This window comes from Flaviflexus massiliensis, assembly GCF_001375495.1.
Taxonomy (GTDB): Bacteria; Actinomycetota; Actinomycetes; order Actinomycetales; family Actinomycetaceae; genus Flaviflexus; species Flaviflexus massiliensis.
In genome coordinates, this window is the sequence record NZ_LN831058.1 from 1 (window position 1) to 922,746 (window position 922,746).

At 59.4% G+C, this 922,746-nt stretch carries 840 protein-coding genes, 17 tRNA genes, 3 rRNA genes, 1 other RNA gene, 20 pseudogenes, 1 riboswitch and 2 other annotated features (1 of these 884 only partly in view); of the genes and pseudogenes, 415 read left to right on the top strand and 466 right to left on the bottom strand.

The genetic code is table 11. From position 1 onward, the window contains the following. Positions 1-4 precede the first annotated feature (4 nt). From rrf to gatC, 6 genes are all read right to left on the bottom strand, one after another. A 5S ribosomal RNA gene (gene rrf, locus BN1241_RS03940) occupies positions 5-121 on the bottom strand. A 147-nt stretch (positions 122-268) separates the two neighbouring features. Continuing rightward, positions 269-3,359 (bottom strand): 23S ribosomal RNA (locus BN1241_RS03945). Positions 3,360-3,691: 332 nt separating this feature from the next. Next, positions 3,692-5,221: ribosomal RNA gene (locus tag BN1241_RS03950) — 16S ribosomal RNA — on the bottom strand. Together the 16S, 23S and 5S rRNA genes form the textbook arrangement of a ribosomal RNA operon. A 443-nt stretch (positions 5,222-5,664) precedes the next feature. After that, the gene (gatB, locus tag BN1241_RS03955) at positions 5,665-7,155 is read right to left on the bottom strand and encodes an Asp-tRNA(Asn)/Glu-tRNA(Gln) amidotransferase subunit GatB (RefSeq protein WP_054952422.1); all 1,491 of its coding nucleotides are present in this window, start codon (positions 7,153-7,155) and stop codon (positions 5,665-5,667) included. Continuing rightward, on the bottom strand, positions 7,155-8,648 hold the full coding sequence (gene gatA / locus BN1241_RS03960; RefSeq protein ID WP_054952423.1) for an Asp-tRNA(Asn)/Glu-tRNA(Gln) amidotransferase subunit GatA: 1,494 nt from the start codon (positions 8,646-8,648) through the stop codon (positions 7,155-7,157). Before gatA ends, gatB begins: the two co-directional genes overlap by 1 nt. After that, the gene (gene gatC, locus BN1241_RS03965; protein WP_054952424.1) at positions 8,645-8,944 is read right to left on the bottom strand and encodes an Asp-tRNA(Asn)/Glu-tRNA(Gln) amidotransferase subunit GatC; all 300 of its coding nucleotides are present in this window, start codon (positions 8,942-8,944) and stop codon (positions 8,645-8,647) included. Before gatC ends, gatA begins: the two co-directional genes overlap by 4 nt. A gap of 85 nt (positions 8,945-9,029) precedes the next feature. Here gatC and BN1241_RS03970 point away from each other — a divergent pair, with 85 nt between their 5' ends. Continuing rightward, a complete protein-coding gene (locus BN1241_RS03970; RefSeq protein WP_054953786.1) occupies positions 9,030-10,289 on the top strand; it encodes a phospholipase D-like domain-containing protein in 1,260 nt (419 codons plus the stop codon). Between the two features lie 93 nt (positions 10,290-10,382). On the opposite strand, the gene ligA is transcribed toward BN1241_RS03970, so the two are convergent. Continuing rightward, entirely contained in the window at positions 10,383-12,776 is a 2,394-nt protein-coding gene (ligA, locus tag BN1241_RS03975) for an NAD-dependent DNA ligase LigA (RefSeq protein ID WP_054952425.1), read from the bottom strand. 154 nt (positions 12,777-12,930) lie between these two features. Here ligA and BN1241_RS03980 point away from each other — a divergent pair, with 154 nt between their 5' ends. Then, on the top strand, positions 12,931-13,626 hold the full coding sequence (locus tag BN1241_RS03980; RefSeq protein ID WP_054952426.1) for an SOS response-associated peptidase: 696 nt from the start codon (positions 12,931-12,933) through the stop codon (positions 13,624-13,626). Between the two features lie 215 nt (positions 13,627-13,841). Here the strand turns inward: BN1241_RS03980 and BN1241_RS03985 are convergent, their stop codons facing one another. Further along, the gene (locus tag BN1241_RS03985) at positions 13,842-14,231 is read right to left on the bottom strand and encodes a hypothetical protein (RefSeq protein ID WP_054952427.1); all 390 of its coding nucleotides are present in this window, start codon (positions 14,229-14,231) and stop codon (positions 13,842-13,844) included. A 144-nt stretch (positions 14,232-14,375) separates the two neighbouring features. Here BN1241_RS03985 and BN1241_RS03990 point away from each other — a divergent pair, with 144 nt between their 5' ends. Beyond that, positions 14,376-14,624, top strand: a complete 249-nt coding sequence (locus BN1241_RS03990) for a WhiB family transcriptional regulator (protein WP_054952428.1) — start codon at positions 14,376-14,378, stop codon at positions 14,622-14,624. A 117-nt stretch (positions 14,625-14,741) separates the two neighbouring features. On the opposite strand, the gene BN1241_RS03995 is transcribed toward BN1241_RS03990, so the two are convergent. After that, positions 14,742-16,166, bottom strand: coding sequence for a sensor histidine kinase (locus tag BN1241_RS03995; protein ID WP_230198260.1), 1,425 nt, complete (start codon positions 16,164-16,166; stop codon positions 14,742-14,744). 52 nt (positions 16,167-16,218) lie between these two features. On the opposite strand from BN1241_RS03995, the gene BN1241_RS04000 reads away from it, so the two are divergent. The 10 genes from BN1241_RS04000 to BN1241_RS04050 all read left to right on the top strand — a co-directional run bounded on the left by BN1241_RS04000 (position 16,219) and on the right by BN1241_RS04050 (position 27,868). Beyond that, entirely contained in the window at positions 16,219-16,710 is a 492-nt protein-coding gene (locus BN1241_RS04000; protein ID WP_054952430.1) for a DUF2505 domain-containing protein, read from the top strand. Continuing rightward, positions 16,707-16,991 (top strand): hypothetical protein, encoded by a 285-nt coding sequence (locus BN1241_RS04005; protein WP_054952431.1) that lies wholly within the window; start codon positions 16,707-16,709, stop codon positions 16,989-16,991. The genes BN1241_RS04000 and BN1241_RS04005 overlap by 4 nt, the downstream gene beginning before the upstream one ends. 510 nt (positions 16,992-17,501) lie before the next feature. Continuing rightward, positions 17,502-17,924 carry an Hsp20/alpha crystallin family protein gene (locus BN1241_RS04010; protein ID WP_054952432.1) on the top strand — a complete coding sequence of 141 codons (423 nt, stop codon included), beginning with the start codon at positions 17,502-17,504 and terminating at the stop codon, positions 17,922-17,924. Positions 17,925-18,148: 224 nt separating this feature from the next. Beyond that, positions 18,149-18,943, top strand: a complete 795-nt coding sequence (locus BN1241_RS04015) for a thymidylate synthase (RefSeq protein ID WP_054952433.1) — start codon at positions 18,149-18,151, stop codon at positions 18,941-18,943. Further along, positions 18,940-19,470: a dihydrofolate reductase gene (locus BN1241_RS04020; RefSeq protein ID WP_054952434.1), complete on the top strand. Its 531-nt coding sequence runs from the start codon at positions 18,940-18,942 to the stop codon at positions 19,468-19,470. Before BN1241_RS04015 ends, BN1241_RS04020 begins: the two co-directional genes overlap by 4 nt. Before the next feature lie 93 nt (positions 19,471-19,563). Continuing rightward, positions 19,564-20,331, top strand: coding sequence for an ABC transporter ATP-binding protein (locus BN1241_RS04025; RefSeq protein ID WP_054952435.1), 768 nt, complete (start codon positions 19,564-19,566; stop codon positions 20,329-20,331). Positions 20,332-20,393: 62 nt separating this feature from the next. Next, on the top strand, positions 20,394-22,856 hold the full coding sequence (locus BN1241_RS04030; protein ID WP_187117594.1) for an ABC transporter permease: 2,463 nt from the start codon (positions 20,394-20,396) through the stop codon (positions 22,854-22,856). 448 nt (positions 22,857-23,304) lie between these two features. Then, on the top strand, positions 23,305-24,921 hold the full coding sequence (locus tag BN1241_RS04040; RefSeq protein ID WP_082418201.1) for a peptide MFS transporter: 1,617 nt from the start codon (positions 23,305-23,307) through the stop codon (positions 24,919-24,921). A gap of 80 nt (positions 24,922-25,001) precedes the next feature. After that, a complete protein-coding gene (locus tag BN1241_RS04045; protein ID WP_054952438.1) occupies positions 25,002-27,053 on the top strand; it encodes a CocE/NonD family hydrolase in 2,052 nt (683 codons plus the stop codon). A gap of 149 nt (positions 27,054-27,202) precedes the next feature. Then, entirely contained in the window at positions 27,203-27,868 is a 666-nt protein-coding gene (locus BN1241_RS04050; RefSeq protein ID WP_054952439.1) for an HD domain-containing protein, read from the top strand. A 224-nt stretch (positions 27,869-28,092) separates the two neighbouring features. Here the strand turns inward: BN1241_RS04050 and pflA are convergent, their stop codons facing one another. The 15 genes from pflA to BN1241_RS04125 form a co-directional block, all read right to left on the bottom strand. Then, positions 28,093-28,962: a pyruvate formate-lyase-activating protein gene (gene pflA, locus BN1241_RS04055; RefSeq protein WP_054952440.1), complete on the bottom strand. Its 870-nt coding sequence runs from the start codon at positions 28,960-28,962 to the stop codon at positions 28,093-28,095. Next, complete coding sequence (pflB, locus tag BN1241_RS04060) at positions 28,959-31,202, bottom strand: formate C-acetyltransferase (protein ID WP_054952441.1); 2,244 nt, start codon at positions 31,200-31,202, stop codon at positions 28,959-28,961. The genes pflA and pflB overlap by 4 nt, the downstream gene beginning before the upstream one ends. Positions 31,203-31,430: 228 nt before the next feature. After that, a complete protein-coding gene (locus tag BN1241_RS04065) occupies positions 31,431-32,189 on the bottom strand; it encodes a lytic transglycosylase domain-containing protein (protein WP_054952442.1) in 759 nt (252 codons plus the stop codon). Between the two features lie 190 nt (positions 32,190-32,379). Then, the gene (locus BN1241_RS04070; protein WP_054952443.1) at positions 32,380-32,628 is read right to left on the bottom strand and encodes a hypothetical protein; all 249 of its coding nucleotides are present in this window, start codon (positions 32,626-32,628) and stop codon (positions 32,380-32,382) included. 309 nt (positions 32,629-32,937) lie between these two features. Continuing rightward, positions 32,938-33,747, bottom strand: coding sequence for a siderophore-interacting protein (locus BN1241_RS04075; protein WP_054952444.1), 810 nt, complete (start codon positions 33,745-33,747; stop codon positions 32,938-32,940). Between the two features lie 150 nt (positions 33,748-33,897). Next, positions 33,898-34,653 (bottom strand): iron ABC transporter ATP-binding protein, encoded by a 756-nt coding sequence (locus BN1241_RS04080; protein ID WP_054952445.1) that lies wholly within the window; start codon positions 34,651-34,653, stop codon positions 33,898-33,900. Beyond that, positions 34,650-35,897, bottom strand: a complete 1,248-nt coding sequence (locus tag BN1241_RS04085; protein ID WP_082418203.1) for an iron chelate uptake ABC transporter family permease subunit — start codon at positions 35,895-35,897, stop codon at positions 34,650-34,652. The genes BN1241_RS04080 and BN1241_RS04085 overlap by 4 nt, the downstream gene beginning before the upstream one ends. Further along, on the bottom strand, positions 35,890-36,903 hold the full coding sequence (locus BN1241_RS04090) for an ABC transporter permease (RefSeq protein ID WP_315968840.1): 1,014 nt from the start codon (positions 36,901-36,903) through the stop codon (positions 35,890-35,892). Before BN1241_RS04090 ends, BN1241_RS04085 begins: the two co-directional genes overlap by 8 nt. 85 nt (positions 36,904-36,988) lie before the next feature. After that, positions 36,989-38,050, bottom strand: a complete 1,062-nt coding sequence (locus BN1241_RS04095; protein WP_054952446.1) for a siderophore ABC transporter substrate-binding protein — start codon at positions 38,048-38,050, stop codon at positions 36,989-36,991. Between the two features lie 495 nt (positions 38,051-38,545). Next, on the bottom strand, positions 38,546-39,214 hold the full coding sequence (locus BN1241_RS04100; RefSeq protein WP_054952447.1) for a hypothetical protein: 669 nt from the start codon (positions 39,212-39,214) through the stop codon (positions 38,546-38,548). 330 nt (positions 39,215-39,544) lie between these two features. Further along, complete coding sequence (locus BN1241_RS04105) at positions 39,545-40,321, bottom strand: sulfite exporter TauE/SafE family protein (protein WP_077138275.1); 777 nt, start codon at positions 40,319-40,321, stop codon at positions 39,545-39,547. A 147-nt stretch (positions 40,322-40,468) separates the two neighbouring features. Next, a complete protein-coding gene (locus BN1241_RS04110) occupies positions 40,469-40,942 on the bottom strand; it encodes a zinc-binding dehydrogenase (protein ID WP_054952449.1) in 474 nt (157 codons plus the stop codon). Next, on the bottom strand, positions 40,939-41,496 hold the full coding sequence (locus BN1241_RS04115) for an alcohol dehydrogenase catalytic domain-containing protein (protein WP_054952450.1): 558 nt from the start codon (positions 41,494-41,496) through the stop codon (positions 40,939-40,941). The genes BN1241_RS04110 and BN1241_RS04115 overlap by 4 nt, the downstream gene beginning before the upstream one ends. A gap of 306 nt (positions 41,497-41,802) precedes the next feature. Further along, positions 41,803-41,879, bottom strand: a tRNA-Met gene (locus tag BN1241_RS04120). Between the two features lie 314 nt (positions 41,880-42,193). After that, a complete protein-coding gene (locus tag BN1241_RS04125) occupies positions 42,194-45,259 on the bottom strand; it encodes a UPF0182 family membrane protein (RefSeq protein ID WP_230198261.1) in 3,066 nt (1,021 codons plus the stop codon). Between the two features lie 120 nt (positions 45,260-45,379). On the opposite strand from BN1241_RS04125, the gene BN1241_RS04130 reads away from it, so the two are divergent. Next, on the top strand, positions 45,380-45,922 hold the full coding sequence (locus BN1241_RS04130) for a PPA1309 family protein (protein WP_054952451.1): 543 nt from the start codon (positions 45,380-45,382) through the stop codon (positions 45,920-45,922). A 96-nt stretch (positions 45,923-46,018) separates the two neighbouring features. On the opposite strand, the gene BN1241_RS04135 is transcribed toward BN1241_RS04130, so the two are convergent. Further along, the gene (locus BN1241_RS04135) at positions 46,019-47,065 is read right to left on the bottom strand and encodes a YlbL family protein (protein WP_054952452.1); all 1,047 of its coding nucleotides are present in this window, start codon (positions 47,063-47,065) and stop codon (positions 46,019-46,021) included. 188 nt (positions 47,066-47,253) lie between these two features. Here BN1241_RS04135 and BN1241_RS04140 point away from each other — a divergent pair, with 188 nt between their 5' ends. Further along, positions 47,254-48,651, top strand: coding sequence for a zinc-dependent metalloprotease (locus BN1241_RS04140; protein WP_054952453.1), 1,398 nt, complete (start codon positions 47,254-47,256; stop codon positions 48,649-48,651). Positions 48,652-48,774: 123 nt separating this feature from the next. After that, entirely contained in the window at positions 48,775-49,719 is a 945-nt protein-coding gene (locus BN1241_RS04145; protein ID WP_054952454.1) for a hypothetical protein, read from the top strand. A 68-nt stretch (positions 49,720-49,787) separates the two neighbouring features. On the opposite strand, the gene BN1241_RS04150 is transcribed toward BN1241_RS04145, so the two are convergent. From BN1241_RS04150 to BN1241_RS04175, 6 genes are all read right to left on the bottom strand, one after another. Next, a complete protein-coding gene (locus BN1241_RS04150) occupies positions 49,788-51,782 on the bottom strand; it encodes an ATP-dependent DNA helicase UvrD2 (RefSeq protein WP_054952455.1) in 1,995 nt (664 codons plus the stop codon). Between the two features lie 282 nt (positions 51,783-52,064). After that, positions 52,065-52,997, bottom strand: a complete 933-nt coding sequence (gene nudC / locus BN1241_RS04155; protein ID WP_054952456.1) for an NAD(+) diphosphatase — start codon at positions 52,995-52,997, stop codon at positions 52,065-52,067. Positions 52,998-53,175: 178 nt separating this feature from the next. Next, entirely contained in the window at positions 53,176-54,267 is a 1,092-nt protein-coding gene (mnmA, locus tag BN1241_RS04160) for a tRNA 2-thiouridine(34) synthase MnmA (RefSeq protein ID WP_054952457.1), read from the bottom strand. Continuing rightward, positions 54,264-55,376, bottom strand: coding sequence for a cysteine desulfurase family protein (locus tag BN1241_RS04165; RefSeq protein ID WP_054952458.1), 1,113 nt, complete (start codon positions 55,374-55,376; stop codon positions 54,264-54,266). The genes mnmA and BN1241_RS04165 overlap by 4 nt, the downstream gene beginning before the upstream one ends. Beyond that, entirely contained in the window at positions 55,377-56,348 is a 972-nt protein-coding gene (locus BN1241_RS04170; protein ID WP_077138277.1) for an electron transfer flavoprotein subunit alpha/FixB family protein, read from the bottom strand. It abuts the gene before it with no gap. After that, positions 56,345-57,121, bottom strand: a complete 777-nt coding sequence (locus BN1241_RS04175) for an electron transfer flavoprotein subunit beta/FixA family protein (RefSeq protein WP_054952459.1) — start codon at positions 57,119-57,121, stop codon at positions 56,345-56,347. Before BN1241_RS04175 ends, BN1241_RS04170 begins: the two co-directional genes overlap by 4 nt. A 120-nt stretch (positions 57,122-57,241) precedes the next feature. Here BN1241_RS04175 and glgX point away from each other — a divergent pair, with 120 nt between their 5' ends. From glgX to glgB, 12 genes and pseudogenes are all read left to right on the top strand, one after another. Beyond that, positions 57,242-59,455 carry a glycogen debranching protein GlgX gene (gene glgX, locus BN1241_RS04180; RefSeq protein WP_230198262.1) on the top strand — a complete coding sequence of 738 codons (2,214 nt, stop codon included), beginning with the start codon at positions 57,242-57,244 and terminating at the stop codon, positions 59,453-59,455. A 68-nt stretch (positions 59,456-59,523) separates the two neighbouring features. Further along, positions 59,524-60,633 (top strand): tryptophan--tRNA ligase, encoded by a 1,110-nt coding sequence (trpS, locus tag BN1241_RS04185; protein ID WP_054952460.1) that lies wholly within the window; start codon positions 59,524-59,526, stop codon positions 60,631-60,633. 514 nt (positions 60,634-61,147) lie between these two features. Beyond that, positions 61,148-61,501, top strand: a complete 354-nt coding sequence (locus BN1241_RS04190) for a hypothetical protein (protein ID WP_054952461.1) — start codon at positions 61,148-61,150, stop codon at positions 61,499-61,501. A gap of 198 nt (positions 61,502-61,699) precedes the next feature. Then, positions 61,700-62,047, top strand: a complete 348-nt coding sequence (locus BN1241_RS04195) for a hypothetical protein (protein WP_054952462.1) — start codon at positions 61,700-61,702, stop codon at positions 62,045-62,047. Between the two features lie 150 nt (positions 62,048-62,197). Then, positions 62,198-62,542 carry a hypothetical protein gene (locus BN1241_RS04200; protein ID WP_054952463.1) on the top strand — a complete coding sequence of 115 codons (345 nt, stop codon included), beginning with the start codon at positions 62,198-62,200 and terminating at the stop codon, positions 62,540-62,542. A gap of 273 nt (positions 62,543-62,815) precedes the next feature. Continuing rightward, entirely contained in the window at positions 62,816-63,334 is a 519-nt protein-coding gene (locus tag BN1241_RS04205; protein ID WP_054952464.1) for a hypothetical protein, read from the top strand. A 199-nt stretch (positions 63,335-63,533) separates the two neighbouring features. Next, positions 63,534-64,277 carry a hypothetical protein gene (locus tag BN1241_RS04210; RefSeq protein WP_147599264.1) on the top strand — a complete coding sequence of 248 codons (744 nt, stop codon included), beginning with the start codon at positions 63,534-63,536 and terminating at the stop codon, positions 64,275-64,277. Between the two features lie 417 nt (positions 64,278-64,694). Beyond that, the gene (locus tag BN1241_RS04215) at positions 64,695-65,267 is read left to right on the top strand and encodes a hypothetical protein (RefSeq protein ID WP_054952466.1); all 573 of its coding nucleotides are present in this window, start codon (positions 64,695-64,697) and stop codon (positions 65,265-65,267) included. 422 nt (positions 65,268-65,689) lie between these two features. Continuing rightward, the gene (locus tag BN1241_RS04220; protein ID WP_230198324.1) at positions 65,690-67,705 is read left to right on the top strand and encodes an alpha-1,4-glucan--maltose-1-phosphate maltosyltransferase; all 2,016 of its coding nucleotides are present in this window, start codon (positions 65,690-65,692) and stop codon (positions 67,703-67,705) included. Further along, positions 67,702-69,525, top strand: a complete 1,824-nt coding sequence (gene treS, locus BN1241_RS04225; RefSeq protein WP_082418207.1) for a maltose alpha-D-glucosyltransferase — start codon at positions 67,702-67,704, stop codon at positions 69,523-69,525. The genes BN1241_RS04220 and treS overlap by 4 nt, the downstream gene beginning before the upstream one ends. 32 nt (positions 69,526-69,557) lie before the next feature. Continuing rightward, positions 69,558-69,758: pseudogene (locus BN1241_RS13220) on the top strand (maltokinase N-terminal cap-like domain-containing protein); the annotation flags it as partial. A 1,278-nt stretch (positions 69,759-71,036) separates the two neighbouring features. Further along, positions 71,037-73,232 (top strand): 1,4-alpha-glucan branching protein GlgB, encoded by a 2,196-nt coding sequence (gene glgB, locus BN1241_RS13225; protein WP_054953794.1) that lies wholly within the window; start codon positions 71,037-71,039, stop codon positions 73,230-73,232. Positions 73,233-73,236: 4 nt separating this feature from the next. Here glgB and BN1241_RS12525 read toward each other — a convergent pair whose 3' ends face one another. After that, the gene (locus BN1241_RS12525) at positions 73,237-74,970 is read right to left on the bottom strand and encodes a DUF3427 domain-containing protein (RefSeq protein WP_187117595.1); all 1,734 of its coding nucleotides are present in this window, start codon (positions 74,968-74,970) and stop codon (positions 73,237-73,239) included. Positions 74,971-74,980: 10 nt separating this feature from the next. After that, positions 74,981-76,540 carry a DEAD/DEAH box helicase gene (locus BN1241_RS12530; protein WP_082418209.1) on the bottom strand — a complete coding sequence of 520 codons (1,560 nt, stop codon included), beginning with the start codon at positions 76,538-76,540 and terminating at the stop codon, positions 74,981-74,983. Positions 76,541-76,883: 343 nt separating this feature from the next. Between BN1241_RS12530 and BN1241_RS04245 the strand changes: the two genes are divergently transcribed. Together BN1241_RS04245 and BN1241_RS04250 are read left to right on the top strand one after the other, a co-directional pair. Then, positions 76,884-77,897, top strand: a complete 1,014-nt coding sequence (locus BN1241_RS04245) for a LacI family DNA-binding transcriptional regulator (RefSeq protein ID WP_054952469.1) — start codon at positions 76,884-76,886, stop codon at positions 77,895-77,897. Then, positions 77,894-79,522 carry a glycoside hydrolase family 13 protein gene (locus BN1241_RS04250; RefSeq protein ID WP_054952470.1) on the top strand — a complete coding sequence of 543 codons (1,629 nt, stop codon included), beginning with the start codon at positions 77,894-77,896 and terminating at the stop codon, positions 79,520-79,522. Before BN1241_RS04245 ends, BN1241_RS04250 begins: the two co-directional genes overlap by 4 nt. A 224-nt stretch (positions 79,523-79,746) precedes the next feature. On the opposite strand, the gene BN1241_RS04255 is transcribed toward BN1241_RS04250, so the two are convergent. The 3 genes from BN1241_RS04255 to BN1241_RS04265 are packed head-to-tail and all read right to left on the bottom strand — an operon-like array spanning position 79,747 to position 83,101. After that, a complete protein-coding gene (locus BN1241_RS04255; RefSeq protein WP_054952471.1) occupies positions 79,747-80,676 on the bottom strand; it encodes a tetratricopeptide repeat protein in 930 nt (309 codons plus the stop codon). Between the two features lie 10 nt (positions 80,677-80,686). Then, positions 80,687-81,754, bottom strand: coding sequence for an LptM family lipoprotein (locus BN1241_RS04260; RefSeq protein ID WP_054952472.1), 1,068 nt, complete (start codon positions 81,752-81,754; stop codon positions 80,687-80,689). A 3-nt stretch (positions 81,755-81,757) separates the two neighbouring features. Beyond that, the gene (locus BN1241_RS04265) at positions 81,758-83,101 is read right to left on the bottom strand and encodes a hypothetical protein (protein ID WP_054952473.1); all 1,344 of its coding nucleotides are present in this window, start codon (positions 83,099-83,101) and stop codon (positions 81,758-81,760) included. A 148-nt stretch (positions 83,102-83,249) separates the two neighbouring features. On the opposite strand from BN1241_RS04265, the gene BN1241_RS04270 reads away from it, so the two are divergent. Further along, a complete protein-coding gene (locus BN1241_RS04270) occupies positions 83,250-84,632 on the top strand; it encodes a hypothetical protein (protein ID WP_054952474.1) in 1,383 nt (460 codons plus the stop codon). Between the two features lie 45 nt (positions 84,633-84,677). On the opposite strand, the gene BN1241_RS04275 is transcribed toward BN1241_RS04270, so the two are convergent. The 24 genes and pseudogenes from BN1241_RS04275 to argS form a co-directional block, all read right to left on the bottom strand. After that, on the bottom strand, positions 84,678-85,469 hold the full coding sequence (locus BN1241_RS04275) for an alpha/beta fold hydrolase (protein ID WP_054952475.1): 792 nt from the start codon (positions 85,467-85,469) through the stop codon (positions 84,678-84,680). 95 nt (positions 85,470-85,564) lie between these two features. After that, on the bottom strand, positions 85,565-85,816 hold the full coding sequence (locus tag BN1241_RS04280; protein ID WP_222704400.1) for a hypothetical protein: 252 nt from the start codon (positions 85,814-85,816) through the stop codon (positions 85,565-85,567). 53 nt (positions 85,817-85,869) lie between these two features. Then, complete coding sequence (gene nucS / locus BN1241_RS04285) at positions 85,870-86,565, bottom strand: endonuclease NucS (RefSeq protein WP_054952477.1); 696 nt, start codon at positions 86,563-86,565, stop codon at positions 85,870-85,872. 521 nt (positions 86,566-87,086) lie between these two features. After that, positions 87,087-87,503, bottom strand: coding sequence for a DUF2550 family protein (locus BN1241_RS04290; protein WP_054952478.1), 417 nt, complete (start codon positions 87,501-87,503; stop codon positions 87,087-87,089). Between the two features lie 12 nt (positions 87,504-87,515). Continuing rightward, positions 87,516-87,791, bottom strand: a complete 276-nt coding sequence (locus tag BN1241_RS04295; protein WP_054952479.1) for a F0F1 ATP synthase subunit delta/epsilon — start codon at positions 87,789-87,791, stop codon at positions 87,516-87,518. After that, on the bottom strand, positions 87,788-89,239 hold the full coding sequence (atpD, locus tag BN1241_RS04300) for a F0F1 ATP synthase subunit beta (RefSeq protein WP_054952480.1): 1,452 nt from the start codon (positions 89,237-89,239) through the stop codon (positions 87,788-87,790). The genes BN1241_RS04295 and atpD overlap by 4 nt, the downstream gene beginning before the upstream one ends. Positions 89,240-89,274: 35 nt before the next feature. Further along, complete coding sequence (locus tag BN1241_RS04305) at positions 89,275-90,174, bottom strand: F0F1 ATP synthase subunit gamma (RefSeq protein ID WP_054952481.1); 900 nt, start codon at positions 90,172-90,174, stop codon at positions 89,275-89,277. A 2-nt stretch (positions 90,175-90,176) separates the two neighbouring features. Continuing rightward, on the bottom strand, positions 90,177-91,805 hold the full coding sequence (atpA, locus tag BN1241_RS04310; protein ID WP_054952482.1) for a F0F1 ATP synthase subunit alpha: 1,629 nt from the start codon (positions 91,803-91,805) through the stop codon (positions 90,177-90,179). A gap of 38 nt (positions 91,806-91,843) precedes the next feature. Then, positions 91,844-92,650 carry a F0F1 ATP synthase subunit delta gene (locus tag BN1241_RS04315; RefSeq protein WP_054952483.1) on the bottom strand — a complete coding sequence of 269 codons (807 nt, stop codon included), beginning with the start codon at positions 92,648-92,650 and terminating at the stop codon, positions 91,844-91,846. Next, positions 92,650-93,198, bottom strand: coding sequence for a F0F1 ATP synthase subunit B (locus tag BN1241_RS04320; RefSeq protein WP_054952484.1), 549 nt, complete (start codon positions 93,196-93,198; stop codon positions 92,650-92,652). Before BN1241_RS04320 ends, BN1241_RS04315 begins: the two co-directional genes overlap by 1 nt. A 2-nt stretch (positions 93,199-93,200) precedes the next feature. After that, the gene (gene atpE / locus BN1241_RS04325) at positions 93,201-93,413 is read right to left on the bottom strand and encodes an ATP synthase F0 subunit C (protein ID WP_054952485.1); all 213 of its coding nucleotides are present in this window, start codon (positions 93,411-93,413) and stop codon (positions 93,201-93,203) included. 41 nt (positions 93,414-93,454) lie between these two features. Then, on the bottom strand, positions 93,455-94,201 hold the full coding sequence (atpB, locus tag BN1241_RS04330) for a F0F1 ATP synthase subunit A (protein ID WP_082418211.1): 747 nt from the start codon (positions 94,199-94,201) through the stop codon (positions 93,455-93,457). 228 nt (positions 94,202-94,429) lie between these two features. Continuing rightward, a complete protein-coding gene (locus tag BN1241_RS04335; protein ID WP_054952487.1) occupies positions 94,430-94,843 on the bottom strand; it encodes a Cg1360 family ATP-synthase-associated protein in 414 nt (137 codons plus the stop codon). 485 nt (positions 94,844-95,328) lie between these two features. Continuing rightward, a pseudogene (locus BN1241_RS04340) lies at positions 95,329-96,387 on the bottom strand (MraY family glycosyltransferase); the annotation flags it as partial. Continuing rightward, on the bottom strand, positions 96,384-97,022 hold the full coding sequence (locus tag BN1241_RS04345; RefSeq protein ID WP_054952488.1) for an L-threonylcarbamoyladenylate synthase: 639 nt from the start codon (positions 97,020-97,022) through the stop codon (positions 96,384-96,386). The pseudogene BN1241_RS04340 and the gene BN1241_RS04345, both read right to left, overlap by 4 nt. Positions 97,023-97,035: 13 nt before the next feature. Continuing rightward, positions 97,036-97,845 carry a peptide chain release factor N(5)-glutamine methyltransferase gene (gene prmC / locus BN1241_RS04350; protein ID WP_077138280.1) on the bottom strand — a complete coding sequence of 270 codons (810 nt, stop codon included), beginning with the start codon at positions 97,843-97,845 and terminating at the stop codon, positions 97,036-97,038. Continuing rightward, positions 97,842-98,942, bottom strand: a complete 1,101-nt coding sequence (gene prfA, locus BN1241_RS04355; RefSeq protein ID WP_054952489.1) for a peptide chain release factor 1 — start codon at positions 98,940-98,942, stop codon at positions 97,842-97,844. The genes prmC and prfA overlap by 4 nt, the downstream gene beginning before the upstream one ends. 88 nt (positions 98,943-99,030) lie before the next feature. Next, entirely contained in the window at positions 99,031-99,243 is a 213-nt protein-coding gene (gene rpmE / locus BN1241_RS04360; RefSeq protein WP_054952490.1) for a 50S ribosomal protein L31, read from the bottom strand. Between the two features lie 151 nt (positions 99,244-99,394). After that, a complete protein-coding gene (rho, locus tag BN1241_RS04365) occupies positions 99,395-101,182 on the bottom strand; it encodes a transcription termination factor Rho (protein WP_054952491.1) in 1,788 nt (595 codons plus the stop codon). 190 nt (positions 101,183-101,372) lie between these two features. Continuing rightward, the gene (gene thrB / locus BN1241_RS04370; RefSeq protein WP_054952492.1) at positions 101,373-102,263 is read right to left on the bottom strand and encodes a homoserine kinase; all 891 of its coding nucleotides are present in this window, start codon (positions 102,261-102,263) and stop codon (positions 101,373-101,375) included. Between the two features lies 1 nt (position 102,264). Then, complete coding sequence (gene thrC / locus BN1241_RS04375) at positions 102,265-103,365, bottom strand: threonine synthase (protein WP_054952493.1); 1,101 nt, start codon at positions 103,363-103,365, stop codon at positions 102,265-102,267. After that, complete coding sequence (locus tag BN1241_RS04380) at positions 103,365-104,639, bottom strand: homoserine dehydrogenase (protein ID WP_054952494.1); 1,275 nt, start codon at positions 104,637-104,639, stop codon at positions 103,365-103,367. Before BN1241_RS04380 ends, thrC begins: the two co-directional genes overlap by 1 nt. 34 nt (positions 104,640-104,673) lie before the next feature. Further along, a complete protein-coding gene (gene lysA / locus BN1241_RS04385; protein ID WP_054952495.1) occupies positions 104,674-106,017 on the bottom strand; it encodes a diaminopimelate decarboxylase in 1,344 nt (447 codons plus the stop codon). Then, complete coding sequence (gene argS, locus BN1241_RS04390; protein ID WP_054952496.1) at positions 106,018-107,694, bottom strand: arginine--tRNA ligase; 1,677 nt, start codon at positions 107,692-107,694, stop codon at positions 106,018-106,020. A 137-nt stretch (positions 107,695-107,831) separates the two neighbouring features. Between argS and BN1241_RS04395 the strand changes: the two genes are divergently transcribed. After that, a tRNA-Arg gene (locus BN1241_RS04395) sits at positions 107,832-107,904 on the top strand. Positions 107,905-108,227: 323 nt separating this feature from the next. On the opposite strand, the gene BN1241_RS04400 is transcribed toward BN1241_RS04395, so the two are convergent. From BN1241_RS04400 to BN1241_RS04420, 5 genes are all read right to left on the bottom strand, one after another. Next, positions 108,228-109,958, bottom strand: a complete 1,731-nt coding sequence (locus tag BN1241_RS04400; RefSeq protein ID WP_054952497.1) for an alpha/beta hydrolase — start codon at positions 109,956-109,958, stop codon at positions 108,228-108,230. A 200-nt stretch (positions 109,959-110,158) separates the two neighbouring features. After that, a complete protein-coding gene (locus BN1241_RS04405; protein ID WP_054952498.1) occupies positions 110,159-110,944 on the bottom strand; it encodes a glycerophosphodiester phosphodiesterase family protein in 786 nt (261 codons plus the stop codon). Positions 110,945-111,252: 308 nt separating this feature from the next. Beyond that, positions 111,253-112,179 (bottom strand): M23 family metallopeptidase, encoded by a 927-nt coding sequence (locus BN1241_RS04410; RefSeq protein ID WP_187117596.1) that lies wholly within the window; start codon positions 112,177-112,179, stop codon positions 111,253-111,255. A 124-nt stretch (positions 112,180-112,303) separates the two neighbouring features. Next, entirely contained in the window at positions 112,304-113,341 is a 1,038-nt protein-coding gene (locus tag BN1241_RS04415) for a hemolysin family protein (RefSeq protein WP_054952500.1), read from the bottom strand. After that, entirely contained in the window at positions 113,338-114,645 is a 1,308-nt protein-coding gene (locus BN1241_RS04420) for a hemolysin family protein (RefSeq protein ID WP_054952501.1), read from the bottom strand. Before BN1241_RS04420 ends, BN1241_RS04415 begins: the two co-directional genes overlap by 4 nt. 261 nt (positions 114,646-114,906) lie before the next feature. On the opposite strand from BN1241_RS04420, the gene BN1241_RS04425 reads away from it, so the two are divergent. Together BN1241_RS04425 and BN1241_RS04430 are read left to right on the top strand one after the other, a co-directional pair. Then, positions 114,907-118,692, top strand: a complete 3,786-nt coding sequence (locus BN1241_RS04425) for a multifunctional oxoglutarate decarboxylase/oxoglutarate dehydrogenase thiamine pyrophosphate-binding subunit/dihydrolipoyllysine-residue succinyltransferase subunit (protein WP_082418213.1) — start codon at positions 114,907-114,909, stop codon at positions 118,690-118,692. 126 nt (positions 118,693-118,818) lie between these two features. Further along, positions 118,819-119,385 carry a GDSL-type esterase/lipase family protein gene (locus BN1241_RS04430; protein ID WP_054952502.1) on the top strand — a complete coding sequence of 189 codons (567 nt, stop codon included), beginning with the start codon at positions 118,819-118,821 and terminating at the stop codon, positions 119,383-119,385. Between the two features lie 227 nt (positions 119,386-119,612). On the opposite strand, the gene BN1241_RS04435 is transcribed toward BN1241_RS04430, so the two are convergent. The 6 genes from BN1241_RS04435 to BN1241_RS04455 all read right to left on the bottom strand — a co-directional run bounded on the left by BN1241_RS04435 (position 119,613) and on the right by BN1241_RS04455 (position 123,352). Continuing rightward, positions 119,613-120,170 (bottom strand): hypothetical protein, encoded by a 558-nt coding sequence (locus BN1241_RS04435; RefSeq protein WP_054952503.1) that lies wholly within the window; start codon positions 120,168-120,170, stop codon positions 119,613-119,615. 96 nt (positions 120,171-120,266) lie between these two features. Next, complete coding sequence (locus BN1241_RS13575; RefSeq protein ID WP_390618018.1) at positions 120,267-120,341, bottom strand: 50S ribosomal protein bL37; 75 nt, start codon at positions 120,339-120,341, stop codon at positions 120,267-120,269. A 69-nt stretch (positions 120,342-120,410) separates the two neighbouring features. After that, positions 120,411-120,686, bottom strand: coding sequence for a mycothiol system anti-sigma-R factor (rsrA, locus tag BN1241_RS04440; protein WP_054952504.1), 276 nt, complete (start codon positions 120,684-120,686; stop codon positions 120,411-120,413). Then, the gene (locus BN1241_RS04445) at positions 120,683-121,291 is read right to left on the bottom strand and encodes a sigma-70 family RNA polymerase sigma factor (RefSeq protein WP_054953797.1); all 609 of its coding nucleotides are present in this window, start codon (positions 121,289-121,291) and stop codon (positions 120,683-120,685) included. The genes rsrA and BN1241_RS04445 overlap by 4 nt, the downstream gene beginning before the upstream one ends. 54 nt (positions 121,292-121,345) lie before the next feature. Further along, the gene (locus BN1241_RS04450) at positions 121,346-122,488 is read right to left on the bottom strand and encodes an N-acetylglucosamine-6-phosphate deacetylase (protein ID WP_054952505.1); all 1,143 of its coding nucleotides are present in this window, start codon (positions 122,486-122,488) and stop codon (positions 121,346-121,348) included. Between the two features lie 108 nt (positions 122,489-122,596). Continuing rightward, positions 122,597-123,352 carry a glucosamine-6-phosphate deaminase gene (locus BN1241_RS04455; RefSeq protein WP_054952506.1) on the bottom strand — a complete coding sequence of 252 codons (756 nt, stop codon included), beginning with the start codon at positions 123,350-123,352 and terminating at the stop codon, positions 122,597-122,599. A gap of 468 nt (positions 123,353-123,820) precedes the next feature. Here BN1241_RS04455 and BN1241_RS04460 point away from each other — a divergent pair, with 468 nt between their 5' ends. From BN1241_RS04460 to hisN, 4 genes and pseudogenes are all read left to right on the top strand, one after another. Further along, on the top strand, positions 123,821-124,369 hold the full coding sequence (locus tag BN1241_RS04460; protein ID WP_054952507.1) for a DoxX family protein: 549 nt from the start codon (positions 123,821-123,823) through the stop codon (positions 124,367-124,369). A gap of 56 nt (positions 124,370-124,425) precedes the next feature. Beyond that, a pseudogene (aroA, locus tag BN1241_RS04465) lies at positions 124,426-125,652 on the top strand (3-phosphoshikimate 1-carboxyvinyltransferase); the annotation flags it as partial. Then, positions 125,649-126,656, top strand: a complete 1,008-nt coding sequence (rsgA, locus tag BN1241_RS04470) for a ribosome small subunit-dependent GTPase A (protein WP_054952509.1) — start codon at positions 125,649-125,651, stop codon at positions 126,654-126,656. The pseudogene aroA and the gene rsgA, both read left to right, overlap by 4 nt. Before the next feature lie 122 nt (positions 126,657-126,778). Continuing rightward, positions 126,779-127,600, top strand: a complete 822-nt coding sequence (gene hisN, locus BN1241_RS04475) for a histidinol-phosphatase (protein WP_054952510.1) — start codon at positions 126,779-126,781, stop codon at positions 127,598-127,600. 62 nt (positions 127,601-127,662) lie between these two features. Here the strand turns inward: hisN and BN1241_RS04480 are convergent, their stop codons facing one another. Continuing rightward, positions 127,663-128,118 (bottom strand): DUF6912 family protein, encoded by a 456-nt coding sequence (locus tag BN1241_RS04480; RefSeq protein WP_054952511.1) that lies wholly within the window; start codon positions 128,116-128,118, stop codon positions 127,663-127,665. Positions 128,119-128,367: 249 nt separating this feature from the next. Between BN1241_RS04480 and BN1241_RS04485 the strand changes: the two genes are divergently transcribed. Together BN1241_RS04485 and BN1241_RS12760 are read left to right on the top strand one after the other, a co-directional pair. After that, on the top strand, positions 128,368-128,571 hold the full coding sequence (locus tag BN1241_RS04485) for a helix-turn-helix domain-containing protein (RefSeq protein WP_054952512.1): 204 nt from the start codon (positions 128,368-128,370) through the stop codon (positions 128,569-128,571). A 163-nt stretch (positions 128,572-128,734) separates the two neighbouring features. Beyond that, positions 128,735-129,148: an Rv3235 family protein gene (locus BN1241_RS12760; protein ID WP_261795464.1), complete on the top strand. Its 414-nt coding sequence runs from the start codon at positions 128,735-128,737 to the stop codon at positions 129,146-129,148. 127 nt (positions 129,149-129,275) lie between these two features. On the opposite strand, the gene secA is transcribed toward BN1241_RS12760, so the two are convergent. The 18 genes from secA to BN1241_RS04575 all read right to left on the bottom strand — a co-directional run bounded on the left by secA (position 129,276) and on the right by BN1241_RS04575 (position 151,250). Next, the gene (secA, locus tag BN1241_RS04490) at positions 129,276-131,987 is read right to left on the bottom strand and encodes a preprotein translocase subunit SecA (RefSeq protein ID WP_054952513.1); all 2,712 of its coding nucleotides are present in this window, start codon (positions 131,985-131,987) and stop codon (positions 129,276-129,278) included. 96 nt (positions 131,988-132,083) lie between these two features. Beyond that, positions 132,084-133,028, bottom strand: coding sequence for a polyprenyl synthetase family protein (locus BN1241_RS04495; protein ID WP_054953798.1), 945 nt, complete (start codon positions 133,026-133,028; stop codon positions 132,084-132,086). 53 nt (positions 133,029-133,081) lie between these two features. After that, positions 133,082-134,584: an NADH-quinone oxidoreductase subunit NuoN gene (gene nuoN, locus BN1241_RS04500; protein WP_230198325.1), complete on the bottom strand. Its 1,503-nt coding sequence runs from the start codon at positions 134,582-134,584 to the stop codon at positions 133,082-133,084. A 56-nt stretch (positions 134,585-134,640) separates the two neighbouring features. Continuing rightward, positions 134,641-136,200, bottom strand: coding sequence for an NADH-quinone oxidoreductase subunit M (locus tag BN1241_RS04505; RefSeq protein ID WP_054952515.1), 1,560 nt, complete (start codon positions 136,198-136,200; stop codon positions 134,641-134,643). A gap of 25 nt (positions 136,201-136,225) precedes the next feature. Then, positions 136,226-138,148 carry an NADH-quinone oxidoreductase subunit L gene (nuoL, locus tag BN1241_RS04510; RefSeq protein WP_390617999.1) on the bottom strand — a complete coding sequence of 641 codons (1,923 nt, stop codon included), beginning with the start codon at positions 138,146-138,148 and terminating at the stop codon, positions 136,226-136,228. 12 nt (positions 138,149-138,160) lie between these two features. Further along, positions 138,161-138,451 carry an NADH-quinone oxidoreductase subunit NuoK gene (gene nuoK / locus BN1241_RS04515; RefSeq protein WP_054953799.1) on the bottom strand — a complete coding sequence of 97 codons (291 nt, stop codon included), beginning with the start codon at positions 138,449-138,451 and terminating at the stop codon, positions 138,161-138,163. Between the two features lie 5 nt (positions 138,452-138,456). Further along, positions 138,457-139,494, bottom strand: coding sequence for an NADH-quinone oxidoreductase subunit J (locus BN1241_RS04520; protein WP_230198263.1), 1,038 nt, complete (start codon positions 139,492-139,494; stop codon positions 138,457-138,459). Next, a complete protein-coding gene (gene nuoI, locus BN1241_RS04525; RefSeq protein WP_082418214.1) occupies positions 139,491-140,159 on the bottom strand; it encodes an NADH-quinone oxidoreductase subunit NuoI in 669 nt (222 codons plus the stop codon). Before nuoI ends, BN1241_RS04520 begins: the two co-directional genes overlap by 4 nt. Continuing rightward, complete coding sequence (nuoH, locus tag BN1241_RS04530; protein ID WP_054952517.1) at positions 140,152-141,489, bottom strand: NADH-quinone oxidoreductase subunit NuoH; 1,338 nt, start codon at positions 141,487-141,489, stop codon at positions 140,152-140,154. Before nuoH ends, nuoI begins: the two co-directional genes overlap by 8 nt. Further along, entirely contained in the window at positions 141,486-144,065 is a 2,580-nt protein-coding gene (locus BN1241_RS04535) for an NADH-quinone oxidoreductase subunit G (protein WP_054952518.1), read from the bottom strand. Before BN1241_RS04535 ends, nuoH begins: the two co-directional genes overlap by 4 nt. Further along, a complete protein-coding gene (gene nuoF, locus BN1241_RS04540) occupies positions 144,062-145,390 on the bottom strand; it encodes an NADH-quinone oxidoreductase subunit NuoF (RefSeq protein ID WP_054952519.1) in 1,329 nt (442 codons plus the stop codon). Before nuoF ends, BN1241_RS04535 begins: the two co-directional genes overlap by 4 nt. Positions 145,391-145,392: 2 nt before the next feature. After that, entirely contained in the window at positions 145,393-146,067 is a 675-nt protein-coding gene (gene nuoE / locus BN1241_RS04545; RefSeq protein ID WP_054952520.1) for an NADH-quinone oxidoreductase subunit NuoE, read from the bottom strand. Further along, entirely contained in the window at positions 146,067-147,422 is a 1,356-nt protein-coding gene (locus BN1241_RS04550; protein WP_054952521.1) for an NADH-quinone oxidoreductase subunit D, read from the bottom strand. Before BN1241_RS04550 ends, nuoE begins: the two co-directional genes overlap by 1 nt. Next, positions 147,422-148,120 (bottom strand): NADH-quinone oxidoreductase subunit C, encoded by a 699-nt coding sequence (locus tag BN1241_RS04555; protein WP_054952522.1) that lies wholly within the window; start codon positions 148,118-148,120, stop codon positions 147,422-147,424. The genes BN1241_RS04550 and BN1241_RS04555 overlap by 1 nt, the downstream gene beginning before the upstream one ends. Then, entirely contained in the window at positions 148,117-148,674 is a 558-nt protein-coding gene (locus BN1241_RS04560; protein ID WP_054952523.1) for an NADH-quinone oxidoreductase subunit B, read from the bottom strand. The genes BN1241_RS04555 and BN1241_RS04560 overlap by 4 nt, the downstream gene beginning before the upstream one ends. A 10-nt stretch (positions 148,675-148,684) precedes the next feature. Beyond that, positions 148,685-149,044: an NADH-quinone oxidoreductase subunit A gene (locus tag BN1241_RS04565; protein WP_054952524.1), complete on the bottom strand. Its 360-nt coding sequence runs from the start codon at positions 149,042-149,044 to the stop codon at positions 148,685-148,687. Positions 149,045-149,150: 106 nt separating this feature from the next. Then, entirely contained in the window at positions 149,151-150,425 is a 1,275-nt protein-coding gene (locus BN1241_RS04570) for a geranylgeranyl reductase family protein (RefSeq protein ID WP_187117639.1), read from the bottom strand. A 129-nt stretch (positions 150,426-150,554) separates the two neighbouring features. Continuing rightward, the gene (locus tag BN1241_RS04575; protein WP_054952526.1) at positions 150,555-151,250 is read right to left on the bottom strand and encodes a demethylmenaquinone methyltransferase; all 696 of its coding nucleotides are present in this window, start codon (positions 151,248-151,250) and stop codon (positions 150,555-150,557) included. 39 nt (positions 151,251-151,289) lie between these two features. Here BN1241_RS04575 and BN1241_RS04580 point away from each other — a divergent pair, with 39 nt between their 5' ends. Next, entirely contained in the window at positions 151,290-152,519 is a 1,230-nt protein-coding gene (locus BN1241_RS04580) for an isochorismate synthase (protein ID WP_054952527.1), read from the top strand. Positions 152,520-152,727: 208 nt separating this feature from the next. On the opposite strand, the gene BN1241_RS04585 is transcribed toward BN1241_RS04580, so the two are convergent. From BN1241_RS04585 to BN1241_RS04595, 3 genes are all read right to left on the bottom strand, one after another. Further along, positions 152,728-154,350 (bottom strand): S1C family serine protease, encoded by a 1,623-nt coding sequence (locus BN1241_RS04585; protein ID WP_054952528.1) that lies wholly within the window; start codon positions 154,348-154,350, stop codon positions 152,728-152,730. A 96-nt stretch (positions 154,351-154,446) separates the two neighbouring features. Beyond that, positions 154,447-156,129, bottom strand: coding sequence for a 2-succinyl-5-enolpyruvyl-6-hydroxy-3-cyclohexene-1-carboxylic-acid synthase (gene menD, locus BN1241_RS04590; RefSeq protein WP_054952529.1), 1,683 nt, complete (start codon positions 156,127-156,129; stop codon positions 154,447-154,449). Next, entirely contained in the window at positions 156,126-157,115 is a 990-nt protein-coding gene (locus BN1241_RS04595) for an o-succinylbenzoate synthase (protein ID WP_054952530.1), read from the bottom strand. Before BN1241_RS04595 ends, menD begins: the two co-directional genes overlap by 4 nt. A gap of 33 nt (positions 157,116-157,148) precedes the next feature. On the opposite strand from BN1241_RS04595, the gene BN1241_RS04600 reads away from it, so the two are divergent. From BN1241_RS04600 to BN1241_RS04610, 3 genes are read left to right on the top strand one after another with little or no spacing between them, the layout of a single operon-like run. After that, entirely contained in the window at positions 157,149-158,129 is a 981-nt protein-coding gene (locus BN1241_RS04600; protein WP_054952531.1) for a 1,4-dihydroxy-2-naphthoyl-CoA synthase, read from the top strand. Next, positions 158,126-159,205 carry an AMP-binding protein gene (locus BN1241_RS04605; protein ID WP_054952532.1) on the top strand — a complete coding sequence of 360 codons (1,080 nt, stop codon included), beginning with the start codon at positions 158,126-158,128 and terminating at the stop codon, positions 159,203-159,205. Before BN1241_RS04600 ends, BN1241_RS04605 begins: the two co-directional genes overlap by 4 nt. Further along, a complete protein-coding gene (locus BN1241_RS04610; RefSeq protein ID WP_054952533.1) occupies positions 159,205-160,074 on the top strand; it encodes a 1,4-dihydroxy-2-naphthoate polyprenyltransferase in 870 nt (289 codons plus the stop codon). Before BN1241_RS04605 ends, BN1241_RS04610 begins: the two co-directional genes overlap by 1 nt. Before the next feature lie 96 nt (positions 160,075-160,170). Here BN1241_RS04610 and BN1241_RS04615 read toward each other — a convergent pair whose 3' ends face one another. Further along, positions 160,171-160,587, bottom strand: coding sequence for a DUF4229 domain-containing protein (locus BN1241_RS04615; protein ID WP_054952534.1), 417 nt, complete (start codon positions 160,585-160,587; stop codon positions 160,171-160,173). Positions 160,588-160,637: 50 nt separating this feature from the next. On the opposite strand from BN1241_RS04615, the gene BN1241_RS04620 reads away from it, so the two are divergent. Together BN1241_RS04620 and BN1241_RS04625 are read left to right on the top strand one after the other, a co-directional pair. After that, positions 160,638-161,015, top strand: a complete 378-nt coding sequence (locus BN1241_RS04620; RefSeq protein WP_147599272.1) for a hypothetical protein — start codon at positions 160,638-160,640, stop codon at positions 161,013-161,015. Next, entirely contained in the window at positions 160,990-162,138 is a 1,149-nt protein-coding gene (locus BN1241_RS04625) for a hypothetical protein (protein WP_147599274.1), read from the top strand. The genes BN1241_RS04620 and BN1241_RS04625 overlap by 26 nt, the downstream gene beginning before the upstream one ends. On the opposite strand, the gene BN1241_RS04630 is transcribed toward BN1241_RS04625, so the two are convergent. The 10 genes from BN1241_RS04630 to BN1241_RS04670 form a co-directional block, all read right to left on the bottom strand. Continuing rightward, positions 162,059-163,036, bottom strand: coding sequence for a hypothetical protein (locus tag BN1241_RS04630; protein ID WP_222704401.1), 978 nt, complete (start codon positions 163,034-163,036; stop codon positions 162,059-162,061). The two genes, BN1241_RS04625 and BN1241_RS04630, sit on opposite strands and share 80 nt — an antisense overlap. Before the next feature lie 34 nt (positions 163,037-163,070). Next, positions 163,071-164,042, bottom strand: coding sequence for a c-type cytochrome biogenesis protein CcsB (ccsB, locus tag BN1241_RS04635; RefSeq protein ID WP_054952538.1), 972 nt, complete (start codon positions 164,040-164,042; stop codon positions 163,071-163,073). After that, positions 164,039-165,571 carry a cytochrome c biogenesis protein ResB gene (resB, locus tag BN1241_RS04640; RefSeq protein ID WP_054952539.1) on the bottom strand — a complete coding sequence of 511 codons (1,533 nt, stop codon included), beginning with the start codon at positions 165,569-165,571 and terminating at the stop codon, positions 164,039-164,041. The genes ccsB and resB overlap by 4 nt, the downstream gene beginning before the upstream one ends. Then, the gene (locus BN1241_RS04645) at positions 165,571-166,323 is read right to left on the bottom strand and encodes a cytochrome c biogenesis CcdA family protein (RefSeq protein WP_077138385.1); all 753 of its coding nucleotides are present in this window, start codon (positions 166,321-166,323) and stop codon (positions 165,571-165,573) included. The genes resB and BN1241_RS04645 overlap by 1 nt, the downstream gene beginning before the upstream one ends. A gap of 2 nt (positions 166,324-166,325) precedes the next feature. Beyond that, positions 166,326-166,865 (bottom strand): TlpA family protein disulfide reductase, encoded by a 540-nt coding sequence (locus tag BN1241_RS04650; RefSeq protein WP_054952540.1) that lies wholly within the window; start codon positions 166,863-166,865, stop codon positions 166,326-166,328. Continuing rightward, positions 166,862-167,536, bottom strand: a complete 675-nt coding sequence (locus BN1241_RS04655) for a histidine phosphatase family protein (RefSeq protein WP_054952541.1) — start codon at positions 167,534-167,536, stop codon at positions 166,862-166,864. Before BN1241_RS04655 ends, BN1241_RS04650 begins: the two co-directional genes overlap by 4 nt. A 38-nt stretch (positions 167,537-167,574) precedes the next feature. Next, positions 167,575-168,042: a MarR family winged helix-turn-helix transcriptional regulator gene (locus BN1241_RS04660; RefSeq protein ID WP_054952542.1), complete on the bottom strand. Its 468-nt coding sequence runs from the start codon at positions 168,040-168,042 to the stop codon at positions 167,575-167,577. Between the two features lie 36 nt (positions 168,043-168,078). Next, positions 168,079-168,345 (bottom strand): glutaredoxin family protein, encoded by a 267-nt coding sequence (locus BN1241_RS04665; RefSeq protein WP_054952543.1) that lies wholly within the window; start codon positions 168,343-168,345, stop codon positions 168,079-168,081. A gap of 46 nt (positions 168,346-168,391) precedes the next feature. After that, complete coding sequence (locus BN1241_RS12220; RefSeq protein WP_019174583.1) at positions 168,392-168,490, bottom strand: 30S ribosomal protein bS22; 99 nt, start codon at positions 168,488-168,490, stop codon at positions 168,392-168,394. Between the two features lie 74 nt (positions 168,491-168,564). Continuing rightward, a complete protein-coding gene (locus BN1241_RS04670) occupies positions 168,565-168,774 on the bottom strand; it encodes a helix-turn-helix domain-containing protein (RefSeq protein ID WP_054952544.1) in 210 nt (69 codons plus the stop codon). A gap of 187 nt (positions 168,775-168,961) precedes the next feature. On the opposite strand from BN1241_RS04670, the gene BN1241_RS04675 reads away from it, so the two are divergent. The 3 genes from BN1241_RS04675 to radA are packed head-to-tail and all read left to right on the top strand — an operon-like array spanning position 168,962 to position 172,445. Then, a complete protein-coding gene (locus BN1241_RS04675; protein WP_230198264.1) occupies positions 168,962-170,341 on the top strand; it encodes a TrkH family potassium uptake protein in 1,380 nt (459 codons plus the stop codon). A 36-nt stretch (positions 170,342-170,377) separates the two neighbouring features. Beyond that, a complete protein-coding gene (locus BN1241_RS04680; RefSeq protein ID WP_054952545.1) occupies positions 170,378-171,046 on the top strand; it encodes a potassium channel family protein in 669 nt (222 codons plus the stop codon). Positions 171,047-171,089: 43 nt separating this feature from the next. Beyond that, positions 171,090-172,445 carry a DNA repair protein RadA gene (gene radA, locus BN1241_RS04685; RefSeq protein ID WP_054952546.1) on the top strand — a complete coding sequence of 452 codons (1,356 nt, stop codon included), beginning with the start codon at positions 171,090-171,092 and terminating at the stop codon, positions 172,443-172,445. Between the two features lie 100 nt (positions 172,446-172,545). On the opposite strand, the gene BN1241_RS04690 is transcribed toward radA, so the two are convergent. After that, on the bottom strand, positions 172,546-173,769 hold the full coding sequence (locus BN1241_RS04690; protein ID WP_054952547.1) for a hypothetical protein: 1,224 nt from the start codon (positions 173,767-173,769) through the stop codon (positions 172,546-172,548). Between the two features lie 67 nt (positions 173,770-173,836). On the opposite strand from BN1241_RS04690, the gene BN1241_RS04695 reads away from it, so the two are divergent. Continuing rightward, positions 173,837-174,700, top strand: a complete 864-nt coding sequence (locus BN1241_RS04695; RefSeq protein WP_054952548.1) for an HhH-GPD family protein — start codon at positions 173,837-173,839, stop codon at positions 174,698-174,700. Continuing rightward, a complete protein-coding gene (locus BN1241_RS04700) occupies positions 174,697-175,086 on the top strand; it encodes a hypothetical protein (protein ID WP_054952549.1) in 390 nt (129 codons plus the stop codon). Before BN1241_RS04695 ends, BN1241_RS04700 begins: the two co-directional genes overlap by 4 nt. Before the next feature lie 148 nt (positions 175,087-175,234). Here the strand turns inward: BN1241_RS04700 and BN1241_RS04705 are convergent, their stop codons facing one another. After that, a complete protein-coding gene (locus tag BN1241_RS04705) occupies positions 175,235-175,750 on the bottom strand; it encodes an amino-acid N-acetyltransferase (protein WP_054952550.1) in 516 nt (171 codons plus the stop codon). A gap of 28 nt (positions 175,751-175,778) precedes the next feature. Further along, on the bottom strand, positions 175,779-176,774 hold the full coding sequence (locus BN1241_RS04710; protein ID WP_054952551.1) for a sugar-binding transcriptional regulator: 996 nt from the start codon (positions 176,772-176,774) through the stop codon (positions 175,779-175,781). A gap of 384 nt (positions 176,775-177,158) precedes the next feature. Between BN1241_RS04710 and glpK (BN1241_RS04715) the strand changes: the two genes are divergently transcribed. Further along, positions 177,159-178,685, top strand: coding sequence for a glycerol kinase GlpK (glpK, locus tag BN1241_RS04715; protein WP_054952552.1), 1,527 nt, complete (start codon positions 177,159-177,161; stop codon positions 178,683-178,685). 238 nt (positions 178,686-178,923) lie between these two features. Here glpK (BN1241_RS04715) and BN1241_RS04720 read toward each other — a convergent pair whose 3' ends face one another. Next, a complete protein-coding gene (locus tag BN1241_RS04720) occupies positions 178,924-179,724 on the bottom strand; it encodes a MerR family transcriptional regulator (protein ID WP_054952553.1) in 801 nt (266 codons plus the stop codon). 153 nt (positions 179,725-179,877) lie between these two features. On the opposite strand from BN1241_RS04720, the gene BN1241_RS04725 reads away from it, so the two are divergent. Then, on the top strand, positions 179,878-180,675 hold the full coding sequence (locus tag BN1241_RS04725) for an HAD-IIB family hydrolase (protein WP_054952554.1): 798 nt from the start codon (positions 179,878-179,880) through the stop codon (positions 180,673-180,675). A 127-nt stretch (positions 180,676-180,802) separates the two neighbouring features. Here the strand turns inward: BN1241_RS04725 and BN1241_RS04730 are convergent, their stop codons facing one another. From BN1241_RS04730 to BN1241_RS04745, 4 genes are all read right to left on the bottom strand, one after another. Continuing rightward, positions 180,803-182,473: a ribulokinase gene (locus tag BN1241_RS04730; RefSeq protein WP_054952555.1), complete on the bottom strand. Its 1,671-nt coding sequence runs from the start codon at positions 182,471-182,473 to the stop codon at positions 180,803-180,805. A gap of 187 nt (positions 182,474-182,660) precedes the next feature. Continuing rightward, complete coding sequence (gene deoC / locus BN1241_RS04735) at positions 182,661-183,305, bottom strand: deoxyribose-phosphate aldolase (RefSeq protein WP_187117597.1); 645 nt, start codon at positions 183,303-183,305, stop codon at positions 182,661-182,663. A gap of 67 nt (positions 183,306-183,372) precedes the next feature. Next, complete coding sequence (locus BN1241_RS04740; RefSeq protein ID WP_054952556.1) at positions 183,373-184,332, bottom strand: sugar-binding transcriptional regulator; 960 nt, start codon at positions 184,330-184,332, stop codon at positions 183,373-183,375. After that, a complete protein-coding gene (locus tag BN1241_RS04745; protein WP_147599276.1) occupies positions 184,332-185,390 on the bottom strand; it encodes a galactitol-1-phosphate 5-dehydrogenase in 1,059 nt (352 codons plus the stop codon). The genes BN1241_RS04740 and BN1241_RS04745 overlap by 1 nt, the downstream gene beginning before the upstream one ends. Before the next feature lie 174 nt (positions 185,391-185,564). Here BN1241_RS04745 and BN1241_RS04750 point away from each other — a divergent pair, with 174 nt between their 5' ends. Then, positions 185,565-186,416 (top strand): Cof-type HAD-IIB family hydrolase, encoded by an 852-nt coding sequence (locus BN1241_RS04750; RefSeq protein ID WP_054952557.1) that lies wholly within the window; start codon positions 185,565-185,567, stop codon positions 186,414-186,416. 128 nt (positions 186,417-186,544) lie between these two features. Here the strand turns inward: BN1241_RS04750 and BN1241_RS04755 are convergent, their stop codons facing one another. From BN1241_RS04755 to BN1241_RS04765, 3 genes are all read right to left on the bottom strand, one after another. Beyond that, positions 186,545-187,279 (bottom strand): GntR family transcriptional regulator, encoded by a 735-nt coding sequence (locus BN1241_RS04755; RefSeq protein WP_054952558.1) that lies wholly within the window; start codon positions 187,277-187,279, stop codon positions 186,545-186,547. 107 nt (positions 187,280-187,386) lie between these two features. Further along, the gene (locus BN1241_RS04760; RefSeq protein ID WP_054952559.1) at positions 187,387-188,331 is read right to left on the bottom strand and encodes a transketolase family protein; all 945 of its coding nucleotides are present in this window, start codon (positions 188,329-188,331) and stop codon (positions 187,387-187,389) included. Between the two features lie 2 nt (positions 188,332-188,333). Then, entirely contained in the window at positions 188,334-189,197 is an 864-nt protein-coding gene (locus BN1241_RS04765; RefSeq protein WP_054952560.1) for a transketolase, read from the bottom strand. A gap of 382 nt (positions 189,198-189,579) precedes the next feature. On the opposite strand from BN1241_RS04765, the gene BN1241_RS04770 reads away from it, so the two are divergent. Further along, a complete protein-coding gene (locus BN1241_RS04770; protein ID WP_054952561.1) occupies positions 189,580-190,848 on the top strand; it encodes a RuBisCO large subunit C-terminal-like domain-containing protein in 1,269 nt (422 codons plus the stop codon). Between the two features lie 105 nt (positions 190,849-190,953). Here BN1241_RS04770 and BN1241_RS04775 read toward each other — a convergent pair whose 3' ends face one another. Both BN1241_RS04775 and glpK (BN1241_RS04780) read right to left on the bottom strand, forming a co-directional pair. After that, positions 190,954-191,640: a DUF981 family protein gene (locus BN1241_RS04775; protein ID WP_054952562.1), complete on the bottom strand. Its 687-nt coding sequence runs from the start codon at positions 191,638-191,640 to the stop codon at positions 190,954-190,956. Positions 191,641-191,948: 308 nt separating this feature from the next. Beyond that, positions 191,949-193,448, bottom strand: coding sequence for a glycerol kinase GlpK (glpK, locus tag BN1241_RS04780; protein WP_054952563.1), 1,500 nt, complete (start codon positions 193,446-193,448; stop codon positions 191,949-191,951). Between the two features lie 228 nt (positions 193,449-193,676). Here glpK (BN1241_RS04780) and BN1241_RS04785 point away from each other — a divergent pair, with 228 nt between their 5' ends. From BN1241_RS04785 to BN1241_RS04805, 5 genes are all read left to right on the top strand, one after another. Next, positions 193,677-195,086 (top strand): sn-glycerol-1-phosphate dehydrogenase, encoded by a 1,410-nt coding sequence (locus tag BN1241_RS04785; protein ID WP_054952564.1) that lies wholly within the window; start codon positions 193,677-193,679, stop codon positions 195,084-195,086. A 37-nt stretch (positions 195,087-195,123) separates the two neighbouring features. Beyond that, positions 195,124-196,836 carry a dihydroxyacetone kinase family protein gene (locus BN1241_RS04790; protein ID WP_054952565.1) on the top strand — a complete coding sequence of 571 codons (1,713 nt, stop codon included), beginning with the start codon at positions 195,124-195,126 and terminating at the stop codon, positions 196,834-196,836. Next, positions 196,837-197,601, top strand: coding sequence for a triose-phosphate isomerase family protein (locus BN1241_RS04795; RefSeq protein ID WP_054952566.1), 765 nt, complete (start codon positions 196,837-196,839; stop codon positions 197,599-197,601). It abuts the gene before it with no gap. An 84-nt stretch (positions 197,602-197,685) separates the two neighbouring features. Continuing rightward, positions 197,686-198,549 (top strand): class II fructose-bisphosphate aldolase, encoded by an 864-nt coding sequence (locus BN1241_RS04800; RefSeq protein ID WP_054952567.1) that lies wholly within the window; start codon positions 197,686-197,688, stop codon positions 198,547-198,549. Continuing rightward, a complete protein-coding gene (locus tag BN1241_RS04805; protein WP_054952568.1) occupies positions 198,546-199,319 on the top strand; it encodes an HAD-IA family hydrolase in 774 nt (257 codons plus the stop codon). Before BN1241_RS04800 ends, BN1241_RS04805 begins: the two co-directional genes overlap by 4 nt. Positions 199,320-199,588: 269 nt before the next feature. On the opposite strand, the gene BN1241_RS04810 is transcribed toward BN1241_RS04805, so the two are convergent. Then, a complete protein-coding gene (locus tag BN1241_RS04810; protein ID WP_082418217.1) occupies positions 199,589-200,377 on the bottom strand; it encodes a GntR family transcriptional regulator in 789 nt (262 codons plus the stop codon). Between the two features lie 200 nt (positions 200,378-200,577). Between BN1241_RS04810 and BN1241_RS04815 the strand changes: the two genes are divergently transcribed. The 5 genes and pseudogenes from BN1241_RS04815 to BN1241_RS13580 form a co-directional block, all read left to right on the top strand. Continuing rightward, positions 200,578-202,761 (top strand): alpha-ketoacid dehydrogenase subunit alpha/beta, encoded by a 2,184-nt coding sequence (locus BN1241_RS04815; protein ID WP_054952569.1) that lies wholly within the window; start codon positions 200,578-200,580, stop codon positions 202,759-202,761. Between the two features lie 21 nt (positions 202,762-202,782). Further along, positions 202,783-204,117 carry a dihydrolipoamide acetyltransferase family protein gene (locus BN1241_RS04820; protein WP_054952570.1) on the top strand — a complete coding sequence of 445 codons (1,335 nt, stop codon included), beginning with the start codon at positions 202,783-202,785 and terminating at the stop codon, positions 204,115-204,117. 436 nt (positions 204,118-204,553) lie between these two features. After that, positions 204,554-206,116, top strand: coding sequence for an FGGY-family carbohydrate kinase (locus BN1241_RS04825; RefSeq protein ID WP_054952571.1), 1,563 nt, complete (start codon positions 204,554-204,556; stop codon positions 206,114-206,116). After that, complete coding sequence (locus tag BN1241_RS04830; protein ID WP_077138282.1) at positions 206,113-207,189, top strand: zinc-dependent alcohol dehydrogenase; 1,077 nt, start codon at positions 206,113-206,115, stop codon at positions 207,187-207,189. Before BN1241_RS04825 ends, BN1241_RS04830 begins: the two co-directional genes overlap by 4 nt. A 556-nt stretch (positions 207,190-207,745) precedes the next feature. Further along, positions 207,746-207,988: pseudogene (locus BN1241_RS13580) on the top strand (dihydroxyacetone kinase subunit DhaK); the annotation flags it as partial. 243 nt (positions 207,989-208,231) lie between these two features. Here BN1241_RS13580 and BN1241_RS04840 read toward each other — a convergent pair. The 20 genes from BN1241_RS04840 to BN1241_RS04935 all read right to left on the bottom strand — a co-directional run bounded on the left by BN1241_RS04840 (position 208,232) and on the right by BN1241_RS04935 (position 233,136). Then, the gene (locus BN1241_RS04840) at positions 208,232-209,755 is read right to left on the bottom strand and encodes a xylulokinase (protein ID WP_054952574.1); all 1,524 of its coding nucleotides are present in this window, start codon (positions 209,753-209,755) and stop codon (positions 208,232-208,234) included. Position 209,756: 1 nt separating this feature from the next. Further along, positions 209,757-210,452: a deoxyribose-phosphate aldolase gene (deoC, locus tag BN1241_RS04845; protein ID WP_054952575.1), complete on the bottom strand. Its 696-nt coding sequence runs from the start codon at positions 210,450-210,452 to the stop codon at positions 209,757-209,759. Between the two features lie 350 nt (positions 210,453-210,802). Beyond that, on the bottom strand, positions 210,803-211,630 hold the full coding sequence (locus tag BN1241_RS04850; RefSeq protein WP_054952576.1) for a DeoR/GlpR family DNA-binding transcription regulator: 828 nt from the start codon (positions 211,628-211,630) through the stop codon (positions 210,803-210,805). A 79-nt stretch (positions 211,631-211,709) separates the two neighbouring features. Further along, positions 211,710-212,744, bottom strand: a complete 1,035-nt coding sequence (locus BN1241_RS04855) for a zinc-dependent alcohol dehydrogenase (RefSeq protein WP_054952577.1) — start codon at positions 212,742-212,744, stop codon at positions 211,710-211,712. Positions 212,745-212,757: 13 nt separating this feature from the next. After that, on the bottom strand, positions 212,758-213,804 hold the full coding sequence (locus tag BN1241_RS04860; RefSeq protein WP_054952578.1) for an NAD(P)H-dependent glycerol-3-phosphate dehydrogenase: 1,047 nt from the start codon (positions 213,802-213,804) through the stop codon (positions 212,758-212,760). Between the two features lie 15 nt (positions 213,805-213,819). Then, a complete protein-coding gene (locus tag BN1241_RS04865; protein WP_054952579.1) occupies positions 213,820-215,385 on the bottom strand; it encodes a xylulokinase in 1,566 nt (521 codons plus the stop codon). A 428-nt stretch (positions 215,386-215,813) separates the two neighbouring features. Beyond that, positions 215,814-216,470, bottom strand: a complete 657-nt coding sequence (locus BN1241_RS04870) for a class II aldolase/adducin family protein (protein ID WP_054952580.1) — start codon at positions 216,468-216,470, stop codon at positions 215,814-215,816. Between the two features lie 18 nt (positions 216,471-216,488). Next, on the bottom strand, positions 216,489-217,511 hold the full coding sequence (locus BN1241_RS04875) for a 2-hydroxyacid dehydrogenase (protein ID WP_054952581.1): 1,023 nt from the start codon (positions 217,509-217,511) through the stop codon (positions 216,489-216,491). A 30-nt stretch (positions 217,512-217,541) separates the two neighbouring features. Next, a complete protein-coding gene (locus tag BN1241_RS04880) occupies positions 217,542-219,050 on the bottom strand; it encodes an FGGY-family carbohydrate kinase (RefSeq protein ID WP_054952582.1) in 1,509 nt (502 codons plus the stop codon). A gap of 176 nt (positions 219,051-219,226) precedes the next feature. After that, a complete protein-coding gene (locus BN1241_RS04885) occupies positions 219,227-220,267 on the bottom strand; it encodes a zinc-binding dehydrogenase (protein WP_054952583.1) in 1,041 nt (346 codons plus the stop codon). 166 nt (positions 220,268-220,433) lie between these two features. Next, positions 220,434-221,921 carry an FGGY-family carbohydrate kinase gene (locus tag BN1241_RS04890; protein WP_054952584.1) on the bottom strand — a complete coding sequence of 496 codons (1,488 nt, stop codon included), beginning with the start codon at positions 221,919-221,921 and terminating at the stop codon, positions 220,434-220,436. A gap of 426 nt (positions 221,922-222,347) precedes the next feature. Beyond that, the gene (locus BN1241_RS04895; protein ID WP_054952585.1) at positions 222,348-223,412 is read right to left on the bottom strand and encodes an NAD(P)H-dependent glycerol-3-phosphate dehydrogenase; all 1,065 of its coding nucleotides are present in this window, start codon (positions 223,410-223,412) and stop codon (positions 222,348-222,350) included. Positions 223,413-223,417: 5 nt separating this feature from the next. Next, positions 223,418-224,929, bottom strand: a complete 1,512-nt coding sequence (locus tag BN1241_RS04900; protein ID WP_054952586.1) for a xylulokinase — start codon at positions 224,927-224,929, stop codon at positions 223,418-223,420. Between the two features lie 5 nt (positions 224,930-224,934). Beyond that, complete coding sequence (locus BN1241_RS04905; protein WP_054952587.1) at positions 224,935-225,639, bottom strand: L-ribulose-5-phosphate 4-epimerase; 705 nt, start codon at positions 225,637-225,639, stop codon at positions 224,935-224,937. Continuing rightward, complete coding sequence (locus BN1241_RS04910; protein WP_054952588.1) at positions 225,636-227,309, bottom strand: ribulokinase; 1,674 nt, start codon at positions 227,307-227,309, stop codon at positions 225,636-225,638. The genes BN1241_RS04905 and BN1241_RS04910 overlap by 4 nt, the downstream gene beginning before the upstream one ends. Positions 227,310-227,338: 29 nt before the next feature. Continuing rightward, positions 227,339-228,706, bottom strand: coding sequence for a sn-glycerol-1-phosphate dehydrogenase (locus BN1241_RS04915; protein ID WP_054952589.1), 1,368 nt, complete (start codon positions 228,704-228,706; stop codon positions 227,339-227,341). Between the two features lie 86 nt (positions 228,707-228,792). Next, positions 228,793-229,557 (bottom strand): DeoR/GlpR family DNA-binding transcription regulator, encoded by a 765-nt coding sequence (locus BN1241_RS04920; protein WP_054952590.1) that lies wholly within the window; start codon positions 229,555-229,557, stop codon positions 228,793-228,795. 37 nt (positions 229,558-229,594) lie between these two features. Further along, the gene (locus tag BN1241_RS04925) at positions 229,595-231,142 is read right to left on the bottom strand and encodes an FGGY-family carbohydrate kinase (RefSeq protein WP_054953807.1); all 1,548 of its coding nucleotides are present in this window, start codon (positions 231,140-231,142) and stop codon (positions 229,595-229,597) included. A gap of 72 nt (positions 231,143-231,214) precedes the next feature. Next, positions 231,215-232,066 (bottom strand): HAD-IIA family hydrolase, encoded by an 852-nt coding sequence (locus tag BN1241_RS04930; protein ID WP_054952591.1) that lies wholly within the window; start codon positions 232,064-232,066, stop codon positions 231,215-231,217. Between the two features lie 41 nt (positions 232,067-232,107). Further along, on the bottom strand, positions 232,108-233,136 hold the full coding sequence (locus BN1241_RS04935; protein WP_054952592.1) for a DUF7973 family transport facilitator: 1,029 nt from the start codon (positions 233,134-233,136) through the stop codon (positions 232,108-232,110). A 647-nt stretch (positions 233,137-233,783) separates the two neighbouring features. On the opposite strand from BN1241_RS04935, the gene BN1241_RS04940 reads away from it, so the two are divergent. Genes BN1241_RS04940 through BN1241_RS04950 form a run of 3 tightly spaced genes read left to right on the top strand, consistent with a single transcriptional unit; the run spans position 233,784 to position 236,154 of the window. Further along, positions 233,784-234,647 (top strand): HAD-IIB family hydrolase, encoded by an 864-nt coding sequence (locus BN1241_RS04940; RefSeq protein WP_054952593.1) that lies wholly within the window; start codon positions 233,784-233,786, stop codon positions 234,645-234,647. Continuing rightward, positions 234,644-235,483 (top strand): SMP-30/gluconolactonase/LRE family protein, encoded by an 840-nt coding sequence (locus tag BN1241_RS04945; protein WP_054952594.1) that lies wholly within the window; start codon positions 234,644-234,646, stop codon positions 235,481-235,483. The genes BN1241_RS04940 and BN1241_RS04945 overlap by 4 nt, the downstream gene beginning before the upstream one ends. 17 nt (positions 235,484-235,500) lie before the next feature. Continuing rightward, entirely contained in the window at positions 235,501-236,154 is a 654-nt protein-coding gene (locus tag BN1241_RS04950; RefSeq protein WP_054952595.1) for a uridine kinase family protein, read from the top strand. A gap of 228 nt (positions 236,155-236,382) precedes the next feature. On the opposite strand, the gene BN1241_RS04955 is transcribed toward BN1241_RS04950, so the two are convergent. After that, the gene (locus tag BN1241_RS04955) at positions 236,383-237,423 is read right to left on the bottom strand and encodes a zinc-binding dehydrogenase (RefSeq protein WP_054952596.1); all 1,041 of its coding nucleotides are present in this window, start codon (positions 237,421-237,423) and stop codon (positions 236,383-236,385) included. A gap of 292 nt (positions 237,424-237,715) precedes the next feature. Next, entirely contained in the window at positions 237,716-239,194 is a 1,479-nt protein-coding gene (gene lysS / locus BN1241_RS04960) for a lysine--tRNA ligase (RefSeq protein WP_082418355.1), read from the bottom strand. Between the two features lie 614 nt (positions 239,195-239,808). Here lysS and glpA point away from each other — a divergent pair. From glpA to BN1241_RS04975, 3 genes are read left to right on the top strand one after another with little or no spacing between them, the layout of a single operon-like run. Then, entirely contained in the window at positions 239,809-241,383 is a 1,575-nt protein-coding gene (glpA, locus tag BN1241_RS04965) for an anaerobic glycerol-3-phosphate dehydrogenase subunit GlpA (protein ID WP_054952598.1), read from the top strand. Further along, positions 241,380-242,630 carry a glycerol-3-phosphate dehydrogenase subunit GlpB gene (glpB, locus tag BN1241_RS04970; protein WP_054952599.1) on the top strand — a complete coding sequence of 417 codons (1,251 nt, stop codon included), beginning with the start codon at positions 241,380-241,382 and terminating at the stop codon, positions 242,628-242,630. Before glpA ends, glpB begins: the two co-directional genes overlap by 4 nt. Beyond that, the gene (locus tag BN1241_RS04975) at positions 242,627-243,919 is read left to right on the top strand and encodes an anaerobic glycerol-3-phosphate dehydrogenase subunit C (RefSeq protein ID WP_054952600.1); all 1,293 of its coding nucleotides are present in this window, start codon (positions 242,627-242,629) and stop codon (positions 243,917-243,919) included. Before glpB ends, BN1241_RS04975 begins: the two co-directional genes overlap by 4 nt. Before the next feature lie 186 nt (positions 243,920-244,105). Here the strand turns inward: BN1241_RS04975 and panD are convergent, their stop codons facing one another. The 14 genes from panD to dacB form a co-directional block, all read right to left on the bottom strand. Next, positions 244,106-244,528: an aspartate 1-decarboxylase gene (panD, locus tag BN1241_RS04980; RefSeq protein WP_054952601.1), complete on the bottom strand. Its 423-nt coding sequence runs from the start codon at positions 244,526-244,528 to the stop codon at positions 244,106-244,108. A gap of 13 nt (positions 244,529-244,541) precedes the next feature. Continuing rightward, on the bottom strand, positions 244,542-245,369 hold the full coding sequence (gene panC / locus BN1241_RS04985; RefSeq protein ID WP_077138283.1) for a pantoate--beta-alanine ligase: 828 nt from the start codon (positions 245,367-245,369) through the stop codon (positions 244,542-244,544). A 156-nt stretch (positions 245,370-245,525) separates the two neighbouring features. Then, a complete protein-coding gene (locus tag BN1241_RS04990) occupies positions 245,526-246,383 on the bottom strand; it encodes a Rossmann-like and DUF2520 domain-containing protein (RefSeq protein ID WP_054952603.1) in 858 nt (285 codons plus the stop codon). A 177-nt stretch (positions 246,384-246,560) separates the two neighbouring features. After that, positions 246,561-248,195 (bottom strand): PH domain-containing protein, encoded by a 1,635-nt coding sequence (locus tag BN1241_RS04995; protein WP_054952604.1) that lies wholly within the window; start codon positions 248,193-248,195, stop codon positions 246,561-246,563. Then, on the bottom strand, positions 248,192-248,683 hold the full coding sequence (locus BN1241_RS05000; RefSeq protein ID WP_054952605.1) for a PH domain-containing protein: 492 nt from the start codon (positions 248,681-248,683) through the stop codon (positions 248,192-248,194). Before BN1241_RS05000 ends, BN1241_RS04995 begins: the two co-directional genes overlap by 4 nt. A gap of 149 nt (positions 248,684-248,832) precedes the next feature. Then, complete coding sequence (locus BN1241_RS05005) at positions 248,833-249,294, bottom strand: DUF3180 family protein (protein WP_054952606.1); 462 nt, start codon at positions 249,292-249,294, stop codon at positions 248,833-248,835. After that, a complete protein-coding gene (gene folK / locus BN1241_RS05010; RefSeq protein WP_077138284.1) occupies positions 249,291-250,145 on the bottom strand; it encodes a 2-amino-4-hydroxy-6-hydroxymethyldihydropteridine diphosphokinase in 855 nt (284 codons plus the stop codon). The genes BN1241_RS05005 and folK overlap by 4 nt, the downstream gene beginning before the upstream one ends. Then, positions 250,138-250,908 (bottom strand): dihydropteroate synthase, encoded by a 771-nt coding sequence (folP, locus tag BN1241_RS05015; protein ID WP_054952607.1) that lies wholly within the window; start codon positions 250,906-250,908, stop codon positions 250,138-250,140. The genes folK and folP overlap by 8 nt, the downstream gene beginning before the upstream one ends. Before the next feature lie 3 nt (positions 250,909-250,911). Next, positions 250,912-251,475, bottom strand: coding sequence for a GTP cyclohydrolase I FolE (folE, locus tag BN1241_RS05020; RefSeq protein WP_054952608.1), 564 nt, complete (start codon positions 251,473-251,475; stop codon positions 250,912-250,914). Then, the gene (gene ftsH / locus BN1241_RS05025) at positions 251,472-253,379 is read right to left on the bottom strand and encodes an ATP-dependent zinc metalloprotease FtsH (protein ID WP_147599444.1); all 1,908 of its coding nucleotides are present in this window, start codon (positions 253,377-253,379) and stop codon (positions 251,472-251,474) included. Before ftsH ends, folE begins: the two co-directional genes overlap by 4 nt. Before the next feature lie 373 nt (positions 253,380-253,752). Continuing rightward, positions 253,753-254,307, bottom strand: coding sequence for a hypoxanthine phosphoribosyltransferase (gene hpt / locus BN1241_RS05030; protein ID WP_054952610.1), 555 nt, complete (start codon positions 254,305-254,307; stop codon positions 253,753-253,755). Positions 254,308-254,343: 36 nt separating this feature from the next. Further along, entirely contained in the window at positions 254,344-255,396 is a 1,053-nt protein-coding gene (tilS, locus tag BN1241_RS05035) for a tRNA lysidine(34) synthetase TilS (protein WP_077138285.1), read from the bottom strand. Further along, entirely contained in the window at positions 255,372-256,301 is a 930-nt protein-coding gene (locus BN1241_RS05040; protein WP_054952612.1) for a zinc-dependent metalloprotease, read from the bottom strand. Before BN1241_RS05040 ends, tilS begins: the two co-directional genes overlap by 25 nt. Continuing rightward, entirely contained in the window at positions 256,291-257,670 is a 1,380-nt protein-coding gene (dacB, locus tag BN1241_RS05045) for a D-alanyl-D-alanine carboxypeptidase/D-alanyl-D-alanine endopeptidase (RefSeq protein WP_054952613.1), read from the bottom strand. Before dacB ends, BN1241_RS05040 begins: the two co-directional genes overlap by 11 nt. 66 nt (positions 257,671-257,736) lie before the next feature. Between dacB and BN1241_RS05050 the strand changes: the two genes are divergently transcribed. Next, positions 257,737-258,237 (top strand): inorganic diphosphatase, encoded by a 501-nt coding sequence (locus BN1241_RS05050; protein WP_054953809.1) that lies wholly within the window; start codon positions 257,737-257,739, stop codon positions 258,235-258,237. A 143-nt stretch (positions 258,238-258,380) separates the two neighbouring features. On the opposite strand, the gene BN1241_RS05055 is transcribed toward BN1241_RS05050, so the two are convergent. From BN1241_RS05055 to BN1241_RS12765, 3 genes are all read right to left on the bottom strand, one after another. Further along, positions 258,381-258,899 carry a DUF1648 domain-containing protein gene (locus BN1241_RS05055; RefSeq protein ID WP_187117598.1) on the bottom strand — a complete coding sequence of 173 codons (519 nt, stop codon included), beginning with the start codon at positions 258,897-258,899 and terminating at the stop codon, positions 258,381-258,383. A gap of 1,225 nt (positions 258,900-260,124) precedes the next feature. Further along, entirely contained in the window at positions 260,125-260,445 is a 321-nt protein-coding gene (locus tag BN1241_RS05065; RefSeq protein ID WP_054952616.1) for a C40 family peptidase, read from the bottom strand. Positions 260,446-260,452: 7 nt separating this feature from the next. Then, the gene (locus tag BN1241_RS12765) at positions 260,453-261,571 is read right to left on the bottom strand and encodes a coiled-coil domain-containing protein (protein WP_154665174.1); all 1,119 of its coding nucleotides are present in this window, start codon (positions 261,569-261,571) and stop codon (positions 260,453-260,455) included. A gap of 464 nt (positions 261,572-262,035) precedes the next feature. Between BN1241_RS12765 and BN1241_RS05075 the strand changes: the two genes are divergently transcribed. The 3 genes from BN1241_RS05075 (at position 262,036) to BN1241_RS05085 (ending at position 265,726) form a co-directional block, all read left to right on the top strand. Further along, on the top strand, positions 262,036-263,319 hold the full coding sequence (locus BN1241_RS05075; RefSeq protein ID WP_054952618.1) for an O-acetylhomoserine aminocarboxypropyltransferase/cysteine synthase family protein: 1,284 nt from the start codon (positions 262,036-262,038) through the stop codon (positions 263,317-263,319). Between the two features lie 2 nt (positions 263,320-263,321). Beyond that, positions 263,322-264,554 carry a homoserine O-acetyltransferase MetX gene (metX, locus tag BN1241_RS05080; RefSeq protein ID WP_054952619.1) on the top strand — a complete coding sequence of 411 codons (1,233 nt, stop codon included), beginning with the start codon at positions 263,322-263,324 and terminating at the stop codon, positions 264,552-264,554. 140 nt (positions 264,555-264,694) lie between these two features. Then, the gene (locus tag BN1241_RS05085) at positions 264,695-265,726 is read left to right on the top strand and encodes an alpha/beta hydrolase (protein ID WP_054952620.1); all 1,032 of its coding nucleotides are present in this window, start codon (positions 264,695-264,697) and stop codon (positions 265,724-265,726) included. 47 nt (positions 265,727-265,773) lie between these two features. Here BN1241_RS05085 and BN1241_RS05090 read toward each other — a convergent pair whose 3' ends face one another. The 7 genes from BN1241_RS05090 to ppdK all read right to left on the bottom strand — a co-directional run bounded on the left by BN1241_RS05090 (position 265,774) and on the right by ppdK (position 277,176). Further along, complete coding sequence (locus BN1241_RS05090) at positions 265,774-266,253, bottom strand: hypothetical protein (RefSeq protein WP_147599282.1); 480 nt, start codon at positions 266,251-266,253, stop codon at positions 265,774-265,776. Between the two features lie 125 nt (positions 266,254-266,378). After that, entirely contained in the window at positions 266,379-267,746 is a 1,368-nt protein-coding gene (locus BN1241_RS05095; protein ID WP_054952622.1) for a DUF4357 domain-containing protein, read from the bottom strand. 130 nt (positions 267,747-267,876) lie between these two features. Further along, the gene (locus BN1241_RS05100) at positions 267,877-270,735 is read right to left on the bottom strand and encodes an FAD-binding and (Fe-S)-binding domain-containing protein (RefSeq protein ID WP_054952623.1); all 2,859 of its coding nucleotides are present in this window, start codon (positions 270,733-270,735) and stop codon (positions 267,877-267,879) included. A gap of 378 nt (positions 270,736-271,113) precedes the next feature. Beyond that, on the bottom strand, positions 271,114-273,120 hold the full coding sequence (gene feoB, locus BN1241_RS05105; RefSeq protein ID WP_054952624.1) for a ferrous iron transport protein B: 2,007 nt from the start codon (positions 273,118-273,120) through the stop codon (positions 271,114-271,116). Further along, positions 273,117-273,359 (bottom strand): FeoA family protein, encoded by a 243-nt coding sequence (locus tag BN1241_RS05110; RefSeq protein WP_077138287.1) that lies wholly within the window; start codon positions 273,357-273,359, stop codon positions 273,117-273,119. The genes feoB and BN1241_RS05110 overlap by 4 nt, the downstream gene beginning before the upstream one ends. Positions 273,360-273,709: 350 nt before the next feature. After that, positions 273,710-274,165: a ribose-5-phosphate isomerase gene (locus tag BN1241_RS05115; protein ID WP_054952626.1), complete on the bottom strand. Its 456-nt coding sequence runs from the start codon at positions 274,163-274,165 to the stop codon at positions 273,710-273,712. 293 nt (positions 274,166-274,458) lie between these two features. After that, positions 274,459-277,176: a pyruvate, phosphate dikinase gene (gene ppdK / locus BN1241_RS05120; protein WP_054952627.1), complete on the bottom strand. Its 2,718-nt coding sequence runs from the start codon at positions 277,174-277,176 to the stop codon at positions 274,459-274,461. 197 nt (positions 277,177-277,373) lie between these two features. Between ppdK and BN1241_RS05125 the strand changes: the two genes are divergently transcribed. Continuing rightward, positions 277,374-277,949, top strand: coding sequence for an HdeD family acid-resistance protein (locus BN1241_RS05125; protein ID WP_054952628.1), 576 nt, complete (start codon positions 277,374-277,376; stop codon positions 277,947-277,949). Between the two features lie 256 nt (positions 277,950-278,205). Here the strand turns inward: BN1241_RS05125 and BN1241_RS05130 are convergent, their stop codons facing one another. The 6 genes from BN1241_RS05130 to BN1241_RS05155 form a co-directional block, all read right to left on the bottom strand. After that, positions 278,206-280,740: an ATP-dependent Clp protease ATP-binding subunit gene (locus BN1241_RS05130; RefSeq protein ID WP_054952629.1), complete on the bottom strand. Its 2,535-nt coding sequence runs from the start codon at positions 280,738-280,740 to the stop codon at positions 278,206-278,208. A gap of 85 nt (positions 280,741-280,825) precedes the next feature. Next, on the bottom strand, positions 280,826-281,248 hold the full coding sequence (gene dtd, locus BN1241_RS05135) for a D-aminoacyl-tRNA deacylase (RefSeq protein ID WP_054952630.1): 423 nt from the start codon (positions 281,246-281,248) through the stop codon (positions 280,826-280,828). Then, a complete protein-coding gene (locus BN1241_RS05140) occupies positions 281,248-281,544 on the bottom strand; it encodes a DUF2516 family protein (protein WP_054952631.1) in 297 nt (98 codons plus the stop codon). Before BN1241_RS05140 ends, dtd begins: the two co-directional genes overlap by 1 nt. Then, the gene (ygfZ, locus tag BN1241_RS05145; protein WP_054952632.1) at positions 281,541-282,596 is read right to left on the bottom strand and encodes a CAF17-like 4Fe-4S cluster assembly/insertion protein YgfZ; all 1,056 of its coding nucleotides are present in this window, start codon (positions 282,594-282,596) and stop codon (positions 281,541-281,543) included. The genes BN1241_RS05140 and ygfZ overlap by 4 nt, the downstream gene beginning before the upstream one ends. Further along, the gene (locus BN1241_RS05150; protein ID WP_054952633.1) at positions 282,593-283,147 is read right to left on the bottom strand and encodes a heme-binding beta-barrel domain-containing protein; all 555 of its coding nucleotides are present in this window, start codon (positions 283,145-283,147) and stop codon (positions 282,593-282,595) included. The genes ygfZ and BN1241_RS05150 overlap by 4 nt, the downstream gene beginning before the upstream one ends. A 109-nt stretch (positions 283,148-283,256) precedes the next feature. Further along, positions 283,257-283,988, bottom strand: a complete 732-nt coding sequence (locus BN1241_RS05155; RefSeq protein ID WP_054952634.1) for a hypothetical protein — start codon at positions 283,986-283,988, stop codon at positions 283,257-283,259. Between the two features lie 443 nt (positions 283,989-284,431). Here BN1241_RS05155 and BN1241_RS05160 point away from each other — a divergent pair, with 443 nt between their 5' ends. Beyond that, positions 284,432-285,142 (top strand): FadR/GntR family transcriptional regulator, encoded by a 711-nt coding sequence (locus BN1241_RS05160; protein ID WP_054952635.1) that lies wholly within the window; start codon positions 284,432-284,434, stop codon positions 285,140-285,142. Between the two features lie 68 nt (positions 285,143-285,210). On the opposite strand, the gene BN1241_RS13235 is transcribed toward BN1241_RS05160, so the two are convergent. The 10 genes from BN1241_RS13235 to BN1241_RS05205 form a co-directional block, all read right to left on the bottom strand. Beyond that, positions 285,211-285,429 (bottom strand): hypothetical protein, encoded by a 219-nt coding sequence (locus BN1241_RS13235; protein WP_230198266.1) that lies wholly within the window; start codon positions 285,427-285,429, stop codon positions 285,211-285,213. 36 nt (positions 285,430-285,465) lie between these two features. Beyond that, entirely contained in the window at positions 285,466-285,897 is a 432-nt protein-coding gene (locus tag BN1241_RS13240; protein ID WP_230198267.1) for a cyclase family protein, read from the bottom strand. Positions 285,898-286,183: 286 nt separating this feature from the next. Further along, the gene (gene pstB / locus BN1241_RS05170) at positions 286,184-286,963 is read right to left on the bottom strand and encodes a phosphate ABC transporter ATP-binding protein PstB (protein WP_054952636.1); all 780 of its coding nucleotides are present in this window, start codon (positions 286,961-286,963) and stop codon (positions 286,184-286,186) included. A 42-nt stretch (positions 286,964-287,005) separates the two neighbouring features. Continuing rightward, the gene (gene pstA, locus BN1241_RS05175; protein WP_054952637.1) at positions 287,006-288,100 is read right to left on the bottom strand and encodes a phosphate ABC transporter permease PstA; all 1,095 of its coding nucleotides are present in this window, start codon (positions 288,098-288,100) and stop codon (positions 287,006-287,008) included. Then, a complete protein-coding gene (locus tag BN1241_RS05180) occupies positions 288,097-289,215 on the bottom strand; it encodes a PstC family ABC transporter permease (RefSeq protein ID WP_054952638.1) in 1,119 nt (372 codons plus the stop codon). Before BN1241_RS05180 ends, pstA begins: the two co-directional genes overlap by 4 nt. A gap of 85 nt (positions 289,216-289,300) precedes the next feature. Then, a complete protein-coding gene (locus BN1241_RS05185) occupies positions 289,301-290,527 on the bottom strand; it encodes a phosphate ABC transporter substrate-binding protein PstS (RefSeq protein WP_077138288.1) in 1,227 nt (408 codons plus the stop codon). Positions 290,528-290,690: 163 nt separating this feature from the next. Continuing rightward, the gene (locus tag BN1241_RS05190; RefSeq protein ID WP_054952640.1) at positions 290,691-291,668 is read right to left on the bottom strand and encodes an NUDIX hydrolase; all 978 of its coding nucleotides are present in this window, start codon (positions 291,666-291,668) and stop codon (positions 290,691-290,693) included. Continuing rightward, entirely contained in the window at positions 291,665-293,995 is a 2,331-nt protein-coding gene (locus BN1241_RS05195; protein WP_082418221.1) for an RNA degradosome polyphosphate kinase, read from the bottom strand. The genes BN1241_RS05190 and BN1241_RS05195 overlap by 4 nt, the downstream gene beginning before the upstream one ends. Positions 293,996-294,041: 46 nt before the next feature. Beyond that, positions 294,042-294,848, bottom strand: coding sequence for a mycothiol synthase (gene mshD, locus BN1241_RS05200; protein ID WP_054952641.1), 807 nt, complete (start codon positions 294,846-294,848; stop codon positions 294,042-294,044). Continuing rightward, complete coding sequence (locus BN1241_RS05205; protein WP_077138391.1) at positions 294,848-295,456, bottom strand: hypothetical protein; 609 nt, start codon at positions 295,454-295,456, stop codon at positions 294,848-294,850. The genes mshD and BN1241_RS05205 overlap by 1 nt, the downstream gene beginning before the upstream one ends. A 119-nt stretch (positions 295,457-295,575) precedes the next feature. Between BN1241_RS05205 and BN1241_RS05210 the strand changes: the two genes are divergently transcribed. The 4 genes from BN1241_RS05210 to BN1241_RS05225 all read left to right on the top strand — a co-directional run bounded on the left by BN1241_RS05210 (position 295,576) and on the right by BN1241_RS05225 (position 297,770). After that, positions 295,576-295,647: transfer RNA gene (locus BN1241_RS05210), tRNA-Lys, on the top strand. Positions 295,648-296,235: 588 nt separating this feature from the next. After that, positions 296,236-296,643, top strand: a complete 408-nt coding sequence (locus tag BN1241_RS05215) for a hypothetical protein (protein ID WP_054952643.1) — start codon at positions 296,236-296,238, stop codon at positions 296,641-296,643. 168 nt (positions 296,644-296,811) lie between these two features. Next, positions 296,812-297,174 carry a Cd(II)/Pb(II)-sensing metalloregulatory transcriptional regulator CmtR gene (gene cmtR / locus BN1241_RS05220; RefSeq protein ID WP_054953811.1) on the top strand — a complete coding sequence of 121 codons (363 nt, stop codon included), beginning with the start codon at positions 296,812-296,814 and terminating at the stop codon, positions 297,172-297,174. Continuing rightward, positions 297,171-297,770 (top strand): cadmium resistance transporter, encoded by a 600-nt coding sequence (locus tag BN1241_RS05225; RefSeq protein WP_054952644.1) that lies wholly within the window; start codon positions 297,171-297,173, stop codon positions 297,768-297,770. Before cmtR ends, BN1241_RS05225 begins: the two co-directional genes overlap by 4 nt. Positions 297,771-298,391: 621 nt before the next feature. Here the strand turns inward: BN1241_RS05225 and BN1241_RS05230 are convergent. The 9 genes from BN1241_RS05230 to BN1241_RS05275 form a co-directional block, all read right to left on the bottom strand. Beyond that, positions 298,392-298,787 carry a hypothetical protein gene (locus BN1241_RS05230; protein ID WP_054952645.1) on the bottom strand — a complete coding sequence of 132 codons (396 nt, stop codon included), beginning with the start codon at positions 298,785-298,787 and terminating at the stop codon, positions 298,392-298,394. Beyond that, entirely contained in the window at positions 298,778-299,671 is an 894-nt protein-coding gene (locus BN1241_RS05235; RefSeq protein WP_082418222.1) for a bifunctional DNA primase/polymerase, read from the bottom strand. The genes BN1241_RS05230 and BN1241_RS05235 overlap by 10 nt, the downstream gene beginning before the upstream one ends. Continuing rightward, on the bottom strand, positions 299,671-299,874 hold the full coding sequence (locus tag BN1241_RS05240) for a helix-turn-helix domain-containing protein (protein ID WP_054952647.1): 204 nt from the start codon (positions 299,872-299,874) through the stop codon (positions 299,671-299,673). The genes BN1241_RS05235 and BN1241_RS05240 overlap by 1 nt, the downstream gene beginning before the upstream one ends. Before the next feature lie 651 nt (positions 299,875-300,525). Beyond that, positions 300,526-301,764, bottom strand: coding sequence for a tyrosine-type recombinase/integrase (locus BN1241_RS05250; RefSeq protein ID WP_054952649.1), 1,239 nt, complete (start codon positions 301,762-301,764; stop codon positions 300,526-300,528). A 552-nt stretch (positions 301,765-302,316) separates the two neighbouring features. Then, positions 302,317-302,568, bottom strand: coding sequence for a GlsB/YeaQ/YmgE family stress response membrane protein (locus tag BN1241_RS05255; RefSeq protein ID WP_054952650.1), 252 nt, complete (start codon positions 302,566-302,568; stop codon positions 302,317-302,319). A 143-nt stretch (positions 302,569-302,711) separates the two neighbouring features. After that, complete coding sequence (locus BN1241_RS05260; RefSeq protein WP_054952651.1) at positions 302,712-303,545, bottom strand: EamA family transporter; 834 nt, start codon at positions 303,543-303,545, stop codon at positions 302,712-302,714. 67 nt (positions 303,546-303,612) lie between these two features. Beyond that, entirely contained in the window at positions 303,613-304,344 is a 732-nt protein-coding gene (locus BN1241_RS05265) for an endonuclease/exonuclease/phosphatase family protein (protein ID WP_054952652.1), read from the bottom strand. Beyond that, positions 304,331-304,756, bottom strand: coding sequence for a peptide-methionine (R)-S-oxide reductase MsrB (gene msrB, locus BN1241_RS05270; RefSeq protein ID WP_054952653.1), 426 nt, complete (start codon positions 304,754-304,756; stop codon positions 304,331-304,333). Before msrB ends, BN1241_RS05265 begins: the two co-directional genes overlap by 14 nt. Beyond that, entirely contained in the window at positions 304,753-306,465 is a 1,713-nt protein-coding gene (locus tag BN1241_RS05275) for a mechanosensitive ion channel family protein (RefSeq protein WP_054952654.1), read from the bottom strand. The genes msrB and BN1241_RS05275 overlap by 4 nt, the downstream gene beginning before the upstream one ends. A 169-nt stretch (positions 306,466-306,634) precedes the next feature. Between BN1241_RS05275 and BN1241_RS05280 the strand changes: the two genes are divergently transcribed. The 5 genes from BN1241_RS05280 to BN1241_RS13245 all read left to right on the top strand — a co-directional run bounded on the left by BN1241_RS05280 (position 306,635) and on the right by BN1241_RS13245 (position 308,002). After that, positions 306,635-306,707, top strand: a tRNA-Glu gene (locus BN1241_RS05280). A gap of 24 nt (positions 306,708-306,731) precedes the next feature. Beyond that, positions 306,732-306,805 (top strand) — tRNA-Asp (locus tag BN1241_RS05285). A 35-nt stretch (positions 306,806-306,840) separates the two neighbouring features. Then, positions 306,841-306,913: transfer RNA gene (locus BN1241_RS05290), tRNA-Phe, on the top strand. A gap of 145 nt (positions 306,914-307,058) precedes the next feature. Next, positions 307,059-307,472: a GNAT family N-acetyltransferase gene (locus tag BN1241_RS12235; RefSeq protein ID WP_077138289.1), complete on the top strand. Its 414-nt coding sequence runs from the start codon at positions 307,059-307,061 to the stop codon at positions 307,470-307,472. Between the two features lie 161 nt (positions 307,473-307,633). Then, complete coding sequence (locus tag BN1241_RS13245; protein ID WP_230198328.1) at positions 307,634-308,002, top strand: class I SAM-dependent methyltransferase; 369 nt, start codon at positions 307,634-307,636, stop codon at positions 308,000-308,002. A gap of 382 nt (positions 308,003-308,384) precedes the next feature. Here BN1241_RS13245 and BN1241_RS05305 read toward each other — a convergent pair whose 3' ends face one another. After that, on the bottom strand, positions 308,385-312,047 hold the full coding sequence (locus BN1241_RS05305) for an ExeM/NucH family extracellular endonuclease (protein WP_054952656.1): 3,663 nt from the start codon (positions 312,045-312,047) through the stop codon (positions 308,385-308,387). Between the two features lie 265 nt (positions 312,048-312,312). On the opposite strand from BN1241_RS05305, the gene BN1241_RS05310 reads away from it, so the two are divergent. Next, a complete protein-coding gene (locus tag BN1241_RS05310; RefSeq protein WP_230198268.1) occupies positions 312,313-312,783 on the top strand; it encodes a phage holin family protein in 471 nt (156 codons plus the stop codon). Continuing rightward, a complete protein-coding gene (locus BN1241_RS05315) occupies positions 312,780-313,064 on the top strand; it encodes a DUF3618 domain-containing protein (RefSeq protein ID WP_054952657.1) in 285 nt (94 codons plus the stop codon). Before BN1241_RS05310 ends, BN1241_RS05315 begins: the two co-directional genes overlap by 4 nt. 100 nt (positions 313,065-313,164) lie before the next feature. On the opposite strand, the gene BN1241_RS05320 is transcribed toward BN1241_RS05315, so the two are convergent. After that, positions 313,165-313,353 (bottom strand): BldC family transcriptional regulator, encoded by a 189-nt coding sequence (locus tag BN1241_RS05320; RefSeq protein WP_054952658.1) that lies wholly within the window; start codon positions 313,351-313,353, stop codon positions 313,165-313,167. A 158-nt stretch (positions 313,354-313,511) separates the two neighbouring features. Here BN1241_RS05320 and BN1241_RS05325 point away from each other — a divergent pair, with 158 nt between their 5' ends. Further along, a complete protein-coding gene (locus tag BN1241_RS05325; RefSeq protein WP_390618002.1) occupies positions 313,512-313,748 on the top strand; it encodes a DUF3073 domain-containing protein in 237 nt (78 codons plus the stop codon). A 147-nt stretch (positions 313,749-313,895) separates the two neighbouring features. Here the strand turns inward: BN1241_RS05325 and BN1241_RS05330 are convergent, their stop codons facing one another. The 7 genes from BN1241_RS05330 to BN1241_RS05360 form a co-directional block, all read right to left on the bottom strand. Further along, positions 313,896-314,204, bottom strand: a complete 309-nt coding sequence (locus BN1241_RS05330; RefSeq protein ID WP_054952660.1) for a DUF2283 domain-containing protein — start codon at positions 314,202-314,204, stop codon at positions 313,896-313,898. A gap of 127 nt (positions 314,205-314,331) precedes the next feature. After that, the gene (gene purM, locus BN1241_RS05335; protein WP_054952661.1) at positions 314,332-315,405 is read right to left on the bottom strand and encodes a phosphoribosylformylglycinamidine cyclo-ligase; all 1,074 of its coding nucleotides are present in this window, start codon (positions 315,403-315,405) and stop codon (positions 314,332-314,334) included. Continuing rightward, positions 315,402-316,871: an amidophosphoribosyltransferase gene (purF, locus tag BN1241_RS05340; RefSeq protein WP_054952662.1), complete on the bottom strand. Its 1,470-nt coding sequence runs from the start codon at positions 316,869-316,871 to the stop codon at positions 315,402-315,404. Before purF ends, purM begins: the two co-directional genes overlap by 4 nt. Beyond that, positions 316,861-318,348, bottom strand: coding sequence for an RNB domain-containing ribonuclease (locus BN1241_RS05345; RefSeq protein ID WP_077138291.1), 1,488 nt, complete (start codon positions 318,346-318,348; stop codon positions 316,861-316,863). Before BN1241_RS05345 ends, purF begins: the two co-directional genes overlap by 11 nt. Before the next feature lie 9 nt (positions 318,349-318,357). Then, on the bottom strand, positions 318,358-318,792 hold the full coding sequence (locus tag BN1241_RS12540) for a hypothetical protein (RefSeq protein ID WP_054952663.1): 435 nt from the start codon (positions 318,790-318,792) through the stop codon (positions 318,358-318,360). A 2-nt stretch (positions 318,793-318,794) separates the two neighbouring features. Next, positions 318,795-319,166 (bottom strand): sterol carrier family protein, encoded by a 372-nt coding sequence (locus BN1241_RS05355; RefSeq protein ID WP_054952664.1) that lies wholly within the window; start codon positions 319,164-319,166, stop codon positions 318,795-318,797. Positions 319,167-319,264: 98 nt separating this feature from the next. Next, positions 319,265-321,895 carry a bifunctional metallophosphatase/5'-nucleotidase gene (locus BN1241_RS05360; RefSeq protein ID WP_054952665.1) on the bottom strand — a complete coding sequence of 877 codons (2,631 nt, stop codon included), beginning with the start codon at positions 321,893-321,895 and terminating at the stop codon, positions 319,265-319,267. Between the two features lie 203 nt (positions 321,896-322,098). On the opposite strand from BN1241_RS05360, the gene ptsP reads away from it, so the two are divergent. Next, on the top strand, positions 322,099-323,772 hold the full coding sequence (ptsP, locus tag BN1241_RS05365; RefSeq protein WP_054952666.1) for a phosphoenolpyruvate--protein phosphotransferase: 1,674 nt from the start codon (positions 322,099-322,101) through the stop codon (positions 323,770-323,772). Positions 323,773-324,007: 235 nt separating this feature from the next. On the opposite strand, the gene gdhA is transcribed toward ptsP, so the two are convergent. The 7 genes from gdhA to BN1241_RS05400 all read right to left on the bottom strand — a co-directional run bounded on the left by gdhA (position 324,008) and on the right by BN1241_RS05400 (position 333,454). Then, complete coding sequence (gdhA, locus tag BN1241_RS05370) at positions 324,008-325,357, bottom strand: NADP-specific glutamate dehydrogenase (RefSeq protein WP_054952667.1); 1,350 nt, start codon at positions 325,355-325,357, stop codon at positions 324,008-324,010. Between the two features lie 218 nt (positions 325,358-325,575). After that, complete coding sequence (purL, locus tag BN1241_RS05375; RefSeq protein WP_054952668.1) at positions 325,576-327,834, bottom strand: phosphoribosylformylglycinamidine synthase subunit PurL; 2,259 nt, start codon at positions 327,832-327,834, stop codon at positions 325,576-325,578. Continuing rightward, the gene (purQ, locus tag BN1241_RS05380) at positions 327,831-328,520 is read right to left on the bottom strand and encodes a phosphoribosylformylglycinamidine synthase subunit PurQ (protein ID WP_054952669.1); all 690 of its coding nucleotides are present in this window, start codon (positions 328,518-328,520) and stop codon (positions 327,831-327,833) included. The genes purL and purQ overlap by 4 nt, the downstream gene beginning before the upstream one ends. Further along, positions 328,517-328,768 (bottom strand): phosphoribosylformylglycinamidine synthase subunit PurS, encoded by a 252-nt coding sequence (locus tag BN1241_RS05385; RefSeq protein WP_054952670.1) that lies wholly within the window; start codon positions 328,766-328,768, stop codon positions 328,517-328,519. Before BN1241_RS05385 ends, purQ begins: the two co-directional genes overlap by 4 nt. A 28-nt stretch (positions 328,769-328,796) precedes the next feature. Further along, positions 328,797-329,711 carry a phosphoribosylaminoimidazolesuccinocarboxamide synthase gene (locus tag BN1241_RS05390; protein ID WP_390618004.1) on the bottom strand — a complete coding sequence of 305 codons (915 nt, stop codon included), beginning with the start codon at positions 329,709-329,711 and terminating at the stop codon, positions 328,797-328,799. A 404-nt stretch (positions 329,712-330,115) separates the two neighbouring features. Then, complete coding sequence (gene purD, locus BN1241_RS05395) at positions 330,116-331,333, bottom strand: phosphoribosylamine--glycine ligase (protein ID WP_054952672.1); 1,218 nt, start codon at positions 331,331-331,333, stop codon at positions 330,116-330,118. Positions 331,334-331,585: 252 nt separating this feature from the next. After that, positions 331,586-333,454, bottom strand: coding sequence for a phosphoenolpyruvate carboxykinase (GTP) (locus BN1241_RS05400; RefSeq protein ID WP_054952673.1), 1,869 nt, complete (start codon positions 333,452-333,454; stop codon positions 331,586-331,588). 588 nt (positions 333,455-334,042) lie between these two features. Between BN1241_RS05400 and BN1241_RS05405 the strand changes: the two genes are divergently transcribed. Beyond that, positions 334,043-335,068 (top strand): hypothetical protein, encoded by a 1,026-nt coding sequence (locus BN1241_RS05405; protein ID WP_054952674.1) that lies wholly within the window; start codon positions 334,043-334,045, stop codon positions 335,066-335,068. A 278-nt stretch (positions 335,069-335,346) separates the two neighbouring features. Here the strand turns inward: BN1241_RS05405 and BN1241_RS05410 are convergent, their stop codons facing one another. Then, positions 335,347-336,630, bottom strand: a complete 1,284-nt coding sequence (locus BN1241_RS05410) for an adenylosuccinate synthase (RefSeq protein ID WP_054952675.1) — start codon at positions 336,628-336,630, stop codon at positions 335,347-335,349. 322 nt (positions 336,631-336,952) lie between these two features. Between BN1241_RS05410 and BN1241_RS05415 the strand changes: the two genes are divergently transcribed. Further along, a complete protein-coding gene (locus BN1241_RS05415; RefSeq protein WP_054952676.1) occupies positions 336,953-339,346 on the top strand; it encodes a glycogen/starch/alpha-glucan phosphorylase in 2,394 nt (797 codons plus the stop codon). Positions 339,347-339,465: 119 nt separating this feature from the next. Here the strand turns inward: BN1241_RS05415 and BN1241_RS05420 are convergent, their stop codons facing one another. Beyond that, the gene (locus BN1241_RS05420; protein WP_054952677.1) at positions 339,466-341,127 is read right to left on the bottom strand and encodes an ABC transporter ATP-binding protein; all 1,662 of its coding nucleotides are present in this window, start codon (positions 341,125-341,127) and stop codon (positions 339,466-339,468) included. 94 nt (positions 341,128-341,221) lie between these two features. Here BN1241_RS05420 and BN1241_RS05425 point away from each other — a divergent pair, with 94 nt between their 5' ends. Further along, positions 341,222-342,301, top strand: a complete 1,080-nt coding sequence (locus tag BN1241_RS05425) for a LacI family DNA-binding transcriptional regulator (RefSeq protein ID WP_054952678.1) — start codon at positions 341,222-341,224, stop codon at positions 342,299-342,301. Positions 342,302-342,312: 11 nt separating this feature from the next. Here BN1241_RS05425 and BN1241_RS05430 read toward each other — a convergent pair whose 3' ends face one another. From BN1241_RS05430 to BN1241_RS05460, 7 genes are read right to left on the bottom strand one after another with little or no spacing between them, the layout of a single operon-like run. Continuing rightward, the gene (locus tag BN1241_RS05430; RefSeq protein WP_054952679.1) at positions 342,313-343,257 is read right to left on the bottom strand and encodes an ABC transporter permease; all 945 of its coding nucleotides are present in this window, start codon (positions 343,255-343,257) and stop codon (positions 342,313-342,315) included. Then, positions 343,257-344,324 (bottom strand): ABC transporter permease, encoded by a 1,068-nt coding sequence (locus BN1241_RS05435; protein ID WP_082418224.1) that lies wholly within the window; start codon positions 344,322-344,324, stop codon positions 343,257-343,259. Before BN1241_RS05435 ends, BN1241_RS05430 begins: the two co-directional genes overlap by 1 nt. Continuing rightward, the gene (locus BN1241_RS05440) at positions 344,239-345,807 is read right to left on the bottom strand and encodes an ABC transporter substrate-binding protein (RefSeq protein WP_082418225.1); all 1,569 of its coding nucleotides are present in this window, start codon (positions 345,805-345,807) and stop codon (positions 344,239-344,241) included. Before BN1241_RS05440 ends, BN1241_RS05435 begins: the two co-directional genes overlap by 86 nt. 60 nt (positions 345,808-345,867) lie before the next feature. After that, positions 345,868-347,514: a hydantoinase B/oxoprolinase family protein gene (locus tag BN1241_RS05445; protein WP_054952682.1), complete on the bottom strand. Its 1,647-nt coding sequence runs from the start codon at positions 347,512-347,514 to the stop codon at positions 345,868-345,870. After that, the gene (locus BN1241_RS05450) at positions 347,511-349,571 is read right to left on the bottom strand and encodes a hydantoinase/oxoprolinase family protein (RefSeq protein ID WP_054952683.1); all 2,061 of its coding nucleotides are present in this window, start codon (positions 349,569-349,571) and stop codon (positions 347,511-347,513) included. Before BN1241_RS05450 ends, BN1241_RS05445 begins: the two co-directional genes overlap by 4 nt. Then, positions 349,568-350,440, bottom strand: coding sequence for a PfkB family carbohydrate kinase (locus tag BN1241_RS12250; RefSeq protein ID WP_077138292.1), 873 nt, complete (start codon positions 350,438-350,440; stop codon positions 349,568-349,570). The genes BN1241_RS05450 and BN1241_RS12250 overlap by 4 nt, the downstream gene beginning before the upstream one ends. Continuing rightward, positions 350,441-351,460, bottom strand: coding sequence for an SIS domain-containing protein (locus BN1241_RS05460; protein WP_054952685.1), 1,020 nt, complete (start codon positions 351,458-351,460; stop codon positions 350,441-350,443). A 601-nt stretch (positions 351,461-352,061) separates the two neighbouring features. On the opposite strand from BN1241_RS05460, the gene BN1241_RS05465 reads away from it, so the two are divergent. Continuing rightward, the gene (locus BN1241_RS05465; RefSeq protein WP_054952686.1) at positions 352,062-352,442 is read left to right on the top strand and encodes a hypothetical protein; all 381 of its coding nucleotides are present in this window, start codon (positions 352,062-352,064) and stop codon (positions 352,440-352,442) included. Between the two features lie 38 nt (positions 352,443-352,480). Next, positions 352,481-352,870, top strand: coding sequence for an SHOCT domain-containing protein (locus tag BN1241_RS05470; protein ID WP_054952687.1), 390 nt, complete (start codon positions 352,481-352,483; stop codon positions 352,868-352,870). 72 nt (positions 352,871-352,942) lie between these two features. On the opposite strand, the gene BN1241_RS05475 is transcribed toward BN1241_RS05470, so the two are convergent. Continuing rightward, positions 352,943-353,374: a hypothetical protein gene (locus BN1241_RS05475; RefSeq protein WP_054952688.1), complete on the bottom strand. Its 432-nt coding sequence runs from the start codon at positions 353,372-353,374 to the stop codon at positions 352,943-352,945. A 506-nt stretch (positions 353,375-353,880) separates the two neighbouring features. Here BN1241_RS05475 and BN1241_RS05480 point away from each other — a divergent pair. Next, the gene (locus BN1241_RS05480; RefSeq protein WP_054953813.1) at positions 353,881-355,125 is read left to right on the top strand and encodes an IS256 family transposase; all 1,245 of its coding nucleotides are present in this window, start codon (positions 353,881-353,883) and stop codon (positions 355,123-355,125) included. Positions 355,126-355,165: 40 nt separating this feature from the next. Here the strand turns inward: BN1241_RS05480 and BN1241_RS12770 are convergent, their stop codons facing one another. The 4 genes from BN1241_RS12770 to BN1241_RS05495 all read right to left on the bottom strand — a co-directional run bounded on the left by BN1241_RS12770 (position 355,166) and on the right by BN1241_RS05495 (position 356,996). After that, the gene (locus BN1241_RS12770; protein ID WP_154665175.1) at positions 355,166-355,327 is read right to left on the bottom strand and encodes a hypothetical protein; all 162 of its coding nucleotides are present in this window, start codon (positions 355,325-355,327) and stop codon (positions 355,166-355,168) included. A 153-nt stretch (positions 355,328-355,480) separates the two neighbouring features. Then, the gene (locus BN1241_RS05485) at positions 355,481-355,912 is read right to left on the bottom strand and encodes a hypothetical protein (RefSeq protein WP_147599286.1); all 432 of its coding nucleotides are present in this window, start codon (positions 355,910-355,912) and stop codon (positions 355,481-355,483) included. A gap of 137 nt (positions 355,913-356,049) precedes the next feature. Continuing rightward, on the bottom strand, positions 356,050-356,487 hold the full coding sequence (locus BN1241_RS05490; RefSeq protein ID WP_054952690.1) for a hypothetical protein: 438 nt from the start codon (positions 356,485-356,487) through the stop codon (positions 356,050-356,052). 104 nt (positions 356,488-356,591) lie between these two features. Beyond that, positions 356,592-356,996 carry an arsenate-mycothiol transferase ArsC gene (locus tag BN1241_RS05495; RefSeq protein ID WP_054952691.1) on the bottom strand — a complete coding sequence of 135 codons (405 nt, stop codon included), beginning with the start codon at positions 356,994-356,996 and terminating at the stop codon, positions 356,592-356,594. A gap of 261 nt (positions 356,997-357,257) precedes the next feature. Between BN1241_RS05495 and BN1241_RS05500 the strand changes: the two genes are divergently transcribed. Beyond that, positions 357,258-357,671, top strand: coding sequence for a hypothetical protein (locus tag BN1241_RS05500; RefSeq protein WP_054952692.1), 414 nt, complete (start codon positions 357,258-357,260; stop codon positions 357,669-357,671). Positions 357,672-357,739: 68 nt separating this feature from the next. Here the strand turns inward: BN1241_RS05500 and BN1241_RS05505 are convergent, their stop codons facing one another. Genes BN1241_RS05505 through BN1241_RS05515 form a run of 3 tightly spaced genes read right to left on the bottom strand, consistent with a single transcriptional unit; the run spans position 357,740 to position 360,662 of the window. Further along, positions 357,740-358,387 carry a class II aldolase/adducin family protein gene (locus tag BN1241_RS05505; protein WP_077138293.1) on the bottom strand — a complete coding sequence of 216 codons (648 nt, stop codon included), beginning with the start codon at positions 358,385-358,387 and terminating at the stop codon, positions 357,740-357,742. Continuing rightward, entirely contained in the window at positions 358,380-359,627 is a 1,248-nt protein-coding gene (gene otnK / locus BN1241_RS05510; RefSeq protein ID WP_054952694.1) for a 3-oxo-tetronate kinase, read from the bottom strand. The genes BN1241_RS05505 and otnK overlap by 8 nt, the downstream gene beginning before the upstream one ends. Before the next feature lie 39 nt (positions 359,628-359,666). After that, positions 359,667-360,662: a zinc-dependent alcohol dehydrogenase gene (locus BN1241_RS05515; protein WP_054952695.1), complete on the bottom strand. Its 996-nt coding sequence runs from the start codon at positions 360,660-360,662 to the stop codon at positions 359,667-359,669. Between the two features lie 174 nt (positions 360,663-360,836). On the opposite strand from BN1241_RS05515, the gene BN1241_RS12775 reads away from it, so the two are divergent. Beyond that, a complete protein-coding gene (locus BN1241_RS12775) occupies positions 360,837-361,619 on the top strand; it encodes a FadR/GntR family transcriptional regulator (protein WP_054952696.1) in 783 nt (260 codons plus the stop codon). A 66-nt stretch (positions 361,620-361,685) separates the two neighbouring features. Here the strand turns inward: BN1241_RS12775 and BN1241_RS05525 are convergent, their stop codons facing one another. The 5 genes from BN1241_RS05525 to BN1241_RS05545 all read right to left on the bottom strand — a co-directional run bounded on the left by BN1241_RS05525 (position 361,686) and on the right by BN1241_RS05545 (position 366,910). Beyond that, the gene (locus BN1241_RS05525; protein ID WP_082418226.1) at positions 361,686-362,585 is read right to left on the bottom strand and encodes a cyclase family protein; all 900 of its coding nucleotides are present in this window, start codon (positions 362,583-362,585) and stop codon (positions 361,686-361,688) included. Between the two features lie 146 nt (positions 362,586-362,731). Further along, complete coding sequence (gene fbaA, locus BN1241_RS05530) at positions 362,732-363,754, bottom strand: class II fructose-bisphosphate aldolase (RefSeq protein ID WP_054952698.1); 1,023 nt, start codon at positions 363,752-363,754, stop codon at positions 362,732-362,734. A gap of 132 nt (positions 363,755-363,886) precedes the next feature. After that, a complete protein-coding gene (hemQ, locus tag BN1241_RS05535; protein WP_054952699.1) occupies positions 363,887-364,582 on the bottom strand; it encodes a hydrogen peroxide-dependent heme synthase in 696 nt (231 codons plus the stop codon). A gap of 62 nt (positions 364,583-364,644) precedes the next feature. Next, the gene (locus tag BN1241_RS05540) at positions 364,645-365,628 is read right to left on the bottom strand and encodes a ferrochelatase (protein WP_054952700.1); all 984 of its coding nucleotides are present in this window, start codon (positions 365,626-365,628) and stop codon (positions 364,645-364,647) included. After that, a complete protein-coding gene (locus BN1241_RS05545) occupies positions 365,621-366,910 on the bottom strand; it encodes a glutamyl-tRNA reductase (protein ID WP_187117600.1) in 1,290 nt (429 codons plus the stop codon). The genes BN1241_RS05540 and BN1241_RS05545 overlap by 8 nt, the downstream gene beginning before the upstream one ends. A gap of 55 nt (positions 366,911-366,965) precedes the next feature. Between BN1241_RS05545 and hemE the strand changes: the two genes are divergently transcribed. Then, entirely contained in the window at positions 366,966-367,967 is a 1,002-nt protein-coding gene (gene hemE, locus BN1241_RS05550; protein ID WP_054952702.1) for a uroporphyrinogen decarboxylase, read from the top strand. Further along, entirely contained in the window at positions 367,964-369,244 is a 1,281-nt protein-coding gene (locus BN1241_RS05555) for a protoporphyrinogen/coproporphyrinogen oxidase (RefSeq protein ID WP_054952703.1), read from the top strand. The genes hemE and BN1241_RS05555 overlap by 4 nt, the downstream gene beginning before the upstream one ends. 53 nt (positions 369,245-369,297) lie before the next feature. Here the strand turns inward: BN1241_RS05555 and BN1241_RS05560 are convergent, their stop codons facing one another. Continuing rightward, positions 369,298-370,287 carry an asparaginase gene (locus tag BN1241_RS05560; protein WP_054952704.1) on the bottom strand — a complete coding sequence of 330 codons (990 nt, stop codon included), beginning with the start codon at positions 370,285-370,287 and terminating at the stop codon, positions 369,298-369,300. Between the two features lie 183 nt (positions 370,288-370,470). Here BN1241_RS05560 and hemC point away from each other — a divergent pair, with 183 nt between their 5' ends. From hemC to BN1241_RS05585, 5 genes are read left to right on the top strand one after another with little or no spacing between them, the layout of a single operon-like run. Then, a complete protein-coding gene (gene hemC / locus BN1241_RS05565; protein ID WP_187117601.1) occupies positions 370,471-371,337 on the top strand; it encodes a hydroxymethylbilane synthase in 867 nt (288 codons plus the stop codon). Then, positions 371,334-371,996 (top strand): uroporphyrinogen-III synthase, encoded by a 663-nt coding sequence (locus tag BN1241_RS05570; RefSeq protein ID WP_054952706.1) that lies wholly within the window; start codon positions 371,334-371,336, stop codon positions 371,994-371,996. The genes hemC and BN1241_RS05570 overlap by 4 nt, the downstream gene beginning before the upstream one ends. A 1-nt stretch (position 371,997) precedes the next feature. Then, positions 371,998-372,969 carry a porphobilinogen synthase gene (gene hemB / locus BN1241_RS05575; protein WP_054952707.1) on the top strand — a complete coding sequence of 324 codons (972 nt, stop codon included), beginning with the start codon at positions 371,998-372,000 and terminating at the stop codon, positions 372,967-372,969. Beyond that, complete coding sequence (gene hemL, locus BN1241_RS05580; RefSeq protein ID WP_054952708.1) at positions 372,962-374,245, top strand: glutamate-1-semialdehyde 2,1-aminomutase; 1,284 nt, start codon at positions 372,962-372,964, stop codon at positions 374,243-374,245. Before hemB ends, hemL begins: the two co-directional genes overlap by 8 nt. Beyond that, complete coding sequence (locus BN1241_RS05585; RefSeq protein ID WP_077138294.1) at positions 374,246-375,067, top strand: Sir2 family NAD-dependent protein deacetylase; 822 nt, start codon at positions 374,246-374,248, stop codon at positions 375,065-375,067. Positions 375,068-375,394: 327 nt separating this feature from the next. Here the strand turns inward: BN1241_RS05585 and BN1241_RS12780 are convergent, their stop codons facing one another. From BN1241_RS12780 to BN1241_RS05610, 5 genes are all read right to left on the bottom strand, one after another. After that, complete coding sequence (locus BN1241_RS12780) at positions 375,395-375,904, bottom strand: hypothetical protein (protein ID WP_054952709.1); 510 nt, start codon at positions 375,902-375,904, stop codon at positions 375,395-375,397. A 464-nt stretch (positions 375,905-376,368) separates the two neighbouring features. Next, on the bottom strand, positions 376,369-376,977 hold the full coding sequence (locus BN1241_RS05595; protein WP_054952710.1) for a TrmH family RNA methyltransferase: 609 nt from the start codon (positions 376,975-376,977) through the stop codon (positions 376,369-376,371). After that, positions 376,974-377,723 (bottom strand): LemA family protein, encoded by a 750-nt coding sequence (locus BN1241_RS05600; protein ID WP_054952711.1) that lies wholly within the window; start codon positions 377,721-377,723, stop codon positions 376,974-376,976. The genes BN1241_RS05595 and BN1241_RS05600 overlap by 4 nt, the downstream gene beginning before the upstream one ends. 89 nt (positions 377,724-377,812) lie before the next feature. Further along, on the bottom strand, positions 377,813-378,370 hold the full coding sequence (gene pyrE / locus BN1241_RS05605) for an orotate phosphoribosyltransferase (protein ID WP_187117602.1): 558 nt from the start codon (positions 378,368-378,370) through the stop codon (positions 377,813-377,815). Between the two features lie 23 nt (positions 378,371-378,393). Next, positions 378,394-379,161, bottom strand: coding sequence for an SDR family NAD(P)-dependent oxidoreductase (locus BN1241_RS05610; protein ID WP_054952713.1), 768 nt, complete (start codon positions 379,159-379,161; stop codon positions 378,394-378,396). A gap of 30 nt (positions 379,162-379,191) precedes the next feature. Between BN1241_RS05610 and BN1241_RS05615 the strand changes: the two genes are divergently transcribed. Together BN1241_RS05615 and BN1241_RS05620 are read left to right on the top strand one after the other, a co-directional pair. Continuing rightward, positions 379,192-379,983 carry an exodeoxyribonuclease III gene (locus tag BN1241_RS05615; RefSeq protein WP_054953814.1) on the top strand — a complete coding sequence of 264 codons (792 nt, stop codon included), beginning with the start codon at positions 379,192-379,194 and terminating at the stop codon, positions 379,981-379,983. Positions 379,984-379,987: 4 nt separating this feature from the next. Then, on the top strand, positions 379,988-380,293 hold the full coding sequence (locus BN1241_RS05620) for a hypothetical protein (protein ID WP_054952714.1): 306 nt from the start codon (positions 379,988-379,990) through the stop codon (positions 380,291-380,293). 164 nt (positions 380,294-380,457) lie between these two features. Here the strand turns inward: BN1241_RS05620 and BN1241_RS05625 are convergent, their stop codons facing one another. Next, positions 380,458-381,225 carry a serine hydrolase domain-containing protein gene (locus BN1241_RS05625; protein WP_054952715.1) on the bottom strand — a complete coding sequence of 256 codons (768 nt, stop codon included), beginning with the start codon at positions 381,223-381,225 and terminating at the stop codon, positions 380,458-380,460. A 16-nt stretch (positions 381,226-381,241) separates the two neighbouring features. Here BN1241_RS05625 and BN1241_RS05630 point away from each other — a divergent pair, with 16 nt between their 5' ends. The 5 genes and pseudogenes from BN1241_RS05630 to BN1241_RS05650 all read left to right on the top strand — a co-directional run bounded on the left by BN1241_RS05630 (position 381,242) and on the right by BN1241_RS05650 (position 384,196). Beyond that, positions 381,242-382,003, top strand: a complete 762-nt coding sequence (locus BN1241_RS05630; protein ID WP_054952716.1) for an HAD-IIA family hydrolase — start codon at positions 381,242-381,244, stop codon at positions 382,001-382,003. Between the two features lie 123 nt (positions 382,004-382,126). Beyond that, positions 382,127-382,573, top strand: a complete 447-nt coding sequence (locus BN1241_RS05635) for an ASCH domain-containing protein (RefSeq protein WP_054953815.1) — start codon at positions 382,127-382,129, stop codon at positions 382,571-382,573. A 152-nt stretch (positions 382,574-382,725) separates the two neighbouring features. Next, positions 382,726-383,448: an AzlC family ABC transporter permease gene (locus BN1241_RS05640; protein WP_054952717.1), complete on the top strand. Its 723-nt coding sequence runs from the start codon at positions 382,726-382,728 to the stop codon at positions 383,446-383,448. Continuing rightward, on the top strand, positions 383,438-383,767 hold the full coding sequence (locus BN1241_RS05645; RefSeq protein WP_054952718.1) for a branched-chain amino acid transporter permease: 330 nt from the start codon (positions 383,438-383,440) through the stop codon (positions 383,765-383,767). The genes BN1241_RS05640 and BN1241_RS05645 overlap by 11 nt, the downstream gene beginning before the upstream one ends. A gap of 87 nt (positions 383,768-383,854) precedes the next feature. Next, positions 383,855-384,196, top strand: a pseudogene (locus BN1241_RS05650) (YnfA family protein). A gap of 123 nt (positions 384,197-384,319) precedes the next feature. On the opposite strand, the gene BN1241_RS05655 reads toward BN1241_RS05650, so the two are convergent. The 3 genes from BN1241_RS05655 to BN1241_RS05665 form a co-directional block, all read right to left on the bottom strand. Beyond that, positions 384,320-384,808 (bottom strand): RES family NAD+ phosphorylase, encoded by a 489-nt coding sequence (locus BN1241_RS05655; protein WP_054952719.1) that lies wholly within the window; start codon positions 384,806-384,808, stop codon positions 384,320-384,322. A gap of 112 nt (positions 384,809-384,920) precedes the next feature. Beyond that, positions 384,921-385,145, bottom strand: coding sequence for a type II toxin-antitoxin system RelB family antitoxin (gene relB / locus BN1241_RS05660; protein ID WP_054952720.1), 225 nt, complete (start codon positions 385,143-385,145; stop codon positions 384,921-384,923). Positions 385,146-385,381: 236 nt separating this feature from the next. Then, entirely contained in the window at positions 385,382-386,158 is a 777-nt protein-coding gene (locus BN1241_RS05665; RefSeq protein ID WP_147599450.1) for an LLM class flavin-dependent oxidoreductase, read from the bottom strand. A 38-nt stretch (positions 386,159-386,196) separates the two neighbouring features. Between BN1241_RS05665 and BN1241_RS05670 the strand changes: the two genes are divergently transcribed. The 6 genes from BN1241_RS05670 (at position 386,197) to BN1241_RS12265 (ending at position 392,123) form a co-directional block, all read left to right on the top strand. Then, entirely contained in the window at positions 386,197-387,633 is a 1,437-nt protein-coding gene (locus BN1241_RS05670) for a recombinase family protein (RefSeq protein WP_054952721.1), read from the top strand. Positions 387,634-388,045: 412 nt separating this feature from the next. Further along, positions 388,046-388,294 (top strand): hypothetical protein, encoded by a 249-nt coding sequence (locus BN1241_RS05680; RefSeq protein WP_007321353.1) that lies wholly within the window; start codon positions 388,046-388,048, stop codon positions 388,292-388,294. A 351-nt stretch (positions 388,295-388,645) separates the two neighbouring features. Further along, positions 388,646-390,058: a Rep family protein gene (locus BN1241_RS05685; protein ID WP_230198269.1), complete on the top strand. Its 1,413-nt coding sequence runs from the start codon at positions 388,646-388,648 to the stop codon at positions 390,056-390,058. Next, complete coding sequence (locus tag BN1241_RS05690) at positions 390,055-390,375, top strand: hypothetical protein (protein ID WP_230198270.1); 321 nt, start codon at positions 390,055-390,057, stop codon at positions 390,373-390,375. Before BN1241_RS05685 ends, BN1241_RS05690 begins: the two co-directional genes overlap by 4 nt. Positions 390,376-390,442: 67 nt before the next feature. After that, complete coding sequence (locus BN1241_RS12260) at positions 390,443-391,633, top strand: relaxase/mobilization nuclease domain-containing protein (protein WP_077138296.1); 1,191 nt, start codon at positions 390,443-390,445, stop codon at positions 391,631-391,633. Then, positions 391,611-392,123: a hypothetical protein gene (locus tag BN1241_RS12265; protein ID WP_230198271.1), complete on the top strand. Its 513-nt coding sequence runs from the start codon at positions 391,611-391,613 to the stop codon at positions 392,121-392,123. Before BN1241_RS12260 ends, BN1241_RS12265 begins: the two co-directional genes overlap by 23 nt. Positions 392,124-392,492: 369 nt before the next feature. Here BN1241_RS12265 and BN1241_RS13660 read toward each other — a convergent pair whose 3' ends face one another. Beyond that, on the bottom strand, positions 392,493-392,918 hold the full coding sequence (locus BN1241_RS13660) for a hypothetical protein (protein WP_452124447.1): 426 nt from the start codon (positions 392,916-392,918) through the stop codon (positions 392,493-392,495). Between BN1241_RS13660 and BN1241_RS05705 the strand changes: the two genes are divergently transcribed. Then, a complete protein-coding gene (locus BN1241_RS05705) occupies positions 392,814-393,155 on the top strand; it encodes a heavy metal-responsive transcriptional regulator (RefSeq protein ID WP_452124448.1) in 342 nt (113 codons plus the stop codon). The genes BN1241_RS13660 and BN1241_RS05705 overlap by 105 nt on opposite strands. A 42-nt stretch (positions 393,156-393,197) precedes the next feature. Here BN1241_RS05705 and BN1241_RS12555 read toward each other — a convergent pair whose 3' ends face one another. After that, positions 393,198-393,479, bottom strand: a complete 282-nt coding sequence (locus BN1241_RS12555; protein WP_230198272.1) for an LLM class flavin-dependent oxidoreductase — start codon at positions 393,477-393,479, stop codon at positions 393,198-393,200. 479 nt (positions 393,480-393,958) lie between these two features. Between BN1241_RS12555 and BN1241_RS05715 the strand changes: the two genes are divergently transcribed. From BN1241_RS05715 to BN1241_RS05725, 3 genes are all read left to right on the top strand, one after another. After that, on the top strand, positions 393,959-394,978 hold the full coding sequence (locus BN1241_RS05715) for a methylenetetrahydrofolate reductase (protein ID WP_054952725.1): 1,020 nt from the start codon (positions 393,959-393,961) through the stop codon (positions 394,976-394,978). Between the two features lie 122 nt (positions 394,979-395,100). After that, entirely contained in the window at positions 395,101-397,428 is a 2,328-nt protein-coding gene (gene metE / locus BN1241_RS05720) for a 5-methyltetrahydropteroyltriglutamate--homocysteine S-methyltransferase (protein WP_054952726.1), read from the top strand. A 106-nt stretch (positions 397,429-397,534) separates the two neighbouring features. Further along, positions 397,535-398,113, top strand: coding sequence for a hypothetical protein (locus BN1241_RS05725; protein ID WP_077138299.1), 579 nt, complete (start codon positions 397,535-397,537; stop codon positions 398,111-398,113). Between the two features lie 158 nt (positions 398,114-398,271). Here BN1241_RS05725 and clpB read toward each other — a convergent pair whose 3' ends face one another. After that, a complete protein-coding gene (gene clpB, locus BN1241_RS05730; RefSeq protein ID WP_054952728.1) occupies positions 398,272-400,881 on the bottom strand; it encodes an ATP-dependent chaperone ClpB in 2,610 nt (869 codons plus the stop codon). 445 nt (positions 400,882-401,326) lie between these two features. Here clpB and BN1241_RS05735 point away from each other — a divergent pair, with 445 nt between their 5' ends. Beyond that, positions 401,327-402,688: a hypothetical protein gene (locus BN1241_RS05735; RefSeq protein ID WP_054952729.1), complete on the top strand. Its 1,362-nt coding sequence runs from the start codon at positions 401,327-401,329 to the stop codon at positions 402,686-402,688. 92 nt (positions 402,689-402,780) lie between these two features. Here the strand turns inward: BN1241_RS05735 and BN1241_RS05740 are convergent, their stop codons facing one another. Next, positions 402,781-404,211, bottom strand: coding sequence for an amidase (locus BN1241_RS05740; RefSeq protein WP_230198273.1), 1,431 nt, complete (start codon positions 404,209-404,211; stop codon positions 402,781-402,783). Between the two features lie 194 nt (positions 404,212-404,405). Here BN1241_RS05740 and moaA point away from each other — a divergent pair, with 194 nt between their 5' ends. From moaA to BN1241_RS05795, 11 genes and pseudogenes are all read left to right on the top strand, one after another. Further along, positions 404,406-405,494 carry a GTP 3',8-cyclase MoaA gene (moaA, locus tag BN1241_RS05745; RefSeq protein WP_054952731.1) on the top strand — a complete coding sequence of 363 codons (1,089 nt, stop codon included), beginning with the start codon at positions 404,406-404,408 and terminating at the stop codon, positions 405,492-405,494. Beyond that, positions 405,495-405,740 (top strand): MoaD/ThiS family protein, encoded by a 246-nt coding sequence (locus BN1241_RS05750; RefSeq protein ID WP_054952732.1) that lies wholly within the window; start codon positions 405,495-405,497, stop codon positions 405,738-405,740. 409 nt (positions 405,741-406,149) lie between these two features. Then, complete coding sequence (locus BN1241_RS05755; protein ID WP_054952733.1) at positions 406,150-408,609, top strand: DMSO/selenate family reductase complex A subunit; 2,460 nt, start codon at positions 406,150-406,152, stop codon at positions 408,607-408,609. After that, positions 408,606-409,259, top strand: a complete 654-nt coding sequence (locus tag BN1241_RS05760) for a DMSO/selenate family reductase complex B subunit (RefSeq protein WP_054952734.1) — start codon at positions 408,606-408,608, stop codon at positions 409,257-409,259. The genes BN1241_RS05755 and BN1241_RS05760 overlap by 4 nt, the downstream gene beginning before the upstream one ends. Before the next feature lie 448 nt (positions 409,260-409,707). Then, positions 409,708-412,059, top strand: a pseudogene (locus tag BN1241_RS05765) (DMSO/selenate family reductase complex A subunit); the annotation flags it as partial. 414 nt (positions 412,060-412,473) lie between these two features. Next, positions 412,474-414,912, top strand: coding sequence for a DMSO/selenate family reductase complex A subunit (locus BN1241_RS05770; protein ID WP_054952735.1), 2,439 nt, complete (start codon positions 412,474-412,476; stop codon positions 414,910-414,912). Positions 414,913-415,321: 409 nt separating this feature from the next. Then, entirely contained in the window at positions 415,322-417,898 is a 2,577-nt protein-coding gene (locus BN1241_RS05775; RefSeq protein WP_054952736.1) for a DMSO/selenate family reductase complex A subunit, read from the top strand. A 16-nt stretch (positions 417,899-417,914) separates the two neighbouring features. Continuing rightward, complete coding sequence (locus BN1241_RS05780) at positions 417,915-418,553, top strand: DMSO/selenate family reductase complex B subunit (protein WP_054952737.1); 639 nt, start codon at positions 417,915-417,917, stop codon at positions 418,551-418,553. Further along, positions 418,553-419,590 (top strand): dimethyl sulfoxide reductase anchor subunit family protein, encoded by a 1,038-nt coding sequence (locus BN1241_RS05785; RefSeq protein ID WP_054952738.1) that lies wholly within the window; start codon positions 418,553-418,555, stop codon positions 419,588-419,590. Before BN1241_RS05780 ends, BN1241_RS05785 begins: the two co-directional genes overlap by 1 nt. A 141-nt stretch (positions 419,591-419,731) precedes the next feature. Next, the gene (locus BN1241_RS05790; protein WP_054952739.1) at positions 419,732-420,367 is read left to right on the top strand and encodes a TorD/DmsD family molecular chaperone; all 636 of its coding nucleotides are present in this window, start codon (positions 419,732-419,734) and stop codon (positions 420,365-420,367) included. Further along, positions 420,364-421,236: a 4Fe-4S dicluster domain-containing protein gene (locus tag BN1241_RS05795; RefSeq protein ID WP_054952740.1), complete on the top strand. Its 873-nt coding sequence runs from the start codon at positions 420,364-420,366 to the stop codon at positions 421,234-421,236. The genes BN1241_RS05790 and BN1241_RS05795 overlap by 4 nt, the downstream gene beginning before the upstream one ends. Positions 421,237-421,383: 147 nt before the next feature. On the opposite strand, the gene BN1241_RS05800 is transcribed toward BN1241_RS05795, so the two are convergent. Next, positions 421,384-422,427, bottom strand: a complete 1,044-nt coding sequence (locus BN1241_RS05800) for a molybdenum cofactor biosynthesis protein MoaE (RefSeq protein WP_077138301.1) — start codon at positions 422,425-422,427, stop codon at positions 421,384-421,386. 84 nt (positions 422,428-422,511) lie between these two features. Here BN1241_RS05800 and BN1241_RS05805 point away from each other — a divergent pair, with 84 nt between their 5' ends. From BN1241_RS05805 to BN1241_RS12790, 8 genes and pseudogenes are all read left to right on the top strand, one after another. After that, positions 422,512-423,684, top strand: a complete 1,173-nt coding sequence (locus tag BN1241_RS05805) for a ThiF family adenylyltransferase (protein WP_054952741.1) — start codon at positions 422,512-422,514, stop codon at positions 423,682-423,684. After that, on the top strand, positions 423,681-424,898 hold the full coding sequence (locus BN1241_RS05810) for a molybdopterin molybdotransferase MoeA (protein ID WP_077138302.1): 1,218 nt from the start codon (positions 423,681-423,683) through the stop codon (positions 424,896-424,898). Before BN1241_RS05805 ends, BN1241_RS05810 begins: the two co-directional genes overlap by 4 nt. Next, on the top strand, positions 424,895-425,374 hold the full coding sequence (gene moaC / locus BN1241_RS05815) for a cyclic pyranopterin monophosphate synthase MoaC (RefSeq protein WP_054952743.1): 480 nt from the start codon (positions 424,895-424,897) through the stop codon (positions 425,372-425,374). Before BN1241_RS05810 ends, moaC begins: the two co-directional genes overlap by 4 nt. Positions 425,375-425,430: 56 nt before the next feature. Further along, positions 425,431-425,994: a molybdenum cofactor guanylyltransferase gene (gene mobA / locus BN1241_RS05820; RefSeq protein ID WP_054952744.1), complete on the top strand. Its 564-nt coding sequence runs from the start codon at positions 425,431-425,433 to the stop codon at positions 425,992-425,994. 695 nt (positions 425,995-426,689) lie between these two features. Beyond that, positions 426,690-428,717, top strand: coding sequence for a hypothetical protein (locus BN1241_RS12955; protein WP_187117603.1), 2,028 nt, complete (start codon positions 426,690-426,692; stop codon positions 428,715-428,717). Next, positions 428,714-429,037 (top strand): annotated as a pseudogene (locus BN1241_RS13585) (ATP-binding cassette domain-containing protein); the annotation flags it as partial. The gene BN1241_RS12955 and the pseudogene BN1241_RS13585, both read left to right, overlap by 4 nt. Before the next feature lie 104 nt (positions 429,038-429,141). Next, positions 429,142-429,207 (top strand): annotated as a pseudogene (locus tag BN1241_RS13590) (ABC transporter ATP-binding protein); the annotation flags it as partial. A gap of 42 nt (positions 429,208-429,249) precedes the next feature. Next, positions 429,250-429,435 carry a hypothetical protein gene (locus BN1241_RS12790; protein ID WP_230198346.1) on the top strand — a complete coding sequence of 62 codons (186 nt, stop codon included), beginning with the start codon at positions 429,250-429,252 and terminating at the stop codon, positions 429,433-429,435. A 66-nt stretch (positions 429,436-429,501) separates the two neighbouring features. On the opposite strand, the gene BN1241_RS05835 is transcribed toward BN1241_RS12790, so the two are convergent. The 4 genes from BN1241_RS05835 to BN1241_RS05850 are packed head-to-tail and all read right to left on the bottom strand — an operon-like array spanning position 429,502 to position 432,171. Continuing rightward, positions 429,502-430,194 carry an ABC transporter ATP-binding protein gene (locus BN1241_RS05835; RefSeq protein ID WP_054952746.1) on the bottom strand — a complete coding sequence of 231 codons (693 nt, stop codon included), beginning with the start codon at positions 430,192-430,194 and terminating at the stop codon, positions 429,502-429,504. Beyond that, positions 430,191-430,979, bottom strand: coding sequence for an ABC transporter permease (locus tag BN1241_RS05840; protein WP_054952747.1), 789 nt, complete (start codon positions 430,977-430,979; stop codon positions 430,191-430,193). The genes BN1241_RS05835 and BN1241_RS05840 overlap by 4 nt, the downstream gene beginning before the upstream one ends. Continuing rightward, a complete protein-coding gene (gene modA / locus BN1241_RS05845) occupies positions 430,979-431,779 on the bottom strand; it encodes a molybdate ABC transporter substrate-binding protein (protein WP_054952748.1) in 801 nt (266 codons plus the stop codon). The genes BN1241_RS05840 and modA overlap by 1 nt, the downstream gene beginning before the upstream one ends. Continuing rightward, positions 431,776-432,171 carry a TOBE domain-containing protein gene (locus BN1241_RS05850; RefSeq protein WP_054953817.1) on the bottom strand — a complete coding sequence of 132 codons (396 nt, stop codon included), beginning with the start codon at positions 432,169-432,171 and terminating at the stop codon, positions 431,776-431,778. The genes modA and BN1241_RS05850 overlap by 4 nt, the downstream gene beginning before the upstream one ends. A gap of 291 nt (positions 432,172-432,462) precedes the next feature. Between BN1241_RS05850 and BN1241_RS12285 the strand changes: the two genes are divergently transcribed. Together BN1241_RS12285 and BN1241_RS05855 are read left to right on the top strand one after the other, a co-directional pair. Beyond that, on the top strand, positions 432,463-432,636 hold the full coding sequence (locus BN1241_RS12285; RefSeq protein WP_077138305.1) for an Rv0909 family putative TA system antitoxin: 174 nt from the start codon (positions 432,463-432,465) through the stop codon (positions 432,634-432,636). 130 nt (positions 432,637-432,766) lie between these two features. Beyond that, entirely contained in the window at positions 432,767-434,791 is a 2,025-nt protein-coding gene (locus BN1241_RS05855; RefSeq protein WP_054952749.1) for a prolyl oligopeptidase family serine peptidase, read from the top strand. 21 nt (positions 434,792-434,812) lie between these two features. Here the strand turns inward: BN1241_RS05855 and BN1241_RS12795 are convergent, their stop codons facing one another. From BN1241_RS12795 to dnaK, 7 genes are all read right to left on the bottom strand, one after another. Next, the gene (locus BN1241_RS12795; RefSeq protein WP_154665176.1) at positions 434,813-434,980 is read right to left on the bottom strand and encodes a hypothetical protein; all 168 of its coding nucleotides are present in this window, start codon (positions 434,978-434,980) and stop codon (positions 434,813-434,815) included. 293 nt (positions 434,981-435,273) lie between these two features. Then, positions 435,274-436,197: a tRNA glutamyl-Q(34) synthetase GluQRS gene (gluQRS, locus tag BN1241_RS05860; protein WP_222704405.1), complete on the bottom strand. Its 924-nt coding sequence runs from the start codon at positions 436,195-436,197 to the stop codon at positions 435,274-435,276. Positions 436,198-436,443: 246 nt separating this feature from the next. After that, positions 436,444-440,991: a phosphodiester glycosidase family protein gene (locus tag BN1241_RS05870; RefSeq protein WP_187117604.1), complete on the bottom strand. Its 4,548-nt coding sequence runs from the start codon at positions 440,989-440,991 to the stop codon at positions 436,444-436,446. Positions 440,992-441,407: 416 nt separating this feature from the next. Continuing rightward, the gene (locus BN1241_RS05875; RefSeq protein ID WP_054952752.1) at positions 441,408-441,863 is read right to left on the bottom strand and encodes a heat shock protein transcriptional repressor HspR; all 456 of its coding nucleotides are present in this window, start codon (positions 441,861-441,863) and stop codon (positions 441,408-441,410) included. Continuing rightward, positions 441,860-442,858, bottom strand: a complete 999-nt coding sequence (locus tag BN1241_RS05880) for a DnaJ C-terminal domain-containing protein (protein ID WP_054952753.1) — start codon at positions 442,856-442,858, stop codon at positions 441,860-441,862. Before BN1241_RS05880 ends, BN1241_RS05875 begins: the two co-directional genes overlap by 4 nt. Positions 442,859-442,917: 59 nt before the next feature. Then, positions 442,918-443,541: a nucleotide exchange factor GrpE gene (grpE, locus tag BN1241_RS05885; RefSeq protein WP_054952754.1), complete on the bottom strand. Its 624-nt coding sequence runs from the start codon at positions 443,539-443,541 to the stop codon at positions 442,918-442,920. After that, complete coding sequence (gene dnaK / locus BN1241_RS05890; protein ID WP_054952755.1) at positions 443,538-445,388, bottom strand: molecular chaperone DnaK; 1,851 nt, start codon at positions 445,386-445,388, stop codon at positions 443,538-443,540. Before dnaK ends, grpE begins: the two co-directional genes overlap by 4 nt. Before the next feature lie 525 nt (positions 445,389-445,913). On the opposite strand from dnaK, the gene BN1241_RS05895 reads away from it, so the two are divergent. Then, complete coding sequence (locus BN1241_RS05895) at positions 445,914-446,696, top strand: MarR family winged helix-turn-helix transcriptional regulator (protein WP_054952756.1); 783 nt, start codon at positions 445,914-445,916, stop codon at positions 446,694-446,696. Between the two features lie 305 nt (positions 446,697-447,001). Here the strand turns inward: BN1241_RS05895 and BN1241_RS05900 are convergent, their stop codons facing one another. Next, on the bottom strand, positions 447,002-448,252 hold the full coding sequence (locus BN1241_RS05900) for a serine hydrolase domain-containing protein (RefSeq protein ID WP_222704406.1): 1,251 nt from the start codon (positions 448,250-448,252) through the stop codon (positions 447,002-447,004). Positions 448,253-448,553: 301 nt separating this feature from the next. Between BN1241_RS05900 and BN1241_RS05905 the strand changes: the two genes are divergently transcribed. Beyond that, entirely contained in the window at positions 448,554-449,171 is a 618-nt protein-coding gene (locus BN1241_RS05905; RefSeq protein ID WP_077138306.1) for an SRPBCC domain-containing protein, read from the top strand. Here BN1241_RS05905 and BN1241_RS05910 read toward each other — a convergent pair. Then, positions 449,168-450,067 carry a LysR family transcriptional regulator gene (locus tag BN1241_RS05910; protein WP_054952758.1) on the bottom strand — a complete coding sequence of 300 codons (900 nt, stop codon included), beginning with the start codon at positions 450,065-450,067 and terminating at the stop codon, positions 449,168-449,170. The genes BN1241_RS05905 and BN1241_RS05910 overlap by 4 nt on opposite strands. Before the next feature lie 254 nt (positions 450,068-450,321). Here BN1241_RS05910 and BN1241_RS05915 point away from each other — a divergent pair, with 254 nt between their 5' ends. Further along, positions 450,322-451,527 carry an MFS transporter gene (locus BN1241_RS05915; protein ID WP_054952759.1) on the top strand — a complete coding sequence of 402 codons (1,206 nt, stop codon included), beginning with the start codon at positions 450,322-450,324 and terminating at the stop codon, positions 451,525-451,527. Positions 451,528-451,655: 128 nt separating this feature from the next. Here BN1241_RS05915 and BN1241_RS05920 read toward each other — a convergent pair whose 3' ends face one another. Next, on the bottom strand, positions 451,656-452,261 hold the full coding sequence (locus BN1241_RS05920; protein WP_054952760.1) for an LppA family lipoprotein: 606 nt from the start codon (positions 452,259-452,261) through the stop codon (positions 451,656-451,658). A 520-nt stretch (positions 452,262-452,781) separates the two neighbouring features. Between BN1241_RS05920 and BN1241_RS05925 the strand changes: the two genes are divergently transcribed. From BN1241_RS05925 to BN1241_RS05940, 4 genes are read left to right on the top strand one after another with little or no spacing between them, the layout of a single operon-like run. After that, the gene (locus BN1241_RS05925; RefSeq protein WP_077138397.1) at positions 452,782-453,129 is read left to right on the top strand and encodes a hypothetical protein; all 348 of its coding nucleotides are present in this window, start codon (positions 452,782-452,784) and stop codon (positions 453,127-453,129) included. 3 nt (positions 453,130-453,132) lie between these two features. Beyond that, positions 453,133-454,983, top strand: a complete 1,851-nt coding sequence (locus BN1241_RS05930; RefSeq protein WP_054952762.1) for a hypothetical protein — start codon at positions 453,133-453,135, stop codon at positions 454,981-454,983. A 47-nt stretch (positions 454,984-455,030) separates the two neighbouring features. Continuing rightward, positions 455,031-455,444: a hypothetical protein gene (locus BN1241_RS05935; RefSeq protein ID WP_054952763.1), complete on the top strand. Its 414-nt coding sequence runs from the start codon at positions 455,031-455,033 to the stop codon at positions 455,442-455,444. A gap of 5 nt (positions 455,445-455,449) precedes the next feature. After that, positions 455,450-455,986 (top strand): hypothetical protein, encoded by a 537-nt coding sequence (locus BN1241_RS05940; RefSeq protein WP_054952764.1) that lies wholly within the window; start codon positions 455,450-455,452, stop codon positions 455,984-455,986. Between the two features lie 106 nt (positions 455,987-456,092). Here BN1241_RS05940 and BN1241_RS05945 read toward each other — a convergent pair whose 3' ends face one another. Together BN1241_RS05945 and BN1241_RS05950 are read right to left on the bottom strand one after the other, a co-directional pair. After that, positions 456,093-457,826, bottom strand: coding sequence for an alpha/beta hydrolase (locus BN1241_RS05945; RefSeq protein ID WP_222704407.1), 1,734 nt, complete (start codon positions 457,824-457,826; stop codon positions 456,093-456,095). Then, the gene (locus tag BN1241_RS05950; RefSeq protein WP_054952766.1) at positions 457,816-458,127 is read right to left on the bottom strand and encodes a hypothetical protein; all 312 of its coding nucleotides are present in this window, start codon (positions 458,125-458,127) and stop codon (positions 457,816-457,818) included. The genes BN1241_RS05945 and BN1241_RS05950 overlap by 11 nt, the downstream gene beginning before the upstream one ends. 421 nt (positions 458,128-458,548) lie before the next feature. Here BN1241_RS05950 and BN1241_RS05955 point away from each other — a divergent pair, with 421 nt between their 5' ends. Continuing rightward, positions 458,549-458,983: a hypothetical protein gene (locus BN1241_RS05955; RefSeq protein ID WP_054952767.1), complete on the top strand. Its 435-nt coding sequence runs from the start codon at positions 458,549-458,551 to the stop codon at positions 458,981-458,983. A 122-nt stretch (positions 458,984-459,105) separates the two neighbouring features. Continuing rightward, a protein-coding gene (locus BN1241_RS05965) for an IS3 family transposase (protein ID WP_390617980.1) occupies positions 459,106-460,295 on the top strand; the annotation gives its coding sequence in 2 pieces (ribosomal slippage) (positions 459,106-459,358 and positions 459,358-460,295; 1,191 coding nt in all). A gap of 13 nt (positions 460,296-460,308) precedes the next feature. Here BN1241_RS05965 and BN1241_RS12560 read toward each other — a convergent pair. The 4 genes from BN1241_RS12560 to BN1241_RS05980 all read right to left on the bottom strand — a co-directional run bounded on the left by BN1241_RS12560 (position 460,309) and on the right by BN1241_RS05980 (position 462,247). Then, the gene (locus tag BN1241_RS12560) at positions 460,309-460,845 is read right to left on the bottom strand and encodes an IS3 family transposase (protein WP_082418234.1); all 537 of its coding nucleotides are present in this window, start codon (positions 460,843-460,845) and stop codon (positions 460,309-460,311) included. A 9-nt stretch (positions 460,846-460,854) separates the two neighbouring features. Continuing rightward, positions 460,855-461,127 carry an IS3 family transposase gene (locus BN1241_RS12565; RefSeq protein WP_147599291.1) on the bottom strand — a complete coding sequence of 91 codons (273 nt, stop codon included), beginning with the start codon at positions 461,125-461,127 and terminating at the stop codon, positions 460,855-460,857. Positions 461,128-461,136: 9 nt separating this feature from the next. Further along, positions 461,137-461,253, bottom strand: a sequence feature (AL1L pseudoknot). Further along, a complete protein-coding gene (locus BN1241_RS05975) occupies positions 461,214-461,525 on the bottom strand; it encodes a transposase (RefSeq protein WP_054953820.1) in 312 nt (103 codons plus the stop codon). It overlaps the preceding feature by 40 nt. Positions 461,526-461,587: 62 nt before the next feature. Beyond that, entirely contained in the window at positions 461,588-462,247 is a 660-nt protein-coding gene (locus BN1241_RS05980; protein WP_222704408.1) for a CPBP family intramembrane glutamic endopeptidase, read from the bottom strand. 108 nt (positions 462,248-462,355) lie between these two features. On the opposite strand from BN1241_RS05980, the gene BN1241_RS05985 reads away from it, so the two are divergent. Next, positions 462,356-463,819, top strand: a complete 1,464-nt coding sequence (locus tag BN1241_RS05985; protein ID WP_054952769.1) for a tryptophan-rich sensory protein — start codon at positions 462,356-462,358, stop codon at positions 463,817-463,819. Between the two features lie 34 nt (positions 463,820-463,853). Here the strand turns inward: BN1241_RS05985 and BN1241_RS13425 are convergent, their stop codons facing one another. Then, positions 463,854-463,976: a hypothetical protein gene (locus BN1241_RS13425; RefSeq protein ID WP_257963473.1), complete on the bottom strand. Its 123-nt coding sequence runs from the start codon at positions 463,974-463,976 to the stop codon at positions 463,854-463,856. Here BN1241_RS13425 and BN1241_RS05990 point away from each other — a divergent pair. Continuing rightward, positions 463,969-464,223, top strand: a complete 255-nt coding sequence (locus BN1241_RS05990) for a DUF2637 domain-containing protein (RefSeq protein WP_230198276.1) — start codon at positions 463,969-463,971, stop codon at positions 464,221-464,223. The two genes, BN1241_RS13425 and BN1241_RS05990, sit on opposite strands and share 8 nt — an antisense overlap. Positions 464,224-464,263: 40 nt before the next feature. Further along, positions 464,264-465,433: pseudogene (locus tag BN1241_RS06000) on the top strand (IS3 family transposase). A gap of 39 nt (positions 465,434-465,472) precedes the next feature. Here BN1241_RS06000 and BN1241_RS13595 read toward each other — a convergent pair. From BN1241_RS13595 to BN1241_RS12290, 4 genes and pseudogenes are all read right to left on the bottom strand, one after another. Further along, positions 465,473-465,952, bottom strand: a pseudogene (locus tag BN1241_RS13595) (IS3 family transposase); the annotation flags it as partial. A gap of 9 nt (positions 465,953-465,961) precedes the next feature. Continuing rightward, positions 465,962-466,234: an IS3 family transposase gene (locus BN1241_RS12575; protein ID WP_147599291.1), complete on the bottom strand. Its 273-nt coding sequence runs from the start codon at positions 466,232-466,234 to the stop codon at positions 465,962-465,964. Between the two features lie 9 nt (positions 466,235-466,243). Then, positions 466,244-466,360: a sequence feature (AL1L pseudoknot), on the bottom strand. Beyond that, positions 466,259-466,398: pseudogene (locus BN1241_RS13665) on the bottom strand (IS3 family transposase); the annotation flags it as partial. Its footprint overlaps the feature before it by 102 nt. 61 nt (positions 466,399-466,459) lie before the next feature. Continuing rightward, positions 466,460-466,651, bottom strand: coding sequence for a transposase (locus tag BN1241_RS12290; RefSeq protein ID WP_077138307.1), 192 nt, complete (start codon positions 466,649-466,651; stop codon positions 466,460-466,462). Between BN1241_RS12290 and BN1241_RS12960 the strand changes: the two genes are divergently transcribed. Next, positions 466,635-466,964 (top strand): hypothetical protein, encoded by a 330-nt coding sequence (locus BN1241_RS12960; RefSeq protein WP_054952771.1) that lies wholly within the window; start codon positions 466,635-466,637, stop codon positions 466,962-466,964. The genes BN1241_RS12290 and BN1241_RS12960 overlap by 17 nt on opposite strands. A 155-nt stretch (positions 466,965-467,119) precedes the next feature. On the opposite strand, the gene BN1241_RS12810 is transcribed toward BN1241_RS12960, so the two are convergent. The 3 genes and pseudogenes from BN1241_RS12810 to BN1241_RS06020 all read right to left on the bottom strand — a co-directional run bounded on the left by BN1241_RS12810 (position 467,120) and on the right by BN1241_RS06020 (position 468,353). Then, positions 467,120-467,269, bottom strand: a complete 150-nt coding sequence (locus tag BN1241_RS12810; protein ID WP_154665178.1) for a hypothetical protein — start codon at positions 467,267-467,269, stop codon at positions 467,120-467,122. A gap of 135 nt (positions 467,270-467,404) precedes the next feature. After that, positions 467,405-467,707 (bottom strand): annotated as a pseudogene (locus BN1241_RS12295) (MFS transporter); the annotation flags it as partial. Between the two features lie 37 nt (positions 467,708-467,744). After that, a complete protein-coding gene (locus tag BN1241_RS06020; RefSeq protein WP_147599293.1) occupies positions 467,745-468,353 on the bottom strand; it encodes a hypothetical protein in 609 nt (202 codons plus the stop codon). Between the two features lie 189 nt (positions 468,354-468,542). Here BN1241_RS06020 and BN1241_RS06025 point away from each other — a divergent pair, with 189 nt between their 5' ends. From BN1241_RS06025 to acpS, 7 genes are all read left to right on the top strand, one after another. Then, a complete protein-coding gene (locus BN1241_RS06025; protein WP_147599295.1) occupies positions 468,543-469,127 on the top strand; it encodes a hypothetical protein in 585 nt (194 codons plus the stop codon). 481 nt (positions 469,128-469,608) lie between these two features. Then, positions 469,609-470,337, top strand: coding sequence for a biotin--[acetyl-CoA-carboxylase] ligase (locus BN1241_RS06030; RefSeq protein WP_054952775.1), 729 nt, complete (start codon positions 469,609-469,611; stop codon positions 470,335-470,337). A gap of 11 nt (positions 470,338-470,348) precedes the next feature. After that, positions 470,349-472,121 carry an ATP-binding protein gene (locus BN1241_RS06035; protein WP_054952776.1) on the top strand — a complete coding sequence of 591 codons (1,773 nt, stop codon included), beginning with the start codon at positions 470,349-470,351 and terminating at the stop codon, positions 472,119-472,121. A 35-nt stretch (positions 472,122-472,156) separates the two neighbouring features. Next, positions 472,157-473,722 (top strand): acyl-CoA carboxylase subunit beta, encoded by a 1,566-nt coding sequence (locus BN1241_RS06040; protein ID WP_054953821.1) that lies wholly within the window; start codon positions 472,157-472,159, stop codon positions 473,720-473,722. Between the two features lie 12 nt (positions 473,723-473,734). Then, positions 473,735-478,879, top strand: coding sequence for a fatty acid synthase subunit beta domain-containing protein (locus tag BN1241_RS13255; protein ID WP_230198277.1), 5,145 nt, complete (start codon positions 473,735-473,737; stop codon positions 478,877-478,879). 62 nt (positions 478,880-478,941) lie between these two features. Continuing rightward, positions 478,942-482,811 (top strand): beta-ketoacyl synthase N-terminal-like domain-containing protein, encoded by a 3,870-nt coding sequence (locus tag BN1241_RS13260; protein ID WP_230198278.1) that lies wholly within the window; start codon positions 478,942-478,944, stop codon positions 482,809-482,811. An 8-nt stretch (positions 482,812-482,819) separates the two neighbouring features. After that, positions 482,820-483,266 (top strand): holo-ACP synthase AcpS, encoded by a 447-nt coding sequence (acpS, locus tag BN1241_RS06050; protein WP_222704409.1) that lies wholly within the window; start codon positions 482,820-482,822, stop codon positions 483,264-483,266. Positions 483,267-483,934: 668 nt separating this feature from the next. On the opposite strand, the gene BN1241_RS13430 is transcribed toward acpS, so the two are convergent. Continuing rightward, positions 483,935-484,069: a hypothetical protein gene (locus tag BN1241_RS13430; protein WP_261795467.1), complete on the bottom strand. Its 135-nt coding sequence runs from the start codon at positions 484,067-484,069 to the stop codon at positions 483,935-483,937. 319 nt (positions 484,070-484,388) lie between these two features. Between BN1241_RS13430 and BN1241_RS06055 the strand changes: the two genes are divergently transcribed. The 4 genes from BN1241_RS06055 to BN1241_RS06070 all read left to right on the top strand — a co-directional run bounded on the left by BN1241_RS06055 (position 484,389) and on the right by BN1241_RS06070 (position 494,162). Further along, positions 484,389-485,054 carry an ABC transporter ATP-binding protein gene (locus BN1241_RS06055; RefSeq protein WP_054952778.1) on the top strand — a complete coding sequence of 222 codons (666 nt, stop codon included), beginning with the start codon at positions 484,389-484,391 and terminating at the stop codon, positions 485,052-485,054. Next, on the top strand, positions 485,051-486,337 hold the full coding sequence (locus BN1241_RS06060) for an ABC transporter permease (protein ID WP_054952779.1): 1,287 nt from the start codon (positions 485,051-485,053) through the stop codon (positions 486,335-486,337). The genes BN1241_RS06055 and BN1241_RS06060 overlap by 4 nt, the downstream gene beginning before the upstream one ends. 177 nt (positions 486,338-486,514) lie before the next feature. Then, complete coding sequence (locus BN1241_RS06065; protein WP_054952780.1) at positions 486,515-488,212, top strand: dihydroxyacetone kinase family protein; 1,698 nt, start codon at positions 486,515-486,517, stop codon at positions 488,210-488,212. Between the two features lie 415 nt (positions 488,213-488,627). Beyond that, positions 488,628-494,162 carry a lamin tail domain-containing metallophosphoesterase family protein gene (locus BN1241_RS06070; protein WP_147599297.1) on the top strand — a complete coding sequence of 1,845 codons (5,535 nt, stop codon included), beginning with the start codon at positions 488,628-488,630 and terminating at the stop codon, positions 494,160-494,162. 340 nt (positions 494,163-494,502) lie between these two features. Here BN1241_RS06070 and BN1241_RS06075 read toward each other — a convergent pair whose 3' ends face one another. Beyond that, entirely contained in the window at positions 494,503-495,123 is a 621-nt protein-coding gene (locus tag BN1241_RS06075) for an NUDIX hydrolase (RefSeq protein ID WP_082418239.1), read from the bottom strand. Between the two features lie 108 nt (positions 495,124-495,231). On the opposite strand from BN1241_RS06075, the gene BN1241_RS06080 reads away from it, so the two are divergent. The 3 genes from BN1241_RS06080 (at position 495,232) to BN1241_RS06090 (ending at position 497,697) form a co-directional block, all read left to right on the top strand. After that, positions 495,232-496,194, top strand: coding sequence for an L-lactate dehydrogenase (locus BN1241_RS06080; RefSeq protein WP_054952782.1), 963 nt, complete (start codon positions 495,232-495,234; stop codon positions 496,192-496,194). A gap of 125 nt (positions 496,195-496,319) precedes the next feature. Beyond that, positions 496,320-496,934, top strand: coding sequence for a hypothetical protein (locus tag BN1241_RS06085; protein ID WP_054952783.1), 615 nt, complete (start codon positions 496,320-496,322; stop codon positions 496,932-496,934). Then, positions 496,927-497,697: an ABC transporter permease gene (locus BN1241_RS06090; RefSeq protein WP_222704410.1), complete on the top strand. Its 771-nt coding sequence runs from the start codon at positions 496,927-496,929 to the stop codon at positions 497,695-497,697. Before BN1241_RS06085 ends, BN1241_RS06090 begins: the two co-directional genes overlap by 8 nt. 139 nt (positions 497,698-497,836) lie before the next feature. Here BN1241_RS06090 and BN1241_RS06095 read toward each other — a convergent pair whose 3' ends face one another. Genes BN1241_RS06095 through eccCa form a run of 3 tightly spaced genes read right to left on the bottom strand, consistent with a single transcriptional unit; the run spans position 497,837 to position 503,084 of the window. After that, positions 497,837-498,358: a hypothetical protein gene (locus BN1241_RS06095; RefSeq protein WP_054952784.1), complete on the bottom strand. Its 522-nt coding sequence runs from the start codon at positions 498,356-498,358 to the stop codon at positions 497,837-497,839. Between the two features lie 49 nt (positions 498,359-498,407). Next, complete coding sequence (locus BN1241_RS06100) at positions 498,408-499,079, bottom strand: hypothetical protein (RefSeq protein ID WP_054952785.1); 672 nt, start codon at positions 499,077-499,079, stop codon at positions 498,408-498,410. Between the two features lie 12 nt (positions 499,080-499,091). Next, positions 499,092-503,084, bottom strand: coding sequence for a type VII secretion protein EccCa (eccCa, locus tag BN1241_RS06105; protein ID WP_054952786.1), 3,993 nt, complete (start codon positions 503,082-503,084; stop codon positions 499,092-499,094). Positions 503,085-503,214: 130 nt separating this feature from the next. Between eccCa and BN1241_RS06110 the strand changes: the two genes are divergently transcribed. The 5 genes from BN1241_RS06110 to BN1241_RS06130 all read left to right on the top strand — a co-directional run bounded on the left by BN1241_RS06110 (position 503,215) and on the right by BN1241_RS06130 (position 510,634). Continuing rightward, positions 503,215-504,570, top strand: coding sequence for a hypothetical protein (locus tag BN1241_RS06110; RefSeq protein WP_054952787.1), 1,356 nt, complete (start codon positions 503,215-503,217; stop codon positions 504,568-504,570). 21 nt (positions 504,571-504,591) lie between these two features. Continuing rightward, on the top strand, positions 504,592-506,454 hold the full coding sequence (eccD, locus tag BN1241_RS06115) for a type VII secretion integral membrane protein EccD (RefSeq protein WP_054952788.1): 1,863 nt from the start codon (positions 504,592-504,594) through the stop codon (positions 506,452-506,454). 3 nt (positions 506,455-506,457) lie between these two features. After that, the gene (gene eccB, locus BN1241_RS06120; RefSeq protein WP_054952789.1) at positions 506,458-507,807 is read left to right on the top strand and encodes a type VII secretion protein EccB; all 1,350 of its coding nucleotides are present in this window, start codon (positions 506,458-506,460) and stop codon (positions 507,805-507,807) included. Next, on the top strand, positions 507,804-509,072 hold the full coding sequence (locus BN1241_RS06125) for a S8 family serine peptidase (RefSeq protein WP_054952790.1): 1,269 nt from the start codon (positions 507,804-507,806) through the stop codon (positions 509,070-509,072). Before eccB ends, BN1241_RS06125 begins: the two co-directional genes overlap by 4 nt. A gap of 176 nt (positions 509,073-509,248) precedes the next feature. Further along, positions 509,249-510,634 (top strand): FAD-dependent oxidoreductase, encoded by a 1,386-nt coding sequence (locus tag BN1241_RS06130; protein ID WP_054952791.1) that lies wholly within the window; start codon positions 509,249-509,251, stop codon positions 510,632-510,634. A gap of 182 nt (positions 510,635-510,816) precedes the next feature. Here the strand turns inward: BN1241_RS06130 and BN1241_RS06135 are convergent, their stop codons facing one another. The 6 genes from BN1241_RS06135 to BN1241_RS12970 all read right to left on the bottom strand — a co-directional run bounded on the left by BN1241_RS06135 (position 510,817) and on the right by BN1241_RS12970 (position 514,447). After that, on the bottom strand, positions 510,817-511,563 hold the full coding sequence (locus BN1241_RS06135; protein WP_054952792.1) for a hypothetical protein: 747 nt from the start codon (positions 511,561-511,563) through the stop codon (positions 510,817-510,819). A 91-nt stretch (positions 511,564-511,654) separates the two neighbouring features. Next, a complete protein-coding gene (locus BN1241_RS12965) occupies positions 511,655-511,801 on the bottom strand; it encodes a hypothetical protein (protein ID WP_187117606.1) in 147 nt (48 codons plus the stop codon). Between the two features lie 79 nt (positions 511,802-511,880). Next, positions 511,881-513,329 (bottom strand): hypothetical protein, encoded by a 1,449-nt coding sequence (locus BN1241_RS06140; protein ID WP_054952793.1) that lies wholly within the window; start codon positions 513,327-513,329, stop codon positions 511,881-511,883. Positions 513,330-513,338: 9 nt separating this feature from the next. Then, on the bottom strand, positions 513,339-513,743 hold the full coding sequence (locus tag BN1241_RS06145) for a hypothetical protein (protein WP_054952794.1): 405 nt from the start codon (positions 513,741-513,743) through the stop codon (positions 513,339-513,341). A 62-nt stretch (positions 513,744-513,805) separates the two neighbouring features. Next, positions 513,806-514,096: a WXG100 family type VII secretion target gene (locus BN1241_RS06150; RefSeq protein ID WP_054952795.1), complete on the bottom strand. Its 291-nt coding sequence runs from the start codon at positions 514,094-514,096 to the stop codon at positions 513,806-513,808. 33 nt (positions 514,097-514,129) lie between these two features. After that, positions 514,130-514,447: a WXG100 family type VII secretion target gene (locus BN1241_RS12970; protein ID WP_054952796.1), complete on the bottom strand. Its 318-nt coding sequence runs from the start codon at positions 514,445-514,447 to the stop codon at positions 514,130-514,132. Between the two features lie 272 nt (positions 514,448-514,719). Between BN1241_RS12970 and BN1241_RS12975 the strand changes: the two genes are divergently transcribed. Both BN1241_RS12975 and BN1241_RS06165 read left to right on the top strand, forming a co-directional pair. Next, positions 514,720-515,748 carry an LPXTG cell wall anchor domain-containing protein gene (locus BN1241_RS12975; protein ID WP_187117607.1) on the top strand — a complete coding sequence of 343 codons (1,029 nt, stop codon included), beginning with the start codon at positions 514,720-514,722 and terminating at the stop codon, positions 515,746-515,748. Between the two features lie 40 nt (positions 515,749-515,788). Next, positions 515,789-516,742 (top strand): ROK family glucokinase, encoded by a 954-nt coding sequence (locus tag BN1241_RS06165; protein WP_054952797.1) that lies wholly within the window; start codon positions 515,789-515,791, stop codon positions 516,740-516,742. Between the two features lie 132 nt (positions 516,743-516,874). Here BN1241_RS06165 and BN1241_RS06170 read toward each other — a convergent pair whose 3' ends face one another. Further along, entirely contained in the window at positions 516,875-518,083 is a 1,209-nt protein-coding gene (locus BN1241_RS06170; protein WP_187117608.1) for an MFS transporter, read from the bottom strand. A 376-nt stretch (positions 518,084-518,459) separates the two neighbouring features. Between BN1241_RS06170 and BN1241_RS06175 the strand changes: the two genes are divergently transcribed. The 5 genes from BN1241_RS06175 to BN1241_RS06195 all read left to right on the top strand — a co-directional run bounded on the left by BN1241_RS06175 (position 518,460) and on the right by BN1241_RS06195 (position 522,005). Next, entirely contained in the window at positions 518,460-519,197 is a 738-nt protein-coding gene (locus BN1241_RS06175; RefSeq protein WP_054952799.1) for a hypothetical protein, read from the top strand. A 148-nt stretch (positions 519,198-519,345) separates the two neighbouring features. Next, positions 519,346-519,888 (top strand): general stress protein, encoded by a 543-nt coding sequence (locus tag BN1241_RS06180; protein ID WP_230198279.1) that lies wholly within the window; start codon positions 519,346-519,348, stop codon positions 519,886-519,888. A gap of 81 nt (positions 519,889-519,969) precedes the next feature. Next, positions 519,970-521,301: a DUF4921 family protein gene (locus tag BN1241_RS06185; RefSeq protein WP_054952800.1), complete on the top strand. Its 1,332-nt coding sequence runs from the start codon at positions 519,970-519,972 to the stop codon at positions 521,299-521,301. A 36-nt stretch (positions 521,302-521,337) separates the two neighbouring features. Further along, positions 521,338-521,652, top strand: coding sequence for a DMT family transporter (locus tag BN1241_RS06190; protein WP_054952801.1), 315 nt, complete (start codon positions 521,338-521,340; stop codon positions 521,650-521,652). Beyond that, a complete protein-coding gene (locus BN1241_RS06195; protein ID WP_054952802.1) occupies positions 521,649-522,005 on the top strand; it encodes a DMT family transporter in 357 nt (118 codons plus the stop codon). Before BN1241_RS06190 ends, BN1241_RS06195 begins: the two co-directional genes overlap by 4 nt. A gap of 76 nt (positions 522,006-522,081) precedes the next feature. Here BN1241_RS06195 and BN1241_RS06200 read toward each other — a convergent pair whose 3' ends face one another. Next, positions 522,082-522,753, bottom strand: coding sequence for a hypothetical protein (locus tag BN1241_RS06200; RefSeq protein ID WP_147599303.1), 672 nt, complete (start codon positions 522,751-522,753; stop codon positions 522,082-522,084). Positions 522,754-522,887: 134 nt separating this feature from the next. Beyond that, entirely contained in the window at positions 522,888-523,580 is a 693-nt protein-coding gene (locus BN1241_RS06210) for a hypothetical protein (protein ID WP_054952805.1), read from the bottom strand. Between the two features lie 186 nt (positions 523,581-523,766). Between BN1241_RS06210 and BN1241_RS06215 the strand changes: the two genes are divergently transcribed. After that, positions 523,767-524,582 carry a glycerophosphodiester phosphodiesterase family protein gene (locus tag BN1241_RS06215; protein WP_187117609.1) on the top strand — a complete coding sequence of 272 codons (816 nt, stop codon included), beginning with the start codon at positions 523,767-523,769 and terminating at the stop codon, positions 524,580-524,582. A gap of 82 nt (positions 524,583-524,664) precedes the next feature. Here the strand turns inward: BN1241_RS06215 and BN1241_RS06220 are convergent, their stop codons facing one another. Genes BN1241_RS06220 through BN1241_RS06230 form a run of 3 tightly spaced genes read right to left on the bottom strand, consistent with a single transcriptional unit; the run spans position 524,665 to position 528,100 of the window. Then, complete coding sequence (locus tag BN1241_RS06220; protein ID WP_077138308.1) at positions 524,665-525,492, bottom strand: ABC transporter ATP-binding protein; 828 nt, start codon at positions 525,490-525,492, stop codon at positions 524,665-524,667. Further along, complete coding sequence (locus tag BN1241_RS06225; RefSeq protein WP_054952807.1) at positions 525,489-527,114, bottom strand: ABC transporter permease; 1,626 nt, start codon at positions 527,112-527,114, stop codon at positions 525,489-525,491. The genes BN1241_RS06220 and BN1241_RS06225 overlap by 4 nt, the downstream gene beginning before the upstream one ends. Then, positions 527,111-528,100: a thiamine ABC transporter substrate-binding protein gene (locus BN1241_RS06230; RefSeq protein WP_230198280.1), complete on the bottom strand. Its 990-nt coding sequence runs from the start codon at positions 528,098-528,100 to the stop codon at positions 527,111-527,113. Before BN1241_RS06230 ends, BN1241_RS06225 begins: the two co-directional genes overlap by 4 nt. A 46-nt stretch (positions 528,101-528,146) precedes the next feature. Then, positions 528,147-528,248, bottom strand: a riboswitch (TPP riboswitch). Between the two features lie 246 nt (positions 528,249-528,494). Between BN1241_RS06230 and BN1241_RS06235 the strand changes: the two genes are divergently transcribed. Continuing rightward, positions 528,495-528,866, top strand: a complete 372-nt coding sequence (locus BN1241_RS06235) for a PH domain-containing protein (protein WP_054953826.1) — start codon at positions 528,495-528,497, stop codon at positions 528,864-528,866. 102 nt (positions 528,867-528,968) lie between these two features. Here the strand turns inward: BN1241_RS06235 and BN1241_RS06240 are convergent, their stop codons facing one another. Genes BN1241_RS06240 through BN1241_RS06270 form a run of 7 tightly spaced genes read right to left on the bottom strand, consistent with a single transcriptional unit; the run spans position 528,969 to position 535,752 of the window. After that, positions 528,969-529,223, bottom strand: a complete 255-nt coding sequence (locus BN1241_RS06240) for a DUF4235 domain-containing protein (RefSeq protein ID WP_054952808.1) — start codon at positions 529,221-529,223, stop codon at positions 528,969-528,971. 23 nt (positions 529,224-529,246) lie between these two features. Next, positions 529,247-529,630: a monovalent cation/H(+) antiporter subunit G gene (gene mnhG / locus BN1241_RS06245; RefSeq protein WP_054952809.1), complete on the bottom strand. Its 384-nt coding sequence runs from the start codon at positions 529,628-529,630 to the stop codon at positions 529,247-529,249. Beyond that, a complete protein-coding gene (locus BN1241_RS06250; protein ID WP_054952810.1) occupies positions 529,623-530,021 on the bottom strand; it encodes an MrpF/PhaF family protein in 399 nt (132 codons plus the stop codon). Before BN1241_RS06250 ends, mnhG begins: the two co-directional genes overlap by 8 nt. Beyond that, positions 530,018-530,653, bottom strand: coding sequence for a Na+/H+ antiporter subunit E (locus tag BN1241_RS06255; protein WP_054952811.1), 636 nt, complete (start codon positions 530,651-530,653; stop codon positions 530,018-530,020). Before BN1241_RS06255 ends, BN1241_RS06250 begins: the two co-directional genes overlap by 4 nt. After that, positions 530,650-532,236, bottom strand: coding sequence for a Na+/H+ antiporter subunit D (locus BN1241_RS06260; RefSeq protein WP_054952812.1), 1,587 nt, complete (start codon positions 532,234-532,236; stop codon positions 530,650-530,652). Before BN1241_RS06260 ends, BN1241_RS06255 begins: the two co-directional genes overlap by 4 nt. A 1-nt stretch (position 532,237) precedes the next feature. After that, positions 532,238-532,711 (bottom strand): Na(+)/H(+) antiporter subunit C, encoded by a 474-nt coding sequence (locus BN1241_RS06265; RefSeq protein WP_054952813.1) that lies wholly within the window; start codon positions 532,709-532,711, stop codon positions 532,238-532,240. Then, positions 532,708-535,752: a Na+/H+ antiporter subunit A gene (locus tag BN1241_RS06270; RefSeq protein ID WP_054952814.1), complete on the bottom strand. Its 3,045-nt coding sequence runs from the start codon at positions 535,750-535,752 to the stop codon at positions 532,708-532,710. Before BN1241_RS06270 ends, BN1241_RS06265 begins: the two co-directional genes overlap by 4 nt. Before the next feature lie 336 nt (positions 535,753-536,088). Here BN1241_RS06270 and BN1241_RS06275 point away from each other — a divergent pair, with 336 nt between their 5' ends. After that, positions 536,089-538,080 (top strand): (Fe-S)-binding protein, encoded by a 1,992-nt coding sequence (locus tag BN1241_RS06275; RefSeq protein ID WP_315968841.1) that lies wholly within the window; start codon positions 536,089-536,091, stop codon positions 538,078-538,080. Positions 538,081-538,233: 153 nt separating this feature from the next. Here the strand turns inward: BN1241_RS06275 and BN1241_RS06280 are convergent, their stop codons facing one another. The 3 genes from BN1241_RS06280 to dcd form a co-directional block, all read right to left on the bottom strand. Continuing rightward, positions 538,234-539,451: a hypothetical protein gene (locus BN1241_RS06280; protein WP_147599305.1), complete on the bottom strand. Its 1,218-nt coding sequence runs from the start codon at positions 539,449-539,451 to the stop codon at positions 538,234-538,236. Positions 539,452-539,873: 422 nt separating this feature from the next. Next, positions 539,874-541,085 carry a flagellar basal body-associated FliL family protein gene (locus BN1241_RS06285; protein WP_054952817.1) on the bottom strand — a complete coding sequence of 404 codons (1,212 nt, stop codon included), beginning with the start codon at positions 541,083-541,085 and terminating at the stop codon, positions 539,874-539,876. Positions 541,086-541,334: 249 nt separating this feature from the next. Beyond that, positions 541,335-541,916: a dCTP deaminase gene (gene dcd, locus BN1241_RS06290; protein ID WP_054952818.1), complete on the bottom strand. Its 582-nt coding sequence runs from the start codon at positions 541,914-541,916 to the stop codon at positions 541,335-541,337. 120 nt (positions 541,917-542,036) lie between these two features. Here dcd and BN1241_RS06295 point away from each other — a divergent pair. From BN1241_RS06295 to BN1241_RS06310, 4 genes are all read left to right on the top strand, one after another. Then, a tRNA-Gly gene (locus BN1241_RS06295) sits at positions 542,037-542,110 on the top strand. A 430-nt stretch (positions 542,111-542,540) separates the two neighbouring features. After that, the gene (locus tag BN1241_RS06300) at positions 542,541-543,158 is read left to right on the top strand and encodes a GNAT family N-acetyltransferase (protein ID WP_054952819.1); all 618 of its coding nucleotides are present in this window, start codon (positions 542,541-542,543) and stop codon (positions 543,156-543,158) included. Positions 543,159-543,446: 288 nt separating this feature from the next. Continuing rightward, positions 543,447-544,139 (top strand): YqeB family protein, encoded by a 693-nt coding sequence (locus BN1241_RS06305; protein ID WP_054952820.1) that lies wholly within the window; start codon positions 543,447-543,449, stop codon positions 544,137-544,139. Positions 544,140-544,149: 10 nt separating this feature from the next. Next, on the top strand, positions 544,150-544,581 hold the full coding sequence (locus tag BN1241_RS06310) for a (deoxy)nucleoside triphosphate pyrophosphohydrolase (RefSeq protein ID WP_054952821.1): 432 nt from the start codon (positions 544,150-544,152) through the stop codon (positions 544,579-544,581). 94 nt (positions 544,582-544,675) lie between these two features. Here BN1241_RS06310 and BN1241_RS06315 read toward each other — a convergent pair whose 3' ends face one another. The 4 genes from BN1241_RS06315 to BN1241_RS13435 all read right to left on the bottom strand — a co-directional run bounded on the left by BN1241_RS06315 (position 544,676) and on the right by BN1241_RS13435 (position 547,668). Then, a complete protein-coding gene (locus tag BN1241_RS06315; protein WP_054952822.1) occupies positions 544,676-545,710 on the bottom strand; it encodes an ABC transporter substrate-binding protein in 1,035 nt (344 codons plus the stop codon). Between the two features lie 162 nt (positions 545,711-545,872). Then, the gene (locus tag BN1241_RS06320) at positions 545,873-546,658 is read right to left on the bottom strand and encodes an ABC transporter ATP-binding protein (protein WP_054952823.1); all 786 of its coding nucleotides are present in this window, start codon (positions 546,656-546,658) and stop codon (positions 545,873-545,875) included. Continuing rightward, complete coding sequence (locus tag BN1241_RS06325) at positions 546,655-547,518, bottom strand: FecCD family ABC transporter permease (protein ID WP_054952824.1); 864 nt, start codon at positions 547,516-547,518, stop codon at positions 546,655-546,657. The genes BN1241_RS06320 and BN1241_RS06325 overlap by 4 nt, the downstream gene beginning before the upstream one ends. A 21-nt stretch (positions 547,519-547,539) precedes the next feature. Next, complete coding sequence (locus BN1241_RS13435; RefSeq protein WP_261795470.1) at positions 547,540-547,668, bottom strand: hypothetical protein; 129 nt, start codon at positions 547,666-547,668, stop codon at positions 547,540-547,542. A 288-nt stretch (positions 547,669-547,956) separates the two neighbouring features. Here BN1241_RS13435 and BN1241_RS06330 point away from each other — a divergent pair, with 288 nt between their 5' ends. Then, a complete protein-coding gene (locus tag BN1241_RS06330; protein ID WP_054952825.1) occupies positions 547,957-548,592 on the top strand; it encodes a TetR/AcrR family transcriptional regulator in 636 nt (211 codons plus the stop codon). An 85-nt stretch (positions 548,593-548,677) separates the two neighbouring features. Here BN1241_RS06330 and BN1241_RS06335 read toward each other — a convergent pair whose 3' ends face one another. Genes BN1241_RS06335 through BN1241_RS06360 form a run of 6 tightly spaced genes read right to left on the bottom strand, consistent with a single transcriptional unit; the run spans position 548,678 to position 553,628 of the window. Continuing rightward, a complete protein-coding gene (locus BN1241_RS06335; protein ID WP_054952826.1) occupies positions 548,678-549,328 on the bottom strand; it encodes a tetratricopeptide repeat protein in 651 nt (216 codons plus the stop codon). Continuing rightward, the gene (locus tag BN1241_RS06340; RefSeq protein WP_054952827.1) at positions 549,325-550,326 is read right to left on the bottom strand and encodes a VWA domain-containing protein; all 1,002 of its coding nucleotides are present in this window, start codon (positions 550,324-550,326) and stop codon (positions 549,325-549,327) included. Before BN1241_RS06340 ends, BN1241_RS06335 begins: the two co-directional genes overlap by 4 nt. Further along, entirely contained in the window at positions 550,308-551,312 is a 1,005-nt protein-coding gene (locus BN1241_RS06345; RefSeq protein ID WP_054952828.1) for a vWA domain-containing protein, read from the bottom strand. Before BN1241_RS06345 ends, BN1241_RS06340 begins: the two co-directional genes overlap by 19 nt. Next, the gene (locus BN1241_RS06350; RefSeq protein ID WP_054952829.1) at positions 551,306-551,725 is read right to left on the bottom strand and encodes a hypothetical protein; all 420 of its coding nucleotides are present in this window, start codon (positions 551,723-551,725) and stop codon (positions 551,306-551,308) included. The genes BN1241_RS06345 and BN1241_RS06350 overlap by 7 nt, the downstream gene beginning before the upstream one ends. Continuing rightward, positions 551,722-552,612, bottom strand: a complete 891-nt coding sequence (locus BN1241_RS06355; RefSeq protein WP_077138311.1) for a DUF58 domain-containing protein — start codon at positions 552,610-552,612, stop codon at positions 551,722-551,724. Before BN1241_RS06355 ends, BN1241_RS06350 begins: the two co-directional genes overlap by 4 nt. Beyond that, a complete protein-coding gene (locus tag BN1241_RS06360; protein WP_147599307.1) occupies positions 552,609-553,628 on the bottom strand; it encodes an AAA family ATPase in 1,020 nt (339 codons plus the stop codon). The genes BN1241_RS06355 and BN1241_RS06360 overlap by 4 nt, the downstream gene beginning before the upstream one ends. 50 nt (positions 553,629-553,678) lie before the next feature. Here BN1241_RS06360 and BN1241_RS06365 point away from each other — a divergent pair, with 50 nt between their 5' ends. From BN1241_RS06365 to BN1241_RS06375, 3 genes are all read left to right on the top strand, one after another. Beyond that, on the top strand, positions 553,679-555,673 hold the full coding sequence (locus BN1241_RS06365) for a bifunctional copper resistance protein CopD/cytochrome c oxidase assembly protein (RefSeq protein ID WP_054952832.1): 1,995 nt from the start codon (positions 553,679-553,681) through the stop codon (positions 555,671-555,673). Positions 555,674-555,786: 113 nt separating this feature from the next. Beyond that, complete coding sequence (locus BN1241_RS06370) at positions 555,787-556,632, top strand: hypothetical protein (protein WP_054952833.1); 846 nt, start codon at positions 555,787-555,789, stop codon at positions 556,630-556,632. 50 nt (positions 556,633-556,682) lie between these two features. Continuing rightward, positions 556,683-557,462, top strand: coding sequence for a YwiC-like family protein (locus tag BN1241_RS06375; protein WP_077138312.1), 780 nt, complete (start codon positions 556,683-556,685; stop codon positions 557,460-557,462). A gap of 74 nt (positions 557,463-557,536) precedes the next feature. Here BN1241_RS06375 and hisC read toward each other — a convergent pair whose 3' ends face one another. Continuing rightward, positions 557,537-558,613, bottom strand: coding sequence for a histidinol-phosphate transaminase (gene hisC / locus BN1241_RS06380; protein ID WP_054953827.1), 1,077 nt, complete (start codon positions 558,611-558,613; stop codon positions 557,537-557,539). A gap of 35 nt (positions 558,614-558,648) precedes the next feature. On the opposite strand from hisC, the gene BN1241_RS06385 reads away from it, so the two are divergent. Together BN1241_RS06385 and BN1241_RS06390 are read left to right on the top strand one after the other, a co-directional pair. Then, positions 558,649-559,032 carry a phage holin family protein gene (locus BN1241_RS06385; RefSeq protein WP_054952835.1) on the top strand — a complete coding sequence of 128 codons (384 nt, stop codon included), beginning with the start codon at positions 558,649-558,651 and terminating at the stop codon, positions 559,030-559,032. Next, positions 559,032-559,793, top strand: coding sequence for a fructosamine kinase family protein (locus BN1241_RS06390; protein WP_054952836.1), 762 nt, complete (start codon positions 559,032-559,034; stop codon positions 559,791-559,793). Before BN1241_RS06385 ends, BN1241_RS06390 begins: the two co-directional genes overlap by 1 nt. Positions 559,794-559,920: 127 nt before the next feature. Here BN1241_RS06390 and BN1241_RS06395 read toward each other — a convergent pair whose 3' ends face one another. After that, positions 559,921-561,594, bottom strand: coding sequence for a long-chain-fatty-acid--CoA ligase (locus tag BN1241_RS06395; protein WP_230198281.1), 1,674 nt, complete (start codon positions 561,592-561,594; stop codon positions 559,921-559,923). A gap of 199 nt (positions 561,595-561,793) precedes the next feature. Between BN1241_RS06395 and purB the strand changes: the two genes are divergently transcribed. Both purB and BN1241_RS06405 read left to right on the top strand, forming a co-directional pair. Further along, the gene (purB, locus tag BN1241_RS06400; protein WP_390618006.1) at positions 561,794-563,131 is read left to right on the top strand and encodes an adenylosuccinate lyase; all 1,338 of its coding nucleotides are present in this window, start codon (positions 561,794-561,796) and stop codon (positions 563,129-563,131) included. Then, positions 563,131-563,862, top strand: a complete 732-nt coding sequence (locus BN1241_RS06405; protein ID WP_077138313.1) for a DedA family protein — start codon at positions 563,131-563,133, stop codon at positions 563,860-563,862. Before purB ends, BN1241_RS06405 begins: the two co-directional genes overlap by 1 nt. A gap of 184 nt (positions 563,863-564,046) precedes the next feature. On the opposite strand, the gene BN1241_RS06410 is transcribed toward BN1241_RS06405, so the two are convergent. Beyond that, positions 564,047-564,979: a Ppx/GppA family phosphatase gene (locus BN1241_RS06410; RefSeq protein WP_054952838.1), complete on the bottom strand. Its 933-nt coding sequence runs from the start codon at positions 564,977-564,979 to the stop codon at positions 564,047-564,049. Between the two features lie 54 nt (positions 564,980-565,033). Here BN1241_RS06410 and BN1241_RS06415 point away from each other — a divergent pair, with 54 nt between their 5' ends. The 5 genes from BN1241_RS06415 to pgm all read left to right on the top strand — a co-directional run bounded on the left by BN1241_RS06415 (position 565,034) and on the right by pgm (position 572,350). Continuing rightward, a complete protein-coding gene (locus tag BN1241_RS06415; RefSeq protein ID WP_054952839.1) occupies positions 565,034-566,431 on the top strand; it encodes a hypothetical protein in 1,398 nt (465 codons plus the stop codon). A gap of 2 nt (positions 566,432-566,433) precedes the next feature. Next, the gene (locus tag BN1241_RS06420) at positions 566,434-566,679 is read left to right on the top strand and encodes a hypothetical protein (protein ID WP_054952840.1); all 246 of its coding nucleotides are present in this window, start codon (positions 566,434-566,436) and stop codon (positions 566,677-566,679) included. A gap of 5 nt (positions 566,680-566,684) precedes the next feature. Beyond that, positions 566,685-569,273, top strand: coding sequence for a lysylphosphatidylglycerol synthase transmembrane domain-containing protein (locus BN1241_RS06425; RefSeq protein WP_054952841.1), 2,589 nt, complete (start codon positions 566,685-566,687; stop codon positions 569,271-569,273). After that, the gene (locus tag BN1241_RS06430) at positions 569,273-570,562 is read left to right on the top strand and encodes a DUF2079 domain-containing protein (RefSeq protein WP_054952842.1); all 1,290 of its coding nucleotides are present in this window, start codon (positions 569,273-569,275) and stop codon (positions 570,560-570,562) included. Before BN1241_RS06425 ends, BN1241_RS06430 begins: the two co-directional genes overlap by 1 nt. 135 nt (positions 570,563-570,697) lie before the next feature. Further along, positions 570,698-572,350 carry a phosphoglucomutase (alpha-D-glucose-1,6-bisphosphate-dependent) gene (gene pgm, locus BN1241_RS06435; RefSeq protein WP_054952843.1) on the top strand — a complete coding sequence of 551 codons (1,653 nt, stop codon included), beginning with the start codon at positions 570,698-570,700 and terminating at the stop codon, positions 572,348-572,350. A gap of 131 nt (positions 572,351-572,481) precedes the next feature. On the opposite strand, the gene BN1241_RS06440 is transcribed toward pgm, so the two are convergent. After that, a complete protein-coding gene (locus BN1241_RS06440) occupies positions 572,482-573,267 on the bottom strand; it encodes a CPBP family intramembrane glutamic endopeptidase (protein ID WP_082418247.1) in 786 nt (261 codons plus the stop codon). 225 nt (positions 573,268-573,492) lie between these two features. Between BN1241_RS06440 and BN1241_RS06445 the strand changes: the two genes are divergently transcribed. Further along, positions 573,493-574,086 carry a hypothetical protein gene (locus BN1241_RS06445; RefSeq protein WP_054952844.1) on the top strand — a complete coding sequence of 198 codons (594 nt, stop codon included), beginning with the start codon at positions 573,493-573,495 and terminating at the stop codon, positions 574,084-574,086. Between the two features lie 197 nt (positions 574,087-574,283). Further along, on the top strand, positions 574,284-575,438 hold the full coding sequence (locus BN1241_RS06450) for an App1 family protein (RefSeq protein ID WP_054952845.1): 1,155 nt from the start codon (positions 574,284-574,286) through the stop codon (positions 575,436-575,438). 91 nt (positions 575,439-575,529) lie between these two features. Here BN1241_RS06450 and BN1241_RS06455 read toward each other — a convergent pair whose 3' ends face one another. Then, positions 575,530-576,492 carry an ADP-ribosylglycohydrolase family protein gene (locus BN1241_RS06455; RefSeq protein ID WP_054952846.1) on the bottom strand — a complete coding sequence of 321 codons (963 nt, stop codon included), beginning with the start codon at positions 576,490-576,492 and terminating at the stop codon, positions 575,530-575,532. Positions 576,493-576,523: 31 nt separating this feature from the next. Then, positions 576,524-577,615 carry a VIT1/CCC1 transporter family protein gene (locus tag BN1241_RS06460; protein WP_315968842.1) on the bottom strand — a complete coding sequence of 364 codons (1,092 nt, stop codon included), beginning with the start codon at positions 577,613-577,615 and terminating at the stop codon, positions 576,524-576,526. Between the two features lie 177 nt (positions 577,616-577,792). On the opposite strand from BN1241_RS06460, the gene BN1241_RS06465 reads away from it, so the two are divergent. Then, on the top strand, positions 577,793-578,410 hold the full coding sequence (locus BN1241_RS06465) for a molybdopterin-binding protein (protein WP_054952848.1): 618 nt from the start codon (positions 577,793-577,795) through the stop codon (positions 578,408-578,410). Between the two features lie 55 nt (positions 578,411-578,465). On the opposite strand, the gene BN1241_RS06470 is transcribed toward BN1241_RS06465, so the two are convergent. Then, positions 578,466-579,476, bottom strand: a complete 1,011-nt coding sequence (locus BN1241_RS06470) for an endonuclease/exonuclease/phosphatase family protein (RefSeq protein WP_054952849.1) — start codon at positions 579,474-579,476, stop codon at positions 578,466-578,468. A 40-nt stretch (positions 579,477-579,516) separates the two neighbouring features. Between BN1241_RS06470 and hrpA the strand changes: the two genes are divergently transcribed. Further along, a complete protein-coding gene (gene hrpA / locus BN1241_RS06475) occupies positions 579,517-583,308 on the top strand; it encodes an ATP-dependent RNA helicase HrpA (RefSeq protein ID WP_054952850.1) in 3,792 nt (1,263 codons plus the stop codon). A 43-nt stretch (positions 583,309-583,351) separates the two neighbouring features. Here the strand turns inward: hrpA and BN1241_RS06480 are convergent, their stop codons facing one another. The 4 genes from BN1241_RS06480 to BN1241_RS06495 all read right to left on the bottom strand — a co-directional run bounded on the left by BN1241_RS06480 (position 583,352) and on the right by BN1241_RS06495 (position 586,637). Then, positions 583,352-583,633, bottom strand: a complete 282-nt coding sequence (locus BN1241_RS06480; RefSeq protein WP_054952851.1) for a hypothetical protein — start codon at positions 583,631-583,633, stop codon at positions 583,352-583,354. After that, a complete protein-coding gene (locus BN1241_RS06485; RefSeq protein WP_054952852.1) occupies positions 583,630-584,676 on the bottom strand; it encodes a hypothetical protein in 1,047 nt (348 codons plus the stop codon). The genes BN1241_RS06480 and BN1241_RS06485 overlap by 4 nt, the downstream gene beginning before the upstream one ends. A 73-nt stretch (positions 584,677-584,749) precedes the next feature. Then, positions 584,750-585,424 (bottom strand): hypothetical protein, encoded by a 675-nt coding sequence (locus BN1241_RS06490; RefSeq protein ID WP_054952853.1) that lies wholly within the window; start codon positions 585,422-585,424, stop codon positions 584,750-584,752. A 7-nt stretch (positions 585,425-585,431) separates the two neighbouring features. After that, positions 585,432-586,637 (bottom strand): NAD(P)-binding domain-containing protein, encoded by a 1,206-nt coding sequence (locus BN1241_RS06495; RefSeq protein ID WP_222704413.1) that lies wholly within the window; start codon positions 586,635-586,637, stop codon positions 585,432-585,434. 65 nt (positions 586,638-586,702) lie between these two features. Between BN1241_RS06495 and BN1241_RS06500 the strand changes: the two genes are divergently transcribed. After that, a complete protein-coding gene (locus BN1241_RS06500; RefSeq protein WP_054952854.1) occupies positions 586,703-587,149 on the top strand; it encodes a SprT-like domain-containing protein in 447 nt (148 codons plus the stop codon). Between the two features lie 221 nt (positions 587,150-587,370). Continuing rightward, a complete protein-coding gene (locus BN1241_RS06505; protein WP_054952855.1) occupies positions 587,371-588,669 on the top strand; it encodes an extracellular solute-binding protein in 1,299 nt (432 codons plus the stop codon). Between the two features lie 25 nt (positions 588,670-588,694). Here BN1241_RS06505 and BN1241_RS06510 read toward each other — a convergent pair whose 3' ends face one another. After that, positions 588,695-589,258 carry a low molecular weight protein-tyrosine-phosphatase gene (locus BN1241_RS06510; RefSeq protein ID WP_054952856.1) on the bottom strand — a complete coding sequence of 188 codons (564 nt, stop codon included), beginning with the start codon at positions 589,256-589,258 and terminating at the stop codon, positions 588,695-588,697. A gap of 213 nt (positions 589,259-589,471) precedes the next feature. Between BN1241_RS06510 and BN1241_RS06515 the strand changes: the two genes are divergently transcribed. Together BN1241_RS06515 and BN1241_RS06520 are read left to right on the top strand one after the other, a co-directional pair. After that, entirely contained in the window at positions 589,472-590,248 is a 777-nt protein-coding gene (locus BN1241_RS06515; RefSeq protein WP_054952857.1) for a hypothetical protein, read from the top strand. 188 nt (positions 590,249-590,436) lie between these two features. Beyond that, a complete protein-coding gene (locus BN1241_RS06520) occupies positions 590,437-591,150 on the top strand; it encodes a hypothetical protein (protein ID WP_054952858.1) in 714 nt (237 codons plus the stop codon). 21 nt (positions 591,151-591,171) lie between these two features. On the opposite strand, the gene BN1241_RS06525 is transcribed toward BN1241_RS06520, so the two are convergent. The 5 genes from BN1241_RS06525 to nrdF form a co-directional block, all read right to left on the bottom strand. After that, entirely contained in the window at positions 591,172-592,179 is a 1,008-nt protein-coding gene (locus tag BN1241_RS06525; RefSeq protein ID WP_054952859.1) for a winged helix DNA-binding domain-containing protein, read from the bottom strand. 164 nt (positions 592,180-592,343) lie between these two features. Further along, positions 592,344-592,796 carry a GyrI-like domain-containing protein gene (locus tag BN1241_RS06530; protein ID WP_054952860.1) on the bottom strand — a complete coding sequence of 151 codons (453 nt, stop codon included), beginning with the start codon at positions 592,794-592,796 and terminating at the stop codon, positions 592,344-592,346. Positions 592,797-592,938: 142 nt separating this feature from the next. Beyond that, positions 592,939-593,235, bottom strand: coding sequence for a DUF503 domain-containing protein (locus BN1241_RS06535; RefSeq protein ID WP_054952861.1), 297 nt, complete (start codon positions 593,233-593,235; stop codon positions 592,939-592,941). Positions 593,236-593,417: 182 nt separating this feature from the next. Next, positions 593,418-594,284: an Abi family protein gene (locus tag BN1241_RS06540; RefSeq protein ID WP_054952862.1), complete on the bottom strand. Its 867-nt coding sequence runs from the start codon at positions 594,282-594,284 to the stop codon at positions 593,418-593,420. Positions 594,285-594,730: 446 nt separating this feature from the next. Further along, positions 594,731-595,705 carry a class 1b ribonucleoside-diphosphate reductase subunit beta gene (gene nrdF, locus BN1241_RS06545; protein ID WP_054952863.1) on the bottom strand — a complete coding sequence of 325 codons (975 nt, stop codon included), beginning with the start codon at positions 595,703-595,705 and terminating at the stop codon, positions 594,731-594,733. Between the two features lie 277 nt (positions 595,706-595,982). On the opposite strand from nrdF, the gene BN1241_RS06550 reads away from it, so the two are divergent. Further along, on the top strand, positions 595,983-596,444 hold the full coding sequence (locus BN1241_RS06550) for an SRPBCC family protein (RefSeq protein WP_054952864.1): 462 nt from the start codon (positions 595,983-595,985) through the stop codon (positions 596,442-596,444). A 181-nt stretch (positions 596,445-596,625) separates the two neighbouring features. On the opposite strand, the gene BN1241_RS06555 is transcribed toward BN1241_RS06550, so the two are convergent. From BN1241_RS06555 to BN1241_RS06565, 3 genes are all read right to left on the bottom strand, one after another. Then, positions 596,626-596,991, bottom strand: coding sequence for a VOC family protein (locus tag BN1241_RS06555; RefSeq protein ID WP_222704414.1), 366 nt, complete (start codon positions 596,989-596,991; stop codon positions 596,626-596,628). 147 nt (positions 596,992-597,138) lie between these two features. Further along, positions 597,139-597,975 (bottom strand): ABC transporter permease, encoded by an 837-nt coding sequence (locus tag BN1241_RS06560; RefSeq protein WP_054952865.1) that lies wholly within the window; start codon positions 597,973-597,975, stop codon positions 597,139-597,141. Continuing rightward, the gene (locus BN1241_RS06565) at positions 597,972-598,886 is read right to left on the bottom strand and encodes an ABC transporter ATP-binding protein (protein WP_054952866.1); all 915 of its coding nucleotides are present in this window, start codon (positions 598,884-598,886) and stop codon (positions 597,972-597,974) included. The genes BN1241_RS06560 and BN1241_RS06565 overlap by 4 nt, the downstream gene beginning before the upstream one ends. 184 nt (positions 598,887-599,070) lie before the next feature. Between BN1241_RS06565 and BN1241_RS13440 the strand changes: the two genes are divergently transcribed. Further along, the gene (locus BN1241_RS13440) at positions 599,071-600,360 is read left to right on the top strand and encodes a heparan-alpha-glucosaminide N-acetyltransferase domain-containing protein (RefSeq protein WP_054952867.1); all 1,290 of its coding nucleotides are present in this window, start codon (positions 599,071-599,073) and stop codon (positions 600,358-600,360) included. 28 nt (positions 600,361-600,388) lie between these two features. Here the strand turns inward: BN1241_RS13440 and BN1241_RS13470 are convergent. Beyond that, positions 600,389-600,685: pseudogene (locus BN1241_RS13470) on the bottom strand (DapH/DapD/GlmU-related protein); the annotation flags it as partial. A gap of 242 nt (positions 600,686-600,927) precedes the next feature. Here BN1241_RS13470 and BN1241_RS06575 point away from each other — a divergent pair. After that, on the top strand, positions 600,928-601,407 hold the full coding sequence (locus tag BN1241_RS06575) for an aminoacyl-tRNA deacylase (RefSeq protein WP_054952868.1): 480 nt from the start codon (positions 600,928-600,930) through the stop codon (positions 601,405-601,407). Positions 601,408-601,547: 140 nt separating this feature from the next. Here BN1241_RS06575 and nrdE read toward each other — a convergent pair whose 3' ends face one another. The 4 genes from nrdE to BN1241_RS06595 form a co-directional block, all read right to left on the bottom strand. Continuing rightward, positions 601,548-603,695 (bottom strand): class 1b ribonucleoside-diphosphate reductase subunit alpha, encoded by a 2,148-nt coding sequence (gene nrdE, locus BN1241_RS06580; RefSeq protein ID WP_054952869.1) that lies wholly within the window; start codon positions 603,693-603,695, stop codon positions 601,548-601,550. Beyond that, the gene (gene nrdI / locus BN1241_RS06585) at positions 603,665-604,081 is read right to left on the bottom strand and encodes a class Ib ribonucleoside-diphosphate reductase assembly flavoprotein NrdI (protein ID WP_054952870.1); all 417 of its coding nucleotides are present in this window, start codon (positions 604,079-604,081) and stop codon (positions 603,665-603,667) included. Before nrdI ends, nrdE begins: the two co-directional genes overlap by 31 nt. 59 nt (positions 604,082-604,140) lie before the next feature. Continuing rightward, positions 604,141-604,392, bottom strand: coding sequence for a glutaredoxin-like protein NrdH (gene nrdH, locus BN1241_RS06590; RefSeq protein WP_054952871.1), 252 nt, complete (start codon positions 604,390-604,392; stop codon positions 604,141-604,143). A 453-nt stretch (positions 604,393-604,845) separates the two neighbouring features. Next, positions 604,846-605,211: an SdpI family protein gene (locus BN1241_RS06595; RefSeq protein ID WP_054952872.1), complete on the bottom strand. Its 366-nt coding sequence runs from the start codon at positions 605,209-605,211 to the stop codon at positions 604,846-604,848. 162 nt (positions 605,212-605,373) lie between these two features. On the opposite strand from BN1241_RS06595, the gene BN1241_RS06600 reads away from it, so the two are divergent. Continuing rightward, a complete protein-coding gene (locus BN1241_RS06600) occupies positions 605,374-606,663 on the top strand; it encodes a citrate synthase (RefSeq protein ID WP_054952873.1) in 1,290 nt (429 codons plus the stop codon). Between the two features lie 84 nt (positions 606,664-606,747). Here BN1241_RS06600 and BN1241_RS06605 read toward each other — a convergent pair whose 3' ends face one another. Genes BN1241_RS06605 through BN1241_RS06615 form a run of 3 tightly spaced genes read right to left on the bottom strand, consistent with a single transcriptional unit; the run spans position 606,748 to position 608,929 of the window. Next, positions 606,748-608,202: an L-serine ammonia-lyase gene (locus tag BN1241_RS06605; protein WP_054953831.1), complete on the bottom strand. Its 1,455-nt coding sequence runs from the start codon at positions 608,200-608,202 to the stop codon at positions 606,748-606,750. A gap of 5 nt (positions 608,203-608,207) precedes the next feature. Continuing rightward, complete coding sequence (locus tag BN1241_RS06610; RefSeq protein WP_054952874.1) at positions 608,208-608,633, bottom strand: NUDIX hydrolase; 426 nt, start codon at positions 608,631-608,633, stop codon at positions 608,208-608,210. After that, complete coding sequence (locus BN1241_RS06615; RefSeq protein ID WP_054952875.1) at positions 608,630-608,929, bottom strand: MTH1187 family thiamine-binding protein; 300 nt, start codon at positions 608,927-608,929, stop codon at positions 608,630-608,632. The genes BN1241_RS06610 and BN1241_RS06615 overlap by 4 nt, the downstream gene beginning before the upstream one ends. Positions 608,930-609,048: 119 nt before the next feature. On the opposite strand from BN1241_RS06615, the gene BN1241_RS06620 reads away from it, so the two are divergent. Both BN1241_RS06620 and mtnN read left to right on the top strand, forming a co-directional pair. Continuing rightward, positions 609,049-609,513, top strand: a complete 465-nt coding sequence (locus BN1241_RS06620; RefSeq protein ID WP_054952876.1) for an S-ribosylhomocysteine lyase — start codon at positions 609,049-609,051, stop codon at positions 609,511-609,513. Positions 609,514-609,515: 2 nt separating this feature from the next. Then, on the top strand, positions 609,516-610,838 hold the full coding sequence (mtnN, locus tag BN1241_RS13475) for a 5'-methylthioadenosine/S-adenosylhomocysteine nucleosidase (protein WP_054952877.1): 1,323 nt from the start codon (positions 609,516-609,518) through the stop codon (positions 610,836-610,838). 74 nt (positions 610,839-610,912) lie between these two features. On the opposite strand, the gene BN1241_RS06630 is transcribed toward mtnN, so the two are convergent. From BN1241_RS06630 to BN1241_RS06645, 4 genes are all read right to left on the bottom strand, one after another. Next, a complete protein-coding gene (locus tag BN1241_RS06630; RefSeq protein ID WP_054952878.1) occupies positions 610,913-612,115 on the bottom strand; it encodes a TIGR04053 family radical SAM/SPASM domain-containing protein in 1,203 nt (400 codons plus the stop codon). Positions 612,116-612,274: 159 nt separating this feature from the next. After that, positions 612,275-613,327, bottom strand: coding sequence for an LLM class flavin-dependent oxidoreductase (locus BN1241_RS06635; protein ID WP_054952879.1), 1,053 nt, complete (start codon positions 613,325-613,327; stop codon positions 612,275-612,277). 45 nt (positions 613,328-613,372) lie between these two features. Further along, a complete protein-coding gene (locus BN1241_RS06640; protein ID WP_054952880.1) occupies positions 613,373-615,442 on the bottom strand; it encodes a S9 family peptidase in 2,070 nt (689 codons plus the stop codon). An 82-nt stretch (positions 615,443-615,524) separates the two neighbouring features. Beyond that, on the bottom strand, positions 615,525-616,226 hold the full coding sequence (locus BN1241_RS06645) for a DUF3152 domain-containing protein (protein ID WP_082418250.1): 702 nt from the start codon (positions 616,224-616,226) through the stop codon (positions 615,525-615,527). 243 nt (positions 616,227-616,469) lie between these two features. Between BN1241_RS06645 and BN1241_RS06650 the strand changes: the two genes are divergently transcribed. Beyond that, complete coding sequence (locus BN1241_RS06650) at positions 616,470-617,120, top strand: DsbA family oxidoreductase (protein WP_077138314.1); 651 nt, start codon at positions 616,470-616,472, stop codon at positions 617,118-617,120. Here BN1241_RS06650 and BN1241_RS12585 read toward each other — a convergent pair. The 9 genes from BN1241_RS12585 to BN1241_RS06695 all read right to left on the bottom strand — a co-directional run bounded on the left by BN1241_RS12585 (position 617,117) and on the right by BN1241_RS06695 (position 626,369). Next, positions 617,117-618,004, bottom strand: coding sequence for a ribonuclease H family protein (locus tag BN1241_RS12585; protein WP_082418251.1), 888 nt, complete (start codon positions 618,002-618,004; stop codon positions 617,117-617,119). The two genes, BN1241_RS06650 and BN1241_RS12585, sit on opposite strands and share 4 nt — an antisense overlap. Before the next feature lie 101 nt (positions 618,005-618,105). Then, on the bottom strand, positions 618,106-618,555 hold the full coding sequence (gene rplI, locus BN1241_RS06660) for a 50S ribosomal protein L9 (RefSeq protein WP_054952883.1): 450 nt from the start codon (positions 618,553-618,555) through the stop codon (positions 618,106-618,108). An 11-nt stretch (positions 618,556-618,566) separates the two neighbouring features. Continuing rightward, positions 618,567-618,803 (bottom strand): 30S ribosomal protein S18, encoded by a 237-nt coding sequence (gene rpsR / locus BN1241_RS06665; protein WP_054952884.1) that lies wholly within the window; start codon positions 618,801-618,803, stop codon positions 618,567-618,569. Between the two features lie 39 nt (positions 618,804-618,842). Continuing rightward, positions 618,843-619,364: a single-stranded DNA-binding protein gene (locus BN1241_RS06670; RefSeq protein ID WP_054952885.1), complete on the bottom strand. Its 522-nt coding sequence runs from the start codon at positions 619,362-619,364 to the stop codon at positions 618,843-618,845. Positions 619,365-619,387: 23 nt separating this feature from the next. Next, the gene (gene rpsF, locus BN1241_RS06675) at positions 619,388-619,684 is read right to left on the bottom strand and encodes a 30S ribosomal protein S6 (protein ID WP_054952886.1); all 297 of its coding nucleotides are present in this window, start codon (positions 619,682-619,684) and stop codon (positions 619,388-619,390) included. Positions 619,685-619,767: 83 nt separating this feature from the next. Next, positions 619,768-622,119 (bottom strand): transglycosylase domain-containing protein, encoded by a 2,352-nt coding sequence (locus BN1241_RS06680; protein WP_054952887.1) that lies wholly within the window; start codon positions 622,117-622,119, stop codon positions 619,768-619,770. 8 nt (positions 622,120-622,127) lie between these two features. Continuing rightward, entirely contained in the window at positions 622,128-623,483 is a 1,356-nt protein-coding gene (locus tag BN1241_RS06685) for an AI-2E family transporter (RefSeq protein WP_147599310.1), read from the bottom strand. A 138-nt stretch (positions 623,484-623,621) separates the two neighbouring features. Next, positions 623,622-624,920: an MFS transporter gene (locus BN1241_RS06690; protein ID WP_054952889.1), complete on the bottom strand. Its 1,299-nt coding sequence runs from the start codon at positions 624,918-624,920 to the stop codon at positions 623,622-623,624. Further along, positions 624,921-626,369: a CCA tRNA nucleotidyltransferase gene (locus BN1241_RS06695; RefSeq protein ID WP_147599312.1), complete on the bottom strand. Its 1,449-nt coding sequence runs from the start codon at positions 626,367-626,369 to the stop codon at positions 624,921-624,923. Positions 626,370-626,460: 91 nt separating this feature from the next. Between BN1241_RS06695 and BN1241_RS06700 the strand changes: the two genes are divergently transcribed. Genes BN1241_RS06700 through BN1241_RS06730 form a run of 7 tightly spaced genes read left to right on the top strand, consistent with a single transcriptional unit; the run spans position 626,461 to position 635,926 of the window. Continuing rightward, entirely contained in the window at positions 626,461-626,991 is a 531-nt protein-coding gene (locus tag BN1241_RS06700; RefSeq protein ID WP_390618008.1) for an NUDIX domain-containing protein, read from the top strand. After that, positions 626,988-629,036 (top strand): DUF6049 family protein, encoded by a 2,049-nt coding sequence (locus BN1241_RS06705; protein WP_054952890.1) that lies wholly within the window; start codon positions 626,988-626,990, stop codon positions 629,034-629,036. Before BN1241_RS06700 ends, BN1241_RS06705 begins: the two co-directional genes overlap by 4 nt. Continuing rightward, positions 629,029-632,376 carry a murein biosynthesis integral membrane protein MurJ gene (murJ, locus tag BN1241_RS06710; RefSeq protein WP_054952891.1) on the top strand — a complete coding sequence of 1,116 codons (3,348 nt, stop codon included), beginning with the start codon at positions 629,029-629,031 and terminating at the stop codon, positions 632,374-632,376. Before BN1241_RS06705 ends, murJ begins: the two co-directional genes overlap by 8 nt. A 10-nt stretch (positions 632,377-632,386) precedes the next feature. Next, entirely contained in the window at positions 632,387-633,319 is a 933-nt protein-coding gene (gene trxB, locus BN1241_RS06715; protein WP_054952892.1) for a thioredoxin-disulfide reductase, read from the top strand. Continuing rightward, complete coding sequence (locus tag BN1241_RS06720; protein ID WP_054952893.1) at positions 633,309-633,587, top strand: thioredoxin family protein; 279 nt, start codon at positions 633,309-633,311, stop codon at positions 633,585-633,587. Before trxB ends, BN1241_RS06720 begins: the two co-directional genes overlap by 11 nt. A gap of 40 nt (positions 633,588-633,627) precedes the next feature. Beyond that, positions 633,628-634,953 (top strand): aminotransferase-like domain-containing protein, encoded by a 1,326-nt coding sequence (locus tag BN1241_RS06725; protein ID WP_054952894.1) that lies wholly within the window; start codon positions 633,628-633,630, stop codon positions 634,951-634,953. Positions 634,954-634,966: 13 nt separating this feature from the next. Next, positions 634,967-635,926, top strand: coding sequence for a D-alanine--D-alanine ligase family protein (locus BN1241_RS06730; RefSeq protein WP_054952895.1), 960 nt, complete (start codon positions 634,967-634,969; stop codon positions 635,924-635,926). A 9-nt stretch (positions 635,927-635,935) separates the two neighbouring features. On the opposite strand, the gene BN1241_RS06735 is transcribed toward BN1241_RS06730, so the two are convergent. From BN1241_RS06735 to rpmH, 8 genes are all read right to left on the bottom strand, one after another. After that, positions 635,936-636,979, bottom strand: coding sequence for a ParB/RepB/Spo0J family partition protein (locus tag BN1241_RS06735; protein WP_054952896.1), 1,044 nt, complete (start codon positions 636,977-636,979; stop codon positions 635,936-635,938). Beyond that, positions 636,979-637,938, bottom strand: coding sequence for a ParA family protein (locus BN1241_RS06740; RefSeq protein WP_082418253.1), 960 nt, complete (start codon positions 637,936-637,938; stop codon positions 636,979-636,981). The genes BN1241_RS06735 and BN1241_RS06740 overlap by 1 nt, the downstream gene beginning before the upstream one ends. 2,002 nt (positions 637,939-639,940) lie before the next feature. Next, complete coding sequence (gene rsmG, locus BN1241_RS06745; RefSeq protein WP_054952897.1) at positions 639,941-640,567, bottom strand: 16S rRNA (guanine(527)-N(7))-methyltransferase RsmG; 627 nt, start codon at positions 640,565-640,567, stop codon at positions 639,941-639,943. 4 nt (positions 640,568-640,571) lie between these two features. Then, the gene (locus tag BN1241_RS06750; RefSeq protein WP_054952898.1) at positions 640,572-641,132 is read right to left on the bottom strand and encodes a Jag family protein; all 561 of its coding nucleotides are present in this window, start codon (positions 641,130-641,132) and stop codon (positions 640,572-640,574) included. 43 nt (positions 641,133-641,175) lie between these two features. Then, on the bottom strand, positions 641,176-642,432 hold the full coding sequence (gene yidC, locus BN1241_RS06755) for a membrane protein insertase YidC (RefSeq protein WP_054952899.1): 1,257 nt from the start codon (positions 642,430-642,432) through the stop codon (positions 641,176-641,178). A 3-nt stretch (positions 642,433-642,435) separates the two neighbouring features. Next, positions 642,436-642,846, bottom strand: a complete 411-nt coding sequence (gene yidD, locus BN1241_RS12310) for a membrane protein insertion efficiency factor YidD (protein ID WP_077138315.1) — start codon at positions 642,844-642,846, stop codon at positions 642,436-642,438. After that, positions 642,843-643,202, bottom strand: coding sequence for a ribonuclease P protein component (rnpA, locus tag BN1241_RS06765; protein ID WP_077138316.1), 360 nt, complete (start codon positions 643,200-643,202; stop codon positions 642,843-642,845). The genes yidD and rnpA overlap by 4 nt, the downstream gene beginning before the upstream one ends. A 14-nt stretch (positions 643,203-643,216) precedes the next feature. Next, positions 643,217-643,354 (bottom strand): 50S ribosomal protein L34, encoded by a 138-nt coding sequence (gene rpmH, locus BN1241_RS06770; protein WP_054952901.1) that lies wholly within the window; start codon positions 643,352-643,354, stop codon positions 643,217-643,219. A 386-nt stretch (positions 643,355-643,740) separates the two neighbouring features. Here rpmH and dnaA point away from each other — a divergent pair, with 386 nt between their 5' ends. The 10 genes from dnaA (at position 643,741) to BN1241_RS06815 (ending at position 654,346) form a co-directional block, all read left to right on the top strand. Then, positions 643,741-645,264, top strand: a complete 1,524-nt coding sequence (dnaA, locus tag BN1241_RS06775) for a chromosomal replication initiator protein DnaA (RefSeq protein WP_054952902.1) — start codon at positions 643,741-643,743, stop codon at positions 645,262-645,264. 384 nt (positions 645,265-645,648) lie between these two features. Beyond that, a complete protein-coding gene (gene dnaN, locus BN1241_RS06780; RefSeq protein WP_054952903.1) occupies positions 645,649-646,788 on the top strand; it encodes a DNA polymerase III subunit beta in 1,140 nt (379 codons plus the stop codon). Between the two features lie 50 nt (positions 646,789-646,838). After that, positions 646,839-648,038 (top strand): DNA replication/repair protein RecF, encoded by a 1,200-nt coding sequence (gene recF / locus BN1241_RS06785; protein ID WP_054952904.1) that lies wholly within the window; start codon positions 646,839-646,841, stop codon positions 648,036-648,038. Beyond that, positions 648,028-648,621: a DciA family protein gene (locus tag BN1241_RS06790; RefSeq protein ID WP_054952905.1), complete on the top strand. Its 594-nt coding sequence runs from the start codon at positions 648,028-648,030 to the stop codon at positions 648,619-648,621. Before recF ends, BN1241_RS06790 begins: the two co-directional genes overlap by 11 nt. A 161-nt stretch (positions 648,622-648,782) precedes the next feature. Then, on the top strand, positions 648,783-650,843 hold the full coding sequence (gene gyrB, locus BN1241_RS06795) for a DNA topoisomerase (ATP-hydrolyzing) subunit B (RefSeq protein WP_054952906.1): 2,061 nt from the start codon (positions 648,783-648,785) through the stop codon (positions 650,841-650,843). Positions 650,844-650,923: 80 nt separating this feature from the next. Beyond that, on the top strand, positions 650,924-653,470 hold the full coding sequence (gene gyrA, locus BN1241_RS06800; RefSeq protein WP_147599458.1) for a DNA gyrase subunit A: 2,547 nt from the start codon (positions 650,924-650,926) through the stop codon (positions 653,468-653,470). Further along, positions 653,467-653,868 carry a DUF3566 domain-containing protein gene (locus tag BN1241_RS06805; RefSeq protein ID WP_230198282.1) on the top strand — a complete coding sequence of 134 codons (402 nt, stop codon included), beginning with the start codon at positions 653,467-653,469 and terminating at the stop codon, positions 653,866-653,868. The genes gyrA and BN1241_RS06805 overlap by 4 nt, the downstream gene beginning before the upstream one ends. Positions 653,869-654,053: 185 nt before the next feature. Then, a tRNA-Ile gene (locus BN1241_RS06810) sits at positions 654,054-654,127 on the top strand. Between the two features lie 20 nt (positions 654,128-654,147). After that, positions 654,148-654,273: a DLW-39 family protein gene (locus tag BN1241_RS13275; protein WP_222704416.1), complete on the top strand. Its 126-nt coding sequence runs from the start codon at positions 654,148-654,150 to the stop codon at positions 654,271-654,273. Beyond that, positions 654,274-654,346 (top strand) — tRNA-Ala (locus BN1241_RS06815). A gap of 480 nt (positions 654,347-654,826) precedes the next feature. Here the strand turns inward: BN1241_RS06815 and BN1241_RS06820 are convergent. After that, on the bottom strand, positions 654,827-656,161 hold the full coding sequence (locus BN1241_RS06820; protein WP_054952908.1) for a sodium/glutamate symporter: 1,335 nt from the start codon (positions 656,159-656,161) through the stop codon (positions 654,827-654,829). Between the two features lie 258 nt (positions 656,162-656,419). Between BN1241_RS06820 and BN1241_RS06825 the strand changes: the two genes are divergently transcribed. The 4 genes from BN1241_RS06825 to BN1241_RS06840 are packed head-to-tail and all read left to right on the top strand — an operon-like array spanning position 656,420 to position 659,466. Continuing rightward, positions 656,420-657,232 (top strand): ABC transporter ATP-binding protein, encoded by an 813-nt coding sequence (locus BN1241_RS06825; protein WP_054952909.1) that lies wholly within the window; start codon positions 656,420-656,422, stop codon positions 657,230-657,232. Next, positions 657,229-657,885 carry an ABC transporter permease gene (locus BN1241_RS06830; RefSeq protein WP_054952910.1) on the top strand — a complete coding sequence of 219 codons (657 nt, stop codon included), beginning with the start codon at positions 657,229-657,231 and terminating at the stop codon, positions 657,883-657,885. Before BN1241_RS06825 ends, BN1241_RS06830 begins: the two co-directional genes overlap by 4 nt. A gap of 5 nt (positions 657,886-657,890) precedes the next feature. Continuing rightward, on the top strand, positions 657,891-658,553 hold the full coding sequence (locus tag BN1241_RS06835; protein WP_222704458.1) for an ABC transporter permease: 663 nt from the start codon (positions 657,891-657,893) through the stop codon (positions 658,551-658,553). A gap of 10 nt (positions 658,554-658,563) precedes the next feature. Further along, complete coding sequence (locus tag BN1241_RS06840; RefSeq protein ID WP_054952912.1) at positions 658,564-659,466, top strand: ABC transporter substrate-binding protein; 903 nt, start codon at positions 658,564-658,566, stop codon at positions 659,464-659,466. A 158-nt stretch (positions 659,467-659,624) separates the two neighbouring features. Here BN1241_RS06840 and BN1241_RS06845 read toward each other — a convergent pair whose 3' ends face one another. Next, positions 659,625-660,365, bottom strand: coding sequence for a hypothetical protein (locus tag BN1241_RS06845; protein WP_054952913.1), 741 nt, complete (start codon positions 660,363-660,365; stop codon positions 659,625-659,627). A 149-nt stretch (positions 660,366-660,514) separates the two neighbouring features. On the opposite strand from BN1241_RS06845, the gene BN1241_RS06850 reads away from it, so the two are divergent. Both BN1241_RS06850 and BN1241_RS06855 read left to right on the top strand, forming a co-directional pair. Then, positions 660,515-661,036, top strand: coding sequence for a peptidylprolyl isomerase (locus BN1241_RS06850; protein ID WP_054952914.1), 522 nt, complete (start codon positions 660,515-660,517; stop codon positions 661,034-661,036). Further along, a complete protein-coding gene (locus BN1241_RS06855) occupies positions 661,033-661,716 on the top strand; it encodes a rhomboid family intramembrane serine protease (RefSeq protein WP_054952915.1) in 684 nt (227 codons plus the stop codon). The genes BN1241_RS06850 and BN1241_RS06855 overlap by 4 nt, the downstream gene beginning before the upstream one ends. Before the next feature lie 298 nt (positions 661,717-662,014). On the opposite strand, the gene BN1241_RS06860 is transcribed toward BN1241_RS06855, so the two are convergent. Next, positions 662,015-663,340, bottom strand: coding sequence for an MATE family efflux transporter (locus BN1241_RS06860; protein WP_230198283.1), 1,326 nt, complete (start codon positions 663,338-663,340; stop codon positions 662,015-662,017). Between the two features lie 335 nt (positions 663,341-663,675). Here BN1241_RS06860 and dnaB point away from each other — a divergent pair, with 335 nt between their 5' ends. Further along, positions 663,676-665,022: a replicative DNA helicase gene (dnaB, locus tag BN1241_RS06865; RefSeq protein WP_054952916.1), complete on the top strand. Its 1,347-nt coding sequence runs from the start codon at positions 663,676-663,678 to the stop codon at positions 665,020-665,022. A gap of 111 nt (positions 665,023-665,133) precedes the next feature. Then, on the top strand, positions 665,134-665,643 hold the full coding sequence (locus BN1241_RS06870) for a mycothiol transferase (protein ID WP_054952917.1): 510 nt from the start codon (positions 665,134-665,136) through the stop codon (positions 665,641-665,643). Here the strand turns inward: BN1241_RS06870 and BN1241_RS06875 are convergent. From BN1241_RS06875 to BN1241_RS06885, 3 genes are read right to left on the bottom strand one after another with little or no spacing between them, the layout of a single operon-like run. Further along, on the bottom strand, positions 665,627-666,211 hold the full coding sequence (locus BN1241_RS06875) for a YdcF family protein (RefSeq protein WP_077138317.1): 585 nt from the start codon (positions 666,209-666,211) through the stop codon (positions 665,627-665,629). The genes BN1241_RS06870 and BN1241_RS06875 overlap by 17 nt on opposite strands. Continuing rightward, on the bottom strand, positions 666,195-667,010 hold the full coding sequence (gene thiD, locus BN1241_RS06880) for a bifunctional hydroxymethylpyrimidine kinase/phosphomethylpyrimidine kinase (RefSeq protein WP_054952919.1): 816 nt from the start codon (positions 667,008-667,010) through the stop codon (positions 666,195-666,197). The genes BN1241_RS06875 and thiD overlap by 17 nt, the downstream gene beginning before the upstream one ends. After that, the gene (locus BN1241_RS06885; protein ID WP_054952920.1) at positions 667,007-667,840 is read right to left on the bottom strand and encodes an aldo/keto reductase; all 834 of its coding nucleotides are present in this window, start codon (positions 667,838-667,840) and stop codon (positions 667,007-667,009) included. Before BN1241_RS06885 ends, thiD begins: the two co-directional genes overlap by 4 nt. 127 nt (positions 667,841-667,967) lie before the next feature. Between BN1241_RS06885 and BN1241_RS06890 the strand changes: the two genes are divergently transcribed. Continuing rightward, a complete protein-coding gene (locus BN1241_RS06890) occupies positions 667,968-668,315 on the top strand; it encodes a VOC family protein (protein ID WP_054952921.1) in 348 nt (115 codons plus the stop codon). 89 nt (positions 668,316-668,404) lie between these two features. Here BN1241_RS06890 and BN1241_RS06895 read toward each other — a convergent pair whose 3' ends face one another. Beyond that, a complete protein-coding gene (locus tag BN1241_RS06895) occupies positions 668,405-669,244 on the bottom strand; it encodes an aldo/keto reductase (RefSeq protein ID WP_054952922.1) in 840 nt (279 codons plus the stop codon). A 205-nt stretch (positions 669,245-669,449) separates the two neighbouring features. Here BN1241_RS06895 and BN1241_RS06900 point away from each other — a divergent pair, with 205 nt between their 5' ends. The 4 genes from BN1241_RS06900 to BN1241_RS06915 all read left to right on the top strand — a co-directional run bounded on the left by BN1241_RS06900 (position 669,450) and on the right by BN1241_RS06915 (position 675,514). Further along, positions 669,450-670,814, top strand: a complete 1,365-nt coding sequence (locus BN1241_RS06900) for an alpha/beta fold hydrolase (protein ID WP_054952923.1) — start codon at positions 669,450-669,452, stop codon at positions 670,812-670,814. Positions 670,815-670,983: 169 nt separating this feature from the next. Beyond that, on the top strand, positions 670,984-671,850 hold the full coding sequence (locus tag BN1241_RS06905; protein ID WP_054952924.1) for a phosphotransferase: 867 nt from the start codon (positions 670,984-670,986) through the stop codon (positions 671,848-671,850). A 6-nt stretch (positions 671,851-671,856) separates the two neighbouring features. Next, the gene (locus tag BN1241_RS06910) at positions 671,857-672,483 is read left to right on the top strand and encodes an ArsR/SmtB family transcription factor (protein WP_054952925.1); all 627 of its coding nucleotides are present in this window, start codon (positions 671,857-671,859) and stop codon (positions 672,481-672,483) included. Positions 672,484-672,487: 4 nt separating this feature from the next. Next, positions 672,488-675,514: a DEAD/DEAH box helicase gene (locus tag BN1241_RS06915; RefSeq protein WP_054952926.1), complete on the top strand. Its 3,027-nt coding sequence runs from the start codon at positions 672,488-672,490 to the stop codon at positions 675,512-675,514. A gap of 97 nt (positions 675,515-675,611) precedes the next feature. Here the strand turns inward: BN1241_RS06915 and BN1241_RS13280 are convergent. The 6 genes and pseudogenes from BN1241_RS13280 to ilvA form a co-directional block, all read right to left on the bottom strand. Further along, positions 675,612-677,102 (bottom strand): annotated as a pseudogene (locus tag BN1241_RS13280) (aldehyde dehydrogenase family protein). Between the two features lie 258 nt (positions 677,103-677,360). Continuing rightward, a complete protein-coding gene (locus BN1241_RS06935) occupies positions 677,361-677,996 on the bottom strand; it encodes a 1-acyl-sn-glycerol-3-phosphate acyltransferase (RefSeq protein ID WP_230198284.1) in 636 nt (211 codons plus the stop codon). Continuing rightward, positions 677,986-678,294 (bottom strand): antibiotic biosynthesis monooxygenase family protein, encoded by a 309-nt coding sequence (locus tag BN1241_RS06940; protein ID WP_054952930.1) that lies wholly within the window; start codon positions 678,292-678,294, stop codon positions 677,986-677,988. Before BN1241_RS06940 ends, BN1241_RS06935 begins: the two co-directional genes overlap by 11 nt. Positions 678,295-678,340: 46 nt before the next feature. Continuing rightward, entirely contained in the window at positions 678,341-679,195 is an 855-nt protein-coding gene (locus BN1241_RS06945; RefSeq protein ID WP_054952931.1) for a DsbA family protein, read from the bottom strand. Beyond that, positions 679,192-680,211 (bottom strand): pyridoxal-phosphate dependent enzyme, encoded by a 1,020-nt coding sequence (locus BN1241_RS06950; protein ID WP_054952932.1) that lies wholly within the window; start codon positions 680,209-680,211, stop codon positions 679,192-679,194. The genes BN1241_RS06945 and BN1241_RS06950 overlap by 4 nt, the downstream gene beginning before the upstream one ends. Positions 680,212-680,224: 13 nt before the next feature. Then, complete coding sequence (gene ilvA / locus BN1241_RS06955; RefSeq protein ID WP_054952933.1) at positions 680,225-681,472, bottom strand: threonine ammonia-lyase IlvA; 1,248 nt, start codon at positions 681,470-681,472, stop codon at positions 680,225-680,227. 83 nt (positions 681,473-681,555) lie between these two features. Between ilvA and BN1241_RS06960 the strand changes: the two genes are divergently transcribed. Beyond that, positions 681,556-682,194, top strand: coding sequence for a CYTH domain-containing protein (locus tag BN1241_RS06960; RefSeq protein WP_054952934.1), 639 nt, complete (start codon positions 681,556-681,558; stop codon positions 682,192-682,194). Positions 682,195-682,675: 481 nt separating this feature from the next. On the opposite strand, the gene BN1241_RS06970 is transcribed toward BN1241_RS06960, so the two are convergent. Further along, positions 682,676-683,461 carry a hypothetical protein gene (locus BN1241_RS06970; RefSeq protein WP_054952936.1) on the bottom strand — a complete coding sequence of 262 codons (786 nt, stop codon included), beginning with the start codon at positions 683,459-683,461 and terminating at the stop codon, positions 682,676-682,678. A gap of 4 nt (positions 683,462-683,465) precedes the next feature. Beyond that, positions 683,466-683,735: a cell division protein CrgA gene (locus tag BN1241_RS06975; protein WP_054952937.1), complete on the bottom strand. Its 270-nt coding sequence runs from the start codon at positions 683,733-683,735 to the stop codon at positions 683,466-683,468. 65 nt (positions 683,736-683,800) lie between these two features. Here BN1241_RS06975 and BN1241_RS06980 point away from each other — a divergent pair, with 65 nt between their 5' ends. The 3 genes from BN1241_RS06980 to BN1241_RS06985 are packed head-to-tail and all read left to right on the top strand — an operon-like array spanning position 683,801 to position 685,322. Beyond that, on the top strand, positions 683,801-684,532 hold the full coding sequence (locus BN1241_RS06980; protein WP_054952938.1) for a class E sortase: 732 nt from the start codon (positions 683,801-683,803) through the stop codon (positions 684,530-684,532). Then, positions 684,532-684,687, top strand: a complete 156-nt coding sequence (locus BN1241_RS12985; RefSeq protein WP_187117610.1) for a hypothetical protein — start codon at positions 684,532-684,534, stop codon at positions 684,685-684,687. The genes BN1241_RS06980 and BN1241_RS12985 overlap by 1 nt, the downstream gene beginning before the upstream one ends. Next, on the top strand, positions 684,687-685,322 hold the full coding sequence (locus tag BN1241_RS06985; protein WP_054952939.1) for an anthranilate synthase component II: 636 nt from the start codon (positions 684,687-684,689) through the stop codon (positions 685,320-685,322). Before BN1241_RS12985 ends, BN1241_RS06985 begins: the two co-directional genes overlap by 1 nt. A gap of 124 nt (positions 685,323-685,446) precedes the next feature. On the opposite strand, the gene pknB is transcribed toward BN1241_RS06985, so the two are convergent. From pknB to BN1241_RS07015, 6 genes are read right to left on the bottom strand one after another with little or no spacing between them, the layout of a single operon-like run. Further along, on the bottom strand, positions 685,447-687,333 hold the full coding sequence (gene pknB / locus BN1241_RS06990; protein WP_054952940.1) for a Stk1 family PASTA domain-containing Ser/Thr kinase: 1,887 nt from the start codon (positions 687,331-687,333) through the stop codon (positions 685,447-685,449). Between the two features lie 19 nt (positions 687,334-687,352). Further along, on the bottom strand, positions 687,353-688,810 hold the full coding sequence (locus BN1241_RS06995; RefSeq protein WP_054952941.1) for a peptidoglycan D,D-transpeptidase FtsI family protein: 1,458 nt from the start codon (positions 688,808-688,810) through the stop codon (positions 687,353-687,355). Then, on the bottom strand, positions 688,807-690,276 hold the full coding sequence (locus tag BN1241_RS07000; protein WP_054952942.1) for an FtsW/RodA/SpoVE family cell cycle protein: 1,470 nt from the start codon (positions 690,274-690,276) through the stop codon (positions 688,807-688,809). The genes BN1241_RS06995 and BN1241_RS07000 overlap by 4 nt, the downstream gene beginning before the upstream one ends. Further along, entirely contained in the window at positions 690,276-691,616 is a 1,341-nt protein-coding gene (locus tag BN1241_RS07005; protein ID WP_077138319.1) for a Stp1/IreP family PP2C-type Ser/Thr phosphatase, read from the bottom strand. The genes BN1241_RS07000 and BN1241_RS07005 overlap by 1 nt, the downstream gene beginning before the upstream one ends. A 6-nt stretch (positions 691,617-691,622) precedes the next feature. Continuing rightward, positions 691,623-692,120, bottom strand: coding sequence for an FHA domain-containing protein FhaB/FipA (locus BN1241_RS07010; protein WP_054952943.1), 498 nt, complete (start codon positions 692,118-692,120; stop codon positions 691,623-691,625). Continuing rightward, positions 692,117-692,857: an FhaA domain-containing protein gene (locus tag BN1241_RS07015; RefSeq protein WP_315968843.1), complete on the bottom strand. Its 741-nt coding sequence runs from the start codon at positions 692,855-692,857 to the stop codon at positions 692,117-692,119. Before BN1241_RS07015 ends, BN1241_RS07010 begins: the two co-directional genes overlap by 4 nt. Positions 692,858-693,119: 262 nt before the next feature. On the opposite strand from BN1241_RS07015, the gene BN1241_RS07020 reads away from it, so the two are divergent. Together BN1241_RS07020 and BN1241_RS07025 are read left to right on the top strand one after the other, a co-directional pair. After that, positions 693,120-693,203: transfer RNA gene (locus tag BN1241_RS07020), tRNA-Leu, on the top strand. 239 nt (positions 693,204-693,442) lie between these two features. Continuing rightward, on the top strand, positions 693,443-694,060 hold the full coding sequence (locus tag BN1241_RS07025; protein ID WP_054952945.1) for a riboflavin synthase: 618 nt from the start codon (positions 693,443-693,445) through the stop codon (positions 694,058-694,060). Positions 694,061-694,153: 93 nt separating this feature from the next. On the opposite strand, the gene BN1241_RS07030 is transcribed toward BN1241_RS07025, so the two are convergent. From BN1241_RS07030 to BN1241_RS07045, 4 genes are all read right to left on the bottom strand, one after another. Further along, positions 694,154-694,984, bottom strand: a complete 831-nt coding sequence (locus BN1241_RS07030) for a phosphoenolpyruvate hydrolase family protein (protein WP_054952946.1) — start codon at positions 694,982-694,984, stop codon at positions 694,154-694,156. Positions 694,985-694,986: 2 nt separating this feature from the next. Continuing rightward, a complete protein-coding gene (locus tag BN1241_RS07035; protein ID WP_054952947.1) occupies positions 694,987-696,204 on the bottom strand; it encodes a Tm-1-like ATP-binding domain-containing protein in 1,218 nt (405 codons plus the stop codon). 115 nt (positions 696,205-696,319) lie between these two features. Continuing rightward, entirely contained in the window at positions 696,320-697,144 is an 825-nt protein-coding gene (gene nadE / locus BN1241_RS07040; protein ID WP_054952948.1) for an ammonia-dependent NAD(+) synthetase, read from the bottom strand. 246 nt (positions 697,145-697,390) lie between these two features. Further along, positions 697,391-697,777, bottom strand: coding sequence for an RNA-binding S4 domain-containing protein (locus BN1241_RS07045; protein WP_054952949.1), 387 nt, complete (start codon positions 697,775-697,777; stop codon positions 697,391-697,393). Positions 697,778-698,102: 325 nt separating this feature from the next. On the opposite strand from BN1241_RS07045, the gene BN1241_RS07050 reads away from it, so the two are divergent. Continuing rightward, entirely contained in the window at positions 698,103-699,416 is a 1,314-nt protein-coding gene (locus BN1241_RS07050) for a hypothetical protein (protein ID WP_054952950.1), read from the top strand. Between the two features lie 42 nt (positions 699,417-699,458). Here BN1241_RS07050 and BN1241_RS13285 read toward each other — a convergent pair whose 3' ends face one another. From BN1241_RS13285 to BN1241_RS07065, 4 genes are all read right to left on the bottom strand, one after another. Further along, the gene (locus BN1241_RS13285) at positions 699,459-699,602 is read right to left on the bottom strand and encodes a hypothetical protein (protein WP_154665179.1); all 144 of its coding nucleotides are present in this window, start codon (positions 699,600-699,602) and stop codon (positions 699,459-699,461) included. After that, entirely contained in the window at positions 699,559-700,452 is an 894-nt protein-coding gene (locus tag BN1241_RS07055) for a hypothetical protein (RefSeq protein ID WP_054952951.1), read from the bottom strand. The genes BN1241_RS13285 and BN1241_RS07055 overlap by 44 nt, the downstream gene beginning before the upstream one ends. Before the next feature lie 179 nt (positions 700,453-700,631). Next, positions 700,632-702,806: an acyl-CoA dehydrogenase family protein gene (locus tag BN1241_RS07060; protein WP_082418255.1), complete on the bottom strand. Its 2,175-nt coding sequence runs from the start codon at positions 702,804-702,806 to the stop codon at positions 700,632-700,634. After that, positions 702,772-703,380: a TetR/AcrR family transcriptional regulator gene (locus tag BN1241_RS07065; RefSeq protein WP_187117611.1), complete on the bottom strand. Its 609-nt coding sequence runs from the start codon at positions 703,378-703,380 to the stop codon at positions 702,772-702,774. Before BN1241_RS07065 ends, BN1241_RS07060 begins: the two co-directional genes overlap by 35 nt. A 67-nt stretch (positions 703,381-703,447) precedes the next feature. Here BN1241_RS07065 and BN1241_RS07070 point away from each other — a divergent pair, with 67 nt between their 5' ends. From BN1241_RS07070 to tgt, 7 genes are all read left to right on the top strand, one after another. Next, a complete protein-coding gene (locus BN1241_RS07070) occupies positions 703,448-704,725 on the top strand; it encodes an acetyl-CoA C-acetyltransferase (protein WP_222704417.1) in 1,278 nt (425 codons plus the stop codon). 11 nt (positions 704,726-704,736) lie between these two features. Further along, a complete protein-coding gene (locus BN1241_RS07075; protein WP_054952953.1) occupies positions 704,737-706,074 on the top strand; it encodes a 3-oxoacyl-ACP reductase in 1,338 nt (445 codons plus the stop codon). Then, positions 706,074-706,949: a MaoC/PaaZ C-terminal domain-containing protein gene (locus BN1241_RS07080; protein WP_054952954.1), complete on the top strand. Its 876-nt coding sequence runs from the start codon at positions 706,074-706,076 to the stop codon at positions 706,947-706,949. Before BN1241_RS07075 ends, BN1241_RS07080 begins: the two co-directional genes overlap by 1 nt. Positions 706,950-707,022: 73 nt before the next feature. Next, a complete protein-coding gene (locus BN1241_RS07085) occupies positions 707,023-707,562 on the top strand; it encodes a PepSY domain-containing protein (protein ID WP_054952955.1) in 540 nt (179 codons plus the stop codon). Between the two features lie 153 nt (positions 707,563-707,715). After that, positions 707,716-708,045 carry a winged helix-turn-helix transcriptional regulator gene (locus BN1241_RS07090; RefSeq protein WP_054952956.1) on the top strand — a complete coding sequence of 110 codons (330 nt, stop codon included), beginning with the start codon at positions 707,716-707,718 and terminating at the stop codon, positions 708,043-708,045. A 134-nt stretch (positions 708,046-708,179) separates the two neighbouring features. Next, positions 708,180-708,857: a queuosine precursor transporter gene (locus BN1241_RS07095; RefSeq protein ID WP_054952957.1), complete on the top strand. Its 678-nt coding sequence runs from the start codon at positions 708,180-708,182 to the stop codon at positions 708,855-708,857. After that, on the top strand, positions 708,854-710,083 hold the full coding sequence (tgt, locus tag BN1241_RS07100; RefSeq protein WP_054952958.1) for a tRNA guanosine(34) transglycosylase Tgt: 1,230 nt from the start codon (positions 708,854-708,856) through the stop codon (positions 710,081-710,083). Before BN1241_RS07095 ends, tgt begins: the two co-directional genes overlap by 4 nt. A gap of 168 nt (positions 710,084-710,251) precedes the next feature. Here the strand turns inward: tgt and BN1241_RS07105 are convergent, their stop codons facing one another. Further along, the gene (locus tag BN1241_RS07105) at positions 710,252-711,637 is read right to left on the bottom strand and encodes an ABC transporter permease family protein (protein ID WP_054952959.1); all 1,386 of its coding nucleotides are present in this window, start codon (positions 711,635-711,637) and stop codon (positions 710,252-710,254) included. Beyond that, a complete protein-coding gene (locus tag BN1241_RS07110) occupies positions 711,634-712,323 on the bottom strand; it encodes an ABC transporter ATP-binding protein (RefSeq protein WP_054952960.1) in 690 nt (229 codons plus the stop codon). The genes BN1241_RS07105 and BN1241_RS07110 overlap by 4 nt, the downstream gene beginning before the upstream one ends. Before the next feature lie 109 nt (positions 712,324-712,432). On the opposite strand from BN1241_RS07110, the gene BN1241_RS07115 reads away from it, so the two are divergent. Further along, positions 712,433-713,239 (top strand): sensor histidine kinase, encoded by an 807-nt coding sequence (locus BN1241_RS07115; protein WP_082418259.1) that lies wholly within the window; start codon positions 712,433-712,435, stop codon positions 713,237-713,239. A gap of 92 nt (positions 713,240-713,331) precedes the next feature. Beyond that, positions 713,332-713,988 (top strand): LuxR C-terminal-related transcriptional regulator, encoded by a 657-nt coding sequence (locus tag BN1241_RS07120; protein WP_054952961.1) that lies wholly within the window; start codon positions 713,332-713,334, stop codon positions 713,986-713,988. Between the two features lie 112 nt (positions 713,989-714,100). Here BN1241_RS07120 and BN1241_RS07125 read toward each other — a convergent pair whose 3' ends face one another. Continuing rightward, positions 714,101-715,285, bottom strand: coding sequence for an alpha-amylase family glycosyl hydrolase (locus BN1241_RS07125; RefSeq protein WP_054952962.1), 1,185 nt, complete (start codon positions 715,283-715,285; stop codon positions 714,101-714,103). A 102-nt stretch (positions 715,286-715,387) separates the two neighbouring features. On the opposite strand from BN1241_RS07125, the gene BN1241_RS07130 reads away from it, so the two are divergent. After that, entirely contained in the window at positions 715,388-716,053 is a 666-nt protein-coding gene (locus BN1241_RS07130) for a hypothetical protein (protein ID WP_222704418.1), read from the top strand. After that, positions 716,040-716,606, top strand: a complete 567-nt coding sequence (locus BN1241_RS07135; RefSeq protein WP_147599319.1) for a hypothetical protein — start codon at positions 716,040-716,042, stop codon at positions 716,604-716,606. The genes BN1241_RS07130 and BN1241_RS07135 overlap by 14 nt, the downstream gene beginning before the upstream one ends. 238 nt (positions 716,607-716,844) lie before the next feature. On the opposite strand, the gene BN1241_RS07140 is transcribed toward BN1241_RS07135, so the two are convergent. The 3 genes from BN1241_RS07140 to BN1241_RS07150 form a co-directional block, all read right to left on the bottom strand. Beyond that, complete coding sequence (locus BN1241_RS07140; RefSeq protein ID WP_187117612.1) at positions 716,845-717,918, bottom strand: acyltransferase family protein; 1,074 nt, start codon at positions 717,916-717,918, stop codon at positions 716,845-716,847. A 59-nt stretch (positions 717,919-717,977) separates the two neighbouring features. Next, positions 717,978-718,730: an enoyl-CoA hydratase/isomerase family protein gene (locus BN1241_RS07145; protein ID WP_054952966.1), complete on the bottom strand. Its 753-nt coding sequence runs from the start codon at positions 718,728-718,730 to the stop codon at positions 717,978-717,980. 210 nt (positions 718,731-718,940) lie between these two features. Continuing rightward, positions 718,941-719,873, bottom strand: a complete 933-nt coding sequence (locus BN1241_RS07150; protein ID WP_054952967.1) for a P1 family peptidase — start codon at positions 719,871-719,873, stop codon at positions 718,941-718,943. Between the two features lie 49 nt (positions 719,874-719,922). On the opposite strand from BN1241_RS07150, the gene hrpB reads away from it, so the two are divergent. Both hrpB and BN1241_RS07160 read left to right on the top strand, forming a co-directional pair. Next, positions 719,923-722,322: an ATP-dependent helicase HrpB gene (gene hrpB, locus BN1241_RS07155; RefSeq protein ID WP_054952968.1), complete on the top strand. Its 2,400-nt coding sequence runs from the start codon at positions 719,923-719,925 to the stop codon at positions 722,320-722,322. Next, positions 722,319-723,323, top strand: a complete 1,005-nt coding sequence (locus BN1241_RS07160; RefSeq protein WP_054952969.1) for a hypothetical protein — start codon at positions 722,319-722,321, stop codon at positions 723,321-723,323. The genes hrpB and BN1241_RS07160 overlap by 4 nt, the downstream gene beginning before the upstream one ends. Before the next feature lie 7 nt (positions 723,324-723,330). Here the strand turns inward: BN1241_RS07160 and BN1241_RS07165 are convergent, their stop codons facing one another. The 7 genes from BN1241_RS07165 to BN1241_RS07195 all read right to left on the bottom strand — a co-directional run bounded on the left by BN1241_RS07165 (position 723,331) and on the right by BN1241_RS07195 (position 731,932). Next, complete coding sequence (locus BN1241_RS07165) at positions 723,331-724,425, bottom strand: class I SAM-dependent methyltransferase (RefSeq protein WP_054953841.1); 1,095 nt, start codon at positions 724,423-724,425, stop codon at positions 723,331-723,333. A gap of 268 nt (positions 724,426-724,693) precedes the next feature. Next, positions 724,694-725,611 carry a glycine betaine ABC transporter substrate-binding protein gene (locus BN1241_RS07170; protein ID WP_054952970.1) on the bottom strand — a complete coding sequence of 306 codons (918 nt, stop codon included), beginning with the start codon at positions 725,609-725,611 and terminating at the stop codon, positions 724,694-724,696. A 59-nt stretch (positions 725,612-725,670) separates the two neighbouring features. After that, the gene (locus BN1241_RS07175) at positions 725,671-726,834 is read right to left on the bottom strand and encodes an ABC transporter permease (protein WP_222704419.1); all 1,164 of its coding nucleotides are present in this window, start codon (positions 726,832-726,834) and stop codon (positions 725,671-725,673) included. Next, positions 726,834-728,153, bottom strand: coding sequence for a quaternary amine ABC transporter ATP-binding protein (locus tag BN1241_RS07180; protein WP_082418262.1), 1,320 nt, complete (start codon positions 728,151-728,153; stop codon positions 726,834-726,836). The genes BN1241_RS07175 and BN1241_RS07180 overlap by 1 nt, the downstream gene beginning before the upstream one ends. 928 nt (positions 728,154-729,081) lie before the next feature. Beyond that, positions 729,082-729,154, bottom strand: a tRNA-Arg gene (locus BN1241_RS07185). Between the two features lie 127 nt (positions 729,155-729,281). Further along, positions 729,282-730,559 (bottom strand): peptidoglycan bridge formation glycyltransferase FemA/FemB family protein, encoded by a 1,278-nt coding sequence (locus BN1241_RS07190; protein WP_054952971.1) that lies wholly within the window; start codon positions 730,557-730,559, stop codon positions 729,282-729,284. 116 nt (positions 730,560-730,675) lie between these two features. Then, on the bottom strand, positions 730,676-731,932 hold the full coding sequence (locus tag BN1241_RS07195; RefSeq protein ID WP_187117613.1) for a carboxylate--amine ligase: 1,257 nt from the start codon (positions 731,930-731,932) through the stop codon (positions 730,676-730,678). A 145-nt stretch (positions 731,933-732,077) separates the two neighbouring features. Between BN1241_RS07195 and BN1241_RS07200 the strand changes: the two genes are divergently transcribed. Together BN1241_RS07200 and BN1241_RS12830 are read left to right on the top strand one after the other, a co-directional pair. Continuing rightward, positions 732,078-732,704 carry a DsbA family oxidoreductase gene (locus tag BN1241_RS07200; RefSeq protein ID WP_054952973.1) on the top strand — a complete coding sequence of 209 codons (627 nt, stop codon included), beginning with the start codon at positions 732,078-732,080 and terminating at the stop codon, positions 732,702-732,704. After that, a complete protein-coding gene (locus tag BN1241_RS12830; RefSeq protein ID WP_154665180.1) occupies positions 732,701-732,871 on the top strand; it encodes a hypothetical protein in 171 nt (56 codons plus the stop codon). The genes BN1241_RS07200 and BN1241_RS12830 overlap by 4 nt, the downstream gene beginning before the upstream one ends. A gap of 161 nt (positions 732,872-733,032) precedes the next feature. On the opposite strand, the gene BN1241_RS07205 is transcribed toward BN1241_RS12830, so the two are convergent. Beyond that, positions 733,033-735,111, bottom strand: a complete 2,079-nt coding sequence (locus BN1241_RS07205) for an ABC transporter ATP-binding protein (RefSeq protein WP_054952974.1) — start codon at positions 735,109-735,111, stop codon at positions 733,033-733,035. After that, complete coding sequence (locus BN1241_RS07210; protein WP_054952975.1) at positions 735,108-736,865, bottom strand: ABC transporter ATP-binding protein; 1,758 nt, start codon at positions 736,863-736,865, stop codon at positions 735,108-735,110. Before BN1241_RS07210 ends, BN1241_RS07205 begins: the two co-directional genes overlap by 4 nt. A gap of 262 nt (positions 736,866-737,127) precedes the next feature. Here BN1241_RS07210 and BN1241_RS07215 point away from each other — a divergent pair, with 262 nt between their 5' ends. Further along, entirely contained in the window at positions 737,128-737,769 is a 642-nt protein-coding gene (locus BN1241_RS07215) for a hypothetical protein (RefSeq protein ID WP_054952976.1), read from the top strand. Between the two features lie 249 nt (positions 737,770-738,018). Continuing rightward, positions 738,019-738,573, top strand: coding sequence for a hypothetical protein (locus BN1241_RS12835; protein ID WP_147599321.1), 555 nt, complete (start codon positions 738,019-738,021; stop codon positions 738,571-738,573). Positions 738,574-738,736: 163 nt separating this feature from the next. On the opposite strand, the gene BN1241_RS07225 is transcribed toward BN1241_RS12835, so the two are convergent. The 4 genes from BN1241_RS07225 to BN1241_RS07245 form a co-directional block, all read right to left on the bottom strand. Next, positions 738,737-739,204 carry a VOC family protein gene (locus BN1241_RS07225; protein WP_054952978.1) on the bottom strand — a complete coding sequence of 156 codons (468 nt, stop codon included), beginning with the start codon at positions 739,202-739,204 and terminating at the stop codon, positions 738,737-738,739. A 556-nt stretch (positions 739,205-739,760) separates the two neighbouring features. Beyond that, positions 739,761-739,850 (bottom strand) — tRNA-Ser (locus BN1241_RS07235). Positions 739,851-740,239: 389 nt separating this feature from the next. After that, the gene (locus BN1241_RS07240) at positions 740,240-740,725 is read right to left on the bottom strand and encodes an NYN domain-containing protein (RefSeq protein WP_054952980.1); all 486 of its coding nucleotides are present in this window, start codon (positions 740,723-740,725) and stop codon (positions 740,240-740,242) included. 266 nt (positions 740,726-740,991) lie between these two features. After that, positions 740,992-741,082, bottom strand: a tRNA-Ser gene (locus tag BN1241_RS07245). 59 nt (positions 741,083-741,141) lie between these two features. Between BN1241_RS07245 and BN1241_RS07250 the strand changes: the two genes are divergently transcribed. Next, positions 741,142-742,092, top strand: a complete 951-nt coding sequence (locus BN1241_RS07250; protein WP_054952981.1) for an NAD(P)H-quinone oxidoreductase — start codon at positions 741,142-741,144, stop codon at positions 742,090-742,092. A 68-nt stretch (positions 742,093-742,160) separates the two neighbouring features. On the opposite strand, the gene BN1241_RS07255 is transcribed toward BN1241_RS07250, so the two are convergent. Together BN1241_RS07255 and serS are read right to left on the bottom strand one after the other, a co-directional pair. Continuing rightward, complete coding sequence (locus BN1241_RS07255) at positions 742,161-743,036, bottom strand: HAD family hydrolase (RefSeq protein ID WP_230198285.1); 876 nt, start codon at positions 743,034-743,036, stop codon at positions 742,161-742,163. Further along, positions 743,033-744,292 carry a serine--tRNA ligase gene (serS, locus tag BN1241_RS07260; RefSeq protein ID WP_054952982.1) on the bottom strand — a complete coding sequence of 420 codons (1,260 nt, stop codon included), beginning with the start codon at positions 744,290-744,292 and terminating at the stop codon, positions 743,033-743,035. Before serS ends, BN1241_RS07255 begins: the two co-directional genes overlap by 4 nt. A gap of 34 nt (positions 744,293-744,326) precedes the next feature. On the opposite strand from serS, the gene BN1241_RS07265 reads away from it, so the two are divergent. Beyond that, positions 744,327-745,460, top strand: a complete 1,134-nt coding sequence (locus BN1241_RS07265) for a diacylglycerol/lipid kinase family protein (RefSeq protein ID WP_054952983.1) — start codon at positions 744,327-744,329, stop codon at positions 745,458-745,460. A 75-nt stretch (positions 745,461-745,535) separates the two neighbouring features. Here BN1241_RS07265 and pheA read toward each other — a convergent pair whose 3' ends face one another. Beyond that, positions 745,536-746,450: a prephenate dehydratase gene (gene pheA / locus BN1241_RS07270; protein ID WP_054952984.1), complete on the bottom strand. Its 915-nt coding sequence runs from the start codon at positions 746,448-746,450 to the stop codon at positions 745,536-745,538. 59 nt (positions 746,451-746,509) lie between these two features. Here pheA and BN1241_RS07275 point away from each other — a divergent pair, with 59 nt between their 5' ends. Then, positions 746,510-748,591: a hypothetical protein gene (locus BN1241_RS07275; RefSeq protein WP_054952985.1), complete on the top strand. Its 2,082-nt coding sequence runs from the start codon at positions 746,510-746,512 to the stop codon at positions 748,589-748,591. 42 nt (positions 748,592-748,633) lie between these two features. Here BN1241_RS07275 and BN1241_RS07280 read toward each other — a convergent pair whose 3' ends face one another. From BN1241_RS07280 to BN1241_RS07290, 3 genes are all read right to left on the bottom strand, one after another. Continuing rightward, complete coding sequence (locus tag BN1241_RS07280; protein WP_054952986.1) at positions 748,634-749,458, bottom strand: glycosyltransferase family 2 protein; 825 nt, start codon at positions 749,456-749,458, stop codon at positions 748,634-748,636. Positions 749,459-749,555: 97 nt separating this feature from the next. Further along, a complete protein-coding gene (locus BN1241_RS07285; RefSeq protein WP_054952987.1) occupies positions 749,556-750,410 on the bottom strand; it encodes a DUF5926 family protein in 855 nt (284 codons plus the stop codon). A gap of 9 nt (positions 750,411-750,419) precedes the next feature. Next, positions 750,420-750,770 carry a rhodanese-like domain-containing protein gene (locus BN1241_RS07290; RefSeq protein WP_054952988.1) on the bottom strand — a complete coding sequence of 117 codons (351 nt, stop codon included), beginning with the start codon at positions 750,768-750,770 and terminating at the stop codon, positions 750,420-750,422. A gap of 22 nt (positions 750,771-750,792) precedes the next feature. Between BN1241_RS07290 and BN1241_RS07295 the strand changes: the two genes are divergently transcribed. Both BN1241_RS07295 and BN1241_RS07300 read left to right on the top strand, forming a co-directional pair. Next, a complete protein-coding gene (locus BN1241_RS07295; protein ID WP_187117614.1) occupies positions 750,793-751,461 on the top strand; it encodes a copper resistance CopC family protein in 669 nt (222 codons plus the stop codon). Between the two features lie 125 nt (positions 751,462-751,586). After that, positions 751,587-753,398: an MDR family MFS transporter gene (locus BN1241_RS07300; protein WP_054952990.1), complete on the top strand. Its 1,812-nt coding sequence runs from the start codon at positions 751,587-751,589 to the stop codon at positions 753,396-753,398. 129 nt (positions 753,399-753,527) lie between these two features. Here BN1241_RS07300 and upp read toward each other — a convergent pair whose 3' ends face one another. Beyond that, a complete protein-coding gene (upp, locus tag BN1241_RS07305) occupies positions 753,528-754,166 on the bottom strand; it encodes a uracil phosphoribosyltransferase (RefSeq protein ID WP_054952991.1) in 639 nt (212 codons plus the stop codon). Positions 754,167-754,254: 88 nt separating this feature from the next. On the opposite strand from upp, the gene tadA reads away from it, so the two are divergent. Both tadA and BN1241_RS07315 read left to right on the top strand, forming a co-directional pair. Next, a complete protein-coding gene (gene tadA / locus BN1241_RS07310) occupies positions 754,255-754,686 on the top strand; it encodes a tRNA adenosine(34) deaminase TadA (protein WP_054952992.1) in 432 nt (143 codons plus the stop codon). A gap of 66 nt (positions 754,687-754,752) precedes the next feature. Further along, positions 754,753-754,840: transfer RNA gene (locus BN1241_RS07315), tRNA-Ser, on the top strand. 238 nt (positions 754,841-755,078) lie between these two features. Here the strand turns inward: BN1241_RS07315 and BN1241_RS07320 are convergent. Next, complete coding sequence (locus BN1241_RS07320) at positions 755,079-756,575, bottom strand: DUF1846 domain-containing protein (RefSeq protein WP_054952993.1); 1,497 nt, start codon at positions 756,573-756,575, stop codon at positions 755,079-755,081. Between the two features lie 370 nt (positions 756,576-756,945). On the opposite strand from BN1241_RS07320, the gene BN1241_RS07325 reads away from it, so the two are divergent. Together BN1241_RS07325 and BN1241_RS07330 are read left to right on the top strand one after the other, a co-directional pair. After that, positions 756,946-758,268, top strand: coding sequence for an ammonium transporter (locus tag BN1241_RS07325; RefSeq protein ID WP_054952994.1), 1,323 nt, complete (start codon positions 756,946-756,948; stop codon positions 758,266-758,268). Then, a complete protein-coding gene (locus tag BN1241_RS07330; RefSeq protein WP_054952995.1) occupies positions 758,268-758,606 on the top strand; it encodes a P-II family nitrogen regulator in 339 nt (112 codons plus the stop codon). The genes BN1241_RS07325 and BN1241_RS07330 overlap by 1 nt, the downstream gene beginning before the upstream one ends. A gap of 118 nt (positions 758,607-758,724) precedes the next feature. On the opposite strand, the gene BN1241_RS07335 is transcribed toward BN1241_RS07330, so the two are convergent. Further along, positions 758,725-759,387, bottom strand: coding sequence for a helix-turn-helix domain-containing protein (locus tag BN1241_RS07335; protein ID WP_054952996.1), 663 nt, complete (start codon positions 759,385-759,387; stop codon positions 758,725-758,727). Positions 759,388-759,519: 132 nt separating this feature from the next. Between BN1241_RS07335 and BN1241_RS07340 the strand changes: the two genes are divergently transcribed. Together BN1241_RS07340 and BN1241_RS07345 are read left to right on the top strand one after the other, a co-directional pair. Then, a complete protein-coding gene (locus BN1241_RS07340) occupies positions 759,520-760,251 on the top strand; it encodes a class I SAM-dependent methyltransferase (RefSeq protein ID WP_054952997.1) in 732 nt (243 codons plus the stop codon). A gap of 46 nt (positions 760,252-760,297) precedes the next feature. Beyond that, positions 760,298-760,687: a hypothetical protein gene (locus BN1241_RS07345; protein WP_147599325.1), complete on the top strand. Its 390-nt coding sequence runs from the start codon at positions 760,298-760,300 to the stop codon at positions 760,685-760,687. 148 nt (positions 760,688-760,835) lie between these two features. On the opposite strand, the gene BN1241_RS07350 is transcribed toward BN1241_RS07345, so the two are convergent. From BN1241_RS07350 to BN1241_RS07360, 3 genes are all read right to left on the bottom strand, one after another. Continuing rightward, positions 760,836-760,912, bottom strand: a tRNA-Pro gene (locus BN1241_RS07350). Between the two features lie 74 nt (positions 760,913-760,986). After that, on the bottom strand, positions 760,987-761,865 hold the full coding sequence (locus BN1241_RS07355; protein WP_054952999.1) for a metallophosphoesterase: 879 nt from the start codon (positions 761,863-761,865) through the stop codon (positions 760,987-760,989). Then, positions 761,862-764,171, bottom strand: coding sequence for a transglycosylase domain-containing protein (locus tag BN1241_RS07360; protein WP_054953000.1), 2,310 nt, complete (start codon positions 764,169-764,171; stop codon positions 761,862-761,864). Before BN1241_RS07360 ends, BN1241_RS07355 begins: the two co-directional genes overlap by 4 nt. A gap of 232 nt (positions 764,172-764,403) precedes the next feature. On the opposite strand from BN1241_RS07360, the gene BN1241_RS07365 reads away from it, so the two are divergent. Genes BN1241_RS07365 through BN1241_RS07370 form a run of 3 tightly spaced genes read left to right on the top strand, consistent with a single transcriptional unit; the run spans position 764,404 to position 765,403 of the window. After that, the gene (locus BN1241_RS07365; RefSeq protein ID WP_054953001.1) at positions 764,404-764,730 is read left to right on the top strand and encodes a WhiB family transcriptional regulator; all 327 of its coding nucleotides are present in this window, start codon (positions 764,404-764,406) and stop codon (positions 764,728-764,730) included. A 35-nt stretch (positions 764,731-764,765) separates the two neighbouring features. Continuing rightward, positions 764,766-764,927: a Sp36 family protein gene (locus BN1241_RS12840; RefSeq protein WP_077138321.1), complete on the top strand. Its 162-nt coding sequence runs from the start codon at positions 764,766-764,768 to the stop codon at positions 764,925-764,927. Further along, positions 764,927-765,403 carry a RidA family protein gene (locus BN1241_RS07370; protein WP_054953002.1) on the top strand — a complete coding sequence of 159 codons (477 nt, stop codon included), beginning with the start codon at positions 764,927-764,929 and terminating at the stop codon, positions 765,401-765,403. Before BN1241_RS12840 ends, BN1241_RS07370 begins: the two co-directional genes overlap by 1 nt. A gap of 81 nt (positions 765,404-765,484) precedes the next feature. Here the strand turns inward: BN1241_RS07370 and BN1241_RS07375 are convergent, their stop codons facing one another. Beyond that, entirely contained in the window at positions 765,485-766,162 is a 678-nt protein-coding gene (locus BN1241_RS07375; protein ID WP_054953003.1) for a Crp/Fnr family transcriptional regulator, read from the bottom strand. A gap of 106 nt (positions 766,163-766,268) precedes the next feature. Here BN1241_RS07375 and nth point away from each other — a divergent pair, with 106 nt between their 5' ends. Next, positions 766,269-766,949: an endonuclease III gene (gene nth / locus BN1241_RS07380; RefSeq protein ID WP_077138322.1), complete on the top strand. Its 681-nt coding sequence runs from the start codon at positions 766,269-766,271 to the stop codon at positions 766,947-766,949. Between the two features lie 66 nt (positions 766,950-767,015). On the opposite strand, the gene BN1241_RS07385 is transcribed toward nth, so the two are convergent. Continuing rightward, a complete protein-coding gene (locus BN1241_RS07385; protein WP_054953004.1) occupies positions 767,016-767,936 on the bottom strand; it encodes an alpha/beta fold hydrolase in 921 nt (306 codons plus the stop codon). A gap of 66 nt (positions 767,937-768,002) precedes the next feature. Beyond that, positions 768,003-769,259 (bottom strand): YIP1 family protein, encoded by a 1,257-nt coding sequence (locus tag BN1241_RS07390; RefSeq protein ID WP_054953005.1) that lies wholly within the window; start codon positions 769,257-769,259, stop codon positions 768,003-768,005. Between the two features lie 88 nt (positions 769,260-769,347). Between BN1241_RS07390 and BN1241_RS07395 the strand changes: the two genes are divergently transcribed. From BN1241_RS07395 to BN1241_RS07415, 5 genes are all read left to right on the top strand, one after another. Continuing rightward, on the top strand, positions 769,348-770,148 hold the full coding sequence (locus tag BN1241_RS07395) for a hypothetical protein (protein ID WP_054953006.1): 801 nt from the start codon (positions 769,348-769,350) through the stop codon (positions 770,146-770,148). A 62-nt stretch (positions 770,149-770,210) separates the two neighbouring features. Beyond that, entirely contained in the window at positions 770,211-771,227 is a 1,017-nt protein-coding gene (locus tag BN1241_RS07400) for a CpaE-like family protein (RefSeq protein WP_054953007.1), read from the top strand. Beyond that, positions 771,224-772,360, top strand: coding sequence for a TadA family conjugal transfer-associated ATPase (locus BN1241_RS07405; protein ID WP_054953008.1), 1,137 nt, complete (start codon positions 771,224-771,226; stop codon positions 772,358-772,360). The genes BN1241_RS07400 and BN1241_RS07405 overlap by 4 nt, the downstream gene beginning before the upstream one ends. Positions 772,361-772,512: 152 nt before the next feature. Continuing rightward, on the top strand, positions 772,513-773,088 hold the full coding sequence (locus BN1241_RS07410) for a type II secretion system F family protein (RefSeq protein ID WP_054953009.1): 576 nt from the start codon (positions 772,513-772,515) through the stop codon (positions 773,086-773,088). Then, on the top strand, positions 773,085-773,612 hold the full coding sequence (locus tag BN1241_RS07415; RefSeq protein ID WP_054953010.1) for a type II secretion system F family protein: 528 nt from the start codon (positions 773,085-773,087) through the stop codon (positions 773,610-773,612). Before BN1241_RS07410 ends, BN1241_RS07415 begins: the two co-directional genes overlap by 4 nt. Here BN1241_RS07415 and BN1241_RS07420 read toward each other — a convergent pair. Beyond that, positions 773,609-774,583 (bottom strand): aldo/keto reductase, encoded by a 975-nt coding sequence (locus tag BN1241_RS07420; RefSeq protein ID WP_054953011.1) that lies wholly within the window; start codon positions 774,581-774,583, stop codon positions 773,609-773,611. The genes BN1241_RS07415 and BN1241_RS07420 overlap by 4 nt on opposite strands. A 140-nt stretch (positions 774,584-774,723) precedes the next feature. Here BN1241_RS07420 and BN1241_RS07425 point away from each other — a divergent pair, with 140 nt between their 5' ends. From BN1241_RS07425 to BN1241_RS07435, 3 genes are all read left to right on the top strand, one after another. After that, complete coding sequence (locus BN1241_RS07425; protein WP_054953012.1) at positions 774,724-774,912, top strand: DUF4244 domain-containing protein; 189 nt, start codon at positions 774,724-774,726, stop codon at positions 774,910-774,912. Positions 774,913-775,050: 138 nt separating this feature from the next. After that, positions 775,051-775,374 (top strand): TadE family protein, encoded by a 324-nt coding sequence (locus BN1241_RS07430; RefSeq protein ID WP_054953013.1) that lies wholly within the window; start codon positions 775,051-775,053, stop codon positions 775,372-775,374. Further along, entirely contained in the window at positions 775,371-775,715 is a 345-nt protein-coding gene (locus BN1241_RS07435; protein WP_054953014.1) for an Rv3654c family TadE-like protein, read from the top strand. The genes BN1241_RS07430 and BN1241_RS07435 overlap by 4 nt, the downstream gene beginning before the upstream one ends. Here the strand turns inward: BN1241_RS07435 and BN1241_RS07440 are convergent. Continuing rightward, complete coding sequence (locus BN1241_RS07440; protein ID WP_077138323.1) at positions 775,712-778,060, bottom strand: DEAD/DEAH box helicase; 2,349 nt, start codon at positions 778,058-778,060, stop codon at positions 775,712-775,714. The two genes, BN1241_RS07435 and BN1241_RS07440, sit on opposite strands and share 4 nt — an antisense overlap. Positions 778,061-778,123: 63 nt before the next feature. Continuing rightward, positions 778,124-779,527: an MFS transporter gene (locus BN1241_RS07445; RefSeq protein WP_222704420.1), complete on the bottom strand. Its 1,404-nt coding sequence runs from the start codon at positions 779,525-779,527 to the stop codon at positions 778,124-778,126. 121 nt (positions 779,528-779,648) lie between these two features. Here BN1241_RS07445 and BN1241_RS07450 point away from each other — a divergent pair, with 121 nt between their 5' ends. The 6 genes from BN1241_RS07450 to BN1241_RS07475 all read left to right on the top strand — a co-directional run bounded on the left by BN1241_RS07450 (position 779,649) and on the right by BN1241_RS07475 (position 787,543). Then, positions 779,649-781,103: a DUF7059 domain-containing protein gene (locus tag BN1241_RS07450; RefSeq protein ID WP_054953016.1), complete on the top strand. Its 1,455-nt coding sequence runs from the start codon at positions 779,649-779,651 to the stop codon at positions 781,101-781,103. Positions 781,104-781,204: 101 nt separating this feature from the next. Next, the gene (gene topA, locus BN1241_RS07455) at positions 781,205-784,021 is read left to right on the top strand and encodes a type I DNA topoisomerase (RefSeq protein ID WP_054953017.1); all 2,817 of its coding nucleotides are present in this window, start codon (positions 781,205-781,207) and stop codon (positions 784,019-784,021) included. Further along, the gene (gene tmk / locus BN1241_RS07460) at positions 784,018-784,620 is read left to right on the top strand and encodes a dTMP kinase (RefSeq protein WP_054953018.1); all 603 of its coding nucleotides are present in this window, start codon (positions 784,018-784,020) and stop codon (positions 784,618-784,620) included. Before topA ends, tmk begins: the two co-directional genes overlap by 4 nt. Then, entirely contained in the window at positions 784,607-785,755 is a 1,149-nt protein-coding gene (locus tag BN1241_RS07465) for a DNA polymerase III subunit delta' (protein WP_054953019.1), read from the top strand. The genes tmk and BN1241_RS07465 overlap by 14 nt, the downstream gene beginning before the upstream one ends. Before the next feature lie 65 nt (positions 785,756-785,820). After that, positions 785,821-787,356 (top strand): alpha/beta hydrolase, encoded by a 1,536-nt coding sequence (locus tag BN1241_RS07470; RefSeq protein WP_054953020.1) that lies wholly within the window; start codon positions 785,821-785,823, stop codon positions 787,354-787,356. Between the two features lie 114 nt (positions 787,357-787,470). After that, a tRNA-Thr gene (locus tag BN1241_RS07475) sits at positions 787,471-787,543 on the top strand. Here BN1241_RS07475 and BN1241_RS13600 read toward each other — a convergent pair. Further along, a complete protein-coding gene (locus BN1241_RS13600) occupies positions 787,499-787,876 on the bottom strand; it encodes a helix-turn-helix domain-containing protein (RefSeq protein ID WP_082418368.1) in 378 nt (125 codons plus the stop codon). The genes BN1241_RS07475 and BN1241_RS13600 overlap by 45 nt on opposite strands. 58 nt (positions 787,877-787,934) lie before the next feature. Here BN1241_RS13600 and BN1241_RS07480 point away from each other — a divergent pair, with 58 nt between their 5' ends. Next, complete coding sequence (locus tag BN1241_RS07480; RefSeq protein ID WP_082418268.1) at positions 787,935-788,186, top strand: helix-turn-helix domain-containing protein; 252 nt, start codon at positions 787,935-787,937, stop codon at positions 788,184-788,186. 177 nt (positions 788,187-788,363) lie between these two features. Here the strand turns inward: BN1241_RS07480 and BN1241_RS07485 are convergent. Next, a protein-coding gene (locus BN1241_RS07485) for an IS3 family transposase (RefSeq protein WP_390618011.1) occupies positions 788,364-789,553 on the bottom strand; the annotation gives its coding sequence in 2 pieces (ribosomal slippage) (positions 788,364-789,301 and positions 789,301-789,553; 1,191 coding nt in all). A 58-nt stretch (positions 789,554-789,611) separates the two neighbouring features. Here BN1241_RS07485 and BN1241_RS07495 point away from each other — a divergent pair. From BN1241_RS07495 to BN1241_RS07505, 4 genes are all read left to right on the top strand, one after another. Then, positions 789,612-789,800, top strand: coding sequence for a helix-turn-helix transcriptional regulator (locus BN1241_RS07495; RefSeq protein WP_054953023.1), 189 nt, complete (start codon positions 789,612-789,614; stop codon positions 789,798-789,800). A 458-nt stretch (positions 789,801-790,258) separates the two neighbouring features. Continuing rightward, positions 790,259-790,426, top strand: coding sequence for a DUF4236 domain-containing protein (locus tag BN1241_RS13605; RefSeq protein WP_077138324.1), 168 nt, complete (start codon positions 790,259-790,261; stop codon positions 790,424-790,426). A 627-nt stretch (positions 790,427-791,053) separates the two neighbouring features. Continuing rightward, positions 791,054-793,495: a DMSO/selenate family reductase complex A subunit gene (locus BN1241_RS07500; protein WP_054953846.1), complete on the top strand. Its 2,442-nt coding sequence runs from the start codon at positions 791,054-791,056 to the stop codon at positions 793,493-793,495. 685 nt (positions 793,496-794,180) lie between these two features. Continuing rightward, on the top strand, positions 794,181-795,563 hold the full coding sequence (locus BN1241_RS07505; RefSeq protein WP_054953024.1) for an MFS transporter: 1,383 nt from the start codon (positions 794,181-794,183) through the stop codon (positions 795,561-795,563). Positions 795,564-795,704: 141 nt separating this feature from the next. Here the strand turns inward: BN1241_RS07505 and BN1241_RS07510 are convergent, their stop codons facing one another. The 3 genes from BN1241_RS07510 to BN1241_RS07520 are packed head-to-tail and all read right to left on the bottom strand — an operon-like array spanning position 795,705 to position 798,068. Next, positions 795,705-796,217 carry a MarR family winged helix-turn-helix transcriptional regulator gene (locus BN1241_RS07510; protein ID WP_054953025.1) on the bottom strand — a complete coding sequence of 171 codons (513 nt, stop codon included), beginning with the start codon at positions 796,215-796,217 and terminating at the stop codon, positions 795,705-795,707. Next, positions 796,195-796,884, bottom strand: coding sequence for a CE1759 family FMN reductase (locus tag BN1241_RS07515; RefSeq protein WP_054953026.1), 690 nt, complete (start codon positions 796,882-796,884; stop codon positions 796,195-796,197). Before BN1241_RS07515 ends, BN1241_RS07510 begins: the two co-directional genes overlap by 23 nt. Next, positions 796,884-798,068, bottom strand: a complete 1,185-nt coding sequence (locus BN1241_RS07520; RefSeq protein WP_054953027.1) for an LLM class flavin-dependent oxidoreductase — start codon at positions 798,066-798,068, stop codon at positions 796,884-796,886. The genes BN1241_RS07515 and BN1241_RS07520 overlap by 1 nt, the downstream gene beginning before the upstream one ends. Before the next feature lie 432 nt (positions 798,069-798,500). Between BN1241_RS07520 and BN1241_RS07525 the strand changes: the two genes are divergently transcribed. The 4 genes from BN1241_RS07525 (at position 798,501) to BN1241_RS07535 (ending at position 800,618) form a co-directional block, all read left to right on the top strand. Continuing rightward, positions 798,501-798,821 carry a putative quinol monooxygenase gene (locus tag BN1241_RS07525; RefSeq protein WP_054953028.1) on the top strand — a complete coding sequence of 107 codons (321 nt, stop codon included), beginning with the start codon at positions 798,501-798,503 and terminating at the stop codon, positions 798,819-798,821. Between the two features lie 121 nt (positions 798,822-798,942). Beyond that, positions 798,943-799,659: a type I 3-dehydroquinate dehydratase gene (aroD, locus tag BN1241_RS07530; protein ID WP_054953029.1), complete on the top strand. Its 717-nt coding sequence runs from the start codon at positions 798,943-798,945 to the stop codon at positions 799,657-799,659. 9 nt (positions 799,660-799,668) lie between these two features. Then, positions 799,669-799,833, top strand: a complete 165-nt coding sequence (locus BN1241_RS12990; RefSeq protein ID WP_187117615.1) for a hypothetical protein — start codon at positions 799,669-799,671, stop codon at positions 799,831-799,833. Positions 799,834-799,880: 47 nt separating this feature from the next. After that, a complete protein-coding gene (locus BN1241_RS07535) occupies positions 799,881-800,618 on the top strand; it encodes a phosphoglyceromutase (protein ID WP_054953030.1) in 738 nt (245 codons plus the stop codon). Between the two features lie 280 nt (positions 800,619-800,898). On the opposite strand, the gene phoU is transcribed toward BN1241_RS07535, so the two are convergent. Then, positions 800,899-801,591: a phosphate signaling complex protein PhoU gene (phoU, locus tag BN1241_RS07540; protein ID WP_054953031.1), complete on the bottom strand. Its 693-nt coding sequence runs from the start codon at positions 801,589-801,591 to the stop codon at positions 800,899-800,901. Between the two features lie 156 nt (positions 801,592-801,747). Between phoU and BN1241_RS07545 the strand changes: the two genes are divergently transcribed. After that, positions 801,748-802,914 carry a sensor histidine kinase gene (locus tag BN1241_RS07545; protein ID WP_054953032.1) on the top strand — a complete coding sequence of 389 codons (1,167 nt, stop codon included), beginning with the start codon at positions 801,748-801,750 and terminating at the stop codon, positions 802,912-802,914. Continuing rightward, positions 802,911-803,600, top strand: a complete 690-nt coding sequence (locus BN1241_RS07550) for a response regulator transcription factor (protein WP_054953033.1) — start codon at positions 802,911-802,913, stop codon at positions 803,598-803,600. The genes BN1241_RS07545 and BN1241_RS07550 overlap by 4 nt, the downstream gene beginning before the upstream one ends. A 130-nt stretch (positions 803,601-803,730) precedes the next feature. Here the strand turns inward: BN1241_RS07550 and BN1241_RS07555 are convergent, their stop codons facing one another. After that, positions 803,731-804,201, bottom strand: a complete 471-nt coding sequence (locus tag BN1241_RS07555) for a hypothetical protein (RefSeq protein WP_054953034.1) — start codon at positions 804,199-804,201, stop codon at positions 803,731-803,733. Positions 804,202-804,350: 149 nt separating this feature from the next. On the opposite strand from BN1241_RS07555, the gene BN1241_RS07560 reads away from it, so the two are divergent. Genes BN1241_RS07560 through ispF form a run of 3 tightly spaced genes read left to right on the top strand, consistent with a single transcriptional unit; the run spans position 804,351 to position 805,973 of the window. Then, the gene (locus BN1241_RS07560) at positions 804,351-804,830 is read left to right on the top strand and encodes a CarD family transcriptional regulator (RefSeq protein ID WP_054953035.1); all 480 of its coding nucleotides are present in this window, start codon (positions 804,351-804,353) and stop codon (positions 804,828-804,830) included. 1 nt (position 804,831) lies between these two features. Further along, entirely contained in the window at positions 804,832-805,509 is a 678-nt protein-coding gene (gene ispD / locus BN1241_RS07565) for a 2-C-methyl-D-erythritol 4-phosphate cytidylyltransferase (protein WP_054953036.1), read from the top strand. Further along, positions 805,506-805,973, top strand: a complete 468-nt coding sequence (gene ispF / locus BN1241_RS07570) for a 2-C-methyl-D-erythritol 2,4-cyclodiphosphate synthase (protein WP_054953037.1) — start codon at positions 805,506-805,508, stop codon at positions 805,971-805,973. The genes ispD and ispF overlap by 4 nt, the downstream gene beginning before the upstream one ends. A gap of 85 nt (positions 805,974-806,058) precedes the next feature. On the opposite strand, the gene BN1241_RS07575 is transcribed toward ispF, so the two are convergent. Further along, positions 806,059-807,375, bottom strand: a complete 1,317-nt coding sequence (locus tag BN1241_RS07575; protein WP_054953038.1) for an MFS transporter — start codon at positions 807,373-807,375, stop codon at positions 806,059-806,061. A gap of 103 nt (positions 807,376-807,478) precedes the next feature. On the opposite strand from BN1241_RS07575, the gene cysS reads away from it, so the two are divergent. The 5 genes from cysS to BN1241_RS07600 are packed head-to-tail and all read left to right on the top strand — an operon-like array spanning position 807,479 to position 812,617. Continuing rightward, positions 807,479-808,903 (top strand): cysteine--tRNA ligase, encoded by a 1,425-nt coding sequence (gene cysS, locus BN1241_RS07580; protein WP_054953039.1) that lies wholly within the window; start codon positions 807,479-807,481, stop codon positions 808,901-808,903. Continuing rightward, positions 808,903-809,877: a 23S rRNA (guanosine(2251)-2'-O)-methyltransferase RlmB gene (gene rlmB, locus BN1241_RS07585; protein ID WP_054953040.1), complete on the top strand. Its 975-nt coding sequence runs from the start codon at positions 808,903-808,905 to the stop codon at positions 809,875-809,877. Before cysS ends, rlmB begins: the two co-directional genes overlap by 1 nt. Beyond that, positions 809,874-811,259 carry a hypothetical protein gene (locus tag BN1241_RS07590; RefSeq protein ID WP_054953041.1) on the top strand — a complete coding sequence of 462 codons (1,386 nt, stop codon included), beginning with the start codon at positions 809,874-809,876 and terminating at the stop codon, positions 811,257-811,259. Before rlmB ends, BN1241_RS07590 begins: the two co-directional genes overlap by 4 nt. After that, positions 811,252-811,674 carry an ASCH domain-containing protein gene (locus BN1241_RS07595; RefSeq protein WP_054953042.1) on the top strand — a complete coding sequence of 141 codons (423 nt, stop codon included), beginning with the start codon at positions 811,252-811,254 and terminating at the stop codon, positions 811,672-811,674. Before BN1241_RS07590 ends, BN1241_RS07595 begins: the two co-directional genes overlap by 8 nt. Further along, positions 811,655-812,617, top strand: coding sequence for an LCP family protein (locus BN1241_RS07600; protein ID WP_054953043.1), 963 nt, complete (start codon positions 811,655-811,657; stop codon positions 812,615-812,617). Before BN1241_RS07595 ends, BN1241_RS07600 begins: the two co-directional genes overlap by 20 nt. A 198-nt stretch (positions 812,618-812,815) precedes the next feature. On the opposite strand, the gene BN1241_RS07605 is transcribed toward BN1241_RS07600, so the two are convergent. Continuing rightward, on the bottom strand, positions 812,816-813,394 hold the full coding sequence (locus tag BN1241_RS07605; protein WP_054953044.1) for a LytR C-terminal domain-containing protein: 579 nt from the start codon (positions 813,392-813,394) through the stop codon (positions 812,816-812,818). A gap of 168 nt (positions 813,395-813,562) precedes the next feature. Between BN1241_RS07605 and BN1241_RS07610 the strand changes: the two genes are divergently transcribed. After that, on the top strand, positions 813,563-814,489 hold the full coding sequence (locus BN1241_RS07610) for a hypothetical protein (RefSeq protein WP_054953045.1): 927 nt from the start codon (positions 813,563-813,565) through the stop codon (positions 814,487-814,489). Positions 814,490-814,537: 48 nt separating this feature from the next. Here the strand turns inward: BN1241_RS07610 and BN1241_RS07615 are convergent, their stop codons facing one another. Together BN1241_RS07615 and BN1241_RS07620 are read right to left on the bottom strand one after the other, a co-directional pair. Beyond that, positions 814,538-815,020 carry a heme-binding beta-barrel domain-containing protein gene (locus BN1241_RS07615; protein ID WP_054953046.1) on the bottom strand — a complete coding sequence of 161 codons (483 nt, stop codon included), beginning with the start codon at positions 815,018-815,020 and terminating at the stop codon, positions 814,538-814,540. 91 nt (positions 815,021-815,111) lie between these two features. After that, positions 815,112-816,563, bottom strand: a complete 1,452-nt coding sequence (locus BN1241_RS07620) for a DEAD/DEAH box helicase (protein ID WP_054953047.1) — start codon at positions 816,561-816,563, stop codon at positions 815,112-815,114. Between the two features lie 283 nt (positions 816,564-816,846). Here BN1241_RS07620 and BN1241_RS07625 point away from each other — a divergent pair, with 283 nt between their 5' ends. Beyond that, the gene (locus BN1241_RS07625) at positions 816,847-817,284 is read left to right on the top strand and encodes a DUF488 domain-containing protein (protein ID WP_054953048.1); all 438 of its coding nucleotides are present in this window, start codon (positions 816,847-816,849) and stop codon (positions 817,282-817,284) included. 703 nt (positions 817,285-817,987) lie between these two features. Here BN1241_RS07625 and BN1241_RS07630 read toward each other — a convergent pair. The 6 genes from BN1241_RS07630 to BN1241_RS07655 form a co-directional block, all read right to left on the bottom strand. Beyond that, positions 817,988-819,226 carry an IS256 family transposase gene (locus BN1241_RS07630; RefSeq protein ID WP_054951813.1) on the bottom strand — a complete coding sequence of 413 codons (1,239 nt, stop codon included), beginning with the start codon at positions 819,224-819,226 and terminating at the stop codon, positions 817,988-817,990. An 854-nt stretch (positions 819,227-820,080) separates the two neighbouring features. Further along, positions 820,081-820,452: an ImmA/IrrE family metallo-endopeptidase gene (locus BN1241_RS07635; RefSeq protein WP_054953049.1), complete on the bottom strand. Its 372-nt coding sequence runs from the start codon at positions 820,450-820,452 to the stop codon at positions 820,081-820,083. Between the two features lie 58 nt (positions 820,453-820,510). After that, positions 820,511-820,810, bottom strand: a complete 300-nt coding sequence (locus BN1241_RS07640) for a hypothetical protein (protein WP_187117616.1) — start codon at positions 820,808-820,810, stop codon at positions 820,511-820,513. Positions 820,811-820,995: 185 nt separating this feature from the next. Then, on the bottom strand, positions 820,996-821,358 hold the full coding sequence (locus BN1241_RS12995; RefSeq protein WP_187117617.1) for a RelA/SpoT domain-containing protein: 363 nt from the start codon (positions 821,356-821,358) through the stop codon (positions 820,996-820,998). Positions 821,359-821,615: 257 nt separating this feature from the next. After that, positions 821,616-822,605 (bottom strand): HIRAN domain-containing protein, encoded by a 990-nt coding sequence (locus BN1241_RS07650; protein WP_147599329.1) that lies wholly within the window; start codon positions 822,603-822,605, stop codon positions 821,616-821,618. Between the two features lie 18 nt (positions 822,606-822,623). Continuing rightward, positions 822,624-823,319, bottom strand: a complete 696-nt coding sequence (locus tag BN1241_RS07655; protein WP_054953052.1) for a helix-turn-helix domain-containing protein — start codon at positions 823,317-823,319, stop codon at positions 822,624-822,626. 166 nt (positions 823,320-823,485) lie between these two features. Here BN1241_RS07655 and BN1241_RS07660 point away from each other — a divergent pair, with 166 nt between their 5' ends. Beyond that, positions 823,486-823,791, top strand: coding sequence for a helix-turn-helix domain-containing protein (locus tag BN1241_RS07660; RefSeq protein WP_054953053.1), 306 nt, complete (start codon positions 823,486-823,488; stop codon positions 823,789-823,791). Between the two features lie 35 nt (positions 823,792-823,826). Beyond that, positions 823,827-824,594, top strand: a complete 768-nt coding sequence (locus BN1241_RS07665; RefSeq protein WP_054953054.1) for a phage antirepressor N-terminal domain-containing protein — start codon at positions 823,827-823,829, stop codon at positions 824,592-824,594. 132 nt (positions 824,595-824,726) lie between these two features. On the opposite strand, the gene BN1241_RS07670 is transcribed toward BN1241_RS07665, so the two are convergent. Both BN1241_RS07670 and BN1241_RS07675 read right to left on the bottom strand, forming a co-directional pair. Beyond that, positions 824,727-825,149, bottom strand: a complete 423-nt coding sequence (locus tag BN1241_RS07670; RefSeq protein ID WP_147599333.1) for a hypothetical protein — start codon at positions 825,147-825,149, stop codon at positions 824,727-824,729. A 93-nt stretch (positions 825,150-825,242) separates the two neighbouring features. After that, entirely contained in the window at positions 825,243-825,584 is a 342-nt protein-coding gene (locus BN1241_RS07675) for a hypothetical protein (RefSeq protein WP_054953056.1), read from the bottom strand. A gap of 89 nt (positions 825,585-825,673) precedes the next feature. Between BN1241_RS07675 and BN1241_RS07680 the strand changes: the two genes are divergently transcribed. The 6 genes from BN1241_RS07680 to BN1241_RS07710 all read left to right on the top strand — a co-directional run bounded on the left by BN1241_RS07680 (position 825,674) and on the right by BN1241_RS07710 (position 828,688). Then, complete coding sequence (locus tag BN1241_RS07680) at positions 825,674-825,874, top strand: helix-turn-helix transcriptional regulator (RefSeq protein WP_054953057.1); 201 nt, start codon at positions 825,674-825,676, stop codon at positions 825,872-825,874. 137 nt (positions 825,875-826,011) lie between these two features. Continuing rightward, on the top strand, positions 826,012-826,335 hold the full coding sequence (locus BN1241_RS07685) for a hypothetical protein (RefSeq protein WP_054953058.1): 324 nt from the start codon (positions 826,012-826,014) through the stop codon (positions 826,333-826,335). A gap of 92 nt (positions 826,336-826,427) precedes the next feature. Further along, positions 826,428-826,607, top strand: coding sequence for a hypothetical protein (locus BN1241_RS07690; protein ID WP_054953059.1), 180 nt, complete (start codon positions 826,428-826,430; stop codon positions 826,605-826,607). Between the two features lie 190 nt (positions 826,608-826,797). Further along, on the top strand, positions 826,798-827,112 hold the full coding sequence (locus BN1241_RS07700) for a hypothetical protein (RefSeq protein WP_054953061.1): 315 nt from the start codon (positions 826,798-826,800) through the stop codon (positions 827,110-827,112). After that, the gene (locus BN1241_RS07705; RefSeq protein WP_054953062.1) at positions 827,109-828,149 is read left to right on the top strand and encodes a PD-(D/E)XK nuclease family protein; all 1,041 of its coding nucleotides are present in this window, start codon (positions 827,109-827,111) and stop codon (positions 828,147-828,149) included. Before BN1241_RS07700 ends, BN1241_RS07705 begins: the two co-directional genes overlap by 4 nt. Beyond that, positions 828,146-828,688, top strand: coding sequence for a hypothetical protein (locus tag BN1241_RS07710; protein ID WP_054953063.1), 543 nt, complete (start codon positions 828,146-828,148; stop codon positions 828,686-828,688). Before BN1241_RS07705 ends, BN1241_RS07710 begins: the two co-directional genes overlap by 4 nt. A 112-nt stretch (positions 828,689-828,800) precedes the next feature. Here the strand turns inward: BN1241_RS07710 and BN1241_RS07715 are convergent, their stop codons facing one another. Further along, positions 828,801-829,496, bottom strand: a complete 696-nt coding sequence (locus tag BN1241_RS07715) for a hypothetical protein (RefSeq protein WP_147599335.1) — start codon at positions 829,494-829,496, stop codon at positions 828,801-828,803. A 311-nt stretch (positions 829,497-829,807) separates the two neighbouring features. Between BN1241_RS07715 and BN1241_RS07720 the strand changes: the two genes are divergently transcribed. From BN1241_RS07720 to BN1241_RS07920, 41 genes are all read left to right on the top strand, one after another. After that, complete coding sequence (locus BN1241_RS07720; protein WP_054953065.1) at positions 829,808-830,218, top strand: hypothetical protein; 411 nt, start codon at positions 829,808-829,810, stop codon at positions 830,216-830,218. After that, complete coding sequence (locus BN1241_RS07725) at positions 830,211-830,786, top strand: bifunctional DNA primase/polymerase (protein ID WP_054953066.1); 576 nt, start codon at positions 830,211-830,213, stop codon at positions 830,784-830,786. The genes BN1241_RS07720 and BN1241_RS07725 overlap by 8 nt, the downstream gene beginning before the upstream one ends. Continuing rightward, positions 830,786-832,204, top strand: coding sequence for an AAA family ATPase (locus tag BN1241_RS07730; RefSeq protein ID WP_054953067.1), 1,419 nt, complete (start codon positions 830,786-830,788; stop codon positions 832,202-832,204). Before BN1241_RS07725 ends, BN1241_RS07730 begins: the two co-directional genes overlap by 1 nt. A gap of 270 nt (positions 832,205-832,474) precedes the next feature. After that, a complete protein-coding gene (locus tag BN1241_RS07735; RefSeq protein WP_054953068.1) occupies positions 832,475-832,822 on the top strand; it encodes a hypothetical protein in 348 nt (115 codons plus the stop codon). Between the two features lie 16 nt (positions 832,823-832,838). Beyond that, positions 832,839-833,120 (top strand): hypothetical protein, encoded by a 282-nt coding sequence (locus tag BN1241_RS07740; RefSeq protein ID WP_054953069.1) that lies wholly within the window; start codon positions 832,839-832,841, stop codon positions 833,118-833,120. Next, a complete protein-coding gene (locus BN1241_RS07745; protein ID WP_054953070.1) occupies positions 833,113-833,496 on the top strand; it encodes a hypothetical protein in 384 nt (127 codons plus the stop codon). Before BN1241_RS07740 ends, BN1241_RS07745 begins: the two co-directional genes overlap by 8 nt. Then, positions 833,493-833,792, top strand: coding sequence for a hypothetical protein (locus BN1241_RS07750; protein WP_054953071.1), 300 nt, complete (start codon positions 833,493-833,495; stop codon positions 833,790-833,792). The genes BN1241_RS07745 and BN1241_RS07750 overlap by 4 nt, the downstream gene beginning before the upstream one ends. Then, the gene (locus BN1241_RS07755) at positions 833,789-834,148 is read left to right on the top strand and encodes a DUF4326 domain-containing protein (protein WP_054953072.1); all 360 of its coding nucleotides are present in this window, start codon (positions 833,789-833,791) and stop codon (positions 834,146-834,148) included. Before BN1241_RS07750 ends, BN1241_RS07755 begins: the two co-directional genes overlap by 4 nt. Beyond that, positions 834,145-834,411 (top strand): hypothetical protein, encoded by a 267-nt coding sequence (locus BN1241_RS07760; RefSeq protein ID WP_054953073.1) that lies wholly within the window; start codon positions 834,145-834,147, stop codon positions 834,409-834,411. Before BN1241_RS07755 ends, BN1241_RS07760 begins: the two co-directional genes overlap by 4 nt. Before the next feature lie 148 nt (positions 834,412-834,559). Further along, positions 834,560-835,204 carry a class I SAM-dependent methyltransferase gene (locus tag BN1241_RS07765; RefSeq protein WP_222704421.1) on the top strand — a complete coding sequence of 215 codons (645 nt, stop codon included), beginning with the start codon at positions 834,560-834,562 and terminating at the stop codon, positions 835,202-835,204. 130 nt (positions 835,205-835,334) lie between these two features. After that, the gene (locus BN1241_RS07770; protein ID WP_054953074.1) at positions 835,335-835,628 is read left to right on the top strand and encodes a hypothetical protein; all 294 of its coding nucleotides are present in this window, start codon (positions 835,335-835,337) and stop codon (positions 835,626-835,628) included. Positions 835,629-835,913: 285 nt separating this feature from the next. Then, positions 835,914-836,111 carry a hypothetical protein gene (locus tag BN1241_RS07780; RefSeq protein WP_054953076.1) on the top strand — a complete coding sequence of 66 codons (198 nt, stop codon included), beginning with the start codon at positions 835,914-835,916 and terminating at the stop codon, positions 836,109-836,111. Between the two features lie 159 nt (positions 836,112-836,270). After that, a complete protein-coding gene (locus BN1241_RS07785) occupies positions 836,271-836,981 on the top strand; it encodes a helix-turn-helix domain-containing protein (protein WP_054953077.1) in 711 nt (236 codons plus the stop codon). A gap of 603 nt (positions 836,982-837,584) precedes the next feature. Then, complete coding sequence (locus tag BN1241_RS07790) at positions 837,585-838,121, top strand: hypothetical protein (RefSeq protein WP_054953078.1); 537 nt, start codon at positions 837,585-837,587, stop codon at positions 838,119-838,121. A 268-nt stretch (positions 838,122-838,389) separates the two neighbouring features. Next, positions 838,390-838,695: an HNH endonuclease gene (locus tag BN1241_RS13610; RefSeq protein WP_077138325.1), complete on the top strand. Its 306-nt coding sequence runs from the start codon at positions 838,390-838,392 to the stop codon at positions 838,693-838,695. A gap of 352 nt (positions 838,696-839,047) precedes the next feature. After that, on the top strand, positions 839,048-839,593 hold the full coding sequence (locus tag BN1241_RS07800) for a DNA primase (RefSeq protein ID WP_147599341.1): 546 nt from the start codon (positions 839,048-839,050) through the stop codon (positions 839,591-839,593). A 113-nt stretch (positions 839,594-839,706) separates the two neighbouring features. Next, positions 839,707-840,075, top strand: a complete 369-nt coding sequence (locus tag BN1241_RS07805) for a phage terminase small subunit (protein ID WP_054953080.1) — start codon at positions 839,707-839,709, stop codon at positions 840,073-840,075. A 208-nt stretch (positions 840,076-840,283) separates the two neighbouring features. Next, positions 840,284-841,834: a hypothetical protein gene (locus BN1241_RS07810; protein ID WP_222704422.1), complete on the top strand. Its 1,551-nt coding sequence runs from the start codon at positions 840,284-840,286 to the stop codon at positions 841,832-841,834. A gap of 22 nt (positions 841,835-841,856) precedes the next feature. After that, on the top strand, positions 841,857-843,458 hold the full coding sequence (locus BN1241_RS07815; protein WP_054953082.1) for a phage portal protein: 1,602 nt from the start codon (positions 841,857-841,859) through the stop codon (positions 843,456-843,458). 11 nt (positions 843,459-843,469) lie between these two features. Beyond that, a complete protein-coding gene (locus BN1241_RS07820) occupies positions 843,470-844,207 on the top strand; it encodes a VG15 protein (protein ID WP_452124449.1) in 738 nt (245 codons plus the stop codon). A gap of 98 nt (positions 844,208-844,305) precedes the next feature. After that, complete coding sequence (locus BN1241_RS07825) at positions 844,306-844,824, top strand: hypothetical protein (protein ID WP_054953084.1); 519 nt, start codon at positions 844,306-844,308, stop codon at positions 844,822-844,824. A gap of 37 nt (positions 844,825-844,861) precedes the next feature. Beyond that, complete coding sequence (locus BN1241_RS07830; protein ID WP_054953085.1) at positions 844,862-845,203, top strand: hypothetical protein; 342 nt, start codon at positions 844,862-844,864, stop codon at positions 845,201-845,203. Between the two features lie 3 nt (positions 845,204-845,206). Then, the gene (locus BN1241_RS07835; RefSeq protein ID WP_054953086.1) at positions 845,207-846,175 is read left to right on the top strand and encodes a major capsid protein; all 969 of its coding nucleotides are present in this window, start codon (positions 845,207-845,209) and stop codon (positions 846,173-846,175) included. A 73-nt stretch (positions 846,176-846,248) separates the two neighbouring features. Continuing rightward, a complete protein-coding gene (locus BN1241_RS07840; RefSeq protein WP_054953087.1) occupies positions 846,249-846,437 on the top strand; it encodes a hypothetical protein in 189 nt (62 codons plus the stop codon). 12 nt (positions 846,438-846,449) lie between these two features. Next, positions 846,450-846,881: a hypothetical protein gene (locus BN1241_RS07845; protein ID WP_054953088.1), complete on the top strand. Its 432-nt coding sequence runs from the start codon at positions 846,450-846,452 to the stop codon at positions 846,879-846,881. Next, a complete protein-coding gene (locus tag BN1241_RS07850) occupies positions 846,860-847,240 on the top strand; it encodes a hypothetical protein (protein ID WP_054953089.1) in 381 nt (126 codons plus the stop codon). Before BN1241_RS07845 ends, BN1241_RS07850 begins: the two co-directional genes overlap by 22 nt. Further along, positions 847,227-847,526 (top strand): hypothetical protein, encoded by a 300-nt coding sequence (locus BN1241_RS07855; protein ID WP_054953090.1) that lies wholly within the window; start codon positions 847,227-847,229, stop codon positions 847,524-847,526. Before BN1241_RS07850 ends, BN1241_RS07855 begins: the two co-directional genes overlap by 14 nt. Next, positions 847,526-847,906, top strand: a complete 381-nt coding sequence (locus BN1241_RS07860; RefSeq protein ID WP_054953091.1) for a hypothetical protein — start codon at positions 847,526-847,528, stop codon at positions 847,904-847,906. The genes BN1241_RS07855 and BN1241_RS07860 overlap by 1 nt, the downstream gene beginning before the upstream one ends. Positions 847,907-847,915: 9 nt before the next feature. After that, the gene (locus BN1241_RS07865; RefSeq protein WP_054953092.1) at positions 847,916-848,578 is read left to right on the top strand and encodes a hypothetical protein; all 663 of its coding nucleotides are present in this window, start codon (positions 847,916-847,918) and stop codon (positions 848,576-848,578) included. A 95-nt stretch (positions 848,579-848,673) separates the two neighbouring features. After that, positions 848,674-848,829, top strand: a complete 156-nt coding sequence (locus BN1241_RS12850) for a hypothetical protein (RefSeq protein WP_154665181.1) — start codon at positions 848,674-848,676, stop codon at positions 848,827-848,829. 27 nt (positions 848,830-848,856) lie between these two features. Continuing rightward, positions 848,857-849,207 (top strand): hypothetical protein, encoded by a 351-nt coding sequence (locus tag BN1241_RS07870; RefSeq protein WP_054953093.1) that lies wholly within the window; start codon positions 848,857-848,859, stop codon positions 849,205-849,207. A gap of 56 nt (positions 849,208-849,263) precedes the next feature. Next, on the top strand, positions 849,264-849,638 hold the full coding sequence (locus BN1241_RS07875) for a hypothetical protein (protein WP_054953094.1): 375 nt from the start codon (positions 849,264-849,266) through the stop codon (positions 849,636-849,638). A gap of 37 nt (positions 849,639-849,675) precedes the next feature. After that, positions 849,676-852,918, top strand: a complete 3,243-nt coding sequence (locus BN1241_RS07880; RefSeq protein ID WP_054953095.1) for a peptidoglycan DD-metalloendopeptidase family protein — start codon at positions 849,676-849,678, stop codon at positions 852,916-852,918. Beyond that, positions 852,915-853,607, top strand: a complete 693-nt coding sequence (locus BN1241_RS07885) for a hypothetical protein (RefSeq protein WP_147599345.1) — start codon at positions 852,915-852,917, stop codon at positions 853,605-853,607. The genes BN1241_RS07880 and BN1241_RS07885 overlap by 4 nt, the downstream gene beginning before the upstream one ends. Positions 853,608-853,775: 168 nt before the next feature. Next, positions 853,776-854,666 carry a hypothetical protein gene (locus tag BN1241_RS07890; protein ID WP_147599347.1) on the top strand — a complete coding sequence of 297 codons (891 nt, stop codon included), beginning with the start codon at positions 853,776-853,778 and terminating at the stop codon, positions 854,664-854,666. Positions 854,667-854,668: 2 nt separating this feature from the next. Further along, positions 854,669-856,936, top strand: a complete 2,268-nt coding sequence (locus tag BN1241_RS07895) for a hypothetical protein (protein WP_054953098.1) — start codon at positions 854,669-854,671, stop codon at positions 856,934-856,936. An 8-nt stretch (positions 856,937-856,944) separates the two neighbouring features. Beyond that, positions 856,945-857,232, top strand: coding sequence for a hypothetical protein (locus BN1241_RS07900; RefSeq protein WP_147599349.1), 288 nt, complete (start codon positions 856,945-856,947; stop codon positions 857,230-857,232). A 3-nt stretch (positions 857,233-857,235) separates the two neighbouring features. Continuing rightward, the gene (locus BN1241_RS07905; RefSeq protein ID WP_054953100.1) at positions 857,236-857,937 is read left to right on the top strand and encodes a hypothetical protein; all 702 of its coding nucleotides are present in this window, start codon (positions 857,236-857,238) and stop codon (positions 857,935-857,937) included. Between the two features lie 6 nt (positions 857,938-857,943). After that, positions 857,944-858,321 (top strand): hypothetical protein, encoded by a 378-nt coding sequence (locus BN1241_RS07910; protein ID WP_054953101.1) that lies wholly within the window; start codon positions 857,944-857,946, stop codon positions 858,319-858,321. A gap of 48 nt (positions 858,322-858,369) precedes the next feature. Next, positions 858,370-859,302: a peptidoglycan recognition protein family protein gene (locus BN1241_RS07915; protein ID WP_054953102.1), complete on the top strand. Its 933-nt coding sequence runs from the start codon at positions 858,370-858,372 to the stop codon at positions 859,300-859,302. Between the two features lie 8 nt (positions 859,303-859,310). Then, the gene (locus tag BN1241_RS07920; protein ID WP_077138326.1) at positions 859,311-859,517 is read left to right on the top strand and encodes a phage holin; all 207 of its coding nucleotides are present in this window, start codon (positions 859,311-859,313) and stop codon (positions 859,515-859,517) included. A gap of 73 nt (positions 859,518-859,590) precedes the next feature. Here BN1241_RS07920 and BN1241_RS07925 read toward each other — a convergent pair whose 3' ends face one another. From BN1241_RS07925 to BN1241_RS07935, 3 genes are read right to left on the bottom strand one after another with little or no spacing between them, the layout of a single operon-like run. Then, positions 859,591-859,782, bottom strand: a complete 192-nt coding sequence (locus BN1241_RS07925; protein ID WP_054953104.1) for a helix-turn-helix domain-containing protein — start codon at positions 859,780-859,782, stop codon at positions 859,591-859,593. A gap of 3 nt (positions 859,783-859,785) precedes the next feature. Next, positions 859,786-860,301 carry a restriction endonuclease subunit S gene (locus BN1241_RS07930; protein WP_054953105.1) on the bottom strand — a complete coding sequence of 172 codons (516 nt, stop codon included), beginning with the start codon at positions 860,299-860,301 and terminating at the stop codon, positions 859,786-859,788. After that, complete coding sequence (locus tag BN1241_RS07935; protein ID WP_054953106.1) at positions 860,298-862,127, bottom strand: HsdM family class I SAM-dependent methyltransferase; 1,830 nt, start codon at positions 862,125-862,127, stop codon at positions 860,298-860,300. Before BN1241_RS07935 ends, BN1241_RS07930 begins: the two co-directional genes overlap by 4 nt. A 178-nt stretch (positions 862,128-862,305) precedes the next feature. On the opposite strand from BN1241_RS07935, the gene BN1241_RS07940 reads away from it, so the two are divergent. Further along, positions 862,306-862,506 carry a hypothetical protein gene (locus tag BN1241_RS07940; RefSeq protein WP_054953107.1) on the top strand — a complete coding sequence of 67 codons (201 nt, stop codon included), beginning with the start codon at positions 862,306-862,308 and terminating at the stop codon, positions 862,504-862,506. Here the strand turns inward: BN1241_RS07940 and BN1241_RS07945 are convergent. Both BN1241_RS07945 and BN1241_RS07950 read right to left on the bottom strand, forming a co-directional pair. Further along, the gene (locus BN1241_RS07945) at positions 862,503-863,624 is read right to left on the bottom strand and encodes a tyrosine-type recombinase/integrase (RefSeq protein WP_054953108.1); all 1,122 of its coding nucleotides are present in this window, start codon (positions 863,622-863,624) and stop codon (positions 862,503-862,505) included. The genes BN1241_RS07940 and BN1241_RS07945 overlap by 4 nt on opposite strands. A 188-nt stretch (positions 863,625-863,812) precedes the next feature. Further along, positions 863,813-863,897, bottom strand: a tRNA-Ser gene (locus BN1241_RS07950). Between the two features lie 261 nt (positions 863,898-864,158). Here BN1241_RS07950 and BN1241_RS07955 point away from each other — a divergent pair. From BN1241_RS07955 to BN1241_RS07990, 8 genes are all read left to right on the top strand, one after another. Then, positions 864,159-864,830, top strand: a complete 672-nt coding sequence (locus BN1241_RS07955) for a VOC family protein (RefSeq protein ID WP_054953109.1) — start codon at positions 864,159-864,161, stop codon at positions 864,828-864,830. Between the two features lie 108 nt (positions 864,831-864,938). After that, on the top strand, positions 864,939-865,985 hold the full coding sequence (locus tag BN1241_RS07960; protein WP_054953110.1) for a zinc-binding dehydrogenase: 1,047 nt from the start codon (positions 864,939-864,941) through the stop codon (positions 865,983-865,985). After that, positions 865,982-866,428: a PaaI family thioesterase gene (locus BN1241_RS07965; RefSeq protein ID WP_054953111.1), complete on the top strand. Its 447-nt coding sequence runs from the start codon at positions 865,982-865,984 to the stop codon at positions 866,426-866,428. The genes BN1241_RS07960 and BN1241_RS07965 overlap by 4 nt, the downstream gene beginning before the upstream one ends. After that, positions 866,415-868,016 (top strand): class I adenylate-forming enzyme family protein, encoded by a 1,602-nt coding sequence (locus BN1241_RS07970; RefSeq protein WP_054953112.1) that lies wholly within the window; start codon positions 866,415-866,417, stop codon positions 868,014-868,016. The genes BN1241_RS07965 and BN1241_RS07970 overlap by 14 nt, the downstream gene beginning before the upstream one ends. Next, entirely contained in the window at positions 868,013-868,804 is a 792-nt protein-coding gene (locus BN1241_RS07975) for an ABC transporter permease (RefSeq protein WP_054953113.1), read from the top strand. The genes BN1241_RS07970 and BN1241_RS07975 overlap by 4 nt, the downstream gene beginning before the upstream one ends. After that, a complete protein-coding gene (locus BN1241_RS07980) occupies positions 868,801-869,568 on the top strand; it encodes an ABC transporter permease (RefSeq protein ID WP_054953114.1) in 768 nt (255 codons plus the stop codon). Before BN1241_RS07975 ends, BN1241_RS07980 begins: the two co-directional genes overlap by 4 nt. After that, positions 869,565-870,386, top strand: a complete 822-nt coding sequence (locus BN1241_RS07985) for an ABC transporter ATP-binding protein (RefSeq protein WP_054953115.1) — start codon at positions 869,565-869,567, stop codon at positions 870,384-870,386. Before BN1241_RS07980 ends, BN1241_RS07985 begins: the two co-directional genes overlap by 4 nt. A gap of 21 nt (positions 870,387-870,407) precedes the next feature. Next, entirely contained in the window at positions 870,408-871,379 is a 972-nt protein-coding gene (locus tag BN1241_RS07990; RefSeq protein WP_077138327.1) for an ABC transporter substrate-binding protein, read from the top strand. Between the two features lie 246 nt (positions 871,380-871,625). On the opposite strand, the gene BN1241_RS07995 is transcribed toward BN1241_RS07990, so the two are convergent. Further along, a complete protein-coding gene (locus BN1241_RS07995; RefSeq protein ID WP_077138414.1) occupies positions 871,626-872,312 on the bottom strand; it encodes an SDR family NAD(P)-dependent oxidoreductase in 687 nt (228 codons plus the stop codon). Between the two features lie 148 nt (positions 872,313-872,460). On the opposite strand from BN1241_RS07995, the gene ffs reads away from it, so the two are divergent. The 7 genes from ffs to BN1241_RS08025 all read left to right on the top strand — a co-directional run bounded on the left by ffs (position 872,461) and on the right by BN1241_RS08025 (position 882,169). Continuing rightward, positions 872,461-872,556: signal recognition particle sRNA small type (gene ffs / locus BN1241_RS12340), an RNA gene on the top strand. Positions 872,557-872,718: 162 nt separating this feature from the next. Next, positions 872,719-873,816: a DUF2804 domain-containing protein gene (locus tag BN1241_RS08000; protein ID WP_054953118.1), complete on the top strand. Its 1,098-nt coding sequence runs from the start codon at positions 872,719-872,721 to the stop codon at positions 873,814-873,816. Positions 873,817-873,944: 128 nt separating this feature from the next. After that, positions 873,945-876,791 carry a DNA polymerase III subunit gamma and tau gene (locus BN1241_RS08005; RefSeq protein WP_077138328.1) on the top strand — a complete coding sequence of 949 codons (2,847 nt, stop codon included), beginning with the start codon at positions 873,945-873,947 and terminating at the stop codon, positions 876,789-876,791. Further along, positions 876,791-877,426 carry a recombination mediator RecR gene (recR, locus tag BN1241_RS08010; protein ID WP_222704423.1) on the top strand — a complete coding sequence of 212 codons (636 nt, stop codon included), beginning with the start codon at positions 876,791-876,793 and terminating at the stop codon, positions 877,424-877,426. Before BN1241_RS08005 ends, recR begins: the two co-directional genes overlap by 1 nt. A gap of 113 nt (positions 877,427-877,539) precedes the next feature. After that, on the top strand, positions 877,540-878,802 hold the full coding sequence (locus tag BN1241_RS08015) for an aspartate kinase (protein ID WP_054953120.1): 1,263 nt from the start codon (positions 877,540-877,542) through the stop codon (positions 878,800-878,802). Continuing rightward, a complete protein-coding gene (locus tag BN1241_RS08020) occupies positions 878,799-879,839 on the top strand; it encodes an aspartate-semialdehyde dehydrogenase (RefSeq protein ID WP_054953121.1) in 1,041 nt (346 codons plus the stop codon). The genes BN1241_RS08015 and BN1241_RS08020 overlap by 4 nt, the downstream gene beginning before the upstream one ends. A gap of 419 nt (positions 879,840-880,258) precedes the next feature. Then, complete coding sequence (locus BN1241_RS08025; protein WP_315968848.1) at positions 880,259-882,169, top strand: DUF6541 family protein; 1,911 nt, start codon at positions 880,259-880,261, stop codon at positions 882,167-882,169. A gap of 166 nt (positions 882,170-882,335) precedes the next feature. On the opposite strand, the gene BN1241_RS08030 is transcribed toward BN1241_RS08025, so the two are convergent. Together BN1241_RS08030 and BN1241_RS08035 are read right to left on the bottom strand one after the other, a co-directional pair. After that, positions 882,336-882,818 carry a DUF2304 domain-containing protein gene (locus BN1241_RS08030; RefSeq protein WP_082418276.1) on the bottom strand — a complete coding sequence of 161 codons (483 nt, stop codon included), beginning with the start codon at positions 882,816-882,818 and terminating at the stop codon, positions 882,336-882,338. Between the two features lie 7 nt (positions 882,819-882,825). Next, positions 882,826-883,518 carry a glycosyltransferase family 2 protein gene (locus BN1241_RS08035; RefSeq protein WP_054953123.1) on the bottom strand — a complete coding sequence of 231 codons (693 nt, stop codon included), beginning with the start codon at positions 883,516-883,518 and terminating at the stop codon, positions 882,826-882,828. A 120-nt stretch (positions 883,519-883,638) separates the two neighbouring features. Between BN1241_RS08035 and BN1241_RS08040 the strand changes: the two genes are divergently transcribed. Genes BN1241_RS08040 through BN1241_RS08055 form a run of 4 tightly spaced genes read left to right on the top strand, consistent with a single transcriptional unit; the run spans position 883,639 to position 887,520 of the window. Continuing rightward, a complete protein-coding gene (locus BN1241_RS08040) occupies positions 883,639-884,235 on the top strand; it encodes an acyltransferase (protein WP_054953850.1) in 597 nt (198 codons plus the stop codon). Continuing rightward, on the top strand, positions 884,235-885,347 hold the full coding sequence (locus BN1241_RS08045) for a DegT/DnrJ/EryC1/StrS family aminotransferase (protein ID WP_054953124.1): 1,113 nt from the start codon (positions 884,235-884,237) through the stop codon (positions 885,345-885,347). The genes BN1241_RS08040 and BN1241_RS08045 overlap by 1 nt, the downstream gene beginning before the upstream one ends. After that, entirely contained in the window at positions 885,347-886,339 is a 993-nt protein-coding gene (locus tag BN1241_RS08050) for a Gfo/Idh/MocA family protein (protein ID WP_054953125.1), read from the top strand. The genes BN1241_RS08045 and BN1241_RS08050 overlap by 1 nt, the downstream gene beginning before the upstream one ends. Further along, a complete protein-coding gene (locus BN1241_RS08055; protein WP_077138329.1) occupies positions 886,339-887,520 on the top strand; it encodes a glycosyltransferase family 4 protein in 1,182 nt (393 codons plus the stop codon). Before BN1241_RS08050 ends, BN1241_RS08055 begins: the two co-directional genes overlap by 1 nt. Before the next feature lie 261 nt (positions 887,521-887,781). Here the strand turns inward: BN1241_RS08055 and BN1241_RS08060 are convergent. Both BN1241_RS08060 and BN1241_RS08070 read right to left on the bottom strand, forming a co-directional pair. Then, a protein-coding gene (locus BN1241_RS08060) for an IS3 family transposase (protein ID WP_147599167.1) occupies positions 887,782-889,013 on the bottom strand; the annotation gives its coding sequence in 2 pieces (ribosomal slippage) (positions 887,782-888,725 and positions 888,725-889,013; 1,233 coding nt in all). A 51-nt stretch (positions 889,014-889,064) separates the two neighbouring features. Continuing rightward, a pseudogene (locus BN1241_RS08070) lies at positions 889,065-890,101 on the bottom strand (IS3 family transposase); the annotation flags it as partial. An 81-nt stretch (positions 890,102-890,182) separates the two neighbouring features. On the opposite strand from BN1241_RS08070, the gene BN1241_RS08080 reads away from it, so the two are divergent. From BN1241_RS08080 to BN1241_RS13000, 3 genes are read left to right on the top strand one after another with little or no spacing between them, the layout of a single operon-like run. Then, positions 890,183-890,761, top strand: a complete 579-nt coding sequence (locus BN1241_RS08080) for a major tail protein (RefSeq protein WP_054951908.1) — start codon at positions 890,183-890,185, stop codon at positions 890,759-890,761. A 12-nt stretch (positions 890,762-890,773) separates the two neighbouring features. Then, complete coding sequence (locus tag BN1241_RS08085) at positions 890,774-891,172, top strand: hypothetical protein (protein WP_054951909.1); 399 nt, start codon at positions 890,774-890,776, stop codon at positions 891,170-891,172. Positions 891,173-891,216: 44 nt separating this feature from the next. After that, entirely contained in the window at positions 891,217-891,366 is a 150-nt protein-coding gene (locus BN1241_RS13000) for a hypothetical protein (protein WP_187117579.1), read from the top strand. 211 nt (positions 891,367-891,577) lie between these two features. Here the strand turns inward: BN1241_RS13000 and BN1241_RS08090 are convergent, their stop codons facing one another. Both BN1241_RS08090 and BN1241_RS08095 read right to left on the bottom strand, forming a co-directional pair. Continuing rightward, a complete protein-coding gene (locus BN1241_RS08090) occupies positions 891,578-891,874 on the bottom strand; it encodes an integrase core domain-containing protein (protein WP_390618021.1) in 297 nt (98 codons plus the stop codon). A 2-nt stretch (positions 891,875-891,876) separates the two neighbouring features. Beyond that, a pseudogene (locus tag BN1241_RS08095) lies at positions 891,877-893,010 on the bottom strand (IS256 family transposase); the annotation flags it as partial. Positions 893,011-893,209: 199 nt separating this feature from the next. Here BN1241_RS08095 and BN1241_RS13615 point away from each other — a divergent pair. Continuing rightward, positions 893,210-893,959 (top strand): annotated as a pseudogene (locus BN1241_RS13615) (alcohol dehydrogenase catalytic domain-containing protein); the annotation flags it as partial. Positions 893,960-894,077: 118 nt separating this feature from the next. Beyond that, positions 894,078-894,389 (top strand): MDR/zinc-dependent alcohol dehydrogenase-like family protein, encoded by a 312-nt coding sequence (locus tag BN1241_RS13295; RefSeq protein WP_230198287.1) that lies wholly within the window; start codon positions 894,078-894,080, stop codon positions 894,387-894,389. A gap of 466 nt (positions 894,390-894,855) precedes the next feature. Here BN1241_RS13295 and BN1241_RS13005 read toward each other — a convergent pair. The 5 genes and pseudogenes from BN1241_RS13005 to BN1241_RS13480 form a co-directional block, all read right to left on the bottom strand. Continuing rightward, positions 894,856-895,146 (bottom strand): annotated as a pseudogene (locus tag BN1241_RS13005) (integrase core domain-containing protein); the annotation flags it as partial. A gap of 10 nt (positions 895,147-895,156) precedes the next feature. After that, the gene (locus BN1241_RS08110) at positions 895,157-896,560 is read right to left on the bottom strand and encodes an IS30 family transposase (RefSeq protein WP_147599188.1); all 1,404 of its coding nucleotides are present in this window, start codon (positions 896,558-896,560) and stop codon (positions 895,157-895,159) included. A 71-nt stretch (positions 896,561-896,631) separates the two neighbouring features. After that, positions 896,632-897,252, bottom strand: coding sequence for an IS3 family transposase (locus BN1241_RS08115; RefSeq protein ID WP_054953127.1), 621 nt, complete (start codon positions 897,250-897,252; stop codon positions 896,632-896,634). Then, positions 897,249-897,578 (bottom strand): transposase, encoded by a 330-nt coding sequence (locus BN1241_RS08120; RefSeq protein ID WP_054953128.1) that lies wholly within the window; start codon positions 897,576-897,578, stop codon positions 897,249-897,251. Before BN1241_RS08120 ends, BN1241_RS08115 begins: the two co-directional genes overlap by 4 nt. 80 nt (positions 897,579-897,658) lie before the next feature. After that, positions 897,659-898,078 (bottom strand): annotated as a pseudogene (locus BN1241_RS13480) (type IIL restriction-modification enzyme MmeI); the annotation flags it as partial. Between the two features lie 249 nt (positions 898,079-898,327). Between BN1241_RS13480 and BN1241_RS08125 the strand changes: the two are divergent. The 13 genes and pseudogenes from BN1241_RS08125 to BN1241_RS08175 all read left to right on the top strand — a co-directional run bounded on the left by BN1241_RS08125 (position 898,328) and on the right by BN1241_RS08175 (position 911,643). Further along, positions 898,328-898,576: an XRE family transcriptional regulator gene (locus tag BN1241_RS08125; RefSeq protein WP_230198288.1), complete on the top strand. Its 249-nt coding sequence runs from the start codon at positions 898,328-898,330 to the stop codon at positions 898,574-898,576. Between the two features lie 593 nt (positions 898,577-899,169). Beyond that, positions 899,170-900,378 (top strand): RtcB family protein, encoded by a 1,209-nt coding sequence (locus tag BN1241_RS08130; protein WP_054953130.1) that lies wholly within the window; start codon positions 899,170-899,172, stop codon positions 900,376-900,378. 345 nt (positions 900,379-900,723) lie between these two features. Then, the gene (locus BN1241_RS08135; protein WP_054953851.1) at positions 900,724-901,233 is read left to right on the top strand and encodes a 2'-5' RNA ligase family protein; all 510 of its coding nucleotides are present in this window, start codon (positions 900,724-900,726) and stop codon (positions 901,231-901,233) included. Between the two features lie 82 nt (positions 901,234-901,315). Then, on the top strand, positions 901,316-901,441 hold the full coding sequence (locus BN1241_RS13450) for a hypothetical protein (RefSeq protein ID WP_261795471.1): 126 nt from the start codon (positions 901,316-901,318) through the stop codon (positions 901,439-901,441). A gap of 10 nt (positions 901,442-901,451) precedes the next feature. Then, on the top strand, positions 901,452-902,819 hold the full coding sequence (locus BN1241_RS08140; RefSeq protein ID WP_077138330.1) for an ABC transporter permease: 1,368 nt from the start codon (positions 901,452-901,454) through the stop codon (positions 902,817-902,819). 59 nt (positions 902,820-902,878) lie between these two features. After that, a complete protein-coding gene (locus tag BN1241_RS08145; protein WP_054953852.1) occupies positions 902,879-904,075 on the top strand; it encodes an FtsX-like permease family protein in 1,197 nt (398 codons plus the stop codon). 9 nt (positions 904,076-904,084) lie between these two features. Beyond that, complete coding sequence (locus tag BN1241_RS08150) at positions 904,085-904,723, top strand: ABC transporter ATP-binding protein (protein WP_054953132.1); 639 nt, start codon at positions 904,085-904,087, stop codon at positions 904,721-904,723. A gap of 1,152 nt (positions 904,724-905,875) precedes the next feature. Further along, complete coding sequence (locus tag BN1241_RS08155) at positions 905,876-906,247, top strand: carboxymuconolactone decarboxylase family protein (RefSeq protein ID WP_054953133.1); 372 nt, start codon at positions 905,876-905,878, stop codon at positions 906,245-906,247. A gap of 866 nt (positions 906,248-907,113) precedes the next feature. Next, positions 907,114-907,968 (top strand): annotated as a pseudogene (focA, locus tag BN1241_RS08160) (formate transporter FocA). A 291-nt stretch (positions 907,969-908,259) separates the two neighbouring features. After that, a complete protein-coding gene (locus BN1241_RS13300) occupies positions 908,260-908,403 on the top strand; it encodes a GNAT family N-acetyltransferase (RefSeq protein WP_230198290.1) in 144 nt (47 codons plus the stop codon). 18 nt (positions 908,404-908,421) lie between these two features. Beyond that, positions 908,422-908,697 (top strand): GNAT family N-acetyltransferase, encoded by a 276-nt coding sequence (locus tag BN1241_RS13305; protein ID WP_326544428.1) that lies wholly within the window; start codon positions 908,422-908,424, stop codon positions 908,695-908,697. Between the two features lie 345 nt (positions 908,698-909,042). Continuing rightward, positions 909,043-909,552 (top strand): beta-class carbonic anhydrase, encoded by a 510-nt coding sequence (locus BN1241_RS08170; protein WP_054953134.1) that lies wholly within the window; start codon positions 909,043-909,045, stop codon positions 909,550-909,552. Positions 909,553-909,765: 213 nt separating this feature from the next. After that, on the top strand, positions 909,766-911,643 hold the full coding sequence (locus BN1241_RS08175) for an FUSC family protein (protein WP_147599358.1): 1,878 nt from the start codon (positions 909,766-909,768) through the stop codon (positions 911,641-911,643). 50 nt (positions 911,644-911,693) lie between these two features. Here BN1241_RS08175 and BN1241_RS08180 read toward each other — a convergent pair whose 3' ends face one another. After that, on the bottom strand, positions 911,694-912,143 hold the full coding sequence (locus BN1241_RS08180) for a hypothetical protein (protein ID WP_054953136.1): 450 nt from the start codon (positions 912,141-912,143) through the stop codon (positions 911,694-911,696). A 131-nt stretch (positions 912,144-912,274) separates the two neighbouring features. Further along, positions 912,275-912,922, bottom strand: coding sequence for a MerR family transcriptional regulator (locus tag BN1241_RS08185; RefSeq protein ID WP_077138416.1), 648 nt, complete (start codon positions 912,920-912,922; stop codon positions 912,275-912,277). 119 nt (positions 912,923-913,041) lie between these two features. Between BN1241_RS08185 and BN1241_RS08190 the strand changes: the two genes are divergently transcribed. Then, complete coding sequence (locus BN1241_RS08190; RefSeq protein ID WP_054953137.1) at positions 913,042-913,485, top strand: anthrone oxygenase family protein; 444 nt, start codon at positions 913,042-913,044, stop codon at positions 913,483-913,485. A 192-nt stretch (positions 913,486-913,677) separates the two neighbouring features. Here BN1241_RS08190 and BN1241_RS08195 read toward each other — a convergent pair whose 3' ends face one another. Further along, a complete protein-coding gene (locus BN1241_RS08195) occupies positions 913,678-914,094 on the bottom strand; it encodes a DoxX family membrane protein (RefSeq protein ID WP_054953138.1) in 417 nt (138 codons plus the stop codon). Positions 914,095-914,272: 178 nt separating this feature from the next. Then, positions 914,273-915,568: a GNAT family N-acetyltransferase gene (locus BN1241_RS08200; RefSeq protein ID WP_082418279.1), complete on the bottom strand. Its 1,296-nt coding sequence runs from the start codon at positions 915,566-915,568 to the stop codon at positions 914,273-914,275. A 191-nt stretch (positions 915,569-915,759) separates the two neighbouring features. Here BN1241_RS08200 and BN1241_RS08205 point away from each other — a divergent pair, with 191 nt between their 5' ends. After that, positions 915,760-916,857: a magnesium and cobalt transport protein CorA gene (locus tag BN1241_RS08205; protein WP_077138331.1), complete on the top strand. Its 1,098-nt coding sequence runs from the start codon at positions 915,760-915,762 to the stop codon at positions 916,855-916,857. 177 nt (positions 916,858-917,034) lie between these two features. On the opposite strand, the gene arfB is transcribed toward BN1241_RS08205, so the two are convergent. Next, entirely contained in the window at positions 917,035-917,478 is a 444-nt protein-coding gene (gene arfB / locus BN1241_RS08210) for an alternative ribosome rescue aminoacyl-tRNA hydrolase ArfB (protein ID WP_054953139.1), read from the bottom strand. Positions 917,479-917,613: 135 nt separating this feature from the next. Here arfB and BN1241_RS08215 point away from each other — a divergent pair, with 135 nt between their 5' ends. Beyond that, positions 917,614-917,931 (top strand): YchJ family protein, encoded by a 318-nt coding sequence (locus BN1241_RS08215; RefSeq protein ID WP_054953140.1) that lies wholly within the window; start codon positions 917,614-917,616, stop codon positions 917,929-917,931. Between the two features lie 53 nt (positions 917,932-917,984). On the opposite strand, the gene BN1241_RS08220 is transcribed toward BN1241_RS08215, so the two are convergent. Beyond that, positions 917,985-918,722 carry a PIG-L deacetylase family protein gene (locus BN1241_RS08220; protein ID WP_054953141.1) on the bottom strand — a complete coding sequence of 246 codons (738 nt, stop codon included), beginning with the start codon at positions 918,720-918,722 and terminating at the stop codon, positions 917,985-917,987. 178 nt (positions 918,723-918,900) lie between these two features. Here BN1241_RS08220 and BN1241_RS08225 point away from each other — a divergent pair, with 178 nt between their 5' ends. The 3 genes from BN1241_RS08225 (at position 918,901) to focA (BN1241_RS08235) (ending at position 921,769) form a co-directional block, all read left to right on the top strand. Beyond that, positions 918,901-920,193: an MFS transporter gene (locus BN1241_RS08225; protein WP_054953142.1), complete on the top strand. Its 1,293-nt coding sequence runs from the start codon at positions 918,901-918,903 to the stop codon at positions 920,191-920,193. Between the two features lie 222 nt (positions 920,194-920,415). Further along, positions 920,416-920,859: an RpiB/LacA/LacB family sugar-phosphate isomerase gene (locus BN1241_RS08230; RefSeq protein WP_054953143.1), complete on the top strand. Its 444-nt coding sequence runs from the start codon at positions 920,416-920,418 to the stop codon at positions 920,857-920,859. A gap of 16 nt (positions 920,860-920,875) precedes the next feature. Next, positions 920,876-921,769 (top strand): formate transporter FocA, encoded by an 894-nt coding sequence (gene focA / locus BN1241_RS08235; protein ID WP_054953144.1) that lies wholly within the window; start codon positions 920,876-920,878, stop codon positions 921,767-921,769. A 159-nt stretch (positions 921,770-921,928) separates the two neighbouring features. Here the strand turns inward: focA (BN1241_RS08235) and BN1241_RS08240 are convergent, their stop codons facing one another. Continuing rightward, positions 921,929-922,746 carry the end of a BCCT family transporter gene (locus BN1241_RS08240; protein WP_222704427.1) on the bottom strand. It continues 1,030 nt past the right edge of the window, so the window shows 818 of its 1,848 coding nt (coding positions 1,031-1,848); the start codon falls outside the window, past its right edge — the gene reads right to left on this strand; it ends in the stop codon at positions 921,929-921,931.

Here is a 922,746-nt window from a genome sequence, read left to right on the forward strand (position 1 = left end):
TAAATGGCGGCGGTGTCCTACTCTCCCACACCCTCCCGAGTGCAGTACCATCGGCGCTGGTGGGCTTAGCTTCCGGGTTCGGAATGAGACCGGGCGTTTCCCCACCGCTATAGCCACCGCCAAAAACACGGAGCAATACAGCAAACAACAATATTTAGTTACATGACGTGTTACCACGGGCCCGAGTGGGTTGGGTGGTAACCATACAGTGGACGCGAACAACAGGTTCGTTACAAACATCGAGCACAACATTTTGTTTTCTACAGTGTTGTGTAATCTATTTGGCCATTAGTACCAGTCAGCTCCACACCTTACAGTGCTTCCACATCTGGCCTATCAACCCCATAGTCTTTAGGGGGCCTACACCAACCCCGAAGGATTGGATGGAAACCTCATCTTGAAGCAGGCTTCCCGCTTAGATGCTTTCAGCGGTTATCCCTTCCGAACGTAGCCAACCAGCCATGCACCTGGCGGTACAACTGGCACACCAGAGGTTCGTCCGTCCCGGTCCTCTCGTACTAAGGACAGCCCTTCTCAAGTTTCCAACGCGCGCAGCGGATAGGGACCGAACTGTCTCACGACGTTCTGAACCCAGCTCGCGTACCGCTTTAATGGGCGAACAGCCCAACCCTTGGGACCTACTCCAGCCCCAGGATGCGACGAGCCGACATCGAGGTGCCAAACCATGCCGTCGATATGAACTCTTGGGCAGGATCAGCCTGTTATCCCCGGGGTACCTTTTATCCGTTGAGCGACGGCGCTTCCACAAGCCACCGCCGGATCACTAGTTCCTGCTTTCGCACCTGCTCGACTTGTCAGTCTCACAGTCAAGCTCCCTTGTACACTTGCACTCGCCACCTGATTACCAACCAGGCTGAGGGAACCTTTGAGCGCCTCCGTTACCATTTAGGAGGCAACCGCCCCAGTTAAACTACCCACCAGGCACTGTCCCTGAACCAGATCATGGTCCAAAGTTAGATGTGCAATACGACCAGAGTGGTATTTCAACAGCGACTCCACACCAACTAGCGTCAATGCTTCACAGTCTCCCACCTATCCTACACAAGCCGCACCGAACACCAATACCAAGCTATAGTAAAGGTCCCGGGGTCTTTCCGTCCTGCTGCGCGTAACGAGCATCTTTACTCGTCGTGCAATTTCGCCGAGTTCGTGGTCGAGACAGCGGAGAAGTCGTTACGCCATTCGTGCAGGTCGGAACTTACCCGACAAGGAATTTCGCTACCTTAGGATGGTTATAGTTACCACCGCCGTTTACTGGGGCTTAAATTCCCAGCTTCGCCCACACAAGGTGAGCTAACCAGTCCTCTTAACCTTCCAGCACCGGGCAGGCGTCAGTCCGTATACATCGTCTTACGACTTCGCACGGACCTGTGTTTTTGATAAACAGTCGCTTCTCCCTGGTCTCTGCGACCCTCGCCCCTAACACGCAAAGTGTTTCAAGGCTCAGGTCCCCCTTCTTCCAAAGTTACGGGGGCATTTTGCCGAGTTCCTTAACCACGATTCTCTCGATCGCCTTAGTATTCTCTACCTGACTACCTGTGTCGGTTTCGGGTACGGGCGGCTAGTCCCTCACGTCGAGGCTTTTCTCGGCAGTACAGGATCACCCTACTTCCCCAAAATAATGGGTCATCATCAGACCTCACCCACATGTTTCCCGGATTTGCCTAGGAAACGGGCTGCGTCCTTAAACGTGCCAAGCCATAAGACACGCGGTGGCTACCTCTCTGCGTCACCCCTGTTAACACGCTTGCCTACCGTAAGATCAGGTCCCACGCGCACCACCACCAACACCCGAAGGCATCAGCGGTAGCTTGGGTGGTTAGTATCCCTCACCTCAGCATTGAACGGTCCTTCGCCGGTCACCAGAATATCAACTGGTTGTCCATCGACTACGCCTGTCGGCCTCGCCTTAGGTCCCGACTAACCCAGGGCGGATTAACCTGGCCCTGGAACCCTTAGTCATTCGGCGGACGGGTTTCTCACCCGTCTTTCGCTACTCATGCCTGCATTCTCACTCGTCACCATTCCACCAACGCTCACGCCCTGGCTTCACCACAATGACGACGCTCCCCTACCCAACAACCACGAAGGCTGTTGCCATGGTTTCGGCGGTGTACTTTAGCCCCGCTACATTGTCGGCGCACAATCACTTGACCAGTGAGCTATTACGCACTCTTTCAAGGGTGGCTGCTTCTAAGCCAACCTCCTGGTTGTCACTGCAACTGCACATCCTTTCCCACTTAGCACACGCTTAGGGGCCTTAACCGATGGTCTGGGCTGTTTCCCTCTCGACTACGAAGCTTATCCCCCGCAGTCTCACTGCCACGCAAACGTAACCGGCATTCGGAGTTTGGCTGACGTCAGTAACCCGGTGGGGCCCATCAGCCATCCAGTAGCTCTACCTCCAGCACGCTACACGCAACGCTGCACCTAAATGCATTTCGGGGAGAACCAGCTATCACGGAGTTTGATTGGCCTTTCACCCCTACCCACAGGTCATCCCCTCCTTTTTCAACAGAAGTGGGTTCGGGCCTCCACACGCTCTTACACGTGCTTCACCCTGCCCATGGGTAGATCACCCCGCTTCGGGTCTAGAGCATGCGACTCAAACGCCCTATTCAGACTCGCTTTCGCTACGGCTACCCCACACGGGTTAACCTCGCCACACACCACTAACTCGCAGGCTCATTCTTCAAAAGGCACGCCATCACCCCAACAAAGGAGGCTCTGACGGATTGTAGGCGCCCGGTTTCAGGTACTATTTCACTCCCCTCCCGGGGTACTTTTCACCATTCCCTCACGGTACTATCCACTATCGGTCACTAGGGAGTATTCAGGCTTACAAAGTGGTCTTTGCAGATTCACACGAGATTCCACGAGCCCCGTGCTACTTGGGTGGCATATCCAGAGCGCATCATGCAGTTTCATCTACCGGGCTCTCACCGTCTACGGCCCTGTTTCCCACCAGGTTCAACTACCACACAACACACATCCCGACCCATTACGGCAGGCCGACAATACACTCCCACAACACCGCATGCGCAACGCCCGTAAGCTATCACACACACACGGTTTAGCCATCATCCGCTTTCGCTCACCACTACTCACGGAATATCTCTTCCTACGGGTACTGAGATGTTTCACTTCCCCGCGTTCCCCCCACACACCCTATACATTCAGGTGCGGGTAACCCACCATAACGTGGGCCAGGTTTCCCCATTCGGACACCCTCGGATCACAGCTTGTTTGCCAACTCCCCGAGGCTTATCGCAGGCTACAACGTCCTTCTTCGGCTCCCAGTGCCAAGGCATCCACCGAACGCCCCTACAAAATTACACAACAAAAAACAAATACTAGAACTCTTCAATTCACAACAAACCAAAGATGCTCGCGTCCACTATACAGTTACCAAACAACCCACCCACACAACACAAACAAGAACACAATCCCGCCCGCGTTGCAGAGCACCAGGGCTGCTAACCCCAAACCCCAACAGCATGCCGTTTCCCGTTTAAACCATTAACTTTTGCAAATTGCACTTGTTTCGGGTGCGAATCAAGAACGCACCACAACTATCCCATCGGCAGGAACATCGCCACCACCAGCCACCACCACACCACAAAGGCATAGTGAAATAAGTGTCCAGTGGATTTCGGGAAAAACTCCCTAGAAAGGAGGTGATCCAGCCGCACCTTCCGGTACGGCTACCTTGTTACGACTTCGTCCCAATCGCCAGCCCCACCTTCGACCGCTCCCCCCACAGAAGTGGTTAGGCCACGGGCTTCGGGTGTTGCCAACTTTCGTGACGTGACGGGCGGTGTGTACAAGGCCCGGGAACGTATTCACCGCAGCGTTGCTGATCTGCGATTACTAGCGACTCCGACTTCATGGGGTCGAGTTGCAGACCCCAATCCGAACTGAGACCAGCTTTAAGGGATTCGCTCCGCCTTACGACTTCGCAACCCTCTGTACCGGCCATTGTAGCATGCGTGAAGCCCAAGACATAAGGGGCATGATGATTTGACGTCATCCCCACCTTCCTCCGAGTTAACCCCGGCAGTCTCTCGTGAGTCCCCAACCAAATGCTGGCAACACGAGACAAGGGTTGCGCTCGTTGCGGGACTTAACCCAACATCTCACGACACGAGCTGACGACAACCATGCACCACCTGTACACCACCCCGAAGGCTGCCCCATCTCTGGAACATCGCAGTGTATGTCAAGCCTTGGTAAGGTTCTTCGCGTTGCATCGAATTAATCCGCATGCTCCGCCGCTTGTGCGGGCCCCCGTCAATTCCTTTGAGTTTTAGCCTTGCGGCCGTACTCCCCAGGCGGGGCACTTAATGCGTTAGCTACGGCGCAGAACAAAAGCCCCACACCTAGTGCCCAACGTTTACGGCATGGACTACCAGGGTATCTAATCCTGTTCGCTCCCCATGCTTTCGCTCCTCAGCGTCAGTTATAGCCCAGAGACCTGCCTTCGCCATCGGTGTTCCTCCTGATATCTGCGCATTCCACCGCTACACCAGGAATTCCAGTCTCCCCTACTACACTCAAGCCTGCCCGTACCCACTGCAAGCGCGGAGTTAAGCCCCGCGTTTTCACAGCAGACGCGACAAGCCGCCTACGAGCTCTTTACGCCCAATAATTCCGGACAACGCTCGCGCCCTACGTATTACCGCGGCTGCTGGCACGTAGTTAGCCGGCGCTTCTTATACAGGTACCCTCAACCACACAAAAATATGGCCTTGTTCCCTATCGAAAGAGGTTTACAACCCGAAAGCCGTCATCCCTCACGCGGCGTCGCTGCATCAAGCTTGCGCCCATTGTGCAATATTCCCCACTGCTGCCTCCCGTAGGAGTCTGGGCCGTATCTCAGTCCCAGTGTGGCCGGTCACCCTCTCAGGCCGGCTACCCGTCGAAGCCTTGGTAGGCCATCACCCCACCAACAAGCTGATAGGCCGCGAGCCCATCCCCCACCAAAAAATCTTTCCCACAACCACCATGCGGCAGAAGCAGAATATCCAGTATTAGACCCAGTTTCCCAGGCTTATCCCGAAGAAGGGGGCAGGTTACTCACGTGTTACTCACCCGTTCGCCACTAATCCACACCTAGCAAGCTAGGGCTTCATCGTTCGACTTGCATGTGTTAAGCACGCCGCCAGCGTTCGTCCTGAGCCAGGATCAAACTCTCCGCAAAAAACAGAAGAATCCGAAAACAGACTCAATAAAAAATACAAAACAAAGAAATCAACAAAAAAACAATAAAAACAAAAAACGACACACTATTGAGATTCAAAACAAGCAACCCACTGGAGTTCATCTTCCGTTAAGGAGAAGCTCTCCGGAGCAACCTCTCTATCGTATCATCCGCTTCCTGGCTGTCAAGTTCAGATCTTGTGATCTGCACCTCGTTGCCTTGCGAATCCTAGGATTCAGAGGTGTTGTTCCCGGGCTTGCCGGAAGCAACTTGATTAATTTAGGCCGGATCGAAGCGCGGGGTCAAATTATTTTCAGGTGACGCTAGTTACTGATCTGAGTCACACACTGTTAAACCACTGTTTACCTGCGGAAATACGAAAAACGGGGCCCCGCGGACCCCGTTTTTCTAATTATTTTTGATTTGTTTTTGATTTTTTCGGTCTAGTCGAACTGAGCCAGGATGATTTCTCGAACCTTGGCGGCGTCCGCCTGTCCCCTGGTTGCCTTCATGACTGCACCGACGAGAGCTCCGGCGGCTTGCACTTTTCCTCCCCTGATCTTTTCGACCACGTCGGGGTTCGCTGCCATCGCGTCGGCCACTGCCTTCTCCAGTGCGGAATCATCGGAGACGATTTCTAGTCCGCGCTTGACAGCAACTTCGGCGGGACTTCCTTCTCCTGCGAGAGTGCCTTCGAGTGCTTGACGGGCGAGCTTGTCGTTGAGCTTGCCGGACTGGACAAGACCATCGAGCTCAGCAATGTCTGCTGCCGTGACTGGAGCTTCATCAAGAGCGAGCCCATTTTCGTTGCAGTATCGTGCAATCTCTCCCGTCCACCATTTACGTGCAGCAGCCGGTGTTGCTCCTGCCTTAACGGTTTCTTCCACAATGTCGAGCGCCTGAGCGTTGACGAGGTCGCGCAGTTCGAGGTCGGAGATGCCCCACTCTTCTTGGAGTCTCTGACGCTTGGCGTGCGGCAGTTCGGGTAGCGAGCGACGGATCTCGTCAACCCACTCGGCCGAGGGGGCAACGGGAACGAGGTCCGGTTCGGGGAAGTAACGGTAGTCTTCAGCATCGGACTTCTCGCGGCCGGAGGAGGTGGAGCCGTCTTCTTCGTGGAAGTGTCGGGTCTCCTGTAGGACCTTCCCGCCATTGGCGAGGATCTGGCCCTGCCTCCTCATCTCATACGTCACCGCCTGTTCGATTGCGGTGAAGGAGTTGACGTTCTTTGTCTCGGTACGGATACCGAGGGGCGAATCGGGTGTTTCGCGCAGCGACAGGTTGATGTCTGCGCGAACGTTGCCGCGTTCCATGCGGGCTTCGGAAACTTCGAGTGCCCGGAAGATGTCGCGCAGGGTACGGACGTAGGCGGCTGCTACCTCGGGGGCGCGCCTGCCTGCACCGGGGATGGGCCGGGTGACGATCTCAACGAGGGGAACGCCGGCACGGTTGTAGTCAACGAGGGAGTATTCGGCTCCCTGGATGCGGCCACTGCCACCGACGTGGCTGTTCTTGCCCGCGTCTTCTTCCATGTGTGCGCGTTCGATCTCGACGCGGAACACTTCACCGTCATCCAGAACAACGTCGATCCAGCCGTCGTAGGCAATCGGTTCATCCGACTGCGAGGTCTGGTAGTTCTTCGTCAGGTCTGGGTAGAAGTAGTTCTTGCGAGCGAAGCGGCACGACTGCGCAATCGTGCAGTTGAGTGCGAGGCCGATCTTGATGGCGTACTCAACGGCCTTCTTGTTAACAACCGGGAGCGATCCGGGCATGCCCAGCGAGGTGGGGGTGACGAAGGTGTTCGGTTCTCCACCAAATGCGTTGCGCGCACCGTCAAACATTTTCGTTTCGGTTCCGAGTTCGACGTGGACTTCGATTCCGAGAACGGGATCGAAGGTGCTGGCCGCGACGTCGTAATCCATGAGCTCAGTCATCAGTTGTTCTCCCATTCAACAGCCGGGCAGGACCCGGGAACGTTTCCGGCACCGGCTTCCACAGCTGCGGCAACTTCGTACATGAGGTCATCCCGATAGGTGGGTGCAAGCACCTGGAAGCCAACCGGCAGACCCTGCGAGAGTCCGCACGGGACGGACATGCCGGGGATACCGGCGAGGTTTGCGGGGATAGTTGCAAGGTCGTTGAGGTACATCGCCATCGGGTCGTCAACCTTTTCCCCGAACTTGAATGCCACTGTCGGAGAAGTCGGCGTCACCAGAACATCAACCTTCGCGAAGGCTTCTTCAAGATCCCGCTGGACGAGGGTGCGGACCTTCTGGGCAGCACCGTAGTAGGCGTCGTAGTTGCCGGTGGACAGAACGTGGGTTCCGAGAATGATGCGGCGCTTCACTTCGTCACCGAATCCCTGGCCGCGGCTTTCCGCCATGACACGCTCAGCGGTCACCGGTCCTTCGGTGGGCTCGGCCCGAAGGCCGAATCGCATGCCATCGAAGCGCGCCATGTTCGAGGACACTTCTGCCGGCATGATCAGGTAGTAGGCGGACAGTGCGTAGTCGAAGGAGGGGCAGGACACGGTGACGACTTCGGCGCCGGCTTCTTCCAGCCGAGCAATGGTCGCATCGAACTGTTCACTCACGCCCTTGTCGAAGCCTTCACCCGACAGCTGTTCGACGATGCCGATCTTCAGTCCCTTGACGTCTCCGGCTGCATTGACGAGCTCTTCGAGCTTCTGGACGGGATTCGGGAGAGAGGTGGAGTCAAGCTCGTCGTGTCCCGCGATGACTTCCTGCAGCGCCGCAGCATCGGCAACGGTGCGGGTGACGGGACCGATCTGGTCGAGGGAGGACGCCATGGCGATGAGGCCGTAGCGGGAGACTGCGCCGTAGGTGGGCTTGACACCAACGGTTCCCGTGACGGAGCCGGGCTGGCGAATCGAACCACCCGTGTCGGAACCGAGCGCGAGGGGAACCATGTATGCGGCCACGGCCGCTGCGCTACCGCCGCCCGAGCCACCGGGGATCCGGTCGGTGTCCCACGGGTTCTTGGTCGGGCCGAAGGCCGAGAACTCGGTGGAGGATCCCATCGCGAACTCGTCCATGTTCGTCTTGCCGACGATGGGCATGCCCGCGTCGCGGATCCTCTGGATCACGGTCGCGTTGTAGGGCGGGAGCCAGCCGTCCAGCATTTTCGACCCGCAGGTGGTCGGCATTCCCTCAATAACGATGTTGTCCTTGATGGCGATGGGGATGCCGGCGAGACGCCCCAGCTTCTCCCCCGCCGCGCGGCGAGCATCAATCTCTGCCGCAGTCGCGAGCGCACCCTCCTCGTCAACGTGGAGGAATGCGTTGATCGTCGGATTGAATTTCTTAATTCGTTCGAGGCTCAGGGTCGTGAGTTCGACGGAGGTGAGCTCACCGGTGACGAGCAGATCCGCGAGCTCGGTGGCGGACTTCAGAAGAATGTCGTTCACGCCTCCTCCCCGAGGATCTGGGGAACGAGGAACTTCCCGTCTTCACTGGCCGGGGCCTGAGCTAGGAACGCGTCACGGTCCAGTCCGTCCACAACCTTGTCTTCCCGCATGACGTTCCTCAGCGGGATCGGGTGGGAGGTGGCGGGAATGTCGGAGGTTGCGACTTCGGAAACTTTCGCAACGGCATCGGTCACTACATCGAGTTCACCGGCGTACCGTTGGATCTGCTCCTCGGTCAGGGCAATACGTGCGAGCGCCGCCATGCGGGCGACCTCATCAGTAGAAAAAGCGGACATGTGGACAGTCTAATGCCACATCGACCTTGCCGATATTCAGCAGTCGGTCAGCATCTCGATATTTCTTCAACGTAGAATGCTCACCATGACGAGTTTCTCCCTCCCGACGGGTAAAAGATTGTGGAACCTGGCAAAGACTGCCGCCACCGTCACAGTTGCCCTTCAAGTTGCCGCCGTGACCGCAGTGATCGCCGTCGACGAGCGACGCAAACGCCGCGAACCACCCACCGGGGAGTTCCCGCACTTCAGTCCCAAGAAGACCGCGGTACAAAACACGGAGATCACGACCTTCATGTTCGGCCACGACCTTTACGAGTCAATGCTGGACGACATCGACAAGGCCACGAAGTCCGTCTATTTCGAGACCTACATTTGGAAAGCCGATGACATCGGGCAAAGATTTAGGGACGCGATCATTGCCGCCGCCGAACGTGGTGTCCAAACCTACGTCATTGTTGACGTGTTTGGGAATCTCAACCAGGATCCCCGATTCCGTTACTTCCCGAAGCACGAGAACCTGCACGTCCTCCGCTTCCCTTTCTTCAATCGCGGCCGCATCATTGGCATGGTTCGCCATTCCGGCCTCGATCACCGTAAGCTTCTCATCGTTGACTCCACCATCTCCTATATCGGCGGATACAACATCGGTCGGCTCTACGCCGATCACTGGCGCGATACTCACATCCGTCTCAGCGGCCCCCAAAGCTGGGAGCTGGAAAATGCTTTCATTGACATGTGGAACACCCACCGTCCTCGGGGCGAGGAGCGCCTGACCGACCGCGGCACCTCCGAATGGAGCTCTTCGCTGCGTGCCGTGCAGAATCTGCCCGCACGGCTCTCCTACCCGATTCGTTCCATCTACCTTGATTCGGTTGACCGGGCCTCATCGCGGGCCTGGATCACGATGGGCTATTTCATTCCCGACCGCGATGTTCAAGCAACACTCATTGCCGCCGCTAAACGCGGGGTCGATGTTCGCGTCCTGATCCCCGAGTATTCGAACCACATCGTGGCGGACTGGGCGGGACGCCCCTCCTACCAGGGTCTGCTCGAGGCCGGGGTCCGCATCTTCCTGTTCGAGGGCGCCATGGTCCACTCCAAAACATTGACGGTGGATGGCAAGTGGTCAACCGTTGGTACCGCGAACCTCGATGCTTTGTCCATGCGCGGCAACTACGAGATCAACGTCGAGATCTATTCTGATTCTCATGCGGAGCTCATGGAGAAGATCTTCGAACTCGACCTCACCAACGCTCGAGAGCTCACGAAAGAGACATGGGCGGGACGGCCCCTTGCGGCACGGATTCTCGAATCCATTCTCCGCCCCCTCGGAGTCATCCTCTAAACACAGAACAGAGTCAGGTCCCAACACCGAATAACGGCGTTGGGACCAAACATTTGGGCCTCTTTATCCTGAAACTTCTCCGGGACCGCGTACCTAGGAACCGACTATTCCCTCGGGTCCTTCATTGAGAAGCTTGGTGAAGTCTTCTTCGGAGAGGATGGGAACACCGAGTTCCTCGGCCTTTGTTGCCTTGGAGCCTGCATTCTCCCCCACGACCACGTAGTCGGTCTTTTTGGAGACGCTGCCGGAGGCCTTACCGCCGCGGGACACGATCGCTTCCTTGACGGAGTCCCGGGTGTAGTTTTCGAGGCTCCCTGTCGCTACGATCGTAAGTCCGGTGAGAGTTTGGGGCAGGTCTTCCGTCGCTTCTTCTTCCCACACCACCCCGGCATCCCGCCACCTGTTGACGATTGTGCGATGCCAGTCGATGTCGAACCATTCGCGAATCGATTCGGCGATGGTCATACCGACCCCCTCAACTTCCGAGAGTTCCTCAACGCTGGCTTCCGCGAGCGCATCGAGCGATCCGAAGCGGGCGGCGAGGGTGCGGGCGGCTGTCGGTCCGACATGCCTGATGGAGAGGGCAACGAGCTTGCGCCACAGTTCCTTGTGCTTTGCCGCATCGATTTCGCGCAGCAGGGTTTCGGTTGTCTTCGTGGGGACAGAGACCTCGCTGACATTGCCGTCCTCGTCCTTGACGTTCTTGGGCTTGGTCCAGGCGGCCCTCGCGTAGCGGTAGTCGCCTTCGAAGACTCCCTTGACTCGCTGCTCGCTCCACACGAAAACGTCTCGCAGATCGTCCGCTGTCAGGTCGAAGAGACCGGATTCGTTTTCGAGGACGGGTTGCTGTTCGTCTGGGATGCCGAGGCCGGTGAGGATGGCGGGGTGGATGTCGCCCGGTTGGGGTTCCCCGTACTCGCTGATGAGTGCCTGGGCTTTCTTGCTAGCGAGGTTCACCTTCTTGCCATCGATGGTGAGCGTGTGTCCGGCGATGAGGGAGGCGATGGCCGCTTCCCTACGAGCATCGGGGTTCGTCAGCATGAGTGCTGTTTCGGCGCCGAGGGCTTCGATGTCGAGGGCTCCCCTCGATCCAACGTGGGCGAGGCGTTCGGTGAGCTGAGCGGGGCAGGATTGTGCGTTGGGGCAACGCCAGTCCGCCTCCCCTTCGCGGCTGGGCGCGAGCACGGATCCGCAGTTGGGGCAGTGAGCCGGCATGACCCATTCTCGTTCCTGTCCGGTACGCAGTGAATAGACGGGGGCAACTACTTCTGGGATGATGTCGCCGGCCTTGCGAAGAACGACCGTGTCTCCGATGAGAACGCCCTTGCGTGCAACCTCGGAAGGATTGTGAAGGGTTGCTTGGGAAACGGTGGAACCATCGACGAGGACGGGTTCCATGATCGCGTACGGTGTGGCTCGCCCAGTTCGTCCGACCTGGACACCAATATCGAGAAGCTTCGTGTGGACCTCTTCGGGCGGGTACTTGTAGGCGAGTGCCCAGCGGGGCACCCTCGACGTATATCCAAGTTCCTGTTGCATAGCGCGGGAGGCGAGCTTCATGACCGCTCCGTCCATGCCGTGCAGCAGCGAGGAGCGCCGTTCCCCGAGCCGGTCAATGAAATCGAGTGCTTCGCTTAATCCGGTGACCTGCTCGTTGTAGGGAGAGATCGGGATCCCCCAGCTCTTCAACCTCTCGTAGATGTCCATCTGGTTTTCCACCGGGGCGACGGAACCCTCTACGTGCCCGATGCCGTGGGCAATAAAGGAGAGGGGGCGCGATGCGGTGATGGCCGGGTTCTTTTGACGCAGTGACCCCGCGGCCGCGTTCCTTGGGTTCGCGAACACTCTCTGCCCCTCGTCCTCCAACCTCTTGTTAAAGGTTGCAAAGTCTTCGAGGGGAATAAAGACTTCACCACGGATCTCGATGAGATCCGGCCAGTCCTCACCCGATAGCTTTTGGGGTACCGCAGAAATGGTTGCGACGTTGGCCGTTACATCCTCCCCGGTGGTGCCATCCCCTCGCGTGGCTGCCTGCACGAGAAGCCCCGCCTCGTACCGGATGTTGAGCGCAAGACCATCGATCTTTGCCTCGCACACCACCTCGAGATCATTGGGGTTAACGTTCTCTGCCTTACCAACCCTCTGAAACCAGGCGCGTACCTCATCCTTATTGAACGCGTCCTCAAGTGAATACATGCGTTCACGGTGCTGCACCGGGGAGAACGCGGCCGGTGAGCTCGCCCCTTCAGCTCCGCGAGCGCCCTCGTCAATAACCGCACCAACATTACGGGTGGGAGAGTCTTGGGTGTTGAGCTGAGGATAGGTTTCTTCCAACCCCCTCATTTCCCGAATCAACCTGTCGTATTCGGCGTCCGAGAGTGGGGATTCGCCCCTCTCATCGTTGTAGTAGGCGATCTGGGCAGGACGAATCACGTCCGCCAGTTCTTGCCAGCGGGCTAGGGCACTCGAAAAGTCTGCAGCACTCACTCCGCTAGTTTAGCCTGGCAGGCAGACCCTTCAGGGTGTCAATTCGTACCCCGTGGACACTCAGGCAAGCACGAGGGAGCAATCGAACATTTCCTTCGCCAACCCCAAACCTTTGCATCTGTGACTTCACGGATTAGTCCACTAGTGTGATCGTATGTGCGGACGCTATGCCACCTTCACCAGACTCGATGAACAGCCCGGCCTTTTTGACCTGGACTTCATAACCGAGGGCGTGAAAGAACGCCCCGTGAACTACAACGTGGCACCCACCACGAATGTCCCAATCATTGTGGAACGCTACGACGACACCCTTCATCGCGAAGCCCACCTCGCCCACTGGGGTCTGCTCCCACCCTGGGCTAAAGATCGTTCCTTTTCAGCAAAGATGATCAACGCACGAAGTGAAACTCTGGCCGAGAAACGCTCGTTTGCGCCCTCGCTGAAGAAGCGTCGTTGCATCGTTCCCGGCGATGGCTACTACGAGTGGAAGAAAGTCGGTAGCCAGAAGCAACCGTACTACATCACCCGAAAAGACGGGCAGCCGCTCGCCTTCGCCGGCCTCTACTCGTGGTGGAAGGACGGCGATGAATGGATTCTCAGCACAACGATCATCACCGAGGCCGCCGTCCAGCTTGCCGACATTCACGAACGAGTCCCCAGCATCCTCGACCAGGAAGACTTCTCCGACTGGCTCGACCCTCACCAAGAGAATCCCGATGCGGCACTCGAGATTCTCTCCCACCCCAATCCGGAACTTGTTGCGATCCCCGTGCGCCACGATATTGGCAAGGTCGGTGTCAACACTCCAGACAACATCGTTGAGATCCCTGCCTCCGACGTCATCGGATAACCAGATAGGAGATCGAGCCGTCCCGCTGGCTGGGGCTGCCAAACTCGATTCGATAAACGAAAGTGGCGACCACATGGCCGCCACTTTCGTTTATCGTTTCTTCTCTTGCTTCAGCAAACTCGTTTGAGATTGCGCTAATCCAGCTTCGTTCGAGCCGGTTCATAGAATTTCGACTGACTATCTGAGGCCGTAACTCTCAAGCCATCAAATTCGGGCTACAGATCGTTTGAGTATTGGCGCCTGCGCAGGTTGATGAGGGCAGTGCCGACCAGGACCGCGTAGATGATGATGGCGATGATGAAACCGGTATGGAGGAAGTCGGTTGAGATGACCGCACCACCGATGAGGAGCACCTGGAGGGTGATGGCGGGGCCCGTTGCGAACCGCACCTGCTTCCACACGGCAAGCGCGATCCCTGCGAGCAGGATGGCGATCACGAGCATGAAGATTCCCAAGGTGGTGTCACTGCCGTCCTCGGTCACCACAGTTTCTCCGGATAAGCCCGAGACCAGCACAGTTATCGACCAAATACCCAAAATGAGCGCCTCGAGACCAACTCCGATTGCGGCTAGGCCACCTGCCCCTAGCGACTTTTCATTCATCATGTGCCAATACTACCTATCACTGCCTGTGAGATAATCCACCGGTGTCGATCGGCTCAACACTCTTTACCGTTCGCGATCCTCGTGACAAGGTAATGAACTAGATGTTCAGCCGGCCCGGTGCCGGATACAAGGAGACGATTACATATGGATTGGCGCAATCGCGCGGCTTGCCTCACTGAAGACCCCGAGCTGTTCTTCCCGATCGGCAATTCCGGTCCTGCGCTCGCCCAGGTTGAGCAGGCGAAGGCCGTATGCCACCGTTGCGAGGTCAGCGAAACCTGCCTCAAGTGGGCGCTCGAAACGGGCCAGGACGCCGGTGTCTGGGGCGGCATGTCTGAAGAAGAGCGCCGCTCCCTCAAGCGCCGCAATGCCCGCGCTCGTCGCGCCTCCTAGATAGAGACTTTGAAGTGGTGGTGGCGCAATGTCACCACCACTTTTCTGTCCCAACACCAGTATTTCTCTCCAACCTGGAGTACTGCATGGAAGCAGTGGGTGGTGTGTGAACGTGCTTTAGTCGCGGTGCCTCATGTTGGCGTGAATGGTGACAACCGTGCCTTCTTCCGGTCCGGGGCTCCAGTTGATAGTGCCGAGCAGGTCGGACTTGATCATCGTTTCCACAATCTGAGTGCCAAGGCCCGAGCCGTGCTGGCCCTCCTTGATACCAATGCCGTTGTCAGTAATGACCACGTCGAGCTGCTCCCCGTGGCGATCCGCCCGCACGACAATCGCACCGTCACGGCCCTTGAGACCGTGCTCGACAGCGTTCGTAATAATTTCGTTCAAGACCACCGCGAGCGACGTTGCTTCTTCTGAGTGGACCCGACCGAAGGATCCCTCGAAGCTTGTGGTTATCTGTTGACCCGTCGCTGCGACTCCCGCCGCTAACCTCATGAGGCGAGCAAATGTCTCATCAAAATCGACCTTGTCCGCGCCGGTGCGGGCGAGCGCTTCGTGGACCATCGAGATGGTGTAGATGCGACGCTGAGCATCAACAAGATTCTGCTTCGCACCGGGGTCTTCCACTCTCCTGGACTGGAGGCGGAGCAGTGCAGAGACGGTTTGGAGGTTATTTTTCACTCGATGATTGATTTCCCTAATCATCGCGTCCTTCGTCATGAGCTCGCGCTCGGACCGTCGCAGTTCGGTGACATCGCGGCACATGAGCATGGCACCGGTCCGCGTACCCCTGTCGCGCAGAACAATCGCACGGAGGGAAACAACAACCCCGTAGGATTCGACTTCGGATACCCAGGAGCCCTTACCCAGGAGCACGACCGGCAGCATCTCATCCGCCGAGGAGCCGTACTCCATCCGGTCCGTCACTAGCTCGGCAAGCACTCGCCCGGGTAGGCGCCCCCGCACCCCGAGCCGGTGGAAAGCGGAGATCGCGTTGGGGGACGCGTACAGAACCACGCCGTCAGCATCGAGGTGAATAAGTCCGTCCGACACGCGGGGCGTGCCGTGACGAAGCCCGGACGGCATCCCATCCGCTGGGAACTCTCCCTGCGCAATCATCGTGAGGAGGGATTCGGTGATTTCCGAATAGTTCCGTTGCACGGCGTCGGGTTGGCGTTCTGTGCGATCATCCTGCGCCACGACGAGCGAGCCGATAATCTTCTCGCTCGGTGTGACGATGGGGACGATCCGGAAACGCACGTGATCAACTCCGGTCTGGAGAACGTTACCCGTTTCCAGGCATCGCCGCACGGGCTTGTATACCGTGTCGGGAACCTCGTTTCCGACCACGTCCTCCCCCTCAACAGTTCCCGCGGTCGCGGGACGGCAGTGAGCTGCAATGATCAGTCGTCCATCCGTTGTGGGGAGAACAATGAACAGGTCGGCAAAGGTGACATCGGCAAGCGGATGCCAGTCGGCTACGAGATGGTGGAGATGTTCCACGCCCTCAGCGTCGAGGGTCCCGGCCTGATTTATCATGTTGGAAAGCGTTGGCACACCGCTAGCCTAGCCCGTCCCGACAGGAGAATACATGCGAGTAGAACGCACAATCTCATATTCCGCAGATCTCGCCTCAGTTCAGCAGTCCTACATATCAACAGAGCTTGCGCAGGCCCGCGCCAAGACAGGCAACCTAGCGCAGCCCAAGCACGTCATCTCAAATGAAGACACGACCCCGCTGGCTGTCACTTCCCTCATGGTGCCCGCCGACAAGCTCCCAGAGAAGGCTCGCCGACTCATCAAGCGCGACATCAACGCCACCATCACCCAGCAGTGGGATGGGACTGGACCGGACAGCGCAACAGCGCAGTTCACGGTGGATGCTGGTTCGCTCCCCGTTTCGGTCACACTCACCCAAACACTTCGTCAGGACGGAGACACAACCTCGTGCACGTTCGCGGGGGACGTCAAGGTCAACGTGCCCTTCGTTGGTGCGAAGCTCGAGCAGATCGCGGTCTCTAAAGTTGATGAACTCATCAACGGTGACCAGAAGCTTGTCGAGCAAATTATGGCGAGCAAATGAGGGCCGTCCGCACCGGGGTACGCGAATGGATCGCAACCAACGATCGCGGCGCGATCGTCAAAGTAGGCGATGCCGAAGCACCCGATGTTTTCTCACCCGGGGAACTCCTCCAACTCGCCGCGGCAACGTGTACCGGTCTCTCCATGGACCACAGGCTCACCTACGCACTTGGTGAGGACATTCAGGTCTCCCTCGAAGTCGAACCGGTCCGTGTGGAAGAAGAGAACCGCTACTCCGCAATCAACACCACGTTCTCCCTTGATCTGTCCTCTCTCCCCTGAAGAACTCGCAAAGCTCAAGGACAGGGTGAATGCTGCGGTGGAACGGTCCTGCACCGTCGGACGCACCCTCGAAGCATCAGCCGAATCAACCTTCGAACTCGTCAGCCGCACGCCGCAGGTAGACGCACCCTAGGTAGTTCAGCCAACACTTTCAATCAATACAATCAGGTTTGGGACCGGCTTGAAGCCGGTCCCAATCTCTTTCTCTGCCTCTTCCACCACTCAGCCGATTCGCCACTCTGTCATTTCCCCTCTACCTCTACTTCCTTCACACTTTCCCTTTACTTCCTCCCTCAGTTTTCCGCACATCTTTCACCCCTGCCCCGCCACCGGAATCCTTCTCCGTTGCCGGAACCCCCACCATTTTCCAGCCCATCCAAAGTTGATTCGCTGCACATCGTTCATCTTGAGCGAACTACACTCAACTTTATTTGACTCGCATCGAAGCTATTTCCATACTGGTATCAGCAGGTCCGATAAGACGGACCACCGAGAGGAAGAGAGAGAAAAATGGCACGACGTAACGACCCCTTCCAGGACCTGGAACGCCTGTTTAACATGAACATCAGCCGCCCCACCGGGCCGGGAATGCCGATGGACCTGGTGCGCACCGGCGAGGAATACCTCGCTGAAATCGACCTGCCGGGAGTCGATCCAGAAACGATCGATATCGACATTGACGACCGCACCCTCACGATCCGAGCAGAGCGCAAGCCCCGCGAGGGTGACCTCGAGTGGCTGACCAAGGAACGCCCCACCGGCACCTTTGCTCGCCAGCTAACCCTGGGCCCCGGAGTTGCCGTGGACAAGATCAATGCAAACTACGAGAGCGGCGTCCTCACCCTGACGTTCCCCGTGGCAGATGAGGCCAAGCCTCGCAAGATCTCCGTCACGACGAACCCGTCAGATAGCAACACGATTGACGCCGCCTAACAGCTACATCGCTCCAATCACGCACGACTCTGATAGTGAGTAGTCGCTGATTCTGTGCCCCGTCCCCCAAAGTGTGGACGGGGCACAGTCATGTGAAGGCACCTCGCGAAACCTATTACAACCCTCTGGCGTGTTCCCTGCGTACTCACTCTGTGCTCACTCTGTACCCGGTACGGTCGGGCCTGGGACTCACGCGAGAGGTACAACTGGCTTAGACTGGGCGCGTGAACACTGCGTATGAAGATCTGCTCCGACACGTCCTCGAAAACGGGAACCGCAAGACGGACCGCACCGGCACCGGTACGCGCTCGGTGTTTGGGCACCAGATGAGGTTTGATTTGGCGGAGGGATTCCCTCGGATCACCACGAAGTTTGTGGCCATGAAAGCAGTCAAGGGTGAGCTTTTGTGGTTCCTTCGCGGGGACACCAATATCAGGTGGTTGCAGGAGCGCGGCATCACCATCTGGGACGAGTGGGCCGATGAAAACGGCGAGCTCGGTCCCGTGTACGGATACCAGTGGCGTTCGTGGCCGACCCCTGATGGTCAGCACATCGATCAGATCCAGCGGGTCATTGACCAGCTCATGAACACGCCGGATTCACGGCGGATCATCGTCTCGGCATGGAATGTGGCGGACCTGGACGAGATGGCTCTCCAGCCGTGCCACACGATGTTCCAGTTTTACGTGGCTGACGGAAAACTGTCCTGCCAGCTCTATCAGCGTAGCGCTGACCTCTTCCTCGGGGTTCCGTTCAACATCGCCTCCTACGCACTGCTCACCCATATGATTGCCCAGCAGGTCGGCCTGGAGGTTGGGGAGTTTATCTGGACGGGCGGTGACTGCCACATCTACGACAATCACGTCGAGCAGGTGAAGGAGCAGCTCTCGCGCGAGACACTGCCCTTCCCCACTCTGGATCTGAAGAAGGCTGCCTCCATCTTCGAATACGACATGGACGATATCTTCACGGTCGGATACGAGCACCACCCCGCGATCAAGGCCCCGGTGGCGGTATGAGCCTCGTGGCGATTTGGGCACAGGCCCACGGCCGTGCAATCGGCAGGGATGGAACAATGCCGTGGCATCTGCCTGAGGACCTGGCGCACTTTAAGCGCATGACTACGGGACACCCTGTCATCATGGGGTCCCGTACCTACGATTCGCTAGGCGAAAAGTACCGGCCGCTCCGGGGCCGCCGCAACATAGTCATAACCCGGTCGAACCGGGAGTTCCCCGGATGCGAAACCGTGTCATCGCTCAAGCAGGCGCGGGACATGTTTGCGGATGAGCTGGCGTGGATCATGGGCGGGGCCCAGATCTACGAGGCCGCCATGCCCTACCTCGATGGCATTGTGGTGACCGATATTGACATGGAGGTGGAAGGAGCAGATGCCTTTGCTCCCCCGCTTCCGGACTGGGACGTGGTCGGCGCGGAACCGGACCGCGGTTGGCTCACCTCAAAGAATGGCCTTCAGTATCGTTTTACCGCGCTCGCAAAGCGAGGATCCTCCCCCTGGGACAGTGACCCCTTCCTCACGTCCTAGGATCTCAGGGACGGATCAGGGAAATACCTGATTCATCGGATAGCGTGGCCTTGGTTAACTGGTTGAGCAGGCCGATACTCAAGGAGAATCCTCATGTCCACGCCCACGTCAGCGTTCACACGCGAACTCGCCCCCATTCCCGATCCCGTCGTTACCGTCCACCAACTCACCAAGACATTCGGCATGGGAACAACTCTCGTTCCCGCATTGCGCGGCATCAACCTTGATATTGGCAGGGGCGAACTCACCGCCATCATGGGGCCTTCAGGGTCTGGCAAATCCACCCTCATGCACTGCATTGTTGGCCTCGAAGCAGCAACCTCCGGCACCGTCACCATTGACGATAAAGAAGTGACGGCCATGAAAGAATCCCAGCTCACCAAACTACGCCGGGACAACATTGGTTTCATCTTTCAGTCCTTCAACCTCGTCCCCACCCTGACTGCCCGGGAGAATATCAATCTGCCGGCAACCATTGCGGGCAGAAAGATCGACGAGGACCGTTTCAATCAGGTGATCGAAACGGTGGGACTTGCCGATCGACTCGACCACCGGCCCTCGGAACTGTCCGGCGGACAGCAGCAGCGAGTGGCATGCGCCAGGGCCATGGTCGGTTCACCGGATGTGGTGTTCGCCGACGAACCCACCGGTAACCTCGACTCCACCGCAACCGAGCAGATCCTCAAGTTCCTCCGCACCTCCGTGGACGAACTCGGCCAGTCCGTTGTCATGGTGACGCACGAACCGGATGCTGCGGCCTGGGCAGACAGGGTCGTGATCCTGCGTGACGGCCAGATCCTCGGAGAACTGCGCAACCCCACTCGTGACTCTGTGCTTGATGCGCTGCGGGATGGTCGCTAATCATGTGGCAGGTGACGATGCGCGGTATTCGCGCGCACATTGGACGGTTTTTTCTCACGGCCATGTCGGTCATGCTTGGCATCGCCTTCCTCTCCGGCACCCTCGCCTTCCGCGAGGTTCTTGGACAAACCTTTGAAGAACTCACGGCCAGCACCTCCGGTGTCGACCTCACGGTGCGCGGTGAAGCCGTCGATTCCGATGATCCATTCACGGCCGGCAACGCTCCCATTTCCATTGACACAATCGCCGAGATAGAGAAGGTTGAGGGGCTTGCTGGGGCGTACCCGCAGTATTCGGGGAACGCCATGATCTTCGATCACGACTCTCAGCCCGCGAACCTCGCGCAAGCACCCGCCCTTGCCTTCAACTGGATCGATGAGCTTGACGACGACATGCTCATCGAGGGCCGCAACATTGAGGCCCCGAACGAAGTCATCATCGAGGAGTCGACCGCCGAGAATTCTGGGCTTAAGGTCGGTGACGAGACCGTGCTCCTCATCGGTGGGTCACCAATGGATGTTGAGGTCGTGGGTGTTGCTACCTTCGGCACGTCCATAGCCGGCGCCTCGGTGACGTTCCTCCAGGAGGATCTCGCCGCACAATACTTCAGTTCGAATGGCATGGTTTCCGAGATCACGGTCGTGGCAGACGATGATCCGGTTGCCGTTCAGGACCGTCTCCAAGAAGCTCTGTCTAACGAGTACGTGGTCATGACAGCGGAGGAAGTCCAGGCGGAGTGGGATGAGCAGATTTCATCCGTTCTCGACATGATCAACACCTTCCTCCTGATCTTTGTTGCCCTCGCGCTCGGCATTTCGATCTTCATCATCACGAACACGTTCCGGATCTCCGTCAAGCAGCGGCAGAAGGAATTTGCACTCCTGCGTGCCGTGGGAGCATCCCCACGGCAGGTCTTTAGCGTGGTCTTTATCCAGGCCATTGTTATCGGACTCATCGGCTCCGTGATTGGTGTTCTTGCTGGGCAGGGTCTTGTTCTTGCGATCCGGGCTCTCCTGGAGTCGTATGGCATGTCGCTCGATGCGGATCTCATCATGACCCCGGACATCATCATCACCTCAATTGTTATCGGCGTGATCGTCACGATCGTGGCGGCGCTTCTGCCGGCCCGTAGTGCCGCTCTCATTCCTCCGATTGAGGCCATGAGGGAGACGTCGGGAGCCACCGAGAAGTCACTGAAGTTCCGCACCATCGCGGGAGCTATCACGCTCACTATTGGCGTTGTTGGCTTCGTCATGGGTTCGTTCCGAATGACTGGCCAGTCTGGTTTGTTCCTCGGAATCGGTGCGGCCCTGATCATGATCGGGCTGATCGTTCTCATTCCCGCTCTCATCAAGCCCGCGGTGTGGGTTCTGGGGTGGCCGCTACGCAAGCTTTCCCCGGTGCTCGGCAAGGTTGCATCCGAGTCCACGGTTGCCAGCCCCCGTAAGACCGCGTCCACGGCCTCCGCCCTCATGATCGGTGTTGCCCTGGTCGCAACGGGTGCCACGCTCGCCACCTCGGTCAAGGCCTCCGTGGCCGACATCATCGAATCATCGGTCACGGCCGATCTCATCGTGACAACGAATGCTGGGGTCGCCGATCCCGGTGTCGGTGTGGAACGAATGATGGACGTGGAGGGGGTCGAATCGGTCGATTCTTCTCTCAAGACGGGCCGCGCCTTCATTCCCGGCGATCAGCCCACACCGCTGTACGCTGCCGCCCTGTCCAGCTATGTTTCCGGTGCTACGGGACTCGAGTACGTCGAGGGCAGCTACGAGAGTCTCGACGGGGATTCGATTGCGGTTGGTGACTGGTTTGCGGAAGACCAGGACCTCTCCCTCGGAGACGAGCTGCCGCTGACGATGAGCGACGGCACGACAAAGACGTTCACGGTGGACGCGATCATTTCGACGGAGATCGTGATGTCTTATATCTACGTCACGGAGGACGTATTCTCGGAGCTTCAAACGGACCAGGTCACAACCGCAATCATCCTCATCGATGTTGCGGACGGTGCCGATCTTGAGACCGTGAAGCAAGAAGTCATCGATTCGGTCGCCGATCTCTATCTCTTCCAGGTCTTTGACAAGGATGAGTTCGTTGGCCAGGTCGCAGCCAGCATCGATCTCGTACTCACCATGCTGTACGCGCTGCTTGGGCTCTCGATTGTCATTGCCGCCCTCGGCATCGTCAACACCCTCTCCCTGTCCGTTTCGGATAGGACACGAGAGATCGGGCTCCTCCGAGCCATCGGACTCTCGAAGGGTGGGGTGCGTGGATCGATCGTTATCGAATCAATGATCCTCGCTCTTCTCGGCGCCATCATCGGCATCCTGGTCGGTGTCCCCCTGGCCCTTGGCCTCAACACCTACCTCGCTGACGATTCAACCCTTGTCAACGTGATCCCCTGGGGAACCCTCGGCACCATCCTCGTCCTCGCGGTGATCGTCGGCGCACTGGCGTCGGTCTTGCCCGCGCGGCGGGCTGCACGCCTTGACGTGCTCGATGCCATCGCAACCGAATAGGACCGAATAGGAAAGATGCAGACTTGTGCCCGTCCGCGCTCGCGGGCGGGCACTTCTGCGCTGTGAGCTAATTTGTAGGATCGTTCACGAAATGACCCGGCTCGGATTATCAGCGTCACGTCTTGTCCGCAAGCAATTCCAGGCCTTCTTTGTCAACCAAAAATCCATCCCTGAAGAAAAGCTGACTTTCCACCGATAAATTCATGTGTTCACAGAGATCTAAGGCAAGACTGTTCCAGACATCACATGCACCCAAAGTCACATAGGTGTTTTTCGCGCTGGCAAGTTTTTGGGGCCTTTTCTTCGCCAAGGAATTGAGATATGTGAAAACACCGGGCGGGACGACATTTATCGGCATAGGGTGATGAAGTACCTCAAATTGGCAAGGAAACGGTTATTCGCCCGAGGGTGAGTAACGGCCACATGATGTCTAGCGAGAGGCCCGTCGATGTCCGATAACTCATCGAATCAGCCACCAGGTCGTTTTTTGGGTGGAGACTCCAACCGGAAGAATCCCGAGCCTGGGGGGCTCACGGGAGAGAGCCAGGAAACTGCGCCCCTGACCGAGACTGAAGTAAAGGCTGATCGGGCCGCGAAGAAGGCCGACCGCAAGGCTCGTTCAGATAAGTCATTCCTGGGTCATCCGCGCGGCCTCATGACTCTGTTCAGCGTGGAAATGTGGGAGAGGTTCTCGTACCTGGGCTTCCAGGCGATCCTCGTCCTGTACCTGTCCGATGCTGTGGCCAACGGTGGTCTTGGCTATTCGGAAGATGTCGCTTCCTCTGTCGTGGCCGCCTATGGCGCACTCCTCTACCTGCTCTCGATCGTGGGTGCCTGGATTTCTGACCGCATGACGGGAACGCATCACGCGGTCCTGTGGGGTGCGATCGTCATTGCGGGTGGTCACATCCTCATGGGTATCCCCACGGAGTGGGCAACCTGGGGTGGTCTCGGCCTCATCATCATCGGCACCGGCCTGCTGAAGCCCAACATCAACTCGATGGTGGGTGAGCTCTACGATAAGGGCGATGAGCGGCGCGATGCCGGGTTCTCGATCTATTACGCGGGCATCAACATCGGTGCTTTCGCCGGCCCGCTCGTTGCTGGCTGGCTCGGCCAGACCTACTTCTGGCATGCGGGCTTCATGGCTGCAGCTGTTGGCATGGTGCTGGGTGTTATTCAGTACCTTGTCGGCTCCCGCCACCTCGCCGGCCGTTCCCGCGGTCAAAAGATTCGCCGGAACTTCCAGATGGACGCAACGATGTGGCGTCTCATCGGCCTGGTTGTCGTCGTCATCGCTATAGCCGTTGCCTTCACCGTCGCCCAGGACGATGTCCTGACGTCCTTGGTCGATATCATCACGGCGCTCACGATTATCGTGCCAGTCATTTTCTTTGTCTGGATGTACCGCTCCCCAAAGGTCACCCCGACCGAGCGCGGTAACCTCCTCCCCTACCTTCTCCTCCTGTTCGCCCTCGTTCTGTACAACCTGCTGTACTTCCAGTCGGGCAACACCCTCAACCTCCTTGCCCTCAACGGGGTTGATAACTCGGTCTTCGGCTTCGACTACCCGTCGACCTGGTACATCTCACTAGCCGCAATCGTCGAGATCATCATGGGTCCCGTCCTTGCGTGGCTGTGGATCAAGATGGGTTCAAAGCAGCCTCATGTCGCCGCGAAGGTCGGTATCGGTGCCGTGTTTGGCGGCATCGGCTTCCTCTTCGTTGCCCTCGGTGCCAGCATCACCCCCGGTGGTGCGCTCATGTCGGGCGTCTGGCTCGTCATCTGCTACATCTTCCTTGGCATGGGTGACCTCACCCTGCAGACGTCCGGCATGTCGGCCACCACGAAGCTCGCTCCCCGCGCTTTTGCTTCCCAGACGATGGCTCTCTGGTTCGCTGCCATGGCTCTTGCCCAAGGCATCCAGGCACAGATCGTGCAACTCTACGAACTGGAGAACTCGGTGACCTACTTCGGTATCCAGGGACTCGTAGTGCTGGGCTACGGCCTTCTGCTCGTTGCCCTCACCCCGTACCTGAAGAAGCGCATGCACTCGGTGGCATAGCACCGAAAGGTGCGAGCCGCACGAATAACTGAATATGCCAGTCACAGCTCATTAGGCCAGTCACGAATTGAAAGGAAACCATGAAATACGTCAAGGATTTCCCCTACGAAACACGGATCGTTGAGGATTGGATCCCGCTCTCGGATGGTACGAGGCTGTGGATGAAGGGATGGTTCCCGGTCACGGACGAACCGGTCCCTGCACTGCTCGAATACCTGCCGTACCGGGCTGGGGACTGGACTGCCCCGCGCGACCACGAACGCCACCCGTACTATGCGGGGCACGGCTATGCCTCCATCCGCGTCGACATTCGCGGACACGGCAACTCCGAAGGCATCCCCGGTGATGAATACGATGCTCAGGAGCATGCTGATGGCGTCGAAGTTATCAACTGGATTGCGGAGCAGGACTGGTGCACGGGCAAGCTCGGCATGTTCGGCATCAGCTGGGGCGGATTCAACTCCCTCCAACTCGCCGCCCTCCGCCCCGACCCCCTCAAGGCCATCGTCACCACCTGTTCGACCGATGATCGGTACGACAACGACGTGCACTACTTTGGGGGCTCACTCCTTGCTGTCGACATGCATGCCTGGGCCTCGACGATGCTCGCCTTCGAATCCCGCCCGCCGGACCCGCGCGTGTGGGGAGATGATTGGCTGGACCAGTGGAAGGAACGCCTGAACGGCATGGAGCCGTACCTGGATGAGTGGCTTGCCCACCAAACCAGGGACGAGTTCTGGAAGCACGGCTCGGTCTGTGAAGACTACGATTCGATCGATGCGGCGGTCATGGCCGTGGGCGGCTGGTACGACCCCTACCGTGACACTGTTCTGCGCCTGATCGACAACCTCTCTCAGCGTGGCAAGAATGTGCGCGGCCTACTCGGCCCTTGGGCCCACCAGTACCCGGACCGCGACATCAAGCCCGGCCCCCACATCGACTTCCTCGGTGAAACACTGCGCTGGTGGGATCACTGGCTCAAGGACGAAGATACGGGTGTTATGGAGGATCCGCTGCTGCGCACCTGGATCACCAATCCCCTGCCGGCCGAGACCCATTACGACGAGATTCCGGGACGCTGGGTTGCCGAACAGTCCTGGCCCTCCCCTCAGATCACCCCCACCAAGCATGACCTGGGCGGATCGAACATCACTCCCCCGGTGCACGACGGGGCGGCGTTCATTCACTCCCCCCAAAACACCGGTACCGGTTCGGGACGCTACTTCCCGTACGGGAACACCGCCGACCTGCCAACCGATCAGCGTGAGGACGACGGGCGTAGCACTACGTTCGACATTCCCGTAACCGAAACATTCGAGATTCTCGGCAACGGCAGTGTTGATCTGCGAGTCAAGTCCCCCACCGAGAAGGGGCAAATTTATGCTCGCCTCGTTGACGTGGCACCCGACGGTTCCGCAACCCTTGTAACCCGAGGCAACCTCAACCTCACCGCCCGGGAGGGCCGCGACAAGGTGGTTCCCATGCTCGAGGACTGGGTGGACGTCTCCTTCCCACTCACGGGCATTGGCTACCGTTTTACGAAGGGCCACACACTGCGACTCTCGCTGTCCACCGCCTACTGGCCGTGGATCTGGCCTCAGGCCAAGGCCGAGGGACTGTACGTGGATCCTACCCACTCTTCTCTTACTCTTCCGCACCGCACCATCCCTGTCGCAGGTAGCGAGCAAGAGAAGCTGGACTCCTCGGTCTCCTTCGGCAGCCCCGTGCAACCCGTTCCCCTCGATGTGGAATACCCGGAGGCTGGTCGAGCAGGTAGCAGGAGGCCCGAGCGGCTCATCTCCCACGACGTGGCGGCAAAGGAGACGATGCTGCAGGCCGATCCGAACTACGGCGGCACCCGCATCTACCCCGACGGCCTCCACTTCACCGAGGACTCGGTGGAACGCTACTGGATCAACTGGGACGATCCCACCACCGCCCGCACCGAGGCCGAATGGATTGTTGCCCTGGAGCGCCCCGAAATCGGTTGGAAGGCTTCCCTGACTGCCGATACAAGGATCCGCTGCGACGAGGAGAACTTCTACACCCAGTCAGTTGTCACCTGCTACGCGGATGAAGACAAGATCTTCGAGAAGGAATGGACAAGAACCATCCCGCGCGAAGCTTCCTAATACGCAACGTTCTTGACGTCGCTTTGACCGGCTGACGCCTAACATTGTGTGAGTTACGTGGTGGTGCAGGCCTACGGCCCGCACCACCACGTAACTTCTGCCAAAGTGGGGCGTTCTTCCCAGCAAGTGCCGGGTTCTATACTGTGGGCGTGACTTCTTCCCTGTTTGAACCCGCCCGGCAAGCACTCCACGGCCACCTGTTCTCAAGAAGTATTGACGAGTCGTCGATTCGGTACCGGTACGAGCATTGCCTCCGGGTCGGTGCGATTGGGCGGACGGTTGCGCTCGCGGAGGGCCTGGATGCTGATCTGCTCGAGCTTGCCTGTCTCCTTCACGACATCGGGAAGTTCGATGCCACGGTGGCCGTTGATCACGGCAGGGCTGGTGCCAGGATCGCGAAATCGATTCTGGACGGTCTTGGGCTAGGGGAAGCAGAGCAGCGTGAAGTCCTTCAGGGGATCGCGATGCACACGGATGGGAAATGGAACTACGACCAGGACTCCCCCGATCATCCCGGCTTCGATCTGTTCACGGCCCAGCCCTCGGTGCTATCCCGAAGCGTTGGAGATTGCGACAACGTTGATCGATACTCACTCCTGCGGATCCATGGCACGATGAACTGGGTGAAGTTCTCAGAAAAGACCACCCCGGAGGCGCTCTCCTGGATCGATGAATACCTTGCGCACCTTGACCGCGAGCGCACCTATGTTTGCGCAACCGAGACAGCGCAGGAGCTGTGGATGTCGGCACTGGATGATCATGAGCAGTACTTCACGAGGCTCGCCCAGCAGCTGAAGTCCGGACTGACTGCGTAGGTTTGTACCTCCACCGCCGTCCTCTCAACCAATGAGGTAGGCGGGCTCAAACAAGTCGGTAGGTGGTGGTGTTCCGGCACTGTTGCCGGGCCACCACCCTCTCAATTTCATGTAAAGAATGCTGGCAGCCTGTAGGAGACTGCCAGCATTGCTTCACGCCAAATATTGGGTTTAAGGACGAGAGCGTTTCTTCCATGGCGCCGGGTGGCTCTTAAACCAATGGGTTAGTAGACGAGCGGAACACCGAGGTCGCGGAAGCGTTGGCGGATGGCGTCAACGCTCTCGTTACCGGGCGGTTCGACGCCATCGAGCTGGTAGTTGAGTCCAAGCGTTTCCCACTTGTCTCTGCCCATCTGGTGGAAGGGCAGGACTTCGAGTCGTTCGACGTTGGGCCACCTTGTGATGATCTTGGCGACCGCGTCGATGTTCTCGGGTGCGTCCGTCCATCCCGGCACCACAACGAACCTGATCCACACATTCTTGTTGGCCTTGGCGAGCCTGTCACCGAAGTCGATGGTGGGTTGGAGTTCGCGTCCCGTCAGTTCTCGATATGTTTCGGGGATTCCTGACTTGACGTCGAGGAGAACAAGGTCGAGATCGTCCAGGTCCTCGTCACGAAAGTAGTGCCCGAGGTTGCCAGAGGTGTCGATCGCGGTGTGAATATCGTGCTTCTTGGCTTCCCTCAGAATGGATTTGAGGAAGGCCGGTTGCATCATCGGTTCGCCACCGGAGATCGTGAGCCCGCCACCACTCGCCTGGAAGATCCGCCGGTATCGGAGCACCCTTTTCATGATGTCGTCCACCATGACAGGTTCCCCGTCCTTCATTTTCAACGTATCGGGATTGTGGCAGTAGAGGCACCTGAGGGGGCAGCCCGCTAGGAATAGTGTCATCCGGTTGCCCGGGCCGTCCACTGCTGTGACGAGTTCCCACGAGTGGACGGAGCCGAGGCGTCCTTCACGGACCGCCTGGAAGTGCTCGCTGCGGGACAGTTCGGGGGCGGGCGTGAGTCCGTCGATACCGGAGCCGGCGGTCCGAGGCACCTCGATGTCGAGGGCCTCGGGGGCCGCTAGGCCGGTCACACCGTCCGTCATACGCGATCGTGGAAGGTGCGGGAGATAACGTCGAGTTGCTGTTCCCTCGTCAACCGCACGAAGTTCACGGCGTATCCGGATACTCGGATGGTTAGCTGGGGGTACTTCTGCGGGTTCTCCATGGCGTCGTACAGCGTGTCCCGGTTGAGGACGTTGATGTTGACGTGGAAGCCCTGCTCCACCATGTACGAGTCCAACAGACCGACGAGGTTCTTCACCTGCTCCTTCAGGTCACGGCCGAGTCCCGAGGGCACCACCGTGTTGGTGAGGGAGATGCCGTCCTGGGCTTCGGAGTACGGGAGCTTAGCAACCGACAATGCGGAGGCGAGCATGCCGTGGGTGTCGCGGCCGTTCATGGGGTTCGCACCCGGTGCGAACGGCTCGCCGAGGCGGCGACCGTCGGGGGTGTTGCCCGTGTTCTTGCCGTACACGACGTTCGAGGTGATCGTGAGGACCGACTGGGTGTGGAGCGAATTGCGGTAGGTGGGGAGCTTGCGGATCTTGTCCATGAAGCTACGAACCAGTTCAACAGCGATCTCGTCCACGCGATCATCATCGTTACCGAAGGTCGGGAAGCCGCCCTCAACCTCGTAGTCGGTAACCAGTCCATCCTCGTTGCGAACGGGCTTGACAGTCGCGTACTTGATTGCGGAGAGCGAGTCGGCTGCGACCGAGAGGCCGGCGATGCCGCAGGCCATGGTGCGCAGAATGTTCGCATCGTGCAGCGCCATCTCAATCCGCTCGTACGCGTACTTGTCATGCATGTAGTGAATGCAGTTGAGCGCATCAACGTAGGTCTGGGCAAGCCAGTCCATCATGACATCTAGCTTGTTACGAACATCCTCGTAGTCGAGGACATCGCCTTCGACGGAGGGCATGATCGGGGCTACCTGGGTGCCGGAGATCTCGTCACGACCACCGTTGATCGCGTACAGGAGGGTCTTAGCAAGGTTGACGCGAGCTCCGAAGAACTGCATCTGCTTACCGATCGCCATGGCCGACACGCAGCAGGCGATGCCGGCGTCGTCGCCCCAGCTATCCTTGATCAGGTCATCGGATTCGTACTGAATCGCTGAGGTTTCGATCGAGGTGCGTGCACAGAAGTCCTTGAAGCCCTGCGGGAGCTTGTCCGTCCAGAGGACCGTCAGGTTCGGTTCCGGTGCGGGCCCCAGGTTGTGGAGGGTCTGGAGGAAACGGAACGAGTTCTTGGTGACAAGCGGGCGACCGTCGTGCCCGATGCCGCCGATCGATTCGGTAACCCAGGTCGGGTCGCCGGAGAACAGCTCATCGTATTCCGGGGTGCGGAGGAATCGAACAATGCGCAGTTTGATGACGAAGTCATCAATGATTTCCTGTGCTTCTGTCTCGGTGATGATGCCGGCCTGGAGGTCACGTTCAAAGTAGACGTCGAGGAAGGTCGAGGTGCGGCCGAGGGACATGGCAGCGCCGTTCTGCTCCTTCACGGCAGCCAGGTAGGCGAAGTACAGCCACTGAACTGCTTCCTTGGCGGAGCCTGCGGGGCGGGAAATATCATAACCGTACGACTGCGCCATTTCCTTCAATTCACCCAGTGCGCGGATCTGTTCGGCCAGTTCTTCACGGTCACGGATCACGTCCTCAACCGAACGCTCATCGTCCAGCGCTGCCTTCTCAGCCTTCTTGGCTTCGATCAGGTAGTCAACACCGTATAGGGCAACGCGGCGGTAGTCACCGATGATGCGGCCGCGACCATAAGCATCGGGGAGCCCGGTCACGATGTGGGAGGAGCGTGCCCTGCGAACGCTGGGCGGGTACACGTCGAAGACACCCTGGTTGTGGGTCTTCCGGTACTTGGTGAAAACGTCCTTGAGGAAAGGATCAACCTCATAACCGTAGGTCTTGAGAGCGCCTTCCACCATGCGCCAGCCACCATTCGGCATGATTGCGCGCTTCAGCGGGGCATCGGTTTGCAGTCCAACGATGACTTCGTTGCCTTCATCGATGTAGCCGGGTGCATGAGCTGTGATCGTCGAGGGAGTGGTGGCATCAACGTCGTAGACACCGCGTTCGCGCTCTTCGGGGAACATTCCGGAGAGGATCTCCCAGATCTTCAGAGTGCGTTCGGTAGGACCGGCCAGGAACGAATCGTCACCTTCGAAAGGGGTGTAGTTCTTTTGGATGAAGTCCCGAACATCAACGTGCTCATTCCAGGCTCCCGATTCAAAGCCCTGCCACGCCTTAGTTTCGTCAATAACGCTCATTACATTCCTTCCCGATCGGGCGGGTCACGCCCTTCTTCGTCGATATTTCAAGGCTATGGACGGGGAAGAAGAAAAACGTGGGCGGGAAGTCCTAGATCCGATTAAAACCGGGTAAACACGTGCGTGCGTTTTGTCACCAATCAGGACTTACGGCGCCACACGAGAAGGGCCAAGTGGCGTAATAGGACGCGTGCCACAGCAAGCATCTACGGGATGGGAAGAAGGCTCTCAGCCGATTCGCTGGGCGGCTTCGCGGTAGCGCTCGGCGGCACCCGCGACCTGATTGTTGTAGTCGAGGGACCGATTGTAGGACCAGACAGCATCCACCCACTCCGCATCATCGGCCAGCGTCCCACCGTGGCACAGGTGCCGAGCAGCGGTGAGAACGGCATCGTCGATCTGCTGGGGATCGGACTCACCATCCCGGTTACCATCGGCCCCGAGATAGGCCCAGGTTCCGGGTATGAACTGCATAGGCCCCATCGCGCGATCCCACTCATCATCACCATCGAGCACTCCCCCATCGGTGTCCGGCACGGCAGCCGACCTACTCCCGTCGAGGGGAATGCCGAACATGTGGGGAGTCTGGTAGCCATCACCATCGATGTGCCCGCCGTGAAGTGTGCCGTGTCGGGATTCCACGTATCCGAGACCGGCGAGAGTCGACCAGTCCACCTGGCAGCCGCCACCGCTCTGCGTGAACGCAATTTCCGCCCCCGCATATGCCCTCAAGACCCGGGGAGGAATTCCGGTCACGTCCGCAACCTGACCAATCCATTCGTCATCGACTAGTTCGGCGATTCCGTATTCGCCAAAGTGCCGATCATTCCCCACCGCTTCGACGCGCTCTTCCTGAGGGGAGACAAGCTTGGGTTCTTCCGGTCCCGAATCTGGTTCGACTCCCTGGAGCGCTACTGCGATTCCGAGGAGGCAGCTCACGGACAGGATGGCTCCGAGAACTGATCCGCGAGAACTCTTCTTTGTCACACTCACCTGCCCTGCCCCAGTGATCCGGTCTAGTCCCCTAATCAACCCCTCCAATTCAACAGTGCCTACCGCTCCCCGGCAATTGGGCACCGCGTGGGAAACGGAACAGCAAACAGGGTGGTGGCCCCGGTATATGCCGGGGCCACCACCTACCCTGACACTCCGCAGATAGGTGCGGGTGCCGAGTTATTTAGCTTGCGAATTCCCTGTCAGCTTCCTTCAGCGCACCGTAGAGAGCCTCGACGGTTTCGCAGGTATCGGCCGGAGGCACGTAGTTGTTGGTCAGTTCGCGTAACTCGGCAAACACCTGATGATCATTCTCCGTCTCGGCGCCTACCGCATCGGTCAGTTCCCTGACGCGTGCCATTTCCGGGTGATGGGGTCCGTGCACTCGTTCAACGATGGGCGCGAGCTCACGGGCTTTGGCTAGGGTTGTCACGATTAATCTCCTTCACTGTCGTTGCCCCCATTATTCGATTGACGCCCCAGATAGGTCCTTGACCCCGATCAATTTCCGATCGTGGCCCCACTCACGCCGTGGAAGTGCTCGCCTCCCCACCCTGACCGCCATCAAGCCATAACGCCGTCTCCCGTATCACTCAGGGACTGCTCCTGTGCTGGCTGGATGAAGCGCCGCATCTCTATCTTGTTTGTAAAAGAGGTGATCCCCGGGCTTTATCGCTCAGGGATCACCTGTCATTCATGAGGGCTTGATCAGCTCCAAATCAGTTCTTGAATGTCACCCAGTTCAGATCTTGCCCATTTCGGCGCGCTTTTCTGCCTGGAATACGTCCTCGACGCGGCCGTAGGCCCAATATCCGGAGATGGAGAGGCGCTCGCGCGGAATCTCGAGATCAGAGAAGACTCGTCGGAGCTGCTTCATAGCATCGCGCTCACCGTGAGCAAACACGGAGATGTTCCCCTTGTCCTTCAGGTCGAGGGAACGCACGCGCTTCGCGAGGGCTTCGGGGTCGTAGTCGTTTCCGCCTCGGACGATCCAGTCCAGCGTGATGCCGGCAGGATGCTGGACGTTGACAACGTGTTCGGACACCTCGACAACGACCACTCCGCGAGCATCCTCCGGCAGCCTTTCGAGACTTGCTGAGATAGCGGGGAGGGACGATTCGTCACCCACAAATAAGTGGAAATCGCTGGTCTCATCGGGCGACCATTTGCCGCCGGGACCCATGAATTGGATCATGTCACCGATACTGCAGTTAACTGCCCAGGGGGCTGCCACCCCCTCATCGCCGTGGATAACAAAGTCGAGGGCGAGGCGCTGACGATCGTGGTCCACCCAGCGCACGGTGTAGGTGCGGGTCTTGGGCCACTTCTCCCGAGGCTCCTCCTCCCTCATCTTCGTCACATCAACCGGGCTGGAATACGGATTGCCATCGGGATCAAAAACGATTTTGACGTACGCCTCAGGGAGCCCGTTGTCGCGGAATGCGGGGAAATTCGAACCACCAACGATAAGTCGAAGCATGTCGGGCGTCAACCACTCCTTGGACAGCACCTCGAGGTGAGTGGTGGGGCGGTTTGGGCGATTATTCGTCATACCTCTCCTATCAAGTTAGGGCTACCTAACTCTATGCGGGCGCGTCCCGGTTTACCATGAGCCATGTCACGAACATGGATTTGGTGAACTTGCTGCACCTGTTTCTTCGCCAGTTTGTCTGCGGGGTGGTTTTCTACGTCTCTTAGTTTCCTAGTAGTAGGAGGCGATGAGCCCCTGATCCGTCTCCAACACGTGGACGTCGGTCTTGAAGACCCGGGACAGGACCTCGGGGCGCATGATCTCTTCGGCCGTACCAAACTCGGTGACCAGCCCGTCGTTCATCGTACAAATGTAGTCCGCGTACTTGCCTGCAAAATTGATGTCGTGAATGACGATGACAATCGTCTTTCCTAGCTCGTCTGCGGCCTTGCGGAGCTGCTTCATCATCTGCACTGAATGCTGCATGTCCAGGTTGTTGAGCGGCTCGTCAAGGAGCACAAAGTCGGTATTTTGGGCGAGCACCATGGCGACGTAGGCGCGCTGGCGCTGACCGCCCGACAGCTGGTCAAGGAAACGGTTCTCCAGTCCGGTCAAGTTGAGGAAGTCGATGGCCTGGGAGATGTATTCCTCATCCTCTACCGTCAGTCTCCCCTGCGAGTAGGGGTAGCGCCCAAAACCAACGAGCTGACGTACGGTCAGCCTCGTAATGAAGTGGTTTTCCTGACGGAGAATCGAAAGCTTCTTGGCGATCTCCTTCGAAGAGCAAGTTGCGACATTCATGCCCGCCACCTCGATCGTCCCCTCATCAATATCGAGGAGACGGCCGATCATGGTGAGGATCGTGGACTTGCCTGCACCGTTGGGCCCAACGAGTGCGGTGATGCCACCGACGGGAAGATCGAGGGTGACGGGGCCGATTTGAACGTCCTCGCCGTACCTCTTCACTACGTCCTTGAGCCGAATCACAGGCGTCCCTTTCGCATGATGACAAAGAGGAAGACAACGCCACCAACGAGTTCGATGATGATGGTGACGGCACCTCCCGCGTAAAAAATATTTCGCAAAACGAAGTAGGCGGCTCCGAGCACGACGAAGGCGAGCAGGCTCGCAACTGGGAAGATCAACTTGTGATCGTAGGTATCGGTGAGCGAATAGGCGAGTGTCGCCACAAGGAAACCGAGGAAAGTCATGGGTCCAACGAGCGAGGTTGTCATGGCCATGAGGATCGACACGAGGAAAAGAACGATCATGACCTCGCGGCGATGATTAACACCGAGGTTGGTGCTTACATCCTTGCCGAGAGAAATGGTGTTGAGCTTGGGGGATTTCACCCACAGCAGTGCGGCCGTGACCAGGACGATGGGGATGACGATCGGGTACAGGTCCGAGTCAGCATTCGACAGGTTGCCGAAGAGCCGGGCTGTGAGGATATCGAATTCGTTCGGATCCATCATGCGTTGCATAAAGGTGGAAAGAGCTCCGAGGCCACCACCAACAACCACGCCGACGAGCAGCATGATATGCATGTTGCCGAACCGGCCCGATAGGAGCCAGCCGTAGAGCAGACAGGCAAGACCAACCATGAGAACAGCCTGCAGAAGGAACTGCCCGGCACCCATCACCATCGTCACGCCCGCGGCACCGAAGAAGAAAACTACACCGGTTTGGATGACCGTGTAGAGGGCTTCAAAGCCCATAATCGAGGGCGTGATGATGCGGTTGCCGGTCACGGTCTGGAATGCAACGGTCGCGAAAGCCTGGCAGATTGCCACGATCACCATGGCGATGAGAACATCGGCCCTCATGGAAGCAATCTTCCAGTAGCCGGCGCTACCGAATTCCATTCCATTATCCCACGAGAGAATAGCGAAGGCGATCGCGACGGCGAGGACAACGAGGGTGCCGACGATGACGCCGTAGCGAACCTTCTGCTTCCTACTCGTTAAAGGACCGGAGGAGGCACCTCGTTTGCAACACGCCTCGTCACGCTTCAGCGGCAGGCGGGGCCTACGACCGCCCTTCACCTTGCCTGTCAGCACCTGCCCACCGGAATTCTTCAGCTCGGGACTTTCCTTAGGTCCCTCGGATGGCGAGGAGTGAAGCAGATTCTGAGTATCTGGGTAGTCGTGGTGGACTGCGATCTCAACGAGGGGCTCCGAAAACGTTGCGCGGTCATTTTTAACAACGGGATGGTTGATAACACTAGCCATTTCGACGCTGCCTCACGAGTAGGAAAACAAAGACGACCGCCCCCAGCACGCCGAGGATGAGAGAGACGGGGACTTCCAAGGGCATGACAATCGTGCGACCGACGATGTCGCACAGGGTGACGATGCAGATGCCAACGATGCAAACCCAGGCCAGGTTGGATCGGAGATTGTCTCCCCGGAAGAGGGACACCATATTGGGAACGATGAGCCCAAGGAATGGTAGGGAACCGATGACGACCGTCACTACACCGGTGACTGCCGCGACGATGGTGATGCCGGTGAAGATCACGGCGTTGTAGTTGAGTCCCACATTCGTTGCCACGTCTTTTCCGAGACCCACCACCGTAAAACGGTCCGCGATAAAGAAGACGACGATGAGGAGGATGAAGACGATCCACAGGAGCTCGTAGCGGCCACGCACCACCGTGGTGAACGAGCCAGCGAACCAGATCCCAATGTTTTGTAGCATGTCCGTCTGCAGGGCGATGAACGTGGAGAACGCCCCCACAACCGCGCCGAGCATGATGCCGACTATGGGGACGATGAGGGAGGACTTGAGGGTAACGCGGCGCAGGAACATGAAGAATACGATCGTTCCCACGAACGCAAAGAGGATCGCGCCGATCATGCGAACAACGATCGGTGCGGAGGGGAAGGCAATCATCGTGAGCAGCAGGCCCAGGCCCGCCCACTCCGTTGTACCGACCGTGGTGGGTTCGACGAACCGGTTCTGAGTCATGAGCTGCATGACGAGGCCGGCGATGGACATGGCGGCCCCGGCCAGAACGAGAGCGATCGTGCGGGGAACCCGGGTGATGAAGAACATGTTCCAGCCATCGTCATGACCCGCAATGTCGTAGACACCAACGAAGAGGGAGAGCACAACGAGGCCGATCGTGACGACAATACCAACGACAAGTGGCCACTTGCGGTCAGCGCTAGTGGCCAGACCCCGCACCGCAGGCCGCTGCTCGTTGACGATATCCGTCTGGACGACTGTTGCCACGTATCTTCCTTTGATCTGGGTGTGGGGCGCTCCCCGGCATTGACCGGCGGAGCACCCCGACAGTGTTTACTGGTGCTGCACGTGACTATTCGGCTGAGAAGGCTTCTGCCAGCTGGTTGAACAGTTCCGTGTAGTGCTGAATATCTTCAGCGGTGTAGAAGTTCGGATCCAGGTAAATGATGTTCCCCTCCTTGACTGCGGTCACGTTGGCAAGAGCCTCGGACTCAGCAATCAGTTCCTCGGCGGACGAGAAGTTCTCCGTGCCAGCCCCAGCATCACGGTCCAGGACAATGATCCAGTCCGGGTTGGCCTCGGCAATTGCCTCAACGGAGATATCGTCACCCTGGTGGTTTGTTGAACCGTCGATTTCGAGCGCCGGAGTCAGGCCCAGAACATCGAAGACGGGGCCGATGGAGCGGCCGGTCGAGGGTGCCGAGTAGTTAATCGAGCCACCCGAGGTGATGAGACCGGCAACGGTCTGCTCTGGGTCGTAGGCTTCGGCAGCGGCCTCGATGGAGGCATCAAAGTCGGCGATCAGCTGTTCAGCTTCGGCCTGGTGTCCAAAAACCTCACCAAGCAGGGTCGTGAGGGCCTTGAGTTCCTCATCGATCGGCTTGTTCTCGATATCAATATTCGTGTCCACAAACGCAACATCATCGCCAACGAGATCGACAATATCTTCCCCGTACTGGGCAAAACGCTGGCCGTTGAGGATCAGGTCGGGCTCGGCCGTGATGAAGACTTCCATGTCCGGCTCACGGTGGTTACCCAGATTCTGAACATCGGAATTGTCGATGTACATCGACAGGTTATCTTCACCCGCGGGCATGAGATCAATCGGAGCTGCGGAGAGCTCGATACCCCAGTCGGCCAGGGTGCCAAAGATACGGTTGTCGGTTGCGATGATCGACTGCGGATCCTCAGGCAGGGAAACGGTGTTGCCGGCCATGTCCGTCACTTCAGAGGCGGGAGCGTCAGCGCCAGCTTCGTCGCCGTTCGAGCCCTCGGTCTCGGTGTCACCAGCGGTGGTCTCATCCGAATTATCGGTGGCGTCGTCGGTGTCGCTACCACATGCGGCCAGTGTGAGTGCGGCAACCGCCGCCATGGCGAATACTCCCGAACGACGGGTGCGGTGCAGAACTTTCATTCAAGATCCTTTAGTAAGCGCATGGGATTCCTCTCGAATCCCTATGAAGTTAGGCTAACCTAACTCATTTAGAGAATGCCACTGTTTCGTAATTCAAATTCCGCACCAACAAGCCAATAAAGACAAAGGTCCCAAGTGTCAATTTGTGCGAAATGGCCATTTGGTGCCGAAAAATCTGATATAGATTTCAAACGCTGGTGGCATTTGTCACGATATTTTGTCCCAATAATCAGATTGATTGGAGTTAATCCACAATCTGGATTTCTTAAATATTGAACGTTTTATCCCGATATTCCGGCCTTTTTCTCTTTTCCCACCTGATTGAATGGCATGGACGAAGGTCCCAGTTCCACAAACTGCTCGCTTCAAACTCCGACTCTTCTCAAAAATAGGTGGTGGCAGGCGAGAACATTTCATTCCAGCAACCACTATTCCAACCTTTAACTGTCACTGGCTGCGCAAATATGTCACCTGCGATGCAAACGTGAACTGCATTCAGTCGTGGAAGTTAATGACTAGGGTATATCCCTGATCGAAGAGGACCTCGGCGAGCTTGTCGGCTTCCTCATCGGGCACTGCCAGAATGATGGGCGTCTCAAGACTTGGCAGATCAGGGTGCCCTTCAAGATCATCTCCATCGCTCTCAATAACTGTGGTGTCGTTGAAGTGTCCGAGCTCCTCATCAGTGAACGGCTCCCCGGTGTTGATAACCGTTGCTCCGACATATCGTGCGAACTCTGCTTCCGCCCGATAGCCGCCTTTCGAATCCTCGCTTCCAAACGTGACGAGTCCGATGTCTTCAGCACCGAGCAGGACTGTGGCGGTGCGAGCTCCACACTGGAGCGGATACGATTCAGCACAAAAATCAGCTGGATCGACAATCTCAATAACGTCGCCAAACTGAATATCGACTTCTTCGTCGAACGCCCAAAAGACGGGATCTGGCGCGCTACTTCCCTCCAACTGACCTTCAGTCAGCCCAAGAACTTGGGTCGGGTTCAAACTGGGGTTGGCACTTACGATGAGGTACTGACCTTTCTGAAGCGATATTGGGGCCGGGTTGGTGATCACCGGCTCAGTTCTAGGATCGGCAGAATCGTCACCGGTTGTTGGATCGGCAGGATCACTAGGAGTTGTGAAATCACCCGTTCCAGTGCTGGTCATGGGATCATTTTTCGGCTCGGTGGCCGATCCTTCTGCTCCATCACTCGACGAGCAAGCAGCCAGGACCAATAGCAGTGCTACTCCCACGTACCTCATTGCCCCAATGTAGCGAGGCAACTTCGCTCCGTCTATGGTTCCGCGAGACCTCAGGTGGTGCAGCTGTCTCCTATCTACTACTCCCCTGCAATTTCCAGAGTTTTCGGGGCTCCTGCCCTACTTTCTCTCCTAGCTTTTCTTTACCTCGATGGTTAATCGTCTACTGTTCGTGCTGCACTTCAGCACATGACAGACTCTGCACTACCGAGTCATTGCCCGATGAGAAAGTTGGGTCTAGAACCAGCTTTGACTTACCGTGTAGATCCCAACGAGGGCAACAAGCACGGAGAAGATTCCAGACAGAGCCCGTGGTGGGAGTTTCCTGGAACAGACGGAACCAATCAGTCCACCAACAATGGATCCTCCAACAAACAGTCCCAGCATTCCAAAATCTACCCCGGGTTCGATCGGGAAGCGGCCGAGTATTCCCACGAGCGAGGCAATGACCATGATGAGGAGGGAAGTGCCAACGGCTTTTCTCATTCGGGTGTTCATAACCAGCACGAGCGCTGGCACCACCATGAATCCCCCGCCCACGCCAAAGAGGCCGGTCGCAAAACCGGTGATTGTCGCAACCACCACGAGAACAACCTTCTCCCCGGTGGTCATGGGTTCACCGTGCGCCTCGAGTGTTTCTTCTTCTCCGCGGAACGTTTGAAACGCAAAGAGCACGGCCACAAGCAGGAGGAAGATCGCGAAGATCCTGATAATGAGCAGTTCATCGATTAGGAGGGACAGTCGCGCACCGGCGAAGGAGCCAACTACGGACAGCCCCGCAAAAACCAATCCCTTCTTGACCTCAACGTTTCCCGCTCGGAGGTGGATGATGAGGGAGCCGGCCGACGTGAGGAGAACTCCTGCCAGTGACCCGAGCGCGGCCACGTGAGCCGACTGGTGGAGGAGGTACATGAGGGCGGGAACCGACAGGATCCCGCCACCAGCCCCGAGCAGGCCAACAACAATCCCGATCCCTAGACCAACAACGAGAGGAAGAATGACAGCGCCTTTCAGTCACGCAATTACCGCACGACAGTACCACTTGATACTAGACCCAACGGGGTTCGTGGTGAGGATCAGCAAAGACTAGGAACAGCTCACTTCCTCACAGCAACCGGCCTGATACAGCAACTCCCAAGTGCTCTCGAAAGGCTCTGGAATCTAGCTGGCGGTGCGAACGACCGTATTACCGTGCTCGCCACTTTCGACTTGCCTGTGTGCCTCCGCAATTTCCCCCATGTCAAATACATGCACTGGCAAACCAGATCCTTCACCGATGCTCAGGGCACCGTCCGCGAGTGTTTTCAAAACGACCCGCGCCTCGATCGACCTCAGTTCTTGTGAAAGATCGACAGTGCGAAGTCCCCGAATCTCAATGTTTCGGTACTGCAGTACTTTGAAGTTCATGAGGGCCTCGTCTCCGCCCTCCCGCCCATAGTGGGAGATGGTTGCCTGCGGTGCGGTCACCCGTAGATTCGATTCCATGTTGGCCCCGGGAGCAACATCGACGATCACATCCGCACCATCTGTCAGAGCATCGACAAGCTGCTGCTCATAATCAGATTGCCCTCGCGCCACCACGACATCAGCCCCCGCAGCTAGCAGTGCTTCTCTCTTGGATTCCTGTGCGGTCACAACCGTTCGAGCACCCGCCCATTTCGCCAGTTGACGGCAAAATGACCAACTGCACCGCCACCTCGAACAAGAGCTGTCTTCCCTTCATACGGCTTTTCTGCAAGGTCCACATCGCTACCAGAGAGACGGTTGAGTGCAAGGGCTGCCGTGATCGCGGGTATGCCGAGCGATGCGCCGAGCTCAAAATCAGCATTGTCGGGCAGGGAAGTAACTCGTTCTACTTGTACGTAGGCGATCTCGGCGGCAGTTCCCAGATCCGTGCCGACTCCCCACACCCACACCCGGTCACCGATTTTGAAGTTCTCGACTTTTGCTCCGATATCGATCACGGTGCCGGCCCCATCCGTATGCGGAACGATTCCGTCCGATGGGATCTCCCGGTTTTGCGCTCCCCCACGTAACACAATATCGAGAGGGTTAACGCCCGAGGCAGGGATTTGAACCACAACTTCCTGATCCGCCGGCTTCCTCACGGTCTTGGTGACGGTTCGGAGGACATCAACTCCACCAAAGGCCGTATAGGTAATAGCTTCAGACGTCTTAGCTGAACTCATCTTTGACTTCCTGTTTCACGTTTTCCAGGAATCGCCTATTCGGTGGCATCGTCACCACCCTGCATCGTTGTCCTGGAGGAACTTCATTCAGCCTAGCCCGCCTCATCGGCTCCGGCCGTTCTCTACGTTCGCCCTAAGCCCATTCAAACCAAACCGGTGAGGGAGACGGGTTCTGTATCAGAGTCCAGCATCTCCCGATGGAGCGTATTGCCGACCACCTGTCTCAACCACCCGCATCAGCCCGTCTCGGACCTCACCGAGGTAAAAGGAAAGGCCCCAGAACTTTGTTCTGGGGCCTTTGCCACTTGGTGGCGGGGGCAGGATTTGAACCTACGACCTCCGGGTTATGAGCCCGGCGAGCTACCGAACTGCTCCACCCCGCGGCGACTCATCTACTCTATGCCACATGCTCGAACAATCCAAAGCGGGAGCACCGTTAGACCCCTCACATGGCATGGATCACTGAAGCCGATAAAAGTTTTTCGGGTGAGTTGCTCTGGTCCCCTACCCCAGTTCGTGTCTCTAATTCTGATGATTCCATGGCTTGACCATGTGCTGTGAAAGCGTCCGATATTGAGTGAGCAGCCCGGTAGGAATGGGGGGGCATAGGGCGGTTCCGGTGGGAATGAGTGGGCTTGAGAATGGGGAGGGCATCTATTGATGCCCTCCCCATGACCTCAGGAATTAGTCCTGGGGTTTAGTTTTCTCCGTCGAGTTCCTGCTGTGCGTCGACTGCGCGTTGCAGGGCTTCGTTGAGCTTGTCCTGGGCTTCGCCGTAGGCCGCCCAGTCACCATCGGTCATCGCCTGCTGGGATTCTTCCATCGCGGACTGTGCGTCGGAGAGAGCGATGTCGAGGCGTTCCTGAGGCGAACCAACAACGGGTGCTCCGCCGGTCGGATCCTCGGAGGGTTCCTCGGTGGGTTCGTCGGTTGGCTGCTCGGTCGGCTCATCTGTTGCGCCTTCCTTCGCCTCCTCGGCTAGTGCCTCTCTCTCGTCTGAATCCACGTTCGAGTCGCCTGCTTCGGCTCCCGAGTCACCCTCGAAGACTTGGTCGAGTGCTTCATCGAGGGTGGGAGCGAATCCGACCTGGTCACCGAAGGCAACGAGGACGTACTGGAGCAGCGGGTAGGACGTACCTTGCGATGCTTGGACGTAGACGGGCTGGACGTAGAGCAGACCGTCACCCATGGGCAGGGTCAGGAGGTTACCGGAACGAACGGTGGAGCCACCTTGACGGAGCAGGTTAAGTTCCCTCGACACGTCGGCGTTGGCGTTGAAGTTGTTCTGGACCTGGCCGGGGCCCGGCACCGTGAGGTCACGGGGTAGCTCGAGGAGCCTCAGCTGACCGTAGTCATCGTCCTTCACTCCCATTTCAGATCCGGCGTCGGCATTGACCGCGAGGAAGCCCGTGAGGACGTTCCTGTCGGTGTTACCACCGGGGATAAAGGAGGTGGATAGGGAGAAGGTCGCTTCGTCCGTGCCCGGCATCTGCAGCGTCTGGTAGTACGGGGGCTGCGCCGTTGTGGTCGCGCCCTCACCCACGGTCGGGTCCGGGGGAATATTCCAGAAGTCACCACCGGAGTAGAACGAGGCAGCATCGGTCACGTGGTAGCGCGTGAGGAGCTGACGCTGCACCTTGAAGAGATCTTCGGGGTAGCGAACGTGGCTCATGAGGTCACCGGACATCTCGTCCATGCTCGTCAGCTGACCCGGGAAGATCTTGTCCCATGCCTTGAGGATCGGGTCCTCTTCATCCCACTGGTAGAGGGTGACGGATCCGTCGTATGCGTTGACGACTGCCTTGACCGAGTTGCGAATGTAGTTCACTTCCTCGGGAATGTAGCCAACAATCTGGCTGTTCGGGTCAGTCGTGGTCGTCGCATCCTCGAGGGATTCACGGGCCGAGTACGGGTACTGGTTCGTGGTCGTGTAGCCATCGATGATCCACACGAGATCCTTTGGGGTGTCCTCGTCCCCATCCATATCCACGACCGCAGGGTAGGCCTTCGAGTCGAGAGTGAGGTAGGGAGCGACCTTCTCCACGCGGGTGTGGGGATCACGGTCGTACAGGATCTGCGAGTTCTCGTTCACGCGGTCGGAGAAGAAGATCTCCTGGTCGCGGAACTTCGTGGCGAACATGATCTTGTTCCAGAGATTGCCGATGTTGGGGCCACCATCACCCTCAAAGGTGTTGTTGACCTGTCCGTTGGGGGCATCGTCGTTCGGGTAGTCAAGCTCCCACGGGTCGGAACCTTCCGGTGCACCAACGATCGAGTAGTCGGGGAGGTTCTGTCCGAAGTAGACACGGGGCTCGTAGTCTCCGAGCTCGCCGACGGAGGGAATACCTTGCTCGAAGAAGGCCGGACGACCATCATTCTGCGCAGTATTGCCGTAGGCAGCAACAACGCCGTAGCCGTGGGTGAAGACCGTGTGGTCGTTAACCCACGTACGCTGATCGTCACCCAGACCATCGAGGTTGAGTTCACGAACCGCGATCACGGTGTCACGCATCTCCCCCTCGATCGTGTACTTGTCGACAGCCAGTTGCTGGGCGAAGCCGTAGTATTGACGGTTCTGCTGCAGCTGGTTGAACGTGGGTGAGACGATGTTCGGGTCAACGAGACGGATCTGCGCAGTCGACTGCGAGTCCTTCCTCAGCTGACCCGCCGTTGCCTCGGTCTCAGCGTTGTAGGTTCGAATGTCGATATCTTCAAGGCCGTAGGCCTTGAGCGTGGCATCAATGTTGCGCTGAATGTAGGGCGATTCAAGTTCGACCGCGTTCGGTTGCACCTGGAACTGCTGCACGAGTGCCGGGTAGGCGGTGCCCACCACGATCTGCGCGACAATGGCGACGGCAATACCCGTGACCGCGATCCGCACCGCACCGCGGACGGCAACGTAAACGAAGATGCCGGCGATGATGACGCAGATGCCGGCCATGATCTCCCTGGCGGGAAGCGATGCCTGGACCTCGGTGAAGGACGCACCCGCGTAGCGCGCGTTTTCGCTGACGAGAAGCTCGTACCTGGAAAGCCAGAAGTAGGCGGCCGCCGTGAGCGACGAGATCGCACCAAGCACTGCCAGATGGATACGTGCCTTCTTCGAGAAGTACATGGGCTTCTGCGTCGGGTCAATCCCGCCATACAAGTAGTGCATGACGAGGGCCACGATCCAGGATGCGATGAGCAGCCTGACGATGAAGGACAGGATGAGGGACAGCATCGGGAGGGTAAAAACAAAGAACCCAATGTCGATGCCGAACTGGGGGTCGACTTCGTTAAAGGGCTCTCGGTTAATGAACAGGAGGATGGTGCGCCACTGGCTACCCGTCCCCGCAGCAAACATGAGGCCGAACAGGAGCGGCAGTCCGTAGAAGGCGGCCTTGCGATACTTGCTGATCCCGTCCCTGTAGGGGTCCAGGTTGCGGTTGCGAATCGCACCCGGCTCCGGAATCCCATCGGCCGGATAGGCCAGTTTCATGTTGAGCCAAATAACGACGGCGAGAATGAGAACGGCAACGGTTCCCACGCCAATCTGGGCACCCCATTGGGTCCAGAAGACGCGCACGGCCTCAAGCTGGTCGTACCAGAGGACATCCGTCCACACGTTCGACACGATGACGAACAGGAAGAGGAGGGCGGCAAGAATAACGACGGTAGGAATGAACGCCCCGCCGGCTCCGCCACCCGCCGTGGCTCCGGGCCGTTGCCCCGAGCCTCCGCCCGGACTCCACGGGCGCTCGTTTGAAGAAGAAGTGGTCACAGGTTTCTCCATGATTTGGAAAATGTACCCTCTAACCGTATCGCACCATTCTGGGAGCGTGACAGGTGCTTCTTCCGTTCTATGTCACGTTGACTTTCACCCGTATGACACCATTAACCCATGGAGTTGAACCCTAAGGTTGCCGCGCTGAAAGATGCCGTCACAGATATTGAAAAGTTCGTCGCCTCGGATGGTTGGGATGCACCAATCAGGATCTTTGCCATCATTAAGGCCGTTCCCGCACTTGAAAAGGCGCCGCAACTCGCGGAAGAACTTCCCGCCGATGTCGCACTGAACGCGATTACCGATCCGCACACTTTGTTCTCGGTCGAACAGGAAGGGCTCCCCGAGGCCTCCACCCTCGAAGAACTTCTCGCTCAATTGGCGTGGCCCGACGAGGTTGATGGGGCCGCAATTGTGGCAGAACGCATCATCGTTCCCCCGTCAGCTGAAAAAGATTTGCCTAAAGACCCGAAACTTGCCCTCATTGCCCTGTCCGAGCATCCCGAGAAGGAAGATGTTCGCATGGCCGTGGGCTACATGCGCGAGGGAGAAACCTGGTGTGCGATCCGCACGCGCACGCATGACAGCGACGATTCCGTGGTAGGCAGCCCTGACGCGGTGCCCGGCCTCATCTCGGCACTCAAGGCAACCTTCGACTAGGGAAAACTTGTGTCCAGGCTCCGCGAAGTTCCTTGCAACTTCGCGGAGCTACCAGGAAAGCGAAGCTATAAATAACTATGTGGAGATAAGGGGAACTTAGGGGGCTTCGCAGGTCGGCAGGTCTGCCGTATCCCCGCTCTTGATCGCTTCGAGTGCTTCGAGGGAGTCATCGAGGTTATCGACGGCAATGATTTGCATGCCGTCAATCTCGTGGGCGATCACCTCATCGCAGTTCTCGATCGGTGCCAGGAAGTATTCGGCCCCCGCGTCCTTCGCGCCAACGAGCTTGTAACGGATGCCCCCAATCGGGCCAATATCGCCCCGAGCATCCACCGTCCCTGTCCCAGCAATGACATTATCGCCGCCCACAGAACCCTCGGTTAGCTGATCGTAGATCTCGAGGGCAAACATTTGTCCTGCACTCGGCCCACCGATGTCGTGGAGGCGGATATCGGCGCTCGGCGATCCTTCTTCCACCTCCGTGGATACGAGAACTCCGAGGAGCGAACCCTCACTATCATCGTCAGGTTCGGAGGTCGTCACCTGCTCGGAATGCTCGGTCCCGTTGCGTTCAACGGTGACCGTCAGTTCCGTTCCCGGCTCGACGGTTGCCAAGTACTCCCTTAGCTCGGAGAAGTTCACGGGACTGAACGGGTCTTCACCGGGTGCCTGAAGAGAGAGCAGGATATCGCCCTCGCGGAGCTTCCCCTCGGCATCCGACCCCTCGGACATGCCCTCAATTATTGTCGTGGTCGGGATGTCAATGCCGGCCAGTGAATAACCTGCAAGGACCGCGTTGACCTGGGATTCGGCCATCATGGCCGCGCTCGCGGCACGCACGTCCTCGTTCGTGTCCTCGGCCGTGTAGAGCAGGCGGACGGGGATCAGATCCTTGTTGCTATCGAGAAGAGCCTCTACAGCAGCGGCTCCTCGCACGGACGCATCCGGGTTACCAAAGGTGGAGACGGTCGTGAGGTGAAGATCGGTATCGGATGGGAAGGTTTCCGCATCGGTGTTCGTCAGTTCAATAACCTGCTGGCCTTCGATCTCCACGACCGATAGCGCGGGCCCGGGGGCCTGATAAAGATAGGTGGTGGGCATGAAAGCCTGCCAGGTGAGGAGCGCACCAAAACCAATGGCCACGACCCCTCCGAGAAGAACTCGCGGCGGGGTGGGCTGGAAATTGTCGTCCCGATACCTCACCGTCCAATGATGCACCGGGGCGGGGTCACTATTGCAAACCGGGCAGGTGTTTCGCCCATAGCACGGATACTGGTATTCGGGACCTCCGCTCCACTAGCCTGGACATCAAAGTAACGGAGGAGCTAATCGTGAGCAATGACCCCCATCCCCACGGTGATGACTGGAAAGACATGTTGCGTGCAGTCCTGGGCGACCAGGCTGCCGATGAAGTCATCGCCTCCATGGAAGCCCAGGGACTCGATCCAGCTAACTTCGCTCGCATGAATGCTTCGGGGGCGGACATGTCCGTCCTCATGAGCCAGCTGCGGACCATGATGTCCGGTACCCCCGGCGGCCCCGTCAACTGGCAGATCGCCGAACAGGTCGCGAAAGACTCCATCACCCGTGAAGGCGTCGACACGCTGACGAAGGGTGAGGTGGAAAAGGTTAAGCAGGACCTGCAGCTCGCCAACATGTGGCTCAACCAGGCAACGGCTCTCGACCCGTCCTACGGACCGGAGCAGGCATGGACAAGGCTGGACTGGATCGCTCACGCACAGTCAACGTTCCGCCGCATGACAGAACCGGTTGCCGCGAACCTCACGGCCGCATTCACGCGCGCCCTCGAGGAGCAGATGGAGCACATGCCGGAGGAAATGAAAGCGATGATGGGTGGCCAGGCCTCCACCTTCATCAGCCACATGATGTCCTCCATGACCGGCATGCAGTTCGGTGCCGCGCTCGGCGAGCTCGCCAAGCAGTCCTTCGGTTCCACCGATACGGGCCTGCCCTTCGTCGAAGGTCACACAACCGCACTCGTTCCATCCAACGTTGCGGAGTTCGCGGAGGGACTGGAGATCTCCCCCGAAGAGGTTTCCCTCTACGTGGCGGTACGGGAGCACGCTCATGCTCGCCTGTTTGCCTCATCATCGTGGCTACGCGCATACCTCCTCGACACGATCGAGGCGTGGGCGCGCGACATCAACATCGACATGAGTGCTGTTGATGAGCAACTGCGAAGCATCGACATGTCCAATCCGCAGGCAGTTCCCGAAATCGATCTGACCGACGTGTTCAGCCCCGCCCCAACCGAGTCACAGCAGGCTGTTCTCACCCAGCTGGAGACAATCCTTGCTCTCATCGAGGGCTGGGTCAGCGAGGTCACCGACATTGCAACGGCCGGCACTCTCCCGGGAGCGGATGCGTTGCGTGAAATGTTTACGCGACGCCGCGCCACGGGCGGCCCCGCCGAGGTGACGTTCGGAAGCCTTGTAGGACTTGAACTCCGTCCCAAGAGGGTCCGTGAAGCGGCCCAGTTCTGGAAGGTTGCCCTCGAGAAGGGTGACCTTGAGTCCCGCGATCACCTGTGGTCCCATCCGGACCTGCTCCCCGACAGTGACGATCTGGATAATCCGGATGCGTTCTTCTCCGATCAGGAAACCGATCTGGAATCTGAGATCGACAATCTGCTCGCGGGTATCTTTGCCGATGAGGAAGCGGGCGAGGACCCCTCGGGTCCGGAAGAGCCGCTTCCTCCCACAAACTAAGCCGCGGATCACGAGGGAGGGAACACCTACCCCTTCAATCAATCTCGGTACACAAACCAAGCTGATCCCCCTGCCTGTGGAAACTCGGGCAGGGGGATCAGCTTATCCGGCTAGGCTGTCCGCATGTATCTTCCGGATGGTCTTGGTGTGTATTGGCGCGATCATGACAGTGTTCAGGTGGGTTTACATCCTGAGCGCAGTGCTATCTTTGATGGTCTCTATCCGCGCGAGATCTCCCTCTTTAACCTTTTGCGGAACCCGTGCACTCCCGAAGACGTCTCCCATTGGGCTTCTTCCCATCAGGTTGATCGGGAACGTGCCACCAAGATTTGGGACCAGGTCGAAGAATCCGGACTAGCGGTACAGAACACCCTGCCGGGGAACATGGCGAGAACGGAGTTCTTGGCGCTCGCGAGGGCCGGTTCCGTCTTTCCCGAACGTGCCTCCCGCACCGGCATTGAAATCCACGGCACTGGAGTCATCGGGATTCTCCTCGCCCTTGCCCTCAATAATTACGGGTTCGCCAGCATCCATTTTTCGGATTCAAAACCCGTGACCGAAGCCCAGTCGCGATGGCTGGGAACAGCTGCCTTTGGGCAACCGACCGAGCAGGTGGTGAGGCCACTCCTCCTCCCGCCACGCAAGAAACCCGAACGCACCTTCGTCGTTTCGGTGACGAGCAGGGTCTTTCCCCGGCACATTGCGCGCGTGGCGCTGGCTAATGATGTGGGGTATTTGCCTGTTGTGGTGGCAGAAGCTGATGTTCAGGTCGGGCCATTCGTCACGGACTCTCCCTGCATTGAATGCGTAGAACTATCCCGTAGGGATCGTGACGAGAAGTGGCCGCTACTTGTCAATCAGGGAGAGCGTCTCCCGGTCGTGGAAACGGATATTGCGAGCGCCTTCCAGGCGGCCTCCTGGGTGGTGGGGGAAATACTGCACACCCTGGCGTATCCGAGCATGTTGCCGCGCCTGCATTCGAGCGTGCTTCACATCCCTCCCCCGCCAGCATGGCCAACCATTGAAAACCTCAGCCCACATCAGGAGTGCGGCTGCAACGACCTGTAATCGTCCCGTAAGCGAATTCATCCAAATGCGATGCATGAAAGTGACGGGACTTCGCTCTTCTCTAGTTCCTACCTCGTGGCATCGATGACCTGAAGGATTGCGGCGCCGTAGTTGTCGAGCTTCGTCATCCCGATCCCCTTCACCTTGCCGAGTTCGTGGATGGTTGCGGGCTTGGCGGAGGCAATATTCATGAGCACCGTGTCAACAAGGATGAGATAGGCAGGCTTGCGTTCTTCGGCTGCCTGTACCTTCCGCCAAGCTTTCAAATTGTTCAGAAGCTCAACATCGTTCGGATGGTTGAGTTCAAACTCGAGGGCCGCTTCCTTTGTTCGTCTCCGCGTCTGGGTAGCTCGGGAAACCTTGGCGGTTTCGGGCCAGATGCCGTCAAGGAACCTGGTGCGCTTGCGGTTGCCGCGGCCGCTGTTGGAGCGTGACCTCGCGTAGCTCACGTACAGGTGTTCGCGGGCACGGGTGATGCCGACGTAAAGGAGGCGCCGCTCCTCGTCGATGGCCTGCGGTGTTTCTGCGAGCGAGATCGGCATGAGTCCCTCGCTCATACCGGCCAGGAAGACAGCATCCCATTCTAGGCCCTTCGCCGCGTGCATCGTCGAAATCGTCACACCCTCAACGGTCGGGGCATTCTGGTGGGAGGCTCGCTCTTCCAGCTCTGCCACAAATCCCGCCAGGTCGGCACCCCGGCTTTCGTGGATGTCATCGGCGAGGATGACAAGGGCGTTGAGCGCTTCCCAGCGCTCCCGCTGAGCACCTGCGACCTTTGGGGCGTTCGTTTCCCAGCCGAGCCGGCGCACAACTTCGCGGACGATCTCGGGCATGGACTGTTCGGCCCCGCTCCGTGCGAAAGACCGCATCATGACCATGGCCTCACGGATCTCTTTTCGCGAGAAGTAGCGTTCGCCTCCCCGGATCGTGAATCCAATCCCCGCATCAGCCAGTGCCGTCTCAAAAGCTTGGGACTGGGAGTTCGTGCGGAGCAGAATGGCGATCTCTGATAGGAGCACGCCGCGACGCTGAAGATCAATGATGCGCTTCGCAATATCCTTAGCCTCCGCATCATCATCCTCGTAGTCCCGGTAGTCAACTGCCGGACCCGAGGGCCGCTGGGCAACGAGCTTGACCGCGCCCTGGAGGCGTCCGGGTGCGATGACCCGGTTGGCAGCATCAACAATCTGGGGTGTGGATCGGTAGTCCCGCACCAGCTCAACTTCGCTTGCTTCCTTGAAGCGCTTCCGGAAGTCTCTCAGGTAGCTCGGGGTAGCCCCGGTGAAGGAGTAGATCGTCTGGGACACGTCGCCCACCACGCACAGGTCCCGCCTCTCCCCCAACCAGTGGTCGAGAAGTCGCTGCTGAAGGGGTGACACGTCCTGGTATTCGTCGACGACAAAGTGACGGTACTGGTGGCGGATCTGGCGAGCAATATCGTCCCGCTCAACCATGATCCCGATGAGGATGAGAAGAATATCCTCGAAGTCGATGACGCCCCTGGCCGACTTGGCTTCCTCATAGGCGGCAATGAGCCTGCCGACCGTTTCGAGAGTCTGCCCGGCCACGCCGTCGCGCCCGGTCTTCCTGGCCTTCTCGACGTAGCGCTCCTGGCCGGTGAGCGTCACCTTGGACCATTCGATCTCGGCTGCGAGGTCACGAACGCTCGCCCGGTCAACACCAATACCGAGCTGTCCGGCAGCTTGCGAGATGAGTCCAATCTTCGATTCTTGGATTTGGGGCATCGGACCACCGACGGCGTGCGGCCAAAAGTACGACAGCTGACGAAGGGCCGCAGCGTGAAAGGTTTGTGCTTGCACCCCGTGCGCACCGAGGTCTCGCAGGCGCGACCGCATCTCTCCCGCCGCGCGGGACGTGAAAGTGACGGCAAGGACATTGCTGGGATGGTAGGCGCCAACGAGCACGCCGTGCGCGATCCGATAGGTGATGGCTCGGGTCTTGCCCGTGCCTGCACCTGCCCTCACAACCAGGGGGCCCTTGAGTGTTTCAGCCACCTGGCGTTGATCCGGGTCCAGGGCCGACAGCAGTTCTTCCTTGTCCATTCATTCCTCCCAAACCAGTCTGTCATGGCACCCGGACACGACTGAACCCAGCCTGCGGCCGTGTGCCCCACACCTGCTGTGGATATCGGAACGCACACTTCACAGACTCGCGTTGTCCACAAGCACTGCAAGAGCGCAGCCATCGCACGCACACGAGACTGTCTAGCAACCAGAGGTGGCTCAGGGGCAGCGCGTGGTTCAGGGAAAGAACCGGAACCCAGAACGGGAAGTTCAGGCGCTTCCTTACGGCCCGTGAAGCAGTGTAGTTGCTGAATCGTTCGTTCAGGATTCGCTGAGCGGGAGTGGCCCGCCATACCAGTCCTCGATGAGGTAACGAGCAACCGACGAGGACATGGGGACGGTGAGATTGCCGGCTGCGATTTCGTCTTTAAACTCTTCGCGAGTGAAAAATCGTGCCCGGGTGATTTCTTCACCGTCGACATTGACGTCGCTCGTAGACGTCCATGCCCTAAACGAGGCCATGAGGCTCCGCGGGAACGGCCATGGCTGCGAACCGAAGTATTCAACGCGGTCGATAACAACGCCGGCCTCTTCCATCGATTCCCGCTCCACCGCGTGCTCGAGGGATTCCCCCGCCTCGACAAAGCCAGCCAGGCACGAGTATCTCGTGGGTTCCCAGTTGGATGCGTGGCCCAGAAGCAACCTGTCGTGCTGGTCGCGGATCGCCATGATCACGCTCGGGTCGGTGCGCGGGTAGCTAATGAGCTTGCAGTCGCTGCACACACCTTCCCAGCCGGCTGCCTGCGCGGCGATGATGCCGCCGCAGGCCTGGCAGTGCTTGCGATCATCACGCCAGGCTCCGAGGGCTGTCGCGGTTGTGGCGAGTCCCGATTCGAGTCCGCTTAATTGGTGTCCAATCTTTCGTAGCGACACGAACGGGTGGCGGTGAAGAGCGGTGAGCCTGCGGTCCCCGTAGGGTATTCCTTCCGGATCGAGCTCAAAACTGGTGGTGACAAGGTGGAGGGCGGCCCACAGAGTATCCTCGGTCTTCCCCAGGTAGGACAGGTGGTCCCAGGTCAAGAGTTCGTCGGGCACGTCATTCTTCATCACCGTGATGAGCCCCGTGTCGGTGGCTGCGATCTGCCCTTCTCGTACGAGAAGGATAGTGAATTCTTCATCGAGCAGGGACGGATCCGTACGTCGCACCGCATCGGTATCGTGCTCAATTCTGGACAGGGGGAGTGCCGTGCTCATGTCCTCATTCTGTCACGAACCGGCTCGAAGCAAAGCTGTCGCTTAAGAATATGGCAGGGCATTCTCCCCGTAATTCCCAGCGATGACTTAGCAAGGACGTTTCCCAGGTTGAGTTGGCAAAGAAGATAGAGAAATCACGGAGCGACAAAGCGTCACTCCGGGATCATTAAAGGTCTTACTATTCGGTTTCTTCGACGGTGGCCTGACCAAGCACGCGGCTGCCGGAGTAGATGACGGCGGACTGCCCCGCGGCCAGTCCCCTCAGGGGCTCATCCAGGTCGATGACGAGCTTCTCGTCAACGGACTGGACGGTGGCGGGGATTTCACGGCCGTGTGCACGGACCTGAACGCCTGCTCGGATGGGCTCGGAAGGGTCGATGTCCGGGGCAAGCCACACGGTGTCGCTTCCCGTGATTCGGTGAATATCGAGGTGTTCGACCGGTCCAACTCGGACCGTATTCGTTTCGATGTCGACCTTCGTGACGAAGCGGGGCTGACCATCCTTGGCGGGAATGCCGAGGCCGAGGCCGCGGCGCTGCCCCACCGTGTAGGCGAATGCACCGAGGTGTTCGCCAACGACCGCTCCGGTTTCGTCCACGATCGGTCCCGGGTTTTCGCCGAGCCTCCTGCGGAGGAAGCCACGAGTGTCACCATCGGCGATGAAGCAAATGTCGTAGGAGTCCGGTTTGAGCGAGACTCCCAGGCCGCGGGCGGCCGCTTCGACCCTCACCTGGTCCTTCGTTTCGACCGTGCCGAGGGGGAAGAGGACGTTACCGAGAACCTGCTTACCCATGACGGCAAGGACGTATGACTGGTCCTTCGGGTGGTTGGCGGCCCGGTGAAGCTCGTGACGGACGGAACCATCTGCTTCGATATCGCGCAGATCCGCGTAGTGTCCGGTGCACACGGCATCGAAGCCCATTGCCAGGCCCCGCTCGAGGAGGGCCGCGAACTTCACGTGCTCATTGCAGCGCACACACGGGTTCGGGGTGCGTCCAGCCGAGTATTCGGACAGGAAGTCTGCCACGACCGTGTCTTCAAAGTCATCGGACAGATCCCACACGTAGTAGGGGATGCCGAGTTTGTCGGCGGCACGTCGCGCATCGTAACCGTCCTCAACGGAACAGCATCCTCGGTTCCCGTTGCGGTGTTCGGCACGGGATTTGGACAGCGCCATGTGCACCCCGACAACGTCGTGGCCGGCATCGACCGCTCGCGCGGCCGCCACTGCCGAATCGACGCCTCCGGACATTGCTGCCAAAACTCTCATGTTCGAGCTGCCTTTCGCGCCATGTTGACAGCCCCGGGTAAGGCCGCCACCAGGGCGTCTATCTCGCTTTGGTTCGTACTGTCTCCCGTGGAGAACCGTAGAGCAGTATAGGTGTCTTCGGCTACCCCCATGGCCTCCAAGACCGTCGAGGGGCGGTAGACGCCAGCGGAGCAGGCGGATCCTGTCGAGCAGGAAATCCCCGCCATATCAAGCCCCAGGAGCAGTGCCTCGGGGTCGGTGCCGGGGAAGATCACGTGCGTAATGTGAGGAAGTCGTGGCACGTCGCCACCGCTCCGGTATCCGCCAAGGGCCTCGGAGGCGGCAACGATCTGGGCCGAGAAGTTGGCAAGCACCCGCGCCTTCTCCTCTTTCTTGGCAAGAGCGTCCTCGAGGGCTGCCGCGAGCGCCACGGCACCGGCCACGTTGATCGTCCCGGAGCGGACCTTGCGTTCCTGCCCGCCTCCGCCCTCGAGGGCGATGAGCGGGTAGTCGCGGGCGGCGATGAGTGCCCCGATTCCGACGGGGGCTCCGAGCTTGTGCCCCGAGATCGTGATCGCATAACCATCCGGGATGGTGATGGTGGAGATGGCCTGCACGGCATCCGTGTGGAGCCTTGCCTGCGGCGCCTTCTCGGCCACGAGGTCCTTGATTTCGGCCAGCGGCTGGATGATTCCGGACTCGTTATTTGCGGCCATGACCGAAACCAGTGCAACGGACTCGTCCAGCGGGTCAGCCAAGGCGTTCAGATCTACTACTCCGTCCGGGGTGACGGGAATGACCCGGGTGGTTCCTCCAGAGCGGGCTGCGATGTCGGCTGCTTCCTGGATGGCGGGGTGTTCGATCGCGGAATAGAGAACCGTCCCCTTCGTGGCCGGTCCCGCAATTGCCAGATTGTCGGCTTCCGTGCCCCCGGAAGTGAAGATCACTTCGGCAGCATCAACGCCGAGCAGGCTCGCGATCTTCTCGCGAGCATCCTCCAGGATCGACCGTGAGGCCCGACCTGCGCCGTGGATGGCGGAGGCGTTCCCCTGGACGGAGGTGGCCTCCAGCCACGCGGCTTTCGCCACGTCGGACAGGGGTGCTGTTGCCGCGTAGTCGAGGTAGATCACCTACAGGCCGGCCTTCTTGAGTTCGGCAATGGCCTGCGGGAGAACATTGTCGAGGTCGCCAACCACACCGAAGTCTGCGATCTCGAAGATGGGGGCTTCGGCATCGTCGCTGATGGCGACGATTGTTTCGGAGGCGAGCATCCCGCTCGTGTGGTGCACCGCGCCCGATACGCCGAGGCCGATGTAGAGCTTGGGGGCGATGGTTTCACCGGTCTGACCGATCTGGGCCGACCGATCAATCCACCCCTCATCGCACGCCACGCGGGTGGCGCCAACGGCTCCCCCGAGAAGCTCCGCGAGTTCACGTGCGGGACCAAAATCGCCGTCCAGTCCGCGCCCACCAACGACCACGACCTGGGACTCAGTGAGGTTCGGTCCCGTGTTTTCACGGACGGTTCGTGACACGAGACGGGTCCGCCCTGCTCGTTCGGGCACCTCAATCGTGAGCGGGGTGACCGTTGCCTCGGTACGGTCGGTCGCGACCGCTTCGACCGCGGTGGGCCGCAGTGCGACGACGGGGATGCCGCGGATGATTTCACCCGAGGTGGCCCAGCTTCCCGAGAACACCGCCTTGGTGATCGAGAGCTGGTTATTGTCGACCGTCACCGAATCGGCGTCCGTAATAACACCCGAGTCAAGGGTGACCGCTGTTTGCGCGGCGATTTCCTTACCCAAGTACGAGGAGGCGAGGAAGACAGCGCGCGGATTCACCTGCTTTGCTGCCGCGACCGCGAGCGCCGACCACACGGCCGGATGGTTGGGGTCAGCACCTGCGGCTTCCACCGTGGCGGGATCGACGGCAAGGATTTCGTCAGCTCCGTAGCGGGCGAGTTCAGCGACGGGAGGTTCCCCAAACGTTGCGGACACAACCCGGTCTGCTACGTTGCGTGCGGCGGTCAGCATCTCTCGCGAGGATTCGGAGAGCTCGTGGCCGTCGTGGCGGGAGAGGACGAGTACTGTTTCTACCTTCACTTCATGACTCCAAGAATGTAGTTCGCGAGCTGGGTTCCAGCATCTCCAGCATCCTGCACAATTTCCCCAGCTTCCCTGGGCGGCCGTTGCTCTGCTGCGTTGACCTTCGTGGCGGCACCTGCCGTACCCACCTGTTCACCGGCAAGGCCGAGGTCGTCGAGGTTGAGTTCCGTGATGGGCTTTTTCTTCGCGGCCATGATCGCACGGAAGTTCGGGTACATGATTTCGTTGGCCTGGTCAGTGACAGAAAGGATCGCGGGCAGGTCCGCTTCCAGCACCTCGTCGTAGGTACCCATGGTGCGGTGCACGCGAATGGTTCGTCCGTCGAGTTCCACCTTCTTCGCCATCGTCAGTGCGGGCAGGTCGAGGTGGGCTGCGAGTGCGGAGGGGATTGTGGCTGTCATACCGTCAAGAGCGGCCATGCCCGTCACGACGAGATCGATCGGACCGTCCTGTTGGAGGCGATCGATCGTGGCACTGAGAACCCGGGCGGTTCCGAGGACATCGGAGCCTGCTGCCCGTTCGTCGCAGACGTGGATGGCGCTGTCGGCACCGAGTGCGAGTGCGCGGCGCAGTCCATCAACCGCGTCTTCGGGGCCCATGGTAATGACGATGACTTCACCGTCACCGTCGGCCAGGTTCACGGCCTCTTGGACGGCGTTCTCGTCAAGTTCATTGAGCACATCGTCGTCCCCGCGGACGAGGTAACCCGATTCCAGGGTTCGTTCCGCTTGAACGTCGGGTACGTGTTTTACGCATACAACAATCCTCATACCTTCTAGATTGTCACCGAAATACCCGTATTCAAAGAGACATATGCCATGAGTGGACATGGTCGGTGCTGGTCGGTCGACTTCGAACAGATGCGAGGTGGAAGGTGAGACAATGTGCGGGTGACACAGACATCCCATCACCGTATCGAGCCCAAGCGCTATATTGCGCGGGCTCCTGAACCAACCGCCCCCTCCCGTACGCACGCCAGCCAACTCGGCGTTTTCGTGCATCCTGACGGGGTCGATGTTGCGATTACCGCCCCGCTCGCTTCGGGGGTTGAGTTCTGCGCGATCGACCGCGGGCCAGCAGGAACGATCCTGGAGCGCCGCTATGCTCTCAACGGTCCTGAGCTCGGGGTGTGGACCGGGTTTATTCCGGGTATTGAGGTTGGTCAACACTACGGTTTCCGGGTGCACGGTAGGTGGGATCCCGAGGCCGGTATGAGACACAATCCCGCGAAGTTGCTGCTCGACCCGTACGGAAGGGGTGTTGCTGGAGATTTCGATCTGGGCCCGGCCGTGTTTTCTCACGAGGTTGACGAGAATCTCCATCCCATCCCCGGTCCGCGCAAGATCAACGAGTTGGATTCCGCCCCTCACGTCCCCCACTCGGTGATCGTTGACGACAGCTATTACGGCACCGTGGAAGCGCTCCACACCCCGTGGGACAGGACAGTTATTTACGAGGCACACGTGCGCGGGCTGACGATGAACCTGCCCGGTGTGCCCACTCACCTTCGGGGAACCTATGCGGGGCTCGCTCACCCGGCAACGATTGCGCACCTGCAAAGGCTTGGCATCACCGCCATCGAACTCCTCCCGATCCAGGCGAAACTGTCGGAAACCTTCCTGATCGAGAAGGGGCTGTCCAACTACTGGGGGTACAACACTCTCGGATTCTTTGCTCCCGAACCTAGCTATGCGACCAAGGCCGCCCAAGCCGAAGGACCCTCGGCGGTCCTCCGGGAGGTCAAGGGCATGGTGTCGCTCCTGCACGAGGCCGGGATCGAGGTGATCTTGGACGTGGTCTATAACCACACGTGCGAGGGTGGCACCGATGGGCCGACCCTGTCGTGGCGGGGATTTGGCGAATCAAACTTCTACATGCAAAAGCCCGGCAATCCCGGCGAATTTGATGACGTGACCGGCTGCGGCAACTCTCTCGACTTCCGCCTGCGCCGGGTCATCCAAATGTCTCTCGATTCGCTCCGCTACTGGGCGGAAGAAGTTGGGATTGACGGCTTTAGGTTTGACCTGGCGGTCACGCTTGGTCGGCAGGGCCGCGACTTCCACTCCCACCACCCGTTCTTCGTGGCCATGACCACCGACCCGGTTCTCCGGTCTCGCAAGCTCATCACCGAACCCTGGGACCTCGGGCACAACGGGTGGCGCACGGGACAGTTCCCAAGCCCCATGGCGGACTGGAACGACCGCTACCGCAACACGGTCCGCTCCTTCTGGCTATCGGACCAGGCAGCGATGGCCGACGGCAAGAGGCCCGCGGACTCCCGCGAGCTCGTCACCCGCCTGTCCGGTTCAGCCGATCTATTCTCGCGCGGCCGGGTTCCCGGTGGGCGCGGCACGTTTGCCTCCATTAACTTCGTGACCGCTCACGATGGCTTCACCCTGGGCGATCTCGTGACCTACAACTACAAGCACAACGAAGCGAACCTGGAAGACAATCGTGATGGGACCGATGACAACAGGTCGTGGAATCACGGGAATGAAGGGCCGGATGCGGCCCTTCTGGCGGCACGTCAGAAGTCGATGAGGAACCTCATCGCCACCCTCCTCCTGTCCTCGGGCACCCCGATGATCACCGCCGGTGACGAGATCGGGCGCACCCAGTTCGGCAACAACAACCCCTACTGCCAGGACAACACCCTGTCGTGGGTGGATTGGCGCCTCCAACCCTGGCAGGAAGACTTCCAGGAAACCGTGTCCTACCTGATTCGGCTCCGCCGCGAGCACACGGTCTTCCGACCCACGGGCTTCTACACGGGAACGCCCCGGAACGGGGACCCGCTGCCCGACGTCACGTGGCTGGCGAGGGACGGGGAGGAAATGCCCGCATGGAAATGGTTCGAACCATCCTCGCGCTCCTTCCAGATGTTGCGGTCCGGAGGTGGCACGGATGTGGATGCCCTCATCATCATCAACGGCCTGAACGAACCCCGAGAGTTCACGTTCCCAATTGGTCGAGGCAGGCCCTTTGATCTTGCCTGGGACTCGACCGTGGCCCGCCCGAACGGGTTCCGTGAACGCAAGCTCCCCGGTTCAACGATTGAGATGGAAGAGCAGTCGATTCGCCTCTACCTGTCGAACCCCGCCTAAGCTGGAAACAGCACCCCAACCACCACTTCACATAGGATGTGACCGGAACGTTCCGGAAAGGATAATTCATGGCTCATGACGAGGAAGTAGACCTCGAAACCACAATCGGTGAGGACTCGCTTCGCCACTCGGAAAAGGTCAGCGAGGAGCTGCTCCAGAAGATTCAGGAAGACGCCTCCCCCTTCAGGATGCTGACCGGCGACCGCCCCACCGGCAAACTCCACCTCGGCCACTACTTCGGTTCCCTCAAGAACCGCGTAGAACTCCAGAAAGCCGGAGTGGAAACGTGGCTCGTTGTTGCCGACTACCAGGTCATCACCGACCGTGACGCGGTTGGCGAAATCCGTGACCGGGTTTACGGACTGGTAACCGACTACCTGTCGGTCGGGATCGACCCCGAGAAGGCCGTGATCTTCCCGCACTCGCAGATCCCGGAACTGAACGAACTCGTCATCCCCTTCCTCTCGATCGTCACCGATTCCGAGCTGCGCCGGAACCCCACGGTCAAGGCCGAACTCGATGCGTCTGGCAACCGGCCCATGTCCGGACTCCTCCTCACCTACCCGGTGCACCAGGCGGCCGACATCCTCTTCTGTAAGGCCAACGTCGTACCCGTCGGCAAGGACCAACTCCCCCACCTCGAACAGGCCCGTGTCATCGCCCAGCGTTTCAACAAACGCTATGGCCGCCCCAAGGGACAAAAACACCCGATCTTCCCCCGCCCCCAAGCACTCCTGTCCGAGGCTCCCTCGGTGCTGGGCCTCGATGGTCAGAAGATGTCCAAGTCCCGCCACAACACGATCGAGCTGGCAATGACCGCGGATGAGACGGCAGCTCGCCTGAAGAAGGCCGTCACCGACTCTGAGCGCACGATCACTTACGATCCGGTCAATCGCCCCGAGGTTGCCAACCTCGTTCAGCTCACCGCACTATCAACCGGCCGGGATCCGCACGAGATTGCGGGCGAGATCGGTGACGGCGGCGCAGGCACCCTGAAGAAGGTGGCCACCGAGGCTATTAACGAGATGCTGGCACCGATCCGCGAGCGCCGCGCTGAAATTGAAGCGAACCAGGACTTTGTTCGCGACGTTCTCCGCACCGGCATTGAGAAGGCCAATGAGCAGGCCCGCGAAACCGCACGCGAGGTGCACGAGGCACTGCAGATGCAGTACTTCTAAGAAAGCAGCAACACTAAGAACATTGCGAGGGAAGTAGTGACAGCAATACAGACTGAATAGTCTGTGCTTCCCTCAAGGCTGGTGCCCTGACAGGGCACCAGTCCTTCCATATTCGAGCCCTTTTCTTATCCAACCCTTTCCTCATTCACGTAAGGAACAGACGCTCAAAAACACTTTCTCAACAGTGTTTACATACCGTGCGGCACGCCGATCAGCATTTCGCAATGCCAATTGGGGCACACTCCCCATCTGTCCAACTCGGCCCACACTCCCACCATTTCGTTGAAATATCAACGATTGCTTCGGGTGGGGAAATCCACGCACTACCAGGCTTTTCACAGGAAAAGCGGTTGGACGGTCCCCGCTTTTGTGAGGTAAACAATGGGGAGTTCCGGGCCCTTCGTCCCTGGTTCCCGGAGAAAAAGGACTCAAAACGAGTTCAGGGAACCTGTTTCGGCATGTATTCTCAAACTCGTTAAGACATTTGGTCTAGCCCCAACTCAAGGAGAATGACATGCGCACACATTCAATGAAGCGATCATTGGTTGTGGCGGGCCTTGCCCTGGCACTCCCGTTTGGCCTCACTGCCTGTGGTGGTGGCAAGCCGTCGAAGGAAGACGTCAAGGAGGGCATGGTCAGCATGCTCAACGAGTCTGGTTTTGATGCTGAAAGCATGGAAGCCGCCGGCATCTCTCAGGATGCACTCGACGACTACTACAACTGCGTTGTCGAAGACCTGTACGACAACGTTTCGGACGACACCCTGAAGGCTCTGGCCGACGGTGACGCTTCGGCTCCGATGTCGGCCGAGGATAGCCCGAAGTTCAACGAGGCCGCCCAGGCCTGCATCAGCAACCTCGGCTTCTAACAAGGAATTCTGACAGCTGTTTCAGCCCGTCCGAATCCCCTGAATTTATAACTCAATCAAGCTTTGCGACCGAAACCGATTGTTGTTTCTTGCAGTGATGACAAGCATCCGGTTCCCCAGTCCCGATGGCTGACGGAATCGTCCGGTCCAATAAACTCTCACACAAGCAGTGCCGTGACGGCACAAAAGGAGACAGATATGCGCACCAATTCACTGAAGCGATCCATTGTTGTTGCTGGCCTCGCCCTAGCACTTCCCTTCGGACTCACCGCCTGCGGTGGCGGTAAGCCCTCCAAGGAAGACGTGAAGGACGGCATGGCCACCATCCTCGAAGACTACGGCGTCAGCGCTGAGACCATGGAAGCCGCCGGCATCTCCGGAGAGCAGCTCGACGGCTACTATGCCTGCATTGTCGACGACGTCTACGACGATGTTTCCGATGACACCCTCAACGCCATTGCCGACGGCGAAGACAAGATGCTCGCCGAAGACCAGTCCGCTTTCAACACCGCAGTCACCAACTGCCAGAGCGAACTCGGCCTCTAATTCGGTAAAACGGCGGTCTGCGCGGGCACTCACTGCCCGCGCAGACCCATATCTACCACCAAGCCCCAATCGACCATCGATTAAGAAGAAAAATGAAACTCGATGGAGATAAACGCACAATCTGAGGAGAAATACTTGTGTACCAACACGATGAAGCGAACCCTGACAGCTCTCGGACTTGCCGTGGCACTGCCCTTTACTCTCGCAGCCTGCGGGGAAGAAGCGGCAAAGCCCAGTAAGGATGAAGTCAGCGCGGCCATGGATGACCTCCTAGCGGCCTCGGGCATGAGTCCCGAAACACTGGAAGCAACGGGACTCAGCGAGGAGCAGTTCAACGGCTACCGCAACTGCATCGTTAACTCGATCTACGATGACGTCTCGGCCGAGTCCCTCCAGTACCTGGTTGACGGAGACTACGAGTCCCCCGTGTCGAAGGACGACAGCGACAAGATCGACAGCGCCATCCAGACCTGCGCTTCCGAACTCGGAGTCTAGGACCTAGGAGTATTCCGATGGGTGGGTGGCCGCTGGCATCATCGTTTGCGCCACTCACTAATTCTTATAGTCGATTCACACTGTGCCGCGCGGGTGAAGCGGTCGAGGACATTGCAGAACACCGATCCCTAACCACCATGCCAACCCCTCGAGACAAGACACTGACATTCCTAACAACCCAGTGAAGTCTACCTACCAATCGTTCACACCTGTCGAACATCGGGGCTATGGACGGTAAGCTTTCAATGGCGTCCAGAACCTGAGGAAGAGTAAATGAAGCGGCCTTTTCGAACAGCTTTCCTGCTGCTCACCATCCCCCTAGCTCTCGCGGCTTGCTCCTCTGACAATGAGGAGGCCTCATCCGAGACTTCCTCCGAACTCTCGGTGGACCCGACCGAGGACGATCTCAGCCCCGGAATCAACGACGTACCCCAACCCGGTCCCGACGACTCGTCAAACGCTGAAGAACCCGAGCTCCCAGAGCCAACAGAGGATGCCGAGGAACCGGTCGACCCTGCGGATGGTCCCAGCAAGCAAGAGGTGGCTGACGGCCTGCGGGTGATGATGATGGAGGAGCTGGCTGTCACCGAAGAAGATCTTGAAGAGTCAGGTGCAACAGAACTCATGGAAGAGTTCTACACGTGCGCGACCGACTCCGTATACGACTCCGTCTCCACCGAGGCACTGGTGGCGCTCGCGGAATCAAATATTGATGCGGAGCTGTCCGAAGAGGACTCCTCCATTCTCAATACGGCAACGATCGAGTGCGGAAACAGCATCTCAACCCGGTAGCTCTCCTCGCCCGTTTGACCGTCCCCAGCCTCGAACAATCAGCAAGGATCCAGCTCCCCTTCTTTTTGCACACGGATAGTCAGCAATCTGGCACCCCACTCCGTATGATCGAGAAAATGTGATCTGAGGAGCCTGATCGCCCATCCTGATGTTTATCAGGTGGAGCCTCCTTACAGGTCAGGGAACATTGGGGAAGCTCATGAAGACAAAACTAGGTTTGCGTTCCTTGTACGCAGTGGCTCTGACCGTTGTCCTGCCACTTGGGTTGACAGCATGCGGAGACAACTCTGCCAACACCAGTAGCGAGACGTCTAGCGAGATCATCGAGGGTGAAGAGGACGATCCCACCGAATCCGTAGACGCACCGAGCAGCGGGGACAACAGCACCTCAACCGATAAACCCACGAAGGACGAAGTTGTCGATGGAATAGCGCAGATGCTGGCAGAGCACGGGCTCACCGACGAGTATATGGAAGCCAGCGGCGGCTCCGCCGAGCAACTCCACAACTACTACGTGTGCACCGTTGATGGCTTCTACGACGATGTCTCTACAGAGACACTCGAGAACATCGCAAACGGGAAAGATGAGATGCCCGACGATGAACAGGCACTATTTGACGCGGCTGCCGACAATTGCGTGGGCGAACTCGGCCTCGAGGACGACACTCAGCAAAGCGATGCGGCAAAGCCTTCCAAGCAGGAGGTTGTCGATGGAATTGCAAGGATCCTTGAAGAGGACGGTGTGACCCCGGAGTATTTGGAAGCCAACGGTATTACCAGCGAACAGCTCAACAGCTACTACACCTGCATCGTCGACGAGATCTACGACGTCATCTCCATCGAGGCGCTCACCGCCTTCGCCAACGGGCAGGACCAGATGCACACCGAGGACCAGGCACCCTTTAACGAAGCTGTCACCACCTGCCAAGGTGAGCTCGGCTAAACAGAACTGAGCACAGCTCCTCATCAAACTCCTTGCGAGCCCAAAGCTCCAACATCACGAGGCGGGATGCAACATCACCTGTTGTGTTCCGAGCCAATTTCACGTCCTCAGACACCGCGATCTTGACAATCAATCTGGACCACTGACGGCCCCTCACTATCGCTTCCGGCCAATAATTCAGGCCCTAAATCAACGCATATTTCATGAATACGCATGAATAAAACTCAACTACTCAGCGCTTTGGGGAGTCGTAGCTTGATTGGATCTTTTCCTATCAGACTAGGAAAACACCGGTATCCAGGATTTGGGGATTGGGTTTTCATGGGAACCGCTTTCCTAGCCAAAGCGTGACAGGCCACCGGGAATGTCCATACTGTCGAACCCGTAAATAAATCTTCATCAACTGTTGGAGTAATCATGAAGACGAAACTTGGTAAGCGTTCCATTTACGCAGCTGGCCTTGCGCTTGCGCTTCCTTTCGGCCTGGCAGCATGCGGGGACGACTCAGAAGATACCAATGACAAGACCACCGTCGAGGAAACCGAAAACACGGATACCGAGATTGACACGGACACGGACACCGAAGACGGCACCGACGAGACCGATTCGGTCGATGCTGATGAGGATGCAGACAACGGTGCAGACGGCCTCGGCACGGACGACGGTACCGACACGGACACCGATACCACTGACGACGGCACCGATGGTGACCTCAGCGCCTCGGGTGACAAGCCGTCCCCCGACGAGGTCGTTGATGGCCTTGCTGTGATCCTGGAAGATTACGGCGTCAGCGTCGAGTCGATGGAAGCTGCCGGCATCTCCGCCGAGCAGCTCGACAGCTACTACACCTGCATCGTTGACGATGTCTACGATGACGTTTCCGCCGAAACCCTCAACTCGATCGCTAACCAGCAGGATCAGATGCTCCCTGATGACCAGGCCGCATTCAATGAGGCTGTCACCAGCTGCCAGGGTGAACTCGGCCTGTAAATAGCAAAGCCAACGGGCAGTCGCGTCGCGGAATCACCGCATTACGCACTGACTGAGAAGGAGCGGGAAGCAACTATCGTCGTTGCTTCCCGCTCCTTCCTTTGTCCGCCTCTATCCGTTTCACTTTCTAATTCACTGTTCAGTTCTCTCCACTCATGACTTGAGCGAGCTCTTCTTCGTTTTGGTCGGACCTGCTGGGGACTAAAACTCCTTGGGGTCCCCAGCTGATCTATCCTCTTTACCCAATCCGGTCCCTCACCGTCACAATGCGCACTGAAAGCTATTTCATGCATGGCGCAATCGACTCTTATTTAGCTACCTATGTCACAGTCTTTCGATAGGGTTGGGGCGTGAGTACTTCAAGCAATTCCCGGTCTGTCCGGAAGCCTGTAGCCCAGGATCGTCGTTCAGTAAGTCAGGGCGTGCCAGCAACACCGGTACGTCCCCAACCTGCGGCCTTTGCTCCTGTCGGTCGCATCCCCATTATCGATGTCTCCCCTGTCATTGAGGACGGCAGATGGGCCGCGAAGGGCACCGTTGGTGAGGCTTTCCCGGTCCGTGCCACCGTTTTCCGTGAAGGTCACGATGCGTGGAGTGCGGAGGCGGTCCTCAACCGTCCCGATGGTTCGGAAGCTCAGCGTGTGCGCATGGTTGATATTCGCCCGGGCCTGGACCGCTACGAGGGTTGGTTGGTGCCGGACGTGGCGGGTGACTGGTCGTTCCATATCGAATCTTGGTCCGATCCCTACCGCACATGGGAACACGATGCGACACTGAAGATCGAGGCCGATGTTGATGCTCAGCTGATGATCGATGAGGGTGTCATCGTCCTGGAGAAGGCCCTGGCCAACATGCCGAAGGGGTCCCCCGAGGCGGAGGTCATCTCCGATGCTATTGGTGCTATGAAGGCTGGTGGCTCCCCCACCGAACTGCTCGCACACGGGATTTCATCGTCCGTTCACGAGGCCCTCGAGACGTACCCGCTGCGTGAAATGCTCACTTACTCCGCGCAGTACCCGGTCCGGGTCGACCGCACGGAAGCGCTCTATGGCTCGTGGTACGAGTTTTTCCCCCGTTCCACCGGGGCGTTCCAGAACGCTGATGGTAGCTGGGTATCCGGAACACTCAAGACCGCGACCGCCGAGCTGGATCGCATCAAGTCGATGGGCTTCACAGTCGCATACCTGACTCCCATCCACCCGATCGGCACCACGAACCGTAAGGGCCGGAATAATACGTTGACTGCGGAACCCGGGGATCCCGGCTCTCCGTACGGTATTGGTGCCGCCGAGGGCGGTCACGACGCGATTCATCCCGAACTCGGCACCTTCGATGATTTCGATAACTTCGTCAAGCGCGCTCGGGAACTTGATTTGGAGGTGGCGCTCGACATTGCCCTCCAGGCATCCCCGGACCACCCGTGGGTGAAGGATCACCCAGAGTGGTTCACGACCCGTGCCGATGGATCGATTGCCTATGCCGAGAACCCGCCCAAGAAATACCAGGATATTTATCCTCTGAATTTCGATAACGATCCCGAAGGGATCTACGTGGCGATCCGGGACATGCTCTTCCTGTGGGCAGACCACGGAGTCACATTCTTCCGCATCGACAATCCGCACACGAAGCCGCTCGTCTTCTGGCAGCGGATTCTGGCAGAGTTCCGCGAGAAGTACCCGGATGTCATCTTCCTGTCGGAGGCCTTTACAAAGCCGCCCATGCTCCAGACGCTGGGCGCTATCGGATTCCACCAGTCCTACAACTACTTCGCGTGGCGGAACGAGAAGACCGAGATCGAAGAGTATTTGATGGAGCTCGCCTACGAGACCGACCATTTGGTGCGTCCCGCTTTCTGGCCGACAACGCACGATATTCTCACCCCCTACATGCAGCGCGGCGGAGTACCCGCCTTCGCGATCCGCGCGATCCTTGCCGCGACCGGCGCTCCCACGTGGGGCATCTACTCGGGCTACGAGTTGGCGGAAAACATTGCTCGCCCCGGGGCGGAAGAGCAGATCGACAACGAGAAGTATCAGTTCAAGTCACGCGACTATTCTCTTGGCGAGTCAACGGGAATCACCCCGCTCCTCACCAAGCTCAACGAGATCAGGGCTGCCCATCCCGCCCTCCAGCGGCTCCGCAACGTCACGATCCACAAGACCTCGTCGGACAAGATCCTGTGCTTCTCCAAGAAGACGAGAGACGTGGAGGGCGTAGACGACACCGTCATCGTTGTCCTCAACCTCGACCCGTTCATCACCCACGACGCTCTGATCGATCTTGACTTCGCGGCCCTGGGAGTGAGCGACTATGCTGGTCGGTCCATCATTGTTGACGATGAGCTCACCGGTCAGACATTCGAATGGGGACAGCGTCCCTTCGTGCGTCTTGATCCGCACGGCTCAGCGGCACACATCCTGTCAGTGAGGGTTTCGTGACCATTACTTCCAACTCTGCATCCAATAATTCACCCTTCGGCGACCTCGGCCGACCGGGCCTGAGTAATGACCCGAAATGGTATGAGACAGCAGTGTTCTATGAGGCGCTGTTGCGTGCCATGGAGGACTCGGATGGCTCCGGCATCGGCGATCTCCGCGGCTTCGTCAACCGCCTCGACTACCTGCAGTGGCTGGGAGTCGACTGTATTTGGATCCCACCCTTCTATCCGTCCCCCATGAAAGACGGCGGATACGACATTTCGAACTACACGGCGATCAAGTCCGAATACGGCACGATAGACGACTTCATCTATCTCGTGGACGAAGCGCACGCACGCGGGATCAGGATCATTATCGACCTGGTGATCAACCACACCTCCGACCAACACCCGTGGTTCCAGGCTTCCCGCTCCAACCCGGAAGGACCCTACGGCGACTTCTACGTGTGGTCAGATACCGATGAAAAGTACGAGGATGCTCGCATTATCTTCATCGACACCGAATCATCGAACTGGACGTTTGATCCGGTGCGCAGGCAATTCTTCTGGCACCGCTTCTTCTCCCACCAGCCCGACCTGAACTTCGAAAACCCCGCCGTCCAAGAAGCGGTTTTCGATGTGTTGCGCTACTGGTGCCGGATCGGCGTGGACGGGTTCCGTCTCGACGCGATCCCCTACCTCTTCGAGGAGGAGGGCACAAACTGCGAAAACCTTCCCCAAACGCATGATTTCATTGCACGGCTGCGGGCGATGATGGATGAGGAGTTCCCGGGCCACATCCTGATCGCGGAGGCGAATCAGTGGCCGGAGGACGTGGTGGAGTACTACGGTACCGAGGAAGCCCCCGAATGCCACATGTGCTTCCATTTCCCCGTCATGCCCCGCATCTACTATTCGCTACGCGAGCAGCGAGCCACCTCGATCAAGGAGATCCTGGCGGCCACGCCCGAGATCCCCAAGGGTGGGCAGTGGGGCACGTTCCTCCGCAATCACGATGAGCTGACCCTCGAGATGGTCTCCACCGAGGAGCGTGCCGCAATGTACGGCTGGTATGCGGAAGATCCAAGGATGAGAGCAAATGTCGGTATTCGGCGCCGGCTCGCTCCCCTGCTCCGCAACTCCCGGCCCGAGATCGAACTCGCGAACGCACTCCTGCTCTCGCTCCCGGGCTCACCTTGCCTCTACTACGGGGACGAGATCGGGATGGGAGACAACATCTGGTTGCCGGACCGCGACAGTGTGCGCACACCCATGCAGTGGACCCCGGATCGGAATGCGGGCTTCTCGTCCGCTGACCCGGGCAAGCTCTATCTGCCTCCCATTCAGTCGCTCGTTCACCACTACCAGTCGGTCAACGTCGAATCGCAGCTCGCCCAGCCCTCCTCACTCCTGCACTGGACGCGGGGCATGCTGGAGATCCGCAAACAGTACCCCGTGCTCGGCTCGGGTGCGTTCGAGATTCTCCCAACCAACAACGAGGCTGTTCTCGCGTTTCTTCGCTACGACGAATCCGATGCCATCCTCTGCATCATGAACATGGCGAACACGCCCCGTGCCACCACGATCACTCTCCCGGAGAAGTACGCGAACTGGCGGGTCACGGACGTGTTTGGTGGTGCTGGTTTCCCCGGCATTGAGGATGATGGCACCTACCTCTCCACGCTTGGCTCGAGGGACTTCTTCTGGCTCTCCATCTCCTCCCCCGAGCTCGTTGAGCCCGCACCGGTGGATGGGATGCCGGCGAAGGTGGAGCCGCAGCACGACCGCTACGAGGCAGCTGTCGTCCCCTCCCCCATCCAGCCCGAAACAGAAAAGGACTGACTATCGTGTTTGCTTCGGATCTGGCCAAGTGGATGCACACCCAACGCTGGTTTGTATCCTCGGATAAGTCTGACACTGTCACCGTCAGGGGCAGGTGGGTGATCGCCTCCGGCGACCCCCAGGTCGATATTTTCCTGATCGAATCTGGTTCCTCCACCTACGTCGTTCCCCTCGTTCTCAGCTCAACGGCATTCGAGCATCCGATGATCACCCGAGAGCGCGGCAAGCTCGTCTACGACGCGACCGAGCTCCGTTTCGGTCACCAGGCACTCCTTGAGGTGTGCCTGCCTCAGTGGGTTGAGGGTGAGGGTGACTGCAAGTCCCTGACCGGCAGATCCGAAGCTGACGCGATGCCGATCGCTACTTCCGCGAAGTACACCGGGGAGCAGTCCAATACGTCGATCCGCTACCAGTTGAAATCCGGCGAGACCGTCATTCTCAAGGTCTTCCGGGTTCTCAACGCCGGACTCAATCCGGATGTCATCCTCACGCAGGCTCTGGCGGAGGCGGGCTCCTGCCACGTCGCTCCCCCGAAGGGCGCAGCTCTTGCCACCTGGGAGGAGGACGGGACCGAGGTCTCCGGCCACATCCTCGTAGTTCAGGAGTTTATGAGCGGAGCGCACGATGCCTGGCAGTTCATGACCGAACAGGCAGCCCGCGGCGATCTCAACCGGGACTCCGTGTATGAACTCGGGGCCGCCACCCGGTCCATTCACGACACTCTCGCAACTGTGATGCCCACGGACGAGGTGACAGACGGGGCCCGCAAGAACCTGGTTGATGCGTGGCGCAGGCGCGCGGATGAGGCTCTTGCCAGCGCACCCGATCTTGAGCCCTACAGGGACCGCATCGAGGCAGTCTTTAGCTCCGCCGAGCAGTCGGAGAACTGGCCGGCCCTTCAGCGTATCCACGGCGACTACCACCTGGGTCAGGTCCTTGATGTTCCGGACCGCTCCTGGGTCATTCTGGACTTCGAGGGCGAACCGCTGCGCCCGCTTGCGGAGCGGACCGCACCGGACTTGGCGCTGCGTGATGTTGCGGGGATGCTTCGGTCCTTCGACTACGTCGGCGGCCATATCTCCCGAGAGGGATCCGATCCGAAGAGCGCACAAGTTTGGGTGGACAAGGCACAGGCGGCCTTCCTCGACGGGTACGGGGAACTCCCAAAAGGCACGGATGAGCTCCTGCGTGCCCTCGAGCTCGACAAGGCGCTATACGAGGTGTCCTACGAAGGTGCACACCGGCCCGACTGGATCTCCGTCCCCACCGCGGCCGTCCACACCATTCTGGGGAGCGCTCCAAATCAGGCACCAGAAACGGCCACAGCCACCACGGCAGCGGTAGCGGAAGGCACAGAACAGGTAGCGTCTGAGACGCAAGCGTCCACCGGCACCGGTGGTCAGGAGCGGGCGAGTGCACCCGATGCTACAAACCGCGCAGAGTTGCTGGATTCCGACTCCAAGACGGATGAGGACGGGCTAGCCTTAGAGGACAAGAGGAAAGAGGTCACCATGGAACTTGAGCCCGTAAACGTGTCGCAGGATAACTTGGCGGCAGTCGCCTATGGCGACTTCCATTCCCCTCACGACATTCTCGGCCCCCACATCGGCACCGGCTCTGTCACGATCCGGGTTGTCCGCCATCTTGCAACCGAGGTCACGATCGAAACCGATCGAGGCGACGTCGAAGCACGCCACGAATACAACGGCGTCTGGGTTGCGGTCATCCCCGGTGAGGACGTTCCCGACTACCGTGTACGGGCAACCTACTCGGAGGACCTCGAGACGGTCACGGACGACCCGTACCGGTTCCTGCCCTCCATGGGTGAAATGGACACGTACCTCATTGGCGAGGGCCGCCACGAAGAACTGTGGCACGTCCTCGGTGCCCACGTGAAGTCCTACGACTCCCCTCTCGGCACAACCGACGGCACGGCCTTCACGGTGTGGGCTCCCAACGCGCGGGCTGTGCGCGTCGTGGGTGACTTCAACCATTGGAATGGCAAGGCCCACGCCATGCGTTCCCTTGGCACCTCCGGCATTTGGGAACTGTTCGTCCCGGGTGCGGAAGAAGGACAGGCCTACAAGTTCGAAATCCAGTACCAGGATAGTTCCTGGCACCAAAAGGCAGACCCGATGGCGCGCCGCACCGAGAAGCCACCGCTGACCGCATCGATCATTGCCCGCTCCCATTTTGAGTGGAGCGATGACGCGTGGATGTCGAAGCGTGCCTCCACAAACCCGCTCGATGGCCCGATCTCGATCTACGAGGTGCACCTCGGATCATGGCGTATGGGACTGAGCTTCAAGGACATGGCCGAGCAGCTCATTGGGCACGTCAAGTACCTTGGCTTCACGCACGTGGAGTTCATGCCGGTGGCAGAGCACCCCTACGGTCCCTCGTGGGGCTACCAGGTGACCTCCTACTACGCTCCCTCGGCACGATTCGGCACACCCGATGAGCTCCGCTTCCTCATTAACGAACTGCACAAGGCCGGTATCGGCGTCATCATGGACTGGGTTCCCGCCCACTTCCCCAAGGACGCTTGGGCACTCGCCCGTTTCGATGGCACCCCGCTCTACGAGGATCCGGATCCTCGCCGTGGCGAGCACCCCGACTGGGGCACCTACATCTTCAACTACGGACGTCACGAGGTGCGTAACTTCCTCGTTGCGAACGCACTCTACTGGTTGGATGAGTTCCACATTGACGGCATCCGTGTCGATGCTGTTGCTTCCCTCCTCTACCTGGATTACTCTCGCGAGGAAGGTCAGTGGCAGCCCAACGTGTACGGCGGCCGTGAAAATCTGGAAGCAATCTCCTTCCTCCAGGAAGCCAACGCCACCGCCTACCGTCACCACCCTGGCATCATGATGATCGCCGAAGAATCGACCTCGTGGCCGGGCGTGACGGACATGACCGAGCGTGGCGGACTCGGTTTCGGACTCAAGTGGAACATGGGGTGGATGAACGACACCCTGGGCTATCTCGCTGAGGAACCGATCAACCGCCGCTACCACCACGGTGAAATCACCTTCTCCCTCGTCTATGCGTTCTCGGAACAGTTCCTGCTGCCGATCTCCCATGACGAAGTGGTGCACGGCAAGGGCTCCCTCTATTCAAAGATGCCGGGCGATGACTGGCAGAAGCGTGCCGGTGTCCGGTCCCTCCTCGCCTACCAGTGGGCTCACCCCGGCAAGCAACTCATCTTCATGGGCCAGGAGTTCGCTCAGATCGACGAATGGAACGAAGGCAAGGGCCTGGACTGGTGGTTGACAGAAAACCCCGGTCACAACCAGGTCACGTCCCTCGTGGCCGAGCTCAACCAACTCTACGTTGAGCACCCCGCCCTCTGGTCCGATGACTTCACGAACCACGGTTTCGAGTGGATCGAGGCTGCCGATGGTGACCACAACGTTCTGTCCTTCGTCCGCAAATCCAAGGATGAGAAGGACTGGCTCGTTGCCGTCATCAACTTCGCCGGCACCCCGCACGAAAACTACCGGGTCGGTTTGCCCTTCCCAGGTGAATGGGTCGAGATCCTCAACACGGACGACGAGAAGTACGGCGGCTCGGGAGTGGTCAACACCGAGGTGAAGACCGATCCGATCGGGTGGAATGGGCGAGCACAGTCCACTGCCCTTCGTGTTCCGCCGCTAGGCGCAGTCTGGCTCACGCCACGCTCCCTCTCTCGCGACAGTAAGTAACGGTCTAACCTCCACGGGGAGGAAATGACACCAGTGTTGGGCGGTACTCATTCGAGTACCGCCCAACCAGTTTCTTTACGCCATAACCGTAAGAATCATTGCGAACTACGCTGCGACCCTCGCGATATTGAAGACTTCCGCCGGCATAGGCTGATCCAGTTTCCACGTCACGTGCATGGGTTGCGACCCCTCGTGGCCTAGGTAGGTCACAGGACCGAGGAACATGTACGGTTCGGCTGCACCGGTCAGGGTTGTTGGCAGCTTCGACCTGCGTACGAAGAGGAGCGGCCTGGTGGTTGAGAGGCCCTGATAGATTTGTCCCCCTTTCGCTCTCGGGTGTCGTGTTCCCTTGAGAATCCCATCCGAATTCGGACGGCGTCATCGCATAGTCGCGGTACATGGTTTGTGGGGAGAAGTGCTTCTCGGTCTTTTCCAGGGTCACAAGGAGCGCTGCGGAGTCGGTGGACTGCGACAGGAGGACACCCTCAACCTTGCCCTTGGGTGCGGTTCTCGTCTTTCCCTCATGCATCCCCAGTCCCGCATATAGCTCATCCCTCGTGTAAACACCGTGAGTACGCAGAGGGGACCCGGCTATCGGAGGTTCGGCGAGGATGTTGTCGCGGGAACGATCCGACACGATCTCCCACATTTGGTCCAATTCGGTCGCGATCTGCGGGTAGCTGCGCAGGACCGCGAGCGCCTCATCCAGCTCAACGGTTCGATCATCAATCGTGCCGTCGTTCCAGAAGCTAAAGATCAGCATCCATGCGAGCCGGGATTCTTCTACACTCATGTCCTTCTCGGTCGCGGATCCGTGTAGGAGCTCGCGATAGCTTGCGTATCTGATGGGATCGTTGACGTGACGGAGCGTGAAGAGGCGGTTGTTGAGGTATCGGAATTGTTCTTCGTCGAACAAGCTCCTCAGGTTTTTCTGCACGCCCGAGTATGCAAGTAGTGAGATCCAGGTGCGTCGAATACTTTGCTTGCCGTCCTTGGTTACAAGTGAATCTGTGCTTGCTCGGTAGATGCTCTCGATGCTGCGACCTGTCTCGGTTAAGAAATTACCGAGCTGTTGGGTGGGTAGGCGCGAGTCTTCCCCGCCTCGATAATCTGCAAAGAAGTCGGCGATCACCGCATTGAGTTTCGTTGTTGGAAGCTGGAGAGAATCCTTGAGGTTATTGGTGACTTCCTTCTGAACAGACTCATCGAGCTCGATGAGGCATCCTGCCGGAGTATCGGGGAACTCCTCCTTCACGGTCTTTTCGGTCAGAATCCCACCGCGAGCAAAGATCGAGAACTTCCGATCAAACTGGAATTGCGAAGAGTGGTTACCGACGAAGTCCAAGACGGTCAGGACCGCCTTCTTTTCTGAGCGGCGCAGTCCCCTGCCAAGCTGCTGTTGGAAGAGCGTGGGTGACTGGGTGGGGCCGAGCATGAGGATCGTGTCGACTTCGGGAATATCAATGCCCTCGTTGAAGATATCGACGGTGAAGATGATTGCGAGGGGATCTTCCGGATTGGCGAGGCGCTTGATTTCCTGTCGGCGTCTTTCTTCAGAATCCTCCCCAACGAGAGCTGTTGCCGGGATACCCGCCCTGTTGAATACCTCCGCCATGTACTTCGCGTGCTTCTTCGATGCACAGAATCCAAGCGCAATCATGCGACGCGGGTCGGCAATCTTTTCTTCAAGTTCGTCGAAGATTGCACGTAGGCGAGCATCCGCCGACGCCCCTTCCACGTACACGGATTCAAGGCTGGCGGTGTCGTACTTCCCCTTGGCTGACTCTGGCCGCCAACAAGTCGGTATCATCCTTAATCCCGAAGTAGCGGAAGGGCACGAGTAGGTCAGCGTCGAGTGCATCCCACAGCCTCAGTTCGGTCGCGATCCTGCCATCAAAGAACTTGGTGGCAACATTGACGCCGTCGCCTCGCTCGGGAGTAGCGGTGAGACCCACGAGCTCGCGCGGCGTGAAGTGTTCAATCACCTTCCCGTAAGTCGGTGCGCTGGCGTGATGGAATTCGTCGATGATGACGACATCGAAGTGATCCGTTGGGAGCGAGGTTAGTTTCTCGCCACGCAGTGTTTGGATGGAGGCAAAGACGTGCTTCCAATTTCTTGGTCTCATCCCATCAGCAAATATCTCCCCAAAGTCGCGGTCCCGCAGCGTTGATTGGAAAGCTAAACGAGCTTGCTGAAGGATCTGGGTACGGTGCGCGATAAACAGGAGGGTGGGGTTGTCCAGACTTTGCCGCAAATACTTGAAGTCGAGGTCGGAGAGGATGGTCTTGCCCGTACCGGTGGCTGCAACGACGAGATTCTTATGGTGACCGCGGCTCCGTTCGGCTGCCAAATGATCAAGCATGATCGCCTGGTGGGGCCGAGCATAAACATCGAGGAAGGTCGTATCGATCGCCGCCATGCGCCGATCAACCGATTTCGATGCTCTGCGCAGAGCATCGTCTAACTGCTCGTATTGGTCGGACGAATAGGAGACAAACTCGGGGTCATTCCAATAACCGTCGAACGCTGCACGGAACTGCTGGAGCGCTCCAGGAGTTTGAACGCTGGAGAGGCGCACATTCCATTCCAAGCCATCGGTCATGGCAGCCGCAGACAGATTCGACGAACCAACATAGCCCGTACTGAAACCGGTATTTCGTTCAAACAGCCAAGCCTCTGCGTGAAGCCTGGTCGTATTGTTTTGGTAGCTAATCTTGATCTCTGCACCGAGATCGTGCAGGGCCTGGACCGCCTTGGCGTCGGTCGCACCCATGTAGGTCGTGGCAATGATGCGAACTGGGACACCCCGTTCCTGGGCTTTTCCCAGCGCGTCCCGGAGAACACTGATGCCAGAAAGTTTAAGGAAAGAGCAAAGGAGATCAACGCGGTCGGCTGATGCGAGCTCATGTTCCAGTTCCCTGCTGAGAGAGGGCTGCTTCGGCGCATTTGTCAGAAGCGTGACGTCCGAAAGCGGGGTGCTGGGGCGGATAACCGCTTCCTGGTTTGAGCGCTTGAGTGCGACCAGCTGGGCAATCGACTGTTTGTCGCCAACCGTGATCTCGTCATCCGGATCAAAACTACGCAGGGCGCGATTGATGATATAGATCTGCTCTTCGGTCTTCACAATTGTGAGCTGCTGTTCAAGACGTTGCGCAACATAGGTGGTGAGAACCCTGATGCGTTCAGCATCCTCCACTTTTTCAAAGTCCGGTATTGCCCCTTCTGGGAACCTCTCACGCGGCAATCGCCGCGAGTGAAGGAGCTCGTAAAGCCCGTAATGAAGCCTGCCCTCATCGCCAACATTCATAGATGCGGCTTATCGATTTTCACCGCAATTGCAGCATGTCCACGTAACTCGGATCAAACAAAAGATCCTGGGTTTACCTTGCCCACTTACGTATTCTCAAGCGTGTTTCATGACCTCTACAATCGCTGGCTTCTCTCGCTTCGGTTCCTGCGCTCACCGTCGTAACACATTTTCTCTAACGCTCTGGTGCAAGAGTTACTCTTAGTTATGTAATGATCAACAGATTGCTTCGACTTCCGTGCATAACTGCTGGTTGTAAAGCCGTCACCTTTGTGCATAATCTGCAATCCGTTACAGTTTGTGTAGAAGTAACCAATAGTTTCTGTCACCAAGGATGGTACGGATGGCGAAGAAGGTTCGCTTGTCGGATGTGGCCGAAAAGGCCGGTGTTTCGACAGCCACGGTGTCTCGTGTTCTCAACTCAAAGTCGACCGTGGCAAGCGGGACGAGGCAGTTGGTGCTCGAGGCTCTCACCGCCCTCGGCTACGAGAAGCCAAACGAGTTGCGGGAGGCGAGCGGATCCCGCATCGGCATCGTCGCGCCCGACCTCAACACGACAACGACTCCCCTCTTCATTCAGGAAGCCGTGTCGCTCGCTACCGCGAGCGGTTACGCTCCGATTCTTCTCACCAGAACTTCTGGGAACAGTGCCGAATCGTACCTGCAAATGCTCATCAAACAGCAGGTTTCCGGGGTTCTGTTCCTGACCGGTTTCGAGCAGGATGATGCCGAGACCGTGTACCGCTATCTCCAGCACGGTGACCGTGACATTCCGTTCGTGACTATCAACGGCCGCAACCCCAACATCGGGGTTCCCGACTTCTCCACGGATCACGTTGAGGCGGCACGCGAATCAGTCCAATACCTCTTCCACTCCGGCCACCGCTCCATTGGACTCATGACCGGCCCCGAGCGCTTCCGGCCGGCCCAGAACACGGCGATGGGATATCGGCAGGCGATGATGGAGCTGTGCCCAGCTAGCGATCAGCATGTTATTCACACCCTGTATTCCTCAGAGGATGGGGAACGGGCCGTGGACCAGCTGTTGGACCTGGGGATGACAGCGGTGATCTGCGGTTCGGACCTGCTGGCTCTCGGCGCACTGCGACGGGTACGGGAGAGGGACATGAGGGTGCCGGAAGATGTGTCCATTGTTGGCCACGACGATTCCAGTCTCATGTCGTTTACCTCCCCTCCCCTCACAAGCAACAGGGAACCCATTCGAGAGATTGTTGCTGTCGCAATCGGTACCCTGGTGGAAATGATGACGGGTGGGAATCCGCCACGCGTGCCGATGACTTTCCGTTCCGAACTGATTACGCGCGGATCAACCGGTTCCGCACCGAGGGAAACATGATTCTTTCTCAGCCCAGCAGTGACCAATGGTGGTCCTCTGCCGTTATTTACCAGATCTATCCCCGCTCCTTTAAGTCCACGACAGATGGCGTGGGTGACCTCCCTGGAATTACATCGAAGCTACCGTATTTGGCGGGTTTGGGAGTGGATGCGGTGTGGATTTCACCGTTCTACACCTCCCCGCAAAAGGACCACGGCTACGACGTATCCGACTACCGGGATGTCGATCCTTTATTTGGAACTCTCGAGGATGCCACCACCCTCCTAGCTCGCGCCAAGGAGCTCGGCATCAAGGTCATCGTCGACCTGGTTCCCAATCACACCTCGGATCAGCATCCCTGGTTCCAAAAGGCATTGAAAGCTGGCCCGGGATCGCCCGAGCGAAACCTCTATTGGTTTAGGGACGGCAGGGGTGAGAACGGTGAGCTCCCGCCCACGAACTGGCGCAGTGTCTTTGGTGGCCCTGCCTGGACTCAAGTTGAGGACGGACAGTGGTATCTGCATCTCTTTGACTCCTCCCAACCGGATCTGAACTGGGAGAACCCGCTCGTACGAGAAGAGTTTGAATCCATTCTACGTTTCTGGCTCGAACGTGGAGTCGCAGGATTCCGTGTCGATGTGGCCCACGGGCTTATGAAGGACCCGGCCCTGCCGGACTGGGATCACGACTGGGAAATGGTCTCCGGCCTCGATGACGACAGCGTGCCCGCCCCTCCGATGTGGGACCGGGACGAAGTCCACGATATTTACCGCGACTGGCGAAAGATCGTTGATTCGTACGGCGGGATGATGTGCGCTGAGGCGTGGGTGCACGACGATGAGAGGCGCTCCCTCTACGTTCGTCCCGATGAATTCCAGCAGTGCTTCAACTTCTCCTTCCTCGCCAGCCCCTGGGATAGGGCGTCCCTCCAAGAAGTCATTGCTCAGTCCTACGAGGTCAACAACCGGGTCGGTGCACCAACGACCTGGGTGTTCAACAATCACGATGTTGTTCGGCTCCCTTCTCGCATGGGACTGCCCGTCACAGGCAAGGGACCCAACGGTATTTTCCCCACCGATCCGCAGCCAGATCTTGAACTCGGTTCACGACGAGCACGTGCGGCACAGCTCCTCATGCTTGCACTGCCCGGTTCCGCATACCTTTACAACGGTGAGGAGCTGGGACTTCCCGAGCACACATCCCTCGCGGACGAGTACCGACAGGACCCGAACTTCCGGCGCACAGAAGGCACCGAGGCCGGGCGAGATGGTTGCCGCATTCCACTGCCCTGGGACAGCACTCTGCCCGGTGCTGGCTTCTCCCCCACGGGAGAAACCTGGCTGCCCCAGCCTGATGGCTGGGAGGAGTATGCACCCGACAGACAAATCGTAAATCCAGACTCCGTGCACACGATGATCACTACTGCCCTGAAACTCAGGAAAGAACACGGACTTGGGACTGCACAGATCAAAGACCACACCACCGAGGACGCACTCGAGTACCAGGTCGGCGACATCCGTGTCATCACCGCATTCGATCGCGAACTACCGGTGCCGGACGGCTGGCAGGTCCTCCTTTCTTCCCAACCCGTGACGGACACGATTGGACCGAATACGACCTGCTGGCTTCAAAAAACCGAAAGCTAAAGAGCTAGCTCTCCCGTTCCGACGTTCATCGCCATATCACTCGGACCTGGGGAAGAAGTAGAGAAGTGGTAGGACTCGAGTGCGGTAGCGATTGCTACAACACACGACCCCTACCACTTTCAGTCTCAAACTCTTAGCTCAACACTTGTTCTGAGGTTCGTTTCAGATCTGAGTCAGGTCCGAAGCTTTCCTATACTGCTACCGGCTTGTTGCGGGCGTTGGAATTACATGAGGGAGTTGGCGAGCTGCCTGCGAGCCTCGGAGACGAGGGGATCGTGGTGTCCGACGATCGTAAAGTATTCGACAAGGCGGGCACGGACCGTGTCGCGGTCGTCCCCCGAGGTTGCCTGGACGACTGCGAGGAGGCGTGCGAAGGCAGACTCGGGGCGGTTGGCTGCCATCTCAATATCGGACACCTTGATTTGGACTTCCCAGTCGCCTGCCTCAGCGTTTTGGGCTTCAGCCATGACTGCCTGCACGTCGTAGTCCTGGACACGCTGCATGAGTTCCACCCTCATGAGCTCCACCTTGGCGAAGTCATCGCCCGGGTTTTCTTTCAGCGCCTTCGTGTAGGCTTCGTGCGCCTTCTCGAAGTCACCGGCTTCGAGTGCGGCATTGGCTTCTTGGACGTAGGCGGGAAGCTCCGGTTCGGGCATTGCCCCGTTCTCGTCACCATCGAGCTTGCCGAAGACACCGAGCTGCTGGGCGGCCTGAAGGACGGAGTCCACTGCCTTGGTCACGTCCTCGGCTTCCATTGTCCCCTGGAAGAGGGGAACCGGGTTACCGCCAAGGACCGCGAGGGTCGTCGGAACAGCTTGGACCTGGAAGGCGGCAACAACTTCAGGAACCGTGTCAGCATCGACAACACCAAGGCCGACACGGCCTCCGCGGGCCAGAACATCGCTGCTGAGGGTGCCAACGAGCTTGATGGAGCCTTCGGAGCGGGGTGACTTGAAGGCGATGATGAGGGGGACGTGGAGGGAGAGTTCCAGAAACGACTGAATATTCTCCATGGTCACGTCACGGACGATCGGGCCGGGTATCACCTGTTCCCCGTTTTCGTTCGTGGTTTGCTCCCTCACGCGTGCCTGCTCCTTGGCAGGGGCAAGTGCCGAGAGATCAACTGCGCCTCGCATATTCAGTGGCTGGGTCATCTCATCATTCCTATTCTGTGGTCTCGTCAGGGTTCGTCGATGCGTCATCCGTCACGTTGGTGAGAACCGGGTCAGCGGTGGCAATGACGTGAACGTTTCCTTCACCCCGAGCTGGAATATAGAACGCGACCGTCACGTAGTAGGTGGACGTGAGCGTTCCTTGAACATCGTATGTGGAATCGGCTTCCCCGGTCATCCACCGTGCCAGTTCGTCTCCCACGGTGATCGTGGAGCCCGCGGTCGTCCGGTCAATGACAACGTCGTATTCGAGAGCACCCATCGTCACGGCCCCACCATCCTCGGTCGCCATGGAGAGCGGCCCGTGGTTGAGCGCACGAGCATCGATAGTCACGTTCCCGGTCTCACCAAGCGACTCAGCAATGGAGTCACGCTGCGCCTGAAGGGACGAGGACAGAGCATCGTCCTCGAAGGTCACGTTCGTGTCATCCCCGCGCAAGCGCTCCGCGTACTCGGTGATGGCTTGGAGGGGGCTCGTGGCCAGGCCCTCGGCCGAGTCTCCCGGGATCGCATCCGTGTCGGTCGCGAAGGTGATGTCAACTTCTGCTGGCACGAGGTCCGCATATCCCCACAGCTTGTAGTTCGACCTGCCGTTGGCCTGCGACAGCACAACGAGCTGGTCGTTGGAACCGGTGTCGGGGTTCTGCGTGAAGACCATGGCAACGCGCGGGAAGTCTGCCGATGTTGACCAAGTGGAGTCGGCATCGGTCAACGGAACGGGCGACAGGTCCTCGATCCCGAAGCGTTCAGCGTTCGCAAACTCTGCCTCGATGACCTGGCGGGCGGGGCCGTTGATGCGTTCCAGGATGTTCTCCGTGGTCCGCTCTTCGTAGGCCTGGTCGAGGGATGCTGCGATCGCCTCGAGCACCTGGTCGGCTCGTTGCGACTGGCCGTCTCCTTCGGTGATCGTCGCGTCTTCTTCCGGGCTCTCCGTGTCCGTGGCGGACGTTGAGGGGGTTTCAACGGACGGGGTTGGGATCTCGTCTCCGGTGTCGGAGCACGCGCTCAGCACGAGCGCCGTAGCCGCGGCGAAGGCCCAAAATTTACTCTTTTTCATCATGTCTTACTCCTTCGGCCCAAAGCCCCACAGCGAACGCCAGTCGTCCGAGGAACCTCGCTCATCGTTGTCGGATTGTGCGGCTGAATCTGCCTGCGTCCCGGAGTTCTGCTTCGTCAAAGAGTCTGAGGATTCCTCATCATCTGATTCTCCCACGTGAGGCTCGTCTGACGCATCGTCAACCCAGTCACCGTCCAGGTTTCCTTCAGTCCCTTCCAAGGACTCATTCACATCATCAACAAAGGACTCATTGCTATCCTCGGCACCCGATTCAGCCGTGGTCACGAACTCAGCATCCGTCTCGTCAGCACCGTCCACCGACTCATCGTCAGCCGTTGCATCGCCAGACACTGAGTCTTCATCAGCCGTCACGTCATCAGCTGTGCCGTCATCAATCATGTCTTCAGCTACCACCGCGTCAGCATCCCCAGCTTCAACGGAGTCAGTATCAACGGACTCAGAATCGGTTGAGTCAGAATCTGAGTTCTTCTCTGCTTCGACAGTGTCAGTCTCGGTTCCCTCGGCACGGAACTGCTCGGCGCGGGGGCTTGCGGGGAGGATGCTTGCACCGTAGCTGCCACCGGTTTCTTCGCGGACGGATCCGCGTACCTGGCTGGAGGTCGCTCCATCCGCATCCTCATCCGCCTTGGAGGTTGTGGTGATGGCGGGAATGACGGTGGTGTCGGTCGAATCGGCGCGCCCCATGCGTTCGGAGCGTTCCACGCTTTCACGACGACGCTTCTGCACGGTCTTCTGCTGGCTCTGGAACAGGAACAGGGCACTGCCTGCCGCCAGAAGAACAATGCCGACAATGACGAGGGGGATGGCCCAGGGCGTTGAGACGTCACGTTCCCACGTGATCGTCAGCTCGGGCGTGGTGCCGTCCTGGCCGAGGGCAATGAGGGTCCAGTCTCCCTCGGGAACCGTGAAGTACAGTTCAGCGGCATCTTCTCCGGAGATGAAGTTCTCCGGGTTGAACAGGTCGGAGCCCTGCAGGGACAGTTCACCCTCGGGGGCAACGTCCGGATCTGGGAGGGTCGTTGCGAGAGTTTGCCAGTCTTCGAGACCGTTGACGGTCACGTGCGGTTCCTCCCCCAACCACAGGGCTGCCGTGGCACTGGAAGCCACCACCATCTCCACCGTGGTTCCCGGGGCACGAGCGGAAACGCGCACGGTGTCGTTAACGAGCTCCAGCACCCCAGCATCGGTGGCGATGATGCCGGACTCGGAGTCCGATGCGGTGTTCGCAACAATGGTTGTGCTTGGCTTCCACCACGTGGCGGAGCCGATTCCCACCACCATGAGCGCCACACCAATAACGAGCAGCAGGGCTGCTGGCAGTCGTTTCACGTCGTTCCTCCTCGGTTTATCAGTGCCCAAGCATAGTTGTATAACGATTTCATAAAGTAGTCTTTTGCAAAGAGCGTACTCAGGTTCACACTTCCGCGCGGCCCAAACTGACCTCACCGCGTACCCTTGAACTAACGAAAGGACTGTCATGGAGGAATCTCAGTTTCCGATTGTCATGCGCGGATATGATCGCGCACAGGTCGATCAGAAGCTCCACTCTTTAAGCGCTACCCTCACCGAAACTCGGTCGCAGGTTGCCCGGCTCGACTCGGAGGTCCTCAAGCTGTCCGGTGAGCTCGCCGAGGCACGCAGGGAACTAACGGAGAACGATCGCCCCTCCTATTCGGGGCTGGGTGCACGCGTGGAGCGCCTACTGCGCTCCACCGAGGAGCAGGCTCTCGATATTGTGACCCGGGCTAATGCCGATGCGGAGAAGACTCTCAATCGCGCCAGCCAGCAAGCCACCTCCCTGACCGAGAACGCCGAACGCCAGGCCGCCGAGCTCCTTGCGAAGGCGCGGCGGGATGCGGATGATGAACGGAAGTCATCGACCGCGACCGCCACCACCGAGCTCGATAATGCTCGGGTGAAGGCCGAGGAGCTCGTGGCCTCTGCCGAGCGCGAGGCCCACCGCCTCCGCACAGAAGCGAACCACGATGTGGCGGAGCAGAGGAGCAAGACCGAATCTGAGCTGCGAAGCCTCCGTGCATCCACGAACGACGAACTTGCCTCTCTCCGTTCCACTCAGGAGCGTGAGCTTGCCGAAGAACTCGCCAACCACCAGAACCGGCTTCACTCCGAGTCCGCTAGCCACAACGAGCGCCTCTCGGGTGAGATCACGGAGCAGCGGGATCGTCTCGCCCAGGAGCTTGCCGCACACAAGCAGCTCATTGAGAAGGAGCAGACCGAGCATCGCCAGCGGATCTCGTCCGAGCGTGCGAATCACGAAGCGGAGATCGCGAAGGAACGCACAAGCCACAGGCAGCTCATTGAGAGGGAGCGTGCTGAGCATGCGGCGCTGATCTCGAACGAGCGGACCGCGCACGAGAACCGGATCTCAACCGAGACTGCCCAGCAACGGGAAGAACTTGCTCGGGCTGCCAAGGAATCCGCCGAGATGATTGCGGCCGAGGAAGCCTCCCAACGGGAGGCGCTCAACGCGATGGTGTCGGAGGCTGAGAAGAAGGCGAACGATGCTGAACGGCGCCTGTCGGAGGCCGTGCAGCGTGCCGAAGCTTTGCGGACCACGTCCCAGTCGGATGCCTCTCAGCGCATTGCTCAGGCGACTGCCGAGGCGGAGGAAATTCTGGCCGAGGCTCGCGCGCAGGCCGGCGCCATCCTCTCCGAGGCGAGGGAGGCGGCTCGCAATGAGCGGGAGTCGGCATCCGAGCACGTCGCTCAGCTCACCGCGCAACGCGATTCCCTGACCTCCTACCTGGAGGACATGAGGTCTCTTCTCTCCTCCGAGCAGAACAAGACACTCACCGATCTCACTTCCTCCGAATCCGATTCAGAAGGCTCTCACCAGTAGAGAGCTCCTACGTCGGGAAATAAACGCGGGTGATCTTGGGGCGGGCTACAGCTGCTGAGTTGTGAAGTCCGCCAGGATCTCTCCCAGTTCGCTCGGGGTTTCCAGCGGTGCGAAATGCCCGGCGGCTGCAATGGTCTTCGTGACCGCGGTCGCCGGGTATTCCTTTGCCAGGCGGTCAATCATTGTGGGTGACATGGTAGGGTCTTCATCTCCCCGCACCAGCAGGAGTGCACGGATGCCATCCTTGAGAACATCATGACGATCGGGGCGCGCGGCCATGGCCCTTTGCATCCATGCCAGGGACTGCGGGTTTACTTCACGCAAGCGGCGTTGAATATCGGCGTAGATCTCTGGCCTCCCCTGCTGGGTTGCCTTCGCGGTCATCCCATCCGCCATCCCCAGCACCGAGGACGCATCCCCCTCATCGGCCTTCCTTGCGGCCTCACGACGGTTCTTTGCCGCTTCCTCGGTGTCGGCACCGATGTTGGTGTCGATGAGGGCCACTCCCTCGTGTCCCACGCCGAGAGAAACCACGGCTGCAGTGACCGCTCCACCCATGGATACCCCACCGATATGGAATCTCCGGGCTCTGAGTTCTTCCAGGTCGTGAGCGATTGCCCGGGCGTAGGTGTCGAGGCTCGGCTCCTGTACACCCAGCATCCCATCGAGCTCGTGGCCGGGGAGGGACTCACCGAATCCGGGAGCATCGAAGGTGATGACGGAGGGGAGGTAGGTGCGCACCTTGTTGAACATAGTCGAGTCGAAGGGCATGGCGTGCAGGAGTACCCAGGGGGTGGTGGTGCGATCACCGGTCCAGCGATATGAGAGGTAGGTCATGGTCTCACCCTAACGGGATTGGTTTTTTCGCTCCAGAGAAAGAAACATCTTCGCGGTGTTACCGGGCTTCGATTTTCACACTTGTTAGGTGGGTTTTAGAACGTGTATCCGCGGGTGTTGCGTGCCCGCCAGCATGCGCTGTGCCAGTGCCTACGATCTTCCAGGCCGGCCTGGGCTCCCCACAGTGTTTCTTCCGTCCATGCCACGATATGCGGGGTGCCGATCGCTATGATCTGTTGGCATCCTGGGCACCGGTATTCTTTCTCGCCACGGGGGATGTTGCGCACGTTGAAGGTGAGCCCTCCCGGCCCGGTTTCCTTCCGCACCCCACCCGTAATCCGATCCATGTTCAGGGGAATATGTCCCTGATGGTACGGGCGGCGACGAGACTTCCTGCCCATTAGAACAACCGATCCTCCACGTTATCTGTGCCCTTCATTGCACCATAGTCGAGGACAAGGCAGCGGATGCCACGATCTTCAGCGAGCACTCGTGCCTGGGGCTTGATTTCCTGGGCGGCAAAGATCCCCGCCACCGGGGCGAGCAGCGGGTCCCGGTTAAGGAGTTCGAGGTAGCGGGTGAGTTGTTCAACACCGTCAATCTCTCCCCTGCGCTTAATTTCAATCGCAATATGCTTCTCTTCAGCATCCTTGACCAGGAGGTCAACGGGGCCGATTGCGGTCGGGAATTCCCTGCGCACAAGGCGTGTACCGGGACCGATGAGTTCGACCTGCTCAGCGAGCAGCTCCTGCAGGTGTGCTTCGACCCCGTCCTTGACGAGACCGGGGTCCTCGCCGAGCTGGTAGCTCATTTCTTCGATGATGGAGAAGATCTTGATGTTGAGGGCGTCATTGGTTTTTGCGTTGGCGACAAGCCAGACGGCTTCGATGCCGGCCTCGGCCTCTTCCTCAGACGGCTCCGCCTCCGTCAACTTACACGGGGCACTCATCCAGTTAAGCGGCTTATACGAGCCACCGTCGGAGTGGATGAGAACCGAACCATCGGCCTTGATCATGATGAGCCGGGGGGCTTTCGCCAGGTAGGCATCGAGGCGGCCGGAATATTCTACGGAGCATTCAGCAAAGACAACACGCACGCCCTCCAGTCTACATAGTGGGGTGCCGGCCCCAGGGTGGGGTTCTCCACGAAGCAGAGATAGGAAATCCAGGCAGAAACGGGTAACGGGGAAGATCGAGACTTCGGTGTCTCGCTCCCGCGTCCTGGATTCGATTGTCGGTTCTCGCTCCCCTATGGCCTTCCCCAACGTTCCTTATGAAACAGTGCACCCGCCAATCAAGTGGCGGGGGTTCGAGAGAGGGTATAGAGGCTGCAGAGGGTGTCTTATATGCCTGTGGGGTCTTTGGCGGGGCTTGCCCCCTCCCTCCAGCCTGTCTCTTTTACACCACTTGATGTGGATAAAAGACAGGAGGGAAATCTTGCCGGGGGTCGCGCGGGTACGGGGGAAGATCGAGCCTTCGTTGTCCCGCCCCCGCGTCCTGGATTCTTTTGTGGGTTCCCGCCCCCCTATGCCCTTCCCCAACGTTCCTTATGAAACAGTGCCCCCGCCAATCAAGTGGCGGGTGTTCGAGAGAGGTTATAGAGGCTGCAGAGGTTGTCTTATATGCCTGTGGGTTCTTCGACGGGGCTTGCCCCGTCCATCCAGCTCACCACACCGGCTGCCGAGTCGTTGGTCATGGCCCACAGCCAGTGCTGACCATTACATTCGAAATGGACAACGACCGTTCCGGTCGCTTCGTTACGCTGGTGATAGTCGATGACATTGAGTCGGTTCCGGGAGAAGGCGAGGACAGGCTTAGTGGAGATGGAGCCGGTCTTGTACCAGCGCAGATATTCCGCTCCGAAGATGGCGACACCGGATCGCCACTGGTTACTGTCTGGAACACTGATGGCCGCGGGGAAGGAACCGACCCTGCGGAAGAGTGCCCGGGTGCGGATCATGGCCCAGATGGCGAATGCCCCGGCAACCACGAGCAGCGCCACAATGACACTGAGTGCGATAGCCGGGGCATCCATACGTTTTCCAATCTAGTCGGACAGGTCCTCCAGGTTGACGAAGTGATCTCCACCATCGTCCACGACAATCGTGACGACGTCTGAGTCAACAACAACAAATCCCTGCGGAACTTCGAAGCTCTTCTCCTCTGCTCCCGATCCTACCCGCACCGTGCCGGGGCGGAGGACAGCAAGCAAAGGTTCACGTCCATCCAGAATACCGAGTTCACCCTCGAAAGCGGGAACGACCACCGAATCGGCTTCGCCACTCCACTGCTCCCCAGAGCGCACGACGATGTCGACTTTCATCGGTTCTCTTCCTCGAGTTCACGAGCGCGACGCTCGAGATCTTCGATGCCACCGATGTTGAAGAACGCCTGCTCCGGTACGTGGTCGTAGTCGCCTTCGCAGATCCTGCGGAAAGCTTCAACGGTCTCGTCAACGGGGACGGTGGAGCCTTCCACGCCCGTGAACTTCACGGCCGTGTAGGTGTTCTGCGACAGGTACTGCTCGATGCGGCGTGCGCGTGCAACGGTGACCTTGTCTTCTTCACCGAGCTCGTCAACACCGAGAATCGCGATGATGTCCTGAAGTTCCTTGTTCTTCTGCAAAATCGACTTGACGCGGGTGGCGACATCATAGTGTGCCTGACCAACGTACTGGGGGTCGAGGATGCGGGAGGAGGAAGCGAGCGGGTCCACGGCCGGGTAGAGACCGCGCGACGCAATGTCACGGGACAGCTCGGTCGTCGCATCGAGGTGCGCGAACGTCGTGGCCGGTGCCGGGTCGGTGTAGTCGTCGGCGGGCACGTAAATGGCCTGCAGGGAGGTAATCGAGTGACCGCGGACGGAGGTAATGCGCTCCTGAAGCTGGCCCATCTCATCAGCCAGGGTCGGCTGATAGCCCACTGCGGAAGGCATGCGGCCGAGAAGGGTCGACACCTCGGAACCTGCCTGGGTGAAGCGGAAGATGTTGTCGATGAAGAGCAGCACTTCCTGGTTCTGGACGTCACGGAAGTACTCCGCCATCGTCAGAGCCGACAGGGCAACACGCAGACGCGTGCCCGGCGGCTCATCCATCTGGCCGAAGACGAGAGCGGTCTTGTCGAACACGCCCGCTTCTTCCATTTCGACGATGAGGTCGTTACCTTCACGGGTACGCTCACCCACGCCGGCGAACACGGACACACCGCCGTGGTCCTGGGCGACGCGCTGAATCATTTCCTGAATCAGAACGGTCTTACCAACACCGGCACCACCGAACAGACCGATCTTGCCGCCCTGCACGTACGGGGTGAGGAGGTCGATGACCTTGATACCGGTTTCGAACATCTGGGTCTTCGACTCGAGCTCAGCGAACGTCGGAGGGTTGCGGTGGATCGGCCAGCGCTCCGTCACCTCAAGGGTTTCACCCTCGGGAAGGTTGAGGGGCTCACCGGTCACGTTGAACACGTGGCCGAGCGTCACGTCACCGACGGGGACCGTGATCGGCTCACCCGTGTCCTGAACCTGTGCGCCGCGCACGAGGCCGTCAGTCGGCTTCAGTGCGATGGTGCGGACGATGCCGTCACCCAGGTGCTGGGCAACTTCCAGGGTCATCTTGTGGGTTGCCATGTCACCGCCCATGGCGGTCAGGTCAATCTCGGTGGTGAGTGCGTTATTGAGCGCCGGAAGCTGGTCCGGAGCAAACTCGACGTCAACGATGGCGCCGATGACGCGGACAATCCGGCCAACGCCCGTCTCGGTAGTGGCAGTCATTCTTTCTTCCTTCACTTGGCCATCGGCCGGGTGGTCTAGCTGGCATTCTCCAGCGCGTCAGCGCCGGAAATAAGCTCGGTAATTTCTGTCGTGATCTCGGCCTGGCGAGCGTTGTTCGCGAGGCGCGTGTAGTCCTGGATCAGCTCGTTGGCGTTCTCGGTCGCCGCATGCATTGCCTGCTGGCGGGATGCGAGCTCGGAGGCAGCAGCCATGAGCAACTGTCCGTGGATGCGCTGCGACACGTACATGGGGAGCAGTGCGTCGAACAGTTCCTTCGGAGAGGGCTCGAACTCGTAGAGCGGAACCTCTTCCGTCTCCTCGTCCGGGTCCGCCTCAACAACCTCAAGGGGAAGCATACGGCGCACCTGCACCACCTGCTTGACCATCGATTCGAACCGGGTGAACACGACGTGCAGTTCGGAAACGCCGCCCTCCTCAACGGGTGCGAGGAAGCGTCCCAAAAGCTCGTCAGCAATCTCCTGTGCCGTGTCGGTGGACGGGTTATCCGAGGAGCCGGTCCACACGCGGGCCATGTCGGCCTTGCGGAACTTGAAGTAGGACTCGCCCCTGCGTCCGAAGACGAACAGGACGGGATCCTTGCCGTCTTCACGAAGCCGCTCGAGGAGCTTCTCCGCTTCACGCAGCACGGATGAGGAGTACGCCCCCGCCATGCCACGATCCGACGTCACAATCAGAACGGCAACACGGTTCGTGTCGGTCCTGGGGGTGATGAGCGGGTGGTCGAGGTCCGTTGCGTGGGCTGCGACGGTGCCAATCGAGCGGATGAGCGCAAGAGTGTACGGGTCCTGGCCCTGCGCGCGTTCGCGCGCCTTGCCAATCCTCGACGCCGCAATGAGCTCCATGGCACGGAAGACCTTTTCAAGGGTCTTCGTTGCCCGGATCTTTTGCTTATAGACTCTCTGCTGACCAGCCACTATTAGTCCTTCTTCGAGCGGGCGAGCTGCTCGACTTCGTGCTCAGCTTCCTGCTCGGGTACTTCGGGAGACATGTCAACGTCCTTGGCTGCAACGAATTCCTTCTGGAACTCTTCAACGCCGCGGCGCAGCTCGTCAATGGTCTCGTCCTCGAGCTTGCCGGTGTCACGAATCGCGTCGAGCGCCTTCGTGTTGCGGCGGAGGTAGTCGAGCATGCCGGCCTCAAAGTTGTGCACCTGCTCAACCGGGATGGGATCCAGGTAGCCGTTGGTGCCTGCCCACACGGACGCAACCTGATCCTCAACCGCGTACGGGGTGTACTGGGGCTGCTTGAGGATCTCCATGAGCCGCTCACCGCGAGTGAGCTGGCGGCGGGTCGTCGCATCGAGGTCGGAAGCGAACATAGCGAACGCTTCCTGTGCACGGTACTGGGCGAGCGTGATCTTGAGGGTACCGGAAACCTTCTTCATCGCCTTGATCTGCGCGTCACCACCGACACGGGACACGGAAATACCGACGTCCACGGCCGGGCGTTGGTTCGCGTTGAACAGGTCCGATTGGAGGAAGATCTGACCGTCCGTAATTGAAATAACGTTGGTCGGAATGTAGGCCGAGACGTCGTTCGCCTTCGTCTCGATGATCGGCAGGCCCGTCATCGAACCGCCACCGAGCTCATCGGAGAGCTTCGCGCACCTCTCGAGCAGGCGAGAGTGTAGGTAGAACACGTCACCGGGGTATGCTTCACGGCCCGGGGGACGGCGCAGCAGGAGGGAAACGGAACGGTAGGCCTCGGCCTGCTTCGACAGGTCGTCGAAGATGATGAGGACGTGCTTGCCGCCGTACATCCAGTGCTGGCCAATGGCCGAACCGGTATAGGGGGCGAGGTACTTGAAGCCTGCCGGGTCGGATGCCGGGGAGGCCACGATCGTCGTGTACTCGAGGGCACCTGCTTCCTCGAGGGCGCCGCGCACGGATGCGATCGTCGAGCCCTTCTGGCCAACGGCAACGTAGATGCAACGGACCTGCTTGTCGGGGTCACCCGAGTCCCAGTTGGCCTTCTGGTTGAGGATCGTGTCGATCGCGAGAGCGGTCTTACCTGTCTGGCGGTCACCAATGATCAGCTGGCGCTGGCCACGACCGATCGGGATCATCGCGTCGATTGCCTTGAGGCCGGTCTGGAGGGGTTCGTGCACGGACTTGCGGTCCATGACGCCCGGGGCCTGAAGTTCGAGGGCACGCGAGCCATCGATGCCCTGGATGTCGCCCTGCCCATCGAGGGGCTGTCCGAGCGGGTCCACGACCCTACCCAGGTAGCCGTCACCTACGGGGACGGACAGGACCTTACCGGTACGGCGGACCTCCTGGCCCTCTTCGATACCGGAGAAGTCACCGAGAACCACGCAACCGATTTCGCGGTCTTCGAGGTTCATGGCCAGACCCTCTGTTCCGTCTTCGAAACGGAGAAGTTCGTTAGCCATGGCGCCGGGGAGGCCTTCAACGCGGGCAATCCCGTCAGCGGTCATGGTGACGTGACCGACCTCTTCCGTGACTGCCTCTGCCGGTTCGTAACTATCGACGAAGCCGGCGAGCGCTGCCCGGATGTCCTCGGGCTGGATTGTCAGCTCAGCCATTGATATTCCTTTTCTTTGCGGGTTACCGCGGTAGTCTTCTAGTCCGCGAAAACGGACTTCACGTGGTTGATGCGGGAAGCGAGAGAGCCGTCAATGACGTCCGGTCCGATTGAAATACGCACTCCGCCGATCAGTGCCGGGTCAATACCGACATGGATTTCGACGGGCTTGCCGTATTTCTTGGTGAGGATCTCGGTCAGGCGCTGCTCCTGCTCGACGGCCAGGGGCGCGGCTGCGGTGACGATGGCGACGAGGTGTTGACTCCTGCGTCCAGCGTCCCCAATCCAGTGCCTCAGCTGGCGAATAATGTGCTCATCGTTCGCGACCCCGTATTCTAGGAGTGCGACCGTCTCGGGACTCCAGCTACCGAAGATGCGGTTGACGAGGCTGATGCGGCGGTCTGCAGCAATATCTCGATCATCCAGGTTCCGGCGGAGCTCGCCGGCTTCGCTCAGCGTGCGGCTAGCCCGGTACAGCTCTTCTTCGACACCCTGGAGGCGGCCGGAGATCTGGGCTGACATGAGAAGCGTTTCCACACCGGACCGGGCGATCGCTTCCACGATATCCTCGGGCCTGCGGAAGGGTTCCCGTGCCAGTCCGGAAAGGAAGTCCTTCACCTCACCGGACACCTTGCCCTCAAAGAGGCGGGATACGAGCTCGGCCCGTGCCTCCGGGGAGCGTGCCGGGTCGGTTATCACCCGTGCAACCGCCGTCTCGGAACCGAGAAGCTTCTCTGCCGCGAAGAGCTCCTTAGCCCAGCCAATCGCCGCATCGGGACGGTTGGCGACGACACCTTCCCACGTGGTGAGAAGCCTTTGGAGTGCTTGCTCGCTACCCAGTCTCATCACGCCTCCGTGTTCGCGGGGGTTGATGCTTCCAGTTCGTCAAGGAAGCGGTCGACGACCTGACGCGACACGTCGCTGTCGGCCACGTTGGCTTCCACGATGCGACCCGCAAGGGTCGTGGCAAGCGTGCCAACCTCGGTACGCAGGGAGTGCTCCGCAGCGAGACGGTCGGCTTCGATCTGGCGCTGAGCCGAATCGAGCATGCGCTGACCTTCCGCGGCTGCCTTCGAGCGCGCATCGGCAATGATTGCCTTCGCGTTCTCTTGAGCATCCTCGCGGATACGTGCGGCATCCTTGCGAGCAGCGGTTACCTCGTCGGCAAGCTGCTCACGCTCAGCCTTGATTTCTTCTCGTGCCCGTTCTGCTGCCAGAAGCCCATCTTCGATCTTCTCTCTACGCTCATCGAGCAGTGAGATGAAGGTCGGCCATGCCAACTTGTAGACAACAAACGCAACAATAACGAATGCGACCGTGCCCCAGAGGAGGTCATAGGAGGCCGGAACGAGCAACGAGGGGTCCCAGTTGAACCACTCGGCGCTGTTGTTCATGATCAGAAGACGAACCCAGCGGCGAAGCCAATAAGGCCGAGGGCCTCAACGAACGCCATACCGAGGAACATGTTGACGCGGAGGAACGACTTGATCTCGGGCTGACGAGCAGAAGCTTCCTGCGTCTTTGCTACGAGCATGCCAATACCGATAGCAGGGCCGGTTGCAGCGAGGCCGTAACCGATGGTCGCGATGTTACCGACGACTGTTTCCATAATTTCCTGTTTCCTTTGTTGTTGAGTGGTTGACCCAAGTTTCAGTGTTCTTCAATTGACAGTGAAACGTACACTGCCGCAAGAAGCGCAAAGATGTAAGCCTGCAAGCCCGCTACCAGGATCTCGAAGACCACAACGGCAATGCCACCCAGGAGAGTAACAGAACCGGAGAGGATGCCGACGGCACCGCCCATCGAGAAGTACAGGTAGTGAGTTGCGCCGAAGCACAAGACGAGCAGGAGGTGACCCGCCACCATGTTGGCGAGAAGACGAATGGCGAGAGTTGCCGGGCGAACAATGAAGTTCGACAGGAACTCGATCGGAGTCATAAGAATGAGAACCGGCTTCGGAACACCGGCGGGCATGAGCTGCGCCTTGAAGAAGCCGCCCGCACCGTGGACGCGGATACCGGCCACAATGAAGAGGACGTACGCGAACAGCGCGTAAATAATCGGCATGCCGATGAGGGATGTCGAGGCGATGTGTAGCCCGGGGATGACACCCGTAATGTTCATGAACAGAATGCCGAGGAAGAGGGTGGCCAGTGCCGGCAGGTAACGATCTGCCTTACCCTCACCAATGACTTCGTAACCGATCGACTTCCGAATAAAGTCAAGAACGTATTCGAAGGCTGCCTGCGCGCGGCCGGGAACGAGCTTCGCCCGCTTGGCGTACAGGATGCAGATGATGGCGAGGACCGCAACCGCAATGAGGCGAGCCATGATGATGCGGTTAATGGCGAACGGAGTACCTTCGAAAAGGTACGCTTCGGGATAAAACTCGTCCATCGACGGTGCGTGGAAACCGGAATCTTCCGCGGCGAGACGCAGACGCCCGGCCTGGGCTACGAGCTCAAACGAGGCGTTAGCGAACAGGATGGCCCCCAGAAAACTTAAGAGGTGGAAGAGCTCGGGTGACTGATCGACATAGATCTGCCAGCTCTTGCGGACGAAATCATCGTACCGGAAATAATCTCGAGATTGTGAGTCCGACCGAACAGTTTCAGGACGAATGTCCTAGGCACGGGTGGTGGCGATCGTGAATGTGTCGATCGCAAGAGACACGACGATCGCCGACACAAACCCTAGTAAAAGCGCCATATCCGCCAAAAAGGCGTAGCCCTGGAGGGAAACAAACACGACAAACAGGACAACAATTTTGAGTAAATATCCGCCCAACATGACGGCCATGTCATTAATTTTGGGATTCTTCTCTGTGAGGATCATCACCGCAAGAGTGAGTCCCATGGCGGTCCCGGCAATCCCAACTCCGATAAGAAAGCCCCACAGAGCAGGCTCTCCGCTCGCCAGGTAGGCCCACAGCCCACCACCAAGAGCCAGCACCAGGTAGGCGATCAGGGTGCGCACCGAGATCGTTCGGTACAGGTCAAGACCGGTTGGCACATATCCAGGTTCACGGTCCTTCTTCATGCTCGCTCACCTCTATCGTCATCATGCAACTTGCCCGGCCAGATCCCATCCGTCTGCTCGCAGCCAACCCCCGGCATATCCCCCAGTGTCTCACCTTCCGGAAGTTCAGTTTCCAGCCACTCCATGCTGTGCAATTCCGTCAGTTCCTCATCCTTCTCGGAAGCAGCATGAGTTCCCGATGAAATCGGCTCGCGCTCACCTGTATCTGACGAATCTAGCCCCTCGTCCTCGGCGCGCGAGAAGCTGGTGGAATCGTGCGCTCCCGCACCGGCGGGCTGCAGGGCCGCGACAGTCGATGACCGGGTCTCGGCAGTCGATGCCCGGTTCGCATTAACTACGGCAGTTGTAGCTGTGGAGTCCGGGTTTGCGTGGTCCCCTGCTCGGTCGTGACCTGCGGCGGCTGCTTCGGCACCGCCGGTGGCTGCAACCGCAAGGTTGGTGGTGTGCTCCGGAGCAGCCTCTGTCTTCCCTCTCATCTCCCATCTCGTGTACGCAACCACGAGTAGGAGGCCGACCGCGCCCGCGATGGAAACGGGAAGTGGGTCAAAGAAAGCGAGGGCAACGGCGATAAAGGAAAACAGTGCGGACCAGGCGTAAATGACCTGGACGGCACCGCGGTGAGAGTTGCCGGCACGGAGAAGACGGTGGTGGAGATGGCCGGAATCGGCAGTGAAGGGCGACTGCCCCTTGAGGAGGCGCCTCAACACGGCGTACGCAAAGTCGAGCAGTGGAATGAGGAGCACGCCGATCGGCAAAATGATCGGCATGAATGCGGGGATTGTTCGGGTCGTGGCGATGCTGGGATCGATCTGTCCCGTGACCACGATGCCCGCGGCGGCACATACCAGGCCGAGCATGAGGGCGCCCGAGTCGCCCATGAAGATCGTTGCTGGATTGAAATTGTGCGGTAGGAAACCGATGCAGATTCCCACGAGCGCAGCAACGACGACAACGGCGATCGAGGAGTAGTCACCCGGCGAGGATTCTCGGGTCAGCATGTACGTGTAGACAAAGAAGGCAAAGGAGCCTATGCCGACCACCCCGGCCGCAAGCCCATCCAGGCCATCAATAAAGTTGATTGCATTCGCGACGATTACGACGACGATGATCGTGAGGAACAGGGTGAGCCTCGTGGACCCAACGGTCAGTCCCCACACGGGAACGGACACGAACTGGATGCCCTGCCAGGCCATGATTCCCGCCGCAAGGATTTCCCCCGCCAGCTTCGCATACCAGTCGAGCTCCCAAATATCATCGATGATGCCGATCAGGCACATGAGCGCGGCACCCACCAAAATGCCCCAAGCCACCGAACCACCAGCAAATTCCTGGCTCAGGTACGGTATTTGGCTGGCCACCGCAAAGGACACGGCAAGGCCGATGAGCATCGCCAACCCACCGAGGCGCGGAATCGGCACGGTGTGGACGTCACGGTCACGGACCTGCGTGATCGCTCCGCTCGCCAATGCGATACGCCGCACAACAGGCACCATCAGATAGGTGACTGCCGCAGCGATCAGCATGACGAGCAGATAGACTCTCACGGCTCGACGTTCTCCTCGAGTTCAACAACGGCCGCGATGTCCTCGCGGGAGATGGCGCCCTGCCGGAGAATGCGCGCCGGCTGGGAGGTGACGTCAACGATTGTGGAGGCAACTCCCCCACCGGCCTTCCCACCATCCAGGTACAGGCCGACGGACTCACCAAGCATGCTGCTTGCCTCTTCGATGGTCGTAGCGGCCGGCTGGGAGTGGATATTGGCCGATGACACGGCAAGTGGGCCGGTGCGCTTCAGCAGGTTGAGTGCCACTTCGCTGTCCGGCATGCGCAGAGCCACGGTTCCCTCGGTCTCCCCAAGATCCCAGGCAAGCGATGGCTGCGCCAAAACAATGAGTGTGAGGGCGCCGGGCCAGAACTTCTCAATGAGGTCCCGTGCCGCCTGCGGCAGTCCGTCCGCCAGTGCCTCCGCCGTTTCCTTGGTGCCGACCAGAACCGGGGGCGGCATCTGCCTGCCCCTGCCCTTGGCTTCCAAGAGATTGTTGACCGCTGCCGGGTTAAAGGCATCAGCCCCAATCCCGTACACGGTGTCGGTTGGGAGCACGATGAGCTTCCCGTTGGATACGGCGACGGATGCAGCATCCAGGGCGCCACTATCGGTTATGCAGTCTCGAATATCCACAGTCTCTACTTTCTCACACCGCGTACAAAAACCGGGGTCTCCCCGCCAAGTCCAGCTCGGTCCGCCCGGACATTCCCACTTCCTGTGCGCAGACGACCAGGGCCTCACCCTGCGTATCGTCGTGCTCCATGATGAGCACCCCACGGGGCTTGAGGAGCTGCCTAGCTCGTACTACGAGGGCCCGAGGGATCTCCAACCCATCATCCCCGCCGCCCCACAGTGCCACGGCCGGATCTAGTCCCACTTCGGCAGGCAGTTGCCGCCTGGGTACGTAGGGTGGATTCGACACAACAACGTCAACCATGCCCTCGAGCTCGCTCAGTGCGGTGCGAGCATCACCCTGGTGCACCTCAACCCCGTAGGGCTGCGCATTACGCGTGGCGGCGGCAAAGGCGGTGTCATCCAGTTCAACGGCCACGACCCTGGCTCCCGGAACTTCATCGGCGATGGCAATGGCGATCGCTCCCGAACCGGTGCACAGGTCAACAACGAGGGGGCTTGGTCCTGCGCGGCGGGCCGCATCGACCGCAGCCCCCGCAACCAGTTCCGTTTCGGGCCGCACGATAAACACACCGGGGTCTGCCGGTAGCTCCAGATTCCGGAAGTGCATGACCCCCGTCAGGTGCTGGAGCGGGATCCGGCGGGCACGCCGCTCAACCAGCTCCCTGAAGGACTCGATCTGTTCCGGGGTGGGTTCAGGTGCGAGCAGGAGGCTCTGCCCCGCTACGTGCTCGGCAAGCCACCGTGCATCGGCGTGAGGCGACTCGATCCCGGCTTCCGCCAGGATCGATTCCGCCCACGAGCGCTGAGAACGCCAGGTCACTCCCCCGCGTGCTCCAGGCGCTCCAGCTCGTCCATCTCACGAGCCGAGTCGATGACGGGACCGAGCTCGCCGCCGAGGACGGTGTCCAGGTTGTATGCCTTGAATCCGGTCCGGTGATCGGAGATGCGGTTCTCGGGGAAGTTGTAGGTGCGGATGCGTTCCGAACGGTCCACGGTACGAACCTGGGAACGGCGCTGCTCTGCCTCTTCCGCGGCGGCGGCTTCCTGCTGGGCAGCAAGCAGGCGTGCTCGCAGCACGCGCATCGCAGCATCGCGGTTCTTGTGCTGGGACTTCTCGTCCTGCATGGACACCACGATTCCCGTGGGAACGTGGGTGATGCGGACAGCGGAGTCGGTGGTATTAACGGACTGCCCGCCCGGCCCTGAGGAGCGGTACACGTCGATGCGGAGATCGTTCGGATCGATCTCGACCTCGCCCGGGTCATCAACTTCCGGGAAGACCAGCACGCCGGCTGCGGACGTGTGGATGCGGCCCTGGGATTCGGTGACGGGAACGCGCTGCACGCGGTGCACGCCGGCCTCGTACTTCAGGTGTGCCCACACGCCATCAGCCGGATCCTCGGGTGGCTGGGGGCTCTTGACCGCGACCTGGATGACCTTGTAGCCACCGAGGTCGGATTCGGTTGCGGACAGGGTCTGTGTCTGCCATCCCTTGATCTCCGCATACCTCAGGTACATGCGGAGCAGGTCGCCAGCGAATAGGGCGGACTCTTCTCCGCCTTCACCCGCCTTGACTTCGAGAATCACGTCGCGTGAATCGTCCGGGTCGCGCGGGATCAGCACGTTGCGCAGCTCGTCATCAAGCTCCGAAAAACGCTTCTCCAGCCCCGGCAGTTCATCGGCAAACAGCTCGCCGTCTTCCCCTCCTGCGGACACGATCTCCTTCGCCTCCGACAGATCGTCGCGCGCTGTCTTCCACTCCCGGTAGACGCGTACTACGCGCCCCAGTTCTGCGTAGCGGCGACCGAGCGAACGAAGCTTGTCGGGGCTGGACAGCACCTCGGGGGACGCCATCTGTTCCTCAATCTGATGGAACTCGGCAAGCATCTGCTCGGGGACGGACGTGTTCTGACTCATGGTGATCCTTAAAAGCTATGCGGAAGAAACAGGTGGAAGTAAATACGGAAGGCGCCGGCGAGAAACTCGCCGGCGCCTCGTAGAAAAGCTACTTCTTGCGCTTGCCGTAACGTGCCTCGAAGCGAGCCACGCGACCACCGGTGTCGAGAATCTTCTGCTTGCCGGTGTAGAAGGGGTGGCAGGCCGAGCAAACATCGGCGCGGATTTCGCCAGACGCAACGGTCGAGCGGGTGGTGAACTTGTTACCGCAGGTGCAGGTGACCTCGGTGACGAAGTATTCAGGGTGGATTCCCTGCTTCATGAGCTATCTCCTTGGATCGTTAGTGCCCCGGGTCCTTCCCAACTCCTGATCATGCAGGAGGCCGTTTCAAGAAACGTGGTTGGTGAACCGGAAGCCGTCAGGTAATTATGGTGCCGAAGTGGTCCGCCCCGCAAGGGGCGGACCTGTGAGACTACTCTCCAGACTTCTGCATGGACTTGGCGATGGTCATGAGGAACTCGCCATTCGATTCGGTCTTGCGGAGGCGTCCGAGCAGGAAGTCGGACGATTCCTGAACCTCGAGGGTGCCGAGAGCGCGACGCAACTGCCACACGATCTTGAGCTCCTCGGGGCTGAAGAGAAGCTCTTCGCGGCGGGTGCCGGACGCATTGACGTCGACGGCGGGGAAGATGCGGCGGTCGGCGAGCTGACGGGACAGGCGCAGTTCCATGTTGCCCGTGCCCTTAAACTCTTCGAAGATCACCTCGTCCATCTTCGATCCCGTCTCCACGAGTGCGGAGGCGACGATCGTGAGGGACCCCCCGTTTTCGACGTTGCGGGCCGCACCGAAGAAGCGCTTGGGCGGGTAGAGAGCCGCAGCATCCACACCACCGGACAGAATCCTGCCCGAGGCGGGTGCAGCCAGGTTGTAGGCACGGCCGAGGCGCGTGATCGAGTCGAGGAGAACAACAACGTCCTGGCCGAGTTCAACGAGGCGCTTCGCGCGCTCAATTGCCAGCTCGGCAACGAGGGTGTGTTCGGCGGCAGGGCGGTCGAAGGTGGAGGCAATAACCTCGCCCTTGACCATGCGCTGCATGTCCGTCACTTCTTCCGGGCGCTCATCCACCAGCACAACCATGAGGTGCACGTCGGGGTTGTTGACCGCGATCGCGTTCGCGATCTGCTGCATGATCATGGTCTTGCCCGCCTTCGGGGGCGAGACAATGAGTCCGCGCTGGCCCTTACCGATGGGGGCAACGAGGTCGATGACGCGCGGGGTAATCGCCTTCGGCGAGGTTTCCATGCGCAGCATTTCATTCGGGTACAGCGGTGTGAGCTTACCGAACTCGGGGCGCTTCAGAAGGTCCTCGAGCGACAGTCCGTTGACGGAGTCGATCTGGACGAGCGGGTTGAACTTGTGGCGCAGGCGTCCCTGGCGGCCCTGGCCCGAGGATTCGCCCAGGTCGCGGACGGCACCAACAATGGCATCGCCGCGGCGCAACTTGTTCTTCTTAATGAGGGCCTGCGAGACGTAGGCGTCGTTCGAACCGGGAAGATAGCCCGCGGTCCTCAGGTAGGCGTTGTTGCCGTCGATGTCGAGGATGCCAGCAACCTTGAGGAGCACATCTCCGTCGCGCACCTGATCGTTAAAGTCCGAATCACCATCGCCCTGACGGTCCTGACGATCGTTGCGCTGGTTGGAACGACGATCATTACGATCATTGCGATCATTGCGTTCGTTACGGTCCTGGCGCTCATTGCGCTCATTGCGGTTCTGCGAATCGCGGCGGCCGGAGCGTTCGCGGCGGCGATCATTGCGTCGCCTCGTGCCCTCACCGCTGTCGTCCGAATCCTGGTCGCGTTCGGTGCGGTTCCGGTCGTCTCCGCGGGAGCGCCTGTGGCTGGCTTCAGCCTTGCGGGAGGCTGCCTCACCCAGTGCTTCGAGGGCTGCGAGCTTGTCTTCTGGCAGTTCGGAACCGCTGTCGTTCGATGCGGGCTCGGACGCTGCCGGTTCGGGAATTTCAATGGTGGGCAGAGCGGACTCTTCCCGAGCGGACTCGGTCTTGTCGTTGTCCTGCTTCGGGGCCTGCTCGGCGGCTACCTTACGGCCGGCGTCGCGGGCCTTGCGGATAGCGGTGATGTAGTCATTACGGCGGGCTTTCGCATCAAGTTGAAGCCCCATCGTGTTGGCCAGCTCTTGGAGCTCGCCAAGTCGCATAGCCGTGAGTGCTTTGCGAGGAGCGGAGGAATTTTCGCTCACTAGTTTCCTTCCTCGAATCCCGCGTCATGGCGGGCGAGATGTCATTGCTTTCCAGCGCTCATTGGGAGATAAATGTAACTCAATGCCCCAAAGAACAAGCGCTGAGGGATGGCACCGTGCGCGGGCTAAGCCACAGCGCGTCAAGCGGTGATGAGGTCAGCCTACCAGGTTGAGCAGAAAATACACCTATTTACGCAACAATGTGAGCACCCTGGCCAATTCCAGGGGTTGTCACAGCAAAACCGCGTGCCTCAAGGATTCGGCAGGTCTGGGGATCCAGCTCGTCAAGAACGAGGATCGCGGGACCCGCCCCGGAGACCACTGCCGGCCATCCCGCCGACCTCAGCGCATCCAGCACCTCGGCCGTGGCAGGCATGGAACTGGAGCGGTACTCCTGGTGCAGGCGATCCCGCGTGGCCTCGTGCAAGAGATCAAGGTTGTGCCCGAGAGCGTGCACCAGAAGGGCCGTACGGGAGGCGTTGAATGCCGCATCGACGTGCGGAACCGAGGTGGGAAGCGCAGCGCGTGCCGTTGCCGTGGCGAGAACTTCCTTCGGCACGAGCAGGGTGGTGCGTAGCTCGGGGTGAAGGTCGAGGCTAACAGCGTGGGAACGTCCCGCTTCCGACCAGGAGACAACCGCTCCCCCGTAGATCGCGGGCGCGGCATTATCCGGATGCCCCTCGAACTCGGTTGCGATCGTGAGGACGTCATCCTTCGTGAACAGGTCGGGTCGGCCGAGGAATCCCGCCGCCAGGGTCAAACCTGCCACGACGGCAGCCGCGGAGGAGCCGAGTCCCCGGGACTGTGAAATACCGTTCCGGCAGGTCATCTTCACCCCTGCGAGCGGCAGCCCAGCGAATTCAAAGCCGCGCATGAGTGCGCGCACAACGAGATGCGATTCATCGGTCGGTAGTTCGCCCTGGCCCTCGCCCAGAATCTCGACGGTGGTCTTGCCGGCAAGCAGGGTTGCTTCAACTTCGTCGTAAATACCGTGGGCCATGCCCATGGAGTCGAAGCCGGGGCCGAGGTTCCCGGAGGTCGCGGGAACCCTCACTGTCAGGGTTTCGGTCACCTGCCGCATCTTAAAGCCCCAGGACCTTCACAGCAGCATCAACCGAGGAGTCAATGACATCGGGGTCGACATTGCGGTCCGCCAGTGCGGTGGCGGTGTCCTTGAGTCCGTTGCCGGTCACGGTGCACACGATTGTCGCTCCTTCGGCAACCTTGCCTGCCTTCGCGGTCTTGATGAGTCCGGCAATGGAGCTGGCTGAGGCGGGTTCTACGAACACGCCAACTTCGGAGGCCAGCAGGGCCTGAGCTTCGAGGATCTCCTCGTCGGTCACGCGGTCAATGAAGCCACCCGAATTGTCACGTGCCTCTTCCGCGTACTTCCAGGAGGCGGGGTTACCGATGCGGATCGCGGTCGCGATCGTTTCCGGGTTCTCAACCGGGTGTCCAAGAACGAGCGGGGCTGAGTTCCAGGCCTGGAAGCCCCACATCTGCGGCACCGTATCCACGACCTTCTCCAGGTGCAGTGCGGACTCGTCAAAGGAAGCGAGAGTGGTGCGGCCAGCGTACTCGTTATAGCCCATCCAGTAGGCGGAAATATTGCCGGCGTTGCCCACCGGGAGCACGTGAATATCCGGTGCCTTCCCGAGGGCATCCACGATCTCGAAGGATGCGGTCTTCTGTCCCTGGAGACGGTAGGGGTTGACCGAGTTCACGAGGTCCACCGGGTACTGCTCGGTGAGCTCCCGGGTGATCCGGAGGCAGTCATCAAAGTTGCCATCCACAGCGACCAGCTGTGCGCCGTGGACGATGGCCTGGGCGAGCTTGCCAGCAGCAATCTTTCCCGCGGGCAAAATAACCGCGCACCCCAGTCCCGCGGCCACGGCGTAGGCGGCTGCGGATGCGGAGGTGTTTCCGGTCGATGCGCAGGCGATGATCTCGGTACCCGCGGCCTTGACCTTGGACACGGCGGTTGTCATGCCGCGGTCCTTGAACGAACCCGTCGGGTTCATGCCCTCAACCTTGACGTGCACGTCAGCGCCCACGAGGTCGGACAGGTGCGGTGCCGGGACGAGCGGCGTACCACCCTCAAACAGGGTGACAACAGGATCGTTGTCCTCGAAAGGTAGCCGTTCCCGGTATTCGTTAATAAGACCGCGCCACTGGTGTGCCATCAGTTACCTTCCACCCTCATGACCTGCAGAACGCCCTTCGCGTAGTCTGCCTTTTCAATTACTTCGATTGCCGACTTTACGCTCGAGGTACGTGCCGTGTGCGTTGTGACAATCAGCTTTGCGACACCATCCTCGATCTGGGTCTGGCGCACCGCCATAATCGACACCCCGTTATCGGCAAAGGCCCCGGTCAGCTGAGTGAGCACACCGGTCCGGTCGGTCACCGCCACCTCGATACGGAACGAGGACTCGCCCTCCTCGGGCTGGAGGATGGGCAGGTCAGCGTAGGCGAGCTCCCGGGGAGCCTGACCGCCATGCACCCGGTGCGAAGCGCCGGCCACCACATCTGAAAGGACCGCGGAGGCGGTTGGGGCACCGCCCGCACCGCGACCGTAGAACATGAGCCTGCCAGCACCGGTTGCTTCGATGACAATGGAGTTGAAGGAGCCGCGCACGCCGGCGAGCGGGTGGTCGAGCGGGACGAGGGTCGGTTCGACGCTCAGTTCAATACCGTTCTCGCGGCGCGATGCGATGCCGAGGAGCTTGATTGCGTAGCCATCGGCCTTGGCCGCGGCAATGTTTTCGGCCGTGATCTGCCGGATTCCCGTGGTCGGCACATCCTTGATCGACACTCGGGTGTGGAAGGCGAGGGAGGCGAGGATCGCGATCTTCGCGGCAGCATCGTGACCATCCACGTCCGCGGTCGGATCTGCTTCAGCAAATCCCAGGTCCTGTGCGAGCTTGAGGGCTTCGTCGAAGGAGAGGCCGTTGTTCTCCATCTCGTCGAGAATAAAGTTTGTGGTGCCGTTGAGGATGCCGGCAACGGTCTCGACGCGGTCGCCCGCAAGTGATTCCCGCAGGCCGTACACGACGGGCACAGCACCCGCGACCGCAGCCTCGTAGTAGACGTCAACGTCGGCCTTAGCCGCGGCTTCGTAGATCTCGGGACCGTATTCGGCAAGGAGTGCCTTGTTTCCGGTGACGACGGTGGCGCCGTTCTCGATCGCCTTGTGAACGAGTGAGCGTGCGGGCTCGATGCCACCAATCAGTTCGATGACGATGTCGGCTTTGGCTGTCAGTGCCTCGAGGTCGTCCGTCAGCAGTGAGCGATCAATGTCGGGATCGCGCGGTGCGTCAACGTTGCGCACACCGATTCCAACGAGTTCGAGCTCAGCTCCAACACGGGCCGTGAAGTCCTTGCTCTGGGCCTTCAGTGCTTTCGCGACCGCTTTACCAACGGTCCCACATCCGAGCAGGGCAATCTTGACTGACATTATTCCTCCGATAGGTGGCTGTGGACTGTGAAGATTACAGGTCCGGGAAGAGTCCGAGGACATCTTCCCAGGTTTCGGGTCGTACGAGCCAGGCCGTCCCCCTGTCGGACACGGCCAGCACACCCGGGCGGCGTACCGTGTTGTAGTTGGAAGCCATGGAGCGACCATAGGCACCGGTCGCGGCAACGAGAAGCAGGTCGCCGGCGGTCACGTCCCGTGGGAGCGCAACATCCTTGACGACGATGTCGCCCGATTCGCAGTGCATGCCCACCACACGAGTGGGAACGAGCTCAGCATCCGAGTCCCGGTTCAGGAGCGCGGTGTAGTCGGCCCCGTACAGGGCAGGGCGGGCGTTGTCGCTCATCCCGCCATCAACCGATACGTAGCGGCGCACCCCATCATCGGTCATGACATCCTTGGTCGCACCCACCCGGTAGAGGGTCATGCCGGCGGGGCCGGAGATGGAGCGGCCGGGTTCGATCGACATGCGAGGAACGGGAATACCTGCCTTCTCGCAGGCTTCTTCAAGAGCCTGGCGGATCCCCGCAATCATGTCGGCCTCGCTCACGGGGGCCGGGTCTTCACCCGTGTACTGGATGCCATAGCCGCCACCGAGGTCAACCTCGGGAACGGCAATTCCGTCCTCGTGGAGCTCACCGGCGAAAGCAATCACCGCATCGGCTGCCGCAGCGAAACCGCTCGGGTCAAGGATCTGGCTACCAATGTGGGAGTGCAGGCCCAGGAATGAAAGATGCTCGTTCTTTGCGATGGCTCGCACGACGTCGCGGGCAGCACCGGTGGCTAGGGACAGGCCAAACTTCTGGTCCTCGTGCGCGGTGGCAATGAACTCGTGCCCACCCGCGTGCACACCCGTTGTTACTCGCACAAAGCAGGGAGCAACGACATCGAGGTCGGCCGCGATCCGTGCAATCTGGTCAACCTCACCCGGCGAGTCGACAACAATGCGACCAATGTTATTGGTGAGCGCGAGGCGCAGGGTTTCATCCGACTTGGAGTTGCCGTGCAACCCAATCTTTTCCCCCCGCACTCCCCCGGCAAGCGCTGAACGCAGCTCTCCTTCGGAGGCGGTGTCGATACCGAGTCCCGCCTCCACCATCCACCGTGCAACAGCAGGCGTGAGGAAGGACTTTCCTGCGTAGTAAACATCCCCGCCCGCCATGGCTTCAGTCCAGGCACGGGCACGATCAATCATGTCGTCCTGATCAACCAGGTAGAGCGGAGTGCCCAGTTGCGCGAGCTCATCGAGATGGTGTCCGGCCAGTGTCACGGTTCCATCGGACTCGCGGCGAAGGTTGGTGGGCCAGGGACCGTTGCCCGGTTCCGGGGCGGGAACGTATGCGAGGGGCGCGAAAGCCATTTACATCTTCTCCGGAGCGCTCACACCAACAAGATCGAGTCCGTTGGCGAGAACCTGCGTCGTGGCATCGTTCAGCCACAGACGAGCAACGTGGCCCTCGTTCACCTCTTCGTCGGCACGCGGGGTGACGCGGGTCTGGCCGTACCAGGTGTGGTAGGCGGCTGCGAGCTCCTCGAGGTAGCGTGCAACGCGGTGCGGTTCACGCAGGGCAGCGCCCTGGGCAACAACTTCCGGGTATTGGGCGAGAACGCCGAGGAGGGACTTGTCGGCCGGGTGATCGAGGGCCGAAGGATTGAAGTCATCCCTATTCACGCCGTGCTCTGCGGCGTTGCGGGCAACGGAGCGTGTCCGTGCGTGGGCGTACTGAACGTAATAAACCGGGTTCTCGTTCGTGTGGGATGCAAGAACATCCAGATCGAGTTCCAGCGTGGTGTCGACCGAGGAGCGGACGAGGGAGTAGCGAGCGGCATCGACGCCCACCGCGTCGACCAGGTCCTCGAGCGTAATGATCGTGCCGGCACGCTTGGACATGCGGACGGGTTCCCCGTCCTTAACCAGGTTGACCATCTGGCCAATGAGGATCTCCAGGTTCTGGCGGTCACCCGCCGTGTCTCCAAAGGCCCTCGCCATCGCGTACATGCGCCCGATGTAGCCGTGGTGGTCTGCACCGAGCATGATGATGACGTGGTCGGCTCCACGTTCCCTCTTGTCGAGGTAGTAGGCGATGTCGCCGGCGAAGTAGGCCGCCTCACCGTCGGACTTGATGACGACACGGTCCTTGTCATCCCCGAACGAGGTCGTCTCAATCCAGGTGGCCCCGTCCTTATCGTAGACGTGTCCACGCTCGCGCAATACCGCAATAGACCTCTCAACGGCACCGGACTCGTGGAGGGAGTCCTCGTGGAAGTACACATCGAATTCGACCCCGAAGTCGGCGAGTGCCTCCTTGATTTCACCAAACATGAGCTCAACGCCGCGGGAGCGGAACACTTCCTGTGCCTCGGCCTCGGGCAGAGTCAGCGGGTCGGGTTCACCGGCTTCCTGGCAGGCGGCCATGACGCGGCTGGCAATGTCGGAAATGTAGGCGCCTCCGTAACCGTTCTCGGGGGCCTCTTCACCGCGAGCGCGAGCCAGCAACGATTCGGAGAAGCGGTCGATCTGCGCACCGTGGTCGTTGAAGTAGTATTCGCGGGTCACGGTCGCTCCGGCCGCTTCGAGCAGTCGGGCGAGCGAGTCGCCAACCGCCGCCCATCGCACGCCACCCAGGTGAATGGGGCCAGTGGGGTTGGCGGATACGAATTCGAGGTTGACGGTGCCCGGGGTGGAGTCGCTCCGCCCGTACTCGCGGCCAGCGCTCAGGATCGTGCGGGCAAGCTCGCCCGCCGCGCCCGCGGCGAGGCGAATGTTGACGAAGCCGGGCCCTGCCACGCTTGCTTCGTCAATGCCGTCCTCTTGCTCCAGTCGCTGCGCAATGGTGGTGCCGAGTTCGCGCGGGTTGGTTCCCGCCTTTTTGGCAAGCTGCATGGCAACGTTTGTTGCCCAGTCCCCGTGGTCGCGGTTGCGGGGGCGTTCAACTTTCACCGTGGGGAGGTCGGCTTCGGCAAGGTTGATCGTGCCGTCTGCGACTGCCCCGTTGAGTACGGATTCAATGAGCGCGCTGAGTTCATCTGGAGTCATGGGAACAGTCTAGCGAGGCGTCTCGTTTCGAAACACATTGGGGCCTCAAGTGTGGGCGAGGCCGCCCGCACTGAATGGTATGTCACAGGGTGCCGGTTGTTGCGGGGCATGCGTATCCTGATAAAGTCAGTAATCGCGCCCCGGTAGCTCAGGGGATAGAGCGTCTGCCTCCGGAGCAGAAGGTCGTAGGTTCGAATCCTATCCGGGGTACCGCAGGTCCGGCACGTAACCACCACGGTTTTTGCCAGCACGGTATCCACGTGCGCGTTACCAACCCACAGGGTTGTTGATAACCATCCGATTATTAGCGGAATATTTCCAGCTTTAGCTGGTTATTTCCTTTATTCGCCCAGCTTTTCCATGTTCAGATACCTTCCATTCGTGCTATCCGTGGCTGAGCGCGGCTCTAAAGCAACCGGGATCCTTTGGCTCCGTGATTTCCCCATGGGGAGGAAGTACCGCTTTGATTGGGAACTACCCATTGAATTGATGTGCCCTCCCCATTGGAAGGAAGTTCCTCCCCTTCCACGCTCCTACTCTTCAAAGGGCAGGATGCTGGCGTAGGTTTCAATTTCAGTTTGGATTGCTTGCAGGGACTCGCGGTCGAGTCCCGGATCGCCAATGACACTCACCCAGCCGGCAACGACAACATCTCCGAAGTTGTGGCCGTACTGAGCCGGTACGCGGTCGGCTCCCAGGAGATCGACGGCGACTTGGATGCCCGTCACAACCGGCATCCACCTCATCGAGGAGCTAATGTCGGCGCTACGCTGATCATCCTCGAGCCAATCGGGTTTACTGAAGAAGAGATCCGCGGAGAACCAGGTGACGGGATCGGTGGGGTGTTGGAGGAAGAGGACTCTGGGCTCCTCCCAAGGGCCGTCGAGGTTATTCGCATCGGCCATGGTTGACATCCACCGCACTTCGCGTCCCTCATCCAACACCGGGAGACTCTCGGGGCTGCCGGGGTCACGTGCTGCCTGAAGTTCCTGCCACATGTCCGAGCTGTTTGTCGGCCCCACAAAGAGTGCACCATCTGTACGGGAGCGCAGATCATCAAGGTCAATAAAGACTGACTGGCCGCCGTGGGCACCGAGGCTCAGCCCATATATAAAGAGCCTGGGGCGTTCTTCTTCTGGGATTTCCAGCCACCGTTCTTCCACCGCTTCGAAGAGTACGGTCGCACCATCCACCGGTGCATCCGGATCAAAAAGGAAGGACACCCAGCTGGGTGTGAAGGCGTATTGCATGGCGGCGATGGCAGTATCGCCACCATAAAGATATTCGAGAGAGTCCACGGTTTGAGGTTCCAACCATCCCGAGCCCGTCGTGATCCCTACCACGAGGATTTCCCGCTCGAATGCACCGGTTCTTTCAAGTTCTGACACAACGAGATCAGCTCGTTCCTCGAGAGTCTCAGCGGACTTTTTCCCGGCATAAACCCTGATCGGTTCAATTGCGGGCTCCCCCGTTAGTTCTTCGATATCAGCCTTGGTTGGTCCTTCACCAATGAACATCGAGCCGTGACGACCGAGGTCCTCCCATTCGATAACCGAGCCCGGACCCGCCGACCGGAAGTCGGAATCGGGTGGACTGAGCTCCGCGATTGGCTCACCGTTACTGCTCGTAAACCATCGTTCCATGCTGAAGAACAGGATCGAGCCCAGCATTGACATGACAAGAAGGACGATGCCCACGCATACGAGGGTCGCGTATAGGGTACGCATTCGCGTTTCGAGGCGGTGGTACATGCGCATGACCGATTTGCCAATGACGAGAAGAAGCACTGAAACGAGCAGGAAGGACACGGCGAATGGCCAGAACTGGATCGCATTCAACGGCTCGAGAGAAACAAGGCTGCGGACCTCGTTTTGCCAATCGAGAATGAGTGTTGCGAGGCCGGCCAGGGCAACCACCCAGGCGATCCCGTAAGCAATCCACCACGGCCTGGCCACGACCGGCGTATCGTCCCTGCCCCAGATCATTTTGCGAATGAGGACGAGGAGAAGAACTCCGATGAGGTAGCCGGCGGCAAAGGCAAAGCCAGCAACGACCCCTTGGAGGAGTGCGGGACGGGGCAGGAGCGAGGGTGTCATGGAGAGAATCGTGAAGACGAAACCGCCGACCGCTCCACCCGGGTCGAGATACCACCAGGACCGGTCCAGCGACGGGCTCCTCGGGGGTATTTCCCCGCGTTCGCTCTCTTCCTTAGACGCTTGCGAAGAATCGGTGCTCACGGTCATGGCTTCTTCCCCATCAGTCATCCTCCATCCTTCCGGGTAATCCGTTCAGAACGGTTGCATCTCGCACCAGGAAATCTCTCATCTCGCTGCAGGCGCACGACACTTCAGGATCATATCCGCCAACTACCGCAATATAGCCGCACAACGCCATAAATCAATGTGAACGACGGACGCCATTACCCCGGTAAAGCACCTAGGAATCCAGCCCCGTGGCAAAGCCGCTAGGAAGAAGACGTTCCGAACCGTGAATCGATGAGATTACGAGCAAGTGTTGGTCGGTCGGTCACGATCCCATCCACGCCAAGGTCAAGGAGCTCGATCATGTCCTTCACTTCGTTGACCGTCCACACGTGCACTGCCAGTCCCCGCTCGTGAGCGAGATCCACGAGGTCCTGGGTGACAATGCGTAGGCCGCGGAACTTCATGGGGATCTGAACGCAGACCGCGCCCCGCTCGGGCCCCGGCACCGCCTTCACGAGATACCGGCGCATCTTCTTGGGTGCCCATGAGGCAAGGACAAGCCTCGCGATCGCTGCCGTGCCCATGCTCGTCGAGATTCCCGGCACCAGTTTCCGCACTCGTCGCAGCCGCTTCTCCGAGAAGGAGGCAAGCAGAATCCGGTCGTGGTATTTTCCGGATTTGAGGAGTTTCACCATGGGAGCAAGCCCCGAATTGGCCTTGATATCAACATTGAAGTCAAGGTCGGGGAATTCGGTGAGCGCACGCTCGAGAGTCATGGGGGAATTGCCCGACTCATCCTTCAGCTCCCGAACTTCCGACCAGCCGTGTAGCGAGACGCGGCCGGAACCGTTCGTGGTGCGGTCCAGCAGCGGGTCGTGGAGCAGGACAAGGACACCGTCGGCGGTGGCATGAGCGTCGGTTTCGATATAGGTGAAGCCCTGGCTTCTCATTCCCTCAAATGCTGCGACCGAGTTTTCTGGATATTCATCGGCCCCACCACGGTGTGCGAGCACAATCGGCCTATCTGCACTTTCCCACGATCTCATGGACCCATTGTTCCACTTCAAATAAGGGAACTGGCCTTTCCAGATAAATATCCACTATTAGGTGATCATTTATGATCACGAGCGAAAAACGGTATACCAGCTAGGTTTGAGTGCACCAGCAGACCCAATTATGGGATGACCTGCACAAATCGTCACGTTACAAACTTTTCGAATAGAGAAGATGATCGGACTCTAGATAGCGTCAGATTTTACAGATAAAAAGTGAATAACGGCGGGGTCCAATCAAAAGCCAAGAAGAGTCAATCCAAGACCGAGCACACGGTAAATGACGGTCTTCAATCGGTGTGCTAGCTGCAGACTTCGGAAATGTCCCGCGCACCGTTTTCTGTCAGGAACGTCAGCGGATCAATCGTGGTGCCGTCTTCATCGGTGTGGATTTCCAGGTGGAGGTGGGCTCCGGTCGAGCGACCGTTATTACCCACGTCGGCGATGTGCTCTCCCGCGGTGACGATGTCGCCTTCCTTGACGTGGAGTCCATCGTCGTACATGTGCACGTACCAGGACCAGAACACCTGACCATCCATCTCGTGCTTGATGATGATGAGATTGGAGGAACGTCCGTCCTTACCCACACCAACATATTCCACGGTGCCAGCGGCAACAGCATAGATCGGAGTGCCCTGCGCTGCCGCAAAGTCGGTACCGAGGTGCTGCTGGTAGCCGCCACCGAAAGGACTCCAACGCGCGCCGTATCCGGAAGTGAGGCGGTAGTTGCCCTTGGCGACCGGCATGACCAGCCCCGCGTCATATTCGGGGGACATGGCGGCGAGCATTCCGTTTGCACCCTCAACAGGTTCGCACGTGGGCTCCTGCGCAGCAGCAGCCTCCTGGGTGGCGAGGAAACGGTCAAGCTCGACCGCATCGTCACTACCTGCAAGCGACCTCGGAACCGAGGCATCGGTCGTTGCCGTGAACGTGGAAAGAGACGAGGTGACGGGAGGAGCCTGGTTGACGGCGGCGGCCGGCTGACCGGTTCCCGACAGCACCGTGGAGGCACCGAATCCTGCAAAGAGTGACGTGGCGGAGGCGTACATGGCCTGCATGCGCAACTTGCGACGGGCGCGCTGCTTCGCGGCCTGTCGAGCCAGGCGCAGGTCACGACGGGAAACTGCGATCGGTAGTGCCGGCAGTTTCTCGGTCACCTGCTGATCGGGCATGGCCACGGCCTGCTCGATTGGCTTCGACGCACTTCTCGGCGCGCTGTGCTTTCCCACGAACTCACTCTCACATTGATAACAGGAGGTAACGAATAGATAACGCTGCCTTTTGATCATAGCGATTTCATGGGAGGTCAGCATCCCCCAAAAATGTCAGACTCATCAAGTTTGCGGGGCGACTTTAGTCCCGCTGCATCGAGTCCCTCACCTCGCCGACCAGCTCTTCCAGGATGTCCTCGAGGAATAGCACCCCGATTGACCTATCCTCCTCATCCCTCACCTCGACAAGGTGAATTCCGTCACGTTTCATGATGGCAAGGGCGGATTCCACTTCGTTCTCGGCGGGGATCGTGGACATGGTGCGGATCTTGAAGGAGGGCAGGGGCCGATTCCTGTTGGGGCCCGCCGCCCCAATGACGTCCTTGAGGTGCAGGTAGCCGGCGAAGCGTCCACTTGTTTCTGCGACAACGAAACGTGAATAGCCGGTCTGCGCGACGAGTTCCTCGATGTCGGCGGGCGTCACGTCAGTACTCACGGTCGTGACCTCGTCGCGAGGCACCATGACTTCCGCGACCGTCAGGTCCGAGAATTCAATGGCTCCGGACAGGAGCCCAATCTCATCATCGAGCACTCCTGCTCGCTGGGAGGTTTCGACGATTGAGGCAACCTCGTCAGCCGTGAACGCCGAGGCGACCTCGTCCTTCGGTTCGTATCCGAACAGCTTGACGATGTGGTTGGCGAGCCAGTTGAGGGCAACGACGATGGGCTTGAAAATGCGGGTGATGAGAACGAGCGGTGGGGCGAGGATGAGGGCGGAAGTTTCGGGAACCGTGACCGCCAGGTTCTTCGGCACCATCTCACCGATGACAACGTGGAGGTAGACCACGACAACGAGGGCGATGATGAAGGCAACGGTGTGCGATGCCGCGCTTGGGATACCCATCGCCGTGAAGGGACCCATGAGAGCGGACGCGATCGCAGGCTCAGCCACGGCACCGAGGGAGGTGGAGCAGAGGGTGACACCAAGCTGGCATGCGGCGAGCATGAGCGTAACGTTCTCGAGTGCCCACAAGACGATCTTCGCTCGCTTTGACCCTTCGTCAGCAAGCGGTTCGATCCGCGAGCGCCGCGCCGACATGATCGCAAACTCCGCACCAACAAAGAATGCGTTGAGGGCCAGGAGAATGAGTCCAATAATGAGTGCGGTTGTCGTGCTCATTCCTGCTCCTCCCCTGCCTTGGCACGGGCTCTGATCGAGGAGACTCTCCTGCCGTCAAGAGCTTCAACGGTGAGGACCACGTCCTCACCGATCACCTGGTCTCCGACCTCGGGTAGCCTGCCCAGTTCGGTCATAATGTATCCGGCCAACGTTTCGTAGGGCCCCTCATCCGGAACATTCAGTCCCGATTCGCGAGCGAGCTCATCCGGCCTCATGTCTCCCGGGATCACCCAGCCATTGGCGGAGAAGCGGGCCCGTAGCCTCCTCGGATCGTGCTCGTCAGCAACCTCACCAACGACTTCTTCAACGCAGTCTTCGAGAGTGACGATTCCGGAGGTGCCCCCGTACTCGTCGAGCACGAGCGCCATCTGCCCCGTGTCGCGCAGTTGAACGATGAGGGGTGCGAGCGCCACCGTTTCGGGCACGCGTTCGATCGGTTTGAGAAGAGACGAGGATGTCACCGGCACGTCTCCCCTGCGTTCATAGGGAATGGAGACGGCACTGCGGAGATTAACGAAGCCCCGCACATCATCCAGGTCATCTCCAACTACGGGGAAACGGGAGTATCCCGTGGTGCGAGCAAGCGCAACAACGTCGGCGGCCGTTGCGGTCTGTTCAATCCACTTGACCCTGCCCCTGTCGGTCATCACATCGACCGCAGTCAGGCGACCAATGCCGATGGAGCGGGTGAGGAGCCGAGCGGTCGAGATATCGAGCGTGCCCATCTTCGCGCTCCTGCGCACGAGAGCAACGAGTTCCGTGGCGGAGCGAGCACCCGAGAGCTCCTCGGCGGGTTCGATACCGAACTTTCGAATAATCCAGTTCGCTGAGGAGTTGAGTCCGACAATGAGGGGGCGCAACAGCCTCGTGAAGACACCCTGAATCGGGGCCACAACACCCGCGGTACTCAGGGGGTCCGACAGTGCGAAGTTCTTCGGCACCAGCTCGCCAAAGAGCATTGAAAACAGGTTGATGACGATGAGGGAGATGACGACGGCGATGCCGGTGGCGGCCGCTTCCGCGGCCCCTGCCGATGCGATCGGTCCGGTCAGGAGGTTGGCGAGCGCCTGCTGGGAGGTGTAGCCGAGCAGGATCGTCGTGATCGTGATGCCCACCTGGGCGGAGGAAAGCTCGAGGGAAAGTCTTTTCAGTGCTTTCTGAGCGGATATCGCCCGCTGGTCACCGTCGGCCGCCTTGCGTTCGATCGTGCCCGGATCCAGGGCAACGAGGGAGAACTCGGCTGCCACAAAAACTGCCGTGCCGGCCGTGAGGACAACGCCGAAAATCAGGAGGAGGTAGTCCATAGTGATTTGATGCTACCTTCTTCTTGACTGACCACTGCGTTAATGCGCCAAGACACCGCTAACCTCACGTCGTGCTCATCCCTGGAACGGTCTCAAAACGGTTTCGGAAGGAGGGCAGAAAAAGGGCGATACGAGGACCTGATAAGACGCAATCGTGACCGTTACTTGACGCATGTCCCAATTTTGATTTCAAAGACGAATTTTTGAGACGGAAATACGTGCCCGATGAGATCTCTGTCATGAGTGTCACCTAAACTGGGCATGTTCCGCATTTCATACACCTCGAAAGTAGGGCGACCAAAAGTGTCCGACAACAATGTACGACCGGACGAGGATTTCGGTGCGAATCAATGGTTCATCGACGAACTGTACTCCGAATATCTCCAGGATCGTGGAGCCGTGCAGCCGCAGTGGCGCGAGCTGTTCCGGCGCTGGGAAAGAGAAGGCCGCCAAGCGACCGTGGAAGCTCCCCAGAAATCTGCCGCACCTGCCAGCGATTCCGCTCGCAAGGCACAGCAGAAGCCTGATAGCAGACAGTCAGCGAGTGACCAGATTCAGGTGAGGTCAGACCTGCCTCCCGCCCCCACCGTGGTCGCGGTTCCCGCCACCACCCCCTATGCCGAACAGTACGATCTCGCACCAGCCCACGAAGAGGACAGTGCCGACCAGACCACGAAGCTGCGTGGCGCGGCTGGACGCACCGTAACCAACATGGAGTCCTCACTGACGATCCCGGTGGCCACCTCCGTGCGTGCCGTTCCCGCCAAGGTCCTCTTTGAGAACCGTGCGGTCATCAACTCTCATCTCAAGCGCAGCCGCGGCGGCAAGGTTTCCTTCACCCACCTCATCGGCTACGCCATGGTCGAGGCCCTCGTTGAGGTCCCGGACATGAACAGGTCCTATTCGCAGACGGACGATGGCAAGCCTGCCGTTTACGAGCCCGCGCACGTAAACTTTGGTCTCGCCATTGACCTGCCCAAGCCGGACGGCACCCGCAACCTCGTCGTGCCCTCGGTCAAGGCCGCAGAAAGCATGGACTTTGTGCAGTTCTGGAGCGCCTACGAGGAGCTCGTCAACAAGGCGCGCCAAAACAAGCTCTCCGTTGATGACTTCCAGGGCACAACCGCAACCCTTACCAACCCGGGTGGTATCGGCACAGTGCACTCCATCCCGAGGCTCATGAACGGCCAGGGCACAATCGTGGGCGTTGGCGCCATGAACTTCCCTGCCGAGTTCGCCGGTTCCTCGGACAAGGTTCTCGCACGCCTCGGCATATCCCGCGTTGTCACCCTGACCTCCACCTACGATCACCGGATCATCCAGGGCGCCGCCTCGGGTGAATTCTTGCGGGCCATGGAAGAGAAGCTGACCGGCCGTGACGGTTTCTACGATCGTGTCTTCACCGCCCTCCACGTCCCCTACGAGCCGGTGCGTTGGCAGAAGGACATCGAGTACGACGCGAAGCGTGAATTGGGCAAGCCCGCCCGCATCGCTGAACTCATCCACGCCTACCGGTCCCGCGGGCACCTGATCGCGGACACGGATCCGCTCGCGTTCCGCAACCGCCGCCACCCCGACCTTGACATCAACCGCTACGGGCTCACCCTGTGGGATCTGGACCGCTCCTTTCCCACGGGTGGTTTCGCCGGCACCTCGCACCTGCTGCTGCGCGAGATCATCGAACAGTTGCGCGAATCGTACTGCCGCAACATCGGCATCGAATACATGCACATTCAGGACCCGGCCCAACGCGAATGGTTCCAGGCCCGCCTCGAACGCCCCCACATTGAGCTCACCGCCGAGGATCGCCTCCAGATTCTGCGCAAGCTCAACGAGGCCGAAGCATTCGAAACCTTCCTCCAAACCAAGTACGTGGGTCAGAAGCGCTTCTCCCTCGAGGGCGGCGAATCCCTCATCCCGCTTCTCGATGCGATCCTCGACTCGGCAGCTGATTCTGGGCTGGAAGAGGTTGCGATCGCCATGGCCCACCGCGGCCGCCTCAACGTGCTGACCAACATTGCCGGCAAGTCCTACCGTCAGGTCTTCACCGAGTTTGACGGCACGCAGGATCCGCGCTCCGTTCAGGGCACGGGCGACGTCAAGTATCACCTCGGAACAGAAGGGACGTACACGGCACGTTCGGGTTCGACCACCGAGGTCTACCTCGCCGCTAACCCCTCCCACCTCGAAGCTGCCGACGGCGTCCTGGAAGGCGTTGTGCGCGCCAAGCAGGACCGCATCGACCTCGGGGAGGAAGGCTTCTCTGTCCTGCCCGTCCTCATCCACGGCGACGCTGCGTTCTCCGGCCAGGGTGTGGTGACCGAAACGTTGAACTTGAGCCAGTTGCGCGGCTACCGCACGGGCGGCACGGTCCACATCATCGTCAACAACCAGATTGGGTTCACCACCTCCCCCGCCTCGGGCCGGTCCTCCTACTACCCGACCGATATCGCGAAGGGTCTTCAGCTCCCGATCTTCCACGTCAACGGTGACGATCCCGAGTCCGTGACCGAGGTTGCTCGCCTCGCATTCGAGTACCGGGAGACCTTCCACAAGGACGTCATCATCGACATGGTCTGCTACCGCAAACGCGGACACAACGAGGGTGACGACCCGTCGATGACCCAGCCCGTCATGTACGGCCTCATCGAATCGAAGCAGACCCCACGTCAGCTCTACACCGAATCCCTGCTCGGCCGCGGTGCCCTGACCGATGCTCAGGTTGAGGAGCTCGAAACGGACTTCCACAACATCCTGTCCGCAGCCTTCGACGAGGTACGCGAATCGGAGAAGGAAACCGGTTACGGCTTCCCCCACGTCGCCACCCCGGACACCGTTGCCGGCCTGGAACTGCCCGCAGCCCAGCAGGAAGATGCTGGCACGATCGTGGGCTGGACCTCGTCCACCACACCCGACGTCATCGCCCGCATCGGCGAAGCACACGTCCGCGCCCCCGAGGGCTTTACTCTGCACCCGAAGATCGCTCAGCTCTTCGAACGCAGGAACAAGATGGCGGTCGAGGGGAACATCGACTGGGGCTTTGCCGAACTTATTGCGTTCGGCTCCCTCCTCATCGAACAGACTCCGGTCCGCATGTCCGGCCAGGACTCGCGCCGCGGCACCTTCGTCCAGCGCCACGCCACCGCTCACGACCTGGATACGGGTGCCGAGTGGGTGCCGCTGCGCCACCTGACGGAAGACCAGGCCAAGCTCTGGCTGTACGACTCGTCCCTGTCCGAATACGCCGTCCTCGGCTTCGAATACGGTTACTCGGTGGAGCGTCCCGATGCTCTCGTCCTGTGGGAAGCACAGTTCGGTGACTTCGCGAACGGTGCGCAGATCATCATCGACGAGTTCATTAGCTCCGCTGAACAGAAGTGGAACCAGAATTCCTCCCTCGTCATGCTCCTCCCCCACGGCTACGAAGGGCAGGGACCCGACCACTCGTCGGCCCGCATCGAGCGCTTCCTGCAGCTGTGCGCGGAAGAGAACATGATTGTCATCCAACCGTCAACGCCGGCCAACTACTTCCATGCGCTCCGCACCCAGGCGTACGCACGCCCCCGCAAGCCCCTCATCGTTGCCACCCCGAAGCAGCTTCTGCGTCGCAAGGCAGCACAGTCCGCAATCGAGGACTTCACCTCGGGTGGCTTCAAGCAGGTCATTGGCGAAACAAACCTCAACCTGGATCCCGCAGGTGTCGACCGCGTGCTCCTCTGCTCCGGTCGCGTCTACTACGACCTGGTGGATGCTCGCGAGAAGCGTGGCGACACGAAGACCGCAATCATTCGTCTAGAACAGCTCTACCCGGAGCCGACCGAGCAGGTGAAGGAAGCCCTTGCTGCCTACGGCAATGCTGAGCTCATCTGGGTTCAGGACGAGCCCGCGAACCAGGGCGCATGGCCGTTCCTGGCACTTAACGTGTTCCCCGAGATCGGGCAGGTGCGTCGCGTCTCCCGTTCGGCCGCAGCCTCCCCCGCAACCGGTCTCTCCACGCGCCACGTTGCAGAAGCGAAGGACCTCATGGATAGGGCCTTCGAACGCTAAACAACACCCGTCCCATCAGCACGCTGGTTCGACAACAATCGTGTTGACACACCGCCGGCGGCCCACGGGCCGTCGGCGGTTCCTTATGAGAGACTTGGAAAGGTGAGTACTGAGGAATTACGGATCATGGTCGTAGGCGACGAGCTTGTCGCCGGTCGCGGGGATGCTCGCGCGATGGGATGGACGGGGCGCGTGCTCGCACGCACAGATTCCCCCATTCCCCTCACCGCCATGGTCCTTCCCGTTCCCGGTGAAAACTCCAAGCAACTGTCGGAGCGGTGGGAGTCCGAAGTGATGGCCCGCTACTCCCCCGAGGCCGATAACCGGCTCGTTATTGGGACGGGGTCACACGATCTTGACCACGGCATCTCCCTCATCAGAGCCCGCCTCAACCTCGCCAACGTCCTTGACCAGGCGACCCGGCAGCACATGAAGTCATTCATTGTTGGCCCCCCGCCCCGGGCGGATGTGCCTGCCAAGGCATTGAGCGAACTATCAAATGCTTACCGTGATGTGGCGGAGCGTCGCGGTGTCCCCTACGTCGACACCTACCACCCACTCGCCTCACACGACCAGTGGCAGACTGACATGGCTCAGCCTGGCGCCTACACACCCCAGCAGGCAGGCTACGGTCTCCTCGCGTGGCTGGTGCTCCACAACGGATGGCACCACTGGCTGGGAATCAACGCTTAGCTAGCCCCGCACGATGAGCTTACGATGCTCCGTGCGGTCCAGTCATAGACATTTAACGGTGAGGTCCGCCCCTGAATTACGAGGGCGGACCTCACCGTTTTAGATCGTGGTGTTGTGCTCTCGGTTTCGTCGTGACCATTTCTTCATGATCCCGATTGATGTCTTATTTTCAGGACTCAATCTCGAAAAACCCGCGCTACTTACGAGGAAAGCATTTCCTCAGGAGGTTAGTTTGACAGCGATGACTGGTGTCCCGTCTCGGTTGCGAGGAAGACGAGGAAGATTCGGGACAGGGTGCGCCACACGTGGGACTTGGCCTGTTCGATGTTCTCGTTCAGGAGCTTGACCAGAGACATCTCCAGTCCGCCTTCGAGATGGAGGAACTCTTCCTTACGGATCTCGCGACCACCCTCAACATCACCCGCGGCCCAGGCTGCCGACTCCTTGCGGCACAGATCCCGCATCGTCACCAGGCTGTCGTAGTGCGGCTTGTCGCCCAGCAGAGTGTCATGGTCGGCGAGGAACGCGTCGCGATCATCTTCGAACGTGCGCCTGCGTGCGCCACGCGAATAGACATCGAGGCTCATGAGGGGTCCGTGGGCGAGTGATTCTTGCCCGATCTCCTGGAAGTGTTCCCTCATGAATTCACCAAATTCGCCCTCGCGGACGGACTTGATGAACGCTTCATCGCCGTCCCACAGTTCCATCATGAGCCCCCAGCAGAGGCCGCGTTGCTGGGCAATACGAGAAATTCGGCCAGCGAAATCAGGAACACTTGTCGACAATGTCTCTCCTTGAGAAGACCAAAGGGGTGGAAAACTGAGGGCCGGATAAGAGCATGGCCGCACCCAAAAGAGGGGACGGCCATGCCACATCCGATGCTATGCGTTGGGACGCTTACCGTGATTGGCTGCGTTCTTCCTACGCGACTTGCGCTTGCGACCACGACGGGACATGGTTCCTCCTCAGTTAAACAACACCTGACATGATACCATGCCGGGCCCAATGGGTTTATTTGCGAAAGCCTAATGACGCGTGAGATCGGTGACGACCTTGGCACGCAACGAGTCGGGTGCGGACTCGGCGCACGACCGGCGAATCACTTCCCTCATGTGCTTCTCTGCCTCGGCAGCTTCGGTGCAGGTGGGGCAGTTTTCTGCATGTGCGCGGAGACGACCCTCCTGCTCCTCGGTCATTTCCCGATCAAGCAGTTCAAATAGGTGGTCTCTTACTTCTTCGCAGGTGCATTCTTCTTGCACGCTGGTGCCGAGCTCACGCGCGACATCGTTGATGTTCTTCATACCTTCGCCTCCGTGGCATATCCTCGTTCGGCAGCGTACTGGGCAAGGAGTTCCCGAAGCTGGGACCTGCCCCTGTGGAGTCGTGACATCACCGTACCGAGGGGGATCTCGAGGATCGACGCGATTTCCTTGTACGCGAATCCTTCAACATCAGCCAGGTATACGGCGAGGCGACGATCTTCGGGGAGGGCCGCGAGCGCTTCCTTGATTTCTTCATCGGGGAGCGCACTCATTGCTTCGGCTTCTGCGGATCGCATTCCGCGTGCCTCGTGTGTTGAGGCTTCCAGCATCTGCCAGTCTTCCAGCTCACCGGCGTCGTATTTTTGCGGTTCTCGCTGCTTCTTACGGTAGGACGAGATAAAGGTGTTGTTGAGGATCCGGTACATCCAGGCGCGAAGGTTTGTTCCTTCCTTAAATTGGTGGAAGGAACTGTATGCTTTCGCGTACGTTTCCTGCACCAGGTCCTCGGCATCGGCCGGGTTCCTGGTGAGGCGCATGGCAGCACCGTAGAGCTGATCGAGGAACGGCATCGCGTCCTGTTCGAAACGGACGCGACGTTCCTCATCGGTTTCGTCTTCCGGTGCCCGGTGAATTTCCTCTGTCATCTTTCCCATACTACCGTTGTTGGTCTCATGGCTGGGAACGAGCGACCCAAGCCTTTAATTCCCGAGCTCATTACCGTCACGCCAGGCGCGAACAGTCTTTCCACTGATGAGTACCCCTGTTAGTGGTTTCCCGTGGGCGGGAGAAGCCGGTGGGTCGATGCCGAGGGCGCGGGCTGGAGCGAGCATCGTGGCTCGCGCAAGCACATCGGCAGCGACACCGTATTCGAGCAGGCGGATGACTTGGTCGGCCAGTGTTGATGCTCCCCCTGCAATGGTGGAGGTGCCGGTGAGGGTAGCGACACCATCGGTCATCGTCACGTCCAGTCCGCCCAACACATAGTCCCCATTGGGCATTCCCGCACACGCAAGTGCATCCGTGACGAGGGCGAGACCCGGCTCGGTTGGATGATCAAGGTAGGTGAGGCAGTCGGCTACGAGTTCGGTCGCCACGTGCACCCCGTCCCCAATAATTTCAACCACAGCCCTGTTGTTCTTGGCGGCGTGGAGGAATTCGCGCACGGGCCCAGGATTCCTGTGATCCAACCCCGGCATCGCATTAAACAGGTGGGTTGTGGTTTGTCCGGGGCTCCGACCAACAACGTTGTTTGCATGCTCGATCGCAACTCTGGTCTGTTCCGAGTTTGCGTTCGTGTGTCCCCACGACACGATTACACCGTATGCGTGGAGTAGCTCGACTGCCCGATCTGAATTGTCTAGCTCCGGCGCGATCGTCACGGTCTTGATCCATCCCCGTCCCGCTTCCAACCACTGCCGAAGATCGTCGAGGTCGATGGGGCGGATAACGTCGGGGTTCTGGGCACCGGCCTTCTTGCGACTGACGTAGGGGCCCTCAAGGTGAATGCCAATCAAGGTACCCCGGTCGCAGGCATCTGCCAGTACTCGAATGCTCGGCAGAGGATCCTCGGTAGATACGAGGGAGGCAATGAGGTGGGTGGTTCCAGCTCGTGCGTGGGTGGCAGCGCCCCGATCAATGTCTTCCCCGTCGAGGCTGTCGGGGAAGGACACTCCCCTGCCGCCGTGGCAATGCAGGTCGATGAAGCCGGGAAAGAAGTAGGCCTGGGTCCCCGGATCATCCCGTGCGGGAGACATCTCGATAACAATTCCGTCGTCGATGGTGAGGGTGGAGCCGAGAACATTTCCCGCGGCATCCATGACCGTGGCCGACAGTGTCTCCATGACTATCCGTTATCTCCCGCCACAGCACCGTGGCCGGTTCGAGGTAAGAACTGGATTGGTACGGGTCTTGGCCGGCACCTCGCGGCACCGATCAAAACCCACTCGTGATTAGAGGCTGATTTGGCGGTAGTAGGTGAGAAGCTCGAGCTGGCTGACAGCATCCTTGTCGGCGAAGATCGTGACGCTAGGATGATGCTGGAGGACCGTGGCTGGCCACCGCTGGCTGACCCCGCCCTCCATGAGCTGCTTCAATGCCCGTGCCTTTGTCTCACCGAATGCGACAACGATGATGTCTTTGGCGGACATGATTGTGCCAAGTCCCTGGGTAATGCAGTGGCTGGGAACCAGGTCGGGGTTCCCGTCAAAGAAACGAGCATTGTCTTGCCGCGTTGTCTTCGTCAACACGTCAACGTGGGTGCGGGACGAAAGTGAACTGGCCGGTTCGTTGAATCCGATGTGGCCGTTTTGGCCCAGTCCGAGAATCTGGATATCAACGCCGTCACCGATCTCCCGATCGTATTCGGCTGCCGCGAGGTGCGGATTCTCTGCGAGCCCATCGGGGGTGTGCAGGTCTTCCTCGAACAGACCGGTCCTGTCATCGCCCACCAGTTCGCGGCGCAGCACGTTACGGTAGCGCTCCTCGTGGTCGGCGGGAATACCCACGTATTCATCGAGTGCCCATGCCGTACTGCCTCGCAGGGAGAAGGTTCCCTCGGCCCGTGCTTCACGCAGGTATTTGTAGAGCGGGAGGGGGCTGGAGCCTGTCGCAACACCCAGCTTCATGCCCGGGGTGGCCTTGTCGACGATGTGTTGGGCAGCGATCTTCGATGCCTCGTCCGCGCTCTCGCGAATTACTATCTTCATGCCGTAAGTCTGCCTTTCAGCGCATCAACAAACCAAGACACACTCGATCAAAGGAAAGTAGATCCCGTGTCATATGCACCGAACCACGCTCAGTCATCGAATGTCACACGCGCCTGTTATGGCTCGTGCCCGTGCCCCTCGTAACTGGTGGGACTGTCAGATTCTCCCACCAAGACACTAAGAAGCTCAACATTTCTCCCGCCCGGTCGCCGAGATGCTCAGGTTTAGGATGCCCTATCTTCTCACGATCCTCCCGCTAATGGATGGAACCATGGGCTACAAAACAAAATCACCTTGATCGGCACTCAAACTTCCCGATCGAATAAGAGGCCGCCTAGCATCACCGCAACTGCCTGCAGCACACCAACAGGATCTGACCACCTTATTTAGGTCAATGACCTCGATTTCCTTAGAGCAGAATTAGGCTTTCCGGTTTATTTTTTCCCCCGTCTGGTAAACAATGGACTCATGACTATCATCACAGCACTCGCACGTCCCCTTCTCGCAGTACCGTTCATCGCCTCCGGTGTTGACGCCGTCCGTAACGCCCCCGATCATGTCGAAACGGTCGAGCGCGTCAATCCCACTTTTGAGCAGCTTGGAATCGGTGAGCTTTCTGCCGGGACCATCACGACCCTCACCCGTGCCGTGGGTGCCGTCCGTATCGTCGCCGGCATTGGCATGGCCCTTGGAAAGAAGCCCCGCATCGCAGCCCTCACCCTTGCTGGCACCGAGCTTGCCCTCGGTGCTGTCCGCAATCCGGTTTGGCTGTCGGAGGGTGAAGAACGCAAGCAGCACATCGCTGGGCTCGTGAGCTCAATCGGCCTCGCCGGTGGTGCACTCGTGGCAGCCGGTGACCGCCGCGGCAAGCCCTCGCTCGGATGGCGCCTTGAGAACCACCGTTCGCACAAGGATGACCTGAACGCGCTGGCAGAGGACTACGAAATCCGTCTTGACGAACAACGGGCTAAACTTGAAGACAAAATCGCCAAGGTCAAGGAGAAGGCAAAGTCTTAAGCAGAAGTTCAGCTCCGCTCGACCCGTGGCCGGCTCCCTATCGGGAACAACCGGTTCGCGGGCTCGTTACTGTTCCAGGGTCGAAGTCGCTGACGGCCCGGCAGCTTGTTATTTCCGCTCTCGCATCAAAGCCCTCCACGATTGAGGGGGCACTGCGTTCGCGAGACACCGATCTCATGATCGAAGCCTTGCAGAAAATGGGGATCACGATCGATGTGGAGCAGGAATCGCTCACCATCACCCCCGGCCCCCTGACGGGTGCCAGCATCGATGTCGGGCTGGCAGGAACCGTGTATCGGTTCCTCGTTGCCGCATCGGTTCTCGCCTCGGGTCCCGTCCATTTCGACGGCGATGAGGCTATGTACGCTCGCCCGATCGAGCCAGTGCTCGATGCCTTAGAGCAGTTGGGTGCAACGATTGATGCGGGGGTTGGTCCCAAGGGAAGAACCCTGCCTCTCACCGTCACCGGCCCCGTCAAGGGTTCTTCGGTCACGGTCGATTCATCCGGTTCCTCGCAGTTCCTGACCTCGCTCCTGCTGGTCGGCTCGCAGCTACCGGACGGTCTCACAATCAATCTCACAGGTGACCAGATCCCGTCCCTGCCCCACGTGGAGATGACGATCGATGCTCTGCGCCGGGCCGGCGCCACCATCGACGTCCGCCGCGATCCCATCTCGTTCACGGTTGCCCCCGGCGCCCTGAACCCGGGCCGGGTCACGATCGAACCGGACCTGTCGAACGCCTCCCCGTTCCTCGCCGCAGCGGCGGTCACGGGTGGTTCCGTCTCGGTCCCCCACTGGCCCACGTCCACCACCCAGGGTGGTGCCCAGATCATTCCGATCCTGGAGATGATGGGAGCAACATCATCCCTCAAGGATGGTGTCATGACCGTCACCGGCACCGGCACACTCAAGGGCATTGACCAGGACATGAGTGAGTGCGGGGAACTGACCCCCACGGTTGCGGCCGTGGCCGCTCTCGCGGGCACCCCCACACGTCTTTCGGGAATTGCTCACCTGCGCGGTCACGAAACCGACCGACTGGCAGCCATCTCCACCGAAATCACAAAGCTGGGTGGCACGTGCGTGGAGACCCGCGACGGGCTCTACATCGAGCCGGCACCGCTCACGGGCGGGATCGTGGATTCCTACGAGGACCACCGCATGGCAACGTTCGGTGCGATCCTTGGTTTGCGTGTGGAAGGACTGTCCGTCAAGGACATTGCCTGCACGTCCAAGACCCTCCCCGACTTCCCCAGCATGTGGGCGCAGCTCGTTCAATGAGGGATACGGGTACGGACGATCCCCGGGTTCGTGTGCGCCCCAATCGGCGCGGCTCACGACCCCGGACCAAAATCCGTCCTGACTTTGAGGATGCTCTAACCGCCCGGGTATACAGGGTTGACCGCGGCCGCTACCACCTCGTCATGGAGGATGGTACGGCCGTGGTCGCGGTCAAGGCACGCGAGCTCGGCCGGGGCTCGATCGTTGTGGGTGACCAGGTGTCCGTCGTCGGTGACACAAGCGGGAAGAAAGACACTCTCGCTCGCATTGTCCGTGTGCTCCCCCGCTCCGGCATGCTCCGCCGGACCGCCGAGGAGGGGGAAGCGGCAGGCACCGAGCGGGTCATTGTCGCCAATGCCGACAAGCTCCTCATCATCACCGCTCTGGCACAACCCGAGCCCCGCACCGGCATGATCGACCGGTGCCTTGTTGCCGCCTACGACGGCGGAATGGAACCCATTCTCGTCCTCACAAAATCGGACCTGGCAGACCCCGCTCCCCTGCTCGACCACTACCGCGGACTGGATTTAACGGTGGTCTCCACGTTTATCAACGAAGAAACCGGCCAAACCGATGGTGTCGACGATGTCGCCACCATCGTCCAAGGCCACATTTCAGTTCTCGTAGGCCACTCCGGGGTTGGCAAGTCGACCCTGATCAACGCCCTCGTGCCCGAAGCCGAACGAGCAACCGGCCAGGTCAATGCGGTGACCGGCCGCGGCAGACACACGTCTTCTTCCGCGATCGGTTTCGATCTGACGGGAGGCGGCATCATCATCGACACCCCCGGTGTTCGGTCATTTGGTCTCGCCCATGTCGAACCCAACATGCTCCTCGAGGCCTTCCCGGATCTGCTGGAGCTGTCAGAAGACTGCCCGCGCGGATGCTCCCATGCGGCGACCGAGCCGGAATGCATGCTCGATACCGCAACCGGGGTGACCGCGGTCCGTGTCGATTCCTACCGCAGGCTTCTCGAAGCACGGCACAACGCCGAACAGTTCTGAGCTACTACCGAGCTGCCAAATAGCCGCACCCGGTCCGCTCGTCCAGTGATTGCCGTTCGTGACGCGGTCCCGCTTGTTGGCGCTGGGCCACGAGTGCCCCGTTGTCACGTAATGTATGTGTCATGCCATCACTTAACCGTATAGGCGATGATTTGAGCTTCGCCACCGCCATCATCGATCAGGTGGATGCACTGACGCTTCCCCGTTTCCAGGCTCAGGACTTCACTGTCAGCACCAAGCCGGACAACACCGAGGTCACGGAGATTGATATTGCGGCTGAGCAAATGATCCGCTCAATGCTTGGTCGCTCCCGCTCGCGCGACGCCATTCTCGGCGAAGAAGAAGGCGAGACCGGGACCGCGGCACGGCGCTGGATCATCGACCCGATCGATGGGACCCGCAACTTTGTTCGTGGCGTACCCGTCTGGGCCACTCTGCTCGCTCTTGAAGAGGATGGAGAGATCGTGATGGGTATTGTCTCCGCTCCCGCCCTACACAGGCGCTGGTGGGCCGGGAGAGGCCTCGGCGCGTTCACGGGCCGCAACTGGACCAACGCAAAACGACTGAGCGTTTCCCAAGTCGCACGAGTCGAGGATGCATCCCTGTCCTATTCGTCCATGAGCGGCTGGGCCGAACGTGGACAGCTACGCGGTTTCCTGCGCTTGGCCGAAGAATGCTGGCGCAACCGCGCCTACGGTGACTTCTGGTCCTACATGCTCCTTGCCGAAGGAGCCGTCGACATTGCGTGCGAGCCTGAGCTGGAAGTGTATGACATGGCGGCGCTGGTTCCGATCGTGACCGAAGCCGGTGGAACATTCACATCGGTCGACGGGGAGCCTGGCGTGCGCGGCGGTAACGCCTTCGCCACGAATGGTCTTCTCCACGAGGAGGCCCTCGCCCTGCTTCATTCCGTCTCCGATGGTGAGGGCCAAGCGCGAGCCTAGGTGGGAGCCTGTGAGCGGGCGGCTCCGACATCGCTCCCCCGCTCTTCTCACCTTCCCACCACCTACTCGCTGTAGCCGCGGAGCTCCTCTGCGAGCCGTAGGCGCTCGCTAGGGTGATACCAGAGCATCTCCCAGCCCGCGAGTGCATCGAAAGCCTCCTCGCTCCCCTGGCGGGCCGCTAGAACATCCGGGGATGCATCCTGTTCATCAGTGAAGATCGCCGCCACTTTGGACCAGGCTACGGGCTGGTTGATGATGACGAGGGACGGATCATCGGGGTCTGCACCCTCCGTGATCTCAGCATCCGCAGCAACGACCAATCGGAATGGTTCGCCTTTCACGTGACGTAGATTGTCGTCCGATGCAGCCAGTTGGGCAATGAGATCGTGCTCTTCGTCATCTTCGCCCGGGAACATCCTCTTAAGCCCCTCAGTGACCGTGTGGGCCTGCGTGGGTGCGAGCTGATGCTTACTCAGATCCGTGTGCTCAATGGAAAAGAACACCCTTGCTATTGCCATCCCTCAACCTCGCATATTCTTCCCGATTTTCCAGCACGATCTTGTCGACTCGCGTAAAACCTTAATCATTCCTGATAGAGGAATGCCATACAATTTACTCTGATACTAGCAAGATGTACTGTTAAGTATTTGAACGCACTTTGTCAGTCGTCCCGATTGACAATATCTAAGAAGAAACACTCTCGGACTGCTTTGAGTCCTTCCGGCTTACGGTGGTCACGAGGGTAACGAAACCGGAGATCGCATATCATGGCCACAAAATTTATGACGATTGCCGATGTCGCTGAGACCCTCAACGTTTCAACGGCTCAGGTGAGATCACTTATTCATACGGGCACTCTCCCCGCCATCCAGGTTGGTGGACGCGGACAGTGGCGTATTGAGCAGACCATTCTTGATAAGTACATCGAGGACGGCTACGAGCGCACCCGCCGCCGGGTGCAGGAACAGTAAAACACTGACTCTCAAGGATGGGGCCACCGCTAGTGGCCCCATTACTTTATCCACAACACCGGTTCCAACCGGTTGATGAGCTTTCGAACCGTATTAATAATGGCCATAAATCATCTACAAAGGCGTAGATGAACAGTATCGGACAGAGAGACAATGATGGCTCATGACTTATCATTACGAAGATGAAGAAGCTCGAAATAGACATATAGTACCATCTCCTGCTCTTCAGGTTATTCCCGATGCAGAAGCGTCACTTCCCGACCCAAAGCACGTGGCTGAGCGGATCGCTCTCGCGGCTGTCGAGGTGATGTCTGGGCATCGGTCTGTGCGACAGCTGCAAAGATGGCTCGCCCCTCACATTTACGTCGAGTTGGCACGCTCCGCGGGCCTCCAGTCCCGCATGAAGAAACTGACCCGATTACCCGGGCGGGTGATGAACTCCCGCGTCTGCGTTCCCAAGCAGGGTGTCTGCGAAGCCAGCGTCGTCATCTGGGACATGACCCGTCCCCGTGCCTGCGCTGTCCGCCTCGAACTGCATCGTGGCAGGTGGCGAGCTAACGCACTCGACATCATCTAATGCCCCGTATCTAGCACCCCAAATCCAGCCGCCCAACACATTCGGTCTGCACTCACGGCTCTTCTCTTAGAAAGCAAGCACCGCGAACCCCAGTCTCCTCGGGTTCGCGGTGTTTGCTTACGTGTGTTTAGCGGTTGCGCTTCTTCGCTGCGCGGCGCTGGGCACGGTTCTGGCCTGCCGCTGCCGGCTGCGCACCGGTCGAGTCTTCCTGGTTCGTGCGGAACTTCGACTGCGGGCGGGTGATGGACAGCACCTTGTCGGCTGCTTCCTGCCTGCGTGCCATGGCGATCGTCTCGTCATCCGTTTCGACCGAAGAGATCGCTGCCTTCGCTTCCGCTTCAGCATCCGAAGGGAGCTTGAGCCCGAACAGGTAGCGGGCAGTTTCTTCCTTGATGGAGGCGGACATGGCCTTGAACATGTCGTACCCTTCCCGCTTGTACTCGACAAGGGGGTTGCGTTGGGCCATGGCCCGCAGGCCAATGCCTTCCTTCAGGTAGTCCATCTCGTACAGGTGCTCGCGCCACTTGCGGTCGAGGACAGTGAGGAGAACGCGTCGTTCAATCTCTCTCATCTGCTCCTCCCCGAACTCGGCTTCACGATCCTCGTATTGGGCGTGAATGTCGTCGTCGAATTCGGCGTTGAGGCGCTCGACCGTCAGACGGTTCTGTGCCCCCACGTCCTCGAGGAGCTCGTCTGGGGTGATCGAGGGACGGAACACGGTCTTCATGTCGTTCCACAGCTCGTTCAGCTTCCAGTCCGTCGGATCACCGGCGGTGTGGCCTGCGACGACGTCCGAGACCACCTGGGAGAGGTAGGACTGGATCGAGTCAGCCAGGTCTTCACCTTCGAGGATCTCCCGGCGTTCCTTGTAGACGGCGGTACGCTGGTCGTTCATCACATCGTCGTACTTGAGGACGTTCTTGCGGGTCTCGGCGTTGCGTGCCTCGATAGTGGTCTGTGCGGACTCGATGGTCTTGGCGAGGATCTTGAACTCGAGCGGCTCGTCCTCACGCTGGCGATCGGAGGCCAGCAGGCGGCCTGCGAGGTTGGAGGCAAAGAGCCTCATGAGATCGTCTTCAAGGGACAGGTAGAAGCGGGACTCCCCAGGGTCCCCCTGACGTCCCGAACGTCCGCGCAGCTGGTTGTCGATACGGCGGGACTCGTGGCGTTCCGAACCCAACACGTAGAGCCCACCCAGTTCGGTGACCTCGTCGTGTTCGCGCTTGACCGCTTCCTTCGCGGCTTCGAGCACGGCCGGCCAGGCCGCCTCGTACTCTTCGGGATTCGCAGCCGGGTCGAGGCCCTTGGCTTCCATCTGTTCCACGGCGAGGAACTCGGCGTTGCCACCGAGCATGATGTCCGTACCGCGGCCCGCCATGTTCGTCGCAACCGTGACGGCGCCCTTGCGGCCGGCCATGGCCACCACCGCTGCCTCGCGCTTGTGGAACTTGGCGTTGAGCACTTCGTGCTTGATCTTGGCGCGCTTGAGTTCGCGGGAGATCACTTCGGACTTTTCCACCGAGGTGGTGCCCACGAGGACGGGCTGACCCTTCTCGTGCCGTTCGGCAATGTCGCGGATGATGGCGGTGAGTTTGCCCTTTTCGGTCGGGTACACGAGGTCGATCTGGTCGATGCGCTGCATATCCCTGTTCGTCGGGATCGGGACCACACCGATGTCGTAGGTGGAGGCGAATTCTTCGGCCTCGGTCTCTGCCGTACCGGTCATGCCCGAAATCTTCTCGTACAGGCGGAAGTAGTTCTGGAGGGTGATGGTGGCGAGAGTCTGGTTCTCGGCCTTGATCTTCACGCCTTCCTTCGCTTCGATCGCCTGGTGCATGCCCTCGTTGTAGCGTCGGCCAGGCAGGACGCGTCCGGTGTGCTCGTCGACGATGAGAACCTCACCGTCCATGACAATATAGTCCTTGTCCTTCTTGAACAGTTCCTTCGCCTTGATCGCGTTGTTGATGTAACCGATGAGGGGCGTGTTGGAAGTTTCGTACAGGTTGTCGATGCCGAGCTGATCTTCGATCTTGTCGATTCCCGGCTCGAGGATGCCGACGTTACGCTTCTTCTCATCAACTTCGTAGTCGGTGTCCTTACGCAGCTGGTTGATGATGCGGGCGAACTCCGTGTACCACTTGTTCGCATCACCTTCCGCGGGACCGGAGATGATGAGCGGGGTACGGGCCTCGTCAATAAGAATCGAGTCAACCTCGTCAATGACGGTGAAATAGTGTCCGCGCTGGACGAGCTCGTCAACCTTCCACGCCATGTTGTCGCGCAGGTAGTCGAAACCAAACTCGTTGTTCGTGCCGTAGGTGATGTCAGCGGCGTACTGTTCGCGGCGCTGCGCGGGTGTCATGCCGGAGGTGATGCACCCGGTTGTCATGCCAAGGAAGCGGAAGACGCGCCCCATGAGATCGGACTGGTAGGTGGCAAGGTAGTCGTTCACGGTAATGACGTGAACACCCTTCCCGGTCAGCGCGTTGAGGTAGGCGGGAAGGGTAGCGACCAGGGTCTTGCCTTCACCGGTCTTCATTTCCGCAATGTTGCCCATGTGCAGGGCCGCCCCACCCATGATCTGGACCGGGTAGTGACGCTGACCGAGCGTGCGGCGGGCCGCTTCCCGGACCACGGCGAATGCTTCGGGCAGGAGCTGGTCGAGCGTCTCGCCATCTTCGAGGCGGTCCTTGAACTCGGCCGTCATCCCCTGCAACTCGTCGTCGCTTAATTCGAGGAACGAGTCCTCCAGTTCGTCAACATGCTTGGCGATCGACTGCAACTTCTTGAGAGTGCGGCCTTCACCGGCACGAAGAATCTTATTGAGAATCTTTGACACGAAACTACTCCTGCGACTAGGTCAACTGAAAACATTGTACGGCGTGGAACGCGATCCGCCCGAGTTCGCGTGGAACCCGGGCGGATAATTCGGCGATTAGCTGATGCGATCAACCATGAGCCATGCGAACGCGATCAGACCGTCCTTCACTTCCCCATCGGGAATCTTGTCAAGCGAGGCAACAGCGTCGTCCGACCATGACCTAGCAAGGTCACGAACGTCATCCATGACAGGATGCCTGCGCAGGAGAGCAACGGACTGCTCAACTTCCGCGTCGTCCCGTTCCCCGGCCAAAAGGTCAAGGATCCGTTGCCCGTCGGGGTTGATCGTGCCGGCTGCCTGTCGTTCCTTCAGCAGCAGGATCGGCATCGTCTCCACGCCCTCCCGCAGGTCCGTGCCCGGAGTCTTCCCGGTCACGTCACCGTCGGACATGATGTCAATGACATCATCGGCAAGCTGGAAGGCAACGCCCACCTTTTCACCGAAGTCAGACACGGCTTCAGCAATCTCGGGATCGCCACCTGCCGAGTTCACGCCGTAGCGGGCGGATGCGGCGATGAGTGAACCGGTCTTTTCGGCCAGCACATGAATGTAGTTATCCCGCGGGCTCACGCCCTCGGGAGTGCCGAGTGTTTCGCGAAGCTGGCCGAAGCAAAGCCGCTCGAAGGTGACAGCGTGGAGGCGGACCGCCTCCGGGCCGAGACCGGCCACGAGGGCGGATGCCTTCGCGAAGAGAACGTCACCGGCGAGGATCGCGGCGGAGTTGCCGGCAAGCTGCTGTGCCGAGGGCACTCCCCTCCTCATCGGAGCATCGTCCATGACGTCGTCATGGTAGAGCGTTGCGAGGTGGGTCAGTTCGACGACCGCTGCCGAGATCTCTGCCTCTTCGTTACCCGGATTGGGTCCGAGGAACGAGGTGAGCAGGCACAGTGCTGGGCGGAGGCGCTTGCCACCCGCCGCAGCCAGGTGCCTCGTCAGTGCATCAATGTCGGGCTCGGGAGCGCGCACGGTTTCCTGGAGACGAGTCTCCACGGATTCCATGAGCTCCGTCAGTCTGTCGTTCAGACTGCCCGTGGCGTTGACGAGTTCTTCTATCACGGGAGTAGCACCGCCGCCTGTCCAATTAGTTCCATGATCGGGCCGGGAACGACACCGAGTGCGATCGTGGCGATTGCGCACAGCACAATTGTCACAAGACTCATGCCCTCGGACGAAATCGTGGTCGTGCCTTCCGCAGGCTCCTCAAAGAACATGAGGACTACGAGACGGAAGTAGAAGAATGCGGTCGCTGCGGATGCGAGGACGGCGATGACAACGAGCGGCCACGCCCCGCCTTCGATTCCGGCCGCGAAGGCCACGAACTTACCAACGAAACCGCCCGTGAGGGGGATGCCGGCGAAGGAGAGGAGGAAGATCAGCATCGCGGTTGCGAGCCCCGGGTTGGTCTTGCCAAGCCCGGCCCACGCCTCGAGCGAGGTTGCCTCACCGGTAATGTTTCCGGCCGCATCCTTTTCACGCACGAGCGTGACAACTCCGAAGGCGCCGATGGTCGCAACCGAGTATGCCAGCAGGTAGAAGAGGGTGGCGGAAATGCCGGAGGCCTCAAAGGAGGTGACGGCGATGAGAACGAAACCGGCGTGCGCGATCGACGAGTAGGCGAGCATGCGCTTGATGTCGTTCTGGATGATACCCATGACGGTACCGACTAGCATCGTGGCGATAATGACGGCCCAGAGGAGGATCTCGAGGTCCTCTGCCATGCTCGAACCGATGACGTACAGGAAGCGGAGCATCGCACCGAAGGCAGCAACCTTCGTGCCCGCCGCCATGAAGCCCGTGATCGGGGTTGGGGCGCCCTGGTATACGTCCGGAGTCCACGAGTGGAACGGAACCGCACCCACCTTGAAGAGCAGACCGATGAGAACGAGAACGATGCCTGCGATCAGCATCCAGTCCATGCCCACCGTCTGGGTGGTGGCGGACGCGACCTCGGAGAAGCGTACCGAGCCGGAGAAGCCGTACAGCAGGACGAGTCCCATGAGGAAGAACGCTGACGAGAACGCACCGAGCAGGAAGTACTTGAGCGCTGCTTCCTGGGAGATGAGGCGCTTGCGGCGCGCCATGCCCGACAGGATGTACAGCGGGAGCGACAGCACCTCGAGTGCGATGAAGAGCGTCAGCAGGTCACCGGCCGCGGGGAAGGCAATCATGCCCGTGACGGCGAACAGGACGAGGGGGTATACCTCGGTCTGTTGCACTTCAGCACGAATGAGTTCGCGTTCCTCGGGGGAACCGGGGCGGGCTGCAGCGGATGCCGCAAACGCCCCCTCCTTCGTCTGGGCACGGTCCGCGATCACGAAGAGTGCGAGCAGTGCGGAAATCAGGACGATGCCCTGCGCCATGAGCGTGAAGGGATCTTCGAGGAGCTGACCGCCCACGAGCTCCTGTGCGCCGTCGCTATCGACGACGGTCCACCGCCACACGACCGCCACGAGCGCACCGGCAAGGGCAAGCGCACTGATGGTCAGCTGAACGGGGCGGCGTGAGCCGCGGGGCGCGAAGGCCTCAACGAGAACACCGAGAACGGCTGCGCCCATGACCACAAGGATCGGGGTGAGCGCGGCCCAGTCAATTTCTGGGGTCACAAAGTTGGTCACGTGAGGTTCCCTTCGATGAGCGCGGGGGCGGCCGACACGCTGTCAGCCACGATCGCGACGGACTGCTGAGCAACCGGTTCCACCAGGTCGATGATCGGACCGGGGAGGAAACCGAGCGCAAGCATGGCTGCGATGAGAACACCGGCAACGGTCTTCTCTGCCACGCTCAGGTCAGCGACCTGAAGCGCGGGGCGGGGGCCCGTGAAGACCCGCTGGTAGGGCAGCAGAATGTAGACTGCCGCGAGCAGCACGCCGAGGACGGCGATGCCGGCAATCACCTTCGATACGGAGTAGGTACCTGCCAGCACCATGAACTCGGCAACGAAGCCCGACAGGCCCGGCAGGGACAGGGTGGCAAGACCGGAAATGAGGAACGCACCGGCCAGTACCGGGGTGACCCGCTGCCAGCCGCCGTAGTCGGTGATGACCTGGCTGCCACCGCGCTTGGCGAGGTAGCCGACGATGAGGAACAGCGCGGCCGTGCCAACACCGTGCGCCACCATGTACAGGATCGCGCCGGTCATGGCCGTCTCCGAACCGGAGAAGATACCCATGACCATGAAACCGAAGTGCGACACCGAGGTGTATGCGACTAGTCGCATGAGGTCCTTCGAGGCGATCGCCATGAACCCACCCCAGAGGATGGAGATGAGGGCGAGGACCATGATGACGGTCGACGCCTGCTCCACGGCCTGCGGGAACAGGGGCAGGCAGAGAGCAATCATGCCGTAGGTGCCGACCTTATCGAGCACACCAACGAGCAGGGCCGAGGTTCCTGCGGGGGCTTCTTCTGTCGCATCCGGGAGCCACGTGTGCACGGGGAACATCGGGGCCTTGACCGCGAAGGCGATGAAGAAGGACAGGAACATGAGCATGAGAGCCGTATCGGAGCCCGTCACGGAACCTGCGAGGTTCGCGATGAGGAAGCCCTCCGGTCCGCCGGGGCCGGACACGTAGACGGCGACAACGCCGACCAGCATGATGAGACCACCCGCGAGCGAGTACAGCAGGAACTTGAGTGCAGCTGCCTGCCTCTTCGGTCCGCCGTAGCGTCCGATGAGGAAGTAGACGGGCAGGAGCATGGCTTCGAACAGCACGTAGAACAGGAACACGTCCTGGGCGGCGAAGATCGCGATCATGACCGATTCGAGCGCGAGCACCCATGCCACGTATCCGGCATCGCGGCGCCCGTTCTCTTCCTCGTGGGGCCGCAAGAAGCGGTCCGAATCGGCGGTCAGGATGACGAGCGGGACGAGCAGGACGGACAGTCCGATCATCGCTGCACTCATACCGTTCGCGCCCCAGGCGATCGAGACACCGATCGACGGGATCCACGAGTAGGTTTCTGCCAGCTGGACGGTGCCGCCCGCCGACATATCGAATTCGCTGGCGAAAGCGGCAATCGTGCCGGCAAGAACCAGGACGGAGACGACGAGCCCGTAGCTCTTCGCTTGACGGTGGAGCGACTTGGTAAACGCCAGGATCACAGCAGCTACCAGCGGCACCAGGATTAGGACAGTCAGCCAGGGAACGGCTGCGGCTTGTGGGGTATCCATGTAACCTCTATTCCTCCAGTCCCGGTCAGATCCGCGCCACGAGGGCTAGGGCGATCACGATGACCACGCCGAGTGTCATGACACCCGCGTAGCTGCGTGCGTAACCGTTTTGAATCTTTCCGACGCTCCGTCCCACGGAACCGGTGGCCCGTGCGATCGCCATGACGAGGCCGTCGATGACGCCCCGGTCGGTGCCGTCCACGCCGCGCGTCAGCCACTGGCCGGGGCGCATGAACAGGCTCTCGTTGATGGTGTCCTGGTGCAGGTCGTTGCGTGCCGCAGTGACCAGAACGTTTGCGGCGGGTGCCTGGGCAGGCACGTCACGGCGGACGTACATGAGGTACGCAACGGCAACGCCGATCGCAACCAGGCTCAGGGTGAGACCAATGATCACGGGAACCGGGATAACCGGGTCGTGGTGTGCCATCTCGCCCGTGACAGGCTCAAGGAATGTCACGAACCGGTCCCCTGCGTCCAGGAAGAAGCCGAGACCGACCGAGCCGATGGCAATGATGATCATCGGGATCGTCATGAGTGCGGGCGACTCGTGCGGGCGCTTCGAGTTCGGCCCCTCCTTCGACCAGCGGGGCTTGCCGTGGAACACCATGAAGAACAGGCGCGACATGTAGAACGCGGTCAGGCCCGCCACGAGAAGCGTGGCGGTACCGAAAACCCAGGGCTGCCAGCCCTCGCCCACGAACGCGGCTTCAATAATGTAGTCCTTCGAGTAGAAGCCCGACAGGAACGGGAACCCAATAATGGCGAGGTAGCCGAGCCCGAAGGTCACCCAGGTGATCTTCATGTGCTTCCAGAGTCCGCCAAACTTCCGCATGTCCACTTCGTCGTCCATGGCGTGCATGACCGAACCTGCTCCGAGGAACATTCCGGCCTTGAAGAAGCCGTGAGTGACGAGGTGGAAGATCGCGAAGGCTGCACCGATGGGACCGAGTCCCGCTGCAAGCATCATGTAACCGATCTGGGACATGGTCGAGGCTGCGAGAACCTTCTTCATGTCGTCCTTCGCGGCACCGACGATCGCACCGAAGATCAGGGTGATGACACCGACGATCGCAACGACAAGTTGCGCGTTGGGTGCACCATCGTAGATGAAGCCGGAACGGACCATGAGGTACACGCCAGCGGTCACCATGGTGGCGGCGTGGATGAGAGCGGAGACCGGGGTCGGGCCCGCCATCGCGTCCCCAAGCCATGCCTGGAGCGGGAACTGCGCGGACTTACCGGCGGCACCTACGAGCAGGAACAGGCCGATCGCGGTCAGGATCCCTTCGGAAGCGTTCGGGCTGGCGGCGGCAGCGCCGTCGAAGCTCAGGGTTCCGAAGGAGGCAAACATGATCATCATCGCGAGCAGCAGACCCATGTCACCGACACGGTTCATGATGAAGGCCTTCTTGCCCGCGGTCGCGTTCTCGGGAACTTGGTTCCAGAAACCGATGAGCAGGTAGGAGGCCAGACCCACGCCTTCCCAGCCCAGGAAGAGGACCAGGTAGGAGTTGCCGAGCACGAGGATCAGCATGGCTGCAACGAACAGGTTGAGGTAGGCGAAGAACCTGCGGCGGTCCGCATCCTTTTCCATGTAGCTCACGGAGAAGATGTGGATGAGGGTACCGACGAAGGTGACGAGGAGGACGAAGGTGATGGACAGCGGGTCCACACGCATCCCCATCTCCACATTGAGGTCGGATCCGGGAATCCACTCGTACAGGGTGTAGTTCTGGATGCGCTGCGACGTATCGCTGCCAAGCAGTTCCAGGGCCGCCATGACACCCACGACGAGCGAGCCCGTCGAGGCGAGGATGGCGAGCCAGTGACCCCACTTGTTCGCGGACTTACCGAGCAGGAGCAGAAGCCCTGCGGTTACCAGCGGGATAGCAACGGCGAGCCAGATAAAGGTGACGTTGCCGGTCGCTTCGATTGCACTTACGTTCACAATCTACTCCCGTCAGTTCTTCAGCAGGTTCGGGGCGTCAATGGACGCGGACCTGCGGGTTCGGAAGATGGAGACAATGATCGCGAGACCGATAACGACCTCGGCGGCTGCCACCACCATGACAAAGAAGGCGACGGTCTGACCCGTGATGTCCCCGTGCATGCGAGCAAACGACACAATTGCGAGGTTGCACGAGTTCAGCATCAGTTCGACACCCATGAGGGCGATGATGGCGTTACGTCGCGTCAGGACCGCTACCGCTCCAATGGCAAACAGAATGAATGCCAGGAACACGTAGTTCATGAGGCTCACTTGTTCTCCTCCTTAGAAGAATCGGGCTTCGCCTCTTCGGCTGCCTGTGTTTCCGCGGCCGTCGGAACGCTATCCGACTGCGACTCGCCATCGAATGCCGCTGCGGGGCGGCCCAGCTCTGTTGCCTGGGTGGGTGCCAGCGGTGCGGGCTTGCCGGGCATACCCGGCAGTCCGACTTGGCCGATCTTCCCGAAGGTCGACGGACCATCGAGACCGGGGGTGTTCTCACTGGCGCGAGCAATGCGTTCCACGGTTGCGGGCGAGACCTCGCCGACCGTGCGTGCCTGTCCGCGGATGCGGAGGATGCGGGACACGGATTCCTCGACGGGCTTGCCACCCACGGTGAGGGCAGGATTGGTCGACGAGTTGGATTCGGCGAACAGACCCGCGTTCGGGAGCTGGCCGGGGTGCACACCGGATTCGGCGTAGGCCATCATCTTTTCATGTGCCACATCGCCCTGCGTCTTGCGCGGCTTGAGGCGTTCGCGGTGCGTGAGCACCATCGCCCCCATGGCTGCCGTGATGAGGAGCGCACCGGACAGCTGCATGCCCAGCACGTGGTTGCCGAAGATATCGGTAGCAACCGCAACGGGGTTCGATTCCGCGTTGACCTGCTCCAAGCCAACCGGGGTCGGCATGTCCGTGCTATTGACGAGGACCGCTCCGAGAACGAGGACGAGTCCAAGTCCGCCGAGGATCGCTGCCCAGCGCTGGCCCCGAATCGACTCAACGGTCGAATCGGAAGAGTCGACACCGACCAGCATGAGCACGAACAGGAACAGCATCATGATCGCTCCCGTGTACACGATCACCTGAACAACACCGAGGAACGGAGCCTCGAGTGCGACGTACAGGATCGCGAGGAGAACCATGACCGCAACAACGGAAACCGTTGCGTAGACGGCTTTCTTCGCAAACACGAGCCCGAGTGCCAGTAGCACCATGATGGGTGCGATCACCCAGAACAGGATGGTCTCCCCGGACGTGACGGAGCCCGTAGCCGGATCAATTCCGGCACTGAGAAAAGGATTCACTTCCTTGCCTCCTCAACGGGCCGGGACGTGGCAAGGGTCGGGTCGTCCGGGCGGCGCTCCGCCACCCAGTCGATCTGTTCCTGGGTCGGTCCCGTGATTTCATTGCGGTAGTAGTCGTCGTCCGTCGTGCCCTCCACCATCGGGTGCGGGGCGGCGAGCATGCCGTCCAGCATCGGAGCCAGCAGGTCCTGCTTCTCAAAAATGAGGGACTCGCGGGTGGGACCAACGAGCGAATCAAATTCGTTCGTCATCGTCAGCGCACGGGTCGGGCAGGCCTGGATGCACAGTCCGCAGAGGATGCAGCGCAGGTAGTTGATCTGGTAGACCGCGCCGTAGCGTTCACCCGGTGCGTACTGAGCATCCGGAGTATTAGCGCCAGCCTCCACGTAGATCGCGTCCGCCGGGCACGCCCATGCACACAGCTCACATCCGATGCATCGCTCCAGACCATCCGCGTAGCGGTTGAGCTGGTGGCGACCATGGAAGCGCGGCCTCGTGGGAGTGCGCTTGAACGGGTACTCTTCGGTCACGTGCGGACGGAAAATCGTCGAGAACGTGACTCCGAAACCTGCGACGGGTGCGAAGAAGTTTCCGATCGCGCCCTTCTTTTTCGGGGTGAAGAGTGCCGGGTCAATCGGGCGGCGTTCCTGAGAGTTCTCACTCATCGGAATCGGCCTCCTTTGCGGTAGACGAATAGGCGGGGGCTCGCTTGGCTCTGGGGGACGGCGGCAGTGCCTGTCCCGGGAGCGGCGGGACCGGGAATCCACCCTCGAACGCATCGAAGTCGTTCTTCGGGTCGATGACGGTGCCGTCGCGGGAGGTGCGCTCCGGTTCCGACTTGTCGTCGATAAACCAGAGGATCGCGAAGATGACGAGGAAGATCGCTGCCAAGATGATGAGAATCATCTGCGTGTCGATGTCCGTGAAGGAACCGATGCCCTGGATGATGGCGACGGCCACGAACCAGGCCAGTGCCACAGGGATGAGCACCTTCCAGCCAAGCTTCATGAAGTGGTCGTAGCGCATGCGCAGCAGCGTGCCACGGATCCAAATGAACATGAACATCATGGTCCAGGTCTTGAGGAAGAGCCAGAGCATGGGCCACCAGCCCTCGTTGAACATGCCGTCGTTGATGGCCGAGATCGGCCAGGGCGCACGCCAACCACCGAGGAACACGATGACCGCGATGGTCGAAACGTTCAGCATGTTGATGTATTCGGACAGGTAGAACCAACCAAACTTCATGGCCGAGTACTCGGTCGTGTGACCGGCCACCAGCTCGCCTTCGGCCTCGGGAAGGTCGAAGGGCAGGCGGTTGACTTCACCGATCATGGAAATGAAGTAGGTGATAAATGCCGGGAGGCAGATGAACACGTTCCACAGGTCCGTTTGTCCCTCGACGAGGGACGACGTGGACATCGTGCCGGCAACGAGGAAGACCGAGACGAGGGAGAGTCCCATGGCGAGCTCGTAGGAGATGACCTGCGCTGCGGAACGAACCGAACCGAGCAGCGGGTATGTCGAGTTCGCGGACCAGCCACCGAGCACGAGGCCGTACACGCCAAGCGACGCTACGGCAAGGATGTAGAGCAGTGCGACCGAGGAGTCGGCAAGCTGAAGCGGTGTCGTGATCCCGAACATGGACACTTCGGGTCCGAAGGGAATAACGGCATAGATCGAGAACGCACACAGGGCGGAGATCACGGGGGCCAGGAAGTAAATGACCTTCTCAGCTCCCTTGAGCGTGAAATCTTCCTTGAGCATGAGCTTGATTGCGTCGGCAAAGGCTTGACCGAAACCGAGCCAGCCCGTCACGTTCGGCCCGAGACGGTTCTGCATGCGACCGAGTCCGCGGCGCTCCACCCACAGGGCAAGGATGACGGAGAGGATCAGGTAGAGGACGATGAACACGGCCTTGATGAGCCAAATCCACCAGGTGTCCTGGGAGAAGTCCGCTACCGGTTCCGCCATGGCGGCAGGAAACGAGGGGTTCATGAGTTAACCTCCGCAGTGATTGTCACGATGCCGCCGGGGGCCGTTCCCAGGTCTGCGACGTGGCAGGCTGGGGACTTCTTCGGTAGCCACACAACCCGGTCGGGCATGTGCGACAGCACAACCGGAACGGTGATGGAACCGGTCTTTCCGGTCACGGTGATGAGCGAGTCGCGTTCGATTCTGAGTTCCTTCGCGGTCTCGGGCGAGATGCGTGCGATCGCGCGGTGCGCGGTTCCCGCCAGGTGCGGTTCGAAGTCCTGGAGGCGACCGTCGTCGATCATGAGATGCCAGGTGGACAGGACAGCTTCCGACTTTGCGGGGGCCGGGATGGCGCCGCCAGCAACGCGGGGACGCTCGACGCGTGCCCCATCCCATTCGACAAGCTCACGGTATTCTTCGTGAACCGATTCGAGGGTGGGCAGGTCCAGGCTGTAACCGAGTTCTTCCGCGAGCTCTTCGAGAACCTGACGGTCCGTGAGGGCAGTGGAGGTCAGCACCTGACCGAAGGGGCGTTCGCGTCCCTCCCAGTTGATGAAGGTGCCGCCCTTTTCGACCGGGGGCGCGACGGGGAAGACCACATCGGCCTGGGCCGTGATGTTGGAGCGGCGCACCTCGAGGGATATGACGAACGGGGCACTCTTCAGTGCCTCAGGTGCGAGCGCTGGCAGGTCAACCAGTTCGACACCTGCGGTGATGAGGGCGAGGTTGCCGGCCTGAGCTTCCTCGAGCATGCCAACCGTGTTGAGTCCGGCCACGTCGGTGATCGAATCGTTCCAGGTGACACCAGCATCGACGCGTGCCTGGCTGTCAGAGACGGGACGTCCGCCGGGCAGCAGGAACGGGACTGCACCGGCCTCGAGGGCGGCACGGTCACCGGCGCGGCGGGGTACCCAGGCGATGCGGGCACCGGTACGCTCGGCAAGGTCGAGAACAGCCGTGAGGGTTCCGGGGGTTTCGGAGGCGCGTTCACCCACGAGGATGACACCGCCGTTCAGGCGCTCTGCCAGCACCTTGAGGTGTTCACGATCCGAGTTCTCGGAGACCGCATTGAGCACCTGGGGTTCGGTTCCCGGGGCTGCCGTCACGAGCGTGCCCGCCATCTTCAGCGTGCCGCGCGTCGCAAAGGGTGCGAGAACGGAGACTGAGGTGGTCTTGGCACGCACGCCCTTGCGCAGGCGCAGGAAGATGGAGCCGCACTCTTCTTCGGCCTCGAGACCAACGAGGAGCACGTGCTTCGCATTCTCGATCTCGCGGTAGGTGACGCCCAGCCCGGTGCCGACAACGCTTGAGGCGAGGAACCTGTCCTCTTCCTCCGTTGTTTCACGGGTGCGGAAGTCAATGTTGTTGGTCTTGAGGACCGTGCGAGCGAACTTCGAGTACGCGTAGGAGTCTTCCAACGGCAGGCGACCACCGGTGAGAATACCGGCCTTGCCGGCCTTCTCGAGTCCGCGTGCTGCCACGTCCATCGCATCCGCCCACGAGGTGGGAACGAGCGCACCGTTCTCGTCACGCACGTGCGGGACGGTGATGCGATCATCACCGTTCTGCCAGCGGAACGCGAAACGGTCCTTGTCGGTGATCCACTCTTCGTTCACCTCGGGATCGTTGCCGGCGAGGCGCCGCATGACCGTGCCGCGACGGAAGTCAACGCGAATGTCCGAACCGGACGCATCGTGCTCGGTCACCGAGGGGACGGACACGAGGTCGAAGGGGCGGGCACGGAACCGGTAGGTTGCCGAGGTCAGTGCACCAACCGGGCAGATCTGAATGGTGTTACCGGAGAAGTAGGAGGAGAAGGGACGTCCCGACTCGTCCAGCTCAGCATCCCCGATCGGGCCGGGTGCGTGACCGACCATGAGGCCGGCTTCGCCGTGCGGACCGGAGTTCTGTTCGTCCAGCACCTGCGTGGGTACGCCATCGCCCGAATCGAAATCGAGGATCGAGGCGTCGAAGTTACCAATCTGGGAGCCGTGCAGTCCGTGCACCTCGTAGCCCGCGCTACCGCCACCACGTCCCTGCAGCTGGATGAACGCGTCGCCCGCGATCTCCGACTGGAAGCGCGTGCAACGCTGGCACAGAATGCAGCGGTCGCGGTCGAGCAGGATCTGGCTGGAAACCTTGATCGGCTTCGGGAAGGTGCGCTTGATGTCGGTGAAGCGGGACTTGCCGCGTCCGTCCGACATTGCTTGGTTCTGGAGGGGGCATTCGCCACCCTTGTCGCAGATCGGGCAGTCGAGCGGGTGGTTGATGAGCAGGAATTCCATGATTCCGTGCTGCGCCTTCTCCGACACTTCGGAGGTGGCCTGCGTGTAGACCTCCATGCCCGGGCTCACTGCTTCAGCGCAGGAAGCGACCGGCTTGGGGCCCTTCGCGAGGTTACCGTCGCGACCGGGGCGAGCAACCTCGACGAGGCACTGGCGGCATGCGCCAGCGGGCTTCAGAAGCGGGTGATCGCAGAAGCGGGGAATGCGGATGCCGGCCTGCTCGGCGGCACGAATAATCAGGGTTCCCTGGGGAACGCTGACATCCTGACCGTCTACCTTGATGTTGACAAGATCGGTTTCGGTCGCTGTCATGAGACACCTACTTCGGAGAAGAGTGCGGACTTTTCGTACGGGAACAGTTCCCAAGCCGGCGTGGAGAGGCCCTGCTCGAATTCCTCCCGGAACCTGGTGATGCCGGACTGGATCGGGACTGCGGCAGCGTCGCCGAGGGCGCAGAAGGAACGGCCTGCAATGTTGCCCGCGATTTCGTACAGCATGTCGATATCGGTGGGCTGGCCCTTGCCCGCTTCGAGGCGGTGCATGACTTGACGCATCCAGAACGTGCCCTCGCGGCAGGGCGTGCACTTGCCGCACGATTCGTGCTGGTAGAAGTCGGTCCAGCCGCGCACAACGCGAACAACCGACGTCGTTTCGTCGAAGATCTGCAGGGCTCGGGTGGCGAGCATGGAGCCGGCTGCCGCGACTTCCTCGTAGCCGAGGGGAACGTCGAGTTCTTCGGGGCCGAGAATCGCGGTGGAGGAGCCACCGGGGGTCCAGAACTTCAGTTCGTGACCTTCCCGGATACCTCCCGCCATGTCCAGCAGTTCCCGCAGGGTAATGCCGAACGATGCCTCGTACTGGCCGGGGTTCTTCACGTGACCGGACAGCGAGAAGAGGCCGTGGCCCTTCGAGCGTTCCGTGCCCATGGAGGCGAACCAGTCCGAACCGTTGCGGACAATGCCGGGAACGGAAGCGATAGTTTCGACGTTGTTGATGACTGTGGGGCGAGCCAGGTAACCCTGCGCTGCCGGGAACGGCGGCTTCAGGCGCGGCTGGCCGCGGCGTCCCTCGAGCGAATCAAGGAGAGCGGTTTCCTCGCCGCAGATGTAGGCACCGGCACCGGCATGGACCGTGATGTCAATGTCGTAGTCGCCGTTCGGGCCAACACCCTTGCCGATCAGGCCAGCATCGTAGGCTTCGCGGACCGCAGCCATGAGGCGGCGGTAGACGTGCACGGTTTCACCACGCAGGTACACAAAGCCGTGATGTCCGCCAATCGCGCGGAGGCAAATCGCCATGCCTTCGACGAGAGCATGGGGGTTGGCCATGAGCGTGGGAATGTCCTTGCACGTGCCGGGCTCGGATTCGTCAGCGTTGACAACGAGGTAGCGGGGGCCACCGTCGGCCGGGGGCAGGAACGACCACTTGAGGCCGGTCGGGAAGCCGGCGCCACCGCGTCCGCGCAGGCCGGAAGCCTTGACGATTTCGGTGAGTTCACCCTCCCCGTATCCCCAGGCTTTTGCGAGCCCCTCGTAGCCGCCGTGCTGGCGGTACGTGTCGAGCTTCCATGACTGCGGAGCATCCCAAATGTTTGAGATCACCGGAGCCAGTGTCGCGGAATGAGATTGCTCAGTCACCGTTACTCCTCCCCTACTACTGCGGGCGCGGACCAGCCGTGCTCGCGTGCCAGCTTGAGACCGGCGAGTGCTTGTGGGCCGGCGCCCGGACCTTCATCAACCAGGCCGTCCTCGAACCCTGCCAGAGTGCGGGACACTTCCTTAAACGTGTGGACCTTGTTGGGGCCACGAGTCGGCTTCACGTCCTCACCGTTGGTGATCTTCGTGACCAGGTCGAGCGCGGAGGCTGGTGTCTGGTTGTCGAAGAATTCCCAGTTGACCATGATGACCGGGGCGTAGTCGCAGGCGGCATTGCATTCGAGCTGCTCGAGCGTGATCTTGCCGTCAGCTGTGGTCTGGTCGTGTCCGATACCGAGGTGCTCGGACAGCTTGTCCCAGATGATGTCGCCACCCATGACCGCGCACAGCGCGTTCGTGCACACACCAACGTTGTATTCGCCATTGGGGCGGCGCCGGTACTGCGAGTAGAAGGTCGCAACCGCGGACACCTCGGCGCGGGTCAGTGCGAGCACGTCGGCGCAGAGGGCGATGCCGCGGGGCGACACGTAGCCATCTTCCGACTGGATGAGGTGCAGCATCGGCAGGAGCGCGGATCGATCATCCGGGTACCTGGCAATAATCTGTGCCATGTCGGCGCGGAGTCGGGCTTCGACTTCCGCATCAAAACGCTTAGACATTAGCGATCAACGCCTCCCATCACCGGGTCGATCGATGCGAGGGCAATGATGACGTCGGACAGCATGCCGCCCTCACTCATCATTCCCAGGGACTGTAGGTTCGAGAAGCCCGGGTCGCGGAAGTGCGCACGATAGGGCCTGGTACCACCCGCGGAAACGAGGTGCACACCGAGGGCGCCCTTCGCGTGCTCAACGAGCTGGTAGGTCTGACCGGCCGGCACGGAGAAGCCTTCGGTCACGAGCTTGAAGTGGTGGATGAGCGACTCCATCGAGTCGTTCATGATCTCCTTGATGTGCTCGTACGACTGGCCCTGGCCGTCGTTTCCGAGCGACATCTTCGCCGGCCACGCAATCTTCGGGTTCTCGATCATGACCGGTTCGCCGGCGGACTCTTCCAGTTCCTCGAGCACCTGGTAGACGATGTGGAGAGATTCGAAGCACTCTTCGAAACGGAGGACCGCTCGGTTGTAGGCGTCCGACTTGTCCTTGACCGGAACGTTGAACTCGTAGTTCTCGTAGCCACAGTAGGGCTGGGTCTTTCGCAGGTCGAAGGGCAGGCCCGCTGCTCGCAGGTTCGGTCCGGTCATGCCGAGCGCGAGCATGCCCGACAGGGACATGGTCGCGATATCGACGTGGCGGGCCTTGAAGATGGGGTTCTCCATGACCACGTCCATCATTTCCTCCAGGGTCGCCTTGACCTTTGGGAGGAGTTCACGCGCGTAGGCGATCGTGTCGTCGGGCAGATCGTCCGGCAAACCGCCCGGGCGCACGTAGGAGTGGTTCATGCGCAGGCCCGTGATGTGTTCGAAGATGCGGAGGATCTCTTCACGCCCGCGGAAGGCGAGCGTCATCATCGTTGTCGCACCGAGCTCGTTGTTCGAGGTACCGATCGCGAGCATGTGGGACGCAATCCTGTTGAGTTCCATGAGGAATACGCGGATCTGAGAGGCGCGGCGCGGGATCTGGTCGGTGATGCCGAGCAGCTTCTCGATGGCGAGCGCGTAGCCCACTTCCTGGAAGAAGGGAGCCACGTAGTCCATGCGGGTGCAGTATGCGACGCCCTGCACCCAGTTGCGGTACTCCATGTTCTTTTCGATACCCGTGTGGAGGTATCCGGTCGACGAACGGAGCTCGCGTACGTATTCGCCGTCAAGTTCGAGCAGCAGGCGGAAAACGCCGTGCGTGGAGGGGTGAACGGGACCCATGTTGACGACGATGCGTTCTTCACCGAGACGCTCAGCTTCGGCCGTCAGGTCCGACCAGTCGCCACCCTGAGCGTGATGCTGGGGTGCCGAGTTCAGGTCTTCATCGGTTGCACCACCGGTGGCGTGGAACCGGGAATCTGTCGAAGTCATCAGTTGTAGCTCCTACGAGTGTCCGGCGGCGGAACAACCGCGCCCTTGTATTCGACGGGGATACCACCGAGCGGGTAGTCCTTGCGCTGCGGGTGGCCCACCCAGTCGTCTGGCATGGCGGTGCGGGTGAGGCCCGGGTGATCGTCGAAGACGATGCCCATGAGGTCCCATGCTTCGCGCTCGTGCCAGTCATTACCGGGGTATACGCCCGTCAGTGTTGGCATGTGCGGATCGTCGTCCGAGCACACCACTTCCATTGCGATCTGACGGTTGTGGGTGATAGAGAACAGTGCCGTGTAGGCATGCAGTTCGCGACCCTTGTCTTCCGGGTAGTGCACGGCGGAGGTTCCGAGGCACAGTTCGAAGCGCAAATCCTGGTCATCACGGAGCATTCGTGCCACGAGCGGCGAATGCTCCTTCGCGATGAAGAGGATGAGCTGTCCGCGGTCAACAACGACCTTCTCGATGGCGCTCTCGGGATTCACTCCCGCTGCCGACAGTAGTTCCACCAGGATGTCGACGACGTCGTCGAACCAGGAGCCATACGGACGCTGCGCGGCGGGCGAGACGGTGACGGTGCGGCGCATAGTGCCGAACCCGGAGGTGTCTCCGGAGTCCTGGACTCCCCACTGGCCCTGGGTGGTGGCAATAATGTCCAGTTCGGGGCGTCCACCACGCGCAAGTTCATTGTCGGTCACGCGAGCAGTCCCTTCATTTCGTGAGTTGGTGTGGCTTCGAGAGCGGCCTGCTCAGCGCGGCGCGCAACTTCCTTGCGGTGCCCGAAGAATTTCTCCTGGCTCGATAGCTTGCGCAGTTCGAGAACGGAGTTGATGAGCATCTCGGGCCGGGGAGGGCAACCGGGCAGGTAAATATCGACCGGAACAATGTGGTCGACGCCCTGGACGATCGCGTAGTTGTTGAACATGCCGCCAGAGGAAGCGCAAACACCCATGGAAATTACCCACTTCGGGTCCGCCATCTGGTCGTAGATGTTACGAACCACGGGTGCCATGCGGTGGCTGACACGACCGGACACGATCATGACGTCAGCGTGGCGGGGCGAGGCGCGGAACACTTCCAGTCCGAAGCGAGCCATGTCAAAGCGCGGGGTACCCGCAGCCATCATTTCGATAGCGCAACATGCAAGACCCATCGTGACCGGCCACTGGGAACGGGAGCGTCCCCAGCCAGCGATTGCTTCGATGGTGGTCAGCATGATGCCGGCGCCACCATCGTCATGCGAGTGTGCCATGTTTATCTCCTCAGTCCCATTCCAGGCCGCCGCGGCGCCATTCGTAAACGAACGGCACGGTGATCAGGAAAATGAAGGTCAGAATTGCGATAAGCCCGAAGGCTCCCAATTTCTCGAAAGAAACCGCCCAGGGGTACAGGAACACCACTTCGATATCGAAGATGATGAACGTCATGGCGGTCAGGTAGTACTTGATGGGGAAGCGCCCAGCCGTTCCCGCATTCGGAGTTGGCTCAACACCGCACTCGTAGTTCGCGAGCTTTACCCGGTTGTAGCGCTTCGGGCCAAGCAGACCGGTTCCCACGAGACCACCGACGGCGACAACTAACGCCAGAATGATCATGAGGAGTATCGGGGTATAGGTGTTCATTTCGCCTCCGTTGGACAAATAATCTGCGGGCTGCCATCACCCGTCAGATTCACACTTCTAGCGTAGTCGGTAAAAACAGTGCATGTGGCGGTACGGTCAAAAGGGATCAAGCGGACGGCACCACTTTCGTCATCGTCGTGATCAACTTGTCCATCCAGTCGCCATCCCTGCGGTCATAGCCATCGGACAGGAGCTTCATGACAAGCCTCATGAGAGTCGGCCTCGGCAGTCCGTAGTGGACGCACAGGTGCATGATCTCCGGCCGTTCAATGAGGGAGGCAAAGATCCTGCCGAGCGAATAGTAGCCACCGAGTTCCGAACGCAACTCTGCGCTGTACTGGTGCATGACCCGATCCTGTTGGCCCAGGGTTCTGCGAGCAAGTGCCTGGTTGATGAAGTCGGCGGCGAGCCTGCCCGACTGCATCGCGTAGGCGATTCCCTCACCGTTGAAGGGGGACACCATACCGCCCGCGTCACCCACCAGCAGCAGGCCGTTGTCATAGTGGGGTTTGCGGTTGAACGCCATCGGCAGTGCCGCGCCGCGGACCTGCCCGACCTGGTTTTCCTTCGTGAATCCCCACTCTTCGGGAACGTTCTGCATCCACGTGTCGAACAGCTTGCGGTAGTCGATCCCGGTCGGCTTCGCGGTGGAAGACAGCGAACCCAGTCCGACGTTGACGAGGCCGTTACCAAGGGGGAAGACCCAGCCGTATCCGGGCATGAGATTCGATTTGCCCGGCTCGCCCTCCCACAGCTCCAGATGCGATTCCATGATCGGCTCATCAGCACGCGGGGACTTGAAGTAGGTGCGGGTTGCGACCCCCATGGGCCGGTTGAATGTCTTTTCGCGACCGACCGAGGTTGCGAGGCGAGCGGAGACACCTCCGGCGTCAATGACGAACGGTGCGTAGAAGCGCAGTGGGGGGCCCTTGCGGTCGGCTCCCTTGGGGCGTACCTCGACACCGATGATGCGGCCGGAGCGCTCGTGCACGATCGGTCCCGTGACTGTCATGTTCTGTCGCAGATCTGCACCCGACTCCGCGGCCTTCATGGCCAGGTCGTGGTCGAGATCCCCCCGGGCCCTCGCCATGCCGTACGACGGCACGGAAGCCAGTTCGGGCCAGGGCACCTCGATGCGGTGTCCCCCGCCGTGGGCTACGAGGGAATAGTTGCGGATCCACCCGTCGGTGTTGACACCCATGCGGATGATCTCGGCAACGGAACGGGGTGTGAGTCCATCTCCGCAGATTTTGTCGCGCGGGAACTCACCCTTTTCGAGTAGCAGAACTTTGCGACCAGCCTGCGCAAGGTAGTGCGCTGCTGCGGAGCCTCCCGGCCCGGCACCGACAACGATGGCATCCGCCTCACCGTCGAAGTTGATTCTTGACACGCTTGTCCTTTCACTACCGGCGATATCCTATCAGCGGATTTGTGCAAACATTCGAATCCCGGATGTGGTCATTTACCGAACGGGAACCTTGCTAAATAGGAAAATCGGACACCGATTCACCTACTCGGGTTTGGTTGCTCTGTGGAGTGCTACGATTCCGCCGCTGAGGTTCCGATATTGGACGCCGCGCCATCCGGCCTGCTGGACTCGGCGAGCAAAGTCTTTCTGGTTCGGCCAGGCCACAATCGACTCGGTCAGGTAGTCGTAGGCTTCCGAATCCGAAGACACGAGCGAGGAGAGGGCGGGCATGACCGTCCCCAGGTAGAAGTAGTACAGGGAGCGGAACGGAGCCCACGTGGGGGTGGAGAACTCGTTGACAACGAGAGTGCCGCCGGGGCGGACCACACGGAGCATTTCCCGCAGCGCCAGGTCCGGATCGTTAACGTTGCGCAGGCCGTAACTGATCGTCACGGCATCAAAAGTGTTGTCGGCAAAGGGAAGTGCCGTCGCATCCCCTGCCACAAAGTCCATTCCCGGCTGACGCTTCTTGCCGACCTGCACCATGCCGATCGAGAAGTCGAGGGCTACAACATCGGCGCCCGCCTTGGCATAAACCTCGGAGGAGGTACCTGTGCCGGCCGCGATATCGAGAACCTTCATTCCCGGCTTGATGTTGAGGGCTTCACGGACGGCTGCGCGCCAGACGTAGACCTGCCCCAGGCTCAGGACCGTATTGGTGACATCATATCGCTTGGCGACTTCATCAAACATTCCCGCTACTTCGCGCGGATCTTTTTTCAGGGTGGCTCGACTCATAACTCCATTATGGACCCATACCAAGTAAGCTATTTACTCGTGTCCGACCAAATGCCGCTTTTTGCTGTCACCGGGCTGGCAACATCGAAGCCTGCACCCGGCGATATCCCCCATCCCCGCAACAATCTCATGTGGGTGACCGAGCATTCCGGCATGATCGGCTGGGGCGAAGCGGCACGGGCGACCTTTGAGGGAGATGACCGCTTCAGACGTGCACAACGCTGGTTTGACGAGGTTGTCGAGGCCGCCACGGTCACCGATCCCGTCGCAAGACCAGGTACCGGCCTGACGGCTTTCGGCACGTTCTCGTTCTCCAAGAACTCACGCGACGTTTCCACCATCATCATCCCCCGCAGGATCCTCGGCTGGGACGAGCACGGAGCATGGGAAACCACGATCTCGACCGAGGAAAATCCCGTTATCACAGACGAACTGGTTGAATCAATTCGTGATTTTGGACACGTCACGATGGCGCCGGGCGAGCTCGACGAGGACGCATTCACTGACGCAGTTGAAGAAACCGTTGAGCTACTGGCCAAAGGTGAGGCAAAGAAGGTAGTTCTTGCCCGTGACCTCGACATACGCACCGAATACGACATGGACGAGAGGCTGCTCATCGCGAAGCTCGCTCGCGCCTTCCCTTCCTGCTGGACGTACTGTGTGGACGGGATGATGGGGGCCACCCCCGAAATGCTTGCTTCCGTCCGGTCCGGACACCTCACCACCCGAGTCCTCGCGGGCTCCTGGCCAACCACGCAGGGACAGGACGCCGCCGAATATGCCCTGCGCACCTCAGCGAAGGACATAGCCGAGCACAGGTACGCATCAGACTCGGTCCTCCACGCACTCGACTTGCAGGCATCCGGTCCCGTACGTGCTAACGGACCCACGATCCTGCACCTGCCCAACGTCGTTCACCTCGCAACCGATTTCGAAGCCGACCTGGCTCCGGGATGGACGGGACTGACCGCGGCTGGTGCCATGCATCCCACGGCAGCGGTGGGTGGCACCCCCACCGACACTGCTCTCGAGATCATCGACCGGATCGAGGGCCTGGACCGCGGCCGCTACGCCGCCCCCGTTGGCTGGATGGATTGGTCCGGGAACAGCGACTGGGCACTGGCCCTGCGCTGCGCGCAGCTCAGCTCAACAGATCCACGCCTCGCCCGGGCTTTTGCCGGTGGCGGCATCATGGAGCGCTCAAACCCCGCCCAGGAACTGTCCGAGACCGAGGCGAAGTTCTCCGCCATTCTCAAAGCCTTCGAATAGGGCACTTTCAGGCGCACCAGGACACTTTCCTCACCGGAGCGTGCGCAATCCTCAGCTGAGAGCATGCAACCCTGGGCATGCAAGCGGGGGTGCGCCGAGAACTAATTCCCTACGCACCCCCGCCGTTGAAGCGACAGCGCTTGTTTAATTGTGTCGCTTCTTTAATCTTGCTTTAAGCAAGGGTTTGCTTGATGTCAGCTAACGAATGTTATTCACGAGTGCCGAGCACGAGCTCAATTTCCCTCGTGCTACCACCGGAGAAAACCTGTAACGTGATCGTCTCGCCGGGTGAGTACTGGCGGACGTAACCGGTGAGCGCGGTGTTGGAAGGGAGCTGGTCGCCATTGATGGACAGGATCGAATCCCCCACCTCAATACCCGCTTGTTCCGCGGGAGAACCAGGTGATACCTCAACCACCTGCGCACCCACACGCGTCCCGTTCTCGGTTTCCACAGCCTGTGAGGACGTGGTGACACCAATGAAGGCGTGGTCGACCTGACCATCATCCATCAAATCATCCACTACCCGGGTGACGAGGTCGATGGGGATGGCGAAACCGAGTCCGATCGAACCGGCTGATCCGCCGTCCATCGACGACAGGGAGGCGATGGAGGAGTTGATGCCAATCACCTCACCGCTCGCGTTGAAGAGCGGGCCACCCGAGTTGCCGGGGTTAATTGCAGCATCAATCTGGATCGCGTTCGTGACCACGGCAGCATCCTCATCACCCTCCGTCACAACGGGACGATCGAGGGCGGAGATGATGCCGGTCGTGACGGTGGAGGAGAGGCCGAGGGGGTTACCGATGGCGACCACCGGTTCACCAACAACCAGATCGTCCGATGTTCCAAACGTTGCTGGGGTAATTCCTTCCGGCACCGTGGTGAGCTTAATGACCGCGAGGTCCGTGCTCGCATCGGACCCAACTACTTCGGCGGGAATGATTTGACCGTTGGAGAGGGTCACCTGGATTTGCTGGGCACCGGCAATGACGTGGTGGTTGGTCAGGATATGACCGTCGGTGTCCAAGATGACGCCCGATCCGGTCGAGGATGTTCCTTGGCCGCGCACTTCGATGGCAACAACCGAGGGCTGGACCTCGTCAGCGATCTGGGCCCAGTTCACTCCCCCATCAGACGCCACCGTCCTGATCTCAGTCTGGGTTTCGCTCGAGACAGCAGCATCCGTATGCGGTTCCGTCAGCCCGTAGATGAGCCCCGCACCACCGGCACCGCCCACGAGCCCAGCAACGAGCGCCAGGGCCGCAACACCCGCGACGCCCTTGCGCCGTTCCGGTGCCTGCTGGGGAGCATGGTTGCCGCCGTAGCCCCGGTATCGATCATTGGGATGAGAGCCAAACGAAGCGTAGGGTGCTCCCCCGGAAGCCGGAGCCGACTGGGCCATCGGGGCAGAGCCAGCACTGGGGGTGGGCCTACTTGCGCACGTCTGGCGCGGTCCGAACGTATTGACAAACTCCGTCTGGTTGCCTGCTGCAGGAGCCTGCTGAGCACTACTTGCCCCGCGCGGGCCGATAGGGCCGGCAGAGGAAGGGAGGCTACCTTCGGGGCGGGGTGCAAACCGCTGGGTGTCAAAGGCGCCGCGATCTGTGTTCGGAGTTTGGGGGCCGGGATGACCGGTGCTTGGGGAAGTGTTTCCAAGAGACGCTGGAGTGCCGGAGCCTGGATTGTTTGATTGATCGTAGGCTCCCCCGGTCGTTCCCGGGGTCGCATTACGGTCTGAGACTGGATGGTCACTTCCCTCGCCGTTCATCGCCCCATCCCCACCGAGGTTCCCGCTCGCATTCCAGCGTTCAAATTCCTTGTCATTCATCGCTCTCGGTCCCTTCTTGTCGTGTGATACTGCATCAGTTAATCCGGTCGTTCTGCTAATTCGCTTCATGGACTCTGAGCGGATGCTGGACCCCCACTATAGTGACCGCTTGGCGGCCTGCCGCATGACCTCAGTCAGCTCCCGTCTCCGTGCCCTCACGGTCGTGATGTCCTGGGCACAGCCCACGCGAATGATTCGGCGGGCGGGCGGAAGCGCAAGCACGTCACGCAGGTCAGCTGTGCTGGTGATCTCGACTGGTTCCCAGCCGCATGCTTTCGCGAGCATGAGAATGTCGAGGTTCTTCGCGGTCCTGAACACCCGATCGAAGGTATTGGAGAAGCGCGGATCACCGTGTTCGAGGGTGGCGAAGATTCCACCCCCGGAGTCATCAATAACAACGATGTCGAGATCGGGTTCGTCCTGACCCGCTGTGAGGACGAGTCCGCCGATGTCGTGAATGAAGGTGAGGTCACCGACCACGACCTTCATTGGCCCCAACAGGTGTGCCATGCCGCGGGCACTCGACATCGTCCCGTCAATCCCGGCCAGCCCCCGGTTGGCAAAGAACGTTGCGGTCTGCTTGCCTGCCAGCAGGTCGATATCGCGAATAACGTTCGATGCGCCAACAAACCAGTTCCCGCCCGAGTTGGCAACCTGCGCCGCAACCTGCAGCGCATCCAGCTCATCTCCCAGGTAGTCTCGGCCCGCTTCGTGGGCGCTCTGCCCGGCACGCACCAGTCGCCTAGTCCACTCCGCTTGAGCGGGTACTTCGGACATCGCCTCCACCATACGTGCAACCCTGCCCGGGTCAGTCGGAACGGGTTCGGTTCTGACGCTGATGATGTCAATGTCGGTGCGGGACATGAGGGAGGTGATGGGGCGAGACAGGGTGGGGTGACCGGTGATGATGACCCGTTCAATCTCATCCGAGACTGCCTCCGCCACGATCCTGGCCGCGGGCACAGCATTAGCCTCGTGCCTTTCGGTGGCTGCTGGCTCAGCAAAGACCGGGACCTGCCCGCGAGCGCTCCTTCCCAGTACCTCGGAGTAGGGAGTTCCGGGGCCGGCAATGATGACGGTCGCCCGATCATCAAGCACCTCGCGGCCCTCGCCTATAAACCCTCGTTCTGTAGTTCTTAACTCGCTTACAGGAGGCCCGGGAAAGGTACCTACCCGGATCCCTCTAATGGTGTTGACAGTGGCAAGCTCTGTGGTGGCAGTGGATGACTCAGTAGAGTTTTCGGCTGACGCGAAGGAAGGAGCATCAGGATGAAGTGGGTTGTCGAAGGCCACGTTGATGTGGACGGGTCCGCGCCACACCTGCGCCAGTGCCCGATCAACGAGTTCAGGATCGGCCACGATGTCTTCCGCTGACACAGACAGCTGGTTCACGAGGTTGGGGCCGAGCATGCCCACCTGGTTCGTGGTCTGATTCGCTCCGCTGTTCCTCAGGTATTCGGGGCGATCCGCCGTCAGTGCCACGAATGGGATACCGCCATGGTAGGCCTCGACCGTGGCTGGGTGCAGGTTGGCGACTGCGGATCCCGAAGTAGTAATGACGGGGGCGGGAATGCCACTCGCGTGGCCGAGCCCGAGCGCAACAAAGGCCGCCACTCTCTCATCGGTCTCCACGTGCAGGGTGATGTCTCCCCTGACCTCAAGCTCCCGCAAGGCGTACGCGAACGGTGCGGACCGCGATCCCGGGCAGAGCACAAAGTGGGTGATGCCGAGTCCGAGGAGGCGTTCCAGTGCCGCTTCCGCACCCGCCTGCGAGCTCACAGGTGACCGCCCGTCAGTTCCGACACGTCACGATGGTCTTGAAGGTATTGCCACATGAGGTCCAGTCTCTCACCCCAGCGCCGCCTCACCTCATCGGGCACGGGCGCAATCCGGTCAGCTTCGACCGTCCTCACGGGCAGGTTCCCATCATTCGGTACGAGGCTGTCGATTGTCACGTCCTGTTCGAACAGCTGGACCGTGGCCAGTCCGCACGCGTGATCAAGGGTGGGGAGGCTGGCCGCGAGTGCCACCCCGGCGGCAATCCCAATAGAAGATTCGAGGGCGGAGGATACGACGACCGGCATACCCAATTCCTCAGAAAGACGCAGGCATGCTCGCACACCACCCAGCGGCTGCACTTTGACGATCATGAGGTCGGCAGCGTTCTGCCTTGCCACTTCGTACGGGTCTTCTGCCCTGCGGATCGATTCATCGGCCGCGATGGGAACGTTGACTGCACGCCGCACGCGAGCGAGCCCTTCAACGGTGGGGACGGGCTGTTCCGCATATTCGAGTCCGCCTGCCGCCCTGTCCAGGAGCGGGAGGCTGCGGATTGCGGTTTCTTCGTCCCAGCCGCCGTTCGCATCGATGCGGATCTTGCCGGCAAAGACTTCCCTGACCGCCGCGATTCTGCTCAGGTCATCGTCAAGGCTTTGTCCCTTTTCTGCGACCTTGATTTTGGCGGTGTTGCAGCCTCCTCTGCGGGCGATGATGGCTTGCGCATTGTCGGGGCTGGTGGCGGGAACCGTGACGTTCACGGGAACACTGGCCCTTCGTGGTTCCGGGTAGCCGAGGTAAGCAGCTTCGAGGGCGGCTGCCAGCCAGGCTGAGGAGACCGGTATGTCGTAGTCCCAGAAGGGTGAGACTTCCGCCCATCCGGCCGGTCCCTGGATCAGCACACCGTCACGGACATCGAGTCCCCGGAATCGGGTGGGCAGGGGCGTGGAATAGACCCGGAACGGGAGAGGGAAGGTCTGTGCGGTCATGGTCTTAGCGTAGCGAAGTGGCACAATAGCGCCATGACGCTTTCACTCCCAGCATCCGTTTCAGACACGTTCGATCCCACCAAGTGGCGCGTCGTGGAAGGCTTTGACTTCACCGACATCACCTACCATCGTGCCGTTGAGCGCGAGTTTGAAGGGGATCGGATCGTGAGCGAAACCGATCTGCCGATCGTCCGCATTGCGTTCGACCGTCCCGAGGTTCGCAACGCCTTCCGTCCCGAAACGGTCGACGAGCTGTATCGGGCACTCGATCACGCTCGGCTCTCCGATCGGGTCGGTGCCGTCATTCTCACCGGGAATGGGCCGTCTGAGAAGGATGGTGGGTGGGCTTTCTGCTCCGGCGGTGACCAGCGGATCCGCGGCAACGATGGCTACCGTTACGACGGGGGTGAGAACGCGACCGAGCACGCTGTCACCCGGGACACGATCAATCCGGAGAAGGCTGGGCGGCTCCACATCCTCGAGGTGCAGCGCCTCATTCGGACCATGCCGAAGGTGGTTATTGCCGCGGTGTCGGGATGGGCGGCGGGTGGCGGCCACTCCCTCAATGTCGTGTGCGACCTGTCCATAGCCTCGCTCGAGCACGGCCGCTTCAAGCAGACGGATGCGAACGTGGGTTCGTTCGATGCTGGCTACGGTTCTGCCCTTCTCGCCCGCCAGGCAGGCGATAAGAGGGCCCGCGAGATCTTCTTCCTCGCCCGGGAATACTCCGCACAGGAGGCCGCCGACTGGGGAGTTGTCAACGAAGCGGTCCCGCATGCCGAGCTCGAAGAGAAGGCGCTCGAATACGCTCGCATTGTGCTGACGAAGTCCCCGCAAGCCATTCGCATGCTCAAGTTTGCTTTCAACCTGTCTGATGATGGGATGGCGGGGCAGCAGGTGTTTGCGGGAGAGGCAACTCGCCTTGCGTACATGACCGATGAGGCCGCTGAGGGCAGGGATTCGTTCCTGGAGAAGCGGGATCCGAACTGGTCGCAGTACCCGTACTACGCATGATTCTGGAAGGCGGAACAGACCCGCACAACATCGCGGCTCTCGCGAGTGCCGCGCGGGACTCGTACGAGACACACCTGGCCGGCGGGCAGCCTGAGCCAATCTTTTTGGTTGAGCCGGGTGCAACTGGCGTTGAAGAAGTAACGCCCCGCCCGGGCACGGCCTTCATTCTCCGCACCTCCGGCTCAACCACGGGAACAGGGAAGCTTGTGGAGCTGCCCTGGGAGTCAGTCCTCGCCTCCGGCACGGCCACCAACGACACACTGGGTGGTCCGGGCCGCTGGCTCACCTCCCTCCCCGTTCATCACATTGCCGGGCTGCAGACCGTCCTCCGTTCAGTGACCGCGGGTCACTCGCCCCACCCCTACCGGGTTGGTGACCCCATCCCCGACGGCAGAAACTATCTCTCCCTCGTCCCCACCCAGCTGACCCGTGCCCTGCAAGACCCAAGTATTGTTTCTGAGCTGGCATCGGTTGCCGCGATCCTCGTCGGCGGGCAAGCAACCCCCCAGGCACTCCTTCACAGGGGGCGGGAAGCGGGCCTCAACCTCGTGACGACGTACGGGATGACGGAGACATGTGGGGGCTGCGTCTACGACGGTAAGCCGATCGGTAATACACGGGTCGACATCGACTCCGGCCGCATCATCATCCACTCCCCCGTTGTCACCCTGGGGTATGTGGGAGGAGAAGTCTTTAACGGCAGGTTTGAGACCAGCGATGCTGGGACCTTCACCGACAACACGTTGACGGTGCTTGGGCGTCTTGACGATGCGATCACGACTGGCGGGATGACGATCATGCCTTCCCTACTGGAGGATTTTGTCGCCACTACCTTCAATCTGACCAGCGTCGCCACCTCCGTGCCCGATCCGGACTGGGGCGAAAAGCTCATCCTTGTCACGGAGACTGAAGTCGACCTCGAACGTCTTCGCGGTCCAGTGAAAGAGCGGTTGGGGGCAGAATATGCACCGAAGGAACTGCTGACCCTGGCGGATCTCGGGCTGGAATCTTTTCCGCTCAAGGACTCCGGTAAACTTGATCGGCGCGCACTTGCACGCCTCGTGAAAGGACAGTAGTGGCATCGTTCAAGGACTGGATGGAAGGGGCGCGTGTACGCACCCTCCCGGCCGCAATCGCGCCCGTGCTCGTAGGAACGGGCGCCGCCTACCAGGTCGGATCCGGTTCGGTGATCCGCGCACTTCTGGCGGCAGGAGTTGCACTCGCCTTCCAGATCGGCGTGAACTTCGCCAACGACTACTCTGACGGAATCCGCGGTACAGACGACGTTCGTACCGGCCCACCTCGCCTCACGGGAGGTGGGATGGCAAGCCCGAAGACCGTCAAGTACGCGGCGTTCGCCAGCTTCGCTGTTGGCGCTCTCCTCGGCCTCATCCTCGTTGCACTGTCGGGCACCTGGTGGCTTCTGCTCGCCGGCGTCGTGGCCATTATTGCTGCCTGGTACTACACGGGCGGTGATCGTCCCTACGGCTACATGGGGCTCGGCGAAGTGTTTGTCTTCGTGTTCTTTGGGCTCTTCGCAACACTTGGCACAACGTGGACGCAGGCGGGTGAACTCCCCGCATCCTCCTGGCTCGGTGCCGTTGGCGTTGGCCTCATTGCCTGCGCTCTCCTCATGGTCAACAACATTCGTGACATCCCCACCGACTCCCTCGTTGGCAAGAAAACTCTTGCGGTGCGGATGGGTGACGTACCGGCACGCTACTCCTTCATTGCCATGCTCATCATCCCCATGATTCTGGCAATCGTCATCGCCATCCAATCTCCATGGGTACTGCTGTCACTCATCCTGCTGCCCGCGGTTCTCCTGCAGGCACGCAGGCTGCTGGCTGGCGCGAAGGGCCGCGACCTCATCGTGGTTCTGCGAGACACCGGCCTCATTGAGCTCGGCTACGGCATCACCCTGCTCATTGGGCTCACCATTTAGAAGAATTGATTACGGGCCGTGCCCCTGCCTGCCGGCTGGGGCACGGCCCTATTCATTTGATCGAGAACGCAGACCAGGACTACTCCTACTTTTTCCCTACTTTTGTTCGGTCTCGTTTGAGCTCGGAGAATCAAAGTCTGTTAGCGAGTCATCTGCCTCGCCCGCGGGCTTTGGTTCAGTACCAGGTTCAGCAACGTGAGCTGCATCATTGTCCGTAACATGTGCGTCTGCCGTGCCGGATTCCGCATCCGTAACGATGGCATCCTCAATGTCCTCATCGCTGGGTCCGGACTTAGGTTTTGCGGGGCGGTTTCCGGAATTCTTTGTCACGAGATTCTCGACACTGCCCGCCGCCTGATCGCGTTGGTGGGGGAAGAAAATGAACCCAGCCATGGCGCCGCAGAGAATCGCGGTGAAGACCAGCAGGTACGATCTCATACCGAGAAGATAGAAGACACCGGCGAATCCCGCGAAGAGTAGAACCCGGATCAGAGTATATTTAACGATGCTCACCGCCCAAGCCTATCGTGACCGTGACCAGCTCTATCGCCTATGATGGTTGGGTGCCTAGATTGATCCTCGTTATCCTGCTCGTAGCCGTTGTGGTGTACGCGTTTGTTGTCGCGGTTCGCATGGACCCGAAAGCGGCCCCGGCGGGGATCAACAAGTGGGTGTGGGTTATTTTCACGATCATCCCTCCGGTGATCGGCTCGCTGATCTTTCTTATCGCCAACTACGTCACCAACGCGCGCCCGCGTGCCTCATCATCGGGACCCGATTTCTTAGGTCCGCTCGCACGCGACAGCCGGGCCCCGCGCGGACCCATGGCACCCGATGATGACCTGGACTTCCTGCGTGAACTCGACGAGGAACTGCGCCGCGCACAGTACGACAAAAAGCTGAGGGACCACGAGGATGACGGTAAATCACCCGAGAACTAACCCGCTCGATTTGCGGACGGTTTTCGGCGCACCGGTCCTCGCCTTCTTCGCTGTCCTCCTCACCAGCTGCCTGACAACGGCCGCGACGGGGACGATGGGGTCAATCTCGGAAGCAACCGGACAATCCATCCCCTTTGTCCTCGGGGCCCTGCTGGTCACTCTTGCCGCATTCGGCGGGCTACCAGCGGGTGAGGTGAACCTGGCGGTCGGAACGGTCGGCTTCACATTCGTAGCCATCCCCTTCATCTTCACTGCCCTAGCCGCCTTCATTCTTTTCAAAACCCACAAGGCTTCCGAGCTGCGCATGCCGCAACGAGACCTGGCTGACAGGTTGCTGGGCGGTTCCTGCTCGGGAATGACACTTCTCCTGTGCTGTGTCCTAGCCTGGTTCGTTGCCAATATTCTCAACCCCGAAACCTCCCGGGCGAACCTCACCTCCAACGTTTTCCTGCTCGCGGCCGGTGCCCTGCTCGTGGGAACCGTGTTCTCGACCATGGGCAGATACTCGGCACACCACCACAGGCCTGCCTGGCTGTTCACATTGAAGTACGGGCTCGCCACCGGCATCCCCATCGCACTCGTCGTGTGCGTATTTCTGACGATCTCCTACGACTGGGGAAGCTCCTCCTGGCTCCTCATCGGGAACATGGCGAGCGGCGTGTGGGCTGCCCTTCACGCCGGCCTCCTCACGTGGAGTCTCGACCTCAGCCCCCTGGGAGGCCCGGAAAGCTCGGGCACGGGACTTCTCGCCGCCGTACAGACGGGTCCCTGGACCGCGATAGCTCTGCCCCTTGGTGCCATCGCCATCATCGTCGCCACTCTCGCGTGGCGGAAGGACTGCCTCAAGTCAACGAAGTGGGATCTGCCGTGCGCCTTCATGGTCGTCAGCGCCGTTACTCTCGCTGCGGGCACGTGGTTCTCCGGTTATGTCAAGGTCGCATCAGATACGTCGCGCCTGTCAGCAATGCTGCTGCTTTCGCCCTTCAACATCGCGATCATGGGCTGTGTTGGACTGCTGGTTGACCGCCTGGCACGGCTCATGGTCACAGCTGGTCAGCAGCCACCCAACCACACCGGTAGTCCGTCCACCGGTGAATATCCCCACCATCCAGCAGGAAGATAACCTGCACGTAGCCTGAGGTGAGGAGATTGTTCGTGGCAAGCGGATCGATCGGCACCTCGAAAAGCGCGTACTCCTCGTAGCCCGCAACCTCGCCAACACCGGGGTATGGGGCGAGCGTTTCAACCTCAAACGGTTCCTGCTCCAAAGCGAGATCAATCTCGTCCATGTCACTCGTACAGGTCACGGAACCACCGTGCTGGTCAATGCGTACTGGGACGCCGTCTGGCATGCCCAGCTGGATCGTATCCGCCTGCTCATCCACGACCCTCGTCATGCTGAACCCGGAGTCGATGGCGGACACGCTCGTGATATAGCCCGGGTTGAAATAGTAAAGATCGCCGCCGCTCTCCCCGGCGTAGGTGATCAGGAGGATCCCGGTTCCCACGGAATCTTCGTTATCGCTGTCCTCGTAGGTGACGCTCTGGTCCAGAACGATCATCGCATCCTGATAGCCATCCAGGTTCGCATCGGAGTAGTAGATGGCGGAGTCATCGAAGGAGAGACTAACGGTTGCGGTCCCCTCCCGGACCGCTTCGGGCCCAAGTTCGAGCGTTGCCTCCCCGCTGTCAAAGTCGAGCATGTACCCACCGTCGGGGGTGAGTCCGGTTGCGAAGGTGCGTTCAGGGAACACTCCCCGATCGAAGGGGTCGAGGAAGGTGATGTCGTTGACCGCGAGGCTCATGTTTCCAAAGTCCAGGTCCTGGATTTCGGGGGTGCCTGGGCCTTCGTGCGCGAGTGTTTCCGGAACCGTGGGGAGCTCCAGCCAGCGTGCCTTCAGATCGTCCGCGCTGCCGCATGCGGCAAGGGCAAGGACGGATGCCACGGCTCCCGCCCGCACCAGCCGGCGTGGCGTTATCCCAGTGTTTCCAGACTGGGCTGAGCTGCTTCCAAACCGCATAGTCACGTCCCTCGTTGCTCTCGGACCGCGTGTTCTAGATCCCCGAGTACGCGTGGAGGGAATCAGCGAAGAAGTTAATGACGTAGTAGTTGACCATGAGAGCGATGATGCCAATGATGTTGAGCCAGGCCGCTCTGCGGCCTTCCCAGCCACGCGTGGTGCGGGCATGGAGGTAGGCGGCATAGAAGCCCCACACGACCAGTGACATGGTTTCTTTCGGGTCCCAGTTCCAGGGGCGGCCCCAGGAGTGCTCGGCCCAGATCGCTCCGGCGATAAGCGTGAAGGTCCACAGGAGGAAGCCCACAACCGTCACCCTCATCGCACCCGATTCCAGCTCGGACGAGGACGGCAGGGAGCGCCACATGCTGGTCCGCTTCTTCTCTCCAGCCCCATCACCAAAGTCATCAGCCACGACCGTCTCGCCGGTTCCGTGGGTGGCAGTCTCTGTCTGCACGCGCGCCTGCGCACCGACCCGTTCCCTGGTTGCCTTGGCATCCTTTTCTTCCTTGCGGAGTTGGATGAGTTGGAGGGCAGACATGAGGGCCGCAAACGCAAAAAGGCCCATCGCGATCGTGGCGGTGGAGACGTGGATGACGAGCCAGTAATGGTCAAGGATTGGCGGGGTGCCCTGCACGCGCACGTACAGCACAGCGACTGCGATACCGAGCGAGAGAAGGGCGAGGGCCGTGACGAAGGTTCCCATGACCCTCAGGTCGCGTTTCCGCGCCAGCACGAGGTAGGTTCCCACCGCCACGCACGTGAAGCTGAGGGTGAACTCGTACATATTCGCCCAGGGCACTCGCGAGGCCGCAATACCTCGGGTGACGGTGCCGAGCACGTGGAGGAGGAAGGCGAGCACGGTAACGGACATGCCGATATTGCCGGCCTTGCGCACTTCCTGCCGACGGTTTGCTGACGTGAGGTCGATACTGAAGGCGATCATGGCGACCGCGTACGCGGCCATCGCCCCGTACACCAGCATGAGGCTCGTGTTTTCCAAATTCATGAGTTCTCCTTCAGACCAAGGGTAGTCGACACGACACGGTCAAGCCCCTCATCGCTCTTCCTGCCGATTGCTGCTGCGTGGATTGTTCCCTGTTCGTATCGCACCCAGACTCTGCGAGTGGGGACAAGGAGTGAGCCTGCGAGGCTTCCGAGTCCGAGCACTGCGAAGAACAGCATCCAGCCAAGGGTAGGATCGTATCGCATATCAAAAGCTGAGAAGCGAGCCAGGTCCACGAATTCGATCGTGCCGTGACCGCCCGGGATCTCTGCCTTCTGACCAAGGCCCAGCGTGGTGAGCACTCCCACCTCGGCATTCCCGTCACCCGCGGGCTCGGTCACGAGTTCCATGTTCGTCGTGTCGAGGAAGTACACGTTCTGCGGTACTCCCCCATCCAGTCCCAAATCACCCGTCCACGTGGTGGTGACCAGGACGGGGTTGAGAGCATCCGGGTTGACGGAGATGATGACACCGTCGCGCTCCTGAGCGGTTGGGAACAGGGTTGCCTGGAAGCCAAGCTGCGGGCCGGTTGTCACATCCGGGACCTTGATCACGCCGGTCGAAATGTAGTCCTGGGTGATGTCGGGCAGGACCACATACTCGTCCATGGCCACATTCCCATCAGCATCCGTAATCCTGATTCGGGGTGCGTAACCGTTGCCGGACAGGTACATGTTGGAGCCCGCCACGTCGATCGGTTCGTTCGGCCGCACCACTTCGCTGCGCTCTTCGCCGTCCTCAATGATCGTCACGTGAGCACGGAACGCAGAGGGAGTGCCATCGTCATAGAACTCGGGAATCATCTCGTCCAGCACCACACGGTAGGGCGGGAGAGATTCTTCGTTGACGAGGATGCCGCGGTCGAACGTGTCGTACGAGAGGACAGAGTTCGCGAAGGTTTCACCTTCGACGATGATCGCCTGGCCGCGGTACGAGAGCGCCTGGGAAAGACCGAAAACAATGAGGAGGCCAAGGAGGGACATGTGGAACAGGACGTTCCCCACCTCCCTCAGGTAGCCCTTCTGCGCCGACAGCGTGCCGCCGCGGACCCTGGTCCGGTAGCCGCGCAGGTTCTTCGCCACCCAGTCCATGGCCTCACCCTCGTCCAGGTCCGTTTCCGCGGACTGGTAGCTCTCGTATCGGGTGAGCCGGTGGGGCACCTTGCCCGGTCCGGCCTTGAGGTCTTTCACGAGTGTGAGGGACCGTGGAACGATGCATCCTACGAGGGAGATGAAGAGCAGAATATAGATTGCCCCGAACCAGGGGGCGGTCAATATATTGAAGAAACCGGCAGCATCGAGGATCTTGCCCCACACCCCGTTGTCATCGATCCACTGCTGGGCGAGAACCGGGTCCTGCCTCTTCTGGGGGAGGATGGAGGCGGGGATGAGTGCGATGACGAGGAGCAGGAGCATAATGATGGCGTTCCTCATCGACGTGAGTTGACGCCAGGCCCACCGCAACCAGCCCTTCCAACCGAGCCCCTTCGGGACGGAGGCAGGCTCGTCCTGCTTGCTACGTACGGTTTCCATTACACCACCAGTTGAGTTTGACCGGACAGGTTAGCGACCCAGTTAATGAGGTCCGTCCACCATCCCGTCACCATGAGCACACCTATGAGAATGAGGGCGATCCCACCGAAAAGCTGGACTTGACGCGTGTTCTTCCGCAGCCAACCCAGCACCTTCTTCGAACGATCCACCGTGAGGGCCACGAGAATGAAGGGCATACCGAGCCCGATGCAGTAGAAGACCGTCAGGACCGTGCCTCTGCCTACGCTGCCCGTGGAGAAGGACATGGAGAGCACCGCCGCGAGGGTGGGGCCGATGCAGGGGGTCCAGCCCAAACCAAACACGGCACCCAGCAGGAGCGCACCAAGAGGTCCTCCCCTGCGTTCCAGCTTCAACCGGGTTGTTCTCTGCAGGAACGGGAAGCCACCGGTGAATGCGACACCCATGAGGATGATGAGGATGCCGGCGATGAACATGACCGTGTCCTGGTACTGGGTGAATCGCGCTCCCGCGGCCGAGAACACCACCCCGAGCAGAACGAAGACCGCGGAGAAGCCCGCCACGAACAGGGTGACGAGGCCGGCGAGACGATTACCCTTCTTCCCATCCGCGCGGGCGGGCGCCATCGATGAGAAGTAGCCCAGGTATCCCGGCAGGAGTGGAAGAACGCAGGGGGAAGCAAAAGAGACAAGGCCGGCGACCACCGCAGCTCCGAGGGCCAGAATCATGGGCCCGGCGGTCACCGCGTTTACGAAAGAATCAGCCACGGGCATCGTCACAGGGTGTCATCAATCATGCCTCGCACGATCTCGGGGTTGATTTGGCCGATGAAGCGGGCTGCGGGCCGGCCTTCGGCATCAATGATCAGGGTCGTGGGAACCGCCTGCAGTGGCACCGTGCCTTCGAGGTCGGCGATGAAGTTCCCATCCGAGCCATCAATCGATTCGTAGGGTGTGCCAAAGGAGCGTTCGAATGCCTGGGCGGTGGCCGCATTGTCACGGACGTTCACGCCAAGGACGGTCACCTGGCCCTCGTAGTCTTCCGCGATCGCGTTGAGATCGGCAGCTTCCGCACGGCAGGGCGGGCACGCCGCATACCACGTATTAATAACTACAACTTCGCCCCGCAGGTCCTCCAGAGACAGTTCCGTGCCATCGAAAGTGGTGCCGGAGGCGGTCACCGGATCGGTCCGTTCCGACTCGTCCCACATAACGTAGTTGGCGTCCCCGCCCTCGTACTCGGCCCCCGCATCAAGCGTTGACGAGCACGCAGCCAGCAGGGGCAGGAGAAGCATCAGGGAGTATGCTCTCTTCACTCGTCACCCTTTGCTTCGGCGGCGGCTGAGGTTCCGGGCACCATGTCGGCAGCAATCGCCACGAGGTCGGCCGCGGGCTCCCAGTAGTCAAGGGCTAGGAGCTGACTGTCGGCAAAGGTGAGCGAGGTGACGGATGCAAGGGCACACTGTCTCTTGCGCGGATCGTGTGCGAGCCACTTGCGTTCTACGAAGCGCCGCATCGTCCAGATCGGCAACTGGTGGCTGAACAGGACGGCTTCTCCCCCGCGGGCCTCCGTGAGGGCCTTTCCGATAGCTCCGCTCATGCGGCGCACCACGTTCGTGTAGGGCTCGCCCCAAGACGGCTCGAACGGGTTTGCGTACCAGGAGTAATAGCGGGGATGAGCGAGAACGAGACGGTTCTTATTGACGGCCACGCCCTCGAACTTGTTTCCCGCCTCGATCAGGCGATCATCAATGACCGTGTCGACGCCTGCTACACGGGCCGTCGGGGCCGCGGTTTCCTGAGCGCGTTCGAGCGGTGATGATGCCACGTAGCGAACATCGTGGCCCTCCGAGAAGGCCTTCCCCACTTCCTCTCCCATGGCCAGGCCAAGTTCGGTCAGGTGAAAGCCGGGTCGGCGACCATAGAGGATCCCGGTGGGGTTATCGACTTCGCCGTGGCGTACGAGATGAACGGTCGTCAATTCCATAAGTCAACAGTGCCATACGAGCCTGGGAATCAGGAACGTCAGTCCAGTGTGGCAGGATCCTCAAGCAGCGTCGACATGATGCGTCCGAGCGTAATGAGGTCGTCGTGACCGATCTTCTCAAGGAGGTGGGTACGTACCGAACGGACGTGGTCGGGAGCGAGGCTCTTCAGCAGGTCGTAGCCCGCATCCGTCATCCGGCAGATCCTGCCCCGCCCATCCTTCGCACAGGTCTCACGCACCACGTAACCCTCCTCCTCAAGGGAGGCAACGGTGCGGGTGAGGCGGCTGCGAGAGTGAATGAGATCATCTGCGAGATCCGACATGCGCATCGACCAGCCATCCGACTCGGACAGGCGCACGAGAACCTCGTACTTGTTGAGCGTCAGACCGTTGTTCTCCAACATATCGTGGCCGATTTGGGCATTGAGGCGGGCCGAGCCGCGCAAATAGTTGCGCCAAGCAACCTGCTCGTCCGGTTCGAGCCAGATCGATTTATTTTCCGACATACCCTTCTCCTTCCTCAAGGAGACAGTCTACCAAATTTAGTTCAACTGTAAACTATTCTTGATTCGGGTGATCATCCCGGGCCGCGTAGCTCTCGCGAGCGCAGCCTTCGAGGACGTGAGCGACGCCTTCATTTTCTCCCCCTCGAGTAGCACGGGGAGGATATCCGAATAGCTGGCGAGTCTAGTGTCAGAGTCAATATCGACGCTGCGCCATTCGAGCCCGGTTTCGGATTCGAGTTGGGAAAGCGAGATTTCGGCCTGCTCGCACAGGTGGCATCCTTGCCGAACAACGAGCGTGTACATGTGTGTCCTGACAGCTGTGGGCCCGGAGAAACCGGACCCACGATGCTTACTTCTTGTTGCGGCGCTGGTGGCGTGTCTTGCGAAGCAGCTTACGGTGCTTTTTCTTGGACATGCGCTTGCGGCGCTTCTTAACTACGGAACCCAATGGTTACCTCCAATGTCGGAACGGCGAACACTCCTTCGCCAATGGTCACCCGGATATCCTACCGCTATTTCCGCCTAAGCGTGACGTTCGTCCGCATCGTAGGCAGTTTTTGAGAGCAATTCATCAACCGCATCTGTCGGCACCCGGTAGGAGTTTCCTACCCGCACGGCAGGAAGCTCGCCGGAGTGGACCATACGGTACACCGTCATTCTTGACACGCGTGCGAGCTCAGCAACTTCAGCGACCGTCATAAATTGCGGCGCTGAGGAAGGCACTTGCGACATACGTTTCCGATCTCGTGTGTGAAGCCGCGTATAGAGCGGTAGCAGCTTCGGGAGTTATGCTCTTGATCATCATAGGGGACAACCGGCATATTTGCCGACTAATTTCGCTGTGTTACGTGATTCATCCTCCCGAATTATCAAGGAGAGAGTAGCCTTCAAAGTGCCCTATTCGGTGAAGGAGGTGCCCGTGCCACGCCAAGGACACGATAAATCCCGCGCTCAGGGGGTACGCTCCTACATTGACCAGCTGGCTCAGGAGCGTCCCGCCCGTCTCGCTCTCATTGTCTTCGCGGGCATTATCGCAACCGCCACGCTCCTCCTGTCCCTCCCCTTTGCTTATTCGGGGCCGGGCGGCGCCTCCATCATCGACGCATTCTTCACTGCAACATCCGCCGTCTCCGTGACCGGACTGTCGGTTGTGGATACGGCAACCGCATGGACCGGTTTCGGACACGTCGTCATCATGATCTCGATGATGATCGGCGGTTTGGGAATCATGACTTTTGCCTCGATTCTGGGCCGGGCAGTCTCGCACCGGATCGGGCTCACGCAGCGCCTGCTGGCAGCCAACGAAACAAAATCTCGCCTTGGCGAGGTCGGTTCCCTCCTGACCGCGGTCCTTGTCGCATCGCTGTCGATCGAGCTCTTCCTCACGATCGCCCTCATGCCCTCGTTCCTGAGCATGGGTGAGCCGCTTCTTGAGGCGATCTGGCATTCGATGTTCATGGCGGTCTCGATCTTCAACAACGGTGGCTTCGTCATCGTTGAGGGTGGGATTGGGCCCATGGTTGGCGACTGGCTCTTCTGCATCCCCATCATCGTGGGCACGATCATGGGTGCGATTGGTTTCCCCGTGATCCGGGATGTTTACCACAACTGGAGAAGACCCCGGTTTCTCACCCTCCATTCCAAGCTCACAATCACTACCTATCTGCTCCTGTGGTTGGGTGGCATTGCCGCGATCTTCGTGTTCGAATGGGGCAATCCGAACAGTCTCGGCGGGCTTAACGGGGATGACAAGATTCTGGCCGGCATCCTCCACGGCACAACCATTCGGTCCTCCGGGATCAACACGATCGACCTGTCCGGGGTGTCGGGCAGCACCCTGTTTGTTTTCAATGCCCTCATGTTCGTTGGTGGCGGGTCCGCATCCACCGCGGGAGGTATCAAGGTTGCAACGTTTGCAGTGCTCGTGCTCGCCATCATGGCGGAAGCCCGAGGAGACCGGGACATTGTTGCCTTCAATAAGCGGATCCCGAGCAGCACCCTGAGGCTCGCAATCTCAGCGGCCTTCCTGGGCGCGACCCTTGTCGGCGTGGGCACTCTGCTCCTCCTCCACACCACCGACCTCCCCCTCGAAACGGTCCTGTTCGAAGCAATTTCGGCCTTTGCGACCTGCGGTCTGTCTCTCGGGATCACTCCGGGGCTCCCCACCGCGGCCAAGTTCGTTCTTATTGCCCTCATGTTCACCGGCCGCGTGGGTACGATGACGCTCGCTGCGGCGCTTGCTATGAGGGAGCGTCAACGTCAGATCCGGTACACGGAGGAAAGTCCGATCATTGGCTGATCTCACATGCCCCTATGATTGTGGCGGAGGTGTTTCATGGCACGTAAATCTCAGGGCCGTCTCGGCGCTGTTCTCGTAGTGGGACTGGGTCGCTTCGGTTCTGCTGTCGCACTCACGCTTGCCGATCAGGGCCGCGAGGTCCTCGCGGTCGAAAAGGACCCGCTACTTGCGAACCAGTGGTCGCACCGCTTCACCGTGATCGAAGCTGACGCCACCTCAAAGGACGCTCTCGAGCAGCTCGGTGCTAGGGACTTTAACGTGGCCGTTGTTGGGATCGGCTCCAGCCTCGAAGCCTCCGTGCTCACGGCAGCAAACCTGGTGGAGATGGGGATCCCTGAGATTTGGGCCAAGGCAACATCCCGTGACCACGGACGCATCCTGGAAAAGATTGGTGCGCACCGCAGGGTCTTCCCGGAATACGATGCTGGTCGGCGCGTGGCTCACATGGTGGCGGGCCGAATGATCGACTACATCGAGATGGAGGACAACTTCACGATCGTCAAAATGCGTCCCCCGCTCGAGCTGCGCGGCTTCACCATCGGTGAATCGAAGGTCCGCGAGCGCTACGGGGTGAATATCTTGGGCGTGAAGTCACCGCACGAGCCCTTTGAGTACGCCACGTCCGAAACCCTCATCGGCGAGGACGATCTCATTATTGTCTCGGGCAATGTTGAACTCCTCGACGAGTTCGCTGCCCGCCAATAAATCCGTGCCGCGTTTCGCCACCATCATTCGCTAACCTCGAACCATGGCAAAAATACGGACGTCTTTTACGTGCTCAGAGTGTGGCTGGGAGACCAGCAAATGGGTGGGTAAGTGCGCTCAGTGCAATGACTGGGGCACGATGGTGGAGAACCGCCCCACCCCCACAACGTCCGCAAAGTCACTCACACCCGCCTCACCGGCCGTGCCGATTACGCAGGTGCAGGGCACCACGAGCGAACGTGCCACGACCGGCGTGGGTGAACTCGACCGGGTACTTGGGGGCGGGCTCGTTCCCGGCGCCGTCATTCTTCTCGCCGGTGAACCCGGGGTCGGCAAATCCACTCTCCTACTCGATGTTGCGGCTCAGATCTCCCGCATCAACACCCGCCCCGTCCTCTACATTTCCGGTGAGGAATCGGCATCCCAGGTGCGGCTACGTGCCGAACGCATCGGTGCCATGACAGACGGCCTGCACCTTGCTGCCGAGGCCGACCTGTCGACCATCATTGGGCACGTGGATGCTGCTCAGCCGAGCATGCTCATCATCGACTCAGTTCAAACCATCATGGATACGAACGTTGACGGTGCCGCCGGCAGCGTCTCCCAGGTGCGAGCAGTCACGGCCGGTCTCGTCAATCTTGCGAAGACTCGCAATCTTCCCGTACTTCTCGTTGGGCATGTCACCAAGGATGGCTCGATCGCGGGCCCACGCGTTCTCGAGCATCTCGTTGACGTGGTCTGCCAATTCGACGGTGACCGGCACTCCCGCCTCCGCATGGTTCGCGCCGTCAAGAACCGTTACGGACCAACTGACGAAGTCGGCTGCTTCGAACTGGTCGATGATGGCATCGAGGAGCTACCAGATCCTTCGGGACTGTTCCTTTCGGATCGCGCCCGCACCGTTCCCGGCACCTGTGTCACCATCACCCTCGAGGGTAGGCGTCCCATGCCGGTCGAGATCCAGTCTCTAGCGGTTGCCCCTGCCGGCCCGCCCCGCCGCACCACCTCCGGCGTTGACTCATCGAGGGTAGCGATGACCGTGGCCGTGCTCCAATCACGCCTGGGAGTCGACCTGGACCGCAAGGATATTTTCGTTTCCACCATCGGCGGCGCCAGGGCAACCGAGCCATCAACGGACTTGGCGGCAGCACTATCCCTGGCCTCGGCAGTTGCCGACCTGCCCCTCGCACCCGGTGTGATCGCCCTCGGGGAAGTTGCGCTCACGGGCGAGGTGCGGCCCATTGTCGGGCTGGAACAGCGCCTCGGGGAAGCGGTACGCCTCGGCTTCACGAAGGCCCTCATCCCAGCAGGTGCCGACGTGAAGATTCCGAAGGGCATGCAGGTGGCACAGGTTCCCGATGTCGCGACCGCGGTTCGTCAGGTACTACCCATCGACTAACGGCAAAGAGCGAGCAGAAGCCACTTGCCAGTTACCTGCCGCGTGCGTTAACTCTTCTGCTCGCCCACTATTCGCCCTATTCCTGCTGTTCTGATATTGATCAGTCTGGAACGTACTCGTGGTCCTCGGGCGGTGGCTCGATCGTGGTGGCTTCCTCGGTCGGCTCGTCTGTCGGCTGCTCTTCAGCTTCTTCCTCACCGGTTGCCTCTTCGGGTTCTTCAGAGGGTGCTTCCTCGGCGGGAGCAATACCGTTTGAGTCGGTGAGAACAAAGGAGTCGCGTAGCTCGGGAAATTCTGTTCCGTCCACGTAGCCCTTGACCACGTAGGTGCCGGGGTTGGGTGCCGGGAGTCCGCTCGCGCAGTCGGTCGTGGAGCGCGCTCCCGACCAGTGCACATCCACCGTTGAGGAGACTCCGGGGCCGAAGACGTACATGCGGGACGGACCATCCTCAACGCAGTGGTTGGAAGCCCAGATGCTGTCGTTACCGGAGGTCACTTCGAGAACCAGATTACTTGTGCCGGTATCGAGCGAGCAGGGCTGATCGCCATTGTTTGTCATCGTGATCCCGAAAGATACGGGGTTACCGGCCACGCTCCCGGTGCGGTTCATTTCCATGTCCAGCATGCCCGGCTCACAGGGAACTACCTCGAACGTGTCCTTCTCAGTTTCGGCAACGATCTGCTCGCCACGTTTATTGAGCTGCGCATATAGGTAGATGCTGGCGCCAACAATGAGGACCGCGATGATAATGATGACGACGACCGAGACAAGTAGACGCTTGCGGCGTTCATCCTCTGGGGTATAGGCACGCTTGGTGCTCCCACCGAGCCCGATGCGGCCCTTAATCGAGTTAACAAACGAACCCGTGGAGGCACCTACCGCGGCCTTCTTGGGGCGGGTCGAATTGCGTTGAGCAGGCGTTGGCTTACGGCTCGCACCGGAAGCGGCACTTCCGCCCCGTAATCTGGCCCCTTGGCCCTGACTGCGTACCTGCTGCCTGCCGCCCTTCTTCTTCCCTGTCTGCTGGGAACGGTTTGCAGACGCTCCAGCCTGTTGCCCACTAGCCTTGGTGCGCAGGGAGAACTGCTGCTTGGGAGCAGGTTTGTCGGACAGGGTTCCAGGAATATCGGAGGACGTTACCCGAGTGGTTGTGGTGCGCTTGGGGGAAGGCTTCGCTTTCCCGCCATTGCGTGGCAGGGTTCCTGGGATCTCGTCAGCCGATGAGAAGTTCTGGCTGCGGGCACGTCCGGACCGGCCCGCCTTCGAGGGCGGACCTTGCCTGTCCCGGTTCTTGCCTTGACCGCGGTCCTCAGAATCCTTCACCCAACCAATTTACGGCCCCGGAGACAAAAATGCTGGAAGCGCACGCCACTGTGGCACACTGGGGTCGATGTTTGACGAGTTGGCTTGGTGGTTTGATCAGCACGGCAGGGATCTGCCGTGGCGGGAGGAGAACACCCCGCCCTGGCACATCCTTATCTGCGAGGTGATGAGCCAACAAACCCCGATTGCCCGTGTGCTACCGGCATGGACCGAGTGGACACAGCACTGGCCAACACCGTCTGCCATGGCCCAATCAAGTCCGGAAGAAGTGTTGAGGGCATGGAAGTCCCTCGGCTATCCAAGGCGCGCACTTCGCATGAGAGACTGCGCACAGGTCATCGTCGAACGCCATGACGGCGAAGTCCCCGACACCGAGGAGGAGCTGCTCGCCCTACCGGGAATTGGGGCATACACGGCAGCTGCAATACTCGCGTTCGGATTCCATAAACGCGCCCTCGTTCTGGACACGAACATTAGGCGAGTCATTGGCAGAATCCACGGCGAAGCCCTCCCCTCACCCACCCTGACCAAGCCGGAGCGGGAGCGAGCCCTGTCCCTACTTCCCGAAGACACAGCAGAATCCGTGGTGTGGAATGCGGCGGTCATGGAGCTCGGCGCACTCGTATGCACTGCCCGCTCCCCTCGCTGTACCGAATGTCCCCTCATTGACCGGTGCGGGTGGCGGGAACTGGGCTATCCTCCCGATCAGCACGCTTCCCGCCGGAAAACCCAGGCCTGGGAAGGGACACTACGGCAGTCACGGGGGAAGATCATGGGTGCACTGCGCGACTCCGACCATCCCCTGCCCGTCTCCGAGCTCATTGCCGCCGATCCGTCGCAGGCGGAGCTTGCATTGGCCGGCTTGCTCGAGGACGGGTTGGTTGAACGATTGGGTGATCGGGTGGCACTTCCCGGTAGCCTAAAGCCATGAACCGTATCCCGAATCATCGCATTATTTTGTGGTCCACCGGCCTTGTCGTGCTGGGCCTGATCCTGTCGATTATCGGACTGATTCTTTACGAGTTCACCCCAACCCAGAACCGCTCGTGGGCTCCTGCCATTCCCTCCGTCGCAACGCTCGGCCTCACGCTCGGCGGAATCATCGTGATTTCCCGATCGAAAGACCCAAATCTCGCTGACTTTGCTCCCCGGCTTTGGAAGTACGTCTCGTACGGCACCCTGGCAACAATCATTGTTGTCTTGATCGTTGCTGCCATCACGATCGACCCGATCACTGCCCTCATCCTAGGCCTTGTCGCCATCCAGGGCCCAGTCGGTGCCCGGTTCGTATCCGATCAGCTCGGCAGGCAGAACTAGAAACCTAGGCCCGCCACTTCTATTGGAAACGTAACCCCGAACGCCTGCACACGCCACCTGTCAGCCGTTTGGCAAGCATCGCCAGGTATTAGGGACAAGTTGCCCAGTTATTTGGGACAAGCTAATCGGAACGCTGGATAGTGCAGGGTCAGATTTCTGATACGGGGCGGCCGAGCTCTTTGAGCATGCGGGAGTTGCCGAGCGTATTGGGTTTGACTCGAGCGAGTTCGAGGAACTCCGCCATGCCATCATCGTGCGAACGCAGCATTTCAGCATAAACGTTCTCACCAACCGGCGTGCCCTGGATCTCTACGAAGCCGAGGCTCCGGAAGAACCGAGTTTCGAATGTAAGGCAGAACAGCCTGCGCAGTTCGAGCTCGTAGGCTTTCGCCTCAAGGGCAAGGTAGATGTCGCGGCCCACTCCCCGATTCTGATAGTCCGGGCTCACCGCGAGGGTACGAATCTCGGCGATGTCTTCCCAGAGCACATGGAGGGCGCCGCACCCGATGACGGTGTCACCGTCGAGCGCCACGAAGAACTCCTGCACGTCCTCGAAATAGTCGATGAGGTCCTTGGAAATGAGGACGCGTTCCTGCGCGAGCGGTTCAACAAGCTTTGCAATGGCACGAACGTGACTGGGCAGTGCAGGAATGATGTTGATCATCAGGCCAGTCTAGTCCGTGCCCAAGATCCTAGGATTCTTTGACGCCAAGACCCACGCGCTTGCGCTGACCGCCAGCCAGGTCGAGGAGCTTCCAGGCCGCCCCCTCATCAATAATCAGGTCCGTGACGGCTCTCGCCAGGAGCGCCCCGTGCAGGGGAAGGACCTTCGAGGCGCCAGCAACCACGCAGATACGGCGGGGAATCTTGCGAAGCTCACCGGGGGTTGGGCCGGTGGCTCGCTTGTTGATCTCAATGTCTTCGTACGAGCCGTCGGGGCGCAGCAGGACGGTACAGACGTCACCAACGACGCCCTCCGCGCGGAGAATAGAAATGTCGTGGGGTGACAGGTAGCCGCCCACGTAAACGTGGGAGGCGAGCGGGGAGTTGAAGGAACCAACACCGAAGACCGCAATGTCCGTGGTCTGCTGCAGTTCCCGAACCGCGACCAGTGACCGCTCGCGCCACATGGCTTCCCGCGTCTCCGCGTAGTCAAAGAAGGCGGGAACCGGGAAGTGCCGCACCGTCGCACCGAAGGCCTTACCGAAGGAGTCGATGATTTGACCGGCGTAGGGAATGCCAGTGGTGGAGGAATTAGCTGCACCATTGAGCTGAACCACGATGGAACCGGGGGCGGGACGCGGGGACAGGTGATCGGTGACCGCGGAAATGGTCGTACCCCAGGCAACGCCGATCGTGTGTCCGGGCTTCACAAGATCCGAGATGATCGCGCCGGCCACGGTTGCGACCGCATCCAGTCGGCGCACGTCGGTTGACGTGGGTGAGACGGGAACAACGTGAGCGGTGATCCCAAAGACTTCCGAGATCCGTGCCGAGAGCGAATCCGAGTTCTCGGTGGGCGGGTGCAAACTGATGCGCACGAGCCCCTCGTCACGGGCTAGAGAAATGAGTCGTGAGACGGTCGAACGTGACACCCCGAGGCGCCGAGCAACCGTTTCCATCGTTTCCCCCTGCACGTAGTGCAGCACGGCCGCCTCGTAGGCAATTCTCCGACGATCCTCGGACAACCTAACTCTCCTCTTAGCATCTTCTCGGCAGGATCATTATTGTTCCTCCTGCATAAGCATACTGCCACGTAGAGTTACTCGCCGATGAGCGGGCCCCTACACCCAGTTTCCCGCGCCATTCTCCCGTAAACACGTCGTTGCGAAAAACTGAAGGCGGCATGCACGTACGTTCACAGCTTATGCGATGCAGTTCATTGCTGGCACACTTTTTCCAGTATGATGTGATCACACCCACCCTGGGTGCTGGCCACAACGTAGCGCTCCAGATCCAACTGGCGCCAACGATCACCACTTACTACCTTTGAAAACTGTGCCGGCGCAAACGCTTCGGCACGAAGGCAGACAGCGCGTCGGCCTCACCACCACGAAAGGAACTCGTCAAAGATGACCGAGAAGAAGTACGTATTGGCAATTGACCAGGGAACCACCTCATCCCGCGCGATTATCTTCAACCACTCCGGTGAGATCGTCTCCGTTGGACAGATGGAACACGAGCAGATTTTCCCGAGGCCGGGCTGGGTTGAGCACGACCCGATCGAGATCCGTGACAACGTTCGCGAGGTAATTGGTATGGCCCTGAGTAAGGCCGACATCAACCGCCACGAGATCGCCTCCGTCGGTATCACCAACCAGCGCGAGACGGCAGTTGTCTGGGACAAGAACACGGGTCAGCCGGTCTACAACGCCATCGTTTGGCAGGACACCCGTACCGACAAGATCGCACGCGAGCTCGGCGGCGACGTAGGCGCAGATAGGTACAAGGAGCGCGTCGGTCTGCCGCTCGCCACCTACTTCTCGGGCCCGAAGATCAAGTGGATCCTCGACAACGTTGAGGGAGCACGCGAGAAGGCTGAAGCGGGCGACCTCCTGTTCGGCAACACCGACGCATGGGTTCTCTGGAACCTGACCGGTGGTGTCAACGGCGGCGTCCACGCAACCGACGTCACCAACGCTTCGCGCACCATGCTCATGGATGTTCGCAAGCTCGAGTGGGACTCCGAGATCTGCGCCGACATGGGCATTCCCATGTCGATGCTCCCCGAGATTAGGTCCTCCTCCGAGGTTTACGGCCATGGCGCCAAGAACACCCTCATCATCGACACCCCGATCGCCGGTATCCTCGGTGACCAGCAAGCAGCCACCTTCGGCCAGGCTTGCTTCGAGAAGGGCATGGCGAAGAACACCTACGGCACCGGTAACTTCATGCTCATTAACACCGGTCAGGAAGCCGTTACCTCCAAGAATGGCCTGCTGACCACCGTCTGCTACAAGATCGGTGACGCTCCGGCCGTGTACGCACTCGAGGGCTCCATCGCTGTCACGGGCTCGCTCGTCCAGTGGCTGCGCGACAACCTCAACATGATCGATTCCGCTCCGGAAATCGAGACCCTTGCTGAGACCGTTGAGGACAACGGCGGCGTTTACGTCGTCCCCGCCTTCTCGGGCCTCTTCGCTCCGTACTGGAAGGACGATGCTCGCGGCGCGATTGTGGGCCTCACCCGCTTCAACAACAAGGGCCACATTGCCCGTGCAGTCCTCGAGGCAACCGCCTTCCAGACTGCCGAGGTTCTCGAGGCTATGAACGCCGACTCGGGTGCTGAGCTCACCGAGCTCCGCGTTGACGGCGGCATGATCGCCAACAACGCTCTCATGCAGTTCCAGGCCGACATCCTCGGCGTGGACGTTGTTGCTCCCAAGGTTGCGGAGACCACCGCTCTCGGTGCCGCCTACGCGGCCGGCATCGCTGTCGACTTCTGGCAGGGCGAGCAGGACGTCATCAACAACTGGCAGGAAGGCTCCCGCTGGACGCCCGAAATGGACGAGAACGAGCGTGCACGTCAGATGCGTCTCTGGAAGAAGGCCGTTACCCGCACCTTCGACTGGGTTGATGAGGATGTCGCCAACGCCTGATCACCTGAACAAACCATTCGTTAAGTAAATAGTCGACGGTAGGCCCGAACAGCTCAAACTGTTCGGGCCTACCGCTATCTATGTCCGCAAATATTCCCGTTGAGAACATCCAGATTGATACCAACCTCAAGGAGTCGTCTTTTCCACAAAGCGCTCGGCTTCCCAGGGTTTCGCCGACAGCTTTCAAGCCTTGGGTTTAGCCCGCAGTCGTTGCGCTAACCACTGCGGCATAGTTCTGCTACACCCATTCGGCCGTGTCGGGATCCACTCCATTTGCACGGGCGTTAGCTTCGACGATGTCTCGCACCCACCGGGCAAGGCCCGGGGCGCGATCATCGTAGTGGGATTGGAAGCGCGGGTCTTCCGTGTACAGGCGCGCCATGAGAACCTGCTTACTGATCGACGTGTCCACGTAGGTCTGTAACCATTCCCGATGCAGTTCCGCAAGTTCGTTGGCTCGGTCCGTACCGGGCTCAATTCCTGACTGGAACGCTTCCGTAAGGGCTTCTTCAAGCACGGCGACATCACGGTTCGCCATCATCCAGTCGTGCCTGGTCATGGCGTCCACTTTGCGCTTCGATTGTTTCCAGTCCTCGGTATGACCCCAGCGTTCTTCGGCCTCGTCTTCCCAGGCCGGATCCCAACCGGTGCCAAGAATCTCGGCTCGCTGTGCGGAGGTAAGTTTTCTTCCCATTCCGTTTTCCCTCAACAGTTGATCAACAGCAGAGATCCTCTGCTGTAGGTGAGAAATCCTGGCAACGAGAAGCTTTCTTTGCTGTTTCAGATGTTCGCGCTCACCGAGCGCAGAGTCACCCAGAACCTCAGCGATGATCGATAGTGGCATTCCCGTCTCGCGGTACACGAGGACCATTTCGAGCCGGTGGACATCCGATTCGGAATAGAGCCGATGGTCGGCACTTGACCGTGCGCTCGGCACCGCAAGACCAATCTCGTCCCAGTGATGCAAGGTCCGCACGCTCACTCCAACGAGCTCCGCAACCTGCCCCACCGTCATACCCGGTTCATCTTTCACGCTCATAGCATCCAGCCTGACGTTGCGTCAGGGTCAAGGCAAGCGGGATGGCGGTTTTGCTGCCCAATAGTCAGGTCATGTGACCGGGCGCCCGCAAGTCGACCTTACCTGCCCTGTAGTGAGAAGATGGTTGAGCAGACATGACTTGAAGGAGCCGCAGTGAACCGTAGCCGGGACGCTTACATTTTCGATCTCGATGGAACCCTTACCCCAATCGGTACTGACGCCCAACAGGATGTTCTCGATGCGTTGGCAGCTCTGTCAGCCACAGGAGCTACGATCATTGTCGCAACGGGCAGAACCCTCAATGCTGGAGTGGCGGTTCTCGAGGGCGCAAATATCCCCGGTTATGTCGTGGCGGGTGGCGGCGGCGTGATTGCGCAGCAGCCCGGCACCGAAATCCTGCGTCGCTCGGTCATGGACGATTCCCTGATTTCCGAGCTTGTCGCTATCGGCCGCGAAGCAGGTGCGGACATTGCACTGTTCCGCACCCACGACCTGGTCATGGAACGGGACGGGATAGCGGCAGAACACACGAGGAACGGCAACTCGCAGGTACCGATCAGCTTTGAACCCATCGACGATGCTGACTGGAGCGATGTCATCAAGGTCATGTACTGGGGACTGCCAGACCTTCTCGAGAAGCAGGTTCCTCTCATGAGAGCAAAGCAACCGAACATCGTTCAGTCCATGGGTACGGTGGCGGAGATGTCGGCACCGGGTTCCGGCAAGGAGGGCGCACTTACCTGGCTGGCGGACCACCGTGGCATTGATCTGAACAACTGTCTTGGTATCGGCGATTCTGGTAACGACCTGGACTGGTTACCTCGCATGGCGCACTCTGTTGCACCCGACAACTCCTCACCCGAGGTCAAGACCGTTGTCGACGAGGTTATCGGTAGCCAGGAATCGGGTGCAGTCGTCCGCTACATCGAGGAACTCGCAAAGAGCCGTTAGGTAAGCTCAATCCACACTACCGATCGGGGCAAGCCTGACATAACACCAAGCCCGCCCCGATCAGTAATCAGCTCTGATTTAACCGCTTCATAGGTGGTTGTTATTCCATTACGTAGTCGCCGTTGTGCTAGTTGTTCTTGCGTTCATGGATGGAGCGCTGGATTTCCTTCAGGCGGTACATGACGTCGTTGGCTCCGCGGCCGAAGTAGTCGTGAAGGGTCAGGTACTCCTCGTAGAGCAGGTCGTACTTCTTGGCATTCTCCTCGTTGGGAACGTAGGCATGGTCGATCTTCGACCCCATGGCCCTGGCAGCGTCGTACACGTTGGGGTACGCACCAGCAGCAACCGCGCCGTAGATTGCGGCACCGAGGGAGCCGGCAAGCTTGGATCCGGAGATGGAGAGGGGAATGCGGGTGATGTCAGCGTAAATCTGCATGAGGAACTTGTTCTTGAGCAGGCCGCCCGCGGCCACAATCTCGTTGATTTCAACGCCGTGCTCGAGGAAGTTCTCGATGATGACGCGCAGCCCAAAGCCCGTGGCTTCAAGGTAGGCGCGGTAGATCTCTTCGGGACGGGTATTGAGGGTCATGCCGATCAGCGTGCCCGACAGTGATCCGTTGTTGAGGATGGAGCGGTTGCCATTGTGCCAGTCGAGAGCAATGAGGCCGTGCTCGCCAATTTCCTGTTCCGATCCCTTCTCTGTCAGCAGTTCGTGGACGGTGATGCCGCGGCGGTTTGCTTCGTTCTGGTATTCGCCGGGCACAATGTTGTCGACAATCCAGGCAAAAATGTCACCGACACCGGTCTGACCACCCTCGTAGCCCCACAGGCCCGCGGAGATGCCGCCGTTGGTGATACCGAAAACACCGGGGATGTCACGTGCAGTCTTACCGTTGACGATGTACACGTTCGAGGTACCCATGATCGCGGTCATCTGACCCGGCTCGACAGCCTGCGCGGCGGGTGCGGTCACGTGAGCATCGATCTGGCCAACGGCGACAGCAATGCCGGCGGGCAGTCCGAGTGCGTCCGCCATCTCCTCCGTCAGACCGCCCGCCCGTTCGCCGAGCTGAAGCACAGGGGCGTCGAACTTGTCTGCGATAAAGGTGCGGAACTGGGGGTTGAGTTCAGCGAAGTACTCTTCGGAGGGGAACTGGTCGTTTTGACGCAGCGCCTTGTATCCGGCCGGGGCTGCGGAGTGGATGAGCTTGCCGCACAGCTGCCACACAATCCAGTCCACTGCCTCAACGTAGTAGTCCATGGATTCGTAAACTTCGGGAGCCTTCTCGAGTGTTTCGAGGGCCTTGGGAATGACGATCTCGGAGGAGATACGGCCACCGTAGCGGCCGAGCCACATTTCGCCACGCGCCTCGGCAATGGCGATGGCGCGCTCCGCCTGCTCGGTGCCGCCGTGGTGCTTCCACATTTTCACGTAGGCGTGTGGGTTGTTCTTGAACTCTTCACGCTCGCACAGGGGCACGCCGTTTTCGTCGGTGGGGAGGGTGGATGCGGAGGTGAAGTCGGTACCGACACCGATGATGTTGCTGGCATCAACGTTGGCATCCCGAACAGCCTCGGGCACGACGGTCGTGAGGACCTCGATGTAGTCGGCGGGAACCTGAAGAGCAAAGTCCGGGGGTAGCTGCTGGTTGTCGCCCGCGGTCAGGGTCCTGTCCATAACTCCGTGCGGGTATTCCATGATTGCGCTGCCGAGTTCGCGGCCGTCCGAGACCCGAACGACGGTGGCGCGGCCTGAGAGCGTTCCGAAGTCAATACCGATGACGTATTTTTCACTCATGAGATCCTCTTTGATCAGTGGTTGTTGGTGGGTTGAGTTTCTGCTCGGTGAGCAGTGTGGGTTGGGCCGAGCCGGAGTGGCCTTCAGAACTCGGTTGGTGAATTGATTGGGTTGGTGGGATGGTTGGCTGGGGTTATTGGAGGTAGGACAAGGTGGGGGCTTTCGCCCCCACCTTGAGCGTTCTTTCTTACAGGGTGTCGAGAACCTGCTTGGTTCCGGACAGGCCGAGGCGGCTTGCGCCGGCTTCGATCAGTTCGGTTGCGAACTTGCCGTCGCGGATACCACCGGATGCCTTGACACCGATGTCCGGGCCAACGGTTTCGCGCATGAGCTTGACCGCGGCGACAGATGCTCCACCGGCCTTGTGGTAGCCGGTTGAGGTCTTGACGTAGTCGGCCTTCGCGGCGACGGAGGCCTTGCAGGCGGCAACGATTTCGTCATCGGTCAGGGCTGCCGACTCAATGATGACCTTGAGGAGAACGTTCGGGGCTGCGTCACGGACGGCCTGGATCTCGTTCTGGATGTAGGTGAAGTCGCCTTCCTTGGCCTTGCCAACGTTGATGACCATGTCGATCTCGTCAACGCCAGCATCGGCCAGTTCCTTGGCTTCCGCCGCCTTGACCGAGGCGGAGTGCGCACCGGAGGGGAAGCCGCATACTGCGGCGACCTTGACGGAGGTGGTGCGGGGCAGTGGGATCTGGGTGGGTGACACGCAGACCGAGAAGGTCTGGAGTGCTTCAGCATCGTCCAGCAGCTTGAGGACATCGTCCGCAGTGGCTTCGGGTGCGAGCAGGGTGTGGTCGACCATAGCGACTACGTCTTGAGGATTCATTATTTCTCCAAAGTGGTGGCGGGTGCCCCACGGACTGGGGGCAGACCGTTTGGTCATGGGTTCTAAATTACAGTGCGTTGCCTGACAGGACTCGTTCAGCAACATTTGATTCGGTGACGAGGACGGAACACAGCCCCGCATACAGCGTCGCTCTCGTGATTCCGCTCTTCTCCTCCCCCACCGCGACGGCGATGGACTTGGGGATATTGGCGAGCCGATCAAGGTCGAGACCGATCGTACGCTGGTCCAGGTCGAAGTTCACGACCCTGCCGTGCCGATCGATGTAGTGGCCGAGAATGTCGCCGATCGCTCCGGCTTCCTGGAGTTCCACCACTTCATCGGCCGTGACGCAGTTCGTGCGCCGAAGAACCGACTGGGGTGACAGAACACCGATCGAGTAGAGCGCAACATCGGCTTGCGAGGCGACCTGCAGAGTGCGGGCAATGTTGCGATCCTCAAGCAACCGCTGCGCGAGATCACGATCTTGCACGATGGCGGAGGCGGGCAGCAGGGCAGTGCGGGGTGCGCGGGACTTGCCCGCGATCGTCCGAATAATACTCCCCGCATCCACCGTGTCCGTCAGCGAGTTGGCGCCGCCGTTGAGCTGGACGATCATGGGATCCCGGAAGACCCCGTCGGGAAGCTGATCGGCGATAGCCGCAACTGTGTGGCCCCAGGAAACACCAACGATCTCCGGTTCGGGCCGCAGCTCGACCAGGAAGTCGGCCGCCGCCCGTGCCGCGAGTGCCATCGTGGCGGGCTTGGATGCCTGGCTTTCCACGACCACGGCTTCCTTGCAGTCAAACTGTTCGGTCAGTTTCTTTTCGAGGTCGCGCCTGCGGGACTGGGGGTGATGGATCTTGATCTCCACCAGTCCCGAGGAGCGTGCCTCTTCGAGCAGGCGACCCACCTTCCAGCGGGAAAGGCGCAGCTTGTCGGCAACTTCGGACTGCAGGAGCCCGTCGTTGTAGTACAGCTCCGCCGCACGCACCATGGCGTGCTCGTGTTCGGTGGATCCGCTGCGCATTAGTTGGTGGGCAGGTCCGAGCCGTTCGGCAAGAAGAGGACCTTGGACGAGTGTATGGTGCGATCGGACATGGCCTTGATCGTGGAAGCGACCTTCTCGAGCGGTTCTTCATGGGTGATCATGAATTCCCACTTGAGGTTGCCATTCGCCATGTGCTCCAGGGTCGTCGTCCATTCCGCGCCCGGGAAGGGGGCACCGAACGAGTTCCAGGAACCGCAAATGTTGATTTCGAGACGCATGAGACGAGCCCAGTTTGCGGTCGAGATTTCCACGGGAGCATTGGGGATGCCAATGAGGGTAACCTCACCGTGGCGTGCCGCGATACCAACGGACTGGTCCGCAACCGCGGGAACGCCCGTCGTTTCCACGACAACATCAAAGCCGTCGCCAACGATTTCGGCGAGCTGCTCGGGGCTGGAGACCGCGGTGGTGGCACCGGCCTGGCGGGCAAGCTCAGCCTTTTCCTCGGACACATCGACGGCAACGATGTCGGTCGCACCCATGATGCGGGCCCACTGGACGGCGAACAGACCGATCGGTCCGCCACCACCCATGACCGCCACGCGGGAGCCAGCGGTCAGCTTGGTGCGCCAGATGGCGTGGAGGGCAATTGCTGCGGGGTCGACCATGGCGGCCGCACGAGCATCGAGTCCTGCGGGGACCTTGAGAAGAAGGTTCGCGGGGCCAGCAACGTACTCGGCGTAGGCACCGTTGCGACGGGAGCCGTAGTAGTCGTAGTTCTCGCACAGGGAGAACTGACCCTGAACGCACGGCGGGCATTCGAAGCAGGGAAGCATTGGGGGAACGGTGACGAGGTCACCAACCTCGAAGCCTTCCACACCTTCGCCGAGCTCGTGAATGTAGGCCGAGAACTCGTGACCACAAACGAGCGGAAGCTTGTGCGGGCCCTTCTTGTACATGCGGTCCAGGTCCGAACCACAAACACCGCACGCGGCGACCTTCATGACCACTTCACCGGGACCAGCAACGGGCTTCTCGATTTCTTCGAGACGAATATCGCCCACCGCATGCATCACAACGGCCTTCATCTTTGACATGTTTCCTCCTCCGGCCGGTCAGCGTTAACCGGCCATGTACTCAAACCAAAATATGCGCACCCAACCAACAAAGTCAACGCAAGTTGTAGTTTCCAACATAAGTGCAATTGAGGCGTACTTTTGTTGAAATGGAACGGCTTTGTTGCATACTGGACCGTCCGCTACTGTCTAAGAATGGCTACTTTTCTTGACGGCGTGCTGCCGGAGAATATTGACAGCATCGATGTTGCCGTCTTCGACGTTGACGGCACACTGTCCTGCGACGACGCGAGCGTCAGCGACCGCACGATCGATGCACTGCGGAAGCTTGCAGACACTGGAGTGGAAATTGTTTTCGCCTCCGGACGCATGGCGCCCGCGCTGCGCAAGCTTTTTAGCAGGATGGATCGCTCCGGTTACGTCATTGCCTGCAATGGCGCCATCACCGTCCACACCGATCACGACACCATCATCGGCCTTTCCCCGTTCAGCGATGAGTACTTCCACGAGATCGTGGAATTCGGCCGTCAAGAAAACCTTCAAGGCGTCATTTTCGGCACCGATTTCTTCTACACCGAAACGGATGGCATTGCCCGCCAACTCCTCAAGGCTCCGAATGAGGGACTTACCCCGACTCTCATGGAGAATCTTGAGGATCTTGATAAGGAAAATCGCCTCAAGGTCATGTACTACATCGACTCCGAGGACACGACCGGCATGGTCGCTCACCTTCGCAACAAGTTCCCGGACACCGTGAAGACACTGCCCGAGTTCTACGAGCTAACGAACCACAACACGTCCAAGTGGACCGGGCTCACACCCGTCCTTGAAGACCTCGGTACCACCCCGGAGCGTACGCTCGGGATTGGCGATTCAGAAAACGACATGTCGTGGCTCCCCAACGTCGGGATCTCGGTCGCCATGGGCAACGCCTACCCGCACGTGAAGGAGGCCTGCGACTACGAGATTGGCCAGAACGAAGACGATGCGGTCGCTACTTTCCTCACCCTCTGGGCAGAGCACCGCAGGAAGCAGCAAAACGCGTAAGCCCTGCAGCGGGCATCAACAAACCACTAGACGTTGAAGACGTAAGGGGTGCCTCCACAATCGTGGAGGCACCCTCTAACATTCGCGAACCAAGTAGCTCTACAACGTAGTTCTAAGACGCCATGTCTTTAGGACTCGAAGTGGAATTCGAGTTTCATCCGGTCGCCCTTCATGTACAGCTTCGTGTACTCGAACGGCCTGCCCTGAGCATCTCTCAACTGATCTGTCAGAAGGAGGAGCGGGTCACCCGGCTCGCACTGCAGGAGTTCGGCTTGTGTTTCGGTCGCCCGCACCACTTCCAGGGCTTCATCCGTGTTCTTGACGTTGAGTGCGTACTCGGTGCTGAGCACCTCGCAGAGCTGACGGTCGGCAACATCGAATCGGTCCAGCCCGGGAGCAAGATCGGACCGTACCCACGCCCGGTGAATCGTGACGGGAGTATTTTCGAGGAAGCGTCTGCGGGTGATCTCGTAAACGTGCTGCCCTTCGGGAATCTCGAAGAAGGCGCGCACCTTTTCGGGTGCTCGGACGAGTTCGAAGCTCAGCATCTCCGTTTCGGTACTGTAACCGCGGTCTTCGAGCTGCTGGCGGATGCCCTGGTAGGCGGGGGAACGCGTAGCGATTTTTGTTTCGGTCACGAATGTTCCCTTGCCGGGCACGCGATGAAGAAGGCCTTCATCGGCCAGCATGTTGAGCACCCCGCGCACGGTCATGCGCGACACACCGAATTGGGTTTGCAGGATGGATTCTGAGGGAATTTTTTGTCCCGATTTCCATTCCCTGGTTGCCAGCATTTCCCTCAACACGGTTTCAATCTGCGTGTACAGCGGGATCGCCGAGTCCCTATCGAGCAGGTCTTTCATGGTTTACCTCGTTACCTCAGCCGTCAACGCTTTTGCTCTGCACCCAGTCGTAGTGTGACTGCGTCAAGCAGTCTGCCATCGTCGTTGACCAGCATTAATCCCTCATCCTACTTGTTTTCAATGGCATCAAGGATGGATTGCTTGATCCCGGGCACGTCGAGGCCATTTCTTTCCAGCAGGTCCTCGCAGGTGCTTGAGGGCTGATTCTCTTGTGCCACGGCCACCTTGGTCAGCTTCGCAACACCGGCAAATGCGAGTAGCTCCGCAACCCGGGACCCGAGCCCGCCGAACTCGTAGTGCTCTTCAACGGTGAGGACCGCCCCGGTTTTCTTCGCAGATTCAAGGATGATGTCGCGGTCGATCGGGGTGACTGTCGGCATGTTGATGAGATCCACTTCGACACCCACCTCACGCAGTTCGGCGACAGCCTGCCGGACATAGGTGGAGGTGTAGCCGGTGGTAACAACGGTCAGGTCAGGGCCTTCGGTCACGTAGTAGCCCTTACCGATTACAAATTCGCGCTCTTCCCCGTAGTCGGGGATCGAGCCGGCTCCGATACGCATGTAGACCGGTCCTTCGTGGGCGATCATGGCGGCGCAGGCTGCTCGCATTTCCCCCGCATCGCCCGGCGCGAGAACCGTGACGCCTGGAATGGAGCCCGTCAGGGCATAGTCTTCGAGCGAATGATGGGTGGACCCAAGCTCGGAGTATGTGAAGCCACCGTTCCTGCCCACGATCTTGACGTTTTGCCCCATGTAGCCCACGTCATTGCGGAAGAATTCAAAGTTACGGCTTGTCACGAAAGGCGCGATCGCGCAGTAGACGGGGATGCGTCCCGTTGTTGCGAGTCCCGCTGCAACAGCGGTCGCTCCCTGTTCAGCGATCCCCATCTCAAAGTAACGATCGGGCTGAGAAGCTGCGAAGTCACCAAAGCCGGAACTCTTTCCCGAATCCGTGGAGAGGACAACGACTTGTTCGTTGTCCTCCGCGAGTGCGGCAACGGCCTGGCCGAAGGTCTTGCGCGGGTCTACGTGCTGAATGGTCTGTGTCATGACTACTTTTCCTCTGCTGATTCCAGCACTGCGATGGCTTCTTCGATTTCGGTCCTGGCTACCGCGAGCTGCTCGGCGTTGGGCTTCCAGTAGTGGGAGCCCACGGTTCCGGCAATTTCTGAAATTCCACATCCCTTGATCGTGCGGAGAATGATTGCGGTGGGAACTCCAGGCTTGGGCTCTTCACTCAGCACCCGGTGAAGTACCTCGTGGTCGTGGCCGCCAATCTCGGTCACGTTCCATCCGAAGGCTTCGAACTTGGCGCCAATCTGTTCCATGTTCATGACTTCTGCCGTGGTGCCGGAGATCTGCATGCCGTTGACGTCAACGAGCGCAGTCAGGTTATCGACCCCGTAGTGGGCGGCCATGGCCGCACCTTCCCAGTTGGAACCTTCGGCGAGCTCCCCATCGCCCATGACCACGTACACGTGAGCATCCGTCTCGCGCAGGCCCAGCGCCATGCCGACACCGAGTCCGAGCCCGTGCCCGAGCGCGCCAGTATTTCCCTCGATTCCGGGAAGCTTGTGCATGTCCGGATGCCCGCCAAGGGCGGTGTTGGCCAGGCCGTACGTATCGAGAATGGCCTTGTCGAAGAATCCTTGCTCCGCGAGCACCGCATACTGGGCAAGGGCCTTGTGCCCGGCAGACAGCAGGAACCTGTCCCGGATCGGATCGTCGATGCGGTCCGGCGCCACATTGAGGAAGTCACTGTAGAGAACCGCGACGGCATCGATGCACGAGAGCGCACCGCCCACGTGACCGGCCGGAGTTGCCTCGAGCATCCGCACCACATTGAGTCGAGCCCGAGCAGCAAGTAATGCCGAGCTCCTGGTATTTACCTGATCAGCCTGAGCCACCACGCTCATTGAAATCACCCTGTCCTATGACTTAGACACACGTCCCGAGGGTCGCCACCACAGCCTTCAACTTCATTGTCTCCACCATTAGACCAAACTTGTATAGTCTCGTCAATACAACCATGTACAAGCTAACGAATTTTAGGCACCTGACCAGGGCATTAACACCTGGGAATGAGTATCTGACAGCCCCGAAGCAGGCAGCCTTTCACCCCGCAGCCTTCCCAACTTCGGGGGCTTCGCAGAATTTCGGGTGAAATCCTGGCCGCGGTTCGCGTTTTCTACTTGAGCGACACTACGCGCCGTGAGAGACTAGCAATGGTTTACCTATACATGACTATACGAGATGTGCTGATAGCGGTTCTCGTTGGTGTACTCACAAAGGACAATCATGGACAACGATGTCTGGTTCCAGAAGGCTGACGACGTGGAGCTCGTTCACGCCACCTATCTCATGTCAGTTCCGGAAGGATTCGACCCTCATGCTGCCGCCGCGAAACTCGCTGTCGGGCAGACAACCGGCACGTGGGTTGATGTCCCTGGCGTCACGGAACGGATGAGGAGGGAGCATCAGGGCCGGGTCATCCGGGTGATTGAAGTTCCTTCTGTCGATGTTGCTGTTCCCGATGGGACCGCCGCTCGGTACGCCCTCATGACCATCGGAGTTCCTTCTGCAAATCTCGGCGGCGACATTCCCACCCTGCTGACAACGGTGCTTGGTAATGACGCCTCCACCTCGGTTCTGGCAAAGCTCGTGGAGCTTGAGCTCCCCCGTTCCTTCCATGAGGCGGCTGGCGGACCAGCATTTGGCCTTGACGGGATTCGGGAGCTCACGGGAGTCCGCGATCGCCCGCTCCTACTGTCGATGATCAAGCCCTGCATTGGCATGACCATCGAGGATTCCGCAACCATCTTCCGCGAGACTGCGCTCGGCGGCGCCGACATCATCAAGGATGACGAGGTGTTGACTCACACGATCGGTTCAACCCCGGTGGATCGCGTGCGCGCCTTCCGCAGGGAAGCCGAGCGGGTGAAGGAAGAGACGGGCCGAACCGTCCCCTATGCCGTGAACATCACCGGCCGGCCGGATCGGATGCTCAAGGACGCGCAGGTCTGTGCCGACGAGGGTGCCACTGCCCTGATGATCAACTATTCCGCAACGGGTTACGGCGCGGTCCAGATGATTCGCGATGCCGTGGGTCTTCCCGTTCTCGGACACTTCGCCGGGACCGGCCCATTCATTGAGAGTCCCCACTCGGGCATGGCGGGAGCCATTGCCACCGGCCAGCTACCAAGGCTGGCGGGGTCAGACATGGCCATGATCCTCACCCCGTGGGGCGGATACCCCCTATCAACGGGAACCTATCGTCAAACCGTCAGCGCCCTCCGCGCACCGGTTGCTGGGCTCAAGCCCACCCTCCCCCTGATCGGTGGCGGCGTCCACCCGGGCATGGTGGAGAAGTACGTGGGAGACCTCGGCCACGACATCGCGCTCTCTCCCGGTGGTGGCGTCCACGGTCACCCAGGTGGCTCCCGTTCGGGAGCCACCGCCATGCGCCAAGCCATCGACGCGGTCGTGGAAGGCCGCCCTGTCGTCGAGGCAGCCAAGGAACATGAGGAGCTCGCTCAGGCTTTGGAGGCCTTCGGGACTGGAATCTAGCTAGCAGCGCTCAGCCGAGCACTGCACCGACACTCTCTACAATTCAATAAGGCGGTGGGCACGCCATTTGGCGTGCCCACTGCCTTTGTGTCGTACCAGAATCGCTTACCAGCGGTGCAGGGTTCCGTTGGCGAGGTTGTAGTTCATTCCGATGTGCGTGTAGAAGTTCAACGCACCAAAGAGTGCAAAGACCACGCCAGCGAGACCGAAGGTAAAGATCACCACGGTCATCATCTTCCCGTCAGGATTCTTGAGGGCGAAGGGGAAGAGAACGGCGCCGACTGCGACGAGGCCCCACAGGCCAGCGAGGAAGATTGCCTCGAGCCACGGCCACTGGCCGAAGTTACCGGAGACCGGTTCAAACTCGGGTGCCGCACCCATTTGGAAACGGATCCAGGCGAAGGCGAGGAAGATCATGCCAATTCCGAGGAAGCCCACGAAGATGCCGGCGGGACGGAGTGCCGCGAAGAGCTCCTTGGAGGTCTGGACCGGATCCGCTTCGGCGGGGATGCGGTTGCGCCACAGGTAGACGGTGGCAAACAGCAGGAGCGCACCGAATCCAACGGCAGGCTCACCGAATTCAATATTTGCGTAGGCAAGTTCGCCCTCGCCGTAGGGCCACACGAGTGCTGTGTGAACACCGATGATCAGGGTGATGAGACCAGTGACGCCAAACAGGCCTGCCCAGGCCTCGCTGTTGATTGCTTCGCGGCGCACGAGCTTGCGCAGCACGATTGCGAAGCCGACCAGTGCGGCACCAACCGCGACGGTCAAAATAGTATTGTTGCTCAACTTTTCTCCTTCATTGAAAAAGTGCAGACACGCATATCAGCGTTCCGCACTCGAGCGAAGACTTCATAACCCTATACCCAGGTTGTCGCATATGCATGGGAAAGGAGACATCTGTCTCCCAGCTAGATCCTGTTGATTAACGGGGTGACATCTTGTCGCATGACGAGCTGTTGGGCATGACCGCGCGAGAAGGCGCAGCCATGCCCAACAGTGTGTTGTTGAATCACTTTCCCAAGTGTCAACGGTGGGAGCCCCGCAAGGCGGGTTCCCAGTTCGTCACCACACCACCATGGTGACGATCGAAGAGGCTAGACGGTCCTGACCTTTTTCGCCCAGCCCTTCGACCCTTCGACGGCGAGCTTCCAGCCGTCGTACATTTCTTCCCTCTGGTCCTCCGAGATCTGAGGCTCAAAGGTCCGGTCAACCTTCCACAGGTCGGCCACCTGGTCGAAACCGTCAAGGATCCCGGTGCTCATGCCCGCAAGCCACGCCGCACCGAGTGCCGTTGCTTCGGTAACCTTGGGGCGGATGACGGGGATGCCGAGGATGTCAGCCTGGAGCTGGCAGAGCATGTTGTTGTTGACCGCTCCACCGTCGACGCGCAGATCGGGGATCTGCAGATCCTTATCGGTCAGCGTTGCATCAACGAGGTCCCTCGTCTGGAAGGCCATCGATTCGACCGCGGCACGGATGACGTGAAGGCGGGTTGTTGCGTTCGAGATGCCAACGATGCTGGCGCGTGCGTAGGGATCCCAGTGCGGGGCGGCAAGGCCGGTGAAGGCGGGGACGAGGTAGACGCCGTGGGTGGAGCCAACCTGGCCGCCGTACCATTCGGAGTCCTTCGCATCATGGATGATCTTCAGTTCGTCACGGAGCCACTTCATGGTCTGACCCATGGAGAACACGGTGCCTTCGATTTCGTACACGGGAGTGCCCTGAGCCTGCCAAGCGGTCGAGGACACCACGCCCTCAACGAGCTTCGGCTTGTCACCGGCATTCATGACAATGACACCGGAGGTTCCGTAGGTCATCTTTGTCTGGCCCTGCTCGAAGGCGGCCTGACCGAAGAGGGAGGCCTGCTGGTCACCCATGACGGAGGCGATGGGGATGGCGGTTCCAAACGATGCACTGAGATCGCCAAAGTCGCCGTCAGAGGGCTGGATCTCGGCAAGCATCGTGCGGGGAATGCCGTAGGCGGCAAGCAGTTCATCGTCCCAGTCAAGGGTCGAGAGGTTAAACATCTGGGTGCGGGACGCGTTCGACACGTCGGTGACGAAGCGCTGCTTCCCGGTGAAGTTGTAAATCAGCCACGAGTCAACCGTGCCGGCCATGAGCTCACCGCGCTCGGCGCGCTCACGAGCGCCCTTGACGTTGTCGAGGATCCAGGCAATCTTCGATGCCGAGTAGTACGCATCGGAAATCAGGCCGGTCTTTTCGCGAATAATCGGGTCAAGCCCCTGGTCGCGCCACTTCTCGATGACATCATTGGACTGACGGGAGGCCCACACGATGGCGTTGTAGACTGGTTCGCCCGTCACGCGGTCCCACACGAGGGCAGTTTCGCGCTGGTTGGTGATCGAGACGGCGTGCACGTCGGAAGGGTGAACGCCGTTGTTGCGGAGTACCGCGCGCATCGTTTCCAGCTGGAAAGCGACGAGTTCCTCAGGGTTGTGCTCAATCCAGCCCGGACGCGGGTAGTGCTGGGTGATCTCCTTCTGAGCAACATCAATGATCTCAAACTTGTCGTCCAGGAGCAGGGAGCGGACACTGGTCGTGCCACCATCCACCGCCAGAATATGCTTAGCCATAAATTTCCTCGCCTTCGAGTTCGGGTTAATTGGCTTATTCCTGCGCATTGCAAGCTACTTGCATGACTTCCCAAGTCTGTTTCTCTTCATCGCAGAAACATTGCGCAACCATGATCATACTTGTATAGTCATGTTACGTGTCAACAGTTTGGTAAGAACCAATATGCGCGCAGTGCAGCAGCAGTTGGAAAACGCCCCGGACACCACTTCCCCACCGGCAGGAGAACCATGAACAGTGCGCAACGTGATGTGGACTCGCAGATCGCAGACGGCAACGAGCTCATCGCCCGTGCCCTCACGCGAACCGGCACCACCAAGGTCGTCAGCTTCGGCTACGGAGTGGCACGAGACTTTGGCCCCCTCATCACCGCCCAGCACGGAAACACGCCGGTCGTGTTTGTTGCTGACGAGAACACGTGGAGTGTCGCGTACGAAGCCATCACCGAAGCGGTGAGAACGAGTGGGCTAGCCCAGGCCGAACCGATCATCTTGCCTGCAAACCCCCGCCCCTATGCCAACATCGAGCTTGTTAACAGAGTCCGGGAGCTCCTCGAAACTCGCACGGATACTCTCCCGATCGCGGTTGGCTCCGGCACGATCAACGATGCGGTCAAGCTCGCCGCACATCAGCTCTCCCGCCCTTACTGGGTCGTGGGTACCGCCCCTTCCATGGATGGCTACACGGCTGCCGGCGCCTCGATCTCCAAGGACGGCTTCAAGCAGAACATCCCGTGTGCCGCACCGGTGGGCGTGGTCATGGACCTCGACATCCTCGAAACCGCCCCGCAGATCATGTGGGCCTCGGGCTTTGGGGACATGATCGGGAAGATTTCGGCGCTCGCGGACTGGCGGGTCGCCGATGCGCTCGGTGTCGAATCGATCGACTCCGATATTTGGGACATGTCGGCACGATCCGTTGTCGCGGCACTGGCCGATCCCGCGGGCGTTGGCAATCGCGACAGGTCGGCACTGCCGTCACTGACGGTTGGGCTTCTCATGTCCGGGCTTGCCATCCAGGCTTACAATTCTTCTCGCCCCGGCTCGGGGGCCGAGCATATGTTTAGCCACCTGTGGGAAATGGAGCACGTGGGGCTCGACTACGATCCCCCGCTTTCGCACGGCGCCAAGGTCGGGGTTGGCTCCGTCCTCGTCGCGGCCTTCTACGACAGGCTTCTCGAACTCGATCTCACCGAGATCTCCATCCCCACCCTGCTCGAGCAGTGGCCTCCCCTCGAGGCGGCTCTCGCGGAGGCGGACCGGTTGCATGGCGACTCTCCCCTGAAGAACGTTGCTCATTCCCAGCTCCCCAAGAAGTACCCGGATCGGGAACTCCTGCAGTCCCAGCTCGAGACCGCGGTGAACATCTGGGAAGACCTCAAGGTCGAATTGCGCGAACTCATGCGCCCCGCATCCGAAATCCGGGACAATCTTCTTGCGGCGCGCGCTTACGATCATCCGAGCCAGTTCCAGCTCAGCCAGGAACAAATCATTACGGACTTCCTGCGGCTCCGTACGAGCCGCGACCGCTACACCAGCTTCGATCTCGCTGCCGAGACCGGAGTGTTGCCGGGAATCATTGATTCCCTCCTCGGCCCCAACGGGACCCTTGAAACCTGGGAAGCCAGGGAGCTGAAGTGATGCAAACTCGCACAACCTCAACGACGAGAGTGAGACCATGACACGACTATTCAACAATCCAGAAAACTTCCCCAACGAAGCAGCCGAAGGCTACCTGCTCGCCAACAAGCGGCACGTCAGCGGCCTGTACGGCGGCGCAGTTCGCGCCACCAAGACCCCAGAAAACAAGGTTGCCCTCGTTATTGGCGGCGGCACCGGCCATTACCCTGCCTTCGCGGGCTGGGTTGGGCACGGCATGGCGGACGGTGTTGTCATGGGCAACATCTTCTCCTCCCCCTCCGCAGCCCAGGCAGTGAGCGTCGCCAAGGCCGCTGAACGCGGTGGCGGCGTCCTCATCGCCTTCGGTAACTACGCGGGCGACGTCCTCCACTTCGGGGATGCTGCCGCACAGCTCACCGCCCAGGGCATCCTTGCCAAGGCAGTCGTCACGACCGACGACATTGCTTCGGCAGGACCGGACGAGATCGAGAAGCGCCGCGGCATCGCCGGCTGGGTACCGATCTTCAAGACCACGGGCGCTGCCGCTGAGCGCGGCCTGAGCTTCGACGAAGTTGAGGCTGTCTTCCACAAGGCAAACAGCCGGACCCGCACCCTCGGTGTTGCGTTCTCCGGCTGCACCCTGCCCGGTGCTGACGAACCGCTCTTCACCGTCCCGGAAGGGAAGATGGCGATTGGTCTCGGTGTTCATGGCGAGCCCGGCATCTCCGAGGAGCCCCTCGGCACGGCCGATGAGGTTGCCAAGCTGCTCGTTGACAGGCTTCTCGAGGAACGCCCCGAGGGTAACGACGGTCGCGTCATCGCCCTCCTCAACGGCCTCGGCGCAGCCAAGTACGAGGAAATGTTCGTCACCTTCCGTGCGGTCAACAAGCTTCTCGAAGAAGCCGGTCTCACGGTCGTTGACGGTGAGGTGGGCGAATTCGCTACCTCGCTGGACATGTCCGGCATCTCCCTCACCCTCTTCTGGGTTGATGACGAACTCGAGTCGCTCTGGAACGACCCGGTTGACACCCCCGCCTACCGTCGCGGCTCGGTCGACAACGCGGCCATGCGCGACGACCTCGGCGAGCTCTCCCAGGAGCCGACGAAGCTCGAGGTCACCGAAAAAGGCTCGGCTGATTCGCAGAAGCTCGCTTCCGCAATCGCGGAAACCCTCGACAAGGTGACAGCGCTGCTGGATGAGAAGTCCGCTGAGCTCGGCAAGCTCGATGCAATCGCTGGCGACGGCGACCACGGCATCGGTATGCACCGCGGCGCAGAGAACGCCACCGTGGCAGCGAAGCGCCTGGTTGGAGACGGTGCCGGTGCCGGCACGACCCTCGCCGGTGCGGGTGAAGCCTGGTCAGCAACCGCCGGCGGTACCTCCGGGGCCCTCTGGGGTGTTCTCCTGGGAGCTGCCGGTCAGGGTGTCGGTGACACGGACCTGCCCTCGGATCAGGAAGTTGCAAGCATTGTTCACCAGGTTGCCGATGCGCTGCTCGCAGCGGGCGGCGCCCAGCTGGGCGACAAGACCATGCTTGACGCGCTCCTGCCGTTCGTTGACGCCCTCGAGGCCGAAGTGAAGGGTGAGGGAACGCTGAAGGAGAAGTGGAACCGTGCCGCCCTCGTAGCCGTGGGCGCAGCGAAGAAGACGGCCCAGCTGTCTCCGAAGATTGGTCGCGCACGCCCGCTCGCCGAGCGCTCCGTCGGTCACGCCGACCCGGGCGCCGTTTCTCTCGCCTACATCATCGACGCTATCGGTCAGGAGCTCTAAATGTCTCTCCCCAGTCCCGTTGCCGGATTCAGTTCCAAGGCCTACCAGTCCGTCGCGGAAGCGAAGGCATGGGCGGACGTTGTCCGTGAAGCCCTCGGCGATGGCCGGGGCACCGGCCACTACATTTGCGTACCCCACCCGATCCTCCCGCTCATGAGGACCTGGCTGGAAGGTACGGGAATGGATGTGGGCGTGCAGGATCTGTCGCGGTTTACACCCGGCCCGCACACCGGTGACGTCACGGCCGAACTACTTGCTGGACTGGGATGCCGGTATGTCATGCTCGGCCACCCAGAGCGGCGACGGGACTACGGGGAGACATGGGAACTTGTGGCCGAGAAGGCCGCGAGGGCTTCCGAGAACGGGATCGTTCCGATCATCATCGCGGGCGAAGCAAACCGAGACGACGACATCAGGGCAGTCGTCAGCGAGCAACTTGGCTACATTCTGGGTGCAATCAGTCCCGAAGCCGATCTGCTCATCGCCTACGAGCCAGCCTGGGCAATCGGGGTGGCAGATGCTGCCCCGCCCGAGCACGTGGTTGGCGCGATCGCGATCGTCAACGACCTGCTGTCGTCCCGTCCCGGATCATCCCGGATCGTCTACGGTGGCAGCGCCAAGTCCGGCACCTACGCCGCCATCGTCAAAGCCGGCCAGGGCAATCCTGCCGGTGTCCCGGATGGTGTGTTCCTCGGTCGCGCCGGCCTCGATCCCCACACGTTCCTCGACAGCGTTGCCGAAGTCGAAAACTCACAACATCAATAAATCGCGTACCCCGTACGCGAAGACGCGTGGTGGGCCGGAAGCGGCCCACCACCCCACTAGCAGTCCACCAGCAAGGAGAAAACCATGCCATACGCAAACACGCTCGATCTTTTACGTGAAGCAGAAAAGGGAGGATACGCGGTCCCTGCCATCAACATTGTGGACCCGCTGACCATCGCCGCCATTGTCCGCGCCGCGGACGAGGTAGGTTCCCCCGTGATCCTCCAAACCTCCGTCAAGACCGTGAAGAGCGCGGGTGCTGACGTACTTGTCACGGCCGCGAAGGTCGCTGCCGAGAACGCCTCGGTTGGTGTCGCTCTCCACCTCGACCACTGCCCCGACCGCGAGGTCATTTCCCTCTGTGTCGAAAAGGGCTGGAGCTCGGTCCTGTTCGATGCCTCCGATCGTAACCTGGAGACCGCTCGCCGTGAAACCGCCGAGGTCGTGAAGGAATGCCACGCGGCCGGCGTCACTGTCGAATCCGAAATCGAGAACATTCTCGGTGTTGAAGACGGTGTTGGCTCGGACGAAGCAACCCACGCATACACGGTTGACCAGCTCATCGAGGTCGCCAAGGAAACGGGCACGGACATGCTCGCCCCGGCACTCGGAACCGCCCACGGCCAGTACAAGTCCGATCCGGTCCTCCAGCCCGACCGCGTGACCGAGATCCGCGATAAGTACGACATTCCCGTCGTCCTCCACGGCGGCACCGGCCTGACCGATGCTCAGTTCCACGAGTTCATCGACAACGGCGTCTCGAAGATCAACATTTCCACCGCCCTCAAGCACGCATACATGAAGTCCGCTCTCGCCTACCTGAAGGACTGCGAAGCGAACGACAAGTGGGAGCCCGTCAAGCTCTTCGCCGAGATCGAGAAGGCCTCCGAGCAGGTCATGCGGGACTACGCGAAGATCTTCCGTTCCGAAGGAAAGGCAGCCAAGTGAAGGCACTGATTTTTGACTGTGACGGCGTCCTCGCCGACACCGAACTCGACGGCCACCTCGTCGCATTCAACGAAACCTTCGAGCACTTCAACCTGCCGTTCCGGTGGAGCCAGGACGAGTACGCAAGGCTGCTGGCTGTTGGTGGCGGTAAGGAACGCTTCATCGCCTACATCAAAGAAAACCCGGGCCTCGAAGAGTCCCTCCCGGAGCCTCTCGAAGACTTCGTTCTCAAGGTGCACAAGGAAAAGTCGGCACGCTACGTCGAGCGCGTTGAGAACGGTCTCCTCCCCGGCCGTCCCGGCGTCGCCCGCATCATCGCCCAAGCACTCGATGCTGGCTGGAAGGTCGCCGTGGCCTCCACCTCCGCACTCAAGAGCGTCGAAGCAGTGCTGACCGCCGTGATCGGTCGCGAGCAGCGAGAGCGCCTCTCGGGTGTCTTTGCCGGCGACATGGTTCCCGCGAAGAAGCCCGCCCCCGACATCTACCTGATGGCGATGAACGTGATCGGCGTCGACAAGGAAAATGTCGTCATCGTTGAAGACTCGAACACGGGAGCGAAGGCAGCTGCCGCTGCCGATACCCGCTACATCGTCACCCTGTCGACCTTCACCGTGAACGAGGAATTCCCCAACGCCACAACCGTGGTCAGCAACCTGGGTGAACCGGGCGAACCCGCCACGATTCGCGAAGGCGAAGACGTCCTCGACAACGGCATCGTGACCGTCGAGTCTCTCGAGAAGGTCCTCGCCCTCCCCATCCCCACCAGCTAACTGGTTTGTCCTTGGCGTCAAACGGGTGAAGGACAAACACTCAGCGCGCGATCCGTTGCCCCGGATCACCGGGGGCGGAAAGAAAACGCCCCACAATTCCAATTGATAGGTCAGAGCGCCCGGCACATGCCGGGCGCTCATCTTTGTACTCTCGCAAACCACTCACACGTCATTCACCCGTCAGGGATGCAGCGGGAGTTGCACTCACTTTTGCACGAAGGAGCTTCACTCACCGTCCCACGAGAAGGACGTGCCGTTGGGACGAAGAACTACATGTCGTAGGAATAGGTGAGCCGGATTCTGTCTCCGCGGAGGAGGATTCTCGTGTATTCGAACGGAACACCCTCGGGAGTTGAGACCTTCTGTCGCAGAAGCAGGATCGGTTCACCGGGATTGATGGTGAGAAGCTTGCCTTCGGACGTGGAGGCTCGCGTCGATTCGAGGGTCTCCTCCACCTTCCCCATCGTCAGATCGTACTCCCGATCGAGAATGACGCAGAGCTGCTCGGAGGCTGAGTCACGGTCAAGCAGGTCCGGTGCAAGGCGCAGGGGGACGTGGGAAATGTGGATGGAAATGGGAGCATCCTCCGCCCTGCGCAGGCGAGCGATCTTCACGACCTGTTCGCCTTCTGCAAGCTGCAGATGCTCAGCGAGGTAGGAGCCTGCTGGCTCAATGGTCGCATCAATCAGCTCGGTCGAGGTTGTGTAGCCGGCTTCTTCAAGCTGCTGTCTCATGCCCGTGTAGGCGGGCGACTTCGCGGAGATCTTGCCGGGAGCAACGTACGTACCCTTGCCCTGAACCCGGAACAGCAGCCCCTCGTTAACGAGCGTGGTGAGGACTTGGCGGACAGTCATGCGACTCAGCCCATATTCCCGGTTAAGCTCGTGCTCGGACGGAATCTTGAGATTGGGCTTCCACTCGCCCGAATGAATGCGCTCGCGCAGAATCTCACCGAGCTGCACATACAGCGGGACGGAGGAGCTTCGATCAAGGGTTCTGGACGCCTTTTTCTCGACCGCTTCGGGGCTTGCCACCACCGGAATAATATTGGAAGCCATCGATATCGAATCCTCTCTTGACCAACGCTGTCTAGCCTCGTGTACACTTGTAAGCAATTGTATAGCACGCGTAGCCCGATGACTGTAAGCTAGCCATGCAACGTAGCACGCAAGTAGTCCGTTACTTAGGATTTACTTGCTGGAACTAGCTTAAGGCACTGCGCAATACAGTCCGGAATATCACGACAAAGGATGTCAACATGCCGAAGACCACGAAGCTTCAATCCAAGGTGCCCTGGGTAGAAGTTGCCAGCACGGATGCGGATTGGGACGAGCAATCAGCATCCGACCTGGTGAATATGGCGAGCCAGATTCACCTCATTCGCGCCTTTGAAGAATCTGTGTTGGACATGGCGGGGCAGAAGCTCATCAACGGCCCTGCCCACTCCTCGATCGGCCAGGAGGGTGGCGCTGTCGCGTCGATCCTGCCGCTTCGCGTTGAAGATCAGATCAACGGCTCGCACCGCGGCCACCACCAGTTCCTCGCCAAGGCCTTCAACGCGGTTGCACCGGATGGTCTGGACCTGCGTGAGAATATGAGCGACGAGCTCAACGATGTTCTATACCGCACCCTCGCCGAAATCGCTGGTCTCAAGGATGGCTACTGCCGCGGTCGCGGTGGCTCCATGCACCTGCAGTGGAAGGAAATTGGTGCCATGGGCACCAACGCCATCGTTGGTGGCGCGGTTCCTTTCGCAACCGGTTTCGCTTTCAACTCGAAGGTGCTCGGCACCGACAACGTCTCCATCACCTACTTCGGTGATGGCGCCGTCAACATTGGTTCCACGCTCGAGGCAATGAACCTCGCTGCTGCGTGGGATCTGCCCACCATGTTCTTCATCGAGAACAACCAGTACGCGGTCTCCACGACGGCCGATGAGGCAACCGGCGAGAACCGTCTCTCGGGACGCGGTCCCGGCTTCGGCATTGCTTCCTGGCGCGTGGATGGCATGGACCCGGTCGCGGTCCGCATTGCGACCGAGCAGGCTCTTGAGCACATGCGCGCGGGCAAGGGCCCCACCGTCATTGAGGCACTGACCTACCGCTTCTTCCACCAGAATGGTCCGATCCCCGGCTCTGCTTTCGGTTACCGCACCAAGGATGAGGAGCAGGAGTGGCAGGATCGCGATTCGATCCGCCTCATTGAAAAGCACCTGCTGCGCCGCGAGATTCTCGACGAGGAAGGTGTCAAGCAGCTCCGCAAGAACGCCAAGGCCATCATGGCCACCGTCGTCGACAAGATCCTTGAGGACGATCCGGATGGTAAGCCCGGCTCCAAGCGCATCCGCCCCGAACTGTGGCCCCATGTCGCGTTCCTTGATGTTGGCCTGCGTGGCGAGACCGATGCAGTGAAGGAAGAGGACTGCAAGGAAATTGACGAGTTCTCGGATTCCGAGCTCGCGGAAACCAAGTTCCTTGACGCTGTTGCCTCGACCATGCACCGCCGCATGGAGCAGGATGATCGTATTTATGTCATGGGCGAGGATGTGCACAAGCTCAACGGTGGCTCCCGTGGTGCAACCAAGGGCCTTCCCGAAGCGTTCCCCGGCCGAGTTCTGGGCACCCCAATTTCGGAAGCCGCATTTACCGGTCTCGGTGGCGGTGCAGCTCTCGACGGCCGCCTCTACCCCGTTGTTGAGCTCATGTACGCGGACTTCATTTGGGTGGCAGCGGACCAGATCTTTAACCAGATCGGCAAGGCCCGTCACATGTTCGGCGGTGAGCACGCCATGTCGATGCTCATGCGCATCAAGATCGGCACCCGGACCGGTTACGGTTCACAGCACTCGATGGACCCGGCCGGCATCCTCGCCACGAACCCGGGATGGCGCATCATCGCCCCCTCGACCCCGCACGACTACATTGGCCTGCTGAACGCGGCAATGAAGCTCGGCGACCCGGTTGCCGTTCTCGAGCACGATGCCGACCTGTACCGCAGCACTGGACTCGCCCCGAAGGACGATCGTGACTTCTGCCTGCCCGTGGGCAAGGCGGCTCTGCGTCGCGAAGGCTCCGACGTCACCGTCATTTCCTACCTCTCCATGGTCCAGCAGTCCCTCGATGCCGTAGAGAAGACTGGCGTGGATGCTGACGTCATCGACCTGCGCTGGCTCGACAAGGCCAGCATCGACTGGGAGACCATCGAGGAGTCGATCAAGAAGACGAACCGCATCCTCATTGTCGAGCAGGCAAACGCCGGCACCTCCTACGGTGGTTGGCTCGCTGACGAGATTCAGCGCCGCTACTTCGACTGGCTGGACGCTCCTGTCATGCGCGTGCATGGCTCCGAGTCCTCCCCCAGCATCTCCAAGGTCCTGGAAGCGGCAGCACTCGCCGACGTTGACGATGTTGCGAAGGCACTTGTTGACCTTCGCGACATGTGAGCCACAGAAGGAAGAAACTCAATGGCACAGTATTTCACCATGCCCGGGCTCTCGGCTGACGCCGAGGAGGCCCTCCTGGAAGATTGGCTCATCAAGGAAGGCGACGAGCTCTCCGAAGGAAGCCCGATCGCAACGGTCGAGACCGATAAGGCCGTCGTTGACATTGACATCAACGATGATGGGGTGGTGCACGCCCTGCTCGTCGAGACGGGCACATCCGTCCCCGTAGGCGACCCGATTCTCGTCCTGCGGGGTGCAGATGAGGACCCCGCAGAGGCCGATCGCCTAACCGCGCTCGCCAAGGGCCAGGACGCGCCCATGAAGGAAGAATCCGCGCCCGCTGAGGCACCAGCATCGGATTCCACCACGGAGAAGTCCGAGCCAGCACCCGAACAGCCTGCCCCCGCACCGGTGGCAGACGCAGCGCCGGCTCCTGCCGCCTCCGGCGGTGGCCGACTGTTTGTCACCCCGATCGTTCGCAGGCTGGCCCGTGAACAGGGCATCGACCTGACGACGATCACCGGCACTGGCAAGAATGGTCGCATCATCCGCCGCGACTTCGAGAAGGCCGTGGCAGAGCGTGGCTCTCAGCCGCAGACCCTTGCACCCGCCGCATCCGAGGATCCGGCTGCAAAACCTGCCGAGCAGGCTTCGTCGATCGACGTATCCGTCTACCCGGGTGCGGAGTTTGTGGAGCATTCGCGTCTGCGCAAGGTCGTGGCTCGCCGCCTCCAGCAGTCGAAGCGGGAAGCACCCCACTTCTACCTGCGCCGCTCGGTCAAGGTCGATGATCTTCTGGCACTGCGCAAGCAGCTGAATGAGAACTCGCCGGTCCGGATCTCTGTCAACGACCTCGTTGTGAAGGCTGCCGCGAAGGCACTGGCCGAGTTCCCCGAGGTCAACACGGTGTGGGATGACGCGGGAGCGTACCGCCTAGCCGATGTCGATGTTGCAGTTGCCGTTGCTTCCGAGCGCGGCCTCGTCACCCCGGTAGTACGAAAGGCAGACCAGCTCGCACTTTCCGCACTCTCGTCCTCGATCAAGGACCTCGCCTCGCGGGCAAATGAGAACCGCCTCAAGCAGGACGAGCTCGTTGGTGGTGCACTGACGGTCTCCAACCTCGGCATGTTCGGGGTGGAAGACTTCGACGCGATCATCAACCCGCCGCAGGCAGCGATCCTCGCCGTCGGTTCCGCAAGCCCGCAGCCCATCGTGGTTGATGGTGAGCTGGCGATCGGCACGATCATGAAGCTGTCGCTGTCCGTTGATCACAGGAGCGTTGACGGTGCACTGGGTGCCCAGTTCCTAGCTCGCATTGTCGAGCAGCTGGAATCCCCCTTCAGCCTGCTCATCTAGTAGTCCGGCCCACCGCACGCGAGTGTGGTGGGCCGTTCTGTATCCAGATCCCACCATGTCCCAGATCACACCGGGAAGATCGGAGCAGCCCCTCACAGCCCATCCCCACTCACCCAACAATCTCTATGTCCTGGTCGTTGACTCACCATCAATGATTCCCTGTCCGCGAGCGCACCGCTTCCCGACCCCCTGGCTCTCAGAGCCGTTTTGGCATCTGTTCCTCACAACCGGGGTTGAGATGCCCCCGAATCCCACCGCACCGCGTGGGTCACGATTTCACTGCAATGAAGCAGTCCGTCACGGACCGATCTTCGCAACCGCCTGGATATGGGCGAGGCTGATCGCCCTCAGGCACACAACAAAATGACACGTTTTCTTTCCATCAACCGCCGCCAAGGAAGCGGCAGGTTCATTGTGTTCAAGGAGGAACATAGCTATGGCCGTTATGGAATACGTAATGGGAATTGATGCCGGAACATCCGTCGTCAAAGCAACAATCTTTAGCCTCGAGGGCCGTGAGGTCGCACGGGCCGCCCAGATCGTGCCGATCACGAACCCGCAGACCTACATGGCGGAGCAGGATTTGCACGACGTGTGGATGGCTGCCGTCAGAGCCGTCTCCGAAGCGCTGACCGGTTCCGCGATCACTCCAGACAAGATCCGGGCCGTTGCTGTCACCGGTCAGGGCGATGGTTCCTGGCTCGTTGACACCGCTGGTAACCCCGTTGGTCCAGCGATCTTGTGGACCGATGGTCGCGCTGGCGAGATCGTGGACGAGTGGGGCCGTAACGGCACCCTGTCCTCGACGTTTAAGATGACGGGTGGTGGCCCCTACGCCGGCACCACTTCCGCTATTTTGCGCTGGCGCATAGAGAACCAGAAGGAACTGCTCGAGCGCGACGATATCCGTAACGTGTACTGCAAGGACTGGGTGAGCTACAAGCTGTCCGGTGAGCTCTTCTCCGATCCGTCCGACTATTCGCTCATGGGTATCGACACCGTCAACCGCACCTACTCGGATGAGCTGATGGAAGCCTTCGGGATTACCGAAGTAAAGAAGTGGTTGCCCGAGCTCAAGAAGAACACCGACCAGGTTGGTGTGGTCACCGAACAGTCGGCAGCTCTGACGGGACTGCGTCCCGGCACCCCTGTCTTCAAGGGCGGCGTCGACATTTCCTGCTCCTCCCTCGGCTGTGGCGTTGCCGAGCCCGGTACGGCCATGGCAGTCATCGGCACCGCGGGCATTGTCACCGTCGCAACCGATGAGCCTCAGAATGCGTTCACTCCGGCCGATGTGGGCTGGCTGATTCCCCACACTGACAAGACCTGGATTCGTTCACTTGGCATGAACAGTGCGACAACGAACCTCGAGTGGTTCCTGCGCGAGTTCGGACTCCAGTTCCGTGAGGAAGCGAGTGCGGTTGAGGGACGGAACCTGTACAGCTACCTGGATCAGGAGCTGAAGAAGGTGCCGCTCGGCTCGAACGGCATCATGTACCACGGCTACAACGCACCGGGTGGTGAGCGTGCTCCGTTCATTAAGCCCAGTGCCCGCGCCTCCTTCAACGGCATCACCGGTGCCCACACCAGGTGGGAAATGATCCGCTCCGTCTACGAGGGCGTGGCCTACGGTATTCGTGACTGCCTCGACCCCATCCCGGTCAAGGTGGACACGATCAACATGGCCGGCGGTGGCGTGAACTCGCCCGTGTGGAGCCAGATCTTCGCCGACGTGCTCGGCCGCCGCGTGGTTGTTCCTGCTGGTACCGAATTCGGTGCGAAGGGTGCCGCGATCTGCGCAGCGACCGGCGTTGGCCTGTTCTCCTCGCTCGAAGAGGGCGTGCGCGAGACGGTTGATCCGCTCCGCATGTACGAACCAGACCCGAAGAAGACCGCTCTCTACGACGAGTTCTTCGATGTCTACAAGCGCCAGCGCCTTGCGACCATGGAGGTCTGGGACGATCTCCAGGCAATCACCCGAAAGGCTGCTCTAGCGTGAGAGCAATTGTGAAGACCGGCGACGGGCAGGTTGGCCTCCAAGAGGTGGCCGACCTGCCCGAGCCGGGGCCCGGAGAAGTCACGGTCAACGTGGCGGCAACGGCCATTTGCGGAACCGATAGGAACGAGATCGCCGGAACCACCGGCATGATCCCCCGCATTCTCGGCCACGAAGTATGCGGCGTGGTGGCCGCCATGGGAGATCCCCTCCCCGGCATCCCACTCTCCGCATCCATTGGTGACCGCGTGGTCCTGGAAACCGATGCATACCTGTGTCGGTCCTGCCACTGGTGCCGCACAGAACAATTCAACAGGTGCGAAAAGCGCACGGGGATTGGGCGCACCGCCCACGGCGGACTCGCCGAACAGATCACGATCAGGGCTGACGCCGTCCACCGGCTCCCCGAGAACGTGACCCTGCTCGAGGGTGCTCTCCTGGAGCCGCTCGCTGTTGCCGTCCATTCCGTTCTCGAGGGCCCCTTCAATGTGGGTCCCGATTCCACGGTCGTGGTGATTGGGCCGGGAACGATGGGGCATCTCTGCGCTCAGGTTGCCACCGCCGTCGGTGCGCGCGTCATTGTCGTCGGCCTCGACCGACACGAGGAACGCCTCGCCGTGGCGAGAGAAACGGGCGCATTCGCGACCGTCTCCACGGGGGCGGACGATGTTCGCGCCCTCCTCAGCGAGGTCACGGACGGGATGGGAGCGGACTACGTGTTCGAATGCTCCGGCTCCGTGTCCCAGGTTGTCGATGGTCTGTCGTATCTGCGGAAGGGTGGCATGCTTGGCCTTGTCGCCTTCTACCGCGATCCTCTCGTGGTAGATGCGATGACGATCATGCAGAACGAGCTGGGTGTGGTGGGATGCCGGGGCAAGCGCCCCTCCAGTTTCCGCACCGCGCTCGCCCTGCTCCGCAATGGTCACCTCAGCCTCGAGCCCGTCATCGGCTCCGTACGGAGCATGGATGAATGGGATGAGGCAGTTGACGAGGTGAGCCGCGGCGTCAAGGTCGTCATCACCCCCGGTGGTACACCGCTCGACCGGGACCTCCCACCCCGCCTCCAACGCGGTTAACCTCCCATTCGGATCTCCCTGGCTGGGAAACTTGGGAAGAGGGCTGTGGCCCGGGCTGTGTCCGGGCCACAGCCTGTCATCACGGCCACTTCAGCGCTCGCTATACCCCGACTGTTTCAGGTTCGCTCCTCCAACCAAGCCTTCCTTCAAGGCTGGACGGAGCTTCTACACCGCCCCGCACTCTCACCAAACGCTTCAAAATGCACACTATGGATTGCAGGCCGCATAGGCGCCGGCGGCAACGATGACACCGCCCTCCGCGCCTTCCACGGCCGGCGATCTGCACGGCTTCCGTAAACGCAAAAGCATCGTCGCAGCAGACCTCAAGTACTCAGGTTTCGTTGTGCAGACCATTGCGGACATCGAGAGAGACGCGACATATTTTGCCAAGCTCGATCCACTTGGTGACGATATCAACCTCGGTCATTCACCGTCTCGAGCCTTCGAGAATCCCTCGAGAGCTGAGACGAACTCGTAGTCCGTAACGCGGGTGTTGCCCTCCCGTACCACTCCCCGGCGAATCTTCACCTTCGCGGATGACGGGAAGGGAGTTGTTGTGGGTATTCACGGCGAGCCAGGTTGCCACCGCGACAGGATGGCTTCGACTGACGCGACCGTCGGCGAGTTTCTCGGCGCCGTTGTCCCAGACCTTCCGTTCGAATCCGGTGACGAGGTTGCCCTCATGATCAACGGCCTGGGCGGCACCCCGATCTCCGAACAGTACCTTCTCTACGGCATTGCGCACCGCAAGCTCGAAGAGAAGGGCATCAAGGTGTGGCGCCCCTACGTGGGTGAGTACTGCACCTCTCTGGAGAAGGCGGGGCCCTCCCTCACGCTTTTCAAGGTTGACAACGAACTTGGGGGAGCCGGTTGCAGTTCCGGCGGAGATTGCTATCCGCACCTGATAGCTTCCCTCACCAATCCGGCAGGGCCCCACCATTCGGTGGGGCCCTGCCCTGTTCCTATCAACTCTGGAGAACGCTCAATGCTTGGTGGGCTTTCCGTTCACCGTGGCGCTCCATGGAAAGCCCACTCGAGCGTTTTAGAACAGCTTTCCTTCGAGAGCCTCGTAGCTCTCAACAAAGGTTTCGAAGGCACTATCGTACTCGCGGGCCTTCGTGGTGTCGGGCTCGTAGCGGCTCGAGACGGCAACGGCACGTTCCGCTGCTTCCTCACACGAGTCGTAGACACCAACCCCGACGCCGGCGTACATGGCAGCGCCAAGGCAGCCCGCCTGGTCGTTGGCGAGGATCTCGATCGGGTGTCCGAGCGCATCGGCCAGCATCTGGCTCCAGACGGGCGACTTTGCCGCGCCACCGACGAGCCTGATGGTCTCAATGTCGATGCCGGCGGCCTTCTGGGCGTTAATGATGTCCTTCATTTCGAAGCAGATTCCTTCGAGAACTGCACGCACCACATCGGCCTTCGTGGTGGACAGGGACATGCCAAAGAGGTTCGCGCGTGCGCCGGAGTTCTGGCGGGCACCTGCCGCTCCTGCCAGGTACGGCAGGAACGTCACCCCGTTGGCACCGATCGTGGACTGGGATGCTTGGCGGGTCATGAACTCGTAAGGATCAATACCAACGGCGAGACCGGCCGCTGTCTCCAGGTCACTGAAGGTGTCGCGGAACCAGCGGAAGGCCGAGGCGGAGGTATTCGAGAATGCCTCGATGGTCCAGTTACCCATGCCGTGGTTGGGCTTCACAACGAGCTTGCGAGCAGGATCGCGCTTCGGCTCGTCCATGACGACGTAGCAGGAGCCGAAGGTGCCCATGACCATGACCGTGTCGCCACCCTTGACAGCTCCGCCACCGAAGGTGGAGCAGTTCTGGTCGTGACCGCCGATCGACAGCGGAACACCGTCGGGCAGTCCCGCACGCAGCGCGATGTCACCGGTGATCTCGCCAACCACTTGACCCGGGGTGGTGGAAATCTTTGCGCGCTTCTCGAGCGGAAGTCCTACGAGATCGTGAACGTCCTTCGACCACTCCATCGTGTCCACGTTGAGCATGCCCTCGCGGGAGGCCGAGGAGAGGTCGGTCCAGTAGTCTTCGGCACCCCAGAGCTTGAGCAGGTATTCCTGCTCGGACAGGAGCCAGCGTGCTCGCTCAAAGTTCCCCGGCTCGTTGTCTCGGAGCCATGCCCACTTGGGAGCGGCGGAGTTGGTGTTGAGGGGGTCGCCGGTTTCAGCGTAAAACTTGTCAGCACCGTAGGCTTCGCGCAGCTGGGGGATGTAGGGGGCGCCGCGCAGGTCCTGCCAGGAGACGAAGTCCCGCATGAGGAAGCCTTCCTCATCCAGCATCGTCAGCAACGGTGCCTGCGAGGAGAAGGCAAGACCCTTGATCTTCTTGCGGTCGATCTGCGACTTGTTGATCGCAACGCGGCACGATTCGACAAGCGGCGGAATAATGTCATCGTAGGACTGCTCGATCCATCCCGGCTGCGGGAACAGTGACGGGTACTCGCGGTAGTCCATTCCCACCGGCTTGCCATCCTCCGTGAAGATGACGGTCTTACATCCGGTCGTTCCAGCATCAATGCCGATGAGGTAGCTCTCGTTCGACATGTCACACCCCATTTTCGAGGTAGTTTGCGTACTGTTTGACGAGTTTGGCTGCGGAGCGGGTGCCGATCAGGGACACGCCCAGCTTCTCAATTGCCCACAGGGTGGCAGGCAGAGTGAACGTGCGCGGCACACCGGAGACCTTCAGGAGGGTCTTGGGGTTCGTAATATTATCGCGCATGATCTTGACCTGAGCCTCGGTCGGGAAACCCTCCGAACCCGTAGCAGTCTTGACGTAATCCACCCCAGCATCCGAACACATCCGCGTCAGGGATGCGATCTCCTCATCGGTCAAGAAACACACTTCATAAATGAGCTTCGAGATCGCCTTACCCGAGCAACGCTCCACAAGACCAGCAAGTTCCTTCTCGACCAAGGCATAGTTCTTATCCCTCAGTGCACCAATATTGAGCACCATGTCCACCGCAGTTGCCCCAAGCTCGAGGCCCTCCTCGATCTCAGCGAACTTCATCGCCGTCGATGTCGCACCATAGGGGAAAGAAATAGCGGTACCGACGTGCACATCGGAGCCTTCCAGGACCTCGGCAACGACCGGGGTCCAGTACGAGTTCGTGTAGCACGCCGCCACATTCGCATCCCTAGCTCCCTGAGCGTGGGCCCGGATCTCTTCCTCTGTTGAGCTCTGCAAATGCAGGGCCATATCAAAATGCTTCGCATACTCGGCAACCGAAAGCGCCATGAAACTTCCCCCTCGAAGAAACGTTTGTCTCAGGTTCTCCAACGAACCCAGATGTGAACTATACAAACTTCTATACAAGTATAGTCACGTATTCAAGGTAACAGATTTTTTGCTAAAGAGGGCCATCTACCAGGCACCTCGCACGCTCTCCCGGTGCGGCTGGGACAAAATCCGGTGAAACAACTTATGAGCGGGGTTTGTTTACGCGCGTCGGTTTAGCCGTGCCGAGGGAACAAGTTAGTGCTCCTAGCGTGCGCACACTTCAGTGACGACAGCGCACAGTGCGGGATCTACCGGTAAGGATCGGAGCTGGAAGGGATCGAGATCATTCCAGTCCGCGCCATCGCAGTCTATTGTTTCGGGGTTGTTCCGACCCGGACGGTGGCGCCGCGTTCACGCAGTTTCGCGATCGTGTCCTCCGGAGTCTCAGCATTCACCACGACGCTATCAAAGTCGGCAGTATCGGCAACCCGGTAAAGGGCCTTGCGTTCGAACTTGGAGGCGGTGACCGCAAGGTGCGACTGGACGGAGGCTTCGAGCATGAGCGCCTTGTAGTCGGCGACCTGGGAGTAGGGGTGGTAGACGACACCGTCGGATATGGCGGCGGCGGAGATGAAGGCGTGGTCGGCTCTGACCTGCTGCAGGGTCTTCACCCCTGCCGAACCGTAGTTCGCATCGAGATGCCGGTCGTACCGTCCACCGAGGGTGATGAGCTCCCAGTCGGGCACCGAACCGGCGAGCTGGATGATCGACCAGTTGTTGGTGATGATCGTGAGTCCCCCAACCGAGGTGAACTGCTTGAGGATTGAGAAGACTGTCGAGGAGTCATCACAAATGATTGAGGTGCCTCGAGTCATGTACTTTTCGAACTGCGAGGCGAGTGAGAGCTTGGAATCCTCTTCCTGGGTGAGGCGGTACTTCATTGACGTCTCAGACAGGGAGGTGGCCACCGCGGTCACTTCACCGCGGGAGCGGACGATGACCCGGTCGTTCTCGAGCTCTGACAGATCCCGGTAGATCGTCATGGGTGAGGCATCAACGAGTTTCAAAAGGTCCTCAACACGCACCGTTCCAGCGTTGAGGACATGCTCGGCGAGCAGCTGTTGTCGGTCGTTCTTACTCAGTTGAGCCACGTTGCTCTTCTCCAATCCGTTACCGGGAGTTTCGGCATCTTTCACAGGTTCAGGATATCGGGTGGGAGTACCAATCCTGGAATGGGGTGTGCCGGGGCGTTACCGCCCCGGCACTAACCCTTAACTAGGGGCGAAGGATGTACTTCGAACCTTTGCCCTGCGCCATATCCTCCAGCGACTCGACGAGTGCCTCCAGGGGGCGCACCTCGGTACAGAGAGACATGCCATCAAACTTGCCTGTCGACAGGAGTTCGACCGCGATCTTCACGTACCGGGGTTGGTGATGGTACACGCCCTTGAGCGTGTACTCCTTGTAGTGCATGTCCGAGGAGTTGACCGAGAACGGCGCATCCTTCGGAGTGCCACCAAAGAGAACGGCGGTCCCACCGGGGCGCAGGCAGTGAACGGCTTGTTCCCACACCTGCGGCAGACCCACGGCCTCAACGGCAACGTCTGCGCCGCGTCCGCCGGGGGTGAGTTCGTTGATCTTTGCGGCGCACTCCTGAGGAGTCTCAAGGCCGGTCAGGTCAACGATCCGGGCTCCGGCCGCTTCCGCCTGTGCGAGGCGAGAGGCAGACCGGTCGGCTGCGATGACGCTGGCGCCGCGCAGCTGTGCGAGCTTGATGAACATCTGCCCGATCGGTCCCGCACCGTTCACCGTCACCGTGTCACCCAGTTTGATTCCGGATTCGGAGATGCCGTGGACGACGGTCGAGAGCGGCTCCAGGGGTGCCGCAGCCTCAAAGGCGAGGGTATCGGGAATCTTGTAGGTGTTCCGTTCAACGATCGCCTTGGGGATGATGATTTGTTCGGCGAATGCCCCGTTGAGGTATTCGAGGTTTTCGCACAGCGATTCGCGGCCAATCGAGCAGGCCCAGCAGTGACCGCAGGGGGCCGAGTTTGCTGCCACGACGCGATCACCAACGGCGAAGTCGGTGACCCCTTCTCCGATTTCGGTGACGATACCGGAGAATTCGTGTCCGAACCTGGCGGGCAGGGTCGGGAACAGGGTGGGGTGTCCGCGACGGTAGGACTTGAGGTCGGTACCGCAGGTTGCTGCCGCCTTGACTTCGACAGCGATCTCACCGGGTCCGGGTGTGCCGATCTCCACCTCTTCGAGGCGGAGATCGCCTGGGCCGTAGAACATGTACGCTCGCATGAGCTTCCTTTCTTTAGGGCCGGGCCGGGAGAACGGCGCGGGTGAGAATATTTGTGAAGTCCGGATCGTCTTCATAAACGATCTGGCGGGCCGCGTAGAGCAGTGGCATGCGCTCCTTCACGTCGGTGGCGCTCTGTTCGACGAGGTCGATCGCGAGCGGGATCGCGGGGACCCCCTCCACTGTCTGCTCGAGCTCGGCCATGGTCTTGAGCGCTGCTTGTGCGCCCTCACCGCGGCCGATTCGAACTCCGTAAACCTTGTTGCGTCCGGACAGTCCGGTCACTTCGAGGTCACCAACGCCGGGCAGTCCGTAGGCAGTTGCTTCCTTCGCGCCGAGCGCGACGGAAAGGATTGACATTTCCCGGACCGCCTGCGCGAAGGTTGCGGCCTTGAGGTTGTGGTGGGGGTGTCCGGTCTGTTCCTGCAGGCCGTCGGCGATGCCGAGCATGATGGCGTACACGTTCTTCATCGGTGCACACACCTCGACGCCCACCTCATCATCGGTCGCTTCGATCGCGTAGTGCTCGGAGCGGGCCGCCCGAGCGTACTTGACCGCCACATCCAGGTCACGGCTGCCGAAGATCGTGGCCGTGGGTTCGTTGGCCGCACATTCGTTGGCCTTGACCGGGCCTGCGATCGCAACGATCGGAGGGAGGGTGATGCCCTTAGCCTCCGCCATGCGGCGCAGCCCGGCCGGGAGCAGTGCGATCTTGCCGTTCTCGTCGGGCATGAAGCCCTTCGTCGTCAGCCAGAGCGCCTGGGCCTTGGAGATGGCGTCGAATGCCATCTCCGCCACCTTCGGCACACCGACGGAGGCAACGGAGAGTGCCACCACTTCAACGCCGTCCATGGCCTGTTCGAGTTCCGCGGAGCGGAATGTCTTGACCTTGTCGGAGATGATGGTGTCGATGCGGGGGTGGGGGGTTCCTGCCTCGATTGCATCGATCAGGTGGTCGTCAAGCCAGGTGCCCCAGAGGTTAACCTCCCAGCCCGCTCGGACCAGGGCGTTGGCGAGCCCGGAGCCCATGGCTCCCGCCCCAAGAATTGCAATGGACGACATGTTGATCCCTTTCCGCTAGTTGTCTTCGTTTGAAACTTCAGCATCCGGGTAACGACGGGCAAAGTCATGCAACAGGTCGTTTGTTTCCTTCAGGTCCGCGTAGAGGCGTCCCTGGATTTCACCCAGCTCTGAATAGATCTTGTGGTTTTCTTCGTTGGGTTCGGTCGAATCCGTGAACTGCGCCATGCTCCGAGCGGCCGTTGCGATCGAGTTGTCACCGAAGACGCCGGTGGAGGCCATGGCGACAACCCCGGCTCCGAGTGCCGAGATTTCGTCTTCCTTGCAGGCGGTGATGGGCAGGCCGATCGCGTCGGTCATGATCTGGCGCCAGAGCTTGGAGCGGACGCCGCCACCCATGGCACGGACCGTGGTGAGCTTCGTGCCGGTTGCTTCCTGGAGGGCACCGAGGGAGCGCGCCATTTCCATGGAGATCGCTTCGAGGAGGGAACGGTACATGGAGCCACGTCCGTGGGTCCCCCGCCATCCCACAACCCCACCGCGGGCGATGGGCTCCCAGTAGGGGCTCTGAACCGCGTTCCAGTAGGGCAAGGTCACGAGGCCACCGGATCCCACGGTGCGCGCTGCCGCCTTGGCCTCGAGCTCCGGATCCGGGCCACCGTTGAGTGCAGGGTTACCAAATTCCTTGCGGAACCAGGTGGTGAGGAATGCACCCGAGGACTGCAGGACCTCGAGAACGTAGGTGTCGGGAATGCCGCCCGCAAGGGTCCGGAAGACCTGGCCGTACTGGTATTCGTTGGCGGTCACGCCCGCGTTCACGGCTGTTCCCATGTTGAGGTAGGCGACCTCCGGGTCAACGGCTGCGGCACCAACGCCGGCGGCCTGACCGTCACCGAGTCCGGCAATGACCGGGATTTCCTTGGAGATGTTCCAGGCTTCGCGCACGTCCTTCTTGACGTAACCAATGACGTCACCGGGCTGGTACAGCTTTGCCATCTGCTCGCGCTTGACGCCAGCAATCTCCATGAGCTGGTCGGAGTAGTCGAGCTTCTCAATGTCGAACAAGCCGAGCGAGTCAGCTGCCGCAACGGAGGAGTTCCATTCCCCGGTCAGGCAGTACACGAGGTAGCCGTGCACGTCGACAATCTTGTCAGCACTCGCCCACATCTCCGGCTCGTGCTCCTTCACCCACGCCATCTTGTAGATCGCGGGAGTCACGTCGGCGGGCTTACCCGACAGCTTGTGAATTTCGGGCGTGCCGTACTTCTTAATCTGGTCGGCGGCGCGAATATCGAGCCAGAGAATACCGTCACGCAGGGGCGTGCCATCAAGGCTGAATGGTGCGAAGGTCTCGCGCTGGTGGGTGAGGCCGATGGCTTCAATACGGCCGCGGTCCTTCATCTTCAGCTTTGAGACTGCCTCGGCAATGGCTGCGTTGGTCGAGCTCCACCAGTGAGCGGGATTGTGCTCACCGAAGCCCTGCTGAGGTGTGCGGAGTGGAATTTCGCGCTTGCCGAGGGCGAGCACGTTTCCTTCAACATCGACAACGATGGCCTTCGACGACGTGGTCGACGAGTCAACGGCGATAACGAGGGGACCTTCGTTGGTATTCAACTTATTCATGTTCGTTCTCCTGAATTCTTCCTTGAATCCGGCCGGCAATAACCGACGTTACGTAACAGTATTAACAGATCAAACTGATAAATCCACCAATTTTATCTGTTGGGAATGTGTGCAGCGGCGTTTGCACGGATCGCCACGAGTCATTTTGTTCAGAACGCCCCTGACCTGGGAAAACCCGCGGTGCCTATAAACCGGGCTATCCCATGGCGTCACTAGCCGTGGACAGGAGTCTCAGCAGAGCCGCAGTTAGTGGGAAAACAACAGCACGGCTACCGCAAGCGGGAAGTATGTGACATGTGAGAGTTGCATATCGAGGGTGTGCGAATCAGAGGTGTGCACTTTGCAGGGGAAGGCGAAGGCGGGGAGGTCTTACCTCCCCGCCTTGTTACCTTCCAACCACCGCTAGGGGTGGTTGGTTGGTTGGTTGGTTAGTTGTCTTCCTCGAGTGCCGGCTGCTTGCCGTAGGAGGACATGCCGACAATCGCCGAATCAATCTGCTCGTCGCTCAAGAGAGCGATGTCAGCGCCGGTCGCCATGGCGCGAAGGTGGATCTCGCAAATGTATTCCAGGATCGGCAGGAGGTTCACTGCCTTCTTGAGGTCCGGGCCGATGGTGATGGCACCGTGGTTCTTCATGAGGGCGCCGCTGCGGCCCTCAAGGGCCTTCGAGACATTCTCTGCCAGTTCGTCGGTTCCAAACTCCGCGTAGGGGGCGACACGGATGATGCCGCCGAGCATGGCGGAGTAGTAGTGCGAGGGCGGGATCTCGTCAACGACCAGGCCGAGTGCCGTGGAGGCGTAGGCGTGGTTGTGGGTGATTGCCTGAGCATCCGTTGCCTCGTAGACGGAAATGTGGAGGGGCAGTTCCGAGGAGGGCTTGAGCCTTCCCTCGACGTGCTCACCATTCATGTCGTACACCACGACGTCCTCCGCGGTCATCGTGTCGTAGTCAACTCCCGAGGGGGAGATGACAACATGGTCGCCGATGCGGATGGAGACGTTACCGGCGGTGCCAACCACCAGGTTCTCAGCCACCATGAACTTGCAGGTGTCGACTACTTCTTGGCGTTCTTTTTCGTACAGCATTCTTCTCTCTTACTTTTTCTACTTGAGAACTTCGGGATTGGCCAGGTGCTGGGGCTTCTCACCGCGGGCGTAGGCGGCGATGTCCGCGGAGGCGATGCGAGCAGCAACTCGCGAGGCTTCCTGGGATGCTCCAGCAAGGTGCGGGGTGAACGTGATCCGCGGGGTGCGGAGCAGGCGATGATCGGCAGGCAGCGGCTCTTCGGGCAGGCAGTCAAATGCTGCTGCGTGAAGGTGACCGGAGTCGATCGAATCGCACACGGCGTCATAGTCGACAAGGGGTCCGCGAGCACAGTTCACGAGTATCGCGCCCTTCTTCATCTTCGCCAGCGTCTCGGCGTTGATCATGTGACGGTTCTCGTCCGTGACGCGGGCATGAAGGGTCACGAAGTCGGATTCGGCGAGCAACTCACCGAGGCTGACAAATTCGGCAATTCCGTCGTTGCCGGGTTCCTTGAACGGGTCGAACACGAGCACGCGGGCACCGAATGCCTTCATGATCGCCGCAACCCGGGCTCCGATCGCACCGTATCCGACCACGCCAACCGTGGAGGCACCGACTTCCTGTCCCGTCTTTTCAAACGTGTAGTAGTCGGTTGCCCACTCCCCGTTGATCACTTCCTGGTGGCGTTGGGCGATTTGACGGGCGGCCGCAAGGAGCATCGCAACCGAGTGTTCGGCGGTGGCGCGTGCGTTCCTGCCGGGGGCGTAGGAAACCATGACGCCGTGCTTGGTGGCTGCATCGATGTTGACGTTGACGGGGCCACCTCGGCAGATCGAGATCAGCTTGAGGTCGGGGCTCGAGGCGATCACTTTTTCCGTGAACGGGTGCGTGTGGGAGACAACGACTTCCTGGCCTTTGAGGGCCTCAATAAGTTCCTCTTCGTCACCGAGTGCCTCCTGCACTTCGGCCACGTCCCCGAAGGGCGGGGTCGGCCACGTTCCCTTGAGCCTGCTGATCTCGGCGTCGGGTAGTTCGCTTGTCAGCGCGGTTGTCAGCACCTCATCGGTCAGGAATCCGTCCGATGCTATGAGTACTTTCATGTTTCGCTTCTTTCCGCTCCCGGGTGGGGGCTAGTTGGCGGACTTGCGCAGTGCCCTCATGGTCGGCCACACGGGACGCAGAGCGCCACGAGTGTCGAGGAACAGCTGGTAGGCCTCGCGGTACAGGTCGTGGTTGTCGGGGTTGGGCTCGAAGGTCTGCGTGGAGGCACCGAGGGCTTCCGCGGCTTCCGGGATCGTGCCGTAGCGTCCCGCGGAAACGAGGGCGAGAACGGCGGCACCGCGCGCACCGGCTTCGGGTGCATCCTGGCGAACCACGGTCAAGCCCGTCGTATCGGCGAGGATCTCGCAGATGAGGTCGGACCTGAATCCGCCACCGGAGACCAAAAGGTCATCGGTCACCTCGAGGGTTTCGATGCATTCCACGAGGGAGAAGGCAACGCCCTCGTAGACGGAGCGCAGAATGTCTTCACGTTCGGTCGTGAGCGACATGCCCTGCCACGAGGCAGAGGCAGCCGCATCGAGGAACGGGGCACGCTCGCCACCGGGTGCAGCATAGGGCAGGTAAATAACGCCGTGCGAGCCGGGGCCGGCCTTGCGGGCACCCGCCTCAATATCGTCCCAGTCGGCTTCCTCGAGGCCGAGCATCTTCCGAATCCAGTCGAGGTTCGGGGTGCCGGTCATGGGGGCCATGAATTCGAGAACCTGGGCGTCGTTACCGGTGGCGAGCACCATGGACAGGTCCGACTTGCGTTCCGCCACGGACGGCAGCAGGGTTCCGACGAAACCGGTGGTGCCGAGAATCAGCCAGGTCGCACCGTCTTCGACAGCGCCGAGACCGGCACCGGTCACGGCCACGTCAATCTGGCCCACGCCCACGGGAGTGCCGGCCGGGATGCCGGTCTGGGCGGCGGCCTCCTCCGACAGCGGGGAGGGCTTGCCGGCCGGGTGACGCACCTCCGGCAGTAGCGGCAGAGCATCGCTCAGGTTGAGTGCCTTAGCGAGCTCTTCGGAGTATCCGGAGGCGTCGCGGACGTCAAGGAGGGTGCGGGATGCTTCCGAGAAGTCGGTTGCCCGTTCCCCCGTTAACTTAAAGCGCAGCCAGTCCTTGCAGTACAGCTGGGTTGCGGCCCGCGCCATGACCTCGGGTTCGTTCTCGCGCAGCTCTTCCAGCAGGACCGGGAAGAGCCCGCTGAACAGGGAGGTGCCGGTGACTTCGAGGACCTTGGCGTCCTTTCCGTCCTTCGACCAGGCAGCAACGCGTTCACCCGCGCGACCATCCATCCAGTTCGCGGCGGGTCGGATCGGTTCACCGGCTTCGTCCACGAGCCACACGCCATCGCCCTGGCCGGTGAGGCCAATGCCGACAACCTCATGACCATCGAGCTGGTCGTTGACCGACTTAAGGCAGGTGGCAACCGCCTGCCAGATCAGGTTCATGTCTTGCTCGGCCTCACCGTTGGGGCCGTAGTTGACGGGGACAGATTCGTGGTGGGTTGCGTAGATCTCGCCGTCGAGAGTGAACGCGACAGCCTTAACGGCGGTCGTGCCGCCATCAACACCAATAATGACTTCGGACATTGTGACTCCTCATTGAGTGGCCTGGAGTAAGTGTGGATTGGTGGGGTGGAGCCAGTGCCTCTCTCCCACCACCAACCTGCCGTTCTCTCGGTACCCTGCCGCGGCACGGTACCGACAGAACGAGTGCACCCGCAATAACGAGTGCGGAAGACAGTGATGTCTCGTTCTTGCGTTCCCTAGTTGGGGACGATCACAACCTTGATGCCTTCACCCGACTGGGCGAATTCGATTCCTGCGACCACGTCGTCCAGCGTGTACGTGTGCGTGTGGAGTGCCTTCACGTCGATCAGGCCGGCACCGATGAGCTGGAGGGCCTTCTCGTGGTGGGCACGCCCAGCGTTCGACGCACCCGTGACCACAAGCTCGCCGTAGTGGATAAGGTTCGGATCAACCTCAGCGAGGGCACCCTTGGGGAAGCCCGCGAACGCGTTGACGCGTGCACCCTTGCGTGCGGCGGTCAGCGCCTGGTTGACGAGCTCGCCGCGGCCGATGCAGATGATGACAACGTCGGCACCGCGACCCTCGGTCAGTCCGTGCACGAACTCGACGAGATCCTGCTCGAGGGGGTTGATCGTGTGGGTGGCGCCGAGGCTCTCGGCGATTGCCCTGCGGTCTTCGGACGGGTCGGAAACAATGACGTTCTCGGCCCCCAGCAGTCGGTTGAGCTGAGTGTGGAGCAGGCCAATCGGGCCGGCGCCCTGAATGAGAACGGTATCGCCCACCTCGGTCTTGTAGTTTTCTGAGCCGTTGATGACGCAACCGAGCGGCTCGGCGAGGGCAACCTCGGCGGGGGTCAGGTGCGGGGCTGCCTTGTAGACGCCACCACGTTCAAGAGCATCCTTGGGGACACGAACGTACTCGGCAAGGCCGCCGTTCACCCGGTATCCAAAAATCTGGGAGTCGGTGCACAGGTGTTCGCTACCGCGCGCGCAGTAGAAGCACTTGAGGCAGGGAATGGTGGGGAGGATGCCGACGAGGTCACCGATCTCGAAGCCCTCAACGCCCGCACCGATCTCTTCCACGTACCCCGAGATTTCGTGACCGAGAACAACACCGATATCAATTCCCGCGGACTTCTCGCCACGCAGGATACGTCCGTCGGTGCCGCACACCGTGTTCGCACCCACCTTGAGGACGAGCTCGCCGTCGCCGGCTACCGGCTTTTCAATATCTCGTAGTTCAAGCTTTCCTGGTCCAGCAAACACTGCTGCTTTCATGCGTCCTCCCTAGAACTGAGGAGGGGCCCGGGGCCGGCCCCCTCGTGTCCCCTTGGCGGCTCGTGGCTGCCTCGGGGACGAAACTGTGTGGCCACGACCTGCACGGCAATCCGCGCGATTTCGTGGCCCATAAGGTGTGGGAGGGTCATCCCTTCCACACAGACTGCTAGCTACTGATACGTGCCTGAATGTCGGCCAGGCGATGGCTGACATCGGACGTTGACGGGTACAGATCGAGGTAGATCTGGTACATCTCTGCGTACTGGTCGAGGTTGTCCGGGTTGGGTTCAATCTCGCGCTCGGCGGAGTTCCACGTCGTGCCCGGATCAACCAGGCCGGCGGTCATGGCAGCCAGCAGAGCATCACCGTACGAGGCACCGATCGTGACCTTGGGGATGTACTGCTTGATGCCGATGATGTCGGACATGATCTGGGGCCACAGGCCACCGGTCGTGCCGCCACCAACGGCCCAGTATTCCTTCGCTTCGCCACCCGATTCCTTGATCGAATCGAGCAGGTGGCGGGAACCGTAACCGGTTGCCTCGAGGGCCGAACGGTAGATGTCTCCGTACGTGTGCGTCAGGTTGAGGCCGGCAAGTACACCGCGAGCGTTCGGGTCGGCAATCGGGGAACGTTCGCCCGAGAAGTAGGGCAGCATGAGCAGGCCGCGGGCACCCGGCGTGGATTCGCCGGCGAGCTTCGTCAGCTCGTCATAGTCGCGTCCCGACAGGTCAGCAACCCAGGTCGTGAGCGAACCGGTGGTGGACATACCACCCGACACGTTCGAGGTGCCCTCGAAGAGGCCGGCGTTCGACCAGAGCGAGGGGGCGATGAGAGCCTTGTCGGAGATCTGAACCGCAACCATGGTCGAGCCGTACATGAGCATGACCTGGCCCGGCTGGCTCACGCCAACGGACAGGGCCTCGACGAAGGCGTCGATCGAGCCAACGGAGACGGGGGTGCCGGGGCGGAGGCCGGTGATGCGGGCGGCGTTCTCGGTGATGTGGCCGGCAACTTCGTTCGACCACATGAGCTTCGGCATTTCCAGGTCGCCACAAATGTCGTCAACCCACTCCTCAACCCAGTTGTTCGTAAACGGGGAGTAGAGGGGCTCGCACATCGAGGCGGACAGGTGGTCGAGAACGTAGGCACCGGTCAGGTGGAAGACACAGTACGTGTGCGCCATGAGGAAGCGGCGGGTCTTCTCCCACACCTCAGGCTCGTTGCGACGGACCCATTCAATCTTCGGGCCAACCGACTGCGACGTCATGTTGTTACCGCAGACCTCGAGGACCTTGTCGGCGCCGTAGCGTTCGGTCAGGTCATCAATTTCCTTGGCGGAACGGGTGTCAACACCGTAGAGGATCGCGGGACGCAGGCCCTGGCCCCGCTCGTCGGCTGCCAGGAAGACGGGGCCGATGCCAGAGATCGCGAGACCGGCGACGTCACCCTTGGCGCGAGCGGTCAGGCGGCGGCAGATTTCCACAACGTCCTTCCACCAGGTCTCATCCGGATCGTGCTCGGCCCAACCCGGTCGGGGGAACGAGGTTTCGTGACGCACAACCTCGCTGTGAATGACGTTGCCCTCTGTATCGGCCAGGACGCCCTTCGTTGAGCCCGTGCCAATGTCGATTCCAATGACTAGATCAGACATCTCTCAATCTCCTTTGATCTGAGGATTACAGCCCCGCGCTCTCTTGCACGGGCTGGGCGCGCACGTGATTGCCCTCACGCGCACCCCTTCATCTTCCTCCAACTACCACCAATAGTCAATGTTGGAAGCCGATAAAACATGCACCTTTTCTCAACTCTACGTGATAATTTCACAGGGCCTTTGAGCGTTTTCTCAGGACTCTTTTTCTCCCGCTCGCAACTCGTTCACAGAGGAAGAGCCCTGCAGAATCGGGAGCAAATGGCATGGTAGCGCGCCTTTTGGCGCATTCCTGGAATCGCTCATTTTTCTTGTTTCCACTGAAAACGCACATGGTGGGCCCTTCTCAACTTCACATCAACGGAAGTAAGAAGAGCCCACCGAGTTGACAGTGCCCACCCCGAGTTTTCTCAGGGGGTCGTTTGGGGTCTAGGCGAGGTCGTAGAAGAACTTATCCCACGGGATTTCGAGGGGAGCATCCTCGGCGACGACCGAGTAGAGGAAACGGCAGAGCGGGTACTCTTCCGGCTTGATCACACCGCGGTCGGTCAGGGGCCCAAGGGCCTTGCCGATCACCTTGATGGCTGCCACGCCTTCGAGGGTCACGCCCTTCATGTGCTGGTCGCGAACCTCGGAGAAGGGGATGCCCTGGCCGACGAGAGTGCCGGCCTTGACGTTGCGGCCACCCATGGAGGTGACGAACATGTCTCCCACGCCGCCCAGTCCGTCAGCCGAATCCGGGTTGCCACCCATGAGCTTGACGAAGTTGCGGAGCTCGCGCTGTCCCTGCGCGAAGATCGCGGCGCCGTAGTTGTACATGACGTACTTGTTGTTTTCCTTGCCCTGGGACTTAAGGAGGCCCTCGGCAAAGCCGGCAGCAAATGCGTAAATGTTCTTCGTGGCGGCACCGGTCTCGTGGCCGATGAAGTCGGTCGAGGTCCACACGTGGTAGTAGTCGGTGCGGAACAGGTCGGCCAAGTATTCGAGGTCGTCCTTGTCGTGGCCGCAGAAGACGACAGCCGTGTCGTGGTGCACGGCGAGCTCACCGGCAATCGAAGGGCCGGTGATGGCGTTCCAGGAAACCTGTTCGATCTGTTCGGGGCTCAGGTATTCCTGGATCTTGTGCGGCAGGAGCTGGAGTTCACCAGTCTCCTCATCCGCCCTCATGCCCTTCGTGATGCAGAGGAACTTCTGTCCCGGCTTCAGGAGGGTGGCGAGCTGCTCACCGATCCATTCGACACCGAATGAGTTGACGCCACTCATGACAACGTCGGCGCCTTCGAAGGCTTCTTCGGCCTGCTCGAGCTGGTAGGCGGTCACGCCCTCGTTCACCTTGAGACCCAGGTCGGGGTGCACTCCCGTGGTCTGAATGGAGTCGATAATTTCGCGGTCGAGGAAGGTTCCGACGAGTCGGACTTCGTGACCATTTTCCGAGGCGGGGAAGGACAGGGCGGTGCCCATGATTCCAGCGCCCAATACGACGATCGTTGCCATTGCTGTTAACTCCGTTTCATGACGGTATTGATTCGAGTAAAAATGTCTGCGAGTGCGGGGTAAATATCCTGCTGGATTGCAGCCCATTCCCCGTAGATTTCGTAGGCTTCGGGGTCGGGTTCCGTGCGATCAACGAAGGAGGCCATGCCGTTCGATGCGGCAGCCACATCCGGGTAGGTCCCGATCGCTGCCATCGCCATCATCGCAGCCCCCTGAGCGCTCACTTCTTCCACCCCGGAAACCACGAGCGGAAGGCCGGTCGCGTCGGCGAAGATGCGGCGGTAGAGGGGATTGCGGGAGCCGCCACCCGTGCAGCGGAGCTCCTTGAGTTTACGGCCGGTGGATTCCTGGACGCGCTCCAGGTTGCCGCGCAGTTCGAGAGCCATGCCTTCGATAATGGAGCGGTACATGTGGGCGCGGGTGTGGGCGGAGCCGAAGCCGACCACGCTGCCCTTGGCGAACGGATCCCAGTGCGGTGACTGAACGGCGTTCCAGTACGGGACGGTCAAAAGCCCGTCGGTGCCCGGCTTCAGCTCGGCAGCTGCCCGATCCAGCTCTTCATCCAGCCCGCCCTCGAGGGCGGGATCGCCCAGTTCGGTGCGGAACCAGTTCGCGAGAACGGAACCGGAGTTCTGCACGATCTCAAGAACGTAGGAGTCGGGGATGCCGCCGAGTAATGTGCGGTAGGCGGGTGAGTAAGCGTACTCAAATGCGTGGACACCGGCCACGATCGACGTTCCGATGTTGACGTAGGCGACGTCCTCGTCAATGGCGGAAGTGCCGAGTCCGGCTGCCTGGCCGTCTCCGACGCCCGCGACGAGCACAACGCCCTCGCCCAGTCCCCACTCTGTGAGGAGTTCGGGATTAATGGGGTCGATAATGGAGGCGGGAGCCGCCAACTCCGCCATCTGCTCCCTCGTGACCCCTGCGATGTCGAGCAGTTCGTCAGAGTAGTCGACTACAGCGATGTCGAGGAGGTTGAGGGTGTCGGCGCTGCCGACTGCCGAAACCCAGCGCCCTACGAGCCGGTGGGCCAGGTAGGCGTGCACGTCCACCAGCTTATGGGCGGCCTTGAGGGTGTCCGGTTCATGCTTCTTGAGCCACGCGATCTTGTAGAGCGCGGGCGTGGTGTCTGCGGGTTTGCCGGAGAGTTCGTGAATGTGGTCGGAACCGTATTCTTTGATCTCGGCGCCCGCACGTGAATCCAGCCAGAGGATGGCGGGGCGGAGTGCCCCACCATCCTCGTCAACGAGTGCGAAAGACTCGCGCTGGTGGGTGATGCACAATGCTTTGATCCGCTTGCGGTCCGCTTCCTCCAGGGCTTCGCAGGCCTGGGTGATGGCGGTGTTCGTGGACGTCCACCACTGCGTGGGGTCGTGCTCGAACATATCCATTCCCGGGGTGAGCAAGTCAATGTCTGCCTTGCCGGTTGCGAGAACTTTCCCTGAGGTGTCGACGACGACCGCCTTCGTGGCGGTTGTCGAGGAGTCGATAGCGATGACAAGTGGATCAGTCACTGTACTTACCCCTTCTGTCCGTAAACGTTCTGGTAGCGCTCGTATAGCGAGTCGATGTGCTTCTGGTCGATCGGCTGGAGTGCTCCCATGCCGCGCGCGATCGCAACGGTGCGAGCAACCTCTTCGACCATGACGGCGGCCTTGACCGCTGCCGTCGCATCCTTCCCGATCGTGAACGGGCCGTGGTTGGCCATGAGAACCGCGGGCGAACGCGAATCCTTCAGGGTTTCCACGATGCCGCGGCCGATCGAGTCGTCACCGATGATCGCGAACGGACCAACGGGAACCTCGCCACCGAACTCGTCCCCCATCATCGTCAGAACGCAGGGAATGGGTTCGTGGATAGCTGCGAACGCGGTCGCATAGGTCGAGTGGGTGTGCACCACTCCCCCGACCTCTGGCATGTGCCGGTAGACGTAGGCGTGAGCGGCCGTGTCCGAGGAGGGGGAGAGGTGGTCGGGCGTGCCGTCCACGATCTTCTCCCCATCCAACGTGCACACGACCATGACGTCCGCGCTCAGCTCGTCATAGCGCACCCCGGAAGGTTTGATGACGAACAGGTCGCTACCGGGCACCCGTTCGGAAACGTTGCCGGCGGTCCAGACCACGAGATTGTTGGCGGGAAGCTCCGCGTGGAGCTTCGCCACCTTCACCCTCGTGGCTTGGACGGCCGCCTGGACGTCACTAGCGAGTTCGGATAGAACGATCATTTGCTGCTCTCGAACGCCTTCGCCTTAATGTCCTTGAGACGGTACATGGGCGAGTTGGGGTTGCGGCCGAACTGGTCGTGCAGTTCCTTATAGATCTCGTAGAGAGCGTCGTACTTGGCGGCGCGCTCCTCGTTCGGCAGGTAGGCATCCTTGCGGACGTTTGCCATGGCCTCGGCGGCCTGGAAAACATCCTCGTAGACACCGGCAGCGACGGCAGCGAAGACTGCGGAGCCGAGGGCACCGGTCTGCTCCGCTTCCGAAACCGCGATCGGACGGCGGGTAATGTCCGCCATGAGCTGCATGTAGAACTGGTTCTTCAGCAGACCACCGGCGGCAACGATCTCGTCGATCATGACGCCGTGCTCTTCGAAGTTCTCGATGATGACGCGGGTACCGAACAGGGTTGCTTCGAGTAGCGCACGGTAGGTTTCTTCGGGCGTGGTCGTGAGCGTCTGGCCAATGACGAGGCCGGACAGGCGCGAGTCCGCGAGGATGGAACGGTTACCGTTGTGCCAGTCGAGTGCGATGAGGCCGTGCTCGCCAACTTCTTGATCCGCTGCCTTAGCAACGAGGAAGTCGTGGAGCGAAATGCCCTTGCGAGCGGCCTTCTGTGCGTATTCTGCGGGCACGCAGTTGTCGGTGAACCACGCGAAGATGTCACCGACGGCGGTCTGGCCGCCCTCGAAGCCCCAGTAGCCATCAACAGCGCCACCGTCGACGATGCCGAACGTGCCGGGCACGTCCTTGAACTCTTCACCGTTGACGACGTAGCAGGAGGAGGTGCCGAGGATAGCGGTGAGCTGGCCGGGACGGACGGCATTCGCACCGGCGACCACGACGTGGGCGTCGATGTTACCCGAGGACACGGCGGTGCCAGCCTTGAGGCCGGTCAGTTCCGCCATCTCTTCCGTCAGCTCGCCAACCTTGCCACCAAGCGGCAGAATCGGGGCCGACATCTTCGTCTCGAACACGTCACCGAAACCGGGAGCAACCGACTCGAGGTAATCCTTCGAGGGGTATTCCCCATCCTGGTACATGCGTTTGTACCCGGAATCACCAGCCGAGTAGGTGAGGGTGCCCGTGAGCTTCCAGGTCACCCAGTCTAGAAGGTTGACGATCTGGTCGGTTGCTTCGAAGACCTCGGGGGCCTTCTCGTAGACCTCGAGTGCCTTGGGCAAGAGGAGCTCGGAGGAGAGGACGCCGCCGTAGCGGGACAGCCACGGCTCGTTGCGTTCCTCGGCGGCCTTGACGAGGCGGTCTGCCTGGTCCTGGGCGCCGTGGTGCTTCCAGAGCTTGATGTAGGCGTGCGGGTTGTTCTTGAACTTGTCCTGCTCGCACAGGGCGTTGCCCTCGTTGTCCGTGAAGAACACGGTTGCCGAGGTGGCGTCGATGCCGATGCCGACGATGTCGGCGGGGTCAACGCCAGCATCCTTGACGGCCTGCGGGACTGCGGTGCCGAGCACTTCAATGTAGTCGGCAGGCACCTGGAGCGCGAACTCCGGGGGCAGCTTCTGGCCATCGCCCGCATCGAGGGTACGGTCCATGACGGCGTGGCGGTATTCGGTGACCGCCGTGCCCATCTGGTGTCCATCGGAGGCACGCACGACGACGGCGCGACCGGACAGGGTGCCAAAGTCGATGCCGACAATGTACTTCTCACTGTTTGACATAGGAAATTTCTCCTTGAGTGGTGGTGGTGTTAGGCCTCGGGGTGCTTGTGCTGGCCCCAGAAGCCGTCAGGGGAGAAGAGCTTCTCGACGACCTCTTCGAGCAGTCCCAGATCGGTCAGGATGTCGAGGATCGTGTACCGGGGGCGGATCATCTGCGACTTGAAGTGGGTTTCGCGGAAGCGATCCCAGTCAATTTCGATCATTTCTGGGTGGTAGGGGGCGCCGGCTCCCTTGAGCATGTCCATGGCTTCCTGGGCGGTCACGAGCTGCTGGCGGCAACGCTCCTGGATGGTGGGCCACTTTTCCTTCAGCAGTTCGATGCGAGCAACGAGGGCGTCGCCTTCCATGCGCTTGCCGAGCGAATGCTTAACGGCCTCCTCCTGCATGTGCTCCTGGAGCGAAGCACGCACGTTGGCCTCAACCTCTTCGGGGGACTTCACTGCGGCAAGTGCCTTGTCCACGTCGAAGTCGTCGGCGGTCATGTCGAGGAACACTTCCCACATGGCGCAGGAGGCGACGGTGCCAACGCCAACCTTGAAGCCGTGGCTCAGCGGCGGCTCCCAGTCGAGTCCATGCCCCTCCATCTCCCACACGTGAGAGAATTGGTGGCCGGCACCGGAGGCGGGGCGGGAGGATTCGTATGCCTGCATGGCAAGACCCGACATGATCTGACCCTCACCGAGCTTGGTGATGGCCTCCTCGCCACCGTTAGCGATAGCGACCGGGTCCGAGAGCGAGTCACGGAGGGGACCCTGGACGAGGCTCCACGTGTAGGGATCGATCTTCTCAATGCCGAGTTCATCGGACAGGATCCAGTCCGCACCGGCGGGGATCTTTTCAATCAGGTCACCGTAGCCGGTTGCGGTGAGACGCTTGGGTGCGTTCACCATCGTGTCGACGTCTGCGACAAGGCCGGCGGGTGCCGGGCAGGAGCGGGTGATCTTGAAGCCATCCTTGGCAATGGAGGCACCGAAGGCGGCGAAGCCGTCCACGGAGGCTGCCGTGCAGACGTTAATGTAGGGGCGCTCGAGCTCACCGGAAGCGAGCTTTGCGATGTCGTTGAGCGTGCCAGCTCCGAGCGAGACCACAACCGTGTTCTCGTAGGGGCGGATCACTTCGCGGAGAATCTCAACGTTCTCGTATCCGCCATACAGTGTCGGGGTGCCGGGGAACACGTACGGTTCGTCAGCGAATTCGACGCCGGCTTCCTTGAGGGAGGACACAACAGCATCACCGACGGCGGCGTACGTGTTTTCGTCAGCAACAACAAGAACCTTGGAGTCCGGGAACAGTTCCACAAACATGGGACCGGTTTCCTTGTTCACGTCCTTACCGAAAGATATGGCCTTCGTCTCTGACGCAGTTTCCAGCGCCTTATTGATTAGTTCAGTAGACATCATCAATTCCTCTCTGCTTATGACCGTAGTTTAAGCGTGTTTTCAGTGGCTCGTCCGGTGAAGGGACAATTGCTCGGCCCGTTGAACTAGTGGGCCGTGATCACGTGCGTCTCCTGCGCTATCGTGGCCAACGTGTCCTTCGGGATCGAGTCATCGGTGATGACCAGATCAAAATCGGACAGGTCCGCCATTTTGTGCAAGGACGTACGTGTGAACTTGGATGCGGCCACGACCAGCACCGAGAATTCGGCTTTGGACATGGCGAGGGCCTTGAAGGATCCCACTTCCGCATACGGGTGATAGACGGCAAGATTGCGGACCGAAGCGGCGCCGACAACGACGGCAGCGGGGCTCAGGTTCGTGATCTCTTCCGTCGCTGTGGGACCGAAGAAAGCATCCAGTTGAGAATTGTAGATACCACCGAGTGAAATGAGTTTCCCCGTCACTTTGTGGGCCAGCGCCCGCGACATTGCGAGCGAGTTCGTGATGAAAGTCTTTTGTTGAGTGTCGGTCAACTCATCAACGATCGTCAGTGCGGTCGTCGAGTCGTCAAGAAAAATAGTGGAATAGTCTGCCAGGACCTCGGCCGCGGTCTTCGCGATCTTTGCTTTCGCTGCCACGTCCTGCATGAGCCTAAAGGAGATCGGGGTTTCCGACCTCGAATTGGTGACCGCCGAGACCTCGCCACGGGAGCGGCGCACGAGGCGCTTCGCTTCCAGCGTGGCAAGGTCCCGGTACAGGGTCATGGGAGAGACGTCGAAGAGCTCGATGAGTTCGTCGGTGCGGATTACGCCCCGATCGTAAATGAGCCGAGCCAGATCGTCCTGGCGCTCCTGCTTTGACGCAGTCACCGATATTCTCCGTCCAACCTCCGCCACGTCGGATCCGTTATGCGTTCTTACGCAGGTTGTCGACGTAGTCCACGGATGTGTGGATGTGGTCCTGAACGAGCGGGTACTGAGCGATGTACTGGTCTGCGAAGAACTTGTATTCTTCGTGACGATCCATGTTCGGCTCAATGTGCTCACGTTCGTGAACCATGTTGTCGGCCGCCTCCTGGACGGAGTCGTACAGGCCGGCGCCGGCTGCTGCGAGGATGCAGGAGCCGAGGGTCACGGCGTCGCCCACTTCGGTCAAGGTGATGGGGATACCGGTGACGTCGGCATGCATCTGCGTCCACGAACGGGACTTGGTGGAGCCACCGCAGGCAACGAACTGCTTGACCTCGAAGCCGGCCTCGGCGAGCTTGCGCATGTTGGCTTCCACGCCGTAGCAGACAGCTTCCTGGATGGCCTTGTACATGTGCTCACGGGTGTGCGAGAGCGACAGGCCTGTCATGACACCGCGTGCCTTCGAATCCGAGTAGGGGGTGCGGTTGCCCTGGAAGTATTCGTTGATGACGAGACCGTCGCAGCCGATCGGGATATCGGCGGAACGCTGGTTCATGATGTCGTACGTGTTGAGGCCCGTGGACTGCGCTGCCTGCTCGATGTCAGGCAGGAACTGGTCCTTGAACCACTTGAGAACCGAACCGGAGGACGTGAGAGAGGTTTCGACCGTGTACTGGCCCGGAACCACACCATCGGTGTAGCCGCCGAAGAAGCCGGGGCCCGAGACAGGTTCTGCGGACTGGCCCGACATGACGTGCGAGGACCCGGTCACGAGCGACATCTTGCCCGGGCGGAGCACATTGAGGCCGATCTGGCCGTGCCACGCATCGCCACCACCCTGGGCGACGGGGGTGCCGGGGATGAGGCCGAGCTGCTCGGCAGCGCGGCGGGCGAGACCACCCACGGGGGTGCCGAGGTCGTTGACCTGGGTGGGGAGCTTGTCGAACACGTCGCCGGCACCGGCCTCTTCGTAGAGGTCGACGGGCCAACCACCGTTGTCACGGTCGTAGTAGGCACGGTGTGCCGCGGTGTTGATGTTGAGGGTCCACTCCCCCGTCAGCTGGTAGGTCAGCCAGTCCGGGGCGTCGACGAGACGGTAGGCGTTCTTGTAGGTCTCGGGCTCGTTCTCACGCAGCCAGGCGGCCTTGAACGGGTACCATTCGGCAGTTGGGGGGAGAGTGCCGTTACCGGTGTAGCGGCGTGCGGCCGACTTCGTGTCGATGACGCGAGCGGCCTGCTCTGTGGCGCGCACGTCCATCCACATGATTGCGGGGCGGAGTGCTTCACCGCTGTTGTCCATCGCCACCACGGTCATCGTGGTCGCGTCGTAGGAGATGCCGGCGATCTGGTGCGGCTGGAGGCCTGCGCGTTCCATGACACGGTGCGTGGAGGCAACGAGTGCGCCCCACCAGTCGGTGGGCGACTGCTCCGCCCAGCCCGGGGCGGGGTGGGTCGTCTTGTAGGTTGTGGCCGCGAAGGCCACGGGGGATCCAGCCAGGTCGAAGATGCCGACACGGCACGACTCTGTGCCGAAGTCGATACCCATGACGTAGGGTCCGCCGGTCAGCGAGTTCTTGTTTTCAAATGTAGACAATGTGTTCTCCACCTCGAGTTAGTTTTAGTCTTCGTCTTCGTCGGTCCAGCCCCAGTCGGAGCGAATGCTCTCCGGGATCAGGTGGTCGACTCGGTTCAGTACATATGTTGGCTGATGCTTCTCATCCAGCGCCTGTGCTTCCTCCAGGGTGGAGTCGCCGGTGAGGACGAGAGTGGATGCCATTCCGGTATTGACGGCCATTCCAATATCGGTCGAGAGGCGGTCGCCCACCATCATGCAGTTGCGTGGGTCGACGTCGAGATCTCCGAGGGCGGCTTCAAGCATCGCCGGCTCGGGCTTGCCCATGTTGGCCTTCAGTTTCGTTCCGGTCGTTGCCTCGATGGCGGCGACAATGCCAGCAGCATCGGGTTCCCCTCTTCCCCCGGGGAACGGGCAGAACTTGTCCGGATTCGTGGTAATGAGGAATGCCCGCTTGTGGAACCAGATGGCGTCAAAGGCGATCTGGAGCTTCCGGTATTCAAAAGTGCGGTCGTAGGAGGCGATAACGATATCGATTTCCTCCGGGTTCTCACTCATCTTGATCCCCGCTTCGCGCAGGGCCTTCTTGAGCGGTTCTTCCGAGATCGGGTAGACGGTGGCGTTCGGGTAGTGCATCTTGAGCCAGCGGGTCGTGGTGACGACGGTGTTTGCGATCTCGTCAAGCGGAGTGGGGATACCGAGACGATCAAGCTTTTCCTTGTAATCGTCGGGATCCTTCGTCGGGTTGTTGGACAGAAACCTGACGGGTTTACCCAAGGAGCGCAACCCCTCAATCAGGCGCTTTGCTCCGGGAAGCAAATGATCACCTAGGTAGAGTGTTCCATCCTGATCGAAAATGTATGCATCGTATAGCTTTTCCGGTGAGGAAAGAATCATTGGGGCTGCGCTCCTTGGATTTTATTGTGTGGTTGATTCGCTTACGCGAGGATGGCGGTGAAAACGTAAAGAACGGTGGTACCGATCCAGATGGCGAATGCCGGGGGGTCAATGTGGGTGTCGCCGTTGGCGTTCGTCATGCGCGACAGAGCCTCACCGAGGAGACCGCCAAGTGCACCGACGATACCGCCGATAACAACTGCGACGACGACCATGACGTCACCGCTCCACTCGGCGATGTTCGAGGTACCAACAAGGATGGGAGCAAACTTGAGGGCTGCGATCGAAGCAAGAATCGTCATGTGGTGGGTAACCGGGGTCTTCATGCCGAGCGACAGGAAGATGAGGGTCACGGCGGAGATGGCCCAGCCAATGAGCTGTGCGTAGCCCACGATCGCGGTGTCTCCACCAGTTGCCTGGAAGAAGTAGACAACGATCATGATGGTGGCGAATGCGGACATGAGACCCGACACGAAGCCGTGCATCGCGGTGATGCCCCAGCCTTCCTGGTGCTCAACCCAGTGCTTACCCTCGCCGACCTCGAGCAGGCCGTGATCCTTCGTGGAGAACAGGCCGGTGCTGCCCCAGATGAAACGGATCGCGATCGAAACGATCACGATGGTGAGAGCAACGGTATCGGTCCAGCCGATGACCTCGCTGCCGTAGTGGAGGGCGGGGTCGGAGACCGACAGTGCCGGAACTTCTGCCAGGAGGTTGTTGAGCAGGTAGCCGATCATACCGAACACACCACCGACGGCGAGAACGTCGGAACGTCCAATGCCGGCGAGCGGGGTGACGATATCGCGGCCATTTGCGCCGCCTGCCATGACACCCTTCTTAGCTGCGTACGCTGCTGCAGCGGCGCCACCAAGGAAAGCGATGTGCGGACCGAAGACAGGGCCGAAAACGACGGAGCCCATGAAGAACGACACGTCCATGCCACCCAGGTAGCCGCCGAGGCCAACCAGGTAGGCGAGACCGGTGAAGATAAAGGCGGTCTGACCGCCGATTGCTGCGCCAAAGGCTCCGCCGCCGAAGGAGGCGACGAGCCATAAGAGATCAAATTCCACGTTGAAATCCTCTTTTAGTTTGTGGGGCTGAATGCGCCGTGCATCTTAGACAGGTAGATGCAGCTTCCTCCGCCTACTTTGGTGGAGAAAAACTGCGACGCTTGGAGACTTACTAGCGAGCTGGGCCCGCTAGGTCCTGTTATATGACAGCGATTGAGTTCACTGGCGCCGACGCTCCGAGGACCAAATACCTTCATATCGAGATATGAACGCGCGGTATTCACCCCGGCCCATGTCATTGCTCGGTCGGACTTCTCTTCAAGACTGCCAGCAACACCATCAGAAAGTCCCGCACCGCGCGACACAAGCCCTACCGGATAGTAGGTTTGTGATGCTCTCACGGTCATCGCGAGCCTCCCTTCTGACGTCCTTGCCAGCTACTGAACCAAAACACCGATGTTGTGGTCACGCCGTCACGGTAGACAGTAACAGTATGCATGTTAATTTCCCCATCCGCTTGGTTTTTTGCACCAATTCCCGACTTAGTTGCCATATTGTGCAACCACTTGCACGATTTCTTGACAGGAAATGAATGAAGCTCTAGGGAAACCAAGCGCCAGTGATTGCCGGCTCCGGGCCTCCGGGGTAGGCGTGAGACTGCGACCGGGACCCTAGGAGGTTGTTGTCACGTGAACTAGAGTTGCCATGTGAAGACACAAGCGACTCCTGTACTGAATCTCAACGAACTACCTTGGCCAGCAGATCAGCCCGAGCACTTTATTTTCGATGTTGACGGCACCCTGACCGACGAGCATTCGGTCACGCACCAGCCCACGATTGATGCCCTGAAAGCCGTGCACAATGCCGGATATCCCATCACTCTCGCAACCGGCCGGGTCCTCCACGCCGGCATCTCCCTCCTCGACCGAGCAGGGATCGACGGCTGGGTGATCGCCAATTGCGGTTCGGTCGTGTGGGACGGCACCGAGGTTGTGCACGAGTACCCGATGCCAACAGATCAGCTCAAGGCATTCATTGAACTTGGTCGCAGCATCGGAGTGGTCCCGGCCGTGTACTTCACGGACAGCATCGTCATGGATGCCGCAGATTTCAATATCGATAACGGTCAGCACAACCTCCTGAAGGTGGCGACCAACGCCAACGAGGGCCAGCCCATCGAGCAGGCCGATCTGTTCAGCATTGACCTGTCGCACGCGACAAAGGTCCAGTTCGGTGGCGACGCCACCATCCTCGACAAGTTCCAGGACCGGGTTCTGACTCAGTTCCCCGAGGCCGTTCGTGGGCATCCCTACGCCCTCGAAATCACTCCCGACGGTATCGACAAGTGGACCGGAATCTCCGCCGCCCTTCAGGACCGCGGACTCAGTGCCGAGGGTGCCCTGGGCGTGGGTGACTCCGGAAACGACGTTCCCTGGCTCCCCAAGGTCGGCATCTCCATTGCCGCACCCCAGTCCACCCCGGACGTTATTGCTGTCTCGGACTTTGTACTGCCCGATATTGACTTCCCCGTTGCCGAACTTATGCAATCTATTGTGAGGAGAACTCGATGACCCCCGAACAGATCACAGACCCGATCGCGTACCACGGTGAAGGACCGTGCTGGCACGAGTCGTGGGGCGGTATCCGGTGGGTGGATATGCTGGCCGGCGACCTGCTCACACTGAACGGAGATGGCGAAGTCGACCGCCTTCACGTCGGTAAGGTTGCGGCGTTCGTACGCCCCCGCACACGCGGTGGCTACGTTGTGGGATTGGAAAACACGATTGGTCTGGCCAGTTCACCGTTTGGGGATCCCGAACCCCAGGCGCATTTCTGGGATGATGCGAACCTCCGCTTTAACGAGGGTGGCTGCGATCCGTGGGGTCATCTCTACTGCGGCTCCATGCCCTACGACAGGACCGAGGGTGCGGGCTCCCTCTACAAAGTGGATCCAGAGGGCAACCGGACCGTTGTCCTCCCCCATGTCACCACGTCGAACGGCATCGCCTTCTCTCCCGATGGCACCCGCGCCTACTACAACGACACGAAGCTCCGCCAAACCGACGTCTTCGATGTCGTGGACGGGGAGCTCACCAACCGGAGGGCGTTCGCTAGCTCAGATGGTGCGAGCAACGATGGCCTGACCGTGGATTCCGAGGGCAACATCTGGGTGGCCATGAACCGTCAAGGCAAAGTCCGCCTCTACTCCCCCGAGGCTGAGATCGTGACGGAGATTCACTTGCCCGTGCAGCTCGTCACCGCATGCACTCTGGGCGGGGATGACATGCGCACCCTCTACATCACCACGTCCCGGGAAAACCTCGAGGATCCGGAACCGGAGGCAGGCGCCCTGTTTGCAGTGAAGGTTGACGTGCCGGGAATGCCCGTCGCGGAATATGCCGGGTAACGGGATATTCTAAAGTCGTGACGACGAACCTGACCGACGACGGTGCACTCTTTGATCTCCCGCCCCACGAGCGTAAGCCTCATGCACGGGTGATCTTAGTGACCGGTCCGTCCGGATCCGGGAAGACGAGATTCACGAACCGGACGGGCCTGCCCGTTGTGTCGCTCGACGACTTTTACTTTGACGATGATCATCCCGGCCTGCCCCGCAAGCACGGCATCATCGACTGGGACAGCCCCGAGTGCTGGGATCAGGAAGGTGCTTTCCAGGCTCTCCTAGGGTTGTCCAGCAAGGGAGAAACTGTCGTTCCCGTCTACGACATTCCCACCAACTCCCGCATCGGGAAACGCACCATCGACCTCGAGGGCTCACGAATCTTCCTCGCCGAGGGCATCTTCGCTGCCGAACTCGTTGACCTGTGCAAGAAGGAGGGGATCCTGGCCGATGCTCTCTGCATCTCCCGCCCCCGCCTCCAAACCTTCTGGTTCAGGCTCATGAGGGACCTGGATGAGGCCCGCAAGCCCCCCATTCCCCTCATCCGCCGCGGCATCTCCCACCTCATTCACGAACCCGAGGTCTATCGCAGCCTCGTGGCGAGGGGATTCCGCAGGGTCTCGATCGTCGAGGCACACGAGACCCTCACCCAGCTTCTCGCCAAGCAACGAAACTAGACGCAACAAAACAAGCTTGCGAACTAGAAGTCTCCAAGGCCGGGTGGTACGCGGAATTCCGTGTACCACCCCTTTTATTTCAAGTTAGCCGATGTATTTCGGGTTAGCCGATGGAGTTTGTGGCTTTCAAAAGCGAATGGGTGTGTGGTGATACGCACCAAGCGTTTCACCACACACCCAATTCGTCTCTCATGAGTTTCCTTCTGGATCACCTACAGGATCACGGCTTTAGGCTGGGACGACTGCGGTCTTGATTCCCTTGCCTGCGGTCACGTGGTCGAGTGCCTTGGCGGTGTCCTCGAGGGTAAAGGTGTCGGTGTGGAGGGCACTAACGTTGATGGCTCCCTCGCCGATGAGCTGGACTGCCTTGCGGTAGTTGTTCCGGCCCATATTCGACCCACCCGTGACGGTGAGCTCGTTGTAGTGAATGAGGTTCGGGTCGATCGTTGCCATCTGTCCCTTCGGAAAGCCAGCAAACGCATTCACGCGGCCACCGTTGCGGACCGACTGCAGTGCGGTCTGGAAGAGGTCAAGATTGCCGATGCACTGAACGGCCACGTGTGCTCCGAGGCCACCGGTCAGGTCCTTCACAAACTCCGCAATGTTGACGTCACCAGAAAGTGCTGTGTGGGTGGCTCCGAGTTCCTTGGCTATCTCAAGCCGGCCCGGGGAACGATTGATCACGATGATCTGGGAGGCGCCGCGGTGCTTGTTCACCATCGTGTGGAGCAGGCCAATCGGTCCGGCTCCAATAATGAGGACGGTGTCGCCGATGTTGGTGCCGTAGTTATCTGCACCGTTGAGGACGCAGCCGAGCGGTTCCGCGAGCGCAATCGCTTCGGGCTTGCTGCCCGGGAGTGCCTTGACGATGGCACCACGCTGGATGGATTCAGCGGTGATCAGCACGTATTCGGCGAGCCCACCATCGATCCAGTAGCCGTAGAGCTTCGCATCCACGCACATGTGCTCGAGGTGGTTTTCACAGTAGTAGCAGCGCAGGCAGGGCACGGTCGGCATGACTCCGACAAGGTCCCCTTCTTCGTAACCCTCGACACCGTCACCGATGTCGTGCACGTACCCGGAAAATTCGTGACCCATGACAACACCGGGGCGTACGCCTGCGGTCTTCTCGCCCCGGAAGATTCGACCGTCGGTTCCACAAACCGTGTTGGCTCCAACTTTCAGAACCATTTCTCCCGCTCCCGCTACGGGTGTGGGAACGTCCTGGATTTCGAGCTGACCGGGTCCGACTAGAACTGCTGCGCGCATGGATTCTCCTTGTGATCCGCAATGACCTTAACTCCTCAATACCGTACCTTGTTCGGCCGGTTCAGTCAGAGCTCACTCACGGGCGCGGACAACGTCGCGATCCCGCACTGGAGTTCCGAAAGGAACACGGTTGGTGCCGGACTCGGCGTGGTCACGAGAATACGTGCTGCTCAAAGAACCGGGCGTTGTGACAGTCATTTAGCGTTCTTCAGATACAGCTACTCCCCGGAACCTGATCCACCTAGTTCAGATTTCGAGGAGTATCGCTCGCACGTGGGGTGCGGGTGGTTTGTTAGCGGCGCTTGACGAAGGGGAACGCGATGGTTTCGCGAATACCAAGTCCGGTGAGTGCGGTCAGGAGGCGATCAATACCCATTCCCATGCCACCGGAGGGCGGGAAGCCCTGTTCCATGGCGGCGAGGAAGTCCTCATCAAGTTGCATGGCTTCCGGGTCACCATCTGCCGCAGCAAGAGACTGGGCGACGAGGCGTTCACGCTGCACTACGGGGTCGGCAAGTTCGGAGTATGCGGTTCCCGTTTCGACTCCACGAATGTAGAGGTCCCACTTCTCGGTGACACCGGGCTTGGTGCGGTGCGAACGAGTCAGCGGCGAGGTGTCTTCGGGGAAGTCACGCAGGAACGTGGGTGCCCACAGGTGGTCTCCAACCAGTTCTTCCCACAGGTCTTCGACGATCTTGCCGGCAACCGCGTAGGGCGGGACGGAGATGCCGTGCTGGTCGGCGATCTTCTCCAGGTCGTCTCTGCTTGTTTCGACGGTGATTTCCTGCCCGAGCGCTTCGGAAAGCGAGGTGTAGAGGTCAAGCTCTGCCCACTCGCCACCCAGGTCATATTCAGTGCCGTCGGCAAGTGTCACCGTCGTGGTTCCGAGCGCGTCGAGGGCAGCCTGCTGGATGAGGTTGCGGGTCAGGTCCGCCATCGTGTCGTACGTGGCGTAGGCCTGGTAAACCTCGAGTGCCGTGAATTCGGGAGAGTGCGTGGAGTCGGCTCCTTCGTTGCGGAAGTTCTTGCCGATCTCGTACACCTTCTCGACGCCACCAACGACCGCACGCTTGAGGTACAGCTCGGTGGCAATACGGAGGTAGAGGTCTTCGTCGTAGGCGTTGATGTGGGTGGTGAACGGGCGTGCAGAAGCACCACCGTGGATTGCCTGCAGCGTCGGGGTTTCGAGTTCAACGAAGCCGCGGCGATCGAAGTTGTTGCGCAGTGACTTCATGACCTCGGAACGGAGGCGAATCATCTCGCGAGCATCCGGCCTCATGATGAGGTCAAGGTGCCTCATGCGAACCCGGTTCTCCTCCGACAGTCCGCTCTCTTCGCCATCTTCCTTCGTGTAGGTCTTGGGAAGCGGGCGCAGTGCCTTCGATGCCATCTTCCATTCGTGAGCGAAAATAGAGAGCTCGCCACGGCGGGAGGTGCCCACGTGACCGTGAATAAAGATGTGGTCACCGAGGTCAACATCGGCCTTGAACCTGGCCATCTCGTCCTCGCCAACGACCTTAAGGGACAGCATGACCTGGATCCGGTTGCCGGGGCCGTCCTGCAGGGTGGCGAAGAAAAGCTTGCCCGCTGTCCGCATCAGCATGACACGGCCAGCGATCCCGACCGTCACATCCTCCAGTTCCGTGCCCGGTTCCAGACCATCGTACTGTGCACGCACGTCGGAAATAGTGGTGGTAATGGGCAGTTCCGCAGGGTAGGGGTCGATACCCTCCGCAAGCATCTTCTCTCGCTTGGCGGCACGGAACGCCATCTGCTCCGACGATGTTGATTCAATCTGCTCGTTCTCAGTCACCCGACCATTCTACGCATGATGTCCGCTATTCGGACCTGCCAAAGATGTGCGACTGATCGCCAAACCCAACCCATTCCCGAATTGCGTCACGCCCGCCCGAACTGCACCGCCCTGTCTTGCATTGCCCGGCGTTGAGCTGCCGCGCGTTGCACAGCACCGTGCTACACCATGAGCATGCGCCAGGTGCACGAAAGGAACCCGGCATGAGTTTCCTTCCACGGATGACACAGCAGGGTTGCATGGCAACGAGCACTGCGGGCTTGGCAGGGAGCTCACCGAGCCCGCCGAGGTGTGGAAGCGGGCCAAAAAGTCCATCCGCTCTATACCCCCGGGCCCGAACCGCGCCGGTATCGACACTTACCAAAATCGAATTAGGGACCACTCCCCTTGCGTTAATCGTTGGAATAACGCGGATTAATGCACCTCGGTGCGAATCGTTTGAACTTTCTTGCACGTCGGAATACCCGTGGCCCATTCGGTCCATGATCTGCACCCTGGATCTGTACGCTGGGAGCGTCACCAGTGTTGTTCGACAGCATTGGCGTTTGGAATTTCTGTTATAGGGAGCCCACATGAAGAAGTTGGAAACAGATGTTGTGGTCGTTGGCGGCGGCGCAACGGGAGCCGGGGTCGTGCGCGACCTGGCCATGCGCGGATACCGCACCATATTGGTGGACCGGGCCGACCTTGGGCAGGGCACCACGGGCCGCTATCACGGACTCCTGCACTCGGGTGGACGCTACGTCGTCTCAGACCCGCACTCGGCCACCGAATGTGCCGAAGAGAATGCGATCGTTACCCGCATCAATGCCGATGCCGTAGAAACCACGGGCGGCCTGTTCGTTATTGGTCCCGACGACCCGCTGGATTTTGGTGACAAGTGGCTGGAGGGCGCCCAGGATACCGGGGTTCCCCACGAGGAAATCTCCGTCGCTGAAGCGTTGCGCCGCGAGCCCCGTCTCAACCCGAAGATTCAGCGTGCCTTTGCCGTTGAAGACGGCACGGTCGATGGCTGGCAGATGGTGTGGGGCACCGTGAAGTCCGCAGAGGCTTACGGAGCACAGGTTTTCACCTACCACGAAGTCACGAACATCATGCGTGATGGTGACCAGGTTTCGGGTGTGGAAGCCATCGACCACAAGACTGGCGAGCAGGTGCAGATTGACTGCAACTTTGTGATTAATGCTGGCGGTCCATGGGCCGGCCAGATTGCTGCCATGGCGGACTGCCCCGATGTTGAGGTTGTTCCCGGTCGCGGCATCATGATCGCCATGAACCACCGCCTCGTCAACCAGGTTGTGAACCGTTGCATTTACCCCGCAGACGGTGACATCCTCGTTCCCGTGCACACCGTCTGCATTATCGGCACCACCGACGTTAAGGTCGAGGATCCCGACAACCTGGCGATCCCCCGCAACGAAGTTCAGCAGATGCTGGACGCCGGCGAGGTACTCGTTCCCGGCTTCCGCCAGGCACGCGCACTGCACGCCTGGTCGGGTGCACGCCCTCTCGTCAAGGACTCCCGCGTATCTGCGGACGATACTCGTCACATGTCGCGCGGCATGTCCATCATCGATCACAAGAGCCGTGACGGACTGTCGGGCATGCTCACCATCGCCGGTGGCAAGCTCACAACTTACCGTCTCATGGCGAAGAACATCGTGGACGTCATGGTTGATCAGCTGGGTGACGATCGTCCCTGCACAACCGAAACCGAAGCCGTTCCCGGTTCCGAGTCGCAGAAGACCTACCACGTCACCCACCGCCTTGAAGAACGCGAGAAGAATCTGCAGAAGGAACAGATCGTGTGCGAATGCGAGCTTATGAGCCGCAGGCAGCTCGAGGACCTGATCGAAGAGCAACCCACCGCTTCCTTCGACGACCTGCGCCGCCAGCTCCGTCTCGGCATGGGCCCCTGCCAGGGTGGCTTCTGCTCGATCCGCGCCGCGGGCATCATGCAGGAGACCGGCAAGGCCGACACCGAGCGCGTCACCGCACTCCTCCGCAAGTTCCTCAAGAACCGCTGGATCGGCCTGTGGCCCATCCTCTACGGCGACCAGGTGCGTCAGACCGCTCTCGATAACTGGATTTTGCAGGGAACGTTGAACATGGAGCACCTGCCTGAAGCCGAGGAGGCACACGTATGAAAACCGTTGTCATTGGTGCGGGACTGACCGGTCTCGTCACCGCAATCAGGCTTCGCGAGGCAGGCCACGATGTCACGCTCGTCACCAAGGGCCTGGGCGGTCTCCAGCTCGGACAGGGCACCCTCGACGTGTTCGGCTACAACCCTGATCGCATCACCCATCCCCTTGCCGAGATCGACAAGGTCTCCGCAACCGACCCGTCCCACCCCTATGCTGCCATCGGCTCTGACAATGTCCGTCAGGGAATGGAATACACGAAGGGACTCCTGGAGGGTCTGCTCGAGGGCAACGTGGAAGAAAACGTTCTTCTCCCCACCGCGGTGGGCGCGATCCGCCCCACCTCCTTCATCCAGCCCTCAATGGCCAACGGCATCCTCAAGCCGGGTGCGAAGTACCTCATTGCCGGGCCACGTGAGCTCAAGGACTTCTATCCGCAGCTCATTGCCGGCAACCTGGCCCGCACGAAACTGGACAATGGTGGCACGATCGAGGCACGTCCCGGGTCCTTCTCCATCCCCGCACGCGGCACCGAGGTTGACTCCTCGGGCCTGAACTACGCTCGTGCACTCGACCGGCCCGAATACCGCAAGGAATTCGCCGCCCAGATCAAGCCCCTCGTTAAGGAGGGTGAGATCGTTGGCCTGCCGGGCATGCTCGGCCTGGCCGACCCGAACGCGTGGCGTGACCTCCAGGACCTCATCGAGGCCCCGATCTTCGAGATCCCCCTTCCCCCGCCCGGCGTGCCGGGCATGCGACTCAACGAGCGACTCACGAGTATCGCGAAAGAGAAGCGCGTGAAGATCATTCTCGGCTCCCCCGTCACGGGTGCCACTCCCGAGGATGGGAAGCTCGCGTCCGTCACGGTTGCCTCAACCGGCCACGATATGACGATCGCAGCTGATCACGTCGTGCTGTGCGCGGGTGGTTTCGAATCCGGTTCGCTCGAGCTCGACTCGTACGGTGTCATGACCGAAACCGTGCTGGGCCTGCCACTTGTTGGCACCGACATTCCCGAACCCACCCACGGCGCCTACTGGGGCGATCCCCAGCCCCTGTTCCGTGTCGGCGTCAAGGTCGATGGGAACATGAGGGTCCTGGACCCGTCCGGTAAGCCCGTTTACAACAATCTGTACGCCGCTGGCGGTATCCTGTCTGGATCTATTCGCTGGTCTGAGAAAAGCGGTGAAGGCATCGCGGTTGGTTCCGCCTATGCCGCCACCGAAGCAATCCTTGGAGGTAACTCATGAGCATCGACGCCCTTGCCAGCACCCACGAAAGCCCCCTGCAGTTCGCAGCGGACCAGGTCGCCCGCGCCTCGCTCGACCACTGCGTCAAGTGCACGATTTGTGAAACGCAGTGTCCTGTCGCCAGGGTGACCGAGCTTTTCCCCGGCCCCAAGTATGTGGGCCCCCAGGCGGAGCGTTACCGTCACGGCAAGCCGGTGGATCACTCCCTCGACTACTGCTCTTCCTGCGGCATCTGCACGTATGTGTGTCCCCAGGGGGTTGAGATCGCTGAACTCAACAGCCAGGCGCGCGCAGTTGCCAAGGCAGAGCCGGGCAAGATGCCATTGCGTGACCGCCTCATCACGCAGACGGACCTCATGGGCACCGTCATGACCCCCGTTGCCCCGCTCGCGAACTGGGCTCTCAAGCAGAAGCCGATTCGCTTCGCGGTTGAGAAGACCATCAAAATCCATCGCGAGGCTCCCATGCCGGTGGCGACGACCCAGTCGTTTATGAGCTGGTGGAAGAAGCGCCCGAAGAACACGACGGCAACCCTTGGTCCGGTCGTCTTCTTCCACGGCTGTGCGGGTGGCTACTTCGAAGTCGAAACATCGAAGCGCACCGTCGAGGTGCTCGAGAAGATCGGTTACGAAGTTCTCGTTCCCAAGCAGAGTTGTTGCGGTCTCGCCCAGCAGTCAAACGGCCTGTTCGACGAGGCATCGAAGAAGGTCGTCAAGCTTGCCAAGCAGCTTCGTTCCGCTGGCAAGGATCTGCAGATCATTTCCTCGTCCGGATCCTGCACGGGCATGCTCAAGCACGAGGCACACAAGATCATGGGTATTGATGACCCTGCCCTGCTGGATGTCTCCACCCGCATGAGAGAGACCTCCGAGTTCTTGCTCGAACAGGTTGAGCTTGGCCTCCTGGATCCGGAAACCTTCCGTTCCATCGAAGACACGGTCACCTACCACCAGCCCTGCCAGGTCAAGTCGCAAGGTATGGGAACCCCCTCCATCACCCTTCTCGAACTCATTCCGGGACTCAGCATCAAGGAATCCGGTGAGAACTGCTGCGGTATCGCAGGAACCTACGGTCTCAAGGAGGAAAAGTACGACATCGCTCAGCTTGTTGGGCAGCCCCTGTTCAACAAGATTAAAGACTGGAGCCCACACCTGGCCGTCTGTGAGACGGAGACCTGCCGCTGGCAGATCCGTAAGGGTTCTGGCGCCAAGGTTGTGCACCCCGTCAACCTCATCCACCATGCACTCGGCCTGTCGGATGACCTGTACGACCGCACCGCCAAGCACTGACCGCCCACCAGCCCCCGGCTGGCAGGGATCAAAAATAGACAAGAGCATAAGAGCATAGGTTAAGACGGTGGTGGGGCCGGTTCATATGAACCGGCCCCACCACCCTTTAGTCTCAATAACCTCCGCCACCGGATCGCACGTCACGCGCGGCCGCGAGGTGAGAGGCTTTCGAAAGTACTACCGGGGTTAGTTTGCTCGGTAGTGCGCGAAGGGCTCACCGGAGGACTGTAGTCCCGATTCGTTGTCGGGAACCTGTCCCGGTTCATTCGAGGTTTCGACGATGGCGTTCTGTTCGTCAACGAAGACGACATGCGGCTCGTAGCTGCGCGCGGTTTCGTCATCGAGTTCGCTGTAAGCAATGAGGATGACGATGTCGCCCTCGTGGATGAGGTGGGCTGCGGCTCCGTTGATTTGGAGTTGGCCACTGCCACGCTCGGCAGGAATCGTGTAAGTTGTGAGCCGGGCGCCGTTGGTGACATCGACAATGTCGACTGCTTCGCCGGGGAGGATGTCGGCAGCATCAAGCAGGTCGGCATCGACCGTGACGGAGCCAACGTAGTGCAGGTCTGCTCCGGTGATGGTGGCTCGATGGATCTTCCCGGTCATCATCCGCCTCATGCGTTTAACCAAAACACACCTCCATGTTGTCAATCAAGCGGGTTGGTCCCACCCTGGCAGCGACCACTGCCAGCCCCTGCTTCGCGTTCGAGGATACTGGCTGGAAGGTATCTGGATTGACAATGGTGGCGTAATCAACGTTTACCCCTTCGGCTTCCGCAAGCGCCGTGGCAAGAACCCGTTCGGCCTCGCTGGGGGTTGCACCCGTTCCTGCGGCTTCCTTTGCGGCGGTGAGGGCACCAACGAGCGCAAGAGCGGCGGTGCGTTCTTCGGGACTGAGGTAGGTGTTACGGGAGGAGAGGGCCAGGCCATCGCTGTCTCGCACGATCGGGATCGCCCGAATCTCGGTTGGCACGTCGAGGTCGGCCACCATGGTTTTGATCAGGGCGAGCTGCTGAGCATCCTTTTGCCCAAAGTAGGCGACGTCAGGACGAACGAGCAGGAGGACCTTGAGTACGACTTGGAGGACGCCAGCAAAGTGCGTGGGCCGGGTTTTACCCTCGAAACGGGTGGCGACTTCTCCGGGGTCGACCCGGACGAGAGGGTGGCGGGGATACATTTCCTCATCAACGGGTGCGAACACGATATCGACGTCGGTGAGGAGCTTGAGATCTTTTTCGAGCTGTCTCGGGTACTTGTCAAAGTCCTCGTTGGGGGCGAACTGTAGGGGGTTGACGTAAATCGAGACAACGGTCGTATCGCACTCGTTCACGGCCGCATCCACGAGTCGGCGGTGCCCATCATGCAACGCCCCCATGGTCATCACCAGTCCCACGGTTCCCGTCTCGGGAAGCAGGGCCTTCAGTTCTTCTTTAGTTCTCACTACCTTCACGGGACAAGGATACTCTCTTGCCGCCACCGCTCTCCGAACAGGTCGCCCCAAGAGAAGCAGCCTCCGGCTGTTGCCAGGATTTGCTGGAAGTCGGGTCAGCGGAGGGTTTCCTCCCCTCCCTATCAAGCCGCATCGATCATTACGAGGTACCGCTGATTAAGAGTCGAGTGCCGTGTGGAGCTCGGCAGCTGTTCCTTCGCCGATTATCCTTCGTGCTAGCGCACGATCGGTCGTAGCTGACGCCAGCGCCCTGTAGGTATCGCGAATATCCTCGTGCGCGCCTAGTTCCCTTATGTGCTTCTCCACAGTGACCGTGTCACCGCGCACGATCGGTCCGGTCAGGAGTGCTTCCCCAGACCTGAGTGCCCCGTCCAGGCTTGCGTTTGCGAGGGGGCCGAGGAACTGGCCTGGGTCGGTGATGCCGGCTTCTTCGAGGAGTCTCATTGCCTGGGTGATGAGGGTGACGAGATGGTTGCCACCATGGCTCAGTGCCGCGTGGTAGAGGCCCCTCTTGTCGTTGTCGACCTCGACTGGCACGCCTCCCATTTCTGTCACGATGGCGTGCGCAACGGGCAGGATCGTAGCTGGTCCTGATACCGCAAACGGGCAGTCAACGATCCGGGTGAGGTCGAGGGAGGTGCCGGTGAAGGTCATGGCGGGGTGGATGGCGAGCCCAAGCGCACCCATGCTCGTAGCTGGTGCCAGGACATCCGTACCCACGCTTCCGGCGGTGTGGATGAGAAGCTGCCCGGTCTGCCATGCTTCAAGCTTTGCCAGGCCGGAGACGATGCGGGGGAGTTCGCTGTCGGGCACCGCTAGCAGCACCAGTTCGCTGGTGCGCACGATCTCTTCAACATCCTGGAGGGGAACACCGGGGAGGAGAACTTCGGCTCTCTCGATCGATTCCTCGGACCTCGCGTGCGCGGCAACGACCGTGTGACCAGCCCTTTGCAGGGCGGCTCCAAGAACTGCGCCCACCTTGCCGGCGGAAATGATTCCTATTCCGAGTTTCACTTCAGTTCCTTCCCACGCTCCTGCTCACCCGTCAAGGTTATGTGCCTTCACAGACTCTCACCACTATCGGCCCAAGTTCGGCTATCAGTTCCGTCATGTGTGCGCGTAAGAATCCGTTCTTCTTGCTCAGTGGGCACACTGACTTTGTCTTGCGATACACCTGGGTGAGGGATGGCGTCATTGGGGCTGGGTTAACCCGACGCGCTCCGCCCATTCTTCGATCGATTCACGATCATCTTTCCCGCGTGCGTCCAATCCCAAGTCCCGCTCAGCGGCAATCAGGGTGGTGACATCGGTGAGTGCGAGGTTCTTGCCCAGCCAGTGGACGGCACCGGTCACGAGGCTGAGGCGAATGGTTGCGAGCTTAAGCCGCCGTTGCACGGGTCCCTGACTGGCTTTGAGTCCCTGCCAGTGTCCGTGGAAAGCCACGGTGAAGGTGCGCGACAGCCATCCGGTCCGCAGCACCGCGACCGTACGCGTCAGGGAGATGCCATTGCGCTTGCGAGCAAGCGGATCGAGCCACTTGGAACTTGCTGGGGCACTAACGAAATGCTGCGAGGCCCCGGTCCCCACTTGAGCATCCTCGAGGAAACCGCGAACATCATCCACACCAATGTCGGGAACGATCGTCCACAGCAGGTCGAGGGCGGCCTTGCGGGAGCCGACGGGCATGATCACACTCTTCGTCAGATCAGTGATCGAATCATCCGCGTCACCACCGAATGCTCCCGCAACCAGGACCTCGACCTTCCACCAGTCCTTCCAGCGCCACAGTACGGGTTGCGATATTTCAACCGCGTGGATTCGACGGGGCGGGATCGTCTGGGTCGTGGTTGTTGTCAGGCCGCGTCGTACCCGGATCCCGTCGGCCGTGAGGAAGAGTTTGAGCCCGTGGTTGAGGTTGAACTGCCCCCACATCGTCGCCAGCGTACCAAGCATGGCAACGAGCACTCCGATCGATAAGGTCTCTCCTGCCACGATCATGATGATGAGGATCGTGGCGAGAGAGCCCACCGTTGCGATGAGAACTGCGGATAGTGCGAGGGAGCCGAGCAGGCGGCCGGTGGGGAGCACGTAGAAGGGCCGTTCACCCTCGTACACGTCATCGGGATCGTAGAGCCCCTCACCCGGTTCAGTACTGTCGTCAACGGTGAAGTCTTGACCTGCTCGAGCCGATGCTGCGATTGAGAGGATCTGGCTACGCAGTCCCTGAATCTGGTTCATTTTCAACAGACCCAGTGACATGTCACCACCCGACCCGGAGGCGGAGTCGATGACGATCGAGCCGAGGCCGACAATCCGGGGCACTATTCCCTGCTTGATCTCGACCGATTGAATCCGGTCCCACCGCACGTGACGGTGAGTGACCGAGAAAACCCCGGACCGCAGATGAATTCCCGAAGGAGCGAGAACGTAGCGGGCCTTACGCCAGATCAGCCACGAGAAGAAGACGATAAGAAAGGAAATGGCAAGCAATACCCCGGCGGTCATCAGCACCTGGGTTCTGCCTATCCCCGTGATTGCCTCAAAGATCTCGCTCATCCCCTGCTCGGCGATCTGGAGGAGGAATGAGAAAACTAGTGCCCCGAGGCCGGCCCACACTTTCCACAGTGACAGCAGAGGCGTTGCCCAATGGAACCGGTTCCACTCCTCTTGCGGAATCAGCTCCACAAGCTCAACCATCGTCTCACGATCGACAGTGCTGTCACTTGCAGGGGCGGTGACACTATCGGGACCGGTGGAGTGATCCGGGTTGTTTGCCCATTCGGGGCCGGCGGCGCTATTGGAGCTGGTTCTCCTGTCTCGGTTCACAGCCCCTCCATTTTCGTCGTCCCCAATTCGGTCAGCCGGAGGCGTAGCCTATCCGCTTCAGCACGGGGCACACCTGGAATGGAAGCATCGGTCGTGGAGGATGCCGTTTCCATGGTGATAGTCGACAGCTTGTAGAGCCGTGTGAGGGGCCCGTCTTCCACCTTCACTTCCTGCATCCGCCCATAGGGCACCACTTCGATGTGTCGGAAGAGGATCCCCCGGCACACGATGAGTTCCTCACCGGTCTCGTGGTATCCGGTGTAGAACACCGCCCGCACGCGCACCGCAGTGACCCAGATGATGCCTATGAGGACAACAATCTCAGTGGTGACGAGCCAGGTGAGATGTGGCCAGAGTACGAGGGTGATGATGAGGAGGAGGATGACCGGGAGTGCCACCGTGGCACCAATCCAAGCCCGCACTTTCCCGTGATCGGTTGAGATGCGAGTGAAGGCAATGTTCGGTGCAAGTGGGGAGCTGATGGTCATAATCCCAAAGTACACGAGGGAATTCGCGGGTAGCGGGTCAGAGCGCCCAATTCGCAAGTGGATAACCGCACGCCGGTACCCAGCCTACTCCCCACAGCTGAAGTGGAGGGGCGCGCCCGGTTTTGGTATTGCCGGGCTCACAGAGAATACTACGCGCCCTGGCGCTGGGCGGTGCTCTCATCATCATCGTCATCGATCGAGCACCACCATTCACCCAGCCAGCCAGCCCCGCCCAGGAGCAGGGACGAGAGACCAGCCGCAAGAATACGGACCGATTGTTCTTCAAGGAAGACAGCGTGGGAGCCGGTTGTGGCAAGCCAGCCACCGATACCGAGGCCGGCGAGGATCAGGCCAGCCCGGGTACAGGCTTGGCTAAGGAGTGCGATCCGGGCGGCCCGAAGCGGACTCATGGTTCGCTTCTTCCCATCGGCCATGGCCTTCACCGGCCAGGCCACGACCAGGATGATGAGTGCGACGATGAGCGGGACCACCCACATGTATTCCGGCACCACAACGAGTGGCAAGGTGGTGCGAATCCAAGCTGCTACCCCGACGAGGCCAACAAGGAAGCTGAGAATGAGGGTTCCCGCTGCCTGCGCAGCCGATGTCATCGCAGGGGCTTCCCGCGCAAGGTCCCCCACGGATCAACTTCGGCCCACGGCTCGATAACAAAGTCTCTCAGGTGCGCCTGCGGATGGGGCAGGGTGAGGTCCGGGTCGTCGGACACAACTTCGCGGCCCGCGATCTTGTAGGACACGATGTCGAGGTCAAGAGTGCGCGGCCCCCACCGTTCATCCCTCGTCCGCCCCTGCTCATCCTCAATGCGCTGCAGTTCGGCAAGCAGAGCGAGCGGCGACAGGGTCGTGTTACCGATCATGATTGCATTAATGTAATTGGGCTGACTGGGTGCCCCGGGTAGGACCTGTGCCGCGGTGACTCGCGTGCGGGACTTGCGTTCGTTCATGAGAATCCTGGCAACCTTCCCGGCACCTATCTCCACCTGGGCAACCGGGTCGTTGAGGTTCGACCCAAGCCCGATCACGACCTCAGCCGCGGGCTTGGGGGTTTGAAGAAGAACGGATAGTCTCCGAATCGAGACCGATACGTCCCGGAAGACTTGTTGGATGGGGGCGTGTGGTTTATGAACCGTCACGTCCACGGCGAGCGCTCCCATGTCAAGTACCTCCGCGGCAATTCGCTCTGCCAGCACCTCAATAAGATTGACGGGCTCCCCCGTAATGATCGCTGCTAAGCGGTCAGCCACTTCCCCATAATTAATGGTCTTACCCAGGTCATCGGAGTTGCGGGCGTACTTAAACGTGGTGTGGATCGTGAGGTCGACAATGAACTCTTGACCGTTTTCTTTTTCGTGGTCGAAGACTCCATGGTGCCCGGTGGCTGTCAGTCCCGTAAGCGTGATCTGATCGGACAGGTGCCCGCCGGGGAGATACAGGTCAGCCATGGATCCTCCTCGCGATCTGAATGGCCAGGGCACTCGACTTTGCGTCGTGTACCCGCACTCCCCATACTCTCTCATAAAGCTGAGCGGTGACCAGGGCCGTTGCCAGATCGGTGTCATCGGTCAGAGCTTTGAGGGAGCGTTTGCGGGAGTGACCAATGAGCCACCTGCCAGGCATGAGCCCCATCAACCGGTCAAGCCCGGCAAGGACTTCCCAGTCCTGCTCCCCCACCTTGGAGAACCCAAGGCCAGGATCAAGGATGATGCGATCTTCATCAATGCCTGCCTTGATGGCGTTCTCAACCGCGACTGTGAGTTCGCGGGCGATGTCGTCAATGATGGAGTTGTACTGGGCGGTGTCATTGGTGGTGACGGCTCCTCCCCGAGAGTGCTGCAGCACGTAGTGAGCGTCCGAGTCAGCTACAACGCGGTGAATATCAGGTTCAACCCGGCCACCGGTGACGTCATTGATGATGGGAACCCCGGCAGCAATTGCGAGTCTCGCAGTATCTGCGTGGTAGGTATCGACCGAGACTTGAATGTCGCGCTCGAGCAGCCCGGCGATGACTCCCTCGATCCTGCCCCATTCCTCCCGGGAGCTGATTGGGGTGGCGCCGGGCCGGGTTGATTCCCCACCCACGTCCACGATCGTTGCACCATCGGATACGAGCTGGGCTCCACGGTCGAGTGCTTCCTGCTCGCCTGCCCACCTGCCACCGTCCGAAACCGAGTCGGGGGTGACGTTGAGGATACCGAGAATCTCCATGGGTCAGCTCATGATGAGGCTCATGGCCTCAGAACGCGTGGCAGCGTTCCGCATCACGCCGCGCACAGCAGAAGTAACGGTGCGGGAGGCGGGTTTGCGGGCCCCGCGCATGCTCATGCACATGTGTTCTGCCTCGACGACAACAATGGCACCCCTTGCTCCCAGCGGGTCCATGAGTGCGTCCGCCACTTCCGATGTCAGTCGTTCCTGGATCTGGGGCCTGCGTGCGTAGCCGTCAACGAGGCGAGCCAGTTTCGACAGTCCTGTCACGGTTCCGTCATTGCCCGGAATGTAGCCGACGTGGGCGGTTCCGTAGAAGGGCAGAAGGTGGTGTTCACAGACCGAATAAACGGAGATGTCCTTGACAAGGATCATCTCTTCGTAGTGCAGATCGAACGAGGCGGATAGCACCTCGGTCGGGTCCTCGTGGAGCCCAGAGAACATTTCCTTGTAGGCACGTGCCATGCGGGCTGGAGTATCCCTAAGCCCATCCCGGTCCGGGTCCTCACCAATAGCGACCAGGAGATCGCGAATGGCTTTCTCCACGCCTTCCGAATCGAAGCTCATGACTGCTCTCCAGGGAAATCAATGGGCGGAATATGAGTGACCGGCCGCTCGTCCGAACTCAGCCACAGGGATCGTTCGGGAGCCTTCTTAACCGGTTCGAAGATTTCGGCAAGCTCCTTTTCGAGAAGAGTTTCCTTCTCGAGAAGACGGCCCGCAAGCTCGTCAAGAATGTGACGGTTCTCGATCATGAGCTGCCAGCACTCGTCATGAGCAGCATCGATGAGGGCGCGCACTTCCTGGTCAACAATGTGAGCCATGCGGTCCGAGTATTCGGCACCGCGGCCCCCGCCGCCCCCGGTCATGGGATCGGAATCATCCGCGGTCAGACGCACCGCCCCCACCCGCGAGGACATCCCGTATTCGGTCACCATCTTCCGGGCTATGCTCGTGGCCTTCTGGATATCGTTCGAGGCTCCCGTTGTCGGGTCGTGAAACACGAGCTCTTCCGCAACGCGACCGCCCAGCGCGTAGACAAGCTGATCAAGGAGCTCATTCCGGGACGTGGAGTAGCGGTCCTCGGTGGGCATGACCATCGTGTAACCGAGTGCGCGACCACGCGGCAGGATCGTCACCTTCGTGACCGGGTCCGTGTGGTGGAGCGCCGCGGCAGCAAGAGCATGCCCACCCTCGTGGTAGGCGGTCATCCGCTTCTCGTTCGGGTTCATAACCCGGGTGCGGCGTTGCGGGCCGGCAATCACGCGGTCGATAGCCTCGTCGAGATCGTCGAGCGTGATGTCCTTCTGCCCCTGACGGGCTGCCAGGAGCGCCGCCTCGTTCATAAGGTTTGCGAGATCCGCACCGGTGAATCCAGGCGTGCGGCGTGCAAGGGACTCGAGCTCGACACCCGCCTGGATCGGCTTGCCTTCGGCGTGAACTTCGAGAATCTTGGTTCGTCCGGGAAGGTCGGGAGCATCAACGGCAATCTGCCTGTCGAAGCGACCGGGACGAAGGAGCGCCTGGTCGAGAACGTCGGGACGGTTCGTTGCGGCAATCAGAATGACGTTCGTGGTGGCATCAAAGCCATCCATTTCAACCAGCAGCTGGTTGAGGGTCTGTTCGCGCTCGTCATTGCCGCCACCAATACCGACTCCGCGGGAGCGTCCAACGGCATCGATTTCGTCAACGAAGATGATGGCGGGCGAGGACTGCTTCGCCTTGGAGAAGAGGTCGCGGACACGGGAAGCACCCACACCCACAAACATTTCTACGAACTCGGAACCCGAGATCGAAAAGAACGGAACCTGAGCTTCCCCGGCAACCGCCTTCGCGAGGAGAGTCTTACCGGTACCGGGAGGGCCGTACAGGAGCACACCTTTCGGGATCTTGGCTCCCATGCCCTGGAACTTCTCGGGATTCTCAAGGAATTCCTTGACCTCGCCGAGCTCTTCCACTGCCTCATCAGCACCGGCAACATCCGCGAAGGTCACGTCCGGCATTTCCTTATCAATGTCGGCCTTGCCGGCACGAACCTTGCCGAAACCTCCCATGCCGCCCTGCTGGATCTTGGGGAGGATGAAGAAAAAGATTCCGATGATGAGGAGGAAGGGGATGAGCATCGCCAGCACCGTTGTCCAGAACGATTCCTGTGGCACGTAACTGTCGTAACCGAACTCGGGATCGGCTCCCTCGACAGCGGCGATGACGTCATCGGCTTGCGCGTAGATGTACTGGAAGACGATCTTGTCTCCCACATCCTGCTTCTTACCCTCTTCATCCATGGCCTGGACCTCGGATTTGAGGTCAACGCGAACGGTTTGCGCACCTTCGGTGACCACGACCCGTTCGACATCGTGTTCCTGGATGATGGACAGGCCCTCCGATGTGGAGACGGGCTTGTACTCACCCTGACTGAAGAACATGAAGTACGTGGCTAGAGCAACGAGCGGAACAACAATCCAGGGCATCCAGCTACGCTTGTCCGGCTGATTCTTTCCCTGATTGTTCTTACCGGACTGGTTTTTGCCCTGCCGGTTCTTCCCCTGGTTTTTTCCGGGTCGGGTCTTTTTAGAGCCCTGCGGACCCTGCTTGGTACCGCCGCTACGTGGACCCTGGTCGTGACCGCGATGCGGGAGACGGGGTTGATCGGGAAGGGCGGAGCCGGGCTGGTTGGGGCCGGGGCCCTGGCCGGGCTTACCGGTACCGGGCTTGTTTGGTTCGGGTAGCTTTGCGCCATCTTCTCCCGGGTAATGTTCGGGGCCGCCCTGGGATCCGGGACGGACCTGGGGTGTCTCGCCCAGCCACGGCTTGTCATTGCCGGGCTGTCGTCGACGGTTGCCGTTATCCGCCATAAACATGCGGGGCTAGGGTGCCAACGAACGGTAGGTGACGATACTTCTCGTCATAGTCGAGGCCATATCCGACAACGAATTCGTTCGGGATATCAAAACCAACGTAGGACACCTCAATGTCGACTGTCGCGGCTTCCGGCTTGCGCAGCAGGGTCGCGATCTTGACCGAGGCGGGTCCGCGCGATTCCAGGTTGGACTTCAGCCAGGACAGGGTGAGCCCGGAATCGATGATGTCCTCCACGATGAGAACGTGGCGCCCCTGGAGGTCAGTTTCGAGGTCTTTGAGGATCCGGACCACACCGGATGATTTCGTTCCCGAACCGTAGGACGAGACCGCCATCCAGTCCATCGTGACCGGAGAGTGCAGTTTCCGTACCAGGTCGGCCATGACCATGACTGCGCCTTTCAGAACGCCAAGCACAAGGATTTCCTTGCCCTCGTAGTCCCGGTCAATGTCGGAAGCCATCTCAGCCAGTCGGCTATCGATCTGCTCCTCGGTGATAAGGATCTTGGAAAGATCCGTTCCCATATCCGTCGAATCCACGGCAGTCCCTTCTTGCGTTACCACTAGCTCAACATGCTACTCCACGGCACGTTTCAAACCGTGCCGCGTTCTCACAGCGCGAAGGCCGGGAACATCAATTCCCTTGCCAGTCTCGCCATGCAGAAGATTCTCCACACTGTCCACGTGCCAGGACGTCAGCTCACCAGCACGTGCCCCACCCGCAATCAGCCACAGCCTGATCACGCGGGTTCTAATGGCGGGATGCTGCGCCCGCAACCACTCAACATCAAGCTCATAGGAATCGCCTGCACTGCCGTCGACATCCCCTGTACGGCCAGCACCGGTTGCACTGGCACTGGCCAGTGCCTCCCGCGCCACACCGTCAAGATAGTCGAGATCGGTTTGAAGGAGGTGGGCGGTGCGAGCAAGTGGGCCACGAACATCCTGCCCAACAGCTTCCGACAGTGCTGGGATTGCTCGCTCGCGGACCGCTGCGCGACGGAGCGGAGCCCCACCCGCTGTTCGCCACGGGCCATCCACACTATTGCTGGGATCATCCCACCACTGTTCGCCCCACTCCGAGCAGGCCCTGCGCAGCGTGTGACGGTCGAGGCCAAGGAAGGGGCGGACGAAATGCACGTCGTCCGCACCGGGTAGGGTTCCCGTGGGTTTCATACCGGCGATTGAGCGTGGCCCACTCCCCCGGCCAAGACCAAGAAGAACGGTCTCGGCCTGATCATCACGCGTGTGGCCCAGCAGGACAAGAGCTGGCCCGCCCAGTTCCCGAGCACGGCTAGCGATCGCGCCGTATCGTGCGGTCCTCGCATTCCCCTCGGGTCCTTCCAGTCCTTCCACATTCACCTGGACCGCCACCGTTGGCAGGTAATCCGAAAGCCGAGTGACGAGTTCTTGTGCACGTTGGTCTGAACCATCCAGGATTCCGTGATCGACGGTAATCGCTTCGGCATTAATGGCAGAGCGTCGGGTTTCGGCCGCAACCGCGAGGGCTAGAGCTAAGGAGTCCGATCCGCCGGAGCAAGCAACGAGCACGCGCTCCCCCGGTGAACAATCGGTGAGGACTGCGCGAACTGCCTGGCGTGCCGCTAGGACAGCACGCGCTGGCGCCACGACAGCGGGTCCTTAAGTTCAGCGGCCGTGGGGAGGTTAAGGGGATTCTCCCAAATGGTGTTGAATCCGTCGTGGCCGACCGCGGACACGACGTGGGAAACGAACCGTTCACCGTCCTCGTACTGGTTAACCTTGAGGTCGAAACCGAAGATTTTCTTCACGAATTGAGAGACTGCGGAACCGGATTGACGGCGGGCTTTGATGGCGGCGGTGATGCGCTTACGGGAGGGGATCCGCGCGATCTGCACCGTGTTCATCACGTACTCGGCATGTCCTTCCAGGACGGACATGATCGCCATGAGGTCCTCCAGCTCATGCATCATGAACGCCTCATCGCCATCGAGGGTGCTGATGACCTTGGACACGAGGACGTCCTTCAGCCACGGGGCTGCCGTGAACTGGAATGCGTGAGTGAACTCGTGGACGGAAACAAACAGGTGAACGTCGCGACTATCGAGGTTCCAGTCGCACGCGAAGTCCCACACGTTGGGGGCGACGAGGAGGAGCCTGCCCTCGATCGGCAGGCCCTGCCCTGGCAGAGCAGTGAGCGCAAAGGGATCGTACTGTCCGAGGATGCGGGGGGCCATGACCGCGAGGGCAAGTCCCAGCTCTTCGGAGACGAGGCGGGACTGCACGGGTCCTTCCACAATGGTGTCGAGGAAGGGTGCGACCGAAAGTGCGGTTGCCTGTGCCCATCCCGGTCTTGCGAGGACGGCAACGGGCTTTGATTCGACTGCTTCCAGATGCTCGTGCATCTGCGTCTGCTCCGCAACTATTGCGGGGGCGAGTCTCGCGCACCTGCGCAGGCCCGTGGCCACAGCCTGGGCTTTGGCCGGGGTGATGGTGGGGCCGGATCCGGAGAGTTGGCGGACTCTCCGATAGGCAATGGCGGGATCAATCTGCACTGTATTCAGCCCCCGTCGCAAGAGCGTTAATGGCGTCGTCAATGGCTGGACGCACGATTTGTGTGGTGCCGGGTTCGAGCTCGTCAATGAGGATTGAGAAAGTCAGAGTTTCCCCTTCCAGGGTGGTGAAGTATCCGGAGAGCGAGTTGGCTCTGATCAGGGTCCCGGTCTTGGCTCGGACGAGCCCTTCGGAGGGTAACCCATCGTACCTGCCTGCCAACGTCCCGTTGTATCCGGCGATCGGGAGGGCGTGGGGCATGCTGGAGAGGTCGCAGTCGGTACATGAGCCGGCCTTTGCCAGCACTTCGGTTAGCAGATTCGCGGTGACTCGGTTATCGATCGACAGACCCGCCGCATCCGAGATCGTCACCCCTGTCATGTCGAATCCCTGTTCGGCAAGGGATTCTTGGACTCCTTGGGCCGATCCTCCAAAGCTCGCATCCAGGCCCCGGTGAGCAGCAACGAGGTGGCCAAGTGCTTCAGCGAGGGAGTTGTCGGACATGGTGAGTGTGTAGTCCACAAGTTCCCGCACGGGTGCGGAGTGCACGACCCCGGCAGTGTTAGCCTCGGTGATCGTGGGTGCCGGTCCGGTGTTGACGGTCGAGACCTCTATCCCGCGGTCGCGCAGGTGATCGGCGAAGATCTCGGCAGCGTGCAAGTCGGGATTCGCAACGTGCTGTCCTTCGATCATGCCGCCGTTCACCGCCATGGGCCTCATCGGCATGATAAAAACCTGGTCCGAACCCTGAACGTTCTCGTGATAGTCGGGGCCAACAAACAGGCTCGAGTCGGCAACGAGCTCGATCGACGTTAATCCCGCGGCCTCGAGTGTGGATACACTTTGATCGGCGAGGTCGGCGAGCCCGGCCCTGCCCGTGATTGAGGCCGGGTTTCCTGCTCCCTCGGAGAGGTAAATATCTCCCCCGCCAACGAAATAGAGCTTGTCTCCGTCCAGGACGGTCGTTGTTTCCAAAGTCGTGTCGGGACCGAGTTCGTTCAGTGCCGCGGCACTGGTGAGTACCTTGATGCTCGAGGCCGGCATCCGCCCCCGCTCCGCGGAGAGGTCATAGAGAACGTTTCCTTGCAGGTCACGCACCACAAACGAGGTGCTGCCCGTGTTCCTTGAGTCTTCTGAGAGGGCAGCCGCGACCTGTTCGATGCGTTCTGGGGAAAGTTTCTCTCCGTCCTCACTTTGCGGAACGACTGCGTCATTAACATCAAAATCGGTCACTTCAGGGTAGGCTCGGGGTTCTAACGGCTTGTCCGCTGCCGTCAGGATTCCGGGCGCCACGTCAACTGCATCCGCAATGACGTATCCACCCAGTAGAATCAGGACAGCAACAATACCTGCCTGCGATCGTGCCTTCACATTATTAGTTTGTCACGTTCGATCACTGTTCACCACAAGGACCCTGTAGCCGAAGGAGGCGCCATGCTGGAGTTCGATGTCACCATCGAGATCCCCAAAGGCAACCGGAACAAGTACGAGGTCGACCACAAAACTGGTCGCATTCGCCTCGACCGTATGCTGTTCACCGCAACCCGTTACCCGGATGATTACGGTTTCATCGACAACACGCTCGGCGAGGATGGTGACCCGCTGGATGCACTGGTGCTCCTCGAGGAACCCACCTTCCCCGGTTGTGTCATCCGTTGCCGTGCGCTCGGCATGTTCCGCATGAAGGACGAAGCGGGCGGTGACGACAAGGTCCTGTGCGTACCCGCCGCAGACCAGCGTGCCTCCTGGCGCGTGGACATCGATGACGTGTCCGAATTCCACCGTCTCGAGATCCAGCACTTCTTCGAGGTCTACAAGGACCTCGAACCCGGCAAGTCTGTCGAAGGGGCTCACTGGGTGGATCGCGCGGCAGCCGAGGAAGAGATCCGTGCTTCCTACCAACGCGCCATCGACCAGGGCTACTACGACGAGCACTAAGCTTCGCCACCGGTATTGAACCGGCTCTGTAGGGCACGCCCGTGTTCAAACTTGATTTTGGGCACGGGCTTTTCCCGTTTTACGAGCGACCGCTTCCCTTACCGCCCGGCTCCCGCTATCCGGAGCCGTGACGGAAGAGCTTTCTAGAGGAAAGGGCCTTCTTTCCCTTCCACCCCCGGGTCTTTCGACATGACCCTCCATATCACCAAGCTGTAGCCAATTGCGACAGCAAGAATGCCGCCAATCGCCACCAGGATGAGAAGATTCCCCGTGAGCTTTCCCGACATGGACAGGACAAGATCCCAGGAGATCACTCCTATGCAAGGGCTAATCAGGGATAGCATTCTGCGCATATGATCCACAACCTTGACGTTCCCCTCGGGCGAAAGCACCTTGCCGTTCTTCGTCGTATTCGTATTGAACATGGAAACGACAACGATGACGAGGATGGTGGGGAGCGTAATGATCGGGCCGATCCAGATACTCGACTTCGCCCCCCAGGCGTCCGCCTTCCCCGAAAAGTCAAAATGCGTGGGGATCGTATCGGGCAGGCTTCCGTAAATCAGTCCAGTATAGATTGTCGCCGCTAAGCACAGGGCGAGACCGATGCCAAAGAATGCCTTGTCAAGAGCTCGGAACGGAACTTTTCCTTGTCGACTCACGTTTTTATTATCGCCCATTCATTTTTCACCCTTTCGTCCTCCACACCTTCGACCTTAGCCATGTCAATTTTCCAGAGGAAGTCTAGTAAACGCTAGGCTCTCAGTGCTCCCTATGCAGATGGGATAACCGCGCGGGAAGTTCGTCTCGGCCGCTCACCTGAAACTGGCGCAGGGCTAGCCGCTTCGCGTGTTTCCCTAACGACATGCGCCTTTGCGACAATAGCAATTCCACTCTTCAGCGCTTTAGGGGTCTCCTAAAGGAACGGCCCTCACGGATCCTTCTTCGAAACTATCCCAGGCCCACCGTCTTTGTCTGCCCCCATTTGTACTACTTTCATCCGTTTCCTGCTCCGGCTCTTGACGATGCACTACGGGTTTCCGGGTTCAAACTCGGTTCTTGTATCTGCACCACGGCTTAAGTGAACCGGTCAAAGGCAACAGCGCTGCTGATCATCATGGCGATGCCTACGGTATGGCTTGGAATCCATCCGAGGCGGTCGAGGGTTCCCATGAATAAATAACCGTGGGCAGGAAGATCAGGACGTGGCGGGAAGGGTCCTGGCCACCACCCCTTTACCCCGTGGTGTGGCCAACCCAAGCCGCATTAGCACGGAAAACTAGATACCCACCATTGGCAGGCCGTTGCCAGAGCGAGGACGAAAAAACAGAATAAGTAACGTAACATTGCGGCTCATGACGGACAGGAATTCGTCGCTGATGCTGATGTGGTTACCCGGGCGCTTAACCCCGGTTCGTAGTACGTCGAATGTTCGATACGCATAGCCGATCCTGAAAATCAGGGCGGAGGTATTCGATAGCGATGCCTTGCCCCTCGGCAGCCAATCCAACCTTTCCCTGCGCATACGCCCCTCCCCACCCGGGACGATTGAGGCGCATCAAGCGTATAGTCCGCGAACAGGTACCGCCCTCGAGGGAGGAGATGGAGCTCCCCTCCCGCATGAACCCTACATACTAATGAAACAGCTCTTGAGGGGCACGAAGAAGATATTGGCACACGCGGCGAGTTCCCTCTCCGCGGTGGCACTATGGGAAGGCACTTGATGTTGGTAAGTACTGGAGCGAGGTGGGGTGAAGCGGATTGCCCTATTCAAGAGAGGTAAGGCGAATGGGTGGCGACAGGTACTCGTTCCAGTCACCACCCATTAACTTTTTATACTTAGCTGGCTCACGGTCTGCGCGCACTGAGCGTCAGCAGGCTGTTTCCTTAGTCACCCACGACGTTGCGGTACATGGGGCTTCCCCAGACCGCACGTTCCTGGGTTCCCATCGAGGGGTTCCAGGCTGCAATGTGGGAGCCGTTGCCCGTGTAGATGCCGACGTGGCCTGGCCACCACATCATGTCGCCGGGGCGAGCCTGGGAGGCGGGAACGTAGGTGCCGTTGAACTGCGCGCCGTACGAGGACCTGGCGACGGTGATGCCGTGGTGTGCGTACACGTAGTGAGCGAATCCGATGCAGTCCCAACCTGCGGGGGTGATGCCACCCCAGACGTAGGGGGCGCCAACGAACTGGCGTGCGTACGACACGATCGAGTTACGAACGTTGCTCGTCGGCTGTGTCGGAGTCGGGGTGGGTTCCGGCTTCGGCGTGGGGGTCGGAGTCGGCGTCGGGGTAGGTGTGGGGGTCGGGGGTTGGCGTCGGGCTCGGCTCCTGCGTAGGTGCAGGTGCCGGCGCGGGCGTCGTCGGGGCCGGAGTCGTGGGAGCCGGAGTGGTTGGTGCCGGCGTCGTGGGAGCGGGGGTGCTCGGGACCGGAGTCGAGGGTTCGGAGGTTTCCGGTGCGGGAGCGGTCTGCTCCGGGGAAGCTACTTCCTCAACCGGTTGCGGCTGGCTGGCCTGCGACTGGGTTGCCGCCGCTGCCTGCTTGGCATCGGCCTGCTGCTGGGCTTGGTCGAGAAGGCGCTGGCGGTTCTCCTCATCGGCCTTCTGACGCTCCTCTTCGAGGGCATCGATGCGGGCCTGCTCCTCTTCACGCTCCACACCCTTCTGTTCTGCCAGGAGGGTGACGAGCTGGTCGCGCCGAGCTTCTGCTTCAGCGAGCTGCTCCGAGGCGGCCTGCAATGCCTGGGAGACTTCGCGTGCCGCGTCGTCTACTGCGGTTGCGGCTTCGACCTGGAGGTCGGCTGCTTCCCGTGCCTGCTCTTCCATGACTTCCGCCAGGTTGAGCTTGGACTCGAACTCTTGGAGCTTTGCTTCAGCTGACTGGCCGAGACGGTTGTATGCGTCCTGGCGGGCGTTGACCTCGGACAGTGAGGAAGCATTGAGGTAGGAGCCAAAGGGAACCGCGGTGGCGCCATCACGGTACATGGCGGCACCGACGTTACCGAGCTCCTCGCGAGCGATCTCGACTTCTTCCTGAGCCCTGTTCGATGCGTCCTGCGCATCCATGGCTTCGGTGATCGACTCGGACAGGTCTGCCTGGGCGATGATCTGGTTGCTCTCGGCTTCCGCTGCCGCCTCGGCGAGCGTCGAGGACTGCGCGGAGAGATTGGCGAGTTCCGCCTCGAGTTCCGCGAGTGACATTTCCGTATATGCCGAGGGTGGGATGTCGTCTTCACCATCGTCCGCGAGTCCGGCACTACCGGCCATCACCATACTTCCCGCGATAGCCAGAGCAAATGTTGCCTGGAAACCGCGCCTGCCTACTTTGCCCACTTTCGCCTTCCCTGTCCTTCGGCGTGTCGTCTTGACCGAGCCGAATCTGAAACTTTTAACCGATATAGACGGTATACCAATCGAGACTCAATTGAAACATTTTCTCCATCCTCCACAGCATTCACATCCTTCACATTTGTCACATGGATAGACTTTCCTGCGAAAACTCGGGGAAATCTGAAATTTAACCAGATTGTTTTCTGTCGTTAGAAATTCGAGATGTGACGAACATCACTATTTGGTTCTGGTTCCTTTCGTCCATCTCGTGAGACTTTCGGGGACTTGAGTTGGCGCGGTTGGCGTCAGCGTTTAGTGTCGGGAGCATGTTCCGAATGTGTAACTAGAGCGCGCATCTCTTTGCGCGCACCGATGCGCGCCCGCTCATCGGCCAGCCCCATTTATTGTTCAACAACAGAGGCTGGAGTTGTGACACAACTTTGGCCCTCCATGTCCCGGAGAAAATCATGACCCAAGAAAACTGGAACTTTGACACTCTGCAGATCCACGCTGGACAGACTCCCGATTCGGAGACTGGCGCACGTGCTCTGCCGATCTACCAGACCACCTCGTTTGTGTTCGACGATGCTGCTCAGGCAGCTGGTCGCTTCGCCCTGTCCGAACCCGGCAACATTTACACCCGAATCACCAATCCCACCCAGGGCGCGATTGAAAATCGCATTGCGGCACTCGAAGGCGGAGCCGCCGGCCTGCTCCTTGCGTCCGGTCAGGCAGCAACCACTCTCGCGATCCTCAATATCGCTCAGGCTGGCGACAACATTGTGGCAAGCCCCTGGATTTACGGCGGCACCGCCACCCTCCTCACCCACACGCTCCCCCGCTACGGCGTGGATGTGACGTTCGTTGAGGATCCGACCGACCCGGAGTCGTGGCGTGCGGCCGCGAATGAGAGCACGAAGGCTTTCTTTGGTGAGTCGATCCCGAACCCTCGCGGCTCGGTCCTCAACATCGAGGCGATCGCCGATGTTGCTCACTCCGAGGGTGTCCCCCTCATCATCGACAACACGGTCGCAACGCCCTACGTGTTGCGTCCCTTCGAGTTCGGCGCAGACATTGTGGTTCACTCGGCCACGAAGTTCCTCGGCGGTCACGGCACCTCGCTCGGTGGCGTCATCATTGAGAAGGGCGACTTTGACTGGAAGTCCGGCAAGTTCCCCACCCTGTCCGAACCGGATGCCTCCTACCACGGCATCACCTGGGGCGATCTCGGTCCGGGTGCTTTCGTCACCCGAATCCGCACCACGCTCCTGCGTGACGTCGGCCCCGCCATCTCCCCCTTCAACGCCTTCCTCATTGGTCTTGGTATTGAGACCCTGTCGCTCCGCATGGAGAAGCACCTGGCAAACACGAAGGTCGTTGCCGAGTTCCTCGAGAACCACGACCTCGTCGAGTCCGTTACCTGGGCTTCCCTACCCTCCTCCCCGTTCTTCGAGCAGGCTCAGAAGTACACCCCGAAGGGTGCCGGTTCCGTGATCGCCTTCAACATCAAGGGCGGGCGTGAGGCCGGCGTCAAGTTCGTTGATGGTCTCGAACTGCACTCGAACGTCGCCAACATTGGCGATGTTCGTTCGCTCGTCATCCACCCCGCATCGACCACACACTCGCAGCTCACCGAAGACGAGCTGGAGGCGGCTGGTGCACCCGCCGGCCTGGTCCGCTTGTCCGTTGGTCTTGAGGACATCGAGGACATCCTCGCCGATCTCAGGCAGTCCTTCGAGAAGCTCGCCTAGTTATGGATCGTTCTCCCTCTTTCCTTGTTGGTCACCCGCCCGAGCGGATCACTGATGCTGCCCCGATTCCGGATGCGGATACTGGTTATCGCCCACACTCCCGTTTCCGCGACCTGCCCGCCAGTGGGGCATGGCGGGAGGGGGACGACCCGGGCGACCGCAAGTTCGTCAATATTGGCACCCAGGTCCTCGAGTCGGGGGAGTCTCTCGACGTCACAGTGGCCTATGAGACGTGGGGGGAGCTGAATGGGGACGGCACCAATGCCGTCCTGCTCTGCCACGCTCTAACCGGTGACTCTCACGTCCGCAACGACGATGGTACGGAAGGCTGGTGGCCGGGCATTGTCGGCCCCGGCAAGGCAATCGACACGGACCGCTACTTCGTCGTCGCATCCAACGTGCTCGGTGGCTGTCAGGGCACGACCGGCCCCGCCTCCCGCCATCCCGACGGTCAGCCCTGGGCGCGCCGCTTCCCCCGAATCACGGTCCGTGACCAGGTGGCAACCGAGAAGGCCCTCATGGACCACCTCGGCATCTCCTCCTGGCATCTCGTAGCCGGAGCATCGGCCGGCGGTCACCGGGTGATGGAGTGGCCCGCGACCTACCCCGAACACGTCGAGCAGATCGCTGTTCTGGTCTCGGCTCCCGAAACAACGGCTGAGCAGATCGCTTACGCACACCAGCAGATCCTTGCGATCGAGCTGGATCCTGCCTGGCGGGGCGGTGACTACTACGATGCTGACCCCGGGTACGGCCCGCACGCGGGACTCGGACTTGCTCGCGCCATTGCCCACACTACTTACCGGTGCGCTCCCGAACTGGATTCCCGGTTCGATCGCACCCCCCAGGAGGGCGAGGATCCGATGACGGGGGGACGTTTCGCCGTCCAGTCCTATCTCGACTATCACGGCTACAAGCTGGCAGCCCGGTTCGACGCGAACTCGTACCTGACACTCACCGAGGCGTTCATGACCCATTCAATCGGCCGTGGCCGCGGCGGTGTTGACAAGGTCTTGGCTGACATGACCGCACGGGCCCTCGTTGTTGCTGTTGATTCGGATCGGCTCTTCCACCCCGATGGGCAGGATCATCTCGCCTCCTCCCTGAAGAACTGCGATGGTGTCATCACCATTCATTCAGACCACGGTCACGACGGGTTCCTCGTGGAAGACGACCAGGTGGGAACAATCCTGGCAGAGTTCCTCGCCTCAGCCGCGACCAGGCCACGAGAGTAAGTCTCAATCGTGGCTAGCCCCGATGTCAGCTTGCCAGCAACACCAACACGTCGGGGACCACTCCAATCCAATCCAAGAGTAAACAGATGTCCCGCCCGTTCTTGACGGGCGGGATTTCGTTTCCCGCCTAGAATGATTTCATGTGGTCACACGATGTTCTCGGTCCCGGTTTTGAATGCGTGACCCTCCCGTTGCTGGATGATGATGAAGGGGAGGTGGTGACCACGCTCGTGCGGCACGTACCAGCAGATGATGCTCTCGCTTTTTCCTACACCCCCACGTCACCGTCGTTTGCATTTCTTGCCGTGCACGGCTGGAATGACTATTTTTACCAGTCCGAGCTCGCACGGGTGATTTCGAGTGCGGGTGGGGCCTTTTACGCCATTGATCTGCGCAAGTACGGCCGCTCCCAACGCTCGCACCAGTCCCCCGGATTCGTCACCAACCTGTCGGAATACGATGAGGATATTCACGCGGCTCTCGACGTGATCTATCAGATCCACGGCTGGGAGATCCCCCTCGTTTTCTATGGCCACTCGACAGGCGGGCTCACCATGGCACTGTGGGCGGACCGGCATCCGGGTGCCCTATCGGGACTCGTTTTGAATGCGCCGTGGCTGGAGTTCCAGGGAGCGACCATTGTTCGTCAACTCGGCACCCCGATCATCGATTCCCTCGCACGGATCTCACCCGAGGTGATCCTGCCTATCCCTGACAACGGTTTCTACAATCGGCTTTTGACTGCATGGCGGGATGAGTCCGAGCCGGCTCCTGCTGAGGATGATGATCCGTTTACGCACGGGGGCTGGCAGTTCAACAGGGAGTGGCGCAGATATCCGTCCACCCCAATCCGTGCGGGCTGGCTGCAGGCGATCTTGCACGGGCACCGCCAAGTCGCTCAGGGACTTGATATTTCCTGCCCCACGATCGTGCTCACCTCGAACAGGTCCCTGTTCTCGGATAAGTGGTCGCCCGGCATGAGAGAAGCCGACACGGTTCTGGATGTTGAGCAGATCTGGCGCCGTGTGCCGTCTCTGGGGCGGGTGACGACACTGATCCGCCTCGAGGGCGCAATCCACGACGTCACGCTCTCACGTCGCAGTATCCGCTCCCAAGCTTTCGGGGAGATCAGACGCTGGCTTAAAACCTACGTCAGGCCGCCGAGAGAATAAGCCTGACTGTGACAGTTGACGGTTGAGATAGCAATAACTACGCCTACTCAGGCTTTCTGCACTCCAACGGCCAGAAGAGCGTCGGTCACAATCTTCCCAATCTTCTTCTGATTGCCAGCATCACCCTTCGTCGAAGACTTCATGCCACCTCCGTAGCTACCGTCCACGGACGTTTGCTGGCCGGCCCACGAGATCTGGCTGAGCTCGATTGTTGAGGCTCCGGGATCTTCTGCAGCGCGTTGCTGAGCTTCTGCGACTTCGCGGATCTGTTCGGGAGAATGGGGCTGGGAAGACGCTGTCCCGAGGGCCGCAAACAGGTACTTTGCTCTTTGCGTCCTGATTTCAATGGTGCCGACCAACCTCCCGTACTTAACTGTTGCTGCCTGGGCCGGAGTATCGAGGAGTACGCCTCGATCTCCCTCAACCCTGATGTGTCCGGGCAGGATAGTCAGAACCACCGGATCTGACTGCGTGGTCATGACCTTCTCGAAGTAGTACAGGCCGATTTTCATTGGAACGGGTTCCATGAGCATTCTCCATACGATAGGTTGTCCACGCCCGGTCACCGGGGGAAGTGCCAGACTAGTAGTGTGTTCTAGATGTTTGCATGGGAAACGGTGGGGACAAATCCACCGCGGGGAAATGGTGGAAGCTAGCTGCGCAGGTCGCCGAGGCGAGTGCCGTCAGCGGTCTTCCAGTTCTTCCAGCCGTCCATCTCACGCTCCGCTACAGCAGAAGCCGCCTGGTCGGGATCGCTAAACGAATCGCCATTCTCGAGCACGATCTCACCCTGATCGGTAAGCGTTGCGGTGGCGTTGACGCGCCTGCGGAGGGACTTGAACGTGAGGGTCAACGAACCGTGCCGTTCAGCAACCTTCTGCAGTTCCGTGACGCGCTCCGGCCATTCGACGCTCTCGGGATTGAACTCTGACGTCTCGTCAGAAACACCGAACCAGCTAGCTGTCTCATCGGCTGAGGCGACGCCCGTTCCGTCAGGTGTGAACCCAACCTGCTGGAAGTGCTCCTCCGCCTCCTGCTCAGCATCGTCCTCAGCGTATGCATCTGCGGATTCCTCGGACTGCTCACGCGAGGACTCAGACTCATCGGTGTCGCCGTGAGGGGTGGCATGTGGAATTCCGAAGAAGCTACCGGGCAGATCTGAGGGATCGGCGATTGTGTCAGCGCTCGCAAACTGGTCCGACCCATCACCGGCCTCGAAACCCGCGTCCTGCTGGGCTTCCCCACCTGCTTCGTGGGCGCTACCACCATGCGTTTCCTCGGCACCCTGCTGGTCGTTCTCGGTCTGGGATGAGTCGCCCTGGGCACGGTCCGTGTGGGCCTCGGAATTCACCTGGTCGAGGTGCTCCTCAACGCCCCCGTCCGGTTCGCCGTAATGGTACGTGTCCTCGTCGGGGCTGTGTGCGGTGATGGCGGAGGCAGCATCGGAACGCGCACTCGACGCGGTGATCGCTCCCGCGAGGCTCCCGATTTCAGATTCGGGTGCGATCTCGGCCGTGCGGGCGGCCTGTCCGATGGCAAGGAATGAGGCTTCGTGGGCACGGACTTCTTCGAGGGAAACGAGGATCCCGGTGCGGGATTCGTGCAGTTCGATCCTGTGCACCTCGATGTTGGCGCCAACGAGAGCATCAAGTGCGTTCTTGACATCGTCACCGATCTCCACGGCCATGACAATCAGCCGCGGGTAGGAGACGAGCCCGCTGGGGCAGGCGTCAAGGAATTCCTGCCAGTCCTTCCGGAAGGCGGCAACTCCGCGCGGGTAGAGCCCCGAGAGCTTTCCTCGGGAGATTTCTTCGTGGCGTGCGGCGCGAGCAAGGGAGGCCATGAGGATGCTGGCGTTCAGTTCCTGAACAACATCAACGGTCACGGTCTTCCCGGAGGGGTCAAGTGTCACGAGGGACGTGTGGCGTTCACCAGTGTTTCCTCGGCTCGTTTCGGTGAGCCAGGCGACGGGAAAGAGTGGTTGATAGATCAGCTCAACAACCTGGTCGCGTACTGCCATGAGCGCTTCGCGAACAATGTCTTCACTATGATTCAGATTGGGCCGAGCAGGACTCAACCTGCCGCTATCCAATGAGAAAACTGGCATCATTCACCCTCTCCAGACATAACCCGTACCTAGTAAGCCTACCTCAGCTTCCTGGGAGATCACCGGTCAGAAGAGTTGCAATATGGACACCTTTTCGGCCCGCCAAACCATCGGCCTGCGTACGGCACGAGAAACCATCAGCGAGGAAAACAGCATCCGGATTGTCACGCAACGCGGGAAGGAGCGAAGCCTCCGCAACCTTGTGCGACACATCCCGGTGTCCCTTTTCCATACCGAAGTTGCCCGCCATGCCGCAGCATCCGGACAGCTCAACAACCTCGGCACCCGTACGCGACAGCAGCTCGGAATCCGTCTTCCATCCCATCACCGAATAGTGGTGGCAGTGGGGCTGGGCAACGATCGTGGTGCCGGTCAGGTCTGGCAGGTCCAGCTCCTCCGGCCCGAGCGGGGCGGGAGCAAGCAGCAGTTCGGCGAGCGTGTAAGTGTTCTCGGCGACGATCCGCGAGCGCGGATCGTCGGCTAGCAGCTCCGGCAGGTCATCCCTCAGCACCGCCGTGCAGGAAGGTTCGACACCGACGATGGGGATGCCGTTGTTGGCAAACGGCGCGAGCTCGGACAGAAGCTCGGTGAGCTGTGCTCGCGCTCCGTCCAGCTGTCCCGTCGTGATCCAGGTGAGGCCGCAGCAGACCGGCTTCTTGGGGACCAGCACCGTGTATCCTGCCGCTTTGAGCACGTCGACCATGTGCTGTGCACCGGCCGTGTCGAGCGTTTCGGAGAAGGAGTCGGCCCACAACATGACGTACTTCGTGTCCGTGGAGGCTGCGGTGTTGGTGATGCCGCGCTTCTTCGCCCAGCGGGAGAACCGCTGGGTTGCCATGGTGGGCATGGGGCGTTCCTCATCCAGTCCCGCCACCTTGAACACCGTGTTCTTGAGGGGAGTGATGGTCATGGCGGCGTTTGCGATGCGGGCGATGACTGGTGAAAGAGTGGCGAGCTTCGTCCACCTGGGTAGCTGCCCAAGCAGGTAGTGGAGCTTGGGTCGGATCTTGCCCTTGTGGGCGCGGTACAGAACTTCAGACTTGTACTTGGCGACATCGACTCCGGAGGGGCAGTCGGCGGAGCAGGCCTTGCACGAGAGGCAGAGGTCGAGGGACTCCATGACCTCGTGCGAGCCCCAGTCGGCGATGAGTTGGCCGTTGGCCACTTCCTGGAGGACTCGGGTACGGGCCCGAGTCACGTCCTTTTCGTCCTTTGTTGCCTGATAGGAGGGGCACATGAAGCCAGCCGTGCCACTGTTGTCGGCTCGGCAGGCACCCACGCCGGTGCACCGGTGCAGTGCGGTCGTGAAGTCTCCACCGTCTTCCGAGTAGGCGAAGCCGCCACCCTTCTTACCCCCACCGGTCAGGGGGCGCGCGTAGGGCCTACGCAGGTTCGCATCGATCGGGTCCGGGTCGACGAGAATGCCGGGGTTGAGGATCTTGGCGGGGTCAAACAGGTTCTTCACCTGGCCAAAGAGACTCATCATTTCGGGGGTGTACATGCGAGAAAGTAGCTCGGAGCGGGCCCTGCCATCCCCGTGCTCACCGGAGAGGGAGCCACCGTATTTTGCGACCAGGTCGGCAGTGTCTTCAAGGAAGGCTCGAGCCTTCGGAACACCCGTGGGATCCGAGAGCGGCATGTCCAGCCTGACGTGCACGCAACCGTCACCGAAGTGTCCGTAGAGCACACCATCGACGTCGTGTTCCGCCATGACATCAGTCATGTCCCGAAGGTATTCACCCAGGTGCTCGGGCGGGACCGCGGAGTCTTCCCACCCCGGCCATGCTTCCATCCCTCTCGGGGAGCGCCCCGCCAGGCCCGCCCCGTCGGCACGGATCTTCCACAGGGCTTTCGCTTCGGCCTGGGATGCTGCGACTTTGTTGTGGTTCGATCCCGAGGCAGCAATCACTTCTGCGACGCGGTCGTGGGTGATGCCCGCGGGCTCACCTTCGTGGGCGCCGACTTCCACCATGAGCCAGCCACCACCCGCGGGAAGCTCCGGCACCCCTCCCCTGGCTCGCTCGACGACCTCAACGAGCCTGCGATCGAGCCCTTCAATAGCAAACGGTTTGAGTGCGAGCAGCGCGGGAACAGCATCGGCCGCACGGATCATATCCTCGTATCCGAGGACGACGAGAGCGGTTTCGGTGGGAAGTGGCACCAGGTCGACTTCCGCTTCGAGGACCGTGGCGAGGGTACCTTCGGACCCGACGAGGAACTTCGCAAGGTCTCTGCCTTTTTCGGGCAGGAGGTGCTCGAGTGAGTATCCGGAGACTTGGCGGGTGAAGCGGCCCGAGTGGGTGCGGATCGGAGCGAGATTTGTGTCCACCAGCTCCTTCAATCCAGCCACTTCCGTGCCCTTCCTTGCCACGTACTGGCGTCCCAACCCGTCAATGACTGTCAGGGAGGATACATTTTCGCTGGTCTTGCCCCAGGCAACAGCGTGCGGGCCGCACGCATTGTTGCCGATCATGCCGCCCAAAGTGGCGCGGTTCGACGTGGAGGGGTCGGGACCAAAGCGGAGACCGTGCGCAGCTGCCTGCGCCTGCAGGGTAGTGAGCACCGTGCCGGGCTGAACTTTCGCGGTGCGGGCCTCGGGATCGATCGAGATCACGTTGTTCATGTGGCGTGACAGGTCGACGACTATACCGCTGCCGATGGAGTTGCCAGCGGTTGATGTGCCACCGCCCCTGACCGTGAACGCCATGCCTTCTTCGCGAGCAAAGTTCTGTGCCGCCACAACATCATCCGCGTGCTTGGGGAATGCAACAATGCTTGGAACAACCCGGTAGTTCGATGCATCCGTTGAGTACTCTGCTCTTCGCCGGGTGCCGCCCTCAACTTCGCCAGCAAGGAGGCTTGCAAGCCGGTTCGTCAGTGTTGGTGTGGGCGCTACAGTCATGCTCCTAAGTTTGTCACACGGAAGCTCGGAGGGCGCCAGCCCTACAGTCTTCGGACACTCACGAGAGGGCAGCCCCGACATCCCACCGGGACTTCCTCCACCGGGGCTATCACGGGGCACGTGGGCGCACAGTTATCTCCCTGGCCTAGGCGTTGACGGTGATCGATAGCGAGCCTCACGAGCTCCGGATCGGTGCCCGTTTCCCGAGCGATCGACGCAACTGAACCACCTCGCCCCAGCCCCGCGAGGACTGCCGACTTTCCCCTCTCGTCAACAGGAGGCCTCGACACTGCTGGTCTGCTCTTGCGCCGCCACATCATCGCGCCGCCCCGGATCTCTCCGAAACGGAGAAATGGATCATGACTGGAACAGGATTCATCAGAACAGCTTCCCAACTTGGAACACGGCAACGGCCAGTACCCAGGCAAGGACCAGCTGGATGACAAATGCGCTTCCCGTCATCTTCCATCCCAGGATGCGTTTCTGTTCGGCAAGGGTGGCCACGCACGGCGTGTAGGCAAGAACAAAGACGAGGAACGCCAGTGCTGCGGCGGAGCCGTGGCCACCCGATGACTCATCAAAGCTGTCCCGGAGTCGCGAACCGAGCGAGGAGTCTTCAGCATCCTCGTACGAATTCTCTTCCGGCTCGTCCACCTGGTAGGACTGGGCGAGCGAGGCCACGACCGTCTCCTTTGCCACGAATCCGGTCAGCAGGGAGGCAGTTGCGTGCCAATCGTCAAAACCGGCCGGGGCGAAGATCGGGGTAAGGGACATGGCGGTGGCAGCATACAGCGAATCCTCGACCGGAACGTCACCAAGGCTGTGGTCGCCCTTGACGGGGATCGCCATGAGACCCCACATGAAGGTGAGCATGACAACGATGGTGACGCCAGCTCCCTTCAAGAATGCCAGTGCCCTCCTCCCCGCGTCCTCCATCACCGTCCAGACCCGCGGGGTCTGGTAATTCGGCAGGACAAGGAAAAGGGGTTCGTGTTTCGTGTCGTCCCTGAAAACAAGCTTCAGCATAAGCCCGCCCGCAATGACCAGCAGGACCGACCCGACATACATGGCGAACACGACCGTACCCGCATGGTTCGGGAAGAAAGCGGCGGCAATCAGGATGTAGACCGTGAGCCGTGCCGCACACGAGGTGAGGGGAACGAGCAGTGCCGTGATGGTGCGGTGTTTGCTGTTCGGCAGTGTCTTGGTTGCCGCAAGCGCGGGCAAATTACAACCGAATCCAACAATGAGAGGCAGGACCGCCCGCCCATCGAGCCCGATCATTCTCATGAGTCGGTCCGCAAGTAGGGCTGCGCGAGCCAGGTATCCCGAGTCCTCCAAGAGCGATAGCGCGAGAAACATGATGAACATGAGGGGGACGAACGAGAAAACAACGCCGATTCCCGCGAGCACCCCATCGATGAGGAGCGACTCAACCCAGGTTCCCGACATCCCAATCCGTCCCGTGATTCCCAGGGCAAAGGATGAGACTGGGCCCGCGACGAAGCCCTCGGTCCAGTCCATGATCGGAGTTGCTACCAGGGTGGTGAGTTCAAACAGTCCCCACAGCACTGCAAGAAGGATGGCAATACCCGCGTAGGGGTTGAGGAGAATGCGATCGATCCTGTCGGACCGGGTGGTTTCGACATGGTGTTCACTGCGACCAAGCCGCGCTGATACGAGCTCGACCCACGCAAACACGTCATCAGCCTCGGCCAACATCCCCGCAAGCGTGTCGCTATCCAGTTCGGGGCGGGACGCCTGGCAGCAGTCACCGCTCTCAACGCAGGTGCATGCTCGATCCTCTGGACCAATGATGTGCGGCCGCACTGCCAGGCCGGTCTTGACTGCCTCCGCAAGATGGTCAAGGCCGCGTCCGTGACGAGGATCCACTTCAACAACGGGAACACCGATGATTGCTGAGAGGGCCTCAGCATCAATCACCTGACCTTGGGACTTGGCGACATCGACCATGGTGAGGGCAACGATGGCTGGGAGCCTCACTTTAGAGAGCTGCCCAAGCAGGTAGAGGGAGCGGGAGACCGCCCCCGCATCCAGCACCGCCACCACCAGATCGGGCTCCCGTTCCCCATCCAGTTCACCCGTCAGGAGATCGGTCACGACCTGCTCGTCGGCCGACCTGGCAAGAAGTGAATATGTTCCGGGAGTATCCAGAACGGTTACGTTATGTCCCGCTGCCGACCAGCCACCGCTCGACAGGTCCACGGTCGTGCCGGGTGCGTTACGAATCGTCTGCTTCGCCCCTGTCAATCGATTAAAAAGGGTTGATTTACCGACATTGGGGTTGCCCACGAGAAGCGCTCTGGGACTGGTGACGAGTGCGACATTGCGCCGGTCGTTCGGATCGCAGTGGGAGCAGCTCATTGCCCACTCCTCGGCATCGGAACCCCGGTCACGGGTTCGACAACAATATTGTTAGCTGTCACGCGGTCAAGAGCTAGCCGACTTCCGGATACGTCGAGAACGGTTCCTCCGAACAGGGTGCGCTGGGTGATGCGAACGATCGCACCTGGGCGGAGCCCAAGTTCCCGGGCTCGAAGCATGGCCGTACCTGCGGATACGATTCGTGCACTGTCACCTAGCGGCCATGAACTTAACCTCATGACTCCAATTTAGGATTCCCTTACCAAGTATTTCGGGGACTTTAGTCTGAATTGTCCCGTGAGATTGAGCCCCAGCCCAGCAGAGCCACAGTACTTCAAGACGTTTCTTGCCCAAGACCTGCCTCGATACCTTGAAACCACATAGTCCTGAAACCAGACTGGACCGAAACCAGGAGGCCCAAAACCAGGCAGTACGGAAACTAGGCACTACAGGAACCAGACTTGTGAGGACATGGAGAAGGGGCTGGAAACAACGTGACGCCGCTTCCAGCCCCCTGTCGGTTATTGACCGAAAATCTCTACTTCGTGTCTTCTGAACGGTTCAGTGCGCAGAAGACAGCGAGGATCTCTTAGTCCTCTTCGTAGGAGCAGATGGCGTCGACCTTCTGTGCGGAAGGCGAGGAGCTATCGAACTCGTAGTTGAGGAATTCCTTGGCGAGGCGGCGTGCGAGCTGGAGGCCGATGACGCGCTCACCGAGGCAGAGAACCTGTGCGTTGTTGGAGAGGACGAGCCGCTCAACGGAGAACGAGTCGTGTGCGGTCGAAGCGCGGATACCCTTGACCTTGTTCGCAGCAATTGCCACGCCCATGCCCGTGCCGCAGATAAAGATGCCACGGTCAGCCTTGCCCTCGGCGATGAGGCGAGCACCGTCCACTGCAACATGAGGGTAGTCGATGTCTTCGCCCTGCTTGACGCCTACGTCGATAACCTCGTCAACGCGGGGGTCTGCCTCGAGATCAGCCTTGATGACATCCTTATAATTCACACCGGCAATGTCACCGGCTACTACTACGCGAAAACCCATGATGTTTCCTTTCAGATCGTCCGCGGCGAAGCAATCGGCCTGTCGAGCTGCGCTCAAATCTCAGACCAACACCTTCTTGTCTATTCACGTCCCGCAACGAAAATCATTGCGGAATGCTATACACCAGATTATCCCTTTTAACGGCGTAGACGGCTAGCCGTTTCATGGAGGACGGAACTTGTCGCGCAGGGCGCGGACTCCCGGGTGGTGTGCGAGTCACGCTCACACACCACCCGGGAGTGCCCTCGTCTTATCTAAAACTCCACTGGTTGTCGAAAACTCTTTTCGTTATCCTAGAAGTCATCCGGTGATTCGTTGGAGACCGCAGCCCGGCCCGCTTCGAGCCGTGCCACTGGCACCCGGAACGGAGAGCATGACACGTAGTCGAGTCCGACCTTGTGGAAGAAGTGGATCGACAGCGGGTCACCACCGTGCTCGCCACACACTCCGCAATGAATGCTGGGTTTGACCGAACGAGCATTCTTCATTCCGACCGAGACAAGGTTGCCCACTCCCCGAGTATCGATCGATTCGAAGGGTGAAACCCCGAAGACACCGAGGTCGAAGTATTCGTTGAAGAAGGTGGCTTCCACGTCATCGCGCGAGAATCCCCACGCGGTCTGGGTCAGATCGTTCGTACCAAACGAGAAGAAGTCAGCCTCTTCCGCAAGCGAGTCTGCGGTAATGGCGGCACGGGGTAGCTCGATCATGGCCCCGATGGGAATCGTGAGCTTTACTCCGCGGGACTCCCCCACTTCGGCAATGATCCGCTCAGCATCTTCTCGAATGATCTGTAGTTCCCGGGCGGAACCGACGAGCGGCACCATAATTTCGGGAAGCGGGTGACCTCCCGCCTCGAGGCGGTCAGCGGCAGCTTCAGCGATGGCACGAATCTGCAGCCCAAAGAGTCCGCGAATCTTCAGGCCGAGCCGCACTCCTCGCAAGCCCAGCATCGGGTTCTGTTCGTGCTGTTCACGGACCGTGTCCAGAAGCTTCCGCTCCTCTTCCGTCACTTCTTCACCCGTGGCTTCCTTGACCGCGATCTTGACGGAAAGGTCGGTGATGTCGGGAAGGAATTCGTGCAGGGGCGGGTCGATCAAACGCACCGTTGTCGGCAGGCCGTCCATGGCCTCAAAGATCCCAATAAAGTCACCCTTCTGCAACGGGAAGAGGGCATCGAATGCACTGTCGCGCTGCTCGTCGGTTTCGGCCAGGATCACCTTCTCGATCAGTTGCCTGCGGTCCCCGAGGAACATGTGCTCGGTGCGGCACAGCCCAATACCGGTCGCTCCGTAGGCGCGGGCTCTCGCAGCATCCTCAGGAGCATCCGCATTGGCCCGGACGGTCAGCTTCGCCCTCCTATCCGCATGCGTGAGAAGAAGATGGACAGAGGTGACAAGTTCCTTCGTTGCCTGATCCTGAGCTGCTGCCAGTCCAGCATCCAGTCCCTCACTGATGTAGACGGTTACGGGGGATGGCATGACGGGAACATCACCGAGGAACACTTCACCCGAGGTGCCATCGATCGCGATCACATCACCGGCGTGAAGCACCCGGTCCGTGCCGCGGATCTTCATCGTGCCGTTCTTCTCGTCAATGATGAGAGCCTCCGCACCGACAACACAACAGCGTCCCATGCCGCGAGCGACCTCGGCAGCGTGGGAGGTTTTGCCGCCGCGGGCCGTCAGGATTCCTGCCGCAACAACCATGCCCTCAAGATCATCCGGGTTGGTCTCTCGGCGCACAAGAATTACGTCAGCCCCCGCATTCGTTCTCTCCACCGCCTGAGCATTGGAGAACACGATCTCACCGACCGCCGCACCGGGGGATGCTGCCATGCCCTTCGTCAGAACAGTCTTCTCCGCCTCATCATCAAATTGCGGAAACAGCAGCTGGGTTAACTGTTCGCCCGAAACCCTGGCGAGTGCCTCGTCACGGGTGATGAGTTTCTCCTCAACAAGCTGGGCGGCAATACGGAACGCGGCCGACGCCGTTCTCTTTCCAACACGGGTTTGCAGCAACCACAGCTTCCCGTTCTCCACCGTGAACTCAATGTCGCACATGTCCCGATAGTGAGTTTCGAGCGTGTGCATGGTCGCCATCAGCTCGTCGTACGACGCCTTGTCAATGTTCTCGAGCGCTTCCAGGGACAGCGTGTTGCGGATTCCAGCAACAACGTCCTCACCCTGCGCGTTGACGAGATAGTCGCCGTAAACACCGCCCTGCCCAGAGGATGGGTCGCGCGTGAAACACACACCAGTACCGGAATTGCTTCCCTGGTTCCCAAAGACCATGGCCTGAATATTGACCGCCGTACCCAGGTCGTGGGGGATGCGCTCGCGGCGCCGATAGATCGCGGCACGCTCGGTGTTCCACGAACGGAACACCGCTTCCACCGCAGCATCCAGCTGCTCGCGTGGATCAAGCGGGAAGGGAGCTCCCGTCTCGCGTTCCACGATGGCCTTAAACTCTTCGACGATCCCCTGCAGGGCTTCAACATCCAGGTCGGTATCCTGCTCGATGCCAAGCCCTTCCTTCGCATTATCGAATGCCTCGGAGAACAGGTCTCCATCAATGTCGAGCACCGTCTTGCCGAACATTTGGATGAGCCGGCGGTAGGAGTCCCAGGCGAAGCGGGAATTGCCCGACCGAGTCGCAAGCCCGTGCACAGACTCGTCGTTGAGACCAATGTTGAGGACGGTTTCCATCATGCCGGGCATGGAGAATTTCGCTCCGGAGCGGACCGAGACGAGGAGCGGGTTATCGGCCTGCCCGAGTTTCTTTCCCATGTCCGCTTCCATGTTGCGTAGCGCGGTTGTCACCTGCACCTGCAGAGAGTCCGGGGAGTGCCCCTCCTCCAGGTAGGCGCGGCACGCTTCGGTTGAAATCGTGAATCCCGGCGGTACTGGGATTCCAAGCTTCACCATCTCTGCCAGGTTCGCACCCTTGCCGCCCAGCAGATCCTTCATATCCTTATTGCCTTCGGTAAAGGCGTACACGAAAGTCGACATCGTTCCTCCATTGGACCCGTCCAGACTGTGCCTTATGTCACCATTCACGGTAACACTTGGGCCCTTCGGGTTGGGAGACTTAGGTCCCCGTTAACCAGCACCATCACCCCTTTCTTTCCCCGTTGTCTAACTGCTGCGGCGGTGACATGGCGGGGTGTGGTCGATAAGCTGTGGTGAGAATACATAAGGAAGTACCCATGTTCTCTTTTCTTACTCGCTCCTGGTGGATTCCTTTCATCGCGGGCATCATCGCCATCATTTTCGCCTTCTTCGCGATGGTCATGCCTCGCGCCACCATCAGCGCCCTCCTCATCGTGTTCGCCGTTTTCCTTCTTGTCCAGGGCGGTTTCCTTATCTACTCGGGACTTCGGGGCCGGGAGCGGGGGCCGCTGGGCACGGGAATGATCATTTCCGGCATCATCATCGTCATTGTTGGCATCTGGACTATCGTCGCAACAGAATCCGCGGCGGAAGTGCTCATTATCGTCATGGGAGCGTGGGCGATCGCCCTTGGGCTGTGGACCCTCGTGTCCTCGCTCAGCATCCGCCATGTCATTGAACAGTGGTGGCTGTCCGGCATCGCCGGTATCGGCCTCATCATTGCCGGCGTTCTCGTCATCGCCCAGCCGTGGGTTGGCGTCACCGCGATCTCCCTCAGCATCGGTTTCGGAGCCCTCCTGTGGGGTACGCTCCTCACCTGGATCGGCTGGCTCCTGCGCGCGATCAACCACAACACCGAGCCGGACAATCCCACGATTGACCACCGAGACTAAGAACAAAACAACTGCAAGGAGGCGCCGAACTATCGGCGCCTCCTTTCCTTCCTGCAGCCTTCCCCACCCGTGATCCACCTTCCCACGGCCAGATCAGCATTCAGTCCCTGCCACCGGCAGGGGCTAAATAAGCAAGGCCTGGCAGCCATGGGGATTGGGAGCGCGCGGGTATAGATAGGAAAGCGGGGAGAGGTGATTTCCTCTCCCCGCTTGTTCAAGCATGAGCTCTTACTGGCTGTGCCTGTCTTATGCAGTCCTACTGTTGGGGCCCTGCTTCGAGTGCGCTGTCGTCCAGAGCGTCGACCGCTTCGTTGATCTCAGCCTCTTCGACTTCCTTGACGTTCTCGCCAACGAAGGTGAAGGACATCGGGATGTTGTCCCGATCGACACCAACCTTGATGGTTTGGCCGGGCTTGAGTTCACCGAACAGGATCTTCTCGGACAGGCTGTCCTCGATGTCACGCTGGATGGCGCGACGGAGGGGGCGGGCACCGAGGACCGGATCGTAGCCGCGTTCAGCAAGGAGTTCCTTGGCTTCCTGCGAGATCTCGATCTTCATCTCCTGAGCCTCGAGGCGCTCCGCAAGCTGGGCAACCATGAGGTCAACAATCTTGAGAACCTCATCCTGCGTGAGCTGCGGGAACACGATGACTTCGTCAACACGGTTGAGGAACTCGGGACGGAAGTGCTGCTTGAGCTCGTCGTTCACCTTGGTCTTCATCCGGTCGTAGGACGTGCCCGTGTCACCAACCACCTGGAAGCCGGTGTTCTGTGCGCGAGCAATGTCCTTCGTGCCGAGGTTCGTGGTCATGATGATGACCGTGTTCTTGAAGTCCACGACACGACCCTGCGAGTCAGTGAGGCGTCCCTCTTCAAGGATCTGAAGGAGGGAGTTGAACAGGTCCTGGTGGGCCTTTTCAACCTCGTCGAAGAGGATGACGGAGAAGGGGCGGCGGCGTACCTTTTCGGTCAGCTGGCCACCATCTTCGTAACCCACGTATCCGGGAGGCGCACCGAAGAGACGCGACACGGTGTGCTTCTCCGCGTACTCGGACATGTCGAGCGTGATGAGAGCATCTTCGTCGTCGAACAGGAATTCGGCGAGTGCCTTCGCAAGTTCGGTCTTACCAACACCCGTCGGGCCGGCGAAGATGAACGAACCGCCGGGGCGCTTCGGGTCCTTGAGGCCTGCGCGGGTGCGGCGCATGGCCTGGGAGAGGGAGCGTACGGCTTCATCCTGGCCGATGATCCGCTTGTGCAGTTCATCTTCCATGCGGAGCAGCTTCTGCGACTCTTCCTCGGTGAGTTTGAAGACGGGGATGCCGGTGGACATGGCGAGAACTTCGCTGATGAGGTCCTCATCAACTACGGACACCTGGTCCATGTCGCCGGCCTTCCAGGCCTTGTCCTTCTCGGCACGTTCCTCGGCGAGACGCTGTTCCTTGTCACGCAGGGCTGCGGCCTTCTCGAAGTCCTGACCGTCGATCGCGGATTCCTTCTGCTTGCGCACTTCGACGATCTTCTCGTCGAGTTCACGCAGCTCCGGCGGTGCCGTCATCTTCCTAATCGCGAGGCGAGCACCCGCCTCATCGATCAGGTCGATGGCCTTGTCCGGTAGGAACCGGTCGTTGACGTAACGGTCGGAGAGCGTTGCGGCCGCTCCGATCGCGTCGTCCGTGATCGTGACACGGTGGAAAGCTTCGTAGCGGTCGCGCAGTCCGCGGAGGATGTTGACGGTCTGTTCCACGGTAGGCTGATCCACCTGGATCGGCTGGAACCGGCGCTCCAGGGCAGCATCCTTCTCGATGTGCTTCCGGTACTCGTCGAGGGTGGTGGCGCCAATGATCTGGAGTTCACCGCGGGCCATCATCGGCTTGAGGAGCGATGCGGCATCGAGTGCGCCTTCGGCTGCACCCGCACCGACCATGGTGTGCACCTCGTCGATGAAGAGAATAATGTCGCCACGCGTGTTGACTTCCTTGAGGATCTTCTTGAGCCTCTCTTCGAAGTCACCGCGGTAGCGGGAGCCGGCAACGAGCGAACCCATGTCGAGAGCGTACAGCTGCTTGTCACGGAGGGTTTCCGGAACGTCGCCTGCCGCAATGGACTGCGCAAGGCCTTCCACAACCGCTGTCTTACCAACACCGGGTTCACCGATGAGGACGGGGTTGTTCTTGGTGCGGCGCGACAGCACCTGCATGACACGCTCCGTCTCGGTGTTACGTCCGATGACGGGGTCGAGCTTGCGTTCGCGGGCTGCCTGGGTCAGGTTGCGACCGAACTGGTCGAGAACCGTGGAGCCGGCCTTCTGGCCCTCGCGAGGCCCCGTGCCAACACCAACGGATTCCTTGCCCTGGTAGCCACTCATGAGCTGGTTGACCTGCTGGCGCACGCGACCGAGGTCAGCGCCGAGCTTCACGAGCACCTTGGCGGCCACGCCGTCTTGCTCACGGAGCAGGCCGAGTAGCAGGTGTTCGGTACCGATGTAGGAGTGACCGAGTTGCAGGCCTTCCCGCAGGGCGTATTCCAAAACCTTCTTCGCGCGGGGCGTGAAGGGAATGTGACCGGAGGGGTTCTCGTTTCCCTCACCGATAATGTCGATGACCTGGACGCGAACATCTTCGAGTGAGATGTCGAGGGCCTCAAGGGACTTCGCAGCGACACCTTCGCCCTCACGAATGAGGCCGAGAAGAATGTGCTCAGTACCCAAGTACTTATGCTTGAGGTTACGAGCCTCGTCCTGAGCAAGCACGATTACGCGCCGCGCACGGTCAGTAAACCGTTCGAACATTGCGCCTCCTTATAATAGCTTCACTCACTGTAACGAACGTCGAGGTCAGCTCATGCCCCTGTTCGCCACTGGCGTTAGCGCATGATCAACATTCCCACCAGAGCGTAAACGGACCGTCGTTCACGCTCTCCACCGCCATCATCGCCCCAAACTCACCGGTCTCCACGGTGAGCCCGTGCGCCTGCCGGAGCTCGGTGGCGACCCGTTCGTAGATTTCTTCCGCCACGTCACCGGGTGCCGCATGCGACCAGGAGGGCCGCCTGCCTTTGCGGATGTCCCCGTAGAGGGTGAACTGGGAAACAAGAAGAACAGGCTTACCTGTCTCTGCCGCGCTCCTGTCGCCAAAGATTCTCTGGTCAGCGATCTTTCTTGCCGTCAACTCAATCTCTTTGTCACCGTCTGACGGTGCCACCCCGAGCAGAACAAGGAGCCCGGACCCAATTTCGGACACGAGCCTGTCTTCCACCGTGACACTGGCACGTGTCACGCGTGAGATCACTGCCCGCACTACCAGGAACCCCGATCGTTGCACCGCCTCGGCATTTCATCCAGTTTCGGCTTCACGGTGCCGAGATAGTAGATGACGAGAACGAGGCAGGCGAGCGAGAGCAGGAAACTGCCGGGAATCTGGAACGGGAGCAATCCAGCGCGGAGAGCACCACCTGCCGCAAGGGTTGCCACCCAGGCCCACTTGCCCATCGTTCCCGCCCAGTCAAAGGCAGCTTTTTGGCGGGTGATGGCGTCGATGATTGCCCAAATGAACAGGGCAACAACGAAGTAGTTGAAGAGTGCGCCAATACTCATATCCTGCGGACCTTCGGCCGCTCGTACGAGAGCTCGGTCCGACCATCGGTATTGACGATCACTTCCGCGAGCGCAGGAATACCGTCCACGGTCAGCTGAGCATCCGTTGGGGTATTGCGCTTGAGAACACCGAGAGCAACCGGCCCCTCATCCATGTCCCGTCCGCGGCTCGTCAGCGTACCAACGACCTTTTCCCCCATAAGAATCTCGCTTCCCACGGGCGGGAGCCGCTCTTCGGACCCGTCGAGGTGGAGGAGGACAGCCCTGCGGGGCGGGCGACCGAGGTTGACGGTGCGGGCGATCGCTTCCTGTCCGCGGTAGCAGCCCTTGTTCAGGTGCACGGCGGAGCGGAGCCAGTCCCATTCGTGAGGCAGTGCCTTCTCATCGGGATCGAGCGCGGGTCGGGGGCGTAGGTCAACAATCCGCTGGGCTTCCCAGGCGAGCATTCCCGCCATGCTCCCCTCCCATTCGTCCACCGCGTCCGAAAGTTCGGCCTTGGGCACGAAGGCAATGAATCGCTGGCGGCCCGCCGCGGGGTGCTCAGATTCGGGGGAGCCGTAGGCCACCGAGTCACCGGCGACTTTCGGCCACGGGTCCCGCCACGTCACAAACGCACGCGGCACCTCAATGTTCCCAATCCCACCAAGGAAGGCGACATCGTCACGGAGGGTGACCTCGACGCGGAGCATGAAGCGCATCTTCGTCAAGAATTCTGCCAGCTCTTCTCCCATGCCAACGTCGGTCAGCAGGTAGAGGGTTTCACCGTCGTCGTAGACCGCAGCCGGAACCTGAATGCGTCCCTCAGCGGTTAGCAGGATCAGTTCCGTTGACGTACCGGGTGCGAGGTCGCTGATGTGCTGGGTCGTGAGGCTGTGCACCCACGAGAGCCTGTCCGGTCCCGTGACGGTGACAAGTTCAAGGTGCGAGAGGTCAACGAGCGCCCTACCACCCATGAGCGCACGCTGTTCTCGTGCTGGGGATCCGTAGTGCGCGGGTACCGCAGAGTCGATGCCATCACCGAGGACTGCCCCCGGAAGCTCTGCCGGAATCATGATTCCACCACTTTCGTTAGCCGCCCTGCCGCATAGGACTGCATTTCTTCACCAAAGGCGGCCATGTCGTAAGCAAAGAGAAGATCCGAATCAACGAGAGCGAGCTGCAGCTGGGATGCGTTGACTTCCGCGCCGGTTGCGGAGCGCACCATCGCATCCGACACGAATTCCATGCGCGGGGCCTTGACCGCACCCACGTAGAGCGTGACCCGCCCATCGGGTGTCGCAATCATGGCTTCCAGCTGCCCCTCTTCTTCGGGGGACTGACGCAGATAGCCGGTGGCGTCCTGCCACAGTCTTTCCTCCGTCAACTGGGCCACTCCCCTATCGCCGGGCAGTTCCTTATCAATATCGTCCGGGTCTTCGTTCGCGAGGTACCACGTGGAATGAATCGTCAGGTAGGGGCCGCCGTTATTGGTGATCTCCAGATCACAGATGATCGCGGCTTCCTCAATGCCCGGGTATCCGAGCATGCCGTACCCCCGCCACTTGCCCACGATAAAAGCCATGGGATACGTCTCGGGCGCCAGGTTCTCCGGAATCTCAAACATGCTACGAGCTTAACGAACGACCATAGGTGCGAGCCAGACACTTCGCCCACGGCGCATGCCACACCGCACTGGCCGAAACTCAGTCACGAAGCGGACTCTCGAATAGGTATTAGCCTTGGAGGAGAACAAGCCCCAGGCAGTAGGAAACCAGCGCACCCACGCAGAGCGGCACCATCGACAGGGCAAGGCCGGGCCGCCGCCGAGTCGCGGGGGGAAGCCTGCGCAGGAGCGAATCAAACACCGCCATGATCAGCCCGGCCGCCACCCCTGCGATGCTCGCCCAGTACCAGGGAATATCGGCAAAGAGCAGGAAGGCGAGAGCACCGAGGAATCCGCCCGCCATGTACACCACGTGGCGCAGGTGGCGCAGTGAGTGTGGGATCAGCATTTCCAGGAACGTGGCGACAATGATGGCGAGCAGAACGGCCCGCACTGCCTCAGCACCGTGATCAAACAGGGAGAAAGCGCGAATCCACAGCGTCGCCAAGAGCGCGAGAAGCGCCCCCGACACGGTTCCTGAGATTTGCTCAAGCAGGCGCGGCCGACCATCCTTCCGCGCCATCTCTGCAACAAACCCCACGATCACTACAAAGCCGGCGAGGAATGTCAGCTCGCGCACCGTGAAGAAGTACGCGACGAGAGTTGCGGCGATTGCGGAACCAGCGATGACCTTGCGTGCGGTCCCCGGGTTGGGGAGCTCGATCAGGAAGGACCAGCCAATCGCGAGAAGAATGCCGATTAGAGCGCTGCCGACAGCAACGGCCTCGAGGCCCACAAAAGTCGCCCCCAAGAGCAACCCCGCACCCGCAATGGTGATCAGGGCACGCGCCCTCGCGCTCATTCGTGTCTCTACTCCACTGGCCACGCTTCGATCTTGCCACGTCCAGTGCCTGGATCCACTATCAACGACTAACATTTCACGAGAACATCCGCAGGACCTGAACCTTCGTTCACGAAATCAGTCGCGAAACGCACTCTTCACACCGCAGAAACACCGGGACGTGAACACGTTGACGAACGAAGAAATCCAAGCAAGAATGGTGTCACGGCACCGGATCGCGAAAGCCCCGGGCTCCAACTATTGCCGCTACGAGTGGCCTCCGCGCCGACAGGCGCTATCCGGTTCGGTGTCGCCAAGTTAGCGTCGGCTTTGCCGGCGCTAACTTATTTTTCCCGGCAGATGCGATCGCCCGCTCCCACGGATAACTTGGCAGATCCTGTGCCGCGACAGCAGTTTGATGCGGACTCCGTGCGACAATGTTGACGCACCTACAAGGAGTTTTCATGTCCACTGATCGCGTCACGGCTACCGTTGACGACATCCTTTCGAGAATCCATTCTGGAGAATTTGGTACCGGTCACTCGCTTCCACCGGAGGCTGAGCTCGCCGCCCTACTCGACGTTTCTCGCCCCACGATGCGCGAAGCGGTTCGCTCCCTTTCCACGCGCGGCGTATTGACGGTTGTGCATGGTCGCGGGACATTTGTGAATCCTGTGCGGTCCTGGACCGATTTACCAACGATGATCAGCGCCCTCGAGCGTACGGAGTCACCCCGCCAGATCGGTCTTCAACTCATCGAGTTGCGGCGCATGATCGAGGTTGGGGCATGCGGGCTGGCCGCACGGAATCGGACGGACGAGGACCTGTCAGCGCTGCGGGGTCACCTGGAAACGTTCTCCAGTGCCGAGGAGGCCGGGGATATCGCCGGTGTTGCCCAGGCCGACATGGACTTCCACTCCGCGATTCTCGTAGCGAGCAGCAATCCGTTCCTGCCAACGATCATGCTCCCCCTCCAAGACGCACTCTCGTCCTCTCGGCGTCGCACGAGCGAGAATCCCGAGATCCGCGGCCGCGCCTCCTACCATCATCGCGCGATCCTGGCGGCCATTGAGGCCGGCGATGAGAGCCGGGCAAAGGATGCGATGAGGGCGCACATGACCCAAACCCGGAACGATATTGCGAACCACCTGTCGGATCAAGCACTGGGTGCCTAGCAGAAAAACGCCAGGCACCCGCGAGCTTCGCTGTTCAGATCGTCTCTGAACTCACTTCATCTCCGAGCTCAGTCGGCCAGCAACGCCATTGCGTTCACCTGGCCGGAGTCGATTCCTTTCACGCGGAGCGGCCCCATTGTCAAAACCTTGATCTTCTTGTTCTCCAGCGGGGCGAGGCTCATGTCCTCAATGCCGGTGATGACGTGGTCGTTGTAGTTGCCGAGTAGCCATCTGTGGGCTTCTGGGCCGTGATCGTTCGTGGGTGCCGCGATCGACATCCACTCCATGCCGATGCAGTCGAGGGCGGGGGATTCTTCCGACAGTCAGCGGCAGAGCTCCGACTGCAGGGCAACGCCGTTGTTCTGATACATGTGGGGGTCGCTTGTGCGCTTCTCTTCGAAGCCGGTGCGGATGAGGAGGAGTCTCTTGTCGGCGAGCTGTTCCGCGTAGGGTTCCAGATCTTCCTTCGTGACAATTTCGTCCGGTCCGTTGCGGTGCGGGAAGTCGACGAGGAGGATCTCCTCACCGAGGTAGCCAAACTTCTCCATGGGTAGTTCGTCGAACGGAACGCCGGTCGTATTGAAGTGGCGCGGGCCGTCCATGTGCGTACCGAAGTGATTCGGCAGGGTGAGCAGGTGGGAGTTGAAGGGCTTCCCTTCTGCGGACAGGTGGGTATCTTGTTCGATGCTGAGGACGGGCTCTCCCGGCCAGGCAACATCGTTCGGGTCAAGGACATGGGCGAGGTGTACGAACATCGCTGTTCTCCTTTGTGTGTCGTAGCGCAACAATAACTCCAACCTCAGAGGTCTTCAGTGGGTGAAATGTACGCATTTCTTCTAAGCGCCAGGGTTAACAAATTCTGACTTTCTCCCGTCCTGTCGCCGATAAGCCACGGTAGCGGACACACATTTCCTTCTTTAAACCTCTACTCCTCCACGCCTGCGAGCTCCTTTCATCTGGTAAAAGGTAAACGAAGAGGAGTGCACCCTTGTGGGATGCACTCCTCACGATCTCTTGCCCTATCTGAGTCGGGCAGTCAGATCAGCCGAAGCGGCCGGAGACGTAGTCTTCGGTGTCCTTCTTCGCCGGGTTGGAGAAGATCTTCTCGGTCGTGTCGTACTCGATGAGGTGGCCAGGCTTGCCGGTGCCCTCAATGTTGAAGAAGCCAGTCATGGAGGACACGCGTGCAGCCTGCTGCATGTTGTGCGTCACTATGACGATGGTGTAATCCTTCTCGAGCTCACGGATGAGGTCCTCGATCGCGAGGGTTGAGATCGGGTCAAGTGCCGAGCAGGGCTCGTCCATAAGGAGCACGTCGGGCTTGACGGCGATGGCGCGGGCGATGCAGAGGCGCTGCTGCTGACCACCGGAGAGGGAGGATCCGGGGCGTCCCAGACGATCCTTCACTTCCTCCCAAAGGTTGGCGCCGCGGAGCGAGAACTCCACCAGGTCGTCAGCATCGGACTTGCTCATCTTGCGGGAGTTGAGCTTTGCACCGGCGAGCACGTTGTCGGCAATCGACATGGTCGGGAACGGATTCGCGCGCTGGAACACCATGCCAACGGATGCGCGAACATCGACCGGGTCAACGCCGGGGCCGTAAATGTTCTTGCCATCGATGATGGCGTCACCCTCGACGCGTGCGCCGGGGATGACCTCGTGCATACGGTTCAGGGAGCGCAGGAATGTTGACTTGCCGCAACCGGAGGGGCCGATGAGGGCGGTGACGGAGCGGGGTGCGATGTGCATGGTGACATCTTCAACTGCGAGAAAGTCGCCGTAGTAGATGTTGAGGTTTGAGACATCAATGCCTTGGTTCACAGGATTTTTCCTTCCACGGGTTCCATTGTGCCGGGTTACGGCTTACTTTTCGCCCTTTGGCGCGAACGCCTTGGCAATGAATCGGGCAATCAGGTTCAAGATCAGAACGAGAAGAATAAGGGTCAGGGCACCGGACCAGGCAAGGTCACGTGTCGACTGGTTACTCCATGACGAGTACACGTAGGTCGGCAGGGTTTCCATGTAGCCGGAGAACATGTTCCAGTTGAACACGTTCGTGGTGCCGGTGGTGATGAGGAGCGGCGCGGTTTCGCCGATGATGCGGGCGATGGCGATGACGACACCGGACACGATGCCGGGCAGCGCGGTGCGCAGCACGACCTTGGTGATCGTGCGGGACTTCGTCACGCCAAGCGCATAGGAGGCTTCGCGCAGTTCGTTCGGAACGATCCGGAGCATCTCTTCCGTGTTCCTAATAACGATCGGGGTCATGAGTACCACGAGTGCAACCGAACCCATGAAGCCCGTCTTCATCTGCAACGCGGCCGAGGTTCCCACAAAGTATTCGGCAATCGTGGGGATCATGGCGGCTGCGAACAGGCCCGCAACGATCGAGGGGATACCGGTCATGATGTCGACGAGGAACGTGACAACCTTTGCGAGGGTGCCGCGACCGTATTCGACCAGGTAGACGGCGGTCATGATTCCCAGCGGAACAGCAATCAGTGCGGTGGTGCCGGTGATGACGAGCGTTCCGACGAGGGCGTGTCCCGCACCGGTCACGTGATCGGCAAGGGTGAGGCCGTCGCGGTCGTTGGTGAGGAAGTCCCAGCTGAACTCACTGACACCGGCCTCAACAACCATCCATAGGAGGGAGAGGAGCGGAGCGACAGCGATGAGGAATGCGGCAACGATCAGGCCGGTCACCATGCGGTCAACCGCGTACCTGCGGCCCTCAACAAGGAAGGAGGTGCCGGTGGAGATGACCAGGTAGAGAACGAGCGTTAGGACGACGGTCGCGATCGGGGTAGCCCCCTCAAATCCCCACAGTTCGAGGAGGAGGTATGCCAGTCCGGCGGAGACAAGGACGGCGGCCGCTGTGAACCAGCGCGGTAGGCGCTTGCCGTGGGTCTCCCCTGTCGGGGTGCCCTCGACCTTTTCTGGTGTCAGGGTACTCATGCGTTTGCTCCCGAGAATTCCTTGCGGCGGTTAACAATACCGCGGGCAATGAAGTTGACGACGAAGGTGAGCGCGAACAGGAGCAAACCGAGTGCGATCAGGAAGGGCTGTTCGAGCGAAGGATTGTCTGCCGTGCCGGCACTGGCTTCGGGCCAGTGGAGGGCGATGCGGGAGGCAATCGTCGAGTGCTGTCCGACGGAGAAGATATCGAAGTTGACCTGGAGGCCGGCCGACAGAACCATGAGCACGGCCATGGTCTCACCGAGTGCGCGACCAAGTCCCAGCATGGCTGCGGAGACCATGCCGGAGCGGCCCATAGGCAGCACGGTCATGGTGATCATTTCCCACCGGGTGGCACCGAGTGCCATCGCAGCCTCTTCCTGAAGGCGGGGGGTCTGGATGAAGACTTCGCGGCACAGAGAGGTGATGATCGGCAGAACCATGATGGCGAGAATGATCGATGCCATCGCAATGTTACGTGCGGGACCGGCAGCGACACTGAGCGTATCCGGGTTGATCGGCCACCACTCCCACTTCTCAGCCGCATAGTTCAGGCCTGGGAAACCACCGCTCCACACAACTTCACCATCAACGGTTTCACCCTCGCCGGTGAAGAATACGACGATGGGACGAATGTAGTCTTCGATCCAGGTGAAGATGGGCTTCATCAGTGGCTCAAGTGTCCACATACCCCACATACCGAAGATAATGGAAGGGATCGCGGCAAGTAGGTCAATCACGTAGCCGAGCGCCTGCGAAAGCCTGCGCGGAGCGTAGTGCGAAATGAAGAGGGCGATACCGATCGCAAGCGGAACGGCAATCGCGAGCGCCATGAGGGCCGACAGGACGGTGCCGAACAGCGCACGTGCCGCGAATCCCCAGAAGGTCAGCTGCTCACCGCCAATGCGAGAGAAGCCCACCTCCTGCGCGATTTCTTCATTGGAGGCCGTGTAGACCTGGTAGGACTGCAAAAGCAAGAAGAACGCGACAGCACCCAGGAGCAGGAGAATAGCGATTCCCGCGCCGTAGGCGAAGCCTTTGAAAGCCTTGTCCCCACTGGAACCGACTGACCTCTTAGGCTTCTTTGTCTCGTCTCTCGTTGTCACTGTAGACACGCGAAACTCCTTTGGTTAAACCCTAAAGGCGGGCTGGCCAGAAGCCAGCCCGCCATCAGGCAACTATATTGTGCAACGACGCCGATTACTCGGTGACGATGGCGTCAATCGCAGCGAAGACGCGGGACTGCAGCTCGTCGGAGATGGGTGCGTTACCGCCGTTAGCCTGAGCCGAGAACTCCTGGCCCTCGTCGGAAGCCATGTAGGTGAGGTAGCCCTTGACGTTGGCTGCTTCCTGAGCATCTTCGTACTCGGTGCAAGCAACGATGTAGGAGATCATGACAACCGGGTATGCGCCCTCGATCGAGCCGTCGCGCTTGAGGTCAACGGTGAGGATCTTGTCGGTCGCATCGTCGGTTGCTTCGGAGCCGTCAACAATCGCAGCTGCTGCCTCGGGAGAGTAGGAGAGCCACTCGCCGTTCACGTCAACGTTAGCTGCGCCGAGGTCACCGATCTGCGAAGCGTCAGCGTAGGTGATGGCACCTTCGGTCTGAGCGGTCAGGTCGACAACACCGTTGGTCTTCTCAGCGGACTGGGTGCCCGAGATCGGCCACACGTCTTCAGCCTCGTAGGGCCATGCCTCTTCACCAGCGGATTCGATGATGTACTGGACGAAGTTCTCGGTGGTACCGGAGTCGTCAGCGCGGTTGACCGGGACGATTTCGAGGTCGGGGAGCTCAACATCCGGGTTGTCGGCAACGATAGCGTCGTCGTTCCAGTTGGTGATCTCACCGGAGAAGATCGCTGCGATGTTCTCGGGCGACAGGTTGAGGGAGTCAACGCCGGGCAGGTTGTAAGCAATGGCGATGGGCGAGATGTAGAGCGGGAGCTCGAGGATCTCTGCGCCACAGCGCTGCTCTGCTGCTGCGATCTCTTCCTCGTCGAGGATCGAGTCGGTGCCAGCGAAGGAAACTGCGCCACCAATGAACTGCTCGCGGCCGGTACCGGAACCGGTCGGGTTGTAGTTGATGGTCACGCCGTAGTCAGACGAGAAGGAGTCACGCCATGCCTGCTGAGCGTTCTGCTGCGAGGAAGCACCGGAGCCGTTGAGCGAACCGGAAACGCCCAGGTCTTCGATCGCGGTGGGTGCCTCGGAGGACCCGGTGGTGCCTTCGGACTCTTCCTCGGTAGCGTCTTCCGACGTATCCTCGGTGGTCTCTTGGGCCTCTTCCTCGGTGGTCTCTTCAGCCGAAGTTTCCTCTGCTGACGTCTCCTCGGTGTTGTCGGAGTCGTCGGAGCAGGCGGTCAGTGTGATTGCAAGGGCGCCGGCGAGTGCGAGCGATGCAGCCTTGCGGGAACGGGTGATGTTCACGGTCGTTTCCATCCTTTGGATTAGTTCTGGGCGAGCGCGAAGCTCTGGACCACGATCTACGGTAAACGTGCAGGGTGACCAACGAACCCCGTTACGGTTAACAGTTGGTTAACAGTTCCGTGAATCAGCTCACCAAACACGGCGTTACCCGGGCAAAACGCCACTAAATGGATGGGCGGAGTTTTTCGAGGGCCACGATTCGTGCCTTCCTCCCCTTGCGTCCGGACACGTGAGCGATGAGAGCCTCCCCGGTCTGCAGCCAGGGATCTTCCTTCGGCACCTGCTTCATGACGGAGTGCGGTGCCCGATCCTTGAAGGCCTCCACGATCGTCGGGAGGGTTGGTCGGTGCGCGCACAGCGCGACCGGCGCCTCGTTTACTCGGAGCAGTTCATCAATGAGCCGGTAGACGGGTCGCTGCTTCTTTTCGTGCGCTGCCTCGGTCAGTGAGTCATGGGTTTCGATCTCGATTCCCATGGCCTGCCGGTAGGGCTGCAGGGTTGCCACGCACCGCTCCCACGGTGAGGAAACGAGGCGGGTGACGCCGTAGGCGGATAGCAGCGGGATCATTTCCTTCGCCATCTTCTCCCCCGCAGGCGTCAGTGGCCGAGTATCTTCCGAACCCTTTCCCTTCTTCCACGCGGAACGTTTCATGGCGCGGCTGTGCCGCACAACAATGAGGGTCCAGGTTTTAAGCTTGTCGTCGTTGTTCTGGTCAACAAGTTTCCCCAGCAGGTCACGGTCCGACTCCCGGGTTAATTTGTCGAACGCACGGTCAGCCTGCACCCATTCGACCCTGTCAACCTCGGTAGTCTTTGCGGGGGCGACGTGGGGGCGCACCTTGAACAGTTTCGTGTTCGGGGAGAGCGGTTGGGCCGCCCAGTAGTGGGTGGTTTTCTTCCGCCCATCCCCCAACCGGTACGTCACGTTGCCGAGCGGTTGCCCAAGAAAGATCGGAACCCCGGTCTCTTCCTCTACCTCGCGGATCGCAGCAACAGGAATGTCCTCCCCGTTGTTGAGCTTCCCCTTCGGTATCGACCAGTCATCGTAGGAGGGTCGGTGAATGAGAAGAACTTCAAGCTTCCGGTTGTGGATGCGCCACACCACGGCACCAGCCGCAACAACGTCGGGCTTTGAACTCAATTCTTCACCCGTGCTCGAGCGTTCTTCATGAGGAGCTCCTGGATATCAGCGAGAGCCCGCCCCTCATCATCCTTGTTGACTCGGCGCCACCCATCGGCCCCGAGATGCCAGGAGGAGGTGCCATCATCGGTCGCAATATCGAGCAGTTCGAGGAGGCGCACGATCTGACCGGGGTCGATGATCTTGATGAGTGCCTCGACCCTGCGGTCCAGGTTGCGATGCATGAGGTCGGCCGAGCCGATGAACACATCCGGGTCACCACCGTTGTGGAACGCGAAGATCCGAGAATGCTCGAGAAACCTTCCAAGAATTGACCGGACCTTAATGTTGTCCGAGAGTCCGGGGATGCCCGCGCGGAGCGCACAGATGCCGCGGACCTGGATCGAAACGGGAACACCGGCTTGCGATGCTCGGTACAGGGCGTCGATCAGCTTCTCGTCAACAAGGGAGTTGACCTTGATCTTGACCCAGGCTTCCTTGCCCGCCTGCTTGTTGGCGATCTCCCGTTCGATGCGCTCAAGCAGTCCGGGGCGGACCGTGCGGGGCGCGACCAGGAGACGGTGGAACTTGGTCCTCGGAGCATAGCCCGACAGCTGGTTGAAGAGCCTGGTCAGGTCCTGACCAACATCCCGGTTCGAGGTGAGCAAGCCAAGGTCTTCGTAACCGCGTGCGGTCTTCGAATGGTAGTTACCGGTGCCGACGTGGCAGTAGCGGCGTAGCCCGTCTTCTTCCTGACGGACAACAAGGCACAGCTTGCAGTGGGTTTTGAGCCCAACAATGCCGTACACGACGTGCACGCCGGCCTGCTCGAGCTTGCGTGCCCACTCGATGTTCGCGGCCTCGTCGAAACGGGCCTTGATCTCAACAATCGCGAGAACCTGCTTGCCGAGGCGGGCCGCCTTGATGAGGGAGTCAACGATCGGGGAGTCACCGGAGGTGCGGTACAGGGTCTGCTTGATCGCCAGCACCTTCGGATCCGCAGCCGCCTGCGCGATGAACTGCTGCACCGAGGTCGCGAACGAATCGTAGGGGTGATGAAGGAGGATGTCCCGTTCCTTGATGACGTCGAAGAAGTTCGTGGGCGTCGAGGACTCCACGTCCGCGAGGCCGCGTGCCGTGACGGGCACAAACTTCTTGTACTTCAGTTCGGGGCGATCCAGGTCGTGAATGACGTTGAGCCCGGTCAGGTCGAGCGGTGCAGGCAGTCGGAACACGTCGGATTCACGCACGTCCAGTTCCGTCATGAGGAGGTTGAGGACGTGATCGGAAATGCCCTCGGCAACTTCCAGGCGCACGGCGGGGCCGAAACGGCGCCTCATAAGCTCCTTCTCGAGCGCGGTCAGGAGGTTCTCTGCATCGTCCTCTTCCACCTCCACGTCCTCGTTGCGGGTGACACGGAAGGTGTCGTATTCGACGACCTCCATCCCCGGGAACAGGGTATCAAGGTGGGCACCGATGATTTCTTCCAGGGGAACGAAAGAGGTCTTGCCGGTCATGAGCGACACATCTTCCGGATCGAAGGACCGTCCCTCCTCGTCGATCGCAATAAACCTGGGAAGCAGGGGCGGAACCTTGACGCGCGCGAAGTGCTCCTTGCCGGTACTGGGATTGCGAACAACAACCGCGAGGTTGAGGGAGAGCCCGGAAATGTAGGGGAAGGGATGGGCCGGGTCAACGGCAAGCGGGGTGAGAACCGGGAAAATATCGGACCGGAACATCTTCCGCAGTCCCTCGTGCTGGTGCGGCTCCAGCTGCTCCCAGTGCACGATGTCGATACCTTCGGATGCGAGCTTCGGTTGCACATCATTGGCGAACACCTGGGAGTGCCGCCACATGAGTTCCTTCGCGGTCTCAGTGATGCCCTCAAGAACCTGGCGCGGGGAAAGCCCCGAAGCCGAAGGAACAGCGAGACCGGTTGCGATGCGTCGCTTGAGGCCTGCCACTCGCACCATGAAGTATTCGTCGAGGTTGGAGGCAAAGATTGCGAGGAACCAGGCGCGCTCCAGGAGCGGCAATTCCTCGTCTTCAGCCTGTTCAAGAACGCGCGCGTTGAATGCGAGCCAGCTCAGTTCACGGTCGGCAAACCTGCCGTCCGGAAGATCATCGGGCTCCTCGCCCTCACTCTGGTCTTCCAGCTGAGCGGCAAGCGATGCGAGGGGAACGGGGGAACCGGTCCTGGCCGCGGCACGAACGCGTGCCCTGCGGGCAAGCTCGTCCTCGGTATCCGTCACCTGTTCCGTCTCCTCCTCAACCTCGTCTTCAATGTCGACGAAGTCTTCCTGGTCATCACGGCTGTCCTCAACCGAGGATCGAAGTTCACTCTCCATGTTCGGTATTCTCCTACCTTTGGGTTAACTGCACGTGACCGGCACCCTATGATGACATTTCGTATTGGATATCGCTTCGCGCGAGCGAGAATCCGGCCCGCTCGTAGGTGGCCAGAGCCGGAATGTTATCACCCTCAACGTAGAGCATGACGCGGTCGGCACCGCCTTCGGACAGGTCAGCAAGGGTGTGCGCTGTTAACCAACCGCCCAGGCCCCTGCCCTGCCATTCCGGGTCCACACCGAGCACGTAGAGTTCGGCGGGGTCACGCTGGATCCAGTAGTAGCCGACAACCTTCCCGTCAGATTCGGCCAACTGGATTTCCCCACCTGACTTCTCCACATCCTCCGCCACCATCTGCCCCTGCTCCGGGTGGTCCACAAAGGCCCGAGCATTAACGTCCACAAGCGCGTGAACATCGGCTTCCGTGTAGGGGCGCAGAGTGACATCGCTGCGGGATTCGGGACGCGGTGAGCGCAGGAGTTCTTTCGAGAGCTGACGGAGCTCACGAACCGGCTCAAGCCTTGCCTTTCCGGCAAGGGCTGCCGCCACCGGTAGGTTCCCGTGCGACCAGAGCCTCATCGGGTTGACGGTTGATGCCACGTGGGTGACAACGTCGTATCCGATTCCCTGCTGGCGGAAGTCGGGATGTACGGCAAGTTCACTCCCTTCCTTCCCGATGACCGCGAGCGCGATGAGCTTGTCCTCGTAGATTGCGAAGTAGCGGGCGGCACGATCCTCGGCAACGTCCCGGTGGGAGGCCTCACCAAAGGCCTCGACACCATCGTGTTCTTCAACGAGAGCCGCAAATGCCTTGAACTCGGCCATATCGGGCCGGGCGGTTGATACTCGCATCAGTCAAGCCTCCCATCGGCAAAGAGAACGGTCGCTTCGGCCAGTTCACGGGCCGTCACGAGCAGTGCTTCGTTTCGTCTTGTCACCTGGGTGGCAAGGGCGTGGTTATCGGACGCGATCCACACGGCATCCAAGTCTCCAAGGAAGGAGGCAAAGCGCGCAGAGTCGTGAAGAAGACTCTGGAAGTCTCCGGCCCCAATCCCTTCGAAGACCGCGACCCAGCGGGCCCGGATCGAATCAGGGTTTCCGGGGAGAGCATCCTGCTCTTCTCCCTGCATGGCAACCGAGGCAGCGTAGCGGCGAGCAACATCGGATGGTTCGCGGCGGATCCATTCAGCTAGCAGGTAGCCGCGCCACATGGCGCCAGCAAGGGTGTCGGCAGGCGCGCGGACCCAGGCTTCAGCGACGAGGTCAATGCCTTCTGAGGCAATGAGTTCGAGGACTCGTTCTCGCACGTCATCGTCAATATTTTGGCGGCTATCGGTGGGAACAAGGGCTTGAGCCGAGACGTGAGCCAGTTCCGAGCTAAAGGCCGGATCTGGTTCACCCGTCAAGTACTCAACCTGTTCCGGGTCGATTTGGGCGGGGCGCCGTGGACGCTTATTCATGGGGTCCTCCATCAACGAAAACTGTCTTTCCTTATTGTCCCTCATCACACCCTGCAGGTGTAGGACCTTCCTGACCCAATTGAAGTGCTACCATGATTCCTGGCTCATTTTGGAGCCAGGGGCCTCTAGCTCAATGGTAGAGCTCCGGACTTTTAATCCGTAGGTTATGGGTTCGAATCCCATGGGGCCTACCCCGGCTTTCCCCCGGTATTGCAACGATATGCGAGCCGGGGGAATAGCATTTATGAGGCGCGGCGAACGTACGGCGAACAGTGGGAACACTTCGCCTGGCAATCCTCGAGTTGTCCCACCACCCACAACCACGATGACAACCACGATGACAACCGAGCCAACAACCGCAAGCGCAACCGAGACGATCACCAGGAAGCGCCGTAAGCACTAGGCCCTGGGCCACGTCTCCCCCTCCCGACCTCCATCACACAACCGCGGGATAGCAGGTCCTGTTCTACGACCGCCCGGAGGTTTCAATTTCCTGGCCCACTCCCCGACAAGGGATGACCTTTCCTTGTCCTGGCAATGATTAACCGGTTCAGACAGGCCCGTATCCGTAACACTGATTCCAGCCGAGTAGCGCCCCCGGTTTGTCATACCGGTCTGACATACCCGTGAGTGAAAGCCGCACTATGCCGCGGGAGTGTCCAGGAGAGGGCACGCGGGGACCCTCCCCCTCCCTCTCAGATCAGGGCTCTATTTCTGCCTCCGCCGGCTGAAAGAATGGAAGGCGGGAGACGTAAAGGAAACCTATAAGGGCAGGAAACATGTCTCAGACACAACAGAAACTCACCCTCGCGGAGAAGCGGAGGGACGCTCTCCAACTCAGGCTCAGAGGAGCCTCTTACGAGGAGATAGCCCTGGAGCTGGGATACGCAAACAGGTCAGGGCCCTACAAGGCCGTACAGGCCGCTCTGACAGACGTATACCGGGAGGACGCGGAAACCTATCGGGAGTTGCAGATGGAGCGCCTAAACACCGTTACAGGGGCCCTGTTCAACCGTCTGGAGGCGGGAGAGGTCTCAGCAGCGACTCCACTCCTCAAGGCCCTAGAAGCGATGGACCGCTATGCCGGGTTCAACAAGGACACGGCTGGGCATGAAAGGGCGGCGGCTCTCCTAGACGCCCTTATCGTTAATTCCCGTGCCGCTCTGGAGCTTCCTCAACAGCCGTAGCCCTGGCCCCGGGAGGCCCCCTTGCTTGTCTCTGGGACCGCTACGCGTTTAGGCCCTCAAAGGTTGTACGGGTTTCCAGGTTTCTAAGCACACAAACTTCGCCCATGGGACATTTTGCCGTTCCAATAAACTTGAAGTCGCTTCAGTATGTACTGTATAGTTCAGTGCATGCTGACTAATGCTGCTCGTTTAGATATCATGAACCGGTTGGGTCGAGCCATGGCCGATCCCACGCGGTCCCGAATTTTATTAACACTGTTGGAGGGGCCTGAATATCCGGCGGTCCTTGCCCACGATCTGGACCTGACACGGTCTAATGTGTCCAACCACCTGGCCTGTTTGCGAGACTGTGGCATTGTGGTCGGACAGCATCAGGGACGCCAAACCCGCTACGAGATCGCAGACCCACACTTGGCTCAGGCACTGACAGCGTTGGTGGACACGACCCTGGCCGTTGACGTATCTGCCCCTTGCATTGATCCGGTCTGCACTGTTGTCGGTTGTACTCATGATGAGGAGCTCAGCGCGTGATTTCTTCCATCGTGCAGGCAATCGGGCTGTTTATCGCCACCAACATTGATGACATCGTCATCCTGTCGCTGTTCTTCGTGCGAGGCCGGGGACAACCAGGCACCACTCGCCGCATCCTGGTGGGACAATATCTCGGATTCCTGGGCATTTTAGGCGCGGCGGTAGCCGCCGCCTTTGGTGCCCAAGTACTGCTGCCGGAAGAAGCGCTCCCCTACTTCGGTCTGATTCCCCTGGGGCTAGGTCTCTGGGCGGCATGGCAGGCCTGGAAAAATCGCGGCGAAGACGACGATGACGAAGCACAACTGGAAGGCAAACGCGTCTCAGTCTGGACGGTCGCGGCAGTGACCTTCGCCAACGGTGGCGACAATCTCGGCGTCTATGTGCCCGTGTTCGTCAGCGTCAGCTGGGGTGCAGTGCTGGCCTACTGCATCGTCTTCTTAGTACTGGTGGCCGTCCTAGTCTTCCTGGCCAAATGGATCAGCTCCAGAAAACCTATTGCAGAAGCCCTGGAACGATGGGAACACATTCTCTTTCCAGCAGTGCTCATCGGCCTGGGCCTCGTCATCCTCGTCAGCGGCGGAGCCTTCGGACTATAAGCAACCCGCAGTAAAGCCAACCCCACGGAGGCAGAGCGCCAGGCAACGCTTTTTGAACGCTACGCCGAGATGACTAAGTCCTCTTAGCTGCACTCAAGACGGGCCACCATTTCTTTCAGGGCCTCTGCTACTGGCGACAGGTCAGGGGCTTTAGCAAGGTTGATCTCCACCCACTCCAGTTCTCTCCTCGCGACTGCTAGGTCATGGCCATATAGGGCATTGAGGCCGTTGTAGAGACCCTCCCGTTATGCTGCTCCATGCTCTTTATCTTCCCGTGCTCACGGTCATAAGGCGACAGGTTATAACCGGTCTCGCGCGCGTCCCCCCTTGCCTATTTCCCTGGAGGGGAGAGAGGTCACTACCGCCGCCCACCGACCGGCAAGCATGAATATGCGACTTACGAACGCCCTCCCCAAGGATCTCCACGCTGAGGGTAGCTGGGGAGAATACTCTCACCGATTCCTCTCAGTCAGAGGACTCTCCCCGCTCGCGTTGGAATCAACGCAAATCCCATTGATTAGTAATTATGTATTAGAGAGCTAGCAGTACTACTGGTAACGGCTATGGCAGTCATATTGCAACTGGTATAGCTGTCATAGTGCGACTGGTATAGCAGTCGAATCATTCAATGGGCCTCTTTCGTCGGCGCTTCGGACGTGTCGCCATGAACATCGCGAGCGCGTCTCGTCCCGGGTATTTGTAGACGGTAGCCTTGCCCCGCTTGCCCTCACGCAGACGTAACCGTAGACCGGACTTCTCGATCTCCGACACTTTGTCACTGAGGGCAGTGGGACCCAATCCGACGTGCGCCCCGAACTGTACCCGCGTGATGTACACCTCCCCCGGCCATAGTGTCTCCTGGTTAGATACCCGGGGCTTACCCCCGGCATGAGCTTGGGAATCGGGCTCCTGGGACCTGAAAGCAATCTCTTTGATGATGGCCACCTCCGCAACACCCATCACGTCAGGGTATTGCTCGAGCAGTTCATCAACCTCTTTGACATATTTTACGCCCATTGCCGCGAGCCCTTGCGACTGTAACCGGCCCGGGCACTTCGAATAGTTGAATCGACCTCCCGCTCTGGCAGACCGGCCCGAACCGCTGCGCTCGCGAGAGCATGGAACGCTTCGTCTGGTTGATGCTCATTCGCGAATCGCCATGCTGCACGGCTAAGCAGGACATTGCGGTTACCCTCTTGCGCCATGCGCTCGTATGAGGCCACCAAACCGCCCCAGGATCGCGTCGTAGCGCCTAACAGCATCGCGGGCACCCCTGGTACGTCCCGGGGCCTCTCGAGAGCTTGTAGGGCTGCCTGTGGCAGTGTGGCGAGCTCTCCTGTGTGGACCCACCTGTAGGCGTTCCCGCTCGCGTGAGAGCTGGGAGGACAAACGACGTAGGCACCGTGGCCGAGCACGTCGATTCCCTGCCCTGCCAGAGCGGGATCTCTGTCGAATGTCTCCATACCCTTGGGCAACTCGAACCAGAGATGCACTCCCCCGCCCCCGCTCGCAGCTGTCACTGTAGCCGGGAGGGCTCCGCATCGGTCTGCAAGGTCTTTTAGCATCTCCGCAGCCGTCCGGCCCGCGTTCCGGGGATCGAGGTCAACGACAATGACACCGGGAGGGATCGCCACTCCGAGGTTCACCCCGGCCCGATTGCCGAACCAGTCCCGAACCGTATGCACGTCGGTCGTGGCAACGGTTAGGCCTTTACCTCCGGTGAGGTCGAATAGGGGACGCTTGTCAGGGCCTAAGGGTAGTACCGGCCAATTTCCGCACGCGAGAGCAATCGCATGTAATTGCACGGTGAGAGCACGGTCCAGGTGCTTTGTGTCTTTCAGTGATGGTACTTTGATTGTGAGGGCACCCATTCGTGGGTGTCCCGCCCTTTTCTGTGTCATTACCGCTGCACCCCGCCCGCGAGCGCATCGACGGTGAGAGCCTCGAGCGGTATCCGGATAGCTTTACGAATCCGCACATGTGGCAGTTCGCCCGCATAGATCATGTGTCGGATTGTGTCGGGGTGACAGTCGAGCAGAGTTGCTGCGCCCTTAATGGACGTGTACGCGGGTTCGCTCGGATGAATGAGTGTTGACGTTTCCATGAATAAACCTCTGTCGGTTTCATGGGTTTAGGCGCGGTTGACCCTCCCGTCCGTGCACGGGCTCAAATCACATAGGTCAGCTCCTACATGTGACGTTCGCGCCTACGGCGTCGCCAATACACCTATGGTAACACACCGGATCAATACACTGTTGTCTCGCGCGGCGCTTCTATGAGCGATCTAAAATGCGTAGCAACCGTTGGATCGAGATCGAGTGCACCCCGCCCGCTGAGAGTTGGTCTAACACCGGGTGCAGTTCGTTGCTCGAGATGTCGCGTATCCGATACCCGCACGGGCACTCCATCCGGTAAGAGACTTCCCCGGAGTCATGCAAAATCTCATCAACTCGGTGCAATCGAATCGTCACCCGGGTCCCGTCGGCTTGACCGCTCAAGGCCGGGTGTCGCGTATGCAGCATCTCCTGGGTCCCGTCCGCACGGTCGATATAGGCGGGTTGGTTAAACCGGGGAGAGCCGTCGGCGTTGTTCCGGCTATAGGTCCGAGTTGATAAGACCGCCTCATGCATCCAATCCCCATAGCTACGGTGAATAACGAACATTGCGAGCCAGCGCCGTCGCCGTTTGCCGTCCGCGCGTGGTTGATGCCATGGCCGTTTAGCTTCGCATGAGATCGACACCTCTCCGAGAATGTCTAGCCCCATGCGCCCCGCCTCTCATCGAGGGAGGACACACTAGCCTCCCGGTTGTGATTCTTGTACGCCTCATTCATGACCAGCATCGCCCTATCGCGACGCTCCTGGGAGGACCGGGCATAACGCATCGTCATTGAGGCCGTCGCATGTCCCACCGTGGCTTGAATGTCTGGCAATGGCACTCTGGCATCGATAGCGTTCGTCACCATCGTTCGACGTAGATCATGAGGCGATACCGGCCCTATCCCGAGCCGTTCCCCAGCTCGAACCATATTCAGCCGATAGGTTGTCTCCGGGATGTGCTCAGCAGGATTCGTAACCGACCGGAACAATAGGCCCTCATCGCCCGCCCGCTCTTTCAGCTCGAGAACATCACCGGAGATCTGGTCCGGGACAGCGACTACCCGTATAGATTCTTCGGTCTTCGGCACTCCCACAACCTTAGCTTTGCCCTGTCCCGACACTGCACGGACGATTGAGACGTACACGGTGCCCGACACGTCGGCAGTCTGCACGTCCTTACCTCGCAGCTCTCGAGCCTCCCCCGAACGCAACCCACATAGACCAGAGAGCAGAACGAGGGTCCGCAGATAGTCGGGCACTTCGTGGGCAAGCGCATGTAACTGGGCCAAACTTAGGGCCCTTGTCTGTCGTTTCACCACTTGCCGCGTCGGTGTCGGGCTTGCCACCGTGCCGAGCATATTTCTCCGGTACGGATTGACCGGGATCAACTCATCATCGACAGCAGTGTTTAAGATCGTCCGGAACAGCTCAGCTGATTTCTTGCGAGCTCCCGGCGAATTAGGTGCAAGCTCCGCAAGCCACATCCGGATCTCCGGCGTTGTAATCGTCTTGAGCGTAACATCCTCCCACCGGGGAAGCAGGTGTGTCCGTAGATTACTTTCGTACGCGAACCTGGTCGCGGGTGTCAGCTTCCGAGCTATCAACCACCCTTCGGCATATTGACCAAACGACAATGAATCCCGTTTAGATCGCGCTTCCGCCTCGAGGCGCTCGCGGACTAGTTGCTCTGGGGACTTCCACACCCCTCGTTGAATGTCGGTCCGTTGCGCATCCAGCCAGAGCTGGGCCTCCGTCTTCCGCTCGAACGTGTACGGTGCTGGCACCCAATTCCTGGCACCGTTGTCCCTGTAGGGCTTATCCGGGTGAGCGAACCGGGCAACATACTGCCCGCTGGCCGCGCGGTAGATATTTCCGAACCCACGACGATTTGCCATTGCCGATACCTCACCCCGACGAACATCCGGCGAACAAGCGGCGAACAACTACGCCCGTTCCTGTCATATTCCATCATACACGGACCTAGGGACAGACCGCGAATAAACATTGATATCAAGCCACTTACACCGACTTTTCCGCACCATCACAACACTCCACAAATAGCAGATACCATGCTTTCGAATCCCATGGGGCCTACCCCGGCTTACCCCCGGTCTAGCAACACGTTGTTAGACCGGGGGTTCGTTGTTTTTAGTGGATTGCAGCACCCCTGCAGTACTTACCAAAATGCTGTCTTAGCCCCTCTATTTTCCGTTCCGTGCCTACTGCGCACCTAGAAGATTTTTCAATCCGCCACTTCGCTATTTCCTCATCCCCTAATCCAGCAGGCGTTCAATGCCTGGCAACAGATTAGATATGCAGAGATCGAAGAGAGAGGGACAGGGTTTGTGGGGAAATGGTTGAGGGTGCGGCGTAAGCCGCACCCTCAATTGATTCAGTAGTGACCTAGCGCCCTGTTGCGCTAGATGCTGCCAAAGCTCTGTTACGTCTTAGCGCCTGCTGCGGTTGGTAATACCGAGGTAGGCCGAGATAAGAACGATTGCGATGACAACCGAAACGACCCACTTGAGGATGGTTGAATCCGAGCCCATGGGACCCTCAACAAGCCACCAGCCAAGTGCGGCGCCACCGGCACCGAGAATGACAGTCCAGATGACGCCAAGGTTCTGATCGCCCTTCATGACAAGTCGGGCGAGAGCGCCGATAATGGCGCCGACAACAATTGTTCCGATAATACCCATAAGTTATTCCTCCTTTAGTGGAGTCACGCCTTGTAACACCACCGACCATTTAGATTAAGGCATCACAGGGCAAAACGCATGTCATTTGGCCAATTCAGTGAAATATTCACAAAAGCAGTCTATTTCACTAGAATATCTTTACCTTATTGAGGTGAAGTTGTCCCTTTTGGGCGGTAGGTAGCGATAAGGACTGCGATTGAGATGCTCACGAGGCCGGCAAATTCGCCAGCTGATGGGACCTGGGACAACATGACCATTCCGACCACCATGCTCATCGCCGGCAGGATCGAGTTGAGGATCGCGAAGATCGCGGCGGGCACTTCCCGCAGGACCAGCTGATCAATGACGTAGGGAACAACGGAGGACAGGAATGCGACCCCGGCGAGAGTGAGCCAGAAGGACCAATCCGGGGACGCATCAAGCAATTCACCTATGGCGAGAGGGCTGTAGACGATGGCAGCCCCCGCCATGCCAATCGCCAGGCCGTCAACATTTCCTGGCTTGCCCGCAAGCTTGCTCGCCAAGAACATGTAGATCGCCCACGCAACTCCCGCGGCAAGAGCCAAGATAATGCCCGCGGTCACGCCGGGCTTCGTGTAGTCCAGCCCGATCCAGGAAATGAGGAAGACACCAAGGATCGCGAATCCGATGGCGATTGTTGTGCGCCGTGTCCGAGCAAGAGCCGCAAGCACAACGGGGCCGAGGAACTCGAGTGCGACGGCGGTGCCGAGGGGGATCCGTTCAATGGACAAGTAGAACAGGGGATTCATGGCACCGAGTGCAAGACCGAAGCCGAACGCCTGCCACTTGTGCGGGTAAGACCAGGGGCGCCGCCAAAGCAACAGGAATATTGCCGCGAAGAAGATCCTGCCCCATCCCACCCCGATCCCCGACACTGTAACGAACAGCCCGACGGCAATCGAGGCACCGACGTATTGCGAGAGTCCTGACAGGAGGAGGGAGACAACATTCTTCACCCTGCCAGTATGGCCCCGCCTAGGCGGTCAGTGCCTGTTGCTCCCACGTACCGGGAAGCGGAGACTTTCAGGTGAAGGTGATGTCAGCGAGGACGCCGCGATGGTCTGAGAACGCGAACTTGTGAATGGATGAGTGGGATGCTGGGAGAGTGGAGACGAGATAATCCAGTTGGAATCGGGGCGCATCGGCAGGGTAGGTCTTGCCTGTCACGAGGCTCGGCCAAATGGATTCGTTCTTCCGCAGATTGAAGTCCCCACCCAGCACGTACGGGCCCGGCAACGTCTTGAGGAAGGCCTCGACCTGCCTGAGTTGGTCGACACCCACTCCGACGTGCCACGACAGGTGAGTCGTGGCAATCGTCAGGGATGCTCCCCCGGTGTCGAGGACGCCAGCGAGGACCTGGCGGGGCTGATCCATATCCACATGAGCGCCTCGCAGGCGCGCGAGCGACCGGTTTGTTTTGAGGTGGTGACCGTGCCAGGTGGCGGGAAAGCGTGAGGCGATGCCAATTCCCGTCCCGCTGTCACCAATGCTTTTCGCACGGGGGCTGACGAGCGGGAGCACAGTTGCCCACGAGCTCCGGCCCGGCAGGAACGCGTGATGTGGGAGTCCGCAGGCTTCCGCCACCATGCCAACGTGGTCTGCTCGCCCCGAGAAAAGGGAGCCCTTGTCAGCCTCCTGCACAAGGACCACATCCGGTCTCAGGGCAGCAATTTGCTTCAGTCCCTCATCGAACCTGTCGCGGGGTTTGGCCTGCTGAAGGTTGAGAGACAGAACCCGGATACTATCCGTCGACACGTCCCGAACCGTCTTCGGGAGTGAAGGTGAGAGAAACGGAGTTCATGCAGTAGCGGTTACCGGTCGGTGTCTGAGGAGCATCGGGGAAGATGTGGCCCAGGTGGGAATCGCAGTTTGCGCAACGCACCTCTGTGCGCACCATGCCAAGGGAGCGGTCTTCGATGTAGCGGACCGATCCTTCCTTCGATTCGTAGAAGCTCGGCCACCCGCAGTGCGCCTCAAACTTCGTGCCCGCTTCAAAGAGCTCGGCACCGCAGGCCTTGCAGGAGTAGCTGCCGGAACGTTCCTCGTTAAGGAGACGTCCCGTGCCTGGACGTTCGGTCCCGGCTTCGCGAAGGACGTGGTAGGACATGTCATCCAGGCGCTCACGCCAATCCTGATCAGTCAGTGTCAGGAAGTTTGTGTCAGTCATAATCTCTTCTCCTCGGTGCCGCCTGCACCATCAGTAGCGTCTGCGTCCATATTCATCGATTGTTCTGAGTCGGGGCCTGACTCGTGGGTGAGGTGAATGGGTCGCTCCACCGTCTCATCCACCCGATCATCGTCCCGAGCATCCTGCTCATCCGTGTCCGATTCATTATCCCCCACTTCCTGCCTCATGGCAGCCCTCTTTTCTCGTTCAGCGATCGCTTCCTTTCCGGGGCCAGCAAATGCTTTCGCCCGCTCTTCAGCTTCGGGTGATCCGGAGAAAATGGAGGATTCGTGGCCGGAACGCACCTGCGAGGTGGAGACACCCACGGTTGTGGGCGATGCTGCCAGGCTCTCCTCGGGCAGTTCCTGTGGGGATCGTTCCGAGAGTGACCTGCGGAAGGGAAGGTAGTTGGCGGGGAGGACAACCGTTTCCTGTAGATCGACCTTTTCCGGTTCAAACTTTGGTTTGGGCGGTTCCACCGTCTCTTCCGGATCCACAAAGGTCTCCGGGTCCGGGTACTCCCGGATCGCTTCACGCAGCTCCTCGAGCGTGACATTGACATTGCGACTGTAGGGCAGCGCCCTAGGTACGTTCTTCTGCACCCACTTGACCATGTGTTCACGCAGGAAGTTCCGCAGGTCCGTCAGTGTTGCTGAGTCTTCGGCGGAGACAAGGATTGCGATCTTCACTCCCCCGTTTTCTGCGGAGTCCACTTGGAGAACGGCCGTCCGCCGATCCCACAAATCAGTTGTTTGCAGAACTCGGTTCATTTCCGATCGCATCGCGTCAATCGGGACCTGCCAGTCCAGGTCAAAGAAGATTTTGCCCATCATGAGGGCGTCGCGGCGAGTCCAGTTCTCAAACGTTTCGGAGGTGAGCTTCCCTGAGGGAACGATGATGCGTCGCCCATCCCAGACCTTGAGGACCACGTAAGTGAGCGTGATTTCTTCAACCACGCAATACTCGCCATCCATGATGACTATGTCGTCGACTCGGAGCGAGTCGGAGAACGCGACCTGCAGGCCGGCAAACACGTTGCCAAGCGTGGATTGCGCCGCCAAACCAGCAATCACGGAGATGATACCGGCGGAGGCGATGATGGAGGCTCCGGCTGCTCTCGCTGTCGGGAACGTGATGAGAACACCGGCAAGACCCAGCGTCCACACAACAACGACAAGAACTCGGCGCACAATCTGGAACTGGGTCTGAATTCGCTTCGCACGTTTCGCCCCGGTCCGTTCCACATGTCGCACCACGGACGCTTCGAAACCCACGACGATGCTGGCAATAAACCAGGTGCCCGCAAGAATCACGAGGATCATGCCGGCGTGGAAGAGCGGATGCCGCCATCCCGGCTCGATCTCCCCCTCTGTCACTTCCGTCCGCCACGTGAACGCAATCCAGGCGCCCACGGTTCCCATCAGCACAAGGAACGGACGCCTCGTTGGCCCAAGAGAAGGCTCCACGATCGGGTGTCGCCGTGCCAGCATCGTCGCCACAACCTGCAGCAGAACCGCTACTAGCACGCCAACAGCAATGCCCACCAGCACCGCGAAGACTACGTTGACGATGTCGAACGTGACGTTAACGGCCTGCTCGACGTTCTCCTCCAGGGTCAAGTCATCGGTGGGCTCTTCGGTGGGCTCATCCACAGGCGCCGCAGGATCGGTCACTCGCGCTAGAAGCCCAGCAATCAGGATCGAGTTCATGACCCCCAGCCTAGTTCCCGAGAGCCCCAACCTCGACACCCTCCCCCACCCGCTTTTCAGCGTGAGTAAGGACACGCCAAACGGTTTTGCATTCCCCTCCTGTTTCTAGGTACGCTGATCTAGCTCGAGGAGATGAGGTAACGAAGCTCCAACAGCACCAGAAGCACTGGCCCCGATCGTCTAGCGGCCCAGGACCCCGCCCTTTCACGGCGGTAACACGGGTTCGAATCCCGTTCGGGGTACGACTTAAGTCGTCTACGCTTCCTGGCCCTGTAGCGCAGTTGGTTAGCGCGCCGCCCTGTCACGGCGGAGGTCGCGGGTTCAAGTCCCGTCAGGGTCGCAGATTGCCCGGCTATGCCGGGCAATCTTACATAAGCCTCTGTAGCTCAGTTGGTAGAGCGTTCGACTGAAAATCGAAAGGTCATCGGATCGACGCCGATCGGAGGCACAAGCAATCCCCGGTTCAGCCGGGGATTTTTGTTTTCCCAGAACCTGAGCTCAACCAGTCTCCGCCTGCCAGAAGGTTCATTCCATCTCAGGTTCCTGCGCTTGAAGCCACTCCCCGTCATCCCCTGCGCACGTATACTGCGACCGTGACCACCAGTATCGATATTGTTTCCTTTCGCCCTGAGCATGCCGAGTCAGTCGCTGCACTGTGCAGGGGTGAAGGGTGGTCAAGCTATTCGGATCCTGAAGTTGCGAAAAAGGGATGCTTGGCACCAGGTGCGATCACCCTGGTGGCAGTGGATTCATCAAATGGCATGACTGCTGGTTTTGCTATGGCATTGACGGACGGGATTGCTCAGGCCTATCTCGCCCAGCTCATCATTCACCCGGATTTTCGTAGGCGGGGGCTTGCTCGGCGCCTTGTGGAGGAGATCCATGCCCGCACGGGAGTGCCGCGGCTTGACCTGTTAACCGATGACGCTCAGGCCTTCTATGACACGTTTGAGGGAGAGGCTAAGCCGGGTTATCGGATCTATCCTTCCCGGGAGAAGAGATCATGACGGACTGGATGGCAGACAATCGCGCGCACTGGGATGATCGGGCACGCCTCCACGAGGCAGCCGGCTAGGGGATTGACAAGCTCACGCCCGATTCGGCCTACCTGACCCCTGAAGCCAGAGTCGGCATTGACAGGCTCGGTGACCTCTCGGGCAAGAACGTCATTCACCTCCAATGCCACCTCGGAACCGACACGATCAGCCTTTCCCGGCTGGGAGCCAGCCGGGTGGTCGGTGTTGACCTGTCCCCTGAGTCTCTACGTAGGGCCAGCAGAATCGCCGGCAGAACAAGTACCGACATCGAGTTCATCGAGGCAAATGTCTACGATGCCCGAGAAGCGGTCGAAGGCGACTTCGATGTTGTCTACACGTCCCTTGGCGTGCTGTGCTGGTTGCCGGACGTGAGTGCGTGGGCGCGGGTCGTGGCTTCTCTTCTGAAGCACGGTGATCACTTCCTGATCCGGGACGATCACCCGATGTTCATGACCATCGACGACGACGTGAGCGATGGTTTGAGGATCACCCAACCCTAATTCCAGCAGACCTCCCCTCTCACGTGGCAGGAGGAGGACAGTTACGTCACCAGCCCGCACGCCCCAGGATTCAGCACCCCACCAACCACCAGTGGAACCACTCGGTTGGTGAGATCCTGACGGGGCTGCTCGATGCCGGGCTGATGATCGACTCGTTTGAGGAAACAGACTTTGCTTCCTGGTGTCCCTGGCCTGAACTCATGGTGCGTGATGGTGATGTCTATCGCCTGCGCGGCAGCCCTGAGCGGCCCCCCTGCAGTTCGTTCTCACAGCGCACAAGCCCTCCCCCCCCCCACGTCTTCGTACTAGACCACGAAGACTCACACGTCTTGGCAAAAGAGATTGGCCCCGACAGTGTCGGGGCCAATCATCGTTGTAGTTCTTAGATGACGCGGTTCACGGCAGGAGTATCGACTCCGTCGCCGTCCCAGTCACCGATGAGAACGTTGTCAGACTTGCGTCCGTAACCAACCGTGCTGTCGGCGTTTCCGCCGGTCAGCGAGTTGTTGATGTGGAAGACGTTGCCACGGCGGAGCGAAACGGTGTCCACTCCATCGCCATCAAAGTCACCAGCGAATGCGACATCCGTGCTACGACCGTAGTTGTAGGAGGTCGTTGCATTTCCGCCACGCAGGTTGTTGTTGATGTGGAAGGTGTTGCCACGGCGAACAGCGATCGTATCGACGTCGTCACCGTTCCAGTCACCAACGAGAACCTCATCGGTGTCGCGACCGTACTTGAACGAGATCTCAGCGTTTCCGCCCTTGAGCGTGTTGTTGAGGAAGAACTCGTGTCCGCGGCGAACACCGAAGGTGTCCTTGCCGTCACCGTTCCAGTCACCAACGAGAACCTCATCGGTGTCGCGACCGAAGTTGAAGGAAGTATCGGCCTTTCCGCCCTTCAGTTCGTTGTTGACGAAGATGGTGTTGCCACGGCGAACAGCAAGCGTGTCCTTGCCGTCACCGTTCCAGTCACCAACGAGAACCTCGTCACCGCGACGTCCGTACGCGAAGGCGATCTCGTGAGTCGTGGAATCCCAGTTGTTTGCAATGAGGAAGATGTTGCCAGATTCGGGGATCGGATCAGGCTTTACCGGCTCTTCGGGAGCAACGTACTTGAAGTTCCACGAAGAGGTTGCGCCCTCGGCGAGGACGTAACCATCAGCTGCGCGAGCAGTCACCGTAGTATCAGCTTCAATCGCAACATCACCAGTCACGACCTCATCACCAATCAGGTACTCAACACCCTCAACCACCGGAATGGTAATCGTGTTATCGGCAAACGTCGGAGCCACAGGCGTGACCTCAACAACCGGAGCAACATACTCGAAGTCCCACGACGCAGTTGCACCCTCAGCAAGGACATAACCATCAGCCGCGCGAGCAGTCACCGTTGTATCAGCTTCAATCGCAACATCACCAGTCACGACCTCATCACCAATCAGGTACTCAACACCCTCAACCACCGGAATGGTAATCGTGTTATCGGCGAAGGTTGGTGCTTCGGGGGTTACCTCGGTGGCCACTTCGTCTTCGAATCCGGGGATGTCGAGTCCGACCTTGATCGGGTCGTGGTCAGAGGAACGGAAGGGGGTTCCGGGCTCAAACAGTTCGGCTGCGTTGTAGTTGTAGCGCGAGTATTCGAGAGCGATGGCTTCAACGGAGTTGATATTCCAGACAGCGGTATCAACAACCCAGTTGTGAGCATCAGAGCTAGCGAAGATGTGGTCGAGAGAACCGACGTTCTTGCTGAAGCTGTAGGTGTAGTAGTGAGTATCATCCTGCTCGCTCTTTTCACGGAGGAGGTTGACGTAGCCATCAGCTTCGAAGACCCGGAGGGGATCTTCGGCGCTGTAGGAGTTGAAGTCACCCACGAGGAAGACTGCCATGTCACCGTACTCTGCCTCAGCAAAGTCGAGTAGAGCATTGGCCTGGCGGACGCGGTCGGGGTTGGCATTGCCCTGACCGGTACCATCATCGGTGCCCGAGCCCTTCGACTTGAAGTGGTTGGTGATGGTGGCGAATTCTTCGCCGACCGGTTCACCGTTCGAGTCAAGCGCTTGCCAGGACTGGCCAAGAGGCTCACGTGCGTTATTGAAGGCGCTGGATCCGATGAGGATCTTGGATTCACCGGTCGGGGTCACTTCGTCTACCTGGTAGATGAAGGCGAGGCGAATAACGTCCTCGTCCGAGAGGGAGGGCAGCCGCGAGGGAGACTCGGCGTACGCCCACTTTTCGAAGCCAGCATCGTCGTTCAGTGCGTTGACGAGGGTCTCCACTGCGAGGTCACGATCATCACCGAACTTGGCTGAGTTCTCGATCTCTTCAAGACCGACGATGGAGGAGTCGAGTTCCTGGATGGCGGCAACGATCTTGCCTTCCTGGTTCTCGAAAGCTTCCTGAGTGAAGGCACCACGAACGTTGCAGCCATTAGCGGCAATCGGATTGCCCTGACGGTCGGTGTATGCGCGGCATCCCCGCTCGTCTGCACCCAGGTTCACAAAGTAGTTGAGAACGTTGAAGGTTGAAATGGTCACGTCACCGTCAACAACAGGAGCAACCTCAACGTCGGCACGGGTGTCTTCGAACACTGCGAAGTCATCGTTGGCTGCGGTGACCTGCTCGGTCGGTTGCAGCTTCCAAAGGTCATTGCGGTAGTCGAGAACAACCGGGTCGGCGAAGTCAACAGAAGCACCAACGCGAACCGGAACATCCAAGTTCAGGTACGGGATCGGAGTGTTCTTTGCGGTGTTATTGGTCATGTAGTTCCAGGACGAGCCGTCGTCGAGAACCAGCATCGACGCTGCATTCTCCGCCGCGAGAGCATCGTGCTCTGCCTTTTCTGTCACCGGGTTGTAAATGTCGGTGGGGGTGGCGAGCGGAGCATCACCAATAGCGAGTGCAACTTCGGCGTACTGGTTGGTGCTGTACGTGTCCGTCACCGTCAGATCAACCGCATTGGGGTCAAGAATCATGCCCTCAAAACGCTCACGCTGAGCATCGGTTGCAAGATCTTGAGCCGTGACAGCCACGGGAACGGGAGCCGTCACCTCATCATCCAGCTTTGTCACGGTTGGCCCGGTGAGCTGAGTCAAGTTGTAAAACTCGTCCGCGGTGCCGGTGACCTCAACGTAGTCACCAACCTCGGCAGTAAAGTTGCCGTTAGCCATGTAGACGAAGATGCCGTGCGAAGCATTGCCAATCTCGGTGCCAGTTCCTGCTGTCTGCAGGTAGAAACCGTTGAAGCCACCGGTCTTGTACGCAGCGGTAACAACACCGTTGGTGGTCACCTTTTGTCCACGCAGCGGAGTGGCAGATCCCGTGCCCTGAATCTCGGCAATCGGGGTAATGGCTTCAGGATCAGTCGGTTCTCCTGGCTCACCGGGCCCCTCCGGATCCGTACCGGTACCACCGGAGTTCTGCGGAGTTACCCACGTACTCAACGTGAAGTCAACGGAGTTATTGTCGGTATCTACTCCGTCGGTACGGTTGATCGAGCCTGGCTCCCTATTTCCGCCGGTATATGCGGCAGCCGAGGTCTCAAACTTATTGGAGGTCCCAAATCCCACAAAGTCAACGAAACGGGGATCACCTGCGAGGTCTCCAGCGCCCACACCGGTCATAGCACTGGTTCCGTCAACAAGCGCAATCGCCCCATTCGTTCCGCCCGGGCTTAGGCTTGATGTTAAGTCAGGCTCTGGCAGCTCGGCACCTACAGAACCATTTGATCCACCCTGCACTAGGAAGTATCCTCCGGCAGCAATTTCATGGCCGGTCAGGTCGGTCGTATTCGTTCCACCTGTGCCATTGGCAGAGAAGTACTGCAGCGACATGCCATCCAGGCTGATGGCCTTATCGGTGGGATTGTAGAGTTCGATGAACTTGTTCTTGTAGGGCTGGTTCTCAGAACCACCGCGTGCGTAGACCTCGTTGATAACGACATCGCTACCGTCGGGAGCTGCTTGGGCGGGCAACGCCCACATCGGCGTCAAGACCAGTGCACACGCACCGATCTGAGCCGTTCTCTTTTTGATTTGAAATTTCACTTATTTACCTATGTTCCATGCAGTGAAGACAAGAAAAGATGCTGGTAGGCATCTGTCCCAAGAGTGCCACACAGGCGAGCAAATTGTGCCATATGTAACCTTTTGGCTCCCTAAAAGACATCTTCCATTCACCAGTCCACCCTCCCCATTCCCGACGGCACGCTAGGCATTTCGGCTGTGACCACGCTTTTCAGTACGCACTGACGAGCGGTTCGCGATAGAGTGATGGGGATAAAATGATGAGTTCATCGGAAGGAGATGAACGGTGACAGAATCCGGACATCCGAACCAGGGACCTGCAGTGCCCAATGACCTGGGTGGTTCAAGCCTCCCTCCGGAAAGCGAGAAGGACGCACCCCGTTCTATTGGCGAACTTGTCGCGGGCGTAACAGAGCGCTTCTCGCGCCTCATCCGCGACGAAATCGAACTGGCCAAGGTACAGGCACAGGCTAAGGCAACGAAACTTGCTGGTGGCATCGTATTCTTTGCGATCGCCGGTGTGCTTGCCCTGTACGCACTGGGCATACTGTTCCTCGCCGCGATTTGGGGTATTGCCAACGCTCTACCCCTGTGGCTTTCAGCCCTGATCGTGGGCGTGGTTATTCTCCTGATTGTTGGCATCCTTGCACTCCTCGGGGTGAAGAAATTGAAGGCGTCCAACGAGCACGTCATCGATCCCAAGTCGGGCATCGTCAACGACATTGAGGCAGCCAAGAAGGGACTGAGCAAGGAATGAGCGAATCGGCACCCAAGCGTAGCGCCGCAGATATTGAAGCTGATCTGCAGCGCACCCGCGAAGAACTGACCAAGACCGTCAACGAACTGTCGGACCGGTTGAATCCCAAGACGAACGCGAAGGCCGCAGCCGATCAGGCAAAGCTTAAGGCCAACGAATTCGTTGCTTCGGCACGTGGCGTGGCTGACGACGCTGGTCGTGGGGAACCCTCCGCCATCGGCATCCTCGCAGCAGCGGCCGCAACCGTAGCCCTTGCTGGCTACCTGATGTTTAAGAAGTAAATACTTAATCCTGAGCCACGTCGTGGCTGAGAACGTGATTGAGGGGCGCTGGTGCGCCCCTCAATCTTTTGTGATCGCGACGGTCCGTTGAGCTTGTGGCTCACCGAGCAGTCGTCGCATCAAGGAGTTTCTCGACCTCGTCCTTGCGAAAGCGACGGTGCCCACCAAGGGTACGGATCGATGATAATTTTCCTGCGTTAGCCCATCTCGTCACGGTCTTCGGGTCGACGTGAAATAGCGCAGCGACCTGCGATGGGGTTAGCAGATCCTGTTCGGACTGTGTTTGCATGTGTCCTCCTCGGACTCGCGGACGCTATGTCCAGATTCTCAGGAAAAGTTGACCAATTTCGGGGCCCAAGGTCCCGAATTCCGGAATTGCTTACCGTCGCGTAGAATAATGGGTGCCATCGTTGTACCTTTGAGGCACAACATCATTGACCGATCTAGTTGAGGGGGGTCGACGCCATGGGGCGCGGCCGTCAAAAGGCCAAGCAACGCAAAGTTGCACGCACGCTGAAGTACTCCAGCCCAGAAACGGATTACCGGGCGCTGGAGCGAGAACTCATGTCCAAGGCAGACGAGGACTACGGTGAGTACGACGACTCGGAAGACTATGACGATCAGTACTCAGAATATGAGGATTATTACGCCGGCGAGGATGAGGACGAGGAAGACGAGTCCTGACCTCGACGGTTACTAGTCCTATAGCTAATAAGGGGCGCGGCATCAGCCACGCCCCTTAGCCTTTCATCTCGAGCTCTTTTCCAACAGCAAGTGCCCTGTATTTAACTGAGGCCGGGCACTACTCCGAACCACTAAGCGGTGGCAAGGTCAATGCTGGATCAGGTCCTTGCGTTGAAATGAAATCGCTGTGTTTCGTCCCTGAAATTGCCGAACAATGATCCCAGGGAAATCAAGCTCCTTCAGCTCGGTTAGGACTCCAGAATCAATATGGAATTCTTGTTCGAGGTCGTGTATTGGAATCGGCTGATCGAGTGCGAGAAGTTCAATGCCTCGTACCCTGTCGAATCTGTCTAGGTCGACATAAACCCAATCATTAAGTTCTCTGGTCTCGACAATAGTTTCGCTACTGAGCTCAATGTAGGCAACATCAGAAATGTTATCGATAGATAGCTTCATCGCTCGTACCTCCCTATTCTCAAGATTGTCACAACAGTATAAGAGCCAGGTGGCAAATGGGTAGGGGGCAGACTAGTTGGTCTGCCCCAGAGCTACATAGTTACTGCTTAGTTATTGACGTAACTCTCTAGAGTCCGGTGTAGTTGCCGGTCAGGCGGACAGCTCCCCCATCAACACCCTTCGCGCCACGGACGGCGTCCCCACCATCATCCACAACAACCCTGCCGGCCTCCCAGGCGGGGATTCCAGCGGCGTTTGTGGCTTGAATGGTGGCATCGGCGTGCTCGGCAGGGACGATGGCGAGCATGCCCACACCGAGGTTGAGGGTGCCTTCCAGATCTTCCGTGGGCACCCCACCAAGATCCTTGATCACCTTGAAGACCGGGGGAACATCCCAACGGGAGACCTCTGCGAGGAGCCCCTTGGGCATGACACGTGCCAGGTTTGCTGCGAGTCCGCCACCGGTCACATGACAGTAGGCACGCACGCGGTCAGCAAGATCGAGGCAGACATTCGTGTAGAGCCTCGTGGGAATCAGCAGTTCCTCACCGATGGTCTTCCCCAAATCGTCAACCTGCTTCTCGTATCCCCAGCCAGCGACTTCAAGGACCTTACGGACAAGGGAGTAGCCGTTGGAGTGGATTCCGGAGGAGGCCATGGCGATGACGACATCGCCTTCGCGTACCCGTTCGGGGCCGAGAACAGCATCCGCTTCCACAACACCCGTCACTGCCCCTGCGACATCATATTCGTCTTCACCGAGGAGTCCTGGGTGTTCGGCGGTTTCACCGCCAAGGAGCGGGGTGTTGATGCTGGCGCAGGCGGTGGCAATGCCACGCACGATGTCGGCAATTCTTTCGGGTACGACCTTGCCGCAGGCAATGTAGTCGGTCATGAGCAGCGGCTTTGCACCGACCACGACGATATCGTCGACGACCATGCCAACCAGGTCCTGGCCGATGGTGTCGTGAATGTCGAGGGCCTGTGCGATCGCCACCTTGGTGCCCACGCCATCCGTCGAGGTGGCGAGCAGCGGCTTCTTGTATGCGAGTAGCTCGCTAGCATCCAGGAGCCCCGCGAAGCCACCCACGCCACCAACGACATTGGTGCTGTGGGTGTTGGTGATTGCGGACTTCATGAGTTCGACGGCGCGGTCTCCGGCCTGGGTGTCGACTCCGGCCTGCGAATAGGTGATCTTCACTTGTCTTCCTCCACTGCTGGGTCCAGCCCGGCCGCATAGCGGGAATGGTCGACCGGGATCGGATACTTTCCAGAGAAGCAGGCGGTGCACAGCTTTGACTCGGGAATGGTTGTTGCTTCGATCATGCCTTCGGGTGAGATGAAGCCGAGGCTGTCCGCCCCGATCGATTGGCAGATCTCATCAATATTGAGGCCAGAGGCAATGAGCTCTGCTCTTGTGGCGAAGTCGATGCCGAAGTAGCAGGGCCACTGGACGGGCGGGGACGAGATCCTGACGTGGATCTCGGAGGCTCCGGCTTCGCGGAGCATGCGGACGAGCGCGCGCTGGGTGTTGCCTCGGACAATCGAGTCGTCGACGACAACGATGCGCTTACCTGCAATCACTTCCCGCAGCGGGTTGAGCTTGAGGCGGATACCGAGCTGCCGCATGGTCTGCGTGGGTTGAATAAAGGTGCGTCCCACGTAAGCGTTCTTCACCAGACCCTGGGCGTAGGTGATCCCTGATTCCTGGGCGTAACCGATTGCCGCGGGGGTTCCCGAGTCGGGTGTGGCGATGACAATGTCTGCTTCGACCGGGTGTTCGCGAGCGAGCACCCGCCCCATTTCGTTACGGGAGGCATTCACGCTCCTGCCCGCGATCGTGGTATCCGGTCGTGCCAGGTACACGTATTCGAAGATACAGCCGTTCGGTGTGGCTTCCTTGAAATGGATGGAACGGGGCCCATTTTCGTTGATGATGAGGAGCTCACCAGGTTCGATTTCGCGAACGAAGGTGGCACCAACGATATCGAGGGCGGCGGTTTCGGAGGCAACAACCCAGCCTGCCGAGAGCCTGCCAAGGACGAGGGGGCGGAAGCCGTGCGGGTCCCTGGCGGCATAGAGCGTTGTTTCGTCCATGAACGCCAGTGAGAAGGCGCCCTTGAGGGTGGGGAGGATGCCGAGCGCGGCTTCCTCGAGCGAGTCGTATCCATCGGCGCCGCCCAGTAGCGCGGTGATGACCGCAGTGTCCGTGGAGGATCCGCGACCGAGTTCGCCAGTCAGGTCCTTGTGGGACTTCCGCTGCACGATTTTCATGAGCGCCTGGGTGTTGATCAGGTTGCCGTTGTGCCCGAGTGCGATCGTTCCGAAGGGGGTAGGACCCAGGGTGGGTTGAGCGTTTTGCCAGTGCGAGCGGCCGGTGGTGCCGTATCGGACATGACCGACGGCGATATGACCATTGAGTGGTTTCAGGTGGTCTTCGTTAAAGACCTGCGAAACGAGACCCATATCCTTGTAGACGAGGATCTGTTTGCCGTTCGAGGTGGCGATGCCGGCGGATTCCTGTCCGCGGTGCTGGAGGGCGTAGAGCCCGAAATAGGTGAGGCTTGCAACATCCTCACCGGGGGCCCACACTCCGAATACACCGCACTCGTCCTGGGCCTTATCCTCAGGGTCGAGTACCGTCGTGAGCCGACCATCACTTTGCATGTTTTCCCTTTACGCGCTCAAACTTCGGGCCCTCGGGTGACACGCTGACGAGTCGCACGAGGACGCTCTTGCCCACGGGCAGGTTCTTTCCGGTCACGACCGCTTCCACGGCCGGGTTCCGGAGCATGACACTGCCACGGCTCTTACTCGATTCGTCATCTTTCTTTGCCACTTCAACGACGACACCTCTGAAGGTCTCGCCTTCCCGCCCAGCCAGGATAAGTCCTTCGAGGGCATTAATGGCGCCGCGTTCATATTGTGAAGCACGCTGGTTGGCTTTCGCCATGGTCTTGGGCAGTCCCGGGAGGGCTTCCATCACCCAGCCTGGGATCTCTTCACCCGCGCACAGGCACCGGCACACCTCCAGCGCGTAGCGGTCGACGAGGCGGCGGAGCGGGGCCGTGACGTGAGCATACGCGGAGGCAATTGCAGCATGTTCGGCGTATGGCTTCTCGGTCCCTTCCCTATCCCACTTCCCCTCAACACCGAGCGGCAGGTAAGAGGCACCGCGGAAGAGACCGGCCGCTTCATTCAGGAAGGCAGCATGTCCCGGGTCTCGTGAATCAAGAGAACGCACATAGTCCGCATATTCCACATCCTCGGGCCAGTCCAGTTCGAGGGCGACAGCGACCTGGCGCAGGCGCACATAGTCCTTTTCCTTCGCGGGAGGCAGGGTCCGCAGGATTCCCACCCCCGCGTTCAGCATCATGCGTGCAGCTGCCATGCCCGTCAGGAGGGACAGTTGAGCATTCCACTCATCCACGTCCGTCACTCCCCGGTAACTCAGCTGGTAGCCGCCGTTCGTGGGCTCAATCAACTGTTCGGGCAAGTCGAGGGAGATGCCGCCGCGATCAATCTCGCGCTGAATGCGTTTCTTTCCGATCTCGGAGAGCAACTCCGTTAGGTCCGGTGGGACCTCATCCGGCATCTCCCCCTCCCCCTCGTACCATCTCTGAACCTGCTCGTAGGTGAGTTGGGCACGGGAACGTACCTGTGCGAGCTCCACCCAGGAATGCCTCAGCCCACCATCGGCATTCAGGTGCAGGTACCAGAGATAGGCTGGTCGGTCTTCGTTCTCGAGTAGCGAGGCAGCCCCGGCCGAGAGTTCCCTCGGGTGGAGGGGGATCGATCCATCGGGACCGTAGTAGGTGACACCGCGCGCGTGCACCTCCTGATCGAGGATCCCGCCGGGTTTCACGAAAAGACCAACGGCACTGATCGCGTAGCGCACCAGGTAGCCATCGCCCTCACGGGACAGGTGCATAGCCTGATCGAGGTCGCTTGCGCCGGGCGGGTCGATCGTGACAAACGGAATGTCGCGCCGGTCCGGATACACCGAGATAGCAACCGGAGCGATGTCTGCTACGGCTTCCTTCGGATAGTCGGTGGGGATCGCCAGTTTCTCTCGCAACGCGACAAGCGCGTTCGTTACTTCATCGGGTTGCGCCACATTGACGCGAACAATTCGCTGAGCCACCTTTTCAGGCTAGTCGATGTTGGGCGAATTCTTGAGAGATTTCTGATCCAGAAGCAAAGCGGTCACCGCACCGAGCACGGCTCCTGCCGGAACGGTCAGCAGTAGCATCGCCGCTGTCACGTCACCGATCGCGTAAACGCCTTCCGCTGGGCCGAATTGGATGATGAGCAGACCAACGATTGCACCGAGGATCGCGCCGATGAACATAAACCTGCCGTACTTCGGTGCGCGCCTCGGGTTCGTCACGTAGATCTCTTCCGATTCCTCAACCGAATCATCCTGCATGGACTCTCCCGCCTGTCCGGCTGCGATGGTTGGGTCAGGATCCTGGCAGAGCTCGGTTTGTGCCGCTTCGCCTGCCTGCACGGGTTGCTGAGGTGGCACGGGTGGCTCAAGCGGTTCTTCTGGCTTGCGCTGTTCGTGCTGCTCAGGCTGGTGATCCATGCTTACTTTCTTTCGGTTGTGCCCCGGCGTAACGGGAGGACAGCGGAAAGGTCTGCCCTCACTCCGGACGCTATTACCTTACCGGCACTGACGGCTTCCTCCCATTCCGTCTTCCCCGCGATGAGATCGAGCCACGTGTCGATATCGATCTCGACCACATTGGGTGGGGTGCCGCGAGTATGTCTCGGGCCAGCAATCGCCTGGACCGCACCAACGTAGGGAACTCTGATCTCGACGCTGCGTCCCGGGCTGAGGGCCGAGAGTTCTTCCAGCCCGCCCCGTCCCAGGGTCCGCTTCTCCCCCGCACTCAGTTCCTCGCCCGTTGCATATTTTGTCAGCAGGTCATCAAACACGATGGGGTCAATTCTGCGCATGGGTTTAACAATAGCGGGGCGCCCACCGAAGTGGGCGCCCCGTGAGCATCGCTCTTTATTGCAGGCGCTTGGTCACCGTCGTGACCGTGCCTTGATTGTTAGCGGCGGACTGCCGGGGTGTCGATACCGTCACCGTTCCAGTCACCAACGAACACGGTGTCCGTAGCGCGACCGTAGCCCAGCACCTGGTCGGCGTTGCCACTCTTGAGCTGGTTGTTGAGGTAGAAGGTGTTGCCGCGGCGGACCGCGAACGTGTCGCCGCCCTTACCGTCCCAGTTACCAACAAACACGGTATCGTTCGTGCGTCCGTAGTGGAACGATACGTCGGCGTTGCCTCCGTTGAGCGAGTTCTTCACGTGGATGGTGTCACCGCGGCGGACCGCGAACGTGTCGCCGCCCTTACCGTCCCAGTTACCAACAAACACGGTATCGTTCGTGCGTCCGTAGTGGAACGATACGTCGGCGTTGCCTCCCTCGAGCGAGTTCTTCACGTGGATGGTGTCACCGCGTCGGACAGCGAGAGTATCCTTACCGTCGCCATCCCAGTCACCAACGAGAACATCGTCGGTTGCCTTGCCGTACTTGAAGACGGTGTCCGCGTTGCCGCCGGATACATCGTTCTTGACGAAGTATTCGTTGCCACGGCGAACAGCGAAGGTGTCCTTACCGTCCGCGTTCCAGTCACCGACCAGTACATCGTCTCCTGCCCGGCCGTAGCCGAACTCAATGGAGGCATATGTGGAGGTCCAGTCGTTGGAGACGTAGAACCAGTTACCGACAGAGGGCTTGACCGGAGGAGTGGGCTCTTCCGGTTCTTCCGCGCCAGTGACCGTGACGGAGACCGTCACGTCGGTGTCGACCGTGCCGTTTTCGAAAGTGGTGATGACCTGGAGATCGGCAGCACCCGATGCGGAGGCAGGGATCTGTGCATACACGGTTGCGGTACCGGTGTTGTCACGGTTCGCAATCACGGAATTGTCGATGTTGGCGGAGCCGATCGAGGCACCATCGAGCTTGAGCTCAACCTTGGTCGGCTTCTTCTCTGCTCCGGTGAAGGTGAGCGAGGCGAGGTCGATGGTGGCGGTTTCACCAGCAACGAGCTCGTCGTGGCTGATACCAACGGAACGTTGTCCAGCCGGGATCTTGTCACCCTTGCCTGCCTTGAGGTAATCGACGTAACCCGCGAGATCAACGTAGCCGGTCTCGCGCAGGTTCGTGCCCTGCTCAAGGACGGTGAAGCCGTCCTGGCCGGTCAGGAGGAAGGTGTTCGAAGCAACGGTGTAGGTTGCGTCGCGGTCAACGGGTTCACCGTTGATCCACACACCGGTGATGACATCGGTGCCCTCGCCAGCGAAGACAGCATCGTCGGATGCCACTGCCTGGTCGTAGGTGAAGGTGATGTTATCGGACAGGCCAAGACGAAGGACCGGGCGGGAGGGGTTGTTCTGGAACTGCTGTTCCAGCATCGTGTACACCTGGTCGCCCGTGAGGTCGATCGTACCAATCGTGTTACCGAACGGCTGGGTCGCGTAGGCCTCACCGTAGGTCACCACACCGTCAACCGGGGTGTGGTCCATGTCGTGGCGGATACCACCTGGGTTGATGATGCCGAAGTCGGCTCCCATCTCAAACTTCGCGGCAACGTCAAGAGCTGCATTCGCGAGGTGGTTACCCATCGACGATTCGGTACCGCGGTTCGCGCCAAAGTCGGAACCGTTGTTGGTACCGCGCCACGCATTATCGGTCGTTGTGGCGAGCTGTTCTCCACCGAGAACGTCTGCCTCCTTCTTAGCAGCCTCTACGAGTACAGCAATTTCAGCATCGGGGGTTACGGCCTTGTCGAGAGCAACAATGCTCCGATCGTCGATCCTGACCGCACCCTCAGTATCAACAGTCAGAGTGACGTGAGCAAATGCTTCACCGTACTGGCCGCCCTGAACGATCGGGGCACCGGAAGCGGTCTGGGTCTGCGACTGGACGTGAGTGTGACCAGCAAAGACAACATCGACGTTGTCACCCAGGTTCGCGGCCGCCTCGTTACCCTCGTGGAAGAGCGCAACAACGACATCGGCTTCGCCGTTGTCTGGGTTACCGTCCTTGAGCTGCGCTGCGACCTCGTCGGTCTTTGCCACCGGATCAGTAAAGGTCAGACCCTCAACGCCGCCCTTGGCGACAATGTCGGGGGTGGTGGAGGTGACGGTGCCAACGAATGCGACGGAAACACCGTCGTATTCCTTGATCTCGTACGGAGGGGTGGAGATTTCCGTAGCCCCTTCAACGTTCGCACCGAGGTAGGAGAAGTCGACTGCGGGGATCACGCGGCCGGTGAGGTCTGCGTAGCCCTGGTCAAATTCGTGGTTACCAACAGCGGAGACGTCCAGACCCATCGCGTCGAGAATATCGAGCGTGGGCTGATCGTTAGCGATCGACGAAACATAGGCAGATCCGCCGATGTTGTCACCGGCGGATACGAAAGCAGTGTTCGGGTTAGCCGCCCGAATCGCATCAATCTGGGTGGCGAGATACGGGGCGGTTTCAATGTAGCCGTGGAAGTCGGTAACTCCCACGAGGTCAATGGTGACCGGTTCGGTATTCGTGTTCTGTGGCTTCAGGCTGTCGCCCTCATCCGCAGGTGCTGCGGATGCTGGGGCTGCGAATCCCGTTGCGGCAATGGCAACGGAGGCAACTACAGCGATTGGGCGCCGTGAGCCCAGTAGGTGAGTTCTCATCACTTACTTCCTCTTCAATGAATGAAATATGACACACTTAACATACCTTGAAAGCATTAACCCCGGGTTAATTTTTTTGAACGACAAGGTGCCAACCAGCACCACATCGTATATTCGCCATCACAGCTGGTGAGTTCCGATAATCGGGCAAATTGGCCCTTACAATCTCCTTAATAGATTGATGACCGGGAAGGATAGGCACCATGGAAGCTCAACTCACACTCACCGGGACACCAGTCGTACCCGGCATCGCCTACGCCAAGACTGCCTGGGTGCAGGGCGTTGCCGAACCAGCCGAGGAAGCACCGGACCTCCCGGAAGCCGAGCGCGAGGCTGCCCAGGACCACTTTGTGACCTCCGCAGACACGGTTTCGCAGCGCCTTCTCACCCGTGCTGCGAGCATGGTGGGCACCGCCTCGGACATCCTTGCCGTCTCCGCCGGCTTTGCGAAAGACAAGGGGTGGCGCAAGGAAGTCGCGAAACGCATTACGGCGGGCACTCCTCCAGTTCAGGCAGTCACCCAAGCCACCCAGCTCTTTGCCGATATCTTCAAGAGCCAGGGCGGCCTCATGGAGGAGCGGGTCACGGACCTCATGGATATGAGGAACCGCGTGATCGCGGAGCTTGAGGGACGTCCCGAACCCGGCATCCCCACACCCGATGAGCCCATTATTCTTCTCGCCGATGATCTGGCCCCCGCAGATACTGCCGGCCTCGACCCCGAACTCATTCTCGGCATTATTACTCGCCTGGGAGGGCCCACTTCTCACACGTCGATTATTTGCCGGCAGCTCTCCATCCCCTGCATCGTCGCCGCGCGCGAACTCGACGCCGTCCCCGATGGGAAGCTGCTCATCATGGACGGCGACTCGGGTGAGTATTCGGTCGATCCTGACAAGGAAGAAGCGCAGGCGATTGCCCACGAGGATTCTCTTCGCAGGCAGCGGGCTAGAGAGTGGCGCGGTCCCTCACAGACCCTCGACGGTGTCCCCGTTGAACTGCTCGCCAACATCCAGGACCGTGCAAGCGCCCTCCGTGCCGAAGAAACCGAAGCTGTCGGTATCGGCCTGTTCCGTACCGAACTGTCCTTCCTCAACACTCCGGTTGAGCCCTCCCTCGAGGACCAGACCGCTCTCTACAGTTCCGTTTTCAGCAGCTTCCCGGGCGGCAAGATCGTTGTTCGCACGCTCGATGCCGGATCGGATAAGCCGGTCGCCTTTGCTTCCGTACCCAACGAAGAGAACCCCGCACTCGGCGTGCGCGGACTGCGCACCTCGGGTATCGATGAGGGCCTGCTCCTGCGCCAGATCGATGCTCTCGTAACCGCCTCGGCGGGGCATGATGGACCAAACTGGATCATGGCACCCATGGTTTCAACCGTGGCGGAGGCCCGCTGGTTTGCCTCCCTGATCCGCGAACGCGGACTCAAGGCCGGCATCATGATCGAAGTTCCCGCAGCCGCCCTCATGATCGATCAGTTCTTGGAAGAAGTCGATTTCGTTTCCATCGGAACAAACGATCTGACGCAGTATGTCATGGCAGCGGATCGTAACAACGCGAACCTGGCGACCTATACCGATAACTGGCAGCCCGCGGTCCTCACACTCATCAACTGGATTGCCCAGGCCGGCATCCGCCACGGCAAACCCGTTGGCGTGTGCGGTGAGGCAGCGGCCGACCCGAACCTGGCCGCGGTCCTGCTCGGCATGGGAGTCACCTCCCTATCCATGGCCTCCGGAGCAATCTCGTACGTGGGTTCGCGCCTATCCGAGGTGACGATGGAACAGTGCCAGCAGGCGGCCGAGGCCGTCCTTCAAGCACCCGACCCGATCGCCGCGCGCCAGGCCGCTGCCGCGGCCCTGGGCAGCGCCCACTGACGGACAATCAACTCCCGAGCCCACCTCCAAAACCCACTAAACCGATTCTTTCTCCCTAGAACGACAAGCACCTTCTAGGGAGAAGTGTTTCCGACCGAAAATCGCATGGGCACACCGATGGAAGGCACTCCCCGACCACGTAGGGCTCACTCCCGCACGCATAAAGGTCACCCCGCACGATTCATGTGCGGGGGTGACCCTTACTGAGCTAGCTAATCGAGCCCACTTACTTTTCTTAGACGGCACCCTGGCTGATCATGGCTTCTGCGACACGGACGAAGCCTGCCGCGTTCGAACCGGTGACGTAGTCGTCGGGGCGTCCCACGTACTTCTGGGAGGCTTCCACGCACTGGGTGTGGATGTCTTCCATGATCTTGTCGAGGCGATCAGCAACGTCTTCACGGGACCAAGACTGGCGTGCAGAGTTCTGCTGCATCTCCAAAGCCGACACTGCAACGCCGCCGGCATTTGCTGCCTTGCCCGGGCCATACAGCACGTCGGAGGCCTCGAAGACCTCAACACCCTCAGCATCGGTCGGCATGTTCGCACCCTCAGCCACGGCCTTGACGCCATTCTTGATGAGGGTGCGGGCGTGTTCGCCGTTGAGTTCATGCTGGGTTGCGCACGGCAGTGCCACATCAACCGGGACGTTCCAGATCGACGAGTCGGTGTGGAGCTCCGCGGAGGGGCGTTCCTTCACGTAGTCGGAGACGCGGCCGCGACGAACTTCCTTAATTTCCTTCAGCAGATCAAGGTCGACACCTTCGGAGTCGTAGACCCAGCCGCTCGAGTCGGAGAAGCTGACGGGCTTCGCACCGAGGGAAAGGAGCTTCTCGATGGAGTAGATGGCAACGTTTCCGGAACCGGAAACGGAGACGGTCTGTCCTTCGAAGTCTTCACCGCGGGTTTGGAGCATTTCGCGGGTGAAGGCAACGAGACCATATCCGGTGGCCTCGGTGCGGATGAGGGAGCCGCCCCAGCCGAGTCCCTTGCCGGTGAGAACTCCGGATTCGAAGGAGCCGACGAGGCGCTTGTACTGGCCGAACATGTAGCCGATTTCGCGGCCACCCACGCCAATGTCACCGGCGGGAATGTCACGCTTGGAGCCGATGAAGGGGTAGAGGCCGGTCATGAACGACTGGCAGAACCGCATGATTTCGTTATCGGACTTACCGTGCGGATCGAAGTCGGAACCGCCCTTGCCGCCGCCGATCTGCTGGCCCGTCAGCGCATTCTTGAAGATCTGCTCAAAGCCAAGGAACTTGATGATCGAGGCGGAGACGGTCGGGTGGAAGCGGAGGCCACCCTTGTACGGGCCGAGGGCCGAGTTGAACTGGACCCTGAAGCCGCGGTTGACGTGGTGCTTGCCCTCGTCATCTACCCACGGCACACGGAAGTGGACGACGCGTTCGGGTTCGACAACGCGTTCCAAGATGGCAGCATCCCGGTACACGGGGTGTTGCTCAAGCACAGGCGCCAAAGAATCCAGGACGCCGGTCACGGCCTCATGGAACTCAAGTTCACCCGGGTTGCGTACACGCAGTCCATCAAGGACTGACTCGATATATTCATTCGCTGTGCTCATGAGTAAAACGCTAGTTCATCAGGGGTTTTCTTGACACAATCATCCACTGCGAAATAGTCCACAAAACCAAAAGTTTCCCAAGAGGAAAGCTTGTCACTAGGGTGCTTTTTAGGAAAGTGGCGGAAATAAGCCACTCCCCCACGTTTGAGGTCCGATTAAGAACCGGTCACGAACGTGAGGGAGTGCATTATAGGACGTTATGCGTTTTTTGGCAAATCCTAGGCCTGGGGTGCTCGAGGAGTGGGACCGACCAGTTCGTCAATGAGGAAAGAATATGTTTCCTCACCGTCGATGACGAGTCGATCGCCGCCCGTGGTGCCGATCCGAGCGGCGGTCACGCCCTCTGCTTCGGCGGCCGCTGTCACGGCCGGCAGGAGGTGCTCGGGAACCGCAACCACGGCACGTGCCTGGGTTTCGGAGAACAGTGCCGTGAAGTCATCCACGCCGAGTGGCTGGAGGTCGATCGAGGCACCGATCCGGTGGCGGAGAACCATGTCGGTCAGGGTCTGGATGAGACCACCGTTCGAAACGTCGTGAGAGGCAGAAACAACATCGGCCTCAGCGAGCGCAATGAGGACGTTGGCAAGGGCAACTTCCTTACCGAAATCGACCTGGGGCGGGAGCCCTCCCACGTGGTCGTGGATGGCACGCGCCCACGCTGAACCGTCGAACTCTTCAGCGACGTCGCCCAGGGCGACGATCGCGAGGCCTTCCTCGAACCATCCCGAGGGTCGGGCGGCCGCAACGTTGTCGAGGACGCCGAGCATGCCCACCACGGGAGTGGGGTTGATCGACTTGTCACCGGAGGAGTTGTAGAGCGATACGTTGCCTCCCGTGACGGGGATGCCGAGCTCGGCACAGCCGTCCGCGAGGCCTTCCATTGCGGTCACGAGCTGCCACATAAGGTCCGGGTTCTCCGGGTTACCGAAGTTCAGGCAGTCGGAGATCGCGCGAGGGCGGGCACCGACCGTGGCAACGTTTCGGTAGGACTCAGCAAGCGCTTGGCGGGCACCGTTGTATGGATCCAGCTTCGTGTACCACCCGTTCGCGTCGGTCGACAAGGCGACACCGCGTCCCGTTTCCTCGTCCACGCGGATCACACCGGCATCGTCCGGCTGTGCGAGAGCCGTGTTGCCGCGCACGAAGCGGTCGTACTGACTTGTCACCCAGTCCTTGGGTGCCTGGTTGGGGGAATGAAGGAGGGTGATGATCTGCTCCCGCAGCTCTACACCAGAAGCGGGGCGTGCCAGCGAGTCGGTGGTGTCTGCCTGGAGAGCATCCTGCCATGCGGGGCGCGCGTAGCGACGGTCGTAGACCGGCCCATCAACAGCCACGGTCTTCGGGTCCACATCAACGATTCGGTGACCCTCGTGGTCGATCGTGAGGCGGCCATCTCCAGTCACTTCACCGATGATGGAGGCTTCCACTTCCCACTTGGCGATGATCGCCATGAACTCGTCAAGGTTCTCCGGAGTCACGACCGCCATCATCCGTTCCTGGGATTCGGACATGAGGATCTCGCCAGCATTCAGAGTCGAGTCACGTAGGAGCACCTCTTCGAGGTTGACGTGCATGCCCGAGTTACCGTTCGCGGCCAGCTCCGAGGTTGCACAAGAAATGCCTGCCGCACCCAGGTCCTGGATGGCTTCGACGAGTCCCGCCTGGAACAGCTCCATGCAGCATTCGATGAGGATCTTCTCCATGAACGGGTCACCCACCTGCACGGAGGGACGCTTCGTGGGCATGCCGCCCTCGAAAGCCTGCGAGGAGAGGATGGAGGCACCACCGATGCCGTCACCGCCGGTGCGAGCACCGAACAGCACAACCTTGTTGCCCACACCTTCGGCATTGGCCAGGTGAATGTCTTCGTGGCGGAGCACGCCAACCGCGAGCGCGTTAACGAGCGGGTTGCCCTGGTAGGAGCGGTCGAATTCGACCTCGCCTCCGATGTTGGGCAGGCCAAGGCTGTTGCCGTAACCGGCGATGCCGGCAATGGCGCCATTGGCAACGCGCCACGTGTCGGCCTCGTTCGGGTCACCGAAGCGCAACTGGTCCATGACCGCAACCGGGCGTGCACCCATCGCAATAATGTCGCGGACGATGCCACCCACACCCGTGGCCGCACCCTGGTAGGGCTCCACGTAGGAGGGCGAGTTGTGGGATTCAACCTTGAAGGTCACGGCCCAGCCGTCACCCACGTCCACCACGCCGGCGTTCTGTCCCATGCCGACCAGGAGGTGCTTGCGCATGTGTTCGGTGGTCTTCTTCCCGAACTGGGCCGACAGGTGCTTCTTGGAGGACTTGTAGGAGCAGTGCTCGGACCACATGACCGAGTACATGGCGAGCTCCGCATTGGTGGGGCGCCGTCCGAGTAGCCCGACGATGCGCTCGTACTCGTCGTCTTTCAATCCGAGTGCCGCGTACGGCATCTCTTCGTCGGGGGTCGCAAAAGCGTTCTCAACGGTGTCGTGAATCATCGCAGAACTCCCATCACTGACTGGAAGAGGGTGAGGCCGTCAATGCCGGTGCGGATGCCGCTCGCACTGTCGGGGCCGAAGCCCTTTTCGACCGCGTGTTCGGGGTGGGGCATGAGCCCCACAACGTTGCCCGCGGCGTTGGTGATGCCGGCAATGTTGTTGCGGGAGCCATTGGGGTTGACTTCCGTGTAGCGGAAAACGACCCGGCCTTCGCCTTCCAGTTCGGCAATCATTTCATCGTGCGCCTGGAAGGAACCTTCACCGTTCTTGAGCGGGATCGTGATCTCGGCGTTCTGCTCGAAGCCGTTGGTCCACGCGGTCCCGTTATTTTCCACAACGAGCTTCTGTTCGCGGCAAATAAACTTTTGGTGATCGTTGCGAATGAGTGCGCCCGGCAGCAGACCTGCCTCGCACAGCACCTGGAAACCATTGCAAATACCCAGGACCGGCATACCACCATTCGCACGCTCAATGACTGATCCCATGACGGGAGCAAGCGCGGCGATTGCTCCGCAGCGCAGGTAGTCGCCGTAGGAGAATCCGCCGGGGATGATGACCGCGTCAACATCCTTGAGGTCGGTGTCAGCGTGCCACAGGTCGACGGCTTCGCCGCCCGCGATCCTCACTGCCCGTTTCGCATCCCCCTCATCGAGAGTCCCGGGGAAAGTAATGACTCCGACTTTCACTTTTCCCCCGCATAAACGCCGACAACGTCTTCGATCACGGGGTTGGAGAGCACGGTCTCGGCGGCCTTTCGTGCGGCCTCGAGAGCTTCCTCGGTGACGTCTCCATCAACGGCTAGCTCGAACCGCTTGCCTTGGCGTACGCCACCGAAGACGGTGATTCCTTGATGTGGCAGTGCCCCCGCGATGGCCTTGCCCTGGGGGTCAAGGATCTCAGGCTTTGGCATGACTTCTACAATGATGCGTCCCATGGGAACAACTGTAGCGTTTAGCCCCTACCTAGCGCTTCCATGTCTCGCCAGTGAGGCGCTCGTACGCGTGCCGATATCGTTCCTGTGTCTTCATGACCACGTGGTCCGGCAGCTCGGGAGGTGGAGTGTCCTTCACCCACCCGGATTCCTCTGATTTCAGCCAGTCTCGGATGTACTGCTTATCGAGGGAGGGCTGGGATTTGCCGGGCGAGTAGGAGTCGATGAGCCAGAAGCGTGACGAGTCGGGTGTGAGGATTTCGTCAGCCAGGATCAGATCGGTCTCCCCCGGTTGCATGCGGTACCCGAACTCAAACTTCGTGTCCGCAAGGATCACGCCCCGTTCCTCGGCTAAGTCCCGGGCCTTCGTGTATAGCGCGATCGAAATGTCGCGGAGTTGGCGGGCAGTTTCCTTTCCCACACGCTCTTCCACCTGTTCAAAGGTAATGTTTTCGTCGTGTTCACCCAAGTCCGCTTTCGCGGCCGGAGTGAAGATCGGTTCGTCCAGCCGGTCCCCATCAACCAGCCCCTCGGGCAGAGTGATGCCACACACCTGTCCCGTTTCCTTGTATTCCTGGTACCCGGACCCCGTAATGTAGCCGCGGACCACACATTCGACGGGAACCATTTGGAGGCGCTCGGCGATCATTGCCCGCCCCTCCACTTCCTTCGGCACGTGAACGGACACGAAGTGGTTGTCGGTCACGTCCTTGAGTTGCTCGAACCACCACAGCGTCAGTGCTGTCAGAATCTTTCCCTTATCCGGGATCGGGGTGGGGAGCACGTGATCGAAAGCCGAGATGCGGTCGGACGCAACAATCAGAAGGGCATCCCTGCCGCTGTGCGCAGACAAATCTGCCGGCGCGTAGAGGTCACGCACCTTACCGGACGCCACGTGCGTCCAGCCGCGCAGGCTCTCATTGGGGGTCTTACTCATGGTCCCCATTCTTTCACGGAAAGCACGACTGTGAAGCCCGATCTCAGACTTGCTCACAAGGGATAATTGCCGCACTGCCAGCCACAACGCAGAAGTTCCACGGACCCAGGTATCAGTTCTCCATTCTTCTCACTGAGGTATCTACCAGCCGTTTTCTAATCCCCTTCGCCCACAAGATTGCCGCCTGTTACCAGCAGACAAGACACGCATTTTGCATCAGCAGTAGCTGCGTCCCCACGTAAGGCTACGCGGCTCCCAGGTGACTCATCTGCACCCGGAAACCAGCACCACCAAATGATCTGCATGCCGAAACCGCACCGCGGGGAACGCTATCCCTGCGGTGCGGTTCGTGAGATTCAGAAAACTACGCGAGTTTTGTCAGATTTGTAAGTGATATGAGGATGGGCCGGTCGTTAGATGCCTGCGGCGATGTCGGTGCGGTACTGCATCCCCTCAAACGGAACAATCGCCGAGTAGGCGGCCTCACGGGCCTGGGCAACGGTTTCGCCCTTGCCGATAACAGCTGCGACCCTGCCTCCGGTCGTTACCACCCGGTCATCTTTCCATGCTGTTCCCGCATGAATCAGCCCCTCCATGGGACTCACCTCAACACCGAGAGTAAGCTTGCCCGGGTATCCTTCACTCGCAAGCACGACCGCAACAACGGCATCCTCATCCCATTCGAGCGGTTCGAGCTGGTGGAGCTTGCCCGTGGCTGCCGCGTACAGCACCTCGGTCAGGGGTGTCTTGAGTCGAGGTAGCACGGCCTGAGTTTCGGGGTCACCAAAGCGCACGTTAAATTCGATGACTCGGATGCCGCGCTCGGTTAGAGCAAGTCCGCAGTAGAGGATTCCAACGAACGGGGTGCCTTGGCGTTCTAGTTCCCGAATAACGGGGTAGGCGACTCGTTCGAGGACCTCGTCGGCCAGACCAACGGGCGCCCACGGAAGCGGAGAGTATGAGCCCATCCCACCCGTGTTGGGGCCTTCCCCACCGTCCTTTAGTCTCTTGAAGTCCTGTGCCGCCTCGAGGGGGATGACGGTCTTGCCATCACACACGCACAGGAGGGAAACTTCGGGTCCGTCAAGGAACTCTTCGATGACGACGCTTCCGCCCGCATCAATACACTCGAATGCGTGCTCCCGGGCCTTCTCGAGGTCCTCGGTGACAACAACCCCCTTGCCTGCTGCGAGCCCATCGTCTTTCACCACGTAGGGCGGCGGGAACATCTGCAGGGCGTCTTCTGCTTCTTCGCGGGTGGAGCAGATTCGTGCAAGTGCGGTGGGTACTTCCGCGAGCGCCATGATCTCCTTGGCAAAAGCCTTCGATCCCTCCAGTTTCGCCGCGGCACCACTCGGGCCGAATACAGCCACTCCCGCTTCTCGTAGGTCATCAGCCACGCCAGCAACGAGTGGGGCTTCGGGTCCGATAACAACGAGGTCAACGTTCTTGTGAAGTGCGATCTCGACGATGGCGCGTCCGTTGAGAATGTCACCATCGATGCATTCAGCGTTCTCAATGTGGCTGATGCCGGGGTTTCCGGGGACCGCGTACAAGGCTTCTACATGGGGTGCGAGGGAGAGTGCAAGCGCGTGCTCTCGGCCGCCCGAACCGAGGAGGAGAATCTTCATAGCTAAGAGACTACCCGCGCCCACCCGCAGGTGACGTGTCCGGGAGGCTGGAATTCATCACGTGAACACGAAACCGTGATGGTTTCCGCCACTAGTTTTTCACGGGCTTGGGAAGGCGAACCGGAAGTATCGGAGTCTTCCGGGAGCTGCCTGGCGGAGGGATAAGGACAAAAATGGGTTGTGGCAGGAGCCGAAGCTCCTGCCACATTGAGGATTCACATCCCTTGAATCAAGTGCTCAGATTTAGGCGAGCTAGTTTGCTCGTGCCGCTTCGATCCGCTTGCGGAACTCGTCGAGCTGACCGCGGACTGATGCGGGGACTCTGTCACCGAACTTGCTGAAGTATTCTTCAACGCTGTCGATTTCTGTCGCCCAAGCATCCGGGTCGGTTTCGAACAGGGCATTCCATTCGTCCTCGCCGATGTCGAGTCCATCGAGGTTGAAGTCCTCGAACTTGGGGTAGCGTCCGGTGATGCCGTCCACGGTTTCCACGCGACCGTCCGCACGGCGAACAATCCAGTCGAGCACTCGGGAGTTGTCACCGAAGCCGGGCCACATGAACTTGCCGTCCTCGTCCTTGCGGAACCAGTTGACCTGGTAGATCTTCGGGAACTTATCGCCGAGCTTCTCCTGAAGTTCGGTCCAGTGTCCCCAGTAGTCGGCCATGTTGTAGCCGATGAAGGGGAGCATCGCGAACGGGTCGTGACGGAGCGATCCGGCCTCAACGTCGGTTGCTGCCGCGGTAACCTCGGAAGCCACGGAGGCTCCGATGAAGACGCCGTGGTCGGGCGAATACTGTTCGGCGACCAGGGGGACGTTGGTGGCGCGGCGTCCACCGAACAGGATCGCGTCCACCGGTACGCCTTCGGGGGCTTCCCAGTCAGGGCAGATGATCGGGCACTGCGAGGCGGGAACCGTGAAACGCGAGTTCGGGTGTGCTGCGAGCTTGCCTGCTTCGGCATCGGACTTCGTGTAGTCGTTGCCGTGCCAGTCAATGAGGTGGTCGGGCATCTCACCATCGATGCCCTCCCACCAAACGTCACCATCGTCGGTTAGGGCAACGTTGGTGAAGATCGAGTTTGCACGCGCGGTCTCCATCGCCATCGGGTTCGTGTCGTACGAGGTGCCCGGGGCAACTCCAAAGAAGCCAGCTTCGGGGTTGATGGCGCGCAGGGTGCCGTCGGGGCCGGGACGCATCCACGCAATGTCGTCACCGATCGTTTCAACCTTGTAGCCCTCGATCGTGGGCTGGAGCATCGCGAGGTTGGTCTTGCCACAGGCCGAGGGGAAAGCAGCGGTCACGTGGAACTGCTTGCCGGTCGCTTCTTCGGTGAGGCGGAGAATGAGCATGTGCTCTGCCATCCAACCATCCCTCTTCGCCATCGTGGAGGCGATGCGAAGCGCGAAGCACTTCTTACCCAGGAGGGCGTTACCGCCGTATCCGGACCCGTAGGACCAGATCTCGTTGGTTTCAGGGAAGTGAGTAATGTACTTTTCGTCATTGCACGGCCAGGTCGTATCGGGCCGCTCATTGCCTTCAGCGTCGATCAGCGGGTAGCCGACCGAGTGCACGGCGGGCACCCATTCCTGGCCTTTGCCGATGAGTTCAAGGGCGGGTGTTCCCATGCGGGTCATGATCCTCATGTTGACCACAACGTATGGCGAGTCGGAGATTTCCACTCCGAGCTGGGAGATCGGGCCACCAACCGGTCCCATGGAGAATGGGATCACGTACATGGTCCGTCCCCTCATGGCGCCGTCAAAGACTCGGCCGAGGGTCTCCTTCATTTCTTTCGGGTCCGCCCAGTTGTTGGTCGGCCCAGCATCCTCTTCCTTTTCGGAGCAGATGTAGGTGCGTGATTCAACGCGTGCAACATCGGAGGGGAGAGAACGAGCAAGGAACGAGTTTGGTCGCTTTTCGGGGTTGAGCCTGGTGAACATTCCAGACTCCACCATCTGGCCCGTCAGCAGATCCCATTCCGCATCGGTGCCATCCACCCAGAAAATATCCTTGGGCTTCGCCAGGTTGGCAATGGTCGTTACCCACTCCACCAGGTCCGCCGGCGCAATCTCCGGGGCATTTGCCTTGACGTCGTCAACCGTATAGGTCCTGTCAGTCATCGCTCTTCCTCCTAGAATTAGGCGATGGTCACTTTCCTTCATTGGTCAAGTACCACCTAAATTATCTCCCCTGAAAGTGCCCACATAATGGGACTATGGGCCGATTTTCCAGCGGAAATACGTAGGACTGTTGACCTACCACTCCCACCATCATGTCCATTTGTCCCCTATCCGCGGTGCTTTGGACCGATGTGGAAGCGCCACCGGGACAATATGCAAGGCCTGCCCAGCAAATCCTCCTCTCGTCTCTTTTTCACCCACTCAAGAAACGCTGTCGGACCGGTTGCGACCCCCTCAAGGCCATCATCAATCTCGTTGAACACCAGGCAGGGGCGGTCGGCGTGAATTCTGTCTGCAACTAACCCAGGGGAAGGACCCAACAGTCAAGCGCAGTAGGGAGCGTTTCCACCCCTCCCCTGTCGACTACCCGATCCAGACTTTTCCCTAACATTTCGCCGATTTTTCAGGCTTCATTCAGAATCTAGTCAGAACTCCCCACCAAATTGTTAATTCTTTGCGGAATCTTCCCCTTATCGTGGACTGCGTAAGGCCGCGAGCGATGGCGACCGGCATTCTGAAAGGAAAGTTATGAAAACCCGCACCAAGAAAGCACTCGTGGTTGCAGCTATTGCACCCGCCGCGCTGGTCCTGTCTGCATGCCGTGCCGAAACAATCATCGAAATCAAGGACGACGGCACCGCTAGCGTCGTCATGGAGTTCGAGGACACCGAGGGCATGCTCAGCGGCATGGGCTATACCTGTGATCAGCTCTTCGAAGAAATGGACATCTCTGATCCCGAGAACGGCACCTACGAAGTCGAAGACCTCTCCGGCGCCAACCTCTCGTGCCGCCTGACCGCGACCTCGGACGAAAACGTGGTTGATGACTCCACTCTCATCGACAACGGTGACTCCTACACATTCGTCGCGGAGGGTGACCCGAGCATGTCGATGGACGAACTCGAAATGCCCGAAGGCATGGACTTCGAGTTGGACTTCACGCTCACGATCCAGATGCCGGGCGAAATCACGGAAGCCACCAACGGTGGCGAAATCGATGGCAACCGCGCCTCCTACCACGACTTCAATGCCATGGCTCAGGGCTTCGAAGTGACCGGCATGAAGTCCGGGGGCGGCGAAAGCCCCTCGACCGACAAGGACGCCACCACCGAGCCCCCTGACGATTGCAGTGATGGCCAGGGTGAGGGTTGCGTCGAACCGATGCCACCCAACGAAAATGACGACGAGAAAGACCCTTCCGGCGATAACAAGGGCGACAGCCAGGACAGCCAGGATGAGTCTGACGATGCCGGAGACTCGGCTAGTGACTCCGACGATTCCGGCTTCCCCATGTGGGCATGGTTCGCCATCGGTGGTGGCGTCATTGTCATCGCAGGCATCGTAATCTGGGCGCTGACCCGCAATAAGAACAAGAACAACCACGGCGGCCCCTACGGTCCCGGTGGCGGTCAGTACGGCGGTCCTCAGGGCGGACAATACGGCGGTCCTCAGGGCGGACAATACGGCGGTCCTCAGGGCGGACAGTACGGTGGCCCCCAGCAGGGCAACCAGTCTCCCTACAACCCCAACCAGGGCGGACAGGGCTGGAACTAACCACCAGCAGCGCTGACCGCAGCCCCAGGTAACACGGAGGCAACGCGATCAGCACAGCTAATACTTAAAACGGGGAGGGAGCAGACCACACGGTTTGCTCCCTCCCTTCACATTTCCTTAACTACCTACGCCTTACATCCGGTAGCTGGCGGACAGCATGATGTCTTGCCCAATCCCTTCACTCAAACAAAGGCCCTCCCCCCGCTCAATGCAGGGGAGGATCTACTCATTCAGTGTGCGGTTGTTAGCCGGGCCAGTCGGTGCGCCGCTGGCTACTTTTAGACGAGCGGGTGGCGCACAATCGTCTGTTCGCGGCCGGGGCCGACACCGATCGAGGAAACGCGCACGCCGGACAGCTTTTCGATTGCGTGGACGTAATCCTGTGCGTTCTGGGGAAGGTCCTCGAAGGAACGGACGGCGGTAATGTCTTCCTGCCAGCCCGGGAAGTACTCGTAAATGGGCTTGGCGTGGTGGAAGGACGTCTGGTCCGCCGGCATCTCATCATGACGTACACCGTCAATCTCGTACGCGACACAGACGGGGATCTGGTCGAGCGTGGAGAGCACATCGAGCTTGGTCAGGACCAGGTCGGTCAGGGAGTTGACGCGGGTCGCGTAGCGAGCGATCACGGCGTCGTACCAGCCGCAGCGGCGGGGACGTCCCGTGGTCACACCAAACTCACCGCCGCGCTCACGCAACCAATCACCCGACTCATCAAAGAGCTCGGTCGGGAAGGGACCCTCACCGACGCGGGTGATGTAGGCCTTGGAAACGCCGACGACACGGTCGATGCGGGTGGGGCCCACGCCGGAACCGGTGCATGCGCCACCCGCGGTTGCCGAGGAGGACGTGACGAACGGGTAGGTGCCGTGGTCAACGTCGAGCATGGTGGCCTGGCCACCCTCGAAAACCACGGTCTCTCCCCTATCAAGAGCATCGTTGAGCAGGTTCGGGACATTCGCGACCAGTGGCTTGATACGGTCTGCGTACTTCAACAGTTCCGCGGTCACGATGTCGGCATCGGCCGCACGCGAGTTAAAGACCTTGACGAGCAGGTTGTTCTTCTGGTCGAGGGCAGCTTCGACCTTCTGACGGAGGATGGGGGCATCGAAGAGATCCTGGATGCGCAGTCCAATACGGTTCATCTTGTCCGCGTAGGTGGGTCCAATGCCGCGCCCGGTGGTGCCGATCTTCCGGTTGCCGAGGAAGCGTTCGGTCACCTTGTCGAGTGTCCGGTTGTAGGAAGGAATGATGTGGGCGGTGGAGGCGACACGCAGCTTCGACATGTCGATGCCGCGGGCTTCGAGCTCCTCAACTTCCTGGAACAGGACATCCAGGTCGACCACGACTCCGCCGCCGATGACGGGGGTGCAGGTGTCGGTCAGGGCACCGGCGGGGATGAGGTGAAGGGCGAACTTCTCACCATCAACCACGATGGTGTGACCGGCGTTGTTGCCGCCGTTGAACTTCACAACATAGTCGACGTCAGTGCCGAGCTGGTCAGTGGCCTTGCCCTTTCCTTCGTCGCCCCACTGGGCGCCAATGACAATCAATGCCGGCATCGTTGATCTCCTTCAATGGTTAATACCGAGAGCGCGTTCATTCTAGTCCCCGAGGCGACATGAGACCGCGGCGTCTCGCTCTCCAGGCACCTCAATCAGCATACTCGCCTCGCCTATCATCAGTCAGTTTGCCGTCAGTTGCCACCGGGGAACATGAATTTGCCAAGCTTCACAGCCGGGGTCGATCACCGGATTGGCATGATCTTCACAATTTTTTGACCTGAGGTTAAAGGATCAAATGTGACCCTGTTCGCTACTTTGTCCTTGCGCCACTAGAGTAGTACATGGGCTTTCTGCCACCTTTTACATAGAAGGAGACGTCATGACCTCTGATTTGACGAGCAGCCTAGGCTCGTTCACTCGAGCAGGTTCGGGCCGTTCCCCGCAGTCATCAACCCCGATGGAACTGTGGTCCGGGCTGTCCTCGAACATTGTCGATCTTATTGCTGACAAGTGGGAGGCTTCCGCGCAACGCGCTTCCACGGGCCGCCAACAGCATTATTTCTCTGCAGAGTTCCTCATGGGTAGGGCCCTACTCAACAACCTGACCAACCTCAACCTGGTCGACAAAGCTTCCGAAGCCGTGGAGTCTTACGGTTTCAACCTGTCCGATGTTCTCGAAGCGGAACACGATGCTGCACTCGGTAACGGTGGCTTGGGCCGTCTCGCCGCATGCTTCCTCGATTCCTGTGCAACATTGGATTTGCCGGTCACGGGCTACGGCATTCTCTACCGCTACGGACTGTTCAAGCAGCAGTTCCAGGATGGCTTCCAGGTGGAGCACCCGGATCCGTGGATGGAGGGTGGCTACCCCTTCGTTATCCGCCGTGAAGAAGAAGCCCGTTTCGTCAAGTTTGACGATCTCGATGTGCGCGCAATCCCCTACGACATGCCGATCACCGGGTACGGGACTGACAACGTTGGCACCCTGCGCCTGTGGAAGTCGGAGCCCATGGAGGAGTTCGACTACGAAGCCTTCAACTCCCAGCGCTTCACCGAGGCCATTGTTGAGCGCGAGCGCGTTGCCGACCTCTGTCGCGTGCTCTACCCGAACGACACCACCTACGAAGGTAAGGTCCTTCGTGTCCGTCAGCAGTACTTCTTCGTTTCCGCCTCCCTGCAGGCCATGGTCGATAACTACATCGAACATCACGGTGAGGACCTCACGAACTTCTACAAGTACAACTGCATTCAGCTGAACGACACCCATCCGGTTCTCGCGATCCCCGAACTCATGCGCATCTTCCTCGACGATCACGGCATGACCTGGGAAGCGGCCTGGGAGATCACCCAGAAAACCTTCGCCTACACGAACCACACGACGCTCGCCGAGGCACTCGAGACCTGGGAGTACTCCATCTTCCAGCAGCTGTTCGGCAGGGTGCTCGAAATCATTGCCGAGATCGATCGTGGGTTCCGGATCGACATGGCGGAGCGCGGCATTGCCGATGAACGCATCAACTACCTCGCCCCGATCTCCAATGGCCGCATCCACATGGCCTGGATTGCCTGCTACGCCGCCTTCTCAATCAACGGCGTTGCCGCGATCCACACCAACATCCTCAAGAAGGACACCCTTGGTGACTGGTACCAGCTGTGGCCCGAGAAGTTTAATAACAAGACCAACGGAGTGACCCCGCGCCGCTGGCTCAACCAGTGCAACCCGCGCCTCGCACGCCTCCTCGACAAGCTCGTCGGCTCCGATGCGTGGGTCTCCGACCTTGACCTTCTCTTGCCGCTGCAGAAGCACGGCAAGAAAAAGAAGGTCATGCAGGAACTGATTGACATCAAGCTTGCCAACAAGCGTGACTTCGCGGCCTGGATCGAGAAGCGTCAGGGCATCAAGATCAACCCCGATGCTGTCTTCGATGTTCAGATCAAGAGGCTCCACGAATACAAGAGACAGCTCCTCAACGCGTTCTACGTTCTTGATAGCTACTTCCAGATCAAGGACAACCCGAACCTCGACGTGGTTCCGTCCGTTGCGATCTTTGGCGCCAAGGCAGCACCCGGATACTTCCGTGCCAAGGCCATCATCAAGCTCATCAATGAGATCGCGAACCTCGTCAATAACGATCCTGAGATTGGTGACAAGCTCAAGGTTGTCTTCATTGAGAATTACAATGTGACTCCCGCCGAGAAGGTCATCCCCGCCGCCGACATCTCCGAGCAGATCTCGACCGCCGGTAAGGAAGCTTCCGGCACGGGCAACATGAAGTTCATGATGAACGGGGCTCTCACTCTCGGCACCCTCGACGGCGCCAACGTGGAAATCGTTGACTCCGTGGGAGACGAGAATGCCTACATTTTCGGCGCCAAGGAAGACGAACTCCCGGCCATCATGGCGACCTACGATCCGTACGCAACCATGGAAGCAACCGAAGGCCTCAGCCGGGTTGTGAACGCTTTGACCGACGGCACGCTGGATGACAGGGGTTCAGGCATGTTTGCTGACATTCGCCGTTCCCTCCTCGAATCGGGCCCGGGCGGCTCCGATATCTACTACGTGCTCGGCGACTTTGCTTCCTACCGCGAGGCCCGCAACCGCGCACTCGAGGACTACCGCGACCCGATCGAGTGGGCGCGCAAGTGCTGGGTCAACATCACCGAATCCGGCCGCTTCTCCTCGGACCGCACTATTCGCGACTACGCTCGCGAGGTCTGGAAGATCGACCCGGTCAGCATCCCACCCGCATCCAAGCCTGCCACCAAGTAGCAGCGGTTAGCTGATCGCAGGTGTGCCCCGTCCACGGACGGGGCACACCTATAATCAGAATTGCAGACCTGTCCACGCTTGCAATCGCATGTCCGCTACTACAGATCTAGAAATTCAAACTACAGTCGAACCTTTTTCTGCGCGACTGGATCAGGGACGGGCACTGAAGCAATTAAGTTTTGCGTGTACTCTTCCGTTGGATGCCTGAGCACTTGAGCAACGCCACCCTTTTCAACAATCTCACCATTTTTGAGGACTACAACAGCATCGGCAAGTTCTTCTACCACGGCTAGATCATGGCTGATGAAGATACATGAAAACCCGAGGTCCTCTTGAAGTTCGCGGAAAATCTCCAAGACTTCAGCCTGCACTGAGACATCCAAGGCGGAAGTAGGTTCATCGGCGATGAGAAGAGCTGGCGACATTGATATCGCCCGAGCAATTCCCACCCTTTGGCGTTGCCCTCCTGATAATTCGTGAGGGAAGCGGTCCTGCCAGGAGGCAGGAAGCCTTACCTTTTCTAGGAGCTCGCCCGCTCTCTGCCGTAGCTTCTTCCGACCTTTAACTATTCCATTTCGCCACAAGGGCTCAGTCAAACTACGACCAATTGTTGCCCGCGGATCCAAAGATGAAGCAGGATCCTGGAATACAACACTCACACGGTTCAGCTGCTGTCGTCGAGCTTTTGGAGAAAGTCCCGTTATGTCAATTCCATCAATCTGAATCGTTCCATCAGCAACATTGGCTAGTCCTAGAATTGCTTTTCCAATGGTCGATTTGCCAGACCCGGACTCGCCCACAAGACCGATTATTTTTCCCTTTGGCACACTAAAGGACACCCCGTGAACAGCTGTAAAATCGGGACGACCAAGCCTTCCTGGGTAACTAACTGTCAAGTTTTCCAAGTAAAGTATCGGGTTCTCACTAGCTTCGCTATCACCCTGCTCAAACTCTGCATGTGCACCGAGTCTGGGAACTGCCGCTAGTAGTTCACGCGTGTACTCCGCCTGTGGATTGGCAAAGACCGAGAACACATCAGCGATTTCCTCAACATGTCCATTTCTCATGACACAAACCTGATCCGCAATGTCAGCCACTACACCCATGTCATGGGTAATAAAAATCATTGACATCCCCAACTCGCGCTGAAGACGTCGTAGGAGAGCAAGAATCTCAGCCTGGACGGTAACATCAAGTGCGGTCGTGGGCTCATCAGCGATGAGAATCTCTGGCTCTCCTGAAATTGCAATTGCAATCATCGCACGCTGCCGAAGACCGCCAGAGAGCTGATGGGGGTATTGGTCGATTTGCTTCTCAGGCAATGGCATTCCGACCATTTCAAGAAGCTCCACCGAGCGCTTTCGAATTGCTTCCTTGCCACCCTCAAAGCCGTGAGAACGTAGTGCTTGCGACAGCATGGAGCCGATCGTGTACACAGGATTCAAGGCCGTCATTGGTTCCTGGAAAATCACCGCGATCTTGGTACCACGTAGCGATCGAAACGACTTCTCGGAAGCTCCCACTAGCTCCTGATCCCCAAAGCGAATACTGCCAGTAATGCTAGCGCTACCGGGGAGCAGGCCGACAATCGCCATTGCTGTAACGGACTTTCCAGATCCTGACTCGCCAACAACCGCTAAGGTCTCCGCCCTCCGAAGTTTAAAGCTGACATCCTTCGTTGCCTGCACGAGATTGCCTGACACACGGAATACAACGGAGGTATTTTCGACAGTTAGGACAACATTGTCCGCATTGCCGTCCTTCTTCAAACTCTCATTCATTATGTCCTCCTAAAACCAAATGCAGTCGCACTCGGTTCGCTAAAGTAGTTAAAAATGTTTGCACAAACCAGATGATTAGAAATGGAATCGGCGCATGTCTCGACATCACGGGAAGCACAGGGTAACGATCCTTGATGTCGCGGCTCTCGCAGGAGTTTCCAAATCTACGGCTGCCCGAGTCATCTCTGGGAATGGTTCCACCAGTGCCGAAGCTTCCCAACGTGTAACGGAAGCCGCGCTCAAGCTGGGATATCACCCAAATGCTCTCGCAAAAGCTATGGTCTCGGGAACTAGCAAGACGATCGGAATTGTCATTCCCGATATCGCAAATCCATTCTTTTCCACAGCCGTACGAGGAATTAGCGACTCTGCGCGAGCTGCTGGCTACGAGGTAATCATTGCCAACTCGGACAATGACGCAGAAATCGAGTCTCGATCGATCAATCTTCTCTTGGAAAAACAGGTTGATGGAATCATAGTTGCTCCAGTTTTTCAGGAGAAGTCGGCCAGCATCGTTCATGCCGCAGAGAGTGGCACTCCAATCATTCTTCTGGATCGTCGGGGTGGGGGTGCTTACGCGGGACCTCTCGTCGCAATCAACAATGTTGAAGCCTCCGTAAGTGCTACCAATTTCTTGATCGACTCCGGACATAAACACATTGCAATCGTGAGTGAAGCGGCTGAATCGGTTGAGTACCTTAAGGATTATGACGATGACCCAACTGCGCTTCGACCATCCAGTCAACGCTTGCTTGGCTACCTGCGTGCTATGACCGCAGGCGGACTCGCTACCGACGAGGGACATATAGTCCGAACGAGCTTCGACAAAAACACGACAGCCAACCGCGTCAGTAACTTCTTGCGTTCCGACAAGGATGTTTCCGCAATCTTCAGCACTGACTCCGTGGTGTCGTCCGGCTCCTTTATCGCGCTCTCGAAGGCGGCTGCACTTCAAGCTCATGACATTTCTTTCCTGGCATTCGACGATCAAGAATGGACGACCATGGTGAGCCCAACCGTCTCGGTGGTCACCCAGCCGAGATACCAGTTGGGCTCGATCGCAGCCACAAAACTTCTGGAGCGCATCAACCTGCCAGCCAGGAAAGTACATGACTCGCTGCTGGGCACCGAACTCTTGATCCGCGAATCGACGACCAGGCAAATCAGCCACTGACAGAACTACCATTAGTAATTCTTCGCCATCGCGCGACGTGGGTCCAGCCAGTCTCTGAGAAAGTCACCAAACAATCCGAAAGCCAAAATCGTCAACGCAATAACGATTGCTGGAACGAGCACAAGCTCTGGATTCGAATGCATGTAACGTTTTCCATCAGCAACCATAAAGCCCCAAGACGGCGCTGGTGGCACGATTCCAAGACCAAGATAGCTCAGCCCCGACTCCAGCAAGATTGATCCAGCGAGGGTTAAAGGCATTTGAACAATAATCGGAGTGGCAACGTTTGGAAGAACAACGCTAAAAAGTGTTGCACTCTTACTTGCACCAAATACCTGGGACGCTTCCACATATTCTGCTGATTTAACTGTAAGCACTTGTCCGTAAGTTAATCGAGCATATGCCGGCGAGAACAGCAATCCCATGACAAAAATTAGTGTCACAGGCCCTGCCCCATAAATCGTGACAACGAGCATGGCAAGAATAATCGGAGGGAATGCGAGAACGACATCCACGGACCGCATGGTCAGAGATTCGATCAGTCCACCGTAGAATCCTCCAACAAGCCCAAGGATCGTTCCGATAATCATCGCTAATGCTGTTGCACCGATAGCAACAAGCAATTCAGTCTCGGCACCATGTAGCAATCGGGAAAGGACATCCCTTCCCATTTGATCAGTGCCAAGCAAAAACCCTTCAGCACCGACTGGTTCCAACTTATGATCAACATTCTTTGCAATTGGGTCAGCAAGAGGCAACCAGTTGGCAGCAATCGTGGTAACAATCAGGACCAGAATGAATAGGATTCCAATCACCCTGATCGGTGACAGTGCCTCACGGAATCTCTGACTCTTATTTATCGGGGATTCCCTCCCTAGGAGGACCGCATTCTCTGGAGGGAGGTCCGCCGAATCTACAATTTGAGTTTCGATGATGGGTTTATTTCCATCTAGCATTACTGCCTCACTCTCGGATCCAGATATGCATAGCTAATATCGACGATGATGTTGATCAGAATAAAAATGACGGACACTACAATGACGATTCCCTGGACCATTGGGAAGTCTCTATCGAGGGTGTGATCGACAAGTAGTGTTCCTAGCCCTGGCCAGTTGAATACCTTTTCAATGAGCACGGTAGAACCGATCAAGGAACCAATCTCCAGTCCAAACGTGGTCACGACAGGATTCATAGAGTTCCGAACAACATGCTTTTGAAAGACCTGGTTTCGGCTAAGCCCAACCGAGCGCGCAGTACGAACCCAGTCCTGCCCCATCGTTTCAATTACAGATGAGCGCATCATCCTCGCGATGACAGAGGTAAATGCAAACGATAATGCGATCGTTGGCATGACCGATCGTTTGATGTTTTCCAAGGGATTATCTTCAAAATTCACGTGCCCACCAGCTGGCATCCAACCAAGTTTCAACGCGAATATCAGAATCATGATCGTCCCGATAATAAACACTGGCACTGCCACGCCCAGCGTTGTCAGGAGTGAAACGATCGAGTCAGTGATGCCACCTTTTCTTGCAGCAAGCGCACCAAGCGGGATACCAACAACTGCGGCAATAACTGCTGCGCCGATGACGAGCTGCAAAGTATGCGGAAGGCGATTGCCAATGTACTCAGAAACCGAACTATCGTCGAGGAAGGAAGTACCCAGGTCAAACTGAACTAGCCCAAGCAAATATTGCCCGTATTGAACCATAAGTGGCTGGTTAAGGCCTAGCTTTTCTCGTACACGGGCAATCGCCTCAGGGCTGGGGGACCCGCCGCTATCTCCACTCAGGAGAAGGACGGCCGGGTCCCCCGGGACCATATGAAGTGCGAGGAAGATTAACGTAACGACGATCCATACAAGGAGTACGCCAATCGCTACGCGTCGAAGGACAAATCGAAGCATCTTGCTCGCTTTCAGGTAATGGGGTTTTCGATTACTCGTTGATTGATGTCTGTGCCAGCGTGTAACCGGAATTGAAGGTGAGGAATCCTGGAATGTTCGAGAAACCTTCGACTTCATTGCGGTACGCAAAGGCTTGAGATCGTCCAACTAGAGAGGCAAACGGAACAGTTTCAAGGATGCGTTCTTGAACCTTGTCGTAGGCTTCAATTCGCGCCTCCTCCGACTCGGCTGATAGACCTTCAACAAGCAGTCCATTCAGCTCGTCATCATTGAAACCGAAGGAACGGTTGTTTGCTACCGGTCCTGAGACGAAATTGGCCAGGAACGACGGGTCGTTCACGACACCAGCAGAACCTCCAATTGCCATGTCGTATTCACCTTCGAGAGCTGTCTGCTGACGGGTTGCCCAGTCGGGAGCATCGAGCGTGACATCGATACCGATCTCTTGAAGATCACCTTGAATTGAAAGTGCCGTATCTTGATGGAACGCATACTGAGAAGAGGTGAGCAGCGTGGCACTAAATCCATCAGCGTACCCCGCCTCAGCAAGCAGTTCCTTGGCCCTGTCTACGTCTGTTTCCCAACCATTCGCAAGCTCCTCATTGTAATAAGGGCTGCTTGGGTCGATGGGAGCTCCTGCGATGGTCGTCGCTTCACCCGAGAATGCTGCGGACGCAACATCCTCACGGTTCACTGCGAGGGCGATGGCTTGACGAACACGTTCATCAGCCATTGGGCCATCAGTGACGTTGAAGTGGATGTACATGAAAGGTCCACTTGTCGCATCAACGGTAAATCCTTCTTCACTCTTGACGCGCTCAGTATCCTCCCAGGGTAGGAAGTCAATGAGATCGACATCGCCGGCCAGCAGTGCATTAGTGCGAGCTGCACCGTCCGCATAGATTGTGAGCTCAATTTCTTCGAGCTTGACCGAGTCTGCATCGTAATAATTTGGGTTCTTTGCCAGCGTGAAGGAGACGCCCTTGTTCGTATCTTCAAGAACAAAGGGGCCCGCCCCTTCCCAGCTTGTTCCATCAGCCTCGAACGCTTCTTCAGGAAGAATCGCTGCGGTCGTATCCGCGAGGTACTCAGGAAGTGCCGTGTTGGGGGAAGAGAGATTGATGATAACGGTCTGATCATCAGGAGTCTCGATAGACTCGAGCGTTGACATTGCGGAGTAGATCTTTGCACCATTTGCCTCATCAGCTAGGTACTCGAGCGAGGCTTTGACGTCTTCACTCGTCAGGTCACTTCCATCCGCGAAGACAAGGTCATCACGAAGCTCAAATGAGTAGGTAGAGCTATCGATCATTTCGTAGCTCTCTGCGAGTGCAGGCACTACTTCACCTTCAGCGTCGTAGGATAGCAATCCTCTGTGAAGCAAGGTGTCAAGCATCATCGCTGCTGCCCCCTGGTCAAGCGCGGGCTTTAGATCAGGCACATCAGCTGATAGACCAATTCGAAGCGTTTGGTTTCCATCTCCAGAACTCGATTCATCACCGCCGCCTGAACAGGCGGCAAGTACAAGCGATCCCACAGCAAGTGTCGCAACTGCCTTGAGCGACATTGCGCGTTTTTTCTCAAACATCATTGTTTCCATTCCTATAGGGGTTGGCTAGAATTCACTGCCATTGTGAATTCGAATTTCACTTCATCGTGACTATTGGTATTTCTCGGCAGTGTCCGAGGAGATCTTATTGTCGCGAAGATCTCTGGCTATGGCTCCCTTCTCCCTATTGGTTGGATCGCCATATCCACCAGCACCAGCGGTTTCAATTGAAACCACGTCGCCTGCCTGTAGAAGCGTATACCCGCGATCGATTGGTTGTGCCCCCTCGCTCAAAACACACTGTGCTGAAGCACCTGCGCCTCCACCGAAGAGCCCCCAAGGTTGAGACTTTTGCCGGCTGGTATCAAGCCAGAAATGTATGTCATTGGCTTCGACTCGAACTCGGCGTCTAATTCCAAGCCCTCCCCGAAATTCGCCAACTCCACCCGAGTCTTCAATCAGTTCGTACGCCTCAACCATGAGAGGGTACTCAGTCTCGAGACTCTCTACAGGTAGGTTGGACGTATTCGTCATATGAACTTGAACGCCATCAAGTCCATCCTTTGTTTGTCGTGCGCCACTGCCTCCACCGATGGTTTCGAGGTAGACAAAGTCACGGCTTCGCTGGGTGTCATGCCCAGAGAAATGCACACCAGTATTAGCTCCATTACTTGCCGCTGTTACACGATCTGGAATGGCTGGTGCGAGAGCGCCAAGAATTAGGTCAACAATTCTCTGACAAGTCTCACTTCTTCCGTTAACTGCAGCAGGGGATTCACAATTCACAACTGATCCCAGTGGTGCCTCAATTCGAATCGGACGATACAGCCCTGCATTCGGATCAATGTCGGGATCGATTAGGGTCTTAACCGCGTAGTACACAGAGGCATAGAGACCTGTCCAAACAACATTGATACTCGCACGGACTTGAGGTGGATTCCCCGCAAAATCAAAATAGATCTCATCTCCCTTAATGACAATTCGGACCCTTAGAGTCAGCTCGTAATCAAGTTCAGGGCAATCAAATAGGTCCTCAAACTCGTATTCACCATCGGGAAAGTCAGAGATTGCGGCTCGAGTACGACGTTCTGTGTAATCGAGCAACTCATTCGACGCAGCTATAACGGTATCGACACCGTATTTTTCGCACAGCTCGATATATCGAGTTGTCGACACTCGCAATGCGGCCTCTTGGGCACGCAAATCTGCCAAGCGTTCATCCGGAACTTGGCAGTTCAGGAGGATAAGTTGAAGTAGCTCATCCTGTCGAACACCTGCTTTAACAAGATGAATGGGAGGGATTCGGATTGCTTCCTGGAAAATATGGGCGTGCCCACGATCTCCAAAGTCTGCGTGGTGTGCCAATGTCGCACCCCATGCTGTGAGCTTTCCGTCAACGAAAATTGGGGAAGCCAAAACTATATCTGGCAGATGTGAACCGCCACCCGTGTAAGGGTCATTTCCGATGAATACATCCCCCTCGTGGATCTGGGCTTCATCAAATCTACTCCTGATGGAGGTGACCACACCCATGAGAGACCCAAGGTGCAGTGGTGACCCACCTTCATCTTGAGCTATTGCTTGACCCGAAGCATCAAATAGCGACGCAGTACAGTCACGTCGTTCCTTAATATTTGGAGAGAACGATGCCTTAACAAGAGTCTCACTCATTTCCTCAACAATGGTAGACATTGCTGCGCCAATGACTTCGACCGTGATTGGGTCCATTTTCTTCGCTTGTAGCACTTCTTCATTCATGACGGATTTCCAATCGTGATTACAAGGTTTCCTAACGCATCAACGACACAAACGTCTCCTGGCAGCAGTACTGTCGTCGTGTCCATCTGCTCGATGACTGCCGGGCCAGAAAGTTTATTTCCCGCTACAAGAAGTTCTCGACGATAGACGGGGCAGGCCTGGTAACCATTCTCCGAATCAAAATAGGCCTGGCGAACTGTTTCGAGAGCAGGAGTTGGGTCTTCACCCTGATGTTCCGTGGTCGTCAATTCAACAGACTTACTCTGACCGATGGCTTGGATTCTGCAGGTGACAATTTCAATTGGTGTGTTCTCGAGCCTGTAACCGTACGTCCGTTCGTGAGATGCATGGAAGTCGTCAATCACCGACTGTAGGGTGTCAACACTTGCAAGTTGATCGGGAATTTCGATGGGAAGCTCGAAGTTCTGTCCCGAATACCTCAAGTCGAGGCGTCGTGACTTCTTTCGATCTGACGTCTGGATTGATTCCTCGTTAAACCACGCCTCAGCCTTATTTTCGAGCTCGACAAATGCTTCTTCGATTACTTCCGGCCTATCCGGATCCACTCGAATAATTCGTGACCTCATGAAGTCCGCCTTCACGTCAGTCATTAAGAGACCAAGTGCTGACTGTGCACCTGGAATCTCCGGAACAACAATTGTGTCTATCCCAAGTTCCCGAGCCAGTCTGGAAGCGTGCAGCGGACCGGCCCCGCCAAAAGGAACCAACGCATAATCTCGAGGGTCGTATCCACGTTGAACTGAAATAACTCGAATCGCACGTGCCATGTTGGCAGTGACGACTCGAAGCATTCCCAAGGCTGCTTCTTCGGGCTCCAGTCCGAGGGGCTCCCCTATCCGACGCAATGCATCAACAGATGCTTCCCGATCGATTTTCATCTGACCATTGAGAAGATAATCAGGGTTGAGGTAACGCAAGACTACATTGGCGTCAGTAACCGCCGGGTCAGTTCCGTTCCCGTAGCACGCAGGTCCGGGGAAGGCTCCCGCACTCTCAGGGCCAACACGCAGGTGACCTCCGGTGTCAATCCAGCCGATCGACCCTCCTCCGGCACCCACTGTATGAATATCGAGCATCGGAGACCGAATCGGTCGACCTTCGAACTCCATCCCGGTTGTAATCTTCGGGCTTCCATCTTGCACGAGTGAAACATCGGAGGAAGTGCCTCCCATATCAAACGTGATGATATTCGGGAATCCCGCTGCCGAGCAGATCTGAGCTGCACCGACTACACCTGTGCTTGGCCCAGAAAGAACAAGGCGGACTGGCATTTCTTCAGCAGTCTCAAACGGGATAACACCACCATTGCTCTGTGTGACGTGAGGCTTTGCAACGAGCCCGTCTGCTGCCAAGCGCCCTCGCAATCTAGAGAGATATCGGAAGATTACAGGCGCAATATAGGCGTTGGTTACAACCGTTGAAAGTCGTTCATACTCCCTGAATTCAGGTAACACTTGAGACGAAAGAGACACATGAACTTCTGGGAGCATTTCACGGATAATCTCCGCAACCTTTTGCTCATGCTGCGGCGCAATAAAACTGTAAAGGAAGCACACCGCAATAGATTCAACCCCCTTCTCTCCCAACTCTCGTACTACTTCACGAACCTCTTCTTCATTGAGGGCAACCTCAATTTGACCCGTGTGTCGAACACGTTCATTGATCTCGTAGCGAAGCTCTCTAGGGACAAACGGAACAGGTTTATCTACTTGGGGGTTATACATGTGAGGCCGTCGTCCTCGACCAAGCTCGAGCAGATCCCTGAATCCACGTGTTGTAATGAGCCCAGTTTTCACTCCACCGTGAGTCAGTAGAGTGTTTGTACCAACGGTCGTTCCATGGGCAAAAAAGTCGACATCCGTGACCTGGCGATCACCTGCTTGCTCTAACAGTTCCGCGACACCGGTAACAATCGCGCTGCCGGGATCCTTCGGTGTGCTCGAGACTTTGCGAACAAATACTTCACCGGATTCATCGTCAAAGGCACAGACATCAGTGAAAGTTCCACCCGTATCCACCCCAATTCGTAGACTCATGCGTTTCCTGCCTTCAAAGTCGTAGCTTCTGTGTCGTTGGATTCTCTTCGGCTTGGCATCGCGTATTCACGACCAACCCCAAATGCTCCATGCCTCATACACACTTGGGCAGCATGGGAGCTGGCAGAAGCAAGGATGTCTTTAGTTCGTCGTCCACTAAGGAGGCCAACAAGAACACTTGCAATGAAAGCGTCCCCCGCGCCCAAAGAATCTACTGCATCAATTTCTTCAGCACCTTGCCAAACACTTTGTGCTCGCGACATAAAGAAAGCTCCTGCACTCCCTCGAGTCACAATGACATTGGTTGCCCCTCCATCGATCGCACTTCGTGCCAGCCTCTCTGCACCATCAATATCCAGGTGACTACCCGAGAAAGCGGCGAGATAAAGATGAGGCAACATCGACCTCAATTCAGGGCTGTCAATCGAGAATTTACCCTCTGATCCGAAGTCATATGAGACCTTCGCTTTCCTAGCCATTTGTTCAACAAAAGGCCCATAGGTTCCGGCGTAACCACAGTGGACAATGTCAAAATCCGACATCACATCAAAGTGGCTATCGTTTGGAACTTCATTGGCGACATTTGCTTCGGAATGAACGAAAACTCGATCTCGGTTGATAATTTCCACTTCCGCAAATGCATTTTTCCCTGATGCAACACGGCAATGCTCTACGCCAACTCCTTCGCGGCGAAGGCTATTGAGTAGAAATTGCCCGGACGGATCATTACCAATGACCCCCATGTACGAAGCCTGACCACCTAGTCGTTGGGCAAACGCTGCAACGTTTACTGCATTTCCACCGGGAAATTCAATTCCTAGATTTACATACCGGTCAACAACATTGTCGCCGGCTCCAAGAATTTTCATTCAGTACTCCACTTTGTACATGTAACGTCGCTGAGAGGTATCGTGTCCGCGACGAGCCGCCACATGATCGAGCACTCGTCGTTCAGCACTCATAAGAGCAATAACACTCAAGTCAGCACGAGCTTCAGGCTTGATTCCCGGAAGCGAGAAAGTTGCGGTATCGACAATGCCCAGCTTGTTCGTGTACTTTTCCCCGAATCGCACCACGCGTTCACCAAGAGCACGCGTTGCATCCTCCGCAAAAAGAACAACTAGCGGAACATCTTCACCAATCATTTCAAGGGGGCCGTGGAAGAAGTCAGCTCCATTGATTGCAGCAGAATGCATCCACTGCATTTCCATGAAATAGCACCAAGCCATCATCTTTGCCATGCCGTAAGCTGGACCTGCACCTACGATATAGCTTCGCTCAGCTTCGGCTAGGATATCGGCAATTTTCTCTCCTGCTTCCGCAACCTCATCCTTAGTTGCTCGAAGCGCTCCAGGAAGTGCTGGAATGGATTCACGAATTGCTGAAACCTTATCTTTCTCGCCAGCTCCCTCAAGTAACGCCAGCGCGACTAGTTCGTTCAGAACAAGCTTCGGTTCAGTGATAGAGATCGTATCGGGATAGTCAAGGTGCAGGTCACCAATTCGAGACAGACCATTATCGCCCTGGCGCGAGATACCAATGACAGTTGCACCCTTTGACTTGGCAAACTCTGCAGCGGCCACTGTTTCTGGTGTATCCCCGGAATGGGAAGCAGCTACAACCAGCGCATGTTCATCCAACTCAATGGGATTCCGTGAGGTCAGTTCCGCGCTTGAGATTCGGGTTGCAGAGAAAGCATTGGTATATCGATCAAGGAGTTCAAATGCCGGGTAAGTCCCGAAGTGGGATCCTCCGCAACCGACTAGATATACGTGCTTGAGGCCCTTGTTCAGTACCTCCGAAATGAATTCGCGAATCTTTTGATCTTGATCAATCGCATGCTGAACACAAGCTTCGAAATCGTCTGGGACGGGAATGACATTACTCATTTGAGTCTTACACCTTTGTTTGCTCTCATCATTGAGCTCATTTGGGAACGCTCCCAAAGAACTTGTGATCCAGTAAACACGACAGTGGGAACGGTGTCAATCAATTTCAGAAAGTCATTTTGTCCAATTCTCTCGAGGGATGAGTTCTTATTGGGCCCATCCCAAGCGCGTTTGCTGCTACATCAAGACTTCATAATTGGCCCCTTCGCAATGCCGCCACAAAAGACTCCGTCCCTCGCCATCAACTTAACCGGAATTGAAGGACTCCCTCTTCCACCTCAGAAGGGTCGTCCGATTAAGAGGCACGAGCCTGGTGAAAGTATCTAGAACCTGTACTCATCCATAATTCTGAGCCCCACTAAAGAACACCCACCCCGGGGCGGTACCCAGTTGTTTGGAACACGACTCTCTGTTCAAGCCACCACATTGAGATCTGCCGAAATTCTTACTCCGCATAAAGACTCAATCCCCCTCCAAAACTGGCAGTTTCGTCGACATTCCTATTTCAACCTAGCTATCCCCTTGTGACGGGGGTTTCACTGCGCCATAACGGGAACTAATAAGGCCCCGTTGTTCAACGCAAGAAAGCCGGGTAGCCAAGATGGTTCGTTTCCTCATTCGGGTTGCAATTTTCCTTGCTAGCGCCGCTCTGGGATTGCTAGCAGCCGCGCTGATTCTCGATAACTTCGAGCTATCAGTCTCTGGTTTCATCACGGCCGTCGTGGTCTTCGCCGTTTTTCAAAGCATCCTCACGCCATTAATTTTCAACATTGCACGGAAGTATGCTTCGGCTTTCGTTGGCGGGGTTGGCCTCTTCGCCACCTTCCTTGCTCTCCTCATTGCTTCGCTTTTCGATGGTGGGCTCAAAATCGCCGGGGTTGCCACCTGGATTCTTGCCACGCTCATCGTCTGGCTTATCACAGCTCTTGCATCCTGGCTTCTTCCCATGACGTTCCTCAAAGAACGTGACGGCGCAAAGTAGCCAATTCCGTTCAATACCCCGACTGCAAGGACTGGATCATGAATATCTTCTCTTCACTCTGGGACGCCGTGTGGTGGCTCTTCACCATCTTTGTCTTCGTCGCCTACCTCATTGCCCTGTTCTCAATCATTTCCGATCTCGTCCGTGACCGAGACCTAAACGGTTGGGCAAAAGCAGGTTGGCTACTCTTCCTCATATTCCTCCCCTTCCTCACTGCCCTCGCATACATCATTGTTCGTGGGCAGGGCATGGCAGAAACGGCCGACAAACAGTTAGCCGCTCAACGTGAAGCCACCGAAGGTTACATTCGCTCGGTGGCTGGCGGTACTACTACCGAGATCGCTCAAGCCAAGCAACTACTCGACAACGGCACCATTTCACCGTCCGAATACGAGGCGTTGAAGGCTAGAATATTGAGCCCTGTCTAGAAAGGCAATTCGCTACTCCAAGCCAGAAAAACTCTTTCAATCGGCCCCGCGTGAGCCTCAACGCGGGGGCCACTACTCATCTGCGTCGAATGTAACGGAGTAGTGGACGGCTACGTCATCTTCGTTTCGGAAGAACTCGGCGCTCTCACCGTCTGCGAGCGCATATGTGGCGCCTTCCTCTTGAGAGTAGTAGCCAGTGTAGACCTGGGTTTGGACGATGATGGTTGCCTTGTCACCCGTTACGTCTTCGATCAAGTCCACTGTTGGGTCTGAACCATCAACCCAGGGAAAGTCCATGGTTTCCCCATCCTCGGCAGGGAACTCGTTATTTTCTGTACTTAGTTCTTGGAATGCTTGGGTGAACTCAACCTCGACAGAGATCGTGCCTGCCGGGTCCGCACCAGTGTCACTGCCGTTATTGTTCTGAACTGCATCATCAGAGCAGGCAAGCAGTCCGGCAGTTGCCAGGACCGCGATACTTGTTAGTGCTGTCAGGGTTTTCATATCGACAATGTAAACCCGTCAAAACCACCGGTCACGAGCAAGGCCGGGGCATGATTCCCCTGAACCCAAAACCGCGGCAGTAACCTCCCACTATTGACCAGCTGTGAACGTCACCGAGTAGTTTGCTTCCGTGTCTGCTTTTTCGATGTCGAACAAAGTGGTTCCACCATCGGATACTACGAAGGTCGGGGCATTCTGCTCCTCCCCATCTATTTTCACCTGCTCTTGCACGGTCAAGGTCACACCTTCGTCCGACACATCATCAACGGACAGGAGAATTGTTTCATCTTCACCAAAGGGCAGATCGATGTTGTGCCCATCAACCTCGTAAGTTTCAGAATCGGCAACGGCCCGCCCCTCATCGCTGGAGTATTCGTATTCAGTAGTGCCCCTTAGAGTGGTGTAACCGCACGGTGATCGTGTGCGTCGTTGCTGACATGGACGCGGTCACCGTCGGAGTCCTTCGAGAAAGCCTTCTACTTCTCACTCGAAAGGACATCACCACGATGACCGCTCCTCATATTATCGACCCTGCAGGCCTGCCAAGTGAAGCCCTGGCCGAAGCATCTCCAGATCTCATGCGCGACCTGCTTCAAACCATGATCAACGCCCTGCTCTCAGCCGACGCGGATGCCGTGGTCGGAGCCGAATACGGTAAACCCAGCCCCGACCGGATCACCCAGCGCAATGGCTACCGCCACCGCCCCTTAGACACCAGGGTGGGCACCATCGACGTCGCCGTCCCTAAGCTGCGGGCTGGCACCTATTTCCCTGACTGGCTCCTCGAACGCAGAAAACGAGCCGAAACAGCACTGATCACCGTTGTTGCTGACTGCTACCTCGCCGGCGTAAGCACTCGGCGGATGGACAAGCTCGTGAAAACCCTCGGCATCCATTCCCTATCGAAATCGCAGGTCTCACGCATGGCCGCAGACCTGGATGAACACGTGGACCAGTTCCGCCACCGACCTTTGGATCAGGCCGGTCCGTTCACGTTCGTCGCTGCTGATGCGCTCACGATGAAAGTGCGCGAGGGCGGGCGTGTGATTAACGCGGTCGTCCTCATCGCTACCGGTGTCAACGCTGATGGTAGGCGTGAAGTCATGGGATTACGTGTAGCAACGTCAGAGACCGGCACTGCCTGGAACAGCTTCTTTGCTGACCTGGTTGCCCGTGGCCTGACCGGGGTCCGACTGGTGACTTCTGATGCTCACCCGGGCCTGGTACAGGCGATCGCAGCAAACCTGCCGGGCGCCTCGTGGCAGCGGTGCCGGACCCATGACGCCGCGAATCTGATGAGCGTGACACCCAAGAGCTACTGGCCAGCAGTCAAAGCGATGCTGCACTCGGTCTATGACCAGCCCGACGCGGCCAGCGTGCACGCCCAGTTCGACCGGCTCTTAGATTACGTGGGCGAGAAACTCCCTGCCGCGCACGATCACCTAGACGCTGCTCGGGCGGACATCCTTGCCTTCACTGCCTTTCCGAGCCCGGTGTGGGCCCAGATCTGGTCCAACAACCCGGGCGAGCGGCTCAACCGTGAAATCCGTCGCCGTACCGATTCGGTGGGGATCTTCCCCAACCGTGATGCGATCATCCGCCTGGTCGGTGCGGTCCTTGCCGAGCAGACTGATGAGTGGGCTGAAGGCCGCCGCTACCTCAGCCTCGATGTCCTCACCCGAAGCCGCTTCCAAGCCATAGATGATAACGGGATCGAGGTGAACGACGAACCTCTGGAACTCAGCGCCTAACCCCCAAACCAACAAAACGAAGGAAAACCCGCCACACCACTCAAAGGGACTTGACCTCGTATTCAACGAGGATCTGGCCAGATTCTTGATTGTCGGACTGGCCGGCACCCTGCTCAGTTTCTTCATCTCCACCACCGCAGGCGGATAGAAGCCCTGAGCCTAGCAAGCTTGACGTGATCATGACTGCTCGTGCTTTGTTCATGCCTCTAACGTATCGATGTCAGTTCTACGATACAGAGATGGCCCCGGGGACTTATACCCGCACAATTCAGCCCTGGCAAATACCAGCCCAGTGAAGATGGTGCGACCCTATAAAAATATTCTTAGACAAGTAACTTTGGCGAGCCTGTCCCGGTCAGGAGTCCGCTGCTTCAAAGGTGATCTCGTACAGGACTCCAGCATCTTCGGAGTTGGTTTCAAACTCGATAGTCTGACCATCCGCAATCGTGAAGGATGGGTCGGTGACGCTACCTTCTTCAGGAACTCTCATCGAGCCATTGATCGTAACAGTAACGGAATCGGCCGAGACAGAATCGATCGTTCCCGTTGAGTCATCTTGAAATATGCCCTTGAAAGAGAATGTTTCACCTTTTACCGCTTCAAAGGTGTGAGCCGTGGATTGCATGCGAGTGCCTTTAGCCCACGGAGTTGATGTCACCGTGATTTCACCAGCGGATTCACCGCTCGGGATCGAGTTCTCGTCATCGTTACCGCAAGCAGCAAGGCCACCCACTGCGAGTGCCAGTAAGAGGGAAAGTCGTGCCGGTGTAAATGTTTGTGTTTTCATGCTTGCAGACTAGCGAGAGAGTGAGGGGCAGTGGTGGGTAGGAGTGGGAGAATCCTCCCCTACTCACCTGCTGGACCATCAAAGAATGTTGTTGGGCAATCGAGTTAGTCGGCGTCGTAGGTGATGTCGAATTCAACTCAGGCATCCATTGATGGAGTCAGGAGACTAATCGTTTCACCATCTCTAATTGTGAAAACTTGTTGTTCCACTAGATCTTCGCCATCGAGCAACATGAGTTCCTCGAAAGAGATGACAACCTCGTCGGTATTTGCTGATTCGATTGTGACCGGCATATTGTCGCTCAAGCCCTTGACCGAGAAGGTATCACCAGCAACCGCATCAACATGGAAGGTTTCTGGCGGAAATTCCCCGTCCTTTGTAATGAAGGTTCTTTCGATCGTGATCTCGCCAGTTCCCTCGGCCCCACCGCTTCCTTCGCCTCGACCACCGTCTCCTGACTCGCCACCACAAGCAGCAAGTAGTCCAATTCCTAAGACAGCCACAAGGGCTTTACGTGATTTTATGACTGAAGAGTAGGCGGAGAATGGCGCCACGACCAGGAAAAACAAGGGCATCCCTCCCCGCTGTTCTGGGACCAACGAGCTCATGGCCAGAACACCGCAAAAGTGGCCCGCTATCGGGGTACCGCACCCCGGGGTCCTGTACCCAGTCGTCAGAGTTATTGAGTGAGCTCGTCGTAGAGGTGTCGCACTCGGGTAGAAATATCGTCCCTCACGAGCCTCATGCGCCCGACTCCGTCAATACCGCGTAGGGACGGCTCATCAATATCCCAGATCTCGACCTGCTTGGCGGCTGCGAATTCGTCTGGATTGGCCTCTGTTCCAAGAATGACAACGCGATCGACCGAGGCAACGACCATGGGATCGATGCCTTTGGGGTATTCCCCTGCCATGCTCGCTCCCAACTCTTCGATGACTTCTTGGGAGAGTTCGTTGATGGCATGACCGGGCTTGGTCCCGCATGTATGCGTCTCAACAGAGCCGCCGGAGTGAGCTCTCATGAGAGCCCCCGCCATCTGCGATTTCCCACCATTTTTGACACATACAAAGAGAACTGACACCATAGTTTCCCACCTAAAAGAAGGGTTTGAGCCCGCCTATCGGAGCACAATTTCTTATCTGAGTATAGGCCCCCTGCGTCTTCCGAACAGACCGCCTTTTCACCCCTCAGCACACCGCTCCCCTGCCCCTCAACCAATCAGACAGTGGTGATGATTTTCAGATTGGGGTTTTGGGGAGAACTCTTCACGCCGCCGTGGTTTTCTATTGCGGGTACGCACGTAAACTGGTTCCTAGGCTCGTCACAAACTACAGAAGGAAGAACTATGACGGTGGATATTCGAAGCGCCCTGGTCAATGCTGGTGGGGTACTCGCCTACTACTCGCTTCCGGATCTCACGAGCTCAAAGTTTCTTCGCTTTGTTGGCAAGTCCGCAATCAGCACCGGCCTACTTGCCTGGTACGCAAACAGGGATGCCGAGTTAATTACCGAAGGCGCCGAGGTCATCAAGGAGTACTTGGATGGCGTGGATGCTGAAGAACTGAAAGCGGCAGCGGGAATCACCGCTGGCGTCACGCTTGGCACCACGATCCTGACGGTTGCAGGAGAGAAGTGGCTGTATCGGCGGGCCGGGAACAAGCGCACTGCGGGCGAGTCCCTAGCACACACAAAGCAGGGCGCTATTCTCGCAGCCCTGGCCGCAGCAGCTGTTATCGCCACAGACAGTCTCGACAATTAACCAGAAACAAACTTCAAAGTACTGTGCCCGACTCAGTCACTAGGACGAGTCGGGCACAGCGCTTTTGTTTATGTCTTGCGGTAGTCGGTTCTATTCCAGGGCCGTTTCGCCTTCTTCGCCAGCTGCTCGCACTGCTCTTCGGTCAGGCGGTTGGGGTTGTGGCCGAGGAGTTGAAGGTGGAGGCCGGACAGGCTTTCAATTTCGATGCAGGCCTGTTCTGCTTGGGCGAGGGTGCCAGAGGTGATAACACCATGGTTAGCCAGCAGCAGAGCATCGTAGGGATATTCGACCTTGTCGATGCTGTCGAAGAGTTCGGGGCTTCCAGGATGCTCGTAGGGAACGTAAGGCAAGTTCCCCACCCTCATAAAAACGTACGGGGTGATGGGTGGGATCGCGAAGTAGGGCTGCCATGGATCCAGGCATGACACTGCGGTTGCATTGGGAGAGTGGACGTGGATGACAGCGGTGGCCTCGGGGTTGCGTTCGTAGACTTTGAGATGGAACCCCATCTCCTTCGTCGGCGAAGCTCCTTCAACATGACCATTATTTAGAATCGTCAGGTCGCTCTCGCTCAGAGTCGAAAATGATGTTCCTGACCCAGAAAGATAGATCGTTTCACCGACGCGACAGGAGATGTTTCCCGAGGTTCCTGGCGATAGCCCCAAGGCAGCGAGTCGGTGTGCGGTATTGAGCATTTCCTGCACTTGTTCATTCATTGAGTTCTCCCCACGCAGATACAAATAGATCTTCTGTTCCAAAATTTCCTGATTTTAGGACAAGGTTAACCTTGGAATTGTCCGATCTCCCGAGGATCCATGAAACTCCTGGGCCGAGCTGGTTTCCGAGCTCAAGTACCTTCACCTTCAGTGCCTGGCAGATTGCTCCAGAGGTTTCTCCGCCCGCCACAATAAACTGGGTAGCTCCATTTTCTGCCAATCTGCTGGCAAGTATTCCAAAGAATTCCTCAAAGAGACTCGAGATGTCGTGATGTAACGCGGCCGCTCTTTCTGTATCGGCCGGACTTTCCACCGTATAGAGCATCGGCGGATTCTTGTCCGCTTGTCCCCATTGATTAGTCACCCATCGAGAGTACTCCGCCGCTGCTTGATCGAGGTTATCTAGTAGGTCTTGAGGATCTACCATCTTTGATGGTCCGTGGTTCATCGCAAATCGAACCTGTCGCTGAGTCATAGCTGAGGCGGAGCCAGAAAGAATAACTTTCTGGCCATCGATCGCGGGCACTTGCGACGTATTGTCTCCTGCACCAGCCAGTCCCAGCGCCAAGCCAGATCCCCCAGTCATGAGCTTGTCGTCGATAGTTGCCTCTGCAATTGTCACGAGATCCTCGTTCGTCAGGGCGTCAACTACGAGGTAATCGTAATCCTGTTCGAGTCGTTCTAACTTATCGCGAAGGCTCCGAGATCCACGTGAAACCACTTCCCAGGACACATGTCCGACGGCTCTGTTTGTCTGTGCTGCCAACAGCCGAATCACGGAGGAGTCCCTCATCGGGTTGAGTGGGTGATTCTTCATCGGCGATTCATCCAGCAACTCACCAAGAACGAAGAGATGGCCCTGGTAAACCGTTCTACCGGCATCAGGAAACGACGGAACAACCACTGCCCGCTTCGCACCCGTTAGATCAAAAAGCTCATCAGCGATCGGGCCAATATTTCCTTCTTGAGTCGAGTCAAATGTTGAACAGTATTTGTCATAGATCTGAGTGCAGCCAATTTCAAGGAGTACCGATCCAGCCTCCCGAGCAATCTGCCGTGCTGTTTGCACATCGGTCGATCGGATTTTCTGTGCCAGTACCAACGCATCGAATTCTTTTAGACTCTCATACTCGGATGTACCTGGGATGCCCAGATACACAGCAGTGTGTAGTCCGCGTGCCCTCCAGTTCCCAGCGAGATCTGTTGCCCCGGTAAAGTCATCCGCTATAGCTCCGCGCATGCGTTTTCAAATCCTGTTCTGCGTACTGGTTTCTGGTGACTACGGAACGAGAATGAGCTTAAGAATCTCTCCCGGCCCTTTTTTCGCCATCCCTGTGATGAGTGGAGCCCCCTCTTCCAAGCTCGTAATCTTGGAAATGAGCAAGTCTGGGAGATCTGCATATTTCGCAAGCAGTTCCAATGCTCGCGCAAAGTCTTCCTTCTGGTACATCGCTGTACCGTGGAAAGATTGTTCAGCAACTTGGAGCTTTCCAATATGGATAGGAACTTCCTCATTGAATACAGCAACCTGAACGATGGATCCCCCCGGTTTCAGATGATCCAATGCAGTTTGCACTAGCTGTGCAATACTCGCGACGATGAAGACCACATCAAACTTTGACTCCGGCTCTATTTCACCCGGCACAGCCACAGTCGAGGCACCTAGGTCTTTCAGTTTTGGATGGAGGAACTCACGCGGCTCACTAACCGTTACCACTACGCCATTGTCGGAGAGCACACGGGTGATAAGTGAACCAATAGTCCCACCGCCGAGCACGAGCGCTGTCTGATATGACTTCTCAGCCAACTGCCTAACCGCATGGGCAGCAACTGCGATAGGCTCGGCCAGCGCGAGGTGCTCATCCGCAACTCCATCTGGTGCTGGAATCAATGTGTATGCGGGCACCTCAACAAAGTCGGCAAAAGAACCGTCCCATTCCGCAACTCCAAGCATGACCTTTTGGGGGCATAGATGGTAAAGACCTCTTTCGCAAAAGTCGCACTCCCCGCACGGCTTCTGAGGGTCGATGACAACCCTGTCACCAATATCAAAACCATCCACGCCTTCACCGACTGCGTCAATGATGCCGCCAGCTTCATGGCCAGAAATCAATGGCGGCTTCCGGAAGAGATGGTGCCCAGACAGTGCCGAAAGGTCAGAGCCACACACACCTGTCGAAGTCACTCGTACAACAACCTGCCCAGGACGAGGTTCTGGTCTCTCGATCTCCACCACGGTTGCTTCACGGTTCGTATCGAACTTAATTGCTCGCATCCTTCTCCCCCTCGAGATTCCGGTTGTCACCGGCTTAGCAAATACGTTGATCACAGCTTAATGTATCCGATCATACCAGTTGTGCTGATTGTCGAGAGAGTTGCGAAATTTCCATGTCACTTAGCTAAATACTCAGTCGCGTATGATTCAGGGAGAAGGAATGGGAGTTTAACTATGGCTATCGAATTTGAAGGCACTTCGTCTGTCACCCGACCCATCTCCCTTTCTCAACAGGTCGTTAACGATCTGCGCACCCGCATCATCAATGACAATATCTCTCCCGGCACACCGCTTCCGTCCGAGCGTGAGCTGTGCTCAATTTATGGAGTTTCACGCACGGTCATCAGGGAGGCAATAAAAACACTCTCTGCCAGAGGTCTCGTGGAGTCTATTCCAGGTTCGGGACTCGCAGTTGGCCAAACCAAGCTGGACGACGTCGCAGAAGTCATGCGACTCTTCATGAGAAGCGGCTCTAGCCTTCGATACGACCAACTCCATGAGGTCCGACTCGCACTCGAAGTGAGCGTTGCGGGGATCGCATCAGGTAAGACATCACCAGAACTCAAGCGTGAGCTGTACTTGCTATGCGATGCACTCGAGGACTCCGACGGCAACCTCGTCCGCGCATCACAACTCGACTACGACTTCCATAGAGCAATTGCACGCGCTTCAGAGAATTCATTCTTTGACGTGATCTTCGAAGCGCTTGAGGGTGCACTCGTGGAGACCCGCGTAGCCACATTTTCGATGGATCCTAGCCGGCTGACAACGGTTGTCGCAGCACACAGACGGATAGCCCATGGCATCGCTGTCGGAGATGTCGAGGTTGCTCGGGCAGAAATGACGGATCACCTCATCGAAGTGAAAGCCACCTGGGATAGCCATCCCGAAATGGTGAAGCTAACGTTCCCCACGGAAGGCGGAACTAAGTCCAATTTCCAAGCCAAATCAGAATGATTTAGGAGAACGAAAGAGTTGGGGAGGTAACAAGCTAGACACTTTGCCTCCCCGACTCCACTTCAGCTAGACGAGAGCAATTGGACGGAAGATTGCTCCAGTTGCTCCCTTGATCTTGGGAGGGAGGCCGATGAAAAGAAACTCCTTGACGCCATCCTCCGAGAGTTCCTCTAGGATCATGTTCTCAATAAGGTGGATGCCATTTTCAATCAGCAAGTGTTCGTGCACTGGGTGCGGGTTTCCCGGAACAGTGGAGGGTTGCACCTCGACGGTTGACGTGTCACCGCCAATTGCGCGGATGCCCTTTTCCGATAGGTACTGGGCAATTTCCAGCGTGACACCCCCGCCATCGTGCTCGTTAAATTTTGCCGTGTCCGACCAAAACTTTCCAGCACCATTTCGGAACAAGACCACATCTCCGGCACGCACCTCAAGGCCTTCTTCATCAATCATTTCAAGGAATGCGTCAATTCCGAACGGTTCGCCTCCCTTGAGTGGATGACCAACTTTCTTTGCCACGTCAAAGAAGACACCACGCGTGATAAAGATTGGCAGCTCCGAAGCCGATCCTTTGAGCGGACCAAAGTCTCCAAGATCTGTTGACGCCTTACCGTTGTGCCAATGTTGGTCATGACCCGTCACGGTATGCCCAAGGGCATCAATATGGGTACCGGAGTGCGTTGTCCCCATCACCAAGTCTGAGATCAGACTGATCGGTGGTTCATTTGGATCGGGAAACGGTTTTGAGCCTTGATTCTTTACACCTTGGGGAGTTCGGTAGGTCATGACCTGGAAGGCAGGGTGGCCGTCCCATAGCGGCATCTCCGCCTCGCGCACACCTTCTAGATCGTAAACCTTCCCTTGTGTGGGAATCTTCAAGAGGTCAAGGATCGAGGATTCTGGTGACATCGTTGTCCCTTCAATAGTTCGATAGTCTTCTTCTCTGAAAACTGGTATGACCATCATACATGTGGGGGATATGGGTGTCTCCCCTCACATCAAGATTCGGGCAACAAAAAGCGAGGGGAGAAAACCTAGGTTTTCTCCCCTCGCTACTCTTAAGCGGCTAGCCCTGCCTCCATCGAGGAGTCACAAGCCGATGCCTGGAAGAATTACTTAATGCGGGTGCCGACGGAGCCGAGCTGCTGGCAGGCTTCGACGATGCGGTCTGCCATGCCCTTCTCGGCAGCCTTGCCCCATGCTCGGGGGTCGTACTGCTTCTTGTTGCCGATGTCGCCATCAACCTTGAGGACACCCTGGTAGTTGGAGAACATCCAGTCTGCGACGGGGCGGGAGAAGGCGTACTGCGTGTCAGTGTCGATGTTCATCTTGATGACACCGTTCTTGACAGCGGTGACGATCTCTTCTTCGGAGGAGCCGGAGCCGCCGTGGAAGACGAGATCGAAGGGGGCTTCCTTGCCGTACTTGTCGCCAATAGCCTTCTGGATTTCACCAAGAAGCTCGGGACGGAGCTTGACGAAGCCGGGCTTGTAGACGCCGTGCACGTTACCGAAGGTGAGGGCAGTCATGTAGCGGCCGTTCTCGCCCAGGCCAAGCGCCTCAACGGTTGCGAGACCATCTTCAACGGTGGTGTAGAGCTTCTCGTTGATTTCACCAACGACGCCGTCTTCTTCACCGCCGACAACACCGATCTCGATTTCGAGGATGGTGTTGGCTTTCTGGGAGAGCTCGAGGAGTTCCTTGGCGATCTCCAGGTTTTCGTGGAGTTCGACTGCGGAGCCGTCCCACATGTGGGACTGGAAGGCGGGCAGTTCGCCGTTCTTGACCTGCTCGGCTTCAAGCTCGAGGAGGGGGCGTACCCAGGAGTCGATGTTTTCCTTGGCGCAGTGGTCGGTGTGAAGTGCGACAGTGACGTCGTAGTTCTTGGCAACTTCCTTTGCGTAGGCTGCCATTGCGAGCGAACCGGCGACGCGGTCCTTACGGGTGGAGCCGGACCAGTACTCTGCGCCACCAACGGATACCTGGATGATGCCGTCGGACTCTGCTTCCGCGAAGCCCTGGAGAGCTGCGGTGAGGGTCTGCGAGGACGTGACGTTGATGGCCGGGTATGCGAAGCCGCCCTTCTTGGCCCGGTCAATCATCTCGTTGTATACCTCGGGGGTTGCGATAGCCACGGTGAAACTCTCCTTCATTAGTGGGCTTTTACCACTCGCTATTGTCTCACGAGCGGCGGTTATTCGGTAGGTCGGTTGACCTATTTTGTCCCGCTTACGGGACGGGACCGGATTCGGTTGAGATTGTGGGGATTATTCTCCGGCGGGCTGGCGCGCAGCCCAGTCTTGGAGGGTGACGCGCGAACCCGTATAGAACGGCACGTCCACTCGCACGTGTCTGCGGGCCTCCGTGTACCTGAAGTCCCTCATGAGGTCCACGATCCGGTGCAGTTCATCAGCTTCAAGAGCGAGGATCCATTCGTAGTCGTTGAGTGCAAAGCAGGCGACCGTGGAGGCCACGACGTCCTTGTAGGGTGCGCCGGTCATCCCGTGGTCCCGCAGGATCCGGCTCCGTTCGCTCTCTTCGAGCAGGTACCACTCGTAGGAGCGCACGAACGGGTAGACCGCCATGTACTTCGGGGCTTCGTCTGTGAGGAGGAAGCCGGGCAGGTGCCTCTTGTTGAACTCTGCTGGGCGGTGGAGCCCCACGACCGACCAGACGGGGCTGATCGGCAGGTCCGAGTTGAGTAGCGCATGGTAGGCGGCCTGGACTTCCTCGATCGTCTCGGCATGCCACCACGCCATCAGGTCAGCATCGGCCCGCAGCCCCGCCACGTCGTAGTAGCCGCGCACGACAACACCCGTGCTGGCAACAGCCTCTTCCGCTGCAGTCACGATGCTGTCCCGTTCATCGGGCGAGATCTCGCCCGTGGTCGCAAACACCGACCACATGGTGTAGCGGATCGAGGTGTTGACCTGCTCAACTGTCTGATCGTCTGGCTGTTTCATGGTGCCTCCTGGGCTTTGGGGCCGGTGACCGTGTTGATGAAGGAATTAATGGTTGGTGGAATTTAGGAGATTGCGGGGACCGTTGGCGGGTTCGGGCCCGCCCAGCAGCAGTCTTCCGCGTAGCTGGTGTCTCCGGGGTTTTGGAGGATGTCTGCAAGCTGGGAAATGAAGGCGGGGTGTACACCGACCGTGGCGGCCCGCACGAATCCCATCCCAAGTTCCTCAGCCTTTGCCTTAGCTTCCGTGTCGAGATCGAACTTGACCTCCATGTGGTCCGAGATGAAGCCGATCGGTGCAAGCACGACCGAGGCACTTCCCCTACCGTGGAGGTCTTCCAAGTGATCACAAATATCGGGCTCGAGCCACGGAATGTGGGGCGATCCTGACCGGGAACAGTAGGCAAGGTCCCAATCGGCGATTCCCAGATCATCCGCAATTCTCTTGGCGACCACCTCGTGCTGCTGTTGGTAGGTGTGCTCGTGGTGGGTTCCCGAGGCGGTGTTCATGGCGGTGGGGATGGAATGGGTGACGAAGACCAGGCGAGCATCACCCGCCTCCTCCAAAGCATCCCTCACGGCATCGCGGTTTGCTTGCAGGAAGCCGTCGCTGTTCCAGAAGGGCTTGGTTTTCCTGACCGACAGATCTGGCAGATCCAGTTCTCCCAGCCACCTGGCAATGTCCTCACGGTACTGGCGGCACGAGGAGTACGAATCGTAGGCGGAGGTGGCGATCGCGAGGATGTCGCGTGCTCCACTGTCGTACAGTTCGCGGATCACGTCGTTTCCGTACGGTTCCCAGTTCCTGTTGCCGATGACAACGGGGGTGGTGTCGCCCCGGCGAGCAAGCTCATCACGCAGGTACTCGACCAGCTCGGCGTTGAGCTCGTTGATTGGTGACTTACCTCCGAACATGTAGTAGTGCTCACCTACCTGTTCCAGTCTTTCGTCCGGGATTCCCTTACCCGCGGTGGCGTTGCGAAGGAAGGGGACAACGTCCTCGGGCTTGTTCGGCCCTCCATAGGAGAGAACAAGGTAAGCGTCAGGCATGAGGCTGGTCCTTTCGGGGGCACCCGCTATTGAGTGCCTGTTGCGTGGGCTTGGGAAGGGCAATACCAAAGACAAGTTCTGCCGCCTCGTGATATTCATCCCCGCGCCCGTCCTTCGCTGCCTCGTGGGCCGCTTTCGAGGGGTGGTAGGCGACCGCGGAGGCGAATCGTTGCAAAGCGCGGATCGCGACTTCTGCCGGGATCTCACCGGCGGCGGGAAGTTTCCGCAATTCCTTTTCGAGTTCCACGGCGATCATGTCTCGGACCGCGACAACCAGGGGATCTACGGTGCGACCGAGCAGATCGGAGTCGAGCTTTGCTAGCCCCTCATCCACAATCTTCCGAGCACTGTCCAGGTCGCCTGCCTTGGCGGCCGGCACGTGCCTGCGGATTGTTTCGAGATCAATGAGGGTGACGTCATCGATCTGTGCAACATCGGTTTCAACGTCACGGGATCGAGCCAGGTCAATGAGAGTCAGCGGCCCGCGGGTCTTCTTGGCTTCCCGGATCATGTTGGCAGTGAGAACGGGAGTGCCGGTTCCCCGGCACAGGACAATAACATCCGGCCACACCAGGTCCAGGTTCTCCCTGAATGCGATGCCGTGATCGGTTGCGAACTGCTGTCCCCTGCCGCTGAGCGACCAGACTCGGACCCGGTTCGCTCCTCGCTCTTTCAACGCGGCAACGGTCGCACCCGCGTACGCACCCGTGCCCACGAGGAGAACGTTGATCCCTTCCCAGTCGGTCAGGGGCAGAGCCGGGCCGTCAATATCGTCCCATTCGTATTGGCCGCGCTCGCAGGCAACCGCCCCCGCCATGTCCAAAGCCACCGACACAATGGAGCGGCCGGCGCGGGAAATATCGGTCTTGACCGCGATCTCACGGGAGGTGCGTAGCGCCCCCTGGATGGTTTGTTCGAGCAGGGGTGAGGTGGTGCCTTCAGTGCGAGCATCGGTCAGTGCCTGGCGCACCTGGCCAACTATCTCGCGTTCTCCCACGACCATGGAGTCAAGCCCGGAGGCGATTTCGTAGAGATGGCGGGCGGCATCAATGCCGGAGTAGATGGACAGGTCCTTGTCGAGAAGGCGAGCTGCTTTGCGGGCCGCCTCTTCCTCAGCCTCTAAATACACTTCGTAGCGGTTACAGGTAGATAGAACGACCGCGCCCTGGACCCCAGTGCTAGCAACGATCTCTTTCTTGACCCGATCACCACGCCTCGCCAAATCTTCAACATCCGAAATGTCCAAATCGTGGTGATTTGCGGATAGAACCACAAAACTCACACATCGATTCTCCAATTAATTGGCAGAAAATTCCAACTGGTAACACAATAGGAACGTGTCTCTCTTAACAGAAGCAGCCCGCGGAACGCGAGGCAAACGAGTACCCGTATGGTTCATGAGGCAGGCCGGGCGATCCCTCCCCGAGTATCGTTCCCTGAGGGAAGGCACGACAATGCTCGAAGCCTGCTTGAATCCGGAGATGGCGGCGGAGATCACGATGCAGCCGGTACGCCGTCACGGCGTTGACGGGGCCGTCTTCTTCTCCGATATTGTCACTCCCTTAAAAATTGCCGGCATCGATGTTGATATCAAGCCCGGGGTTGGCCCCGTCTTTGGTCATCCGATCCGCAGTTCTTCAGATATCGATGAGCTTGTTGCCCACGAGTTCATCGACTCCCCGGAGATCCGCAAGGCTGTCGAAATCTGCGTGAACGAACTGGACGTACCTGTTCTTGGGTTTGGTGGGGCACCGTTCACCCTGGCCGCCTACCTTGTTGAGGGGAAGCCCTCCCGGGATCACTTGGCAGCCCGCGCCCTCATGTATTCCGACCCCGAGTCGTGGGATCGACTCATGACGTGGGCGGCGGACATTACGGGACAGTTCCTCAAGATTCAGATCGAGGCGGGAGCCTCGATTGTGCAACTCTTCGATTCCTGGGCCGGTTCGCTCTCGCTCGCAACCTACGAGGAGAAGGTGCTTCCCTATTCCATGCGGGCACTCTCCTACGCCACGGTTCCCACAATCCACTTCGGCACCGGCACGACCAGGATTCTGCCGCAAATGGCCAGCATCTCCGATGTTTTGGGTGTCGACTACCGGATTCGCCTCGACGAGGTGGCAAAGCTCGTCCCGAACAAGCCGCTCCAGGGCAACATCGATCCCGCCTTCCTTTTCGCACCCTGGGAGGTGCTGCAGAAGCACATTGATGAGGTGATCGAGGCCGGGAAGGCAGCCCCCTCCCACATCCTCAACCTCGGCCACGGAGTCCCACCAAACACGGATCCGGATGTGCTGAGCCGAATCGTGGCCTACGTTCAGGGCAGGCTCGAGCCGTGACCATCGTGATCGGTGGCGGGCTCGCGGGCCTCGTCACCGCCCACCAGCTCGCTACGGCAGGTCGCCGCATCACCCTCATCGAAAAACGTTCCACCCTTGGTGGACTGATTGCCTCTGACACGATCGGCGGGGTCCGGGTCGACATCGGTGCCGAATCATTCGCCCGCAGGAACAGTGCTGTCACCGACTTTGTTCGCTCCCTCGGGCTAGAAACCCTCGTCCCTTCGGGGCGGTCGTGGATCTGGAACGGTAGCCCCCTCCTCATCCCGAAAGACACCTCTCTCGGCATCCCGGCTGATCCGCACTCGCCCGAGATCAGAGAGATCCTCAAGGACCCCGACCGGGTGGCTGCCGACCTCACCCTCGATCCGAGTATCGGTGCGAGGGTTACGACGGTGGCTGAGCTGGTGGAGGCACGCATGGGAAGCGAAATCCTCGAACGTCTCGTGCGCCCCATCGCCACCGCCATCTACTCCACTGACCCCTCTCGGCTCGCCATCAACCCACAACTCAAAGCCGACTTTGAGAGCACGGGAAGCCTCGCGAAGGCCGTAGCCAAGGGCCTGAGTGGCCCCGCGGTTGCCTCCGTCAGGGGTGGCATGTTCCATCTCATTGACATGCTCGTTCGTGACCTAAAAGAATCGGGAGCACGGATCCTGACGGACACAGAAGCCACCGGCTTGTCCTACAGCTCCGGAGCCAAGGTCACAGCAGTAACAGCAGGTGAGGAGCAGATACTCACGGCGGAAAACATTGTGCTCGCAACCTCCATCACTCCCGCCATCGCCCTCCTCAACAAAGTCACGGACCTGGAACCGTTCACTGTCCCCACGGGCAAGCCCACCACCCACGTCACGCTCGTTCTTAACAGTGCAGAGCTCGATGGGGCGCCGCGCGGTTCGGGGATGCTGTGCGTGCCGGGCACGTCCCGCGCCAAGGCCCTCACTCACCTGAGTTGCAAATGGTCGTGGATGCGCGAGGTCACCGACAAGCATGCGGTCAGGGTTTCCTACGCCACCGGTAAACAGGTGAACGTGGATGATGCTCTGGCCGACATGAATGAGCTCATGGGAACCGGCATCGGTCCCGAGGCCATTGCCGGGTCCAAGACCGTCCGGTGGGGCAACGCCCTCACCCCATCCACACCCGGGCTTCGACAGCGGGCAGATTCGATCACCACCCCGGACTGGTTGCATGTGACGGGAGCATGGCGGGCGGGAACGGGAGTCGCCTCCGTTATTCCCCACGCACTGCAGACCGCCGCGGCCCTCGCGTAGTTCCCTTCAACTACATGCGTGGCTCACCATTCGAGCGGCACTGACCTGCGGGGCTACTGTCCTCGCCTGTGGACTTCGCTGATAATTTCTTCTCGATCCATGCCGGCACTTGTGAGGATGTGGAGGAGGATGCGGAGCTTCCGGCCCGTCAGGAAACCCCCAGGAATGATTCCGCGGGCAATCAGATCTTCTTCCGAACCCGGATAGGCGTAGCTGTGTTCCGTGGTGGAGCCGCTCCCCGTTCGCGTCACCATCGCAACCAACAGACCGTCAGTCACAAGTTGTTCGCACGCATCAGCAGTCCTCATGGAGAGGTGACCGACACCGGAGGCTTCGATCACGAGAGCATGGGGGTTGGTCAGAGCTAGGCCGTATGCCCAGCGCCCTTCATCACCCAGCGGCGACTGAATGACCGGGATTTGTATTTCATGCGGGCCCGGCACGGGAAGTGCTGGGAAGGTGGTAGCGGGCTTGTACATGAGCCGCACACGACCTTCAACGATCCTGCCAATTGGGCCCCAGCCTGGTGACTGGAAGGCCGAAACTGCGGTCGAATGGGTCTTGCTAACGAGGCGTGCCAGGTGGATCGTGTCGTCGAGAACAACGAGAGTTCCCATGCCCCGTACGGCGGGATCGATTGCTGTGGCAATCGCGGCAAGGAGGTTGGCTGGTCCATCAGCACCGGGCAGGTTCGCTCCCCTCATCGCACCCGTGAGAACAATTGGTTCTTCCCGGTCCCACAGAAGGTCAAGGAAGTAGGCGGTCTCCTCCAGAGTGTCCGTGCCGTGGGTCAGGACCACGCCAGCAGCCCCGCCATCCACCATCTCCTTCGCGTAGTCGAGTGCGGCAAGGATGTGGCTGGGCAGGATCGAGGGTGAGGGCAGGTTGGCGAGGCTCCGGGATGTGACCTCCGCGAGCGCATCAAGCCCGGGTACAGGGGCTAGGAGGTCTTCGGCATCGAGTGCGGGTGTGACGGCTCCCGTCTCGGTTGTGGTCATCGCAATCGTGCCGCCCAGGGCGCCTACGGAAACTAGTGGTTTCATTGTTTTATCTGCTCCTCTTTTTGATTCCGCGGTGCCCAATGTGGTGGGGCGTCAATGCCCAGGCGGGCACCGTCTAAGCCCGCCATCCCGCCCATCATAGCCATCAGCAGCCTGCTCCCGGCGCGGTTCTTACGGTCTTTCTACCCTCGTGGCGGTCCCGGTGGGGTGCGTATGATGGCAGGCATGAGTGTACTTCGAGTTGGTTCCAGAACATCCGATCTTGCCGTCGCACAGGCCTCTGCCGCGGCGCAGGAGATCGTTGATAAGAATCCGGAACTGACCGGGTTTGAGATTGTTGGGGTCACGACGAAGGGTGACACGGATCGGGGCTCTCTCAAAGAGATTGGTGGGACCGGGCTCTTCACATCTGCGGTGCGGGACGCTCTCATTGCTGGCGAATGCGATATTGCGATCCATTCGGCCAAGGACTTACCCGCGCTCGACCATCCTGAACTGTCGATGTTCTTCCCTGTTCGCGAGAGCGCTCACGACGTGTTTGTGGGGCACACGGACTACCGAGGCATGCCCTACGGTGCAAAGGTTGGCACGGGTTCGCCGCGCCGGGCAGCCCAGCTTCGCCACTTCCAACGCGATATCCAGATCGTTGATATCCGGGGCAATGTGCCAACCCGGCTCAGCCGCATCCACAAGGATCTCGATGGCGTCATCCTTGCAAGGGCAGGGCTGGACCGGCTGGGGATTGATACTGGCCAGGACCTGCCGTACGAGGTCATGGTGCCCGCCGCCGGGCAGGGCGCCCTGGCGATCGAAACCGTCAAGGGCTCCCCATGGGAGGCAATGGTCGAAAAGGTTGACGACCACACGACGAGGCTGGAAATGATTGCGGAACGGACATTCATGGCCGCCCTCGGTGCCGGCTGTTCCACCCCGATCGGGGTGCTCGGCGAATCCACCGGAAAGACGGTGGCCCTGCATGCGCGCTACACGGGGGAAGGCTCCAAGATCGAGATCCGCCGGAGCTCGAACAACCCGGTCACGCTCGCGGAGGGCTTGGCGGAGGAGTTTAAGAAGCGCGGTGTGCGGCCATGAGGGTCGCCATCACCCGGACCCGCTCGCCCCTGACGGACGGGTGGCTGGCGATCCCAGTGACCTCACGAACCCCCATTGAATCCGGCCTGCACGCACTGAAGGAGGTGCTCTCCTCCTGCGAGGACGGCACCTGGCTTGCCGTGACTTCACCGCATACGTTCCCGGTTCTTCGCGCCGCTGGGATCACAATCCCCGCGGGTGTGCGGATCGCCTGCGTTGGTGACGCAACCGCGCGGTTCTCTCCCCGTACCCCGGACTTTATTGGTCCCCCTCCCGCGAGCGCCCAGTCTTTTTTTGACGCAGTCCCTGCCGGCCGCGGCAGGGTCGTGTTTCCTTCTTCGAACCAGGCCTCACAGGTACTGGAGGTGGGCCTTCGAGAGAAGGGCTACTCGGTTGATCGCTTCGACATCTATGCCACCGAGGCGGATCCGGGTGGGGTCAGGAGGCTCGCTTCAGGGAATGCTGAAGTCATCATCGTGACTGCCTCGAGCGCAGCACTTGCCATTGCCGATCACTGGCCCAGCGGCGCCGCCCTACCCCCGCTTATTGCTCTTGGCGAGCCGACCGCCCACACTCTGCAATCGGCGGGGATTCCCGCCGACCAGGTTTCCCCCACACCGGATCGGGCAGGTTTGGAAGCCTGCCTTGAAAGGATCTGACATGCGCCCACGCCCCAGACGCTTACGGACCACCCCTGCCATGCGCTCCATGGTTCAAGAAACCGGCTATACGGCCGGCAATCTTGTTCTTCCCATGTTTGTTCGGGAGGGCATTGCAGAACCGGAGCCCATTGCTTCCATGCCCGGCGTGTACCAGCACACCCTGGAATCTCTCGTACGGGAGGCCCGCAGGGCGGTCGACGCTGGAGTGGGTGGCATCATGCTGTTTGGTGTTCCCGAGAAGCACGACGCGACCGGTTCGGCCGGCGTGGATCCGAATGGGATCCTCAACGTGGGTCTGAGGGCACTGCGTGACGAACTCGGTGACGAGGCGGTCATCATCGCCGACCTGTGCTTGGACGAGTTCACGGACCACGGTCACTGCGGTGTGCTAGCCGCAGATGGCACGGTCGACAACGATGCGACACTGGAGATCTATCGGGAGATGGCGGTGGTGCAGGCCAAGTCCGGTGCCCACATGCTCGGACTGTCGGGAATGATGGATGGTCAGGTTGCTGCCTGCCGGGATGCGCTTGACGAGGCCGGGTACCCGAACGTGTCGATCCTCGCCTACTCCGCCAAGTACGCCTCCGCCTATTACGGCCCTTTCCGTGAGGCTGTCGACAGTCAGCTCAAGGGCGATCGCCGCACGTATCAGATGGACGTGGCGAACCGGACCGAGGGGCTACGCGAGGCCCTGCTCGACATTGAGGAAGGGGCCGATGTTGTCATGGTGAAACCGGCTGGGTCCTACCTTGATGTCCTCTCCGACGTTGCGCAGACATCGACTGTGCCCGTTGCGGCATACCAGGTGTCGGGGGAGTACGCGATGATCGAGGCCGCTGCCGAGCGTGGCTGGTTGGATCGCGAGCGCACGATCGCCGAATCGGTGGCCGCGATTGCTCGTGCCGGCGCCACGATCATTTGCACCTATTGGGCCACGGAGTTGGCAGAAAGGATGAAGAGTGTCTGATCTTTTCACTCGCGCACAGGCCGTCATTCCCGGGGGTGTTGATTCTCCGGTCCGTGCTTTCGGATCCGTGGGTGGTGCACCCGTCTTCATTCATCGAGCTTCCGGGCCCCACGTGTACTCGGGCGACCGGCAGTTCATTGACCTCGTGGGATCGTGGGGGCCCGCCCTGCTGGGGCACGCTCATCCCCATGTCGTTGCTGCCGTTCAAGAAGCCGCGGCGCGCGGTCTTTCTTTCGGGGCACCAACGGAGGCCGAGGTGGAGCTCGCCGAACTCGTTATCGACCGCATTCCTCCGGTTGAGAAGATCAGGTTCGTGTCCACGGGCACGGAAGCTACGATGACGGCGATTCGGCTGGCACGGGGCTTCACGGGACGTGACCTCGTTGTGAAGTTCGCCGGCTGCTACCACGGTCACGAGGACTCCATGCTCGTGGCCGCCGGATCCGGTGTCGCAACCTTTGGCATGTCCTCCTCAGCGGGTGTCCCGAAGGGCACGGTCGAGGACACCGTGGTTCTCCCCTACAACGACAGGCAGGCGGTCACCGACCTGTTTGCTAGCTACGGCGACTGCATTGCCGCAATCATTACCGAGGCCGCCCCGGCGAACATGGGGCTGGTTCCTCCCCTTCCCGGATTCAATGCGTTCCTCAAGGACGAATGCGAGAAGGCCGGCGCCCTCCTCATTCTCGACGAGGTGCTGACCGGGTTCAGGCTCTCCAGGAGCGGCATGTGGGGCATCGACCAGGAGGTCCCCTACACCCCTGATCTCATGGCTTTCGGGAAGGTCATCGGTGGTGGCATGCCGATCGCTGCCCTTGGCGGCAGACAGGATGTGATGGACTATCTGGCACCGCTCGGTCCCGTCTATCAGGCCGGAACACTTTCCGGAAACCCTCTCGCAACTGCCGCCGGCATCGCCACCCTCACACTGGCAGACAATGCCGTGTACGAGAAGATCGATAGGGCTTCTGTCGCACTTTCGAATGGCTTCAGTGAAGCACTGACGAAGGAAGGCGTGGCGCATACGATCCAGCGGGTCGGATCCCTATTCTCGATCCTGTTCTCGGACAGGCCCGCCACGAACTATGACGAGGTTGCTACCCAGGACCAGTTCCGGTTCCCGCCCTTCTTCCACTCGCTCCTCGAGGATGGCATTCACCTCCCACCCTCGGTCTTCGAGGCCTACTTCGTGTCCGTAACTCACGATGATGCGATCATCGACCAGATCCTTGAGGCAGCTCCGAAAGCCGCGCGGGCGGCAGCAAGGGCGTCCTGAATGTCGGTGGAGGACCTGACCGAGCTCATCGCCGGCGGGGGCGTCGTTGCCGTGACCGGGGCCGGCCTCTCGACGGGGGCCGGCCTGCCGGACTATCGGGGTAGCGGCGGCGCAGAGGCACCCAGTGTCGACTACGACATGTTCATCTCCTCCCCCATGTGGCAACGCTGGGTGTGGCAGCGCAACCAAGAGTCCTGGAAGGCACTCGAAGCACTGCCGCCTTCGCGGGGGCACGAGATCTTGGCCGGATGGGAACGGGAAGGAATCATTCTCGGCACCGCCACCCAGAACGTTGACGGCCTCCACTTCAAAGCCGGGTCGGAAAAGGTAGCGGAGATGCACGGGTCATTCACCCGCGTTGTCTGTCTCCACTGCGAAACAATCACCCCGCGGAGCGAACTCGATGCTCGGCTACGCGAACTCAATCCCAACACGAAAGACGACCCTGATCCGAAGAACGTGGCGATCCTGGCCGAGGCCCAGCCAGAAGAGGCGAAGCGCTCAACGTTTAAGGTAGCACCCTGCGACAGGTGCGGAGGCCCCCTCAAGCCTGACATCGTCTTCTTCGGTGATGGCGTGCACGCCATCGATCAAGCCTTCGACTATGCCCGGGAGGCACGCACCCTCCTCGTGCTGGGAACTAGCTTGAAGGTGATGACTGGCATGTGGGTCGTCACCCAGGGCCTCTCCTCGGGAGCCGACCTCGCGATTATCAATAAAGGGCCAACTGTGGCGGATCGCATGGCCGACATTCGACTCAATTCCCCGATCGACAGCACACTGGAAGAGATCAACCAGCGTCTTAACGGAAGCCACAAATAGCGTCCGAAAAACTCAAAGTGGGAGGCACCGGACCTCATCCGGTGCCTCCCACTCATTCATTCAGTTTTATTCACTTGTGCATCACGGCTGCGAGCACTCGCGTCAGAGAAGTGCGGGGCACAGCGCCCTTAGTCAGCCGAGTCAGCAGACGGTGCCGAGTAACCGGAGTCTGCCGACGGAGCGGAAACTGCGGACTGAGCCGACACCGGTGACAGAGCCGAGTGGACGGGTGCGGGGGCGGCCTTCACCGGAGCAGGCGCAGGAGCCGGGGCCGGAGCGGTACGTGCGGGTGAAGGAGCAGGCGCAGGAGATGGCTCTTATAAACATCTAGATGGGGAGAAGAGACAGACGAAGCGGGTCGGATCCAGAGTCTCGATCCTGTTCACGGAGATCGGAAGAGCACACGTTCACCGGAGCAGGCGCAGGAGCCGGGGCCGGAGCGGTACGTGCGGGTGCCGGAGCAGGCGCAGGAGCGGTGCGTGCAGGTGCCGGTGCGGTCGAGGGTGCTGACGGTGCAGAGACCGCGGACTGTGCGGAAACCGGTGAGGGTGCAGAGACTGCAGTCTGTGCAGACTTCGGGCTCTGAGCGGAGACTGCGGAGACGGTGGTCTGAGCCGAAGGTGAGGACTGAGCGGACTGGGTGGACTGTGCCGAGACGGTCGTCTGTGCCGAGGGCATGGTCTGGGCGGTCTGGGTTGAGTGGGCCGACTTGTTCTCCTGCTGAATCTGGGCCGGACGTACAACGTCATCGCCCTGGTCTGCGACAGCCAGTCCGGTGCCAGCAAAGATGGTAAGGACGCCGAAGGTTCCGGTTGCGATCCAAAGCTTGTTCGACATGATGTTCTCCTTTTTCGTTACTTCCCTGGAAGCTTGTCTGCTTCCCTTGATGACTCAAGTAAACAAAGGCCAAATGAAGTGGAAAGGAAATGAAGATGAGAGACCTTTCATCTCCTCTCATCTCGTCTCATGTGGCACCAGAACCTAACTCTGGCGCTCGCCGACAACGCCGTCATATCCACGTTTCACGGATGGCAAGTGTTTGTTCGTGACAGATGGGGAGAATATTGGAAATCTCAAGAAAGAGTTGCACACCACAGGAAAAGTAGCTCCTTTTGCCATGTCGAAACGCTTCCTTCGCTCCGGAAGAACCGAATTCTCATGTTGCGTTGAGGTCTGGGATGGCCGTGAACGTAACCGAGTAGCGGCAAGAAGAAGCCCGCCCGATGGGGCGGGCTCTGAGTTCCGCACAAGGTTCAGTTGAGGCTTGCTGGCCTACTAACTGCCAATAATTTCGCGACTTTCTAGGAAGGTTGGGCGGTGCCGTACTGGTGGGTGACGGACCAGGAGTGGATGGCAATGGCTGCAGCGGCGGCAACATTCATTGACCGAGTCGACCCATACATGGGAATCTGTCGTACCTGCTGGCAGGCGGCCAGGAGCTCTTGGGAGATGCCGTTGGATTCTTGTCCAAAGACGAGGATGGAACGCTCGGGAAGAGGGCTTGCCTCAAGGTCTGTACATCCAGGCACGTTGTCGATTCCGACGATCGCGTAATCATTGTCTGTCGCCCACTGGGCCAGGACACCGGGTTCGGGTTGGTGGATGATGTCGAGGTAGCGGTCGGTCACCATGGCGCCCCGCCGGTTCCAGCGGCGCCTGCCAACAATGTGCACTCCCCCAACGTTGAACGCATTGCCGGTGCGGACGATGGAACCGATGTTGAGATCGTGTTCGAGATTCTCGATGGCAATGTGGAGGGCGGCACGCGTGCGGTCAAGATCTTCCCTGATCGCGTCCACGGTCCACATGCGGTACTTGTCGACAACGTTGCGAGTATCGCCATTCTCGAGCAGATCCGGGTCGTGACGGGGGTCGACCCCGGCAGAACCGGGGCCGAGCTCGTCTGTCATGACATCCTCGATGGATTGTCCGGACCCTGCTGGTCTTTGAAGGGCGCCCCCTCAACCGGTCTTCCAGCATCCCGTCCCGGGTCGTAGCCTCCGCGCTGGCCACCGAGCTGTTGGGCACCGGGTTCCTGGGCGGGCTGCCATGTACCTGTCTGGTAGTTGCCGAGTTTGCCGTCCTCGGTGCGGAACGATACCTGGGGTGCCTGGCGCGAGACTTCCGGGATCTCGAAATATTCGGCCCGGCGGAAGTTGAACATGCTGGCGATCATGTTGGTGGGGAAAGACTCGGTCTTGGAATTGAAGCCGGAAACGTTGGAGTTGTAGAAGCGGCGACCCGCAGCGATCCGATCTTCCGTGTTTGAGAGTTCCTTCTGCAGGTCGCGGAACGGGCCCGCGGCCTGCAGCTCCGGATAGTTCTCCGCAACGGCAAACACGTTTCCAAGCGCGCGGGAGAGGTCGCCTTCGCGCTGGCTGCGCTCTCCAGCGTTGCCGGCCGAGGCCTGGGCGAGGTTCCTCATCTGCGTCACTTCTTCAATGACCGACTGCTCATGCGCAGCATAGCCCTTGACTGTCTCCACGAGGTTCGGGATGAGCTGATAGCGGCGGTGCAGTTCGACATCGATCTGCTTCCACGACTCCTGCACCTGGTTTCGGAGCCGGATGAGGTTGTTGTAGGCGGAGATCGCCCACAGTACGATCACGAGGATCACAGCGACAACGATGATGAGGATCAACAGCCCCGTATCCATACGTTCTCCTTACAGTCGTCTAGAAGATGGTGGGATTCCCTGGCCAAGCATAGCCGCCACTGCAACTGCTAACTCGGTGGCAGGTGAACTTAGCGGAGCTCGTCAATAGAGAGGGCAGCGAAGTAGGGGACGCCTGCCAGTTCGATACGTTCCTGGGCACCTGTCTTACGATCGACAACGACGGCAACGGCCACGACCTCGGCGCCGGCCTCTCGGGCCGCTTCGAGTGCCTCGAGCGGGGATCCACCGGTCGTGGACGTATCTTCCAGGATGACAACCTTGCGCCCTTCGATGGCTGGGCCCTCAATGCGCTTCTTCATGCCGTGGTCCTTTGCGGCCTTGCGGACAACGAAGGCGTCGATGTCTTGACCGCGGGAAGCGGCAGCGTGGAGGATCGCGGTGGCAACCGGGTCGGCACCCATGGTGAGCCCACCAACGCTGTCAATTTCACCGGCACCAAAGCCCTGCTCTTCGAGCATGTCGAGCATGACGTGGCCGATGAGGGGAGCGGCTTCGTGGTGGAGGGTTGCTCTCCTCATATCCACGTAGTGGTCGGAGACAAGACCGGAAGCGAGGGTCACTTCGCCTTCGATAACGGACAGTTCGCGCACCAGTTCGATGAGACGCTGGCGTTGAGTATCGTTCATTTTCACAACCCCATCCTACGTGGCTATTGCCTGCCGGACCTGCCCGGGCCAGCAACTTTCCTCACGACCCACCTGGGTAGCATCCGGATCGCCCCAGCAGCCACCGTGTACTTGGGTGACGGGGTGATGATGACCTGTCCTCTGCGCACCGCATCGAGCGAGCGTGACACCACCTTGTGAACCGGGGTGAAGGCAATCTCGGGCCACTGGCTGGAGTCCACGTTGGTCCGGTTGTGGAAGTCGGTGTGGACGAGGCCGGGGCAGGACACGGTTGCCACCACGCCCGTACCTTTCAGGGTTTCGGACAGGCCTTCCGTGAAGGTCCGCACCCATGCCTTGTGCGCCGAATAGGTGCCCTGGGCGGTAAGCGAGGTCATGGAGGAAACGTTGAGGATCGCACCATAGCCGCGGGCAGCAAAGGCATTGGCGGCCTCGTGGCAGATGACGAGGATCGCCCGCACCATGACATCCAGTGCCCCAAGCTCACGGTCGAGCATGCCACCGAGAAAGTCCTGCCCCAAACCAAAACCGGCATTGTTAACCACGAGCCCGATTGGTTTGTCCACGCTTGCCGCTCGCATCCCAACAGCGCGCGCCCCCGATTCGGTCCCGAGGTCGGCAACCAGGGTCTCGACTCTCTGCCCCGTGAAGTTCGTGATCTTTTCGGCGAGGTCATTCAGTGCGGACTCGGTGCGAGCAACGATGACAAGGTCGTTGCCTTCTGCTGCGAGCTGCCACGCGAACTCTTTGCCGATCCCCGAGGTTGCGCCGGTGATGAGTGCTGTTCCCATATCTTGAGCCTAGCTGGAATAATGACCAGCATGAGACTTGCTACGTGGAATGTGAACTCGATCCGTACCCGCTTCCAACGCGTGATTGATTTCCTGGAACGCTCCGAGACCGATGTGCTCGCCATCCAAGAAACCAAGTGCAAGGAAGAGCAGTTCCCCTATGACGTGTTTGAGAAGGCCGGTTACGAGGTTGCTGTTGCTGGCCTCAATCAGTGGAACGGTGTCGCCATCGCCTCCCGCGTGGGACTCGAGAACGTTGCACGCACCTTCGAAGGTCAGCCTGCCTTCGGTAAGCCTGACAAGGAACCCGTTGTTGAACCGCGCGCCATTGGTGCCACCTGCAATGGCGTTGAGGTGTGGAGCCTCTACGTTCCTAATGGCCGCGCAAGCACCGATCCGCACTACACGTACAAGCTCAACTTCATCAACACCCTTGCGCAGCGCGGCAAGGAGCGCCTCGCCGCGGACCCGGATGCTCAGATCGCTCTCGTTGGTGACTGGAATGTGGCACCGCTCGACACGGACGTGTGGGACATCGAAGTCTTTCGGGACCTGTTGTACGTGACCCAACCCGAACGGGACGCGATCAAGGCGATTGTTGATGCTGGGTTTGCGGAAGTCACCCGCCAGTACGACGCTCAGTACACGTTCTGGGACTACCAGCAGCTCCGTTTCCCGAAGAACGAGGGCATGAAGATCGACTTCCACCACTACTCCCCCGCACTCGCTACCAGGGTCAAGACCGCGTTCATTGACCGTGACGAACGTAAGGGGAAGGGGAGTTCTGATCACGTCCCCGTCATCGTTGACTTGCTAGATTAAACCCATGAGCTACGCACCCCAGCAGCAGGGCTACCCCAACGGGCAGGGCCCGGTACACAATCCGTTCCAGCCCTACCCGGTCTATCAGCAACCGAACACGGCGGGACGTCTCATGGGGATTCTGTCCATCGTGTTCTTTTGGACCGGATCGATCGGGTGCGCGCTCGGTTTCGTTTCCATCTCCCAGGCCCGTCGCTCCGGAGCATCCGCCACCCTCGGCATCATCGGCTTTGTCCTCGGCCTTGCCGTCTTCATCGGCATCCTCGCCTACGTGTTCTTCGGGGTCCTGGACGTCTGGGAGATCCTCTAGCCTCAAGCAGTTAACTCAAGCAGTTAACTCAGGCAGCTAACTCAAGCAGTTGAACAAGAGAATCCCTGTCAACAAGGTGGAAACTCATTCACCACGTTGACAGGGATTCTTCACTTCAAGACGGGATATCAGCCCAGATCCGAAACGAAAGAGCGATTCGGTTTCTAGAAGTCTTCGCCCGCCCTCATCTTCCTCGTCAGTTCGGGCCATAGGTCGATGTGCTTCTGGCCGAAGTTCTCGTCCCCCAGGTACACCCCCGCCAAGTTTACGTCCGGATCCACCCACAGGAACGAACCCGACTGACCAAAGTGCCCGAAGGCGCGGGGCGAGAACGAGTCGGCCAGCCAATGCGGATCCTTGTCGGCACGGATCTCAAAACCAAGCCCCCATGCGTTGTTCTTCTGCCTGCCGTAGCCGGGTAGAACACCGGTCAGCTCACCGAAGCTCGGCGTTGTTGCTTCATCGTAGAGTTCGCGGGATACGAGGGTGGGGGCGAGCAGTTCTCGGCTGAAGGCAGCAAGGTCCTCCGCATTGCCTTCGCCCGAGTGGGCGGGCGATCCTTCGATAAGGATCGATGACAGGCCGAGCGGTTCGAGAACAGTTTCTTCAATCCATTCCTGGAAGCTTGTTCCCACCCGGTCGGCAACGTAGTCACCAAGGATGTCGATGCCTCGGTTGGAGTAGATTCTGCGGGCACCCGGCTTCCCGAGAGTCGCCCCTTCATCCATCGGCAGTCCAGATGCATGACCGAGGAGGTGACGAACCGTTGCTGGTCCCGCCTCATCGTCCAAGGTCAGGAGGTGTCGGTCGACGGCAATGAGGGTGGCGTATGACGCAAAGAGTTTCGTCACGGAAGCAAATGGGAAAATTTGCTCGATATCGCCACTGGTTTTAAGCACTTTGTCGTTTGAGCTTAGAATTACTGCGTCCACGTGCTAAGTGTAGGACATGAGCTCTTGGCTAATTGATATGGATGGGGTCCTCGTGCATGAGGGCCTGGCACTGAACGGCGCTAGGGAATTCTTGGATCTCTTGGATGAAAAGGGAATTCCTCACCTGATCCTGACGAACAACTCGATCTTCACGCCGCGCGACCTAGCGGCTCGACTCTCCACCTCCGGCATCGAGGTTGATGAGTCCCGCATCTGGACCTCAGCTCTCGCAACTGCACGTTTTCTCGCGACTCAGTCCGAGTCACGCCGTGCCTACGTTGTTGGCGAGGCAGGTCTAACGACTGCGCTCTACGAAGAAAACTTCATCATGACTACCGCCAACCCTGACTTTGTCATCCTTGGCGAGACCCGCACCTACTCTTTCGAAGCGATCACGACCGCTATTCGTCTCATTCAGAACGGCGCACGCTTCATCGCAACAAACCCGGATGCGACCGGCCCGTCGGCCGAGGGTGATCTGCCCGCAACCGGCGCTGTCGCTGCCCTCATCGAGAAGGCAACCGGCCGTAAGCCCTTCTTCCTCGGCAAGCCGAACCCGATCATGCTCCGCCACGGACTCAACCGTATCGGTGCGCACTCGGAAGACACGTCGATTGTTGGTGACCGCATGGATACCGACATTCTTGCCGGTATCGAAACCGGTCTCACCACGCACCTGGTGCTCACCGGTTCCACGAAGCGTGAGGACATCGTCAAGCACCCCTTCCGCCCCGATCACGTCCACAAGTCAATTGCGGACGTCATCGAATTCGTCTAGTCACGTCATTCCCGCATAAGGAAAGACAAAAAGACTGGATCAATGAGCGCCGCAAGGCGCTCATTTCCTTATCCCCGTCTCACTATCCACCTCATCACCACCCCTATCCCCTACACTTCTTTCGTGACCACCATTTCTCAGTTCTGGGCTGACGTGCGCCAAGCGTTGCCTCACCTCCAGGAACCACTCCCGGCCGCCTGGGCATTCGGTGCCAGAGCCGAGCACGCCGATGAGTTACTAGCTTTGGTTCTGTCCGGAACGAAGACGGGAACAGCATCCTTGCTGGCCGACTTCACCGACGAGGAGCCGGTCCCCACCGTTGGTGAGCTCAGCATTATTCTCGACGGTCAGGGCAATCCTCGCGCAGTTCTTGAGACCACCGATATCGCCATCGTTCCTTTTCAGGATGTCACGGCCGAGCACGCCTGGTCGGAGGGTGAAAGCAACCGAAGCCTCGATGCATGGCGGGAGATTCACAAGAGGTTTTGGGAAGAACATTCTGATGCTGAGTTCTCTGAAACCTCACCGGTGGTCTGCGAGCGTTTCCGCGTCATCTACCCCCTCACCTAGGTGAACAGGGAGAGTATTTCAGCACCCTTCCTACCGCAGTCCGCTTCGCACGGCCCTGCTTGCCCTTGTTTTAACCTCGGCATCTCACACCCCGGCTCATGGGAGGAAGCTCATCCCACCCCTCCCGTTTCCATCGCTAGAATTGGCTGTTGATGACACACGGGATTGAGGCGAAGGGTGAGGTGACGGGACAATACTCCCGTCGGCACGAGGTCCTGACAGGTGTCCGACTCTCGTTTGCGGCCGGGCTCGGCATGTTCCCTCTCGGGATTGCTTTTGGTTTGCTCGTCATTCAAGCAGGACTGCCCTGGTGGATTGCTCCTGCTCTATCGATCTTTGGGTATGCCGGCTCTCTTGAACTGCTACTGGTCGGAATGATTGCCACCACCACCCCGATCGCCACCATTGCCGTCACGAGCCTGCTCGTAAACTTCCGTCACGTCTTCTACGCATTCTCCTTCCCACTCCGCGTGGTGAAGAACCCGCTTGCCAAGACGTACTCCATGTATTCGTTAACCGATGAGGCCTATGCTGTGACCGCGGCAAAGCCAGATGGTTGGTCATCGTGGCGCCTCATCTCCCTTCAAATGGCACTCCAGTCTTACTGGGTGCTGGGCGGACTATCGGGAGTACTCATTGGTTCGCTCCTACCCGAGCCGATTGAGGGCCTGGACTTTGCGCTGTGCGCCCTCTTCATCACCCTCGCCCTGGACGCCGCGAAGACCAAGAAGGAAATCCCCTCGGTTCTTCTCGCGGCAGCAAGCTACGCCTTCGCAATCATTGCTCTCCCCGAACAGGCACTGTTCAGCGGGATGCTGATCTTCGTTGTCGTACTCCTCGTGCGGTACGCGTGGAGGAGGTACCGTGCATCTTGATGCTGGCTACCTAGCCGCGGTTTTCGCCACGATCTTCGTCATTAACTTCACGCTCCGGGCCCTTCCCTTCGCGGTTCTCAAGCCCCTGCGGGAATCCGAGGCGGTGACGGTCTTGGCGGGGTGGATGCCGGCCGGGATTCTGACGATCCTTGCCGCCTCAACCTTCTTGTCCTCAGCAGAAGTCGACGGTCACCGGCTCCTGCACGCGGGCATCGCCACCGTCGCCACCATCGCTACCCACCTTGCCGGGGGAAGGCGCACACTCCTCAGCGTGGGTGCGGGCACTCTCACCTACGTCCTACTCGTCAATTTCCTCTAGACCAACTTCTTCCAGCCATCAGGTGGTAACCACGAGTCTGGGTTAATCCAAACCGGGGAATAATCGGGACTGTGGGAGACTGACGGCATGGATGCTGTTCGTTCAATCATTCTCTTCATTGCCGCCGCCGTTGCCGAGATCGGTGGTGCCTGGCTCGTGTGGCAGGGGGTCCGCGAACACAGGGGCTAGCTCTGGATCGGTGCAGGAGTCATCGCTCTCGGCATCTACGGATTCGTTGCCACGCTTCAACCCGATGCGAACTTTGGCAGGATCCTCGCTGCCTACGGTGGTGTGTTTGTTGCTGGATCGTTGGCGTGGGGCATGGTCGTGGACGGTTTCAAACCCGACCGGTACGACGTCATCGGCGCCCTCATCTGCCTCCTCGGAGTCGCAATCATCATGTACGCACCCCGCGAGGTCACCTCCTAGAGATCCTGGCCAGCCGCGCTAACAGTGCTCTCACAGCCGTCAGGACAACGAGCAACTCCCCTGGACGGCTGAGCTGGATGAGAACAGTTTCGTAGCCCAACGCTAGTACGCGACGACCATTTCCTAAGTTGCTATGCGTACCGTTGGAGCGTCGGTCTCATTCCAGCGGAATAGCACGAGGTGCCGGAGGCCTGGGTTCTTGCGCGAGGGATCGATGAGCCCGTTCGCACCAGCTTCGAGGAGACGGTCCCGCACCGACCAGGACGATGGCGTCCCTCCTGTGGCGACGATCTCCTGCCAGGGTGCGATGGCATGAGCAAGGTCGATACCAAGTGCGTTCACGGCATCCGCATCCCGCAGGTCAACGATGCGAGAGAGCTCGACATCAATCTCGATAATTTCCAGTGCTTCTGACCGAGCATCCTTGTGCGCGACCATCGCGGCCTCGACTCCCTCAACCGATGAGCTCGGATAGAGCGTCGGCTCGTGCGCCCTAGAGTATCGGCCAGCTGATCGTGATCCCGCGAGCGCAAACTCACGAAATTGTGGATTAATCGCCCCATAGAACGTGCCTCGCACGGTGGGCGCAAATATTCCGTCGATCTTTGTCATAGCCCCAACATCTGCCAGGTTTCCTTCGCAGCACCTTGCGGTGCACGGCGAGTACCGGGTCCGAGCTGCATAGCTACGTGCCTACTCGCCTCAAATAGAGCATTCGATTGGACTACAGGTATTTTGCCGCGATCTCGGTTGCGGTCAATGTCTGCGGGTTGTCGTCCAACTCGCGCCTCGCGTCCTCCCACACGGCAGCATCAAGCTCGCCTTCCACGTGTGAGAGCGCAGCGATCCGTACGAATTCCGACATGCTCATGCCACACATCTTTGCATGGTCCGCAAGTAGCCGTTTCTCGGACTCTGTCAGACGTAGTTTCACCGTCGTTGTCGCCATAACATCCTCCTGTGTCTCTAACCTACACGCATGTCTGAGGCCTTCATGGGTGCAGATGGGACGTTCTCCGAGTCGGACCGGATTCAGGCTCGCCACTCCACACATAGAAGGGTAGCGAATCTGAGTATTTGTGGATCCTCGTCCGCAACGAACTGCCACGAGTGTGCTGGCCTGTCGGTTCTTGGTAAGACGCCTGATCGTCAATCGTGGCAGTTCATCGCGGGCAACCTATCTCATCAACGCCATCCCAGTGCCGGAGCAACGTGGGTGAGGATGTCTTCGAGGATTTGGGTGTTGTAGTCGACTCCAAGCTGGCTCGGGACTGTCAGGAGCAGTGTGTCAGCCGCTTCGATGGCCTCATCCTCGCGGAGCTGTTCAACGAGGGCTTCGGGTTCGTCAGCATAGGACCTGCCAAAGACCGAGCGGGTCTGGTCAATCATGCCGAACTGATCGCTTCGGTCCGATCCTCCCATGAAGTATTGGCGGTCCTCATCAGTGGTGATGGGAATGATCGAGCGGGAGACGGATACTCGGGGCTCGAAGCCGTGGTCGTGCTTGGCCCACTCATCCCTAAACGCCTCGATCTGCTTGCGTTGCTGTACGTGGAAGGGTTCTCCGGACTCGTCGGTCTTGAGTGTGGAGGACATGAGGTGCATGCCTTCCTGCGCCGACCACCTGGCTGTGACGTCGGATGCTGCACCCCACCAGATCCGTTGCCGGAGTCCCTTCGAATAGGGTTCGATGCGTAGCATGCCGGGAGGGTTGGGGAACATGGGCCGGGGATTAGGTTCTGCAAACTTCAGTCCGTCAATCACCTGGAGGGCAACTGCCGTGTGGCGGCGTGCCATATCGGCCTCTGTTTCACCCTCGGTGGGCTGGAAACCAAAGTACCGCCAACCATCAACCACCTGTTCGGGTGAACCACGGGAGATTCCCAGCTGGAGTCTGCCGCCAGCGATCAGGTCAGCCGCCCCCGCATCCTCCGCAAACTGCAGCGGATTCGAGTAGCGCATATCGGGGTTGCAACACTGGTCCACGTAAGCTTGGTTGCATGGTCGAACTGGTAGCGCTGAGGAAGACGAACGAGGTGGCGGCCTACGTCCGCGCCTCCATGGACCGCAAGGGCGACCGCTGGACGGTCGATACCCAACTGAGGAAGATCAGGGCACTGGCCGAGGCCAAGGACTGGAACGTGGTCGAGGTCTACGAGGACAACGCGGTGTCGGCGACGAGGAAGCGTCGAGCTGGTACCCGCTGGGCCGAGATGCTGGACGACGCCCGAGCAGGTCGGTTCTCGATGGTCGTCGCCGTGGACATGGACCGACTGCTGCGGAGCACGAAGGACCTCAACACGCTGATCGACCTCGGCCTGCGCGTCGTCACAGTGGACGGCGAGATCGATCTCTCGACAGCGGATGGAGAGTTCCGGGCGACGATGCTCGCAGCACTCGCCCGGTTCGAGGCACGGCGGAAGGCGGAGCGGCAGATCAGGTCGAACGAGCGCCGACGTGCCGAGGGCATACCTGCGTCCACCTGGAAGGCGTTCGGCTGGACGCGGGAGGGCGAAGTGATCGAGGAGGAGGCCGCCGCCGTCCGGCGGGCCTTCGACGCGTTCCTCGGCGAGCCATCGCTGTCGATCCGGCGCATCCGTGAGGACCTGAACAACGCCGGTCATCTCACCGCGCGCGGGTCCGAGTTCTCCGTCGATGCCGTGCGGTACCTCCTGGCGAACTCGCTCTACGCTGGCTTCATCCGCCACTACAAGACCGGCGAGCTGTACCCTGTGCAGGGCGAGGCGTTCCCGCCCATCGTCGGCGAGCAGACGTGGCGGGCCGCGGTGGCGAAGCTGGAGGACAACGTGCGGAGGTCGGCGAGGCAGGGCAATCAGCCGAAGTACCTCCTGTCCACGATCGGCCTCTGTGGGAAGTGCGGCGCGACGCTCGTCTCGGGGACGAACAGCCGCAAGCAGCCGACGTACCGCTGTGGCGAGCAGTTCCACCTCACCCGCCAGCGCGAGCCCGTCGATGCGATGGTCAACGAGGCGGTGCTCACGCGCCTGTCGTCCGTGGACGTGCACGACCTCGTGATGCCGCAGGAAGCCGCCGGGCCGGATCGCGAGGAACTGCTGACCGAACGGAACGCCCTGGTAGAGCGGGTGAAGGAGCTGAGCCCGCTGCTGCGCGACATCCATCAGCCGGTCCTGGAGATCACGGCGGCGATCAACGACGTGAAGGCTCGCATCGACGAGATCGACGCGGAGCTGCTCGACCGCTCGGTGTCGGTGGCGGCGAAGCTGCTGGCGGAGGTGGATGAGCCGGTCGGCACCACGGAGCGCCGCGAGGTTGTCGAGTCGAAGTGGAAGGCGTTGGACATGGACCGTCGCCGGATGCTCGTGGACGAGCTGGTGACCGTGACCATCGAGCCCATCATGCCGGGTCACGTGAAGTTCGACCCCGATCTCGTGCGGATCGAGCCGAGACGCGACTGACTCATGACTCGACTCGTCATTGCACTGGTGAGTCGAGTCATGGGAGAATGGTTGCAGACAAGAAGATCCCACCGGGGCCGCGACTTAGAAGCGCGGGGTTCTGCTCCCGGATGAGTAGCCGGTCAAACAGCCCAATTACCGTGGCGGGGAACCGGAAGATACTCATGTCTGAGGACTTCCGATGTCTGTCGTTATCGACGTTCCCCGCGCATCCGCGCTCGTCCGCCCTGGCCTCGATCGGGGTTCCACTCCTTCTCCGCAGGCAGACGGCCACGATCCCGTCATCGCCGCCGCCCGCGCCGCTGGCCGCCGAGCCGGTGAGCGCCTGGCACTCACTCCGCTGACCCCGACTCACTCCGCTGACCCCGCGCCAGCGCGCCGCCGTTGCCTCTGTGATGGGCGGTGGTCGCTGATGAGCGCGAACTCCGCCGCCTTCGATCACTTGACCGGCTTCCGCTGGCGTCAGGGCGACCCGTCCCTCGCCGACGCCGAGGCCCAGCTTTACGACCTCGGCGTGCTCCGCTCTGTGCTGGAGGAGGCCGTCGAGATCGCCGTCGCCGACGCCCGAGCCGATGGGGTGACCTGGGCCAGGATCGGCGACGCCCTCGGCGTCACGCACCAGGCTGTCATCAAGCGCTACGGCCGGGGCGGTGGTCGCTGATGTACGCCGACGCACGCAACCTCAGCACCGCTTCCACCGACCTGACCCCGCCCGGAGGGCCTGGCCTAGCACCCGCCGAAGGCGGGCTGCCCGTCGTCGTGATGACTGCCCGTAGCCGTGCTTCGCACTCCAAGAGTTACGAGACCCTCATTCGTTCCTACGGGCGCGGCAAGGGCTTGTCGATTGCCGCGCCTTGCAACAACTTGCCTGGTCAGCGGACTGTTCCGCCCTCGCTCCGTCGCGTGGTCCCGCGGGATCATTTGGGGTCTCATTTGGGGGTCAATGGGGGGTCATTTAGGCGCCGCACTCCCTCTGAGGCCCGCCGCGCCGTCCGCGGCGGGGGTGGTCGCCGTGGCTAAGCAGGAAAACAACCCGACGAGCATCGGGCTCACGCAGTACCTCGATCCGTCGTACTGGGCCTGGGCTGCCGAGGACCCGAACGGGGCCGCGCTGCTCCAGCAGGGTGCCGAGGCGATCCTCGCCTACGTGGTGCAGCGGCTCGAGGCCACCGGCTGCGAGGTCGTCGAGGCCTACGGCATCGTGCACGACAAGGACGAGCGCGAGGTCTGGAGCGACACGGAGAAGGCCCTGGTGGTCGAACCGAAGCCCGAGCACCTGCACGCCGTGATCAAGTTCGCCAGCCGTGCGAAGAGTGCGCCGCTGGATCGGCTCGCGTTCGGCATCGGCGTCGAGCCCCAGTACGTCGAGAAGCCTGGCCGCGGGCGGTACGCCTTCGACAACATGCTGTCGTATCTGACGCACGTGAAGTACGCGGACAAGCACCAGTACGCGCCTTCGGAGGTCGCCACCGTGCGCGGGCCTGACTACCTCGGGATCGACGCCCAGCGCCGGGAGACGTGGCAGAAGGGCCGCGCCCACGTGAAGAAGAAGATCGTCGCCGAGAACTTCGAGGACATGCGGGAGCGCGTTCTCCAGGGTGAGATCACGCGGGATCAGATCATGCTCACGGACGAGCTGTTCGACATCTACTCACGGCATCAGCGGGAGATCGACGACGCGCTGTCGGCCTACGGCCAGCGTCGCGCATACCGGGCGGCGGCGAAGCTGCGCGCCGGTGAGTTCTCGACGCACGTCGTGTTCGTCCATGGGGATGCCGGGATCGGCAAGACCCGGTTCGCCACGGACTTCATTACCGAGGCGATCAACGCGGCGAACGCGCACGGCGAGCGGTGGCAGGTCTACCGGGCCGCGACGGGGAACCCGCTTGATGACTGGCGGGGCGAGGAGGTGCTGCTGCTGGACGATCTGCGGGCCTCGGCGATGGATGCGAACGACTGGCTGCTGCTGCTCGATCCGTACAACGCCTCGCCTGCGAAGGCCCGCTACAAGAACAAGGGCGAGGTGGCCCCGCGCCTCATCGTCATCACGGCGACGATCGAGCCCGTCGAGTTCTTCTACTACGCCCGCCAGATGGGCAACGTGGACGAGGCACTGGACCAGTTCATCCGCCGGCTGGCCTCGGTCGTGAAGGTCTATCGTGCCGACGACATCAATCGTTACCTCGTGCAGCACATCGGGAAGATCGAGCCCTACGAGTGGCACCAGTGCAGCGTTCCGGCCGCCGCGCACACGCCCGGCATGTACGGCAACGCGTACCACCAGAACGTCGGGTCGCGGGAACTGACCTACGGTCCGGAGACCTCGGCCGAACATGATGCGGATGGCGCGGTTGCTGAGCTGCTGGGTGGGCTCGCGGTGCGGAGCCCTGACGTGCCGCTGGCGCTGATCGGAGGTGCCGCATGAGCACCGAACGCGATGCGCTCTTCCAGGGGATCGAAGGGGGCGGAGCCCCCTCGCAAGCAGCCGGGGAGGACATGAGCGCCAGCGAAATGTCCGACACGGCTACTGCTTGCCATTCTGGCGTACAGGCGGAGCAGCAGGCCGACTCCCGGGTGAACACCGGTCGGGCTGATGCGGAGGCTGTGCGCCAGAGTCACGGCGGCGCGGAGCGTCGTCGTGGCAGCGGCGGGCGGCTCGATACGCGCTTCGATGACGCCACGCTCGGGGCGGTTCGCACTCGTGCGGAACGGCCCCGGGTGGGTCCGGGCTGTCTCTTTTAAACAACTGTTCCGCCCTCGCTCCGTCGCGGGGTCCCGCGGGGGCATTTTGGGGCTCATTTTGGGGGCCATGGGGGGGGATGGCCCCGGCGCGTTCTCGGCGCGCGCCCGCGCGCTCACCCAGAACACGAAGCGCGACGTCGAGGCGCTGCACTACAGGCAGTCGTTCAGCGACGAGGAGTTCGACCCGAAGAATCCGGAGGACGTGCAGCGGGTGAACGATCTGGGCTATCAACTCGCGAAGAAGATGCACCCAGATTCCGACTGCCTCGTGGTCAGTCATGTGGACGGACGCGGGAAGAAGCCGCACAACCACATCTTGGTCATCAACCACAGCAATCGGACGGGAAGAGCGCTCAGCGACTACCGCACGTTCCACGACCGCAAGGCCGGGAACCAGCGGGGCGTTCAGTCAGCGAACGACGAACTCATGCGCGAGCACGGTCTCTCGGTCGTGAAGCGTCTGGAGCACGCACCGAAGGACTGGGAGCTGCGCCGCGAGGACTTCGCCGAGGGCGGGCTCGACCGCGAGATGGGCGACCGGATGAGCGCCGCCCTGGCTGATCCCCGTGCGGTGGACAAGGCCGGTCTCGAAGCGGTGATCGAGGAGCAGAACCAGCAGCTCGGCGATGACGGGGAGCGGGTGCCGCGGATGCGCCTCCACACCGCCATCAGCAAGCGAGGGAAGAACGTCGGCAAGGAGACGTGGACGCTCTACATCGAGGACCGCCGCGGCGAGTCCGGGCGTGCCGAGCGACGCAAGCGCACGAGTGCGCTCTCGACAGATTTCACCCCGGAGGGCGCGCGGGCGTTCTTCGACTACCACCAGCAGCAGGAGGAGCAGGAACATGAGCGCAGCGCTCGACAGGCTGAAGCAGCAGAACGCGCAGAGCGGATCGCAGCAGCAGCTCGACAGTCCGGAGACGATGGAGGCGTTGACCTCGATCCTCGCCGCCGTCGAGGCGCAGAACGCGAGGCTCGACCGGCTGGCCGAGCAGCAGAAGAAGCTCGCGGGGTTCGTGAAGGTCATGGACGAGGAGACGACGAGGCGGCTGGAGCGGATCACGGCCCCGGCGTCAACCTCCTCGCCCTCCAGCGACGTGTCCGCGAGGATCGCGAGTATCGAGAGCAGGCAGAACGAGATCGCGAGCACGCTCGGCGAGTTCGCGCAGAGTCTCAACGGCGAGAGCTTAAACGCCGCGTCGCAGAGCTTGGTCGCGGAGGCGCAGAGGAACCACGTGGCTACGGCATCGGCGATTGAGGGGCTCAAGGCGCAGGCCGCGGCGAACCAGAAGCTCGTCAGACAGGTCGGCTGGGCGGTGCAGCGGATCGAGAAGCACACCGAGGAGCGGGTCCAGAAGGCCGTCGAGCAGGTCACCGGAGAGGCTTCGACCACGATGACCGCGAACCTCGACGCGTCGAACGAACGGGCCGAGCGGATCATCGCCGCCACCGCGAAGCTGGAGGCCCGGCAGCTGTGGTCGGCCGCCGCCGCGATGTGCCTCGCGCTCCTGCCGGTGGTGGTCGTCATCGCCGGGCTCTGGATGGGCATCGCCGGGCTCATCACCGGCGCTCAGTGGGCGCTGGACGTGGACGGTAGCGTGTGGCTCGGGATCGGGCGCTGGCTCGTGATCGCCGTGGGCCTCGCGGCGGCCGGCTACGGGGTCTTCGCGTCCGTCCGCTGGGTTGCTGGTCTCGTGGAGACCTGGAAGGGTCGCGGGATGCCGACGTGGCCGAGCTGGCGACGATGACTGGAGCCACTCGAACTACTGACCCCGGTCAGTAGTCGAACGATTGCCGCAGCCGCCGGTCGAGCGACGTCGGTGCCGCGGCAGTCGCCGGAGGACGATCGCCGCTGTGACGGCCACCCCGACTGCGATCCCGGCACCGATGAGCCAAGGGTTGCCGAGGAAACCTCCGATACCTGCAAGGGCTCCGCCCGCGGCGAGGAGAGGCAGGCCGCAGCAGATCAGCAGCGGAAGCGCGCAGCATGCCAACAGGAGCAAGCCCGTCCCAGCACCGACAAGCACGCCCGCGCGATGCGAGTCGTGGCCCTTATCGCCGCTCATCGTCTGTTCCTCTCCCAGCTGAGCGTTCCCCCCGATTGTCTGCGTGCGCGTTCACGCGCAGCACGACAGGAGCGACGGATCGGTGGTGAAGGCCTTGGCGGCGATCCGGATGCCCTCGGCCATGGTCAGGTAGGGGGCCCAGGCGTCGGCGACCTCGGCGACGGTCTTGCCGAGCACGTGGACCCCGGCGGCGGCGAGCTCGCCGGCGTCCTTGGCGACGGCGGTGATGCCGAGGATCTTCCCCGTGTCGGCGTCCACGACGATCTTGACGAAGCCGCGGGTGTCGCGGTTGACCAGGGCGCGGGGCACGTGGTGCAGGGGCAGGNGCGCATCGGGGAACTCGCCGAGCGGGCGGGAACGACGGCGAAGACGCTGCGGTTCTACGAGGAGCAGGGCCTGCTGCCGCCGGCCGAGCGCACGCCGTCCGGATACCGCGACTACGCGCCCGAGACGGCCGCCCGGATCGACTTCGTCCACCGCGGCCAGGCCGCGGGCCTCACCCTCGCCCAGATCCGCCAGATCCTCGACATCCGCGACGGCGGCGCTGCTCCCTGCGAGCACGTGCGCGACCTCCTCGACGCGCGCCTCGCCGAGATCGAGCAGCAGATCGCCCAGCTCACAGCGCTCCGAGACACCATCGCCGAGCTCAGGCACGACGCCGCGCAGCCCGACCCCGACTCGTGCAGCGCGGACCAGGTCTGCCGATACCTGTAAACGGCAGAGCCGTTCGCGCCAACGCCACAACCCCGACATGCGCTACCTCATGTCGATGACTCCGGTACCGATTTCAATCCGTTCCGTCTTGGCACCAATGGCGGCAAGGAGCGGGAAGGGAGAGCCGAGCTGCTGAGCGAAGTGGTGGACCCGGAAGTAGGCACCATCCGCCCCCAGTTCCTCTGCTGCGACAGCAAGGTCGATGGCTTGAAGGAGGGCATCGCCACCCGTGCGGGTGGCGGAGGACGGGTGGTTCATCCAATGCCCGAAAGACAAAAAACCAATCTTTTTCACCATACTGAAGCCAACGCTTACATCACCCACGCAATTCCCACCCGCACTTTTCCGCACAAAATCAGCATTTCCCCACTCCTCATTTCACAATCTAACTCTTCCGTATCACTATGTGGATCGAGTGCGTAACCGGGGCGGGATGGGTGAAGATAGTGGGCATGTTGATCCACTTCACACACATGACCCGCCCGACCGGGGATTTTCGTGCGCGAATGTGCAGCTAAACATTTTTCGCTAGTATCGCGGCTTCGGGCCCGTACTCAGCTCAGTTAAAAGCACCGCAACTTCCCCCGCACCCTATCCTCGTCGCCGAAGGTAGTACACCGGGACCGGCACTTTGTGGCCCATCACCGCGGCACAGATTCCTACCCGAATGCAGGACATCCCTGCCTCGACAGGTTGAATCACCACATCACTGATGAGTCAGATACGCGTGATCCGTGTACCCGGGTCACGAAGTCGGAGACTGTTGCGGCGCGTTAAAATACACGTCACCACCGAGGACCACTATGTTTTCGCACAATAATCCCCTCATTTCCTTTGAGCTCATGCCACCGCGGCGACCCGATCACGCACCCAAGTTCTGGGCTACGGTCGATCGACTCATGGCGTTCCGTCCCGACTTTGTCTCCGTGACCTACGGGGCGGGAGGTAAGGACTCGAGTACCTCATTCGATGTCATCACGAAGCTGGTGCGCCACACCCCGGTCCAGCCCATTGCCCACATCACCTGCGTCGGTACCTCCCGCGACCTGATCGCCGAGACTCTCACCAACTATCTGAATGCTGGGGTGAGAACCTTCCTTGCTCTGCGTGGGGATCCTCCGGTTGATGAGCCCGACTGGACCCCCTCCCCCGACAGCCTCCAGTCAGCAGTCGAGCTTGTCACCGCCATTCGCCAACTCGAAGCCGAGGCCTGCCAAAACTCTCCCGGAGCTGCACTCCGCAATGCTTTCAAGCCGCTGACGATCGCGGTCGCAACCTTTGCAAACGGCAATCCCGCGGCAGGTACATCCGTTGATGATGAGGTGAACAGGCTCCTCGTCAAGCAGGCAGCGGGCGCGAGCTTCGCGATTACGCAGATGCTGTGGGAGGCCGAGCCCTACGCAACTTTCGTTGAAAAAGCTCGCCGCGCAGGAGTCCACATCCCAATCCTCCCCGGCCTCATTCCGCCCGTGGAGTCGCGTAGGCTCCGGCGTTCCGCGGAGCTGTCCGGGATCGAGGCTCCCCACCACCTTCTTGAGGCGCTTGAGCAGGCTGAGCTTGAGAATCCCGATGTTGAGCTGATCGAATCACCTGCCTATTGGATCGGCATCGAGTACGGAAGCAATCTGGCACGCGAGGTACTGGAAGCGGGTGCTCCCGGGCTCCACCTTTACACGTTCAATCGCGCCGAGCCTTCGCTCTCGCTTCTCCATGCTCTGGGGCTCGACAAGAACCCCACCCCGGGAACGCTGTCGGCGCCTTCCGCCGCATCACCGTCGAGCACTCCCCTCTCCCTTCTTCACCAGTCCGGAAGGCCCGCCTAGCCCAACCACCCCCGAGCCTCCCGCTCAACCACATCTATCCAAAAGCACGAATGAACTCGTTCAAATAATTCGTTTAACCGGCGCTCAGCGCCCCCAACCATTGACACGAAAAGGAAGTAACCATGACTTTGACATCGACGATCCTCGGATATCCCCGCGTGGGCCGCAAGCGTGAGCTCAAGAAAGCTCTCGAAGGCTACTGGGCCGGCAAACTCACCGAAACAGAACTGCGGGAGGCTGAGGATCAGCTCCGAAAGGATAACCTTGCTCGCCTCACGAGCCTGGGCCTGGGTTCATCCCTGCCCGAAAACTCATCCTTCTACGACCAGGTCCTCGATATCACCTATCTGCTCGGCGCCAGCCCCGAACGGTTCCGGGGCAAGACCGGCCTCGACCTGTACTTCTCTCTCGCACGCGGTGACGACCGTGGTGCACCGCAGGAAATGACCAAGTGGTTCGATACCAACTACCACTACCTGGTTCCCGAAATCGGTCCCACCACCCCGATCAGCTTCACCAACCGCGAGATCATTGACCGGTTCACAAAAGCTCTCTCGTGGGGCTACGAAACTCGCCCGGTACTCGTTGGTCCCGTCACCTACCTGGCCCTCGCCAAGGGCGATGTCGATGGCTATAGCCCGCTGGATCGCTTGGGCGATGTTGAGGCTACCTACGCAGAACTACTTACTGCCCTCCGCGAGGCCGGCGCTACGTGGGTGCAGTTTGATGAGCCCGCTGTCGTTTCCGATAACCTCACCGCAAGCCGCGAGGAACTCACCTCCCTGGTTGAGCAGGTGTGGTCCCGCCTCGCCAAGATCTCAGATCGCCCCAGCATTCTCCTGACCGCACCCTACGGGGACTCGGCACGTGCCTTCCCCGCTCTCGTGCGCACCGGTGTGGAAGCAATCGGAGTTGATCTCGACCGCGGCACGCTCCCCACCGAGCAGCAGCTTGCCGAGCATGGCATCGCCCCCTCCGATCTCGAGGACAGGATCCTCGTGGCAGGAGTGGTTGATGGGAGGAATATTTGGCGCACCGATCTCGAGAAGGCCAAGGACGCCCTCGAGCGGGCGCGGGCTCTTGGAGCACAGGTCATTGTCGGCACGTCCACCTCACTCCAGCACGTCCCCCACGACACCGCGCTCGAGACGTGGGACGATCCCGAACTCAACAAGAATCTTCACGACTGGCTGGCCTTCGCCGACCAGAAGGTCAAGGAAGTCATCACCCTCGATCGGGGCCTCACTGCCGGCTGGGATTCAATCGAAAAGGAGCTTGCCGACAGCACCCGGGTCGCACAGGAACGCGCACGGGCCACCGGCGTATCCGTGCCCGCGGTCCGCGAGCGCGTCTCTGCCCTGACGGAAGCTGACCGCAATCGCGGGGACTACACGGAGCGTGAGGGAAGCCAGGAAGCCCGGCTCAACCTGCCGCCGCTTCCCACGACGACGATCGGCTCCTTCCCGCAGACTCCCGAGATTCGGCGTGCTCGCGCCGACCTCGTGGCGGGCAGGATTACCGAGGGTGAGTATGAGGGGTTGATGAAGGAGGAGATCGAGCGGGTCATTCGCCTGCAAGAATCCCTCGACATTGACGTTCTCGTCCACGGTGAACCGGAACGCAATGACATGGTCCAGTACTTTGCCGAGCTTCTCGATGGTTTCGCGGTCACGAAACACGGCTGGGTGCAGTCCTACGGATCCCGGTGCACCCGCCCCTCGATCCTGTGGGGTGACGTGGCCAAGAACGGTGACATTTCCGTTCCCTGGTGGCAGCACGCCCAGTCCCTCACGAATCGTCCCGTCAAGGGCATGCTGACCGGGCCGGTCACGATCATTGCCTGGTCGTTTGTTCGTAAGGACATCCCGGTCTCCCAGGTAGCTGACCAGATTGCGCTGGCACTTCGCGATGAGGTTCGCGATCTAGAGGAGTCCGGCGCCGCCATTATCCAGGTCGATGAGCCTGCCTTGCGCGAGCTCCTCCCTCTCGATTCGGAGCGCCACGAGGACTATCTCGCGTGGTCGGTTGGCTCCTTCCGTGCAGCCACGGCAGGTGTCCGTCCCGACACCCAGATCCACACCCACCTGTGCTATTCCGAATTCGGGCACATCATTGACGCCATTGCGGCACTCGATGCCGATGTCACATCGATTGAGGCGGCGAGGAGCCGCATGGAGGTGTTGCCAGACCTCAAGGACCACGGTTTTTCGCACGGTGTGGGCCCCGGGGTGTGGGACATCCACTCGCCCCGCGTTCCTTCCACCGAGGAGATCACAAACCTCGTGGAACTCGCGGCCAATTCCGTGGATCCCCGGATCCTCTGGGTCAATCCCGACTGCGGGCTGAAGACCCGCGGCTACGACGAAACCATTGCCTCCCTGAAGAACCTGGTCTCAGCCACCAAGGAGGTCAGGCAGTCACTCGAGTTTTCCGAGCGGCCCAGCGCCTAGTTGTACTTTCCTGAGGGCGTGGGGCGTGACTGCAACTCTCACCCCACGCCCTCACATCCTCAATAAACAAGCAAACAATTCCGTCAACTCTTGGTTGACTGCATTCATGGATAGGTTACGGCAGGCACAGGTAGCAATCGAGGCAGCCCATCAGCAACTCCAGGACGCAGTGACGGACCTGCGCTCGGAGGGTGCGACGTGGGCGGAGATCGGGAAGTCACTTGGCATGTCCCGCCAAGCCGCCTTCAAACGCTTCGGCAAACCAACGGACCCAACAACGGGAGAAACCATGACACAGCGCAGTACCGAAAACCTTGAGGAGCTGACGGAACGATTCTTCACCCTGGTTGCGGAAGGGGATGAGGAGCGGGTGATGGCGATGATGCATCCGCGAGTGCGGAAGGAGATTCCCTACGCGGACATTGCAGCCGTGTGGAAGCAGGTCCTTCAGGAGGCAGGGGAACTCGAGGGCTTCGACAACACCTTTCTCACCACTCCAAAGGGCCTTAAGCCGGAAGCAACCCTTCTCGGGAAGGCCATGAGCAAGATTCTGGGCACAGTCGTTGGCGTGACCACGATTCGCCTCGAGGCCGACGAGATTATGGGCAGGGTCGCTTTCGACAATGATAATGCCGTTGTCGGCGTCCTCTATGTTCCCGTTGACGAAACCCAGGTTGCCTTCTAGCTGGAGACAGCAGGCAATAACTAAATCATCCTGCCCAAATTAGAAATGGAGTGGTGGCACGTACTTAAGTACGTGCCACCACTCCATCACCTTCTTTCCAACACTCCGCCATTTACCGATGAGGAGCATCGTCAAGGCGCGGGCATAGCACCAAGGAATCAGACTCCCGGGGTCACGGTGAGCTTCATTCCCTTACCTGCCTCGTCCGGAGCATCCACTGTCACCAAGTCACCATCGGAGACAGTCCCAGCCAGGATCTGCTTGGCAAGCTCGTCTCCGACTTGGCGTTGAATGAGCCTGCGGAGCGGGCGCGCACCGTAGGCCGGGTCGTAGCCTTCGACCGCAAGGTAATCCCTGCCGGCGGGTGTGACGTGGAGGGAGATGCGGCGGGCCTGGAGCCTGTTGGCCAGGTGCTCGATCTGGAGTTCGACAATGTGCGAGATCTCATCCATACCAAGTGGCTGGAAGTGCACGATGGCGTCGAGGCGGTTGAGGAACTCGGGCTTGAAGGCGGCCTGGACGGCCTGGTTGATGAGTTCCTCACGCTCCTTCTCATCAAGCGTCGGATCCACCTGGTATTGGGAACCGAGGTTCGAGGTGAGGATGAGGATGGTATTGCGGAAGTCCACGGTCCGTCCCTGCCCATCCGTCAGCCTTCCGTCGTCGAGAACCTGAAGGAGGATGTCGAACACTTCGGGGTGTGCCTTCTCAACTTCGTCGAGCAGGACAACCGCGTAGGGGCGGCGCCGAACCGACTCGGTGAGCTGGCCGCCCTCCTCGTATCCAACATATCCCGGAGGCGCACCGACGAGGCGAGCCACGGAGTGCTTCTCCGAGTATTCGGACATGTCGATCCGAATGATGGCTCTCTCGTCGTCAAACAGGAAGTCGGCAAGCGACTTGGCAAGCTCTGTTTTACCGACGCCCGTCGGCCCCAGGAACAGGAAGGAACCGGTTGGGCGGTTGGGGTCGGAGATTCCAGCACGGGACCTACGGACAGCATCGGAGACCACCTGGACGGCGTTCTTTTGCCCAATGAGTCGCTTACCGATCTCCGCCTCCATGTCGAGCAGCTTCTCGGTCTCGGTCGCCATGAGCCTGCCAACGGGGATCCCGGTCCAGGAAGCAACGACTTGCGCGACCTCATCAGCATCCACGCGGTCAGCAATCATGGGTTCGAGATCATCGGAGGAGTTCTCGGCAGCCTCACCTTCGGCGATCTGTCGTTCCACTTCGGGAATGTCACCGTTTTGGAGGCGCCCAGCATCCTCGTACCGCCCCTCGCGAATGGCTCGTTCCAGGTCAGTGCGTAGCTCATCGAGTTTCACCCGGAGGTCACCAACGAGGTTACGCCCGGCCTTTTCCCGTTCCCATCGAGCATTGAGCCCAGCAAGTTCCTCGGCTCGATCCGCAAGTTCGGCACGGATCTTATCCAGCCTCTCAACGCCCGCCTCGTCTTCACCTTCACCATCGGTGTCAACAAGGTAGGACTCTTCCATCTTGAGCCGGTTAACCTGGCGCTGGAGGATATCGATCTCCTCGGGTGAGGAGTCCAGTTCCATCCGCAACCTGCTCGCCGCCTCATCGACAAGGTCGATGGCCTTGTCGGGGAGTTGACGGCCGGAAATATAGCGATCCGAGAGTTCAGCCGCGGCCACGAGGGCGCCATCGGAGATTGTGACCTTGTGGTGGGCCTCGTACTTGGGTGCGATGCCGCGGAGGATCGCGACCGTGTCATCGACGGAGGGTTCCCCAACGTAAACCTGCTGGAACCTACGCTCGAGCGCAGCATCCTTTTCGATGTTCTCTCGGTACTCATCAAGTGTCGTGGCACCCACGAGCCGGAGTTCACCGCGCGCAAGCATGGGCTTGAGCATGTTCCCAGCATCCATCGCCCCTTCGCTGCCACCGCCGGCACCGACCACGGTGTGGAGCTCGTCAATGAAGGTGACGATCTCACCGTCGGAGTCCTTGATTTCCTGTAGGACCGCCTTGAGGCGTTCCTCGAACTCACCGCGGTACTTGGCTCCTGCCACCATGGCGGCAATGTCGAGGGAGATGAGCCTCTTGTCGCGTAGCGACTCGGGCACGTCGCCATCAACAATGCGTTGCGCAAGCCCCTCGACGACCGCGGTCTTACCAACACCGGGTTCGCCGATGAGGACGGGGTTGTTCTTGGTGCGGCGTGACAAGACCTGGATCACGCGACGGATCTCGGTATCGCGACCGATCACCGGGTCAAGCTTGCCCTCGCGAGCAACCTGGGTGAGGTCCGTCCCGTACTTTTCGAGCGCCTCGTACGTTCCCTCAGGGTCCGGAGAATCGACCTTGCGGTTGCCACGAACCTGGCCAAGCACTGCTTGGATCTGGTCACGCGTGACCGAGGCGGCCTTGAGGATCTCCCCAGCGCTCGACTGCGAGGCAGCCAAGCCCATGAGCAGGTGCTCGGTGGAAATATAGGAGTCCCCGAGTGCGGTCGCTTCCTTCCCCGCATCCGACAGCACGAGGCTAAACGGGCGGGAGGTTGATGGCTGAGACACCGATGAGCCCTGTGCACCGGGCAGTGCGGTAATCGCTGCCTGGGTGCGGCTGGCAAGCGCTGCCTGATCGGCACCGATCGCGTCAAGAATGCCAACGGCAATGCCATCCTTTTGGCCGAGTAGCGCGGCAAGCAGGTGAACGGGCTCCAGCTGGGGATTCCCGGCCCTCACCGCCATCTCCAACGCAGAAGAGATTGCCTCCTGCGACTTTGTCGTCAATTTATCCATAAGTTGTCCTTCAATTCGTCAAGGTCAGTTTTCTGATCTGACTAATGAAACGCCAATAAACTTGAGTCTATTCCACTCAACCCTGATTTGATTCAGCTCTCATCGAACACGGACTGACGTCGCGACCCATCGACACTGTGGCACGGTTAACCCGGCACAACTAGCCTGGAGCGACACCATTTCATCGAATGAGGGTCGGCCGACGAAATCCACTCCTCACCGGACTCAGAATTCTTGGACTGATCAGGCACCGATCTATGCACGTGACTGCGCTCCGGCATCTTACGAACCAAGGTGAACGCCCAGCAACCTACAGATGTCAGTTAAACAAACTTCACAGAAACTACTATTATCTAATCAATCGAAAGTAAACACAGTAGGTTTTACAGTTCGAAATATTTCCGCAACCAGCGCATTTTTACCACATGAATGGTAGTGAAAATGGGTGTTTCAGCAAGCGGTTGGATACGCTGGAGTCATGTGGCTCATCCGCATTTTGATTTATGTTTTGCTCACATTCGCACTGCTGATTCCCTTTGTCATTTCCGGTGCCGGCACCGGCATTACCGTCGCAATCTTTACGGAATTGGACGGACAGGCCCCCTGGGCGGAAATCATTCCGTTCTTGATCATGGCGATTCTGCCTCTCATCTTCGGCGCCATCATTCTCGGAGTCCTCGTCTCCACCGCACCGAAAGCTAGCCCTCAACAGATCGCCCAGCTTCGCGCCGAGGGACGCACGGGAATGGCTCGCGTGACCTCGGTACAGGCAACGGGAACATTGATCAACGATGTCCGGGTATACAAACTCAATATGGTCGTTGTCACCCCGGACCATGCTCCCTACCGGACGACGGTGAAGAAAAGCATCGATCCGTTCGATGCTCACAAGTTCCAGCCGGGAACAGACCACGCGATCGTGAAGCTCAGGCCGAACGCACCGGATGTGGCCCTGGATCCCGATGGGACCATCAAACCAGTGTCGGCCTCGGCGGTTGCGCAGGCTCGAGAGTGGGATGACACAACGTTCAGCTCACGCCTTTCCGGTCCACTTCCCACCAAGCCAGCACGGAAGCGCAGGCGCCTCAACCCCGTCGGCTTCTTGATCCTGCTTGTCGTGTGGGGCGTATCGGCGGGCGTTGCCTTCTACATTGCGAAGGACAATGGCATTGCAGTCGTCTTAGGCGAGAGTGCCGCACGCGAATACGATGGTCCCCCGTTCAGCGAAGACCCGACGGTCGCCCGCGACGTCGTTAAGGCTGCGACCGACGAGTACGGCTCGGAGGTGTCCGAAATACTTCTCTACGACGATTACGCGATCATCACCGTCCGTTCCCAAAGCAACCCTGAACTCTGGGACAGGGTGACCGTACGGGGCGGGGACTACGAGCTGACCTACGATGGTGCGGCACCCACCCAGCCAGAAGCAGGCGAGTACTTTGATGCTGACATGATTGACTGGAACCTCATCCTCCCCGCAATTCCCGATGCTGGAATGGCGGAGCTGCCCTCGGGTGATATTGGCGAGGTCACCCAGGACGTACGAGTCGATGCTCCGGACAATGTCGATCTCACCCGCTTCTACTGGCAGGACGGGGTGCCGAATCCCAGGGATTTGGAGCTCTACGATGATGACTCCTTCGAGTTCTTCAACGACATGACGAAGGACGAGGCGATTCCCCAGATGGAGAAGCTGATTGCCGAGGCACCCACCGCTCAGGTCAACGTCAGCATCAGGCACGACTATGGCTCGATCTACGTCACCGGCAACTCACGTGGCGAGATTCTCGAAGTGGAATCCAACTAGGCAATTCCTTCGAGTTTCTCTCCACCAATAAAGGCGGAGGCCGGTCATGATGACCGGCCTCCGCACTACTTATTCACCACCTGAACATGTAACTACGCGAGTGGTTCGCGAATGGTTGGCCAGGGATCGGCTTCCTCGATGCGGGCAGCGAGCGACAGGAGGAGAGCATCTCCCCCGGGCTTCACGGCTCCGAGCATGGCACCAAACGGCAGTTCCACACCGTCCACTTCTGCTCGGTGGATGGGGAGGGTGATAGAGGCGTTGCCGGTCATATTCCACACGCTTCCCCACGGCGTGAAGGCCATTTGGGCACGGAAGTCATCCTTACCGGAGGGGAGCTTGATGTCCTCCGGGAACACGGGCGGTCCCGACAGGGTCGGGGTGATGACGATGTCATAGTCCGCCCATCCGGTCGCCACCTTGCGGGTCAGTCGCTGCACGGCATTGACCGCCGTGTTGTAATCCGAGGCCGTGAGGCTGAGGCCCTCTGTTCGTAGCCACCTCGTCAGTTCTGTGACCTTGTCCAGGTCGGACTCAGGGATGGGAATGCCGGCGGCCGCTCCGGTCCACAGGGGCATGAAGGCAAGCCAGTCCACGGGAGTGATGGGGCGGGAGACTTCTTCAACGAGGTGCCCCATGGATTCCAGGAGCTTCGCCATGCGCAGCGCCGCGTTCCGGGCTTCGGGATGCAGGTCAACGCTCTCGAGGTTGAGCGGCTCCAGGAGGAGTCCAACCTTGAGGAGACCCGTCGGCATGTCGACGGCACCGAGGTAGCTTCCCGCCTTGTCACGCACGCTGTCCCGCGGCGCATGATAGGTCTCTCCCGGCCAGGGCTTCGCAATGACATCGAGGAAAGCCGCCGAATCGGCCACGGTTCGCGTGATGACACCATCCGTTGTGAGCCCAGAGCCGCTCACCCCGGCAGGCCCAGGGGAGACAACACCGCGGGAGGGCTTGAGCCCAACGGTTCCGCAGGCCGCCGAGGGAATGCGGATGGAGCCACCACCGTCGGATGCGTGGGCGACGGTGACCATGCCCGTGGCAACAGCCGCGGCGGCCCCACCGGAGGATCCTCCCGCTGTCCTTCTCGTGTCCCACGGGGTGCGTGCAGCCGGCCCAGTTTCAGGCTCGGTGTAGGCCGGGAAACCAAACTCAGGTGCCGAGGTCAGCCCCACGGTGAGAGTCCCTGCTTCCTGGAGGAGATCAACGATGCCGTCGTTCTCTTCAGCAATATTGCCGGCGAGCAACCTGGATCCGGATTCGTGGGGCTGTCCCTTGACCGGGGTAAGTGCCTTGATTGGGACCGGGACACCATCGAAGGCCCGTGTTTTTCCTTCCCGAACCCTCTCGTCAACCTCTGCGGCCTGCCGCCATGCAAGCTCCTCGGTCAGGTGAGCGAAGGCCCCGACCTGGGGAAACTTCGCGATTCGCGCCAGCGTCTGGTCGAGCACCTCGGTGGCCGATACTTCTTTGTTCTTGATTGCCTGCGCGAGCTCCAGCCCGCTCATGTCACTAATATTCACGCAACCCTCCTGCCCTCATTCTACGAAGCCGATTCCCCCATACCGCCGGTGCCGCATAACTCACACCGCTAACTTCTACCACCCGTGACTGAAGTCCCTGGCAGGGTAGGCAACCCAGCTGGTTAAAGCACGACAGGCAGGTATTTGCACTGCTGAACGTGGATAAAATAGACATCCTGGAATATCGTGGGTGTATGAACTCAAGCGTCGCTCTCGGAATCCCCACCGTCCGTTCCGCCGTGCCGGACGTGTCGGGCAGGCCCAAGACGCCGCTTCTCACGGACAGGTTTGGCAGGATCGGGCGAGATCTTCGCGTCTCTCTGACCGATAAGTGCAACCTGCGTTGCCAGTACTGCATGCCCGAGGAAGGCATCCAAGCGCTCCCGAATGATCGACTCTTAACCGATGACGAGATCGTGCGCCTCATCGGCATTTCCCTCGACAAGCTCGGCATTGAGGAAATTCGGTTCACCGGCGGTGAGCCGCTCCTGCGCAAGAGCCTCGAAACGATCGTTGGCGAAGCAGCCACGATGACAAACCATCTGGGTGAGAAGCCGGAACTGTCTCTGACCACGAATGCTCTCGGCCTCGCAAAACGCGCACAGAAGCTGAAGGATGCTGGCCTGGACCGAGTCAATATTTCGATCGACTCAATCGACCGGGAAAACTATGCCGCCCTCACCCGCAGGGACCGCCTTCCCGATGCCATTGAAGGCGCCCGGGTTGCTCAAGAAGTTGGGCTCACCCCCGTGAAAATCAACGCGGTCCTCATGCCGGGCGTGAACGGCGACCAGGCATCTCCCCTTCTCGCGTTCTGCCTCGAGCACGGCTACCAGCTCCGGTTCATTGAATACATGCCGCTCGGCCCCCGGGGTACCTGGAAGCGTGAAGACATGATCACGGCCGAAGACATTCTCGAAATGTTGCAGAAAGACTTCCGGCTCACCCCGTACGGCGACACAGTGCGCGGCACGTCTCCCGCGGAACTGTGGCGAGCAGAATCTGATGACCTGCCCGCCGGGGATGTTGGCATCATCGCCTCCGTCACCCGCCCCTTCTGCGGCAACTGCGACCGCACCAGGATGACCGCGGATGGTAAGATCCGCAACTGCCTGTTCGGGGATTCAGAAATTGACCTCATGGGAATGATGAGGGACGGCGCTACCGATGACGAGATCGCAGATCGTTGGCGCGGCGCCATGTGGATCAAGAAGGCCGGTCACGGCATCGACGACGAGGGCTTCCTCCAACCGGATCGCCCCATGAGTGCAATAGGTGGATAAATGGTTGAAATACGCTACTTTGCTTCCGTTGCTGAAGCTGCCGGAGTCTCCTCCGAGCACCATCCCTTCAGGGAGGGGATGACCGCGGGAGAGCTACGCTCCCAGCTGGCGAGCAACCGCCCGGGAGAGTTCTCACGTCTGGTTGGGATCTCCGCCCTCCTTGTCAACGGGGTTAACGCCGATGAGATTACTGTCCTGCCTCAGCAGGCACGGGTGGATGTACTGCCACCCTTCGCGGGCGGGTGAACCGCACCCTGTTAACCACGCAGAGTTAACAGGGTGGCCAATCGCCTAGCACCACCCTCAAGTGAGCACCGGGATCACGCGCACATGTTGCCGTGGTCCCGGTTCTCGCATCTCTCAGTTGCTGCCTGCGAAAGCGAGTGACAAGCGAGAGAAATTAAGCAACCGGCCGGTTCCGTAATTCAGCGGTACCGAATTTTCGATATTTGCTCACTTCTCGGAATCACTCCATACTGACTATTCCCCGCGATTCTGCCCTTTGGGATCAAAGTCCCAGACCTCACCCCATTTACTACGGAAAACTCGAGCATAAATTATGTCTTGTTGAACCTAAGATGGTCCTGGGCTTGTCAGACTTACTGTTTGAAACAGCTTGAGTTCAAGCTTTCGTTCACGACACAGAGGGAGTGCCATGACTGTTGAAGTTAGTGCTGGAAAGATCAGCCGCAGATCATTCATGAAGTGGTCTGGGATCGCTGGCGGCAGTGCCGCCCTCGTCGCAACCGCCGCACATATTGGCATGCCGGGAAGCGGCCCCGCGTCGGCAGCCACGGATGGGATGGCGGACGCTGAGAAGACTGTTTGGTCGGCCTGCCTCGTGAACTGCGGAGCTCGGTGCCCGCTGCGATTCCAGGTCAAAGACGGCACGATTGCACGCGTTCTCCCGGACAACACCGGTGGGGACGAAATCGGTAATCACCGGATCCCCGCGTGCCCCCGCGGCCGCTCGATCCGTCAGCGCATCTACTCTCCTGACCGCATCAAGAAGCCGCTCAAGCGCAAGCCCGGCACGAAGCGTGGCGATGAGCAGTGGGAAGAAATCTCGTGGGATCAGGCACTCGACGAGATTGCCGAAAAGTACCAGCAGCTCCTGGCTGACTACGGCCCCGCCTCCCAGTTCTACGCCTACGCAACCGGCGTCATTGCCGCCACCGTGTCCGGCTCCTACTACGGCGGCGCACTGCAGCGCCTGCTGAAGAAGATGGGTGGCTACCTTTCCTACTACGGCGACTACTCAACCGGTGGGATCACGGAAGCCATGCGAGTCACGCTCGGCAACTACATTGACTCGAACTCGACCGATGATCTCGTGAACTCGAAGCTGTACGTACTGTGGGGCCACAGCCCGATGGAAACGAAGATGTGCGGTGGATCGGAAGCGTTCTATGCGCAGAAAATTCTCCGTGAAACGAACGTCCGCACGATCGTCGTCGATCCCCGCCACTCTGACTCGGTGCAGCTGATGGCTGATGAGCACGTTGCGCTTCGCCCGGGCACGGATGCGGCCCTCATTGCCGGCATCGCCCACGTTCTCATCTCCGAGAACCTGCACGAGCAGGAATTCCTCGACAAGTATTGCGTCGGCTTTGATGAAGACACCCTCCCCGAGGGCGCTCCGAAGAACTCCTCCTACCGCGCATACGTCATGGGTGATGGTCCGGACGGGATCGAGAAGACCCCGCAGTGGGCATCCCGTGTCACCGGCACGCCGGCCGACACGATCATCAAGTTCGCACGCGAACTGGGCAACAACAAGCCCTCAATGATTCACCAGGGCTGGGGTGCGCAGCGTTCCGCAAACGGCGAGAACCAGGCCCGCGCCGTCATCACCCTCAACGCCATGCTCGGCAACGTGGGGCTGCCCGGTGGCGGCACGGGAACCTATCCCGGTTCTTCCGCGGTCACGATCAATTCCCCATTTGATGCCGACCCGAACCCCATCACGAAGAAGATCTCTCACTTCTCCTGGCCCGATGCCATCGATCACGGCGCCGAGATGAGAGGGGAGGATGGTGTTCGCGACTGGGATGAGGACGGCAACCCGATCTGGGATCCCCAGTTGGATGTTCCGATCAAGGCCATCTGGGCATACGGCTCCAACACCCTCATCAACCAGCACTCCGACATCAACGGCACGAAGGAGCTCCTGCGGGACGACTCCAAGTGCGAGCTCATCGTGCTGTGCGATAACCAGATGACCTCATCGGCAAAGTTTGCTGACTACGTTCTTCCCGGCACCTCGAATGCAGAGGAGGGGGATGTCGTCCAGCAGGGTCTGGCAGCCAACATGGGGTACTCGATCGTTGCCACGAAGGCAATCGAGCCGCTCTACGAGTCGAAGACCATTTACGAGATCTGCACCGAGCTCGCCAAGCGCCTCGGCATAGAGGACGAGTTTACCGAGGGGAAGTCCCAGGAAGACTGGGCACGCGAGATCATCGAAGCCTCCCGCGCGGACAACCCGGGAATGCCCAACTTTGATGACTTGGCGGAGATGGGCGTGTGGAAGGTCGATAACGGCTCCCGCGTTGCCCTAGAGGAGTTCCGTGAGGATCCCGAAGCGAACCCGCTGGACACCCCGTCTGGGAAGATTGAGATCTACTCCGCGGAGGTTGCCCGCAAGGCCAAGGAATGGAACCTCCCCGAGGGCGATGTCGTCACGGCCCTGCCGGAACAGATCCGCACCTGGGAGGACGCTGAGGCGGCAAAGACCAACAAGGACTACCCGCTCCAGATGATCAACTACCACTTCAAGGGCAGGACGCACTCCACATACGGAAACGTGCCCTGGCTCAAGCAGGCACACCGCCAGGTCATTTGGATCAACCCGGTTGATGCCGATCCTCGCGGCATCAAGAACGGTGACGAAGTGATCGTCTACAACGGTCGCGGTCAGACCCGTGTCGAAGCCAAGGTGACCCCGCGTATCTTCCCCGGCGTCACCACGCTCCCCGAGGGTGCCTGGTACAACCCGGACGAGAATGGTGTCGACCTCGGTGGTGGACCGAACGTTTTAACGAAGTACCATCCGACCGCACTCGCGAAATCGAACCCTCAGTACACGAACTTGGTGGAGGTTAAGAAGGCATGAGCACGACAACAGAAGACCTGACACGAGCCGGTGGAAACTTCGGGTTCTTTTTCGACCAGAGCCTCTGCAATGGCTGTAAGGCTTGCGAGATCGCCTGCAACGACAAGCATGACCTGCCACTCGGCGTAAACTGGCGACGCATCGTTGAGTACACGGGTGGATCCTGGTCGAGCAACTCAGCTGATGGCACCCACGCCCCCAATGTCTTCAGCTACTACACCTCCATCTCCTGCAACCACTGCGAAGACCCGATCTGTATGGAGGTCTGCCCCACCACCGCGATGAGTGTCCGCCCCGACGGCACCGTCTGGGTCGATGGTGACAAGTGCGTGGGCTGCCGCTACTGCGAATGGGCCTGCCCCTACTCGGCACCCCAATTCAACGCAGAAACCGGTCAGATGTCCAAGTGCGACCTCTGCTACGACTACCGTTCGCAGGGACAGAACCCGGCCTGCGTTGACGCCTGCCCGACACGTGCACTCAACTGGGGCCCGATCGACAAGCTCCGCGAGGAGCACGGCAACACCGCCAACATTGCGCCGCTTCCCGATCCTTCGATCACCAAGCCGCACCTCGTCATCAAGCCCCACCGCGATGCCCAAACCTGGGACCAAGGCACCGGATTCATTGCCAACCCCAAGGAAATCTAGACCAACCTAGGAGTCCTTGAAAAAGCAGAAGCATGGCTTCAGCTTCGTGGAAGTGGGAGAGACGGATTGCCTCTCCCACTTTTTCATGCCTCGACCGATGAGAACAAACATGCACAAACCGGACAAATAGATTTATGCAACACCCCAGCCATCAATATAAGAACTTTTCCCTTTTGTAACCGGCCAGGCAGAAAAGCTTGCCCACAATCTGTCACTAATGCCCAATAACACAACATTTTACTTATTCTTGGAAGAGTCCGGCTATCAGTTGCTGGGGACTTTGAGCCCAATTTTCAAAAAGAAGCTTAATGAAGACTGTGAGCAAATCCCTAGCTTTCAGGAGCCACCGATGACTTCACAGGAAATCGACAGAAGACTTTCCCGCCGCTCATTTATCCGCTCATTTATGAAGTGATCGGGGGTTTCGGGCGGCAGTGCTGCCCTTGTCGCAACAGCCGCAAATCTAGGCATGCCCAGCACACACAAGGCAGAGGCAAATGTCGTGGGCATGGAAGGTGTTGACGCAACCGTTTGGAATGCGTGTCTCGCCAACTGCCAATCCAGATGTCCGCTGCGGTTACAGGTCAAGGACGGCACCGTTGTCCGAGTCCTGCCAGATAACACCGGTTCGAATGAGCTCGGTGACCTACAGATTCGCGCATGTGTACGCGGTCTTAACCAGCGCGAGCGCATTTACTCTCCCGACCGCATCAAGAAGCCCATGAAGCGCGTCGGGGCGCGCGGTGAAGGCCAGTGGGAGGAGATCTCCTGGGACGAAGCCTTCGAGACCATCGCTTCTGAACTCAAGAGGGTCAAGGAAACCTACGGGAATGAAGCGCTTTGGTATCACTACGGTTCCGGTTCCACCGGTGGAAACATCACGAAGCGTGGCACCTGGCCGCGCCTGCTCAACACATACGGAGGCTATCTCGGCCAGTACGGCACGTACTCAACAGCCCAGATCCGCGCCGGAATTCCCTACTCATACGGTGACTACCTCGGTTCAAACTCACTTGAAGACGCACAATATTCGGCACTTCAAGTCATGTTTGGCAACAATCCGCTCGAGACCCGCATGTCCGGTGGCGGCGAACTCGGCGTGGTTCAAAAGATCCGTAAAGACTTTGGCGTTCGCACCATCGTTATTGACCCCCGCTACTCGGATACGGCAGTCGATGTTGCTGATGAATGGGTTCCGATCCGTCCCGGAACCGACACCGCTCTCATCGCGGGCATGATCTACGTGATGGTGGAGGAAAACCTTCACGACCAGGAATTCCTTGACAAGTACTGCGTCGGTTTTGACGAAGATACTCTTCCCGCTGAGGCTGACAAGAATTCCTCGTACCGTTCCTACCTCGAAGGTAAGGGCCCGGACGGTATTGAAAAGACACCCGAGTGGGCTGCCGATATCACCGGCATCCCCGCCTCTCAGATCCGGCACCTCGCACGCGAGATCGCAAGTGCTAAACCCGCTGCTATTACCCAGGGTTGGGGTCCGCAGCGGCATGCTTCTGGCGAGAATACCGCGCGCGCTATCGCACTGCTTGCAACCGTGACGGGAAATGTTGGTATCAGGGGCGGCGGAAATGGAGCACGCGAAAGCAACTACTCCGTGCCTGTGGCAGCATTCCCGGACTTTGACGGCGAGTCGGCACCAGTATCCACCCAGATCTCTTGCTTCAACTGGATCGACGCCATCAACTACGGTCCGGAGATGACCGACGTTCGCGACGGTGTGCGCGGCAAGGAGAAGCTCGACGTGGGTATCAAGCTCATGGTCGTCAACTCCTCGAACACGCTCATCAACCAGCACAACGATGTTCACGTCACCCAGGAGACCCTGCGTGATGACACGAAGTGCGAGTTCATTGTCGTGATCGACCACCAGTGGACCCCATCATGCGATTGGGGCGATATCGTTCTTCCGGCAACGACCAACTTTGAAGAGAATGACATCCTGCCAGGCGGTTCGTGCGGTGACATGGGCTGGGCGATCTGGGGCGGTAAGGCTATTGAACCCCTCTATGAAACCAAGACTGGTTACGAAATGTGCACCGAGATCGCGAAGCGACTCGGCATCGAAAAGGAATTCACCCAGGGCCGCACCCAGGAAGAGTGGCGGACCTGGATCTTCGAGCAGACTAAGGAAGGGTTCCCCGAGTTCCCCACCGAGTCCGAGCTCGAGGACATGGGGGTTTTCCGCCAGCATAATCCCGATGGAAACATTATTGGCATGAAGGATTTCCGCGAGGACCCCGAAGCCAATCCCCTCACCACGCCTTCGGGCAAGATCGAAATCTACTCGCAAACACTGGCCGACATGGCAAAGACCTGGGTCTTCGAAGGCGACCGCGCCGAAGACAAGCTCACGGCACTTCCGGAACACATTGACACGTGGGAAGGCGCACTTGAGGCTCGCACGAGCGAGTATCCGCTCCAGTGTCTAGCCCACCACTACAAGGGCCGCACGCACTCCTCGTACGCCAACCTTCCCAAGAACCTGGAAGCACACCCTCAGATGGTCTGGATCAACACTGAGGATGCTGCTTCTCGCGGGATCGCAAATGGTGACACCGTCGAAGTCTTCAACAACCGCGGGCGCATCCGCACCGAGGCTCGCGTTACCCCGCGCATCGCACCCGGCGTCGTCTCAGTCCCGCAGGGCGCCTGGTACACACCCGATAAGGATGGCGTGGATGTTGGCGGCAACGTCAATACGATTATGAAATACCACCCCTCCCCCTTGGCGAAGGGAAACCCAGGCCACACAGCGCTGGTCGAAGTTCAACGAGCATAGGTAGCTACTGCGAGGTTGGGGTGGAGTCACTTGTGATTCCACCCCAACTTTTTTCATTCGGAGAGTTCCTCCAACTACCTTGTTGTGCCCCGTCAAGACAGCACACCGAAAGGACAATCACAAGAAAACCTACGCAATCCGGACAAACCGCACCAGAAAGCCATTTCTGCAACCCCGAGCTGTTGTAATTGATGAATTTTCATTGGGTAATCACAAACCGCGACTATCTCGTGAATCGGAGCGTCAATAAACACGGGAAAGCCGCGAATCAGAGCCATTTACCTGCCAGGTTCTTCCTGTTTTCTCTGAATTGTCCCGGGACTTAACTCCCATTCCTGATGTGTTGTTTCCTGCCGATACTGATGGCGATAGAGCTTACAAATTCTTACAGGTCAACTACGTTAAGGAGCAGAGATGACAGCCCCAGTTGCTGATCGGCGACTAACACGCCGGTCGTTCATGAAGTGGTCGGGAGTCGCAGGGGGCAGTGCAGCTCTCGTTGCGACGGCGGCGAATTTGGGCATGCCGAGCACACACAAGGCCGAGGCAAATGTCGTGGGCATGGAAGGTGTTGACACAACCGTTTGGAATGCGTGTCTCGCCAACTGCCAGTCCAGATGTCCGTTGCGGTTACAGGTCAAGGACGGCACTGTTGTCCGCATTCTGCCTGACAATACCGGTTCAAATGAGCTCGGTGATTTCCAGATCCGTGCCTGCGTGCGCGGGTTGAACCAACGGGAGCGCATTTACTCTCCCGACCGCATCAAGAAGCCCATGAAGCGCGTCGGAGCGCGTGGCGAAGGCAAGTGGGAGGAGATCTCTTGGGACGAAGCTTTCGACACGATCGCTTCGGAGATGAAGAGGGTGAAGGAGACCTACGGTAACGAGGCTCTCTGGTACCACTACGGTTCCGGTTCTACCGGTGGCAACATCACGAAGCGTGGCACCTGGCCCCGCCTGCTCAACTCCTACGGTGGTTACCTCGGCCAGTACGGTGACTATTCGACCGCACAGATCACGGCAGCTTTCCCCTACCAGTACGGCATGTGGATGGCTTCGAACTCGCTGGAGGATGCTCAGCATTCCTCACTCCAAGTAATGTTCGGAAATAACCCACTCGAGACCCGCATGTCCGGCGGTGGCGAGCTCGCTGTTGTTCAGAAGGTTCGCAAGGACTTCGGTGTCCGCACGATCGTGATCGATCCCCGCTACTCGGAGACCGCGGTTGACGTGGCGGATGAATGGGTGGCGATCCGTCCCGGAACCGATGCTGCGCTCATTGCCGGCATGATCTACGTGATGGTGGAGGAAAACCTTCACGATCAGAAGTTCCTTGACAAGTACTGCGTCGGTTTTGACGAAGATACCCTTCCCAAGGAGGCTGAGAAGAACTCCTCCTACCGCGCCTACCTCGAAGGTAAGGGCCCGGACGGTATTGAAAAGACCCCCGAGTGGGCAGCCGACATCACCGGCATCCCCGCCTCTCAGATCCGCCGCCTTGCTCGGGAGATTGCCACCACGAAGCCCACTGCAATCACGCAGGGCTGGGGTTTGCAGCGCAATGCCAACGGTGAGAATGCTGCTCGTGCCGTGTTTACGCTTGCGGCAGCAGTTGGTCAGATCGGGATCCCCGGTGGCGGTAACGGCGCCCGCGAGGGTAACTTCTCGATCCCCGTCAAGGCCTTCCCCCTGTTCGACGGTGAGACTCCCCCAGTGACCACGCAGATCTCTTGCTTCAACTGGATCGATGCCATCAATTACGGCCCGGAGATGACGGACGTTCGCGATGGTGTGCGGGGTAAGGAGAAGCTCGACGTGGGTATCAAGCTCATGGTCGTCAACTCCTCGAACACGCTCATTAACCAACACAACGATGTTCACGTCACGCAGGAGACGCTACGAGACGATACGAAGTGCGAGTTCATTGTCGTGATCGACCACCAGTGGACCCCGTCGTGCGATTGGGGCGATATCGTTCTTCCCGCCACCACGAACTTCGAGGAACACGATCTCGTTCCCGGCGCTTCATGCAGTGATACGGGATGGTCGATCTGGGGCGGTAAGGCCATCGAACCCCTTTACGACACGAAGACGGGTTACGAGATGTGCACCGAGATCGCGAAGCGCCTCGGCATCGAAGAGGAGTTCACTCAGGGCCGCACGCAGGAAGAGTGGCGGACCTGGCTCTTTGACGAGACCCGGAAGGAAGTTCCCGAGTTCCCCACCGAACAGGAACTGGAAGACATGGGTGTGTTCCGCATGCGGAACCCTAACGGCAACTTCATTGGCATGAAGGACTTCCGTGAGGATCCGGAAGCGAATCCGCTGGAGACCCCGTCCGGCAAGATCGAAATCTACTCCCAGACTCTGGCCGACATGGCAAAGACCTGGGTCTTCGAAGGCGACCGCGCTGGAGACAGGCTCACGGCACTTCCGGAACACGCCGATACCTGGGAGGGTGCAATCGAAGCCCGTTCGAGCAAGTACCCGCTCCAGTGCATCGCCCACCACTACAAGGGCCGCACCCACTCCTCGTACGCTAACCTGCCCAAGAATCTCGAAGCCCACCCGCAGATGGTCTGGATCAACACGAAGGATGCCGCCCGCAGGGGCATCAAGAACGGTGACACGGTTGAGGTGTTCAACCAGCGCGGCCGCATTCGTACCGAGGCTCGGGTCACCCCGCGCATCGCACCCGGCGTGGTCTCAGTCCCGCAGGGCGCCTGGTACACCCCCGATAAGGATGGTGTCGATATTGGCGGCAACGTCAACACCCTGATGAAGTACCACCCATCCCCTTTGGCGAAGGGCAATCCCGGCCACAACGCACTCGTTGAAGTCGAACTCGCCTAGCCAATAAGTCAATAACCAACCTCCGTGGGAGCAGCATTAAGGCGCTGCTCCCACGCTTCTTTCGGTCATTATTTACCCTCTGAGAAAGGCCCCGAACGAGCAAGTGCGCGGGGATATCACACAAAAAAGTATTTACGAAACACCTGATGATGTTAATTCGAAGCTTTCAGTTTCCGTGACTTAGCCACAAATCTCCACCTTGTGGGGCCTTTCCTTTTGCTCGCTTGACTGTAAAACCGCAGGATCTCGCGGTAATTCGATATCGAGATTGTTGTGAATCTTTTTGTTCACTTGGATTTTCCGATTCGTCTAGACAAAGGTCCCAGACAGATCGGATTTTTCGGTCCAAACTGCAATTATTCGAAAGAATTTTCTTCGGAATGACAAGGGAAGTAGAAAGGACGGATCGATGACAACAATCGAATCCCCCCAGAGCAAGAGCCTGTCTCGCCGCTCATTCATGAAGTGGTCGAGTGTTGCTGGCGGCAGTGCCGCTCTGGTTGCCACTGCTGCTCATTTGGGTATGCCCACCACGCAGCCCCACGCACATGCTGTTGAGGGCATGGAAGGCGTGGACAAGACCGTGTGGTCCGCATGCACGGTGAACTGTGGTTCCCGCTGCCCGCTGCGACTCCAGGTAAAGGACGGCACGGTTGTGCGCGTTCTCCCGGACAACACCGGTTCCAACGAGCTCGGCAACCAGCAGGTCCGAGCATGTGTTCGTGGCCGTTCGCAGCGCCACCGCATCTACAACCCCGACCGGTTGAAGAGGCCAATGAAGCGCGTACCTGGCACGAAGCGTGGCGACGAGCAGTGGGAAGAGATTTCCTGGGAGCAGGCTCTCGATGAGATCGCTGACAAGATGAAGGAGATCAAGGACGAGTACGGGAACGAGGCCTTCTACATTCAGTACGGCACCGGCGTTCTCGGCGCGGTCATGTCCTCCTCTTGGCCGCCCGACCAGACCCCGATCGCTCGCCTCCTCAACTCTTTCGGTGGCTACCTCGATCACTACTCGGACTACTCCACCGCACCCATTACGCAGGCCTACCCGTACTTCTACGGCACGTGGCTGAACTCGAACACCCTGGACGATGCGAAGAACGCACAGCTGCAGGTCATGTTCGGCAACAACCCGCTCGAAACCCGCATGGGTGGCGGCTCCCAGCTGTTCGTCACGCAGAACACGAAGGAAAACTCGAACGTTCGCACCATCGTGATCGATCCGCGCTACTCGGAGACCGCAGCTGTGCTGGCCGATGACTGGATCGCGCTCCGCCCCGGAACCGATGCCGCTCTCATTGCCGGCATGATCCACGTCATGGTGGAGGAGAACCTGCACGACCAGGAGTTCCTCGACAAGTACTGCGTTGGTTTCGATGAGGACACCCTCCCCGAGGGCGCACCGAAGAACTCGTCCTACCGTTCCTACCTCGAAGGCAAGGGACCTGACGGTATCGAGAAGACTCCGCAATGGGCTTCCGAGATCACGGGTGTTCCCGCGAACCGGATCATTCAGCTTGCTCGCGAGATTGCAACCGCTAAGCCCGCTGCCATCACCCAGGGTTGGGGACCGCAGCGTCACGCAAACGGCGAGAACAACGCTCGTGCGATCTTCCTACTCGCAACCGTCACCGGCAACATTGGCATCGCGGGGGGTGGCACGGGTTCACGCGAGACCTCAGCTCAAACCTTCCCGTTCACGCACCCGTTCTACACGGATGGCCCCATCAACCCCTCGGAGAAAATCATTTCCGTATTCGGGTGGATGGATGCCATGGAGCACGGCGACAAGGTTGACACGTTTAACGGTGGTGTGGCCGAAAAGGTGGCCCCCGGTGTGCGTGCCAACAAGGTCCCGGTTGACGAAAACGGCGTCCCCACGAACACGAAGCTCGAGGTTCCGATCAAGGCACTGTTCCAGTACGGTTCGAACTCGCTGGTCAACCAGACCGGTGACAACAACCGCACGGTTGAGCTGCTTCGCAACGATGACCTGGCCTCCCTGATCGTCACCTGCGACATCCAGTACACGGTGTCGGCCCGCTACTCGGACTACGTCCTTCCCGGCACCTCGACTGCCGAAGAGGATTCGGACATTCACCCCGGTGAGGGTTCGGGCCCGATGGCATACGCGATTGTTTCCGAGCAGGCCATTGACCCGCTGTACGAGTGCAAGTCAATTTACGACATTTGCACCGAACTGTCGGAGCGCCTCGGCACCAAGGAGATCTTCACGGGCGGCAAGACCCGCGAAGAGTGGCTCCGCGCCTCGATCGACGCAACCCGCGAGGCTGATCCCACCCTCCCCACCTATGACGAGTGGAAGAAGATGGGTATCTACCGTAGAGACATGGGCCCGGTTATCTCTGGACAAGACTTCCGTGAGGATCCGGAAGCGAACCCGCTTCCCACCCCCTCCGGCAAGATTGAGATCTACTCGGATCGCCTGGCTGCCATGGCTGAGAAGTGGGAATTCGGAGTCTTCCGCCCCAAGCGGCCTGGCGATGTTCTGACGGCCCTGCCTGAGCACGTTGATACGTGGGAGGGTGCCGTGGAGGCACGCAAGGATGAGAAGTACCCACTCCAGGTGATCGGTCACCACTATAAGGCCCGCACCCACTCCAGTTACGGCAACGTTGACTGGCTGAAGGAAGCGCACACCCAGTCGGTGTGGATCAACCCGGCGGACGCCAGGGCGCGCGGCATCAAAAACGATGACGAAGTGTTCGTGTACAACGACCGCGGCACGGTCAAGCTGCCCGCCAAGGTCACCGAACGCATTGTGCCCGGAAGCCTCTCGATCCCGCAGGGCGCCTGGTACGACCCGAAGTCATCTTCGGAAGTGACACCGCCCGCGGAAGCCAATAAGGACCTGCCGGTCGATATTGCTGGCTCCGTCAACTCCCTCACGTCCCACCACCCCTCGCCCCTCGCAAAGGGCAACGCAGTCCACACGACCCTCGCCAATGTTGTTAAGGCCTGAGAAAGGTATATGAATCATGGCAACCGCTGAAGTCACGGCCGGAGCTAACTACGGTTTTTTCTTCGACCAATCCCTCTGCACGGGCTGTAAGGCCTGCCAAATTGCCTGCAAGGACAAGCACGATCTCCCCCTCGGCGTGAACTGGCGCCGCGTGGTGGAGTACTCGGGCGGCACCTGGCAGGAATCCGGCAACACCTTCACCCCGAACGTTTTCACCTACTACACATCGATTTCTTGCAACCACTGCGAGAACCCGATCTGCATGGAGGTCTGCCCCACCACCGCGATGAGTGTCCGCCCCGACGGCACCGTCTGGGTCGATGGTGACAAGTGCGTGGGCTGCCGCTACTGCGAATGGGCCTGCCCCTACTCGGCACCCCAATTCAACGCAGAAACCGGCCAGATGTCCAAGTGCGACCTCTGCTACGACTACCGTTCCACCGGTCAGGATCCCGCCTGTGTGTCGGCATGCCCGTCGCGTGCACTCGACTGGGGCCCGATTGACGAGCTGCGGAACCAGTACGGTGATACAAATAATATTGCCCCGCTCCCGGACCCGAGCATCACCCAGCCCCACCTGGTCGTCAACCCGCACCGTGACGCACAGACCTGGGATGCCCAGACCGGTGCCATCGCAAACCCGAAGGAAATCTAATGAATCTCGACGAATTACCGATGATCATCTTTACCGTATTCGCGCAGATGAGCGTGGGCGCCTTCGTGGCACTCGGCATCATCCACGTGTTCGGTGTCCCCAAGTGGGGTCGTGACACGATCGAACGCGTCACCGATCCCGCGATCTACGCGATCGGCCCAACCCTCGTGTTTGGCCTCATAGCCTCGATGTTCCACATGAACGACATCACGAACACACTGAACGTGCTCCGTCACTGGGATAGCTCGTGGCTGTCACGAGAGATCATCTTCGGTGTCGCTTTTGCGGGCCTTGGCTTCCTGTTTGCGATCATGCAGTGGTTCAAGCTCGGTAGCCGTAACCTCCGTCAGATCGTTGCCGCTCTCGCAGCAATCGTGGGCCTCGCCCTCGTCTACGCGATGTCGATGATCTACGCCTCCGTTGTCACCATTCCCGCGTGGAACACCTGGGCGGTTCCCTTCCAGTTCTTTGCAACCACGTTCCTGCTTGGTGGACTCGCTGTCGGTGCCGCGATCCTCATTCACATGTCAGTCCGGTACCGAGCAGCTAGCCGGGATAACGTTGCTCCCGCCTCACCTGACGAGACCGTTGAGAATGAGTCCGGTGGCGGCGTTGGTACCCTTGTCCGCAAGACCCGAACTCAGGCGAAGACGATGGCTTCCGAACCACTGTCGCCGAGCTCTACTGATGCCCAGGCTGGTGTCGCGATCATCCGCTGGGTTTCCATTGCCTCCGTCGTGATTGGTGTTGCCATCTTCATCGGCTACATCTTCCACATCGTCAACCTCGCAACAGGAGTTCCCGAGCAGCAGTTGGCGGCTGAGGAATACCAGACAGGGTTCTTCCTGTTCCGTCTCGCGATCCTCGGCATCGCTGCCGTGCTCCTCGCAGTCTTCACATTCAAGACAGCCAATCAGGAGTTCAAGAACCCGCAGACCCTCACCGTTCTCATGGTGACCGCGCTCGTACTCGCCGTCATCTCCGAGTTCATGGGCCGCTACATCCACTACGAGACCCTCTTCCGGGTCGGCATGTAACAGCCTGTGGAAGAGGGGTGGAGCCGGTCGGCTCCGCCCCTCTTCCACACTTAGTAGCCCGCCCCCCCTGACCGAGTCATCCGGGTCACCGCCACCCGCCGCGATGCCGATAGACTGAACCAGTACGCAATTAGGAGAAACGTGAATCCCTCGCTCCCATCCCCCGAGTTCCTTGACCGCATGGCCGCGGCTTTTGCCACGCTCGGCCGCCTCCACCTCCAATCCCCCGATCAGGAAACCCTTGATCAGATCGGTGAGCTACTCGATGAGTGGCCAATCCCGGAGGAAGGCGACACCGCATTCGGACTCAATCTGGTCCGCAAGTCCCTCAGCGAGGGCGAGGATGTGGCAACGATCCGCAGAGACCACAACCTCCTGTACGGCGTGACGGCGGGTGCCAAGGTTGCTCCCTACGAGTCGGTGCACCGCAACCAGGATGGTCTGATCTTTGATGAGGAGACCCTCGAGGTGCGTGCCGAGTACCGGAAGCTGGGATTGCAGGCCCCGAAGCTCAACCAGGAACCAGATGACCACATTGGACTCGAGTTCAACTTCATTGCCCAGTCCTGCATCCGTTCCCTCGACGCTCTCGACCAGGGCTCGACAACGGATGCTTCCCGCTACTATGGGATCGGTGCCGTCTTCATGCACCAGCACATTCTCGAATGGGTGCCGGAAATGCTGGAGAATGCTGCCGACGCTTCGGAGACCAACTTCTACCAGGGCATCATGTACATGTCTCTTGGCGCAATCGAGGCCTACCAGGCAGGTCAATGACCAGCCTGCGCCTGCTCCACTCCTGGATTCGTGCCAACGATCCCGGCCCCATCGCCCTCCTCGACCCCGAAGCTCCCGAGCTGGTTGATGGCAAGGCAGTGACGGGGGTCCGTCTCAGCGGGCCCCTCGCCGAGGTTCCTCGGCACGAGATCCTCGAGTCCCTCAACCTTGGTGCCACCATCATCTACCTCCACGGTGACACCGGCCCCCTCCACGAGCTCACCACCATGCTCGAAGGCATCGGCATCACCCGCCTACGTCACGGTCATCCCGAGGTAAAGCCCCGTCAGATCTTCAGCTCCGACGATGTTCCCCACTCGCGCAGGGACCTGTTCGGGATCGCTGGAAACATGGCTGAGCTACCGGATGAGACCCTGCTCGGTGAGGAGCGCGAGCGCCTCGCCCTCAACCTCCTCATGGAGAAGGAAGGCATCCCAGTATCGGCACTTGCCGATGCTCCGTCCCACGGCCTCAACCTTCAAACAACCGGATGTACTGCGTGTGGCGTGTGCGTGAAGGCCTGCCCGGTGGATGCTCTCGAACTCAGCTATCTCGAGATTGGTCCGGATCGGAGAATCTCGACACTCTCCATGTTTGATGCTGCGTGTGTGGGGTGTCGAAAGTGCATCGATCTGTGTCCTGAGGATGCGTTCACGGTCCGCGGTAACACGTCGTGGGAGACCCGCCTTGGTGAGCCAGTCAAGAGGCCACTTGAAACGATTCCGACGGTTCAGTGCGAGAAGTGCAAGACCTACTTCCCGATGAGCCAGGGTGGCACCCTGTGTCAGACATGCAAGGCCACGCGTGACAATCCTTTCGGGATCCGGTGGCCAGAAGGTGTTCCGAAGCCTCCTGGGTTCAAGTACTAACCCGTATTCACGAATGAAGGCATTAATCCCTCCGTGAGCAGAGCGTTCCAGTTCTGCAAAAGCAAAGGCACCAGAGAAATAGTTGTCCCACCACGAATGATTCGTGGTGGGACAAGCTTTTCTTGGTGCTACAGCTAGCTCAGTTACCTAGGCCGAGCCCGTCCATTCATGCGTACCGTCGGGGAACTGTTGCTTCTTCCAGACGGGAAGTTGGAGCTTCACCTGTTCGACTACTTCGTTGAGGACGGCGAATGCTTCGACACGGTGCGCTGCTGAGACTGCGGCACCGAGTGCGATGTCGCCGATCTCGAGGTGACCGGAACGGTGGACGACAGCGACCGCGAGGCATCCGGAGTTCTTGGCGACCTGGTGGGCTACTCGAGCAACAACCTTGTCCGCATCCGGGTGAGCTTCGTAGTCGATGGAGTTGACGGACCTACCACCATCGTGGTTGCGAACAACACCCTTGAAGGTGAGGACGGCTCCTGCTTCGGGACGCTCCACCAAATCGACGAGGTGCTCCATGTCGATCGGTTCTTCCGTCACTGTTGCGTAGACGACGTCAGCATCGTGGGTGGGGTGCGGGGAGGAGTGCTGGGTCCGGTAGGTCGCCTCCGCATGAGGGGTGACCTTCGCTCCGTGATGGTGGGCGGCAGGGATGTCGAGTGCACTGACGTGACCACCGTGGTCGTGGGCCACGTGAGGGACGGGATGGTCCCCTCCATCCAGCTGGTCAACAATATGGTCCAATAGTGGGCCGATCACGTTGATCGTGTCCGTGACACCGCCGCGGGAGCCCGGGGCGTTGACAACAAACGCATCGGTACCGTCAATGGTGACGATACCGGCGAGAGCTCGCGAGAGCGGGGCCGCGGGGGCGTTCTTGGCGGCCTGTCGGATGAGGGACTCGATGCCGTCCAGGCGCTTCGACAAGAGCGGCAGGGTGCCCTCGGGGGTTTCGTCCCGTGGCGAAATTCCCGTACCGCCTGTTGTGACGATGACTCGGGCACCCTCGTTCACGGACTGGGTGATGGCGGAGGTGACGGAGTCCGCCCCGTCGGGAACGATTTTGGTGTCGGAAACGTTGATTGACCAGCCTCCCAGGAGGGCGGCAGCGAGAGGACCGGACAGGTCCTCTCGCTCTCCACGGGAGCAACGATCCGAAACGGTAATGACATGAGCATGAATCACGAAAACAGTCTACGTGGCCGGTATTCATAAACCTACGACTGTAGTCCCACAAATCGGACAATTCTCGGGCGGTAGGATGGTGTCATGTTGCCTCTCGTTGATCCTGGACCACCGCTGACTCCGGAACAGACCGTCCGATACTCCCGCCATCTCATGCTCGATCAGATCGGCGATCTTGGTCAGCGCCGTTTAAAGAATGCAAAGGTTCTGGCGATCGGTGCGGGCGGGCTCGGATCCCCCTCCCTCCTCTACCTCGCGGCAGCCGGGGTCGGGACGCTGGGTGTGATTGACGATGACAAGGTGGATCGGTCCAACCTGCACCGCCAGGTTCTCCACACCGATACGCACGTGGGTGAACACAAGGCCACATCGGCCGCCCAAGCACTGACGGAACTCAACCCCGACATCACGGTCAATCAGCACCGCGAGCGCCTGACGGAAGACAACATTGACGAGATCTTCTCCCAATATGACGTGATCATGGATGGGACGGATAACTTCCAGACCCGGTATCTTGTCGAGGCGGCCTGCACCCGGTTGGGAATCCCCGAAGTGTGGGGTTCCATTCTCCAATTCAATGGTCAGGTTTCCGTGTTCTGGACCGGAAAGAAAGCCGTTGAGCACGGGGCACCCGGTCCTGACGGGATTAGTTTGAGGGATCTGTTCCCCACGCCTCCCCCGGCCGGTCAAGTTCCCGCGTGCGGTGATGTTGGGGTGCTCGGTTCACTGCCCGGCCAGATCGGGACGATCATGGCCACCGAAGCCGTGAAGCTCATTTGCGGCATCGGCCAGCCCCTCATTGGTCGGGTCATGGTCATCGACACCCTCTCGGCCGAAACCTACACCGTTCCGCTGTCCCCGCGGCCGCTCCCAAGGCCGGAGCCGCTGACTGCGCAGGAGCTCCTCCCCTACTGCTCTGCACCGAAGGTCGACGAGGTCGATATCGTGGAATTCCACAAGTTGCGGGAGAGCGGGGTGCGGGTTTTGGACGTGCGGGAAGTATCCGAGCGGGACGAAGCGTACCTGCCGGGCTCCGAACACATCGTGCTTTCTCAGCTCCTTGAACATCCTGAGCTTGCCGCGGGCGAGCAGCCAATCTACGTTCACTGCAAGGCCGGAGCTCGTAGCGCACGTGCCGTTGAGGCACTGAAAAAGGTTGGGATTCGGGGTATTAATGTTGCTGGCGGGCTGGATGCATGGCAGGCCGCCGGATATGAGGTTGACAGCGCACAGCTCACCGTGGAGGGCACAAAGTGATTAGTTTTGAAGAATATCGGCAAATGATTCTCGGTCTCGGGCAGCCCGTCTCGACCGAGACCGTGCCGCTGCACGCCGCCGATGGTCTCGTCAACGCTGAAACGGTGTTCGCACGCTATGCGGTACCGCCGTTCGACAACTCGGCGATGGACGGTTTTGCGGTACGGGCGGTCGATATCGAGAACACTCCCGTCACCCTGCCCGTTTCCACCGACATTCCCGCTGGCCGCACAGACGTAGGTGAGCTCGAGCCCGGGACTGCTGCACGGATCATGACCGGGGCACCGCTACCTCCCGGGGCGGACACGATAGTTCAGGTAGAGAAGACCGCGAATGCGGACCAGAACATGCTGACCGAGGCACCGCACGAGATCACGGTTCTCGAGCCCGTCACCCATGGCACCCACGTCCGTTTCTCGGGTGAAGACATCGCCGTGGGCGAGGAAGCTCTCGCACCGGGTGAAGTTCTGGGGCCCACACAGCTCTCCGCCCTAGCCTCGATTGGTCACGGCTACGTCAAAGTGCACCGCAAGCCCGTCATCGGCGTCCTTTCCACCGGCTCCGAGCTGAAGAAGCCGGGCGAAGAGATTGCCCCGGGACAGATCCCGGACTCGAACACGACTCTCGTGCGGCTGCTTGTGCGAGCCTCGGGGGCAAAAGACGTGGTCCTGTCTTCCTCCTCCGATGATCCGAAGGATCTCGCTGCGGTCCTCGACAAGGCCGGCGCCTACCTCGACGGCATTATTACCACGGGCGGTGTCTCCGCCGGTGCCTTCGATGTGGTGAAGGAGTACCTGAAGGACAAGAATGTTGGCTTCCACAAGGTCGCCATGCAGCCGGGCAAACCCCAGGGTTCCGGAGTGCTCAACCTGGGAGGCAGGGATGTTCCGATCCTGTGCCTGCCCGGCAACCCGGTCTCCGTGTTTGTGTCAATGAAGGTGTACGGCGATGCACTCATCGCCAATCTTTCCGGCAGAACCAACACCGAAATTCCCTGGCAGGAATGGGAAACCTCAGAATCGTGGAAGACCCCGCCAGGGCGGGCGCAGTTCATGCCCGTGGTGGCGAAGGACGGCAAGGTTGTGCGAGCAACCTCCGGTGGTTCCGGATCCCACCTCGTCTACTCGCTCATGAAAACTCGCGGCCTCGCATTCGTGCCGACCGAGGTTGAAGAAGTCCGTGCAGGTGACAAATTGAAGGTGTGGTGGCTATGAAATTCACGCATCTCACCCAGTCGGGTGAGGCCTACATGGTGGATGTGACCCAGAAGAAACCGACCGTCCGCCAGGCCACCGCCATCGGCACCGTCACCTGCTCACCGGATGTTGTGCAGGCATTGCGGGACGGGACGGTGCCCAAGGGTGATGTGCTGGCTGTGGCTCGCATCTCCGGCATCGCCGCCGCCAAGCGCGTCCCCGAGCTCCTCCCCCTCGCCCACACGATCGGAGTCCACGGTGCCTCTGTTGACCTGTCGATCGAGGATCACGGGGTCGATATCGTGGCGACCGTACGCACGGCCGATCGGACGGGTGTGGAGATGGAGGCACTGACCGCGGTCACAGTTGCTGCCCTCGCCATTGTTGACATGGTCAAGGGCGTCGATCGCTCCGCTGAAATCACGGACTGCAAGATCGTAGCGAAGTCCGGGGGACGCTCCGGCGACTGGCATCGCCCCGGCTACGAGAAGTAACCGGACAGGTTCCGGACCGATTACGGTCTGGGCCCTGTCGTTAGGAGAAAGCAAGCATGATTGGGGCCGTGGTGTTGGCGGGCGGCAATGCTCGCCGGCTCGGTGGTGTGTCCAAGGGCGATGTCGTCATCGGCGGCACCACGATGCTCCAGGCCGTCACCGATGCCTGCCAGCAGGCCGGCGTCCCTGCCGACAACATTGTTGTCGTTGGTCATGCCGAAACCGATCTCAAGAGAACCGTGGAAGACCCGCCCCGATCGGGGCCCGCTGCCGGCATTGCCGCCGGCCTCCCCCACGTCACAGGTGAGCGGCTCTTCATCCTCTCCTGCGATATTCCCTTCATCGCCTCTGGCCTGCCCACCCTCATCTCCTCCTTCGAAGGTGATGGGGTGTGCTTTGGTGGAGATAGGCCGCAATATCTCGCGGGACTCTACGATTCCACTGCCATCCGCAACCAGGTGGCCTCCCTGCAGAACGAAGGTGGGCTCATTGGTCTGCCCGTACGAGCGATCATGAAGCCTCTGAACATCACGATCATTGACGAGAGTGAAGCCGCACGAGACTTTGACACGTGGGACGAAATTGAGTCCGCGCGGCTCAGCGAATCGGGGAGTTCCTGACATCAAGAGAAACCGACCAAGCATCCCGCATTCTCATCAGAAGACAAGAGCAACGGCGAATATTTCAGCCCTCTAAATTTTCTCACACACCAACACCTACGTGAGCGTTTGCATATAGTTAGGGGGGATTATTCTTCGTCTAGAAGCGGCAAAGATGCCGGTTCTAGCACCATTAACATTGATGGAGAAGAAAATATAAAAAGAGTGTCGGCGCTATTAGCTACGGCCGTACTGGCATTTACCGGGAGTATCGCTGCACCGGCTATTTCCGGAGAATGGACCCACACCAGTATGGGAGGGAAGGTGACGGTGTCAGGTCCAACGCTTCATCTTCGTGATAATGCGGATGATGGAAAGTTTGTCACATCTGAATATCGTTATAACAACGGCAACTCAAGCAGTGCAATTGCGAACAAGGCTGGTTACGGAAAAACAGTTTCCGTAACTCAAAGCTCAAATATTACCAACGCTAAGATATGTCGTTCGCAAACCCTTCTTCCCGTGGATTGCGGGAGATGGAAGTTCTAGTGTCCTCACTCCTTCCTCGTGTTGGCGAGCTCGGATTCCGGGCTCGCCAACACGACTCAACACAATTTGCACCTCTCATGGTTCTATTAGCGGCATTAATCTTCATTCTCGTCGGAGCAGGGGCTGGCATCATCCACGCTTCATATGCGGGAATTGGAGAGCGAGATATGAGCCGCGCTCCATTCAGGATTGAGGACGAGAATCCCTCTTTCCTATACCGACAAGTGCACGACATGATGGTCTACAGCCCCTACGATGCATCGCTGGTGTATATTTGGCCGCTGGATTCGGATGCTCCTATTCCCCCAGGCTTGACCACGTGGCCCGAGCCGGGCCACGTGGTTCTGTCACCCCGCCTGGCGGAGATGGACGCAAGAGAGAAAATCTTTGAGCGCTATGGTGAAGTTGTCGGCACGATCGACGAATCTGGCCTTGCTACCTCAACTGAGCTCCTTGCGTATATTGTTCCTAAAACTATGCCGGACACAGTCGCTACGAATGTCATGTACCCCAACAATGGATTCGGAAACGCTGACGTGGACGCCGGCTTCCTTGGCCAGGCGGCGGACATTGAGCCCCTCCACCTCACTCTCGTAGCCTATTTCATAACGATTGGCATTGGGGCCACCATCTTTGGCTCCGTTGTCATCTATCAGGGCAAGGAGCGTTGGCAGAAGCAAAGCCTCATCCTCTATTCCCTTGGTTACTTGAGCAAGATGCGACTGCGGTGGATGGCTGGACAGTTGTGGCGCCCATTTGCGACGGGAGCCGGCATTGGCTTCCTTCTCCTGATTCCGCTGTTCCTCACTAACATCAAGCTACCTGGGCGTGACTTCACGATCTGGAAGCGAGACGTCTCGTCTTACTGGTATCTGATACTTCTTTACGCACTAATTCCACTGGTTATCTATGGCTTCTTTCTTACCCGCACGGCCACGCGCGTTCCGGTAACGATATCGACCAACCGGCCGCAGGTTGCCGATCGCGAGTACAGCCCCGTGCGCGCAGCGACTTGCTTCTTCTCGGTCCCTATCGCGGTCGTCCTTATTGTCGTGTTTCACAGGACTGCGGATACTTACGTTTTCTTCATCTACCTCGCTGTATTACTCCTGGTGTTTGCAACGCTCATTGACCTGATCGGGTGGGCCATGGTTCGCATTTCTCGCAGAGTCCGCACCCTGGGAGATATTAATAAGAACGTCGGGGCAATCATCGGCAGTGCGGGCATACAGCATCGGATACGGCCCGTTGCAATCCTTGCGGTTGCCATAGCGGCCACCATCATCGTTGGTGCGCAGATCCAGTCCTACCTGGTGGCATGGTCGCAGTCCAGCCGCGAATGGACGATCGTCTACGATCAGTTCGATGGCGAGGTTCTTGAGGTTTCACCGCTTCCTGGTGCTGACCTCTCACAACTGGACAGCATCGTTGACCGCATTAACCCCGTCGCCAACAACTACTCGTTGGTTCTCATTGAAACCGACTGTTCACGCGACGACTGTCCGGTCACCGTGGCCTTCGCGGGCGAAAGCGCGGACCTCGAGGACTTGCGCGAACTGAACCCCGCCTACTACTTTCATTTATTTGCTGACACAGAGCCGGCCATCTCTGACTTTGAGACGATGACCTCACAGGCTATGGAGAATCCGGAGAACTGGGATCTTCAATACCAGATTTCCATTGTGGCATCCGAGCCCGGAAGCCTTGATGCTACCTCCATCAAGCAGATCATTGCCGAGGAATCTACTCCCATGTGGCGGTCGGGATCACCGGCAAGCCTGGAATACTACGGCTCCTTCCAAGGGGCTCAGACCGCTTCCTGGGTGGGGTGGATGGCAGTCATCGGTCTCGCCATTGTCCTGTGGGCCATTGTTCTTTCTCTCCTGTCCGACCTCCGCACCACGATCAGGCGCCTCGCACCGCTCACGGTCTTTGCCAATTCCGAGGGTGTGGTCCGCTCGGTGTCTTTCATTCGAGTCAGTGTTCCCATCGTTCTCGGAGTTGGCATCGGCACCGCGGTCGGGCTCATGCTGTGCGCTGCCCTTACCCTCTCCTTCAAGTCCTCCCTCACACCCGTCATCCCATTCTTCATTGCCTGCCTGACAGTGACTGGCCTGATTGTCGCGCTTGGCATTCTCTATTCCTTCATTCAGGCCCACAGACTCCTATCAACCTGGAAGGTAGGTCGCTGGTGATACTTCAAGCATCAGAACTACAGTGCACAGTACCCGGTCGGATCCTCTTCACGGGATTCTCCCTGTCCGTGGATTCGGGTGAAGCTGTTGCCGTCATCGGGCCATCCGGTTCAGGCAAGTCATCCTTGCTCAATCTCATTCTTGGACTCACCACACCCGATCACGGGCAGATTAATATTAATGGGGTAGCCATGACCGGTCTCGACCCCGCGGGTCGAGCAGGAATCCGCAGATCCTCCATCGGCATCATTTTTCAAGACGGTGAGTTAATTCCGGAGCTTTCAGCTGTTGACAACGTACACGTTGCCGCGCTGATGGTGGAGACAGATCACCAAGGCACAAAAGCGGGAAGCGACCCAGCGCGTGAACGGGAGATGCTGGTGGGCATGAAGGTGCCACCGAATACCTTGGCTGGAACCTATCCGGAGGTGAGAGACAACGTACTGCCATCGCACGCGCACTCATCACCAACCCATCCCTGCTACTGGCCGATGAACCAACGGGGTCACTCGATACCGAGACAAGGGATCAGGTGGCAGACGAACTTTTTGCGACCGTTCGGGCAAAGAATCTGGGACTTGTCGTCGTAACCCACGATCCCACCATCGCCAAACGGGCCGACCGCACCATCGACCTCGGCAGCTACGCACCCAATGGTGGCACGGAATCCACACCACCAGCAGAGAAAAGGAAGCGTCGACTACTACGCATGCGATAACCAGCGATATTCGGCGGTAAATAATGGTGGCTTGGACTTTTCACCCAAACCACTGAACCGTCGATCCTAGAACCCGAGGAAGTATTTCCTGAGTTTGGAGTTCTCGTCGTTCAGCCGGTCCTTGACCGGGCCGTAATCACTAACGTCACCATCGGCGAGGACAGCAACATCGTCGGCGAAGGCGGAGATGTCGGCCATGTCGTGCGTAACCACGACCCCGGTTCTGCCCTTGAGTGCGTTCTTGATGAGTTGGCGCAACTGCACAGCCGCCGCCACGTCCATGGCCGCCAGCGGCTCATCCAGCAGGAGGATCTTCGGCTCAACTGCAATGGCGCGAGCAAGGGCCACACGCTGCTGCTGCCCGCCAGACATTTGGTGCGGCTTCCGGTCAGCAAGTTCCCCAATGCCGCACTCGCCAATATGCACGCGTGCGCGTTCCCTTGCCTCACCCTTGCTCATGCCGCCCGCACGCAAACCGTAGGCCACATTATCGAGTGCCGATAGGTGCGGGAAGAGAGTGGGGTCCTGTGACAGGAGGGTAATGGGGCGCTTGTTGGGTCCAATCCAGGGACTTGCCACTTCCTGACCGTCGAGCATGATACTCCCACCCTGGTCGGGTACGAGCAGGCCCGAGAGAAGGCCGATGAGGGAGGACTTTCCGGTACCGTTGCGTCCAATAACGGCAAGAGTGCGACCCTGCGGATGCTTGAGATCAAAGGTTAGTCCGCGCTGTGCCAGCGCCGCATGCATCTCAATCATTTCTCCACCTTACGACCGCGGGAGGTGATGGACACGACCAGGACGGCGAGGAATAGCAGCACGAGAGCCAGCGCCAGAGCGGTCTCGGGATCAACTTCGCGTTGGAGATAGATGGCGAGCGGAATCGTTCTCGTCCGCCCCTCCAATGAGCCAGCGAACGTTAGGGTGGCACCAAACTCTCCCAGGCACCGGGCGGCCGCCAGCGCGGTCCCGGACACCAGGGCCGGCATCATCATCGGCAGGGTCACGTGGAAAAGCGTGTAGGTCGGTGAGGCACCGAGGGTGGCGGAGATTTGTGCGTGGGAGGACCTGTTGGACCGCAGCGAAGCTTCAAGCGAGGTGACAAGGAAAGGCATCGCCACAAAGACCTGCGCCATAACCACCGCGGTTGAGGTGAAGGCGATATCGATGCCGAGAAGGGAAAGCTGTTCGCCGATGAGCTTCCGCTTACCGAAGGTCGACAGCAGGGCAAGGCCCGCCACGACCGGTGGGAGCACCATCGGGATCGTCACCAGGGTCCGCAGGATCTCCCCCATGCGCCCCGTGAGGCGGGACATGAAGATCGCGAGCGGAACACCTACTAGGACGCAGATGATGGTCGAGATGGTGACGGTGCGGAGCGAAACTCCGAGCGCTTTGACCGAGGTCTCTGACGCGAGGATCTCCGGTACCCGCGACCACGGCATGTCGATCAGCATGCCAACGATGGGCAGGCTGAGAGCAAGGAGGCCTAGCACCGCCCCGACGAGAATCCATCGGGGCGGCGCACCGGCTGTTTTCCACATCACGGCCTGGAGAAGCCTGCGTCTTCCATGCGCTGTGCACCATCACCCGTGGTGAAGGCGTCGATCCAGGCCTGCTCTGTCTCATCGGCCTTGTCGGAGTCGATGATGACGAGCGGGTAGTTGTTCGGAACATCGGCAGCGTTCGGGATGTCGAAGATTTCGACAGCATCCCCTGCGGAGTTCGCATCAGTTCGGTAGACCAGGCCAACATCACCCTGGCCGGAGGTGATCTTGCCAAGTACGTCGGTCACGGCGCTTTCCTCGGACACGGGGTCGAGGGTGATGCCGTTGATCTCGGCAAGCTGGAGGGAGACGTCACCGCAGGGAACCTGGGGTGCGCAGATCACGAGGTCCGCCTCGTTCATCGACTCATCGAAGCCGGTGATGTTCGCAGGGTTGCCTGCGGGCACGACGACAACGAGTTCGTTGATTGCGATCATGTCGAGTTCGGTGCCGCGATCGGCTTCCGTGATCTGATCTGCGGTGGACTGGTTGGCGGTAATGAGGATATCCACGTCGGCACCCGCCTCGATCTGTGCAACGAGATCGGAGGAGCCGCCACAAACGGTCGTGACCTCAATACTGAGGTCATCTTCTACCTCGGTTTCAACGGTTTCAGCGAGATCGCACATGGAGGCTGCGATCATGACCGTGATGTCGCGGTGAGGGGCGTCGCCACCGGACTCTTCAGTGGCTGCGGTCTCTGTGCCGTTTGTTCCCTCTTCTTCGGCGTCGTCCGAACAGGCGGCGAGTGTGAGTGCCAGGAGCGCAACGGCGCCGAGGCTCATCAGTTTTTTCATGAAATCATTCCTGACTTAACGGAAACATTGGTGGCTTTAATCAGGGCAGTGGCCGGCGAACCAACCTCCAACCTCATCTCCCTCACCGCTTCAGCGGAGATCAGGGAGACAACTCGGTAGATACCGCACTGCATATCCACCTGGGCCATGACGCCGTCGACTTGGACGCGTGTCACGATCCCGGCGAGTTCGTTTCGAGTCGATACTCCGTGATCGCTATCCGCCTTGCCTTTGGCAAGGCGGATCGCCAGGTCGGCAACAGACTTCCCATCAACGAGGATTCGACCACCGTCTCTGTTTGCTACTAGCGAGCCGTCATCAATCCAGCGCCGAACCGTATCGTCGGACACTGCAAGAAGACGGGCAACTTCACGAACCTTGTACTCTGACACAACTCCCATAGTACCCCGTATTTGCGGACTTCCAGAATCTTTTTATCCGCATTTGCCATTGTTTGATGTTCGCGTCACATGTCTGTCAAAACGGTTGCTCACGGCCCCACAAGTTGCCAGGGACCTTTCTCCCAAAAGCGGATCACGATAGCTCACAACAGGTCGCGCCGGCAGGGAACCCAAATGAGTTCACGCGGAGTGAATTATATGGTGCACGAGAGGCCCATCACAGGTAGATTGTGTCCCATGGTCGATTGCTCGATCGATCATCACCGACGAAAGGAGCACCGCATGGGTATTTTCGATAAGGCAAAGGATGCACTGAACTCAGATAAGGCTGAGCAGGTTTCCGACAAGAGGCTTGATCAAGCCGAGAAGTTTGCCTCCCAGCGCGCTGGTGAAGAACACCAAGAGAAGATCTCAAACGCTCGGGACTCAATAGACAAGAAAATTGGCAACGAGTAACTGCTAACTTTGCTCACTGTGACCGGCCACGATGGCCGGTCACAGTGCGTTACGGGCAAGCATCTTTGCGGGTAGCGGACAACAACCAAATTCAGGCTGGGCAATGCAGGCCGGCACGTAGACTGCTGGCATGACAGATGCGCACCTTTGGTTGGAAGAGTTCAATGATGAAACCCTGGCATGGGCCAGCAAGCGGTCCGATGCGACGATTGAAAGTCACGCGGGTCCGGAGTTTGATTCGCGAGAGAAGGCGGTCTACGACATTCTCTCCGCCAAGGACAAGCTCGACCTCGGCACCCTGCGCGGCCAGTACATCTACAACTTCCACACCGACCTTGAGCATCCTCGTGGGCTCTGGCGGCGCACCCTTCTCGAGGACTATCTCACCACTCCCCAGTGGGAGACCCTGCTCGATATTGATCAGCTCGGCAAGGACGAGAACGAATCCTGGGTGTTTGGTGGCGCGCAACTTCGCCGGCCCGACTTCACGCGAGCACTGATCTCACTCAAGCCCGGTGGCACCGATGCCAATGTGGTTCGAGAATTCGATGTCGAGAAGAAGGAATTCGTGGAGGACGGATTCTATTCCCCCGCCTCAAAGGGCTCACTCCAGTGGACCACGGATGATTCCGTTCTGATCGCACGCGACTTTGGCGAAGGAACGCTGACAAACTCTGGCTATCCCCGCACCGTGCGGCTGTGGAAGCGCGGCACCGCACTCGAGGACGCCCCGATCATTCTCGAAGGAGAAGCAGAAGACATTCTCGTGGGGGCCTCGCACGACTTCACGGTCGGATACGAACGCACCTTCGCGGTCCGTGCCACAGACTTCCGAGACACCATCGTCTACGAGGTTGATGGCGAGACTCTGGAGCTCACGGAATTGAAGGTGCCGCACAGCGCCTCTGTCGGAACCGTGAAGGACTGGGTTGTTCTGGAGCTGCGCTACGACTGGAACGTCGATGGCACAGTCTTCCCCGCGGGATCACTCCTCACCCTCCCCTACGAGGAAGCATTGAACGGACCACGGGCGGAATCCATCACCACACTCTTCACCCCCACGGCCACGGCATCCCTGTCGTCCATGGCCGAGCTGGCCAGCGGCGTTGTCTTCACAACGCTGGACAATGTACGCAGCCGCGCCTACTTCGCCCCGATCGGCACCTGGTCCGTGACCGAACTACACCCCGACCTTGGTGAATTCGATTCGATCGGGATCACGGCAGTCGACCAGGAAAAGGGCGATGACGTGTGGGTTGTGACCACCGGGTTCCTCACTCCCACCACCCTCCTCCACGGCACCGCAAGCCAGGATGGTCTCGAGGTCAAGAAGGTCAGGTCGGCACCGGAACGGTTTAATGCCGATGGCATGGTTGTACGCCAGGAATGGGCGACCTCCAAGGACGGCACCAAGATCCCCTACTTCCTCGTGGGATCAGAGCAGGCACTGTCCGGTCAGCACCCTGCCCGCACCCTCCTGGATGGTTATGGCGGGTTTGAGATCTCAAACATCCCCGGCTACATCGGCACCTACGGCAAGGCCTGGCTCGAAGACGGCGGCGTGTACGCACTGGCAAACATTCGTGGCGGCGGCGAATTCGGTCCCGCCTGGCACCAGCAAGCCCAAAAGGAAGGGCGCCACCTCGCATACGAGGACTTCGCGGCAGTCGCACAGCACCTGGTAGAAACAGGAGTGACCACGGTCGACCAGCTCGCGGCAACGGGCGGTTCCAACGGCGGCCTCCTTATCGGCAACATGTACACCACATATCCGGAGCTCTTCGGGGCTCTTATTTGCCGCGTTCCACTGCTCGATATGAAGCGGTTCTCGCACCTGCTCGCGGGAGCCTCGTGGATGGATGAGTATGGGAATCCGGATACGGGTGATTGGGAATTCCTCCAGAACTACTCCCCGTACCACAACGTGAAGGAAGACCGGACCTATCCGCCGATCCTCGTCACCACGTCCACTCGCGATGATCGTGTGCATCCCGGTCATGCTCGGAAGTTCGTGGCGCTCCTGGAAGAGCAGGGTCACGACGTAACCTATTTTGAGAACACCGAGGGCGGTCACGCGGGCGCGGCGGACGCCAAGCAGTCAGCGCGGTCGCTTGCCCTGATCTTCACCTTCTTGGATGAGAAATTGGCAAAATAAAAGCCGGCCCGGAGCCGACTGTCAGATTATGAGCGCGTAAAGACCGACCATGCCCACAATGAGCACGAGGGCAACAACGGCCTTCCATACGGGTCGCTTGCGCGGCGTATAGTCCGCTCCGGGCACATAGCCACCAAAGTCGTAGCCACCGGAGTTCAAGCGTTCCTGATTGCTAGGCTGTTGTGCCATATGACGGACCTTTCTCTTCGATGTTGAGACACTACACCCACATAATTATTGAGTGGAAGGTAGATCTTGCCGCAGGAGGAAGCCCTGCGCGAATGGCTCTCATTCTAACTCATATTCTTGCAGGGAAAAGTAGGGACCACCTGGGCCGTAAGTAAGACGCCACCAGGGTTTCACCCGTCCTGCAAGGCAGCACAGAATGGCTAGTGGACCACGCTTCTGCTTGTGCTTGACGAGTTACCCTCTCCACGCGCAAATACAACCAGATCAACCACAATTGCTCGCTTGTGAGCGACCTAGTTCTGGCTCGTTTCGGGAGCGGTAAAGGTCCACGGCCCTCTCCGGAGCGTGCTTGGATCGAAAGATTCGAGGAACTCGGTGGCGGTCTCCGCCTTGCTACCCAGGGAGGTGGCTATCATGGCAAACACTTTTTCGGTACCCATTCCCTGCTCTGCTAGCTGCGCGAGAGTGACGGCGCCGTCTCGCTTAGCAAGGCGCTGCCCCTGCTCGTTCACAACGAGCGGCACGTGATAGTACTCGGGTGTTGCAAACCCGAGAAGTTGTTGGAGATAGATTTGCCGCGGGGTGGAATCCAGCAGATCATCTGCTCGGACGACCTGATGAACGTGCTGGTACTCATCATCAACGACGGCCACCAGGTTGTATGCCATGACCCCGTCACCCCGGCGGATCACAAAGTCATCGATATGGCCGGTGAACTCACCGCACACCCGATCGGTGAACGTCAGCGTGTCGTTGTTGGTACGCAGTCGCAGGGCAGGTCCCCTGCTCATGATCTCAAGTTTCTTCCGACCTTCATCTCGCTCCTTCTCGGTCAGGTCGCGGCACGTGCCGGGATAGGATCCGGGTGGCGCATGGGGGGCCGTGGGTGCTTCCCGAATGTCCGCACGCGTGCAGTAGCACTCGTACAGCAACCCGCGCTCCTGGAGCTGCGTGACAACCTCTTCGTAGGCCGGAAGCCGCTCCGATTGGAAGAGCACCTCCCCATCCCAGTCAATCCCGAGCGCCTTCAAGTCAGCCAGCTGGGATTGAACATATTGAGGGCGGACACGTTCGTCCAAGTCCTCCATCCTCATCACAAACCCCAGGTCTTTCGAACGCGCGCAAGCCCAGGCGATGAGAGCCGTACGGAGGTTACCAACGTGGAGATCACCAGAGGGTGAGGGAGCATAGCGCCCACTACCAACCATTCCCATCATCTCCCATCACGGATCGCATAAACGCGTACCTGTCTATGTTATACCCGCAAGTTACTGCCGCTCAGTCATGGCAGGTCGGCGCAGAGAAACGAACCGCTAACGATCAGCAGCAGCAAGGGTCGATGGACGCACAGGGGAAAGGTAAGAAGGAGAGGGAGAAAGACAAAGAGAAAGAGAAGGGCGCGAGGCTAGTGCCTCGCGCCCTCACCGTGTCAGGTGCTCACAGCTTTCCGAGCACCCTGTTGCTTACTTGACGTAGCGGTTGACGACAGGGCTGTCGATACCGTCGCCATCCCAGTCACCGACGTACACCTGGTCAGTGCTACGTCCGTAACGGATGGTCGTGTCGGCCTTGCCGCCCTCGAGGGTGTTCTTGACGTGGAAGGCGTTGCCACGGCGCAGGGCCAGGGAATCACCGTTCTTGCCATCGAAATCGCCTGCGAGAACCTCGTCTCCTGCGCGACCGTAGGTGAAGGAGTGTTCAGCCTTGCCACCCTTGAGTGCGTTGGAGACATGGAATTCTTGGCCACGCTGGACCATGATCGTGTCGGCTTTGTCGCCATCCCAGTCACCAACGTGAACCGAGTCGGTGTCACGGCCGTACTTGAAAGATGTTTCGGCATTTCCGCCCGTGAGGGTGTTGTTCAGGTGGAATTTGTGACCGCGGCGGACACCGAATGAATCGATTCCGTCACCGTCCCAGTCACCTGCAATGACCTCATCGGAGGAGCGACCGAACTTGAAAGACGTCTCCGAGTTACCGCTCGCAAGCTTATTGCTCACGTAGAAGGTGTTTCCGCGGCGTACCGCGATCGTGTCCTTGCCATCACCGTCCCAATCACCAACGAGGAGCTCATCCCCGTTGCGACCGAACGCAATCCGCTCATCTTCCGTGTGCTGCGCCCAGGAGTTAGCGAAGTAGAACAGGTTGCCCTTGGTGGGGAGTGGCTTCGGAGCAACGTAGGTGAAGTTCCACGAGGCAGCCACACCATCAGCGAGTACGTACCCTTCGAGTGCTCGAGCAGTGACCTTGGTGTTCTTGGTGATGACGACCTCACCGGAAACCACCTTGTCACCAACCAAGTACTCAACACCCTCGACCACGGGGATCGAGATCGTGTTATCAGCAAAGGTTGGAGCCACCGGGGTGACCTCAACAACCTGGGCAACATACTCGAAGTCCCAGGAAGCAGGTGCGTCCTCAGCGAGGACATAGCCTTCGACTGCACGGGCGGTCACAGTGGTGTTCTCGGTGATGACAACTTCACCGAGAACCACCTTGTCACCAACCAGGTACTCAACACCCTCGACCACAGGGATCGAGACCGTGTTATCTGCGAAGGTGGGGGCTTCGGGGGTGACGGTGATGATGTCGGCCTCGACGGCGAACTCGGCGGTCACGGTCTTGTCATTGACGGCAAGGGTAATGCTGCCGGTGCCAGGCTCGAGCGGGGTGAGAACGTTCGTGTTCGGGTCGAAAGCTGCGACCGAGCCCGCGGGGGCCTCATCCGCTGCACCAACGTGAACGTTGGATCCGGACCAGGCGTAGCTCATGGGCCATGCCACCGGCATGGTCCTCACGCCATCGTCCTGAGTCATGGTCGGGGCAAGGGTGACGGCTTCGCCATTCTCCTCAAAGGAGGCGGGAACTTCACCGAGGGAGAGTCCGTCTTCGTCAACGCGAGTATTGACTTCGAAGGACACCCAGTCACGGGGGTTCTCGGACGTTGCCTGCGATTCATCGATACCGATCATCATCCATCCCGTGAACGATCCCGAGGAGCCCCCGGTCGGGCCCTTACCTGCGTTGCCGTTGATGAAGTACGGGATTCCGTCGAGGGTCATGGCGTGGAAAATTCCGACACCGGCAGCGATGTTGGCAATCGGCTTGCCGGATTCGTTGCGGAAGTCTTCCAGCCAGTCGCGCAACATCTGAGCATCGAGTCGGTTCGAGAGCTGGCTGGCCTTGGTGGGCAGCGGATCATCAACCGGGTGATGCTGGAATACGAGGACACCGGTGATGTCATCGTTCGTCTTGGCATCCTCCAGCGCGTTCTTCAGCATCTGGATCTGCTGGAAGTCATGGGTGATGCCGCCGGGTGCGGAGTTGATCCAGATGAGGCGGGTGCCATCCACATCAATGAAGCCGTTCGTCTTTCCGAAGGCATCAATGAAGTTTTGGATGTCGCCACCCATAACTTCGTGGTTGCCGGGGACATAGATGTAGGGGAAGTCGCCCAACTCTTCATCGATGAGCTGCTTCGCGAAAGCAAAGTCCTCGGGCGAGGCCTCGTCAACGAAGTCACCGTTGATGATGAGCAAGTCGGGATCCTCGGCAAGGATCTCGCGGAATGCTTCGCGAGCCCCGCGGACACCACCGGATTCGGGGTTGCGTGCCACAAACTGAGCGTCCGAGACAACGGCGATCCGGAGCGGGGAATCATCGGTTGCACCAGTGCTGGCCACAACACCATCGGTGACCTCACCGGTTTGCGGAAGGTCGACCGAGGTCGGGACGAGCGCCTGAATGTCGGAGACCACGATGGATCCCTCGTAGGTGACGGCGGTACGGGTTTCCATGATGCGGAAGCGCTGGAAGGTCAGCGGGTACTGAACGCCGGCGGGGATTGCGAACGTGATCTGTCGCCATCCCTCAAACGCCTCCGTCGGACCGTCAAGCTGGGTGGTGGTGCCGTTGGCCTGACGGACCTGGATGCGGGGCCAGGAACCGTTTTCGTTTCCGTTCACCCATGCGGTGATCGCGGTGGGCTGACCGGGGATCTCGATGCCGCCATTCGGGGCTACGGCATACGCGCCGCGAGTGGCGGTGGCCTGGGTGAAGTCGTAATCAATCTCCACGCCGGGCATGCCATCATGACCCTCGACTGGGGTCACCGTGACACCGGGGGCGCGGTCGTTTGCCGCTGTCCACGAGGAAGCATCTGCAAAGTCAGCAACCTGAACGCTATCCACGCCAACGGTGATGGCCATGGGTGCCTCGTGCTCACCAACCTTGACGGTCATGCGCGATGCCGTGTTGTCGTTGTTGACGGACACGGCGAAGGTGCCGTTCGTGCCGGGCTCGATGGTGAAGTTACCTTCCTCATCGCCTTCAAGAACAACATCAGCTGCGTCGATCGGCGCCTTGTAGCCGTTCGAGTCGTATCCGTACACGGTGAAGGACGCGACCTCTTCCGGGCTGGAGAGCTGAACAACGGACGGTGAGATCTCGATGCGATCGAGTTCGCCAAGAACCTCGATATCGAAGGAACCAGAGGCATCACCGCTCAACGCGGTGACCGTGTCCCGGCCCTTGCTAACACCGGTGACGGTGGCGGTGTGGTCACCGTTCGAGGTGACGGTCGCATTACCGCTGGAGGACCAGGAGGGAACCGTGCCGGGAACTGCGTATCCGGTTTCGGTGTAGCCCTTGGCCTGCACCTGCCTGGTCAGGCCGGGGAACACCCGGTTCGCTTGGCCTGCCTGGAGAATGGCGGAGACGGAGTAGCCGACGAGCTCACCGGAACCCTGATCAACGAACAGACCGATGCCGTTCGGGACGGAACGCGCGTAGCCATCCGACGGATTGTGGGGAACATCGGCTTCGGTTTCACCGGGTCGCACGGTTCCCATGGTCGTTGAGCCGCCACCGTCCAGGTTCCCGGCCTCGTACGCACCCAGTTCGTGCATGAGCACGCCCAGGTCGGTGAGACTGAGGCCGGTGGAGGTCTGCTGGCGTCCATCAACCACCAGGAGGTACATGATTGTACCGGTTTCGTTGAAGCCAATGGCGGTGCGGGGATGGACTGCCTTATCGCGCGAGGTGACTGGCTGACCGCCGGTGACAATGCGAGCATTGGCTGCGATAGCAGCACTGATCTCACCAGCATCCGATGTCACCACGGATTCGATAACGACCGTGTCACCCACCTTGATCTGGGATAGCACATTGGCCCCACCGTCGCGTTCCACGAGGGACTGCGCGCCTTCGGGGAGCTGCCCCACGGTGGGGATACCCACGGATGTGACGCGACCGTTCGGGTCAATAATCACCTCGGTGCCGGTTCCTCCGGCGAGCACGTGCTCGCGAGTGTAGTCGCCCCACAGGTGGTTGTAGACACCAACCTTGCCCGCGGGCAGCCGCCACGCGTTCACGCCATCAACCTCGACGTTCGAGGGCTCACCGTTGACGGTGACGGTGGTGGTCAGCGTGACCGAACCGAATGCTCCCAGCCCTTCCTTGGTGAAGATGACGGGGTTGTGACCTGCCGAGGTGGTGCCGTTGCCCGTCCCAGCGGGAATGGTAATGATTCCATCATCTTCGGAAATGCCAACGCCCTCGGGGGCCTTGGATCCGTTAATGTCAAAGAACGATCCGTTCACGCCCGCAATGGCGTCAGCATCCTCAATGAGGTCCGAGATCGGCTCTGCATCGGACACCGTTCCCGGGTACAGGTAGTCGGCGCGGACCTGGCCCGAGCCAAGGTCGGCAACGAGCACATCAAATTCCAGGCGGCCGCCGGCCTGGATACGATCAACGCTCACCAGTTCCACACCGGGAGCAATTTGTTGACGGTCATAACCGTTGACGATGGCTTTACCACTGCCATCAATATTCATTGCCTCAACGGCAGCGTTGACGGCATCAGTTTGCTTGATTCCGTCGGCTGCCGATGCCGGCACTATCGTCCCAAGAGCCAACCCACCAGCAATAACGCCGGCAACAAGCCGGCGCTTCCCGCTGGAATGGCGGGATGGCTGATCCGCAAATACGGATCTGTCATTCAACCTCATCGTGTTCTCCACACCTTCTAAACCGGCCATATTTTGACCCACATCATCATCACCAACGAAGGTAAATACTGCATGAAGAGGACAAGAACAACGAGTCAATTAAAGTGAACACAATTTTCATTGCGGAGTTTGCGAGGCTCTCACCCGTTTGGCACCTGCCGGGCGAGCCATGGGCAGCCGACGAGATTGAGCAACAAAAAGTTAAGACACAACAGCTGATGGCCACGAACAGTCATTCTTGAGCAAAGCGGGACCCGGGCACCTCACTTGGTCGTTCGTCCATTTGCGTTCAAAAAGTCCGCACAGGAATCCCGTGTTGGGATGTCTCATGCGGACCGGGTATTGAATACTGTAACGCGCTCCTACAGCAGGCCGATCTCTCACGGTCAGCTCAGATACTTGGGTTTAGCCTTTGGCTAGAGTGAAGGCCGCCAAATCACCAGCGCGGAACTGCGCCGAGTACCTTCCGAGGGTGCGCGCTCGCCGCGGGCAAGGGTAATGATGTTGCCGTCCTGGCCGGCTGCAAAGACTCGGCGTTCTTGAGCCTGCTTATCGTAGAGGACTCCCTTGAGCCGTTCGGCAAGCGCGTTCAATCGGTTGTTCTCACGCTTGAGCTTCGCTACCTGCTTCTCGAGTTCGAGGATGCGGGAGATGCCGGCGAGATTAATCCCTTCCTCTTGGGAGAGGGTCTGGATTTCCTGCAGCTCCTCAATGTCAGCGAGCGAGTAGCGGCGGCCGCCTCCCTTGGTGCGGGAGGCAACCACGAGACCAAGCCGGTCGTATTGACGGACCGTCTGGGCGTGCATGCCCGCCATCTGCGCCGCAATCGACACGGAGAATACGGGATCGTTTTTCGACAGCGAGGGTGTCATGACACCTCCGCCATCCTCCCCAGATCAGCCCGGGGGTTCGCGTCCTTAGTTGCTTCGGCAAACGCCTCCACAGCTGCTTTCGCATCGCCCGAGAGCTTCTTGGGAACAACGATGTTGAGGCTGACCAGCATGTCGCCGGGCAGTCCCTTGCCGCGCAGACCGTGTCCGCGCACGCGCAGGGTGTTGCCGGATGAGGATCCGGCAGGGATCTTCACCTTAACGGTGCTGCCGTGAACGGTCGGGATCTCCACCTTCGCGCCGAGTGCCGCCTCAGGGAATGACACGGGGAGCGTCATCTTGACGTTCTTGCCGTCAAGTTCGTACACGGGGTGCTTCTCGACGGTCAGGGTAATAATGAGGTCGCCGGGTTCGCCACCGTGCTGACCGGGGCCACCCTTTCCGCGCACGCGGATCTTCTGCCCATCGTGCACTCCTTGCGGGATCTTCGCCGTGACGCGCTGCCCCTGACCAGCAACCTGGATCGTGGCACCGTTGATGGCTTGACCGAGGGTAATGCTCGCGGTTGCGAACAAGTCTTCGCCGCGCTGTGGCCTCCGACCAAACCCACCAAAGGGTGAACCTCCCCCACCGAACGGGGAGCCACCACCGGAGAACATGCCGGACAGAATGTCCTCGAAGCCGCCAGCAGACTGGTTGGTGGTCCGGTATTGGGTTCCGCCCCCTCCGGAGAACATGGAGGAGAAGACATCTTCGAAGCCGCCACCACCAGGCCCGCCTGCGGAGAAGCGGGCACCGCCGCCTCCCATGGCGCGGATCGCATCGTATTGTTTGCGATCCTCTTCGTCGGAGAGCACGGCGTAGGCTTCGCCTACTTCTTTGAATTTGCTTTCCGCCGCAGTATCACCCGGGTTCTTATCCGGATGGTAGGTGCGTGCGAGCTTACGGTAGGCCTTCTTGATGTCATCCTGGGAGGCGTTTTTGTCGACCCCGAGGACGGCATAGAAGTCCTTGGACAGCCAGTCTTGGCTAGCCATGGCACATCACCTTCCTTTCTTGTGAGTGTGCCGGGCGAAAGCCCGGCACACCATCATGATTACTGCGGGGAGACCACGCCGACCCGTGCGGGGCGGATGATCTTCTCACCCATCCGGTACCCGGGTTGGATCAGGGTACCGACCTGCTCCTCGGTCACATCCTCTGAGGGGGTGTGCATGAGGGCTTCGTGGATGGCGGGGTCGAAAGCATCCCCTTCGGCACCGTAACGGACGAGCCCGTAGTTGGTTTCGAGAGTGTTTTCGACCTTGGTTGCGATAGCCCCGGCGGGGCCTTCGAGGTCACCGTGCTGGCGTGCGAGTTCGATGTCGTCAAGGACGGACAGGAGGTTCTCAATCACGGAGGCGATTCCGGCCTGCTTCTGGTTTACACCATCGGTCTTGGACCTGCGAACGAAACTGTTGTACTCCTGGGACACGTTGTACGTGTCGGCACGAGCACGCGCCAGCTGGTCCTCCAAGTCCACAATCTTCGCCTGAGCTTCCAGCAGCGGGTCGACCTCCTCGGCCACTTCGTCACCCTCGGGGGCTGCAGTGTCCTGCTCCTCCGGCGTGGCGTCAGCAGTTTCGGGTGCCGGCTCCTGCTGGGTACCATCCTCCTGCTCAAACTCGGGCTGGCCAGCGTCCTTCGAGTTCATCTCGTCGGGCGACTGGTTCTCGCTCATTTCTGATCATCCTCTTCGTCTACAACTTCAGCGTCAACGATGTCGTCCTCGTCGGCTGCGGGAGCCGGCTCGCCTTCGGCGGGTGCCTCGGAGGCCGCCTGGGCGTAGATGGCTTCGCCGATCTTCTGGGACTTCTCGGTCAGGTCCTGCTGAGCGGCCTTGATTGCCTCTACGTCTTCACCTTCGAGAGCGGTCTTGAGAGCATCGGCTGCTCCCTGGACGTCGGAAACGAGGGAGTCGTCGAGCTTGTCCTTGTTCTCTTCGAGAAGCTTCTCGATCGAGTAGACCTGCTGTTCGGAGGTGTTGCGGAGCTCAGCTTCTTCCTTCCGCTTCGCATCCTCAGCTGCGTGCGCTTCGGCTTCCTTCACCATGCGGTCAATCTCCTCCTTGGGAAGAGCCGAGCCACCGGTGATGGTCATGGACTGTTCCTTGCCGGTTCCGCGGTCCTTGGCGGACACGTGGACGATGCCGTTCGCGTCAATATCGAACGTGACCTCAACCTGGGGAACGCCGCGGGGCGCGGGTGCGATGCCCGTGAGTTCGAAGGTACCGAGCGGCTTGTTGTCGCGAGCGAACTCGCGTTCACCCTGGTACACCTGGATCAGCACCGAAGGCTGGTTGTCCTCGGCGGTGGAGAAGACCTCGGAACGCTTGGTCGGGATCGCGGTGTTGCGCTCGATCAGCTTGGTCATGACGCCACCCTTGGTCTCAATACCGAGGGACAGCGGGGTCACGTCAATGAGGAGAACGTCCTTGCGGTCGCCGGTGATGACACCGGCCTGGAGAGCCGCACCAACGGCAACGACCTCGTCCGGGTTCACGGACTTGTTCGGCTCCTTGCCACCGGTCAGTTCCTTCACGACATCAGTCACCATGGGCATGCGGGTCGAGCCACCCACGAGAACAACGTGGTCGATCTCGGAGAGCTTGATACCAGCATCCTTGATCACGTTGTTGAACGGCACCTTGGTGCGCTCAAGCAGGTCACGAGTCATTTCTTCAAACTTTGCTCGGGTGAGCTTCTCATCCAGGTGGAGAGGACCGTTCTCGGTCATCGACAGGTACTGGAGGGTGATGTTGGTCGAGGTGGCGGAAGAAAGTTCCTTCTTCGCCTGCTCGGCAGCTTCCTTCAGGCGCTGAAGAGCAATCTTGTCCTTCGACAGATCAACACCGTACGAGTTCTTAGCCTGACCAACCAGCCAGTCAACGATCTTCTGATCCCAGTCGTCGCCACCGAGTCGGTTGTCACCGTTGGTTGCGCGAACCTGGATGGTCGAGAACTCGTCCTCGTCCTTGCCAACCTCGAGGAGGGACACGTCGAAGGTGCCGCCGCCCAGGTCGAAGACCAGGATGAGCTCATCTTCCTTGCCCTTTTCAAGGCCGTAGGCGAGAGCAGCTGCGGTCGGCTCGTTCACGATACGCTGCACGTTGAGGCCGGCAATCTGACCAGCGTCCTTCGTTGCCTGACGCTCAGCGTCATTGAAGTAAGCGGGAACCGTAATAACGGCGTCCGTGACCTCTTCACCAAGGTAAGCTTCAGCGTCCTTCTTCAGCTTGCCAAGAATGAAAGCCGAGATCTGCTGAGCCGTGTACTTCTTGTCGTCAATGTCGATCGACCAGTCGGTTCCCATGTGACGCTTAACCGAAGAAACGGTGCGATCAACGTTGGTGACGGCCTGGCGCTTGGCGATCTCACCAACCAGAACCTCACCAGCCTTCGAGAAACCAACGACCGACGGGGTGGTGCGGGTACCCTCGGCGTTTGCGATAACGGTGGGCTCGCCACCTTCCAGGACGGTGACCACCGAGTTCGTGGTACCGAGGTCAATACCTACTGCACGTGCCATAGTTACTACTCCTTTTCTGGGCTTATGCCCTCACCGCCGTAGCGGCTCACTAACTTTTCCTACTCAAGTGTGCGCCAATCAGAAACTTATGTCTAGTCAGCTACCCATTTCTTGAGTCCATCTATATCAACTTTGGATTGAGAGAATTTATTCCCCGCCGACACAATTAGCTGCAAAACCAAGGAAATTAGCGGCACACGCCCACCAAACACTCCCCAAGACCATTCTTAAGATCGACAAATATCTCACAGTGCTCATGCAACACTCTCACAGGCCGCACTCAGACTCGAGCCCAACCCGAAAACCCTAGATCACCCAACACACACCCTCGGACAACACCCCTCGCACCCCACAGCAACGCCGGCACCCTCTTAAGAAACAGCCCCACCCCAACCCGAGCATGAGTGACCAGCGCCATGTACGCAAATCAACAGGTACCTGTTGCATCTTCAAAATAGGTGCTTTACTATTTTCAGCAGGCGCCTGATAGACAGGTTCCTGCAGATCTTGAAAGGACTACCTCGTATGAATAACGACGAACTCTATAAGAAGTTTCGATACGCCACTCATCTCATGAAGCCGCGTCCCCCGAAGCCTGGCGGACACGGACACCCCCATCACCCGGTGGAGGATCCCACGAGGGGCCAGGGACGGATCCTCGCAGCACTGAAATTGCAGGACAGCATCCCGACCAAGGATCTTGCCTTTATTTTGGGCATGAGGGTCGCATCCCTCAACGAGCACCTCTCCAAGCTCGATGCAGCCGAACTCATTACTCGTGAGCCCTCCCCCGAGGACAAGCGCATCATGCTCATCAAACTGACAGAGGACGGGAAGAAGGTGGAGCAGCTCCACCCAGAAAAGCCCAATCCCTTTGAGAAGCTAAGCGAGGATCGGATCGAACAGCTCGATGAAATCCTCGACCTCATCATTGATCACCTCGAATCACAGAACTCTGATAACGAGTTCCTCGCCCCCTCAGATACTGACGTCACCTCGTGGAGCGAGCGCGCCCGCGCCCGCATGGGAGACGACAGGTTCGAGGCATGGCTGGAGCGAATCTCCGACTATGCTCCCGACGGTCCCGGACGCAACTTTGGCCCCCGCGGCCGCAGGCACGGAGGTCCAGGGCTCCGCGGCCACGAACACCACCCGCACCACCGCAATCAGCACGATGGGCCGAGCAGGTTGGGTGAAGGTCCCGGTAATCACGGATTCCCCCAGGAACACAATCGCCAGCACATGAAGGGCGAACCAGGCCTGGGCAATCGCACCGACCACTCGCTCGACAACAACGCTGACGCGTGATGCGGGGTGAGGTGTTGGACCGGCCCAGCCTGTTAGAGACTGCCCGCATCCACGTCTTCTCAAATTCAATATTCAGAGTGCGGCCCGATATCGGGCCGCACTCTTTTCTTCTCCGCCCAGTCATGCCCAGGTATGACACCCGAGCGATTGCGGGGTTGAGAAAGCGCAAGTTCAGGACACTGAACGAGATCCGTGAAAGTGCCGCACGTAGAATTACAGAAGAATGTGCCACCCTCTGTGTACCGCTAAGGGTGGCACATCCAGTTCTTCGCTAGTCGAGCACTCGTTCTTTCACCAGTTCTTGCTTAGTCGATCACTGCAGCATTGGCTGCCGCGATGATCCGAAGGTTGTGGGGTAGCGCCCCATCAAAGCCCGGGGTCGACATGGTGAGGATGACGGTGTCCTTATCGGGATTATTGACAAACTTCGTGCTGAAGAAGCCCTGCCAGCTGTAGGCACCCTTGCCACCGAGGTAGTGGATGGAGCCGGCCGGAGCATTGACATCCTCCTGGATATCAAGCTGGTAGCCCCACTTGTTCTGGGTGAGCTGCCAGTTGGTGAGGTCGCCGATCTGGTTCGTGGTCATGAGTTCTACTGCCGCCCGGCTGACGATGCGAACACCATCAAGCTCGCCCTTGTTGAGGAGCATCTGAGCAAAGCGGAAGTAGTCCTGCACAGTGCCATGCAAGCCTCCCGCACCACTGAAGTAGGTCTTGTGCTCGGAGAACGTGTAGTCCGGTCCAAGATTGCCGAGACCGAGCGGGGAGGTTCCAACCTGCTTCTCATCCTTACCAGCCCAGTACACGGCAGCAATCCGGTCCCGCTGGTCTTCGGGCGGGAAGAACCACGTCTCGTTCATACCCAAAGGCTTAAAGATGTTCTCCCGCAGGTAGGTGTCGTAGTCGACTCCGGACACGATTTCTACCAGTCGGCAGAGCGTATCCACGCTGTTGTTGGAGTAGTCGAATGCCTCACCGGGATGGGACATGAGAGGCATTTTGGCGAGAATGTCGATGTTGGATTCGAGGGTAATGGGAGGAGCGTTGAGGTCATCCATGAGCCCAGCTTCTGCATAGAACTTGGGAACAACACGGTAGTTCTGGGGCGTGAACAAGTCGTACCACCAGGAGTTGGTCATGCCGGCGGTCATGGACAGCAGGTGATGAATCGTGATCTCAGTTTTCGGAGTCACCAGCTTAACCTCGCCCCAGTTATCCAGCTCCGCCACCTTCACGTCAGCGAAGGCCGGGATGAACTTAGAAATCGGATCCGAAAGCGAGATGAGGCCCTTGTCCCACAGCTGCATGACAGCAACCGCGGTAGGAACCTTGGACATCGAGGCTAGACGGAAGATGCTATCGGTCTCCATCGGCACATCCTCATCGGCCTTACCGAAGGCTTTGAGGTAGCAAACCTTCCCGTGCCGGGCGACGAGGACCACCATGCCCTGGTAGGCATCCTCCCCCATGTGGGTCTCAACAAGCTTGTCGATATTGGCGAGATAGTCGCTCGACATCCCCACACTTTCGGGGTCAACTGTCTCAATCTTGTTCACGTTGTCTCCATTCTCAGCACGCCAATGTGCCGATCCTCAGGCCCGCAAATCACTGCATTCGCGGAACATTCCCAACGGTATGCCATGGCTCACATCACGGTCAACGAGTTGATTGAGGGTTGAGAATCCGCTCAAAAACTCTCTCACGCGCCCGCTAACCGGTTCACCAAAGCTGACCCACGAGATCGCCAACGGTATACGCCGAGCACGCCGAACTACCCCTCTACTTAGCTACTCAAGTATTGCCCTGTCGCTACGATCGGTAGGCTGGAAGGTAGTCGACCCATGTCCGGGAGGAACCATGAGCTTTAAAGAACAGGTCCAGGCAGTTACACGGAATACGAGCAGGCACGGGGATGTGCATTCTGTCGAGCTTCAGCAAACATTTGAGGCTGACACGTCTGCGGTGTGGGATGCACTGACGAGCCCGGATGCCATGTCCCAATGGTTTGATGTGCTGAGCGGGGATCTCAAACAGGGCGGCAGGTACTCTCTTGAAGGCTCCCAGCATTCCGGAACGATCAAGACCTGCCATGCTCCCAACAGTCTTGTTGTGACGTGGGAATACGGTGATGATGTCTCAACCGTTTCACTCTCCCTCTCCCCCACCGGATCCGGAACACTTCTCAAGCTTGTTCACGAAGTTGCGGACAACGAGCATTGGGAGAACTTTGGTCCCGCAGCCACCGGCGTGGGCTGGGATGGGGCATTCTACTCACTGTGGCTCTACCTTCAAGGAGATTCTCGGTCCAATCCTGAAGAGATGGCACAGATGGCCACGTCACCCGAAGGTCTTGAGTTCATTACCGATACCGCCAACTCCTGGCGCAATGCTCACATTGCATCGGGTGAGGACCAGGCGAAGGCGGAGGGCATGGCCGAGCGCACGGCAAAGTTCTATCGGGGCGAAGAGTTCTAGTTCTCGCCACCCTCCCCATATTCCTCAACCGTTTCGCGAATAAAAGCTGACACGGCGGGGACCTTGGTGGCATCGGGATTCCATACGAGCGCGATCTCTCTCGTGTCCGCCGCCGTCAGTGGAACAAACACGGCACCGGGCACGTGCAGGGACGGATCATCAACGGGAAGAACAGCTACGCCGATTCCGGTGGAGGCAAGCCCAGCATGGGTTGCGAGAGCTTCCGACTCCATGACGATCCTGGGCGTAATTCCCGCTCGCTGTGCCAGCCGATCGAGGATGTTGCGGGTGGTGAAGCCAGATGGGGCTGCCACGAATGGTTCTCGCGCAACTTCCGCAAAATCCACACTCTCCCGGTTTGTGATCGCGTGCCCTTCGGGGACAACGAGAGCCATGGCTTGCCGGTGAACGGTGACCACCCGGAGGTCCCCCAAGAGATCCGGCATGACATCCGGTGCGCACAGTGCGACATCGAGGGATCCTTCGATCAATTGCCCAACGAGGGTTTCGGCCGTGTCTTGGGACAGGATGGTGTCGATGCGGGGGTGGCGGGAAAGGAAGCTTCTAAGGATCCTGGGAGCGAGCCAGGGTCCAAGCGAAGGCATGAAGCCAAACCTGATCCGACCTATCTCCGGATCCATGAGCCTGCGAATTTCTTCCTCACCACGGTCGAGGCTGCGCACGGCTTCCCGGATGGCTTCCGCGAGCGCTCTGCCTCGATCGTTGAGTCGGAGCGATCTGCCAACCCGGTCAAAGAGTTCGGTTCCCACTCTCTTCTCGAGTCGCGCGAGCTTCCGTGAGAGCGTGGGTTGGGGCAGGTCAAGCACGTGAGCAGCATCTGACAGGTGCTCACAGTCTGCGAGTGTGAGATACCAGGAATAATCGGATGACAGCATCCAGTTTCCTCTCCACTTATCAGCGAGATTCCTTACTCATGATCTTTTTGCATGAATAATCGCAAGTTTCAACATTGTACAACATGAGTGTTATATAGGACCGTGGTGACATGACGTTGATTGGGAAGTTACCAGCAGAAACCACGCGCGCACAGGTAAGTACTTCACCTTCGCTCTCCCGATCTTCCCTATCGGACCTTTCTCGATCGGACTCGCCACTCACAAAGAAGGAAGCTCCTTCAAGCAACAAGGTAATGAATATCCAGAAGGGTTCGGGTGGGCTGAGGCGGGGCGAGCCGTCCTATCACCGCGCGGTCATTGCCCTCTTTGCCCTCGGTCTTGCTTCCTTTAATGCCATCTACTGCACGCAGGCACTCATGCCCGCACTGTCCGAGCACTTCGGTGCGAGCCCGGCTCAAGCTGCATGGACAGTGAGCGCCACGACCGGCATGGTTGCTCTCGCCATTCTGCCCACCTCGATCCTGTCGGAGCGCTTCGGCAGGGGCAGGGTCATGGTGATGTCCTCGCTGCTGGCAGTCGTTGTAGGCCTGGCACTTCCATTCGCCCCAACGATCGAATGGTTGATTGCTGGGCGCGCACTGCAGGGCTTGGCGGTTGCTGGCGTGCCCGCCACGGCAATGGCTTGGCTTGCGGATGAGATCAACGGGATTGATTTGCCCCGCGCCATGGGCCAGTACATTGCCGGCAATACTCTTGGCGGATTACTTTCTCGCCTGATCCCGGCCGGGGTCATGGAGTTTGGCCCGTGGCGGTGGGGATTGGCCGCAAACATGATGTTCGCTGCCGTGTGCGCCGTTGTCACGGTGGCACTCATGCCAAAGCAGAAGAGATTCACGCCGAAGAAGCTCACCATCAAGCGTGAATTGAAGGCGATCTGGAATCACCTCACGACACCGGTCATGCTTGCCCTTTTCTCGATTTCCTTCCTGCTCATGGGCTCTTTCGTGTCCCTCTACAACTACCTGGGGTATCGACTGATCGCGGACTTCGAATTCTCCCCGGGTCTCGCCGGCTCCATTTTCATCATTTACCTCGTAGGCACGGTGACATCGGGATGGGCGGGAGGCGCCGCCACCAAGCATGGCCGCGGACCGATCCTCATACTCGGGATCCTCTCCTGCATCATCGCACTCCCCCTGCTCCTGATCCACAATCCTGTGACCACGATCGTGGCTACAGCACTCTTCACGGGCGGGTTCTTTATTGCCCACGCCATCGCCTCCGGATGGGTCAGCGCATTGGCACACGAGGACCGTGCCGAAGCCACGGGACTCTACCTCACCGCTTACTACCTGGGCTCTTCTCTACTCGGAGTGATCTCAGGGCTGGTCTTCCACATACTTGGGTGGGGTGCCATGCTCGAATTCTTGGGTCTGATGGTTCTAGGAGCGGGAGGTTCTGGCATGTTTGTTGCCAGCCGCCTCAAGCAGGTGGCGTAAAAAAGTTTGCGACCCCAGAATCGTAAGAGCCAACACCAAATGACCTATATGCCCCAAAAGCATAGTTACTCTTAGTGGGTTGCAAATAGGCTCTTCGCGAAGCTGACTATAGGAAGTTACTGAGCGGCCTAGGCCTGTTCGGCCTGGTTCCCCGCACTGGTCAGGTCTGGGAAGTTCAGGTCGGAGTCTGCTTGGCGCTTGCTACGGTGTTCGGTGTTGTCGGATTCGCTCCAAGGCCGGCATCCCGTATTCACCTGCATGATCAGCCCCTTGCCCTTGGCCATGGTCAGGTGAACGTAGCCACCATCGGCTTCGTTAAAAATGTCGACATAGAACCATTTTTCGTTCGAGGAATCAACAACACTGTCATAGCCAACGGGCTTCACCAGTTCTTTGACGATCTCGAGTACACGCGGGAAGTCCTCATCGGTGACATCGAAGGTCAGCCCCTCGTCGCGCAGAGTGTAGCGACCAGCGTTTCCATCCGACTGGCAGGTAGCGAAGTCTCCTTGCTCGTAGCTGGAGCTGCTGATGTTCTGCCAGGACTGGGTTCCAATAACTTCATCGATCCGGTCACGGACACGTACCATGACGTCCCGGAGATCTTGATCGGCAACGTCAATGGTGACGCGATCGAGGAAGGGTTTTTGCCCATCAAAGAACAGACCGTTGTCGTCAAGCATCTGCGAGTGTTCCCATCTGTAGACGTCTTTCTCGAGTTCGACCTTATCCATGAACTATAGGGAATCCTTTCTGAAATGGCCTGACAGTGCGAATTACTCTGTCAGCTTGAAAGATTTACCAACCGTAGTAGATACGAACGATCTTTCACCCCAGCCCAAGCTGAAGCCCAAGACAAACAATCTTTGATCAGCTTTGGGTCTTAATGAGCGCAGGTCAGTCATTGGCGCAAGGTCCGCTCTAGCATCGAGTTCAATCGGGGATGTCTCCCTTGGCAGCCCCGGAGCGCAACCCTATTCGCCTTCAACTAATGATTGGCACGGATGGGGAGCTAACCCCGACCGGTAACTCAGTCAGCAGTTCCTCTCCCTCGTATTTTCTTGTCTCCCCATCTTTTCCCGTGTTGACGGGATTAACTTGCGATACCAGGCATCTCCTCGGAGCAGCTTCAGAGTCTTATTGACAAGTAAGTGGTTGGGGAGCGCTACGCGCGATACTCCTTTCGTCGGGCACATCATTCAAATAGAAAAGGAGTGTTGGAGAAGCAAAAAAGGGACATTGCAGTGGATTGGTATGGAAGACATGGTAGCCGTTGATCGCGAAGCGCTTGGCATTAGTGCAATTCAGGCTTGGACTGATGCTGAGACCCTGGCGAACATTGCCTCCGGCATTCAGCCTGTCATCAACGTCATTGGCCCATCGATCAGCGAGCTTCCTGCGGGACGCATGACCGGCGGAGTCGTGGATCTGCGAAACATGATCGGCTGCTTCCTGGAAACCATGCTCATGGTCATCAATGAATACTCCGACGCTGCTGCACTTCTTGGGTCTGGGCAGGAAGAGGCGATGCTCGACTATGACGCAACAGAGAATGACGCCTCTTCAGCCTTTGACTTCCTCACCCAAGAAACGGGTGGCTAATTCATGACCGACGGACTCACCCAATTCCCTTTCGTACCCGGATCAGAATCAGACATCGACTCCCTTGGGGAGAGCATTGCCAACATTGGCGAAGCCCTCCTCTCCACCCAGATCGCATCGGCAGGTGCGGGCAATATCCCCAGTGATTGGCTCGGTAATGCCTTCGACGCCTATGCCTCAACCATGGTCTCCTATCAGGGTCAGCTCATTGACCTACCTGGAGATTTCTCACCCGTCCAGACCGTCATCAACTCCTACCGCTTACTCTTCACGCCCACGAACACTCGGATTGGTCAGTTGCAGGAGGACTGGAATACGGCGCACCAGGACTTCCGAACAGAAAAAGCTGAGCTCGATGCCTTAGCCGGAACTCTCACACAGGCCGATTACGATACTCACCTCCAAGACCTCGTGCAGTCCCGTGACCTTCACCTGTCCGAACTGAACGAGTCTTACAGCCAGGCGCTAGAAGACTTGAATGAGGAAGCCCAAACCCAGGCAAACACGATCCTGTCCCACCTGGATTCGATCATCAGCCCCGAAGCTCGCCTAGCGGGGCGTGTCGCAGTGTCGACCGAGCTCTTTAAGGACATTCCCCTGCTCGATGGGGCAAACGAGTTCGCCTACTTCGAGCCCTACGCGGAGGAGGCCGCGGCTCTCCGTGAAGAACCCCTCACACTGGAAACGACTGCGGAGTTCAACGAGAAGTATGGAGATCTCATAGAGAACCCGTTCTTTGCCAACCACCTCATCGAGAAGTTGGGGCCCGAACAGCTCGCCAACATCCTGCCGCAGCTGGACGACATGATGGAGTTGGCGGACGGCAATACCGGTCTTGATGGTGCCGGAGAGCCGGACACCTTTGATCCGAGCGAAATCAATGAGCTAGCCACCGGCATTGGCTCGGTCATGGTTCTTGGTACGGGCGGCACCAATGTGGCCGATCCCGCGAGCGCCGAGGCCTTTGACACGGTTAAGGATCGCCTTGTCTTCTCGGGTGGCAGGTCCCTCGTTGCTGAGCAGGCGCTGACACGTGAGTTACTCATGGAATACGGCAATACTGTTCTCAATGCTCCGGAAGAGCCGGATGCTGAGTGGAATCCGTACTACGGGAAACACGGCTACGACTATTTCATCACTGCCATGGGTGCCGCGGCCACAGCAAACGATGGCCTCATTGTTGGGGAAGAGTTCCTGCTTGGGAACGGAAATCCCGGCTCCTCCATGGCGCAGGACATGCTCGCCTGGGAGAAAGAATACGGTGGTTCCCGCCTCGAGGATCCCTCCCGTGGCCCGTGGGCTTCCGGTACGAATACGAGCTTGTTCGGTGAGGCTCGCGTAGCGAACGGTTACAGCAACGCTGGCCAAACCCTTGCTCCGCTCATGGACTCGGTCACGGTCGATCAGAACGGGCCCCACGCCGAGTGGGCGGTGCAGGAGAACGAGGCTCGGGCCGATGTCGTGCGAACTTTTCTTGCAGGGGATACGGAATTCCTTGACGAGAACATGAATCTGGCAAGGTACATGACCGGTCACCGCGAGCTTGGTTTCGAGTGGACCGATGGGGGGGGGAGATCTTCAGCAATATTCTCCTCGAAGCATCCGACCCCGCGCTGGATGAGGTCCCGGTTGAGCCCGGTCCGGACGCTAGCCAGCCCGAATGGGATGCTTTCGAGGCCGCGAAGGAAGCGTGGCTCGAGGACAATCGCGAGGCCGGTGTCGTGGCACTGGGGTTTGCGGAGGGCTACCAGGATGGTCTCAACAACAGTGCGGGGGTTGAGGGAGAGTCAGGTTTCGCATTTCGCAGCGGTGAGGAGCACTACGGCACCCACAATGCTGAAATCCGTGCCGTAGCAGATGAAATCCTCGCACCCTACGCAGATGATATTTCTGAATCCTTCATGCAGCGCTACGGTAGTCACGCGGTTGTTGAGGCTGAGAACTGGGCCGACGGGCATGTCATTCAGTTGACGGACGACATGATCGAGGACTTCATGGGTAACGCCTCCATCTTCCGCGACATGGCACGTGATGAGGTCGCAGGCGGACCCAATTCGATTGAGGTCTTTAGCGAGGCCCTCAACGAGGCGATGACGTTGGATGTTGAGGAGACGATTCGCAATGGTGGGTCTTTGGATGACATTGCTCAAACCGCGGCTAGGCACGTCCCCCTCCTCCACACGAGCCTCATGGCGGAGACGATGACAGATGTGGAGATCCAGGAGGCCCGCGACATTCGCATGAGAGCTATCGAGACCGTGGCTGGCAAGGTTGGTGGCAGATTCACCGAGGTTCCCGGGGCGGGTTCGTCATAGACGAGATGATCAGCTACATCATTCCCGATGACTTTGGTGAGGGGATGACCAGCGAGATTCGCGCGCAACAGGAGGTCGTCCGACAGATGCTCCATGAGGAAATCTATGCCGCCACCTGGAACACGCGGGATGAGGGGACGTGGATCGAAGCGTTCGACACAAGCAACGTTGACATCATGGACCCGATTGAGCACTTTATCTACGCGGAAGAACACGGCGCCTTCCCCGGTCAGGAAGACTTCTACAAGAACATGATCGATGAGAATGGTGAGATGCTGCCCTGGGATGAGCTGGGTCCTGAACAGCAGCAAGCCTTTAACGACTACCTCGAGTACTACGGACTTGTGGGCGAAAGCCCGATCCTCACCTCGGGTGATGCTGGGGGTAGCCAGGAATGGAAGCCCTACGAATACCGGGAAGATGGTCAGGCGGATGCTCCGGTGAATAACCCTGCTGGAGCATCCGACGAAGAGTTCGACCCGATGGATGAGGTATTCGGCGATCCGTACCCGATCGAAGAGGAGCCAGAAGACAACGGCTAATTCCTATCCCTGAAGTGACGATGAACGCCCGCAGTCCAGTCGCTCTCGTTCACTTTCCGATGGGCCCTCCGGCTTCGGTAGCAATCGGCTTCGATCGCACTATTGCTTAAGGCGCTTCGCCGATCACAACATCGGAAAGGTGCTCCTGAGCCTGGGACTGGTCGTTTAGGTACTGGGTGTGAGCCAGCCCGGGATCTGCGGGTCCCGGATCGAGGGTGGTGAATCCGGGATCCTGTGACGGGTCGGTTCCAAGCCCACCAGCATCCTGAATCCCGGTCACCCACTGGATCGGATTATTGAGGTAGCGAATCAGTTCCTCATTGTCGTAGTTCATGACGTAGTTGTTGCCGGCATTCATATTCCAGCTGCCACCATCAACCCCCGGGGTACCAAAGGCAATGTAGTCATCAACGGTTCCCGGCCTCGCATCGGCCACACCATAGCTCGAGGTTGTCGAGCCGTAGGAGTGCCCGAGAACGGAAGTGTGAGGATCATTGGACCCCTCGGAGTCATACACCCGTGAGTCGTGAATGCCTTCAACGAAGTTCGTGAGATTTTGTCCGCCCTGCTCGGCACGTTCAGGGGTGATGACCGAAGCATCGACCGAGAAGATCGCGGGATCCTGATATTCGCCCTGAGGGAGGATGAGCGGGAAGTCTCCTGGCTTCACGTCGTCCATGGAATCCACCTGGACAATGGATTCCATGCCGCCGGGTGCGTCATAGCCGAGCCATGCGATGCTGGCTACGGTTTCATCCGACCCCATGGCATCAAGCTTGCCTTGGGCGATGGCGTTGAGATTATGCAGATCGGACGTGTAGGGACCGATACTGTCACGCACGTTTGTGGTCATACCCGGAACAAAGGTCGAGATGTGATCAGCCGTATCAATGTCGCCGACCGAGACCGCTGCATGCATGTGATAGTTGCCGTCTTCGCCCGTTGCTGGCTCGTACAGGAGGAGCTGCCGCACTTCCCCATCGGCAGACTCGAGGGAGTCTTGTAGCGCCTGCATCTCCGCCAGCTCATCTTCCAGCTCGGGCGTGCCATTACCTGCCGCGATCTGTTCCTCAGCCAAAGCGATGTCGCGATCGAGCAAGTGTCGGTTTGCTTGGTCTCGCGCCCATCCGTCCACACCATCCATGCCACCAATAAGTTCGGGATGGGATTTGATGTAGTCGAGTTGCTCCTCTTCGGTCAGGGAGTCCCACCACGCGGCAGTCTGTTCGGTCGACGGATTGTCGGGCAGTCCCGGGAAGGTGCCGCTTCCCGTTGCCATGTCACTTGTCACCAGGTCACCGCTGATATTGGCGAGTGCGTCGCAGTATGCCTGGTCGACTTTGTTTGCTCGGGAGAGGGCCGTGGAGACCGCGTCGGCGCAGTCTTGGAGGGCGGCCTGCCGGTCTGCGAGTTCGGCGGCATAGGCCGATGATTGCCCGGCCGCAATGTTTGCACCGAGCCTTTCCCACCACTGGTCAAGTTGCGGATCCGTCACCTCACTGCCGTCTTCAGAAATGACGAAGCCGTAATGGTCGGCGCGGGATTGGGCTTCGAGAACGAGCGTCTCCACTTCCCCCAACCCATCCTGGGCGGTACTTGTTGCGGTGAGCAGGTACTGGAAGTTGTCGTAAACCTTTTCGGCTCGCTCCAGGAGGGAGGAACGTGTTTGTTCAGCAGCGACGGCTCCTTCGCCTTGCCACGTGTCCATGCTAATCGCACTAATCTCGTCGACGACGTCGTTGGCGGTGAGTTTGCGGGAGATGACGGTGTCGATAAATCCGTCGAGCCTACTTCCCTTCCACCGTTTTACTTCCGACCAGGTTGGCATGTCAGTAGTCACCCAATTCTTCGGTCACGCCATCAAAGTCAAGGGATGCGGTGTGGTCAGTCGCGTTGTAGTCATCATCCGCCAACCTGACCGCATCCACGAAGCTCGTGAGTGAATCACCCAGTGACTGGCTGAGCGAATCCATGAACGTGCCTACCTCCGCAACGCTACTGACCGCGGTGGCGCCTGGCATGGCGGCGGCAACATCGCCCGTTTCCCCACCGATGTCGAGATCCGCGGCCAAACCTGCCGCTTCTTCCGCTATTCCTGCTACCTGTTTGAGCTCTGCCGAACTGACTACAACTTCGATCATCAATCATCCTTCGGTTCTAGTCACGTGCCTGTTAGGTGAGTGCACTAGCTAACAATGCACTCCCCATCCTAGGGAAAACTGGACATACCGCCACCCGAAAGCCCCGTCATCCCACCGTGTCGACCGGCAATACCCTCACGGCCAACGCACTTCTTTTAACCCATGACGGTGCACGTTTACCCGCAACACTCCAGGTCACGGGCCCGACCTGCACGGACAACCTCATCCTGGGATCAGCGCCACTCCACGCAATATGCTGAACCTAGGATTTCCTTCCCATGCTTGTCCCAGCATCCCTGTCCCAACCCCGCCATCCTTACCTTGCCCTCACTCGCACCTGCTCAGCTAGGTATCGACCTTCTCGCCTTTCCCTTCCGCCCGCGATGAGTCGTGGCGGGCTCTGCCCCATCAGGAGGACACCATGAAAACCACATCATTCTTGTCCCTCCTGGGACTTGTTTTCTTCTTTTTCGCACCCGCACCTACCGCGAGCGCGGCCGATGCTCGGGATTTTGATCCGGGCTACATCATTTCCGATGCGGAGTTCTACGACTCTGATTCCATGACCGCAGGCCAGGTGCAGGCGTTCTTGGAGGACATCAATCCTAATTGCGTTCCCGGACCGGATGGCACTCCGTGCCTGCAGGACTACCTTGAGAACACAGCCAATACCCCGGCGCGTTCGGGATGCACGACGCACGCGAGGAGGAATGGTGAGCTCGCCTCCAAGGTCATCGCCGACGTCGCGAGAGAGTGCGGGATCAACCCCAAAGTCTTTGTCGTCCTTCTACAAAAGGAACAGGGCCTCGTCACTGCCTCCGGGAACCTCCTTAATGTCAAGCTCCGGGTTTGGTAGAGGCTGTTATTGTTGGTTTTCTATGCTGCCGCGGGTTGTGGCGTGGCCTGGTTGATCCATGCTGAATGGACTGGGGTGTACTAAAGATGTTGGACAGTCATTGATCAGGGAGAATCAAAGGTATGGGTTCAACATCGAGGCGTAAGTTTAGTGCGCAGTTCAAAGCTGAGGCTGTGCAACTGGTGATCCAGTCCGAGCGACCGATTGTGGAGGTTGCCGGTGAGCTCGGGATCAATGCAGGCACGTTGGGGAACTGGGTGAAGAAGTATCGGGAAGATAATCCAGAGCCGGCCAAGAAGATGACCCCGGCCGACTACGGACGGCTGGCGGAGTTGGAAGAGGCGAATCGGCGGCTGCGGATGGAAAATGAGTTCCTAAAAAAAGCCGCGGCCTTCTTCGCCCGGGAGCAGGGGTAGCCGAGAAGGCTGCCCTGATCGAAGCGGAGAAGGACAACTATCCGATCGCGTGGATGTGCACGCAACTTGGTCTGGCGCGCTCGAGTTTCTATGCCTGGCGTACCCAGGTGAATCAGGTCAGCGCCTCGGCTGCCCGTAGGGAGGTGCTGAAGGTCCTGATCCAGGAAATTTACCACGAGCACCGCAAAACGTACGGGTGCCGGCGCATCACCGCTGAACTCAACGACCGCGGCTACCCTGCGTCGGTGGGGTTGGTGGCCAAGCTCATGCGCGAGCTCGGGTTAGCGGGGATTCAACCACGTGCTTATCGGCGCACCACTATCGTCGGTGAGGAGCCGGTGGTGATTCCGGATCTGCTGGAGGGAAATTTCGATCCTGCTGCCCACGCCCCCGGGCACGCGTTGGTTGGTGATATTACCTACCTGCGCACCGGGGAAGGGTGGCTGTACCTGGCCACCGTGATTGATCTATCCACCCGGATGGTGGTGGGCTGGCAGATGGCTTCCCACATGCGCACCTCGCTGGTGATCGACGCGTTGGGGATGGCCATCGACCACGGACGCATCGCGCCGAATTCTGTGTTCCATGCGGACAAAGGAAGTCAGTACACCTCGAGCGAATTTCAGAAATATTGCGAGAAGGTCAAGGTTCGCCCCTCGGTAGGCCGGACTGGGGTGTGCTGGGACAATGCGGTTGCGGAAAGTTTCTTTGCCTCGTTGAAGAACGAGATGTACTACCACCAGGTGTTCACCACCCGGGCCCGTGCCAGGTTCGCGGTCATGGACTATATCGAGGTTTTCTACAACCGCCAGCGTCGGCACTCCGCTCTCGGCTACCGCACCCCGGTCCAGACCTGGCAAGACCACGAGAAAGACCTCGCTACCACGGCAGCGTGAAAGAAGAAAAACACTAACGACTGTTCAAGATTCTTGACACAGCCCAGACCTCGTTAGGTGGTCGGTAGTCGATTGCCGAATGTAGCCGCCTTTGGTTGTACCAGGCCACCCATTGAGAGGTTTCTGCTATCACCTGGATCAAACCTGACCAGACGTGACGGTCTATTAGTTCGGCTTTATAAACTGAGTTCAGAGCCTCGGCCATGGCGTTATCGTATGAGTCTCCGCGTGATCCGACCGACGCGATGATCTGTGATTCTGCGAGGGTTTGGCCATAGCGAATTGACCGAAATTGAACGCCGCGATCGCTGTGGTGGACAAGGCCCGAGACGTCTTCGCCAGCCCGATACTTTGCCGCCAAAGCCATCGTCAGAGCATCCCTGGCCAGGGACTCGCGCAGATGGTTCGTCACCTGCCAACCAACGATCTGGCGGTTGAACACATCGAGAATGAACGTCGTGTATACCCACCCAGCCCGCGTAGGCACATAGGTGATGTCGGCCACCCACAAGCGGTTTGGAGCCGGTGCCTTGAACTCGCGTTCGACCAGGTCATCCGGTCATTGTTCAGCTCTGGCGGAGGCTGTCTTGGGGCGCTTGCGCTTGCGCCGGAGCCCGTCGATGCCTAACTGGCGCATCAACCGCTCCACCGTGCATCGGGCCACAGGACCGAACTGGTCGGCGTGCTCGCGGTTGATCGCCCGCCACATCTTGCGTACCCCGTAGCAGGAGTAGTTAGCCTCATAAACGTCCCGGATACAGGCCATGAGCGCCTGGTCCCGACGGGCCCGGGCCGATGGCTGACGCTTCTTGTAAGCGTCATACGAGCTCACAGCAATCCGTGTAGCAGTCCCTTTCAGGGCACGCACGATTGGCTCGACTCCAAACTCGTGTTTGTTCTCATCAATGAAGGTGACGATCACTTTGATGGGCGGTCGAGCTCCGCCGCGAAGAAAGCCGAAGCCCGGCGCAGGATCTCATTGGCCCTCTTAGCTTCGGCCAACTCGGCCCGAAGCCTGCGGTTCTCTGTCTCAAAATCGATCGATTCTGCTAGCGTGCTACGACCCGAGGCTTTGTACTTACGCACCCACACCCGCAAGGTCTCTTTGTTGACACCAAGCTCAGCTGCCACACGACCGATCGCGCCGGTGGCGGTTGCAGGATCGGCCTGGGCATGAACAACTAGTTCAACCGCACGAGCCCTAAACTCGTCGGTGTACTTTACTGGCAAGAGAGAATCTCCTTCTTCCAATCTCCCTACCTCCATTACCCCCGGAGCGATACAATTATTTTTCAGTGGATGATTACCGGCAGCAGAAACGCCATGCCTACGCCCCAGGTGAGGTGCATTACAGTTGCCGAGATTAGTCTGTTCGACCTCTTTACTTCCATAGTCGCGACTCCTCCGATGAGGAGGGCGGCGACGAAAAGAAGGGGGACTCCCATCGTCGCGGTGACTGCAATGTAGAGAGCTATTTGAGAGATGATCGCCATCGAAGGTTTCAAACTTCGGTCAAATTCGCTCTGGGCGACGCCCCTGAAAAACATTTCCTCACCGATGCCGTTGACGACCAACGTGACGAGTGTCAGCCACACCGTGCTGGTTGCCATGTTCGCGAGCAGCTCAGCGACGGGGACTGCCAAAGTCGGGACGAAACGGACTCCCATCGCGCCAACGATGAACACGGCGACGAGACCGAGCCCCAGCGCCATGCCTCTAGCCGATTCCCGCAGGTAGTTGCCGGTAAACGCATCGCGTTGCCCCGCCAGTAGCCATGAGACGAGCCATACTGCTGCCGTGAAAAACGTCGCCGCATAGAAACCGACCGACCCGGCTCCCGAAATGGCCGAGACGAATAAGCCGATTGCCCCCAGCGCAGCAGGAAGAAGGACCCTGAGGGCAATCCGGCCCATCGCTGGTGCAATGAGAGTGTTGGGGACTGAAGATGGCATAAGACCAGTCTGGCACGAGGAGCACACCTGTGGCCGAAATTGGCAAGGGTATGTACGCTGGGGCCACATAGCGTATTTGGCAATCGCCAACGAGAGGACAAGTCCGTCATGGACACAGACAACACCACATCCACCCCACGTCTGGCCCTGGTCACCGGAGCTACCGGTTACGTCGGTGGGAACGTCACCCGTGAGCTAATTGATAGGGGGTGGGCCGTGCGCACCTTGTCTCGTAGCCGTGACAAGGCCCTGTCCATGGAGTGGGGTGACCATATCGTTGACGAGGGGGACACCGCTGGTGCCGGCCAGGTTGAGGTCTTTGAAGGTGACGCATCGCGGCCCGAGGACCTCGATCAGGCCCTAAGGGACATCGATGTGGCCTGGTATCTGGTGCATTCCATGTCCAGCGATGACGATTTCAAAGACACAGAGATCGCCATGGCTAGGGATTTCGCCGAGGCCGCAGAGAAGCACGAGGTGGGACGAATTGTCTACCTGGGCGGCCTGCACCCCGACGGTGAGGAACTATCCGAGCACTTGGATTCCCGGGTGAAAGTTGGCGAGGTATTCCTCGACTCTGACGTTCCCACGGCTGCGCTCCAGGCGGGTGTAGTGCTCGGTGCGGGGTCGATATCTTTCAACATGCTCAGGCATCTTTCCGAGCGCCTCCCGGGTGCCATCGGTCCTAAGTGGATTCAGAACAAAATCACGCCTATTTCCGTCCGAGACGTGGTCTTCTACCTCGCCGGTGCCGCAGACTTGCCCGAGGAGGTCAACCGCACCTTCGACGTCGGAGGCCCGGATACTCACAGGTATGCGGACATGATGAAGGAATACGCGGCTACGCTCCGACTTGGCCCTAGGGTGATTTTCTCTGCTCCCGTGACAACACCCGAGCTCGCTGCGCACTGGATCTCTCTGGTCACACCCGTTGGCGCTCAGATTGCGAAGCCTCTTATTGGGAGTTTGATGCATGACACGGTGGTCAAGGAGCGCGACCTGGAGTCCTACATCGGCACTCCGGAGGGCGGTAATCAGTCCTTTGAAGAAGCCGTCCTGGCTGCTACGGAGCATGTAGATACGCGTCGCTGGCTGCGTACTTTCGCAACGGTGGGAGCTGCGGTTACCGCATGCGCGACCGTGGGCAGCGTCCTTACCGATCCGAATAACAAGGAATATCACCGTTTGAACCTGCCGTCGTGGCAGCCCCCGGCGGGGATTTTCCCGGTCGTCTGGACTGCGTTGTACGCCGATATTGCCGTGGTGAACTCGTTAGTCCTGTCCGACAACCTGGAATCCGACGATAAAAACGATAAGAATGCCCAGCGCCGCAACAGCGTGGCACTGGGAATCAACCTTCTGCTAAATGCCGGCTGGCCCGGGGTGTTCTTCCGATCGAAGAAGAAGGGGCTGGCCACAGTGTGGTCTGGCGCCCTGGCCCTAAGCTCCGCTGACTTGGTACGCCGAGCATGGAAATCCGCCCCGCAGCGCGGAGCCGTTCTGGCTCCCTATGCCGCATGGACTTCCTTCGCCACGGTTCTCAGCGGAGCAATTCGCAGGCGAAATAGGTAGGGGCCGGCCACTCAGGTTCTTGACCTAAGAGGACCTATCGGGGCAGGTCGATGCCTTCCCGGTAGAGTTTCCAGAACTCCTCTGCCTGAGAGCCCCAGGCAACGTTGACTCCGTCGGGTGCCATGCGGGTGGGCAGGGTTGCGGGGACGGTGTTCATCGCGATCGGGGCATTCTGGCTGTCCTTCACCTCTCTGGCTGATCTCGCGGCCCGTTCGGGCATCGGGGCAGGTCAGGCGTGGGCGTGGCCGTTGATCGTCGACGACATCATCGTGGTCGCCACGGTCGCCGTCGTCGCCCTCGCGGGCCAGAAGGCTGCCTGGTATCCCTGGGCCCTGTTGATCGGCGGTGTGTCAAGCTCCGGGTTTGGTAGAGGGGGAGTGCTGAGGGTTTGGTTGTCACTTTGATTGCATGACTTTCTATTGTCGTGCTGGAAGGATGACAACTATGCCGAAAATGTATTCCGAGGAATTTAAACGTGACGCTGTCGCGCTGGTGAATTCAGGGATGACTCAACGCCAGGTCTGTACCGATCTGGGGATCTCACGGTCCTCACTGCAGAACTGGGTCAATCACGACCGTCTCCACTCCCGCGGCCTGACCGTGCCTGCCGATGCCAGTGAACGCAAGGAGAACGCGGCCGTGCTGAAACGTATCCGTGAGCTCGAAATGGAAAACGAAGTCCTACGCAGGGCTGCCGCCTATCTCTCCCAGGCACACATCACGCCCCCAAAATGATCTACCCGCTCGTCCGTGAGCTTGCTGCAACGAGTGCCCCTGTTCGGGTGCCGGTCGCAGTGACGTGCCGGGTCCTTGGGGTTTTCCACCCAGGCGTACTATAAATGGAAAAAGAAGCCACTCTCAGCCCGGCAAGAAGAACAGCACCTGACCAGCATCTTAAAAGTCCTTCATAAGAAGGATCCCGAGGGTGGCTACCGAGTCCTTGCCGATGACCTCGCCGGCCTGGGCTATAGCGTCTCTGAACGACGAGTATGGCGCCTGTGCTACGTGGCGGGGATCAGGTCAACGATCACGACCCGCAAACGCAAACACACTGTCCCGGGACCGCCAGCTCATGATGATCTCGTGCGCCGCCAGTTCCGCACCGATCACCCCAATCGGCTGTGGCTGGGCGATATCACCGAACATCCCACCCGCGAAGGGACACTGTATTTGTGTGCGTTCAAGGACATGTTCAGCAACGAGATCGTCGGCTACAGCATGGACTCCACTATGACAGCTGACCTGGCGGTGAATGCCCTAAAGATGTCGCTCTCCCATCGGGGACATCCCGAAGGGGTGGTGGTCCATATTGATCGGGGATCGCAATTCCGGTCAAAGAAATTCCTGAAAACACTGGACGAGCACAGGCTGTGTGGGTCGATGGGGCAAGTCGGTGCTGCTGGCGATAATGCAGCTATGGAATCGTTCTTCGCCTTGTTGCAGAAGAATGTTCTTGACCGCAAGATCTGGACCACGCGTGAGGAGCTGCGCCTGGCGATTGTGTCCTGGATCGAAGGGATCTATCACCGCAAGCGTCGTCAGCGGGCGCTGGGCAAGCTGACACCGATCGAATTCATGACCATAATGGAACCCGTCGCCACCCTGGCGGCATGAAACACCACCGTCAACCAACCCTTCACCAGTCCCGTAGTCGATTGCCGAATGTAGCCGCCTTTGGTTGTACCAGGCCACCCATTGAGAGGTTTCTGCTATCACCTGGATCAAACCTGACCAGACGTGACGGTCTATTAGTTCGGCTTTATAAACTGAGTTCAGAGCCTCGGCCATGGCGTTATCGTATGAGTCTCCGCGTGATCCGACCGACGCGATGATCTGTGATTCTGCGAGGGTTTGGCCATAGCGAATTGACCGAAATTGAACGCCGCGATCGCTGTGGTGGACAAGGCCCGAGACGTCTTCGCCAGCCCGATACTTTGCCGCCAAAGCCATCGTCAGAGCATCCCTGGCCAGGGACTCGCGCAGATGGTTCGTCACCTGCCAACCAACGATCTGGCGGTTGAACACATCGAGAATGAACGTCGTGTATACCCACCCAGCCCGCGTAGGCACATAGGTGATGTCGGCCACCCACAAGCGGTTTGGAGCCGGTGCCTTGAACTCGCGTTCGACCAGGTCATCCGGTCATTGTTCAGCTCTGGCGGAGGCTGTCTTGGGGCGCTTGCGCTTGCGCCGGAGCCCGTCGATGCCTAACTGGCGCATCAACCGCTCCACCGTGCATCGGGCCACAGGACCGAACTGGTCGGCGTGCTCGCGGTTGATCGCCCGCCACATCTTGCGTACCCCGTAGCAGGAGTAGTTAGCCTCATAAACGTCCCGGATACAGGCCATGAGCGCCTGGTCCCGACGGGCCCGGGCCGATGGCTGACGCTTCTTGTAAGCGTCATACGAGCTCACAGCAATCCGTGTAGCAGTCCCTTTCAGGGCACGCACGATTGGCTCGACTCCAAACTCGTGTTTGTTCTCATCAATGAAGGTGACGATCACTTTGATGGGCGGTCGAGCTCCGCCGCGAAGAAAGCCGAAGCCCGGCGCAGGATCTCATTGGCCCTCTTAGCTTCGGCCAACTCGGCCCGAAGCCTGCGGTTCTCTGTCTCAAAATCGATCGATTCTGCTGGCGTGCTACGACCCGAGTGGCGTGCTACGACCCGAGGCTTTGTACTTACGCACCCACACCCGCAAGGTCTCTTTGTTGACACCAAGCTCAGCTGCCACACGACCGATCGCGCCGGTGGCGGTTGCAGGATCGGCCTGGGCATGAACAACTAGTTCAACTGCACGAGCCCTAAACTCGTCGGTGTACTTTACTGGCAAGAGAGAATCTCCTTCTTCCAATCTCCCTACCTCCATTATCCCCGGAGCGATACAGACCAATGTCTTCCGGGGCGGCAATGCCGAGCACCAGTACAACTACGGTCGCGCCACCGACAGCCTTGTTGTTGGCGACTGGAATGGGGATGGGAACGACACCCTCGGGGTGTGCCGCGGCAACACCTACCACCTGAAGAACACGACAACAGGTGGATGGGCAGACATCGTCATGACCTACGGCAAGTCCACCGACCAGGTCGTTATCGGAGACTGGGACAATAACGGCACGGATACGCTCGGGGTCTATCGTCCCTAGTCCCCTACCCAGCAGCTAGTCCCCTACACGAGAACCTAAACGAAAGAATGAGATGTGCGGATGCTCGCAGGAGAAGCATCCGCACATCTTCTTTGTAAACCCACCATCACTTCTGCAAGACTCCGACTCGGATCCACACGCGGATCAAGCTCTCATTACCTGAGGTAACCCCTGATCATCAGGAACGTGACGCACGCGAAGATCGTTGTCACGACGTTGACAAGGAAGAAGGATTTGCCTGCCTTTTTCATGTCCTGCAACTGCTTCTTTCGCTGCAGATTATTCGCTTCAACAGTACGTTTCACGTCAGTTCGCGTGAGCTTGCCGGCGCGGGACTCTGATTCGAATAACCCGTCTGGTTGCCCTGGTATCGCTGTTCGGGCTGAGCCGGTTGATTGGTTGTACTGAACTGAGCCTTGACACTGAGACGGTCAGTAGGCGACCAGCCTCCTCGTCCCAACAATCGGGGGCAGCACCATGTAGACGAGGCGGAGCAAACCACCCGACAGGCCCGACAAAGCCGTCAACCAATACAGCTGCAATGTTGAAAGGTCGAAACCGATCGAGTTCAACGGTGGCGCAATGGCCGACACAAGCAACCAGACCGCGAACCCGATGATCATCGAATACGTGGTGATCCACAGCGTCAGCCACGCCTGCTTGGAACTCCAATACTCAGGATTTTCCTTTAAATTCGACGGATTGGGAGTAGCGAAATGACGACGCGACTCGGAACTCGGAATGCGATCGATCGGGCTCTTGGATTACCGACCCCTTGGCCTACCTGTTGCCCGGGTATCCGATCGCCTCGAGGTACCACGCGGGGGCAAGCTCAAAGAATGCCTGCACAGCACCTTCAATACCGACCTGCCCCTCCTGCTCGATCCAAGCGCGGATAACACCGACCTCACCATGAGCAAAGTGGGCGGACAGCATCCGAATGCGCTCATCCTCCGGCAGGCGCCTCACCGCCTCCGGGAAGTTAATCTCGTTCCCACGAAGCCGAATGAAGTCTTCGATCCCCTCCTGAACGAAGCGGAGCAACTCCCCGGCAAGCACTGACGGGTTTTGACTGAATGACTGGCGATAAATATCGGCGGACTCCCACACGTCCGCCATGACCAGCGACAGCTGGGTGACATAGAGGGAGTAACTATCAACTCCCGGGACGGACATGATCCGCGCATAATCTTCGCGGCGCTTCTCGTGGATTTTGCGCTGCTCACCGACAATCACTTCGGCGGGTGAGTTCGCGATCCGATAGAAGGTTGCTCGCGAGATTCCCGCCTCTTCGCACACCTTGTTGACACGAATAGTCTCAACTGGCTGTTCCGCAGCTATCCTCATCAAAGTCGCGACTAAAGAATCGTACGCAGTCGGTTGGGCCATTCCCCCATCCTATCCGCACGAACACACCAAGACGGACCACCACCCCAACCATTGATCCAAGCCTTCCCGCACCCCGAGTCCCAACCCAACGGGTACAGCAATCCAGACCAGCGATTGAAACACGGACGAGTGACAACAAGACTGTGACCCACGGCAAGACGAGGGAAGTTTGGAAGGATAATCATGACGATGAAGACGTGGACGGCCACAGCCTCAGCCTTGGTACTGAGCCTGCTTTCACTGACAGCCTGCGGTTCGGACAAGGAGACTGGCGGTGCCGGCCCGAGCAACACCGACCAGACTGCACCCAAGTCAGAAGGCGAGGGTGACGGTGGCAGTAGCGGTGGCGACGACAGCAATGGTGACGGTGAAACCGATGGGGAAACGATCCCACTTGAAGAAGGTGGCGATCCCACCGGAGCTTTTACGACGGACGAGCCGTACGAAGTGCACATCACCGCATACCCGGCCCCTACACAACCACCGAGGGGCTACGACGGGGAGCGGTGGCTCGAGGACACAACAACCTTCGATGACAAGAATGGTCAGTTTAGGGACTTCAGTGAGGAGGAAATGGATGACGTTGACGAGGTCGTGGAGCTCATCATGACCAACAGTAATGACCCCGGACCCGCATGCACCGGAGTCGAAACCTTTACGATCATCATTTCCCAAGACGACAACCTATACCACGAGGAGACAGTGGGATCCTGCCAGGATGGCGGTCAGTTCGAGATGGTCTCGGGTCTCTACGTGATGTTCGGCTCCCACTAATCCGCTCAACCAATCTCGAAACGCATTCCAAAATCGTCACTCAGCGCGAGATTCAACGCGCCACCACGAACAGCCTTGAGCTCCCTGGAAAGAGTCGCTGACTCGGCGTGTCGTTTCGGTACCCCCTGACGGCCCGCCCTCGACCATCGATCACCCACGCTCCTGACCTAGGAGAGAATGCCTAAAGACTGGCGCCAAGCCCTTTGCATCGAGGCTATTACCCTCGTTTTCTAGTGCTTTGCGGCACTTTTCTAGGGAACATGTTGCCATTCGCACACGCCGAATCTACTCCATGGTAGGTTTGTAAAAACGGCTTGATTAAGCCATTAACTCCGCTTCTTCGGACAATTTTTTGTGAGAGATAGGCCACGTTACCGCCCAGTAGGTTACGATTAGGTAGGTTTACCTGGCCGATCTGGTTAAACTCCTAATTCATAACCGTCCGGTGGTCGAAAATCGATCACTTTTGCCGAGGAGTTGGATGCTGAGGACCGTGGAGTCGATCGACTCGACCAATGCTGAACTGGCCCGCCAGTGGCGGGCAAGTGACGCTCGAGACGGCGATGCCCTGCGCGCACTGCACCAGACCGCTGGTCGTGGGCGCCTTGGTCGTTCCTTCGTGGAGGAACCCTCCCAGGCTCTGCTCCTTTCGGTACTCCGCGTTCTTCCCCTCGCCGATCTTGAGGATCGTGCCGGCTGGCTCACGCTTGGGACCGGACTTGCCATGGTTGCGGCACTGCGCCCCGTGGCTGGGGATCGTCTTGCTCTCAAGTGGCCCAACGATGTCCTGCTTGATGAGCGAAAGCTTGGTGGTGTCCTGGGCGAGTTGCTCGACCCTGAAGAAGACAAGATTCCCGTGATTTTGGGATGCGGGATCAACACGGCGGCAACGGTTGAGCCCTCCCCCGGCGCGATCTCCCTGGCGATGGCGGGCCTCGAATCGGATCCCGCCACTGTTTCGGCCCTCATTGACCGTTACATGACAGAACTTCACGTGCGAGTTGAGCACGTGGTGACGAACAGAATTGGGAAGCTCCACGAGGAGCTCACCTCCGTGTGTATCACCCCGGGGCGTCAGGTGCTGGTCACGACAGTGACCGGTGAACAGACCCGGGGTCGTGCCGTGGAGATCGACATGCAGGGGGCTCTCCTGGTCGATACCGATAACGGACTCGTTCGAGTCACTGGCTCCGACGCTGACCTGATCTAAGAAGGAAATCAATGCTCACGACAATACTTGTCGCTAATCGTGGTGAAATCGCGGCGCGCATTATTCGCACAGTCCATGACATGGGTTTGCGAGCAATCGCGGTGTACGCGGACCAGGATATCGACTCCCCGGCGGTGGCCCTGGCCGATGAAGCGTACGCTCTGGGTGGCAGCACCATTCACGACACGTACCTGAACGGTGACCGGATCATCGAGATCGCGAAGCAGTCGGGTGCTGACGCTATTCACCCCGGTTACGGCTTCCTGTCCGAGGTTCCGGCGTTCGCGGAAGCTGTCGAGCATGCCGGGATCGCCTGGATTGGTCCCAAGGGTTCGACGATCCTTCAGCTCGGTGACAAGATCGGTGCCCGCCGCACCGCTCTCGAGGCCGGGGTTTCGCCCGTCCCGGGCACAAACGATCCCGTGAGCTCCGTATCCGAAGTGCGTGACTTTGCTGAAAAGTATGGGTTCCCCGTTGTGGCGAAGCGAAGTGATGGTGGTGGCGGCCGCGGCATCGTCGTTCTTCGCTCCGCTGCTGACATTGACGAGTTTGAAGCCCGCCACGGCGGCAAGGGTGGCGACCTGGGCGCCTACTTCCTGGAGAAGTTCATCGAGTCCGCGCGCCACGTTGAGACCCAGTGCATGGCTGACGCGCACGGCAACTTCGCCGTTGTGTCCACCCGTGACTGTTCGGTGCAGCGCCGCAACCAGAAGCTCATTGAGGAAGCTCCCTCCCCGTTTATGCCCCACGGCGCCGAGGAGACCATGGTGGAATGGTCGAAGGCACTGTTCACCCACACGGACTACGTGGGTCTGGGTACCTGCGAGTTCCTTCTCGACTCCGATGGTTCCGTCTACTTCCTCGAAGTGAACCCGAGGCTCCAGGTTGAGCACACCGTGTCCGAGGAAGTGACCGGCATGGATCTCGTTGCAGAGCAGCTGCGGATCGCATCCGGCCTCGAACTGTCCGAGGTACCCGAGATTCGCGGACACTCGATCGAGCTCCGCATCACCTCCGAGGATCCGGGTGCTGACCTGGTTCCGACCGCGGGAACGATCACGGGACTGGAGTGGCCGGCCGGCCACGGTATCCGTATCGAAACCGGTGTGCGCGTGGGCGATTACGTGTCCCCCGACTTTGACTCGATGATCGCGAAGCTCATCGTGACCGGCCCGGACCGCGACACGGCGATTGCCCGTTCCGTGCGTGCGCTCAAGGAGCTCCGCATCGAAGGCATTGCTACCCCGAAGGACATGCTGGCCGATGTTCTCCAGCACGATGACTTCGCCCCGGACTTCCGGGTGGGGACACGGTGGATGGAAACCGCTTACCTGCCGAACGTGGATCTGCCCGCACCGTTCACCGGTGGGAGCCCGGAGGCTTCCAGCGAGCGTCGTTCCTTTGTGGCGGAGATTGATGGCAGGCGCCACCGGGTGACCCTGCCGGCAGAGTTCTTTGCCGCGACTTCCAGTGTTGATACTGGCCTGGTCCGCCCCCAGCAGCCCCGCCGCACGAGCGGCCGCCAGGTCGTTGCTCAGTCCGGTGAGGCCGCGATCATGGCCGATGGTGTCATGTCGGCACCGATCCAGTCGATCGTTGTAAGGATCGCGGTTGAAGTTGGTCAGGCGGTCGTCAAGGGTGACGTTCTGCTTGTTCTGGAGTCGATGAAGATGGAGAAGTACGTGCACGCTCCTTCCTCCGGCACCATCTCAGAGATTTACGTGGCGCAGGCACAGAACATTCCCGCGCACACGCCGCTACTGAAATTGGAGGAGGAGAAGTGAGCATTTCAACGTTGCGTGGAATCGTTTCGCGGGTGATGCCGACGAGGAAGCCCCACGCTACCCCCGTCACGGCTACCCGCGTTGACTACGCAAAGATCGCCGCGACCGCGGAGGAGAAAGCGGCCGCTTTCCAGCACCCGAAGGGTAAGAACACGGCCCGCGAGCGCCTCAACATGCTGCTCGATGCCGATTCTTTTGTGGAGATTGGTCAGTTCGCTGGCGGTAATCCCGCAACCGGTTTCCTTGGCGCTGCCGTGGTGACCGGGTTTGGTGAGATCGCGGGCCGTCAGGTCGCCGTCTATGCCCAGGATTTCTCGGTCCGGGGCGGCACGCTGGGTCGTGCGGAGGGTCAGAAGATTCTGGCTCTCATGGACAAGGCGCTCGCCATGAAGATCCCGATCATTTCCATGCTGGATTCGGGCGGTGCCCGCATCCAGGAAGGCGTGATCGCACTGTCCCAGTACGGTCGGATCTTTAAGAAGACCTGCGAGGCCTCCGGTCTTATCCCCCAGATCTCCATGATTCTCGGCCCCTCGGCCGGCGGCGCCGTGTACGCCCCTGCGCTGACGGACTTCATCATCATGACGAAGGAAAACTCTCACATGTTCGTGACGGGACCCGAAGTGGTCAAGGCCGTCACGGGTGAGAACGTGTCGATGAACGAGCTGGGTGGGGGCGAGCTGCACAACTTCCAGTCCGGTGTTGCACACTACTTGGCTGATGACGAGGTGGACGCGATCGACTACGTGCGTTCGCTCCTGTCCTACCTACCCTCGAACTGCGACGAGCTACCCCCGAGCTACACGTACACTCCGTCCGTTGAGGACGAGAAGGCGGCTGCCGAGGTGCAGGCGCTCGTCCCCGAAGACTCCCGCAAGCCCTATGACGTTGTTGAGGTCATCGAGCACCTTGTCGACTACGGTGAGTTCCTCGAAATCTCGCAGGGCTTCGCTACTTCCATCGTCATTGGTTTTGCCTGCATCAACGGTTCCGCCGTTGGCATCGTGGCAGACCAGCCGAACCACAACGCTGGCACGCTCGACGTGGATGCGTCCGAGAAGGCCGCGCGTTTCGTGCGCTGCTGTGACGCCTACGGAATCCCGATTGTCACGCTCGTGGACGTGCCCGGATATCGCCCGGGTACCGAACAGGAGCAGGCCGGCATTATTCGCCGTGGAGCCAAGCTCATCTACGCCTACGCGAACGCCACCACCCCGATGGTGACCATTATTCTCCGCAAGGCCTACGGCGGCGCCTACATCGTCATGGGTTCGAAGTCGATCGGTGCAGACTTCGCTTTCGCGTGGCCCGATGCCGAGATCGCCGTCATGGGTGCCGAGGGTGCGGTCAATATTCTGCACCGCCGCGAAATCAAGGCAGCCGGCCCCAACGAGAAGGACATGAACCAGGCCCGTCAGCGCCTTGCTGACGAATATCAGGCCAATGTCATCAACCCAGCACTGTCGGTCGAGGAGGGGGAGTTGGACGGAATTATTGACCCCGTTCTCACTCGCCAAACCATCGCCGAGTCTCTTGAAATCTTGCGGACGAAAGATCGTTCGCACCCAGGTCCCAAACGCCACTCCAACGGCCCGCTATAAAAAGAAGGAAACATGGCTTCTAGTTTTATTTCACGTCTCGCCTCCGGCGAGCCCTACGTCCTGATGTTTGCTGGCCAGGCAACCCCGTGGCGCGAAACCCTGAGCGAAATTGGTGAGGACTCCAACCTTGCCCACTCGCTCCGCTCCCTCATTGCCGACTCTGACGAACTGCTCGCCCCAATTGCGGCACAGCTCGCTGCCGTTGGGGCAGGCGCTCTCACCCTTGAGAGCATCACGGACTACAACGATCCCGCGAAGTCCGTCCCCGGCATCACCGCCGCACAGTACTCGCTCCTGCACGCCCTGTCCTCGGCCGGTCTCGACATTGGCGTGTCACGTCCGTCCGAGATCCTGGGCCACTCCCAGGGCATCATCGGTGCCGAACTGGCGAAGGCCTGGGTGGAGAAGGACTCCAGGGCGCTCGCTCGCATCTTCGCGATAGCACGTCTCATCGGTGCCGCAACATCCCGCACCTGCCGCACGCTCGGCATGTCCCACCCGACCAAGTCCCCCATGCTTTCCGTCCGTGACGTGTCACGCTCTGACCTGGAGAAGATGGTGGAGGGCACAGGTGCCACGATTTCGATCCAGAACTCGCGCCGCCGCTTCATCGTGTCCGGCACCCCCGCCGTCCTCGAACGCGTTGAACTCGCCGCTCAGGCAGCGGAGAAGGCCGACCGTGCGGAACTGGCCGCGAAGGTGAGGGGTGGCATGCCGCTCGCACCGGTTCTCGAATACTTGGATGTGGATGCTCCCTTCCACCACGAACTACTCCGGCCCGCCTACGACCAGGTGCTGGCATGGGCGAAGACCTGTGGCATCACCGGTGTTGAAGAGCTCGCGTCCGGCGTGCTCCTTGACCCGGTTGACTGGGCCACCCAGGTCCGCACGGCACGCGAGAATGGCGCCACCTGGTTTGTTGACCTCGGTCCCGGCAACGTCGTTGCTCGCATCACCTCCGATGTTCTCGAAGGCACCGGCGCCGGTGTTGTCTCGGCAGGCACCCTGACCGACATTGACGCCCTCGCGGCCCCCGGCCAGGAGCCGGAGAAGACCGCGGACTGGTCGGTGCACACACCGCGCCTGCTCGAACTGCCCACCGGCACGGTTGTTGAGACCGCGTTTTCGCGCCTCACCGGTAACTCCCCCGTTCTCCTTGCCGGCATGACCCCCACGACCGTGGACCCCGAGATCGTGGCCGCGGCAGCGAACGCTGGTTTCTGGGTGGAGATGGGTGGCGGCGGCCAGGTGACCGCCGACGTGTTCGCCAAGAACCTGGCTGGCCTGCAGGAGCAGCTGGATGATGGGCGTACGGCGAAGTTCAACGCCATGTTCATGGACCGCTACCTGTGGAACCTGCAGTTTGGTGGCCAGCGGGTCGTGTCGAAGGCACGCGAATCGGGCGCTCCGCTCGACGGCGTTGTCGTCTCAGCCGGTATCCCCGAGCTTGATGAGGCTCCGGAGCTGATCGCTACCCTCCAGTCCGAGGGCTTCAAGTACATTGCGTTCAAGCCGGGCACGGTGGCCCAGATCCGCCATTCGCTCTCCATTGCCCGCAACGTTGACGCCACGATTATTTTGCACGTGGAGGATGGTCACGCAGGTGGTCACCACTCGTGGGAGAACCTCGACGACCTGCTCCGCTCCACGTATGCGGAGATCCGCCGTCAAGAAAACGTCATCCTCTGTGTCGGTGGCGGCATCGGCACTCCCGAGCGCGCCGCGGACTACATTTCGGGTGAGTGGGCGCTCACCTACGATCTTCCTCTCATGCCGGTCGACGGTGTCCTCATCGGCACCGCAGCCATGACGGCAAAGGAAGCCAAGACCCAGGATTCCGTCAAGGAACTGCTCGTCAAGACGAAGGGTGTTCCCGCGTCCGAGGGTGGCTGGGTTGGTGCCGGCCTTTCAAAGGGCGGCATGACCTCCGGTCTGTCGCACCTGCGTGCCGACATGTACGAAATCGACAACGATGCGGCCGCCTGCGCCCGCCTCGTGGCCGAGGTTGAGGGCAAGCCCGAACAGCTGAAGTCCCGCCGCGGTGAAATCATTGAGGCTCTCAACAAGACCTCGAAGCCCTACTTCGGTGACCTGGGTGAAATGACCTACGCCGAGGTGGCAACCCGGTTCGCTGAGCTTTCGCACCCGTGGGTGGATCCGTCCTGGCTCACCCGCTTCCACGAGCTGCTGCAGCGCTTCGAGGCACGCCTCTCGCCTGCCGATCACGGCCCCGTCACGACCCTCTTCCCCACGGAAGCAGACGTTGAAGCAGGACAACCCGCAGCTAATCGCCTCATTGAGGCATACCCACTGTCGGAGGAGCTGACCCTCACCCCGCTCGACTCGGCCTGGTTCATTACACTGTGCCGCAAGTACCCCAAGCCCATGGGCTTCGTTCCCGCAATCGACGATGACCTGCTGCGCTGGTGGGGTCAGGACTCGCTCTGGCAGGCCCAGGACGACCGTTACGATGCGAACGCGGTACGAATCATTCCCGGCCCGCTGTCCGTCGGTGGCATCACGACCGTCAACGAGCCGATCGCCACGATCCTTGGCCGCTTCGAGGACGCAACAATCGAGCGCCTCGACGGCAAGGTAGAGAAACTGTCCGCCTACTCTCGCCTCTCAAACGCGAAGGACGCTGCCGAGTACGTGCGTGCCATCCCGTTCATTTCCTGGACCGGGCACCTCATGGACAACCCCGCCCACATCCTCGACCCTTCCGCATACGATCTGGAGATCGACGGCAATAAGGCGACGATCACGGTCAACCTCGACACCTACTGGGATGGTTCGTCCGCCTCGGTGCACGCCGTGCGTGAGCTCGTTGTGCCGCTGCTGCTGCCGGACTCGGTCCGCGACGGTGGCGTGCCCGTTGTCGACGAGGATCGCCTGCCCACCTCGATGTTCAACCTGCTCGCCGGCACCGCCGGTGTGGGCAACGTTGGCGTCACGGGTGACGAGATCACGGCACTGCCGACCATGGTTGATTCCGAACTGTCGGAGTTTGGCGAGGCCCACTACTCGTTCAGCTTCCCCGCCACCCTCGGCCCCGATCACGCGGCCGTGACGGCGAATGCTCTCAACCTGGATACGGCCACAATCGTTCCGGATGCTCTGCTCGGACCCTGCTGGCCCGCGATCTACGCGGCACTGGGCTCCGCCATCGTCAACGACTACCCGGTCATCGAAGGCCTGCTCAACGCCGTCCACCTCGACCACACGATCTCTTTCGACCGTCCCGTCTCCGAACTCGTTGCGGACCGCATCGACGTCGTCTCCTGGGCCGAGTCGATCAACGAATCGTCCTCCGGCCGCATCGTCGAGGTCGATCTCGACCTGTTCATTGATGGCGAGAAGGTTGGTCACATGGAGGAGAGGTTCGCGATCCGCGGCCGCGCCTCCGGCAACCAGCTCCCCGCCGACCCTCCATTCGCGGGTGGCACCACCGTCGAGGTCGTGGACACCCCGCGTTCCACGCTCCGCAAGGTCAAGGCCACCGCTCCTTCGGACATGACTCCGTTCGCGTGGGTGTCGGGCGACTTCAACCCGATCCACACCTCGCACAATGCGGCACGCGTCGCGGGCCTCAAGGCTCCTCTCGTGCACGGCATGTGGCTGTCCGCCACCGCCCAGCACGCCGCCTCCGCTGCCGATGATCAGGGCAATCGACTCAAGCTCACCGGGTGGACGTACCGCATGTTCGGTCTTGTTGACCTGAACGACGAGGTGGACATTACCGTTGAGCGCGTTGGTCGCCTCAAGGGTGGCGGCCTCGTCCTCGAGGTCACCTGCAAGGTCGGTTCCGAACTCGTCTCCACGGGCACGGCCACCACCTCCGCACCGTCCACCGCCTACGTTTACCCCGGTCAGGGCATCCAGGCCCAGGGCATGGGTCTGGCCGAGCGCGCCTCCTCGAAGGCCACCGCTGACGTGTGGGACCGAGCAGATGCTCACACCCGCAAGGTCCTCGGCTTCTCGATCCTCGCTCTCGTTCGGGACAACCCGACCGAGCTGACCGCGAAGGGTGTTGTGTACAAGCACCCGGAGGGCGTTCTTAATCTCACCCAGTTCACCCAGGTTGCGCTCGCGACCCTCGCGTTCGCTCAGACCGCACGCCTGCGTGAGGCCGGTGCTGTGGTTGATGGTGCCTACTTCGCGGGCCACTCCCTCGGTGAATACAACTCCCTGTCCGCGTACGCGAACGTTATTGAATTGGAAACGGTTCTTGAGCTCGTGTTCCACCGCGGCGCCACCATGCACAACCTCGTCCCCCGTGACGAGCAGGGCAGGTCGAACTACCAGATGGGTGCGCTGCGCCCTAACCAGTTCGGTGTCGGCCACGAGCACGTCAACGAATACGTTGACAGCGTGGCGAAGGCGAGCGGCGAGTTCCTCGAGATCGTCAACTACAACCTGGCTGGCCAGCAGTATGCGATTGCGGGCACCATTGCGGGCCTCAAGGCACTGGCGAAGGATGCTGGTGAGCGTGCTCGCCAGGCCGGCGGTAAGGGCCCGTTCATGCTCGTCCCGGGCATCGACGTTCCCTTCCACTCGGCTGTCCTGCACGACGGTGTTCCGGAGTTCCGCGAGCGCCTGACCGAACTGCTCCCAACCGAGATTGATTACCGGGAACTTGAGCACAAGTACATCCCGAACCTTGTTGCGGTTCCGTTCGAGCTGACGCAGGACTTTGTCCGCACGATCCTCGATGTTGTTCCCTCCACCCAGCTTGAGGCTGTCCTTGAGAACTGGGATGAGGAAATGAAGGACAAGACGAAGCTGACCCGCACCATCCTTATCGAGCTGCTGTGCTGGCAGTTCGCCTCCCCGGTGCGCTGGATTGAAACCCAGGAGCTCCTGTTCTCCAAGGACAAGCTCGACATCAACGAGATCGTCGAAATCGGTCTCGGTGCCGCCCCGACCCTCGCGAACCTTGCCTCGAAGACTCTGGCTCTGCCCGAGTTCAACGACGCCTCCGTCACTGTCCGTAACGTTCAGCGTGACGAAGCGTTCGTTTACCACGAGGACGTCAAGGTCATCGAGGATGAGGAAGAAGTTGAGGTAGCCGAGCAGGCTGCCGTGGCCCCCGCCGCACCCCCCCCCCCCCCCCTCCTTCCTAGCCGAGGACGGCGCTCTCTTTACCCACCCTCCTAGTGGTAAAGAAGGACAGGCCCCGGCCCCCCCCCCCCCCTCCCGCCCCGGCACCTGCCGGTTCGGTGGAACGTCCCGCGGACCTGCCCTACCGAGCATCGGATGCGATCAAGACCCTGCTCGCGTTCGCGAACAAGTTGCGTCCCGAACAGATCGGTGCCGCAGATACGACCGGAACCCTGACGAACGGTGTTTCCTCGCGCCTCAACCAGCTGCTCATGGACTTCTCCTCCGAGCTGGGCTTGGCGAGCGTTGAGGGGGCTGCGGAAGCCGATGTGGCAACCCTGTCCAATACCGTTGACCGTGCGGCCCACAACTACAAGCCCTTCGGTCCCGTCCTGTCCGAAGCAATCAAGGACCGCGTTCGTAAGCTGTTTGGTGCTGCCGGTCAGAAGCAGTCCTACATCGCCGAACGCGTCGGTAACGTGTGGCAGCTCGGCGAGGGCTGGGTGGCTCACACCACCTCGGCCATCCTCCTCGGAACCCGCCCGGGTTCTTCGACCCGTGGTGGCGATCTTGCCACCATGGCAACCGAGGCCTCGAGTGTGAACGACATCAACGCGATCATTGACGCGGCCGTCACCGAAATCGGTGCCGCCCACGGCATTCCCGTCGCGATCCCGTCCGGGGGAGGTGCCGGTGGTGGTGCCACCGTTGACTCCGCGGCACTCGACGAGTTCTCCGAGTCGATCACCGGCAAGACCGGCATCCTCGCCCAGTCCGCACGCCACCTGCTTGGCGCGCTCGGGTTGGACGAGACGGTTCCCGCCTCCTTCGATCATGCGGAAGAGAACGAGACCCGTGAAGCACTGGACGCGATCGAGGCTGAGCTCGGTTCGGGCTGGGTCAAGCTCGTAACCCCGGCATTCGATGCTCGCCAGGCGATCCTGCTCGACGACCGGTGGGCTTCGGCTCGCGAGGATCTGGCACGCCTCTGGGCGGGCACGGAGCTTCCCGAAACGGTTTCCTTCAAGGGTGCCGGCCAGGCCGTTGCCGACCAGGCCACCTGGTGGGCTGGCCAGTCCGACGGTGAGACAAAGGCACGCTTTGGTGAGATCGCCGATGAAGCTCTTGATCAGACCCCGGGTGAATACTCGGGCCAGGTCGCAATCGTCACGGGCATGGCTCCCAATTCGATCGCCGGTGGCGTCGTCGCGAAGCTGCTCGCCGGTGGTGCCACGGTCGTGGCGACCGCCTCCCGCATCAACGCCGCCCGCCTCGCCTTTGCAAAAACCCTCTACCGGGAGAACGCTTCCGCGGAGGCAGCCCTGTGGCTTGTGCCCGCGAACCTGTCCTCCTACCGTGATGTCGATGCTCTGGTCGACTGGATCGGTACCGAACAGTCGGAGACTGTCGGTTCCGATGTCAAGGTGACGAAGCCGGCTCTCGTTCCCGACCTGTACTTCCCCTTCGCAGCGCCGCCCGTGGCGGGCTCGGTGGAGGATGCCGGTCCGGCCGCTGAGAACCAGGCTCGCCTGCTCCTGTGGTCGGTGGAGCGTTCGATGACGGCACTGTCAAAGATTGGTGCGGACACGAATGTGGAGCACCGCCTGCACGTGGTCCTGCCCGGTTCCCCGAACCGTGGCACCTTCGGTGGGGACGGCGCATACGGTGAAGTCAAGGCAGCATTCGATGCCATCGCCAACAAGTGGCAGGTCGAGCCGTGGGCCGAGCGCATCACGATCGCTCACCCCCGCATCGGCTGGGTCGCCGGCACAGGACTCATGGGTGGCAACGATCCGCTCGTTGAGGCCGCCGAGAAGTCCGGTATTCGCGTGTGGACACCGGCAGAGATCTCTTCAGAGCTCCTTGCCCTGTGCACCCCCGAATCGAAGACCAAGGCACTGGAGGCTCCTCTCGATGCTGACCTGACGGGAGGCATGGGCAAGATCAACATCGCTGCCCTCCGCGACGAAGTTGAGACCCCTGTCCTGGCTGAGGTCGAGGATGCTCCCGCAACCCTCCAAGCACTGCCCTCCCCCGTCCGTACCTTCCAGCCGACCGCGCAGTGGACGAAGGTCAAGACCTCGCTCGATGACATGGTTGTCGTGGTGGGTCTGGGCGAAGTCAGCCCCTGGGGTTCGGGACGTACCCGTTTCGAAGCCGAGTACGGCATCCAGTCCGACGGCACCGTGGAACTCACCGCGGCAGGCGTTCTGGAACTGGCGTGGATGACCGGGCTGCTGCGCTGGATGGATACGCCGGTTGCTGGCTGGTACGACACCGACGACAAGATCGTGGATGAGGCCGAGATCTTCGACCGGTACCGCGATGAAGTTGTGGCCCGTTCCGGTGTCCGCACCTTCGTAGACTCGATTGCGATCGAGGATCTGACGAGCCCCGAGGCGGTCGAAATGTTCCTCGACAAGGACGTCACCTTCGGTGTCGACTCCGAGGAAGCCGCCAAGTCCTACGTGGATGCCGACCCGGCCTTCACCGAGGCGCACGAGGTCGATGGGGAATGGCAGGTCACCCGTAAGACCGGTGCCCGCTCCCGCATGCCGCGCCGGGCCACCATGGCCCGCAAGGTGGGCGGACAGTTCCCGACCGACTTCGACCCGACCCGCTGGGGCATCCCCACGTCCATGGTCGAATCGATCGACCGTATCGCTGTCTGGAACCTCGTTTCGGCCGTGGATGCGTACCTGTCGGCAGGCTTCTCCCCCGCGGAGATCCTGCAGGCAGTCCACCCCTCCGATGTGGCGATGACCCAGGGCACCGGCTTTGGTGGCATGACCTCGATGAGGAAGCTGTTCCTGGACCGGTTCCTGGCCGAAGACATCCCTTCCGACATCCTCCAAGAAACCCTCCCCAACGTGGTCGCTGCTCACACGATGCAGTCCTACATTGGTGGCTACGGTTCGATGATTCACCCGATCGGTGCCTGCGCAACGGCTGCCGTCTCGGTTGAGGAAGGTGTCGACAAGATTGCCTGCGGCAAGGCTGACTTCGTGGTCGCTGGCGCAATCGACGACATTTCGGTCGAGTCGATCTCCGGCTTCGCCTCCATGAACGCAACCGCGGATTCGGATGCGATGGCAGCTAAGGGCATCAACGAACGCTTCTACTCGCGTGCGAACGACCGTCGCCGTGCCGGCTTCGTCGAATCCCAGGGTGGTGGCACGATCCTGCTCGCACGCGGCTCCGTCGCTGCCGAGATGGGTCTGCCCGTGTACGCGGTCGTTGGTTTCGCCCAGTCGTACGCCGACGGTGCGCACACCTCGATCCCGGCCCCGGGACTCGGTGCGCTCGCAGCCGGACGCGGCGGAGTGAACTCGAAGCTCGTCAAGAACCTCGCCGACCTGGGTGTCGCCGTTGATGAGATCGCCGTGATCTCCAAGCACGACACGTCCACGAACGCGAACGATCCGAACGAGTCCAGCCTCCACACCCGTCTCGCGGGCGCCATGGGACGCACGGAAGGTAACCCGTACTTCGTGGTATCGCAGAAGACACTGACCGGTCACGCGAAGGGCGGTGCCGCGGTATTCCAGACTGCCGGCCTCGCCGATATCTTCCGCACCGGCAAGATCCCCGCGAACAAGGCACTCGACTGTGTCGATCCGGAGCTTGCTACCTCCCCGGGTCTGGTGTGGCTGCGCGACCCAATCCAGCTGCCCACCACGGTAAAGGCAGGTCTGCTCACCTCGCTCGGCTTCGGTCACGTCTCGGCACTCGTTGCCCTCGTGCACCCGGCAGCATTCGAGCAGGCGGTCCGTCAGGAGCGCGGCGAGGATGCTGCCACGGCCTGGGTGGAGGCTGCGTCGGCACGCCTGCGTGCCGGTGTGCGCCGCCGCGAGGCAGGCATGCTAGGGCATGAGCCCCTGTTCACCGCGATCGAGGATCGTCGCTTCAAGGGTGAGACGAAGGAACTGGAAGCAGCCATGCTTCTCGATCCTGAGGCACGCCTTTCTGAGAGCGGTTTTTTCGAGTGATCATCGGCGTGGGTGTAGACCTTGTCGACATTGAGTCCTTTGCTGAGCAACTGGACTCACCCGGCACGGCCTACACCCGCGCTTTCACCGGCCAGGAGCGCCGCACCGCCACGGTGCGGGCGGCGCTCACCGGCTCCCCACACTCTCATCTAGCAGCCCGCTGGGCCGCGAAAGAATCCTTCATCAAAGCCTGGTCCGCAGCCCTCGTCGGAACCCCGCCCCCACTCAACCAGGAAGACATCATCTGGTCCCATATCGAGGTCGTTGTTGATCGCTGGGGCCGCCCCTCCCTCACCATTCACGAACCCCTGCTCACCACTGTCACCACATCAATTGCGGATATTCACGGCGAGGGTACCCCATCCTGGCATCTATCGATGAGCCACGATGGGGGGATGGCGATGGCAACAGTGATTGCAGAGCATTCTGCCCATGAGAATCCCACACTCAAATAACTCTAAGTTCGCTGGCAGAAGCTCAACAGCTACGCACCGCTACCGAGCAATCAATAGATAACCGAGACCGGTCACCGATTCTGTCGCAGACGTGAAGACGAGGACCCTTCGGCGCCGGTAGGGCAAGCGCTATGAATCCCCAGTAGACACAGCTAAAACATCCCGAGGAACGGGAGGCCGACACGGCAGTTGCAGACGCACAAGTTACATCAACAGCTTGTCGAGGCACTAGCACACACCGGGAACTGACGCAGGGGCATACACCCAAGCTGAGTGCAGCCGCGCATGACCGACTCATCACCACTCAAGCCACTGCACTGCGACTATTCGAGACCGGGCCAATCGTGGGACACGATGAAACACGTGGCGAGACCCGCCTCGAAATTCCCGGCATGTGAAAACTGTCAGCAAGTAGTAATCGCACCAACCAATAAACAGGAAGGTCACCCAGGAGCAGGCGGTGACCTTCCTTGCTACTGATAACTGGGCGGCTTAGCGGCGTGACCCAATCAGTCCGATGTTGGGCGCTCTGTTAGTCATAAATTGAGTATCGGTGCCCCGGATCAATCGCGAGAATCACCATCTGCTCGTCCTCAATAGCGCAGATCACTCGCCAGTCTCCTGCAACAGGATAGCCCATAAGCCCGCCAGACGGTCCGTGAGAGCCTTTATATTCCAAGCGCAAGCATCTGCCACACGGGAGTGACTGGATCGGTGATGCCAACAACAACGTTTTCCATATCGAAAACGGCACCGTCCTGAGCACCGATACGCCGGATCTCAAGGAACCCGATTATCACCACACCCAGGCACGCTATAGCGATACCTGCGACTATTTTCAGCAGAATATTTCGTTGCGACACTAGTACCCTTCAAGAGATGTGAATGCAATCCACGAAAACATCTTTTAAGCCTGATACGCAAGAGCTAGGACATTAAGTTCATAAAATAATATCGACATCGCGATGCGGCATTGCATTGACACCAGATTTATCACAGAAGAAGTTCCTGCAGTCTACGAGGTGCAAAAGTTACTGTTGAAGTTCTCCTGGTTGCGGATGGCTTTGCGCTCATCGAGGGCAACGTGGCAGCGGGAGACACGGTGGAGATTGCGGTGGAACCGTGAGCGTTCTGGAACTTTCGGGCATTTCCAAAACCTATGACGTCAATCCTCCCATCACAGCCCTCAACGGCCTTGATCTCAGCGTTGACCCGGGAGAGAAAGTTGCGATTTTTGGGGAGTCCGGTGCCGGAAAATCCACCCTACTTAACATCCTTGGCCTCCTCGATACGGCATCGGCAGGCGAGTACCGTCTTGCTGGGCTTGATGCCACCAAGCTCTCAGCCAAGCAAACCGACCTCGTTAGATCCGAACACATTGGATTTGTTTTTCAGGATTTTCACATTCTTGGCCACCGGACCGTGGCGGAGAATCTGACGATCAAGTTAGCTATCAGTCAGGTCCCCCGCTCCCGGCGACAATCCCTCATTAGCTCCACCCTCGAGCAGGTTGGACTCTCCCACCGGGAAAACTCACTCGGTAGGCTCCTGTTGGGTGGCGAGAAACAGCGCCTTGCCATCGCCCGCGCCATCATGAACGAACCAGCACTTCTACTTGCCGATGAGCCAACGGGGAACCTTGACTCCCGTCATGCTCACGCAATCTTGGATCTGTTTGATGAACAGGCTGACAAGGGTGCCGCGGTCGTGATCATCACGCACGATGAGCGCATCGCTCGCTGGGCTAAGCGGGTTCTGACACTGCGTGATGGGCGGTTGCACGCATGAGCGGGAATGGCACGTCGCGCATTGACCTGCGTGAGAAACGGATTGGAAGGCGACAATTCTCTATCCAATCTGTACGCGACCTCGCGATCGACGTGGTTATCGAATTGCGTTCACAGGCCGCTAAGACAGCACTTCTGATTATGTCCGTCGCACTCAGCGTCGGTGCTCTCATCTCCTCCATCGGCATCTCTCAGAATGCTGCCGCACAGATCGATGCCGATCTGGCCGCATCCACAAATACCCTCATTCTCGTCACCAGAACCTTGCAAGAGGATCCCGACACCACACAGGCTCTGGGAGACGGGGAGGAATTGGATGGCATGCCGGCACCGCTCCTTTCCTTCCCGGCCGATGTGGAGGAGCGTGCCAACCGTCTCTCCACTGTAGCTGCGACCGGGAGGATCCTTCACGTCTCGGAGCTCACCACTCCTTACATCACCCGCTCAATCGACAGTGCGGTGGCCTGGCAACCCCGAGTGGATGCGGCAACAGCCGGTTATCTCGATGCTGCCGAGATCGATGCGACAAACCTGGCATGGATGCTTGATGGGAAGGAGCGCATTGCCCTTCTGGGGGACGCTGCGGCAGCGGACTTGGGCATACCCGTGACGCGGCACCCCGAGGGCCTCACTGTCACTATTAATGGGATCCACTATTCGGTGGTGGGATTCCTTCCGGACGAGCATCAGCTCACCGGAAGCATTGTTATCCCATACGACCGAGGACTGTCCTTGGTCGGCAGTGATGTCTCAACCGAAATCTTGGTGCGCACTGAGGTCGGTGCAGGCAACCAGATCTCCTCCATTATTCGGCACCAGATCATGCCGGAGAATCCCACAAGCCTCACCGCATCGGGCATCATGACAGCCGATGTGGCACGTTCCCAGGTATCGACTCAACTCACTCAACAGGTGCTCTGGGTGGGCCTGTTCCTCCTAGTTCTTACGATCCTCCTGATAGCGAACTCGATGATCGTCTCGGTTACTTCCCGCACCTCCGAGATTGGTGTGCGCCGGGCTCTAGGAAGTACTCGTACCGGGGTTTCAGCCGTGTTCTGGTTTGAGGGGATGGTCATCGGTTTGCTTGGCGGGCTCGGCGGAAGCGCTATTGCCTCCTGGGTGGTTCTCGCCGCCGCCGCGGCAAGCGGCTGGACAGCTCATCTCAATCTCCTCATGATCATGACCGGCCCTCTCCTTGGTGGGCTCGTTGGTCTTATCGCCTCCGCGTATCCCGCAGTCCGCGCCTCCCACATCCAGCCCGCCATCGCCGTCCGAGCAAACTAGCTAGGGAGTTTCGCTACCTGAATCTCAGAGGTTCTGGTAATTTCTCATCATTCAAGGTTCAAATACTGAGAATTTCCCGCTGACGCCCGCGAACTAGGTTGTGTCCGGGATTACTCGTCCGTATGATGTTGCCCGACATCTGTCAGAGGTGACAGTTCCTGACCATAAGGAAAAGCAATGACGCGACTAGTAAACGTTCCTGAAGATTTTCCCTCAGAATCCCTGCGCGGATTCGTCCTTGCCAACAAGCGTTACGTGAAGCCCGTCTACGGTGGCGTGGTTCGTTCCACCGCTACGCGCGACGGCAAGGTTGCGGTTGTGTACGGTGGCGGTTCGGGACATTACCCGGCTTTCGCTGGCTGGGTTGGTCAGGGCTTTGCTGATGGTGCCGTGTGCGGCAACATTTTCTCATCCCCCTCGGGCGCACAGGCCTACTCGGTTCTCAAGGCAGCCGATCGCGGCGCTGGTGTGCTCATGGGCTTCGGAAACTATGCTGGTGACGTCCTCCACTTCGGTCAGGCCATTGAGCGCCTTCGCGCCGAAGGCATCCAGGCCGACACCCTCGTCGTCACCGACGACATTGCTTCCGGTTCGAAGGACGAGCTGGAGAAGCGCCGCGGCATCGCAGGTGACTTCCCCACGTTCAAGATCGCTTCCGCAGCCGCCGAGGCCGGACTCAACTTTGATGAGGTCAAGCGAGTCTTCGAGAAGGCCAACGACGCGACCCGTTCCTTCGGTGTGGCTTTCGATGGCTGCACCCTGCCCGGTGCGGACGGCCCGCTGTTCACCGTCCCGGAAGGGAAGATGGCAATCGGTCTCGGCATCCACGGCGAGCCCGGCGTTGACGAAGCACCCCTGGGTACCGCAAACGAAGTTGCGAAGACTCTCGTTGACGGTCTGCTGGATGATCGTCCGGCGAGCGCTGGCAACCGCGTTGTTGCCATCATTAACGGTCTTGGCGACACCAAGTACGAAGAGATGTTCATCGTTGCTGGCGCGGTCTCGGACCTCCTGGAGGCAGAAGGCATCGAGATCGCTGATCTCGAGTCGGGCGAGTTCGTGACGAGCTTGGACATGGCCGGCATCTCCCTCACCCTCGTCTGGGTTGATGACGAACTCGAGCAGTACTGGAATGCTCCCTGCGACTCCCCCGCCTACCGCAAGGGCTCGGTTGGTGACGTTGCACGCGACGACGCCGTTCTCAACAATGAAGCCACCAAGGTCACCGTGACCGAGACGGGCTCCGAAGCCTCCCAGGCAGCAGCCAAGAAGGCCGCCGAACTCCTCGGCAACGTGGCTGCCATGCTTGAAGAGAAGAAGAACTACTTCGGTGAACTCGATGCCGTAGCCGGCGATGGTGACCACGGTATTGGCATGGAGAACGGTTCCCGTGCGGCTGCCAAGGCAGCCCAGGCACTGGTAGCTGACGGTGCGGGTATCTCCACGACCCTTGCCGCTGCTGGTGACGCATGGTCCGACCGTGCCGGGGGTACCTCCGGTGCTCTCTGGGGCGCGATCCTCACCTCGTTCGGTGCGGTTCTCGGCAACGAGGACACCCCGTCCGAAGAAGCAATTGTTGAGGGTGTTGCCGCAGCACTCGACGCCGTTCAGCGACTCGGTGGTGCCGAGGTTGGCGACAAGACTCTCGTTGACTCTTTCAGCCCCCTCGTTGATACTCTGAAGTCCACCGAAGGTGACCTCAAGACCCGCCTCGACGCCGCCATCACCGCCGGCGCAGCAGGTGCAGAGTCCACCAAGGACATGGTTGCTAAGGTTGGTCGCGCTCGTCCTCTCGGTGAGAAGTCCGTTGGCACCCCAGACCCGGGCTCGGTATCGCTCGTCGAGGTTGCTCGCGTTCTCTACGCAGCACTATAAAGAGTCAGCACCGATTCGATAATCGATAGGTGAGTAGTGGGCCAGTCCAGCTTGGACTGGCCCACCATCGCGTTCACGCACCATTTCCGTCATCGACCGTATTCGAGAAGCTATGACCTTGAGCTGGTGTCGCCGTTCTATCGATCCACTCTGTGTTCTCGCCGGTGGCAAGGATGTGCGATACGCCAGCCTGCTCATTTCAAAGAGGTAGCACCTGCAATCTTCTTCATTTGCTCTTGCAAGTGCCTTAGCTGGCGCTTCCTTTAATAACAGTTTCTGACTCCCACCAAGCAAGTTATCCCAATGCTAGCGAGCAGGATAGCTACTCGTTGATCTCCATTCATTTAGAATTCACGACTTTTCCATACCCTGAGGAGGCCCCTTTCAGGCTGTTTTCAAGTTCTAAGGAAAATACGTGAAGAAGATACGGCGATTGCCGTCAGCAATGTTCGCTGTCGGTACCGCGGCTGCCCTCACCGTGAGTTTGGCTAGCCCGGTCACTGCCCAACCAACCAGTCCAGACGCGGCGAGTACGCAGGCCGCCCAGCAGACTCAAGCACCCGCACTCATGATCACGGAGCTGGCTCCGGACCACGAAGGTGTCGACCACTTCGAGTTCATCGAAATTCACAACACGACCACCCAGGCATTGGACCTGGCGGAGGAAGGTTATTCCTTCGCATACACCGCAGCTGACGATGGAGTGCCGGGTAACGTCAGGCTCTCCCTCGTTGACGTCGACAATCTCATTCTTGAGCCGGGCGAAACAGTTGTTCTGTGGCTCTCGCACGAGGGTGGCAATGTGCGCTCCTTCGATTACACGGAGGCTCACTTCCGTGAGTTCTGGGGCATGGGCGAGGAAGGCCGGGTTGTTCGCATCACCGGCCAGAACGGCATGGCAAACGGTGGTGACCGCGGCGTCCAGGTTCTGCGCGATGGTGAGGTTGAATCCTGGGCCTACTACACTGCTGGAACTGTCAGCCCCTCTCAGACTGCAGAGTTCCACCTTCCCCAAGCGGGTGCTAGCGACGCTCGCAAGATGAGGCACCTGCCCACCGCCCCCGGTGGCACCCCGGGTAAGGTTGCTCCCGAACAGCTTGAAGGGCCCGCACCTCAGGTTGTTGAGGAGGGGCCCCGTTCCCTTGTCATCACCGAGATCATGGCGAACACAACCGGTCCCGATAACTTCGAATACATCGAGATCCACAACGCTTCCGATGTGGAGCAGACGATCGGTGAATCCGGCTACTCACTGACGTACACATTTACAGATGACGATGATCCGACGGGCGATAAGGCGTTGACCGTGGAGGGTGGCGATCTCGTGATCGCACCGGGTGAGACCGTTGTTCTGTGGCTGTCATACACGGCTTCCGGACTCGACTCGTTCGCGTTCACGGAAGAAGACTTCCGTACCGAGTTCGGCATGAGTGAGGATGCTCGGATCGTGCGCGTCACCGGTCAGGCTGGCATGGCCAACGGCGGCGGCCGCGGCATTCGACTCCTCGAAGACGGCACCACGTACGCGTGGGCGTTCTACTACGCGGGCGATACTGGTGAAAACCTGGCGGCCGAGTTTGGTCAAGCCTACAAGGGCGAGGACCCGCGGAAGCTCCGCGTTGTTGGTTCCGCCGTTGCCCCGAACCCGGGTGCTGTTCGGGAGGAACAGACCGAGGTGGCGGAATCGACCGAGCCCGAAGAGCCGGCACTGCCTTCCCCGAGCACATCGGCACCGCTGCTGGTGACCGAGGCCGTCGTGGACTCCACGAACGTGGGTGCCTCGGATGGTTACGAGTTCATTGAGGTCGCGAACGCCACGGACGCTCCGATCGATTTCTCCGATTACGTTCTCAACTACCTGTACCCGATCGATGAAGAGTCGAACAGCAACGAGGTCCTGTGGCCCGCTGTTCCAAACGATGTCGTCATCGATTCTGGTGAGACCCTCGTGTTCTGGATCAAGAATGGTCCCAACGATGATCTGACCGCGGATGACTTCAACTCGTTCTACAACGTTGATCTTCAGGCTGGAACCGAGCTCGTGGAGATCTCTGCGGGTGGCATGGCCAACGGCTCCCCGCGCGGCATCCAGATCCAGACCAACACGGGTCACATGGTGAACCGCGCCTACTACAACATGGGTGGGGCAAAAGATGTTGTCACCAACCAGGGTCTGCAGTGGGTTGTCAACGAAGAGGATCTGCTCAAGCAGGACCTGGCCGGCTCCGAACAGGCAAGCCCTGGCACGGTTTCTTCTCACCAGCTGCCAGAGCCTCTCGTTGAGCAGGCCGAAGACAGCATTGCTCCCGTGGTCACGGACCGCACGGCAGATTCCGTGCCGACGGAAGAACCGTTCGAGTTTGCCTTCACGGTGACGGACGATCAGCAGGTCAAGACCGTCTCCCTCAACATCATCTCCTCCGCAGGTGACGATGCGAGGTCGATCAACCTGCTTGCCAGCGGTGATTACTTCGCGTGGGAGCTTCCCGCGGCCGATATTATCGGCAAGACCTGGTTCGAATACTCGGTGGCCGTTTCGGATGGTACGAACCGCGTCACGAGCGAGCCGGTGCGCGTGCTCGTTGATGGTGCGGACCTGTCCCCGGTTCGTTTGAACGTGACCGATGGTCAGTGGGTGAACGGCATCGTTGACCTCATTGCCGCAACCGATTCTCTCGATCGGCCGGCTGAGCTTGCGATCGATGGCGAGAGTGTTGCGACCGAGCAGGCACTGCCGGATGACCCGGTGTTTGCCATGGAGGTGACGGCAACCGACACGTTCTTCCGCAACGGTATTCTTGCGGGCGACGATATTCTGAAGATCTTCGATGAGGGAACCTACAACAGGGTCGAGACCGTTTCCACGGCTGTTCCCCAGTCCTACATTGAGGACGGCAAGCTCGTTGTCAGCGTTTACGCGGGCACGAAGGCTGCTCCGGAGATTGATCTCAACGAGAACAATGACGACTTCCAGATCAAAACGCTGCGTTTGATTCTGCCCGATGGTCGGACCCTCACCCCGGTTGGTTACAACGATCCGGAAGAGTGGCTGCGCATGGGTGACTCCACCGGCAAGCTCGACTACTACGATGCTGTGTTCGAACTGCCCGAGGATGCGTACACGGGCCAGCTTCACGCCTGGGATACAACGGCTGGAGACGATGGCGACTACACGGTGACCGCCACCCAGGGCGACGACACCGCTGAAGCAACTCTCTCGGTCGACAACACCGGCCCGACCGTCACGGTCTCCGGCGTGGAAGATGATTTCCTCCTTCAGGGCACCGTCACGATCGATGCTGAGGTGAGCGATGCTGGCATCGGCGTCGACACCGTCACGACGATGCTTGATGGCAAGAACATCACCCTCCCGTACGAGACCTCGTCTGTTGAGCTGCCCGAGGGTGAGCACGTCCTGACCGTCACGGCGAAGGACAAGCTCGGCAACACGACCACATCCACCACGACGTTCGATGTGCCCGATGAGGAGCCGGTCTCCTCCGACTTCTCCCCGGCAAACGGCGAGACCGTTCCCGCGGGTGACGTTGTCCTGTCGGCAACGATCACGGATCCGACAAACGACCTCGTGGATGTCACGTTCTACGGTGGCTCCACCCCGCTCCTCGACTCCGACATCCGCACCTCCTCGGGCACCGTCTCCGACGCCGCCACGACCGAGCGTGAAAAAGCTCAGCCGCTGACGGAAGAGGAGCTCGAACTGCTCGGCAGCAAGGATGGACTCTCAAGCGACATCTCATCGTTTGATGCGTTCCCCTACCAGCTGTTTGAGGTTGACGTTCCCGAGGACGAGATCGAAGGATCTCAGGTGCGGGTCTCGTGGGCAGGTAGCGCTGATAGCAACGCTCAGGTGATCTTCTACGTGCAGCGTGCCGACGGTAGCGGCTGGGACGAGATCGATCGTCACATCACCGGTGCGGAGACCGAATCGTTCTCCCTCAACGCTCTCGTTGATGCTGACGAGTACGGTTCCGATGGTTCTATCACGCTCCTGGTTCAGCACTCTGAGGGCTTCGCAGGTCCCAATCACACGACCCGCGACTCCGATGTCACCCCCAATAACGAGGGTGACAAGCCGAGGTCCGACTACGACTTCACACTCGCCTGGGAATCAGACACTCAGTACTACAACGAGCAGTACTTCCAGCACCAGGTAGCGATCCATGACTTCGTGCTCGAGCAGCGCGAGAACATGAACATCCAGTACCTGTTCCACACGGGTGACATCGTGGACGACTTCGACCAGATGTACCAGTGGGAGCATGCTGACCCGCAGTACGCTCGCCTCGACGAGGCTGGCATGCCCTACGGCGTGCTCGCAGGTAACCACGACGTTGGGCACATGGGTGAGGACTACTCCATGTACTCGACTTTCTTCGGTGAAGACCGGTTCAAGGACAACCCGTGGTACGGCGGTTCCTACCTGGATAACCGCGGCCACTACGACCTGATCTCCGCCGGCGGCATCGACTTCATGGTCGTGTCCATGGGCTGGGGCCCGGACGACGAGGCTATTGAGTGGATGAACCAGGTGCTCGCGGACCATCCGGACCGCATCGCCATCATCAACCTTCACGAGTACATGCTGACCACGGGCGGGCTCGGCCCGATCCCGCAGCGGATCCTCGACGAGGTCATTGCCACGAACCCGAACGTCAAGGCGGTCATGTCCGGCCACTACCATGACGCACACACCCGCTACGACGAGTTCGATGACGATGGGGATGGTGTGAACGACCGTACCGTCACCTCCATGCTCTTCGATTACCAGGGCCTGCCCGAGGGCGGTCAGGGCTTCCTCCGCCTCCTCCACTTCGACAACGTTGGCGAAGAAATGCACGTGCGCACCTACTCGCCCTCGCTCGATCAGTACAACTCAGACGACCCATCCCTGCTCGGCCCCGCCGATGATCCGGATCTCTACCAGGACTTCACCCTGAGCTACGACCTGCTCGGCATTAGGCCGTCAGAGCGTGTCCTCACCACGGACTCGTTCCAGGCTGAGGTTCTGACCGACCACGAGATCGGTACCATCGAGGGCCTCGAGACCCCCGGCACCGCCGAGGTCACCTGGGAAGACCGCACCGAAGGCGAACACTCCTGGTACGTGAAGACGGTGGATGAGCACGGCGCGGAGAACCTGTCCCCCGTCCAAACCTTCACCGCAGTTGAGGACGAGGATCCCACCGATCCAACGGATCCAACCGATCCCACGGACCCGACTGAGCCTGGCACATCACCGCTCGCTGGTAACGTGTTCCTGCTCACAAACGGCTGGGGCTCTTCCACCCACGATGTTGGGTTTGCTTACGGCAAGCGCGGCGATGAGGTGTTCGTCGGTGACTGGGATGGCGACGGCAACGACACACTCGGTGTTCGCCGCGGCATCACCTTCTACCTGAATAACGAGCTCGGTGGAGGCAATGCCTCCGTCCAGTTCACGTACGGTCGCGAAGGTGACGAGATCCTCGTTGGTGACTGGAACGGTGACGGTGTCGATACCCTCGGTGTTCGCCGGGATATCACCGTCTATCTCAACAACAGCCTGACGGGTGGGAATGCCGACGTTGAGTTCCGTTACGGACGCTCCGGCGACCAGGTTCTCGTTGGTGACTGGGATGGCAATGGTACCGATACGCTCACGGTTCGCCGTGGCAACACCTTCCACGTGAACAACGCGCTCAAGGGCGGCAACGCCACCACGTCTTTCAACTACGGCAAGGTGTCCGATGAGGCATATGCTGGCGACTTTGATGGAGACGGTCGGGACACGATCGCTCTGCGCAGGGGTGCCACGATCATCATCAACAACGAGCTTGTTGGCGGTAACGCTGGTGGCAAGCTCAACTACGGACGCTCCTCGGACCGCCTCCTCCTGGGTGACTGGGATGGTGACGGGATCGATACCCCGGGCGTTAACCGCACCATGTAGTACACGCGAGATCCACTAAGGATCTGCCGTTTGGTGGGTGTCATTCATGGCTCAGGCCGTGGGTGGCACCCACCTTTCATTCACCCTCACCTCGGTACGATTGAGAGTCCCGAACTACGGATCAAGAGATAAGAGTTTCAAGAGAGCAAGGTTCGGTAGAACAGAGTCCGCGAGCGTACTTCCCCTTCAGAGCAGAACAAGCACTTGGCGGGTTCTAGTTAAAGGCAGACGGGTCGCAAGCAAAAGCAGGAGGAGATGGCACATACGGAGATGATTCCTGAGAGCTCGCCCTCACCCAGGATTTCAATCGAGGTTCCTTGCAGGTGTCTTATATGAGTGGTTACTGTCGTTCCCTGCGGAATCCGGGTGGGACTTCCATGGTTCGTTCCCGATCCCATTCTCGTTCCCATCCCCCAACGTGAAGGAGTCCGTCGAGCAGGTGGGCGGTGAACCCCCAAACAAAGATGTTGTCAATGATGAAGGCGGGTCCGCGGTAGGGCATGCCAGGCAAATTCGCAGAGTAGCGAGTGCTGGGGTCTGCGAGCTGAATCAGGGTGGGGCGGTGGATCGAATGCACTTCGGCAGGATCAGCAATATATGGCTCGACGGCTGGGCTGGTCACGCCAATGATTGGGGTAACGGCGTTTGATGATGCGGCGAGTGACAGGCCTGGCAGCTCCCCCAGAACCGTGACTGCAACGGGGTTGAGGCCGACTTCTTCCTCGGCTTCCCTAAGGGCTGCTTCGACGGGGGTTTCTCCTTTTTCGAGGCTACCTCCAGGGAAGGACACTTGGCCGGGGTGAAAACGCATGGTGAGCGCTCTTCTGGTCAGGATGATCCTCGTGTCATCCTCGTCGGTCAGCGCCATGAGTACGGCGGATCGCCGCCCGGATCGTGCGGCGCGGTCAAGAGGCACGGGGAATGCCCCGAACTTTTCCACCAGATCACCGAACCGAGTCATTGTTTTATTATGGTCCACTTTCCTGAGAAGAACGATCTAGACCCTGAAAAGAACGATCTAGGCCCATAGGCTCTTGGCGAACCCCACCCAATAAGGGACAATAGGGACATGACTGACTTCACAGCCACACCCACAAAGCTCTCGGTTGTTGGGGCAGGATCCGTTGGATCCTCGCTCGCCTACGCCGCCCTCATTCGCGGCTCCGCCAACACCGTTGCCCTCTACGACGTCAACACCGCCAAGGTTGATGCCGAGGTTCTCGATCTGGCTCACGGTAGCCAGTACACCCAGTCCTCACAGATCATCGGTGGTAGCGACATTTCGTGCGTAGCTGGCTCCGACATTGTTGTTATCACCGCGGGTGCACGGCAGAAGCCGGGGCAGACGAGACTGGATTTGGCAGGGACAAACGTCGATATTCTATCATCCCTCCTCCCTCAGCTTCTCGAGCAGGCACCGAATGCGATCTTCATGCTCGTCACCAACCCCTGTGACGTGCTGACCACGGCGGCGCTGCAGATCACGGGACTGCCCACGAGCCGAGTTCTCTCCTCCGGAACCGTCCTGGATACGTCTCGGTTGCGGTGGCTCGTTGGTCGCCACATCGGTATTGCACCCCGCTCAGTACACGCGATGATGGTGGGCGAGCACGGAGATACGGAGTTTGCGCTCTGGTCTTCCGCCTCGATTGGCCAGTCTCCTCTCAAGGAGTGGGAGGATGAAAATGGGGTTAAGGTCTTCACCCGAGAGTTGTTGGATGAGTTGGAGCACGAGGTGACTGGCTCCGCCTACAAGATCATTCAGGGCAAGGGAGCCACGAACTACGCGATTGGCGTGGCTGGTGCTCGCATTGTTGAAGCGATCCTCGGTGACCAGAAGGCCGTCCTTCCCGTCTCGACGCTACTGACCGACTACCACGGCATTTCCAACATCGCCCTCTCGGTCCCCTCGATCGTTGGTCGCGGTGGCGTGGAGCGGACCCTGTTGTTCCCCATGGACGACCTGGAAGAAGCCAAGCTCCACAAGTCAGCTGAAGCCCTGAGTGCGGTCCAGGATTCACTCGGCCTATAACGCGCTCCGAACTCAGCTGGTGATTCGACAGTTAGCGTATTGAGCTTGAGCGATTGGTGGGTCCTTACCTGAGGTAAGGACCCACTTCGTCCTTCTGCTTTCCAACGGAGTCCTACAATGGACTCATGTTTTTTCGCCGCTCACACAACTCCCCACTCAGTCCAGCTGACGGCAACTCCTCCCTCCCTACCCCTCCTCGACATCCCCAAGAAGGTGCTCCGGACCCGGTCATCGATGCCCAGATCCATTGGCTTGCTCAGCGCGGCCTCAAGAAAGCAACTACCGTCACTCAGGAAGAATGGATAGGAGCAACAGAGGATCCTACGGATCCGTTCTCTCTCGCAACAGCCCACACATCCGAGCCCTGCGTGACTCCCGACCCTGCCGTCACGATCACGGCAGAAAACCTCGTGGATGCGGTGGAGGAGTTGGCGGATGGTCTCGAGCTCCCGATCGACGACGTTTCTCGTGAAGGCGGTGCCCTGCTCATTCGCTCCGGCGCCTCCCACTATTCCTTTGTACTGACGTCGCCCGAGACTGGTGAGGCACGGCAGCACCATGTCATTCTTGAGGACGTGGCACGGACCTTCGTGGATTCTGCCCACGTTTTGCACCGGGTCGATTCCACATATGCGATCGTCCATCGAGATATTGCCGAGATAGCCTTGGATGTTATGAAGGCAGAGACAGCACTCGGCAACATCGGCTCAGATCCAGAGGAAAGCGCTTCTCGTGAATGATCAGCTTGTGATGACGGGGATTGGCCTCGTCATTATCTTAGTGCTCACGATGGGACTGCACCGCTGGGCGGGCATCGGTCTTGGCTGGCAGCCGGTCATTGCCGGGATACGGGCAGTTCTTCAGCTTGCCGTCATTGCCCTTATCCTCCAGGGAGTGTTTTCGGAACCCTGGACTGGAGCCCTGTTTGTGGTGCTGATGATGACGGTGGCGGCACTGACCGCGGCCGGCCGGTTGAAGGAGCTCTATCGCGGCAGGGTTGCCGCGATAGCTGGGGTTGTCATTGCGGCCACCATCTCCATCGCGCTCGTGCTTGGGTTGCGAATGATGGGATTCGAGGTTCGGTACGTTATTGCTATCGGCGGCATTGTCATCGGCAACTCCATGTCCGGTGTGACTCTCACGGGACGAAACTTTCTTCGCACCTCCATTGCTCAGCGGGGCGAGGTTGAGGGATGGCTGGCCCTGGGCGCGACTCCTCTCAAGGCTTTCCGTCGGATTAGTCAGGAATCCATTCGCGAGGCCCTCATTCCCTCCATTGACCAAACAAAGTCCACGGGACTTGTCACTCTTCCCGGTGCTTTTGTTGGTGCAATCATGGGTGGTGCCTCTCCGGTTGAGGCGGCGCGCTTCCAGGTGGTTGTGCTCATCACCGTCATTTTCGCCATCACCGTTGCTGGCATCATCGCCACCCGGATTCTCGCAACCTCACCAACGATTCCCGTTCCGGCCGAGCAAAACTCGAAGGAACAAGAAAGCAACTAACCTACTGACGATCGCACTAAAATCGGGTCCAACAATGCTTCATATAATCGCGTATCGAGTTTGAAAGGGATTTCCCAAATACGGATATGGAAAAGTCAGTGATGACACCGAAGAAATGCGGTTCTGGCTATCAAACTGGTTACTGGCCCAGAGTAATGAAGTCGAGAACATTTTCGGCATCCTTGCCAAACGTAATAGCACCTTCTTCCGGTTCCAGAATTATCGTGTACCGAAGACCGTCCTTCACCACGTACCAGGTCTGGATTCGTCGTTCTGTCGTCGAGTTGCGGTAGCTGAGTCCGACGGCGTCTTCTCCGTCAATCTCCCGTCCCCCAAACATCTTCACATCTACACCCTGCGATCGAAGATCGAAGGAGAGATCATCTGCATGGGTCTGGGCAGTTTGCGATGAAGGGATTCCCTTTTGGACGATCAGCCTGCTACCCGCCCCATCACCATCGCTGAGCCCTTGACTAAGGATAACCCCGTCATAATCCGTTGAGTCGCGAGGAAGTGGCTCCCAACCTTCTATCGTGATTTCCACTGAGGTTTCGGGACTGGATGGTACCCCACTCTCTTCAGACCCATCGCAGGCTGCGGCAGAGAAAACAAGTCCCAGCAAGGCAAAGGAGGTAACAGCTTTTTGGATGGAGCGGTTCATTTTTCCAGCCTATCCATAACCCCATCCCATAACCCCATAAAGATTTGGATTAACGTTGCGCGGGCCCGAACCGAATCGAGTGGAACGCATCTGTGAGCACCTGCGGCATCACGCCTTCAACGTCGCCGTGGATGTCAATCACGTAGGTGGTGCCGTTAGCATCAGCGTGCCAGGACTGGAACGGTGTCACGATCCCCTGCTTGGTGAAGGTTCCTTCGTACCCGTAAAACACCGTTTCCCCGACCTCAACTGGTTTTAGCTCTGCGAGGTCTGAATAGAAGTCAGTGTTCTCGGCATCAGATTCCATGATGGCTTTCGAATAGCGTTCCGCACCGTTTCTGGTTTTGCCGATATCCATGACCGTTAGGTATGCGCATTCGGGTGTGGCCGCGTCGGGCTCCAGCTCGTCACGCTCAAGGTCTTCCGGGACAACCATGAGGATATAGATATCGAGTCCCGGAATATCGCCGGAAAGCATCGTCCAACCATCGAGGATCGTGAGAGACAGGTGCTGATCAATCTCTTCGGAAGTCCCTTCGAACTCAGTTTCGGTATCAAACTCCGAATCAGTCTCAGTTGTAACCTCCTGACCCGACTCTTCAACCGTCTGGGTCTGCTCCTGGGTATTACCCCGGTCGTTCTCCTCACCCTCACCACATGCGGTAAGGGTGAGGAGAAGACCAAGGGAGAATGCCCCGGCTGCCAGCCTGCGTGAACCCATCCTTGTCATTAATTAGTTAAGCTTCGGCACTTCCCAAGCGATCTGGAGCTGTTCGCGGGGAACCTCACGGGACCGGAACTGTGCCCTGCCGGGGTTGGCGACCTGGGGCTTCATCTTCCCCAGCAGCTGCCCATCTTCCGGGGAGCCGGGCAGGAGCATGCCGGGAACGGCAAGGTCGGTCATGGCCTGCATGACCGGTTCGAACAGTGCACGTTGGGCACCTCCCGAACGCCTGGTCAGAATGATGTGCAGTCCAAGGTCGTGGGCCTGGGCCATGAGGGGCTGGAAGGCCGCCACCGGGTTACCTGACGGGGTGTTGACGAGGTCGTAGTCATCGACGATGACGAAGACTTCCTTACCCGTCCACCAGGACCGGTCACGCAGCTGCTGGGGCGTGACGTTCGGTCCGGGCATCCTGATCTTCAGGTAGTTGGCAAGCCCGGACAATTGCTCCATCGCTTGATCAGCGGTCGTGTAGTACCCGCCCACGAACTCTTCGGGGAGTTCACCGAGCAGGGACCTGCGGTAGTCAACCGCGAAGATCTGAGCCGTCTCGGGCGTGTAGACACGTGCGATCTCGGAGGCGATGAGGCGGAGGGTGGCGGTCTTGCCGGAGCCCTGTCCGCCGTAGAAGAAGAAGTGGTCGTTCTTGAAGAAGTCGATACCGAAGGGCTCGAGGCGGGACTCGTTGATGCCGAGAAGGATCCTGCGGTCCTCCGGCCCCGCCATCTCCCGCACCTGTTCGATGCTGAGTTCGAGGGGCAGTTCCCGCAGCTTCGGTCCGCGCGGTCCCTTCCACGCTTCGTTTATTTTCGAGACCAGGTCGCGCACGCCCGCTGAAACGGTGTCCGCTTCCTGCCCGCCGTCCACTCTTGGGAGGGCACCGAGGAAGTGGTGCTTGCCAGGTTCGAGTCCGCGGCCGGGAAGCCTGTCGGGCACATTCTTGGCGACCTTGCGATCGATTTCGGAGTCGAGGGGATCGCCGAGGCGAAGTTCGAGCCTGGTCCCGAACATGTCCTTCACCTGGGTACGGAAGTTCATCCACCGCAGTGCGGAAGAAATGACGTGGAGACCGAAGTTGAGGCCGCGGGGCATGATGTTTTGAAGGCGGACCTCAACCTGGTCGAAATCGGAACGCAAGGTCGACCAGTTGTCGACAAAGAGGAAAATATCGCCATAGCCATCATCGACCTCACCCGCTGCTCTCATCTTCCGGTACGTCTCCATCGAATCAATCCCGTTGTTCGCGAAGAACTGTTCGCGGTCGTCGATGATGGAGGTGATTTCGGCCGCGATCCGGTTGACTCGGTCGGAATCCTTGCGGAGGGCGATGCCCGCGGTGTGGGCGAGGTCCCGGAACGGGGTGAACGTACCGCCACCGAAGTCCATGACATAGAACTGGACTTCCTGCGGGGTGTGGGTGAGGGCAATGGTCGACAGGATTGTCCTCATGAGGGTGGACTTACCCGACTGGGGTCCGCCGATGATGGCGGCGTGCCCACCAGCACCGGAAAGATCGGCGATGAGGGTGTCACGGCGCTGTTCGTAGGGCCGGTCTACTTCACCAACAGGAATGGTGAAGGCACCGGCCCCGCGCCAGCCCTTCGACACGTAACCAAGCTCGGGATCGACCGCGAGGTCCCCCATGAGCTGGTCGAGGGTGGCGGGGAGGTTGAGGGGGTCGAGCCACACCTTGTGAGCATCCGGTCCCTTCCCCGCCATGCGTTCTACGGCAATGTCGAAGGTCGTTTCCGTTTCCTCGTCCTCGATGAACTCATCCTCCACCTCGGTCGGAGTCTCAACGATCTCTTCTTCGTCCTGCTTGAGGCGAACGGGGGAGGCAGTGAAGTTGACGATCGCGATCTCTTTCGCTTCCTGCTGTTCCTCGTGTTCGATCACGGGGGCGGAAGCAAGGCGCCTGCGCGGGGGCGGACCGGACACGTAGGAGGCACGGAACCTCCTCATCGTGTTCTGATCTTCCTTCAAGTAACCCACGCCCGGGATCGGGGGAAGCTCGTAAGCATCTCCCACACCCAGGACGGTGCGGGATTCGGCTGTCGAGAAGGTGCGCAAACCAATGCGGTACGACAGGTGCGAATCAAGGCCGCGGAGCCTGGATTCTTCCAGCCTCTGGGAGGACAGGAGGAGGTGGATGGCGAGCGAACGACCGAGGCGGCCAATCGCCACGAACATGTCAATAAAGTCAGGCTTTTCTGCCAGGAGCTCGGAGAACTCATCGGCAACGATGAGAAGAGCGGGAAGGGGTGGCAGATCGGTTCGGCCTTCCTTGCGGGCTTTCTCGTAGTCTTGGACGTTCTTGAAGTTGCCGCCCTTGCGCAGGAGTTCTTGGCGCCTCGCCATTTCACCGCGCAGAGCATCTTCCATGCGGTCCACGAGAGTGAGATCATCACCGAGGTTGGTGATGATGGCGGAGACGTGCGGGAGCCCGCTCATGCCAGCAAAGGTTGCACCACCCTTGAAGTCGATGAGAACAAAGTTCAGCTCATCGGAGGAGTGGGTCATCGCGAGCGCAAGCACGATCGTGCGGAGCACTTCGGATTTACCGGAACCGGTCGCACCGATAATGAGGCCGTGGGGTCCCATGCCCTGCTGGGCAGACTCCTTGAAGTCCAGAAATACGGACTTACCCTCTGGGGTGAGGCCGATCGGGACACGGAGCTTGTCCCTATTAAGGCGGGGCCGCCAGCTCTTCGACACATCCAGTTCGCGCACGTCACCAAGACCAAGCAGATCAACAAGCTCTGCCGAGGCCTCACCGATTGCCTCGTTCTCTTCGGCGGCCGCTTCAGCAGGCCCTGCGAGCATCGGGCTGGTCAGCCTGCGAGCTACCGCACCGGCCTCAGCAACGCTGATGGAATCGGCGTGACCGTTGATAGGTTCGAAACCGATCTGGAGCAGGGACAGGGTGCCGTTCCTCAGGTTGAGGCGGATCGTTGACGGATCGGTCAGGGCCTCCCATGATTCGGGCAGGTCCAGCACGGTCACACCCAGGACGCCGTCGGGGGTGATGATCGGGTGATCAACCGGCACCCGCACTCCATCATTGACGATGAGAAGGTGCGGGAGTTCGGTACCACCCTCGTTCGGGGAGAAGCGGGGGCGGTCAGCCAAACCATCCGGCAGCAGGTCGATGAGGTTCTCGGGAGAGGTATCGACCATGCGTGCCGGTCCCACGGCATCCCTGATGCGGTCGGACTGGACGTGAGGCAACCATTTGACCCAATCCCACTGCTCGAGTGACTCCTCTTTCGTGAGGACCGCGATCTTCAGGTGGTCTTCCGAGAGGAAGGACGCCAGGTGGACGATCATGGCGCGGGCGAGCCCGCGCACGTCCTTGACCCTGCCGGTGAGCTGAACGCGGGAAACGGAGGCAAGGTTGACGCCGAGCGGCAGGTCGTCGAGGGTCTGGTAGGCGGCCATGAACTTCGCGCGTGCCGATTCTGCAACCGGATCCGTTTCCTCCAGTGAGGAGGAGTCCTCCACATCGTGCTCGGTTGCGAACGGCTGATCTGCTGAACCGATGCGGCACAGCAGGAACTCTTCATCTGTGGTTTCGCGCTCGGCAATGCGCGATCCTTCATCCAGAATCAGCGGCAGGTCGGCGGGATGGGGGAGGAACCACTGCGTGAATTCCCGTTGCATGTCCTCTGCCCTGCGAGCGTTCTTCCGCAGCGTCGCGATGTAGTTGAGGTACTCGCGGCGCGATCCCGTGACCGCGTCACGGTGGCGCACTCGGTTGCGGTAAATATTAAGTCCGGCGACACCGACCATGGCCACCATGAACGCACCCGACATGAGAAGCATCTGGGGGGAGCGGTTCGAGGAGAGGGCCATGACGGCCATCATGCCCATCGAACCGAACATCGGCAGGATCATGGACAGGGTTCCGGTGATGCCCTCGGAGCGGACAACATTCGGAGGGGTTTTAACGATCACGGTCTCCTGCGGAGGAGGACTGGGACGCTGTCGCTTTGTGCGGGCCATGTAATTCCTTTGCGTTGTCCGTTTGGACACCGAAACACTTGATCAACTTCTGCACCGGTCAGGTTCATAGGTCATACTAGTGGTTGTCCGACGGTCATGTATTTTCAAACGGGAAGTGCGAGGAGAGGTGATGGCAGCTTCGAAAACAGTTTCGGACACGTCTCTGATCACGCTCATTCTCGATGACGGAAACACCCGGACCGACCTCGCATTCCCCACCGGAATCACCCTCAAAGAGGCCATGACCGCAGTCAACATCGGCACCCTTCGCCCGTTCACGATCACGGGCCGCCTCATGCGTCCAGGGGCGATCCTCGGACAGGACATCACCTCCGGTTCCCTCATTCTCCTGCGCCGCGAAGGCTGGGATGCAGAACCAACAATCACGCCGATCGACCACTCCGCTGAAGTGAGAGCATCGAATGTGACTGTGGCGCTTGCAATCTTGGCCATGGTCGCCGGTGTACTGACCGGCGTGTGGGCTCTTCTTGCCCGCACGTCTCTTCCCGCACCCGACACCTGGGGCTACTCCTCCCTACTCGGGGCGTTCGTCTTCCTTGCCGTGGTGCTGGCATGCCGGGGATCCGTGGGCAGGCCGCTCCTGGAAGCCGGCGGGCCAGCGGCCCTCATTTTCGCTGCCGCCTCGCTCTCAACGTTCGCGAATCCGGGCGATCACACGCATCAGCTGCTCATCATGTCTGCCCTCGGGATCGGTATAGTGTCTCTCGTTCGCTGGGTGGCGTGCGGGACGACAGCACCGGGGGTCCGGAACGTGTGCCTGGATCTTGCGGTTGCCTCACTCTTTATTGCCCTGCTCGATGTTGCCGTCATGGTGTCCGACCTCCCGATTGAGTTCACGGCCGCCATCATTTTCGGCCTGTGTCCTCCGCTCCTTGCCGCGATCTCGGGTTTCTCGATCCGGGTCTCATCCGATGTGCTCCTCGATTCCGAGTCCGTCATCCGCGAGGCTCCCGCCGTACGCAACTACTCTGCCTCTGTTAAGGATCCGGATGTGTCAGAGATCCTCACCATCTCGGTGGCACGCAATCAGCTGTGGACGTTCCTCACGTGCTTCGGGATGCTGGTCACGGCTCTGCCCATGTACAACCTTGTGGGAACGGAATCGTGGCGGAGCACCGTTGCCCTCATCTGCGTTCTCGCCGCAGCGCTCACCTGCCTGCTTGTCCCCCGCAAGTCCGCATCCCATTTTGTGCGCATTCTGCCCAGAATCACTGCCGCGCTCCTCATAGTTGGTCTTGCCCTGTCCGGGAAGCTCAGTACCGACCCGTTCGTCCTGGCAATCATTTTGCTGATCGTTGCGGCACTGTTCCTCGGGACCACGTTCTTATTGAAACCGGAACGCCAATTCTACGGTTTCTCTCGGATCGGCGATATTCTGCAATCCCTGTCCGTTGCTGCTTCTCTTCCGTTGGCGCTGGCCGCAGTCGGTGTCATCTCCCTGGTCCGAACTGGCGGTTTGGGCTAATGTCTCGCGTGAGGTTAGATCATGAATCCACCTGGTGACCGCAATTCGCGCCGTAACAAGCGGCGCGCACAGAAGTCGGGCAACATACCGCCCTACCAGAACCAGCCGTATCCGCCCCAGGGCGGACCGACCGGCGGTCCCAGCGTCCCCCATCAGGGCAACTACTCCCAGCAGGGTCAGTCCTGGCAGGGCCAAGGACAACCCGGCCAGCCTCATCCCGGTCAGCATCCCTCTCAGGGTGGGCAGGGACAGCAGTTTGGAGGCCAGGCTCCCTACGGTCAGGGCGGTTACGGCAACGAGCACATGCAGGGGCAGCAGCCGAATGGTCCGGGCCCTCAGGGCGGCTTCCCTTCACACTCTCAGGCGGAAGAAGACCCCTACGCCCACTCGGTTCCCGGTACGGGCTACCAGGCAGGTCAGGGCGGATCGGCTTCGACTGCCTACAGCCGCCAGCAGCTCGCTACTCCCCAGGAAGTTGGGGGACCCAATTCTCGGTCCGCTCCCGAAAGTGCGCTCTCGGCACCGGAGTCCTACGTGCCAGCCGAACCATCGGACGATCCGACAATTATCGGCACCCGGATTGCCTCCACCATTAATGAAGATCCGCGCTCCTTCCTCAGGGTCACGGTCATTCACGAGGACCGCAAGGGCGACCTGCTACTCCCGGGAAACATTCCGCTCGCAGAAATCCTGCCTTCACTCGTCCGCAAGTTCACGTCCCTCACCCCGCGCGGGGTGACCCGCGGCTTCATTCTCGTGGGTGTGGACGGCAAGACTCTGCAGCCCGGCCGTTCCCTGTTCGATCAGGATATTAAAGACGGGACAGTCCTCAGCCTCGCAACGCGGGTGAGTGAACGCGACAAGAGGTACGACGACATCGTTGAGGCCGTGGCCGATGCTGCGGAGGAAACGAACAAGCCGTGGACGGAACAGAACACGGCTACGACAGCCGTAGCCGCCACCGTCATCCTCACCCTCACGGCCCTTGCGCTCATGATCAAGGTCAGGCCCGAGGTGGGTATGGCAGTTCCGATCGTGGCCGGTGTCCTGTCACTCCTCCTGCTTGGACTGTCGTGGGTTCTGCAGCGCTCTGGTCGCGACTCCCACGCCGTCACGATCGCAATCCTTGCCGCGCTCTCGGCGGGAGCCACCGGTCTGACTCTCACGGAAGACCCCGTGATTGAACTACCCGCGGTCTTTGGTGGGCTGGGAATTGTGCTGCTGGCTGGGCTTGCCATGCCGCTCCTAAAGAAGGGCCGTGAGTTACTCACGATCCCGCTCGTTGTCGGGGCGATCATCGCCATTATCGGCGGGCTCTACATTGCCTTTGATTTCACGATCCCCGACGTGTCGGTCACGATTGCGGGTCTCGTTGGGATTGCGATCCTGACCGTTCCTCTCCTCACCCTGCGGATCTCGGGTCTCGATCGGGATCAGGACAGCATCGACACGAAGGAGACGAGGAAGCTCTACCAGCGCGGACATCGCCTCATGATGTCGTTCTGGATCAGCGCCGCCATCACCCTCCTCATCGTCGCGGTCCCCACGGTCCAGACAGGAACCTATGGGATTGCGGTCATGGCGCTCGCCACCCTGCTGCTTCTCATGGCAAGCCACAGGGCCTATGGCCTGACCGATGTGGCGATCCACTACCTGGGTGCGCTCGCTGTCTTCGTGGTCACGGCTGCCGCAATTCTCTTCACCTACCCCGACAAGTGGGCTTTCGTTGTCGTTGCGCTCCTGCTGGTGACGGTCGCGATTGCGGCCTTTGGTCTGGTGCTGGGGCGGACGTGGACATGGACGCGGAGGGTTGCCGACATCGTGGAGTATGCGGCCGTGATCCTCATCATTCCCGCCACCGTACTCGCTTTGGAACTCTGGTAGAAGATGGCTTCGACAAAGGATATTCTCTCCGCCCAACGCTTCAACCGGGCGCGGCTCATGACTGCCTTCCAGTCGGGTATGCCCGGCGGGAGGGAACTCACCCCCACCCGCCCGTGGGGCGGTCTCATCGGCGGCCTGCTGCTCACCCTTCTCCTATTTGGTATTTCCTGGGTCTCAACCCTGTTCGCCCCATCCCTGCCGGCAAACTGGGAGCACGGCTCCCTCATCACCGACGAGAACACCGGTGCACGCTACGTGTCGATTGAGGGCACCCTGCACCCGGTCATGAACGCCTCATCGGCCCATCTGCTGTTCCCAAATAATCTGACGATCGTCAGCGCAGGCTCCGAAGCCCTGTCAGAGGCCAACATAGGTGCCGAAGTGGGAATCTCGGGTGCCCCAGACCAGGTCCCAACCCCCGCCTCCGTTGCCGACCCCTCCCTGCTCACCTGCACTGCCACCGGCGGTTCCACGTGGACCGGGGTCAACACGGGCGACTGGGAAGAATCCGAGGATCGGGCCGTGCACGTGGTGAGCGAGGACCAGAACTACCTCGTGACGGGCGGTTACCGCTATCCGATAGGGAACGACACTCACTCTGCCGAGCAGATCCTCACCGCGCTCGGGCTGCCCGCTCACACCCCGAAGCAGGCCAACGCGACCTGGCTCAATGCCTTCCCGGAGGGCGAGGAGCTTGCGGCCCTGACCATTCCCGGCATCGGTGAATCCGCTGGCGCGATCCCCGGAGTGGGTGATGACGTGGCCGTTGGGACACTGCTGGAGGTGTCGGATACTGCGAACGCTGGAACCATCTACGTTGTGCACCAAGGTGGGAAGATCGAACGTCTCTCTCCCGTCATGATCCAGCTCTACTCCATTGGCGAGGGCGGCATCTATTCCAATCCCCTCCCGATCACGACCCGCGACCTGTCCCAGTTGCAGTTAGTCGACTCACCGAGCAAGGACTCCTGGCCGGAGACGATCGACGGACTGCTGGAGGAAGAAGAGGTTCCCTGCGGTTACCTTGCCGATTCCACCGATGGTGAGATCGAGTTCGTCGTGGGTAGGGAAATCCCCCGTGCGGATGCCATGACCGTGGAGGTCGCACCCCAGTCCGGTGCGATCCTGCGAACCCGCACCGAATCCGATCTTGGCTACACGTACCTTGTTGACGAGTCGGGAACCATGTACCAGCTCAACCTCGCAACCGAAACCCTCACGGCGTTTGGTTTGGAGGAGGCGGACATGCTGACCGTGCCACCCCAGTGGCGCGACCTCCTCTACGATGGCCCAGCCCTGTCCTCCTCGCGAGCATGGGCGACCGTGCCGGAAAGCTCTCAGGGTCAGCAGTGAGACGCAGGCTCGCAGCATCCGCCCTCGCCCTCACTCTCCTGTCGCCCGGCGTCGCCTTCGCAGCGCCGCAGGAGCGTGAGACATCCTTCAACGACATTTCCTGTCCCGCCGACCAGAACGACATCGACGAACCACCCTCGGGCAGGCTCTCCTACGACGTTCTCGGCATCAATGCCGCTCACCAGTTTTCTACCGGCAAAGGCATCCGCATCGGGCTCCTCGATTCCGGGGTGAACCCGAACCATGCCACCCTGCAGGGAGCAACGATCGAGGGTGGTGCGGACTTCACGGATTCGGACGGTGCCACAACCGATCACTTTGGTTCCGGCACCACGTATGCGTCGTACCTTGTCGGTAGCAGCGAGGGCCTCTACCCTGTCCGCGGGATCGCTCCCGATGCCACGATCGTTCCCATCAAGATCATGGACCGGGTTCCGGAGAACATGTCCGGAGAATACTTAGAACAAACGGCAGGCAGGCTCGCCGAGGGCATCAATTGGGCGATCGACAACGACCTCGACCTGGTGGTGACTGCGCTGGCATTGCCGCGCGGCTACGACCACCTGACCCAGGCCGTTGAACGAGCCCAGCAGGAAGGCCTCCTCATCATTGCCCCCGCCGGTGAACTCACCTCGGATGATGATGAGCCGGAAACCGAGGCGGACATGGCACGGTACCCCGCCTCCTACAACTCGGTCCTGTCCGTCACGGCAGTGAACCCCGATGGTTCTTCCGTCGACTCCATGCTCCGCACGCAATCGTTGGATATTGCGGCACCGGGTGGGAACGTACCGGGAGCAAGCAACGCGAACAACAACATGTTTTGTGTCGTGTCCAAGCAAGGCTCTTCCTCGCTCAATGCCGCCATCAACACCGCGGGAGTCGCGGCACTGGTCATGTCAGCCCACCCGGGCGAGAGCGCCGACATGATTGTGCACCGCCTCCAAATAACTGCCGTGCGTCCCACGGCAAGCCTCTACAATTCGGCCACGGGTTGGGGCATTATCGACTCCTCCGGTGCGATCAACTTTGTTGATGATGGGACCGCCCACGGCCCCCTCTCCCCCAATTTCGGTGAACAGATTGTTCCCGAGTTTGTTGGGCAGGATGTTCCCGATGTTGTTCCCGATCCGCAACGCATGACCAAGCCCCTCACGTGGGTGGGGCTTGCCGCGGGAGCAGCCATCGCCCTCGCTCTGCTTCTTGTTGCTGCGGGCAGATGGCGCAAGCAAACCGGCGAAGAAAAGAAGCAGGATAAGTCCTGATTCCGAGTGGCACGACCATTCCACTCACTCTCCGTCCCCAGCTCAGCCTCATTTTGTCCGACCACGGTTCCTCCCTTCCCCAACAACACACGGCTCTTCAGTGAGTTCCAAAGAGCATCAAAAAGCCGAAGTAACTGCGTGGATATTTCGCCGGTTTGCGGTTGACGAGCGGAGTAGTGTCGGTACCAGAAGGAAGGAGCATCATAAACTTTGCTGTCGCAGTTATTGGGTGGGGCAAGGGCGGAAAGACCATCGCCGGAACGCTTGCTCGAGCCGGCAAGAAAGTAGCGATGATCGAGCAGTCCGATCAGATGTATGGTGGCACCTGCATCAACATCGCCTGCGTCCCCACAAAGGCACTCATTCACTCCGCAGAAATCCGCACCAGTAACGACTTCAATCCCGAATACTTTGCTCGTAGCGTGGAGCGGCGCGACACCCTGACGGGGAAGATGAGGGACAAGAACTATGCGATGCTCGCAGACCTCGAGACCGTTGTTGTGTTCACCGGCCGAGCATCCTTCACCAGACCCACATCTCTCACCGTCACTGCCGGTGACGACGTCCTGGAACTCTCCGCGGACACAATCCTCATTAACAACGGTTCTGTTCCGATCATTCCCGATATTGCCGGTGCCGAGATCGGCGGGAGGATCCACACCTCCACCACGCTTCAGCACGCACCACTTCCCGAGCACCTGATCGTTGTGGGCGGCGGCCATATCGGACTCGAATTCGCCTCCATGTTCGCCATGTACGGCTCAGAGGTGACGGTTCTCGACAAGAACTCCCGACCGTTGCCGCGCGAGGATGAGGATGTGGCCGGTGAAGTCGTGCACGGTCTCCAGGGCAGCGGGGTCAGGATTGTTTCCGACGCTAACGTCCACCGAATCGACCAGTCCGAAGACTGCGTCACCATCCAATACGTGTGGAACGATCAGGAACAGCAGGTGCGCGGTGATGCCGTGCTCCTGGCCCTCGGTCGCACTCCAGCCACGGAAGGCCTCAACCTCGAAGCCGCCGGGATCGACACGACCGACCGCGGGGCAATCAAGGTCGACGAATACCTACGCACGAATGTCGAAGGTATCTATGCCCTCGGTGACGTCAACGGCGGCCCCCAGTTCACCTACATCTCCCTCGACGACAACCGGATCGTGACGGATCAGCTTCTTGGTGAAGGAAAGCGCTCCACCGAGGACCGCGTCGCTGTCCCCACCACGCTCTTCACCACGCCGCCACTATCCCGGGTCGGCATCACCGAATCCGAGGCACGCGCACATGGACTCAACGTCAAAGTGGCGGTGAAGAAGGTGGCTGACATTGCTGCCATGCCCCGCCCCAAGATCGTTGGTGATCCCCGCGGCATCATCAAGTTCGTGGTCGATGCCGAGATGGATCTCGTCCTTGGTGCCGCCCTGCACCATGTTGATTCGCACGAGGTCATCAACCTCATCGCACTCGCCATGAGATACAACGTGACATCAACCGAGCTCAAGAACTCGATCTTCACCCACCCCTCGTCCACCGAGGCCCTCAATGAAGTGCTCGGCATGATCTAAGAATTCGCTCTCTCACACAGAGAAACAACAGCCAAAAAGCAATAGAAAAATGTGTGAAGTGGGGTGAGGAGTGCACGACTGCACTCCTCACCCCACTTCATTCCTCAAGTCCCTATAGACTTCTATATCCCCGCCAGACGCTCGGGTAGGAGTACAAGCTGTGGGAAAAGTGCGATACCTGGTTACTTAGCGGGTTCGATCTGGAGCGTGTGAAGCAGGTCGGTGAGGTGCTGGGGCATAGGCTCTTCAGCGCTCCCATAGTGAACAAAGGCACCAAGGACCGTATCTTCGAGATCGGCAAACCAGTATTGGATTCGTGAGGTGCCAACCTGGGTGTTGGAAATGACGTCAAATCCGACGAATTCGACTCCGTCAATCGTGATCGGATCCAGCATGGTCAGGTCCTGGTAGACGGCTGAGTTTGCGGCATAGGAGTCGTACATGGATTGCATCGTTGTCGCAGCATCCACGCCCAGGTCCTGGTCGGTGAGGATGATGGACTCAAGCGGGAAATCACCCGTCCCGCCCTTCATCATCGTAATGAGATCAAAGTCCGTAATCGCTTCCTCAACACCGAAAACTTCCCAATCCTCGGGAACATCGATCGTCAGCTGAGTCTGGCCCTTCAGGGTCGTTGCACTGAAAGTCCCGTCGGCATCCTGTGCTTCGGAACCGTTGTCCGTACTCAACTTTTCCTCGGAAGGCTGCTCCGATTCCGTGGTTTGCTCTTCGGTTGCCTGATCGGTCGGTTCTGTCACGTCAGTCTCCTCGGCCGTGGGTTCCGCCCCATCCTTATCAGGCTCGGTCGCATCCGTTTCCTGCTCGGTCACCGTTTCGGTCAGCTCCTCCGGATGATCTTCACCATCGCCACACGCAACGAGCAGTGATAGGCACGCAAGCACGGCTCCGAGTTTTGTCAACGAAACCACGTTTACTCCTTTAAACAATCGTCGACCTATGAAAGGTCTCGTCACAGAAGAGGGGTGCGGAACGATGATCGTCCCGCACCCCCAATGCTTCCTAGTCGAGGTCGGGTTCTCGCTGACCGCCCTCAATAAATGTCACGGTCGAATCTCCGGCCAACTCTGTTGCCGAATACGTATCGATCGCGATCGGATCCTGATTGTCCTTCTTGCCGCCGCGACCAGAGACTGGACGCCCCATCATGCCGCGGCCTGCGGACTTACCGGTGCCGGAGGTTGCCTGCCTGGGTGCGGTGACTCCCCCGCGCCCGGTTGCTGCTGACCTACCGACAGCGGCCCTGCCGGTAGAGCCGGCCTTGGTCGTGGCGGACTTTGCCTGGGCGCCCTTGGCCGTGCTTGCCGAGCGAGCTGCTGCGGGGCGCCCTGCACCGGTCGCTCCACGAGCAGGATTTGCTCCGGAGGCGGTGCGAGCACCCGCTCCCTTGGCGGCGGATGCGCCACCGCTGGCTCTTATACACCTCTGCACATCTAGATTGGGATAAGAGACAGGATCCGGTCGCGCCACGTGCAGGATTTGCTCCGGAGGCGGTGCGAGCACCCGCTCCCTTGGCGGCGGATGCGCCACCGCGTGCCGGGGTTGCAGCCCTGGTAGCAGCACCCTGGCCGGGGCGAGGTGCGAGGCCGCTCTTGGAGGTAGCGGCACTTGCCCGGGTAGCAGCACCGGATCGGGCACCTGCTCGAGGAGCGGCACCTGTTCGAGGCGTTGCGCCGCGTGCCGGATTGGCCGCGGAAGCACCGCGGGCAGTTGCACCGCGAGCATTGCCGGAGATGGCCTGGGAGGCACGGCTGACGGCCTTGGCCATGGCTGGCAGAGCCGCCGCACCGGCAGCTGCCTTTGCCACACCGAATCCGCCATTCTGGGTCGGTTCGAAAGGTGCGGCGTTTGCAACAAAGCCATCGTGGGGAGTGACGTTCGGGGTTACTTGCGCGGTGGCCTGTGAAGTCTGGAACTGGTTGTTCACCGGGGCCGCCACTTCCTGTCCCACGGCACCCGGGTTCGGGGTTGCCTGGAAGCTGGCCTGTGTTGCGGGTTCAAAGGTGCCTTGAGGGGTTGCGGGACTGGCGTTGTAGCTCGCGCGGGAGCCAGCGTTCATTGGCTGGCTGGGATCGGGTTGCTGAGGCATCCAGTTCGTCGCACTGTTCCGGATCGTTGCGGGCGAGAGAGTGGAGTGCGGGGTCGAGTTGCCCTTGGCCGGGGACCTGTTGGCGCTATGACTACTTCCGGAACCCTGAGAGACCGGGTCGGAGCTCTGAAAAACTGTTGGTAGCTCACCGATTGCCTGGCTGGTTTGAATACCAAGAGCCGCGATCGCACCGTTCGCCTCAATTTCCAGACGCTGGTACAGCATTTCGCCCGCGGTCATCGTCGCCGCATCCGGGCTCATCATCATGGCTCTTGCCGTCTCAACTTGAGGGCCGAGTGTAGCGGCCCTCTTAGCAGCCGTGTCACCACCGCGAGTTGCCGTGTTACGAGCATCGGATAGCTGGTTGACGTTGTCGGCTCGTTCTCGGATCTGCTCGACGAGAACGGTCAATGACTCGTCAATGGCGTCGGCCGTGTTGCCCACGATCCCCATGTTGGCGATGAGCGCCTGGAGGCGTCCGGCAATATCTTCCAGGTCACGCTTGACAGACCGGTACTGAGCGGTGTTGCTGTATGCCTGCCCCGCATTAAAAGGCTTAACAATTAACAGGTCTTCAATGGCACCCAAGGTGATCTCCTAGACAGGTGTGGCGTATGGGCCGTTGAGCGGATTCATGGTCTGCTGCGGCGAAACAACGTCATCGATCGAATCAATTGATTCATCGAGAGACTCAAGATCATCCGTGATTTTCGTAAGATCCTCAGCCGAGATCATGTCGGCTTCGATCAGCTGCTGCCGAGCAGCGTGCAGATCGATTGCGAGGTTTTCGAATGATCCGCGAATATTGTTGAATGCCTCTACGAGGTCGTTCACGACGCTATTCTCGGGGCTTTCAAATTTGTTCAAAGCGTTTTGCGCGGTCCAGTGGTCACTGAGAACACTCTGGAGGCGTGCCTGTGCCTGGCCGAAGTCATCGGCAATATCGATGAGTTCATTTATCTGCGACCCGAACACATCCGGGTCGAAGCTGACGATTGCCATGTCAGTCCTTTCTTCCACAAAAAGGTGTGCCGTAAGGGTCCCTTACGGCACACCTACCAAAATTAGATGGCGTAGAAGCGGTTCGCGGAAGAGTTATCGGTGCCGCTCATGTTCTCAGCCGAGTCACCAACCTGGTTGGAGCCCTGCACGAAGATGGCGTTCAGCTCAGCAGCATTGCGGTCCCAGGCTGCCTGCGACTGGTAGTAGGCGGCGGATGCGTTACCGACGAAGCGTTCGATCAGGGGCTGGATCTGGGCACCAAGCTCCTCGAGAATATCGTCAATCTGGGTTGCACCCTTGTTCATGTCGGCCTGGCCGGTGGAGAGTGCTTCAAGGTCGTAACGAATGTTCATGTCTAAATCTCCTAAAAGTTTCCGGTTGATGGCTTATTCGACTGTCGCAGTCAGGGAGTTGAAGGTCGAACCAGCGTCCGAGTCCGTGCTCTGGAAGTCGGCCGAGGTCGCACCGAGCGAGCCTTCAAACTGGTCAAGAATTCCCATGAGGCTGGTGAACTTCGCGTTCCATGCGCTCTGGAAGCTAGCAAAGGAATTCGAGCCCTCACCGTGCCAGTTCGCGCGCCAACCATCAATCTCGCTCGAGACGCGAGTGTTTTCTGCGCGGAGTGAGGTACGAGCAGTTTCTACGTACGTCTTGATCGCCAGAATTGCGCCGTCTTCGTCCTGAATCTGTCCTGGAGTCGCCATTGTTACATTCCTTTCGGGATGACGAGTAACTTGCCACCGTAGTGGTGACCCGAGGCGGGCCTGGTCACTACTCTTGCACAGGCACCCCACCCTCGCACCAGCTGAAATTGGATTGTTCACCCCAAGTTCACCAAGCCCTTGACGCAATCCGATATCCTCAAGACGCACATTTATGTGAAAATAGGACATCGTTACGGTTGATGTGTTCACGTAGAAATTCAATCCCGACAAACCGGGACAAACGTTATTATTTCGTCTCTGGAGAGAGTTACATGACCAGCAGAAAAGCGCGCATCGGCGGGGTTTCCCTCGCAGCGATTGCACTGAGTTTGGGGGCCGCACCAGCCTTCGCAGATACCCCCGTTTCAGGGGCCGATGAGGAGCTCATTGCCTCCGTTGTCTACCTCGCCGAGACCGGCCAGGTGACTCTGTCAGGAAACGAACAGGCTCTCCTCGACGAAATTCAGGTTGGGGAGTTCACCCCAGAAGAGGATTCACTGACTGGTTCTGAGCGTCAGATCCTCATCTCCATCCAGGATCGTTCGAACGACGTCCAGGCCGATGAGGATCTGGCAGAGCCGGACCCCACGGACCCCGATCCGGAGAATCCCGAGAATCCATCCGAGCCAGATCCTGAAGATCCCCAGGACCCCTCAGATCCGGACCCCACCGATCCCGAGGAACCGATCGAACCTGATCCGACCGATCCCGAGGACCCCACGGACCCGGCAGACCCAACAGATCCGACGGACCCCACCGATCCGACTGACCCAACAGATCCGACGGACCCCACCGATCCGACTGACCCAACAGATCCCACGGACCCAACCGACCCGACCGATCCGACTGACCCAACAGATCCCACGGACCCAACCGACCCGGGAGAAGAGGGTTCAGAGGAGCCGGGTCAGGGCGGTTCAAACAACGAGGACAATGGTGGTAACCAGGGGAACTCCGGAAGCCAGGGCAATGGTGGTAACCAGAGTGGCCGCGGCAATCAGGGAACCCCAGGAAACCAGACCAATCCGGGTAGCCAGAGCAATCCCGGTGGCCGTGTTCAGGGATCAGGTTCAGGTTCGATTGGCGGTAGCCTCCTGAACATCAACCGTGCGTACGGCACCAACTCGATCATTCCCCGTCAGGCGATCAACGAACCCGCACCCGCCCCGGTTCCAGTTGCAGAGCAACTGCCCCTCACGGGTAGCTCGGTCGAATACCAGGCGGCTCTTGCTGCCGGGCTGATCGTGGCAGGCGCCGGGACGATGTATGTTTCCCGTCGTAAAGGCAAGCACGCTAAGTAAACACCGCACCTGAATCGATTGAACGTGGGACTATGTCGTTATGGGTCTTGCACTTGGAATCGATGTTGGTGGCACGAAGGTTGCCGCCGGTGTAGTTGATGAGGCCGGGCAGATTATTGCCCGGCTTCGTCGTCCCAGCCCCGCCGCAAACGCACAGTCTGTCGTTGACACGATGATTGACATGGCACGTGAACTCGCAGCCTCCCATGACATCGCTTCGATTGGTGTCGGTGCGGCGGGCTACGTGGATGAGAACGGTCGGATTGTTCGCTTTGGTCCGAACATGGCCTGGGAGAATGAACCACTCGCGGACAAGATTGAGGCCGCCCTTGGTCTCCCTACTCGGGTCGAGAACGATGCGAACGCCGCAGCGTGGGGAGAATTCAAATTTGGGGCCGCTGCCGAAGCTAACTCCATTGTCTTCATCACGCTAGGCACGGGCGTGGGTGGCGGAATCATTATCGGTGGTGAACTGTTTCGTGGTTCCACCGGCTCCGGGGGCGAGATTGGGCACGTCACAGTCGTACCCGGCGGCGCCAAGTGCGGCTGCGGCCTGCTTGGCTGCTGGGAGCAGTATGCTTCCGGAGGGGCGCTCGTCAGAGCCGCAAAGGAAGAAGCACAGCTCAACCCGCAGTTCGCACAAACACTTCTCAGCCTGGTCGATGGTGACCCGGATCGAATGACCGGCTACACGGTGACGCAGGCGGCCGAATTGCAGTGCAGTGCGGCAATCAAGGCCGTTAACTCTCTCGCCATGTACTCGGGACGTGCGCTATCGGACCTTGCACGAATACTTGATCCGGAGATGTTTGTTTTGGCGGGCGGGATTTCCGAAGCTGGTGAGATCGTCAGGAAGCCCATCGAAGAGGCACTGCATGCTCATGTGAAGGACGCTGCCGCATTCACTCCCACACCGGTCCGAACAGCCCAATTGGGTAACAGGGCCGGCATGATCGGGGCAGCAGACCTCAGCCGAACAGCATTGCAAAGCTAGATAAGCTGTGGGACTTGGAACTTGGAGAAAGCTAACTCCGTCGTGGGGATTGGAATGGGCTCTCACAAGTTTTGACTGCTTTGCGCAACTAAAGCGCAGTTCCTTCCGGAACCTCTCCTACCCTGGCTCCTGTTATTGGTCCTGGTTATCTGGCTTGCTGTATCCGCCGCGGGTTGCCCCGCGCACGGGAATCCAGGCAAAGGTTGCGAGAATGAGGATGATTCCCGAAACCGCGAAAGCGAAGCTGTAGCCCAGGTGGTCCGCGAGGAGGCCGGCGAGGGGCGGGCCAACGATCTGCCCGATGTCTCCCGCCATCTGAAATGTCGAAACGACCTTGCCGCCGGGCCGCCCATCCAGCACATCCGCAACAGCACCCTGTTCGCCCGGCTGGATCAAGCCGGCACCCAGGCCAGCAAAGAGACAGACGGCAACCAGGAATACGGGGTTGTCGAGTTGGCCGAAGATGATGGTGAACAAGCCGGATATGAGGAGGCCAGGGACAATGACGGTCATGCGACCGTACCGATCAGACCAGCTTCCCCCAACCAGCAACGCCAGGGCTGTACCGATAGCACCTGCGGTTAAGGCGGCGCCGGAAACCCAGTCATCAAATCCAACGGCAACGCCCGTGGCGAGGGGGATCATGGTGAGCCGCACACCCATGTTTGTCCACGCGTGCGAAAATCCGGTGACCAGCACGGCCCGGTACGTGGGTGAGGTCAGTGCTTCCTTCACGGTCATCGGCTCAATCAGAGGAGCATCCGGGGTCGCTTCAGCTCTCTTTGCTTCGGGCAGTGCAATGAGGATGACGAGGAAGGCCAGGAATAGCGTGCCGGCATAGATAAAGAACGGGAGTCTCATTCCCCACACGGCAAGAAGTGAGCCGATTGATGGGCCAAGAATATTGCCGAGCAGGAATGTAGAGCCATAGAGGGCGGAGGCCCGCCCGCGCTGATTCGGGGGCGAGAGCTTGATGATGAGGGACATGGCAGAAACGCTGAAAACAATCGAGCCAATCCCTCCCATGCCGCGCAGAATCAGGAGTTGCACATAGTTTTGGGCAAAACCACTCGCCAGAGAGGAGACCGCCACAACGAGCAGTCCCACCATGTACATTTTTCGCTCACCGAACTGGTCGATGAGCTTTCCGCCGGGCGTGGCAAACAGGAGCCTCATGCCGGCAAACACCGAGGTCAGGGCGCTGGCGGCGGTGATGGAGACATCGAAGGAGCGAGCGAACTGGGGCATGATCGGGGCGACAATCCCGTACCCGAGTGCCACAAAGAGTGCTGCCCCAACAAGAACCCAGATTTCTCCGGGTAATTTCTGCTTCTGCTCCAACAATCCTCACTTCAGTCCGGCATCATTCTACGGAACATGATCAAGCCGGTGGCACCTTCGTGACTCCCCGCACAGCCCCACAGAAGTGGCGTTGGAGCCCCACAGAAGTGGCGTTGGCAGGCCGTAGAACGGCTCCCCAGCAGTCCACTGTCACCACGTGGGAACTTCCCCAGTAGATTTTCAAGGGCAATTCAATCGGCTGAGGACTCATGTCCACTTTCTGCTTTGAACTAACAGGAAGTGACTATTCCACACTCTTTTAAGTGGATCTGGGTAGCGGTAACCAGGTTTCATCAGGATTGAGGTTCTTTAAGGTGCTAGTTTCTACCGCATGGACTGCCGCATCGAAAGCGGTCCCGAATTATGGAGAAGAGCAATGAAGAAATCCATCCTTCGCACGACTGTACTGGGATGCGTGCTGGCGCTGACGCTGGCCGCCTGTGGCGGTGACGGTGACGACACTGAGACCACGGAAGAAACCTCGGCCGCAGAAGAGGTCGACGAGACCGAATCGGAGACTGAGGCCGACGAGCCTGAAGAGGACGAGGCGACCGAAACGGAAGAGTCTGACGAGACTGAGAGTATTGGCACCGAGGAACCGGAGGAGAGCGAATCCGGGGACGCTGCGGAGGACGCCGACGAGGGTTCGGAGTCTTCCGTGAGCGGCACTCCTGTTGAGATCAACGCCGAGTTCGTTGACGAAGAAACGAGCGACAAGATCACGATCGTGCAGGCGCTACGTGACGTTCCTTCCGAACGCGACTCGGTCTACATCGAGGAGGGCGGAGAAGTTGTCTACATCGAGGTGCAGATCGAGGCAGGCTCGGACTTCGGTGGCTCCATTTCCTCCAACGACTTCTATATCCAGTACGACGGTGAAGAGGACCGCGCGAAGGGTGTCCTTCGTGACGAGATCTCAGCCCAGGGTCTCGAACCGTTCGAGAACTTCTCCCGCCGTGATGGCAGCTCTGAATCACTGTGGCTCGCTTTCACGATCGAGGGCGAAAGGGCAGATACCTACACGGGTGTGTACGTACGCCCGGAAACAAAGATCCTCGGTGAGGACCAGGTTCTTCCCGAGTTCCGCTCAGAGTTCACCATCCCCGCTCCCTAATTCCGTCTCAAACGCCACCGGCTCAGTTATGGGAAATTTGTGGCCCGGGAAGCACGTGCGTCCCGGGCCTTCCCACCCCCACGCGCTCCCAGCAATCTTCCAGTCAACGTAAACATGGAATACAGTCACGATTCTTAAAGTGTGGGGTATGGACGACATGAATGGCACCCCTGAAAGCACCAACACTGGACTTGAGCATTCGCAAGGCGGCGCCTACGACTCAAACAACGGTGGTTACGAGTCAAACAGCCGCACCTCCACCATCAACTATCGGGTCCTGACCTCGGTCAGGTCATACCCGGAAGCACAGCACCACGTGGACACGTTGTCCGATGCTGGGTTCCCGGTTGAGAACGTCCGCATTGTCGGCCTTGGGCTCGAAACGGTCGAGCAGGTAACGGGACGCAAGACAACCCGCAAAGCCGCCGTTCGCGGGGCTCTCGGTGGGGCCTGGTTCGGACTGTTCCTCGGCCTGATCTTCTCGATTTTCGCTCCCGTTGTTGCCTGGCGGGTCATTCTCTTCTCGATCGTTCTTGGCGGCATCTTCGGTGCCATCAGCGGCGGCATCGAGCACGCCTCCCAAGGCGGGCGCCGCGACTTCAGCACGATCGCAACAACGCGCGCTTCCACCTACGAGATCCACGTCGTCTCGGGCCTGGTCGATGAGGCTGCACAAATCCTGCGCCTCTAACACCCCATAAACAAGTGGCCAGCATCCGGGTTTTTCTGCCTCCTTCCCGGATGCTAGTCACTTAACGTATACGCTGGATACATGGCACAGACTCAATTCTCCCAAGCCGCACCGCTGACAAAAATGGCTGACGGAACGGTGAAACAGGTTAATCCTTTTTCGGGAACAGAGGTCTGGACGGTTCCGGGTCGAGCCAATCGTCCACTCACTGTCGCAAACCCGGACCCCACCCCCATCAACCCTGAAAAGCACGGGCAGCACTGCGTTTTCTGCACCCAGAGGGTCCTTGAATCACCTCCCGAGAAGACCAGGATCGTTCGTAAGGAAAACGGGCACAAGATCATTGCCTCGACCTCGGTGGACGACTTGACGAGGCCCTGGGAGTTCCGCCGGGTACCCAATCTTTTTGAGATTCTGTCCTTCGACTATTGGCGCAAGAACTACGGCCACGAACTCCCCAGAGAAGCGGCTGAACGCCGAGACCGCTACATCACCGACCCCGCTGGGAAAGCCCACGTGCTCAAGGTCCTCCAAACCAAGGCCGCAGCCTCCGGCATCGACTATGACGACTGGATCCAGATCCCAGAATCACAGCGGCTCGCCGAGGCTGACGCGTTCTTTGGGGGCGGTCACGACGTCATCATCTCTCGCCGCCACTTCATTGATGGAGCGGAAATGACAAACCAGCTTGCTGGCTCCGGAACGCTCACTCCCACCGAGCACGAATGGTATATGAGGTTGACGATTGAGGCCATGAGGGACCTGTATGCGTCCAATCGCTACGTCCGCTACGTTCAGGCCTTCCAGAACTGGCTGAAGCCGGCCGGCGCTTCCTTCGATCATCTGCACAAGCAGCTGGTCGCGATCGATCAGCGTTCCGGCAACACCAACCACGAGATCTCAAGGGTCCGGGCAAATCCCAACGTGTATAACGAGATGGCGGTGGACTACGCGGGCTACCAAAACCTTATTGTTGCCGAAAACCGCTATGCCGTTGCTTTCGCTGGCTTCGGCCACCGTTATCCCACCCTCGAGGTGTTCTCAAAGTCGGCGGAGCCGGCCCCTTGGTTGCAGTCCTCCGAAGAACAGCGTGGCATGTCCGATCTGCTCCACGCCATGCATGTCGCCACCGGCCCACTCATTGCCACGAACGAAGAATGGCATCACCGCCCCATCGACGTTGACATGCCGATGCCCTGGCGCATCATGCTCAAGTGGCGCGTATCGACCCTGGCTGGGTTCGAGGGTGGCTCCAAGATCTACGTCAACACGATTGACCCCTGGTCACTACGCGACCGCGTCGTCCCGAAGCTCCTGGAGGCTCGCGCCAACGGCGAGATTGCTTCGTCGATCAACATTGCGACCGAGTGCACCTTCAAGGTCAATTCGCTCCGTTACAATCCCTACCTCTAGCCCACCTCGAGTTTCAGAAAGTCACGATCAACACCGGTGGATTGGTTCGTTCTCATTTCCTCAGGCCTGTTTGAGGCCGTGTGGGCAACAGCCCTCGGCCGTTCCAACGGCCTCCGCAAACTAGGCCCCTCGGTCGTCTTCGTCGTCGCCTCGATCATTTCCCTTGCCGGATTGGCGTGGGCAATGAAAACCATCCCGACGGGCACGGCTTACGCCGTGTGGACCGCGACCGGTGCGGTCACGACCGCCGCGTGGGCACTCATCACGCGCACCGAAAAAGCCACCTTGGTGAAGATCCTCTGCCTGCTCGGAATAGTTGCGTGCGTGGTGGGATTGAAGGTGACGTCATGAACCCGTGGCTGACCCTTATCATTTCCGGCCTCCTCGAGGCCGTGTGGGCCACTGCCCTCGGCGAGTCCCACGGACTATCTATCCTTACGCCAACCCTGGTTTTCCTCGTCGCGCTTGTCGCTTCCACGATTGGCTTGGCGATCGCCATGAAGTCGATTCCGACCGCGACGGCCTACGCGGTGTGGACGGGCATCGGAGCAAGCCTGACTGTCGTGTGGGCAATGATCACCGGTAGTGAGCCCTTCTCGGCTCTTCGAATCACCCTCATCGCCATCCTCATCGCCTGTATCGTCGGGCTGAAATTCAGTGAGGATGGCGAGAGCCGGGAAAGCTCGCCCGACAACGCTCCGTAACGAATCCGCAGCTCCCCTGTCCGGGGGTTAAAAAGTTGAGGAGCACGTAAAATTATTGCTCCTGCTACGAAGGTATTTACCGCGCCGGGGGCGGGGTCGTCCCGTAGTCTTCCCACACGAAGGCGGGGACGCGCTCACGGAACTCTCGGGCGATCTCGAGGTAGTGGTCAAGCTCCTCGTATTCGAGTTTTCCTTCGTCGTAGATGTACAGCCAGCCTTCGCCAAGCATGAAGTTCTTATCCCGATGCGTCATGAACCACTGCTGCATCTGCTGGTCGAGGAGTGCGTGCACGAAACGCGGGTCACTGCCCGAGAGCTTCCATGCTTCGTTGAACTGCTCCCATTCGGTCTTCAGATCCCGGTTAAATATGTTGTTGAAGAAGTTCTCTTTCTGGATGCGAACCTCATGGACGTTGAGTCGGCACGGGATCATGGCGACCTTGCGGTAGTAGGTTCGGCTACTGCGGTTCTTTCCAGAACCCGTTGTCACTGTCCACCGGGCTGTTCCCGCGAGGAAAGGCATTCCTTCTTTCTCACCTTCGAACACCATGGAGAATCGTCTACTCTCATGTCCTCCCTGGACTGCAGCCACAACTTGCTTGGCGAGGCTGGGATAGGACGGGTGATAGCTGTAGCCCTGAAGAGCGGCAAGCCGCTGGTTCTCCTCATTCTTTTTCTTCTGGAGATAGTTGCTGAAGACGGCGATACCGATCACCGCGATCAGTATGATGACAAGCGTTACTTCCATGACCCATCCTTTGCTCGACGGTTCAACATGATGTCACACATGGGAGTCTTGGAGAGTGTTTTCTGGGGGTACCCCTACCCCGCCACTCGGTCAACGAGCATTGGGCACAACGGGCAGAAACAGATCAATTAGCGTCAAGCGGGCCAGTTGCTGTTCGAATTACCTCGGTAGTCATCCCTGAGGAATGGTGCAATCCGCTGGTCAAACTCGTCAAGGGTGGTGAGCATGTCGCCAATGTCCTTGTGCGAGAGTGCGCCCGGCCGGAAGACGGCGACGATGCCGTCGTGGATCCCGAACAGGTAGTTCGGCTTCGTCATGAACCATTCTTGAACGGAAGGACTAAGGAGTGCGAGCGCAAACTTGTCATTGTCGCTCTTCACGTACCAGGCGTTGTTAAATTCCGCCCACTCGGTTTGGATGCCACTGCCCTGGAAGAGCCGGATGCCACCGCTCGGCATCATGACAAAGCTCTGAACGTTGAGCGGGATCTGCCTTGCAACAACCTTTCTGTTGTGCACATCGATCGATGAGTCTTCACCGACCCCGTTCGTTGTCGACCATTCAGCCGTCCCAGCCAGGTAGCTCTTTCCGCTGTGTTCACCTTCGAATACTCCCTCGAACTTGCTGCTGCTATCGGCGGTTCCGTCGATGAGGGTCACGATCGATTCAGCCAGCTCGGGCAGGCTCCGATGGTAGGTGAGGCCATGCTGCTGTGCCTCTTCCTCAAGTCTCTCGTGCCGCCTCCTGCCACTCATGCGCAAGGCAATGGGGATGCCGATGAGAATGAGGACAACGATGGCAATGATAATGAATTCTGAGGTGCTCACGGGTGCTCCTTACTCCCTGCGACCAGTGTAGACATGGGAACCGAAAGGGAGATGAATCTTCGGTAGTGCCTGATATGAAGCGGCCGGTCACCGTTCGGTGAAGTTCATCCATCACCCAGTTAAACAGTTCGTAACCGTTTGCCGACACTCGTTCTCTTCCTGGCACTCTCAACCTACACTGGGGGCGTGAGCTTACCTTCGGTGCTGCATCCTTCCTCCGCCCCCGGTCAGGTCCTGCCGTGGCAGCCGGGAGATGCTCCACTCGTCATTGCCCACCGAGGTGGAGCAAGTCTGGCTCCCGAAAACACTCTCGCGGCTTTCGATCAGGCAGTCCGTATGGGATCCACCATGCTGGAAACGGATGTTCAGATCACGGCCGATGGTGTGGCAGTGGCCTTCCACGATGAAACGCTCGACCGGGTGACGGACATGACCGGCGAGATTCGTGCCTACACACTCGACGAGTTGCGGCGAGCAACCGTGTACGGGCCCGGGGGCCAGACCGGCAGAATCCCAACCATTGCCGAGCTGCTCGATGCCTTCCCACGGGTGCCGTGGGCGATTGATTTGAAGAATGGGGATTCGATCGTCCCGCTCGCTCAGGCGATCAACCAAACGGGAAGTGCCGATCGGGTGTGTGTCGCACATTCGTGGGATGCGTGGCTGGAACGAGTACGTGAGCTCACGTCCCCGAGCCTGCAACGTTCGCTGGGCTGGCAGAGCCTCGCGATCCTCGTGGCCTGTGCCAAGACCGGCATCGCCCCGCCCACCAATCTCGTGACCGGCTCCTGGGTTCACATCGGGTGGCGTCCCGGCGGCATCACCCTCATGAAATCCAAGAAGTTCTCCGACCACCTCATCACGATGTGCCACGACCTGGGTCTCGGTGTGAGGGTGTGGACGATCAACAAGGAGAAGCGCATGAAGAGGCTTCTCGATCAGGGCGTGGACGGCATCTTCACGGACCGTCCTGACATACTCCTCAAGCTCCTTCGGTCCTGACCGTCACCATAGATTCATTGCCGGCACGGTTTTCGCGCTGGCAGAGGTTCAGTGCTGGCAGGGATTCAGCGTTGCCTAGGGCCTAGTTCTGTCCAAGAGCCTTGATTCGAAGCCTCACACTGTCGGATTGGATGGCGCCGGGGATTGCGAGCTTCTGTGGAAGAGAAACGACTGTTTCAAAGTCCGACGATTCAATGACTCGTGCCTCAATGACCTGGTTGCTTCCCAGGAATCCGGTGACCTCGGGGGTGGGATGAGCAAGAAGCTCCGCGGGGGTGTCCACCTGTTCGAGCTTGCCTTCTGACATGATCCCCACCCTGTCAGCCACGGTGAATGCCTCGTCGTGGTCGTGGGTGACGTAGATGGCGGTGGCTCCTGCCGCGGTCAGGATGCTCCTCAAATCGTTCGAGAGTCTTTCTCGCAGCACCCGGTCGAGTGCCGAAAGTGGTTCATCGAGCAGGAGGACGCTGGGACGGGGGGCAAGGGAGCGAGCAAGGGCAACGCGTTGGGCTTGACCACCGGACAGGGTCGTGACGGGGCGTTCCCCCATCCCCACCAAGCCAACCAGTTCCAGCAGTTCATCAACTCGGGCACGAATCTTGGTCTTGGACTGCCCCTTGAGCCCGTAAGCAATATTTCCTACCACGGTTCGGTGAGTGAAAAGCTGAGCATCCTGGAACACCATCCCCACGTTCCGTCGGTGCACCGGAACTCCGGCCAGTGATCGACCATCCACCTCGATAATGCCACTTGCAGGTTCGAGGCCGGCAATTCCCCGCAGGAGGGATGATTTACCGCACCCGGACGGTCCGAGGAGGGCGAGGATCTCGCCTGTTTGAACAGTGAGGCTCACGTTATCGACGGCGACGGTGTCTCCGTAGGTGACGGTCACGTTTTCTAGGCTGATCACTGTGGGTCCTTTCGTGCGGCCTCTGCGACCGCCATGATCGTTGCCGCGAGCAGCGCCAGCACGACTGCTCCCGCCATCGCCATCCCATAATTGTGTTCACCAGGGCGACCAAGCAGCCGGACGATGATGACGGGCAGGGTTTGATTATCGGGGCGGGCCAGGAACGATGTGGCACCAAATTCCCCAAGGGACGTGGCGAACGCGAAACCGATTGCGACACCGATGCCGCGCACCAGGAATGGTCCGTCGATCGTGGCGAGAACCCGCCACGGGGGCGCACCGAGGGTGGCGGCGGCTTCTCTCCGGCCGGGGGTGATGGCCTGCAGGGTGGGTGTCAGGGAGCGCACCACGAGGGGGAGTGCGACAACGGCTTGGGCGATGGGAATGAGCAGCGGAGAATTGCGCAGGTCAAGGGGCGGGGAATCGAGTGCGATCGAGAAACCAAATCCGACCGTCACGGCACTCACCCCCAAAGGCAGCAGGATGGCTCCCGAGAGTGCCTCCTGTCCGCGGCGAAGAGGGCCACGGACATGGCGCGACAGGACGAGCGACAGTGGCACACCGATGAGGAGGGATATGGCCGTGGCGGCGAGTCCAATGACGAGGGAATTGGTGATTGCCTCGTGGACGGTGGCACCTCCCGCAAAGCCCTCACCCGATGTTGCGAGCAAAGAATAGTTTTTTAAGCTCCACTCCCCATCAACCTGAAGCGATCTCGTGACGAGGGTGAGGATAGGGGTGGTGATGAGGGTAATGATGACGATTGCGGTCAGTACAGCAACCGGAATGTCGCCCTTCGTGAAGGGGGTGACGTGACGTCCCCTCAGGTTGAGTCTCGTTGCGGCTTTCTTGGACAGTTTCTCGCTGACAATCAGGGTGCAGATGACGATGACGACCTGCAGGATCGACAGCACCGCAGCCGTCTTGACGTCAAGATAGGCCTGGGCTTGCCGCCAAATCTCCGTCTCCAGCGTCCCATATCCGGGAGATCCGAGAGTACGGATCAGTCCGTAGCTGGTCGAGCAAAAGAGGAAGACAATGGCTCCGGCTGAGGCTATGGCCGGGGCAAGCTGGGGAAGAGTGACGGTCCAGAACGCTCGGGCCCGGGATGCTCCAAGAGTGCGTGCGGCCTGCACGACCCGCGGGTCGAGGCTCTGCCACATGCTTCCCACAGTCCTCACAACAACCGCATAGTTGAAGTAGACGAGGGCCAGAACAACGGCCGTGAGGGTCTCGTCCAGTCCGAGGAAACCAAGGGGACCTCCCCTGCCGAGCAGTGCGCGGAAGGCAACACCAACGACAACGGTAGGCAGGACGAACGGGATCGTTGCCAGTGCGCGCGCGGCCCGCTGTAGGGGGAATTTGATTCGGTAAAGGACGTAGGCTCCCGGAACCCCAAGAAGGATTGCGCCGGCCGTGCCGAGGGTTGCCTGGATGAGGGTCTGCCCCACGACCTTCCAGGTTGTGGAATTCGTGAGGACGGTACGGATGTGGCCCGTTTCCACCCCCTCATCCCACACTCCCAACATAAGCATTGAGAGTGTGGGATAGAGGAAGAAGACCGCGAGAAACGCTACCGGAACAATGACGGCGGCGGTCCAGGCTCCCCGCCAGAGTCTCACGGAAGGTCAGCGAAGGTATCGAGCCAGGCTGCTCGATCGATCGTTTCGGGATCGACGACGATCGGGGTGTCCGACAGGCTCGCAACCTGCTGCCACTCTTCCGGGAGCGCCACCGAATCGTCAACTGGATACATGTACATGGATTCGGGGAGGCCCTCCTGGACTCCCTCGCTCAGCATGAAGTCAATGAATGCCTGAGCACCCTCCGAGTTCTGACCACCCTTGACGACACCCGCGTATTCGACCTGACGGACGCACGTGTCAGGCATGTACGTGGTGCCCGGTGCCGCGGCAGGGCTGGATGAGTAGGAGAGAACGAGCGGGTAAGGGCCTTCTCCGCCTGCTGCTGAGAAGTCAGCATAGTAGGCATCCGACCAGCCGCTCGATACTCTCGCCCCACCGCTCAGCAGGTCGCCCCAGAAGGCCGGCCAGTCGTCACCGTAAACGGTGGCCGTGGCCGCGAGGAAGGCGAATCCGGGTGAGGACGCAGCGGGGTCGATGACGGCCAGCAGTTCAGCGTATTCGGGCTGACGCAGGTCGTCGAGCTCAGCTGGTGCGTCGATCCCGTGTTGTTCAAACCAGGCGGTGTCAACGTTGACGCACACGTCCCCCTGGTCGATCGGGGTCAGCCGCTCGTCCACCACCAGTTGCTTAGCTGATTCGGGCAGGCTGTCCGAGGTGTAGGGGTCGAGAACATCGTCCTCGAGGACGGTGCCAACAATGAACGTGTCGAGTCCGTACACGCCATCGGCCACCGGATTGTCCTTGTTCAGAATGAGCTGGTTGACGAGCACCCCACCATCGCCCGGGGCGATGGTTTGCAGTTCGTATCCGGACTCTTCTTCAAACTGGGCGATCTGTTCCTCGCTCAGAACAAACGAGTCGTGGGTCAAGATCGTGACGGTTGTGGCTTCCTCATCCGAATCCGATGAGCCGCATGCTGCGAGCAGTGACGCGACCGCCACCATTCCCACAATCTTCTTCATGTGTTCCTCCATGTCTGGAGGGGAAAGACTCTGCCATGAGGCGGAGTCCGAGAGAATCCCGACTTCCTTCGCCGGTCCTAACCGGGCAGGTTCGAGGGTCTGCATGGTCATGCACTCTCAGCGCCGTGGCGCTCCCCTGTCGTATTCCCCATGGTAGGCCAAGAGAGCACCGAGTGACACATCCGTACAGGTCGTGGACACCGAAAACTAGATCAGTATCGACCTTTCAGCACGGGCCACAGCACGGTCAGGCCCATATATTTCTCCATATTCCTTCCACCTACTGACCGGTTTTGTTGTTTCTGCCTACCTGGATTTATCTTGATCCTGTGCGTCGCTGTCGACGTGTGCCGCACGGGTGCGTCAGGAACAATGAACCACTGTGGAGGACCAAATGGGGTTCAGTTCGATTGTGGAATGGACGCTGTATGTGGAGATTCCGATCCCCAATGATGTGAATGAGCTTCTCATTCGTGGCGAGCAGGCGCACGCCGCCTACAAGACGTTCCGGGATGCTGCGATCTTCACGTCGAAGCGCCTCATTATTCGGGATGCTCAAGGTATCCGCGGGAGCAAGGTCGAGATCTATTCAATCCCCAATTCCTCCATCAACATGTGGTCAACGGAGAACTCGGGATCGCTGGACTACAATGCCGAAGTCCAGCTCTGGACCCGTGCCGGTCATATCAAGATCAACCTGTCTCGCAAGGTCGATGTTCGCCGCTTCGACTGGATAATCGCCAACTCCGTCCTCGGCAACGACTAACCACTCACTAGCCTGCTCACGTGGGAGACGATGGGTGTGTCCCGACCATTGAATGGTCGGGACACAGGAGCACAGGTCATGCCTGTTTAACGATTGTTGCGGTTACGCGGAGACGGACTTGGCTCCCCTGCCGTACATCTGGCTTGCCTTCCTCATGACGAGGTTGTGGATGAGGGTGCGGGTTGCGCCTGCCACCACCGAGAACACCACGACCTCGAGGAGGTTTGATTCAAAGTCGTCTTCGTCGGGCGCGTTGTGTCCAGTGGCGAACTGCCAGCTCTTCTCGACGACCTGCTTTGCGAGCAGGCCAGCAACGAGGCCTCCACCGGTGCTAATAATTTTCCATCCAATATCCATACCTGGTCCTTTCGATGTGAGGGCTACGCGGAATTCTTCTTCGGGCCGATTTTCAAGTCTGATCTCGTGGATTCGATGTCGTCACCAAGCTCATCCACCACAAGGTCTTCTCGGACAATACCACCAGTACGATAGCCTGCACGACCGATCATGTGTGCCGAAATTGGTGAAGTCACGAACTGGAAAGCAATGATGAGAAGTGCAGTCCAGGCGAGTGCCCCGTCTCGCACGACGAGGGCCATGCCGGTCACGGCGAGAATGAGTCCGAAAACCTGGGGTTTGGTCGCGGCGTGCTGCCGCGACAGCAGATCCGGGAAACGATTGACCGCAATCGCTGCGATGAGCACGAGCCCACATCCAGCAACCAGCAGTACCGAACCGACAATGTCCATGATGGTCTCAAGCATTGCTCTCCCCCTCATCCTCACCCTGGTCCGGGTTGTGCACTTCTTCGTCATCATCGTCCGCACGGATCTTCGCATCCGCCAGGATCTTTGCGACCTCATCCTTCGTCAAGATCCGCTTATCCGCCGTCGGCTCGTGTGCGGCAAAGCGCGCGATCGTGGTCGAACCGATGAAACCAACGATCGCGAGAATCACGAGGACGGGCAGCAGGTCGGTGCGCCTGGTGACCGCGGAAATAACCATCATGGCGGCGAGAATCGTGGAGGTGAACAGGTCAACCGCCACCATCCGATCCAGCATCGACGGGCCCCGCGAGACACGGATAACAACACCGATCGCGGCTAGGAACAGGAGGATCCCACAGATCCACGACACAACGGTGAGCAGGGTCATGACTGCTCACCCGCCGGAGCCGCATAGGGCACGGGAAGCATCTGTCCCATCTTGGAGCCGGGAGCAAACCCAGCATCAATCAGCTGGTTGTGGGAGGCAAAGGCACGCAGGATGCGTTCCTCCTGGTCGAGCACGGCCTGGTGGGCCGCCTCCAGTCCCCCCGCCACATCAACATCGAACACGTGAATGTAGAGGGTTCCTGTAGAGGCGTGAGCATCGACCACAACCGAGCCGGGAACGAGGGAGGTCATACCTGACAGGGCCGTGAGGAACACGTCGGAGTGAGCACGGGTCTGCACGCGGATGACAGCGCCCCGGGGCTTCTTTCCGGCAAGAGCGTAGTAAGAAATCTGCAGGGAAGCCTGCACCACGTCGACAAGGAAGACCCAAACAAAGCGGACAAGCGCCACGGGCCGGAACCTGCCATCGAACGTAGCCGCAGGGAGCGGGGTCAGGGTGGTGATAATGAGGGCGAGGGAGAATCCGGCAAGAATGTTTCCAGCAGAAATATCACCCCAGAGAAGCACCCACACGATCGTGAGCCAGATGAGCATGCCGGCGGTTGCGTGCGGGAAGCGGCCGGGCCTGTTCGTCGCGGCCCTGATGGAGGCGCGCGCACTTGATTCACTCATTTGCTGACATCCTCATTCGCGTCGACAACTTCCTGATCTAAGGATATTCCTCCCGCATCCTCATCCCCATTTTCGGACTGGCCGGTTCCCCTGTTGCCATCGGGGAAGACGGCAACAATGTAGGGTCCGCGTCGTTCCAGTTCTACGGCCGCCTTTTCAGCGTAGCTGTAGATCGGGCCGGAGAAGGCGGCAATGCCGAGAGACATGATGACGAGAGAGGCGGCGGCACCGTACATGCCGCCCGGAATTTTCTTCGACTCCAGCTCCTCCTCTGCCTCCTGCCAGAAGGCAAGGTTCCAGGCGCGCAGGACCGCGTACAGGGTCAGGAGCGAGGTGACGAGGCCGGCACCGATCAGCCACCAGTCAATCGTTTGACCGGACTCTGCCGAGGCGGAGATAAGACCAACTTTGCCGAGGAAACCGGTCATGGGCGGGATGCCTGCCAGTCCCAGAGCAGGGACGAGGTAGAGGGCGGCGATCAGCGGCGCCGATTTCGCGAGCGCCCCCAAGTTCCGCAGCGACGTCGTTCCACCGTGTCGTTCAATCAGACCCGCCACGAGGAAGAGCGCGGTTTGTACGGTGATGTGGTGGATAACGTAGTAGATCGTGGCCGCGAGCCCCGCCTCACTCGAGACAGAGATGCCCCAGATCATGAAGCCGATGTGGGAGACGAGAGTAAACGACAGCATACGTTTGATATCTCGCTGAGTGACGGCACCGAGGATTCCGATCACCATCGTCAAAATCGCGAGCACGGACAAGATTTCGTCGAGCCTGCCTTGCGGGAAGAGCAGCACCTGGGTGCGGATGATCGCATACACGCCAACCTTGGTCAGCAGACCAGCGAACACGGCCGTCACCGGGGCGGGTGCCGTTGGGTAGGAGTCGGGCAACCAAGCGGATAGCGGGAAGATTGCCGCCTTAATGCCGAAGGCAACGAGCAGCATCGCCTGCAGGGCAAGGCTCACGCCGGGGTCGATCTCCTGGAGCCTCGTCGCCAGGTGCGCGAAGGACAGGGTACCGGTGGCCGCGTAGGTCATGAAGATTGCGATGAGGAAGATGATCGACGACAGCATCGACACGACGACATAGACCGTGCCGGACCGGATCCGCGTTCGTGTGCCACCCATGGTGATGAGAACAAAGGATGCCGCGAGAAGAATTTCGAAGCCTACAAACAGGTTGAAAAGGTCGCCCGTGAGGAACGCATTCGACACGCCCGCGGACAGGATCAGGTAGGCCGGGTGATAGACCGCGGTGGGGGCCGCTTCCTCCCCATCTTCAACACCCTGGGCAAGAGAGTAGATGAGAACGGCGAGAGTGACCGCGACTGAGACGACGAGCATGAGGGTCGAGAGGCGGTCAGCGACGAGTGTGATGCCGACCGGGGCCGCCCATTCACCTACGTCGAAGACGAGCGGACCGTCCTGCGCCAGGTATACCAGGGCCGCGGAGGTGATAAGCGAAACGGACAGGATCGATACGGAGATAATCCACTGCACGCGACGCCAATTCGAGAAGACGAGGGTAATACCAGCTCCGAGGAGGGGCAGAACAACGGGAATGCCAACAAGCCAATTCACGTCACTTCACCTCCCCGTCACTGTCATCGGAATCTTCCGTTTCGTCATAGGTTTCTGCCACGGCATCATCAATACCGGACTGCTCGTCACGGACCAGACGCTCATCGCGTTCCGCCATGACAGCCAATCTCCTATCCTCAATATCGTCCTGAACCTCGTCGTTACCGTCGAGCTGCCAAGAACGGTAGGCGAGTGCGAGCATGAAAGCTGTGGTTCCCATCGTGATCACGATCGCGGTCAACATCATTGCCTGGGCGAGCGGATCCGACATGTCTCCCGGATCCGATCCACCCACGAGTGGGGGTGTGCCGGCGCGGCCACCCGCGATGAGGAAACCAATATTGACGCCGTTGGAGAGCGCCGAGAAACCGAGAATGATGCGGGACAGGGAGCGTTCCAGGATGAGGTAGACACCAACCCCGACCAGGACGGCGCAGAGAAAAACGAGGACGAGCGAAGGAGTGGTATCGATCATGACAGGCTTTCCTTCGCATCCCGCCGGGTCACTTCTTCCATACGAGTATCGTGCTGCGGGGTCGGAACATCCATTCCTTCATCATCCAGGCCTTCAACCTCGCCGTGGCGGTCAATCTCCGCACCCATGGAGCGCAAGATTTCGAGCACCAGCCCAACAACAACGAGGTAAACACCAATATCGAAAATAACGGCGGTGGCGAACTTGACGTCCCCGAAGGCCGGCAACGTAAACTCAAACACCGCGCTCTGCAGGGTGGTGCCACCAAAGAAGATCGGCCCCAGTGCCGCAAGGGTTGCGACCGAGAGTCCCGTACCCATGAGAATACCGGGGTGCAGTGGGAGCGCGGCACCCAGCTCGTAGCGACCGCCCGCCAAGTACCTCATGACGAGAGCAATGCCGGCGAGCAGGCCGCCCGCGAAGCCACCACCGGGCAGATTGTGTCCCGCGAACAGGAGGAACAGGGAGCCGATGAGCATCGTGTGGTAGACGAGCCTCGTACCAACCTCGAGGATGACGGAGCGACGCTGAACTGCGAGGGTGTTGGCCGCAGGCAACCACAGTTTGCGGCGTCCCGGCTCGAGTACGTGGTGGGCTTCCGCGTATTCGGCCTGCATCGCATCCTCACGGGAACGTATGAGCAGCGCCTGGGATTTTTCGTCTTCCTTCAAACGCCACACGTTGTTCTTCGTGCCGGGCCGAGCAATGTTGCGTAGCGGATCGATCTTGGCCTTCCTGTCACGAATGAACAGGAGCGAGGCAACACCGATCGCACAGGCCACGAGGACGGAGATTTCTCCCATCGTGTCCCAGGCACGAATGTCGACCAGGGTCACGTTGACAATGTTCTTGCCGTAACCAAACTCGTAGGCCTCGTCAGCGAACGAACTGGAAATCGGCTCGTGGTGGCGAGCATTCGCCGCGAAGAACGCAAACCCTGCCACGCAGATGCCGACGATCGCACCGAGGCCGGCACGGGTCCAGCGCGAGGCGGCCATCGGCCTGTTCGAGAAGTAGGCCGGCAGCCGTCTCAGGACCAGCACGAGCACGACGAGGGTAATGGTTTCAACGAGGACCTGCGTGACCGCCAGATCCGGTGCCCCGTGCAGTTCGTAGATGAGGGCAACGCAGTATCCGGACAGACTCAGAAGCAGGACTGCCTTGAGGCGCCTGCGAGCACGGGCTGCCAGGAGCGCCGAGATTGCCCCGATGGTGACGACCGGGACCTGCCACACAGTGTCAAACCACCGGTAGTCCAGATCGAGGTTCGTACCGCCAAGGACTAGTGCCGTCGTGCCTGCGAGGGCTGCAACGACCAGGGTGATCGACAGGTACATCGGTTGGGAGCCGGACTGGGTCCGGGCCGTCACATCAACGGCGAACAGTTCCAGGTTCACGACGATGCGCCGGTAGGCACCTTCGGCGGAGAACGGCACCGCAACCCTGCGCTGCACGGTTTCGATGGGGCGGCGGAGCGCAAAGAGAATGATGCCGCCAACGATGATGATTCCGGTCATGACCACCGGCAAACCAAATCCTGCCCACAGGGTCAGGTGGCCGGGCTCTCCCGGGTTCTGGTTAGCGTGATTGATGAGCAGGCCCTCCCACCAGGACGGGAAAAGTCCCAGCAGCAGGGAAGCACCCGCGAGGAGCACGGGAGGAGTGTTAATAATCCGGGACCGGTTCTTCAGCTCCGTGGGGGCAACACCCGGCTTGTCCCAGAAGCACCCCCACCAGAAACGCAGACCGTAGGCGAGGGTGAGCACCGAGCCGAGAACAATGATCCAGGCGACGACGAGGTCCTTTGTTCCGCCGAGCGTGAGGGCGTGGAGAGCGGCTTCCTTACCGACATAGCCAGCAAAGGGCGGGATACCTGCCATCGACAGCACACCAAACGCGCCGGCGATAGCGAGAAGCGGCTTGCGGCGACCAATGCCGGACAGTTCGCGCAGATCGCGCGTGCCCGCGGTCCAGTCGATGATGCCGACCACGAGGAAGAGGCAGGATTTAAACAGGGCGTGGGCGGTGAGAACCGCGAGTCCCGCGAGCGCCACTTCTGCTGTCCCGTATCCAACCAGCACCATCATGAAGCCCAGCTGGGAGACGGTGCCGTAGGCGAGGATTAGCTTCGTATCGTTCTGGCGCAGGGCCCGGTATCCGCCGAGCACCATTGTGAGCAGTCCCGCGGGGATGATAACCCAATCCCAGGCCACTTCGTCAGCGAAGCCGGGTGCGAGGCGAGCAACGAGGTAGACACCGGCTTTGACCATGGCCGCGGCATGCAAATAGGCGGAGGTCGGTGTTGGAGCTGCCATGGCTGCCAGGAGCCAGAAGTGGAAGGGGAAGATCGCGGACTTGGAGAGCGCACCGATGAGGATGAGAAAGAGGGCTGTCGAGACGTAGCCGGCACCGGTGCCCACCGGTGCGCCGTCCAGCAAGGTGCCGTTCGCACCGGCGTTCACGAGTTCCGTAAACGAGTACGAGCCGCCGGGAAGGGAGCCGAGCAGAATGATGCCACCAAGCATGGCAAGACCGCCCGCGGTTGTGACGATGATGGCTTCCATGGCGGCACGGCGGGATGCTCGACGGTCTCGATAGTGGCCGATCAGGAGGAAAGAGAAGACCGTGGTCAGCTCCCACATGGTGTACATGATGAGCGTGTTGTCGGTCGTGACGAGACCAAACATGGCTCCGGCGAATGCCACGAAGAATCCAGCGAATCTGCCCAGGCCTGAGGCCTTGCGGGAGAAGTAGCGGGCACAGTAGATGAGGACGAGGGCACCAACCCCATTGACGAGGAGCGCCATGATCCACGACAGGGTGTCGAGCCTGAAGTCAGCAACCAGCCCAAGCTGGGACACCCAGGTCATTGATTGCTGTGGGAAGTGCCCGTCCAGAACCGCGGGTGCCTGGGCGATCGTCCAGATGAGTCCGGCGAGGGGGACGAGTGCTGCGACGAAGAATCCTTCGCGGCCCAGCCATTTCATTACGAACGGCATCAGTAACGCCACGATCATAAATGAAATGAATATCTGGATCATTCACACTCCTCATGTCTTCCCTAGCCAATCCTAACTGACACCCCTACCCTTCCGTAGCCACTTGGTGCACTTCTTTAACTTGCCTCACTAAACAGGCTATTTTGGAGGTAGTTTCAATTCGTTCGAAAGGCCGTCGTGTTCCCTACCTGGTCACTCATCCCTGTCGGCATTGCGTGCCTCATCAGCTTCGGATTTTTCGGGCGCGGTCTGTGGAGAATTGTTACGGTCACAAGGATGGGGTCCTCCGCTCCCGGGAGGCTCACGCCCGTGGGTCTCAGGTTGTCGATGGTCGTTCGAGAGGTCCTCAGTCACTCAGCATTCCAGGGCAGGCCGTGGGTGAAATTCGCGCACTTGTGCGTGATGCTGTCCTTCCCCGCCCTGTTCTTCACCCTCATCACTGCCTTTATGCAGCTGACAAACCCCGTGTGGGCGCTGCCCATCATTGGTCATTGGGCACCGTGGGAATGGGGGACCGAGATTTTGGCATGGGCCGGTTTGATTGGCGGCCTCTACCTCACGTGGGTGCGGACCCGGACCGGCCGGGCCAACACTCCCAGCGAGACCTTGGCGAGCGGGGATGGGATGCCACGAACGTCCCGGTTCTTCGGCTCCACCAACTGGCAGGCCCGCTACGTCGAGTTCACGATCGTCGGAGTCGTTGCCTGCGTGCTTCTCATTCGAGCAGCCGAATACGCCTACCTGTCCGGAACCGATTACGCCACGCTCGCGCACTTCCCGACCACGGCCTGGCTCGGCTCGCTCCTCAGCTCCCTCTCTCTCGGCGCCCTCGGTTGGCTCATCACGATCACCGCCCTTTTCAAGCTCGTACTGTCCCTGTCCTGGCTGGTTGTCGTTGGGCTCGTCCCCTCCATGGGAGTCGCCTGGCACCGCTTCCTTGCCCTCGTCAACGTGTACGCGAAAACGAACATTGATGGCTCGAAGGCACTGGGTGCCCTGCCGAACCTGATCGTCGATGGAAAACCGCTACGGATGGACACGATTGAGGAGCTGGATGAGGATGCTCAACTTGGCATCTCCACCGTGTCCGACATTTCCTGGAAGGGCCTGCTCGACACGGCAACCTGCACAGAATGTGGTAGGTGCCAGGACCTGTGCCCCGCATGGAACTCCGCCAAGCCACTCTCTCCCAAACTTCTCGTCACCACTGTGCGTGATCACGCTTTTGCCTCCGCCCCCTTCGCAAGGGCAGCGATGAGCATGGAGGAAGCCCACAGCGGTGACTTGCTGGGGGCGATGATGGATGCGGGAGCGGCAGGAGATAATCCGGAACGCGGACCAGATGCGCCTCTCATGCCAAACGTCATCACTCCCGACGTGCTGTGGGCGTGCACCATGTGCGGTGCATGCGTCGACCAGTGCCCGGTCGATATCGAACATCTCGATCTCGTGGTCGGTTTGCGCCGTCACCAGACACTCATGGAATCCACCTTCCCGAGCGAGCTGGGCAAGATGTTCACAGGCATGGAAAACAAGGGCAATCCGTGGGGCCTCAACCCGCGCAAGCGACTCGACTGGGCCAAGGGATTGGACTTCCCCGTTCCCCAAATCGGACCCGATGTGGACAGTGCGGACGAGGTCGACTACCTGTTCTGGGTGGGATGCGCCGGCGCCTATGACGACCGTGCGAAGAAGACCACGGCAGCGGTGGCCGAACTCCTCCACACGGCAGGCGTTTCGTTCGCGGTCTTGGGTGACGGCGAGTCGTGCACGGGCGACCCGGCACGCCGTGCCGGCAACGAAGTGCTATTCCAGATGCTGGCAGAACAAAACATCGACACACTCAACGAAGTTGGGGCAACAAAGATCGTGGTTTCGTGCGCCCACTGTTTCAACACGATCGCGAAAGAATACCCGGAGCTTGGTGGCACCTACGAGGTTGTGCACCACACCCAACTTCTCAACCGTCTTGTTCGGGAAGGCTTGCTCACCCCCGTCCCACCCAAGCCGGAAGAACGCAAATCCATCACCTACCACGACCCCTGCTTCCTCGGCCGCCACAACAAGATCTACAACGCACCCCGTGAACTACTTGGTGACGTGAAGGAAATGGAGCTGAACCGCGAGCGCGCCATGTGCTGCGGGGCGGGTGGTGCGCACGCCTTCTTCGAGGACAAGAACGGTGAATCGATTAGCGGCATGCGCACCCGCCAGGCCATGGCCACGGGTGCCGAAGTCATCGCAACGGCGTGCCCGTTTTGCACAACCATGCTGAACGACGGGGTGCGTGGCGAGAAGGCCAACATCGAGGTGAAGGACGTGTCTCTCCTCATCCTCGAGGGTGTGAGGCGCGGTCAGGACTCCTCCTGACAGTTGGTATTTGTAACAGTCAGGAGCGGAGCTCCTCAAAGCTGTGAAGATCACACACTGAGTTTGAGGACGTTGAAGGGGAGATGGAATATTCCATCTCCCCTTCAATCACGTCTCACGGAAGTGACTTTGACCTGCCGTGCGGCATTCTCGTTACAGCAGTCCTGCTTCTTCTCGCATTTCGCAGGTTGCTGCCGCGTAGTCGGTGCGGCCACCGCACGTGGTTGCGAGGTCTTCATATTCTGAGCCAAGGGGTGATTCCCAGTAGAGGTCGTCACAGGCAACCATGTCGCCACCCTCGCACGCATCGTACAGCTCGTCGAGTGCGGCATCGTCACCGTAGTTGCTGCCTTCGCTGGTGTCAGTGTCCCCGCCCGAAAGGTCCCCGATTTCACAGCTACCGTACATCTTCTCGGTTTCAGTTCCACCGCATGAGTTAGCAAAGTCTTCGTATTCGGTGTCGTAGCCGGAGTTGTAGTAGAGCTCATCGCAGGCAGCCATGTCCCCACCACCGCAAGCATCGTAGAGTGCATCCAGTTCAGGATCGGAACCGTAGGAACCGCGCTCGTCGCTGGAGGTTGTCTCATCACCGCCCGGTTCGGTAGTTTCGGGATCAGTCGTGTGAGGCGCAGTCGTTTTTGGACCGGTCTCTAAGGTTTCGAGGCTCTCAGATTCCGTCGTCTTTTCATCCGAACTCTCGCCACCAATAACACCGGTGGCAAAGAGAATGCCAACCACGACTGCCGCAATGAGGATCACGCCGAGCACAATCCAAGCGATGAGTGGGCCCTTGCCCTTGTTGGGCGGCTGACCGTATCCGCCACCACCGTACGGAGGCTGGCCACCGTAGCCTCCGCCGTAGGTGTTGTCCTGACCGTGCTGATTGCCGTAGCTGGGCTGGGAAGGCGGGTAGGAGGCAGGCGTCTGTCCGTAGCCACCGCCGTACTGGTTCTGGGAATTTTGCTGGGAGTACTGCTGGCCGTAACTGCCTTGACCATAGTCCTGGCCCGGGTTGTACTGCTGGGTGTTGTAGTTCTGCCCCTGACCGTACTGGCTCGCACCAAAGGCCTGACTTTCGCCCTGGCCGTACCCCTGCGCCTGGAACTCCTGCGCGCTGTTCGGATTGTAGGGGTTTTGTCCGGCCTCGGGAGCGCTACTCGCTTGGAAAGACTGCGTGTCCTGCCCACCCCATTGCTGGGGAGCTTCAGGCGCACTGCTTGTCGGGAAGGCTTGGGTCTCCTGGTTTCCCCACTGCTGGGGTGCCTCGTTTGCGGAGCCGGCACCCTGGCCACCGTATTGACCTTGGTCGGGTCCCTGTTCAGGCTGATTGCCATCGTCTTCGGGTCTGCGCCCGCCATAAAATTCTGACATGTCGTTTTCCTCCACCTGAGCAGGCTTGCATGTTCTGGGCTAATTTCCTTGCCAGGATACATGCCATAAGCAAGATATTTGCGGGGAGCTGTGCATATTCTTATGAAACCCTGGGTAGCACTTCCCTCAGTGCATGACGGTCAGGATAAAGAAGCTGAAGGATCCACACGCGAATCCATCCACTTCCCCTACTGATCACGACACCTACATCCCACCCCATTCTGAATTCCTAGTTCCAGGCGGCAGGTAAGGGAGAACGAAGCTGGAATATATTCGATAGCTACTCATCGGATCACGTGGAACAAGCGATTTAGATACGGCGGAGGGGCGGGATGCAACCGCTCGATTGCATCCCGCCCCTCCTCCGTTGTGAGCTGACGAACTCGTTGTAAGTTTGACGCGACTACCCGATGACGCTGCCGCTATGGGAGGAGCTCACCCTGGCAAGCGGTAACAGCATCGTTGAATGCAGTCTGGTCTTCGAAGGCCATCTGGTCTTGCTGGTTCGCGATGGATTCGAGGGTCGCGGGAGAAACCACGTCGTATACCTCGTCAACAATGCAGGTGTAGTAGCTGTTGAGCTGTTCACCGGAGATACCGGCAGCTTCCACCATTTCGACGGTGACGCCATAGTCCTCGAGAATCACTGCCATGCCATCAATAACATCTTGCTTTGCGGGCTTCTCACCCGCAGTGTCTGTCCCACTGTCCGTCCCAGTATCGCCACCCGTAATGTCTCCCCAGTCGCACATGCCGTACTGGTTGCCACTTTCGGTGCCACCACAGGTGTTACCGAATTCTTCGTACTCGGTGCCGAGCCCAGAGGAGAAGTAGAGATCATCGCAGGCAGCCATGTCCCCGCCACCACACGCGTCATAGAGCGCATCCATTTCAGGATCGGAACCGTAGGAACCATCGTCGCCCGACGGGTCTGTGGTTTCATTGCCCGATGTGTCTGGTCCAAGCGATGGAACCTGGGGCACGCTGTGGCCCGAAGGGTCTGAACTCGGATCTTGAGACTGCGTAGTTTCGGTACCCGATGACTCTTCCTCGGAATCATCACCACCAATAACACCGGTAGCAAAGAGGATGCCAACAACGGCTGCGGCAAGGAGGATCACGCCAAGTACGATCCACGCAATGAGAGGGCCCTTACCCTTTTTCGGTGGTTGCCCATAACCACCTTCATCGTAGGGAGGCTGACCACCGTAGCCGTCACCGTAGTGACCCTGGCCGTACTGTGGCTGTCCCTGCGAAGGCGGGTACGTAGCGGGTTGCTGACCGTAGCCACCGCCGTACTGGTTCTGTGAATTCTGCTGACCGTAGCCCTGCTGATTGTACTGCTGGGTGTTGTAGTTCTGCCCTTGACCGTACTGGTTTACACCAAAAGCTTGAGTTTCACCCTGGCCGTACCCCTGCGCCTGGAACTGCTGAGTGCTGTTCGGGTTGTAGGGGTTCTGCCCGGCTTCGGGACCGCTACTTGCTTGGAAAGATTGGGTGTCCTGCCCACCCCATTGCTGGGGAGCTTCGTGTGCGGACCCGGCACCCTGGCCACCGTACTGCCCCTGGTCACCACCCTGCTCGGGCCTGTTGCTCTCATTCTCCGGGCGGCGCCCACCATAATTCTCTGACATGTCTCTTGCCTCCGCCTCAGCAGGCCTACATGGTCATGGGCTCATTTCCTTGCCAGGATACAGCCCATCACCACGATTATTGAGGAGTGTCAATTGAATTCTGAACATTTCCTGGGACAGAACTTCCCTTACCCCGAGCGGATTCCTTTCGGCGACGCGACATAACCAATAATTTTGCGATATTGGTCAGCGGTCAACTACCCGCTATTTGCCCGGCATCACGCCAATAGGTCCCTCTCGTGAGAGACTCTAGTCAGCAATGGTTGTGCGGTGGAAGTTCATCCACGACCGGGATGCGGTTGGGCCCCTCTGTCCCTGGTAGCGGGATCCGCTCGCTCCAGCACCGTAGGGTGCTTCGGCGGGTGATGAGAGCTGGAAGAAGCAGAGTTGCCCGATCTTCATACCCGGGTAGAGCTTGATGGGCATGGTTGCCGTATTCGAAAGCTCGAGCGTGATGTGACCAGTGAAACCAGGGTCAATAAACCCTGCGGTCGAGTGGGTCAGGAGCCCGAGTCGACCGAGAGAGGACTTGCCTTCCAGCCGTGCAGCAATATCATCGGGCAGAGTCACCTGTTCGTAGGTTGCACCGAGAACAAACTCACCCGGGTGAAGAACGAACGGCTCTTCTCCCCCAACATCCACCAGCCTCGTCAGATCCGTCTGCTCCTCGGCAGGGTCAATAACCGGGTAGCGGTGATTGTCGAACATGCGGAAGAACCGATCAAGCCGCACATCGAGCGACGAGGGCTGAACGAAGTCCGGGTGCCACGGATCGATCTTGATCCGCCTAGCGTCGATCTGGGAACGAATATCTCTATCTGAAAGCAACACATGTAGAGTCTGCCAGAATCGGCCAGGAACTTCGTACCTTGCCATTGATCGGAAGCCTGCACGACAGCGGTTTCCCTGTTTTGAGAATCCCGGTTCACGGGGAGTACAGTTAAAGTTCACGCGGGTGTAGTTCAATGGTAGAACTCCAGCTTCCCAAGCTGGTAGCGCGGGTTCGATTCCCGTCACCCGCTCCACTTTTGAGTCAGCTCCAGCCAACTTTTAAGCGCTGGAGCTTTTCATTTCTCCCATGCAGTTACACGGGTTGATCGGCCTATTCCATAGGAGAAGCCAAGCAGGCAGCAATATTGATTCTCCAGACCTGAACGACACCCACTTTCCCCTGACACAGCAACGACAAACCCGATCATAAGCCACTAAAAATGGGAACTGACCCTCAGCCGCCTTGGTGGGCTTGTCAAGGAAATGAGACCTACACAGGATTACAGCGGTAGATAGGGCGACCACCATCAGTTGAGCGCACTGTACCTCCCCAAGTCTGGGATATCCACATTTACTCCCTTGGTCGGATGTACTTAGCGCCGTGACCGGCGCTTTCAGGTTTGTGGGCCCTGGTTTTATTCAATACCAGGGCGACATTCACCTGTCTGAGAGTATGGTCAGTCCATGGACGTAAAGTTCGAGCGCATCACTCCCGACCACACGATGATGGCGCGCACCATCATCGCTCGCGCGTTTGCCAACGATCCGCTTATTGAGTGGCTGTCCCCCAGTGGAGACTATCAGGCCGATGAGCGTTTGGATCTTATTGCCCTGTTCTACGCACCCAGCGTTGAAGCCTACGCTCTTGCACGGACGGGTCACGTTGCACTCGTACACAATACTGTCGTGGGTGTTAGCCTCTGGGGAAATTCCACGATTCAAGCACGAGCATCGACAGCAACAAAATTGCTGCCGACCGGAAGTGGTACCACAAAGCTTTTGCTCGGAAAGAAGGCTGCCCTGCTGGGAGCCGGGATCCGCACTGCACGCGGTGCTGACCCACTACTAAACTCACCGTATTTGCATGAGCTTACGGTTCTTGACGACATGCGCGGCAAAGGAATTGGCACGCAGCTTCTCTCAACCGGCCTTGCAGCATTCGGTGATCACGGAGCCTGGCTTGAGACAGCAAATGGTCGCAAATATTCTGACTACGAACGAGCCGGATTTCGGGTGACGCATGCTGGTCCAGTTGGTGAATCGGGAGTGACGATGACTCGAATGGTCTTCGACAAGGAGTAGAACCCTTCAAGAGGCCGCCCTCCACAACTGCAGGGCCAGCCCAATTGATCGCTGGTCCGATCGCCCGTTAGTTCAGTTGCGCACACCCCGTCATTTCCATTCATATTCAGACCTTGAACTATCAGGATTGTGCCTGCTCTTCAGGTTTTCTCCATCCGCTCCAAGACGGAAGCAGAGTGGCTGGTGAACGGCCTGTTTCGGACTCTTGCAGGAGGGGAGAAATGCCCGGGGAACTGTCCCCCTGCCTGAACATGTCAATCCTTGCTGTGACGGTGCAAAGTAGTTCCCATGAACGCAACACGAGTCTCTCTTGGTAACCGCCACCGGCTCCTTCTTGGCACGAGCCTCATCCTGCTCGGCGCAACCATTGGCCTGCTCATTGGTTTGCTCATTGAGTACGTGCTGTCGTTCACCAGCTTCGAAGGGGTCCTCGGTGTAGCCGCCTACACCGGTGAACCCATTGGATTGGCAGTCACGGTTGCACTGGGAATCATCCTCGGCCTCGTCGGCACAGGCGCCATCATCGGCGAATCACTGCATGCGGAGATATCGGATGCTGACATCCACCTCACCTGGAAGGGCGCGAGCGTTCGGGTTCGGAAAGATCTTGTCTCGAGCATCCACCTCGGCACCGATCTCGTCCTGTACTGCAAAACCGGCACCGAGCTCGCCCGTGCCCACACCGTCAATCCTCAAGGACTTCGCGCCGCTCTCATCCACCACGGTTATCCCACCCCCTCTGCGCAGCAGATTGGGGATGGCGAGTTCACCGCCGACCTTGCTGGACTGAATGAGAACCAGAAGCGCATCGCCCTGGCACGTTCGAATGCGTTGCGTGCAGGCAACATGGACATCGCGGAAATCTTGCGCAGGCAGCTTGCCGCCAAGGGCATCATGGTGCGGGACCGCAAGGCTGGCCGGCTCAAGACAACAACAGAATTCCGTAGGCTCGATCCCTTTCGGCCCTCCGTTCTGACGTAGAGTTGTGCGCGTGGCCCTCGTTGTTGCTGTAGCTCTCGTCGACTCGCTCACTCATCCCACCAGGCTTCTTGCCGCTCAACGCTCCTACCCGCAGTCCCTTGAAGGTATGTGGGAGCTACCAGGAGGCAAGGTCGAAGAAGGCGAAACCCCAGAGCATGGTGTTGTTCGCGAGCTCCAAGAAGAACTCTCTATTACCCCTACCCTCGGGCAGCTCGTGCCAGGACCGGAGGGGGATTGGCCGATCGGCAAGCACACCATGAGGGTGTGGCTCGCAACCTCAAATACGGAACCGGTGCGAGGAGCCGATCATTCGAAACTGCGCTGGTGCAACGCCGACTCCCTGCTCAACCTGGACTGGCTTCCTGGCGACGTTGCCCTCGCTCACCAGCTCTCAGCCTGGATGAAGAGTCCGGAGCTTATTCCGCCCATACCAGCCCGGTAAAGAACCTGGACTAGAGATGACGGAGGGACACGGCGCGGCCCTGCCCGTGTCCCTCCTCTTCGCTCTCTACTGTCGGTGCAGGTTTAATACCTAGTTATTTGAGGGTGGAGTTTCCGAGGATTTCTTCTACCTCGTCATCACTGAGCTCGTAGCGGTAGAAGAGTTCGTAGAATTCCTTCGTTTCTTCCACGATGTCGTTATCGAAGTATTCGGGGTAGAGGAGCTGACCCATCCAGTTGATGCCAACGATCCGATTCGGCCCGGGAGGGCGGCTGATCCAGTTGTACGGAGCACCCGGAACCTCGTAGTAGGTGTCGTTGGCGATGGCGGAAAGTGCCTGCCATGACGGATCATCGGCCGCACTGTCGTAGATCGAGCCGGGAAAGAAGAAGATGACATCAGGGTCCCAGGACAGGAGTTGTTCCATAGAGACCGTGCCGCCGCCCTGCTGAGATTCGGCAGTTGCGGGATCGGCGACGACAATGCCGCCCACCATCTCCACCGTCTGTGCGTGGATGGTGCCGGACAGGATCGTGGAGAGACCGTCCTCGCGTTCAGCGAAGTACACGGTTTTCTTTTCATCCTCCGGGATCTGGGATGCTGCTTCCTCGGCTCCTTCGAGGATGTCTTCAGTGTAGGCGGCGAGCTCTTCGCCCCGCTCTTCTTCGCCGAGCACATCACCCATGAGTCGGTAGCCTTCGGCCGTGTTCTCGAGGTTGCCGTCAATGATGATGACGGGGATCCCCACCTGTTCCTGCAGTTCGTCCAGGCCCTTCACGTACTCCTCATCCCATTCGCCCACGTCGATGATGACCTGGAGATCGGATGCCATGAGGGCTTCCCGGTTGAATCCGGACTGGTTGTCGTAAAACTTGCCATACTCGGGCAGGTCCCAATACTCCTCGACAATAAAGTCCATGGCCGAATCACTCGGTGCTGAGGACCAGCCGACGAGCACTTCGGGACGGACCGAGTAGATCATAATGTTGGCAAGTGGGCCACCCGATGCGACGCGTTCCAGATTGGTCGGGAGTTCAACTTCGCGGCCGGCAGAGTCGGTGAAGATATAGGTGTCGCCCTCGGCAACATCGGTTGCGCCTTCAGATTCATCCTCCCCAGCTTCGTCCACTTCAGTGTCACTATCGGTAGTACTGTCTGTGCTTTCCCGGTCTGTGCCAGCTTCTGTCTCTTCCGTGTCATCGCCAGAATCTCCACATCCGGCGAGTAACAGTGCCGATGCTGCTGAAACAGCGATCCACCGTCCTCTTCTCAGTTTCCTTTCGTGCTCCTTTTAGTTGATGGCAGGCACGCACATGCGCACCCGCCTGCCGCTCGTGGCCAGTTCCACGTCAGCAATGTCGATACCGACCCGGTAGAGCCGGGTGAGGGTCTCCCCGTCCAACACCCGCTCCGGTTCCCCTGCAACAAAGAAGTCCCTCCCCATCGCCACGACCGCCGTGGACCACATGAGTGCGTGCATGGGGTTGTGGGTGATCATGACGATCGTGTACCCCAGCTCTTTGAGCTTCGTGATCTGTTGCAGAACAAGGAGCTCGTTTCCGTAGTCGAGGTGCGCAGTCGCCTCATCCATGAGCAACATCGGTGCGCGTTGCGCCAGTGCCCGCGCGATCAGGACCAGTTGCCGCTCACCACCGGACAATTCCGTGTCGTCACGATCAGCGAGCTCCGTGATTCCCATGGTTGCGAGCTGCTCTTCGGCAATCTCGTAGTCAGCCTTCTTTGGGGATGCCAGCTCGTTCAGGTGAGGGTTACGTCCCATGACGACAACATCCCGCGCACTAAACGGGAAGGGCTGGACGTGGTTCTGGGGAACGTAGGCGATGGTGCGAGCGAAGTCCTTTGGCGAATAGGAGGCGAGCGGCTTTCCTGAGATCTCGATGTCACCCGACAGCGGTTTCAGCAGCCCGAGAATGGACTTGAAGACCGTGGTCTTGCCAATCCCATTGGGACCGATCATGGTGGTGATCCCGCCCTCGTCGATGTCGAAGCTCAGCGGGCCAATGACCGGAACCCGGTTGTATCCACTCACGAGGTCCCGCACGGAAATGATGCTCATGAGATGAAGCCCTTCTTGGCCCGGAGGAGGAGAATGAAGAAGAACGGGGCGCCAATGATCGCGGTCAGGATGCCGAGCGGAACTTCAACGGTGAAGAGCATCCTGGCGACCGTGTCGACCACGAGCAGGAAGCTGGCTCCAAGCGACAGGGAAGCGGGCAGGAGCCTCCCGTAGTTCGGCCCAACGAGCATGCGAGCCAGGTGCGGAACAACGAGCCCCACCCAGCCAATCGCCCCTGCGACCGATACCGACAGTGAGGTCAAAAGGGTGGCGCACCCAATAATGAGCCACCTGTAGAACCGCACGTTGACGCCCAGCATGCGCGCCTCATCATCACCCAGCGCCAAGAGGTTGACTTTCCACCGCACCGCCAAGAGCAATCCGGCAACGGGAAGGAACAGGTAGAGCATCGACAGATCCGACAGCATCGTCCCTGCCAGTGAACCCATGAGCCAAAACGTAATAGCGGGAAGTTGAGTCTCGGTATCTGCCACAAAATTCAGCAGTGACACGAGCGCACTGAACAGGCTCGAGACGAGCATGCCGCACAGAATGAGGGTCGCAATAGACTGTGCACGCTTGGAGACAGCGGCATTCATGCCAGCCACAAGCAAGACAGCAACTAGGCCACCAAGAAAGGCAAAGAGTTGGATGCCGACTGCGGCAGCACCCACCATGATTCCGAGAGCCGCCCCGAAAGAGGCACCGGAGGTGGTTCCCAGAATATTGGGAGAGACAACTGGGTTCTTGAACAGGCCCTGAAAGACCGCGCCGGACATGGCGGGGGCCGCTTCCACCATCATCGCGATGATGACGCGAGGAAGCCACACGCGCACGAGGGCGAGCTGGGCCTGGTCCATATCCCCACCGGTGAACTGGGCCTAGAGCGCCCCACCAGGCTCGGGAATGCTGACGAGATAGCGACCAATCGAAAGCGCCGCAAAGAACACCACAATTGGAAGGACAACGAGTCCGACCCACACCCACACGGCTGGGCTCTCTCGTCTCACTTCAGCAACCACCACCGCACCGCTCTACCGCGTATACGTTTAATTTATCGGCAGTTAGTCGCATATACGGATAATATTAAGATAAAGTTCCGCTATTCTTTTATTTTCTCGATCACATTGTTGATGGTCTGGCCTTTCGCTGTCCCATTCACGGCACCGTCCAAGAACTCCAATTAATGACTCCATCTCCTTCTGAGGACGGTTCCGGAATCTCCATCCGTGATGCTGCAAGTTCGGTTGAATGGCACCTTCTGGCTTGCTCACCGGGATTCGTCGTAGAATGGCGGCATGCCCAAGATCACCGGGCGGTCACTGATGGAGCACCGCGACAACACTCGGCAAGCACTTTTCCGCTCACTGAGTGAATTGATGGCGGAAAAAGGCTTCGAAAGCGTGTCAATCTCTGACCTGGCGAAGCACTCCGGGATCAGGCGGACAACGATCTATAACCACTTCACGGACAAGGAAGATATTCTCATTGGCTTCGTGGAGTCGGAGATGTCTGCCTATCTGGAGAGCACGGAGGAGATGCTCGAGGGTGCTCACACCAGCATCGATCGGCTCCGCATCTATATTCGCAGCCAGCTCCTTGCCGAACGCACCTGTCTCATGGCTCCCGGGCCTCCGCTCCGGGATGTGTTGAGCCCTGATGCGGGGATGAAGCTTGCCCAGCACATCAAGCAAACCTCGACCCTGCTGAAGTCAATCCTGACGGAAGCCATCGACTCCGGCGCTATCCCCGAGCAGGATGTTCCCACGTCCGTGCAACTCATTAACGGCACGGTGACCGGGCGCCGCATCCCAGAAAAAGATCCCGAGCGCACCGAGTTTTTCCATGCCACAGAACGCTTCATTATTCGCGCACTTGGTGGAGAGGTTCCGGAAGACATGACGGACCTGGGCCCAATCCCGCCCTGCCACTAAGAACAGACTCCCCGAGGCGCACTGCCACCCGTTGCGGTCATCTTCCCCATTCTTTGATTTAGACGGCAGGCGAAACGAGGAGTTCCTACCAGTTCTCTTGACGTCCTCCGCCATCCCCACTCCGGTATTCGTGTTCGCGCTGGCGTTGCTGGTCGGCTTCGCGGTTGCGCTGTTCTAGCTCTTCCTGCTGCGGATCCTGCGGGGGCTGGTTACCAGTGTCGGTACCGTTTTCGCCCTCTTCTTCAGGGTCGTCTCCATCGTTCTCGGAGTCGCCTTCTCCGCCGCCGTTGGGATCCTCTTCGCCGCCTCCGGTGGCGCTCGGATTGGGATTGGGGCAGGTCTCGATGATCGCTTCCGCATCCTCGTCCCGCTCTGCCGCCGCATATCCCAGGTACAGGTTTGCTCGGACCTGGCATTCGTACGAATTGGGGTCCTTGACTCCACCTTCGAAGATTTCGGCTTCGGGAACCGTGTCGAGAGCTTCCTCGAGCTTCATAATTCCCTCGTCGATCCGATCCTGTGCCAGCAGGGCTGTGCCCTGCCCGAAGTCGGGGCGCCAGCGGTCCAGCGGTGAGATTCGTTCCGCTGTCGCGTAGTAGTCCTGGGCGGCCGCATAGTCGCCTCGTTCGTAGGCCTTCATTCCGAGCCACATGGAGGCCCAGATGAGGAGGGTCCAGACCATGAGTGCGGTGATGAGGGTGCCGATCACTGCTGTCACGAGATGGTAGGTTTTCACGTCTGCCTCCCAAGGGCGGCGAGCCTCGGGGTGAGGTGCCACAGCTCCCACCCGACAAGCGCAATCAGTGCGAGGCCGATCGGCCACAGGATCGGGTTGTGGACGCCTCGTTCCTCTCGTCCGTCTCCCGCAAGCATCTCGAACGGCACGTCACGGACGAGTTCACCTGCCCCTCCCGGCTCGGTCCTGTGCACGTAGTCAATACCCAGCTGGTCCGCGACGTCGGTGAGTGCTTCCTCGTTGAGTTTGGAGATGCCGGGCTGGCCGGTTGCCGGGTCGTTAATGTACTCGTTTTCGTCCTCGCCCCCATATGAGCGAAGCATCGGTGCACCCTCGGTCGTGCCGTAACCGAACACGTAACCATCGTCCACGTAGTCAGCTATTGCCGTGTAGTCCGCGCGGTCTTCTGACGAGGAGTCGACGTGGTTCGTGCTTTCCCCGTCTGTGAAGAGCAGGACAACGCGAACGTTTTGGGGATTGCGTTCCGCCGACGATGCGAGAGCTTTTTCGAGTGTTTCAACGGGCCGGTTGATTGAAGAGCCCTGAGAATAGAGGGTGGATTCCCTGTGGACCGTGTCGAGCCAGGAGAGGACCGCTCTCGAATCCGTCGTGAGGGGGAGCTGCTCGGCGGCGGTTGAGGAGAATCCGATGATTGAATAGCGTGCACCGGGATTCTTCTCAATAATGTCCCTCATATCCTCTTTCGCACCCTCGATGCGTTGGGAATGCCCGTTCCAGTCTTCGGCACCCATGGATCCGGTCAGGTCGAAAACGAAATAGTATTCGGCGTTCGAGGCCTGCTCCTGGGTGTAGATGGTCGTGGCGGGGGTAAGCCCGAGAAGGACAACGCAGGCTCCCATGAGGCCCCGCCTGATCCAGGTGGCGGTGTCTTTTGATCGGCGCCACCCCAGAACACAGATGGTGATGAGTGCGAGGGCGAGTGGGATCGTGACCCACAGGAGCCAAGAGTTCAGGAATGTCATATCCGGTACCGCCATCCCACCACCAGCAGCAGGCCAATTCCGGCGGCCGCAAGGATCGGCCACTTCCCGGGCGTATCTTGAATCAGCACGACGGGGTCGGCATCGAGCTCACGGGCCTGTCGGCTCTCGATTTCTTCCAGGAGCCGTCCCGCTGCGGACTCGTCACCTGCCACGAAGTAGTAGCCACCGGCGCCCTCAATGAGTTGCTGCATTTCGTCAGCTTCCCAGTTGTTGGTGCCGTAATAGGTTTCGATGTACATGCCGTGCACAACGATGTCTCGTTCGACGGCCAGCCCCATAGCCTCCTCGAAGGAGTACACCTGGGCTTCGGGGAAGGACACTTCGTTGTCGGTGGCGAGAATGATCGTGCGGGAGCGTTCCTCTTCCGGCTGATCGAACTGGAGGGCACAGTTCGCAACCCCGTCACCTACGAGCGAGGCCCCGCCCGTTGATTCCAGGAATGTGCCTGCCGTGAAGTCGTAGTATTCATCGGGGTTGGCCGGTGTTTCCGCATATCCGGAGACTTCCAGTGCGTGAGCGCCTTCGAGAAGCTTGTTTTTCACAAGCTCATAGTCATCGGTTAAGGGGAAGACAACCTGGGAGTTGGAGTTCCAGATGACGAGGGCGACGCGTTCCCCTTGGAACTCGTCAGTCATGGCTGCGAGTGCCTCCATAACTTCCACGTCGAATCCGACAACAGATCCGGAAACGTCGAGGCACAGGACGATGTCTCGGCTCGCCAGCTCCTCATCTCGGGTTTCCACGCTGTGGGGGCGTGCCACGAGCACGGCAGCGGCGATGGCTACGGCAAGGAGGAGGGTGAAGGCGAGGACTGCGGCAATGCGCAATTGCCTGATCCTTGCGCGGTACCGGGGCATGAGCCTGCCCGGCATCGTATGCGCCACGTAGACCGCATCATCCGGGCTACGCTTTGTCATCCACCTGATGATGACGACAGCGATCAGAAGGAGCGGCAGGAAGAGTGCCCACGGGGTTACCATGCTCCAACCACCGCCTTCGCGCGATTCGTCAGCTCATCGATGGTCTGCTCGCTTTCGGGAGCAAACGAGGGCTCCTCGAGGATAGTGAGCAGGTCGGAGAATCCCCGATAGTGGGTGGCTGCACGGATCTCCGCAACCGACAGTACCTGCATGTTGATCTGGGAGAGTTCGCTACCAAAGTCGCGCAGAAGCTTGGCAAGTGCGAGCGCAAAGACACGCCCCTCACCGTCGCGGTACTTGTTGCGTAGCGCATCGATTTTGCGTTGCCACACACGGACGCGAGGCTGCGGTGTTTTCTTCTTGCGGTCGGTCACCCGCCACGTGATCCACAGGGCCAGAACGACGAGAAGGAGGAAGGTCCCAACCAGGTAGAAGGCGGAGGTTTCGAAGGGCGGAATCAGGTCCTCAATCATGCGCCCCTCCTCAGCATGTCAACGAGTGCGGGGACCACTTCGTCGGACGAGTTCACGACCGTTTGCTGAGCACCTAGGCCCCACAGGAGCTGATGAGCTTCGTTGATGGTTTGTTGCCGGTACTGGTACAGCATGGCGGCAAGCTCGGGATCCTCGCGTGCGAAGGCGGGGATGACGACGCCGTCGTTAATGTCGACCATGCGGCCCACGCCCCGTTTCGTCATCGGCATGTCAGCCACCCGGACGACGAGCAATTCGTGGCGGGACCGCACCTTCTTCAGCGTCTCCATGTCATCCGCCCGCGGCCACGCCTCATCCGTGACGAGAACGATGAGGGTGCGGAGCCTCGTGAGGGCCAGCACGCGGTCAAGGAGCCCCCGCACATCTGCCGGTCCGGACGCTTCCTCGTAGGCCCTTGCGGCACGGTCGAGAAGGAACTCGAGATGATCGTAGCCGTGCCTGGCAGGCAGTGCCTGGCTCATGTCCCGGTCACCCCACACGAGTCCGAGACGGTCACCTCTACTCGAGGCGAGGTAAGCGAGAACATCGGCGGCCCACAGGGCTATCTCGCTCTTGCGTTCCCCCGAGGGTGCTGCCGCCCGCATTTCCACTCCCATGTCCAACACGAGCTGCGTGAACACGTCAGATTCACGTTCGAAACGGCGGATGATCGGGTGGCCGGCACGGGCCGAGGACTTCCAGTCAATGGAGGCAATGTCGTCACCTGGGCGGTATTCCACCTGGTCTTCGAAGTCGATGCCATGGCCGGTGAACATGGAGGCATGCTGGCCCTCGGAGTGTCCGACGGCACGTCGAATGGTGGGTAGAGCAAGCCTGGCCCGCACGAGTGCCATGCGGGAGGAGGGGCTGCGCCGGAGGGAACTCATGGTGTTGGGACCGCCGCAAACACGTCATCGATGATCTTCTCGGTCGGGATGTCGGCCGCGAGCGCATCGTAGGTGCGGATAATGCGGTGCCGAAGCACGGCATGACGGAGGGCTTTAATATCGTCAGGAACGACGTAGTTGCGGCCCTGGGTGAGGGCGAGTGCCTGCCCGACCCTCATGAGCGCCAGGGAGCCACGCGGGGATGCTCCGACTCGGACGTGCCTGCGCAGATCCGCGATCGGGCGGGGGCCGCCACCGCGCGTGGTGTTGATGATGGCAACGATGTAGGCCTTGATCGATTCGTCAACGTACACTCGGCCGGCAACATCCTGGAGGAAGAGGACGTCTGCTGTTGAGACGGGGGCGGCGGTGGAGGTGCCGAAGGCACGCTCCGCCGTTCTTGTCAGAATCTCAACCTCGTCCGACGGATTGGGGTAGGTGAGGATTTCTTTCAGGAGGAACCTATCCATCTGCGCTTCGGGAAGGACGTAGGTGCCTTCCTCATCGACGGGGTTCTGGGTGGCGAGCACCATGAACGGGTCCGGGAGCTTGTAGATGGTGCCGCCGATTGAGGTCTGCCTTTCCTGCATGGCCTCCAGCATCGCCGACTGGGTTTTGGCGGATGAGCGGTTGATCTCGTCGAGCAGCACCATGTTGGCGTGGACGGGCCCGAGCTGGGTTGAGAACTTGCCGGTCTCGTACGTGTAGATCTGGGTGCCGACAATATCGTTCGGCATGAGGTCGGGAGTGCACTGGATGCGGGAGAAGGATCCCGAGATCGCATCCGAGAGTGTGACCGCGGCCGTGGTTTTTGCCAGGCCCGGGACGGACTCGAGGAGCACGTGTCCTTTGGCGAGGAGAGAGACGATGAGTGCCCGGTAGAGGTCTTTCTGGCCTATGACGGTGGCCGCAAAAATGTCGTGCACTCGGCTGAGTGCATCCCGCGCTCTACCCATGTCTTCTGCGGCAATCTTGCCGTTTGCTACCTGCATGCTGCCCCTCGGCTCTCGTTTCATTCGTGTCTCATTCCATCACGCCCACCCCCAATAGGACATAACCTGGTGGGGTGACCACTACCCAGCGCTTGCTCTCTCCTACCAGTATTTCCTGGCCTCTCATCGTCGGTGTTATCGCGACAATCGGCGCAGGCCTGTCCACGGGCATCTTCGCTGAAGCACTGCTTGCGGACCCGGGAGCAGCAACCAGGTGGGCTCTCCCCATCCTCAACTACGCACGGGACGCGGTCGCCGCGCTGACTTTCGGCGGTTTCCTGATCGCCGCCACCGTCTACTCCCCCACCACCCAGGAGCGGCCCCGCCGCAACATCACGTACGACGCTCCGGAATGGGCGGCGATTCTCAGGTTTTCTCGCACCGCGGCGGTAATCTGGCCAGTCCTTGAGGTGGCGCTCCTCATCGTCACCTATTCGTCCGTGGCCGGCACTCCCCTGTCGAATCCCGATCTTGGTGCCGGGCTGTGGCAGTTCCTGTCCGAACTTGAGCTGGGGCAGATCATGGCCTGGTCCGTGATCTTTGCGGTCGCCACCTCCATCATCGCCGTCATGACCACCCGACTGGCGGGTGCGGCATGGTCTCTTGCATTCTCGGCTGTCACGATGGTGCCGATCGCGCTCACCGGTCATGCTGCAGGTGCGGCCTCGCACACTCTTGCCGTGTCCTCGATCTACATTCACCTCCTGGCCATGAGTGCCTGGGCCGGTGGCCTCATTGCCTTCCTCCTGACAGCAGAAAAGAACCACCGTCTCACGGTGTACACGGAACGCTATTCGTCGATCGCGGCATGGGCGCTCGGGCTCACGATCTATTCGGGTTTCCTGGCTGCCGTCATTCGCTTCAATTCCCTATCGGAACTTGTCACCTCAAGCTACGGCAGGCTCCTGCTCGTCAAGATCCTCGCAACCGTTACCCTCGCGCTCCTTGGGCTGGCTCACCGCAAGCACACGATCGCCAGGCTCTCGACTACCTCCCGGCCCTTCACCAGGATCGCCGCGGGCGAGGTGCTGATCATGGCGGGGGTTATTGGCGTGGCTGCGGCAATGTCGAATTCCGCTCCCCCGGTTCCGCAGGATCCGGTACCCGATCCCTCACCCACGTTCCTGCTCTCCCAAAACCCCGTTCCGCCCTATCCGGAGACGATCAACTACCTCACACAGTGGCGCCTGGAACCGATCCTCGCTCTCGTCGCGGTCCTGGGCATCGTTCAGTATGTTCGGTGGGCGAGGCGCCTGAAGGCACGCGGTGACACGTGGTCGGGTTGGCGGACAGCATCCTGGGTTGCGGGCATGGTGCTGCTCTTCTGGATCACAAACGGCGGTCCTACCGTTTACGGTTCGGTCCTGTTCTCTGCCCACATGTTCATGCACATGATGCTCGCCATGGTGGTGCCGATCTTCCTGGTCATCGGGGCGCCCGTCTCCCTCATGTCCCGTGCGATACCCGCACGGACGGACGGGTCGCGGGGCGGCCGAGAAATCCTCCTCGCAGCCGCGCACTCCAAGTACGGTGCATTCTGGGCTCACCCGGTGATCGCCGCCGTCAACTTCGCGGGCTCCCTCATCCTCTTCTATTTCACGGACCTGTTCACCCTCGCGCTCACGACACACGTGGGACATTTGCTCATGGTCGTGCACTTTACGCTCGCCGGTTACATGTTCACCAACGCCCTCATCGGTATCGATCCGGGGCCGACCAGGCCCTCCTATCCGCTGCGGCTCCTCCTCCTATTTGGCACGATGGCCTTCCACGCATTCTTTGGGATCGCCGTCATTTCCTCCACCTCTGTCCTCGCGAACGAGTTCTTTGGCTGGCTCGGCCTGCCCTGGGGCGTGAATGCTTTGGCGGACCAGGAGGTTGGTGGCGCCATCACCTGGGGTATCGGCGAGTTCCCGACAGTTGCCCTCGCAATTTCCGTGGCGGTCATGTGGGGCCGGTCCGAGGATGTGAAGGCACGGCAGGTGGATCGCCGGGCGGACCGGGATGATGATGCTGAGCTCAAGGCCTACAACGAAATGTTGGCAACCAGGGCCCACCGCGACAGGTAACCGCCACGGGCGGAGACGTTGAGCAAGTCATTCGCTCCTTCCCCGCCCAATGTCGCGCCATATGCCACTATTGACCTATCCTTGTTCGGGAAGTTCCGACGATTTGAGTACCTATGAGTGATGTCAATAATCAGCAGCGACCGGGTTTGAGCTCGGGTATTAAAACTGTGCTCATTTTGCTGGGCATCTTTTTGTCCATCGTCATTTTCCTCATCTGGTCCGGAATCATTCGTGGCGGCACCGACCTTGTCACGAAGGCATCCATCGAAACCAAGACGACGTCCGAGCATACGGATGAGCAGACGGATAGCAAGCTGGAAGATCCCCTGGCACAGCCTCGCAACGCCGTCATCACCATCGTTGACGCACCCAAGTGCGAAAGTGCGGAGACCGATGCTCGGGCACTATCCGAGTTCGTGACCGTCGCCGAGCAGGAGGGCGGGCTAGCCGACAATGACCAGCAGCTCATCGTCGACACTCTGAATAAGGTTGATGAGACCTGCCCGAAGGACTTCACCCTCGATGTCTCGAACCGGATTTCCGGAGCTGGTGCACCCCTCGCTCTTGCCGAAATTTCCCAATCCGCTGACTGGGTGACGAAGGTGCGTCCCGCACCGAGTGGCGCCCAGGAGCTAACGGACTTCAGCACCGACAACCGCAACATTCACTGCACGATGGAAGAGACGCGGGTTGCGTGCTCGATCTACGCCTACTCGTTTCCGTCAGCGCCCGACACGTGCGAAACCTACACCCAGACCTACTCGGTGGGTGATGCGACGGATGCTGACGCACTGTGTGCGTGGCGCGTCCAGTCCGACACCGTGAAGAACGGGGACGGCAAGTACGCAAACAGTAACTTTGCTTGCGAAGTGCGCGGCGGTGGTTCGACGGTGGAATGCTGGTCGCAGCTATCGGGTCGCGGATTCGAAGTAAACCGGGAAAACGGCCGCACCTTCTAACCCGATCGAGGTCCCAGAAGGGCCCTGAAAAGCTTCGAGATAATAGGGGTATGGCTTCTCGAGGTTGGGTCCCGAACTATCACGGTGCTTGGGTAATGATTCTCGTACCACCCTTCGTTGGTACGATCCTGTCCTCATTCCACCCCGGACACCTCCTCCTGCTTGGCACGTGGTGGACCGGATATTTTGCTTTCTTCTCCACCGGGCAATGGCTACGTTCCAGCAAGAAGCCCCGCTACCTCAAGCCGGTCCTCGTCTACGGCGCCATCACGGCACTCTTTGGTCTTGCCCTCGCGATCGCCGTCCCACGGCTCCTCATCTGGGTGCCCGTATTCCTGCCCCTTGTCGTCATCACCATGTGGCAGTCCTCCGTAAGAAAAGACCGGTCTGTTCTCAACAACACGGTCACGGTCCTTGCCGCGGGGCTGCTGACTCCCGTGGCCTTTCATCTCGCCACCATCCTCGGAACAGTCCCGGCCGACCGGGCGGGAATCGGTGGGTGGGAATGGATGTGGCTCGCCACAGCCTCTCTCACCGCCTATTTCCTTGGCACCGCCCTCTACGTGGAAACCAACATCCGTGAACGCGAGAACGAAACCTTTTTCTGGATCTCCGTTGGCTATCACGTGGTGTGCGCTGCGGGGGTGACGGCACTTGCAACCTCGGGGATCTTTCCCGTCTTGCATGCGATTGTGTGGTGGCTGGTTGCGGCCAGAACGTACGGGGTTGCCACCTACTCGGCCAGGATCGGTCAGCGACTGTGCGTCAAAGCCATCGGCATCTGGGAAGTCATCACCACGGCAGCGATCGCGATCTCACTCCTGGTCTAGAAGAAGACTCGATCGACGTCGAACTTCACGGGAACTAAGAATTCACGTGGTCCAAGGAAGGGTGGCTGTCCTTGCTACGACCTTCGCGTGAGTCCGATGTGCTGGGCGAACTCGGTTGCGGTGGCGATGATCCGATCATTCGCTTCTACGGAACCGATGCTGACACGCACACCATCCCCGGCAAAGGCGCGGACGGTGATGAGGTGGCGGGCGGCAATCTCGACGAAGGGTTCCGTCTTGGTCATTTCAAACCACACGAAGTTCGCTTCCGACTTCGGAATCGTGAACCCGAGATCGGCCAAGGCTGTGCTCACCCTGTCGCGTTCGGCAGCAACGAAGTCGCTACGCCGCATGACCTCCTCTACGTCGTGGAGGGCCGCGACCGCGGCGGCTTGACCAAGAGTACTGACTCCGAAGGGGGTGCCAACCGAGCGGAGCTTGTCGGCCACCGAGGATTCCGCGAGCGCGTATCCGACCCTTAGCCCAGCAAGCGAGTAGGCCTTGGAGAAGGTACGGAGGATGATGAGGTTCCCATGCCTGTTGAGGAGTTCAACGGACCGTATCGGGTCGTCGTGGCGCACGAAGTGAATGTAGGCCTCATCGAGGATGACGGGAATGCGTTCGTCAACAGCATTGAGGAAACCGGCCAGTTGCGTGTGGGTGAGGGCAGTTCCGGTCGGGTTGTTGGGGGAGCAGAGAATGATGGCCCGGGTCTTGTCCGTGACTGCCTTGGCCATGGCCTCCAGGTCGTGTTCCCCTGCCTGCGTGAGCGGTACTCGAACGGAGGTTCCGCCGGCGAGGTTGACCGCGATCGGGTAGGACTCGAAGGAGCGCCATGCGTACACGATTTCACCACCGGGTTCGCATACGGCACCAAGGATTTTTTCGATCATGTTGACCGAGCCATTCGAGGTGGCGACCTGATCGATGTTTACTCCCTGGTGGGAGGCGATTTCCTCCCTCATACGGACGGCCATCATGTCCGGGTAAACGTTGAGGGTGCCGAGATGCTCTTCGAGCACGGCCTTGACCGTGGGGAGTGTCCCGAAGGGCATTTCGTTACTGGCGAGCTTGATGATGTTCGGGTCGGAACCAGCCTTCCCTGCTACGTAGGCGGGTAGGTTGTCGAGGTCGGAACGAAAGAAGCTCATGCCTTCATCATGCCTTGCCACGTAGAGTGAATGCCATGAAGTTCATTGTGCGTACCATCATCACCGCGCTTGCCCTGTGGCTGACGACCCTGATGCTGCCCGGCATTACCGCCCCGCAGGCGCAGAGCGACGGGCAGCTAGCACTCTACTTCCTGGGTGCTGGCGCGATCTTCGTTGCCATCTCCGCCATCATTCGCCCCATCCTTGTTGTCCTCTCCATCCCCCTCTACATCCTCACCCTGGGCCTGTGGGCCCTCGTCGTCAACGCGCTCATCCTCATGTTGTCGAGCTGGCTCGCGAACCAGTTCGGGTGGGGCCTAACGGTTGATGGTTTCTGGTGGGCGGTCGTGGGTGGTCTCGTTATCGCCATCATTCTCATGATCATCGACTGGTTCTTGCCGAAGGATTTCCGGAAGTAGTGTCTGTCTTCATCAAGCACGGCAGCGCCCGCCAGATCGCTTTCGAAGCGGCGGGGCTCACCGATCTCGCCTCGGCCGGTGCAGCGGTTGCCGAGCTTGCGTGGGTGAAAGACACCTCGCTCGCCACCCGCGCCATCGGTCAGGCGCCTCCCACAGCAGAACACGCCCACGAGTTCGGGGCGATGTTGGCGCGCCTGCACGACCACGGGCACGATCGGGTCTTCGGTCAGGCCCCACCCGATTTCGACCTTGACGAACATGAGTGGGGGACGATGGGAAACGAACTCCTGCCCCTCGTCACGTCCGGGGAGCGCACCTGGGGTGAGTTCTATGCGGACGACAGGATCCTGCCCTACGTGAAGCCGGCACGTGACAACGGCGCCATCAGCCAGGCTGGCGCCATTTCCATCGAATCTCTGTGCGAAAAGCTAAGGGACGGCGTGTTCGACACGGGCGATCGACCAAGCATTCTGCACGGCGACCTGTGGTCCGGGAACGTCCTCTGGGCACCCCGCGGTGGGGTTCTCATCGACCCTGCCTCCCACGCTGGACACCGTGAATCAGACCTTGCTCAACTCACCGTCTTTGGAGTCCCCCACTGGGAGGAGATCGTCTCGGGCTACGAATCCGTCCACGAGCTCGCTGATGGATGGCGGGAGCGGCACGGACTGCACCAGTTGCACATCCTCATCATTCACGCCTCCCTCTTCGGGGGCAGTTACGGCGCCCAGACCGTCAGCACGGCCTCGCGCTACCTGTGACACAACCGGCCACTCAGAACATTGGGTATGGGCCCGGGGATCTTGAACTGCTCCCCGGACCCACACCCTTGCTCACGTTCTTGTAGCCCGATAGACCGTGGTTTGCTCGGGCTCGTACTCAAGCTGATTACTTGAGCTTGAGGGACGGTTCGAGGGCGGCCTTCACCTGCTTGCGCAGGACCTTGCCGAGCATCGACTTGGGTAGTTCCTTCACGACGGTGATGCGGCGGGGAACCTTGTAGCGTGCCAGGTACTTGCGGCAAAACTCCCTGATCTCCTCAGCATCAAGGGTCTGTCCCGCGGCCACGACAACGGCGGCAACAACTTCTTCACCGGACTCACCCTCGATGCCGATAACGGCAGCATCCTCGATGGCCTCGTGGCGGATCAGAACGTTCTCCACCTCGGAAGGTGACACGTTGAAGCCGCCCGTGATGATGAGTTCCTTAACCCTGTCGACGATCGTGACAAAGCCATCCTCGTCAACCGTGACAATGTCACCGGTGCGGAGCCACCCACCGGGCAGTAGCGTCCTCTTTGTTTCTTCCTCGTTCTCCCAATACCCGGAGAACACCTGTGGGCCCTGGATCAACAGTTCGCCCTCTTCGCCCTGTGCCACGGGAATGCTCGGGTCCTCAATATCAACAACCTTCATGTTCGTTGACGGGAAGGGCACACCGATCGTTCCGGTGCGGCGGGTAGGGTGGAAGGGGTTACCGAGGGCAACGGGGGAGGCTTCCGTCATGCCATACCCCTCAACCAGCAGCCCGCCCGAGAGGGACTCCCAGTCTTCCACCACATCGTCGGTCAGTTTCATGGCGCCGCTGATGCAGTACTTGGCTGCGGAGAGATCGATGCCGCGCTCGCGAGCGCGCTGCGCGGTCTTCCGGTAGATCGGGGGAACAGCACAGTAAATGGTGGGTGGGTATTTCTTGACCTCGTCGAGCACCATGTCGGCGTCAAACTGGGGGAGGAGAATCAGGTTCGCCTGCTTGAGAATCCCAAACGTGAGGTACAGGGTCATCCCGAAGGCATGGAACATGGGAAGAAGAGCGTAAGCGTTTTCTTCCCGTTCCTTCGCTCCCAACATCCACGCCTCGCCCTGGCGAGCGTTCGCGTACAGGTTCCTGTGCGTCAGAACGGCACCCTTGGCCTGCCCGGTTGTGCCGGAAGTGTATTGGATGACGGCAATGTCATCCACGGTCGGCTTCGGATGGGAGGTGGCAAGCGGCCGGTTCTTGACCAGTGACCGCCAGGGAATGGCACCCTCTGTCTTCGTTGTGAGCGCCGCCTTCTTTTCTTTCAGGGAGGGGATGGGGAGGTTGAGTGCCAGCCTCTTGACCGTTGGGAACTCCTCCAGCATGTTGACGGCAACGATGGAGTCGAGTCCGAACTCGGTGCCCGCGATCTTGCCTGCCGCCTTGTCCCAGGCGATCGCAACCTTCGCGCGGTGGTCACGGAACTGGGCGAGCAGCTCCCTGCTCGTGTAGAGCGGATTGTGTTCCACAACGATCGCTCCGAGGCGCAGAACAGCGTAGAAGGCGATAACGTGCTGAGGGCAGTTCGGCATGATCAGCGCAACTCGGTCACCAGCTTTGACTCCGAGTCCGCGGAGTCCCTCGGCAACGGACGCAACCTGTTCACCGAGCTTCCGGTAGGCGGTTTCTTTCCCGAAGAAGGTCATGGCGGGGGAATCGCCACCCCCGGCAACTGCGGTTTCAAGGAGCTCAACAAGTGATTCGGTTGGTTCGATTATGTGTGCCGGGACCCCCGGCTGATAGTGCTTGGTCCAAGGTGCCACGTCAGAAGTCATGCTCACATCTTCCGCCACTTCCGGTCCAATTTCTAGCGCCCTCCCACTTCTTCTCTCAGGAGTGAAAATTCAGACATCAGCACTTGCTCAATACCACCTGGGTACAGTCCCCATCTCTTCAGACAGACGGACCACAGTCCTGGAATGATCAAGCACCCTAGCGCTTCACGCGGCTAGCATGTGTGTCATGAGCACCCTGAGCCCGCTAGATGGTCGATACGCCCAATACGTTTCCCCACTCGTCGAATACCTGTCAGAAGATGCCCTGAACCGGGCTCGCGTCACGGTCGAAGTCGAGTGGCTCATCTACCTCGTTGACACGGGGATCCTGCCCGGCGAATTCACTCCCGAAGAGCGGGAAGAGATGCGCAACATCGTTGTGGATGCGAAGGAACTGGCCGAGATTGAGGCCGAGACCCGCCACGACGTGAAAGCTGTTGAATACTATCTGCGAGACCGGGTCAAATACCCCGACATTGTGCACATTCTGTGCACCTCGGAAGACATCAATAACCTTTCCTACGCGCTGACGATCAAGGACGCTGTTGAGAAGGTGTGGCTCCCTGCCGCACGCAAGCTCGTGGACGACATCACCTCACTTGCGAAGGCTCAGCGTTCGCAGCCGATGCTGTCCCGTACCCACGGCCAGACCGCAACCCCCACCACCCTGGGGAAGGAGATGGCGGTCTTTGCGTGGCGCCTCGGACGCCAGCTCGACCGCATCGGAAAAACCGAATACCTGGGCAAGATTAATGGCGCGACCGGCACCTACGGGGCGCACGTTGTTGCCCTACCAGAAGCCGACTGGCCACTCCACTCCCGTGCCTTTGTCGAATCCCTCGGCCTCACCTGGAACCCGCTGACCACCCAGATTGAATCGCACGACTGGCAGGCCGAGCTTTACGCCGACATTGCCCGCTTCAACAGGATCCTCCACAACTTCGCAACCGACGTGTGGACCTATATTTCCCTCGGCTACTTCCACCAGAACCTGGCAGCCCAGGGCTCGACCGGGTCGTCAACAATGCCTCACAAGGTGAACCCCATCAGGTTCGAGAATGCGGAAGCGAACCTCGAGATCTCCTCGGCCCTGCTCGACACGCTCGGCGCAACCCTCGTGACATCTCGCCTGCAGCGCGACCTCACCGACTCCTCGACGCAACGCAATATTGGTGTCGCTTTCGGGCACTCCCTGCTCGCGATCGACAACGTGACGCGGGGTCTTGCCGGTCTGGATGTGGACAGTGCCGCACTCGCGCGCGACCTCGACAACTCGTGGGAAGTTCTTGGTGAACCGATCCAGCAGGCCATGCGTGCCGCCGCGATCAAGGGTGCGACCGGCATGGACAACCCCTATGAGCGCCTCAAGGACCTCACCCGCGGACACAAGGTGACGGAAGAGATCATGCGGGACTTCATCAAGTCCCTCGGGATCCCAGCTGAGGTCGAAGCACGTCTTCTCGAGCTCACCCCGGCCAGCTACACTGGCCTGGCCTCCGAACTCGTTGACTACCTGGGAGAATAATGGATTCTGAACTCACCGGCATTGCCGGTTGGGCCGTTGATGTCATGGAGACCCTCGGGGGTTTTGGTGCATTCCTGCTCATTGCCCTCGAGAACCTCTTCCCGCCCCTCCCGTCAGAAATCATTCTGCCCCTTGCAGGATTCACTGCCTCACTCGGCACTCTCAGCCTCGTTGAGATGATCATCTGGTGCACCGCAGGCTCCGTCATTGGTGCCTGGGCCCTCTACGGGGTTGGTGCGGCTCTCGGGCGTGAACGAACAAGAAAGATCATGGGGGCACTCCCCCTTGTCAACGTCGACGACATCGTGAAGACCGAGTCGTGGTTCGACAAGCACGGCAAGTGGACGGTCCTGCTGGGCCGCATGATCCCGATCTTCCGTTCCCTCATCTCCATTCCCGCCGGCGTGACCCGCATGCCCCTCATCACCTTCTCCCTTCTCACGCTCGTCGGCTCCCTGATCTGGAACACGATCCTGATCTATGCCGGCTTCGCACTGGGCGAGAACTGGGATCGTGTCGAAGGCTGGGTAGGGACTCTCTCCACGATCGTCATCATCGTGGTCGTCGTATTGCTTGCCTGGTGGATTACCCGCCGCATCATGTCGAACATCTCGACCAGGAGGGCCCTGCGCGAGAATGGAACCACCGGCAACACATCTACTCGGGCCGAATCCAACGAAACTCCCAATGAGACCGAGGATCCGCGCGAACCGGGCAGCGAGAACCAGTAACTGAAGAAGACCTAGGCATTGGTGAGGGGGAGCGACTAGTCGCTCCCCCTCACCATTTCAACTCTCGTACTTCCTCCGTACCGATCTGTGCGGTCGCCGTTACTTTCCCTGCTCTCCTTCAAGACTTCATTTGGTCGTAGTTGGAGTAATGGAGTTGGTGGGGCGGAGCTGGCTGTCCGCGACTCTACTGGTCGCGCTGACCTTCCAGGTAGGCAATGATCGCACCTTCGCGCATGGCCCAGGGGCAGATCTCGAGGCGATCGACCTTGAATGCCTTCATGGCCCGCATGGCCACTTCCGCACCGGCAACGATCTGGTAGGTGCGTTCGGGGGTGATGCCTGGGAGGGCGGTGCGTGCCGAGGCCGGCATCTGCGCCAACCGATCCACCCAGTCTTCAAGGTCGGAGCGGGACATGCGACGGCGCTCCGTCGGTCCAACAACGGCAACAAGCTGGCCGCCGAGTCGGGCGAGAGAGCGGAAGGTCTTCGATGTTGCCACGACGTGATCGGGTTTTGGTAGCTGCTTGAGGGAGTCCGCGAGCGGCTTCATCTCCTCCTTCACGTACTTCCGGAGCTCCGAGATCTCGTTCTCGATCGGCGGATCGTGCTTGAGATAGCGGCGAGTGAGCCGGCCAGCGCCCAGCGGGACCGATGCGGAGAATTCCGGCTTCTCGTCAATGCCGTAGGCGGTTTCGAAGGACCCACCGCCGATATCGAGAACGAGGAGCCTGCCCGCGGCCCAGCCGTGCCAGCGGCGGGCAGCGAGGAAGGTCAGGTCGGCTTCTTCCTTGCCGGACAGGACCTGGAACTTGATTCCCGCAATCTCTTCTAGACTCGCGAGGACTTCCGGGCCGTTTGTTGCTTCACGCAGCGCGGAGGTGGCCAGCCCGATCACTTCTTCGGCTCCGAAGCGTTCCGCGAAGAGCATGGCGCGTTCGACTGCCTCACGGAGGGCGGTGATGCCCTCCTCGTTGACCGAATTGTCGTCCTCCAAGTATTTCATGAGGCGCACCACTGTCCTGTCATCGGCCGCAGGCGCGGGCCGTGCCCCGTAGTGGGCATCCACCACGAGCATATGGACAGTGTTTGATCCGATGTCGAGTACTCCAAGACGCATGTCGTAAGCCTAATGCAGTATTCTCAGGAGTGGACCACAAAAGATTGAGGAATTGTGTCGAAAACTTATTCTCTTCTCCTAACCCAAGGACAGATCAACGGCTACCTGAAAAATGGTCTGGACTATATTTCGGGTCTCGCTGTTGTTTCCGATGCTCTCGACGAAATTGAGAGCATCGGTGAGCTGATTGAGCTTTATCAGATTGGTTTCAAGGGAAGCCCGTTCACTCCGGAGAACGACTTTTATGTCATGGAGTTGCAGAACGGTCCGCTCGTTCAATCTCGTCACGCCGTGGGTCCGATGCACCCGGATGCGTTCCTTGGGGGCGTGTTTGAAGTGATTCCGTTCGACGGTTCCGGTCAGGCGGTGGCAGGAACTGTCATGACCGATCTGCTGTGGGTTGAGCCGACCCGCGTTACCGAGGGCTCAATTATTTGGAAGTACTCTCCCGACCTGGAGGAGAGGGAGATGGTGGCCGCCTATCACGGTGTTGCCTACGGCTGGGAAACCGAAGAGGGTTTCAAAGCCATCACGCCCTCGAACTTCCTCGGTCTTGTCATCAAGCGTTCGTGGGGTGAGATCCCGTGCGACCTGGAGCTGGTGGACGGCCAGCCGGTCTCCGTTACTCTCGTGGCACCCGCCGACCCCGACAAGGAGGACGGTTTCGAACAGATCGAGTCGGGACTGTGGGCCAAGAGGATTGCGTACACGGAGGACATGGAGATTTACGAGGCGCAGAAGATCGCCCGTATCGATAACGTTCCTTCGCGCGTGCTGCGCCCGATCCGTCGTGATGGGCAGACGCTTCTCGAGGTGCAGTCGCTGCTGCCGGATGCACCGTATTCGCGCGCAAACGGCTTCTCCCGGTACGCACCGACCGTGTTCGTGAAGGCCGTGCCAATCGAGGGCGTGAAGGCTCAGGCACGCGTTGCCACCCCGAAACGCTGGGTTGTTGATGAGATCAATCCGGCCGTTCCCGAGGATATGAAGAACCGGGACCTGACCGACAGCAAGTCCCTCATTCCCGATATTTTCAAGCTCATGGTCAACACGGTTCCGACCGGTTTCGACACGATCACCCTGTTCATGCAGATCGTTGGCAACCACTTCGTGTTCCTTGGCGAGTACTCGATCAATGGCAAGACCGAGCGGATCACGTCGATCCCGACCGCGATCGTGCACTACACGCGCCAGCTCAAGAGGAACACGTACACGGAGGAAGAGGGCGGTTTCTTCGTCGCGAAATTCGTGTTCGACTCCTCGGGTACCGGAAACTTTGGTTTCAACAAGGATGACAAGCCGTCCTGGGTGGCTCAGGTTCCTGTTGACGAGTGGGAGAAGGACATTCGGGAATATCCGCGTCCCGCTTCCCGGACTCCCGACTGGCTGATCGATGCGATCAATGGCAAGCTTTTCAAAGCGAGAGAAGTCGCTGGTCAGAGCGAGGAGTAAGCGTGATCCAACTCATTATTTCTGGGATTAATGGTGATACTGAGGTTGCGGAGGTAACCGATTCGCTCGCCAATATTCACTCCGTCAATCAGGTGATGGTGACCCTCGGCCACGATTCCCGCGCCACCATTATCATCACCGGCAGTGCGACGGATGACGAGTTGCGTGCCGCGATTGATAGGGCAGGCACCTTCTCACTGGAGGGAATTGAGCGCGAAGGACTCGAGCCGCACAAGGCTAACCGGTAACGGGTGTGAACCGACGCGCAGCTCTTCTCGTTGACGCCGAAGATCGGTGGATTCGGCGTCCCAGCGACCTTTTTGGTGCCCTCCTGTCCCTCATCGGGATCGCGGTTGTCCTCACCTTCTCCGTCTATGCTTCAACGACCGCCTACGCGGTCACCGCGGACGTCCGCGAGGTCACGAACGACTTTATTGCCACCGTTTTTCTCGTCCCCATCAACGTTCTCGAAGGGTTGCTAACATTCTTCGCGCCCCTCGCTGTTCTCGTGGAACTGACGTGGACGAGACGGTGGCGGGCACTCATCACCTCCGTGGTGGCGATGGTGGTGGCTGGCGGCCTGTCGAACCTGTCCGTCTGGTTCCTGCGCGAATACCTGCCCGACGCTCCGATCACCAACACGATTGCGGTGGCCGTCGAGGGGCAGGCGATCGTTCTGCTCGTCCCGTACATGGCAATCATTTCGGCACTCTGCACGGCAGCCGGCACACGCGGCTCGCTCGTCAGTGTGCGGTGGACCTGGCCACTTCTGTGGGTTGCTCTCGTCCTCTCCATCCTTCAAGGGCAGCAAACCCTACCGGGTGCTCTCTCCATTGTTCTCATGGGCACCATGGTTGGGCAGCTCGCCCTGTTTCTCATCGGCACGGTTCCCGAGCGAGCAAGCGGACTCAGCCTGGTCCGGCTCCTGCGCAGGGCGGGAGTGGATGCTGTCGAAATTGTCCGGGTCGATAAGAACATCAACATTGATGATCTCCAGGCTCTCCGTGTCACAACAAATTCCCCGGTCGGATACCTGGACAGGTTTGGGATCTCCCAGCTCCAGGAACTCATTGACCGCACCTTTGACCCGATCGATATCGTGGACGAGGACTCCAAGTCCGAATCAATCGTGCCCGAAGCGGTTGTTGATCCGGTCGCGGTCTTCGAGGACTACCAGAGCTTCACCGTCCCCAGGTCGGAAACCATTTCCCGCAACTACGTCCTCATCGACGCCACCGGAGTCGCCCACCACGCTTCCGTTCTCGACGGGGACCGACACCTCCTGTCGTGGCTGTCCTCCACCTGGTCCCGGATTAGGCTCCGCATCCAGTACCGTCGCTCCGACGCCTCCATCTATGACACGGCCGATCAGGTCACGCTCATGACCCTCGCCGCCCAGCACAACGACGTCGTCAGCCCCGACCTTGTTGGTGTTGCCTCCTCCGATGACTCCGTTGTCATCGTGACAAAGTTGCTGCGAGCCCCGACGTTGGATATGGTACCGGCCGATGAACTCACCGACTACGTTATTGACCAACTGTGGGAGATTCTTGCCAACGCCCACGTGGGTGGGCTCGCGCACCGCAACATTCACTCCGGAGCGGTCCTGTTCGACAATGGGGAACTGATTCTCACGAACTGGCACGACGGCACCATCGCGGCCTCTGAAGTATCCCGGCACGTGGACTTGGCGCAGGGACTGGCGATGCTGACGGGGCTGGTTGGGCCACAGCGGGCCATCGACTCGTTCGTCCGCAAGTACGGCACCGACCAGCTCATGACCACCGCCCCCGTCATCCAGCGCAGCATTCTTCCCCGCCACACCCTGACCAGCATGTCGAAGGAAGATTCGAAGAAGCTGAAGGAAACGATCACGGAAATGGTTCCGCCCACGGAGGGTGCGAGCCAGATCGATGTTCGCCGGTTCTCCCCCAAGACCGTCGTTTCCGTCATCATCGCCGTGGTCGCCATCTACATCCTTCTCGGTTCGATCAACTTCGCGGACCTGTGGGAGGCACTCAAGCAGGCCAACCCGGCCCTCATCCTCGTGGCCTTCGTTGCTGGTTCCCTGCTCACCTACACAGGTGCGGCGCTGCATTTGAAGGCGTACACACCCGAGAAGATCCCCATGGGCGAAACGGCTCTCGTCCAGGTCGCCGCCTCCATCATCACCCTCGTCGTTCCGGCAGGTATCGGCCCGGCCGCTCTCAACCTTCGCTACCTCAATAAGAAGGGTGTTCCCACCACCCTCGGTGTCGCAACCGTTTCTCTCGTTCAGATAGCCCAGCTACTCACCACGATCGCGACCCTTATTCTCATTGCGCTCATGACCGGTGAGATCGGGCGTATCTCGCTTCCGTCCGGGTCGCTCATCGTCACCATCCTCGGCATCATCCTGGCGATCGCGGCACTGTTCCTCATCAAGCCGCTCCGCACGTGGGTGCTGGCGAAGATCCGGCCCACGGTCGAGCAAGTGTGGCCCCGCGTCGTCTGGCTCACGACTCACCCGCAAAGAATCGCACTCGGAGTGGCCGGTTCCCTCCTCCAGTCCATTGGCTTCATCGCGGCCTTTGGCCTGACCCTTGCGGCGTTCGGGTACACGTTGCCGATCATGACGCTGGCGCTCACCTTCCTCATCTCCAACACGCTTGGTTCGATAGTGCCGTCCCCCGGTGGTATCGGTCCTGTTGAGGCGGCCCTGACGGGTGGTTTGGCCGTGGCCGGTATCCCCTATTCAATCGCCCTGTCCACGGCACTCATTTACCGGCTGCTGACGTTCTGGGGCAGGGTGCCGTTCGGCTGGTTCTCGCTCCGCTACCTCCAGCGTAAAGATCTGGTGTGATGGTGGGCCGGCTCCTGCCGGCGGGGTTTAGTGTCCTCGCATTCGCGCTCTATGCCTCCCTGTCGTGGATCATGTGGTCGAACCACATTTCACCGTCATGGGATCTGGGAATCTTCACTCAGCTGGCGAAAGCGTACGCAGACTTTGATGCCCCGATCGTCAATATCAAGGGCAATGGCTACAATCTGCTAGGCGACCACTTCCACCCCATCCTTGTCACCCTTGCCCCGTTCTACTGGCTCTTCCCATCCGGGGGCACCCTCCTCATCATCCAGGCGGCCCTGTTCGCGCTGTCTGCATGGCCGATTGTGAGTCTCGCGGCGGAGAAGCTCAGCACCGCGAGCGCTGTACTCATTGGCTTCTCCTACGTTGCGTCTTGGGGGTTGCTCAATGCGGTGTGGGCGCAGTTTCACGAGATCGCCTTCGCCGTTCCCCTCCTCGCTTTCGGGCTCGTCTGGTGGGTGCGGGACAGGAAGATTCCAGCCGCAATAGTGATCGGTCTGCTCGTGTTCGTCAAGGAGGACCTGGGACTCACGGTGGCAGCTTTCGGCCTCGCCATCTGGCTTCGCAGCCGCACCAGGATCAATCTGAAGTTCGGAGCCTTCTTTGTGGCGTGGGGGAGCATCTGGTTCCTGCTCTCCACCCTGGTACTCCTGCCCGCCCTCAATCCGCAGGGTCAGTGGGATTACACCTCGAACGTTTCCCTTGCCGAGCAGGTAGTGATGGGGTGGGACGACAAGATCACGACCCTGATCATCCTGCTTTTCACCGCGGGAGTTATTGGCCTACGCTCGCCTCTCATCCTTGTCATGGTGCCCACGTTGGGGTGGCGGTTTATTGGTAACGTCGAGTATTACTGGGGCACTGACTTCCACTATTCCGCGGTCCTCATTCCGATTGCCCTCGTTGCGCTCATTGATGGTGCGAGCGGGCGCTGGCAATTGACTGCCCCGATCATCTCTGCCATCACGACCGCGATCATGATCACCCAAACCCAGGTCTCCCTGTTCTGGGACCACGACGGGTACGTGAACGATGCTGACGAGGCGATTGAGATTGCCAGCAGCTACGACGTGGTCGCCACCGACATTTCTCTCCTCGCCTACCTCGTCCCCGGCACGAATGTGTACTACTACGGGACGATGGGGGATGTTGAACCGGATGCGATTGCGATGAACTGGTGGCGGCTCGGTGAGGACGTGGAAGGCTGGGCTGAGGACCGCTACGGGGGCGAATGGGTCACCGTGTACAGTCACGAGCGGTGGCAGGTCGTCACCCCCGTCAACTAAGTACCCACCAGCAGATCCCTCGACCAACGTTTATCTCACGCAGGTTCTTCCGTCCCCAGGAACAACTGACTGACCTGTTTCACGGGTCATGAACTTTCTGCCCACAAATGTGATTTGAGTGGCAAAATAGCAGGTATGAACGAACGCGCAGGTACCCCAGCTCTTCCCGAGGATCTCATCGATGTCGATGAACTGATCTCCGCCTACTACAACCAGGAACCGGTAGAACCCGTCGTGTTCGGAACGTCCGGGCATCGCGGTTCCGCCCTCGACGGAGCCTTCAACGAAGGCCACATTGCGGCCATTACCGCCGCCATTATCGAATACCGTGCCGAGCTCGGCTACGACGGTGAGCTCTACATCGGCCGCGACACCCACGCCCTGTCCGAACCAGCACAGCGCACCGCTGTCGAGGTCTTTGCCGCGGCCGGCGTGAACATCCGGATCGATGCTCGCAACCGCTACACCCCCACCCCCGCCCTGTCTCTCGCCGTGCTTCGCGCGAACGGAGCAGGCACGGAGGCGGGCGTGCGCGTGGAGGGCCCCGGGCTTGCTGACGGCGTTGTCATCACCCCCTCCCACAATCCGCCGCGCGATGGCGGGTTTAAGTACAACCCGCCCCACGGCGGCCCCGCCGATTCCGATGCCACCACGAAGATCGCAGCACGTGCGAACGAGCTGCTGAAGGATTGGCGTTCAATTCCTCGCATGCCCTACGAGGAGGCCCGCGTAGCAAAAACCACCGGCACCCACGACTTCCTCTCCGCCTACGTGGACGACCTGGAAAACGTGATTGACGTGGAAGCAATCCGCAAGGCCGGAGTCAAGATCGGTGCCGATCCCATGGGTGGTGCGGCCGTCGACTACTGGGCAGCCATCGCCGAACGCTACGGACTGGACCTCACTGTCGTGAACCCTGAAGTGGATCCCACCTGGCGATTCATGACCCTCGACTGGGATGGGAAGATCCGCATGGACTGCTCCTCCCCGTACTCCATGGCTAGCTTGCTGAAGCGCATGGAGGGGGATGCTCCCTACGATATTGCGACCGGTAACGACGCGGACGCTGACCGTCACGGCATTGTGACGCGGGATGGGGGGCTGATGAACCCCAACCACTACCTGGCTGTCGCAATCAACTACCTCTTTGAGCACCGCGAAGGCTGGGGCGCCAACACCGCGATCGGTAAGACCCTCGTGTCCTCCAGCCTCATCGATCTCGTTGCCTCCGGCATCGGCCGCGACCTCATCGAAGTCCCCGTCGGATTCAAGTACTTCGTTCCCGGGCTTCTCGACGGTTCGGTCGGTTTCGGTGGTGAAGAGTCCGCCGGTGCTTCATTCCTCCGCTTCGATGGCACCGTCTGGACCACGGATAAGGACGGTATTCTCCTCTGCCTCCTCGCAGCCGAGATCACGGCCGTGACGGGCAAGACACCCTCCCAGCTCCACGCTGACCTTGTCGCGAAGTACGGCTCGTCCGCCTACGCGCGGATCGACGCCCCCGCTTCGAAGGACCAGAAGGCCAAGCTGAAGAACCTCTCCCCCGAGGACGTGACTGCCACCGAGCTCGCGGGCGAGGAGATCACCAACAAGCTGGTCAACGCCCCCGGCAACAACGAGCCCATCGGCGGCCTCAAGGTCACGACCGAGAACGCCTGGTTCGCGGCCCGGCCCTCCGGCACGGAAGACGTCTACAAGATCTATGCCGAATCCTTCCAGGGACCTGAGCATCTCGCCCAAGTCCAGGAAGCCGCCAAGGACGTCGTTGATCGCGCCCTCTCCAGCTAACACCCAACCCGAAGGAAACCCTTCGACCACGTGAACAGTCCCCCCGAGAAAGTCATTCTTTCTCGGGGGGACTGTTCACACTGAAAGTCGTAGCGTTGACGGATTGACGGATTGTTGCCGCTGCTGGTGCCTCACAATTGGAAGACCACAGCCGCTGCGAGTGCACCGCAGGCGTTGAGTGCCCAGTGGAGGCCGATGGGGGCGATGACGGATTCGGAACGGAGCCGCAGCCACGTGAAGGCCGCACCCGCGAACGAGGTCGCAACCACGGCAAGGCCCACACCCACCCACTGCGCGAGGGTGCCGGAGCCCAGCATCGAGGTCAGCCCCTCATTGCCAGCCGTCAGGTTCAATGACGAAGAAACGTGCCAGAGACCGAAGAGGATCGAGCCGGCGATGAGGACGGCTCTGATGCCTCCGAGCTTCTGCAGACTGGAGTGGAGAATCCCCCGGAAGGCAAGCTCCTCGGGAAGCACGGTTTGGATGGGGATGATGACAAGGGCAGCAAAAACGGCTGTTCGCGCTGATGCATAGTTCTCGTTGAGGAAGAAGTCTCGAGTGATGGGGAGGAGCACTCCGGCAAGAACCGCTCCTAGCACCACGGCGGCAGCAATCCCGCCATACTTCAGCCCCTTCTTCAGGGTGCGCCGGGAAATACCAATATCCTGCCACGTGTGGCCACGGGCCTTACCGAGGGCGAGGATGAGGCCAACACCAACCGGGACGGTGAAGAACCACATGGATAGCGGCGTGAAGTGCGCAAGAACGTTGAGGGCGGCAAGGAGGCCAATAACGGCGAGGACTGTGAGGATTTCGCGACTTGGTCGTTCCTTGCCAGAAACCTTGTGGCCTGACGCGATCTCTGTGTCTTCAGACCGGTCGGCCGCGAGTTCTGGTGGGGCTTGTAGGACTGTCATCGTGAAGCAGTCTAAACACCGCCGGTCCGATGCGTATAGCAAATGGGAGAACTCCCCAGAAATCTCCCCAGGTTGCATTCAGCCTGCACACAGCCCTGAGCAGGTGCATCATCTCCCCAAGGACAGTTCTAAGAACCCTGGTCGGGCTGTCACGGGCGCACTACTGTGATGTGAAACCACCACACCCAAGCAATCGGCAGCACTCACGTGTCAAGGAATTATGCAATGAGGGACGTCCACCAGATCGAACTGTTCTACTTCGGTGACACGACCTCACCGCGGCGTTCTCTCACCTCGATGAGTCATGGCAATCAGTTCCGCACTCGGATCGGGTTCACCACCCCTGACGGCCTGGATGTGGCTGGCAACTTGGAATTGGAGTCGGCTGGCAGCGTCCTGGAATGGTCGAGTTTCACCTTCCATGGCGATGGCCGCACGGTGACTGCTGAGCGCACATCGGACGGCGTGAATGTTGCGGGCAACTTCATGAGCCTCTCCGGACCGGCTCTTCCCGGCTATGCCTGCCTCCTCCTCGTACTCGATCTGGTCGATTCGAATCACGAGCGCATCGACTTCACCTGGCTCACGGAAACCGCCGACAATCCCGCAAGACCCGCCTCCCTCCAACTGAAACCGAACGACATGGTCTCATCACCCGTGCGGGGCAACGTTGAGGATTGTCGAAGGGTTGAGCTCACGGTCAGCGGTGAACGCACCAACACGTACTGGGTGAAGGATGGCGAGGTCATTGCATCCGACTGGGCCCGTACCCAATCGTTTGCCCTGCCACGTGAAGTTGTCCGCTCACTGTCCCAGTAAATACGACCCTCACCGCCCCACATTCCCCAAAACTTCATCTCAAGCACCGCTTTCCAAGAAGTGAAGTCACCACGGTGGCGCTACTGATCCGAGCCAGTCAATAGAGCGTCAGTCCACGAGCAGGTTGAGTCGGCAAGTGGTTCGCAAGGAACTAAAAACGTCACGAGAGACCAGGCGATACCCGTAGACTGAAAGGCATGGCGCTCGCAGATTTTGTACGAAAAATCGAAGACTCTGTTAACCGCAGGGGAACCGTTAGGCGTGTGAACGAAGGCTGGCGCCCCTCGATCATCGGGTTCACCGGCTACGGTTCTGTTTCGTCCCTGCACGTTCTTGCCCGGGCTGTCATGGCCAACCCCAACCAGAAGACCCATGTGCGCTCAACACGGCTCCCTACGTCCACTCACACGGTTCTGGGTCAGGTGCAGGAAGCATTCGAGAATGCGCAAAAGATCTCGGAAAACGCGCAGCGCGGGTGGCGGCAGTTCTTCACCACCCAGGTGGGTTACCTGCCCGTCACGGTCCGTGCCGGCAACAAGGTCATCAACACCAAGACCGACCGCTCAGGCTACATCGATGTCCTGGTTCTGGACCACGGCTTGGAGCCGGGCTGGCACGAAGTTGAGATTGAGGCCGCTGCCGCCGTACCCATTCGCGCCAAGGTTCTCATTGTTCGTCCCGAAGCCACGCGCGGGCTGATCTCCGATATTGATGACACGGTCATGGTCACCTGGCTCCCGCGCGCGGTCCTAGCCGCATGGAATTCCTGGGTGCGGCACACCAATACGCGTAAGCCCGTGCCTGGCATGGCCGAGTTCTATGACAAGCTGCTCGAGGACAGCCCCGATGCGCCCGTCTTCTACCTGTCCACCGGTGCCTGGAATACGCTACCCACACTCGAGATTTTCTTGACCTTGAATGGTTTCCCCGTGGGACCACTTCTTCTCACCGACTGGGGGCCCACCCCCACGTCCGTCTTCCGTTCCGGGCAGGAGCACAAGAAGACTCAGCTCCGTAACCTCATCATCACGTTCCCGGAAATCGAATGGTATCTGGTTGGCGACGATGGTCAGCACGATCCCATCATCTTCGATGAGCTCGCTCGCGAGCATCCCCGGTACATTGCCGGAATCGCGATCCGGCAACTCAACCCCGTTGAGCAGGTCCTCTCCCACGGCATGACCGAGGCTATTGAGGACCGCAGGCCAAGCGATGACGAGGCGCTCCACGGCGTCAAGGTGATCTACGGCCAGGACGGCTACGAGCTTATGGCCGCCCTGCAAAACTCCCGCATGAACTCATCTTTAAGAACGGACCAGGAAAAACAGGACCTTGATCGCCCCAACAACTAAGGCTTGAGGGAATGGTGATGGGGCGCAGGTTGAGCCCCTGTTCTTCCCGCGCCCCATCAGCGTTCAGGTTGTGCGTTGAACCGGTGGCCCGTCAGTAGCGGGGCCGTGACTTCTCAATGATTGTCTCGCCAAGTTTGGCAAGATCCTTGCCCGTCAGTCCCGGCCATCCGTGCACCTCGTAGTTCGGGACCGCATCCTCACCGAAGGCGGCACCGAGGAGTGCGCCAGCAACGGCAGCTGTCGTATCCGTATCGGAGCCCTGCTTGATCGCTTCAAAAAGGCCGTTCTCGATCGGGTTATCCTTATCTTTCGCCATGACCACGGCGTGCCATGCGGACTGCATGGAGGTGATGGTGAACGAGTTCGACTCTGGCTTAAAGCCCGGCTCCTCAGCCTCCTTGAGGGTGGCAATCATGGACGGGTGAACGTCGGGATGCAGAAGATCAAGGCCGGCATAGATGTCGATGCGACCCGAGGTGACGGCATGCCGGATTGCTTCCGCCCACAGCACGCACGTGTCCCCCACCATCGGGTCCGTGTGGGTGAGGGCAGCAATCTCGCGAGCAGCCTGGGCGGTCAGATCGCGGTCGTAGAGGAACGCGAGACCGACCGGGGCGGTTCTCATGAGGGCACCGTTACCGGCCGCGCGGTCCGAGGTGGCAGAGAAATATGCGGCAGCGGCACGAAGCCGCTGCGAGGCGGTGCCTTCGCGACGGTGAGCATCCTGTAAAACCCGCGACGTTTGGATACCAATATCGGTGGCACCATCCTTGGACCAGGCCAGGAACTTCTGTGCGATCTCGTCCTGGGCGGCCTGGGAGGTGAGGCGCACACCGGTGGCAGCGACCTGGGCGATGCAGATCGACATTTGCGTGTCATCCGACCATTCACCCGGTTCGTAGTCACCAAGTCCGCCACCGAGCGGCTGGGGGTCCCCGTCGAGCTCTCGGGAGCCAAGTTCGTAGGGGACGCCCAAAACATCGCCCACGGCAGAAGCAAGAAGCGTGCCCCGGGCACGCTTCCTCACGGCATCAGTCAATTCAGGAGTCTCCATACTCAAATCTTAGAGAATCCTTGACCAGTTGTTAAGCAGTTGTGCCGAAAAGAAGACCAAGGGCGAAGGTGATAATGCCGGCCCCATATCCGATAAGCAGCTGCCTGAGGGCACGCGGTCCGGGTGCCTTGCCCGAAAGGATCCCGACGATACCACCGGTGAAGAGCAGGGCAATGCCTACGAGGACGGTGGAGATGAGGATCGCGGTGATTCCAGACGTGAACATGAACGGAACAATCGGGATGATCGCTCCCGCCGCGAAGAAGAAGAACGAGGAGATTGCGGCGCGCCACGGGGAACCGATTTCTTCGAAGTCCCCACCCTGTACCTGGAGGGCATTGACCGATTCCTGGGCGTGAATCTTCTTGAGTGCGGTGCGGGCACGCTCTTGCGACTCGACCACATCCATGCCCCGCGCGCGGTAGACAAGGGAGAGCTCGTTTTCGTTCACGTCGAGAGACGGCAGAAGCTCGTTCGATGATTCGGCAGGATTCGACGCCTCAAGGAGCTCACGTTGGGAGCGAACGGACACCCATTCACCCGCACCCATCGACAGCGCGCCCGCCAACAGGCCCGACACACCGGTGAGGAGCACGGTGGAGTTGGAGACGTTTGCGGCTGCAACGCCGAGGACGAGAGCCAGGTTGGATACCAGACCGTCGTTGGCACCAAAGACGGCGGCCCTGAAGGTTCCGGACATGGAGTTGCGTCCGCGGGTCGCGAGCGCACGAATCACTTCCGCATGTACAGCTTCGTCGGCCACCATGGCCGGCGTACCACCGTTGTCGAAGCGGTTCTTCGTTGCTCGCTCTTCGGAGACCTGAATCAGGGCAAGCGCGAAGACAAATCCGAACCAGCGTGCCAGGAATCCAAGGACAAGAGTGCGGAACGAGGGCATGAGTGGGCGACCGACACGGTCCCCGAGAAGGGTTTCCCAGTGTTCAGCGTGCCGCTTCTCGGCCTCGGCCAGCTCCAGCAGGATTTCTCGTTCCTCACCGGTGCGCGTCTTGCCGAGGCGCCGATAGATCTCGAACTCAGCTCGCTCCTCGGCAAGGTTCTTGCGCCACTGCCGTATTTGCTTATCATCCGGTTCTGCGGTCTCGGGCCGCTCGCTCGTTATCACCGAACCAGTCTGCACCAAAGGTCCCAGAATAAGCAGAGCCAAAACAGGTATGAATGCGTTAAATACGTCAAAGAACCTCTAATGGCAAGGTTTCGGGAATCCGAACAATTCTGACTTATGCCAGCGGGGTGAAATGAAACGGGTGTGGCGGGAGGCGAGACGCACTAGTGTTGATGAATGTCCAATCACAGTTCAGCCAAAGGCGATAATGATTCCGGGAAGGCGGTCCGCTCCCAGTCCACCATGGTGTCCGACTCGGCGATCGTTGCCGCAACGGGGCGCAGCCGCGATGACTGGTTTGCGATGCTGGATGGGGCGGGCGCCAGGGAATGGGACCATGCTCAGATTGCGCGTTGGCTTGGGGCTAAGCACGAGGTCGATGGCTGGTGGGCACAGGGGGTGACCGTCAGTTACGAGCAGTCGCGCGGGCTCCGGGAACCGGGACAGCGCCCCGATGGTTCGTTTGATGTCAGTAGCTCAAAGACTTTGCAGGTGGATACCGAGGCGCTGTGGCCCCATCTGACTGAGGAAGACAAGCGCAGGGCGTGGCTTGATTTGGAATTGAACCAGCGTAGCGCCTCAGCCAAGTCCATCCGATTCGACGGGGGCGAGGGCACGCGCGTGGCGTTCTCCGTGGATGCTCAGCCGGCCACCAAGTCGGGGGTGCCGCGTTGCAAGATGTCGATCCAGCATTCACGGCTCAGCCGCGAAGCCGTCACCGAAACTAAGGAGTTCTGGAAGGACGCACTCACCAGGCTTGTCGAGGTCTTGAAGACTGAAACTGAAAGCAAGTAGTCCAACGCACTGCGAGCTGGTTCCCACAGTGATGTGAGTTTTCCGCAGTGTCGTGCTAGTTGCTGAGCCTCACGAGGACACCGCGATGGTCGGAGTCTCCGACCTGGACGATGGCACTGTTCGTAGCATTCCAGTCGGTGTAGACGTTGTCGATCGGGGAACCGAAGATACCGGGAACGGATGCCGGCCAGGTGCCCACTCCCGCATTCGCCCCATCCAGGGCGGAGGTGCAGTCGGCTCCGGTCGCGATCATGTGGTCGATCGTGGAATTGAAGTCCCCCGCCATGATCGTATTCTCCATGCTGGTGCACACGGAGTAGACCTCGGTGATCTCGTCCCGCCACACGTCTTGCAGGTTTTTCACGGGAGCAACGGGGTGGACTCCGATAATATCGGGCCCGCCCTCGAGGCTGCGGAGATTAACCGAACCGTAGGTGAGATCGAAGGTCGGGGACTGACGATATTCACCGAGAGAACTGGAGACGAGGACGGTTGTTGACTCGATTTCTGGGCGGTACTGGTCGGCTCCCGAGGAGAAGACAGTGAAGGCGAGTCCCCTGCTTGCGAGGGCGTCAGCAAGGATTTGAGCATTCTGTTCCGAGGTTTCGGACAGGACGACGATGTCTACGCCATTGCCCGTAATGATCGGTTCCAGGTCACTCATGCTTGTCTGCCCGCCAAGCGTGTTGTAGGACAGGACAGTAATGTCTCCGTTGCCCTGAGACACGTGGGTGACACCGTGGTCGGGTGCGAGCGCCTCGTTGGCGTCAAGGCCTCGGCCGGAGAGCACAAAATAGTGGGCGGCCGCCACGACAAGGAAGCCGATACTCACGATTCCCATGACGAGCCCCTGCCGGAAGGCGAAGAATCGGATGAGTGCGATGATGAAGGTGACGATGAAGAGTACGCCAAGAACAAGCGCCACAATTCCTCGCATGGCAATCATTTGACCAACCGGGTAAGTTAACGCCAGATTGAAATCCCCGAACGTTATCAGCCCGGGATTGAGCGTGAGAGCCGTAATCGCGAGGATCAGGACAGCCAGTAGTGCGTAAACGTATTTCATCCATTCTCCTTCAGGGCCGATAATAGGTGACGATGCTGATATGAGTACCTCCCAGTCGCGGCGAGCCGCTGTTCCAACAATCACCTATCCCGACCTGCCCGTCTCGGCACGCCGGGACGAGATCGCGAACGCGATTGAGAACCACCAGGTCGTGATCGTGGCGGGCGAAACCGGGTCGGGTAAGACCACCCAGCTTCCCAAGATCTGCCTGGAACTTGGTCGCGGTGTCGACAAGATGATCGGGCACACCGAGCCGCGTAGGATCGCGGCCCGTTCCGTTGCGGAGCGGCTCTGTGACGAGCTTGGGGTGGAGCTCGGTCAGCAGGTTGGCTATCAGGTGCGGTTCACCGACGAGGTGTCGGATCTGACGCTCGTGAAGCTCATGACGGACGGCATTCTTCTTGCCGAGATCCAGGGAGATCCTCTCCTGTCGAAATACGACACGATCATTATTGACGAGGCGCATGAACGTTCCCTGAATATCGACTTCCTCCTCGGCTATCTCGCCCAGCTCCTCCCCAAACGTCCCGACCTGAAGCTCATCATCACCTCCGCCACGATCGATTCCGAACGGTTCGCGGAGCACTTTGGGCCCCAGCAGGCAGAGCCCGAAGATGAGGCCCCGGTTATTTCAGTATCGGGCCGAACCTATCCGGTCGAGATCCGCTATCGGGAACCGGAGGATGGGGACCAGTTCTCGGGAATCGTGGACGGCGTCTTTGAGCTCATGGACGAGGGGCCGGGCGATATTCTCGTGTTCCTCTCCGGTGAGGGTGAAATTAAGGATGCCGACAAGGCCCTGCGGGATGCATTGCCGCACTACGCTGCGCCCGGTGAGGGGAAACCCGGATCGGTTGAAGTGCTACCACTCTATGCTCGTCTCAGTTCAGCAGAGCAGCACCGGATTTTCCAGGTACGAGAGTGGCGCCGCATCATCCTCGCTACCAACATTGCCGAAACGTCGCTGACGGTTCCGGGGATTCGCTATGTCATCGACCCCGGTACGGCGAGAATCTCTCGCTACTCGAACAAGACGAAGGTGCAGCGCCTGCCGATCGAGAAGGTCTCCCAGGCAAGTGCAAACCAGAGGTCGGGACGATGCGGGCGCGTGGCCGATGGTGTGGCCATCAGGCTCTACTCGGAGGAAGACTTCGAGGGGCGTCCCGAATTCACAGAGCCCGAGATTCAGCGCACCTCACTAGCCTCCGTCATCCTCCAAATGGCATCCCTTGGCCTGGGGGACGTTGCCGAGTTTCCATTCGTCGATCCCCCGCAGATGACTGCCGTACGGGCCGGGCTGCAGCTTCTCGACGAGATCGGGGCGATGAAGACTGGCCGGATTACCCGTCTCGGTTCCAAACTTGCTCGGCTCCCAATCGATCCGCGGCTTGGCAGGATGCTTCTTGAGGCCCAGCGCAACGGGGTCGTGTCCGAAGTGCTCGTTATTGTTGCCGCCCTGTCGGTGCAGGATGTTCGGGAGAGACCTGCGGAGAAGCGTGCTGAGGCGGATGCTTTCCACGCACGGTTCACGGATCCGAGTTCCGACTTTATTGGCTACCTCAACGTGTGGCGCTACCTCAATGTCATGCAGCGGGACCTGTCGAACTCGGCATTCCGCAGACTATGCCGTAACGAGTACCTCAACTATTTGAGGTTTCGCGAGTGGCGTGACGTTGTCACGCAGCTGCGGCAGATGGGGCGGTCGCTGGGAGCCAAGCGCATCGGTATTCCCTCGCTCCGGCTCATCGACGAAGCGGGAGATGCGGCAACCGCGGTGCGAGCATTTGATCGCTCAAAGTCCGATGAGATCCACAAGTCCCTCCTCGTAGGCCTTCTGTCCTCGCTCGGCTCCTGGGATGAGAAGAGGAAGGATTACGAGGGCTCGCGTGGGTCACGGTTCATTATCTGGCCCGGGTCCGGGCTGGCGAAGCGGCACCCGTCGTGGGTGATGGCGGCCGAACTGGTTGAGACTTCGCGTCTCTTTGCGCGCACCGTTGCCCAGATTGAGCCCGAATGGGTGGAGCCGGTGGCCAGTCACGTCATGAACCGCGTCCATTCCGAACCCTTCTGGTCCACCAAGAACGGGGCCGCGATGGTGCATGAGAAGGTCATGCTGTACGGGATGACGGTCATTGCCGACCGTGAGGTCCTGCTCTCCAAGGTGGGGACCATGGCGGCCTATGAGCTTGCCCGCGACATGTTTATTCGACACGGCCTGGTCCAGAACCAGTGGCGTGACAATTGGCATCCCTTCATCAAGAAGAACAAGCAGGCGATCGAGGATGCTCGGGAAGTGGAGCGCAGGCGCCGTGTTCACGGACTCGTGGCAGACGAGCTGGAATTGGAGCGCTTCTTTGACGAGCGCATTCCCGATGATATTGTCTCTGCCGCGCATTTCAATGCCTGGTACAGGAAGAACATGCAGAATGTTGATCTGACCTATCCGCGTTCGCTTCTTCTTGGCGAGGAGGAGGCGAGCGAGGACGACTACCCGGATACGTGGGTGCAGCGCGATATTCAGCTCCCGATCGACTACCAGTTCAATCCGGGTGGCCGCACGGACGGCATGACCGTCACGGTCCCCGTCACGCTACTCCCGCAGCTCACCGATGATGGTTTTGACTGGCTCGTGCCCGGCATGAGGGCCGAACTGGCGGAAGCAACGATCAGGTCGCTTCCCAAGCGGCTCCGCAGGGAGCTCGTACCCGCCCCCGACGTCGCCAAGGCCGTAACCGACCTGCTGCCGCCGTGGGAGGAGGTTGCTCAGGGCCAGGAGGATGCCCCCACCTACCGTCAAGCCTTCGCTCGTGCCGTCAGGGAACTGCGTGGGGTTGAGATCGATGAGTGGGGGGAGCTCCCACCCCACCTGACAATCACCTTCAAGGTCACCTCCGGCAAGAAGGTTGTTGCCACCGGCACCAGCATCACCCATCTGCAAAAGCAGCTTGCTCCCGATACGAAGCAGGCCGTCTCCTCGGCGGTCAAGAAGGCCGTTGCCCAAGCAATTCAGCCATCCCTGCCCACGACCGGTTTCGGCAAGGATGGCCTGCCCGCTTCCATGGTGGCCGGCGGCGCCAAGGGCTACCCGGCTCTCGTTGATCGCGGCGGCCAGGTCCGTGTTGAGGTACTCGACACGGTGCGGGAACAGACCCGTGAACACCGCAGGGGTGTTCTTGCGATGCTCACGCAGAAGCTGTCCCTGCCCGTGGGGCGGGTGACGTCACGCTGGTCCCCCACCCTGTCGCTGACGATGGCGGGATCTCCGTACCCAACGACTGAGGCTCTCGTTGCCGACCTCCAGTGGGCTGCTGTCAGGAACCTTGCGGGGCGGGTCACGAGTGTTCGCACCCAAGAGCAACTTGACGAGATTGCGAACAAGATCCGGGACCGGGTCGAAGACGAGGTGTATCGCCTCGCCGAGATCACCGGCCGGGTTCTCGGCTCGTGGCGGGAGCTGCTGGCCGCTGTTGATCGCGCCTCCGGTTCACTGCTGGGTGTGGCCGCAGAGGTCACGGATCAGGCGAACGGGTTGGTCTATGACGGGTTTGTGAAGGAAACACCGAACGAGTGGCTCCCCCACATCCCCCGCTTCCTCAGCGCGGCCGTGATCCGGTTGCAATCCGGTTTGGATCAAGACGACGAGAAGGCTGATCAGGTGCAGCTTGCCGAATCCCTTCTCGACCGGTTCACTCCGGATTCACTTGAACAGGAGGCTGCGGCGGAACGTGCACGCTGGCTCATTGAGGAACTTCGCGTCTCGCTATGGGCCCAGAAGCTTGGCACCTCGGTCAAGGTCTCCCTACCAAGAATCCAGAAGCTCCTCACCAGCTAGAGACGTCACCGGAACGCTTGCCGCATGGAGTGATCAACACGCTCTAGAGGAAGAGGATGAGGTAGATAGCAATGAGCGCGAAAGCCGTTGTCCATGCCGCCCAGCCCCACATGCCGAGCGGGAACTTCGATTCTTTCGGACCGGTATCTTCCTCATCGGCGATCAGGAGGGTCGGTCGTTCGGGCCGGTAGAGGTCGTTGAGGTACTCGTCCATGGGACGCAGCACCCGTTCCTCTTCTTGCCTGTCGACGGGCCCAAGATTGACAGGCTCGGTCGCGGGTGGGATGAAGGGGTGGGCCGGGTTGTGTGCTGGCCGGTAGGTCATTGCAGCTCCATCAGTGTGTCTTTGTCGCTGGAGTAGAGAAGGTTCACGCGCAAATATCCACCATCCATGACGTCTTCTGGAACTTCGAAATAGATCCAGCCGTCGTACACGTACGACACCAGTGCGTCTTCCGACAGGCATCCTGTTGAGCAGTAGTGTTCCGAATACTGCTGCCCGGCTGGGCTCACGTAGTAGAAGATAAAGGTCTCTTCTATGGTCGACGTGTTCATGTAGTTCGTTGATGCTTCAAGCTCGACGCCAACATATCTCATGCCTGCCGCTGGACGCACCATGCTCGTTTCGGCCGCCACCTGCTCATCGGCATCCCACAGGACATTCATGACCTTCAGATCCCACGGCACGTCATCAAGCGTTTCGCTATAGGTTTCCGATACTCCGAGCACTTTCATATCCCGGTAGTCCTCATGCAGTTTTGGATTGAATCCAATGGATCCGGGGCCGAGGCTAGAGGGGGTGGCAGCGATCCACACGAGAATCCCACAAAACATCAGAACCGTACCGATGGCGGACCACGCCCACCAGGGGAGCACGCTGCGGTCCGCATAGTGTTCAGCGGTCGTGGCCGCGAGCGCAGAGCCCGACCTTTGCTGTGAATCCTGGCGTGCCTGCGGCGCCTGGCTGTGCTGGGAAGACAGGGCCTGAGCGGGCCTCCTGCCCGGTGCTGGTTGCCCGCCCTGGTAACCGGTCGGATATCCGGGGTACCGACTGTTCTGCTGCGCGGGCACTTCCCTCCCGTGGGTCTGCCCTGTGTTTCGGGCCTGGGGACTCATTGGTCCCCGCGCCTGCAGCGGTCCTGCGACATAGGATCCGGGTGTCGGGCTTTCGCCGGTGATGGGCGAGTAGGCATCGGGTGCACTGTCAGCAGTATTGGCGCTGTCCGGTGTCACATCTCGTTCCCGCATGGGAGGGTACAGAAGTTGATCGGGCGATTCGGGCACGCCGGGATAGACGGGACCATGTCCCGTCTCCTGGTCAATCCCGTGAATATCGGGATCCCAGGTATCCGCATCGCCTTGTGTCACGCATCCATTCCTTTCCGTACCTCAGGGTAGGCCCACGTGCTCACAACCGGTACATGACCGTGTGGGGAGTGGTTCACACAACCTGCAAGATAAAGAACATGATCGCCGCGCCAACGCCGATTGAGGCGTAAAACTCGAGGCCGGAAAGGAATGGGGACCTCTCCAGGGGTGCCCGCCGATTCGGCAGTGCGGGTGCCCGGTTGGACACCAGCTTCGGGTTCTTAGCCCACCTCTCCATCAGCTCACGCTGCTCATCGTTCGCCGGTGCTGAGATGAGTTCACCGAGGCCGGGTTCGACCTGGCGGAGGGCCATGATCGTTCCCGGGGCAATATCGCGGGGCGGCTCCTTCGAGTCGGATACCGAGATCACGACCGAACGGAAGTCCGCACCTTCGAGGGGGCGAACAATGACGGGGACGAGGATGCCACGGCTTCGTGTTGTCCGTTCCAGGACAGACTCGTCCGTGCCCAGGACCTTGGCAACAACGGGGACCGAGGTGTCTTCGGCCTTGCCGCGCACCGAACGCCACAGCAGGTATCCAACCGCTGCGATTGCGAATGACACGATGAACGGCACGATGAGGCCGGCAATCGTCAGATTGGGAGCGAAAAACAGGATGACAATAATGGAGCCAACAAGGGTTCCAATGAACAGTCCGGAAAAGATTCGCTGAATCCGATCCTGGGGACGATCGGCGGGAACGAATCCGGCTCCGGTAATGTTCGCGACAACATTTGTAGAGGACATAGTGCCCCTAGCCTATCCCGAGCACACCCTTGAGTTCCCGGACGGCTTTCCGTGCACCCCACCGGGCACCGATCGTTGAGGCGGTTGGTCCGTAACCGATGAGATGGATCGTCGGTTCACCAGCCACCGCCGTCCCCGCCATCTTGATTCCGCCCTGCGGAGTGCGGAGCTTGAGAGGGGCAAGGTGGCGCAGTTCAGACCGGAACCCGGTGGCCCACAGGATCATGTCGGCCTTCCACAGCTTCCCATCGGCCTGCCGCACCCCATCGGGTTCAATGGAGGTGAACATGGGCTTCCGTTCGAACACGCCCGCCTCGCGGGCAACCCGCACCGAGTCGGTTACGAGCAACCCGGTGGCTGCCACTACGGAGAGCGGCCGCAGTCCCGCCTCCACGCGTTGCCGGACCGACTCCTCGACCTCGCGGCCGGTCGTCAACACGCCACCCGACTCGATCCAGACAGGCTCCCGCCGGGTGTACCAGGACGTAGATTTAGCGACGGGCGCGATCTCAGCCAGGTGCTGGGTCGCGGAAATGCCGCCACCGACCACCGCAACGCGGCGCCTGACAAACTGGTTGGGGCCGCGATAGTCCTGGGTATGTAGGTGGATGCCCATGAACTTTTCCTGCCCCGAATAATAGGGAAGGAAGGGACGAGTCCAGGTACCCGTGGCATTGACGATCGCCCGAGCATGCCAGGTTCCCGCACTCGTTTCGACCTGGTAACCGCCATCGATCCGGGTGACGGAATGCGCGAGGGCAGGCCTCAGGACCGGCAAATCAAAATGCTCCTCGTACCGAGTGAAGTATTCGGGCACCACGTGGGAGGCTAGATCCTGCGGATCGTAATCACCCACCTTGAGGCCTGGTAAATCAGCAATATCGTTGATCGTTTCCATGGTGAGCGTGGGCCAGCGATGCTGCCAGGCACCGCCCGGACGAACCTCGGCATCGATCACCAGGTAGGTGCCGGTGATGTCGGTTCCATCCACGTATCCGCGCATGCCTGCACGGTGTAGCTCGTGAGCAACGGCAAGGCCAGCTTGACCGCCACCGATGACAAGAACATCAACGTGGTGCACCTCGGAAGAAACGGGTTCCTGCTCGTTATCGAGCCAGGCGGGACGGGTTCCCCATTCAGAGCCCGATGGTCGCCACGCACCGGGCACAAGTGTGGAATTATTCGACCGCTGCGAACCCACAATATCTGCCAACCATGCCACCCTCTAACGGTAATGCATGAGTCGACCTTTGTTAGCGACCGTGATGGAATAGTGGCATGGACCTGTCGCAAGCTCACCACCTCGCCACCTCTCTCATGGCCGCTCACGGGGTGGACTGGGATTTCGCTTGGGATCGGGCTATGAAGCGCGCGGGGCAAACTAATTTCACGACCCGCACGATCACACTGTCCAAGCACCTGACGGAGCTGTGCACGGAAGAGCAGGTGAGGCAGACTGTTCTCCACGAGATCGCCCACGTCCTTGCCGGCCCCGGCCACGGGCACGGACCCGTATGGCAGCAAAAGGCCCGAGAGATCGGGGCCAGCCCCCGCCGCTCAACCGGGCCAGACTTCCCGAGGGGGCAAGCACCGTGGCAGGCCGTCTGCTCCGCCGGCCACACTCATCACCGCCACCGCAGACCCAAGAACCCTGTCAGCTGCGGACTCTGCTCCTCCACATACCAGGCAAAGCACCGCCTCATCTGGCAGCGGGTCGCCGCCTAGCAGCGACCCACCCCAAACCCGCCTACGCGGGCCCACACCCAAGCAGAGCCGCGGCGACCGTTGCACGTTCAGCTCCGGGTGAAGTTGGGTAAAAACCCAGCGTACCCATGCCGGTTGGGCCCACATTGCCCACAGACCCGTACCCGTTTGTCGCTTACGCTTCCCGCCACCCTGTAAAGTAGTTGAGAATGCATCTATTTTGTCATCGAGTGAGGGGTGCCATGACGCAACGACGCTTCAGACTCATAGCGGCAGGCCTTCTCCTCCTGGGTGCGTGCACGAACACGGCAGACCCCACGAATGGCACGGCAGAAAGCCGGACCCACGTCGAATTAACTTTTCGGCTTTGGGACGAGAGCGCGGCCGAAGCCTATGCCGAGTCCTTCGAAGCATTCACTGCACAAAACCCCCACATCACCGTCACCATCGATGTCGTTGATATCGATGACTATCAGGACGCGCTTGATGATGAGGGGGAGTTGCCGGATGTGTTCTGGGTCGACTACATAACTCTCATTGACGCCGTGGACCGCGACGAGCTGGTGGCGATCGAGGCTAGCGATAATTGGTCGCAAACCTTCGCCAAGCTCTTCACCGTTGACAACACTCTCTACGCTGTTCCTCAGCTCTGGAATTCAACCGCCCTGTACTACAACAAGGATCTGTACGAGGGGCAGGAGGTATCGGTCAATAAGCTTGCCTGGGCACCGGGTGAAGGAGATGGCGACACTCTCCTCGACGTAGCCCGCAGCCTGACGGTGGATGCGGACGGCAAGCACCCCACCGATGAAAAATTCGACAGCGACGAGATTGAGACATACGGATTTGCGGTCGACTACGACCTGCACTCAACATTCGTGCCCTTTCTCCTGCAGTCGGGCGGGGCCCTCCAAGACTCAGAGGGCACATTCTCCTTCGATACTGAGCAGGGGCGCCAGTCCGCCCAATACCTCGTTGACCTCCTGGAAAAGCACGAGGTTTCTCCGCCCGCGACAGAAGCATTCAACGATCCCAAGCACAATGAGGACCTCTTTACGGACGGCAGGCTCGCCCTCTACCAGTCTGACTCGTCGAGGATCGCGGACATCGCCGAGCACTCGTCGTTCTCCTGGGGTGTTGCTCCGCTCGTGGCCGGTCCCGAAGGCGAATTCGCGGTCGTTGACGGCATCGGAGCAGCTGGCAACGCAAATTCCGAGCACCAGGAAGAGACCGCCCTCCTCCTAGATTGGCTTGGAACAGGGACCGGGCAGGGATACCTCGGCAGCCGCGGAGTTGGCTTCCCTGCCACGAGTAGCGGCCAGGACACCTACGTCAACTATTGGGCCAAGCAGGGAATTGATGTGTCCGCCTTCATCGAAAGCACCCTGAACGGTGTCCCCATCACAACTCACAGGCACAACATTGCCCCGGCACTGGAAGCGATGGAGCCAATCGTTACCAGCATGCTTGCCGGTGACATCCGTGTGGAAACAGCACTCCAGGAAGCTCAAGAGGCCGGCAACGAAGCGCTCGACCGCTAGATAACGAAGCTTCCGGGCAATTTTTTTACTTGCCCGAGTTGAGGCTGTCCAGGATTCCGTCGACTCCGCTCTCCACGACACGGAGAGTGTCGAGAAAATCTTCCTGTCCCCCGTACCACGGGTCGGGAACATCCCATTCACCATCGGATGAATAGAACGCGGAGTATCTGCTGTCGAGGTCCCGATCGGACAGGTACCCGCCCTCACCGAACACGCCCCCGGGCGCAATGCCCAGGCTGGAGTCGGCATCGTATTCACGCCACAGGTGGATCTTCGACTTGTCGATGCCGTAACGGTCCGCGAGCGCACCGAGCTGCTTGGCGTGACCAACGGTCATCGCCAGCACCAGATCCGAGTTTTCAAGATCCTCCTTGGTGACCTTGCGGGCGGACCGGTGGGGCACGTCGTAACCGGCTTGCTGAAGGATGTTGCCGGCGCGGCGGTCAATGGGCCGACCGTGCTCTTCCGCCGAGACACCGACAGAATCCACCTCGGCCTCAATGCCTGCCTCGGCAAGCCTGTGCCTGAGCACGACCTCTCCCATGGGAGAGCGACAAATATTGCCTGTACACACAACCAGTATCCGCATGTCTCGATCCTATCGAACTCCCCTCCAGTATCAGGGGTAGTCGGGTCCGATGGCCCCAGGCGGTTAATGCGTACTCTTTTGCTCATACGCTACTCGTTTCCTCAATAATGGCTCGGAAATGTCTCGAAAGATTGTTGTCTCTTTTCTTCCAGCGGTGTGAGGTAGGGGGTGAAAGTGGGAGTAGGTGGTCGTGACTGCCGTATTGTGTAGGCCATGCGCACTTCGATAGCCCTTGCCGTGTCCGTACTGCTTACTCTTGCCGCCTGCGGTAGCGATGAGTCTGCGGATGAGGGCACGTCAGCACCGGCAGAGACCACAGCCTCGGAGTCAGCGGAACCAACTGATGCCGAGGACACTTCCGAGCCCACGGACACTGACTCGATTGCCCCCGCATCCTATGAGTGCACGGACCCGCTGGCCGGCAACCCGACCGAAGTGTCAACGCATGATCTGATTGTTTGCACGACGCTGACATTGGCGGATGCTGAAGGGTACGCCACGCAGTCAACCATGACCGGTAGCGGTACCACGACACTGCGAGTCAACACCGACCCGTTTACCGTCGAGGTCACCTACTCGGACGGGGTCATCGTGGTTGCCAATTCGGAGGGCGCATGGGTGAAGGAAGAGGGCGGCAAATGGCAGAAGGGTGATGCCACCTCAGAAGACTTCCTCATTGCTCAGGCCACCCAGGTACTACCCACGTACCGGAATGCTCAGAACCCCGCCATCACCACCGCTCAGATCCCCGAGGGCACAACGTACCAGGTGGAAGGGAAAGAGACGATTGACGGTGAGGAGTACACGATCCTGACGGGCACTTTTGATCAGGAAGGCACCTCGACCGAGCTGCGCATGTGGATTTCTGACGACTACCAGCAGCTGAAGTCCGTCTCAACCTCAACCTACGAAGGTGCGGATCCCGTTGAGATCACGACCGAATATCTTGAATGGGATGTCGCTCAGGATATTGAAATCCCAGAGAACTAAACCCCAACTGTCACCTCTCGTATCTTCCCCGCGGCCCTGTCGTGGGTGAGATTTCTTTGCGGGTGGAGCACCTGCCACAGTGACAACAAAGAAAAGTCCCCTGCGCGCAGAACTCCCCAAACGGTAGCTAGACCCATTCTTTCCCCGTACCTTGTGACATATAGCAGTTGCAGTAACAAGGGAGAACCGTGGTTGAGAGACCCGAAATAGAGCAGATCAAGAGAAACTGGATCAGTCTTTGGGCCGGTGGCATCATCCTCCTGGTCATTGCACTTGTTTTAGCGGCTGTGTGGGCAACAAATTACCTAAAGGACGCGAGAGAACTATCCTACGAGCGCGGTCGCTACGACCAGGCTTACAACCAACTCGTATCCGATTTTGATGACAGTCGCAGCGAGCTCGTCGAAGTCACGATGTACATGTCGGTGTGCACCCAGGAAGTGGATGAGATGGACCGGGTTCTCTGCGAAGTCTTGGGTTCCTATCGATCGAAGCTACAAGCAATTGAAATTCCCGAGCAAAAGACGCGTGACTCCCCTGCGTACTATCGGAGGGAAACTCAGCAGGTCGAATCTGTCAGCAGGCAACTCTCGTCCGCGCGAGAACAATCTTCCCGCGGTATCAACCGCGTGGCGGAACGGGCCAGCGGTGAGGTTATCGTTCTCATTCGCGACATCACAGAGCAAGCAGAGAGTGCTGGAAGTCTTCTCAGCAAAGCTGAAGCCATGAGGGACGAGTATCCCGAACTAGGCGAGCCAATTGACCACGTCACAACTCTCCTTGGTGAGTATGAGAAAAAGAATCCTCCCACCACGTGGAACGCGAGCAATCTTGCTGAAGCGTTGGAGGAGCTCACTGCCACCGTGCTGGAACTCGACGAAGCCATATCGGCGGTTTCGTAACGTAGTCGGCGACGCACTCAATTACAGCGGCACCTCACTCATTGCCTGTTTAACTTCCTCGCGAGCCACTTCATTCAGCTGGTCAAAGAACGTTATTTGTTTCTTGATTTTCTGCCAGGTGCCAATCACGGTGCCCGCGCGAATAATCGTGGGCTTGAAAACTCCGTTATTTCCCGGGCAGATGTCCTTCGCATTCTCCGGCGGCACGGTTGCCGATCGGTCAGAGTAGCCGAGGATCATTTCATCAAAACCAGGCAGCAAATAGAGACTGCTCTCAGGAGCAGATGGCGCATCTTCACCCGCCCACACATATCCATCTCTCAGCACAAAACCAGCCTTTACAATCGCCCGATCAACGTCCTTAAGCGGCAGATTCGCCCACCACGACGCATCCTTACGCGCGGTTGGCGAATGAGATATTACGTAGCGACGAACAATATCGTCAACGATCTCGTCATAGGTTTTCTCATGTGATTGGGGAAGCCAGTTATCGACTAGAACAATCAGCTGTTCCTTCCCACGGAATGGCCCCCACACGAGTAGCCCTTCGATGCTCAGGTGGAAGATGAGGTGGTAGGCATGACCCTGCCTGTCAATGAGACCAGCACGGTCCCACGCATCAGTCAGCTCCGCCCTCGTCGCCCCATTCCCCACACTCTCCAACGCAACCGTCCGAGCCTTATCAAGTACCTCGTCGTCAATCCCAAGGGCCTCACGGCGCTTAATTGTGGTTCGGAAAGTCCGCTCCCTCGCCACAACGAGCACATCACGCAAACGATTACTGGAGACAACATGGAGGGTGCCGCGCTGCGGCCAGGTCCGCACCAGCTCTCCATCATTGAAAGCGTCAACGGCCGCAGCAACCGACCTGTCGGGAGTCCGGAGAGCAATCGAGGTGAGGACTCCAGGAAGATCCTGGCCCTGAAGAGCCCCAAAGTGGGAGACCACATCAGCTGGTGTCCGCCCCTCAACAAGCAACTGGGAGTGCATGCGGGCGAGAGATATTTGCGAGCTTTCGTCAAGAGCCATGACACGTCACCTTCCCACAGGAAAGACAGAACTTAGTGTTTAGACTACGGAAAGGGAAAGAGATCAGCAATGAATCATAGGGATTTCATGCATTCTTTCTGACAAGAACACGGTACAGAGACATCGGACTCAGCAGTTTGGCCAGTCCCGAATAAAAGTAGCAATTACTCAACCGGCTGCTGAAGCTCGGTTATCCAGTCTGACTGGTCCTCAGGATAGGAACGGACGTAGACCTCCCGGCAAGGCCCTGCGGGTTTCAAGTCGCGTTCAGTAATCCCCTCGTGCAGAGCCCGCCACGAGGAGGTGATCCCATCCATGGGGCCATGATGCACTGCACAAAGGGCACGATCCGAGCTCGCCACCTCGACGATCTCAATACCCGCGCGATCATCACCGTCGTATACGTAACCAACGGTGACGCGTACGCCGTTCTCCGCAAAGTCGTAGACTGCCACCGGCGTATCGAGCGCCCCGGCATTGTCCCCGATTACGTCGGCGATGGAATCAAAGGCGGGTCCGACAAACCCCGCAATATCGGCCTGGTGCGCGACCACAGCGGACCGTGCAGCAAGGCGCAAAGCCGGCAGTGACTTCTCTAGATGGTCGTTGGCTGACATGGCTTCCCCGTTTCCCAATAGCGCTTGCAACGCGCCGCAGTATCCATAGTGACTGCGACGCTGGGCATAACAGACAACTTACACTCAGCTTCAGACCATGTCTTTCAGAAAAGCTGCTTAACCTTGCCGGTCAGCGTACCTCTCATTCATCATCCGAGGTGCTCAACGTGCGGTGAGCCGAGAGCAGGCCTACCTCAGGGCGATACTCAAAAAGCCTCTCCACCGCGTCAAGTACGTCGATGACGTGCTCACGGTCGGCAGCAACCACGCTGGCTCCAATGAGGGAACGGCGATGCAAATCGAGATAACCAACTTCAGCCAAACTGATCTCAAACTTGCGGCGAATCTCGGCAATGATGGGCCGCACGACAGAGCGCTTCTGTTTCAGAGAGTGAACATCACCCACCAACACGTCGAATTCGATCCAACCAATCCACATACCTGCCAGTCTGGCACCCCGAGGCCGCGAATAAAGCAAGATTAAAATCCATAAAGTCTATATTTTGCAGGTACTCGGATACGTTAGGACTCGCGCTCTACGGCATTAGTTCACAGGCCGCCTTGGTAACTAATTTTGCTTTAGCTTCCTCATTCAAGACTGCTGACGGTGGAGGTTATCCCCTACCGCACACCTTCAGGTGTCAGCAGGCCGGCCGCATACGTACTCTCGTCACGCAATGACTTGTCAATCGCAGCAAGTTGAGCTCGAGACACCTCCGACTTCACGAGCTTCTTCAGTGCAAGAATGGCCGGGTAAAGGCCGTGTTCATGAAAGACAATATCTCGTGGACGTTCACGCTTACTAAGCGGCAAAGGACATTGGATCGTTAAGTTTCGGTGCCAAAGCTGACTATGATGTGCGCACGAGTTTCGCAAAGCAGACAGTGAGTGGAGTACACGCGGAAACGGCGCCCTGCTATACCCAAAGAAATCAGCGAGCTCCTCCCGAAGACCATCGACCTTAAGTGACTCAACCATCCAAGAAAGCTTCCCGAAGCTGAGCACTTCTACAGCAACCCAGATAGGAATACGACTCAAATCTTCATCGTCACGGTAGTGCCTGACCATCCCTGAAGAGGTCTCTCGTAACTCGATGGCTATATCTCTAATCCGTTTTGAAGTTTCAGGGGTATCAGAAATGTAGTTTTCGGCACGCAGATAGAAGGACTCATCACCAAACTTGCGGCCTGCCAGGTGCGCGAACCTTGCTCTGACCGACATCTCTACTTCAGAGATTGGAACGAATAGTTGCATTCGCAGTTCGTCATCGCGGCGAATCAGTTCCGTGATTTGTTCGAAGCTTGTACCGTCCCTGTACTTATTGTTGCCGCAGGCGGGATCAAGCTGGAAGTATCGAGAATACCCGGTAAAACGGTAATAGTTCGTTCTGCGCAAATACGAGACCGCAGTGTCATGATCATCGATTTCAAGCCCACGCTCGTCACGAAGTAGCTCGACGAGCTGATTCGTTGACTTGAATGGTTTCATGGCGTCTGCACTGACCCGTTTCTTACGTTATAAAAGATTGGCCCCTCCGATTTCAGGAAGCCGAAGCTCTAGCCTTGGAGGGGCTCTGTCATCAGGTAGTTTACCTGGTCAACTCTTAAATAGCGACCAGATACCTTCCCTGTATGTACTTGCTAAATGCAAATGGCTTGCTCGTCGCACCCAGTCATCGAATCAGGAGTCACGCCTTTCTGCGTCCTGCAACAAACGAGCACTACCTTTTCCGCGCTACCCTTCAACACTGCGGTTGTGCCTTACTTCCCTTTGCTCAATCGGATGCAACTCAATCTTTACTGCCCTCTTGAGAATTGATTTCTGAGTACGTCAGTTCTGCTCTAGCATCGAGAGCACAACTAAGGCCCGGATCGCGCGGTTCGCGCAAATCCGGGCCACGTCAGGGCAATCGTGCCTGAGTTTAAAAGGCTGGTCTAGAAGTCCCAGTCCTCATCTTCCGTTGCCTCGGCGGTGCCGATGACGTAGGAGGATCCGGAGCCCGAGAAGAAGTCGTGGTTCTCGTCGGCACCCGGTGAGAGTGCTGCGAGGATTGCGGGGTTGACCGCGGTTTGATCCGAGGGGAACAGGGCCTCGTAACCGAGATTCATGAGCGCCTTGTTCGCGTTATAACGAAGGAACATCTTAACGTCCTCGGAGAGGCCGAGATCGTCGTAGAGGGACTCAGTGTAGTCCTCTTCGTTGTCGTAGAGATCCTGGAGGAGCTCGTACGTGTAGGCCTTCAGTTCTTCCTGGCGTTCCGGGGACTGCTTAGCAACAGCGACCTGGTACTTGTATCCGATGTAGTAACCGTGCACGGCCTCGTCACGGATGATGAGGCGGATCAGGTCAGCGGTGTTGGTGAGCTTGCCGTGAGCAGACCAGTACATGGGCGCATAGAAGCCCGAGTAGAACAGGAAGGATTCGAGCATGACCGAGGCGATCTTGCGCTTCTCGGGATCATCACCACGGTAGTAGTCGAGGATGATGCGGGCCTTCTTCTGAAGGTGCTCATTCTCTTCCGACCAGCGGAACGTTTCCTCAATCTCCTGGGAGGTGTTGAGGGTGGAGAAAATCGCCGAGTACGACTTGGCGTGAACCGATTCCATGAACGCAATGTTCGTGTAGACGGCTTCCTCGTGCGGCGTCACAGCATCGGGAATGAGCGACACGGCACCAACGGTTCCCTGCACGGTATCGAGCAGTGTCAGTCCTGTGAAGACACGGGTAGTCATGAGCTGCTCGGCAGGCGTCAGGGTGTTCCACGACTGGATGTCATTCGATACCGGAATCTTTTCAGGCAACCAGAAGTTCGCTGTGAGCCGGTCCCAGACTTCCTCGTCCTTCTCGTCGAGAATCTTGTTCCAGTTAATGGCCTGGACACGAGACACAAGGGGCAACTTTTCTGACACGTGCACTCCTTCGCAGATGATTTGAATACTCATCCATCTTGTCATGTTCTCACCGCTCATAGGCACATCGATTTCCCCACACTCGCCCCAAGCGCACAGACCATCAGCCCTACCGCGGGACACGCGGCCATCTGTCTCCGTCTTTCTTGTCCGACTGTTAAGACTGCGGATTTCTTTAGCCGATGTGGGTTCCTGAAAGAAGTCCGGAAGGGCTTGCGACTCTTTCTTTCAGCTGAATATCTTTACGACGGTTGTTCCCTGCGGAAAGAATGTTCGTATGGCACATGAAGAGAAGCAGATCACTGTCAGCCGAGTCATCGATCATCCCGCGAAGGAAATCTTTGACACCCTATCCCTACCCCAGCGCCATCCCGCCTTCGATGGGTCGGGTATGGTCCGTTCTTCCGACAACACGGAGCGGATCCAGTCCGTTGGGGACGTGTTTGTCATGAACATGGTGGGGCGAGCCGGCTCCGAGTATGCGACCCATAATCACGTGTCCGCCTTTGATGGGAACAAGATGGTCGGCTGGAAGCCGGCTCTATCAACCAACCCAGATGAGCCGGGCGGTTGGGAATGGCTCTACACTCTCGAAGCCAATGATGCTCAGTCCACCACCGTGACGCTCACATACTCGTGGACGAACGTGACCAACGAACAGCTACTTTCCCAGCTTCCCGTTGTATCCGAAGAAGAGCTTGAACAGTCTCTCAACCTCCTCGCTTCCTCACTCGCGTAGGCAGGCAGAGTTCTGATCGATAAGCATCGCAAGTAGGTAGTACTTATGAGGCTTTGGCGGGTCAGGATCTAATATCCCCTGACCCGCCACTTGCTTCTTCCCCACCTTCAGTACGGCACTGCCTTCATTCTCTTCAAACTACTGCGGCGAGGTTGGTGGTGTGCTGGCAACGATTTCCGTTTTAAACCCGGCACTGTTTTCTAGCCAGCCTGCGTAGTGGGCTTCGCCTCCCGCGTGGGGATAGCGGTCGTGGTAGAGCGGTCTCCATCCGTTTTTTCTGAGCCTCAATCATGATCCGGTCCACCTTGTCTCTCGTACCACCCCGGAAAGCCATATGGTTGAGTCCTGGCCTCCTGCGGTCGTGCTCGGTTCCGACGGTGTTGGGTGAGGTCGTCAATGTCAGGTAGGTGCCGTCAACGCTTTCCCAAGAGAATCCTTCCGCCCACTTCCCCGCAAGCTCGTATCCGAGCCGTCCCAGCAGCCATCCCCACTCGGTCCGTGCTGACTCGAGGTCGGCAACCCATATTTCAACGTGGTGGAGGGACATTGTGGTGCCTGTTCTGCAGTTCTGAGAAACGGTTACGGTCAACGTAGCAAGGATGGGGGTGGGTCTTCACTTTCGTGAAGTTCCACCCCCATCTACCCAGCCAAACTCTTGCTGATCTGGCGGAGCAACCTCTTCATTCAGTTGTGGCTATGCATCCCGACGTTTGATGGAAATGGCACCGAGAACAATGAAGATCACGGTGTAGATAGCCAGCACTCCGAGGGCCACATTCGGGTCGAGGGAATCCGAGCTCATAATCGACACCGGGTCCACATCCCCATCACGCGGGGCGATCGCGGCAGTCATGACATTGATCGGAAAGTAGGGACGCAGGTTCTCGATGAAGTCGAGGGGGATGAGTTCGATAATCGGCAGGATCAGGACGAGACCGAACATGGTGGTGATGGTGCCAACCGTGGAACGCATGACCGCGCCGAGGGCGGCGGACATGACCGCACCCATGACGAGCACAAGGACACAGATGAGGACGCTGAGCCAGAACGTAGCATCGTCCAGTGGGAGCGAGATGATTGAGCCACTCAAAACGCCCTGGATGAGGAGGACTGCAAGGATGAGAATGACCCCGGTTACTGCCGCCCAGAACACCGCGAGGACAGCCAGCTTCGAGCCGAAGAATGCGAGTCGTGACCGGCTAGCCAGGAGCGAGGTTTGGATCGTGTTATGCGAATATTCGGACGTCATGACCATCGTGCCAAACGAGATTCCAAACAGGAGTAGCAGCTGGAACAGGTTGGTGACCATGTAGGAGCTGCCGAACATCTCGAGTCGGCTAGTTTCGGGGAAGCTTTCGCTCACGTCCTTTGCCGACTGGGCGACGAAGAAGGCGATTAGCAGATAGAGGAGTCCCGCAACGATTGAGAGAGCCCAGGTGGAGCGGAGGCTCGTGAGCTTTCGGAGCTCGGACCGCATGAGTCGCATGGGAGTGGGGCGGTACCGCTGGGGTTGGGCCATCGTGGTGCTCATCGGTTTCCTCCAGCCCGGAACTCGACGGCCTGACCCGTGAGCTCCATAAAGACATCCTCAAGTGAGGAGTGCAGGGTGGTGAGTTCGTGAATTTCGAGCCCGGCCACGTGGAGTGCGTGACCAACCTCGGCAGAGGTACGTCCCTGAATAAGAAGAACGTCCCCGTTTTCGCTGCGCTCTAGTCGCGGCTGCAGCTGGTTCAGTGCCTCACCCATGGCACCCAGGTCCGGTCCCGAGACGCGCACGGTCGTATGCCCGGCAGATTCGGTGAACTGCTTGATCGGTCCCGAAGCAATGAGCCTGCCGTTTCCGATGACCACGAGATTGGTTGCGGTCATCGCCATCTCCGACATGAGGTGGGAGGAGATGAGGACGGTGCCGCCGATCCTCGCGTGGTTTTTCACGAGGTCACGAACCCAGCGCACACCGTCAGGGTCAAGCCCGTTGACCGGCTCATCGAGGAGGAGGTACTCGGGATTACCCATCATGGCTGTTGCAATGCCGAGGCGCTGCCCCATGCCGAGCGAAAAGCCTTTGACCTTCTTGTCAGCCACGCCCGATAGGCCCGTCATGTCCAAGATCTCGGACACCCGCGAGCGCGGGAAGCCATGCGTCTCTGCTACGACGGTGAGGTGCTGTTTGGCGGTGCGAGCCGGATGGAATGCCTTCGCATCCAGGAGCGCACCCACCGTGGTGAGAGGGCTGTCCAGCTGGCTGTAGTGGACGCCCTTGATGAGGGCGCGTCCCTGGGTTGGCGAATCGAGTCCCACCATGCAGCGCATGGTGGTCGATTTGCCCGACCCGTTAGGGCCGAGGAACCCGGTCACTTGACCGGAGGGCACGGTGAAAGACAGCTGCTCGGTTGCTGTCTTTTTGCCGTACCTCTTCGTAAGGTTTTCTACGGTGATCATGTCTACCTTTCGCGGATTCGATTTAACTGTAGAACCTCGATCACGCATTCGACGACCCGTGGAGAAGATATTCGGGGTAACACCAGGGATACCCTGATGTGCACGGCCGGGGAGGGCTCCCCCGCTGGTCTCAGAACCCCTTTTCGTCGAGCGTTTGGTACCTGCCGCGCACTACTCTAAGGACGTGCAAACCAACTCCCTCTCACCAGCCCTCGGCTATGCCGGCAGGATCGCGGCCTTTGATATCGCTCGGGGCCTTGCCGTACTCGGAATGTTCATCGCCCATGTCGGTCCCGAACGCGAGGGGCTAACAGGATGGCTGTTGGGTTTGGCAGATGGGCGGTCCTCGATTCTTTTCGCCACCCTGGCTGGCGTCTCTCTTGCCATCCTCACGGGCCGTAACGTGCCCTACACGGGGGTGGAGTGGTTGCAGGCGAAGATCCGTATCTATACCAGGGCCGCGATCCTCATTGTCATTGTCGCGATCCTGTCACTCATGAATGACATTGTTGCTCTCATCCTCGCCCACTATGCGGCCTGGTTTGTGCTTGCGTTGCCGTTCCTCAGGTGGCGGCCACGGAACCTTTTCATTGCCGCTGGAGTTTGTTGGCTCCTCGGCCCCATCGTGGCTACGTATTTACCAGCATTCTTTGAGAAGACTGGCATGGATACGATGGGAGGCCTTTCCGGGTTCCTCATCGAAGCACTCCTGACCGACACCTACGTTGGTGTGGTCTACATGGGATTCGTGTTTGCCGGTATTGCAATTGGCCGGCTGGATCTAACCCAGCGTTCTGTCCCCGGCACCTTGCTTCCTGTCGGTATCAGCCTCGCCATTATTGGCTACGGAGGTGGTTATCTCTCGACCCAGTTCATGCCGCTGGATGATGGGGCCAATTTTGGCTGGGATAGCACCGGGGCGGGTTATTCGAGCGAGCCAGACACCGCCATCTATGACTGGGCGAGCCCCGACTGGCGTGGGGATGGCTTCGGACTCGACTGGCTTCCCGGGGTGACCATGCCGGAACCGTATTTCCTCATGGGGGCTGAACCCCATTCGGGAACGATCTGGGAGGCTCTCGGCTCAGGCGGAACCGCCATCGCCATCATCGCCGCCCTTCTTCTCGGTGGCCCTATCCTCGGCAAGGTCCTCTATCCGATCGCGGCCGTGGGATCGATGTCGCTGTCCGCCTACTCGTTCCACATCATCGCGATCTGGGCGATCCCCGCCCTTGTCTTCCCGGAATCGATGTGGCCGATGTTCTACCTGCTGCTCGCCGCCCTGGTCCTGTGCAGCATCTGGCGCTTCACCCTGGGTCGAGGGCCGTTCGAGCTCCTCATGTATCGCGCCTCCCAGAAGGCAACGCGGATCCTTCCCGGGCCCGGTGATAGTCCGCGACCTGCCGTTGCCAGTGAGCAGTCTCCGCCTCATCAATTTCCCGAAGTACCCGAGCAGGACTCCCAACAGCAATAACTCCGGACGGAGTGTCTTTCGTTACGACCGAGTTGGAACCAATGACCGTGTCGTGACCGATGGTCACGCCCGGGTTGACGACAACGTGAGCGCCGAGCCACACATTGTCGCCGATGGTAATGGGGGAGTTGATTTCGTATCCCCCGATCCGTTCCATCGGCGAGATGGGATGTGATGCGGTTACGAGCGTGACGCGGGGTCCGATCATGCAGTTATCTCCGATCGTCACCCGTGCACCGACCAACACGATCAGGCCCATGTTCGCGTAAAAGTTTTCTCCCACGTACGTGTTCCACCCGTAGTCGAAGCCGATCGTGGGTGTCATCGTGCACTGCTTGCCACGTGACCCGAGCAGTTCGTGAAGGATCTCGTCCCTCCGTTTGGCGTCCACTGCCCACGTTGTATTCGGTCGTGAGTTTCTGTGTGTTCTCTAGTAGCGCACCATTGTTCGCATCAAACTGGAAGAGCTCTCCTGCCAGCATTTTGCGGACATTGAACGAGTTTGCCGGGTCTGCCATGTTTGCTCCTGCACTCGACATCGGTTCCCCATCCTAGGAATATTGTGGCATGACAACTTCAGCAGTCTCTTTCCTTCAGGCCTCTGGTAAGCCCTTCCGCACCTACGAGACCCAGATCGAAGGGATCGACTTCTCGACGATCGATATCGGCGCGTATTTCGCGGAGCAGATGGGGATGCCGGGGGAGAAAGTGTACAAGTCGCTGATCGCCAAAGCCCAGGGACAGCTGGTTATGGGCCTTGTTCCCGTCACCCGGAAGATTTCCCTCAAGCAGCTTGCTTTGGCGGTGGACAAGAAGAAGGCGACCATGGTTGCCCCTGCCGAAGCCGAGGAACTCTCCGGTTCTGTCATTGGCGGGATCTCGCCCTTCGGGTTGAAGACGGACATGCCCGTTGTGATCGACAAGGGCGCGTTCGCTCACCCAACCATTGCCGTCTCGGGCGGCAGCCGGGAACTCAAGGTCGAAGTAACACCAACCGATGTTGTTGAGCTCGTTGGTGCCATCGTTGCCGATATCGCAATCGACTAACGCGACAAAAGGGTATCTACAGTTCAGCCACGTGATGCTTCTTGTGGCTTGATATAGGGAAAAAGGTGGGGCCGGTTAATACCGGCCCCACCTTCGTCTTAATACTCCACGCTAGTTTCTAGCGAGGCCGCCGCGGCGGGTTAGAGCATGCAGGAGACGCAGCCCTCCACCTCGGTGCCCTCGAGGGCGGCCTGTCGGATACGCATGTAGTAGAGCGACTTGATGCCCTTGCGCCATGCGTAGATGTAGTTCCTGTTCACGTCACGGGTGGTGACCGTGTCGGGGTAGAACAGGGTGAGCGACAGTCCCTGGTCGACGTGCTGGGTTGCGACGGCGTAGGTGTCGATGATCGCCTCGGGCCCAATCTCGTACGCGTCCTTGTAGTACTCCAGATTGTCGTTGGTCATGTAGGGAGCGGGGTAGTAGACGCGTCCCAGCTTGCCTTCCTTACGGATCTCGATCTTGGAGACGATCGGGTGAATCGACGAGGTGGAGTGGTTGATGTAGGAGATCGAACCGGTCGGGGGAACGGCCTGCAGGTTCTGGTTGTAGATACCGTGCTCCATGACCGATGACTTGAGGGCTTCCCAATCCGCCTGGGTGGGGATGTGGATGTCCTTGAAGAGCTCCTTGACGCGCTCGGTCTTGGGTGCCCACTCCTGCTCAACGTATTTCGTGAAGAACTTGCCGGAAGCGTAGTCGGACTTCTCGAAGTTGTGGAACGCCTGCTTCTTCTCGATCGCGAGCTTGTTCGACTCGGTGAGAGCGTGGAACAGGACCGTGTAGAAGTAGATGTTCGTGAAATCGAGTGCCTCTTCGGAACCGTAGTGGATCCGCTCGCGACCGAGGAAGCCGTGGAGGTTCATCTGGCCGAGCCCGATGGCGTGCGAGAGCCTGTTGCCCTTCTCGATCGAGGGAACGGACGAGATGTCCGACTCTTCCGAGACCGCGGTCAGCGCGCGGATCGCGGTGCCGATGGTCTTGCCGAAGTCGGGCGAGTCCATGGTCTTCGCAATGTTGAGCGAACCGAGGTTGCAGGAAATGTCCTTACCAACCTGGTCGTAGGACAGGTCCGCGTTGTAGGTGGAAGGCTCGGATACCTGGAGGATCTCGGAGCACAGGTTCGACATGGAGATGCGTCCGTCGATCGGGTTGGCTCGGTTCACCGTGTCTTCGAACACGATGTAGGGATACCCGGATTCGAACTGGATCTCTGCGATTGTCTGGAAGAACTGGCGGGCGTTGATCTTGGTCTTCTTGATCCGCTTGTCCGCAACCATTTCTTCGTACTTCTCAGTAACGGAGATGTCGGAGAAGGGCTTGCCGTAGACGCGCTCCACGTCGTAGGGCGAGAACAGGTACATGTCCTCGTTGCGCTTGGCGAGCTCAAAGGTCACGTCCGGAATGACAACACCAAGCGACAGGGTCTTGATCCTGATCTTCTCGTCAGCGTTTTCACGCTTCGTGTCGAGGAAACGCATGATGTCGGGGTGGTGTGCGCTGAGGTAGACAGCGCCCGCACCCTGGCGTGCACCGAGCTGGTTCGCGTAGGAGAAGGAGTCCTCCAGCAGCTTCATGACGGGAATGATGCCCGAAGACTGGTTCTGGATCTTCTTGATCGGAGCACCCTGCTCACGGAGGTTTGTGAGGTTGAGGGCAACGCCACCGCCGCGCTTGGAGAGCTGCAGGGAGGAGTTGATGGCGCGGGAGATGGACTCCATGTTGTCTTCGATGCGGAGCAGGAAACAGGAGACGAGCTCGCCGCGCTGCTTCTTGCCAGCATTGAGGAAGGTCGGGGTGGCGGGCTGGAAGCGACCCGAGATAACTTCGTCCACGATCGACATGACTTCGTCCCTGTTGCCCTTCGCGAGGGTGAGTGCCACCATGGCGACCCGGTCCTCGAAGCGCTCCAGGTAACGCTTACCGTCGAAGGTTTTGAGGGTGTACGAGGTGTAGTACTTGTATGCACCGAGGAAGGTGGAGAAGCGGAACTTGTACGAGTAGGCGCGCTTGAACGTGGACTTGATGAAGTCGAAGTCGTACTGGTCGAGCACTTCCTGCTCGTAGTATCCCTCTTCCACCAGGTAGTCGAGCTTTTCCTTCAGCGAGTGGAAGAACACCGTGTTCTGGTTGACGTGCTGGAGGAAGTACTGGCGGGTAGCTTCGCGGTCGGCATGGAACTGAATCTGGCCGTCAGCGTCGTAAAGGTTGAGCTGTGCGTTGAGCGAGTGGTAGTTGACCTGGGGCTCCAGTGTCTCTAGACCCGTATCTGTGAGAGTTGTTCCCAAAACTCTTCCAATCCTTTTCTGACCTTGGCGACGTCATCTTGCGTGCCAAAGAGTTCGAACTTGTACATGTGGGGGACCTGGCACTTGGCTGAGATGATGTCTCCCGCTAGGCAATAGGCTTTGCCGAAGTTTGTGTTCCCTGCTGAGATAACTCCGCGAATGAGAGACCGGTTGTGCTCGTTGTTCAGGAATTTGATGACCTGCTTGGGGACGGCGCCCCGGTTGTTGCCACCACCGTAGGTTGGGACGATCAAGACGTATTCGTCATCCACGATCAGGTCCGGTTCGGCTCTGCGGATCGGTATGCGCTGCGCATCCATCTCCAGCTTCTTCACGAATCGGTCCGTGTTGTTCGTGACCGATGAAAAATAAACGATCTGTGCCACGTTGTCCCTGTCCTGAGAGGCGGCACCGGGTGCCGGCCCTCCCCTAACGTTCCTTCTCTTTAGGCTGTCAGTGCCGAGTCGGCCTGAGCTGCAACCAGTGCCTTGATCTTGTCCGGGCGGAACCCTGCCCAGTGATCTCCACCTGCCATGACGACGGGTGCCTGCTGGTATCCGAGCGCCTTCACCGACTCCAGTGCCTCTGCGTCTTCCGTCAGGTCGACGGTCTCGTAGGGCAGGCCGGCCTTGTTGAGGGCTCGAGTGGTGGCGTTGCACTGCACACAGGACGGCTTCGTGTAGACGGTGATTGTCATGGTGCTCTCCTATTTGTTGTCTCTAGTTTTTCGTTTCTTCTGTGACTGCGCTGGTCACCTGCCCAACCCCTTGCGGGGCCGCCACGGATACCAACGCGCCTCGACCTCCGACACTACACCTTGTGTCATTTCTGTGGAACACCACTAGATGGTGTGTTTCGTCGCGATACTCACGAACACTCTGTGGACTGATCGGTGGAAAGGTAATGGGTAGTTGTGTACGGGCGGTGGATAACTCCTCAACCCCTAAAATGGAGCGGTTCGTTTTTCTGCCAGTAGCTGATTAGTGTCGAACAGGTTCGCACCATTCTCGCCCCAAGGTCGGACAAAACTTCCCTGAAAGTTGGCGATCAGATTATCCACAGGCATGTGGACAAATATCCCCAAGAGTTATCCACGGGTGTGGATAAGGCGGATAAATCTACGAAAATGTTGGTGGCGTACACCACAGATTTACGGCGTGTTCTCGTCATCGGCGTGTTGGGCCGCCCTGCTGGCGCGGACAACCTGGAAGCCGGAGATGCCGAACATGGCGATGACGGCGAACCCGCCAAACACGAGGTATAGCGGGGATGTTGGGGAGTAAACAGCGAAACCTGCAACTCCGCAAATAATGCAGATGGCGCCCTGAATGTAGGAAAGGGAGGCTGCCGCACGGTTGCCCGCGACCCAGGCTTTCGGAGAGGCCGTTGTCGCCCTGGTCCGGGTTCCGAAACTCGAGTTCTTTGGCAGAGTTCCGTTAGTCTGTCTGTAACCGATGTAGAGCAGGCCGATGCCGGTCAGCGCTAACAGCACACAAACAATTTCGCCCAGGCTCACTTTTCCTCCACTGCAGGCTCGTCTACCAAAACGTTACCTCACAGGAATGGGTGAGGCCGGGCACAGTTGGTATTGTGATCTTGGAGATTCCATCAGAACAATCATCCCTCCTGCATAACCACCGGCGGTACGGCAGGGAATGAAAATTAATAAGGAGAGTTCATGAGCGAGATCGCAAAGCTCATTCTCGACGGCAAGGAATACGACCTTCCAGTCATTACCGGCTCCATGGGAGAGAAGGGCATCGACATCAGCGCTCTTCGTTCCACGACCGGGCACATCACACTCGACGACGGCTACGGAAACACCGGGTCATGCCGCTCGGATGTTACCTTCATCGATGGCGAGCAGGGCATCCTTCGCTACCGCGGCTACCCCATTGAAGAGATTGCCGAAAAGTCCAGCTTCATTGAGGCCGCATACCTCGTGATCTTCGGCAAGCTCTGCACCGAAGAGGAACGCGACTACTTCGCGAAGCGCCTCGCCGAGAACGCCCCGCTGCACCAGTCGATGATGAAGCACTTCGATGGCTACGGCTCGAACGGTCAGCCGATGGCGGTCCTGTCCGCCATGGTGAACTCTCTGACGGCCTACGATCCACAGGTCATGAACCCCAGCAACGAGGATGACATCCTCGAGGCTGCCGCGACCCTCATGTCCAAGGTGCGCACGATTGCTGCCGCGTCCTACAAGACGACAATCGGTGAGCCAATCATGTACCCGCGTGCGGACCTCAAGTACGTGGAGAACTTCCTCCACCTGATGTTCTCCACCCCCACCCACGACTACGAGCCCACCCCCGAGATCGTCCGGGCTCTCAACATGTTCCTTGTGCTCCACGCGGACCACGAACAGAACTGCTCCACCTCAACGGTCCGCATGGTTGCCTCCTCCAAGGCCAACATGTTTGCCTCCGCTTCCGCAGGTATCTCCGCTCTCTGGGGCCCCCTCCACGGTGGCGCCAACGTCGCGGTTATCGAGATGCTGCAGAAGATTCAGGACGAGGGCATTGATCCAGCCAAGTTCATGGACGAGGTCAAGAACAAGGAATCGGGCCGCAAGCTCATGGGCTTCGGACACCGCGTCTACAAGAACTTTGACCCCCGCGCCACGATCCTCAAGGGCGCAGCATTCGACATGCTTGAGAAGATGAACATCGACGATCCGCTCCTCGATGTCGCACTCAAACTCGAAGAGGTTGCCCTGAAGGACGACTACTTCGTTGAGCGCAAGCTCTACCCGAACGTCGACTTCTACTCCGGCATCATTCTCCGTGCCATCGGCATCCCCCTCGACATGTTCACCGTCATGTTCGCCATTGGTCGCATGCCGGGCTGGATCGCGAACTGGAAGGAAGTTCACGAGGACCCGAAGGCTCGCATCTACCGCCCCCGCCAGATCTACACCGGCGAGGTGGAGCAGACCTGGATCCCCCGCTCCGAGCGCGTCTAATCACGCCGGTACGCAGAGCGTTTCAGAAAGACGAGAACGGGCCCCCACGGGGCCCGTTCCCTTTAATCAAGCTACCTCTACCCGCTAGCACTCAACGACGTTGACGGCGAGGCCACCCTCTGATGTCTCCTTGTACTTGGAGTGCATGTCGGCACCTGTTTGGCGCATGGTTTCGATGACCGTGTCGAAAGATACCGAGTGCTGTCCATCGCCCCACAGGGCAAGCCGCGCTGCATTGATGGCTTTGACTGCACCAATGGCGTTGCGTTCAATGCAGGGGATTTGGACGAGCCCACCAACGGGATCGCACGTGAGACCCAAGTTGTGCTCCATTGCGATCTCGGCCGCATTCTCAACCTGCTCGGGGGTGCCGCCGAGTGCTTCGGCAAGGCCCGCTGCCGCCATCGCGCTCGCCGACCCGACCTCACCCTGGCAGCCCACCTCGGCACCGGCGATGGAGGCATTGGTTTTGATGAGAGCACCGATGGCGGTGGCGGCAAGGAAGAACCTGACCTTGCTGTCTTCCGTTGCGTCAGCAACCTCGTGGCAATAGTAGGTGAAGACGGCGGGCACGATTCCGGCCGCACCGTTCGTGGGAGCCGTAACAACCCTGTGCCCAGAAGCATTTTCTTCATTGACCGCGAGCGCCCACAGGTTCACCCAGTCCATTCCGCTCAGCGAATCGACAGTGGTGCGGTCCTTTAATTCCTGGTGGAGGCTCGGCGCTCTCCTGCGGACCGAGAGTCCGCCTGGGAGGATCCCGTCGGTGGTGATGCCTGCGTCAATACAGTCCGCCATGGCATCCCGGATGCTCGTGATGTAGTTGATTACGTCCGTGTCGGGTCGTGCTGCCACCTCGTTTTCCCACACGATATCGGAGATTCGTGCCCCCTGGGTCCTGCAGATGTCGAGGAGTTCGTTCGCTGTTGAGAAGGGGTGTGGCGCGGGCCTCGCGTGTGCGGCCTGGGATTCTGCCGTGGCCATGGCGACAACCTGGGGGTTGGTGGCAGGGTCTTCGGACAGGTCCTGCATGATGAACCCGCCCCCGATCGAATAGTAGGTGCGTGCGTATCGACCACCATCCACGTAGGCGGTGATCTCAAGGGCGTTGACGTGGTAGGGGCGTTTGATTCGGGGAGAGAAGATCATGTCGGTCTCGACCGTGAAGGGGACGTCCCCAATCCCGGCGACCGTGATGGTGCCACTGTCTACGACCCTGTCCATGATCTCGTCGACAACCTGGGTTGGGACCGTGTCCGGCCGATATCCTGCCAAGCCAATGAGGACGGCGCGGTCGGTCCAGTGCCCGCGTCCGGTGGCTCCGAGGGAGCCGAACAGTTCGATCGTGATGCGTTCGGGCACGGCAGTCGTATGCTCCGCGATTGCCGTGGTGTAGGCGTGGCCGGCTTTCATGGGTCCGACCGTGTGTGACGATGATGGCCCGACACCGACCCTGAACATGTCGAAGACGGAGAGGGGCCTGTTTGCTTGCTTGGCTGCGACCTGGCCGGCGACGATGGCGGCGGGAATCGAATGCATGATGTTCACCCTTCGAAGTCGATGGATAATCGCTTCCGTAATATTGGGACGACGTGCTTGGCGAGGAGTGGTGCCAGGCTTGCCGGTGTTGGTTGTGTCAGATCAAGCCACTGGATTTCGGCTAGTTCTGCGCGTGGCTGGAGAGTTTTTCTCTCCGCGGGTGTGAGTGGTTGGGCGAGGTAGATCGTTGATGACACTCGCCATCCGGGTTCGTTGGCTGCTTCTTCATCGAAGTGGCCGAGCAGTTCCAGTTGGTCGACTTCCCTCTCGTAGCCGATCTCTTCGCGTACTTCGCGGGTGGCTGCCTGCGTGGTGGTTTCCCCGGGTTCGAGTTTCCCGCCAACCAGCATGTATTTGCTGGTGTTCTTTTTCCTCACGGTGAGGAGGTGGTGGTTGTCGACGAAGCAGATGCCGGTGATGGTGAGGATCATGAAAGGAGTTTGTTGACGCGTTCCACCTTCTCTGTCAGCTGTCCCGTGTAGCCGGGACGGATGTCTGCCTTCATGACGAGGGAGACTCGTGGGGAGACGGCACTGACCGCTTCGGTTGCTTCCTTGACGACCGCCATGACCTCATCCCATTCACCTTCGATGGTGGTGAACATGGAGGTGGTTTCGTAGGGGAGACCGGAGGCCCGGACGATGGCAATCGCGTCAGCAACGGCCTGCGATACGGAGCCATCTGGGGAGTCGGTCGTGGTGGGGGCAACTGAGAAGGCAAGTAGCATGTATTCAACCTAGTTCACGCAACATATAAATTCTACAAAAGAAGCCACCCTTAACCCCCTCAAAGCGCACTCTTACGCGCTAGAGTAAAAAGAAAAAGGTTGCTCAAAGGAAGCCGCTCATGCCATTTATGAATGTCGAATCATTTAACCTTGATCATCGCAAGGTCGACGCTCCATACATTCGCGTTGCTGATGTGAAGACGCTACCGAAGGGTGACGTTCTCACGAAGTACGATGTTCGCTTCTGCCAGCCCAACGAAGAGCACCTCGACATGAAGACGGTGCATTCAATTGAGCACACGTTTGCTGAGCTGTCCCGCAACCATTCCGATTTCGTCGTTGATTTCTCCCCCATGGGTTGCCAGACCGGCTTCTACCTCATCATGATTGGTGAACCCGCAGAGGAAGAGATTCGCGACCTGGTCGCAAAAACGCTGAGTGATCTCGTCAACGCCGACGAGGTACCGGCAGCAAATGTTGTCCAGTGCGGGTGGGGAGAAAACCATAGCCTTGAGGGCGCTAAGCATGCCGCGCAGGCCATGCTTGACAAGCGTCACGAATGGGCACGGGTCATGAAGGACTAGACATGCGTACCGCAGCAGCCATTATTCTCACTGCCATGCCCGAAGAGGCAGCCCCCTTTCTTGAGCTTGAGGAGGCGGCCGGCCGGGTCGCTCAACTCGGCACCCCGGCGGGTTTCAACGCCTGGTATCTCACGATCGCTTCACCGCGCGTGCTCCTCGTTCAGACAGGTGTTGGCCAGACCGCTGCGGCCAGTGCCCTCACGTGGGCCCTTGGGCAGGTATCGACCCGTGATGTGTTCGCGGCCGGCACGGCTGGTGGCCTCCATTCGTCCACGAACGTGGGCGACATTATTGTCGGCACCGAGTACCGGTACGGGGCGGCAGACGCGACGGCGTTTGACTACGAGTACGGCCAGGTTCCCGGCCAGCCCGCATCCTTTCCCGGCAATCCTCGCGTCCTCGAACTCCTCGAAGAGAATGAGGTGCACGCGGACAAGATCCGGACCGGCCTCATGCTGTCATCCGACAGTTTCGTGACCGCCAAGAACGTCACCGCCGCGCGGGAGGCCTTCCCCGAAGCCCTGTCGACAGACATGGAGTCCGTTGCACTCGCCCAGGTCGCCCACGCCTACGGTGTTGGTTTCATTTCGATCAGGGCCGTCTCGGACCTGTGCGGGCCCGCCGCGGGTCAAGACTTCCACATGTCTCTCGATAGTGCCGCCCAGCTATCTGCCGAAGCGACGGTGGCTCTACTAGAGCAGTTGCGTGGTTCCCAACGTCCGGACCGCAGGCGCCGCCAATTCGGTTTCGACGCGCTCTACGCGGCCCTGTACGCGACGATCGCCGTCGACCAGTCCCTCGAGCCCGCCGAAGACATTGACCCGTCACTCGACCTGTCGGACCTGTCGCGGGACCTGCATGACGAGCAGGTACAGGACTTTGCTCGGCTTGTGGCCGCGGGCAAGAAGTATGTTTCCGAGAACCCCGATACTCGGATTACGTCGCAGCGTTACGACCGGATCCGTGCCGAAATCCTGCGGGACCTGAACCTCACGGGCGGGCGAGGAAGACAAACCTGGCCACCCACGTCCCAGACCATCATGAAGCGTTTCGATGGGTACTGGAACAATGCGATGAAGGCGATTGGCTTGAAAGGCGGCACTGGTCGGCGCCGTGGCGGGCTGCGCTACTCGAGCGAGGACTATCGGGAGGCGGTCCGCAAGTATCATGCGGATGTCACGAAGCAGCGCCGCCACCCGTCGTATGCGGGATACCAGGAGTGGTTGGCGACCCAGGATAAGACCTATCCATCGGGTGCCTCCATACGCCAGCACTTCGGCACATGGGCGGATGCGATCCTTTCCCTGTACGAACAGCAGAAGTAGCAGACCAGCACGTTCTTGAAGACGGACGGAGATCCTTCGTCAGCCTACAAGAGTCGAGCTTAACCCCGTGAGGATCAGATGATGAGGTCGTTGACCTCGTCATTGAACGGGAATGAGCCGGGCTCGTAAATGCAGAGGGGCTCTTCTGCATAGATGTTGCCGGTGGAATTGTAGGCACGGGACCTCGAGCCGCCACACACGTCCCGATATTCGCACCGCCCGCACTTGCCCTCGAGCAGCTCGGTACGCCGGATCCCACTAAACAGTTCTGAATTGCGATACAGGTCCACGAGGGATGAGTCCCTGACATTCCCTGCAGGAACATCAAGAAAGCCTGACGGGGTGACCTGACCGACATGGTTGATGAAAACAAAGCCGTTACCCGAAGAAATATTGATCGGGGCGCGGCGACTGCGCTCCCCGGTCACGAGTCCCAGGGCTTCACTCCGGTCGTACAGTGCCTCGTAGAGGAGCCCGAGGTTCATGACCTCCCTGTGGTCCCTACCCACCTTGTCGAGAACATGGCGCTGAATCGATACTCGCCGGAAATGGTGTCCCTCCGTGGTCTTGATAGGCACCGTTTCACCCAGGTCGTAGAACAGGTTGAGAACGTCTTCGCACTCCTGGGCGGTGAGAGCACCGAGGTCGATGCCTCGCCCCGTTGGGACGAGAAGGAAACCGGACCAGGTCATGACCCCCAGATCCCGCACGAGTTTGGCGATGTCGGGCAGCTCCATAACGTTATGCCGTGCAACGACGGAATTCAGCTGCACTTTCATGCCCAGTTCCCGTGCGGCTTCCCAGCCCGCCACCGTGTTTTCGAAGGTGCCCTGAACGCGCCTGAACCCGTCATGGCTTTCCTTTGTCGCACCGTCCAATGACAGCGAGATGGTGTTGACGCCAACATCCTGGAGGCGCATCAGGGAGTCACGGTTGAGTTTCTTGGTCCCCGAGGGTGAGACGGCAACGTGCAGTCCCATGGCCACGCCGCGTCTCGCGATCTCGTACAGGTCGTCCCGCTCGAAGCAGTCACCGCCGGAAATCACAAAGATCGGTGCTGGCTTCCCAAATGACAGCACCTCTGCCATGAGGGTCGTGGCCTCATCCGTCGTCAGTTCAAAAGGATTCCTGGCAGGGGTCGCTTCCGCACGGCAATGCAGGCAGGACAACTGACAGGCCCGGGTTGCCTCCCAGATAACAAGCATGGGTTGGCGCGCCGGGTCGTGGCGGACGGTCCTAACTGGCCTGCGGGGGCGAGGCGCGGACGTGAGGGACATAGCACTATCCTCGCCGGGTTTGGCGCACAGGATAGGGCCTAACGTCCCATGAACAGCCTGATATCCAGCCGGTCACACCAAATTACCGAGAGGCCACCGTGTCAGGCTGGTTATCGTGGCATGCCCGCGGCTGGTATCCGGGGGCCCAGCGGCGGGCTCTTAGCCGAGTCCCCATTCCTTGGCCACGTTGGTGATGGCGGCTTCCTTGACGGCGGGATCGTAGGAATTGCACGAGATGATGACCTCGTCGAGTGAGTAGGCCTCGACGAACTGCCCGATCTTTTCCGCCACCGTATCGGGTGTTCCAATAATGTGGGTGGGGTCGATACCGGGGTTGTTCCACACCTCAACGTTCTCCCAGGAGGGTTCTTGGAGGGGACCGGTCGAGCCGAAACGGAGCTGTTCCTGCATCCTCTTATACGTTGTCGCCTGGAAGTGCGCTTCCTTCTCGGTGTCCGCAACCATGATGTTGACACCAGCCATGACCGTCGGTTCCGTCACCTGTGCTGTGCGTGCGTTCTTCTTGAAATTCGTGCGGTACACCTGGAGCGCGGTCGACAGCTGTTGGGGAGCGAAGTGAGAAGCAAAAGAGAAGGGTAGTCCGAGCTCGGCTGCGACCTGGGCGCCGCCCGTCGAGGAGCCGAGCATCCAGATCGGAATATTCGTGCCCTCACCGGGGATTGCACGAACGACGCGGTGAAGCTGGTTGGGTCGAGCCTGCAGCCCCAGGACGGCAGCTCCAGCACCGGAAACCCCGTCCTCGACTTTGACCTCATCGCTCCCGCCTAGGAACTGGGTCAGTTTCAGGACATCAACGGCGAAGTCGTTGAGATCGGCTCCACCTCGGCGCAGTTCCGCGGCCGTCACCGGGTCGGTTCCCGGGGCCCGTCCCAGTCCCAGATCAATCCGGTCCCCGTAGATCGTGGCAAGGGTGCCGTAGTATTCGGCGACCATGAGCGGTGAGTGATTGGGGAGCATGACGCCACCGGAGCCGAGACGAATCGTTGACGTGTGTTCGGCGGCCCGCCCAAGCAGAAGGGCGGTGGCGGAGGACATGAAGGTGGCTGAACCGTGGTGCTCCGCCATCCAATACCTGCTATATCCAGCCTGTTCGGCAACCTGCGCGTACTTAACGGCGGTGTCGAGGGCTTGTTTGCGGGTGGAGCCCGCCGAGACGGGGGCAAGGTCAAGAATGCTCAAAGCTACGGTCATACCCTTACTTTGGCTTGACCTTGCCCTTCCGGCAAGTAGCTGACGCTACTGGCGAACTCCGACCTGGGACAGCAGGAAGGCGCGGCGCAGAGCCTGATCCTCCCAAGCGTTGTAGCGGCCGGATCTGCCACCGTGGCCCGCCACCATTTCCGTTTTTAACAGGATCGGTCGCTCAGCCCCATTCGTCGCGGTCTCCTGTAGTTTCGCCACCCACTTCGCGGGCTCAACAAAGAAGACACGAGTGTCGTTGAGCGAGGTCGTGGCGAGGATCGCCGGATACTCTTTCGCTTCCACGTTCTCGTAGGGGGAGTACGACTTCATGTATTCGTACACCTCGGGGTCGTGGTAGGGGTCGCCCCATTCTTCCCATTCCCCAACCGTCAGCGGCAGGGACGGGTCAAGGATTGTCGTCAGTGCATCGACAAACGGGACCACAGCGGAGATTGCGCGGAACCTGTCACCACCCATGTTGGCGACGGCACCGACGAGTAGCCCGCCGGCACTCCCACCCTCACCGGCGAGGCGATCGGGATGAACCCAGCCTGATTCGTGCAGGAAGTCAGCGCAGGCAATGAAGTCCGTAAACGTGTTCTTTTTGTTCAGCATCTTGCCGCTGTCGTACCAGGCCCGCCCCATGTCACCGCCTCCGCGAATGTGCGCAAGGGCAAAGACGACGCCACGATCGAGGAGGGAGATGATCGAGGGACCGAACGACGGGTCTGTCGAGATTTCGTACGAACCGTATCCGTAGAGCAACCCGGGGTTGGTCCCGTCTGGTTTCACCCCCTTCTTGTAGGCGAGGGTGAGGGGGACGCGGGTGCCATCGGGCGCCACCGCCCACTCTCGTGACGTTTCATAATCGGCACGGTCGTAGTTCGGCACGAACCTTTCCTTCACGACCTGGTTCTGTCCCGTGGCCGTCGAATAGTGGTAGACGGTGGATGGCTGAATGATCGAGGTCAGCACGTAGTCGAAGCCCGTTGCAGAAGATTTCGGATTACTTGTCAGCTCCACGGTCGACAGCTCGCCACCGGGGACAGTGAAGGGCTCCCCCCATCCCCCTTCCCGAGGGATGACACGGAGCTGGGTTTGCCCACCGGACCTCATGGAGACCACGGCAAAGGTGTCGAAGGCGGAAACGGATTCGATACGTTCGCCCTCTTCCGCAACGAGGAGTGGCTGCCAAGACTCGGGCATACTCTCACCCACGGGTGCTGTCGCAACCTCGAAGTCGGTGCGATGCAGGTTGTGGACGATGAGGAGCTCATCACCGGCCGGCTCCACCGAGTAGTCCAGTCCAGCCCGGCGCTCTGACACAACGATTTGTTCGGCGCCGCGCTCGGCTTTCATGATCCGCACTTCTGACGTCAGCCTCGACTGGGAATGCAGCACGAGCCACGTGCCGTCTCTCGAGGTGTCGGGCCAGACCGTGAACAGTTCATCTTCCTCTTCGAAGACAAGCTCGTCGGTTGCGGGGTCGGCACCGATTTCGTGGACCCACACCTGGTGGGCACGCCACGCATCATCCACCCTGCCGTAGAAGATCTGGGTGGAATCGGTTGACCATTCAAGACCGCATCCTGCTCCCGTGACTGACTCGTCGATGACCTCTCCGGTCGCGATGTTGGAGATGCGGAGGGTGAACCTCTCGTCCCCGGCAACATCGATTCCGAGGGCAACGTATTGGCCATCCGGGGAAATGTCGTAGCCCGCGGTTGAGAAGAACTCGTTGCCGGCCGCCAGTTCATTGCAGTCAAAAAGCAACTGCTCGCGATCGCTGACAACGTCTGGATCGGGACGGGTTTCGGACTGGATCCGGTGGAAGGAGGGGTATGCCTTGCCTTCGTAGGTGCGGGAGAAGTACCACCAGTCGCCCTTCTTAAAAGGAACGGAGGTATCATTCTCTTTCGTCCGGGACTTGATTTCGTCAAAGATGGTTTTCTGGAGGGGCTTCGTATCCTCGAGTACAGCATCCGTGAATGCGTTTTGTGCGTTCAGATAGTCCAGAACTTGGGGATCGGTTTTGTCCCTCAACCATTCGTAATCGTCAACGAACGTGTCGCCATGGAAGGTGCGGTTGGTGGGAACCTTCTTGGGTTTCGGAGCCATAGTCATGGGTTAAGACTATGCGATGATGGGGCACTCTTCCCGACGGGAAAGATCAGCAGATTGCGAATGCTTGCGGACGAAAGTATCCCTACTGGTCGGGTTTTGGCCAGCCGTTTGGCTCGCACCCTTCCAGGTCGAGGGTCTGCTGCATCATGACCGGGGCCCGACCATCAGGTTCACACACGGTAACGTGACCCTGACCGAGGAAGTGGCCCACCTCATGGTTGACGAGATAAACCCGATACTGGTCAACCGTGCCACCGGCTTCCAAGAATTTGTCGGTAGCTGATGCCCAGCGATCGACGTTCAGTACAACATCGGAATCCACACGGCAGGAGGTATATCCGCCCGTGTCGAGCGGCGCGCACAGTTCATCCACCGTGCCCGGAGTTGCAAGCCGCACGGTCAGCTCAGCCTCGTCGGCTGCCACGAGTTCGAAGGATACGGAGCCATCCGCGCCCCAGCCACGCTCATCGTTCAGCGTTCCCAGCACCCGTGCCGCAAACGCTTCAGTATCGACGGAGATTTCCTTCTCGGTCACGACAGCTACCTTGACGACGCGTTCGGTTTCGCGCTCGCTCTCCTCTACCCGGGTGCCTTTGGCCGTGTCGAATTCTCCCGAACCGGAATCGGGCTGATCAGCCGAGTTGAGGCCGGCGAGGCTCTCACCGACTTTGCTGGCGCCACCGATCTCACTTTCGGGCGCGGCGAACGCGAGCGTGGGCAGGACAGCCATGCTCGCTGTCAGGACACCCACACCCACCTTTATCACGTTTTGGTAACGGCGCATGTGTCGATCCTACCCACGTTTCTTCCCCGCCCGTCAACCCCGCCGTGACCGGCACAACACCCCATCACCCCGACCTTTCCGTTTCAAACCAACGTTTATGTCCATCGATGTGACCGGTGGAGCACTCAGTGCAATGTGTCCGTTGTTACGAACAACCGGCGACTGTTCAGTCTCGTTCCTGCCCCAATCTCTCAAGGGAACACAAAGATGAGTGCGTAGGTTCCACGACTACACTCGAGGATTATGAGTACTCGGCTAGCTATTCATGTGTGGACCGACCTGTCCTCACCCACGTCATTCCTGGGACTGCAAAATCTCCTCGACGGCACCCGCGGCAAGAATGTCGCCATCGAACATCATGCGTTCTTTGGTGGGGAAGCCGATGGGTCGTGGCGAGACACGGAGCGGCAGAGCCTCGGCGCACTTCAGGAAGCTGCGCTGGTCGTTAGTGAGATGGAGCATGGCGATACTCGGGCGGCCCAGGAACTCATTTATGCCGCCAAAGAACGCGGTGCCACGCCCGAAGAGTCAGCTGCTCTCGGGGTGGAGATGGCGATGCGGATTCACGAGGCCGCACACCTGCACGGGCGCAACATTGCTGACATTGACATTCTCGTCGAGTTGGCTGAGGAATCTGGGCTAGATGGTGCTGCTGTGCAGGCTGGCCTGAGTTCTGGTCAGTGGTCTGCCTTTGTGGACAGCGATGTGAAGGATGCGGGGCGGCTGGAGCTTGCTCGCGCCCCGTTCCTGTTCCTGTCGGGTATTTACCTTGTGGAGGGCGTCCAGTCACCAGAGGTCATCGCGAAGCTCGTTTCCTCTGCGCTTGGCGAGGTGAATGAGCGGGAACAGGCCGCGGCCGGGGAGGCACGCGACCTGTTTGGTTGGCAGGGTTAGGCCCTGTCTCGTTCGATAACGGCGAGCCGGTCAGCTTCTTCGTTGCCAGCATCCCCATCGTGTCCCCGGACCCAGTCGATTCGGGTCTTGGCGGTGCGGGCCTCGTAGGCCTCGAGCAGATCAGCGACAAGTTGCTGGTTCGCAACAGGCTTACCGTCAGCCTTCTTCCAGCCCTTCCTGCGCCATCCGGGCCCCCACTTGGTCACAACGTTGATGACATACTGGGAGTCTGCACGCAGGAGGAGGCTGCGGTCGTTGTCCGCGTAGCGGAGAGCCTCGAGCATGGCCGTGAGCTCCATGATGTTGTTCGTGGTCCGGCGTGAGCCGCCGGACCCTGTGGTTCCGGTTAGCTCATCGACCCAGGCCCATCCGCCCCTGCCGGGGTTCCCGGAGCACGCCCCATCGGTCGCAATCACCTGATCAAATCCGTATTTATCGGCACCTGGCACGTACGGTCCATCACCATCGGTCCCTGATTGCTTCGCTGCGACAGGAAAGTCGGAGCCGGCTGGCACCACATTGTCGGGAGCCGTGGCGGGAGCGTTCTGTGCCCGGCTGCGGGCACGCTCGATTGGGGACAGGGTGACGAGCTCTTCATCGAACAGCGCACCATCATCAAGCAGATCATCTCCGACACCATTTCTGTCTTCGACCCGCTCGAGGCCGGTTGCCGCAAGCAGGGTGATAACGTCGGGATGCCACAGAGACTGTTCGGAAGCATAGTCGCCGTCGGTGATGGCAAGGTCGTGGCGTAATGCCATGTCCGAGGCCGCGGATCCGGCACCGACAAGTCCCAGCTGGGAGAGGTGACGAATGATGGTGTGGGGGTCGGTTCCGCAGGCGAGTGCCAGGTCCGAGGTTGCTAGCCAGTCCGTTCGTGTCATAGGTCAAGGCTACCCGGTGAAGACAAAGGCACCCGCCCAGGTGGGCGGGTGCCTTGTGTCATGTTTTCGCCAGCAGCGGCACTGTGGTGCCGATGGTGGTGTTACTCGGAGACGACCGAGACGTTGACTGCGACGGTGACGTCCGAGTGAAGGCGGATGTCGACCTTGTAGTCGCCGACCGACTTGATGGGGTTCGTGACGAGAACCTTGCGGCGGTCGATGTTTTCGCCGGTTGCTTCCTGGGCAGCCTGGGCGATGTCGGCAGCGGTGACGGCACCGAAGAGACGGCCGGAGTTGCCGGTGCGGACCGTGATGGTCAGCGTGGTCTCTTCAAGCTTGTCGCGCAGTCCCTGAGCGTCTTCGACCGTGGCGATCTCGCGCTTGCGGCGAGCCTGCTCCATCTGGTCGATCTGCTTCTGGGCGCCCTTGGTCCACCGGGTGGCGTAGCCGCGGGGCAGGAGGAAGTTACGCGCGTAACCGTCCTTGACCTCGACAACGTCACCGGGCTGGCCGAGGCGGTCAACCTCATGGGTCAGAATGAGCTTAGCCATGATGGACCTCCTTAGCGGCCTGAGCCAGTGTAGGGAAGCAGTGCCATCTCGCGAGCATTCTTAATTGCTCGTGCGATCTGACGCTGCTGCTGAACGGAAACGCCAGTCACTCGACGTGCACGGATCTTGCCGCGGTCAGAAATAAACTTGCGCAGGGTCGCGGTGTCCTTGTAGTCGATCTCGTCGACCTTGGTCACCTTAACGGGGCCGATCTTTTTCTTCGGCTTGCGAAGGTTTGGCTTCGCCATGATTGATCTCCTCTGTGCGCTTACGCGCCGAAAGTTGTTTTAGAACGGAGGGGCGTCGTCGAATGAGGAACCGGCCGGGCCCGAGGCCCAGGGATCATTCTGTGAACCGCCCGTAGGGCTGTCGTAGGCGACGTTGCCACCGCGGTTGTTACCACCACTGAAGCCTCCGCCACCAGAGTTGCCACCGCCGCCACCGGAACGCTGGGTCCTTTGGACCTGCGCGGTTGCGTAACGGAGGGAGGGGCCGATTTCGTCGACCTGCATCTCGATCGAGGTGCGCCTCTGGCCCTCATGCTCGTAGGAGCGTACCTGGAGTCGGCCGGTCACGACCACGCGGGTGCCCTTCGTGAGGGAGTTGGCGACGTTTTCGCCATACTCACGCCACACGGAACAGCGAACAAACATGGCTTCGCCATCTTCCCACTGCTGTGTTTGCTTGTTGAGGGTCCTCGGGGTTGAGGCCACCGTGAAGCTCGCTACCGGGATCCCGGACGATACGTAACGTAGTTCGGGGTCGGCGGTAAGGTTGCCAACGATGGTGATTATCGGTTCGCCTGCCATGATTCAGCTCCCTTGAAGCTTGCTCAGTGCTCGTCCTTGCGCAGCAGCTTGGTGCGCAGGATGGATTCGTTCAGACCCAGCTGACGGTCGAGTTCCTGTGCGGTTGCGGTGGTTGACTTGAATTCAACCACAACATACACGGCTTCCGACTTCTTCTGGATTTCGTAGGCAAGGCGGCGCTTGCCCCAAATGTCTACGTTGTCGATCGAGCCACCGTCGTCAATGACGACCTTGAGTAGCTTCTCCAGTGCGGGCGCGAGGTTACGCTCGTCAACTTCCGGATCGAGGATGATCATCAGTTCGTACTGACGCTGATCCATACCCACCTCCTTTGGTCTCAACGGTCACGGTCTTTCCGTGACAGGAGGGTATACGTGCCCGTAGGCACCCAATCACTTTACCGTTAAAGAGCCGGGGTTGGTAAGTGCTTGCGGAATCGGATCGTGTGCCGTTGGGCACCAGGGGTGAGGGCCTGACCATCGGAACTAGACGGCGGTTTCTGTCCCGGGGGCGGCGGGTTTTGCCCACCGCTGCCCTGCCCGGGGCTTTCGGTGGGGGCCTGGCTCGGCGGTTCCGTCGGGGTTACCGTGCGCGGAGGGGTGGGTTCCGGGGTGGGAGCGGGTGGCTCTTCCGTTGTTGGTTCTTCCGAGGGTGGTTCCGTGGTCGGTTCCTCCGTGGTGGGTTCCTCCGTTGGCTCCTCCGTCGTCGGTTCTTCTGTGGGCTCCTCGGTGGTTTCTTCTTCCGTCGGTGTTTCCACAACCGGGGGCGGTGCGATGGTGGGGGCGTTGGTGGCGGGGCGGAGGTTAGGTTCGGGGAAGTCCTCGACCGGCATGCCGTTCGTTGCCTCCATCATGAAGTCCAGCCAGATCTGTGCCGGGAAATTACCGCCCTGGATTGCCCACTGCCCACCGAACGGGGTGAGGGATTCTTCTTCCCCATCGGGGCCGATCTGGTACATGTTGACGACCGTCGACAGTTGCGGAACGTATCCGGCGAACCATGCCGAAACAAGGAAGGATGAGGTTCCGGTCTTGCCGGCCACGGGCCTGTTGAGTGCGGAAATCTGGGAGGCTGTGCCCCTGGGACTGACAACCTGTTCAAGTGCGTACGTCAGCCGCGCAATGTCGTCAGCATCAAAGACGCGCTTGCCGCTCGTGTCGCCCAAGTAGGTGACGTCCCCTTCACGGTTGCGGACTTCGCGAACAGTGTGGGGGGTGGTTCGCACACCCTGTGAGGCGAAGGTCGCGTACGCCCCCGCCATCTCCTTCGCCGTGGGCGAGGCTGAACCGAGGACGTTGGAGAGGGATTCGTCGAGGCCGGGAGTGTTTTCCGGAAGTCCTGCTCGCACAGCAACATCCTTGGTTGCGGCGGGGCCCACCTCTTCGTTGATCTTGATATAGACCGTGTTGACGGAGTTTGCTGTCGCGGTCAGCAGGTCGATGTAGCCAAGCCCGGTGAGCTGGAAGTTCTCAAACTCGTTGTCTCCCACGACGTAGGGCGAGGAGGAATCGTAGCGCTGGTACAGGCTAATATCGTCCTCGATCGCGGCAAGCAGGCCGAAGGGTTTGAAGGTGGATCCGGCCTGAGCGCGGTCCTGGGTGGCGGTATTGCGGGACCTCTCAAGATAGTCTTCACCACCGTACATGGCCTTGATTTCACCGGTCTCGGGGTCGACCGAGACGAGACCAACATAGTTGTTGTCGGGACGGTCCTCGGGCAGGTTCTCAACCGCGTCGACCGCGTACTGCTGCATGTCGACATCGATCGTGGTCACAATGTCGAGACCGAGCGTATCGAGTTCAACTTCCGTGTAGGTGCCGGAATCGACCAGTTCACGCCTGACTTCGGACAGGATATAGCCGTCGGTTCCCGCGTACTGGTTCTGTGTGGCGGGCTCGATCGTGTCGGGGAAGCGTGCGGCTTCCGCCTCTTCGACCGTGATCCAGTCGTCTTCCGCCATGCGCCGCAGCACCCGCTCCCATCGGGCGAGCGCCTGATCAGGGTTGACCGCAGGATCCCAGTTCGACGGCGAGGGGATTACTGCCACGAGGAGGGCGGTTTGGTCGAGGGTGAGGTCGGCAGCATCTACTCCGAAATAGGCTTGGGCTGCTTCCTGAATGCCGTAGGAGCCACGCCCGAAATAGATCGTGTTGAGGTAATTCTCGAGGATCTCGTCCTTCGACTGCTCCTGGTCAATTTTGATCGCGAGAACGGCTTCGCGGAGCTTTCCAGGAATGTCTGTCGTGGTGCCCATGTAGTAGCGCTCCACGTACTGCTGGGTGAGGGTGGAGCCACCCTGTCGGGGCAGTCCGCGCAAGTTGTTGATCGCGGCACGGAGGGTGCCGCGAATGTCGACACCAGCATTTTCGTAGAACCGTTGGTCCTCGGAGGCAACGACAGCGTGGGGGACGTGGTCGGGCAGGGAGTCAAGGGGGACAGAGTTGCGCCTGACCTCGGCAAAGGTGCCGATCTTGGTTTCCCCATCGGAATAGTACACATCCGTAGATTCCGCGAGAGCAAAGTCATCGGGTTCCGGAACTTCGGTCGTGATGTACAGGTAGGCGAAGGCGCCGACTCCGGCCGCAATGAAGAGCAGGAAGGAACCGAGGAGGAACCGCCACGAGGGAAGCCAGCGTCGGATTGGGCCCTTACCCCGACGCGGGTAGTTCCAGAACTTTCTTTTCTGCCGACCGCCCTGGTTCTTGTTCTGTGCGGGGGCGGTCCGCTTCGTAGATTGTTGACGGTTGCCTGCCATGGGCTTGATTATTCCCTATGCTTGCCGCGCCTGCGCAACTTCTTGCCCATCGTCACTAGTTTTGATTCGCGAGCCGTTGGCCTGCGCAAACCCCGTGCGGCCCTCGTGACAACGGTTTGGAGACCGCCCCACGCATCCGGCGATTCGTAGGTCACGTCGTAGCGTCCCGCGCCCTGTTTGCGTTTCACTTCGTGTTCGGAGGTCATGAATGCGTCGAGCCAGCGCGTGGACTTTGACGAGTCGACCAGCACAGCCTTGAAGAACAGGGTGAGGGGCACGGCGAGCAGCGCACCAAGGGGGCCGATGACGATTCCCCAGACCATGAGGGACAGGAAAGTGACGGTGGCGGACAGCCCGACAGCGTCGGCCGTGAACTTGGGTTGGAGGAGTGACTGGATAATGAAGTTGATGAGCGAGTAGGCAACGATCACCCACGCCATCAGCTGCCATCCGCCCTCGAGCAGGCCGAAGAGTGCGGGCGGAACCAGGCCGAGAATGAATCCGATATTGGGAATGTAGTTGGTGATGAAGGAGACGAGTGCCCAGGCGAGGGCCAGCGGGATCCCCATGGCCTGCAGGGCGATCCAGTCAAAGACGGCGACGATCGCACCGAAGATAGAGGAGACGAGCCAGTACTGGCGGACCCTGCCCTCAAAACCGGACAGGGCTTCGTGGAGTTCTGGGTTGGCCTTCTCCACGAGGCTGGAGCGCGATTCCATCGACATTGTGTCGATCACAATGAAGAAGATCGACATTGCGATGATCGCGAGCAGGGCACCCATGGAGGAGATCTGGTCGATGAGGGCACGGGCTGCGCTCATGATCGTGTTGAGGTCCAGCTGGTTGAGCAGGTTATCGACACTGGAGGCGTCATATCCCTGCTCAACGAGGAACTGGCTTTCCTCAAAGAATCGCGAAATGTTGTTGACGATCTGGGTGAAGCTGTCCTGGTAGGAGGCAATGACCTCGGGTAGGGGCAGGAATGCGATCACCGTCAGGCCGATGAGCCCCGACAGGAAGATGACAAGAACGAGGATCGAGCTGACGGCAGAGATCCACTTCGGCACGCCCTTGCGGACCATCCATCGGTGGATGGGGCGGATGGTTAGAACCAGGGTGAAGGCAAGGAATGCGGGGGCAAGAATGGAAGCGAACGTTCCCAGTCCCCAGAGCGACAGGGACGCAAAGGCACCGATGATGAGGACCCACATGCCGGTCGGCATGATGGGTGCCATCGGCTTGTTCCTGCCCTGGACGACAATGATGTCATCGTCGGAGTTTTCCTCGTGGAGCTCAGGTGCCTCGTCCGCTATTTCCGGAGTGGGTGCTGATTCGGCACGCACGTTCTCTTCATTTGGCTTCACAGCACAACCTTTCCCGTTCTGAACCGTAGAGTACCCAGAAAACAGGGCCCGCGTCCCCGTGACACGAAGCTCGTTCCGAACTGTTCACCCAACGGCCCGAATAGGACGCAACAGAGGGTGGGATTCGGCTCCTTTTGCCTAAGATCCCACCTCGCGCGGGGTTCCGGTGATCTTCCGGTTGGAGACGTAATACCAGGTTGCGAGGATCAGGTAGAGGACCACGAGGACGGTGAAGCCGCCGCGGGACCAGCCGGTGTCGGGGAGCATGACCGCGGCGAGGGCCGCAGCGCCGACGAAGGCGGCGTTGTACATCATGTCGTAGAGAGCAAAAGCACGGCCACGGTAGGAGTCCACGACGTCGCGTTGCACGATCGTGTCGACGGCGATCTTGGCTCCCTGGACTCCCAGTCCCATGAGAACCGCAGCGATCGCAATCCAGGGCAGTGACGGGGTGGCGATGAGGATGACCTGGGACAGCATGGAGATGCCGAGGCAGGTAACGATCCACTGGGCCGGGGTCATCCTTTGGTGGGCAAGCGGAGTGAAGACGATGGCAGAACCGTTACCCAGGAGGGAAATGCCGGATAGGGTGGCGAACATGGCGAGCCCTGCATCAGCATCCGCCGGATCGGCCAAGAGATTCCTCGAAATGAGGAGCAGGGCAATGAAGTTCACTCCGTACAGGAACCTGTGCACCGCCATGACCACCAGCGCGTGACCGGGGGTGCCGCGGAGCGCAAGATAGCGGGCTCCCTCCCACAGATCTTCCAAGACCGCCGCAATCTGTTTCGCGAGCGGCACCCGGACCCGGCCCTCGGGACCAAGCTCACGGTAGCCGATGCGGGAGGCGGCCCACACGGCGCACAGCAGGAGCAGTGCCGCAACCGCCAGGCACGACGCGTCCCTCACCGCACCTTCCGGGGTGAGCCGGTTGATGACGAAGCCGAGGGCTGCACCGATGACGGTGGCGACAGCACCGAAGGTGGGAACGAGGGAGTTCGCCATGATGAGCTGCTCGCGCGGCACCACGTGCGGCAAGCCTGCCGACAGTGCGGACAGGAGGAAACGGTTGATCCCGAGGGTGATGAGCGCCAGGACGGAGACCGGCACAAAACCCGCTCCGGTGGCCATGAGCACGGCGAGGAGAACGCACAGGATTGCCCTGATCGTGTTGCCCCAGAAGAGAACGGCCTGACGCGACCAGCGGTCAAGGAGCGGACCAACGAAGGGGCCGACAATCGTGAAGGGCAGCAGGAGCACGGTGAATGCTGCCGCGACCCCGCTTGCCGTTGTCATGTTGGTTGGGTTGAAGAAGTAGAGGGTGGCGAGTCCGACCTGGAACATGCCGTCCCCGGATTGGGAGATGAGACGGACCGTGAAGAGTCTTTTGAATCCGTCGTGGACGAGGAGGGTTTTCAGGTCGGACCGGACGGACATCTACAGGTTCTCCTTCGCCCACCCGCGCAGGTGTCGTTCGGCTTCTTCCGGTTCGAGGGGACCGTGCTCAAGTCGCAGCTCGAGCAGGTAGTTGCGTGCCTTCCCAACGGTCGGTCCTGGCCCAATGCCGAGGATCTCCATGATCTGGCCACCGTCAAGATCGGGCCTAACGGCCGCCATTTCCTCCTGTTCGGCAAGCTCCTGGATCCGCTGCTCGAGGTCGTCGTAGGCGGCTTGGAGGCGCATGGCCTTCCTGTGGTTCCGGGTGGTGCAGTCGGCTCGGGTGAGGCGGTGGAGTCGCTCCAGTACCGGCCCCGCATCGTTCACGTACCTGCGGACCGCCGAGTCGGTCCAGGTGGCTTCCCCGTAGCCGTGGAAGCGCTGGTGAAGCTCGACAAGCCGGCATACCTCTTTGATGGTCTGCTTATCGAAACGCAGTGCGGTCATGCGTTTCCTTGTCATCTTCGCGCCCACGATGTCGTGCTGGTGGAAGGTGACTTTATTGCCGGGACCGAAGCGGCGGGTGGGGGGCTTCCCCACATCGTGCATGAGAGCCGCAAAGCGCAGCACGAAGTCGGGGCCGGGGACCGGCCCGTCTTCGTCCGTTTCGAGGGCGATCGCCTGATCGACCACGGTCAGGGTGTGTTCGTACACGTCCTTGTGACGGCCGTGCTCGTCGACGGTGCTCTTGAGGGCGGCAACTTCTGGGAGCACCCGTTCTGCGACACCCGTGTATTCCATGATCTCGATACCGCGGCGCGGGTGGGGCGAAATCATGAGGCGTTCAAGTTCGGCACGAATCCGTTCGGCTGACACGATGTCGAGCCTGTCCGCCAGCTCCGTCATCGCATTCATCGTGTCCATGTCCACATCGAATCCGAGCTGGGCGGTGAAGCGGGCTGCTCGCATGATGCGCAGCGGGTCATCGGAGAAGGAGATGAGGGGGTCGATCGGGGTGCGAAGAAGTCCGTCCACAAGATCGTTGAGGCCGCCGCAAGGATCGACGAGTTCGAGGGAGGGCAGGCGCACCGCCATGGCGTTCACCGTGAAGTCCCGCCTCGTGAGGTCACCTTCGAGCGTGTCACCGAACGCGACCTGTGGTTTGCGGGAGTTCGGGTCGTAGTCGTCGGAACGGTAGGTGGTGACTTCGACGGTCAGTCCGTGCAGGGACGCACCGATGGTGCCGAAATCTTTCCCGATGTCCCACGTGGTCTCCCCCCAGTCCGCGAGGATCTTGAGGGTTTCGTCGGGACGCGCCGAGGTTGTGAAGTCCATGTCATGCGCGGGAATTCCCAGGCACGCATCTCGCACCGGTCCGCCCACGAGAGCAAACTCGTAACCGGCCTTGTCGAAGCGGTCCGCAAGCGACAAAACCGCTGGTGGGAGCGCCTGGAGTGCCCGCTGGGCAGAACCCAGGTAGCGTGCTGTGTCCGTAGGGTTGGATACCAACTGTCACGTCCTTATGCGAATGCTGGGCCACGCCGGGATGGCCCTGCTGAGATAGACTTGCGCGAACATTATTACAGTTAAGAGTATGCCGATGCCGGGACCGATTCCTCGACCCCGCGGCCCCCAACCGTGGCGCCGTGGCGTTTCAGCGACCCGAATTGGTTCCAGGCGCTCCTATTTACCCGTCGTCAACGAGACCTCCGCGGGCGGCATTATCGTCAAGCCCGTCGATGGTGTTGCTTGGGTTGCGATCATTGCTCGCCGCAATCGGGGTGGACGTCTCGAGTGGTGTCTTCCCAAGGGCCACCTGGAAGGTGAAGAAACAGCCGAGGAGGCAGCGGTACGCGAGGTCTATGAGGAGACCGGTATTTTCGGTCAGATTCTCACCCATCTCGCGACGATCGACTACTGGTTTTCTGGCACGGATCGGCGGGTTCACAAGGTTGTGCACCACTTCCTGCTCGAGGCCCTATCCGGTGAGCTCACGACAGAGAACGACCCCGATCACGAAGCTGAAGACGTGGCCTGGGTGCGGCTAGAGAACGTGCCCGGCAAGCTTGCCTATCCAAACGAGCGCAGGATCGCCACGCTCGCCCGGGATGTGCTGACAGGTAAGCAGTGAAACGCGCTCTCGCAATCCTGTTACTCGGTGCCGGCCTTGTCATGTCGCCGCTCCCGGCATCAGCAGAACCTGACGGCACAATCGAGATCGAAATCACTGAGATTTCTGCCGTCCACACACCCGGCGAGTCCCTTCCCGTCACGGTCCAGATCACAAACGAAGGTGAACGACTCGAGGACATCCCCCTCCACCTCACCACCCAGGCCTCCGTTCCGTCTTACCGGAACAACATCATGGACTGGCTCGAAGACGATCTGGAGAACCAGATGCTGACGTTGGACAGTCGAACGGTTGATGTTCCGTCCGGCGTGAGCACTGTCAAGATTGAGGTGCCGGCCGACGTCATCACGTGGGGCAACACGACCACCTCTTGGGGGCCACGCGGCATTGAAGCAACACTGGATGCCGGGGAAGAGACCAGTGACCGAACTTTCCTCATCACCGAACCCTCATACGCGATCGAACCCATGGAGTTCACGACTCTTGTGCCCGTCACGGTTGGCGCCGAGGATCTCAGTACTGTCCCAACAACCGCGCAGCGCTACGAGGACACCCTGACCGCTCTCAGCGAGGGCACGATCTCGGATGGTGAGGAACTCCCGGATCCGGTCACCGAAGCTGTCCAGTCCGCTGCCGATCGCGCTATCACCCAGATCGATACCCTGACGAGCCCGGGCATGACCGTCGCTCTCGACTCTGCCCTTGCCGCTCTCGAATACGGCACGTATGACGGGATCTCGGAGAGCCTTGAGGGATTCTCAGGTACTGGGCACGAACTGATGCTGCTGCCGGGCTTGGATGCGGACATGGCCGGGTGGGCAAATACGGGGGATGACCGGTACTTTGCCACTCACGTGGAACAGATGGACCGCACCACCCTCGCCCTGCAAAACGACGACATCATCAGTCGTTCCGACGTCCTCTACACCCCCGTCGCACCCTCACTGACAACAGTCAGCCATGCCCTCGAGCACGGCTCCGAGCTCGTCATTCTTACCGACGAGCAGGTGTCCACCTCCGGTGAGCTGCACTGGACGCCCTCGGCCCGAGCCGATGTCACCGTCGATGGCATGACAATTCCTGCCCTCATCACCAACACCCAGCTGTCCGAGCTCCTGTCCGGCGCAGGCACGATGTCCGATCTGGACCGCAGGCAAACCCTCCTGGCGCTCACTGCCGTGCACTATCGGGAGCGCCCCAATGACCCGCGGCCCATCGTCATGAGCATGCCGCGAGCGGACGACACCGCCATCAACCTCGAGTCCCTCAACGAGCTCGTGACTGCGCTGGACGATGCTGCGTGGATGGAGGGGAGCACGCTCTCGGATATCGCCGACAGCCCAGCAAGCTCCGTAGCCCGCGAGGACCTGGATGGTGAGACAGCCGAAGGCACGTCGATTACCGCTAGCGAACTTCACACCCTCACGAATTCGGGGAACGCGATCTTTGGGATCGGGGATCTCACCACCCACCCCCACGTTTACCGCGATGCCGTTAAGGTGACGACCGACATTGTCGGCTCCTGGGCGCTGACAGCCCTGCCCGGAGAGATCTCACACCGGGTCCTGTCCCTGCAGGCCCTGTCCGTTGAGCTCGCCAACGCCCTCAAGGTCCAAGAGTCGTCAACAATTAACCTCATCTCTCAGGCCTCTGAACTCCCGGTCCACGTCACCTCGACCCTGCCCTTCCCCATCACCTTGACCGTCGGGGTTGATAGCGAGGATGGGCGGCTGCGCTTCACCGACGTCGACACGGTGGTCCAGCCTTCCACGACGACAACGGTCGGGGTCCCGGTCCGAGCCATCGGTTCCGGTGACGTCACCATTCACGTCCAGATCGCCGGCTCTCAAGGGCAGCCGATCGGTGACGGTACGGATATTAAGATCCGTGTTCGTGCGGACTGGGAGAACATGGGTACCGCGATCACCGCGGGAGTTTTTGTCATTATCCTGATCATCGGCATCGTCCGCTCGGCGCGGCGCGGCAAGCGTAGCGAGGGTGTGAGCGAGATCAGCACCGTCAGAGAGGGTCCCACACATGGCTAATGGTGTTGCACGGAATTCGGCGGTCATGTTCGCCGGGACGCTCACCTCCCGAGTTCTCGGGCTCATCCGGTCCCCACTCCTGTTCGGCATCGCGGTTGGCTTGAACTATCCGGCAGGTAATGCCTTTGACGTGGCCAACAAGCTCCCCACCCTGATCTACATGCTCGTGGCGGGTGGCGTCGTCAACGCCGTTCTGGTGCCCGCGATCGTTCGAGCATCCCAGCGCGACAGCGATGGGGGGCTTGCCTACATCAACAAAGTTGTCACCCTCGGTGTGCTCGTCCTCGGTGTCATCACCACACTTTTGACACTTGCTTCCCCCTGGCTCGTGTCACTGTTCGCTTCGGGTCTGGATGGTCCGTGGTACACCCTCGCGGTCGCATTCGCCTTCTGGTGCGTGCCCCAGGTGTTCTTCTACGGCATGTACACGCTGCTCGGGCAGATCCTCAACGCGAAAGAGAACTTCGGACCATACATGTGGTCCCCGGTCCTCAACAACATCATCGCAATCGCGGGCCTCTTCATCATGCTGCGCATCTACGGCGGGGCAACCCCCGACAATGCTCTCGATGCCTCACTGTGGGACGGTCCGAGAATCGCCCTGCTTGGCGGCAGTGCCACACTCGGCATCGTCGCCCAGGCCGCCGTCCTCCTCATCCCCCTCTATCGCATCGGGATCCGGCTGAAGCCCGACTTCCAGTTCAAGGGAGCCGGTCTCACGAGCGTTGCCAAGACGGGCGGCTGGGTGCTCGCTTCCATGGGTGCCGGGATGATCCCCACCATGCTGATCTCCAACGTTGCCTCCGTCGCTTCGCAGCGCGCGGTCAGCATGGATACTGCCGGTGCTCTCGGCGTGGCCGGTAACGCCGCCTACACGACTGCCTACAGCCTTTACTCCCTCCCCACCTCGCTCGTGGTTGTCTCGATCGTGACCGCGATCTTCACCCAAATGTCCACGAAGGCAGCGAGCGGTAACATGGCGGGAGTCCGTCAGGACACGTCCCGTGCCCTGCGAGTGGTCGCGATCTTCACGTTCCTCGCCACCTCCCTCATCGTTGTCCTCGCCACCCCGGCCGTCCGCATTATCAGCCCCGGCTCGACCTGGGAGGAGGTCTCCTCGATCGGCACGGTTCTGGTCACGATGTCACTCGGCCTCATCGGAGTTGGTTCGTTCACGGTCCTGCAACGCGTTTACTACGCGCTCGAGGATGCTCGTGGCCTATTCTTCGTCCAGCTTCCCTTCTTCGTCCTCCATGCTGCACTCATCATGACAACGGTGGTTTTGCCGGCACGGTGGATCGTGGCGGGCGTGGGTGTTTCCATGGCGATCACCAACACCGTGACGTGCCTGGCGGCAGCGAGCCAGATCAGGAACCGGCTCGGCGGCATCGATGGAACTGTTCTCCTGCGTTGCTTCCTGCAACTGCTGCTCGCGGCCATCGTCTCAACCATCGCCGGGTTCGTCACGCTACGGGCCTTTGGCCCGTTCAACACCGAATTCTCGTTCTTCTCCGGAATCGTCCGCATCGTCGTCGTCGGAACCGTCATGGTCGCGGTATACCTGGCGGTCATGTGGGTGCTGCGGATGCCGGAACTCAAGGCCCTCCTGGGTCCGCTTAGGAAGGTGCGTACACGACTGCTACGGCAGCCCAGTCCGCAACCAACTACACTGAATGAGTCAGAACCTTCTCAACCCAACGGAGCTATCGTGGCAACGAATCTGGAAGCCGGACGCCGCCTGCGCGACCGCTACGAACTCGTGGAACCCCTGGAACAGCACGATGACCTTGCAACGTGGCGCGGCATCGACACCGTCCTCGGGGCAGACGTTCGCCTCATCGTCATCCCCTCCAGCAACCCCGCACGCGAAGCGACCGTTGATGCTGCCAGGCGCGGAGTGCTCGTCGACGATGTGAGGCTCATCCGCCTCCTTTCGATCTTCGATCTCGGCTCCGACTCGGTCATCGTCACCGAGCTCCCCCGCGGCATCACCCTGACCGAAATGATCGATGCTGGGAAGACCCCCGAGGACCAGGTGCGAGCCATTGTTGGCGAGGCCGCGGGAGCTGTTGATGCTGGCGTGAGGCGCGGTGTTCGCCACCTCAACCTCCGTCCCGACCTGATCCGCATCGACCAGGAAGGCACTCTTCTCGTTGATGGTTTGGGAATCGATGCGGCACTGACCGGGGAACACCCGAGCGATTACGATGGCCCAGCACTCGACCAGAAGGATGCTCGCAACCTCACCCTCATTGCCGCGGCCCTTACCCTCGGCAAGCAGATTCCCGCCACCGGTCAGGACGAGTTCCTCACCGAAGCCGCAGACAGTGCCTCCGAGGGCCAGCTCAAGACCATTTTTGCCGCGGCCGCCCGCGGTGAAGGACCGTTATCCACGAGCGACTTTATTCGCCAGATCGCACCCTGGGATCGGATCAGGGCAGATGAGCTGCCCCTGTCCGAAACGGAGAAGACGATCGCGATGACGCCGATCCCCGACCCGTTCGAGGATCCGCAGCCCACGAAGAAGGAGCAGACCGCCCCGTTCGTGGCGGGTGCTGCAACGCAGTGGCCCAAGAGAAACCCCGAACAGGCTCCCGAGGAGACGGTGACACCACCTCCGCCCCCGAACTCGTGGGAGTCCCTCCAGGCAGACGATGATTCGAATAAAAAGAAGGGGATCAACACGACCCCGATCCTCATCATCATCATTGCTCTGCTCGTGATTGTTGCCGGTGTTTTTGCGTTCAATACGCTGACTAAGGACACGAGCCCGGTCACGATTGATCCCACCGACGAATCGACCGATATCGAGGAGACAACCCCACCGGAGGGTGAGAGCGATTCAAGTCCCGAGCCGACCGAGGAAGAGACCACCGAAGAGGAATTGCCGGAGCCAGTCATTGCCTCCGCAACGCTCCTCAACCCGCAAGCCGCCCAGCTCGATCCCACAACGGTTGATACCCAGGACAACCCGAACTCCCTGCCGAACGCGGTTGATGGGGACCCGGGAACGACATGGTCGTCGTGGTGGTATTCCGATCAGGGCTTCTGGCAGAAGGACGGTATCGGCATCGAGATTACGCTGGCTGACGAAACAGAAATTAACGAAGTCGTTCTCAACGTTGACGGTAACGGTGGCCTCGTCCAGTGGCGGGACACGGTTCGTGATGCACCGAACTCTGGTCAGGTCATCGGAGAAGGCCCCATGTCAGCAGAAACCGTTCTGAGCGCAAGTGAACCCGTCCGGACTCAGACCATTATCCTGTGGTTCGAGGACCTGCCGACCGCTAACTCTGACGGCCAGTTCCGTATCGACATGTCCGAAATCACCGTTCGCTAGAAGGATTCCCATGACAGAAATTCGTGACGTCATCATCGTTGGTTCCGGCCCCGCCGGATATACGGCAGCGATCTACAATGCTCGCGCAGGCCTCAAGCCACTGGTGCTGGCGGGTGCGTTGGATGCTGGTGGTGCCCTCATGACCACCACCGAGGTTGAGAACTTCCCGGGCTTCCCCGAGGGTATCCTCGGCCCCGATCTCATGGAGAACATGAGGGAGCAGGCCAAACGCTTCGGAGCCGAGATCGAATACGAGGATGCGACCAAACTGAAGCTCGAGGGTGACATTAAGGAAGTAGTGACCGATTCGGGCACCTACTACGCCAAGTCCGTGATTCTCGCCCTCGGGAGCGAATACCGCAAACTGGGCCTCGAAGGTGAAAGCATCTACTCCGGTAAGGGAGTGTCCTGGTGCGCGACCTGTGACGGTTTCTTCTTCCGGAACCAGGAGCTCGCGGTCGTGGGTGGCGGCGACTCCGCCGTCACGGAAGCCCTCTTCCTCACGAAGTTCGCTTCCAAGGTAACCGTTATTCACCGCCGCGACGAGTTGCGTGCCTCGAAAGTCATGGCCGACCGCCTTCTCGCTAACGACAAGATCGAGATGGCCTGGAACTCCGCGGTCACGAAGATTAACGGGACGCAAGATGGTCGCGTCGAGTCACTCACCCTGACCGATACGCTGACCGGTGAACAGCGCGAACTTCCCGTCGGTGGCGTCTTTATCGCGATCGGGCACGACCCGCGTACGGAGATCGTCAAGGACCAGATCCAGATTGACGAGAACGGCTACATCGTTGTCAACGCACCAACAACGGCAACCAACATCCCCGGCGTATTTGCCTGTGGCGATGTCGTTGACCACCGCTACCGCCAGGCCATCACCGCCGCGGGAACGGGTTGCTCTGCTGCTCTCGATGCCGAGCACTACCTCAATGACCTATGAAGTCCTGTTCTTCACGGCCTCCTGGTGTGAGCCCTGCCGTCAGGCAGCACCCATCTTTTCCGAGGTAGTCAGAGAATTTGATGTGTCGGCCAGGTTCGTGGACGTCGATTTGAGCCCGGACCTGGCCGACAGTCATGACATCACTATGCTTCCCACGATCGTCGTTGACGGTGGTGAAGGGGAGAAGAGTAGTCTGACAGGGTCCCGGCCGAAAGCCGAAATCCGCTCATTTCTCACGGGGGCCCTTGGTTCCATCAAGAGCACGTAATGATATGACAATATAGAGTCGGTCTATTAAAGGAGCACTCATGGCACAGAAACCCGATCAACCGCATTCGCGTTCCCGTGCCGGTAATCGACTTGATCCCTGGTACCAGTCCTACGCCGACCGGTCGCTCGGGATGAGGGCCTCCGAGGTCCGCTCCCTCTTCGCAGTTGCCAACAGGCCAGAAGTGGTTTCCCTCGCCGGCGGCATGCCCAACATTCAGGGCCTCCCACTCGACTTCCTGGCAGACATGTCTGCCCGCCTCATTCGGGACCGGGGAGCAAAGTTTCTCCAATACGGTGGCGGCCAGGGTGAAGAAGAGATCCGCGAACAAATCGTTGAGGTCATGCGATACGACGGCATCAACGCACATCCCGACGACATTGTTGTCACGACCGGATCCCAGCAGGCCCTCGACCTCATGACCCAGGTCTTCATCAACCCCGGTGATGTCATCATCGCGGAAGCCCCCTCGTACGTGGGTGCACTCGGAGTCTTCCGTGCCTACCAGGCCGAGGTCATTCATACTCCGATGGACGACAACGGGCTCATCCCCGCGGCCCTCGAAGAGATTCTCACCCAGGCCAAGCAGCTCGGCAAGCAAGTGAAGTTCCTCTACACCGTGCCGAACTTCCACAATCCTGCCGGTGTCACGCTGTCGCTTGAGCGCCGTCCCCAGATCGTTGAGATCTGCAGGCGTCACGGCGTCATCATCCTCGAAGACAACCCGTACGGGCTCCTAGGCTTCGACTCCGACCCGCTACCCGCACTGCAGAGCTTCGACCCAGACGCGGTTGTGTATCTGGGATCATTCTCCAAGATCTTCGCACCCGGATATCGGGTGGGATGGGCACTAGCACCGCACGCGGTCACCCAACGCCTCATTCTTGCCGCCGAATCCGCGATCCTCTCACCGAACATGGTGGGCCAGCTATCAATCGCGGAATATTTGAAAACCTACGACTGGTTCCAGCAGGTGAAGGAATATCGCGGCATGTACCGCGAACGCCGCGATGCCATGCTGGAATCCCTCGCCGAATACCTACCTTCGTCCACGTGGACGGTCCCCGAGGGTGGGTTCTATACCTGGGTGACTCTCCCGGAGGGTCTGGATGCTCACGCGATGCTGCCGCGGGCTGTCACGCACCGTGTCGCCTACGTATCTGGTACCGCCTTCTATTCGGATGGTCAGGGGCGCAATCACATGCGCCTGTCCTACTGCTATCCCACGCCCGAAAACATTCGCGAAGGCGTGCGCCGGCTCGGCACGGTGATCGAAGCCGAGAAGGAACTTGTCACCATGTTTGGCGCGCAACAGCGCCACGCGCACGGCCCCGCCATCGAAAACCCGTCGAGTGAAATACAGTGATTCTGGAGGAACAATGACCGGACTACAGACAGTTGCGATCCTCGCAGGGGGACTCAATCACGAACGGGACGTCTCCATCCATTCCGGGCGGCGGGTCGCTGGCGCTCTGGAGGAGGCCGGTTTCCAGGTCAAGATCCTCGACGTCGACTCCAACCTTCTGCAACGGCTCTCCGCCATCGAACCGGATGTAGTCTGGCCACTCATTCACGGCTCCACCGGTGAGGACGGCTCCATCCAGGATCTACTCGACCTCATCGGCATCCCCTATGTTGGCTCAACTGCAGAAGGTAGCCGCCTGGGCTTCAACAAGCCCGTCACCGGCACCGTCCTATCGCGGGCAGGTATTGCCATCCCCGCCTCCACTTCCCTGCCCCAGTCCCTGTTCCGTGAAGTCGGAGCAACCGCGATCCTCGATCTAGTGGCAGACAGGTATGGGTTCCCCGTCGTGATCAAGCCGGCTGCCGGGGGCAGTGCCCTCGGCGTCAGCATCGTGACTGAACCACAGGACCTACCGGGAGCCATGGTGGACAGCTTCGCCTACTCGGACCGTGTCCTCATCGAGCAGTACATTGAGGGCTCGGAAGTGGCTGTGTCCGTTCTCGAAACAACCAAGGGCGAACCCTTTGCCCTTCCACCCGTCGAAATCGTGACGAGCGGGCTCTACGACTACGATGCGCGCTACAATCCGGGCCGTTCAGAATACTTTGTACCGGCCAGGCTCGACGATGAGATCCTGGAGAAATGTCAGCAAGTTGCAGTAACCGCACATAAGAAGCTGCGACTGCGCCACATCTCCCGGTCGGACATGATCGTCGACAAGGATGGCACCCCCTGGTACATCGATGCCAATAGCGCCCCAGGCATGACCCAAACATCGCTCCTGCCGCAGGCAGCCGTGCGGTATGCGGAGGAGAATGAGATAGCCCCCAGCGATCTGTACAAGAAGATCGTGGAGGCCGCTCTCAACTTCTAACCCACCGGGTTAGTCTTCCTGCACCCGCTCAACCGGGACCGACAGCACATCAAGGATCCGGTTGAGATCCTCAATCGACCCAAAGTCCACTGTCATGGTGCCCTTGCGGGCACCAAACTTGACCTTCACTCGAGTATCAAGCCTGTCGGATAGGTCCTGCGAGAGACGCTGCAGAGCAGGTGCCACTGCGGCCGTGGTCGAGCGTTGTGGAGATCGCTCACGCGGCTCGTCACCCAGCGCCACAATCTCTTCCACCGCACGAACGGAAAGGCCCTCGGCAACAATCCGTTGTGCCAGGCGTTCCATAGCAGCGGGATCCGTGAGTCCCAGAAGCGCGCGAGCATGACCGGCCGACAATACTCCCGCTGCTACACGCCTCTGCACCAGCGGGGGAAGCTTGAGGAGACGGAGAGTATTGGAAATCTGTGGACGAGACCGCGCAATTCTGCGAGAAAGCTCTTCTTGAGTACAGCCAAAGTCGTCCAACAACTGCTGATAGGCAGAAGCCTCTTCCAGAGGGTTCAGTTCTACACGGTGAAGGTTCTCAAGCAGAGCATCCCGCAAAAGATCATCGTCCGCGGTTTGACGGACGATAGCCGGGATCTCTTTGAGGCCCGCTTGGGTGGATGCTCGCCAGCGCCTTTCACCCATGATCAGCTCATATCCCTCACCAGTCGAGGCAGGACGAACCACAATTGGTTGCAGCAGTCCAACTTCTGTGATGGAGGCGGCAAGTTCAGCTAGGTCATCCTCATCAAATACCGTACGGGGCTGACGGGTATTCGCCACAATCTGGTCGATCGGGATAATGGTGAAGGAAACACCAGGGACCGGAACCAATTCATCATCTTGTCCCGATTCGGACGATAACGTCGCCTCCGACTTGGGCTCGTCCGACACCCCAGAGGAATCTGCTTTTTCGGCAACAAGTTCTTGCCCACCAAAGAACACATCAAAGGCCTGACTCGATTTCTTTGGTGCCGAGTCTTCGGCCTGTTGTTGCGGGATCAACGCAGAAATGCCGCGACCGAGACTGCGCCTTCTCTCAGCCATTATTTAACTCCTTGCTTAGCAATTTCCAGGGCTGCCTGTTCGTAGGCGATGGCACCCGGGGATTGGGGGTCGTAAGTGATGACAGTCTGTTGAAACGACGGCGCTTCGGAAATACGTACTGATCTAGGTATTTTCGTATTGAGTGTGGCATCGGGGAAATGTTCCCTCACATCCTGCGCCACCTCATTCGATAGATTTGTCCGACGATCAAACATTGTCAACAGAATAGTTGAAACTTCAAGTTCTTTGTTGAGTGAGTTCTGTACCAATTGAATGTTGTTGAGTAGCTGGCTCAGACCCTCAAGTGCGTAATACTCACATTGAATGGGAATGAATGCCTCAGATGCAGCAACCATGGCATTGATCGTGAGTAATCCCAGGCTGGGTGGGCAATCAATAAAGATGTAATCGATCTGCTCACCTTCGGCCTCACGAATCGATTCCAGATACTCATCGACTGCAATCTTGAGCCGTGATTCACGTTGATCAAGGCCCACCAATTCGATCTCCGCTCCGGAGAGATCAATGGTTGCTGGCACGACAGAAAGTGCATCTGCCTCACGGCTTGGTTGGACTACCTCCGCGATAGTCATTTCGTCAAGGAGTACGTCATAGATGGACGGGACATCGGGCGTATGCTCAACTCCGAGGGCGGTCGAAGCATTGCCCTGAGGATCAGAATCGATCACCAGTACACGCAATCCATGTTTCGCCAATGCTGCCGCAACGTTTACCGTGGTCGTTGTTTTACCGACACCACCCTTTTGGTTGGTCACTGTCATGACTCTTGTCTGACTTGGCTTGTCGAAAACCGCCTTATCGAGTCGAGAGCGCGCTGACCGCGTGGTAGCCAGTTCATTGGCAATAGGAGAGCCGCCTGATGTCGTTGCGATATTCTCATAAAAGCCCGAGTCTCCAACGTTTTCTCGTAATGGCTTCTTCTTGCGGGGATCCGCCATGCCTTCTCCTTCGTAACCTGCACTCAATTCTATACGGATACAAAAGGAAGTTCTCTATGCGCGCTTGCGTTTCACGTGAAACATTCAGGCTCGTGTTTCACATGAAAGATTGCTTCAATTACTAATCTGACGCGCCTTGACTAAGTGTCGATTGCGCTTCCACATGGTGTAATCATGCGGTGTTTCAGCGGCCTGCTTGATTCGAAAACTGAATGCCTAACACTGTGCGTCTAGAAGCGGATCCTCGTCAGTACAAGTGTTCTCTATTCGCCAATCGTAGTTAGTAAGCTTCGAAATGATCCAGTGTGCAGGGCAATTACAAAGGACTCCGATGTATACAGTTCCCTTTCGAAACAATTTGTTTCACGTGAAACACAGCTGGGGCAGTCGAGGGGTCAACGAACTCGGGCTGCGTGAATTGGAAATTGGTTCATACAACTGACTATCTAATACCCAGTACAAAAAATGGATTACCTGTGGTAGGTGGGCAACTTTCCAACGTACCAGCAACTTCAATGCGACAAAGTGTTTCACGTGAAACATCGTGATAGATTCCTGCAGAAGGAGACTTGCTCTGCACCTTCGTCAGAATGCCCTTGGATAACTAAACAATGAAGCGTGAATCCACCGCGCCCATCAGGTCAACAGCAACTAACCGTAGGAAGCAGAAAGGTCTAAACTCGACAGACGAGATTTACGGGTAGGGCGGATTTTCACGGTCTGAATGTTTCACGCGAAATATTCAAAATCGACGATCCACGCATCTGCCGAATTAGAGATTCTCGCAGCTTAGGATCGTGTGTCCGTACATGCGTGTAGGAAGGTATCTAATTTTTATGTTGTGAACCAGCTTGCTGGGAACATCGTTGCAATCCGGACGCACCCCAATTTTGAGGAGCGAGACCTTTCAAACTGTAGGTCTCATGTTCCACGTGAAACATTGCGTTCGCTCATTTACAATCAATATATTTCGAGTGAGCTTTAGCGTCAGAGCCTTGAGCTTCCAGCACCCTAATACAAAGGGAACAAAATCTAGACGTTTTCATCTCAAACAAATGCTCAAGTTGATTTCCCATTCGTATTGAAAGTTTCCTTGTGCGCCGCCCATGCGAGGGCCTGCCACCGGATCGAATAGACTAGCTATGTTTCACGTGAAACGCTGCACGGGCAAGATTTCAGTCACAATCGTTTCAATGCGATAGTCACTGTGTGCAGATTAAATAGTGGCGACCAACAAAACAGCAACTGCCTGCTAAACGGTACATTGTCCATATCCGCTCTCTATCGTCGTAGATATCCTCTTATCTGTTCAACTGAAAGCGAAGCTTTGTTTCACGTGAGACTACGTTGGGCCAAGATTTGTAATAGATCATAGGACTAAGAAACGGATTCGAGGATAACAATCACATCCAGTCCAACGCAAGGAGTTCTTGAAAGTTGGCAACATCCAACAGTCATCTGACACACGCAGGACTTTGCCTATCACTGTCGAGAGCGCAGCTTGGCCAGGGAAATATCCCTACTCTGCGGTACTTTTAGTACGATGATCCAACTCTTGAATCTTAGGTCGCAATGTGGATCGGAGTCGAAGGGCGGCTTTCTATACCTACGCGATTGAACCACGTATTCGAAGCAACAGAAACCGTATGGAAAGTACACCACACCCTACCGTTTCACGTGAAACTACCCTCTATGATTTGATGACTAGATTCTTGGCCCTAACTCAGAAAATGAACGATTTACCTTTGGATGCGAACCTACTATCAGTCGGTCCAAATGGAGCAGGATCACTCGGAAACCGAAAGGCCTAGGAATTACTCCCGTTACCAATCTAGATGGTCGACCAGGACCTATTCTATCTGGGCTAGGGATCCCGGTGTTGCACCTCTTTGAGTAGCACCGGGGATAAATCCCCTTCAAATTAATACTGGCTGTTGCTCACGCGCTACTAGAGTAACACCGATATGGCGCTGCTTAAGTAATGCCACTATAGCATGTATTGCTACTTCTTACGTGCTACGACTACTCTCGTGGCTTCATCGGTTCCGGCGACTTCAACAACGTGGAGATCGACCTTCGCTACCCTGTTCTTCCGAATGGCGGTTTGGGATTCTTCGATCTCGATTGCGGCACGCTCACCCTTGAGGGCAACAAGCTGTCCACCGCTCTTGAGAACTGGCATCGCCATCGGAAGCAGCTTCTTCAGCGCAGCGACTGCTCGTGCTGTCACGACCTGCACTTGGAATTCACCGTGAAGCTCTTGGATGCGGGCGCGATGAATGGTGACATTCTTGAGCTCGAGTCGGTCGCGTACTTCTTCGAGCCAGGTGACTCGACGTTCCATTGATTCGACGAGGTGCACGTGGACATCCGGCCGGGTAGTGCCCAGCACGATGCCCGGCAGTCCACCACCCGATCCGATATCGATTGTGATTGCGCGTTCGGGTACGTACTCATTAATGGCCATGCAGTTGAGCAAGTGGCGGGACCAGAGCCTCGGGAGTTCACGCGGCCCAATGAGTCCGCGTTCTTCTCCTTCGTTCCACAGCATGTCTGCGTAGGTATCGAGCTGATTCCACTGTTCTCCGAAGAGCTCTGGACCGTTGGGGGGAGTATCGTCCTGGCGCACTGAGTTACTCGTCCTCTTCTACCTCATCGGTGGAGTCGTTGTCGCTCTCGTCGTAATCGTCGTCTTCGGGCAGTCCGATCACGACGTGACGGTCGGGTCCGTAACCTTCGGAGTCAGAAGCGAGACCGGCTTCTGCAACAGCGTCGTGAACAACCTTACGCTCGAAGGGGTTCATGGGTTCGAGGCTCTTTTCCTCGCCTGTGGCGAGTACTTCCTTAATCGCTTCTCGTGCGATCTCGGTGACGCGGGCACGGTGGTGTGCGCGGTAGCCATCAATGTCAAGCATGAGTCGTGAACGCTCGCCTGTTGAGGTCTGGACAGCGAGGCGCGTGAGTTCCTGAAGTGCATCGAGGACTTCACCGTTCTTGCCCACGAGCTTCTTCAGGCGCGGGTCGGAGCCCTCATCGGTCACGATGGCAACGCTTGCTCGATCGGCTTCGATCGTGATGTCGATGTCGCCATCGAGATCGGCGATATCAAGCATTTCTTCCAGGTAGTCGGCGGCGATGTCGCCTTCGGCGTCGAGCTTCTTCACGAGTTCGGCGCGGTCGTTTGATTCAGCCATTTCAATCTTTTCTATTCAGCAGGGACAAATAATTCGGTGCAGGCTACTGATTGCCTTCGCGCTTCTTGCGCTGTTGACGGCGCTGCTCAGCCCGGCGTTCAGCTCGAGCCGCTGCCCGTTCGGCAGGTGTCATACCGCCCTTATCAACAGCTGGAGTGGACGAGTTTTCGCTCTGCTCAACCTTCGTCTCTTCGTCAGTTGACGGCGTTGCAGCGGTCTCTTGCTGGCGCTGCTTCTTTGACTTCTTCTTCGAGCGAGGTGAGGGCTTTTCCTCAATGGGTTCCGGATCGGGAGTGGGTTCGGGATCGGGGAGCGCGGTTGCCTGCTCCTTGTCGAGCCCCTTCCGCTTGGCACGGTTCTTCCCAACGGGCTGCTGGCGCTGCCCCTTCGGTTCATCGATGACGGCGGATGAGGTCGTGGTTTCTTCAGCGGGCAGGCCCTGCTTGGTGCGGCGTTCACGGTCGCGCTTCTGCTTTGCCTTGTACGCTTCGGATCCGGGGGCGGGTGCCTGGGTGATCATGTAGAGCTGCTGGCCGAAGGACCAGATGTTGGAGACAACCCAGTAGACGAGAACACCGATCGGGAAGGCGACACCGGAGACGAGGAAGATGACCGGGAAGATGTAGATCATCATCTTCTGGGTCCGGTACATCGGGTTGTCGCTGGACTTGGATGCCTCGGGCATGTTCTTCGAGATCATCATGCGCTGCGAGAAGAACATGGTCGCGGACATGAGAATCACGAGGATCATGGCGACGATGCGGACGGTCATCTCATCGCCGCCACCTGCGGTGGCGTTGTTGAAGGATGCGGCGAGCGGTGCGCCGAAGACCTGGGACGCTTCAATGTCCTTGGCCAGTGCCTGGTCGAGCGGACCGATTGCGCCGCGGGTGCCGTTCGCGATCGGAACAAGATTGTTGAGGACACGGAAGAGCGCGAGGAAGATGGGGGTCTGAATGAGGAGGGGCATACAGGCCGCGAAGGGCGAGGTGCCCGCATCCTTGTAGATCGCCTGCATCTCCGCCTGCATGCGCTGCTGAGAGTACGTGTCCTTCTTGTTCTTGTACTTCTTTTGCAGTTTCTGCAGCTCGGGCTGAATCATCTGCTGTGCGCGCGAGGAGTTGATCTGCTTCTTAAAGAGGGGAAGGATCAAGAGTCGAACGACGATGGTGAGTCCAACAATGGACCAGACCCAGGCAGATCCAGCTCCATCGGGCAGGCCGATCGCGGTCAATCCCATGTGGACCAGGTTCATGATCCACGCGATGACCCACATGATGGGGAAGAGAATAGTATCCAAGGCTCAGTCTTTCCTTGTCTCGCGGTCACGCTGATTGTTCAGCGCGTCAGTTGTCGGTGGTTTCTGCTGTGCCTGGGGTGGCACGGTGTCCTCGCCTGAGTTGTTGTCTCTGGACGCGGCAGAATCTAGGTTTTCTTCGTTCCATTTGGTCATGAGTTCGTCGTGGCCCAGCGGTTTGCTCGGCCATGCTCCCTTCTCGGGAACGTAGTCGACTCCTCCTTTTGACCAGGGGTTGCAACGCAGAATACGCCAGCTGGCTAACAGTGTACCCTTGCTTGCCCCGTGAATCTGAACGGCTTCGAGCCCATATTGGGAGCAGCTCGGATAGTACCGGCAGCGCGGCGCAAACCTGGGTGAAATGTTGCGTTGATACCACCGGATGGTGGCGGTGATGGCTCGCGCAGTAATGTTCATCGTTTTGCGGTGAGCGCTCGGGCTCGTGCTCGATCAAGCTCGACGCCGAGCTCGTCCGAGGTCTTGCCTCGCGCGGCAGGAAAGACGCGGATAACGATTTTCTGACCTGGGGGAATGTTCCCAATCCTGGCAGCCATGAGGTGCTTGAGTTGCCGGGTCAGCCGGTTCCTGATGACGGCATTGCCCACCGTTTTGGGTACAACGAAGCCGACCAGGGTTGGTTCCTGGTCGGCCTCTCCGGTGCCGTCCGGTGACTGCAGGTGAACCATGAGGCTTGTCGACTTACCTCTGGTACCACCGCGAACTGTGGCTCGAAAGTCTCCGGGGGCCCTCATCCGATGGTGCGCCGGAAGCACGAGCCCTCGCCGAACTAGGCAGAAAGCTTTGCGCGGCCCTTGCGACGGCGGCCTGCGAGAATTGCGCGGCCTGCACGGGTCGACATGCGCTTGCGGAAGCCATGTACCTTCGCGCGCTTACGGTTGTTGGGCTGGAAAGTCCGCTTCACCATGATGTTCTCCACTCGATCTTGAATTCGGGATCGCCTGAAGAGATCGCCGAAATAGTTACGTAACTAGAAAAGACTAGGAAAATACCGGCGAGGGGTCAACAACGGGAGCCCTGGAGGTGATGAGACTCACCGCGGGGAGCGATCTGAAATATCGTCAATGGAGCAATTCACATTCGGTGAAAAATTCTCATCCACAGCTGTGTAATAACACTATTGTAGTTTCAGACTTTTGCCAAAGTTCTGGCTAAAAATTCTCTTCACTCTTTTCCACACTTGTGGATAAGTCTGTGGAGAACTTGGACTTTCGTCGGTGGATAATGCCCACGTTTTGTGACTATGGTGCTGATAGCCGCGACCTGCGGAACATTGTCCAAGGAGTTCACCGAATGTCAGACTCACGCCCCGCACTTGAGGCATGGAACGCAGCCATTGAACTTCTTCGGTCAGAGAATCGACTCACTGATTCACAAACCGCTTTTGTCCGCATGGCGCATCCCATGGCAGCTGTCGAGGATGTTTTCCTCATTGCGGTCGGTTCTGATTTTGTGAAGTCCTGGCTCGAAGAGAATGCGATTGCTGCAATGGCCGGCAAACTCATCGACATTCTCGGCCGCGATCTGCGGATCATGATTTCCGTTGACTCTTCCCTGGGCGAGGCTCCGCTTGCCCAGCCGGTGGAAACGCCGGCCCTGCCCGAACCACCATCGGCATACCCGACCGAGGGCGCGGTACAGTCCGGTCGCGACTACCCGCAATCGGTTCTGCCCCATGATTATGCGCACGACCCCATGTCGACGGCATCGCCTGCCGATGCGGCTGCCGATGAGCGTCGTGCCCAGCCCGATGTTTCCGATTCGAAGCTGTCGGCTGCCGGCCTCAACCCGCGGTACAAGTTCGATACTTTCGTTATTGGTGAATCAAACCGGTTTGCGCACGCTACTTCGTTTGCCGTGGCGGAAGCCCCGGGCAAGTCCTACAATCCCCTCTTCATCTACGGAGATTCGGGAATGGGCAAAACCCATCTCATGCACGCCACCGGTAACTACGCCATGCAGCTGTACCCGGATCTCAACGTCAAGTACGTGTCTGCCGAAGAGTTCACGAACGAGTTCATTAATGCGATGCGTGACCAGTCCCAGCCCGCATTCAAAGAAAAGTACCGGACGGTCGATATTCTCTTGATCGACGATATTCAGTTCATCGGTAACAGAACCCAGACGGTTGAAGAGTTCTTTCACACGTTCAATGCACTCTCGAACGTCAATAAGCAGATCATCATTTCCTCGGATGTGCCACCGAAAGACCTCAATGGCTTTGAGCAGCGGATGATCTCCCGCTTCGCGTCGGGAATTACCGCCGAAATCTCGCCCCCGAACCTCGAGACCCGCATCGCGATCCTCGAAAAGAAGGCGGCGCACGACAACAATCTCGTGCCGCGCGAGGTCAACGAGTTCATCGCAACGAAGATGACGACGAACGTGCGTGAAATGGAGGGTGCGCTCCGCCGCGTCACCGCCTACTGCGAAATTACGAAGGAGCCCGTGAGCGTCGCCAGTGCTGAAGCGGTTCTCAAGGACCTCATCTCTGACCACGATGCTTTTGAGATCACGGCCGGGCTCATCATGGCGGAAACCGCGAGCTACTTCGGGATCACGATCGATGACCTGACGTCGGTTGGCCGCACCCGTGCGCTCGTGAATGCGCGTCAGATCGCCATGTATCTGTGCCGTGAACTCACCGACCTGTCGCTGCCGAAAATCGGCAGTCTGTTCGGCGACCGTGATCACACGACCGTCATGCATGCGAATAGGAAGATTTCCGATCAGATGTCGCAGCGCAAGGAAGTCTTCGAGAACGTGTCGGAGCTCACAGGGAGAATCAAGCAGGCGGCGTCAAAACCCGCTCGCTAGAGCCACATTATCCACTTATCCACAAATATCTGTGGATAACACGGGAAAACCGGTCGAAATTTGTGGATAACCTGACGGAAATGTGGAAGATTTTTTCATCCAAATGGCTCAATCCACAGGGGCTCCAAGTTATCAACATTTTGATTCCCAAGATTTCCACACCGGAAGTGTTGAGTTTTTCGGGAGAAAACTGGATTTGCACAGCTTCCACAACGCCTACCACTACTACTACCTAAGTAATAATTTGTCATTCATTCGAGGTAACAGGGCGGAAAGTGCCTCACGGGGGACAGTGTCGCTGAAAACTTCTGCGCCTCCGCATTCGGCTCCCAAGTCGCGTAAGGTTAGCCTAGTTACAAGCTTATTTTGAGGAAGGACTCTAGGGTGGAACTGAGGGTCGAGCGCGACGTGCTTGCAGATGCTGTCACGTGGGCAGCGAAAACTATTCCGAGCCGTCCAGCGATTCCCGTACTTGCGGGCATCAAACTCGTGGCGGACAGTGCTGGAACGCTCAAGGTTTCGGCGTACGATCCGGAAACCACCGCACTCGTCGAGGCGGAAGCCAGCGTCGATACTCCGGGTGAATGCCTCGTCAATGGCAGGATCCTGGCAGATATTTGCCGCAGCCTACCGAACCGGCCAGTAGACCTCACCCTTGATGGCACGAAGCTCGAGGTGGTGTGCGGAAACGCCCGCTTCTCACTCCACTCGATGGCACTGGACGAGTACCCCGCCCTTCCCGAAACTCCCGCCGTTCTTGGCACGGTTGATGGTGGGGAATGGCTGGAGGCCGTCACCCAGGTTTCGTCAGCCGCCTCGAATGACGAAACTCTGCCCCTGCTCGTGTCCGTTTGTGTCGAAATTGATGGCGAGAACATTACTCTCATGGCGACCGACCGCTACCGCCTCGCAGTGCGTGAGCTCAGCTGGTCCCCCTCGCAACCAGACATTTCGGACCGGATCCTCGTCAAGGCATCTCGCCTTGCCGATATTGCTAAGTCCTACGGCTCGGCCGGAAACATCAACCTCACCCTCGATGAGGTGGGGAACGCGAAGATGATCGGTTTCGAGGCCGTGGGGCGCGAAAACACGTCCCGTCTCATCGACGGCGACTACCCTCAGGTCCGCACCCTGTTCCCGAAAGACATCAACGGTTACGCTGTCGTATCGCGCACGGAGCTCCTAGAAGCGATCAAGCGTTCCCGCATCGTCGTTGAACGTAACGCCGCGGTGCGCCTGTCATTCACCGAGGGTCAGGTCACGGTCGAAGCCGGTCAGGGTAGCGACTCTGCCCAGGCGAAAGAGGTGCTGCAGGCAAGCCTCAACGGTGAAGACATTGCGATGGCCTTCAACCCGTCCTACCTGCAGGATGCTCTGTCCGTCACCCACTCCCCGTACGTACGGATTTCTTTCACCCACGCCTCCAAGCCAGCCGTTGTGTCGGCCCAGGAAGAGGTTGGCGGTGACGATTCGCTCGACTTCCGCGTCCTCCTGATGCCGATTCGAGCATTCGGCGTCAGCTAGAGTGAGGCGAATCCAGGAGAGAAAACGACGTGATAAGGAGTGACTGAAACGTGTGGATTTCCCATCTCGCGTTGAATGACTTCCGATCATATTCGAGTGCGGTCCTGGAGTTTAGCCCCGGCGTGACCCTGTTTGTTGGTGAAAACGGGCAGGGCAAAACCAACCTGGTGGAAGCGATCACCTACCTCGCGACTTTCACCTCGCACCGGGTTGCGGCCGACAGTGCGCTCGTGCGGCAGGGCGGATCTGCTGCGGTGGTCCGTGCCAAGGTGAACGATCGAGATCACGAGACGATGATGGAGATCGAGATCCTTGCCGGGCGAGCCAACCGGGCCCGCCTCAATCGAGGAAATGTCCGGCCCCGCGATCTTTTGGGAATCGTCCGTGTCGTCACCTTTGCCCCCGAGGACCTGTCACTCGTGACAGGAGATCCGGGTGTGAGGCGCAAGCTTCTCGATGACATTGCCATGCAGCAAACACCTCGAATGGCGGGGATTCGGGCCGAATACGAGAAGATTCTCAAGCACCGCACCGCCCTTTTGAAAGCCTCTGGTCAGGCACGGCGCCGCAGGGAACCGATCGATGAGGTGAGCTTTGCCGTATGGAACGAGAGGCTTGCCGAGCTCGGTGCCGAGATCGTGTCCCAAAGGGTGCGCAACGTGCGTTCGCTTCGCCCCCTTATCGCCTCCGCCTACGAACGGATAGCGCCCGGGCGAGGCACCCCGCATCTCATTTACCGGGCGCGAGTCGACGGTGAATCCGAAAATGTCCCAACCCCGCAAGACCTCGACCGCGGTGATACCGATGCTCTCACCCGGATCGAGGACGGGCTGCTGGATCCTGTTTCAGTGAAGGAACGGATCCTGGCTGAGATCGCGGCAGTGCAGGACCGAGAGATTGATCGGGGAGTTAATCTCATTGGCCCCCACCGTGACGATCTCATTCTCGGACTTGGCACCTTGCCGGCCAAGGGTTTTGCCTCCCACGGGGAAACCTGGTCGTACGCGCTCTCGCTGCGGCTGGCGGAATGGCAGCTGCTGCGAGATGAGGGGCGCGAGAGCGATCCGATCCTTGTTCTTGATGATGTGTTTGCCGAGCTCGACTCGAAGCGCCGCTCCGCTCTTGCCGAGATGATTGGTGATATTGAGCAGGTATTCATCACGGCAGCGGTGGGCGATGATGTGCCGACCGAGCTTGCCGGGGCACGGTTCCGTGTTCATGGCGGGGAGGTGACGGCGAATGGTCGTTGAGGAAGCAAGGGCCCGGGCCCACGCTGAAACCGGTGACGATATTTGTCTTCATACACTCGAGTGGGCGCGTACCATGCAGGCCCGTCACGGCTATCAGCGCGTCGGGAAACCCAAGGCCTTCACCGGTAAGGGAGCCCCGCGTCAAGAGGGGCAGATGCCGCGCGATCTTGCCATTCAAACCCCGGGACCCGGCTGGGGGGATGTTGGTTCGGGACCGCGACCCTCGTGGCGTGACCCGCGGCCGCTCGGTGATGGGCTGGCGGGACTGATTGCGAAGTCCGGATGGTCACGGCAACTATCCGTAGCGAAGCTGCGCAACGATTGGGACAAGATTGTTGGCCCCACGGTGGCGAAGCATGCTCCGCTGGAAGAATTTGAAGACGGCATCTTGACGATTGCCGCCTCCTCTTCGGCCTGGGCCGTTAACCTCCATTCGCTCTTACCCCAGGTTGAGAAAGCGATTGCGGATGCGATTGGGGAAGGCGTGGTCACCTCCATCAAGGTGAAAACACCCCGTCAGGTGTCGTGGAAGCACGGACTGTTTTCGGTGCCCGGGAGGGGCCCGCGCGACACCTACGACTAGCCCGTTGGAATAGTGAAAATCGTCTATTCGCGCTAGAATGAGATGAGATCTAAATCTAGGTATACCTACCAGTTTTAGGGTCCAGGACTACAGAGGCCATTCTGTGCATGTTTTCAGATGGTCGGGGTGCTGGGACGGTTCAATGAAGGAGAATCCTGCACGTGGATGACGAACGCCTTTCGGAGGCAAATGCGCGACGCCCGGGAACGGTTGATGAAAGCCAGTCGTATGATGCGGCAAACATTACTGTTCTCGAAGGACTTGAGGCGGTGCGGAAGCGCCCAGGCATGTATATCGGTTCCACCGGTGAACGAGGCCTCCACCACCTGGTTTACGAGGTCGTGGATAACTCGGTCGATGAGGCACTCGCAGGATACTGTGATCACATCAAGGTGACCATCCTGGAAGATGGTGGCGTCCGCGTTGAAGACAACGGCCGCGGTATTCCGGTCGCCATGCACCCAACTGAAGGTAAGCCCGCCGTTGAGGTCGTCATGACGGTGTTGCACGCCGGCGGTAAGTTCGGCAATGGCGGGTATGCCGTGTCGGGCGGCCTGCACGGCGTTGGCGTTTCCGTTGTGAACGCCCTGTCGGTGCGGATGGAAACCGAGGTGAAGCGCGACGGCAAGCACTGGTCGATCTCCTACAACCAGGGCATCACCGACCAGCCGCTAACCGAGGGTGAGGCAACCGACGAAACGGGAACAACCCAAACGTTCTGGCCCAATGGCGACATTTTTGAGACCCTCGAATTTGATTTTGAAACGCTGCGGCGTCGTTTCCACCAGATGGCGTTCCTCAACAAGGGTCTGCGCATCACCCTGACCGACCTGCGTCCCGAGGCTGTTGCCGAGGGCGATGAGGTGACGGGCGATGCCGAGGGGAGCGCGAACGATCCGGTTGCCGGGCACCGCGAGATCTCGTACCGGTACGAGGGTGGTTTGCTTGACTACGTCAAGTTCCTCAACCAGATGAAGAAGGTCGACCTCATTCACGAGGAACCGATCTACCTCGAGGCGGAGGACACCGAGAAGTCCATCTCGGTCGAGATCGCGATGCAGTGGACGAACGGGTACGCGGAAGCGATCCACACGTTCGCGAACACGATCAACACGACCGAGGGCGGTACCCACGAAGAGGGCTTCCGTTCGGCACTGACAACAATCATTAACAAGTACGCGCGGGAGAAGGGTCTTCTCAAGGAGAAGGATCCGAACCTGTCCGGTGAAGATGTTCGCGAGGGCCTGACCGCAGTCCTGTCCGTCAAACTTGGTGAACCCCAGTTCGAGGGGCAGACGAAGACGAAGCTGGGCAACACGGAGGCACGCACCTTTGTGCAGCAGCAGACTTACCAGCATCTGTCGACCTGGTTCGATATGCACCCGAACGAGGCGCGGGACATTGTTCGCAAGGCAACCCAGGCCTACCAGGCACGCCTCGCGGCACGAAAGGCTCGCGAAGCAACGCGGCGCAAGTCTGTTCTCGAATCGGCTTCCATGCCTGGCAAGCTCAAGGACTGCACCTCCCGGAATCCGGCCGATAGCGAGATTTTTATTGTTGAGGGTGACTCGGCCGGCGGTTCCGCCGTTAACGGCCGCGACCCGGGACATCAGGCAATCATGCCGATCCGCGGCAAGATCCTCAACGTTGAGAAGGCCCGCCTGGACAGGGCTCTCTCATCGGACACGATCCAGTCCCTTATTACCGCGTTCGGTACGGGCATTGGTGACGAGTTCGATATTTCGAAGTTGCGCTATCACAAGATTATTTTCATGGCGGACGCTGACGTCGATGGTCAGCACATTGCGACCCTGCTCCTCACCCTCGTGTACCGCTACATGAGGCCCCTCATTGAGGAAGGGTACGTGTACCTCGCCATGCCACCCCTGTACCGGATCAAGTGGACGAACGCACCGCACGACTACGTGTTCTCGGATGCGGAACGCGACCGTGTTCTCGAAGAGGGTAAGGCTGCGGGTAAGAGGCTCCCGAAGGACAAGACCGTGGGCGCGATCCAGCGCTACAAGGGTCTGGGCGAGATGAACGACATGGAGCTTTGGGATACGACCATGAACCCCGAGACTCGCACGCTCAAGCAGGTTGAGATCGGTGAGGCCGCAGCGACGGACGAAACCTTCTCGATCCTCATGGGTGAAGACGTCGAATCTCGTCGTAGCTTCATTCAGCGGAACGCACACGACGTACGATTCCTCGATATTTAAGCTAAAGGGTAGATGTGAGCGAAGAAGAAACTGGAACGTACAACCACGGCGAGGTCATCGAAGTTGACCTCCAGCGGGAGATGGAAAAGTCATACCTCGACTACTCCATGTCCGTCATCGTGGGCCGAGCACTGCCCGACGTCCGTGACGGGATGAAGCCCGTTCACCGCCGCGTCGTGTATGCGATGTGGGACGGCGGATACCGCCCCACGAGCGCCTTCTCGAAGTCGGCGAAGATCGTTGGCGACGTCATGGGCCACTACCACCCCCACGGTGATTCAGCCATCTACGACACCATGGTGCGTCTCGTCCAGCCGTGGACAATGCGCTACCCGCTCGTGTCGGGCCAGGGTAACTTTGGTACCGCCGGCGACCTCGGTGCGGCAGCACCCAGGTACACGGAGGCCCGCATGGCGCCCCTCGCCGTTGAAATGGTGCGCGACATTGACCAGAACACGGTCGATTTTGAGCCGAACTATGACGGTTCGCTACAAGAACCGATGGTTCTGACCGCCCGGTTCCCGAACCTCCTCGTCAACGGTTCCGAAGGCATCGCGGTTGGTATGGCGACCCGGATCCCGCCCCACAACCTCCGTGAGGTTGCGAGCGGCGCCCAGTGGTACCTGAAGAACCCCGATGTCACGAAGGAAGAGCTTCTCGAGGAGCTGCTCAAGCACATCACGGGACCCGACTTCCCGACCGGCGCCACCATTCTCGGTAAGAAGGGAATTGAGGAGGCGTACCGGACCGGTCGCGGCTCCATCACCCAGCGTGCCGTTGTCGAAGTCGACGAGATTCACGGCCGCCAGTGCCTCGTCGTCACGGACCTGCCCTACCAAGTGAACCCGGACCGGTTGCTGGAAAAAATGGTCGAGGGAATCAAAGAGGGCCGCCTCCCCGGCATTGCCGATATTCGCGATGAAACGTCGGGCCGTGCAGGTCAGCGCATCGTCATCGTCCTCAAGCGTGACGCGGTTGCCAAGGTTGTTCTCAACAACCTGTACAAGCACACGCAGCTGCAAAACAACTTCCCGGCCAACATGCTCGCCCTCGTCGACGGGGTGCCCCGCACCCTGTCCCTCGACGGCTTTATTCGCCACTGGGTGCACCACCAGATCACGGTTATTCAGCGCCGCACCCAGTTCCGCCTCGACAAGGCACGCGAACTTCTCCACATCCTGACCGGCTACCTCAAGGCACTCGACAACCTTGACGAGGTCATCGCCCTCATCAGGCGCTCCCCAACCGCCGATCAGGCGCGCGAGGGACTCATGGAGTTGCTCGATATCGATGCCGAGCAGGCCAACGCAATTCTCTCCCTCCAGCTCCGCCGCCTCGCGGCTCTCGAGCGGCAGAAGATTCTCGACGACTACGCGAAGGCAGAGGCCGAAGTTCTCGACTACGAGGACATTCTTGCCAAACCGGAACGGCAGCGTTCGATCGTGTCGGATGAACTGCAGGACATTGTTGATCGGTACGGTGATGATCGCCGCACGAAGATCCTGCCCTTCGATGGTGAGATGTCGGTTGAGGACCTCATTCCCGAAGAGGACGTGGTCGTCACGATTACCCGTGGCGGATTCGCTAAGCGCACGAAGGTTTCGGAATACCGGGCGCAGCATCGCGGCGGCAAGGGCATCCGCGGTGCCTCCCTCCGGGGAGATGACGTGGTTGATCGCTTCGCGGTTGCCTCCACCCACGACTGGCACCTGTTCTTCACGAACCTAGGCCGCGTCTATCGAATCAAGGGTTACGAACTACCCGAGGGCAGCCGGGATGCGAAGGGACAGCACGTTGCGAACCTGCTGGCCTTCCAACCGGGCGAACACATCGTCAGTGCCCTGAACTTCTCCTCGTACGATGATGCCCAGTACCTGGTGCTGGCAACCAAGTCGGGGCTCATCAAGAAGACGAAGCTCGCGGACTACGATTCGCCACGCACGGGCGGCCTTATCGCCATCCGGCTCCGTGAACACGTTGACGGTTCGACGGACCAGGTTGTGGCGGCCCGTCTCGTCAACGAAGGCGACGACATTCTGCTCGTTTCCCGCAAGGGCCAGTCGCTCCGCTTCACCGCAACCGATGAGGCGCTCCGCCCCATGGGGAGGGCCACATCCGGTGTCACGGGCATGAAGTTCCGTGAAGATGATTCGCTGCTCTCCATGGACATCGTCCGTGACGACTCCGAAGTGTTCGTCGTGACCGAGGGTGGCTTCGCCAAGCGGACGAGCGTCTCGCAATACAGGACGCAGGGACGCGGCGGTCTCGGAATCAAGGTTGCCAACCTCGTGGAGGAACGTGGGGATCTCGTTGGTGCCCTCATCACCGAGACCACCGACGAGGTTCTTGTCATCATGAACTCCGGCAAGATCGTTCGCTCGGCGGTCTCCGAAGTGTCCCTGACCGGCAGGAATACTCAGGGTGTCATGTTTGCTCGCCCGGACAGCAGCGACCGCGTTGCTGCTATCGCCCGCAACGTCGAAGCTGCCGAGGAGGAGCTTCCTGAGGACGGTGAGGGCGAGAACGTGGCGGAAGAATCGGTCGACACCGTGGAAGCAGGGGACTCCGCTCCCGCGGGTGAGGTAGCCTCTACCGTAGAAAATACGACCGATGAGGATGAGTCATGAGTCAAGTAACCGACAGGCCCGAGCCGGCACAGCGTGGCGGGGTGCGCCGCGCGCACATGACAATTTCCCGTATTGACCCGTGGTCCGCGCTCAAGGTGTCGTTCCTCCTGTCGGTCGGTGTGGGGTTCATGATCGTGATTTCCGCGATCATCGTGTGGAACGTGTTCGACACCATGAACGTGTTCGCCTCGATCCGTGACCTGCTTGAAACCCTCGGTTCAGAACCGCTTCTTGAACTCATGCAGTACCTCGAGTTCGGGAGGGTTGTCTCGTTCTCGATCATCATCGCGATCATCGATATCGTGTTGTTGACAATCCTGGGCGGGATCTTCGCTCTTCTCTACAACCTCATCGCCATGATGGTTGGTGGCGTTCACATCACCATCACTGACGAGTGAGAAGACGGAAATTTCGCATAGGCGAAACGTTACGTTAAGATAACGTTAGTGCCGTGGCCACCAGTTGACTTGTTTCCTGGTGGCCACGAGACGTTTCCGGATGTAGGCAGGTTCACTAATCCTGAGTTTTGTTTCAAGCCTGCCCTTGAGTTAACCTTGTTTGGCACGTTACCGCCAGGTAACACGGGCCTATAGCTCAGTCGGTTAGAGCGCTTCCCTGATAAGGAAGAGGTCGCTGGTTCGAGTCCAGCTAGGCCCACACCCAACTGATTGGTTATCATGAAGAAGTTCGCAGCAGTTCTCCTCGCAAGTGGCATTGGTTACCTTGCATGGATTAAGATTGCAACTGACCGTGCTAATCAGGCAGTATGGGAAGAGGTTGCGGATCCCACTCCGTCAATCTGAGGGGCTATGGCGCAATTGGTAGCGCATCTGCTTTGCAAGCAGAGGGTTCGGGGTTCGAGTCCCCGTGGCTCCACAAAATGAGCGCGGCACTTGGGTGCCGCGCTCTTCGTTTACCCAGGCGAGTTTGGCTTCCTGACAGTATTAGCCAGAATGTATTGATACAAGGGTCGTTTTTGGTTGTGAAGCCTGAGAATCGGAGTCGAACTCGGTTCGAACCGAGTTCGACCATATCATGCTGTTTTATCTCGGTCTATGATTGTGTGTCGCAGGAGAACTGGTGTTGAATCGGCTTCTGTTGTGGATCGGAAATTTTCGAAACAAGTTCTGTGACGACCCGACTCAACAATGGGGATCAAAGCTGGTAGCCCACGATCTTGATGTCCGACGTGTGGGGCAAGGCGATCGCGCGTGACTACTTCGGCGTCCCTGATTTCAATGCTCTTTAGGCTTCGCGTCCCGTGAATCCTCTCTGACTGAACAAAGGTCGCCCACGTGACGACGACGTGGTGAACTGTTCTGGTTTTGTGGCCAGAACCCACCAGCCCTTGAAGCGTTACGCGGCCCCCGGCTTTTGAGCGCTCACCATGAGCCACACACCCACAAAGGCCAGGAGACCCCAGATGATAGCAACGAGCCATGGCAAGCCAGCGAGGATGATCAGGGGTGCCACTGCGACGGCTGCACCTTCAATGGGGATGAGGGGGATATAGGCGTAGCCGAATTCGTCCACGGTCCCCGACTCGAGATCTGGGTCAACGATGCGCAGCAACGCGATGCCCGTGGCCACTGATCCCGTGGCCCAGCCCCAGGTGAAAATCTGCTTTTCAAACCAGGTCTCGCCAAGGTACCTGGGCGCTACGAAGACGCCGAGGGCAAGGCAGAACACGATGCCCAGAACAAAAATCGCGATGAGGGCGGGCAGGTGGGCTGAAACAAAACGGGGTTCGATGGAGGCGATACCGCAGACAATGAGGATGTCGGAGGCTGTGCCGGAAATTGCTTTAGTAGTTCCCTTATCCACCACGGTCATGGCGTTCGTGCGCCGCAGGATGAAACGCGCGATCAGACCCACCAAGAATGCTGTGGCGAACAGCGGCAGAGCGAAATTATTGAGCCGTTCGGCGGAGAGGCTTTGCACGACTCCACCCACGCCCACGATTGCCCCGATCAAGGCGAGATGAAGGCCCAGTGTCTCCATCGACGATCCCGACATCGTGTGCGTGGCATATGCCGAGCGTTCGTCACGCTCAAGGATCCCTCGCCTCATGGAGCGCGGGAGCGCAGTCGTGGAGGATTTGAGGGCCCTAGCGTAGCCGCGGCTGTGGCCGAAGCGCGACAGGATGACGCCACCTATGATGCCGGAGAGCATGCCCACCGTGGCCGCGGAGAAGGCAACAGAAGTGACTTCGGCCTGGCCCTGACTCGCGAACACATCACCCATAGCGGCGGACGTCCCAAAACCTCCGGACCATGCGGCGAATAGGATCAAGCCCATGAAGTTAGGTGCATCGAAGAGTGGGTCGAGTATGAGGAGAGCGAGTAGCATCCCGACGAGCACTTGCCCGGCTGACATCGCGATGCCATAACCCGTGAATGCACGCACCTCTGAAGAAATCTTGGAGAAAGTGAAATCTTGGGCGATCGCCATCGATGCGAAGACAGCGGCGATAAGTATAGTCGTGTATGACCCGATCATGGGCGAGAGCGGGAGAATTCCGGCCACATTGGGGCCCAGCAGGAATCCCAGCATGCCCGCGATGACCGGTGCAGGAAGAAGGAGCCACTGCAGTGGCCGAAGATACGCCCTCAAGACGACGCCCACGAGGAGCAGGGTGCCGATGATACCGATGTCGATAATGAGTGTGTTGAGGATCTGCGAGGCGTCCATAAACTCTCCTGCTCAAAGAATTACCAGCGTTTCTACTGGTGTGGGGCAAGTTGAGTTTATACGCCTTTTGCCGAGAATTTATGAAAATAATTCGACCCGCCAGGCTAAGTGCGCAAGCGCGTCAGCATGACAGGACGTCTCGAGGCTCAAGGGTAAAGGAAATGTAACAATCCTGGCGATTCCGTTTCTGACCCCCTCTTTCATGGCGGGGGAGACTAGGATTACTGGCACTGGCGCAGATAAAGCGAAGGAAACCCTATGATCCAGTTCCGCAATGTCGGAAAAACCTACCCGGATGGTACGACGGCAGTCAAGGACTTCAGTTACTCGGTGGATCAAGGGCGTATTGTTGCCCTCGTTGGAGCCTCCGGTTCCGGCAAGACCACCCTGTTACGGATGGTCAATCGCATGGTCGAACCCACGACAGGCTCGATCTGGGTTGACAACAAAGATGTGTCGACTGTGGACCGCGTTCAACTCCGCAGATCGATCGGGTACGTACTCCAGGCGGGAGGTCTCCTCCCGCACAGGACCATTATCGACAATGTCGCAACCGTCCCGATGCTCAACGGTGTGAACCGGAAGAAAGCACGGAAGGACGCGGAAGAACTCCTGGAACGTGTCGGCCTCGAAGTGGGCCAGGGAAAGAGGTACCCAAGCCAGCTGTCGGGTGGCCAGCAGCAGCGCGTTGGTGTGGCCAGGGCCCTGGCTGCCGACCCGAAGGTCATGCTCATGGATGAGCCCTTCGGCGCCGTGGATCCCATCGTCCGCAAAGAACTTCAGGAAGAGCTCCGCCGCCTCCAAGAAGAACTTGGCAAGACCATTATTCTCGTCACCCACGACATCGAGGAAGCGTTCAACGTTGGTCATGACGTTGTGCTCCTGCGCAAGGGTGGCGAGATCCTCCAGTCGGGAACTCCGCAAGAAATCCTGTCCAACCCCCGTAATGACTACGTTCGCCAGTTCATTGGCGCGGACCGAGCAGACCGGAACTTCACCATTAAGGAAGTGAACGGCACGAAACTGATTGTCGATGCCGCGGGTCACCCGGCAGGAGTTCTCCAGCAGTGACCTGGCTATCCTATTCCTGGGAGCATATTCGCGATCTCCTCCTCATCCACCTATCGATTGCGATCCCCGCAATCCTGCTCGCCACCCTCATCGCCGTCCCCATCGGCCGCTTCGCCTACCGCTTTCCAAGGCTTGGCGGGCCACTCCTTTCGGCATCGACACTGCTGTATGCGATACCCGCTCTACCGATGCTCATTGTCATACCGGCGCTCTTTGGGACGAGCCTGCGCTCTGCCACAACAATCATCATTGCGCTCACGCTCTACGGGATTGCCCTGCTCGTTCGCAGTGCCTCGGATGGTTTTCACGCCGTCAATCCCCAGGTTCGTGAAGCCGCGATGGCGATCGGATACTCGAAACGGCAGATGCTGTGGAAGGTGGACCTACCGCTGGCAATGCCGGTCATTATTTCCGGTGTCCGTGTCGTCACGGTCAGCACCGTCGGATTAACAACGATCGGTGCCCTCGTCGGTATACAGAACCTCGGAAGTCTCTTCACCGATGGCTTCCAGCGCTCGATTATCGCCTCTGTCATCACCGGCATTGTCCTCACGGTCGCGGTCGCCCTTATTCTTGACGCCATCGTCCAACTGATCGGCCGCTTCCTGTCCCCCTGGGAGCGTGCCACCGTGCCGCAGGAGGTGGGATCGTGAACGTCATGGCTGAAGCCTTCGAATGGCTCTCCGATTCGGCCCGCTGGTCGGGTGCTGGTAGCATTCCGCAGCGCCTGCTCGAACACGTGGCAATCACAGGGCTCGTTGTTCTCCTCGCCAGCATCATCGCCATCCCCCTTGGCGTTCTCATTGGACATACGAGGAATGGCAAGGCGGCTGTCGTGGGCACGGCGGGTGCCCTGCGAGCCATTCCTTCCCTCGGTCTCCTCACCCTCGTCGGCCTCTACTCGGGTATTGGTCTCACCGCCCCCGTTGTTGCCCTCATTGTCCTCGCGATCCCGTCGTTACTTGCCGGTGCGTATTCGGGCGTCGAGTCTGTCGATAACCAGACAGTGGGCGCGGCGCGGGCGATTGGCATGAGTGAACGGCAGATCGTGTGGAAGGTGGAGCTCCCGATCGCGGCCCCCGTGATCGTTGGTGGTATCCGTGCCGCAACGCTCCAGGTCGTTGCCACCGCTACCCTCGCAGCCTACGTCGCTGACTTCGGGGTGGGACGATTCGTGTTCTCCGGGCTCAAATCCGGCAACTATGCGCCCATGCTCGGCGGGGCGATCCTTGTCATCGCCCTTGCTATCATCTTAGAAATTCTTCTCGCGTCCGCACACCGGGCGTCCCGTAAAATATCAAATCCGGCGTTGCAGCCGTGAAGGGAACATCATGAAACGAGTACTTGCACTCGCGACCATTGCCGGGCTTGGACTTGCAGCCTGCTCCAACTCCGACCCGCTGGACGAGGGGGGTGATGGAGGCGGTGATCGGGATTCCTCCGCGATCGTCATCGGCTCCCAGGACTACTACTCGAGTGAAATCATCGCCGAAATCTACGCTCAAGCGCTCGAGGCCGAGGGCTACGAGGTGGAGCGAGACTTCCGGATTGGACAGCGTGAAGCCTACCTGCCCGAAATCGAGGAGGGAAAAATTGACCTCTTCCCCGAATATACGGGACCGCTCCTGCGCTACTGGGAAGGTGAGACCGAGGTGCGTGAAGCCGACGAGGTCTATGACGAGCTTGTCGACGCCGCTCCCGATGGCCTCCGGGTCTTCGAATACTCCCCGGCCACCGACCAGGATGCCTACTTCGTGACGAAGGAATTCGCCGACGAATGGGACCTGGAGACCCTCGAGGATCTCAAGAATGTGGAAGAAAGCATTACCGTTGGTGCGAACTCGGAACTGGAAACCCGACCCAACGGTCCGATTGGACTGAAGGCCGTCTACGGGGTTGACGTTGGCTTCACCCCGATTGAGGACGGTGGCGGGCAGCTCACCGTCAACGCCCTCAAGGATGATGACATTCAGATGGCACTCATCTACACGGCAGACCCCAGGGTTGCGGACTCGGAGCTCGTCCAGCTCGAGGACACGAAGAACCTCTTCCTCGCCTCCCATGTTGTTCCTCTCGCGTCCGACAACGTTGACGAAAAAGCTGAAGAGATCATCAACAAGGTCAGTGCCGCACTCACACCCGAGGATCTCGTGGCACTCAATGCTCGCTCAGCAAACGAAAGCCTTCCCGCGGACGCTATCGCTAAGGACTGGCTCGCAGAGCAAGACTTCTAACCCAAAGTTAACTGATTAACGTACTTGCCTGACCCGGGCCCGGAGGAAACTCCGGGCCCGGGCGCTTCACCACCCGACACTCGAGGGTAAGTTGAGCGGAGAATAAACTACTGCCCCCACCGTAGGGTGGGGGCAGTGTCGTAGGAAGTTGTTCGCTACTACTTCTTTTCGGGGTGACCGAGCTCAGTCTGGTTATCAGAATCGGTAAGCCCAGCCTGCTCAGCGGCCTCAGCCTCATTCAGTGCGGGCTTGCTGACCTTCTCTTCGACAACGGGGTCGATCGTTGCACCGTCACCGTCGGCAGCGGCCTGTGCGGCAGCATCTTCGGCAACAATGTCTTCCCAGTAAGCCTCGGCCCACGGGTCTTCAATCGGCTGGTTGCGCTTCCAGATCAGGTAACCAACACCGGCCGTAGCAACACCAACGACGATCCAGCCGAGCCTGCGCGACTTCTTCTTCGCGGGGGCAGGGGGAGACTGAAGTGCCTTCGAGGTCGCAGTCGAAACGTTCACTGCCTTGTCCTTGAGGCTGACATCCTTACCGGCCTCGGTACGAGCGGCATCAGCTGCTGCGTACAGGCGGGGGCGAACATCGTGCTCCCAGCGATCGGATGCATTCTCGGTCAGTTCCTGGGCCTTGCGGGAAGCGGACTCAACGTGGGGTGCAGCCCACTTGGCGCCCTCATCAGCGTAGCGCTTCACGTGCTTGCCAGCCTTGTGAGCGTATTCGTTGGCTTCAGCGGTTGCCTTCTCAGCGAAGTGCTTAGCTGATTCGCCAAGAGTGCCCGTGCGGCTACCAATAAGGTCTGCCCACTCGCTGAACTGGCGGCTCAGTACTTCTCCTAGTTCCCCGGACTGGGACTTTGCCAGTTGAGGAGCGGTCTTCTTCTTGCCGAACATTCGACACCTCCATGTGGATACGACTAACGGTGTTAATTCTATAGGCTCAGCCTGGGATTTCGCTCGAGTTAAGACATTCGCCCCTGAAATACGCCGATGGCGCAAGCAACTGTTGGGTACCGGCCTTTGTTAATGGGAAGATAGTTTCTATGGAAGCAACACTGCATACGAATCATGGCGACATTGTCGTCGAACTGTTCCCTAACCATGCCCCCGCGACCGTCGCGAACTTCACCGAGCTCGCCACTGGCCAGCGCGAATGGCAGGACCCGACCACCGGCGAACGCACCTCGAAGCCCCTGTACGATGGCGTGATTTTCCACCGTATTATTCCCGGCTTCATGATCCAGGGCGGCGATCCGCTCGGCACCGGCACGGGCGGCCCCGGCTACAACTTCGATGACGAGATCCACCCCGAACTCTCCTTCGCCGAACCCTACGTTCTGGCGATGGCCAACGCCGGCAAGATCGCCGGCCGTGGCACCAACGGCTCCCAGTTCTTCATCACCGTTGCCCCCACCACCTGGCTGCAGGGCAAGCACACGATCTTCGGCCGCGTTACAGACGAAGAGTCGAAGAAGGTTGTCGACGCAATCGCAGCCGTTGACACCAACCCGTCTGACCGTCCCCTGGAGGACGTCGTCATCAACAATATTTCCGTCTCGGCATGAGCGAATATCCGGATCCGGTGCCGGGCGGGCCCCCGCCGGATCCGGATCGCTACCGGACCGTGAGAAGGCGAAAGCCGATCGTCACGATCATCATCATGGTCCTCTGCATCGGCGTCTACGGTTTCGGCAGACTGTGGTCCGAACTGGAATCGACCCTGATCTTCGCCCCGTGGTTGGGTGAGGAGCAGGCTTACAGGTTCCTCGGGTCCGCCTTTCTTCATGCCGACTTCTGGCACCTGATCTTCAACATGTACGCCCTGTGGCTCGTGGGTCAGGCACTGGAACCGGTGTTCGGCTGGTGGCGTTTTGCCGCCCTCTACCTGCTCTCCGCAATCGGTGGGAACGTTGCAGTCCTTGCCCTTGCCGATCCCACGGGAGCATCGTGGGCGACCTTCGTCGTCGGTGCATCCGGTGCCGTCTTTGGCCTCTTCGGTGCACTGTTCATACTGGCTAAAGGTTTCTCCCGAGACACGACACCGCTCCTCGTCCTCCTCGGCATCAACCTCATCCTCGGTTTTATCCTGCAAGGAATCTCGTGGCAATCCCACCTCGGCGGGCTTCTCATTGGTCTCGTTGTTGCTTTCCTCTTCACCCGGACCAGAAGCACATGGATTAATGCTGTGAGCGCTCTCGGTGTGCTGCTCGCACTCGCCGGCACCGCGTATTTCATCTACTCGTAGGGGGCACTTAGTCCCAAGAGCCGCCCTTCGGGGCGGCTCTTTTGTTACTAGAGAAAAACAACTTTTCCCACACCACGGGTGTTTATCCACAAAGTTATTCACACCTGGGGATTACTAGTTGAGGGTCGAATGATCAAAATGGCGAAATCACCGAGAATGACATTGATGTAGTTATCCACCTGTGGGTAAAATCTGTGGATAACTTCGAAATCATCCACAGCAGTGGATGAAATTGTGGGAAATATACTTGTGTGCTAGCGGGTTGACATGCGGAAGATGCTCTGCATTTACCACAAATTCATCGTTCCTCACCCAGCACGATCCACCGGTCTCCGCGGGTGCGCAGGTACAGGGTGAGGCTCCGGGCCCCCATGAACACCGCGGCATAACCGCCCCACAAGATGAGAAGGCCAACCATCTCAAGGTCGGCCCCCGGCCCTGCGAGGAGAAGCGGGATCGGTGTGTAGAGCACGAGGGCAAGAATCATCATCCAAGCCAGGTAGCGTGTGTCCCCTGCGCCGATCAGGACTCCGTCGAGCATGTAGGCAATCGAGGCAATCGGTAGGCCAATGGCGCACACGACCAGGCCCCACATGGCCCACTGCGCAACCTCACCAGACCCCGTGAAAACCCGCGGGATCACCGGTGAGGCCGCGGCAAGGACAAGCCCGAGAACCGCACCAACCCACAAGCCCCACCACAGGCAGCGGTTCAGAACGTGGCGGACCCGCTCGCCTGCGGATGCGCCGAGTGCCTGCCCGACCAGGGCCTGGGAGGCGATCGCAAGGGCGTCCAAACCGTACGCCGCGAAGTTCCACATTGAATTAATGATCTGATGCGCTGCGAGCGCAGTCGTGCCAAGCGTGGTAGCCGCCGTGATCGTCAGCAGAATGCTGACACGCAGCGACAGGGTGCGGATGATGAGGGGGATGGAGTCCCGTAAAGACTTGAGCACGCCCGTTCCCGACGGCAGCAGCGAAACACCCTGCCGGTGCGCGGCTCGAACAACGACGAAGCCGAGGGCAATGCCCATGCCGGACTGCGCGATGGCAGTGCCGTACCCGGCCCCTGCCACACCAAATCCAGCCGGGTAGATCAACAGGTACGAGAGCGGGATGTTCGCAAGGGCTCCGGCGGTGGCGACGATGAGGGGAGTGCGAGTATCAAGCATGCCGCGCACGGTACCTGTGGCCGCAAGAACGATGAGCATACCAGGCAGACCCCACGCGCTTGCTGAAAGGTACCGGGTTGCCTCGTCAAGCACCGCCTTCTCGGGCCCAAACCAGCCGAAAATCGCAGACCCAAAGGCGAGAAGGATCACGGCCAAGATGACACCGAGGAAGATCCCGAGCCACACCCCGTCAAGACCGAGGCGGAGTGCACGGTCGGGTTTGCCGGCGCCGAAGAACCTGGCCGTCGAGGCAGTCGTTGCATATGACAGAAAGATGCACAGGCCTACAACAGTGGTCAGGATGGTGGAGGCGAGGGAAAGTCCGGCTAACGAATCAACGCCCAACCTGCCCACGAGGGCGGTGTCCACAAGAAGGAGTGTTGGCTCTGCCAGCAGCGTGGCGAGAGTTGGGAGTGCGAGTCTGACGATCTGCCGGTCGATGCTTGTGGTCACCTCCACACCATAAACCGACCTGAAGTAACGGTTGAGGAATGTGATCCCGGCGGAGTGTTCGTCACTTATCCCCAAACCAAAGTTATCCACAGGTGTGGATATGTCTGGGGATTATTCTCCCAGGATCTCAACAGAAAATGAAGCAAATTTTGTCCACAGGGCATGCATCTGTGGGTAAGTGCGAAATTTACCCACAAGTTATCCACGCAAAGTACGGAGTGTTTCCACCGTTAACCCCAAGTTGTCCACAGCGTATCCACAGGCCCTGGGGAACACTGGAGATGTGTTGGCGGGGACCCTGCCCGGTATAGTCACCTTGAGAAGAATGGAGTGCAATGACTGAATCTGGGGCGGGCTTCGAGCGGACACCACCGCAAAATATTGAGGCAGAAATGTCGGTACTTGGCGGCATGATGCTCTCGAAGGACGCGGTTGCCGACGTCACGGAAATTCTGAAGCCGGATGACTTCTACCGGCCCTCGCATCGGCTCATTTTTGAGATCATCATGCAGTTTTTTGGTGACGGTGAGCCGGCCGATGCGGTGACCGTTGGTGCGGAGCTAAAGCGACGCGGCGAACTGGAACGCGTCGGCGGCCTTCCCTACCTTCACTCCCTCGTTGCGAGTGTCCCCACAGCGGCTAATGCTGGCTACTATGCCTCGATTGTGCGGGAGCAGGCCCAGCTGCGCGGACTGGTCGAGGCCGGTACCCGCATCGTCCAACTCGGCTACTCCACCGACGGTGCTGATGTCGACCAGCTGGTCAATATGGCACAGTCCGAGGTGTATGCCATGACCGACACGAACGAATCCCGTGACTACGCGGTCATGGAAGACATCATTAACGACCTGGTCGAGACCCTTGAACACAATGAGTCTCGCGGCGGCGAACTCGACGGTGTTTCATCCGGCTTCCCCTCGGTCGACAACATGCTGAACGGGTTCCGTGGTGGCCAGATGATTATTGTTGCCGCCCGTCCCGGTGCCGGTAAGTCGACGTTCGCGATGGATGTATGTCGAGCCGCAGCCGTGCACCACAACCTTCCGGTCGTGTACTTCTCCCTCGAAATGAACCGCACCGAACTGTCAATGCGTGTGCTTGCCGCGGAGTCGGGAGTGTTCCTGGACCGCATGATCAAGGGCAGTATGACCGCCGATGACTGGCAGCGGGTTGTTGGTGGGCTGGAGAAGATCTCGAAGGCGCCTCTAATCGTTGACGATTCACCAAACCTGACAATGGCGGAGATTCGGGCGAAGTGTCGCCGGCTCAAGCAGCAGAACGACATTCAACTCATCGTCATCGACTACCTCCAGCTTCTCACCTCGGGTGCCAAAAATGTTGAGTCCCGCCAGCAGGAAGTTTCCGATTTCTCGCGTTCGATCAAGCTCCTGGCCAAGGAACTGGATGTGCCGATCATCTCGGTTGCGCAGCTGAACCGTGACTCGGAAAAGCGCGAGACAAAGAAACCGATGGTCTCCGACCTTCGTGAATCCGGTTCGCTCGAGCAGGATGCTGACGTTGTCATCCTCCTGCACCGCGAGGACATGTATAAGCCTCGGGAAGAAGCCACCGGCATTGGTGAAGTGATTATTGGTAAGCACAGAGCCGGCCCGGTTGGCTCGATCAACCTGTCGTTCCAGGGCCACTACGCCCGCTTTGTGGAAGCAGCCGGCGACCTCTAAAGCTTCCCACTAGAGGGCTCTCTCGAGGATTCTGGTAGGGAAATTGGAAAAAAGTTTCGGCTCGGGCTGAAACCGTTCACCGGATGAGGTGATGGCGGGTAGCCTCGAAACATGCTGACAAGTCTGTTGTCCGATGCGTTCGCACGGCCCCTCGAAGTCTTTACCCGACTGATCGACAACCACAGCGTTGAAGAACTCAACTGGAAGCCGGAAGGTGCCGATAATTCGATTGCCTGGCTGGCCTGGCACACCGCACGCGAAATCGATGTCCAGATTGCCCACCTCGAATCTCGAAACGACCTCTGGGAACGGGACGGATGGGTCAGCAAGTTTGGGCTGGACCTGCCGGCGGACTCGATGGGGTACGGACACACGCCGGGCGAAGCGCAGGCCGTCAAGATTGATGACAAGCAGCTTCTTCTTGACTATCTGCGAGCCACCGTTGAGGATGCAACCCGGTACGTAGCGACAGTTGACGATGAGGCAATGGAAGAAATCATTGATAAGAACTGGGACCCGCCGGTCATGCGCGCAACCCGCATCGTCTCCATCATCGATGACGCGGCGCAGCATGCTGGACAGGCCGACTATCTCGGCGGAATGATTACCCGCCTGCGATAAGTCGGCGCAGCGAGCGAGCACCCCAGATCGCGAGAGCCCCAAGCTCCCGGATGAGGGACCTGAGGGTGATGGCGTGGACGGGGGCGGCAACGCCCCTCGGCTCCAAACCGATACTGTGAGCAATTAGCATCGTGCGTGGCAGGTGGGTCCGTGACGTCACGAGGGTGATGGGAGGAACCTGATCGGGTAGTTCCTGAGGGAGCACGGTCGGATCGGGCGTATCCGCAGTAGGCTTCCCCAGCCAAGCATCCGGGTAATCGGGGGAGCCAAGAATCGCAATAAGGTGGAGCAGGTTTTCTTCCGTCGTACGGGAGTGGGCTTCTTCGACGATAACGCGGCGGGGAATACCCACCTGCTCAAGATAAGCGGCCATCACCGGAGCCTCAGCTTCCTTGCCGCCGCCACCAATTCCGCCCAAACAAAACACGATCGGCTCCAGACCAAAGCGTGTCGCGGTACGCCATTCGTGGGCGGCGGTATCGAGACGCGAGTGCAGGGCGGGATTGGGGCGCCCGCCCTGCACAGTACTTCCGAGTACCGCGATAACCGGCCTAGTTCTGATAGGCACCTTGCCACACGGTGTCAAACGGCGGATGGGCTGAAATACGGCCTCGAATACCGGCGGTCACCATATCCTTGGCGACCTGCACCGCCTGACGAAGCTCGGTGCCCTTGGCTAGCTCAGCGGTGATCGCGGCAGCCAGCGTACAACCGGCACCGTTGACCCGGTGCTCGCCGACCTTGGGTGCTCGATAGATGGTTGCCTCCTCGCCGTCCCAGAGAACGTCAACAGCCTCGTCTCCGGGGAAATCGATCCCGCCCTTGACGACAACGGCCTTGGGGCCGTGCTCGGTGATGCGCTTACCCGCCTCGATCATGTCGTCAATCGTCGTGATGGAATCCATGCCCGACAGGGTGAGTGCCTCGAAATGGTTTGGGGTGGTGACCGTTGCCTGGGACAGTACCTGCTCGCGAAGGGCCTTGTCAGTGTCGAAAGCCTGGCCGGGCTCCTGGCCCTTGCAGATCAAAACAGGGTCAACGATGACGTTCTTCCAGGGCTGCTTGCGCAGGTTTTCGGCCACAACCTCAATCGTGGGGACGGTACCGAGCATGCCGATCTTCACGGTATCGAGATCGTAGGTGGCGGTGGCAGCGGCAATCTGCTCCGCGATCAAGTCTGCTGGCATCGGCGTGAAGCTGTGCCCCCAATTATTATCCGGGTGCAGTGCCACCACGCAGGTGAGGGTGCCCAGTCCGAAAGTTCCCAGCTGATGGAACGTGCGGATATCAACCTGGAGCCCCGCGGCCCCGGCCGATTCGGAACCGGCGATCGTGTAAGCAAAATTCATGAGCTGTCTTTCTTTCATATCCTGTCCATCGTGGCCGGATTTGAGCCCTGTCGACCCTCCTCGCCACGATCGAGCGCTGTGATCCTTACATGATCCTCTTCGGTCAGTGGCACGTCAAAGATGTCCATGTTTGATACGACACGTGACTGGGTGACGGACTTGGGGATGACAACATCACCGCGGTTGACGTGCCAGGCCAAAACCACCTGGGCGGGGGTGGCACCGATGCGCTCCGCGATCTCGGTAATGACCGGATCGGTCAGGACGGCGGCCCGGCCGAGCGGAGACCATGCCTGGGTGACGATTCCAGCCTCGGCGTTCTTGGCGCGAGAAACCTCGTTCGGGAAGTACGGGTGGATCTCGATTTGATTCACAGCGGGAACAACCGTGCCGTGCTTGAGGAGAGTATCGATATGGTCAGGGAGGAAGTTTGAGACACCGATGGCCTTCGCCCGACCTTCTTCGAAGAACTCTTCTAGAGTTAGCCAGGTTGTCACGAAGTCACCCCCGTACAGGGTGGGGAGTGGCCAGTGGATGAGGAACAGATCGACGTAGTCGGTCTGTAGGTCCTCGAGAGACTGGCGGAAAGAAACCCGCGCATCATCCGGCATGTGGTACGGGTTGTCGAGTTTCGTGGTGAGGAAAATGTCAGACCGGTCGATTCCGGACTGAGCGATTGCCTCTCCGACCTCGGCCTCATTGCCGTACATCTGGGCGGTATCGATATGGCGGTAGCCGGCTTCCAGGGCCATCGTCACGGCCGCCACCGTATCTTCCGGGGCGATCTTGTAGGTGCCGTAGCCGAGCTGGGGGATTGTCTGTCCGGTATTCAACTTCACATTCGTCATACAGATATTGTCCCTGTTCACACACGTAAAGGAAACACTTCTCACCGGGAAAGAGAAGAATGGTCTCGTTGCTGGTCAGAGACGTGCTGACGTGTCATGGTGAGGCCCGCTTTGATAGGTTTGTGTTATGCAGATCATACCGATCCTCATTGTTGACGATAAGCAGGCCGCCATCGACTTCTATCGCCACGTCTTCCGTGCCGAAGTCGGGCAGACACTTGTCGAGACAACCCAACTCTTTATCCAAGGCCAGTCCATCGGCATCCGACAAGCCACAGAATCTCACGAGAAGACTCAGGAGCGGATCGTGTTGCTCGCAGAAACAGCGGCTCCCGACGTTCTTGAACAGAACGCGATCAAGCACGGTGCCGAGGTCATCAGCCCCGTGGATGATGACGAGAGCGGGCTACGCCTCGGCAGGATCAGCGATCCCTTCGGGATCCAATGGATCCTCAGCACCGCGTTCCCGCGGTGAGCAGCCCATTCTGATATCTGGATCTCGGGACACGTCACCGACTTCATGGTGGGGTGTCCCGAGAAAAATGCAGTGCCTCGTTGCTGGCGTTAGCGGATCTGTGAGAACTCGGCCTCGCGAGGGTCGAAAACCTGGAGATTGCCGCGCTCGAGGGAGTCGATGAGGGCAACATCGTCACCGGACAGGTGGACATCCACCGAGTTGATGTTCTCTTCCATGCGTGCCCTGTTGACGGACTTCGGGATCACAATCCTGCCGTGCGCCATGTGCCAAGCCAGGACGACCTGGGCCGGGGTGGCATCGTAGCGGCTCGCAACGTCGAGAACCTCAGGCTCCTTGAGATCAACGCCGCGACCGAGCGGAGAGTACGCCTCAACCGCAAGTCCTTCGTTCTTCGAGACCCTTTCAACCTCTGCCTGCTGGAACGTAGGGTGTAGTTCGAACTGGTTGATGACGGGGGCGATGTCGGATCCGTCGAGAAGAACATTGAGGTATTCGGGAAGGAAATTGGCGACACCGATCGCGCGCGCCCCACCATCCTCATAGATTTTCTCAAGCGCAGCCCAGGACTGGACGTACAGGTTCCGTTTCGGGCTCGGCCAGTGAATGAGATAGAGGTCGACGTAGTCGAGGCCAAGGTGCTTGAGGGAATCATCAAACGCGACGAATGCCTGGTCGTAACCCTGATCTCCGTTACGGAGCTTCGTGGTGATGAAGATGTCTTTACGGTTGAGTCCCGTTGCCCGCAAGGCCGCACCCACGCCCTCCTCATTGCCGTAGGCTGCTGCGGTATCGATGTGCCGATAGCCGAGCTCGAGCGCAGTTTCGACATTCTGCTGGACCTGGTCGGCAGGGACCTCCCATACGCCCAGACCAACCTGGGGAATCTCAACACCGTTGGACAACGTAACCTGTTGAACTGCTGCCATGACACTGCTCCTTGGCACATCGACGAAAAACGACTGGCACAGGCCCTGCAAAACTACTCATCCGGTAGAGAGCAATTCCGCGAGACCGGGGCCATGTCTTTGAGACTATCAAGGCCAGCGGGCGGGCGGTGTTCATGTCGGTGAGGAACGAGCTCACGGTTTGTAGGTTCTGCACGGCTGCTTGTCTTGCGGGCATAATCAAACCATGACGATCCACACGGAAACCTACCGTATCGGCAATGACACGTACCTCGATCACTCGTACACCGTGCCCCTTGATCGGGTCGGACAAGTACCCGGAACGATCGACATCTTCGCTCGTGAACTGGTGCGAGACGGGAATGAAAAGAAGCCGCGACTGGTCTTTTTCCAGGGCGGCCCGGGTTCCCCGGCCCCCAGGCCCGTCCCTATGGGCGGGTGGATCGACTGGCTACTGGGACACTATCGGGTGGTGCTCTTCGACCAGCGTGGCACCGGTGCCTCAAGCCCACTCGAAGCGGCTGTTGTTACCGCACAGGGTGACCCCAACGCCCAGGCCGACTATCTCGCGTGCTTCCGCGCTGACGCGATCATTGATGATGCCGAGGACCTGAGGCAGCATCTGCAAGGTGATGAGCCCTGGCATGTTCTTGGGCAATCCTTTGGTGGGTTCATCAACACCGCGTACCTCGGTCGGGCTCCGCACGGGCTGGCATCTGTCATGATCACCGCGGGCCTCCCCTCCATCACTAAACACGCGACCGCAACCTACGAGCTGACGTGGGAATCCACCGGCAAACGCAACCGGGACATGTACGACCAGTTCCCAGGACTGCGCGAACGAGTCTGGGATGTTGCGGTACACGTCGAAAACCACGATGAACGACTCGTCACCGGTGAACGACTGAGCCCGGCAAGGCTGCGCATGCTCGGACTTGTCCTTGGATACTCCTACGGTCCCCAAACTCTCCGGTTCCTGTTCGACCACCCCTTCATCACCGTCCGCGGTGAGAAAAAACTGAGCGCCGCATTCTTGAACCGGGTCACCGAACGACTGAGCTTTGCAACAAACCCGATCTACGGGGTCCTTCACGAATCCATCTACTCCGGCACCACCCCGGAACCGACCGCGTGGGCCGCCCACCGGCAGCGGGACAACCATCCTCGCTTCGCAATCCCAGGAACCGACCAGTCACCCTACGCCAGTGAAGCCGAAGCGAGGGACGATGGTGCGGAGTTCCTGTTCTCAGGCGAGCACGTATTCCCCTGGCAGATGAGAGAGGACCCGGCGCTGGCGCCCATGGCGGAGGCCGCGGATCTTATCGCCAACCGTCCATTCGATAAGCTCTACGATCTTGAGGCCCTGGCAAACAACAGGGTGCCAGCATCCGCCTGGGTGTTCTGGGACGACATGTTTGTGCCGGCCAGCCTGTCCCTCGAAACAGCTGACCGTATTCCCGGCATGCAAACAATCCTCACCAACGACTACCATCACGATGGGCTGCGCTCCGATGGGCCCATGCTCCTGGAACGCATGCACGGGATCAACGAGCGGGCTCGGGCTGGCATGAGAGGGCGAAAGCTGAGCTGACAGAACGCTTGACCTGCACGAATGCGACCGGTGCGAGAAGATGGACGGTGAGACCACAGCTTCCAGCCGATGGAATGTTTTCCAGTGACAGCATGATCCATTCGGTTTACAGCACCAACCCTCCATACAGTGAATGGAAGCAAGAACCGTTTGAGGAAGGAACCAGGAAGTGGAGTCCAACATTTCCCCTGCTGTCATTGGGCAGCTCATGACCTCAGTTCCCGCGCACCTGGCGGGAATAGGACAGCCAACCTTCCTCGGAGCCGGTTGGGATGTTGAAGTCTACCGGTGGGGAAACAGAGTGTTGCGGCTCCCTCGCAGGAACCAGGCCAACGCCATTCTCGACGTGGAATACGACTGGATCGAGCCGGCAACCCGGGACCTGGTGGAGGCAGGCTTCTCCGTGTCCACGCCCCGGTACCGGGGCGAGCCAACAAAACTGTTCCCCCATCCCTGGCTCGTCTCCGATCACGTACCCGGCAGCCCGATCCACGCCCTTCCCCTCGGGGAACGCGGCCGAGCCGCAAGGGATATGGCGCTTGCGCTCGCGGCACTCCACCAACCGGCACCGGACACGGCACCGCAGAATCCCTACCGAAACGTCCCACTTCACGACAAGGTCCCCGCATTTACTCACTACGCGGAGAAGACCAACCTGCCAGCATTCCTGCACGAGGCTTTTGACGAAGCTGTGTCCTCAGCCCCGTGGCAGGGTGAAAAGCTCTGGTGCCACGGTGATCTTCATGCCGGCAATATCCTCACACATAGCGGCGGCCTCACGGGACTCATCGACTTTGGCGATCTCGGTGCCGGTGATCCAGCGGTCGACTATGCGGTGTTCTACACGGTGTTTACCGAGCAGGAGAGGGCGGATGCTCGCGTCGTTCTCCGCTCGCTCGGGCAACCGGATGATGAGGATGTGTGGCTGCGGGCTCGTGGCTGGGCCGCGCACTTCACCGCCGCGCTTCTGAGCTCATCAAGTCCCGACGATCAGACCATCGCCCAACAGGCACTCATCCTCATGGAACTGCCCTAGGTCTTCGTGGCTACCGCAAAGAAGAAGGCCAGCAAAGCCCGCAAGCACGCGACAGGGGGTGGCGCGGACAGGATCAAGTCTCAGAAAACTGACACGAAGAAGGCTCGCGCCAGTCACTTTGAGGATCAGCCCGCAACATCCACCCAACTATCCCAGGTGGAAAATCAGCTCACTGCTCGGCTTGATTGGCTCACCGAACTCCTCACTGGAGAAGTAGCCACCCACGGGAGCCCGACATCTACGGATGATCGACCTCCCGATCGACCAGGCGCAGGGTCTGTCGTCGACGTGAATGCTGCACAGGTTACGGCTGGCGAATGGTTTGTGGAAACTTCGGCTGACGACCTTGAAAGTATCGCTGACAGCCTTGCCATCGTTGCTCACCCGGTTCGCTTACGGATCCTCCACACTGCGAGCACGCACAGCGTGCGCGTCACCCAGATCCTCGAAGCACTGCGGCTACGCACCACGGGACAGGTCTATCACCACCTGCGGATCCTGACGGAAGCGGGATGGGTCGTGAGTGACGGGGCAGGCAACTACTGGGTTCCACGTGGCCGACTATCTGCCCTGGACGGGGTGCTGCGCCTGGGGATCGAGTTACGCGACATTCATCCGAAGGTCGTAAACTGAAAGAATGGCTGAATCCCTGATCCGTAGTGCCCGTGAACTCACAGATGATGACCTGTCCGCCCTGTTCAGCACTGCAACCTTGGACCGGGGACGAGGCTACCACCGTGAACAGCGGGTCGAATCTCTGTCTTCTGATGACTCGATTATTGCTCGAGTGCAGGGTAGCGGGCACTCCTACATGGTCGTCATCGACTCAATCACACCGTTCCGGGGCAAGTGCACGTGCCCGGTCGGCCACTACTGCAAGCACATAGTGGCAACCCTTCTTGCTGCCGGGGCGGGTGGAGATCTCGGGTGGCGTAGTCTGCTGAGTGCTATGACCGTCACGAAGAAGAGTGGCGGGTCCGAATTGAGTATCAAGATCGATACGCGCAGTGACGGTGCACCGCTCACCCCCTACAAGAAAGTTGGGGAACACTGGGTTCTCGTGCCTTGGCCTGATCTGACAAACAACCGGTGGGAATCAACGACCGACGGGCTCAATCAGTCCCACGTGACAGTTCTTCGACATCTGCACCGCACTGCGCGGAGAACCCGTCCCTGGAACTCACCCTCCGACATCCTCCTGTCCGACCTGGAAGGGGAAGCGATGTCGTTCCTCCGCCAGATCCGATCCGCTGGGATCGGCCTGTTGGATGCTGACATGGAGGGGCTGACGCTCGGGGATGACCTGTGGCCGGTCAGGCTCGAGATGGAGAAGAAAGACAACCTGAGGGCAACCCCCGTTGTCTCCCGGAACGACGGCGTAAGAGCCTATACCCTCCCCGGTGTCGTTCCCGTTATCGCACTATCACACGGAACCCTGACAACCGTTAACGCCTCGATTCCCACCCAACTCCAGTCCCTCATCTCCTCCCGTTCAAGCATTGACGTCCCCGCGGAAGACAGTCTCGAGTTCGAGGCAACATTCCTGCCCGCACTCGGTGATATTGACGTCATGTCACCCGATGGTTCGTTTGAAGCCACAGAATTCTCGGCACCAAGACTGCATCTGCACGTGTCCAGGCCGACCGGGCTCACCCACACACTTGAATGGAAGAAGTCACGAGAAGCCATCGGCACAGGTGAACGGCTCGTCTCGGAGATCGCAGGCGAGGACCTGCGAGAAGATTTTGATCGCGTTGACGAACTGTGGGAGGAAGCAGGCTTCCCCGGGGACCAACCGCCCCCGCAGACCACCGTTTTAAAACCGCATTTCATGGAGACTCTGCACGAGTTCTTCATCCCCGCACTGACAGCCGCGGGAATGGGAGTCACCTACTCCGATCGCGCGAACCTCGAATTCGTGAAGTCGCCGCCCGAGCTCCGGGTTAATGCGACGAGTGAGCGAGACTGGCTGGACCTCGCCATCACCGTCAATGTCAACGGCCACGACGTTCCCCTGCCAGTGCTGTATCCAGCGCTCGTGGGTGGGGCCCCGTACCTGGAATTCAATGACCTCATGATCAAGCTCGGTCCCGAGTTCGATGAGCTGCGGTCGCTCCTGAGAGAAGCGGCAATGCTTGGTCGGATCAAGGGGAAAACCATTAGCGTCCAAGCCCCACAACTCCACGCCCTGTCAATCCCTGATGAACTCTTGGAGGGGGTGCTGCAAGACCGGCTCGAGAAGCTGAAAGAGATCGGGCAACCGGTTTCCCTCCCAACAACTCTCACAGCCCACCTTCGCCCCTACCAGGAGACCGGATATTCGTGGCTGGTCAGGCTCGCGCAGGCGCAGTATGGCGGGGTGTTGGCAGACGACATGGGACTCGGTAAAACCATTCAGATCCTCGCTGCCATCGCCAAGCTCAAGGAGGAGGGTCAGCTCACCGGTCCCGTCCTCATCGTTGCCCCCACGTCCGTGGTGTCAACCTGGCGGCGAGAAGCAGAGAAGTTTGCTCCCTCCCTCACCATCAAAACCGTGACAGGGACGAAACGGAAGCGCCGCATCCCCATCAGCTCACTGGCGGACGCCGATATTGTCGTCACCTCCTACACACTCCTGCGATTGGAAGGCGACGAATACGAGGACGTGTCCTGGCAGGGGCTGGTGCTTGATGAGGCACAGGCGGTCAAGAACCCCCGGACGATCGGCTACCGGGTCCTCATGAGTCTCTCCCGCGACTGGACCTTCGCCGTCACGGGCACACCAATCGAAAACTCCATCGGTGACCTCGGCGCCCTCTATGCGCTCACCAACCCGGGATTGTTGCCCGGTGCGGACCGATTCTCTGAAAAGTTCAAGAGACCCATTGAACGCAGCGGCGACCCCGAAGCTCGGGAGCTTCTCATCAAGCTCACAAAACCGTTCCTTATGCGACGCCGAAAGGCTGATGTCGCTGCGGATCTGCCGGAGAAGATGTCGACCGTCGTCTCGGTAGAGATGGATGAGGCACATGCGGCCCGCTACACGCGGCAGCTTGAACGAGAACGTCAAGAAATACTTGGACTCATCCGAGAACCAGACGAGAACCGGATCTCAATCCTCGCCTCTCTCACGAGGCTTCGCAGGCTCGCCATTGACGCCGGGCTTCTGGAAGAGACCGCGGCACCCGCGAACAAGACAAAGGTGCTGCTCGAACACTTGGAATCCCTCATCCCGTCCGGGCATCAGGTTCTTGTCTTCTCGCAGTTCACCACCTACCTCGACCGAATTGGTGCGGAGCTGAAGAAAGCGAAAATTCCGTACGCGTACCTGGACGGGTCAACGAGGAACAGGGATCGGGTGATCAGTTCGTTCAAGTCCGGCGAAAAACCGGTTTTCCTCATCTCCCTCAAGGCCGGAGGCGTGGGTCTGACCCTGATTGAGGCCGATTACGTGTTTGTCATGGACCCCTGGTGGAACCCGGCAGCCGAAGAGCAGGCCATTGACCGAGCCCACCGCATCGGGCAGGACAAGCACGTCCACGTGTATCGCCTAGCATCCGCGGGAACCATCGAAGAAAAGGTCCTCGCCCTCCAAGAGCGCAAACGCGGACTTGCGAGCCTCATCGAGCAAGACGGCGGAAGCACCATCACCTCCGACGACATCCGGGCCCTTATCGAACACTAAGGGAAAGTGCTGTGTCGGCCCACCCGGGCCGACACAGCACGATCGTCAGGATCGCTGTCTTATCCTTCTATTGCAGATTGGCTAACCGCGGTTTGGGTTACTTTGTGGGCTGGAAGAGAATGACCTTCTGCAGAGCAAACTCCCTAATGCCCTGGGGACCCATTTCCTTGCCGTAGCCGGAGCGCTTCGTGCCGCCGAATGGCATGTCGAAGTAGGAGTTGGCCGGGGTGTTGATCGCAACCTGGCCCGTATCCATACGCCGCGCAATAGCTTCCGCCTTTGCGAGGTCACGGGAGTTAACGGATCCGCCGAGACCGAAGCTGGAATCGTTCGCCATGTCGATTGCTTCTTTAATGTCCGAGAACTTGAAAAGAATCGGCGTGGGACCAAACAGCTCCTCGTCAAGGATCGGGTTGTCACGGGTGACATCCGTGGTCATCGTGGGCTGGACGAACCAGCCATGATCGGGGATCTTCTCGCCGAGGGGAGTTGCGGTTGCGCCACCGTCAACCGCCCGCTGAATCTGTTCGTTCAAGAGCTTCTGGGCTTCCTGGGATGAGAGGGGGCCGATCGAGGTGCTGGGGTCGTTGGGGTCACCAATCTTATTGGCTGCGATGGCCTCCGAGTACCGTTCCTTGAAGTCGTCATAGAGTGACTCGTGGATAAACATGCGCTTGGGTAGGGCACAGGCCTGATCTGACACCATGAAGCGGAACATGGAGCAGGTGAGAGCGTTGTCGATGTCGGCATCGTCGAGGACGATCATCGCATCGTTACCGCCGAGCTCGAGCACGGAGGGCTCGAGCGCCTTGCCTGCCTGCTCGGCAACCCGAGCACCCGCAGCATCAGAGCCGGTTAGGGTCGCGCCACGGACGCGGGGATCGGCAATGATCTTCGAGGTTTGGTCGTGGGTGGCCCGCACGTTCGTGAAGACGCCTTAGGGAAGCCCAGCATCCGTGAAGACCTGCTCAATGGCCTCGGCGGACTGGGGGACGATACTGGCATGCTTGAGGATCACGACGTTGCCGGCCATGAGATTTCCGCAGGCGGGGCGAACGGCCTGGTAGACGACCGCATTCCAGGGTTCGATGGCGAACACAATGCCGAGCGGATCGTAGACGAGCTTGCCGGTGCCGTGGTCGGGAAGCAGTTCCAACGGTTCATCGGCCAGGAATGTTTCGGCCTTGTCCGCATAGTATTCGAGTATTTCGGCCACCATTTCACCGGCCATGAATGTCGAAATCGACACGGGCAGTCCCATCTCGTTCGTGACCAGCTTGCCAATGGTTTCAGCGCGCTAACGGAAGAGATTGGCGGCTCTCCTCATGTGCTCCGCTCGCTCATCGAAGGTCGTCTTTGACCACGACTCGATTGCTTTCTGGGCCTTATCCAGAACAGCCTCAATCTCGGCACCTGTCGCGTAGTCGAATTCTTTCTCAAGTTCACCCGTGTATGGGTTGATTGATGCGTACGCCATGACATTTCCTCCCTTGGAAATCCCGGTAGTGGTCGGCGACTGCTTGTGCGGATTCACTCTCATCCTTAAGGTTCTGTGACGCACATCCCACAACGCAGTTCGCCCCCACATCACATGCCCAAACCGATAGACATGTGTCAATTTTTCAACACTCGGCGCGTAGTCAATATTTCCCCTGGTAGTAGGCGCAAGTATTGGTGTCCGGGTGAGTTGTGGAGTGTCGGTGGTGTTGGTGGTGTCAGGTTATAAGACAGGAGTCTCAGGCAAAGGTATCTCGTAATCGTGAGGGATTGTCGCTTGGCTGAGAATGCTCGGTGGGCGCAACGACTGATCGCTGCGCCCACCGGAGATGTTTGGGTGATGTGGTATTTAGGAGATGGGGTCGTCCATGATGGGGCGGAGCAGGTGTTCGGCTGCCGCATCATCATCTTCCGCCCGCAGGCGAGGCTCGGACGAAAGCTCGGGGTTGTAGCCAAGCATCCCGTCATAGAAGTCCCGGATCCGATCCATGTCTTCCTTGATGTTCCAGGTCGGCATGAAGCTTTCCGCGGTCCCGTACGTCCTCGTGTTCGAGTCGATGAACCCAAAAGTCAGGGGAAGCTTGTTTTCATAGGCGATCCGGTAGAACCCGGACTTCCAGTACTCCCGCTTCCCTCGGGTGCCCTTCGGGGTGACGCAGAGAATGAAAGTCTCGGAATTCTGGACGATCTGTGAAACTCCGTGAGTCAGGTTAGTGGACTGGCGACGATTGACGGGGATGCCGCCGAGCCAGCGGACGACCGACTTCAGAACGGGAATCCGCATGACCTCGTCCTTGACGAGGAAATTAAACTCGCGCTCTGCGGACCAGAGGATGATGACCATGAGAAGCGCATCGAAGTTCGATGTGTGGGGAGCGCCAATGATGATCGTTTTTTGGGGAAGTTCTTCGAACTTTCCCTTCCACCGGGGCAGGAGGAGGGCAAGGAGCCGCGCGATACCTTTGCGGATTTTCTTACCGATCACTGGTCACCGCGATCGAGTAGTTCCATACCTCGGATGATGTTCCGACAGGGCGACGGCCATCGGGCCGGCTGTGCCCTTCCGTGAATGAGTGGGAGTTCTTCCATGCTTCGAAAGATTCTTCATCGGCCCAGCGGGTCACAACAAGCCATGTTGATCGACCATCTTCCGGGCGGAGCAGTTCAAAGCCCTCACAACCGGGAACATCGTCCATGGCCCCCGCGCGCGGGGCGAAGCGGTCAGCCAGGCTATCACCCGCCTCCGGGGGCACCTCAATAGCGTTAATCTTGATGACTGTCATGTGTTGAGTCCTCCACTTTCCTCAACCATGATAAACCCAGATTGGGCTAGGGAAGTTGAGCGTTCACGATCGCCATGAACTGGTCAGCATCAAGGAAGCCGGGCACAAACTGATCGCCCACGATGAATGCGGGAGTGCCGGTCAGGCTCAGGTTTGCTACATTATGCCTGGCCGTGAGGACGGCCGTCAGGATTTCGTTAGACTGCAGGTCGGCACTGAACTGAGCAATGTCCTCAATTCCCACCTCGCCGGCAAGGTTCTCGAAATAGCGCAGGTCGTACCGGGCGACGGAGCCCTCGTGCGTGTCCTGGTACAGAGCATCAGAGTACTCCCAGAACTTGCCCTGATTGCCAGCAGCGCGTGCCGCTGCGGCAGAAATAATTGACGCATCCCCCAGGACCGGGAAGTCACGATACTCGAAGCGGACCTCGCCGGATTCAATGAGCGCTTCGAGCGACGGGAAGACTTCGACGTGCCATCGCGCACAGAACGTGCACAGGTAGTCTGCGTATTCGACGATGACGACATCGGCATCCGGATCACCCAGGGCGTACGGATCGTCCGGATCGCGATGAATCTGCGCTGCCATGACATCCGGGTCCTCGATCGATTCGGCCGGAACGAATGCTTCCGGTGATTCCTTCTCGGTCGGTGTGCTGTCCTCGGTCGCGGTACTTTCAGGGAGCGGCCCGGGCGTTTCCTGCTCGCTTGCGGCCTGAGTCTCCAGAACCGTCAGTTCCTCCGAGGCGGGCGTTTCAGCGTCACCCGACAGGGCAATGATGAGGCCGATGGCGAGGGCAACGACGGCAACGAGAAGGACAACGATGGTAATGAGTAGCCCCCGATTCCTCGAGCTTGGTTGATAACCAGAGGGTGGGAATTGGGGGCTACCGTACGTCATGACTTCCAGTTCTGCATTTGTCTCATCGCATCGTCTTCTGAGGTGATGCACGTGGCGAATGTTTCAAGGTCCACATTACCGCCTGAAAGAATTGTGCCAACCCTGGATCCGCGTGCGATCTTGCCGCTGTCAACGAGCGACTTGATTCCGGCAAGCCCCAGCACCCCGGTTGGTTCGCTGACGAGCTTGAGCCGGTCAGCAACGAGACGCATCGCGGTGAAGATCTCGGTGTCGGGAACCGTGACAATCTCGTCCACGTTGTTTCGCATGAGTTCGAAGGTCAGCTCCGAAATTTGCCGCACCCGGGCACCGTCAGCGATCGTTTCGGGCGACGGGATCGTGACGATCTCACCCTTCGCGATCGATTGCTGGGCGTCGTTGGCGTTCTCGGGCTCAACACCAAAGATCTTGGCATTGGGGCTGAACACTTTTGTGACGAGAGCGGCGCCGGAAATCAGTCCGCCACCACCCACGGGCAGCACAACAGCATCCACGTGCTTCACTTCGCGCAGCAGTTCCTGAGCCGCGGTGCCTTGGCCCGCGATAAGGTCCGGATCGTCGAAGGAGGGGATGACGGTCATGCCCCGCTCCAGAGCGATCTGGTCCGCCATTGTAATCCGGTTGTCATTCTCGGGGTCGTACATGATGACCTCAACCCCGTAGGAGCGGGTCATGTCGACCTTGACCTTGGGGGCGTCGGTCGGCATGAGCACGACGGTGGGAATATCGAGCTGATAGGAGGCTAGAGCCATGGCCTGGCCGTGGTTGCCGCTGGAGTAGGTCACGATTCCCTTCTCCTTCGACACCTCCCCACGTTCGATGCGAGCTAGAACCGCGTTGAACGCACCGCGGGTCTTGAACGAGCCCGCACGCTGCTGATTCTCGCACTTGATCAGCACCTCAATGCCGAGGTACTTGTTCAAGAGCCTGGAGCCCACCACGCGGGTTTCGTGCGTGTAGGGCTTGATTCGGGCGGCTGCAGCGCCGACATCTTCAAAAGTGGGTAGGGCGGTCATTTTTCTTCTCCTATCAGAGCAGGAAACTGAAGGCCGGGGTGTCCGGCTCCAGTTTCTCGATTGCCAGCGGTGACGCGGCCATCCTCTCCATCAGCGAAGTGATGCGTGTCGGGGCATCAATTTCGATGCCAACGAGCGCTGGACCCGTTTCTCGGTTGTTTTTCTTTGTGTATTCGAACAGGACGATGTCTTCCCCATCGGAAAGCACCTCGTCCAAGAAGTGCCGCAGAGCACCCGGGCGCTGCGGGAAAGTCACGAGGAAATAGTGGCGCAATCCCTCGTGGATGGCAGAGCGTTCAATGATCTCGTCGTAGCGGGAGATGTCATTGTTTCCTCCGGACACGATGCAGACCACGGGACCGTCTTCGTCGGTCACGTGCCCGAGGACCACGGCGGTTGATGCGAGTGCTCCAGCCGGCTCGGCGATAATGCCGTCCGTTTGGTAGAGCTCAATCATTTCCGTCGAGACAGCACCCTCGGGAACGGAGAACACCTCGTCAAAGAGGTCCCGGACGATTGGGAAGGTTGTCTCCCCAACCCGGGATACTGCCGTGCCGTCAACGAAACCATCAACCTTGGGCAGGAGAATGGGAGAGCCGTGCTCGATCGCTGCCTGCATAGAGTCAGCGCCCGCGGGTTCAACACCGAGGATTCTCGTGTCGGGATGATTTTCGCGAAGCCAGATCGCGGTGCCGGCGGCGAGCCCGCCACCACCGATCGGCACGATCACGGTCTTGGGTTTGGTTGAGGCCTGCTCGAAGACCTCCCGGATCACGGTGCCCTGACCAGCAATTGTGCGCGGATCGTCGAACGGGTGGACGTAGGTGGCGCCGGACTCTTCCGCATACTGCTGTGCGGCTTCGGATGCGGCATCGAAGGTTTGACCTCCGATGACCTGCTCCACCCAGGAGCCACCAATGTCTTGAATCCTGCGGCGCTTCTGCCGGGGGGTTGTGGCTGGCAAGAAAACCTTGCCGTGAATCCGCAACTGCCGGCAGGCAAACGCGACGCCCTGGGCGTGGTTACCTGCCGATGCGCAGACGACCCCGCCGATCTGCTCCTCCTCCGAGAGCGTTGAAATAAAGTTGTAAGCCCCACGTACTTTGTACGAACGACCAACCTGCAAATCTTCCCTTTTTAGCAAAACGTCACCGCGCAGGAGACCGGACAGGCGGAGTGACAATTCGAGCGGAGTCCGCCGAATCATAGGTCCGAGACGTCCGGCTGCTGCGGTAACATCAGCACCAGTTGGTTGTGTCATACCTCCATGTTGCCATGCGAAACTGGGACGGAAACGGCACTTCGTCCTAAATGTGAATACGTGAAACGACAGAAAAAGGAACCATGGATCTTGACCCGATTGACCAGATCTTTGAATTCGAAAGAAAGTTCTATGTTGGCTCACTTCCCGACATCGTGCAGCATGCTCACCGCACCCTTATCATCCAGGGCTACGTGTTTGCCGAAGACGGGTATGCGATCCGGGTCCGCGTCACAGTCCCGGACAAAGAGATTGAATTCCCCGACTTTCATGACGAGACCGACCGGTTCGGTGCTTACGAGCGGCGCATCCTCTCCCATGCAGCGGACTCGGTCAGTACCGCGTGGATCACCGTGAAGTCGCCGCCGGTCTCCGCGCAGCGCTACGAGCTCGACCAGCAGTTGGACGTGTCCGTTGCGCTCAATATTCTGCAGCGTTCCCCCCGCATCATCCTCAAAACCCGGCATTCGGTCTGGCTGGAAACGGACGGGTGGGAGATCGATGAATTCCACGGCCAGAACGCCGGCCTCGTCCTTGCCGAATGCGAACGTACGGGTCCCGTTGTTGACCTGACAATCCCGGACTTTTGTGAAACCGAAGTCTCATCCGACCTGCGCTTCACCAACGACTACCTGTCGCGTCAGCCGTGGACCGGGTGGGGAGAGGCTTTCCTTGCTGAACTTGCAAGCAAGGGCCCCTACTTTGAGGACTACCACTCCTAAGCACCTGCTCACAGAATTGCCGTGCATTGAGAGCGCGGTACGCGCTGTCCTTGAAGAGACTGATCTGGCCGAGAATCCGGAACGTGATTCCGGGTTTTGAAGAGTGTTCGACAACTGTTCACCCACTCGCAACCGAGTTCTACGTCACAAAGGGTTTTGTTGTAGGAGCCTGAAGGTGCCTCCGATGAAAGGTTTGAGAGTTGAGCAGAAGAGCACGGAAGTTCCCCACCTTCAAACGTTCTCCCGAAACCAAGCTCCAACGAACAGTGCACTCACGTCACGTGACGGTGCGTCCCTGCCGAATCGATCGCCGCTACTGGGCGCTCAGGGCGGCCGCCTGACCAAGGTCACCAACATGACCTTGCTGTAGAAGTGGAGAAAAGCACCTACGAGCTCGGTCGTCAAAGCGACATGCTGAGATCAGGCGCGATTACGCGGCCTTGGGCCGCTTTGTGGTCCCGGAAGAAGGCATGCGTGCTGCTTATTCGTTGCAGATAACAGTCATGGTTGGACCAGCGAGAAATGCCAGGCTGGCAACGGTGAAGGCCGACATGGCGCTGAGGGCGCGAGTCCGATCGACGTCGTAATTATCAGCCAGCCAGATTGCAGCTTCCTTCAACGACCAGGCATCCACATCGAAGACATCGATGTCCCCAATGGAGTCGAGTACGTTCTGATCGATCGTCGTCCCCTTTTGGTGGTTGATGACGATCGCGATCTCGGGATGAACGTCGCGCAGAGGCTTAGCGTCGGCTGTCTTGTCATCGAACAGATCGTAAACACCGGCACTGTCGATCTGTTCACCAAGCAGGCTTCCGAGGGGATAGGACGTGGCGGTGGGAAGGCCGAGTTCGTCGGCCGCCTGCCGCAGGAGCTCTTCCTGCTCGTTAGCGAACGTGATGATCCTCGTCAGTTGATCGAGTGCAATGCAACCGGAGGAACGATCGTCAGGACCGGCATGAATCGATCCGCCGGCACCGGCCCAGGCCAGGCGTGCACTGAGGTCTTTTGCTCCCCACTGGGGGTCGGAGATGCCACGGGTGGCCGCGAGAGCCACGAGTAGGCTGAGTGAGCCTCCCGGCAGGGCGGGAGCGATCGTGGCCAGGGGTGTGATGGGTCTGCGCCCATCACTGCACCGGGATGGCAGAGTGTCCTCCGTGTTGACGAAGAGGCTACCGTCATCCTCGGCGCGCAGAAGTTGGTCGAGCGCCGGGTGATCGGGCTCGGGAGCAATGGATCCCTTCGCTATTTGAGCGAAGACACCCATGACACTACTTCCATCCCATAGTCATGAGGAAACCAACGAGCATGACGCCGAATCCGAGGAACAGGTTGTAGTTACCGTTACCGAACGGAATCGGGTACTGGCCGCTTGTCACGTATGCGGTCACGACAATGATGAGGCCGATGACCATGAGGGTGACCATGACGGGGGCCCACCACCTGGGTGAACCAGCAAGCTCACGATTCTTGTCGATGTCCACCTCACGCTGTGCCTGCTTCTTCTTCACAGCAGCTTTGCGGCGCCTGGATTCGGGCATGGTCGCTCCTTACCTTGTAATGGCATAATCTTAACCGGACTAGCTTGGAAATGAGGAGGGCGTTGATGGGCCGACACGCGAAGACCAAACCGTCTGCTCTCTCGAGGGTACTAGGTGTAGTCGGAGAACTCCTCATCACCGCGGGCCTGATTATTCTTCTCTTCGTCATCTGGCAAATCTGGTGGACCGATGTCATCGCCAACCGCGAGCAATCCAAGCTGGTAAGCGAATTCCGTCAGGAAATACCCGAGCCCGAAGGTGAGACAGAAGGTACCGAATACCGAACCGATCCACCCCCGGTGGATGCCGATGCGATCCGTGCCTCCCTCAACACCAATGAGATCTGGGGAATCATGCATATCCCCGCCTTCGGGGATGACTACGAGGTGGGTATCGCGGAAGGCACTGACCTGGCCTCGGTGATCGACAAGGGAAGCCTCGGCCACTACGAAAACACGCAGCTGCCCGGAGAGCTCGGTAACTTTGCTCTCGCGGGGCACCGCCAATCCTACGGTGCGGCACTCCGCCAGCAACCCGACCTCGTTGAGGGCGATGCCCTGATCGTAGAGACGGCCGAAACCTACTACGTCTATCGGGTGACCGGCCACGAGGTGGTTGCCCCCACGGCCATCGAAGTGATCGCTCCCGTTCCCGGTCAGCCAGGTGTTGAGGCCGATAACTACTATCTGACACTGACGACCTGCCATCCCCCGTTTATTTCGAATGAACGCTGGGTTACCTATGCAGAGTTTGACTACTGGATGCCCCGTAGCGAGGGCACCCCGAAGGAGCTTTGATGTATTCCGCACTGTTCCGCAGGCTCCCAGGATCCACCTGGGTCAAGGTCATTCAAGTCCTGATTCTTCTCGCCGCCATCATCGTCCTCCTCTTCGGCTGGGTGTTTCCCTGGGCGGCCGAACATCTCCCCATTTCTGAGAACACGGTTGGCTAATGAGCAAAATTCTGATTGTCGATAACTACGACTCGTTCGTTTACACGATCGCCGACTACCTCCAGCAGCTCGGTGCGCAGGTAACGATTCGGCGCAACGATGCCGTTGAGGTGACCGAAACGGACAAATACGACGGGGTTCTTATCTCGCCCGGGCCGGGGACTCCGGCCGAGGCAGGGGTGTCCATGGACATGATCCGCTACTGTGCGGACACGAACAAGGCGCTCCTCGGTGTCTGTCTTGGCCACCAGGCCCTGGCAGAGGTTTACGGTGGCACCGTGTCGCACGCCCCGGAACTCATGCACGGAAAAACCTCCCAGATCTTCCACCAGAGCCAGGGCGTGTTCGAGAGTTTGCCGAGCCCTCTCGAAGTGACCCGCTACCACTCCCTCGCCATTGAAGACGGCACGAACCCCGAGGTGCTGGATGTGACCGCCACGGTCCGCTCCGCCCACGGCGAGGTGATCATGGCCGTGGAGCATCGAGACCTGCCCCTGTGGGGAGTCCAGTTCCATCCCGAATCGATCCTCACGCATGGGGGACACCGGATGCTTGCCAACTGGCTCAGCATCACCGGGGATAGGGAAGCCGTCGAACGCTCGGAGGGACTGGCCCCGCCCATCAACCGCGGATAGTAACCGCAGGAGCCCGGTTCTTTGGGGTTGCGGGAACCGGCTGGGACTGCACAGAGTGAATGGGTGAGGGTGGAGATCCACACGGATCTCCACCCTCACCCATTCACTTCAGAACTCTGCCGGCCTACTCGTTTGGTGGTCCCGTTGAGGGATCGTTTGACGGTGGGGTGTCTGTTGGGTCCGGTGTCGGATCGTCCGTCGGGTCCTCGGTGGGTTCCTCCGTTGGATCCTCGGTCGGTTCCTCCGTCGTGGGGTCCTCGGTTGGGGCCGGTTCTTCGGCGACGGTGATGACAATCTGTTCGCCCGTCGCAACCGATGCGCCTTCGGGGTAGTTCTGGCGGATAATAGTGTCGGGGGTTTCTTCGGATTCTTCGAATTCGATCCGGTAGCTCAAATTCAGGTTGTTGAGCTCCGCGGTCGCAATGTCGACATTCATGCCGACCAGGTTCGGAACGGACACGCGACCGGATGAAACCTTGACGTTGACGGGGGTGCCGCGGGGGACGGATGTGTTGGCGGTCGGATCGGTCGAGATCACTTCACCCTCGTCGAAGTCCGGGTGGTTATCTTCCGTTGTCTGGGATCCCCACACGAGTCCCTCGGCTTCGATCGTGCGGCGTGCAGCATCGGCATCCATGCCCGTCACATCGGGAACCGTTACCTCGCCAACTCCGGCGGAGAAGGAGACGGTGACGGAGCTGCCTTCCTCCACGGAGGTGCCCACGGGCGGATCGGAGGAGACGAACAGTCCCTCGTCAACCTCGTCCGACTCAACGGGATCACCGATGATGAGTTCCAGGTTGTCTTCGGCGAGTGCCGCTCTCACTTCTGACTGGTTCAACCCCTCCAAATTTGGCACGTCAACCATCGTGACTGTCGGTGTTGGCCCCTCATCAGAACCGTTGTTACCGAGTACCTGGTAGAGCCCGAAACCGGCAAGGACCAGCAGCAGGAGGATGATGATTCCCCAGAGCCAACCATTCTTCGACTTTTTCTGGTGGGCGGGAAACTGGCCCGTTTCGTAAGGCGGATAGTTGCCCGTATGAGCAGACACAGCGGAAGGCACTTGACCGGGTGCGTAGGCCGCCGTGGGCAACGGTGTGGGAATGGGTGCGGGGACCGCGTAGGCGGTTGTCGCGGGAGCGGTGACGGCGCCACCACGGACCGCATTCAGCAGATCCGAACGGAACTGGGCAGCAGTCTGGTACCGATCATCACGGTTCTTCGCAAGCGACTTGAGAACGACACGGTCGATCGAGTCGGGGATGTCGGCGGTAATGGAAGACGGTGGTAAAGGTACTTCGGACACGTGCTGGTAGGCGACAGCAACAGCGGAATCTCCCGTGAACGGAGGCTTGCCCACCAACATTTCGTACAGGAGGCAACCGGCCGAATAGAGATCGGAGCGGGTATCGACCACTTCACCGCGGGCCTGCTCGGGTGACAGGTACTGGGCGGTGCCAACAACGGTGTTGGTTTGGGTGACGGTCGAGTGAGCATCAGCCAGGGCACGAGCGATCCCGAAGTCCATGACCTTGACCGTGCCATCCTGGGTCAACATGATGTTGCCGGGCTTGATGTCGCGGTGAATGATGCCTTCGCGGTGCGAATATTCGAGTGCGGACAGGACCCCGGCTGCGACGTGCGCGGCCTCATCGATCGGAATCGGGTCCCCGTCGGCCAGCAGGTCGCGAACCGTTTGACCGTTGACGTACTCCATGACAATAAATGGCAGGTTGACCTTCCCGGTGCCGGTCTCGATCTCTTCCTCACCCGTGTCGTAGACGGCCACGATCGAGGGGTGGTTGAGGGCGGCTGAGGACTGGGCTTCACGCCGGAAGCGAGCCAGGAAAGTGTCGTCCGTTGCCATGTCGGAGCGCAGGATCTTGATGGCAACCGTGCGTGACAGCCTGGTGTCGTAGGCGATATACACCTGTGCCATGCCGCCGCGCCCGATCAGCCTACCAACCTCATAACGGTCGGCAAGCATGCGGGGGAGTTGGTCCACCATAATTAACCTTTCCTAACGACTAGTCGTTCAATGCGGTCAGCATGACCGACTGTGCCATGGGGGCCGCAAGCGAGCCACCGTCCGTACCAAATCCTTGATTACCACCATTTTCCACCATGACGGCGATCGCTACGTCAGGATTATCTGCGGGAGCAAAACCAATGAACCAGGCATGCGGAGGTATCGTGCTCGATATTTCCGCGGTACCCGTCTTCCCGCCCACGTCCACGCCCTGAATTTGGGCGCGATAGCCGGTTCCGTTCGCGACCACCTCGACCATCATTTCCGTCAAAGCATCCGCCGTATCTTCGCTCATGGCCCGCGAAAACTCCTTCGGCGATGTCGTTGATACTTCGTCAAGATCCGAGGTAAGGGTGCGCTCCACGAGATAGGGCTGCATGAGAGAACCGTCGTTGGCAATCGCTGACGCAACCATCGCCATCTGCAGCGGGCTCGTCCGGAGCTCAGACTGACCAAAACCAACCTGAGCCAGCTCTGCCTCACCTTGGGTGTCGGGGAACTGGGAGGGACGAACAGTGAGGGGGATTGAGAGGTCCTGTCCGAAACCAAACTTCTCCGCCTGCTCCCTCATGACATCCTCACCCAAGTCAACCGAGGCAATAGCGAAGGGAGTGTTACAGGACTGGCGCAAGGATTCCAGCAGCGTTGCCTCACCCGAACCGTCACCGCAGGCAAGCTCGCCCGGGTTGTGAATCGCGTGGGTTGTGCCGGCGGGCACGTATTCGGTGGGAGCCTCAATCCGCTCATCCATCGAATAACCGTTCTCCAGCATCGCCGTTGCCGTCACAACCTTGTAGACGGAGCCCGGTGTGTAGAGTTCACCACCGGTCGCCCTGTTGAGGAGCGGCTGATCCGGGTCGGCAACGAGGGCATCATAGTTCTCCTGCGCGGCAGCTGAGTCGTGGGTCGCAAGCAGGTTTGGATCGTAGGAGGGTACCGACACCATGGCGAGAATCCGGCCAGTATCCGGCTCCAGGACGACAATGGCACCCTTCTGGCCAGCAAGAGCGTCGACCGCCGCCTGCTGGATCTCCGGATCCAACGTCAGTTCAACACCGCCACCGCGCTGCGAATTGCCGGTGATCAGGTCCTTGATGCGTTGCAGGGCAAGCGACTGGTCGCTACCTCCGAGCACTCCGTTTTCGGCCCGCTCAACCCCTGTCATCGAGTTAAAAGCGACAGAGAAGTACCCGGTTGCGTGCGCGTAGAGCTCACCCTGATTGTAGGTGCGCTGGAAGGAATAGAGATTGTCGACCGGTTCCGACGTCACAATCGACTGGTCGGCAACGATGATTGGGCCGCGCTCGCGGCCGTACTCCTCGTAGATGGTGCGGGAGTTCCGGCCATCAGCAACCAGTTCGGGCGCCCGCACAAACTGGACCATGGTCACGGAGATGAGGAGCGCAAGGAACATGAGGCAGGTGAGGGTCGCGATGCGGCGGATGGGTTGGTTCATGGCAGTCTCATCGCCTCCGTTTCGGCACGATCAGCATCCGTTTCTTGACGATCCTCAGAGTCGTCATTGTCCGCTTCGATTTCAGCATCGTCTTCGTATTCGATTTCTGACTCTTCCCAGGCGGGTGGCAGCGGTTCACCCGTGCCGCGCATGGGGCTACGTGCCCCGTTCGAGATCCGCAGGAGCAGGCCGATGACGATCCAGTTGCAGAGCAGGGAGGACCCGCCAAGAGCCACGAGGGGCAGGGTGAGGCCCGTGAGAGGAATGAGGCGGGTGACGCCACCAACGACAACGAAAACCTGGAGGGCAATCACGAAGGACAGGCCGGAGGCGAGTAGTTTGCCAAAACCATCCCGCACGTAGGCCGCGGAGCGGAGACCGCGAACGACGATGACGAGATAGAGGGCAAGTATCGCGAAGACACCCGCCATACCCAGCTCTTCACCGAGGGAGGCGATGATGAAGTCGGAGTTTGCCTGGGGGACGATACCCGGATAGCCCTGACCAAGACCGGACCCAAACAGGCCGCCTGAGGCCATCCCAAAGTTCCCTTGCACGACCTGGTAGGAACCAAATGCGGCGTTGTAAACCTCGGGATCCATGGCGTTCAGCCACACGTTGAAGCGTGCCGCGACGTGGGGGAAGAACTGGAGGACAACAAATCCGCCACCGAGCGCCAAGATTCCACCGATGATGATCCACGACAGGCGGTCGGTCGCAACGTAGAGCATGGACACGAACAGTCCGAAGAACAGGATCGAGGTGCCGAGGTCTTTCTGGAACACGAGAACGGCCAGGCACACCGCCCAGGCGAGCATGATCGGAGCGAAGTGGCGCAGCTGGGGGAGTTGCAGGCCCAGGAACTTCGGTCCTGCCAATGCCAGGTTGTCACGGTTGACCACCAGGTATCCGGCGAAGAAGATCGCGAAGAAAATCTTGGCAAGCTCGGCAGGCTGGAACGAGAAGCCAGCCATGTTGATCCAGATCCGCGCCCCGTAAATCTCTCGACCAAGACCAGGAATCAGGGGTAGTAGGAGCAGAATCGCACCAATGATGAGCGAGGTGTAGGTGAATCTCCTGAGCATCCGGTGGTCACGGATCGTGATGAGTGTGAGGACTGCAAGAACCACTCCCAGGAGCATGAAAATTGTTTGCGAACCGGATTCGCTCGACCCGGTATACAAATCAATGCGCTCAATCATGGCAATACCAATGCCATTGAGTGCGAGAGCGGTTGGGAAGATCACGGGATCCGCATAGGGTGCAGCCCACCGGATCAGGAGGTGAGCGACCAGAGCCATCGCACCAAACACGGCAGCAAACGTCACGATGTTCCCGGGTAGTTCTCCCTCGGAACCAAGGTGGACGAGAGCGTACCCCCCGACTCCGATGATGGCGGAGATGAGTGTGAGGAAGAATTCCGGGAGCCTCCCGGGATTGGCTGCCAGATGCGTGATGGTAGCCATTACGGGGTCTCTTCCGGTTGGCCACCGCTGTCACCGCGCGTGGGCGGGGTTGAACTGTCACCGCTGGGTTCGGGTGAGCTCGATGATGGAGACTCGCTCGGTGTTTCGCGGGGGTCTTCCGACTCCTTCAGCTCTTCATTTTTGACAATCTTGTCTCGCAGGAAGTCATCTTCCAGGTCCTGGACGAAGCCTTCAGCATCCTCTCGTGAGGAATGAGTGACCGGCTGTTCGAGCCTGCGCTGGGCAGTATCGTTCAAGTCCTCAATGCGAAGCGAAGTCCGTTTTTCCAGGTGCGACAGCTCCAGTGGCCCCAGAGCCTGAGGGATGCCCCGGTAGATTCCGACATTCCCATCGGCCGCGTAGACGTAGTACTGGGACTGTGTCCAATACCAGCCACCAAAAAGACCGCCAGCAAGAAGCACAAAAACACCAACAATGACGGCGAGCCGGGCGGGCCACTTTCGCTTGGTGGATTCGTCATCGTCAGTTAAGCAATTCGGGTCGGCAACGTCTCTGGTGCGAACAACCTTGGCGCGCTCCTCCTTCTCGAACTCGGCAGAGGCGGAACCAACAACGACGGGAATCGTTGAGGGGGCATTCGAGGCCGTGAGCTCCCGATCGTCCATGACGTCAAACAGGACAACGGTGACATTGTCGGGAGCGCCGGCTGCGAGAGCGAGCTCGATCAACCGGTCGGCGCACTTCTCCAGATTCGCGTAATGCAAGAGCGTGTGGGCAATGGTTTCATTCGAGACAACACCAAACAAGCCATCGGAGCAGAGCAGCCAGCGGTCACCGACGACAGCTTCCCGGATTGACTCATCGAGTTCAACTTCGCCCTCGGTGTCACCCAGGGCCCTCATGATTACGTTCTTCTTCGGATGGTTCTCCGCCTCCTCAGCGGTGATCTGACCGTGGTCGAGCAGGTATTGGACGAGCGTGTGGTCTTTTGTGACTTGGATGAGGGAATCGCCCCTCAACTGGTATGCACGGGAGTCACCGATGTGGACCATGGCGAGTTTGTTTCCGGAACGCATGATGGCAATGCAGGTGGTTCCCATGCCCTTGAGGGACCGGTCCTCCTCTGCCATGGCCACCAGCTCATCGTGCGCTTCCGTCACGGCCTCTCGCAGCATGGGAAGCAGATCCTCGGCACCGTGAACATCATCGAGCTCGGAGAGGCGACTCACCGTCACCGAGGAAGCCGTGTCGCCGCCCGCGGCGCCACCCATGCCGTCCGCCAACACCAAAAGGTGGGGCCCAGCATACCCAGCATCCTGATTATTCTTGCGGACCGCACCAACATCGGAACGAGCAGCGAAGCGAAGTTGAACTGACATGAGCGCCTACCGTTGCAAAGTGAAGGTTGTTTGACCGATGGTGATGGAATCGCCTGCCTTCACGGGAATCGGATGGTCGATGCGTTGGCCGTGAACAAACGTGCCGTTCGTGGACTGGAGATCTTCCACATACCAGTGCCCTTCTGACTGGAAAAAGCGAGCATGCCGTGCCGACGAATACGAGTCGTTTAGCACCAGGGCTGAGTCGGGGGAACGGCCGACGATGATCGAGGCATTGCCTAGGGGGATCGTGGTTCCCACGAGGGGACCGTCCGTCACGATGATCTTCGACGGGACGTCACGCGCCGGTTTTGCTGCCTGCTTTTTGGGGCGTGCCTGCTGGCGCGAATAATTCACGGGAGCAACGGCTTGCGGCTTCTGTCCACGCTTCCGTACCCGAACACCGTAGATGTCCCGCCTGAGGGTCGCGATCACCGCGAAGACAAAAACCCAGAGGAGGACAAGGAACCCGATGTGCAGGATCGTGAGAACGAGCTCGCTCATGCGTAGCTCTCCGGACTGGTCCAGAACATGATCCGGGTCCGGCCGATCGTGATCGTGTTCCCATCCACCAAGGTTGCCGCACTGATGCGATGGCCCTCGACGAAGCTACCGTTTGTTGAACCGAGATCGGTGGCGATCACGCCACGAGGCGTGACACGCAACTCGAGGTGGTGGCGAGAAACTCCGGTATCGTCCACGACAATGTCGGACTCGGATCCGCGACCAATGATCGTGACCGGGCCGGTCAATAGGTAGCGCTGACCCTGAACATCAATGATGGGATTGGCGGGAGATGGAACGGAATTAGTCACGGGTGCAACAGCTCCTCGTACGGTTTGGGTGGAGACACGGGTGGTACCAACACCCTGCTCAACGCCCGACTCAAACGACATCCGAAGTGGGCCCAGAAAAGTGTATCCCTGTGATGTCGCGTATTTAATGGCGTGGTCGATGAGCTCTTCCTCAATCGCCGCCCTGCCCCAGTTCTCCAGCTTGGCGAAATCATCGGGAGATAGCGAAATCGTGAACTCGTTCGGTGAGATTGTGCGGGCACGCGAATAGACCGCAGCGCCCTCGTCCATCGCCCTATTCACGGCCGAAGCGATCTCGACGGGCTTGATTTCGGACTTGAAGGCTCGACTGAAAACGGAATTCACGACGTTTTCAATCCCGCGTTCGAACTTACCGAAGGCTCCCATTCGACCATCTCCCTTCCGCAACGGCAGGCCAGTACCCACAATTACATCCAGACTAGTAGGTTTTTGCATTGTAGAGATGGTGGCGGGGAGTTTCCTGGGGAGTTTCGTGATGACAATAAGCGCGTGAACAGGCCCGATAAGTCCCAGACCTGCACCGCCATAGTGAAAAATCCCAACAACTCGCGCGAATGGATGGACACGCCCAGGCGATCAGAAGCTTCAGCAGTTGGCGTTCTCACAATTTGTGCAGTTGGAGACAATGAGGACCGCAAGGTAAGCTAACAAAGCTGGTAACAGCATCGCGCAAGTGGCGGAATAGGCAGACGCGCACGGTTCAGGTCCGTGTGCCCGAGAGGGCGTGGGGGTTCAACTCCCCCCTTGCGCACCGTACAAACGGCGGTCTATCAACAAAAGATAGGCCGCCGTTCTCACATATCCGACCATGCGGTAGCCCGCCCCGTCGGAACGACAAGTGAATGGTCAAGGCTGTGTCACTGCCACAGACCGACCGGGACCCACGGCGCAGTCCCAGGGCCTTGTGGTGGCCTAGGTTTGTAGACAAACCCGGATAGTAAGCAAAATAGGCGAATGTTCTTCATGGGTTTGTGAATGAATTGGATAGGAATGTTTACAGGACTGGTCGAAGAAGTTGGCACGGTAAGAGAAGTTTCCCCGCAGGGCGGTGGCGAGACGAGGCTCCGCATTGAGGGACCGCTCGTCGCTTCGGATGCTGGACTTGGGGATTCCATTGCGGTCAACGGCGTCTGTCTCACTGTCGTGGATCTTCCAGGTGAAGGCACTTTCGTGGTCGAAGCCGTGCCCGAGACACTGTCCCGCACAACCGTTGGTGTACTTGTGCCCGGATCGACAGTGAACCTGGAGCGAGCATTGCGTGCGGACGCCCGACTCGGTGGCCACTTCGTTCAGGGTCACGTCGATGGTGTTGGAAAACTACTGGCACGCACCGATGGTGGCAGGTGGCAGGACCTCACTTTCCAGCTTCCGCTAAGCCTTTCCCCTCTTGTTGCCGAGAAGGGGTCAATCGCGGTGTCCGGGGTTTCTCTCACAGTCACGAAAGTGACCCGTGAATCGTTCTCGGTATCTCTCATTCCAGCCACTCTTGAATCGACAACTCTCTGTGACCTATCCGAGGGCGATTTGGTCAATCTTGAAGTCGATGTGCTCGCGAGATACATGGCGCGGCTGCTTGAGACGGGCAGTGCGGGTAATCGCTCTCGCTAATCACGGGGTATGTGCCCTGTTGAAAGACAATACATCGAGGTGGCGGGATGCATATTTTCTGCATCCCACCACCTCAACCCTGTGGGTCAGTTTTTAGCGGGTAATTGCCTTGAAGTTTTCGGTCTGTGCCTTGATTCCTCGTTCGGCCGCGAAGCGTTCAATCGAGGAAGCCCCGAAGAATCCTGCAAGATCAGGCAGGGCCTTGATCACGTAGGCCGCATCATCTGGTTCGGCGATGGGTCCGCCGTGGCAGATGACAAGGATATCGGGGTTAACTTCGCGTCCTGCTGCGATGATGTCCCGAATCCGGTCGACGCAATCATCAAGAGTCAGGGCTGTCTGCGCTCCGATAGTGCCCTTTGTTGTGAGTCCCATGTGCGCGACAAGGATGTCCGCTCCGGCCTCTGCCATTGCTCGAGCATCGTCCGGAGTGAACACGTAGGGGCAGGTGAGCATGCCCAGCTTGTGGGCTTCCTTAATCATGTCGACCTCGAGTGCGTACCCCATTCCGGTCTCTTCAAGGTTCTGGCGGAAAATACCGTCGATGAGACCAACGGTGGGGAAGTTCTGGACACCAGAGAACCCTTGAGCCCTGAGCTGTTCAAGGAACCGCGGCATGACACGGAACGGGTCGGTTCCGCACACGCCAGCAAGAACCGGGGTGTTCTTAACAACGGGAAGAACCTCGGAACCCATATCAACGACGATGGCGTTGGCATCGCCGTAGGGCATGAGGCCCGAAAGGGAGCCCCTTCCCGCCATTCTGAACCTGCCAGAGTTGTAGATGATGAGGAGATCCGCACCGCCTGCCTCTGAGCTCTTGGCAGTGATTCCGGTGCCTGCACCAACACCGAGGAGCACCTCGTTGTTCGCGACCTTCTCGTTAAATCCGGCAACAATTTCTTCCCGAGTTTGGTTGTTCATCGTCAATGTCCTTTCGATTCGATGAGGTCAATGAGGGATTGTGCCGCGCTCGCGGCAAATTCTGGATTGTTAATATCTGTGTCCAATTCGCAAATGGTGACTTGGTCATTCGTTACGTGCTTTCGCAGGGAGGTGAAGAGAGCCTGATCGGCTTCCGGGTCGTAGAAGGGGCCTCCCTTAACGTCGATTGCAGATACGCCCCGCACAGGTAGCAAGAGTTCGATCGGGATAGTTGCTTGATTCAGTTTCTCAGCTAGCTTTGCTCCGAGCTGCTCATTCTCGGCCGGAGTGGTTCGCATGAGTGTGACCTGTTGATTGTGAGGATAGAAAGTGCGGTCCGCATACTTCTCCGGGACGGTCTCGGGGCTTCCAAAGTTCACCATGTCCATGGCCCCAACGGAAACAACCTGGGGAATTTGATTGCGGATCGCGGCTTCGCTGCGATGTGGGCCTGCGGCAAGAACCCCACCAAACAGCTCATCGCACCACTCCGTCGTTGTTAGGTCGAGGACGCCAACGAAATAGCCGTCGTCGATCAGTCTCTCCATTGACTTACCGCCGGCCCCGGTGGCATGGAAAACAACAACGTCGTAACCACGTTCTTCCAGGTATTTCTGGGCTTCGGTGATGCAGGGGGTGGTGACACCAAACATGGTGGCGGCGATGTGGGGCCGTTCGTCATCGTCCTCATGAACGGGTGCCCCAAGCATCCCGACCGTCGCATAGACAGCGTTTTGCAGGACATCCTTGAGAATCGAGTTCAGGCCCTGAACGTCAACGATTGAGGGGAACATGATGATGTCGGAGGTTCCCACATATTCTGCGACTGATCCGCCAGCCATGGTCGAGACCATGACCTTGGGAAAACCAACGGGAAGGGCTCTCATGCCAGCCGTGGCAAGAGCAGTGCCCCCAGAGCCGCCGAGAGAGAACACCGCATCAATTTCACCGCGCTCATGAAGTGAGGTAACGATGGACTTGATTCCCTGCGCAAGGGTGGCCATGGCCCGCCCTCGGTCTTTCTCCTTCTCAAGCGCAGTCATGTCACCCCCACCCGCCACGGCAACTTCCGTGTTCTGAATGTCGACCGGGTAATCAGTTGGGAATGTTCCTGAATGGATTGTGATCGTCGAAATGTTGGCTTTCTCGAAGAGTTGCCGACAATATTCAAGTTCCAGCCCCTTCGTATCGAAGGTTCCCACGATTGCTATCGTTGCCATCAGTTCTGCTTTCGTCGTTGAAAAACTGGTTTATGACGCACGTTACACAAGGTTGGCAACCCGTTCTAGGGCAGGTTGTCCTAGAGAACTCCCGGTGGCCGGTGGGACGAGAACTCTATGCCCTCCACCAGGTGTCTTGCGGGGTGACGGGAGTTGTTCTCTTGTGGCGGGAACGCAAGAAGTAGCGTTCAATGACTGCCGCTACCTCGGCCGGTACTTCCTTGCCTTCGAGGTAATCATCGATGTCGTCGTATTTGAGTCCGAGTTCGTCCTCATCGGTGCGCTGAGGCTGGTCGTCGAGCAGGTCCGCGGTCGGAACCTTCTGCCACAGGAATTCGGCACCACCGAGTTCCTGGACGAGAGAACGCACTTGACGCTTGTTGAGTCCTGCCAGGGGCATGAGGTCCGCACCTCCGTCGCCGAACTTCGTGTAGAAGCCCGTGATTGCTTCGGCTGCATGGTCGGAGCCGACAACAAGCAAACCGTCATCTCCCGCCACCGCGTACTGTGCAATCATGCGCATGCGCGCCTTCACGTTGCCCTTGTTGAAGTCGCTGATGCGGTTGGGGGCGGCGAGATCGTATTCCTTCTCAAAGGCATCAACGGCGGCGCCGATATTGATGGTGAGGACGTGATCGGGACGAATAAAGTCGAGAGCAACCTGAGCATCGTGCTCATCGGCCTGAACATGGTGGGGGAGGCGTACCGCGGTGAACTCGGCCTGACCACCCGCACTCCTCACCCGTTCCACGGCGAGTTGGGCGAGTCTGCCGCCAAGAGTGGAATCCACGCCGCCTGAGATCCCGAGAGCGAATCCTTTGGTGCCGGTGGCGTTCAGGTAGTCGACCATGAACTGCACCCGAGATTTGATCTCATCTGCCGTATTAATTGAGGGCTTGACCCCGAGCTCGGCAATGATCTTTTCCTGCATGTCACCCATGTCGCGAGTTTACCGCACAGGGGTTTCTCCGCACGGCTTCAAGGATATGCACACACTATTCATACAACTGTGGATAACTGGCGGTATTCTGTGGAGATCCTTCTGGAATTGTGGACATTTCGCGGAAGGTGGTGGAAGCAACTTGTGGATAACCTGTGGATAAGTAAATTACATCAATGTCTTTTTCCAGGTAAAGGGCGAGGGCGCTGTGAATATGTGACCGGCGTGCAAAGGATTCTGTGGAGACTAGTCTTCGTACCTGCCCCAGTTGGCATCCATGCCTCGCAACCGGTCCATCTCCCTGCGTTCCTTCTTCGTGGGGCGGCCCGCACCCCTGTCTCGATGGAAGAGGGGTGGGAGGTAAACCTTCGGTCGTTCGGGAGTGTGATTGATGTAGCACTCCTGGGCAAGGGGAGCGCTCGTACGCTTGAGAATCAGCTTCGTCACTTCGAGAATGCGGTCCTGACCTTCGATTCGCAGCCGCACCTCATCCCCAACCTTGACCTTTTGGCTGGGCTTGGCGGTCTCACCATTGACCCGGACGTGGCCGGCCTTGGCCGCGGTGGTGGCAAGTGTGCGTGTCTTTAATTGCCGCACCGCCCACAACCACACGTCAACCCGAACGCTATCCATGAGGGAAGTCTAGTAGTAGCGATCGCTCGGCTTGGAGAGGCTGGGGGTCATGGGGGTCGAGGGGTATAGGGGTGGGAGCATGGGCAGGATGGTGGTGAAACGAGTGTTTGGTAACCTTGGCTTCCGTACGGAGCTTCCGCGCGGATATTCCGGCTCCTGCTGTCACGCAATCAGGAATCTCTGATCGGATAAAGTGGCTAACTGACGGGCCGGTTCACGACAGGGATAGGCGTGGTGATCAGCGTAAATATCCGTTCTTGAGAAGATGGGGCAATCGATAGCCACCGGTAACCTCGCGTTCATATCGATCGTTGACAGTGGAGGCATGACTCTTGCCGACCGTGGCGAACGCGTACCCGTCAACCAGCTTGTTGTTGACGACTTTCGTGCGCTCGTTGCGCGGCTCGGCATCATGCATGCGGTCCATCAACTGTTCGGCGGAAACGCGCTAAGCAACGGGGTTGCTTTCCCTGACCGGCCATTTACCCTCGACCGCGTACCTCAGTCCGTGGGGGATCCGGAATGGCTGATGGTTGCGGGAGAGTCCGACACCGATGTGGACCTACACCTTGACGGGGCCCCCGGCTGGGTTCGGGAACTGGTGTGCCTGGACGATAGCCCGGCACTCATTGCGTGGGGCAGGCCAGGGGACTGGGACGTGTCTGCAGAGAGGGAGAGCCTGGGGGAGAGAGGTATCCTTCCCCGGGTTGATTTTGACCGGCCGTGGATGAGCGACGATGTTCGACACCTGATCATTCCGGCGCTCTCGGACGTTGGTACCCGCCATCATTTTCAAACCCTGCTCCCCAACGACGAGCCCGATGTGCTCGATGGTGCGAATCTCACTACGCTGTCGCACGCGGCCTGGAACGCATTTGTTAGCCCCGCGGTCGTCGCCAATAAGCAGCGCCTTGCCGCTTCTCTCAGATCTCTCTCCGCCCACGTCCACCTCCTCCCTCTTGAAGCATCAAGGATCACGCAGGTCGTGAGGTTCGTGGAACGTCTCTGGTTCACGTACCTACCCGGACAGCCGAAACCGCTCTCTGAAGTGCCGGGCGTTATCGACATCCCGCCGCGTGCCCCCGCGCTCGAGCGGGAACTGACGCGCAAGAACACCGCTTTCGTGTGGGGCTGGGCCATCGCCGCCATGTCCGAAGCCGCGCGGGCCGTTCCCGTAGCTGACCGGGCCGCCCACTTCGACGAATCCGGCCTCCTGATCCGTCAAGGAAGCGCCTGGGCGAGGCTCATTGCACTGGATGCTGACCGGATGGCCATGGTCGGCGTCGGGCACGACGATCACGTCCCCATGGTGACAGCTTTCCCGCGGCCCTCGTGGGTGCCGGATCTTGCGGGGGAGTTTGATGGCGAGGAGGCCTGGACGGTGCGCGGACTGTGGCGGGGGCGAAACGCGACCGGGCCGCTCGCGAACATTGACTACCTGGCAGCAGTCCAGCAGGTGAAGCCCAACGGGGCAGCAAATCTCCCGGCTGCGCTCGCGGTCGTCCCCGACCCGGTCACTCCCGAGGCACAAGTGGAGGTGCTGGAGATGATGCAGGGATTGCAGGACTTCACGTGGAATGACTGCGTTCTTGCAACGCGACCGGCCTTCGGAACAACCCCGTCAAGCTACCCGTTCTGACCGGTTAAGCAAGGGCTCCAATCCTTTGGAGTGGTAACTTGGCTACGAACCGGATGCTGCCGTTTCGACCTGTCGCGTGGTGACGTCGGAGACGAACTCGTCTGCCTCGTCGTTGCTGTCAACCACGGCAACAAAGAAGGTGTCACCCATGCCCTGCCGGTATTGACCGGGGTTCGGTTCCGCCATGCGCAACTTCCCGCCCCACTTTGACTCCAGCTCGTGTGACGAACATTCGTAGGTGGCCTGGTCCTGCCGGGACGCATAGACCGCGATCCTGGTGGTGGAGGCGGGCTTGGGGACCGGTGGGGCCAGGAGTGGGTCGAGGGAGGCAAACTCGGAAGCATACACCTGGTAGGCGCTGCGTTCTTGCGCGAAGTTGTGCATATCCAAAGTGAAAGCGGGAGGTGCTGAGCGGGATACACGGATGATCCTGGGGGTTGCTCCCGGTGGGAAAGCGACCTGGAATGTGGAGAAAGGTGAGTCGTGCTCGCAATGATTCTGTGGCTGCCTTCCCCAGCTTCCGGAGCAGGGGCGGGATGGGAGTGACGGTGCGGTACGTATATTCCGTTGCGGACTGGCTCGGCCACTGCGTCACGCCCTCGAATAGGACGTCGCGATCGTTGCCGATGAACGCATCCCAGGAGAAGATCTCGCCGGCAGGCTCTCCCACGGGCAGGCCCGCCTCCTTGACGATCTCCAGGCAGTCAGCGTCCGATGCGCCCCAGTTGATTCCGGGAATGTTGAAGTTCAGCCGGAGCTGAGCATCCTGGCTGAGCCAGTACGAGTTGTTCGAATCGAGCCGGTCTGGCTTGCCGTACTTGAATGCCAGGAAGGCAACCGCCCGATAGACCTCATCCTCGTTCTCGAGGCTCCCCACCCGGTAGTACTCGGTCAGTGACTCCTTGAGGCGGTGATCCAATCCATCAAAGTCAGCATCCCCAATCCCCAGAACCTGGAGCCCGCTCGCTGAGAGGTTTTCACACAGGTTGATGTTGATGTTGGGGAAGTCGGGGGAGATAAAGATGAAATTGCTCATGGACAATCCTTCGGTTGGCTACCTCGATCGTAGATGGTGAGAAACGATGTGGCCGTGAAGTGGCGTGATTGAGTGCGGGGAGATGCCATGAAGACCGTCAGGTCCGACACCTCCCCGCCCCATTGGCTCACGAAACTCGAAACAGCAAGTACTAAAGTGAGTCCCGGTGATGGCTTGAACTAGCCCGCGGACTTGGATTCTGCGTTGCGCTGCTCTCTCTGCCTGCGGTGCAGGATTTTCTCGTCGATCGGCCCATCGTTCGAGGCCCGCAGATGCCGGTAGTACTCGGCCGCCTCCTCCTGGCGTATACGTTCGATGCCGGAGGAGATGGGTGCGCGCCAGTGATCCTGGTTGTAGCCGAATGCTGCAACCAGGTCGAGGGCATGGGGCCGGATCTTGGTTAGGAGGCGGGCAATGTAGTCGTTGAGCGTACGGGCACGGCCGAGGGAGAGTTGCCCGTTCATGAGGTACCAGGCAAGGTTCTTCTCGATCGTGGTGAGCGCAAACAGATCCCGGAGCCGAACGAGAACTGCGCGGGTTTCGTCGTCCTCGACTTTGGTGAGCCCGTTGTTGAATGCGGTGAGAAGAATGAGGTCAACGTGGGCCTTCGCGGTGTCGATCAGCTCGGCCTGATGGGAGTTCACGAGGGCCGTAGCGTCCTGTTTCGACATGGAATTGGCTTGGCGTAGCGCAAGGCTCAGTTCTTCGACGAGGGTCTCGGCCCGAGCGGAGATGAGTTCGACCTGCAGGGCGGGGTCCCGCAGTGAGGCTGCCGTGCGGCGGACGGACCCGAGGTCGGAGGCCGACTGGAGGAGCCTGCGCCACGGGGTGTGACGAGCCGAAATGGTTTCGGCACGGGACGCAATGAACTTCGTGACGTCACCCGTATCCATGCTCTTCATCGACTTCGCGTATTCTCCAAGAAGGCGCTTGCCGACGAGCTGAAGGAGTACGTGGTTGTCACCCTCGAAGGTCGTGTACACGTCTATGTCCTGATGTAGGCCAACGAGACGGTTCTCCGCCATGTATCCCGCGCCGCCGCAAGCTTCTCGGCAGGCCTGGATCGTGTCGAGAGCAAGCCAGGTAGCGGACGGCTTGAGAGCCGCGGCCATGGTTTCCAGGTCGATGCGGTTCTCTTCCGTGTCCCCTTCCCCGCTGAACACTTCGTGGAAGGCCCCAAGGAGGTCTTCTTGGGCGAATGCGGATGCGTAGGTGCGAGCAAGCAGGGGGAAGAGCCGCTTCTGGTGCAACTGGTAGTCGAGGAGAACGACCTCGTTGATTGCGGTAAAGTCAGCGAACTGGCGCCGCTGAGTGCCGTAGGTAATGGCAATCCCGAGGGCAAGTTCAGCCGCGGTCACGCCCGCACCAGCAAGGGAGACACGTCCCTGGACGAGGGTTGTCAGCATCGTGAAGAAGCGGCGGCCGGGGGAGGCAATGTCGGAACTGTACGTACCGTCGGCAGCAACGTCCCCGTAGCGGTTGAGCAGGTTGGTGCGCGGAATCCGGACCTTGTTGAAGGCGAGCCTGCCGTTATCGATACCGTTGAGTCCACCCTTTTCGCCATCGTCTTCGGAGCTGATGCCGGGGAGGAGTTCACCATCCTTCCGGATCGGCACAAAGAAGCAGTGGACACCGTGGTTGACCCCCTTGGTGATGAGTTGAGCGAACACAACGGCCGCTTCCCCATGCAGTGCGGCATTGCCAAGGAACTCTTTCGTTGCGGCACGGAACGGGGTGTGGATCACGAACTCTTCGGTCTCTTCGTCATATGTGGCCGTCGTACCGACGGCTGAGACGTCGGAGCCGTGCCCGATCTCGGTCATGGCAAACGCGCCGGGAAGATCCACGCTCATCGTGTCTCCCAGCCACCTGCGGTGATGCTCGGCGGTGCCGAGGTGGAGGATGGCGGAGGCGAAGAGTCCGAACTGGACTCCGGCTTTGATCTGGAGCGAGGGGTCTGCTGCGACCAGCTCCTCAAAGGCCGCGATGTTCCCGCCCGGGTTGTTCGTGCCACCCAGGTGCTCGGGCAGCATCTGCGCTGACCAGTTACGTTTCGCGAGCTCCTTCAGTCGATCGAGGGTGAGTTCCCGATGATCGGCCATCGAAATGTCGAGGGGGCGGGCGAAGGCCGGGTCGCCTCCGATCTCGCGGCCCCAGGCGCGCATATCAGCCCACCTGCCATCGAGGACCCGTGTGAGCGCGGGGACGTCAATGCCCGATTCGTCGGCGACGTAGAGGTGGGATTCGGTTGGTTCACCACCACCGTCGGCAGCTATCGGGCCGGTAGCGTTAGCCGCGTTCGCGGCATCATCAGAGGTCTCACCCGAGGGTATGGGGGGTAGCGTTGTCGTCATTGATAACTCCCGTGAGAAGTGATTGGGTAATCAGCTGTTTTAGTTCGTTCTTGGGCATGGTCTTGTCGGACTCCATCCACCACGTGAACGTGGCGTTGACGAAGCCGGTTGCCCCTGCCGCCCACGCATCGCGCAAGGCGTCGGGAATCACGTCCTCCATGGCGGAGGAGATGATGGTGGCGCAGTCGTCCAGGAACCTGTTGAGTCCCTCGGACGGTTGGGTAATGAAGTTGTAGACATTGACGGAGCTCGCGGCCGCGTCGACATACATGCCGACCATGGTCGAGATCGATTCGGCAGGGGTGGAGCCGGTGCGCACACCGTCCTCGAGGCGGTGCTTCATGCGGGAAAGAATGGACTCGCCTAGCGCACTCTTCAGGTCGTCTTTATCCTGAAAGTATCGGTAAACGATCGACTTCGAGGTGCCGCTCGCAGACGCAATCGCCGCCATGGTCACATCGGGACCATCCGTGTGAATGAGTTTGCGTGCAACATCGATCAGCTCGGCACGTCGCTGTTCGCGGTGGTGTGCCCAGCGTGTTGATCGCCTATCGGTCGACGTAATAGGGTTCACAAAACTGACGGTATCAGATACTCTCGGTATTGCATACCTTGGAATTTATTCAACGATCGGAGAACTCGTGAAATATCCCCGCAATGTTGCGGTGCTGGGTGGGAACAGAATTCCCTTCGCCCGAGCAGGCAAGGCATACAAGAACGTCAGCAACCAGGACATGCTGACCGCGGCCCTCGATGGCCTCGTGGCACGGTTCTCACTCCAGGGTGAACTGCTGGGTGACGTGGCAGCCGGAGCGGTTCTGAAGCATGCGAAAGACTTCAACCTCACCCGCGAATCCGTCCTCGGGTCCGCACTCGACTCCCGCACCCCCGCAATCGATATTCAGCGGGCATGCGCGACCGGCCTCGACGGCATCAGCCTCGTCGCCAACAAGATCGCCCTCGGACAGATCGAGGTCGGCATCGGTGGCGGCGTCGACTCCACCTCCGATGCCCCCATCGAGGTCAGTGGCGACCTGCGCCAGCTCCTCCACCGCCTCAACACCGCCAAGACCGCCAAGGACCGCCTCAAGATCCTCTCGGCACTGCGACCCGGGCACCTCAAGCCTTCTGCGCCCTCGGCGGCCGAAGTGCGCACCGGACTCAACATGGGACAACACCAGGCACTCTCGACTGAACGATGGGGGATCACCCGCGAAGAGCAGGACGAGATCGCCTACAACTCCCACAAGAACCTCATGGCGGCCTATGAAAAGGGCTTCTTTGATGATCTGATGACGGGCTACCAGGGTCTGGACCGGGACGAAAACCTCCGAGTCTCCACCCGCGAGAAGCTCGCCTCCCTCAAGCCCGTCTTTGGTGGGCCTGAGGGAACCATGACCGCGGGCAACTCCACCCCGCTCTCGGACGGTGCCTCCACCGTTCTCATCGCCTCTGAAGAATGGGCGAAGGAGCATGGACACAAGCCGCTTGCCTACATCCGTGACATCCACACCCGTTCCGTCGACTTCGTCAACGGAGCCGACCTCCTGTCCGCTCCCGCCTACGCTGCCCCTGAAATGCTGCAGCGTCACGGGCTCGGCCTGGACGACATGGACTTCGTGGAAATCCACGAAGCCTTCGCGGCAACCGTCGTCATGATCCTCAAGGCCTGGGAAGACGAAGAGTTCGGACGCAACGAACTCGGCCTCGACGGTGCCTTCGGAACCGTCGACCCTGCCAAGCTCAACGTGTACGGCTCCTCCCTCTCAGCCGGGCACCCCTTCGCGGCGACCGGTGGCCGCATCGTCGCCCAACTCTCGAAGATGCTGTACGAAGCCGGCCCCGGCAAGCTCGGACTCATCTCGATCTGTGCAGCCGGCGGACAGGGCACCGTCGCCCTCCTCGAATCAGCGGCCTGAAAGGCATCGGCATGAAAATCGACTACACCACATTCGTACGCTCCGGTCCCGGCAAGTTCATTGCCGGGAAGACCGGACTGCCCCAACCGACGGATCTACCTCGCTACACGGACCGTCCCCAGCCGATCCTCGGCCCCGTCCTCGTGCTCGGTACGAGCGGCGGAACGGAGAAGATCGCGAGCCAGCTCGTGGACTGGGATGGTGACGTGCGGCGCCACGGAGACGAACTCGACAAGATCGGCACCATCGTTGTCGTTCTTGACGAGATTGAGAACCCGACGGACATCGGCCCCATCATTCGACAGCTGCCGGCGGCGTTCAAGAAGATGAAGACCGGGGGCCGTGTCGTCACGCTCTCCCGCTCCGTCACCTCCGAGGATCCCGCCATCAACGCTGCCCGCAGTGGAGTCGAAGGGTTTATCCGCACCCTGGCGAAGGAAGCCCGCAAGGGCACGACCGCGAACGGCATTCTGATCGACGACGACATTGAGGTCACCGCATCTTCGGTCATTGGTGCCCTCCGCTTCTTCCTCAGCGCCAAGTCCGCCTTCATCACCGGGCAGACCCTGCGCGTCTCCGCGGACGGTGGGGGACTCCCAACCCTGTGGGAACAGCCTCTGGCGTGCAAAACGATCCTCGTGACCGGAGCCGCCCGCGGGATCGGTGCCGCCATTGCCGCCACCCTCACCCGAGATGGCGCAAAGGTGCTGATCCTGGATGTGCCGGGATCCGGCAGTGCGCTCGCGGACCTCGCGAACGAGATCGGTGCCATCCCGGTGCAGATGGACATCACAACCGAGAACGCCGGGGAGCGGATCGTTGATGAGCTGGACAAGCGCAATCTGGTCCTCGACGGAATCGTGCACAATGCCGGTATCACCCGAGACAAGTACTTCGTCAACATGAGTGACGATCGTTGGGATGTCGTCGTGGATGTCAATATCGCGGCCCAGCTCCGCATCAACGACATCCTGCTGGAATCCGACAAGATTGGCGATGATTTCCGGCTCGTTTCCCTCGCCTCCACCTCCGGGGTGGCGGGGAATGCTGGCCAGGCGAACTACGCCTACTCGAAGTCCGCAGTCATGGGCATGGTGGCGGCCCTCGGGCCCATCCTTGCCGAGCGCGGTGGCACCGCCAACGCTGTCGCCCCCGGCTTTATCGAGACGGAAATGACCGGCAAGATCCCGCCCGTCCAGCGGGAAATCTTCCGTCGCTCCAACTCTCTCAAGCAGGGCGGCCTGCCCCTTGACGTTGCCGAGACGGTGTCGTTCCTGTGCGGACTGCCGGCGGGTGGCTACGTGGGTCAGACCCTGCGCGTGTGCGGACAGAATCTCGTGGGTCGCTAATGCGTATCGAACTCGATTCCCTGCCAAGCTTCGGTCAAACATTCTCCGCGGCCGCCCTCCAAGCGGCCCGCATGAAAACCGGCCGAGGTGTCGCACGCGAACTGCCGGGCGTGGAGGCTGTCGTCACGACCACAATCGATCGGGCACGCCATGCCCAGTTCGTGCACCTCATGGGGGATACGGTCACGCCCCACGTTCACCCCGGCTACATTCACGCAATCGGCTTCCCCCTCACCATGTCTCTCCTGGTGCGGAAGGACTTCCCCCTCCCACTGCTCGGGATGCTGCACATCACCAACCAGGTGACGCAAACCCGCGGCATTGGCGATGGCGAGGAGCTGGTCATGGTCGCGAGCGTCGAAAACGCACGCCCTCACTACGCCGGCGCCCTCATCGACTGTGTCGTGCGAATAAGCGCAGATGGTGAGGAGGTCCTGGTCGACAGGTCGGGCTACCTCGTGCGAGGAAGTGACTTTGCCGGTAAGCGTCCAGAACGTCCCGAACGGGCCGACTTCGTTCCCGGCATCCCGACCTCGGTCTGGAATCTGGGAGGGGATGCGGGACGGAAGTATGCCCAGGTTTCCGGGGATGGTAACCCGATTCACCTGAGCAAGGTCTCGGCCAAACCCTTCGGCTTCGACAGACCTATCGTGCACGGCATGTACTCAGCATCTCGAGCCTATTCGGCCACCGGTGTGGGGAACGATGGTCCGCGCGACTGGTTCGTCGAGTTCGAAGCCCCCGTCTCCCTGCCCGGCACGGTCCAGTTCAGGACCGAACACGAGGGGGCTGAGGTGTCGTACGAGGGGTGGCGCGCGGCGAAAGGTGACAAACCTGCCCGCAGGCACTTCAACGGTTATGTTCAAACCCAATAAACGGCGAGAACTTTACCGTAACCTCGTCAATTCTTGACCGAGAATGCGAAGAATCTGGTTAGATGGTGACGTGATGAGACTGGGGATTGGGCTGGCAGTGTTGCTGCTGGCCAGCTGTGCGGCCACGGACGAGCCGTACGTGCCTAACAACTCATCGTCACCATCGACCGAAGGCCCCGTCATCGTCGACACCGGCCCAACAAACAAGGAAATCTTCGAGCGGATCGAGCAGGCCGAACGAATCGTTGACGGTCGCGCCGTAGCGGTCATGATGCGACTGAATTCTTACGTTGTCACTGTCGTGACCGAGGATGAAGTGTATGAGGTCACCCTCGTCGGCTCCGGTGTCATAACCAACAAGATTGCCGATCACGATGAGTCGGTCGATGAGCAGACAAAGCCCCAGGTGGTGACCTTGGCGGACGCGATCGATGCGGCTGCTGTGGCAAACCCGGGCCGCGTCGATGAGGCAACGATTAGCCCCCGGGACGGAAAAGCGGTCTACGTCGTGCGGATCGAGAACGAGAACGGCATGAGCACGCTCTACGTGGATGCTCTCAGCGCCGAACTGCTCGGCAGTGAAGTTCTCGAAGATGACGAGGACCCGGAGTAACCCACAATCTCGGGCCAGTTCGACGATTATTCACCTGTGTTCACCCGGATTCGTGGTGTCCTGTCCGAGTTCTTTCGAGTTCTTTTCTCGTTCGAACGTTAGGCATGCCGTTCGTCCTAATTTATCCCCATTTCGTGACAATATTCTGGTCCCATGGAGGAAGTGACAGATCCCGATCGTTCGCAGCAGGAGCTCGTCCTGTGCCCGGCCGTGGACCGGGCGTACCGGGAACTCGGAAAACGGTGGATGGGTCTGATCGTGGATGTTTTGCGGCAGCGGCCCGCGCACTTCACCGAACTCGTCAACACCCTCAGCATCTCCAAGCGCGTCCTATCCTCCCGTCTCAAGGAGCTGATGGAGATCGGCGTTGTCGACCGTGAGGACCAGGGAGGCAACATCCTCTATTCGCTCACCGAATCGGGCGAAATGTTGGCCGGGTCGATCGATGTCATGAGGGAGTGGGCGAAAAAACACCTCGACTAGCTCGGCCCGGGTTCAAACATTCGCTAGACTGCTGGCTGAATGGAGCGATCCATTCGGGCGCTCAAGCGTCGATTGCGGTGGTGGCAGCACCGAATCAACCCCCATTGTGTTCGTCATATGCTCGTGAGGTTTGTATGTCTGCCCGCTTTGTTCCGCTACGCCGCGGCCACTACGACACGTTTGCTGTCCTGTTCGTGTCTTTCCTGCTCCTGTCCAACATCGGTGCCACCAAGCTCATCGAGCTCAACCTGTTCGGTGGCACCCTGGTGTTCGATGGCGGTGCAATCCTTTTCCCTCTCACCTACATCATCGGCGACGTCCTCTCGGAGGTGTACGGGTTCAGGGCGGCACGCAAAGCCATTCTCCTCGGCCTAGTCATGTCGATCATGGCATCCGCCGTCTTCTATATCGTGCAGATCGCCCCACCGGCAGCGGACTACGAGAACCAGGCGGCCTTTGAGGCTGTTCTCGGGTTCGTCCCCCGCATCGTCCTCGCCTCCGTCTCTGGCTACGTGGTCGGCCAACTCATCAACTCCTGGATCCTGGTGAAGATGAAGGAACGCTACGGGGAAGGTAATCTGTGGGTCCGGCTGCTTGGCTCCACCATTGTCGGTGAGGCCGCGGACACGATCATTTTTTGCCTGGTCGCCTGGTCGGGTGTCATGCCGTTCTCCACCATCTTCAACCTCATGGTGGTCGGCTACGTGTACAAGGTGGCGGTTGAGTTCCTGCTTCTGCCGGTCACGTATCGAGTAGTGTCCTGGGTGAAGAACAACGAACCGGAATATGCAGAACTTGAGGAGCGCGCGTGAGCTTCACCGTTGGAACCAGGCTGGATGGTCTCGGCCGCACCGGCACCATTCACACACCCCACGGGGACATTCACACCCCCGCGTTCGTCCCCGTCGGCACCAAGGCCACGGTGAAAGCCACCCTGCCCGAGTCGATTCGGGACGTGGGTGCCCAGGCCGTGCTTGCCAACGCCTACCATCTCTTCCTTCAACCCGGTTCGGATGTGGTGGATGAAGGGGGTGGGCTTGGAAAGTTCATGAACTGGCCCGGCCCGACTTTCACCGACTCTGGTGGCTTCCAGGTCATGAGCCTCGGCACCGGATACAAGAAGGTGCTGTCGGAACAGTTTGCTGGCACCGGAAAGAAGGGGCGGGATGGGAGTGACTTGGAAGTGGCGGAAAACAAGATCCGCCGCGCCCACATTGATGACGATGGGGTGACCTTCCGCTCCCACCTCGATGGCACCAAGCATCGGTTCACCTCGGAAGTGTCGATGCGGATCCAGCACGAGCTTGGGGCCGACATCATCTTCGCTTTCGATGAGCTCACGACCTTGCTCAACACCCGCCCCTACCAGGAAGAAGCCCTCGAACGGACTCGGCTGTGGGCGGAGCGCTGCCTCATTGCCCACAAGGAACTGACCGAATCTCGCACCCACCGCCCCTACCAGCAGCTCTTCGGAGTCATTCAAGGCGCACAGTACGAGGATCTGCGCAGGAAAGCAGCCAGGGACTTGGGTGCCATGGAAGTCGGTGGTCAATCCTTCGACGGTTTCGGTATCGGTGGGGCACTCGAAAAAGAAAACCTCGGAACCATCGTTGGCTGGGTGAGCGAAGAACTCCCCGAAAACAAGGCACGCCACCTCCTTGGTATCTCCGAGCCCGATGACCTATTTGCTGCCGTTGAGGCAGGTGCCGACACCTTCGACTGCGTCAACCCCTCCAGGGTTGCCCGCAACGCTGCGATCTACTCGCCCGATGGGCGGTTCAATGTCACGAGGTCGGAGTTCCGCCGCGACTTCAGCCCGCTGGTGGAAGGATGCGAATGCTATACGTGCACGCACTACACGAAGGCCTACCTTCACCACACCTTCAAGGCGAAGGAAATGATCTCCTCCACCCTCGCTACCATCCACAACGAGTACTACACGGTCCAGCTCGTCGACTCCATTAGAAACTCCATCAACGACGGCACCTTCCACGAACTGAAGAAGGAGACCCTCGGTCGGTTCTACGCAAAGAAATAATCCCCACTGGCCAACCGGCCCTCTGCAAGGTGGGTTCAAATCCCACCTTGCACCAAGTGCTCGCAACCTTAAACCCGCCAGATAGTACTATCTGAAGCAACTGTTGCGGGGGAAGTGAGTGCACGGGAGCGACTGCGCACAGTTGCGCCGCCACTCCCGCGGTGTTTTCTAATCGTTTCTCCTGTAGTCCGTGGTGAGGATCCTGGTTTCGATTGGGCGCGTGGCAGATGCTGCCGCGATGCTGAGCGCAATGCCAATGAGGATGACAACGATCAGGGTGACGATGTTGTTGGTTTGGGCGGTCTCTGCCGGGGTGCCGACGATGAGCAGACGCATGACGAGAAGGCCCAAAGGAATGGAGACTCCCAGCGTGGTGATGAGGGGGAGGAGCACCTGCCGGTAGCGGGCCCCAGCGAACACCTTCCGTGGGGTTCCCATGCGAGTGAGAGCCAAGGTTTGTTCAGCCCGATCAACAGCGTAGGCGGCCTGATTGATGAGAGTGGAGGTGGCTGCCACGAGCAAGCCGATCGCGAGGGTGATGATGATTCCCATCCCAATGTCCTTCACCTGCAAGGCAAACAGCGGGTCATCGGGAGCATCCGGCAGAGTGAGAGTGAAGGCAGCGATGAAGCCAATGAAGGCGAGTCCACCAACGTTCCGCCATGCCTCCCGGGGCTGGGAAACAAGCCTCCTCATGGCGAGGAGTGTTGCGGAGTTCGAGGTGCGTACGAGGGGGCGTGCGACGAGCTGAATGAGCCACGGTCCCACAAGGTTGACGGTGAAGAGCATGAACATGATGACCCCACCCATGAACAGGTACGCCATGAAGTCGGACGTGATCGCATTAAAGCTCTGGGCAGTGAAGGCAAAGATGATGATTGCGGCCACGAACACGATAACTCGCCAGAACTGCAGTGCCTTCGGGGTCTCCCGCTTCGCAACACCGAGCGGGCTGATGACGACCTGGCGCAGACCAATGATTGTTGACAGCGCCGACAGGAGGAGGATGACGCCGAGGACCGCGAGGTTTAGCCACCAGGGGCCTACCATGTCACCCGGCGTGAGCGGTTGATCATGGAAGGAAATGAACCGCCACAGCGGCAGCGAAAGAACAAAGACAATCCCACCGAGCAGGGCTCCACCCAGGGTGAGGATGATGGTCTCAATGACGGACATGACCACCACTTCAACCCCAGTCATGCCAATCAAACGCAGGGAAGCGAGCCGCTTGGAGCGGCCGGATGCTCCCAGCCTGGCAGCTCCCGCACCCAGGCTCAGGATCGGCACAACGAGAATCGCGCACGCAATGATCGCAAGCGTGAGGTACATGCCCGCCAGATCGGTTGCCGACGTGTAGGGATTGCCGGTGTTCTCAATGATTCTTTCGAGTGAAGCTGGTGGGTTCTGCCACCTGCCATAGAACATGTTCGTACCACCCGCGACAGTTAGAGCCAGCAGCGTTGTGATTGCGAAGGCAAGAACGGCGAGAACATCAAGGCCGGAACGATTCGTCTTGATTCGGGACAGGGCAAGCCTGCTCGACAGTCCAATCATGCCTGGCTCACTCCCAGCGCACGGTCATCGTGAATGACGGCGTCACGAATCTCAATGAGGCGGTTGCACCACTTGGCGACCTCAAGATCGTGGGTGACAACAATGAGGGTTGCCCCAGACATGTGGCATACCGTTGTCAGGATTTGCATGACCTCGTGACCCGTGGCCTGGTCGAGAGCACCGGTTGGCTCGTCGGCGAAGACAACGCTGGGCCGGGCAATGAGCGAGCGGGCGATCGCGACGCGCTGGGCTTGACCACCAGACATTTCACCTGGCTTTCGGCCGCCCAGACCATCGAGTCCAAGACGCCGGAGCCAGTGCTCTGCCTCGCGCATGGCACGCGACCGCTTCCATCCATCGAGTAGAAGCGGGAAGGCCACGTTCTCACGTGCCGTCAGTTCATCGACCAGCTGACCATCCTGGAACACGAAGCCGAACTGTTTACGGCGCAGGATCGAGCGAGCACTGTCGGACAGGGACGTGATATCGGTATCGCCGAGCCGGACCGTTCCCGAATCTGGGCGGAGGATGCCGGACAGGGCGTGGAGGAGGGTTGATTTACCGGAACCGGACGGTCCCATGATCGCAACGGAGGCCCCGGGCTCCACGGTGAGGGAAACGCTGGACAGCGCCTTGACCAACCCGTAGGTTTTCACAAGATTGGTGGCGTGTAACGTGTTTTTCATACTGACTATTCCAGTCGCTCCGGGGCCTCGCCACCATGCACCGTACTGCCGTATCGCAGTAGACCTAGCTCTACTCCCGGGGGCGATCTGACACCACTAGGATAGAGCCATGTTTCCTCGAGCGCTCAACTGGGCCATTGCCGTCATCATCATCGGCATCCTCCTCGTCCAGTACCTGCTCGGTGCCGCCATCGCCATTCCCTTCACCCTGTGCGCGGTTGCCCTAGCCCTCGGAGTGAACCGGAAGCCACGCGAAGAAGACCTGGATGTGGAAGACGTGGCCGGGTTGCGCCGCTCCCGCAGAGAAATCGTGGGAGCCTTCGAGATTGAGAGGCGCAGGATCGAACGCGACCTCCATGACGGTGCCCAACAGTATCTCGTGGCGGCCACAATGAAACTGGGTGAAGCCTCCCTGAGCCTCGATCCGGATTCGGTCGAAGGGAAGCTGTTGGCGGGGGCGATGGACGATGCGGAGACGGCAATGAAAGCCCTCCGTCAAACCGTTCACGGCATCCACCCCCAAGTTCTCACCGACATGGGTCTCGAAGCTGCCGTCAGGGACCTGGCGCGACGGTTCGACAATGTGGAGGTGCGGTGCCCAAGGCCGCTGCCGTCACTTCCCCGAGGAGTCACCGCTTCCGGCTACTTCTTCGTGTCTGAAGCGCTGACGAATTCCGCAAAGTATGGCGGCCCGGCAGTAGTCCTTCTCATTGCGGATGAGAACCTACATGTCACCGTGACCGACCAGGGTCAGGGCGGGGCAACGATCCGTCCCGGTCACGGCCTGTCCGGCATGAAAGAACGCCTCGCAGCCTTTGGTGGCACTCTCACGGTATCTTCCCCCGAGGGAGGGCCGACGGAGGTGCGCGCAAAAATGCCGCTACTACTCAACATTGGCGAGTCAGGCTACCTGTGATGCTGAACAGGATGGGGAGAGTGAGAGTCCCGAGTATGGATGAGCACAGAGGTGTTAAAGACCGGTGGATATGAGTTTCGTGAGGTTAATGCGTGAGAATTATTCTTGCTGATGATTCGGCTCTGCTTCGGGAGGGCATCACTGGCCTCGTGGAACGGCAGGGGCACGAGGTGTTGGCCGCAGTTTCCGATGCTCCCAGCCTTGTTGTGGCGGTGCGGGATAGCATGGTAAATGGAATCGTCCCGGACGTGGTGATTGCTGACGTGCGGATGCCACCGGGGATGGCAACGGATGGTTTGGATGCTGCCGCGGAGCTACGCGATGAGTTCCCGGAGCTTGCGATCATGATCCTCTCCCAATACGTGGCACCCGCCTACGCCCAACGCTTCCTCACCGGTGCGGGAGCCGGCTTCGGTTACCTGCTGAAGGATCGCGTGGCGAAGGTTGCCGATTTCATGCGTTCCCTCACGATCGTTGCGGCCGACGGGATTGTTATCGATCCCGAGGTGGCAAGCCAGCTGGCTCGCGGCAGATCCGGTCCCCTCGACAGCCTGACCGACAGGGAACGGGAAGTGCTGGCGCTCATGGCCGAAGGCCTGTCCAACAACCAGATTTCTGAACGACTCTTCCTCTCAAGCGGGGCAGTGTCAAAGTATGTGGCGGCCGTCTTCCTCAAGCTTGGGCTCCAGGTCGGTGAGGAAAATAGGCGAGTAAGAGCCGTTCTCACCTACCTGACCGCAACTGAATAGGCACAGACAAGCCGAGAAAGTGCGGATGCTGGGCTGGCGATTTCTGGGGCAGGTCGTTGATTGTCTGATTGGCAGTTGAAGACATGATTGATGGTTGGTGGCCTGGCCGGGGTTAGTCGCCGCTCAGCTCGGGCAGCGTCCACACGACCTCACCATTTATCTCCACCGCCGCCTTCTTCTGCGCAATGTCGAGGGTGACGGTGATGGCATGGGAGGGGTCGTGGGTCTCGTACGTCAGTGACGTGTTGGTCAGATCCTTGACCGTGGTGCGAGCAGTCTTCAGCCAGGGATGTTCGCGCCGGAAGTTCGCCGCCCACCGATAGATGTTAAGGATCTCCACCGCGTCAGGAGTCATCGCATCTTCCGGGTTATCTGGCAGCGGTGGGCGCAACGGATCGTCTGCCTCGAAGCCCTCACCCTTGACCCCGCGCCAACCAAACTCATCACCGTAGTAGAGGGAAGGGATCCCCGGGGTGGTGCAGAGGATGAGGGCGGCGACTGCCGCCTTGGTGTGCCCAAGAGTGGAGGCAATGCGTTCGACATCGTGGTTGCCGATAAAAGTGTTGGGGATGAAGGTTTCAAGGAAGATGTCGTGGCGCTGCAGGGACCAGTCGAGTTCGTAAAAGTTCTCGTCCTTCAGGCTTGACCAGGTTGCCTTCCACAGTTCGTACTGGGTGACGGAGTCGAGCCTCTGTTCGCCAACGAATGATGGATAGTCGCCGTGGATGACCTCCCCCAAGAACCACGCCTCCGGATACTGTTCCTTAATGGGCGGCAGGATCTTTTCCCAGAACTGCGGATTCATTCGGTAGGCGGCATCCATCCGCCACCCGGCCACGCCACGGTCGAGCCAGTAGGAGATGACGTCGGAAATGTAGGAGACGACCACGGGGTCGTTGTGATCGAGTTCGAGAAGACCGCCGTGCCCTTCAAAGACCCTCGGATTGCCCTGTTCGTCCCTGGCAACGTGGTCTTCGAGTGGGTGGCCCTTGGCTACGTGGTTGAACACACCATCGAGGATGATCCCGAGTCCGTGCTCGCCGGCCTCACCAATGAGCTGATCAAAGTCATCATTCGTGCCCAGGCGTGGGTCGATCGTGTAGTGGTCGATCGTGTCGTAGCCGTGGGTGAGGGACGTGAAGATCGGTCCCAGCAGAATGGTGTCGGCGAGGCTCTTGGCATGAGTAAGCCACGGAATAAGTTTCTTCAGCCTGTGCTGGTCCGTGCCCGGATCTGTCCACTCCCTGATGGGAGCTCCGGTCGCTCCCAGGGGATAGATGTGCCAAAGCGTTTCCATAGTCTCATTATCCACGAAATGACAGTGATGGTGGCGGACGGTCTTGACTACTACCCTCCCTGCATGTGAACTAGACTATCGACGTAAGCCTAAGGGGGGCCTGTGCGTAACAGTGTTGGTAGCTTACTGGGAGTTGTACTCCTTGCCGCCAGCGCCTGCGGTGCAGTGTCTGATGAACCTACGGATTCACCCGAAACCGCCTCGACCGAATCCGACCCGACAACGGATACATCCCCCACGTCAACCACCGAACCCTCTCCGACCAGTGAGCCGAGCAGCGACCCCACCGAGACGGTGTCGCCGAGCTCCGATTCGACCACGGTTGCGGGAGTGATTTCTCCCGAAGAGCAGAGTCCCGCGGAAGCGACCGCAGTGGACGGGTCGATGACGGTGGCGCTACCCGATGATTGGCGGTACGCTCCCGAACTCGAAACCCCGTATTCGGTGTTTGGGTGGACCAAGATCGATGCGACCCAGAACATTTCGGTTGCCCCGCTGGGTCCGTGGGCCCAGATCGGTGACTCCGAAACGTATCTTCAACGCCTGATCGATGCCGGGAACCTGGGTGACGCAACTGCAACCTTCGAGGGTGACGTGACCGTTGACGGCTACGATGGGTTCTGGGTTTCCGTGACGGGTCCCGGATACGTAGCGAACATTTACTACGTGAATGTTGATAGTGGCATTAAAGAAATCACGGTCAACGCACTCCACAGTCAAGGCCTGGCAGAAGCCGACAGATTGGTACATACAATTGACTTCCTATAAGCAAGCAGCATCGCTCGTCTGCCTCCTCCTCCTCCTCACAGCATGCGGAAGCGTGTCCAACGATGAAGGGACCACGCCGAGCGAACCCAAGACCACGGTGAGTGAAGGAACCGAAACCACGACCGAGCCTGACCTGCTGACAAGCAAGACCGCGGATGCTGAACACACGGTTGAAGTGCAGGTCCCGTCAGGATGGTACGAAGCCGAGAAGGAAGGCTTCGACTACCAGTACCTGTGGGAAGGCAACAACTGGGACGACATCCTTGCCCAGGACTTCACCAACACAGACTTTGAGTTCAGTGGCGAATTCTTCAGCCAGCTACTTGAAAACAACCTGCCGAGCGCAGAAACGATCACGGTCCGTGACGACAGCGCGGAACTTGGCGGCTACCCCGCCATCATCGTTGACGTCACGTACTCCACGGATTCCTACACGTCACTCACCTACGTGGATGTTGATGGTCACCTGTGGGAGTTCACCGTCAACGCACAAACACAGGAAGGCATCGAACGAGGCGAAGCCATCAACGCAACCGCCACATTCACGCCATAATCACTTCACCCGGTCCCGTACCCAGGCACCTAGCCGCGGTACGGGACCGCTGACAATCGCACAGAAACCAAGCCGCGATCAAGTGCCTCGCCCTGTAAGGTCCGTGGGCTCTTCTTTAGTCCGGACTGGGCCAATTGAGTTTGAATTAGTCCGTTTGAGATTGGGAAGAGGATGTGGCGCTCACATCGTCTCGCCGTTCGTTGTCCACCCGCGATGCCGCCCGTGAAGCATCCGTTTCTCAATTGTTTGGGGCAGGTGCGGATGCGGGGAGTGTCTGTGTGGCAGGACTCTTCTTTCGTGGCCAGGGCAGCTCGAAGAACAGCCATTTCAGCGGCGGGATCCACCGGCACACGTAGATCGCGATCGTCGGAACAATAAGCCCGAGAGCCATGAGACCGAAGAAGTGCCCCAATCCCCACTCGTGACGCCATGCGAACCACCAGCTGTATCCCAAGAACATGGGGTAGTGCATGACGTAGTAGTACAGGGAGTTTCTACCAACAAACTCGATCGGTTTCGTCAGCCAGGAAGACTTGATGAGGGGCGCATAGGCAATGACAAGTCCCGCGAAAGCCATTGGACCCCAAATGTATTCCGGGCGGTAACGGACAGGGGCAATCTCCGCCAAGTACACATAGACGGGGATGAGGAACAGGACGATCAGCACAAGCGTGACCGCCGGTTTCCTCAAGAATCTCGAGATCTTATCCAGGTGATCCATGATGAATGCGCCGAGGAAGAAGAATGCCATGAGGTAGCCCCAGCGCAGGTCAATCTGGTCGGGGTAGGGCACCTTAAGAAGGTGATAGGTGCTCAGCCCAAGGCCGATGAAGATGCCGCTCCAGAGCGGAAGACGCAACCAGACAAGTACCTGGGCTAGCAGATAGTAGAAGAACAGGTTACGTAAATACCAGAGTGGGGTGAGATTCGGGTTGTCGGGATTGATGATCTCCATCGGGATTTGATCCAATGTGGCAGCTTCGTGAATCCACAGGACCACAAAGAAGATCGCGATCCACACCGCATAGGGCCAGGCGAGTTTGGTGAACTTTCCGGGCAGAAAGCTCTTCCAGCCCCGCCGAATTGATCGGGGGACGAGCATGCCCGACAGGAACATGAGAAGTGGCATGCGCAAGAGCACAAGGATGCGGTTGGAGGTGAGCATCCAACCCGGGGTGTCAAACATTCCGTCTTGACGTCCGATTGCTTCGGCATGACCGTAGATGACGGCGATAATGGCCAAGCCCCGCACGACATCCATCCAGATAGCGCGCTGACGCACGCCCGATTCCTGTCTCTTTCCACTAGCCATACCGGCCACCCTACAAGTGGAGGGGATTGAAAGTGCCTTAATGTAGCGAATTACTCCGCTTAGCATCGCTTCTTCTTCATGAGCTTCTCGACCTGAACCTGCACCTTCGGGTTGCTGAGCGCCTGGGCAAACTGAGCAGCTTCGGTGTCGAGAACAGCTGACATGGACTTCAGTTTTGATTTCCGATCAGGTACCGGAATCGTCTTGACTGTTTTCCGCACAAGCTTGGGATCAACGCGATCGATCACGGCATCAACCAAGCCCAACTCCTGTGCCCGGGTGATCCCCACCAGTTCAGGATTCTTCATGAGCTCGTTAGCCTTATCCTCACCGATGCGCTGCCGCAACAGTTCGTGCGTACCGAAATCGGAAGGCAGTCCGAGGGTGGCATAGGCAGTGTTGTACCGGGTGCGGTGCGTGGCCAGTTGAATATCGCAGGCGAGGGCAATGCCGATTCCCGCGCCGGCAACAACACCGTCGATCAGAGCGATCGTGGTGGCGGGGGAGAACAAGATGTCTTCAATGAGATTGCCGCCCTCACGGACAATCGCCTCCACCCCGATCCTGTCAGTTGTGACCTGGGATGCGAGGGAGGAGACCGTTTCGAGCGAGCCACCCGATGAGAACGCGCCGTTTCGGCCAGTGATGATGAGACGACCGCTCTTCACCGCCTCCACTTCGCGGGCAAGGGCGCGGACGAGACCGGGGTCGAGAGCGTTAAGGGTTGCTGGATCGTCCAGGATGATCCACGTCTGATTCTTTTCCGTCAGAACGGAAATCCGTGGATCACCGGAGGTTGGAAGTTCTGCCACATTCACAGAATAGCGGTTAAATGATCAACACTTGGATGCGTGGGGTTTCCGTCCCGTTCACCAAGGGCGGGAATCCAGCTCAGATCACAAACGTACGTGCACGTTCGGATGGATGGATGAGCTGAGGTGAATGTCCTATGGCACCTGAGCGCGGGCGTGTCAGCATCCCGGAGTGAGCCCGTGACACAGCTTTGGCGTTACTCTGACAACTCAGAATGGCAGGTCTGAGATCGCGGGGATTCCGGGCAGTGAGGTCGCGGATCTCACGCCATCCAGCACCGCGAGTCGCACGGCTTCCGCCGCGAGGTAACACACCTGGTTCACGTGGGCGGCAGTGTCGCCGGTTGAGACCGCGAAGAGCGTGTCCCCATCATCCATCGTATGCACGGGGCGGATGGAACGAGCCAAACCATCGTGGGAGGCGGACGCCACCTTGGTGGCCTGAGCTTTCGTCAGTGCCGCATTCGTAGCCACAATCCCGATGGTCGTGTTGGTGATCCCGACGCTCGCACCCACGTAGCTGTCCGTGGGAAGGAAGCCAGATTCGTTGTGGGTGCCGGCGATCTTCACCCCGGAGTCATAAATGTCGCCCAGGGCGTTAACAACGACAACGGCGGAAACAACGAGATCACCATCCCGGACAGCAGCCTGGCCAAGCCCGCCCTTCATCACCCCCGGTATGCCTAAGTACTTGCCAACGGCGGCACCCGTGCCGGCACCAACATTGCCGCGCTCGCGGTTCTCACCTGCATTACGCACAGCCTGACGACCAAGCTCCTGGGTCGGTTTAGTCCCACCCGTGACGGGAAGATCAAAAATCACGGCAGCCGGCACGATCGGGACGATTCCCATCCCCGTATCAAGACCCCGGCCCTGCTCGGCCAGTTCCAGCATGACACCATCAGCGGTTGCCAATCCAAAGGCGGAGCCACCTGATAGAACGATCGCATTAACTTGCTGCACAGCTGCCGTCGGGTCGAGGAGGTCCGTTTCTCGAGTACCGGGTGCGGATCCTCGAACATCAACGCCCGCAACCCCGCCGCGATCAATGACGGCCACGGTCACGCCGGTCCCATTCATGCTGGCGTGACCGAGCCTGATCCCACCCGCGTCCACCAGTGCACCATTAGCGACAGCTTCCATGACCTGACCCTACCGCGAACCTGTGCAACGAGCGACTAGCGTAGGGGGTGTGAATATTGTGGAACGGGTGGATTTGCCGGTGCGGGACGCGCTCCCGGACCTGGCTACCGCGATGACCAAGACGGGTGCTGCCGTGCTGTCCGCACCACCCGGGACGGGCAAAACCACCCTCGTCCCACCCTTCCTCGCTGACCGCGTCGAGGGCAGGGTCGTGGTTGCACAGCCGCGGCGAATGGCCGCCAGGGCTGCCGCTCGCCGTCTCGCCTCACTCGTGGGGGAGCCACTGGGTCGATCGGTTGGTTACTCTGTCCGCGGTGATGTCGTTCGCTCAGCATCAACCAGGGTAGAGTTCGTGACCGCCGGAGTCTTGCTCCGCAGGATCTTGCGGGACCCGGATATGACCGGTGTGGGTGCGGTCGTGCTCGACGAGGTCCACGAAAGGCATCTTGATGGGGATCTGCTTGCGGCACTGCTGTTGGATGTTCGGGACCTGACGGGGCTCAATCTGGTGGCAATGTCCGCAACTCTTGCGGCGGACCAGTGGGCGAAACTTCTCGACGCACCGGTTGTTGAGGCCCAGGCACCGATCTACCCCGTCGATGTCCTGTACCGGCCCGGACCGAGACCGCTCGATGACCGTGGGGTAACGAGGGAATTCCTGGCACATGTTGCAAGCGAGACAACCGCAGCTGCTGATGAACATGCGGGCAGTGTCCTCGTGTTCCTACCCGGCAGGCGTGAAATCGATGCCGTTGCGGCGCTAATTGACCGGCCCTCGGTGAGAATCCTGCACGGCTCCGTGCCAGCCCGGGAGCAGGATGCGATCCTTGCCGACTCGGGCGAGCAGCAGATCGTTCTGGCCACCTCGATCGCAGAATCCTCTCTCACGGTCCCCGGAGTGACTCGAGTTGTCGACTCTGGACTCGCCCGGGAACCGCGCACCAACTACCGATCAGCGGTCTCCCGGCTTGTCACCGTACCCGTCTCGAAGGCGGCGGCCACGCAGCGCGCCGGTCGCGCGGGACGACTGGGCCCCGGCCAAGCACGCATCCTCATGAGCAAGACAAGCTGGTCCCGCCTTGACGAATACCCTCAACCCGAGATCAGGACAGCTGATCTCACCGACTTTCTTCTGACTGCTTTGACGTGGGGTGATGTTGACTCGCTGCGGCTCCTCGACCAACCCACAGCTCCCGCACTCAACTCCGCGACCGCAGTCGCGGAGTCCCTTGGGCTTATTGACGAGGGGAGGCTGACGGACCTGGGACAGCAAGTCTCCACCATCCCCGCCCACCCGAGAACCGCCACCGCACTCCTCAAGCTCAACGAGGACCTAGGGACGCGTACCTGCACGGAAATCGTTGCGCTCCTCGAAGAGGACCTCACGGCCCCGGGAGCTGATCTTGCCGCCCTGTGGCGGGAAGTGCTGCGCAGCTCGCCGCGATCGTGGAAGCAGTCCGTCAAAAGGCTCGCCAGGCTCGTCCCTCATGCAGAGGGTGGGGGACTGTCGATGGATGAGGCACTCGGACAGGTGGTCGCCACCTCGTTTCCGGATAGGATCGCGGTGCTCCGCTCCGGCACCTACCTCACGACCATGGGAACGGGGACAGTCCTGCCACCGGGCTCACCGCTCACCGGCTCACCCTGGCTTGCAATCGCAGACATGACGGACACCGGCAGGGCAGATGCAATGATCCGCTCCGCCATCCCCATCACCCAGGACACGGCCTCCGCCATCGGTTCCCACGAGACGACCAGCCACGAGATCTCACGCGGCACCGTGAACGCCTGGAAAGTACGCAGTATTGGAGCGATCGAACTCTCCCGCACACCCAGCGCCGTCGATCCCGCCCTGGCACGACCCATTGTTGTCGAATACGCGAAGAATGATCTCGCGGTGCTGGGATGGAGTGAGGCGGCCACGGCCCTCCGTGGCAGGCTCGCCTTCCTGCACGCCACCCTCGGAGAACCCTGGCCCGAAATGAGTGACGAGGCGCTCGCGGACCGCTTCGAGGAGTGGCTCGGTCCCGAACTGGACCGGTGGAGTGAAGGACAAAAAATCAAAGCTGATGTGGCAGACGCACTCAGGCGCCTGCTGCCCTGGCCAGAAGCCCTCGAACTCGACACCCTGGCCCCAGCCAGAATTGACTCACCCGCGGGCGGGACCGTGAGGGTGCACTACGACGGTGAGAAACCCTATGCGGCCATGAAACTGCAAGAATGCTTCGGGTGGCAGGACTCGCCTCTCGTCGCGGGCGGTGTTCGCCTCCAAATCCACCTCCTCTCCCCAGCAGGCAGACCCCTGGCTGTCACCGATGACCTGGCATCATTCTGGCGCGGAGCATATGCTCACGTCAGGGCAGAGAACCGGGGCAGATATCCAAAGCATCCGTGGCCGGAAGACCCCCTTACCGCAGAACCCACTCGCAAAACGAGGAGAAAGTCGTGACTGCACTCAAGACCCTGAAAAAGCAGGCAAAGGACGCGGTGCGTGACATGACCGAGTGGCTGACTCGCGACGGTCGGGCTCCGAGCGAAGTCGAGGTGCTGGGCCGCATCGACGGCCCGGGAGTCACGTTCTTCGCCATGAAGTTCCGCCTACCGGGGAGTGATACGTGGCTTCTCGGTATCTCCGGCGGCTACATCGGGGAATCGCTGACTCTCACCGGGCACACCGTTTCCGCCTACGAACCCGTCACCGATCACTTCGGTGAGGATGCCACAACGCTGATCGCCACCATGGATCGGGCACTCAGCAGCGGGGCGGTGGCCGAGGGAAGAAGTGTTGCCGAGAATCTCTCAGCAACCCTCCTGTTCGAAACACCCGTCACCCTCAACAGAGTCCGCGCCAATACTGGAGGAACGATTGAGGGCGACACCCTGTACGTGGATAATTCCCGCATCACAATCGGCCCCAAGGTAGACAAACTCGGCCCCATTGCCGACCGCGCATACCTCTGGCCCGAAGCTAAGAACGCAATATCTCGCCACGGACAGCGGCTCGTGATCGAGACCGCGGGACCCGATCACCTGCGCAGAGCGAGTGAACACGCTCGCAGGGTTTCCTCCCTGATTGACGAAAACACGGTGGGGATCTCCGCAAACGGCACACTCTACGAACCTGCCTTTTATCACCAGGTTGTTGAGACCACCCCGGAGGATTCACCACCCGTCCTCGTTCTCGTTCAGCTCGGTCTTGCCAAGCGCTTCGGCACACTGCATGGCTTCACCGAGGGGCTCGCAGACCTGGGAAAGGATGAGTTCCTCATCGAGGGTGGCACCCCGGAGGAAATGCAGCGCATCCTCCTCGAGCTGGCCTCCCACGTACTGGTCACCGGGGCCGTCCTTCCCGATGACACGAAGTTGACACTCTCCACGGGACAGGTCCTTCACCTCAGCCGCGAGGGAACCGGTGAAAACGCTGCACTCACCGCAAAACTCCCGGGCTAAGAGCGGCCTAACGACTCATGAGGATGAGGCATTCGGAATGATCGGTGTGGGGGAACATGTCAAACAGCTGGGCCCGCCGCGCCGTCATCCCCATCACCGCCATATCCTCCACCGCTGAAGCGAGATTGCAGGACGAGTAGAGGACGGTCGAAATATCGGAGTCCCGGACCCATTCCGCGAGCTCGCCGATCCCGCGCCGCGGAGGATTGACCACAAGAAGATCAGGGACCGTGTCCTGCTCCCGCGCCCACTGCCCAGCATCGGCAGCCACAAACATGGGTGGACCGCCCGCTGCGAGCGCTGCTTGCTCCGACAGCTCCACACCCGTGACAGTACGCGTTGGGGAAGCCATCGACTTGGCAAAACCACCCACCCCGCAATACAAATCCCACACCGTTGCTGGGCTCACTTCGTCCACCCAGGCGGCCGCGGTCGCATAGAGGATTGTCGTGATTTCCGTATTGGTTTGGAAGAAACCCTGCGGCCGCAGCTTGAGGTCAAGGGGGCCGAGGCTCATGTCCAGAACATCATCGCCAAAGATGTGGATCTCCGTGTCCCCCTCGGGCAGGGCCACGTGAGTTGGCAGAAGGTTGATACTCGCCACCTTGAGAGGAATCCGATCCGCCAACCACGACACGTGGGTGCGGATGGCCTCCAGGTGACGTTCGGAGCGCAACACGAAACGAACCATGAGGTGCCCGTGGGGATTCGCGGTAACGATGATGGACTTCAGTTCACCGCTACGGTCGGCAATGGAGTAGGGGATGAGACCGGCACGGGAAATGAAGTCCGTGAGTGGACCGTGGGCCTCCGTAATCGCACGATCGTAGAGCAGGCAGTCCCGCAGGTCCTGACCGATACCGTCCCGCACAATCCCCAGAACGGGTTCCTCGGTGGTTCCCGACACGATGATCTTCGCCTTATTACGGAAACCAAACTCTGCGCTACCGACCGGCTCCAGCCACTCATCGCAAGGAAGGAGTTGCTGTGCGTGGCGTGCCTTGTCCGCAAGCTGGATGTCGTACGGGGTTTCAAGTAGTGAGCAGGAGCGACACAGTCCCTCGTTGAAATACCAACAGGGAGTACTCGGTGCCACGCTCATCTTCACCCGATCATCCTAACCGAGCCGAAGTACTCAACCACCCGAGAGAACATCCGAGTAAGGGGCTGGTGACGAGGGAGAAAAGTACTGCGCGTGGGAAGAAGAGAGGGCGTGGGGAGGAGGCCAAGGGGAATAAGGTAGATGTAAACAAAAGATATTGGCCTTAGGGGACTTGGTGAAGATAGGTGTGGGGCCGCAGTACTGTACTGCGGCCCCACACCGTACGCTCATTGACCACCGCTGTGGTTAAGCTATGAAGTTGTAGCGATTAGCCGATGTTCATGCGCTCGCGAACCTCGGGGTTCTCGTCGAGCCATTCACCAACGGTTTCGGACGTGTCACGGTCGGCGTTCTCGTTGAGAACGTAGTTCTCCAGATCGGAGAGCTCTTCGTCGGACAGTTCGAAGTTGCTGAGCATGTCAGCGACCTCGGGGTGATCGTCAGAGAAGTTAGCGCGAGCAAAGGAATGGATCTGCTCTTCGGCACCGTAGGCGCCCTCGGGGTCTTCGAGGTCACGGATATCGTAAGCTCCGTATGCCCAGTGCGGGGACCAGAGGGTCACAACGATGTCGCGACCTTCACGCATCGCACCATCCAGCTCGGCGAGCATGGCGGCGGTGGACGAGATCTTGTAGTTCATTCCCTCGAGACCGTAGGTGGGGATTACTTCGTTCTGGGTGAGACGAGTGATACCTGCGCCACCATCAATACCGATGATCTCGTTACCGAACGCATCAGCATTGTCGGCGAGTTCGTCGATGGAGGTGATGTCGGCGTCAGCGTTCACCGTGAGTGCGAGCTTGGCGGTGTCGTACCAGGAGCCAAGATCCTCGATGCTGTCACCGTATTCTTCGATGTAGCTTTCGTGGGTGACGGGCAGCCAGGCGTCAAGGAGCAGGTCCATGTCGCCACCGGCAAGGCCCGTGAAGATAATGCCGATCTCACCGTCGGTCAGGGTCACGTCGTAACCCTGTTCCTCGAGGGCGATGGCCATGGCGTGCGACACGACAACGCCCTCATCCCAGCCAGCGGGGATACCGATTTCGAGTTCCTTGGTGACTTCGCTACCACCGTTGCCGTTACCGTTGCCGTTGGTGGCTTCGTCGGTGTCGCCACCGCATGCTGCGAGGAGCGTCGTGGCGAGAGCTGCGGTCAGTGCGATACTCCGCTTAGAGCGAGAAATCATGAGATTTCCTTTCTGTTGGGTTGATCGATTCAGAAGAAGTGATGGATAGAAAATGTGGACTACGCCCTGTCCCTCTGGCTGACGCCGAAGGATGCGGTGACGCGGTCGAGGTAGATGGCGAGGAGAACCACTGCGAGGCCGGATTCGGCACCGAGCGAGATGTTGACGGACGTGACAGAGGTGTAGACGTCGCGGCCAAGACCGCCGGCGCCAACCATGCCCGCAATGACGACCATTGAGAGGGCCAGCATGATGACCTGGTTGATACCACCCATGATCGTGGGGCGGGCGAGCGGGAGCTCGATCTGGCCCAGGATTCGTGCCGGGTGGGCACCGAATGCCTGCGCTGCTTCAACAACCTCGCGGTCAACCTGGCGGATGCCGAGGGTGGTGAAACGAACGGCGGGAGCAATCGCAAACAAGATCGTGGCGACAATACCGGGAACCACGCCCGTGCTGAAGAGAACAACAAACGGGATGAGGTAGACGAATGCCGGCATGGTCTGCAGGAAGTCGAGGATGGGACGCACGATTGCATCCACCCACTTGGACTTCGCCGCCCAAATACCGAGCGGGACACCAATGATGATGGTGATGATCGAGGCAACGAGGACGAGAGCGAAGGACGACATAGCGTTTTGCCACTGGTCCACGCCGTAGATGATGGCGAAGCTGACAATGGCAAGCAGTGCAATCTTCCAGCCGGCTGCCGTGTATGCGACAACGACAAGGAAGACGAGAATCGTCCACCACGGAAGCCCCTCGACGCTACCCTGCAGGGCTTCCTCTTCGACCTTGCTGACCATCACCCAACGGTCCATCGCGAAAGCAACAACCACGGCGATCGTAATCGGGATACCGAGCTGCTTACCCTTCAAGGCAAAAGCAGCCGCGGCAATGGCGAGAAGAACGATGGCAACAATCCACCAGTCAAGCCTCAGTCCACCGTCCGTCACCCACGTGTCAAGAACGTAGGCGAGAGCGAAAGTACCGGCCGTGTAAAGGCCCGCGGTAACGCCGCGCCACAGGAGTGCCACGACAGTGAACACGACCGCGAGGGACAGCAGACTCGGGGTGTTGAGGAAGTTGTTGAGGAAGCTGTAGAGCGGCTCGAGAAAGTCGTCCGAGATCCAGTCGAAGACAACTTTGAGGTTCTCGGTCAGCCAATCAACAGCGTCCTTGGCCCATGAACCTAGCGGGATCCTAAAGAGGAGATCACTCATTACTTATCCTCCTCAATGTCGTTGGTGGAAACTTCTGATTGTTCAGCCACGCCCTCAGTTTCATTGGTGGCGGTGGTGCTCGTGGCTGAGGACGGAGTGGCTGCCGAGGCTGCGCTCAGGTCAACCGCCATCCCCTCATCGTCCTGACCGAGGGCACGCAGGAGCGTCACGTTCGGAATCACGCCGAGAAGACGATTGTCATCGGACACGACCGGGATCGTGGCCTGCTCGTTCGCGGCGGGAGCCACCACCTGGTTGAGGGGCGTATCCGGTCCCACACCGGGGTGCGATGGATGGATGAGATCATCAATGGAGTTCAGGTGCGGGTTCTTCCGCAGTGCCGCAATGATCTCGTCGGCATAGATGGAGCCGTACAGGAATCGCGAACCACCGTCGGTCACCCAGCCGCCCACGGAATCCGTTTCCTCAAGCTTGCGGAGGATCACGTTCGGTCCGTCACCGCGGTAGAGGCGGGAGCGAGGCTTGACCATGATGGAGCTCGCGGTGATCACACGAGAGCGGTCAACGTCCTGGACAAAACGCTCCACGTACTCACTTGCCGGGTTGGTAAGAATTTCCTCGGCGGTACCAATCTGGTCGACTGAACCGTTACGCATGACAGCGATCCGGTTACCCACAAACATCGCTTCGTTCAGGTCGTGAGTAATAAAGATGATGGTGCGACGCTTGACTTCCTGGATCTCCAGGAGCAGTTCCTGCATGTCACGCCTAATGAGCGGATCGAGGGCCGAGAACGCTTCGTCCATGAGCAGGATCGGAGCGTCTGCCGTCAGTGCGCGGGCGAGGCCCACACGCTGCTGCATACCGCCCGAAAGCTCGGAGGGGTAGTTGTTCTCCCAGCCTTCAAGCCCCGTCGTCTTCAAGGACTCCGCAGCGCGCTTGAGACGCTCTTCCTTCTTCACACCAGCAATCTCGAGCGGGTATGCCGCATTGTCGATCACCGTGCGGTGGGGGAGAAGCGCGAAGTGCTGGAAAACCATGGACATCGAGGAGCCACGGAGTTCACGCATGGCCTTCCCCTTCATGGCAGTGATCTCATCGTCGCCAATAAAGATCTTGCCCCCGGTCGCGGGACCGAGAGCGTTCAAAGTACGAAGAAGAGTTGATTTGCCCGAGCCAGAAAGGCCCATGACAACAAAAATTTCGCCAGCCTTCACTTCAAAACTGACATCGTTCACTGCGACGGTCACACCGTCTGGAAGCTCATCGCGACTCGCTCCCTGCTGGAGCATGCGAGTCGCCTTAGCCGCTTCCCTCCCAAATACTTTGTAGACGTTCTCGCAACGGAGCCCTTTCATCTACTGTCCTTATCTATCTTCACTAGTACTGTCTAAAACTTGCATCATCCGAATCACAGTCGGGGGTGGGTAGTGGCATGCATCATGAAAAGGCATACGTCCACCGGCCTTGTCAACCTTGCTTGATTCGACACAGGGCTTCAAATAACAGTTATATAACGAAAGTTTTTACTGATCCTGACTATTCCGCGCCCCTGCTGACTTCTGAGAGATTCTTCCAGTGAGTTTTGTGGCAACGAATGTGACCCATATTATTAAAAAATATGCGGACAAGCCGAATATATCATGTGATTATGCAACTTGTCTGAAAAAGAGCTGATGGATTCTCTGGTAGAAAATGCCCAAATCTGGCAATCGTTTCCAGCATTCTATAGATCCTGGGAGATTGCGCAAAGCATTATATGCATTTGTGATGCAACTGTTACGAGTGAAGTGGTGGAGCCACGACGAAAGCGCTGGCTCCACCCATACACAGCATATCCGAATGATTGCCCGCCATGATCAGCTGTTGCTGCGGTGTTTTAGTAACCGGTCGGAACTCCATCGTGCACCGCGCCCATACGCTTCACTTTTTAATCCGCCAACATCGGGGAATCATCTAAGTAAAAAGTTGAGCTGATTCGAAGCTTGAGTTTCCCGCACCGCAACAAAGAAAAACTAACAGAAAACTGTCTGAAGCCCCAGATGTCCTATATGGCTGACTGCTCGTGTCACAGCCTTTCGATGCGGATATGGCTGAAGGTTTGTGCGGGGTATGAGGGCTAGGGCAAATAGGCAGGAAGCGCGGCCAATAGACAGGAAGTGGGTCTTAAGATCGGGCTTTTTGTTGCTATGATGCGGGAAAGTTGCGATCTTTTAGAGTCCTGCTGATCGGGTACCCAGGCAAAGAAAAACCCCACCTGCTGGGAGGTGGAGTTTATTCCTTTTGCGCGCCCGGAGGGATTCGAACCCCCAACCTTCTGATCCGTAGTCAGATGCTCTATCCGTTGAGCTACGGGCGCGTGTCGCTTGGACGTCATTCATCATAGCGCTCTTTTTGCTTCAGATGCGAACTCAAGAAGCATGAAAGGCGTCACCCTTATTGGCCACGGGCGGAGAAAGGATTCTCGGACGTGAGACGGGAGCGGTTTAGCCGATGGCGTCGAGGCGCTTTGCGAGGCGCGGGCGAACGGGAATGTCCCAGGTTCCAACAAACTCTTCAACATTGCCCTTGAACTGCCTCTTGAAGTGCAGCACCCCAGCATCGCTTGCTTCGTCGGTGAAGATGCCGGTGATGCCAAAGGTGTTGTAGCGGTCGATCTCGTTTTCGGTTGCCCACTCGAGCATGGCCCGGTGAATGAGGTAGATCCCGTAGTAGGACTGGTATTCCCGGTAGGAGCCTGAAAGCAGGTAGACGAGTTCGTTGGGGCAGGCAATATAGAACGAGCCGGCGAGAATGATCTCGTTCCCCGACTTGGCCTGGTGCTCGCGTGTTTCCTCTGCCCTGCGTTCCAGAACACCAAGGCGATCCCGGGCCTCATTGCGTGCGGTGCGTTGCTTCTTTGCGAGGTTCTTGCCTTCGGCTTGGAGGGAGGCCTCCTGCTCGTCGATAGTGGCGATCTTGGCCTCGAGTTCGGTTACTTCGGCCTCCACACCCGCCAAGTATTCGTCGCAGTTGAGAACTGCGACGGGTGCAAATACGCGGTCCGGCCGCGTGCGCTTGAGTCCGCGATAGAACTCCATCGCCTGATCGGAGATCTCCTGCATGGCCGACCTGTCGGCCGTGTGGCTGAGGATGTCTTGGAGGATGTCGAATTCGTTCTCTTCGAGGAATCGCACCGTTACTCCCGGTGTGCCGGCCCTGTTGAAGCCGGTCCGAACGACCTGCCCAACGGACTTTGTCACCTCCTGGAAGGTCATTCCAGAGATGTCCTTCGTGTAGAAGAAGCGGGCCTGAATATCGGCAGCGTCATAGAATTCGCGAGGAATCCGCACCCCACCCAGCCTCGTCATCGTCTCCTCGAACGTGGTGGCGACAGGATTGTCGGAAACGGGGGTGATGTCCTCGTAGAAGGTCTTCGGCAGGAGCGGATTGAAACGGATCGAGAGGACGGTCTTGTCCTTTTTCACGTACTTGATGAGCTCGTCAAAAAAGAATCTAGTGAGTTCCGTATTTGAATAGTCGAGGGTCGGGCCGTAGGCAATGTTGACGCGTTTGAAGATCTTCTTCCACGGCTGGTAGCGGATGAGGGCGGCGGCCACGATTTTCTCCTCCCCGTCAACCGTGTCGACAACCCCAACTTCTGCCACATCGGTTCCCTCTGCACGGCGCTCGGCTGCATAGCCGGGCAGCTGCGGGAACAGGATCCTGTCCTGATCGTAAGCGAACCGGCTGTAGGCGGAGGTGGAGAGTCGAGTAAAACGCATGCCCCTATTATGCCCCTGCCAAGCAGTGAAGCGAGGAACCCCCGGATTCCCCTTTCAGCTACTCTTCAGGCCAGCAATGACGCAATGACTGCGGTGACTGGTGTGCGCGTTCTTTTCTAGAACGTGGTGGCAGATGGTTTCGGGTAGGTGCGGAGGAGGGCGCGCAACTGGTTGAAATCTGCCGCGTAACGGTACGCGAAGCGCTTGATGTTGGGGTCTTTCCGGTACAGGAGGGGGTGGACTGGTCGTCTCTTCAGCATGAGTTTGACCAGGTGCTTGCGAAGGTCCTTATCCGTGACCCACCGTAGGACCGTGACCGGGGGAACGAAGGCGTACACACCTTCCCTGTTTGCAATCTTCGGTGCGAGCTGCTTGCCGTCAATGAAGTCTGCGACCATGGCGGATGCCAGGTTAACGCCGCCCACAGCAACGAAGTAGGAGCCGCGTCCCCAGCGCGGATTGACGTCCAGCACGTAAGCCTGGTTGGTGCGGGAATCAATCTTGATGTCGATGGAGAAGAATCCGCGAAGTCCGAGCTCGGCAATAATCTGCTCCGCCATGCCACTCAGTTCTGGATTCTCAACAACGTGGATGATTCCGGCGTTACCAATAAAGGAAGTCTGGTGCAGGCCGAGAATCTGACGGCCCGTTGCGACCCCGGTGATAGTTCCTCTTGAATCGACGTAGCCTGACACGATCCACGAGTAGGTATCGTCCCCCACCACCATGTCCTGAACCAGCATCTTTCCCCTAAAACCGGCCTCCCGAATGGTGTTGAGGATGGTGATTGCTGATTCCAGGTCCTGTGCTGAGTAAGCTTTGCGCTGGCCGGGGAAGTTCAGCTTCCCGTACTCCATGCCGCCTTCCTGGGGCTTGATGACGGCCGGGAAGGAGATTGGTGTTAACAGTTCGGTCCATGAGCCTGGGTCGGTTGCGAGGCCGACTTCAACGGTTGTCACGGTTGGGAACCTAAGCCTGACACAAATATCGTGCAGGACTGCCTTGTCGGAGGCTCGCTCCACGATCTCTGTGGGAGCAAGAGGAATGACGTACCCGGCCGCTTCGAGACGGTCCCGGTAGCGAAGCACAAGATCAACGTCGCGATCCATGAACGGCATGAGAATAGGAGTCCGATCCGTATCCGCGATCTTCTCCAGGGTACCAATCATGAGATCGTCGTTTAAGGTCCCGCCCTTACCAACGTAGACGGGGTCGATGATGTTCGAGTTGGAAATGGAGCCGCGGGACATACCCGAGACGGTGACCGACGTACATCCGAACGCTTCGTGGAACATGCGGGCGCACGAGTACGTTCCAACATCGGTTCCGAGCAGCACGGGCATGAGTTCCGGTCGCGAAGCGCTAGTAGCCATATTGTGAGTGTGCCACAGCGGATCGTCTTCGAGGCGGAACGAAGCGTATCGAGTTCTGCTCATAAGCAAATACCTGTTGCCCTTTGACCCTGCCGACATACGATGAGACCAGCATTAGGACACGAATGGGAAATGGTGGCTAAAGATGAGAATTGACCTGTGGACCGACATTGTTTGTCCCTTCTGCTACATCGGTGAGGCACGGTTGCACCGCGCACTCGAAGCCGAGGGCATCACCGCGAATATTCGCTACCACTCATTCGAGCTTGACCCGACCGTGACGGAACCGGTCGATGGTGCAGAACACATGGCTCGAACCAAGGGCGCGGACATCAAGCAGATCACGCAGATGGAAGAGCAGCTGAAGGGAATGGCGGAAGGCGAAGGCCTGACCTACGAAGTGCACCGCCAGATGGGACCCACTGTCCCCGTTCACCGCATCGCCCAATACGCCAATCAGGTGAGCCACGAAATGGGACTCACCTACTTCCGTACCGTCCAAACCGCCTACTTCGAGGGACGTCTCGACCCGTTCGATACGGAAGCGATCCTCGAGGTTGCCGAGCACGTGGGGCTCGACCGTGAAGGCGCAGAGGATGCTCTGACAAATGACGCGATGCTCCAGGCCGTACGAGAGGACCAGGCGATTGCTCGCCAGCTCGGCATCAACGGAGTTCCCTACATTCTTCTCGAGCAGAAGCTAGCAATTCCCGGCGCCGTCAGCCTCGAACAATTCCAGGGCGCCCTGCGTCAGGTGAAGGAGATGGCATGAGTAGGGGATTCGAAGGGCTTGATCTGTCCAAGCTCGTCACGATTGACACGGCAGACATTGATGCGTGCGGTGTCGATGGGTGCGGACCGGTCTTGGAGACTTCCGAGAACCAGAACGGTGAAAACGTAAGTGGAGTCGAGAGTAAGGACTCTCGTGACCGCAAGTAGGAAACCCTACATCAGTGCCCTGAAAGCCCTAAGCGAATGCGTTTCTGAGCCGAGGGCGCTGAAGTTTGGGTGAATAGTCGTGAGTGGGCCGGTCAAGAGACCGGCCCACTCCTTGCTTCACGTGTTTCCCTCACCTCACGATGCGGGAAACACCAGTCTGGTTAGAATTCCGTGTCACCGGGCTCTGGGAGCTTGGGCATGTCCACCGTGGGAACCTCATCCGGGTCCGAGCCCTGGTTGAACTGGGACATGTAGAGGCGATAGTAGGCACCCTCCTGCCGGAGCAGGCTCTGGTGGTTGCCTTGCTCAACGATCGCACCGTTCTCCATGACGAGAATGATGTCGGCCTCACGGATGGTAGAGAGCCTGTGTGCGATCACGAAGGAGGTGCGGTCCGAACGGAGCGCCGCCATGGCCTCCTGCACGAGAACCTCGGTACGCGTATCAACCGACGACGTTGCCTCATCCAGGATGAGGAGGGCTGGTTGGGCGATGAAGGCACGAGCAATAGTGATGAGCTGGCGTTCGCCGGCTGAAATGTTCTCACCGCCGTCCTCGATGACCGTCTCGTAGCCATCGGGGAGAGTGTGGACGAAACGATCAACATAGGTTGCCTTGGCTGCTGCGATGACTTCGTCATCGGTCGCATCCAAGCGTCCGTAACGGATGTTGTCCATGATTGTGCCGCCGAACAGGACCGCGTCCTGCAGCACCATGCCGATCCGTGACCGGAGTTCGCCGCGCTCCAGCAGGGCAGTATCGACACCGTCGAGCCTGATCTGGCCGGACTGGATGTCGTAGAACCTCATGATGAGGTTGACGAGAGTGGTCTTGCCAGCACCGGTGGGCCCAACGATCGCGACGACCTGACCCGGTTCCGCCGTGAGCGACAGGTCGGTGATCAGCGGCTTATCGGGGCTGTACGAGAAGGCAACATGATCGAATTCGATCTTGCCCTGCACGGGCTGTGCGAGCTCTGCGGGCTGGGGGCCTGCCGGATCGAGTGTGCCGAGCTGTTTCTGTTCGCGCAGATCAGGAACCTGCTCTTCAGCGTCGAAGAGTTCGAAGATGCGTTCTGCCGAGGCGACACCGGAGATCAGCATGTTGGCCATGCCAGCAACCTGGCCGAGCGGCTGGTTGAATTCACGGGAGTACTGGATGAAGGCGGTGACAGCACCGAGGGTCATCTGTCCATTTGCGACCCGCAAGCCACCCACAACCGCGATACCGACGTAGCCGAGGTAGTTGACCCACTGCATGATCGGCATGATCATGCCCGAGTAGAATTGTGCCTTGAAGGAAGCGTCGTAGAGTTCCTCGTTGCGTTCGCGGAACTTTTTCCCCATCTCATCCTGACGGCCGAAGGCTGTTATGAGATCGTGCCCGGTGAAGGACTCTTCGATGTGGCCGTTGAGGCGGCCCGTGTGACGCCACTGGTCGGTGAACATCCGCTGTGACTTCGTGCCGATAATCCCGATGACAATCCCGGAGAGGGGAAGGGCGATGAGGGCGATGAGCGCGAGCTGCCAGGACAGGGAGAACATCATGATGATGATGCCGATGATGGTGAGCACGGAGTAGATGACGGACGTGAAGGCCTGCTGCATGGCGTTCTGGACGTTATCAACATCGTTCGTGGTGCGGGACAGAATGTCGCCGCGCGAGTTCCTGTCGAAGTAGGACAGGGGCAGGCGATTGACCTTCCGTTCGATGTCCTCCCTCATGCGGAAGATCATGCGCATGACCACATCGTTGAGGATGCGGCCCTGCAACCACATGAAGAACTGGGACATGAGGTACATGCCGAGCACGATGAGTATGAGACGGCCGAGTTCCGAGAAGTCGATTCCCGCACCGGGAACGAACTGCATGCCGGAAAGCATGTCAACCAGCTGAGTCTGCCCAGCCGCAGCCAGCCCCTCGATCACTTCCTCACGAGACAGCGTGGCCGGCATGTCAGAACTCATGAAACCGGTGAAGATGACATTCATGGCGTCGCCCAGAATTGAGGGTGCCCACACGCTAAGAACAACGGCGATCACGACCATGACAAACACGACCGTGAGTGCAAGCTGTTCGTGCACGAACAGGCGTAGGAGGCGCATGGCGGAGGGCCAGAAGGCCTTTGCCTTCCGGGGTGGGGCAGCATCTCCCCAGTCCCCCATATCGACCGAGTCCTGCAGTTCCGCAATCTCTTCCTCGGTCAGGGTCCCGTTCGACTGGTTCTTGTCGGTGCTCATGCGAGTTCCTCCTTGCTGATCTGCGAATCAACAATTTCGCGGTATGTGTCGGATGAGGACAGGAGCTCGTCGTGCGTGCCCTGGGCAACGATCTGTCCCTCTTCGAGGACCAGGATCTGGTCGGCCTCGGTAATGGTGGAGACGCGCTGGGCGACGATGATGACCGTCGCGCCCTCCGTGTAGTCATCGAGGGCTGCACGCAGATTCGCGTCCGTCGTCACGTCCAGGGCCGAGAACGAATCGTCGAACAGATATATGCGGGGCTTCGCGGTGAGTGCGCGGGCGATGCACAGGCGCTGACGCTGACCACCCGACACGTTCGTGCCGCCCTGCGAGATCGCAGAATCCAGACCGTCCTTGAGATCCTCGCCCGAACCGGTTGTCCGCTCCTTGACGAACTCGGTTGCCTGAGCGGTATCGAGTGCCGCCCACATGTCCTCCTCCGTTGCCTCGGGAGCACCGAACTGGAGATTGTCAGCAATCGTTCCCGAGAACAGGTAGGGCTTCTGCGGAACCAAGCCAACGGCCTGCGTGAGAGAGGCACGGGACAGTTCGTGAACCGGAACCCCATCGATCAACACCTGACCGGAGGTCGCGTCATAAAGGCGCGGAATCAGATTAATGAGAGTGGTCTTACCGGAACCGGTGGAACCAATAATTGCGGTGGTCTTGCCGGGGTGGGCAGTGAACGAAATGCTGTCCAGCACCGGGGATTCAGCTCCCGGGTAGGAGAACGACACATCCCTGAATTTAACCTCACCAGCATGCGTTTCCGGCATGCGCGGCTGGGCCGGCTCCACGACCGACGTTTCAGTCCCCAACACCTCACCGATGCGGCGTGCACAGATGATGGCGCGCGGGAAGATCATGAACATGAATGTTCCCATCATGACCGCAACCAGGATCTGGAGAAGATACTGCATGAATGCGGTGAGTGACCCAACATCGACCAGGTCCTGATCGACACGGTGTCCACCAAACCACAAGACTGCCGCGGTTGCGAGGTGCAGAATGATCGTGACGAGCGGACCCATGATGACAAACAGACGACCAATACGGACTGAGATGTCGGTCAGATTCGCATTTGCATCCGTGAACCGCTCCGTCTCGAACCGCTCCCGACGGAACGCACGAACAACACGGATACCCATGACCTGCTCACGCATGACACCGTTGATCTTGTCGATCGCGTCCTGCATCTTCTGGAACTGTGGCATGAGGATCGCAACAAGAATGGCGAGCATGACAAGAAGAATCGGGACCGACGTCCACACGAGCCACGACAGGCCCGGATCCTCCCGAATCGCCATGACAATACCGCCGAGCGACATGATCGGCACCATGACCACGAAGTTCAAGGTCATGAGCAGAACCATCTGAACCTGTTGCACGTCATTCGTGGCGCGAGTAATGAGGGTGGGTGCACCGAACTTCCCGATCTCCTCGGCAGAGAATGTGTCGACGCGGGAATAGACGGCATGGCGCAGGTCGCGACCAACAGACATCGCAGCTCTCGCACCAAACCACACGGCAAGAACAGCGGTAACAAGCTGAGCAAGCGCAACGGCAAGCATGATGCCGCCCGTGCTCCAGATATATCCCGTGTCACCTGTCGCGACACCGTTATCAATAATGTCTGCGTTCAAACTAGGTAAATAGAGAGTCGCGAGAGTGGTTGCGGTTTGCAGGATCACCACGGCAACCACCTGCCACTTATACGGCTTAAGGTAGTGCCGGATCAGCTTCCACAGCATGGGGCTCACTTCCGAAGATGGGTGCGTCCTCGAGGCTCGAAGATCGTTGCGGCCATGCGGATCACGCCAGACCGACAAGATAACCTACCATCCGCTACAGGCCACGAGAAGAATAGAAACGTAGGCCACAGTTACCCCACCCGTGAACCGCGGTATAGAGCAGAGACCCGATTGTGAAGCGAGCGAATCGGACAACAATGTGCCAATTACTACAATGAACGATCCTGGCGGGCTAGGCTTTCAGAAAGGAGTGGGGGCAACAATGTCAGAAAACTTCCTCGATTCAGACGTCTACGTGGCAATTCCTGAACGCGGCCAACAGGTCATGCCGCTCATGGCCGGAGACCTCGCAGACGTCCGCGTGCTCGCCAGGGAGCGACTCGCCATGTTCGCAACCGCACCCGGCGGCCCAATCCACCCCATCCACGACTACCTGGACGTCGTCAAAGACCATCCGGAATGGCCCTCCCTCATGTTCCGCGCCACCTTCGTTGACGACACTGTCATACGAATCATTGAAGAACTCCCCGACTGGAGCCTCTTTGGACCCCGTGGCAAAGCAATCGAAGATCTTATTGATCAATATCTATTCCTTGACGACATCGGAAAAGAATCATTCCACCAAGCTGAACACGCAGGCAGGCTCGCACTGCGAAACTATGCGGACGAGTCCGGTGAAGGCGTCGAATTCATCGAAACCGTCTTCGATGGCACCGTCTTCCATGGGAAGTACGCACTCGCCTGCAAGGCCCTATACTATCTTGCTAACTCCGCCAGCGTTTCGGGACCGCTCGCGCTCGCGGCCGCCATTATCCTCCGTGACGGGCTCGGCGAAGAAGCCTACGAACATCTCGTCGAACCCTACCGAACAGCCGACATCCCTTTCCTCGAAATAGTCGAATAGCCCTCCCGCAGAGCCACGATCGAACAGAACAGTAAAGACCTGTCACATCGACTCCATTAACAAGACGATGGTGTTGCGATCTGCAACGAGTCCGGATCAGATATTGCAAGTAAGAGATGAGGTGAGTCTCGCTGCAGATGAGAGTTCTCTCATCTGGGACTCCTCTTCCCCTCATCTTCCCGTCCTTCAATAGGAGTATGACCGGACCCCGGTCAGGTATGGATGAAGGTTTGCGGCATTGGAGGCAGAATGTCACGCAAAGCATGGATCGCAACGGGATCCCTCGGAGTTCTCTCAATCATTGCGAGCACGGGGCTTGCCGCTGCCGACAATGACCAGGACGTGACCCCCGGACTGCATCGGGAGGTCGACAAGAGCGACCAGACCTCCGAGTCACCGCGCTCAACACAGTCACCGCAGACCACCGTTTCCGCGGTCTCAACCACCTCGGCAAAGACCGCAGTCTCAACCGTCTCTGCTCGTTCGGCAATCTCGACACCGTCACCAGCCTTGGCACCCAACATCGTTCGGGCATCAGCACCCTCCCCGGTGTCGGCTCCGTCTGCTCCCAGCCCGGCACCTGCTCAGGCACCAGCACCTGCACCGGCGAGGACCCAGCCTGCACCGCAACCGGCACCCCAGCCCGCGCGGGTTCAGCCAGCCCCGGTCCGGAAGGCACCGGTCCAAGCACCTGCCCCCGTCTATTCGGCACCGTCCCCGGTTTCACCCCCATCCCCAGCATCCCCACCCTCACCGGTATCAGCAGACTCCGGCCCATCGGCACCATCCGCTGATTCTCCGTGATCTAAACATCGATTTTCACCAGCCGGCCACACCCAGGGCGGCACGCAGAGTGACATGCGTGCCGCCCGTCTTTTGTCTCGAAGGAACTGCTTGTTGTGCCTGAGAGAAAAGAAAATGTGCCTCAACCGTGAAGGTGGCAGCACATGACTGCGCTGATAGGTGACTAGCCGTTTTCGCTGAAGTCGGCTTCCCAAAGCCCATAGGTGACTCCGGCAGGTGTAGAGGCATCGTTGAAGCGGCCCATCTCTCCCATATCCGTAAAGGGCTCGTCGGTGCATCCGCCACTGTCTTTGAAGAGATTGAGAGCATTCTCAAGGTCGCCTATCAAGATCGACACGAGCCAGGTGCATTCGGCAGATTCAGGGTCCTTGGGGAAGCTGAAGCCGTAGGCATCTGTCTCTGCTCCCGGGACCTTGATCGCCCAGTAATGATCATCATAATTGACCGCTTCGAGACCGAAGCACTCCGCGTAGAACTGGGAAGCAGCGGCCGGGTTGGGACTCAAGTGTTCGAACCAGAATGGTGTGCCGGGAACCATCATGAACCCCATCCCGATGAACGTAATGAGTTCCCACAGGCCGATTTGGGCACCGAATGGATCAACAAGGATGGATTGCTTGCCGAGGGTCATGACGCTCTAGACTTCCTCAGCATCCATAAGCAACACCTGGGAGCCTTTGTTACGCATGCTCTCCAGGGCTTCGTGAATGTCAGAAACTGTCAGCCATACGTCTATTCGGTCCGGGGTGGCTTCTTCTTTTGGGATGGGCCAGATTCCGCTGACTGGCTGTCCGGAGACGGAGGCGAGAGCGTACCCTCCCAAGTTTGGATCGCCTGGAGGAATCTCCCATCCAGCTGTTCGTCGAAAAAATTCGGTACCTGATTCTAGATCGTTGAATTCGACCTGCATCCAGCAGGGTGTTCCGTGTGAGAAATCCATATCACTATCTCCCGTGTGAGAGCCACGTTACATGCTGGTTGGCGGAGGAGATAGTGCTCGGGAGGATTGCCAAGCAGCGAAGCGATACGCCCTATTTGAAGCGAGCTGCTAGCCGATATTGTCCCGGATTTTCAATATTGACACTGAGATGGCAATGCGAAGGCTGTTCGGTTGATGCTCCAGAGGAGCGTCACCTGACGAGAGAGCAAGATGGTCGGTTCCCGAAATTGAGAACCGACCATTTTTGCGGAGACGGAGGGATTTGAACCCTCGAGGGGCTTAGCACCCCTACCTCCTTAGCAGGGAGGCGCACTCGACCTGACTATGCGACGTCTCCAAGTGCTAATAGTTAGCGCTACCTAGATTACAGGGCAATGAACTTAGATGCTAATAGAGATGTCCGTGTAAAACAGGAGGGAGTAGTTCGAGCCGGCAACACTTCGAAGCCTGATGCTTACGCAACTACGAAACGAGTTTGGTGAGCTTTGCAGCCGTGCTTCAGGTGAAGTGAGATGAGCTGCTCTGGCTCTGAAGTCCGCAAGATGATGCCATTTTCAAGTGCGCTAGCTGCTGCCAAGAAGTCTTGGGAACAGCGTGGAATCGATGCTTGGCCGGGAGGTGTTGCCCTTCAAGTGACTCGAAGAGCAACACAACGATGCGGAGGGTGTCTGTAAACGGTGTGGTCAACCACACTGATAATGAGGCCTGAAGATTGCTGCCAACAATCTAAGCGGCCATGGCGTATTCGAAGCCCTCATCAAGGAAGTGAATGGTGGGGGAGGCGAGGAACAGCTGGGGAGAAAGACTGGCTGACCAGCATGCAACTGTCACGTTGGCGGACTTGGCGGTGAGGGCTACTGCCTCGGCAAAGATGTGGTCACCCGAGATGACGACGACATCGTCGAACCTGTCGGAAAGGTTCTCGGTCGTGAGGATTTCGAGGAGGGCAAGGTCAGCGCCGTCGCTACCGTCGCGAACAACCTTCCGGGCCTGCGGCCATGCCACACCCACATTGACGTAACCAGCGGGGCCAACACCGAGAACAATGTGATCGCAGGAGCTAAAGAGGCCGGAGTTCTCTAGCTTCTCCTTGGCCCAGAGTGCTTGATCCAGCGTGTGGACCTGTCCTCCGACAACATTCTCAATATCGATGAGAACGATTCGCCTGCCGGTTTGTGTTGCCGTTGTCTTTGTACGCGTCGTTGCGAGCATGATGATTCCTCACTGTTTTGTAATTGCTTTAGTGCTCCTTATGTGACGGTTTGAAGAACCTGTCCGCTGCCCTCCGGATGGGCGGTGAGTGAATGTGTTCTTGCTAACCATTACTTAATAAGTTAGCAACCGGGTTGGACAGAATTCCTTGAAGTTTCGCAGCAGTGAGGTCTTGGGCGAACGAAAAATCATCAAAATCGATGGAACCAGGGAGGAATAAAATGAGTTGGGACGTGAGCATCTCACTCTGTCCCAACTCATTCAGATGGCGGAGGGTGGGGGATTCGAACCCCCGATACGGGATCGCCGTATAACGGTTTTCAAGACCGTCTCATTCGGCCGCTCTGACAACCCTCCAAGCCACATCATCATACAAGCCGGGGAGCTGACATGCACATTGCTGACATACTGATGCAATGGGAAACACAATGCTTGCCGTGACCGAAACATCGAATCTTCAGGCCGTTGAGCGCCCACGACCCACGCCGGGCCCGGGAGAGGTTCTCATTCGCGTGGACTTTGCGGGGATGAACCCGGTTGACCTCGGTCAATTGGACGGGAAGTATCCCGCACCCGAGGGGGCAAGTGACATTCTGGGAGTTGAAGTATCGGGCCGCCGGGTCGATAACGGTGACCGGGTCATGGCTCTCGTGACGAGTGGGGCCTACGGTCAATACGTTGCCGTTCCAGAAAATATGGTCATGCTCGTTCCCGATGGTTTGAGTCAGGAGCAGGCTGCCGCCGTTCCCGAGTCGCTTGCAACCGCATGGTCGAATCTTGTTGATGCTCTGCGGGTCCAGCCAGGTGAAACTGTGCTGATTCAGGGTGGTTCTGGTTCGCTTGGGAGTTTCGCCATCCAGCTGGCTCGCGAACTTGGTGCGACGGTGCTTGCGACCGCTGGTGGTTCGGAGCGGTGCGCCCGGGTTGAGGAACTTGGTGCCTTTGCCGTCGATCATCGGGGCGATGACATTGTTGCGCGGGTGAAGGAACGAGCCGAGAACGGTGTCGATGCGGTCATGAACATCATGGGTTCCGATGTGGGGGAGATGCTCAAGGTCCTGAACCGAAGGGGACGCATGTGCGTGATCTCCCTCCAAGGTGGTACCAGGTCGGATGTGCCGGTTGGTTTGCTCATGGTTAAGCACCTGAGCCTGATCGGAACCACGCTGCGGAGCAGATCGGATGAAGAGAAGTCGGCAATCGTTCGGGCCGCAGCGGAGTTTGCCCTGCCGAGACTTAACGACGGCAGCATTGTTCCGATCGTTGCCCGGGTGTTCCCGCTCTCTCGTGTCGCGGAGGCGGTGGAGTACTTGAAGGGAGGATCTCCTTTCGGCAAGGTGATCCTCGATATGAGGGAACAGGCCTAGGGAGAGATTCCGTCTCTGTCAGGCGGATTGAGACAGGCAGGGATTTTTACAGGAGTTACACGGTGCGTTTAGAGCAGGTGCTCGAGGACGATCGCGAGACCGTCATCTTCAACCGAGGCCGTCCTGGCATTGGCGGCGCGATGAACCTTGTCGTTGGCGTCTCCCATGGAGATGCCGGTGCCGGCCCAGTCCAACATTTCAATATCGTTGTTGCCATCTCCAACGGTGAGGACTGATGAGAGCGGGAGCTTGTATTGCTGGCGGAGCTTCTCGAGTGCCGTGGCTTTGGTGACTCCCTCGGGTGAAATGTCGAGCCAGGCTGTCCACCCGATCGCATACTCAACACCGTTGAGCCCGAGGTCGTCTACTCGGTGCTGGAGTTCGTCCGCGCTCAGATAGGGTGCGCGCACCGTCAGGCGCGTGGCGTCGTTCCCTGCGAGTTCGTGGAGCGGGGTAACAACGGATTCACCCGTTAGTTCACCAGCGGGGAAGTGGTCGGAAACCCTGCGCGGCCCCCAGGCAGGCTCCACCGCCATGATCGCCTCCGGAATGTTCGCGGATACGAGCTCGATCTCGGTGGAGGGATTAAATGTCACGTAATCGAGGAGCCGGGTGCCCGGGTTGAGACCCGGCTCGTTCGCAGTGACGTCACGAGCGAAGGTGAGGGCACCGTTGGCGCAGACGGAGATCCCGTCGGGAAGCTCCAACTGCTCCGCAACAAGCATCATCCCGTCCACGCCGCGGCCGGTCGCAAGAATGATCCGGGTTCCGCTGTCGAGGTGGGCGTGGACAGCCTCCTTGACCCGAGGTGAGAGAGAAGTGTCGTGTCCGATCGTGGTGCCGTCAAGGTCGAGGGCCACCATGAGGTCAGTGCCCGCCTTCGGCAGGTCCGACATGGCATCTGTCAGGCGCGCGGCATCATCCGCAGTAAATTCGGTTCTCACAGCGGTGAAATAATCTCGCGGCCACCAAGGTAGGGGCGCAATCCTTCGGGAACGTAGAGGCTGCCGTCTTCCTGCTGGTGGTTTTCGAGGATGGCAACGAGCCAGCGCGTGGTGGCGAGGGTGCCGTTCAGAGTGGCAACGGTCTGGGTTTGACCGTTCACGCGTTCGCGGATGCCGAGGCGGCGGGCCTGGAAGGTGGTGCAGTTGGAGGTGGAGGTAACTTCCATCCACCTCTCCTGGGAGGGAAGCCATGCCTCGCAGTCAAACTTTCGGGCTGCCGAGCTTCCGAGATCACCCGCCGCGGTGTCAATCACGCGGTAGGGAAGCTCCACCTTGGCAAGCATCTCTTCTTCCAGCGCCAAGAGTTTCGCGTGCTCCTCTTCCGCGCCGTCGGGAGTGCAATAGGAGAACATTTCAACCTTGTTGAACTGGTGGACACGGATAATGCCGCGCGTGTCCTTACCGTAGGAACCGGCCTCACGGCGATAGCAGGTTGACCACCCCGCATACCTCTTGGGACCATCCGACAGGTCAATGATTTCGTCCGAGTGGAAGCCAGCAAGAGCAACCTCAGAGGTGCCGACCAGGTACAGGTCGTCGGCTGGTAGGTGGTAGATCTCATCCGAGTGCGCACCGAGGAACCCGGTTCCCGCCATGACTTCCGGCTTGACCAGGGTTGGGGTGATGGTCAGCTTGAATCCATTTGCTTCAGCAAGATCGGCGGCGGCGGTCAGCATGGCGAGTTCGAGGCGGGCACCGATGCCGGTCAAGTAGTAGAAGCGCGACCCGGAAACCTTCGTTCCGCGCGTCATATCTATCGCTTCGAGACCTTCCGCAATATCGAGGTGGTCCCTGACGGGAAAATCGAAACTGGAGACCTCGCCGACGTGCTTGAGGACCTCGTAGTCGTCCTCACCACCGGCGGGAACGCCGTCGATCACGATGTTGTCGATCGAGCGGGCCACCCGCTCGTATTCGCCATTCGCATCGGACGCGACCTGTTCGAGTTCTTTCACCTTCGCGGACAGTTCCTGTGCCTGCGCAAGGATTGCCTGCCTCTCATCCGGGCTGGCCTTCCCAATCGTCCGAGACAGTGCCTTTTGCTCTGCACGCGTTTCTTCAGCGAGTTGGAGTGTCGATCTACGAGACTCATCGGCCCGAAGTAGCGTGTCGACGAGCGATTCGTCGGCGCCACGTGCTCGCTGCGAGGCCTTCACGGCCTCAGGATTGTCACGAACAAAGCGAATATCGATCATGCACCTAGTCTAACCCGCACTGTATCCTTTCGATATGTCCTGGGAATCATGGGTTGCGATTATCGCTCTTCTCGTGGCGCTAGTCGCCCTCATCCTCACCTTCCGTAACCGAAGGCTCATCACCTCGCTGACAAGTCGCCGAGTCACGACCATAGCCGGTGGTGGCGAGACGCCGCATGAAGAGAAGGACGGCGTTCCCATCGCCGTGATCTTCAACCCCTCGAAAAATATTGATGTTCCCGATCTGAAGAAACGTGTGGAGGAACGGGCCGCTGAAACCGGGTACGGGGAAGTCCGGTGGATTGAGACCGCCGTTGATGATCCGGGACTCGGACAGGCCCGGAAGGCCGTTGAAGACGGGGCTGGCCTCGTTATTGCCGCCGGTGGTGATGGAACCGTGCGTGCCGTCGCGCAGAGCCTCGCCGGAACCGGCGTTCCCCTGGGGATTATCGCTCAGGGAACGGGGAACCTGCTTGCCCGCAACATGGACCTCAATATCTCCTCCGTGCCCGACATGATCGAGTCCGCACTCACCGGACAATCGCACGCCATGGATATTGGTTACATCTCCACCAGCCCGCTCACCGATGCTGAACAGGTCGAAGCACGCTCGATCGATTCCGAAGCCGAAAGCGTCCCGGCAGGGGAACACGCCTTCGCCGTCATTGCCGGTCTCGGTTTCGATGCGGCAATGGTCGGCGATGCTGACTCCGATCTCAAGGCACGCATGGGCTGGGTCGCCTACGTAGCCTCCGCCGTCAAGAACCTCAAGGCCGACAAGATCCATGCCGGAGTCAAGGCAGGTGATGCTGAGGAGATCATGATTGATGCTCGCTCCATCATGTTCGCCAACTGCGGGAAGCTCCCCGGTGGTGTTGTCCTTGCGCCGGATGCTCAATTGGACGATGGCTGGCTTGAGCTTGTCATTCTCGACACCAAGGGTGGCCTGGTTGGGTGGGCTGACCTCCTGCGACGCATGGGGCTCGCCGGAATCGGGGTGACGAACGATGGCCTCCCATCAACCGGCACTCTCGATATGAGGAAAACCCGTTCCGCAAACGTTGTTGCCGATGCTCCCACCCGCATCCAGGTCGACGGTGATGTTCTCGGTTACGCCACCCACGTTCGTGCCCGGGTCGAACCGGGCGGTCTCCTCATCCGGTTCTAAGACATTCCGACCAAGAAACCGGACACCCAAATAACGAACTGATGGAGTTAGTTACCTTCGCTAGCTGTTTACTTGCTAGTTGAGGAGCGAGTTTACCCAGGAGCGGGCGGCAACGAAGTCCTGATCGGCTGTGCCGGGGCGGAGCCGCACCGGCTCCTGCTTCGCACTCGGGTACGAACCGATGAAACGCACGAGCGGGCTGGTGCGGTGGAGGCTGATGAGGACCGCCTGCACCCTCTCGTCGCTCACGTGCCCCTCGCAGTCGATTGAGAACTGGTAGCGGCCGAGCGAATCGCCAACCGGGCGGGATTCGATCCGTGACAGGTTGACACCGCGGGTTGCGAACTGCTCGAGCATGGCCAGCAGCGCGCCCGCCTCATCGGAGGGAAGCTGCACCTGAAGGGTGGTCTTGTCTGAACCGGTCGGTTCGGGAAGCGGGGTCTGCTCGGAGCCGACACAGATGAACCGGGTGACGGCATCCGGATTGTCGGCAACACCCTCGGCAATAACCGTGAGGCCGTACTGCTCGGCAGACAGCGGGTTGCACAGCACCGCATCGAAATTCATGGCACCCTCGGCCATGGCCTTCGCGGCCGCCGCGGTTGAGGTTGCCGGAACATGGCTTGCCTCCGTCAGATTGTCCGCGATCCAATGCTGGCACTGCGCCCACGCGTGCGGATGGGTCGAGATCCGCTTCACCTGATCGAGCGGCAAATCATCGCGAGTTGCGAGCACGAACGTGATCGGCACCAGCATCTCCGCCACAATCCGCAGATTGCTCCCGTTCGAGAGGGAGTCGATCGTGGCGTTCACGCCACCTTCGACAGAGTTCTCGATCGGCACCACGGCAAAATCGGTCTCGCCGGCACGCACCATCGACAGTGCCGTCGGCACATCAATAGCAGGAACGTGCTCCTCTTCATTCTTTGACAGCTGGTTGAGAGCCTGGTGAGTGAAGGTGCCCCGGGGGCCGAGATATGAATACCGCATGTCTTTATCGTAGACCTCCTAAACTGAGGCTCAGACCGAGGGTTCTATATGATCGTCCCATGAGATCCGCCATCAGCCTGCTCCTCCTGGTGTGCCTCAGCGTGCTGATACCGCCCGCCGCGGCCTCCGACAGCGAGCGACCGACGGTGCTGATCGGGACTGGCGGTGTCATGTGGGAGTACGTGAACGAACACGACACCCCTAATCTGTACGCGCTTTCCAACGAATCCGCGGTTGGTAACGTGAGTGTGCGCGGCCCCCACCCATCGGCATGTCCCGCCGATGGGTGGCTCACGCTCGGAGCGGGGGAACGAGCGGGGGACGGGGTGAAAGATGGTGGCAGATGCCGAATCCTCGAAGAACCGGTCAATGGCGAGATCCCGCACTGGGAAGAGTACGAGAAGGCGATCGAAACCTCCCCGTACAGCCCCACCCTGGGATCCCTTGCCGAATTGACGGAGGGAAGCTCGACGCTCACGATCGGGCCCGGTGCGGCACTCGCGCTGGCGGACAGCGCGGGAACAGTAGAGAACTACGGTGGGTTGGCGGAACTGCCGGACCTGCTAAACGAACAGGATCTTGTCCTCATCGACATCGGCGCGATCACGGAAGAGGACCCCATAACCTTCACCGACACGGAGCCACGCCCCACAACCGATCCATCATCTGCAGCCTTCACCGCACCGGAATGGGATGAGGAGCGGATCAGGGAGCGCATGGTGGAGCTCGATCAACAACTCGGGCAGGTCCTCGAGACTGTTGAGGAATCGATGCCCGATGCCAGGATTCTTTTCGTGTCGCTCGCAGACTACTCCGGCACAGTGACGACACTTCAGGTCATCATGGAGCGCACCGGTGAGCCCGGCCTGCTCTCCTCATCAACCACCCGCAGAGCCGGACTCGTCACCGCCACCGACCTACTCCCGAGCCTCGTCTCGGACGCGGCAGGAGTTGTCGGTCCCGGATCCGCGATCACGGCCTCGCCAGGCGGGACCTATGAGGACAATCGGAATGCGGTGACTGCTTTCGACTCCCTCACCCAGGCGATCAAACCAGCAACGGGCTGGGTTTTTGGCATGTGGGGGACAGCCTGGATTCTTACCCTGCTGGCAACCCTGCTGCTTCGCCGCAACCGTATCGTTCACGGGGCTGCGCTCGCGGTCGCTTCTGTCCCCGCATCAGCCGTGCTCGTCAATGCTCTGCCGTGGCACGAAACGGGCGCGCCTACCCTCGTGCTAGCTCTGGGTATTGCCCTCCTCGGCGTCGTCATTGGAGTGGTGGCGGAACGGTGGGGCCAACGGGACAGGCTCATGCCCGCGCTCGCCGTCTCGATCATCACCCTCGCGGCGTATCTCCTGCCCGTCCTGGTGGGGTCGCCGCTGGCACTCAACTCCGTGTTCGGTGCGCTGCCTGCGGTGGGTCGCTTCTACGGCATGAACAACATGATGTTCGCGATCGTAACCGCAAGCGGACTCGTTCTTGCCGGCATCATCGCCGAACGAGTGAGACCCCGTCACCGGGCGGCCCTACTTATCCTCGCCCTCGGAGCCATCATCATTCTCATTGACGGATCGCCGTGGCATGGGACGGACTTTGGGGGACCCCCGGTTCTCACCGTCGTGTTTGGGATGATGGCGTGGCTCGTATCGGGACGCAAACTCACCTGGCTCTCCAGCCTCGGCATGGTCCTTGCCGGAGTTGTTGTTGCCGGCATGTCCCTCCTGGTCGACTACCTGCGACCCGTTGAGGAACGCACTCACCTGGGCGACTTTGCTGAGTCTCTTCTGAGTGGTGAAGGCTTCGATGTGGTGTGGCGGAAGGGTATGGCTGTCTTAAATCAGTGGCCGCTTATCCTTCTCCTCCTCGTTGTCTTCGGCGCGATTGCCTACCTGTGGTGGAAGAGGGGACCGAAACTTCCCACAATCAGTGGCAATAGGCCGTGGCTGTGGACGACGCTCGCGATCAGCGTGGCGCTACTTGGGGGGATGGTTCTCAACGACTCCGGAGTCATCATCGTGATCGTGGGCGGCATGGTCGCGATCCCACTCCTTGCCTCGGTCCTGTACTACCGATCTCTTCCAAGCGGCGACACCGCGGCACGAAAAGCGGAGCACACAGAACTCGTAGGGAAAACGGACTGAAAGACCCGCGCTAAGTGTGGTGGCTGTGCTGAGTGGGGCCCGTTAGGAACGGGTGTTGGAGGATTCTCCAGAGTCAGGCACGGGACGGATCCGGTAGGCGCAGAACGGTTCGCCCGGGCGCTGGGTTGTGGGATCGACACGGTACTGGGATGACACCCTGACCCCGCGCAGCCTGCGCATGTTGACCGCGAGGGCAACATCTCGGTACTGGGCGGCACGATGAAGCTGACCGGAAAAGTCGTTGCCCGTGGGGCGGTGTTGCAGATCGCAAGGGATCTCCTGGATCGTCATACCCGCCACCAGCATGTCGATCGTCATCGCCGTCTCCACCCCCCAGCCGCGGGCGAGGGGACGTGCCGACTCGTAGGCTTCCCGCGTCATGCAGCGCTGCCCGGACAGGGGCTGGGTGGGGGACCAGCCGGTCATGTTCGAGATCGCCTTGCGGGAAAGCCCCGTGACGAGACCGTGCCCGCCCGCGCCCGCCTGCTTGGGGAGGACGGCAATGGTGCAGTCGACGGTGCCGTTGGCGACGGGCTCGACGAGGGGAGCGGTTTGAACCGCGGTTTCGCCAAGGTCGGCGTCAATAAACATGAGGAGGCGAGGTTGGCGGCCTTCCGCGTCCCTCATGGCCACCACGGAGGCGCCGGTTTCGATCGCCGATGCCTTACCCCTGTTAACAGGGTGGCGGACCACGGTGGCGCCTGCCGCTCGGGCAACCGACTGAGTGTCGTCAGTCGAACCGTCGTCAACCACAACAATGAGATCGACGTGGGGAATAGCGCGCGCGGAACGGATGGTGGAGGCAATAAGGTCGACTTCGTCCTTCGCCGGGATGACAACAGCCACATGCGCACTTGAAGAGTTCACGGCTTCATCTTAACTTGTGTGAGAGTGAGAGATTGCCAACAGTCCAAAACCGGCAGATCGGATAACAAGATCTGACCTGCCGGAAGTGGATGAACTGTTAGCGAAGAGTGACCTGGCGGGAGACGATTCCCGACCTGGTTCTCTTCTCCTCGGGGGTGAGGGGCTCGGTTGAATTAATGGCGGCCTCGAACTCTGCTTCGAAGGTTGCCATGGGGCTACCGAGCTCGTCGGCTTCCGTCCCGGGGGCAAGTTGCCAGACGGGAATGAGCAGGCCGCTTCCGCGGAACGCGCCGACGAAGCGAGCATCCTTGTCGAAGCCCTCGGAGCGGGCGGACTGGAGGCGAGCAAGTCCGTCGAGGACCCGGTCCTGGTCCTCGGTGCGGATCCAGCGCACGAACTCGCTGGTCATGCGGCACCAGTAGGCGCCGCGCACGCCCTCGATACTGGCAGAGGGGGTCACGTTCTCGCGTGTCTGATCGATGGCCTGACGGACATCCTCCCGGTCCTTCTCCTCCTCGCTCATCCAGTACGAGAAGTCTTCGTACAGGATGAGTTCAAGCTCCGTGTTTTCCAGGACATCCTGGAGGCGGGGCCCGGGTTCGGCGAGTTCCGCGGACTGGATGGCGGCGCCCGGTTCGAGCTCGAGAGCGTCGATAATGACGGCGGCAAGGTCGCGGGAGGCGTCACCGGATCCGGTGACGGTCTGGACTGCGACGAGGAGCTCGCCGCTTTCACGGCGAACCGCTGCCGACATGTTCGGCAGGAGCGTCACGAGAGTGATGTCCTGGCTACCGTAGTCGGCGGTCGTGGTGACGGTGGTGGTGGCTGCGGGGAGGATCTCCCTCATGGCGACCAGTTCGGTTTCACCTTTCAGCCCCTCGTAGGGGCGTTCCACGAAGGGAACCCGCTTCCTCTTTGGTGCCTTGTCTTTCAGGCGATTTTTCTTACCCAATAGTTTTCCTTAAGCAATTGTGGGGATGTCACCATCGGACGATACGAGGGGGAGCCCGTGGTTCTGCCAGGAAGCCATACCGTCGGACAGGTCCCAGGCATCGATACCGTGGTCTGCGAGGATCTCGGCTGCTTGGGCACTCCTGCGACCCAGGCGGCAGACAACCATGATGTCGGTGTCGGGAATCTCGTCGATGCGGTCGGCGAGTTCGTCAAGGGGAATGTGGAGGGCGCCGGGAGCATGCCCAGCGTCCCACTCATCTTCACCGCGAACGTCAATGAGAGTGAATCCCTCCGGGATGGGATCGTCAGCATTGAGGTCCGTGGTGACGAGCGGTCCCGGATTCTGTGGAATAGCCATAGACCTAGGGTACGGTGAAAGAATGTTGAGAAGAAACTCTGCCTTCGCTTTTGTTCTTGCTGTACTGGGAAGTTTGTTCCTGACCGTTAGCCCCGTTCATGCTCACGACACGCTTATTAGTGTCACTCCCGACGATGGGAGCGAAGTTGAGACGGCACCTGAAGAGGCAGTGTTGACCTTCTCCGCTCAGCTCATGGACATTGAACCCCAGGCCGTCGTCCAGCAGGGCGACACCGTTATTGACACGGAGGCCGTCTCGATCGAGGGCTCGGACCTCATCGTGCCCCTGCCCGAACTTGAAGCCGGCGACTACTCCATCGTCTATTCTGTTGTGTCATCCGATGGGCACCGGATTGACGGTCAAACGTCCTTCACCGTGACCGTCGGAGCCGCGGGCTCGGAAGAGCGGGCCGCGGAAGAAACTGAACCGGCAGAGGAATCCGGTGCGGTACCCGGGGAGGAAACCGAAACCGGAGCACCTGAGGATGCCGACGCCGATGAAGATGCTGCCGTCGAAGGCGAGGCAGAAGAAGGCACCGAAGAAATCATCCCGATTTCTGACGAAGTGGAGCCGGGGCCCGAAGATGATTCCAGCGGCCTGTCCTCAGTCTTCCTGTGGGGCGGAATCGTGATTGCCGTGCTCGGACTGGGTGTCATCATCTACCGGGCCGTATCCCAGCGCCAGAGTTAGCGAACTCTCCATTTCTAGCTATGTCCCTTTTCGAGCCGGAGGAGTAGGGTATGTGGGCTGAGTAGATTAGGAGAGATGTGAAGAAGCGGGAACGGGATCTAACCTCAATACGGGCCTATCGAGGGATGACTCCAGAGCAAGCAGAGGTTGCTGAAAAGAAGCATCGGGAAGTGCTTGCCGTTCTCACGGGCCTCATGCTCGTCCAGTTCATCGGCATGCTCGCGAACACGATCGTCAGCAACGCGATGCCCGTCATCGTTGCCGAAATTGGTGGCAATCAAACCCACTACACGTGGATCCTCACCTCCGGCATTCTCGCCAACACGGTCATGACTGCCCTAGCGGGCAAGCTCGCCGACCTGTACGACAAGAAGAAGCTCCTGATCATCTCGATGATCATGTTCATCCTCTCCTCCCTCCTCTGCGGACTCGCCCAAACACCGGAGATGCTCATCGCGTTCCGTGTTCTGCAGGGCCTGGGAATGGGCATGCAGGTCATGCTCTCCATGGTCATCATGGCCACCGTGATCCCGCCCCGCGAACGCGGCCGCTACAACGGCTACATGGGTGCAGTCATCGCGGTTGCCACCGTCTCCGGCCCGCTCCTCGGTGGACTCATCGTTGATACTCCGTGGATGGGGTGGCGCTGGTGCTTCTGGGCAACAATCCCCTTCATGATGGCCGCCATTTGGGTCATCTCCCGCAGACTCAACCTGCCCAATATGAGCCGCGGCAAGGTGCACCTCGACATCCCCGGTGCCGCACTCATGGCGATCGCCGCCGTCTCCTTCCTCCTGTGGGTCTCCCTCGTTGGTGGCGGCACCTCATTCACCGATCCGGCCGCAATCATCCTCATCATCCTCGCGATTATCGCCACGATCATCTTCATCCTCGTTGAAAAGAAGAGCCCGGAACCGATCCTGCCAATGGAGATCATGGCGCACCGGAACACGGTTCTTGCGATCATTGCCTCAATCGGTGCCGGCACCATCATGTTCGGAGCGAACGTGTTCCTCGGCCAATACTTCCAGTACGGGCGCGGCTACTCGCCCACCGTGGCCGGCCTCCTCACGTTCCCGATGATGGTCGGCATCGTCATCGCCTCCACCTGGATCGGGCAGCTCATCACCCGCAACGGAGTGTGGAAGAAGTACGTCGTCTCCGGTATGGTCTACCTGTCGATCGGCTCGCTCGGGCTCTGCTTCGTCAGGCAGGACACCAGCCTCCTGATCCTCGCAGTCCTGTTCTTCATTATCGGTTGGGGACTCGGTGCTGCCAACCAAAACCTCGTCCTGGCAGTGCAGAACTCCGTCCCGCTGAGCCAGATGGGTGCCGCTACCTCAACCGTGACCTTCTTCCGTAGTCTCGGTGGCGCGGTCGGCATCCAGGTCCTTGGCGCCAGCTACGGTGCCGCAACGAACTCCTACATGGTTGACAGGTTGGGGGAGATGCCGAAGGTGCCGGGCAACGCCGCCGGTTCCCTCGACCTCGCTGCCCTCCCCGACCCCGTTGAGGACATTGCACGCGCCGGCTTCGGTAATTCCCTCTGGGCAGTCTTTGCCGTCGCCTCCATCATCGTTGTCATCGGTGCCATCTCGACGATCCTCATGAAGGGCACCTCCCTGCGCGACACGGTCGATATCCAAAAGAAGGTCCACAAAACCCTCCGGGAAGACGAAGCCCAGGCCTCGCAGATCACCACCGGCAACCCCATCCCACTCGAACCGGTCACGGGCGAAATGCCACGAATTGAAGTTGACACCGTGGCCTCGGAAGAGACAGAAGAAGCGGGCTCGTTAGCAGAATCGTCACCGAGTAACGCCCAGTACACCACGGCCTCGCTCGCCAACGACTCTGACAGACCGGGTTCTCGATCAGAGCCCAGTGATGTCGTGGTTGAGAACAGCAATCTTGAAGGTAAGAAGAACGAGAAGTGATCTCTGAAAAACGTTGAGAATGCAGGTGAGCGGCCCAGATTGGGCCGCTCACCTGCATTGAAGATGTCAGTTCTCCCTGCTGGTGCAGCATTCGCGCTAAACCTGGAGGAAGAACCGAGATGGCTTGGACTAGTCGATGACACCGTAGAGGCGGTCACCAGCATCGCCCAGGCCGGGAACGATGTAGGACTTCTCATCCAGGCGCTCGTCAACCGCCGCGAGAACAACCGTGACGTTTGCGCGGTCACCGATGTGCTCCTCGAGGGTCTTGAGGCCCTCGGGTGCGCCAAGTAGGCAGATTGCCGTGACGTCTTTAGCTCCGCGCTCGAGAAGGTAGTCGATGGAAGCGATCAGGGTGTGGCCTGTTGCCAGCATCGGGTCCAGTACGTAGCACTGACGGTTCGACAGATCGTCCGGCAGGCGGTTGGCGTAGGTGATGGCCTCGAGGGTCTCTTCGTCCCTCTTGAGGCCCAGGAAGCCAACCTCGGCGGTTGGCAGGATTCGTTCCATTCCGGACAGCATGCCCAAACCGGCACGCAGAATCGGAACAACGAGCGGGGAGGGATGGGTGAGGCCGGTACCGACGGTCTTCGCGACCGGAGTTTCGATCTCAATCTCTTCCACGTTAATGTCGCGCGTTGCCTCGTAGGCAAGCAGCGTCATGAGCTCCTCAACGAGCTGACGGAACACCGGCGACGGTGTTGTCTTCTCGCGGAGGACGGTAAGTTTATGGGCAACTAGTGGATGGTCGACGACCTGCAATCTCATGTCAACTAATCTAACTGAGGAATGTAGGTTACGCAGATATCTGAGGTCCCAAATGTGTGCAGAACGGCTAAAAGCCTTTGACGGGCCAATGCTCACCTGCCTTCAACTCGCCTCCCAGGCCGAAAAACTCGGTGATGTGCCCGTTGGTGCACTCGTCCTGGATCCCGACGGAAACGTCATTGGAACCGGCTATAACGTTCGAGAATCAGAGCACGACCCAGCCGGTCACGCCGAGATCGTTGCCCTTCGAGAAGCGGCGAAAGTGCGCGGCGGTTGGCGGATGGAGGGGTGCACGCTCGTGGTTACCCTCGAGCCGTGCACGATGTGTGCCGGTGCTATTGTCCTCTCCCGTGCCAGCTCGGTGGTCTTCGGGGCGTGGGACCCGAAAGCTGGTGCCGCCGGATCCGTGCGCGATGTGTTGCGGGACCCCCGGCTCAACCACCAGGTCGAGGTGATTGGTGGTGTTAGGGAAGAAGAATGCTCTGCACAGCTCCGTGACTACTTCGAGCGGTCCCGATAGATCCACCACATTTATGTTCCCCAATTTGTAGAATCGAGCCGAATCAAAGTAGTCTGAATGACCGATGGTGGAGTGTCCGAGCGGCCGAAGGTGCAGCACTCGAAATGCTGTGTAGTGAAAGCTACCGTGGGTTCAAATCCCACCTCCACCGCCACGTTTCCCCTGGTATAGCAACAGTTTGTTAGCCCAGGGGTTACTTGTATTTGAGGCTTGCAGTACCCCTACAGTACTTCCAAGAAAATTGGGCCTTAACTGCCTGCGTGCCTGTAAGCCTGGGCAACGTGGGCCCGAATTGGCTTTTGCTTAGCTTCAAGAAGTAACTGTGTGTCGGGTAGCTGGGTATGTGGGTGGTCGGTGCCGGGTCGCAGTCTGTTGTTCCCGGCACCCAACACCTACCGCTTACGGTAAAGCTTTTTCACCTGGTAGACGGGTTCCGAGGTGACGCGGGCACCCAGGTTCCGGAAGATCCCCTCATCAACCGAGCCGAGGATCGTCGTCGTGTGAACATCGCAGTCGCGGAGGTTGCGCAACTCGGCAAGGGCCCGCCTCGCATCGGGATTCGATGCGGCCGAGACGGAGAGCGCGATGAGGACCTCATCCGTGTGAAGTCGGGGGTTTTCACTTCCCAGGTGCTTCGTCTTGAGGTCCTGGATCGGGGTAATGGATGTGGGGTCTAGGAGTTGGACCGACTCATCGATTCCGGCAAGCTCCTTCAACGCATTCAGGAGCAGGGCGGAGCAGCAGCCCAAAAGTTCGGAGGTCTTACCGGTGATGATCGTGCCGTTTGTGAGCTCTATTGCGGCCGCGGGAGCCTTTGTTTTCTTCTCGACCTTGAGGGCGGGTTCAACGACATGTCGGTCGGTTCGGGAGATGCCAAGCTTCCCCATGACAATTGCGATCCGGTCGGACTCGTCGGGGGCGAGATCGTTGCGCGTCTCGTTGACGAGGGCCTTGTAGTAGCGGCGGATCGTTTCCTGGCGGGAGGCCTCGCGGCACACCTCATCGTCGCTAATGCAGAACCCGACCATGTTCACCCCCATGTCCGTCGGACTCTTGTAGGGGGATTTGCCCAGGATCTCTTCGAGCAGTCGCGACAAGAGCGGGAAGACTTCGACATCGCGGTTGTAGTTGACGGTCTGCTTGCCGTACGCGGACAGGTGGTACGGGTCGATCATGTTGACGTCATCCAAGTCGGCCGTCGCCGATTCGTAGGCGAGGTTGACGGGATGATCGAGGGGCAGATTCCAGACTGGGAACGTCTCAAACTTCGCGTACCCGGACTTCAGGCCGCGCTGATGGTCGTGGTAGAGCTGTGAGAGGCAGGTGGCGAGCTTGCCGGATCCCGGGCCGGGTGCCGTCACGACAACGAGATCGCGCGTCGTTTCGACGTACTCGTTCTTTCCGAGACCATCCTTCGACACCACGAGATCCGGATTGGTGGGATAGCCCTTGATGGTGCGATGGCGGGAGACCTTGAAGCCGAGGCGCTGCATGCGGGCACGGAACGACCGGGCCTGCTGATTGTCGTCAGAAACCTGGGTGAGAACAATGTTCTCGACAAGGAACCCTCGGCCGCGGAACACGTCAACGAGGCGAAGCACGTCTTCTTCGTAGGTGATGCCAAGATCGGCACGGATCTTTTGGCGCTGAATATCGAGTGCGTTCAAGACAATGACGATTTCAACTTCGTCCTTGATTGTCTCCAGCATCGAAATCTTATTGTCCGGAGTGAATCCGGGAAGCACGCGAGCCGCATGGTTATCGTCAAAAAGCTTCCCACCCATTTCTAGGTAGAGCTTTCCTCCCAGGCTTGCCTGGCGTTCGGCAATGTGCCGAGACTGCAATTCAATGTACTTGGCACTATCGAAGCCAACTGCCGTATCTGTCATTCATGCTCAATTCCGCGATGTCTTTACGGGGGAGCCCTTTGAAAGCTTAGTTCCAAAATTCAGGTATTGGAAAGTCTGACCGTGTGAGTCGCAGCCAGCAACACCTCCCCACGGCAGTTCTCCAGGAGGCATTATCCGAACCAGACTGCCCGTATTTTCCTCGTAATTTCGCATAAACACGCCACTCTCTTGCTCTTACTTCCTGAAGCTACGCCACGACCATTGACCGTCCCGCGCCTCGAAATGTGAGATAGAGGAAACAAGGTTTCTCTCTAGTTGACAGTGTGGTCGGTTTCAATTTAGCGTACTGTCCTGTGAGGCAACCAAGTTGCGTTACAGGAAACAGGCTTGATGGATGTAAGGAGTGGAAATGGAAATCTCGACAGGGGATACAGCCTGGGTGATGGTGAGTGCGGCGCTCGTGCTCCTCATGACTCCGGGCTTGGCGCTGTTCTATGGCGGCATGGTTCGGGCTAAGAGTGTGCTCAACATGATCATCATGTCGATCGTTGCCATGGGAGTGGTAGGCGTTCTGTGGGTTCTCTTTGGATTCTCTCTCGTGTTTGGGGAATCGATCGGTGGAATTATTGGCAACCCAACGGACTTCGCTGGTCTCGGTCAGCTGCTCGGCCCAGATGCGTCAATGGGAGGCCTTCCCACATTGGCATTTGTTGGATTCCAGGCTGCCTTCGCGATCATCGCCGTCGCACTTGTCAGTGGCGCTGTTGCGGACCGAATGAAGTTCTCGGCCTGGGTGATTTTTGCGGGAATCTGGGCCGTCATCGTCTACTTCCCGGCCGCCCACTGGGTCTTCGCGTTTGATGACACGGTCTCGGAGCATGGTGGTTTCATTGCCAACACGATTGGGGCAATCGACTTCGCCGGTGGCACCGCGATCCATATCAACGCCGGTGCGGCAGCCCTCGCGCTCGCCGTCGTCATTGGTCCGCGTGTGGGCTTTGGGAAGGTGCCAATGCGCCCCCATAACTTGACCATGGTCATGACCGGGGCAGCCATTCTTTGGTTTGGTTGGTTCGGATTCAACGCTGGATCGGCACTCGGGGCGAACGAGGTCGCGGCACTCGCCTGGGTCAACACGCTCCTTGCACCGGCTTCGGCCCTGCTGGCCTGGCTGCTCGTCGAGCGCAACCGCGACGGTCATGCCACCACTCTCGGTGCTGCCTCGGGAATCGTCGCCGGCCTCGTCGGCATCACGCCCGCCGCTTCCTCCGTTGAGCCCCTTGGTGCCGTGATCATCGGACTCCTCGCAGGCTTGATTTGTGCGCTGGCCGTGGGGCTCAAGTACCGCATCGGAATTGATGATTCCCTGGACGTTGTTGGTGTGCACCTCGTTGGTGGGCTGGTTGGCACCCTGGCGATTGGCTTCCTCGCCAGCCCCAGCACACCCGACGGATCGGCTGGCCTCTTCTACGGCGGTGGCTTCGGCCTGCTCGGTGCCCAGGTGCTCGGCGCGGTTGCGGTCCTCGCCTACAGCTTTATCGTCACCTACCTGCTCGCAAAGATCCTCGATCGCGTCATCGGACTGCGAGTGCCTGTGGAGGTGGAGCAGGCCGGCATTGACGTTGCCGAGCACGCTGAGTCCGCCTATGACCTGAGCCAGGTCGGCTACGCTTCCCGAAGCGTCCGCCATTCTATTGTCATCCCAACGACGCCAGCAAAGGTGGAAAACTGATGAAACTCATTACCGCAATCATTCGACCAACATCCCTCCAAGCAGTCCAGGTTGCTCTCGTCCGTCACGGAGTGAGTGGCATGACCGTGAGCGAATGCGCGGGATATGGTAGGCAGCAGGGCCACAGGGAGGTTTACCGGGGGAGTGAGATGAGGGTGGACTTCCTGGCTAAGGCCCGCATCGAAATCGCAGTCCCAGACGAAGACCTCGATACAGCTCTCGACGTCCTCCTCGGTGCTGCCAGTACGGGGGAAGTGGGAGATGGCAAGGTCTGGGTGACCGACATTGTCCAAGCCCTCCGCATCCGCACCCGAGAAAGCGGAACCGAAGCCCTCTAGTAAAAGTGGCTGAAAGACTAGGCGGCCTAATAGGACGGTGGCCTTGAAGCGGGAAGCATCCGCTTCAAGACCACCGCTTTATCGTCCTTCAACACAAGTGCGTTAGGGTGTGATTTTCTTACGCGCCACGTTCTGGGGTGCGTCCCTGGTGGAAGGTGAAGATGGAGAGGAAACGAATGGGGGTTTCGTGGAGGGTAGAGGGACCGTGCACACCCTCCGCATCAAACAGCAGGCTGTCGCCCGCGTTGAGGCGGTGTGCTTCACCGCTGTGCATGTAATCCATCGAACCTTCGAGGACGTAGATGAACTCTGTTCCCGTATGCTGGAACATGGGGAACGGTTCTGACTCGTCAGTGAGGGTGACAAGCAGGGGCTCAAGAATGTTCTGACGGCCCGTCAGTGCCCCAAGAAGCTGGTAATGGTGGCCGAGATTAGTGCCGCGACGAACGATCGTGGGAGCCTCTCCCGCGGCCACGCGAATAGCCTGGGACTCGGTGTCAGCCTCCCGTACGAGCGCCGATACGGGAGCGTCGAGACCCTCGGCTAGAGCAGCAAGAGTTGAGAGGCTACAGGAGGTTTGAGCATTCTCGATCTTCGAGAGCATGGCCTTACCAATGCCAACGCGTTCAGCGAGCTCTGCCAACGTCAACCCACGCTCAAGCCTCAGCTCCCGCGTCCGTTCTCCGATTGATTTTTCGAGAGTGCGTTCGGGGATGAGGGGGCGACCGCCCTCGACCGGAGGGCTTGCTTCTTGGCCTGGTACTTCAGGAGTCTTTGCCATCACTCAACTGTATCCCAACATGAAACATTCATCACGGCAAGAAACAAATAATCAATATTTCGGACATATCACCTGCCGTGCCAAGTGGTGGGGGCGCTGGTGTATGCACGTGCATGGTGGAATGATAGAAGAGTGAGCTTTACTGACTTTGTTCCCTCTGGGAACCAGGGCGTCGATCCTGAGCTGTACGACATTGAAAATGCTGCGATCGACCCGAATGGTTCGATGTGGCAGGAACTCGTCAAGCAGGCCACATGGGTGGGAAAAACACTTGTCGACCTCGGGTGCGGGAGTGGCTGGTGGCTACCCAAATACGAGGAGGCCGCTGAACTTTACGGGATTGAACCCGACCCGTCACTACTCGATACAGCACGGTCACGCACCGACCGGGCCACAGTCCTTGCTGGCTCCGCTGAACACGTGCCTCTACCGGATAACTCGGTTGACGTTGTGCATGCTCGCTTCGCCTACTTCTTTCCTCACCCGAACTTCGATCCCACGGCAGGACTCGTCGAGGTCGCGCGGGTGCTTAAGCCAGGTGGCAGCCTTATCGTCATCGACAACGACACCGAGCAAGGCGAGTTTGCTGCCCTCCTGCGAGAAAGTGCCTACGGAGACCTTCAGGGAAACACGACCTATGCTCGCTCGTGGTGGGAAGAACACGGTGCCGACACCATCGAGGTCATGAGTAGCTGGCAATTCAAAACAAGATACGACCTGGAGCGCGTCCTTCACCTCGAATTCTCGCCCGAGTTTGCAGACAGGTGGTTGCGTGAGAATCCGGATCGAACCTCTCTCAGCTACGGCTATCTCCTCCACGTATGGCAGAAGCCCAGCCTTCATGAGGCTGAGGAGAAGCCGTGATCGGCAAGCTCCCAGCTGTATCAAATAACCCGTCGAGGAGACCCGCTTGAAGTGCCGTCTTCGGCTTGTCAGTTCACTATCGGTGCAGGAAGTTGTGGAGCGAATCCTGGCTGCGGACAAGCATCGGGTCCCTTTCACGACGGTCTCTCGCCATGGCGACCGGTTCATTGCGGTGACAAAACTGGGGCCGCTGCGCTTTGAGGACCGCATGCGCATTGCGAATGTTGAGAAGAGTGGTGAAAGCATGCGGGGCATGATCCTCAAGGAGGGGTCGTGGCTCGTTGGCACCATCAGATTCGCGGCCATCAGCAGTCCAGAAGGGACCGTTCTGGGGTGGGAGTATGACCTGCGACTTCCCTGGCTAATTCTCAACCTGCCACTCGCGTTCACCATGAACCTTGGCTACCGCATCGGTTTAAGCCGGCTACTTCGGTGATTGATGCGAAGTGCGTGCTGGAGTTCGCTGAGGTAAGAGCCCGGATTAGCAACCTGTAGTAGGCCAGAGGCGCCTTCCAGAGCTTCCCAGCGGAGGAAAAGAAAAACGCCAGTCACCAACTTTTCGTTGATGTACCAGCGTTTCTCGATGGTCGGGGTGGCGGGATTTGAACCCACGGCCTCTTCGTCCCGAACGAAGCGCGCTACCAAGCTGCGCCACACCCCGTGCAACTCATTCATAATAGCCAATGTTGGTGGCTAACGAAAAACAGAGCGTGCATTTGGTCGGTGACTACTTGGTCACGCCAAGTCGATCACCTGGATCTCCGGGCGGCATGCGAGCCTGAATGGGGCGTAGGGAGAGGTGCCAAGTCCGCGTGAAATCGCGGCCGACATGGTCCGCTTGCCAATCGGCCAACCAAACACTCCCGACACGTGCTTCGTATCAAGATCGCAGTTGGTGACGAGCGCACCGTAACCGGGGACGCAGACCTGCCCGCCGTGCGTGTGGCCCGCTAGAGCCAGCCCCACCCCATCGTCGTTCATCCGGTTCAACACTCGGGAGTAGGGCGCGTGCGTGAGCCCAATGGTGAAGGGCAACGATGATGCGGGTTGTGTCGGGTAGTCGTCGAGATCGATGTGGGGATCGTCAACGCCAACCAGTCCGATCTCTGTTCCACCAAGCGAAAGCGTCGCGCGAGCATTGCGCAGATCGGTCCACCCGTAGTCGACCAATGCTTCAGCCATTGCTTCATGCGGCAGGTCTTCCGGTTCCTTCGCCTCGGAGGCGAGCTGCGGGATGACGTAGCTGAGGGGATTCTTCCACACCGGCGCGAAGTAGTCGTGTGAGCCGTACACGAAGGCGCCGGGGATGCCGAGGTCCGCGAGGGGCTTCAGAGCTCGCAGGAGCGAGGGTAGGGCCTTGGTTGAGGACAGCTGGTCACCAGTAAGGAACACTGCATCCGGCTTCAGGTCGGTCAGGTCCCGAAGGAACTCAACCTTCTTCCCGTCATTCGGCATGAGGTGAATGTCGGAGATGTTGAGGATCCGGACCGGCTCCATTCCAGCCGGCAGGATCGACAGGTGGTGGAAGGAGCGCTGGAACTGCCGGGCTTCCCAGACGGACCAGCCAGCAACCCCGAGTCCGGCCGCGGTGACACCGGCAAGAGTCCGGATCATTCGTTGCCCTCCGAGTTTTCTGAATCTTCCGGTGGTGGCGGCTGCTCCTCCGAGGGTGGATCAGCGGGCTCTTCCGGCTCTGGCTCCGGCTCAGCCTCCTCGGACGGTTCGTCAGCGGGAGGCTCCGGGGACGGTGCCGGGGCGGGTGCTGGTGCTGGATTGGCGCTTCGGGTTGAGGGATTGTCACGGCCCTGGGGCAGGATCTTGGCTCCACCCTCGGTTCCGTCAGTGGTCTGCAGATCGAAGGGAATGGGGTCCACTCCCTCGAGGATCCGGGACTGGTAGGTGGAGAATGCGAGAGCGGGGTAGAGACCGCCGTACACTTCGACGTTGTACTGGCCGTTAATGGTGGTGTAGAACATCGACACGTTCCCCTCCATGTGACCCAGCCAGATAGCGGTTGCTTCGTGGGCGGTATAGCCCATGAACCAGGCGTGGTAGTCCATGTTGGCGGTACCGGTCTTGCCCGCTACCTCGTGGCCGGCAACCTGGGCCCGGAAGCCAGTACCCCCATCCTCAACCACGGTTTTCAGAACCGCCGTGGTCGTATCGGCCACCTCCTCATCGAGGACGCGGCTGCAGGTGGGGCTGATTTCCGCAATCGTCTCGCCATCCTGGTTTTCAATCTTGGTGAACGACATGGGTTCGCACATGATCCCACCCGATGCGAGGGTTGCCATCGAGTTCGCGGTCGACAGTGGGGTCACGTTGTTGGAGCCGAGGACGGCGGAGGGGCGGGGTTGGAGGGGTTCACCGTTACCGGACCGCACACCCATCTGCTCAGCAACACCCGTGATATTGCACAGGTCGAGCTGGGTCGCCATGTCAATGAAGGACAGGTTAACTGACTTCGTGGTGGATTCCAGCACGGTCATCATCCCCGAACCAATGCCCTCAATGTTGGAAGGATTGTAGGCGTCAGCAAGCTCGGGAGCACACGAGATCGTCCAATCGTCACGCGTGTACGTGTCTCGGGAAGCATCGACGCGTTCCTGGACGGAACGACCCGACCGGATCCACTCGATCAGGGTGTAAACCTTGAACGTTGAACCGGACTGGAAGCCGTAGCCGCCGCCCCGGTCCGTCCCCACGTTGAGGTTCACCGTTGTCGCATTCGGATCCTCCGGGGTCGCGGAACCGTAGTTCGTGTTCTGGACCATGGACGTGATTTCGCCCGTCCCCGGGGTGACGGATGACATTGCCATCTCCACCGATGAGGGGTCGTTGACGGGAACGTGGGTGGTCACCGCATCGTACGCAGCCTGCTGCTTGGCCGGGTCAAGGGTTGTGTGGATGACGAGACCGCCACGGTAGAGCTGGTTGAGTCGGTCCTCGTGGGATTCACCCCATGAGTCGGAAGCCAGCAGGTCCTTGACGACATAGTCGCAGAAGTAGACAGAGATCCCTGCGGACTCGCAACCGTTCACGGGGCGTGAAACGTTGAGCATGTCGTCAATTGACTGATTGACGCTGTCACGGAATTCCTGCTCAGTGATGTAGTCAAGCTCGTACATTTTCGCGAGCACAGTGTCCCGTCGAGTCTTCGCTTCCTCCGGATTGGAGATCGGGTTCCAGCGAGCAGGGGACTGGGTGATACCGGCAAGCATCGCCGCCTGCGGGATCGTCAAATCCTTTGCGGGGACGGAGAAGAAGTATTGCGAGGCGGCCTCGGCACCGTACTGGGAGGGGCCAAACATGGCGATATTGATGTAACCGGTGAGGATCTCATCCTTCGTCATCTGCTTCTCAATCGCCATGGCAGTCCGCGCCTCGGAGAGTTTACGCGCGATCGTGCGTTCCGTAGCCTGGTCGATCAGTTCGGGATCGTTTGAGTTGCGTCCCTCCTCAATGAGGAGGTTCTTGACGTACTGCTGGGTCACGGTCGAACCACCGGCGAGCCTGCCGCCCGTGAAGTTGTTGAAGGCGGCACCGATGAGACCCTGGGGGTCGATGCCGTTATGTTCGTAGAAGCGTTCGTCCTCAATCGCCACCACAGCATCCTTCAAATACTGCGAAATATCCCCGGAGGCGATCACGATCCGGTTCTCGGCATAGAACCGAGCAAGCTCGGTCCCATCGGAAGCGAGAATCACCGACTGCTCGGACGGTTCCGTGAACGTCAGCTCGGTCGGCAGATCATCGAAAAGGGTCGTGGTTGCATTGGAGGCCGTGCCGGTGGTTGCCACGAATGGCATGGCGAGCCCCGCGAGAGCGAACCCGCCCGCTGTACAGGCCAGCAAGAAGGCAAGCAGAATCGCGAGAATCTTGCCGGGTGCGGCCTGTGGGGCCTTCTGAGAACTAGGCATGGTTAAGAGTTTAAGGGCTTACGCACCTAAAGTCTGGTTACCGTTAGCCATTGCGCAAAATTGGCGCAACCAGCGGCAGAGTGAGCGGGGTCCACAATATAAATCGGAGAAATGGATTCACTGTTTCGCATTTTCCCAGGTGAACCGATATATTGAATGGAGTAGGTGACGACAGTCACGTAATTACCGACATATCGCCAGAGTCGATGAAGCCTCAGGTGAAGGAGCAGACATGTCCCTGTTGTTAGAAGGCCAAACATGGGCAGCGCAGGCTGCGTGCTCAAACGTAGATCCGGACACCCTCTTCGTAAGGGGAGCCGCCCAACGCCAAGTCCGCCAAGTGTGTTTTGGTTGCCCTGTCAGGCTCGAATGCCTTGCGGACGCGCTGGATTCGAATACGACCTACGGAGTGTGGGGCGGATTGACCGAGCGGGAACGCCGCGCACTGCAGCGCAGATTCCCGAACGAACAGAACTGGTACCGCCGTCTCCACACGTCCCAGGACCCGATCTCGGTCGAGTTGCGGGCTGGGCGAATCCCGAGAATATCCAACAGGTAGGCGCCAGGCTCCCGTTTGTTCGATAGGATTCAATCATGACTACATGGGAGTACTTGACCGCGCCGCTTCTCATTCACAACACCAAGGCCATCTTGGATAACTTTGGTTCCCAGGGTTGGGAGCTTGTTGCGATCTCGCCCGGACCCGCGGGCACCGAGAACGTGATCGCCTACTTTAAGCGCCCGAAGGAGAGCTAGTGGCTACTCCCAGTACTCGACTCGGTGAACTGGGGCTCGAACTTCCCCCGGTTGCGGCGCCGCTCGCCGCATACGTGCCCTCCAAGGTCACCGGCAACATGGCCCGCTCCTCGGGCCAGCTCCCGTTCAAAGACGGCGAACTGACCCTGACCGGCAAGGTCGGTGCCGAAGTCTCGCTCGATGAAGCCTACGAGGCGGCACGCCTGTGCGCACTTAACGCCCTCGCCTCGGTGGCTCAAACCGCTGGAGGTATTGATTCCATCGCCTCTATCATCCACGTCACCGGCTATGTCGCTTCAGCACCGGATTTCTATGATCAGCCCAAGGTCATCAATGGAGCCTCAGAGCTCTTCGCGGATATCTTCGGAACCGGCGGCAAGCATACGCGCTCAGCAGTCGGCGTCGCAGTTCTTCCCCTCAACGTCCCCGTTGAGCTGGAGATCGTCTGCCAGATCGTCAAGTCCCGCATCGACTAGCCCCTCAAGATCAAGAAAGTGGTGGGGGAAGAGACTATCTGTCTCTTCCCCCACCACCATCTAGTTCTCAGGAAATGTGTTTTAGGAGGCGCGCTTTTCGAGGCGGCTGATTTCGATGAGGGTGACGGCGCGTCCTTCGAGGCGGATCCAACCGCGGGACACGAAGTCAGCAAGCGACTTGTTGACGGTCTCGCGGGATGCACCAACGAGGTGGGCGATCTCTTCCTGCGTCAAGTCGTGTGCGACGTAAACGCCTTCCTGTGTGCGCTCACCGAAGCGGGCAGCCAGGTCGAGGAGTGCCTTGGCGACACGGCCGGGGACGTCAGCGAAGACAAGGTCGGCCATGAGTTCGTTCGTGCGGCGCAGGCGCTGAGCAAGCTGGCGCAGCATGTGCTTGGCCATGTCCGGGTGGTTGTCGATGAAGCCCATGAGGTCTTCATGCGAGAGCGACAGCAGGGTAGTCGGTGCAACAGCGGTGGCTGAGGTAGAGCGCTTACCGAGGTCGAACAGGGACAGCTCACCAATGATTTCGCGGGGACCGAGGATGGCGATGAGGTTCTCACGACCATCGTCCGATGCGTGTCCGAGCTTGATCTTGCCGTCCACGATGATGAAGAGGTTATCTCCGGAGTCACCCTCGTGGAAGAGAGCCTCTCCACGGCGAAGGGTTTCTTCAGACATCAGCTCCGTGAGCTTTGCCTGATCCTCCTCTGACAGGCCCGCAAACAGCGGTACCGAAGCGATGATGCTGGTCTCCAATGCTTTCTACCTTTCCTGAGTGCTGTTTGCCGCCAAGCCCATTGGCTCGGCCCTAGCAATTCACAGATAAGACTACCCTATGTGACAAGGTGCATAATATGAATATATGACGGCTAAAAAGCAAATTTATCCGCCCAGACCACGCTCGAAGGCAGCTCGCAGGCAGCAGGCTGTGGCCGTGAACGACGCTCTGACCAGGAATTATCCGGATGCTCGATGTGAGCTGGACTTCACCAATCCGCTGGAATTGCTGGTCGCAACCGTGTTGTCGGCGCAAACCACGGATGTTCGGGTTAATTCGATAACGCCGGAACTGTTTGCCACCTACCCGGCGGCGGAAGATTATGCGGATGCTGACCGGGAGGAACTCGAATCAATCCTGCGACCCCTCGGCTTCCACCGTGCCAAAGCCAAGTCGCTCATGGGCCTCGGTGCCGCGCTTGTAGAAAAGCACGGGGGTGAGGTGCCGAATTCCCTTGAGGAGCTGATCAAACTCCCGGGAGTTGGCCGGAAGACCGCGAATGTGGTTCTGGGAAATGCCTTCGGCATCCCCGGAATCACGGTCGACACCCACGTCGGCAGGCTCGCGCGGAGGCTGGGATGGTCGAGGGAAGAAAACCCCGTCAAAGTCGAGAACGACATTGCTGACCTGCTGCCCGAGGAGGAGTGGACCATGGCCTGCCACCGACTCATCTTCCACGGCAGGAGAATCTGCACCGCCCGCAAACCAAACTGCGCCGCATGTCCGATCGCGGACCTATGCCCGTCCTACCCTGTTACCGCCTGAGCAGTTCATATCGCCGTGTGAACTATGCGCGGGAGGACATCGTCGGTCCGCGTGAACGAAAAGTGACTACGCCTTTGCTGACTGGTTGTTGAGGAAGTCAATCAGGAGGCGCTGGACCTCGTCGGGATTCTCTTCGTGTGCGAGGTATCCGGTGTTGGGAAGCACAACGTGCCGGTACTCTCCGGCAACATGCTTGGTGGTTTGGGCCCACGCCCTCGATGGGAGTAGCGGATCGAGGGCGCCGCGGATCGTGAGGACCGGAATGTTGAGGGGGCGAGAGATTTGGTTGAGAAACTTCCGTCCCGAACGTCTCCTGTTCATCCCCCACGTCCACCGCAACTGGTGGATCTGAGTTTTCGCGGCATTGGGTAGTTGCAGGGCGTCAGCGTAGTGCTCAACCGCCTCGGTCGCACCCGTGTTACCCGGGGCGGATAGTTCCGCCAGGAGCTTCTTAAGCCTGGTGGGTTTCTTCAGTGCCTGCTCGGCCACCTGCGGGAGGAATGCGGACAGGTAGTGCCGCCATGTCCGGAACGTGACATGAAGCCCCAGCTTGAAGGTGTCGATGGGGTGCGGGGATGAGATCGTGACAAGGCCGGTGATGAGATTGGGGGCCAGGCTAGCTGCAACCCAGGCAAGCGCCCCGCCCGAACCTGTTCCAACGAGAACCGCTTGGGAGGCGCCGAGACTGCGAATAACGCCGACAATGTCGCTGGCAAGGGTTGGCGTGTCGAACGTGTCCCTCGTCCGGTCACTTCCGCCCGCGCCGCGCACATCCACAGCAGCCACCGCGTAGCCTGCCTCGGCGAGCGCTGGGATCTGGTTGCGCCACGCATACCAGTACTCGGGGAAGCCATGAATGAGAACAATGAGGGGCTTGCCTTCGGTGAGGGTGCCGGCTGTTGCCACATGGAACTGGGCCCCGCTGGCGCGCACAAGACGATGGTGCCAGGGTCCAGGTAGCGTCACGCACGAGTTGTCGGCAGGCATGATCCTCCTCAAAGAAAAGCGGGTGCGGGCAGTGCCCGCACCCGCTACCAATAGCTCGAGAATATCTTAGGAGTCGTTCTTCCTCGACAGGAGGACACTGCGGCGACCTGTGATCTCGCCCCGTTCGGTGCCGTGACGGCGTGCCTGATGCGAAACAACACCGGTCATGAGCAGGAGGAATCCGTAGACTGCGAGCCTGCCCGTGGCCAGTGAGTTCGTCAGGTGATATCCAACATTCCCCGTGAAGTCATTGAATCCTGCGAAGGACTGCATGGCGTTGCTGGCAAGCAGATCCTGAGTGAGGGCCGGAGCGAAGATCGCGAGCGCCCCTGCCACGAGCAGGATGACACCGATCACGATTGGGCCAACGGAGGAGTAGCTGGCCAGGAACCACAGAACCCCAACACAGAGCAGGGCTCCGAGGAGTTCGAGGACGACCAGCCAGTCAACAGTTCCCGTCGACCATGCGTTCCCGTCAATCTCCGTGAGACGTACGCCCGAGTCCGCAATCAGGTACCAGGCAAGCGGGGCCAGGAGGAGCGTTCCGAAAAACACGCCAACGTGAGACCAGCCGCGACCGCGTGGTTCCTCCGGGATGGGTTCCTCGTAGTGGAACTCGGAGGAAGGGCGGGTGTAGGGCGATTCTGGTGGGGTTGACACCGTGGCAGGAGAGGAGACTGTCGTGGGTGCAGGCGTGGCGGAGGTGCTGCTGTCAGCCGGCACCCGGTTAAAGACCGAGGTGCGGTTGGGGTAGGAACCGGTACGTTCTGCGGGGGCTGTGGCGGCGGGAGTCGTGACGGTTGCATCAGCGGAATCACTCGTGTCGCGAACAACGGTCGCATCGTCACGGTCAGCTACCGAATCGGTGCCACCGGTGTTGCCGAATTCGCGTTCCCAACGATCGCGTTCCGTCTCCTTCGGAGCCGTGTCGGCATCCGGTTCGTCGGAGAAGTTCGGTGACCAGGAGCGGGTCGACTCCGCTTCCGACTCGGTGAACTCGGGTTCATCAGACAGCTTGGCGTCCCCGCGATGATCGTTTACTACGGAGGAGTCGGCGCGTTCGGAACCACCCGAAAGCGCCTCGTCACCGCCGTGCGAATCGTGCTTACGCGTGTACGGGGTGCGGAACGGGGAGTCCTGTGACGAATCGTGGGACGAGTCGACATTCGACTGCTCGGCGGCCGGCTCCCCGGTGCCGTCTACCTCGGGAAGCGAGTCTGTTCCCTCGCGCTCGCTGTCGTCGCCCTGCGGTAGCGGGTCGAGAATGTCGTCATGTCCTTCCTCGTGATCAGGACGTGAATAAGGATCGGTAGGTGTCGACATTGGTGTCCTCCTCGTCGTTATGTTCTGACGCTATAACGAATGTGCCCCAATTTTGTGGATCACGCGCCCGGCACCCTACCTTAGAGTTATGGATTCGGCTCACGGTGTTGCAACGGCCCTCGATACGCTCGCGACCCTGCCTGGCGTGCAAGAATGCGGGACCCGGGTTGCTCAAGCCGTGCGTTCCGTTCGTTTCTCCACCGGATTGCGGCGCGGCTGGGAAGGGGCGCGTGCCGAAGCGAGTGTCCGCTGGGTGCTCCGCGAGTGCGCGATGCTGGGCAGGGACGTGACAGCGCAGGCGTTGCGGGAGCAGATTGCGTGGCGTGGCGAACCGGACGATCCTGTTGCGGCCGCGGCCTGGCGTTGCCACATCGACGCCGTGAATTCGATGCCGCCCCTCAACACGAAGGACACGGCCCCACCCCGTCAGGTTCCGATGAGAGCGCTTCTTGCCGGACTGCACCGAGACGCGGCCTCCACCCAGGAAAGCAACTCGGAACGTAACGCTGCTGGAATCCTCTCCCCATCCGATCTGAATCGGCAGGAACTGCTCATGGCGATCGCCGAATCCAAAGCCCCCGCGATCGTCGTCCTGTCGGTCCTGCTCGGGCAGTGGCTGACCGATCCGCTGACCGTTCCCGGTGACTCATTCATCCGGGACAGTTTCGTCCGCTCACTGGCAACATCGAGAGGACTGGAACCCACCGGAATTGCGGTCCTCGACATTCAAAGCCTACGAGACGGCCTCGCCCACTACGAGCGGGGTGACAGTGAGGGCATGGTCGCGTGGTTCACCCTGGTTGCGGACAGTTTCGTTGACGCGATGAGTGAAGCGCTCCGCATCTCCCAGTCGGTTCTTGCTGGCCGTACTGATCCCGAACTCCCGTAAAGAAATCCACAGCCCAAGTTCAGTCCGATCCCGGTCGGGGGAACCGGCGGGAGACTCGGGGCATGAATGACAGGGTTTCTCACCGGAAGATTCGGACGCAGCCGCTTGCCACGGTCCTCATCAGAGCATCCTCGGCCGAGCTCATAACCGATATTGAGCGCCTCGCCACCGTTGCTGGGGTCGATACGGCGACCGTGGATCCGAAGGGTGAAGCACCGCCCGCGATCCTCACCCTGACCGAGGAGTCGGGGACCACGCGATCGGTTCTCGCCAGCTTCAATGAACTCTTCCAACCGGAATTCGCCGGCCAGCAAGTTTCGGTCAGTCCCCGCACCAACCCCGCCGACCTGCTTGAACTCTTCGTTGCGGCAGGAGCCACCCAACGCGGCACCGTCGTCGGCGTCCTGGGTGGCCACGGAGGTGCGGGAGCAACCGTCCTTGCAGCCATGCTGTCCCGCCAGCTCGCACAGGACGGCAGCGCCAGCCTCGTCGATCTCGATCCGCTCTCCGCGGGCTATGACACTCTTTTGAGCCTGCCCGACACGGGGAAACGGTGGGCGGACGTAACGAAGGAAAAGGGTACGCTCCTGCCCGGCAGGCTGGTCGCCTCCCTGCCCGAATGGCAGGACGTGCGAGTCCTCAGTGGGGACCGGCGAGGAGCCGTCCCATCGGGAGACCGCACCGGCATGAGCGTTACGACCGCCGTCTCCCAAGCAAGCGCGGTCACGGTCGTTGACCTCCCGCGACACGCACTTCTCAAGAACACGAGCTCCCACGAGACCGTCACCTGGCTCGATCACCTTATTCTCGTTACGCGTAGCGACATCACAGACCTCGCTCAGACCCGCGCGATCCTCCCACTCATCCCGCCCACGGTGCCCACGACAACGGTGATCGCCGGGGTGAGGAGCGTTGGGCAGGCTGATGATGCGGCACACCAGCTTGACGTGGAAGCATGCCCCCTGAGATTTGAACGGACCTTCGATGGCGATATTGCCCACGGCATGACACCGGGGGACCGGCTACGCTCCGGATCAGCCCGGGACATCAAGCGAATCGCGATGCGGGTCCTGCAATGAGCACGGCACTTCAAGAGGCCCGTGCAGCCGTTGTCGGCGGTGACGAGATCGCCTCCGTCCTGGCCGGCGCATCACCCGATGCGATTTCTATTGCCGCAGTGGCCTCCGTCGGTCAAGGCATCCTCCAGCAACTGGAGGGTGCCGGCCCCGTCCTCCAACCACTCTTGGACGACCCGCTCATTACCGATGTTCTTGTCAACGGAACCGAAGGTATCTGGATTGATCGCGGACGCGGCCTCGAACGTATCAATCACGATTCGACAGCGCTTGCGGACCCGGGTGAAGTACGAAAGCTCGCGGTGCGGCTGGCTGCTACCTGCGGTCAGCGACTCGACGATGCCTCCCCGATCGTGGACGGCACATTTCCCTCAGGGGTCAGACTTCACGCGGTACTCCCGCCACTTGCAGCGGAAGGCACCCTCATTTCCCTGCGTACCCAGCGCGCCATCGCGCTGACGGTGGATGACCTCGTCCGCTACGGGACAGTCAACGATCCCCTCGCCTGCATCGTCACCTCGATGATCAGCGCCAAAGCGAACGTCATGATCTCCGGATCAACAGGTTCGGGCAAAACAACGCTTCTTGCCGCGCTGCTCGGGCTCGTCCCCACGAACGAGAGAATCGTCATCATCGAAGAGTCTGCCGAGCTTCGCCCAACCCATCCGCACTGCGTTCACCTTCAGGTCCGTCACGCCAACGTGCAGGGCACCGGCGAAGTTTCCATGAGCGACCTTGTTCGCGCCGCCATGAGAATGCGTCCCGACCGCCTCATCCTCGGAGAATGCCGCGGTGCCGAGGTTCGTGACGTTCTCGCTGCCCTCAACACCGGCCACGAGGGTGGCTGGGCCACCATTCACGCCAACACAGCCCAGGATGTGCCTGCCCGACTCGTTGCACTGGGGGCGCTCGCGGGGATGACAGAGGAGACGGTTGCCGCGCAGGCAGCCGCAGCGCTCGACGCGGTCATCCACATCAACCGCACCACGAAAGGCAGGCGCATCGACCACATCTCGGTTCTCAGCAGGCAAGGCAGAAATCTTGTCTCAACCAAAGCGGTCAGTATGGCAGTTGATGGCTTGGAGAAAGGCCCAGCATGGGAGCAACTCGTCGGCCGCCTGGGACTTGACGCGTGAATGCGATGATCGCGGTTCTTGCGGGGCTATCCCTAGCCTGCGCGCTGCTTTCCGGAGGTTTCAGCCGGCGCCTAACGGTCACACAAAAAGCGAGAGAACGCCCGCCGAGGAAACCTCTGAAACTTCCAAAGCGACACGATATTGATCTCGGTGTGCTCGCCTCGGAAGTCGCGACGCGACTGCGCGCGGGCATGGGGGTGGAACGGGCGTGGCGGCTCTCCCTGGAACGATCGGGACTACCGGAACGGGTTCCAGTCCTCGACCGGCAGGGCACACCGAGGGTTCTTGTGGAGCTTGAGAACCAGGTGGGGTTGGTGGCCGAGGTGCGCGCATTTCTCACGGGCGCACCCCGAATATCTCACCTCACAAGAGTGGCTCTCCCGTCCTTGCTGGCGGCAACCAGACTCACCTGGCAGACCGGAGCCCCCATGGCCGATGTGCTGGATGAATGCGCCGAGGGACTGACCGAGGCTGGCGAAGCCCAGTCCGCTCGCGAAATCGCACTCCAGGGCCCAAAGTCGACAGCAACGATGCTCGCCTGGTTACCGCTCGTCGGATTGGGGCTTGGGATCATGATGAGAGTTGACCCGCTCGGCTTCCTCCTCGGTTCAGGGCTCGGAAGAATCTTCCTGGCCGCAGGCATTGCCTGCGAAATTCTTGGGCTCGTCATTGTTCGCAAGATGGTGCGCACCGCCCAAACCGAAGGCGCGATCGGCAGGCAGTCATGATCATTCTTGCCCTCGCGATCCTTGCCGCCATGATGTGGTGGCCCGGAAGGCGGCTTGCCCGGACCAAGCCGGAACCGCCGCCCCGGCCTCAGCCGGTCGACGAAGCGATGGTGATCGACCTGGCCACGGCACTCGTCGCCTCCGGAGCCTCCATTCCTTCCACGCTCGATGCGCTCGGTCGGTGCCTCCCTCCCGGCTCGGAAGCCGATGATGTCATCCGTGCCGGCAAAGCCCTGCTCATGGGAGCTGGATGGGACGAAGCCTGGGACGGGGCCTCGGGAAAGCTTGCTCGTCTCGCGCGAGCCTTCGAACCCGCCTGGGTTGATGGTGCCCCTCCCGTCATCATGCTCCGGCGTGCCGCGGCAAGTGTGCGGGCGAGGCGGATGAAGGACGCGCAGGAAGCCGCAGCAAGGCTCGGGGTTCGGCTCGTCCTGCCCCTTGGCCTGTGCTTCCTGCCCGCCTTCTTCCTGCTGGGTGTCGCCCCCGTCATTATCTCGATGGGGATGACACTCCTCGGGGGCTAGAACAGGGCGACCTTCGGTGCGGGTGGGAAGATCTCGCTCAGCTCCGCCATGTCCTCCTCTGTCGGGACCCAACCTGCCGCCTTCGCATTGGCCGTGATCTGCTCGGGCCTGGTAGCGCCGGCAATAACTGAGGCGACCGGGTAGGAGGCGAGGAGGAACGAGAAGGCAACATCGAGTTCCGTCAGGTCACGGGCTTGCGCGAAGTCACGGAACTTCCGCAATTGATCAAAGTCGGTTGTTTCCATCAGCTGCGGCTTGGTCACCGCGAGGCGCGAACCGTCCGGTGCGAGCCCATCGGTGTACTTGCCGGTGAGAAGTCCGTTCGCGAGCGGATAGTAGGGGACAACGCCGATCCCGAACTGGGCTGAGGCCGGGAGGACCTCAAGTTCGGCCCTGCGGTCGAGCAGGTTGAAGTTGTTCTGGGATGCGATGAAGCGTTGGGTTCCCAGCTCGCGGGCGAGGTGATCGGCATGGGCGATTTGCCAGCCCGACAGGTTGGAGTGTCCGAGGTAGCGGACTTTGCCGGCGGTGACGAGATCGTCGAGGGCAGCCAGGGTCTCCTCAAACGGAGTGTTGGGGTCGACCGAGTGATAGTAGAGCAGGTCGATGTAGTCCGTGCCGAGCCGTTCGAGAGAGGACTCGACGGCGCGCACGATGTAGCGCCGGGAGCCGCGGGCACCGAAATCGTTGCCGTTGCGCCCCTTCATGTCCATCCCGAACTTCGTTGCGATCACGATATCGGAGCGATGCTTGCCAAGCGACTGCCCGAGGAAGGTTTCTGACAGGCCCGGCTCCATGCCGTACATATCAGCCGTATCGAACATGGTGATCCCAGCATCCAATGCCGCCTCGACCACCGCACGGGTCCCTTCCAGGGTTTCTGTGGCTGCGTTCTTGCGACCGAAATTGTTACCACCAAGACCAACAGTGGAGACCGTAAGACCGGAATCTCCCATACGACGTAGTTCCATGCCCCAAGTCTACGGATGGGTGCACAGGACGTCACGCGCATGCACCTCCACGACCAGGTTTCGACCCCGAGGGTGCCGAACCTGTTTCGGCGACAGTTCTTGTGTGCCGCCCGGCACGAACAGTTGAAAGGAACAGAAAAATGAACACCCAAGTGAACGAACCCGAGGTCATGATCGACGATCCGGAAGCCGGCATGGCAACCGCGGAGTATGCCATCGGCACGGTTGCCGCTACCTCCTTCGGAGGTCTCCTCGTCTGGATTCTCGATCAGCCGTGGGTGCGTGAAGCACTCGAAAACATCTTCCGAAACATTTTCTCCATCTTCTAGATCGCAACCCGCGGTCTCCGACAGAGCCGGCCCCGTGCGGGGCCGGCTCGGGAGGGCAACATGTTAAGAACGAAACGAAAACGGACTGTGGAAGGCAAAAGACGGGAGAGCGGGAGAAGGGATGATCGGGAGCGTGGGATGGTCACCGCGGAGCTCGCAATCACGCTCCCGGCTGTTCTGACCGTCCTCTTCCTCGTCGTGAGCTTCGGCATGGCACTCGTAACCCAGATCCGAGTCAGTGACGCGGCACGGGAAGCGGCCCGAGGCTATGCGATGGAGATGAGCTCGAGCGAGGTCCGCGAACTCGTGTCCGCCCGGGCAGGAAAAGATGCCACCGTACATCTCAAGCAGAGCGGTGAACTTCTCACCGTCACCGTGAAATCACCGGTTGGCGGACCCTGGTCGCTACTGGATCTGACTGCGGAGTCGTCCATGACTGCGCTCGCGGAGGCCGGACGGTGAACGAGTCAGAACGCGGGTCGGGAACGATCCTGTCGACCGGACTCATCGCTGTCATCTCCGCCTTCGCCCTTCTCCTCGGCCTGCTCGCTTCAGGATTTGATGCCAAGCACCGTGCAGATAGCGCGGCGGACTTTGCGGCGCTTGCGGCCGCGGAAACGCTACACGACCCGTTCGCGGAATCAGATCCGTGCGCGGTAGCGGGCACGGTGGTGGAGGATGCCGAACTGGTGTCCTGCACGATCAGGGGCGACCGGGTCGTGGTGGAGACGCGGGCCGATGTGCGCTTCGCGATGATCGGGCAGCGCTATCTCACGGGTAAGGCCGAGGCGGGACCTACCTAGGTCATGTCCTCCACAAGCGCCTTGCCCAAAAGGAGCGCGCCAACCTTGGAGAGCGGGGAATTGCCGTTGCCGCATTTGGGAGACTGCACGCAAGACGGACAGCCCTCCCGGCACGGGCACGACTCCAGGCGGTCAACGGTGGCTTCCAGCCATTCCCGCGCCTTATGGAAGCCTCGCTCCGCGCAGCCAGCACCACCCGGGGAGGCGTCGTGGATGATGATGGTGGGGTTGCCGGTTTGGAGGTGGAGCGCGGTCGACAGGCCACCAATGTCCCACCGGTCGCAGGTGGCGAGGAGGGGAAGCATGCCGATCGCGCAATGCTCGAGGCCGTGTAGTGCCCCGGGAAGGATGTCCGGGGTGAGGCCCACCTCCGCGCACCTGGCATCGCTCATCGTCCACCAGCACCCCTGGGTTGGGAGCTCCCGTAGCGGCATTTCCAACGGTGTTCGCCCCAGGTACAGGCCGTCGTGGTTGCGCCTGGTGTCGTATCCGGTGACGCGCGAGGCAACGAGAACATCACCGAAGGCAAGGACCCCGCTCTTGGTGGTGATCTCGATCTTGGTGTCGACCAGTTCGACGGCAGTTTCCGCCACGGCAAAGGTCCTGATTTCTTCTTCCCGGAAGGGTTCGACGATGGCACGCTCCTCGTCGAGAGACTGGACCATGAACGGTTCACCCTGGTGGATATAGATCGCGTTTGGGTGCACCGTCGTATCGGCCTGGGATCCCGAGACCGTGCCAAGGAGGGTGCCCGTGCTGCCCTCGATAATGGATACCTCGTGCCCAGCGCCGCGAATATCGACCAGCTCGTGCGCGGAGGTTCCAAGGGCCACATTCCAGCGCCACTTGCCTCCCCGATACGTCAGAAGACCGGCTTCGGTCAGCTCAGCAAAATGTGCGGTGCTGTCGAAACCAAACAGGGCAGCATCCTCTTCGGTCAGCGGAAGCTCTGACGCGGCCGCGCACACGTGCCCGGACACGACATAGGGATTGCTCGGGTCAAAGACCTGAGCCTCAACAGGCTGGTCCAGGAGGTTCGTGACATGCTCAGCCAGATACTGATCGAGTGGGTCATCGCGGGCAATGAGAACGGCGATGCCCTCGCGGGAGGATCTGCCAGCCCTCCCCATCTGCTGCCTAAAAGACGCGTAGGTACCCGGCCACCCAGACATCACCACCGCGTCGAGACCGGAGATATCGATCCCAAGCTCGAGGGCGTTCGTCGTGGCGAGGGCACGGATTGTGCCATCGCGCAGGGCTGCTTCCAGCTCCCTGCGTTCTTCGGGAAGATAGCCTCCTCGATATGCGGCGACGCTGCGGGCGAAGCGGGAATGCCTCTCGGTCAGGCGTTCCCGGATGAGGGAGCTGATTGTTTCAGCGCCCGCGCGGGAACGACTAAACACGAGGGTGGAGGCTCCCGCGTCCACTGCCCGAGCCGCCACCTCGGAGGCCTCCTTGAGAGCCGAACGCCGAGCCGGTTCGGGTTTCTTGTCAATGACAAGAACATCGTCCTGCTCGGTGGTGGGGATGGCCTTGCCGCGGGCAAGAACAAGGCGTGAGGGGCTGTGCGAGGAGGTGTCCCGGTTGATGACGGTGATGTCAGCGGGGGAGAAGCCTAGGAACCGGCCCGCGGTGCTTGCGGGGTCGGTGGCGGTTGCCGAAAGAAACACGACGGTGGGATTTGAGCCGTAGTGGCGGGCCACTCGGAGCATTCGCCGCACGACGAGTGCCATGTTGGCTCCCATCATCCCCCGGTAGGTGTGGAACTCGTCGATGACGATGGCGGTGAGACCGGACCAGAGGCGGGTCCACCGGTCGTGGCCTGCCAGCATGGAGAAATGCGCGAAATCCGGGTTTGTGAGGATGACATTCGCGTAGGCGCGAGCCCACCTGCGAACTTCGGATGGAGTATCGCCATCAACAGTGGTGGGCTGGACTCGTTCGCCCGTCAGGGTGACCAGCCTCGCGAGGGAATCCAGCTGGTCGGCGGCAAGCGCTTTTGTTGGTGACAAGTAGAGGGCGGTGGGGCGCTTGCGAATGTCGGCCAGGCTCGTTGATTCGCGGTGGTGGAGGATGCGGGAGATGATCGGCACCCATGCGGTCAATGACTTGCCAGAACCCGTCCCGGTTGCGATGACCGTGTGATGGCCGGCCTCAATGGCCTCCATCCCCTCCACCTGGTGCTCCCACGGCTGACTCACACCCAGGGTCTTCAGGCCAACTGGAATATCGGGATGGATCCACGCCGGCCACGGGGCTCGGGTACCGTCCTGCCCGGGCGTGTGGAGAGTGCCGGCAATCTGGTCGGCAGAAAAACCGTCCATGATCGCATTCCAGATAGTCATGGTGACAGGGTAGTCGTTCCCGTAAGCATTCGAAGCGAAGGCGCCTTTGCGGTAGAGGGGGTGCTACTTGGCGGACTCTTTCGCCGCATCAATAATCGAAATGATGAGTGCGATGCTCATGAAGACTGCGATGAGGATGTAACCCCACAGGAACGCAATATCGTGGCCTGCCTCAAGGTTGCTGAAGTACAGTCCCGTGACAGCCGCGGTGCCGACGGCGGTGCCGATGCGCTGCCCGGTCTGCATGATGCCACCCGCCGTACCACCGTGGTTCGGCGGCACGTCGCGGAGCGTCAACGTCTGGTTCGGAGACGTGATCCAGCCGGCACCGAAACCGATGGGGAGGACCGCGAAGGCCAGCACCCAGATCGGTGCACCATCAACAATGGCGAATGCGGCCCAGACCGTTAGCGCAAGCCCGATGATGTTGAGGACGAGACCGACGATGACGAGCCTACGCCCGTGGGTCATGACGAGCCGGCCACCAATGTAGGACGTGAACACGGAGACAATCGCCGCGGGCAGGCCCACGAGGCCGGCCACGAGCGCGGATTCACCCGCACCGTTCTGCACAAACTGGGCGATGAGAACCCACACCGTGGTGGTACCCGCGAAGAACACCGTGATCATTGCCGTGCCCAGGGTGAAGGATCCATTGCGGAACAGCGACATGTTGACCATGGGGGAGCGGCCCGAGTAGCGGTAGCGCTGCTCCCACACGAACCAGGCAATACCGATGATGATGCCGGCGGGAGCAAACCACCACGTGTTTGCATTATCGGTCGCCATCATGAACGGCAGCATGAAGAGCAAAACAGCGACGCCAAGCAGGAGCGCGCCGACCGGGTCCAGGTCGTGCTTCGCACCCCGGGACCGGGGCGTCCTGGGAAGCCACATGATCGCGAGAACAACGGAGATGATCGAGAGGGGGACGTTGATTCCCATCGTCCACCGCCACCCAACACCATCCGGGAACCAGCCGATGATTGCGCCGCCAATGACCGGTCCGATCGCGACCGCGAAGCCAACGACCGCACCCATGAGACCGAAAGCCCGGGCACGATCCGCACCCCGGTAGTACTGCTGGATAATGCCGGTTGTTTGGGGATTCATGAGGCCGGCACCGACACCCATGAAGGCACGCGCAATATTCAGAACAAGAATGTCCGGTGCGATTGACGCAACGAGCGAGGCTAGGCCGAAGAGAGTCGTGCCGGCGATGAAGAGGCGCTCGCGACCAAACAGGTCACCGGACCGTCCCGCGGCGACAAGAATAATACCGAAGGTCAGTGAGTAGCCCGACAGCACCCACTGCAGGTCAGTCGAGGATGCTTCCAGCCCGATCCTGATCGATGGCAGCGCGACGTTAATAATCGACACGGCGATAAGTGCCATAAAGAGCGAGGAGAGAAGGACAATGAGGACCCTGTTGCGGTCCTTGGCTGAAAGAAGATTTTCGTCGGTCACAGCACTACACCATATTCTTTTCGGTGTCCGTCGGGAACGCTTGGTGTCGAGATCAACGCAAACTTCGATAACATTTCCCGACCCGGTAACGAAGCATGAAAGATTTGGAATGGTGAGCGGAATGGATCTCCAGGTATTGGTGTCGGCGTTGCGGGAAGATTTACGCGGTTTCACGATGGCGTCAATCACCGAGGCACTTGGACCGGTGGGCATGGCCGGCGTTGAACGTGAGCAGCGTCTACCCGCACTCACCGCGATTTCTGCTGCTCCGAGCAGGATCGGCTACCTCGCCTCCTTCTTCATGCTCGGGGGAAGCCTCACCCGCGAACAGTTCGCGGAAGCATTCCAATCGCTCTCCTACGAGGAAGCCTTGGAGCACGGGCTGGTGGATGAGCATGGCAGGTCGACGATCGCCCTGCGACCCGTTGCGGTCCCGGACCGTCATGGTGGCGGCGAACTTCTCATCGCTTCCGATCTTGGCCCCCTCCAGGGACACGCCCCGGAAACGAATCACGTCATGCCGGTCGGGGGAGCGACCCTCACTCTTGCGGGGCTCACGCGTTACGACGAGGGTCAGTCCGTTCTTGACCTGGGGACCGGGTGTGGTTTCCATGCGATCCTTGCTGCCCGGGCCGGGGCTCGCGTGGTCGCAACGGATGTTTCCCAGCGGGCCCTCGATTTCACCCGGTTCAATGCTGCGCTCGCGGGCGTCAGCGTTGATCTGCGGCTGGGGTCTCTCTTCGATCCGGTTCCTGAGCGGTTTGATCGCATTGTGTCCAATCCGCCGTTCGTCATGACACCACCGCGGGTGCGGGAGCAGATCGGCACATTTGAATACCGCGACGGTGGGGGCACCGGTGATTCGCTCCTGCAAGCGATCCTTGCGGGCTTGGGTGATCACCTAGCGGATGATGGTTTGGCCTGGATCCTCGGCAACTGGCATATCGCCGCAGGCGTGGGCGATGTGGAGTTCGATAGGGCATGGCGTGAACCGATCGCGCGGTGGCTGGGGGACCGTAGGGCCTGGGTGGTGCTGCGAGAAGCACTGGATCCCGCCGAGTACGCGAACATGTGGCTCCGTGAATCCCAGTTGACGGGAGCGGCTTTTGATTCTGCTTTTGCAACGTGGCTGAGTGTGGCCGACATGAACTCGTCGGTTGCCTTTGCCTACCTCACGATCGGTGGGGCGGAGGGGCCGCAGCGTCTGGAAGAATACCGCGGCCCGATTGCCGAAACTTTTGTGGATGCCACCTGGGAGGGTGTGGGACGCGCGGGAATGACGGACGACGAACTGCTCGCCTCTCATCTTGTTGCCAACGGGGTCCAAGAGAAACGGCTCCACACCGCGGGACAGCCCGATCCCTGGCACATTTCCCTTCTCAGCCACGGACGGGAGATTCCCGTGACCGCCGAGGTGGCGGGATTTGTTGGGGCCTGCGACGGTGATTTGAGCGCGGGCCAGATCATCGGTGCGATCGCGACGCTGGTGGATGTAGATGAGGAGGAGCTCGTTGGCCAGGTGCTCCCGTACGTCCGTGACCTCATCGGTGCCGGACTGCTTGCCGTCAACGGGTGATATCGTGAGGCGCAGAATGGGAGCGAGTTGAACATCGGGGTATCACTCCTTATATATTGTGCCTAGTCCCCGTCGCGGAAAAATCAATCGAAGGAAATTCAGTGACCAAACTTGTCATCGTGGAGTCTCCCGCCAAAGCGCGCACCATCGAGGCCTATTTGGGCTCCGACTTTGTGGTGGAAGCTTCCGTTGGTCACATTCGGGACTTGGCAGAACCCAAGCAGCTGCCCGCAGACATGAAGAAGGGGCCGTACGGCAAGTTCGCAGTCAACACCGAGGACGGTTTTGACCCCTACTACATTGTGGACGCGAACAAGAAGAAGACCGTGACGGAACTCAAGCGGCTACTCAAGGACGCTGACGAACTCTATCTGGCAACGGATGAGGACCGCGAGGGTGAAGCCATCGCGTGGCACCTGCTGCAGGTCCTGAAGCCAAAAGTGCCGGTCAAGCGCATGGTGTTCCACGAGATCACGAAGGAAGCGATCTCCCGGGCCCTCGAAAACACGCGCGAGATCGATGTGCAGCTCGTTGATGCTCAGGAATCCCGACGCATTCTCGACCGCCTTTACGGCTACGAAGTCTCCCCGGTCCTGTGGCGCAAGGTGGGCGGCGGCCTGTCCGCTGGTCGCGTGCAGTCGGTTGCCACCCGCCTCGTTGTGGAGCGGGAGCGGGAACGCATGGCGTTCGTCGAATCCCACTACTGGAGTGTCCAGGTCAAGGTCCGGGGCGGCGATGAAGGGAAAGAAGAGACCTTTAAGGCACGCCTCACCGCGGTTGACGATCACCCCGTCGCTCAGGGACGGGACTTTAGTGATGATGGGAAGCTGACAGCGTCCGCGATCCGCAAGGATGTTGCGGTCCTTGACGAAGAGTCCGCCAAGGCAATTGCGAAGGCCCTGCACGATGCTCATATCGGTGTGGAGAAGGTCGAATCGAAGCCCTCGAAGCGCCGTCCGGCGCCTCCCTTCACGACATCGACGCTACAGCAGGAAGCCTCCCGTAAGCTCGGCCTCAACTCCCGCCAAACCATGAGCCAGGCCCAGCAGCTCTACGAAAATGGTTTCATCACCTACATGCGTACCGACTCGGTCGACCTCTCGAAGGAAGCGATCTCGGCAGCCCGCAGCCAGGTGAAGGAACGCTACGGCGCCACCTACGTTCCTGACAGCCCCCGCTACTATTCCAAGAAGGCGAAGGGCGCCCAGGAAGCCCACGAGGCCATCCGTCCCGCCGGTGACACCTTCCGCACCCCGGACCAGGTGAAGAACGCACTGTCCGGGATGCAGTACAAGCTGTACGAACTGATCTGGAAGCGCACCCTCGCATCGCAAATGTCCGACGCTCAGCTACTCACCGTCTCGGTGCAGATGTCGACTGGTGTGGATGCTGCAGGATACTCAAAGGCCCGCCTGTCGGCTTCTGGAACCGTTGTCACCTTCCCCGGCTTCCTCGCCGTCTACGAGGAAGGACGAGACACGTCGCGCTACGAAGAGAAGGAAGCGGAATCTCGGCTACCCGAACTCGCCGAGGGCGACATCGTTGACGTTGTCGATCCCGGCGCGGTCGCCGACGGTCACGTCACGACCCCGCCCCCGCGCTTCACGGATGCGTCGCTCGTCAGCAAGCTGGAGGAACTCGGTATTGGCCGTCCCTCCACGTATGCCTCCACCATCTCCGTTATCACCGACCGCGGCTATGTTGAGCGCCGCGGGCAGTCCCTCGTCCCCACGTGGGTTGCGTTCTCCGTCGTGCGGCTGCTCGAAGAGAACCTGCCCGGATACGTTGACTACGACTTCACGGCGCAGATGGAGACCTCGCTCGACTCCATCGCGGCCGGCAAGATCAACCGCGTCAGCTACCTCGAGTCCTTCTACCACGGGGATGACGACCACAAGGGCCTTCAACACGAGGTTGAGAACCTCGGTGAGATCGATGCACGCGCACTCAACACAATGGCAATCGGTGAAGGTATTGATCTCCGTGTCGGCAAGTTTGGTCCCTACATCGAAAAACAGGTCAAAGATGGTGATCCGGTCCGGGCTTCCGTTCCGGCCGAGCTCACTCCCGATGAGCTGACCGTCGAGAAGGCAAAGCAGCTCATCGAGCAGGGCAAGGATGATGGCAAGGTCCTGGGACAGCATCCCGAAACGGGCCTCGATATTGTGGCAAAGAATGGCCGCTTCGGTCCCTACGTGACCGAGGTACTCGCGGAGGATGCTCCGAAGACCGCCAAGCCCAAGACCGCGTCCCTGTTCAAAAACATGAGCCTCAGTACGATTACTTTCGATGAGGCCATGCAGCTACTGTCGCTTCCTCGCGAGGTCGGGAAAGATGCCGAAGGCATCGCCATTACCGCCCAGAACGGCAAGTTCGGTCCTTACCTGAAGAAGGGCTCCGACTCACGTAGCCTCGAGACCGAGGAACAGCTTCTCACGATCACCGTTGAGGAAGCCGAGGCGATCTTTGCTCAGCCGAAGCGTCGCGGCCGCGCAGCGGCCGCAGCTCCCCTCAAGGAACTGGGTGAGGACCCGGTTTCCAAGAAGCCTGTTGTATTGAAGAACGGCAGGTTTGGACACTACGTGACCGACGGTGAAATCAATGCGTCCCTCCGCGTTGCTGACAGCGTTGAAACGATCACCCCCGAGCGTGCCTACGAACTGCTCGAACTGCGTCGCGAGAAGCTGAAGAACGACCCGCCCAAGAAGAAGCCCGCCGCGCGCAAGACCGCGGCCCGAAAGACCACCACGACCAAGACCGCAGTGAAGTCCACAACCGCGAAGTCGTCAACTGCGAAGACCGCTTCGAGGTCCACGAAGTCAGCAACTTCGAAGAGCACGACGGGTACGACCGCTGCCAAGCGGACCACGACCCGCAAGCCAACCAAGGCGGCCGCGGGAGAAGAGAACAAGTCGTGACCGGTAAATTTATTTCCTTCGAAGGGGGAGATGGAGCGGGGAAGACCACCCAGATCGGGAAGCTGGCAGAACGCTTAGAAGCGGCCGGAACCGAAGTTGTTGTCACCCGCGAACCGGGCGGAACCGAACTCGGTCTTGCCATCCGTCAAGCACTCCTTCACGGGGAAGACCTGTCCCCGCGCACCGAGGCACTGCTCTATGCCGCGGACCGCGCCCACCACATCGCGACCGTTGTGCGTCCCGCACTGGACCGTGGCGCCACCGTCATCACCGACCGCTACATGGACTCCTCGATCGCCTACCAGGGTGCCGCGCGAGGACTGGGGATGGACACGATTGGTGACCTCAACAGCTGGGCGGTTGACGGGCTCATGCCCGACCTGACATTCCTCCTCGACCTTGACCCTGTTATCGGAGCCACCCGCATCGGTGCCGCCAAGGACCGACTCGAATCAGCTGGCGACGCGTTCCATGCTCAGGTCCGCCGAACCTTCCTAGACCTCGCGGGACGCGAACCAGAAAGATTCGTCATTATCGATGCGAGCGGAAGCCCCGAACAGATCTCCGAAGAGATCGGGATGGCATATGGGCGTCTTTGATGACCTGGCCGGCCAAGACTCGGCCATCGCCACCCTGACCAGGGCTGCAACCGCGGCCCGTGACGGCGGCACCGGCATGACCCACTCCTGGCTAATCACCGGCCCTCCGGGATCGGGTCGCTCCACCGCGGCAAAAGCATTCGCCGCGGCACTGCAATGCACGGATGAGACCGTTGGGTGCGGTGAATGCCAGGGATGCCGGACCGTCATGTCCGATTCCCACCCCGACGTCGAGATTCTCAGCACCGAGGCTGCAACGATCTCGGTGGCCTCCGTTCGTGAACTCGTCTCCCAAGCCCAGGCGATGCCCACGGTCGGGCAGTGGCGCGTCATGATCATCAAAGAAGCTGACAGGATGCTGGAGCGCACAACAAACGTGCTCCTCAAGGCCATTGAAGAGCCACCACCCCGCACCGTGTGGATTCTCTGCACCCCATCACCCCGCGACGTCCTCACCACCATCAGGTCGCGATGCCGGGGGCTTAACCTTGTCGTTCCCCCTGCCGAGAAGGTTGCGGAGCTCCTCGTTCGCAGAGACGGTATTGACGCCGAGGCGGCACTCGTCGCGTCACGTGCCGCGCAGTCCCACGTGGGTGCGGCACGAGCACTCGCCCGTGACCCCAAGGTGGCATCCCGCCGTCACGACAACCTCACGGCCGTCTACAACATTAGGACGACGGGGCACGCCGTTCTGGCTGCCGCGGAACTACTCGACCGAGCCAAGGCGCAGGCCGATGACGAGGGAGATGATCGCACAGAGCGAGAGGTCGCCGAGCTTCGCAATACCCTAGGGCTGACCCCGAGCGAACAGATCCCACCCAAGCTCAAATCCCAGTTCAAGCAGCTCGAGGCGGAACAGAAGCGTCGCGAAACGCGCCAGCTTCGTGATGCCATCGACCGTTCGCTCATTGACCTGCTGTCCTTCTACCGGGACGTTCTCACCGTCCAGCTCGACACCGATACCGACCTCGTCAATCCGGACTTTGATCGCGAGATCCGGGAGATAGCGGACGCGACAGGGGCCGAGAAAACCATTGCGATCATGGATGAGATATCGCTTGCAAGGGAGCGCATCGGCGGCAACATTGCGCCGGCGCTTGCCGTGGAGGCGATGATGGTCGCTGTTCGGCGCTGAGGGGAACAATCCCCATCCACCATGCTGCGTCGAATCATTTGAGGAATCTGGTTTAGCCTGGAGGGGTGAAACGCTTCTCCGCCCTCGCCCTGACACTGTTCCTCGCTCTCGGAGCCTGTTCTTCTTCCGTGCCCGGTGAAGACCTGGCCGGAGACGAGGCTGCAATACCCTCGCCCGCACCCGAAGGGCTGGAAGAATTCTACAACCAGGACATTGAATGGGGTGCCTGCGAAGATTCGGGAACGATCAACTCGGAATGCACGACAATCACGGTGCCTCTCGACTATGACAACCCCGACGGGGAAACGATCGAGATCGCGGTTCTCAAGGCGAAAGCTACGGAAGAAGCCAGGGGCTCGCTCTTTGTGAACCCCGGGGGCCCGGGAGCCTCCGGACAGGACGTCGCAGCATCGGCTTCCTTCTACTTCACCGAGGAGTTGCGAGCAAACTACGACATTATCGGGTTCGACCCGCGCGGCGTGGGCGATTCAGCTCCCGTAGACTGCCTGCCCGACGATGAGCTCGGCATCATGCTCGACAAGTCGTACGAGGACACGGATGACGGCGAAGCTGAAGCGATCGCGGACACGAAAGACATTGTGGCCGCCTGTGAGGAAACCTCGGGAGAGCTGCTCGAATTCGTCAGCACTATCGATGCCGCGAAAGACATGGATGTCATGAGGGCAGCGCTCGGTGAAGCGAAGCTCGACTATTTTGGTTTCTCCTACGGCACCCACCTCGGTGGTCAGTACGCCGACCTGTTCCCCGAAAACGTTGGCCACATGGTTCTTGACGGTGCGGTCGACCCCGCCATCTCCTCCCTCGACCAGTCGTACTTCCAGGCCGTTGGTTTCGAACAGGCGCTCGATGCCTACATCGAGTACTGCCTCGCTGAGGAAGATTGCCCGCTGGAAGGCGACAGCCCTGAAGAAGCTAAGGCCTACCTGCAGGAACTCATCACAAGCACAGCAGACGAACCGATTGAGACCGCCATTGAGGACCGAGTTGTGAACCCCGGAATCTTCTACACCGGAATCGCCACCACCCTCTATGCCGAAGAAACCTGGCCATATCTGACCCAGGCTCTCGACATGGTGGTCAACCAGGACGATGGCACCCTCATCCTCACCTTCAATGACCTCATGATCGGCCGAGACACCTACTCTGGTGCCTTCAGCGACAACTCGCTTGAAGCTCGATGGGCCATCAACTGCATCGACTACCCGGCAGACATCGATGAGGAAGCAATCGCGGAAAGCGATGCCCGTCTGCACGAAGACGCTCCGACCTTCGCACCCTACTTCGAAGGTGGGGACACGTTCTGTGGCGAGTGGCCGTATACGGCCGATGAGGTCCCCGGACCCTTTATTGCGGAAGGCTCCAACGACATCCTTGTCATCGGTACCGAAGGCGACCCCGCCACCCCGTACCAGTCGTCCGTAAACCTTGCCGAGCAGCTTGATAACGGCGTCCTCCTCACCTGGGAAGGTGAAGGGCACACCGCCTACGGAACGGCCGGCCCCTGCATTGAAGACGCCGTCGACAACTACTTCATCAACGATGAGGTTCCCGAAGACGGACTCACCTGCCCTGCCGAGTAGGACAGCGATTGGACCCCGGACCCAGACCTGGGGTCCAATCGTGTCCAGCGCCATAGGCCACTATTTGAAATAAGTGTTTCAGCTTCGGTAAGCTCAATTTGCTGATGACACAGCGCCGCCTTAGCTCAGTCGGTAGAGCGATTCACTCGTAATGAATAGGTCGAGAGTTCGATTCTCTCAGGCGGCTCGCATTTTCTCCCCCCGCCGAAGCGGGGGGATTTGCGTATCCGGGCTTAAATGGGGCCGGGATCCATCCTCCATCCTCGCCTCGAGTGGGTACTAGGTCAGCGATTGTAATGCCCAGTGTTTCGGCGGTTACCAAGAGATCTTCTGCGCTCCAGTCAGCGCGTCCATGAATACGCGTTGAAATATTTGGTTGGGAGACTCCAAGGGCTTGTGCCAAGGATGTCTTCGTCATGCCTGCATCGAAAAGATACTGGTTGACAGTTACGCCAATGCACTGGGAGACCGTGTATGCCCGTTCGGTAATTGCAGTCATATAAAGATAGTGCCTGTTCATACGAAATCCGTCAAGAATATCGGTTGACGATTGCGAGTGTGGCGGATATGTTCAGCTTATGAACATACGAAACTCGGATGGCTATATCTTTATGGTTCCGAAGGAAGCGGCGGAATTTACGGGTGTCGCATCTGAGCGAACCTTCCTGCGCTGGGCGCGTGAGGGCAAGGTTGCCCATGTTCGGTTGCCGAACGGACGGGTCTTGTTTCGCCAATCGGATCTTGAGGAGCTGATAACTCCGATTCCGGCTACGGTTGATTCCCCTGATTCTGATGTTTTGTTTGATCGGGATTGGCAGGCCGAGGGGTGACTGTGCGATGAGTATTAAAGCGATGACGTGGGCGTGGGGGCTGGCTGAGTTGCCGTTGCGTGAGTCGATGGTGCTACTGGCCTTGGCTGATAACGCGAATGATGAGGGTTATTGCTGGCCGTCGCAGGAGGTGGGCTGTGTCAAGAATCTTGAACAGTCGTTAGTGTTTTTCTTCTTTCACGCTGCCGTGGCAGCGAGGTCTTTCTCGTGGTCTTGCCAGGTCTGGACCGGGGTGCGGTAGCCGAGAGCGCAGTGCCGACGCTGGCGGTTGTAGAAAACCTCGATATAGTCCATGACCGCGAACCTGGCACGGGCCCGGGTGGTGAACACCTGGTGGTAGTACATCTCGTTCTTCAACGAGGCAAAGAAACTTTCCGCAACCGCATTGTCCCAGCACACCCCAGTCCGGCCTACCGAGGGGCGAACCTTGACCTTCTCGCAATATTTCTGAAATTCGCTCGAGGTGTACTGACTTCCTTTGTCCGCATGGAACACAGAATTCGGCGCGATGCGTCCGTGGTCGATGGCCATCCCCAACGCGTCGATCACCAGCGAGGTGCGCATGTGGGAAGCCATCTGCCAGCCCACCACCATCCGGGTGGATAGATCAATCACGGTGGCCAGGTACAGCCACCCTTCCCCGGTGCGCAGGTAGGTAATATCACCAACCAACGCGTGCCCGGGGGCGTGGGCAGCAGGATCGAAATTTCCCTCCAGCAGATCCGGAATCACCACCGGCTCCTCACCGACGATAGTGGTGCGCCGATAAGCACGTGGTTGAATCCCCGCTAACCCGAGCTCGCGCATGAGCTTGGCCACCAACCCCACCGACGCAGGGTAGCCGCGGTCGTTGAGTTCAGCGGTGATGCGCCGGCACCCGTACGTTTTGCGGTGCTCGTGGTAAATTTCCTGGATCAGGACCTTCAGCACCTCCCTACGGGCAGCCGAGGCGCTGACCTGATTCACCTGGGTACGCCAGGCATAGAAACTCGAGCGCGCCAGACCAAGTTGCGTGCACATCCACGCGATCGGATAGTTGTCCTTCTCCGCTTCGATCAGGGCAGCCTTCTCGGCTACCCCTGCTCCCGGGCGAAGAAGGCCGCGGCTTTTTTTAGGAACTCATTTTCCATCCGCAGCCGCCGATTCGCCTCTTCCAACTCCGCCAGCCGTCCGTAGTCGGCCGGGGTCATCTTCTTGGCCGGCTCTGGATTATCTTCCCGATACTTCTTCACCCAGTTCCCCAACGTGCCTGCATTGATCCCGAGCTCACCGGCAACCTCCACAATCGGTCGCTCGGACTGGATCACCAGTTGCACAGCCTCAGCTTTGAACTGCGCACTAAACTTACGCCTCGATGTTGAACCCATACCTTTGATTCTCCCTGATCAATGACTGTCCAACATCTTTAGTACACCCCACCTTTGCATGAACGGCGTTGCCGAACGCCTTGGTATTTCACCAACCACTGGACGTAACTACTACAACCGCGGGCGCCTCCCGGCGCCGGATGCTCGCATCGGTCGAGACAAGGGCTCAACCCTCGGCTGGCTTCCGGAAACAATTAATGAATGGAACAAGCAGTGGCCCGGCCGCGGCAACTGGTCCAAGACATAAGAAAAACGCCCCTACCCCCAACCAAGTGGACAGGGGCACAATACTCGTGATGTAGCTATATTCGGTCTAGCCGCAAGTTTTCGCATGAGTGGCGATAGCGAGCCAAGGTAACACCCTCTCAATTCATGCATTGACACCAGGCCGGGTAAGGAGTCAGGTGAAGAAGCTGGTGGGGGTGGTTGAGATAATCGCGGCCGTCGAAGCCACCAGCTCATCAGCAAAATGAGAAATATCGATACCCACGAGAGCAAGCAGCCAGACAAGGTTCGTAGAAATCTAGGCCGACTCTGCCGTAACCACAGTGCGGACCACCGTACGCCCAAGGTGTGCAATCTGCATTGGCTTAGAAGCATTCCTGCGTTGACGGAAATATGCAGTATGAAATAAAGCTATTCACCTACATTCCGCACAAGATGCCGATATGGCGGCAATAAGTCATTTACTGAGAAGAAAAGACAATGGGGTTCTTTTTTCGCAAGCGTAAGAAACTCGGTAAAAACACTGCATTGAACATTTCAAAGTCCGGAACTTCAATCTCACGAAAGGCGGGCCCTGTTACTTTCAACAGTCGTGGATGCGGAAGTGTGCGTCTTGGCAAAGGGAAATCCTGGCGATTCAAACTCTAGGCACACGCGAGGAGCTCGGCAGACGCGTTGCTTGATATTCTGAATCCAATCGATCGCCCCGCCCCTTTCTGTGAGGGAATGGGGCGGTTCTCTTAACTTCCGAGCAGTTTCGTCGATGCCTGCGTCCATGGTGCGCGAGACTCCTGTTGCGACCAGTGAGTATTGCTCCGATTGGAAACCTGGACCACTTCACCTCCTTCTTGTAGGGGTAGTGACAGATTGGGCAGGTGTGAGCATGTGGGCTGAGGTCCTTCACGCCTGGCATGCAACCGTGCTCGAGTTAACGACGCAACATGATGAAGTAGCAGCCGTTTATCAAGATCAGCCGTGCGACTGATGGGTGGGAAGGTAATTCAGTTTCGTATGGAACGTAAGTCTCAGCCTGCAATTTCCTTCGGTCTGTGACCGTTCTTCATGATTGCGGGCCATCGCACTCATGAAGTGCTAGAAAATTCAACAGCCAAGAGCGGCAATTGGGAACGATTTAGCTAACAAGTTGGTAGTGATATTGGGGGTAAGTCGGTAACTGGTTGCTGTCCTTTTTGGGACCTTTAGCATCTTTCATTCCAAAAGTGTGGTTTAGGTTGAATCCAAATCGCAATGAATGGTGAAAGGTTGGTCCTCGACATGACCGAGGTGCTTGAGAAGAAAGTGAGCCGCCGATCATTTATGAAATGGTCGGGTGTTGTTGGTGGTACAACGGCGCTGGTGGGAACTGCGGCTCACCTTGGCGTGCCTTCGGCACGCAGTGCATCTATCGAAGGTGCTGAAGGGGTAGACAGGACCGTGTGGTCGGCGTGCCTCGTCAACTGTGGTTCACGTTGCCCACTGAGGTTGCAGATCAAGGATGGAACTGTTGTTCGTGTCCTTCAGGACAACACTGGTGACGACACCTTGTGGAACCGTCAGATTCGCGCCTGCGTACGTGGACGTAACATGCGGCAGCGCATTTACAATCCCGATCGCATCAAGAAGCCACTCAAGCGAGTTGGAGGTAAACGAAGCGATGGGGAGTTCGTTGAGATCTCCTGGGATGAGGCACTGGATCTCGTTGCAGAAAAGCTCCGTTATACCTATGACAAGTACGGGCCGGAAGCCGTCTACAAACAGTACGGATCCGGGGTGTGGAACGCCCACATCGCCAACTCCGGTGGCTGGGCAAGGCTATTCAACCTGCTTGGTGGGTATCTCGGGTATTACGGGAACTACAGCTACTTACAGATTTCCCAATGCACGCGCTATTTCTACGGCTCTCCGGACGAACAGATCTCGAACTCGATTGAAGATGCGATCGAGAACTCAAAACTGCTCGTACTGTGGGGAAACAATCCGCTAGAGACCCGCATGTCAGGCGGTGGCATGACCTACATTGCGACCCTTGCCAAGAAGGCAGGGTTGCGCATGATTGTGGTCGATCCCCGGTACTCGGACTCGGCTTCCGTTCTTGCAGATGATTGGATTGCTCTCCGCCCAGGGACCGATGCGGCACTCGTCGCCGGTATGGCTCATGTCATGATTAGCGAGGGGCTTCAAGACCAAGATTTTCTTGACAAGTACTGTGTAGGCTTCGATGAGGACCACATGCCCGAAGGCGCTCCAAAGAATGCATCGTACCGATCGTACATTGAAGGTAAGGGCGCAGATGGGGTTGAAAAGACTCCAGAATGGGCCGCTGAGATCACGGGCGTGCCGGCGGACAAGATACGTATGTTTGCTCGCGATGTTGCCCAAACCAAGCCTGTCAACATCGCCCAAGGCTGGGGGCCGCAGCGTCATGCGAATGGCGAGAACAATGCGAATGCCATCTATCTGCTGGCTGCGATGACTGGCAATGTCGGTATCCCCGGTGGTGGCACGGGTGGGCGTGAAGGATACCTGTGGCCCTACACTCCGTGGATGGATGACGGTGTGAATCCGGTCGAAACCACGATCTCCTGCTACAAGTGGACCGATGCAATTGAACGCGGTGAAGAACTTACAGCGGTACGTGATGGTGTGCGCGGTAAGGACAAACTCGATGTTGGCATCAAGTTTATGCTTGTTTATGGCTCCGCGATGCTGTCCAGTCAGCATGGTGACATCAACAGGACACGTGAAATCCTCGATGATGATACGAAGTGTGAGTTCATCGTGGGCATGGACAACCAGATGACTTCATCCATGAAGATGTGTGATCTGGTTCTTCCCGATACGACCACAGCGGAACGTTGGGACATCATCCCGTCTGAATATACGGGCGATGTTGCCTACGAGATCATGTCTGAGCGAGCTATCGAGCCGCTTTACGAGTCACGTCCTGCCATTGAGGTCACGGCCGCTATCGCAGAACGACTTGGCATTGGCGAAGAATTCTCCGAAGGGAAGAAATCTTCTGAGGATTGGGCTCGTTGGGTTCAGGATACTGCCAGGGAAAATAAGCCGGGTATGTTCCCAACCTTTGAAGAGCTACGGGAGCAGGGTGTGTTCCGTTACACGAGCCCTGACGGGCCGACGATTGCACTGAAATCTTTTAGGGATGATCCCGACGCGAACCCTCTCGATACTCCGTCAGGAAAAATTGAAATCTACTCCTCTAGGCTTGCTGAACTTGCTAACGACTGGGAGTTCCCTAACCCGATTCCAGGCGACGAGATCACTCCCATTCCCGCCTATGTGGCCACACGTGAAGGCGTGGAAGAGGCGCGAACGAACAAGAAGTACCCACTGCAATGTATTGGACACCACTTCAAAGGTCGTACGCACTCAACGTATGGGAACAACGCAAACCTGAAGGAGGCTCACAACCAGCGGGTTTGGATCAATCCTGTAGATGCCGGCCCGCGCGGCATCAAGTCAGACGACCAGGTCACGATTTACAACGATCGAGGCAAGATCTCGATTCCCGCAATGGTTACTCCGCGAATCGTTCCTGGCGCGATCTCTGTTCCCCAAGGTGCCTGGATCGACCTCGACAGCAAGGGTGTTGACCGCGGTGGTGCTGTCAACATGTTGACGAGTCTTCACCCGACACCGCTGGCAAAGGGTAATGGTCAGCACACTAACCTTGTTCAGGTTGAGAAAGCCCAGTAGATAAATCAACGCAATTTCAATTGGTCGGGTGGTTCGCACAGCATCATCAGCTGCGCGAACCACCCGATATTTATCTTCAATGCGGGGCGGAAATCGATTGCTAACGTGGATTGACCCACCTATGCCTGCCGTGCTCAGCTCTCTCTGGCGCTTGTGGTTCCAATTGCCCGACCTTGTCGTCCGAGAACCTTTCTTGTTGGAATCAGGAACATCGACCTGATCCAAGTCAGCGGAGTTTGCCGTCATATATTTGCATCATAAAAGCAGTAAGACCCATCCGATCGGGACGGGCCTTACTCTGTATGACACTTGGGAAGTAATGTCGTACCTCAAACATTAGGGGCCGAAATCGGGGTCACCATGGGACTTTGGGCCGAATTTCCCACTGTCTTTGACAAGTGTGACGAAGAACAAGTCTCTCGTGCCGTGTGAAACATGGCGTTTGCTGTGAAATGTCTGAATGTGAGGGATTTCGCCAGTTTCCTGAGATTCACTGACAGGTCTGGCTGATGTGGAATTTCTATTGTCTGGAGGGTCGCGTGCTGATCAAGATAGAGCCGTGTCCAGTTGTTGTGTTATCTTCCAGAATAACTGGGCGCAATCATTGACCGATTTCGCTTCGGGGGCAAGTTTTTCGAAAACACGGAGCACGGTCAACTGCGAGCTGTTTTCTGTAAAGGACATCATGAACAAAACACAGGGTGAGCAGGTTTCGAACGAGGAAGCGGAGAGGGACGTGCTTGCGCGTTCCGAACGCCTCGAACGACTCCCTTTTACAAAGAAGCTAGGGAAGCTCCTTGGTACGTCTGGAATTGGCTGGGCGCTGGATGCGATGGACGTGGGTCTCATCTCTTTCATCGTCGCCGCCCTCGGCGAGCAGTGGATGCTGAGTGACTCCGAACGTTCCTGGATCATTTCTATCGGATTTGTTGGCATGGCCATCGGCGCAACCCTGGGCGGGTTGCTGGCCGACAAAATTGGGCGACGCTCCGTCTTTGCCCTCACCCTGCTGATTTATGGCCTGGCAACGGGTGCTTCTGCGCTCGCCACCTCCGTGGGCGTGCTCCTGGTGTTTCGCTTCATCGTGGGCCTCGGTCTTGGTGCGGAGCTTCCTGTGGCTTCAACGCTCGTGTCCGAGTTCGCGCCAAAGAAGATCCGTGGCCGCATCATTGTTTGGCTCGAGGCATTCTGGGCGCTCGGCTGGATCCTTGCGGCTCTCATCGGTTACTTCGTGGTCGCTGGAAGTGACGATGGTTGGCGCTGGGGTCTCGTCATCGGAGCCGTCCCTGCACTCTATTCGCTCATCATTCGACTTCACGCTCCTGAGTCTGTTCGATTTTTGGAAACGAAGGGCAAGTACTCCGAGGCTGAAAAGATCGTTCAGGAATACGAAGAATCGGCGGGACCGGAGTACGCGTACACGGGTCCGACGGTCAACTCGGATGCCGATGCTGAAGCTTTGAAAGTGCCGCAGCCGGATAAGCATCTGACGATCTGGTCCCCATCTATGCGCAGGCGCACCATCGCCCTGTGGGTCATTTGGTTTGCAATCAACTTCTCCTACTACGGGGCCTTTACCTGGATCCCGTCGCTCCTTACCGCGCAGGGTTTCTCGCTTGTGAAATCCTTCGAATTTACCCTCATCATCACCCTCGCGCAGATCCCCGGGTACGCGCTCTCTGCCTATCTGATTGAGAAGATTGGTAGGCGCAAAACCCTCGCGATCTTCCTCGCTGGATCTGCTCTAGCGGCAATTCTCTACGGCCAGGCGGGAAGCGAGTGGCAGATCATTGCCGCCGGCATGCTCCTCTCGTTCTTTAACCTCGGTGCCTGGGGCGCTCTCTACGCGATTGGGCCGGAGCTCTACCCAACGACCGTGCGCGGCACGGGAACGGGTGCGGCAGCGGGCTTTGGTCGAATCGCTTCGATCCTGACACCGCTCCTTGTTCCGTTCTTTATTACCTGGGGCGGGAACGCCCTGACGTTCACGATCTTCTCGGCGGCCTTTGCGATTGCTGCTGGGGCGGCCTTCTTCCTGCCTGAGCAGAAGGGCAAGGCGATTAACTAGCGTTGCTGCTCACGTCTCACTCGGGATGTGAGGAAGTGGTGTGGGGATCGCGTTCAAACGCGATCCCCACACCACTTTGCGTCAAGTTCCACTAGCTCTGAATCAACGATCTAGATCTCTGCCGCCGTGTCCGTGCGCCGGTTATCTGATCGAGCTGGTTGCGCTCGTGTCGAGGCTCCTGCCAACTTTGGTAAAGACGTTGAGGAGTGTCTCCACTTCATCCGGGTCGAGGAACTGAAGGAAGTTCTCTTCGACCTGTTGGGCATGAAGGCGGGCGGCGTTCCTGAACACGTCCTTGCCTTCTTGCGTGATCGTGGCGATTGTGGCCCTGCGGTCAGAATTCTCGATGTCGCGACAGACGAGTCCCTTCTCGACAAGGAGGCGGACGCGATAGGTGATGCGGGAGGGGGCAAAGACCATGCGGTCCGCAATCTCTCCCATCCTCATTGACCCGCCTGCCTCCATGAGAATCAGGAGCAGGTTGTAGTCGGAGAGGCTGAGGTCAGCTTCCTTCTTGAGGTCTCGTTCGAGACGGTCTTGGAGGAGGGCGGTTGCCTCCCAGTAGGCGCGCCACGCCTGCCTCGGAGTGTCCCGTTCGCGGTGGCTGGGGGTGACGGCTCTCGACCAGGGCTCAGCCGTGGAGGAGTTGCTCAAAGGGAATCACCTCGAGTTCCCCGGTCTCGGTTTCCTGCTTCTTCCTGGGTCTAGCCGGACGCCCCTCGAGCAGGTTTGCGAAAGCTTCACCTGCCTGGGAGATTCGGTGCTGGATCGGTGCGGTGCGAGTGGACTCGGACCCGCCCTCAACCAGACCCCAGTCATCGGAGGCTGCGAACACGCTCATGGGTGCCACGAGTGCCTTGAGGTAGGCGAACAGGGGACGCATGGCCTGGTCGATCACGAGGGAGTGGCGGGCTGTTCCGCCGGTTGCTCCAAGAAGCACCGGGGTTCCCGCGAATTCGTCCTCGTCCACCAGGTCCCAGAAGGACTTGAAAAGTCCTGAATAGGAGGCCTTGAAGGTGGGAGAGACGGCAATGACGCCATCCGCCTCCATGACCTGATCGATTGCCTTCTGGAGTGCGGGAGAGTTGTTGTGGGCGATCAGTGCGTTGGAGATGTCGGTGGCGAGCAGTCGCAGCTCGATCACCTCAACCTCGGGGACAACACCGGACTCGGACAGGGCGTCGGTCGTGGCTGTTGCCAAGCGCTTGGCGAGCATGGCCGACTGTGACGGATCACCGAGCCCACCGGAAACGACCACAATGTGGCGTGCCTCCGGGGTGAACGGATCGGTTGATTCGGAAACGTTTTCGACGGCGACCATTAGTTCTTTCCCTTCTCAGCAGCAGCTGCCTCGAGCTTGGCGCGGCGTTCTTCAGCCTCAATCCAAGCCTGTGAACCTTCCGTACCGCCGGCGACGGGAGCTTCGCCACGGCGTGCACGCTCAACAAGGAACTCGTGCGTGGGTGCCTCGGGAACATCGGCGGGACGGTTCTTCCTGAACTCTTCCTTCAGGACAGGGAGAACGTCCGAACCAAAGATATCGAGCTGCTCGAGGACGGTCTTCTGGGGCAAGCCCGCGTGGTCGATGAGGAACATCTGACGCTGGTAGTCGCCCACCCAGTCGCGGAACTCGAGGGTGCGGTCGATGACCTGCTGGGGTGAGCCCACGGTCAGAGGTGTCATCTCCATGAAGTCCTCCATCGACGGACCGTGTCCGTAGACCGGTGCGTTATCGAAGTAGGGGCGGAACTGACGGACCGCTTCCTGGGAGTTCTTGTGCATGAAGGTCTGGCCACCGAGAGCGACGTATGCCTGGTGTGCCTTGCCGTGACCGTAATATTCGTAGCGCTGACGGTACAGGCGGACCATGGCAATGACGTGTTCCTTGTTCCAGAAAATGTTGTTGTGGAAGAAACCATCACCGTAGTAGGCGGCCTGCTCAGCGATCTCGGGCGACCGGATTGAGCCGTGCCACACGAACGGCGCAACGTCGTCCAGGGGACGAGGGGTGGCCGTGAAGTTCGACAGGGGCGTGCGGTGCTTGCCCTGCCAGTCAACCTGTTCCTCGTGCCAGAGGCGGTGCAGCAGGTTGTAGTTCTCGACGGCGAGCTGAATGCCGGAGCGGATGTCCTTGCCGAACCAGGGGTAGACCGGGCCGGTGTTGCCGCGACCCATCGTGAGATCCACACGACCGTCGGCCAGGTGCTGCAGGTAGGAGTAGTCCTCTGCCAGGCGTACCGGGTCCATGGTGGTGATGAGGGTGGTGGCGGTCGAGAGGATGATCTTTTCGGTCTGAGCCGCCAGGTAGGCCAGCAGGGTGGGCGGGTTGCCCGGTGCTACGAAGGGCGGGTTGTGGTGCTGGCCTGTGGCGAACACGTCGAAGCCAACTTCTTCTGCATGCTTCGCGATTTCGACGGTGGCCTTGATGCGTTCGTTTTCGGTGGGGGTCTTGCCGGTTGTAGGGTCGGTGGTGATGTCACCAATGGTGAAAATTCCGAACTGCATGATTCCTTGACTTTCCTCGCGGGTTCGCACAAACAAAGTATTTCAAATTTGAACTACTTTCTACAACGCAGAAGTGCTCAATCTATTCCCGAGCGCCTGTGAGCTGGCTAAGCAGGAGAGAAGTGATCACTCAAAGTAAAGATAAACGCAGGGTAAAGTGGCCGTTCCTGGATTTTTTTCAAAGTGTTTGCGAACCTGTTGGCAGGGTGTTGTTAGGAGGCTCTAGCTGGCATAGGTGCCGCTTCTCCGTTGTGGCCTTGGTCGGAGTCCACGATGTCTCACGGGTAGACACTCCTTGTTGATCTCTGGGAAGCTGAGAGTGCACATGCGCCCGTCCGAATCGATCGCCTGCTCGAACCATCATTGTGTGTCGGTGCCGAGCTTGGGTCGATGAAAGTGCGGCGTAAAATCATCATTGAGAGGTAGAAACACATGATCTTTATTGTCGTGAAGTTCCCGGTTAAGCCCGAATATGCCGATCGCTGGGGTGAGATCACTGCCGAGTTCACCGAGGCAACCCTCGCTGAGCCGGGCAACAAGTTCTTCGAATGGTCCCGTTCTTACAAGAACCCCAACGAGTGGGTTGTTGTGGAAGGATTTGAGGACGATGCTGCGGGAGACCATGTTAACTCCCCGCACTTTAAGAAGATGCAGGAGGAGTTCCCCCAGTACCTGTCCGCCACGCCCAAAATCATCTCCCGTCAAATCGACGGCGATGGCTGGGACGAGATGGGCGAACTCGCCGTCAACTAGATCATCACCGTGTGGCGGGCAGGTAGCTCACGACGTGGGCACCTGCCCGCCACCAGTTCACCGCCGCTTACCCGGTCCGATTATTGCGGCGTTGTTGAGTGGCATTTATGAGGAGTGAAGAATGGCAGTAGGCCTACCGGAAGCGCTTCAAAGGCGAGGCCGAGTTCCCGCGATCATTGTTCCCATCTTTGGGGAGCCAAAGGAGCTCGAAAAGAAGGCAGAATCTGCAGCTCTCAAAGGCGCCGACCTAATCGAGTGGCGCGCCGATCTCAGCACCGACTGGGAAGGCTGCCTGGAAGCCCTGGCCAATGCCACCATTCCCGTCATCGCGACCATCAGAACCGACCGTGAGGGTGGCGAATTCGCGGGCTCGGATAGCGACTATGAGCAGGCGGTCCTCTCGCTCGCGCAAGGACCGGTCACGGTCGTTGATGTCGAGATCAACAGGCCCCCCGCACACGGTCTTATTGCTCCCCTGCACCATCTCGGTGTTTCCGTTATTGCCTCCCACCACAACTTTGAGCTCACGCCGCGAAACGACGACATTGTCGACACGGTGGAACTTATGGCGGAAGCGGAGGCTGACCTGTTCAAGATTGCCTTCATGCCCGCCTACTCGGACGACACGTGGCGGCACATGGAACTATCGCGTGAGCTCCGTGGCCGTTACGGAGTTCCCATAATCTCCATCTCCATGGGTCCCGAGGCTGCGTGGACGCGTCTTGCGGCGGGCTCTCTCGGGTCGGTTGCCACGTTTGCGTCGCTGGACAGCGGCTCTGCCCCCGGACAAATCGATGTCACTCTCGTGAGGGATGTTCTTCACGCGCTGGGCGGATAGACTGGTCACGTGGAGAATCTACTTGCTGTCCTGCCTTCAATCCTTGCCCTCGGGGCCTTTGCCGCGGTCATGAGGCTCATCATGAACTCCGACCGTCTCGAACGTAAGGCTGAGGCGGAACTGGATGCGCAGGAGGCCGCGCAAGCTCCAGCCCACGATCAATCGGCGGACTAGGTCCGCCGTCCTTCGTTAATGAACTACTGACATGGAAAGATAGGTACATGGTCTACAAACTAGTTCTGCTCCGCCACGGCGAGAGTGAATGGAATGCAAAGAATCTCTTCACCGGCTGGGTCGATGTGCCGCTGTCGGAGAAGGGTGTGGAAGAGGCGAAGCGCGGCGGTCAGCTCCTGGTTGATGCTGGCGTGACCCCCGATATTCTGCACACCTCCCTCCTGCGTCGCGCCATCTCCACCGCGAACCTGGCTCTCGACGCTGCTGACCTGCACTGGATTCCGGTCAAGCGCAACTGGCGCCTCAACGAGCGCCACTACGGCGCTCTGCAGGGCAAGAATAAGAAGGAAATCCGTGACGAGTACGGCGAGGAGCAGTTCATGCAGTGGCGTCGCTCCTACGACGTGCCGCCGCCGGCAATCGAACTCGGAACCGAATTCTCTCAGGATCAGGATCCCCGCTACGCAGGTGAACCGATCCCCGCAACCGAGTGCCTGAAGGACGTTCTTGAGCGTATGCTCCCGTACTGGGATTCGGAGATCGTGCCCGACATCAAGTCCGGCAAGACCGTTCTCATCACCGCGCACGGCAATTCGCTGCGCGCCATCGTCAAGCACCTTGACGGTATCTCCGATGAGGAGATCTCCGGTCTCAACATCCCCACCGGCATCCCCCTCTACTACGAACTGGATGAGGATCTGAAGCCGATCACCGCAGGTGGCACCTACCTCGACCCCGAGGCAGCCAAGGCCGCGATCGACGCGGTTGCCAACCAGGGTAAGTAACCTTAAGGATTGAACCGGAAGGGGCCAGCCACACCAGTGGCTGGCCCCTTTGTCTGTCTTCCCTCGCAAAGGCGCGGCAGCAAACTACCTCTGTCCTGCCAAGTGCGGCCCTCGTCCCTTGAGCCACTCGGCAGCTATCAGTGCACTGACCGGAATGGTCAACCATTAACCGCGCAACCGTAGATTGTGGGGACGAGATGCGTGACGGGAGTGCGGGTAAAGAAACGGGTGGGCCAGACATCTAGTGCCCGGCCCACCCATTGAGGGTAAGAAGCTGCTGTTAGCTCTGTTCCTCGTGGCTTTCTGCTACCTGGCGGATGGTTTCATCGCGTTCAGCGTTGACTCCGGTGACGAGGAAGGTGATGCGGCGGGCGATCGAAACGCCGTGGTCGCCGAAGCGCTCCATGTAGCGGGCCAGCAGGACGGAGTCGATGATGGCCTGGCGGTCGACGTCGTTTGCGGGATCGAGGATGAGGGAGAACGACTTCTGGTGCAGTTCGTCCAGAAGGTTGTCCTCTTCTTCGATGCGCTCAGCAAGCGACAGGTCGTGCGTGTCGAGTAGTTCGGCGACGCGCTCACCAACGATGGTGGCGTGCTCTGCCATTTCCACCAGAAGGTCGTAGATCGGGCCGGTGTTGACGCGTTCGGGGTAGCGGCCGCGGGCCACGTAGGCGACGTGACGGGCGAGGTCTCCCATGCGCTCCAGGGTGGAGGAGATGCGCAGTGCTGAGACGACGGTCCGGAGGTCGGCCGCGACGGGGGCCTGCCTGGCGAGGACGGAAATACCCATCTCGTCCAGGTTGCGCTCGAGAGCATCGATGCGCTTATCCGCATCGATTACCTGCTCGGCTAGCGCGAGGTTGGCGTCCTTGAGGGACTCGGTGGCACGCTTCATAGAGCGTGCGACTTCACGGCCCTGCTTTTCGAGGTCGTCGCCGAGTTGCTGCATTTCTTGCTTAAAGAGCTCGCGCATAGTGTCTCCTAATGTTTCAAGCTCGGAGGGGATTTAAAATGTCCAAGCATGATCCCATCATAACTTGGTTAACGTTTTACGGTTTTCAGGTTAACGGAAAGTGAGCGGGAGGTACCTGGGTGGGTGAACTGTGTACCGACACATTACTCTGGTGCTATGTCTGGCTTTGGGATTGTTCACCTCATCGTCGCCCTCCTCCTCGGTGTGCTTCTTGGAGTGGGTGGCGTGTGGGCGTATCGTGCCTACCGGACTGAAGAGGAGGAAAGCGTCGAGACGGCCCCGGCCATCAACGATGGTGACATCCAGTCCCTGCTTGCTGCCATGCCTCAGGCGCACATCCTCCTCACCCGCGCCGGTGACGTTGAGCGGGCCTCAACAGTTGCCTACTCCCTTGGCCTGGTGCGTGGCACCCGGATTACCCGTTCTGAAATTGTTGCGGTCGTGAACGAGGTACGTGAAACGGGGCAGGTGCAGGACATGGAGATGTCGATGCGCCGCACGGTGGAAGGCATGGACAAACTCATTTTGTCCGTGCGCGTGGCTCCCGTGAGCGGGGATCGTACCCTCGTCCTGTTCTTTGATACGACCGAAGCGAAGCGCTTGGAAGCAACCCGGCGCGACTTCGTTGCGAACATTTCTCACGAGCTTAAAACCCCCGTGGGGGCAATCGGACTTCTCGCAGAAACACTCCAGGAGTGTGCCGATGAGCCCGAGAACGTCGTGGTGTTCAGCGAACGGCTCCAGCGCGAATCCACAAGGCTGGCCGCTCTTGTTCAAGACATCATCGAACTCTCCCGCCTGCAAGACGGCGCCGCCCTCACGAACCTGCAACTTGTCGAACTCGATTCGGTTGTGACCGAGGCAATGGACCGCTGCCGGATTGAGGCCGAAAGTCGCGGCATCACCCTCGTCGCCGGCCCCTCCCAGGACCCGCACGCCTTTGGTGACAAGTCTCTTCTGACCACGGCGATCCGCAACCTTATCGACAACGCGATTCGCTACTCCAATCCCGGTGGCAGGGTTTCCATCGGCGTCAGTGAACTTGACGGTGAAATGAGAATTGCAGTTGTTGATCAGGGTGTTGGTATTCCCTTCGAGCAGCGTGAACGAGTCTTTGAACGCTTCTACCGCGGTGACGAGGCAAGAACCCGGGAGACCGGTGGTTCGGGTCTGGGGCTCAGCATCGTCAAGCACGTGGCTGCCGATCACGGTGGCCGAGTAGAGCTCTGGAGCGAACCCGGCAAGGGCTCCACATTTACTTTCATTATCCCCGCTGCCTATGTTTCTAGTGCGACCGACTATAAGGAAGAGGACCTGCTATGACTTCGATCCTGCTTGTGGAAGACGAAGCCTCGTACCGTGACACGCTTGCCTTCAAGCTCCGTCGGGACGGCTACGACGTATTTGCCGTCGGTGACGGCAAGGAAGCGGTCGAATCGTTCGACCGTGCACAGCCCGATATTGTGCTACTCGACCTCATGTTGCCGGGGCTGAGTGGAACCGAAGTGTGCCGTCAGATCCGTCAGAAATCTTCCGTGCCCGTCATCATGCTCACCGCCAAGGATTCCGAGATCGACAAGGTCGTGGGATTGGAGATCGGCGCGGATGACTACGTGACAAAACCATACTCCTACCGTGAGCTGGTGGCTCGCATGAGGGCAGTGCTGCGCAGGGGCGCACCAGAGGAGGAAGAGGGCGAAGATTCGGCACTGACCGTGGGCCGGGTTTACATGAACACGGACCGCCACGAAGTGCGCATCGATGGAATAACGATCGCCATGCCCCTGCGCGAGTTTGAACTCCTCGAACTGTTTATGCGCAACCCCAACCGTGTCCTCACCCGCGGCCAGATCATCGACCGCATTTGGGGGCCCAACTACATTGGTGACACGAAGACTCTCGACGTTCACGTCAAGCGCGTCCGTTCCAAAATCGAACTCGACCCCTCCGCACCCACCATGCTCCGCACCGTCCGCGGACTCGGCTACAAGCTCGTCACCGAAGAATAAAACGGGCCTACTACAGCGCTGAAGCAGACATGATCACGGGGCCCGCATGAGCGGGCCCCGGTCCTTAGCGGATATGCCTGTGGCCAGCTATTGCTGGCCACAGGGAGAAAGCCTTACCGAAAGACTGTGATTAGTCGCAGTCGGGAGTGAAGGGAAGGAAGTCTTCGTACTCTGGAGTGCACGCCGAGATCACGGGGATGAGGGACGTGGTTTCCGAACCGGAAGCAGCGATAACAGCCGAGATGTTGTCACCGGGCTGGAAGTCACCTTCCACCACCATAAGCTCATCCTCTTCTGCGACCTCGTCGGAGGAGAAGTTGATGTGGCTGTTTGCATCGACATCGAAGGCCGCATCAAAGTCGTCAGCAACAATCGTGGCCGTCGTGTCTTCTTCAGAACGGTTGTTGACAAGACCAACGAGCACGCCCTCGCCGCTACCGTCGGTGAGCACCATGAGGTTCTCGAAAACAACGTCGGAATCGAGATGGACGCGGATACCGTCCGAGGGTGCGTACGGCTTCTGAGTGATTGCTTCAGTTGTTGTCGAGCACGCTGCAAGCAAGAGCAGGGCGCCTGCGGCGACGAGACGCTTCGGATTCACATGACCTCCTATGTCAATTCCCCAGAATAACCTATTTTGTCCACTTGAAAGGCGTCCTGCCGGGGAATTATCGGATCCTGGGGTCACAATTCACGATGATGCTAGAATAGGGGTCTAGTTGGGCTGATTTTTTGAAAGGCTTTCTATTTATGTCGCTTAAGGTTGGCGAGACTGTTGTCTACCCCCACCACGGGGCCGCTTATATCGAAGATATTGAAACCAAGGTCATCGATGGTGAGGAACTGAAGTACCTGACCCTTCGGGTTATTCAGGGAGACCTCGTCATTCAGGTGCCCGCCTCCTCCATCGAGGATGTTGGTGTTCGCGACGTGTCGAACGAAGCGAAGCTTGAAGAGGTGTTCGACGTTCTTCGTGAAGAACTCGTCGAAGAGCCTGCTAACTGGTCCCGTCGATACAAGGCGAACGGTGAGAAGCTCACGAGCGGTGACGTCATCAAGGTGGCGGAAGTTGTTCGCGACCTGACCCGCAGGGACGAGGACCGTCACCTGTCGGCAGGTGAGAAGCGGATGCTCACCCAGGCACGTCAGATCCTCGAATCTGAGGTTGCTCTCGCAAAGGACATCAACGAAGAAGAGGCTTCGGCGCTTCTCGATGAGAACCTGAACTGACATGACGACCGCGGTTGTTGTGACCGCCGCTGGCATGGGTACTCGGCTCGGGTTCAACATGCCAAAAGCGCTCGTCCCTTTGGGCGGGCGCACACTTATAGAGCGAGCCCTTGACGGGGTTCATGCCTCCCAGATTGCCGACCGGATCGTGGTGACGATCCCTCCCGGAACAGAAGACGTGTTCGGGAGCCTTGTCGGCCCGGGAATCGATATCGTGGCGGGCGGGGACAACCGTCAACAGTCCGTCAAGAACGGCCTCGATATCGTGTCGGATGCTGACATTGTTCTCGTGCACGATGCTGCCAGGTGCCTGACACCCCCGGAGGTCACGGTGCGTGTGCGGGATGCGATTCTTGCGGGCCACGCCGGGGCGGTCCCGGGAGTGCCGGTCACGGACACCGTGAAGAAGGTGATTCCCCACGAACGGTTTGAACCCGTGGAAGACACGCTCGACCGGACCGTCCTCCGTCAAGTCCAAACCCCCCAAGCCTTCCGCGGTGACATTCTCCGCGAGGCCCACGAACTCGTGTGGCCGGGAGCAAATGGTGCGCCGGACGACGCGAGCCTGGTCGAATACCTGGGCCACGATGTCGTGATCGTTGAGGGCAGCGTCCTTGCCCTCAAGGTCACGACCGCATTCGATCTGAAATTCTCCGAACTGCTCTTGGAGGACGCGTGAGGGTTGCAAGCGCACTCGACGTGCACGCTTTTTCCGATGAGCCGCGCCCCCTCATGCTTGCCTGCCTCGAATTCTCACCCACGGGCGGGCTTGCAGGACACAGCGACGCTGACGTCGTTGCCCATGCCGCAGCCGACGCTCTCCTTATCGCCTCCGGGATTGGTGAACTCGGCACTGTCTTTGGTACCGACCGTCCCGAATGGAAGGGTGCTTCGGGCTCAGCTCTCCTCGCCGAAGCCGTGAGGCTCGTGGGGGAGGACGGCTGGGAGATCAACAACGTTTCGGTTCAGGTCATCGGCCACAAGCCGCGCTTCTCACAACGACGGATGGAAGCGCAAGAAGTCATGACCAAGATCCTCGGTGCACCCGTTCTTCTTTCCGCCACGACGACCGATCACCTGGGTGCTCTTGGCAGGGTTGAGGGCATCGCCGCCCTCGCAACAGTGCTACTGACAGCAAAGTGATCGAACATTAGGCGACTGGCCCGTAACTCTCCACTAACTGTGACTCTGCGGAGCTTTGCTGGTGCCTGATCAGGTCTGCTCGGCGTTACTTTTCGGTATTGCTGACCTCGTTGGGGCGGACGAAGAAGAACGTGATGAAGCCGGAGAGTAGGACGAGAACGATTCCGAGAATGCCGAAGTGGGCTGCTGCTTCCTTCGAGGAACCCGTAAGCGTGGCACCGAGGGTGATCGCGGTCGAGTACATGAACGGGGAGAGGAAGGAGACTGCTCGCCCGGTTGTGGCGTAAAGGCCGAACACTTCACCCTCCTCACCGGGAGGGATGATGCGGGCGAGATAGGTGCGCGAACTGGACTGCGTGGGGCCCACGAATACGCACAGAAGCAGACCGCAAATCCAGAACACCATTTGTCCCGCGTCGTGGAGGATGAAGATGATCGTGCCGAGGACGAGCATGGAGCCGAGCGAGAAGAGGATCAGGGGGCGGGCACCGACCCTGTCATCCAGGTAGCCGAAGGAAATGGTGGCGATACCGGCAACGAGGTTCGCGACAATACCGAAGACGAGCACCTCGTCCGAAGTAAATCCGAAGGCCGCTGCGGCAAGCACACCACCGTAGGCGAACACTCCGGCAAGGCCGTCACGGAAGAGCGCGGAGGAGCCCAGGAACCACACGAGGGACCGGTCCTTCTTCCACAGGTGCCTGATCGAGGCGAAGAGGGCCTTGTAGGAGCCGATGACCCCGACCTTCTCGGTGGTTTTTGGTGGGGTGTCGGATGCGGTGAGCATGAGGGGCAGGGAGAACACGAGCGTCCAGATTGCACAGAAAATCATGGAGACCCGGATGTTCATTCCATCATCCGAGGTCACACCAAACCAGCCCACTTCGGGACCGATGAGGCCAACGTAGAGGATGAGCATGAGGACGATTCCACCCACGTATCCCAGTCCCCATCCCAGACCCGAGATCCTGCCGATGGTCTTCGGGGTGGAGATGTCGGCCAGGATCGCGTTGTATACGACCGAACCGGTTTCGAACGCGATATTGCCAACAGCGAGGAGGAGCAACCCGAGCCACAGGTAGGACTCGTCGGGCCTGACGAGAGCGAGTCCGCCCGTTGCAAGAATGGTGATGAGGGTGGTGACAAAGATCAGTTTCTGGCGCTTGCCCGAGCGGTCCACGGACTGGCCAACGACCGGGGCGATGATGGCGACGAAGATGCCGGCCGCGGTCATCGTGTATCCCAGGTTCGTGTTCGCGTCATCTCCGAACAGGTCGGCGTTGGAGATATAGACGGAAAACACGAAGGTGGTGACAACCGCATTGAAAGCGGCGGAAGCCCAGTCCCACAGCGCCCACGTTGTTACCTTGTTGCGGTTCGCCCGCTTTGTCACTTTGCTCATTCCTGCACAGTACCGCGAGTTTGATAACGGAAAGTGAATAATGACTGAAGCCGGTTGCCTCCAGTCCTGCGAAGAACGGTGCCGATACGGGTAACCTAGTGGTGTGACTCTGGAAATTCATGACTCAGCGACCAAGACTCAAGCGGTGTTTGAACCCCGCACCCCGGGCGAAGTGGGCATCTACCTGTGTGGCGCGACCGTTCAGGGCTCCCCACACATCGGGCACCTGCGTTCTGCACTGGCCTTTGACGTGCTTGCCCGCTGGCTCACCAGATCCGGGTACCGGGTGACAACGGTCCGCAACGTCACCGACATTGACGACAAGATCCTCGCAAAGTCCAAGGAGGCGGGCTGGCAGTGGTGGGCGTGGGCCTACCGTTTCGAGCAGGAATTCTCTGCCGCCTACCGTGCCCTCGGAGTCCTGCCACCCACGTACGAACCGCGAGCAACCGGGCACATCACGGACATGATCGAGCTCATTGGGCAGATTATTGATGCTGGGCATGCCTACGTTGGCGATCCCGGAAACGTCTACTTCGACGTATCGTCCCTCCCCGATTACGGTTCGCTCACGCGACAGAGCGTGAAGAACATGACGGTCGACGAAAACGACGCGGAGCAGGATAAGCGCAATCCGCACGACTTTGCCCTGTGGAAGGCACCCAAGGAAGGGGAGCCCGAATCGGCCTCCTGGGACAGTCCCTGGGGCAGGGGCAGGCCCGGGTGGCACATCGAATGCTCGGCCATGGCCGGCCGCTACCTCGGCGACGAGTTTGATATTCACGGGGGTGGCATCGACCTTCGCTTCCCCCACCACGAGAACGAACAGGCCCAGTCCCACGCGGCGGGACGTGGCTTCGCGAAGTACTGGATGCACAACGCGTGGGTGACCGTTGATGGGGAGAAGATGAGCAAGTCGCTCGGCAACTCCCTCGTTGTCTCCGAGATCCTCAAAACGGTCTCCGCCCCCATTCTCCGATTCGCCCTCACGACCGTTCACTACCGGTCCACCGTCGCCTACTCACCGACCACCCTGTCGGAGGCGAGCAGCAACTGGGAGCGTCTCTCCGGCTTCCTCTCCCGCGCGGCCGAGACCGTGGGCGAGGCAGACTCTGACGCGGTGGCTGCCGTGACCGCGGATGACATGCCGAAGGAATTCCGAGAGGCCATGGATGATGACCTCAACGTGTCGGCTGCCATGGCAGTCATTCACGACCACGTCACCAAAGCCAACGTGGCACTCGGGGCACGCGACGATGTTGCCGTGTCCGAAGCCCAGATCACGATCCGTGCGATGCTCGACGTTCTTGGCCTCGACCCCCGATCTGACCAGTGGCGTCACGCATCCGAGAACTCGCACGATGCTGCACTCGATGTGCTCGTCCAAGAGGTCCTCGCACAGCGCACCCAGGCCCGCGCCGATAAGAACTGGGAACTCGCCGATCGGCTCCGTGACACCCTCACCGAGGCCGGGATCATTGTTGAAGACGGTGCCGACGGCGTCCGTTGGCACGTCAAGGAGAACTGATGAGCAAGCACAAACCATCGAGCAAAAAGGGCCCCAAAGTTGGATCCGGAGGGGTGAGACGCCGCAGGCTCGAAGGCCGCGGCCCCACCCCGAAGGCAACCGACCGTGAATACCATCCCGCCTACGCGAAGAAGAAAGCGAAAGAAGCGGAAGAAAAACGGAACGAAGCGATCAAGATCGCCCGTGCTGGCGGTAAGCTCCCCGCCTACCTCAAGCTCGAACCCGGCCACGAACTGATCGCAGGACGCAACCCCGTACTCGAGGCGGTGCGCGCCGAAATCCCCCTGACCCGAGTCTTCATGGTGTCCGGAAACGTGACCGATGAGCGGGTGGAAGAAGCCGCCCGCCTCGCAGCCGCCCAGGGTGCCCCCGTTCTTGAAGTGAGCAGGGGACACCTGGATGTCATGACCGAGAACGCGGCCCACCAGGGGATCGCCATCGAAGTACCGCCCTACGACTACGAGTCGCTCGACAACGTGATCGAGTCGATTGCGGAACTGGAAACCCCGGGACTCATCCTTGCGCTTGACTCGGTTACCGACCCCCACAACCTCGGTGCCGTCCTGCGTTCCGCATCCGCCTTCAACGCCAACGCCGTCCTCATCACCGAACGCCGCTCCGCAGGCGTGACCGGCACAGTCTGGAAGGTCTCGGCAGGTGCCGCCGCGAGGGTCCCGATCGCCCGTGAAACCAACCTCGTCCGCAGCCTCCAAGAACTCAAATCCAACGGGTACTTTGTTGTCGGGCTGGCAGGGGAAGGCGACGTTATGCTCGACAATTTGGAACTGGCAGACATGCCGCTCGTCCTCGTCACCGGATCCGAAGGCAAGGGCCTGTCCCGCCTCGTCCGCGACACGTGCGACCAGATCTGCTCCATCCCCATCTCCGGTGACATGGAATCCCTCAACGCAGCCGTGGCCACCGGGATCGCCCTCTACGAAGTGGACAGAGTCCGCAGGAAGGGAAGCCGATGACCATGTGGCGCCCCGTCAGCGGGGACATTTACGGACTGGACGAAGCACTCTTCAACGAGGAAGCCTTCCAAGCATTCTTCCGAGACGAGGGAGTCCTTGCCCGCGGCAAGAACATCGAAAACGGGCACTACGAAATCGAACTGGCCGTCACGGGACGACGCAGGCGCGTCGCCATCCTCGACGAAGAAGGCTACGTCATCCCCGGCATGCCCCTCTCCGAACTCGTTGACCTCATGGACACCAAGCTCCGCAAAGTCCAGATCGTCATCGACGGTGAGGTCCGCTACGGCGATATCGACCTTGGATCCGTTGCTGCCGACGTGGCCGAAGACGTTGCTTTCTTCCGTGAAGGAGACGAGGGCCTCGCCTCCGTGGCCGAGCCCGAACCAGACAATGAAGAACCCGCGGACGAGGTTCCCAGCGACAAGGATGAACCGGACGTCCCGTTCCTCATGCTGACAGACATTGCGCTCGCGGAAATCCCCGCGCTTGCGGCAGTCACGAAACTGTCGATGGCGGTGGTGCCGCTGGGCAATACCAACGCGATCATGACAACGAAACCCTTCGATGCTCACAAGTCGCTGTTCCCCAAGCCGGTCTTCCACCTCACGCTACGCACCAAGGGCGAAGGCGGCCCCCTGCTCACGGTGTCGCTCGATAACCAGCGCACCCACACGTGGACGTGGGATGGTCAGCTTCCCATCCTCGACTGGATGGAAGAACACGTTGCGGCACAGGAGTTCGCGGATGAACATCTGGGTGCGGGAGCTCTCGCGCGCCGTTGCGTCCTGGAAATGGATGATGGGTCCTCGAAGGAAGTTCGCGACGCCCTGCTGTCGAGCAAGGTTCTTGGCCCCGCCTTTTTCATCCAAGCCATGGGGCTCGCCCCCGAATACCTTGACGTGCTCGACGGGCGGATGGAAGTGACGGAACTTCCCGATGCCGAAATCTTTGAGAAGTCGACGCTCGCCAAGACCGTGCGCGACATGATTGCCCTCGAGATCTCCGGCCACGGTGTTGCGAAACCGAAAATGTGGGAAGCCTACCGCAAGGTCTTCCTTGCACGCCCGGGTCTTCTCAACGCTTCCGCCTCGATCCAGGCCGCCGTCGGCGGCTCCCTGCTCGTTGCTGCTCTCCAATCCGAGAACAAGAAGGCAAAGTGGGGGGCAGGGGCTGGCGCCCTCCTCATGGTGAACGCCGTCTCCCGGGTGCTGACCACCCAGTACATTCAAGAGTCCCTCGCCACGAGTGAGACCGCCCAGAAGCTTGCCGAAGTGGTAGCCGAACAGGCGCGGGCTGATGAGCGAGCACGGCTTGCCGAAGAACAGAAACGTGCCGAAGAGCGAGAGGCTGCCGGCGAGGGGGAAACGGTCGATGACTGAGGAAACCCCGCAGGGAGGCGATGCCAGGATCGAAGCGTTCTGGAATCACGCCATGCTCCAGGCCCGGATCAATCCCTTCGAGGTCGTCACGGGACCCAGCCGTGACTCCACGCTGGTGCCACCAGCCTGGTCACTCGACAATGACACTGCCGAAAAGGCACTCGCAGACAAGGTGCTTGTTCTGACCTCGCCCGCCAATCAGCACGAGGAGCAGCTGGAAGCCGGTGGATTCTCGATCCTGACTCGCGAGGATGGCACCCCGGTCGCTCTCCTCCAAACCGCCCACGTCACCACCCACACGGTGGAGGAGATGGAAGGTCTGGAAGAGCGGGGTGACTGGGAGACCGTGCGGGAAACGTTGGCGCCAGGCGACCTAGTTGTTGTCGAGAAGTTCCGTGTCCTCTACCACGACTAAACTCACAGTTCTGGCCGCATGCCTCCTCGTGGGAGCGTGCGGCACCGAGCAGCCAGAATCCTCCCCAACGGAAGAACCCACACAGGTAGAAACCGAAACCGGTGACGGTAAAACTGGCGCGGATGAAACGAGTACAACGGACGATCCGGGTGAGGAAACCGATGGGGTTGATGAGGCAGTAAGCCAGGAAGAACCCGTCACCTTCCTTCTTATTGGAATCGATGCTGATTCCGGTTCTCAGCGGGCGGATGTCATCATGCTGGTCCGGTCCGATGGTGAACGGGAGCATCTCACCACCATGTCCATCCCCCGCGACCTGTGGGTCGAGATTCCCGGACGGGGAGTACACAAAATCAATGCCGCGTATGCCTTTGGTGGGGCTGAACTTCTTACGGAGACCGTGGATGGTCTCTACGGGTCAAGCATCGATCACACACTTGTTGTCGACTTTGCTGCGTTCACCGAACTATCGGAGATTCTAGGACCCATCACGGTTGAGACGGCCGACGGTCCGGTGACCCTGGAAGGCGAAGAGGCTCTCTCGTTTGTGCGGGAGCGATACTCACTACCCGGAGGAGACTTTGATAGGGTCCGCAGGCAACAGGCTTTCCTCGCCGCGGTTGCGGACTCCATGAAAGACGCCTCTCCCGCTCAACTGCGCGACCTCGCCAATCTTGCTGGAGAACACATCGAGGTTGATGGGAGGGATGGCATGTACTCCCAAACCATGCTTCTCAGTCTCATGACCGATGTTGTTGGACCCGAGCAAGTGTTCTTCACGGCGCCACACGATGGGACCGGTTGGTCGGAGGGCGGGCAATCGATCGTTCTTGTCGACAAGGATGCGACCAATGCTCTCGCCGATGCGTACGAGACAGACACCGTGAGCGACTGGATAGAATCGGCTGACCCGATCACGCTCGACAACCAGCCAGTGAACTAAACAGGCCAGAAAACAAGAGGAGAAACCAGCTGAACCCGGTCCGCAAGCCTGCGTGAATCTTGGGTGGAGACGTTGCTTGGAGCAGGGAAATGATTGGTTTCACGATTGCCAGGATCAGATAATCCAGGTCTTGAGTGCCAACTGATGAGGGCTGAGTGAATCAAGTGCGCTCGGGTCACGCGTGAATGTTGGGGTTGGTTAGCGTTCGATGACGACGCAGTTCTCCGGATTGGTCAGCTCCTGGCCTGCCTGAAGCTCGGCAAGTTCCCCATCGGGACGCATTTCCGTGAACTCCTGACCGAGCACGAGATCGAGAACCTCGGTATCTGTTGTGCCGTCGAGTAGGACTGTGGCGGAGGGGAACATGCGGGCGAGAGTGTAGGCCTGGGGGAGAGCGTTCAGGGAAGAGTAGACAACAACCGGGGCCTGCGGTTCGGAACCACCCCAGTTCAATTCATCGGAGATGACGATCCCGTACTCGGATAGTTTCCCGCCAACATTCCCCGCCAAGCCCGTTCTCGTGCTCGCGTTGTAGACACGGACCGTGATGGAAGAGGGCTCAACCGAGGTCGTTCCCTCAACGAGGCAGGGCACCACGTTCTCTTCCTGTTCGGCCGCGGTCGAGAAATCCCGCTTCATGGGGAAGGGCAAAATGTTAGTGAACCAGAGCAAACCGAGCACCAAGAACAGCGTCAAAACAAGACCGATCGAACCGAAGATCACGGTCTGTCGCTGTTGCAGGCGCTGACGGTAGCTGTGCCGGGGATGAGAGTTCACCCCCTTACGTTATCTCACCCCACACGTCCGGTCTCCCTAGACACGGTTTTCCCACCGTGTCAACCATTGCAGGGCGCATAGAGTGACAGTGGGATACCTCTCCCCACTTGCATCCCCAAGTCGGGGCATGAAAGTTCCTAGAATAGGTTGGGGCCAGAGGAGGTGACCATGCGCATACGTAGCATCGCGATAATCGCTACACTTGCCTTGGCGGGATGTGGATCGGTCACCGAAGACCAGGGCACTAAAGTTACCTCCGGCGAACAAACCACCACCTCCGCACCCAGCTCCACACCAACAGGTGAAGCAGCCGAGGGAACCGAAGACTCCGGGGACACCGAATTCGAGTTAGGTATTCGTGAACCCGAGGGCGCGGTTGACGAAGCTACCCCAAACTCCCCGGACAGCGATGCTGGGCTGAGTAGAGAACCGGCAGACGATGCCGAAGACAGTTCGGACCCGAAGGGTGGAGCTGGGCTGAAACTGGCACCCGCGAACCCCGGCTTCCTCCTTGGAGAAGAATTCACGGTAGGGGATGAAACCTTCCAGCGGCTGGTTCTGCCCGATGACTACAACATCGACACGTTTAACACGCTGATCGAGCACAGCAACTTCACGTTGGCAGATGAAGATGTTCTCGACGCCATTTACTTCACGACTCGGTTCGCGACCGAAGAGCTCGCCACCTCCGAGCTTGCCTTCAACTACACAGAAGAAAGTGCGAAAGCGTGGATGGATGACCACGCACATATCTTCGTCCATCCGGAGCTTGCCGAGCAGGGCCTGCTCAACACAGAAAACCCCAACGACTCTCTCGCACTGCTCTACACCAACAACGGTTGGGACAGAGGCAATCCACAGACCAAGTCCCGGGTCATGAATCTCGAGGCAAATATCCTGTCCCTCGATGAGACCAACGATTCCCTCGTCATCATCCACAAGGTCAAATTCGAATCGACAGTCAGCGGGCTTGCCGACTTCGAGGGAAGCTTTATCGAAGAAACTACGCTCGTTGCCACCTACGAAGTGCAACAGGTCGATGGCGAATGGAAGATCGCCGACTACTCCACGAGCTGGGAAACCGAATACAAGTAGCCGTACAGCACCAAAAACCGGACCGGTTAGGCAGTGTCTGCTTGCCTCTTAAGGGTTCTCTCCTACTCGAACGAGATTGGTTTCGAGATGATTGGTGAGATTCTGTCCCACCGCCGCCATACCAAACGACGTGTGCAACCGATCCCCATCCACCACATACTTCCGCACCGTTAACTCCACCAGCTTCGCCGTCGACGAGTTGATGACCTGGGAAGTGAGCGACATCGAGAAGCCCGTATCGGTGGGGATGAGGGGGCCTTCACCGATCTCGGCCTGGCCCGTGGGGAGCGCAAGAACGAACTCGACGAGATCAGATCCCACCACCCGCACGTAACCCGTTTCTGTATGTATCGGTGTCCCGCCCGGCCCCCACGTACGCTGCTGATAGTGCAGGAACGGTTTGCCGATGTTGGTGAAGGTCAGCTCCTCATCAAACGTGAAGGACGGAATCGTCGGATAGTGGCCGGTTCCTTCCCCGCGCCACACACCAATCAAGGATTCCACGGGTGCCAGATTCGAATGAAGATCCATAGCCCCACTGTAGGGAAGAGTGTGGCAAAAGAGTTCAAATCCAGGTTGCTCGCTCCCAGACCTGGAACGAGGTGTGGAAGCGAGCAATGGGTTAGCTAGCTTGGCGGCGGGACCGCTGGCCCTGGGAGCGAGACGAACGGGAGGAGCGGGAGGTACTGTTTGAACCTCTGCCCCCATTCCGAGATCCGGAATTATGGGACCCCGAGCCCTGATTTCGGGAGCCACGGGCTGGTGAACCCCCGGTGTTTGCACGCGACTGAGAACCGTGTCCGCGGCCTCGCGAACCCTGAGACTTCTTGGAAGCACCGCCAGAACCGGTCGCCGCAGGCTGCTGCGGGCCTTTTCCGGCCATCTCCGCCGCCTCTTCGGGAGTGAGGTAGTTCCGCGCACCGGGTGCGAGCTCCCTCAGGATCGGGTGCTTCGGATCAGCATCGGTAAACTCCGGCTGGATCCGTGCCTTGTGAAGCAGAGACCGAACATCACCTCGCTGCTCGGGAGTTTCGAGCGTGACAACGGTGCCGGCCTTGCCGGCGCGGGCGGTACGACCCGAACGGTGCAAGTATGCCTTGTGCTCGGCAGGCGGGTCGGCGTGAACAACAAGAGAAACATCATCCACGTGAATGCCGCGGGCAGCAATATCCGTTGCCACAAGCGTGGTTACCCGGCCCGAGTGGAAGGCCTCCATGTTCCTATTGCGAGCATTCTGCGAAAGGTTGCCGTGCAAATCAACCGCAGGAACACCGAGCTTAATCAGCTGCTTGGCGAGCTTCTTCGCACCATACTTCGTGCGTGTGAACACGATGGTGTTGCCGGGGGCTGCCGCAAGAGCAGCAACGACTTCCAGACGATCATCGGCTGACACTCGGAGCACGTGGTGATCCATGGCGGAGACGGGGGAGAGCGCCGAATCGGCTTCGTGAGTGATCGGCTTGTGCAGGAATTCCTTGACCAGAGTCGAGATGCCAGAATCAAGTGTCGCCGAGAAGAGGAGTCGTTGGCCACGCTCGGGAGTCGCCCTCATGATCCGGCGAACATTGGGCAGGAACCCCATGTCAGCCATGTGATCGGCTTCGTCAATAACGGTGATCTCAATGGCGGAAAGGTCAACGAGCTTCTGACTCATGAGGTCAAGCAAGCGGCCCGGACATGCGATGAGAACATCGACTCCGGCCTGCAGGGCGCGCGCCTGAGGATTCTGGTTCACACCACCAAAAATCACGGCGGACTTCAGTGATGTTTTCTTCTCCAGGACAACAAGGGACTCGTGCAACTGCAATGCAAGTTCACGGGTCGGAGCCAGAATAAGGGAGCGAGGCTTCCTGGGCTTGCGGGGTGAACCTGACTCGAGGAGTCGAGACACGACAGGAATAAGGAAAGCAAAGGACTTTCCGGAGCCCGTGCGACCACGCCCCAGGACATCGCGGCCACGGAGCGAGTCTGGAAGCGTTGCTTCCTGGATCGGGGTGGGGGAGGTGATGCCGTGGTCAGCCAGAGCAGTAACCAGGGCAGCGGGCACGCCAAGGCGTGAGAAATCAGAAGACATAAAGTCGAATCAACCAATCGGGAGTTGTCTCACCGGGGTGTCACTTTTTAAAGCACATGGGCGTCATGCAGGATTTGACGTGACCTGCGCGCCAGCGGCCCGGGGTAAGACTCAGCGGACCGATGTATCCACAGTAGCAGGTGACAGGAAAGACAGAGGATACGGTGGTGAGAGTCACCAGGCTTCTCGCGTGCCATCCTGGTCCAATGACAACCTGTGGCTTTCCTTCCAGTTGAGAAATTCCATCCGGGCGTGGCTTCCTAAGGGCTGTAGGATCAGGGTCATGGCTGAGCAGCGTTTCATTGGATGGGGTTACGAGGGAAAGACGCTGAATGATCTTTTGGAGACGGCGGCTCAAACTCGCGCTTACGCCATTGTTGATATTCGGAAGAATGCCATCAGCAGGAAGAAGGGCTTCTCAAAGACTCGCCTACGGGAAGCAGTTGAATCTGCTGGCTTAACCTATGTGCACCTTCGTTCGCTCGGTAACCCAAAAGATAATCGAGCTGCTTTCTCTAAGCCAGGTACTCCCATGGCTGAGGCTGCTCACTCCCGATTTGAAACAGAAATTCTGAAAACGCATGAGGGTCAACTTGCGATTCACACTCTCGCAAATTTGGCAGAATCTGGGCCGATAATCGTCCTCTGCTACGAATCTGACCACTCGCAGTGCCATCGAAGCCTTGTTATCGACGAGGTTAAGAAGATTCGCTCTGCGTAAAATCTAGAAGAGCCGAGCTAGTGGCGGATCGTAAGGTCCAAATAGGCCTAATGCCATACAAGATGCTCTGTTCGTTGGCTGTCCCTGATTCCCAACTAGAATTCGGGTGATCTTCCCTGGTTTGAACTTCTGATCAACAAATTTCTTCTGAAACTCCTGTTGTGCATACTCGATTGTTGGCTCACGCAGTCGACGTTCAAGTGCGCCTGCCTCCCAATCGATAAGGCTTAACCGATGACCTTTGCATTTTGGGTCTGTACAGGTGAACGTGAGGTAGATGCGGTACTTTGTCGGAGTTGGACGCGTTGCCCTGTGGCCAAATAAATCATCTTGAGCCCACTTGTCGATGGCCTTTTCCTGAGACTTGCTCCAACCCTCATTGTGAGTGACATGTAACTGTGGTCCCTTCTTAATCTCAATTGCTGCGAGTGACTGTCCCTCTGGGTCGATGGCGATTGCCGCCTGGAGTTCGCACAGTGAGGGTGCGGGCAGTTCGGCGATTAGCTCAGATCGCCGATTCCATCCTTGAACGAGTTCTCCAGAGATTATCGGGTCAGATGTAATTCTGAGGCTTTCCTCTCGAAGGTCGTTTCTTGGACGGGAGACCCCAATATCGATGCATTCGTACTGTTTAAAGGGTCAAGTCCCGTGTAGTGGTGTAGCGGTCTAGCTTTCGGCTCGGTATGAAGTTCGGGGTTTTGGGTTAGGCGGTTAGCTGGTGTTGGTCGCCATGATCACCTCCTGGGTGGTGCATGAGGTGTTTGGTGTGTTCGAGTGCGGACAGTGACATGTAGCGCTTTTGTTGGATCCAATCGTCGTGTTGCTCGGCAAGAACCGCACCGACAAGCCGGATGATGGATTCGCGGTTCGGGAAGATGCCCACGACATCGGTGCGCCGGCGGATCTCCCTGTTTAACCGCTCGGTGGGGTTGTTCGACCACACCTTCGTCCAGACTGGTTTCGGCGCTGCGGTAAACGCCAACACCTCATCAAGCGACTCCTCCAGATAGGCCGCAACCTGCGGGAATTTCGGCTCCAACAAGTCGACGACCTCCCGGGCTTGTCCCCAAGTAGATGAGGCATCGGGTTGCTGGAAGATGGTCTGGAACATCGCAGAGACCATCGGCCACTGTGTCTTCGGGACCTTTTCGTAGAGGTTTTTCGCGAAGTGGGTGCGGCACCGCTGCCACGACGCATCAGGCAGCACTTCAGAAATGGCGTGCTGGATGCCTTCGTGGGCGTCACTGGTTATAAGGAAGACACCACAAAGCCCGCGGGCTTTTAAGTCCTGGAAGAAGCCTTTCCACGATGCGTTGGATTCCGCAGTGGCGACATGTATGCCGAGCATTTCGCGGTACCCGTCAGCGTTAACACCGGTGGCCAAAAGTACGGAGCATTTGACCACCCGGCCGCCTTCGCGCACTTTGATCGTCAATGCGTCGCAGGACAGGTAGGCGTACCCGCCGGGATCGAGTGGGCGGTTTTTGAAGTCTGCGACCATCTCGTCGAGTTCTTCCGACATGCGCGATACTTGGGATTTCGACATGTTGGAAATCCCAAGTGTTGCCACCAGGTCATTCATCCTACGGGTGGAAACCCCTTTGAGGTAGCAGGTCGCGATCACAGTCGATAAGGCTCGTTCGGCCCGTGAACGTCGCTCTAACAGCCAGTCCGGGAAGAACGCGCCGTGGCGCAGCTTCGGTACCGCCACATCGATCGTGCCGACCCGGGTGTCGAGGTCTCGGTGACGGTACCCGTTACGGTGGTTGACCCGCTCAGCAGAAGCGACGCCGTATTCAGCCCCGCAGACGGTATCAGCCTGGGCGGAGAGGATCTGGTTGATAAACCCTTGCAGCATCTGACGCATCAGATCCGGGGAAGCCTGTGCCAGCAGATCGTCCAGATAGGTTGCAGGGTCGATAGAATGCGGAGCAGCGGTCATCGTTACGTGCCTTTCGGTGAGATGTGGTAGTTGAGTCGAAAGGTTACTGACGGTGGCCGCCCCAATATTTCCCAAGGCCCACCATCAGAAAGCGTTACACCACACTAAGGGACGCAACCGTTTAAAGGACCGTTCATCTCGGAAAACAGACAATCGAATCGGATAAAGACGTACCCATCGTAGGGGTTGAGTGCCACCCCAGCGACGCAAACAGTCTCTTCGTGTTTTAGCGAGGGAGTTGGTTGAGCCTTTACGAATGGTATGAAACGAATTGTTCTTCCTAGTCGGTCTAAATCCCGAGCTTCTTTGACCAAAATATCTAGTTGTTCCACGATGTTGTGTTTTTCCTAATCCAGCCCGCATCGTTGCGGTCTTGTGGTGGCGTCAGCACTTTCCTGGTGGCAGTAATGCTTCCGCACTCCGAGCAAGACACGAACTCATATTCTCATTTGATAGGAGTTTGGTCCCTTGGATCTGGATGTTCTTAGATTGCTTAGTGGAGTGCTAGTTCTGTGGACAAGTAGGAATTTCGAAGCGACGTAGTTTTTCTTAGCCCGGCTCCTGTTGCCGTATCGGTTGGTTGCCCGACTGAACCATCGAGTATTGAGCGAGGAGGGTAGTCAAAACCGACACGAAATGATCTATACGCCGTGCTATACGTTCAAAACTAAGTTGCTACAGATCAAAAGATTTTCCGCGATCTATCAATGGATTGATAGATCGCGGAAAATGGCGGAGGATGGGGGAGTCACCGCTCCTCGTTGGTATCATGCGGGAAACCGCCCTCCGGCAGTGGTGACTGTACCCCCAACGTACCCCTAGCAGTTTTGTTCACTACTGGCAGACAAAAACACCTACGCTACACGCCGTAGCGTCCGCTGGAATGCTTCCACAATCCAGTCTGTCACGTCGAGCTCATCCGCAATACCGTGGATGTTAGTGCCGTGGATCCGCTCAGCCAGGCGATACTCGGCTTCGCTCACGAGTAGTCCTGCAGCATGTTCATCCACCCACGCCTCACGAGCCGGCTCACACGGCCCATCATGCCCATACCAGGCATGCACCGCCTCATGAGCCAGCGTGCACCGCTGCCATGTAGGGGAGAGACGTGCATCCACGATGATGAGCCGCTGAGCGTGCCAATACGCACCCGGCAACGGCCACGGCAGGAACACGACATGCACACCCGCATCCTCGAGAGCGGCGATGAGATCAGATTCAGTCACGAACTCGAGGATATACGCGGGGCCGGACCAATCGGCCCGGCCCCGCGAAGTTCCTGGTCTATTGCGCTGAGTGATTTAGTTCCATCCGTACCAGTTCGTTCAGAACGCTGTCGATGGAGCTGTGTGCCTCGCTCTTGAAATAGGTCGAATGAGTCTCCCGAACGGATTCAAGGGAATCGGATCCAATAAGAACGATGTCGAAAGACTTTCGATGGCGATACTTTCGCTCCGCTTCAGCGTAAGCGTCCAAAGCGCGCTCTGAGTCCTCCCCGAATTCCGTCATATCAACGCTGTCGTTTTCTCTGTCGTAGACAAAAAGGAAATGGAGAATGGGAGATTCTGCCGGATTTTTCATCATGTTCACCCCTCCTAATAAGCAAATTGTACCGCACCGTAGCGAACCGTCTAGTCTACAGAAAGTCCCGAAAGAAGTTCTACCAAGGCCTCGACAAGGTCGCGAGACAGGTCCTCTTGCGCCTCGATTTCGGCAAGCTTGTCGGATATGTCTTTGAATCTTTGGTGTATTTGTGTAGTGCCGTCGCTCTAGTAATTGAACCCAGTGAGAGAGGAGTACCTTTCTGTAGCCTGCGCCCACTGGTGCATGATCGCGGTTCTCAATTGCACCTCATAAACCAACCCATCGAATTGGGGCGCGATATGAATAGCTCGATACCCGGAAACGCGAGGCTGCTCGATGTAGTCGATCACCTGCACATCGGGTCCCCAAGTTGAGACGATCCAATCTCTCAATCGATACAGATCGCTGATGCCATGCTCTGACCCAAGAATCACGCGACATCCACCAATATCCCTCATGCGCGAGAAGTCCAGACGAGCTTCCCTCGAGGACAGCTTCTCGATGATCGTTTCCTCACGCTTAAGGCGTTGAGCAACTTTCCCGGTCAAGCCAAGCGTGGAGAGGAAAGACCGCAGTCCCATGTTGATACGAGTGAGACCCGGAGAGAATGACCTCCGGTAGGCGCTTACGGTATCAAGGGCTTGGTTGTACGTTTCTTCATCGCAGTCACCCCGCTGGTACGCCCTAATACGAGAACCAGCCTTCTTGACGGAGCTCTTTGACCAACCCTTCGCTTTACGATCCCCCATCTCAACCCTTCCCACCGTCGGCGCTTGGCTGTGCATGCGGGGACGCCGCCGGCATGTCATTCATCGTCGTCCCATTCGAATTCGCGGCGCTTGACGGACTCAACCGCCGTTGGTTCTCCCTGGGAGTCGAGCCAGTCACGGGTCACGTCTGCGGCACGTGCAACATAGAGAACGGCTTCTGCTTTGAGTGGGGAGCCGCCTATCACGCCTTTCGCAACTGCGACCTTGCCACGTTCGTTGACGTACTCGACTAAGGGCAGCATATTGGCCGACTGGACGTCAGACAGCCAGCCGATCTGCTCCTCATCGAGAAAGACGTTGACACGCTTCTTTGCCGAGTTAGGGCGGAAATCGTAATCGATCTTCAGTCTCAACCAGGCCATTATCTCGCCGCTATCTGGCACATGAGGGGCCAGGATGTCGGTGAAGTTTTCTTCACCAATAACCTGCATCCGGGCACCGTCCGGAAGCAGTGCTTCTCTATCCGTGGGAGGGTTCCCATGGGCGTTCAGTTCGCTCGTCGCATTGATGTGGAAGTACGCGCGGGCGCGAACCTTAGACCCGTCGAGTCGGGCCCAAATACGGCCTGGGACTTCGAGACTCATTCCTATGTTCTCGATAACGGGTTGGAGCTCTGCTGATTTCCCGGAGGGCACGTAGCCGACGTGCCAGCCTTCACACCATACGGCCACGGCGTTGGCACCATACGGGTTGGTCGGATCGGGTACGAGCTGCAGATTCACCGCTCGATCTGCACCCGACTGGGTTCGGAAGCCAAGCTCGTCGCCGAGGAGAGCTTTGAAGCTGTCCGGGCGAGCGAACTCGCCCTCTACTTCGATCTGATCACTGAGACGTCCCCAGATTTGTCGTCGTTGCGGCGTCGGCTGCGGAGGACGATGGTCACCATTAGTTTTGTTGTCCGTTGCTCGGCCACTAGTTCCCCTATTTGAAGGGGACAAGGATCCAATTTCCGGTTTTTGCGCCTTCTTCTTTCGGCGCCACCAGACGAATAGGGTGATTAACCCAATTAATATGATTGGCTCCATTGAGCTGATTCCTTTCTTTCACTCCCCTACGTCGTTGTGGGGGTCCGGCTGGGTGTGCGGACTAGCTGCCGGCATGTAGTCGGACTGCAAGGCCTGGGCGAGCTTCGCCTGTGCAAGATCGTCATAGTCAGCAACCGCGTCTTGGTAGTCATGGATGTTGTCAAAGCCGGCCTCTGCCGCTTCCTTCGCCATTTCTTCGTTAGCAGCATCCTGCTGAGCCTCATAAAGCCGATCCTGGGCGCGGAGTCTAGTTTCACCGAGTGTGGAGGGGCCTAAATGGATTCTCGAATTGCGAATTTCGCGTGCTCGTTGGCGTGCTGCGGCATCGGCGAAGGACCGAACTTCGATCATCTCGTCCGGTTCTAGGCCGTCGAAGATCTCCGGGTTAAGGGTAAGTGCGATCTTGCTCGCCGAGAAGGACGAGACGGGTCGCTGGGAGTCTTTGACTACGGATGCCGCAAAACCCCGCGAATGCATTGGATACGGCTCGGGCTGTCCGCCCTGGAGCACTGCGTCGCTTGACCCAGGGGACCATTCGAGAGCGTTGTCGAGCTTCATCAAAGAGTCTGAGCTGACATTGGGAAGCCGCCCGAGCTCGATGCGGGAGACGGTTGTCGTTGAGGGTCCGCCGCGTTGTGAGACCTCGATTTGCGACAGGCCAAGTTCAATTCGGCGGGCCTTTACTGCCTTGGCTAAAGCTTCATAATCCGTCATGCCTAGATAGTCTCAAAAACCTTTGGCAAACACCTAACGTATTTGGAAAACACCGCGCCTAGTTATGCCTGAAATTACAAGGATGTAACTTCACTTTATTGGCAAACTGGTGCCGTTTGCCTAAAAGTTGCTTGCAATGGATAGGTGTTTGCCGTACATTCTAGGCATGGCAACAAAAGCACTAGGCGTGACTGAAAAGCGGGCTAGGCTCCAGCCCCCAGTCATCACTCTTAAGGGGCTCCGGAACATCCTCGGGCTCTCTCTCGCTGAGGCATGTGCGCTCATCGAGGAGAAGTCTCCAGAAATCACGATCTCTCGAGGATCCCTTTGCGCCATCGAAAACGGCTCTAGAGGTGCATCCACAGCGATGCTGACCGCTCTCGAAGTCGCTTACGGCCTGGATCAAGGAGACCTCGTCACCAATTACGAGCCGCGTAGCCGGCGTAACCCAAATGAAAAGACCGCCGCGTAGCAGCGCGACGGTCCTAGCGAAAGGAATCAACTTTCATGTCTCACCTTACCGCAGTCCCCTTCCACGGGACGAACATCCACGCGATCAAGAACGATGACGGCATCCACGTCGCCGTCCGCCCCATCTGCGAATCGCTTGGCATCCAGGCGGATGCGCAAGTAAAGCGACTGAAGCGTGAACCCTGGGCAGTCACGTCCATCAAGGATGGAACTGGAAACGACGGGAAGCGTTACCAGATGACCTTCGTGGATCGTCGGACGTTCACGATGTGGCTCGCCACCATCCAAACCAGCCGCATCAAAAACGAAGCAGCACGTGAACTCCTCGAGGCCTACCAATGCGAAGCCGCTGACGCCCTCGACAAATACTTCCACGAGGGTGGAGTCATCAACCCGCGCGCGTCCGAGCACCAGGTGAACGCGATCATCCGGCAAGCCCAAATGAAGATGGAACTCTGCCAAGCAGCCAAGGGCCTCATCCACGCCGACCACCTCGAAGCTAGGGCCCGCATCGTTCTCGCTGAAGGGCTCGGTGAGAACCCCGTCATCGACCAGGCCAAGCGTCCCCTCTACGTCCAGGCATACCTCGAGCAGAAGAACCTCTCCACCAGCCAGCTCCGCAAGGTGGCAGGCACATTCGGAAAACGATTGAAGGCCGCCTACACGTTGCGCCACGGCAAGGCTCCTGACCAGTACCCGCTCCAGATCAAGAACGGGCAGATCAAGAACGTCAACGCCTACACCGAGGCTGACCGTCCGCTCATGGACGAGATCTGGACCGACTACTACGCACAGGTGATCTGACCATGACTCGTATGAATGCGCTGTTTGTGAAGCCCACGCTTTGGAACTACCTCTGCGAAGCGGCTCGCGAGTGGTGGCATACGTGGCACGCGAAGAACGCCCCCATGAAGAGGAATGCTCGTCACATCTACGTCATGTCTCCGCTGACAGCTCTACAACTATGGGATCCGTCAACTGGTCAACTCGGACCAGGATCTTTTGGGGAACGCCAAGTCTCCACTGCCCAATCCGATCCGGGAACGCGACCTTCGCCTGAAACGACACGGACTCCCCAGGTTCAAGACTCGTCTGGTTCCCAAGGAGTAGCAGAGTCGTCCGAGCGGGCGCAGGAAGCTTCTCAATCTCTTCAAGGGCAATCCCACTTATGGGTTTCCTGCCCACGTTGCGCAGCACAAATATTCCTCTATCTAGCCCGGCCTTCCGGTAGTCAGCCTTCAACGCATATGCCGGAGGGCGACTAGTGCTCCAGTTCAACCAGTTCCAAACGCCGTTGGCAGTCGTGCCGACAACAGCAACACCAAGCGCCCACCACGCCGGGTCGTTCATCCATTCCATACCAGTGACTCTATATAGAGAGGTCCAGCCATGACCCGCATGAATACCGAACACATCAGCATTAGTGTTCCAGAAGGCTTGACCGAGCTTGCCCTAAAGGTCAGCAATGTTGACGAACTTCGAGATCCCTCCCTCAAAGTCAAACATGATCGCGCCATCCTGGACCTCGAAGACCTCCGTTTTGGTCCCAGTTTCAGTGTTGGTGATGTACGCCTGCCCGTCATCCACGAGAACGACGGTGATGATCTTCGAATTGGTCAGGATCTTAAGCTCAAGCTTGGCGATAGCTTCAATTGTCGTGCGAACCATTTGAGTAAGTTCCCGAACGGTCGAACCAACATCGTTAAGGTCTCCGTCCTGCAGATTTTTAAGGCGCTCGTTGAATTCGTTTCTCGCCTTGTCGGTAGCGGGCAAAAGCTCGTAAGGGACATCCATGATTCTTCCTCTCCCGTAGGTGGTTCCAGCAATCCCCACCCTACGGGAGAGGGACCCACCACATCCTCGGAATTAGAGGATGAAGCCTGATGTCCAGTGTGAAGGAGCAGCAGCTCCAAATGATCACCAGGCAACGCGCAGCCGAACTCGCTGACGTGTCCCTCTCGACGGTGGACAGGTGGATCCTGCACGGCGATCTCCAGGCCTACAGGCTCGGACCTAAAGCCGTCCGCATCCGCCTCACCGACCTCCAAGAGTTCATGACCTCCCGCACCTGGGACGACCTCTAACCACTCTTTTTCCAACGAAGGAAACCTGTCATGAAAACCCTCATCCCCACATGGGCGTTCAGCGTCCTGAAATGGGTGCTCCTGCTCGAAGCCTCCGTCGCGACTGCGTTGCTTATCGACTGGTGGTGGACAGCAGCATGAGCCACTACATCGGCGCGGAACTCGTCGAAATCAAACACCGACCACCCCGCATCGTCACCATCTTCTCCCCGAACGGGCCAGCCTCACAAGGCCCCGACTATCAGGTCGGGCTCTCGCTCGGGGAAGCCGAAGAACTCGTGAACGCCTGGTGGAACCCGACAGGGCCCAGGATCTTTGAAAACTTCACGCTGGCCAAAGACGACCAGGAAATCCACGTCTATTTCCCGCACGTCACCCTCCTTCTCGGACTCGACCGCCTCGACACCATCCGACTCATCAGCGACCTCGAAGACATCCTCAACGCAAAGCAGACAGCATGACCGCCGAATATCTCGCAGGCATCGTCATCGTCTTCACCATCACTGCCGGAATCATCTACTACGCCTACCACATCAGCCGAAGGAAATAAGTCATGGAAACCACTCTCAGGGACCGCGCCCACAGCCACGAAAACGAGGCATTCGAAGCACTCCACAAGCCAGCTGGGACCGCTCTTGCACGGGCTGGTGTGCGGCTCGCTCTCGCCCACCTCCGCCTCGCAGCGTCTTATCACGCGGCCGCCAACGACAACCAAGAACAGGATCAGAAATGACCGTCCTTCAGCATTGGACCCTCCGCCGGATCACCGGCGGTAGCGGAACGATTTCCCACCCATGGTGGACCACCGCCCCCGGCTGCCCCCAAGAACGCCACGCCACCCGCTGGTGCAAATGCCGACCCCACCGGACCAAGAACGCTGCACTCACCTACATCCGCCAACAAGAACAGAAAGAACAAGACCAATGAACCCGATTAATGAGATTGTTGCCGAATATGCGGCACTCAAAGCCCAGGCAGACCGCGACCAGAAACGCCTGAAAGAACTCCGCGCACAGATCCTCAACGTGCTCCCCGACGGAGGTAGCGCGGGGGAGTACCAGGTGAACGTGTCCCGTCCCAAGACCATGGACTGGGCGAAGGTTGAAGCAGCGTTCCCCGCTTCCGCCTACCCGCAAATCTGGACTGCGCTTGATCGTGACGCAGTGAAGGATCATGTGGCTCCCGCAATCCTCGACACCTTCACCACCGAGGGAAGCCCCAGGATGACAGTCAAATGACCAGCCTGTCACTCACCCCCATCACCCCCGCCACGATCACACCATCCGCACCGGCACCGTCTGGTTCGCTCCTCGTGCCGATCAGCGACAAGACCGGGCCCGGGAAAGACATTGAACGTGACAGGTGGGGCAGACCGTTGATCATCCCCCCACACGGCGGCAAACCGGTCCCCTACACGCGGTGCACGACCTTCGTCGGTTCTCTTGATGACAAAGAGAACTTGATGAAGTGGAAGGCTCGCATGACCGCGATCGGCATGGCTCAACGAGACGACCTCGTCCTCCAGGCCCGTGCGGCTGACCCTGACGATAAGAAAACCCTCGGCAGGGTCGCCGAAGCCGCAGCCGAACATGCAGGAGCCTCCCAACGCGCGACGATCGGGACCGAACTCCACGCCCTCACCGAACGGCTCGACCGAGGCGAAACTCTGCCCGATATGGGGAAGTGGCAGCCCGACCTCGACGCCTACCAGGACACAACCCGACGGCTCGGGCTGGTGTCGGAAGAGATCGAAACGTTCGTCGTCAACGATGAGCTGCAGATTGGTGGCACGTTCGACCGCGTCTACAACGTGGGTGGGCAACGGTATATCGGTGACCTCAAAACCGGGTCCTCGCTTGATTGGGGGACTGGGACGTTCGCGATGCAGCTCGCCGTCTACGCCAACAGCCTCCGCTACCACGCCGAAACTGGTGCACGCGACAACCTCAACGTCCGCACCGACCTTGCTGTCCTCGTCCACCTCCCCGCCGGTACAGGCCGATGCGACGTGTACTGGCTTGATATCGAGAGGGGATGGGCCTCCGTTTCCCTCGCGGCTGCTGTCCGTGAATTCCGGAAACTCAAACGGGACACGTGGCTCCGACCCTTCCAGCCCCTCATCACCCCCAGCCCCCGAACCCTCATCGACAAAGCGACCAGCGTTGATGAGCTCAACACAATCTGGTTCGACCACCAGTCCACCTGGACACCCGACTTGACCGCTGCAGCCGCAGCCAAGAAAACACAACTCACACAGAAAGAAGCATCACTATGACCGCGATGAACCCATTCGCGTCCATCCCGTCCCCCTCCGACGGAATCACCTGGGCCGACAACAACGGTGCCCTCCTCATCCTGCAACCCACCGCCATCGAGACCGGCATCCAGACCTCCTACGGATCCGCCGATGCGGTCCGCGCCAACGTGTGGGTGCTCGACGGCCCCAACGCCGGCGAAGTCCATGACGACACGTTGGTCTTCCCGAAACTCCTCCAGTCCCAGCTGAAGTCCCGCATCAACCAGGTTGTGCTCGGCAGGCTCGGTCAAGGCGTCGGGAAACCAGGCCAGTCCGCTCCCTGGATGTTGAATGAGCCCACCCAGCAGGATGTGCAGACCGGCATGCAGGCCTGGGAACGCATCCAATCCGGCACCACTCCCGCACAGCCCGCACAGCAACAGCAGGCTCCGGCGCAGCAGGCTCCGGCTGCCACCACCCTCCAACCCCAAGCACAAGCACAGGCTCAGCCGGCATGGGGACAACAAGCGCAGCAGGCTCCGGTCCAGTCACAGTACAACGACGCTCCGCCTTTTTGATCGCACCCGCACCTAGGTGACGGTAATCGCCCTGCTGGCAGGCACACCCGGTTCGAGCCCGGGGAGGGCACCAAGAAAACAGTGAAGAAGCCTGTGAAGGAGAGAAACGATGTCAGGAACCCAGAAGCCCGGCGGTTGCCGCTGCGGAGATCACTCCACCGGCGGCACCAGTGAAAATGTCTCGACCCCACGTCTGACTAATCTGGATCAAGCATTCGAAGAAGTCTTTGCGACGTTCTTCGGGGACAAAGGAAGTCACAGGGAGACTGGCTCCGGAGACCTCGAAGGACAAGGACCTGAGGGCCGTCAAGTCAACATCCTCCCCATCAAGGATGTCCAGTCCCCGAGCGATCAAATAGTCGAGGTAGTTGCGAAGGCCATCCGGGATCTCGCTGATCAGCCCGATCTCCTTGCGCAGTTTCTCAAAGGCTACACGCAGGCCCTCGAGCTCCTCGCTGCCGAGAACAGTGGGGAGTGAACCAGCATGATCCAAGGTCCTGACCAGGTTCTTTGCCGCGATCAGATCCGAACCAGAAAGCCCATTGGCTCGAGTTTGTTTCCAATTATATTCCGGAAGATTCAGCTTCCTCCACAGGACCTCAAAGAGTCCTTCGTTATCAGCCACAACATCATCGGCTGCTGTCGAGATGGTTTCACATGCGCGGATTGTTTCACTCAGCAACTCAAGCGCCCGAATATGACCCTCTCGAGGCGAGTCGTCAACAGCGCCGTAAAAGCCCAACAGCGAAGGCTCCTCAGCCATCCCCTCCATCAGGGCCAGCAGGTCGCGCAAGGGGTTATTACTCATGACCACATGGTACCGAGCGGAACGGTCGGTACCCGATGAATTACCTGCCTACGTCGCACGACGTTCATGATGGTTCTGCTAGCCTGTCCGTGAGGCCTGAAAAACCTCATACAGACCGGGTTAGCTACGCCGATACCGTGGCTTTCTTTGACGACGGCATTATGCCGAGCGTGTCCGTGAATACAACACCCTCCGGGGGAATAGCGGACGGACCGTGTCTGTACGGTTTTTTCAGCGTCTCGGTGCCTTCGTCGTCCCTGAAAAAGATGCCGCAGGCACCTCCATCATCGACAGACCGATTTGGAGGAGTCATGGCGAAGCCATACCCAAACACCCTGCGTGACTACACGCACGTCCGTCACCTTCGACAGGTGATCCTCTCCAAGGCCATTGACTTCGGTGTCAGGCGCCGGACCGACCCATCTTTGACTGGCCTGGTGGAAACATCTGAAGGCTGGGCCAGGATCCTGGCCCGCATCGAATGGACCAGGCACGGACGCCGAACCTGCTGGACTCGCCCCGACCCTATAGGTGACGACCTGTATGTTGCCATCGACGCAGCCAACATGTTCACTCACCCCCGGACACAAGCGACCGCACTCACCACGGCATATACCGCGCACGAGAACAGCTGCTGGTCGGTGATTGTCGCGCGACCCCTCAACGATTACCCAGTCAACCAGCTCCATGGCCTCACCGAATTCGAGGGAACCCATGAATAGTTATGACTTCGCGAAAGACATCACCACCAATGACGAGGACGCCCTCACCCTCTGGCAAATCATGACCAGAGCCCACCACCACGAACAAACAACCGAAGCACGCCTCTCAACCATCGAAGCGTTGAAAGCCACGGCCCACTGGTACGCCGGCCATGGGCACCCCGTCTTCCCCTGCGTTCCTGGTGAAAAGCGCCCCGCGACTGCGCATGGTTTCAAAGACGCCACCACCGACCGTGCCCAGATCGAAACATGGTGGACGCACATACCGGCAGCCAACATCGGCCTCCCCACCGGACACCAATTTGATGTCATCGACATCGACGACATCGCAGCCTTCGACCAAGTCATCGCCTTCGTCCGCGACGGCCACATCCCCAAACCCATAGGACTCGCCACCACCCCCCGCGGATACCACCTCTACATCCCACCAACAGGACTCGGCAACTCCACGAACGTCATTCCAGGAGTCGACTACCGAGGCATCGGCGGCTATGTTCTCGCCGCCCCATCCCGCCTCACCAACGGCCGAAACTACCGCTGGTCATGGACACAGATCGGACAACAGTAATGGACTACGCCTCCAACCCATTCTTCTCCCGCATGGTCAAAACACATGCCACCAGCGAGGCAAACCCTTTCACACCCACCCCCGTCGACGGACCCTCCAACTACGGGACCGCAGCCCTCACAAGCGAACTCGACATCCTCGCCAACACCATGCCCGGCGGAAGAAACCACCAACTCAACAAAAGCGCGTTCAACATCTCCCAACTCATCGCCTCCGGACACATCGACCCCACGATCGCGTGGGACGCGCTCAACACGGTCGCGAGACAGATAGGGCTCACCGAGTCGGAGATCCAGGCCACCCTGAAATCCGCCTACGGGGCAGGCTCCGCCCAACCCCGACACGTCGACGACATCACCCCGCCCGAGACAGTGGTGTTGCAACCCGTACCTAACCCGAACCCGCAACCGACACAACCCGCAGAACCACACGCGACAGAGACAGAACCAGTTGCACCCATCAGCCTGGAAGACTCCGTCCGCGAACACCTCCCCATCCTCGACTGGCACGCCCTCTGGGAACAAGACGACGAAGAAGAATGGATCCTCGAACCCCTCATCGCCAAACGACGCGGCATCGTCATCTACTCCCCACCCAAAGTCGGCAAATCCCTCTTCTCCCTCGAAATGGCCGTCCACATCTCACGCGGAGAACCCTGGCTCGGCACCACCATCGACGCCCCCCACAACGTCCTCTACGTCGACTACGAAAACGACCCCAGAGGAGACACCAGGGCACGCCTCCAAGCCATGGGATACGGCCCCGACGACCTCCAGAACCTAAAAATGCTGTCCTTCCCCACCCTCGACGGCCTCGACACGTCTAAAGGCGCACAACAGCTCCTCGCAGCCTGCCAGGTCTACGAATGCGACATCGTCATCATCGACACCATCTCCCGCGCCGTCGACGGCGACGAAAACGAAAACGACACCTGGCTCGCCTTCTACCGCAACACCGGCCTCCTCCTGAAACAGAACGAGATCACCATGGTCCGCCTCGACCACACCGGCAAAGACGAATCAAAAGGGCAGCGGGGTGGGTCAGCGAAGTCGGGTGACGTCGACGCGATCTGGAAGCTCTCGAAAGTCACCGAGGACGGATCCAAACTCCAACTCAAACTCGACGACGCCCGCATGCAAATCACCGACCGCACCCTCATCCTCGACCGCATCACCGACCCGCTGCACCACAAGGTGGCAGGAGCCGGCCAGATGGCTGCCTGGGACGCGAAAGTCAACGAGATCATCCAAGCCCTCGACGACCACGGCTTCGACCGCGACGTCGGCCGAGGCAAGGCCCGCGAACTCCTCAAGGGACTCGGGATCGTCGCAAGGAACGAGACCATTTCCGAGGCGATCAGGCAGCGCAAGAACAGGCCCTACGCCCTCCCGATCGAACTCAATCAGGAGGAGAAATGATGCCCCTCCCTGCCTACGAAAACCTGTCCCCGCCCCTCGGGGACAGGTCCCTAAAAACCACCTGCCCCAAACGTCCCGGGACAACAAAATTCAGGCCGACCGGGACAGCCGCCAATCGGCTCAACACCAACGCTTTCACCTGTCCCCAGATTCCACGGGACAGGTGGGGACAGGCGAACTCGGTGTACCTGTCCCCTTTTCCGCACCCCTTAAGGGGTGCGGAAAACAGACACCTGGGACAGCACCCCCACACTGAGGAGAACCGTGACAGTGAAACTTCAAGAAAACACCTGCTTCAAATGTGGCCAGCCCACAACCACCACCCAAGACTTCATCACCCAAACCTGGGACCTCACCCCCATCCCACGAGCCGATGCAACTTGGGTCGCTTTCCTCTCCCGCCCCGTCCTCGCCATCACCACCAACGGCCAACGATGGCACGCCCACACTGCCCGCACCCACCACGACCTCCCCAACAAATTCGACACCAACACGTGGCTCACCGAACACCGCTGCCACCACCCACCCATCCCCGAAGCCGGAAACCCCATCACCCTCACCCCACCCACCGTCGAGATTGATTTGTTCAACCAAGCAGACGACCAACCTCCCTACTAGGAAAAGAGAAAGCGAAATGACACACCTTGTCCATCCCGAAGAAATCGAAACGATTGTTGGTGCGACCAGAGAGCAATCTAGACACATTGCTCGAGCCGTTAGCTCAGAGCAGACGGTGTACATCCTGCACTCGGTCGAATGCAGAGACACCGTGGAGGATCTTCGAAACTGCGATTTTTCACTGGCCCTCGACCGTGGAATCAATCCCGATCACTGGAGCGAATATGAAGACCGGCCAGTGCATGTTTCGGTCCTGAACGGTCAACTCATCCCCCTCAAGGAACTTGTCAATGGCTAGGAATCGTAAGAGTGCGAAATCGGCCGGTACACGCTTCGAACGACAAGTCGCAGACTACCTCGCGCAACATGTTGATGATCGGATCGATAGACGAGTCAAAACCGGAGCTAAAGACCGTGGCGATATTGCGGGCCTCCGACACATGGGTGGGCGTGTAACTGTCGAATGCAAGAACACGGCGCGTATCAGCCTCGCAGCGTGGGCGCAGGAAGTGGAGATTGAACGCGGCAATGACGATGCGCTCTGCGGCGTGATTATGCACAAGCGTCAGGGGAAAGGCCGGCCGGCAGATCAGTGGGTGACGATGACCCTCGGGGACTTCGTTGCGCTCATCACCGGGAACAGAGGGCATTTAGACAAGGAGAAAGAACGATGAGCACGCCACCACCGTTGCCGGACTGGCTCGACGCACCCGCCATAAGGGCGCGACAAATGAGGGACAAGGAAGAGACCGATGAGGCTATGCGATTCATGCTCGAAAGGGCGCTTGCTTTAGAGCTTCGAGTGAACCGTGGCATGACGAAAAAGATGGTGGACCGCTGGCTGGACGAGGTGCGCGCCGAAGCGTGGGATGAAGGTTTCGACGCAGGGGAGCGTGACGCTTTCGACTTAGACGAGAACCCAGACCATGAATGCCTAAAGAACCCCTACCGGAAGGAGAAGAACGCATGAGCCGCCCGAGACGTGTCCAGCTTCGCCGCACCAAGGGCTGGCGCATGCCTGAGAACACTATCAAAGTCGCCCGCCCCACCAAATGGGGTAACCCCTTCAAGATCGGTGGCTACTACTACTACGAAGATGGCGTGCCGGTGGCTACGGGGCACGCGAGCGCGGGAGCGAGAGTTGAGGACCGTGACCACGCAGTGCATCTTTTTGAAGAACTCATTGAACTCGACGGCTATGAGTGGGGCTGTGTCCGTGATGTTCGGGAGCTTCGGGGGAAGAACCTCGCCTGTTTCTGCCCGCTCGACCAGCCATGTCATGCAGATGTGCTCCTCGAACTCGCCAACAAGGAGCCGGGCGCATGAGTAGCTTCAAGAAGATGATGGAAGCGCTGGATAAGCCGGTGAAGGGAGTCCCGACAGTGGACCAGGTTCGGGCACGGTTTATCGACTACGAGACCGAGATGTCACATTGTGCCGGATGGATTGACGGCGTGAGCGACGAATACGGCGAAGCGTTCGACCGTTGGCTTGATCTGGTGCGCGCCGAAGCCTGGCTCCTGGGAGTTGGAGGCGGCATGTTCTACGGCCCACTTGACATCCCGCCCAACCCGTACCGACAGGAGTAGGACGCATGAGTGAGTCGACTCCGACGGGTGTACCGATCATCGACTGCACCACCTGCGGGAAACGGCATCCCGCTAGTCGTCAGCATTGCCCGACCTGCGGGCTGGCGACCCTCTGGCACCCGCACTGCGTTTGGGAAGGACAACCATCATGAGTACATTCAAGAACCGCAAACTTTGGATTGATAGCCGAGGCATGCCAGTAATCACGACAACATCAAATGGGGCACGAAATGCGGAACATTGGGGATGGACCCCTGCAATCGCAACCCCGAGCGAAATGGCAGGACGCATGACTGGCAAGGTGCTTGACCCGACGTGCGGGGCACGCATGATGTGGTTCAACAAAACCGACCCGCGAGCAATCTACGGCGACCAGCGGACAGAGACCCACACCCTCTGCGACGGACGCACCCTCAACATCACCCCAGATGTCGAGCTGGACTTCCGGGAGCTACCCTTCGCTGACGAAACCTTCCGTCTGGTCGTGTTCGACCCGCCCCACCTGACCAACGTCGGGCACTCGTCATGGCTCGCAGCAAAATACGGGCGGCTTCTACCTTCCTGGCAAGACGACATCACCGCAGGCTTCGCGGAGTGCTTCCGCGTCCTCAAACCGGAGGGAATCTTGATCTTCAAGTGGCCGGAGGTTCAGGTTCCTCTGGGTGACGTTCTCGCGTGCACGCCGGAAAAGCCGTTGTTCGGGCACACAGGCACCAACCCGACAACGCATTGGATGACGTTCATGAAGGACGCATCCCCCGACCATCACTCAGATAAGGAGACGGACGCATGAACTTCTTAACGCCCTTCTGGGAGCACCCCGCATGCGTGAAATGCGCCGGCTGCGGGAAGCCACTCGTACTCAAATGGTCGAACAGCGCAATCGGATACGCGATCTACCACGGTTCTTGCAAGGAGAAGCCATGCTGAAAACCTATCGCCAATCCCACGATCTCTGGGTGACCACCGGCGAGTTAACGTTCCCGACCCGGATACCGCCACACCTCGCCAGGACCATCGCACGCGAACTCCGTGCCCTCGCCCGCAAACCCGGCAGCCGGCGATGGACCTGGGAACGGCACCGACTCGCCGCCACCACCACCCCAGACACCATGACCCTCACCTTCCACGACACGATCACCGTCGCCATTAGCCGAGACGAACTCTCACAATTCATCAGCGAGCTACAGACCCACGGATACGGGAGACAACAATGATCAGGGTCCGCATTCACAAACGAAAAAACAAGCCACTCCCCGGACACCCCAACCGCGACATATGGCGGTGGCGAATCGACAAAACCCACTCACGCGGCGCAGACACCATCCGCAAAGGCGACGCCCCCACATGGAAAGAAGCCTGCCGAGAAGCACAACTCGCATACCTAACCCAAAAATGGGGCGAAGCCAACATAAGACAAGTTCAAGAATTCGCAAAACGCATCGTATCCGTCCACACTATCCCGGCTGACCAATGGCAGACCTTCCTCAAGGAGCCCAACAATGACTGACCTCGACCCCTTGGAGCATGTTGCGCGAAAACTCTGTATAGCAGACGGAAACGACCCCGACAGACATGTTTGGGAACACGACGAATACGGGAGGCGGACCGTCTCAGAACCAGCCTGGACCCACTACGTCCCAGTGTTTGAAAAGCTCCTCAGCGCACCAGTTGAAACCGAAGGAGACGACGATGACTGACCGCTATCCGCCACGTCCACAGGACTGCGCCACCTGCAACATGCACGGCCCTGAACTGCCACCTTCTTCCAGTGCGCTCCTCGACTTGCACCGCGCTAGCCACGACGCCGTGCAAGCGATCGCCCAACCGTTCATCAACTTCTTCGAAAGGCACGCCCGATGACTGACCTGGACCAGGCACGCACCCACATGCAGGACATCATCCAGTGGTGGGACATCCTCGGCGACGTCGCCGAAACCGCGACCGGAGTCGTGGGACACAGGCTCTCCATGACCGGGGTGCACGGTACACCGAAAGACGCCACTGTCACCGCGATCCTACAGATCGACGCTGTCGACACCATCCAGAAAGACGTGGAGGCGCTCGCGGGCAAGCTTGGGTGGCGTCCCCGCCGTGATGGCGACCCGAAGATTTACATTCTTGGGAACCTCGAATGGGCCGCGTTGAATCTCGCACCCATCGAATGGACCGTCCCTATCGATGACCTCCACCGCCGGGTTGGTTCACTGACCGGCCATGCACCACGGCCCACACAGCGCCTCTGTCCACTCTGCGGAGAGACCCTGAGGATCATCCCACCAGACAGACCCACATGGCACACCGCCTCAGAACGACGCGCAGCCGCGTCAGAACCAGACCGCTTCACCTGTGACGGCTGCGGGGAAACACGCACGAGCGAAGAAATCGAGACCCTTTTCAGGTGGCGGATTTCGAATGCGGATGCCCAGGTTCTTCCTCGGGAAGCGTCCCGGCTCCTCGGGATCCCAGAGCAGACGATCTACTCATGGATCAGGCGTGGCCTCCTCGAGCGCACTGGGGAAGCAGTGAGCCTCTCAGACACCGCAACACTACGGAAGGACCACACATGACATTAAAGAGCCAATGGTGCATAATGAAACCAGGGCGGAAGCATACCCAGAGTTCAAAGAAGAGCTGAGAAATGCCAGATTTTCAACTTGAGTCATGGAAAGTACATTCCAAGGTGATCACACGAGTCATGGGTGGCGGTGAGATTCGCCGGAACGTTATTGATGCCGTCTATTTCGTCAATGGCCAAAGACTCGGGTGTAACAACAAGATCACCGAGCTCCCCATGAACGCAACGCGAAAGCAAGTAGAAGCGGAATTGAAGCAGCACTTAGGAATCGCTGACTGAGAACACGAGGGTGGAAGCGTCACAAACAGTGAAGATCGCTTCCTCCCTCGCATATGGATACCGGACTAATTCTCCGCCATAGTCTCCTCATTCCTTCGACCAAATCTGGGACATTTTGGGTTCCCGCAGACCCAAAACTCCTGCGTAGCTGAGCCGCTACCAGGCTCCTCCATTGAAGCCTCACCAACCAGAACTCGCTTTAGTCTCATAGGCTTTTTGCATCCTTGACAACGCCTACCCAAAACATTCTCCATCCACTCAAAAGCAAACCAATCGAATCAATGTTTGCCTACACGAAATTTAATACACTCAGCACATGAACACTAGAAACCTCACGACTATACTTGGCGCATTAGCCCTCACGCTTTCCGCCTGCAGTGGAGACAGCTCGCCAGACGGAACCCCTCTCGGTGAACCATACGCAGTCACTTACAACGACACACCGTTCGAAATTACTCTCGACAACATCGAGTGTGGACTGACCGAAGCCACTAAAGAGACCCGGACCATCAGCATCGGCGCATCAGGCAGCAGTGACAAGATGGTCGAAGAAACCTTTACTGCTGCTCCCGGCAACCAATACTGCCGATTCGAAGCCACCGCCACCAACCTCGGCACTGCTCCCGCATGGGCGCAATACATTCGACAGGCCCAGGTCGACGGGAAGATCTTCGATAACCATGACACGAACGACCTGAACGCCGTTACCGACGGGCCGCCGCCTTGGGAACACCTCCAGCCCGGGTCGTCGGCCACCATCACCCAATGGCTCGAACTCCCCGAAGGAGACGTGGAGGCACTGATTTATCCCCCCGGGGATGATTCTCAAGCCCACCCCCCCCCCCCCCCATAACCCCCCCCGGGGGGTTCACCAGCCCCCCCCATACACGAAGCCCGGCCCCACCCCTCACTTTACCCCCACCCCCCGCTGGTGACACCCCGCCCCGCCCGGGTGGCGGCCCGCGGGGGAGGATTCTCAACCCCCCCCCCCCCTCGTCAAATACCCCCCCCCGGTGGGTTCCCCACCCCCCTCCATCCACGAGCCCCGGCCCCCCCCATCACTTAACGCCCACCCCAGCATGTGAGCACCCCTGCAGTCCATGAGGAGGCCCGCCGTGTCAATGAGCCCCCGCCGGACAAACGGCCGCGCCCAGCAAAACTTCTCACGCATCGTGCTCGCACGAGCGAACGGCCGCTGCGAAGTCCAAGGCCCAAACTGCCAAGGTCGAGCCGTCGAGGCAGACCACATCATTCCACTCATGGATGGCGGCTCACACGACCCAGAGAACGGCAGGGCAGTCTGTCGTCCGTGCCACAGAACCTTCACAGACAAACAAATCTTTCAAGCAAAGAATGCGTGGCGACGAAAGCCCATTGCGCATCCCGCAGACACCGCGCCCCAAGGTCTCTACACTGGGCTGGATTAAAGGCGTCGGTGTGACAAGCGTGTTTCCCGCTCACTTCCATGACGGACCAGGCATTTTCCTCTCCCGTGACGCTGCCCACCCCCGATACCCCTCCCCCGCCCCAAGCCCGGCCCTCTAACTGCATAGGGCCTCCCCGGCTGTATATTTTCCGAACCTCTCTCACGCGCGCGAAGAGAATGGCCCTGAGCGCTCCTGTGTGGCGTCGTGTGGGCCGATCTCATTCTTGGGGTGGGCAACCTACTGCTGGATTTTGCTGGGTTCTTGAATTCGCCCCTTAATTGGGTTGCCATCTTTTCCGGCTAGTATTCGTTGTTATGTCGCTATTTAACCGTAAACAGGCTAGAATAATGGTATGAGAATTTGCGGTCATTGCGGTAAGTCGATTGCCGGGAAGCGTGCGAACGCGGTCTGGTGCTCCACTTCTTGCCGTGTCATGGGCGCGCGAGCGAGGAAGGCTCTGCCGGCCGAGATGACGAGCAGTCCACGGTGGGTCCGGTTCGCGCTGCGTCCCCGTAAGAATGGGAAGCTCGCGAAGGTCCCGATACAGCTGAACGGCCAGAATGCGTCCTCCACCAACCCCGCCACCTGGAGCACCTACGAAGCGACGAAAGCTTCGACCGTGGGTGATGGACTCGGTTGGGTTCTCGGTGACGGGATCGGCTGCTTGGATCTCGATAATTGTTTTGATGAGAACGGCACACTGTCAGATTTTGCGCGCTCGGTGATCGCGGAGCATGAGCAGCAGGTGGTTCTGATTGAACGGTCGCTGTCCGGACGTGGCGTTCATATTTTCTTGCCGATGGCACCTGGTGCTGGTCGGCGGTCCGAGCGGATTGAAGTTTATCCTCCCGACAGTGGTCGGTTTATTGCGGTGACAGGAGACAGGCTCCGCATCTAGTTTTGTGAAGGTGGTGGTTAGCGTTGGCTCTTCCTGGTAGGAAACCACCCCAAGCCGGTGATGCACCCAGGCATCGAGTTGAACCTGTCCATGATTGGACGGAGGTCCCGGATGTGCCATTCGCAGGTCCGTGGCCGGTCGATCTTCCCGAGGGTCGTGTGATTGTCACGAAGGACGGCCCGATCGATGTCAGCTTGCAACCTGAAACACGGGCGTGGTGGGAAACCATCAAGACCATGCCTCACGCGGTGTTGTGGACGGAGTCGGATTGGCAGTTCGCGAAGGCAACCGCAATCGTCGCTGATATGGGGTTTTGTGGTGGCGTTGGTGCGATGACTGAGTTGCGTCAGCGTGAGAAAACTTTGGGTACAACGCACGAGGCTCGTATGGGTTTGAGGATTCGCTATGTTGACCCTATTGGGGGTGAGGAACGCGGGAAGCTTGCGGAGGTGAGGACGATTGACGGTATCGCCGATCTCTGAAATTCTTCCCGGCTACCGTGTCGACCCGGAGTCTGGTGCGCTGGTTACGTTGCCGTGGCCTTCTAGGCCGTCTGCGAAGGTGAGGCTTGCGAAGAATTCGCTTGGTCCGGGGATTATTGATTGGGCTGAGGGCCGAACAAACGAGCCCGGCCTAACGCATTATCTGACTGGTGCTCCGTGGAGATTCACGCCTGGACAAAAACGTTTTTTGATCATGTGGTATGCCTTCGACGAGACTGGCAGGTTCGTTTACCGGTCTGGTGTGAAGCGTGGGGCGAAAGGGACTGGTAAGGATCCGTTTGCGGCGGCAATGATGCTGATCGAGTTCATTGGCCCGTCCCAGCTGGTGTGGGATGCCCGGCTGGGCTGGACGGGTGTCAGGCATCGGATGCCGCTTGTCCAGGTGGGTGCGAACTCGGAAGCACAGGCTAAGGACACGATGAGGATCGCGAACTCGATGCTTTCGAAAGAGGCTCGCCGTTATTACGAGGTTGACTGTGGTGAGACTGCTACGAAGTTGCAGGATGGTACTGGTGGCCGCATGGAAGTGTTGACGTGGTCGGAGGGTTCAACGGAGGGTGACCCTGCAACTTTCATTGCGTTGAATGAGTCGCATCATATGACCGGTTCAGGTGGGCATGCGATCGCGGCGGTTGCCCGTCGTAACGTTGGCAAGTCTCCTCGTGAGTTGCAAGCGCGCCTGGTTGAGTTCACTAATGCTCACCGTCGTGGTGGAGATTCGGCTGCGGAGCGGTCATTTGAGGCGTGGCAGAAGCAGGTTTCAAATAAGGCGCTTTTGCAAGACATTTTGTATGACTCGATCGAGGCGGATCCGCGGTTGCGGATTCATGTGCCGGATGAATTGAAGCTCGGTATCGAGCAGGCCTATAGTGACGCTCCTTGGGCGGATACGGAACGTTTGCAGGCAGAAGCGCTAGATGCGCGCACCTCGGCTGGTGACACGATCCGGTTCTATTTCAACGGTTTGGCAGCGGCTGAGGATGCGTGGGTCGATCCAGGCAAGGTCGACGGATTGATGATGGAGGACGCGGTTCTTGAGGACCGTGAGGCGATCGCGATCTTCGCGGACCTTTCCAAATCTGAGGATTCGACTGCTGTAGTCGCTTGCCGCCTATCGGATTCGGCGTTCTTTGTTCTTGGCGTCTGGCAGAAACCGCATGGTGATCGCGGTAAGACGTGGCTTGCTCCTCGTGATGAGGTGAAGGCCGCGATCCTTGAAGCTGATGAGCGGTATCGTGTCGTGTGGCTGGGTGTGGACCCGTCACCGGCTGAGGATGATGCGACAGAAGCCCTTTATTGGCAGGAAATGTTAGACGAACTGCATCAGCACTTTTCAAAGAAATTGAAGGTGTGGGCCACTCCGGGACGTGGTGGTTCTTCCATTCTTTTCGATATGAGGATGTCTCAGACCGGGGGAAAGTCCCGCAATGAGGAGTTCACGAAGACAGCGATGCTTGTTGCGACTCTGATTGATGAATCAGATCCTTCGAATGGTGTCATTCCATTCACGTTGGAAGCGAACCCTATTTTGCGTCGGCATATGCACAATGCGAAGCGCCGACCGAATTTGTGGGGGTTCACTCTGGGGAAAGAGACGCGGGATTCTCCCCGGAAGGTGGATCTTGCAGTTTGTGTTGTCGGGGCTCGGCTTGGCCGTGACCGGGCTTTGAATTCGGGCAAGGTGAAGTCTGGTCGGAAGCGGCGGACGGCGCGTCGTCGTACCGCAATTTTCGCGTGATGGAGAGGGAGGGGCGGTTCTTATGGCTGAGTTCCTGACAGATGACGAGGCCGCTATCCTCGACGGGCTGCGGGCGAAGATCGCTAGGTTTGAGGGTAGGAATAGGCTCCGCCGGAACTATTTCGAAGGTGAAGAGCTGCTCGTGAATCTGGGTTTCTCTATTCCTGAGGGGATGGAGTCTTTCCAGTCGGTGCTGGGGTGGCCCAGGAAAGCGGTTTCGGTGTTCGCGTCGCGGTTGCAGCCTGCGGGGTTCACGTCGGGGCGTGCCGAGGATGGTCTTGTCGAGGACATTGAGGACATGCTCGCGGGGTCGATGTTCGAGATGCTGGAGCGTCTCGCGATCGAAGCGGCCTGCCGCTATGGTGTGAGCTTTGTGTTCACGACGCGTGGGGACACGTCGATTGGTGAACCTGAGATTGTTGCTTCTGTCCGGTCGGCTCGGACCGCAACTGTAGACATGGATTTCCGGACGTGGAGGGTGAAGTCCGCCCTCGAAGTGACCGGGCCGCGCTCCTATAACCTTTATCTGCCTTATGAGGTTCTGATGATTGAGCGTAAGGGCGGGCGGTGGATTAAGGAGACCATTCCGACCGGGACGCCGCTTGTGCAGTGCGCTCCTTATGTTCAGGGTGCGATTATCGGCAAGGAGCTCGGGCAGTCGCGGATCACGCGGCCGCTGATGAAGTTTACTGACGCCGGTGTGCGCACGCTCCTCCGTCAGGAAGTGTCTGCCGAGTTCTATTCGGCGCCCCGTCAGGCACTGTTGGGTGCGGACGATTCCATGTTCATGGACGAGAATGGGCGGGTTCGTCCGGGCTGGCTCTCCATCTTGGGTGGCATTTGGGGTATCCCGGATGCGCTCGGTGAGGATGATGAGCCGGATCCGGATCTGCGGCCTGAGTTTAAGAATTTCCCGCAAATGTCGATGCAGCCGTTCTCGGATCAGTTCCGGATGATTGCTCAGCAGGTGTCGGGCGAAACATCTATTCCGCCCAGTTATTTGGGTGTGGTTGCTGATTCTAATCCGACGTCGGCGCAGGCGATTTTCGCGAACGAGATTGACCTGATTAACGAGGTGAAGTCGCAGTGGCCGTCGTTCAATCTTGGGCGGTTGCAGTTGGCGAAGAACGTGTTCCATTTGTGGAACCAGGGTCGGGTGTCGGATGTTGAGTCGTTGGCTTTGGGCCGGTTGAAGTCGCGTTGGGTTGATCCTCGCACCAGGTCAGTGCAGGAACAGTCACAGTTCGTGGCGCAACAGGTTTCGAGCGGGAACTTCCAGCCCGGATCGGAGACGACTCTTCGTCAGCTCCCGATCGATCCCGATGACATCGAGCTGTTCGCATCTGAGGCGCGCCGCGGCTCTGGCCTGTCGATCCTGTCCGAGATCGCCAACGGCGAGAATGTCGGACCGGCTGAAGGCGCTGGATCAATTCTTGAGGATCCGGTGAAGGAAGCGAACGCGATGAAGGCGAAACTTGACGCCCTCGGCGTCGGGGTCCGCGCGGGCGCAACCTTTGACTCGTTGAAGCTCCTTCTTGGGCTCGACGGTGTCGAGAACTCGGGCGCAGTCCCAGTGATGCTGCGGATGCCTGAGAGCGAGGCCGCAGCCTACGAAGGCGGTTGACCGTGAGTGAGGTGACGCAGGCCCAGCTCTGGCAGGTCCGACGATTGGACGAGGCGTTAAAGGTCGCGATCCGTCGTGACCTTCAAACAGTCTGGGCCTCTGTTTCCGGGAGGTCGCCGGACACGATCAAAGCCGTCCTCGTGGAAGCGGTGCCAGACATTATCAACAAGTACGGGTCGATGTCGGCGTCGATCGCGGCGGAGTGGTTTGAGGAGCTCATCGGCGAGGCCGCATTCATCCCAGACCTCTACAGCCCCGACGCCTACATAGCGTCGACCAGGTGGGCAATCAGTCCGCTCTACCGCGAGCAGGACTCCCCCGCTGAGGCGTTCTCACATCTCGTAGTCGCCTCCGAGCGGCACATGAAGAACTATGGTCGTCGCGTCCTGGACGAATCGGTGAGCCGCACTCCGGGCGTTTTCTATGCGCGGGTGCCGTCCGGGCCGACGACATGCGAGTTCTGTCTCGTGATGGCATCACGCGGCCCGGTCTACACGAACCGGACGACAGCGAAATACCGTGCTCGTGACGGCGGCAAGTACCACGATTCGTGCGATTGCCAGGCGGTGCCGATGCGTGGACGGTGGATCGGCGACCCCCAACATCCGCGTGGATACCGCTGGGAAGGCGATCAGGTCGCAGGCTACCGGTTCGACGACCTTTACGAACAGAACTACAAGCCGTTCCACCAATCAGGCGACCAGGTGGAGCAGGTCGCGGCACGGATGAGAGCCGCCCGCAAGGCCTGACCGGACCAACAAGTTTCACCCCTTGCCGTTATTGGTGTTGGGGGTGTTTGACGTGTCTCCGCACGGAGACCAGCCCGCACGGGATGAAAGGAAACACCATGACAGAAAGCACAGCAACCCTGACTGAGGAAACAACGTCGGCGATCAATGAAGCAACGGCAGCAGGCGCCAACTCCGAGAGCGGAAAGCCCGAGGAGAACACCGTCGAGGCCGGCAACCAGGCCTCGGATCTCGACGCGTGGAAGGCCGCTTCCCGCAAGTGGGAGGACCGTGCGAAGGCGAACAAGGCGGAACTGGAGCAGGTGACTGCTGACAGGGCGAAGGATCTGGAAAGGATCACGAGCCTTGAAGCTGAACTTTCTGCGCTCCGCGAGTCTCAGGCGGACATGCTCCGTGAGACGGTGGCCGCTGTGAAGGGGGTTCCCGCGCACCGGATCACTGGTTCGACGCGGGAAGAGCTCGAAGCGGACGCTGAAAAGTTCCTCGAAGAACTCAAGACTACGCGCCCGCTCGGCTACGTCCCGACTGCGGGAACTGGTGGGGAATCGTCTGTTGCATCTGTCGTTTCGGGCCGTGAGAGGGCTCGTGAAGCACTTGGCAAAAGCCAGAGTGCCTAATTATTCAAATTTTTGTTAGTTTCCTGAGGAGGAAATTATGGCTCTGGGAGTCACTTCTGAAACCGTGGCGGGCGGGAACCTTTCTTGGCTCGGCTCGCGTCACGGTGTAGCTAATGCGAGGACGGGGACGCTGAAGACGTCCGCGTTCACTGACAAGCACGTGCCGTCAGGTACGCCCGTGTCGGTCGACACCGACGGGCTCTATGTCCCTTACACGGACGGTGCCCTGACTGGGTTCGTTATCAATGACAGCAATGTTGAGGGCGGTGATGAGCCGGTCGCGATCCTCGATCACGGACGAATCCGGGTCGCGAACCTCCCGGTCGAGTTCACTGTCCCTGCGAACGCTGGCGCGTTCATTTTCGTTGAGGAGGCCTAAACCATGAGACTGTGGACTGACCTTATTAACCCGGCTGACCTGACCGGTTACGCACGCGAAATCGCCGACACCTACGACGCATCGGCTCTCTCGATTCTCATGCCGACTGCGACTGTGGATGACGTTGTGTTCTCGTGGGATGTGGACACGCTAGAGTCCCTCGTCGCCGAATACCGTGCGTTCGATGCGGAGACGTCGATCGGTGACGGTGGGGCGATGGAGCGGAAGACCGCTGAACTCGCACCCCTCGGCCGCAAAACCAGGTTCGGCGAGTACGAGCGTCTTCGCCGTCGTAACGCGGGCGTGGATTCATTCCAGGTTGCCGCGGACAAGAAGGCTGAGGCGCTCGCGAAGGGCGTGATCGACCGGATCAACCTGCTCCGCGGTGAAGCGCTCGTCAACGGCGGTTACACCATTAATGAGAATGGCTTTAAGCAGACGGTTGATTTCGGTCGCCATGCGGATCTGACGGTGACTGCTGCGACCCTGTGGGACGTTGGCGGTGACCCGCTGACCGACATTGCGGCATGGGTTGAGATCTTCGAAACTCATGCTGGGACGACGCCGACACACATGATCGCTTCGGCGAAGACGGCGCTGGCTCTGCGTCAGACGATCACCCCTGAGGGTGGAGTCCGCACCGCGTCGCTCGCGGACGTGAACGACGAGCTGGGTGCGAACGGACTCCCGCAGCTCGCGGTCGTGTCCGGTCGTGTCGCCGGTCAGCGGATCCTCCCTGAGGACAAGCTCGTCATGGGTGTTGCCGGGATGACCGGTGGCACTATCTTCGGTACGACCGTTGAGGCTGACGATCCCCGCTATGCGCTTGATGGTGGGGAGCTTCCCGGCATCGTCGTGGGCGCTTACCAGGAGGACGATCCTGCGACCGTGTGGATCAGGTCGGCTGCGATTGGCCTGCCGATTCTGGCGAACCCGTCCATGTCGCTGTCGGCGACGACGGTTTCGGCCTAGTGGGCTGGGTGGTGGCTGGTGGCGCGATTGGGTGTCCGCCAGCCACTGCCTGCTGCTTCGAGAGGAGTTTCTTATGGCGAAGATTCGTGGCGACCTGAAGGGCGTCGTGATTATCGGGGGTAAAACGTATCGGGCCGGAGACATTGTCCCGGCCGGCGTCACGGTCGGTGACCACGTTGTGGAGGCGGTTAAAGATGGTAAGGCTTCCAAAGGTTCTGCTCGAACTGCGAAGAAGCCTGCACCTGACCCGGCCGTCGAATAGGAGGTGCCAGCCGTGGAGCCTCTCGCAACACCACAGGACATCCGTGATAGGTGGTTCTCGCGGACCACGAAGCTCACGCTGACTGACGAGCAGCTGCGGACCGTGATCGGGGACGTGGAGGATGTCGTCCTTCAAGAGTTCCCAAACATTCGTGAGGACATTGATGAGGTGACTTTGCCAGCCCGGCGGGTTACTCGTGTTGTCGCCCGGATCGCGATCCGATTCTTGAAGAACCCGGACGGCTGGAGGCAGATCCAGGCCACAACAGGGTCAATGTCGCAGTCCGGGACGATCGCCGGTGACTATCCTGGCGAAATCTATTTGACGGCAGCGGACCGTGACGAACTAACTCCGATCATCCCAGACAACGGGCAGGGAGGGCGTGGTCGTGCGTTCACGATCATGCCTCAGGGGAGGCAGCCATGTTCGACCCGCTGGGTCTGATCCCAGATGAATGGAAAACGGATGTGGTTCGTGTCGTAGATGGTGGGCGTGACTCGTCCGGGAACTGGGTTGAAGGCATCACGGTGACGGTTTCGGACTGTGTCATAGCTCCGGGGACGACGATCGAGGATGGCCGGTTCTCGGATATCACCACGTCAACGATCCGGCTCTTCGCACCCCTCGACGAGGCAGCTTATGACCCTCCAGGCGGTGCGGGGTGGTCGTCGGGCGACACGGTGATCACCCCTGAAACGTCGATGATCCCTGGCAGGTGGCAGGTGGACGGGAAACCAGTCCGCTGGCCCGCTGGCTGGGAGATCAAGCTGTCAGGGGAAGGAGGCCGAAATGGCTCAATATAAGCCTGACCATGCCGGCGTGGCTGAGTGGGCGCAGTCCCAAGAGATGCTCGATCTGCTGATGGAGCGTGCCGAGGATGGGAAACGGGCCGCTGAAGCCGCGTCGGGTCGTTGGCCGGACTACCAGGCGTCGTTCCAGACGGGGTCGGGTACTGCGCCTGTGGGTCGTCGTCACGAGACACGTGCCGCCGCACTCCTGATCAACACTCACCCGTCTGCGGGCCGTATCGAGTGGAACCACAACATCATGAACAACGCGGTCGCCGCCATCGAATCTGGCGGTGGCTGATGGCACGTTTCCCGAACACGGCGAAAGCCGTCATAACCCTCTTTGAGCCACTGGCCCCCACGGTCCGGTGGCTCACCTCATTAGACCGGCTCCCCATCGTCCACGTCCACGCCCTCTCCAAACCGGGCCAAGTGGAATCGTGGGAGCGGCAAGACCGGATCAAGGTCGACATTTATGACCGTGACTACGACGACGCCGAAGAGCTTGCCGAACGGCTGCGGGACCAGGTCGCTGGCAGGTCGCACGGCACCCCGCACGGGTTCCTCGACCACGTGTGGATCGAGGTCGAACCCTATCCCGTCAATTATCCGGTCGAGTCCATTATCCAATTCACTTTCACGATCCGCGTGGATGTCCGCGCAACCAACAAAATCACCTAGGAGGGTGTCATGTCTCAGACTTTCGCTGAGCTGAAGAATCAGGCGGACGACACGAGTCAGGTCCGCAAAGTACTCGAAGGGGTAGCGTTCCTCGCCCCCCTCGACGCGCCAATCATCGAGTCGCTGACTGACACGGATGGGAACCTGAAGGAACTTCCGGAAGGTTACTGGCCCGTCGGTGTTGTGTCGACGGACGGTTATACGTTCGGGTCCGAGACGAACGTGGAGGACGTTGAGGGCTTCGGTTATGGTTCGCCGGTGCGCAGGGACATTGTTTCTGCGACGAAGTCGGTAACGTTCACGGCCCTCGAATCATTCCGGAAGAACGTCCTCGCGCTCGCCTATTCGATGAATCTGGATGCGGTGGAGCAGGCTGTGTCGGGTGAGGTCATGTTCGACCGTCCCGTGCTGCCGGAGAAGCAGTTCTACCGCCTGATCGTGATCGGCAAGGACGGTTCCGGCGCTCACGAGTACTTCCGCGCGAAGCACTACCCGCGCGTCTACTCGACCTCAATTCCTGAGGAGGCGTGGGGGACGGGTCCGGTGCAGTTCGCGATCGAACTGTCTGTCGAGCCGGACAAGGAGATCGGTACTGATCTTCGCGAGTTCATCGCCGGGCCTGGCGCGAAGGCTGACGCTTCGGTGCTCGGCTTCGTTCAGAGCACGCCCTAAACAGACCGGTGTGGCGCGGGGCTTCCTTTCCTTTCGACCGCGCCACACCTCCACCCCACGCAAAGGAGAACCCTGTCTTGAGAGAAGGAAAAACAATGGTTGAGAAGAAGTTCCGACTGCAGAAGGGTGACCACATCGTCACCACGTCCCTCGCATCGGAAGCAGTGCGGCTGCGGGCCGCAGGCTACAAGGACGTGCGCAAGCCCGGCCCGAAACCGGCCGACACAAAACCCGCTGATACCAAGAAGTAACAGAACACGAATCGAAAGGAAACGTTGATGTCTGACCAGGTTAAGATCACGGAGACCCTCGCGAAGCTCGACAAAGAGATCACGGGCGGGGAACCCTATGTTCTCGGCGTGCCGGGGAATAAGCGGCTGACGTTCGAGGACTTCACATCCTGGAGCGGGGAGCGGGCACAGGTCGCGGAAGATCTCATTAACATCGCGACCGGCGTGACCGATGCACCGATGGATGAGTTCGCGCGGAAGTGGCTCACAGCGAAGGACTTCGAGACGTGGAAGGGACTGGGGCTGTCGTTCCGGCAGAAGGCGACGATCCTGAAGCAGGCCAGTGAGCATGTGCTGAAGGACATGAGCCCGGGGGAATCCGCCGCCTCGTCCAGCTGATCCAGCGGTACGAGGCAGAAATACGGGCCGACCTAGCCGAGGTTTATCGCCTCGATTTGGCGGCCCTCATTCATGCCCGCCGCTTCCGGCACACCCTCGATCTGATCGATCAGCTGCCGAAAACGTCCCGGCTGAAAGTCGCGATCGTGAACGACGACGAACTGTTCGAGGACATCCCCCTCCCCGAGGAGGGGGAGCTGGAAGACACGGGCCCGGACTTGGCCGAGTGGGACATGACCGTGGAGATGCTCGCCAGTGTTTATGACGCGTTGAATACGTTGATTGCGGTCACGATCCAAGTCAACTCCGAGAAGAAGCGTCCGTTCCCGAAGCCTTTGCCGCGTCCGCAGACGGCGATTGACAGGGCTAGGGAGCGACGTCGGAAGGCTGCGCAGGAGGAGATCCTCTCGATCTTCGCGCCCGGCAGATAGAACGCATCATTTTTGAATAGAGGGGACGGTCCAGGCTTTGGCTAACGTCGGTTTCGCAACAGTCCAGATCGTCCCCTCGTTCAAGGGGATGCAGAAGCAGATCCGTGCTGAACTTGCCGGGATGGGGGACGTGTCCTCCCGGTCGTTTGGGGAGCGGTTCACGTCGGGCCTCAAGAAGCACGTTAAGCGCGCTTTCAAGGTTGGCATCGGCTCTGCGGTCGCTGCCGGCGGGTACATCGGCTACCGCGGCTGGGACCGGCTCCTCAACATTGAGGACGCGCAGGCGAAACTTCGCGGTCTCGGCCACACTGCGGAAGAGATCGAGAAGGTCACCGAGCGCGCTTTGGCTGCGGTTGAGGGCACCCCGTACGCGCTTGATCAGGCGATGACTGTCGCGTCTGGGCTCATGGCGTCTGGCATCCCAGCAGGGGAAGAGCTGGAGCGTGTGCTGGGACTGGTCGCGGACTCTGCGACGCTTGCGGGTGCCGATTTGGGTGAAATGGGTTCAATCTGGAACCAGATTTTCGCGTCCGGCCGGGTCCAGGCTGAAGAGCTCAACATGATCAGTGACCGGGGCATCCCGATTTTCCAACTCCTCGCGGACCACTTCGGCACCACCGTTGATGGTGTGCGCGAACTCGGTGCGGAAGGAAAGATCTCTGCGGAGGATTTCGCGGCAGCTATGTCCACCTATGAGGGTGCGGCAAAGCAAGCTGGCGATACGACGCGCGGTGCGTGGGCGAATTTTAATACTGCTCTCGCAAAAATGGGCGCTGATGCTCTGGAACCGTTGCAGCCGATCGTGAAGGATCTGCTGGATAACGCGAAGGAGTGGGTGCAGGAGATCACGCCCGCGGTTAAAGAGTTCGTGGAGACGACTCTGGAGAACCTGGTCCAGAAAGCGGAAGACCTTAAAGCGTGGATTGACGAGAACAAGGTCGCGTTAGAGAACGCCGGTGTGGCTGCAGCCGGGTTTATGAGTGCGTTCACGGTGTCGAAGGGCCTGGCTGCACTGCCGGGCCTCCTTCAGGGTGTCGCCGCGGGAATCGGTGCGATTAACTCGATGCTGCGCGGCAACTGGATCTTCCTCCTGATCGGCGCGATCGTCGCCGGCATCGCACTCATTGTGAAGAACTGGGACACGCTCGGCCCGAAAGTCACCGAGTTCTACAACAACTATCTGAAGCCTGTGGTGGACTGGATTGTTGCGCTGTGGAATAACACGCTGAAGCCTGCGTTCGAGCAGGTCAAGTCTTTCGTGCTCGACACTCTCTGGCCCGCTTTCCAGACCGCCTGGGACGGAATCAGCTCCGCGATCCAGACTGCCTGGAATAACTGGATCAAGCCCGTGTTCGAGGCGATCTGGGGATTCATCTCGGGCACCCTGATCCCGATTTTTGAATGGCTGTGGGAGAAAGTTGTCCAGCCGGTCTGGAACTTTATCTCGTGGCATATCGAGGCGGCTTGGAACACGATCAAACTGGTTTTTGATGTGCTCGTGTTCGGCATCCAACATATCGGGGATATTTTCAGCTGGCTCTATGACCATATTGTGAAGCCGGTCTGGAACTGGATCAGCGATGCAATCTCCTGGGCCTGGAACAACGGTATCAAGCCCGTGTTCGAGGCAATCAAGGGCTTTATCGAAAACACGCTTGCCCCAGCATTCACATGGTTCTTGGACAACATCGTCACCCCAGTTTGGGATGGGATCGCGTCCGGAATCAGCTGGGTGTGGAATAACGCGATCAAGCCAGTGTTCAATTCGATTAAGGATTTCCTAGAGAACACACTGGGGCCTGCGTTTGAATGGTTCCGGGATGTTGCGGCGGGGGCGTTTGAAACTCTCGCTAACCTCCTGCTCGACCCAGTCCAGTTTATCGTGAACACGGTTTACACCAACGGGATTAAGAAAGCGTTTGATGCGGTCGCTGAGGCGGTTGGCTCAAGCGCAAGGCTCCCAAGCGCACACATCAGCGATTTCAACTTCACGCGACGCCGCACACCTGTGGCGAGCGGACCCCGCACTGGGGGAAGACTCACTTCTGTGCAGGCGCGTGCGAAGGGCGGCTACACCCCGCCGGGGTGGACGCTCGTCGGTGAAGAAGGTCCCGAACTGATCGACCTCCGTACACCAGGCAGGGTCTACACAGCTGCGGAGACTGCGGAAGCCCTTCGCGGAGCACAGATTGATTCCAGCCTGATCCCGGACCGCCTGTATGACCGTGCGGAAGCAAACTTCGCGCTCTCGGCCATGCGTTCCGGCGATCCAGACATGCTCTCGCTCGCGGCAGGCACAAGCGAACGCGATGCACTGCTGCCGGTCGGCGGGGTGTGGGACGCGCTTGGTGCAACTTGGTCGAAGACCTGGCGTGGAGCGGTAAACGTCGTGAAGACTGTCGGCGGTAAAGCGATTGAGTTTATCCGTGGCAGGCTTGCTGACGCGGCTGAATTGATTCTTAATCCGGTTAAGGGAGCGATCCGTAACGTCCTTCTCGGCAAGGGCGCTATCCCACATATCTTCGGCGATATTTCTCTTAACACGATTGATAACTTGATCGGTTGGGTTCGAGGAATTGATGAGGAAGACGAGAAGCAGTGGGTGACCGCCGGTGCCACGCTTGATCCTGCCCTCAATGCGATTCTGGAATCAAAGATCCCGATGATGGGGGGATCGGCGCGCCCTGTCTCGGGGGGCCGTCTCACTTCGCTCTTTGGTCCTCGTTGGGGCGGGATGCATGCGGGTGTTGACTTCGCAGTCCCGACAGGTACCCCTATTAGGGCCTGGAGGCCTGGCGTTGTCACGGGGGCGGGCTGGAACACCTTGGCTGGTCGCACCGGCATCGGTGTTCTGCTGGCTCATGCGGGCGGCTTTGGCTCGTACTACGGGCACCTTTCGAGGGCGATGGTTAATCGTGGGCAGACTGTGCAGGCTGGGCAACTCATTGGTCTGTCCGGCAACACCGGGCGGTCGACGGGCCCGCACTTGCACTTCGAGATCTCTCGGGGCGGCCCACAGCGGCCCGTGAACCCGTTGCCGTATCTGCATGATGACGGTGGCTGGCTCATGCCTGGGCTCTCACTCCTGCTGAACAACACGCGGAAGCCTGAACCTGTCCTGACTCATGACCAGTGGGCAGACATTCGGGCTGGTCGCGATCGTGGCTGGCAGGAAGAAATGCTGCTCGTGGATGCAGATGGGTCAATCCTTGCGAACACGCGTGTTGTGGCTCGGAAGGAATTTGAGGCCGGCATCAGCCGGGAGGAGGCATGGTCATGACGCTCACCGTCACCATTGAACCTGGGGTGGTGCCCCGCGTTATCCTCTCCGGAGGGACACCGGGGCAGTCAGTCGTGGGTGTCTCTCAAGGCGGTGCTCGATGGACCGTTGTCGAGGGGATGGCGAGCTATCCGATCGTGGACCCGGTCGCGCCACTCGAAACGGTGTTCTGGTACGAGCATGCGGGCGAAACGACACAACCAGCGTTCCGTGAGAGCCGCGTCTATAACGCCTTCACGTCCCTAGACGGCTCGACCGTAGTTCCGTTCATCATGCCTCACGAATGGTCACAAAAAGTCGATACGGGCCTGTCCGTGATCAGGGCGGGCGGGCAACTTTGGTGGATGTACCCGAAAGACGTGGACGAGGGAACCTACCCTGTGCAGGCGCGCATAGCTGGTGAAAATATCCCGGCTATGCGCGCCATTCTCTCTACCCAAACACCGTTCGTATTTCTCCACGGGAAGTGCCCGCTTCCGGATTGCCATGTTCCTCCAGCGCTCACGGTGGTAACTGCATCAGCAGGGTTGTCAACGACGGCACGCAAAGATCGGGCTGAGCAAACGTTTCAGCTGGACTTACAGCCCATCACCGTTAACTCCCTGGTTCCGGCCAGGACGTGGTGGCACACCGCGGCAGAGAACGATTCTTGGCTTGGTGTTGACCTGATCGCGGAAGCATTCAAATAGAGGAGGCTCCTGGTGAGAACTGATGTGCCGTCCCCGCTGGAGGCTCGTGGCTGCCGGTTTTGGTGTGAGGCCACGGTTGCTCTTGGGTCCAGTGAGGTGACTGTTCCGGTGGCTGGTGGGTCCAGGATTTGGCAGGCGGATCAGTGGCCTGCTGATCAACTCTCGGGTGTGGTGATTCCGCGTGTGGTGGATGGCAAGGACTTGCTGGAAACTAACCTGGTTGGGTCGGATGGCCATCGCGTCACAGTGACGGCGCACGCAGAAACATCCACCAAGTCATGGGATTGGGTGGTCGGGACTTTCCTCGTCACGCGCGCGGAACCAGATGGCCCATCGATCACGCTCGACGGCGTGCTTGCCACTCAACTAATTCTCGACCATAAGGGCCGGGCGGCGAGGGCGGTGTCGAAGGCATCGACGATCCACATGGCTGTCGCACGACTCCTCAACGAGGACAGGTTGACGGCATGGACTGATCCGCGTCTAGCGACGGTTGAGGTGCCGAAGGGTTTCACGATCGGTGAAGACCGAGGCGAATCCCTGCATGACCTAGTCACGGCATGGGGTGCCCACGTCACGGTCTCACCCGTCGCGGATATCGCTTTCCATCAGGTGCCGACGAAGGCACCATCAACGCCGGATGTGGAATTCACAGAAGGCGAGTCTGGGACAGTGGTCGATGCGCCGATCACGCTGGACCGGTCACAGATCCATAATCATGTCACGGTGAGGGTGAAGGATCAGACGAGGGTCGCGGAAGCCACACAAACCACGGGCCGGTACGCCGTCCAAAGCTTTGGTTACCGCACTCTCACGATCGAAACTGATTCGATTTCACGCTATGCGCAAGCACAACTCATGGCCCTCACCGAACTACACAAGGGACTGTTGCGGGCCGTTACCGTTCCGATCGAAGCTGTCCCGGACTGGCGGGTCGAACCCTACGATGCAGCGCGGCTCACCACCGAGGATGTGAATGCGATCGGCAGGATCACCGGAATCGACATGCCACTTATTGCGGGGGAAACAGCGGTTTTTGATTTAGGACTGGAGGTCTAAGCATGGTCCGTCACACGGAACTCTCTGCGGCCCGTCGAGGTGCTCGCAGGAAGCTAGGGGCGCGCCAGCAGGTGCAGCGGTCGAACATGATCACGGCGGGGTTTGTGGGGCTCGATGGTGAAGACACTGATCGTGCCCTCATTTCAATTGATGAGGTGGATGATCCCGTGTCGGTGATTGCGCCTCCGGTGAAGATCATTCCCGGCTCGCTCGTGTCGGTCGCAGTAGATCACGCGGGCCGGCCTTCTCGTGTGCTTGGTCCGGCGACAGTCCGGCCGGAAGGACTCGACACCGAGGCACCCTTACCGCCCGCACAAATCCCGATGGAAGAACTCGCATGGGATGAATTCTCGCCGGAAGATCAGGCGAAACTGGATCAGGCAGTGATCGACCTTGACCAGGCGAAAACAGACATATCTGAGGCTGAGCAGGCGCTTGAGGATCTTGATCTGGTTGTTTTGCCGAGGCTCCGTGACGATCTAAATGAGTCCATAGGTCGGATTGACGAGGCCCGCCAAGACCTTGACACAGCATTCCCGACCGGCCCGTTTGATGTGGGTGCGGAGATTGATGGTGTGCAGACCACGGCGGACGCGGCAATGGTCACGGCAAATGGCAAGTCCACTGTCACCTACACATACACCTATACTTCACCTGGACCGACACCGACGGAAGAATTTGGGGCGGGGCGGAAGCCTTTTGATATTCACAGGAACCAGCTCCAAGCTGACGGAGCTATCGTCGCTGAGTGGGTCTGGGATGGCGCGAAATGGTGGCCGACTACCTTCGGCAATGAAGTCCTGTCCTCTCTCGACGTGGGCAAGCTGACCGCCGGGACGGCGAGCTTGCAGACCGCTGTCATTCAGAAGCTCGTAGCGCAACTAGCCAGACTGATTGAGGTGGATGCGGACAAGATCACGACCGGTACCCTCGACGCGGCACGGATCAACACGCTCGAGGTGTGGGCCGAGATAGCGACGCTTGGCAAGATCATCACCAAGGAACTCATCGCGGCTGGTGCGGTCACAGCAGAATCCCTGAACGTGGTTTTCACCGACCCTGCCACGGGGTTTGGTGTGTCGATCCAGCCAGAAGGATTCACCCTCCTCGACGTTGATGGCGCACCCATGGTCACGTTGCGTACCGACATGGCGAATGCTTTCACTGTCGTGAAGGACGGGAAAATGGTCGCCTCAATTTCACCAGACGGTGAGGTCGCTGGCAACGTCATCGCGGCGCGTGAAAGTCTGCTCTACCGAGGACGAGAACTCGAATCGTATTTGACCAAGCTTCCACGCGGCATGATCGCACATGTCAGGAACACGAGCGACGCGACGGTGGGCACGAGTTCGGCGAGGCTTCTCGCAGTCACGTTCGTGACGCCGGCAGAGCTTCGCAGGAAAGTCAAAGTGACGTTCCGTGGTCATCCGGGGACATCATCCCCGCGCCTCTTTTTCGAACTACGGCAGTCGGCTGGGACGACCGTGAAAACGACAAACAGCAAGATGCATGACTGGTATCTGCCAGCGATGCCTCCCGGTAGCTCCCAGTCGTTCGAGTTCTCTCATGTGCGAACCATCGGCGAATGGGGCTGGCCACTCGATACGGAAATTACTCTTGGCATTTTTGTGCGAGCACTCGATTCGGGGAACACGGCTTTCTTCACATCCGCGAACAATCAGGAGATCTGGGTGGAGGACGTCGGCGGGAATATCCGTGCGGTGGCGCACACCCCGTGGGTTCCGGTTGGTGGTGGCGGTTCGAGCGGTGGCAACGAGAACGCAACCTATCCGACGGACTACGAACGCTCCTGGGACAGCACCGGACACCGCACCTATTCCAGGACGAGTCTCTCGCATGTGCGTGCAGGCTCCTCGCTCGTGCAGGGCGCGATCGCCGGAAGCAACAGCAGGGGCCATTGGTTCTTCAACGACGCTGCTATCCGATCCGCGCTGGCGGGCGCAACCGTCGAGGGCGGTTTCCTTGTTATCCGGAACCAGCACACCTATGCCGGTTCCGGCATGACAGCCGTCGTCCACACACACTCATACAGCAGTGCGCCGTCCAGCTTTGGGACTGTCACTGCATTCACCAGCGTGCATGTACCGCGTGGCGAAACCGTCCGCATCCCACTCACCTCAACCGTTTTGAACGGCCTGAAATCCGGGTCCGTGCGGGGCTTCTCCCTCGACCACGGCGGCGGCTCATCCACCAGCCACTATGGCTACTTCTCGCCCACCGCGACGATCGAATTGAACTACACGAAGTGAGGACAACAATGGCCCAAATTATTTATTCGGAACTATGGAAAGCGTTCTACCTCGCCGACTCCTCCTCGGTCTTCCCTCTCCTCGTTCGAGGGGCCTGTGCCTACGTCGGAATCGCCTACAGCGAGTCTGTCCTGCATGCGTGTGCGACAGACCGGGACATCCTCGCCCACCTCGAAATGAGTGAGGAAACAGTCCTCGACGAGGTACTGAAAACGTTAGCGCACGACCCGGACGCGGCGCCCATCATGGACCGATTCATCGTGGCAGCCGTCCAAAAATACAAGCAGGGAGAATAGACGATGCCGAAACTCGATATCTTCAAGCGGCTCATCCCGAAAGTGGGTACCAGCCCGGCCACATCGGACGGTCCCGCACGGATCGACCACGCCCTCGAGGACCTCTCCCGCACCACACATGCGGTCGTCGAAGTCGCCAACAGAGCAGAGGCAGACACAATTGCTTCCACGCTCAAAGCTGGGCCAAACCCGTCTGAGGCGTTCCCCTTTGTCGTCTGGCGAAAAGACGAACGCACCCTCGACCTCATGGAGTACAACCAGGGCTGGGAGCAGATCGGCGGCCGCCGGCACGGCATGAGCGCGTCCGTTGCACGCCGGACCCAACCAAAAACTGTGACCGAGCTGCATGTTGAGCAGTTCACGCGCGTATCCAACGGTTGGAACCTGTCGGGTGGGAACTTTGTGGTCCCCACGACCGGTATGTGGCTGATCCGAATGTACGGCAACGTCGAAGGAATCACGGCGAGCACGGCGGGTGACCGATTCTTCGCCTACCAAGTGAATGGCGTCACCAAACAGCACTTCGACATCGCACGGACCGCCGATGGCGGGATGGACCTCTACCCACTCACAAAGGGTGACGTCGTCAAGTTCGTTGGCTATCACGACACCGGCTCTGACGGGTCATCCTCGGGTGGCCGGATCATGCGGGCTGAAGTCATCATGGCCCAAATCTCCGACATCTCCTGGACCTCGGTCGGGTGATGCTCCATGAAGGACATTTCGAATTGGACCGCGACATTCCTGGAGCCGGTGGTGATGGTTGCGATCATCGGCGGGCTCGTCGCACTCGTCGGTCATTTTTTGAAGGGCTTCTCGGAGCGCCAGACAGTGATCACCACGAACAAGCAAGAGCGCGAAGAGCTCAAGCTTGACGCACTCGTCAGGACTGTGGAGTCAGCGGTCTCTGTGCAGAAGGCATGGGAGACCCGTGCAGGGAAGCTCGAGGAGCGCGTGGCTCATCTGGAGAAGGAGCAGGCCCGCCAAACAGTTCTGCAAGCTGCTAGTGAAGCCTACATTGCCTCTCTGATTGACCATATCAACGATCAGTTACCGCCTCCGCCGCCACCCCGCCCCACGATGGACTAAGCCCGCCACCATGGCGGGTTTTCTTATACCCCTGGAAGGAACAAACCCATGTCGTATCTCCTTGAAGCCCGTAAACAACGCACCCCGCAATGGAATCGCGCCCGTCGCCACAACAGCGTCCCGTCCGGTGTGTGTGTTATCCACACAGCCGAAGGCAACGGCGCGAATAACGTCTTGGACTGGATCTTGACTCGCTCCGACTATGGGTCCTACCACCGGCTCTGTGACGCGACAAGCACGCTGAAGCTTGCTCCATGGAGTGGTGAGACGTTCCATTGTCGATTCACAAACCCGCACAGTGTCGGCATCTCCGCGGCTGTGAAGGCGGCAGACTGGCCTGCACTCTATAAGGCTGGGACAGGGCAGAAGATCATCGACCGTATGGCCATCGAGGCCGCCGACTTCGTGACCTATATGAAGGGGCGTGGTGTCACAGTTCCCGTGAAACGGATATCTCGTGCAGAGGCACTCGCCAAGAAGCCGGGATTCCTCGCGCATGAGGATACTGATCCTGGCAGGCGTACCGATCCTGGCAAGGACTTCGACTGGGACTATTTCTTTGAACGGATTCGGCATCATCTCGGACAAACCACGGCGACCACGCCCGCGCCCGCGCCGGTGGTGTCGACGGGTCTCACGCTCCCGAAGAAGGGCGAACCGTACTACGGCCGGGTGATCGACGGACAACCTGGACCCTACACCTATGCGGCTCTCCAGCAGTTCCTCGCGGACCGTCAATATTACGACCGTGTCGTCGACGGTGATCCCGGACCCTACACGTGGCGGGGCATGCAACAGTTCCTGGCGGACCGGAACTTCTACGACCGTGTCATCGACGGCCAGCCCGGCCATTACACCTATGCCGGCCTGCAACGTTTCCTCCAAGCCAACGGCTGGTATAAGCGCGTCATCGACGGCCAGCCCGGCGTTTACACGTGGCGTGCCCTCCAGGACTATCTCGCCCGACGAACCACGAAATGAGCACCACAATGAAACAAATCCTCACGCCCGAAGTGCGTACCTGGCTCTACGGAGTCATCTCCGCAGCACTCGCGATCATCGCCGCCTATGGGCTCATCTCAGCTGACGAGGTGCCGCTCTGGTTAACCCTTGCGGCTGCACTCCTTGGCCTGACTGGCTCGACCGTGGCCACCGCGTATAGGCCGACCAAGCACCCTGATCCTGACCTAGAATGATCATTGGCCACACCGATGGCGCCCCATCCTCCATGTGAGGGTGGGGCGCTTTTTCCATGTCTGGAGCGGATTTTCATCGTCGGCCTCGCAATTCGACGGTGAGACCGAGAGCCCCCACAATCTTTTCCAGGGTGGCGATCGAGATTGCCACTCCGCACTCGGCCCGCGCCACGGTCGGGCGGGAGACTCCCGCTCTTTCAGCGAGCTCGACCTGAGTGAGGCCCTGCTCGTCTCGCGCCCTGCGGATCTGCTGCCCAATGCTCATCGGTCAAGCCCCGGCAAGTGCCTGGAGGCTGTCGAGAGCGGCTTCACGCTCTGCTATGACACCACGCATCGTCTGCTCCATGCAGTCCCAGTCAGGGCATCCATCCGGTGTAACTGGCAGTCGGATGACGGCAGCCGCCATATCAGTCATCTTCCACTTGTCGATATAGGCGTACTCAGACCCTGCGTTCTCAATCATGGGGGCGATGAAAAGCATGCTCTCCATTGACATCGGAGACTTAGGGTAGAGCACGTTGACGTCATCGGTAGCCCAGAACTTCTGGGGTTGATAGAAGGTCGTACCTACCGGGCCATTGTAACAAACCGTTAGGACTCCTGCGGGATGCAGCTTGTCATCATTACCGATGTAGTGGGTGATGCCATTGTTGAACTGCGAAGCACCAACGTAAGGGATATCGCCTTCGCTTCGCGCAAGCGAGGTGAGCCGGGAGCCTTTCACAAGGGTAAACAGGTCGTCTACCCGGAACTCACCCCATCCGCTCGTGTCAATTTCTTTCATTTCCTCACCTCTAGAACTACAGAATCATCCGTCTCGGTAACGCTCGCCGAGTACGTCGCGAGCCTGCCGATCTTCTCGCGCATCGCCCTGGCGTCGATCCCACGCCGGAACATTGCGTAGTCCATCGCCGTGCGGGCAAGATCCTCTTCAGTGAGCACGAACGGCTTCACGGGGGCCTGCCAGCTGAGATTCACCGCGGGGTCGATCCACTGGCCGGTGCCGTACTGGCTGTCGTATTTCCGCTCGATCGCGTCGACCCAGTAGTCCTCAATCGCAGGCCAGCGACCGTGCACGTCGTGACGCCCCTTGTTCTTGACCGTCACGAGGCCGTCTTCTGCTATGTTGACCGCGAAGAACTCCTTACCGTCTTGGGGTTTCCCAGCCTCGAACACGAAGACGCTCGTCGTAACGCCGACACCGAAGAACAGGTTCTCCGGGAGCTTCACGACCTTCAGCAGACGATGGTGCCGCAGGATGCGGGACATCTGGGTGTTGCTGGTCTTCTCCAACTTCTTGTCGGGCAGGATGAAGCCGCAGAGGGTACCGCGCTCGACGCTGTCGAGAACGTTCTCGACGATCTTCATGCAGCCGAACTTGTTCTCGTACGGCGGGTTCATCAGAACTTTCGTCGCACGAGTGGTCTTCATCCAGTTGCTGGCGCTCTCGGTTCGGGCGTCCATGTGGGCGAGGTTTGTCCTGCCGTCCTTGTGGATGAGCATGTTCGCGCAGGCGAGGGCGTAGATCTCACGGTCGAACTCGATGCCGAAGAGCTGCTTCGCCTTGATCTGCTTGGCCTTCATCGTGTTCACGCCACCGGCCTCGCGGATCATGTTGCTCATCGCCTTGACGAGGAACGAGCCGGAGCCCGCGCAGGCGTCGAGCACACGGTCGTCCTTGTCGACGCCGAGCAGCCGGTACATGAAGCCGGTGATGTGGTCGGGCGTGAAGACCTGCCCCGACTCGCTCTTCTTCTTGTAGCGGTTGAACTCGTTGAAGAAGATCGCCATCACGTCCTCACCGTTCCAAGCGCTGGAGTTAATGAGGCCCGAGATCTCCGTCACCCAGTCAATAAAGTCGCCGATAAGGTTCGTTAGTCGCGCAACGGCAGCCGGGTTGTCGTCATCTGTCGAAACGTTCATCTTGATCTCGGAGTATACGTCTGCCAAAAGCTGCAGCTTTGAGTTCTGCTGGAGATCGTTCCTGATCGCTTTATTCAGGGCACTCAGGATGCCGTTGTGGAACTCGCTGTAGTCCATGCCTCGAACGAGGATCGCGTCGTATCGGCGAGCGACGAGGGCACACGCCGTGAAGATCATGCGGTGATAGAGGTTCTTGATCCCAAAGTCCCCGTGCAGCGAGTTGTTGATCCGCATCGTGAGCTCGTAGATGCGGTCCTTGTCGATCGGGCGCTCGGTCAGCTTCTCGAAGTAGAACTCCTTGGGCTGCAGCTCGTCCGGCACGTCGAGAGGCTTGCCGTTCACGTACGCGCGCGTGCGCTCTCCATCGAAGACGATGCCGATCACCAGGTCATACCGAGTACGCACCGTGGCGCAGTACTTCTCAACCTGAGCACGCAGCGCAGGTGAGCCGATCGGCATCGCATCCGGAGCCTTCGTCTCAAGCACCAGCGCCACGGTGCCGCGATCTACAGGCAGGTACCAGCCGTCCGGCTTATTCGATGCCCCCTCGCCAGTGAAACCGAGCTGATTCATCGTCGTGATCTGGCCAACGCCACTCTTCGCAACGCTGGAAGGCACATCAGAGAGGCCGAGTATCGAGTCAGCCAGGCTTCGGACCTGATCCTCTGTTTCTATTGCGTTCGCCATGCGATCCCTCCTTAGCGCTTGTATCAAATATGATACAAGCTTTCGTCGACGAACCGACATGCACACGCCACGTCGCCTGAAGCTTGTGTGTGATGTCTGGACACCTGAAAACAGGTATTCAAGGCTACCGTCTAGAAACAGTTGTGGAGGTGGGGTTTAGTGCTCGACGGTGAGCTGTATGGATAAAGAAACACTCATGACTTACTGGCAGATTATGGGTCCAGCTCGGGCTGATGAGGATCGCCGGGACCTCCACGAGATGGAACCCTCACCTCAAGTTCTCGAGCTCCGGGCATGGGCAAACGAAGCACTACAAGCACACCACGAGTGGCGGGCGCAGCACCGACCCGACCTCGATATAGAGGCCCGCGAGGTCTAAGACCCGAGTCTTGCTGCGAGCTCCGCGTCCCGCTGCTTACTCGAGTGCTGATAAATCTGGACAGCTTCGACGGAGGAGTGACCGGCACGGAACTTTAGATCAGCGAGGGTGGCTCCTTGCCTGCCGTAGTGGGTGAGCCCAATATGGCGAAGGTCGTGGAACCTGAGCCGGGGGAGACCAGCGGCTTCAGTCGCAAGATTGAGGGCCCGCAGTAGGACCTTGTCGGACACGATCCCATCCAACCGGTCACGGTTATGAAACAAGAGCGAACCGGGTGCCGGCGGAACATACACCTCAAGATGATGAAGCAGAACCTCATGCATGACCGCTGGCACCGAGATCTCACGCCTACCCGCCTCCGACTTGGGCGGCCCCACAGTCAACGCACCCGTCGGCCCACGCTTCACCGCCTTCGACACCGACACTCGCAACGGAGCGAGCTTAACGTCCTCACGAGTAAGGGCCCGCACCTCACTAATCCGCAACTGACACCACACACCCAACGTCACCGCAGCCTTGTATTTCCCCTCCGTCGCATCAATCAACCGTGCGATCTGCTCAACCTCCAACATCGGAAAATCTGTCCGCGCTCGCGGTTTCGCCATCGCACCCTTCACCTGCACAGGATTCGACGCGAGCAGGCCGGCATCGACTGCTGCACCCATGCAGGCCGATAGGGAGCGGATCGTGTTCTGCGCTGACACGATCGACAGCGACTCTTGAAGTGTTACGTAGAGGTCCCGGCAATCCTCAGCTGTGAGTTCGCCGAGTTCGATGTGGCCGAGGGTGGGGAGGATCCGTCGGCGGAAAATCGACCCATAGCCACGCAGGGAGTTGGGGGAGCGGCCGGCTTTCTCCATCTGTCCATACCAATGCTCGTACCATTCCTCGATGGTGGCGGTTTCGTCGAGGCTGAGAGTGGGGCGCTTGATCGTGCCCCTGGGTGGCTCCCATGTCCCGTCGAGGATGCTTGCGTGGATCTTCGTCAGGTCCTGTCCTACGAGCCTGCGTGAGGGGCGGAGGGGAGTGTAGTAGTCCTTGCCGCGTCGCCGATACCGGCCCCGGTAGCGTCCGCTTTGGGTGGTGAGAATGCTGCCAAAATCTGATCGTCGTGCCATGTTGAATTCGTACCCCTTCGTTTACCGAAAAAGTACCCCTATTCGTACCCCTACGCACGCAATCACATGACGATTCGTGAGGACTAGTGACGACAACGGAGGGATGGGCGAAACCGTGCCCTAGCAACGAAAAACCCGACTTTATGGCAAGATAATGCCCCTTCCGAAAATGTCGAAAGGGGCTACTGCGGAGGATGGGGGATTCGAACCCCCGAGGGCTTGCACCCAACCCGCTTTCCAAGCGAGCGCCATAGGCCACTAGGCGAATCCTCCTTGCGTGCTGCGAAGCCGCAACATGCCCGTTAATCCTAACCGACCAAGCCGCCCCGGGTGAAATTCTCAAATGTCGTGTTCGCCATGAAATGACGATTCGCATCCCTGAATGCATGGTGACAATGGAAATGTGAGACGGGATATTGAATTTCGAGACGTCTATACAAACCCGGTGCGGGTTTGCCAGAATGACTAATTGGACCAGTTGTTGACTGTGAAACTATCTCCGATATGGTGGTAGTCGCCTTGGAAGGAGGAGCGATGGCTGAAAACGTTTCGGCAGTGCCGCCGCTCCTGGACCACATTGTGATTGCGGCACCGGATCTTGAAGGGCTTGTTGCCGACTTCGAGAAGGTGACTGGCGTGCGGCCCGAGAAGGGCGGATCCCACGAGAAGCTGGGAACCAGGAATTACCTCCTCACATTTGGAAACGGGCACTACCTTGAGTTTCTCGGCATTGATGAGAACCTGTCTGCACCGGCCGGTGGTCGGCCGTTTGAACTTGATTCTTTGACGGAGCCCAAGGTGTCCACCTGGGTGCTCCACCCTGAAAACCCCGATGAAGCTGTTGAGAATGGCAGGCGTGCCGGGGTGGGTGTTGGCGACCTGACCCCCGCATCCCGCCGCAAGCCCGATGGCGATCTTTTGACGTGGCGCCTCACGCCTCCGCTTGGGGGCGGCTTGAATGGCGCTATCCCGTTCATTATTGACTGGCAGGATTCGCAGTCCCCCGCTTACACCGCGACCGCACAGGCGACCCTCGAGTCGTTTGTCGTGTACACAGATGATCCGGACACTCTCGGAGGTTACCTGGCTGCCCTTGGCACCGGGGTTGAGATGCGCGCCTCGAGCGAGTGTCGTGATTGTTCGTGTCAGGTGTTCCCCTGTCTCGGCATTGCCGTGAGCGGACCTGCCGGCACCTGGGCTCTTTAAGATTCGCCCAGAATCGTTTCTTAACGGTGCCACCCACCACCTCTCACGGCTCAGAAACTGAGCGCGTTAAGCGTACCTACACAAAAGAATTAACTTCGAGGAGAACACATGACTGACCAGGCTACTACCGAAACCATGAGGGCTGTCGTTCTGCGCGAACACGGCAACGTTGACACCCTGACCCTTGAAGAGGACTACCCGAAGCCGGTTATTGAGCCGGGCAAGATCATCATCAAGGTCAAGGCCACCTCGCTCAACTACCACGACATTTTCACGGTGCGTGGCATGCCGGGAATTAAGATCCCCATGCCCGTCGTACCCGGCCTGGATATTGCGGGAGTTGTGGACGAGATCGGTGAAGGCGTTGAAGGCTTCTCGGTTGGTGACCGTGTTCTCGTTAACCCCCTGAACTCGGAATTCCACCTCATGGGTGAGGTCATGGATGGTGGGCTTGCAGAATATTCGCTCGTCGAGGCGGGCCAGCTCATTCCTCTTCCCGACAACGTCTCATTCGTAGAAGCGGCTGCCATGCCCGTCGCATACGGCACCGCCTACCGCATGATCGTGGGCAAGGACGCAGTGAAGGCCGGTGACAAGGTCTTGGTGCTCGGTGCTTCCGGTGGCGTGGGAACCGCCTCCGTCCTGCTTGCCAAGCAGCTTGGTGCCTACGTGGTGGCTGCCGTTGGTTCGAAGGAGAAGGGCGAGGCACTCCTTAAGTACGGCGCTGACGAGTACTTTAACTACCGCGAGATCGGCATCGACCAGTGGACCCGCGAGAACGTGGGTAAGCCCTCCCGCAGCTCCTACGAGACCGGCTTTGATGTGGTTGTGAACAACACCGGTGGCGACACCTGGCACCCCACGCTCAAGTCCACCAAGCTCGGCGGCACCATCCTCGTCTGTGGCGCAACCGCAGGATTCGACCCGAAGGAAGATCTCCGCTACATCTGGTCTTTCGAGCTGAAGGTGCAGGGATCGAACGGTTTCGGACGCGAAGACATTGAGGCGCTCGTCAACCTCGTCGCGACCGAAGACTTCCACCCCGTCATCGACTCGGTCGGCTCCCTCGAGGATGCGGCAGGCGCCCTCGCTCGCCTCGAGGACCGCGGCGTCACCGGCAAGGTCGTTATCGCACCCTGGGGTGATGAGAAATGAGCCTCCCCATCGACATCGTGCAGCGCGCACTCCGTAACGGCCCTTACAACGCCTGGCTCGGCGTCAATGTCACAGAGCTGACGAACGACTCCATCGTGTTCGAGGTGGAAGGCCGTGACGAGTTCACGAACTCCCATGCGGGCGAAGTTGTGCACGGCGGAGTCGTGTCCTCGCTGCTCGATCTTGCGGCCTGCTTCTCGCTCGTTGGTTCACTCGGTGGCACCGCACCCACGATTGATCTGAGCGTCAGCTTCCTGCGTCCCGTCACCCCCGGCAAGATCATCGTGACCGGCCGGCTCATCAAGCCCGGCCGAACGGTTGCTTTTGCCGAAGCGGAGCTGCGAAACGAGGGCGGCAAGGTTGCGGCGACCGCTCGCGGTATTTTTGCGGCCTCGGCAACCCATAAGATCGTTGAGGAAGATGGTGTTGATGACGGGAGGTGACTTGCCGGAGGCTGTGGAGGTGAAACTCTCGGCCGGCAACATCGGGGATGCCATCAACCAGGCATTCCCCGACAGCGTCGCGCTCGTTCAAACCGGTGACCGGGGTGGGGAGGTGACCTACCGTGAGTTCACGGACCGGGTCCTCTCCCTCCAAGCCACCCTCCAATCCCGCGGGATCAAGCCCGGCGATCACGTTGCGATCATTGGACTTAATTCGATCGATTGGATTGCCGCGTTCTACGGGATCATGAGGGCGGGGGCTGTTGCAGTGCCGGTGAGCCACAAGTTCCCCCAGTCTGTCCTCACCTACGTTTTAGGCAACGCCGAATCGGTGCTGGTTCTTGCCGACCGGGCCGACCGGGTCCCGGAGGGTTCCGTTCCCGTCGTCCTCCTCAGCGAGGTGGCGCAGACCTCCGGAACCGCTCAGACTCCCTCGAGTGATGTCGACGGTGGCGAGGAGCCTGTGTCGCCAGCGGCAGTGGTTCGGGCGGATGATCCGGCGATGGTTCTCTACACCTCCGGTTCCACGGGCAAACCAAAGGGCGTTGTGCGCTCCCATGGTTCGCACGTGTGGATCATGGAACAGGGGGAGCGGGTCTCCGACGGAAGGCACCGCACCATCCTTGTCTCTGCCCCGCTCTATCACATGAATGGGCTCGCAACCGTGCAGGGAGCTCTCCTGCACGGGGATACGATCGTTTTGCAGCAGGCCTTCGATTCGCGCGGCTTCCTTCAGGCTGTTGCCGACCACGAGGTGACGCGACTGACCGGGGTGCCTCCGATGATGGCGCTGGCCCTGCGTGAGCAGGATCTGATCGATTCTCTCGACTTGTCGCCGGTCACCGAGCAACTCTTTGGTTCAGCTCCTCTCACGGAAGAACTGATCGACGACATTGCTGCTGTTTTCCCGGGATCGAAGCTCACGATCTCCTACGGGACAACCGAGACCGGACCCGTGGCTTTCGCCCCGCATCCCGACGGAATCCCGTCTCCCACGAACTCTGTTGGTGTCGCGCACCGGGCCGTTAAGGTTCGTCTCCTCGACACGGACGGAACCGTGCTTGTCCAGGACGGTCTTGATGGAGACTTGCGGCCGGATACTGACATTGTCGGCAACCTGGCGCTCAGCGCCCCCGGTGAGCTTATTGACTACCTTAACCGCCCCGACCTGGCCCGCCCGATTGACGAGGAAGGCTATTACGTCACCGGCGACCTGTTCCGCAGGGACCGTGACGGTTTCTACTTCTTCACGGGACGCGTGGACGACATGTTTACCTCGGGTGGCGAGAACGTGCACCCGGCAGCCGTCGAGGAAGTCCTCGTCGCGCATCCGGCGGTGAAGGAAGCGGCCGTCGTTCCAGTTGCTGATGAACTTAAGGGTGCCAAGCCCGTTGCATTCGTTGTTCCCCAGCCGGGACGGGATGTGACCGAGCAGGAGCTCAAGGATTGGGCGCTGGGCCGCATGGAACCCTACGCACATCCCCGCCGCGTCTTCTTCCTCGATTCCCTACCCCTGTCGGGAACCAACAAGGTCGACCGCAACGGGCTCGAAAAGCTTGCGAATGATCGGATTGGAGAGAGCCAGTGAGGCTGGACTACCGGCGTAGGTCGGTGCGAATCGGGCTACCGATCATCACCGCCCTCATCATCATCGCGCTGTGGGAGGTGCTCGCCATCGCGGATATTATCCCGCAACGCTTCGCCGCTTCCCCCAGCCAGATCATCACCCAGCTGGTGAAGATGGTGGGAGGCTCCGCCCTGTGGACCGCGATCGGGGCGACCCTCTATGCGTGGATACAGGCGCTTCTCATCGCGATCCTTATCGGTACGGTTGCGGGCCTCATCATCGGATCCTCCCGCTACATTGCTGCTTTCTTCAAACCGATCATTGAGTTCTTGAAGCCCATCCCGTCCATCGCCATGATTCCCCTCGTGATTATCGCGATGGGATCGGGCAAGTCCTCCGAAGTGTTCCTCGCGGCCTACGCCGCGGTGTTCCAGATGCTCATGGCAGCGATCTCTGCCGTGGGGACGATTGATCCGGTTGCTCGGGATACGGCATCTGCCTATTCCTTCGGATTCTGGGCGCGCCTCCGTTACCTGGTTGTTCCCTCGATGCTGCCCCAGATTCTTACCGGTGTGCGCATCGCCTCCAACACCGCCCTCATCTTCTGCATCACCGCCGAGCTGCTGGTGGGCATGGAGGGCCTAGGGCAGTCCCTTGGGCAGGCTGGGGCCGCAGCTAACCTGCCGGTCATGTACTCCTACATTGTTGTCATCGGCATCGTCGGCCTGGGGCTCAACATGCTGCTGCTCACAGTCCAGAAGTGGCTCCTGTCTTGGCATGAGTCCTACCGAAACGAGGTGACGGCATGAGGCTGGCGCTATTTGGCCTGTCGCTCCTGGGTGCGACCATCGCTATCGCACTCTGGTGGGTGACGTCCTCCAACTCCGGTGAGATCTTCTTCCCACCCCTGCCCGATGTGCTGGACACGATGTGGTCCTACTGGATCGTGGGTGAGGGACGTGAAGACCTCCTATCGACGCTCAGCAACCTTGCTATCGGGCTCGGAGTCGGCATTGTCGTTGGCATTCTCCTCGGTCTTGTGATTGGGCAGATTCCGTTCGTCAACTACGGGCTCACCCCGACCCTCGAGTTCATCCGTGCCATCCCGGCTACGGCGCTCCTGCCGCTCGCGATTGTGATCTTTGGTTTGGGGGACCAGATGAAGATCTTCCTCATCGGACTGGGCACCATGTTCCCAATCCTCCTCAACGTGATCGACGGGGTGCGCTCCATCCCCCGCGAATCCCACGACACGGCCAGGATCTTCGGGATCACGGGCTGGTCGAAGCAGTGGCGAGTCATCATCCCCGCCACCATGCCCCGCGCGGTCGCCGGAATCACGATCTCCATTCCCCTGTCGCTCATCGTTGCCGTGACGAGTGAGATGAGAGGTTCGCAGACCGGTATCGGCGCCTACCTCATCACCGCTCAAAACTCTTTCAATCAGACAGCAGTGTGGGGCGTCATTATTCTTCTTGGGCTTCTTGGAGTCCTCCTCACCACCATCTTCTCCACCATTGAACGCAGGCTGCTTGCCTGGGATCGTGGCCTGCACGGAAGGGACCGCATATGACGAACAACGTGAGACTCCAGGTAGCTGGGGTGCACAAGACCTATCCGCCTAGGAAGCGCCGCGATCCGGGAACGGAAGTGCTGAAGGACATCAACCTGGACGTGCACGACCAGGAGTTCCTCACCATCGTTGGGCCCTCCGGGGCCGGTAAAACCACCCTCCTCCGCATCATCTCCGGGCTCCTTCCCGCCAGCGAAGGACAGGTTCTGCTCGATGGTAAGGCAATTGATGGGCCACCCCGCGAGATTGCGCTCGTCTTCCAGGACTACTCCCGTTCCCTGTACCCGTGGATGAACGTGGCAAAAAACATTGGGCTCCCTCTCAAGGCGCACGGGGTCGATAAGTCCGAGATCGCGGACCGGGTCGAAGCCTGCCTCGAGAGCGTCGGACTTGCTGGCGTGGGAGACCGTTATCCCTGGCAGCTCTCGGGCGGCATGCAGCAGCGCGTCGCCATCGCCCGCGCGATCGCTTACCGCCCCGAGGTCATGATCCTTGACGAGCCCTTCGCCTCAGTCGACGCGCAGACCCGCAACGACCTGGAAGATCTCCTGCTCCGGGTCAAGGAGGAAATGAACTCGACTTTCGTTTTCGTCACCCACGACGTTGACGAGTCCGTCTACCTCTCCGACAGGGTCGCGATTCTCTCCAAAACCCCAAGCCGTATCGAAAGAATCATTGACATTAATCTTCCGAAGGAGCGAAACCAGCTGGAAACCCGGGCGCTGCCCGAGTTCTCTGAGCTGCGTGCCGAGATCTTTGGAACCATCCGCAATCTGGTGGTACCCAAACCCGGAGCTTCCCCCGAGTACACCATCTGATTTCTACACAGAAAGACAAACATGAAGAAATTTGGCAAATTTGCTGCCCTAGCAATGTCGGGGCTCCTGGCGCTAGCTGCCTGCGGATCGGATGATGGCCTGGAGGAGTCCGAAGACGGCCTGACCAAGCTCACCGTCTACCACATCACCACACTCGACTCGACCCCTCTCTACCTAGGCGTTGAGGAAGGCTTCTTTGAAGACGAAGGCCTCGACGTGGAAGTGAAAATCGCCGAATCCGGTTCCGCGATCATCCCCTCCGTCGTCAACGGTGAAAGCCCCATCGGCTACGCCAACGTCGTCTCTGACCTTGCTGCCATCGATCAGGGACTCGACATCAAGTTCGTTTCCAACTGCTGCGGTGTCGCCGGAATCGACGAAGAGTCCACCTCGGGCGTGTTCGTCATGCCGGATTCGGACATCGAATCCCCCGCTGACCTCGCGGGCAAGACCATTGCCGTGAACTCCACCAAGAACCTCGGTGACGTCACCATTCCGGTTGCCCTCGAAAACCAGGGAATCGACCCCTCCGGAATCGAATACGTTCCGATGAACTATGCTGACATGTCAGCCGCCCTAGAACGCGGTGACGTGGATGCAATCTGGATGGTAGAACCCTTCCAGACCATCGCGGAAGACAACGGCTACCGCCGTGTCATGTCGAACTTCGCAGAGGCCTTCCCGGACTCCACCCTCGGCTACTACATCACCTCAGGTGACTTCGCCGAAGAAAACCCCGAAGTTGTTGCCGCCTTCCAGCGCGCGATGAGCCGCTCCAACGAATTCGCGACGGAAAACCATGACCGCCTCCGCGAGCTCGCGGTATCGGAGATTGGACTCACCGAAGAGGTAGCCGAACGCGTCTCGTTTGCAACCTTCGAGCCCGGCCTCGACACCGAGTCGATCAAGCTCTGGGGTGAAGCCGCCGTCAACGAGGGCGTTATCTCCGAAGAACCCGACTACGACTCACTCGTCATCGAACCCACCGAGTAAAAAACTCGGACCAGCACAACCAGTAGCTGGATTCGCTCACGAGCAAAGACAGTGCACCCGCCCGTTCAACAGAACGAGGCGGGTGCCCTGCATTTATCCAAGAACTCCATAAACGCTTGTAGTCGCGAGAAGTTGTGATTTGCCGTGACGATGTGGAGCACGGGCGCGACGTTGAACTTACTGGCTTTCGCCTTGCTCGCGATGCTCGCGCCGTTGCTGAAGGTCCCTCAAACCACCGTCAGATTGTTACTTGAATGGGGTGATGGTCAGCTCATCGATCACGACATCCGCTGGTGCTTCCAACACCTGCATGATCGACCACGCAACAGATTCGGCAGACATCGCGCTCGAAGGATCGAACTCTCGGTCCTGCTTTGCCGCCATGTCCCTCTGCATATCCGTATCGATCCGCCCCGGATTTACGATGCTGACTCGAATGTCTCGCTCCTCGGCACGCAACACCTGCGCAGCTTTCGTGAGCGCAGCCTTGCTACTCGAGTAGGGCAGCCACCCGGGGAACACAAGATCCGCTGCCGTTGAGCCAACAAAGACAGCCGTGCCCCGGGACTTTCGCAAGGGAGGGAGGAGGGTGCGGGTGAGGAGGATGGGGGAGAGGACATTGATCGCGTACACGTCCGTGAGGAATGAATCGGACATGTTGCTCACCGGAACCGCCCCTTCAATCCCCGCGCAGCTGATGAAGCCGTGCACGTCAATGTCGGACTCCGCAATGAAGTCGCCAACGGCCTGTGCCACCTGCTCGGGCTGACTCAGGTCACCGATGACAACATCGGCTGTGGGGAAGAGCTGTGAGAGTTCCCGTGCGCGTTGCTCGTCGCGAGCAAGCAGGATCAGATGCCAGGAGTCGGATAGTTTTTCGGCAAGGGCTGCACCAACGCCACGCCCCGCCCCTGTCAGCACACAAGTTCTCATGCCTCCCATTATCCTGCCCTCCTCCCACCGGCCCAACCCAGGACCAAGAGAAGGACGAGAAGTTTCGGATGATCACAGAGAGACGGGGAACAACGGTGGCGTTAGAAGCCCCGCTTTTCATCGTGGGAACCTTTTGGGCTAGAATGGTGGCGGCTCCCCACGTGACGTTATCTCGTATACCGCCCCAGGGTCGGAAGGCAGCAAGGCAATGCGGGCTCTAGCGGGTGCGTGGGGAGTCTTTTAATCTCCCCTGCCCATCAGTGCATTAGTGAAACCAAAATCGTGCACTCGGATGATCCCGTGCATGCCCCGATTGGCTCCTTCGCTTTTAGCTTGGGCGAGTGGGGGTAAGGGGTCGAGGCTTTGTTCTACTACGACCCTTCCATTGACTGCGTACGATCGAACTATGTGCAATGGGGAACGTGAACTGACCAAATCGGTCAGCCTTGTCGGAGCAGACGGGCTACTGAATCCAGATGCTGTGGGATGGTCTCGACATCCGCTCCACGACACGTCAGGGATCGGTATTGGAAACGGTGCCCGCCCGAAGGCGTGGGGCCGGAACAAACGCTGGGAATACTGGCTCGTCATGACTCCCACCCATCTGTTTTCTTTGACGGTCAGCGATGTTGACTACGCTTCCTCACACACCGTGTGGGCCTATGAAATTCCCACCGGCAAGCGCATCGACGTGACGGCAATCGTTCCCTTCGCACGGGGAACCGTGCTCCCGCCGAGCTCGGGTGATGGGAGTGCTCGCGGTGGGTCGATGAGTTTCGGTGGTCGAGTCCTACCCCGTGGGCCGGGTCGCATGAGAGCCTTGATTGACACTCTTAAGGGCGGCACTCGGCTGCGTGCCGCAGGCCAGTCTGAAAAGAGATCGAATGCGGGATGGAGCCGCGTAAGATTCGATGTCACGGCACACCGTTCCCCCGATCACGAATCCCTTGGCGTTTTTGTGCCCTGGTCTGACAAGCGCTTCCAGTACATGGTGAAAGAAACCGCACTTCCAGCGACCGGATACCTGGAACTTGACGGTGAACTTCTAGAACTCCCGGAGGGCGAATCCTGGGCAATTCTCGACCACAGTCGAGGCAGGTGGCCGTACAGGGTGGACTGGAACTGGGCAGCCGCAAGTAGCCCGGCCGAGAGTCCCTCAGGAACCGTGAGTGTGGGAATCCAGTCCGGAGCAAAGGGGACCGACGGCACGGGCGCTCGCGAAAACGCCATCACCGTGGACGGCAGGCTCTACCCCATCCACGAGGACATCGCGATGGACTACGAGTTTGGGAGGTGGCACAAACCCTGGCACCTACATTCGCCCTCCGTCGATCTCTGGCTCGAACCATTCTGGAACCACGATGCCGTGACCGACGTCAGAGTTATCGCCGTGAAAGCCAACCAGGTATTCGGCTACTACAGCGGCACCGTTACCGTGGATGGTCAACAGATTGTCATCGACAGGATGCTGGGCTTTGCCGAGGATGTTCGAAACAAGTGGTAGCAACCTCGACAAGAGGACGCACCCCCGCCATCAGTCCCGACCACACCGCTAACTAACCTGTTCTTGTGGCCTGGGAGGCACTTGGCTAGTCTTTCGCGAAGCCACAGCTAGGCAACTAGACTAGGGCCGTGAGCACTGCACTGTATCGACGTTACCGGCCCGAAACCTTTGAAGAAGTTGTCGGGCAGGAACACGTGACGGTTCCGCTCATGGCCGCTCTGGAAGGCGACCGGACCAACCATGCCTACCTGTTCTCCGGCCCCCGCGGTTGCGGTAAAACCACCTCGGCCCGCATCCTTGCTCGCTGCCTCAACTGCGCGAATGGACCAACAGCCACCCCCTGCGGCACCTGTGATTCCTGCGTTGAACTGTCACGTAACGGCCCGGGTTCCCTGGATGTTGTGGAGATGGACGCGGCCTCGCACGGAGGTGTGGAAGATGCTCGTGACCTGCGGGAGCGTGCAGGCTTCGCCCCGGTCCGTGACCGCTTCAAAGTCTTCATCATTGACGAGGCCCACATGGTCTCACCCCAAGGTTTTAATGCGCTCCTGAAAGTTGTGGAGGAGCCGCCCCCGCACGTGAAGTTCATCTTCGCCACCACGGAACCGGAAAAGGTGATCGGGACGATCCGGTCCCGCACCCACCACTACCCCTTCCGTCTCGTTCCACCCGGGATCCTGGAGGATTACATGGCGGGACTGTGCGAGCAGGAAAACGTCACGGTCGACGATGGGGTTCTCCCACTCGTTGTGCGAGCCGGCACCGGTTCCGTCCGTGACTCCCTCTCCGTGCTCGACCAGCTGATTGGCGGTGCGGGAGACAACCACGTGACCTACCCAACCGCGGTATCCCTCCTTGGCTACACGGACGGTACGCTGCTCGATGAGACCGTAGATGCCGTTGCCGATAGCGATGGTGCTGCACTCTTCGCCTCCGTGGCAAAGGTCGTCGAATCTGGCCTTGACCCCAGGCGATTCGTTGAGGACCTGCTCGAGCGACTGCGCGACCTGGTGGTGCTGGCGCTCGCCGGATCCGAAGCCCGCTCCGTTCTCGGGACGATCCCCGAGGATCAGCTGAGTCGCATGACTGCGCAGGCTGAGAGGCTTGGTGCTTCCAGGGCCTCCAAGAGCGCCGATCTGACCAACACTGCACTGTCCGAGATGGTGGGGGCAACCTCGCCCCGCCTCCAACTCGAACTCCTATGCGCCCGCCTTCTCCTTGCTTCCGCAACGGTCCAAGCCAACGCAGCAGGTACCGGTGGGGGATCGCCCGCCGGTGGTGTGGCTGACGCGCGAGCAGCGGCACGCAACTTCATGAAGAAGGACCCCAAGAAGGGACAGCCGCAAGCTCAGGACAAGCAGCAGGCGACCCCGCCAGTACAGGTCCCACTATCAAGTCTCCCCTCCACTCCAACGACCGCCGCGACTACCCCTGCCGTGCCGGCACCTACCGCTTCTTCTTCCCAGCAGGCAGCAGATCCGGCACCCAAAAGCTCTGCACCGGCTGCTTCAACAGCACAGCCCACCCGCCTTGTGCCGGAGCCTCCGGCCCAAGAGCAGAGCACTCAGACCGAAGCCAAGGCCGAGGAACAGCAGCCCGTTCAGGGTCAAGAGCAAGGGCAAGCTCCCGTGCAGGAGGCCGAGCGAGCCGTTCCTCCTGCTCCGCGAGCAGATCCCCAGGCCGTGGCTGTGCAGGAGCCGACCGAAGTTGACAATGAACTCCTGGGAACGCTCCGTAATCTGTGGCGGCAGGCCATGGCCGATCCGCGGGTACCCCGAGGCACCTCGAACTTCATTCGGGACAACCAGGGTGCCACGAGCGTGCTCGGCGGTAATCTCCACTTTGATTTCCCCACGGAACAAGTCGCGAACCAGTTTGTTGATGAGGGGCGCTCGGGCGGACTCGAAACAGTATTCAGCGAGATACTGGGACAAAGAATCCAGGTGAACGTTGGAGTCAAGGGTGCCCCAAAGACAACGGGCCGCGAATCGGCTGATGATGCGGAGGGTGACAGGCCAGTAGCGCCCAGCTCCGCCACTCAGGCTCCCACCACTCCAGGTGAGGAGGGTGACGCGAGCGGGCGCCCACCTGCCTCCACACCAAGTCCGCCACCAGTGGCGGTACCTCCGGTGATGTCACCCGTGCCCATTCCACCCGTGACACCTCCACCGGGTCTCCTCAAGGAGGGTGCTCCCGAACCGAATAGTGGTGCACGAGAGCAAAGCAATACGGGAACGACTGTTCCTGACCGGCCCGGCATGGCACAGGACTCTCACCGGGAGGAGACTTTCTCCACGGGTGATGACGTGCGTCCCGCTGGTGAGACTGATGTTCAGCCCGCGCCAGAGGCTACGCCTAGACCAGTAGGGCAGGCGGGTGCGGACTCTAATGGGACCGAACAGGGGCCGGAGGGTGATGAACGGGTGAGCCCGGCTGCGCCGTCGAGCCAAGGTGACAAGACCACCGGTGACGGTGGTAGGCCGCTGTCGGCTATCGAGCGGGCGAGTGCGAGGTCTGCCGCGAGCAGGGCAAGTGCCGAGAGCCCCGCGGACTCGTGGAGCGGAAGCTACGGGGGTGGCCCGAGCGACTTCCCCGGTGGTGAGCCCACGCCCCCCGATGATGACGAATACGGGGACCCGTACGACGGGTTGCCGTCAGATCTGCCAGACATTGTTCGCGAGGACTTCCCTGCACCCCCGCCGGCTGCGATGCCAAAGTTCCCGGCACCACCCCCGCTCAACGCCCCCACCACGGGCGGCCCGAAGCTGGCTCGTGATCCGAAAGAGATGTTCAGTCGGCTTTCCGACTACCGTGGGACGGTAGCCCCGGCCGAGGAACCGGTCGAGGTTGAAGACGAAGAAGACACCGTCTCGGACGACGATCCGTTGGCGACCGAGGTGCAGGGGATTGGTTTGCAGGTAGTGCTCGACATTCTTGGTGGCGAGATTATTGAAGAAATTGAGGAGGAAGCCTAGTGGCTGGTGTGTATGACGGTGCGGTCCAGGATCTCATCGACGAACTGGGCCGACTCCCCGGTATCGGCCCCAAGGGAGCACAGCGCATCGCGTTTCACATCCTGTCCGCAGAAGAAGCCGATGTTCAGGCGCTTATTGATGCCATGAGTGCCGTGAAATCCAAGGTAAAGTTCTGCTCCATTTGCGGCAACGTCACCGAGCAGGAGATCTGCAAAATATGCTCCGACACGAGGCGCGTCGACACCGTCATTTGTGTCGTGGAAGAACCGAAAGACATTGTGGCCATCGAACGGACCCGCGAGTTCCGCGGCAAGTACCACGTGCTCGGCGGCACCATCAATCCGATTGAAGGCGTGGGCCCCGAAGACCTTCGCATCAGGCAGCTCTTCACCCGCCTGGCTGACGGGAAAGTCCAAGAGGTCATTATCGCGACCGACCCGAACATTGAAGGGGAAGCAACCGCTTCCTTCCTCATCCGCTCCCTCGCGCCGCTCGGAGTAAACGTGTCACGGCTCGCCTCCGGACTGCCCGTGGGCGGTGACCTTGAATACGCTGACGAGATCACGCTGTCGCGGGCGTTTGAGGGGCGAACGATGGTGCATAGGACCTCAGCCGAGGATCAGCCGGGGAAATAGCGCCTAATATAGCGATTATCACCATCCACAGAGTGAGAATTGTTGACTGCGCCGTACCCCCAAAAACCAAAATATTCAACAATGGAGAACACCCAACCTACGGAGTTGACACAGTGAGCCTAGTAGTCCAAAAGTACGGCGGATCGTCCGTGTCCGATGCGGAAGCGCTCAAGCGCGTCGCACGTCGCATCGTTGACACGAAAAAAGCCGGCAACGACGTTGTCGTTGTCGTCTCTGCCATGGGCGACACAACCGACGAACTCCTCGACCTCGCATCCCAGGTGACGGACAACCCGCCCGCACGCGAGATGGACATCCTCCTGACTGCCGGTGAACGAGTCTCCATGTCACTGCTCGCCATGGCAGTGAACGAACTCGGAGTACCCGCCCACGCCTACACCGGGCAGCAGGCCGGCCTGCGCACCGACAACCAGTACGGCAAGGCCTCCATCGTCGGTATCGTTCCCGAACGCATTGCCCGCGACGTGAAAGACGGCTCCGTAGCGATCATCGCCGGATTCCAGGGAGTGAACGAACTCAACGACGTCACTACCCTTGGCCGCGGCGGCTCTGACACGACCGCGGTGGCGCTCGCGGCCGCCATGCATGCTGACGTGTGCGAAATCTACACGGACGTTGATGGACTGTTCTCGGCAGACCCCCGCATCGTCCCCTCCGCCCACCGCATTCAGTCACTCGACTACGAAGAAACACTCGAACTGGCCGGGCAGGGAGCCAAAATCCTGCACCTGAGGGCAGTGGAATTCGCACGCAAATACAACGTGCCCCTCCACGTGCGCTCCTCATTCTCCGAACTGGAAGGAACCTGGATCATGAACAAGGACGAACGGGGCCTCGAAGCACCGATCATTACCGGAATCGCCCACGACCGATCCCAGTCGAAACTCTCCATCCTCGGAGTACCCGATGTGCCCGGCAAGGCCGCCAAGGTATTCGGCAAGGTCGCTGAAGTTGGCGCGAATATCGACATGATCGTGCAGAACGTTGCCGCCACCGAGCCCAACAAGACCGACATTTCCTTCACCCTCCCCGCCGACAGCGCAGAGCTCGCACTCGAAGCGATCAGAGGCATGAAGGACGACTTGCAGTACCGGGAAGTCACCTACAAGGAAAAGGTTGGCAAGCTTTCCCTGATCGGTGCCGGCATGCGCTCTCACCCGGGCGTATCCGCACGCCTCTTTGGAGCGCTCGCCAATACCGGGATCAACATTGACATGATTTCAACCTCCGAGATCCGCATCTCCGTCGTCGTTGGAATCGACCAGCTGGATGAAGCTGTCCGAGCAGTCCACAGCGCATTCGATCTCGATGCCGAAGATACTCAGGCAGTGGTTTATGGAGGAACAGGACGATGAGCATCACACTCGCAATTGTTGGCGCAACCGGCCAAGTCGGCCAGGTCATGCGCGACCTACTCGAGCAGCGCGGCACCACCTTCGACAAGATACGTTTCTTCGCATCCGCACGCTCCGCCGGCAAGGAAATCAGCTTCCGCGGCGAAAACATTGTCGTCGAAGACGTGGCGACCGCCGACTACGCCGGCATCGACATCGCCATCTTCTCCGCAGGTGGCAGCACCTCGAAGGAATACGCCCCCAAGTTCGCTGCCGCTGGCGCAGTTGTTGTTGACAACAGCTCGGCATGGCGCAAGGATGACGAGGTTCCCCTCGTTGTTTCCGAAGTGAACCCCGAGGCGATCGCGAACCGCCCCAAGGGCATCATCGCGAACCCGAACTGTACGACGATGGCCGCCATGCCTATCCTCAAGCCCCTCCACGAGCAGGCCGGCCTCAGCCGCCTCATCGTTTCCTCCTACCAGGCAGTGTCCGGATCCGGACTTGCCGGTGTCGAGGAGCTCACGGGCCAGGTGCAGGAAGCAGTCAAGCAGGATCCCACCCAGCTCGTCACGGACGGCTCGGCGGTAACCATGCCCGAGCCCAACACCTACGTCGCGCCCATCGCCTTCAACGTTGTCGCGTTCGCCGGCGGCCTGGTGGACGATGGCAGCCTCGAGACCGATGAGGAGCAGAAGCTTCGCAACGAGTCACGCAAGATCCTGAACCTGCCCGAACTGGCAGTATCCGGCACATGCGTGCGCGTACCGGTTTACTCGGGCCACGGACTCGCCATCAACGCAGAGTTCGACTCCGCCATCGACGTCGACAAGGCTAAGGAACTGCTCGAAGCAGCTCCCGGCGTCAAGGTCGTTGACGTACCCAACCCGCTTGAGGCAGCCGGCCAGGATCCGTCCTTCGTTGGTCGCCTCCGCCAGGACCAGTCTGTCCCCGGCGGCAAGGGCCTTGCCATGTTTGTCGTAGCGGACAACCTCCGCAAGGGCGCCGCTCTCAACGCAGTCCAGATCACCGAACTGCTCATTGACGAACTGAGCTAGTTCGTAAAGAACAGCACAAGCGAATTACAACTGAAAAGTTGAGGTGGAGGGCGAGAAAATGTCTCGCCCTCCACTCCGTCTTGAGTTGCGTTGATCCTTGTGGTGCCTATTCTCAATCGCCTCGAGCTGTCACCTCGGTCGAGCTGCCATGATCTGTCCAGGACTCGCGATAGCTTTGCGACTCTGATTGCTTAAGTGAAGTGATGAGAAACGGTGCAATTGCGCACCACTCGGGTTCAACTGTTTGCCACTTGGTAAAGTAGGTGATTGTTGCCATCTCTTTTTACCCAAGTTCTTCGGTGTAGCTCATTGGTGAAAGTGCATGGCATATCCATGCGTGGAAATGATGTCGGCTAAGGGAGCTGGGTGCAAAGATGTCGTGGACTGGTCTAGCGCTGGCCACTGTGGCTTTGGCACTGATGACGATCCAGCCCGGCTACTCCATAGCTCGCCTCTTTCGGATCCCACGACTTCTTGCATTAGGCGCCGGTCCAGTTCTGGGTCTGGGACTTTTTGCGGTTCTTGCGCACGTCTATAGTGCGCTTGGAATTCGCTGGGGCATGGCATCGGTTATTCCAGTCGGGCTTGCACTCGGTGGTCTCGCCGTCTTTGTTTCCCACCGACGCGGTGAACTCTCATTCTCGACCTGGACGGGTCTAGAGAAACGCCAGCTACTTGCTATCGCCCTCGGCACTGCCATTGGGGGAGGGCTTCAAGCATTTGGATTTTTGAGAGCACTGGTTGTGCCAAATGCTGTGCGAGTTGGCTGGGATGGGGTCTATCACCTGTCGGGTGTGCGTGCCGTCGTCGAGACAGGTGATGCATCGGTTTTTGCGATGTCCCGCCTTTATCAGGATGGCGAAGGAATCTTCTACCCGACCGGTTTTCACTCCCTTGCGGGACTTCTTCCGTGGGTCGATGTTGAAGTTGCGCTTAACTCAACGGTTATCTTTGCCAGCGCGATAGCTGTTCCGCTCGGCACCGCAGTGCTGGCTACTCAAGTCTTAAAGAAATACCCAGCCATAGCCTTTGCGGCACCCATCTATTCGGTTTGGATGCTGAGTCTCGTCGGGGTTGTTTTCGGGCAGCGAGCAGCACTTCCTGCGGGATTGGCGGCAAGCCTTGTTCCCGGCGCGCTTGCACTCATATGGCACATCAGCTTCGAACGACTCCGTCTCGTTCACATTGTGCCGATCCTGCTACTCGTTGCTGGGGTTGTCTATGCGCAGCCGTCGGTCATGGTGGCCGTGGGACTATTTGCCATTCCGCCCCTCCTCCTAGGTCAGGGACCGAAACTGTGGAAGGTGATGATCGGTGGAAACAAGCTAATCCCAGTCGGGGTAGGTCTCGTTGCCGGCTTTGCCCTGATTCTCGTTAACTACATCCTCACCCATCCCCGGGTGCAGTCGGTTGCGAACTATCCGAGAGCTCCCCACTTGGAAGATAACTGGGAGCGGCTCGGAGCGGTTCTTATCGATGAATCCGTCCAGTTCGGTCCCGGAGTCAACTCGTGGCTTGTCATCATGCTCGTAGTTGTTGGTGCCGTATTTGCCATGGCCTGGAGAAAATCAACCGCGTTTGTTGCCGCCTGGATTGTCTGCATAGTCCTGGCGATGGGGGCAATGAAGGTTGATTGGTTGGGGAGCGTCTTCACCGGATTCTTCTACAATGACTTCCCACGTATTACCGCAATCCTTCCAGGATTTGTCGGGGTGCTAGCAGGAGCAGGAACTGTCCTCGCTGTTCTTTCCATTGCCAGAATCCTGCAAAAACTGCGACTTCATTCGACAATAATTGGCGTTATCTCTTTTGCCTTGCTCGTCGGCACTGTTGTTGTGGTGCGTGATCAAACAGATAACTTCCGTGAAGATATTCGAGTGGATCTGCTCGCCTTCAAGTACTTCACTCCTCACAGCGGAAAGATGAACACTGTTGTCGAGACGTGGGACGAGATTGAATACATCCGCGGCCTCTCAGAAGACCTTCCTGATGATGCTGTTATCGTTGGCAACCCACTAGGTGGTGCCAGCATGTTCTATGCGCTCGGTGGGATTGATTCGTACCCCAAGGCAATTAACACTTTCCGAGCCGGTACGGCTGAGCACTACCTTGTGCACAACTTCCACGACTATCTCACGGATCCGGCAGTGTGTGAAGCGGTGAGGGAACTGGGGGCCACCCATGTCTATCTCAAACCGGAAACCTATGCAGAAGGACTTGGGTCGTCAACGGGAAGGCCTGGATTCTTTGATGTACCCCACGATGCTCTAACTCTTGAGCGGGCCTATACCGACAAGATCGGACTGTGGAGAATCGACGCCTGCAATTAGCCCACCCATACTCATGCACGAGTGTTCTTTGATGAGGCAGGAGCGAGTTGGGCACTACTTTCATGTTTGAGAGTGAACCTCCCCGGTATGTGAATGCGAAGTTCACATACCGGGGAGGTTCCTTGTCTTGCGAGAGCACTCCGTCTAGAGAGAATGCAGGAAGAACCTAAGCTGAAGGCTGATCTGTTGGTTGCTCACCAGTGTCCTCGTTGGTCGCTTTCTGAGGGGCTTCTGGGGAGTCGAACTGCGTGCTTTCGGGCCGAGAGCGAGTAATTGCAAGCTCCCGAGCAAGGTCGGTAATCCTGTTCTCGAAAATATTCATTCGGCGATAACTCACGACCGCGTATGAAAGGAAGGAAATAACAAGGAGGTAGAGGACGAGGTCAGCGCCTCGCCCGACACCAACGAACTGTGCGACTTCCGTCGTGATTTCTGGGAACAGAATCGAGACCAGAGCAATGATTACAAAAAGAACAAGCAGGAGACGGCGTACTGCAACGTTTTTGGTATTCGAAGTCGAGCGGATGAGCAGAAACGCTACGATCAGTACTCCGACGATGAGGACCAGCTTGATCAGAAGAGAACCGCCGAAGGTGCCACTCGACGACTGCCCGGAAAGCTGCAGGGCGAAGGATTGAAAGTTACTCATTATTGACCTATCCAAATAGCATTTCAGTCACGATATTGACTCCGTTCAGGAGGCTCTGACCCTTCGAACGAGAATAGTCGGTGTAATCGATTGTCACGGAGTACTCAGTCCACGGTAGCTTCGTATCTGCCAATTGATTAATGATTTCTGAAGCGTGGGCCATCCGGTTCTGTTTCAAGTGAATTCGTTCCAGAGCATCCCTCCGCAAAACGCGAAGGCCGTTGTGAGCATCGGTGAGAACCATGCCGGTCCGATACTTTGTTGCTCGTGCAGCCGTGCGTAGTACGAGCTTTTTTAACCAACCGGCCTGGTGGGTTTCACTCAGGAAGCGGGACCCCAGAACAAAAGACAGGTCGTTATCCTCGGCGCAGTTCACCATGCCGAGTGCGTCGGAAGTGCGGTGCTGCCCATCGGCATCAAAGGTCACAACGTATTTTGCATCCGTGTAGGTGAGTACCCAGGAAAAACCGGTCTGGAGTGCAGCGCCCTGCCCAAGGTTGATGGGATGTTGTGCGACATGGGCACCGGCATCGCGAGCGAGAATCGCGGAATTATCGGATGATCCATCGTCAATGCAGACAATGTTGGGGAAAACTTTGAGCGTTTCGGTAATGACGTCGGCGATGACCGTGGCCTCATTATACAAGGGGACTACCAGCCATGTATCCCGAACAATTTCGGGTTCGTTAGTCTCGCTCATTGCCCTATTATGGCATGGTAGCCTTGATTCAGCCGTATGGCGTTGTTCAAATTGGAATCTATCAGTTGGCGATTGGTCGTCATACTAATTGTTGAAGAATTAACGGATTAGGTGGTGATGATGGCTACTCGCATTGTTGAGACAGCGGATGTTTCCGAGCAGGCCAGCATTGGTGACGGCTCGAGTATCTGGCATCTCGCTCAGGTCCGAGAGAATGCAGAACTGGGTAAGAACTGCATCGTGGGCCGAGGAGCCTACATCGGTGAAGGCGTTGTCATGGGCGACAACTGCAAGATCCAGAACTACGCCCTTGTCTACGAGCCAGCAAAGCTGGCCGATGGTGTCTTTATTGGGCCTGCCGCCGTTCTTACCAACGACCTCTATCCTAGAGCGATCAACGTTGATGGCACCCAGAAATCCGCTTCCGATTGGGACCACGTTGGAGTAACCCTTGAACGGGGTGCTTCCGTTGGTGCGCGAGCAGTGTGTGTTGCCCCGGTCGTCGTTGGCGAGTGGGCAACGGTCGCGGCTGGAGCCGTGGTCACGAAGGATGTTCCCAACTACGCGCTGGTGGCAGGTGTGCCGGCCAAGCAAATTGGTTGGGTGGGTGATGCTGGAGCTCGCCTCGAACAGGTAGAGCCGGGCATGTGGAAGTGCCCACTTACTGACAGTCTTTACGAAGAAACAGATTCTACAATTCGAAAGGTCGAGAGCTGATGGCAAGAGAGATGATCCCCGCAGCTAAGCCAATTGTTGGTGACGAGGAACGTGCCGCAGTTGATGCAGTACTAGCAACAGGTATGTTGGCACAGGGAGAGGAAGTCTTCTCCTTTGAAAAGGAGTTCGCATCAGCGCTCACTCCAGGTGCGACTGCCGTGGCAGTAAACTCGGGGACTTCCGCTCTCCACCTGGGCTTGCTCGCCGCAGGTATTGGACCCGGCGATGAGGTTATTGTCCCGTCCTTTACTTTCGCAGCAACTGCTAACTCAGTAGCAATCACCGGTGCGACCCCCGTCTTTGCCGACATCTCACACGAGGACTTCTGCCTGGATCCCGAATCCGTACGAGCAGCGGTGACTGAGAAGACGAAGGCGATCATGCCCGTCCACCTGTACGGTCACCCGGCAAACATGACCGAACTCGAAGCGATCGCTTCCGAGCATGGACTCATGATCTTCGAGGATGCCGCACAGGCACACGGTGCCTCGCTGAATGGTAAGCAGGTCGGCACTTTCGGTACCTTTGCCGCGTTCTCCCTGTATCCCACCAAGAACATGACCTCCGGTGAAGGCGGCATGGTGACCACCACCGATGAAAACGTGGTGCGACAGATTCAGTTGCTTCGCAACCAGGGCATGCTCAAGCAGTACGAGAACGAAGTTATCGGTCTCAACAACCGCATGACCAACGTCCACGCCGCCATCGGCCGAGTGCAGCTCCGCAAGCTTGAGGGCTGGACCAAGTCCCGCCAGGATAATGCCGCTTTCCTGAACTCGAACCTTGAAGGTGTGCTTACCCCGAAGCTCCGCGATGGCGCCGTGCACGTGTACCACCAGTACACGATCCGCATCGAAGGCTCCGACCGTTCTGAGCGTGATCAGTTCGCGAATGCTCTGCGTGAGGAATATCAGGTTGGTTGCGGCGTTTACTACCCGATTCCGAACCACCGCCTGCCTTCGCTTGCGCACTATGCTCCCGGTCTTGATCTGCCGGTTACGGAAACCGCAGCAAAGGAAGTTATCTCGCTTCCCGTGCACCCCTCGCTTAGCCAGGAAGACCTGGACCGTATTGTTGAGGCAGTGAACACTGTCGCGAAGGCAGGTGCATAGTGGCGAACTTGCGAGCAGGCCTCATCGGCCTCGGTTCTATGGGCCGTCACCACGCCCGTGTCATCCGTGAAATTGAAGGCATGGACCTCGTTGCGATCGCGGATCCGGCTGGAGATAAGTTCGGCGTTGCCAAGGGACTTGAAGTCCTCCCGGATGTTGACTCCCTCATCGCCGCAGGTATCGACACCGCCATGGTTGCCGTTCCTACGGTTTACCACGAGGATGTTGCCCTGAAACTGGCAGCGGCAGGCGTGCACACGATGGTGGAGAAGCCTATCGCGCACGATGTTGATGCTGGCAAGCGAGTCGCAGCAGCGTTCGCAGATTCCGATCTGGTTGGTGCGGTTGGTTATGTTGAGCGCTGCAACCCGGCGATCATGGCGCTTCGCCAGAAGCTCGCCGAAGGCATCCTGGGTGAGATCTACCAGATCCAAACCCGCCGCCAAGGCCCCTTCCCCGCCCGTATCTCCGATGTTGGCGTGGTCAAGGACCTCGCAACCCACGACATTGACCTGACCGCCTACGTTGCTGGGGCTGGCTACGCAAATGTGGCAGCACAGACTTCGCACCGGTCGGGCCGTGAGTTCGAGGACATGGTGATCGTGTCCGGTCAGCTAACCAACGGCATCATGGTCAACCACGTTGTGAACTGGCTGTCTCCCTTCAAGGAAAGGCTGACACTCGTCACGGGTGAGCGCGGTGCACTGGTCGCAGATACCCTGAACAACGATCTGACCTTCTACGAGAACGGCACCGAGCCGACTCAGTGGGATGTTGTTGCGCAGTTCCGTGGAGTGTCCGAAGGACCGGTGACTCGCTACGCGATCGTGAAGCGCGAGCCACTGCGAGTTGAGCAGGAGCGCTTCCGCGATGTGGTGAACGGCGAGGGAACCGAGATTGTCACGATGGAACAGGGCGTGGCAACGCTCGAGGTTATCGAGGCGATTTTGGGCTCTGCAAGCACAGGTGAGTCGGTCTCACTGTCTTCGTGATGAATTCCAAGCCGGCAAGAAGAGCCCGTCGAGTCACTCTTGCCACCCGTATTTGGGAACCGGAGCCTGCAGCAGCTGCTTTCAGGCTCCGCTCCCTTGCTGGACAAATGCGTCACCTCGGAGCCCGTGTTCAGGTCCATACCTCAACACCCCCTCCCAAACTGGTGGATGAGGCCAAGCGTGCCGACCAGAAAGCTAATTTCAAGGTTCGCCGCCACCGTGTGCTCCGGGGTGCGGATGGCTACCTGCGTGGTTACTTCCAATACCTCAGCTTTGATGTGCCACTTTTCTTCCACTTGCTCCTGGAAAAGAGCCCAGATATTTACGTGTGTGAACCGCCGCCAACCACCGGGATCATCACCCGCATAGTCTCGACTCTGAAGAGACGTCCCTACGTTTACTATGCTGCCGACATCTGGTCCGACGCTTCTGAGAGTGCCAATGTTCCTGGCTTTGTCGTTAGCGCGCTTAGGTTCGTCGAAGGTCTGGTGCTCAAGGAAGCGGCTCTAGTCATTGCAGTCAATGACGAGGTAGCATCACGAGCCAAGAATCTAGGTGCACGCAACGTCGAAACCGTCCGTAACGGTGTCGATACGACAATCTTCCGACCGGATGGTCCAGGTTCACCTCTTCGAGGTGAGCGGTACTTTGTTTATGCTGGCACCATGTCGGAGTGGCAGGGGAGCGAGGTCTTCCTCGATGCCTTCGTGAAGATCCATCGTGAATTTCCTGATGCCAAACTAGTGTTCGTTGGCCAGGGTAATGCCGTCGATGAACTCCGACAGACGATCGATGAGCACGGTATGGACAAAGCGGTCACTATCCTCCAACCTGTTTCTCCCGAAGAAGCTGCCGCCTATCAACGGGATGCGGTAGCCGCTCTCGTCTCAATTAAGCCAGGCATAGGGTATGACATGGCTTTCCCAACAAAGACTATGGCCAGTTGGGCATGCGGGACACCGGTGATCTATGCAGGTGCTGGACCAGCACGTGATCCATTGGAAGCGAACAAATTGGGGTGGGCAGTCGGCTACGATGCCGATGCGATTGCAACTGCCATGAAGTCAGCTCTCAGGGACCCTCAAGATTCCATGCGAATTGCTGAGTGGGCGAAGAGCGAAGTCTCACTCCAAAGCTCCTCGGAACGTGCAGCTCAGGCTATTCTTCGGTCCGTCGAATAACCGCAAAAACGCGTTACCCTCTAGCTCACGAATAACCAAATTGAGGAACAAATTGCTGTCCGCAGGTGTGCAGAGCGGTTGCCCTTAAGTCCAAGTGATACCCGTAATAGCTCTCCCGGTCATTCTGAAAGGTCAAGTCCCGTGTAGTGGTGTAGCGGTCTAGCTTTCGGCTCGGTATGAAGTTCGGGGTTTTGGGTTAGGCGGTTAGCTGGTGTTGGTCGCCATGATCACCTCCTGGGTGAAGTGCCCCGGGTTTTGTTCCTAGGCGTTTACCCTATTTTTGATTGTTTCTTGTGTTGGGTAGTGAGCCCAATAGTCGACTTCTACCTCGTGTGGTGTCCGATATCCCAGGCTTTGGTGGAGTCGGGCTTCGTTCCACCACGTCACCCATTGAAATGTGGCGATCTCGACCTCAATAACATCAGCCCACCGGCGGGTATGGATCAATTCATTCTTGTATGAGCCGTTGACATTTTCTGCTAGAGCGTTATCGTAGGAATCTCCCACTGTGCCGGTTGACGGAGTGATACCAGCCTCTGTCAGCTTGTCGTTATAGACAACGCTAACGTATTGGGAGCCGTGGTCAGCATGATGGACCAGACGCGTGGTTTCCTTCGCTGATGCAATGGCTTGATTCAATGCTTGTAAGGGGAGGGCTTCGGTCCGCATCGAATCCGATAGTGCCCAGCCCACGATCTTGCGGGAGAAGGCATCGGTGACAAACGCTGCATACACAAACCCTGTCACGGTGCGAACATAGGTGATGTCAGCAACCCATAACCGATTCGGTCCACTTGCTTGAAAGTCTCGTTTGACCAGGTCAGGGCGCGTATCAACAGTCCGTGGTTTACGTGTCGTGACAGGAGGCTTGCCTTTGCTCTTGCCGCATACCCCGGCCAGGCGCATCAACCGGCCAGTTTGCTCCCGGCCGATACTGATTCCTGCACGGCGCAGTACATGCCACATCTTGCGTACACCGTAGACCCCGTAGTTTTCTTCATGAATCTGGCAGATCATCTCCACGAGGTCAGCATCACGCAGTGCCCGGGCACTGGGGCCGCGGGATTTGGATTGGCGGTATCCCCGGGCAGTGATGAACCCGCCTTCGCGGTGCTGTTGTAACGTCTGGCAGATGAACTCAACCCCGAAATGATCACGGTATTCGTCGATGAATGAGATCATTTCTGACGTTTCGGGTCGAGTTCGGACGCGAAAAAAGCTGAGGCAGCTTTCAACAGTTCGTTGGTGTCACGAAGTTCTTGGTTCTCCCTGCGTAGCCGCGCATTCTCGGCGATCACGTCTTCCTCCGCACGGTGTACTCCACCGGCTTGACGAGCTTGTTGTACCCACTGGCGGGCTGTATGCCACGAAACCCCCAGCTTTGGGCCTACCAGTTTGCATGCTGCTTGGATGGATAGATTTTCTGCCAGAATACGGTCTTCTACGAGGCGAACCACACGGTCCTTCGCGTCCTGGTCAAACTTCTTCGGCATGGTCTAGATTTTCCCATCTACTCAGACGGAACAAAACCTGGGACAGTCCACAGTGCGATAGACCCGTTCGACTTTCAACGCGGCAAAAAATGACTCAGCCAGGGCATTATCCCAGCACACACCGGTGCGGCCCATGGATGAACGCATTCCAAGGTCTTTGAGGAGCGTGCGATAGCGTGCTGAGGTGTAGACACTTCCTCGGTCGGAATGGAAGATCGCACCGGGCTTGATCACTGTCGTTGCGGCAGCGTTCTTTAAGGCCTGCTCCACCAGAGATGATCGCATATGATCAGCGATCGACCAGCCCACCACTTTCTTGGAGAAGCAGTCGATGACCGTGGCGAGGTAGATGAAGCCCTGCCAGGTGCGGATATAGGTGATGTCGCCAACGAACTTGATCCCGGGACGATCGGCGGTGAAGTCACGCTCAACTAGGTCAGGGACCTCCTCAGCGCCCCGGGTATCAGGTGTGGTGGTGACTTTGTAGGGCCGGACCTGACAAGGCACTAGGCCTTCGTCTTTCATGATCTGACGGACCAGCTCAGGTGAGCACTCAATGGCTTCAGCTCTCAGATCGGCATGGATACGCCGATACCCGTAGATGCCCTCCGATTCTTCAAAGAAGAAAATGATTCGCTTTGCGAGCTGTTCGCGCCGGGCACCGGTTGCCGATTGGGGGCGGCTGCGCCAGTGATAAAACCCCGAGGTCGATACCTGGAGCCATCGGCACATTGACGTCACCGGATTCGTGTTAGCTGGGTCGTTGCGCAGGGAGTCGATGTACTCATACTTGCTCACTACCGCTGCTCCCTCGCGAAGTAAGCGCTGGCTTTTTTCAGGAACTCTCGCTCCGCGCGTAGCTCTCGGTTCTCTCGTTCCAGCTCTTTGAGCCGGGCCCGCTCAGGCAGGGTTAGTGCTTCTTCGTCCCCGACGTTCTCTTGGCGGTACTTATAGACCCAGCCTCGTAAAGTCTCAGGATTGACGCCGTAATCCTTGGCGACAGCCCTGACCGGTTTCGAGGAGGAGACGACCTCTCGACAAAGCTCGTCTTTGAACTCCTGGCTGTAATGCTTGCGTGTTGCCGACATAAACTCGGATCTCTCTTTCAGTAACGCCCCCTCGATTGTAAGAGGGCCCACTGTCCGAAATCCCTAGGCCGCCCAGCCACCATCGGACTCGACAAGCTCTACTACGCGACTATCACCGAAGACCCCACCACGGGCGAGGAAACCTACGCCACCCCCACTCAGCTTGCTAAAGCCATCAGTGCTGAGCTCTCTGTGGAACTGGCAGAAGCAATTCTGTACGCCGATGACGGAGCGAGCGAGATCGTGAAGGAATTCAAGTCCGGTACCCTCACCCTCGGCGTGGATGACCTTGGCACCGAAGCAGCCTCCGCACTCACCGGCGCACACGTCGATGCCAACGGGGTGCTGATCTCCACCTCGGAGGACAACACAACCCCGGTCGCGATCGGCTTCCGCGCCGCACGCTCCAACGGAAAGTACCAGTACTTCTGGCTCTACCGGGTCAAGTTCGCCCTGCCCACCACGACCCTGGCAACCAAGGCCGACTCCATTACGTTCTCCACCCCGACGGTGCAGGGCACAATCCTGCGCCGTAACAAACCAGACGCTACTGGTAAGCACCCGTGGCAGGCCGAAGTCACCGAAGGGGCTGCTGGAGTGAAGGACGAGACCATCAACGCCTGGTACCAGGCCGTCTACGAACCCGCCACCGCAGAGTAAGGAGCCCCCAACATGAGCACCAAGAAAAAGACCACGTCTGCTGCCACTGTGACTATCGGTGGCAGCGAGTATGAGTTGATTTCGACCACGCGGGCCACGCGCGAGATCGCTGCCCGCTACGGCGGGCTGGAGAACCTCGGCGAAGCCTTGGAGACCAGTGAGGACTTCGCACACACGCTCGGTGAGGTGATCTGGCTGATCACTTTGCTGGCGAACCAGTCGGTGGCGATTCATAACCTCACCCACCCAGATGACCCGCAGACCGAGTTGACGGTGGATGCGGTTGAGCTCCTGACCGTGCCTGCCGATCTGTCGGAGTACCGCTCTGCGATTGCTACCGCACTCCAGCACGGAACCCGCCGCACGATCGAAACCGCACCGGTCCCAAAAGACCCGGCATCGGGCGCGTAGATACCAGCCTAGCCGCCACTTTCACCCGGCTTACCTACATTGGCATGGCGCACCTGCACCTGCGCCCACTCGAGGTGGAACTCATGGTGTTCGGGCAGCTGCTTGATTTGGTGGATTGCTGGCTGATCGACACCGGCGGAGCCGAACCAGTCAGGTACTGGTTCATCGACGACATCATCCCCGCTGGGATTTAGCCAGGTCTGCGATCAGATTCCAGGGCAGGTGCGTGCGCACGAATCCGCTTCGCCTGCGCCTGGGAATGCTCAACGCTTCCTCGGCTACCCGCTGGAGGAGAGTGGTGTCTGCTCCGAGTGCTTCAGCAATCCACACCAGCCCTTCGGGGTGTTGGAGCCGGTTATAGGTCGGGGGGTGTCCCCCGAGTAGTGGACACGGCGTTGGTGTCAGTTAGGCAACGAGGCCTACGGTAGCAGCCGTCGTCGCGGTCTTGAAGGCAAGGGGCGAGCGGTAGTCCAGGGCTGAGTGGCGTCGGCGAGTGTTGTAGCGGGTGACCCACCGGAAGACCTCGCGACGGCACACCTCGGCAGAGTCCCACCCACGAGCACCTTGGAGAGTTTCTCGCTTGAGGGAGGCGTTGAACGACTCGGGCATCGCATTATCCGCACTCGAACCGATCCGGTCCATCGACTGGCGGACTCCCAACCGCCGACAGGTGGTCTGGAAGGCTGAGGAGGTGTATTGCAAATCCAGTCATCATGCTGCTCCGCGAGTACCGCCCCGACCAGACGAACCACCGCGTCCCGGTTTGGGAAGATGCTGACGATGTCGGTACGCCGGCGGATCTCCCGGTTCAACCTCTCCGTCGGATTATTCGACCAGATCTTGGTCCACACGGCCTTCGGCGCGTTCGTGAACGCCAGCAGCTCATTCAGAGCTTCCTCCAGATAATCGGCGACATGCGGGAACTTTTCCTCGCAAAACGCCACCACGTCCCGGGCCTGGTCCCACACGGATTTCGCATCCGGTTACTGGAAGATGGTGTGGAACATCGCCGACAACGTCGGCCACTGCGTCTTCGACACCAGCCCGGAGAGGTTCTTCGCGAAATGCGTCCGACACCGCTGCCACGAGGCATTCGGCAACACGCCCCCGATCGCATGCTGGATGCCCAGGTGCGCGTCGCTGGTGACCAGGTACACCTCATTCAGGCCCCGGGCCTTGAGATCCCTAAAGAATCCGGTCCAGGAGGCCACCGACTCTGCGGTGGCGACCTGCATACCGAGTAGTTCCCGGTACCCTTCGGCGTTGACCTCGGTAGCCAACAACACGGAGGTTTTCACGACGCGTCCGCCTTCGCGGACCTTCATGGTCAACGCGTCGCGGGAAACATAGAGGTACGGGCCGGTATTCAACGGCCGGGTGCGAAAATCCTCGACCATGGAGTCGAGGTCTTTGGCCATTTCGGAGACTTGGGACTTCGAGAGATTGTTGATGCCCAGTGAGGCGACCAGGTCATTCATCCTGCGGGTCGACACACCCTTCAGGTAGCAGGTGGCGATCACAGTGGTCAGGGCCCGTTCGGCACGTGTTCGTCGTTCCAGCAACCAGTCCGGAAAGAACGATCCCGTCCTGAGTTTCGGGACGGCGACGTCGACGGTGCCGACGCGGGTGTCGAGGTCGCGGTGACGGTAGCCGTTTCTCGTGTTGGTGCGGGACTCGGATGCGGTGGCGTAGTCGGCACCGCAGACCTGGTCGGCCTGGGTCGACAGGATCTGGTTGATGAAGCCCTGGAGCATCTGTCTCATCAAGTTCGGGGAGGCTTGAGACAGTAGGTCGTCGAGATAGGTGGTCGGGTCGATAGAATAAGGGCCAGCGGCCATCGTGGGTTTCCCTTTCGAGGAGATGTGAGAGTTGATTCGAAAGGTGACTTCGGTGGTCGCCCACGTCGTTCATGGGGTCCTCACCGGCAGTTACAGATACACCACGCTACGGGACACGACCTGGTAGGGTGGGAGGAAACCCAACAGATTAGCGCGCTGCCATTCCGTTCAGCGGCGGTGGCCCTGGCAAGGAGGACACATGAAAGCATTGACCTGGCAGGCGTCAAACACGGTGAGCGTGGAGGAGGTCCCGGACCCACAAATCCAGGAACCCACCGATGCGGTCATCCGGGTCACCTCGACCGCCATCTGCGGATCTGACCTGCACCTCTATGAGGTGCTGACACCGTTCATGGACAAGGGCGACATCATCGGCCATGAGCCCATGGGCATCGTCGAAGAGGTCGGCTCGGCCGTCACTCACATCAAGCCGGGGGATCGGGTGGTCATCCCCTTCAACGTTTCCTGCGGGCATTGCTTCATGTGCCGCCAGGGACTGCAGTCGCAGTGTGAAACCACCCAGGTCCGCGAATACGGGACCGGCGCGCAGTTCCTCGGTTACTCGCGGCTTTACGGCTCGGTGCCCGGCGGGCAGGCGGAGTACCTGCGCGTGCCGCACGCGGACTACGGGGCGATCAAGGTTCCCAACGTCGGCGAAGACGAGCGCTACCTGTTTCTTTCCGACGTCGTGCCCACCGCCTGGCAGGCCGTGGACTACGCGGCGGTCCCCGACGGCGGCTCGCTGGCGGTGCTGGGTTTGGGCCCGATCGGGCAGATGTCCGCCCGGATCGGCAAGCACCTGGGCTACCGGGTGATCGCGACGGATGCAGTGCCCGAGCGTCGCGCCATGGCCGAGCGTTACGGCATTGAAACGCTGGATTCCTCCGAGGACGGCGTGGCGGAGCAGCTCAAGGACCTGACCGACGGGCGTGGCCCGAACTCGGTGGTCGACGCCGTCGGCATGGAGGCGCACGGTTCGCCGGTGGCCGGCGCGGCCCCAGGCGGCCGTCGGCAAGCTGCCGTCGCCGCTGACCCGCAAAGCAATGGAAAGGGCCGGGGTGGACCGGATGAGCGCGTTGTACACCGCCATCGACTCCGTTCGCCGTGGCGGGACGATCTCGATCTGCGGCGTGTACGGCGGCATGAAGGACCCGATGCCGATGCTGACGATGTTCGACAAGCAGATCCAGCTGCGGATGGGCCAGTGCAACGTGCGCTCTTGGACCGAGACGCTGCTGCCGCTGGTGGACGACCCGTCCGATCCGCTGGGCGTGCTCGACCTCAAGACGCATACCGCCCCGCTGGATGAGGCTCCAGAGATGTACGAGAAGTTCCAGAAGAAGCAGGACGGCTGCATCAAGGTGGTGCTCAAACCGTAAATCCTGGACGTGTCGTCGGACCTTAGCCTTCACGCGAGGCTTGGGTCCGCCCTCACTTGAAGGCAGCCGCAATGCATGTTCTATGTTGCCACCCGTAAAGCAGAGTAGGCCTTCGGTAGCATGGAGCCGCTTGCCGATGTTATAGACGATCGCACGAACATAGGGTGAGCAGGGTTGTGCACACGTCTTTTGATCATTATCTGCTTAGTGCCTACGTGTACAAATGGGGGTTAGAAGTCCCGGGCACAACAAGACCTGCGTTGTAGCTGCTGGGCAGGGTGGGCGAGCTCGTCAACCGGCTGATACCGGAAAGGCCGGCTTCCGCACTAATTTGGCCTAAGTCAGGTAATTGGGTTGACTGCTGCGTAGCGCTGGGATTCTTGAGTTCTTGTGGATCCACAGAGCTGCCTCATTGTCGATCCATCGGGGGGTGTCCCCCGAGTAGTGGACACGGCGTTGGTGTCAGTTAGGCAACGAGGCCTACGGTAGCAGCCGTCGTCGCGGTCTCGAAGGCAAGGGGCGAGCGGTAGTCCAGGGCTGAGTGGCGTCGGCGAGTGTTGTAGCGGGTGACCCACCGGAAGACCTTGCGACGGCACACCTCGGCAGAGTCCCACCCACGAGCACCTTGGAGAGTTTCTCGCTTGAGGGAGGCGTTGAACGACTCGGGCATCGCATTATCCGCACTCGAACCGATCCGGTCCATCGACTGGCGGACTCCCAACCGCCGACAGGTGGTCTGGAAAGCTGAGGAGGTGTATTGCTTGGATTCAATCGGTGGTTGCAACACTGCTGTTTTGAATTGATTGTAATTGTTCTTTAAATACTTCGGCTGGGGTTCGAAATCCGAGGACTTTTCTTGGTCTGTTATTGAGCGTGTAGGCGATGGCGGCGAGGTCTTGGGCTGTCCATCGAGACAGGTCGGTGCCTTTGGGGAAATACTGGCGTAAGAGCCCGTTGCTGTTTTCATTCGTGGGCCGTTGCCATGGCGAGTGAGGGTCAGCGAAGAACACTTTCGTGCCCGTGGCTAGAGTGAAAGCGGCATGGTCAGCGAGCTCGGTTCCTCGGTCCCAGGTCAACGTTTGACGTAATTGTAATGGCAGATCGGTTATCGCGGTTTGTAGGGCGGAGTTCATCGCTTGAGCTCCGAATCCGCTCAAGGCAGGTCCCTTTTTCGTCCTTGGTTGTTCATCCCAGCCGTCCAGGCGAGGCAGGTGCACCAGCAGGGTCGACCGGCTGTAGCGTTCAATCACGGTCCCGATCGCTGAACGTCCGGTGCCGATGATCAAGTCGCCTTCCCAATGGCCAGGTACTGCCCGATCCGAGGCTTCAGGGGGCCGGTTAGAGATGACAACATCGTCAGTCACGTGTCCATGCGGTTTCGACTTGCTCCTGGCCCGGGGTTTACGCAGTGCCCGCCCAGTGCGTAGTGCGGCAACGAGGTCACGCTTAAGCGCCCCGCGCCCCTCGATATACAAGGACTGGTAGATCGCTTCATGGCTGATTCTCATACTCTCATCATCGGGGAAGTCAATCCTTAACCGCTGCGATATCTGCTCCGGGCTCCATGCAGTAAACCACTGACGGTCTGCCCTGTGAGGTTTGTTCCGGCCCTTCCACCCAGCAGTACCAGGCCCCGCCATAACGACCCCGTTTTCATCTCGGACCGTCCCGGCAAGACGATCCTGAACGTAGTCTCGCAGTCGCGGATTACCCACGAGTTTTGCTTGTTTGGGACGCTTGGCGGCTTCCTGAGCTTTCCACTGCGCCACCCCTGCCCGATAGACGGTCGTGCCACCACGGGTGGCAGCGTTACGCCGTAGCTCACGAGAGATCGTCGCCGGATTGCGTCCGATCCGGCGGGCGATCTCACGTACCCCCAACTCTTGGGAGCTTAAGATCGCGATTTCCTCCCGTTCAGCAAACGATAGATACCGCCCCGAGGGCTCGTCCAATGTTAAGGGTCTCATCCCACCAGCATGACGGAACCACCGTGTCCCTACCGGTACGGACACCCCCACCCTCACGGCAGCCTCCGCAGTCGTGATTCCCGTAGCGATCAACGCCCAAAAGTCACGTTGAACTGCCCGCGAGGGAACCGGCCGGCCAGGTGAACGCATCGGGGGACGAAGCGCCCGATCCGCACGCCACTGACGACGCACCTCCACCGGCATATCACCAGGCTTCCTACTCCAGTCATCCGTAGCCATCGACTCACACCTTTCCCACCAAGGTGTTGCGACAATCAATTGAATCCACCTTGCCGTCCGTGATCGGAGTGGAATACGGCCCCGGCCAACGAGCCCCGCGCCCGGGCCGCGTTTTCCAGGGCGTCTTCGACGAGACTGGTGCGCACGTGGTCGGCGATCGACCAGCCGACCAGACGCCGGGAGCACACGTCGATGACGGTGGCCAGATAGAGGAATTGCCCCTGGCCACAGGGCAGGTAGGTGATGTCGCCGACGTAGACCTGATTCGGTGCCTCAGCCCGGAACTTGCGTTTGGGGAAGTCGTCGACAACGCGTGCGCCCTGGTCCTTGACCGTGGTCTTCTTCGGTTTACGTAGGTTCACACCGACAATGTTGTGGGTGCGCACCAGCCGTTCCAAGCGTTTGTGGTTGATCGGCTGATCTGCTTTCTCATTGAGTTCGATGGTCATTCTCCTGACTCCGATGGTGCCGTCGAATTCCTGGTGGTACTCGCGCATGCGCTTAAGCAGCGCTTTGTCGGCGTCTCGGCGGGCGGCGCGGGCGTCGCGTCCGGCCCGCCATCTGTAGAAGCTCGACCGGTTCAGGCCGAGTACCTGGCACAACCGCTTCACCCCGTGGGTGGTGTGGTGGTCGTCAACGAACTGGAAGCGGCTCACCAGGTCGTCTCTCCCGCGAAATATTTGGCCGCCTTGCGCAGGATGTCGCGCTCGGTCGTCAGCTTCGCTGTTTCGGTTTTCAGGCGTTGGACCTCTGACCGCAGGCGGACCAGCTCATCCTCGGGGTCCAGCCCCTGGTCGGCACCAGCGGGGGACGTCGAGGGAATCTGCCCTCGGTCCCGACGGGCCTTGTGGACCCAGCTCTTCAGCGTGCCGCGGGCGATCCCGAGGTCTTCCGAGATCGAGGAATACGAGGCTCCCTCGGTGGTCTCGTAGAGCCGGACCGCGTCGGCTTTGAATTCATCAGAGTAAGTGTTTTTCGGCATAGTGTCTCTGCTTTCTCCGGTCCAGTCTGGACCAGTTCCAGCGTGTCCACTAAACGGGGGTCAGGCCCGTCGAAGAGTTTGCCAACGCGCTCCGCGGCTCGCACATCCGCATGCGCTTCGGCAACATACTGGGCCTTTTCCATCCCAGCCCAGGGCAGGAAGAACGTGAAGTGCTGAGCGATGTCCCGGATCGGGATGACCAGGTTCTCCCGGGTCTTCATATCTAGGGCCACCAACTCCTCAAAGTCGGTCGCAATGACAAATCGCGGGGTGTAGCGCACCACATGTGCGGCGGTGCGCAGCTCTTCGACAGCTTTTAGGGACTGCCCTTGAGGCGCCTGACGGAAATACACGACGTTTTTCTGGGCGACCCCCACGTTAGGTTCGGCGGCTACGTTGAGGGAACCCGTACGTAGGCGAGTGAGGGAAGACTTCGGTTTTCCATAGGCCTCCAAAAGCTCGAAGATGAACTCCCGATCATAGGAGTCCCGGTATCCCACGGGCTCGACTCGTGCCTCTACGCCCTTGAGACTCAGCTTTGCCAAGGGGCTTCCTCCACCTGTTGTCCATCACTTCTGATGATGAGTGTATCTGCGGTGGTGGACTTTCCGAACAGAAAAAAGTCTGCGCACGTTGCGGCGTCAGCTGATCCGTTCGATACTTAGGGCATGACAATTTGGGCATTGTCCGATGACTGGTTCGATCGGCACACGAGTCAAGATCTGGCGTATCGAGTTAGAGTGCGAGTTGTGACGCCCGGCGCTTTGGATTCAGCATGGGCGCGCATTGTTGACGAGCATGGTGCTGACGAGGAGGGCGTTGTTCCGATCGGCGGGGCCGCACTCATCCGCGTGAACAACCGGGAAGTAGAAGCCATCAGCGGCGGCGAAGATGCTCTTGATTCTCTCGAATGGGCGGTGAATGAGGTTCTCGGTGAAGCCCTTGAAGGAGCAGAAACGATCGTGGTTGCCGAAGAACGTACTCTCGTCATTGACTAGGTGCGTATCGCCCACGGCGTTGCATTCAACTCGCTGAAACTCTTATTTGCGTGTCAGGTGCTATGCCGCGAGTTCCTTCCGTGCTGAGCAGGATGCTACGGAAAACGTTTGTGGCAGATAAGAGCTTTGTGGCATACAGCGAGCAACATCAGAAGGGCGCCGGTTAGTGAGCGGCGGTGTCTCAACGCGGTGTCTAAAGGCTGACTCCGGATGCACCAGCAATGGCCGGATGCCACTGAGCACTGAGGTCACAACGGCCCCGCTTGTTGACAGGGAATCAGATCATGATTCGCTGATGGTTAGAAACTGGTAGGTGCCCGTCCGGTCACCGGCATGGAAGGTGCGTTTGGCGAGGCCGGCCGCATCCATATCTCGGATCCCAATACTGAGTTTGGGGGCGTTGCGTCGTACCCGATCAGGCCGATGTTAAGCGTCATGAAGCCTCCTCGTGCGTGAGTGCTGGTTTGTGCTCGGGTGAACGTGACGAGCCGTGCCTGGGTGCTGATCTGATCGTGAGTGCGGGTTTGCGGCTCTATCTCTAGAATGGAAGATCACCGTAGAAGCTATCTGTCTGGTCGGTGTGAGGAGCGTCTATGCAACGGGTTCGTTCGCCGCGTCGAGAAGATCCGCGCCAGATTGCGCCGCGGGTACTTTCGTGGGCATCGATGATCGACGATGATACGGCCGGTCAGGCGATCGCGTTGACAGAACTTGAGTTTGTGAAGCCGCACGTTGCGTTGATGCCGGATGCTCACTTTGGGATGGGCAGTGCGGTTGGGACGGTGATCCCTACCGTGGGTGCCATTATTCCCGCGGCGGTCGGCGTGGACATTGGCTGCGGCATGATCGCAGCCCGTACCAAGCATTCGGCCAACGATATTGAGGGCTTGGATTTGGTCGGGTTGCGGGACGAACTGACGCGGATTATTCCGTTGTCCCCTGGTAATTACAACAGGGACATCTTGCGTGATTACACGGTGAAACGTCTTGCAGAGCTTGAAGCGCGCGCTGAAACGGATGGTGTTGACTTAAGCCACTCTCCGCAATGGCGTGAACAGCTTGGTTCTTTGGGCGGTGGCAACCACTTCATCGAGCTGTGCCTCGATGAACAGGATCGGGTGTGGTGCTTCCTACATTCGGGTTCGCGTGGGGTGGGAAACAAGATCGCGCAGAAGCACATCCGCATCGCGCAACAACGGTGCGAGCAGGCCGGGGCCCACTTGCCTTATCGGGATAGTGCCTACCTCCTGGAAGGCACGCCTGAGTTTGACGGTTACATGACGGAGTTGTTGTGGGCGCAAGCCTTCGCGTTAGCGAACCGTGAAGAGATGATGGACCGTTTCGTTGACCAGTTGGCCCTCATGATGGGCGATGAGCGGGAAGGCGTTGAAGTTGAACGCATCAACGCCCACCACAATTACACCGAACAGGTGAATATCGACGGTACGACGATGTGGTTGACCCGCAAGGGTGCGATCAACGCGGAAACCGGCCGACCGGGGCTCATTCCAGGCAGTATGGGAACCCGTTCGTATGTGACTCGCGGGCTCGGCAACGAGGATGCGTTTTGGTCCGCACCCCACGGTGCTGGCCGTGTGTTGTCCCGCCGGGCCGCACGTAAGAAGTTTACAGAACACGATCTGCATGAACGCATGCGCGGCATCGTTTACAGGCCGGGACGCGCGTGGATAGATGAAATCCCGGACGCCTATAAACCCATCGACAGGGTGATGGAAGATGCACGCGATCTGGTGGAGATTGTGCACGAGCTGCGGCAGATCCTCAACGTTAAAGGCACCTGATGATGGACGTGAACCGCACGATCGCCTTCCGTGATGAGTCAGGAGCCGTCCCCACTAGCTCGATGCTGACCGCGTGGTTGGGTGCATCAGCGTTATCAGCGATGGTGTTCTGACGGCAAACATTCCGTATCTTGAAACTTTCGGAGTATCGGGGCGGGGGATTGGCTAGGAGTTGCTGCACCGATAGTGTCTGAACTTGACGGCACGTGTTCAATTGATTTGCGAGCGACGAGAATCTGATTGGTTACTGTGAGCGGCTCGGTTTCGTTCAGTCAGCCGCGATGATCATGCCCAGCCTACGGGCGTTGCATGGTTACTTAATGCGTACGCGTGAGGAGGATGCTCGTGGCGTCACCGCAGAACATTTTATTGTATTTACCGCCTGATCAGGAGCGGCAGGTAAACGAGATTTTTGATGCCCTCGAAGCTCGTGGTTTCCCGCGCCAGAGACAGACTCCACACATCAGTATTACTTTTTCGCAGTCGATGGCGCCCGCAGCGGTCGAGCATGCTGCGCAGACCCTGCCCGGCGTCATCCCCGCCGAATTTCAGCGTGTTGGGACCGTAGTTTTCGGGACTCGCGGTAAACAAACAGTCGCCTGGCTCCTGGAAACTGGGCAACCGATGTGGCAGGTCGCTCGTGAGATTAGCGCGTTGAACCCAGATCACCACCGCGTTGAATGGATCCCTCATCTGACGATGGGTTCGCGAATTCCGCGGGAAATGGTGCCCGAATATATTGCGTCATTAGACGAGGTGACTCCGCGACGCTTCAAACATGTATGCGCGCACAGAGCTGGCTTCTGGATGCCAACTACCCGGCAGTACCGAGCGCTCGCCGGCCCCCACGAATAGCGGGCACGACAGCCTACTCAGCTCCTCAGCTTTGGCGCAGAAGGTTTTCAGATTCGATCCAGAAATCAGTCATAGCATCTTTTTGAACCTTTACGGCGCGTTGCATCTCGCGAACCTGATTTCGCTCACCGGTATGCATGCCACTGTGGGTAGCCTCGCGAACATTATTGCGATCAGCGCCATGGATGCGCCAACAGTTGAACCGTGAAAGGGAAACCATGTCGTTTCTGGGAAGGGCTTGGCGCTACTGTGCCCGAAAGCCAATAAAAACAGTCATTATTTTTGTTGTTCTCACTGTCATGGCGACCGTGGTGATGGGGGCGGGAGCTGTGACCCGTTCCGCTGACCGGGTGTCTGAGGACATCGATGCGAAAACCGGTAGCGGTTTCGTGTTGGAAATCAATCCACAATACAACTTCGGAACGCCTCGAGGTGCCGGTAATGTTAAGGCTTCTGATATTGAAAAGCTCGCGGGCCTGGACGGCGTCCAGTCCTACGTTGCCCGGCAAAATGTCACCGCGGATCTCGTGAATGCAGAGGTTCTGAAGCCCGATCACGATGATTATGATGAGGAGCGCGAAGCGCAGTTCGGTAATGCCGTCAACGTGTGGGGTGTTAACCGAAGCGATATCGCTAATGCTTTCCGTAGCGGCTCGTTGACGCTTGTTGAAGGACGTCACCTAACCGCCGATGATACGCATAAGGCAGTTATTCACGAGGACCTTGCGAAAGCCAATAACCTCACCGTCGGCAGTACGCTCACCCTGAAAGGTAATAAGTACGACGTCGATAATCAGAACCAGTCCACGGAAGAAGTGGAGACCGAGATCGTGGGAATAGTCTCGGGGGAGAACACTCGGCCGGTCGCGGTGCGAAGCGAACTGTATGCCAACACCGTGTTCACTGACTTGGATACGACCCGCACCCTGTATCAGTTCACTCCGGACACCGAGATCTACCAGGACGCGAACTTCTTCGTGGCCAAAGACGTCGATCTAGAGGATGTTGCTAAGGCCGCGCAGTCCCAGCAGATTGATTGGAATAACTACCAGCTTTCACGATCCGCCCAATACCTTGCCGGAATTACCGGAGCGGTGGATGGCGTCAAGAGCATTATGCGTAACACGACCATCGGTGCCACGGTATTTGCCGCTGCAGTTGTAGCACTCGTTATGTTCTTGTGGCTCAATGAACGTAAGAAAGAAACCGGTACCCTGCTCTCCATCGGCGTGAACAAGGGCAACATTGCAGCCCAATACTTCTTCGAACTCATCCTCATCGCGATACCTGCGTTCATTACCTCATACTTCGCTGCAAGCGGTTTCGCGCAGTGGATGGGTAACACCACTTTGGCGAGCGTCAATGAGTCTGCTGAGCAAGAGATGGCACAGGCGGGACAATTCGGCGCAGACATGGAGTCTGCTGCCTCTGTTCAAACCCTGGATAGCCTATCTGTCGGACTTACTGCGCCTTCCGTGGTTCAAGCCGTCATCATCTGTGTTGCTGTCATAGCAGTTGTTGTTGCCATCACGTCAATACCGATGCTTCGTAAGAGCCCGCGCGCGATCCTCGTGGACACCAAATGACCAATCCTTGGTACCGAGCAGTCCGTAGTGTCACGCGTAAACCGCGTCGCAGTAGCATCATGATTCTCATCATGGTCGTGGTGTTCACGGCGCTTGTCGCACAGTCCGGTGTGCGTTCATCCATGGCGGAAGTCAAAGACGCGATCAACGCGAATGTTGGCGCAGGTTTCACCGCGAGCGCCAGCATCGAGTCAGAGGTTAGTGATAGCCCTGGCCCCGCAGGTGACCTTTCCGCTGAACATGCAGGGATCGATGAATCCTTAGCGAAAAGTCTGGCTAGTCTCCCTCAGGTGGCACGCTACAGTCTGGAAGCGGCTACAATCGCGCAACCCGTGGGCGCGACGCCGGTACCTGGTAGCGGTGGAGTCCAGTTGGATCCACAGTTCGCTGGCGATATCAGCGTCACCGGTACGAGCGATTCGAGTCTCAGCCCAGCGTTCCAGGGGCGGGTATACCAACTTATTGACGGCACCCATGTGGGGGCGACGGAATCGCAGGCGGTGATCCACCGCGAGTTCGCGGCTCACAACAACCTTGAGGTGGGAGACACACTCGCACTCACGCAGGGTGATGCGACCGTCACCGTGACCGTGGCGGGAATCCTGGAGGGTAAGACAGAGAACCCGAGCGGTTTGCCGGTGGAAGCTTCCGAGAATCACGTGTTCGTGGATTTGGAGTCGGCTCAAAAGCTCGGTGCCCCGGTGAGTGCCGGACGTTACTTCACTCATAGCGCCCAGGAGCTCTCCGAGGCTCTCAAGGAGGCACAACGCATCGCGCCAGAGCTCACGTTGGAAGATAATTCCGCGCAGTTCGCTCCCGTGCTTCAAGCGATTGCTGGCGTGGACAAGCTGCTGACCGTTCTGTTGCTCGGTTTGAGCATCGCGGGGGCGTGCGTACTGACGTTGGTGAGCACGTTCTGGGCACGTGGCCGCATCCACGAAGTGGGTATCTTGCTGTCCCTAGGGAAAAGTAAAAGCAATGTGCTGTCTCAGTTCGCCATTGAAGCCAACATTTTCGCTGCCGTAGCCGCGATCATCTCAGCGATAGCGGGAACCGCGCTGTCGGGTTACCTCGGCCGGGCTGTGATCTCCCAGGCCGGTGACGAGATCCTCTCGTCGATTCACCTGGCGACCAGCGCCGCCGATATTGCAGTGGCTCTCGCCTGGGGCCTTGTCATCGTGCTCCTTGGCGTTTCAGTGGGGGTTTTACCCCTTGTTACGCAACGGCCCAAACGCATTCTTTCAAAACTCAGTTAGGAAACAATTATGGCTATCATGCAACTCGACCACGTCAACTTCACCTACGCTAACTCCACCAAACGGGTGCTCAATAATGTGAGTTACGACTTCGAGGTCGGCACGTTTTACGCGATCGTGGGTTCCTCCGGTGCGGGTAAAACGACGATGTTGAGCCTCCTGGCAGGGCTCGATGCGCCCTCCGAGGGGGTGGTGCGTTTCGACGGCCAGGATATTGCATCCACCGGCTACACCAACCACCGCAAGAACCAGATCGCGTTAGTGTTCCAAAACTACAACCTCATTGAGTACCTCACGCCACTGGAAAACCTGCACCTAGTTAACCCGAAGGCCACGGTCGAGGACCTCACGCGTCTAGGGGTCGATGCAGCAGCCGCTAAGCGCAACGTGCTGGCCCTGTCCGGGGGACAGCAACAGCGCGTCGCGATCGGACGCGCGCTTGTCTCGTCCGCCCCTGTCATCCTGGCAGATGAGCCTACGGGCAACCTTGATGAGGACACCGCTAACGGCGTGATTGAGATTCTGCGCGATGCTGCGCATCAGCAAAACAAGTGCGTCATCGTGGTGACCCATTCAAAGCATCTTGCGCGTTCTGCTGACGTGGTATTGCGGCTTGAGCGTCGCAATCTTGTTGAGCAGCGAAACTAGCGTCGGCAGGGCTACCCATCCAGAACGGAATCGCTCGTGTACGAGATGGGCTAGGTTACGGCCGGCAAATGCACGAAGGCTTCACCCACGTGGGTGATGAGAACCCACCCGGCGGGATTTCGTGGGATTCTAAGGGGAACAACCGCCCGTCACTGTGACGGATCTTCAAACCTCCAGATCCCTCCAGCCTGCGCATAATTTCGTAACCACCCCAACTGACGCCGTCTCGTCGGACGCAACAGAGGAATAGAAGAAAGACGCTAGGAATAGCTCGACTGGGTGTAGCGGGCGAGAGTCATCATAGTTGCTGACAGCTAGGTGCCTTTCGCCCTCTCAGTCGTGAGTGGTAGATGGGAGCTACTCGTGGTTATCAAGTCGCAGTGCCAGGTTCAGCCCTCCCCGTTGCTTTGCTGTTGGGGCCATAGCCCCTGCCCATACATCCCCAAGCAAATAAGGATTCTGCGCCGAGTTAGGGAACGAACCTGGTAGCGTCCGCGCCGCGTGGTTGCCGGCACCTCTTCGTCCCGGCCGTTCGCGCCCATAGCCCTGCTATTCGATCCGAATCCAGGAAGGCCCGCAGGTACGTGCTAACTCTTGGTTTATCCAACCTTCGTCTTCGATTGGCGCTATTCTCAGGTCGTGATAAACCCGCCTTCGTGGTGGTCGCACACATGAACTTGATCCCAAAATGATCACGATATTCGTCTATGAATGAGAGCATTTGTGACGTTTTGGCCTGGTTCTGAGGCGAAAACGCTGGAACAGCTGTCACCAACTCGTTCGTGTCACGAGACTCCTGGTTTTTCGACAGAGCCCCGCATTCTCCGCGTTCATATCTTACTCACCCGGTAGAGGTGGTTGTGACTGCGGGCTAGTTGCATCCACTGACGAGCCGCGCGGCACGAAAGACCAAGCTTCGAACAAGCTGTAGTTCCACAAGAGAATGCGGGGGCTCAGGGTGAGTGATTCACTTTTCCTGCTGTCAACAGGCCACCCCGATCGCGGGCGAGGCCGGCCACTTGCCTGAATCGGGGTAGATGAAGCTTATCTTCGAAATCTGTTGAGGAAGTCCGGTGGATCCCGAAAGCTTCGAGAAAGGGCCGACTGTTAGCATGGCGGGGACTTGATCAGCCGTTTTCTGAGGAGGAAACAGTGGAACTGAGTATGGACAAGGGCAACCAGTTTGTTGCGCAGACCCAGAGCGCGGAGGGTGCTGAGGCCTGGAAGAAACAGCTCGACGAGTTTGCGCCAGGATCATCCAACTGGGTTGTAGGCGCAGTCTTTGGCGGTACCTACCAGCGAGAGGGGCTCGAGCTTCGAGACCGTCAGATGCTGAACATGGCGGCTCTTGCTGCAATGGGAGGAGTTGAACCCCAGCTCACCGGCCACATCAAGACCGCGGTTGACGTGGCCGGGATGAGTAAGGAAGAGGTCGCCGAATGTTTTGTCCACCTCATGCCCTACATCGGTGTTCCCAAGACGCTTGCTGCCATGAGGTGCATGAAGACGGCACTCTCAGAGTAGAGCGTACGGCTTCCGTTACTTTTGCGCACAGTAAAACGCTGGGCGCTGTAGAGCGACGTGATGCGAAGCCCCGGGTGATGGAATGCGACCAAGTGTTCGGATGCTGATTGCTGCCCGGGGCTTTGGGGATCATTGCTACGTGCCCGGGGTGGCGATATTGGATAGCTAAGTGATCGGCGGGGGTTGATCCTCAGTATCCGAAATGATTGTTTTACTGATTGACCAAAGTGTGCAAGCTGTTCTAGATCATAGGTATGCATAGGGTCGAAGTGCAACGAGCAAAGGGGCGATCATGTCTGACAGCGTAGTCATCGGCATTGACGGAGGGACCACGGCAGTGAAAACCGTGGCATTTGATTTAACTGGTGGCGTGATAGTACTCGCGCACCAAATCATTCCCGTCTGGTAAGGATCAAACGGTGAAGCCCAGCTCGGCGTGTACGCAATCTGGGAGGGGCCGAGCGTTTCCGGGACGCCACCATAAAGCTTGGAAATAGTGAGATTCGCGCGCTCGGACTAGCCGGAGATGGATGCTGGCTCTTCGACACGACATCGAGCCACTCGGGCCCGCCTCTAACTGGATGGATGCCAGGGCCGCTCATGGCGTTCCCTGCCTCTGAAGCCGCTTGCACCGTACAGAAAAACCTCCCATAGGTGCCGTGAGAGCCCCACTACTGCCTACCGCACGGATTGTTCGCATCTTTGTGGTTCCTTGGTCCCATGTCCGATTTGCTCTGCGGAATACGGTCAAAACGAAAAAGAGTGTGCCCATTGATCGTTGAGACCTGTGCCTTACGCTCGCCACGTCACGTGAATGAATGGGGGAGGGCTTGGGGACCGCTGGAATGCTGTTGCCTGGACAGTTGATGGAAGCGGCTGAGAACGCGGCACACGGGAAAGTGATGAACCGGCCGCTGAAATCGTTCCTGCTCGCCATGACCGCGGGCGCCTTCATCGCCTTCGCCTTCTACGTCACGACCCAGGTTGGTGCCGAGGCCATGCCCTGGGGCATGGCCAAACTTATTGGTGGCCTCGTTTTCTCCACGGGACTCATCCTCGTTGTTCTCACCGGCGCCGCGCTCTTCACGTCGTCAACCCTGACTCTGACAGCGCGGGCTAGCGGGCGGATCGCCACGTGGCAGTTGCTGAGAAACTGGGGAATTGTCTACCTCGGAAACTTCGTGCGGGCCGCGAGTGTGGCAGGAATGATCTACCTCGCCGGCACATAGGAGCAGGCCGATGGGGCATGGGGCGCAGTGGTGATGGAGACGGCGTTAAAGAAGGTCAGTCACGGATGTGGTCCAGCGGTCGTACTGGGGATCATGTGCAATCTCATGGTCTGCATCGCCATCTGGATCTCCTATGCGGGCAAGACCGTGGTTGACAAGATCGCGGCCCTGATCCTCCCTGTTGCCCTCTTCGTCGCGACAGGTTTCGAACACTCCGTTGCCAACATGCTCCTCATCCCCTTCGGGATTATCATCGCGGCCTTCGCGGGCGAAGGATCCTGGGCCGCTACGGGACTCGATCCGTCAGCCTATGGGGACCTGACCTGGGCCAGCTTCCTAACTGATAACCTCCTGCCGGTCACGATCGGCAACATTGTCGGTGGGGGCGTCATGATCGGACTGCTGTACTGGTCGATTAGCAACCGGATGGGTGCTCCCGCGAAACCGCTGGAGAAAACCAGTTCCGGCCAGGGATGTATGAGAATTCAGTAGCGGCTAAGCGAGTGGAAAGAAGCGCGAGCATCTGATCGCATGCGCTTTGTTCCGTGGGAAGAGCTACCCAGTCTCTGCGCAATTGAGTTCGTTTGTACTGGCCTACCCTTGGATCGATGGGGTTCCGATATCCGCCAACATTCTCGCTGTATTCATGATCGTTGGTGGACCGGCCCCGTCACCTATTTCCATGAACTTCCCCGGGGCGGGTCTTAAAAGCGACCGGAAGACTGTTCCCAACGATGTGGGCACAGTAGGATTGTGCAACCGATCGACATCTAGGAAGAGCCAGTGACCGACTGTTATCTGAGAGAGCTCCGAGTTGAGGATGCTGCGGATGTGCTGGCTGCATTCCGGTCGAATGACGACATGATGAGGCAGGGGAGCGTCACCAGCCTTTCCGATGCAGAACGATACGTCAGTAACCTCTTGTAGCCATCCCACCGACCTGTCGTGATAGCTGAGAAGGGCCGGCTAGTTGGCCTGGTTTGCATCAGCATCGATGTGGAGAACCGAAACGCTTGGTTCTGGTATTGGATGAATGACACTACTCGCGGGCAAGGCGTCATGAGCCGCGCAGCGGCGTCGGTTGCAAACGTGGCGCTAGCGGATTGGGGATTGGAACGACTCGAGCTCGGGTATCGGGTCAACAACCCAGCATCCGGGGCTGTTGCCAAAGCGGCAGGAATCATCAAAGAAGGAACAGAGCGCGCCAAGTTTCTTCTTTGATGGTGAACGAATTGATGTCAATACCTGCGGCAGGCTCGTCACTGATCCCATTCCAGATACCCCGCTTCTGCCATGGAGAACGGGACGTATTTAGGAAGTGAATGATAGCCCGTTGCGCCGGTTACGGGTCTTCTCGGAAGCCGCACCTTCTACGAGAAAGTGTTCGGTGGGGTATTCAACGACGGGGGTCAACCCATGTGGGATGAGGAACGTATCGGACTCGGGTGTTTGGTTTCACGTCCAGAAATCAAGATCTTTGACTCACATTTTCTGCACCGGGTCGTGGATGGGTCTAGTCTGGCCCAGACGCCCCGTGCGTGAGCCGACCATAGGAGAGAAGTATCAATGCCTGTTATTCAGAGCTTGCTCGACAACGCAGCAGCCTACGCCAAAACTTTCGATAAGGGCGGCCTGCCCATGCACCCGAGCAAGAAGATTGCTGTTGTGGCATGCATGGATGCTCGCCTCGACGTGTATGGCCTGCTTGGACTCGACATCGGTGAGGCACACGTGCTGACCAATGCTGGTGGGGCGATCACGGAAGACGTTATTCGTTCACTCGCTGTCAGCCAGTACCGACTCGGAACCGAAGAAATCATCGTTATTTACCACACGAACTGTGGCATGAGGACCTTCACCGACGAGGAATTCAAGGACGAGATGGAGGCCGAGACCGGGACTCGTCCCGACTGGGCGAAGGAAGTCTTCGTCACCCCGGAAGAAGACGTCCGTGAATCCCTGAGGAAGCTTGCGGCCGACCCCTTCCTCAAGCATAGGGACAACATTCGCGGATTCGTCTACGACGTCCACAAGGGCACCCTGACAGAGGTGACCGAAACCAGCCAGGTCGCATAGCAAGTCGCGTAAAAGGAGCCCATATCGGGCGATGAACCACGTGGTGGTCAACTGTAGAAGTTGAAGGGGTGCGGTCACGTGACCGCACCCCTTCTTTGTGTCCTCATCCTTGAAACCCGTCTTTGAGCTGGGCTGAACGCACCCGCTTTTGTTTGAGGGGACGAAGCGACCTGATGTGGTTCCGGGACTATAGTTAACGGGGGAGGTAATGCGGTGAGTTTGAAGGGCGGTCAACGAGCGGATGCATTGCGTGGACACGCGCGCAATCTGTTTGGAATCAATCCGTTTCGCCGGCGCTGGCCCGTCGCCCTCAAAGCCGCGATCACCCTCCTCATCCCTCTGTCGGTCGCGACAGCCTTCGGATATCAAGACCATGCTCTGCTGTGTTCCCTCGGGGCCTTCACGGTACTGTACGGCCCCCACACGGCAGGGCGGTTCCGAGCCCGCCTCCTCGCAGTGGTCAGCGTAGGCCTTATTCTCAGTGCCGCTCTTGGCACCGTTTTTGCGCACTCCCAGGTGCTGCTCATGATGGTCATGGTCGCAGTCGCCGTTGTAGCCAGCGTCCTCGTCGTCACCTTGAAAGTTGGCCCACCGGGGCCCGTGTTTTTTCCCCTCGCGATTGGCGTGAGCGGACTTGCGGTGTCGGGAGGTGCCGATCCCTGGCACATCATTATCTCCGTCAGCATCGGTGCCGTCACCGCCTGGATTATTGGCATGAGCGATGTGCTGATCAGGCCGCGCGGCCCGGAAGAAGATGCAGTCAGGGCCGCGGCCAGCGCAATCGCGCACTTCGAAAAGGCACCGGATGACAACGATAAGGAATTCCGTAAAGCGCGACTATCGGCTTCGAACCCACTCCACTCCGCATGGATCACGGTCACCGATGGGGCGGCACGAAACGTCTCAAGGGGGCGACTCGACCTCATCACGTCCCTCAACAAACTGCACCACAGGTATGCGATGCGGACCGCGCTCTCAACCCACGCCCACACCGAAACGGAACGGACCATACCGTGGAGCGAGGGCATCGGGGAAATTAATAGGCAGGCTGCCCGGGGTCGTGGTAGAACCATCCGCATCGACCTTGAGGGCCTGAGGCAGTCCTCCCTGGGCCGACCAACCGCACGCTACCTTCTGCAGGATGCGCTGACCTGGCCGAGCGAAGTCCTCCTCATTGCGCTCCGCGTTGGCCTTGCAACAGCAGTCGCTGCCATCGTCGGGCTGCTACTCGGTGGGGACCGCACCTACTGGGCGGTCTTTACCGCACTCCTCGTTGTTCACCAGGGCGGAACCCGCAAGTGGCAGACCTACCGCGGTCTGCAACGCTTTATTGGCACCGTTCTCGGACTCGCAGTCTTTGGGATCATCCTGGCACTCGATCCGAGAGGGTGGTGGCTCGTGCTCATCCTCGGTGGTCTCCAGTTCTCGGTGGAGATGCTCGTCGTCCGCAACTACGCCCTCGGCTCCATCTTCATCACCCCGCTCGCGCTGACAACAGCCTACGTGGGAGCTGGTCGCATGGATTCGACCGGGGTCATAGCCGACAGGCTCATCGACACAACCGTTGGAGTCGTTGTCGCCATCATCATGGTGTGGCTCGTGGGTCGCCGCACACCCCTGCTCAACCTGCGGGGTCAAGGCAGGCGCTGCATTTTGGCGATGGAGGCGGTCATGGCCGATATCTCCAGCGGCGTGGCAACATCGATGGATGCTCGGGAACGCCGGCGCGTCCTCTATTTCGAACTCCTCGAATACGAAGGCGTGGGGGACCGTGCGCTGAGCGATGATCCGACCTCGGTGCAACCCTACTGGGATATGCACAACGCGATCATCGAACTCGGCTACTTTGTGCTCGGTGCCGCCTGGCACCCCACGCTCCGTCACGACACGGAACGATTCGTGCGCGCCCGGCGCGGCTTCGCCGACATTTTCGCTACTCCCGTGACAGTTCCGCGAGCCGCAAGCGATATTGAAGCCGATGTTCATGCCGTCCACCGCATCATCGCCGACTGGGATGGCCTGGGAGATGTGATGGACGAGGAAACTGAAGCTGACGATCGGCCGCACAACTCATCGGATGACGATAAGTAAGATGCCGAGGTTGATGGAGGTGCGCTCCCGGTTAATTGAGTGAGGTGGGCCTAGAGGCCCGGGACCTCGCTCATAGCCGTGATCATTTTCAGCGCTTCGCCATCGTATTCAAAGTGCAAGAACTTGTTACCGGCAGCAAACACGTCGAATGCTCCGCCCGATATGACGGGATCACCAAAGAATGACGTGACGGTTATGCGATCTGTGCTGGTGAGCTCGAGACCGTCGATGAGGGCATTGGGAGTTAGGTATGCTCCGTTACCATCGCTGTCGATGGTGGAAATAAAAACAGCCGTCGCAACCGCTGACTCAGGCTCGCCCTCGTAAAGAACAGTGACGCCCTGGTTCGTAAATTCCCGATACATTTCGCCTTCGGGAAACAGTTCATCCTCGTAACTCGGTCCAACCAAGCCCAAGAGGCCAAGCCCGCCAGCATCGAATACTCCCTGACCGAGAGCCTCGAGAAAGATGGAGATCTCACCTGTGATCTGTGTCGACATGAGGTGCGCCTTCCGTGCCAGCCTCAATCATCACGGTAACGATCGAGGATCCTGACTTAACTGTGACGCGAGAGCCCCACCTCGCAACCGGAGCATGGAGTGAATGATGGAGATCCGGGTGCGGGGTGAGTCTAGGAGGTCTGGTCTTTTGCGTGGTGCTGCTGAGCAAGGAGGACAAGGGAATCCAGCAGGGAACGGCGGAAAATAGTGCCCAGAACAACCCCGCGGATGACCTCGTTTCGGCTGGATGCAGAAGCAACTGCCAAGACGTCGATCCGGGCAACGGTATCAGCCGCCTCCGCGTAGGCATCCAACTGATCAAGAACCGTGGAGAGATCCTCGTCGCGCAGGCTGGTGATGGCGGAGATCGTGGATTCAAGAGCGGGTGTTTCCGGATGGATCTGCCAACCCCTGGACTCGATGAGCTCGTGAAGAATCTTTCTCGATGTTGCCCGTGCCTCCAACTCCTCCTTCGTTGGAGGCAGTTCCCCCTCATCCGTCTCGTCCTGCCCGATGAGAGCATCCTGGGCGGCACCCATGGCTTCCACGATGGCGGGCTCCGAGTCGATTGCGTTCAGAACCTGCTGGATTGTTTTGAGAGAGAGCCGTGCTGTCTTTGTCAGGGCGCGGATAAGGCGGAGCCTGTCGAGGTGCGAGTCTGAGTAGATGGCCTGGTTGACGCTAGTACGTTCCCCTGGTTCCAGGAGTCCCTCCCGCAGGTAGTACTTGATCGTCGCGATACTGAACCCCGATCGCTTCGACAGCTCCGCCATCTTCATCTCCGCCACATCCTCACTCTCGGCTTGCCAACCACTATAGGTATTAATACTATCTATAAATAACGGATAGAGAAACTATCCGTGAATTTCTTGAAGTGACTGAGTGAGGGAGTGATTGGATGGGTGCGCTAGAGATTGCCGGGATCATCGTGACGGGATTTGTCGGATGCGCCGAGTCTGCCTCGGTTGCTCTGGTCCGCCCGGTTATTCGCCGCCTACCCATCGACCATCAGCTGACCATGGAACGGGGCCTTCTCATAACGCTTGGGCGGGTCATGCCGGTGGGAATGACGTCCTCCGCCACCGTCCTCGGCATCAGCCTCGCCATATCCCGCGGCACTCCGATCCTTATCGCCGCAGCCGTCACCTTGAGCATTGCCCTGATCGTCACGATCATTGGGAATGTCCCCATCAATATCTCGACCGGACGCATCGATCAGGACACCTCGCCGGAAGGCTTTGAAGCTATGAGAAGGCGCTGGGATGTCTTCCAGTTTGTTCGTGGCTCCCTCCAGCTCATCGGCTTCGTCCTCATCGTGCTTGGTGTTGCGCAAAGCCTGTGATTAGCAAGGCGGTGATTGATCACCCCACCCGAGCAAGGGCGTTGTGCATGTCCTGGTGGTGGGTGAAGTCGAGGGTGGATGCTTATGGCCCTGGCAAGAAATAATTGCGGGAGGCTAAACAAGTGTGGGAGGCTACCTGGCACGATGCCGAGTAGCCTCCCATGATCCTCTGTGCGAGCGAGGTGTGAGGATTTAGTTCTTGTTCTTCTTTGCGCTTCCGTTGAGAACGAGTGCAACGGCAATGGCGGCGAGCCACGAGTCCTTGGCAAGAGCGGTGCCATCCTGGCTCGGGCGGATGCCATCTTCCTGGGTCATGCCGGGGATTGCGAAGTAGTTCGCGAGCATGCCTGCCGAGAACGCTGCAAGTCCGAGACCGGCAACGCGGGTCGGGACGAAGGGTAGGAGCAGGGCAGAACCGACAGCAACTTCACCCCAGCTGAGAAACTTGCCGAACTCCTCGGGAGTCATGTTCTTGACGGCGGGAACGCCGTTGGCTGCCATCTCCTGCATGCCAGCCGCAGTTTCCTTGTCCATGCCCAGCTTGCCGAGTCCGGCATTCAGAATAAAAGCGCCGGGAACGGCGCGCAGGATTGCGTTGCTCAGTTTCATTTTTTCTCCTTCACGAATGGGTCTTCACCAGCCTACCGTTGAAAACTGAACCATTTCCTGCCTGGAGATTCAATACACGTTCGCGGGGCGAGGAATTGGGTACGGTCCAGTTTCTCCCGTGTGACCTGGGGGCAACGGGTGTCCGATGGTGGGCGATGGGAGAGAGAATGCTCGAAGGTCAGCTGTTCTTGGGAGCCGGGAGCCTGCTCATGATCTCGTCCAACATCTCAGTTGTCAGCTTCCCCGTAAACGTATTCTGTTGGCTCACGTGATAGCAGCCAATGAGGCGAATGGGGCGGTTCCCGGTAAGTAAGGCCGCTTCAGCTCCGTGACCGAATTTCGGTGCGGGCTTGGGAACCTCCCAGCCGATCCTGCGTGCTGTCGTGATGACCTGGGCCCAGCCAATGCCACCAAGGGCAACGATCGCTTCAAGCTGGGGAGCGAGCATCTCCAATTCGCGATCGAGCCACGGCGCACACGCCGCCTTTTCCTCGGTCGTGGGTTTGTTCTGCGGGGGAGCGCAGTGCACCGGGGACGTGATTCGAACGTTGGAAAGGACGAGACCGTCGCCCGCCGTGTTCGAGTGCTGCTGGTTGGCGAAGCCGGCACGATGAAGGGCTGCAAATAGCCAGTCACCGCTGCGATCTCCGGTGAAGATGCGGCCGGTGCGGTTCGCGCCGTGGGCTGCTGGGGCGAGGCCGACGATCAGCGTCTGAGCATCCGGGTCGCCCCAGCCGGGTACGGGCCTACCCCAATAGGGCTCGGACTTGAATGCGGCACGCTTTTCGATCGCAACGTCCTCCCGCCACCTGACCAGCCGCGGACACGCGCCGCACACGGACACCCGAGCATCCAACTCTTCGAGGTTTGCCGCGGTCTTTGCAAGCCTTCGAACTCCAGCTGGTGTGCGTGCGCGGGTAGTTGATTGGTCTGCAAGATCATTCGGCCACCCCATGCCCGCCGGAACCGGTGAAGGGAAGGGCTGATGGGTGAGGGGATGGTCGTGCAATCTCCACACCATCGTGATGGCAGTATCGCGACGTACCTCATGGAAGCCCATATCCTCATAGATCTTCCGAGCATGATTCTTCGGCTCCACCGATAGGCTCAACCCCGGCAACTTGCGAGCCCGAGCGTGATCCTGTGCGAGCGAGAGCAACTTGGTGGCTATTCCTTGACGGCGGTACTGAGGGTGAACCCAGAGCCCAATCTCAGGTATTTCATTGTCCACGTGCCCATACCCAGCATCAGCACCCGATAGCTTGAGCGCCCACACCAGCCCCGCTGCGGTTCCGTCCTGGTCGGCAACGAAGCCGAAGTCGCCCCGGGTGGGATGGAATGCGGCGTATTTGGAGAGGTCTGGGTTTAGTTCTATGTCTGTGAGAGAGAACCTGGGGAAAGACCAATTGAAGGTTCCGAGAGTCGCTACCTGTAGCAACTCCCCGTCGTGTTCCGTCAATTCCCGGTACTCCATTTCTCGAAAATAGCAGAGATTTTCACTGATACGTGGGGTTAATGGCCGGCAGTGCTCAGGTTCAGTAAAGGTGGAATTGACGCCAGACCGGATTAGAGACTGCAAGGATTGCGGTCGGATGCATGCGAGGGGGCTAGTATCGGACGAAGATCCGTTTCAAGGTCGAAGAGTCGATGAAAGGTGAGGTAAAGATGGGCAAGCGGCAGTTTCCCGGGTGGACACCGAGTGCAATCCGTCGTGGTCAAGGACCCGCCAGCACCGCTGCCCCCGAGGCGCAGATGATCACCTGTCTCATCGATGATGGATATATTGGGCCGGGTCGAGTCGATGTGACAATTGAGCAGAGCCTGGAAGCTGTAGCCGACAATCGGATGGTCCTCAACATATTTCCCACGCCGACAACGGAACAGGTTGCACAGCTTGCGGAAGCTTGGGATCTTCACCCGGTCCTTCGTGAGGACGTTGAAAATGCTCATCAGCGCCCCAAGATCGAACGCTACGGCGATGTTCTCTTTGTTGTCGCTCGTGCTGCGAAGTATTCGGACGATGCGGAAAATGTGGGACTTGCTGAATTTCACTTCCTCGTTCGCCCCGGATCACTCGCCCTGTTTTGTCAGGACGGTGAATGGTTTGACGGGACGAGGGGAGATGCTGTTCCTCGACTTGAGGTCATCGAGGAAGGCAACGCGAGCACCAGCCTGCTCGAGCCCAACCTCTTAAGGCTCGGCCCTGAAGCGGTCCTCTACCGTTTCCTCGACACGATCGTCGATAGTTACCTCCCCGTTCTGTCAGAAATTGAGATCGACCAAGAGCAGATCGAACGACAGGTATTCGGTGGTGACACCGAAGTCGCTGAACGCATCTACCGTTTGAACCAAGAAGTGATCGACCTGCGCCAAGCAATCGTTCCCCTTCAGGAAGTGCTGGCCTCTCTCCAGGACGGGTTTGCTCGCTACAGCATCCCGGAAGAACTTCGTTCCTACCTGGATGACGTTGCCGATCACCTGACCGAGGCAGCGACCCGCACCGCCGAACTACGTGAATCCCTTTCCCAAATACTCCAGGTCAACGCCACCCTTGTCGCCCAGCGCCAGAACGAGGACATGAAGAAGATTTCGGGATGGGCGGCAATTCTGTTCGCTCCGACCCTCGTCGGTGCCATCTACGGCATGAACTTTGACGACATGCCCGAACTGCACTGGAGCTTCGGATATCCCATGGCAATCGGCTTCATGGTTGCGCTTGGAGTGCTCCTCTACGTCGTCTTCAAGAAGAATCGGTGGATGTAGCCAATAGGACCCGATGGGCATAGCCATAGCGTGCAGAGTATCTAAAGACAGCACGCTCGGACCGAAGTTAGCACGGCCCCACAGAAGCGGACCCTCAGCGTGAATGATGCGGATGAGGCGGTTCCTAGGTGGGAACTGACCCTGGTGGCGCGGGGAGTCGCGAGTTCTTTAGCGTCGCTACTGGTCCCTGTGGGGCTTTCGACGATTGAGCTTGATCTGAGAACGATGCTTCTTCGCCTCGATGTGCCGACGCTTTGATGCTCGCGTGGGATTCGTTGGCCTTCGCGGCACGGGCGGCATGATTGCCTCCCGGATGAGTTCCGCAAGTCTCTCCCGGGCAGTCATCCTATTGCGGTGTTGGGACCTGTGTTCGGCAGCAGTCACGGTGAGAACCCCCTCGTTCATGCGCGGTGCCAGAAAGAGAAGAAGTCGCGAGCGCTGAACGTCCGTCAGTGCGACCGTGGTTGCAAGATTGAGGCTGAGTTGAACGCGTGAATCGGATGTGTTGACGCTCTGACCGCCCGGCCCTGAGCCGTGCGAGAACTGCTCGACCAGCTCCCTCGCGGGGATGGTGAGCCCGTTCGGGGCACCCGGTCCGGGTGGTACGACAAGATCCTTCACCGCCCCAGTGTGCCGGAAAAACTTCAGCGCTGCACCGACGTGTTGATAAGGGGAGAGGGTCTAGTGGCACCCCATTGGTAGAGTCGGTAAGCGAAAGAGTGGGATGTCTTAGGTGAGAACCGGGAGAGGATCAGAATGGTGGGTAACTGGCCGACAACTGCCGAAGCGCTGATGAGATCCCGTTTCGAGGCGTACCGGGACGGGGATGCTGGATGGGTGCTGGAGTCCTGGCATGAGTCGACCAGGCCCGAGAGTCTCGATCTTTCAGAGGGACCGGTATGGCGAGGGCTCCAGATTGTTGACACCGTTGCCGGTGGGCCAGATGACGACACGGGCATCGTCGAATTCCGGGCAACCTACCGCGAGGACGGTGGCATGGGGGTCCTGCATGAACGGTCCCGCTTTGTTCGAGAATCGGGTCGCTGGTACTACCTGGACGGGGACATTCGTTAGCTTCGTCGCCATCCAAACGAAGAAGCTGTGCGCCTAGGTTTGAGAAGCGGAACCTATTTGCCCTCGAGGCCACCCATGTCAAAGACGCGGAAGGTCTCGGCTGCCTGAACTCCAGCGGCTTCCCCTCCGCCACGCAGAATTTCGGGAATGAAGTCCTCAGGCTTCGGGTGGCCGGTGACATGCTCAAGATAGGAGGCGTGGGCCTGAAGCGATGCGACTGCGGCCTTCACACCTACCTCATCGATCTCGACGGCATGGGTGGGTGAATCGTGCCCGGCAACAAGAAGAGCCTTCGTTGTCCAGGCCGCCAGGCCCTCCTCCTCCACGAGTTTCCGGAACACCCAGGGGTTCGCCGCGTCACACACCGCATCAGCAACCGCTAGTCCGGCTACTCTGTGATCGGCCTGGTTGAGTCCGCCGTATGCCTCAACCTCGTAGTTTGCGGTGAGGACAGCATCCGGCTTGTGCTGCCGAATCGTGCGGGCAATATCTTTGCGCAGCCCAAGGCTCGGCTCCAACATCCCGTCCGGGTAACCCAGGATCGAAAGATCACTGACTCCGACGCTGGCGCAGGCAGCCTGCTGTTCCTTAAGGCGTGCGGGCGCGGTCTCTTCGGGTGGGGCGGCCATGCCCGCCTCGCCCGCGGTAAGGAGCACGTACGAGACCTCCATGCCGCGCCTCGTCCACATCGACACGGCAGCCGATGCTCCGTATTCCATGTCGTCAGGATGGGCAACAATGCAGAGGACTTTGGACCAGGACGAGTCAGGCAAGAGAGGGAGAGTGGACATGGTGGGCTCCTTTGTTCTTTCTCATCGTAAGCACAACACGAGTTTCGTGACTGGCTCTCTTTGAAGCTTTGGCGGACGTGACTCTCGAATGTGAACAGGTACTCAGCCCACCGGGGCGGGGATCGACGTAAGCTAATCCAGGTAGTTTCAGGCTTGTAAGAATAGATGAGGTTGATGAGTGACGGTCTCTGAGAAGCTCCGGGGTATTTTTGCCGATACTCGGCCCCTGAAAAGCCCGCACTACCGCAGGCTCTGGACCGCAAACATCATTACCGTGATCGGCGCACAGCTGACAGTTGTTGCCGTTCCAGCCCAGATTTACGACATCACGGGCTCCTCGGGCATGGTCGGCATCGCCGGGCTTTTCGGTCTCGTGCCCCTCATCATCTTCGGCCTATGGGGTGGTGCCTTGGCAGACCACTTCGATAGGCGCAGGCTCCTCATGGTGTCCACCACGGGCCTCATCGTCACCTCCGCACTGTTCTGGTTGCAGGCGGCAGTCGATCTCAACAACGTGTGGGCTCTACTCGTTATCTTCTCAGTGCAGCAGGCGTTCTTTGCCATGAACCAGCCGGCACGAACATCGATCCTTCCCCAAATCGTTCCCATTGAGCAGTTGCCGGCCGCGAACTCGTTGAACATGACGGTGGTGTCTGCGGGCGCAATTGCGGGACCACTCGTCGGCGGAGCTCTCATTCCCATCATGGGATACGAAATGCTCTACCTCGTCGACACCATCACACTGTTCGCCACGTTCTATGCCGTGTTCAAGCTACCGGCGCTACCGGCGCACGGTCGAGCGGAAAAGGTGCCTGGCCTCCGCTCCGTCATCGAAGGCTTCCAGTACCTGCGGCTCCACCACATCGTTCTCATCAGCTTTGTCGTCGACCTCATCGCCATGATCTTCGGCATGCCTCGAGCACTCTTCCCCGAGATCGCTCACGTCTCCTTCGGAGGATCTCCCGAAGGTGGCATGGAACTTGCTCTGCTGTATGCTGGCATGCCCATCGGCGCAGTCATTGGTGGCATGCTAGGCGGTTGGATCAGCCGGATCCGGTTCTATGGCCGGGCCGTTCTCATCTCCATCTTCATCTGGGGGTTGGCCATGTTCCTCCTCGGCATAGCCTTCGAGTTCGCCCCCGAACTCAGAATGATCATGCTCGTTGCGGCGGTGTGTGCGCTCGCGGTCGGAGGAGCCGCGGATATGAGTTCGGCAGCCTTCCGTCAAAGCATTCTTCTCGGTGAAACAAGTGACGCCGTGAGGGGCCGTTTGCAGGGGGTATTTATTGTGGTTGTGGCGGGTGGCCCGCGCCTAGCAGACGTTCTCCACGGCGGTGTCGCTGAATTCATCGGTCCCGAAGCCACGACCTGGCTGGGTGGGTTGCTGGTCATGGTGGGCATGGTTCTGTGCGCAGTGCTGTTCCCAAAGTTTCGCCAATTCAGTGTCGGGGAGTCGGTCAACCAAGACTGACCGGCCCATCTGGCCCTTTTTAGTGCAAGCCACCGTGCTCACTTCCGTCAGCACTCGGACCTTAATCCTTGGAATTTGGTGCTTTAGTCCCTTGTTCGAAGGCGATTCATTTTCTTTCTGACCCGAGGGGATAAGTTGGGTTTGGCTGGGCTGGATTTTCCATTATATAAACCGGATGATTCCGTTAATATTTTGTCCGAGTTGATGGAAGGACGTTGACAGATGAAAATAGTTATCGGTGCACCCGCCAACGGTGCAGAGCTAAAAGAGGAAATCAGAAAGTTCCTTGAGGAGGACGAGCGAGTAACGTCGGTCGCGGACCTCTCAAGCCCGGATGTCACGTACCCGGATGTGTCGATCAGCGCCGCGGACATGATTGTCGGCGGAGAAGCTGATCGTGCAATTCTCATCTGTGGGACCGGAATTGGCACGGCGATTGCCGCCAATAAGGTTAGAGGTGCCCGCGCCGCGACCGCACATGATCTCATCACCGCACGCGGTGCGGTCGAGAACTACGATGCTCAGATTCTGTGCATGGGGCAGAACATTATTGCTCCCGCCTACGCTCGTGCACTCGTTGATGTGTGGCTCGATGCAACGCATGATCCTGCCGGGTTTTACGGCCCCAAGGTTGCTGAGATCAGTGCCTTTGAAGAACGGCGATGAGGTTAGGAACAGTCCAATGACGAGCCAGACCGGAATCCTCTCCCCAGCAGAAATGGCGAAAGCCGCGGAGGACGCTGCCTTTGGTAAGGCAACGAGCAATCAACTGAAGTCGTTCTTGCTCGCCCTCACGGCAGGTGGCTACATTGCCCTAGGCTTTGTATTCTTCGTGACCAGCCAGGTTGGTGCGGACGGAATGTCGTGGGGCGCCTCCAAGGTCCTCGGCGGACTCGTTTTCTCCACGGGGCTAACTCTTGTGGTCCTGACGGGTGCCGAACTCTTCACGTCCTCAACGTTGACATTGACCGCCCGCGCCAGTGGCAGAATCACCACCTGGCAGCTGATCAAGAACTGGATCATCGTCTATCTCGGCAACTTCTTGGGTGCCATGACAATCGTTGCGCTTATCTATTTTGCTCGCACCTGGGAACAGGCCGCAGGTGGCTGGGGAACGGTCGTGCTCGATGTGTCACTCAAGAAGGTGAACCACGACTTTCTCACAGCGTTCGCTCTCGGAGTTCTGTGTAACCTCATGGTCTGCTTGGCGATCTGGGCAGCATACGGTGGGCGCAACACGGTCGATAAAGTTGCCGCAGTGACGCTCCCGATCGCACTCTTTGTGGCAACGGGATTTGAGCATTCCGTTGCGAACATGTTCATCATCCCCCTGGGGATCCTCATTGCATCCTTTGCGGGGGAGGGGTTCTGGCAGGCATCCGGACTCGATCCCTCGGCCTACGGTGACCTCACGTGGGGCAACTTCTTTGCGGACAATCTCTTGCCCGTGACGCTGGGAAATATTGTTGGCGGTGGCGTCATGATCGGCATTCTCTACTGGACGATCTTCCACTTCCTTAATAAGCCTGGAAAGCCCATGCCAAAGCCAACCGTTGCCGGCAGACCGGCACGTTGAATAATTCTGGTTGTCCGGTGACGAAGCGAAGACGATTGTCCGTAAGAAGTGACGGAGTGCAGCACCTGTCGTGGTGCCGCACTCCTGAATGCAATGGACGATAGCTCACGACAATTTCGGGTGATTGACTGTTGCTATCGTATGTCTCTCAAGGCCGCATTACCCCTCTGACTCGATTGTGGTTTCTTCGTCTTCGTTCTCCGGGCCCTCCCAGGTCTCGTCGATATCACCAGCGACTGCGAGGTCACCGGCTACGCGAATATCACCCTCGAGCATCCAAGCTCCGTCTTCGTGAGTCCAGGTAGGTTCCGGTAGCGGATTTCCATCCTCGTCATATCCGGGGGCGGGTTTGTTCTCAGCTTCTTCGAGTGCTTGCGCATCGAAGGTGCGTTCCCACTTTCGGGTCTTGACAGGCTTGGCTGCTGCACGGTCCTCATTCATTGCCTTGACCAGGGCCCACATCATGAAGAACTCAATGAGGAAGAAGGGGAGTGCCACGATGATGACAACCTCTTGGATGGCTGAGATCCCGGATTCGGGTGAGATCAGCAGGAGTGCGGCGGTGACGGCACCGATGCCCACGGCCCAACCAACACGATAGATTGTCGGAGCCTTATTTTCTTCACCGGTTGAGAACATGTCCATGACCAGGGCGGCGGAGTCAATGGAGGTGATGAAGAAAATGACGATGGTCAATAGCGCGATCGTTCCGATGAGACCGTAGAGCGGATACTGTTCCAAGAGGCTGAAGAGCGCCACTTCAGTCTGTTCGTTTTCAACCACGGGCTGAGTAAGTACCCCCGGGTTGTCCAGCTCCATTTCCAGTGCGGCGCGGCCAAACACGGAGAACCAGATCAGAATGAAGATGGTGATGAGGCTGAGCACGCCTCCGATGAAGCCGCGAATAGTGCGACCACGGGAAATGCGGGCGATAAACATGCCAACGTACGGACCCCAGCAGATCGTCCATGCCCAAT

Excerpts from the sequence above, each read along its gene's own strand:
- gatB (WP_054952422.1), bottom strand. The coding sequence starts at position 7,155 with ATGACTGAGCTCATGGATTACGACGTCGCGGCCAGCACCTTCGATCCC.
- gatC (WP_054952424.1), bottom strand. The coding sequence starts at position 8,944 with ATGTCCGCTTTTTCTACTGATGAGGTCGCCCGCATGGCGGCGCTCGCA.
- BN1241_RS03970 (WP_054953786.1), top strand. The coding sequence starts at position 9,030 with ATGACGAGTTTCTCCCTCCCGACGGGTAAAAGATTGTGGAACCTGGCA.
- BN1241_RS03980 (WP_054952426.1), top strand. The coding sequence starts at position 12,931 with ATGTGCGGACGCTATGCCACCTTCACCAGACTCGATGAACAGCCCGGC.
- BN1241_RS03985 (WP_054952427.1), bottom strand. The coding sequence starts at position 14,231 with ATGATGAATGAAAAGTCGCTAGGGGCAGGTGGCCTAGCCGCAATCGGA.
- BN1241_RS03990 (WP_054952428.1), top strand. The coding sequence starts at position 14,376 with ATGGATTGGCGCAATCGCGCGGCTTGCCTCACTGAAGACCCCGAGCTG.
- BN1241_RS03995 (WP_230198260.1), bottom strand. The coding sequence starts at position 16,166 with ATGATAAATCAGGCCGGGACCCTCGACGCTGAGGGCGTGGAACATCTC.
- BN1241_RS04000 (WP_054952430.1), top strand. The coding sequence starts at position 16,219 with ATGCGAGTAGAACGCACAATCTCATATTCCGCAGATCTCGCCTCAGTT.
- BN1241_RS04005 (WP_054952431.1), top strand. The coding sequence starts at position 16,707 with ATGAGGGCCGTCCGCACCGGGGTACGCGAATGGATCGCAACCAACGAT.
- BN1241_RS04010 (WP_054952432.1), top strand. The coding sequence starts at position 17,502 with ATGGCACGACGTAACGACCCCTTCCAGGACCTGGAACGCCTGTTTAAC.
- BN1241_RS04020 (WP_054952434.1), top strand. The coding sequence starts at position 18,940 with ATGAGCCTCGTGGCGATTTGGGCACAGGCCCACGGCCGTGCAATCGGC.
- BN1241_RS04025 (WP_054952435.1), top strand. The coding sequence starts at position 19,564 with ATGTCCACGCCCACGTCAGCGTTCACACGCGAACTCGCCCCCATTCCC.
- BN1241_RS04030 (WP_187117594.1), top strand. The coding sequence starts at position 20,394 with ATGTCGGTCATGCTTGGCATCGCCTTCCTCTCCGGCACCCTCGCCTTC.
- BN1241_RS04040 (WP_082418201.1), top strand. The coding sequence starts at position 23,305 with ATGTCCGATAACTCATCGAATCAGCCACCAGGTCGTTTTTTGGGTGGA.
- BN1241_RS04045 (WP_054952438.1), top strand. The coding sequence starts at position 25,002 with ATGAAATACGTCAAGGATTTCCCCTACGAAACACGGATCGTTGAGGAT.
- pflA (WP_054952440.1), bottom strand. The coding sequence starts at position 28,962 with ATGACGGACGGTGTGACCGGCCTAGCGGCCCCCGAGGCCCTCGACATC.
- pflB (WP_054952441.1), bottom strand. The coding sequence starts at position 31,202 with ATGAGCGTTATTGACGAAACTAAGGCGTGGCAGGGCTTTGAATCGGGA.
- BN1241_RS04075 (WP_054952444.1), bottom strand. The coding sequence starts at position 33,747 with ATGACGAATAATCGCCCAAACCGCCCCACCACTCACCTCGAGGTGCTG.
- BN1241_RS04085 (WP_082418203.1), bottom strand. The coding sequence starts at position 35,897 with ATGGCTAGTGTTATCAACCATCCCGTTGTTAAAAATGACCGCGCAACG.
- BN1241_RS04095 (WP_054952446.1), bottom strand. The coding sequence starts at position 38,050 with ATGAAAGTTCTGCACCGCACCCGTCGTTCGGGAGTATTCGCCATGGCG.
- BN1241_RS04100 (WP_054952447.1), bottom strand. The coding sequence starts at position 39,214 with ATGACCAGCACTGGAACGGGTGATTTCACAACTCCTAGTGATCCTGCC.
- BN1241_RS04115 (WP_054952450.1), bottom strand. The coding sequence starts at position 41,496 with ATGAGTTCAGCTAAGACGTCTGAAGCTATTACCTATACGGCCTTTGGT.
- BN1241_RS04130 (WP_054952451.1), top strand. The coding sequence starts at position 45,380 with ATGGAGTTGAACCCTAAGGTTGCCGCGCTGAAAGATGCCGTCACAGAT.
- BN1241_RS04145 (WP_054952454.1), top strand. The coding sequence starts at position 48,775 with ATGTATCTTCCGGATGGTCTTGGTGTGTATTGGCGCGATCATGACAGT.
- BN1241_RS04150 (WP_054952455.1), bottom strand. The coding sequence starts at position 51,782 with ATGGACAAGGAAGAACTGCTGTCGGCCCTGGACCCGGATCAACGCCAG.
- nudC (WP_054952456.1), bottom strand. The coding sequence starts at position 52,997 with ATGAGCACGGCACTCCCCCTGTCCAGAATTGAGCACGATACCGATGCG.
- mnmA (WP_054952457.1), bottom strand. The coding sequence starts at position 54,267 with ATGAGAGTTTTGGCAGCAATGTCCGGAGGCGTCGATTCGGCAGTGGCG.
- BN1241_RS04175 (WP_054952459.1), bottom strand. The coding sequence starts at position 57,121 with ATGAGGATTGTTGTATGCGTAAAACACGTACCCGACGTTCAAGCGGAA.
- trpS (WP_054952460.1), top strand. The coding sequence starts at position 59,524 with ATGGCTCATGACGAGGAAGTAGACCTCGAAACCACAATCGGTGAGGAC.
- BN1241_RS04190 (WP_054952461.1), top strand. The coding sequence starts at position 61,148 with ATGCGCACACATTCAATGAAGCGATCATTGGTTGTGGCGGGCCTTGCC.
- BN1241_RS04195 (WP_054952462.1), top strand. The coding sequence starts at position 61,700 with ATGCGCACCAATTCACTGAAGCGATCCATTGTTGTTGCTGGCCTCGCC.
- BN1241_RS04200 (WP_054952463.1), top strand. The coding sequence starts at position 62,198 with ATGAAGCGAACCCTGACAGCTCTCGGACTTGCCGTGGCACTGCCCTTT.
- BN1241_RS04205 (WP_054952464.1), top strand. The coding sequence starts at position 62,816 with ATGAAGCGGCCTTTTCGAACAGCTTTCCTGCTGCTCACCATCCCCCTA.
- BN1241_RS04210 (WP_147599264.1), top strand. The coding sequence starts at position 63,534 with ATGAAGACAAAACTAGGTTTGCGTTCCTTGTACGCAGTGGCTCTGACC.
- BN1241_RS04215 (WP_054952466.1), top strand. The coding sequence starts at position 64,695 with ATGAAGACGAAACTTGGTAAGCGTTCCATTTACGCAGCTGGCCTTGCG.
- glgB (WP_054953794.1), top strand. The coding sequence starts at position 71,037 with ATGGAACTTGAGCCCGTAAACGTGTCGCAGGATAACTTGGCGGCAGTC.
- BN1241_RS12530 (WP_082418209.1), bottom strand. The coding sequence starts at position 76,540 with ATGAATGTTGGCGATGAGGGCAGGCTTCATTACGGGCTTTACGAGCTC.
- BN1241_RS04245 (WP_054952469.1), top strand. The coding sequence starts at position 76,884 with ATGGCGAAGAAGGTTCGCTTGTCGGATGTGGCCGAAAAGGCCGGTGTT.
- BN1241_RS04250 (WP_054952470.1), top strand. The coding sequence starts at position 77,894 with ATGATTCTTTCTCAGCCCAGCAGTGACCAATGGTGGTCCTCTGCCGTT.
- BN1241_RS04255 (WP_054952471.1), bottom strand. The coding sequence starts at position 80,676 with ATGACCCAGCCACTGAATATGCGAGGCGCAGTTGATCTCTCGGCACTT.
- BN1241_RS04260 (WP_054952472.1), bottom strand. The coding sequence starts at position 81,754 with ATGATGAAAAAGAGTAAATTTTGGGCCTTCGCCGCGGCTACGGCGCTC.
- BN1241_RS04270 (WP_054952474.1), top strand. The coding sequence starts at position 83,250 with ATGGAGGAATCTCAGTTTCCGATTGTCATGCGCGGATATGATCGCGCA.
- BN1241_RS04275 (WP_054952475.1), bottom strand. The coding sequence starts at position 85,469 with ATGACCTACCTCTCATATCGCTGGACCGGTGATCGCACCACCACCCCC.
- BN1241_RS04280 (WP_222704400.1), bottom strand. The coding sequence starts at position 85,816 with ATGGATCGGATTACGGGTGGGGTGCGGAAGGAAACCGGGCCGGGAGGG.
- BN1241_RS04290 (WP_054952478.1), bottom strand. The coding sequence starts at position 87,503 with ATGGATGCCCCGGCTATCGCACTCAGTGTCATTGTGGCGCTGCTCGTG.
- BN1241_RS04295 (WP_054952479.1), bottom strand. The coding sequence starts at position 87,791 with ATGAAAGTCGACATCGTCGTGCGCTCTGGGGAGCAGTGGAGTGGCGAA.
- atpD (WP_054952480.1), bottom strand. The coding sequence starts at position 89,239 with ATGACTGCCACTACCGAGACGGGCGTTGGCCGGATTGTCCGCGTCATC.
- atpA (WP_054952482.1), bottom strand. The coding sequence starts at position 91,805 with ATGGCTGAGCTGACAATCCAGCCCGAGGACATCCGGGCAGCGCTCGCC.
- BN1241_RS04315 (WP_054952483.1), bottom strand. The coding sequence starts at position 92,650 with ATGAGACTGGGTAGCGAGCAAGCACTCCAAAGGCTTCTCACCACGTGG.
- BN1241_RS04320 (WP_054952484.1), bottom strand. The coding sequence starts at position 93,198 with ATGAACAACAGCGCCGAGTGGTTCAACTGGGACCCCTCGTTGCTCGTT.
- atpE (WP_054952485.1), bottom strand. The coding sequence starts at position 93,413 with ATGGAAACAGTCGTCGGTAACATCGCGACCATCGGTTACGGCCTCGCT.
- atpB (WP_082418211.1), bottom strand. The coding sequence starts at position 94,201 with ATGGACGAGTTTTATCCCGAAGCGTACCTTTTCGAAGGTACTCCGTTC.
- BN1241_RS04335 (WP_054952487.1), bottom strand. The coding sequence starts at position 94,843 with ATGAAGAAGGACCGTGAACCTGGATATGTGCCAACCGGTCTTGACCTG.
- prfA (WP_054952489.1), bottom strand. The coding sequence starts at position 98,942 with ATGAGTCAGAACACGTCCGTCCCCGAGCAGATGCTTGCCGAGTTCCAT.
- rpmE (WP_054952490.1), bottom strand. The coding sequence starts at position 99,243 with ATGAAGCAGGGAATCCACCCTGAATACTTCGTCACCGAGGTCACCTGC.
- thrB (WP_054952492.1), bottom strand. The coding sequence starts at position 102,263 with ATGCGGCAGGTGACCGAAACCCTGACAGTGAGGGTTCCCGCGACCTCC.
- thrC (WP_054952493.1), bottom strand. The coding sequence starts at position 103,365 with ATGGCACACCAGTGGCGCGGTCTTATTAACGAATACCGGGAACGGCTA.
- BN1241_RS04380 (WP_054952494.1), bottom strand. The coding sequence starts at position 104,639 with ATGTCAGTCAAGATTGCCCTGCTCGGATGTGGGACCGTTGGTAAAGCG.
- lysA (WP_054952495.1), bottom strand. The coding sequence starts at position 106,017 with ATGGCTTTCGCGCCCCTCGCATACGTTCCCGCCCCGGAACCGGGCAAC.
- argS (WP_054952496.1), bottom strand. The coding sequence starts at position 107,694 with ATGACTCCAGATGAACTCAGCGCGCTCATTGAATCCGTACTCAACGGG.
- BN1241_RS04400 (WP_054952497.1), bottom strand. The coding sequence starts at position 109,958 with ATGACTGATGGGGAAGAAGCCATGACCGTGAGCACCGATTCTTCGCAA.
- BN1241_RS04405 (WP_054952498.1), bottom strand. The coding sequence starts at position 110,944 with ATGAGATCGTGGGAAAGTGCAGATAGGCCGATTGTGCTCGCACACCGT.
- BN1241_RS04415 (WP_054952500.1), bottom strand. The coding sequence starts at position 113,341 with ATGAGCACGACAACCGCACTCATTATTGGACTCATTCTCCTGGCCCTC.
- BN1241_RS04420 (WP_054952501.1), bottom strand. The coding sequence starts at position 114,645 with ATGGACTACCTCCTCCTGATTTTCGGCGTTGTCCTCACGGCCGGCACG.
- BN1241_RS04425 (WP_082418213.1), top strand. The coding sequence starts at position 114,907 with ATGTTCCGCATTTCATACACCTCGAAAGTAGGGCGACCAAAAGTGTCC.
- BN1241_RS04430 (WP_054952502.1), top strand. The coding sequence starts at position 118,819 with ATGGTCGTAGGCGACGAGCTTGTCGCCGGTCGCGGGGATGCTCGCGCG.
- rsrA (WP_054952504.1), bottom strand. The coding sequence starts at position 120,686 with ATGAAGAACATCAACGATGTCGCGCGTGAGCTCGGCACCAGCGTGCAA.
- BN1241_RS04445 (WP_054953797.1), bottom strand. The coding sequence starts at position 121,291 with ATGACAGAGGAAATTCACCGGGCACCGGAAGACGAAACCGATGAGGAA.
- BN1241_RS04450 (WP_054952505.1), bottom strand. The coding sequence starts at position 122,488 with ATGGAGACACTGTCGGCCACGGTCATGGATGCCGCGGGAAATGTTCTC.
- BN1241_RS04455 (WP_054952506.1), bottom strand. The coding sequence starts at position 123,352 with ATGAAGATAGTAATTCGCGAGAGCGCGGACGAGGCATCGAAGATCGCT.
- BN1241_RS04460 (WP_054952507.1), top strand. The coding sequence starts at position 123,821 with ATGACTATCATCACAGCACTCGCACGTCCCCTTCTCGCAGTACCGTTC.
- rsgA (WP_054952509.1), top strand. The coding sequence starts at position 125,649 with ATGAGGGATACGGGTACGGACGATCCCCGGGTTCGTGTGCGCCCCAAT.
- hisN (WP_054952510.1), top strand. The coding sequence starts at position 126,779 with ATGCCATCACTTAACCGTATAGGCGATGATTTGAGCTTCGCCACCGCC.
- BN1241_RS04480 (WP_054952511.1), bottom strand. The coding sequence starts at position 128,118 with ATGGCAATAGCAAGGGTGTTCTTTTCCATTGAGCACACGGATCTGAGT.
- BN1241_RS04485 (WP_054952512.1), top strand. The coding sequence starts at position 128,368 with ATGGCCACAAAATTTATGACGATTGCCGATGTCGCTGAGACCCTCAAC.
- BN1241_RS12760 (WP_261795464.1), top strand. The coding sequence starts at position 128,735 with ATGACTTATCATTACGAAGATGAAGAAGCTCGAAATAGACATATAGTA.
- BN1241_RS04495 (WP_054953798.1), bottom strand. The coding sequence starts at position 133,028 with ATGGAATCCGTGGAGACTCGTCTCCAGGAAACCGTGCGCGCTCCCGAG.
- nuoN (WP_230198325.1), bottom strand. The coding sequence starts at position 134,584 with ATGGGCGCAGCCGTTCTCGGTGTTCTCGTTGAGGCCTTCGCGCCCCGC.
- BN1241_RS04505 (WP_054952515.1), bottom strand. The coding sequence starts at position 136,200 with ATGGATACCCCACAAGCCGCAGCCGTTCCCTGGCTGACTGTCCTAATC.
- nuoK (WP_054953799.1), bottom strand. The coding sequence starts at position 138,451 with ATGAACTACGTGTTCCTGGCATTCATTCTGTTTGCCATTGGAGCGGTA.
- nuoI (WP_082418214.1), bottom strand. The coding sequence starts at position 140,159 with ATGAGTGAGAACTCTCAGGAACGCCGCCCGATTGACCCGGCACTCTTC.
- nuoH (WP_054952517.1), bottom strand. The coding sequence starts at position 141,489 with ATGAACCCCTCGTTTCCTGCCGCCATGGCGGAACCGGTAGCGGACTTC.
- BN1241_RS04535 (WP_054952518.1), bottom strand. The coding sequence starts at position 144,065 with ATGACAGCGACCGAAACCGATCTTGTCAACATCAAGGTAGACGGTCAG.
- nuoE (WP_054952520.1), bottom strand. The coding sequence starts at position 146,067 with ATGTCTAAGCGTTTTGATGCGGAAGTCGAAGCCCGACTCCGCGCCGAC.
- BN1241_RS04550 (WP_054952521.1), bottom strand. The coding sequence starts at position 147,422 with ATGACTTCGACAGATTCCCGGTTCCACGCCACCGGTGGTGCAACCGAT.
- BN1241_RS04560 (WP_054952523.1), bottom strand. The coding sequence starts at position 148,674 with ATGGCACACTCGCATGACGATGGTGGCGCCGGCATCATGCTGACCACC.
- BN1241_RS04565 (WP_054952524.1), bottom strand. The coding sequence starts at position 149,044 with ATGAACACCTATACCCCGATACTCCTCATGATCATTCTGGCGTTAGTT.
- BN1241_RS04575 (WP_054952526.1), bottom strand. The coding sequence starts at position 151,250 with ATGAGTCGAGCCACCCTGAAAAAAGATCCGCGCGAAGTAGCGGGAATG.
- BN1241_RS04585 (WP_054952528.1), bottom strand. The coding sequence starts at position 154,350 with ATGAATGACAAGGAATTTGAACGCTGGAATGCGAGCGGGAACCTCGGT.
- BN1241_RS04595 (WP_054952530.1), bottom strand. The coding sequence starts at position 157,115 with ATGACCGCACAGACCTTCCCTCTCCCGTTCCGGGTCTATTCCACGCCC.
- BN1241_RS04600 (WP_054952531.1), top strand. The coding sequence starts at position 157,149 with ATGACGCTTTCACTCCCAGCATCCGTTTCAGACACGTTCGATCCCACC.
- BN1241_RS04605 (WP_054952532.1), top strand. The coding sequence starts at position 158,126 with ATGATTCTGGAAGGCGGAACAGACCCGCACAACATCGCGGCTCTCGCG.
- BN1241_RS04625 (WP_147599274.1), top strand. The coding sequence starts at position 160,990 with ATGACGGTAAATCACCCGAGAACTAACCCGCTCGATTTGCGGACGGTT.
- BN1241_RS04630 (WP_222704401.1), bottom strand. The coding sequence starts at position 163,036 with ATGCGGTTTGGAAGCAGCTCAGCCCAGTCTGGAAACACTGGGATAACG.
- ccsB (WP_054952538.1), bottom strand. The coding sequence starts at position 164,042 with ATGAATTTGGAAAACACGAGCCTCATGCTGGTGTACGGGGCGATGGCC.
- resB (WP_054952539.1), bottom strand. The coding sequence starts at position 165,571 with ATGGAAACCGTACGTAGCAAGCAGGACGAGCCTGCCTCCGTCCCGAAG.
- BN1241_RS04645 (WP_077138385.1), bottom strand. The coding sequence starts at position 166,323 with ATGCCCGTGGCTGATTCTTTCGTAAACGCGGTGACCGCCGGGCCCATG.
- BN1241_RS04655 (WP_054952541.1), bottom strand. The coding sequence starts at position 167,536 with ATGGAATTGACGACCGTTCATCTCGTACGCCACGGCGAAGTCGATAAC.
- BN1241_RS04660 (WP_054952542.1), bottom strand. The coding sequence starts at position 168,042 with ATGTCGGAAAATAAATCGATCTGGCTCGAACCGGACGAGCAGGTTGCT.
- BN1241_RS04665 (WP_054952543.1), bottom strand. The coding sequence starts at position 168,345 with ATGTACACGCTCGTTGTTCGGCAAGGATGCCACCTGTGCGAGCAGGCC.
- BN1241_RS04670 (WP_054952544.1), bottom strand. The coding sequence starts at position 168,774 with ATGTCGCAAGTGCCTTCCTCAGCGCCGCAATTTATGACGGTCGCTGAA.
- BN1241_RS04680 (WP_054952545.1), top strand. The coding sequence starts at position 170,378 with ATGGCACGTAAATCTCAGGGCCGTCTCGGCGCTGTTCTCGTAGTGGGA.
- radA (WP_054952546.1), top strand. The coding sequence starts at position 171,090 with ATGGCAAAAATACGGACGTCTTTTACGTGCTCAGAGTGTGGCTGGGAG.
- BN1241_RS04695 (WP_054952548.1), top strand. The coding sequence starts at position 173,837 with ATGTTTGACGAGTTGGCTTGGTGGTTTGATCAGCACGGCAGGGATCTG.
- BN1241_RS04700 (WP_054952549.1), top strand. The coding sequence starts at position 174,697 with ATGAACCGTATCCCGAATCATCGCATTATTTTGTGGTCCACCGGCCTT.
- BN1241_RS04705 (WP_054952550.1), bottom strand. The coding sequence starts at position 175,750 with ATGATCAACATCATTCCTGCACTGCCCAGTCACGTTCGTGCCATTGCA.
- glpK (WP_054952552.1), top strand. The coding sequence starts at position 177,159 with ATGACCGAGAAGAAGTACGTATTGGCAATTGACCAGGGAACCACCTCA.
- BN1241_RS04720 (WP_054952553.1), bottom strand. The coding sequence starts at position 179,724 with ATGAGCGTGAAAGATGAACCGGGTATGACGGTGGGGCAGGTTGCGGAG.
- BN1241_RS04730 (WP_054952555.1), bottom strand. The coding sequence starts at position 182,473 with ATGAGTGAAAAATACGTCATCGGTATTGACTTCGGAACGCTCTCAGGC.
- deoC (WP_187117597.1), bottom strand. The coding sequence starts at position 183,305 with ATGAATCCTCAAGACGTAGTCGCTATGGTCGACCACACCCTGCTCGCA.
- BN1241_RS04740 (WP_054952556.1), bottom strand. The coding sequence starts at position 184,332 with ATGCGCAGCGGATCCACCGAACACGAGCACGCCATGGTGCGTGCGGCG.
- BN1241_RS04745 (WP_147599276.1), bottom strand. The coding sequence starts at position 185,390 with ATGTCAAAGATGAAGGCCGTTGTGATGCATGCGGTGGGCGATATTCGT.
- BN1241_RS04750 (WP_054952557.1), top strand. The coding sequence starts at position 185,565 with ATGGCTACTTTTCTTGACGGCGTGCTGCCGGAGAATATTGACAGCATC.
- BN1241_RS04755 (WP_054952558.1), bottom strand. The coding sequence starts at position 187,279 with ATGAAAGACCTGCTCGATAGGGACTCGGCGATCCCGCTGTACACGCAG.
- BN1241_RS04760 (WP_054952559.1), bottom strand. The coding sequence starts at position 188,331 with ATGACACAGACCATTCAGCACGTAGACCCGCGCAAGACCTTCGGCCAG.
- BN1241_RS04765 (WP_054952560.1), bottom strand. The coding sequence starts at position 189,197 with ATGAGCGTGGTGGCTCAGGCTGATCAGGTAAATACCAGGAGCTCGGCA.
- BN1241_RS04770 (WP_054952561.1), top strand. The coding sequence starts at position 189,580 with ATGGACAACGATGTCTGGTTCCAGAAGGCTGACGACGTGGAGCTCGTT.
- glpK (WP_054952563.1), bottom strand. The coding sequence starts at position 193,448 with ATGGCTAAGCATATTCTGGCGGTGGATGGTGGCACGACCAGTGTCCGC.
- BN1241_RS04785 (WP_054952564.1), top strand. The coding sequence starts at position 193,677 with ATGAACAGTGCGCAACGTGATGTGGACTCGCAGATCGCAGACGGCAAC.
- BN1241_RS04790 (WP_054952565.1), top strand. The coding sequence starts at position 195,124 with ATGACACGACTATTCAACAATCCAGAAAACTTCCCCAACGAAGCAGCC.
- BN1241_RS04795 (WP_054952566.1), top strand. The coding sequence starts at position 196,837 with ATGTCTCTCCCCAGTCCCGTTGCCGGATTCAGTTCCAAGGCCTACCAG.
- BN1241_RS04800 (WP_054952567.1), top strand. The coding sequence starts at position 197,686 with ATGCCATACGCAAACACGCTCGATCTTTTACGTGAAGCAGAAAAGGGA.
- BN1241_RS04810 (WP_082418217.1), bottom strand. The coding sequence starts at position 200,377 with ATGGCTTCCAATATTATTCCGGTGGTGGCAAGCCCCGAAGCGGTCGAG.
- BN1241_RS04815 (WP_054952569.1), top strand. The coding sequence starts at position 200,578 with ATGCCGAAGACCACGAAGCTTCAATCCAAGGTGCCCTGGGTAGAAGTT.
- BN1241_RS04820 (WP_054952570.1), top strand. The coding sequence starts at position 202,783 with ATGGCACAGTATTTCACCATGCCCGGGCTCTCGGCTGACGCCGAGGAG.
- BN1241_RS04825 (WP_054952571.1), top strand. The coding sequence starts at position 204,554 with ATGGCCGTTATGGAATACGTAATGGGAATTGATGCCGGAACATCCGTC.
- BN1241_RS04840 (WP_054952574.1), bottom strand. The coding sequence starts at position 209,755 with ATGTCGAACGAGAGCTACCTCATCGGCATTGATGCTGGAACGACCGGA.
- deoC (WP_054952575.1), bottom strand. The coding sequence starts at position 210,452 with ATGGCGCTTTCGGTTGCCGAGTATGCGAAGCATTTTGATATGGCCCTG.
- BN1241_RS04855 (WP_054952577.1), bottom strand. The coding sequence starts at position 212,744 with ATGCGAGCGTACATGTTCTACGGCCCAGGCGATCTCCGCCTCGAAGAG.
- BN1241_RS04860 (WP_054952578.1), bottom strand. The coding sequence starts at position 213,804 with ATGTCGTCCATTGCAATTCTTGGGGCGGGAGCCATGGGCTCCGGGCTC.
- BN1241_RS04865 (WP_054952579.1), bottom strand. The coding sequence starts at position 215,385 with ATGAATAAGTTGAATACCAACGAAGGTCCCCTCGTTATCGCCGTTGAC.
- BN1241_RS04870 (WP_054952580.1), bottom strand. The coding sequence starts at position 216,470 with ATGCTGTACGAAAAAGAACGCCAAGAAGTAGTCGACACCTGCAAGTTC.
- BN1241_RS04875 (WP_054952581.1), bottom strand. The coding sequence starts at position 217,511 with ATGAAAGTACTCATAGCATCGGACGGATTCCTGACCGATGAGGTGCTG.
- BN1241_RS04880 (WP_054952582.1), bottom strand. The coding sequence starts at position 219,050 with ATGTCCGAAGTCATTATTGGTGTTGATGGCGGCACGACCGCCGTTAAG.
- BN1241_RS04885 (WP_054952583.1), bottom strand. The coding sequence starts at position 220,267 with ATGAAAGCAGCAGTGTTTGCTGGACCAGGAAAGCTTGAACTACGAGAT.
- BN1241_RS04890 (WP_054952584.1), bottom strand. The coding sequence starts at position 221,921 with ATGTCTGATCTAGTCATTGGAATCGACATTGGCACGGGCTCAACGAAG.
- BN1241_RS04895 (WP_054952585.1), bottom strand. The coding sequence starts at position 223,412 with ATGGCAACGATCGTCGTATTGGGCGCTGGAATCATGGGCACCGCCCTG.
- BN1241_RS04905 (WP_054952587.1), bottom strand. The coding sequence starts at position 225,639 with ATGATCGTTCTATCCGAACTCGCTAGTGACGTCCAGGCGGCCGTCCAA.
- BN1241_RS04910 (WP_054952588.1), bottom strand. The coding sequence starts at position 227,309 with ATGTCAAACAGTGAGAAGTACATTGTCGGCATCGACTTTGGCACCCTG.
- BN1241_RS04915 (WP_054952589.1), bottom strand. The coding sequence starts at position 228,706 with ATGTCTACTGAACTAATCAATAAGGCGCTGGAAACTGCGTCAGAGACG.
- BN1241_RS04925 (WP_054953807.1), bottom strand. The coding sequence starts at position 231,142 with ATGGGTATCGACTTCGGCACAGAGTCGTGCCGTGTCGGCATCTTCGAC.
- BN1241_RS04930 (WP_054952591.1), bottom strand. The coding sequence starts at position 232,066 with ATGATTCTTTCCTCACCGGAAAAGCTATACGATGCATACATTTTCGAT.
- BN1241_RS04945 (WP_054952594.1), top strand. The coding sequence starts at position 234,644 with ATGACCCCCGAACAGATCACAGACCCGATCGCGTACCACGGTGAAGGA.
- BN1241_RS04955 (WP_054952596.1), bottom strand. The coding sequence starts at position 237,423 with ATGCGCGCAGCAGTTCTAGTCGGACCCGGTCAGCTCGAAATCCAGGAC.
- lysS (WP_082418355.1), bottom strand. The coding sequence starts at position 239,194 with ATGGCGTTCCGTGCCGCCAAGCGAGAGAAGATGCTTGCGGAGGGTATC.
- glpA (WP_054952598.1), top strand. The coding sequence starts at position 239,809 with ATGAAGAAGTTGGAAACAGATGTTGTGGTCGTTGGCGGCGGCGCAACG.
- glpB (WP_054952599.1), top strand. The coding sequence starts at position 241,380 with ATGAAAACCGTTGTCATTGGTGCGGGACTGACCGGTCTCGTCACCGCA.
- BN1241_RS04975 (WP_054952600.1), top strand. The coding sequence starts at position 242,627 with ATGAGCATCGACGCCCTTGCCAGCACCCACGAAAGCCCCCTGCAGTTC.
- panD (WP_054952601.1), bottom strand. The coding sequence starts at position 244,528 with ATGATGACCGGGAAGATCCATCGAGCCACCATCACCGGAGCAGACCTG.
- BN1241_RS05000 (WP_054952605.1), bottom strand. The coding sequence starts at position 248,683 with ATGACCATCAGCTCCCCACTTGCACCGAACATTGCCTTCACTCGCATC.
- BN1241_RS05005 (WP_054952606.1), bottom strand. The coding sequence starts at position 249,294 with ATGACATCGGCTGCGCAGGCAGCGGGAACCCTCATTCTCAGCTTCCTT.
- folK (WP_077138284.1), bottom strand. The coding sequence starts at position 250,145 with ATGGCTGACCTGTATCTCCCCGGCGGGCACCTGTCCGATCAGATCACG.
- folP (WP_054952607.1), bottom strand. The coding sequence starts at position 250,908 with ATGGAGATTCTCGGTATCCTCAACGTCACCCCCGACTCGGTTTCGGAC.
- folE (WP_054952608.1), bottom strand. The coding sequence starts at position 251,475 with ATGAGCTTCGATTCGGAAGGCGTGGAGAAAGCCATTCGCGATCTCCTG.
- ftsH (WP_147599444.1), bottom strand. The coding sequence starts at position 253,379 with ATGCCCTGGATTGTTGTTCCGCTCGTTGCTCTAGCCACGTACTTCATG.
- BN1241_RS05075 (WP_054952618.1), top strand. The coding sequence starts at position 262,036 with ATGACCCAAGAAAACTGGAACTTTGACACTCTGCAGATCCACGCTGGA.
- metX (WP_054952619.1), top strand. The coding sequence starts at position 263,322 with ATGGATCGTTCTCCCTCTTTCCTTGTTGGTCACCCGCCCGAGCGGATC.
- BN1241_RS05085 (WP_054952620.1), top strand. The coding sequence starts at position 264,695 with ATGTGGTCACACGATGTTCTCGGTCCCGGTTTTGAATGCGTGACCCTC.
- BN1241_RS05090 (WP_147599282.1), bottom strand. The coding sequence starts at position 266,253 with ATGGAACCCGTTCCAATGAAAATCGGCCTGTACTACTTCGAGAAGGTC.
- BN1241_RS05095 (WP_054952622.1), bottom strand. The coding sequence starts at position 267,746 with ATGGCAGTACGCGACCAGGTTGTTGAGCTGATCTATCAACCACTCTTT.
- BN1241_RS05100 (WP_054952623.1), bottom strand. The coding sequence starts at position 270,735 with ATGACTGTAGCGCCCACACCAACACTGACGAACCGGCTTGCAAGCCTC.
- feoB (WP_054952624.1), bottom strand. The coding sequence starts at position 273,120 with ATGAGCTGCTCCCACTGCGATCCGAACGACCGGCGCAATGTCGCACTC.
- BN1241_RS05110 (WP_077138287.1), bottom strand. The coding sequence starts at position 273,359 with ATGAGGTTAAGTTCATGGCCGCTAGGTGACAGTGCACGAATCGTATCC.
- BN1241_RS05115 (WP_054952626.1), bottom strand. The coding sequence starts at position 274,165 with ATGGGTTTTCGCGTAGTAGTAGCCGGTGACATTGCCGGTGTGAATTAT.
- ppdK (WP_054952627.1), bottom strand. The coding sequence starts at position 277,176 with ATGTCGACTTTCGTGTACGCCTTTACCGAAGGCAATAAGGATATGAAG.
- BN1241_RS05125 (WP_054952628.1), top strand. The coding sequence starts at position 277,374 with ATGTTCTCTTTTCTTACTCGCTCCTGGTGGATTCCTTTCATCGCGGGC.
- BN1241_RS05130 (WP_054952629.1), bottom strand. The coding sequence starts at position 280,740 with ATGTTCGAACGGTTTACTGACCGTGCGCGGCGCGTAATCGTGCTTGCT.
- BN1241_RS05140 (WP_054952631.1), bottom strand. The coding sequence starts at position 281,544 with ATGAGTATTGGCGCACTCTTCAACTACTTCGTTGTTGCCCTGTTCATT.
- ygfZ (WP_054952632.1), bottom strand. The coding sequence starts at position 282,596 with ATGATTCCGGCAGAGCTTCCGGGGGCAGTCCTCGGTGATGGCATCGAC.
- BN1241_RS05150 (WP_054952633.1), bottom strand. The coding sequence starts at position 283,147 with ATGTTTGAGATTCCGGAGAACCTGGCGCCCGAGACGTATCCCATGGCT.
- BN1241_RS05155 (WP_054952634.1), bottom strand. The coding sequence starts at position 283,988 with ATGAGCGCGAGGGCGCGTGCCCTGATCACCATTGCGGGTGCGGGGTTG.
- BN1241_RS05160 (WP_054952635.1), top strand. The coding sequence starts at position 284,432 with ATGTCCACTGATCGCGTCACGGCTACCGTTGACGACATCCTTTCGAGA.
- BN1241_RS13235 (WP_230198266.1), bottom strand. The coding sequence starts at position 285,429 with ATGGAGTGGATGTCGATCGCGGCACCCACGAACGATCACGGCCCAGAA.
- BN1241_RS13240 (WP_230198267.1), bottom strand. The coding sequence starts at position 285,897 with ATGTTCGTACACCTCGCCCATGTCCTTGACCCGAACGATGTTGCCTGG.
- pstA (WP_054952637.1), bottom strand. The coding sequence starts at position 288,100 with ATGAGTACCCTGACACCAGAAAAGGTCGAGGGCACCCCGACAGGGGAG.
- BN1241_RS05195 (WP_082418221.1), bottom strand. The coding sequence starts at position 293,995 with ATGGAGAGTGAACTTCGATCCTCGGTTGAGGACAGCCGTGATGACCAG.
- mshD (WP_054952641.1), bottom strand. The coding sequence starts at position 294,848 with ATGCGAGTATCAACCGCCCGGCCCGATATGGCCGAGTTCAAGGCATTT.
- BN1241_RS05205 (WP_077138391.1), bottom strand. The coding sequence starts at position 295,456 with ATGAATAAGCGTCCACGGCGCCCCGCCCAAATCGACCCGGAACAGGTT.
- BN1241_RS05215 (WP_054952643.1), top strand. The coding sequence starts at position 296,236 with ATGTCTCAGACACAACAGAAACTCACCCTCGCGGAGAAGCGGAGGGAC.
- cmtR (WP_054953811.1), top strand. The coding sequence starts at position 296,812 with ATGCTGACTAATGCTGCTCGTTTAGATATCATGAACCGGTTGGGTCGA.
- BN1241_RS05230 (WP_054952645.1), bottom strand. The coding sequence starts at position 298,787 with ATGGGCGTAAAATATGTCAAAGAGGTTGATGAACTGCTCGAGCAATAC.
- BN1241_RS05235 (WP_082418222.1), bottom strand. The coding sequence starts at position 299,671 with ATGACACAGAAAAGGGCGGGACACCCACGAATGGGTGCCCTCACAATC.
- BN1241_RS05240 (WP_054952647.1), bottom strand. The coding sequence starts at position 299,874 with ATGGAAACGTCAACACTCATTCATCCGAGCGAACCCGCGTACACGTCC.
- BN1241_RS05250 (WP_054952649.1), bottom strand. The coding sequence starts at position 301,764 with ATGGCAAATCGTCGTGGGTTCGGAAATATCTACCGCGCGGCCAGCGGG.
- BN1241_RS05255 (WP_054952650.1), bottom strand. The coding sequence starts at position 302,568 with ATGGGTATTATCGGAACAATTGTTGTCGGCGCCATTATCGGCGCTCTC.
- msrB (WP_054952653.1), bottom strand. The coding sequence starts at position 304,756 with ATGACTGACACAAACTTCCTGACACTGACTGATCAGGATTGGCGTGAG.
- BN1241_RS05275 (WP_054952654.1), bottom strand. The coding sequence starts at position 306,465 with ATGAACTCGATCCTGATTGCTGGGCTTCTAGCGCGAGTGACCGATCCT.
- BN1241_RS05315 (WP_054952657.1), top strand. The coding sequence starts at position 312,780 with ATGAGCGAATCGGCACCCAAGCGTAGCGCCGCAGATATTGAAGCTGAT.
- BN1241_RS05320 (WP_054952658.1), bottom strand. The coding sequence starts at position 313,353 with ATGCAAACACAGTCCGAACAGGATCTGCTAACCCCATCGCAGGTCGCT.
- BN1241_RS05330 (WP_054952660.1), bottom strand. The coding sequence starts at position 314,204 with ATGAAGCTATCTATCGATAACATTTCTGATGTTGCCTACATTGAGCTC.
- purF (WP_054952662.1), bottom strand. The coding sequence starts at position 316,871 with ATGCAAAGTGATGGTCGGCTCACGACGGTACTCGACCCTGAGGATAAG.
- BN1241_RS12540 (WP_054952663.1), bottom strand. The coding sequence starts at position 318,792 with ATGGATCACCAGCCTGAGCAGCACGAACAGCGCAAGCCAGAAGAACCG.
- BN1241_RS05355 (WP_054952664.1), bottom strand. The coding sequence starts at position 319,166 with ATGCGCAGAATTGACCCCATCGTGTTTGATGACCTGCTGACAAAATAT.
- BN1241_RS05360 (WP_054952665.1), bottom strand. The coding sequence starts at position 321,895 with ATGAGAACTCACCTACTGGGCTCACGGCGCCCAATCGCTGTAGTTGCC.
- ptsP (WP_054952666.1), top strand. The coding sequence starts at position 322,099 with ATGGAAGCTCAACTCACACTCACCGGGACACCAGTCGTACCCGGCATC.
- gdhA (WP_054952667.1), bottom strand. The coding sequence starts at position 325,357 with ATGAGCACAGCGAATGAATATATCGAGTCAGTCCTTGATGGACTGCGT.
- purL (WP_054952668.1), bottom strand. The coding sequence starts at position 327,834 with ATGATTCACGACACCGTTGAGAACGCTTTTGCGACCCCCGACGAAGAG.
- BN1241_RS05385 (WP_054952670.1), bottom strand. The coding sequence starts at position 328,768 with ATGGGACGCATCATTGTAGAAGTCATGCCAAAGCCTGAGATCCTTGAC.
- BN1241_RS05390 (WP_390618004.1), bottom strand. The coding sequence starts at position 329,711 with ATGGGGACCATGAGTAAGACCCCCAATGAGAGCCTGCGCGGCTGGACG.
- purD (WP_054952672.1), bottom strand. The coding sequence starts at position 331,333 with ATGAAGATTCTCCTCCTCGGTTCGGGCGGCCGAGAGCACGCGCTTGCA.
- BN1241_RS05400 (WP_054952673.1), bottom strand. The coding sequence starts at position 333,454 with ATGACTGACAGGACCTATACGGTTGACGACGTCAAGGCAAATGCCCCG.
- BN1241_RS05405 (WP_054952674.1), top strand. The coding sequence starts at position 334,043 with ATGAAAACCCGCACCAAGAAAGCACTCGTGGTTGCAGCTATTGCACCC.
- BN1241_RS05410 (WP_054952675.1), bottom strand. The coding sequence starts at position 336,630 with ATGCCGGCATTGATTGTCATTGGCGCCCAGTGGGGCGACGAAGGAAAG.
- BN1241_RS05415 (WP_054952676.1), top strand. The coding sequence starts at position 336,953 with ATGACCTCTGATTTGACGAGCAGCCTAGGCTCGTTCACTCGAGCAGGT.
- BN1241_RS05420 (WP_054952677.1), bottom strand. The coding sequence starts at position 341,127 with ATGAATGAGAGTTTGAAGAAGGACGGCAATGCGGACAATGTTGTCCTA.
- BN1241_RS05425 (WP_054952678.1), top strand. The coding sequence starts at position 341,222 with ATGTCTCGACATCACGGGAAGCACAGGGTAACGATCCTTGATGTCGCG.
- BN1241_RS05430 (WP_054952679.1), bottom strand. The coding sequence starts at position 343,257 with ATGCTAGATGGAAATAAACCCATCATCGAAACTCAAATTGTAGATTCG.
- BN1241_RS05435 (WP_082418224.1), bottom strand. The coding sequence starts at position 344,324 with ATGAAGTCGAAGGTTTCTCGAACATTCCAGGATTCCTCACCTTCAATT.
- BN1241_RS05440 (WP_082418225.1), bottom strand. The coding sequence starts at position 345,807 with ATGGAAACAATGATGTTTGAGAAAAAACGCGCAATGTCGCTCAAGGCA.
- BN1241_RS05445 (WP_054952682.1), bottom strand. The coding sequence starts at position 347,514 with ATGAATGAAGAAGTGCTACAAGCGAAGAAAATGGACCCAATCACGGTC.
- BN1241_RS05450 (WP_054952683.1), bottom strand. The coding sequence starts at position 349,571 with ATGAGTCTACGAATTGGGGTGGATACGGGTGGAACTTTCACTGATGTC.
- BN1241_RS12250 (WP_077138292.1), bottom strand. The coding sequence starts at position 350,440 with ATGAAAATTCTTGGAGCCGGCGACAATGTTGTTGACCGGTATGTAAAT.
- BN1241_RS05460 (WP_054952685.1), bottom strand. The coding sequence starts at position 351,460 with ATGAGTAATGTCATTCCCGTCCCAGACGATTTCGAAGCTTGTGTTCAG.
- BN1241_RS05465 (WP_054952686.1), top strand. The coding sequence starts at position 352,062 with ATGGTTCGTTTCCTCATTCGGGTTGCAATTTTCCTTGCTAGCGCCGCT.
- BN1241_RS05470 (WP_054952687.1), top strand. The coding sequence starts at position 352,481 with ATGAATATCTTCTCTTCACTCTGGGACGCCGTGTGGTGGCTCTTCACC.
- BN1241_RS05475 (WP_054952688.1), bottom strand. The coding sequence starts at position 353,374 with ATGAAAACCCTGACAGCACTAACAAGTATCGCGGTCCTGGCAACTGCC.
- BN1241_RS05480 (WP_054953813.1), top strand. The coding sequence starts at position 353,881 with ATGACCGCTCCTCATATTATCGACCCTGCAGGCCTGCCAAGTGAAGCC.
- BN1241_RS12770 (WP_154665175.1), bottom strand. The coding sequence starts at position 355,327 with ATGAACAAAGCACGAGCAGTCATGATCACGTCAAGCTTGCTAGGCTCA.
- BN1241_RS05485 (WP_147599286.1), bottom strand. The coding sequence starts at position 355,912 with ATGAAAACACAAACATTTACACCGGCACGACTTTCCCTCTTACTGGCA.
- BN1241_RS05490 (WP_054952690.1), bottom strand. The coding sequence starts at position 356,487 with ATGCCCTTGTTTTTCCTGGTCGTGGCGCCATTCTCCGCCTACTCTTCA.
- BN1241_RS05495 (WP_054952691.1), bottom strand. The coding sequence starts at position 356,996 with ATGGTGTCAGTTCTCTTTGTATGTGTCAAAAATGGTGGGAAATCGCAG.
- BN1241_RS05500 (WP_054952692.1), top strand. The coding sequence starts at position 357,258 with ATGACGGTGGATATTCGAAGCGCCCTGGTCAATGCTGGTGGGGTACTC.
- BN1241_RS05505 (WP_077138293.1), bottom strand. The coding sequence starts at position 358,387 with ATGAATGAACAAGTGCAGGAAATGCTCAATACCGCACACCGACTCGCT.
- otnK (WP_054952694.1), bottom strand. The coding sequence starts at position 359,627 with ATGCGCGGAGCTATAGCGGATGACTTTACCGGGGCAACAGATCTCGCT.
- BN1241_RS05515 (WP_054952695.1), bottom strand. The coding sequence starts at position 360,662 with ATGCGAGCAATTAAGTTCGATACGAACCGTGAAGCAACCGTGGTGGAG.
- BN1241_RS12775 (WP_054952696.1), top strand. The coding sequence starts at position 360,837 with ATGGCTATCGAATTTGAAGGCACTTCGTCTGTCACCCGACCCATCTCC.
- BN1241_RS05525 (WP_082418226.1), bottom strand. The coding sequence starts at position 362,585 with ATGATGGTCATACCAGTTTTCAGAGAAGAAGACTATCGAACTATTGAA.
- hemQ (WP_054952699.1), bottom strand. The coding sequence starts at position 364,582 with ATGAAACAGCCAGACGATCAGACAGTTGAGCAGGTCAACACCTCGATC.
- BN1241_RS05540 (WP_054952700.1), bottom strand. The coding sequence starts at position 365,628 with ATGCCTGACGCTTACCTTGTTCTCTCCTATGGAGGGCCGAACAAGCCC.
- BN1241_RS05560 (WP_054952704.1), bottom strand. The coding sequence starts at position 370,287 with ATGAAACCACTAGTTTCCGTAGGCGCCCTGGGCGGCACGATTGCGATG.
- hemC (WP_187117601.1), top strand. The coding sequence starts at position 370,471 with ATGAGTGTACTTCGAGTTGGTTCCAGAACATCCGATCTTGCCGTCGCA.
- BN1241_RS05570 (WP_054952706.1), top strand. The coding sequence starts at position 371,334 with ATGAGGGTCGCCATCACCCGGACCCGCTCGCCCCTGACGGACGGGTGG.
- hemB (WP_054952707.1), top strand. The coding sequence starts at position 371,998 with ATGCGCCCACGCCCCAGACGCTTACGGACCACCCCTGCCATGCGCTCC.
- BN1241_RS05585 (WP_077138294.1), top strand. The coding sequence starts at position 374,246 with ATGTCGGTGGAGGACCTGACCGAGCTCATCGCCGGCGGGGGCGTCGTT.
- BN1241_RS12780 (WP_054952709.1), bottom strand. The coding sequence starts at position 375,904 with ATGTCGAACAAGCTTTGGATCGCAACCGGAACCTTCGGCGTCCTTACC.
- BN1241_RS05595 (WP_054952710.1), bottom strand. The coding sequence starts at position 376,977 with ATGACAGACGAGCTCGGCCCCGGTTCTGCCGGGGTCGACCCCCGTCAC.
- BN1241_RS05600 (WP_054952711.1), bottom strand. The coding sequence starts at position 377,723 with ATGGATACGGGGCTGTTGATCCTCATCATCGTTGTCGCTGTGATCCTC.
- pyrE (WP_187117602.1), bottom strand. The coding sequence starts at position 378,370 with ATGAACGATACTCAACGCCAGCGTCTCATCGAACTGGTGCGCGAACTG.
- BN1241_RS05610 (WP_054952713.1), bottom strand. The coding sequence starts at position 379,161 with ATGGGAACAGCACTCATCACCGGCGCAACCTCGGGGATCGGCAAAGAG.
- BN1241_RS05615 (WP_054953814.1), top strand. The coding sequence starts at position 379,192 with ATGAGACTTGCTACGTGGAATGTGAACTCGATCCGTACCCGCTTCCAA.
- BN1241_RS05620 (WP_054952714.1), top strand. The coding sequence starts at position 379,988 with ATGAGCTACGCACCCCAGCAGCAGGGCTACCCCAACGGGCAGGGCCCG.
- BN1241_RS05630 (WP_054952716.1), top strand. The coding sequence starts at position 381,242 with ATGAGCTCTTGGCTAATTGATATGGATGGGGTCCTCGTGCATGAGGGC.
- BN1241_RS05640 (WP_054952717.1), top strand. The coding sequence starts at position 382,726 with ATGACACACGGGATTGAGGCGAAGGGTGAGGTGACGGGACAATACTCC.
- BN1241_RS05655 (WP_054952719.1), bottom strand. The coding sequence starts at position 384,808 with ATGACAAAGATCGACGGAATATTTGCGCCCACCGTGCGAGGCACGTTC.
- relB (WP_054952720.1), bottom strand. The coding sequence starts at position 385,145 with ATGGCGACAACGACGGTGAAACTACGTCTGACAGAGTCCGAGAAACGG.
- BN1241_RS05665 (WP_147599450.1), bottom strand. The coding sequence starts at position 386,158 with ATGCGCTACTCGAATCCGCTGCAGTTTGCGGAGGATGCGGGGGCGGCT.
- BN1241_RS05670 (WP_054952721.1), top strand. The coding sequence starts at position 386,197 with ATGGTCGAACTGGTAGCGCTGAGGAAGACGAACGAGGTGGCGGCCTAC.
- BN1241_RS05680 (WP_007321353.1), top strand. The coding sequence starts at position 388,046 with ATGAGCGCGAACTCCGCCGCCTTCGATCACTTGACCGGCTTCCGCTGG.
- BN1241_RS05690 (WP_230198270.1), top strand. The coding sequence starts at position 390,055 with ATGAGCACCGAACGCGATGCGCTCTTCCAGGGGATCGAAGGGGGCGGA.
- BN1241_RS12260 (WP_077138296.1), top strand. The coding sequence starts at position 390,443 with ATGGGGGGGGATGGCCCCGGCGCGTTCTCGGCGCGCGCCCGCGCGCTC.
- BN1241_RS05715 (WP_054952725.1), top strand. The coding sequence starts at position 393,959 with ATGTTTTCGCACAATAATCCCCTCATTTCCTTTGAGCTCATGCCACCG.
- metE (WP_054952726.1), top strand. The coding sequence starts at position 395,101 with ATGACTTTGACATCGACGATCCTCGGATATCCCCGCGTGGGCCGCAAG.
- BN1241_RS05725 (WP_077138299.1), top strand. The coding sequence starts at position 397,535 with ATGGATAGGTTACGGCAGGCACAGGTAGCAATCGAGGCAGCCCATCAG.
- clpB (WP_054952728.1), bottom strand. The coding sequence starts at position 400,881 with ATGGATAAATTGACGACAAAGTCGCAGGAGGCAATCTCTTCTGCGTTG.
- moaA (WP_054952731.1), top strand. The coding sequence starts at position 404,406 with ATGAACTCAAGCGTCGCTCTCGGAATCCCCACCGTCCGTTCCGCCGTG.
- BN1241_RS05750 (WP_054952732.1), top strand. The coding sequence starts at position 405,495 with ATGGTTGAAATACGCTACTTTGCTTCCGTTGCTGAAGCTGCCGGAGTC.
- BN1241_RS05755 (WP_054952733.1), top strand. The coding sequence starts at position 406,150 with ATGACTGTTGAAGTTAGTGCTGGAAAGATCAGCCGCAGATCATTCATG.
- BN1241_RS05760 (WP_054952734.1), top strand. The coding sequence starts at position 408,606 with ATGAGCACGACAACAGAAGACCTGACACGAGCCGGTGGAAACTTCGGG.
- BN1241_RS05770 (WP_054952735.1), top strand. The coding sequence starts at position 412,474 with ATGACAGCCCCAGTTGCTGATCGGCGACTAACACGCCGGTCGTTCATG.
- BN1241_RS05775 (WP_054952736.1), top strand. The coding sequence starts at position 415,322 with ATGACAACAATCGAATCCCCCCAGAGCAAGAGCCTGTCTCGCCGCTCA.
- BN1241_RS05780 (WP_054952737.1), top strand. The coding sequence starts at position 417,915 with ATGGCAACCGCTGAAGTCACGGCCGGAGCTAACTACGGTTTTTTCTTC.
- BN1241_RS05785 (WP_054952738.1), top strand. The coding sequence starts at position 418,553 with ATGAATCTCGACGAATTACCGATGATCATCTTTACCGTATTCGCGCAG.
- BN1241_RS05795 (WP_054952740.1), top strand. The coding sequence starts at position 420,364 with ATGACCAGCCTGCGCCTGCTCCACTCCTGGATTCGTGCCAACGATCCC.
- BN1241_RS05805 (WP_054952741.1), top strand. The coding sequence starts at position 422,512 with ATGTTGCCTCTCGTTGATCCTGGACCACCGCTGACTCCGGAACAGACC.
- moaC (WP_054952743.1), top strand. The coding sequence starts at position 424,895 with ATGAAATTCACGCATCTCACCCAGTCGGGTGAGGCCTACATGGTGGAT.
- mobA (WP_054952744.1), top strand. The coding sequence starts at position 425,431 with ATGATTGGGGCCGTGGTGTTGGCGGGCGGCAATGCTCGCCGGCTCGGT.
- BN1241_RS12955 (WP_187117603.1), top strand. The coding sequence starts at position 426,690 with ATGAGCCGCGCTCCATTCAGGATTGAGGACGAGAATCCCTCTTTCCTA.
- BN1241_RS05835 (WP_054952746.1), bottom strand. The coding sequence starts at position 430,194 with ATGATTGAGATGCATGCGGCGCTGGCACAGCGCGGACTAACCTTTGAT.
- BN1241_RS05840 (WP_054952747.1), bottom strand. The coding sequence starts at position 430,979 with ATGTGGAAAACAGCCGGTGCGCCGCCCCGATGGATTCTCGTCGGGGCG.
- modA (WP_054952748.1), bottom strand. The coding sequence starts at position 431,779 with ATGAAAAAACTGATGAGCCTCGGCGCCGTTGCGCTCCTGGCACTCACA.
- BN1241_RS12285 (WP_077138305.1), top strand. The coding sequence starts at position 432,463 with ATGGGTATTTTCGATAAGGCAAAGGATGCACTGAACTCAGATAAGGCT.
- BN1241_RS05855 (WP_054952749.1), top strand. The coding sequence starts at position 432,767 with ATGACAGATGCGCACCTTTGGTTGGAAGAGTTCAATGATGAAACCCTG.
- BN1241_RS12795 (WP_154665176.1), bottom strand. The coding sequence starts at position 434,980 with ATGGCACAACAGCCTAGCAATCAGGAACGCTTGAACTCCGGTGGCTAC.
- gluQRS (WP_222704405.1), bottom strand. The coding sequence starts at position 436,197 with ATGATGGGAATGGTTGGTAGTGGGCGCTATGCTCCCTCACCCTCTGGT.
- BN1241_RS05870 (WP_187117604.1), bottom strand. The coding sequence starts at position 440,991 with ATGAGGTTGAATGACAGATCCGTATTTGCGGATCAGCCATCCCGCCAT.
- BN1241_RS05875 (WP_054952752.1), bottom strand. The coding sequence starts at position 441,863 with ATGACACCCTCGCTGTCGAAAAACGATCCCGTATTCTCCGTGTCGATT.
- BN1241_RS05880 (WP_054952753.1), bottom strand. The coding sequence starts at position 442,858 with ATGGCTAGCCAAGACTGGCTGTCCAAGGACTTCTATGCCGTCCTCGGG.
- grpE (WP_054952754.1), bottom strand. The coding sequence starts at position 443,541 with ATGAGCGAGAACCAGTCGCCCGACGAGATGAACTCGAAGGACGCTGGC.
- dnaK (WP_054952755.1), bottom strand. The coding sequence starts at position 445,388 with ATGGCACGTGCAGTAGGTATTGACCTCGGTACCACGAACTCGGTGGTC.
- BN1241_RS05895 (WP_054952756.1), top strand. The coding sequence starts at position 445,914 with ATGAATAACGACGAACTCTATAAGAAGTTTCGATACGCCACTCATCTC.
- BN1241_RS05905 (WP_077138306.1), top strand. The coding sequence starts at position 448,554 with ATGAGCTTTAAAGAACAGGTCCAGGCAGTTACACGGAATACGAGCAGG.
- BN1241_RS05910 (WP_054952758.1), bottom strand. The coding sequence starts at position 450,067 with ATGCTGTCATCCGATTATTCCTGGTATCTCACACTCGCAGACTGTGAG.
- BN1241_RS05915 (WP_054952759.1), top strand. The coding sequence starts at position 450,322 with ATGAATATCCAGAAGGGTTCGGGTGGGCTGAGGCGGGGCGAGCCGTCC.
- BN1241_RS05920 (WP_054952760.1), bottom strand. The coding sequence starts at position 452,261 with ATGGATAAGGTCGAACTCGAGAAAGACGTCTACAGATGGGAACACTCG.
- BN1241_RS05925 (WP_077138397.1), top strand. The coding sequence starts at position 452,782 with ATGGAAGACATGGTAGCCGTTGATCGCGAAGCGCTTGGCATTAGTGCA.
- BN1241_RS05930 (WP_054952762.1), top strand. The coding sequence starts at position 453,133 with ATGACCGACGGACTCACCCAATTCCCTTTCGTACCCGGATCAGAATCA.
- BN1241_RS05935 (WP_054952763.1), top strand. The coding sequence starts at position 455,031 with ATGCAGCGCTACGGTAGTCACGCGGTTGTTGAGGCTGAGAACTGGGCC.
- BN1241_RS05940 (WP_054952764.1), top strand. The coding sequence starts at position 455,450 with ATGATCAGCTACATCATTCCCGATGACTTTGGTGAGGGGATGACCAGC.
- BN1241_RS05950 (WP_054952766.1), bottom strand. The coding sequence starts at position 458,127 with ATGATCGAAGTTGTAGTCAGTTCGGCAGAGCTCAAACAGGTAGCAGGA.
- BN1241_RS05955 (WP_054952767.1), top strand. The coding sequence starts at position 458,549 with ATGAAAACCACATCATTCTTGTCCCTCCTGGGACTTGTTTTCTTCTTT.
- BN1241_RS05980 (WP_222704408.1), bottom strand. The coding sequence starts at position 462,247 with ATGCCATCTTCAGTCCCCAACACTCTCATTGCACCAGCGATGGGCCGG.
- BN1241_RS05985 (WP_054952769.1), top strand. The coding sequence starts at position 462,356 with ATGGACACAGACAACACCACATCCACCCCACGTCTGGCCCTGGTCACC.
- BN1241_RS13425 (WP_257963473.1), bottom strand. The coding sequence starts at position 463,976 with ATGAACACCGTCCCCGCAACCCTGCCCACCCGCATGGCACCCGACGGA.
- BN1241_RS06020 (WP_147599293.1), bottom strand. The coding sequence starts at position 468,353 with ATGGCCCAACCGACTGCGTACGATTCTTTAGTCGCGACTTTGATGAGG.
- BN1241_RS06025 (WP_147599295.1), top strand. The coding sequence starts at position 468,543 with ATGAAGACGTGGACGGCCACAGCCTCAGCCTTGGTACTGAGCCTGCTT.
- BN1241_RS06030 (WP_054952775.1), top strand. The coding sequence starts at position 469,609 with ATGCTGAGGACCGTGGAGTCGATCGACTCGACCAATGCTGAACTGGCC.
- BN1241_RS06035 (WP_054952776.1), top strand. The coding sequence starts at position 470,349 with ATGCTCACGACAATACTTGTCGCTAATCGTGGTGAAATCGCGGCGCGC.
- BN1241_RS06040 (WP_054953821.1), top strand. The coding sequence starts at position 472,157 with ATGCCGACGAGGAAGCCCCACGCTACCCCCGTCACGGCTACCCGCGTT.
- BN1241_RS13255 (WP_230198277.1), top strand. The coding sequence starts at position 473,735 with ATGGCTTCTAGTTTTATTTCACGTCTCGCCTCCGGCGAGCCCTACGTC.
- BN1241_RS06060 (WP_054952779.1), top strand. The coding sequence starts at position 485,051 with ATGAGCGGGAATGGCACGTCGCGCATTGACCTGCGTGAGAAACGGATT.
- BN1241_RS06065 (WP_054952780.1), top strand. The coding sequence starts at position 486,515 with ATGACGCGACTAGTAAACGTTCCTGAAGATTTTCCCTCAGAATCCCTG.
- BN1241_RS06075 (WP_082418239.1), bottom strand. The coding sequence starts at position 495,123 with ATGACTCGGTTCGGTGATCTGGTGGAAAAGTTCGGGGCATTCCCCGTG.
- BN1241_RS06080 (WP_054952782.1), top strand. The coding sequence starts at position 495,232 with ATGACTGACTTCACAGCCACACCCACAAAGCTCTCGGTTGTTGGGGCA.
- BN1241_RS06085 (WP_054952783.1), top strand. The coding sequence starts at position 496,320 with ATGTTTTTTCGCCGCTCACACAACTCCCCACTCAGTCCAGCTGACGGC.
- BN1241_RS06095 (WP_054952784.1), bottom strand. The coding sequence starts at position 498,358 with ATGAACCGCTCCATCCAAAAAGCTGTTACCTCCTTTGCCTTGCTGGGA.
- BN1241_RS06100 (WP_054952785.1), bottom strand. The coding sequence starts at position 499,079 with ATGGGTTCACGCAGGCTGGCAGCCGGGGCATTCTCCCTTGGTCTTCTC.
- eccCa (WP_054952786.1), bottom strand. The coding sequence starts at position 503,084 with ATGGCCCGCACAAAGCGACAGCGTCCCAGTCCTCCTCCGCAGGAGACC.
- BN1241_RS06110 (WP_054952787.1), top strand. The coding sequence starts at position 503,215 with ATGGCAGCTTCGAAAACAGTTTCGGACACGTCTCTGATCACGCTCATT.
- eccD (WP_054952788.1), top strand. The coding sequence starts at position 504,592 with ATGAATCCACCTGGTGACCGCAATTCGCGCCGTAACAAGCGGCGCGCA.
- eccB (WP_054952789.1), top strand. The coding sequence starts at position 506,458 with ATGGCTTCGACAAAGGATATTCTCTCCGCCCAACGCTTCAACCGGGCG.
- BN1241_RS12965 (WP_187117606.1), bottom strand. The coding sequence starts at position 511,801 with ATGATGGGGCGTCCAGTCTCTGGTCGCGGCGGCAAGAAGGACAATCAG.
- BN1241_RS06145 (WP_054952794.1), bottom strand. The coding sequence starts at position 513,743 with ATGGCAATCGTCAGCTTCGACCCGGATGTGTTCGGGTCGCAGATAAAT.
- BN1241_RS06150 (WP_054952795.1), bottom strand. The coding sequence starts at position 514,096 with ATGAACATTCGTTACGACCTTGAAGCACTCTCCACCGGCCAGGCCGAC.
- BN1241_RS12970 (WP_054952796.1), bottom strand. The coding sequence starts at position 514,447 with ATGGCGACTCCAGGACAGATTCAGGACGAAGACGGCGCAATTCTGGCG.
- BN1241_RS12975 (WP_187117607.1), top strand. The coding sequence starts at position 514,720 with ATGACCAGCAGAAAAGCGCGCATCGGCGGGGTTTCCCTCGCAGCGATT.
- BN1241_RS06165 (WP_054952797.1), top strand. The coding sequence starts at position 515,789 with ATGGGTCTTGCACTTGGAATCGATGTTGGTGGCACGAAGGTTGCCGCC.
- BN1241_RS06175 (WP_054952799.1), top strand. The coding sequence starts at position 518,460 with ATGAAGAAATCCATCCTTCGCACGACTGTACTGGGATGCGTGCTGGCG.
- BN1241_RS06180 (WP_230198279.1), top strand. The coding sequence starts at position 519,346 with ATGGACGACATGAATGGCACCCCTGAAAGCACCAACACTGGACTTGAG.
- BN1241_RS06185 (WP_054952800.1), top strand. The coding sequence starts at position 519,970 with ATGGCACAGACTCAATTCTCCCAAGCCGCACCGCTGACAAAAATGGCT.
- BN1241_RS06195 (WP_054952802.1), top strand. The coding sequence starts at position 521,649 with ATGAACCCGTGGCTGACCCTTATCATTTCCGGCCTCCTCGAGGCCGTG.
- BN1241_RS06200 (WP_147599303.1), bottom strand. The coding sequence starts at position 522,753 with ATGGAAGTAACGCTTGTCATCATACTGATCGCGGTGATCGGTATCGCC.
- BN1241_RS06230 (WP_230198280.1), bottom strand. The coding sequence starts at position 528,100 with ATGAAGAAGATTGTGGGAATGGTGGCGGTCGCGTCACTGCTCGCAGCA.
- BN1241_RS06235 (WP_054953826.1), top strand. The coding sequence starts at position 528,495 with ATGGGGTTCAGTTCGATTGTGGAATGGACGCTGTATGTGGAGATTCCG.
- BN1241_RS06240 (WP_054952808.1), bottom strand. The coding sequence starts at position 529,223 with ATGGATATTGGATGGAAAATTATTAGCACCGGTGGAGGCCTCGTTGCT.
- mnhG (WP_054952809.1), bottom strand. The coding sequence starts at position 529,630 with ATGCTTGAGACCATCATGGACATTGTCGGTTCGGTACTGCTGGTTGCT.
- BN1241_RS06250 (WP_054952810.1), bottom strand. The coding sequence starts at position 530,021 with ATGACCCTGCTCACCGTTGTGTCGTGGATCTGTGGGATCCTCCTGTTC.
- BN1241_RS06255 (WP_054952811.1), bottom strand. The coding sequence starts at position 530,653 with ATGAGTGAATCAAGTGCGCGCGCCTCCATCAGGGCCGCGACGAACAGG.
- BN1241_RS06265 (WP_054952813.1), bottom strand. The coding sequence starts at position 532,711 with ATGATCGATACCACTCCTTCGCTCGTCCTCGTTTTTCTCTGCGCCGTC.
- BN1241_RS06270 (WP_054952814.1), bottom strand. The coding sequence starts at position 535,752 with ATGATCCAGATATTCATTTCATTTATGATCGTGGCGTTACTGATGCCG.
- BN1241_RS06280 (WP_147599305.1), bottom strand. The coding sequence starts at position 539,451 with ATGTCAGAATTTTATGGCGGGCGCAGACCCGAAGACGATGGCAATCAG.
- BN1241_RS06285 (WP_054952817.1), bottom strand. The coding sequence starts at position 541,085 with ATGTCAGAGAATTATGGTGGGCGCCGCCCGGAGAATGAGAGCAACAGG.
- BN1241_RS06300 (WP_054952819.1), top strand. The coding sequence starts at position 542,541 with ATGGACGTAAAGTTCGAGCGCATCACTCCCGACCACACGATGATGGCG.
- BN1241_RS06305 (WP_054952820.1), top strand. The coding sequence starts at position 543,447 with ATGAACGCAACACGAGTCTCTCTTGGTAACCGCCACCGGCTCCTTCTT.
- BN1241_RS06320 (WP_054952823.1), bottom strand. The coding sequence starts at position 546,658 with ATGAGCATCATTTCCGTGCGGGACCTCGTGAGTGGATACAACCGGGTT.
- BN1241_RS06325 (WP_054952824.1), bottom strand. The coding sequence starts at position 547,518 with ATGGACCAGGCCCAGCTCGCCCTCGTGCGCGTGTGGCTTCCTCGCGTC.
- BN1241_RS06330 (WP_054952825.1), top strand. The coding sequence starts at position 547,957 with ATGCCCAAGATCACCGGGCGGTCACTGATGGAGCACCGCGACAACACT.
- BN1241_RS06340 (WP_054952827.1), bottom strand. The coding sequence starts at position 550,326 with ATGGCGGTACCGGATATGACATTCCTGAACTCTTGGCTCCTGTGGGTC.
- BN1241_RS06345 (WP_054952828.1), bottom strand. The coding sequence starts at position 551,312 with ATGGTAACCCCGTGGGCACTCTTCCTGCCGCTCCTTCTGATCGCTGTC.
- BN1241_RS06350 (WP_054952829.1), bottom strand. The coding sequence starts at position 551,725 with ATGATTGAGGACCTGATTCCGCCCTTCGAAACCTCCGCCTTCTACCTG.
- BN1241_RS06355 (WP_077138311.1), bottom strand. The coding sequence starts at position 552,612 with ATGAGTTCCCTCCGGCGCAGCCCCTCCTCCCGCATGGCACTCGTGCGG.
- BN1241_RS06360 (WP_147599307.1), bottom strand. The coding sequence starts at position 553,628 with ATGAAACGAGAGCCGAGGGGCAGCATGCAGGTAGCAAACGGCAAGATT.
- BN1241_RS06370 (WP_054952833.1), top strand. The coding sequence starts at position 555,787 with ATGAGTGATGTCAATAATCAGCAGCGACCGGGTTTGAGCTCGGGTATT.
- BN1241_RS06375 (WP_077138312.1), top strand. The coding sequence starts at position 556,683 with ATGGCTTCTCGAGGTTGGGTCCCGAACTATCACGGTGCTTGGGTAATG.
- hisC (WP_054953827.1), bottom strand. The coding sequence starts at position 558,613 with ATGAGCTTCTTTCGTTCCGACCTCGACAACCTACCCGCCTACGTAGCA.
- BN1241_RS06385 (WP_054952835.1), top strand. The coding sequence starts at position 558,649 with ATGAAGTTCATTGTGCGTACCATCATCACCGCGCTTGCCCTGTGGCTG.
- purB (WP_390618006.1), top strand. The coding sequence starts at position 561,794 with ATGAGCACCCTGAGCCCGCTAGATGGTCGATACGCCCAATACGTTTCC.
- BN1241_RS06405 (WP_077138313.1), top strand. The coding sequence starts at position 563,131 with ATGGATTCTGAACTCACCGGCATTGCCGGTTGGGCCGTTGATGTCATG.
- BN1241_RS06410 (WP_054952838.1), bottom strand. The coding sequence starts at position 564,979 with ATGCGTCTTGGAGTACTCGACATCGGATCAAACACTGTCCATATGCTC.
- BN1241_RS06430 (WP_054952842.1), top strand. The coding sequence starts at position 569,273 with ATGGTGGGCCGGCTCCTGCCGGCGGGGTTTAGTGTCCTCGCATTCGCG.
- pgm (WP_054952843.1), top strand. The coding sequence starts at position 570,698 with ATGAACGAACGCGCAGGTACCCCAGCTCTTCCCGAGGATCTCATCGAT.
- BN1241_RS06440 (WP_082418247.1), bottom strand. The coding sequence starts at position 573,267 with ATGACAGTCCTACAAGCCCCACCAGAACTCGCGGCCGACCGGTCTGAA.
- BN1241_RS06445 (WP_054952844.1), top strand. The coding sequence starts at position 573,493 with ATGAGGGACGTCCACCAGATCGAACTGTTCTACTTCGGTGACACGACC.
- BN1241_RS06450 (WP_054952845.1), top strand. The coding sequence starts at position 574,284 with ATGGCGCTCGCAGATTTTGTACGAAAAATCGAAGACTCTGTTAACCGC.
- BN1241_RS06455 (WP_054952846.1), bottom strand. The coding sequence starts at position 576,492 with ATGGAGACTCCTGAATTGACTGATGCCGTGAGGAAGCGTGCCCGGGGC.
- BN1241_RS06465 (WP_054952848.1), top strand. The coding sequence starts at position 577,793 with ATGTCCAATCACAGTTCAGCCAAAGGCGATAATGATTCCGGGAAGGCG.
- BN1241_RS06470 (WP_054952849.1), bottom strand. The coding sequence starts at position 579,476 with ATGAAATACGTTTACGCACTACTGGCTGTCCTGATCCTCGCGATTACG.
- hrpA (WP_054952850.1), top strand. The coding sequence starts at position 579,517 with ATGAGTACCTCCCAGTCGCGGCGAGCCGCTGTTCCAACAATCACCTAT.
- BN1241_RS06480 (WP_054952851.1), bottom strand. The coding sequence starts at position 583,633 with ATGACCTACCGGCCAGCACACAACCCGGCCCACCCCTTCATCCCACCC.
- BN1241_RS06490 (WP_054952853.1), bottom strand. The coding sequence starts at position 585,424 with ATGTCCTCTACAAATGTTGTCGCGAACATTACCGGAGCCGGATTCGTT.
- BN1241_RS06500 (WP_054952854.1), top strand. The coding sequence starts at position 586,703 with ATGGACCTGTCGCAAGCTCACCACCTCGCCACCTCTCTCATGGCCGCT.
- BN1241_RS06505 (WP_054952855.1), top strand. The coding sequence starts at position 587,371 with ATGACGCAACGACGCTTCAGACTCATAGCGGCAGGCCTTCTCCTCCTG.
- BN1241_RS06510 (WP_054952856.1), bottom strand. The coding sequence starts at position 589,258 with ATGCGGATACTGGTTGTGTGTACAGGCAATATTTGTCGCTCTCCCATG.
- BN1241_RS06515 (WP_054952857.1), top strand. The coding sequence starts at position 589,472 with ATGCGCACTTCGATAGCCCTTGCCGTGTCCGTACTGCTTACTCTTGCC.
- BN1241_RS06525 (WP_054952859.1), bottom strand. The coding sequence starts at position 592,179 with ATGGCTCTTGACGAAAGCTCGCAAATATCTCTCGCCCGCATGCACTCC.
- BN1241_RS06530 (WP_054952860.1), bottom strand. The coding sequence starts at position 592,796 with ATGTCAGCCAACGACCATCTAGAGAAGTCACTGCCGGCTTTGCGCCTT.
- BN1241_RS06535 (WP_054952861.1), bottom strand. The coding sequence starts at position 593,235 with ATGTGGATTGGTTGGATCGAATTCGACGTGTTGGTGGGTGATGTTCAC.
- BN1241_RS06540 (WP_054952862.1), bottom strand. The coding sequence starts at position 594,284 with ATGAAACCATTCAAGTCAACGAATCAGCTCGTCGAGCTACTTCGTGAC.
- BN1241_RS06550 (WP_054952864.1), top strand. The coding sequence starts at position 595,983 with ATGGCACATGAAGAGAAGCAGATCACTGTCAGCCGAGTCATCGATCAT.
- BN1241_RS06555 (WP_222704414.1), bottom strand. The coding sequence starts at position 596,991 with ATGTCCCTCCACCACGTTGAAATATGGGTTGCCGACCTCGAGTCAGCA.
- BN1241_RS06560 (WP_054952865.1), bottom strand. The coding sequence starts at position 597,975 with ATGAGCACCACGATGGCCCAACCCCAGCGGTACCGCCCCACTCCCATG.
- BN1241_RS06565 (WP_054952866.1), bottom strand. The coding sequence starts at position 598,886 with ATGATCACCGTAGAAAACCTTACGAAGAGGTACGGCAAAAAGACAGCA.
- BN1241_RS06575 (WP_054952868.1), top strand. The coding sequence starts at position 600,928 with ATGACAACTTCAGCAGTCTCTTTCCTTCAGGCCTCTGGTAAGCCCTTC.
- nrdH (WP_054952871.1), bottom strand. The coding sequence starts at position 604,392 with ATGACAATCACCGTCTACACGAAGCCGTCCTGTGTGCAGTGCAACGCC.
- BN1241_RS06600 (WP_054952873.1), top strand. The coding sequence starts at position 605,374 with ATGAGCGAGATCGCAAAGCTCATTCTCGACGGCAAGGAATACGACCTT.
- BN1241_RS06605 (WP_054953831.1), bottom strand. The coding sequence starts at position 608,202 with ATGCATTCGATTCCCGCCGCCATCGTCGCCGGCCAGGTCGCAGCCAAG.
- BN1241_RS06610 (WP_054952874.1), bottom strand. The coding sequence starts at position 608,633 with ATGATCCTCACCATCACCGGCATCTGCTTCGTCGACAACCACCACCTC.
- BN1241_RS06615 (WP_054952875.1), bottom strand. The coding sequence starts at position 608,929 with ATGCTACTTGCCTTCTCAGTTGCCCCCACCACGACCGACTCCCCAGAT.
- BN1241_RS06620 (WP_054952876.1), top strand. The coding sequence starts at position 609,049 with ATGCCATTTATGAATGTCGAATCATTTAACCTTGATCATCGCAAGGTC.
- mtnN (WP_054952877.1), top strand. The coding sequence starts at position 609,516 with ATGCGTACCGCAGCAGCCATTATTCTCACTGCCATGCCCGAAGAGGCA.
- BN1241_RS06630 (WP_054952878.1), bottom strand. The coding sequence starts at position 612,115 with ATGTCCCTCACGTCCGCGCCTCGCCCCCGCAGGCCAGTTAGGACCGTC.
- BN1241_RS06635 (WP_054952879.1), bottom strand. The coding sequence starts at position 613,327 with ATGACCGTAGCTTTGAGCATTCTTGACCTTGCCCCCGTCTCGGCGGGC.
- BN1241_RS06640 (WP_054952880.1), bottom strand. The coding sequence starts at position 615,442 with ATGACTATGGCTCCGAAACCCAAGAAGGTTCCCACCAACCGCACCTTC.
- BN1241_RS06645 (WP_082418250.1), bottom strand. The coding sequence starts at position 616,226 with ATGCGCCGTTACCAAAACGTGATAAAGGTGGGTGTGGGTGTCCTGACA.
- BN1241_RS06650 (WP_077138314.1), top strand. The coding sequence starts at position 616,470 with ATGAGTACTCGGCTAGCTATTCATGTGTGGACCGACCTGTCCTCACCC.
- BN1241_RS12585 (WP_082418251.1), bottom strand. The coding sequence starts at position 618,004 with ATGACACGAACGGACTGGCTAGCAACCTCGGACCTGGCACTCGCCTGC.
- rplI (WP_054952883.1), bottom strand. The coding sequence starts at position 618,555 with ATGGCTAAGCTCATTCTGACCCATGAGGTTGACCGCCTCGGCCAGCCC.
- rpsR (WP_054952884.1), bottom strand. The coding sequence starts at position 618,803 with ATGGCGAAGCCAAACCTTCGCAAGCCGAAGAAAAAGATCGGCCCCGTT.
- BN1241_RS06670 (WP_054952885.1), bottom strand. The coding sequence starts at position 619,364 with ATGGCAGGCGAACCGATAATCACCATCGTTGGCAACCTTACCGCCGAC.
- rpsF (WP_054952886.1), bottom strand. The coding sequence starts at position 619,684 with ATGGATCAGCGTCAGTACGAACTGATGATCATCCTCGATCCGGAAGTT.
- BN1241_RS06680 (WP_054952887.1), bottom strand. The coding sequence starts at position 622,119 with ATGGCAGGCAACCGTCAACAATCTACGAAGCGGACCGCCCCCGCACAG.
- BN1241_RS06690 (WP_054952889.1), bottom strand. The coding sequence starts at position 624,920 with ATGTCCGTCCGGTCCGACCTGAAAACCCTCCTCGTCCACGACGGATTC.
- BN1241_RS06700 (WP_390618008.1), top strand. The coding sequence starts at position 626,461 with ATGCCGGGACCGATTCCTCGACCCCGCGGCCCCCAACCGTGGCGCCGT.
- murJ (WP_054952891.1), top strand. The coding sequence starts at position 629,029 with ATGGCTAATGGTGTTGCACGGAATTCGGCGGTCATGTTCGCCGGGACG.
- trxB (WP_054952892.1), top strand. The coding sequence starts at position 632,387 with ATGACAGAAATTCGTGACGTCATCATCGTTGGTTCCGGCCCCGCCGGA.
- BN1241_RS06720 (WP_054952893.1), top strand. The coding sequence starts at position 633,309 with ATGACCTATGAAGTCCTGTTCTTCACGGCCTCCTGGTGTGAGCCCTGC.
- BN1241_RS06725 (WP_054952894.1), top strand. The coding sequence starts at position 633,628 with ATGGCACAGAAACCCGATCAACCGCATTCGCGTTCCCGTGCCGGTAAT.
- BN1241_RS06730 (WP_054952895.1), top strand. The coding sequence starts at position 634,967 with ATGACCGGACTACAGACAGTTGCGATCCTCGCAGGGGGACTCAATCAC.
- BN1241_RS06735 (WP_054952896.1), bottom strand. The coding sequence starts at position 636,979 with ATGGCTGAGAGAAGGCGCAGTCTCGGTCGCGGCATTTCTGCGTTGATC.
- BN1241_RS06740 (WP_082418253.1), bottom strand. The coding sequence starts at position 637,938 with ATGGCGGATCCCCGCAAGAAGAAGCCATTACGAGAAAACGTTGGAGAC.
- BN1241_RS06750 (WP_054952898.1), bottom strand. The coding sequence starts at position 641,132 with ATGGCTGAATCAAACGACCGCGCCGAACTCGTGAAGAAGCTCGACGCC.
- yidD (WP_077138315.1), bottom strand. The coding sequence starts at position 642,846 with ATGAACATTACTGCGCGAGCCATCACCGCCACCATCCGGTGGTATCAA.
- rpmH (WP_054952901.1), bottom strand. The coding sequence starts at position 643,354 with ATGGTGAAGCGGACTTTCCAGCCCAACAACCGTAAGCGCGCGAAGGTA.
- dnaA (WP_054952902.1), top strand. The coding sequence starts at position 643,741 with ATGTCAGACTCACGCCCCGCACTTGAGGCATGGAACGCAGCCATTGAA.
- BN1241_RS06790 (WP_054952905.1), top strand. The coding sequence starts at position 648,028 with ATGGTCGTTGAGGAAGCAAGGGCCCGGGCCCACGCTGAAACCGGTGAC.
- gyrA (WP_147599458.1), top strand. The coding sequence starts at position 650,924 with ATGGAAAAGTCATACCTCGACTACTCCATGTCCGTCATCGTGGGCCGA.
- BN1241_RS06805 (WP_230198282.1), top strand. The coding sequence starts at position 653,467 with ATGAGTCAAGTAACCGACAGGCCCGAGCCGGCACAGCGTGGCGGGGTG.
- BN1241_RS13275 (WP_222704416.1), top strand. The coding sequence starts at position 654,148 with ATGAAGAAGTTCGCAGCAGTTCTCCTCGCAAGTGGCATTGGTTACCTT.
- BN1241_RS06820 (WP_054952908.1), bottom strand. The coding sequence starts at position 656,161 with ATGGACGCCTCGCAGATCCTCAACACACTCATTATCGACATCGGTATC.
- BN1241_RS06825 (WP_054952909.1), top strand. The coding sequence starts at position 656,420 with ATGATCCAGTTCCGCAATGTCGGAAAAACCTACCCGGATGGTACGACG.
- BN1241_RS06835 (WP_222704458.1), top strand. The coding sequence starts at position 657,891 with ATGGCTGAAGCCTTCGAATGGCTCTCCGATTCGGCCCGCTGGTCGGGT.
- BN1241_RS06840 (WP_054952912.1), top strand. The coding sequence starts at position 658,564 with ATGAAACGAGTACTTGCACTCGCGACCATTGCCGGGCTTGGACTTGCA.
- BN1241_RS06845 (WP_054952913.1), bottom strand. The coding sequence starts at position 660,365 with ATGTTCGGCAAGAAGAAGACCGCTCCTCAACTGGCAAAGTCCCAGTCC.
- BN1241_RS06850 (WP_054952914.1), top strand. The coding sequence starts at position 660,515 with ATGGAAGCAACACTGCATACGAATCATGGCGACATTGTCGTCGAACTG.
- BN1241_RS06855 (WP_054952915.1), top strand. The coding sequence starts at position 661,033 with ATGAGCGAATATCCGGATCCGGTGCCGGGCGGGCCCCCGCCGGATCCG.
- dnaB (WP_054952916.1), top strand. The coding sequence starts at position 663,676 with ATGACTGAATCTGGGGCGGGCTTCGAGCGGACACCACCGCAAAATATT.
- BN1241_RS06870 (WP_054952917.1), top strand. The coding sequence starts at position 665,134 with ATGCTGACAAGTCTGTTGTCCGATGCGTTCGCACGGCCCCTCGAAGTC.
- thiD (WP_054952919.1), bottom strand. The coding sequence starts at position 667,010 with ATGAAAGAAAGACAGCTCATGAATTTTGCTTACACGATCGCCGGTTCC.
- BN1241_RS06885 (WP_054952920.1), bottom strand. The coding sequence starts at position 667,840 with ATGACGAATGTGAAGTTGAATACCGGACAGACAATCCCCCAGCTCGGC.
- BN1241_RS06890 (WP_054952921.1), top strand. The coding sequence starts at position 667,968 with ATGCAGATCATACCGATCCTCATTGTTGACGATAAGCAGGCCGCCATC.
- BN1241_RS06895 (WP_054952922.1), bottom strand. The coding sequence starts at position 669,244 with ATGGCAGCAGTTCAACAGGTTACGTTGTCCAACGGTGTTGAGATTCCC.
- BN1241_RS06900 (WP_054952923.1), top strand. The coding sequence starts at position 669,450 with ATGACGATCCACACGGAAACCTACCGTATCGGCAATGACACGTACCTC.
- BN1241_RS06915 (WP_054952926.1), top strand. The coding sequence starts at position 672,488 with ATGGCTGAATCCCTGATCCGTAGTGCCCGTGAACTCACAGATGATGAC.
- BN1241_RS06940 (WP_054952930.1), bottom strand. The coding sequence starts at position 678,294 with ATGACAGTCATCAAGATTAACGCTATTGAGGTGCCCCCGGAGGCGGGT.
- BN1241_RS06945 (WP_054952931.1), bottom strand. The coding sequence starts at position 679,195 with ATGACGTACGGTAGCCCCCAATTCCCACCCTCTGGTTATCAACCAAGC.
- BN1241_RS06950 (WP_054952932.1), bottom strand. The coding sequence starts at position 680,211 with ATGACCGCCCTACCCACTTTTGAAGATGTCGGCGCTGCAGCCGCCCGA.
- ilvA (WP_054952933.1), bottom strand. The coding sequence starts at position 681,472 with ATGACACAACCAACTGGTGCTGATGTTACCGCAGCAGCCGGACGTCTC.
- BN1241_RS06960 (WP_054952934.1), top strand. The coding sequence starts at position 681,556 with ATGGATCTTGACCCGATTGACCAGATCTTTGAATTCGAAAGAAAGTTC.
- BN1241_RS06970 (WP_054952936.1), bottom strand. The coding sequence starts at position 683,461 with ATGGGTGTCTTCGCTCAAATAGCGAAGGGATCCATTGCTCCCGAGCCC.
- BN1241_RS06975 (WP_054952937.1), bottom strand. The coding sequence starts at position 683,735 with ATGCCCGAATCCAGGCGCCGCAAAGCTGCTGTGAAGAAGAAGCAGGCA.
- BN1241_RS06980 (WP_054952938.1), top strand. The coding sequence starts at position 683,801 with ATGGGCCGACACGCGAAGACCAAACCGTCTGCTCTCTCGAGGGTACTA.
- BN1241_RS12985 (WP_187117610.1), top strand. The coding sequence starts at position 684,532 with ATGTATTCCGCACTGTTCCGCAGGCTCCCAGGATCCACCTGGGTCAAG.
- BN1241_RS06985 (WP_054952939.1), top strand. The coding sequence starts at position 684,687 with ATGAGCAAAATTCTGATTGTCGATAACTACGACTCGTTCGTTTACACG.
- pknB (WP_054952940.1), bottom strand. The coding sequence starts at position 687,333 with ATGGTGGACCAACTCCCCCGCATGCTTGCCGACCGTTATGAGGTTGGT.
- BN1241_RS06995 (WP_054952941.1), bottom strand. The coding sequence starts at position 688,810 with ATGAACCAACCCATCCGCCGCATCGCGACCCTCACCTGCCTCATGTTC.
- BN1241_RS07000 (WP_054952942.1), bottom strand. The coding sequence starts at position 690,276 with ATGGCTACCATCACGCATCTGGCAGCCAATCCCGGGAGGCTCCCGGAA.
- BN1241_RS07005 (WP_077138319.1), bottom strand. The coding sequence starts at position 691,616 with ATGTCAGTTCAACTTCGCTTCGCTGCTCGTTCCGATGTTGGTGCGGTC.
- BN1241_RS07010 (WP_054952943.1), bottom strand. The coding sequence starts at position 692,120 with ATGAGCGAGCTCGTTCTCACGATCCTGCACATCGGGTTCCTTGTCCTC.
- BN1241_RS07025 (WP_054952945.1), top strand. The coding sequence starts at position 693,443 with ATGTTTACAGGACTGGTCGAAGAAGTTGGCACGGTAAGAGAAGTTTCC.
- BN1241_RS07030 (WP_054952946.1), bottom strand. The coding sequence starts at position 694,984 with ATGAACAACCAAACTCGGGAAGAAATTGTTGCCGGATTTAACGAGAAG.
- BN1241_RS07035 (WP_054952947.1), bottom strand. The coding sequence starts at position 696,204 with ATGGCAACGATAGCAATCGTGGGAACCTTCGATACGAAGGGGCTGGAA.
- nadE (WP_054952948.1), bottom strand. The coding sequence starts at position 697,144 with ATGGGTGACATGCAGGAAAAGATCATTGCCGAGCTCGGGGTCAAGCCC.
- BN1241_RS07045 (WP_054952949.1), bottom strand. The coding sequence starts at position 697,777 with ATGGATAGCGTTCGGGTTGACGTGTGGTTGTGGGCGGTGCGGCAATTA.
- BN1241_RS07050 (WP_054952950.1), top strand. The coding sequence starts at position 698,103 with ATGACTCTTGCCGACCGTGGCGAACGCGTACCCGTCAACCAGCTTGTT.
- BN1241_RS13285 (WP_154665179.1), bottom strand. The coding sequence starts at position 699,602 with ATGGCGGAACCGAACCCCGGTCAATACCGGCAGGGCATGGGTGACACC.
- BN1241_RS07055 (WP_054952951.1), bottom strand. The coding sequence starts at position 700,452 with ATGAGCAATTTCATCTTTATCTCCCCCGACTTCCCCAACATCAACATC.
- BN1241_RS07060 (WP_082418255.1), bottom strand. The coding sequence starts at position 702,806 with ATGACGACAACGCTACCCCCCATACCCTCGGGTGAGACCTCTGATGAT.
- BN1241_RS07075 (WP_054952953.1), top strand. The coding sequence starts at position 704,737 with ATGAAAATCGACTACACCACATTCGTACGCTCCGGTCCCGGCAAGTTC.
- BN1241_RS07080 (WP_054952954.1), top strand. The coding sequence starts at position 706,074 with ATGCGTATCGAACTCGATTCCCTGCCAAGCTTCGGTCAAACATTCTCC.
- BN1241_RS07085 (WP_054952955.1), top strand. The coding sequence starts at position 707,023 with ATGAGACTGGGGATTGGGCTGGCAGTGTTGCTGCTGGCCAGCTGTGCG.
- BN1241_RS07090 (WP_054952956.1), top strand. The coding sequence starts at position 707,716 with ATGGAGGAAGTGACAGATCCCGATCGTTCGCAGCAGGAGCTCGTCCTG.
- BN1241_RS07095 (WP_054952957.1), top strand. The coding sequence starts at position 708,180 with ATGTCTGCCCGCTTTGTTCCGCTACGCCGCGGCCACTACGACACGTTT.
- BN1241_RS07105 (WP_054952959.1), bottom strand. The coding sequence starts at position 711,637 with ATGATTGGACTGTCGAGCAGGCTTGCCCTGTCCCGAATCAAGACGAAT.
- BN1241_RS07110 (WP_054952960.1), bottom strand. The coding sequence starts at position 712,323 with ATGAAAAACACGTTACACGCCACCAATCTTGTGAAAACCTACGGGTTG.
- BN1241_RS07115 (WP_082418259.1), top strand. The coding sequence starts at position 712,433 with ATGTTTCCTCGAGCGCTCAACTGGGCCATTGCCGTCATCATCATCGGC.
- BN1241_RS07125 (WP_054952962.1), bottom strand. The coding sequence starts at position 715,285 with ATGGAAACGCTTTGGCACATCTATCCCCTGGGAGCGACCGGAGCTCCC.
- BN1241_RS07140 (WP_187117612.1), bottom strand. The coding sequence starts at position 717,918 with ATGGCTAGTGGAAAGAGACAGGAATCGGGCGTGCGTCAGCGCGCTATC.
- BN1241_RS07150 (WP_054952967.1), bottom strand. The coding sequence starts at position 719,873 with ATGGAAGCTGTCGCTAATGGTGCACTGGTGGACGCGGGTGGGATCAGG.
- BN1241_RS07165 (WP_054953841.1), bottom strand. The coding sequence starts at position 724,425 with ATGAGCGTGGCACCGAGTACTCCCTGTTGGTATTTCAACGAGGGACTG.
- BN1241_RS07170 (WP_054952970.1), bottom strand. The coding sequence starts at position 725,611 with ATGATTTCTCGCTCTAAGCGGAGTATCGCACTGACCGCAGCTCTCGCC.
- BN1241_RS07175 (WP_222704419.1), bottom strand. The coding sequence starts at position 726,834 with ATGAGTGATCTCCTCTTTAGGATCCCGCTAGGTTCATGGGCCAAGGAC.
- BN1241_RS07180 (WP_082418262.1), bottom strand. The coding sequence starts at position 728,153 with ATGAAAGGGCTCCGTTGCGAGAACGTCTACAAAGTATTTGGGAGGGAA.
- BN1241_RS07190 (WP_054952971.1), bottom strand. The coding sequence starts at position 730,559 with ATGCGTTTTACTCGACTCTCCACCTCCGCCTACAGCCGGTTCGCTTAC.
- BN1241_RS07195 (WP_187117613.1), bottom strand. The coding sequence starts at position 731,932 with ATGGCTACTAGCGCTTCGCGACCGGAACTCATGCCCGTGCTGCTCGGA.
- BN1241_RS07200 (WP_054952973.1), top strand. The coding sequence starts at position 732,078 with ATGAGAATTGACCTGTGGACCGACATTGTTTGTCCCTTCTGCTACATC.
- BN1241_RS12830 (WP_154665180.1), top strand. The coding sequence starts at position 732,701 with ATGAGTAGGGGATTCGAAGGGCTTGATCTGTCCAAGCTCGTCACGATT.
- BN1241_RS07205 (WP_054952974.1), bottom strand. The coding sequence starts at position 735,111 with ATGAGCACCGACAAGAACCAGTCGAACGGGACCCTGACCGAGGAAGAG.
- BN1241_RS07210 (WP_054952975.1), bottom strand. The coding sequence starts at position 736,865 with ATGCTGTGGAAGCTGATCCGGCACTACCTTAAGCCGTATAAGTGGCAG.
- BN1241_RS07215 (WP_054952976.1), top strand. The coding sequence starts at position 737,128 with ATGTCAGAAAACTTCCTCGATTCAGACGTCTACGTGGCAATTCCTGAA.
- BN1241_RS12835 (WP_147599321.1), top strand. The coding sequence starts at position 738,019 with ATGTCACGCAAAGCATGGATCGCAACGGGATCCCTCGGAGTTCTCTCA.
- BN1241_RS07225 (WP_054952978.1), bottom strand. The coding sequence starts at position 739,204 with ATGACCCTCGGCAAGCAATCCATCCTTGTTGATCCATTCGGTGCCCAA.
- BN1241_RS07240 (WP_054952980.1), bottom strand. The coding sequence starts at position 740,725 with ATGCTCGCAACGACGCGTACAAAGACAACGGCAACACAAACCGGCAGG.
- BN1241_RS07250 (WP_054952981.1), top strand. The coding sequence starts at position 741,142 with ATGGGAAACACAATGCTTGCCGTGACCGAAACATCGAATCTTCAGGCC.
- serS (WP_054952982.1), bottom strand. The coding sequence starts at position 744,292 with ATGATCGATATTCGCTTTGTTCGTGACAATCCTGAGGCCGTGAAGGCC.
- BN1241_RS07265 (WP_054952983.1), top strand. The coding sequence starts at position 744,327 with ATGTCCTGGGAATCATGGGTTGCGATTATCGCTCTTCTCGTGGCGCTA.
- pheA (WP_054952984.1), bottom strand. The coding sequence starts at position 746,450 with ATGCGGTATTCATATCTCGGCCCCCGGGGCACCTTCACTCACCAGGCT.
- BN1241_RS07275 (WP_054952985.1), top strand. The coding sequence starts at position 746,510 with ATGAGATCCGCCATCAGCCTGCTCCTCCTGGTGTGCCTCAGCGTGCTG.
- BN1241_RS07290 (WP_054952988.1), bottom strand. The coding sequence starts at position 750,770 with ATGGCTATTCCACAGAATCCGGGACCGCTCGTCACCACGGACCTCAAT.
- BN1241_RS07295 (WP_187117614.1), top strand. The coding sequence starts at position 750,793 with ATGTTGAGAAGAAACTCTGCCTTCGCTTTTGTTCTTGCTGTACTGGGA.
- BN1241_RS07300 (WP_054952990.1), top strand. The coding sequence starts at position 751,587 with ATGACTCCAGAGCAAGCAGAGGTTGCTGAAAAGAAGCATCGGGAAGTG.
- upp (WP_054952991.1), bottom strand. The coding sequence starts at position 754,166 with ATGAGATTGCAGGTCGTCGACCATCCACTAGTTGCCCATAAACTTACC.
- tadA (WP_054952992.1), top strand. The coding sequence starts at position 754,255 with ATGCTCACCTGCCTTCAACTCGCCTCCCAGGCCGAAAAACTCGGTGAT.
- BN1241_RS07320 (WP_054952993.1), bottom strand. The coding sequence starts at position 756,575 with ATGACAGATACGGCAGTTGGCTTCGATAGTGCCAAGTACATTGAATTG.
- BN1241_RS07325 (WP_054952994.1), top strand. The coding sequence starts at position 756,946 with ATGGAAATCTCGACAGGGGATACAGCCTGGGTGATGGTGAGTGCGGCG.
- BN1241_RS07330 (WP_054952995.1), top strand. The coding sequence starts at position 758,268 with ATGAAACTCATTACCGCAATCATTCGACCAACATCCCTCCAAGCAGTC.
- BN1241_RS07335 (WP_054952996.1), bottom strand. The coding sequence starts at position 759,387 with ATGGCAAAGACTCCTGAAGTACCAGGCCAAGAAGCAAGCCCTCCGGTC.
- BN1241_RS07355 (WP_054952999.1), bottom strand. The coding sequence starts at position 761,865 with ATGATCCGGACTCTTGCCGGTGTCACCGCGGCCGGACTCGGGGTTGCT.
- BN1241_RS07360 (WP_054953000.1), bottom strand. The coding sequence starts at position 764,171 with ATGCCTAGTTCTCAGAAGGCCCCACAGGCCGCACCCGGCAAGATTCTC.
- BN1241_RS07365 (WP_054953001.1), top strand. The coding sequence starts at position 764,404 with ATGTCCCTGTTGTTAGAAGGCCAAACATGGGCAGCGCAGGCTGCGTGC.
- BN1241_RS12840 (WP_077138321.1), top strand. The coding sequence starts at position 764,766 with ATGACTACATGGGAGTACTTGACCGCGCCGCTTCTCATTCACAACACC.
- nth (WP_077138322.1), top strand. The coding sequence starts at position 766,269 with ATGACGGCTAAAAAGCAAATTTATCCGCCCAGACCACGCTCGAAGGCA.
- BN1241_RS07385 (WP_054953004.1), bottom strand. The coding sequence starts at position 767,936 with ATGCCTGCCGACAACTCGTGCGTGACGCTACCTGGACCCTGGCACCAT.
- BN1241_RS07390 (WP_054953005.1), bottom strand. The coding sequence starts at position 769,259 with ATGTCGACACCTACCGATCCTTATTCACGTCCTGATCACGAGGAAGGA.
- BN1241_RS07395 (WP_054953006.1), top strand. The coding sequence starts at position 769,348 with ATGGATTCGGCTCACGGTGTTGCAACGGCCCTCGATACGCTCGCGACC.
- BN1241_RS07400 (WP_054953007.1), top strand. The coding sequence starts at position 770,211 with ATGAATGACAGGGTTTCTCACCGGAAGATTCGGACGCAGCCGCTTGCC.
- BN1241_RS07405 (WP_054953008.1), top strand. The coding sequence starts at position 771,224 with ATGAGCACGGCACTTCAAGAGGCCCGTGCAGCCGTTGTCGGCGGTGAC.
- BN1241_RS07415 (WP_054953010.1), top strand. The coding sequence starts at position 773,085 with ATGATCATTCTTGCCCTCGCGATCCTTGCCGCCATGATGTGGTGGCCC.
- BN1241_RS07420 (WP_054953011.1), bottom strand. The coding sequence starts at position 774,583 with ATGGAACTACGTCGTATGGGAGATTCCGGTCTTACGGTCTCCACTGTT.
- BN1241_RS07425 (WP_054953012.1), top strand. The coding sequence starts at position 774,724 with ATGAACACCCAAGTGAACGAACCCGAGGTCATGATCGACGATCCGGAA.
- BN1241_RS07430 (WP_054953013.1), top strand. The coding sequence starts at position 775,051 with ATGGTCACCGCGGAGCTCGCAATCACGCTCCCGGCTGTTCTGACCGTC.
- BN1241_RS07440 (WP_077138323.1), bottom strand. The coding sequence starts at position 778,060 with ATGACTATCTGGAATGCGATCATGGACGGTTTTTCTGCCGACCAGATT.
- BN1241_RS07450 (WP_054953016.1), top strand. The coding sequence starts at position 779,649 with ATGGATCTCCAGGTATTGGTGTCGGCGTTGCGGGAAGATTTACGCGGT.
- BN1241_RS07465 (WP_054953019.1), top strand. The coding sequence starts at position 784,607 with ATGGGCGTCTTTGATGACCTGGCCGGCCAAGACTCGGCCATCGCCACC.
- BN1241_RS13600 (WP_082418368.1), bottom strand. The coding sequence starts at position 787,876 with ATGAACAGGCACTATCTTTATATGACTGCAATTACCGAACGGGCATAC.
- BN1241_RS07480 (WP_082418268.1), top strand. The coding sequence starts at position 787,935 with ATGAACATACGAAACTCGGATGGCTATATCTTTATGGTTCCGAAGGAA.
- BN1241_RS07495 (WP_054953023.1), top strand. The coding sequence starts at position 789,612 with ATGAACGGCGTTGCCGAACGCCTTGGTATTTCACCAACCACTGGACGT.
- BN1241_RS13605 (WP_077138324.1), top strand. The coding sequence starts at position 790,259 with ATGGGGTTCTTTTTTCGCAAGCGTAAGAAACTCGGTAAAAACACTGCA.
- BN1241_RS07500 (WP_054953846.1), top strand. The coding sequence starts at position 791,054 with ATGACCGAGGTGCTTGAGAAGAAAGTGAGCCGCCGATCATTTATGAAA.
- BN1241_RS07505 (WP_054953024.1), top strand. The coding sequence starts at position 794,181 with ATGAACAAAACACAGGGTGAGCAGGTTTCGAACGAGGAAGCGGAGAGG.
- BN1241_RS07515 (WP_054953026.1), bottom strand. The coding sequence starts at position 796,884 with ATGGTCGCCGTCGAAAACGTTTCCGAATCAACCGATCCGTTCACCCCG.
- BN1241_RS07520 (WP_054953027.1), bottom strand. The coding sequence starts at position 798,068 with ATGCAGTTCGGAATTTTCACCATTGGTGACATCACCACCGACCCTACA.
- BN1241_RS07525 (WP_054953028.1), top strand. The coding sequence starts at position 798,501 with ATGATCTTTATTGTCGTGAAGTTCCCGGTTAAGCCCGAATATGCCGAT.
- aroD (WP_054953029.1), top strand. The coding sequence starts at position 798,943 with ATGGCAGTAGGCCTACCGGAAGCGCTTCAAAGGCGAGGCCGAGTTCCC.
- BN1241_RS07535 (WP_054953030.1), top strand. The coding sequence starts at position 799,881 with ATGGTCTACAAACTAGTTCTGCTCCGCCACGGCGAGAGTGAATGGAAT.
- phoU (WP_054953031.1), bottom strand. The coding sequence starts at position 801,591 with ATGCGCGAGCTCTTTAAGCAAGAAATGCAGCAACTCGGCGACGACCTC.
- BN1241_RS07545 (WP_054953032.1), top strand. The coding sequence starts at position 801,748 with ATGTCTGGCTTTGGGATTGTTCACCTCATCGTCGCCCTCCTCCTCGGT.
- BN1241_RS07550 (WP_054953033.1), top strand. The coding sequence starts at position 802,911 with ATGACTTCGATCCTGCTTGTGGAAGACGAAGCCTCGTACCGTGACACG.
- BN1241_RS07560 (WP_054953035.1), top strand. The coding sequence starts at position 804,351 with ATGTCGCTTAAGGTTGGCGAGACTGTTGTCTACCCCCACCACGGGGCC.
- ispD (WP_054953036.1), top strand. The coding sequence starts at position 804,832 with ATGACGACCGCGGTTGTTGTGACCGCCGCTGGCATGGGTACTCGGCTC.
- BN1241_RS07575 (WP_054953038.1), bottom strand. The coding sequence starts at position 807,375 with ATGAGCAAAGTGACAAAGCGGGCGAACCGCAACAAGGTAACAACGTGG.
- rlmB (WP_054953040.1), top strand. The coding sequence starts at position 808,903 with ATGAGCAAGCACAAACCATCGAGCAAAAAGGGCCCCAAAGTTGGATCC.
- BN1241_RS07590 (WP_054953041.1), top strand. The coding sequence starts at position 809,874 with ATGACCATGTGGCGCCCCGTCAGCGGGGACATTTACGGACTGGACGAA.
- BN1241_RS07595 (WP_054953042.1), top strand. The coding sequence starts at position 811,252 with ATGACTGAGGAAACCCCGCAGGGAGGCGATGCCAGGATCGAAGCGTTC.
- BN1241_RS07610 (WP_054953045.1), top strand. The coding sequence starts at position 813,563 with ATGCGCATACGTAGCATCGCGATAATCGCTACACTTGCCTTGGCGGGA.
- BN1241_RS07615 (WP_054953046.1), bottom strand. The coding sequence starts at position 815,020 with ATGGATCTTCATTCGAATCTGGCACCCGTGGAATCCTTGATTGGTGTG.
- BN1241_RS07620 (WP_054953047.1), bottom strand. The coding sequence starts at position 816,563 with ATGTCTTCTGATTTCTCACGCCTTGGCGTGCCCGCTGCCCTGGTTACT.
- BN1241_RS07625 (WP_054953048.1), top strand. The coding sequence starts at position 816,847 with ATGGCTGAGCAGCGTTTCATTGGATGGGGTTACGAGGGAAAGACGCTG.
- BN1241_RS07630 (WP_054951813.1), bottom strand. The coding sequence starts at position 819,226 with ATGACCGCTGCTCCGCATTCTATCGACCCTGCAACCTATCTGGACGAT.
- BN1241_RS07640 (WP_187117616.1), bottom strand. The coding sequence starts at position 820,810 with ATGATGAAAAATCCGGCAGAATCTCCCATTCTCCATTTCCTTTTTGTC.
- BN1241_RS07650 (WP_147599329.1), bottom strand. The coding sequence starts at position 822,605 with ATGGAGCCAATCATATTAATTGGGTTAATCACCCTATTCGTCTGGTGG.
- BN1241_RS07655 (WP_054953052.1), bottom strand. The coding sequence starts at position 823,319 with ATGACGGATTATGAAGCTTTAGCCAAGGCAGTAAAGGCCCGCCGAATT.
- BN1241_RS07660 (WP_054953053.1), top strand. The coding sequence starts at position 823,486 with ATGGCAACAAAAGCACTAGGCGTGACTGAAAAGCGGGCTAGGCTCCAG.
- BN1241_RS07665 (WP_054953054.1), top strand. The coding sequence starts at position 823,827 with ATGTCTCACCTTACCGCAGTCCCCTTCCACGGGACGAACATCCACGCG.
- BN1241_RS07670 (WP_147599333.1), bottom strand. The coding sequence starts at position 825,149 with ATGGAATGGATGAACGACCCGGCGTGGTGGGCGCTTGGTGTTGCTGTT.
- BN1241_RS07675 (WP_054953056.1), bottom strand. The coding sequence starts at position 825,584 with ATGGATGTCCCTTACGAGCTTTTGCCCGCTACCGACAAGGCGAGAAAC.
- BN1241_RS07680 (WP_054953057.1), top strand. The coding sequence starts at position 825,674 with ATGTCCAGTGTGAAGGAGCAGCAGCTCCAAATGATCACCAGGCAACGC.
- BN1241_RS07685 (WP_054953058.1), top strand. The coding sequence starts at position 826,012 with ATGAGCCACTACATCGGCGCGGAACTCGTCGAAATCAAACACCGACCA.
- BN1241_RS07690 (WP_054953059.1), top strand. The coding sequence starts at position 826,428 with ATGGAAACCACTCTCAGGGACCGCGCCCACAGCCACGAAAACGAGGCA.
- BN1241_RS07700 (WP_054953061.1), top strand. The coding sequence starts at position 826,798 with ATGAACCCGATTAATGAGATTGTTGCCGAATATGCGGCACTCAAAGCC.
- BN1241_RS07705 (WP_054953062.1), top strand. The coding sequence starts at position 827,109 with ATGACCAGCCTGTCACTCACCCCCATCACCCCCGCCACGATCACACCA.
- BN1241_RS07710 (WP_054953063.1), top strand. The coding sequence starts at position 828,146 with ATGACCGCGATGAACCCATTCGCGTCCATCCCGTCCCCCTCCGACGGA.
- BN1241_RS07715 (WP_147599335.1), bottom strand. The coding sequence starts at position 829,496 with ATGAGTAATAACCCCTTGCGCGACCTGCTGGCCCTGATGGAGGGGATG.
- BN1241_RS07720 (WP_054953065.1), top strand. The coding sequence starts at position 829,808 with ATGGCGAAGCCATACCCAAACACCCTGCGTGACTACACGCACGTCCGT.
- BN1241_RS07725 (WP_054953066.1), top strand. The coding sequence starts at position 830,211 with ATGAATAGTTATGACTTCGCGAAAGACATCACCACCAATGACGAGGAC.
- BN1241_RS07730 (WP_054953067.1), top strand. The coding sequence starts at position 830,786 with ATGGACTACGCCTCCAACCCATTCTTCTCCCGCATGGTCAAAACACAT.
- BN1241_RS07740 (WP_054953069.1), top strand. The coding sequence starts at position 832,839 with ATGACACACCTTGTCCATCCCGAAGAAATCGAAACGATTGTTGGTGCG.
- BN1241_RS07745 (WP_054953070.1), top strand. The coding sequence starts at position 833,113 with ATGGCTAGGAATCGTAAGAGTGCGAAATCGGCCGGTACACGCTTCGAA.
- BN1241_RS07750 (WP_054953071.1), top strand. The coding sequence starts at position 833,493 with ATGAGCACGCCACCACCGTTGCCGGACTGGCTCGACGCACCCGCCATA.
- BN1241_RS07755 (WP_054953072.1), top strand. The coding sequence starts at position 833,789 with ATGAGCCGCCCGAGACGTGTCCAGCTTCGCCGCACCAAGGGCTGGCGC.
- BN1241_RS07760 (WP_054953073.1), top strand. The coding sequence starts at position 834,145 with ATGAGTAGCTTCAAGAAGATGATGGAAGCGCTGGATAAGCCGGTGAAG.
- BN1241_RS07765 (WP_222704421.1), top strand. The coding sequence starts at position 834,560 with ATGAGTACATTCAAGAACCGCAAACTTTGGATTGATAGCCGAGGCATG.
- BN1241_RS07770 (WP_054953074.1), top strand. The coding sequence starts at position 835,335 with ATGCTGAAAACCTATCGCCAATCCCACGATCTCTGGGTGACCACCGGC.
- BN1241_RS07780 (WP_054953076.1), top strand. The coding sequence starts at position 835,914 with ATGACTGACCTCGACCCCTTGGAGCATGTTGCGCGAAAACTCTGTATA.
- BN1241_RS07785 (WP_054953077.1), top strand. The coding sequence starts at position 836,271 with ATGACTGACCTGGACCAGGCACGCACCCACATGCAGGACATCATCCAG.
- BN1241_RS07790 (WP_054953078.1), top strand. The coding sequence starts at position 837,585 with ATGAACACTAGAAACCTCACGACTATACTTGGCGCATTAGCCCTCACG.
- BN1241_RS13610 (WP_077138325.1), top strand. The coding sequence starts at position 838,390 with ATGAGCCCCCGCCGGACAAACGGCCGCGCCCAGCAAAACTTCTCACGC.
- BN1241_RS07800 (WP_147599341.1), top strand. The coding sequence starts at position 839,048 with ATGAGAATTTGCGGTCATTGCGGTAAGTCGATTGCCGGGAAGCGTGCG.
- BN1241_RS07815 (WP_054953082.1), top strand. The coding sequence starts at position 841,857 with ATGGCTGAGTTCCTGACAGATGACGAGGCCGCTATCCTCGACGGGCTG.
- BN1241_RS07825 (WP_054953084.1), top strand. The coding sequence starts at position 844,306 with ATGACAGAAAGCACAGCAACCCTGACTGAGGAAACAACGTCGGCGATC.
- BN1241_RS07830 (WP_054953085.1), top strand. The coding sequence starts at position 844,862 with ATGGCTCTGGGAGTCACTTCTGAAACCGTGGCGGGCGGGAACCTTTCT.
- BN1241_RS07835 (WP_054953086.1), top strand. The coding sequence starts at position 845,207 with ATGAGACTGTGGACTGACCTTATTAACCCGGCTGACCTGACCGGTTAC.
- BN1241_RS07840 (WP_054953087.1), top strand. The coding sequence starts at position 846,249 with ATGGCGAAGATTCGTGGCGACCTGAAGGGCGTCGTGATTATCGGGGGT.
- BN1241_RS07850 (WP_054953089.1), top strand. The coding sequence starts at position 846,860 with ATGTTCGACCCGCTGGGTCTGATCCCAGATGAATGGAAAACGGATGTG.
- BN1241_RS07855 (WP_054953090.1), top strand. The coding sequence starts at position 847,227 with ATGGCTCAATATAAGCCTGACCATGCCGGCGTGGCTGAGTGGGCGCAG.
- BN1241_RS07860 (WP_054953091.1), top strand. The coding sequence starts at position 847,526 with ATGGCACGTTTCCCGAACACGGCGAAAGCCGTCATAACCCTCTTTGAG.
- BN1241_RS07865 (WP_054953092.1), top strand. The coding sequence starts at position 847,916 with ATGTCTCAGACTTTCGCTGAGCTGAAGAATCAGGCGGACGACACGAGT.
- BN1241_RS12850 (WP_154665181.1), top strand. The coding sequence starts at position 848,674 with ATGGTTGAGAAGAAGTTCCGACTGCAGAAGGGTGACCACATCGTCACC.
- BN1241_RS07870 (WP_054953093.1), top strand. The coding sequence starts at position 848,857 with ATGTCTGACCAGGTTAAGATCACGGAGACCCTCGCGAAGCTCGACAAA.
- BN1241_RS07885 (WP_147599345.1), top strand. The coding sequence starts at position 852,915 with ATGACGCTCACCGTCACCATTGAACCTGGGGTGGTGCCCCGCGTTATC.
- BN1241_RS07895 (WP_054953098.1), top strand. The coding sequence starts at position 854,669 with ATGGTCCGTCACACGGAACTCTCTGCGGCCCGTCGAGGTGCTCGCAGG.
- BN1241_RS07900 (WP_147599349.1), top strand. The coding sequence starts at position 856,945 with ATGGCCCAAATTATTTATTCGGAACTATGGAAAGCGTTCTACCTCGCC.
- BN1241_RS07905 (WP_054953100.1), top strand. The coding sequence starts at position 857,236 with ATGCCGAAACTCGATATCTTCAAGCGGCTCATCCCGAAAGTGGGTACC.
- BN1241_RS07910 (WP_054953101.1), top strand. The coding sequence starts at position 857,944 with ATGAAGGACATTTCGAATTGGACCGCGACATTCCTGGAGCCGGTGGTG.
- BN1241_RS07915 (WP_054953102.1), top strand. The coding sequence starts at position 858,370 with ATGTCGTATCTCCTTGAAGCCCGTAAACAACGCACCCCGCAATGGAAT.
- BN1241_RS07920 (WP_077138326.1), top strand. The coding sequence starts at position 859,311 with ATGAAACAAATCCTCACGCCCGAAGTGCGTACCTGGCTCTACGGAGTC.
- BN1241_RS07925 (WP_054953104.1), bottom strand. The coding sequence starts at position 859,782 with ATGAGCATTGGGCAGCAGATCCGCAGGGCGCGAGACGAGCAGGGCCTC.
- BN1241_RS07930 (WP_054953105.1), bottom strand. The coding sequence starts at position 860,301 with ATGAAAGAAATTGACACGAGCGGATGGGGTGAGTTCCGGGTAGACGAC.
- BN1241_RS07935 (WP_054953106.1), bottom strand. The coding sequence starts at position 862,127 with ATGGCGAACGCAATAGAAACAGAGGATCAGGTCCGAAGCCTGGCTGAC.
- BN1241_RS07940 (WP_054953107.1), top strand. The coding sequence starts at position 862,306 with ATGGATAAAGAAACACTCATGACTTACTGGCAGATTATGGGTCCAGCT.
- BN1241_RS07945 (WP_054953108.1), bottom strand. The coding sequence starts at position 863,624 with ATGGCACGACGATCAGATTTTGGCAGCATTCTCACCACCCAAAGCGGA.
- BN1241_RS07955 (WP_054953109.1), top strand. The coding sequence starts at position 864,159 with ATGGCTGAAAACGTTTCGGCAGTGCCGCCGCTCCTGGACCACATTGTG.
- BN1241_RS07960 (WP_054953110.1), top strand. The coding sequence starts at position 864,939 with ATGACTGACCAGGCTACTACCGAAACCATGAGGGCTGTCGTTCTGCGC.
- BN1241_RS07965 (WP_054953111.1), top strand. The coding sequence starts at position 865,982 with ATGAGCCTCCCCATCGACATCGTGCAGCGCGCACTCCGTAACGGCCCT.
- BN1241_RS07970 (WP_054953112.1), top strand. The coding sequence starts at position 866,415 with ATGACGGGAGGTGACTTGCCGGAGGCTGTGGAGGTGAAACTCTCGGCC.
- BN1241_RS07980 (WP_054953114.1), top strand. The coding sequence starts at position 868,801 with ATGAGGCTGGCGCTATTTGGCCTGTCGCTCCTGGGTGCGACCATCGCT.
- BN1241_RS07985 (WP_054953115.1), top strand. The coding sequence starts at position 869,565 with ATGACGAACAACGTGAGACTCCAGGTAGCTGGGGTGCACAAGACCTAT.
- BN1241_RS07990 (WP_077138327.1), top strand. The coding sequence starts at position 870,408 with ATGAAGAAATTTGGCAAATTTGCTGCCCTAGCAATGTCGGGGCTCCTG.
- BN1241_RS07995 (WP_077138414.1), bottom strand. The coding sequence starts at position 872,312 with ATGAGAACTTGTGTGCTGACAGGGGCGGGGCGTGGCGTTGGTGCAGCC.
- BN1241_RS08000 (WP_054953118.1), top strand. The coding sequence starts at position 872,719 with ATGTGCAATGGGGAACGTGAACTGACCAAATCGGTCAGCCTTGTCGGA.
- BN1241_RS08020 (WP_054953121.1), top strand. The coding sequence starts at position 878,799 with ATGAGCATCACACTCGCAATTGTTGGCGCAACCGGCCAAGTCGGCCAG.
- BN1241_RS08025 (WP_315968848.1), top strand. The coding sequence starts at position 880,259 with ATGACGATCCAGCCCGGCTACTCCATAGCTCGCCTCTTTCGGATCCCA.
- BN1241_RS08030 (WP_082418276.1), bottom strand. The coding sequence starts at position 882,818 with ATGAGTAACTTTCAATCCTTCGCCCTGCAGCTTTCCGGGCAGTCGTCG.
- BN1241_RS08035 (WP_054953123.1), bottom strand. The coding sequence starts at position 883,518 with ATGAGCGAGACTAACGAACCCGAAATTGTTCGGGATACATGGCTGGTA.
- BN1241_RS08040 (WP_054953850.1), top strand. The coding sequence starts at position 883,639 with ATGGCTACTCGCATTGTTGAGACAGCGGATGTTTCCGAGCAGGCCAGC.
- BN1241_RS08045 (WP_054953124.1), top strand. The coding sequence starts at position 884,235 with ATGGCAAGAGAGATGATCCCCGCAGCTAAGCCAATTGTTGGTGACGAG.
- BN1241_RS08055 (WP_077138329.1), top strand. The coding sequence starts at position 886,339 with ATGAATTCCAAGCCGGCAAGAAGAGCCCGTCGAGTCACTCTTGCCACC.
- BN1241_RS08085 (WP_054951909.1), top strand. The coding sequence starts at position 890,774 with ATGAGCACCAAGAAAAAGACCACGTCTGCTGCCACTGTGACTATCGGT.
- BN1241_RS13000 (WP_187117579.1), top strand. The coding sequence starts at position 891,217 with ATGGCGCACCTGCACCTGCGCCCACTCGAGGTGGAACTCATGGTGTTC.
- BN1241_RS13295 (WP_230198287.1), top strand. The coding sequence starts at position 894,078 with ATGAGCGCGTTGTACACCGCCATCGACTCCGTTCGCCGTGGCGGGACG.
- BN1241_RS08110 (WP_147599188.1), bottom strand. The coding sequence starts at position 896,560 with ATGCCGGTGGAGGTGCGTCGTCAGTGGCGTGCGGATCGGGCGCTTCGT.
- BN1241_RS08120 (WP_054953128.1), bottom strand. The coding sequence starts at position 897,578 with ATGCCGAAAAACACTTACTCTGATGAATTCAAAGCCGACGCGGTCCGG.
- BN1241_RS08130 (WP_054953130.1), top strand. The coding sequence starts at position 899,170 with ATGCAACGGGTTCGTTCGCCGCGTCGAGAAGATCCGCGCCAGATTGCG.
- BN1241_RS08140 (WP_077138330.1), top strand. The coding sequence starts at position 901,452 with ATGTCGTTTCTGGGAAGGGCTTGGCGCTACTGTGCCCGAAAGCCAATA.
- BN1241_RS08145 (WP_054953852.1), top strand. The coding sequence starts at position 902,879 with ATGATTCTCATCATGGTCGTGGTGTTCACGGCGCTTGTCGCACAGTCC.
- BN1241_RS08150 (WP_054953132.1), top strand. The coding sequence starts at position 904,085 with ATGGCTATCATGCAACTCGACCACGTCAACTTCACCTACGCTAACTCC.
- BN1241_RS08170 (WP_054953134.1), top strand. The coding sequence starts at position 909,043 with ATGCCTGTTATTCAGAGCTTGCTCGACAACGCAGCAGCCTACGCCAAA.
- BN1241_RS08180 (WP_054953136.1), bottom strand. The coding sequence starts at position 912,143 with ATGTCGACACAGATCACAGGTGAGATCTCCATCTTTCTCGAGGCTCTC.
- BN1241_RS08185 (WP_077138416.1), bottom strand. The coding sequence starts at position 912,922 with ATGAAGATGGCGGAGCTGTCGAAGCGATCGGGGTTCAGTATCGCGACG.
- BN1241_RS08190 (WP_054953137.1), top strand. The coding sequence starts at position 913,042 with ATGGGTGCGCTAGAGATTGCCGGGATCATCGTGACGGGATTTGTCGGA.
- BN1241_RS08195 (WP_054953138.1), bottom strand. The coding sequence starts at position 914,094 with ATGAAACTGAGCAACGCAATCCTGCGCGCCGTTCCCGGCGCTTTTATT.
- BN1241_RS08200 (WP_082418279.1), bottom strand. The coding sequence starts at position 915,568 with ATGGAGTACCGGGAATTGACGGAACACGACGGGGAGTTGCTACAGGTA.
- BN1241_RS08205 (WP_077138331.1), top strand. The coding sequence starts at position 915,760 with ATGGGCAAGCGGCAGTTTCCCGGGTGGACACCGAGTGCAATCCGTCGT.
- BN1241_RS08215 (WP_054953140.1), top strand. The coding sequence starts at position 917,614 with ATGGTGGGTAACTGGCCGACAACTGCCGAAGCGCTGATGAGATCCCGT.
- BN1241_RS08220 (WP_054953141.1), bottom strand. The coding sequence starts at position 918,722 with ATGTCCACTCTCCCTCTCTTGCCTGACTCGTCCTGGTCCAAAGTCCTC.
- BN1241_RS08230 (WP_054953143.1), top strand. The coding sequence starts at position 920,416 with ATGAAAATAGTTATCGGTGCACCCGCCAACGGTGCAGAGCTAAAAGAG.
- focA (WP_054953144.1), top strand. The coding sequence starts at position 920,876 with ATGACGAGCCAGACCGGAATCCTCTCCCCAGCAGAAATGGCGAAAGCC.